This window comes from Rhizomicrobium palustre, assembly GCF_011761565.1.
Lineage (GTDB): Bacteria > Pseudomonadota > Alphaproteobacteria > Micropepsales > Micropepsaceae > Rhizomicrobium > Rhizomicrobium palustre.
Window position 1 is genome coordinate 2,112,267 of record NZ_JAASRM010000001.1, and the last position, 922,746, is coordinate 3,035,012.

Below are 922,746 nucleotides of genomic sequence, written 5' to 3' on the forward strand. Positions count from 1 at the left end.
CGCCCCGTTCGTCGGTCTGTTCGGCACCGTGTGGGGCATTCTGCAGGCCCTGATCTCGATCGGCGTCGCCGGTCAGGCTTCGATCGATAAGGTCGCCGGCCCGGTCGGTGAAGCTCTGATCATGACCGCCATCGGTCTGGCCGCCGCCGTTCCGGCCGTGTTGCTCTATAACTTCCTGGTCCGCCGCAACAAGATCATCACCGAGAAGTATCGTGGCTTCGCCGGTGACCTTCAGACCTACCTGATCTCGAAGGGCAGCAAGTAATTTAACGGCAATAACGGGGTCGGTTTAGGCCGGCCCCGGTTTGCGGAGAACCAACATGGCTGTGTTTGTACAAAGCCAGGATGGGCACGGCGACGAAGACGATCTGAACGCAACCATCAACGTTGTCCCTCTCGTGGACATCATGCTGGTGATGCTGATCATCTTCCTTGTCACCATCCCGGTTATCGTGAAGGTGGTTCCGGTGCAGTTGCCGAATGCGCGCAACATTGCGACCGAGACGAAGCCGGAGAACATCGTGGTTGCTGTGACGTCCGATGAAGACGTCTACTTCAACAACTCTCCGGTGACGTATGCGGATTTGCATAACCGCTTCGTGACCGCGCTTCTGAAAGCTGCGAAGGGTGGTACGCCCCTTCCTGAGGTGCATATCCGCGCCGATAAGGACGTCCGTTTCGAAGCTGTTGGCCGCGCCATTCTGGCCGCCCAGCAGGCCGGCGTTCCCAAGGTCGGGTTCATCACCGAGCCGCGTAATCAAGAGTAATTGTTCGTTGCTACGAACTTTAAGAAGGTAGTTCTGCCATGGCCGGAATGAGTGTAAAGCAGGGCGAAGGCGAACCGATGATGGAAATCAACATGACGCCGTTGATCGACGTCATGCTGGTGCTCCTCACGCTTCTCATCATCACCCTGCCGATTCAAACCCACGCCGTGAAGCTGGATATGCCGTCGACCGCGGTGACCAAGCCCCCGCTGTTCAAGCCGGAGGTGGTCAATCTCGGTGTCGACTTCGACGGTACCATCTTGTGGAACGGTTCGCCGGTGGATTGGGATACGCTGCTGTCGTATTTCAACGATGCGTCCCAAAAGGATCCGCAGCCTGAAATCCATCTCAATCCCAATAAGCTGGCGAAATACGATACCGTCGCCAAGGTGCTTGCGGCAGCGCAGCGCCTGAACGTGAAAAAGATCGGCTTCTCTGGTCTCGACCAGTACATGCAGTGATCTTTTGGTAATCGGCTTATCGGGCGCGCGGCAGCTATGTCGTGCGCCCGAAGGCTGAATGGGGCGCTCTCCAGAACGGCGTCTCTTTTTAAGAACGGCCTGGGGCCGGTTCCGGGATCTGCGGGATAGGGGTATGGCGGCGCGAGGACGCGCTCCTCCCATGTGTCGGGAGAAGTTCCCGGCTGTCCGCGAAACGAATTCTTGGCGCGCCGTGATGGCGAGCCCGCCGCGATAAGGCGGCATTTGGTTAGGGTAGGGGCCTTTAGACCGTGGCCATGGACGTAAAGCGGGGTGAAGGTGACCCCATGATGGAAATCAACATGACGCCGCTCATCGACGTCATGCTGGTGCTCCTGACCTTGCTTATCATTACCCTGCCGATTCAGACCCACGCGGTGAAGCTCGACATGCCGTCGACCACGCCAAGTCATAGCGATCTGAGGCCGATAGTGGTTAATCTCAGCGTCGATTTCGATGGCACCATCCTGTGGAACGGCTCGGCGGTGGATTGGGCGACCCTGCAGTCCTATTTTGCGGACGCGGCGCAAGCTGACCCGCAGCCGGAAATCCACCTTAATCCGAACAAACTGGCAAAATACGATACGGTGGCTAAGGTCTTGGCGTCTGCCCAGCGCCTGGGCGTAAAGAAAATCGGGTTCGCCGGTCTAGATCAGTATATGCAGTAGTTTCCAACGGGAGTTTCTGTAAAAAAGACCATGCTTTGGGCATGGTTGGAGACTAGGCAAACGCTGGTTTCAGCCGGTATATGCAGTAGTGTTGTGAGGGAGCGGACTGGGCTCCTTGGGGGTATCCCGGGGGCGCCTTGTGTAGCTAGGCGAAGATAGAGGTCGTTACATGATCGCGAAGAATCTCCGCGCCGCCGCGACGGCGCTTGTAGTTGGAATGGCTGCACTGGCGGCCTCAATGCCTGCTGATGCTGCCGTTCGCTCGGCCGTCGGCAAGCCGCTTCAGGAAGCTCAAACCCTGGCAGCGTCCGGCAATTATGCTGGCGCCATGTCCAAGGTGAAGGCGGCTGAAGCTGTGGGCGGTCTCTCGGCGGAAGAAGCCAAGATCGTCAAGCAGATGAAGGATTACATCACGGTGAAGTCGGGCGGCGCTGCCGGTCCGGTGGATAGTGCTGTTGGCGCCCAGGCGAAGTTCAACGCCGATTATCGCGCTGGCAAGTACCGCGAAGTGATCGCCGACGAAGAACTTCTGCGCAAGTACAGCGCCCTGACGGCTGAATATCAGGTCGTGATCGCCCAGGCTTATTACCAGCTCGGCGACTACAAGGGCTGCGTGAACTACGCCACCAGCCACACCGGTGCCGGCACCGACATGATCAAGCGCGGCATGCTCTGCGCGTTCAAGACCGGTGACGATCAGCTCTCGCGCGATCTCGCCGAGAAGCTCGTGGCTGCCAACCCGTCGCCGGAAAACTGGTCCCAGCTCATCGGCTCCGCCGAACGCGCCAAGGGCCTGACGGACTCCCAGACCCGCGACATCTATCGCATCAAGCTGTTGACCGGCAACATGAAGGGCGCGGATGACTACTTCACCCTCGCGCAGCTCCTGATCGCCGCCAAGGCGCCGTTTGAAGCCGGTGCCGTGGTCGAAAAGGGCCAGGCTGCCAAGTTGCTTGTCGATGCCCGCGCCCAGCGTCTGGCTGGTCTCGTGAAGCAGGCTCAGGCGACCAACGCCGCTGGCTTCGCCAAGGCGATGGCTGATGCACAGAAGGCCAAGGACGGTGAAGAACTTCTGCGTATCGGTGAAGACCTCACCGGCCAGGGCAAGTACGCCGACGCGGTCTCCGCCATCCAGGCCGGTATCGGCAAGGGCGTGAAGGACACAGACAACGCCCAGATCCGTCTGGCCGTGGCGCAGTTCGGCAATAAGCAGAAGGCTGCGGCCCTCTCTTCGCTGGAAAAGGCCAAGTCGAACCCGAACAGCAAGCTGGTCTCCCATATGTGGGCGATCTACATCCGCAACGCCAAATAAGGCTTTCGGATAGTCTGAATGCGAAACGGCGGGCCTCACGGTCCGCCGTTTTTGTTTTCACCCTGCTGTCATCCCGGACGCGCCTCGGCGATTTCGAAATCTGGCACGATGGCGCGATCCGGGACCCACTCAGAAATCCGGAATGCGTCGGGGTGGGTCCCGGCTCTGCGCGCAAACTGCTTCGCAGTGTTCGCTTGGTCGGGATGACAACGGAATATATGGCCGCACGCCCTCAATTATTTGCTCTCAGCGGCGCGCGGCTCGTGTCCGCGCTTCCCGCACAAGCCAGCTTCGCACATCGGTCTCGGGGGGCGCCGCAATGCCTCGGCCTGGGCCGGGCTGTTTCAGCTCCGATAGCGTGAAGTCCATCCGCGTGTCATAGGCGCGATCGATCTGATTGCGTAAAGGGCGTTCCGCCTCATACCAGGCCTGTTTCACCGATCCGTCTTGGCAAGTCTTCAGCTCATCGCCCTTGGCGCCCCAGCGCCGCTCGATGCAGTGATAAGGATCGAACGACATTTCGAACAGCCGCCGCCGCGCGTCCTCATAACCGAAGCTGATCTTGGAACCGTCGCTCTTCTGATAGGTAATCGTGCAGCGTGCCGCATGCGCGTCATAGACCGCCAGCATATCGGCCGCGATATTCTTGCCTTTATAAGAGAGCTTGGTATCGCCCTTCTTCGCCATCTCCACGAAGCGGCGCGTGGTTTCATAGGTTTCCTTGAAAGCGGTTTTCAGCCGGGCATCGCGCGAGGGGCTGGAATACATTTCCCAATCGCCTTCGGTGCCATAGATGTTGGCGGGAAGCTGATCAGGTTGCGCGCGCTTTTGAATCCCCGCCGCGATCGCCAGATCCACCGCCGCGCCGCGATATTTCAGGTCGTCGCAGTTGGAATCCACCATGTCGCCGATTTCGCGCAAGGGATCGAAGAGCAGCGTGCCGCCTGCGAGTTGGCCGCGGACATAATCGTAATAGCCGATGCGCTCGCCATTCAGCGTGAAGCCGCCACTTGCCCAATCACGATCCTCTGCGGGGCGTTTGCCATTGCCGAAGAACTGCTCCAGCGAATAATCCGAAATTGCCTTATTGGCGGCCATAACGATGCGCCCGCCCGTATAGCTGCCATCAGCTTGCCGGGTGGCGCCCTCCAAGATTTGCGGCCGCCAATTCTTGAAGCCCGCCCCCATGCCCGGCGAAGAGCGGACAAAGCGCACGTCATAAAACCCGCGCGTCACCGAGTAATCGGGATGGGCATCCATGTAGTGGATGCGCCCGTTACGCTCCACTTTCCACACGGTGATAAGATGGCCGTTGGGATCATAGACCACTGTGCCGGGACGGATGGATTTGGTGGAGATGACCGGCGAATAGAAATCCTGCTGTGGGCTTTCGAGCTCTGGATGGATGCGATAGCTGGCTGAGGAAATTACATCCCGCAGGTAATCCAGCACTGCATAGCCGTTATAGCCCGCCGGAAAGAGGCGGCTGGCGACGCGGTTTCCTGCTGCCGTATAGCGCATGTCACGCGTGCGTCCACGTGGCTCCACCTCGTTCGCGAAAGAGAAGGGCAGGCCCCGCTTCCAGGCGAAATAGAAGCGCAGGTAATAGGGCAGATCCGCGCAATCGGCGCGGAACACCAAGCCCGCCGGATCGCTGCCGCGATAAGGATTGCGTGGATCATGCAGACAGCGATTGACGTTTGTGCAGCCGCTCTCGCCAAGCTCGGCGATGAACTGGCTGTATTCCTTTTCGTCGTTCTCGCTCCAGCGCGTGGCACGGATGATGTAATTGCCGCTGGTGTAGCCCGCGCTGGCGGCGCGCAAGATATCGGCGGGGCTCGCTTCGGCTTGGGTGTTGCCGCGGTCTTCCGGCACCGCTTGGGCGCGCGCCACACGCCCATCGGGCAGCGTAATATGTACCGCCGCTCCGCTTTGCGCATCCGCGCTGTCTTGTGCTTGCGCCGCCGTCGCAACCGCGACCAGCGCGAGCACCCCTGCCCACGTCCCCATACCAGAACGGTAGTATGCTGGAAGAAGAGGTCAAGCGAAGCTTATACGTCACCTTGGCACGCGGCTTCGGTTGCCCCTAAGCTGTGGCTTATGGGTGACCTCGTGACACCGGCGGAAGCCGAAGCCTTATGGTTATCGCTGCGGGTTTCTTCCGTCGCGATCCTCTCGGCGCTTCCGATTGCCTTTCTGACCGCGCTGCTGCTGTCCCGTCGCCGTTTCTGGGGCGCGGGTCTCGTCGAGACTGTGGTGCATTTGCCCTTGGTCCTGCCGCCCGTCGCCGTAGGTTACCTTCTTCTTGTGCTTTTCGGCGGGCGCGGGCCGGTGGGCGAATGGCTGTTCACCAACTTCCATATCCGCTTTGTTTTCAGCTGGACTGGCGCAGCGCTGGCGAGCGCGCTGATTACCTTTCCGCTGCAGGTTCGCGCCATCCGTCTGGCTTTGGAGGCCGCTGATCCTGGTCTTGCCGCCGCCGCGCGCACGCTGGGGGCTGGTGCTTTCGATCGCTTGGCGAACATCACCCTGCCGCTCGCTTTACCCGGCATCGTCTCAGGCGCGATCACGGCTTTCGCGGCGAGCCTCGGTGAATTCGGGGCGATCATCACCTTTGTCTCCAACATTCCCGGTGAGACCCAAACCTTGCCGCTCGCCATTTATGCGGCGCTTCAATCCCCCGGTGGCGAAGCGGCGGCAGCGCGGCTGTGCGGCCTCTCGATCCTGCTCGCCATCATATTCGTCAGCCTCGGCGATCTTGCCGCCAAAAGGATCTGGCGATGAGTCTGGAGGTTTCTCTCAAACAGCGCCTGGGCGCTTTCTGTCTCGACATCGAATTTTCCACCAAGGGCCAGGTGACGGCGCTGTTCGGCCCCTCCGGTGCCGGTAAATCGAGTGTGGTGGCCGCCATCGCGGGCCTCTCCCGGCCTTCGGCGGGGCGTATCGCGGTCGGCGGGCGTGTGCTGTTCGAGGCTGGCAAAAGCTTCGTGCCGCCGGAAGCGCGCCGCATCGCGGTGGTGTTTCAGGATGCCCGCCTCTTTCCCCATATGAGCGTGGAGGACAATCTGCGCTTCGGCTGGCGCCGCGCTGCCCAGAAAGCCGATGAGGCCGCCATCGCAGATGTGATCGCGCTTCTGGGGCTGGAGCATCTTCTTTCCCGCCGCCCGCGTGGGCTTTCCGGGGGCGAGAAAAGCCGTGTGGCGTTGGGGCGGGCTCTGCTCGCTGCACCCGATATGCTGCTTCTGGACGAGCCTTTAGCGGCGCTGGATCAGGCCCGCCGCGAAGAGATCCTGCCCTATCTCGAAAAGCTGGCGCGCCAGATGCGTCTGCCCATGCTGCTCGTCACCCATCAGGTGGAGGAAGTCGCCCGCCTCGCCGATGAGATCGTGGTGCTCGATCAGGGCTGCGTGGTGGCGCAAGGGCCGGTGTTTGAGCTTCTCACCGACATCGGCGCGGTCGCTGGCGTGCAGCCGCTGGGCGCCGTCTTTGAGGCCGCTATCGCCGCCCACCAGGCGGATGGCCTTACTCGTCTCAGCTTCGCGGGCGGCATTCTTTATGTGCCGGGCCTTTCGCAACCCACCGGTACCCGTCTGCGCGTCCGTCTTCGCGCCGAGGACATCATGCTGGCCTTAAGCGAGCCTTCCGGCATCAGCGCCAATAACGTCCTTACCTGCACGCTGGGGGATATTCGCAGCGTTGGCGATCATGCCGATGTGCAGCTTCACGCCGGCCCCACCCAGCTTGTTGCACGCATCACCGAGGCTTCGCGCGCCCGCCTCAAACTCGAAAAAGGGATGCAGGTTTACGCGGTGGTGAAAGCCGTCACGGTCGCGCGGAGCTAGCCCGCGTCTTTGGCGCGGAAAACCAGCTTCTTCGACAAAGTGAAGTTGAAGGCCATGCCCACCAGTACGCCGAAGAATAGCGCCACGTAAGGCACTTTGAGCGGCCAGGGGGCAAATTCGATCAACAGCGCATAGACGGCGTAATTGGCGACTGCCCCCAAGGAGTTGGTGGCGACGAAACGGGCCCATTCGGCCAGCATGCCGCCATGGCCTGCGCTCTTATGCTCATGGAAGGTGAAGGTGCGATTGCCCCACCAGGTGAAGGTCACTGCCACGGCAAAGCCGAACAGCCAGGCGGGATGATCGCCCAGGCCCAAAAGCGATTTGGCGATGACAAGGGCGGCTTCATTGACGAAGAAACCTGCCCCGCCCACCGCGCCAAACCGCACCAGCTTGGAGGCGGCGAATTTGTCGATCACCTGCTTCACGCCTAGACCCCTTATGGCCGCTTCAGATCATGCGGGCCGGGCACGGCAAGATAGGCCAGCCGCTTCTGCTCCCAGCGTCCGCGCGTCACTGTATCGAGCACGAGGCCTGCCACCAGCGACAAAGAGGCGATCACCATAGTGGAGGAGACCAGCACCGCCGTCGGCAGGCGCGGCACCAGCCCGGTTTCGAGATACTGGATCACCACCGGAATGCCCAGGATCAGCGAGAGCAAGGTGAAGAGCAGAAAAATGATGCCATAGAAGACCAGCGGGCGTTCACGCCGCGTCAGCCCGGCAATGGTCATCAGGATGCGGAAGCCGTCGCGATAGGTCGAAAGCTTCGATACCGAGCCTTCGGGGCGTTCCTTGTACTTGGTGTCGATCTCGGCCATCGGCACCAGCATGCGCACCGAATGCACGGTCAGCTCGGTCTCGATGCCAAAGCCTTCCACGGCGGTGGGGAAGCTCTTCACAAAGCGGCGCGACATGATGCGATAGCCCGAGAGCATGTCCTTAAGATGCACCTTGAAGAGAAGGCTGGTGAGACCGGTAAGGAGCTTGTTGCCGAGGACATGGCCGCGGCGATAGGCGGCCGCGCCGGTCGCCTCGCGCTTGCCTGAGACGATATCGAGCCCGTCTTCGATCAGCGTGCCGATCAGGCTGGGGGCGGCAGAAGCGTCATAGGTATCGTCGCCATCCACCAGCACGTAAACATCGGCTTCGATGTCCGCGAACATGCGGCGCACCACATTGCCCTTACCCTGGCGGGTTTCCTTGCGCACGATGGCGCCTGCTTCCCGGGCACGTGCTGTGGTGTCGTCCTTGGAATTGTTGTCGTAGACGTAGATGAGCGCATCCGGCAGCGCGGCGCGGAAATCCTGCACCACCTGGGCGACAGTTGCCGCCTCGTTATAGCAGGGGATCAGAACCGCGATGCGCGGCTCGCTCACCAGTTTCGGCGCTGAAGCGGACACCATTGATAGGCCCCTGTCAGGTTTGTCGTGAAAATCCGGCACTTCTGCCAATCGATGGCGAGGCCGTAATCGACCACCGCCGCACTGGCGCGGCCCATATCATAGGCGTCGGCGATCAGGAAGAGGGGCCCTTTGTGGGCCGCGACGCGGCGGCGCATTTCTTTGGTCAGGTAAGAGCCATCTTCGGGCTGCATCATCCAGCCATCGATGCGCAGCACCGGCACTTCCGGCGGCAGGCTGGGGGCGATGAAGCCTAACGGAGCGTCGCCCGTCATCACCACCATGGTCGCGGCAGGGTTGTCGAGCTTGGGCAGATCGGCCTGGATATAGGGATCGCCCAGCGGTGCGCCTTCCAGATGCTCGCTCCGCGTGAAGAGGAACGCTGCGAAGAACAGTACACCGATGGTCACCAGGCGGACTTTTTTTGGCAAGGGCCACATCCCCACCGCCATGGCGATCAGGATCGGCGCCAGCATCTCGAATTGCAGGATATAGCGGTGGATGGCGAACATCTTCAGCCAGAAGACATAGGTCGCCGCCACGAAGACAAAGGCGATGCGCACCGCCTTGGGCTCGAACAGGCTGTCCTTGGCGCGCTTGCGCAAGGCCCAGATCACGAGCGTCAGGATCAGCACGATGTACACGATGCCGATGCGGATATCGCCGTACGGAATGTCGTCCGCGATGCGGTAATCGATCGAGAAGCGCAAGGGATAGGTCAGCGTGTCGCGCCAATTCCATTGCAAAAAGCGCATATCGCGATAGGGCGAGGCCAGCGCCATCGGCGATTTGAAGACATCGTTGAAATAGGGAAAGAGCGGGTTGCCGGTCAGAACCTGCATCTTCCACATCCAAAAGCCGGCGCAGGAGATAAAGCCCGCCACTCCGCCGATGCCGCCCGCCACTACCCGGGTCACGACATGCTTGAGCGAGCCGCCCACCACCAGCAGCGCCGCCGCGAAGCCCATCGCGAAGGGCGCCATGGGCAGCTTCAGCCCGGCGGTGCAGCCGGTCAAAAAACCCGCCAGCGCGCACCAGCCCGCCACGGCCCACAGCTTGCCGCCCGAAAGCTCTTCGCGCCGCGTGATCAGGATGGCGAGACCCGTCAGGGTGAAGAGGCTGAAGACGTTGTCGTAGTAGTGGGTGCCGTAAAGGGTCAGCGTCATGCCGCCGGTCATGCCGAAAAAGGCCATGGCCCCGGCTGCGAGCTGCTTGTCGGCGGTCGCCTCGACATTCGGGAAATTCAGCGCCGAGCGGGCAATGAAATACATCGGCACGATATTGGCGGCCTGGAAGAGGCCCAAGACGGCGATGGCGAACCAGGAGGTGGTGTGCACCGCCAGCCAATAGAAGGGCACGTCCGAGAGCGGGTTGTAATAGCTGCCCTGATGGGCGACCGCGATATCGATGCTGAGGCGGTCATTGAGGAGCTGGTAGGGGATATACCAGTGATAGTTGCGGAAGTCCCAGGACGTATCTTTGCCCAGCCAGACCACATAAGAGGTCCAGATCAGAAGCGAGATACCCAGGAAAATCGACTCCTGGAGGGACAGGCCGAAGGCCCGGCCAAGGAACGCCTCGGCCCCAAAGGGTTTGGTCCCGAAAGCCCGGGTAAAGGTTAAATTCTTGAAAGACCGCATCAATCAACCGCGCAAAGCCGCCAGGGAAAGCTTTTAGCGCAAATTTCGCTCCAGGAAGAGACTTTGACCGCGCAGGGGGGGCGGCCGCCTAGCCCTCAGGGAGAGGTCGGCGCGAAGCGCCGGGTGAGGGGCGCCCCCTCGAATCCGAAATGCGCCATCAGCAGACGGTCGAGATGTGACACAAGATGTGCAATATGCATCTAGGCCTGTCGTAGCCCAGCACCGAGTAGCCGCAATTATGGACCCCTCCGCCAAACACCACGCCGTGGTGATCCTTCTGGCCGTATTCGCAGGTGCGGCAGTGCTATTCACAGGACTCATCGTCAGCAATCGAATTGAAGTGGAACCCTATTTTCCTAACGGCTACATGGCGACCCGTGTTATTGGGGCGGTCATCGGTCTTGTCACTTGCGCCGTCGTAATCGGCATCCTTCAATTCTGGTGAAGGTCTGGGATTGAACGACCGCTATTGGCGCAATGCGGATTTTCGATCCTTCGCCGCCAGCGTCCCCGCCTTCAGATCAACCCCCCGGCTGGTCTACTTCGTCTTTGGCCGCATGCAGGCTTCGTTGCCATAGGCTTCTTTGTATGTACGGTCGAAGCAGCCGAGCAGCCCGCGAAGTATTTGCGCGTTTATCGCGTTGCCCTCGCCACGGGATGAACTGAGCTTGGTTGTTGCCGCCTCCAGGCGCCCACGTTCTTTCACCAGGAAGGCCCACGTCCCCTCGACATAGGTGTTCCAGTCGAATGGATCGTCCGGCTTCTGGGACAGGTCCTTAGCCGCAGCAATCAGCATCGCGGCTGTGCGTTCAGCCCCCGACACCGCCAGCGATTGGCCTTCATGAAACAGCACATTAATGCGCTCACCATCGCTGAGGCCGGGATGGTGCAACATGTAGTCTTCAGCGGCGGCCGCAGCTTCTCTATCGCAGCCCCGTGTATCCAGCGCGCGAAAGCTTGATGGCAGCGCACCCTTTTGGTCGAAATCATCATACGACAGCGCTGCATTTGCCGCTTTGTCTGCCGGGGTTAGCGCGCAGGGAGGCGATGCAAATGCGGCACCGTTGCAAAACAGTATGATCAGCGCTGTCGCAATTCGTGCGGTAAGCGTCTGTGAGACTTTTCCCATCAGAACCCCCTGTTACCCGAACGACGATAGTCTCAGGGTTTCACCAGCGAAACATCGCTTTCTGGCGCAATTCGGACTCGCGGCTGCTGTGGTTGAGGGGCGCAACCCCTTGCCGCCGAGGGCCACGCTTCCCATCTCTTGAAGGCTGTTTGACCGCTGTGAAGTCACATCCATGCGTCAGGCCCTCCTGACGATCCTCCGCGCACGCCCAGGGCGCCCCGCTGCTGGTTAATTGCAAGGCGATTATCACAGCGTATCAGCCGCTTACGCCGAAAATCCCGGATTTAAATTTGAGTTTTTGATTCATACCCAACCCTCCCCTTGAGGGAGGGTCGAAAAACGCCGCTGCGTTTTTCGGGGAGGGGTATGTCGTGGTCTAAAAGCTGTGGTGGAGAATCTCAAAAGCGTCGCGAACGACTTTGGCGCCGCCGCGACTAACCCCTCCCCGAAATTTCGCTCGCCCGAGCTCGCGCAAATTTCGACCCTCCCTCAAGGGGTGGGTGGGGGCAGGGGGCTCCCCCCTCCTTTATCGTCCAAACACGACAATCAATGATCAAGCGCTCGCGGTTTGGCGTGTGCCATCCGCTAGATTTAGCCTCGTCGTCTGAAGCCTAGGCCCGCTTATTCCGCCTCGATGGCGAGGTTGGAGAGGAACTGCTCGGTGCAGGAGCGCCAGCTTCGCGAAAGGGCAAATTCGCGGGCGCCTTCTCGCGAAAGCTCCAACGCCTTTTTGCACGCCACTTCCAGATCGTCGTCCAAGACGCCTGCGCCCGGAAACCCGCCAATCACGTCGTTGGGCCCTTGCACCGGATAGGCCGCCACCGGCGTGCCGCAAGCCGCCGCTTCCAGCATCACAAGCCCAAAGGTGTCGGTCTTGGAGGGGAAGACGAAGACATCGCTGCCCGCATAGCACTCCACCAGCTCCTGGCCGGATTTGGGGCCTAAGAACACCGCCTCGGGATAGGCCTTGGCGAGGGTGGCGCGCGCCGGGCCATCGCCGACCAGCACCTTGGTGCCGGGCAGGTCGAGCTTGAGGAAGGATTCGATGTTCTTCTCCACCGCGATCCGCCCGACATAGAGAAACACCGGCCCAGAATAGGGCAGATGGAAGCCGGGCATCGGCTTGAAGAGATCGGTATCGACCCCGCGCGACCAGATTTTCAGATTCTTGAAGCCGCGCTCTTCCAGCTCGTCGCGCAGCGCCGGGGTGGCCACCATCATCGCCGTGGCCGGGGCATGGAACCAGCGCAGGAAGCGATAAACGGCTTCCTCGCGGATGAAGGGGAAGCGCGCCGTCACATACTCCGGGAAACGGGTATGGAAAGAGGTGGTGAAGGGGATGTTGTAGCGCACGCAGATCTTGCGCGCGCCAATGCCGAGGGTGCCTTCGGTGGCGATATGGATCGCGTCCGGCGCGAAATCGCGGATTTCGTTTTCCAGCGTGCGCTGGGCGAAAATGGCGAGCCGGATTTCGGAATAGGTGGGCATGGGCACGGTGAAGCGCCCTTCCGGAGTGACATAGCGCACCTCATGGCCGAGATGACAGAGCTCGCGCCCCAAGACCTCGAGCGTGCGCACCACCCCGTTCACCTGGGGAGCCCAGGCGTCGGTGATGATCATCACCTTCAGCGTCTGAGGATCATCGGCGACGTAAGACGTGCCCGCCTGGCCAATGCCAACGGGCATAGTGCGCCTTACTCTGCGCCTACGCGGGTATAAGCGCAGCTTCACCTTTGGTGCCCGCGACGGTGCAGGCAGTATCGCTCGCAGGTGTTGAGCTTGCCCAGCGTAGAATCTCCAGATGTCCTCGCCCATCTTCGACAAGGGCAGTGCAGCTTTCAACCCAATCTCCGTCGTTCAGATACAAGATGGTGCCGATGCGGCGGATTTCCGCATGATGAATGTGACCGCACATCACGCCGTCCACCCCTAAGGGCACGGTGGCGCGGGCGACCACCTCCTCAAAACGGGAAACGTATTCGACGGCGTTTTTGACAGCGTGTTTGAGGTAGGCCGAGAGCGACCAGTAGGGCAGGCCCATGCGGCGGCGCAGCATATGCAAACGGTCGTTGAGGGCGAGGGCGAGGCTATAGGCCCAGTCGCCGACATGGGCGAGCCATTTGGCGCAAGCCATCACTGCATCGAAGCGGTCGCCATGCAGGACCCAGATTTTCCGCCCGTCGGCGGTTTCATGGATGGCGTCGTGACGGATCTCGATCCCGGCCAGTGTGCGCCCGCAATATGGGCGGAGGAATTCGTCGTGGTTTCCGGGGATGTAGATGACCTTGGTGCCGCTATCGGCTTTTTTCAGGATCTCCTGGACCACCTGGGTTTGGGCTTCCGACCAGAACCAGCGGCGCTTCAGCTGCCAGCCGTCGACGATATCGCCAACGAGATAGAGGGTCTCGCAGGCGTTGCAGGCCAGGAACTCCGCCAGCATCTCCGCCTTGCAGCCCCTTGTGCCCAGATGGACGTCGGAAATGAAAATCGTGCGGTGCTGGCGAATCGGGGTGATTGGGCGCGGCGTAGGCGGTCCGCTCCGCGGAAATCCAGGAAAACCGCCGCTCCGCGGCAGCCGCAGGAAGGACAAGACATCTAGATCCCGGACAGCCATCGCAGCATCCCTTGCGAATCGTTCGCTGGGTTATCTGGGTACCTGCTTTGCGCGAAATTTTTTCATCAGTGCCGCGACAGTGTTGTGACTCCCGCTCGGAAGTGCCCTTACGCAGACGCGAAATCGGAGTGTTTGCCCCCTGCCGATTCATTTCCCGTTGATAGCAACTTGCACCTTTCGCACTGCACAACGCTATGCAATCACCTGATCAGGACTTGGGCAAATGTGAAATTAATGTGGCATTACAATGGGTTTATGTCCTCAAAATAGACCAGTCTGGGCACAAGATTCCCCTTGCAGACAGGGCTGTCATTCTGCATATTGTTGCAGCGCGGTAGTTCCTACCGCGGCCCTTCCTGGGCGTTTCCTCCCTGAACTTGGCCGCTCCTTTGGGAGCGGCCTTTTTTCTTTCCAGGGATTCCCGAGCAAAATTGCGCATTTGCTGCGCGTGCCGGATTTTGATGCAGCTATTCCGCAGCGAGCGGATGGGCAGGCAAAAGGCGGCTCCAATCGAATTGCACCATCTGGCGTAACGCCGCGGTGAGTCGTCCTTTGATGCCGGCGAAGGAGACGGTCTTCTCAACCCGCTCCTCATCGAGATAGAGGCCGCGATTGATCTCGATCTGCAGCGCGTGGATCCCCACCTGCCGTTTGCCATAAAGATGGGTGGTATAGCCGCCCGCATAAGGCGCGTTGCGTGCTGTAGCAAAGCCTTGCTGACCGAAAGCTTCCTCGGTGTGGCGCATCAAAGACGGGCTCAGAGAGCTGCCGAAGCAATCTCCAAAGACAATGGAGGGCGCGGCTGGAAGCGAGGGCATAGAGTGGCAGTCGATCACCACGGCGCAGCCGAAGCGGTTCCAGGTTTCTTCCACCAGCCGCGCTAAACCGGCGTGATAGGGCCGGTAAAGACCTTTAAGGCGTTCGCCTGCTTCTTCGGCTGCAAGTCTGGCGCGGTAAATATCGGCGCCCTCGCGCACCACCCGCGGAATAACACCAAGCCCAGCGCTGACCCGCGGCCCTGGCGGGTCAACCTCGAAGGGTAGGGGCGCGTCGAACATATCGGCGTCGATCTCTCCGGGGCCGCGATTGGCATCGACGAAAGCGCGGGGGAAACGGGCGCTTAACAGCGGCGCGCCAAGAGAGGGCACGGCTTCGTAAAGCTCATCGACAAAGGCGTCCTCGGAGCGGCGCAACAGATTGGGGCTAAGCCGGGAGCGACCGACGAAACTCGGCGGATACAGCCTTCCCGAATGCGGCGAGGCAAAGATCAGCGGCAAGCGCTGTTCCTTGGGCCGGATCAGCCGCACGGGATCGGCATAAAGCGCCGCCAGAACGGGGTCGCTGGCCGGATCGTCGCCGGGATAAGGGTGGCCGTGGTGTTTCACCTGGCGAGTGGACCATCTCGTCGCGGTCCCGACAAGCGTCAAAGGATGGGCAATAGGGAAAATCCGGAGGTGTCACGCAGCACGCCGTTAACCGCCATTTACGAAATGAGATATATACGGTTTTATAGGCCCCGGGCGGAGCGGCGAATGGCGCAGATCCTTTTGGTCGAAGACGATGAGTCCTTGCGCAAGTTTTTGGCGCAGGCGTTGGTGCGTGCCGGTCACGAGGTGCAGGACTTCGGTGACGGGCTCGATGCCTATGGCCATTTGAAGGATCGTCACTTCGATCTTCTTCTCACCGATATCGTCATGCCCGGCATGGATGGGATCGAGCTTGCCAAGCGCGCGGCTGAGCAGGACTCGGCGATGAAGATCATGTTCATTACCGGTTTCGCGGCTGTGGCGCTGCATCCGGCCTCCAACGCGCCCAAACAGGCCAAGGTTCTGTCCAAGCCTTTCCACCTTCGCGAGATCGTTGCGGAAGTGGAACGGATGATGGCGGCTTAAATCCTCCGCAATAATCGAACTCTCCTCTCGCAAAACGAGCAAGGCTTTGACGCCGCTTTGCCGCGCGCCCGCCGCAATCGCGCCAGGAACGGCGCTCAGCCTTTTGGTGATCCGGCGAGAACAACTCGCCTAACGCGAGCTTCCCGCCAGGATGGGCCACGCGGCCCGGGAGCCCAAAGATTGGTTTCGGGTTCCTCGTCCGAGGGGGAGGCAATCATGCCCGCAAAAGCCAATAAAGGTAGCCTGCGCGTCTCCGGAATTGTTTTGGCCAGCTTGCTTCAGGCCGGGTTTGTCTGGGCTCTGATCTCGGGTCTGCAGATCAGGGCCTCCGACGTCATCCGGGATCCGGTGAATGCGTTTTTCCCGAAGGATTCGGCGAAGCCGCCGCAAACCCCTCCGCCCGCTGCCAGCGAGCAGCTTCCGGTGGAAGTTTTCGTGCCTAAGCCGGTGTTCGAGATCGCCGAACCGCCCGGCGAGACCGTCATAACGCCCCTTCCGAACCGGCCCATGCCGCCCCAAGGCGTGGAGCGCGGTCCGGTCGCCCTGATGGCAACCCATACCATTCCGCCTTATCCGGCTTTGGAAGCCCGGCTGGGCGCGGAAGGGACGGTCGTCTTGCGCATAACCATTGGCACAGATGGCGCAGTCAAAGCCGCCCAGGTGGTCCGTTCCAGCGGGTATGAGGGGCTTGACCGGGCTGCGGTGGCCTGGGTTTTGGCCCATTGGCGCTATCAGCCCGCCCTACGCAGTGGAACTCCTGTGGATAGTGCCGCCAATGTCGCGGTCCGGTTCAATTTAAAGAGCAACGGTTGACTTGCGTTATCCGCCGAACGGAGGCTATACACCGGTCCCCGTTCGGCGGGCGCGTAGCTCAGCGGGAGAGCACTACCTTGACATGGTAGGGGTCACAGGTTCGATCCCTGTCGCGCCCACCACTCCTTTTTGGAGTGGCCCCGAACAGACCTTCCCGATGAATCCTCAATGTGACTTGGCGGCTGTAAGCTCGGCCTGGGCGGCCTCGAACTCGGCCTTGAAATTCGCGTTGGCCAATAGCTCCTCCGACACCACCGTCCCTAGAACCTGACCCGCCACGATATCGCTGCGATAATGCACGCCGCAGACTAGGCGGTTCTCTGCATACTCTTTGGCGCGGGCCATGATTTTCGTGGCGTCGTCCGGCAGCAAATGCGCCAGCACCACCGCGAAGCTATAGCCCAGCGTTGCGTGCCCGCTCGGGTAAGAGGATTGCTGCGGGTCGTCACGCGTGCAGGTCTTGAGCGAGGGCTCAAGCACCCAGGGCCGGTTACGCAGGAAATAGGTTTTCGCAGTTTTGGCGGCGGCTTTCTCTTCGGTCCGCACCTGCTGAAATAGCGCGGCCGTCTTGGGCAGGGCTTTCATATCGAACCAGGGGCCCAGTATCTCAGCAAAGGCCGTGACGCTTTCCGTTTTGTCGTCCTTGTCGGCTTTTTCATAGGCAGTCGCGCTGGTGGTTTTCTGAAGACGCAGGAGTTCGGCCATTTCGCGCTTTTGTTCCGCCGAACCATCGGGGGGCGGCGCGGGCAGCATCCGCGCAGGCGCATCCGGGGTGAGGAGCAGTTGGTCAGAAGCAAAGGCGGGTATGGCTGCAAAAGCCATTGCAGCAAGGCAGGCGTAAATTCGCATGAGGCAACTCCAAAAAAAAGGGGCGGCCTAAGCCGCCCCGGTCACCATTAGATTTTCGCCTTAAGCGAAACTTGGAAGCTTCGCGACGATTGGAAGTAATATTGGTCCGTGCTGGTTGGACGGTGCATGTAATCGGAGACCGACATGGCCGCGCCGACGCCGGTGCTGTCCTTGCCATCGGTGCCGCTGGTCGAAACCAGGCTACGGTCGTCGAGGAGATTGTTGACCGAAACCGATACTTCGAAATGCTCCGCGAATTTATACGCGGTGGTGAAGTTGAGCGTTGAATAGGCCGGCAGGCGGTAGAAGGGCTGGCCATCAGCACCCAGCGTGCGTGTACCGTTCGCTGAAGCGTTATCCATGTACTGCTGGCCGACGGTCTTATCGATCAGCGAGAAGCGGATATCGCCGAGGTCGTAGATCAGCCCGGCGGCGGCGGTCCAATAGGGTGCGTTCTTAAGCTGCGCGAAGCCGGATTTCGCCGAGTTGAGTGAGCCGTTGCTGAAAATAGTCACGCCGTCGAAGCCTAGGTCCGAGAGGTTGTAGGTGGCCTCGCCTTCGATGCCCTTGTAGGTGGCATCGCCTGTGTCGGTGGCGCACTGCTGCGAGGGATCACTGACGCAATTCGAATAGGTATAGTTGTGCTTGGCGGCGATGTAATAGACATCCGCGTCGATGGAGAAGTTATCGGCATAATAGACCGTGCCGAACTGGTAGTTCACGGTGGTCATCGCTGCCGGGAATGTGTTGGGTTTTTGCTGCTCGAATACCGATATATCCGGGACATAGATGCCGGTCGCGAACTGGAAGTAGGTGCTCCAATTGGGTTCAATCTTGTAATTCGCTGTCGCGAAGTACAGCGGGCGGCTGGTCGTGAAACTTGTTACCGTGCCGTTGTAGAAAGCCGGGCCTTGGCATTTGTTGCCCGCGCAGCCCGTGGTCGCTGTGGTGGTCGTGCCCGAAATGACGGAGTTGGGATCCACCGTATGATTCCAATCGATATATTTGAAGCCCGGCGTAATGGTCAGGTTTTCGATCGGGTGGAGTTCGACTTCCACAAAAGGTTCGATCTGGTTCCAGCCGGTATGTTCAAGATAGCCGACGCCATAACGGCCCTGATAGAGGCTGGGATCGGTTGAGGCGCTCTTGTTGGAGGCATCGGCATAGAGCCATGCCTGATGAAAGGGTGAGCAGTTCGCTGCGGCGCATTTGGTCACGTCAAAGTAATAGCGCTGGCGTTCCGTTGCTTGACCTTCCCACCACACACCGGCGCGAATCTGGCCGGTGACCGGGCCGGCGGTAAAATCGGCCGAGGCGCGGAAGACGTTGCCCCAAACGCGATAGGCGTTGAGCTTGGTGTAGCCCGGAAGATCGTTGGCGAATTTCGTCACCTTGCTGGTGTTGGGATCAATGAGCGAGGTGCCAATCGTTTTCCAGGCCAGCGCATTGCCGGAAAATGTCTGCTGCGTGCTGGTTGTGGTCACCGTCTTGTTGACATAGGCATAGGTGTAAGCCTGATCGTCGATCGACAGCCAATCGGTCACCGCGCCGCGCAGGCGCACGTAATCCATATCTGTAATTTTGTCGGCGTAATTGTAACCGTAATAATCCGGTGCGGTGGGATCGTTCTTCTGCAGCGAATACTGCTTGCCATATGTAACGATCTGCGCCGCCGTGGCGCCGTTCTTGTCGCTGACATGCTGGTGCAGGTTATTGCGGTTCGCGAACAGTGTCAGCGTCCAGCCAGGTGCAAATTCGCTCTCGAGCTTGAGAAGTTCATTGTCCTTCATCATGCTCTGATTGGTGAGATAGCCTTCAGTCTGCACGCCTGAAAAATCGGCGAGAATGCGCGTCTTGCCGAGGCCGGAAATGTCGCCGCTTTGGAAGTTGAGGTCCAGGGTCGAGGTGTTCCAGCTCCCACGCGACGCGCTCGCCTTTACGCCCATATCGGGGTTGAGTACCTCCGAATACATGTTGATGGAGCCGCCCCATGTGGAGGCGCCCAGGTTTCCGGCATTGCCCGGGCCGCGTTCGACATTGATCGAGCCGATGGTCGTGCCAGGGAAATAAGAGGCCGAGTGATGGGTTGGGCCGTTGGTATCGCCGAAGGGAATGCCGTCATAAGTCATGCCGAAATTGCCGTCGGGCATGCCGCGCAGGGTGTTCTTCACATTGCCGTCGGAAAGGCCGGGGCCATTGACATCCAGGCCCGTCAGCGACGGCGCAATCGCCAGCACCGTGACGTAGTCGGCGGATGGGTTGGTGAGGTTTTCGATATAGGATTTGGTGATGATCGTTTGCGGCTCAGTGGTGTTGATGGAAGCCTTGGCAGGCGCCGCCTCGGCGTTGAACTTGGTGCCGGTCACAACAATCGTTTCTGTTCCCGTGCCGACACCGCCACCGATCGTGTCGGCGACATCCGCAGCCACGGCGACGGTCGCGAATACGGCGCCGCAGAGTGCAAAGGTGGAGGCACGCGCCATCAGTCGCGCAGCAATACGGCGTTCGAGCATACAATTCCCCTCGTTGTAGCGGTCCCGGCGGGCCGCGGTTTTGCGGCGCCCCGGTTCATGTCAAAAGGAGAACCAGCCGGAAAACGGCCCGCCGCAGGCCCTCTTTAGTGACGAGCAGCCACAGTTTCTTAACAGGACGTTGGCAGGTTTTAATGGCTTAGGCCTGTGGTACCCATCTTAATGCGCGATTGTGTAATTTGTGTCAGGCGCGCGCGGCTTCATTGCCGAGTGAGGTGCGGCGGTTGTAAGACTTGGGAAAACGCCGCCCAAATCGCGCGGCAGAACGGCAGCCGGGTATGGACATTCTGCTCATTGAAGATGATCCCGAAACCGCCCTCTATGTCACCGAAGGCCTGCAAAAACAGGGGCATGTGGTGCATTGGGCGCCCACCGGAAATGATGGATTGCATTCTGCCCGTCATCGTCCTTTTGGCCTTTTGATTGTGGATCGCATGCTACCTGGCATTGATGGCCTGAGCCTTGTGCGCACCTTGCGCGACGAGGGAAACGATGCGCCGATCCTGTTTTTGACCACGATGAGCGGTATCGATGACCGTGTCGAAGGCTTACAATCGGGCGGGGACGATTATCTCACCAAGCCTTTTGCGTTGGTCGAATTGCAAGCGCGTGTTGCCGCAATCGCACGCCGTACGGCTCCGGCCATGGCGATCACTCAGCTACAGGTGGGGCAGCTTCACCTCGATCTTATCGCCCGCACCGCCTATCGCGAGGGCAAGCGCGTGGATTTGCAGCCCCAGGAATTCAAACTGCTGGAATATCTGGCGCAGAATGCCGGCAAGGTTGTGACCCGCGCCATGCTGCTCGAAAATGTCTGGAATCTCGAATTTGATCCGGGCACGAACATTGTCGAGTCCCATATGAGCCGCCTGCGCAGCAAAATAGACAGGGGGTACCCGGCGGAGTTGATCCGCACCATCCGCGGTTCGGGTTACATCCTTAATGGCTTCTAGGCTCATCCGCTCGCAAAGCTTCCGGCAAGCAGCCGTGCATGCGGCGCTGTTCGCGCTCGCGATGATCATCCTGTTCGCGGTCGTGTTTTTTATCCTCGATCGTTCCTTCAAAGCGAATTTGATGCGTGAGGTGGACGATGACCTCGCCGCGATCCACGCCTCCTATGTAATGGATTTGCCGGCAAACTTCATCGATCGGGATCAGGAAGCGCGTGAGATCGTGGAGGGCCGCCTGCGCGAGCCCGATGCCGATGATGCGTTTCTCTTGGCACGCGGCGACAAGCGCCTCGCAGGCAACATCGCCATGATGCCGGCTCGTATTGGCCAGTTCATGATCCTCTTGCCGACCCGGGAGAAAGACGGTCCGCATACCATCTTAGGGCGTGGCAGGATGGTGGTGCCGGGTGTCTACGCCTATGTGGGACGCGATCTCTCCCAGGTGAAAGATGCGGAGCGAGGTATACTCTATGCTTTCGCAGTTGTGTTTCTGGCGGGGCTGCTGCTGGAGGCCGCGAGCGCTTTCGCTTTGAGTGCCAGTTTTCAGCGGCGCGTGGATTCCGTCGCCGAGACTTGCCGCGGGATCATGGCAGGGCGCCTTGGCGAACGCATTCCGGCCGACGGTCGCAATGACGAATTTGAGCAGCTTGGCCTGACCATCAATGCCATGCTCGATAGGATCCAGCAGCTCATGGAGAGCCTACGCCAGGTTTCGACCGACATCGCACATGATCTGCGCACGCCGCTCGCCCATCTGCGTCAAAAGCTCGAACGCACCCGTGATACCGCCACGACCCCCGCCGCCTATGCCGAGGCTGTGGAAGGGGCGATTGGCGACTGCGATAAGGCACTGGCGATTTTCACGGCCCTGCTGCGTATCGCCCAGGTTGAGGCAGGGGCCAAGCGGGCTGCTTTCGCGGAGGTGGATTTGCGTGCTCTGGTCACGCGGGCGCGCGACATATATGCCCCGGTGATGGAAGATACTGGGCATAGCTTTGAAACCGTACTGTCCGGCGAGCATCGTATTTCAGGGGACAGCCAGCTTCTCCTGCAGTTGATTACCAACCTTCTCGATAATGCCATTGCGCATACGCCATCAGGAACTGTGGTCACCTTATCGCTGCGCCCCGAACTCAACGGAACGGCTCTCGCCGTATCGGACACCGGTCCAGGAATTGCGGAATGCGAACGCGAAAAGGTGTTGCGCCGGTTTTATCGTGGCGAGCGCAGCCGCACCACGGCGGGCAGCGGGCTCGGCCTGTCGCTGGCTTCGGCTATCGCAGATCTACACGGCGCAGAGCTTACGCTTTCCGACAATGCCCCTGGCTTGTCAGTGACGGTGCGCTTTCCTTAATTTGAGGGACGTTCGCCGTAGCGCTGCGCCAACACAGCGCAGACCATGAGCTGCATCTGGTGAAACAGCATCAGCGGCAAGACCATCGGGCCCAAAAGTACCGGTGGAAACAGTACGCTTGCCATTGGAACGCCCGAGGCGAGGCTCTTTTTCGAACCGCAGAACACCACGGCAATCTCGTCTTCAATAGGAAGGCCGACACGTTTGGCGGTCCAGCGGGTGATGAAGAGGACCAATGCCAAAATCGCGCCGTTGAGCGCGAAGGTCCAAGCCAGGTCCCCGACGCTGTACTTATGCCAAAGCCCTTCAATCACCGCCGCGCTGAATGCTGTATAGACGACCAAAAGGATCGTGGTGCGGTCGACTTTGCCGAGAATGGATTTGTGCTTTGAGATGAACTTGTCGGTCCGGGGGCGCGAGAAATGGCCCAGTACGAACGGCAATAGCAGTTGCAGCACAATCGACAGAAGCGAATCCGCCGCAAAGCCGCCCCTGCTCCCGCTCATCAAGAAAAGCCCCACCAGTACGGGCGTAATAAAAATCCCGAGCACATTGGAGGCCGAAGCGCTGCACACCGCCGCTGGAACATTGCCTCGCGCGATCGAGGTAAAGGCAATCGACGATTGCACCGTCGATGGCAGAAGGCAAAGAAACAGAAGCCCGTCCGCAATGGCCGGATTCAGCCAGCCATGGCTCAGCGCCCGCAGGGCGAGGCCGATGGCGGGAAAAAGCACGAAGGTCGCGGCCAATGTGAGTATGTGGATGCGCCACGCCCCCAACCCGGCAATGATCGCTTCGCGGGAAAGTCGGGCACCATGCAGGAAGAACAGCAGAACAATCCCCGCATCTGTAATCCATTCCATGCCAGCCGCGAATTGACCGCGGCAGGGTAACAGGCTCGCCAGCCCGACCGTGGCGATCAGGGCGAGAAGGAAAGGGTCGAGCTTTAGAATATTGATGCGGAAGGGGCGGGGCATGCGCCACTGTTAAAGCCGCCCCGCCGGATTGGCAAATGAGGCGATTTTAACTCCGGCGCATCCCGGCAAAGACAAAGCCCAAACCGGCAACCAGTAAGATCACGCCACCAATGGTTGGGATGGAAATCGTATGGGATTCCTTCTTGTCGATCTGGACCGGGCCAGCCTTCACCACTGGCTCGGTATCCGTGTAGCGCACCTGCCCGGAAACCAGGGCGGCAACGCCCAGAATGGCCAATACCGCTCCAATCAGCACCATGCCGCGCATGGGTCATCCTTTCTTTTTGCTCGCCGTCATCAACGCGCCGGTCCTGTATCCGTTGCAAACCTGCCTCAAGGTGCCATCTCTGTGGGGTGAGGGGTTCGTTTTGTCCCGGGCACCTGCTAAACCCCCGCTTTCTTGTGCGGAGATTTTCATGCGGATCGGCGAACCCCTGACGCTTTCGGCCTTGCGGACTGTTTACGAGACGGCGCCCAAAATCGAGATTTCGCTGGAAGCCTTCGCCCGTATCGATAAAGGCGCCAAAGTCATTGCCGATGTTGTTGCGAGCGGGGCCACGGTCTATGGCGTCAATACCGGCTTTGGTCTTCTCGCCAACACCGAGATCGCGCGGGATGATCTTGCGGCCTTGCAGCGTAACCTGGTGCTCAGCCATGCCTGCGGCACCGGTCCGCTGCTGCCGGATGAGATCGTCCGTCTGATCCTGGTCTTGAAGCTTGCCTCGCTATCGCGTGGTGCTTCCGGCGTGCGGCGTGAAACCGTGGCGGCGCTCGCCAAGCTGATCGAAACCGAAACCTATCCCTGCATTCCGGCAAAGGGCTCGGTGGGTGCGTCGGGCGATCTTGCGCCGCTGGCGCATATGTCGGGCGTGCTGCTCGGCATCGGTTCCGCGCGGGTGAAAGGTGAGACCTTGCATGCCGCCGAAGCCTTGGAGCGCGCGGGGCTTGAGCCCTTGGAGCTTGGTCCCAAGGAAGGGCTTGCGCTTTTGAACGGCACCCAGGTCTCCACCGCAATTGCGCTGGCGGGGCTGTTCGAGATCGAGAAGGTCTTTGCCGCGGCGATCATCGCCGGTGCCATGTCGACCGATGCTTTCAAAGGCTCGGACACGCCTTTCGACGCCCGCATTCACGCCTTGCGCGGTCAGCCGGGACAGATCGCCGTTGCCGCCATGTTGCGTGGCCTGATGCAAGGCTCGGAAATCCGCGAATCCCATCGCGCGCCGGGTGATGACGGCAAGGTGCAGGACCCGTATTCCTTCCGCTGCCAGCCGCAGGTGATGGGCGCGGTGCTCGATGTTATCCGAAACTCCGCGCGTACGCTCGAAATCGAAGCCTCGGGCGTGACCGACAATCCCTTGGTGCTGGATGATGGCACGGTCGTCTCTGGCGGTAATTTCCATGCCGAGCCGGTTGCCATTGCCGCTGATCAGCTCGCTATCGCGCTCTGCGAAATCGGCAATATCTCCGAGCGCCGCACGGCTATTCTGGTCGATCCCAAGATGAGCGGCCTCCCGGCCTTCCTCGTCAAGGAATCAGGCCTCAATTCTGGTTTCATGATTGCGCAGGTGACAGCGGCCGCCTTGATCGCGGAAAACCGTATGCTTTCGCACCCGGCCAGTGTCGATACCGTGCCGACCAGCGCCAATCAGGAAGACCACGTTTCCATGGCAACCCATGGCGCGCGTCGTTTGCTTGATATGAGCCAGAATGCGGCGAGTGTGGTCGCCATCGAGTTGCTCGCGGCCTGCCAGGGCCTCGATTTCCGCCGCCCCTTGAAGAGCTCCGCGCCGCTGGAGCGGGCCGCGAAGGAAATCCGTGCGCTGGTGCGTCCCTACGACCGTGACCGCTACTTCGCCCCGGATATCGAGGCAATCACGACCCATGTCCGTTCCGGCGCTTTCCGCGCCCTGGTCGGTGAGATTTTCTAAGTTCCCGTAAAAACAGAATGGCCGGAGGAATTTCCCCCGGCCATTCCGCGCGCGGCTACGGATTACGCGCTAGAACTTTTGAGATAGCGTGATCTGGAAGAAGCGCGGCTTGGTCGGCAAGATATAAGGCTGATAGCCGCAAACCTGCGTCGTACAATAGGCGTAGCGATAAACTTGGCCTCGCTCGTCGAAGAGATTCTGGACCGAGAAATCGATCCCCCAATTGCCTTTGCCGACACCAGTTGAGAAATCCACCGTGGCATAGCCGGGCATTTTCCCAAGCACTTGACGGATAGGCACTTCCATCCCCGTCACGGGGCTCGGCGCCTGCACGCGCAGATCAGGATAGGCGCTGGTCTGATATACGACGGCGCCCTGCAGATGCGCATCCAGCCCCGCAAAAGCAAAGCTATAGCGGCCGACGATATTACCTTTGAAGCGGGGCGTTGAGGGCAGCACGGTGCTTTTGGGAGCATTCGGCGGATAGGGATAATTGGCGTTCGGGCAGGTGGTGTCGAGCGCGCCGGTTACTGGATCAAGATCGCCGCAATACACTTTCGTCAGCCGCGCGTAGTTGTAAGCACCTGCACCGGTAAGGGTAAAGTTTTCACTCACCAGCCAAGTGACGTCGGATTCAACGCCTTGAATGCGTGCTGAGCCGGCATTGGCGATCTGAGTCAGCGAATTCAGGCCCAAGAAGGCGAACTGGAAGTTGTTCCAGTTTTCCCAATAGGCTGCGCCATTCCAACGGAGTGTGTTGTTGAGCCAGCTTGTTTTCCAGCCCAGCTCAAAATTCTCGAGCGCATCGGAGTGGTAGTTTGGCAGGGTGGCGACACGGTTGATGCCGCCCGGGCGGAAGCCGGTGGAATAGGTCGCGTAGACCATGTCGGCATCGTCGATCTGCCATTGCAGGTTAAACTTATGCGTCTCGCCCCATTCATAGACGTGTTTGTTCACATTGGTGCACGGTCCACCAAAGCGCGAGGGCACCAGTGGCTTGGCGCAATTCGCAACGCCCGAATGACTGGACATGGTTTCGGCAAGGCCGAAGAAGCCTTCCAGCGAGTTCTTGGATTCGAATACGCGCACGCCCCCGGTCAAGGAGAGGCTTGGCGTGATGTCGAAAGTCACTTGTCCAAAGGCGGCAAGGTCGCGGTCGACGCGCTGCTGATTGGTAAGCCAGATCGTGCCTGGCCAACCTGGGACTGAGTAATCCGTGCCCAAGGCGTCGATCTTATAATCCTGCAGAATGTTGTGGGTCTGGCGCTCATGGAAAAGTCCGATCACAAAGCGCAAACGATCTTCGGCCGGTGAAGATAGACGCAATTCATTCGACCATTTCGTGAAGACATCCTTGAACAGGATATATTGCGAGGAATCGACTGCATTGCCCGCATTGTCGGTGACGTAATAGCCCGCCAGCGTGTCATACCAGAAGGTATAATCGGTATAGTCGGCTGAGCCGACGCCGCGCCGGTTCATATAGCCGCCGGAATACGTCAGATCGAGATTGCCGATCTTGCCGGTGACGGTCAGGGCGGCTTGATACCAATGGTCTTTGGCGTATTCAGGGAAGAAGTGATTGACCTTCAAATCGCCTATGCCCGGATCGTAGCCTGAAATGCCATTGGCTTTCTCCAACTGGCCTATCAGCGTCGCGTCCACTGTCCAGCTGTCATCCAGGTCGATGCCGAGTGCGAGGCGGGCGCCGAGCTTGTCGGTGGAATTATAGTCCTTCTGTGCCACGCTGGCGTTATCCACCGTGATGCCGGTGGTAGGATAAGTGCGTGAGGCGTGGACGTTATCGATATAGCCCGCATTGTGTTCGTCCCAGGCCACCAGGCGGATGGCGGCATGGTCCGTCAGCGGTTGATTGACGAAGCCACGGAAACCGTAGCCAATTCCGCCATGGGTGACGGCATTACCTTCGATCTCAAATCCCGCCTCGAATTTTTCCGTATTGGGTTTGTTGGTGATGAGGCGGATGGTGCCTGCTTCCGACGAGGCGCCATAAAGCGTGCCTTGCGGGCCTGCCAGCGCTTCCACCCGTTCAAGGTCATAGGCTGGGATGTCGAGCGTGCCGCCAATCGTTGTGATCGGCTGCTCATCGAGATAGACGCCTACAGTGGGTAGCGGGCCGGAATGGTTGCCGTCCGCGCCATCGGTCACGCCGCGCATTGAGATATTGGCTTGGCCCGGTCCACCGCTGGAACCTTGGCCACCAGCTGTGAATGATACCGATGGCAGGAAACGCGCGAAGTCGCGGAAATCGACGACATGCAGGTCTTCAAGCTTGCCCGTATCGAGCACCGAAATAGAGAGCGGAACCTTTTGCAAATCCTGCTCGCCCACTTTTTGGGCGCTGACGGTCACCGTCTCCAGCGTGATGGTGGAGCTTTCTTCAGCACTAGCCGGAAGTCCCCCAAGAATGCTGGTCGCGAGCAGGGCCGATGCAAAATTTCGCGGTTTTATAAACGATTCCCAATGCATGCTTCGCTAGGCCCCCTATGGCTCTGAGCGCCGCCATCATCCCTCTGGCAGCAAATTCAGATATGCCTTGCAAAGACGGGGCCGGTTTGGTGAGGGCTGCGGAAGATGCGTGTCTTGGTGAAATTAGGTGGCGGTCCCCACAGCTTTCCTTAGGGGCTCAAGCCATTTTTCAAAGTGACGCCACTGATCAAGTCCGTCCTGGAAAATCGGCATGCGGACTTGTTCTGAGGATGCGGTGCGTACAATGCGATCATTTTGATAAAACCGAAGGCAGGCTTCCTCGAAAGGTAGGCCGCAATATGCGAGCAGCCTGCGGACATTTCCTTCCAAATCCTCGACCACTTCCTCGTATTGGACACGAAGAATACGCCCGGGTAGCACTTTGTCGAAATGCGCCATCAGCTCAACATAATCAGCATAATAGCGGCCTATATCAGTAAGACTGTAGGAAAAGCCCTGACCGCGCGCGAAATGCTGTTTGAAGCAGGAAAAACCGCAAGCCATTGGATGACGCCGCGCGTCAATGATTTTCGCGTTGGGCAGGATTTGGGCAATGAAGCCGATCTGCAGGAAGTTGTTCGGCATCTTGTCGATAAAGAATGGCTTACCCAGCTTCCTATGGATGCGGGTACGCGCCAGAAACTCCTCGCCCAGTGCCTTGCGTTCCTCCAGGTTCAAGGCGGCAAGCACCTCAGGATAAAAAGGTTTTCCGGCTGCATCTTTCAGCCGTCCGACCATCGAAAAGATATCAGGCAGCTCCATCGTGCCTTCAACTTGGCTGTGGCTGGCTAGAATCTGTTCAATTAGGGTCGAGCCCGCGCGCGGCAGGCCCACAATGAAGATGGGGTCCGGTGCGTCCGAGCCCCCCGCTCCCTGGCCTGCGAAGAAATCCTGCGTCAAGGTCTGGATCAACAGATCCTTGTGCTGGCTGACCTGATCGGCGTCATAGTCCAGCATGCTGCGGCGCAAGGTGTTGCCGCGGTCATAATACTTGAAGGAGGTCTCGTACTCCGCGCTGTCCTCAAAGGCTTTGCCCAAGGCAAAATCAAGATGCAGCCGGTCCTCAATGGAAAGATCGCTGCGCTCCGCCTCTTTTTGCATCAGCGCGATGTCGCCATAGCTGAAGCGAAAGGTCTTGAGATTGGCAAGGCTCCACCATGCCTCACCGAGATGCGGTTCCAGTTCCACTGCCTCGCGATAGGCGGTTTCGGCCTCGCTCCGCTTGCCTGCGGTTTTCAGGGTGTGGCCGAAGCTCATCCAAATCTTGGGTTGGTTCGGCACGTCTTTCAGCACGCCGCGATAAATCGTAATGGCCTGATCGGTCTCGCCCAGACGAGCCAAAATCGCGGCATGCTGGTTGCGATAGCCGGCATGGGTGGGGTGGCGCTGTAAAAGTATTTCCAGCTCGCGCAGGGCTTCCACCGATTTGTTCTGGCGGTGTAATACGGTGACAAGGTTGGAACGGGCTGCCTCAAAGCTTGGCGCCAAGTTCAGGGCGCGTGCCAAAAGCTTCTCGGCCTCGTCAAAATGCTCCACCCGGGCGGCAAGCTCGGCGAGCATGCGAATGGCTGCAATATCCGTCGGGAAGGCCTTCAAATGGCCGCGCAGGATCTGTTCGGCTGCCGGCACGCGGTTCTCAAACAGCGCCTTGGCGGCTTCCATGATCCGCCGGTCCCGCACTGCCGCATTCACGTGATGCATATAGGCGCCGTCGGCCCCAACCTTGTCGCCCTGAAGCGTGTATTGATCGCCCAAAAGCCGCCAAGCCATGGGATGGTCCGGCATCAGCTTCACTACCCGCTGCAGCAGGCTGATTGCCTCTTTGGTATGACCCGCGCGGGCATGGGAGATCGCCCGGTCATACTCCACCAGCACTGGGTCGAGCCGTCCCAGCGCATGGTGGTCAAGTGTCTTGATGGCGTCTTCGAATCTTCCTTGGGCGCGTTGGGCCGCGGCCATCAGTAGAAGGGCGCGCGGCTCGCCCGGGACCGATTTCAAGATTTCCTGCGCTTGCACCTCAGCCATGGCCGGGTTTGTGGCCAGGAGGCGCTCCAGATGGGCAAGCGCGGTAGCGAGACTGCCCCTTTGGTCGGTCATGTTGGCCCTATTGTGTTTTCTTGTCCCCGTCGCTGGAGAACCAGCTTCCCACATCATACCAGTGATGGGTCGGTTTGGCGTTGGGATCGGCAGGATGGTCCTTGGCCTCGCTTTGCTCTTCCGGTTTGGTCTTGTCGCCCGTGTCGTTCTTCTGCTCGCCGTCCAGGCTGGCTTGGGCTGCGGCTTTGGCGGCTTCGCCAGATTGCAGGTTCCAGGTGATATTCACCTGCCGGTCGCTCTCGACGATCTGGCCGTCCTTCATGGCGGGGCGGTAATGCCAATTGCTGGCGCATTTCACGGCTGCCTCATCAAGCGAGGCGTATCCGCTCGACGTCAGCACCTGTACGCTGTCCACCGTGCCATCGGTCAGGATTTTGAAGGCGAGGTGGGTCACGCCTTCGGCGCCCGCGCGCAAGGCGTCTTTGGGATATTGATCCGCGCAGCTATGCTTTTTGCCCACCGTTTTCGCCTCGGAGGTCACGCCTGGCTTTTCCACAAGCTGTTTGACCGTCCGGGTAATCACGGGCGGCTGCTTGCCATGCCCCATCCAGCGTTCGCCCAAATCATAGGCGAAGAGCAGGGATGATCCCGTGGCAATGGCGCCAGCCACCACAACTGCCCAGATGTGATGGCGAAATTTCTCGCTGCAGAAGAGCCCGGAGGAGATAACGAAGATCAGAAACTCGAGAATAATCATGCCCTGTACCCTGGCGCCTTAGCCTGTCGCGGGACACCGGTCCGCGACACGCCCCTTTTGCCATTCTGCCCGCTGCCACTCCAGGGAGGAACCTTCTTGGCGGCATCACGTTGAGTAAAAAAGCCAGAACGGGCGAGAATATGACATGGCGATCCTGCCACTAAAGCCGCTCAAAATCGCTATGGTCGCGCCGCTCTGTGAGGCTACCCCTCCCAAGCTCTATGGCGGGACCGAACGGGTCGTCGCCAACCTGACCGACGCCCTGGTCGGCCTTGGTCATCAGGTAACCCTTTTCGCGTCGGGGGATTCTGTCACCAATGCCAAGCTGGCAACGGGGCGGGCGCAAGCGATCCGGCTGGATCCAGCGCCCCTCAAATCCGAACCGGCGGCGCATTTCTCCATGCTCTTCGATCTCGCCGCCGAGGTGCATAAGTATGACGTGCTGCATTTCCATACCGATCTGTGGCATTTGCCCTTTTTCCAGCATGTCGCATCGCGCAGCTTGACCACCCTTCACGGGCGGCTGGATATCAAGGATTTGAGCCCCTTCTATGCGCGGTTCTCGGCTTATCCCTTGGTGTCCATCTCCAACAACCAGCGTGCGCCGATGCCGGACGCCAACTGGTTCGCCACGGTCCATCATGGGCTGCCGGTCCACATCTATCCCTTCACGGCGCATCCGCTGGGCGGCTATCTCGCCTTCCTGGGGCGGATTTCGCCCGAGAAGCGCCCCGACCGGGCCATCGCGCTCGCCAAGGCTTCCGGCATCCCGCTTAAGATCGCAGCTAAGGTAGATGCTGCCGACCGCGCCTATTTCGAAACCGAGATCAAGCCGCTGCTGGATGATCCCTTGATCGAGTTCATTGGCGAGATCAGCGATGCCGAGAAGGGCGCGTTTCTTGGTAATGCCTTGGCGCTGCTCTTTCCCATCGATTGGCCGGAGCCCTTTGGCCTTGTGATGATCGAGGCGATGGCATGTGGGACGCCGGTGATCGCTTTCCGCTGTGGCTCGGTGCCAGAGGTCTTGTCCGATGGCGTGTCGGGGCGGATCGTGACGAGCGAGGCAGAGGCCCTCGAAGCTATTCGGGGGCTCTCCTGGCTCGACCGGCGGGCGGTCCGAGGCGAGTTCGAGCAGCGCTTCACCTCGCTTGTGATGGCTCGCAATTATCAGCGGCTATACTACGAGCTGATTGGGGTGCGAACCGATGGCCCCAATCTCGATGCCGCTGCTTCCGGTAGTCTTAAAAAGCTGGGGTAGGCCGTGTCTGCTTCCGAACATCACGCCGAACGCCTTCGCCCCGATCCCCCACCGCGCCTGCGCCTCTTCTCGCTTAAAGACGGCGATATGTTCGTGGTGACGGATTCAGTGGGCGACATCTCTGGTCTGGGGGATGGTCTTTTCCGCAATGACACCCGCATCCTCTCCTATCTGCAATTGCGGGTAGGAGGGATGAAGCCGGTGGTGCTCAATACCGCCCGCAGCCGGAATAATGTGGTGCTCCGGGCCCATATGGTCAACCGACCGCCGAGCGCCCCTTCGGGCCATGAGCCGGGCGCGGTCCATATCGAGCGTACCAAACTCCTTTGGAATAATACGCTCTACGAACGCTTCCGTTTCACCAATTACGGCGATATTCCCGCAAGCCTGCCGGTAATGCTGCGCTTCGCCGCCGACTTTGCCGACATCTTCGAGGTGCGCGGCACAAATCGCATCCGGCATGGCAATCTGCATCGCCGCCAAACCGACAATAACCAGGTTCTCCTCATCTATGATGGGCTCGACAATGTCGTGCGCACCACGGTGATTTCCTTCTCCGATCCGCCCGCCAAGCTCGCGGTAGACGAGGCTCACTTCCAGATCGAGCTACAGACTGGAGAAGATCACGAACTCTATATCGAATATGGGATCGACCGCAGCGCCAAACCAGGGCGTCAACGCTATCGCTTGGCTGCGGCCTCCGCCAATGCCGCGATGCGGGTGACGAGTCGCAGGGGCGGGCGGGTAATGACCTCAGGCCTGCGATTCAATGAATGGATCGAGCGTTCGCATGCGGATCTGGCGCTGCTCACCACCGAAATGGAGACGGGGCCATTTCCCTATGCCGGTATTCCCTGGTTCTCTACCGCCTTTGGCCGTGATTCCATTATCACCGCGCTGCAGACCTTGTGGCTCGATCCTGCTATGGCGCGTGGGGTGTTGCGCTTTCTCTCCAAGATGCAGGCCACCGAGACCTCCTCTTTTCGCGATAGCGAGCCGGGCAAGATCATGCACGAAACCCGCAAGGGCGAGATGACTGCGCTCGGCGAATTGCCCTTCGGCCAGTATTACGGCGGCATCGATACCACGCCCCTTTTCGTCATGCTCTGTGCCGCTTATGCCGAGCGCACCGGCGATCTCGAAACCATCGATTCCATATGGCCAAATATCGAAGCGGCGCTGGGCTGGATCGAGCAGGTGCAAAGTGCGGTCGGCAATGGGCTTCTTGCTTATCGCCGGGGCGAGAAGACCGGCCTCGCCAATCAAGGCTGGAAAGATAGCGAAGATTCCATCTTTCATGCCGATGGCACTATGGCAGAGGGACCTATCGCGCTGGTCGAGGTGCAGGGCTATGCCTTCGCGGCCTTCCGGGGCATGGCCCGGCTCGCGGGACGGCGCGGTGATGATCGCGCCGCAACCCTTTGGATGGCGCGGGCCGAAGCATTCCGCAAAATCGTCGAAGAGCGCTTCTGGGACGAAGAGCTTGGCACCTATGGCATCGCGTTGGATGGCGAGGGTAGGCTCTGCCGTGTACGTGCCTCCAATCCCGGCCATCTTTTATACTGCGGCCTGCCAAGCCTTGAACGCGCTCAAAGGCTGATTTCGCTGTTGCGTACGCCTGCCTTTGATTCCGGCTGGGGTATTCGCACGCTCGGCCTCGGCGAAGCCAATTTCAATCCCATGTCCTATCACAACGGTTCGGTCTGGCCGCATGACACCGCGCTCTGCGTTGCCGGTATGGCCCGTTATGGCGAGCGCGCCAGCGCCGCACGGATGCTGAATCAGCTTTTCGAAGCCGCGGGCCATTTCAATATGGAGCTGCCGGAACTCTTCTGCGGCTTCCCGCGCCGCCCTGGCGAGCCGCCCGTACATTATCCCGTCGCCTGTTTGCCGCAGGCTTGGGCGGCGGGCGCCGCTTTCATGGTGTTGCAAGCCTGTTTGGGGGTGAAGGTGGATGGCTGGGCGGAAACGGTCACTGTGACCCGTCCTATTCTGCCGCCGCATATCCAGAAACTGTCCGTCAGCAATATCACCGTTGGTACGCGCGCTATCACGCTGCGCTTCGAGCGGCTGGCGGGCCATGTCGTGGTCTCTTCCGATGCCGCTGAGCATCACGACGTGCCGGTGATGCTGGAATTGTGAGCCATTCAAGCCCGAGCGCGCGGTTATTAGCAACACGCTGCGCCGGAGCATCCTTAGGCCGTCGCCTCCTAGAAAAGCTGCATAAATCCTCTACCATCTTGGCATGATTAGGGGAGGTTCTATGCGTCGCTTTGTTACCCTTGGGATGCTTTTCTGCGCCTTTACCTGCACTGCCTTTGCGCTTCCGAGCGGCCCGGCGATCGACGGTGAAGTCCAAAGCGTCATGGCCTCTACCCACGCCAAGGGACTGGCGCTGGCAGTGATCGATGGCGGCAAGGTCTCCTATGTGCAAAGTTTTGGCGTGCGCAATGCCAAGGGCGATCCGCTCACGCCTGACACGGTGATGTATGGCGCCTCGCTGACCAAGACCGTCTTTGCCTATACCGTTCTGCAATTGGTGGATCAGGGAAAGCTGAAGCTCGACACGCCGCTCAAGGATGATCTCGATAAAGCGCTGCCGCTTTACGGACCCGATCCTGTCTTTCCCAACAAATATGGTCCCTATAAGGATCTCGCGGGCGATCCGCGCTGGGAAAAGATCACCCCGCGCATGTGTCTGACCCATTCCACCGGCTTCGGCAATTTCTGGTTCTTGGAGCCGGATGAGAAGCTGCGCATTCATTTCGAACCCGGTACGCGTTTTTCCTATTCGGGCGAGGGCCTGATCCTTCTGCAATTCGTCATCGAGCATGGCCGTGCTGGCCTCGATCTCGGCGATCTGACCAAGGCCAATTTCGATCGTCTTGGCATGACACGCACGAGCCTGAAATGGCGCTCTGATTTTGCAGGCAATCTCGCTGATGGCTGGAACGACAAAGGTGAAGTGCAGGCGCATGATGAACGCAGCAAGGTGCGTGTTGCCGGCTCGATGGACACCACCATCTCAGACCTTTCCAAATTCGTCGCGGCGCTGGTGAAGGGTGACGGCTTAAGCCCAGCCTCGCGCGCCGAAGTGACCAAGCCGCAGCTCCACATCACGACAGCGCATCAATTTCCCATCCTGGCGCCTGATTCACCTTTGGCTGCGCAAAGGAAAGACCTTTATGCCGGGCTCGGCGTGGTGGTGTTCGATGGTCCGCAAGGCCATGGCTTTTTCAAGGGCGGTCATGACGGGCAAACCGCAAACACCATGGTCTGTCTGGAAAAGACGCAGCGCTGCGTTTTGATCCTTTCCAACGACGTGCGCGCCGAAACCGCTTTCTCGCGTCTGGTCCGCTTCATCCTGGGCGAAACGGGCGTGCCCTATGATTGGGAATATGGCGATTACGCTGGAAAATCGTGAGCTTGGTTCCAAAACAAAAACGGCGGACCTTTCGGCCCGCCGTCTCGCATTTGATATTTCGCTTTGGCTTACGCCGTGGCGAGGCTTTTGATCTCGACCTGCGGAGCGAGCTGCTCGACCACATCCGGCGAAGCAAGGCCGGTGCCGGGAGAGAGCAGGGCCGCGCAACCGCCCGCGATGGCAAAGCGGAAGGCTTCAGTCAGGCTCTTTCTCTGCGCCAGGCTGAGAATGAGCATGGCCACAAAGCTGTCGCCCGCGCCCACCGTGCCACGCACCGTCACCGGCGGCGGCTTGGCATAGATCGAGATGTCACGGCTGACGAGCAGGGCGCCATCCGGGCCCATGGTCAGAGCCACGATCTCGGCCTTGCCGTTGACCACAAGCTGCTTGGCGGCGGCGTGCGAATCTTCAAGGCTCGGCTCTTCGCCCAGGAATTCAGTGAATTCCGAAAGCGACGGCTTCACCAGATAGCAGCCGACATCCAAGGCATGCTTCAGCGGCGGGCCAGAGGTGTCGAGCACCAGGCGGGCGCCGCCCGAAACGCGCAGGTTGCGCGCCAGCCGGGCATAGAAATCATGCGGGACGCCGCGCGGCAAAGACCCCGAAGCCACCGAGAAGCCGCTGGAGGATGCCGCGGTGGTCAGGCCTAGGCCTGCCGTCCATTCTTCCTCGCCCAGCGTCGGCCCAGGCAGCACGAAACGAAATTGCTGACCGGTGGAAAGCTCATTGGCTGTGAAATTGGCGCGGCAGTCGCGCGCGATCATGAACGACTGATGGCGCACTTCCTCTGCCGCCACCAAACGCTCCAGCATCAAGCCGGAGGGGCCGCCCATCGGAAAAATTGCCAGCGGTTCAGCTCCGAACCGCTTCAGCACACGCGCCACGTTAATACCGCCACCGCCGGGATCGCGCCGCGTCTTCAGGCAGCGCATTTTGTGTTCGGTCATCATCTGTTTGACCGACACGCCCAGATCGATGGCCGGGTTCATCGTGAGGGTTACGATATTCTCTGTTTTCATTCCCTTCCTCGTACGGCCCGAGCCTCGCCCCGCCAACTTCTATGATCTAACTGACAGCCCTGTCATTCGATAACATATCACTGCGAGGTGGTGTATGTGCTGTAGGCCCAATTTGCGGGATGAATGGTCACAGCCGCAAGGTGCCTAACCTGAAGTGGAATCCGGTGTTTAGTGGTTTTGGGCTTCACCCCAGCTTTAAAACGCGAATGCGACATATCAGGCAAGACGTAGAACAACCTACAGAATACGCTGGTAACACCGCTTTGTTGCCAAGCTCTTAGACCAGGCGAGCCAAGATGACCCAGATTGCGCGAATCGCTGCTTTTTCCGTCCTCTGGATCGGGCTTTTTCCGGCCTTGGCCGAGCCTGAAGCTGGGCTTGGCGCCGCCGCCCTGAAAGCCTCCTGGACGCAATATGGCCCTGGCGGGATTTTGGAAGCCCGCGCGGTGGTAGAGGGGGAAACCTGTCCGACCCTCACTCAGGACCTCGAGCTTGCGCCGATGCAACCGCGAGCGGCGAAAAGCAAAGATTTCGCGCTTGTTTGTACCGCGCAGATTTCCGCCCGAACACGTCAGGCGGCGCTGGTCTTCGCAGGCGATGCGCAAAAGGGGGGCAAGATCGTGGTGCCCTTGGCGCTTCCAGCCAGCGAACCGCAACGCATTCTCGTTTTGGGCGACACCGGCTGCCGAATCAAAGGCTCGACGGTGCAGGATTGTTCCGATCCGGCGGCTTGGCCTTTCCCGCAGCTTTCGGCGGCGGCGGCCCGGCTGCGCCCCGACCTCGTCATCCATGTCGGCGATTTCCTATATAGAGAGAGTCCATGCCCGGTCGATTTCAAAGGCTGCCAAGGCACGCCCTATGGCGATAACTGGCCGACCTGGGATGTCGATTTCTTCGCACCCGCAGCCCCGCTTATGACCGCCGCGCCTTGGGTGATCCTGCGCGGCAATCACGAGGATTGCGCCCGCGCCGGCGCGGGCTTCCTCAGATTGTTAGGCCCAACCGCTTACGATCCCGTCGTGCCCTGCACCGATCATCTTTCCCCCTATGCGGTGCCGCTGAAGGGGCTGAATCTGGTGGTCAGCGATAATGCCAACGCGCCCGAGACCAGCCTGAATGACAAGCTGGTGGCGACCTATAGCGCCGAGTTCGCCGCGTTGGCCAAAGAGCCGTCGCCGAGCTGGTGGCTGATGCATCGCCCGATCTGGGGCCTTATCACCGGACCTTTGGGCATTCCGGCAGGCGGCAATCTCAATCTCATGGCCTCGGTGGGGGAAGAGGGGGTACCGGCGCCGGTCGCCTTGATGCTGGCGGGGCATATCCACACGTTCGAAGCCATCAACTACCAAGGCAAGCATGTGCCGCCGCAAATCGTCGCCGGACATGGCGGCGATCTTCTTGATCCTACCCCCGCCAATCTGAAAGGCGCGGTGTTCCAAGGTTCTTATGGCGTGTCGGTGAAGGACGGCATTTCAATTGGCGGCTTCGGCTTTCTGCTCATGACCAAGATGGGCGATAGCTGGACGATTGATGTCTACGACGCGCAAGGTCGCCCTGAACGCCAATGCCGCTTCGCGAAGGGACGCGTCGATTGTCCTGTGCCGGTGAACCTCAAGCGGCGGCGGGTGCCCTGAACCCCGTGATGATCTGCCCCTAAGCGGAGGATGAATGGCCGGACAGAAAATCGATAGCGGATGCTTCTTCCGCCTTGGCGCGGTGTTCTGGCTCATCATCGCGGCATTGGTGGGCGTGGCCCATTTCATCTGGCCGATATTTTCTGAGACCCGCGGCTTTGCCACCCTCTTTGTAATCGCGGCGCTCGCTTTGGGCTTTGGCCTTGTCTATCTCGCCAAGCCGAAAGAGTGATAACGCTCCCATTTTAGCGGCGCTGAACGCTCCCTGCGCCTGTTCAACCTGCGCTTTATCCCCCATGAAACGAGATGCACGCGCATCGCGATAGAAGCGCGACAAGTCATCCGAAGTCTCAAGCTCTTCGGCTTGTGACTTGACCGACCGTAAGCGCTGTCATTAGTTTCGCTCTCTAAGGGCAAATAGGCCCAAGCCCAAAACGGGAGGGAAGTGTGAAAGGTACTTTGGCGGCTTTCGCGGCCGCGTTGATGCTTGGCGGATCGGCGCTCGCAGGTCAGTTTGGCGAAGACTTCGTGCCGGTGGATGCGGCGGCGCAAACCGCTCAAATGGGTGGTGGCGTGAATGTGCTCGGCTATGATCCGGGCTGGGGTGATCCCTCGCTGTTCCGCTTCAAATCCGAATACTTCAAGGTCATCCGCGAGGGCGGCTTCAAGCATGTGCGTATCGTGCTGCAGGCCTTCCAGTATCAGGATGCGAACGGCAATCTGACGCCGAAATACCTGAACCAGCTCGATACCTTCGTGAAAGCCGCTTTGGATGCGGGTTTGACGGTCATCCTCGATGAGCATGATTTCGAATTCTGCGCCAAGGATGCCACAACTTGCGGCGTCAAGCTGAACAAGTTCTGGCAGCAGATTGCGCCGCGCTACAAGGATGCCTCCAACCGCGTGATCTTCGAGGTGCTCAACGAGCCCCATGGCGTGCTTACGGCGGAGCTTTGGAATAAGCAGCTCGTCGAGACGCTGGCCGTCATCCGCGCCACCAACCCGACCCGCAATGTCATCATTGGACCCGCCAATTGGAATGGGCTTGATGCGCTGCCGTCTTTGCAGTTGCCGGAGAACGACCGCCACATCATCGCGACCTTCCACTATTACCTGCCGATGGAATTCACCCATCAGGGCGCGCCTTGGGCTGAGCCCAAAATTACAGCGCTGTCAAGCATCCATTGGGGTACGCCGGAGGAATATAAATTCCTCTCTGACAAGTTCGATACCGCCAAAGCCTGGGCGACCGCGCATAACCGTCCCCTCTTCCTGGGCGAGTTCGGGCCCTACGATCCGGCCCCGGCTGAGGATCGCGTGAAATGGACCAAAGCGGTGCGTGAAGCCGCTGAGGCACGCGGCATGGCCTGGGCCTGGTGGCAGTGGGACGGCAACTTCATTTTGTGGGATTATACGAAGAACAGCTTTGTGGAGCCGATCCACTCCGCACTGATCCCCAAACCTTAATCCCTAGGCCCTGATCCTCTAGCAAAAGAGAACCAGATGAATTTCCCCAAACTCTTCGCCTTAGGCGCTGTCCTTCTGATCGCCCAAGGTTGTCAGATCAACGCCAAGCTCGAGTCGAACAGCCCTGCGCCGCAAGTGGCGGCGAGTGTGCCTGCGGAAACGGCGGCCAAGGACGCCTTTCTCCAGGTTGGGGAAATGAAGCGCGGTGTGAACGTGCTGTCTGAAGATCCCGGCTGGACCGACGCTTCCAAGGCGCGGTTCAAGCCGGAGTATTTCAAGAAAATCCACGACGCCGGATTTTCCACCGTCCGTATCGTGCTGAACGCTTTCAGCCATATGGATGATTACTATGTGCTCGAGACGGGATACCTCGCCCGTCTCGATACCATGGTGAAGGCCGGGCTTGATGCCGGGCTCAACGTCATCCTCGATGAGCATGACTTCAATTACTGCAGCAAGGATACCTGGAGCTGCCGTCAGAAGCTGAACGCCTTCTGGGCCCAGGTCGCCCCTCGCTACAAGGATGCTTCCAACCGCCTGATCTTTGAGGTGCTGAACGAACCGCACGAGGCGTTCACGCCCGAGATGTGGAACGATCAGATCAAGCAGACCCTGCCGATCATCCGCGCCTCCAACCCGACGCGCAATGTCATCATCGGACCCGGCTTCTGGAACAGCGCGGCTTATCTCGACAAGCTCGATCTGCCGGTGCCCGATCGCCACATCATCGTGACCTATCACTATTACGCGCCGATGGAGTTCACCCATCAAGGCTCGCCTTGGGTGCCGCAATATAAGCTGACGGGCCAGAATTGGGGCTCGGCGGCCGACCTTGCCCAGCTCAACAAGGACTTCGATGTGGTGAAGGCCTGGAGCAACAAGTGGAATCGCCCGATCCTGCTTGGCGAATTCGGCGCCTATGAAACCGCGCCGATGGATGGCCGCTTGCGCTACACCGATGCGGTGGCGCGTGCTGCCGAAGCGCGCGGCTTTGCCTGGGCCTATTGGCAGTTCGACAAGGACTTCATCGTCTACGACATCGCCAAGGATCAATGGGTCGAACCCATCCTCAACGCCCTGATCCCGCCTGCAGCGGCGAAGTAAATAATCTTGCGTGACCTCCCCCTTGCGGGGAGGTCGACGCGCGCAGCGGAGCGAGCACGTCGGGTGGGGGCACGCCTCCATCCGCTTCCCCCCACCCGAAATGGGTGAGGGCGTTTAGGCCTGCGCCATCTTCATCGCAGCTTCGGGAAGCTCGGCCGTGGCGGTGATAAGGCCATCGGCACCCGCGCTGGTCAGCTCGTCGCGTGAGCCATATCCCCACAAGGCGCCCAGCGATCGCATGTCGTTGGCCTTGGCGCCGAGGATGTCATAGCGGCGATCGCCGACCATGACGCAATGCGCGGGCTTCAGATCGTGCCGCGCGATGATATGCGCGAGAAGCTCGGGCTTGTGATCCAGAGACCCGTCATCGACGGAGCCATACATTTCTTCAAAGAAATGGGTGAGGCCAAGATGCTCCAAAATCCGCTTGGCGAATTGCACCCGCTTGCCGGTCGCCAGGAATAGCCGCGCGCCCGATTGGCGAAGCGTGGTCAGCGCCGTTTCAATGCCGGGATAGGGCGGGCTTTGGAAGAGGCCGCGGACGCTATACTCGGCGCGATAGGCCTTCACGGCTTCCGCGATGCGATCATCGCCAAAGGGCTTCAAGAGCGTGCCCATGATCACTTCGATCGGCGGGCCGATGATGCCAGAAAAATCCTGCGTCAGATCAAGTTCGTGCCCAAGCGTGGCGAGCGCAACTTTGCAGCTCGATAAGATTCCCGGCTCGGAATCGATCAGCGTGCCGTCAAGGTCGAGGAGTACGGTGGGGGTATCGTCAGACATGGCGGCCTATAGCATGACCTGCCGCGCGTCTCACCCGGTAATGATGCCCCACCACGACGCCAATGTGCCGTTCTGCCAGAGCAGGCGCACACTCATGCCAAGGCTGGTTACAATCAAAAGTGGCTTGATCAGGCCGGTGCCGTGCTTCAACACCATGCGCGCGCCGATCTGCCCGCCTGCAACCATGCCGCACGCCATCACCAGTGCGAAAGGCCAGACGATATGGCCTTTGACGAGAAAGAAGATCAGCGCGCCAAAATTGCTCATCAGGTTGTAGAGCTTGGCTTGGATGGTGGCTTGATCGAGCGAAAACCCTGCCAGCGCCACAAGCCCAAGCGCGAAAAACGTGCCTGTGCCAGGGCCGAAAAATCCGTCATAGGCGGCGACCAGGGGTACCAGTGTGAGCGCGACGGTAGAAAACGAAAATCGCGGCGCGCGTTGCTCTTTGCCGAAATCCGCGCTGAGCAGCAGCCAGCCGCAAATCGCCATCAAGAGAAACGGCACCAAGGCTTTCAACAGGCTGGGATCGATCAGGCTGACATAGGCCGCGCCGCACATCGCACCAAACATGGAGAGTAGCGCTGGGCGCCATAACAGGCGCACATGCAGCTTGCCCGCGCGCCAGAAATGATAGGTGGCGCTGAGCGAGGAGAAGATCGCCTGCATCTTATTGGTGGCGAGCGCCGAGACCGGCGGAATGCCTGTCGCCATCAATCCCGGCACGGTCAAAAGCCCGCCGCCGCCCGCCATGGCATCGATAGTGCCTGCCACCAAGGCCAGCACGAACAAACCCGCAAGCTGCAGAGGATCAACCATCTCCCACCTATTTCAGAGGGGGCGATGAGGGGCAAGGAAAAAGCCCCTGCGGTATGAGGTCTGCCACCTCTTCGTCATGGCCGGGCTCCGACCCGGCCATCCAGTCGGTGGAAGAGACTGGCACAACGGAGAAAGCGGTGCGGCGCATTCATGGATGGCCGGGTCGGAGCCCGGCCGTGACGGATAGGTTGAGGTGCGGATTAGGGCGTCGCCGTCTTGCTCTTTGCTTCCATCGCGATTTGGGTGAGAATCTCGGCGGTGGCGAAACCATCGGCGGGCAGGGCGTGGGCCTTCTGCCAGGCGCGGACTGCGGCGCGGGATTTGGCGCCGATCAGCCCATCCACCTTGCCAATATCAAAGCCGAGCTTTGTCAGGCTGTCCTGCAAGGCGAGGCGCTCATCGCGCGACAAGGGGGCGAGATCGCGCGGCCAAGCCCCCGCCACGGGTGCGGTGGGAGATGCGCCAGCCGCTGCCGCTTTCAGTTGATCGCCCAAGAGACACACCGCCAAGGCGTAGGAGGCGGCGTTGTTATATTTCAGCACGCTTTTGAAGTTAGGGAAGACCAGGAAGGCGGGGCCGCGCGCGCCAGCCGGAAGAAAGAGCGACGCCGGATCGCCCGATTGGGGCAGTTCGGTTCCGGCGGCGGTCTTCACTCCGGCCTTGGTCCAGGCGGAGACGGGCTTGGTGATGTCGAGATCGGCTTCTTCATAGGCAAAGCCGGGGGGCAGGGTGACTTCATAGCCCCAAGGCTTTCCGGCCACCCATCCCGCCCGGGAGAGGACATTGGCGGTGGAGGCCAGGGCGTCAGCCACATTCAGCCAAAGATCGATTCTGCCGTCGCCATCCCCGTCCACGGCGCTGGAGAGAAATGTGGTGGGCACAAATTGGGTTTGGCCAAAGGCGCCCGCCCAGGAGCTGGTCATGGCGGCGGGATCGTAATGCTCCTGCTCGGCCATTTTGAGGGCGGCGAGGAGCTGGGGCCGGGCGTAATCGATGCGCGGGCCCGCATAGGCCAGAGTCGCGAGCGCCTCGACCATCTTGTAGCTGCCGGCGCCCCGCCCATAATCGCTCTCATTTCCCCAGATAGAGGTGAGAATCTCCGCTGGAACGCCATATCTTGTGGAAATCTTGCTGATCGCCTCTTCGTTAGCGCTCATCGCCGCACGGCCATCCGAAACCCGTCGCGGCGATACCGCGCTATCGAGATAGGCCCAGATCGGTTTGGAGAATTCCGGCTGGTTGAGGTTACGGTCCTCCACCTTCTGATTGCGACTGATTCCCGCCACCGCCTGGTCATAGGTAGCCGCCGAAATCCCCGCCGCCAGCGCCTGGGGGCGGAAATCCAGCAAAAAGGCCTGAAAAGCCTGATCCTCCGCCAGCGGGGAGGGGGTAGGCACCGGCACGCCCGCCGCACCCGAAATTGTCGCCCCTTGCGCCCCATAAGAGGCGGCTATCAGGGCCAAAGATAAGAGATAGGCTAGAAATAGGACAACGCCACGCACAATACTCGCGCCCCCTTGGCTTAAATTGGGTCATTTCCCGCGCCTTCCCTATAGACCACAGGCCCCTCGGTTTTGCGACGAAAACCCCACAGTTGACACCTCATGCCCTGCCGACTAGAACCGCGCCTCCTTGGGCGGGACCACTCGCGCAAATGTCTGGAATTTCAAAAGGCGTGCCATGAAGATCCGTAACTCCCTCCGCTCGCTCAAGGCCCGCGACAAGGACTGTCGCGTGATCCGCCGCCGCGGCCGCACCTATGTCATCAACAAGAAGAACCCCCGCTTCAAAGCGCGCCAGGGCTAATCGCGACAGTTAATTCGGGGCCATGTCCCGGGTTACAAGCTGTTGCGCGCTTTTCTGGCTGCGCTAGGCTTGTGTGATGCGTATCTTGGCTTTCTTTGCCGCATGTCTGTTTACGGCTGGCGCCCTCGCGGCGCCGCCGGGCAAGCCTGCGCCACAGTCCTTCTTGGATAAGCTCCTCGGCCAGCTTAAAACGGTCGAGAATGCCGAAGATGCCAAGCCGCTGGAGACTCAGATTCTCGCGGCTTTTTTGAATTCCGGCAGTCCTAGCATCGATCTTCTCATGGGGCGGGCTTCGGCCGCGCTCACGGCTGGCAACAAAGACGTTGCCCGCCACCTCTATGAGTCTGTCACCAGCATCGCGCCCCATTACGCCGAGGGTTGGCATAAGCGCGGCCTGATGCAGTCCGAGGCGGGCGATGACGGCGCCGCTATGGTGTCGCTGCAAAAGGCGGTGGAACTGAATCCGCGCCATTTCGCGGCCATGGCTGAGTTGGGCGAGATGCTGGAGGATTATGGCGACAAGGCCGGTGCCTTGAAGATGTATCGCCGGGCCATCGCTCTCGATCCTCAATACGAGGGTTTGCAGCGCCATATCGATGGGCTATCGCGCGAAGTCGAAGGGCAGGGGATTTAGCTCAGCATATACACACGTCCACAACCCAGGATTTCTATCGTTTGTTGCTTTCGCGACAAGCGGGGATTGCGGTAATAATGAGGCAAGCTGATTTACTGGGGGCTTGCCATGCGAGCAGCGGCTTATGTTTTTTCGGCATTAGCTTTAGGGCTGTTGCTGCTGTTCACGGTGGCGCCTTCAAGTTTTGAAGCCCTCGCCAAGCCGCAAGCCAAAGCGGCGGCACAGGCGGCGCCCAAGGCCGCTGCCAAGCCGAGCTATCATTCGCCCTTCGCCAAGGTGAACGAGACCTGCATCACCTGCCACAAGGCGCTGCATCCCGCCCTCGTTTCCGAATGGCATGACAGCGAGCACGCCAAGCAGGGCATCGGCTGTTTCGATTGCCATAAGGCCGATAAATCCGACCCGGACGCCTTCGAGCATAACGGTTCCACCATTGCGGTGATCGTCTCCCCGAAGGATTGCGGCCAGTGCCATCAGAAAGAAGTCGCGCAGCAGGCGGGCAGCCATCACGCCAAGGCCGCCGACATTCTGAACTCGGTCGACAATTTCTTAGGCGATGTGATCGGCGGCCCGCCCGCGGTGGCGGCGGGTTGTCAGCAATGCCATGGCTCGACCGTGAAGGTGCTGCCGGGCGGCAAGTTTGAGCCCGCAACCTGGCCGAACACGGGTATCGGCCGCATCAATCCGGATGGCAGTGCGGGCAGTTGCTCGGCTTGTCATACCCGTCACGCCTTCTCCAAAGCGCAAGCGCGCATGCCGGAAAGCTGCGGTAAGTGCCACTTGGGTCCCGACCATCCGCAGATCGAGGTCTATAACGAATCCAAGCATGGCATTCTGTGGTCGGCCAACAAGGATCGCCTGAACATCAACAGCAAAGCCTGGATTCCGGGCGTCGACTACATGGCGGCCCCGTCTTGCGCGACCTGCCATATGGGGGCCACGCGCGGCCAACCGGTGACCCATGATGTCGGCACCCGGCTTAGCTGGACCTTGCGCCCCGCGATCTCGACCAAGATCAATCTTGTCGAATTTGACGATGGCTCAAAGACCGATATCCCGGAAGGCAAGCCTTTGCCGAAGGTGGGCGATAGCGTTGCGGGTAAGGACGGTAAGGCGCGCAAAGTCACCCAGGTGATGCATTGGGACGACCGGCGCAATCAGATGAAAGACGTCTGCACCTCTTGCCATGCGGGCGGGCAGGTGGAGGGCTTCTATAAGCAGTTCGATGATCTCGTCGACCTCTATGACGACAAATTCGCCAAGCCCGCCGCCGATATCATGTCGGAACTCTATAAGGCGAAGAAGCTCTCGCAGGCGCCGATGGATGAGAAACTTGAATGGACCTATTTCGAGCTTTGGCATCATGAAGGCCGCCGTGCGCGCCATGGTGCGGCGATGTCGGGCCCGGATTACGCCTGGTGGCACGGCACCTATGAGGTGGCGCAGAGCTTCTACTTCAAATTCCTGCCCGAGGTGAAAGAGGTCGCAGGCGATGAACTCTATAAGCAGCTGATGGACAAATACGTCTACAGCCAACCCGGCCATCGCTGGTTGAAAGACGGCATGAGCAAAGAGCAGCTTCAGAAGATTCAGGAGTTCTATCGCCAGCGCTATGGCGATCAGAATACAGGCCGCCCAGTGCCGTAAACACGGACCATAAAAAAAGGGCGCCGTTGCTGGCGCCCTTTTGATTTAGGCAGAGCAATCGCTCAGAACTCTTCCCAATCGTTCTGCGGCGCGGCCTCGGCAACCGCCACCGCCGCGGCTGTGCGGCTGTGACCGGCGGGCTGGAGCGCCACCGCTTTGCGCGCGGGTGTGGGGCGCGTTGCGACGGGTGCGGGGCGTGCCACGACAGGGGCTGCAGCCCGCGTCTCGCCGACCGAGAAAAATTGGACCATCTGGGTTAGGGCTTTGGTCTCGCTAGCAAGGTTGCGCGAGGCAGCGGTGGATTCTTCCACCATGGCGGCGTTCTGCTGGGTGACCTGATCCATCTGGCTGATGGCGGCATTGACCTGTTCGATGCCGGTGGATTGCTGCTCAGCGGCTTGGGCCATTTCACCGACGAGACCATTGATCTCCAGCACCTGATCGACAATGCGCTTCAAGGCTTGACCGGTCTCGCCGACATATTTCACGCCCTCGCCGACATGGGCGCTGGAGGTTGCGATAAGACCTTTGATCTGCTTGGCCGCTTCGGAGGAGCGCTGGGCGAGCGCGCGCACCTCGCTTGCCACCACGGCAAAGCCCCTGCCCGCATCGCCAGCGCGCGCCGCTTCAACGCCCGCATTCAAGGCCAGAAGATTGGTCTGGAAGGCGATCTCGTCGATCACGCCAATGATGTCGGTGATCTGCTGCGAGGATTGGGCAATGGCATCCATCGCCGTCACCGCGGTCTTCACAACCTGTCCGCTGCTTTCGGCAGCCTGTTTGGCGACTGTCGCGCTGCGCGAGGCCTCGCGGGCATTGCTGGCCGTCTTTTTGACGGTGACGGTGATCTCTTCCAGCGCGGCAGCGGTCTCTTCAAGGGAGGCGGCCTGCTGTTCGGTGCGGCGCGACAGGTCATCGGCGGCGCTCGAAATCTCGTCGGCGTTGCCTGCGATTTGGTGGCTGGTGTCGAGCACGTTCTTCACCGTGTCCTGCATCCGCTCCATCGCGCTGTTGAAGTCACCCTTCAACTTGGCAAAGGCGCCCGAAAGATTTGCCGTGACGCGATGGGTGAGATCGCCGCGCGCCAAATGATCAAGCCCTGCGCCAATGGAGGAGACAATCACCTTCGTCTGCTCTTCCTTGGCGCGCTCAGCTTCAAGAAGCTGGTCTTTGAAGCTGGTCATTGCTTCGGCCAGCTTGCCGATTTCGTCTTTTTGATCAGCATGAGGCACATGCGCTTGAAGATGGCCGCGCGCCAATTCACTCATCGCCTCGGTCATGGTCGTGAGCGGTTTGGAAATACCCCGTACCAGGACAATCGCGGCCACGACGCAGAGGCTGGCTGCCACGATGAGCGCTATAAGAATAAGGATCCTGGCGATCGCATAGGTCTGGGCACCTTTGTTGCCCGCCGCGATACCGGCGGCGCGATTAAAGGCGACGTCCTTCTCAACACTTGCGATAAAGACGGTATACTTGGCGCGCATCTCACCCAGGAAGAAGGCGACACCGGCATCACGGCCTTGAGTCTTGATGATCTCGTCCAGCCGGTCCTGAAGCGGCTCATACTCCTGCCTGGTTGCTACGATCTTGTCGGCGAGTGCGCGCTCTTCGCCATCATCGATGCTGGCGGCGTATTTGGCCCAATAGGCATCGGCTTCGGCGCGGTAGCGGGCGATGGATTTTGTCATGGCCACCCGCTGGGCGTCTGTCGACGCCATGGCGAAATTGGCCTGGGCAACCCGCGCGCGGGTCATGTTGTATTCGAATTGGCTGAGATCGCCGAGACCGGGCAGCCAGTTATCCCTTACTTCGACGGAATTATTGTTCACCTCTGAGAGGCTTGCGACGGCGAAGAGGCCGAGCCCGATCGTCACCGCCAATAGCAGCGCGAAAACGCCCCATAGCTTTTTACTGACTGCTACATCTTTAAATCGCACGGTAATGTCCTCGCGTGCCGGAATGCCTGCCGCGCGATAGAGCGCGGCGGACAAGCGCGGCGTTTTCCTGTGCTAGGGAAAATGCGGGTAGGAACTTTACGAATCTTAAGCGCGGCGTGTGGAATTGAACGCCAGGCACAACCTGCACGAAATGACGTTCCCTGTACTGAACGGCATTTTGTTCGTGTTGCAAACGACCTGCCCGAGGTGCGTCGTAAGTGACTGGAAAATTTGGCTTTCCCCATGTGCCAAAAGGGAGGACTTATTTTTGACGTGAACTTCCCGTTGAGCCAAAATCTGGCCTGTGGCGGTATGACGCGCCGTTGTCGTGCGGGATTTTCCGCATAGCCAGGATGGCTGGCCCAGCGATGAAACAAAAAGGGCGCGGGATGTGCTCCCGCGCCCTGATCGATCTTCGCTTTCGCGAAATTTACTTCTGCGGGCCGACGAAGGCGACGCGCAGCATGTTGGTGGCGCCAGAGGTGCGTAAGGGCACGCCGGCGGTCACCACGATGCGTTCACCGGGCTTGGCAAAGCCTTCGAGATAGGCAAAGCGCGTGGCGCGCTCGACCATATCGTCCAGGTCCTGGGCGTCGTCGGTGTAGATCGTGTGCAGACCCCACACCAGCGCCAGGCGGCGCGAGGCTTCGATGCGCGGGGTGAGCGCGATGATCGGGGCATCCGAACGTTCGCGGGCCGCACGAAGAGCCGTCGAACCGGAGTTCGTCCAGCAGACGATGGCACGGGCCTGGATGGTCTTGGTCACCTCGTGGACGGCCGCCATGATGGCGTCCGGCGTGGTGGATTCCGGCTCATTGCGTTTGCCTTCCATCTGGAGGACGTATTCCGGATCGCCTTCCACGGTGGTGGCAATGCGGTCCATCATGGTCACGGCTTCGATGGGATACTGACCGGCGGCGCTTTCGGCCGAGAGCATCACCGCATCGGCGCCGTCATAGACGGCGTTGGCGACGTCGGTCACTTCGGCGCGGGTCGGCACCGGCGCGGTGATCATCGATTCCAGCATCTGGGTCGCGACCACGACTGGCTTGCCGGCCTTGCGGGCGAGCTTGGTGATGTACTTCTGCTTGCCCGGCACTTCATTCATCGGCAGTTCCACGCCGAGATCGCCGCGGGCCACCATCAGAGCGTCGGAGACGTCGAGGATTTCCGGCAGCCATTCGATGGCGCGGGGCTTTTCGATCTTGGCAAGGCAGCCTGCGCGGCCGTTGACGATCTTCTTCAGATCGGCGACGTCGTCGGGGCGCTGCACGAAGGAGAGCGCGATCCAATCCACGCCCACCGCAAGCGCGGCGTCGAGGTCGGAGCGGTCCTTCGGCGTCATCGCCGGGATCGGCAGAACCGTATCGGGCAGGTTGACGCCCTTCTTGTTCTTCAGGAAGCCGTCATTCATCACTTCGGCGATGGCGGTTTCTTTATCGACATCGACGATGTTGAGGCGGATCTTGCCGTCATCGACCAGGATGCTTTCGCCCGGCTGAATAGCTGCGAAGATTTCGGGATGCGGCACCGGAATGTCATCGCCGCTTTCGACGATGGACTTCAGGACGAGATGCAGCTTGTCGCCGCGATGCACTTCGCGCTGGCCGCCCGGCAGGGTGCCGAGACGGATCTTGGGACCCTGAAGGTCGGCGAGGATGCCGATTGGGCGGCCCACCGTCTCTTCGAGTTCGCGGATCATGCGATAGTATTCGGCAAGCTGCGAATGCGGCGTGTGGCTCATATTGATGCGGAACACGTCGGCGCCCGCTTCAAAGAGGGCCCTCAGCCGTTCGGGGGTCGAGCTGGCCGGGCCAAGCGTCGCGAGAATCTTTGTTTTACGTCTGCGCCTCATGAATCCTGTTCCGCGTTCCTAATCAGATAGTGACTGTTTCCAATTTGGGCTGTTGCCCGTATCGATCGCAAAGAAGCCTCTGCGGTCGTATCCGCGTGCCGCGCAGTTACCTCGCCCGGCGATGGTGAACTTCTCCTGGGCCGAGGTGCAAAAGTTGGTGCTCCCGTTCCAGGTGCCGGACTCGCCATCCGTGGCAAAGAGGTAATAGTAGCGAGCCGTAAGTCGTCCGGTCAGAAGCGTCTCGCATTTTCGCGACGGTATTACCCACCAGCCCTGACTCTCCCAGGCGACCCCATTGTACTGACCCAGTGCCACTTTGGCCGCGACGTCTGCTTTGTTGCAGACGGCGAAGTCGGCACGGGCGGACACCGTAAAGAGCAAAATCAGGGCAATTGCGAGGCGCATATTGTTGTCAGGATGTCGCGCAATATGGGGAGGGCGTCAATTGCGGGCTTCCCATAGTGAGGTTCGGTGGTTCTGCGGGGGCTACGGGCTTGCCGAAGTGCCGCAGTTCTAGAACATTACATGACGATGACAGAGCCAATCTTAGCGCCTTTTCAGTGCATTCCGCCTGTGAATTCGGCATCAGAGTTGATTTTCCTTTGCGATCACGCGGCAAACGCCCTTCCAGAGGCGTATGGCGGCTTAGGTCTGGCCCCAGATTTGTTGGCGACCCATATAGCCTATGACATCGGAGCCGCATGGGTTGTGCGCGCTTTGGCCGCTCGTTTTGGGGCGCCTGCCTTCCTCGCTCGTTGGTCGCGGCTGCTGGTAGATCTCAACCGTGGCGTGGATGATCCTACTTTGGTCATGAAGCTTTCCGACGGCAGCGTCATCCCGGGCAATCGCCATGCGGATGATGCGGAAATCGATCGGCGGATCGCCCAGTTCCACGCGCCCTATCACACTGCCATCGCCGCTATGGTGGCGCGCTTGCGGGATGCGGGGCGGGTGCCAATTCTGATTTCCCTGCATAGTTTTACACCGGTTTGGAAAACTACGCCCCGGCCTTGGGAAATCGGGGTTCTGTGGGACAGGGATGGCCGCCTCGCGCAGCCCTTAATGAACCGCTTGGCTGGGGCAGGATTCGTCGTGGGCGATAACGAGCCCTATTCGGGGGCGCTCGAGAACGACACCTTGAACCGTCATGGCACCAAGAATGGGCTGCCCCATGTCCTGATCGAGATTCGCCAGGACCTGATCGGGACAGAGCCCGCTGCCCAGGCAATGGCCGAAAGACTGGCCCCGATTCTAGAGGCCGCCTTGGCCGATATGGGACAAATGTCCAGAAAAACGACTCACAGCTAGGCGCGTTTCTCTCATTGCCTTTCGGGCAGGGTGGGGGGTAGGTTCCGCGCCCCCAGCAGTCAGATCATTCGAGAGGCTCTCATGGCCAAGTCCGGCTTTGCCAAAGAACGTCTTCGTTCCTTCGTCGATCGCGTCGAACGTCTCGAAGAAGAGAAGAAGGCCCTCTCGGATGACATCAAGGAAGTCTATGCCGAAGCCAAGGGCGAAGGCTTTGATGTGAAGATCCTGCGCCAGGTCGTGCGCCTGCGTAAAATGGACAAGGCCGACTTCCAGGAAGCCGAAGCCATGCTGGATCTCTACCTCTCCGCGCTGGGGATGCGGTAAGGCGCAAGTTCCCCGCCTTGGTGCGTGCTTCGAGGCTCGCCGCCTCAAGCGCATCGCGATGATTACGGAAAGTTCTGCACGGCTCGCACTTCAGCATAACGATGTTGGAGCATGAAAACTCGCGTCATGCTGAGGTGCCGCGCGCTTAACAAACTACAAAAATAGAATTGGCTTTCGTGGCGCGCGGCCTCGAAGCGCGCAATGCGTTAGCCGACTTTACGCGCTTCGCTCTGTGGCTTTTCTTCTTCCTGGGCTTCTTCCGGTTCCAGGCCGAATTCCTTCAGCTTGCGGTAAAGCGTCGAGCGGCCGATGCCGAGGCGGCGGGCGACTTCCGACATGTGGCCGTCATAGCGCGCGATGGCGGTGCGGATGATCTCCGATTCCATATCTTCCATGCGGCGCATATGGCCGTCGGGGCCGGTCATGCTCATGGCATAAGGCGATTGCGGCAAGGCCGGGGCAAAGGTCGCGGCCTGAATGGCTTGTGCGTCGGCAACGGCAGAGGCGCGGCGCGGGCGGCTTTCCACCCCCATGGCCGATGCGATTTGCGGGAAATCGCAGATGTCGAGCAACGAGCCGTCGCACAAGACCACGGCGCGGAATATCGTATTCTCAAGCTGGCGCACATTGCCCGGCCAGGAATAGCGTTCCAGAAGATCGGCCGCCTCAGGGGTGAGGCCCGCGACCGGCTTATGCTCTTCCACCGCGAAGCGGGTGATGAAATGGCGGGCCAGCGCAGGAATATCGTCTTTGCGCTCGCGCAGAGACGGCACGAAGATCGGAAAGACGTTGAGGCGATAGAACAGGTCTTCGCGGAACCGGCCTTCCTTGGTGAGTTCGGCGAGATCGCGGTTGGTCGCCGAGATGATGCGCACATCGACCTTGACGGGCCGTTTGGCACCGACCGGATCGACTTCGCCTTCCTGCAGCGCGCGCAGCAACTTCACCTGCATGTCCAGGCGCAATTCGCCGATCTCGTCGAGGAACAGTGTGCCGCCATCGGCTTCCTGGAACTTGCCGAGATGGCGTTCCGAGGCACCGGTAAAGGCGCCTTTCTCATGCCCGAAGAGAATCGATTCAATCAGGTTTTCCGGAATGGCGCCGCAGTTCACTGCCACAAAGGGGCGGCCCGAACGGTCCGACGAGCCTTGAATGGCGCGGGCGACGAGTTCCTTGCCGACGCCGCTTTCGCCCTCGATCAGGATCGGAATGGTGGATTGCGCGGCGCGCACGCCAAGTCTTGCCACCTGGCGCATCTCGTCGGATTTGGCGATGAGATCGTCAAAGGTGAGGCGGTTGTCGGTCTTCTTCTTCAGGCGGGTGATTTCGCCCGAGAGGGTGCCGATCTTGAGTTGGTTGCGGATCGAGACGGCGATGCGCTCGGGGCTCGCGGGCTTCACCAGAAAGTCGTTGGCGCCCGCGCGCATGGCTTCGACGGCGGAATCGATGCCGCCTTTGGCCGTCAGCACGATCACCGGCAGATCGGGGTGCGAAACGCGCAGCTTGGACAGGACTTCCAGCCCGTCGATATCCGGCATGATGAGATCGAGCAGGACCAGGGCGATTTGCTCGCCTTTGGGGCCATTGATGAGGTCGAGGGCCGGGCCGCCGCCCGGGGCGGTCACCACTGTCATGCCCGACCGGCTGATGGCCGCTTCCAATAGGCGGCGCTGCACGGGATCATCATCAACAATCAGAATGGTCTGGGCCATCTCGTCCTCGATACTGAGGAGGCCATCCTGGCGCGAAGAGGGTAAAGGTCTGTTTAAATTCTGTCCTTGGCTGGCACACAATTGCGTGCATAAAGAAAGTGCTAACTCAAACCTCCCGCCTGTTATCTGGGGCTGCAGGATGGTTTGGTGAACATACGATTAACGTTTTGGCGTCCGTGTTTTCTGAGCTTCAGACGGGGTGGGAAGAGGCTGGAGCTCGCTCCCCCGCAATTTCGCCGCAACTTCGCTGGAGCATGCGTGACGCGGCGCGAAAAGGGCTGATTTTCCGCCCGCCGCTTGAGATAGGCGCCTCAGTATGCAAGCTTTTGACCATGAGTGACGATATAGTCAGCAGGATCGATTTCCCCGAGCTTGAAACCCCCTTGGCGGGCCTCGCCGGGCGCCCGCCAGAGGCCCCGAAGTGGTTTCGCGAGGTGGTGGCCGTCGCCCCAAAGCACGAACATGTCATGGTGGACGGCGCGCGTATTCATTACTTGCGCTGGGGCGATCCGTCCAAGCCTGGCTTGCTTCTGATTCACGGTAACGCTGCCCACGCCTATTGGTGGAGCTTCATCGCCCCCTTCCTGTCGCGGGATTATCATGTGGCGGCGATCGATCTTTCGGGCATGGGCGACAGCGAATGGCGCCCCGGCGGCTATTCTATGGAAGGCTTCGCGGCCGAGGCATTGGCGGTGTGCGAGCATTCCGGCATGCTCTCCGTGGCCGAGCCGCCGGTCATCCTGGGCCATAGCTTTGGCGGCTTCGTCACCATCCTGGCGGGCGCGCTTTATGGCGAGCGCTTGGCGGGCACGGTGATTCTCGACGCCCCGGTGAATCCGCCGGACCGCCCGCGCCCCGGCACCCCCACCTTCCGGGCACATAATATCTATCCTGACATGACCACGGCGCTGGGCCGCTTCCGGCTTCTGCCACCCCAGACCTGCGATAACCTCTTCATCCTGGATTACGTCGCGCGCCATTCCTTACGTGAGGCGGGCGAGGGCTATACCTGGAAATTCGATCCGCAGATCTGGCGCAACTTCTCCATCGGCGACATGGCGGCGCTCTTACGCGACACCAAATGCCGAATCGCCATTTTCCGGGGTGAGAATTCGATCCTGATGCCGCCTGCCGTGGGCGAATTCATGTTCAATTTGCTCGGGCGTTCGGCCCCGGTGGTCGAAATCCCCCAAGCCCAGCATCATGTCATGCTGGATCAGCCCTTGGCCTTGGTGGCCGCGCTCAGGGCGCTCCTCGCCGATTGGGAGCATTCAGATCCGTCCAGGTCGCCGGATGAAGTCGATTTTGGCTAATCCCCCACGGGCCTCCTCAGCCTTTGTAGAGAGGGCGGGTCTGCTATACTCGCCCCCGAAAGGCGGATTTTAGGCCATGGCCGAAGACGAAGATGAAACCCGCGCCACCATGGAAATGGGCGAACAGCTTCGCACCTGGCGTCTCTTCCTCTCCCTCGCCAAATGGCACATCTTAGGGTTGGGTCTGCTGCTGCTTTTACTCCTGGCGTTTCGCACCCATAGCTGAACCGTCGAAGGTGTTTTTGTCATCGTTGCGCGTACGACAGCGCTGGCAAAGCCTGTAAGATCGCCCGACCGAATCATGCCTGGAAAATGCACCCTTTGAGGGTGTAATGCCGCATGTCCGTCGCGTTGCCGCAGGGTGACATTTTGGGCTATGCCGGTTCCTGGCTAAATTTGGGGGCGTTTTCGGCCGTTTCGTCTGTATCGCTGCGTATCGCGGCCCAATTACGCTCTCAAATCCGTGGCCCGTATGAGGGAGCCGTTGCCCTCGATCAACCAACGAGATGCGTGAACCATGCCTCAAACCATCGGAATACCGAAAGAGACGTTTGCCGGCGAAAAGCGGGTCGCAACCGCGCCGGAGATTGTCGAAAAACTCATAAAGCTCGGATTTTCCGTGACGGTCGAAAAGGGTGCCGGGGAGGGTGCCAGCTTTTTCGATGAAGCCTTCACGAATGCCGGAGCAAAAGTCGTAGCTAGTGCCGCTGAAATCTGGTCGGCGTCAGACATCATTTTCAAGGTCCGCGAGCCGGAGATGGGTGAAGTCGCCCAATTGAAACCGGGCGCAACCCTGATCAGCTTCATCTGGCCGGCGCAGAATCCGGAGTTGATGAAGGCTCTGGCGGAGCGCAAGGTTACCGTCCTCGCCATGGACTGCGTGCCGCGTCTGCTCTCGCGCGCGCAAAAGATGGACGCCCTGACCTCGATGGCGGGCATCGGCGGTTATCGCGCGGTGATCGAAGCGGCCAACGCCTTTGGGCGCTATTTCAACGGTCAGATCACGGCGGCAGGCAAGATTCCCCCGGCCAAGGTGTTCATCGCAGGTGCTGGCGTTGCCGGTCTTGCGGCCATCGGCACGGCGGCTGGTCTCGGCGCCATTGTGCGCGCCAATGATACCCGCGCCGAAGTGGCCGATCAGGTCAAGTCGCTCGGCGGCGAGTTCGTCAAAGTCGATTACGAGGAAGAAGGCTCAGGCGGCGGCGGTTACGCCAAGGTGATGAGCGAAGGCTTCCAGGCTGCGCAGCGCGAGATGTATGCCAAGCAGGCCAAAGAGGTCGACATCATCATCACGACGGCCCTTATTCCGGGCAAGCCCGCGCCGCGCCTCATCACTGCCGAGATGGTGGCCTCGATGAAGCCGGGTTCGGTGATCGTCGATATGGCGGCCGAGCGTGGCGGTAACTGCGAGCTGACCGAGCCCGATAAGGCCGTGGTCAAGCATGGCGTCACCATCATCGGCTATACCGATCTGGCGTCGCGCCTCGCCAAACAGTCTTCCACGCTTTATGCGACCAACCTCTTCCGCCTCACCGAAGAGCTCTGCAAAGCCAAGGACGGTCAGATCGTCGTCAATATGGAAGACGATGCCATCCGCGGCTTTACCGTGATCAAGGAAGGCGAAATCACCTGGCCCGCGCCGCCGCTGAAACTGCCCGCGCCCCCAGCGCCCAAGGCAGCCGCGCCGGTTGCCAAGGCTGAGGAAAAGAAGAGCTCCGGCGCCGGTACGGCTTTCACCATGCTGGCAGGTGCCTGTCTCTTCGCGTTGATCGGCTATGGCGCGCCCGCGGCCTTCATCGGCCACTTCACCGTGTTCATTCTGGCGGTCTTCGTCGGTTACATGGTGGTGTGGAATGTGACGCCGTCGCTCCACACCCCGCTGATGAGCGTGACCAACGCCATTTCCTCAATCATCACCATTGGTGCGCTTATTCAGATAGCTCCCCAGGTGGCACCGGGCACGGTGCGGCCTGACGATCTGATCCGCTGGATCGCCATCGTCGGCATTGCGCTCACCACCATCAACATGTTCGGCGGCTTCGCGGTGACGCGGCGCATGCTGATGATGTTCCAGAAATAATCCGGGGGACCGCACCATGAACGCTCTTATGGATTTCGCCGTTCCGGCAAATCTGACGACGGTCGCCTATATCGGGGCCATCATTCTTTTCATCCTGTCGCTCGGCGGGCTTTCCAACCCGGAAACCAGCCGCCGCGGCAATTGGTACGGCATCATCGGCATGGCGATCGCCGTCATCGCCACCATCTTCGGCACGCGTATTGTCGATATGGGCGCTGGCGTGCATGACACTTGGCGCCTTGTCATGCCGAACGGCTTTGCCTTCATCGTTGGGGCGATGGCGGTCGGCGGCTGCATCGGTCTTTTCGCGGCCAAGACCGTGAAGATGACCCAAATGCCAGAACTCGTCGCCATCATGCACAGCCTGGTGGGTCTTGCGGCCTGCACCATCGGCTTTGCGAGCTTCATCGATACCTCGATCAAGTTTGAAGGCTCCGAGCACATCATCCACCTGATCGAGATCTATGTCGGCATCCTCATCGGCGCCGTCACCTTCTCGGGCTCGGTCATCGCTTTCGGCAAGCTCTCGGGCAAGATCACCGGCAAGCCAGTGCTGCTCCCGGCGCGCCATTTCCTCAACCTCGCGATCCTCTTGATCGTCATCTACTTCGGCTATGAGTTCGTGGCCAAGGGCGCGGGCGAAGACCAGATGGCGGCGATCCAGGCCGCGTGGCTCCCGCTCGTGATCATGACCGTGCTGGCGCTGATCTTCGGCGTTCATATGGTGATGGCGATCGGCGGCGCGGATATGCCGGTGGTGGTCTCGATGCTGAACAGCTATTCCGGCTGGGCGGCGGCGGCGACCGGCTTCATGCTCTCCAACGACCTTCTCATCGTGGTGGGCGCGCTGGTCGGCTCCTCGGGCGCCATTCTCTCCTACATCATGTGCAAGGCGATGAACCGTCACTTCCTCGCCGTGATCGCAGGCGGTTTTGGTACCGGCGGCGGCACGGCGGCTAAGAAGCCGGACGGCGAGCCGCAGGGCGAGGTGACTCCAATCAGCGCGGTGGATACCGCGGCGCTGCTGAAAGAGTCGAAGTCCGTCATCATCGTGCCGGGTTACGGCATGGCGGTGGCCCAGGCCCAGCACACGGTCTTTGAAATCACCAAGACCTTGCGCGCCCAGGGCGTGAATGTGCGCTTTGCCATTCATCCGGTGGCGGGCCGTATGCCAGGGCATATGAATGTGCTCCTGGCCGAAGCCAAGGTGCCTTACGACATCGTCATGGAAATGGAAGAGATCAACGAAGACTTCCCCGAGACCGATGTTGCCATGGTGATCGGTGCCAACGACATCGTGAACCCGGCGGCACAGGACGACCCCACCTCTCCCATCGCCGGCATGCCGGTTCTGGAAGTGTGGAAGGCCAAGACCTCCATCGTGATGAAGCGCTCGATGGCGTCGGGCTATGCCGGCGTCGACAATCCGCTCTTCTATAAAGAGAACAACCGCATGCTCTTTGGCGATGCCAAGAAGATGCTGGACGAAGTGCTGACCAGCCTGAAGGCTTGATCCGCGCACGATATTCTGACTGCGAAACCCCGGCGGGAAACTGCCGGGGTTTTTCTTTGGGGCTGCGCGCTTGCGCGGTATAGTTACCCGATGAGAAAATTTGGTCCGTTTGTGGGTGTGGCGCCCGAGGATGTCGACGCGATCAATGCCATCGCGGCTTTTCTGGCGCTCGAGGATGATCCTGCCGAAGCGGCTGAGGTTGTTGTTCTGGCTGGCAACGCCATGCTGTGGACCTTGGAAGGCGCTGTAGAAAAGGCTTTGGCACTCGGTGCTCCGCTCCTTTTATCCGGTGGGGAGGGGCATTCGACGCGCCTGCTGCAAGCGGCCATTGCAGCGCATCCGCTCTATGGTCATCTGCAATCGTCAGGTCACAGCGAAGCAAGGCTGTTGCACGATCTCGCAGTCGAGTTTCTAGGCATGCCTGCGGATCAGATTCTGGTGGAGGCGCGGTCTACCAATTGCTCCGAGAACGCCAATTTCAGCAAAGCGCTTCTGGATGATCGCGGCATTCATCCATCGCAATTGTTGCTGATCCAGGATCCTCTCATGCAGCGGCGTACCGACGCCTGCTTTCGCCGCGCCTTTGAGGGCGGCGGCCGCACGTCCATCATCAATTGGCCCGTTTGGCGACCGCAGGTGATGGACGCGGGCCAGGATGTCATTTTTCGCAATCCGCCCAATTCGAATATGTGGTCGCCGCAGCGCTTCCTGGAGTTGTTGCTGGGAGAAATCCCACGCCTGCGAGACGATGACAGCGGCTATGGCCCGCGGGGCAAAGGGTTCATTCCCCACATCGATATTCCAAGTACGGTCGAAGAGGCCTTCGACCATCTGACGTGCTGCGGGCGTTTCGTGGCTGCCACAAACCGGCTTATCCGATAGGGTCGCACACGCAACTGTGACGAACGAACCCCGGCGGGCAACTGCCGGGGTTTTTCTTTGTGGTTTTTCTGTTCTCGCGAAAGGGGTATTCTCAGACAAAATAACCACAGCGGGAGGAACTCATGCAGGACGAGAATTCAAAAGGATTAAGCCGCCGCCACGCCATGCTGCTGTCAGCGATGGCAAGCGCGGGTATCGCCATGCCGGTTGCGGCCCAGGCAGGCGACAGCATCAAGACCGCAGCCCATTCCGCGCCGGGTGGCTGCTCCACACCGCGTAGCGCTATCGCCAAGACACAATACGGCAAGGTGCGCGGGTTTGTTGAAGGCGGTGTCTTCACCTTCAAAGGCATTCCTTATGGCGCGACCACGGCGGGCGAAAATCGCTGGCTGCCCGCGAAGGCGCCGAAGAAATGGGAAGGCGAATATCCTGCCCTGGTCTATGGCGATAATTGTCCGCAGAACCTGCACGATTTCACTTCGATCGAGCAGTCGTTCTTGCAGGATTGGGATGATGGGCCGATGAGCGAAGACATGCTCAAGCTCAACATCTGGACGCCTAGTCTGTCGGGCAGCCGCGCGGTGATGGTCTATTTCCATGGCGGCGGATTTTCCTTCGGCTCCTCTTATGAACTCCCCAGTCATGAAGGCGCACAGATGGCCCGTCACCATGATGTGGTGCAGGTCTCGGTCAATCACCGCCTCAATGCGCTGGGCTTCTTCGATGTCTCCGAGATTGGCGGCGCGGCCTATGAAGGCTCGGTCAATGTCGGCATGACCGATCTCGTCTTCGCGCTGAAATGGGTGCAGGAGAACATCGCCAATTTCGGCGGCGATCCCAATAAAGTGATGATCTACGGCCAGTCGGGTGGCGGCTCGAAGGTGACGACGCTGCTCGGCATGAATTCGGCGGCGGGGCTGTTTCATCGCGCTTCGGTACAATCGGGCGGCGGCGGTCTGATCCCGACGGGTGATATGTCCAAGGAATTTGCCCGTCAGGTGGTGAAGGAGCTTGGCATCGGGCCGAAAGACATAGGGGCGCTGCAAAAGATCGAATGGGCCAAGCTCTTCGCGGCGGGCAATGCCGTGGCGGCGAAGATGAACCCGCCTTGGAAAGGCTTTTTCGCGCCAGGGCCGATGCCGACCACGCCGCGGGTTGGCTGGTCTCCGACGCTGGATGGCAACATCATCACCCTGCGTTCCTTCCAGGATGCAGCGCCCACCGTCTCGAAGAATGTGCCGATGTTGATCGGCTCGGTCAGCGAAGAGGCGGGTGTCTATCACAACAATCCGACGGAGGCCGAATGGCGCGAGAGTCTTGCCAAAGGCTATGGGCCGGAGAAAGCCGATGCGCTGGTGGCGGCGATGAAGAAGGCCCATCCCGAAAAACAGATCCGCACGCTTTCTTATGGTGTGGCTGGGCTCGCGATCCGCAACAACATCACGCGTATGGCGAAGCTGAAATATGATCTCGGGGCTGCGCCGGTCTATCAATATTGGTTCAGCTGGCAATCGCCGATGCTGGATGGCGTTTTGGGGGCATGGCACACCGCCGAGCTCGCCTTCTGCTTCGACAATACCAAGCGCTGCGAACAGGCGACGGGCGATACGGCGGAAGCACGCGCCATCGCCAAGAAGATGGCGACCGCCTGGGCCAATTTCGCCCGCACGGGAAATCCCAGCCAGCCGGGCCTTGCCTGGACGCCGAGCGATCCCATCCGCAACCAGGCTATGGTCTTCGACAAGACCTGCGGCATGGTCGATGACCCGGAAGGGGCGGTGCGGAAAATTTTGTTGGGGTGATTTGAAGGCTGTCATCCCGAACCTTCGGGATGACAGCTTTATCGCTTGTGCAGCTTCTACTGCTGCTTGCCTTCGGCGACGGCATCCAGCCGCGTGATCACGTCCGGCGGCAGTTTCAACGCAGCCGCGGCGAGATTTTCGTCCAAATGCCCCAGCGAAGAGGTCCCTGGGATCAGCAAGAGGTTCGGCGCGTGCTGTAACAGCCAGGCCAGCGCCACCTGCATCGGTGTTGCTCCGATCTCGGCGGCGATCTTATTCAGCGCGTCTGATTGCAGCGGTGAGAATCCGCCCAGCGGGAAAAACGGCACATAGGCGATGTTCTCTGCGCCAAGCTTGCCGATCAGCGCTTCATCCGCGCGATGGACGAGGTTGTACTGGTTTTGCACACACACGACCGGGGCAATGCGGCGCGCTTCGTCCACCTGCGCAGCGGTGGCATTGCTGAGCCCAAGATGGCGGATCAGCCCTTGGTGCTGCAAATCGGCAAGCACACTGAAGGGTTCCGCGATGGAGCCTTCGCTCGGGGCGTGAATGTCGCCCATGATCCGGAAATTCACGACCTCCAGCACGTCGAGCCCGAGATTGCGAAGATTGTCATGCACGCCCGCAATCAGATCCTCGCGTCCCGCCGCGGGGAACCAGGCGCCATCTGCGCCGCGCTTTGCCCCCAGCTTTGTCACGATCACAAGGTCATTCGTATACGGATGAAGTGCCTCCTTGATGATCTGATTGGTCACATGCGGACCGTAAAAGTCGCTGGTGTCGATGTGGTTGACACCACGTTCCACGGCTTTGCGCAGCACGGCCACTGCTCCGGCGCGGTCCTTGGGCGGCCCAAACACACCCGGCCCGGCCAGTTGCATGGTGCCGTAGCCCATGCGGTTCACGGTTCTGTCTCCCAAACGGAACGTTCCGGCGCTCGAAATATCGCTCATATCGGGTTCTCCAAGGATGCCTCAGGCATATGGGGGCTTTGCCACTGAACGATAAGTCGGCATAATCCGGATGTGTTGTACGAAATTTCGAACAATGGATTGGAACGATCTGGCGGCCTTTGTCTCGGTGGTCCGGGCGGGCGGGTTTCGTGATGCGGCGCGGCTGGGTGGGGTTTCTGCCTCTGGCCTCAGCGAAGCGGTGCGCCGCCTGGAATCCCGCTTAGGCGTTCGCCTGATCAACCGTACCACCCGCAGCATATCGCCCACCGAGGCTGGGCAAAGGCTGCTCGAAAGGCTAGGCCCGGCGCTGCGCGAAATCGAAGGGGCGCTCGATGTCGTCAACGCCTTCCGCGACCGCCCGGCGGGAACGCTGAAACTCAACGTGCCGGCCAGCGCTTCGCGACTGGTGCTGCCCTCTATCGTGCCGGCTTTTCTGAATGCTTATCCCGACATCACTTTGGAGGTGATCGTCGAAGACGGCTTTGTCGATATTCTCGCCGAGGGCTGCGATGCGGGCATCCGTTATGACGAGCGTCTCGAGAAGGACATGATCGCCATTCCCATCGGTCCGCGACGCCAGCGTATGGCAACTGCGGCGGCGCCGTCTTATCTCGCCGGACACGCCTTGCCGGAGCATCCGCGCGATTTGCTTTCGCATATTTGTTTGCGGGGCCAGTTCGCCAGCGGCGTGATCCCGCCTTGGGAATTCGAGAAGAAGGGCGAGGTGGTGCTGGTCGAACCCAAAGGCCCCTTGATCGTGCGGCTGGGGGCAGCCGCCGATCTTGCCGTGGACGCTGCGATAGCTGGGCTTGGGGTCATTCATCTTTTTGAGGAATGGCTGCGCCCATATCTGGAAAGCGGGGCTTTGGTGCCGGTCTTGAAGCCTTGGTGGCAGGAGTTTTCGGGGCCTTATCTCTATTATCCCGGCCGCAAGCATTTGCCTGCCCCATTACGGGCCTTTGTCGATTTCATCAAGCGCGTTTGAGCGTCTTACCGCTCGCAATCGCGCCTCGGATTGGCGATGATCTTCCGCGCATCGTGAGGGCAAAATGGGAAAATCACGTCTGGAAGCCTTTAGTGATGGCGTGCTCGCCATCATCCTCACCATCATGGTGCTGGAATTGCCCGAACCGCATGGCGACACGTTGGAGGCGCTACAGGCGCTCACACCAAAGCTGCTGAATTATCTTCTCAGCTTTCTCTATATCGGCATCTATTGGAACAACCATCACCATCTCCTGCATACCGTACGCAAGGTGACGGGCGGAATTCTCTGGGCCAATCTGCATCTGCTTTTTTGGCTATCGCTGCTGCCCTTCACCACGGCCTGGATGGGCGAGCATCACAACTCCTCGATCCCAACCGCGCTTTATGGCGCGATGATGCTGGCCTCGGCCATCGCTTATACGATTTTGGAATGGCGCATCATCCGCAATGAGGGCAAGGGTTCGCTTCTGGCACGCGCGGTCGGGACCAATATCAAGGGGTATGGTTCCATTGCGCTGTACGTCGCCGGTATCGCGGTGGCCTTCGCCGCACCGTGGCTCGCGCAATGCTTCTATGCGCTGGTGGCTCTTGTTTGGTTCATCCCAGATCGCCGCATCGAACGCGTCTTTGCCAATGAGCCGGACGCGGAAAGCTGAAGTTTGATCATTACCTTCAAGGGCTTGCAGTGCTTGCCGCAGATGCGGCGTATATTTTGTCTCAAAAATTTTATATTTTTCCCCGCCTTGCGGCCTTTCACCTGGCCCCGCTAAGCTCTGACCATCGCAATCAGCAAAGCGATGGGCCCTCTTCCGCGCCACTACCTTGCGAGGAACTGGGTGACCATCCGCCATGATGGCCCGGAGATGCGATCGTCGTGTGTACCATCCGCAAGGCCCGCTTGCCTGAAGACAAGCCGGTGATCCTTGACTTCATCGTCGCGCTACAGCGCTTTGAATCCAATCTTGAACCCAACCACCTTATCGATCACGCCATGGCCGAGGAATACTTCGCGTATCTCCTCGAGAGCACTGAACGCGGTGCGATTTTCATGGCCGACGAAACTGCTCCTGATGGCAGCGTAAAGACCATCGGCTGGGCGGTCGTCCACGAACAAGTCAGCGAAGCTTTCATCCGCGCCGACGAACGTTGCTATGCCTATCTTGCTGAGCTCTACATCAGTGAAGAGGGGCGGGGTAGCGGCTCCGGGCAGAAACTCATCCGCGCCTGCGAAAACTGGGCGATGGAAAATGGCTACGCCACGATGCGCATCGATCTACTCACCCGCAATGAAGGGGCATTCCGCGCTTATCAGAAGGCGGGATACATTCCCTATTGCCAGGAGGTGAAGAAGCGCCTTCTGCCTATGCGGGATGAAACCGATGAGGAACTCTCCATGGTTCCCTTGAAGCCCGTACGGGCCAAACGCCTGCCGCTTTCGGCCGCGTGATGTTGCGCGCAGCATAAAGAACTGAGAGCAACCGGATGAAGCTGAAACTCGCGCGGGTGATTTTGTTCACGGCGCAGATGGAAAAGATGACCGAGTTCTATCGCGATGTGATGGGGCTCAAGCAGGTCACAGACGAAAAGGGCTGGCGCGAGTTCGATGCAGGTGGTCTCACCATCGCGCTGCACTCCGGGCCATCCTCGCCGGGTAAGAAAGGACCGAAGCTGGTTTTCCACGTCAAGGATGTCGAAGCGCTCCGCACCACCCTGGTCGGGCGCGGCGTCAAACTCGGAAAGGTGAAACTGGGTGACTTTCATCTTTGCGACGGGCGCGACCCAGACGGCAATCCCTTTCAGTTGTCCAACCGCTGAGGCCCTGCCTATACACATCAATGCCCCGCTGCCGGGATGCTGGCGGCGGGGTTTTTCGTGGTCTGCGCGCGCTTGTGCTAGGGTGATGAAACCGGAGAATGGCCTTGGACCACTATCATATCTTTTTCGATCTGAAGCCGGGGGCGAATGACCTCGATGTGGCGCGTGGGGTGGCCCGCTATATGGGCCATCTCAAAGAGCGCGGGCTGATCGAAGGCTGGCGACTCACGCGCCGCAAGCTAGGTCTGGGGCCTAAGGAAATGGGCGAATTTCACTGTGTGGTCGAAACGCGCGATCTCGCTCAGCTCGATGCCGCCTTCCAGCATGTCTCTTCGCGTGCCGAGCCGGTCGAATCCTTGCACTTCGCGGTCAATCGCTTTGCCGCCAATCTCACCTTTGCGCTTTATCGCGATTTCCCCGATGCGGGGCGCCAGGAAGGCGAAGAGAAATTCTGATCTGCTCGCGCATGGTAAACGGGATTGCTATGTGACAATTTGTAGGGCGTGCGTGCGATTTTCCGGGGAGTATCGTTTGCCGGGGTTGGGGATCATCGGTCATGGCGCTTATTCGGCCTTTCATGTGTGCCGCGGTGCTGGCGCTTATTGCGTTCGCAGCACAAGCCCAAGCGGAAAACCGGCTGGTTTCGAGCGTGTATTTTCCGGTGCAGATCAGCACCCCTGAATTGGCCGAGGGCCCTGTTGCACCCGATGGTGTGATCTATCATCAGGAGGTGCGTTCGCTGAAGGCGGTGCAGCTCACCGAGCCGCATGCAGTGCGTTTTTTGCGCCAGGGTGAGAGCAAAGAGGTGGAATTCACGCTGCCCGCGGGCACCCTCTTTGTGGTGGCACGCGACAAGACCGGCGAGATGTATTGCACCGCAGTCGCCAGCGATACCAACATTTTGGCTGCTGTGCTTTTGCAGTCCTTTGTGGCTGCCTTCCACGATGCGGGCGTTTGTCTGCGCGATAGCGATTTCGACGGGACCTTCGATTCTGAGGTCGTCTTCGACCAAGCGCCCAACCGCACACGCACACCCTATGAGATTCTCGGGGTGGAGAACGGCACTTGGAAGCCTATCCACCTGAAAGCTGAGCCTCTGGAGCAGGCAAAGATTCCCGCGGCCGAACTGCGCCTCACCTATGATTATCGCAGTGGCGGCCTCTTCAATAAGCCTTTCGGGCTTTTGCATTTTGCCCTGTGCTGGCCGAAAGCGCTGGTCACGGACGAAGGCGGATCTAGCGACGGAAAAACCTGCGCGAATTTCAACTTTGATCCCTACGGAGCCGGTTTGCGGGTCAGCCTCGGCGAGGGCGTGCATTCGAGCTTCACCTCCTATCCGTTCAGCCTGGATGTCGTTTCCGACAAGACCAAGCGTCTGGTGGTGACGATGAAGGATATGCTGCCCGAGGGCTATGGCGTCTTGCGCATGGCAGGGCGGGTCACGCGTTCGGACCGGTCGCAGCTGCAATATACGGTGGTGAGGATCACCCCAACCAAGAGGCCGCCGGGCGAGGCGCCCCCGATCTGACCTTTGCGCTTTGCCGCGATTTCCCCGATATGGGGGCGTGAAGAAGGCGAGGAGAATTCAGACATGGTGACCGTGCGCCCCGTGCGTCTGCCGGAGGACAAGCCCGCGCTGTTGGAATTCGTCTGGGGTCTGCAGCGCTATGAGGCCGAATTCGAATATGACCGCCGTCTCGATCCCGCCTATGGCGAGGACCAGTTCGCCGATCTGATGAAACTCGACGAAAAGGGCGTGATGTTCCTGGCCGAGGCGGGCGGCAAGCCGGTCGGTTGGGTGATCGTGATCGAATCAGAGGCCCCGCCCTATGTCATTCCCGAGGAGCGGCTCTCGGCGCAGATTTGCGAGCTTTATGTGGACGAGGGCGCGCGGGGGCTGGGCGCCGGACGGGCCTTGATTGAGGCTTGCGAGGCCTGGGCGCGGAGCAAGGGCCACAGCGTTATCCGGATCGGCCATCTCGCCCAGAATACCCGCGCCGCGGCGGTTTATGAGAAAGCGGGCTATATTCCCTATACGGTCAACCGCAGGAAGAAACTCTAGCCGCGGCCCCGGAAAGCTTAAACTTGAGAAATCTTTGGCCGGTTAACCGCTTAAGGCGGCCCTCTGTCCCTTCAAGAAGGCTGGTAGAGCGCCCCGTTTGGCGATATGAACCATAGCCTCAAGCCCCTGCCGCAGGGGTGGGTCTCAAACAAGGTGTTTTTCCGGTGTCCGACGCTACGCCCCCCGCCAAATCCGCCTCCCTCATCGATACGCTCAAATCCGATAAGCGGGTCTGGGTTGGTGGCGGTGTTGTGGCCGTGGCTGCGGTGGCTGCCGGGCTCTATTTCGGCGGGGTGTTTGGCCCCTCCAGCCATGACATCTGCTACGCCACGCTGAAGCAGGCCAAGGATTACGGCGTCATCTCGCCGAGCGCGGAGCTCTCCGGATCGGCCAAGTCGACCGATGTGAAGAACCGCAAATCCTGCGGCGCCACGGCGGGTGGCGACACCTACACCCTTCTGGCGGACGTCAAGAAAGAGGATAGCGAGCATAAGAAGTGCCGCGATCTCAAGAAACAGAATTCCTGCGTGGCGCTTTATAGCGTCGCCCGTGCCGATGGCATGACCACCTATCAGGTCCGTGAAATCCCTCCGGGTGAAACCGACGAAGCGCTTGCCGCCACCGAAGGTCAGCAGCAGCAGCAGCAGGCGGGTGCGCCTTCGGTGAGCGGTGCTCCGGCTACGGGTCAGGCCGCGCAGCAGCCTGGCGAAGGAACCATGGACACCGAAACCGCGGTCGATAATTCCGGCAGCATGCATGGTCCGCAGCAGGGCGCTCAGCAACAGCCAGCCCCGCAGCAGTAATATTCCCTTTTCACCCTCCCTTTAAGGGAGGGTGAAATCTAAGCTACCCCCGCCATCTTGCAGATGATGGCCCATTCCTTGTCGGTCACAGGCTGCACCGAGAGGCGGGAGTTTTTCACCAGCACCATCTCGGCCAGCTCCGGCATCTCTTTGATCTCGGCAAGGCCCACCGGCGTTTTCACGTCGGCGACGGCCTTCACATCGACCAGGCCGAACTTGCCTTTCTCGTCGGTGGGGTCGGGGCGGTAAAGTCCAATCACTTCCACGATGCCGACGATCCGCTTCTCATCCACCGAGTGGTAGAAGAAGCCGCGATCGCCCTTCTTCATCGCTTTCATATTGTTGGCGGCTTGGTAATTGCGCACGCCGCTCCAAGGCTCGCCCTTGGCGCCTTTCTTCTTCTGATCCTCCCAGGACCAGGTGGAAGGCTCGGTCTTGAACAGCCAATAGGCCATCACACCCCTCCGAAATCTGCACCGACCGCATTGAGCGCCGGCTTCCAGGGGCGGATGTCGCTCGATTCAAACAGCCCGGCTTTCACATAAGGATCTTCCATATGCCAAGCCTCGGCGGTTTCGAGATCGGGCGCCTCGATCACCATCATGCTGCCGGCCATCTCGCCTTTTGCGTTGAGAAACGGCCCGCCCAGCTTGATGCGCCCGGTATCGCGGGCGAAAGCGAAATGCGCCTCGCGGGTGGCAAGGCGCAGATCGAGGCTGTCTTTCTTGTCGATCGCGGTGACAACGAAAAGCATGAGCCCTCTATTTCTAGACCGTTTCAAACGTGTTGATGGTCAGCTTCCAGGGATGCAGTTCCTGGCGTTCGAAGAGACCGGCCTGATTATAGGGATCGTTCTTCACATAGGCGGCGGCTTCTTCGTAGTCAGCGGCTTCAATGATGGAGAAGCTGCCGATCATGGAGTCATCGGGGCCGGTGAAGGGGCCGCCGAATTTCACCTTGCCGTTCGACTTGGTGTACTCGACATGTTTGGGCCGCGTCGCTGCGCGAACTTCCGCGCCGCCCAGCTTCTTGTCGAAGGCGATAAACATAAACAAAGCCATTTTACGCTCCTGAGAAAATCCCGCCTGAAAGCGCGGGAGGAAAACTATTCGCTCTTCAGCGGCCGTGTCATCAGCCGCACAATGGCGCCATCGAGCGGCAAGGCGCCGGAAAGCACATTCGCGACGGTTTCGGCGATGGGCAGTTCGATCTTTTCGGCTGCGGCGCGGGTGACGAGGGCAGGCGCGGTCTCAACCCCTTCCGCCAGCGGTTTTCCGGGTTCGCGTAAGCTCGCGATGGACCGCCCGCGCCCGACCTCCTGGCCGAAATGGAAATTGCGCGAGGTCGGGCTGGTGGCGGTGAGGACTAAATCTCCAAGCCCAGACAGCCCCATCAAGGTTTCAGAGCGTGCACCCAGCGCGATGCCAAGGCGGGTCAGCTCGGCAAAGCTGCGGGCCAAGAGGGCGGCCCGGGCGCTTTCGCCAAGTCCCATGCCATCCACGATGCCGGTGGCGATGGCATAGACGTTCTTCGCCGCTCCACCCAGCGCCACGCCGACCAGATCATCGCTGGCATAGGGGCGGAAGGTGGCATGCGAAAGGCTCGCTTGGAGACGCTCGGCGATATCCATCCGCGCAGCGGTGGTGACGGCGGTGGGTAGTCCCACGGCGGAATCGCGTGCGAAAGAAGGGCCGGAAAGAATCGCGGGTTCAAAGCCGGGCGCGGCTTCGGCGATCACTTCGGTGACGATCTTGCCAGTGCCGCGCTCAATGCCCTTGGCGCAGACCACCAGTGGCGTTCCCTTCGCGGCAACGGCGGCGACCGCGGAAAGGGCGCTGCGCAAATGCTGCGCCGGGGGCACCATCAGAAGCGCGCCCGCGCCCGAAACCGCTTCGGCCAGATCGCCGGTTGCGGTGATGTTCTCGGGCAGGGCGATGCCGGGCAGGAATATTCCGTTCTCGCCGGTCTTGCGGATCGCCTCCACCACCTCGGGCTCGCGCGCCCAGAGTGAGACCTTGCGGCCTGCGCGCGCAGCGGTCAGTGCCAGCGAGGTTCCCCACGCGCCGGCCCCGATCACGCCTATCTTTTCGTAAGCTGCGGCTTTGGAAGGTGCGGACATGTCAAAACCTTAAGGGACGAGTCGGTCGGTGAGCTACTCTATCGCCCCAAGGTGCTGGGGCTCCACGGGAAACTGCCCTTCCTTCCGCCGCAATGGAGCGCTAAGAGGGGATATGCGCCGTATCGCCAAAATCCTGGTTTTAGCTACAGCTCTGGTTGCAGGCATGGGGGCCGGACAAGCCCCGCCGCCGCGCCATATCGAATTCTCCGCCGAAGACCGCGCCACCCTCGATAAGATCAGCGACTACCTGAACGGGACACGCAGCTTGCAGGGCGATTTCGTCCAGATCGCCCCCAATGGCGGTATGGATCAGGGCAAGTTCTATCTCGTAAAGCCCGGCAAGATTCGCTTCGAATACCGCCCGCCAAGCCCGCTTCTGGTCGTCTCCGATGGCCGGACTGTGGGGGTCTTCAACAGTAAGCTGAAGACGGTGGATCGCTACCCGCTTTCGTCGACACCGCTCGATCTGCTCTTGGGCGACAAGATCGATCTGCGCAAGAACGACGCCATCCTTGCGGTGCAGCATCGCGATGGAAATATCATAGTGGAAGCGCGCACCGCCACCAAGCGCACTAAGGCAAATATCGCCATCACCTTCTCGGAAAGCCCGCTGGCACTGCGCCAATGGACCATCATTGACGATCAGGGCCTGCCCACCACGGTGGCGGTGCGTAATCTGCAAGACGGCGGTTCGATTAGCGATCAGCTTTTTGTGCTGCGCGACGCCAAACCGGCTGTGGGCATCAAATCCAGGGATTAAGGAGTGAGCGCCATGGCGCGTCCCGTTGTCGGCCTGATCTGCGACCGCCGCAGGATCGATGACGAGGATGTCCATCTGGTGCTGGAGCAATATATCACTACGGTGCGCGATGGCGCGGGCGCCTTGCCGCTGCTCATTCCGGTGCTTGATACCCCGCTTGATGCAGATGACATATTCGCCAGCGTGGATGGGCTTTTGTTCACCGGCTCGCCCTCCAATGTCGAACCACTGCATTACGGTGGCCCGCCTGCGCGTGAGCCCAAAAACGAAGATAAGTATCGCGACCGCCTCACCCTGAATCTGATCCGTGCGGCCATCGAGGCCATGGTGCCAAGCTTTTGCATTTGCCGGGGCTTGCAGGAATTGAACGTCGCGCTCGGTGGCACACTGTATCAGCAGGTTCAGGAAGTCCCTGGCCGCATGGATCATCGTGAGGACCCGAAGATGCCGGAAGAGGTGCAATGGGGGCCGTCCCATGACGTCACCGTCACCAAGGGCGGGATGCTTGATGGGCTTCTCGAAACAAAAACCTTCGCCGTCAATTCGCTGCACGGCCAAGGCATTGATCGCTTGGCACCGCCGTTGCGGGAAGAAGCACATGCGCCGGATGGTCAGATCGAGGCTGTCAGCCTGAAGAACCCGCAGGGTTTTCTCCTCGCGGTGCAATGGCATCCAGAATGGCGCTGGGCAGAGGATGCTGTTTCGCGCAAGCTGTGGCAGCATTTTGCGGAGACTTTGCGCTGATGAACGTCCCCATTCTTTCGCTCGCGATTGGACAGCCGAAGCCGCTCGGGGTTTGGCGCGGGGAAGAGGTTCTGTCGGGTTTCGATAAACAGCCCGTCACCGAAGAACACGTTTTTGTTACTGCAACGGGCATTCGCGGCGATGGCCAAGCCGATCTCGAAAATCATGGCGGTGCCGATAAAGCGGTCTATGCCTACCCCGCTCTGAACTGGCCGTGGTGGGAAAACGAGAAACGACTCGCCTGCCGGCCCGGATTATTCGGCGAAAATCTCACCCTCGGCGAAGTTGATGAGACAAATGTATATCTCGGAGACCGGTTTTCCTGGGGCGATGTGATCCTGGAAGTGAGTCAGCCGCGCGCGCCCTGCTTCAAGCTCGCGATGTATACCGGCCGCCCCGAAATCCCTGCCGCGATGACTCTTTCAGGCCGCTGCGGCTGGTATTTCCGTGTCGTTCAGGAAGGTGAAGCACCGTCACGCGGCGCGCTTACGCGCCTCGTTTGCACCGAGAGTGTGACGGTGCGGGATGCGTTCTCCTACGTATTCACCCCGAAGCCCGACGTGGTAATGTTGGAGCGAATTAAGCATGCGCCAGGCATCTCTGACGCATGGCTGTATCAAGTGAGCAAGCGAATCGCCGCTGCAAACGGCTGATTTCCGCAGCGTGACGGAATTGCCACTGTCCATTTAAAATTTGTTATCTACGTGCGCCACAAAGAAAAAACTTGAAAACTGTGGCCCATTTGCATAAGTTATCTCTTGTGAAGAGATGGCGCCCGGCAACGCACTGCCCCCCCGCTCGCAAGCCGGGTCCCTCTTCACAGCAGTGTCGGTCATCCCCTCCCGGCACTCGCGCGTAACGGCGCAAACGACGCCCGGTTGGCCCCCCCGACCGGGCGTCTGTCGTTTTGGGGTTCCTACAATTGAAACGGGCTGCGCACGGGCTTTTCGAAGATGCCTTTATGGCTGTCTGATAATCCGTGGGCGGATAACCAGGCGGCGAGCGCTTCGGCGCGATAGTGCTCCTTAATCCAGGCCGATAGCGGCGCGCCTTTTGCGTCTTCCGCGGCAAAGGCAAGAAACGGCTTCAGCCAATGCTGATGTTTCTTCGGCTTGTGGCCGTAAAGGCGGGCATCGAATTGCGCCACGGCTTTATCCAATGCCTGCCAGCCTTCGTCGTGAATGAGAAACAGGGCTGCGCCGAGCGCGGTGCGGTCATGCCCGCCGGAACATTTGAGAAGGAAGGGCCGCGGCGCGGTTTCAAAACATTCGACCAGCCGGGCCAGCATGGTGGGCAAGGGCAGGTGGCGGGAGGACATCTGCGCATCCAAATGCGTAGCCCCGATGCGCGCGCAAACAGCGCGCTCATAGCGCCACCAGGAAAGATCGGCGTTTTCCCCGCGCAGGTTGATGATGGCCTTGAGACCGTGACGGGTCATCAGGCTTTCAAGCCCGCCGAAAAAGGCCTGCGACGAACGCGCTGCCTGGCCTTCCTTGATCCAATGAAAGTTGTACAACCAGTCGAGCAAGACGCGCCTATTGAGAGGATCGCCATGAAACTTAGCAGAAAAGCCCTGACGGTGAGCTGGGCCTGGCTGAGCGCCTTGGCGGTGGTGATGGGTATCGTTCTCTACCTATTGGATGGCGTGCTCAAGGCCAAGACCGGCTTCGGGACAGCCTCGATGCAGTTCGTCGGCTCGGGCTATGATCTGCGGCTGATGATGGACCATTGGATCCGTCCGCCCGATATGGCGCTGGTGGGCTTTCTCTTCGGGCTCGATTTCCTTTTCATGCCACTTTATGGCGCCGCGCTCTTCTGCGGGGCGCTGGTGGCGCTGGACCGTTTCGCCCCGGCAAAGGGCAATCTGCGCCGTCTGATGATTCGCCTCTCGCTCGCCCCCATCGCGGCGGCGTTGTGCGACGCAATCGAAAACAGCCTCAGCGTTTATATGCTGACCCACACCCCCACCAATGCGCTCGCCTCTTTCGCGATGGAAGCCACCGCGGGCAAATGGCTCGGCATCGCCATCGGCCTTGCGCTGACCGTCGCGGCGTTGATCGGCAAGTTTGTCGTCAAACCGACGGAATAAATAAATCGCCTCTCCCGCAAGGGACGGACAACGCTGTCATCAATTGTGACAGCGCTGGCCTTCCGGAAACGCAAGGCTCATTCCCCTTTTGAACGGCTCCAAATTGTTGCGCCGCGAAATTCGGCTGCTATTGTGGACAACACGTCGCGCGTCTTTCGCGCATCGCGCCATTCCCAAGGGCTCCTCATGAACATCCACGAGTATCAAGCCAAAGAAATCCTGCGCAATTTCGGGGCGCCCGTTCCCTTGGGGAAAGCCGCTTTCTCCGCTGAGGAAGCGGTCGCCAAAGCCAAGGAACTGCCCGGCCCGGTCTGGGTGGTGAAGGCTCAGATTCATGCGGGCGGTCGCGGCAAGGGCGGCGGCGTCAAAGTCGTCAAATCCATTGCTGATGTTGAGACCGAAGCGCGCCGCATGCTTGGCATGACGCTCGTCACCCATCAGACCGGCCCCCAGGGTCGCGAAGTGAAGCGCCTTTATATTGAAGACGGTTCGGCCATCGACCGCGAGCTTTATCTCTCCGCCCTGGTAGACCGCGCCACCTCGCGCATTTCCTTCATCGTCTCGACCGAAGGCGGCATGGACATCGAAGAGGTGGCCCATAACACGCCCGAGAAGATCGCGACCTTCACGGTCGATCCGGCGGCGGGCTATGCCTCGTATTTGGGTGTTGAGATCGCTGCGGCCCTGAAGCTGAAGGGCGGCGACCAGATCAAGCAATGCGTGGCGCTGGTGAAGAGCATCTATGACGCCTTCGTCGCCAAGGATATGAGCCTGCTCGAAATCAACCCGCTCGTGGTGACCAAGGATGGCAAGCTCGTCTGTCTCGATGCGAAAGTGAATTTCGACGACAACGCGCTCTATCGCCATGCCGATGTGCGCGAGCTGCGCGATCTCGGCGAGGAAGAAGCGACCGAAATCGAAGCCTCGCGTTACGATCTTTCCTACATCAAGCTCGATGGCTCCATCGGCTGCATGGTCAATGGCGCGGGCCTTGCCATGGCGACCATGGACATCATCAAGCTCTTTGGTGGTGAGCCGGCCAACTTCCTCGATGTCGGCGGCGGCGCCACCAAGGAAAAGGTCACCGCGGCCTTCAAGATCATTCTCTCCGATCCCAATGTGAAAGGCATTCTGGTCAATATTTTCGGCGGCATCATGAAATGCGACATCATCGCGGAAGGCATCGTCGCCGCCGCGCGTGAAGTGCAGCTCTCCGTGCCGCTGGTGGTGCGCTTGGAAGGCACCAATGTCGATCTTGGCAAGAAGATCCTGGCCGAATCCGGCCTGCCCATCGTGTCGGGCGACAACCTCGCCGATGGCGCCGAAAAGATCGTGAAGGCCGTGAAGGAAGCTCAATAATGTCCATTCTCGTCGATAAGAACACCAAGGTCATTTGCCAGGGCTTCACCGGCAATCAGGGCACTTTCCATTCCGAACAGGCCATTGCTTATGGCACCAAGATGGTCGGCGGCACCACACCCGGCAAAGGCGGCACCACCCATTTGGGGCTTCCCGTTTTCGATACGGTGAAGGAAGCGCGCGAAGCCACGGGCGCCGATGCCAGCGTGATCTACGTGCCGCCGCCGTTTGCGGCGGATGCGATCCTGGAAGCCATCGACGCGGAGATCCCGCTCATCGTCTGCATCACCGAAGGCATTCCGGTGCTCGACATGGTGAAGGTGAAGCGCGTGCTGACGGGCTCCAAATCCCGCCTCATTGGGCCGAACTGCCCGGGCGTGATCACACCGGATGAATGCAAGATCGGCATCATGCCGGGCCACATTCATCGCCGCGGTTCGGTCGGTATCGTTTCGCGCTCCGGCACGCTCACTTATGAAGCGGTGGCCCAGACCACGGCGGCGGGGCTTGGGCAGTCCACCTGCGTCGGCATCGGCGGCGATCCGGTGAAAGGCACCGAGCATATCGATGTGCTCGAAATGCTGCTCGCCGACCCCGAAACCGAAAGCATCATCATGATCGGTGAAATCGGTGGTTCCGCGGAAGAAGACGCGGCCGATTTCATCAAGCACAACAAGGTGAAAAAGCCGATGGTCGGCTTCATCGCCGGTGTCACCGCCCCTCCGGGCCGCCGCATGGGTCATGCCGGCGCGATCATTTCGGGCGGCAAGGGCGGTGCGGAGTCCAAGATCGAGGCGATGAAGTCCGCGGGCATCCGCGTGTCGCCCAATCCGGCCGCTCTCGGCACCACCATGCTGGAAGTGCTTAAGGGGCTCTGATTTGGCAATGCGCCCCATATCTTCTTTCGTCATGGCCGGGCTCGACCCGGCCATCCATCGTGAAGTCTGGATTGGCGCGCGCACGCTGTTGCTACGCGCCAAGGGCGGCCATGACGGAAAAAGTTAGTGAGCAGTCTTTGGACTTTCGGGCTTTTCAACCAGTTTGCGGATGAGCTTTTGCATCGGCTTTTCGAAATATGTGTAGGAAAGCCATGCAAGGCTCAACAGCACCGCATAAAAGGCGAGCATCACCCAGCCTTGCATAAAGAACGAAGGTTGCAGCCCCACAGTCACAGCGACGAGCGCACAAGCCGTCTGCAGCGGGAAATGCAGCATATAAACCCCATAGCTGATGTCGCCGAGATGGGTGGCTTTCCGATAGAAGGTCGGGAAGAGGCCCAGCACGACCTCGCTCAGCGCCAGCGCCACCACACTGATCGGGATCACGGTCAGGATGTAGGCGATATGGAAATAGCGGTCGGTGAATTCGTTGTCGTAGGCGTCATCGGGCAGGCGGTCGGTGACATAGATAATCAGATTGTGCAGCGGGCCCCATTCGATCTCCACCACCACCAGCGCCCACAAGGCGAGCGTGAACAGGCAGATCGCCGCCGAAATGGTTTTGGCCGCTTTCATCAGGCGGATTTTCTCGACCGCATAATAGGCCGCTCCGCCCAGGAAAAAGCCCATCAGGCCGCGGGCAATGAACCAGTTCCAACTGAACAGAAACACCCCGCAGAGTGCCACCAGAACCGCTACGCGCCAGCCATTGAAACCCGCGCGACACAGCAAGAAGAACAGCACATAAAGCCCCGCCTCGATGGAAACCGTCCAGGACGGGCCGTTGAAGGTTTGCTCGATGGTCGGCGGCAGCCATTGATGCAGCATCAAGGCGTGAGCAGCGAAGCGGTCCCAGCCTTCCGCCGGGAAGATGAAATCAACACCGGTCTTGGCGTGGAAGAGCGCCTGCAAGACCGTGATGGTCACCAGCATCAAGGCATGCAGCGGCCAGAGGCGCGAGAAGCGCAGCAGCGCGAAATGGCCGGGCTTGACCTTGCCCTCGCGGATGGCCTGGCCGTAAAGCCAGAAGAAGACAAAGCCGGAAAGCGCGAAGAACAGATCCACCGCCGCCCAGGCTTCCAGATAGAGCGGCTCCAGCACGCGATAAAGCGGCTGCCAATCGCGGCTCCACACCGTCTGCCAATGGCCGGAAAGCGCGAAAAAGTGCTGCCAATGCCAAATCACGATGGTCAGCGCTGCCAAGCCCCGGATCGCATCCAGGGAATAAAGCCGCTTCATTTGAAAATTCCTCGCAATCCAGGCGATTTACGGCCTGTTACCGTTGGCAACTATACACTGACGGGAAAGCATGGTCTTCGGCTTCGGATTGGGGTAAACCCACCAATTCGAATGGTTCTAAACTCTTCGGCGTACTCCCCCACATGACCAGCCAAAGCTCCCCAGAACGGATTTCCCGGGCGTCCAACGCCATCTTCGAGGAAACCGCCTTCCTATTCGGCGGCAATGCCGAATTTGTCGAATCCCTTTACGCCCAATATCTGGACGACCCAAACTCGGTCGATCCCTCCTGGGCGCGGTATTTCGCCGGGCTGGAGGGGCCAACCGGTCCGTCTTCTCCCTCTTGGGCACAGCGCGCGCAAGATTCCGGCGCGGTGGCGGCAAGCCCTGGCGGCAAGGCCTCGGCTGAGGATGTGCGCCTCGCTGCCCAGCAGTCGGTGCGGATGATCCAGTTGGTGCGCGCCTATCGCGTCCTCGGTCATTTCGCGGCGGATCTCGATCCGCTCAAGCTTTCCGAAAAGGCGCCGGTTCCGCAGCTCGATCCCAAATTCCACGGCTTCAAAGAGTCAGATCTCGATACGCCGGTTTTCATGGACGGCGTCTTGGGCCTGCAATCGGCAACGCCGCGTGAAGTCGCTTCGCGGCTCCAGCGCATCTATTGCGGCCGCATCGGCTATGAGTTCACCCATATCCATGATGCCGAACAGAAGGATTGGCTGCAGCGTCGCATCGAAGGCCCCGAGATGGAGGTGCATTTCACCCCCGCGGGCAAGCGCGCCATCTTGAACAAGCTGATCGAGGCGGAAGGCTTCGAGAAGTTCTGCGCCCTGCGCTTCCTCGGCACCAAGCGTTTCGGTCTGGACGGCGGCGAGGCGATGATGCCTGCGCTGGAACAGATCATTAAGCGCGGCGGCCAGCTCGGCGTGAAGGACATCGTCATCGGCATGGCCCATCGCGGCCGCCTCAATGTGCTCGCCAATCTTCTCGCCAAGCCCTATCGCCAGATCTTCCACGAATTCCGTGGCGGCTCGGCCAATCCTATCGGGCTCGAAGTTTCGGGCGACGTGAAGTACCACCTCGGCGCCTCCTCGGATCGCGATTTCGACGGCAATCTGGTCCATCTGTCGCTGACCCCGAACCCGTCGCATTTGGAAGCCGCGGACCCGGTGGTACTCGGCAAGGCGCGCGCCAAGCAGACCCGCAACAACGACACCCAGGTCCGTTCCAGCGTGCTGCCCATGCTGCTGCATGGCGATGCGGCCTTCGCGGGCCAGGGCATTGTCGCTGAATGCTTCGCCATGTCGGGCATCAAGGGCTATCGCACCGGTGGCACCATTCATTTCGTTATCAACAACCAGATCGGTTTCACCACCTCGCCGCAATTCTCGCGCTCGTCGAGCTATTGCACCGATATAGCCTTGATGGTGCAGGCCCCGATCTTCCACGTGAATGGCGATGATCCCGAAGCGGTAGTGCATGTCGCGCGCATCGCCACCGAGTTCCGCCAGCTCTTCCACAAGGACGTCGTGATCGACATGTACTGCTATCGCAGGTTCGGTCACAACGAGACGGACGAGCCGTCCTTCACCCAGCCGCTGATGTATCGCGCCATCAAGGATCATCCCTCGACGCTGGAACTCTACGCCCAGAAGCTGGTCTCGGAATCGACCATGGCCCAAGGTGAAGTCCAGCATATGGTGGATGACTTCAACAAACGCCTGGATGATGAGTTCGAAGCCTCCAAATCCCATGTGCCTGACCGAGCCGACTGGCTGTCGAGCTATTGGCTGGGTTTCGAGCAGGCGCCAAAATCCTATAAGCGCGGCGAGACCGGGGTCGATAAATACGCCCTGCTCGATGTCGGCAAAACGCTCTCCACGATCCCCGAAGGCTTTAACGCCCATAAGACCATCGTGCGCCAGATGCAGAACAAAGCGCGCATGTTCGAGACGGGCGAGGGCATTGATTGGGCGACCGCCGAAGCGCTCGCTTTCGGCACGCTGGTGCGCGAAGGCACGCCGGTGCGCCTCTCGGGCCAGGATTGCGGCCGTGGCACCTTCTCTCAGCGCCATTCGGTGCTGGTCGATCAGGATACGGAAAACCGTTATATCCCGCTCGCCAATATCTCCAAGGATCAGGCCGAGTTCGAGGTGATCGACTCGCTGCTTTCGGAAAATGCCGTGCTCGGTTTCGAATATGGCTATTCCACCGCCGAGCCGCGCGCGCTGGTGCTCTGGGAAGCCCAATTCGGCGACTTCGCCAATGGCGCCCAAGTGCTGATCGATCAGTTCATCGCTTCCGGTGAAATGAAATGGCTGCGCATGTCGGGCCTCGTGATGCTTCTGCCGCATGGCTATGAAGGCCAGGGGCCGGAACATTCCTCCGCTCGTCTGGAGCGCTATCTGCAACTCTCCGCGCAGGATAATTGGCAGGTCTGCAATCCGACCACGCCCGCCAACTATTTCCATGTGCTGCGCCGCCAGATCGTACGTCCTTTCAGGAAGCCCTTGATCCTGATGACGCCGAAATCCTTGCTGCGCCACAAGCGCTGCGTCTCGTTCCTCTCCGATCTCGAAACCGGCACCAGCTTCCACCGTGTCTTCCGCGATCAGGCCGAATGCGTGCCCGGCGCCACCACGGTGCAGCTCGCGCCCGACGATCAGATCAAGCGGGTGATCCTGTGCTCCGGCAAGGTCTATTTCGACCTCATGGAAGCGCGCGAGAAATATAACGAGCCGCATGTCCAGATGCTGCGGTTGGAACAGCTCTATCCTTTCCCGGAAGGTCCCTTGGGCCAGGAGCTGGAGCGCTTCCCGAACGCCGAAATCGTGTGGGTGCAGGAAGAACCGCGCAATCAGGGCGCCTGGTTCTTCGTGCGTCACCGAATCGAGTATCTTATGGAAAAGCTGGGGCGGCGCGTGCGTCCGCGGTACATCGGGCGGCCTGAATACGCCTCCACGGCGGCCGGTCTGATGAGTCAACATACAGCCGAACTGCAGTACATTATGGAAGAAGCCATGCGGTTCGATCTCAAAATCCGTATCGAGGACGAGCAATGAGCATCGAGATCAAAGTTCCGGCGATGGGTGAATCGGTCACCGAGGCAACCGTCGCACGTTGGTTCAAGAAAGAGGGCGATGCGGTCACGCGTGACGAGCCGCTGCTCGAACTGGAAACCGACAAGGTCACGGTGGAAGTGCCCGCCCCTGCCGATGGCGCCATCGAATCCATCGCGGTGAAGGCTGGCGACACGGTGCAGGTCGGCACGGTGCTCGGCGCTATTGCCGAAGGCGCCAAGGGCACGCATGCCCCCGTCACCTCGTCCAATCCCGATGCCGTCGTCGCCAAGCCGCAGGAAGGTCCCGCGCTGAAAGTGCCGGTGACCCCGCCACCCGCGCCCGCTCCGGCGCCCTTAGCTCCCACCCCGCAAGTCATGCCGGCCGCCCGCCGCGTCGCGGAAGACGCCGGCATCCCCGCTGAAAGCGTCAAGGGTTCGGGCCGCGATGGCCGCGTCACCAAGGGCGATGTTTTGGCCGAATTGGAAGCGCGCGCCCGCGAGCGCAGCTCCGCCCCCGTGACACAGGTCTCTTCTGGTCCGCGCCCCAAGGCCGATCGCGAAGAACGCGTGGCGATGACGCGCCTGCGCAAAACCATCGCCCTGCGCCTCAAGGAATCGCAGAATACTGCCGCTCAGCTCACGACCTTTAACGAGATCGATATGAGTCATGTGATGGCGCTGCGCACCGCCTACAAGGATCAGTTCGAGAAGAAGCATAAGGTGAAGCTCGGCTTCATGGGCTTCTTCGTGAAGGCCGTGGTCTCCGCGCTGAAGGAAATTCCCTCCATCAATGCCGAGATCGAAGGCGACGATATCGTCTACAAGAACTACTATGATATCGGCGTGGCGGTTTCGACCGATAAGGGCCTGGTGGTTCCGGCGCTGCGCGATGCCGATCAGCTTTCGCTCGCCGGTGTCGAAGCGGGCATCGCCGATTTCGGCAAGCGCGCCCGCGATGGCAAGCTCAAGATCGAAGAGCTGCAAGGCGGCACCTTCTCCATCACCAATGGCGGCACTTTCGGTAGCCTGATGTCGACGCCGATCCTGAACTCGCCGCAGTCCGGTATTCTCGGCATGCACAAGATCCAGCCGCGCCCGGTCGCCGATGGCAACAACATCGTCATCCGCCCGATGATGTACGTCGCCCTCAGCTACGATCACCGCATCGTCGACGGCAAGGAAGCCGTGACCTTCCTGGTCAAGGTCAAGGAAGCCATCGAAGACCCGCAGCGCCTGCTGCTCGAGGTATAATCCCTCTCGTCATGGCCGGGTTCGCTTGTCTTGGCGTAGCCGCAGGCGAAGCCAGAACCCGGCCATCTTGGGACGAGAAAGCACATGGCCGCCGAAAGGCGGCCATTTTGTTTTGGAGCTATGGCGCCCAATGCGCTAGCGCCACTTGCGTCAACGCGGCCACCAACAGCCCCCAGCCGAAGCTCAGGAAGGTGCCGATGATGATGTATTCGGTGAGCTTACGCTGCGCCGATTCCTTCACATCGCCAAAGCGCAGGATGGATTTGGCGGTGATGAGAAAGCCCACCCCTGCGGGCTGATTGATCAGCATCAGAAGCATTACCAGGGCACGTTCCAGACAGCCGATATAGGTGCCGCCATGGGAAAGGCCCTGAATCTCCTGGCCGATTTCAGTAACGAACGGCGCCGTGATCTTCTTGATGAGGATGGCGCCGGTATGAAGGCTTAAAATGGTTCCGGCGATCAGGCATAAAAGGGCTTGATAGTGCGAAAGCCAATCTTGGCGCGCCCAGAAGCCATTGGCGAAAGCATCAGGATAAAGAAAGCCAAGCCCCAAGATCACCGCCAGGTGCACGAATTGGTCGATCAGGAAACTCGCCAGCGTATCCTTTAAGACATGCACTTTCAGCGCATCCATGACGAGATGCGTACCCGCCAAAATCGCCAGAAGCGGCCAGGGCGCTGCACCCAGAACAAGAATGGCCGCCGCGATAACAATGGCGATGTGCAGAAGAAGATAGAGCGGGTTTTTCTTTCGCCGTAACAGCCATTCACCCTGCGCCGGAAAATCCGCAATCAGATGCGCCGCGACCAGCGCCAGAAGCGTGTCCGCCATCATGCGTATCCTTCCTGCCGAGGCGCTGCAATGTGCTGCCAATTCGTCCGGGCAAACAGTTCCAAGGCTTCTCGCAGTGCAGGCAGGTTGGCGCTTGAGAGAACATCCCCGACCGACTGAACGGTGATCCCGAGATTATCGGAGATTTTCTCATAAGTCGGCATGGGGAGCAGCAGCCAAAGCCGCATTACCTCGGCTTGGCGGCGGGACCATTTGCGCGAGAGGCGGCTACAAAGGTGCAAGATGGCCGGAAACCAAAGTGCGAAGGTCTCGTCGCCGTTGTCGGACAGGGCACCCGTAAGCCGGTCGGCCCCGCTCATCTCCTCAAGCGCCCGTCCCGACAGAGTGAACGCTTCCCCGGTTGAGATGGCGGAGGTTTGCTCGATGCTCTCGATACTTCCGATGCCTATCGACGTTCTGGTTTCGGCATTGGCTTCTACAAGCAGGCTTGCCTGGATAAGCAGGGCCAAGCGCAGCGCATTGGATGGGTCGCCCAGCAGAACCTGCCAGGAATCGCCCTGAAAGAATTCGGCGCCGCGCGTAATAGGGTCGTTACGCAGAACAAAGGCGCGAACAGTCTCGCGAACGGAGTCTTGGACGCTCTGCCGCACGCGCGCCATTGCAGCCGGCTTGAGTTTGGTCGAGCCAACTATATCGCCGGTAAGAACGGCGTGGACCTTGGGCGCGGCAGCTCTTTTGGGCACATAATTTCAGGCAAAAACGCCTGAAATTTATATTTCAGGCGGAAATGCCTGTCAAATGGCATGCCTCAGCAAAAAGGCCCGGTTTCCCGGGCCTTTTTCGTATCCACAGGGCAAAGGCCTCTATTTCTTCGCCGCGCACAAGCCGAGGTCGGGCTGTTTGGTGGCGGTCAGCAGCGACAGGCGATAGGGCAGTTTCAGGTAGTTCTTCTCGGGCGCATTGGGCTCCAGCGCCTGATAAAGGAATTGCAGCGGCTTGCAGAAATCGACTTCCGGCGTCTGGTCGGCGTTAGTGCGGATCAGCTCACCATGCGAGACGCCTTCCGAACTTGGCGCGCCGTCGAAGCGCACATTCAGCGCGCTGGCAAAGGCGTCGTCCAGCTTCGCCGCCAAGGGCTTCCATTCGCTATCAAGCTTATCCAGCGTCCAGGAGCGGAAATAGCGCCCTTTCGGCCCCATCGCTTCCACTGCGGCAAGGTATTTTTCCGTGCCTTTGATCTTATAGATCATCGCCGCTTCAAAAAGGTCCGCCTTGTTGGGCTCGGCGGCGGCGATCACCGTCTCCTTGTCATAGCCATTGGGAAAATCGGCGAGCGTCGTTTTGGAGCGGAAGATGTGGCCGTTATCATCGGCGCCGAAAAGATAGCAATTCTTCTCGTCGCAGATGTTCCAGAAATCCAGCCAATAGCCTTTACCAATGGCGTCCTTCACCGTGTCGGGCATTTTGGAGAAGAAGGTTTTTGGCGCGCTCCACGACATCGGGTCATCGATATTGCTGGTGGTGGAATACATCGCACCATTGCCTTGATAGACGAGATACCAAAGCTTCTGCGGCGCGAAATAGAAAACCTGCGGCGCGCAATGATAGCCCGGGCCAATCTTGCTGGTGTTGAGATAGGTGATCGGCGCGTCGTTCGCCTTCGCCCAATCGGTGAAGCTCAAATAGGCCATCTCCCAGCCGCCTTTCTCCGAGGGCGTGGTGGCGAAGACATGGAATTTGCCGTTCGCGAAAACCACCGTGGGGTCCTTCAGCGCCAGCGAGGCATGGGCTGCGTCCGGCTTGGGCAGGATCAGCGGCGCGGTGGATTTCCATTGGAACTGGCCATCCTCCGCGGCGAAGGCGGGCAGGGCGGTAAGGGCGAGAAAGGCGCAACAGGCCAGGCGCGAACGGAGCATGTTTGGTCTCGTGTTGAAGGGGCTACTGGCTAAGACACCGAACCCCGCCTAATCCCGCCATTTTAGACACAGCGGCGGCGGCAAAGGATGGCGTGAGACAATCGGTCCCTTCGCGCGCGCTGATCCCGGTTTACATTGGCTGTGCACGTTTTGCGCGAGGTGTGTCATGGCGCGAGGGGCCGCTTCCATTCTCCGGTCGGCCTTGGGCTCGTCGGTCTATGCCGGGCTCGTCTTTGTGGGCGCGGGCAATGTCTCTTGGACCCGTGGCTGGATATATGCCGGGCTTTTTGTCGGCACCGCGGTCCTCGGCAGCCTGATCGTGCGTGCGAAGAACCCCGCTTTGTTGGAAGCGCGCCGCAAAACCCTTCGCAAAGACACCAAAGCTTTCGACAAGCTCTTCTACGCGCTCTTTCTGCCGCTGGTGTCGGCGCTGCCGCTGGTCGCAGGTGCAGATGCCGGGCGCGGCCACAGCATGCTGTCCTTTGTGGCGGTATATCCGGGCGTCGTGCTGCTTCTTCTCGGCGCGGCGCTCACCACCGCGGCGCTTATGGTCAACGCCCATGCCGAAGCCTCGGTGCGCATTGGGGAGGAGCAACGGGTCATTACCACTGGGCCTTACCGCTATCTGCGGCACCCTATGTATACCGGAACCCTTCTGGGCTTCCCGGCGGCGGCGCTGATCACCGGCTCGGCTTGGGCGTTTGTTCCTGCAGGGCTGATGAGCCTGCTCTTTGTCTGGCGCACCGCGCGTGAGGACGCGGCCTTGCATCAGGAGCTTCAAGGCTACGCCGAATACGCCAGCGAAACGCCGTACCGGCTGGTCCCAGGGATTTGGTAGGTCTGGCGGCGCAATTACGCGACGCGCGCGTCCAGCATCTCAAGCTTGGCAAGCTCGACATGGGCACGAAGCTCGATTTCGTCCAGCACGCTTTGCAGGCGCGGATCGGCGAACTGCTCATGGCGGCGCGAGACGACATTGGCGAGCTTATTCAGCGTGGCGCGCGGAATACCGCCCGCCAGCAAGCCGTCGCGCACTTCATCCAGCATATCGAGGATCTGCTCGCCATGCTTCAGGCCGCGCGAACGGCCTTCCGTGGAATCTTCGACCTGTTGCAGCGCCAGGATGGAATCGAGCGCCGCGATAGGGCCAGGACCGGCCACCATGGAGGCATGCACTTCCTCCTGCGGCGCCGTGGAAGACAAGGAAAAGCTACCGCCCGCCTGCGAAGGCCCTTTGGAGGTCTTGCGGGTGGCGTTGGTGCGGTCGATCTTGCCGGAGCCGTTGATTTCCATGCGTCTCGCCCAGTTAGCCACAGGAGCATTGCAGCAAGTGGTTAAGACTTGGTTGCGATTCGCAACCATAGCCTAAAGCCCTTAGATGCAGTTGTCCTAGGCCCGGTGATAGGGGTGGCCGGCTAGGATGGTGAGGGCGCGATAGACCTGCTCGGAAAGCATCGCGCGCACCATCAGATGCGGCCAGGTTTGTGGCCCGAAAGCGAGGCTGCGCCCCGCCCGGATGCCGTTGAGGGTGCCAAGTCCATCCGGCCCGCCGATGATGAAGCAGAGATCCTTGGTGCCCGCATCGCGCAAGGCTCCCAGCATCTCGGCGAAATCCTCAGAGGTCATGCCCTTGCCCTTGGCATCGAGCAGGATGACATGGGCGCCCTGCGGCACGCGTCCGCAGAGCTTTTCCGCCTCTTCGGCCATGCGCTTTTGCACCTCGCGGTGCTTGGAGACCGAGACTTCTTCCACCGTCACGGCGGGAAAGCCCATATTTCGACCCATCATCGCCGCGCGATGGATGAAGTCCTCGGTCAGCGTGCCTTCCGCCGTTCCGCGTGAAAACCCAACAGCCAGAATGGTCAGTCGCATAGCCTTGTCGCCTTAGCTGGCGGCCCGGCCGCGCTTGGGCTCTTCCACGCTCCACATGCCTTCGAGGTCGTAATAGTCACGCACTTCCGGGCGGAAGATATGGACGATCACGTCACCGGCATCGACCAGCACCCAATCGCCTTGCTGTGCGCCCGAAAGCGGGCGGGTGCCGTAACCAGCTTCCTTCAGACGGCGCGCGAGATGCTCGGCAATCGCGGCGACATGGCGCGAAGAGCGGCCCGAGGCCACCACGATCGCGTCACAGAGCGAGGAACGGCCATCCAGCGGGATCACGGAAATCTCTTCGGCCTTATCGTCTTCCAGCGAGGTGACGATGCGGTTGATGAGAGGGTCATCATAGGTTGGCGCGGGCAGAGCGGCTTCCACGACCGGTTCGGGCTCTGTGGCTTCAACAACCGGCTCGGGTGCAACGGCTACTGGCTCATCCGCATCCACTACCGGCGCGGGCGCCTGTTCGATCTCAGGCGCGGCCACCTCGATCGCCGGGGCTGGAGTATTCTCGGCTGCCTTCTTTTTTGCGACGGGCTTTTTCGCGACGGGTTTCTTCGGAGCAGGCGCCTTAGCGACGGGTTTCTTCGCAGCGGGCGCCTTCACGGCGGACTTCTTTGGAGCTGCCGTCTTAGCGACCGGCTTCTTCGCAGCAGGTGCCTTCGCGATGGGCTTCTTTGGAGCTGTCGCCTTTGCGACGGGCTTCTTCGGAGCAGGCGTCCTGGCGGCTGACTTCTTCGGAGCTGTCGCCTTTGCGACGGACTTCTTGGCAGCAGGTGCCTTCGCGACGGGCTTCTTCGGAGCAGGCGTCTTGGCGACGGACTTCTTCGGAGCTGCCACCTTCGCGACAGGCTTCTTCACGCCAGCCTTTTTCGCCGTGGGCTTCTTGACGATCTTTTTCGGGGCCACTTTCTTGGCGGGCGCCTTTTCCGCGACCGCTTTCTTGGTGGTCTTCTTCACTGCCTTTTTTGCCTCGGGCTTCTTCGCTTTGGGCTTTTGGGCTGCCGATTTTTTCGCGGCGGGCTTTTTGGCAGTTGCCTTCTTGGTAACCAGGATCGTTCTCCGTGAGGATAGATGTGACTGCTAATCTACCACGCCAGCCTTAGCCTCGCTACTGCGGGCTCGGATGGCGGTGGCGCTGAGTTCATTTCGCCGCCCATCCAGGACGGTGAAGCGATAGCCCATGGCCTGGATGGCCTTGGCCTTGAGCGCGGCCAGAACATAGCCGGGGCGTTGCACCACGATAGCGGGCAGGTGGTCGAGAATATCCTGCCAATGCTGCCAGCGGTGGAACTGTTCCAGATTGTCGCTGCCCATCAGCCAGAAGAAATCTACATCCGGGAAGCGCGATTTTAGGACCCGCACCGTGTCATTGGTGTAGCGGCTTTCGATGGTCTGCTCGAGGTCGCTGATGATGAGGCGGCGGTCACCCTTGGCAATGGCGCGCGCGCTCGCAAGCCGGGCCTGAAGCGGCGCCATGCCCTTGGTGGGCTTCAAAGGGTTCTGCGGCGAGACCAGGAACCAGACGTAATCGAGTTTCATCCGCTTGATCGCGGTTTCCGCGACATAGCGATGCCCCGCATGCGCCGGATTGAACGACCCGCCCAGCAAACCAATGCGCAATCCCTTGGCGATGGGGCCAGGGGGACGAAGGAAAGTCATGGCAATTCCCCATCACCCCCCCCTTGCGGGGGCGAGTGGCGCCAGCGTGCGAGCGGAGAGCGAAGCGATCCGGGTGGGGGGAAGCGCTCGGTGAGAACTCCCCACCCGAAATTTGCGGAAGCAAATTTCGACCTCCCCACAAGGGGGAGGTAAAATTGAAGAGCTTTACCCACGAATCTGCCCCGTGCCGCGCAGCATGTATTTGAACGTCGTGAGCTGTTCGACGCCGACGGGGCCGCGGGCGTGCATTTTGCCGGTGCCGATACCGATCTCCGCTCCCATGCCGAACTCGCCGCCATCGGCAAATTGGGTGGAGGCATTCCAGATCACGATGGCGGAATCGATCCCGTTGAGGAAGCGCGCCGCGACGTTGGCGTCTTCCGTGATGATTGCATCGGTGTGATGCGAACCGTAATGCTCGATATGGGCAATGGCGGCTTCCACCCCATCCACGACTTTCACGGAGATAATCGCATCAAGATATTCTGTGCGCCAATCTTCTTCCGTAGCGGGCTTAGCGGCGGGATAGAGCGCGCGAATGGAATCATCGCCACGAATCTCGCAAGCCTTGGCGGTAAGATCGTTCAGCACGGCGAGTGTCAGTTCCGGCGCGACGCCGCGGTCAATCAGAAGGGTCTCGGTCGAGCCGCAGACGCCGGTACGCCGCATCTTCGCATTCACCACAATGGCGCGGGCTTTTTCCGCATCCGCGCTGGGGTGAATATAGGTGTGGCAAATGCCTTCCAGATGCGCCAGCACCGGCACACGCGCTTCATCTTGCACCCGTGCCACAAGGGATTTGCCGCCGCGCGGGATGATAAGATCCACGGCGCCTGAAAGCCCTTTGAGCAACAGCCCCACGGCAGCACGGTCGGTGGTCGGCACCAGCTGCACAATCTCTTTCGGCAACCCCGCCGCAGCGAGCCCGTCTTGGATCGCCGCCAAAATGCTGTGCGAGGATTTCACCGATTCAGACCCGCCGCGCAGGATCACCGCATTGCCGCTCTTCAGGCAGAGCGCGGCGGCATCCGCCGTCACATTCGGGCGGCTCTCATAAATGATCCCGATCACGCCGATAGGGGTGGCGACGCGCGCAATGTCGAGGCCATTGGGGCGGCTCCAGCGCGCCAACTCGCGCCCGACCGGATCGGGCAGGGCGGCGATCTCTTCGATGCCCTTCGCCATGGCTTCCACGCGCTTTTCATCCAGCATCAGCCGGTCGAGCATGGAGCCGGAAAGCCCGTTATCCTTCGCCCGCGCCATATCTTCGCCATTGGCGGCGAGGATCGCAGCTTTGCTCGCACGGATCGCGGCGGCGGCGGCCAGAAGCGCTTTTTTCTTGGTCTCGGTGGAAGCTTCGCGGATCGCGCGCGCGGCCGATTTCGCGGCCTCCCCCAACGCGTTCATCTCGGTGACCAGGGTGTCAGCCATGTTCCACCATCAGGATCAGGTCGTCACGATGGATCATCTCATCGCGGCCGCTATAGCCCAGAATGTCTTCAATCTCCGCGCTTTTCTTGCCCGCGATGCGTTCGGCATCGCCCGCACCATAGGCCGTCAGGCCCCGTGCGATTTCTTCGCCCTTCTGGTCTTTCACGATCACTGCGTCGCCGCGCTCAAAACGGCCATCAATTTGGCGGATGCCGATGGGAAGCAGGCTCGAGCCCTTCTTCAACGCCCGAACCGCACCATCATCCACGATCAAGACGCCTTGGGGGTGCAGCACGCCGCCGATCCAGCGCTTGCGCGCCGCCGCCGGGCTTTCGGAAGCAAAGAAACGCGTGCTGCGCGCGCCGTTACGAATAGCAGCAATGGGATGAGAGGGTTTGCCCTTGGCGATCACGACATCTGAGCCCGCCGCAATCGCGATTTTCGCTGCGATGATTTTGGAGGTCATGCCGCCGCGCCCGAAGCCGGAAATCGATCCGCCCGCCATCGCCTCGATCTCAGGCGTGATATGGGGCACTTCGGAGATATGCTCCGCGTTCGGATCAAGTCCCGGATTGGCGGTATAAAGCCCATCCACGTCCGACAGCAGCACCAGGCAATCGGCTTCCATCATGGAGGCGACGCGGGCGGCAAGCTGGTCGTTATCGCCGAACTGAATTTCGCTAGTCGCCACCGTGTCGTTCTCGTTGATCACGGGCACCGCGCCCAATTCGAGCAAGGTTTTCAGCGTCGCGCGGGCATTCAAATAGCGCCTGCGATCCTCGGTATCATCGAGGATGAGCAGCACCTGCGCCGCGATGATATCTTCGGTGCGCAACACATCCGCCCAGGCGCCCGCAAGGCGTACTTGTCCCGCCGCTGCTGCCGCCTGGCTTTCTTCGAGCCGCAACGGTCCGGGCTTCAGCTTCAAGGCCCGCCGCCCCAGCGCGATGGCGCCGGAGGAAACCAGCACCACGCCTTTGCCTTCGCGCTTCAAGGCGGCGATGTCTGCCGCCAGCGAGTTCAGCCATTCGCGCCGCAGAGTCCCCGTCTCGCCATCGACCAACAGCGAAGAACCAACCTTGATGACGATGAGGCGGGCGGAGGACAGGATATCGGTCATAGCACGAGCTCTTACCCTCCCCTTGAGGGAGGGTCGAAATTTGCGGAAGCAAATTTCGGAGAGGGGTATGTCGTGACGAGGAAGTCTGTCTGATTTCTCAGAATAAGGCTGCGCATGTTCAGGCGCTTTGCGTCGTTATCGGCGACACGACATACCCCTCCCCGATCCGCCGTCGCGCGCTGCGCTCGGGCGTATCGACCCTCCCTCAAGGGGAGGGTGAAGGAATGTGCCGCATCAGCACTCACGGCGCCCATTCCGTTTTGGGTTCGTTGATCGCTTTGTCCGCGGCGCGTTTGTTGCGCACGATTTCGGCGATGGCGCGCAGGATTTCGGTCACCCCTTCGCCGGTCACGCCCGAGATCACGAAAACGTCGTGGCCGCAGGCTTTTTTTAGCGCCGCCTTCTTCTTGGAAAGCGCCTCTGGCGGAATCGCGTCGACCTTGTTCAGCGCCACGATCTCGGGCTTGTCCATCAGGCCGTTACCGTAGGCATCAAGCTCGCCACGGATGGTTTTGTACGCCTTGGTGATTTCGCTTTCGGTGCCGTCGATCAAATGCAGGATCACGTTGCAGCGCTCGGCATGGCCTAAGAAGCGATCGCCGAGGCCGACGCCTTCATGCGCGCCTTCGATCAGCCCCGGTAAATCGGCGAGCACAAAATCGGTGCCATCGATACGCACCATGCCAAGCTGCGGATTGAGCGTCGTGAAAGGATAATCGGCGATCTTGGGCTTGGCTTCCGAAACGCGCGAGAGAAACGTCGATTTACCGGCATTGGGCAAGCCAATCAGCCCGGCATCAGCAACGAGCTTCAGGCGCAGGATGATCGTCTTTTCTTCGCCCGGCTGGCCGGGATTGGCGAATTTCGGGCATTGGTTGGTGGCGCTTTTGAAATGCGCATTGCCAAAGCCGCCATTGCCGCCGCGCAGCAATTGCACCCGCTGGCCGACTTCGGAAAGATCGGCGATCAGGGTCTCGTTGTCTTCTTCATAGATTTGCGTGCCGACTGGCACTTTTAGCACGGCATCATCGCCGCCCGCGCCGGTCATCACCTTGCCCATGCCGCCTTCGCCATTCTTGGCGCGGACATGCTGTTGATAGCGGTAGTCGATCAGCGTGTTGAGATTGTCGACCGCTTCGGCCCAGACATCGCCGCCGCGTCCGCCATCGCCGCCCCAAGGTCCACCGTATTCGATGAATTTCTCGCGGCGAAAGGCGATGCAGCCGTTCCCGCCTGCACCGGATTGAATATAGACCTTGGCCTGGTCGAGGAACTTCATCGGAACTCCAAACTCGTCATGGCTGGCCCCCCTTCTCACCAGGAGGGCCGCCGAGTGTTATGACGCAATCGCCGTGGGGACGAAACCGCTGATCTCATCGGGGTGAGGGGCCTGACGAGGGGCCGTAAACAGCGCCTTTTTTCGCTCGAAATGGGCCGCCGTCAACCGCGTGCGGTTGCAAAGCACGGCTTCAGCGCGGGCGCGGGAGAATTGTTTCTCCACATGGCTCGCCTGAAAGCCGAGTTTTCCGAGCACCCGGCCGGAGGCGAGGTTGTCGTGATACCAGCCCGCCCAGACCTCATCCGCCTTCAAAACATCAAAGGCGAAATGCAGGAGCCGGGCCGCAGCTTCGGTCGCAAAGCCCTGTTTCCAATAGGGTTTGGCGATCCAATAGCCGAGCTGAAAGCGCCCATCTTTGAGGTTAAGGCCGCAACAGCCGATGGTTTCGCCACCCTCTTTCTTGCGGATGGCGAAGACGTAGGCCTCTCCCCGGGCGCGAGCTTCGGTCACCATGGAAAGGAATGCCTTGGCGTCGCTCTCGTCATAGGGGTGGGGCGCGGTGGCCAAGTTCTTGGCGACGGTGAAGTCGCCAAGTCCCAGCGCAAACGCAGCCAGATCGCTCTCCTCAGGTGCGCTCAACAGGAGGCGCTGTGTGTCCAATCTGGTCATTTTACGCCCCCTGACAGCAGGTTAGAGCGGCATCCCATCGAAGTCCGCTCCGTTGCGGGACCCAGTGGGATTGTTGAGGAGACACTCGGCGCGGCTTTCGACCGAAATTCTCCCGGTACAGCTCCATCCTGTGGCTCAGGGCCTTCAGGCCCCTGGCCGGGGTGGTCGACGCCTCAGCGCGGAGAGGCGTAAAGCCGAGCTTGCCCAAGACGCGTCCCGAAGCAGGGGCATCATCGAACCAGCGCGCGGCAATGCGCTCGGCCTTCAAGGTCTTGAAGGCGAATCCGGCAAGCTTCTTGGCGGCTTCACTGGCAAAGCCCTGGCCCCAGAAGGGGCGGGCGATCCAGAAGGAAATCTCATATGCACCCTCATGGAGGGTCAACGAGCAGAAACCTAGAAGACGCCCGGATTCCTTTCGGACAATGGCAAAGCTATACGCCTCGCCCCTGGCTTGGTCCTCAATAGCCTTCTTTACGAGGTGCTCGGCATCGCGCGTCGTAATCGGGAAGGGGGAGGAGTCCATGTTCTTGGCGATCTCGTAATCGCCAAGCCAGCGCGCGATGGCCGGGGCATCCCCAAAAACAGGGGGCCTTAACAATAACCGCTCGGTCTCTAATCTAGGCATTTTGGTTCCCTTTCAGGCGTTGATGGCAAGGGAACAAAAAAGGGAGATGGCGGACCATCTCCCTTGCCTTGTGGGCCGCCATCTTAGTGGCAGCCTATGTCTTCAGCTGCCTATTCCGCTGCCTGCTTCGTAGCCGTAATCGCCGGAAGGACCGAAACGAAGGTGCGGCGCTTGAAGCCCTTATGGAAGGATACGTGACCATCGGTAAGCGCAAAGAGGGTGTGGTCTTTGCCCATGCCGACGTTCTTACCCGGGTGGAATTGGGTGCCGCGCTGACGGATGATCACATTGCCGGCGTCGATCGCCTGGCCGCCGAAAATCTTCACGCCGAGGCGCTGGCCGGCAGAGTCGCGACCGTTGCGGGAGGAACCGCCTGCTTTCTTATGTGCCATAGTCCGCTCCCTTAGGCCGAGATTGCCGTGATCTTGATCTGGGTGAAGCTTTGGCGATGGCCGCGCTTCCGATGCGTGTTCTTGCGGCGCTTCTTCTTGAAGGCCACGACCTTTTCACCCTTGCCCTGGGCAAGGATTTCGGCGGTCACGGACGCGCCTTCAACCAGCGGGGCGCCGGTCTTGGGGGACTCGCCGCCAAGCACCAGGACTTCACCGATTTTCAGTTCGGCGCCGACGTCGCCGGCGACCTTTTCGATGTTCAGGACGTCGTCCTGAGCCACCTTGTATTGTTTGCCGCCCGTGCGGATTACCGCGAACATGAGCCAAGTCCCTGAATAGAATGGTTTTACCGAGGAACGCGGGCTCCTCAGCGAGCGGCGCAATATACTGGTCAAAGTTTCGGGGTCAAGCGATTGGTTCGACTTTCAACAGATTCACCCCGGAATCTTCCGCCGCAGTCGCTTTTAGGCAGATTTTCCGCCTTCGCGTCCATTTGTAAACCGGCGCGGTGGAGGAGATTCAACTTATAAGGTAGGTGTGGCAGCGAAAACGGGGGCTTTCATGGGTAAGTGGATCGTCGCGGCGCTGGTTTTCCTGGTTTTCGTGGCCCCAGTCCCGATTCTCTTACTCGTGCCGCAGGCAGACCTTTCGGGTTTGGCCACGGGCCTTTTCGCGCCCAAGGAAGAGTCCGGGTTTGCGCGTGCCGCCTTTGAAAACCTGCGCCAGCGCAAATTTGCCCCTGTCGCGGCGGCTTTCGATCCTGCGGTAACGGCGGCGAAAGTGCCCGGCGCGCTGGAACGGGTGGCCCAGCTCTTCCCGCAAGAAGAGCCCAAGCGGCTCAATCTTGTCAGTTCGACCTGGGAGGCGCGTTCGAATGACGGGATCAAGACCTATGTCTTCCTCTATGAATATACCTTCCGCGAAAAGTCCTTGCTGGCGCAGATCAAGCTCTATCGCAAAGACGGAAAGCTGTCGGTCTACGGGCTCTATGTGCAGCCTGAGGCCGTTCCGCTGTCACAGCGCAATGCCCTGACCCTCGCGGGCAAAAGCCCAGCGCATTTCATTTTCACGGGCGTGGCGCTTGCGCTGTACCTCTTCTGGCTCATCAGCGTGTATGCCTGCCTCTTCACCCCTATCGCCAAGCGCAAATGGCTGTGGGTGATCTTTGTCCTTATCTCTTTTGGTTCGATCAGCATGAACTGGACGACGGGCGCGCTGAGCTGGACGGTGTTCAGCATGGGCGTTTCCGCGATGCGGTTTTTCACCAGCGGCTTTATGCCTTGGATGGTGCAGATTTCGCTGCCCCTGGGTGCGATCCTGTTTTGGCTGAAAAGAAGTGATCTGGTCGCGCGCCACGAGCCCGATATGCGCCACGACGCTGTTGCGCCCGCGCCATAGGGCGGAGAAATCACCGTTCCAGCCCTTCGCCGATGGCTTCTTCGTCAGGCTGCGCGTTTACCCCTGGACGTAGAGGGGCTGTGCCATGACATTTCGCAAATCCATCGTGCTCGCATACATTACACTGGCTTGGGTTCCCGCAGCGGCGGAGGAGCCCTCCGGCGCGCTCTCGATCATCTGGGAAAACGACATTTTCTATAACTCGGACCGCGATTACACCAACGGCGCCGAAATCACCTATGTCACGCCGCCCAGCGGCAATAACGCGACCATTGTCGCTCTGGCGCGGGCGCTGCCTTTCTTTGCCGATAAGGGCGATGTGCGTACCAGCTATTCCTTGGGGCAAGATATCTTCACCCCCGAACACACCACCCTCGCCGTGCCGCTTGCAACAGAGCGGCCTTATGCCGGCTACACCTATATCAGCCTCGGGCTGATGCAGGCCAATCAGGACCGGCTTGATCAATTGGAATTGCAGCTCGGTGTGGTGGGGCCGATGGCGCTCGCCAAGGAAACCCAATTCTGGGTCCATTCCATCATCGATGACGACAAGCCCAAGGGCTGGCATTATCAGCTCCATAACGAGCCTGCCGTGACACTCACATATGAGCGCAGCCTGAAGATCATTCCGCCCCAAAGCATCTTGGGTGTGGTGCTCGATATAGAACCGCATCTTGGCGGCGCGGTGGGCACGGTCTATGATTACGCCAATGCGGGCGCGATGGTGCGGCTCGGCTTCAATCTGCCCGATGATTTCGGTCCCTTGCGCATGCAGCCCTCTTTGCCAGGGTCATCCTACTTCGAACCGCAGGCGGGCTTCTCGGCTTACGCCTTCGCGGGCGTGGATGGGCGCATCATGGCGCGCAACATCTTCCTAGATGGCAATACCTGGCGCGACAGCCCTTCGGTCGACAAGGATCTCTTCGTCGGCGATCTCACCCTTGGCGCGGCGGTGACGTTCTCGTCGCTACGCATCGCCTTCACCCATGTCTTCCGCACCCGCGAATACAAAACCCAAAAGTCGTCGGATCAGTTCGGTGCGGTGAGTTTGAGCGTGCGGATTTAAAGGCGGGGGGCTTTAACCCCCCGTTGCCGATATGGACGCCGCACCAGTGTCTTCGGCCTTCAGGTGGATGCGATAGGTCCCAGCCTTCTTGGCATGGATATGCAGGGTGTCGCCATCCGAGGTGAGCGCCAGCTCCTTATCCGTGATGGTATCCGTGCCGCCGATGATGGCTCCGAGATTTATCTCGCCGTCGCTGGAGGCAAGATTGAACTCATTGTCGCCTTCCTTCAACGCGACATCGGCTTGCCACAGACCTTTGCCAACCGGCTTCAACTCGTCCTTGCTCGCCCAATCATTCATCGAGCCGCGCACAAAAAGCGGCTTGGAGGCAAGGGCCTGCATCAAGGGGCGGCTTTTGAAATTCGCCCAGCCATAATACTTAGAGGTTGCGCGCAAGATATCCGACGCCATGGTCAGCCCGCGTTCGCCATTGCTCATGATCACAATCCCGTCGCCGGATTTAGGATCAATCAGCATCCAGCAGAGAAAACCCCAATTGCCGCCCATATGACCAAAGAGCTTGTCCTTGGTTTCGCCGAAGAAGGCGAAGCCGAGGCCCCAATCGCCGGGTCCATTGACCAGCATCTCCTTGACCGTTTCGGGCTTGAGACGATGACCTTGTTCTCCCGCCGCCGCAGCGCGGACATCGATCAGGAAGCGCGCCATATCGCTCGGCGTTGTCCAAAGCCCTGCCGCGGCGAATTCGGGATAGGTGTTATATTTATCGACGAAGGGGCGGCCCAGATGGTGACCCGCCGCGATATTGACCTTCTCCGCCGCGCCTGGTGGCTGGGCATAGCTCGAATGCGTCATGCCGAGCGGCTTTAAAAGATCTTCTTCGGCCAGCACGGCATAGGGTTTATGCGTCGTATCTTCCAAAGCCGCTTGCACGATCATGTAGCCGCCGCCGGAGTAATTGAAGGCTTCGCCGGGCTTGGCCTCAAGGCGCACGGCGGGCGTGTTGGCGGGCGAGGTGCCATCCAGGATTTGCAGCAGCGTCGGAACAGGCGTACCCGGCTGATAGCCCGTGAACCCGGGTGTGCCGAGACCAGCGGTGTGGCGCAAGATTTGGCGCAGCGTGACAAAGCCTGGTGCGAAACGCGCATCTTCAGGCAGATGCCAGCGTGTCAGGGCGCGATTGATATTCTCATCCAGCTTGATGTGGCCTTGTTCGACCTGCCGCATCGCCAAAACAGCGGCGATGGTTTTGCTCATCGAGGCAGCTTGGAAGCGCGTCTCGGGCGTTACCGGCGCACAGCTTGAAATATCGCGATAGCCCCAGCCTTTGGACCAAGCGAGCTTGCCGCCGCGGATCACCGCCACGCTCACGCCCGCGAGCTTCATCTGCTGCAAGCGTTCGTCGATGCTTTGGGCTTTGGTTGCGCTACCGGTCAGTGCGGGCATGATATGGCTTGCGATAGCGCGGCTATCTGCATTGGCGCCGCCGCCTGCATTGTCGGAAAGCGGCGCACATTCGGTGCGCGGCGCAAGTGCCGGAAGCCCCGGCGGTAAAGAGTCATCGGCAAGGCTGGGGCCTGCGATGCTCAGCAAGGCGAACGCAAATATACTGATCCGTGTACGCAATATGACCTCCCCAAATGCTGCTTATCTGCCGGGTTGGCCCGGCAATGTGTTTTGCAGATGAGGCCGTCTGATTATGTCGCAACCAAGGCTATGGCTGACGCAGTTGGTATCTTATTGAAAAAATTCCATGTGCCCTCAACCACCGTGGTGCGGCATGCCTCGCCCCGAACGCGCTGGTTTGTGCCGTTCGTCTCACGCGGCCCGTTCAGCCCGGTTAAGTCGGCGGCACGTACCGTGTCGCAGGGCGGGCGCTAAGTCATTGTGACTTGAAACCCGGGCAGCGGCTTCCCACCTTTAAGGGTGCTCTTTGACCGCGTTGGAAAATGCATATCGCTTGCGCTGACGCGCGCGAGGCGCTCTGGCGGCGCCCTTCTTTCAGCCCGTTTCTGAATTCGGCTCAGCGGGTTAGCGGAAAAATCGGGGATTTGAATTCGTGTTTTTGAGAGAGGGGGTACTCCCCCCTCCCATTTCCCTCAGCACAATTATATTGCTAAAACTTACCTGTCTCCGACGCCGCCGCTCAGCGACAGGCCGTTCAGCTCGATTTCGCGGGCGCTTGCCGCGCGGGTTTGGGTTTTGCTTGGCACGCAGACTTTGGTGCGGAAGCTGAAGAAGAGATCGCCCGAGCCCCAGCGCCTGAGATTGCTGCGTTCGGTGCAATCCTTCACCGCCACTTTCGGGGTGCATTTCAGCATGCCGTCCTTGAAGTGGCTTAAGGCTTCATTGGCGCCGCATTCCAAAACCTGGCCGCTCGCATAGGTGCCGGCTAAGCCCTGGTCGGTCTGCAGGACATCGCCCAGCGTGACTTTCAGATGGGCGCCGGGAATGCAGCGCAAGACTTCGCCTTCCAGCCCGCTATCGACCCAGGTCTCGCCCACCATATGGGAGGCGGGAAATTCGCGTCCATCAAAGCCGACGCAGACCGCATGCACCGATTTGACCAGGGTGGCTTCCTGCATCTCGCACTGGCTGCTCGCCTGGGGCACTGCATTGATCACGCCGATCTCGCCGCCACCGCGATTGACGGTGACGTATTCGCTGTAGCCGCCGCCGCCATAGATCACGATGTTATTGCTGACCGAGGCGCTGGCGCTCGCCGCTGCGCTGGCATAGGCGGCTGCCCAAGCCGCGGCGTCCGCGCCGCCGCCCTTGTTGATGACGATGGATTTGTTGATCTCGATATTCTTATTGATGGTGATGTTCTTGGAGGCGTCGATGGTTTTGTTGATCGTTACCGGCTTATAGATATTGACGTCCTTGTTGATCGTGACCGGCTTATTGATCGTGATCGGCTTGTTGATGGTGATGCCGCCGCCGATGGGATTGCCGCCATGCGCAGGCGGCGGGGTATCGCAGGCCTCAGCCGCCGGAATAAGCGTCAAGGCAGAGGAAACCACCAGCGCGGTTGCCAACTTTAAAGCCTTCGGCGACATGCTATAGCTCCATTCCCTCCACGCGCCTTTGCGTGGAATATCGCCGCTACCGCTTCACGAATTATGCCAACGCAACTGCCAGCCTTGCCTTGCGAAAGCCGTCTTTGATGGGTCAAATCGGGACAGTATCTGCGCGCGCAGGGCGGGCAGGGGGAGCTTCATGATCCCGATATCGGACGATAATCCCACGCGGATCACGCCCCTGGTCACTTGGGCGCTGATTTTGGCCTGCGTCGGGGTCTATCTCTGGCAGCTGCAGCTGCAAGGCGATGCTTTCGGGGATTCGCTGGTTCAGTACGGCTTCATCCCGTCCCATTTGATGTCGCCCCAATTCGAGGCGAGCCCTTCGGCCATGGCGACCATCTTCACCGCCATGTTCCTGCATGGGGGCTTTCTGCATCTGGCCGGCAACATGCTCTACCTCTGGATCTTCGGGAATAATATCGAAGAGGCGATGGGGCATGTGCGCTTCCTGCTCTTCTACCTTTTGGCGGGATTGGCGGCGGCGCTGACCATGGCCTTTATGGATCCCTTGTCGATCCGTCCCATGGTGGGGGCGTCGGGGGCTATTTCGGGGGTTTTAGGCGCCTATATGCTGCTTTACCCGCGCGCCAAGGTAACGGTGCTCGTCCCGCTTCTGATCATCCTTTACCCCTTCCGGGTGAATGCGATGTGGGTGGTGGGTGTGTGGTTCGCCATGCAGCTTCTGGCGCTGACCGGGCCCGATACCTCAGGCATCGCCTGGTGGGCGCATTTGGGCGGGTTCGGGGCCGGTATCGCGCTCACCCCCTTCCTGAAATCCTCCGGCGTGCCGTTTTTTGGGCCCCGCACGCCCCGCGGCCCCTGGAGCCGGTAAGCATCTTACAAACTGGCACGGCTTTCGCTCTGTGCCCCTTCAAGCGGCGAGGTGGTGTTCCGAACTGGGAACAGCCCGTCTGCAAGAAGGCAGCGTCAGATGAAGCACAAGAACAGCCATTTGCTGGTGGGATATTGGTCCAGGCTCCGCGCCGGGCAGGACGTGCCCGATCAGGCCGATATCGATCCACGCGCGATCAAGCGCCTGCTGCCCTATGTTTTCATCCTGGAAGCTACCAATCCCCTGCGTCCGGTTTATCGTCTGGCGGGCACCGCGCTCTGCGAGCGTTTCGGTTTCGAGTTGAAAGGCACCGGCTTTCTCGGCCAGTGGGAGGCGCAATCCTCGCTCGCCCTGAGCTCGCTTCTGCAGCAGGCGCTCACCTTGAAGCAGCCGGTTTGCCTCTCCTCCATCGCCGCGACCGCTGATTGCGGCATGGTCGAACTCGAAACGGTGCTCCTGCCTGTAAAATTCAGTGACACCACGCCGACCCGCTTTGTCGGCATGGTCAATATCCTCTCCGATATCACGCAGCTTTTCGGCCGCCCCATCGCTTATCAGCGCCTCGCTGCTTCCGAGGTGATCCGCGAGGATGGCGCCGAAGCTCCCCGCCAGGGCCTGCCGCCGATGGTGCCACCGCAGGTCATGCCGCCTTCGCTGCGCAGCCATCCCAAGGCCCCGCATTTGCGTCTGGTGGTCAGCCAAGACCGCCCCGCCGTGATGAACTTCGATGCCGGTTCGGCGATAGGCCGGCTGTTTCAGGTGTTTGGCCCAGAACGGGCGGGCGCCTGATCCCATCGCCAAGACTTGGTATGCCCCATGGTATGGGGACGCATAAGAGCAACTAAGGCCGGGGTTGACCCCGGCCTCTTTCTTTTGAAGCTCTATTTTTCCCCGCCATCGGTGACACCTGGCGGCTTTTGCACCGTGGAATCAGGGCGTTTATCGACCGGATCATTGCGCAGGATGTTCTCGTCGAAGCGCAGCGTGCTGTCCTGCTGCTTCAGATAGGGAATTTCATAACGCTCGATGGTGTGGCGATAGGCTTCGAACTTTGCCAGATCGTCCGGGTTGCGCTTATCGCAGCGCTGCCAGGCGATGTGTGCGATTTCGGTACACCAGATATCGAAATCCACCGACTTCACGGGGTAGCGCATGGTCTGCGCCGAAGCGCTCGAAAGACCGAGCAAGAGGCCAATGGCCGCGGTGGCGAGGACGATCTTTCTCATGTGGTTAAGCTTACGCCCGCGCGCCTTCCAGCGGAAGGTGCTGCGGGTGACATCGCCCGAATTTCGAGGCTCTGAATTGTAAAATCCTATGACAGAGAGAAGCGCCTTGGTCAGTAACGACCAACCAAGGCTGTGGCCTCTTACGGCCGCTCGCTGTCGTCCATGGTCTCGTCGGTCGGACGTCTGCCAGCTTTCTTGCGCGCTTCAGCTTCCTTGGCGCGCTGGGCCACCACAGGGGCGACTTCGGCTTCCAGGCGGGGCAGGGTGACCTCGAAGGATTTGCGGCAGGCGTCCGCCGCCCCGCGCAAGCTCGCGACGGTGGCGTTCAGATGCCAGCAATCCCAATCGGCCTGGGCGCGGGCGGCATCGCGGGGGAAAACCTCGCGGCCCACCACCATGGCACGGACCAGCCGGTCGCGCATTTCATGGGTCTTGATGTCGAGCGAGGGCTCCGGATCGACGACTTCGTCGCGGGTCAGCTTCATCGCCTTGTCGGCATAGGCATTGGCCAGGTTGGCCGTCGAATCGTCGGTTTTGGCCAGGGAAAGGGAGGCTTCCTGGTCAAAGGTGCCGTATTGGGCCTGCCCGACCTGGCCAAAAGACCGGGCGAGGAAGGCGTAATTCTTGTAGAGCGCGTTCTGATAGGGATCGGTCGGCGGCGTGGCCGACTCAAGGTCGTCGAGCGGGCTGAAATTGACACAACCGGCCAAAGCCGCCGCCAGCACCAGCAGTGGCCTTGCATCAATTCTCTTCGCCATAAAACGTCTCTCCGGGGAAAACAGCGGCATCCTATACCGTGTTGCGGGGCGGGGGTTAAGCTGTTGTTTACGCCGCAGCATTCACCATATTGACGTGAAAGCAAGCTCCGGGCGCATTAGCGATCCGTTATGATATCACCTGCAAACTGGCAAGATGGCAGGTCAGGGTGAGGAGGGGCGCGTGTCCGCCCAGGCACCGGTAGCAAATTCCGAGACGGATTCCGTTGTGGCCCGCGCCAAAGCGGACCGGCGGCGCTTTAGGCGCGTGCGGGTGGATTTGCCGGGAAAACTCTTCATTCCGGCGACTGCCCAGGAATATTCCTGCACCGTGGTTGACCTTTCCCCGGGCGGGGCCAGCATCGCCTGCGACGTCGAGCTGATGGCCGACACCCAGATCGTGCTCTACGCCAATACCTTCGGCCGCTTCGAGGGGCTGGTGGTGCGCAAGGACGGGCCGCGTTTCGGGGTGCGGTTTCTCTCCACCGCCTTGAAGCGGGAGCGCACTGCCGAGCAGCTCACGCTCTATATGAACCGCTCGCTCCTGGCCGAGGCGGATTTGCGCCGTGACGACCGCACCCCGACCAAGGGGCTGACCCGGTTCGTCCGTCATGACGGCCAGATTGTATCCTGCGAAGTGCTCGACCTTTCCATGAGCGGGATTTCGGTGAAGACCGACGCCCGCCCCGCCGTGGGCGAGTTCATTCTGATCGGTCAGCTTGCCGGTCGGGTGGCGCGCCATCATGAGAACGGCATCGGCATCGAATTCGTCGGCACCGCCAACAACAGCGCAGAACGGCTGCGCGACAAGATCGCGATCGCCCGTTAAAGCGCGAGGCCCAACTCCGCTCGTTTCTTCTTGGAGAGCCCGGCCGCGATCAGGCCATGCGCGCGGGTGAGATAGGCCTTCAGCTCCTTAGCCCCCATGAGGTCCAGCTTGTCGAGCTGTATCCAGTGCGATTTGGCCAGATAGGGCGCAGGCGCGATGCCATCTTGCTGCGTCAGGATATGAAAGCTGTCATCGCTGACCTTGAAGGCGAGCGTTTGCGGGCGTTCTTCCATCGGCGAAAGCAGGGCAAACATTTTGCCGCCAACCTTGAACACATGCACGCCGCCCCATTGCACCACCGAACTCGTGGCCGGCAAGGAAAGGCAGAAGCGTTCGATCTCGGCATAACGCATGGCGTCACTCCGCCAGGGGCGGCAGGCCGAGCGCGGCGCGTGCCTTCTGGCGGTGCTCGGAACGGATATGGCGTGCGACCAGTGCAATCACGCCCGCCAGCACGGCGGCGTCGTCGGTATAGCCGAGCCCGGCGATGAAATCGGGAATGGCGTCGAAAGGGACTACGAAATAGGCGAGCGCCGCCAAGAGCATGCCGCGTACCCGCGAAGGCGTTTCGGGGTCGAAGGCACAGTAATAGGCTGCGGCCAGATCTTCAGCGAAGGGAATATGCCCGGCGACTTTGAGCAGCTTCTTCCAGAAGCCGGTTGTAACGGTTTTCTCGTTTGCGGAGAGCGCGTTTGCCATGGCCCATTCTCGGCAAGGCTGCGCGCCAGCGCAACTGACAAAAAAGAAGGGGCGCCCGGATTTGAGCGCCCCTTACAGAAGATGTTTCTGGCTTTAGCGCGCGGCCAGCTCGTGAATCTGGCTTCCGGCCAAAGTCAGCCGTGCCACAGTCGCTTCGCCCGCCGAATCCAGCGCGGCGAGGAAGGATGTTGCCCGTGCCAAGGCCTCGCTATGGGTTTCAGCCCAGCGTGCCACGGCTTCCACGCCTGCCGCACGTCCTTTGCCTTCGGTCATGCCTTTGAGGGCTGCCGCGGCGAGGGCCCGTTGTCCGGCGAAGAGATCGTCGACAATGCGGCGGATGGCGAGGCGATCCCAATGTTCCCCACCGGTCAGGCGGCTCGCCTTGCCGCGCAGCTTGTCGAGGCCGACCGTCTTGCCGATGGCGAAATAAGCCCCCGCCACCAGATCGAGATCGAGCCCTTGCGCATTCGCAAGCACGGCGATCTCCGGCAAGCCCGCGATGATCGAGAGCACGGCCGCATCCTCAGCCACATCATGCGGCGCGCCGCCTGCTTCAAGCTCGGCGATACGCGCTTGCGTGTCCTCGGCCTCATAGGGTGAAACCAAGGTCGAGAAGGTGCCCCGCAGGTTTTCCGCGGCCCCACGATAAAGCGTCACCGCTTCGGCCAGATCGGCGCTCGGCGCAAGATTGGTGATGAACCACAGGCCCAAGCGGCGCAGAAGTTCGGTGATGGCGACATACATGCTGGTCTGCAGCTTGGTGTCCATCTTGCGGTCGAGCGCGTCGATGCGCTGTTTCAACACCGTCAGACCAAAGGCACCATCGGCCACCGCAAAGGCGCGCACCACGCGGGCGTCAGGTGTGCCGGACATTTCCTTCATGCGGGCGACGAACAAGGGACCTGCGAGATTGACGACGCGATTGGCGATCACATCTGTGATGATTTCGCGTTTCAGGCGATGGCGGGAAAGCTCATCCTTAAAGCGTTCGGCCACTTCCGGGGGGAAGTACGCAGGCAAAGCGCGGGCGAAATAAGGATCGTCCGGCAGATCGGAGGCGATCAGCTCCGCTTTCAGGTCGAGCTTGGCATAGGCGAGCAGCACGGCGATTTCTGGCCGCGTCAGGCCTTTGCCAGCCTGGGCCCGCCGGCGCAGTTCGGCGTCATCGGGCAGGAACTCCACCGCGCGATCGAGCCGCCCGCGCTTTTCAAGGTCACGCATATAGCGGCCATAAGCATCGATATCACGCGCGCCGCGGGCTTCGGCCACTGTGAGCGCCAGGGTCTGATCGTAATTATCCTTCAGCACCAGACGGGCAACTTCATCGGTCATTTCGGCGAGAAGCACATCGCGCTGCTCGGCGGTGATTTCTCCACGCCGCAGCGGCCCGCCCAGAAGGATTTTCAGATTGACCTCATGGTCGGAGGTGTCGACACCGGCTGAATTGTCGATGGCATCGGTGTTGATGCGTCCGCCGCGATGCGCATATTCGATACGCCCAAGCTGGGTGAAGCCGAGATTAGCGCCTTCGCCCACGACCTTCACCCGCAACTCTTGCCCGTTGATGCGGATAGCATCATTGGCGCGGTCGCCCGCTTCGCTATGGGTCTGGGTGGCAGCCTTGACGTAGGTGCCGATACCGCCGAGCCAGAGAAGATCGACCTCCGCTTTCAGAAGCGCCTTGATCACTTCGTTTGGCGTCGCCGTATCCTTCGAAAGTCCGGTGATGACTTTCATCTCGGGGGAAAGCGGCACTTCTTTCAGTGTGCGGGCGAATACGCCACCGCCTTGGCTGATGAGCGTCGTATCATAATCGGCCCAAGAGGACCGCGGTAGATCGAACAGGCGTTTGCGCTCCGCCCAGGCTTTGGCCGCATCGGGATTGGGATCGATGAAGATATGGCGGTGATCGAAAGCCGCCACCAGCCGCATGCATTTTGACAAAAGCGCGCCATTGCCGAAGACGTCGCCCGACATGTCGCCGACGCCAACCGCGGTGAAGGGCTCGCTCTGAACATCGCGGCCAAGCTCGCGGAAATGGCGTTTCACCGCTTCCCAGGCGCCGCGCGCGGTGATGCCCATCTTCTTATGGTCATAGCCATGGCTACCACCGGAAGCAAAGGCGTCGCCCAGCCAGAAGCCGCGTTCTTCGGCAATGCCATTGGCGATATCGGAAAAGGTTGCCGTGCCTTTGTCGGCAGCCACCACCAGATAAGGATCGTCTTCGTCGCGGCGCACTACCAACTCAGGCGGGACCACGCTGCCATCGGGATTGAGATTGTCGGTCACATCCAACAGCGCATGGATGAAGGTCTTGTAGGCCGCGATGCCCGTCGACATGGTTTCTTCGCGATTGGGGTTGGGCGGCATTTGCTTGGGATAGAAGCCGCCCTTGGAGCCTACCGGCACGATGCAGGCGTTCTTCACCTGTTGGGCTTTTACTAGGCCTAGGACTTCGGTGCGGAAGTCTTCCTTGCGGTCGCTCCAGCGCAGGCCGCCGCGCGCCACCTTGCCGAAGCGCAGATGCACGCCTTCGACTTGCGGCGAATAGACAAAGATTTCCACCAGCGGGCGCGGCTGCGGCAGCTCATCGAGCTTGGATGAGGCGAGCTTGATGGAGAGGTAGGGTTTGGGCCGCCCGTCGGCTCCACGCTGATAGAAGTTCGTGCGCAGGACATTGGCGATGACATTGAAGAGGCGGCGCAGGATGCGATCGTCATCGAGGCTCTGCACATCATGCAGCGCGGCTTCGATCTTGTCGTGGAAGGCTTTCTCGATCTCGGCATCGGCATGTTCGGGCGAGAGGCGGGCATGGAAAAGCCCCACCAGCATCCGCGCGATATCGGGATTACGGCAGAGGGCGTGCTCCATGTAATCCTGGCTGAAGGGGATCGCCGCTTGGCGCAGGAATTTGGCCGCAGCGCGCAAGATGGTGATATCGCGCCAGGCAAGGCCTGCGGCGATGATCAGTCGGTTGAAACCATCGCTTTCGGCCTGGCCGGCCGCAACGGCATGGAAGGCGGCTTCCAGAAGCGGCTTGATCGCGGGCACATCGGCGACGGCCTGATCGGCGCGCTCCATCACGAAGTCGAGCATGAAGGCCTCGCCCGCTTCGAAATAATGCGGATAGGCATCTTCTGCGATGACATTGAGGCCGAAATTCTCGAAGACCGGCAAAGAGACGCTTAAGGGGAGTGCTGGTCCGAGACCGAAGAGCTTGATGCGCAGCCTTTGTTTGCTTTCGTCCTTCTTCTGGCTGACGCGCGCCTCGATGGCGGGCTTGCGGCCGGACTTCGCGAGGTTTTCAAGGGTTGCGATATCCTCGGCCCCTTCTTCGGGGCCGAAGGCATCGCGGTAGCGCAAGGAAATGCCGGAGATTGTCCCGGCGAAACGCTGATGGCCCTCGATGTCGCCATAGCGCGCGCGCAACTCCTCCAGATAACCGTCTTCCCAGGTGCGCACCGCAAGGCTCATCTTTTCCTCGATGGCGGCGATGTCGAGATTTTGCGGTACGCCATTATCGAGGCTGATGGCATAGACAATGCGGGCGAGCACCGATCCCGAAAGGCTCGGCTCGGAGGCCATCGGCTCGCCGCCCAGTGCGCGCGCCAGGATCGCCTGCAGCTTCTCATGCACCATACCGTCATAGCGCTCGCGGGGAACGAACACGATTGCCGCCGCAAACCGCTCGAAGCGGTCGAAGCGCAAGAACAGCTTCAGCTTGGGCCGCTCGTTGAGGCGCAGCATGCCGCGCGCGGTGGTGTAAAGCTCGTCCTGCGAAATCTGGAACAGCTCGTCGCGCGGGAAACTATCGATGATATGGGCGAGCGATTTGCCGTCATGGCTGCCGGGCGGAAATCCGGCCCTCGTCATCACGCTTTCGGTCTTGAAGCGCAGCAGCGGGATATCACGCGGGGTGAGGTTATAGGCGCCGGCCGTGAAGAGGCCGACGAAACGGCGCTCACCGATGAAGCGACCCTCGCTATCGAAGCGCTTGACCCCGATGTAATCCATCGCGACACGGCGGTGGACCAGACTCTTCATATTGGATTTGGTGATGATGAGCGGCGAGGGTTCGAGCAGGAACTGCTTCAGCGAGGCCGAGATGGTGAAGTCATCTGCGGTATAGCGCACCACGCGCGCGGAGCGGTCGGACAAGACGCCCAGGCCGGAGCCGTCAATCGGGGCCAGTGCGGCATGGCCGTTTTCGTCATAGCGATAATCGCGGCAGCCCAGGAAGGTGAAATGGTTGTCGGCCAGCCATTCCAGGAAGGCGATGGCTTCGCTCACCTCTTGGGCGGGGGCACGCGAGGGCGCCGATTTCAACTCGTCCAGCGCATCGGCAAGGCGATCCTGCATCGGATGCCAATCGCGCACCGCAAGGCGCACTTGCGTGAAAATCTGCTCTGCGCTGGCGATCAACGCGTCTCGGTATTCCACGCCGACGATAAGGTCGAGCACGATGATGATGATCGAGGTCGGCTTGCCCGCGATGGTCATGATCGGATGAAAGACCGCGCGGACCGAATGGCCTTGGCTCGCCACCCCCGCCATCAGGGAGTCGAAGAGGAACGGCGCGTCATCATTGATGGCGACCAGGACCGTCTCTTTGGTCTTATAGACGGGGTCTTTCTCGGCCGGATCGATCAGCGCGACGAGGCTTTCTTTTTCGCGCGGTTCCGTTTTGGCGAGGACCTGTTTGGCCAGCGCGACGAGTTCTTCGGGCTGAAAACGTTCTAGATCTTCACTCGCCGCATTCCGCGTCAGGGCCTCAAGGAAGCGCTTGAGAGCGTCATTGTCGCCGGCATGTTCGAGGCAGCGAGAGAGAAAGGCTTGGTTCGTTGGGGAAGCGGCACGCGCCATGGCAACCTGTTCGAAGCATTTGCTTCGCCCAGTCTAAGCCGTGAAGATAAATGAATACAGAAGCGCTTACGGGAGCGAGAGCATGGCAGGCTTGCTTTGCGTGCCTGTCAGACGTTCATACAAAGCGGCTGCCCCAGCGATGGTCGCACCCAATACGAGAGTTGAGAGGCTCAGCCAAATCCCGCCTGCATAAGGCTTCAAAAGACAGGCTGCTGCCGAAAGCAAGGTGGTCGGCGCAAGAAACAGCATCAGAGCCGCGCGGTCCCGCAACAAATACGCGATAGCAAGCGCCGGAACCGCCGTGAAGGTCAACGCCGCCACTGCAGGCGTTCCAACGGGCAAGGCCAAAAATGCGCCAGAGCCCCAGGCGAAGCCGGCGAAAAGAAGGATCGCGCTGAGATCTTTGGCAAAAGTTTTGAGGCTTTCGCGTTCGAAGGGCTGGCGCATGGCGTGGCGATAGGCGGCCAGGATGGCGATCGATACCGCGCACACAAATCCGCACCACAGAAGTTGCGGCGCCGCGCTGACCTCTACCGAGAGGCCGATGGTCAACACGCAGAGGATCGGCAGGGTCATGCCTGCATACATGCTGCGCCCGAGAATATTGGCGAGACGTGCCGTCTCTTCCGCCTCGGCATGCAGTGTTTTCAGCTTGGCGATGGCATGGCCGCGCAGTTCCGGCTTGGCGGTCTTCTTCTGCTGTTCCGCTGAGGTGGGGAACAGTTTTAAGATTGCGACCATCTGGCCCTCCACCGCGGGGAATGTCCTGGCGCTAGCCTCGATTGAGACGATTAAAATTCGCTTAATAGGGCCCTATTAACTGATTCGGCCCGTCAAGATGACAGTTTCTTTGCAGGGTTGTTCCCGCTTCAGCCGATCTATGGCGCCGCGGTGTCCCGGAAGCTGGCGTTGATGCGGAAAAAAGGTATACGGCGAGAGCCTTTAACCGCCGGTCCCTAAGAGGTGAGGCGGGGCGATACGTAGGAGTACTGACAATGACCGAAGCTGACCGTCTCATCGCCGAGCTTGGGCTTCAGCCGCATCCCGAAGGCGGCCACTACCGTCAAATCTTCAAAGATGAGCCGGGGCCGGACGGGCGCGCGCGCTCGACCGCGATCTATTACCTTTTGAAAGCTGGAGAGGTCTCGCGTCCGCACCGCATCGATGCTGTCGAGATCTGGCATTATTATCGCGGCGCCCCGCTCGAGCTGTCGATCAAGCCGGAAGGCGGCGAGCTGATCCATCACCGTCTCGGGGCCGATATCGAAGCTGGTGAGCGTCCGCAGATCGTTGTGCCGCCCCATGGCTGGCAGGCGGCCCGCTCGCTTGGCGATTATACCCTTGTGGGCTGCACGGTTGCGCCAGGCTTCCTCTTTGAAACCTTCGAAATGGCCCCGCCGGAGTTTGAACTGAAATAGTTTTTTTAGTTCGTCATGGCCGGGCTCCGACCCGGCCATCTCGCAACGAGAGTCTGGATGGCCGGGTCAAGCCCGGCCATGACGGTTTGAGATCACCGTCACCCCTGTTGCCACATTGGCTTGCAGATTGGCGGCACAATGTGTGTCGATGAAGGCTTGGTGGCTTGGCATGGCTTCGGCGGCGCGTGCCACCACAGTCTTTATATCTGCGAGATTGGCGAGGATCTTCTCAGGGTCGAGACTATCGACCAGGGGATCATATTTACGCGGGCGCATGCCTTGGCCGATCATCACGAACAGCCAGCTCTGCACGGGGAAGAGTTCGGTATCCTCGCGCAGGATGCGGCCATGGCTGAGGAAGAGATCGGCTTTCTCGGCAAGGCTGTCCGGGAAGGCTATGGAGCGACAATGCTCCCAGAACGGCCCTTCGCGCATCGTCTGGGTGTAGTGCAGCAGAAGAAAATCGCGCACCCGCGAAAACTCGAAATCCAAAATCTTATTATAGCGATCGATATCGGCCTGTTCAAAATCGCGGTCGGGAAAGAATTTGAGCAGCATCGCGATGCCGCGCTGGATGAGATGGATACTGGTGGATTCCAACGGCTCGAGGAAACCCGCCGACAGGCCTAGCGCGACGCAATTCTTCTCCCAGATTTTTTTGCGCTTGCCGGTGACAAAGCGTTGGGGCAGGGGCTCGGAAATCACTTTGCCATCGAGATTTTTGAACAGCTCGGCATGGGCATCGTCATCGCGCATAAAGCCGCTGCAATAGACGAGCCCATTGCCGATGCGATGCTGCAAGGGGATGCGCCACTGCCAACCTGCCTCGCGCGCTGTGGAAAGGGTGAACGGCGCAGGCGGTCCGGTGCGTTCGGTCGCCACCGCGAGCGCGCGATCACACGGCAGCCAGCAGCGCCAATCCTCATAGCCCGCCTTCAAGGTCTCTTCGATCAAAAGCCCGCGAAAGCCACTGCAATCCAGGAAGAGATCGCCTTCTATCTTCTCTCCGTTCTCTAACACCAACGCGTCAATGAAGCCGTCATCATGCTGTTTCACCTCGCGTACCATGCCTTCGTGGCGCACGACCCCGCGCGCTTCGGCAAAGACGCGCAGATAGCGTGCGAACTCCGTGGCATCGAAATGTAGGGCATAGGTGATCTTGTTGAGCGGTGTGTTGGGGGCATGCACGGGGCGCATGAATTTGCCTTCGCGCGCCGCCACGGCCTGCATGGAATATTCCTCCAGCCGGTCCGCTTTTCCCTCCAGCATCATCTTCAGCCAATAGGAAGAGAACGCGATGGAGCCCATGCCGAAACCGGTCGGCCCGAAGGGATGAAAATAGAAGGAGCCCTTCTTGGTCCAATCGCGAAAGCCGATGCCGAGTTTAAAGGTGGCTTTCAGGCGGGCGACGATTTCGTCCTCGTCGATCCCCAGGACGCGCAAAAAATCCATGATCGGCGGAATGGTGGCTTCGCCCACCCCCACCGTGCCGATGCGTTCGGATTCGATCAGGGTGATGGCGACGCCCAAAGGGCCCAGGAATTTGGAAAGGCTGGCGGCCGCCATCCATCCGGCGGTACCGCCGCCCAGGATCACCACCCTCTGGATAGGCTTGCCTGACACCGAAATGGCCCCTGAGATCACAGCCGCCATCTTAACGAAGATGCGCGGTTCCGCGAGCGGGTTGTATTTTTATAATTGCAGTAATTCTAAATCGTGTTCTATAAAGGTCGAGTGGACGCGCGCTCGAGGGCCGCGACGCGACAATCGGAAAAATTCGGGCGGGGAAACCCGCGAAACACGCATGCGGCTCCGTATGAAGGCGGCGCTGCGTGAGGAACCAATCGCGCTGGCCTCTACAGGCGAGGAAGGCGCGCCGGGGGGAAGAGTATGCATTCGTCGGTTCACGCCACAGAAAATCTTCTGTTTTTGACGCTGTTGCAGTTGATCGTGATGGTCCTGGCAGCGCGGCTCGGCAACAATTTAGCGCGGCGCTTCGGCCAGCCCGGCGCGGTCGGTGAGATCGTCGCTGGGCTAATGCTGGGTCCCTCCTTATTCGGGCATTTCATGCCGGAGGCCTCGCTCTTTTTATTCGGCGCCAAGGCGTCCACGCCCATCACCATCATCAGCCAGATCGGGCTGGTGCTGTTGATGTTTCAGATCGGTATGGATTTCGAATTCGGCCATCTCTCGCAGCGGCGCAATCGCCATGGCTCGCTCGGCATCACGGTGGCCTCGATCAGCGTGCCTTTCGCGCTTGGCTTTGCCTTGGGCCAATTGTCTGCGCCGGTTTTTGCGCCGCATGTGGATTCGATCGCCTACAGCCTTTTCTGCGGCGTCGGGCTCGCCATCACCGCGGTGCCAATCCTGGGGCGTATCCTGAAAGAATATGAGCTCACCCGCACCGAGATTGGCGTGGTGGCGATTTCTGCGGCGGCTCTGAACGATGTGGTGGGCTGGATTTTGTTGGCGGGGATTTCGGCCTATGCCGCCGCGAAGTTTTCCCTCGACGCCATGGCGCTGCAGATCGGCGGTATCCTGCTTCTGGCCGCTTTTGCCTGGTTCGGCCTGCGCCGCGCCATCCATTGGCTCTTGGCGAAATACCCCGTGCTTGGGGGCGAGGTGCCGCCCAATCTGATGACCCTTGTCATCGCCATCACCTTCTCCATGGCTATCTGCACCTATCAGCTCGGCATTTTTGCAATCTTTGGCGGCTTCTTGGCGGGGCTCTTGTTCCACCATGACCATGCTTTTGTGGAGGCTTGGCGCCGTCAGGTCGGCCGCTTCGTGCTGGTGTTCTTCCTGCCCGTCTTCTTCACCTATACGGGCCTGCGCACCAATATTCTGGGCCTTACCACCATGGCTGATTGGGGTTGGGCATTGGCCTTTCTCGGCGCGGCGGTCTTCGGCAAGATCCTGCCGGTCTTCGCGGCGGCTAAGCTGGCCAGATTCTCGACCGGCGAATCGGCTGTCCTGGGCGCTCTGATGAACACCCGCGCCCTCATGGAACTCATTGTCCTGAATATCGGCTACGATCTGGGGCTTCTGCCACAGAATGTCTTCACCATGCTCGTCATCATGGCGGTGGTGACCACCATCATGACCGGCCCGCTTCTGCGCCTGCTCCTGCCCCGCGCCGGCTATGCCGTGCCCCAGGGGGTGGAGGCATGAGGGATGCTTACGACTGCGGCCACGGCGCGCGTGCGCCGAGAGCCAAGGGGCGCGGAGGCGCCCCGCCCGGCGACGGAGGGCTAATCAATTCGATGGTATGCCGAACATCTTGCCCAGGGCGAAGCTGATCGCCTTGGAGGAGGCGCGCCCGAAATAGCCGGTCCGGGGGTTGAAGGTGACGATCAGCACCTTATCGGCGATGCGGATATAGGGCCGGTCAGCGATCGCGATCCGCACCGCCGTCACCCGCTGGCCAAAGACGTTGCGGGCCGCGGGGTTGGCGGTGAAGCGATCAATGCCGCGGGCGGCATTTTCGAGGGTGTCATAGGCCAGCGCCCGCACGGCGCCCTCATTCAGGGTCGCCTGGTCGGCTTGGATGGAGATTTTCAGCCCGCGGGAGCTGGTCAAATGGGCGGCTTCATCGTCCGCGGCGCCCTGAATCTGCGCTACCGAGACGGCGGCCAGAACCGGAGCTGTCGAATCGCCCACCTTAGCGGTAGGCATCCCCTCGGGGTGGTCGTCAGTATAGGCGGTCATGCCGCCCCAGCCGGTGACCTGAATGGCGGTCCCCCCCGAATCAAATTGGAGTACCCGCACGCCCATGGAGCCGTAATTGGCGTAGAGCACGAAGATTTCCGGCTGCCCGACATAGCGCATCAAAAATGCGTTTTGGTAGCGATCCAGGGTAAATCGGGTATCCCCAGCCTGATAGGTTCCGGGGCTGATGTCGCTGAAGCGCAGGCCCGAATCGAACACACCTGCTTGAGCCTGCACCGCGGGTGCGCAGACCAGGAACGCGCCGAATAGGAGAGCGAACGCCCGCATCAGGTTCTTTGTCTCATCGGGGCCGCGCCCGCCCAACTCTTCCCAAACGCACAAAACTGTAACAAGCCAATTCGGGCGATTTTATGCCCGGTAGAGCCCCAAAGCACAGCCATAATCTTGGCCGGGCAGGCCATGTCAGCGCTGTCTTGCGCGACCAAATTGCCGCCGCATCGCCCGTCCGGCTTTAGGAACATCCCCTTCCGGCTTCGCTTGCGCCACCTGGGTAAATGATGCGTATACAGATGAAACTCTCCCGCAACTCTGCGGTCATTGTCCTTTGACCGTCACGCGCGCACTTGGAATCGCTTTAAATTTGCCCTAAACCAGCCATCGTTCCTTTCAAACCCTATTTAAAGGCGCCTTTCGTGAAACCCAGCCTCGACTCCTTCAAGTCCCGCCGGACCTTGTCGGTGGGCGGAAAGACCTATGTCTATTTCAGCCTCACGCAAGCGGAAAAGAACGGTCTAAAGGGCATTTCCCGTTTGCCCTATGCGATGAAGGTTCTCCTGGAGAACCTGCTCCGCCATGAGGACGGCAAGACCGTCACTGCGGACGATATTAAAGCCGTCGCGGCTTGGCTGAAGAACCGCTCTTCCGACCGCGAAATCGCCTTCCGCCCGGCGCGCGTTCTGATGCAGGATTTGACCGGTGTGCCCGCGGTGGTGGATTTGGCCGCCATGCGCGACGCGATGAAGGCCCTCGGCGGCGATCCCGCCAAGATCAACCCGCTCGCTGAAGTCGATCTCGTCATCGACCACTCGGTGATGGTCGACAATTTCGGCCAGAAGGCCTCGTTCAAGCAGAACGTTGCGATCGAATACGAACGCAACCGCGAGCGTTATGCCTTCCTGCGCTGGGGCCAGGAAGCTTTCAACAATTTCCGCGTGGTGCCGCCGGGTACCGGCATTTGCCATCAGGTGAACCTGGAATACCTCGCCCAGACCGTCTGGACCCGCAAGGGTAAGGACAAGCGCGGCCAAGCCGTCACCTATGCCTTCCCGGATACCCTGGTTGGCACCGACAGCCACACCACCATGGTCAACGGCCTTGCTGTGCTCGGCTGGGGCGTCGGCGGCATCGAAGCTGAAGCGGCCATGCTGGGCCAGCCGATCTCGATGCTGATCCCGGAAGTCGTCGGCTTCAAGCTGACCGGCAAGCTGCAGGAAGGCATCACCGCCACCGATCTGGTGCTGACGGTCACCCAAATGCTGCGCAAACAGGGCGTGGTCGGCAAATTCGTCGAATTCTATGGTCCGGGCCTGGATGAAATGGCGCTGGAAGATCGCGCCACTATCGCGAATATGGCCCCAGAATATGGCGCCACCTGCGGCTTCTTCCCGATCGACGCAGAAACCGTCGGCTATCTGAAAAATACCGGCCGCAAGCCTGCGACCGTCGCCCTGGTCGAGAAATACGCCAAGGCGCAGGGGCTTTTCCGCACCGCCAAAAGCGAAGACCCGCTCTTCACGGTCACGCTCGAGCTCGACATGTCGACGGTGGAGCCGTCGCTCGCCGGTCCCGCCCGTCCGCAGGATCGCGTACCGCTGAAGGATGCCGCGCCGGAATTCGCGAGCGCGCTCTCCACCCGCTACAAGAAGAACCCGGAAGACGCCCGCGTCGAGGTCGAAGGCCAGGATTACACCCTCGGCCATGGCGATGTGGTGATCGCGGCGATCACCTCCTGCACCAACACCTCCAATCCCTATGTGATGATCGGTGCCGGTCTGGTGGCGAAAAAGGCCGTTGAATTGGGCCTTAAGGTGAAGCCGTGGGTGAAGACCTCGCTCGCACCGGGCAGCCAGGTGGTGACCGAATATCTCGCCAAGGCGGGTGTCGATAAATTCCTCGACAAGATCGGCTTCAACCTCGTCGGTTATGGCTGCACCACCTGTATCGGCAATTCGGGCCCGCTGCCCGAGCCGGTGTCGAAGGCGATCAGCGCCAACGATCTCGCGGTCGCCTCTGTGCTTTCGGGCAACCGCAACTTCGAAGGGCGCGTGCATCAGCAGGTGCGTGCCAACTATCTCGCTTCGCCGATGCTGGTCGTCGCTTACGCGCTCGCCGGGTCGATGAACATCAACCTCACCAGCGATCCCATCGGTCTGGGCAAGGGCAAGAAGCCAGTCTTTCTGAAAGACATCTGGCCCACGACCAAGGAAATCGCCGATGCGGTGCGCAAGGCCGTGAAGCCGGTGGCGTTCAAGTCGCGCTACAAGGACGTCTTCGCGGGAGACGCCAATTGGAAGAAGGTCAAGGTCACTAAGGGCCAGACCTATTCCTGGGACCCGGCCTCCACTTACGTGAAGCATCCGCCCTATTTCGAAGGCATGGGCATGGAGCCTGCGCCGATCAGCGACATCAAGGGCGCGCGCGTCCTTGCGGTGTTCGGCGATTCCATCACCACCGACCACATCTCGCCGGCTGGCTCGATCAAGCCGACGGCGCCGGGCGGCATCTATCTGCAAGAGCACGGCATCGCGGTGAAGGATTTCAACTCCTATGGCTCGCGCCGTGGCAATCACGAGGTGATGGAACGCGGCACCTTCGCCAATATCCGCATCAAGAATGAGATGCTGGGCGGCAAGGAAGGCGGCAATACGCTCTATCAGCCGTCAGGCGAAGAAATGTCGATCTTCGATGCCGCGCTGAAGTACAAGGAAGAGGGTATTCCGGCTGTCGTGTTCGGCGGCAAGGAATATGGCACCGGCTCGTCGCGCGACTGGGCGGCGAAGGGGCCGAAGCTGCAAGGCGTGAAGGCCGTAATCGTGGAAAGCTTCGAGCGTATCCACCGCTCCAACCTCGTCGGCATGGGCATCGCGCCCTTCGTCTTCGAGGCGGGCAAGACGCGCCATGATTACAAGCTCACCGGCGAAGAGGTGATCGACATCCCCGGCCTCGCCGAGGACCTCAGCCCCCGCAAGAAGATCACCGCCACCATCCATTACAAGGATGGCACCACCGCAAAGCTGCCGCTGATCCTGATGCTGCAGACCGCCGATGAAGTGGCCTATTTCAAGAACGGCGGCATCCTGCCGTATGTCCTGCGCCAGCTCATCTCGGCGTAAGCGATAAATACATCTACGTGTTCAGAGCCCCGCGGGAGAAGTCTCGCGGGGTTTTTCTATGCGATGCCATTTTTTCGCTTACTGACTTGATGAACATTTTGTTGGATGAAAACTCCGACATTTTGCCGCTTATGACCGTCCTAGGTAGTTTTCCGCTGCGGCTCTCCTTCACCCGTAAGTGACTGGTCCGCTCCGGCCTCAGGCTTTATGGTCGGGGCATGAAATCCCTGTTGGCCGCTCTGTCATTTGTTGCTCTGGCCGCCGCCGCCGCTGTCGCGGGGCCGGTGCGCCCGGTCGTGGTCGAGGTTTACACCGCCCAGGGCTGCAACACCTGCCAGGCGTCCAACGCGATGGCGGCCAAGCTGGCGCAGAAGCCTGGGGTTTTGGTCCTTTCCTTGCCCGTGACCTATTGGGACATGTTCGGCTGGAAGGACACGCTGGCGAATGAGGACAATACCCGCCGCCAGAAAGCCTATGCTGCGGCTTTGCGCCGGGGCGGCGTCTACACGCCCCAGATGATCATCGACGGCGTGCGCGATGTGCCGGCTACCCGCGCCGATGCGGTGGGCTATGCCCTTGAGATGGCGCTGATGGCGCGAGACGAGGGGGCGCCCGCTGAAGCAGGTCCTGCCATGGTCCGTCGCGAGGGGCCTCTGGTCGCCGTGGCGGCGACGCGGGTGCGCAACTCGGGCTCGAATACCTGGTCGGTGGGGGTCAATCTTTCCAAGATGCCTGAGGGCTTGCGTGTTGCCGTCGATCGCGCGCCGGAGCGGCGCAGGCTCGATGCCACGGTCTGGCTCTTCCGTGTGAAGACCAATGCCACGGTGCGGATCACGGGCGGCGAAAGCGCGGGCCAGACCGTCGCCTATAAGAACGTGGTGACGGGCATTCAGAATCTCGGCAATTGGCATGGCGATGCCCATGCCTTCGCGGTGCCGAGCCCGGCGGGCAAGGTCGCCCCTTATGATGCCGTGGCCGTCGTGGTGCAGCAGGGCGGCTTTGGCCGCGTGGTGGGCTCCTCATTGCAGCCGATTACTTACTGAGTTTTGGCCTACTGAGCTGCAGGCCTGATGCGCGCGGCTTAAGAGGCGCGCCTGCCTTCGTTTAGAAGCGGCCTTCGTCTAAAATCACGCATGGCCGGATTCTCTGTCGCCCTTTTCCTTGGTGTTGCCGCTGCGTGGGTTGTGGCCGCGGGCGCGCGCCGGTTGGCGCGGTCTTACTTGCGGCTAGCGGCGGTGCTCTATGCGGCCCTGGCGGCATCCGAGGGTTTCGCGTTTTGGCCAGAGGCGGTGATGGCAATGGTGTTGTCGGCGGGGGCGGCCTCGCTCGCCATGGCCTCCTATGGCGGCTTTCGCCGCGCGCCGCGCATCTTTTCCGCTGCCATGGGACTCGCGGGCTCGGGGCTTGCCGGGCTCACCGCCTTCCTGGTGGGCCTGCCGGTGCTCGCAGCCGTGCCGCAGGTGACGAGCGCCGCGCTTATCGCGGTCTTCGCTTGGTGGCCCCTATGGCAGGGCCGCCGCTCGGGCGTCTATCTGATGCTTTGCGGCCTCGCGCTGATCGGGGCGGCGGCCTGCTCCCTGGCGCCCGGGCCGCTGGCCAAAAACGGGCTTCTGCTTTTTGCGGCGGCCGCCGTCTTAGGCGCCGCGCTGGCCTCAAATCTTTTTGTCGAGGAAGAGGGGAAGCGGCGTACGGGGTTGCCGGTAGATCACCGCTGAGTCGGGGGCGGTGTGCGGGCAATAAACCTGGCCCATCACCTGCGCCACAAATTGCGGGGTCAGGCGCGGACCGTCCCAAAACGGATCAGAATCTTGTGTGCCGGATTGGGACGATTTGCGCCGCTCGATGGGGGTGCAGATCCATGCCGGCGGCTCTCTGCGATCGTCGTGTTTACTATCGAAATCCGCCCTTGGCCTGACTTTTTCGACGGCATGCACGGAGATTTCTTCGCGTCTTTCCGCGAAACTCCGAACAAGTGGATATGGTCCAATGGCCGTCATAACCACTTGTTTAGGCAAAGCGTGGGCCGCCCCTTTGGGGAGCGGGCCAAGCCGGATCGGTTACGGGTTTTTTAAGGCGAGACCCTCATGATCGCTGCTCAAAGCCGCACAAAGCGGCGTGAGTGGTGGATGTGTTGGAACAGTCGCTTCAGAAGAAGCCTGGGGAGCCTCTTCATTCCCTGCGGACGGTCCAGGATACCGAACGGCTGAAATTGGCCGTCACGGGCGCTGGCACCCTGCTGTTTGATTGGACGGTGTCCGACGACAGCATCGTGTGGGATGGAGCCGTGGATCAGCTCCCGCCGCAGCTTGCGGGGAACGGCAGTTATGGCCGCCAGTTTCTGGCTGCGGTCGATGCCGATTCACGCCGCCGCTTTACCGAGCTTTTGAACAGCCGTTCGAAGGAACAGACGAGCTTCGAAGTCGAAGCGGAACTGCCCTCGGCGATGGGCACGGTGTGGTTCGTGCTGCTGGGCTCGCGCATCGCAGGCGCCGATGGCGCGACCGAGCGCCTGGTGGGCGTCATGCGCGACATCACCGAGCGCAAGCACCAGTACAATCGCCTGAACTATCTGGCGACGCGCGACGAGCTGACCGGCCATCTCAACCGCAATTCCTTGCGCGCTGAACTTGCCGAAGCCATCGCCGCCGCCCAGACGCAGGAGCGCCATTGCGGCTTTCTCGTGGCTTCCATCGATCGTCTGGCGATGATCAACGATTCCTATGGCTTTGATGCTGCCGACGAGGTGATCGTGGCGGTGGGTGAGCGGCTTGCCCGCTCCTTGCGCGGCTCCGATGTGATCGGGCGCACCGCGGGCAATAAATTCGGCGTGGTCCTTAAGAACTGCACTGAAGCCGATATCGGCATTGTCGCCGACCGGCTGCGCGCGGTGGTGCGCAATGATGTGGTGGAGACCCGCGCGGGGCGTGTCGCCGTGACCTCTTCTGTCGGCGCGGTGTGGCTGCCCGGCAGTGCCTCCTCAAGCCAGGAAGCGATGCTGCGTGCCGAGGAAGCCCTCGAACGCGCCCGCGGCCGCGGCCGTGATGGCTTCTGCATCTATCACCGCTCCGAATTGCGCGAAGGGGCGCGCCTGCGCCTTATGCATGTGGCTGATGAGGTAGTGGCGGCGCTGAAGGATGATCGCTTGGTCTTCGCCTATCAGCCCATCATCGACGCCAACTCGCGCAAGATTGTCGAATATGAATGCCTCTTACGGATGCAGCGTTTGGACGGCACGATAGCGCCTGCGGGGCATTTCATTCCCGCCGCAGAGCAGCTTGGGCTGGCGCGGCTGGTGGACCGCCGGGCGCTCGAAATGTGCATCGCCACGCTTCAGGAGCACCCCGAGGTGCATCTCAGCGTCAACGTCTCCGGCACGACGGCGCAGGATTCGGCCTTCCTTCTTTCCTTCGTCGATTATGTGAAGCAGCATTCCGAAGTCGCCCATCGCCTGGTGGTGGAACTCACCGAAACCGCGGCGCTGCATCATTTCGAGGAGAATGCGCAATTCGTTTCGCGTCTGCGCGAGATGGGCTGCCGTGTTGCCATCGATGATTTCGGTGCCGGCTATACCTCGTTCCGTAACCTGCAAATGCTCAGGGTCGACAAGGTAAAGATCGACGGCTCTTATGTGGCGCAGCTCTCAAGCTCGCCGGAAAATCAGGTCTTCGTGCGCACGCTGGTGGACCTTGCCAAGAACTTCAACCTCAAAACCACCGCCGAATGGGTGGGGTCAGAGGAAGAAGCGCAGCTCCTGCAAAGCTTCGGCGTGGATTGCTTCCAAGGCTTCTTCTTCGGCGAGCCGCTGCTCAAGCCGAAGTGGTGAGAAGCCTATTTGCGCTGACTTAATTCCAGCAATTGGCGGCGCATTTCCTCAATCTCGCTTTTGAGCTCGGAAAGATCGCTTGGCGCCGGTTGCGCCGGGGCGGGCGGGGCCGGTTCGTCCACCACGCGCGGGGTGAACATGGTCACGGCACGCTCGAAAGCGGCCATATTCTGCTTGGCCAGGGCTTCCATCGCATCCTTGCCGCCGCCGAAGACATGGGCGATACGGCGGCGCATTTCGTCTTCATTGCGTACGAAGCCGTCCATGGAGAGATCCAGGAAGCCCGGCACAAAGGCCTGCATGGGATCGCCATAAAAGCGGATGAGCTGGCGCAGGAAATTGATCGGCAGGAGGTTTTGCCCCTTGGCTTCTTCCTCGAAGATGATCTGGGTCAGGACCGAGCGGGTGATATCCTCGCCGGTGCGCGCATCCTGCACTTCGAACGAAACGCCCTGTTTGACCATCTGGGCGAGATGGTCGAGTGTCACATAACTTGAGCTTTCGGTATTGTAGAGCCGCCGGTTCGCGTATTTCTTGATGACGACCGGGGCTTCCGTCCGCTTCAGATCTTCCGCCACGCGTGTTCCCACTTAACTCTGCCTCTTTCCGGGCATTTGGCTATGCCTAAGCCAAACCTTTCTTTGGCCCCCCTGTCCAGACCTTTTGCGCAAGTGCGAAATGAGCTGCCGCGCAAATAGCCAGATAAGTGCCTGAGATTGCCTGAGATTTTCCCGGGCCGCAAGCCGCTTCGCAACCGCGGCAATTTTGGTACAGGATTTTGAGGTTTTCCGCCCTGTACCGGCCGGTCACATTTGCGTGGCCGGACATTTTCGCGGGAGAGGGGGCGGCAAGAGGGGAATCATCCGTATACGGCCCCGCCCGGCAGAATTTTCCTGGGGCGGAAAGCATTCAGAAACCAATCGGGGTCATTTTGAGGTGTATGCAGATCAATGCCGCGACCATGATTGCCACCCAGACCACGACCCCGACCCCGCGTAGCGCCGAACCGGCAGCGGAATTCGCCCCGCTCCAGTTCAAGAAGACGGCTGTCCCGCCTGAGGTGAAGGCGCCGCCCGCACCGGTGCGTCCGGCGACGCTGGAGGCCGGGTCTTTCCCGATACAGCAGAGCCCGGGAAACGGTTATGTCCGCCCGGGCTCTAATATCGATATCAAAGTCTAAGCTTAGCCGCGGCGCTTGCGCGTCGCCTTGGCGCGGGGTTTGACCGGTCCGCCATTGGCGGCGAATTCCTCGCCTGCCGAGGCGATGGCCGACAGCGCCTTGATAAACTTTGCACGCTCGCTCGGCGGCAGGGGTTCAAGCAAGGCTTTCTCCGCGCGATCGGCAGCAGAGCGCGCCACCCGCAAGGCCTTGCGGCCGTTGGTGGTGATCGCCACCGCATTGGCGCGGGCATCTTTCTCGGTACGCTCGCGAGACACGAGGCCCCGCTCCAGCATGCGCCGGACCATTTCGGCCAGCGTCGAGCGGTCAATGCCGGTCATTTCCACGAGCGCGGTTTGGCTCACGCCTTCGTTATTTTCCAGTGCAGCCAGCACCGTGAATTGCTGCTTGGTCAGTTCGCACGATCCGGCTTCACGCGCATAGAGATCGCCGAAATACTGCTGACACCGTTTGATCAAATGAGAGGGTGCTTCCGCAAGTTCAAAGCCCCCATTGCCTTTGCGCTGGCCCTTCATCCGCCAATCCCCTCATCAATATGCTGCCGGCATACAATAAGCGTGTGCACGACCGAATGAATACGGTACTCGCCGGACAACTTCGTCGGCGCCAATCGCGTGTATACCCGACAATAACCAAGCCCCGCGTCTCGGACAATCTCTATAACGAGAGTGCCGATGTGGCAATGCGAAACCGCGTATCTTGTACGCTGTAAATTGGGGTGGTCCTATTCGGCGGGCGTATCCATCTGATGGCGGAGCAAAAATGGTGCTTGGCTGAAACAGAATAAGATAGTCAGCGCGATGGCACCGAAAGTATGAAAATTCACCCAGAAGCTTTCGGAAAAATTGCGCCATATCAATTCGTTGAGAACGGCCATGGCGAGAAAAAAGCCGCCGAATCTCAGGCTTAAAACCGCCCAGGCCTTATCGGCCATCGCAAAAGCCGTTCCGAGAATAGTTTTAACGAACGGGCGTTTGAACCAAACGCCGCCGATCAAAATGGCGCCGAAAAGCGCATAAATCATAGTCGGCTTCATCTTGATGAAGGTCTTGTCGTTCAGATAGAGCGTCAGCCCCCCGAAAATAACGACAACCACCGCGGTGAATATCGGCATCGGGTTGAGCTTGCGGTCGATCACAAAGCCTAGAATTGCAGCAGTCACCGCTGCCGCCATAATGACCGCTGTGGCTACATAAAGATCGAATAATCTGTATGCGATGAAAAACAGCAGCAATGGCCCAAAATCGGTCAGGCTGCGCCTCAATTGCGGGTTCATGCCGCCCCCGTCAATGCCTTGGCAAAACTCATCGCATCGAAGGGTTGCAAATCCTCCTCGCGTTCGCCTACGCCGATGAAATGCACGGAAAGGCCGAATCTCGCGGCGAGTGCAACGAGGATGCCGCCTTTCGCAGTTCCATCCAGCTTGGTCATCACAAGGCCAGTCAAGGGAACCGCTGCGGAAAAAGCCTCAACCTGCGAAAGGGCATTTTGACCGGTGGTGGCATCCAGCACCAGTAGGCTCGCATGCGGCGCGGAGGCATCCTGCTTTTTCAAGACACGTGCGATTTTTTCGAGCTCCGCCATCAGCCCGGCCTTGTTTTGCAGCCGTCCGGCAGTGTCGATCAACAGCACATCAGCGCCCACGTCGCGTGCCCGCGTATAGGCGTCAAAACAAAGTCCCGCGGCATCGCTGCCCGGGGCGCGCGCCACCACTTCGGCGCCTGCGCGCGTGCCCCAGACTTGGAGCTGCTCGATGGCGGCGGCGCGAAATGTGTCACCTGCCGCCAGCACCACCTTGTGACCTTCTCGTGTCAGCTTCGCTGCGATCTTACCGATGGTGGTGGTTTTGCCCGTGCCATTCACGCCCGCCACCAGAATGACAAATGGTTTGTGGGACGCATCAATATGCAGTGGTTGAGCTACCGGTGTCAGGATGGAGGCGATTTCCGTCGCCAAAACCTGGCGCAAATCATAGGTCGAGACGTCTTGGTCATAGCGGCCAGCGCCCACCGCTTTGGTGATCGCCTTGGCCTGGGCGGCGCCAAGATCGGCCCGGATAAGGGCTTCTTCCAGCTCGCCCAGCGAAACCGCGTCCAGCTTTTTCTTGACCAGCGCATCAAGGCCAAGGGCGGAGGCGCTTTTGGAAAGGCCGGATTTCAGCTTTTCGAAAAAGGTCGGGGGCGGAGGGGCTTCGCCGAATTGCCGTATCACAGCCTGTCTCCCAACAAATGCGCGCCGGTTAAATGTTCCGGGGTGAACCCCGTAATGCGTAGGCGGACGAAATTACCCTCTGTGCCTAGACTGTCTTCGGCCGCAAATGCAACCGGCACAAAGGACGGTGTGCGCCCAAGTCCCGGCTTGCCCGCTTCGGGATGCTTTTCCACCAGGATATCCACCTCGCGTCCCACCATGCCGGAATAAAGTTGCGACAGTTTCTCGGCGCCCTTGGCCCGAAGGCGCGCGGCGCGTTCCTTGGCAACCTCGCGGCCGAGCTGGGGCATACGCGCGGCAGGCGTGCCTTTACGGGCAGAGAAGGGGAAAACATGCAGCAGCGACAAGCCTGCCTCGTCCACCAGGCGCAGCGTGTTGTCGAACATTTGCTCGGTTTCGGTGGGAAAACCTGCGATCAGATCGGCGCCGAACACCGCGTCTGGGCGCAATTTGCGTACGCTCTCACAGAAGCGGATGGTGTCCTCGCGGCTGTGACGGCGCTTCATCCGCTTCAGGATCATGTCGTCGCCCGATTGCGCGGAGAGGTGAAAATGCGGCATCAGCCGCTCTTCCCCAGCGATGGCCAACATCAACTCGTCATCGGCTTCGATGGAGTCGATCGAGCTGAGGCGCAGGCGTTTTACCTCCGGCACCAGTTTGAGAATTTTCTTCACCAGCGCGCCAAGACTTGGCTTGCCCGGCAGATCGCCGCCATAGCTCGTCAGGTCGACGCCGGTCAGCACGATCTCGCTATAGCCATTGGTGGCAAGTTTTCTGGCTTCCTCGACGACCGCGCCCATGCCGACGCTGCGTGAATTTCCTCTGCCGTAAGGGATGATGCAGAAGGTGCAGCGGTGATCACAGCCGTTTTGCACTTGCAGGAAGGCGCGGGTGCGCCCCTCGAAGCACTCCACGAACTGAGCCGCGGTTTCCTTCAGCTCCATGATGTCGTTGACGCGCACGCGCTCATTGATGCCGAAGGCGTAGTTCTTGGCATCGAGCTTTTCGCCATTGCCCAGCACCATGTCGACTTCGGGCATCTTGGCGTAGGTGTCCGGCTCGGTCTGTGCGGCACAGCCGGTGACGATGATGCGCGCATCAGGGCGTTCGCGGCGCAGCTTGCGGATCTGCTGGCGGGATTGGCGTACGGCTTCTGCCGTCACCGCGCAGGTGTTGACCACGACAGTGTTTGTGAGGCCTTCCGTGCGGGCCTTGATCGCTTCCGACTCATAGGCGTTGAGGCGGCAGCCGAAGGTGACGATATCGATGCTCATTTGGTGTCGAACGCGAAAGTGCCGGAATAGGCAAGCGCCGTTGCCCCGGTCATGAAGACATGGCCGTCTTTCAAAGTGATCGAGAGCACGCCGCCATCGAGTTCGATCTCGACATGATCGCGTGTGAGCCCGCGGCGGAACGCTGCCACCGCAGTCGCGCAAGCGCCCGAGCCGCAAGCTTGTGTGATCCCCGCGCCGCGTTCCCACACCCGCATCCTGAGATAGCCTTTGTCGCGCACCGAGACGAACTCCACATTCGTCCGCCTAGGGAATAAGGGGTGGTTTTCGATTTTGGGGCCCAGCGTTGCAACGGGCGCCGCATCAGCGTCGTCCACGAAAAGCACGCAATGGGGGTTGCCCATCGAAACGGCAGAGGCGGTAAGGCTCTCGCCCTCGACGGTGAGGGTGAAGCGATTGGTATCTACCGCTTCCGCCATGGGAATGCGCTCCCAGGAAAGTTCGGGCGCGCCCATATCCACGGTGACCGCGCCGCCGCCCGCATCCTCGCAAACAAGAATGCCCGCGACGGTCTGCAAGGTGACCTTTTGCTTGCGCGTCTCATCGAGCAGCAGGCGCGCCACGCAACGTGTAGCGTTGCCACAGGCTTCCACTTCGCTGCCGTCGGGATTGCGAATGCGCATGAAGGCGTCGGCGTCAGACGAAGGCTCGATCACAATCAACTGATCGCAGCCGATACCGCGGCGGCGGTCGGCAATCTGGCGGGCCTGCGTCGCGTCAAAGGCAAGCCGTTGTTTTCGCGCGTCGAACACAGCGAAATCGTTACCCAGGCCATGCATTTTCAAAAACGGGATCATGGGCCGGTATATAGGCGTTCGGACGGCGCATCACCAGTACCGGCTTGACCTTATGGAACAGTCCTGGCCAACCTCTCCCAGCTGCTTTTAGGGGTGTTGGGCGATGCGCCGTGCCGTTTTGGCCATGTTTGGACTTTTTGCCGCCGCTTTTGCGGGGGCGCTGGCGGAGAATAGCCCTATGGACGACCCGTATATTTGGCTGGAAGACACGCATGGCGCAAAGCCGCTTGCCTGGGTCAAGGACCAGAATGCCAAATCCCTGCCGGGCCTGAAATCCGATGCCCGTTATCAGCCGCACTACGATTTCGTGCTCGCCGCCCTCGATGCCAAAGACCGCATCCCGTATGGCGGGTTGGACCACAACCATGTCTATAATTACTGGCAGGATGCGAGCCATCCCAAGGGTGTCTGGCGGCGCACGACCATCGCCGAGTATCAGAAGGCTGATCCAGCCTGGGAAACCCTGATTGATCTAGACAAGCTCGCTGCCGACGAGAAAGAAAATTGGGTCTGGAAGGGTACCTCCTGCGCGCCGAGCATGGCGCGTTGCTTGGTGCATCTGTCGCGCGGCGGTGGTGATGCCGTGGTGGTGCGCGAATTCGATGTCGCCAGCAAAAATTTCCTCAAAGACGGCTTCTTCTTGAAAGAGGCCAAGTCCGATGTCGTGATGGCGGATGACAACACCGTCCTGTTCGGTACCGATTTCGGCGCCGGTTCGATGACCTCTTCGGGCTATCCGCGTCTGGTCAAGGAATGGCATCGCGGCCAAAAGCTGGAAGACGCCAAGCTCCTGAAGGAAGGCGTCGACAGCGACGTTTCGGTCTCCGCGTTCACGCTCCACGCCGGCAGTTATGCGCTAAAGGGCATTCAGCGCAGTGTCAGCTTCTTCGAGGCCGAGTATTTCTTCCCCGGGCAGAAGGGGGATTGGTGGCAGGTGCCGCTGCCGCGCACGGCGATCATCCAAGGCCTGCACCAGCAGCAGCTTCTCTTCACTTTGCGCGCCGATTGGACGAGCCCCTCGGGCCAGAAGATCGGCAAGGGCATCTTGTTCGCCTTGCCGTATCAGGACCTCGCCAAATTCATGATCGAGGGCAAGGGCGCCTTCCCGCAAGCGGCCATTCTTTACGCGCCGGGGCCGCGCGCTTCGATCGAAAATGTCTCGACCGGGCGTGACGCCGTCTATGTCTCCGTCCTCAACAACGTGATCGGCGAAGTGCATGCGTTGCGCTTGTCGGGTGGAAAGTGGAGCGACAGGAAACTGCCTCTGCCCCCGGGCGGCACGGTCAGCATCGCCTCCACCAATGATTATGGCTCCGAGGTTCTCTTCGGCTTTGAAAGCTTCCTCGAGCCCTCCTCGCTCTATCTCGATCAGGGCAAGGACAGCCCCGCGCTGATCAAATCCCTGCCGGCGCGCTTTGATGCTTCCGGCATGGAAACGGTGCAGTACGAAGCGACCTCCAGCGATGGCGAGAAGATTCCGTATTTCGTGGTGCGCCCGAAGACCCTGAAAGGCCCGGCGCCGACCATCCTGAACGGCTATGGCGGGTTTGAAGTCTCCCGCACGCCCTTCTACTCGGCGGCTTATGGCAAGCTCTGGGTGGCGCGCGGCGGTGTCTATGTTCTCGCTAATATCCGCGGCGGTGGCGAATTCGGCCCGGCGTGGCATACGGCGGCGCTGAAAACCAATCGCCAAAAGGCGTTCGATGACTTTGCCGCCGTCGGCGCTGATCTCATCAAGCGCGGCATTACCACGCCCAAACAGCTTGGTATCGTCGGTGGCTCCAATGGCGGCCTCTTGGTCTCCACGGTGATGACCCAGCATCCTGAAATTCTCGGCGCCGTTGTTTGCCAAGTGCCGCTGATCGATATGATCCGCTACACCCAGATTGGCGCGGGCGCGTCTTGGATTGCCGAATATGGCGATCCGGCCGATCCCAAGATGGCGGACTACATCCGCACCTATAGCCCCTATCAGAATGTGAAGAAGGACAAGAAATATCCGCCTGTCTTCTTCGTTACTGCCACATCGGACGATCGAGTGACGCCCGTGCATGCCCGCAAGATGGCGGCGCGGATGGAAGAGCAGGGCCATGATGTCATCTTCTACGAAAACACCGATGGCGGGCATGCCGCGGCGGCCAATCACAAACAGGCCGCGGAGATGAGCGCGCTCACCTTCGTCTATTTCGCCCAGAAGCTTGGGCTGCCGTAAACGTCTTGGCCTCCGCGCATAAAAGAACGGCCGTCCGAAAGGGCGGCCGTTTCGTTTGCAGGGTTTGCTAAAAGCCTTAGACCTTGAAATCCACTTTCTGGCCAATTGCGCTGTCGTTCATTTTCAGAACCGTCACATCGCCTTTCTTGGCCTGCATATTGGTGGTCTCGATGGGGGCCACCACATCGTCACGGGCTTCCGGCGGGGCTTTATCCGCCGCGTTAAAGTGATAAATCGCGGCGCTGGCCTGGGTGCTGGCGGGGCTGAACCCCGATACGCTGCTCATGACGCAATACCTCTTTCTTCACACGATCACATTGAAGATGCCGCCACCCATATCCGTCACGTCGGGCGGTACTTCGCAATGGGCGCGCATGTAGAGTTCGGTCGCGACGCGCTGTATCGCCGCTTCGAGGTTCGGGTCGGTTATTTGCAGTTGGTTCGGGTTCGGGACCGCGATTTGAACGCTGGTCCGGAGGGCTCCGACCGATGCAATCACCGATGTTGCGCTTCCAACCGTACTCATGCGGAGGATTTTGCCTAGTGCGGCATTGCGATCTTGTGAAAGTCGCGCAGGCAAATTTAGTAGAATTCAAAACAAATGCGGCTGAGCCAGCGTTTCCGCGGCTTTTCTCGCGATTTCAGCTCGGAAAATTTTTCCGCTGATCAGATGAAGGTGTCGAGCAAAGAGCCCAGCATCTTATCCGCCGTCTTGAAAACGGCGGCGTTGGCCTTAAAGGACAGCGCACTCTGGTTGCTGTCTACGATGGCCGTCGCCAAATCCCCCGTGTTTTGATCCGCTGCGTTAGACGTATCTGTAGTCCCCGGTGATGCCGCCTTCACCACGTTTCCCGCCGCATTTTCAAAGCGTTGGGATGCGGAGCGCAATCCGCTTACTGCCGTATTGAGGGCGCCGATCATCATGGCCGATTCTTAGCACCCCGATTGCTGCGACCTTCTGAAATTTTTTTGGGGTAGTTGAGTAAAATTTGAATTTGTTTCGGGTTAGCCGCTTTTTTACGGGGATCAGAAAGCCGCCAAACCAAGCATCTGCATGAGCATGATGGCGGAGACGAGCATCACCGGTGAGAGGCCCAAAAGGGTCATCACGGCGACGTGGACGTTTTCATGGGCTTTGGTGGTGCGGGCGTTGGTCATGGTCGTTACTTCAGTCTTCCAGGCTCGCCCGATTGCGTGCCCGGTGAGACAGGTTCTACGCCTCTCGCATTGTGTAGAGAATTTCGAAGTTTTGCAGAGACTGTTGAGAAATACTCATCAATTCAGTAGCCGCGATCATTCAGCCGCGACTTTATGGGTTGGTATCTTGTCGATCTCACCTTCCAAAGCTTTCTCCGCCTGCCACAGGTCGAAAGCTTGCTGCATGCGCAGCCAAAGCCCTGGGCCATTGCCGCAGAAGCGTCCGAAGCGCAGTGCCATTTCCGCGGTGACCGCAGAGCGCCCGGAAATGATGGAATGCAGCGTTTGGCGAGAAACGCCCAACTGTCGCGCCGCTTCGCTGACCGAAAGATTCAGTTCCAGCATGACAATGTCGCGGAACAACTCGCCTGGATGCGTGGGCGCACGGTTGATCTTGATCTCAGGGGGCTTGTCCTCAGTGGTCTTGGACGAGGTCGACTTTGCGCGCCTCGCCGTCTTGCCACTCGAAGGTAATTCGCCATGGTCCATTGACATCTACTCGCCATCTTACCGGTTTGAAGCGGCTATCGGGATGAAGCCGCAGGCCCGGCAGTTTCAGGTCATCCAGGGTTTCTGCGTGGTGAAGGGCATCCAAAATCTGCAAACACCGCTTCTGCAAATCCTGACGAACTTTTGAACTCTGGCCGGTCTGAAAGAGCTCGCGAAGGCCCTTGTGTGCGAAAGAAGTGATCATTCACAATCCCCATCGGCCCACTAACGAAGTTCGTTAGTAGGTTCTCAGCGTGCACCCGATGCGAACGTGTGGGTATCTTTTCCGGCTCGGGTTTGGCTTGTGCACGTAACGCCAAACGCGTCCTGAACCTGCCTTATTGGGCTGGCTGTGTCAAGCATCGCTTTACAGTTTGACTCCTTTCCTTCTCCCTCGTAAAAGGCCCGTCTCCCGGAAAGCTTTGTCTTTCCGGTCCCAGGCCCGGCTTGGGATCGCCCTCAGGCAGCGCGTGGCGCCCCCTGGGGCGGTAGTGCTTTGGATAAAAGGTTGGCGATGTTCGACTCTTTGCAATCCCGCCTCGGCGGTGTCTTCGACAGGTTGCGCGGCCGTGGGGCTCTCACGGAAGCCGATGTCGATGAGGCGCTGAAGGAAGTTCGTACCGCTCTTATTGAAGCGGACGTCGAACTTGGCGTGGTGGAAGATTTCGTCAAGCGCGTGAAGCCCAAGGCGGAAGGCGAGGCGGTGATCCGCTCCGTCTCCCCCTCCCAGCAGGTCGTGAAGATCGTTCACGACAGCCTGATCGAGATGTTGGGCACGGAAAGCACCGGCCTGAACCTCGGCTCGCCGCCCGCCCCGATCCTGATGGTCGGTCTGCAGGGTTCGGGTAAGACCACCTCCACCGCCAAGCTTGGCCTGCTTCTGCAGACCAAAGAGAAGAAGCGCGTGCTGATGGCCTCGCTGGACGTGAACCGTCCCGCCGCCATGGAACAGCTCAAAGTCCTGGGCGAGCAGGCTGGCGTCGCCACCCTGCCGATCATCCCCGGCCAGACCCCGGTCACCATTGCCAAGCGCGCGCTCGCCTCCGCCAAGGTCGGTGGCTATGACGTGCTGCTCCTCGATACCGCGGGCCGCCAGCATATCGATGAAGAGTTGATGGCCGAAGCCGCCGCCGTGCGCGAAGCCACCAACCCGCATGAAACCATTCTCGTCGCCGACAGCCTGACCGGTCAGGACGCGGTGAACATCGCCAAGTCGTTCCACGCGCGCATGCCGCTGACTGGCATTATCCTGACGCGTGCCGACGGTGATGCGCGTGGCGGTGCGGCGCTTTCCATGCGCGCGGTCACCGGCGCCCCGATCAAATTCCTCGGCATGGGTGAAAAGCTCGAAGCGCTCGAGCCCTTCCATCCCGAACGCGTTGCCAGCCGCATTCTCGACATGGGCGACGTGGTTTCGCTCGTGGAAAAAGCCACCGAGACCCTCGACAAGGAAAAAGCCGAGGCGATGGCGAAAAAGCTGAAGAAGGGGGCGTTCGACATGAACGACCTTTTCGATCAGCTCAACCAGATGAAAAAGATGGGCGGTATGCAGGGCCTTCTCGGCATGCTCCCCGGCGTCGGCAAGATCAAAGACAAGCTCGACGAGGCCGGCCTCGACGACAAGGTGATTACCCGCCAGCAAGCCATCATCCAGTCGATGACCAAGAAAGAGCGGGCCGATCCCGATCTCATCGACGGCAAGCGCAGAAAGCGCATCGCCAAAGGCTGCGGGATGGAAGTCTCCGACGTGAATAAGCTGCTCAAGATGCATCGCACCATGGCGGACGCCATCAAGGCGATGAAGAAGGGCGGCCGTGCCAATCCTTTTGCCGCGCTCATGGGTATGGGGCGCGGCGGTCCGCCTCCCGGCATGTTCGGCGGCGGACGCCACTAATTCTCCGGTTTCAGTTTCTAAAGACGAAGGAAGTAAGAAATGTCTCTCAAGATTCGCCTTGCCCGCGGCGGCACCAAGAAGCGCCCGCACTATGCCATCGTGATCGCCGACTCGCGCAACCCGCGCGATGGCCGCTTCATCGAGAAGATCGGCTACTACAACCCGCTCCAGCCCAAGGACAGCCCGGAACGCGTGAAGCTGGAAGTCGAGAAGGCCGCTGAATGGCTGAAGAAGGGCGCCACCGCCACCGATCGCGTGCATCGCTTCCTGGCCAATGCCGGCCTGGTGAAGCCGCTGAAGAAGAACAACCCCGAGAAGGCGAAGCCGAAGAAGAAGGCGCAGGAACGCGCTGCCGCTGCTAAGGCTGCCGCTGAAGCCGCTTCCGCGGAAGGCTAAGGTACTTGATGCAGCGGAACATCCTCATGGCCGCCATCCTTGGCGCGCATGGGCTGAAAGGCGAGGTGAAGGTGAAAACCTTCACCGCCGAACCGCAAAAGCTCGGCGCTTATGGGCCGCTGCATGACAAGTCCGGGCGCCCCTTCACCGTGAAGGGGCTGAAGCCCGGCAAAGGCGATGAGGCCGTGGTGACGTTTGCCGAGATCGGCGACCGTGACGCGGCCGAAGCCGCCAAAGGCATAGAGTTGTTCGTGACGCGTGCCGCCCTGCCGGAAACGGCGGAAGAAGAATTCTATCACGCCGATCTTTTGGGCCTGGATGTCGATGACAATCAGGGCCGCCGCATCGGCAAGGTCCTTTCCATTCAGAATTACGGCGCAGGCGATCTGCTGGTCATAGCGGGCGATTCTGGCGACGAGATCTGGCTCGCCTTCACGCGCGAGAACGTGCCCGAGATCGACATCGCGAACCGGCGCATCATCGTGGCTGTTCCCGAAGAGGTCGAAGCGCGTCCCGCGCACGACATGGAATAGCCATGTCCTGGTCCGCCACCATTCTCACGCTTTTCCCGGCGATGTTTCCGGGGCCGCTCGGCCAATCCTTATGCGGCAAGGCGCTGGCAAACGGGCTGTGGTCGCTGGAAGTCAAAGACATCCGCGAGCACGGGCTCGGCAAGCATCGCACGGTGGACGATACGCCTTCGGGCGGCGGGCCTGGCATGGTGATGCGCCCAGACGTGGCCGCGGCTGCCATCGACGCGGTGGAGCGCCAGGAGCGCCCGCTCATTTATCTCTCGCCGCGCGGCAAGCCGCTCACCCAATCCCGCGTCAAAGCCTTGGCCGATGGCCCTGGCGTGATCCTCTTCTGTGGCCGCTTCGAAGGGCTTGATGAACGGGTGATCGAGGCGCGTCAGATGGAAGAAATCTCGCTCGGAGATTTCGTGCTGGCGGGTGGTGAGATCGCGGCACAGGCGCTGCTCGAAGCCTCCGTGCGGCTGATCCCAGGCGTGCTGGGGGCGCAGGATTCACCTTCGGAAGAGAGTTTCTCGGCGGGATTGCTGGAATATCCGCAATATACAAGGCCGCAGGAATTCGAGGGCCGCACCATTCCCGAAGTCCTAAATAACGGGAATCACAAGGAAATCGCCAAGTGGCGGCAGGCCCAATCGGAAAGCTTAACAAGAGCGCGGCGTCCCGACCTCTGGACCCTCTATGAAAAAGATAAGTCATAGGGTATAGGCGCGCCCTCAAACTGCGGCTAACGCCCGCCGCAGTCCCAAAAGAACAACTGTGCGGAGTTAAAAATGAACTTGTTGCAGACGCTCGAAGCCGAGCAGATGAAGGCGCTGCGCGCCACCCCCCTTCCCGATTTTCGCCCCGGCGACACGCTGAAGGTGTCCGTCAAGGTGGTCGACGTGACCTTTGACGAGAAGACCAAGCAGAACAAGACCCGCGAACGCCTGCAGAACTTCGAAGGCGTCTGCATCGCCCGTCAGGGTCAGGGCATCAACGAGGCCTTCACGGTCCGCAAGATTTCCTATGGCGAAGGCGTCGAGCGCGTTTTCCCGATCTATTCGCCGCTGGTCGACAGCGTGACGGTGGTCCGTAAGGGCCGCGTGCGCCGCGCGAAGCTGTATTACCTGCGTGGCCGTCGCGGTAAGTCCGCGCGTATTGCCGAGCGCCAGGACAACAGCCCGGTCGCCGAGTAATCGGTCTCGCATATCGCGACATGATCAAGGCGCCAGGGTTTTCCTGGCGCCTTTTTCTTTTGCCGAAAATGGAGGGGCCGCCTTCGGGGGGCGAGGCGGCCCCTTTTTACCGCGAGATGCCGGAGGGGTGGAAACCGGCCTCTCGCTGGTTTTGCCGTGGTCCGCTGTTTTTCTTCGGTACCGCAGCGTCTTCCCTACCTTCCCCAACCAAATCTTGTCTCATCATCAACCTTAACCGGCCATCGAATGAAGCCGCCGTTCCAAGCGCCAGACCGCGGCGACTACCGCTGCAGAGGCCCGTTCAAGCGGACTATCGGGTGCGAATTCGATCTCGAAATCGACTTCCTCGCCGGTGATTTTACGGTTGGCGATATCCATCAGCACGGCGTGATAGCTGTGATGGGCGGCTTTCAGGATGGCGACTTCCAGCCAGTCACGGTGACGGATTTCAAGCTCACGGATGAATTGGGTGATATCGCAATGTGGATGCGGCTTGAAATCGAAATAGCTCATGCAATGGACGGGCTGCCTTAGGCATTGCATTGCGAGAGCTTTACAGCTCGCATGTGCCCTCAGCGCGTCCGATGCATTCAACATGCTCATCTCCTGCGCAAAGACGATGCTTGTGTCTGCTGAATCTACAATTAACAGGTGTATAGGCTAGGTATTTGCACGCACACGAATTGTTCCGTGTCGGGACAAATTTACGGCTGGATGACCTCCATATAGGTAAAGCTCCGAGTGCCGCACAGCCCGTTCATCATGTGGGGACGCGCCTCGAAATGTGCGTGGCGAATGTCCAAAAAGCCGCCGGAACGATATTTTACGAGGCGATTGCCTTCTGGGGTTAGCGCTCTGGCCAGTTCCAGGCGGGCGGACGATGGTCGTGCAAATTCGTTTCGCCGAGTTCTTTATGAAGGCCAATGGTTTGGGTTTCGCACCACACTTCCGAAGCAATGGCGCCGACGAGCGCCGGCGCGTGGGAGACCACAATGATTTGGGTGCGTTCGGAAGCCTTGCCGATCAGCCGTGCCAGTGCGGGCAAGAGATCGGGATGAAGACTTGCTTCGGGCTCGTTCAATACCATCAATGCGGGCGGGCGCGGCGACAACAGCGCAGCGGCCAGTTGCAGGAATTGCAGCGTGCCGTCGGAGAGTTCTGCCGCCGAAAGGGGGCGAAGCAATCCGTGCTGGCGAAGCTGCACTTCGAAGTAGGCGCCACTGGTGGAGATTTCCAGCCGCGCTCCGGCGAAAGCATCCCCAATGGCTTCGTTGAGGCGCTCGGCCTCGCCGATTTCGAAAATGGTTTGAATCGCGGCGGCAAGATCGCTGCCGTCGCTGGCGAGGACCGGTGTAAAGGTACCCACCTGCGGGCGCCGCACGGGGGCCTCGCGATCTGTCCGCCATTGGTCGTAGAAACGCCAGTCACGCATTCTTTCGCGCAAATCTAAAAGCTCCGGCGCAGCTTCGGTATCGGCGCAATGGGTCATCATGCTGTCCCAGGGATCGAGATCGCGGGACATCTCTCGCCAGGCTCCGGTCTTATCGCGAATGCGCACCAGCGGGCCGCGGCGCTCGGCAAAAATGCTGGCGCGCGTGAGGACCGGCCCGGTCCAGAGTGCTTCTGATTTGATAGCGGGGTCATGCGCGAACAAGGACCGGCTCGGCTGGGGCAGGCCGAGATCTATCGCGTAGCCGTAATCATCGCCGCCAAAGCCGAGTTTCAGGCTTACGGGCTTTTTGCGCAGGGTGCCTTGCACCTCGTGTTCGCCGCTTTTCATGCTGCGCGAAAGGCTTTCGGGGCCTGCCCAAAGTGCAGATTGCAGCCCGCCATCTGCGGCCAAGGATTGCACGACGCGCCCCTGCGCCACTTGTGAAAGAAGGCCAAGGGCGCGGTACAGATTTGATTTTCCGCTGCCGTTCGGTCCGGTCACAATATTCAGCGGTGACAATTCAACTGCAAGATCGCGGAGCGATCTGTATCCGCTAATGGCCAAACGTCTCAGCATCGTTCTCTCCCGGAAATGCGAGTATGAATGATGGACGTCGGAATGCGAAGATGGCGGCATTTCTGTCCCATTGCTGGGCGTAAGAGGCGGTTGAAGGGTTGCTTGCCCGTGCGAAAACGCCTCAGACCCGGTCAGAAACGCCCCAAACGCCCCATTTTACGGGCTTTTCGGGCTGTACCCTCTCTTGTGTTTACAAAAAAAGCCGTAAAATAGGGCACGTTTTTGATTCGCAGAGGATAACACCCATGGCTAAAGCCGCCGCCACCGCCGCCAAGGCGAAGGTCGAAACGATCTCCACGCGTCAGCTCGCTGCTGCGCTCGCGCCCAAGCATGAACTGTCCAACAAGGCATCGCTGGCCTACATCGACGATGCCATTGCCACGATCACCAAGCACCTCAAGAAGGGCGCCCGCGTCCGCCTGAACGGCCTTGGCATTCTGCAGGTCCGTAAGCGCGCTGCCCGCATGGGCCGCAACCCGGCCACCGGCGAAGCCATCAAGATCAAGGCGTCGAAGAAGGTTGCCTTCCGCGCCGCGAAGGAGCTGAAGGAAGCCATCTAACGCTTCTTTTCATCTGTAATGGGAAGGCCGGCTGAGCGGACACGCTTGGTCGGCCTTTTCATATCTGGCACCAATTGCCACAGCGTGATTGGTTTTCTCTCGCGCACAAGGTAGCCTCTCCTAAAAGTTGTGGGGGTGGCTATGGGGGAACGGGCCTACTCTGCTCTTGCGCCGATAGAGCAGAGTCTTGTCGATGCGCTGACCGCGGGGGCGGTCTGGTCGCCGGAGTATTTTTCCTCTTGGTGTCAGGCCCACCAGGAAATTGTGTGCAATCCAAAGGTTGTCGACGGGCGCATCCAGCTGCCGGCGCGCTGCATACGCAAATTCATCAGCCAGGAAGATACACCTCTGCCGGGTGGCAATGTGGTCGTGGATGCCACCGGGGCTCGCTTTTGCGGCGTCAATGTTGAGGGAGACCTTAACCTCACAGCCCTCAAATTCCTCAAACCCATCCAATTCGATCAATGTGTATTTTCCGGTGAGGTACTACTGACTGATGCTAATCTCGGCCATGTCAGCTTCACCAACTGCAACCTGCAACGGCCCATCACCGCCGTCAGCGTCAAGATAAATAGCGAATTTGTCCTGACCAAATCCGTATGTCCTAGTCTTAGGTTTGAGTCAGCGAAGATTGCGGGCTCCGTGCAGCTCGATGGCAGCGTATTCGATGGCGCATTTAGCGGTGATGCCTGGCGCACGCTGGATTTTTCCGATGCTACCATCGGAAGCTACATTTCGCTCCGCAAGGTAGAGGTTACGGGCGAGGTACGAATAGTCGGCGCCAAGATTGAAGTCAGCATTTTTTGCCAAGGGGCGCGATTAAGGGCGCACCCATGCCATCACCGGCCAGGGAGAGCGCCAGAGGATGCCCGCGCCTTATACGGCGGCTTTGCCGCTATTGGCGGCGGGGTTTACCTGAGCCGCGGCTTTCATGCCGAAGGGCAGGTCAGCTTTGTTGGCGCCAAGATCGGCTCAGGCGTTCATGCCGAATATTCCTATTTCGAGGGCACGGTCAATTTCGCCGTCGCTTCCATCGGTGGCAGCCTGTTTTTTGAATGCGCGACGCTGAATGGCGTCCCGATGGTGGAAAGTCCGCAGGCCGGTCCCCGGGCGCTTTACTGCTGGAACACCACCGTAGGCGCCAATGTCTTCCTCGCTGGATTGAAGGTGACTGGGGAGGTGGATTTCAATCTTGCCAAAATCGGCGCCAGCTTTCGTGCCGAGCAATCGAGTTTTAGCAATGCCAAATACAAAGCTCTCAACTGCACGAATGTGACGGTGGGGGTAAGCGTTATCCTGGATCGCATCAATGCTATTGGGCCGGTGGATTTCTGTCTCGCGGAGATCGGCGGGCGATTTGTCGGCAGTGGCAGCCGGTTTGATCATGCAGGCTCGCAAGCTACCACACGCCGCCGCGCGCTCAATTGCGACAGCATCCGCGTTGGTGGCAGCGTCGTTCTGGACGGTGGGCCCCGATCAAAGGCCGTCGAGATGGCCGCCAAGAAACTCGAGAGCTGCCGGATCAGGGGTGATGAGTTGGGGGACGCAGTAGGAGTGCCTGCAGGCACTCCGATATTTGTTCAGGGGGTCGCCTATTTTTACGGTGCAACGATCGGAGGGGATTTTGATTGCCGCGGAGGGCGGTTCGTTAATCTCGATGGTGCGTCCTTAGTATGCAGTTCAGCGACAATCGGCGGCAATGTCTATCTGAGCCATGATTTTGTGGGCATCGGCGAAGTTTATCTACGCGGCGTTACCATCACAGGGAACCTGCACTGCCGTGGTGGCTCTTTTCATGATGGCATTACAAAGGAAGCCAGGAAACGTTCCGACAAGATTCGCGATGCCATTGATCTGGAAGGGGCGCGTATCGCCAAGGCGCTATATTTGACAGGCATTCACCGGTTCAGGGGAAGTCTCGATCTTCACGATGCTTATGCGGCGACTTATGCTGACGATAGTAGCGTCTGGAATGCCAATTGGCACGCAACCGCCGAAGCCGCAGAGAAAAAAGCCCGTGGCAAGGAGCGTCCGAACAGCGTTTCGCGCGCTGGGCACCGGCGGAGAGTTCCTCTCAGCAAGGCTGTGATACCTGACGACGATAGCTGGAAGCCGCTGGCGGAAGAACTCGAAATTGAGCTTTCCGTGTTGGAGCCGGATTATGAACGGCCCATAGCTCTGCCTAAGAACGGCAAGTTCAGCAACCGAAGAGGTTTTTCCTATATTCAGCTTGATCGATTCACCTATGGTGCCTTTGCCGATGATGATCGCTTTTCCGACCACGATGGCGAGCCGGAAGACGAGGAAGGCGCCAATACTGATTTGGATTTTGAAGCCCGCTATGCCCTGCTCCTGCGCCAAGAGAAAAAACAGCTAACTACCGATTTTCGTCCGCAGCCATTCACTCATTGCGCTAGGGTTCTAAGATCTATGGGGCGCGCAAGGGATGCGCGGAAGATTCTTAACCGGCGCGAACGGCACTGGCTTCAGCACAAAAGCATAAACTGGTTAGAATATTGGTTCCGACGTATCTTTTTCGGTTTCACCTGCGGTTATGGTTATAATAAGCGCCTCGCGCTGTGGTGGCTTGCCGGGATTTGGCTTTTCAGTTCTTGGCTCTACGCGATAGAGGGTGACATGGGGCTGATGCGCTCGTCATCAGATGTCATTCTGGTTAGCGACTATTACAATAAACACAACAATGTGCCTAACGGCGTGGAGCCCTATCAGCCAGCGATCTACGCGCTGGATGTGCTTTTGCCCATCATCGATCTTGGTCAGAAGCACGAATGGGTGCCAGCCGATGGTTACCGCGAAAGGGAGGCGGCAAAAGATAGTCCCCTCCCCAATACCAAGCAGACTGCGAGGCAAGGGGTATCCCCCACATCCCCGAAACTCCAGGGCGAGAACATTCCCGGCTTTGAACGGATACTCAATAGGATTGGGCCGCATCCGATAAGGCTAGATATCATCGTCTCCTGGTTTCCCAAGGCTTGGTATTGGACCGAAATGCTTCTAGGCTGGCTGTTCACCACCATCATCGTGGCGGGCCTTACTGGTTTGATCGGTCATCAGCGCCAGGAATAATCCAGGACTGCACCGACAGCGCTGTCCTTAAGGCGCGGGGTGTAAGCTCCGCTTGCCCTTCGGAAAGGCGCGCGTTAAGCCTTCGCCCAACTTTTGAGCCTCTCTAATGAGGCGCCCCCAGAAAGGACACTTCCATGGCACAACCGAAAATCGCGTTGATCGGCGGCGGACAGATCGGCGGCACACTGGCGCTTCTGGCCGGTCTGAAAGAGCTTGGCAATGTGGTGCTGTTCGACATCGTCGAAGGCCTGCCGCAGGGCAAGACGCTCGATCTCGCCCAGGGTGGCGCTGTGGAAGGCTATAACGCCCATCTTTCTGGTACGAATTCTTACGAAGGCATCGCCGGGGCCGATGTGGTGATCGTCACCGCGGGCGTGCCGCGCAAGCCCGGCATGAGCCGCGACGACCTTCTCTCCATCAATCTGAAGGTCATGGCAGCGGTGGGCGAGGGCATCAAGACCTATGCCCCGAACGCCTTCGTCATCTGCATTACTAACCCGCTCGACGCCATGGTCTGGGCGCTGCGCCAGTTCGCCAATCATCCGGCGGAAAAGATCGTCGGCATGGCCGGTGTGCTTGATAGCGCCCGCTTCCGCCACTTCCTCTCCGAAGAGTTCAAGGTCAGCAAGGAAGACGTCACCGCCTTCGTGCTGGGCGGCCATGGCGATACCATGGTGCCGATGCCGCGCTTCTCCACCGTCGCCGGCATTCCGCTGCCGGAACTCGTCAAGATGGGCTGGACCACCCAGGAAAAGCTCGACCAGATCATCCAGCGCACCCGTGACGGCGGCGCCGAGATCGTCGGTCTTTTGAAGACCGGCTCGGCGTTCTATGCCCCGGCCTCCTCGGCGATCCAGATGGCCGAATCCTATCTCAAGGATCAGAAGCGCGTTCTGCCGGTCGCCGCTTATGTTGATGGGCCTTACGGTATTAAGGATCTGTATGTTGGCGTCCCTGCCGTGATCGGCGAAAATGGCGTTGAACGCATCGTCGAATTGCAGCTCACCGCGGAAGAAAAAGCCGCGCTCGACAAATCGGCTGGTGCGGTGCAGGGCCTGATCGAGGCCTGCAAGAAGATGGATCCCCGGCTCGGCTAAGAGCTGGGATTTGGGAGACCTGCGTATGCGTGCGCTGGCAGCAGCTATGTTCTTCGCGATGCTGCCAGCCGCCATGGCGGCGACCATCACGGTGCATGTCGCCAATATCGATCCCAAGGGCGGCGAACTCCACGTCGCCCTTTATACCGAGCAGCAATGGCCCGATAACGACGCCAAGCCCTTGGTCGACAGCATCGTGCCGGCCGTGGCGCCGCAAACGACGGTGGTGATGAAGGATGTCCCGCCGGGCACTTACGGCATCAAGACCTTCCAAGACGTCAATAAGAACGGCGAATTCGACCAGAACGTGATCGGTCTGCCGCTTGAACGCTATGGTTTCTCCCGCGATGCCCGCCCCTTCCTCTCGGCGCCGGGCTTCAACAAAGCCAAGTTTTCCGTGCCGGATGGCCCGATCGAGCTGATCATCCACCTGCAATAAGCCGGGCTAAGCCGCTCACGAATAGCTGACACCCGCATTAGGGAATTGTCCGGCTACCCCCGACCGTCTATGACGGGGACCATGATCCCCACCCTCACGACTGACCGCCTGACGCTCAGGGCCTTCACCCAGGGCGATTTCGAGGCGTGGGCAGGCATCATGGGTGATCCCGAGACAATGACCTTCCTGGGCGGCCCTATGGCCCCTAGCGACGCCTGGCGGGCGCTGGCGGTCACCCTCGGCCATTGGGCCTTGCGCGGCTATGGCATGTGGGCCGTGGAGCGGCGCTCAGATGGCGCCCTGATGGGCCGGGTGGGGTTGTTGCAGCCGGAAGGCTGGACCGGGCTCGAGGTCGGCTGGACCCTGGGGCGGCCTTTTTGGGGGTATGGCTATGCTACCGAGGCGGGTGCCGCCGCCATGGCCTATGCCTTCTTGACCCAGCCAGACGATCACATCGTCTCGAACATCGATCCCGCCAATACGCCCAGCCAAGCTGTCGCCAAGCGCCTGGGCGAGAGCAAGGGCCCCGAGGCCGAGCTCGTGATCGGCGGCAAAGCCTACAAAGTCGATGTCTGGCGTATTTCGCGTGAGGAGTGGCAACGCCGCGTATGAGTGACCCGACCGTTTACCGCCATCGCGATTTCATCCTTTTTGCGAGCAGCCGCTTCCTCTCCACCGTCGCCATGATGGTCCAGTCTGTCGCCATTGGCTGGCAGATTTACGAGATCGAACGCACGCCTTTGGCGCTTGGCCTTGTTGGCCTCTGCCAGTTCCTGCCGATGTTCCTTTTCACCTTGCCGGCGGGCGAGATGACGGATCGTTTCGATCAGCGCCGCGTGTTGTCGCTGGCTTTGCTGCTGCAGGGGCTTTGCGCGGCGATTTTCCTCACTCTCTCCATCACCGGCATCAAGACGGCGGTGGCCTATTACGCCGTGCTGGTGCTGTTCGGGGTGGGGCGCGGCTTTGCTTCTCCGGCAGGCCAGTCCTTGACGCCTTTTCTGGTGCCGCCCGAAAGGCTGCCGCGCGCCATCGCGCTGAACTCCTCGGTCTTCACCACGGCAGTGATCGCAGGTCCCGCCATGGGCGGCTTTCTCTACGCCTTCGGTCCGGAAGTGACCTACAGCCTCTGTCTTGCCTTTTTTGTCGCTGCCTCCGCCATCACCGCGATCATTGGCGGGCGCCGCCGGGCCAAAGAGGTCAATACCGAGATGAGCCGGTTTGAGCGCGTGGTGGAAGGCATCCGCTTCGTGAAAAACCGCCCCGTCATTCTGGGCGCGATTTCGCTCGATCTCTTCGCGGTGCTTTTGGGCGGTGCGACGGCGCTGTTGCCGCTCTTCGCCCGCGATATCTTGCATACCGGTCCTTGGGGGCTCGGGCTTTTGCGCAGTGCGCCCGCGGTAGGGGCCGCGCTGGTGGCGCTGGCTTTAACGGGCCGCCCCATCGAGCGGAATATCGGGGTGAAAATGTTCGCCGCTGTCGCCGTGTTCGGCGTGGCGACCATCGTCTTTGGCCTGTCGTCGAACTTCTATCTTTCGATGGGCGCGTTGTTCGTGCTCGGCGCCTCCGACATGATTTCGGTGTTCGTGCGCCAGTCCCTCGTCAGCTTCGCAACCCCGGATGAAATGCGCGGTCGCGTCGGCGCCGTGAACATGCTGTTCATCGGGGCCTCCAACGAGCTGGGCGAATTCGAAAGCGGCATCACCGCCGCCTTGTTCGGCTCGATCCCCGCTGTGATCATCGGCGGGCTCGGCACCCTTGGCGTGGTGGCGATCTGGATGAAGCTCTTTCCGCCGCTGCGCGATGTCGACCGGCTGAAAGATATCGAATTCAAACAGGCCTAAAAGCGATAGCTGGCCGAGGCGAAGAGGCCGTTCGGCTGGGCTTGCAGGTCCGAGGTGAAGCCATAGCGCTTGGTGTAGCGGGTCGTGATCAGCTCGTTATAAAGCAGCGAAATGCCCGCGCTGGCGGCGACATCATACCAATGATGCTTTTGCGCATCGACGCGGCTCCAGCCTACAAAAGCCGTGGCGGCATAAGCGGGAATGCCGTACTCCCAGCCATAGCGTTCGCGCAGGAATTCGGCGGGGGCTGCCGCCAAGGCGGTGGTGTCCGACGGCATGGAGTTCCAATTTCCGCCGCCTTTGCTGCACGGTTCGGCAAAGGGGCGGCACTCACGGATGAGCTGTTTCAGACCGTAAGCGGTCCCAACCGTCAGCGCGGTGGTGACGAAAAGCTGTGCCGTGCCGACGCGATCATGCTTCAGAAGCGTGATGCCGCCAGCCACCAGAGGCATGGCAATGGCAATGCCGGTTCCGGCGGTTTCGGTCATCTTGGCCTGAAGAGGCAGCGCGGAACATGCGAATGCGACTGCGGCGCAGATTGCCGAACGACCAAGCATCAAGACTTCCCCGTGTGAGACAGAACATTACTATGGTTTAAAGGACGCATACGGACAAGTGACCAGATGCCAACCTCTTCGCCTAGAAGCGGTAGCCCACGGTCGCCATGGCGCCATCACCATCATCGGTGCCGAACATGCCGGTGAAGAAGCCGCGCTCTTCGGTGTGATCCCAGGGGCGGTGATAGCGGGTGGTGAAGATCTGATTGTAGCCAAAGGAGATGGCGGTGGTGGCAAGGCCATCCCACAGCTTGTTCTTCTTGGCCTTCTGCATCGCCCAGCTTGGATATTTGGAGACGATGAACATCGGTATGCCCCAATCCGCGCCGTAGCGGTTCCACATGAAGGACGAGGGGCCCGAGGCCAGCGCCGAAGTGGTGGAGGGGAAGGAATCCCAGGCGCCGCCCGCGCAGCCGCCGCCCGGAATCTTGGCGTAGGGGCGGCAGGAGCGGACGATCTGCTTCAAGGCATAGGCGGTGCCATAGGTCAGGCCGGTCACAACGGTGAGTTGGGCAAGGCCCTTATAATCGTGCTTCGACAGGGCGACTGTGATCGCGATGGCGGGCATGGCATAGGCGACCGCCTGACCGCTTTCCTTGTAAGGGAATGCCTCCGCCCGCATTGCAAACAATACCATGCACGCGGCTGCGAAAGCCTTTTTCATGAAATCCCCCAAGCCCATTCAGCGGCGACGATAGCCTATCGCGCCTCTAAATCACAAATGTGGCGGTGGGTTTTATGAAATAACCCCAACCCGGTTAGCGCGTCACCATCACGTCCACGCGGTCGAGCGGGCCGTTATCGTCTACGCCGCCATGGGCGAAGACGTCGATTTTCTCGGAGGGAATGCCATCATCGATGAGAAGCTGGCGTACCACCAGCGCGCGCTTCAACGACATGCGGCGGGTATCAGAGGTCTTCTCGCCGCGCTGACCGGCATAGGCCAGAAGCTGGATGCGGGCGGAGCCGTCGGCTGCCACATCGCCCAGCGAATTGGCGAGGGTCCGGATTGCGCTCACCGCAGAGGCAGAAGGATCGCTGGCATTGGGGGCGAAGGTCACCGTATCGCGGCGGCTGCCGGCCGGCACCTTGGCCTTGGAGGACTTCGCGGGCTCGATGCTCGCGGTCTGCACCGGCTTGCTTACGGCTGCCTGCTGCGGGGCTGCCTGCTGCGGGGCGGGTTGCGGCGCGGGCCTGGGCGCCTGCTGAGCGGCTTTCTGTGGCGCTGGCGCGGGCTTGTTAGCGGGCGCCATGGTGAGGGTCTGAAGATCGCCAAAGCCGCTGAGGCTGCTGGCGGCGCTCTGCGGCGCCGGCGCGGCGGGTTTTGGCGCCGGGGGTGTTGTGGTCTGTGGCGCGGGCTTGGCGCTCGCGATTTTCTTCGGCTTGGGCGCTTCTTTCGGCGCTTCCTCTGTCATTTCCCGAGCCACCGGCGCAGGTTCGACCGGCGCGGCTGCGGCCACCGCCTTATGCTTTTTCGGCTTAGGCGTCTCGACCGGCGCCGCCGCATAGCTCTCGCTGGCGGGAGGCGTTACCGCGGTATCGGTGGCTGGGACCTTGGCGCGCGCACGCGGCATGTGCAGCACGATTGGCTTTTCATTGTATTGCCAGGGCTGAAGCAGGGGCGGCAACGCGCGCGGCTGACCCGTGCCAGGATCGATCAGCACCTGCCCATCGGCATTCACGCCCATGGAATTGACCGTCACGCTTTGCGCGGCGGCGCCAGAGAGTGGCACCAGGGCGAGTGGGACCAGAGCGAGCGGGGCAAGAGCGAAGGCGAGAGTGAGGCGCATGGAATCCAATGGCCGTGAGGTCCTGTCAACCATAGTCGCCTCAGCGCTCCGCCTCAACTGCCGTTGTCTGCCGCTGTTGGGCACATTGCCGTGTGGCGGTGTCTTATTTGCCCGCGTCCCGAATCAGCTTGAGAAGCTGGGGATGCAGCGCTTCGTTGGTGCAGAGAATGTCGCCCTTCAGGACGTCGCTGCCGCCATTCAGGTCGGTGACAAGACCGCCCGCTTCGCGCACCAGGAGCACGCCCGCAGCGATATCCCAGGCATTCAGCCCGCGCTCCCAATAGCCATCGAAACGGCCAGCGGCCACGAAAGCGCAATCCAGCGCCGCCGAGCCGAAACGGCGGATGCCCGAGGTGCGTGAGACCACCGCTTCCACTTCCTTCAGCGAGCGCTTGCGTTCGCTGTCGGGGCCGCGGCCCATGAAGGGAATGCCGGTCGCGATCAAGCTCTGCGGCAGCTCCTTGCGGGCGGCGACACGCAGGCGCTTGTCGTTCAGATAAGCGCCATGGCCCTTTTCGGCGACATACATGTCGTCGGTGACAGGATTATAGACCACGCCCGATACCAGCGTGCCTTCACGTTCGAGCGCGATGGAGATGCAGAAATGCGGCACGCCATGCAGGAAGTTGGTGGTGCCGTCGATCGGGTCGATGATGAAACGATGGGTCTTATCCGTCCCTTCATGCGCACCGGTTTCTTCGGCGAAAACCGAATAGCCGGGGCGTGCCTTGACGAGTTCCTCGATCAGGATCTTCTCGGTGCGCTGGTCGGCGCTGGAGACGAAATCCGCCGGGCCCTTCATCGACACCTGCAGGTGCTCGAGCTCGTTGAAGTCACGGATCAAGGGGCGGCCTGCTTTACGCGCAGCCGCGACCATCACATTCAGGGCAGGGGAAAGATAAGGCATCAGATTTCGGCTCTCTTCACATAGCTGCCGTCTTCGGTGGCGACGACGACCTTGGTGCCCGCTTCGATAAAGGGCGGCACCTGGATCTTCAGGCCGTTCTCAAGCACGGCGCTCTTATAGGAAGGGGCAGCCGTGCCGCCGCGCAGCACGGGATCGGCCTCGGTCACGGTCAGAACGACCTGGAGCGGAATCTGCACGCCGATGGGCTTGCCTTCATAGGATTGCACCAGAACCTTCATGCCGTCGGTCAGGAACACGGCGCGCTCGCCGATGAAATCCTTCTCGATTTCGATCTGCTCATAGCTCTCCATATCCATGAAGGTGAGCATGTCGCCGGACTCGTAGAGGAACTGATAGTCCTTCTTCTCGAGATAGATTTCGTCAACGGCAGCGTCCGAGCGGAAGCGCTCGTTCAGCTTGGTGCCGGTCAGGATATTCTTGAGTTCCACCTGGTTATAGGCGCCGCCTTTGCCCGGCTTCACCGCCTGGGTCTTGACCGCTATCCAGAGGCCGCCGTCATGTTGGATAAGGGTGCCCGGACGAATTTCGTTACCCGCAATCTTGGCCATGTGGTCCTCTGAACGTCTGCCGCGCGGGGGTGATCCCGCGTGCGCCTGAATTTTCCTGGTGAGAAAGAGCGGGCGGGTGATAGCAGCCCGCGGGGCAAAGGGCAAATGGCGCAATCGTCGCTTTACCAATGGCGCCGCTTTACCAAAGGGTGAAGGGTCGTTATCCAAACTTGTCGCCGGAAAGTTGCAGCATGGGACCCTTAAATCTGGCTCGTTTGCGTGGTCTTGGCCTTGAGGCCCGCCTAAGCCTTGTCGCCGGGGTTCTTATCGCCGGTTTTTTTCTCATCTATTTGGTCCAATCCAAGCCGCCGCTCGATCAATACGGCTACGTCCTGGGCCGCGACTTCGTGAATAGCTGGATGGGGGCGCGGGCCGTTTTGGCGGGCAATGTTCCATCTCTGTTTCACCTGCAGGGCTATAATCAGGCGCTGATAAATCTCTTCGGGCCGATGCCGCCGCATAACTGGTCCTATCCGCCGGTGTTGCTCCTCTTTCTCTGGCCCTTGGGATTTTTCCCGTATCTCGCCGCTTTGGCGCTGTGGTCCGTCGCAGGCTATGGCGCGTATATTGGCGCCGCGCGTGCCTTCTGCGCTGATAAGCGCTTGCTCGGCTTTGCCGCGGTCGCGCCTGCGGCGGGCATCTGTCTCTTCTCCGGCCAGAACGGATTTTTCACCGCAGCGCTGCTGATCCTGTTCTTCCGCTTCTGGGATGAGCGGCCATGGCTTGCCGGGCTATGTCTCGGGCTGATGCTCTATAAGCCCCATCTGGTGGTGCTTTTCCCGCTCGCCCTGGTGCTCAGCGGGCGTTGGAAAGTGTTTCTCGCCGCGGGCATTACCGTGGTGGCGCTGATCCTTCTCACCGCGCTCGTTTTCGGCCACAGCATCTGGAGCGATTACGTGCGCCTCGTGATGCCGGTGCAGAAGGGTGTCTTGGAAACCGGCACTGGTTTTCTCACCATGATGCCGACCGGCTACATGAACGCACGCATGCTGGGGGCTGGCCCGCATCTGGCACAACAAATCCAAATGCCGTTCACGCTCATCGCTCTCGCTGCGGTGATCTGGACCTTTATCAAGAAACGCGATGCAGTCCTCTCCATCGCCGTACTCGTCACCGCCAGCTTTGTCGTGACGCCTTACGCTTTCGACTACGACATGGTGGTGTTCGGCTGGGTGATCGCGCTGCTCTGGCCCTATTTCGAAAGCAGGTGGGAAAAGGTGTTCCTGGTTGTGATCTGGACGCTACCGGTCTGGATCATTGCCATTGGCGCCATTCCGGTCTCGGCACCCTTGATGGCCGCGTTCTTGGCTGTGCTGGTTCAAAAAACAAAACGCGGCGGAGATCGTCTCTCCGCCGCGCTGATACTTTAACCCAATAAAACCTGGCTTATTTCGCCGCCACGGATTTGCCGAGCGAGCCGAGGTCCTTCATGGTCTCTTCCATGCGGGCGATGATGCCCTGCTCGCCCGCGCGCAGCCACTTGCGCGGATCGTAGAGCTTCTTGTACGGCGCATGGGTTTCCGGATCGACCTGATACTGGAAGGCCTTCGGGTTGGCGAAGACTTCCTTGCCGACCTGTTCGGCGAAGGCGAACTGCATGTCGGTGTCGATGTTCATCTTGAAGACGCCATAGGTGACGGCTTCGGAGATGAGGTGCTTTTCCGAACCCGAACCGCCGTGGAAGACGAGGTCGAGCGGGTTGGCGTTGAGGTCTTTCTTCTTCGCCACCAGGTCCTGCGAGTTCTTCAGGATGATCGGGCGCAGCTTGACGTTGCCCGGCGCATAGACGCCATGGACGTTGCCGAACGAGGCGGCAACCGTGAAGTGGCCGATCGGCGACAGCACTTCATAGGCGCGCAGCACGTCTTCGGGCTGGGTGTAGAGCTTGGGATTGCCGACATCGCCTTCTTCGAGTTCATGGCCGATGCCGTCTTCCTCGCCGCCGGTGACGCCGAGTTCGATTTCAAGGCTCATGCCGAGCGGGGCAAGGCGCTTCAGAACGCGGGCGCATTCTTTCAGGTTGTCTTCCAGCGGCTCAGACGACAGATCGATCATGTGCGAGGAGAAGAGCGGCTTGCCGGTCTTTTCGAAATGCTTCTCGCTGACATCGATCAGGCCGTCGACCCAGGGAATCAGCTTGCGGTTGGCGTGGTCGGTATGGAGCGCGACGCAGATGCCATATTCTTCGGCGAGCAGATGCACATGCTGGGCGATGGAGGTGGAGCCGAGCACGCGGGCCTTATGCGCATCGGGGGCACCTTCGCCCGAGAAGAAGCGGGCACCGCCATTCGACATCTGAATGATGACGTCGGATTTGTGCTTGGCAGCGGCTTCGAGCACGGCGTTGATGACGTTGGTCGAGACCACGTTCACGGCCGGAAGCGCATAACCGCCTTCTTTGGCGGCGGCGATCAACTGACGATATTCTTTGCCGGTCACGACGCCGGGCTTGAGCTTCACAGACATAGATCTCTCCCATTCTTCTCAGAACTAATTAGCGTTGCGACCTTCGCAAAACAACGCCGCTCGGCTGCGTCAAAAAAAGACAGCGCTGTCTTACATATATAGGCTTGGGAAGCGGCCTTGTCAGTGCCTCTTATTTGAACAATTTGTTGAACGCCTTTACCGCTGCCGCGGGGCCATCCGTATAATCCCATACCCCACTCGAGACGGCGAGGAAGTCAGCACCTGCTTGCACCAGCGGCAAGGCATTGGCGACGGTGATGCCACCGATGGCAACGCAGGGCACCACCATGACCTCTGCCCACCATGAAAGAACGTCAATCTCGCACCGCGTTTTTGGCTCTTTGGTGGTGGTGGGATAAAAGGCACCAAATGCGACATAATCGGCGCCCGCTTCCCCGGCTTCCATCGCAAGGTGACGGGAATCGTGACAGGTGACGCCGACAATGCGTTCGGGCCCGACAATTGCCCGCGCCTCTGCATAAGGCGTGTCCTCCTGGCCGATATGCACCCCGTCACAGCCGAATTTGGCGGCGAGGTCGGGCCGGTCATTCAGCAGAAAGGCGACGTCGCGTGATTGTGCAATCGGCATCAGCACGTCCACCGCGCGGGCGATGTCTTCTTCTGGCACGTCTTTCAGCCGCAATTGCAGCGAGGCCACGTCACCCGCATCAAGCGCAGATTTTAGAGTTTCGCCAAAGGGCTTCGGGTCCAGCTTGGGCGGGGTGATGAGATAAAGGCGGGTATCGGTCATGGGGCTCTTTTAACGCTCCCTTGCGGCGAGGTCCAATTTGATGGAGCAATTTAGGCAGGGGGCTGCCATGGCGACCGCACATTTGCTGCATGGATTTCTAGGCGCCGGCAAGACGACGTTTGCCAAAGCGCTGGAGCGACGCTGCAATGGGGTTCGCTTCACCCATGATGAATGGATGCGCGCGCTCTATGGCGAAGATCCTCCGGAAGCGGAATTCGCAGACGCCGCCGCCCGCGTACACCGTCTGATGGAACAGGTCTGGCGGCAATGCCTCGTTGCTGGGGTGGACATCATCCTCGATACCGGTCTTTGGAGCCGGGCCGAACGGGATCGCATCAGGGCGGTCGTGGCGGATGTGGGCGCAGAGGCAGTGCTGTATCAGCTTCATTGCGATGAAGCCCTGGCCCATGAGCGGCTCACCGCGCGGAACGCTGCGCCGCACACCGGCCTCTATATCGCGCCCGAGACCTACGCTCTTTTGCGCGCCCGCTTTGAGCCGCTCGCAGACGATGAACTGCGCATTGACATCGACACGAACGGTACGGTGTAGCCCCCAAACAAAAAGCCCTCGCACCGCGAAGTGCGAGGGCTTACTCATTTCGTCATGGCCGGACTTGATCCGGCCATCCAACTTACTTCACGGCCAGCGCGACAACGCCGGGCAGTTCCAGGCCTTCCAGCCATTCCAGGAAGGCGCCGCCAGCGGTCGAGACATAGGAGAACTCATCAGCCGCGCCCGCGGTGTTGAGCGCCGCGACGGTGTCGCCGCCGCCCGCAACCGAGAGGAGCTTGCCGGCCTGGGTGGCTTCAGCAACGGCCTTCGCCGCGCCGACCGTGCCCTTGTCGAAGGGCGGGATTTCGAAGGCGCCGAAGGGGCCGTTCCAGACGACCGTCTTGGTGGTGGCGAGCACCGCCTTGAACTCTTCGACCGACTTCGGGCCGACGTCGAGCATCATTTCGTCGTCATGGATATCGGAAACCGGGGCGATGCGGTTTTCCGCACCGGCCTTGAATTCCTTCGCCAGCGAGGCGTCGACCGGCAGCACGACCTTCTTACCGGCGGCCTTGGCGGCTTCCAGCACTTTCAGCGCGGTGGGGAACTGATCGTCTTCCTTCAGCGACTTGCCGACCTTCACGCCTTGCGCGGCGAGGAAGGTGTTGGCCATGGCACCGCCGATGACGAGGATATCAACGCGCTTCAGAAGGTTTTCCAGAACGCCGATCTTGGAAGAGATCTTGGCGCCGCCGACCACGGCCATCACCGGACGGACCGGGGTTTCGAGGGCCTTGGAGAGGGCGGTCAGCTCAGCCTGCATGGAGCGGCCGGCCGCGTTCGGCAGAAGATGGGCAACACCTTCGGTCGAGGAGTGGGCGCGGTGGGCGCTGGAGAAGGCGTCGTTGACATAGATGTCGGCGAGCTTGGCCAGACCCTTGGAGAGTTCCGGGTCGTTCTTTTCTTCGCCGGCATGGAAGCGGGTGTTTTCGAGGAGGAGTACATCGCCATTCTTCAGCTTGGCGACGGCTTCTTCGGCAACCGGGCCGACGCAATCGTCAGCAAAGGCGACCGGCTTGTTGATAATCTTGGCGAGCGCGGCAGCAACCGGCTTCAGGCTCATCGAGGGCACGACCTTGCCCTTCGGGCGGTCGAAATGCGAGCAGATGATGACCTTGGCGCCCTTGGCGACGAGATCGTTGATGGTGGGAGCCTGGCGCTCGATGCGGGTCGTCGAGGTGACGACGCCATCCTTCATCGGCACGTTGAAGTCGGCGCGGACGAGCACGCGCTTACCGGCGACGTCGAGATCGTCGATGGTGCGGAAAGTGGTGGCCATGGGGGTATCCTCTTTTATGGGCGAACGGGCATGCGCTTAAGGCATGCGGGAAACCTAAAAAAAGCGCGCGAAGTGTGATCCTCGCGCGCTCGAAAGAGCAGGGGCGCCCGAAAGCGCCCCTGAATGTATTAGAGGAACTTCGCGAGCTGGAGCGCGGTGTCGACCATGCGGTTCGAGAAGCCCCATTCGTTGTCGTACCAGGAATAGATCGCGGCGAGGTTGCCATCCAGCACCTTGGTCTGCGGCGCCATGAAGGACGACGAGGCCGGGATGTGGTTGAAGTCCTTGGAGACCAGCGGCTCATCGACATAGTCGAGGATGCCCTTCAGATAGCCTTCCGAAGCGGCCTTCATCGCGGCGTTGATTTCGTCCGCGGTGGTGGTCTTCTTCAGGACGACCTTGAGGTCAACCAGCGACACGTTCGGGGTCGGCACGCGGATGGAGATACCGTCGAGCTTGCCCTTCAGTTCCGGCAGCACCAGGCCGACAGCCTTGGCGGCGCCGGTGGTGGTCGGGATCATCGACAGCGAAGCAGCGCGGGCGCGATACAGGTCCTTGTGGAGCTGGTCGAGCGACGGCTGGTCGTTCGTGTACGAGTGGATCGTGGTCATGATGCCCTTTTCGACGCCGAAGTTGTCGTTCAGCACCTTGGCGAGGGGGGCAAGACCGTTGGTCGTGCACGAAGCGTTGGAGACGACCATGTGCTCGGCCGTCAGCTTGTCGTGGTTGACGCCATAGACGACCGTGAGGTCGGCGCCGTCGGACGGAGCGGAGACGAGCACGCGCTTGGCGCCGGCGGTCAGATGCATGGCAGCCTTGTCACGGGCGGAGAAGATGCCGGTGCATTCCATGGCGATATCGACCGCCAGTTCCTTCCACGGGAGCTGGGTGGGATCCTTGATCGCGGTCACTTTGATCTTGTGACCGGCGACGATCATCGTATCGCCGTCGACCGTGACGGACGCGTTCAGACGGCCGTGGACCGAATCGTACTTGAGCAGGTGAGCATTGGTAGCGACGGGGCCGAGATCGTTGATGGCAACGACTTCAACATCGCGGCGACCGGACTCAACGATAGAACGCAACACCAACCGACCGATGCGGCCGAAGCCGTTGATAGCAACACGAATGGCCATATGAACCTCCTAGGATCCCTTTTTTTGACAGCGCTGACTTAAGCTTGAAAGATTACCCTTTCAATGCACTTTTTGCCGCCTCTGCGGCTGCTTCGGCGGTGATGGCGAAGTGTTTGTAAACTTCTTTCGCCGGGCCCGAGGCGCCGAAGCCATGCATGCCCACGAAAGCGCCATTCGGGCCGATATAGCGGTCCCAGCCGAACTGAATTCCCGCCTCAATTGCCACTTTCACCGTGTTGGGGCCTAAAACGGCCTCACGGTATGTTGCACTTTGTTTCTCAAAAAGTGCCCAGCACGGCATCGAAACGACGCGGGCCGGAATGTTATCGGCGGCCAAAAGGTCGCGGGCCTTGAAGGCCAGTTCCAATTCCGAGCCGGTTGCAAGGAATGTGACCTTCGCGCCTTCGGCGTCGGCGGCGACATAGGCGCCCTTGGAGGCCAGGTTTTCTTCCGTATGGGTGGTACGGAAGGTGGCCATGTTCTGGCGCGACAGGACCAGCAGCGCCGGGGCGTGCTTGTCGGAGAGCGCATCGGCCCAGCATTCGGCGGTTTCGACCACATCGCCCGGGCGATAGACCTTCAGGCCCGGAATGGCGCGCAAGGATGCGACATGCTCAACCGGCTGGTGTGTCGGGCCGTCTTCGCCGACGCCGATGGAATCATGCGTCATGACGTAAATGACGCGGATGCCCATCAGCGAGGAGAGGCGGATGGAGTGGCGGCAGTAATCGGAGAACACCAGGAAGGTGCCGCCGTAGGGAACCACGCCGCCATGCAGGCAGAGGCCGTTCATGGCCGCGGCCATGGCGTGCTCACGGATGCCGTAATGGATGTAACGGCCCGAGAAATCCTCCGGCGTGATGTCCACCAAATCCTTGGTCTTGGTGTTGTTGGAGGGGGTCAAGTCGGCCGAACCGCCGATGGTCAGCGCCCAGGTGGTGTTGATGGCGTCGAGCGCCATTTCCGAGGCTTTGCGGGTGGCGACGGCGGGCTTTTCCTCGCTCGCCTTCTTCTTCACGGCGTTGAGCGCGTCGAGGGTGGCTTGCGGCACATCAGCGATCTGGGCGGCGTCGAATTCGGCGGCCTTGGGCGAGGCGGCCTTGCGGGCTTCCCAAGCCTTGCGGGCTTCGGCGCCGCGGCTGCCGACCTTGCGCCATTCGGCGACGATTTCTTCCGGCACCACGAAGGGTTCGGTGGAGGGCCAGCCCAGCGCCTTCTTGGTCGCGATCACTTCATCGGCGCCCAAAGGTTCGCCGTGTGCCTTGTGAGAACCGGCCTTCTTGGGCGAGCCGAAGCCAATGATGGTGCGGCAGGCGAGCATCACCGGCTTGTCGGAGTTCTGGGCCCAGTCCAGGGCGGCGGCGATATCGTCGGCATTGTGGCCATCGACGCGGCGGGTCGCCCAACCGGCGGCTTCGAAACGCTTCACCTGATCGGTGGCGTCGGAGAGTTCCACGGCGCCGTCGATGGTGATGTGGTTGTCGTCCCAGAGCAGCACGAGCTTGTTCAGTTTCATGCGGCCGGCCAGCGCGATGGCTTCATGGCTGATGCCTTCCATCAGGCAGCCGTCACCGGCGAAGACATAGGTCTTGTGGTTCACGAGGTCGTCGCCGAAGCGGGCGGCCAGGATCTTCTCGCCGATCGCCATGCCGACGGCATTGGCCAGGCCCTGGCCGAGCGGGCCGGTGGTGGTTTCAATGCCCGGCAGCATGCCGTATTCGGGGTGACCGGCGCAGTGGCTGGTGATCTGGCGGAAACCCTTGAGGTCATCCAGCGTGATCTTGGGATAGCCGTTCAGCCAGAGCAGGGAATAGATCAGCATCGAGCCATGGCCGCCGGAGAGCACGAAACGGTCGCGGTCGGGCCAAGTCGGGTTGGCGGCGTCGAACTTCAGGAATTTGGAGAACAAAACGGTTGCGACATCGGCCATGCCCATCGGCAGGCCCGGGTGGCCCGAATTGGCCGCCTGCACGCCGTCCATAGCCAGAACACGGATCGCATTGGCGAGGGTACGGGTATGATCTTGAAAGCTGGTGGGGCTGCTCATCCGAGGTTCCTTCTCTGGTCTAATTGCCGCTATAGCGCCAATGGTAGCGTTACCGTTCTGGTGAAACTTCTGTCGCCCATTAGTGGACCCGTCAAGTCCACCTCTCGGCGCATCGTTCTGCCCGGCGCACCCCGGATGGGGTATTTCACTGGCGCGGGCATGACAGACACTTGTCAGACATTTACCAGCTCCGGCCCGAAAACCGAAAGAGTAAGATGCGGGGCCGGGGGACAGGATTGCCGCGCCTCTTTTTTCCGCCCCGTCTTTAGCAAACTCGGCGCACTCTTCCCACAGGAACAATAGGCTAGGCGCGTTGACCCCCATTTGGGCGAAAGCCTAAGTTGGGCCCGTCTTCGCAGTACCAGCGATAGGATTGCCACAGGCAGGAGGACGGCACCATGAGCAGGCTCGAATTGGCCGCAGCGCGGCTCGCCAAGGCCTTGGATGACCTGGAAACGGTGGTTTCGCCGCTCGCCAAGGCGCGCGAATCGGCTGCAGTCGCGGAAACAAAAATTGCCGCACTCGATGCCGAACGCGAAGCGCTGGTGGCCCGTGTGGCCACCCTGGAAGACGAGGCGCGAGCCCTGTCCGGTCTTACCGAGGAAGTGGAAGATCGTCTCGACGGCGCCATCGCCGAGATTCGCACGGCGCTTAGCCGCTAATATCCCCGCCCCAAGCGAATTTGTCGCTGCCGTGTCCAGCCTGAAAGCCCAACAAGGAGATTTTCATGCCTCTCGTCAATGTGATGGTGAACGGCAAGGCCTACACGATCGCCTGCGATGACGGCGAGGAGCAGCATCTGAAGGAGCTCGGGGCCGAGGTCGATACCAAGGTGCGCGAGCTTTTGTCGGCGGTGGGCAATGTCGGCGAGCAGCGGCTGCTTTTAATGGCGGCGGTTCTGCTAGCCGATGAGGTCCATGCCGCCACCACCCATCTTGAAACGGCCCGTCAGGAACTGGCCGCCGAGCGCGCCCGCCGCGAGGATCTGGCGGTGAAAGTCGAAAATACCGAGAGCATCGCCGCCGATGCTTTGGAAACCGCCGTCAAACGCATCGAAACCATCGCCGCCAAGCTGAAGGTGGCTTAACGCGCGCGCTTCTTGGATGGTTTAGTCTTCACCGGCTGCGGCAATTGGATGGCGTATAAATGCGCCAGGGTGATGCTAGCGCCATTTTGGTCTCGCACAATCGCGAGCTCCCATAACTGCCCATGGCGCGCGGCGTCGAGATAGGCTTGCGAGTGCTCCGCTACTGCGGTCCGGGTGTTTGCGTCTTGCCGATATGCAAATTTGTAGAGCGTATCGAGAGGCGACTTTCCGAGGAGTTCCGAAGGGGCACCTACCAACTTCAGGAACGCCAAAACGCTGTTATCTTCATTGGTCTGGCTCCAAACGCTACAGGCCGCAGTCTTTATGCCCGGAAAAAATCCGTAGTTTTGGTCGGTCGCGGTCACCGATATTTTGTGCCCCAACACCGTCACGTCTCGAAAGGACAGGGAGGGAAGGCGCGCTTTAAAATCGCGTTCTGCCTCATTGGCTGGAACGTGCTCAGCGCCACCGGCATGTTCGACGGCTTTGGCCACGGCGTCGGGAATACTGCCAGTGTCCATGCAAAAGCTTTTGACTGCCTCGAATAACGGCAATGGTGCAGGCGGCGCGCTATCGTCACTGGCGAGGGCTGGTGCCGAACTCAAAACCGCGGCGGCTGCCAACCATAAGCGACGAAGTTTCATGGCGCACTCACGCGAGGTTTCACATCACGCGTTATTCGCCGGATTGGCGATGAACTGCCAATACTACATTGCCGCAGCCTTTGGCGGGCTCGGATGGCAGACGGTTACCAGCTCCGGAAAATGAGGGGGCTAGCCCCTCATCCTTAAAACTCCGCCCAATCGTCGGCAGGCGCGGCTTGGGGGGCTTCCTTTGGCACTGCATTTCCGGCGCGCCTTGCCAAAGGTGCTTTTGCAGCAGGGGCTTTAAGCGCAGGTGCTGCGCGTTTCGCGGCCACCGGCTTGGCGCTAGCGCCGGTACTGAAAAACTCTGTCAGCTCCAGCAATGTCTTGGTTTCTTCGGCCAGGTTGCGTGAGGCGGCGGTGGTTTCTTCCACCATGGCGGCGTTCTGCTGGGTGACCTGATCCATCTGGGTGACGGCGGCATTGATTTGCTGAATGCCGGTCGCGGTCTGCTCGCTGGCCTTGGCATCGTCATTGGCCTGGGCGGCCACTTTGGCCACGTGATCCAGGATGCGATTCAACGTCTTGCCGGTTTCTCCCACCAGCTTGACGCCATCGCCGACATGCTGGCTTGAGGTCGCGATCAGCGCCTTGATCTGCTTGGCCGCTTCCGAGGAACGCCCCGCCAGTGCGCGCACTTCGCTTGCCACCACGGCAAAGCCGCGGCCCGCATCACCCGCGCGTGCTGCTTCAACGCCTGCGTTCAGTGCGAGAAGGTTGGTCTGGAAGGCGATCTCATCGATTACGCCAATAATATCGGTGATCTTGTTCGAGGATTGCGCGATGGCATCCATGGCCTCGACGGCGCTCGCCACGACACGGCCGCCTTCTTCGGCGACGGTCTTGGCTTCCACCATGCTGCGCGAGGCTTCATGCGCGCCTGCGGCGGCCACCTTCACGGTGCTGGTGATTTCGTCCAGTGCGGCCGCGGTTTCTTCGATGCTGGCTGCTTGCTGCTCGGTGCGCCGCGACAGATCATCGGTCGCGCTGCCGATTTCGCTCGCCGCATTGGAAATCGTGTGGGCGCTTTCGGCAAAGCGCTGGATGGTCTTATGCAAGGTCTCGACGGCCTTGTTGAAATCGCGGCGCAGGGGCTCAAGATCAGCTGGAAAGACATGATCGATGCGGCGGTCGAGCTTGCCTTCGGCGAGATGGGCCAAAGCCGCAGCGACCTCAATCACCGCCTTGACGCGCTCGCTGATGTCGGTAGCGACCTTGACCACCTTTTCCACTTTACCGTCGGCGCCGCGTACCGGGTTGTAGCTCGCCTGAATCCAGACTTGCCTGCCGCCCTTGCCGATGCGCAGATATTGGCGGGCATCAAATTCGCCGCGCCTGAGCTGCTCCCAAAACGCCTTATATTCCGCGCTCTGGACATAAGCGGGTTCGACAAAAAGGCTGTGATGGCGACCGACGATTTCCTCTGGCCGATAGCCCAGCGCGGTGCAGAAATTGGCGTTGGCACGCAAAATCGTACCGTCTGGCGTGAACTCGATCAGGGCTAGCGCGTGTTCGATGGCGTTCAGAACAGCCTCAGACGAACGGGTAGACGTATCGCGGCGCCAAAACATCATATGTCCTCGAAGTAAGGGGGAGCGCGCAGGCGAACCCGACGCGCCCGCCACCATTTTCCGAGGCCGCTTAAGAGAGATTAAATTTCTAAGCTGTTTCCATTTCTGGGCGTAAATCAAACTACCTATATCGGTTGATAACTTTCGTCAGCGCGGTGCGAAGGGCCCCAAACAGGCCTTTGGAATATTGTATTTTGTGATTATTTTCAAAGGCTTAAGATAATTTTCTGGTATTTGTTTTGCAATTTTCGCGCGCCGCGTCCGCCTGTTCCCGCATAGCATATAAATTTGCTTTTCTATTTCGTCCCTTGTGCCTTGCCGCTTGGGGGCGGGGTCCCTACATTGAGTCTTGGACAGGTACTGCCTCGCGCGTCAGGATAGCGACACCCAGGGGCCTTAATGTTACTCACCGGGAGCTGTCCCTGACCGAGGCCGTGGCCTCGGACATATGGCGCCCACCTGCACTGCAGGCCCGTGAGGATCCAATTCCAACGGCGTTGTGCGGTCCTGTCCGCTAATTTCTTCAGATGACCGATAAAGCCACCCTCCGCAAAAACGCCGAACAAACCCGTGCCGCGCTGGCCCGTCCGGAACATGGCGCGCGGCTGGCCGCTTTCGCGTCTGAACTCCCCATCTCCAGTGGCGTCGTCTCAGGCTATTGCGCTTGCCGCAGCGAAGCCGATCCCAAGGCCTTGATGGCGGCGCTGGCGTCGCGCGGGTTGCATCTGGCGTTGCCCGTGATTGTGCAGAAAGCCGCGCCGTTGCGCTTCCACCGCTGGCAAGAGGGCGATGAACTGGTGCTGCATCGTTTTGGTGTCGCCGAGCCGCTACCCACCGCCGACATCGTTGAGCCGGACGTTTTGCTGGTGCCGCTTCTGGCCTTTGACGATGCGGGCTACCGGCTTGGCTATGGCGGCGGCTTCTATGATCGCACGCTCGCCGCATTACGCGCCAAGAAGCCCATAACCGCGATCGGCATTGCTTATGCAGGCCAGCGTATCGACCACCTGCCAAGGGACGCCTATGACCAGCGTCTCGATGCGGTGCTGACGGAAGAAGGGCTGACGCGCTTCTAGAGCGCTTTCAGGAAAAGTGGACTGCCGGTTTTCCGTCCGAAAGCGCGAAAGTTGAAGAGTCTAGAGCACGCCCAGCGCGCCGAGATCTGCCTTCAGCTTATCCACGCCGGTGAAGAGCAGCGCCTTCAGGCCAAAGCCTTCGGCGGCGGCGATGTTGTTTTGGTTGTCATCGGTGAAAACGCACGCCTGCGGCGCCAGCCCCAGCCGCTTCACGCTAAGGGCGTAAATCTCCGGGTTGGGCTTGGTCAGGCCGACTTCGGCGGAGATCACGATATCGTCGAACAGCCGCTCCAGATCGTGCTTGGCCATCACCTGGCGCAGGAACGGGTTCATGGCGTTGGAGAGCAGCGCGGTACGCCGCTTGGCTTTGACCTCTTCGATCAGCGCCACCATCTCTGGGTTGATATTCACATGGGCCCAGAACTCCGCGTGAAGCTGGGCGGCGCTGGCGCCGGTGCGGGCCGCGAGCATTTCCAGCACCTGCGGCAGATCGAGATGGCCGAGATCGGCTTCCTCGACGATATCGGCTTTATAGGCCACCGCCTCTTCCGCGCTCATATAGCGGGGCAGCACGAAAGGCGTGATTTCCGAGCAGATCACCCCAAAAAAATCGAAAATGACGGCTTTCATGGCTCTTCCCATACCGCTGCGGTGGGGTCTCTGTAGCAGGTTTTTGTGGCGTGTGAGATGCGGGTTTTCAACGGCCCGGTGGGCTCTTGGCCAAATTTGTTGACGCAGGGCGGTGATCGCGCGCGGCGTGCGCGCCTTCTGGCGCAGATTTTGTAGCTTCAACGACGGATAACGGTTTCCCCAGCGCATCGCTGTGATAAGAAGCGATATGCGACTTTTGTTCATCGGCGACATCATCGGGCGCCCCGGTAGGGACGTCGTCACATCTGAACTCCCCCGGCTGAGAGACCTGCTCAAGACGGATTTCGTCATCGCCAACGCGGAAAACGCGGCGGGCGGTTTCGGCCTCACACGTCTGGTTGCGGACGAGCTTTTCTCCGCCGGTGTGGATTGCATCACCACCGGCAATCACTGGGCCGACCAGCGCGAGATCCTCTCCTTCATCGATGATGAGGACCGCATCCTCCGTCCTAGGAATTACCCCACGGGCGTGCCCGGCAAGGGCGCAGGCCTTTATGAAACCCGCAGCGGCCAGCACGTGCTGGTGTTGAATCTGATGGGCCGCGTCTTCATGGATGCGCTCGATGATCCTTTCGCCGCCGCCGAGGCTGAGCTGGGCGCCTGTCCTTTGGGCGTGGCCGCCGATGCGGTGGTGCTCGACATCCATGCTGAGGCCTCCTCCGAGAAGATGGCGATGGCCCATTTCTGCGATGGCCGCGCCAGCCTCGTCGTCGGCACCCACACCCATATCCCCACCGCCGATGCGCAAATTCTGCCCGGCGGCACCGCCTATCAATCCGATGCGGGCGGCTGCTGCGATTATGATTCCGTGATCGGCATGGAAAAATACGAGCCGGTGCAGCGCTTCATCCGCAAAATGCATGGCGGACGGTTCTCCCCGGCCTCTGGTCCTGCCACGCTCTGCGGCGTCTTCGTCGAAACCAATGCCCGCGGTCTCGCGGTGCGCGTCGAGCCCGTGCGCGTCGGCGGACGGTTGAAGCAGAGCATTCCGGAAGTGTGAGCGGGTGTTATTTCGCTGTCGTTTGATGCGCGGCGATCACGTCCAGGATCACTTTGTCGTCGATCATGGGATAGCCCGTCAGCGCGGGTCTTTCGCGTTCCAGTTCGTCGCGTGAAGTGATCACCTGCTTATAGAAAGCGCCATCGGCGGCATCCATCGCATCGAGCCCTTTATCGGCGTCGCTCAACAATTGGCGAAACCTTTCCCGCGTTGTTGCGCGCGACGCCAACGCCGGATTGGAAAGATCAACCGCAAGGGATTTGGCGCCATCGAGTGCGGTCGCGGTCGCTTTCAGTTTTCGATATTTGGAGACTTCGGCGGTGGTGAGTTTTGTAAGCTCGCCGAGATAGGCCGTGAGTGCTGCTTTTTCCGCATGGGGCAGGGTGGCTGCAGCGACCTGTTTGCCCGTCTCGGCCAAATGTTTGATCTGAGCTTCGCCGCGCCCAAGGATGGCTTCGTAAGAGCCTTTGCGGGCTTTGGTTTCGAAACTCAAAAGCGCGGTTGCGGTGGTGGAGATTTCCGCCACGGGCTGTTGCAACTTTTGCCGGGCTTCGGCGACTTCGCGGCGCCATTCCAGATAGCCGCCAACCGCCGTCGCGACGCCGATGGCGATCAAGATCAGCCCCAGCCCGTAAAGGCCCAGCTTCAGTTTGGAAACCATCCCCACGCCCTGCCACTACCCCGTCAGGTTTATAAACCGACCGCCCGCGAAGTACCAGATTGGCGCGCAATCCTGGTTACGCGCGCGCCTTTCACGCCCATGTCACGTGACCGCGCCCAAACGCCTCGATAGAATCGCCGCGCAATTTTCGCTGTTTCGAGGTTTCTCATGGAATATCGCCAGCTTGGCCGTTCCGGTTTCAAGGTTCCTGTTTTGACCCTCGGTACCGGCACCTTCGCCGGACGGGGCGAGTTTTTCGGCGCCTGGGGCTCCACCGATGTCGCGGAAGCAACCCGCCTGATCGACATTTGTTTGGAGCACGGCCTCACCATGTTCGATAGCGCCGATGGCTATTCGGCGGGCGGTGCGGAAGAGGTGCTCGGCGCCGCCGTGAAGGGCCGCCGCGACAAGGTGTTGATCTCGACCAAAGCCACCTTTCCGATGGGCGATGGCCCCAACGATGTCGGTTCTTCGCGCTATCATTTGACCCGCGCGGTGGATGCCTCACTGAAACGCCTCGGCACCGATTACATCGATCTCTTCCAGCTGCACGCTTTCGACGCCGTGACGCCGATTGAAGAGGTGCTATCCACGCTTGATGATCTCGTGCGCGCCGGTAAGATTCTTTACACCGGCATTTCCAATTTCTCCGGCTGGCAGGTGATGAAATCCCTCGGCTTGGCTGAGAAATACGGCTTCCCGCGTTATGTCGCCAACCAGACCTATTACTCGCTGATTGGGCGCGATTACGAATGGGAGTTGATGCCGCTCGGCCTGGATCAGGGTATTGGCGCGGTGGTGTGGAGTCCCTTGGGCTGGGGCCGCCTCACCGGCAAGCTTCGCCGTGGCGTTCCCGTGCCTGCCGAGAGCCGCCTGCACAAGACCGCCGATATGGGTCCGCCGGTCGAGGATGAATATCTCTATCGTGTGGTCGATGCGCTGGATGAAGTCGCCAAGGAAACGGGCAAGACCATTCCGCAGATCGCACTCAATTGGGTGCTGCAACGCCCGACCGTGTCGACCGTGATCATCGGCGCGCGCAACGAGCAGCAGCTGCGCGATAATCTCGGCGCGGTGGGCTGGAATCTCACCAAGGAACAGATCGCTAAGCTCGATGCGGCGAGCGAAACCACGCCGGTCTATCCCTATTGGCACCAGCGCGGCACCTTCCAGTCCCGCAATCCCAAGCCTGTGTAAGAGACCGCGCGTCCCCGTCAGGGCGCGCGCTTTTCTTTCGCCAGCGCGGTCTCGAAATCGCGCTCGCTCGCCGCGACATAGGCGGGCAGCGCCTCTGGGGCGATGAAGGGGTTTGGCGCGCCCATTTTGCGGCGTTGGGATTTGTCTATCTCTCCCGCAATGTCTTGATGTTCCGTCAGCAGAATATCGGCGGAGAGCGATTTCAGCTTGGCGAAGCTCTTTCGGTAATCCTGGGTGATCGAAGGATAGGTCGGCGTGCCCGCGATGGGGTTGCCGCCGGTCGAAAGGCTTCCGGCGAACAGCACCAGATGCGGCTCGCCATTTTCAACGATCTTCATCGTCCAGCTTAAATTGCCCGGCGTGTGGCCGGGGGTGAGATGCGCGGTCAAGGTCACGCCGCCAAAGGAAAGCGCCTCGCCATCGCCGATCACACAGTCCACCTTGACCGGCGTGAAAGGGATCGGCGCGCTCGGCCCGAAGGTGATGCGTCCCGCTTCCAGAAAAGGCTTGTCCGCCGCGCTCGCCACGATCCGGGCGCCGGTGTCCTTTTGGAGCTGCGCCAAGCCGCCGACATGATCGAAATGGGCGTGTCCGGCTAAAAGCAGCTTCACATCGCCGAGCTTGAAACTAAGCTTTTGAATATTGGCTTCGATCAGCGGCACGGATTCCGGCAAGCCCTGGTCGATCAGGATCAGGCCTTGGCGGGTTTTGATTAGATGAACCGAAAGCCCCGCCGTGCCGACGTAATAGACCGGTCCGATGATATGAAACGGCTCCGCCGGTTTGTTCCAGGCGATGCGGTCTTTGGCGAAAGGTGCCTCGGCAGCCGCCGGTAAGATAAGGGCGGCCAGGGCAAAAGCGGCAGCGAGAAATTTCATGAAGGGTCCCCCTGCGGGCTGCGGGGCAAGCTATAGCACCGCAGGGGGATATGCTGTTAGGCCGCTGTAGTCGTAGACGGCTCGGCATCTTCGCCGTCCAGCACGGCGGCAACCGCATGCACCACCGAGGCGATACGTACCGCGGCCTGAATCTGCTCGGCCGTCATGCCGCCATTGCGCAGCACTTTCTCATGGCTGTCGATGCACATGCCGCAGCCATTGATGGCCGAGACGGCGAGCGACCAAAGCTCGAAATCGATCTTATCGACGCCGGGCTTGCCGATCACATTCATGCGCAGCTTGGCGGGGAGCGTGCGGTAATCCGGCGCCGAAGCCAGATGGGTGAAGCGGTAATAGATGTTGTTCATGCCCATGATCGCGGCGGCAGCGCGCGCGGCGGTGAGGGCTTCGGGGCTCAGCTTGGGCCCGAATTCCGAAAAGATCGCGTTGGTGGTGGGCTTGTTGCGCGAGGCGAGCGCGCAAGCAATGAAGGTTCCGGCGCGCTGCTGCTCGGTGAGCGAAGGCTCGGTGGCGAGCGTCGACAGGTTCAGCTTCAGATCCTTGGCGTATTCGGGCAGGGCGTCTTTCAGGGCTTCAATCGACATGGGGGCACTCGAGTAAGAGGGGCGTTCAAAAAGTAGAAACCCCACCGGCAAGAGAGAAATGCCGGCGGGGTCTCTTTTCAGAGCCCGGCCGCCAGGAGGGGGGATGGCAGCCGGAACCCGACGGGAAAGGGATGTGCGATCAGACGTGGATCGTCTCTTCGCCCTTGTTCCAGTTGCAGGGGCAGAGCTCGTCGGTCTGCAGCGCGTCGAGGATGCGCAGCACTTCCTGCGGATTGCGGCCCACGCTCATGTCGGTGACATAAGCAAAGCGGATCACGCCTTCCGGGTCGACGATGAAGGTGGCGCGCTTGGCAACGCCGGCTTCTTCATCGAGCACGCCGAGCGCGGTCGAAAGCCTGCGGTTGGTGTCGGCGAGCATCGCGAAGGGCAGATCCTTCAGGTCGGCGTGGTTGTTGCGCCAGGCCAGGTGGACGAATTCGCTGTCGACCGACACGCCATAGATCACGGTGTCGCGATCCTTGAAGTCGCCATTCAGCTTGCCGAAGCCGGCGATTTCCGTCGGGCAGACAAAGGTGAAGTCCTTCGGCCAGAAGAAGACGAGCTTCCACTTGCCCGCATCGGATTTCTCGGTGAAGTCGGCAAAGGCGGTCTTGGGGTCGGTGGAAACGACGGCCTTAACGGAAAATGCGGGGAACTTATCGCCAACGGTCAGCACGGATGAATCTCCTTTTGGTCGGGCCTAGAAGCTGCGGTTTTCGGCGCAGCGGGTGACTAACTGGGCTAAACTTAGAAATATTCTAAACTGATGTCAAAACCAAAGTGCCATCTGCGGCAATGTGGACCAATTCTAAAAATAACCAACTGAAATACTTGAGAAAAAATACAAACTAAGACGCAATCGCAATAAATGATGACGTGCAAACAGGCCCGCAAAATCGCCTGGAATCATCGATTTTGGGCCTTTACCTGCGAGTCACTCTCTCGCAACCGGAGCGATAAAAGCGCCAGCCGCTCAGGTATGCCGTCCGCCCAAGTTTCCCCACCCTGACCGCCTTCCGCGACAGTTTTCGAAAAGGGGGGAGAGTAGCTGTCTCGTCCTTTTCTGCTCCTGCTTCGCGTCTCACGGATGCGCAGATCCATTCCCCTCGCTCCTTGAGGGAGAGGGCGCAAAATCTTGCACTTAGCCGGTGGCACAGAGCTTTCGAGCTGAACACGATAGCCAAGGCTAAGTGCTAGATTTTGCGGGTGAGGGGTATGTCGCGCCCTGGACCCCTCACCTGAAAAATCAGGGGGTTAGCACCGCGCCATTCTTGTTATTCATCCAATCTTGCGGCGCGCCACTAACCCCGTGATTTTTCTTCCTCTCCCACAAGGGGCGAGGAAGATATGTGCGTCTTCTGTCCGAAGGCGTGGGGCAGAAAAGGGGAGTATTCAGCGCGGATGCGTTCGTTCTTTGCTATGATCCGCATCGACCAATTACGGGGCAGTTGGAAGCCGTGAGTGCGGCAAAATGGTGGATGCGAGGAGCGATAGCCGTGGAAAAAAGTGATGAGAACGAGATCAAGCGCGCGGCCGATAAACTTATGAATGACTACGGTGAAGAGGCGGGGCGCTACGCCGCAATGAGGTTGGCTGATGTGAGGCGTGGTGGGGATGCAGAAATCATAACCTATTGGCGTGACATAATTGCCGAGATCAATAAGCGCCCCAAAAAAAGCAAAGTAGGATCAGACTGAGGCAGTAATCGCGGTGTGTGCAGCGAAGATATCCACCAATCTCACAGCGGCATCATAGGATATAGCCTTGCCGAGTATTTCAATTCCGGATGACGGCGACGCCGAATCAATCTCATATATAAAGTAACCGCAATCATCTCCTAGCGCATACGCCTTGTTGTCTTCGAACGTCTGCTTGGAAAGAGGGGCAACGCAAATCTCTCGACCATCTTTCAGGCGGGCACAGAACACGAGTTCACGCATGGCAGACTCCGACTTTGTATGGCGCGTCAATCGTAGGCCGCGTGCAACCGTCCTTGAGCTGGGCGAGTACATGGCGGCCGACGACAAACCACGCGAAACGATCCTTCGCAAGCTCAAGTACGAGCGGATCGCACCTTCGTTAATATATGATAAACTATACAGGGCGGTAGTGGGATTTCTTACGAGCCCCACCCTCGACCGGAGGGTGCTGGACGCCTGCCGCCGTGATCTGGAGTTTGAACGTGATGCTTGCGCCGTCATCCAACGGCGCGAAAATCTCCAATACGAACTCAACGCACTTGATGCTTTCGAGCGTAGTTTGAACGCCTTAAACATTAGGTCATTCATTTTCGAGCGCCTGCCACAGACTGGGAGGCCAGTGCAGTCAGAGGGTGTGCACATCTCAGTTCGCCCCACGGTGCGCATACGGGTCAGCAGGCCGCGCGGAAAGGACCTAATTGGTGCGCTCTTGATCGACCATGCGAAGGGTATTCCGCCCAAGACCACAGAGGCGGAACTGAAGCTGACCAATGCTATGTCCCACAGCGCCGCCATTCTGAATAGACAGGTGTCCGAGATATTGGCGGAAGGCGGGCGGGACGACGAGAAGGTTTCTACAGAGCACTGCATCATCTTCCACACGTACCGCCAGCAGCAGGTTTGCTGCCCGGGGAATTCGAAGAAGATGATGAACAACATAGATGCTGTGTGTCGGAATATGGCGCGCGGGTGGGCTGGGGTTGAGCCGCCAGCGGGCTTTGATCCGTCCAAGGCTCGTTATCGCGGTTAATCACAGCCTCGTCTTCTTGCGTGCCATTCCCATCTCATCCCCGGCGGCGTTTTCACTTGATGGGTTTCGGCTTTTTATTGCTCAAAGGGCACGGTTAGTAGGGGTAATACTGGCGCTAGCCGGTGGCTAAAAAATCAAATTAGCCCCCATCCCCCTTGAACCCTGCGCCTCTAATTCCCATATGAGCTAAATCGGACGCGTTGCGTTCACTCCCCCTTTTTGATTTTCCCCACAAAAAGCCTGCGCAGTGCGGGCAAGTTCATCGCGTCTCGGCGCAGCGTTCGCGCAGCCAGCTCCTAAACCGTGCCATCGCGGGCGAATCCGGGCGTGATTGCAGCTTGGTCAGCCAATAGCGTCCGGTTTCGATTTCGACCGCGAAGGGGCGCACCAGCCGTTCCTCAGCAAGCGCGGCGGAAAACATCGCGAGTGGCAGAAGCGCCACGCCATGTCCTGCCATTGCGGCGGCGGCCATGGTGACGGAGCTATCGAACATCGGCCCGTGAATGGCGGGGCAGGGCACGCCTGCCGCCGCAAACCAGCAGGCCCATTCATCGCGGCGATAGGAGCGCAGCAGCGTTTCGCCGGAAAGATCGCTCGGGCTCGAAAGCCGCCGCGCGATTGCGGGCGCGCAAGCCACGCCTAGAGGCGCCGCGATCAAAGCTTCGGCATCGGTCTCATGCCAGGCGCCCGCGCCAAAGCGGATCGCCATATCGAGCCCTTCGCCTGCCAGATCGACGCGATTGTTATTGGTCAGAACACGCAAATCGATATCGGGATGTTCGCGCTGAAAATCGGGCAGGCGCTGCATCAGCCAGCCCGCGGCGAAAGTGCCGACCACGCCGATGGTCAGAACATCGCGGTATCGCCCACCGGAAAAACGATCCAGCGTCGAACCCAACCGGTCAAACGCGTCCTGCACCACGGGGATCAGCGCGAGGCCTTCATCGGTCAGGGCCAGGCCGCGCGGCAGGCGACGAAACAGCGGCGCGCCAAGCTGCTCTTCCAGGGCTTTGACCTGATGACTGATCGCGCCCTGGCTGACGCAGAGCTCCAGCCCCGCCTTGGTGAAGGAGAGGTGGCGGGCGGCGGCCTCGAAGGCGCGCAAGGCATTGAGTGGAAGTTGCGGGCGTTCCATGGCGCGAATGCATGAATTATTTTCATGATTAAGTCGAGATATGATGCTTTGTGCCGCCTCGAAAAACGCGATTTAACGGCCTTATCGGGCTCATTTGCTCTCAAATGCGGGAGAAAATATCATGGATAGGCGGGTGTTTTTATGGACCAGCTCTTTGGCGCTGGTCGGCGTGGCGGGGCTTAGCGCGGCCAAGGAATTGGTCTTTCCCAGACAGGAAGGGCTTCTGGCGGCGGTGACTCTGGCGGAGAAAACCAGTGGCGGGCGGCTCGGTGTGGCGGTGATAGATACCGGCTCGGGCGCGCGCTTTTCCTATCGCGGCAGCGAGCGCTTTCCCCTCTGCTCGACCTTCAAATTGCTGCTCGTGACCGCGGTGCTGTGCAAAGTCGATGCGGGGGCGGAATCGCTCGAACGCCGCGTCGCGGTAAAGAAGGGGGATATCCTCGGTAATTCGCCCTTCAGCGCGCAGCATGTCGGCACCAGTGCGAGCCTTGGCGAGCTCAGCGAAGCCACCATCACCCTCAGCGACAATACCGCCGCCAACCTTTTGCTGCCTGCCGTCGGCGGGCCCGAGGGGCTGACGAAATTCTTAGCAGAGATGGGCGATAGCGTGACGCGCATCGACCGCTATGAGCCCATCATGAGTTCCTCCATCGCGCATGATCTTCGCGATACCACCACGCCGGAAGCGATGGCCGCCACGGTGCAGAAATTCGTGCTGGGCACCGTGCTGAAACCCGCCTCGCTGGCGCTGCTGCAAGCCTGGCTCCGCGCCACGAAAACCGGCAGCAACCGTTTGCGCGCTGGTCTGCCCGCCGATTGGCAGGTGGGCGATAAGACCGGCACCGGCGATCACGGAACGTCCAACGACGTCGCGGTGATCTGGCCGCCGCATCGCGCGCCTTTGGTGGTGGCAAGCTATGTCAATGAAAGCAAGCTCAGCGACCGCGCCACGCAACACATCCATGCCGAAGTTGGCAAAGCGATCGCGGCAGCGGTGTAAACGGCCACTAAGCTGGGGGCTAACCCGCCCCCAGCATTACCGCGACATGATAGGTGATGAAAGCCGCGACATAGGCCAGCGCCAGCATGTAGCCAAAGGTGATCCACATCCATTTCCAGCTGCCGGTCTCACGCTTGATCACGGCGAGGGTGGAGGCGCATTGCGGCGCGAAGATGTACCAGGCAAGGAACGCCAAGGCGGTCGCAAGGCTCCATTGATGCGCGAGCAGCGTGCCGATCTGCGCTTCGGCATCGCCGCCGGAAATCGAATAGACGGTGCCGAGGGCTGCGACGGCCACTTCGCGCGCGGCCATGCCGGGGATGAGCGCAACCGAAATCTGCCAGTTGAAGCCAATGGGCGCTAGCAGCGGATGCAGCGCTTGGCCGATCATCGCCGCGAGGCTGTAATCGATAGCAGGGCCGGTCGCGCCAGCCGGGGCTTGCGGGAAGCTCGCCAGGAACCAGATCAGGATGGTCATGGCAAAGATGGTCGTGCCCGCGCGCTTCAAGAAGGCGGTGGCGCGATTGGCCAGCGCCAGCACAACGCTTTTTGCACTCGGCACTTTGTAATCGGGCAGCTCCAGCATGAAGGGCGGGCTCATCTCCTGATGCCAGAAGAATTGCTTGGCGATGAAAGAGACGCCCAGCGCCGAGAGAATACCGACCGCATAAAGCCCGAACATCACGAGGCCTTGCAGTGAGGCAAAGCCGAAGACAGTTTTCGCGGGAATGAAGGCGCCAACGATCAGCGTATAGACCGGAATGCGCGCCGAGCAGGTCATCAAAGGCGCCACAAGGATCGTGGTCAGGCGGTCCTTTTTGTTGTCGATCACGCGCGTCGACATGATGCCGGGAATTGCGCAAGCAAAGCTTGAGAGCAGCGGAATGAACGCCCGTCCGTGCAGCCCCGCGCCGCCCATGATGCGGTCCATCAGGAACGCCGCGCGCGCCATATAGCCAAGGTCTTCCAACAGCAGAATGAAGAAGAACAGGATCACGATCTGCGGCAGGAACACGATCACCCCGCCGACACCGCCGATCACGCCATCGGTGATGAAGCTCTGCAGAAGGCCCGCGGGCAAATAGGTCTTGGCGAGATCACCTAAGATGCCGAATCCTGCATCGATCCCATCCATCACGGGCTGGGCCCAAGTGAAGACGGCCTGAAACATCACGAAGAGGATGGCGAAGAGGCAGATCAGCCCCGCCACAGGATGCAGCAGCACCGAATCCAGATAAGTCGTCAGCGTATCGGGTTTGGCAGGCAGCTTCACCGCCGCGCGAATGATCTTGTCGGCTTCGTTCTGGCCTGCGCGCAGCTCGGCGGCGTTCGGCGGCGCCCAAGAGCAGACCCCGCCCATGCCCGCACGCGTCAGGGCGAAATCATCCATGGCTTTGACCAGGGCATCCGTGCCGCCCTTCCTTACCGCGATGCTGGTGACCACGGGAAAGCCGAGCGCTTCGGAAAGCTTGTTGGTGTCGATCTCGATGCCGCGCTTCTTGGCGATGTCCATCATATTGAGGACCAGCATCATCGGGCGGCCGACGCGGCGCAGCTCGAGCACCAGGCGCAAGGCGAGGCGCAGATTGGTGGAATCCGCGACGCAGACCAGGAAGTCGGGCGGGGTTTCGCTGGCGAGCTTGCCCAGGATCACATCGCGGGTGATCTCTTCGTCCGGGCTGCGCGCGCGCAAGGAATAGGTGCCGGGCAAATCGACGATGTTGAAGCAGAGCCCGGACTCCGTGTGGAGCACGCCGGATTTGCGTTCCACCGTCACGCCGGGATAGTTCGCCACTTTCTGGCGGCTGCCGGTCAAGGCGTTAAAGAGGGCTGTTTTTCCGCAATTGGGTGTGCCGACCAGGGCGCAGCGAAGAATGGCGGTATTCGTGACGGCGTTCATATCCCCGGCGTTCCTTGAAAAATATGCGGTCTCAAACGACCAGGATCGCCATGGCTTCGCGGCGGCGTAGGGCGACGGTAGCGCTATCGACGCGCACCGCAATTGGATCATGCCCGATCAGGCCCTCATGCAGGATTTCGACGGAGGCGCCCTCGACAAAGCCAAGCTCGATCAGCCGGCGCTCCAGCTCTTCGGGGCTAAGACCGCTCTCATCGTCGGTGGCTTCAATGGCTTCTATTTTTCCGTGGAAGCCCGGACGGGCCCGGCCCAAAGGCGTGCGCATTGTGGCGCGGTGGGCGGTAACTGGAGGGGCTTCACGGAACATGTTTGTTCGCCTGTTTACTTGCGACCCATTCTCAATAGCATTAATGCCTTATGCAGCTGCAATAGTCAAGTTCCAACCTGACGCAGAGGGAATGCGATCCTATTCCACAAGTTGTAAGTCAGGGTGGTGTTTGGTGTTAGTGCGTATTGGCCGCAAAACGGAATGGGGCAGGCAAGCCCAGCAAAAACGAACGCCGCCAGCATTGCTGCTGACGGCGCTCATCCCCTCTGCGTCTCACTTGCACGAGTTTGTGAGCCGCTGCAAGGCACACGCGATCTGTCTTCTGTGTCGTTCCTGCATCATCCGCGCTAGAAGCAAAGGCGAAGGAGTTGGCGATGCAAAAAGTCGAGAGCTTTCTGGAAGTGATGGATCTGAAGACGCGCGCTCGTCGCGTCGTCTTCCACACCAAGGATCACATCGAGGCACCGAACTGGTCTCCTGATGGCGCGACCCTTGTCTATAACAGCGGCGGCCTTCTCTATCGCGTGCCCGCGGAAGGCGGCACGCCGGAACGCATCAACACAGGCGCGCTCGCCAAGCTCAACAACGACCATGGCATTTCCCCGGATGGAAAATGGATCGTGGTGAGCGACAAATCCGAGCCCGATACTTTCTCGCGCCTTTTCATCCTGCCCTTCGAAGGCGGCGCGCCGCGGCAGGTAATCCCTCAGGCACCCTCCTGGTGGCATGGCTGGTCGCCGGATGGAAAACGCCTCGCTTATGTCGGCGCGCGCGGCAATCGCACGCTCAATCTTTATAGCTGCCCTGTGGAAGGCGGCAGCGAGTTGCGTCTTACCCTAGGCGATTGGATGGATGACGGGCCGGACTATTCACCCGATGGCCGTTTCATCTATTTCAACTCGACCCGTAGCGGAAACATGAAGCTCTGGCGCATGGGCGTCGATGGCGCCTCGCCCGAGCAGATCACCTTCGAAGAGGATCGCCGCGATTGGTTCGCCCATCCCTCGCCGGATGGAAAATGGATCGTCTATCTCTCTTTCGGCACCGATATTCTCGTCACCGATCATCCGCCGAATAAAAAGGTGCAATTGCGTTTGCTGAAACCCGAAGGCGGCGCGCCGGAAGTCATCGCCGAATTGTTTGGCGGCCAGGGAACTATCAATGTTCCCTCCTGGTCGCCCGATTCCACGCACTTTGCCTTCGTCAGCTATCAGCTGGTGTAAGGGCCAATAAGACCCTGTTTGCAAAACTGCTCGCTAAGTCGCGATTTGTACCAGCACGCAATATCGGCTAGCTCTTTAGCGCTTTTCGAGGAACTGAGATGAATCTTGCCGCGCCGGCTGTTGTTGCCGTTTTTGTGCTCGCCTATGTTCTGGTGTTCCTCGAAGAACGGCTGCACTTGCGCAAATCGAAACCTGTGATGGTGGCCGCGGGGCTGATCTGGATTCTGGTCGCCATCGGATTTGGCCTCGAAAATCGCGGCGACGAGGTGCATGAGAAGATCACCCATGTTCTTCTCGAATATGCCGAGCTGTTGCTGTTCCTTTTGTCGGCGATGAGTTTCGTCAATGCGTTGGTCGAGCGGCGTCTCTTCGATGCCTTGCGCGCGCGGCTGACCGCGGCGAACATCTCAGTGCGTGGGATTTTCTGGCTCACCGGTGTGGGTGCGTTCTTCCTCTCCCCGATTGCAGATAACCTCACCACCGCGCTTGTCATGGGCGCGGTCGCGATTTCCGCGTTGCAAGGCCATAAGAAGGCCATCGTCATTGCGCTGGTCTCGATTGTGGTTGCGGCCAATGCGGGCGGTGCCTTCTCGCCCTTTGGCGACATCACCACCCTGATGGTCTGGCAGAAGGGCAAGGTCGAGTTCTTCGAGTTCTTCGACCTCTTCATCCCTTCTCTCGTCAATTGGCTGGTGCCTGCGCTGGTGATGAGTTTCTTCCTGCCTAAGGACCGCATCGCGGCAACCGGCGAACATGTGGCTGTGCGCCGGGGTGGTTATGTCATTGCGGGGCTGTTTCTCTGCACCATCGCGGCCACCGTCACGCTGGATCATGTGCTGCATCTGCCGCCCTTCCTCGGCATGATGACTGGGCTCGGCGTGCTCAACCTCTATGGCTATTTCCTGCATGGCTGGGAAAGCCGTGCCTTCGCCACCATCCCGGCTGAGGAGGGCCGCGAGCCCTTCAACATCTTTTCCATTCTGGAAAAGGTGGAATGGGACACGCTTCTGTTCTTCTACGGCATCATGCTCTGCGTCGGTGGCTTGTCGGCGGTGGGCTATCTTGGCGGCCTCTCGGCCTTTCTCTATCAGGACCTCGGCCCCACCACGGCCAATGTGACGGTCGGCATCCTTTCGGCGATTGTCGATAACATCCCGCTGACCTATGCGGTGCTGTTGATGGACCCGGTGATGAGCCATGGCCAATGGCTGCTCGTCACCTTGACTGCGGGCACCGGCGGCTCGCTGCTCGCCATTGGCTCGGCGGCGGGTGTTGCTTTGATGGGCTCGGCGAGGGGCGTCTACACCTTCGCGGCGCATCTGAAGTGGATTTGGGCGGTGGCGCTGGGCTATGCGGCCAGCATCGCGGTTCATATTTGGCTGAACGCGGCTTTGTTTTGAACGGCACGCAACAAAGCTCTGCTCAGCCAGTTACTGCCAAGCATTCGCCGGAGGTACTCCGATGCTGTTCTTGGCCGTGGGCTTCATAGCCTGCCTTTTTGGCATCATCGCGCTCCTGCCCGATTGCGAGGGGTTTGGGGACGAGTAAGGCCCGGTTCAGATTTCTCTCACGCTAACGGGAGCTTTGCGCTCTAATGGGCGTTGGGTCGCCAGAAGGTCATCGAGCTTGCGCAGGATCCTAAAGCTCCGGAGCGGGGAGATGTGGTTCCTCTTCCGGGAGGGGGTCCAAGAATTCTTCGCGGACAATGCGCTGAGCCGCGGGGCTGCGATCAGCTTTTACGCCATGACCGCGATGGGGCCGGTCTTCTACATTTGCGCCACCGTGGCCGGAATCTTCCTCGGCAACAGGGAAGCCACCACCCATCTCATCTATGAAGTGCGCCGCGTCGTCGGCCATGACACCGCCGCGACCATGGAGGCGGCAATCCAGGCATCCAAGCTGCAAGGCGGTTTCTGGCCGACCTTGTTCGGCGTGATCGTGCTGGTGCTGACCGCGGGGGGCGTCTTTGTCGAGGTGCAGTCGGCCCTCAACGCGATCTGGAAAGCGCCCGAGCCGCCCTTCTCCTATTGGCGGATGATCAAGACCTGGGCGCAATCCATCGCCCTGGTGGCGGGCCTCGGTGTGCTGCTCTGCTGCTCGCTCATTATCAACGCCGCCGTGGGCGCCTTCGGCCATTATTTCCATAACCTTTTCGGCATCGGTGGCGGCATCGTCTGGCTGTTGAACTTCGCGGTCTCCACCAGTCTGATCTGCTTCCTCTTTGCCGCCATCTACCGGCTTCTGCCGAACCGCGCGCTGCAATGGGGTGATGTGATCACCGGCGCGGTGGTCACCACCGGCTTGATCCTGATTGGCGAATACCTGATCGCGTTCTACCTCGCCGAGACGGCCCTGGCACATCGCTATGGTTCGGCAGGCGGGGCGATGGCGATCCTGATCTGGCTCTACTACTCGGTGCAGGTCTTCTTATTGGGGGCTGAGATCACCAAGGTCTGGTCCCGCCGCCATGGCAGCCCCGCCGCTCGCGCCATCGCCGCAGCACGCTACCGGCTCGATAAGGCACTCTAAGTAGCGGCCCTTTGACCTTTCGCTGCGACCGCTAGGGCATGGCGTTGTCCCCCGTGACGGGCTAGGGTACAAAAAACGGTAAGCGCTGTCGTAAGAAGACAAGCAAGAGGGGGAGGCCAATGGCAGACCGCAAAATCGGGGTGCTGGAGAAGATCGGCTACGGGCTGGGGGATGGCGCCTCCAACCTGATCTGGATGATTTTCATCTATTATCAGGTCAATTTTTACACCGACGTCTATGGCCTCGCCGCCTCCGCTGCGGGGACCATGCTGCTCGTGACACGCAGCTGGGATATCTTCGTCGACGTCATCATCGGCATGATTGCAGACCGCACCAATACGCGCTGGGGTAAGTTTCGCCCCTTCCTGCTCTGGATGGCGCTTCCTTTTGGCATTGTTGCCACGCTGGCCTTTACCACCCCGCCTTTCGATGACCACGGCAAGCTGATCAGCGCCTATGTCACCCTCACATTGCTGATGCTGGCCTATTCGGCGATCAACGTGCCCTATGGTGCGCTGATGGGCGTGATCTCGCCTGACCCGCAAGAACGCACCGAGCTTTCCGCTTATCGCTTCAGCTTCGCGCAAGGCGCGGGCTTCCTTGTCGCCATGCTCGCCATGCCGCTGGTGGCGGCGCTGGGGCAGGGCAATGAGCAAAAGGGCTATATGCTGACGGTGGCGCTGTTCTCGGTGCTCGCCATCGCGATGTTCATCGGCACCTTCGCCACCACCCGCGAACGCGTCGTGCCGGTGAAAGAGCAGAAGACCTCGACCAAGCAGGATCTGCTCGACCTCATGAAGAACGGGCATTGGATGCTGCTGTGCACGTTGGGCATCCTGCAGGTGTTCTTTGTTGCTCTGCGCGGCTCGTCGATGATCTACTACTTCAAATATTATATGAATGACGTGGTTTTCGCGGGGCCGTTCGGCTGGAGCATCCATCTTGGCGGCGCGGGTGGCACCGGCCCCTTCATCGTGATGGGCACGCTCACCTCGCTCGCCGCGACCTTCCTCATTCAATATGTAACGCCCTATACCGGCCGCAAGAACGCTTTCATCGGTTGCATGGTGTTGGGTGCGATCTCGCTGGTGGCATCGTTCTGGGTAAAGCCGGATCAGCTCTTGCTGCTCTATGGCTTCCACTTCCTCTATTCGATCTTCACCGGCCCGACTGCGGCGCTGCTCTGGGCGATGTTCGCCGATAGCGCGGATTGGTCGGAATGGCGTACGGGGCGCAGAGCAACCGGGCTGATCTTCTCGGCCTCGGGCATGTCCAACAAGCTCGGCTGGGCTTTGGGCGGCGCGCTCGCGCTCGCGCTTCTCTCCATCTATGGCTACCAAGCCAATATGGCGCAAACCGCGCATGCCCAGGAAGGCATCCGTCTTCTGATGGCGATCGTGCCCGCGATTGGCGCGCTCGTCTGCGGCTTGGGTATGCTCTTCTACTCATTGGAAAAACAGATGCCGAAAATCGAGGCGGACCTGGCCGCCCGGCGCAGCAAAAAAGAGGCCTGACGTGCAGTTCGGACATTTCGACAACGCCGCCAAGGAATATGTCATCACGCGGCCCGATACGCCGCGCTCCTGGAGCAATTATCTCGGCTCCACGGAGTTCGGTTCGATCATCACCAACAATGCGGGCGGCTACACCTTCTACCGCTCGGCGGCGCAGGGCCGTTTCGTCCGCATAAGGTTCAACGCCGTGCCGCTGGACCAGCCGGGCCGTTATATCTATCTGCGCGATGCCGAAAGCGGGGATTACTGGTCCGCCTCCTGGCAGCCGGTGGGAAAGCCGCTCGACAGCTATAAGTCCGAATGCCGTCACGGCACAGCCTATACGGTGATCTCGTCGGAATATGCTGGGATCAAGGCCGAGACGACCTATTTCGTGCCGCTTGGCAAGACGCTGGAAGTCTGGCGCCTCAAGCTCACCAATACGGGCGCAAAGCCGCGCAAGCTCTCGGCCTTCACCTATGTCGAATATGCCGGCAATTGGAGCGCCTTCAACGATCTCACCAACCTGCAATATTCGCAGTTCATCGTGCGCATGGGTGTCGAGGACGGCATCATCGATCACGGCACGAACGTGCATATCCCGGAAGACCCGAAGAATTTCGAGAATGCCGATCAGGGCCGCCACACCTTCCTCGCCCTCGTCGGCGCGCCGGTGACGGGTTTTGATACCGACCGCACCGCCTTCATTGGCACCTATGGTTCCTATGCCAAGCCGAAAGCGGTAGAGGCGGGGCGCTGCTCCGGCTCGCTCGCTTATGGCGATAATGGCTGCGGCAGTTTGCAGACCGACATCGAACTCGCACCCGGAGAGACGCGTGAAATCACCGTGCTGATGGGTGTTGGACGCGCGGGCGTGGAAGGCAAAGCCGCCGCCGCCGCCTTTTCGCAAGAAGGTGTCGTCGACAGCGAGCTGGCGATGCTCAAAGCCTATTGGCATGGCCGCATCGAAGGGCTGACGGCGGAAACGCCCGATCCGGCGTTCAATTCCATGCTCGCCATATGGGGCCCGTTCAATTGCCAGATGACCTATGCCTGGTCGCGTGCCGCCAGCCTCATTTACGCCGGTGAGCGCGATGGCCTTGGCTATCGCGACACGGTGCAGGACCTTTTGGGCGTGATGCATGCCATTCCGCAGGAAGCGGTGAAGCGGCTGGAGCTGATGCTCTCGGGCCAGCTTGCCAATGGCGGCGCCATGCCGGTGGTGAAGCAATTCGCCCATCACCCGGGATCGGAAAAAGAGCCGCCGGAGCATGAATACCGCTCCGATGACGGGATGTGGCTGTTCAACACGGTCCCGGCCTATATCAAGGAAAGCGGCGACACGGGTTTCCTCAACAAGGTCATCCCTTACGCCGATCATGGCGAGGCGAGCGTGCTTGGCCATTTGCGCCGCGCCATCGATTTCAACCTCACCCATTCGGGAAAGCATGGTCTTCCTTGCGGCCTCTCGGCGGATTGGAACGATTGCATCCGCCTCGGCAAGAATGGCGAGACCGTGATGGTCGCCTTCCAGCTGCGCTTTGCGCTCGCCACCTATGCCGAGCTTTGCGCGATTGCGGGTGAGGCGGGCGAAAAGGCCTGGGCCGAACAGATGCTGGCCGAGTTCGATGCGCGCCTGGCTGAGACCACTTGGGACGGCGCCTGGTATTTGCGCGGCTTTGGCGAAGACGGCACCAAGTTCGGCTCGCATGAGCTGAAGGAAGGCGCGATCTTCCTCAACACGCAAACCTGGGCTGTGTTTTCCGGTCATGCCCAAGGCGAGCGTGCCGAGACCGCGATGGGTTCGGTGGAAAAGCATCTTTCCTCCGAATATGGCCTTGCCCTCTGCGCCCCGCCTTTTGTCGAAACCTCGATGAAGGTGATGCGCGCGGTGCTGTTCAATCCCGGCATGAAAGAGAATGGCGCGGTCTTCACCCATACCCAGGGCTGGGCGGTGATTGCCGAGACCATGCTTGGCCATGGTGACAGGGCCTATCGCTATTATCGTGCCACCATGCCCGCGGCCTGGAACGACAAAGCGGAGGTGCGCGAGATCGAGCCTTACGTCTATTGCCAGTTCACCCACACCCCGCCGAGCCCGCATGCGGGCGCTGCGCGCGTGCCATGGCTGTCGGGGTCTGCCTCTTGGGCCTATGTCGCGGGCACGCAATACGTTCTCGGCATCCGCGCCGATTGGAACGGGCTCACCATCGATCCCTGCATTCCGGCTTCTTGGCCCGGTTTCACCGCCACGCGCCGTTTCCGCGGCAAGACGGTGTCGATCACAGTCAAGAATCCGAAATGCGTCGAAAAGGGTGTCGCCAAGCTCACGCTGAATGGCGAGGTCTTAAGCGGCAATCTCGTTCCTGCCGATAAGCTGAAGGACTCCAACGCTGTTGTGGTGGAGATGGGCTAACTATCTCCTCGCCACCACCCGCAGCCGCGCGGCCTGTGCACCGCCGACCCGGAAGAAGCCGATCTGCTGGGCCAGTTCCTCGGTTTCGTGTGCCAAGCTGCGCGCCGCGGCGGTGGATTCTTCCACCATGGCGGCGTTCTGCTGCGTGACCTGATCCATCTGACCGACGGCGGTGTTGACCTCGCTGATTGAGCTTGATTGCTGCCCGGCGGCTTGCGAGACTTGGCTGACCAGCTCGTTGATGTGCAGGATCTGCTCGACAATGCGCCCGAGCGCCTGGCCGGTATCGCCCACGATCTTCACACCTTCGGCGACATGACCTTCCGAGGCGGTGATCAGCGCCTTGATTTTCTTCGCGGCATCGCTGGAGCGGCCCGCCAGCGCGCGTACTTCGGTCGCGACCACGGCGAAGCCCTTGCCGGCCTCGCCCGCCCGGGCCGCTTCCACGCCCGCATTCAAGGCGAGCAGATTGGTCTGGAAGGCGATCTCGTCGATCACGCCGATGATTTCGGCGATCTGTTTGGAGGATTGCTCGATCTTATCCATGGTGGCGACGGCGGTGCCGACAACGGTGCCGCCTTCTTCGGCGGCCGATTTAGCGGCGATGGCCCGCCCATTGGCTTCTTTGATCGCGGTTGCGGTTGTCTTGACTGAATTGGTGATCTCTTCCAGCGCGGCGGCGGTTTCTTCCAAGGTCGCTGCCTGCTGTTCGGTGCGACGGGAAAGATCATCGGTGGCTTTGGAGATATCGGCCGCGCCCGAGGAAATCTCGCGGGTGGAGGTGGTGACCTGCTGCATGGTGGTTTCAAGCCGCCCCATCGCGACGTTGAAATCATCCTTCAGCTTGGCGAAGGGGCCTGTCAGTTCGGCGCTGATGCGCGCCGTCAGATCGCCATTGGCGAGCGCGGAAAGCCCTTCGCCCACGCTGCCTACGATGACCTGAACCTGATCGGATTTGGCCTTCTCTGCGGCCGTCAACTGCTCGCGCAGGCGTAACGTCGCGCTGGCGAGCTGGCCGACCTCATCACGCCGGTCCTGGCCGGTGATGACCACGGCACGATTGCCCTCCGCGATCTTCTCGAGTACCTCGGCAATATTTGCGAGGGGTGTGGAGATACGCGTCCCCATGATGAAGGAAAGAAACAGGGCCACGGCAATGATCACGCAGAGGCTGATGGCAAAAATGACTTCGCCGCGATGCATGCCCGCGCGGATGTCACTCAGCGTATCGGCCTTTTTCTGGGTCATCGCTGTGATGATCTTGGCAAGTGCCTCGTCCATCACCTCGAAACGCTGACGCGTTCCGGTCATCATGCCTGCCGAAGTCGCGGCATCGCTGGTAGCCATATCGGCGGTATCTTTGCCGCGCTTGACATAGGCTTTCAGCAGTGTCTCGAAGCCGGAAATTTCGCTTTCGGCAAAGCCCTCTGCTTTCATAGAGGCCTTAACCTGGGCAAAGGAATTCAGGAAAACGTCGAATTTTTTTTGCACCTTGGTAGAGAGCGCTTCGAGTTTTTTCTCGTCACTCTCGCTGCCGGCTACCGATGCAAGGCGGTAAAGATCGCGAACGGTGTCATCAGATGCATTCTGAAAATTGCCGATAACGTCATCATCATGGATGACGCCGTTCTGCATGAAGGCCGTCTTTGTGGCGTTGCTGTCCAAAAGCAAATAGCCATAAACGCCAAGTGCGGCCGTCAGGCCCACGATCACCAGCGCGAGCAGCTTCAGCTTCGTGCGGATCGTGATGTCGCTTTCTTTCATGTGCGCCCGTTTCATACGTAAAAATAAAGAAAAAGATGGGCGGCGGGGGAACCGCCCATAAAGGGAGGACGGCCAGGAACTATTTGTAGATGCCGGCGCACACGACAGTGTCGTTCAGCTTCTCGCAATAGGTGGATTTCGGTTCCAGCTTCTTGGTCAGCGGATCAGAAAATTTGTAATCCTGCCAGAAACTCGCCTTGGTCTTCATCAGGTCCATGCGGGTTTTGATGTAGTAGACCCCATCGGCGTCCTGCGCATCGATCAGATCCTTGCCAACCAGCTTGGCGTTGCTGCCATGGGCCAGGCATTTGCCGGTGGAATCGTACACCACCACATAGAGGTCGCGATCATGAAAGGCTTCGGCTTTGGAGGTGAAGGCCTCATAGGCTTTTTGCGGGCCATCGGCTTTGATAGCGGCAGCGGCCTTTTTCACCATCGCGACGGCTTCGTCCTTGGTGGCGTGTTCGCCGCCTGCCCAGCCCGACATCGTGGCCAGGGCCAAGGCAATGGCCGATGCAGCGGCAAATCTCACGGCAGTATTCATGCGTTTGTCTCCCGGGTGCGGCGAGCTTCTTGCCCGCTCCACGGGAAGGCTATGCGTTAGGAGTGAATTGTTCCTGAGAAGATGTACCTGTAAACGGTGTGCTGCTGGTAGCGGTAGCAGTAGAAAAGTCTTTATACGGAAGGACATGCGGGGGACATCCGCATTCGCGAAAAGCCCTTACGTACTTGCGCCTATGTCCTTAACTGGGACAAACGCCCGTCTGGATATAAATTCGTATACGGATTATTTGGCTGGAAGATGTGCAGCCCTTACGCCTGTATCTATTCCTTGCAGCACCTTGGGCCCTCACGATGGCTTTTTGTTTGGAGCCGTGATCGCCCTTGGAACCTGCGCCGAAGCGGCGCCTGTCCTAAAAGTGCGAGTGACAGTGCCATCAAACCTAAAGTATACGCCGCACACGCCGCCCCTTTTGCGCGGGTTGCAAAACGTCGGGCCTGGCGCCGCGGCAATCGGGCCTCGCGAATTGGTGAACGAGGCCGCTGAAGTTCGCGTGAAATCTTCGACAGAGTGTCGCATTCGCCCGATAGGCGCCCCACAATTGCCCCGTTCCGTGGTCTAAAGCTCAACATCCAAAGCAGTGGTGCCGCGCAGCGGCGGGTTCGGACGGCGTCATGACCAAAACTTCCAAGCGCGACGACCGCATCGATTTCATTCGCGGGCTCGCGCTGCTCGTGATTTTTATCGATCATGTGCCGAAGAATATATTCGAGCCCTTCACGCTGCACAGCTTTGCCTTTTGCGATGCGGCGGAGGTTTTCTTTTTTCTCTCCGGCTATGTCGCTTCGCTGGTCTATGGCCGCGCCATGCTGCGCGATGGTTTTGTTACTGCCGCTAAGAAGGTGTGGCGCCGCGCCGGTGTGATCTATCTCAGCCAATTGGGTTTGATGGCGGCGGTGCTGGCACTGGTGGGATTGTTTATCGCGGCAACAGGCGATCAGACCTATCGCTGGGTGTTTCGCGCACAATGGGTGTTCGAGAATCCGATTGCCTATATCTGGCCGACGCTCACCATGCATTTTCAGCCCGGCTATCTCGACATCCTGCCGACTTATGTTGTGCTGCTCGCGGTGTTTCCGCTGGTCTTGAAGGGACTGGAGCGCAGTCTCTGGCTGGTCGTGGCGCCGTCGTTTCTGCTGTGGGTAGCCGTGCAGGTGTTTGGCCTTAAATTATGGACCACCAGCGGCGAGCCCTGGTTCTTCAATCCCTTTTCCTGGCAATTCATTTTTGTCTTGGGCGCGGTGATCGGCCATCCGGCGCAGAAGGGGCAATTCAGTTTTGCCGCCAGCCGCCGCGTCTTCTGGGCGGCGCTCGCCATTGTGGTTCCTGTCGCGCTGATCCAGATGAGTGAAACCTTGAGCGCCCATCTCTGGTTCATCACCAGCCTGCGTCCGCACACCCTTCTGCTGGATAAGACCGCGCTCGGCTTTTTGCGGCTGGTCAGCTTCTTTGCCCTCGCCATCGTTCTGATCCGCTTCCTGCCGCCGATTGGAGCCTTGAGCAACAAGCCCTGGGCGCAGGCCATCATTCGCTGTGGCAGCCTTTCCTTGCAGGTTTTCTCCTTCGGCGTTTTGCTGGCGAGTGTCACGGCGGTCAGCGCGGTGCTTTCTGGCGGCAATGCTTGGGTGCAATCGGTGTTGACCATCGCCGGGATCGCGGCCCAGCTCGCCTTTGCCGCTTGGCATATGGCGAAGAAGCGGGAAGCTGTAGAAGCCGAACGTCGTCCCAGCCTTCTTGCCGATATCTACCCCCAGCCCGCCCGCTCACTGCGGCAGTAATGAAATAAGGAATATTATCCTTGTGTCGCCTGCGCCCTGCAGCCGCTCTTGCGCTTGACGGGGGCGTCCGGCTATCTCACCGCCCCTATTCCAATCTCCTTAGAAGAAGTCCTTCCGATGGCCGGTCATTCCCACGCCAAGAACGTGATGTTCAAGAAGACCAAGGCGAACGCGGTGCGTTCCAAGCTCTTCTCCAAGCTCGCGCGCGAAATCACCGTCGCGTCCAAGATGGGCATGCCCGACCCGGACCACAATCCGCGCCTGCGCGCGGCCATCATCGCCGCCCGCGAACAGTCCATGCCCAAGGACAATATCGAGCGCGCCATTAAGAAGGGCCAGGGCAACGACGCCGAGAACTATGACGAAATCCGCTATGAGGGCTATGGCCCGGGCGGCGTCGCGCTGATCGTGGAATGCCTCACCGACAACCGTACCCGTACCGCGGCTGACGTTCGCGCCGCCTTCTCGAAATTCGGCGGGGCGTTGGGCGAGACCGGCTCTGTCGGCTTCATGTTCGACCGTTTGGGCGTGATCACCTATCCACTCAGCAAAGGCTCGGCTGACGAGATGCTGGAAATCGCGCTCGAAGCGGGCGCCGATGAAGTCGATACCGACGAGAACGAACACGAATTCACCTGCTCACCGGATGTCTTCGCCCAGGTGCGCGAGGCTCTCGAAGCCAAGCTCGGCGTGGCGGCCTCTTCGGGCATGTTCTTCCGCCCGCAGAATACCAACCTGGTGCCCGACAATGTCGGCGAGACGCTGATGAAGCTGATCGACGTGTTGGAAGATAATGACGACGTGCAGCGCGTCACCGGCAATTACGAGCTCTCCGACGCCTTGATGGCGAAGCTGGGCGAATAACGCCGCATCGGCTTGAACGGCGCGCGGCAGCCCCCACATCTAAGGGGCTGTTTGACCGCGCCGATTTGTCTGTTTTTCAGTCTCGCTCGCCGGGGCCCCATCGAGGCCAAACTTTCTGGCGAAAATTCTTCCATATCAGCCGCTTACGGCGAAAAACGGCGACTGGAACGTAAATTTTTGCATTTTCTAACGCGGGTCTATCCCCCTCAAAATAGACTTCGCCAGGGCAATCCCCGAAACTCTATTCGCGATTCGTTCGGGTTTGACATGCCTAAAGTCCGCATTATGGGGCTCGATCCCGGCCTGCACCGTATGGGGTGGGGGGTGATCGATTGCGAGGGCACCCGCCTTAGCCACGTCGCCCACGGCGTGATCATCACCCATGCTTCCGAAGGCATGGGTATTCGCTTGATGAAGCTGCATGAAGAGGTCGCCCGGATCATTGCAGGGCTGAACCCTGGCGCTATCGCGGTGGAACAAGCCTTTGTTTTTAAAGACCCTTTGGCGGCCCTGAAACTCGGCCATGCTCGCGCGGTGGCGATCCTTGCGGCAGCTCAAGCCGGGCTCGAGATTGCCGAATATGCCCCCAACCACATCAAGAAGTCGGTGGTCGGTGTCGGCCATGCCGGCAAGGAACAGGTGCAGGCGATGGTGAAGCGGCTCTTGCCCGCTTGCGGGGTGGAGCAGGCCGACGCCGCCGATGCGCTCGCCGCCGCCATAGCGCATGCGTCTCTCGCGGGCACCCGCGCAAAGATCCTGGCAGCCTTATCATGATCGGAAAACTCAAAGGCACCGTCGATACCATCGCCGAGGATCACATTATCCTCGACGTTCATGGCGTGGGCTATTTGGTGCAATGCCCGGCTTCGACCATGGCCAAGCTTAGTGTGGGCGAGGCGGCGGCACTGCTGATCGAGATGAAGGTAAGCGAGGACGCGATCCGGCTTTACGGCTTTGCCTCCAGCGAAGAGCGCGAGTGGTTTCGCCTCTTGCAGACGGTGCAGAGCGTCGGCGCCCGCGTCGCCCTCAACATCCTTTCGGCGCTTAATCCCAGAGCCATCGGCAAGGCCATTGCGCTGGCCGACAAGGCGATGATCGGCCAGGCGCAAGGGGTGGGGCCGAAGCTCGCCACCCGCATCATCACCGAACTGAAAGACAAGGCCCCGAACGTCATTCTGCGTCAGGACCCGGGCGAGGTGCTGGCCATCCCAGCAAATCGCGGCCCCGAGGCCGATGCCGTGCTGGCCCTGACCAAGCTGGGCTATTCCCAGAGCGTAGCAGCCGAATCCGTGGCCAAAGCGGCGGGCGGGCTGGGCGAGGGCGCCGCGCTCGATACATTGATACGTGAAGCGTTGAGGGCTATGGGTCGATAAATGGCACCGAAAAAGCCCATCCCCGCCTTCACCGAAAAGAACCCGCTCATCGCGCCTGAGCGCAATGAGGAAGACGCGCTTGAATCCTCGCTGCGGCCGAAGTCGCTCGCCGAATTCACCGGCCAGGCGCTGGCGCGCGAAAACCTCGCCGTCTTTATTCAAGCTGCCAAAGCGCGCGGCGAAGCGCTCGATCATGTGATGTTTTCCGGCCCGCCCGGCCTTGGCAAAACCACACTGGCGCAGATCGTGGCGCGCGAGCTGGGCGTGAACTTCCGCTCTACCTCTGGCCCGGTCTTGGCGAAGGCGGGCGACCTCGCTGCCATCCTCACCAATCTCGAACCGCGCGACGTGCTCTTTATCGACGAAATCCATCGTCTCAATCCGGCCGTGGAGGAAATCCTTTATCCGGCGATGGAAGATTTCGAACTCGATCTCGTCATCGGTGAAGGTCCTTCGGCGCGCTCCGTGAAGATCAGCCTCGCGCCTTTCACCCTGGTGGGCGCCACCACGCGCGCGGGCCTTATCACCACGCCCTTGCGCGACCGTTTTGGCATTCCCATCCGGCTCAATTTCTACACTGCCGATGAGCTGCTCTCGATTGTGGAGCGCGGCGCGCGTGTTTTGGGCTTCGAACTCACCACTGATGGGGCGCGCGAAATCGCTTCGCGGGCGCGCGGCACGCCGCGTATCTCCGGGCGGCTTTTGAAGCGCGTGCGCGATTTCGCAGCCGTGGCGGGCCATCCCGTGGTGGATGCCAAAATCGCCGATGCCGCGCTCAACCGTCTGGAAGTCGATGCCAAGGGGCTCGATGCTTTTGACCGGCGTTATCTGAAACTCATCGCCGACAATTTCGGCGGGGGGCCGGTGGGGATCGAGACCATCGCGGCGGCTTTGGGTGAGGCGCGCGACGCCATCGAGGAGACCATCGAGCCTTATCTCTTGCAGCAAGGGTTTGTGCAGCGCTCCCCGCGCGGCCGTATTCTGACCGCCAACGCCTATACCCATTTGGGGCTTCCGGCGCCCGCGCGCGATCCGGCGCAAATTGCTCTCTTCGCGGAGGAGGACGGCGATGCGTGAGCCTGATCCCGTGACCCCGAGGATGGAGGGCAACACTTTCGTCTTCCCGGTGCGTATCTATTACGAGGACACCGATCTTTCCGGCATCGTCTATCATGCGAATTACTTGCGATATATGGAGCGGGCCCGCACGGAGTTCTTCCGCTTCCTGGGCTTGAAGGCGGCGGCCATGGAAGATGCCGATCCGTCAGCTTGGGCGTTACGCAAGCTCGAGATCGACTATCTGCGCCCTGCCAAGTTCGACGATATCGTCGAGGTTCGGACCAACGTTGTCGCACTCTCGGCCGCCCGGCTCATCGCGCAGCAGTCGATTTATGCCCATGGGGTACAACTGACGCGTGGTCAGGTCGAGGCCTGCATTATTTCTTTGACAGGAAGGCCAAAACGCATTCCCCAGGAAGTGCGTGACAAAGTTCTGCCTTTTGTTTCTGAAACAGTCGCTTAACAATGTTTTCGGGGCTCTCCCGATAAGTTTCCGAGCAAATTTTCTCCGCACCCGGCATACTAAGCCTGGGGGACCCGCACGAGGTTGCGCAGCATGAAGACGATCAGGGGATTTGTAGCGGCGCTGTTTTTGGTTCTGGCAGCCCCGATGGCGGCAGGTCCTGCCCTGGCGCAACAGGCGCCGAGTGCCGCGCCAACGGGCGAACCGGCCGAGACCGCTCCGCTTGCCGCGCCTGTGACCAATGTAGATACCCAAAATACCGGTGGGGCAGCCATCAGCGCCCACGGCATTTCGGTGGTGGACATGTTCTGGCGCGCCGACCCCTTGGTGAAGGGCGTTTTCGGCCTCCTGCTGCTCTCCAGCATTTGGTCCTGGGTGATCATCATCAATAAGGGCTTGGCCCTTTCCACCCTGAACAATCGCGCCAACCGTTTCGAGAAGACCTTCTGGTCCGGCCAGTCGCTCGACGAGCTCTATGCCCAGTTCGCCCAGCGCAATAACCACCCCCTCGCGGCGGTGTTTGTTTCGGGCGTGCGCGAATGGCGCCGCGCTTTCGAACATGGCACGCCCAGCCTCGCGATCCTGTCCGGTACCAAGGATCGGGTCGAGAAGGCGATGAGCGTCACTATTTCCCGCGAGATCGACTCGGTCGAGAAGAGCATCGGCTTTCTTGCCACCGTCGCTTCTACAGCGCCGTTTGTGGGTCTGTTCGGCACCGTCTGGGGCATCATGAATTCCTTCACGGCGATTGCGGCCCGCCATGACACCACGCTTGCCGTGGTCGCGCCGGGCATCGCGGAAGCTTTGTTCGCCACGGCAATGGGCCTTCTTTGCGCCATTCCCGCAGCGATTTTCTATAACCGCTTCGTCGCTGAGATTGGGCGTTACGGCAATCGTCTCGACGCTTTCTCCGATGAGCTCTCCGGCATCCTGTCGCGCCAGCTTGACGAAAAGGCGCGCTGAGTATGGGCGCGGCGATTTCCTCTTCAAGCCGGGGTAAGCGCGGCAGAGGCCGCCGTCCTATGGCTGAGATCAACGTCACGCCCTTCGTGGACGTGATGCTGGTGCTTCTGATCGTGTTCATGGTGACGGCGCCATTGTTGACCGCGGGTGTGCCGGTGGATCTTCCGAAAACGCGTGCGCAGACGCTGGGCCAGGATCGCGAACCCTTGTCGATCACGGTGCGCAAGGACGGCCGTATTTTCCTGCAGAACACGGCGGTGGAGCCCGACACTTTGGTGGAGCGGCTCAAAGCCATCGCAGCGAACGGCTATGACCAGCGCATTTTCGTGCGCGGCGATTCCAGCGTCGATTACGGGCGGGTGATGGAGGTGATGGGGCTTTTGTCCTCCGCCGGCTTCACCAAGATCGGTCTTGTCACCGGGCCGCCCAAGCACAGCACGGATGAAAAACAGGGCCAATGAGAACCAGGCCGACAGCGGACAAGGCAGCCCCGCTGCCTTTGGGGGTGGTCGCCTCAATCGCACTGCATGCGATTTTGGTGGTGCTTCTGTTCGTGTCTTTTTCCAAGAAGCTCGATTTACCTACGGAAGACATTCCGCTGGTGCCGGTGGATCTCGTCTCAGTCAGCGACAAGACCAACATTGCCCCGATGGAGAAGAAGGAAGAGGCGCCCAAGCCCCCGGATGCGCGCGAAATCGTGCCCGAGGAAAAAGAGGTCGCGCCGCCGAAATTCGAAGTCGCGCCCGACGCTAAGCCTGTTCCCAAGGAGAAGCCGAAGGAAGCTGACAAGCCGAAAGAGGCTGATAAGCCCAAGCCCGTGGACAAACCCAAAGAGGCCGAGAAGTTCGATATCAACAATATCGAAAAGCTGCTCGCCAAAAAGAAGCCGAACACCAACATCAAGGCTGGCCCACGTGACATCAAGGGTGTCGGTGCCCAGACCGGGATGACGGCTGATCTCGCCAGCCTGATGCAAAGCCAAATCTATCGCTGCTGGAGCCCGCCCACCGGCACGCCGCATCCCGAACGGCTGATCGTGCAATACCGGCTCTTCCTCAATCGGGATGGAACCATTGCGCAGCCGCCACAGTTGGTAGGAGATTCCGCGAATGCGGCGGGGGATCCTTATATGGCGGCGGCGGCAGGGGCTGCTCGTCGCGCGATTTACACCTGTTCCCCTTACAAGCTGCCAGTAGACCGGTATGCTCAGTGGCGTGACGTGATTTTCACTTTCGATCCGCGCCAATTGAGCCAATAAGGTGATACGGAGATTGGGATGAAGAAGCTCGTACTTGCGGTTCTGGCGCTCTTCGCCATAGCGATACCGTCGCAGGCGGCGCTGCAGGTAGACGTCAACCAGGGCAACATCCAGCCCCTTCCGATCGCCATTCCCGATTTTGTGGCGCCCGCTCCTGCGGGTACCGACCCTGCCGCTGCCGCCGCGATTCAGAACATGGCCAAGGTGGTGCGCGCCGATCTGGAGCGTTCCGGTCTCTTTAAGCCGCTGGATCCCAAGAGCTATATCGACCAGATCAACAACATCAACGTGGCGCCGAACTTCCAGAACTGGCGCGTAATCACCGCCCAGGGCCTCGTCACCGGCCAGCTTTCGATGCAGCCCGACGGGCGCCTGCGGGTCGATTTCCGCCTGTGGGACGTCTATGGCGAAAGCCAGATGCTGGGGTTGCAGTATTTCACCCAGCCAACCAATTGGCGCCGCATCGCCCATATGATCTCGGACGCGATCTATCAGCGCATCACCGGCGAGAAGGGCTATTTCGATACGCGCATCGTGTTCATCTCGGAATCGGGCCCGGCGCTGAAGCGCGTCAAGCGTCTGACCATCATGGATGAGGATGGCGCCAATGCGAGCTACCTCACCAATGGCTTCCTGGTGTTGACGCCGCGTTTCAATCCGACCGCGCAGATGATCGCCTATATGTCCTACACCACGGGCAAGCCGCGCGTGTACCTCTTTGACCTGGAAACGGGCCGTCAGGAGAAGTTGGGCGACTTCCCCAACATGACCTTCTCGCCGCGTTTCTCGCCGGACGGCAATCTCGTTGCCATGACGTTGGAGATGGGGGGCAATTCGGACATCTACCTGATGGATTTGCGCACCCGTCAGACTAAAAGGCTGACCTTCGACCCCTCGATCGATACGGCGCCGTCCTTCTCTCCGGACGGAAAGCAGATCGTCTTCGAGTCTGACCGGGGCGGCTCACAACAAATTTACGTGATGAATATCGATGGCACGAACCCCCATCGCATCAGCTTTGGCGAGGGCCGGCACGGTACGCCCGTGTGGAGCCCGCGTGGAGATCTCATCGCGTTTACCAAGCAAGGCGGTGGCCAATTCAGCATAGGTGTCATGCGTCCCGACGGAACCGGCGAAAGAATCCTTACAAATGGCTGGGAAGATGAAGGGCCGACTTGGGCGCCAAATGGCCGCGTATTGATGTTTACCCGGACGTTGCAAGGCGGACGGGGGTCTCAAATCTGGTCGGTGGACGTGACGGGGCGCAATTTGCGCCGCGTTGCGACGCCGGGGGACGCGTCTGATCCGGCGTGGTCGCCCTTGATCCAGTAGGTCCGGAGTCCGTACAATCCCCAGCGACCGAGGGCGTATTGGGGTAGGTGCGAAATCTAGTGCGGAGCTTTCGCAGTCGGCTTCCGCGCATTCAAAAGGAGTTGGGATAACCATGAAGAAATTTGCTGTCGGCCCGAAGCTGGCCGCTGTTGCTGTTGCTGTTTTTGTCGTCGGTTGCGCCAAAGAGCCGCCGCCGCCCGCCCCGGCCCCCGCGCCGGTCGCCGCTCCGGCCCCCGCGCCGACGTCGAAGATCGTGCCGGGTAGCGCTGAAGATCTGCGCGTCAACGTCGGCGACACGGTCCATTTCGAATACAACCTTTATGCCGTTCAGGACGCCGATAAGGCCACTGTGCAGCGTCAGGCTGCTTGGCTCGCCAAGTATCCGAACATCAAGGTGACCGTCGAAGGTCATGCTGACGAACGCGGCACGCGTGAATACAACATCGCGCTCGGCGCCAAGCGCGCCAACGCCGTGAAGGAATACCTGGTCAGCCTCGGCGTCTCCGCCGCGCGCGTCGACACGGTCTCCTACGGCAAAGAGAAGCCGATCTGCACGGAATCGACGGAAGCCTGCTGGGCGCAGAACCGCCGCGGCGTGACGATCGTCGCCTCTGGCGCGAATTCCTAAGCCTTAGGTCAGGTTTATGAGGTGACGGGGCGCCGGTTTCGGCGCCCCTTTGCTTTTCGGGCGTTTTTCCATCTAGGAAAGCTGGCTCTTGTGTCATACCGGTAAGGCGACCGGCGAAGCTCTTTGGCCTAGACTGCGCGGAGGATGAAGATGAACAGGCGCCCAATGAAATGGCAGTTGATGGCCGCTGCGGCGGTGCTCGCAGGCAGTGCCGCTCCGGCTTTCGCCGCTCCCCCAGTACCGCAGACAGTGCAGATACGCGGCCTGTTCGGCGAGAGCGATGAGGAGAAGGCCGCCCGTCTCAAAGCGGAAGCGCGCGAGAATGATCAGGATGCTGGTATCGCCGAATTGCGCCAGCGCATGAGCGATCTCGAACAGGCCCTGCGCATCGCCAACGGCACCAATGAGCAGCTCTCGCATCAGCTCAATGTCATGTCGCAACGGCTCGACAAGCAGCAGAAGGATTACGACTACAAGCTCTGCGAGCTTTCCAGCCAGGTTTTGGGAACGGCCGGTCAGGCTCCGGGGCAGGGCGCTTTGCCGTGCGATTTCTCGGGAGGCTCGCAAGCCGCGCCTCAGGCCTCCGCTCAGCCCTCGCAAGCGATGGGCTCCGGCCCTAATGGCGGCACCCTTGGCACGCTTCCGGCAAATCCCGGTGTCCAAGCTGGCGCGCCCGCAGGCGATCCGGCCCGTGGCCAGTATGACGAGGCGATGAATCTCCTCGCGCGTGCCCGGTATGACGAAGCGCGGGCGGCTTTCCGCGGCTTTGCCGATGCCAATCCGAAAGACAGTCTGGCGCCGCAAGCCGTCTATTGGGTCGGCAATATTGCCTTTGTGCAAAAGGATTATGCCGCGGCCGCCTCGGCTTTCGCCGAGCAGATCAAGAAATATCCCTCAAGCCCGCAAGGGGCTGAGAGCATGTTGAAACTCGGCCAGTCGCTGATTGGCTTGGGCGAAAAGAAAGAAGGGTGCCTCACGCTTGGCGCGATCAAGAGCAAGTACAAGCAAGCTCCGGCCAACATCCTCACGCAAGCCGCCAACGCACGCGACAAATTCTGCGCCAAGTGAGGTCATAGCCGCGCTGAAGACCTGCTTCGCAGAGGCCATGCGACATGCGCCATGGCCTGCGGCAGTGGGCGTATCGGGCGGCAGCGATTCGGTTGCCTTGATGTACCTCTTGGCGGGCTGGGCTTCAGATCACGGCCTGCCTGCGCCCCTGGTTGTCTGTGTTGATCATGGCCTGCGTCCAGAGGCAAAAGCAGAAGCCAAGCGCGTTATGGCGTGGGCGCGCGCGGCAGGGCTGAAGGGGCAAGTCCTGGCGCATGAGGGCTCGGCGCCTTCGCGCGATATCGAAGCCGCCGCGCGGGCTATTCGCTATGGCCTGATCGGTGCCTTTGCCCGGAAAAAGAAGCTCGCGGCCGTTTATGTCGCCCATACCGAAGACGATCAGGCCGAAACTTTCCTGCTGCGGTTGGCGCGCGGCAGCGGCGTTGATGGTCTCTCGGGCATGCGCCCGCTGGCCCCGTTTCCTGATCCTGCTTATTCCGATCTGGTGGTCGCCCGGCCGTTACTGAACGTATCGCGCCAAACTTTGCGTGCGTACCTTCAAGGGCTCGAACAGGATTTCATCGATGACCCGATGAATGCGGACCCGCGCTTTACGCGTGTGCAGCTACGTCAGGCGATGCCGGAACTGTCCAAACTGGGTCTGACGCCGGCACGTTTGGCCCTGACCTGCGGGCATTTGGCGCGTGCGCGTGGGGCGCTTGAACTTGCCGCAGAGGCGGTAATGGCGCGGGCCAGCCATCCTTTGGGTTCAGCAATGCTTCTCGATTCTGAGGCTTTGGGTTGTGCCCCTCCGGAACTTGCGTTGCGAACCCTGGCTTCAGTGTTGATGGCGGTGTCAGGAAATCCCTACCGGCCCCGCTTTGAACGGCTTGCCGCGCTCTATTCTGCTATTTCCCGTGGGGATATCGCGGGCGGACGCACCCTTCATGGTTGCCGTATCGGCCCCGCACCCAAGCGATTCCAACACTTTGGCGCCGCGACCCTGGTGGTGGAGCCCGAAAAAGACCGTTCCAGCAGGAACCCAACCAAACCTTAACGGGCAGCTCAGCATAATCGGCGTTCAGAGATAGACGTACTCCGCGAAAATCCTTAACCTTTCCTGGCTGGCAAAGGCGGAAATTCGCCCTATCTATACGATAGAGTTTTTTGCCGCTGACTGGGCCCGGAGAAAGGATCGCCTTGAACAACCTGCGAAATCTAGCGCTTTGGATCCTCATCGCGCTGCTGCTGGTTCTCCTGTTCAATCTCTTTCAGGGATCGAGCCAGCGCGCCGCCACACCGCCTTTGACCTATTCGCAATTCGTGCAGAAGGTCGATGCGGGTGAAGTAAAAGAAATCACCAAATCGGGTGAGCAGGTGAAGGGCGAGCTGACCAACGGCACCCAATTCACCACCACCGTCCCGACCGACAATCCGGCACTTATCCCGCGCTTGGAAGCCCATAAGGTGTCGATCAACATCGCCAAGCCTGATGAAGGCATGTCGCCGTTGCTCAATGTCCTGGTGAGCTGGTTCCCGATGCTGCTTCTGATCGCGGTGTGGGTGTTCTTCCTGCGCCAGATGCAGTCCGGCGGCGGCAAGGCGATGGGCTTCGGCAAAAGCCGTGCGAAGCTTCTCACCGAGCGTCAGGGCCGCGTGACCTTTGAAGATGTCGCTGGCGTTGATGAAGCCAAGGACGATCTGAAGGAGATCGTGGACTTCCTCAAGGATCCGCAGAAGTTCCAGCGCCTGGGTGGCCGCATTCCGAAGGGCGTACTGCTCGTCGGCCCTCCGGGTACCGGTAAGACCTTGCTCGCCCGCGCCATCGCTGGCGAAGCCAATGTGCCGTTCTTCACGATTTCCGGTTCGGACTTTGTGGAAATGTTCGTCGGCGTCGGCGCAAGCCGCGTCCGCGATATGTTCGAACAGGCCAAGAAGAACGCGCCTTGCATCGTCTTCATTGACGAAATCGACGCCGTGGGCCGTCATCGCGGTGCTGGTCTCGGCGGCGGTAACGACGAACGCGAACAGACCCTCAACCAGTTGCTGGTCGAGATGGATGGCTTCGAATCCACCGAAGGCGTGATCCTGATCGCGGCGACCAACCGTCCCGACGTTTTGGACCCGGCCTTGCTGCGTCCTGGTCGTTTCGACCGTCATGTCGTGGTGCCTAATCCGGATCTCGGCGGCCGTGAGAAGATCCTGCGCGTGCATATGCGCAAGGTTCCGCTCGCTCCCGACGTCGATCCCAAGGTTATCGCGCGTGGCACGCCTGGGTTCTCGGGCGCTGATCTGGCCAACCTCGTCAACGAAGCTGCTTTGCTGGCGGCGCGCCGCGGCAAGCGCGTGGTGACGATGTATGAGCTGGAAGAGGCCAAGGATAAGGTGCTGATGGGCTCGGAGCGTCGCTCCATGGCCATGAGCGAAGAGGAAAAGCGTCTCACAGCTTATCACGAAGGCGGTCACGCCATCGTGGCCCTGAACGTGATTGGCTCCGACCCGATCCATAAGGCGACCATCATTCCGCGCGGGCGTGCCCTCGGTATGGTGATGCGTCTGCCGGAACGTGATCAGCTCTCGGTCACGCGCCAGAAGATGGAAGCAGATCTTTGTGTCGCCTTTGGCGGCCGTCTTGCCGAAGAACTTGTCTTCGGGCACGAGAAGGTCACGACCGGCGCGATCAGCGACATCGAACAGGCCACCCGCATGGCCCGCGCTATGGTCACACGCTATGGCATGTCGGATGATCTGGGCCCCATCGCTTATGCTGAGAACCAGGAAGAGGTCTTCTTGGGCCACAGTGTTTCGCGTACCCAGAACATTTCCGAAGCCACCGCGCAGAAGATCGATTCTGAGATCAAGCGGATCATCGATACTGCGTATAACAAGGCGCGCCAGATCCTCACCGATAAGATGACCGATCTGAACGTCTTGGCGCGCGGCCTGCTCGAGTACGAAACCCTCTCGGGTGATGAGATCGTGGCGCTGCTCAAAGGCATTCCGCCGGTGCGCACGCCTTATGAAGAGCCGGAGCCGCAGCGCGGTCCTGGCCCCTCCGTCCCGTCGGCTGGTGTGCCGCGCGGCGGCATAATCGCTCCGGAGCCGCAGCCGGGCCATTGAGTTCGGCTCACCCCGCACAGACAAGAAAGGCTCGGGTCATCCCGGGCCTTTTTTTGTGATGCCGTCGAAGGCGGCGATTTCACTTCATCGCTTCCACGCTTACCCTGATGCCATGCACAATGAATCCGGATCTTCGGCCCCACCAAGACCATCCCTCGCGGTGGGGCTGATCGTTTTTGTGCTCGTCTTCGTGGCGAGTGCTGTTGCGTTGTGTTTTGAAGCAGAGCTTCCGTACCTCTATGGCCGGGCTGCTGCGGTTGTCTTTGTCATAACCGCCGGTCCCCTTTTGGTGTTGGCGCATGAGGGCGGCCATTATGCCGTTGCCCGGCTTATCGGGTGGCGGGTCGCCCTCTTTACCTGGGGCGGCTACACCATCCGCTTGAGGCCTTGGCGCATTCGCCATGGTGCGCCGCCTTTCTCCGACGCCTGGGGCGCCGTTGTGGCTGTGCCAACCCAGGAAAGCCGCTGGGGTTACATCGCCGTCTTTGCCGGCGGTCCCGCCGCTAATCTGGCGATCGCACTCCTAAGCGCTGTGACAGCATCGGCGCTTGAAACGGAAGCGGCTGCATTTTTCTGGCTCTTGGCCGCGCTGTCACTTCTGGCGGGCGTGACCAATCTTTTTCCATGGCGCAAAGGTTCTGATGGGGCGCAGATCGTCTCGATTCTCGGCGAGCGTGATTTGACCGCGCGTACATTGATGGCGCGGCTGGCGGAGCAGATGATCGGTGAAGTTCGTCCACGCGATTGGCCGCCAAGTTTGATGCAATCGGCCATGCGGTTGACGCTCTGGACCCCATATTCCGTCCTGCTGCTGCTCCTTTACGTTTGGCACATGGACCGCGGCGAGGTGGATGCCGCGCGCAGGATTTGGCTGCGGACTGGCGACGACTCTGAGGTTATTTGCGAACGGGCCTTCTTTTCGGCTTTTGTTGACGGCGACGCGCAAGGCGCCGATGGCCTTCTTACGCGTGCAGGTGCAGATCCCTCCTGTCTTCGCTTTTGGCGGGCCAAAGCCGCAATCGCCGTTCAGCAAAATGACTTTCCGCTTGCGCGAGAGGCCATTCGGATGGCGCGGATTATCGCCGGGCGAGATCCTTATGCTACGGTCTGGGATCGTGAAGTACTTGATCAATTGGAGCTGCGCTGTACGGCATGAGCCCCCACATCTTAGGCATCGTGAACATCACGGCGGATTCATTTTCCGATGGCGGTAAATACCTCGCTGCCGAGGCCGCAATTGCGTATGCCAAGAAGCTCGTGGGCGATGGCGCGGCGATGCTCGATTTGGGTGCGGCGGCCTCCAACCCAAAGGCAGAGAGCATCTCGCCCGAGGTGGAAATCGCTCGCCTCGCGCCGGTGATCGCGGCACTCCATGCGGCGGGACTGCCGGTCTCTATCGATACCTTCTCGCCAAAGGTGCAGTGCTGGGCGTTGGATCAGGGCGTGGCGGCGCTGAACGATATCCATGGCTTTGCCCATCCCGAGATTTACCCGCGCCTGGCCGATAGCACGGCCAAGCTGATCGTCATGCATGCGGTGCAGGCTGAGGGACGGGCGACGATCGAGGACATTCCGCCAGAGGAGATTTTCGGCCGGGTTGCGGCGTTCTTCGACGCCCGGCTGAACGCCCTCCTGAAAGCGGGGGTGGCGCGTTCGCGGCTTATTCTCGATCCGGGCATGGGCATGTTCCTGTCCCGTCGTGCGGAGGCCTCCTACGAGATGCTGGCGCGGATTCCCGAGCTGAAACGGCAGTTTGGCCTGCCGGTGCTGATTGGTGTGTCGCGGAAATCCTTCCTGCGCCAGGGCCGGCCGGCAGGGGAGGCTGGGCCAGCCACCCTCACCGCTGAAATTTTTGCAAGTTCTCTGGGAGCGGACTATATCCGCACCCATGATGTCGCGGCGCTGGCCGATGGCTTGGCCGTCTGGTCCGCCGCAACAGCCCGTAACATAACGTCAATTTAAACGCGTCACGCTATTGCTACGGTTCGGCGCCGCTCGAGGGAAGTGCTGATGTCTCGCAAGTTTTTCGGTACCGATGGAATTCGTGGTCAGGCCAACACTCATCCCATGACCCCCGAGGTCGCGATGAAGGTGGGTATGGCGGCGGGGCGCATCTTTACCCGCGGTGACCATCGCAACCGCGTTGTGATCGGCAAGGATACCCGCCTCTCCGGTTATATGGTCGAGAACGCGCTGGTCGCAGGCTTCACCTCAGTCGGCATGGATGTGTTCCAGTTCGGCCCCCTGCCAACGCCTGCCGTTGCCATGCTGACGCGTTCCTTGCGCGCCGATCTGGGCGTGATGATCTCGGCCTCGCATAACGTCTACACCGATAACGGCATCAAGCTGTTCGGGCCCGATGGGCGAAAGCTCTCCGATGAGACTGAGCTTAAGATCGAAAGCCTGATGATGAACGGGCTCGAGAACGGTCTTGCGCCCTCGCCCAAGATTGGCCGCGCAAAACGTATCGATGACGCGCTCGCCCGCTATATCGAACTCGTCAAAGCGACCTTCCCGCGCAAACTGCGCCTCGATGGCTTAAGGGTTGTGATCGATTGTGCCAATGGCGCTGCCTATAAAGCAGCCCCCGCCGTGCTCTGGGAACTGGGCGCCGAGATCATTCCGGTCGGTGTTGAGCCCAATGGCGTCAATATCAACCTCGAATGCGGCTCCACCGCGCCTAGCGCCATGTGTGAGAAGGTGCGCGAGGTTCGGGCTGATCTTGGCATTGCGCTCGATGGCGATGCGGACCGTGTGGTGCTCGCCGATGAACGCGGCCAGATCATCGATGGTGATCAGGTCCTGGCATTGATTGCGCAAAGCTGGTCCAAGGCAGGTAAGCTGCGTGGTAGCGGCGTGGTCGGCACGGTGATGTCGAATGCCGGGCTGGAGCGCTGCCTCAAATCCATGAACCTCACTTTGGCGCGCGCTTCTGTCGGCGACCGCTATGTCATCGAAGAGATGGGCAAGGGCGGTTTCAATGTCGGTGGCGAGCAGTCAGGTCATATCGTGCTCGATGATTTCTGTACCACGGGCGATGGCCTCATCGCGGGCCTGCAAGTCTTGGCGGCCATGGTCAATGAGAAGAAGGCGGCTTCCGAAGCCTGCCATCTTTTTGAACCGCTGCCGCAGATCCTGAAGAATGTCCGCTTCAAGCAGGGCGCGCCGCTGGAGAGCGATCTCGTCAAGAAGGCCATCGAGGCTGGTAAGAAGAAGCTCGAAGGCACGGGCCGCGTGCTGGTGCGCAAATCGGGCACCGAGCCGCTCATCCGCATCATGGCGGAAGGCGACAACGAAACCCTTGTGCAAGCGGTGGTGAACGATATCGCTGCCGCTGTCGTGGACGCTTCGTGAAGACGCCGCGGCTTCTCATCATCGCAGGTTCGGACAGCTCTGGCGGAGCTGGCATCCAGGCTGACATCAAGACGGCTTCGGCATTTGGTGTTTATGCCATGACCGCCATCACCGCGATCACGGCACAAAACACCAAAGGTGTTACCGCCGTTCAGGCAATGCCCCCCGAACTCGTGCGCGAGCAGATCATTGCTTGCCTCAGCGATATCGGAGCCGATGCGATCAAGACCGGCATGCTCGCCAATGCTGCCATTGTAAAGGTGGTGGCGGAGACTTTGCGCGAATATGCGCCGCATATTCCCTTGGTAGTCGATCCCGTTATGGTCGCGACCAGCGGTGCGGCCCTTCTGGAAGCGGATGCGGAAAAGGCGGTGATAGATGAGCTCTTCCCGCTCGCCACCATCGTCACCCCCAACCTGCCAGAGACGGAGCGGCTGACGGGAATGACCCTTACCGACCGCAAGTCCATCCGGGCCGCGGCCGATGCTCTACGTCATATGGGTGCCAAGGCGGCGCTGATCAAGGGCGGTCACGGCACCGAGGCAACGATCACAGATACGCTGGTCTGGGAGCATGGCGAAGACAGCTTCGGCTTCCCCAGGCTCGATACGCGGCACACGCATGGCACGGGCTGCACGTTGGCGAGCGCTATCGGCTGCGGCATTGCCAAAGGCTATCCGCTCGGTGTGGCGGTAGCCAAGGCGCGCGAATATGTGCAGGCCGCCATTGCCAGTGCGCCGGGCTTCGGCGAAGGCCACGGCCCGCTCAATCACATGGTCAATTGGCAAGGCCGCCCGGTGGCGGGCTCCACGCTGAAGCCCTGAACTGGCTGATCAGTCGTTCCAGGTGCCGGCGACGAGCTCTTGATCGTCCTGCGTATCGCGCTCGATCTTGAGGAACTCGTAATAGCCGCACTTGCCCGACGGATATGTCCGGCAGATGGTCATGCGGGCTTCGTAGATGCCGCAGCAACGCTTCGCTTGGTCGAAGAAACGGCAGATCTTGCCGTAATGCTCGTCGGACTTGCGGCGGATCTTGTAGGGCCCGTCCTTCTTATCTTCCGGGCGGCCTTTGGTAACGTATTTGGCGCGGGCATACTCGATGCTGACACCGAAATGCTTGGCCAGCCGGGCGAGATCTTTCTCGGTCACCGGAATGATGTGATACGAGCAGCAATAGCCCGGACATTTCGAGCAATCGTAGAGTTTGCGCTTCTTAGCCATGAAACCCTGCATAACAGCGGGGCGCTTTTCGATCAATTCGCCCACCTGTCAGTTTTACTGAAGATGGGGCGTCAAAGCGCGCCATATCCCATAAAAAACGCGAAAATCCGAGCCTAAAGCCCCTTATCCCAGGAAGGGATCATGAACGAGGATGGTGTCCTCGCGCTCAGGGCTGGTGGAGAGGAGCGCCACCGGCGCGTCAATCAGCTCTTCGATTCGGCGCACATATTTGATGGCATTGGCCGGAAGCTCCGCCCAGCTGCGCGCGCCTTTGGTCGATTCCGACCACCCCGGGATGGTCTCATAGACCGGCTCGATAGCAGCCTGTTCCACCGCATCGGCGGGCAGGTAATCGAGTGGCTTGCCGTGCAGGGTATAGCCGACGCAGACCTTGATCTCGTCAAAGCCGTCCAGCACGTCGAGCTTGGTCAGCGCGATGCCATCGACGCCGCCGGTGACACAGGTCTGGCGCACCAGCACCGCATCGAACCAGCCGCAGCGGCGCTTGCGCCCCGTGACGGTACCGAATTCGGCGCCGCGGGTGCCAAGGCGCTCGCCAACATCATTCTTCTGCTCGGAGGGGAAGGGGCCTTCGCCCACACGAGTCGTATAGGCCTTCACAATGCCCAGCACATAGCCGATCTGACGCGGGCCGATGCCCGAACCAGCAGCCGCCTGGCCCGCCACCGTGTTGGAGGAGGTCACGAAAGGATAGGTGCCATGATCGACATCGAGCAGCACCGCCTGGGCGCCTTCGAAGAGGATGCGCTTGGAGGCCTTGCGGGCGTCATCCAGCACCTTCCACACCGGGCCGATGAAGCCGAGCACTTTCGGCGCGATCTCGGTCAGCTGGGCGAGCACGGTGTCGGCTGAAATCTCTTCTGCGCCAACGCCGCGACGCAGGGCATTGTGGTGCGACAAAAGCCGGGCCACCTTGGCGGGCAGGGTGGAGAAATCCTTCAGGTCGACAGCGCGGATGGCGCGGCGGCCAACCTTATCTTCATAAGCCGGGCCGATGCCGCGCTTGGTGGTGCCGATGGCGTCGGCGCCCGCTTCACGCGCCGCGTCGAGTTCGCGATGCAGCGGCAGGATGAGGGCCGCGTTCTCGGCCACAATCAGATTATCCGGCGTGATCTCGACGCCCTGACCTTTAAGCTTTTCGATTTCGGCGGTCAGCGCCCAAGGGTCCACCACCACGCCATTGCCAATCACGGCCTGTTTGCCCTTGCGGACCACGCCCGACGGCAGAAGGCTCAGCTTGTAGGTAACGCCATCGATGACCAGCGTGTGCCCGGCATTGTGGCCACCTTGGAAGCGCACCACCACATCGGCCCTGGCCGAGAGCCAGTCCACGATCTTGCCTTTGCCCTCGTCGCCCCACTGGGCGCCGATCACTGCCACATTCGCCATGACGTCTATCCTCGGCTTCGCGCGCCGGGACCCGCTGCGAGTCGACGGCGATGCTGGGGGTTATAGCCGCTGAGGGAGCCGCGCATAGGGGGATTTTTGCCCCGTTTTCGGGCTGGCTTAGCCTTTGCGCTTTTTTCGCCCGCTGGGCTGCCCGGAAGAGGCGTTCCCGGGCGGCGATCTCGGCCTTGGCGCGGGCCTGGGCTTTGCGGCAGCGGCGGAGGTAGTCGCGGATCATGGCCATCAGCGTGCCATTCACCGTGGCGGCATGGCGGTTACCCTTTGGCGCCCCGGGACGCCGGGGTGTGGCTTCGGCAATATAATTGTTCTCCCCAATAGAGGCATTTTGAGAGGGGGGAGGGGGTGGGTAGGTGTGCGCGGTCTTGGGTTTTGTTCCGGAAGCGCCCGGTTTAGCTCTGGGCGCGCGCGCCATCGCCGCTTGCAGCGGGGCGGGCAGGTCCGCGAAGGCCAAGGCGTCAGCGCTCATCCACACTATATAGGTGTGGATTTCGGTTTTGCGAGGGCTGGGCTGTGGGGCTCTCAACTCGTTATGGCCGGGCTGCGACCCGGCCATCCATATCCAGGCTAAGCGCTCTCATTTCCTGTACGAGGTTTGACAGCATCTGGATGCCGATCCGGTGCCCATGACTTCTTTCACCTCCCCCTTGCGGGGAGGTAAAGCCCATCGGCCCCTCGCGCCGCTGTGATCTTCTAAAACACAGACAATTTGCTAGGCTGGTCCTCAGCGTGAGGTGGATGATGCGTCTACAGAATATTCTGGCTGGTTTGGCCTTTGTCTGCGGCGCGAGTTTCGCGGCGGAGCCGGTGAAGGTCACGGTCGATTTCTCCAAACCGCAAGGCGCGTTTCAGCCGATCACCAATTGGTTCGGTTATGACGAATCCGGCTACACGCTGGCGCCGAACGGGCAGGCGCTGCTGAAAGAACTTTCCGAAGCCTATTCGGTGCCGGTTTATGTGCGGGCGCATCATCTCTTCACCTCGGGTGACGGCACGGCGGATTTGAAATGGAGCTCCACCAACATTTTCACCCGCGATGCGGATGGCAAGCCCGTCTATAATTTCGCGATCATCGACAAGATCTTCGATGCCTGGCGCGAAGCGGGTGTGACGCCCATGGTGGAGCTTGGCTTCATGCCAGAGGCGCTGTCGCGCAAGCCTTCGCCCTATCGCATCCATTTCGGCGAGGCCGACATGCTGTCGAGCGGGGCGCAAGAGCCCCCGACGAACTACCAGGAATGGGGTGAGCTGGTGCGCGTGTTCACGGCGCATCTTGTTGAACGCTATGGTGCGGCGGAAGTGGGGCGCTGGTATTTCGAAGTCTGGAATGAGCCAGATATCCCATACTGGCATGGCACACGCGAAGAATACTTCAAGCTCTACGATTACGCGGTAGCGGGTGTGCGCGCGGCCTTGCCCGGCGCCAAGGTGGGCGGTCCCGCAACCACCAGCCCGCGCGGGCAAAAGGGCGCCGCGTATTTGAAGGCGTTTCTTGCCCATTGCGCCGAAGAAAAAAGCGCGGCGGATGGCAAGAGTGTGCCGCTCGACTTCATTTCCTTCCATGCCAAAGGTCAGCCGAAGCTGATGGCGGATGGAAACTATGTCCGCATGGGGCTGGATAAGGAATTAGCCGATGTGCGCGAGGGTTTCCGCATTGTTGCCGCGTCGCCCTTCGCAAAGCTGCCGATCATTTTGAGTGAGGCCGATCCTGAAGGCTGCGCCGCCTGCTCGGCGAAAGAAAACCCCGCCAATGCCTATCGTAACGGTCCGCTCTATGCCGCCTATACCGCGGCGTCCCATAAGGCGATGCTGGATCTGGCTGCGGAATATCAGGTGAATCTGATTTCGCTCCTAAGCTGGTCGTTTGAATTCGAAGGGCGCGGCTATTTCGAGGGTTTCCGCACGCTGGCCACCAACGGCATCGACAAGCCGGTGCTGAATTTCTTCCGCATGGCCGGAAAGCTTCGTGGCCAGCGCGTGGCCGCCGAGAGCTCGGGCGCGATTTCTACGGACGATATTTTGAAAAATGGCGTGCGGGGCGCACCAACCGTGGATGTGCTCGCCACTCTGGATCAGGGGCACGCCGCGGTGCTGCTGTGGAATTATCACGACGATGACCGGCCGGGCGCGGCGGCAGAGGTTGCGCTCACGTTGAAAGGGCTGCCGAAGGGAGCCAAGCTTTTGCGAGAATACCGCATCGACGAGGGGCACTCTAATGCCTATGCGGCGTGGCAAAAGATGGGTTCGCCTGATGCACCTACCACGGCGCAAATTGCGGAATTGAAGGCGGCGGGCGGGCTGCACATGGTGGGGCGCCGGGTGACGGCTGAGGGCAGGTACGCCTTGCCAAGGTCCGGGTTGCTGCTCTTGGTATTCGGCGACTAATCGCCGCCCAGGGTGATGTTCAGAAAACGCTGTCAAAAATCCCGTTTTCCTCCGTCCTCAATCCGGCTAGAAGCAGAGCATATAAATTGGGGCACGGGATCACCATGAAGCGCATTTTCCTCGCGTCTTTGTTTGCCAGCACGATTTCGGGCGCGGCTTTGGCCGAAGCGCCGGCGGCTTCTTCCGTGGCGCTGCCGCTCGCCATCGGCGGGCGCGTGGTGGCGCAAGGGGCGGGCGATGAGGCGCGCTATGTTTATGCTTGGCCGGGTGTGTGGTTCGAGGCGCAGTTTGCTGGCCCCGCGGTGGATGTGAAGGTCGATGACAGCCTCGACAACCTCTATGTCTATGTCGATGGCGCCCATAAGCTGACACTGACGCGGCCCGGCAAGACCACCGTGTCGCTGAAAGACCTCGGTCCTGGTGCGCATATTGTGCGGCTGGAAAAAGCGAGCGAAACCCAAAACGGCAGCGGCGCCTTTGGTGGCTTCTATGTTCCTTCGAGCGCCAATGTGCTTCCCGCGCCGGTTTATCAGAAGAAAATCGAATTCATCGGCGACAGTTACACGGTCGGTTATGGCAATGCCTCGCGCGGGCAGATTTGTACGACCGCCGATGTGGATGACACTACCGATACCTCGCGCGCTTTTGCGCCTGCTGTGGCCAAGCATTTTGGCGCGGCCTATCGCATTCATGCTTTCTCGGGGCGTGGTATTGTACGCAATTATAACGGCATCGTGCCGGGCGAGACCTTGCCCTATCTTTATCAGTTCACCCTGTTCGATAAATCTGTGGGCGTGGCCGAAGATGGTTGGGTGCCGGATGTGATCGTGATCGGGCTCGGCACCAATGATTTTTCGACGGCGCTGCATGCGGGCGAGGCCTGGGCTACCCGCGAGGCGCTGGATCAGGATTTCGTCGCCAAATACATCGCTTTCGTGAAAGACCTGCACGCCAAATACCCCGCCGCGCATTTTGTGCTGATGGCCTCGGATCATTATGAAAGCGAGATCGCGCGCAGTGCCACCGCAGTCGCCGATGGGGTAAAGGCGCAAGGTGTCGATGTCGAAACCATCATCTTCACCGGCCTCGATTACATGGCCTGTCACGGCCATCCCTCGTTGAAGGATGATGCGCTTTTAGCCCAAATGCTGGTGGACCGCTTAAGCCTGTTGCCGAAATTCGCGCCGCAGCAGGCATCGCGATAAGTTTGTAAGATTGGCAAAATTCAATCTTGCCCCCTTAACCGGCGGGGGCGGGATTGCGCTATGTCTCCCTGGCATTTCGGGGAGACATGGCATTGCGCGCTACTTCTGAGGAATTGAGCAAAGTTCCGGCGGTCACCCTCGGCTTTTGGGCCATCAAGATCCTTGCCACCACGCTTGGGGAAATCGCGGGCGATACCGTCTCGATGAATTTCGAACTTGGCTATCTTGCCGCGACAGTGGTCTTCGTGGGCGGCTTGGCGGTTCTGGTGGCGGCTGAGATCGCCGCGAAAAAGTTCATTCCCGTTTTGTATTGGGCCACCATCCTTGCCTCCACCACCGCGGGCACAACGCTGGCCGATTTCTTCGATCGCTCACTGGGGATCGGCTATGCGGGCGGGGCGGCGGCGCTTGCCGCTTGCGTGTTGGCGAGCCTTGCGCTCTGGTATAGGAGCGAAGGCTCCATCGCGGTGCAGAAGGTGAACACGCCGCGGCGTGAAGCGTTTTATTGGTTGACGATTACGTTTTCGCAAACTTTGGGAACGGCATTGGGCGACTGGACGGCAGACGGGCTTGGGTTTCTCGGTGGCGCGGCTTTATTCGGCGGCGTGCTGACAGTTTTGGCCGCGCTGTATTTCACCACCGCGCTGTCGCGCGTGGTGTTGTTCTGGAGCGCCTTCGTGCTCACCCGGCCTTTGGGCGCGACGCTGGGGGATTTCTTCGACAAGGCGCCGTCCGAAGGCGGGCTTGGCGTCTCGCGCCCTCTCGCTACCGCGCTCATTTTCGGCGCCACGGTGCTGGCGATCGCGCTTATTCCCCAGCGTGCAGATAAAGAGGCGGCATGAAATTTTCCGCCCGTCATCCTGCGGCAATCACCTCGCGCATCGAGATCGCGCTTTTGCTGATTTGGATCGGGCTCGCCGGGGCGGTGTGGGTATTTCTGAAACTCGCCGATGAAGTGATCGAAGGCGATCTTGACCGTTTTGATCAATCCATTCTCTACGCCTTCCGTGTCGCGGGCGATCCCCATCAGGCGGCGGGGCCGCATTGGCTGCTCGAAAGCATGCGGGACATCACGGCGTTGGGCGGGCTGACGCTGCTCAGTTTCGTGACGGTGCTGGGGGTGATTGTGCTCTGGGCGCATCGCCAGCGTCGCCAGGCGGTGATTTTCGGGATTTGTGTGCCGCTGGCCCAGCTTTCGAGCGGCCTGTTCAAGGATATTTATGAGCGCGCCCGGCCTTCTTTCGCGATTTACGGCGATCTTCCCACCTCGATGAGTTTTCCCAGCGGCCATTCCACGGTTGCGACCGCCACCTATTTTTTGCTCGCGGTGATCGTGGCGAGTCTGGAGCCCAGACGCGCCATGAAAGCGCTGGCCTTCAGCGTGGCGGCGCTTTTGGCGCTGCTGATCGGGGTGAGCCGCGTCTATCTCGGCGTGCATTGGCCGAGCGATGTTCTGGCGGGTTGGAGCCTTGGCGCTGCCTGGGCTTTGTTCGCGGCAATTTTACTCAGGATGTCGGCACGGCTGAGATAGTCTTGCCGGGCGATATTTTTTTGATGCCGGGGAAACTATGAAATCTTTTGTGATGCTTACGATTGTCGCTGTTCTGACACTGCCGGCTTCCGCCGCGGTGGATGCTGGCCAGCTTTTTACGGACCGTTGTTCCAAATGCCATGGTACGGATGGCAAGGCCAATACCGATATAGGGCGCAAGGCCGAGATTGCCGATTTCACCTCCGCCGGTTTCAAATCGCGCCATAGCGATGCCGACAACAAGGACATCATCACCTATGGCTCGCCCGATAACGCCAAGATGAAGGCCTATAAGGATAAGCTCAGCCCGGAAGAGATCGACGCGCTGGTCGCCTATATCCGTAATTTGAAATAGGTCTTTCGCGATTTTGCCGCAGGCGTGTCTGGGGCTTTGCGTATAAACAGGCATTTCTGTCGCATGTTATAGCGGTTCTAATACTGGTATCAAAAATACCGGTTTTAGCGTCCAACTTCGGAGCACCGCCATGCGTCAGATTCCCCTTATCGATATGACTGTTCACCATGCCCCGCGCGATTTTTCCGATTCCCTGGCGCTCGGCATCACCAAAGTCTTACGTTTCGCCGCCGATCTATTCTTCGCTAAGCGCTATGGCCACCGCGCCATCGTTCTGGAAACCGTCGCGGCCGTGCCCGGCATGGTGGGTGCAACGCTGACGCATCTGAAATGTCTGCGCCGCATCCAGGATGACAAGGGCTGGATTCGCACCCTTATGGAAGAAGCCGAAAATGAGCGCATGCATCTGATGACCTTCATCGAGGTCGCCAAGCCCACGGTTTTCGAGCGCTTCATGATCGTCAGTGTGCAATGGGTGTTCTATCTCTTCTTCTTCGGGCTCTATCTTCTCAGCCCCAAGACGGCGCATCGCGTGGTCGGCTATTTTGAGGAAGAGGCGATCATCTCCTATACGCTGTATCTGAAAGAGATCGATGAGGGCCGCAGCCCGAACGTTCCCGCGCCTGCCATTGCGCGGCATTATTGGGGACTTGCGGAAAACGCGAGCCTGCGCGATGTGGTGCTGGTGGTGCGGGCCGATGAGGCGCATCACCGCGACGTCAATCACGGCTTTGCCGGTGAGATTGCCGGGGCTGCGGCGGCGACCAACATTACGCCCTATCCCTGGCATGCCGACAAGCTGGAGGCGAACGCGTAAAGGGAATATGAGTACGGAAGGGGCACCAATAGGGTGCCTCGCCGCTGTGTTTTAAGGACGCTGTTGTGAAACTCCTCGCCTCGACCGATTTCGCCGTGCGGCTTTTGATGCTGCTCGCCCATCGCGGCGGGGAGGGGCCGTTGAGCGTCGAAATGTTGTCGCGCGAGCTGGGCGGGCTTTCGCGCCATCATCTGCATAAGATTGTGCAGAACCTCGCTTCCATGGGACTGGTAGAGACCCTGCGCGGCGCGGGCGGGGGCGTGCTTCTCGCCAAGAAGCCCGAGGATATCCGCATCGGCAGCCTGCTCGCGGCGCTGGAAGAAGATTGCGCGCTGGTGGAATGTTTTCGCGAGGACGGCGCCTGCACCTTGATGCCGGTCTGCCGCCTGAAAGGATTCCTCGGCACGGCGCGGCGGAATTTCTATCGCGAGCTCGATCAACGCACGATTGCGGATTGTTTACCGCTTAAGAAATAGGGCGAAATCCAGCGCACTTGACATTTCGCGTCTCGCGCCCACTTCATTGCCTATGCGCCGGTTCTTTGCCTTCAAGACGATCCGCTGGGCAGCCATTCTGCTGCTCGCGCTGACTCTTGCGCCGGAACCAGCCTTCGCGCTGAAACTGTGCGGCTCCGACCTCGATAGCGCACAGTTCAATAGTGAAGCGGCGCTGATGCGCCATGCGCTGTTTGCCATTCACCAGCACAAAGACGTGGCGCAGGCCCAGCATACCCATGTGGATACGCTGGAACAGGTGCATGAATGCACCGCCACCATGCCCGCCAAAACGGTTCTGGACGTCGCCCAAGGCGCCGCGCCGGATCGCGTTGCGCTGGTGCCTGCCTCTCAAGCCCGCGAACAAGCCTGGCGCAAAATCGGGCCTTCGCCGCGCGGCTCGCCGCAGAAAAACGCTTATCTCATCCAGCGTTCCGCAGTTTTACTGCAGATCTAGACCCGCCTGACAATTCGCGTTCCGGCCGACCTTCGCGTGCCCGCGAAGCCGTAGCAATGCTTGTCAGGATTTTTCATGAAAACGCTTCTTCATGCGGTGCCCTATGGGCGCGCGCTCGCCACTGCCTTGGGTTTTGCTATCCTGGCAGGCGCCACGGTTATTTTCCTTCGTCCTAATACACCCGCGCCCGCGCCGGAGCCCCCGTCTGCGAGCGAAGGTGTGCTGCTTTCGCCCGAACAGAAACAGGCGGCGGGCATAAAGATTTCGGCGATCACGCCGCAAGTGGTGGCGCAAGTGATCCGCGCCCCGGGCGAGGTGAAAGCCGATGGCTACAGCAGCAAAATCGTTGGGCCGCGGATCACCGCGACTGTCGTGACCCGCCATGCGCGGCTCGGCGATGTGGTGCACCAAGGCCAGCCTCTGGTGACGCTTTATAGTCAGGCCATGGCCGAAGCGCAGAGCGGCTTCGTGCTCGCCGAGCGTGATCTTGCCCGCTACACGCGGCTGCATGAAAGCTCCGCCATCGCGCCCAAGGATTATGACCAGGCCGTCTCCAAACGGCAGGAACTTTATGGCCGGCTTTTGAGCTTCGGCCTGACCCAAGGCCAGATCGCCGCCTTGAGCAAAAGAGGGCTCAGCAATGCCTCTATCGGCCAATTCGATCTTCTGGCGCCGATCAGCGGAACCGTCAGCAAGGATGATTTTCGCGACGGCGAGGTGATCGTGCTGGAACAGGAAGGACGGCCCCTGTTCGAAATCACGGATCCCAAAACCGTCTGGGTGGAAGCGCGGCTTTCGCCCGCCTTGGCCAAGGCGATCGGCAGCGAAGCGCGCGTCACGGCGGGTGGCATCTCCAAACCCGCGAAAATCGTGCAAGGCGGCACCGCGGTGGATGAAGCCACGCGCACGGTGCTGGTGCGGCTGGAAGTGCAAAATGCCGACTTGGCGCTGCGCCCCGGCCAGTTTGTAGACGTGGAAATCTTCGGCGACGCCGCGCCCGCCTTATCTGTACCCAGCGATGCGGTGCTCAGGGACCCGGCCGGGGCGTGGGTTGTTTATATCGAAGGCAAGGGCGGCGCGCTTTCGCCCCATAAGGTGATACCGCGCTATAGCGCGGGCGCGCGTACGGTCATCGACGGCATCGCGCCGGGCACGCTTGTGGTGACTTCGGGCGCCTTCTTCGTGCAATCCGAAGCCCAAAAATCCTCCTTTGCTGAGGAGGACTGAAGCATGTTGAATGCGATTATCCGCGCGAGCATCGTCAACCGGTTGCTTGTGGTGCTGGGCCTATTGGGCCTTGTGATTGCCGGATTGATGCTTCTGCCGCGCTTGGCACTCGACGCTTTTCCCGACGTGACCAATGTGCAGGTGGTGGTCAACACCCAAGCCAAAGGGCTTGCGGCGGCGGAGGTGGAGCAGCTCATCACCTATCCGGTGGAAGCGGCGATGTATGGGCTGAAAGGCGTGGAGGCGGTGCGTTCCACCTCGATGACCGGCCTTTCGGTGGTGACGGTGGTGTTCAAGGAAAGCACCAATATCGATTTTGCGCGCCAGCAAGTGTTTCAGCAATTGCAGGCCGCCAAAGAGGATATTCCGAAAGAGGCAGGCACGCCGGAAATCGGTCCCAATACTTCGGGCCTAGGCGAGGTGCTCTATTATACACTCTATTCGGCCACGCCCGGCCAATATGACCAGATGGCGCTGCGCAGCGTCAATGATTGGATCGTCAAGCCGCTGCTGAAGCCCTCCGAAGGGGTAGTAGATGTGCTCTCCTTTGGCGGATCAGTGCGGCAGTACCAGGTCAATATCGATCCCTCCAAGCTCATTGCCTATCAGCTTTCTGTCAAAGATGTGGAAGAGGCGTTGACGCGCAACAACCGCAACGCGGGCGGCTGGTATCAGGATCGCGGTGCCGAGCAGCTTGTGATCCGCGGCGAAGGCTGGATGCGCTCCGGCGCGCAAGGATTGGAAGATGTCGGCGCCACGCCGGTGAAAGAAGCCGATGGCGTTGTGGTGCGCGTGCGCGATCTGGGCCAAATCGTTCTCGGCGGTGAAATCCGCCAGGGCGCGACCATGCTGTCTCTGCGCGACAAGGCGGGCAGGCCCAAGCAGATGGGCGAGGTTGTCACCGGTGTTGTGCTCAAACGCATCGGCGCCAATACCAACGCTACTATCAAGGCGGTGCAGGAACGCTTGCCTTTGGTGCAGAAGGCTTTGCCGCCGGGGGTGAGGCTGAAGGTCGTCTATGACCAATCGAGCCTGGTGCAAAAAGCGGTGGGCACCGTCTCCAAGGCGCTGATCGAATCCTTTGTCTTGATCGTGATCGTGTTGATCGCCTTCTTGATGAATTTGCGCGCGGCCTTTCTGGTGCTGCTGTCGGTGCCGGTGTCGATCCTTGCGGCGCTGATCGCCATGGCGCTGTTCGGCGTGTCGGCCAATCTGATGTCGCTGGGCGGCCTCGCCATTGCCATCGGCATGATGGTGGATGGTTCCGTGGTGATGATGGAAAATATTTTCGCCCGGCTCACCGGCAAGAACAATCTTGATTGGCGCGAGCGCATCGATCTGGCAGCACGCGAAGTGGCGCAGCCGGTGTTCTTTGCCGTGCTGATCATCATCATCGTCTTCGCGCCGCTTTTCAGTTTGGAAGGCGTCGAGGGCAAGATGTTCCAGCCTATGGCGCTGAGCATTGTCTTTGGGCTTTTGGCTTCGCTTTTGGTTGCGCTGGTGGTGATACCGGCTTTGGCGAGCTATCTTTTCCGCGGACCTGTGGTGCATCGCGAAAGCCCGGTGCTACGTCCCGTCGAACGTTTCTATCGCCGTGTGCTTTTGTGGATTCGCGGGCGGCAGAAGCTGGTGTTGGGCAGTGCTGTGGGCGGGCTGATTTTCTCGCTGGCGTTATTGCCTTTTCTGGGCACCGAATTTGTGCCGGAGCTGAAGGAAGGCACCATGTCGGTACGCGCCACGCTGGCGCCCTCGGCGAGCTTGAAGACATCCTTGGAGATGGCGCCCAAGATTGCCGCCACGCTGATGAAATTCCCCGAAGTGACTTACGCCTTGAGCCGTACGGGCCGCGCGGAGGTGGGCGGCGATCCCGAACAAGTCAACAACACAGAAATATTGGTCGGGCTGAAGCCTGAAAATACCTGGACCAGTACCAAAACTTTGGAGGGCTTGCGCGAAAAGATGCAGGAAGCGCTCTCGGTTTATCCGGGTGTGCAGTTTTCCTTCTCGCAGCCGATTGCAACCCGTGTGGATGAGCTTTTGTCCGGCGTGAAGGCGGATCTGGCCATCAAACTGATCGGGCCAGATCTGGCGGTGCTGGAAAAGAAGGGCCGGGAGATCGAAGCCCTTACGGCGAAGATTCGCGGCGCCAGCGATGTCGCCATGGAACAGATCGCAGGTGAGGCGCAGCTTTCGGTAAAGCCGAACCGCGATGTCTTGAGCCGGTATGGGCTTTCGGTCGCCGATGTCATGGAGGTGGTCGAGAATGCGATTGGCGGCACGGCGGCAGGTCAGATCATCAATGGCAATGAACGCTATGACATTTATGTGCGGCTTGCCGAGCCGTTTCGCGGCAGCCCGGAAGCGATCCGTGATCTGATCTTGCGGGCGCCGGGTGGTGCGTTGCTCAGGCTGGGCGACGCGGCGAAAGTCGAGATCGTTTCCGGCCCGCCGCAAATCCGCCGTGACGATGTTCAGCGCCGCGTGGTGATCCAAGCCAATGTGGAAGGCCGCGATATGGGCGGGCTTGTTGAAGAGCTGCAGGCCAAGATCGCCTCGGAGGTGAAACTGCCGCCCGGCTATACGGTGGTGTTTGGCGGCCAGTTCGAGAACCAGAAACGCGCTGAAGCCAAGCTGATGGTGGTGGTGCCGGTTTCGCTGGGGCTGATCTTCCTCTTGCTCTATTTCGCCTTCGGATCGGCTGGGCAGGCGGGGCTGATCATGCTGAATGTGCCGCTCGCCATGATCGGCGGCATCGTGGCGCTGTTTGTCAGCGGGACGTATCTGTCTGTGCCGGGCTCTATCGGCTTCATCGCGCTGTTCGGCGTGGCGGTGCTGAACGGCGTGGTGCTGGTCAGCGCCATCAACCGCAATATCGCGGACGGGATGGAGCTTCTTGAAGCCATCGAGGCTGGTGCGCTATCGCGGCTGCGGCCTGTCTTGATGACGGCGGCGATTGCCGGGCTGGGGCTGGTGCCCTTGCTCTTATCCAGCGGTGTGGGCGCCGAAGTGCAGCGCCCGCTTGCAACCGTCGTCATTGGCGGGCTCATCACTTCCACCTTGCTTACCCTTGTTGTTCTGCCTTGCGCCTATGCCTGGGCCTCGCGCCGCATCTTGGCGAAATGAAGGAGTGTGTCATGAAAACATATCTACTGATGGCCGGGATGCTCGCGATGACGAGCGCCGAAGCTGCAAGTTGCCCGCGCTTCAATACCCATGGGCCGATGCGCGATGTTAAAGGCACGGTTGCGAGCGTGGACCGCAATGAATGGGGCGTTTCCTATGTCTTGGTCACCGATCAGGAGACGGGCTGCCGCGTGTTTGCGAAAGTGCGCGAAAGCGATGGCTGCAAACTGGGGGCGGAGTTCCGAGGTACAGGGCATTTGCGCAATGAAAAGGCCCCGCGCTTCGACGCAACCTTTCACGATCATCTGACGGAAGGAAAACTCTGCCGCTAATCCGGTGCGCGCAGGCGATAGCCGACCCCTTGTTCGGTCAAGATCAGTTTTGGCTGTTCGGGGTCGGCTTCCAGCTTCTGGCGCAAGGTGCGGATATAGATGCGTAAGTATTGCACATCGGTTTCCGTGCCCCAGACCTCGTTCAAGATGAAGCGGTGGGTGAGGACTTTTCCCGCATGCGCCACCAGGAGGCGCAAAAGATCGTATTCGCGAGGGGTGAGTTTGATTTCTTCGCCGCGCGCAGTGACGATGCGACGGACAAGATCAACCGAGAGATCGCCTGTTTTGAAGATGGGTTTTTCGCCCTCCTGTGCTAGGCGATGGCGAATGGCGGTGCGGATGCGGGCGAGAAGCTCATCTATGCCGAAGGGTTTGGTGACATAATCATCGGCACCGAGATCAAGTGCTTTCACCTTGCCCGCCTCATCAGCGCGCACCGAGAGCACAATTACCGGCACAACGGAGCCCGCCTCGCGCAGGCGCGAAAGCACCTCAAAACCATCCATCCCAGGCATGCCGAGATCGAGCACGATGATGTCGAAGGCATTCCGGCCAGCAAGGGTAAGCGCCACATTGCCGTCATGGGCTTCCGTCACCGCATAGCCTTGGCTCGTGAGTGCGGTTTTCAGAAGCTTGCGGATCGCAGCCTCGTCATCAACAATCAGGATGCGCAAACTGTTCATGCGACCTCGAGGGGAAGGGTGATGGTGAAACGCGCGCCGGTTCCGCCCTCGCGGTTTTGCGCCGTGATCGTGCCGCCCATGGCCTCGACAAAGCCGCGGCTGATGGGGAGGCCAAGGCCTGTTCCCGCATTCTGGCGGTCACGCGCTTCTACGCGATAAAACTTGTCGAAGATGCGTTCCAGATCGCCTGGCGGGATGCCGTTGCCGTGATCCTCCACCGTCAGCACGATCTGCCCTCCGACGCGGCTGGCCGCGACCGCGATTTCCGTGCCCGCTGGGGCGTATTTCCCGGCATTGTCGAGAAGATTGAACAGCACTTGCTCAAACAGCACGGGATCGAGTTTCACCAGTGGCAAATTCGGTTCCAGCGCCACCACCAGCTTGTGATCCTGGAAGATGCGGCCCGCACGGCGCAAGGCACTGCCGACAACGTCCGAAAGATCGGTCGCTTCCAGCTTCGGCGCGATAGCCCCCGACTCCAGCCGCGTCATATCAAGGAGATTCGCGATGAAGCGGTTAAGCCGCTCGCCTTCCTCCATAATGGTGCCAACAAAGGTTTCGCGCGAGGAAGCATCCAGCGTGCTGTCGAGCGATTTCAGGCTTGAGGCCGCGCCGAGGATTACGGAAAGCGGCGTTCTGAGATCATGGCTGATGGAGGTAAGAAGCGCCGCTCGCAGGCTTTCGGCCTGTTCGGAGAGGCGGCTTTTTTCGATGTCTTCGGCAAGCTTCACCCGCTCGATGGCGAGCGCAGCCTGATCGGCGAGGGCATCGAAGAGGCGGCGTTGATCAGGCGTGAGGATGGGGCCGGGCTTGTCGCTATCAAGACCGATGACGCCTACGGTGCCGCGGCCGGTCTTGACCGGCAGATAAAGCCGTTTGGCGCCGGGCAGAGAATCCGCGCCGCGTCCGGCGGGGGTGGCGCGTTCCCACACCCAATTGGCGGCGGCGATTTCGGATTCATCCAGTACGTCTTCGGGGGGGAAACCCGCCATCACGCTGAGCTTGCCGTTCTCGGGCAAGAGGATCACGACGCGGGCTTTCAGCATCTGCGCCATTTGATGCGCGGTCGCCCATAACAGGTCATCGAGCACGAACACGCCCGCGAGCTTACGCGCGAATTGATAGAGGCTTTCGGTGACGGCGGCCCGCTCGCGCGCGACGATGGCCTGGGCGCGGACGCGGGCGGTGAGGTTGGAGGCGATCACCGCCACAATCCCGACCGTGATCAGCACCACCACGTTTTCAGGATCGGCGATGGTGAAGGTGTAAAGCGGCGGCAGGAAGAAGAAGTTGAAGGCGGCAATCGCCGTGACCGATGTTACCAGCGCGGGCCAGAGGCCATAGCGCACCGCGCTTGCCAGCACCGCGATCAAAAACACCACGCCGATATTGCTGACCCCCAGCACGCGTTTCAGCACCGTCCCAATCAGCACGGCCAGGGCGGCATAAAGAAGGCTCTGCAGATAGCCATTGCGTTCAATGGGCGGGAGAAACTTTTTCTTCGGCGCACCTTGCAAGGCGCGGCCCAATTGCTCTGGCACCACATGCACGCTCACCCCGCCGGCCTGGCGGATGATTTCGTAGGTGGTGGAACGGCGCAGCAGCGTCTCCCACCAGCTTCGCCGGGTGGTGGCGGTGACGATATGGACGAAGTTGTTGGCATGGGCATAGGCGACCAGCCCATCGGCGACATTGCTCGCCGGGATGGTGACGGTCTGCCCGCCCAAGCGTTCGGCCACGCGCAAGGCCTCGGCGATGCGGTCGCGCTCTTCTTCGGAAAAATGCTGCGCGGCGGGGGTTTCGATATAGGCCGCGGTCCAGGAGGCACCAATGCGATCTGCCAGCCGCCGCCCGTAACGTACGAGCGCCGCACCGCCCGGGCGTTCATTGACACGTACCAGCACGCGCTCGCTCGCCTCCCAGGGCCCCTGGATGGCGTGGCTCTTCATGTAAGAGACCATCTGGTCGTCGACGCGCTGGGCAGTGCGGCGGAGCGCGATTTCGCGCAAGGCGGTGAGGTTGCCGGGCACGAAGTAATTCTTCTGCGCCCGTTCAGCGACCTCCGGCAGATAGACCTTGCCGTCTTTCAAGCGCTGGAGAAGATCGTCGGGAGTGAGATCGATCAGCTCGACATCATTGGCGCGGTCCAGCACCAAATCCGGCACGGTCTCGTTGACGCGCACCTTGGTGATGCGCGCCACCACATCATTCAGGCTTTCGAGGTGCTGCACATTGAGCGTGGAATAGACGTCTATCCCCGCCGCCAGAATCTCCTCGACATCGAGATAACGTTTGGGATGGCGGCTGCCTTCCACATTGGTATGGGCAAGCTCATCCACCAGCACCAGTTTGGGCTTACGGATCAGGATGGCGTCGAGGTCCATCTCGGCGAGCACGCGGCCCTTATAGGCCATGCGCTTCTTGGGGATGATCTCCAGCCCCTTGGTCAGCCGGTCGGTATCGACGCGGCCATGGGTTTCCACCACGCCGATGGCGACATCCAGCCCCTCCAGCTTCTTCTGCCGCGCGGCGGTGAGCATCTCATAGGTCTTGCCCACGCCCGGGGCGAAGCCGAGGAAGATCTTCAAACGCCCGTGACCCTCCCGGCTTGCATCTGCCAGAAGGGCCTCGGGGGAGGGGCGGGCTGTATCGTTCATGCCGCCATTCTAGCGCGTCGGGTGCGAAAGCGCATCCAGTGCCAGATTAAGCTTCACCACATTCACCGTCGGCTCGCCGATCAGGCCGAGCAGGCGCGGCTTTGTATGTGCCTCGACTAGGGCTTTCAGCTTTTCCGGGGCAAGGCCGCGCGCCTTGGCAATGCGGGGGATTTGGAACAGGGCCGCGGCGGGGGTGATGTCCGGGTCCAGACCGCTCGCCGAGGTGGTGACGAGATCGACCGGAACGGGGGTGAAGGGGTTCTCCTTGGACAGCGTCTTGGCGTCGCCCGCCACGCGGTCCATCAGCTTCTTGGAGGTGGGGCCAAGATTGGAGCCGGAGGAATTGGCGCCGTCATAGCCATTGCCCGCAGCGGAGGGGCGGCCATGGAAATAGCCGGGCGCCGCGAAATTCTGGCCGATCAGTTCCGAGCCGATCACTTTGCCATTCTGGGTGATCAGGCTGCCACCGGCTTGGTGCGGGAAGAAGGCCTGACCCAGACCGGTGATGGCGAGGGGATAGGCAAGACCCGTCAACAAGGTGAATAGCACGAGCAGAACAAGGGCAGGGCGAAGATGCGTAGTCATGGTTTCCTCACGCCAAATGAAGGGCGGTGACGGTGATGTCGATCAGCTTGATGCCGATGAAGGGCACGATCAGCCCGCCGAGGCCGTAGATGAGAAGGTTGCGGGAAAGCAGCGCTGCAGCGCCGATGGGGCGATAGGTGATCCCTTTCAGCGCGAGCGGGATCAGCGCGATGATGATCAGCGCGTTGAAGATGATGGCCGAAAGGATCGCGCTCTCAGGCGAATGCAGCCCCATGATGTTGAGCGCGGTAAGCTGCGGATAGAACGCGATGAACATGGCCGGGATGATGGCGAAGTATTTCGCTACGTCATTGGCGATGGAGAAGGTGGTCAGGGCCCCGCGCGTCATCAGAAGCGCTTTGCCGATTTCCACGATCTCGATGAGCTTGGTGGGGTCGCTGTCGAGATCCACCATATTGCCTGCCTCACGCGCTGCCATGGTGCCGGTGTTCATGGCGACACCGACATCTGCCTGGGCCAGGGCCGGCGCGTCATTGGTGCCGTCGCCGCACATGGCGACCAGCTTGCCCTTTGCCTGCTCATCGCGGATCAGCTTCAGCTTGGTTTCCGGCGTCGCCTGGGCGAGGAAATCATCCACGCCGGATTCGGCGGCAATCGCCGCGGCGGTGAGCGGGTTGTCACCTGTGATCATCACCGTGCGGATGCCCATCTGGCGCAGCGCTGCAAAACGCTCGCGAATGCCGCCTTTGACGATATCCTTGAGGTGAATGACGCCGAGCAGTTTGCCATCGCGCGCCACGGCGAGCGGGGTGCCGCCTTGTTTAGCGATGCCGTCTGAAATGCTGCGCAGGGCTTCGGCATGGGCGGCATGGGTACCGGTCCAGCCCAGCACCGCATCGACTGCGCCTTTGCGGATGGAGCTGCCGTCGATATCGATGCCGCTGATGCGGGTTTGTGCGGTGAAGGGGATGAAAGTGGCATGTTCCACTTCACGCCCGCGAATGCCGTATTTCTCTTTCGCCAGCACCACGATGGAGCGCCCTTCCGGGGTCTCGTCCGAAAGCGAGGCAAGCTGCGCCGCATCGGCGAGATCACGTTCATCCACGCCCGGCACCGGGATGAAGGCCGAAGCCTGGCGATTGCCCAGCGTGATAGTTCCGGTCTTATCGAGCAGCAGCGTATCGACATCGCCAGCCGCTTCCACAGCGCGGCCCGACATGGCGAGCACATTGAAGCGCACCAGCCGGTCCATGCCTGCGATGCCGATGGCCGAGAGCAGCGCGCCAATGGTGGTGGGGATGAGGGTGACGAACAATGCCACCAGTACCAGCACCGGAATGGAACCGCCCGCATAAGAGGCAAAGGCCGGAATGGTGGCGACCGCGAAGACGAAGATCAGCGTCATGCCTGCAAGAAGGATGTTGAGCGCGATTTCGTTCGGTGTTTTCTGCCGCTCGGCGCCTTCCACCAGCGCGATCATACGATCGAGGAAGGTGGAGCCTTGGGTGGCGGTGATCTTGACGACGATATAATCGGAGAGCACCCGCGTGCCGCCGGTCACCGCCGAGCGGTCGCCGCCGCTTTCGCGGATCACCGGGGCGCTTTCGCCGGTAATGGCGCTTTCATCGACGGAAGCTACGCCCTCCACCACATCGCCATCCGACGGGATAAGCTCGCCCGCTTCCACCAGCACCAGATTGCCGCGCTCCAGCTCATGGGCAGGAATTTTCCGCCACAGCTTGGCTTTCTGATCGGCGAGGAGCTTCGCCATCATGTCGACCTTGGTCTGGCGCAGGCTTGCCGCACGGGCCTTGCCACGGCCTTCCGCCAAGGCTTCGGCGAAATTGGCGAAGACCACTGTGAACCAGAGCCAGATGTTGATCTGCAGCGCGAAGGCAAAGCCGGGTTTGCCCCCCAGCGTATCGCGGATGAAGAGGAAGGTGGTGAGCGCCGCCACGATTTCGACGACGAACATCACCGGGTTTTTCACCATCACCCTGGGATCGAGCTTTTGGAAAGCGCCGATCACCGCGGTGAGAAGGACTTTGTTGTTTGAGGTTTTCATGGGTGTTTCTCAGTAGAGATTGCCAGCCAGCATCGCGAAATGTTCGGCGATAGGGCCGAGCGCGAGGGCAGGCAGGAAGGTGAGGCCGCCGACGATCAAGACGACGCCGGTCAAAAGCCCGATGAAGAGTGGGCCTGTGGTGGGGAAGGTGCCTTCAGATGGCGGCACGATTTTCTTCTCGGCCAGCGATCCGGCGACGGCCAGCATCGGCACGATCCAGAAGAAGCGTCCGAGGAACATCGAGGCGCCAAGCAGCAGGTTATAGAAGGGCGTATTCGCCGTAAGCCCCGCAAAGGCGCTACCGTTATTGCCGCCCGTGGAGGAGAAGGCATAAAGGATTTCCGAGAAACCATGCGGCCCGGCATTGTTGAGACCAGCAAGGCCTTGCGGTGTGATCACAGCGATGGCGGCAGGCACCAGCACGGCGAGCGGCGAGACCAGGATGGCGAGGATCGCCATTTTTACCTCACGCGATTCCAGCTTCTTGCCGAGATATTCCGGGGTGCGCCCGACCATCAGACCCGCCACGAACATGGCGACGATGGCAAAGAGCAGCATGCCGTAAAGCCCCGAGCCGACACCACCGAAGATGATCTCGCCAAGCTGCATGTTGACCATGGGCACAAGGCCACCCAAGGGCGTGAAGCTGTCATGCATGGCATTGACCGAACCGTTGGACGCATCCGTCGTGGCCGTGGCCCAGATCGCGGAATTGGTGATGCCGAAGCGAACATCCTTGCCTTCCATATTGCCGCCCGCTTGCAGCGCGCTCGGCTTCTGGTCGATATGCAGCGCGGCGAGCTTGGCGCTCGGCTGCTGTTCCGCCCAAGCGCAGGCGAATTGCCCGCCGAGATAGAGAAGGCCCATCACCGCGAAAATTGCCCAGCCCTGGCGGGTGTTGCCGACCATTTTGCCGAAGCTGTAAGTCAGCGCCGCCGAGATCGCGAAAATCGACCACAGCTCAATCAGATTGGTCAGCGCAGTGGGATTTTCGAAGGGATGGGCGGAGTTGACGTTGAAGAAGCCGCCACCATTGGTGCCCAGCATCTTGATGGCTTCCTGGCTCGCCACCGGGCCTTGCGCGAGGACCTGCTTGGCGCCTTCGAGCGTGGTTGCGGCGGTGTAGGCAGAGAAGTTTTGCGGCACGCCCTGTGAGAGCAGCACCAGCGCCATGACGATCGCGAGCGGGAGCAGCACATAAAGCGTGGCGCGGGTGAGATCGACCCAGAAATTGCCGATGGTCTTGGCCGAGCGCCGCGCAAAGCCGCGGATCAGCGCCATCGCCAGCGCAATGCCGGTGGCGGCCGAAACGAAGTTATGCATCGTCAGCCCAACCATCTGGCTGAAATAGGACAGCGTGGTTTCGCCGCCATAAGATTGCCAATTGGTATTGGTGACAAAGCTGATGGCGGTGTTGAAGGCCAAATCCGGCGATACGTTCGGCAGGCCTTGCGGGTTCAGCGGCAGGAAAGCCTGAAGGCGCAGAATGGCGTAGAGCAGGAACATCCCCGCGATTGAGAAGGCGAGCATGGCGAGGCCATAGGCTGTCCAATGCTGTTCCTTGGTGGGATCGATCCCCGCGGCGCGATAGAAAAGCCGTTCAAGCGGTGAGAGGATGGGCGAGAGGACGTTGCGCTCGCCCTGGAAGACCGCGGCCATAAAGGCGCCGAGCGGTTTGACGGTGAGTGTGACCAGACCCGCGAAGATCGCGATCTGTACAAGCATATTGAAGGTCATGGGGGGATGTCCGGGTCAGAACTTTTCTGGGCGAAGAAGCGCCAGAACGAGATAAAGGGCGATCACAATGGTGACCGCCGCGCCGATTGCGTAATCAAAGCTCATGGCGCCCTCACAACCGGCTGGCGGCGAGGACGTAGCCAATCGCCAGCACAAAAAAGCCGGTGCCCAGGGCCAGCATGATGAAATCGAGCATGGGAAATCTCCCGCTAAAAGCAGCGGGGAAGATGAGCTTTCGCCCATATAGAATCGAGCCGGGACGGGGCTCGCGGAAATATAGAAAATATATAAAGCGAGGCTACTTTACCTCGATGCGCACCACATCATGCACATTGCGCCCACCTTCCTTGTCGCCGGGGCTGACGAGGCGCAACCCATCGCTGAAAGGCTCACCATTCACCTCATAAGCGAGAAGAACGGCTTTGCCCTCGTAAGCCGGGTTGAACTCGCCTTCGGCAAAGGCGGCGGCATAACCATCGCGGCCATAGACCATGACGGTGTGGCGGATGAAGCTGTTCTTTACCGCTTCGTCTTTGGTGACGGCTTTGGCTAAGAGCGTCATCACGAGTACCCCTTTATAGGGTCCCGCCTGCATATGGCTGCCCAAGGGGAGCTGCAAAGTGACCTCGCTGGGTGGCAAAGCGCGCAATTCCGTTTCGGAAAGATGCAGCGAGGTTTTCACCGCGCCATCCACGGTGATTTCCAGCGGCGCGGCGAGGGCGGGCCCGAAGGCGAGGGCGAAACATAGAGTGTAGAGCGGTTTCATCATCGCCTCACGATTTGACGCGCAAGTTGAAGAAATAATTGCGTCCTTCGGACGGATAGCCATAGGTCACGGTATAATTGACATCGAAGAGGTTTTTCACGCCAAGCGACAGGCCGAGATTATCGGTAAACTGATATTCCGCCTGGAAGTTGGTGAGAAAGAATGAGCCGGTCTTGTAATAGAGCGTGCCCGCTGTGTTGGTGCTCCAGCGATTTGAATCGGTCTGGATGGACGGCCGCAAGGTGAGATCTTTCACCGGCGTCCAGGCGAGATAGGCGAACAGATTCGAATTCGGCATGCCGGTGAGGTGATAACCGGTGGTCAGCGCCGGATTGGCGGGGCCTTGCGCATTCAGGGCGCGATCGACATAGCCATAGGAGAGCCCGGCGAAGAGCGTGTCGGTGATGTCACCGCTCGCCGACAGTTCGAAGCCAGTGTAATCGCCGGCACCTACATTCTGGGTTTGGGTGGTGGTGGTGGAAACACCCGCCACGCCGCCCGAAGTGCAGGTTTTCTTCGCGGCGGTGGAAGTTGTGTCGCAGAAGAGGATCGGCACATTGGCAATGGCCTTGGTCACACGGCTATAGAACACCGCGCCTTCGACATGAATGCCATAGAATGTGTCGGCGCCGCCGATCTCGTAATTGATGGCGCGTTCGGTTTCGAGCGCGGCATTGGAAATGGTGGTGCCGAATTTGGTCGAGAAACGATCGAACAGCGTGGGGAAGCGCGCCCGGTCGGAAATGGAGGCGTGCAGATTGCCGCCATCGGCAAGGGCATAGATCAGCTCGCCTTGCACATTCAGCGCGCTGCCATCATGGACGGGATAATGCGCAAAGCTGCCGGTCGCGCCCGCGGTGGTGGGATCGTTGTAATCTTCTGCCTTGAGGAGATGTCGATAATCATAAGAGAGCCCGGCGACCAGGGTCAGCTTTTCGGCGATGTTGAAACGGTTCTCGGCCGCGATAGACCAGGTATCTTCCACGCTGGTCTGCTTGGGCTCGGTGAAGGCGGGCTTATAGATGATCTGCCATTCGGTGTGGCTGTCGTGGCGGTAAAAGCCGGAGAGCTTGAAGGTATCGACACCGCCGAAGCTGTAGCCGGTTTCAAGATTGGCGCCATAGGCGTAATCCGAATAGAGGCTGCGGAAGGATTTCGGCAGGGTTTGCGCGGTGAAGCTCGCGTCGTCGTAAGAATAGAGCCCATTCAGGAATGAGCTATAGAACACCTTGCTTTTGACATAGGCGGCGTCGGAGAGCGCCGTGTTGGAGAGGAAATAGACGTTCTGGACATTCCAATAGGGCCAGGTCCAGTTCCTTTGCGAAGCGAGCGTGTCGGCGACGGAATAGGGCGCTTCCTTGCGTCCCCATTGACCGGTGTAGCTGATGGAATATTCATCGCTGGCATTGGGTGTGTAGCCTGCTTTGAGGTTCAGGCTGTAATTGCGGGAGGAGGAATTGTTGCGGTCGCCTTTGGCTTGCGTGGTGGTGCCCGAAAAATCATCCGACATGCGGAACTGATCGGTCTTGGTCAGCGTGCCCGAGGCCGAGACATAATAAAGGCTCTCGGCATGGCCCAAATAGACCGAGGCGTTGTAGCCATTATAACCCAGCTCATTACCAGCGGTGAGGCCGATGCGGGCGTCGGCTTCATATTCCTTGGTCGGCTTCCTGGTGACGAGGTTGATCGCCCCGCCCAGCGCGCCCGGGCCGGAGAGCACCGAGACATAGCCTTTCTCGACCTGTACCTGCGCCAGATTGGCGGTGGTGAAAAAGCCGATATCGAGGCGGTTATCCGCGGGCAGATAAACCCGGATGCCATCCACGAAAAGCGGCGTCTGGAAGCGATCGAAGCCGCGCACGAAGAAGAGCTGCTCGTTGCGCGTGCCGCCCGTGATGGAGGTGGAAACGCCCGGCACCATTTCCAGTGCCTTGTCGAGGGTCAGCGCATTGAAGGCGGTGAGTTGGTCGTTTTCGAGCTTGGTCTCGCCAATCGCCGGTGTGGAGGCGGCGCCGGTCACCGTCACCTGTTCGATGCGGCCGAGCGAAAACACGCCCTCTGATTGCCCCAAGGCTGGTGCGGCGATGGCCAGAAGCGCCAGCGCCGAAGATGACATTCCAAAACGACCCATACGCATAGTGCCCTCTTCTTCGCGGACCCGTTCCGCTGTGGTCGTCATGTAAAAACGACAACGGTATACAAACAAGACATACGCGGGGCGCAAGGGCAGGCTAGGGCTGCGCGCCTTGCCGCAGCCGTTCATTTTTCTGGGAGTGTTGCGGATTTTTGCGAAAGGCTTGGGCACAGGGCGCGCGCGAATGGCACGGTTTTAAGCGCGCGCGAACAGGGCCGCATCGGGAAGAGCAAAGACCTCGTCCGCGCCTTTATACCGGCGCCCGGCCAGACGGATTTCGGTGCGGCGGCCTTCCTTGGTTAGAAGCAAGGACCAATCGGCGATGGCTTCGACGCGGTCGGAAAAGTCCATGCTCTGGCGCAGCACCGAGCAGCCGGTGACACCCTCGATGCCTTGCGCGAAAAACGGCCCGCCTAGTACGCGGGCGTGATCGGCTTCGCCGCGCGCAATATCCAGCGTCTTCATCGCACAGAGGCCCGCGCGCAGCCCGAGGGCCAGCGCCACATTCATCGTATCCCAATGCAAGAGGCGCGAGGTTACATTCAGGCCATGGCGCGTAGGCCAATGCAGTGGCGTCTCGGCCATGGGGAAGGCGTCGTAGCGCGGCACGTATATCTTGATGTCGAGAACCGCCGTGCCATCGAAAGCATCGAGCCCCTTCACGATCAGCCGGTTTTTGTCGCGGCGGATCAGCTCTACCACGCAGGAGCCTATGCCCGAAGGCCGGGCGGGTGAGCGGCTGGTCCAGATGCCTTTGTGACAAGGTTCACCCGCGCGCGGCGGGGCGAGCGCCTGCATATCGGTCTGGGTGAGGCCTATCTCCTCGCGCCATTCGCTGCGGCGGTGCTGGTGGTAGAGCACATGCAGGTGGCTGAAATGTTCGAGCCCGATCAGCCCATCGGCCAATTCCGCACGGATCACGATGGCAGAAGTGGCGTCATAGCTCACCTGTTGGGTGAAATCCTGGAAGGCGGATTCCACCACGCCAATCGGGGTGATCGCGACCGGGGCATGTGCATCGAAGCCGGTCATGGGCTCAATGCTTCACGGCTTGCGCCAGAAGCGCGTTCAATTCGGCGTCCGTCAGATCGCGGTGATAGAAGAGCTTATAGAATTTCTTGGTTTCCGCGCGGATGTCTTCGTGGAAGAGATCGGGATAAAAGGTTTCCGCCAGCCATTTGATGCCGATGACGCGATTGACCGAAGGCGGGCGGTCGATCCAGTTGAAGGGAAATTGCGGCGCTTCATAGACGGCGCGATCCTTCACCGCCTTGACCTGTTTCCACATCGGATCGCTCCACACCGCGGTATAAAATGCGCCGGGGGAGTGCTCATGGTCATAGCCCGCGATGATGATCTCGGGGTTCCAGATGAAAATCTGCTCCATGGAGACCGGCACTTCACCAAAGCCGTGATCGGCTTGCACCTCGGCGACATTGCGTCCGCCCGCGAAGAGAATGGATTCGGAATGCGGGGAACCGCCGGGGTCGGTATTCAGCCCCTTGGCCCCTTCGGCGTAATAAACGCGACGGCGCTTATCTGCGGGAATTTTGGCGACGGTGGATTTCACTTTGGTCAGGGCCGCAGTGACATACTCGGCGAGTTCCTTCGCGCGGGCCTGACGCCCGGTGAGTTCGCCCAGCATGCGATAATTGTCGGCAATCTTCTCCAAAGACCAATCGCCGATGATCACCGGCAACCCGGTTTGCGCCTGCACGCGCTCCTCAACCGAGCTGTTGCCGCTTTGCCCGATGGAGACCATCACATCGGGATGTACCTTCATGATCTGTTCGAGATTGCCGGTGTTATTGCGCCCGAACCAGCCACCGAGCACGGGAAGGCTTTTCGCAGGCTCCACCAGCAGCGCCTTTTCGCCCGGCGTGGGCTCGTAGTTCCAGCCCACCAGCATGTCGGGCGCCAGGGTGTACATCATCACCTGACAGGTGGGGCTCATGCAGTAGACCTTTTTCACCGTGTCCGGGATGGTGAGCTTGCGGCCGGCCATATCGGTGAAGCTGCGCGCCTCGCAAGACGCCGCCAAAGTAGCAGCCAAGGTAAACGCGGCGAGAATTTTGCGCATGGCAATTATCCTTCTTGCAGCAAGGGCACGCAGACGGTCAGCCCGCCGTCCAGTGCGGCGAGTTTCAGGCTGGTGGAATAGGTTTCGCAGAGCAGCGCCTCGGTGAGCACCTCTTGCGGTTTTCCCAGCGCCATCAGCTTTCCTTGGCGCAGCAGCGCGACGCGGGAGGCGCAAAGAAAGGCCTGATCCGGTAAATGGGTAGTGATGAGCAGGCCCAGCCCGCGCTGCGTCAGCTCACGCACTTTCTTCAGCACCTTCACCTGATTGCCGAAATCGAGGTTGGAGGTCGGTTCATCCAGCACCAGGAACTGGCTCTCCTGCGCTACAGCGCGGGCGATGAGCACAAGCTGGCGCTCCCCGCCGGAGATTTCGGTATAGCGGGCGTGAGCGAGATAGGAGAGGCCGAGAGTCTCGATGGCGTGGTCGGCGATTTTTTCGTCAGCGCGCGAGGGCGTTCCGAAAAATCCCAGATGCGCGGTGCGGGCCGTCAGCACCACCTCACGCACGCTGAAGGGGAACGGCGGGGTATGGGCTTGCGGCACATAAGCGAGCGCGCGAGCGAGGCGGCGCTGCGGCCAATGGCTTACGTCTTCGCCATCAATAAAAATGCCACCGGATTTCTTCTGCAGCAGGCCCAGGATCGTCTTGAAAAGCGTGGTCTTGCCTGAGCCGTTCGGGCCGAGAAGATAAAGTGCCTCGCCAGAAGATACGCTGAGCGAAATGGGCTCGGTAATGCTTTTAGCCCCATAGCCGCAGACAAGGTTGCGCAGCTCCAGCTTCATGCCCAGCCTCGCTGGGAGCGCATCATGAGATAGAGAAAAAAGGGCGCGCCAATCAAAGCGGTGATGATGCCGAGCGGAATCTCATTGGCCATCAGAGAGCGGGCAAGATCATCGGTGAGAAGAAGATAAGAACCGCCTAGCAGCATGGATGCGGGTAGCAGCACGCGATAATCCGGCCCCACGATCATGCGGGCGAGATGCGGGATGACGAGGCCGACCCAGCCCACCATGCCCGCGATGGCGACGGAGGAGGCGGTCAGCAGCGTTGCGGCGAAGATGATGATCCAGCGCAGCCGCGTGGTTTCGGCGCCCAGTGCGCGCGCCTCCTCTTCGCCAAAGGCCAGCACATTCAAATGCCAGCGCAAGAGATAGAGTGGCACCAGCCCCAGTGCGATCGGCACCAACGCGAAAATCAGATCGGAAGGATTGATCGCCGACAAGCTGCCCATCAGCCACAGGGTGATGGCGGGGAGCTTGGAATAGGGATCGGCGGTGTATTTTGCGAGGGAGACCAGCGCGGTGAAGACGGAGCCTACCAGAATGCCCACCAAAACCAGCGTGAGGATGGGATCGCCCGCACGCTTCAGCCGCGAGGCCGCAAGGCAGGTGAGACCGACCGCGATGAGGCCGAAGGTGAAAGAGGAAAGCTGAATGGCGATGACACCCAGGCTCGCCAGAATAGCGGCAGCTGCACCAAAGCCCGCGCCTGCGGAGGCGCCGAGGATATCGGGCGAGACCATGGGGTTGCGGAATATACCTTGATAGGCCGCGCCCGCAGCCGAAAGTCCCGCGCCGATGAAAATGCCCGCCAGAATACGCGGCAAGCGAACTTGCAACAGTACTTGCCCGGCGAGGCCCGCGGCATCGGGATCAGTGATCAGCTCCCACCAGGTTTCGCCCGGCACCGTATAGCGCCCGAGGGAGAGAGAGCCCCAGGCGATGAGGATGAAACACGCCGCCAATACAAACAACGCGGTACGCTGTGCTTTCATCCTGCGCGCCGCGCAAGATGTGGTGCGGCTTCCAATGTCACCATACGGGCGCCGAAATCAAAGAGCTGATGCTGCCCGCCTTCTTGGAGTGTGCGCAGCACGGCATCTTCATCCTGCACCACCAGCCCGGCCAGCATGGAAACGCCATGCTCATAGAGAAGCGGGGTGAGCGGCGTGGAAGGGCCGGTGAGAACGATCTTGGCGCCCTGGGACAGCTGAAGCAGGCGGGGCAGGGTCTTGTTGATCAGCGTGACGGCGGTGATGACCACAATATCCTGACCGGGTAGGACATATTCGCATGCGGGATCAGGCAAATCTCCGGCCTGCGGCTTGCGTTCCAGAATGGTCAGGCTGCAGATCTCTTTCAGCGGTTCGAGATCGCGGAAATGCCCAACCACGGCGACGTTCTTGCCGCGAAACTCTTCCCGCAAATAATGAAAGCAGTTGGCACGGGGCAGCGTGCCGAGGGGCACGCCATGCGTGGCTTCCACAGCTTCTGGGTTGTTCAGCGCCGCGTTGATGGCAGCAAGGCCGAGGGCGGCTTCATAGAAATTCCAGGATTTGATCAGCGCCGCGACATCGCGCAGAGGTCTGCCGGTATAGCTTCCCGCCTCAGCGAAGAGTGGCGGGCCATCGCTGGGCGTCATGGCAACCCCAACGCCACCATGGCTGGAGCGCACGCCCATCCAATGCAGGCCACAGACACAAGCGGTGGCTTTGGCATTGCCCGGCAAGGCCTCGATCAAGGCATCATATATGTCCCAATTGCTGGCAGCCATGGCACCCCTCTTTAGAGGCGTCTTTTAACAGAGATATTGTCTCGTGTGAACGACAGTACGGGAGGGGCGCGGTTCAGCGGCAGCGCATTCTGGGCTTGGTGACCGTAAGTCGCATGCGGAAAAGGCGTTGTTGCATCTTTCCGCGCCAAGACGGTTATCGCGTGGGCACTGCTTCGGCTTTCCCGCGACAGCGGTCATGTTAGGCTGAGCCCTCTCGAAAGCGGGGCCAGGGCGATGCCGTTTCAGCTTAATCCCATCGGTGTGATCCATTCCCCGCATGAACACGCCGCGGGAACGCCGATCCAACCCAGTTGGGCGGAAGGTGCTGAAGGCTATGTGGAGATCGATCCCGCTTTAGCGCTGGGCCTGCGCGATCTGGAAGGCATGGAGCGCATCTGGCTGATCTATTGGTTCGACCGCGCGGGGCCTGCATCGCTGGAGGTCGTGCCTTTTATGGATGACAAATCGCACGGCATCTTTGCGACCCGCGCGCCGACGCGGCCTAACCCGATTGGCATGTCCTCTGTGCGGCTGCTCGGCATCGAGGGTGCGCGGCTGCGCGTCAGCGGGCTTGATATGCTCGATGGTACGCCGCTCCTCGATATCAAACCCTATCTTCCCAGTGCCGATGTTTTCGCAGTGCAGGGTCTGGGCTGGTATGCGCAAGCGCACGGCAGCGGCAAGGCGGATGGAAGGTTTGAGAAATAGAGTGCCTGATGCGCGCGGACACTGGTTCGCCGTACCAAACACATCAATGGGTTAGGAGCCGGGGTGTAAAACTGGAGGGACGGTGGAAGGCCGTGAACTCAAGATCGACGGCGTCTCGCGCGCGCAGGTGAAGGGACGCCGTGGAGTTCTTCTCGCTTGTGTTCTAGCCACACAAGCCTGTCAAACGCCTCCTGTCTCATGGCTGAATTCAGGCCACCGAGGGTGTACCGCCAGTCAGCGTAGCTGATAAGTGCGTTCAGCTCATTAAGCGATAAACTGTTCAGCCTTCGATCATATCGCCAAACAGAAGGAGATCATGATCATGGGCGACCTGGGAGAGTATGAGCTTCACTGCAGGTCTGGCGACGCATCGCTCGGCATTTTTCTTGAAGAGGAAGGGAATGGATCACGGACATAGCTTGCCGTGCACGCCCATGCGGTCCCCACCCGACACCCAGGGCCGGGGTACTACATCATCTTGGACACACCAACCAAGGACGTAACGTGCGTTACCCGGCTTTCTCCTATGCGAATTGGAATTGCGCTTCACCGGATAGGTCTTTTCCGGTGGTTCCGCCTTGATCTTCTTCTAGGCTTTCTTCGTGGCACTCATCTGCATCACCGCACCAAGACGCCTTATCCCGGAATTCTTCATCATCACCCATTGGCTTTGTCAAAAGCCGATGCGAGACACACGGCACATGAAAGCGAACCCGATGAAGCGATCGATCTGCTAAACTGACAACCAAGGCCGTTTGATCCTCCCGGAAGATCTTGTTCAAGTGGTTCAAGCCAAGGGGGCGTATGGCGATCCTCTCGGGCGGATCAGCAGGGGACCGGGTTGAACTCTACCGACCAGACCACCGCCAAGGCAGGTATGTACGCGTCTATATATTTGAGACGATACTTCATCACCTCCTTACACTCCCCTCCGTCCCCTGCGCCATTCTACATCGCAAGCGCTGTTGGAATTCAGGAAACACACACCTTGCTTGACAAAATGAATCACTACTGACTTAATAGAGATAATATACACCGGATGCGCTGGTGTATTCGGCTGACATGTCCGGCATCACATGTTCGCGGCTTTTGACGGAAAGCAGCTTGCTCCGCGTAAACAACCGCTAAAGCGCACGGCGTCCGCACCGCTAAACGGGCTCGTGTATTCCGATGTAGGAGTGGACGATGTGTAGACAGACCAAGCGATAGCTGGCGAGGCGAGAGCCTCGTGTTCACCCAATTCCATACCATATCGCAGACGGCGGGCGCTATGCGCAGCCGGTGAGGGGATTTTATGTCTATACAATACCGTCGCGCGGCTGCGCGCGGCCTGCTCAATGCTGCCTTGTTGGCCGGAACGGCTCTGGCATCGCCAGTTCTTGCTGATGATGGGGATAAGCCGCGTTCCGGTGAGGGGCAAGTTGTGCTCGCGAGCGCCGATCTTGGCTATCAAGGAAGTGTGGAAAGCGTCTTGGTGACTGCACGCCATGTGCAAGAGGATGTCCAACACGTTCCAGTCGCGGTGGATGTGCTCAATTCGGTGCAAATCGAGAAGACCGGGCAGTTCACCATCAATCAGCTGCAAATAAGTGTTCCGTCACTCTATGCGGCCACCAGCAATGCCCGTAACGCGGCGGTCAATATTCGCGGATTAGGCAGCAACACGACGATCGCCAATGACGGCCTCGAAAATGGCGTCGGCTTTTACATCGACGGCGTGTATTACGGGCGCGTGGGGCTTTCGCAATTCGATCTTCTCGATCTTGAGCAGGTGGAAGTGCTGCATGGGCCGCAAGGAACGCTCTTCGGTAAGAATACGACTGCCGGTGCGCTGAATATCACGACGCGCAAGCCCACCACCACGCCGGAAGCCCAATTCGTATTGCAGGGCGGCGATTTCGGCTTTTATCAAGGCGCCGGCTCCGTATCCGGCGGTCTGCTCGATGACAAGCTCGCGGGGCGTCTCTCCTTCGGCTACACCTCCCGCGGCGGCTATGTCAAAAACATCACGCTGCATACCAACGTGCGCGATTACGTGAATAGCTCTGTGCGCGGCCAGCTTCTGGGAAATTTCACGGAAAACCTGGAACTCCGCTTTATTGCCGATTTTCAGCGGCAGGTCGCCCACACGGCCTCAACCGATGATGGGGTCGTCACGACCTATGACAATGGCGCACCTGTAGCGGATAACATCATCACCAAGGCGGCACGGTTCGGATATACGCTGCCCACCAACTCGGTATGGTCGCGCATTACCGATGTGAATTCCCCGGTCCAGGCCAACATGGAGCAATGGGGTGTTTCGCTCCAAGCCGATTGGAAAATCGCCGGCGGAACACTGACGTCGATCACAGCCTATCGCGCTTGGAATTGGTATCCCCTCAACGATAGTGATGGCACTCCCCTTTCCGCCATCACGCTGTCGCATATCGTTGACCATCAGCAGCAATTTAGCCAGGAACTGCGCTACGCGGGGGAGGTCAGCAACGATATCGATTATCAGGCCGGACTTTATTACTTCTGGCAGATCGTCGACGGCTACACGCAATTCAAATATGGAAAAGACGCACCGCTTTTCTATTTCCCGGCGGTGAACCCGATTTATACCGCTGCCCTTTCAGGCTATCACACGGGCGCCGTTTCCAACCCGCAAACCAGAAGCTATGCCGCATTCGGACAAGCCAACTGGCATATCACGCCGGAGCTGACGCTTACTGGCGGTCTTCGCTATACTTATGAAGACAAGAACGGCATCTATGACAACCGGGTTCTGGAAGCTGCCGATATTTCTGGCTTCACGCCCGCACAGCAGGCGACGATCCTGGCTGTACGCGCCAATTTCTCCCGCGTATGGGGATATTCGTCGAGCTTGCATAACGGCAATTTGTCGTCGCTGGTCACGTTAGCCTATCAAATCGATCCTGATGTTCTGACCTATGCGACTTGGTCCCAGGGTGAGAAATCCGGCGGTCTCAACCTTGCAAATCTGCCGACCACACTCACCGACCCGCGTGTGAAGCCGGAGAAGGTCGATAATTACGAACTCGGCCTCAAGAGCAAGCTTTTCGACGGCAGTTTGGTCGCCAATCTCGCTGCCTATTGGACCGAGGTTGGAGATTATCAGACGCTGGTCTACAGCCTGCAGCCGCCCTATCAATCGGCGATCAACAACATTCCGCGGGTGCGTTCGCGCGGTTTCGAGACGAGCTTTCTGTGGGCCCCGCTCGACAAGGTCGGGATCGGTCTAGGCACGGCCTATACGGACGCGACCTATCTCTCCTACCAAACCGGACCGACACCGGCAGAGCGTGGTCCGCTGGCGACATTCCCCTTCACCGATCTCAGCGGAAAGCCGCTGGCCTCGGTATCCAAATGGGTGATCACCGCGACCATCGATGCGGCGCAGTCCTTGGGCTTGAATGGACCTTCCGGTATCGGTCCGCTGGAAGCCTATGTGCATGCCGATACACGCTATCAGTCATCGCTATACACAAACGCCAGCGATTCCAGGTATTCGCGCGTGCCCGCCTATGATCTCACCAATCTGCGGATTGGTTTGCGCACCGAGGATAGCGGCTGGGACCTCAGCCTGTTTTCCAACAACCTCCTGAACCAGCGCTATTACCTGAGCCGCAGCCTCGCCACGACAGGGCTTATCACCGGGCTGGCGGGCGATCCACGCAACTCCGGCATCACGCTGCGCATCAAATATTGAGGGGAAGCAATGCGAAAAATTCTTCTATCGACGGCTGCTGCACTCGCGGTGTCCGGCGCGGCCATGGGGCAGGGGGGCGGCATCGCCGTTCACCCCGAACGCGAGGCCTATTACGGCGATCTTCACCTGCACACTTCCTATTCCTTCGACGCCTATGTCCTTTTGGGTACGAAGGTCGATCCGGACGCGGCCTATCGTTTTGCCAAAGGCGAGCCGGTGGATGTGTTGGGCCAGCAGGTACGTCGGCGGGAACCGCTCGATTTTCTGGCGGTGACCGATCACTCCGAAAATATCGGCGTGGCGCGCGAAGCCGATATTCCCGGCAGCGCAATTGCGCAAAGTGCGTGGGGTAGGGGCCTGCAGGCGGATCGCAAGAGCCTTTCCACCGGGTTCACCTCCGATCGAAAGGGCTTCCTCGAACTTCTGACCAAGTATTTCCTGGGCGACAAAGATCAGCCCCAAGCTGTGAAGGATGTCGCCAAATCGGCCTGGGAGCGTGAGGTTTCCGCGGCCAACCACAACAATCAGCCGGGAAAGTTCACGGCCTTTGTCGCCTATGAATGGAGTTCGCTGCCCAACGGTGCCAATCTGCACCGCAATGTGATCTTCAAAGGAGACAAAGCCCCATCGCCCTTTTCCTCTCTGGATTCGCAGAACCCGGAGAAGCTGTGGGATTGGCTCGATCAAATCCGCAAGGATGGCTATGAGGCGCTGGCGATACCGCATAATGCCAATGCCTCGAATGGCCTTATGTATGACTGGAATACCTATGAAGGCCGGCCCATTGATCTTGCTTGGGCGCTGCGCCGGGCGGAAAACGAACCTTTAAGCGAAATCTCGCAGAACAAGGGGCAGTCGGAAACCATTCCCGCTCTGTCGCCGAATGACGAATTCGCCGATTTCGAGGTTTGGGATACGCTTTTGGTCTCCGCGCAAAAGAGCAAGCCCGGCGGCTCCTATGTGCGCGATGCCTTGAGCCGCGGTCTGGTGTTGCAGAAGGCTCTCGGCGTTAATCCCTATAAGTATGGCATTGTCGGCGCCTCCGATATCCATAGCGGGTTGTCTGTCAGCGCCCAACAGGATTATCCCGGCTATGCCTCCGGCAAACCCGGTGTTCCGACCAAAGAGGAAGCTACCGCTGTTCTCAACTCAGCGAACGGTGCGAGTATCGCCAACCGTTTGCGCGGAACCAGCGGTAACCTCACCGGCATTTGGGCCGAGAGCAATACCCGCGATTCTCTTTACGCAGGGCTTCGCCGCAAAGAGACCTTTGCGACCTCCGGCACCAGGCTGAAATTCCGCTTTTTCGGTGGCTGGAATCTGGATTCCAAACTGGTGTCCCACGGCGATTGGGTGAAGGAAGCCTATGCCAAGGGCGTGCCCATGGGCGGGGATCTCCCGGTAAAACCGGGTGCTGCCAAAGGGCCTAGCTTTGCGGTATGGGCCGCGAAAGATCCGAACAGCGCCAATCTTGATCGGGTGCAGATTATCAAAGTCTGGGAAGAGGGCGGGCAGCAAAAGGAGAAGATCTTTGATGTCGCCTGGTCCGGAAATCGAAGCATCGATCCCAAGACCCGTAAGCTCCGGGCGGTTGGTAATACCGTCGATTTGAAAACCGGTGCTTACGACAATTCCATCGGTGCGACGGAACTGAAAACCGTGTGGCGCGATCCGGAATTCGATCCCAAGCATCTGGCCGCCTATTACGTCCGGGTGTTGGAAATTCCAACGCCCCGCTGGTCGACCTTGCTCGCCATCGCCAATCAGCTGCCTTTGCCGAAGAGCGTTGCGCTCACAGAACAGCAGCGCGGCTGGTCGTCGCCGATTTGGTACACGCCGAAGAAATAAACCCAGGGTACTGGAGCGGCTCCACGCACCGCTCCGGTCTATTCCTCACACACGATCGGGAGATATTTGTGGACGCCGCTATCCATCAATTCAAACCCAAGCAGGCTCTGGAAGACGCCGCAAAGCCGCGGCACAAAATCACCGCAGCGCTTCGCAAAGCCGCGCGCGAGCCGTTTTTCCACTTTCTTTTCCTCGGCGCAACCATCTGGGCCGGTGTCGAATATGTCGAAGCGCAATCGGAGCGCTATGTCATTCACGTCGGGCAAGCGGAACGTCAGCGTCTCGCCATCGCCTATCAGCAGCAATACAATCAGGCGCCCAGCCCCGAGCAATTGCAGGCGCTGACGGATCGCTTCATCCGCCAGCAGATTTTCGTGCGCGAAGGCAAAGCGCTGGGCCTCGACAAGGGTGATGAAATTGTCGAGCGCCGCATCGCGCAAAAGTACGAATTTCTGCAGCAGGATCTTGGCGCGCCGGACGTTCCGGACGATGCCACGCTGAAACGCTGGTATGACGCCCATAAGGTGCAATACCTCACCGGGCCGCGGGTTGCTTTCACACAGGTTTATTTCTCGCCGGATCGTGATGGCGAAGCGGGTGCAAAGGCGCGCGCCGAAAAAACACTGGCGACGCTGGCGGGCGGTCACGAGACGCGCGCACCCGCCTTGGGCGATGCCTTCCCGGGACCGAGTGATCTTCCCGCTTTGTCGAAAGACGATGCCGTGCGCCTGTTCGGGGACTCCCAGCTTTCCAGCGCTCTGGTGGATGTTGCACCCGGCAAATGGGTTGGGCCGTTCCGTTCCGGATATGGTTGGCATCTTGTGTATGTGAGCCATCGCTTGGCGCCGTCCTTGCCCGGCTTTGCGGACATAAAGGGGCGCCTTGCCGATGATTACCGCGAAGAGCAGCGCCGCCTGGAAAATGCGCGCGCTTACGAAAAGCTGCGCGTCAAATACCGCGTTGCTTTTGAAGGAGGCCGCTGATGCGTTTTCTTCAAGCGATTTTTATCGCTTTTATCGCGCTGATGAGTGTTGCCGCCGCGCATGAGGTGCGCCCGGCATATCTTGAGGTCACTGAGCGGTCGGATGGTCTTGTCGATGTGTTGTGGAAACAGCCAGCGGCGGGCTCTCTCGCCATCCGTTTGGTGCCGCATATTTCGGGCGGGGTGTTGGAACGTCAGCCGACCAGCGTTTCTTCCGCACCCAATTTCGAAATCCGGGCGTGGCGCGGCTTGAAAGTGCCGGGCGGGGTGGATGGACGCAGCATCACCATCGAAGGACTCGATCGCACCATCACAGACGTCCTCGTGGTGGTGACGCTGAAGAGCGGCGATGGGGTGCAGGAGGTATTGCGCCCGCAAAACCCGTCGCTCACGCTGCATATTGCCAAAACAGGGCTGGCGGTTCCGGCCTATTTGACCCTCGGCATCGAGCATATTCTGACCGGTATCGATCATCTTTCCTTTGTGCTCGGCCTATTGCTCTTGGTGAGGGGGCGGGTGGCGCTATTGAAAACCATCACGGCTTTCACAATCGCCCATTCCATCACCCTGGCGGCGACGACGCTGCATCTCATCACAGTGCAGCCTGCACTGATCGAAGCGCTGGTGGCCTTCAGCATTCTCTTCGTGGCGGTGGAGCTGGTGCATCTTTATCGAGGGCGGGAAGGGCTCACGGTGCGGTATCCCTGGGTGATCGCCTTTACCTTCGGGCTTCTGCATGGCTCGGCCTTTGCTGGTGCGCTGAAAGAGATCGGCCTTCCGCCCAATGATATTCCACTCTCGCTTTTGCTCTTCAATGTTGGGGTGGAGTTCGGACAGCTTCTCTTTGTCGGCGCCGCAATGGGTGTCATCTGGCTGCTTTCGAAACTCCCGCGTGAACTGCCGGGCTGGACGCGCTGGGTTCCGCCCTATGCGATCGGCGGCTTTGCCGGCTTCTGGTTTCTCGAACGTCTGACCACGGCGATCATTACATCTTCTGGAGGGGTATTATGAGAAAGCTTGTTCTTTTGTCTGCCGTCTCTGCCGCGGCACTGCTGGCGCCGGAGGCACTCGCGCAAGGCAATATCGCGGTCCATTCCGAGCGCGAAGCCTATTATGGCGATCTGCATTTGCATACGACCTATTCCTTCGATGCCTATGTTCTGATGGGCACCAAGGTCGATCCCGATCAGGCCTATCGTTTCGCCAAAGGAGAGCCGGTGGAATATTTAGGTGAAAAAGTGCAGCGCCGCGAACCGCTCGACTTTCTGGCGGTGACGGACCATTCGGAAAATATCGGCGTCGCCAATGAAACCGAGAACCCGTCCAGTGCTGTGGCGCAGACCGAATGGGGCAAGAGCCTCAAGGCCGATCTCGACAAGGTGAAGTCGCCTTGGGAGCGCGCCAAGCTCGGCATCGCGCTGCTCACCAAATACTTCATCGGCGGCCAGCGCGCAGCGGGGCAGGCGGGGGCGGACGCGGCGAAATCGGCCTGGCAGCGCGAGAAAGATATTGCCAACCGAAATTACGAGCCCGGCAAGTTCACGACATTCCTCGCCTATGAATGGACGTCAATGCCGAACGGGCAGAACCTGCATCGCAATGTGATCTTCAAAGGCAATGATGCGCCCGCGCCCTTCACCGCGCAGGATTCGCAGAACCCGCAGGATTTGTGGAACTGGCTCGCCAAAATTCGCAAAGATGGCTACGAGGCGCTCGCCATTCCACACAACGCCAATGCTTCAAATGGCCTGATGTATGATTGGAACACGCTGGATGGGCGGCCCATCGATATCGCTTATGCGCAGCTGCGTACGGAAAACGAGCCACTCTCCGAAATTGCGCAAAACAAGGGCGCATCGGAAACCCATCCAGCGCTATCGCCAAATGACGAATTCGCCAATTACGAAATCTTCGACACGCTTCTTATCAGCCAGCAAAAATCGAGGCCCGAGGGTTCCTATGTGCGCGATGCCTTGAGCCGTGGCTTGGTTTTGCAGCGCAAGCTCGGCGTCAATCCCTATAAGGATGGCATTGTCGGTGCCTCGGATCTGCACAGCGGTCTGACGGTGTCCTCGCAAGAGGATTACGGCGGCAATATCGGCGGCATCAACCAAGGTCCCGGAAAGCCGAACAAGGAGCAAGCCTCCGGCATTCTGGGCTATACCGGCGATCAGGGCGCTCTAGCCGGATTTAAACTCTGGCGCACTACGGCAGGCAACCTCACCGGCGCCTGGGCCGAAAGCAACACGCGTGAATCCATTTATAACGCCTTCCGCCGCAAAGAGACCTTCGCTACCTCCGGCACCAAGCTCAAATTCCGCTTCTTTGGCGGCTGGGGCTTGGACGGCAAACTGGTGCAGAAGCCCGATTGGGTGAAGGCGGCCTATAAAGCCGGTGTGCCGATGGGCGGCGATCTTCCCGCCAAGCCGGGCACAGCCAAAACGCCGAGCTTTGCGGTTTGGGCGGTGAAGGACCCCAACAGCGCCAATCTTGATCGCGTGCAGGTGATCAAAGTGTGGGAAGAGAACGGCAAGCAGCAGGAAAAGATCTTCGATGTCGCCTGGGCCGGCAAACGCAAGATAGATCCCAAGACTCATAAGCTGCAGGCCATCGGCTCCACCGTCGATCTCTCCACCGGCAAGTACACCAACAGCATCGGCGCGGCTGAGCTGAAAGCGGTGTGGAAAGATCCAGAATTCAATCCCAAGCAATATGCAGCCTATTACGTGCGTGTCTTGGAAATTCCGACGCCGCGTTGGTCCACGCTCGTCGCCATCGCCAATGGTTTGCCGCTGCCCAAGGACATCCCGCTGACGGATCAGCAGCGCGGCTGGTCTTCGCCCATCTGGTACACGCCGAAACTCTAAGGAGGTCGAATATGACCATGACACGCAGACATGCACTGCAATGGGCGGGCGCGGGATTTGCGGCCAGCATTGTTCCTGCCCTGGCACAGGATAGTGCCTCTCCCGAAGCTTTGGCGGAGGAGGCATTCATCTGGGGCTTTCCCCTCGTCATCTCTGACACGTTGTTCCGTAGCGCGCAGCAGAAAGGCGAGAACATCAATCGCTTTGTGGTGCAGGGCGCGCTTTCGACGCCGGCGTTCAATGTGCCGGGGCCGAATGTGGATACGCTTTACGGTTCGGCCTGGCTGAACTTGATCGGCGGGCCCAAGATTATCGCCGTGCCCGACACGGAAGATCGTTACTATTCAATCCAACTCGTCGATGCCTATGGCAACAGCTTTGCCTATATCGGTCGGCGCGCAACCGGGACCAAGGCGGGCGCCTATGCCATTGCGCCGCCGGGCTGGGGTGGAGATTTGCCCGCAGGCGTCACGCGGATTGAAGCCACCACACCGCATGTGCTGGCGTTGACCCGCGTCCTGGTGACCAGCGAAGCGGATTTGCCCAAGGCGGTCGCCATTGAGGCGCAGTTTTCAATTGGATCGTTGAGCGATTATCCCAATCAGCTTGCACCCGCTTTGGTGACGGTGCGGCCCTGGAAGCTGCCGATCCCGGACGTGGCTTCGCGCGGCCACGAATATTTCCTCGATCTTAGGTCCGCCGTGGTTGCCAATCCGCCTTTGCCGGAGGAGCGCGAAGCGGTCGGGCATTTTGCGACTCTCGCGTCTTCTTTCAGCTCGCAGTCGGAGGCCGCGGCGGTGCTGAATGCCGCGATCCCGAAGGGCGTCGCCAAAATCAAAGGCGCCTGGGGGCAGCTTTCCGAAACCTCGGGCGGCTGGAGCGTGAATAAGAAGGTGACGCCGATCATTCACGATCCGCTTCTGCGCGCAGCCATCAATCAATATGGTCCCGGCACGCACATCGCCGAGGAAGCACTCTATTGGTCGCCTGTGCCGGATCTCGGCGCAGGACTTTCCGGGGACAATCGCTATCGTCTGCGCTTTGCTAAAGGCCAGTTACCGCCCGTCGATGCCTTCTGGTCGCTCACCCTTTACGGGCCGGATTTTCTGCTGGTGGAGAACGAGATCAAACGTTACGCGATCACCGACCGCAGCGAAGGGCTGGTGACCAAGGCCGACGACTCGCTCGAAATCGCCATCCAGAACGAGAAGCCCCTGGAAGAGGGTATCAACTGGCTGCCCGCGCCCAAAGGGCCGTTCCGGTTGATCCTGCGTACTTATCAGCCGCGCCCGGAATTGCTCGAAGGGCGCTATCGCTTGCCGCCGCTGAAAACGGTGTAACGAGGTTCAGGAGCGGTATAACGGCATGACGAAGGCGATAGCGGCGCCATTGTTGCGTCTTATACCGCTCCTGACGCTGTTTTGCGGGGCTAGGGCAGCTGACCTTTCTGCACGCGATACGGAGACTGTGACTATCTCGGCCAGCCGGTCGAGTGATCTCACAGGAATCGCTGCCTCCGCCAGCGAAGGTGTAGTGGGGGCGGAGGATCTACTCCGTCGCCCGATCCTTCGCCCCGGCGAAGTGGTGGAAGACATTCCCGGCGTGATCGTCACTCAGCATTCGGGCAGCGGCAAAGCCAATCAGTATTTCTTGCGTGGCTTCAATCTTGATCACGGTACGGATCTCGCCATCAGTTTGGACGGTGTGGGTGTCAACCTGCCGAGCCATGCGCATGGGCAGGGCTACGCCGATCTCAATTTTCTAATCCCCGAATTGGTGGAACGCGTCGCCTATAAGAAGGGTCCCTATTACGCCGATGTGGGGGATTTCGGCGCGGCGGGGGCTTTCGATATTCGATATTTTAACCGCTTGCCCGGCGGCCTTGCGCGCCTGGAAGGCGGCAGCGGCGGGTATGGCCGCTTGCTGCTCGCGGATAATGCCGATATTGCGGGCGGAACGCTTCTTTATGCCGGGGAAATCGCCCATGATGATGGGCCTTGGACGCGCGGCGATGATGCGCGCAAGTTCAACGGTGTGCTGCGCTTCACCGATGGCCGCTTCACGCTGTCGGCAGAGGCTTATCACAATCGCTGGAACTCTACCGACCAAGTGCCGGATCGCGCAATTGCATCCGGTCTTATCAGCCGCTGGGGCAATATCGATTCCAGCGATGGCGGTATGACAGGGCGTTATGCGCTGCGCTTTATCTGGCAGGAAAATCCGTCGCAAGAAGGCTTGCATATTCTGGCCTTTGCCGAAAGGCGCGAACTCACGCTGTTCTCCAACTTCACCTATTTCTTGAACGATCCCGTGCATGGCGATCAGATCGCGCAAAAAGACGCCCGCTATGTTTTGGGCGGGAAGATTTCCTATGGTGGTGTCGCCGAGCTTTTGGGAGCCGAGAATAGCTGGCGTGCCGGGCTTGATCTGCGTAGCGACATCATCCGGGCCGGACTATTTCATAGCGAAAGGCGCAAACGTCTTTACACGACGCATGATGACGACATCTCAGAGACGATGGTCTCGCCCTTTGCGGAAAGTGAATTTCGCTGGACCCCATGGCTCCGTACGACACTAGGAGTGCGGAGCGATTTTCTCTTTGCTAATTCCGCGAATCTCGCGGGAGGAGACAGCGGTCAGGTTCAATCTGCCTCGATAAGTCCCAAGGCGGGCCTTGCCATCGGGCCTTTTGCCAAGACGGAGCTCTATGCAAATCTGGGGTTTGGGCTGCACAGCAACGATATCCGGGGTGTGGTGGCGAAGGCTGATCCCGCTACGGCGTTGGTGCGCGGCAAGGGCGGCGAAGTAGGACTTCGCACCGGCTTTGTCGACGGACTGCAATCGACACTCTCGATTTGGTTTTTGGATTTGAAATCCGAACTTGTCTGGGCGGGCGATAGCGGCACCAACGAGCCCTCCGGCCCTACACGGCGTTACGGTGTCGAATTCGCCAATACCTATGCGCCGACGCCCTGGCTTTCCGTCGATTTCGATTACGCTTGGTCACGCGCCCGTTATACCAATCATGATCCGGTGGGCCGCTATGTCCCCGAAGCTATCGCGGGCACGATTGATGGTGGCGTGGCCCTCCATGATTTGCCGGGCGCTTGGCGCGATTGGTCCGGCAGTCTGCGCGTGCGCTATTTCGGGCCGCGTGTGCTGACGCAAGATGGCAGTCTGAAATCCAAAGGCACGAGCTTGCTCTACCTCAACCTCGGCTATGCCATCAGCGCGCGCTGGTCCGCCGCGATGGACATCTTCAACCTCCTGGATTCCCGTGTCAGCGACATTGATTATTTCTATACATCGCGCTTGCCGGGTGAGCCGCTTAAAGGCGTCGACGACATTCACACCCATCCCGCAGAGCCCCGGCAATTTCGGGTGAGCGTGACCGCGGCACTGTAGGTCGCGGCCTTGGGGGGTATCCCAATCATAGATGTAGCTGTTTAGCCTCCGACCGACTTATGGCGACAGGTTCCTTCGACCTACAATGCGAGCTCAATCAACCCGGCCAATCCCGAGTTTCTTGGCGATAGCGAAGCTCCCATGCCCTCTGCTTTGAGTGCGGCGATGGTCGCCGGGGCGATGGACTTGGGACGGCCCTTGTATCGTCCGGCGAGCTTGGCTTTGGTGCCCCCCTCGGTCTGACGCTCCTTGCGAAGGTCTGTCTCGAATTCGGCGAAGGCACCCAGGAGGTGCAGCATGAGGCGACCCTCAGCCCGGGTGGTGTCGATGGCCTGCTGAAGCACGCGGAAGCCGACTTCCTTTCCGGTCAATGTGTCGATGATCTTCCGCAGATCGACGATGGAGCGCGCTAAGCGATCCAAGCGACAGACCACGAAGACATCACCTTCTCGGATATAGTCGAGGGCGCGCTGAAGCTCCGCACGTCCGCTCGTGCCCGACCACTTCTCCTGGAAAATCTTCGTGCACCCAGCAGCCCGGAGCTGCTCCACCTGCACATCTAGTGACTGCCCGGTGCTGGACACTCTGGCGTAACCCACAACGGCCATGCGTTCCTGTCTCAGGTCTATGACCTTGACCAGATAGTGTCTCGAAATGCTCCCGTCGGGCCTAAAAAGACGGTCAAAGTGACTCAGCCCGGTGTCTCACCGGGGTAATGCGCCGTACGTTGGCGATGATAGGAGGTGTTGAAAAGGGAGCTGGCGCGATCCCGGAATCGCGTATGTGATCTGCCGACCAGTGCTGCTCCTGCGATGTGTTCTATGAGATCGATGGCGAGCGCCCCTAGAACGGAAACTGAAAAACTTGCTGTAAAATTGGTCCCCCCACTGACGAATGTGAGTTCACAAACATCTGAATTTTAAGAAGAATTTTTGGAGCGGGCGATGGGAATCGAACCCACGTATGCAGCTTGGGAAGCTGCCGTTCTACCATTGAACTACGCCCGCGCGGCGGAATTGATCCGCAGTGCCGAAGGGCGGGCTTCTTAGCACGGTGTTGGGGGCGAACGGAACAGCTAATCGCCGGATTTCTCCGCGAAATCTGAAAGCGGTGGGACGAAATCCGTGGAAAAGCCGAGGCGGGGGAGGCGGGCTCTCAGGCGATGCCGTAATTGCCCAGTTGGCGGCGCATTTCGTCGCTCTTGAGCGGGAATTCGGAGCCGTTACGGGCGGGCACGAGCGAAATGCCGGACAAGCGCATCACCTGTACCTGCAGGCGATAGGCCACCTGCATCGACAGCCCGGCCCTCCACACCAGCGATACCGCCGCCGCGCCCGATTGCGAGCTAAGGATGCGGCGCACATTATCCTCGCCCGTCTTGGCGAGCAGGGCCAGTGCCTTCACCACCGTGTCCTTGCGGCAATGCTCCACCGCGTTGAAGACAAAGGCTTCGGTCAAGGCGCCACCCGTGAGCGGCGTTTCGCTGTGGCTTTCCGCGCCGTCCTGCTTGGCTTCGGCTTTCTTTTTCTCGTCGAGGCGGCGCTTGAGTTCGCCGCGGACCGATTCATCAAGACCAGAACGCTGGGCCAGGGTGTCGATCAGCTTGGAGCCGACAAAGCCAGCAATGCGCTCAATCGCGTTGGGAGAGAGGTCCGCACGCACCACCAAGGGGCCGTGCCATTCGGCCACTTCGGCGGCGTTGGAGATGATCTTGTCGAGGGTCTTGGTGCGGATGGTGGCGTCGGTATTGGCCAGCAGCGCAGCGACCGCATCAGTATCAAGCGTGGTGGCGACAGCTTCGGAGACATCGCCGGAGAGATTTTTGCGGCGCGCCACGGCGGAGAGGATTTTGCTCGCGCGCGAGGCAACAACGAGCTGGATAAGGTCTTCATCCTCAAGCTGCGGGGAGTATTCGATCACCGGCATCTGCACGCTGGGATCGGTGTCGCTCGCCAGCGCCTTGACGATGGATTTGGGCACGCAATCGTGGCTTTTGATTTCCTCGGCCAGCACTGCGCGAACCGCGCTCACCTGATCCTGGGCAAGCTTCTCGAGCGTGGCGAGGGCCATGTCGCGCAGCTGCTTTTCTTCTTCCGCCAAGAGGCCTGGGAAGAGGCGGCCGATTTTCAAGGCGAGGTTCTTGCGGACTTCTTCGTCACTGTCGGTGGCGAGCAGAAAATTGGCTTCCGGCGTGGTGGCCGGATTGGCGGCGACGGCGCGGCGGGTGGCTTCGGCACCATTGCGGGCGAGATAGGCCAGAACTTCTGGCTCGAGCGAGGCCTGGCTGGCGAGCAGGGTTTCCCCCCGTTTCGCTTGGGCTTCGAGGACCGAAAGGGCCTCTTCGGGGCTCAAAACCCCCTCGGCTTTACGTTCTCCCGGTTGTGCCACGGCTTCGCCTCCCCCTTACAAAGCGAATTTTGCCCCTCGATTACTTAAGGCCAGCTAAAGGGAACCGGGTCTCTAAAGTATTTATCCCCGCCTGCGCGTCAGAAGGGCCGCTTGGAAATCGCCCAAAGCCGGAGTATGGAAACCGGTGTCAACCGTAGCGCTGCGGCCATGGGACCAAGGGCCAAAAAGCCTTCCAGCCTTGACCGGTGCGAGCGGAAAGTGTCGTTATCAATCAGAATAGGTCATTCGGTACCGGTAACACCGCTGGAGTGGTAGACCGTGCCGGCCGCTTCAAGGCTTGCCAGTTTTGTAGGTTTGGCACGCGCCTCAAGAGGCGGAGGAATTTGGGTGCGGCGTGTCCAAACCGCACGGCGATGAACAGGAGGATTGAAGGGAAATGGCAAAAGACCGGCTGCAAGTGCTCGCGGCGATGATGGATCAGGGCGTGATCCCTGTGTTCTATCACCCCGATACGGAAGTCTGCATCAATGTGATCCAGGCTTGCGCCAATGGCGGTGCCAAGTGCATCGAATTCACCAATCGCGGCGATTTCGCGAGCCACGTCTTCCTCGAAGTGAACCGTCACTTCGTGAAGGCCGACCCCAGCGTGATCATGGGCGTGGGCTCCATCGTGGACGCGCCGACGGCTGGCCTCTACATCGCCAATGGCACCAACTTCGTCGTCGGCCCGATGCTGAACGCCGATGTCGCCAAGGTCTGCAACCGCCGTGGCATTCCCTATAGCCCGGGCTGCGGTTCGGCGACCGAAGTCTCCTATGCCCAGGAACTCGGCTGCGAAATCGTCAAGGTGTTCCCCGGCTCCTGCGTCGGCGGCCCCGAATTCGTGAAGAACATCAAGGGCCCCATGCCCTGGACCAAGCTGATGCCGACCGGCGGCGTCGATCCGACCGAAGAATCGCTGACCAAGTGGTTCAAGGCCGGCATCGTGGCTTGCGGTATCGGCTCGAACCTGATCACCGCCGATCTCCTCAAGGCCAAGGACTATAAGGGCATTGAGAAGAAGGTCGCCGAGACCATCGCGCTCGTTCGCAAGATTCGTGGCCACTAAGCATAGGACCTGACCACAATGGCAGATGAAATCCTCAAAATCCGTCCTGCTTCCGAAACCAAGTGGGATTGCGTGTCGCTCGGCGAAGTCATGCTGCGCCTCGACCCCGGCTTCGGCCGTATCCGCACCACCCGCCAGTTCGCGGTGTCGGAAGGCGGCGGCGAGTATAACGTCGCCCGCGCTTTCAAGAAGTGCTGGAAGAAGCGCGCCTCGGTCGTCACGGCGTTGCCGGATAACGACATCGGCTGGCTCTGCGAAGACCTCATCATGCAGGGCGGCGTCGATACCTCGCACATCATCTGGCGCGAATTCGACGGCATCGGCCGCAACACCCGCGTTGGCCTGAACTTCACGGAAAAGGGCTATGGCCCGCGCGCCGCGCTCGGCTGCAACGACCGTGGCAACTCGGCCGCGTCGCAGATCAAGCCGGGCGAAGTGAACTGGGACAAGCTCTTCGGCGAAGAAGGCGTGCGCTGGTTCCACACCGGCGGCATCTTCGCGGCTCTTGCCCCGAACACCTCGGAAGTCGTGATCGAAGCGGTGCAGGCCGCCAAGAAGTACGGCACGATCGTGGCCTATGACCTCAACTACCGCGGCCAGCTCTGGAAGAGCCAGGGTGGCAAGGCCGGTGCGCAGAAGATCAACCGCGAGATCGCCAAATATGTCGACGTCATGATCGGCAACGAGGAAGATTTCACGGCTTGCCTCGGCTTCGAAGTGGAAGGCATGGACGAGCACATCTCCAAGATCGATCCGGCCAACTTCAAGAAGATGATCGCGACCGCCGTCAAAGAGTTCCCGAACTTCAAGGTGGCGGCGACCACGCTGCGCAACGCCAAGACCGCTTCGGTCAACGATTGGGGCGCGGTGATCTGGGCCGGCGGCAATTTCTACGAAGCCCCGATGCGCGAAAACCTGGAAATCTATGACCGCGTCGGCGGCGGCGATGGTTTCGCCTCCGGTCTTGCCTACGGCTTCATGGAAGGCAAAGGCCCGCAGGCTGCCGTCGAATACGGCGCCGCCCATGGTGCGCTCGCCATGTCGACCCCCGGCGATACCTCCATGGTCAACTACAAGGAAGTCGAAGCCGTGATGAAGGGCAAAGGCGCCCGCGTTATTCGGTAAGCTAAGTCTTTGATTACTTGCGAAGGCCTCTCATCTGATTGGATGAGGGGCCTTTTTTGACGAGGGACCACAATTATTTCGTGTCCTAGTGGGGAAGGAGTATATTGCGCCTGTTGCATGCACAACGGGGGCTGTATTGCAGGCACCACGCGTCTTTGTAAGCATGGGTACGCCATATACAGAGAAATATCATGCATTTCGCGAGGAGCTAGAGCGCGTATTACGTGATCGCTGTGGCGTTGACCCACGAATTTTGGGGCGTAACGAATATCCTTCCGGCAGCCCGGTGCAGAAGATTCATGAGGTGATGCGAACTTGCTCAGGGATCGTCATTGTTGCCTATGAGCACAAGCGTATCCACTCCGGCCTCGAGAAGCGCGGGGGTGCCGAAGAGCGCAGGATTACAAATGAGGTTTACACGACGCCATGGAACCACATTGAATCGGCAATAGCTTACGCTCTCAATCTCCCTATTTATATTATAGCTGAGCAAGGCTTGATGGAGGAGGGGCTGATCGAAAGCAAGATAGACTGGTACGTTCAGAAAATGAAATTTGATGCTGCCGAGCTTCGCCGACTAGAGGTCTGCGAGTCATTGCGCGTTTGGGTAAATGAACGGGTTATACCTCTGTCGGTACGACGTCGCCCTGTCCTCCAAAATTTCATCAAGGTAAAATTCTCCGAACTAACGGTGGAGGACTACATGGTTTTGTTTGGGTTCGTAGCGACGGCATTTGGGGCAGGCGCAGCATTCACGCATTTTTTTCACTGACGCGAGTTGGGCAATCGCTATCGCAGGTTTTGCTTAATTCTCAGCGTGCATGGAGCTTGGGGTATGCGCATCTACGGAGGGGCCTCGGAGCACGTACAAGCGACACTCTCGACCTTCTGAGGCATTGCGGCTAGAACCCTGCCGCCCAATCGGGGCAGGGACCCTTAATGACCGTTCTTCCCATCCTTTCCTGGCTGTTGATCCTCGCCGCGTTTGCGGGGGCGGGGTATGCGTTGGTGGCGGCTGGGTTCGCTGGGCGCTTCAAGGCGAGCGCTATCGCTCCGCTTACGGAGTATCCCTCCATCACCATCCTGAAGCCCTTGCATGGTGATGAGCCGGGGCTGGAGGAAAATCTCGCCAGCTTCTTTGTGCAGGATTATCCCGCGCCCTTCGAAATCGTCTTCGGTGTGCAGGACCCTAACGATGCGGCGCTCGCGGTGGTGGAGCGGCTGAAGGCGCGGTTTCCTAACATCAACACCATCACGGTGGTGGATGGCGCCCGCGCCGGGACCAATCCTAAGGTCGCCAATCTCCTCAATATGGAGAAGGCCATCCGCCATCAGGTGATCGTGCTCTCCGATGCCGATATCGCAGTGGAGGCTGATTATCTTCGCCGCATCGCGTCGGCGCTGGCGCCGGAAGATGTTGGCGGGGTCACCTGCCTTTATACCGGCTTTGCGGCAGCGGGGCGGGTTTCACAGCTTTCGGCGATGGGGGCAAGCTATCAGTTCCTGCCCAATGTGATCATGGGGCTGGGGCTCAAGATGGCGCAGCCCTGCTTCGGCTCCACCATTGCGTTCAAACGCAGCCTGTTTGAGTCCTGGGGCGGCTTTTTGCCCTTCAAGGATCAATTGGCCGATGACCACGCCATGGGAATGGCCGTGCGCAATGCGGGGTTAATCCTCGCCATTCCGCCTTTCGCCGTCCGGCACGCGGCAGTGGAAACGGGATGGGGCGAATGGTTCACGCATGAATTGCGCTGGATGCGGACGATTCGAACCGTGGACCCCGGCGGCCATGCCGGATCTTTCATCACCCACGCTTTTCCCTTATCCCTCCTGGGGTTAATCGTGGCTCTGGCGGCACAGTCAGGCCCGCTTGATGCAGCTTGGGGCGCGGTTGTCGCTACACTCTTGGCGCGCGTCATGCTCAAATGGCGCCTTGACGCAATATTCGGGAAGCCGGCAGGGCCATTTTGGCTTTTGCCGTTCAGAGACGTGTTTTCGTTCTGTGTCTTTCTAACCTCTCTTTTCGGCGGAGCGGTTGTCTGGCAGAACGAGCGCCTTGCGGTCCTAAAGGACGGGGCCCTGAAAGCCCGTTCTTAAGATGTCCAATCGGTCATGATGGCCTTTGGGCCAGTTCTGGCCAATTCGGTGAGGAAGTAATGAAGTCGTTGTTCTTGCAGGCACCCTCTTTTGACGGTTACGACGGCGGGGCTGGTGCGCGCTATCAGATGAAGCGCGAGGTCAAGTCGTTCTGGTATCCGACCTGGCTGGCCCAGGCCGCCGCCATGGTGGAAGGCGCAAAGCTGATCGACGCCCCGCCGCACAATCTCAAATTCGAAGACATCGTCGAGGATGTGAAGGCCCACGATTTCATCGTGATCCACACCTCCACCCCGTCCTTCAAGTCGGACTGCAAGACCGCAGGGCTCATCCGCGAGCTGAACCCGACCGCGATCATCGGCTTCATCGGCGCCAAAGTGGCGGTCGAGCCGGAAGAGAGCCTGAAGGCCTGCCCGGCGTTGAATTTCGTCGCGCGTAACGAATACGAATTCACCATCAAGGAACTGGCCGAAGGCGCCGATTGGTCGACCATCAAGGGTCTTTCCTATCGCACGGCGGATGGCGCCATCGTCCATAACCCCGAGCGCGAAGTGCTGATGGATTGGGACAAGCTTCCCTCGGTTCTGCCGCTCTATAAGAAGTGGCTCGATACCTCGAAGTATTTCGGCGGTTATCTCAAGCACCCGTATGTCTCTTACTACACGGGCCGCGGCTGCAAATCGCGCTGCACCTTCTGCCTCTGGCCGCAGACCATCGGCGGGCACAATTACCGCTTCCATTCCATCGAGCGCGTGGTGCGCGATGTGAAGTACATCAAAGAGAATTTCCCGGAAGCCAAGGAAATCTTCTTTGACGACGATACCCTGACCGACAATCACGAGCGCGTCGAAGCCCTCGCCGTTGAACTCGGCAAGCTCGGCGTCACTTGGTCCTGCAATGCGAAGGCGAATGTTCCGCGCAAGACGCTGGAAGTGATGAAGGACAATGGTCTGCGTCTCCTGCTCGTCGGCTATGAGAGCGGCAACCAGAAGATCCTGCACAACATCAAGAAGGGCCTGCTCGTCGATGTGGCGCGCCGCTTTGCGAAAGATTGCCACGAGCTCGGCATCATCGTGCACGGCACCTTCATCCTGGGCCTGCCGGGCGAAACCCGCGAGACCATCCTGGAGACGCTGCAATTCGCCAAGGATGTGAACCCGCGCACGCTGCAGGTTTCGCTGGCCGCGCCCTATCCGGGCACCTTCCTCTATAAGCAGGCCAAGGAAAACGGCTGGTTCGCCTCCGACGTCGATCTTCTGACCGATGACGGCACGCAGATCGCGCCGCTGAACTATCCCCATCTCGGCCACACCGAAATCTTCGAGGCGGTGGAGATGTTCTATAAGAAGTTCTACTTCCGCCCCTCCAAGATCGCCGAAATCGTCGGCGAGATGCTGACCTCGCGCGAAATGCTCGTGCGGCGTCTGCGCGAAGGCGTGGAGTTCTTCAGCTTCCTCAAGAACCGCGAAGATATGGTGGTTTCGTAAGCGAGCGATCATTGTCATCCCGGGCGATCATGCGGCGCGATGCGCCGTGTGAGAGACCCGGGACCCACTTATAAATCTGTTCGGACGCTGCCGTGGGTCCCGGATCGCGCCCATTTTCCGCTGGCAAGATCATCGCGGGCGCGTCCGGGATGACAGTATTGTTGAGTCCCCATGCAAGTCGCTGAATCCTCCCGCAAAGCGCTGATCGTTACCGCTGATGATTTCGGGGCGGCGCCAGAGGTGAATGAGGCGGTCATCCGCGCGAATCGCGAAGGCATTCTGACCGCTGCGAGCTTGATGGTGGCCGCACCCGGCGCAGCCGATGCGGTGGCGCGGGCGAAAGATAATCCGCGCCTCGGCGTGGGACTGCATCTGGTGCTGGTGGAGGGTAAGCCCGTTCTGCCGACTTCGCAGATTCCCGATCTTGTCGGGCCGGATGGAAATTTTCGCACCGATATGGTCAAGGCGAGTTTCGCCATGGCCTTTTTGCCTAAGATGCGCCGCCAGCTCGCCGCCGAGATCGAGGCCCAGTTCGATGCCTTTGCCTCTACCGGCCTGACGCTTGATCACGTCAACGCGCATAAGCATTTCCATCTCCACCCGATTATCGCCAAGCTCGTGGTAAAGATCGGCAAATCCTATGGCATGCGGGCGGCGCGCGCGCCCGTCGAGCCCATGGAGATTTTGCAGAAGATCCAGCCAGATTTGCGTGGCGGCGAGATCGAACGTTTCGTCGGCAAGCGCCTCAAGGAGCGCCTGTCCCGGGCGGGCATCTTCACGCCGGATTATGTCTTCGGTCTCGCCTGGACGGGGGCGATGAACACCCGCCGGGTTGGCGCCCTGATCGACCGTCTGCCCGATGGGGTGAGTGAAATCTATGTCCATCCGGCGATTTCGGCCTATCCGGGTTCGGCCCCTGGCTACCGCTATAGCGAGGAGTTCGCCGCCCTGATGGCACCCGAGGTGCTGGCGCGGATGAAAAACGTAGCTCTGGGTAGTTTCGAACACTTCCAGAAACAAGCGCAAAGCTAACCTTTCTTGCGCACAACCCACTGGGCGGGCAGGGGAACAGGGCTGTTGCGGCTCCCCGTCATATTGTCCATGGTGCACCCCGTCCGGCGGGTTCTGGCCGGGCAGAGAAGCCTTAACACCCTGAATGGAATGAAGATCGGAGCACTTATCGCGCTGATCGCCGGTCTGGCTCTGGCGGTTTTCGTTATCGTCCATATCGGCTTTGCGCAGATCTTTTCCGCCATCGGCCATGCCGGGTGGGGTGGCTTTGCGCTGATCCTTTTGGCGGCCATGCCGGTGATCGCGTTTCTGGCTTTGGCCTGGCGTTCGCTGCTTGGGCCGGTGGTGCCGTATTGGGTGTTTTTTGCCTCGCGCCAGCTGCGCGATTCCGCCACCGACCTTCTGCCCTTCACCCAGATCGGCGGGGTGGTGATTGGCGCGCGGGCAGGCATTCTGGCGGGTATTTCGCCGGTGAAGGCCTATTCGAGTTCGGTGGTCGATATCACCGCCGAGCTGATGGCGCAGGCCGCCTTCACCATTCTGGGCTTGTTGATCGGGCTGACGCGGCTGAAAGCCTCCGCAAGCCTTGCTGGCTATGTCGATGCGATGATCATCGGCACGGTGCTCTTGGTGCCGGGCATCATCGCTTTCGTAGTGCTGCAACGAAAAGGCGCGCGTATGGCTGCGGCGCTGGCCGGTCAGTTCCTGCCCAAGGCGGTCGCCCATACCGAGCAATTCACCGCCGAGATCGAAGCGCTCTATCGCCAGCCCAAGCGCCTTGCGCTGTCATCGACCTTTCACCTCATTGCCTGGATCGCGGCGGCGGTGTGGCTGTGGGTGATCTTCAAGGTCTGCGGCGCAAATATCGGGGTGATGGATTGCATCGCCATCGAAAGCATTCTGGCGGCCTTGCGCGCCGTGACCGTGTTCATTCCCGCCGCCATCGGGGTTCAGGAAGCAGGCTATGCCGCGCTCGCCCCGGTATTCGGTGCCGGGCCGGAATTTGGCCTCGCCGTGTCGCTCTTAAAGCGCGCGCGTGATGTTGTCCTGGGTATTCCCGTGCTATTGGCATGGCAGATGGTGGAAGGAAAACGCGCCTTTTCGGACAAGGAGGAAGCATGAGCGGCGATATCGTTTTCGTCACTGGCGCTTCGGGCTTTGTCGGCTCGGCGGTGGCGCGGCTCTTGGCAGAGAAGGGCTATGGCTTGCGCCTTGCGGTGCGCAGCTCCTCGCGCCGCGATAATTTGGAAGGGTTGAAGGCCGAAATCGTCACCGCCGATATGCGGGATGAAAAGGCGCTCACCGACGCTATGGCGGGCGCGCGGTATGTGTTTCATGTCGCCGCCGATTACCGGCTGTGGGCGAAAGACCCCGAAGAAATCGTGCGCAACAATCTTCTCGGCACCAATGCGGTGATGAAAGCCGCGCAGGCCGCGCGCGTGGAGCGCATTGTCTATACCTCATCGGTGGCGACGCTGAAGGCGCGTATAGATGGCGTGGCGGTAGATGAAACCGAACGCCATAGCGAAGAAAGCGCCATCGGCGCCTATAAGCGCTCCAAGCTGGTGGCGGAACGCGCCGTCGAGAAGATGGTGCGCGACGAAGGCTTGCCGGCGGTCATCGTAAATCCCTCAACGCCGATTGGCCCGCGCGATATCAAGCCTACGCCGACTGGGCGCATCATTGTGGAAGCGGCGACGGGCAAAATTCCCGCCTTTGTCGATACCGGCCTCAACCTCGTGCATGTCAATGACGTCGCCATGGGGCATTTGCTGGCGCTGGAAAAAGGGCGCATCGGCGAAAGCTATATCCTTGGCGGCGAGGATGTTTCCTTGCGCGAGATGCTGGCGGTGATCGCTGGGCTGGTGGGCCGCAAGGCGCCTACGGTCAATCTTCCGCGTACGCCGCTTTATCCGATTGCCTGGATCGCGGAGACAATCGCGCAGATCACGGGCAAAGAGCCGTTCGTCACCGCCGATGCGCTAAAAATGGCCAAATACCATATGTTTTTCTCGTCCGAAAAAGCCAAGCGCGAGCTCGGCTATAGCGCGCGGCCGTATCGTGAAGCCCTTCAAGATGCCTTGGCGTGGTTCAAAGGGGCGGGATATCTATGATCGCGGCGGTGCTCCTGACCTTCATATCGCTTCTGATCTGGCTGGTGCTGCTTTTCGGCCGCGGCTGGTTCTGGCTTTGCCGTGAGCGCGATAGCGCCGAGGTGGCGATGCCCAGCCATTGGCCGTCGGTGACCGCGGTCGTTCCCGCGCGCAATGAGGCGGATGGCATAGCGGAATGCGTCCGCAGCCTGCTCGCGCAGGATTATCCCGGCCCCTTCAAGGTCATCGTGGTGGATGATCAATCCGAAGACGGCACGTCGGAAGTGGTGAAGGCGCTGGGCGATGCGCGGCTGGAGGTTTTATCCGGCGCACCGCATCCCAAAGGCTGGACGGGAAAGCTTTTCGCGGTCAGCCAAGGTGTGGCGAAGGCGGGCAGCGAGGCGGAGTATCTCTGGCTCACCGATGCCGACATCGCCCATACGCCGGATAACCTCAGAAACCTCGTGGCGCGCGCCGAAGCGGGCAAGTATGTCCTCGTCTCGCTGATGGCCAAGCTCAACTGCACCAGCTTCGCCGAACGCTTTCTCATCCCGGCCTTCGTGTTCTTCTTCGACATGCTCTATCCCTTCGGCTGGGTGAACAATGTGAAGCGCAAGACCGCGGGGGCAGCTGGCGGCTGCATGCTGATCAAGCGCACGGCGCTGGAACAAGCTGGCGGCATCGAGAGCATCCGCGCCGAGATCATCGATGATTGCGCCATGGGTCGCAGGATGAAATCGGTGGGACCGATCTGGCTGGGCCTGACCAATCGCGCCCTCAGCCTGCGCCCTTATCCGAAAATCGAAGACATTCGCGGCATGGTCGCCCGTTCGGCCTATGCGCAGCTGCAATATTCGCCGCTGCTGTTGCTCGGCACCGTGATCGGCATGGCGCTGCTCTACATCCTGCCGCTGGCGGGGCTGTTCATTGGCGGGCTTGCGGCCTTGTTCGGGGCGCTCGCCTGGGCAGCGATGACCATCGCCTTTCAGCCGATGCTGCACTTCTATGGCCGCTCGCCTTTCTGGGGCTTGGCTTTGCCTGTCATCGGTGTGTTTTATGCAGGCTTCACCATCGATTCTGCCGTACAGCATTGGCGCGGGCGCGGCGGCATGTGGAAGGGGCGCGCGCAAGCGCAGGCGGGATCATGACTGAGGTTGCAGAACTCGCATCCGGCAAGGGGCATAAGGACGAGAATTTTCCCGTCGCCTCCGTCATCATTGCCAAAGAGCATCGCCCGGCGGTGATGGCCTTCTATAATTTTGTGCGCCTCGCCGACGACGTTTCCGATAACGAAATCGCGCCGCCGGAAGAAAAGCTGCGTCTGCTCGATGCGCTGCGCGCTTCGCTGGAAGGCGAGAATGATGCGGTGCGCCAAGGCGTGGTGCTGCGCGAATTACAAAAAGCGCGTGGGCTTTCGCCGGTGCATGCGCTGGATCTTCTGGAAGCCTTCCGCCGCGATTGCACCAAGCTGCGCTATACCGATTGGGACGATCTCATCGATTACTGCCGCTATTCGGCGATGCCGGTGGGACGCTATGTGCTGGATGTGCATGGCGAGAGCAAAGATGCCTGGCCGCTCAACGATGCGCTTTGCGCGGCGCTGCAAGTGATCAATCACCTGCAGGATTGCGGCAAGGATTATAAGAGCCTTAATCGCGTGTACCTGCCGCAAGACGTGCTGGAAAAGCATGGCGCGCGGGTTGAAGACCTTGCGGGGACGCAATGCACGCCCGCCTTGAAAGCGGTGATCGCCGAGCTTGCCGCCAAGAATGGCGAGCTTTTGAAAACCTCCGCTGCCTTTGCCGCGCATATCCGCTCCAAGCGCCTCGCGCTGGAAGTGGCGCTGATTCAGCGTTTCGCGGAAGACCTTAACACCTGGCTCCTCACCCGTGATCCTTTGTGCGAGCGGGTACATCACAAGAAATCAGAATTGCCCGCGCTGGCGCTTTCCGCTTTCGCGCGTTTTCTCGCAGGGCGTTTTAAGGGAGATCGCGCATGACAGACGCGCCCGAAATTGAAGCTGTCCGCCAGAAGGCTTCCAAAAGCTCCTTCTATTCGGCGATGAAAATGATGGCCAAGCCCCAGCGCGAGGGGATGTATGCCATCTATGCCTTCTGCCGTGTGGTGGATGACATCGCCGATGACGGCATCGGCACGCGCATCGAACGCACCACCGCGCTGCAGGAATGGCGCGATGATCTGGGCGCGCTCTATGTCGGCGGTCGTGGCGGGCGCGCGGCGTTTCTGAGAGGTGTAGTGGATGATTTCGGCCCGCGTCTTCAGGATTTCATCGCCGTAATCGATGGCATGCAGATGGATGTGGACGAGGATATCGTCGCACCAAGCCTGGAAGTGCTCGATCTCTATTGTGACCGGGTGGCGAGCGCCGTCGGGCGGCTCTCGATCAAGGTCTTCGGCATGGAAGAGGAGCCGGGTTTCGCGCTGGCGCATCATTTGGGCCGCGCCTTGCAGCTCACCAATATCCTGCGCGATCTTGATGAAGATGCTGAGATCGGGCGGCTTTATCTGCCGCGCGATTATCTTGGCATCGGTATTGCGCCGGTGACGCCGAAAGAAGCGCTTGAGCTTCCCTCTTTGAACGAAGCCTGCCGCAAGGTGGCGGCGCTGGCCGAAACCCATTACGAGGCGGCGCATCAGATCATGGCGAAGAAGCCGCAAGGCGATATTCGTGCGCCGCGGCTGATGGGCGCGGTCTATCATGAAATCCTCAAGCGCATGATGAAGATCGGCTGGAAAGCACCGCGCAAGCGCGTGAAGCTGCCCAAGCCTGTGCTGGCTTATCTTGCGCTGCGTTATGGGCTCGGCGGATGAAAAAGCTCATTGTCGTCGGTGGCGGATTGGCGGGGCTTGCGGCGGCGGTAACCGCGGCGAGCGAAGGTGCCGAGGTGACGGTCTATGAAGCCGCGCGCCAAGCGGGTGGGCGTTGCCGTTCTTATTACGATGACGCGTTCGGCGCGGTGATCGACAATGGCAATCACCTCGTCTTATCTGGCAACACCGCGGTCGCGTCCTATCTGAAAACCATCGGTGCGAAGAACGCGCTGGTGGGGCCAGAGCGGGCGGAGTTCGAATTTGGCGATCTCGCCACCGGTGCGCGCTGGACCTTGCGGCCCAATGAAGGCCCGCTGGCGTGGTGGATTTTCTCGGAAAGCCGCCGCGTGCCGGGCACCAAGCCGTTGGATTATGTGAAGCTCGCCGCGCTTTTGGCCGCTGGCCCGAATGCCACGATTGAAGACCTCATTCCGTGTGAGGGCCCACTCTGGGAACGGCTGATGCGGCCTTTCCTGGTGGCGGTGATGAATACTGAGCCGGAGAAATCCTCCGCGCGTCTCGCAGGCGCGGTGTTGAAAGAAACGCTGGCCAAGGGCGGGCGCACCTATCGCCCGCGTATCGCCCATCCCACGCTCGCGGCGGCGTTTGTCGAACCGGCGCTGAAATATCTCTCCGATAAGCGTGGCATGATCCATCTGGGCCAGCGCTTGCGCAAAATCGTGATCGAAGATGGCCGCGTCACCGCGCTGGAGTTCCCGGAGAACCGCGTCGCGGTGGAAGAGGATACTTCCGTCGTGCTCGCCGTGCCCGCCTGGGTCGCCAAAGATCTTCTGCCCGGCCTTACCGTGCCGGATGATTTCCGCTCCATCGTGAACGCGCATTTCAAAGTGCCCGCGCCGCAAGGCGCGCCCGCCATGCTGGGGTTGATCAATAGCGCGGCGGAATGGGTATTCACTTTCCCGGATCGCATTTCGGTGACGGTGAGCGCGGCGGAAAGCATCGTGGATCGTGATCGCGAGGATTTGGCGCGGCTGTTATGGGGCGATGTGGCGGAGGCGCTTGGCCTCTCCACCGAGCTTCCACAGTGGCAGATCGTGAAAGAAAAGCGCGCCACCTTCGCGGCCACGCCGGAGCAGAATGCGCTGCGGCCTGGCACGAAAACGGCCTATCGCAACCTCACCTTGGCAGGCGATTGGACCGCGACCGGTCTTCCCTCCACGATTGAAGGCGCTTTGCGCTCCGGTCAGAAAGCGGCTTTGGCGCTGCGCTCATAATCTCTATAATCCGGCCCATGAATATGAACGTGAAGATGAACGCCCCTGCTGAAACCGTTCCTGTCGATGCGCTGATCAAAGCGGCGACCGATGCCATTCTGCGCGAGCAGAGGCCCGATGGGCATTGGGTCTATGAGCTTGAAGCCGATGCCACCATTCCGGCGGAATATGTGCTTCTCACGCATTTCCTGGGCGAGGAACCGAACCTCGAGCTCGAAAAGAAAATTGGCGTCTATCTGCGCCGTATCCAGGGCGAGCATGGTGGCTGGCCGCTCTATCACAAGGGCGCGCTGGATATCTCCGCGACGGTGAAAGCCTATTTCGCGCTCAAGATGATCGGCGATGACCCCGAGGCGCCGCATATGAAGCGCGCGCGCGAGGAAATCCTGAAACGCGGCGGCGCGGGCAAGGCGAACGTCTTCACCCGCATTCAGCTTGCGCTTTATGGCGATGTGCCGTGGTCGATTATTCCCACCATTCCGCCCGAGCTGATTTTGTTGCCGCGCTGGTTCCCCATTCATCTCTCCAAGATGAGCTATTGGGCGCGCACCGTGATCGTGCCGCTTCTGGTCTTGGCGGCGAAACAGCCCATCGCGCGCAATCCGCGCGGCGTGCATGTCAAAGAACTGTTCCTGCCGGGCAAAGTCGCCTCCAAGCGCGCCGCGCATCAAAAGTGGATCTGGTCGGCCTTCTTTGGCGCGCTCGATTGGGTGCTGAAGCGCGTGGAGCCCTTCTGGCCGCAAAAGCTGCGCGCCCATGCGATCAAAACCTGCATGGAATGGACGACCGAGCGCCTTAATGGCGAAGACGGTCTCGGCGCGATTTATCCCGCCATGGCGAACAGCGTGATGATGTATGACACGCTCGGTGTCGGCCCCGAAGATCCCCGCCGCGCCATCGCGCGGGTCTCGGTGGAAAAGCTGCTCGTCATCAAGGAAGACGAAGCCTATTGCCAGCCTTGTGTCTCGCCGGTGTGGGATACGGGGCTGGTCTGCCATGCGCTGATGGAAACGCGTGACCCGAAAGTGCATGAAGCCGTCACCAAGGGCCTTGAGTGGCTGAAGCCGTTGCAGGTCTTGGATGTGAAGGGCGATTGGGCGGAGGAAAAGCCGGGTGTGCGCCCGGGCGGTTGGGCCTTCCAGTATCGCAACGATTATTACCCCGATCTTGATGACACCGCCGTGGTGGTGATGGCGCTGGACCGCGCCAAGGAAATCGAGGGCCAAAAATCCGATTACAGCGAAGCCATTTCGCGCGGGCGCGAATGGGTGGAAGGGCTGCAGTCCAAGAATGGCGGCTGGGGCGCGTTCGACGCGGACAATTCCTATTACTACCTCAATAACATTCCCTTCGCCGATCACGGCGCGCTGTTGGACCCGCCCACCGAAGACGTTTCGGGTCGCTGTATCGGCATGCTTGCGCAGTTGGGTGAGGCAAACGACACGCCGCGCATGAAGGCGGCCATCGAGTATCTCGAAAAAGTGCAAATGCCGGATGGCTCCTGGTTCGGGCGCTGGGGCGTGAATTACATCTATGGCACCTGGTCGGCGCTGGCGGGCCTCAACGCGGCGGGCATTGATCACAGCCATCCCATGATCCGCAAAGCTGTCGATTGGCTGGTGACGATCCAGAACGAGGATGGCGGCTGGGGCGAGGATTGCGACAGCTATAAGCTCGAATACAAGGGCTATGAGAAGGCGCCCTCCATCGCCTCACAGACGGCCTGGGCGCTGCTGGGCTTGATGGCGGCGGGCGAGGTCGATCATCCCGCTGTGGCGCGCGGTGTGCGCTGGCTCGAGGCCAATCAGGGCGCAGACGGGCTCTGGCCGCAGGAATACTACACCGGTGGCGGGTTCCCCCGCGTGTTTTATCTTCGCTATCACGGCTATCCGAAATTCTTCCCGTTGTGGGCGCTGGCGCGATATCGCAATCTGAAGACCGGCAATTCGCGGAAAGTGGGGCACGGGCTGTGAAGGTTGTTGCCGTTGTAGGTCTGTCGCGGGAAGCGCGGCTGGCGAAGCGTTTTGGCATGACGCCGGTGATCAGCGGCGCCAATCCTGAGCTTCTGACACAGCGGCTGAAAGAGCTGGGGCCGGATGTGTGCGGCATGGTCAGCTTTGGGCTGGCGGGCGGCCTGGCGCCTTTGCCGGAAGTCGGCGACGCCCTTATCGGCACCCATGTCGTCACCGAGAACGAGCATTACGCCTGCGATCCCGGCTGGTCGAAAATCCTGCGCACCAAGCTGCCGGACGCTCATTCGGTGGTGATGGCGGGGGTGGAAGAGCCTGCCCAGCATATCGGCGCGAAGAAGGATCTCTTCCGCCTCACCGGCGCGCATGCGGTGGATATGGAATCGCATATCGCGGCGCGTTACGCGGCCGCGCATGGCATTCCCTTTGTGGTGCTGAGAGCGATTTCGGATGATTCCCGCCGGACGCTTCCGCCAGCCGCCTTGGAGCCCTTAAGCCCCAACGGAAAACCGCGGATGTTTGCGATTTTCCGTTCGATATTGCGCGAGCCCGACCAGTTCGGCGAGCTCTTGCGCACAGGCCGCGAGGCTGGCGCGGCCTTTAAGAGCTTACTGCGCTGCCTGCGTGTCCTCGGCCCCAGCCTCGGCTGTCCCTACATCCACTGACTTCTTGCCAGCCTTGATATCGGCCAGAGCCATCTGGACATGGCGCGAGAAGACGAATTCGGCCGGGCGCTGTTTGGAAAGATCGATCTCCGGCGCGAAATCGCCGGTGGTCTTGCTGCCGCGAAGGGCGAGCGGCAGAAGCTTCCAGGGCTTGGCCACGGAATCGCGCACTGCAGTGCCTTCGAAGCCGCAATGGACCATGCAGTTGGCGCACTTCTCGTAATTGCCGACACCGTATTTCTCCCATTCGGTGCCTTCCATCAGCTCGGCAAAGGTCTTCACATAGCCTTCGCCCAGGAGGTAGCAGGGCTTCTGCCAGCCGAACACGGTGCGCGCCGGCATGGACCAGGGCGAGCATTCATAGGTCTGGTTGCCCGCCAGGAAGTCGAGGAAGAGTTCGGACTGGGTGAACTTCCACTTCTTGCCGCCATTGCCGCGAGAGAAGATGCCGCGGAAGAGGTTCTTGGTCTTCTCGCGGTTGAGGAAGTGCTCCTGGTTCGGGGCGCGCTCATAAGCATAGCCCGGCGACACGGTGATGCCGTCGCAGCCCAGCGCCATCATCTCGTCGAAGAACTTCGCGGTGCGCTCCGGATCGGCGTCGTTGAAGAGCGTGCAGTTGATCTGGGTACGGAAGCCCTTGGACTTCGCCAGCTTCAGCGCCGCAATCGCCTTGTCGTAGGTGCCTTCCAGGCACACCGACTTGTCGTGCATGCCCTTGTCGCCATCCAGATGGATCGACCAGGTGAAGTTCTCGTGCGGCTCATACTGGTCGATCTTTTTCGACAGCAGCAGAGCATTGGTGCAGAGAATGATGAACTTGTTGCGCTCGATGAAGCCCTTGACGATCTGGGGCATCTCGCGATGCAGAAGCGGCTCGCCACCGGCGATCGAAACGGCGGGGGCGCCGCATTCATCGATCGCTGCCATGCAATCCTCGTAAGAGAGGCGCAGGTTCAGGATGTCATCGGGGTAGTCGATCTTACCGCAGCCCTGGCAGGCGAGGTTGCAGCGGAACAACGGCTCGAGCATCAGCACCAGCGGATAGTGCTTCTTGCCGCTCAAATGCTGCTTCATCACATACGCGCCGATGCGGGCGGCTTGTTTGAACGGAATGCTCAACGTTTTACTCCTTCAACCGCGGACGAGGTCCGCGAAACGTAACTTGGCAACCGCGGTCCCGAAGACCGCACGTTTCAATTAGGCCCGAAGTTCCGCCGGCAGGCGGAATTCGATGTGTTCTTTCTTGCCGTCCATCTGTTCGACGGTGAGATTGGCATTGATGGCGCGCAGTGCGTCGATAACATGCTCCACCAGGGCTTCCGGCGCCGAGGCGCCCGCCGTGATGCCGATGGTGGCATAGCCCTTGACCCATTCCGGATCGAGTTCGCTGCCGTCATTGATGAGATAGGAGGGCTTACCCTCTTCCTTGCCGATCTCGCGCAGGCGGTTCGAGTTGGAAGAGTTCTTTGCGCCTACCACCAGGATAACGTCGGCGACGCGGCAAAGTTCGCGCACGGCCTGCTGACGGTTCTGGGTGGCGTAGCAGATGTCAGTGGTTTCCGGCCCGACGATATCGCTGAAGCGCGCCTTCAACGCCGCGATGATGTTGCGGGTGTCGTCGATGGAAAGCGTGGTCTGAGTCACATAAGCGACCGGGGTATCGGTGGGAATGGAAAGGGCTTCGACATCGGCCTCGGTCTGGACCAGATGCACCGGCGCGCCGACCTGGCCCATGGTGCCTTCGACTTCCGGGTGACCGGCATGGCCGATCAGAATCAGCATGCGGCCATTGCCGACATAACGCTTACCTTGGCTGTGCACTTTGGACACCAGCGGGCAGGTGGCATCCAGCACCGGCAGGCCGCGATCCTGGGCGTTCTTCACCACCGTCTGCGGCACGCCATGGGCGCTGAACACGGTGACGGCGCCATCGGGCACCTCGTGCAACTCTTCAACGAAGCGGGCACCCTTGCTCTTCAGGGTTTCCACCACGAATTTGTTATGGACGATCTCGTGGCGCACATAGACGGGCTGGCCGTATTTTTCCAAGGCGCGTTCGACGATATCGATCGCCCGGACAACGCCTGCACAAAAGCCGCGCGGCTGGGCAAGAACGACACGCATGGGCTCGCAACTCCTCGTGATAAGGGACCGGTCTAGCATGCTAAATCCCTAAATGAAAAAGGGAAATTCGCACCGCACCGCCTTCCGGGCAGTTTCCAGATATGGGCGACACAGCGCAATACTTTCTTGGCGGAGGTCGCGTCAATCGGGGACCCCCGTTGCGTTAGGCTCATATTGCGCTAGAGAGGGGCCCGGTTGGGGGACAAGTTGGGGGAAAGGATATCGTTATGAGTAGTTTGGGCCTCGCACCCGCCTTGGATCACGCCGCCAGGACCGTCGAACAAACCCTGGAGGTCGTGCTCCCAAAGCCACACGGGCTGCATAGCCGGATTCACGATGCCATGCGCTATGCCACCTTTGCGGGCGGAAAGCGGCTACGCCCCTTCCTGGTGCTGGAAAGCGCCCGCCTGTTCGACGTGCCGGTGGCCTATGCGGCCCGCGCGGCGGCGGCGATCGAGGTGCTGCACACCTATTCCTTGGTGCATGACGATCTTCCCTGCATGGATGACGACGATTTAAGGCGCGGCCGCCCCACCACCCATAAGGCCTTTGACGAGGCCACGGCGGTTCTGGCCGGGGACGGGCTCTTAACCATCGCCTTCGAAATCCTCGCCGATGCGGCGAGCCATCCCAATGCCGAGGTGCGCTGCAAGCTGATCGCACGTCTTGCCGAGGCGGCGGGCGCCAATGGCATGATTGGCGGCCAGATGGTGGACATGGTGGCGGCGGAACGCGATTTCGGGGCCGAGGAGATCATGCTCCTGCAGCGGCTGAAGACCGGCCAGCTCTTCGAATTCTCTTGCGAAGCTGGACCAATTCTGGCGGAAGCGGGCTTGGCGGAACAGGAACGTATGCGCCAGTATGCTCGCGATATGGGCCTCGTCTTCCAGATCACCGACGACCTTCTCGACGTCACCTCTACCGCGGAAAAGGCGGGCAAGGCGGTCGGCAAGGATCAGGATCACGGCAAGGCGACGCTTGTCTCCATCTACGGTATCGACGGTGCACGTCAGAAGGCGAAAGAGATTTCCGACCGCGCTGTGGCAGCCCTGGAACCTTTCGGCGACAAAGCTGTGGCCCTAAGGGAACTGTTGCCATTCTTGCTGACGCGTGAAAGCTGAAGTCTCATAATTCCGCCACCAAGCCGCCGGAAGATGTAGTTTAGGTTTTGGGGCGAAGAGACGCGTGAGAGGACGTAACGCATGACCAAGAGTTTGTTTCAGGCCGCCTCTTTGGCCGCGCTGCTGATGGTTCCGGCGGCCTATGCCGAAGTGCCCGCCGATCCGGCGGTGGCTCCTGTGCAGAGCTTCTATGACACGCTGATCGCCACGATGAAGCAGGGCAAGCAGCTCGGTGTGAAGGGCCGCTATGAAAAGCTCAAGCCCGTGATCGAGCAGTCTTTCGATCTTCCCGGCATGACGCGGCTGTCGGTTGGCCCGGCGTGGAATACGATGTCGGAAGCCGATCAAAAGGCGCTGACGGCAGCGCTTTCGCGCTACACCATCGCGAGCTACGCCAGCAATTTCAAAAGCTTTGATGGCGAGAAGTTCACCGTTGATCCGGCCTCCACGGTGCGTGGCGCCGACAAGGTGGTGACCTCCAAGCTCACCGCGGGCAAGGATGTGATCCCGTTCAATTATCGCATGCGCCAAGCCGGCTCGAGCTGGAAGATCATCGACATCTTCCTGAACGGCTATGTCAGCCAGATCGCCAAACAGCGTTCCGATTTCGCCGCCACCATGCAGTCGGGTGGCGCTGCCGCCCTGGAGAAAAAGCTCGACACGCTTTCCGACGGGCTGATGAAGGACTGAGAGGTCTTTCTCTCCGATGACAAAAAAATAATGGCCCGCAGCGATGCGGGCCATTTTTTTATCTCATCCCCTAGGGGGCGCTCTCCGCGGTGCGGCGAACGCTCCCGCGGCGTGCGGATTATTTTTTGTTCACCAGCCCCTTTTTCAGCGGGTCCTTCTCCGGCGGATTGCCGAGCAGCGCCGGCAGGAAGAAGAGGGTGGTGAAGAGCGTCCAAGCGAGCGAGATGATGAGCAGCTCGCCCATGCTTGCCGTGCCCGGATGGCTTGAGATCCACAAGGAGCCGAAGCCCGAAGCCGTGGTCAGCGCGCTGAAGATGACTGCGCGCGTCAGGCTCGATTGCAGAAGGTTCTTCGCACCGGCGCGCCAGGCCACCACGAAATAGATGTTGAAGGCCACGCCGATGCCGAAGAGCAGCGGCAGCGCGATGATATTGGCGAAGTTAAGTTCCAGCCCGATGATGCGGCAGGTCGCCAAGGTCAGGATCGCCGTCAGCAGAAGCGGGATGATGGTCATCAGCACATCGCGCCGGTTCTTGAGCACGAAGGCGAGGATGATGGTGATCGCGATAAAGGACCAGATGCCCGCCTGAATGAAGGCATGCACGATGGTCTGGCCGGATTCCTCAATGGTGATCGGGGCGCCGGTGGCGTTGGGCGTCACCGCCATCACGTCCTTGGAGAAGCGCTTCAGCGATTTGTTGTCGTTGGCGAACTTCTTGGGGAAGACCTGGATGCGCGCCGTGCCATCTTTTGCGATCCATTCGGCCTTCATGGCCGGCGGAATGGAAGCGATGGTCACCGGCCCCGCCTGCAGGGCGCTGCGCAGCTCAGAGAGCAGGGCGTTGAGGCCGGGGATCAGCGCCCTGGTGGCGCCGTCGCGAGCGCTCTTGGGCAGGGTCGCCAGCGTGTCGAGCGCCTTGGCGAGGCGTTCGGCATCCGAGGCCGCTTTATGCTCAAGATCGTTTTTCTTGTCCGCCTTGGACGCCATTTCATGCAGCGCAGTGGACGCCGCTTTCAGGCTGGCGATGTTTTCCGCATCGTTGGGTTCTGGCTTGACCTCAATCGGGTTGAGGGTCGAATCCATCAGGAAGGAAGTGTCCTGAATGAGCGCCAGCTTCTTTTCCTGATCCTGCGGAATGAAGGTCGTCAGCGTCAGCACCGTGCCGACAAGCGGGCGTTTGGAAAGCTTATCGGCGATTCTGTCCGCCTCTTTCAGGTTGGGCGCCAAGACGTCGATGGTGTTGGGCGAGGTATCCGGATCCTTCATCAGATCGTGCAAGGTCGACATGGATTCGACCTTGGGGCTCCTGAGGTCCAAGGGGTTCGGATTGAACTGCAGGAAGGGCAGGATGGCGATGCCGATCAGCGCGGCGATACCGGCCCAGCGCAGCACCTTCTTGCGCTCGTGATGCAGGAAGCGGTCGACCGGCGCGAAGATCGCAAAGCCGACGCGCTCGGCTTCCCCTGAAGGCTTCATCAGCTTGATGAGCGCGGGCAGGAAGGTGATGGCGAGCACGAATGCCACAATCATGCCAAGTCCTGCGATCTTGCCGAGCTCGGCCACGCCCACATAATCGGTGGGAATGAAGGAGAAGAAGCCCGCCGCCGTTGCCGCCGCCGCCAGCGCCAAAGGCGTGCCGACTCCGCGTCCGGCGCAGCTCAAAGCCTTGGTGAGATCGCCCACCGCATGGCGCTCGGCGCGATAGCGCACCGAAAACTGAATGGCGAAGTCGACGCCCAGGCCGACAAACAGCGCGATGAAGGCGATGGAGATGATGTTGAAGACATGCACCACCGCAAGGCCCAGCGCCATGGTGGTAACAAGACCCGTCACCAGCGTCGCCAGGATGCAAAGGATGATGCGCACCGAATGCACCGCGAACCACAGGCATGCGGTCACCATCAGGAGCATCGCAAGGCCCATCAGGCCTGCATTCTCCTGCAAGCTGGCGAATTCCTCATCGGCCATCGGCACCGGGCCGGTGAGGCGCACAGTGATGCCATTATCCGGCGTCAGTTCGAGGCTCTTGGCAGCTTCGCGGATTGCCTTGCTCGCCACCTCGCCCGGCATGATGGAGGTATAATCGAGGACCGGCTGAACCTCGATGAAGGTGCGGGTGCGCGCGAAGGAACATTCCTTGTTGTTGGAATCGTCCGAGGAAAACAGCGAGCGCCAGGAGAGATAGGATTTCTGCCCGGCATTGGTTTTTTCCAGCGTGTCGGCAATCGCCGCCATCGGGCCATCGATCTGCGAGAGCTTGGCTTGTCCATGCGCCACGCCCATCAGCGCCGTCGACATCGAATCCATCACGCCGCGCAGCGAAGGATCAGAGGAGAGCGCCCCCAGAAAGGGCTGAGCTTGAACGAGCTTGCCCATCGCATCCTGCACGCATTTCTCCGGCAGAAAGAGAAGGCCGTTCTTTTCGAAATAGGGTCCGCCATCGGGGCGATGGACAGCCGGAAAAAGTTTGGGATTGCTGGATAGCTTCGCCGCAAGCTGGTTGGCCGCGGTATTGGCGCGATCGGGTGAGGCCGCATCGATCACGACCAGGACGAGGTTGTTTCGCTGCGGGAACAAGGCATCGAACCGCGCCATGGTTTTGCGCCAGGGCAGATCGGGTGAGATCAATGTTGATGAATCGGTGTTCATCGCGAAATTGGTGGCGGTGTAGCCAATGCTTGCCGCGGCGGCCAAAAGCCCTAGCACGACTACGGCAATGGCATGGCGGCAGCAAAATGCGACGATACGTTCGATGATCGACATGGACGCGGAAACTCTTTCGGCCAGATTCGAGAATACTAAAGTGATGGACCTTGAACACGACCCATTGCTGGGATTCGGTGGAGATCGCATTCAGAGGGCAAAGACTCGTCTGCCTTCTACTGCGTTGGCGCGTCCGGCGCGAGGGGGGCTGCCGGCGGTACCGGATCCGTTCCAGGCGAGGGGATATCGTTGCGAATGGCAGCGTTCCGTCTCTGAATATAGAGGCTTCGCATGGCGGCATAGTAATCCACGCTATTGCGCTCCACCTCGCGCAGCTTGCCCACGGCGCGCGAACGCTGATCTACCAGCTTCAGCACATTCTGCCCCAGGGAGACGTAGAATTTGCCGTTGTACTTCACATAACCGAGGGGATTGAAATAGCCGTCCACCACCAGCTTGCCTACGACATCGCGGGGCAGTGATGAGCCGAGCAGCGGCAACACCAGATAAGGCCCGCCCGGCACGCCGTAAACACCCAGTGTCTGGCCGAAATCCTCGTCATGATAGTGGCAGCCCATGTCACTAGCGCGATCCATGAACCCGGCAATGCCGATGGTGGTGTTCACGGCCAATCGGCAGATCGCATAGCCGGCATTGTCGAATTCGCCCTGCAGCACGTCATTGGCGAAGGTGACGGGCATGGAAAGGTTCGACATGAAATTATGGATACCCAGGCGTACCGTGTCTGGAACCGCGGACTTGTAATAGGTGGCTGCTGGCAGGGCCGCCCTTGTGTCCAAGCTTTTGTTGAATGCGAAGACGTCGCGATTCAGAGGCTCAAGAGGGTCATATTCACCGGGCGGGGCAGAGGAAGCGCAACCGCCGAGCGCTGCGCAAAACAGAACCGCGATCAAAGCCGAAATTTTGTTATGTGCTTGGATAATCACCCAGGCCCCCTGTGAAAACAGGTTAGCGACAAATCCCGCACAATGTCTAGATTTCGGGTCAGTAACTTGCCCAATTGGCCGCATCTTCCGTTTCATGGCCTGACATCCATAAGACGTCCCATTTCGCTGCAATAAAACGCTTCCCGCGGCAAGCTGGGCTGTCACCGGGGCGCCTTTCGGGCGTTGCTCCGGCGAAGATGTTGTGGAGTGCAGCTAATGCGCAAAACCATATTCGCGTTGCTGGCTTTTCTGGCGCTGACCGGGCCTGCTTTCGCACAAAGCGGCGGGCAAATGGGGTCTTCCGCGACTGGCTGGAGCGCGCTTCCCGCCAATGCGAGCTGCCAGCAGATGAAGGAACAGCTCGATGCGGTGATGGGATCTGGCGAGAGCCGTAGCGGCAGCGCGGATACCGGTGCCGTGAACCCTAATAATAGCGGCATCACCGCCCGGACCCGGGAGGCGCGGCACCACATCGCGCTAGGCGACAAGGCCTGTGAAGCCGGCGACAAGGCGGGCGCGCGGGACCATTACCGGCAGGCCTATGAGAGCTTCATGTCCAATCAGTAACCATCAGGACGTGAAAGATTAACACCGCGGGGCCATTTCCCAGCTTCAGGCTCCGCTCCGGCCTTCGCGGTATGGCCCGAGAGGGCGCGGATTCACAGCAATGGCATGCTCCACAACCCTATGGAGGGAGGGGAATTTGATTAACCATATATTGATTAACGCAGCTTGGGTGTGCGCCAAAAGAATCGCCGCTTGTTGCCCCGAAGTCACGGAAAAACCAAGGAAACCTTTGAGGGTGTGGGGACCGATCTGCTAACTTTAAAGGGTAGAGGAGAGCGTTACCGTACTGGTGTCATGAGGGGTAATTGGATCCACCGCGGGCTTTTGGCCATCGCGGGCGTCGCCGTCAGCCTGACGGCCTTCGCCGCGACTGCGACGGAGTCTGGCTTCTCGCTCCAAGGTTCCCGCCTCGCTGATCCCTTCGAACTGCCCGTTCTTCTGAACGACTCGCAGAGCTCCGGCCCGCAGGTGTTGCTGCGTAATCCTTTGGACGAGCTTTCCGGCAGCTTTCGGATTTCTGACGCTCTTTCCTTGCAGACCGGTTTCAATGTCGATGTGAACCGGACGCTGGACCGTTACGCGACCTCCCCCCTGGACGGACTTTTCTACAATACCACGGCGTTTGGCTCGCCTTATGCGGGCCTCTCCAATGGCGGGGATTATTTTGGCCTCGCCGGAAAGCTCACCGAAGGGCTTTCCTTCAGCATGGGGCACGCCTCCTCTTCGCCGGGGCTCAACCGCTATCTCATTGACGCCCGTCTGGCCTTTTCGGCGATGGGCGGCTGGACGCCCTATGATGCCCGTAACACCGATACGCTGGTGGCGGGGATGCATTGGGATTTCGCCCGTTGGGGCGGCATTGGCCTGACCGCCTCCCGCACCGCCGAGCGCGGGCTGGGTCTGCCGAATTTTGGCGGCCGTGCCACCACCAATGCCTTGGGCGTCACGGCCCGCGTCGGGTTTGGCGGCGGCTGGGTGACGACGGCGTCGTTCAGCGAGGGTATTTCCCAGCTTGAACTGCGCCCGGGTGCCTTCACGCCGGATGCCTCGCTCAGGACCGAAGCCTATGGCGTGGCAGTGGCCAAGCACGGGCTCTTCTCCAAACATGACGCGCTTGGCGTTTCGCTGGCGCGCCCGGCCCCGAATTTCGCGGCCCTGTCCAATGCGGCTCAGTCCAAAGCGGGCGATTTGCAGTTCTTCGGCCGCGACAAGGTCCTGAACATGGCGCCCGAGACCGATATCGAACTTGGCTACAAGACCGAGTTTTTCGGCGATTCCGTCGCCCTGCAGGCCAATGCGGCCTATCAGATGAATTATGGCGGCATGACCGGGGCCAACTCCGTGTCGCTGCTCTCCAAGGCCAAGATCAAGTTCTAGGCCCGTCTCGCGGCGCCATTGCGGCGGCGGGGGCGCTTCTATAAAACCCGCCCACTCCCAATTTTCGCGAAAGGATGGCGCCCGATGGCCGGCCCCCAATTCGTCTACTACATGAAGGGCATGTCCAAGACCTATCCCGGCGGGAAACAGGTCCTGAAAGACATCTGGCTCTCATTCTACCCCGGCGCCAAGATCGGCATCGTCGGTGTCAACGGTTCCGGTAAATCGACCCTGATGAAGATCATGGCCGGCATGGACAAAGAGTTCACCGGTGAGGCCTGGGCGGCGGACGGCGTGCGAGTCGGCTACCTGCCGCAGGAGCCGCAGCTCGATCCCGAACTCGACGTGCGCGGCAATGTCATGCTCGGCGTCGCCAAGAAGAAGGCGCTGGTCGATCGCTTCAATGAGATCGCGGCGAATTATTCCGACGAAACCGCCGACGAAATGGCCAAGCTGCAGGACGAGATCGAAGCCCAAGGGCTTTGGGACCTCGACAGCCAGGTCGAGCAGTCGATGGATGCGCTGGGCTGCCCTGATGGCGATGCCAGCGTCGAGAAGCTCTCGGGTGGTGAACGCCGCCGTGTCGCGCTCTGCCGCCTCTTGCTCGATGCGCCAGACATTCTCCTCCTCGACGAACCGACCAACCATTTGGACGCCGAGACCACGGGCTGGCTGGAACGCACGTTGCGCGAATATGCGGGCTGCGTGATCCTGGTCACCCATGATCGCTACTTCCTCGACAACGTCACGGGGTGGATCCTCGAGCTTGATCGCGGCAAGGGCATCCCGCATGAGGGCAACTACACCAAGTACCTGATCGAGCAGGAAGAGCGCTTCACCAAGGAAAGCCAGGAAGAGCAGGCGCTGCAGAAGACCATCGCGCGCGAACGCGAATGGATTCAGCAGGGCGCCAAGGCGCGTCAGGCCAAGTCCAAGGCGCGTATCAACTCGTATGAAGAACTGGTGGCGCGCTCCAACGAGCAGCGTTCCGGACCTGCTCAGATCATCATTCCGGTGGCCGAGCGTCTTGGTAGCCTCGTGATCGAAGCCGATGGCCTTGCCAAGGCTTACGACGACCGTCTGCTGTTCGAGAACTTAAGCTTCTCGCTGCCGCCGGGCGGTATCGTCGGCGTCATCGGCCCGAACGGTGCCGGTAAGACGACACTCTTCCGTATGCTGACGGGTCAGGAAACCCCGGATGCGGGCACGCTGAAGGTCGGCTCCACGGTGCAGCTTGGTTATGTCGACCAGAGCCGCGACAGCCTCGATCCCAACAAGACCGTGTGGCAGGAAATCTCCGACGGGCTTGATGTCTTGGAACTCGGCAAGCGCACGATGAACAGCCGCGCCTATTGCGGTGCCTTCAATTTCAAGGGCGGCGATCAACAGAAGAAGGTCGGCCAGCTTTCGGGTGGTGAGCGCAATCGCGTCCATCTCGCCAAGATGCTGAAGTCCGGCGCCAACCTGCTCCTCCTTGACGAACCGACCAACGATTTGGACGTCGAGACCTTGCGTGCGCTCGAAATGGCGCTCGAAGAGTTCGCGGGCTGCGCCATGATCATCTCGCATGACCGCTGGTTTCTCGACCGCATCGCCACCCACATGCTCGCCTTTGAAGGCGACAGCCATGTGGAGTGGTTCGAAGGCAACTTCCAGGACTACGAGGCCGACAAGAAGCGCCGCCTCGGCATGGACGCCGACCAGCCGCACAAGATCAAATACAAGCGGTTTGGGCGCTGATTTTCGCCATATGCGTAAAATCCAAACGCCCCGGGAAACCGGGGCGTTTTTGCTATATTCAAGCACCGCGTGTATGTTTTCCGGTTGGTGCATGGGGGGAATATGCAAAGCTACAAAAAGAATGATCCCGCGGGGAGTTTCATACGTTGGCAGTCGATCACAATAGGTCAGCTGGCTTACGCCTCTAATTTGATGCTTACTCTTGCCGTGGCTACGCTCGGCTATGAGGCGTCAATACTATTGAGCGACAGATTTTCAGGATTACCCTGTACTGCGAAGTCTACATTTCTTGTCGGCATTGCAGCATTATTTCTCCTGGTGATTTCATCCCTCGGGTTGCTGGTGTCGATAGGTGTTGCACTATTTTTGGTGATCAATCGTCTCAGGGATTTTCGAGAGACAAAAACAGCTGCTCGAATGCGCGAGCAAAATAAGCCGGATGAAGCGATCGAGCCGCACAGAGTTATATACAGAAAGCTAGGTCGCAGGTCCTGGGTGCTGTTCTGGAACCAAATCGCGCTATTTGGGATCAGCATCGTATTCGCGGTGTTCGGCGTCTTCCTAACAGCTGCATATGGGGTTTTGCGTTAGTGGGCCGTCCCCACGATTACGGTGCGATTAATTCCACGTCCGGGAAATAGCGGCGGTAGCGTGCGGTATCGCGGGTGAGAAGTGGCAGGCCTGATACTTGCGCATGTGCGCCAATGAAGAAGTCGGGCAGGTTGCTGCCGCGCGTACCGCCCCGGCGACGGTAGTCGCCAAACACTTTGCCCGCCAGGAAGAGGGTGGATTTTGGCATTGGACAAAGCTGCAAGTTTAGATCGGCCAAAGCGAGGTCCAGCTCCATCTCGCTTTTGCTCTTTACCGCAATCTCGGCGTAGACGATTTCGTCGAAGTAAAGCGGCCCCAGATGAGAGCGGCGGACAAGCTGCTCCATGGACCAATCAAACCAATCAGGCGTGGTGCTGAGAATGTCGATGAGCACATTGCTATCGACGAGGGTCACGGTTTCCCGGCCTCCATCTCCGCGTCCTCACTATAACCGCGGGTCATTTCCATGATCTCATCGGTAGTGATCCCGCTGATGATCCCGCGGTTTGCAACTTCCAGCAGACGCTGTCTGTATTCATCCATGGATTTGCGCTTGGCCTCAGGCTTTTGGATCACGAGCGCGCCTGTAGCGCCGAGAGTTATCTCGACTTCATCACCGGGTTTGATCCCGGCTTTGTCACGCAATTCTTCGGGAAGGGTGATCTGCCCCTCGCTGGTGATGGTCGTAACCATGCTGCACCGCTGCTACTTGTCCGGGTAAATCCTAGCACAATCCCCCCCTCAAAACAAAAACGCCCCGGTTTCCCGGGGCGTTTCGGTATGGCTTTGCGGGCAGGCGTTACTTGGTCTGCGCGGCCTTCTGCTTCAGCATGGCGGTGAGGGCCTTCACGTCGCCGTTATGCTGGCCGAGGTAAGAGGTGAAGTCGTTGCGTTCCAGTTCGCGGATCCACACGCCTTCGACCGAGAAATCGACCACCACCATCTTGCCGCCATTGTTCTGTACACGGAACTGTACTTCGAACGGCTTGGCGCTGGGCTTCTTGGGATCGACCGTCACCGATTTGACCACGGTCTCATCGGCGGAGAGCGGGGTCGAGCCGGTCACCTTCAGGCTCTGGCCCGAATATTTTGCGAAGTAGGATTGATAGACCGCCAGCGCGTAATCCTTGAAGGCGGCTTCAAATGCCGTGAGGTCTTCCGGCGAAGCGGTGCGGCGATACTGGCCGAGCGTATAGCGCCCGATGGCCGAGATGTCCGTAAGGCTCAACAAGAAGCCCTGAAACTCCGTCTTGCGCTGATCTTTGGAGAGCTGGGTGTTGTTGAGAATGCCCATGCCCTTTTGCACATTATCGGTGATGTATTGCTCGGCCGGGGTGGCGGCGAGCGCCGGTGCTGCGGCCGTGCCCAGCACCAGAACGAAGGCGGCGATCAGGCCAGCCAAGAAGGTTTTGTAAATCTGCATCGTGCCCTGCTTTGTTCGAAGAACCAGCGTCGTTGCGAGAGGTAATGATCGCTGGGGCATATGGCAAGTTCGTGGCGCGAAAATCGCTTAAATCTCTTTCGATGTCTTTGAACAAAACCGCTGAAACCATTCAATAATTTTCCGGTTCAGTAACATCGGGCATACCATTGCGGATCTCGCTGGCGCGGTGTTGGCGATAAAGGCTTCGTACCGTTGCGTAATAATCAAGGGAATCCCGCTCGATACCCTCCAGCGCCTCGAGATTGCGCGCCCGCGCATCGAGGATCGTTCCATACATTCTGACCCCGGACCAAAGTATGTGCCGTTTGATACGGATATACATGGTGGGATCGAGGGCGGTATCCCCGAGCCTGCCCGCAACATCGCGCGGGTTAGAGGGGCCTAAGAAGGGCAACATGAGATAAGGACCTTCACCAGCGCCCCAAACGGCAAGGGTCTGTCCGAAATCTTCCTCATGCCCGGAAATGCCGATGCGGCCTGCGGCATCCACCAGCCCGCCGAGGCCAAGCGTGGCGTTGATCAGAAAACGCGACGCGGTTTCACCTGCCCGGCTGGGAGAGCCTTGCAGCATGTCATTTGCAAACACGATCGGCTGCTGCAGCGTGTCGAGGAAGTTGTGCACCCCGTTGCGCGCGCTTTCCGGCACCACGGCGACATAGCGCTCCGCCGTCGGTTTTAGCGCCAGCCGGTCCACCGCCAGATTGAAGGCGAAAACCTCGCGATTGGTGGCTTCATAGGGGTCTTCTTTAGTAGGCCCCGCCGCGCAGCCTGCCAGAAAGAGGGTGATGAGGCTTGCGGCCAAGCTCGGCAGGAAATGACCCGAATTCCGCGAAAATTTGCGCGCGTTCATTATTTCCCTGCGGCTTAGCTTCCCCAGGGTGTGCTCTCAGGTTTTTCCCTGCTTGCACAGGCGGTCAAACGAAGCATATAAAGATATGTTTATATGTTTTCGGACCCAGATATGGCCCAAGGCGAGGCAATGGACAGGCTTGTAGGCATGCTGCGCGCGGCGGGCGATCCCACGCGGCTGCGCCTTTTGCTGCTTTTGCGCCAGGCCGAGCTGACGGTCAGTGAGTTGATCGAGATTATCGGCCAGAGCCAGCCACGCGTCTCGCGCCATCTGAAGCTTCTTTGCGGGGCGGGGCTGATCGAGCGTTTCAAGGAAGGAAGCTGGGTTTTCTACCGCGCCACGGAAGAGGGGGAGGCGGCTGCGCTCTCTCAGGCCCTGGAAGCCTTGCTGCCGGGACCGCCGGAAGCCGATTTGAAACGCCTGGCGACCGTGCGCGAAAAGCGGGCCGCCGAGGCCGCCGCCTATTTCAAGGAAAATGCCGCCGAATGGGGCCATATCCGCTCCCTTTACGCCCCTGAGCGCGAGGTGGAAACGGCTATCCTGCGCCAGCTCCAAGGCGAGCCGATTCAGCAACTCCTCGATGCCGGAACTGGCACGGGGCGGATGCTGGAACTTCTGGCGCCATCGGTGCGCCGGGCGGTGGGGGTTGATGTCAGCCCGGAAATGCTCGCCATCGCGCGCGATAAGCTGATGCGGGGCGGTTTTGCCCATTGTCAGGTGCGTTTGGCCGACTCTTATCGCTTGCCCTTCGACAGCGGCAATGGCGAGACGGGTTTTGATGTCGTGCTTTTCCATCAAGTGCTGCATTATCTTGACGACCCCGCTGCGGCGGTGGTTGAGGCCGCGCGCGTGATGCGCCAAGGCGGGCGGCTTCTGATCGCCGATTTCGTCCAGCACGATTTGGAGTTTCTGCGCACGGATTATGCCCATCGCCGTCTTGGCTTCTCCGACAAGGAAGTCCTGGGGTGGTTCCAGGCGGCAGGGCTCAAACTATCCGCCAGCGAGGCCATCGCGCCCCCCGCTGAGGCAAAAGACAAACTGATCGTGAAACTCTGGCTTGGCCGTTCGGAGGCCAAGGCCCAACAAGGCAAAGCCGCATGAGCCTGAAAGATATCGCCCAGAGGGACCGCCCTATTCGCGTCTCCTTCGAATTCTTCCCGCCGAAGACGGCGGAGATGGAAGAACAGCTTTGGACCTCGATCAAAAGACTGGCGCCATTGTCGCCCAGCTTTGTTTCGGTGACCTATGGCGCGGGTGGCTCCACGCGTGATCGCACCCATGCCACGGTGAAGCGCTTGGTGCAGGAGACCGGCCTTAAAACCGCCGCGCATCTGACCTGCGTTGCCGCGCCCAAGAGCGAAGTGAACGAGGTGATCCGCGAATATTGGCATGCGGGTGTGCGTGATATCGTGGCCTTGCGTGGTGATATGCCGGTGGCGGGCACGCCTTATGCGCATCATCCCGAAGGCTATGCCTCCACGCCGGAGCTGATCACCGGTATTCGTTCGATTGCCGATTTCGAGGTCAGCGTCTCCTGCTATCCCGAGCGCCATCCGGAATCGCCCTCGCTGGAACATGATCTCGATCTTCTGAAGCAGAAGGTGGAAGCAGGCGCGACGCGCGCCATTGCGCAGTTCTGTTTTTCCAACGAGACGCTGGCGCGGTTCCGTGATCGCGCCGATCGCTGGGGCATCAATGTGCCGATCCTGCCGGGCTTGATGCCGACCACCAATTTCAAAGGCATTGCGCGCATGGCGGGGCGTTGCGGTGCATCGGTGCCGACCTGGCTCGCCGGGCTCTACGAAGGGCTCGACAATGATCCTGAAAGCCGTCGCATCGTGGCCTCCGCCGTGATGGCCGAACAGGTCAGCGATCTTTATGCCAAAGGCTTCGACCAGTTTCATTTCTACACGCTTAATCAAGCCGACCTGACCTACGCGACCTGCCGCATTCTGGGCCTTACGCCGAAGGAAAATCCATGAGCTTCGACCGCGCTTCCCGCATCGCCTGGCTGAAAGAGCAAGCCAAGGAACGCGTCCTCCTTTTGGACGGCTCCTGGGGCGTGATGATCCAGACCTATAAGCTGGGCGAGGCCGATTTTCGCGGCGATCGCTTTTCCGGCCATGGCCATGACCTGAAGGGCAATAACGATCTTCTCACCCTCACCAAGCCAGAGCTGATCCGCGAGATCGGCAACCAGTATATGGATGCGGGTGTCGATATCATCGAGACCAACACCTTCAACTCCACTGCCACGGCGCAGGCCGACTACGGGCTGGAGGATCTGGTCTATGAGCTCAATTTCGAGGGTGCCAAGCTGGCGCGCGCCGTTTGCGACGAACGCACCACCTCGGATCGCCCGCGCCTTGTGGCGGGCTGCCTTGGCCCGACGAACCGCACCGCTTCCATCTCGCCCGATGTGAATGACCCGGCTTATCGCAATGTGACATTTGATCAGCTTCGCGCCACCTATCGCGATGCAGCGCGCGGGCTCATCCAGGGCGGCGCCGATATTCTGATGATCGAAACCATCTTCGACACCTTGAACGCCAAAGCGGCGATCTATGGCCTGGAAGAAGTGTTCGAGGAACTCGGCGAAACCCTGCCGATCTGGATTTCCGGCACCATCACCGATCTTTCCGGGCGCACGCTCACGGGCCAGACCACGGAAGCCTTCTGGCATTCGGTGCGCCACGCCAATCCTTTTGCTATCGGGCTCAACTGCGCGCTCGGCGCCAAGGAAATGCGCCAATATGTGGCTGAGATTTCCGCGGTCGCCGATACCCTTGTCAGTGCGCATCCGAACGCCGGTCTTCCCAATGAATTCGGCGGCTATGACGACAGCCCCGCAGACATGGCGGTGAAGATCGAGGAATTCGCGCGGTCCGGTCTTGTGAACATTGTCGGCGGTTGCTGTGGCACCACGCCGGCCCACATCGCGGCGTTTGCTGAAGCTGTTAAAGGCATCAAGCCGCGCCAGATTCCGGAAAAGCCGAAATATCTACGCCTGTCGGGCCTCGAACCCTTTACGGTGACGCCGGATTCCAATTTCGTAAATATCGGCGAGCGCACCAACATCACCGGTTCGGCGAAGTTCAAAAAGCTGATCAAGAACGGCGATTTTGATGCCGCTCTGGAAGTCGCGCGCCAGCAGGTGGAAAGCGGCGCCCAGGTCATCGACATCAATATGGATGAAGGCCTGATCGATTCCGAAGCCACCATGGTGCGGTTCCTGAATTTGATCGCCGGTGAGCCGGACATCGCCAAAGTGCCGGTGATGATCGACAGTTCCAAATGGAGCGTGATCGAGGCGGGCCTGAAATGCGTGCAAGGCAAGGCGATCGTCAATTCGATCTCGCTGAAGGAAGGCGAAGAGGCGTTCATCGCCCATGCCAAGGAACTGCGCCTCTTCGGCGCCGCCGTGGTGGTGATGGCCTTTGATGAAACCGGCCAAGCCGATACCGAGGAGCGCAAGGTCTCCATCTGTAAGCGCGCCTATGACATCCTGGTGAACCGCATCGGCTTCCCGCCGGAAGACATCATCTTCGATCCGAATATTTTCGCGGTGGCGACCGGCATCGAAGAGCACAACAACTACGCCAACGACTTCATCAACGCGACGGCGCGCATCCGCAAAGAGTGCCCCTACGCGCATATCTCTGGCGGCGTCTCCAACATCTCCTTCTCCTTCCGTGGCAACGACAAGGTCCGCGAGGCGATGCATTCGGCCTTCCTCTTCCATGCCATCAAGGCGGGCATGGATATGGGCATCGTCAATGCGGGCCAGCTTACCGTTTATCAGAACATCCCGACGGAATTGCGTGAGGCGGTGGAAGATGTTCTGCTCAACCGCCGCGCCGATTCCACCGAGCGCCTGCTCGACATTGCCCAGAAGTATAAGGGTGATGGCTCTGTGGCCGAGGTGCAGGATGCGGCCTGGCGTTCGCTCCCCGTGGAAGAGCGCCTGACCCATGCCCTGGTGCATGGCATCGATGCCTATGTCACCGAAGACACTGAAGAATGCCGCCTGAAGCTGCCGCGCCCGCTCGATGTCATCGAAGGGCCGTTGATGTCGGGTATGAATGTGGTCGGCGATCTGTTCGGCTCGGGCAAGATGTTCCTGCCGCAGGTGGTCAAATCCGCCCGCGTGATGAAAAAAGCCGTGGCCCATCTTCTGCCCTTCATGGAAGCGGCCAATGCCGGTGTGAAGGAAAGCGCCGGGCGCATCATCATGGCGACGGTGAAAGGCGACGTGCACGACATCGGCAAGAACATTGTCGGCGTGGTGCTGCAATGTAACGGCTATGAGGTGATCGATCTCGGCGTCATGACCCCGGCGCAGAAGATCCTCGACGCCGCCAAGGAACATAACGCCCATATCATCGGACTTTCCGGCCTCATCACCCCCTCGCTCGACGAGATGGTGCATATCGCTTCTGAGATGGAGCGGCAGGGTTTCGATATTCCGCTGATGATCGGCGGGGCCACCACGAGCCGCGTCCATACGGCGGTGAAGATCGATCCGGCCTATCGCCGGGGCCAGACCATCTATGTGCCGGACGCCTCGCGTGCGGTGGGTGTGGCCTCGAGCCTGCTCGGTCAGAACGGCAAGGAATATAGGTCGGGCATCCGCGCCGAATATGAGGAGATCGCCAAGAACCACGCCGCGCAGCGTGCGCCGGGCAAGCGCCTCTCCATCATGGAAGCACGTTCCAATAAGCCCAAGCTCGATTTCGCGCCGGTGCGTCCGACCTTCTTCGGCAGCCGCAGCTATCAAGAATATGATCTGGCCGAACTCGCCCAGACCATCGACTGGACGCCCTTCTTCCAGGCCTGGGAATTGACCGGGAGGTTCCCGTCGATCCTGGAGGACGACAAATACGGCAAGACCGCCACCGCGCTCTATAACGACGCGCAGAAGATGCTCGCCAAGATCATCGACAAGAAATGGCTGACCGCGAAAGCTGCTTTCGGCTTCTTCCCGGCCAATGCCAAAGGCGATGACGACATCGAAATCTATGGCGACAAGGCGCGCAAATTCCCCATCGCAACCCTTCACACCATCCGCCAGCAAATGGCGCGCGAAGGCGGCAAGTCCAATCTTGCGCTCGCCGATTTCATCGCGCCCAAGGGGGTTGAGGATTACATCGGTGCCTTCATCGTGACGGCGGGCCATGGCGAAGACGAACGCGCCGCTGCCTTCAAGGCCGAGAAGGACGATTATTCTGCGATCCTTTTCAGTGCATTGGCCGACCGTTTGGCGGAAGCCTTTGCTGAAAAACTCCATGCCCGCGTGCGGCGTGAGTTCTGGGCCTATGCTGCGGATGAAACCCTCTCCAACGAGGAACTCATTGCCGAGAAATATCAGGGTATCCGCCCTGCGCCTGGCTATCCCGCCCAGCCCGATCACACCGAGAAGGCAACGCTCTTCAAGCTCCTTGATGGCGAGGAAAAGACCGGTGTGAAACTAACCGAGAGCTTTGCCATGTGGCCGGGCTCGTCGATCTCGGGCTTCTACTTCTCCCACCCGGAGTCGCGCTATTTCGGTGTCGGCAAGATCGAGAAGGATCAGGTCGAGGATTATGCGCGCCGCAAGGGCTGGAGCCTGGAAGAGGCCGAGCGCTGGCTCGCCCCGATCCTGAACTATAATCCGCGGGAGAACGCGGCGGCGTGAGGCAAAGCCTACCGCCGTCCAGAGAGTACCAGCCGGAGCGCTAAAAGGCCCATCACGCTTGCCGAGATATAACCCATGATCTTGGCGATGAGTGGATTGGCCTTTAACCGCCCGGCCAGCCTGCCGCCGCCAAAGGCGACAATGCAATTCACGCAGGTGGCCGAGAGGTTGAAGCACACGCCCAATATAAGGATTTGCAGCCAGGCGGGTCCGGCATCGCGGGTGACGAATTGGGGCAGGAAGGCGATGAAGAAAATCGCCACCTTGGGATTGAAGATGTTTGTCACCACGCCTTGGCGGAATGCGGTGCCGATGGCACCGTCCTCGCGGCTTTCGGAAAAACGTGGCGGATGGCGGAGCATGCCCACCGCGATCCAGATCAGATAGGCCGCTCCGGCATAGCGCACCACATCAAAGGCAAGCGGAAAGGCGACGAACAGCGCCGCCAAACCGAAGGCGGCGAGCGTCATGTGAAACAGCGTTCCGGTACCGATGCCCAGCGCTGCGGCGAGACCCGCGCGCGTGCCGCGATGTGCGGCTTGCGCCAGCACAAAAGTCATATCCGGCCCTGGCGTTATGTTCAGCGCCAAAGCACCTGCCATAAAGAGGAGGAAAACATCGAGCGTCGGCATGGCGCCAGCCTATAAAAGGGCGGTGCAGGCTGAAAGCGGCTTGAGGTAAACGCATTCCTGAAAATTCATGAGGCGGCCGACGCCGTTAAGCACCGTAGCCGCCTCACGCTGCCCCCTTGGAACAGGACCTTGGCCGTTTGGTGATACTCCGTTTCCCCCCGGTATCACCAAGCAGCGGGGGGATTTGTCCAAAAATGAACGGATTTGGCAACGGGGCTTATTGCCGTCCAGTAATTTGCCGGGCCTTTGTGGATTCAACGCAACAACAAAGGTGGTTAATCCTGGAAGTGTTTAGAGAGCTTCAATCCTTGCCGCTGGTAATTTGAGCCAATGCCTTCGCCGTAGGCAGTTGAAGGTACTTCCGTCAGCCTTTCGAAGACCAAGCGGCCAATGGTCTGGCCATGTTCCAGGATGAAGGGCACCTCACGCGAGCGCACTTCCAAAACCGCGCGCGCCGATGGGGGATGGCCATGGGCATAGCCGAAACCGGGGTCGAAGAAGCCCGCGTAATGTACGCGGAATTCGCCCATCAGCGGGTTGAAGGGCACCATTTCTGCAGCGTATTCGGGTGGAATCGCCACCGCCTCGCGTGACGCGAGAATATAGAATTCGTCGGGGTCCAAAACGATATTGCCGGATTTGGCGGGTTCGATGGCGTCCCAATATTCATGCGGATCGAGGATGCCCCGCTTGTCGACATCAATAATGTTGGTGTGGCGCTTGGCCCGCCAGCCGACGATTCGGCTGCCATCGCCTTTGAAATCGCCTTTCAGATCGACCGACAGCCCCAGCCCATTGTCGATATCGGCCTCGCCTTCGACCAAGGGAATCTCGGCATGCAAGCGGCGAAGCTGGGTATCGGTGAATTGCGGCGAGCCGCGGCGCACGCGAAGCTGATTGAGTCGCGAGCCCTTGCGCACCAGGATCGGGAAGGTGCGGGGGGAGACCTCGGCGTAAAGAGGGCCGTGATAGCCGGTCTCAACCCGGTCAAAGCCGGTGCAGCGGTCGGTGATCAGGCGGGTGAAGACGTCGAGCCGCCCAGTGGAGCTTTTGGGGTTGGCAAGACCCGAGACACGCGGCGAAAACTCGGCCGATTCCAAGAGCGGAATCACATAGACGCAGCCCGTTTCAAGAACCGCGCCCTGTTCCAGGCTGATCTCGTGCAGCGCGACTTCGCGCAATTTTTCTTCGACCGTCGCATGGGGGCCCGGCAGGAAGCTTGCCCGCACCCGATAGGCCATGGCGCCAAGGCGCAAATCCACGCTGGCGGGCTGAATCTGAGTTTCGGCCAGGGCCTCGGCGATGCGGACCTCACGGCCCTCGCCAATCAGGCGGGTCAGGATATGGCCAGGCAGGATGCCGGTGGCGTTCTTGCCGTAGTCTTCGGAAGCTTCGTCTTGGGTCATGGGGCCGAAACTAGCCGCCAGAAGGGCCCCCGTCACTGGGCGGGGGCGAGAAACTCACGGATTTCGCGGATGGCTTCGGCCAAACCGCAGCGTTTTACCGGGGTTTCGGGGGGGAAAGCGCTCAAAAGCCGCGACGGGGTGGCCGATTCCAGGATGACGAAACAGCCCTTGTCCTCCGCCCCCCGGATCAGCCGCCCGAAAGCCTGTTTCAGCTTCAGCCTTGTCAGAAGGTCATCATAGGAGCGGCCGAAGCGGGCCCGGCGCGCCTTGTGCAGGATCGTGGGCTTGGGCCAGGGCACTTTGTCGAAGACCACGAGGCGCAAGGAGCGCCCCGGCACGTCCACGCCATCGCGCAAGGCATCGGTGCCGAGAAGGCAGGAATTTTCCTCGCTGCGGAACAGGTCCACCAGCGCGCCGGTGTCGAGCTTGTCGATATGCTGGGCGTAAAGGGTGAGGCCCTTTTCGGCGAGGGGCGCAGCGATGCGCTGGGCAACACCCTTCAGCATACGCACGGCGGTGAAGAGCCCCAGCGCGCCGCCGCCCGAGGCGAGAAACAGCTCGCGATAGGCCGCAGCGAGCTGTTCGGTATCGCGCCGCTCCACATCCTTGATCACGAAGACGCGGCTGTTCTGGCCGTAATCGAAAGGCGAGCCGAAGCTTGCGCGCTTTGGTGGCTCGGGCAGATGCAGCGCGCCGGTGCGCACCTCCGCCGATTGCCAATCGTCTTCGCCAAGCCCCGCATCGCGCAAAGTGGCGGAGGTGATCAGCGCGCCATGCGCATTGCCCAGAACTTCGCTCGCGAGCGGAATGGTGGGATCGACCCAGCGCCGTTCGAGGCCCACATCCTGGCCCCGCCCATCATCGCGCGCGATCTCGAACCAATCGACGAATTCGTCATTCACTTCGCCGGTTTCAAGCGCTTCCAGCATGGATATCCAGGCGGGCAGGACGATATGGCCGCGCCATTCAAGCCCCCGCCGCGCTGCCTCCAAGCGCCCGCGCTGATAGGGATCAAGATCCTTGGCTTCGTCATTGAGCTTTTTGCGCAAGGCGCCCGCAAGTTTCAGCAAGGGTGTCGCAAGACGGCGGAGCCCGATGGCCAGCTCGCGCGCGGCATCGCTGACTTCATCCGTGAGCGGATAAATATCAGTTTCCTGGGTATAGAAGGCGTCCTTGTCCTCGCTGCGGGCGCGGACATGCTGGTAGATGTTGGCCAGGAAGACTTCGCCAGGGCCATGGGGGGCGCCCAGCCGCGCCGCCCAGCCCTCTGCGGCCAAGACGCTCGCGGCGGAAACCGCTTCGTTCAGGGCTTTTTCGGCGTCCTCATTGCCTTGCACAAGCTCGCTCAAACGATCTTCCAGCCCGCGCGAGCGTGAGCGCATGCGCCCCTCGGGGCCTCTGATCCAACGGCGCAAATCCGCCATCTCGGTGCCGGACACGGCAGCGGCGAAACCGCTATCGGCGGCATCGAAAAGATGATGGCCCTCGTCGAAAACATAGCGCACGCGGCGCTCGTTCTCAGCGTCGTTCTGCGCCGGAGCGGGCAGGGGGACATCGCCGGGGACATCATTTGTCTGATCCGGGCCTTGCCAATCCTGCGCGGCATTGGCGATGACGAGCGCGTGGTTGGCTACCACGATCTCCGCTTTCCGCGCGCGGCGCACAATCTTCTCGATGAAACAGACGCGATAATGCGGGCAGGCGCCGTAAATGCATTCGCCGCGCCGGTCGGTGATTTCGCGAAGACTCATTTGGCTTGCAAGAAACGCCGGAAAACCCGAGCCGGAAATATCGCCATCAGGCGTCGCCGAAACCCAGCGCGCCACAAGCGCGAGGGCGACCGTGCGCTGGCTGGGGGTGAAGGCAGCGCGTTTCATCGCCTCTTCGAAATTGAGCAGGCAGAGATAGTTTTCCCGTCCCTTGCGCACGACCGCTTTTTCATCGCGTTCGGAAGGATCAGGAAAGAGCCGCGAGATTTCCGATACGATCTGGCGCTGCAGATTGCGGGTATAGGTCGAGATCCAAAGCCCCGGCCCGTTCTTCTCTGCCCAGATGCTGGCGGGCGCGAGATAGCCGAGCGTTTTGCCGATGCCGGTGCCCGCTTCCACCAATGCGATTTTCGGCGCGCCGGAACGTTCGCGCGGGGCAAAGGCGTAGCTCGCCGCATCGACATAGGCGCGCTGTTCTTGGCGTTCCTCACCGGTGAGGCCGACAAGCTGAGAGAGCCTTGCGCGGGCTTCCTGCGGGGTGACGGGCTGGGAGGAGGGTTTTGCGGGTGCGGGCTCGTCTTCCCATTCGGACAGCGTGCGCCAGACTTCGAAGCCCGCGAGCGGGGCTTTTTGCAGATCGGAGGTCCCGATGATGTCGAGGACGATGGGCGCCCAGCGCCAGCCCGCTTTCATCAGGGTGAGCGTCATGGGGCGCAGCGCCGATTTCACGCTTTCGGGGAGAAAGGAGATTTCTCCCAATAATTGTTGTGCCGCCGCGTGCATGGTCTTGGCGATGCCGCCTGGGCCTTCCGGCACCTCGATCCGCAGGGCGCGCGCAACGCCCAGCGCGCTCGGCACGCAGGGTTGGCAGGGGCGCACGAAGACGAAGAGTTCGAGCAGGTCATAGACCTGGCGCATCGCGTCCAGCCCCAGCCGTCCGGCGACAAAGGCGGCATGGGCGACGAGAACCTCACCGCTCTGGAAAAGCTCGCCCGCCTCGCGCTTGGTCACCAGCCGCAGATCGCCGTCATAAACCGCAGCGCCCGTTGCCGTAGGCACAAGTGCGCGGACGCGGTTTAAGCCGCTGACAGCGATAGGATTATCGGGAGGGTCATCGATTCTGGGCACACCGGAGTATGGACCAGAAGCGGGCTAGGATTCCACCAGACCCGGATAGCGGCTTTGCAGCATCAGGGTGGTTTTTTCGAATTCGAACACCACCATCTGTGCGGCATTGCGCCGGGCATGGGCCGTGTTGCCTTCGTAAACCGAGGCCGCGAAAGCCTTGGCCGCCGCATCGATCTCGGAAAACGCGAAAGGCGCGCCCGCAGCGCCCAATTCCAGCGCTAGCCGCACCGCCTCTTGCCAATGGGCGCAGAGAACGGCTTCGGAGAGGTGTTCTGAAATGGTTTCGCCCGCGCGGATGTAGTGGCGCAACATCGCCCAGAGCGTGTCGCCAAAGGCTTCCTCCAGCCGCGCGAAGGCGCGGTTTTCGGCCTCAGAAATGGCCAAATCGGAGGGGATTTTCTTTGGTGCGGACGTTGACGTCATGGCCCCCCAAGCCTAGCTTCGCCGCCTTTCCAAACCGTTTAAGGCTTCTAAAAGACCATGAGTTCGCCCCTGTCCGATGACGCGCTGAAAGCCCATGCTTGGCCCTTTGAAGAGGCAAGGAAACTTCTGGCGCGCGCCACCAAAGGCGAAGAGGTCATTTTCGAGACCGGGTACGGCCCCTCGGGCCTGCCGCATATCGGCACGTTCGGCGAAGTGGCCCGCACCACCTGGGTGCGCCGCGCTTTCCAGCTTATGAGCGATAAGCCGACCAAGCTGGTGGCCTTCTCGGACGACATGGATGGCCTGCGCAAAGTGCCGGACAATGTGCCGAACCAGGAAATGCTGAAAGAGCATCTCGGCAAGTCCTTGACCGCGATCCCCGATCCCTTCGGCACACATTCGAGCTTCGGTGCGCATAACAACGCGCGACTGCAGGCGTTCCTGGATCGCTTCGGTTTCGAATACGAATTCCTCTCGGCGACCGATTGCTACAAGTCCGGCCGTTTCGATGAAGCGCTGCTGACGGTCCTGAAGAATTACGAAAAGGTGCGCGACATCGTGCTGCCGACGCTGGGTGCGGAACGCAAGGCCACCTATTCGCCCTTCCTGCCGGTCTCGCCCAAGACGGGCGTGGTGCTGCAGGTTCCGATCCTGGAATGGAATGTGGAGAAGGGCACCATCGTCTATGTCGATGATGAGGGCGATCGCTTCGAGACGCCCGTCACTGGCGGCCATGTGAAGCTGCAGTGGAAGGCCGATTGGGCGATGCGCTGGCTGGCGCTGGGCGTCGATTACGAAATGGCGGGCAAGGATTTGATCTCCTCGGTCGAGCTCTCCTCCAAGATCGTGCGCGCCCTGGGTGGCAAGCCGCCGGAGGGCTTTAACTACGAACTCTTCCTCGATGATTCCGGCCAGAAGATTTCCAAGTCGAAGGGCAATGGCCTTTCGGTGGAAGACTGGCTGACCTATGGCACGGAAGAGAGCCTTGCGCTTTTCATGTTCCAGAAGCCGCGCGTCGCCAAGAAGCTGTACTTCGACGTTATTCCGCGCTGCGTGGATGATTACGTCACCTTCCTGGAAAACTATCGCACCAAGGAAACCGAAGCGGCGCAGCATCTCGAAAATCCGGTATTCCACATCCATGGCGGAAACCCGCCGGCGGAATCCTATCCGGTGTCGTTTGCACTGCTGCTCAATCTCGTCAGTGCTTCGAATGCGCATAATCGCGAGGTTTTGTGGGGTTTTATCCGCGCTTATGCCAAGGATGCCTCGCCGGAAAAGAACCCGGGTCTCGACAAGCTCGTTGGCTATGCGGTGCGCTATTACGAAGACTTCGTGAAGCCGACCAAGAAGTATCGCGCCCCCACCGACATGGAACGCGCTGCCCTGAGCGAGCTTGCGACCACGTTGAAAGCTTTCGGCGGCGAGAACGATGCGGAGAAGGTGCAGTTCGAGATTTTCGAAATCGGCAAGCGCCACAAATTCGAGCCCTTACGCGATTGGTTCAAGGCGATCTACGAGGTCTGCCTCGGCCAGTCTCAGGGGCCGCGCTTCGGCTCCTTCGCGGCGCTCTATGGCTGCGAGGAAACCGCCAAGCTGATCGAAAAGGCCCTGGCGGGAGAGTTTGTTTCCTAATCGTCATGGCCGGGCTTGACCCGGCCATCCATTCTTTGCTTCGCAGTTTTTCCGGGTTGCGTGACCGTCTGGATGGCCGGGTCAAGCCCGGCCATGACGGAGTGGTTCACCACAGCGGCGGCAGCACGGCCCAGGTGCGTTTGGCGTGGGCCTCGAAGGCCTCGCCGAAATGCTCGCGCAGGGCTTTCTCTTCCACCAAAATGCGCACGCTGTAGGAGATGAAAATCCCCGCGAAGGCAGCCGCCAGCGAAATCCAATTGCCAAGCCCCAGCCCCACGCCGAAGACGGTGATCAGCCCGCCGGTGTAAGAGGGGTGGCGCAGCACGCGATACGGCCCGCTGGTCACCAGCTTATGGTCATCGAGGATACGCACCGAGGTGCGGAAGTGCCGCCCCAGGGTGAGCACCGCCCAGCTTCTGAGGAAGATGCCGGCCCAGATCAGCGTGATCGCAGTCCAGACCCGCGGCAGCATGGGCAGGGCCATCTTCGCTTGAGGCCAAAGATGCGGCGCCCAGAAGGCGAGGGTGATGCCCGCGGTAATCAGGACGCAAATCAGGATGAAGGTGCCCCGGTCCTTCTTCTGGCCGCTGCCTTTGCGGACATCGCGGCTGAAAATCCAGATTTCCATCAGGATCCAGGCCCAATAGCTGGTGAAATAGGCGTTGCGGATCACGTCGGGGTTGCTGAACGCATCGGCGAAAGACATGGGCCTCTCCTCAAATCTTGCCTCACCTTAGATTACTCTGTTAAATAGAGTCAACTGTCGTATGGAGTACGGCGTCTGGTTCTTGGGAGGCGGGTACAACTGTCAGATTTCCGGCCTAGAGCGGAGCCGGAATTTTCGAGTGAGTCGCCCCATGGAACGCCGCACATTTCTCACCGCCCTTTCTTCAGGCGCCGCCCTTGCCGCTGTCGCGGAAGCGCATCGCGCGGGCCAAACCGCCAAGGATAAGGCCGCTTCCGGGGAGGCCGGGCGTCGCCTGCGTTTCAGCCGCGAGGGGAAGTTCAAGATCCTCGCCGTCACCGATCTGCATTTCGGCCCTGAGCAGGATCCTTATGCGGTCTCGCTGATCTCCGAGATGATTGCGGCGGAGAAGCCCGATCTGGTGCTCTGCAATGGCGACAACATCATGGGCGGGGATTCCCGCACCATCGCTGAGGTCAAGGATGCGGTGGACCAAGTTGCGCGCGCGATGGAAAAGGCGGGCGTGCCGTGGGCGGTGGTGCTCGGCAATCACGACCGCGAGCATAACGCGCATACTGGTCTCGCCGATGATGCCTTCTTCGCGCTGTTCGAAGCCTATCCACATAACCTGAACGCGGGCTGGAACCGCGCCATCACCGGCACCGGCAATCATCACATGCTGGTCTGGGACGCCGAGGGCAACAAACCGCTCGCCAATATCTGGCAGCTTGATTCCGGCAAGGGCTCAAAGGATGAAACCCTCAGCTATGAATGGGTGCACCAGGATCAGATCGCCTGGTATCACACCACGCAAGCCGAGCTTGAAAAGCGTTACGGTTATCTTCCGGCGCTGATGTTCTTCCATATTCCGGTGCGTGAATTCATCGATCTGGCCGCGAGCAAAAAGATCGAAGGTGCGCGCGGCGAGGATGAAGCGCCGTCGGGCATTAATAGCGGGCTCTTCGCCGCCGTGTTGGAACGCAAGGATGTGATGGGCATGTTCTGCGGCCATGACCACGAGAACAATTACATCGGCGAATATCGCGGTGTGACGCTCGGCTTCATCGGCGTCACCGGTGTGCTCAACGCCTATCCCCATATCGCCGAAACCGATGCGCGCAATGCAAGGCTGCGCGGCGGGCGCGTGTTCGAGCTTTACGCCGACAAGCCCGGCCAGTTCAAAAGCTGGGTCCGCCTACGCGACGGCTCCATCAACTGGGAGCACTGGAACACGAAGCGGGCGTGAAGTCTTTCCCTCTCCCGCAATGGGGAGAGGGAAGTACTGTCCTACTGGCTCGCCCAGATGATGCGGTGCATGAAGGCGATTTCGCTCATCGCGAAAGAGCGGTCCTCATAGGCCGGGTTCAGCGATTTCAGCTCCACGCGCTGGGCGGTGAGGCGTGCGAGTTGTTTGGCCATCACTTCGCCTGCCAGGGTCTTCACCACCACGCGGTCGCCGCGGCGCGGCGGGGCGGCGGGGGAGACCACGATGCGGTCGCCATCGCGATAGACCGGCTCCATCGAGGCGCCGCTGATCTCCAGCGCATAGGCGCGCTCATCGCCAAGATCGGGGAAGGGGATCTCGTCCCAGCCCGCGCCGACCGGAAAGCCCGCATCGTCGAAAAATCCGTCGCTGCCCGCTTGCGCCATGCCCACCAGCGGCACCAGCCGCACCGGCGGCAAGCCGGGCGCGACTTCGGTCACCATCGCCACGAATTCCTCCAGCGAGGCGCCGGTGGCGGTGAGAATCTTGGAAATGCTCTCGGTGGAGGGCCAGCGCAGCTTGCCATTGGCGGTGCCGCGTTTGGATTTGTTGAAGGTGGTGGGATCGAGCCCGGCAAGCTTGGCAAGACCGGAGGCCGAAAGCCTGTTCTTGGCGGCCAGGGCGTCGATCGCGTTCCAAATTTGTTTATGCGTCAGCATGCTGTCGAATTCCTGAACCTTGCTGTGACCGCCATCCGGGACAAATTTCCTTGGATGGTTTGCAATTGGGCCAAATCGCACCTTGCACAAAGTGGCGGTTTGGGCGCTTTCCTGAAGAGAGTGATGCTGAGCAAGGGATTAAGAAGGTGATCCCTTTTGTCGGTTATTGTTCCTAATACAAAGCCGAAGATAGGAATTACCACTTTTTGGCGCTTTTCGTCCAGGGGAATCGCATGATGGATTTAGCCGTCGCAGCCATCCGGCTTCTGCCACCAGAACCCGCACATAAGCTAACGGTGGAACTGGCGGCAAGGTTCGGGCCCTTCCTGCCCGGTCCGGGGCGCGATGACCCGCGCCTGGCAGTCAACGCCTTGGGCCTAAGCTTCCCCAATCCTTTCGGAATTGCCGCCGGCTTCGACAAGAACGCGCGCGCCTTCCGCTTTATGCTGAAAATGGGCATGGGCTTTGCCGAATGCGGCACGGTCACGCCGCGCCCCCAGCCGGGCAATCCCAAGCCGCGCATGTACCGCTTGCCGCAAGACGGCGCCGTGATCAACCGCATGGGTTTTGACAATGACGGCATGGCCGTGGTGGCCGAGCGTCTCAAGCGCCGTGGAAAGGGTATTGTCGGCATCAATATCGGTGCCAATAAGGATAGCGCCGACCGCATCGCCGATTATCGCCTCGGCTTTCAGACCTTGAGCGCGCTCGCCGATTACGTGACGGTCAACATCTCTTCGCCCAATACGCCGGGCTTGCGCGGGCTTCAGAACCGCGAGGAGTTGCACCGTCTGCTTGGCGTGCTGGTCGAAGCGCGCGGGGCCGCGAAGATTCCGCTGCTCTTGAAAATCGCGCCCGATCTCGACGAGGCCGCGCTCGACGATATCGCCGCCGAGGTGCTGGCCGCAGGTCTCGACGGGATGATTGTCACCAACACGACCATTGCCCGGCCGGAGACGCTGAAAAGCCCGCATGCGGGCCAGACTGGCGGGCTCTCGGGCAAGCCGCTCTTTGTGCCCTCCACCTACATCCTGCGCGAGGTACGCAAGCGCGTGGGAAGCAAAATCGTGCTGATCGGTGTGGGCGGCGTCAGTTCGGGCGCAGAGGCTTATGCCAAGATCCGCGCCGGTGCGAGCTTGGTGCAACTTTATACCTCGCTCGTTTACCATGGCGCGGGCCTAATTCCGCGGCTTAAGCGCGAACTTCTGGCCTGTCTGGCGCGCGACGGTTTCGCCTCGGTTGCCGAGGCTGTGGGGGCTGATATCCCCGCCTGACCGCCTCATCAGACGGCGTATTGCCTCTTGGCTAAGCAGGCGCCCCAACGCGGAAAAGCTTCTGAAAACGGGCTTTTTCGCGCGCCCTGTTTCGTGCAGGATGACGCCAGAAATACGTCGCGGGGGTAGGGGCGATGAGTTGGGGTGAGGTATGGCGGCTGGCGGTGAAGACCTTTATCGCCGAGCCGGTTGAGATTCGCATCGCGATCGGATTGGCGCTGGCCTTCCTTGCACTGATGATTTTGGTGGGGCTGCGCTATGCCTTCCGTCCGGCGGGTCCCAAGCCTGAGCCGCGTTTGGCGGAGCCGGTGTTAAGGCCAGTCCTGATGGCTGCCGCACCGCAAGCAGCACCCATGGCCGTGTTGGAGGCCAAAGCCGCGCCGCAGAAGGCGCCGCTCTTCCGGACGCGAAAGCCTTTGCCGCGTGTGGCGCGCAAAACCATCAAGCAGACCGCGAAGCCTTTTTCGCCGCCGCGTCCGGTGATCCGCCGCGCCCGCAAAGATAGCGCCCCGCGGGTGTAAACCATTTTTCCAATATCCACCTGACACACGCGCAATCGCCGTCATCAGACTGCGAGCGATTTGCTATAATGGTTTAGTTAGTAAGCATGTTGGGGGCACAGGTCGATGGCTGACGATCTCGGTAAACTGTTCTTGCGTCTGGGGCTGGGCGGGCTGTTGCTGTTTCATGGCGTGCACAAGCTTCTGACCGGACTTGATCCGGTGAAGTCCCTTCTTTCCGCGCACGGATTGCCGGAAAATCTCGCTTACATCGCCTATTTCGGCGAAATCCTTGGGCCCTTGATGGTGCTGACCGGCGTCTTCACGCGGCTGGGCGCATTCTTCATCTTTGCCGAAATCGCCGCGCTGATCGGTCTTTCGGGGCTGTCGCAGCTTCTCGCGTTTTCACCCGAAGGCGCCTACGGGCTCGAGACCGAAATGCTCTTCATCATCACTGCACTGTCATTGTTGTTTACAGGTGGCGGGCGGTTGGGCTTCACACGCGGTGCTTTGAGCTAAGCTTTCGAACCTGCCGTTAGAGCGAAAATTTTCACACATTCGTCAATTCCTCCGCCCACGTCACAGTTGAGGCGGCAATGTTTATGCTTTTTAATCCCAGAAGATTCGCAATACATACAATCCGTTGACGCGAAAATCGCACAACCGGTTGGTGCAGCGGAAGGACTGGGCGAATGGACGGCATTGCATCCAAAGGCAAGCGCGAACAGACCAAGATTCAGAACCGGGCTTTGATCCTCAATGCGGCGCGCCAGGTCTTCGCTGATCTCGGCTATGGCGCCACCACGGTACGCGACATCATTCGTGCTACGCCGCTCGCTTCGGGCACCTTCTACAACTACTTCAAATCGAAGGAAGAAGTGTATCAGGCGATCCGTGACGAGGTGGCGCTCGCCATCCGTCCGCGTCTTTCCGATGAGCGGCGTAAGGCAACGAGTGTGGAAGAATTCATCCGCTGTACCTTCCGCACCTTCTTTGAATATGTCGCGGGCGACCGGATGAACTTCCACACCATCCGTCATGCAGAAAGCACGCGGCTGCGCACGCCGGAAGTTATCGCGGGCTTTGAGGAACTGCGCGAGGATATTGAGAGCGCCGTCGCCAAGAATGTGTTTCCGCCGCTCGACGCCGATTTCCTGATGGCGGCGATGGTCGGGGTCGCGTTCGAAGTGGCCGAGCAGATGCTGAAGCGTGAGCCTTTGGATCCAGAAGCCGCCGCCGATTTCGCCACCGGGCTTTTCATCGGCGGTGTCCGCGCTATTCCCGAAGCGCAACCAGCGACCAAGGACAGCGCGTCAGACGTGGATTCCCACGCGGCGTAAGGCTCAAAAAGAAATGGCCGGGCGTTGACCCGGCCATTCTCGCGAAATAGCGAAACTGGATTGGGGGATTATCCCACCAGCTTGTCCAGCGCCTTCAGGATCGCGTCCGTCATCGCGGTGGTGCCGACTTTGGTCATGCCGGGCTGCATGATGTCGCCGGTGCGATAGCCTTCCGCGAGCACGTTCTCCACCGCCTTGTCGAGCAGGCGGGCATCTTCGACGCGGCCAAAGGAATAGCGCAGGCACATGCCGAAGGAGAGGAGCGTGGCGATCGGGTTGGCGAGGTCCTTGCCCGCGATATCCGGCGCCGAACCATGGATCGGTTCATAGAAGCCCGGCTGGCGCCCATCCGCCGTCTTGGCGCCGAGCGAAGCCGAAGGCAGCATGCCGATAGAGCCGGTGAGCTGGGCTGCTTCATCCGACAGAATATCGCCGAAGAGATTGTCAGTCAGGATGACGTCCAGGGTTTTGGGCGCGCGCACGAGCTGCATGGCGCAGTTGTCGGCGAGAATGTCGGAGAGCTGAATATCGGGATATTCAGTCTCGTGGATCTTGTGCACGACCTCGCGCCACAACACGCCGGTCACCATCACGTTCGACTTTTCGGCAGAGGCGACGCGACCAGAGCGCAGGCGGGCAAGTTCGAACGCCACGCGCGCGATGCGCTCGATTTCGTGGGTGTAATAGATCTGGGTGTCGACGGCGCGCTTCTCGCCATTCTGCAGGGTGACGAGTTCCTTGGGCTGGCCGAAGTAAACGCCGCCCGTCAACTCGCGCACGATGAGGATGTCGAGGCCGGAGACGATTTCCGGCTTCAGGGTGGAAGCGTCCTTCAGCGCGTCAAAGCACAGCGCCGGCCTGAGATTGGCAAAAAGGCCGAGATCGCCACGCAAACGTAAGAGACCGCGTTCCGGCTTCTTGTCGAAGGGCAGCTTATCCCATTGCGGGCCGCCAACCGCGCCGAAGAGGATGGCATCAGCCGCCTTGGCCTTTTCCATCATGGCATCGGTCGCCGGGCTGCCATGGGTCTCATAGGAAATCCCGCCGACCAGATCTTCTTCTGTCGTGTAGGCGAAACCGCGCTTTGCCTTGTACCAGCCGAGCACGCGCTTGGTGGATTCGAGCACTTCCGGCCCGATGCCGTCACCAGGAAGAAGAAGAAGCTTATAGGTCATGGGGTGTTTCCCTTTTCCGTCATGGCCACCCTTGAGGCGCCATCCATGCTGGAGAGAATTTCCGCTGATGGATGGCCGGGTCAGGCCCGGCCATGACGATCAAAAACTGGGTGCGGAGTTACAGCCAGGGGGCGGAGAGCTTGCGGGTTTCCTCGAAGCTCGAAATGTCCTTCTCGTGGCGCAGCGTCAGGCCGATATCGTCCCAGCCATTGAGCAGGCACTGGCGGCGGAAAGGATCGACATCGAATTTGATCGTGCCGCCATCCGGCCCGTGGATTTCCTGTTTCTCCAGGTCCACTGAGACAATGGCGTTGGCGCCGCGGCTGGCGTCGTCGAGTAGCTTGTCGATTTCGCTCTGGGGCAGGGTGATCGGCAGGATGCCGTTCTTGAAGCAGTTGTTGAAGAAGATGTCGGCGAAGCTGGGCGCGATCACGCAGCGAATGCCGAAATCCAGCAGCGCCCAGGGCGCGTGTTCGCGCGACGAGCCGCAGCCGAAATTGGCGCCTGCGATCAAGATCTTGGCGTTCTGGTAGGCCGGCTTGTTGAGCACGAAATCCGGATTCGGGCTGCCATCGGGCAGGGTCCGCATCTCGTGGAACAGCGCGGCACCGAGGCCAGTGCGCTTGATGGTTTTCAAAAATTGCTTGGGGATGATCATGTCGGTGTCGACATTGATCATCGGCAGGGGCGCAGCAACGCCCGAAAGGTGGCTGAAAGCTTCCATGGCCGGCGGTTTGTAGCTTCTCGGCCCCGTCTTCACAAGACACGTCCTTGTATCGAAAGGACAAAACCTTGAAATGATCGTGCGCGTTGGGGACTTCGCCGCCGTCATCAGGGTTTCTATTTTTTAGAATATCTCTAATTTAGTGGCGTTAATGACGGGGCTCACTATGTTCAAATTCCTCTTTGGCCGCAAAAAGCAGCCAAAATTGGCGGAAAAGCCCGCGCTTTTCGCGGCCGCGAAGCCAGAAGATGTCCAGCCCGCCCCGCCTACGGCACCGGTTCTCTCAGGCGGCGGCGGGGGCATTCATATTCCCGCGCATAAGCTCTCCCGCCGCAACCTGCATCTGCATTACGCGATCAATTCCTTACGCGAGGAGCTGGAAGCGGTGGATTGGTACCGCCAGCGTGCCGACGACACCGAGGATGCCGAGCTGAAGGCGATCCTGCTGCACAATGCCGATGAGGAAATCGAGCACGCCGCCATGATCCTGGAATGGATCCGCCGCCGCGAGCCGCGCTTCGACAAGGAGCTGAAGGAATACCTCTTCACCGATGGCCCGATTGTCGAGGTGGAGAAAAAGGCCATGGGGCGGGAATAGCCGCCAGCCAAGACCGGGTCGCATCGGGCCCCCGCGTCATTCTGCCCATGTCGCCTCTGTCGCGGCAGGCGTAGCGTTTCCACTTCCGACGGCTCGAAAAAGAAAGCCGCGGGGGGAGAGAAACGAACATGGCACTCATGACATGGGACGAGGCCTTGGGTAATGGCGTGGCCTCCATCGACGACCAGCACCGCGAACTCGTCAGCCTGATGAACGCGCTTTACGATAGCGCCAGCACAGGCGAGCCGCGCGATACGGTGCGCTTATTCGATCAGCTCTTGGAACATACAGTCGCCCATTTCCGGCACGAAGAGAGCCTTTTCATCAATACCGGTTATCCAGAAGCCGAGCGTCATCGCCGCCATCACGAGCTCCTCACCGCCAAGGCGATCGAGTATCGCGATTGCGCCGCTAAGGGCGATATGATGGCGCTCAGGGCCGAAGTGCTGCCTCGCCTTGCCACCTCGCTCACCATGCACATTCAAAAAGATGACAAGGACACTTGCGCGTTCTTGTGCTCGATGGGCGTGGCGTAGGGCTTAATCCATCCAAGCTTGTCATCCCGGACGCGCCCGCAAAAATGCCTTCGTCTGGCAATTGGGCGCGATCCGGGATCCACTCTAACGCCTGCTCAGATTTCAAAGTGGATCCCGGGTCTCGTAGCCGCGCGCTACGCAACGCGCCAACTCGCCCGGGATGACAATGTGGGAATAGGGCGGCGAGCAAATTGCCCGCGCGCCCTTTCTAATCACCCCCTCATCTTCTTTGCCGCTGCCACCATGTTGAGCAAGGCGGGGCGGGTTTCGTCCCAGCTGCGGGTTTTGAGGCCGCAATCGGGATTGACCCAGATTTGCTCCGCGGGCAGACGTTCGCCCGCCTTTTTCAACAGCGCGACGATTTCCTCCACGCTGGGCGTGCGCGGGGAGTGGATGTCATAAACGCCCGGCCCGATCTCATTGGGGTAATGAAACTCGGCAAAAGCGTCGAGCAGTTCCATTTTCGAGCGCGCGGTCTCGATGGAGATGACATCGGCGTCCATGGCGGCGATAGCTTCGATGATGTCGTTGAACTCGGCATAGCACATATGGGTGTGGATCTGGGTCGCGTCCGCCACGCCCGAGGTCGCCAAACGGAATGCCGCCACCGCCCAGGCGAGATACAGCACCCAGTCCTTGCGGCGCAGCGGCAGACCTTCGCGCACGGCAGGCTCATCCACTTGGATCACCGAAATGCCCGCCGCTTCCAGATCGGCCAGCTCATCACGCAAGGCGAGCGCGATCTGCGCACACACCGCATCGCGCGGCAGGTCATCGCGCACAAAGGACCATTGCAGGATCGTCACCGGCCCCGTCAGCATGCCTTTCATCGGCTTCTTGGTGAGCGATTGGGCATAACGCGTCCACTTCACGGTCATGGGCTTCGGGCGGCTGACATCGCCGAAAATCACCGGCGGGCGGACATAGCGCGAGCCATAGCTTTGCACCCAGGCATGTTTGGTGAAGGCAAAGCCGGAAAGCTGCTCGCCGAAATACTGCACCATGTCATTGCGTTCGAACTCGCCATGCACCAGCACATCGATGCCCGCTTCCTCCTGCCAGCGCACGCAAGCTTCCGTCTCGCGGCGGAGGAACTCGTCGTAAGCCGCATCATCGAGCATGCCTTTAGCGTGGGAGGCGCGTGCCTCACGCACCACTTTGGTTTGCGGGAAAGAGCCGATGGTGGTGGTGGGGTACAGCGGCAGGCCGAGATAGGCTTTTTGCGCTTTGCGCCGTTCGGGATAGGCAGAGGCGCGCGCCGTCATTTGCGGCGTCACCTCTTCCAGCCGCGCTTTCACCGCCGCATTGTGAATCTTGGGCGAGGTCTTGCGCTTTGCGGCCGCTTGCGAAGAGGCCTCCAAAGCGTCTGCCACCGCGCCGCGGCCTTCATTCAACGCCCGGCCGAGAATGGAAAGCTCATCCAGCTTCTGCACCGAGAAAGCGAGCCAGCTTTTCAGATCGGGATCGAGCCCGGTTTCCAACTCGAGGTCGATGGGCGAATGGATGAGCGAGCAGGACGGCGCCAGCATCACCTTTTCAGGCTTGCGCTTCGCCAAAACCTTCTCCGCCGTTTCAAGCTTGGCGCAGAGATCGCTGCGCCAGATGTTGCGGCCATCGACAAGGCCGAGCGACAGGGTGAGGTCCTCCGGCGCCTTGGCGAGCACGCTATCGAGCTGATCCAGCGCGCGCACCAGATCAAGATGCAGCCCCGCCACCGGCAGGGCCAGCGCGGTTTCGAGATTATCGCCAAGCCCGCCGAAATAGGTGGTGAGCATCAGCTTCACTTGGGGCACTTCGGCGGCCAGAGTCTGATAGGCAAAGCGCAGCGCTTCTTTGGCGGCGTCGCTTAAATCCTGCACCAGGCAGGGCTCATCGATCTGTACCCAGTCTGCGCCTTCCGCCGCGAGTTGCTTCAAGACCGAGGCGTAAACGGGCAGCAGCGCAGGCAGAAGCCGCAGCGTGTCGAACTTCTCGCCCGCGGGTTTGCCGAGAAGCAGGAAGGTGACCGGGCCGACGAGAACGGGGCGCGTGGCGATGCCCAGCGCCCTGGCTTCACGGAATTCATCCAAAGGCTTCGTCGTGCACTGCTCGAAATCCTGATCCGCCAAAAATTGCGGCACCATGTAGTGGTAATTGGTGTCGAACCACTTCGTCATTTCCTGCGCATGCAGGTCGCAGCCGGAGCGCCCGCGTGTGCCACGCGCCATGGCGAAATAGGTGTCGAGCGCCACCGGGCCTTTCGGCATCAGATAGTGCTCTGGCACAGCGCCCACCATCACACTGGTGTCGAGAACATGATCATAGAGTGAGAAATCATTGCTCGGGATGACATCGATCCCGGCGGATTTTTGCCGCTCCCAAGCCCCAGCGCGCAGCGCTTTGGCGCGAGTTTGCAGGACTTCCGCGCTGATCTGGCCTGACCAGAATTCTTCCAGCGCTTTTTTCAGTTCGCGGCGTGTCCCGATACGCGGGAAGCCGAGATTGGAGACAAGAATGGACATGGATACGCCTCGTTGAAGCGCCGCAAACGCGCGTGTTGCGCGGCGGCAGGTAAATCCAGTCCCGGAGGAGATTGAAAAGAACGCGTGCGAAATTGACCGGCAATCCTGCCAGCTCGCATGCGCCTCACCGGAGCACCCCGCCCGTGGACGTTCTTTCGCCGGGGCAGGTCTCCTGGCTCACGGGTCAGCGCGGGGGCCGGTCTTCCCAACGCTAAACCTGCGTCAGTGACATCATCGGCACCCACTCGCCGCTTACAGTTGCGGGGGCAGCTTCGGCATTGCCTCTCGGCGCACCGAATTCCCTCTTAGCTTCCGCCGGTCGTCTGACGGAAGAACCTCGACACGGACATTAAGAGGAAGAGGGGCAAGCCTGTCAACAAGCATATAAAGAAATCTTTATATCTTCATATGCGGTGTGCGGCGGGCAAAAAAACGGCGCCACCGTTTCGGGTAGCGCCGGAAGTCATCGTGAAAAGAAAAATCAGTTCAGCGTCAGCACCGTGACCGAGGCGGGCGCGAGCGTGATCGAAAGTGTGCCGTCCGTGACCGTGGCGGAGACCGCTTTCGGTTTTACCGTTTCGGGTGCGGTGAAGCTGTTCACGCTGTCGAGCTTGGGTGCGGAAAGAACCTCACCCTTTGCCGTGCCCAACGCGCCGGGCAGTTTCACGCTGAAGCTTGCAGGCGATTTGGCATCGATATTGGTCAGCGCGATGACGATCTTGCCGTCCTTGGTCTTGGCGGCGACCGCATCGACCTTCGGCAAGGTGATATCGCCGAATTTATAGGTGCCCGCATCGAAGCTCACCGGCAGGAAGGTGGAATCCTGGAAGGGCACATACATCTTGAAGAGATGATAGGTGGGTGTCAGCACCATCTTATTGCCTTCGGTCAGGATCATCGCCTGCAGCACATTCACCATCTGGGCGATGTTGGTCATGCGGATGCGGTCGGCATGGCGGAAGAAGATGTTGAGATTGAGCGCGGCCAGAACGGCGTCACGCTGCGAGTTCTGCTGCTGCAGGAAGGCGGGATTGGAGCCCGGCGTCGGCGCCAGCCACGCGCCCCATTCATCCACCGTCAGCGAGATCTTCTTTTCGGGATCGAACTTGTCCATCGCCGCCGCCTGTTTGGCGACCAGCGGCTCCATATGCAGCGTGTCCTTCAGCATGAAGGCGTATTCGTCTTCGCCAAAGCCGGTCGAGGGATGCGAGGGCGGCCAAGCGCCCCAGGTATAGGAATGCAGCGACATGCCGTTGATGTCGAACGACCAGCCATGGCGCTTCTTCCAGGTCTCCATTACCGCATCGGTCCATACCGTGTCATCGCCGCCCGGGCCTACCGCCACTTTCTGGGTCGGCACGGCGGTGTTGTAGTTGTTGACGAAGCGGGCATAGAGCTTCATCTGCTGGACGTAATCTTCCGGCGTCATAAGGCCGCCGCAGTCCCAGCTCTCATTGCCGATGCCGATATAGTGGACCGCATAGGGTTCGGGATGGCCATTGGCGGCGCGTTCCTTGCCGAGCGTCGCGGTGGTGGGGGCGGTCATATATTCCACCCAATCGGCGGCCTCCTTCACCGTGCCTGAGCCGACATTCAGCGAGATATAAGCCTCGGCGCCGATCAGCTTGGCGAAGGTCATGAATTCGTCGGTGCCAAAGGTGTTGGGCTCGGGCGCATTGCCCCAGGCCGCGTTCACGCGTGCGACGCGCTTTTTGCCGACGCCATCGCGCCAGTGATATTGGTCGGCGTAGCAGCCGCCCGGCCAGCGCACCACCGGCACATGCAAGGCTTTCAAGGCGCCAACCACGTCGTTGCGGATGCCGCCCGTATTGGGAATTTTGGAGGTCTTGCCGACCCAGATGCCATCATAGATCTGCGTCCCTAGATGTTCGGCGAATTGACCGAAGATGTGCCGGTCGATTTTGGCCCCTGGCTTGGCCGTATCCACCGAGACTGTGATCGTGCCCTCGGCCAAGGCCGGAATACTCACTAAAGATAAGGCCATGACCCAAGGAGCCAAGCGGCGCATATGTCCCTCCAATGTATTTGTATGAGAAATACATAGCGCGCCTTAAGCGTCCCGGCAACGCTCCTTATGGGCGCAGGCAGTCACGCTTTTTTGTTCGGAAGTCCCAGAGGGCTCAGGCAGTCTCGTCGCTGACCGTATCGTGGAATTTGGTGAGATCGACCATGCGCCGCCCATCCGGCAGGCGGGAGAGGATGTCCACCAGCCGGTGATTCCACAGGATGCGGTCCGGCTGATAGGAGTGGCGGGCGAAAACCATATCGGCCAAGGTCTCGTCCGTGCCGCTGAGGAGCACGATCAGCTCGCCCTGGCAGGCTTTCAGGCTTTCGGTCGTCTGACCGTAGAGCGGGCTTGTCTCATCGACCCGGTGCATCACCGTCCAGGAGAGGGCGAAGAGGGGGGAGTGCGCTCGCACCAGCGGCAGCTCCCGGAAGCGCCGCATCATCAGGCCTTCCTGTGTGGTGTGCTGCCAGGCATAGGTAAGCGAGACATTGGCCCCCAAGATCTGATTGCCGCGCTGATTGGCGGCACGGAACATCAAGGTCGGAACACCATCGAAATTGGTGATCACCGCGGCTTGGGAGAAGAGGATGCGCGCCGAGGGCCGCGAGAAGCGCGAGAACAACACGCCGGTGATCAGGGCGAGGTTGATGATGCCCGAGAACGCCTCCACAACCACGACCACATTGGCGTAATGGGATTTGGGCACCATCACGCTGTAATTGATCGAGGCGATGGTCTGGACGCTGAAGATGAACGCGTCCCAGAAATTGCCCGGCCGCGCATAAGCGATGCCGCCCGGATCAAGCATGTAGATAAGTGCGAAGACCGAATTGAGCAGCACGAAGAACAATCCCAGCACCGGAATGAACAGCGCCCAGGGAATGGTCAGGATGGCGTGATAGAAATCGGTCCAGCGGGTGTGGTCCTGGCCCTTGATGATGGCAAAGCGCTTCATCCCGCCCGGCGTGATATACGAGCCTGGGGCAGGTGCGGCGCGCCAATTCTTCGGCGAGATGCGGTCAGATAAACGATTAGCCACGGGACTTAAACACGCTCCAGCGGGACTGCGGTTATGGGCAGTCCACGGCTCCATTGGTTTGTGGCTCTATGTATACACAGAGTGGCTGGGCTTTGAGAATGGAGGCGGAAAAACTCTTTCCGCGCTCATATACCACTGTCACCCCCTCGTGCGTCGCGCTTATGCGCGATCCTCTCGGCCGGGGATGACAACGGCTTCTGCGTGATGCCCTTCGCGCCTTGGCGCTTCCAGGCCGTTGTGGGCGATGTTAGAAGCCGTTGAAGCGGTAGGGAGATCATCGCGCATGACGGATGTACGTTTGGGCCAGCGCGAAGATGGCGACAAGATCGCGGCGATGCTGGGAAGGGCATTCATCAACGATCCGGCGATGTCCTTCATTTTCCCGGATCAAGAGCAGCGCAAAACCCGTATGCCGCTGCTCTTTCGCCAGCTCTTTGCCAGTGACCGCAAGGCGGGTGGGGTGATGATGACCCCTGGTGGTGAAGCGGCCACGCTATGGCGCGCGCCCGGCCGTATCGCCATCCCGTTCCTGGAAGAGCTTCTGAACGCCAAGTCGTATCTGAAAGCGTTGGGGCCGCATGTTTTTCGCGCGATGGGGCTTTCGCATGCCATCGAGGCGCAAATGCCAAAGGGCGAGTTTTGGTATCTGCACATCGCGGGCTGCGATCCGGCGGCGCAAGGCAAAGGTTATGGCCGCGCGGTGATCCAGGCAGGGCTTGATCAGCTCGTCAAAACCGACGCCTGCTATTTGGAAACCGGCACCGAGCGCAATCTTGGCTTTTACCGCGCGCTGGGCTTTGAGCTGATCGGCGATTGGCAGGTTCCAGGCGGCCCGCGCCTCTGGTCGATGCTGCGGCCTAAGGCTTAGACGCCAGATACGCCGCCCATATCGTTGAAAGCCCCTGGCCCAGCTTGGCAAGGTAGTCCCAGGTGTAAAGCCCGGTATTATGGCCGTCATCGAAGACGATGCGCACGGCGTAATTGCCCACCGGCTCAAGCGCGGTGATGGCAACATTTTCCTTGCCGCGCACGGTGATCTTCTCGGCGGGACTATGGCCCTGCACCTCGGCGCTGGGCGATTCCACCCGCAGATATTCCGCAGGCAGCTCATAGCTTTCGCCATTCTCGAAGCCGACGCGCAGCGTACGCTTGTCCTTCAACAGACGGATTTCACTTGGCCAGATGTCACTCACTTGAAGTCTCGCTCCGCATCTGAAAGCTGGCGCGCCTCGTCCGGGCGCATGATGGGAACCCCATCGCGAATAGGATAGGCAAGCCCCGCCGCCTTGCTGATCAGCTCCTGATGTTCGCGGTCATAGCTCAAGGGCATCTTGTTGACCGGGCAGACCAGGATTTCCAGCAATTTGCGGTCAGGCTCCATCGCCATGCCTCTTAGTTCAGGGATACCGGTCCTTGCGGGCCCGCGCCGGACATCTCCAAAAGCGCGATCAGCGTATCCACCCGCTCGAGCCAGCCCGGGGCTTCCAGCAGCGCCTGCTTTTCGGCAGGCTCAAAGGGGCAGAGCATGGCAAGCGCATTGACGAGCGTTTCCGGCGGCGCACCCATCACGCTTTTCCAATCGGCCTTCAGGTCGCGATTGGCGAGATAATCCTTCAGCGAGGTGATCAGGCGTTCGCGCGGAAAATCGGTTTCATCCGGTGGCGTCAGATCTTCGCTATAGGTCTCGAAATCCGGGCGAATACGGCGATAGGGCGTGTCGGTGGTGAATTCTTCAACCACCCGGAACCGGCACACCCCCGTCAGCGTGATCATATAGCGTCCGTCCTCGCTCTCGCGAAAACCGGTGATGCGCCCGGCGCAGCCGGTGGCCGAAAGGGCAGGGCGCAGCACTTTGTCTTCGCTTTGCGTGGGCTGGATCATGCCGATCAGCCGCGTGCCCGCCAGCGCTGCATCGACCAGCGCCAGATAGCGCGGCTCGAAGACATTGAGCGGCAACTGCCCGCGCGGGAGCAAAAGCACCCCCGTCAGCGGGAAGATGTCGAGCACATCCGGCAGATCGCCAAGGGTGTTGTAGATAAAGGCCATGGCTTTACGAGAACAGGATCGAGGAAAGCTTGCGGCGGGCGGAGATGGTCCGTTCGTCGGTCGGCCCCATCGCTTCGAACAAGGTCACAAGCTGCTTGCGGGCGGCTTCTTCATTCCATTTGCGGTCACGCTTGACGAGTTCGAGCAGCGCCTCGATGGCGCCTTCGCGGTCGCCATCGGCGTCAAGGGCGAGCGCCAGATCATAGCGCGCCTGATGGTCGTTGGGATTGGCGGCAAGCTTGGCTTCGAGTTCCGTATTCTTGCCCGAAGCCGCCGCCGCCTTTTCGCGCAAGGAAAGCTCGGCATTGACCGCGCGCACGGCCTCGTCATTGGCGTCGTCAGGGCGCACCAGCGCGAGGGTGGTTTTGGCGCGTTCCAGATCGCCGCTTTTGAGGTAGCAGCGCGCCAGACCCGCCACAGCCTTGGGGTTGCCAGGCTCATCCTGCAACACATGGGCATAGGCTTGGGCGGCTTGGCCGATATCGCCCTGCTCGAAGGCCTGCTCGGCAAAGGCGAGAACTTCCGCCGCATGATCGTGGCCGCCGTGACCGCCGCCTTCGCCGATCAGTCCGGCGACGAATTGGTTGAGCTGGCTATCGGGGATTGCGCCCATGAAGCCGTCCACCGGCTGGCCGTTCTTGAATGCGTAAACGGTCGGGATCGACTGAATGCGAAGCTGGCGAGCAATTTCCTGGTTCTCGTCGACATTGACCTTCACCAGCTTCACCGCGCCCTTCGCCTCGGTGACGGCTTTTTCAAGCGCCGGGGTAAGCTGCTTACAGGGACCGCACCAGGGGGCCCAGAAATCCACGATCACCGGTACTTCGCGGCTCGCTTCCAACACATCCGCCGCGAAAGTGGCGAGGCTGGAATCCTTAATGTGGGGATTTGCGCCTTCTTTAGGGGTGGAACCGCCGAGACCAAACAAAGCCATGGTGAAAAATCCTGTGATGCACTCCCCAACATGGGCGCTCGGCAACGGAAAGAAAAGGGGGCGCGCGCTGGGGGAATGCCCACTTTCCCAAGAGGCAGAAAGGCGCAGTGGCGGGGGCGGCAGGAGCTCTTGCACTTGTCGGACAAATTCAGCATAGAGCCATGCGTCCGAAAGGTTTCCGCATGAAAATCACGGCCAAAAATTTCGCGCTAGGCTTAGGGGTATTGGCTCTGGGCTTTCTCTCCGCGGCGAATGCTGCCGTGCTGGACGAACATCGCCTTGCCGCGGCGCATTTCGGGGCGGATGCGCCCTGGTATGAGGGCAATATTCCTTTTTTTGAATCTGCCGACCCAAAGCTCGATCAGGTTTACTATTATCGCTGGCAGATTTTCCGGGCGCATCAGCGCGATCTGGGCAACCTCGGCTATATCTCCACCGAATTTCTGGAAGATGTCGGCTGGCAGCTCGAGCCCTATGCCAGCCTTAACGACGCCACCGGCTTTCACATCTATGAAGGGCGCTGGCTGCGCGACCGGCGTTATGCCGCCGATTACATCGACTTCATGACCTCCGTCGGCAACGACCATCACTTCGCCGAATATATCGGCGATGCGGTCTATGCTCGCGCGCTGGTGGATGGTGACACGGGGTTTGCGGCCTCAAAGCTCGCGGCGTTGAAGAAAAGCTATACCGCCTGGGACGATCACTACGATCCGGCGAAGAAGCTCTATTGGATCATGCCGCTCTTGGACGCGACCGAGTATACCATCGCCTCCATCGATGCGAGCGGCGGCAAGGATGGCTTCTGGGGCGGCGATGCGTTCCGCCCTTCGATCAACTCTTTCATGTTCGCCAATGCTGTCGCGATTGCGCGGCTCTCCGCGTTGAGCGGTGATACGGCCGTGGCAACGGAATATGCCGCCAAGGCCGAAGACATTCGCGCCCACATGTTGGCGGATCTTTGGAACCCGTCCTTTTCGCATTTCATCGACCGCTACAAGGTTTCTAACCAGTTCGTGAAATACTGGGAGCCAATCCGCGGGCGCGAACTTGTCGGCTATGTGCCCTGGGCCTTTGGCGTGGTGCCGTCTGATGCGAAATATGATGCGGCTTGGGCCTATCTCTTATCGCCCGATGGGCTTGGCGGTCCGCATGGCTTGCGCACGGTGGGGCCGTCCTACGAATATTATATGAAGCAGTATCGCTATGACGCAGCGACGAGCTTGCGCGAATGCCAGTGGAATGGGCCGGTCTGGCCGTTCCAGACCACGGCGGTGCTGACGGCGATGCAGAACTTCCTGCAGGATGAGCGCCAGAAGGCGGTGACGCGCACCGATTATCTGCGCCTTTTGCGCCAATATGCGGATCTGCATTTCCAGAACGGCAAGCTCGATCTGGAAGAAGATTACGACCCGGCGACTGGAAAACCCATCGTCGGCCTGCCGCGCAGCCATCACTATTTCCATTCTGGCTTCGATGATCTTGTCATCACCGGCCTCGCAGGTATTCGTCCGCATGAGGATGATGTTCTGGAGGTCAATCCGCTGCTGCCCTCCGACCCCAAGGACCCGCAATATCTGAAATACTTCGCGCTGGAAGATGTGCCTTATCACGGCCATTTGGTGGGTGTGGTGTTCGATGCGGATGGCAAGAAATATGGGCTTGGTGCGGGGCTTTCGGTGTTCGTCGACGGCAAGATCGTGGCGCATGAGCCGGGCTTAAAGCGCGTCCTTCTGCCCTTGCCGCGCCTTGCGCCGCAGCCCGTGGCCCGCCCGATCAATCTTGCGCGGAACCTCAAACTCACCGGCTATCCCCACGCCAATGCCTCCATCAACGCCGATGCGCCGAGCCTTTATCGCGCCATTGATGGGCGGGTGTGGTTCTTCCCCGAAATGCCGCATGGCTGGACGACGGAAGGCGGCGCGGGCGCGCAATGGTACGCGGTCGATTTCGGCAAGCCGACCGCCACGCAGTCAGCGGAACTTGCCTTCTTTGCGGACAGCGCCAAATACGCAGCGCCGGAAAATATCCGCCTGCAAATTCTCTCTGGCGGCAAGTGGCGCGATATCGCCAATGCCAAGCCGGTCGCGAACGGCATCACCAAGCTTCAGTGGTCCTCCGCCCAGGCCGAACAAGTGCGTGTGTCCTTCACCGTGCCCAAAGGCAAGGTCGTGCGGCTGGTGCAGATGAAGGTGTTTTAGCCAATCGTCATGGCCGGGCTCCGACCCGGCCATCCATTTTATCGCCGCACAACATTTGTGTTCGCGCCAGATCCATGCATTGCCTGGATGGCCGGGTCGGAGCCCGGCCATGACGGAAATTGGATTGGGCGAGGGATCCAGTCTGAAGATTTTCCCCTACTTCTCCGGTATCCCCGCGATTACCGGCTGATACCCAAGCGCCTCGATGAAGCGGACAAGGTCATCGGGTGTCACCGAGGTCGTGCGATCATTGCGCAGCGGGTGATAGTTGACCGGATTGTTCTTCAGCATCTCGGCGTCCAGCACCGGGCGAACCTGACGGGTGGTGTCATTTATAAGCGCGAAGGGTGTCACCGATCCGGGGGTGATGCCAAGCGTAGCCACCAGAAGTTCCGCCGAGCCGAAGGAAAAGCGCGGCGCATCGAGCTGTTTGGCGAGCGCGTTCAAATCCACCCGCCGCTGCGCGTCCACCACCACCAGCCATAGTCCGCCTTTTTTATCTTTTAAAAAGAGGTTCTTGGTGTGCCCGCCGGGAATGGTCTCCTTGATGGAGGCTGATTCTTCCACCGTGAACACCGGCGGGTGCGCATAGGTCTTATAGGCAATGCCAAGGGCCTGAAAACGGTTGTACAGCGCGGTTTCACGCGCATCGGCAGAAGGAAGTGTTTCGCTCATTTGCTCATTTCATCAGCATAACTTGCATTTTTGCGGCAGCTTAAATGTGACAGTCCATAAAGCGCCACAAAAACGTAGTGCGCCTGCCACAGCGGCACGTAAAGCGCACATCGCCTAACCGTGTTTTCATTGACACAATTATGCAGCATCCACACATTCCCCGCCAATAACGCTGCGCGTTCCTAAGGCAGTGCAACTGGCTGTCCGAAATTTCGGCATTAGAGGGGTAATATGACGGGTAAAGCGACCCAGATCGGCAAATTCACTTCACTTCTTCTTCTCTCGGCGGCGTTCTGCGGCATTGCCCAGGCCCAGCAGATTGAAGAGGTGACGGTTACCGCGCAGCGGCACGCGGAAAACCTGCAGGATGTGCCGATGTCGGTGGCGACGCTCGACACCAACAAGATCGAATCCATGTTTGCCTCCGGCCAGGATGTGCGCGCGTTGGCGAACTCGATCCCCAACGTCTATGCCGAAAGCTCGAACGGCCGCGTGGCGCCGCGCTTCTATATTCGCGGCCTCGGCAACACCGATTTCGATCTCGCCGCCTCGCAGCCCGTGTCCATCATCATGGACAATGTGGTGATGGAAAACGTCATCCTGAAGAGCTCGCCGATTTACGATCTCGCGGCGGTGGAAGTGGATCGCGGCCCGCAGGGCACGCTGTTCGGCCGCAACACCACGGCCGGTATCATCAAGCTCACCACGGCCAAGCCGACGGATGACTATCAATCCCGCTTCACGGCCTCTTATGGCTCCTTCGGCACCACCAATATCGAAGCTGCAGCCGGTGGCGGCCTGACCGATACGATTTCGGCGCGCATTTCCGGCATCTGGCAGCATCGCGACAACTACATCGACAACGCCTTCCAGAAGACCAACGGCGTGATGGGCGGCTATGACGAAAAGGCCGCACGCTTGCAGGTGCAGTGGAAGCCGGATGACAAGTTCTCGGCCCTGTTCAACGTACATTTCCGCTCGCTGGATGGCACCGCGGCGATCTTCCGCGCCAACATCGTCGACAAGGGCTCCAACAAGCTCAATTCGAACTACGTCTATAACAAGGTGTATTTCGACGGCGGCGCCAACAACCCGCAGAAGTACAATGGCCTCGGTACCTCGGCCGAGCTGGCCTATGATTTCGGCCCGGTCACGCTGACCTCGATCACCGGTTACGAATACACCCACGGTTATAGCCGCGGCGATATCGACGGCGGCAATCCCACCGGTCCGGGCGTGATCTTCTTCCAGTCCGACACGCAGGACGGCCTGGATTATCTGCATCAGTATTCCCAGGAAATTCACCTAGCCTCGAACTCGACCGGTCCGCTCTTCTGGCAAGTCGGCGGCTTCTGGTTCGATACCGATTACCAGGACACGACCAATCCCTTCTATGTCGCCCCCACCGCAGTGCGCCAGACCAACATCTCCTACGCGCTGTTCGGCCAGACGAGCTACCAGTTCACCGACAAGCTGAAGGTGACGGGCGGCATCCGCTGGACCTCTGACACCAAAGGCATGACGGCGAATGGCCCCTTGATGAAGCCGATCACCGACCCGGTGCGTCTGCGCGGTTCCAACATCTCCTGGGACGTGAGCGCCGATTACAGCTTCACGGACGACCTGAAAGCCTATGCCCGCGTAGCGACCGGCTTCCGTGCGCCGTCCATCCAGGGCCGCAATCTCGCTTTCGGCAATGGCTATTCCCAGGCCCGTTCGGAAACCATTACCTCCTATGAAGCGGGTGTGAAGACCGAGCTCCTGGATAAAAGCCTGCGCCTCAACTTCGACGGCTTCACCTATTACGTCCGCAACATGCAGTTCTCGGCGATCGGCGGCGGCTCGAACTCCGTCAACCTGATGAATGCGCGTGCGGGCCTGGCCTATGGTCTGGAAGCCGACGCGGAATGGGCGATCACCAAGGACCTTCTCGTCACCTTGGGCGCCAGCCGCACCGTCACCTCGATCCGCGATCCCAACCTGAAGACGGGCGTCTGCGCCCAGTGCACGGTGACGAACGCGGTGGATAAGGCCGGCAATGCCTATCTCAATGGCAATCCCTTCCCGCAGGCCCCGGATTACCAAGTCCAGTTCACGGCCCGCTATGGCTATCCGCTTGAGAATGGCGGCGAGCTCTTCGCTTATACCGATTGGTGGTGGCAGGGTTACACCAACTTCTTCCTCTACAAGTCGAAGGAGTTCAATTCGAACGGCAATTATGAAGGCGGGCTCAAGTTCGGCTATGTCTTCCCCGACAAGCACTTCCAGATTGCCGCCTATGCGCGCAACATCACCAACCGCAAGAATTTGCAGGGCGGTATCGACTTCGACGACCTCACCGGCTTCGTCAACGATCCGCGCGTGATCGGCATCGAGCTCTCGGCGCATATCCCGTAAGCGGGCGCGTCAGACGCGACAGAAAAGGGCGGGCCGCAAGGCTCGCCCTTATTTTTTTGCGTCAGGAGAGTGCTGAGAAGAGGGCTCTAGATGTGAAAACGGGCGGACCTTTCGATCCGCCCGAAGTTATGCAGTGTGGGCTCGGCGCAGGCCTTGGCCTTCTCGGTCAGGCGCGCGCCGAAATGGCCTATTAGAGGCCAGCAGCCATACGCGTGTAGCTGCCGTTGGTGGCATAGAGGTTCTGCACCAGCGGAGCCTTCACGGACTTCACAGCGGAGTTGATCGCATTGGCGCGGCAGGCGGCGAACTGCTTGGAGGCCAGCGCCGGGGCGACCGAATAGGAGGAGTAGAAATAGGGCGAGTTGCCGCAAGCTTCGTTGGCGGCCTTCTCGATGCGGACCAGGAGGGTCTTCGCACCGGTTTCGGAGGCAAGGTCGAGATCGTGATAGGCGACCTGGACGTCCTTGCGGATGACTTCTTCGGCTTGGGCTGCGCCAGCGATCAAACCAGCGGCGACAAGAGCGGTGCCCACAATCTTCAGCATGTTGTTCTCCTTTGGTTGTTCAGCGGTCCCCATCCGAACCGCCGGAACAGACAACGCTGTCATGCGACGATTTGAAAGGGCCTGACCCCGATCTAACTCCGACTTTTGCCGCGCTGCAACCGACTTTTTGCAGTGCAGCAAAATACCTTTAGATCGCCACAAAAAAGTCGCCCAATCCATTGGCACTAGTGCACAAATTCTGACGTTTACAAAACTGTGCAATAGCGAAAGTATAAGACGTTCGGAGGAGGAAACGCGCAAATCTGTGCTGCAAACGGGTAAGTCCGTTACGGAGCTATTAAGATGCGTGCCGCTTTGGACCAGATTGTTCTGGTGCAAGAGAATGATTTCCAGTTGGGCGGGCTGAAGGTCTGCCCCTCCAAGCGTCTGGTGCTGGCGGGCGGGGCCCGTGAGCTGCTCCAGCCGCGGATCATGCAGGTTTTGGTCGCCTTGGCCCGGCGTCGGGGCGAGGTCGTCTCCCGCGATGAGCTGATGGCCACCTGCTGGGGCGGATTCGCCGTCAGCGATGATGCCATTCACCGCTGTATCGCCCGGATTCGGCGGCTCTCCGAAAGCCATGGCGGCTTCACGCTCGAGACCGTGCCGCGGATTGGCTATCAGCTCATTTGTGACGCACCTGCCAACCAGGATGAAATGCGGGCTGAGGTTGAATGCCCTGCGGACTCAGCCTGCGCGGAGCCTGCGCTGCCGGAAAGCCTATTTCCGCAAACTCCATTCAATAGCTGGAAGGAAAGCCGGGCGGTCTTTGCGATGGCTGGATTTGCTGCTGGCGCGCTTCTGACCGCGGTCGGGTTTATCGGCGCGCGCCTGCTCTAAAGAAGAGATTAGGCCGCGAAGCCCAGCACCGCGCCCAAGGTGAGGGCGATCAGGGCGGCGAGAAAAATAAAGGTGCGGCTCATCTTGGGTCCAAAGCGTTGTCTTGAAACTGCCATATGGTCGGCCACAATGGCGAAATCCGCGCCCCATTAGGGCTAAAGCGTGGTCTTTCTGAACGTTGCAGGTAAGGACTTTCCGTCGTTCTTGTGCCACGTGCAGGTGATGCGGCTTCGCGTTTAGCAAAACGGCCCGCCTTCGTGTGAAAGCGGGCCGCAGCAGCGTTCAGCTATGAACAGCGATCAGGGGACCAAACGGGCAATCCATTCCGGCAGCGCGAAGGCGGCGGCATGGACTGCGGGGTTGTAGTAATCGGTCTTCAGTTTGAGGCGCTTATAAGCACGCGCAGCCTTTTTGATGCCGGCCGGAGTGCCGAGACGCGCCGCGCCCTTACCAGCCCAGGACAGGGTCATGAAGCCGCCAATGTAAGTCGGCACGACCGTCAGATAGAGGCCGGAGCGCGAGAAATGCGTCTTCAGTTCTTTCAGCGCGTCGGTGATTTCCGAAGGCTGATAAAACGGCACGCCGGTCTGGAAAGTGGCGAACCCGCCGGGCTTCAGCGCGTTCTTGATGCGATCATAGAATGTCTCGCCGAACAGCGCCTTGCCCGGGCCGATCGGATCGGGACGATCGCCGATGATGAGATCAAAGCGAGCCTTGTTTTCCTTGCGCGCCAGGAATTCGAAGGCATCCGCCACTTCGATCTTGAGGCGCTTGTCGCGGAAGGCTTTGGCGTTGATTTCGCCAAAATGCTTCTTGCAGTGGGCGATCACGTCACCGTCGATATCGACCAGGATGACTTCCTTCACGCCCTTATGCTTCAGCGCTTCGTCGGCGATGGAAAGGTCGCCGCCGCCAACGATCATCACGCTTTTGACCTTGCCGTGTTCCAGCATCGGCAGATGTGTCAGCATTTCCGCGTAGGCGGACTCGTCGCGGCTGGTGATCTGCACCACGCCGTCCAGCGTCATGACGCGGCCGTTAGAAACCGTGTCGAAAATCTTGATGTGCTGATATTTGCTCTTTTCGTCGACCAGCGGAGCGCCGGCGAGCTCCATCGTCTGGGCATAGCCATTGTGCAGGCGTTCTTTGAAGCTCGTCATAACCCCTCCGTGGTGGGCCTGGTGGAATCCTATAGGTTCCGTGGTTTCGGCGCGGGGCTTTTAGGGCCGAGCCCCCTTCAACACAAGCCCTGTGGCACAAGCGTTTCTAGCTGAGCCTGCCGGGTGATTCTGCCTCTTCGCTCGCGCGAGCTCGTCCCGCGCTCGCTTGAGCCACGTACAAAGCGTGCACAAGGCACGTCTCCGCGGCGTTCGATGACGAAAGCATGGCGAAGGCGTGGCGAAGTGTGCGGAGTCCGGCTTTGCTTAAGCCGCTGGAAAGGAATGTGACGCCAAACGTGGCTCAAGCTGCATCGTTCAGCGCACGCCGCGGCAAAATTTTTGACAGAGGGGTGACAAAGTTCTTGCGTCGGGGGGCAAGGGTCCTATATTTCGCCCCGTTCCCTTCGGGGGACGAAGCGGCACGAGGGCCTTCCCTCGGGCCGCTTTCTTCTTGAGGCGCCCCCCTTCGCAAGGAGAGGGGCACAGGTGTCAATGCTCTGAGAGGGTAGGTGCCAGGATGGCTCGACTCGAACTCGTGGCAGCGATCAAAGAAGCAAAGGCGCCTCGCGCCGGCGCGACTGCGAGGACTGTCCCGGTTCCTATTCCCCCTGGGGATGAGGACCGCAAGGACCACTTCATCAATCGTAACGGACTGACCTATGCGGGAAGTCACCTGATAATCGATCTATGGGACGCCGAGGGTCTCGACGACCGTGATCGGATTGAAGCCGCTTTGATCGATGCGGTGAAGGCAGCGGGGGCGACCCTTCTGCACATTCACCTCCATTGCTTCGAAGGCGGTGGCGGCATTTCTGGTGTCGCCGTGCTCGCTGAGAGTCATATCAGCGTGCACACTTGGCCGGAAAAAGGCTATGCGGCTTTCGACGTCTTCATGTGTGGAGATGCCGAGCCCCGCAAAGCGCTTTCTGTGTTCAAGGAAGCTTTTAATCCAGGTCGCCTGGTGATCGGCGAACATAAGCGCGGCGTGCTCTAATCGGCCTCAAAGCGCGAATTCGTAAAAGGGCGGGAGCGCCAAAATGCTCCCGTCCTTTTTCTTTATCGGCGTTCCTTTTCGGCAGCCGGTTAACTGTGTTGTCGGATTGCCTCTGTCATAATGGCGGGCGAAACGGCGGGACCTTCAGATTTTGCGCTACGACGCTTGCATCATCGGCGCTGGGCCGGACGGGCTGGCTGCGGCCGCGCGGCTGGCTGGCGCCGGGCTGAAGGTGCTGCTGGTGGAGCGCGCCAATGAGACCGGTGGGCCGTGTGCGACGCGCGAATTCTCCCCTGGCTTCTTGGTTTCGCCTTTTGCCGATGTCCTGGCCGCCATCCCCGCGCCCCTGTTCCGCGATCTTGATCTCGCCCCCAGAGGCGCGCTTTTCACCGCAGCCGTGCCCGGGCCATATGCCGAATTACAGGCTGAGGTGATCCAGCGGGTGTACGAGGATGCGGCGCGGCCGGTTGCGGGTGGCCTCTCTTTCCAGCGCCGGATGCCCGAACCGCCTTTTCCCGGCGAGCCGCTTGCCACCATGGCGCTGGCCGATATCGCGCCCGAAGGGGTGAGTCTCGAGGCGGCCTCGCTGATGCCGTTCGATCCGGCCATTCCCGGCAGCGCGCTCGCAATCTTGGCGGGTGCGCCGGGCGGGCTAGCGCGTGGCGGTCTCGGCAGTCTTGGCAAGGCACTCACCCGCGCCGCCGAGGAGGCTGGGGCCGAGATCTCGCTGGGCCTGGAAGTGACCGATATTCGCCGCAGAGGCGGCCGGGTCTCAGCCGTCAGCCTCGCCGATGGGCGCGAGATTGGCACCCGCGCGGTGATTTCCACCCTCGATCTGAAACGCACTTTCCTCTCGCTTTTTGCCTGGAACGAGCTTCCCAAAAGCTTGGTCGAGCGCGTCGGCGCCTTCCGCTCGGCGCCCGGCGTGGCGCGCTTTCTGGTGGCGCTGTCGCACATTCCCCGCCGCGCAGAGGGGCTGCGTGCGCCCATTCTTTTGTCCGCCGATGGCGAGCGCGCCTATCACGCCTGGAAAAGCGGAATTGTTCCGACACGGCCGCCCGCGCTGGTGCGTGTTGTCTCGGCGATCGATCCTGCCATGGCGCCAAGCGGCAAGGCGGTGGCAACCGTCACGCTGGGCGGCATTCCGCACAGCCCCTTCGATGGGCCCTGGACGCATGAAAAGCGTTTAAAGCTGGAAGCCTTGGCGCGCGACATGCTCGAAGAAGCCTTGCCGGGCAGCGCTGAAACAATCATCGCCAGCGAGCTTTTGGTGCCGCCGGATTTCGAAAATCTACTTGGCCTCACCGAGGGCGATCTCATGGGCGGCGAGCTTGCCGCCGCACAGATGCTGGGCTTCCGTCCCTTCGCCGAATGCCGCGGCATGCGCACGCCGGTGCCGGGGCTTTATCTCGCAGGGCCTTCTTCCGCGCTTGGCCCCATCGCGACCTGTGCCTCCGGCTGGGCAGCCGCGGCGGCTGTCCTCGCCGATCTCGGAGGCGCGCATGGCTGATGTGCTTGTCATCGGCGCCAGTGTGCCGGGCTTGATCGCCGCCACCTATCTTGCCCGCGCCGGTTATGGCGTGACGGTGCTGGAATCCGATCTTCATCTCGGCGGAGATTGCGCCAATCGCGTGCCGGTGGGCGATCTCGCCGTGCCGCCAGGACCGCATCTGTTTCTCGCGCTGGATCCGAAGATACTGAAAGAGCTGCGGCTGGGCCTTGAATATCTCTATCGCGATCTGCCGCTCATCGCCTTGCGCGGTGAAGGCCCCGCGCTCACCTTGCCGCGCGACGTGCATGAGGCGCGGCGCAATCTGACGCCGCTTTCGGAGCGCGATGCGGAGCGCTTTTCGGTTTACCGCCGCGAACATCATGCCTTCGCGCGCGCCATGCGCGGGCTGTGGTGGGAAGAGGGCGCGATCAGCGAGGAAACAAGATCGCGCCTGCGCCAGATGCAGGTGACAGCCGCAACCACCTGGCTCGATGGCGCCTTCGAGACCGATGCCTTACGTGCCTCCTATTCTTTCGATGCGCTGTCGGGCGGGATTTCGCCTTCGGCGGCGGGCTCGGCGCTGCTCTTTTCCTGGCGCGCCGCGCAAGAGATGTGCGGTCTGCAAAGCGCGGTCGCGATGCTGGCGGGCGGCCCGCAAATGCTGGTCGATCATTGCGTCGATGTGGCCACTAAGGCGGGGGTGAGGTTTCGCACCCTGGCGCCGGTGGCGCGGCTTCTCACCGATGGCGAACGCGTGCATGGCGTGCAGCTCGAGAGTGGGGAAATGCTTGCCGCTGAAGCGGTTCTCTCTAGCCTCACACGGCGCAAGACGCTGCTCGATTTCCTGCCGCCTGGCTCTTGTGGATTCGCGCTGGCGCGCCAGCTCGCGCGGCCGCAAGCAGTAGGGCAGGCGAAAGTTCTCCTCGGCCTTAACGCTCTGCCGCCGATTTTCGAGCAGCCGGGCCGCTATGTCCTGGCGGAGCGGCTGGAAACGGCTTCGCTCGCTTATGCAGAGGCGCGGTCGGGGCAAATCCCCTCTGATCTCGCCCTCGAAATCGTCGCCATGCCGACCGGAACGAGCCCACCTTATATCCTGTCTGTGCTGGTGCGCCCGGTGCCGATGGAACCGCCGGGGGGCTGGAAAGATAACGCCACACGGCTGGTACAAGCGGTGCTGCGCATACTGGAGCATCATGTGCCGAAATTCGTGAGTGCGGTCGGTGGTCTTGCTTTTGTGCCGCCTAAGGCGCGCGATCCGTTCGATGTTCGCGCCATGACATCACCTTGGCGCGCACGCATCACGACACCGCTGAAAGGACTTTATCTTTGCGGTGAAGCAGCCGAGCCGGTGCCGTGTCTTTCGGGCCGTAGCGCGCGCATCGCCGCATCCATCGTGCAGGAAGATTTGCGCGGAGGCGCGCGATGAGCCTGCAAGCGACGCCTTTTCATGCCCGTGCCGTAGAAGCCAACCGTTTCAATGTTTGGGAAAACCGGCGCGGCTATACGCTGGCGCGTTATTATGAAAACGCCGCCGAGGAGGCGCTCGTGGCCCGCTTCGGCGCCGTGATGGGCGATCTTTCCTGGCATTGGCGGGCCGAGTTTTCCGGCGGGGATGTGGAAGCGTTTGTCGCTCGCGCCTTCACCCGCAATGGCGCGCGGCTGGCGGAAAATGAGGCCTGCGAAGTTCTCTGGCTCAATGATGGTGGCGCGGTGCGCGGGCGCGGAATCTTGCTGCGCCTCGCACGGGACCGTTTTCTCTTGAGCGCGGCCGAAGAAGATCGCGATTGGCTGTTTTTCGCGGCGGGGCTTTATGGCGTTTGTGCTCGTGATCATACCAGTGATGGCGTGCTCGCGCTGATTGGTCCGTATGCAGAAGAAATTCTCCTGGCGGCGGAGCTCAGCAACATTCCCGCGCCCATGATGTTGCGGCGCCAATCCTGGCGCGGGCTTGAGATCGCCATCTCGCGCCTCGGCATCGGTTTCGAGATCTGGTGCGAAGCCGATATCGCGCTGATCGTCTGGGACCGTCTTCAGGCCGCGGGCGCGCCTTTCGCGCTTCTTCCCGCCGGGCAGGAGGCGCTCGACACGCTCTCATTCGAATGCGGTCTTCTCCTTCCCGGCCGGGATTTCGCGCCTGCTCGTGATGGCTTTGTGGCGGAACCCTCGCTCACCGCTCTGGGCCTCTTTGGTCTGGTCGATGCGGGGGCGCACTATAATGGCAAGACCGGCGCCCCGGCCCGCGGGCTCTGTGGCCTGGTGCTGGATGGCCCGGCGGAACCCGGCCCCGTCACCTTTGCAGGGCGGAGCCTGGGCCAGCTTCTGGCCTGCCGCTATAGCCCCGCGCTCCAGGCGGTGATCGGCCTGGCTGTGCTGGAACCGGGGGAAATCCCCCAGGGGCTCAGCATAGGCCATTTGTCTTGCCGCGCTGTGGCGCTACCGTTCTTGCCGCTTTCCGAGCCGATTCTGGGTTTCTCCGGCGCCGCGACGGAAACCGCGGCTTCGACCGTTTAAGCTAAGAGGGGCAACTGGCTTGGCTGCCGGAATGGTCATAGATCCGGATACCGAACTGGTTGTCCGCGTGGGTAAGGGCGACCGGGCAGCGGCGCAGGCCTTAATGGCCAAGCATTTGCCCGCGATGCTGGCCTTGGCCCGCCGGATGCTCTCCGGCCAAGCCGAGGCGGAAGATTGCGTGCAGGAGGCGTTCCTGAAAGTGTGGACGCATGCCGCCCGCTGGCAGCCTGGAAAGGCCAAGTTCGAGACTTGGCTTTATCGGGTGACGCTGAACCAGTGCTACGACCGGTTGCGTAAGCGCCCGGCGGAACCCTTGGAAGCCGCTGCCGATGTTCCAGATGGCGCGGAGGCGCCGGATAAGGGCTTGGAAGTGGCCGATCTTTCCCGGGAAGTGGAGGCGGCCTTAAGCGAACTGCCCGAACGCCAAAGGGCGGCGATGGTGCTTTGTCATTTTCAGGAGCGGGGCAATATCGAAGCGGCGGAGCTGCTCGGGATCAGCGTTGAAGCATTAGAGTCCCTTTTGGCGCGGGGACGGCGAACGTTAAGGTTGAAGCTCTCTCATCTGCGCCCTGGAGTGTGATCTGGGGCAGAATGGAGAGGCGAAAGAGTGAACGAGATGGACGATAAGGAATTCGCAGACCAACTGCTGAAAAGCCTTGCCACCACGCCGGTTCCGGCAGGGCTGGAATCGCGCATCCTGGCCGATTTCGACCGCTTGGCGGCGGAAGGGCGTTTTTCGGGCGGCCCCGCCGCACGTCTGAAGCATTTCGCGCAGCGCTGGGCCGACCGGCTCTGGCCGGGGGCGCCGGTCTGGCAGCCTGCCTCGGTGTTGGCGCTCTCTTTGGCGGTAGGGCTGATGGCGGGCGCCTTTGTGCCCTCTTTGAGTTCCAGCCGCAGCACCACCACGTCCGAGTCGACCCTCCTCGCCGATACCTCGTCGGTGATGGATTACTATAAAGACCTTTGAGATGGACCTTTGCCGATGAGCGAGCCCGCCCCGCGTCTCAACACCGCCCTCATCGTATCGCTCTGCGTGAATCTCCTGCTCGCGGGCGTGATTGCCACGGCCATGTACCGCTTCGCCGCCCATCCGCCGGGTCCCGCCCCGCAACCGCCCCAAGCCGCCCCGTCAGAGCGTGTCCAGGTGCGCCAGCTCATGTCGCCGAAATTCCTCAGCCATATTTCGCCTGAGCAGGCGGCCAAAATTCGTCAAGTCGCCGAAGCCCACCACCCCAAGCTCGAGCGTTTGAAGGCGGACGCCCAGGCGGCGCGCCAAGACCTTTTGAAGATTTTCTCCGCCCCCGAGCTTGATCAGACAGCACTGAAAAACGGCTTCGCCAAGATGCAGGCCGCCGACATCGCCATCGGCACCGAATTCACCAAAGTCGCGCTCGAAATCGCGCCCATGCTTTCGCCCGAAGAGCGCAAAAAGGCCGCTGAGTGGCAGAGCCATCATGGCCCCTTCGGTCCCATGGGCTGGCGCCCCGGCCCCCCGCCCGGACGTGAGGGCGATAGCCATGATCGCGATGGGCATGACCGTGATGGCGCCCGCGAGGGGCATCCATAAGCGCGATTACGCCCGGCGCAGGCGCAGCTCGGCGGAGGTGCCGCCGCCCGGCGCCGTTTCGAGGCGCAGCGCGCCTCCCATCCGGCGTGCCAGCGAGACGGCGATGGCAAGGCCAAGCCCGGTGCCGGTGGAAACGCCCACCCGTTCAAAACGGCGAAAAGCGGTACCCACAGTTTCGCGCTCGGCTTGGCTGAATCCCGCCCCGGTATCGATGATCGCGATCGAGACCGCGCCTGCATCTTCGCGCAGCACGACGTGCACCTTGCCGCCCTCAGGCGTGTAGAGCAGCGCGTTGGAGAGAAGATTGGCCGTGATGCGCTGCACCGCTGCGCGATCGGCCGTCACCATGGCGGGGCCGCTCGGCAGCATGGTGAGCGAAATCCGGCGCGAGAAGGCGCGGCCCGCATTGTCGCTCACCACAGTGCCGACCAGCTCGGCGGCATCGAAGACTGCGAGCTGCAGGGGATAGCGCCCGGCTTCCAGATTGGCGAATTCCAGAATATCGCCCACCTTGTCATGCAGATGGCGCCCGGCCATGCCGATGTCATGGGCGTATTCGACGTATTTCTTATGCCCGACGGGGCCGTAATAGCCGCGCTCGATCACTTCGGAAAAGCCGATGATGGCGTTGAGCGGCGTGCGCAGCTCATGGCTCATATGAGCGATGAATTCGTTTTTGGAGCGGGCCGATTCCACCGCGGCGCGTTCGGCATTGGCAAGGCGCACCAAAAGCTTTGCCTCGGCGGGCCGTGTGGTGCGCAGGGAGCGGATGGCCTCCGCCGCCTTGGCGCGGCGCTCGAACTCGCGCACGAAAACAGCGGCGAGCCAGGCACCCACCAAGGCAGGGCCCGCGATCACGAAAATATAAAGCGGGACGGAGGCGTACCACGCATTCACCGCTTCAGGATCTTGCGCCAGCACCTCCACGCGCAAAGGCCAGCCTGGGACATTGGCCCCCACCGTTTCGCCGCTGATGGCATGGCCCGCGAGCACCGCACCACCCGCGCCAAAGATGCCCGCATTATCGAGCGGGCTGCCCGGCAGCAAAGGATAAAAGGATACGGCGATGATCGTTTCGCCTTCGCGGAAGGCGATGATGGTGCGATCCTTGCCCCCGGTCACCACCGGCGTGTCATGCACCTGGGCGACGAGGCTTTCCATCGGCAAGGCTTCGCCCAGCACGGCGCCGGGCGTGCCATTGATGTCCGAGATCGCCATGCCATGTACGCCGGGTGGCAGGCTGGTCAGGGTTCCTGCGGCAAATCTGCGGCCTTCTTCTTCGGCGCGCTCAAGGCTCGCGGCGACCACGGCGCTTAAATCGGCGGCTCTGCGGCTTTCGAAATAGGCCGCCTGCCGGGTCGCATTGGCGGTCTCAAAGCGAAGTTGTAACGCGCCCGCCGCGGCGAAGCTGCCGCCAATGGCGATGACACAGAAAAGGACGGTGATGCGGATGTTGCGCGACGGCCAGGCGGCAAGCCTGTCCAGCACTCCATAAAGGAGCGGCCGCGTCGCGATGTGTTGGCCCGCCATTGATCCGATCCCTGCGCGCCATTCCACTGATTCGCGCGGGACCGATTATGAGAATCGCTTGACTCGCTGTGAAGGGCACAAAAGGTGCCCGCGACTCGGTATTCCGGGTCGCGGGCCAAGGATGGGGCGAGAAAACTTAAAATGCGAAAGGATCAGCCCGCGACCGCGTGCCAGCCTGTGCCCGGATTGACCGACAACGCGCCACTTGAAAGCACCGTGGTGCCTGACATCATCATCGCCATATAGGCGCCGGTGGAGCTGTTGCGCAGCAAAACATCGGCGAAGCCGTCGCCGTCGTAATCGGCTGCACCGCAAGCTTTCCATGCCGAGCCGGGATTGGTGGTGATGGTGCCGCTGCCCGAAAGCACGTTGGGGCCATCCATCAAGAGGATTTGCATCTGGCCGGTGGTGTTGTCCTGCAAAAGAATGTCGGCCTTGCCGTCGTGATTGAAATCGCCTGCCGTTACCGCGCGCCAATTGGCGCCGGGGTTATTTGACAGAACTGTGTCATTGGCGACGGTGGTTCCATTCATCTGCCACATCTCAAGCGCACCGGTGGTGGTGTTCTGCCACAGGATATCGGCTTTGCCGTCGCCATTGAAATCATTCGCGGCGATGATGGTGGCGCCCGCCGCCTGCGTGCGGATAACGCCACTGGCGGAAGTCACGCTCGAGCCGTTCATCTGCCAGATCTGCACCTGGCCACCGTTCTGCAGGATGATGTCAGCCTTTCCATTACCGTCGACATCGCCAACCGCAGTCGCTTTCCAGCCTGTGCTTGGGGTTGTCAGCGTGGTCGAGGAGGCGATGGAGGTGCCATTCATCTTCCACTCGGTCAGGGCGTTGGTCACACCATTCTGCCAGAGAATGTCGGTTTTGCCGTCGCCGTCGAAATCGCCGGTAAGGGCCGTGGTGTAATTGGAGTTGGGGGCGCCCAGGGTGGTGGCGCTGACGCGGTTGGTGCCGTCCATGGTCCACACCTGCACGCGGTTCCTGTCGCTGACATTGAGCAGTATGTCGCCCTTGCCGTCGCCATTGAAGTCGCGCTGCGCCAAAGGGGCCGTCGGGGATGGTTGCGGCGCGACCGGCTCGCTGGAAGACGGTGCACTCGGCGCGGTGGTGGTGGCGGGGGTGACGACGGTGCTCGTATCGCTTACCGCGTGCCAGCTCGTGCCCGGATTGACCGACAGGGTGCCGCTCGACACGATCGACGTGCCATTCATGAAGAAGGCTTGATACTGGCCGTTGGAACTGTTGCGGAAGAGAATATCGGCAGTGCCGTCGCCATTGTAATCGCCCGCGCCAACCGCTTTCCAAGCTGTGCCCAAATTATTACCCAAGAGACCGCTGCCCGAGAGAATGGTGGCCCCATTCATCATCGCGATTTTGGTTTGGCCGCTGGTGTCGTCCTGCAGGAGGATGTCAGCCTTGCCGTCGCCGTTGAAATCGGCTGCCGTCACCACGCGCCAGCTTGCGCCGGAATTGTCGGAGAGCACGGTGTCGCTCGCAACCGAGGTGCCGTTCATGGTCCAGAGTTCAAGCGCGCCCGTGGAGGCGTTCTGCCAGAGGATATCGTCCTTGCCATCGCCATTGAAATCGTTGATAGCGGCGATGCGCGATGATACCGGCGCGGCGGCGCCAGTCACGGTGCTCGCTTGCTTAACGCTGGTGCCGTTCATAAACCAAGCCTGCACCTGTCCGTCTTTTTGCAGGATGATATCGGATTTGCCGTCGCCATCGAGATCGCCGGTTCCCGTTGCGGTCCATCCGGCATCGGGCGTGTTCAGCGTGGTGCTCGCGGTCTTGGAGGTGCCGCTCATGGTCCATTCGGTCAGCGCGTTGGTGACGCCGTTCTGCCAGAGAATGTCGCTCTTACCGTCGCCGTTGAAATCGCCGGTCAGGGCGCTGGTGTAGTTCGCATTTGGCGCGGAAATCGTGGTGGCGGCAACGCGGGTGGTGCCATTCATGGTCCAGACCTGGACGCTGTTATTGGCGCTGATCGCGAGCAGGATATCGGCCTTGCCGTTGCCGTCGAAATCGCGCTGGGCGAGCGGCTGAGACGTTGTGGGCGGATTGCTCGGCTGCGTCGGGTCGCTCGGCGGCGGTGTTGTTACCGGCGGGGAGGTGAGGGTCGAGGTGGCAACCGTCTTGTCCGAGAAGACCAGCGTTTCGATGCCCGAAAGCGTATCGCTGCCCGCGCCATTGCCGGAAATGGTGATCGTGCCATCTGCGTTTACGACCAGGTTATAGGCCGAGAAAGCCCCGGCATATTTCACCGTGTCGTTGCCCGCGCCGCCATAGAAAATGTCATTGCCGCTGCCGCCGGTGATGCTGTCATTGCCATTGCCGCCCCAAATCGTGTCCCCGTTGTTGTTGCAGATGACCGAGGTGGCGCCCGAGCCGCAGACCAGCGTATCGACCGCGGTGTCGTAAGCGATCGCGATGTTGTTGGTCATCCCCGCGCAAGAGGAGAAGGTTCCGGCGTTGAGGTTGATATTCGCCGTGGTGGTGAAGCCGGAAAGGTCGAGCGTGTTGTTCGTGCCCTTGTCCCAGATGGTGATCACCGGCTTCGTATTCACCGTGAAATCGAAATACTGCTTGATCGAGGGATCGATATTGCAGTGGAAGCCGAAGGTCTGGCCGCCGGAAAGCGGGGTGTTCACCGCCACGCCGTAAAGCTGTTGGATCGCCAGAATGTCGAGCGGCATCCAGGTGGTGGGGTAATGACCGCTCCAGACCGTGCCCTGCACCGGATTCTGCGAGGAATACTTCGCCGAAGCGCCGCCATCGATATAGGACATGATCGACCACTGGCGGGTGTCATAGGCGCTATACTGCTGGGTGGCGTTGTTGACCGCGCCGTTATAGGCCCCGGCATGGCCGAGGCCCAAGGCATGGCCCTGTTCGTGCAGCATGGTTTCCATGCCATAGCCGCCATAGCTCGAGAAGCCGCCGCTGATGGAGAAACAGGCGTTGCTTGTATCGATGGAGATGGGCGCGGTGTTGATGGTGCCGAGAGTTGAGCCCCCGGTCATGCAGGCGCCGTTGGCGGCGCTGTAATTGGTGTAGGTATAGGCGCCGCTGTCCTTGCCACGGGTGAAGCTGATCTTGGCCTGGCTTGCCGTTGTTGTCTGGACAAAGCTGATATTGGCGACCGCCGCCCAAAGTGCGAGGCCGGAAGCAAGATTGGCCTTCTCTGTCGCCGACCAATTGGAATTGGGATCGAAGTAATAGGCGACCGTGCCGCCCGCGCTGCCCGCTGTATTGCCGCCGAACTTCGCGGCCCGCGTCCATGTCGAATTGTAGGTTGCAGGATTGTCGCGGTTCCAACCCCAATACGAGTATTGCGTCAGCGTGCCGTTCGCCTTAACGCCCGTGATAAAAGAGACTTCATCCTGGAGTGACGGAGACGTGACCATCGCAACGCACCTTTCGTTTGGCTTGCACGACATTGCTGTATCGTTTGCTTCCAAACTATTGACGGGCGTTTCTGGATTCTTCGCCTCCGTATTTTTGCGTAAACACGCGAAGTGAGATCGCATTCGCGCAGAAAACGCGGAAAAATATGGATTACTTACGCAATCGTGCGCATCACGTTCTGTTGATATAGCGCAATATGGAGGCGGTCTGACGCAGGCTTATGCGGCGATTTGTACGCATACAGAATGATCATGCAGAAGCTTTTTTCTTCTTCCGAATTGGAATTCGAAGCCTTCAAAATTGGGTCCTGTTTTGGTCACAGATCGTTAGTGTTTGAAACGAATGCGCGGCAGGCAAAGGGTCTCGGCAGCATCTTTGTTTTGTCATGCAGGCGGCATTCGGTGCGTTGTTGCTTTTTCCGGCGCTGCGTGGGTTGTCTGTTCTCATCGCAGTCTGCGCGCGCGTCCCTGTTCGGGTACGTATTCGCTCCTTCTTCGAAGCAGATTCGAAGTTTTCGCATTTGCGGCCGCTTTTTGGTTACGAATTGTTAGTATTTGAAGCAATGCGCGGTGAGCAAAAGAAAACCCCCGGCAGGGTTTTGCCGAGGGCTTTGCCGAAGGCAATTTGAGACAAATTACGCCAGCGTTTTGCTCATCACTTCGAAGAGGTTCGAAGAAATGCCACTGATCGCGAGCGTCTTTTCGAGTTCGGCGCGGATGAGGGCTTGGCGGGCCGGATCGAAGCGGCGCCAGGTCTCGAACGCGCCAGCCATACGCGCAGCGACTTGAGCATTGATGCCATCGAGCTTGCGGACCACATCGCCAACCAGCGCATAGCCCGAGCCATCGGCGGCGTGGAAGCGCAGTTGATTGGCAGAGAATGCTCCAACCAGGGCACGCACGCGGTTGGGGTTCTTGATGTCGAAGGCGGCATGCTCCATCAGCGCACGCACGCGGACAACGGTGTCGGCGCGCGGCGAGCCCGCCTGCAGCCCCATCCATTTGTCGAGCACCAACGCGTCCTTGGCGAAGCGATCGTGGAAATGGGTGAAGGCTTCGTCCTTTTTCGCCGAGCTCATGCGGGTTAACGCGGCAAGGCCTGCGATCATGTCGGTCATGTTGGTGGCGCTGAGATAATGGCGATGCGCCAGCGTCGCCGCCGCCTCATCGTCCTCAGCCGTCAGATAGCGAAGGCACGCATTGCGCAGCGCGCGCTTACCTGCTGCCTTGGCCTCAGGCGAGAAGGGGCCGTCTTCGCCCAGCGCCGCATAAAGTTCGGCGAATTTGGCGCGATGCGCCGCCGCCACGGTTTTCACCAGGCCCATGCGCGCGGCATGAATGGCGTCGGGGTCGACAACCGGCATTGCCATGGCGATTTCGCTTTCCAGCGGCAACGACAGCATATTGGCCGCGAAGGCCATGTCTTCCATTGCCTTGTCCAGCACCGGTCCGAGCGCCGCCACATACAGTGGATCGGGCGATGCGCCTTGCATCATCGCCATCATGGCGGCGCGTGCGGCGGTCTGGCCGGCTTCCCAGCGATTGAAGCTGTCGGGGTCATGCGCCATCAGCGTGGTGCGGTCTGCGGGGCTGTGATCTACCGCGAACACGGCAGGGGCCGAGAAGCCACGCCCCAGCGAGAGGATCGGCTCTTCCTCCACACCCACAAATACGAAGTTCTGCGAAGCCTCCGTCAGTTCCAGCACGCGTTCTTCAGGCCCGGTGGCGTTTTCGCCTTCCAGGGTCAGCGGCAGGCTGGCGCCGGATTTGCCGATAAAGCCCAAACGCACGGGAATATGCATCGGCTTCTTCTCGGGCTGGCCCGGGGTGGGGCGCAAGGTTTGCGCCAGGCTGAGCGTGTAGGTCTTGGTGCTCTTATCGTAGAGGCCTTTGGCGCCGACCACCGGTGTGCCGGCCTGGGCGTACCAGAGACGGAACTGGGAAAGATCGCGTCCGCTCGCCTCTTCGAAACAGCGCACCCAATCTTCCACCGTCGCAGCCTGTCCGTCATGGCGCGCGAAATAAAGATCGGTGGCCTTCCTATAGGTCTCGTCGCCCACCAGGGTCTTCAGCATGCCGATCAGCTCGGCGCCTTTTTCATAGATGGTGGCGGTGTAGAAATTATCGATGGAGATATAGCTTTGCGGCTGCACCGGATGGGCAAGCGGCCCCGCATCTTCCTGGAACTGGCGCAGGCGCAGCGCCCGCACTTCCTCGATGCGCTTCACCGCATGGCTGCGCATATCGGCCGAGAAGCCTTGATCGCGGAATACAGTAAAGCCTTCCTTCAAGGAGAGCTGGAACCAGTCGCGGCAGGTGATGCGGTCGCCCGACCAGTTGTGGAAATACTCATGGGCGACGACGCCTTCGATGCGGCCGTAATCGTCATCGGTCGCGGTTTCGGGTGAGGCGAGCAGCACCTTGTCGTTGAAGATGTTGAGGCCCTTGTTTTCCATGGCGCCGAAATTGAATGCGGACACGGCGACGATCATGAAGATGTCGAGATCGTATTCGCGGCCATAAGCCTCTTCATCCCATTTCATCGCGCGTTTCAGCGAATCCATGGCGTAGAGGGCTTTGTTCTCGTTGCCGTGTTCGACAAAGATCTTCAGATCGACCTTGCGGCCCGACATGGTGACGAATTCGTCTTCGATTCTGCCGAGATCGCCCGCGACCAGCGCGAAGAGATAGCAGGGTTTGGGGAAGGGATCGCGCCACACCGCGAAATGCCGCCCGCCGGGCAGATCACCCTTGGTGATGAGATTGCCATTGGAGAGCAGCACCGGATAGAGCTTGCGGTCGGCCTCGATGCGGGTGGTGTAGACCGCGAGCACATCGGGGCGGTCGAGGAAATAGGTGATGCGCCGGAAGCCCTCCGCCTCGCATTGGGTGCAGAACATCCCCTTGGAGGTATAAAGACCGGAGAGCAGTGTATTCTGCTCTGGAGCGATCTCCGTCACGATGTCGAGAACGAATTTCTCGGGCAGGTTCGGGATCGTCAGATGCTCGGCATCGACGCTGTATTCGTCCTTGGCCAAAAGCTTGCCATCAAGCGCTACCGAGACCAGCTTCAGCGCTTCGCCATTGAGCACCAGCGGCGCATCTTCGGCGCCAGTGCGGGCCATGCGCAGGCGCGCGCCCACCCGTGTCGCCGCTGGGTCGAGCACGAAATCGAGGGCGATCTCGAACACCTTATAATCGGGGGCGTGGTAGTCTTTGAGATGGATGGCTTGCGGTTCGTCGGTGCGCATGCGTGTGTCCTTAACGCTGTGCCTGAAAGCGCGGGAGGTATAGCGGAACTTGGTGCCGCAATGCTGCACTTTTTTTGCGGGGGATGGGAACCCTGGGCGTTTTTTCGTTAACGCGTCCCGGGCCGCTCAACTCCGCGAAAAAAGGCTGCTCACGACCAGGACGTGATCGACCGTGGCCGCGTCCGGCCCGAGGGGAAGAAAAACCGCCTCATGATGGCTGAAGGTGATGCGGAAAATGTCGCGGCCGGTCTGGCCGCGGATCGCGAAGGGCTCGCCGGTGACGCGGCATTGCTCCAAAAGTGGGCGCAGCAGGGCAACGAAGCCCGGCTCTTCGGCGGCAAGTTCTGAAACCGTGCGGTTTTGCAGCGGAATATCGAAGGCGCGCACAATGGCATCGCCGACGATACGATGGACGAAATCGCCATTTTCGAATTTGAGTAAGCTGACATGACGCAGGATGCCCGCGATGTCGCGCGGACGGATGTCGCTGCGCGAAGGGTAGGGCCGGTCGCCGCGCAGGGAGCGCCAATAGGCATAGCCCAGCCGCAAAGGTGCGCTCTCAAGCGCATCAAGCCCAATATGATCCGTGGTGGTGATGTCGGGAATCTCGACAGCGCGCAGCGCCATACCTTCAATTGCCTTTTTCGATGACGGTCAAAAGATCTTGGGCATTATGTGCCAGCTCCGCCAAATCATGCGGCATTTCCTCGCCGGAGCGCCGCGCCCAATCGACCAGCGCCTTGGCGAGGCTTTCAAGGGCCGGGCCGCTCGCGATCAGCCGCGCCTGACGTTCGATGCGGCTGGGGTTGAGGTCGTATTCGGCGCCCGGAACGCGCCAGCCGCCCCAATCCTCTTGGCCCGTGACGACGACGGGATAGGTGCCTGGCACAGGATGGCGCGCGCAGTCTTCGGTTGGCTGCCATTTGTTGCGGGCCCGGATCACGCGCCAGCGCTCATTGGCTGTGCGCAGCTTTTCCGGAATGGGCTCTTCCTGCTGCAATTCCTCTGCGGTGAACTCGCGGCCCAAGCCGCAGTCGTAATGCACGCGGATGGGCTCTTCGAGGCCCTTGGTCCAATGCGGCACAACGCGTTCGATCAGCGCCCAGGTTCCTACGGGGCGCACATAGACGCGTTGATTCTTATGAAAAGCGGCCTTGGCCATGCATGTCTCCCAACATGCGAAAGCCTATGAGGTGCGGCTTAAACCGCAGTTAAAGCTAAAGCTGCAATTTGTGCGGTGATGCTTACGATGGTGGGCCGGTCTACGCGCGAATTCACGCGCGTCTCGGACAAAGATGCGCCACAAATGCGGCAATATGATCAACGCGCGTATCATCTGCGCCGAATGGCAACAGGATCATCTCGGCCACTGTAGCGTTGATGCGCACTTCGCGCAGCATCACCCGCTGACACCATGCGATTGGCTTCTTGGTTTCCACTACCTTGCGAAAGAGGATAAGGCTCTCGCGGATCAGCACCGGGGCATCCTCGGCGATCTCGGAAAAGCGCCGGTTCTGCAAGCGCACGTCATAGGCGCGCACTATGGCGTCACCTACAATGCGATGCTCGAAATCCGCGCCGTCCTCCAAAACCCGCACCAGCGACATGTGAGAGACGAGGCCGGCAAGGTCGCGCATTTTCATCGCGTCCCGGGATGGGAAGGCGCGTACGCCGCGCAGCTTCAGCCAATAGGCATAGGCGGCGCGGGTTTGCGCCTCTGCCAACTCGGCCGGGTCGAGCCAAGTAATCTCGCGGCCCTGGGACGAATGGGCAATGGACTGAGGCATCTGCTTAGAAAATAGGCTTCCAAGCGCGATCCTAGAGAGCAGGTCTTAACCGCGTGTGAAGGGACTTGGCTGCGCTGACGGTGGCATGATGCACGGTAAACCCAAGCACATATTCAACATTTTGGTCGCCCAACGGGAGCAGCAGCACCTCTGAATCCGTAAAGACCACATGGGTGGCGTCGCGCCCGGTATGCTGGCGCCAAGCACGCGGCTTGGAGTCCGCAACCACATCGCGAAAAAGCGGCATGGTGGAATAGATCAGTTCCGGGGCTTCCTTGGCGATCTCGCTGAATCTGCGGTGCTGGATGGGCACATGAAATGCCTGCACCACCACATCGCCGACAATGCGGTATTCGAAATCGGCGCCATCCCCGATTACCTTGACCAGGGTCATATAGCCCAGAAGGCCGCTGATATGGCGCGGATTGAGCTCGTCGCGGCGCGGATGGGGGCGCATCCCGCGCAAGGCATTCCAATAGCCATAGCCCGTGATCAAGGGACCGCCGCTCACCTGCGCCGGGTCGATCTCGGCGATCTCCGCAGTCACCAGCTTAGCGCCCATTTCAGCCTCCCCAAGGCAAGGGGCAAGCCTACGCGTTTCTACTTAAAGCCGCGTAAAACCAGAACGCGAAATTTTAGGACACCTGTCGAAGCGCTGGTGGGGTGGTCACCTGGCTCAGCCAATCCATGCCTTGGCGCAGGCGCACATTTTCGCCGATCACCAGAATGGCGGGCGCGCTGGAAGCGGCGGCTGCAGCGCCAAGCCCCGCAAGCGTCGTGACCGAGACATGCTGTTCGCCGAGCGAGGCATTGGAAACGATGGCGGCGGGTTCTTCGGGCTTGCGTCCTGCCGCGATCAGCTTCTCGGCAATCTCGCCTGCGAATTTGCGTGCCATATAAAGCACAATCGTCGGCGAACCGCGCGCGATCGATGGCCAATCGAGTTCGGGCAATTTGCCATCGGCGCCGTGACCGGTGAGGAAGGTCACCACCTGATTGGTATCGCGATGGGTGACGGGAATACCCGCATAGGCAAGTCCGCCGATACCTGCCGTGACGCCCGGCACGATACGGAAAGGCACATGCGCATCCGCAAGCGTAAGGGCTTCTTCTGCGCCGCGTCCGAAGACCAGCGGATCACCGCCTTTGAGTCGAAGCACGCGTGCGCCGCGGCGCGCATATTCCACCAGCGTCTGGGAAATATCGGCTTGCTTGCACGAGCGCATGCCGCCGCGTTTGCCTGCGAAAATCAATTCCGCTGCGGGGCGCGCGAAAGCCAGAAGATCGTCGTTGAGCAGCGCGTCGTAGAGAATGACATCTGCAGATGCGATAGCATGAAGACCAAGCGCGGTGATCAATCCGGCTTCGCCCGGGCCTGCGCCAGCCAGCCAAACCCAACCCTTTTCGAAGGCGGGAAGCTTGAGAGCGGCGCTCAGCCTTGAAAGAGCAGTACGGTCAAGGTCCTGGATGGAGTGTTTGCGCATTCAACACCAAAATATTGTATATATTATTGTATCACATGTATGTCGCGGTAAATAGCCCTTTTTAGCCGACAAAAAGCGCAGGGTTGACCTGACTTTTATGCTGAGCTTCGCTAGGAACAAGTCCGGTAACCATGGTCAAGAGTAGGACAGCCGGACTCATGTTGAAGCCTCGCACGGACCTCACGCCCAACACCTTCGAAAACGAACTCTATCCTCTGGTGACGCCCAACGGCTTTCGCGAATACGACGCGCGCTGGCTGTTCGGCAAAGAGCTGAACCTTCTGGGCGTGCAGGCGCTGGGCCTCGGCCTTGGCACCTTCTTCCAGAGCCGCAGTGTCACCCGCGTCGCCACGGGCCATGACTATCGCGCCTATTCCTTGTCCATCAAGCAAGCGCTTACCCTCGGCCTGATGAATGCGGGCATGGAAGTCGTCGATGTCGGCGTCTGCACCACGCCGGTCGCCTATTACGCGCAGTTCGCGCTCGATTGCCCCGGCGTGGCGATGGTCACGGCGAGCCATAACGAAAACGGCTGGACCGGCGTGAAGATGGGGGCGCAAAAGCCGCTCACCTTCGGTCCGGAAGAAATGACCGCGTTGAAGGACATCGTGCTGAATGGCAAGGGTGTGGAGAAGGCGGGCGGTAAATACACCTTCGTGGAAAATTTCCGCGAAGAGTATCTCAAGGCCGTCACTGAAGGTCACAAGCTCTCGCGCCCGATCAAGGTGGTGGTCGCTACCGGCAACGGCACGGCTGGCGCGTTTGGTCCCGAAGCCTTGCGCCGCATTGGCGCCGAGGTGATCGAGATGGATGCGAAGCTCGATTATACCTTCCCGAACTACAATCCGAACCCCGAAGACCTCGAGATGCTGCACAAGATGGCCGATGCGGTGAAAGCCCATGGCGCCGAGCTTTGCATCGGTCTCGACGGCGATGGCGACCGCTGCGGCGTCGTCGATGACCAGGGCGAGGAAATCTTCGCTGATAAGGTCGGCGTGCTCTTGGCCCGCGATATGTCCACCGCTCATAAGGGCGCGCAATTCGTGGTCGATGTGAAGTCGACGGCGATCTACAACATCGATCCGGTGCTGAAGGCCAATGGCGTCAAGGTCGATTACTATAAGACCGGCCATTCCTACATTAAGCGCCGCACCGCCGAGCTGAAGGCGTTGTCGGGCTTCGAGAAGTCGGGCCACTATTTCTTCAACCCGCCTTATGGCCGTGGCTATGACGACGGCATCGTCGCCGCCATCGCCGTGCTCGAAATGCTCGATCACGCCGGCGGCAAGAAGCTGTCGGAACTCGAAGCGACGCTGCCCAAGACCTGGTCTTCGCCGACCATGAGCCCCTATTGCCCCGATGGCGAGAAGTACAAGGTGGTGGAAGCCATCACCAAGGAATACGAAGAGATGAAGGAGAAGGGCGAGAAGATCCTCGGCCAGAGCATCGTCTCTATCGTGACCGTGAATGGCGTGCGCGTGACGCTGGAAGACGGCACCTGGTGTCTGGTGCGTGCCTCCTCCAACAAGCCCTCGCTGGTGGTGGTGGTGGAAAGCCCGGTCTCCGAAGAAGGCAAGATCGCCATCTTCCGCGACCTCGACGCCCGCCTCTCCAAGCACAAGGAAGTCGGTGAGTACGATCAGAAGATCTGATCGCATCGCAAAAGCGATTGCGGAAAGGGGCTGCTCACGCAGCCCCTTTTTGTTTTGGTGAAGGGTGTGTATTGACAATGTCAGTACATTGTTTTATGCCTGCGATGCAAAGGAGCCTCTCCCATGTCCCAGCCGGGCCGAAAGGATGATGTAATTCAGATTAGAGCCTCGGCGGAAACGAAGGCTCTATTGAATCGTGCTGCGCAATTGCGTGGTCAGAAACTTTCGGAATTCATGCTCGATAGCGCCCGCCGGGAAGCCGAAACGGCGATCCTGGATCAGCGTGTTTTCTTTTTGGACGATGAAGCGCACACGGCTTTTCTCGCCATGTTGGATGCGCCGCCAAAGCCAAACGCTGCGCTGAAAAAACTGCTTTCCCGCAAGCCTGCCTGGGAGCGCTAATTTCCCTTGGGCACCATTCTTCGCCCCGTGCCGCTAAATGCCCAGCATGATGTCTCGGATTTCGCCAACGGCAAGCATCCTGAGCTTGATCTTTGGCTGAAGGAGCGTGCTCTTCCCAGCGAAGGTCTATCTGCGCGTTGCTATGTAATCTGCACGAAGGACGCGCCGTGCAAAGTCATCGGCTATTATGCGTTATCCACGGCCATGGCGGAGAGATTGGCGCTTCCGAGCGCGAAGCTGCGGCGAGGAATGCCTGAGAGGGTGCCGCTGCTTCTTATCGGACGGTTGGCAATCGACGCGTCCATGCAAGGCCATGGCTATGGTGCGGATTTGCTCAGCGACGCAGTTCGTCGTTGTTGTACAGCGGCCGAGATTGTCGCTGCGCGTGCGATTATCACCCATGCGATTGATGAGGCTGCTGTCCAGTTCTATGCCCACCACGGATTTCGTCGATCACTGTTCGGCGAGCGGTTAATGGTTCTGCCCATTGAGGACGTGAAACTCGGTATTCTCGGATAGTCTTGCCGTTGAAATTAGCCCGCTAAGTCCCCATCTAATGTGGGCTCTTTGACTTCGCTGGATGACCACCTCAGCATCGCTTTGATGCGCACAAATTTTCTGGCGATTTTCTAATGCCGTCAGGCCGTTATCGCCCAAAACGCCGATTGGAACGTAAATTTTTGCATTTCCGTCCCCGCGTCTATCCAACAAGGAGGCAGGGCACAAAAAACGTGCAAACGCGAATACCAAAATCAAGCTGTTGGGGAATTTGATGTGACCCGCGCCATGCATGGTGCGTGTTTCGAGGCCGCGCATCTTTCGCCGTGCCAGCTCTCTAATTTTCTTCAGGCGCGAGCCGTTCGCCTGCATTTGAGATGAGAAGAATTATCCGGGCGGCGAGCCTCGAAGCACGCACAGCGCACCACCACAGCTCACCATCACCCCAGCGCATCCCACAGCATTTTGCCCGTCGTGATCACCACCACGATGGCGAAGGGGCCGATGAGGCGCTTGGCGTCCACCCCGTAGCGATAATGGGCCGCAACCGCGGAGGTGGCGAACATCACCGGCGCCACAATGCCGAAGCCGAGCAGATTGAAAAAGCCATAGGAGTATTTCGGCAAGCCTTCCGCGTTCCAGCCCATCACCACCGCAAGCACAGCGCCTATCGCGGTCACGGCAATGGCAATGAACCAAGCCAAAGCCTCGCTCGCCTTGCGCGATGGCAAGGTGTTAGAGGAAAGGGCGAGTGCGATGCCGGTCGTGCCGGTGATGAGCCCCGCCATAGTCTGAGCCGCTCCAGTCTTCGCAACGAAGCGATCAACCCTCTTGGAACGGCTCGCCCAAAACGTCACCACAACCACGGCCAACGCGAAAAGACCGAAGAAAATCTCACGCAGCATTGCGGGAAAAAGAAAAAGTCCCGCCATACCCAATACCAAACCCATCGCGACAAAGGGCAGCGCCTGTTTCACCTCTGACGGGTTCAGCGCCTTGGCGTGATGCGCGGCCATGTTGAGGCTGAGCGGCAGAAGGCAGGCAAGGCTGGTGCCTGCGGCAAGCGGGAAACGCACCGCCGTGGCTACCCCCAATTGCTCCGCCACCTGATACAGCGCGGGCACCAGGATCAGCCCCGCGCCACGGCCCAAGAGGCCCGAAAAGAGCCCCGCCGCCGCGCCCGCGATCAACAATCCGAGACCAAGGGTTCCGGCATCGCTGCCGCCGCTGAAAAAGTCCATCGCTGTCACCTTGTGTGCGGCGGCAGTTCAACTTGCCTCGCCGCGCGGCGCAAGCCATCTTGCAGGAAAATGGAGTGCATCATGAAACGCCGCACAGTCTTGGGCCAAATGGTATTGGGCGCGGTTGCAACCGCTGCGCTTTCCACTCAAAAGGCAAAGGCCGAAGCGATGAATGCCAGCGGTGCACTTTCCACCGATCCCACCGAAACGATCCCGCTCTGGCCGGGCACGCCGCCGGGCGGCGAGGGCGTTTCACTGCCGAACGAGATCGTGGAGCGTTCCACCGACATCAACGCTTTTCATGATCGCTTCGTGCACAAGGTCGGCACGCCCTTGCTGACGGTGTTCCGTCCCGAGCGGCCCGATGGCTCAGCCATTTTGATGGCGCCGGGCGGCGGCTATGTCCGCGAGGTGCTCGACAAGGAAGGCTTCGAGACGGCGCGCTATTTCAACAAAGCGGGCATCACCGTCTTTGTGCTGCGCTATCGCTTGCCGGCGGAAGGCTGGAAGAATGGCGCCGATGTGCCGTTGCAAGATGCCCAGCGCGCGCTGCGCCTGATCCGCGCCCATGCGGACCATTACGGCCTCGATGTGAAGCGCATCGGCGTGATGGGATTCTCCGCAGGCGGACATGTCGCCGCCTCGCTCGCCACCCGTTTTGCCGAGAAGGTTTATGCGCCCATCGATTCTGCCGATGCGCTGGACGCGCGCCCCGATTTCGCCGGTTTGATGTATCCGGTCATCACCATGTCGGCCGCCGCGCATATGGGCTCGCGCAAAGCCTTGATCGGCGACGCGCCAAGCGCTGAGACGATCGCGCATTATTCCTGTGAGATGCGGGTGGCCGCCGATACCGCGCCCAGCTTCATCGCCTTTGCGCAGGACGATACCGCGGTGCCGCCTATCGGCAATTCCGTGGCGATGTATCTCTCCCTCGCCAATGCCAAAGTGCCGGTCGAAATGCATGCCTTCCAGGAGGGCGGTCACGGCTTCGGCATTCGTCAGGCACAAGGAAAGACCTGCGCCGCTTGGCCGGAATTGTTCCTCACCTGGGCACGGCGTGGCGGCTGGGTGAAGGGCTAATCCCAATTGGGCTTGCACGGGGCGACTGGCGTGTTGCCCTGTCCGGGCTCAATTTTATACAGCGTCAGGAAGCGCAGCTTGGGCGGATGGATCGGCCCTTTGCGCTTCATATCGGCATAAGCGCAGAGAAACTTCGTCGCCGCGATGGCCGATTGCGGTGAGCTCGCGAAGAGATATTCGGAGTACAGCAGCTCCGCCTTTACGCCCTTCGCGACCGGCGGCAGCGCGGGATAATCCGTCATCAGATACACCGGCCCCTTCTTCAGCTGGGCTTCCAGATCGGCGCGATCAAAGAGAATGTCGATGCGATAAGGCTTAGGCCGCACCATCGGGTAATTGTCGAAGCGGTCCGCTTCATAGCTGAAGCCCTGAAAGCCGCTTGGGAAATGACGATAGAGATACTTCGCCATGCGCATATGCGGGCGCAGGCCGAAGGGATAAAGCGCCAGGAACACCATCGCCACGACGGCGGTCCAGAGCACGAACTTGGCGGCGAAGGATTGGCGATAAGCCCACACCCGCTCGAAAACGGGAAACGGGCGCCCTGGCGCGAAGGCCATCACAGGATAAGCGGTGAAGAAATAGACCAGCGGGAACAGGAAGCGCTCTTCCTTATGCCCCATCAGGCAATGCACCAGGAAGAATGGCACCGTCGCCCAAATGATGACATGGCGCGGGTTGCGGATCACCGCGATCACCATGGCGATCATCAGAGCTGCCGTGATGGGCGCGAAGATGGTGCCGATCTCGAGATAGAAATACGCAAACCACGGCGAGGTGCCGAAAACTCGCGAGGCGACGCCCTGGATCAGATTGACGTCAACATAGTTCCACGGCGGGAAACACCACACGCCATAGCCCCAACGGTCGATCAGGGCCGAGATGGCGACAACCGCAAGCCCGCCCGCGATGAAGGCCGCAAGTTTTGTCCAATGCAGCCGGGCCTGGAATGCTAACCAAGCGAACAATCCCAGCACCAGGAGGGCTGCCTGGAAGCGGCATTCAAACGCCGCCCCGCACAACAACCCAGCCCAGAAGAGCGGCGCGAGGCGATCCTTGCCGCGTACCGCCACCACTAGCGCCAAGGCGAAGAACGCCGCCGAGGCCGTCTCCGATGCGGTGCGGACGAACAGATACGGCAGAAAGCCCATGAAGGGCAGCAGCCGCGCATAGGCCATGCGCGCGCCGGGGCGGGAAAGATCGCTAATCAGGAAGCGGGCGAAGACCGCCAAGACGTAGAGCGAGAAGGCGCCCGTCACTGCCCGGAGCACGAACATCAACGCGAAGGGATCGAGCCCTAACAGCGTGAGCGGCTTGGCAATGAGGAAATAGAGAAACGGCTGGAAGAAGGGCCGCGCCTTGGCGGCATATTCCCAAGGCAGCTCCGCCGGGCTTGTAAGCCCGAGCTTCATCGCCATGTATTCCAGGATCTGGAAGTGCTCGTCCGGGAAGAAGAAGGTCTGGCTGAACCAAGCCGTCAGGGCGGTGACGAGGGCAAGGAGGATGAGCGAGCGCCGGAGCGTCCCCTCCAGCGAGGGATCGCGCCACATCGTCGCCAGCCAGATTTTCGCCTTCGTGGCCACGCGCGGGGTCATGGAGTTCTGCCTCATGACCCCTGGTTAGGCGGGCGCCCCGGCCCCGTCAACTGTCAGGCCAGAAGGGCGAGTTTTCCCGCCTTGAGGCCGAAACTTGCGGGCTTCTTGGCCCCCAGCGTGACCGGCAAAGCCTCGCCGCCATAGCGAAGGGTGAAGGACTGTTTGCCATTTGCGGTGAGGGTCAGCCGTTCCAGCGCGCCGTTTTTCCAGGATAAATCGGCGGTAACGCCGCCGCGTGCCCGCACACCTTTGAGCGAGCCATTCGGCCAAGCCTTCGGCAGCGCGGGCAGGGCGATGATCTGGCCGTTGAAGCTCTGCAGCAGCATTTCGGAAATGCCATTGGCGCCGCCGAAATTGCCGTCGATCTGGAAGGGCGGATGCGCGTCGAACATATTGGGATAGGTGCGTTCCGGCCCTGCGAGGAACTTCAGGATCTTGAAGGCATGCTCGCCATCGGCCAGTCGCGCCCACCAATTGAGCCGCCACGCCGTGCCCCAGCCGGTCGCCTCATCGCCACGAATCTCGAGCGACTTCTTCGCGGCATCGGTCAGCTTCGGCGTGTCGTAAACGTTGAACTGCGATGAGGGAAACAGCCCATAAAGATGGCTGACATGGCGATGATGGATATCAGGCGCGTCCATATCCCAATCTTCCAGCCATTCCTGCAACTGTCCCGCCTTGCCGATCAAATCCGGCGCCAGCTTGGCCCGCATCGCCTTTACCTCCGCCGCGAAGGCGGTATCGGATTTAAGCTGCGCTGCCGCCGCCGCGGTGCAATCAAAGAGATCGCGCAGGATTTGCGTATCCATCGCGGGGCCAGCGCAGATCGTGGTGCCGAAGGGGTGATCATGCTCGGGCGACATCGACGGGTTGGTAACCATCCAGCCATGTTTGGGATGGGCCACCAGCGTATCGAGGAAGAACTGCGAAGCGCCCTTCATCAAAGGATACAACTCCTTCAAGAAGGCGGCATTTCGGCTGTAATCATAGTGATCGTAAAGCTGGACGCACAGCCAAGCCCCACCCATAGGCCAGGTGCCATATTGCGCCCCATCGATCGGCGCCGTTGCGCGCCAGATATCGGTGTTGTGGTGGGCGACCCAGCCGCGCGCGTTGTACTGCTCCTTGGCGGTGACTTGGCCGGTAACAGCGATGTCCTTCACCAGCGCCAGCAGCGGCTCGACGCATTCGGGCAGATTGCCGGGCTCGGCGATCCAGTAATTCATCTCGGTATTGATGTTGATCGTGTACTTGCCTTGCCAGGGGGCGTTCAGGCTCTCATTCCACAGCCCTTGCAGGCCCGCCGCTTGTCCGCCCGGACGTGAGGAGGAGATCAACAGATAGCGCCCGAACTGGTAATAGAGCGCCGCCAGCGCGGGGTCGGATTCCAAGGCATCGGCGTGAACGCGCTTGTTGGTGGGAAGATCGGCCACCGCGCTGCGGCCAAGGTCCAGCTTCACGCGGCCAAACAGGCGCTGATAATCGGCGATGTGATCGGCCAGGAGCTTTTCATAAGGCTTGGCGGCGGCTTTCTCGATGGCGGCTTTGGCAAGTGCTTCCGGCTCGCCGGAAATATCGTCGTAACGCTTGAAGTTGGTATTGATCGCGATCAGCAGCGTCACGGCATCAGCGAATTGAACGCGCAGGCCCTTGTCGGTTTTGATCAGCCTGCCGCCCTCGTTCAGCATGCGCACGCGGGCATTGAAGCGGAGCTTACCAGGGATGCCTTGCTGGTCGGTGTTGACGCCGCGCAGAATGAGATCATTTCCATCCATCGCGACATTGGTCTTTTGCGGGCTTTCGAAGCCGATGGCGAAAGACATGCCCTTCGGGGCATCCGCCTTGAAACGCACCACGATCACCTGATCCACGGCGCTGGAGAAATATTCGCGCACGAAATTCTTGCGGTCGCGCACAAACTCGATCCGCGCCACCGCGCTTTCAAGGTCCAGGCTGCGCCGGTACTGCAGTGAGGGTCCCGCCCATTCGTCATTGATCAAAAGGCTGCCGACGGTCTGATAGGAAAGCTGCATCAGCGGCTCAGCCATCATCTCCTTATTGATGAAATCCTGCGCCTCGCGATAGCGGCCTTCGAAGACCAGCTTCTGGGCTTCCTTCAGATGTGCGGCGGCGCCTTTATGCGCGGGCTGATAGGGGCTTCCAGCCCAGAGCGTGGATTCATTGAGCTGAATACGGTCCTCGCTCGGTCCGCCATAGATCATCGCGCCCAGGCGGCCATTGCCGATGGGCATGGCTTCCACCCATTCGGCGGCGGGCTGCTCATACCACAGCGTCAGATCGCTTAGCTTTTCCCGCGTCGTTGGGGTAAGGGCGCTCGCGGCCTTGAGGCTGCCAAGAAAGGCAGCCGTCATCTGCATCGCCATACGGCGGGAAAAGGTCATGGATGTCTCCCCAGTGTTTTTGTTGACTGGGGATATAGCACACTTGTCCGAGAAATGCCCCGGCGACTAAAGCGCCGCTACGGGTGTTTTCAGATGCGCCAAAGCCGCGTCCAGAACCTCCACACCCGCCTCATAACGGGTGGCGTTCTCGGAGAGGTGACGGCGGAAGGCGCGCGCCCCCGGCTTGCCGTGAAAGACGCCGAGGATATGCCGGGTCATAGCGTTGAGCGGGACGCCTTGGCCGCGTTTTTCGGCCACATAATCGCGGAATTTCGCCATCGCTTCGTCTAGCGAAACCGGCGCGCCACCGAAAAGCCGGGCATCGACCTCAGCAAGGATGGACGGATCTTGATAGGCCGCACGCCCCAACATGACGCCGTCGAGATGCTGTAGGCAGGCCTCGGCCGTCTCGAGACTGGCGATCCCGCCATTGATCACAATTTTGAGATCAGGGTTCTCGCGCTTCACAGCATAGACCAGCTCGTAATCGAGCGGCGGGATTTCCCGGTTTTCGCGTGGCGATAGCCCGCCCAGAATGGCCTTGCGGGCATGCACCACGAAAATCCTGACGCCAGCTTGTTTGCAGGCCGCGATGATGGTGCGTAGCGCGATCTCGGGCTCCTGCTCGTCCACCCCGATACGGCACTTGATGGTGACCGGTACTTTCACCTTCGCTAGCATCGCAGCGGCACACTCCGCTACCAGCTCTGGCTCCAGCATCAAACAGGCACCGAACTTACCTGATTGCACCCGGTCCGACGGGCAGCCGACGTTGAGGTTGATCTCGTCGTAACCGTAATCCTCGCCGATTTTTGCGGCTTCGGCGAGCAGGGCCGGATCGGAGCCGCCCAATTGCAACGCTACCGGATGCTCTCGCGCATCGAAGCCCAAAAGCTTCTCGCGGTCGCCGCGGATCACCGCCTGTGCCGTGACCATCTCGGTGTAGAGCAGGGCGTTGGCCGACAGGAAGCGGTGGAACATACGGCAATGCCGGTCCGTCCACTCCATCATGGGGGCGACACAAAAACGATGCGAGAGGGGCGATAATTCGGGCATTTTCACAAGGATTTACAAGGGTTGTATCAATGGGGGACATATTATCCCGAGGATTACGGCTTGCAAAAGGCGGGGTGGGCTGATACCAGAACAATTAGTTAGGTACCTAATTATATTTGAGCTCGCCCCCATGGACAGCGTCAAACAATCAAAGCGAGAATTTGTTTTTCGCATGATGTCCCTCAGCAAGGCGTATCGGCGGTATGCCAATGAGGAGCTGGAGCGGAGCGGCCTGTCGCATTCCACGGCGATGGTAGTGATGCTTTTGAGTGAAACGCGGGCCGAGTGTTCGCAGAAATTCCTTGCCGATCATCTTGATGTGGCGCCGGCCTCAATGGTGCCGCTGCTCAAGCAGATTGAAGCGGCGGGATTGATTACCCGGCGCCAGGATGCCGAGGATAAGCGCGTCAACAATATCGAACTGACGCCGGCCGGCGTGACGCTCGCCAAAGAGGCGCGGCGGGTACTCGATGGTGTTCGCCAGCGTCTATTCGTGGGGATTGATCCGGCAGATGTCGAAGCCAGCTTGCGGGTGCTGGAAGGTTTGCAGAGCGCTCTCGCGGCGCAGAAGCCGCGTGTGAAGTAGTGCCCTCTATGCGTATCGGTTGGCGAGAACTGGTCTTTTCGGCCAATAGCTTTGGCGCTGCCATGCTGGCGCTCGCTGTTTCGTTCATTTGCGATCTTGACCGGCCCTATTGGGCGATGATGACCGCCTATGTCACGGCGCAGCCATTCAGCGGGGCGCTCCACTCCAAAGCGCTGTTTCGCATTGCCGGAACGGTGATTGGTGCGGCGGCGATGGTGTTTCTGGTTCCGCCCTTGTCCAGCGCGCCCGTGCTTTTATCGCTAGCAATCGCGCTGTGGGTCGGGGTGTGCCTGTATTTCTCTCTTTTGGATCGCACGCCGCGCTCTTACATTTTCATGCTGGCAGGCTTCACTACCGCCTTTATTGGGTTTCCGATTGTGGGCGCGCCCGCCACAGCCTTCGATGTAGGGGTTTCGCGCGTTGAAGAAAACTGCGTCGGCATTATCTGCTCGATGCTGTTTCACACGGTTTTCTTCCCGCGCAGCTTGCGCCTTTCCCTGGCGGACCGGTTTGGCCAGGCCGTGGACGATCTCACCTCCTGGTGCACCGACACCTTTGCCCGCAAGAAGGACGCAGTGCGGCGGCGCGGGCGTTTGCGCTTGGCGGCCGATATTACCGAGCTGCACATGATGGCCACCAATGTGCCGTTCGATACCCATGAGCCGCAGCAGTTTGGGCAGATCATCGCCACGGTCGAGGAAAAGCTGATCCGGCTCTTCCCGCTGATCACGGGCCTGTCAGAACGATTCAAGATGCTGGAGAAGAGCGGGCCGCTGCCGCAGCGTCTGACGATGTTGCTGGCGGACATCTCTCATTGGATGCACGCCTCCGCGCCAAGTGAAACGGTGGCGGTCCTGAAAAAGCGCTGTCATGGCCTTCAAAAGCTCGAAGGAAATCCGTCCTGGCGGGAAATGCTGCTGTTCAATATTGCCACACGGCTGTCTGAGCTTGTCGATATATATGCCTCCTGCCGCAAGCTGGTCACCACGATGGGAGATCGCGAAGCGCTGAAGGCGGTCAGGCCGGGCGCCGGCAAGCAGGCGCGCGTTCTGCACACCGATAAGTTGGACGCGTTCTATTCCGCGCTATCCTGCGCAGGCATCGTCTTTCTGGGATCGGTCCTTTGGATCGTCTCTGGCTGGCCGGATGGCGGCACTGCGGTGATGATGGGCACGGTGACCTATTGCCTTTTTGCCAGCCAAGCCAATCCTGTACCTGCGCAAAAGGCCTCGCTTTATAATACGGCGCTCGCCAGTGTCGTGGCGGGAATTTATCTCTTCGCGATATTTCCCAACATCCATAGCTTTGTCGGCCTTGTCCTTGTGCTCGCGCCGGTTTTGCTGACTGCAGGTGTGCTGCTCGCCCAGCCAGGCGGTCTGAAATATCTATCCTTCATAGTGCCGTTCTGCGGAAGCCTGACCCTTACGCGCCATTTCCAGCCGGATTTCCAGGCTTTCTTGAATTGGAACGTGGCGCAATTCGTCGGTATTGCGGGTGTGGTCGCCGCGACGCGCATCTTGCGCAATGTGAGCGCGCATCGGCGCATCCACACTGTTTTACAGGCCACGGCGACCGACATTGCCGACATCGCCCGCGGCGACAAGCGCATATCGAGCAGTGCCTGGATCAGTTTGATGGTCGATCGCATCGGACTTTTGGCACCTTACACCGATATCATCAAATCGAGTCCGCGTTACGCCTCCGTCAACACCATGATTGGGATGCGGACCGGGCTGAACGTCATCCGGCTGCGGCGAGCGCTCGCCCATTTGCCCGCTGAATATTCGCAGCGTGGCGAAACGCTGATGTCTGCGTTAGCGGAGCATTTCGCCGCACAAGCCCGTCAGGTTGAGGCCCTCCCGCCGCCATATGGGCTTTTGCGGGATGTTGAGGAAGGGCTCGCCGCGGTCTCCGCTATGCCCGCCAATCGTTTGCGCAAGGCTATCGCGAATGCCCTGACGGGACTTCGCTGCAATCTCTTCCCACTGGAGGCGAGCGCATGATCTCTGATTATGCCGTGTTTGGCGTTTTGATCCACCCCTACATGCTGGCCCTGATCTTCGCCATTCTGGTGTCACGGCCCGTTTGCCTGCTGATCAATCGCGCTGGGTTTTACCGCTTTGTCTGGCATCCCGGCCTGTTCGATATGGCGGTGTTCTTTCTGCTCTATGGCATTTTCGTTTGGATGTTTGTGCCCGGCCTGTTGTCCGGCGCGTTTGCGTAAGGTGTGTTCATGAACTGGCTTCGGATCGGTAAAGGCGCCGTCACCACCCTGTTTGTCATTGCCGCGATCGTTACCGTGATTGGTCTGTGGCGCTTCTACGAAGTTTACCCGCGCACGCCAGATGGCAAGGTGCGGGCTGACGTGGTGCTGATTACACCTGATGTCTCGGGGCTGGTCACAAAGGTGTTTGTTGCGGATAACCAGCATGTAAAAGCCGGGCAGGTGTTGTTCGAAATCGACCGCCAGCGTTTTGCGCTGGAGGTGGAGCGAGCCAAGGCCGCTTTGGCCGCAAAAAGGGCCGCGCTGCAGCAGGCCGCGCGCGTTTCGCATCGCAATGCCGGGCTGAGTGGCCTCGTCGCCAGAGAAGAGGTCGAGCAGGGCAATGCCAAAGTTGATGCGCTGACGGCAGAGGTGCATGAAGCCGAAGCTCAGCTCTCCACCGCCATGCTTAATCTCGATCGTGCGAGCGTGCGCGCCTCCGTCGACGGCAAGATCTCCAATTTCAGCCTGTTGCCAGGCGCCTATGCCTCCGCGGGCAAGCCGGTTTTCGCGCTCATCGCGCTTAACTCCATTCATGTGGACGGCTATTTCGAGGAAACTAAAATCAGCCGTATTCATGTGGGCGATCCGGTGCGCGTGCGGTTGATGGGCGAGAGCGGCGAGATCAAAGGCCATGTCGTAAGCATTGCCGGTGGTATCGAAGATCGGGACCGGGTTACGGGCGGAAATCTTCTCGCCGATGTGAATCCGACCTTCAGCTGGATCCGCTTGGCGCAGCGCATCCCGGTGCGGGTCGCGCTGGAGAACCCGCCGCGCGATATGGCGCTCGTACTTGGCCGCACGGCGGCCGTTGATGTTCTGCCGCGGGACCGGTGAGGATCATGCGCCGTTTAGCTCTTCTCTTTTCCGCTCTGGCGCTCGGTGCATGCACCGCTGGCCCTGATTATCTACGGCCCGAGAACTCCGCCCATGCGAAGGTGGGACGCGATTTCAAGGAGACACTGCCGCACGCGGTCTCGAAGGAGGACATGCCCGGCAAATGGTGGCACCTCTACGAGGATAAAACGCTGGACGGTTTGATCGAGGAAGCCTTGCGTAACAATACCGATTTGCGCATCGCGGCGGCCAATATCAAGCGCGCCGAAGCGTATAAGGCGGAAATCGCTGATCGCGCCAAGCCGCAAACCGAACTCGGCGGCGGTGTTTCTTATGGCCAGCTTTCCGCCGAAGAACATTTGATTTTCGGCCACGCCCTGCCATCGGATTTTGTCTATAGCCTGGGCGGCGGGCTCTCGTATGACCTCGATCTCGCGGGCCAAATCAAGCGCGCGATAGAGGCGGCGAAGGCCGAGAGCGAGGCCAGCCGTGCCGCTTATGATGCGGTGCGCATTGGGGTTGTTGCAGAAGTGAGCCGGAGCTACCTCGATGTTTGCGCGGCGGGGCGTGAGCTCGATTTGGCCGAGGAGATGATCTCCGTTCAGGATTCCTTGAAATCCGTGAATGCGCGCCTGACGGCATCGGGCCGGGCGGCGGAGAATACGCGCCAGACCTATAACGCGCAGCTTTGGCGGATAAGAGCGGCGCTGCCGGTTCTGCAAGCCCGGCGCAAACAGGCTGCCTATCGGCTGGCGGCTCTGATGGGCAGCGATATCCCGCCGGATGTGATGGGCTGCCACGCCGTACCTGAGCTCAAGGCCCCTGTTCCTGTCGGCGATGGCCGCGCTTTCCTGGAGCGTCGACCCGACGTGCGTGAAGCTGAGGCGGGGCTGAAAGCTGCGACCGCGCGCATTGGCGTGGCGATGGCCGACCTTTATCCGCACATCACTCTGGGCATCAGCGGTGGATCGACCGGTCTGTTGAAGAACATTGGCGATAGCGACACCTACAAATATTCCATTGGGCCGCTGATCTCTTGGGAGTTTCCGCAGCGCGGTACCGTTGAAGCCCGCATCCGTGCCGCCGAGGCACGGGATGAGGCTGCACTCGCGCTTTTCGACCGCACGGTTCTCAACGCTTTGCGCGATGCAGAAATTTCGCTCTCAGCTTACGGCCGCGATCTGGACCAGAACGGGGATTGGCAAAGGGCTGAAGCGGCGCAGGCCCGCCTTGCGGCCGATAGCATCGCGCTGCAACAGCGCGGGCGGCAGAGCCTCACTGAGACCCTGCTGGCGCGTCGCAATCACTTGCAGGCGGAGCAAGACGTCGCGGCCAGCAAGGCGCGGCTGGCGGCAGACCAAATCAGCCTTTTCGCAGTGCTCGGCGGCGGCTGGTAGTCCCAGCAATCTTGTTCCGGTAGCGAAAATGTGAGCGCGAAGGCGGCCCCCATCGCAGCTTCGAATTGCACGCGCGCGGGAAAGGCGGTATCAAAAACTCAGACAATAAAACCAAATATGGGGAGAAATATGCGCGTCCGTGCAGCCGTTGCCGTTTCGTCGGTCTTACTCTTTTCACTTTCAGCCAAGGGGGAGGAGGCGCCGTATAAGAACCCTGATCTCTCGCCGCAGGTCCGCGCGGCGGACCTTGTTTCGCGCATGACCTTGGATGAGAAGGTGCTCCAGATGCAGAGCACCTCGCCTGCCATCCCGCGCCTGGGAGTGCCGGGTTATAACTGGTGGGGTGAGGCGCTGCATGGCGTTGCCAATGGGCATGCCACCGTGTTTCCGCAAGCCATCGGCCTTGGCGCGACCTTTGATCCAGATCTCATTCATCGCGTCGCAGATGTCATCTCCACCGAGGCGCGCGCTAAATTTCATGAAGCGATCCGCAACGGAGTGCCACCGCGCCAGGGCATTCTGCCGACCGACATCGCGCTGACCTTCTGGTCGCCCAACATCAACATCTTCCGCGATCCGCGCTGGGGCCGTGGCCAGGAAACATACGGCGAAGATCCCTATCTGTCCGGCCGTCTTGGCGTTGCCTTTGTGAAGGGCATGCAGGGCGATGATCCGCGCTATCTGAAAACCGTGGCGACGCCCAAGCATTACGCCGTCCATAGCGGCCCTGAAACGCAGCGCCATACCTTTGATGCACGCGTCAGCGATTACGATCTCAACAACACCTATCTTCCGGCCTTCCGTGCAGCAGTGACCGAGGGTAAGGCGGAGTCAGTGATGTGTGTGTATAACTCCGTTGCCGGTGTGCCGGGCTGCGCCTCCGCCGATCTCTTGCAGAAGACGCTGCGCCAGGATTGGGGCTTTAACGGCTATGTGGTGTCGGATTGCGGCGCGGTCGACGATATCTTCCGTACCCACAAATACACCAAGACCATGGGCGAGGCGGCGGTCGCGGCCGTAAAAGCCGGCACCGATCTTTCCTGCGGCACGGAATACGAAACTCTTCCCGCAGAGGTGAAGGCGGGGCGCATCTCCGAAGCAGACATCAACCGCGCACTGGAGCGCGATTTCGTCGCGCGCTTCCGTCTTGGCATGTTCGATCCGGTGGAACGCGTGCCCTATGCGTCGATTCCGATTACCGAGAACGATTCTGCCGCGCATCGCAAATTGGCGTTGGAAGCTGAGAACAAGGCGATCGTGCTGTTGAAGAACGATAAGAACGTTCTTCCCTTAGCTGCGAATGTGAAGACCATCGCGGTGCTGGGGCCGTCGGCCGATGATCCCTCTGGCTTGCTGGGCAATTACAATGGCATCTCCACCAAGCAGGTGACACCGCTGGAAGGCATCACCAAGCAGTTCACCAAGGCGCAGGTGCGTTATTCCGTGGGCGCGGCCTATACCGATTCAACACCGGTGCCGGTGACGTCCGCGGCGCTCTCGCAGGCGGATGGCAAAGGTGCGGGCGTCAAGGTCGAATATTTCGACAATGCCGAGCTGAAAGGCACGCCCAAGCTCACGCGTATCGAATCCCGCATTCACTTCAGTGACCGTTCCGCGGATGCGGAATCGAAAGCGGTGATCGCCGGGAACAAATATTCTATCCGTTGGAGCGGCACCTTCACCCCACCGGTGTCGGGTGAGTATCTGCTCGCGGCCCGCACCCACATGTGGAACCGTGGCGGCAAGATTCACATGTTCATCGATGGAAAGGATGTCGGCTCTAATTCGGTGCAAGGCCCGGGCGCTATTCCGGGTGCACAGCCGATGGGCCGCATGGCCTCGCGCAACGCCGATGCCAAGCTGAGCTTTGAGGCTGGCCGTGCTCATTCCATCCGCGTGGAACTGAGCCAGGATGGACCAGAAGGCACCACGGATTTGAATTGGGTCCCGCCGAAAGCTGCCGCCTTGGCCGAAGCGGCGAAGGTTGTGAAAGCCTCCGACGTGGCGGTGGTCTTTGTTGGGCTCAACTCTGGTCTCGAAGGCGAGCAGAATCCGAACGTCAATATTCCTGGCTTCTTCGGTGGCGACCGCACCAGCATCGATCTGCCGGAACCGCAGGAAAAGTTGGTTCAGACCGCCATTGCAACTGGCAAGCCGGTAATTGTGGTGATGACCAGCGGCAGCGCGCTTGCCGTGAACTATGCGGCTGAGCATGCCGCAGCGGTGATCAGCGCCTGGTATGGCGGCGAGGAAACCGGCACGGCCGTCGCGCAGACACTCGCCGGTGTGAACAATCCGGCGGGGCGTTTGCCGGTCACCTTCTATAAGAGCACCGATCAGCTTCCGCCCTTCACCGATTACGCCATGAAAGGGCGCACCTATCGCTATTTCTCTGGCGAGCCGCTTTATGGCTTCGGCTATGGCCTCAGCTACGCCAAGTTCGAGTATTCGGGGCTGAAGACGGAGCGCAGCGCCAGTAGCGCCACTGTTACTGCCACGGTCAAGAACAGCTCAAATCGCGACGGAGATGAGGTGGTGCAGCTCTATGTGTCTGGCACGGGGCAGGAAATCCGCTCCTTGAAGGGCTTTGAGCGCGTTCACTTGAAGGCTGGCGAAAGCCGGGTGGTGAGCTTCCCGCTCAAGGATGTTCCGGCCTCGAAGATTACCGTCAGTGTCGGCGGCGGTCAGCCGGTGAAGGGCGTTGCCTTCGTGCAAGGCAGCCTGTAACAGCCGCGAAAGAGAGATGCTGCGGTCCTTTTTCCGGGACCGCAGCATTTTTTTATGGCTTAGCGCGCGGCTTGGGCTGTGCGGGTCAGGGTGAATTGCCCCGATACACCTTCATGCTCGGCCGAAGGCGCGATCCAGACGAAGTAATTGCCGGGCTCGATGGTTGGCTGGAGCTTTTGGTCCAGGAAGGCGAGGTCGGCGGCCGCAATCGTGAAGCTGACCTTTTTGGATTCGCCCGGTTTCAGATCCACGCGCTTATAGGCTTTCAGCTTGCGCACCGGCTGTGTGACGCTGGCCGGATTCTTGCGCGTATAGAGCTGCACCACTTCCGTTGCGGGGCGTGTGCCTGTGTTGGTGATCATGGCGGAGACTTCAATGCTGCCATTGGCCGTGATGCTCGGCGTGCTCTGTATGAAACCGGAATAGGCGATGTGGCCATAGGTGAGGCCATAGCCAAAGGGGAAGCGGGCAGCGTTCGGCGTGTCGATGAAGTTGGTCCTGAATGGATCGTATTTCTCCGAGGTGGTCGGCCGCCCGCTGGATTTGTGGTCGTAGTGATAGGGCTCCTGGCCGGGGCTGCGCGGAAAGCTGACCGGCAACCGCGCCGAGGGGCTCGCTGCGCCAAATAGCACATCCGCGATAGCCGGGCCGGTTTCGGTGCCCAGGAACCAGGTCACCACGATGGCTTGCGCCTGCAGCACGGCACCTTCCAATGCCAAGCTGCGGCCGGTCTTGAGCAGCACTACAATGGGCTTGCCGGTTTTCGCCACGGCCTCCGCCAGCGCTTGCTGCGCGGGCGGCATGACGATCTGGCTGCGTGAATGGGATTCACCGGTCATGTCCTGGCTCTCGCCGATGGCGAGCAGTACCACATCGGCGTTTTTCGCCGCGGCGACCGCAGCATCTATGCCGCCCGGAATGGGCACTTCGATGTCAGAGCCTTTCACCACCGAAAGCCGTGCAGGATCGGTGATGACGCGGCGCAGGCCGGTCGCCAAATCTACCGCTTCCGCATCGACGCCAAATACCGTCCAGGGGCCGACGAGATCATGCGGACCTTCCGCGAACGGACCGATCAGGGCGACGCGCTTTCCTTGCGGGGAAAGAGGGAGCAGGTCGCCATCGTTCTTCAAGAGCACGATGGAGCGCTGCGCCGCCTCGCGCGCCAAAGCGCGATGGGCCGGAATGAAGACGCGGGTTTTGGCGCGTGCGGGATCAAGGCGGCGATAAGGATTTTCGAACAGGCCCAGCTCGGCTTTGACATGCAGGATGCGGCGCACCGCTTCATCCACGCGCGACATCGGCACTTCGCCGCTGGCAACCAGGCTCGGGAGATGGGTGATATAGAGTGCGCTCGACATGCTCATATCGACCCCGGCCAGGATGGCGAGCCTCGCAGCATCGCGGCCATCGGCGGCAAAGCCGTGATGGATCAGCTCGACATCGCTGCCCCAGTCGGACACGACGAAGCCGTCGAATTTCCACTCCTTATGCAGCACATCGGTAAGAAGCCAGGGATTGGCGCTGGCCGGTATGCCTGCGATCTCGTTGAAGGCAGCCATGGTGGAGAGCGCACCCGCATCAAAGGCGGATTTGAAGGGGGGCAGATAAACTTCGCGCAAGCTGCGTTCGGAAACATCGACGCTTGAATAATCGAGCCCTGCTTCGGCGCCACCATAGGCTGCAAAATGTTTGGGGCAGGCCAGAACCGCGTCATTGTCCTTCAGGCTCTTGCCCTGGAAGCCGCGCACGCGCGCCGCCGCCATGTCGCTGCTGAGCAGCACGTCTTCGCCTGCGCCTTCGACGCCGCGGCCCCAACGGGCATCGCGCGCCACGTCCACCATCGGCGCATAGGTCCAGTCAAGACCGCTCGCGGCCGCTTCGATGGCAGCAACGCGTGAAGTTCGTTCAGCAAGACTGGGATCAAAGCTCGCCGCTTCTGCCAGGGGCACCGGGAAGATGGTGCGATAGCCATGGATGACATCCGCCCCAAACATCATCGGAATGCGCAGGCGCGACTGCTTGGTGGCGACATCCTGGAACATCCGCATCGCTTCCAGCGAGGGGGTGTTCAGAAGACCGGTCAGCCGTCCAGCTCTTGCGTCGGCGAATTGTTTCTGGAATGAGGCGTCGGGCTGGGCAGGATTGAATGTCGCCACACGGCCATCAACAGCGGCGGGCATTAAGGTGAGCTGGCCGGCTTTTTCTTCCAGCGTCATCTGCGCCAAGAGCGCGTCCAGAGTGGGCGATTTGCCAGTCGAGGCTGCGGCGAGCGCCCGGATGGGGCTTGAGCCCCAAGCGGCGGTGAGTGCCGCAGCGAGCATGGCGCTGCGTCGCGTGATGGACTTTTCCATGTGCTGTAATCCCCCTGAATCTTTGGGTTTTGGTAAATCAGGCTTACGGTCTTTGCTGTGCCGCTTATGTAGCTACAGCCACTCTAAGTTTTCCCTGCGCCAGCGCCAAGGATCGGCGAGACGTCAAAATAGCCCGCCCCCAGGGGCGTGACGAAAGGGGCGGCGTGTACCCCTTACTAAAGCTGCAGGAATTTTGCCGAATGGGCATGGTAGCGCTCGCAAACTGGGCCAACTTGCGATAGAGGTCAATGAAGCCCGGTACAGGGCGCGCCAGGGGGAACAGCTTTAGGGGAGCGGCATGCGATCGCCCACTATTGTCGATATTGCGCGGGAGGCGGGCGTTGCCTTCAGCACTGTGGCGCGCGTTTTCAACGGCAGCGGTCCCGTCAAACAAGAGACCCGCGAGCGCATAGAAGAAGTGGTCGCCCGGCTTGGATATAAGCCAAATGTCTGGGCACGCTCGCTGCGCAGCGCACGCTCGCATTTGATTGCCATGCTGTTGATGCCAACCTCCGAGGCTGGAGCCGAAGACCCTTCGCTGTCTGGCGAAGAGAATCTTGCGATTTCGTCCTATTACAACAGGCTGCAAGTCAGCGCGATGACGGAGTGCCAAGGGGCTGGCTACCGCCTGTTCGTTGAGGCCTTTCCAAGCGGTACGCGCTCCATTTCCAAGCGTCTCGCGGCAATGGCTGCAAAGACCCAGCTCGATGGGGTGCTTCTGGTGCCCCCTCTGTCCGACCAGCTTGGCGTCATGAAGACTCTGCGCAAGCTCGAGATTCCGTTTGTGCGCGTCTCTCCTTACACTCACCTTGGCATGTCCTCTTATGTCTGGATTGATGACCAGCGCGCCTCTTACGAATTGACTTGCCATCTTCTCAGCCTCGGGCATCGCGACATCGCTTATATAAAGGGCGCACCAGATCATCAGTCGAGTGAGGCACGCTTTCGCGGCTTTTGCGCCGCCATGGAAGAGGCCGGTATCCGCGTCCGCCCCGAATTCGTTGTTGAGTACACTTATTCTATGCGCTTCGGCTCGCAGGCTGCTGAACGTCTTCTTTCCGCCCGCAAGTGCCCGACGGCCATCATATGCTTTAACGACGATGTTGCTGCGGGCGCGATGACTGCGGCATATCGGCTTGGCCTGGCTCTTCCCAAAGATCTTTCCATTGCGGGATTCGACAACTCGCCCATCGCCTCTGCGTTATGGCCAGGACTGACCTCTGTCTATCAGCCGGTAGGCGATCTCGCGCGTACCGCAACGAAGCTCCTCATCCGCGAAATCGAAACTGGCGAATCCGCTCCATCTCAAAAGCTTGAACACAAGCTTGTGCTGCGCGGTTCAACGGCATCGTCTTCGAAATAGCAGCGATTTCCTGCATCGCATTCAGCGCGAAGATCATCACACTGCGGTGATCAATGCATTGCGCTGTCTCAATTCAAGCTTGTGCTTGGCTTGTTTTCTCCTTGTGATCACATCTGCGCGGCTGCAGCTCAATCTTTGATTGCTCACAAATTCGCGTTTTTAAACCGTGATAACGTTATCTTTCGATCACGCGTTCATTTCTCTCAGATTCCTGGCGGCGAAAAAGCCACTATGGTGGCGAATTCAGAGAACCTAAGGGAATTTACCACTGGAAAATAGCAACGTTGCCATTTATGAAAGCGCTGTCAAGTGGCGTCGTATCATTCGGCCTCGTTGCTGCACAACCACCCCGGCGTCACAGAAGGGGAGAGGAAACATGAAAAGTAAAAACTTATTGCTCTGTGGTGCGTCGGCTTTCGCGATCGTTGCTGTCGCCACTCCAGCTCTTGCGCAAGACACCATGGAAACGGTCGTTGTGACCGGCATGCGCGCGAGCCTGCAATCGGCCCAAAGCATCAAACAAAATGCCGATAAAATCGTCGATTCCATCACTGCTGTTGATATTGGCGCGCTGCCGGATCGCAGCGTGGCTGAAGCGCTTCAGCGCATTCCAGGCATTCAGATTACACGCACCGATGCAGTCGCCGACCCCGTCCGCTGGGCTGGTTTTGGTAACGGCGTCTTTATTCGCGGTCTTTCCTGGGTTTCCGCGCTGACCAATGGCGAAGAGACCTTCGGCGCCGTAAACGGGCGCACCATCAGCTTCGCCGACGTTTCGGCCAATCTGATGCGCAGCGTTGACGTTTATAAGAACCCGGACGCTTCGATGATCGAAGGCGGCATTGGCGGCGTGGTTGACCTCAACACCCGCAAGCCCTTCGACCAGGATGGCCGTATGATCGCCCTGTCCGGCGACTACACCTTCGGCTCCATCTCGGGCCGTTATGCGCCGTCGATCAACGCCCTCATCAGCGACCGCTGGCACACTGGCATCGGTGAAATTGGCCTTTTGCTTTCGGCCGACTATCAGGATCTTCGCGCCTCCAATAACACCGTCACGGCGGGCGTTTTTGACGGCACGGCGACGGTTGGCGGCAGCACCGTGCGTTACCCGCAGGACGAAGCGCTCGGTAATCGCCGTCTCGATTGGAAGCAGCCGCGCGTGGCGCTGGATGCCACGTTGCAGTGGCGCCCGACCGAAGCGCTGGATGTCACCTTCACCTATCTCTTTTCCAAAGCCGAACCGAGCAGCAACGAGCATCAGGTCGCCTGGACGATCCCGACGGATCAGACCAGCCTGAACGGTTTCAAATACGATGCCCAGGGCTCCTTCATCGGTGGCACGTTCAATAACGCCGCCACCAACGCCAGCGATGTCAACAATTTCGGCAGCCGCTTCAGTGCCCGCCATAACATCAGCGCCAATTATTCTCTGGCGGTGAAGTACAATCCGACCGACGCTCTTGAAGTGAATTTCGACGCCCAGTATGTCGATTCCCGCTCGACCGTGTACGACATGAGCGTCTTCGAAAAGGTGAAGAACAACCAGTGGTGCTATTTCGCGGCCAACAATTGGAGCGACAACTGCTCCGCTGCGCCGACCAGCGCCCGCTACTACCCGAATGCGCCGGTCATCAACTACACTTCCGATCTTTCCACTAACACACCGCGCCTGTCTTATACGGGCGATGTGGCGCAGCTGGCGTCTCCCTCGAGCTATATCTGGGGCGCCGCCATGGACCATCTGGAGAATAACTACGCGCATGCGTGGTCGACTAAGGCTGACGCCAAGTACAGCTTCTCCAGCCGTCCGCTGGATTGGATCAAGGATGTCCGCTTCGGCTTCCGCGCCAATCTGAAGCAAGCCGTCACGCGCCAGTCCGGTTGGAATTGGGGCCCCTTGAGCTATCAGTCCTGGCAGAATGGCTGGGTCTTCGGCAAGGATGGCACGACCCCGTCCATGGTCGCCGCGATTGGCGATGTCTCCACGGTCGCCAGCAACGCAGCTTCCGTTTATCACTTTAAGAGCGTCTTTGGTCAGGCCCTGCCCAACGTCGTGCTGCCGGATGTCAACTTCCTCAAGCAAGGCGACCAGGCTGTCTGGGACACGATCAAGAAAACCCAAGCAGGCAATGCCGCCATCGGCATCACCGGCATGTGGACGGCTCTCGCCGCGCAGGGCAACTGCACAGGTGTCGCCTACAAGTGCAATCAGATCTACAACAGCGCCACGCCTTCGGCTGACAGCAATTCGGGTGGTATCAATAACCAGACCGAAAACACCTATGCCGGCTATGCGCAGGTGGACTTCCTGAACGAACGCTTCCTCGGCTTCGACGTGCCGGTGGATGGCAATATCGGCGTGCGCATCGTCAATACCCAGGGCGAAAGCGGTGCCGGTTATATGATCCTGCCGGCGGTGGGTTCATGCGATCCCACCAAGACTTCCAACTGCGCCAACATCAACGAAGCCCGCGCTTTCGTCGGCAATAACGGCAATTCCCTGGTCGTGGCCACGCCGAGCGTGTCGCATAACTACACCGACGTGCTGCCGAGCTTTAACGTCCGCTTCGGCCTCAGCGATAAGCTGCAGTTGCGCGCCGCGTTCTCGCAAGGCATCGTCCGCCCGGACTTCGCCAACACGCAGAACAACACCTCGCTGCGCTATAACTTCCAGGATAGCGGCCTGTTCCAGACCGGCAATCAGGGTCTGATCGGCACGGGCGGCAATCCGAGCCTGAAGCCGCTCAAGGCAAATAACTACGATGTCAGCCTGGAATGGTTCTTCTCCAACACCGGCAGCATGTCCTTCGCGCTGTTCCACAAGGATCTGAGCAACTACTTCATGTCCTCGGTGGTGAAGGAGTCTTACACCCGCAACGGCATCAACGAGACTTTCTATCTCACCCGTTATGCCAACGGCGACAAGGGTAAGCTCGAGGGCTTTGAGTTCGCCTATCAGCAGTTCTACGACAGCCTGCCGGGCGCGTGGAGCGGTCTGGGCCTGCAGGCTAACTATACCAAGCTCTATAACAGCGGTGGCCACAACGCGATCCGCAACATCTCCAACGGCAATACGATCAGCAACGCGGCTGACACCACCTTGCCGATGGAAGGGATGTCGGACGACAGCGCCAACGTGGCTCTGCTCTATGCCAAGTACGGCATCGATGCACGCCTCGCCTACAACTGGCGTTCGCGCTATCTGATGAGCGCCTCGGCGGCCAACCTCAACACGCCGGTCTGGCAGCGCGCCTATGGTCAGCTTGACTCTTCGGTGATGTACGATCTGACCGACAACTACAAAGTTGGTGTCCAGGCCAGCAATCTGCTCGGCCAGACCACGATCCTGCAAGTTGGAGGTGCATCCTATCACCCCAATTACCAGTGGGTTGAGGGCGAACGTAAGTTCTCCGTCATCCTGCGCGCCAAGTGGTAAGGCGCGGATTTAAAGGGATGTGAATCGCGGATGAGGATTTGGACGTCCCCTTCCGTGTCGCTTAGCCTCTCCGGGGTTTTCCCCGGGGAGGCATTTTTTTGAACCTGAGGCAAATCAGAATAACAGGGAGAACGAGCAATGATTTTGAATAGACATTTGGCCAAGTGTTTCCTCTTGGCATCGGCCTTTGTGTTTTGCGCCATTGCTGCAGGCCCGGCGCGTGCCGACGATATTATGTCGAAGGCGGTGAACGATCCTTCGGTGGGCTGGAGTGTTTATGGTGCGCTGGCGAAGTCGGAGCTGATCAAAGATCCGGCTATCACCGGCGGCGTGGCAGAACGCATTACGTTGAGCGGTAAGGGTGAGCATCCTTGGGATGCAGGCGCTTCGAGCCCGCTGATCAAGCCGGTTGCGGCAGGCGATGTTCTGCTTCTGGCCTTCTGGGCGCGGGTGCAGACGCCTGCCACGGGCACGGATAGCGCAGACATCACTGGTAAGCTGCAGGAAAACACGGCACCCTATAATGCGCTGGGCGCGGATACGCCGGTGCATATCGGGGCGAAATGGAAGCTCTATTATGTCTATGGCACGGCCGCGAAAGCTTATGCGCCCAACACCGTGACAGCTTCGCTGCAACTTGCGTCTGCGCAGCAGACCGTCGATTTCGGACCGCTTTTTGTGCTCAATTTCGGGCCGGGTTACGACGTATCCAAGCTTCCTAAGAACTGAAGCTCGGCGCCCTAAAAAAGAAGAAACCGCCGTCCCGGGCTGGGGCGGCGGTTTTTTTGATAATACGTCTACGGACGATAAGGCCGGTTCAGCCCTTCTCGGCGGCGCAGCGCTCCAAGCCTTCCAGGATGTAACGATGCGCCGCGGCGGCATCGCCCCAGCCCAGAATCTTCGACCATTTGCCAGGCTCGAGATCTTTATAATGCTCGAAGAAGTGTTCGACCTGCTTGCGGGTGATCTCCGGCATGTCGGTATAGTTATGCACGTGCTCATAGCGCAGGGTTAGCTGCGGCGTGGGCACAGCGATGATCTTCTCATCGGTGCCGCCATCGTCTTCCATCATCAAGACGCCCACGGGGCGCACATTGACGAGGGCGCCCGGAACCAGGGCGCGGGTGTTGCACACCAGAACGTCCACCGGATCGCCGTCTCCCGACAGCGTATGGGGGATGAAGCCGTAATTGCCGGGATACCGCATCGAGGTATAGAGGAACCGGTCCACTACCAAGACGCCGGCTTCCTTGTCGATTTCGTATTTGATCGGCTCTCCGCCGATGGGGACTTCGATCAGAACATTGACGTCGTGGGGCGGGTTCTTGCCCGGAGCAATCTTGTCGATCCGCATGGTGTCTTTCGTCGCTAAAATGTCCGCCCGCGCCGCGTCCATGCAAAGCAATGCTTTGCCAAGGCCGGTGATGTCGAAGGGCTGGTCCGTACTAGAGCAAATTTCTGCCGAGCGGAATCTATGATTCTTCCAAAATCCGTCATTTCGCCATAAAGACGTCCGCTGCCGCCGCGGTAACCGGTTTCCTAAACTGTAAAGTGCTGATTCGGCGCTTTCGCAGGATGGGCTTCAAACGCGGTTTAGCGCGAATCCCGGGGCGGCATTTTCAACATGACCTAGCTCTGATTGCTGGAATAGAGCCGCGCCTGTTACGCCCTGTGCAACATAGATGTCATGGTGTCCTGCCTCGGCCTTCGCACTCCCCATGATCGATACGCGTGTGAAGACCGCATCGCTTAAGCGGCGACCTTTGGCATCGGGGGCGGTAATGATGCTGAGACCATCCGAAAAACTGTCCTCGATGGAGAGATCGCGCACGCGCAGCCCGGAGATGTCCTTGTGGTGCAGGCAGACCTGAAAAGCGCCGCGCCAGGTCCAGCCGTGATCATAGCCGCCGCAGCGCAATAGTCGGCAATTCCCCACAATCGTCTCGCCGGTGAAATTATTATCTTGCTTGGCATCGCTGGTGGGGAAGGTCGTGCTGATAAGAATGCCGCAACCCGAGGCGATATCGCGGAACAGACAATCTTCGATACGGTTATTGGCGCCGCCATAAATTGCGCCGCCTTGCGCTAGGAAAGGAAGTTCTCCAGTACAACGCCGGATCAAATTGCTTCCGGGAACGGGTCCCGCCGCTTCAAAGCCTTGATCGGACGGCGCAGGCCAAATGGCGAAGCAGTCATCACCGGTATTGCGTGCCGAGCAGTCTTCGATCACGCAGTCGCTTGTCCCGACGCAAAGGTTGATCCCATCGGCAAAAGTATTGCGCAACCGGCAGCCTTCGATCCGTATGCCGCGGCAAAGATAGAACCACATGCCGACTTTGGTATGCTCGATCCAGAGGCGCGAGACAACGCAGTCGCGTCCGCCCGCGCCGAAAATCCCGTCATTTTGTTCATTATCGTTGCGATATATAAGTTTGCCGATAAGGGCAAAATCGCAAAGTCTGCTCTTCTCACCGGTGAGTTTGAAGCGTAGACGGCGGCTGGGTTCAGGATAAAGCTCTTCATCGCCATTAAAACGCGTATGCCACATGCCTGCGCCTTGAAGGGTGACATGCGCAGGAATCTCGATGTCGCCCGTCAGGGTGTAATCTCCCGGTGGGATATAGGCGATTTTCCTCTCGCGTGCTGCATCGGCCAGGAGTTTGCGTAAGGCCCGGGTGTAATCGCCACCTTCCACGGGAATGTCGGTAAGCGCCAATGCTTCTTCGGGGCGAGGCAGGGGTGGCGGGGCCAACTCCAAATCCACGAAATCGACTACGCAAAAGGACGCTGCGCCACGTTTGATCAGGGTGACAACATCGCCTTTCGCCAAGGGGATATCGCGCAACACTACATCATCAAAGAAATGGCGCGGCTTTGCCTCTTTGGGATTGTTGCTGAAAGGATAGTCGCCATAAAGCCAGGTGAAGCGCGAGGTAAGGGCAAGCTCTGCCGTTTTCTTGCCATTCACTTGAACTTCGAGCCTGTCCTCCAATCCACCGCCGTCAGGCGCATCAGGCAGGCAATAGCGCAGCAGAAGCGTATTGGCTCTGTCGTTCACCGTGAAGCGGAGATAATCTCCCGGCTTATTCAGCTTTACGCAGGTCTGATGCGCGGCCTCGTTTTCGATTCTGTACGGCCCGTAGGCCGGCCCTAATACCGCGCCCGTTGTCTCCATCGCTTCGGCTTGATAGCTGGTCCAAAGCTGTGCCGCGCCGAGAGGGGGGAGCGATGCCGCCATCAGGCGAGGAGCCATCAAAAGTGCAGTGGAAGCCAATAACTGGCGCCGGTTCATGTCTGATGCTCCTGGGGCCGCTCGATCATGAGCTTTCGCCCTGGCGCGCAGCTTAGCGCGAGGCCCCAGAGTTCGAAAAGAGCCGCGTTCCGGTTTGCTTCGGCGGCTTTGATCTCGATGCTTTTGGGGGTGATTGTTACCGCGAAGTTGTCGCCCTTATAAGCCAGGGGAAAGGCGAGGCGTGTCCAGTTCTTATAAAGGCGCGGCGTAATGATCACGCGATCCGTCGCCGTTCGCACGCCTGCGAAGCCGAAGATGACCGTCATCCAGGCTCCCCCATTCGCCGCTGGGTGAGAGCCGCCCATGAACACGGTACCCACATAGACCTTGTATTTGGCTTCGAGGTCCAGTGTCGCTGTCATGCGGAAATACGCATAGGCCGCGTCCAAGGCGCCGAACTCAGTCGCCACCATGGCATAGGCCGAGGCTGAGAGGCTTGATCCGTGTTCGGTGCGCGGCTCGTAATACTCCCAATTGGCTTTTTTGACGGCGGCGGAATAGCGGTCCTTGAAGAGGTTTAGCATCATCACCACATCGGCCTGTTTGATGACCTGGGTAGGCACCGCCAAACCCTGCGCGGCACCAAGATATTCATCTGGGTGGATGCGCTGTGCTTTCAAGGTTTCGACAGGCACATCTTTCAGGCCGAAATAGCCTTCGAACTGCTCGATAATGCCCGTCTCGGGATCTGGCTCGGCCACAAAGAGTTGGCGCGCGGCTTCGGCGAAGAGTGGCAATTCCTGCGCGATGTCAATTTTCCGCACGAGGTCTGCCAGGAAGCCGCTATGGGTCTGGCCAAGATAGGCGGCAAGCTCACAAGCGATTTCGAAGGTGGCCTTGGCCACCATATTGGTGAAGGCGTTGTTATTGACCCGTTCGTGATATTCGTCGGGCCCGATAACGTCGAGTATCTCGTAGCGGTTCTTGTCCTTCTTGAAATAGGCATAGGAGTAATAGAAGCGCGCGCATTCCAAGATGACTTCGGCTCCGCCCTCGAGCAGCAGGCTGTCATCGCCTGTGATCTTGAAATAATCCCACATGGCAATGGCGACGTCGCCGGAGATGTGGACCTGCTTGTCACGAAAATGGGTGCGCAACTCGCGCTTGGTCAAAGGATCGCCGATGTTGAAATAGGTACAGGCGTCTTCGCCGGTATCCTGGCTTTCCCAGGCATAAAACGCGCCTTTGAACCCAGCCCCTTCCGTCTTGGCCTTGGCGCGAGCGCCCGGCAGGGTGTGCATGCGATAGCGCAGAAGCTCGGCGGCGATATCCGGCATGGTGTGCAGGAAGAACGGAAACATGAACATTTCCGTGTCCCAGAATACCGCGCCTTTATAGACTTGGCCAGAGAGCGCGCGCGCCGGAATGGAATTGCCGCTGCCTTTGACTGGTGCCGCGATCAAGAGCTGGAAAATAGAATAGCGTAAGGCCTGCTGCGCCTGCGGATCTCCTTCCAGCTCCACGTCGCAATGGGCCCATTTCTTCGCGAAAGCAGCGCGCTGCTCATGCAGAAGGGCGTCAAAGCCTATGCCGATGGCCTGTTGCACGTTGTCCAGTGCCGCGTTTATCGCTGGGTGGTGATCCTTATCAAAATCCGTCGCCACTGCGAAGAATTTTTCGAAGCTATAGGTCTCTCCAGCTTCCGCGTGTAGACGCACGCAGCGCAAATTTCGTTTTTCTTCTACGCGCTGGATTTCCTCGCCAAAGTGGATTTGCGCGGCTTCCGCTACCGCCACACATTTTCCCGCTTCATGGGTACGGCCATGAACGAGAAGCGCGGCGCTTTTGCTTTCGAATTGGAGATCGATCAGATGAGGGCCATTGAGGTCCCAGATATTGGCGTCGATGCCGGTTTCGATCACAAGTTCGGCGGCTTTCTCGCACTGTACGCTATAGCGGATCACGCCCAGATGCGGCCGCATTGCACTAAGAAAACGCGTGGCGCGGATGGTCACGAGATTCTCCTGCACCGAAAATCGCGTCTCGCGTTCAAACGTGGCGTCACGCAGATTTAGGGATTGGCGATGGCTTTCAACTGGGGTGGAAAGCGCTGATAGCGGCTCCCCGTTAAGCATCACGCGGGTGTAGCCGCCATTGGGGGCATTCACCGGCTCGCGCCAAGCATCGCCCACTTGATCGAAAATGCCCGCCAAGGTAATGCCGACGAGTTCATCGGGGCCGAATTCGTCTAACGTGCCGCGATAGCCCATATAACCATTGGCGATTTGATAGATATTGCCGGTGCGCATGATGGCTTCGCGCGCGGTGGAGAAATTGCGGCATTCAATTATCCAGGGGGTGATCATGCCGCTTCCCCGTCCTTCACAAAGGCCATCAGAATTCCGGCGAGCACCATGGCGATCCCACCCAATGCAATCGCGTAAATCGCTGCGCCATGGAAGAATTTCTGGACCAGAAGTCCGAGAATGGCGGCGGCGAGAATCTGCGGGATCACCAGGAAGAGATTGAACATCCCCATATAGACGCCCATCTTTTTATGCGAGACGGCGCTCGAGAGAATGGCGTAGGGGATGGTCAAAAGGCTCGCCCAGGCGATACCGATCGCCGTCATGGAGATCAAAAGATACGTAGGATCGGTGAAGAGATACATCGATAGAAGCCCCGCACCGCCGATGAGCAGGCAAACGACATGGGTAGTCACGCGGCCAATTTTCCGGGTGAGCGGGGGCAGAAGAAACGCCACCAGCGCCGCGACGCCATTATAGACCGCCATCAGCACGCCAACCCAATTTGCCCCATCATTATAGAGCGCGCTGGTCGGATCGCTGGAATGGAAATGGAAGCTCGTCACCGCAGGCGTGGAGTAGATGAACATGGCAAAGAGCGCGAACCAAGTCAGGATCGTGACCAAAGCGAGCTGCTTCATCGTGGCGGGCATGGTTTTTAAATCGGCAACGATTTCCACCATGCCGGTGGTCTTTCCCGCGTACGCCCTGAGCGCGGCGATGATCTGCAACGCACCATAAAATGCGAGACCAAAGGAGAGAATATATAGCCCCTGATACCACTCCTGCGCGCCTACCACCCAGCTAAAGGCGAGGCCCAAGAGAACCAGAACGATACCCTCGACCATGCACTGGCGTGTATTGAGGCTCGTTTCGCCGCTGCTTTCGTCGTTTTTGCTGCCGAAGCTCTCAAGCTCTTCCGGCGTATATTCGCGCACTTTGAAAACTGTCCAAAGAACGGTCGCCAGGAATGCAACGCCGCCGACATAAAATGACCATTTCACCGAAGGCGGAATTTCACCTGCGGGCGCGGTATTGGCTAGATGAAGCCAATTGGCGAACAGCCAAGGGCAAATGGAAGCCACCACAGAGCTGATGCCGATAAAGAAGGTCTGCATGGCAAAGCCGCTGGTGCGCTGCCCTTCTGGCAGCATATCGCCGATGAAGGCCCGGAAGGGCTGCATGGTGACATTGATGGAGGCATCCATGATCCAGAGCATGCCCGCAGCCACCCATAAAGCAGGCGAGTTCGGCATGAAGAGCAGGGCCAGCGACGACAGGATCGCGCCCAAGAGGAAATAGGGCTTGCGCCGCCCCAACCGGTTCCAGGTCTTATCACTCAAATGGCCGATGATGGGCTGAATCAGCAGACCGGAGATGGGGGCCGCGATCCACAGGATCGGGATGTTCTCGACCTTGGCACCCAGGGTTTCGAAAATCCGGCTGACATTGGCGTTCTGCAGCGCGAATCCGAATTGGATGCCTACATAACCAAAGCTCATATTCCAGAGTTGCCAAAAGGCGAGCGGCGGCTTTTTGTTCATGATGATATGCTGCCTGAATGGATGCTGTCCGGAGCGCCCGGGCGTGTTCTGACGAAATGTTCGAACCAGTGATCGATCTCGCCAAGGGTAATTTCGGAAAGGTCGCTCACAACCATATCCGCCCCCCGGCGTTTCAACTCTTCGCGATTGTCCTCGCGAGCAATGCCGATGGTCAGCCCAAAGCGCCCGCGTGCCCCTGCTGCAACGCCCGATACGGCATCTTCCACTACCACCGTGCGATGGCGCATGACGCCCAACCGCTCACAGGCAATGGCAAAGATATCGGGCGCGGGTTTGCCTTGAAGCCCCATCTCTGCGGCGGTGACACCATCCACCCGCGTCTCGAAAAGATCGAGCACGCCGGCTTTTTGGAGAATCTTAACGCCATTCTTGGATGAGGTCGCGACCCCTAGCTTCACCTGCCGCGCCCGCAGAGCCTCGATAAATGCCATCGTCGAGGCAAAAAGTGAGACCTCTCTGGTATCGAGACTCTGATTGAAAGCCTGATCCTTGCGATTGCCGAGCGCGCAAACCGATTGGCTGCCAGGAAGGTCCGAAGGTTCCCCGTCGGCAAGCGCAATTCCCCGAGACGCTAAAAACGCGCGCACCCCATCATAGCGCGGACGCCCGTCGACATATGCAAGATAGTCGCTTTGGGTGAAAGAGCTGAAGGGTGTTCCCGTCTCTCCACTAAGGGCCTCAAGAAAGTCATCGAACATCTCTTTCCACGCCGCCGCATGCAGAGACGCGGTATCTGTGATGACCCCGTCCATGTCAAAGATCACCGCGTCGAAGAACAGATCGGGGCGGGGGTTATCTGATGAAAAGGTAGCTGGCCGTCCGCGCATGGATCTACTCGACACGTCAATGTGATGCTTCCGGCGACGAAACCGGCGCGACCATTATCGGCAGGGCGAAAGCGCTGCCAATCGCAGCGCATACGTATACTTGAAGTGCAGTGCCTTTCCCTCTGTTGCGCAAACGCCGCATAGGGCACCCATGCGCAATCGCCGGTTCAACGTATACGTATACGGCGGCATTGGCATCAGAAGGTGGGTGAGAAGATTATGCTGCCCGATCGCTGCGTCCGCGGCGCATCAGGGGCAGAGACGCGAAAGCGGGAGACAGGATCCGGAATAAAGCACTCGGACCGCTCCAGATGCGCGACGTCAACACATCGCCGGTCAACCGGCGGGGAAGTGATTTTGGGAGGAATACCAGTATGAGAATTCAAGGCTCTGGCCGAAAGGCCATGATGAGGGGGAGCGCCTCGCTGCTGGCGCTGACGGCTTTTGCCGCGATGGCTTCGGGCCAGGAGCAGGCGCTAGAGACGGTGGTGGTCACCGGTACGCGCGCCGCCCTCGAATCCGCGGTCAGCATCAAGCGCAATGCCGATACCGTGGTCGATTCCATCACCGCCACCGATATTGGCGTGTTCCCGGACAAATCTGTTTCCGATGCCATCCAGCGCGTGCCCGGCATTACGGTCTCGCATCTTCAGTCAGATGACGACACCACCCACCCTTCAGGTGAAGCGACCGGCGTCTTGGTCCGCGGCCTTACCTTTGTGCGCACCAACTTCAATGGGCGCGATAGCTTCTCGGCCGATGGTCATCGTGGGTTGAACGTCAATGACGTGTCCCCGGAAATGATCGGCGGCATCGACGTCTATAAGAACCAGACCGCAGATATGATTGAAGGCGGTATTGCCGGCATCGTGAATATCCGCACCCGCATGCCTTTCGATGCGGAGGATCATATCCTCGCCGCTTCGGCCAAGATGAACTATAATGACCGCTCCGATGTCGTGACTTATGATTACTCGGGTGTCGCGGGCAAGAACTTCGATACTGAATACGGCCGCTTCGGTGTGCTGCTCGGCTATGCCAACAGCCATGTCGTGACACAAACAAATTCGGTGGTGTCACTGCGCAACGGTACCTTCTGTTCGGCAGGTGCGACCAATCCGGATGGCTCGGCCAAGGTGGGCACGGATGGTACCATCCCTTGCTCGGCGACGCCTTATGGCGGCTCGACTTGGCAATACATTCCGGATCAGGTGAACTTCAGCCGCGTCAATTATAACCGCAAGCGCGAAGGAAAGTCCTTTGCCTTGCAGTATGAAAACCCCGCCAAGAGCTTGCGTTGGAATTTCCAGTACAACGAATCCAATTACCGCAACGCTTGGCTGGAACACAGCTCCAACATCAACATGTTCGGCATGTGGGCGGCGCCTGGCTTTAACCCGATGGCGACCCAAGCGGTGATGCCGGCCTTTGGAACCTCGCCCTTCACCTTCAACAGTAACGGGACCTTGAAATCCGGCGTGATCGCATCTCCCCTCGGCTCCTGGATGGGGAATTGGGGTGGCAGCTATCAGCATGCTGTGGACGCGGCATCCGTCGTGCCGGGCTTGCCCTATGTGAACTATTGCGGTCCCGATGCCGGTCACACCTGCGCCAACACAGCTACCAATGGTGTGACCCTTGAAAACCAGTCGCGCGTCTTCGATCACTCCGAAGGCACCCGCGATTTCTCCACCAACTTGCAATGGGATGCGACTGAGAAGCTGCATTTCACGGTCGATGGCCAATATATCAGCGCCAAGACCGGCAACAACGATATGCTGGTGGCGAACGACGTTCTGGTGAATGCCAAATATGAGCGCGACGGTTCGGGTCCGCCCACCATCACGCTTTTGCCGGGCGACAACGTCAATTATGCGCCGGGCTTCCTCACCAATGCGCACAACTACTACAGCGCCTTTGTGCAGGACCATAAGGAGCGCAACAATGCTCAGGAAATCGCGCTGCGCGGCGATGTCGAATATGACATCAACAATGGCTGGCTGAGTTCGATCAAGGCTGGTGTGCGCTATGCCAACCGCAAGCAAGTCGTGCGCTACTCGGCCTATAATTGGAGCCCAGTCACAGCACCTTATATGTGCAATGGGCCGGCCTTCAGCATCGATAACACCTCGCCCTCGCCCTATCCGGCGTCTTGCGGCAATTCCAATACCTTCCAGGGTTATGGTGCGAATATCTGGGAGAAAGGCAATTTCGGCCCAGATTTCTACAACGGCACCGTCTTCAATCCGGGCGACACGGTCTGGCTGAAAAACTCCGTACTCACCAATCCCGATGCGGCTGGCTTGGCGCTAGGGCAGAAGACGACCCAGAATCCGGGTTCCTGGACGCCGATCTGCTATCGCGCCGGCGCGACGGATTGCTATCTGCCGTCGGAAGTATTGAACGTCACCGAAAAGACGACCGCCGGGTATCTGATGGTGTCCTTCGGTGGGGATAGTCTTGCGGTGTTCGGTGTTCCTGTGTCGGGCAATATCGGCGCGCGCTACATCCAGACCGAGCTGACCTCCACGGGTGGTATCTCTTTCCCGACCCATGATTGGTACGCCAACAACACCTTGCCTTCGACCCCGGCCTGTAACGCCCCAGTCACGGGCAACAATGTCACCAATATCTCCTGTTGGCTGTCGGCTGGCTTGGGGGCTTTCAGTAATGGCGGCTCTGGCCTCAACTCCTATGGCAAAACCACGTATAATCTCCTGCCGAGCGCCAATATCCGCTTCGACCTCACCGATAATTCGATTGTGCGCTTCGCCGTCTCCGAAGCGATGTCGCGCCCGGATTTCGGATATCTGCGCAACTATGTCGGCATCAGCGCGCCCAATATCGATGTCAGCAATACCTCGCCCTATGTGGTCTATAACTCGCCGACTGCGGCACACACCCCAGCGAACGTCACGGGCTACAACTTCCTCTTTATCGCCAATGCCGGTAATCCCGCACTGAAGCCGATGACCTCCTGGCAGTATGATGCCACCTTCGAGCATTATTTCAGCCCATCCAGCTCCTTCACGGCCGGGCTGTTCCTGAAGGAACTCAACAACAGCATCGCTTATGGCGAGGTGACGCGCGCTATCACCAATAATGGTTCGACCCAAAACATACTGGTCCGCGGTCCGGTGAATTCGCCGAATGGCGGCGAGCTCTGGGGCTTCGAACTGGCCTATCAATCCTTCTTCGATTTCCTGCCTGCGCCGTTTGATGGTCTGGGTACTCAGCTCAACTACATCCACACCCATCAGGCGGGGATCCATAATTCCAACCTGGCAGTTCAGCCGGGTTATATCGCAGGCTCGACCATCGCCTTCGGCGGCGGTTTGCAGGTCGACAATGCGGTGATCGACTCCCATCGCTTGGCGGGGATTTCTGACGACTCCTACAACATCATCGCACTCTATGAAAAAGGCCCGATCGGCGTGCGCCTAGCCTATAACTACCGTTCGTCCTTCCTGACCGATAACCTCGACTGCTGCACCGGCACGCCGATGTATCAGAAGGGCGCGGGCTTCCTGGATGGTTCGGTGCGGTATTCGGTGAACGACCACTGGGAAGTGTCGCTCGACGGCTCCAACCTGCTCGACACGCCCATCGTGTTCCAGCAGCAGGTCATTGGCGATACCTCTCTGTCGCCCAAAGCCAAGCCCGTCATTCTGGACACGGGCTGGAGCAAGAGCGGGCGTCTGCTGCAGTTCGCCGTTCGCGTGAAGTACTGAACCTGGCAGGTCCGTCCCTCCTGAAAGGAATGGCCTTCCCAAACTTGCAAAGGGCCCGCCGCCAGCGGGCCCTCTCTTTTTGTCCGATGCGTCGCTTAACAGTTGTACCGCAAGGGCGCTGTATTCCCCTGAGTTCTGTGGCATTCTGCGGACAAATCACAAGGCGGGGACACGCCAATGGGAGGCAAGCGCCGTTCCGAATCCGGATCGCGCCCGACATCGTTCGACATTGCGCGCAGGGCTGGGGTGTCGCAGCCCACGGTGTCGCGCGCGCTCAGGGGCGATCCCACCATCAGTCCGATTACCCGGCGGCGGGTCGCTTTCATCGCCAAGGAGCTTGGCTACAAGGTCGACAAGAACGCCTCCAACCTGCGCGGCCAGCATTCCCAAACCATCGCCATTCTGTTTTTCGAAGATCAACGTTTCAATGCCTCGCTGATCAACCCGTTTTTCCTCTCCATGCTGGGATCGATCACCGGGGCCTGCGCCAAGCGCGGCTATGACCTTCTGATCTCCTGCCAGCATCTCTCCACCAATTGGCGGATCGATTACGAGGATTGCCGCCGGGCGGATGGCATTATCCTGCTTGGCTATGATGACTTCGTGACCTACAGCGCAGAGCTGGAGCGGCTGGTGGAAGAGGGCACGCATTTCGTCCATTACGGCGCCACACTGAAAAATCATCCAGGCCTTTCCGTTGGCTGCAATGATTATCTTTCCGGGCGGCAAGCCACCGAGCATCTGATCAAGCTGGGGCGCAAGAAGATCGCGTTTCTCGGCAGCGTGAGCGATCACTATCCGGAGTTCTCGGGCCGGTATCGCGGTTATACCGATGCCTTGACGGCTGCGGGGCTTACTGTCGAGCCTGGCCTCCAAGCCGATGCGATTAGCGCGCTTCCGGAAGGTGAGCGGGCCACGCGCCAGATCCTGTCCTCCGGTGTTGCTTTCGACGGCATTTTTGCTGCCAGCGATCTCATCGCCATCGCAGCCCTTGGGGTGCTCCGGGAGGCGGGGCTCTCTGTGCCGAGGGATGTTTCGGTGATCGGCTTTGATGATATCCCGGCCGCCAGCATGGTCACCCCGGCACTCACCACCATGCGCCAGGATACACAGCGCGCGGGCGAGGTGCTGGTCGACACGCTGTTGAAGCTGATGGCGGGGGAAACGGCGGAAGCAACCGAACTTCCGTGTGAGCTGGTGGTGCGCCAGTCGTGCGGCGCAAGATAGAGTGTCCGGGGGAGGGCTTGCCAAACCGAAAAAGGCGCGTGAAAGTGGAAGCGTTTCCATTTTGAGGGCGGGCATGGGCTGGACGAGACGCGGACTCCTTCTGAGTGCGGGCGCGGCGATGACCGCAACGGCTTTGCGCGCCGAGGCAGGACATAACGCGGATGCACCCGCGCAGGTGTTGAAACGCCTGATCGGGCCGCGAGCCGATGACTTCGATCTTCGCCTTGTTCAAGAAACCGATACGAAGCCCCGGTTTTCGGTCGCGGCGAAGGAGGGCCGCGTTGCGGTGGAAGCTAATACCTCCGCAGGGCTGACGCGCGGGGCTTATGCTTATCTCACAGCCATTGGTGCGGCGCAGTTCAACTGGGAAGGCGACCGCGTGGCGCTGCCGGCGCGTTGGCCTGATTTTTCCATCTCGCGTTCCGAGACTTTTTATCGCCATCGCGCCTATCTCAATCCTTGCGCCTTTGGCTACACCGCACCGTTCTGGGAATGGCCGCGCTGGGAGCGTGAACTCGATTGGATGGCGCTACATGGTGTGGACATGCCGCTGGCCCTGGAAGGTCAGGAATTTATCTGGCGCCAGTTATGGTCTGATGCAGGCCTGAGTGAGGCGGAGCTGGCGGGCTATTTCTGCGGCCCGGCCTTTTTGCCATGGCAGCGTATGGGCAATATCGAAGGCTATGGCTCCCTGCCGCTCGGCTTTATCGAGAAAAAAAGGGTGCTGCAGCACCGATTGCTGGGGCGCATGCGTGAGCTCAATATGCGCCCAGTGCTGCCTGCCTTCGCGGGCTATGTGCCCAAGGCTTTCGCGCTCCGCCATCCCGAGGCGCGCATTCACAAAATGACCCCTTGGGGCGGCTTTCACGAGACCTATTGGCTCGATCCCACCGATCCCCTGTTCGAGAAGCTGGCGCACGGCTTTCTGGATCGCTACACCGCCGAATATGGTGGGGGCGAGGTCTATCTAGCCGACGCCTTCAACGAAATGCGCCCGCCCGTGGCCGACAAATCCGCTGGTGAACGCGCGGAAATTCTCTCGGGCTATGGCAAGGCCCTTTATGCCTCATTGGATTCGGCCCGGCCGGGCGCCGTGCTCTCCATGCAGGCTTGGCTTTTCGGCATTGATCCGGAATTTTGGGACGAGGCGAGCATCGCCGCCTTCTTGCGCGATATTCCCGCCGACAAGACGCTTATTCTCGACATTGCCAACGACACCTATCCCGGCGTTTGGGAAAAGGCGAAAGCATTTTCGGGAAAATCCTGGCTCTTTGGTTATATCCACGATTTCGGCGGCAACAACCCGCTCTTTGGTGATTTGCCGCTGGTGAACAAGGATTTGTCGAGCCTGCCCGCGCGCGCCGACACAGGCAAGCTGGAAGGGTTTGGTATTTTTCCCGAAGGGTTGAACACCAATTCCATCATCTATGAATTCATGTTCGATCGCGCCTGGAAGGCTGCCAATGCGCCAGAGGATATCGATGCCTGGCTCGTCCCTTATCTGCAGGCGCGCTATGGCAAAACCGATCCCGCATTGCTCTCAGCCTGGAAGGATTTGTGGCACGGTGTTTATCAGGTGCCCAATTGGCGGACCGGATGGTGGAAGGGCGCTTTTGGCCAATACCTCTTCACCAAACGCCCAGATATGGCGCTGAGTGATTTTGGACCTGAGCTAGGCGATCACACTGCGCTGCAGCGCGCGGCCGAGGCTCTGCTCAAACTCGCGCCGCGCTATCTGGACGCGCCGCTGTTCAAGATTGATCTTGTTTCGGTGATCACCCATCGCGCCAGTCTCTGCATCGATATGCAGCTTCTCACTTTGTTGAAGGCCTACGCCGCGTCTGATCCGCATACCGCCGCGCGGGCCTGGAACAAAGCTCGGCAAATGATATTGCACACGGATGCGCTTTTGGCGGCGCAGCCCTTCACGCTTTCGCGCTGGATCAACGAAGCGCGAAGCTATGGCCAAACCCCGCAAGAGGCCGCGATTTACGTTGAGAACGCCAAAACGCAGGTCACCATCTGGGGCGGGGATGCGGTGCTGAAGGATTATGCCTCCAAGGCCTGGGCGGGGCTTTACCGGCATTTTTATCTGCCACGCTGGGCCATGTTTGTGCGCGCCCAAGAAAAGGCGCTGCGCCACAAATCAGCTTTCGATCAGAAGCGCTTGAGCGAAAATCTGGTGCGCTGGGAAACGGCCTGGGCAAAAAGCCCGAAGGATTATCCGGTCCGTCCGCCATTGAAACTTCTGGACGAAGCCGCGCGCTTGCTCTCAGATTGCGCGAAGGGGTAAGCCATGGCGAAAGAGCGCAATATCGCGATTGATGTGTTTCGCGGCCTGACCATCTTTCTGATGATTGTGGTCAACACCATGGGGCCAGGCGCTGAGCCTTATCCGGTTCTGGCCCATGCGGATTGGTTCGGTTTCACCTTCGCTGATTTTGTGTTCCCGTCATTTCTCTTTGTGATGGGCTCGTCCCTGGCCTTTGTCGCGGCGCGCCCGATGCCAGATCACGAATACCTTTTCAAGGTCCTCCGCCGGGCTGGGCTGTTATTCGCGATTGGCTTTTTTATGTATTGGTTTCCTTTCGTGCATGTGACGCGCGCGTTGACCTATGCGCCCAACCTCCTCAGCGAGGTGCGCATTATGGGCGTGTTGCAGCGTATCGCGCTCTGCTACGCCGCCGCTGCGCTGGCGGTTCGCTATTTTTCCCCCAGGCAGCTCATTGCGCTCTCTGTAGCTTTGCTCGCCTGCTATTGGGCTTCGCTGGTGTTCATGGTGGCGCCAGGCGATGCGTTCGACAGGCTCAACAACATCGGCACGGTGATCGACCGGGCGGTGCTCGGCCAGAGCCATATGTGGCGTTGGGACGGCGGTTTTGAACCGGAAGGGCTGCTGGGAACGGTCCCGGCTACGGTCAATGTTCTTGCCGGTTATCTCGCTATTCGCTTTCTGAAGCGGGATGGGCGGCGACTGGGTGTTTTGGCGCTGTGCGGTGTGGCGCTCACCGTCGTCGCGCTTGGGCTTGATGAAAGCCTGCCGATTTCCAAAAAGCTTTGGACCCCAAGCTTTGTGTTACTGACTGTCGGTTTGGATTTTATCCTGCTGGCGGCCTTGGCGGCGGTGCTTGATCTTTGGAAGCTGCCTGTCCGCACCGGCTTCTTCGAAGTCTTCGGCAAAAACCCGCTGGCGATCTATCTTTTTTCGGAGCTTTTGATTCCGCTACAAGCCTTGTTCAAGCCGTTGTTCAAGATCGAACCCTATCAATGGCTCGGCGTTGCAGTGTTTCAGCGTTTGGCGCCGGGTGCGTTGGGCAGCTTGCTTTGCGCCATCGCTTTCACACTGTTGTGCTGGCTCTTCGGCTATATCCTCTATCGCCAGCGCCTCTACATTCGACTTTAGGTGGTTATCACGCAAACGCAGAGCGGCTATGCGAAAACGCGCGCATGCCTTTGCGTGGATCGCGAGTCGGACATATAAGCCAAGCTCGGCGGGGTTTTCTGGTCAGTTAAAGTGCCCGCTCAACTTTGGTATCGCTCCCATCGCATTTTTGCTCGCAACTCGCGCCTGACTTCTGTGCAGGTAGATCGTCTGTGTTGCGTTGAGAACACTGTGGCGTGATTGACAGCGCGCCCTAGTATTGCCATACTCATAAATGGAAACGTTTCCATAAAACAAACAACATAGCCAGGGGGCAACATGATCCATTCTCCGAAAGCTCGAGGGCTCCGCACTTCGGTTTCACTTCTCGCACTCGCTTCGGCTTGGTTCGCCGTTCAACCGGCCTTGGCGCAGGATCAGAGCGTCGAAACCGTGACTGTGTCCGGCTATCGCCAGAGCTTGCTGACATCGGAAGCGCTGAAGCGCGATTCCGTCAATCTTGTTGAAGCGATCTCTGCGATGGATATCGGCAAGCTGCCTGATTCATCGATTGCGGATTCGCTCGCGCGTCTGCCGGGTCTTGCCGCCCAGCGTGTCGACGGCCGCAGCCAGGTCATCGCTATCCGCGGTCTGTCGCCGGACTTTGCGGGCACGACCTTCAACGGGCGCGACCAAGTTTCCACAGGCGATAATCGCGGCGTCGAGTTCGACCAATATCCTGCGGAAATTCTTTCCGGCGTGGTGGTCTATAAAACCTCCGATCCAGTGATCGTCGGGGCAGGGCTTTCGGGCACGGTGGATCTGAAATCCGCCCGCCCGCTAGATTATAGTGGCCGTCAGTTGGCGTTCGGTGCGCGCGGTGAATATTCCTCGCTCGGCAATCTGACCCACGAAGTGAGCCCTTTCGGTCAGCGCTATAATCTGACCTATATCGATCAATTCCTGGACAAGAAGCTCGGTATCGCTTTCGGCTTTGCCCATCTGGATTCGCCCTTCCAGGAGAAGCACTATAAGGCCTGGTGGTGGGCCAATACGGATCTGTGGGGCACGCCTCAGGCGGGCAAGCCCGCTGATGCCGATGCGCTTGAAGGCGCTGAGCTCTGGGTCCGCTCGAAGGACCAGGTACGCGATAGCTTCGTGACCACCCTGGAGTTCCAACCCAACGAGGTCTGGCACTCGACGTTGGATGTCTATTACTCGAACTTCAATCAAAAGGAATATATGCATGGCGGCATGTGGACGGCCGATCCGTTCACGTCCTATTCCTTCGGCGGCGTCACGAGCCCAGCCATCGGCATGTCGAATGCGGCGACATCGCAATATCTCGGCAATAAGCTGGTGACCTCGGGCACTTGGCAGAATCTGCGCCCTGTCGTGCGTAACGACTACAACACCCGTGTCGACGTCTTGCATTCGATCGGCTGGCGCAACGAGTTCAATTTCGGCAAGTTCACGACGACAGCGGATGTGAGCTATTCAGACGCCAAGCGTGGTGAAACCCATACCGAGCTTTATGCGGGCCGCACCGCAGTCAGCAGCATGGATTTCGTCGTTCCCACAAGGCCAATGTTCCCCAGCCTGAAACCATCGGTGTCTTTCGCCGATCCGGCCTCTGTCGTGCTGTTTGACGCCCAGAAATGGGGCCATGATGGCCGTATCGACAAGCCGACGCAGAAGGATGTGATCGAGGCGGTTCGCCTCGATGGAAAATATCAATTCGATGGTTTCATCGACAGTGTGGAGTTGGGCGCGAATTACCAGACCCGCCAGAAGAGCCGCTCTTATCTGGTGTATTTTGCTACTCAGAAGTCGCCGCTCTCGCAGGTGTCGTCCGATCTTCTCTATTCTCCTACCGATCTAAGCTTCGGCGGATTTGGCCCAATCCTGACCTTCAATACGCCGGGCGTCTTGAACAAATACTACAACACGGCGCTCAACATGAGCGACGGCGACTGGCGTAAAGACTTCAAGGTCAAGGAGAAGGTGTTCACCTCTTTTGCGAAGATCAACTACAAGACCTCGCTTTACGGTGTCGATCTGAAAGGCAGTGTCGGCGGTCAGTTGATCCATACCGATCAGGAATCCTCGGCCTTCAACGTCTCGGGTGTAGTCCAGGGTGGACCGGCGCCGACGGTGGCCACCAAGGCAGGCAAGAGCTATTGGGATTTCCTGCCCTCGATCAATGTCAATGCTGATTTCGGCGATGGTTCAATCCTGCGCCTTGTTGTGGCCAAGACCATGGCGCGTCCGCGCATGGATCAGCTGCGTGCCGCGGCCAGCGCAAGCGTAGATCTGACGAAGCTGCAGTGGAACGGCGATGGCGGCAATCCTCGCCTCTCGCCCTGGCGCGCCGATGCCATTGACCTTTCCTTTGAGCACTACATCTCGGAGGGGAGCTACTTCGCGATCGCGGGCTTCTACAAGAACCTGACGAGCTACGTGTACAACCAGAATATCAGCAACTTTAACTTCACCGGGTACATCGATCCGAACGGGAACACCGACAAGGCAACCAGCGTGCTCGGCAACTATTCGACCCCGGCCAATGGCCGTGGCGGGTACGTCCGCGGTGTTGAAGTGTCCACCCAACTCGACGGTAATCTCTTGAGCTCCGCGCTGGATGGTTTCGGTCTCAGCTCGTCCTTCTCCTGGACGGATACCTCGATCAAGCCGGATGGGCCCGGCACTGCGCTGAATGCTACCTTGCCTGGTCTTTCCAAGGCGGTTGCGGACTTGACCGTCTATTATGAAAAGGACGGCTTCTCGATCCGCGTGGCCGAGAAATACCGCTCCGATTTCCGCGGCGAGATTTCCGGCCTCTTCGCGGACCGCGTCTATACCCGCATCCTGGCGGAAGCGCAGACCGACCTGCAGCTCGGCTATGACTTCCAGTCCGGTTCGCTGGATGGCATGTCGATCCAGTTCCAGGTCAACAACCTGTTCAACTCGCCCTATCGTACCGTTCAGGATCCCTCCACCGGTGCGCCGTCGCGCTTCCCGTTGGAGTACGACCTCTACGGCCGCCAGATTCTGCTTGGCGTGAATTACAAACTATAATGCCCTCCCAACCCGCGCTCTCCTCCCTTCGGGGGGCGCGGGATTTTCATCTCCTTAGGGGGCTCCATGCGTTTGCTTCGTCTGGCCGCTATCGCCGCGCTCACCTTCTTACCCTCCATCACCGCAGCCCTCGCGGAGGGCGGCGTATCGGTCTACCTGACGACCCCAGATGGAACGAAGCTGCTTTCGCAGGAGCCCTCCCTTTCTTTCTCACAAGTCGATAAGGCCGGTATCACCATCGATGCCAGCCGCCGTTATCAGGAGATCGTCGGCTTCGGCGCTGCCATCACGGATGCCTCGGCCTATCTGATCAACCGCATGGAACCTTCCGCGCGCGAAGCTCTGCTTAAGGAGTTGTTCGGACGGGACGGTGGCCTGGGCTTCAGCTTCACACGCCTCACGATTGGCGCCTCGGATTTCTCGCTGCAGCACTATTCCTATGATGATGTGCAAGCTGGCGCGCGCGATCCTGAGCTGACCCATTTCTCCATTGCTTCGGCCAAAGAAGATGTGCTGCCGGTAACGCGCGCGGCACTCGCGGTGAATCCTTCTCTCAAGATCATGGCCTCGCCCTGGAGCGCGCCGGGCTGGATGAAATCCACCGACAGCCTCATCAAAGGCGCGCTGTTGCCTGAGGCCTATCCGTCCTTCGCCGCGTATCTGAACCGCTATGCCGATGCGCTCGCCGCCGAAGGCGTGCCGCTTTACGCGCTCACCATCCAGAACGAGCCGCATTTTGAGCCGGGCGATTACCCGGGCATGCGCGTGACGCCAGAGTCGCGTGCGGCCTTTGTTGGTGGCTATCTAGGCCCGTTGTTGTCGAAAACCCATCCTGAAATCCGCATCCTCGATTGGGATCACAATTGGGACGAGCCGCAGTCTCCCCTCACTATGCTTTCTGATGCCAAGGCCGCGCGCTATGTCGCTGGTGTCGCCTGGCACTGCTATAATGGCGAGCCGTCGGCGCAGGGGAAGGTGCATGACGCCCATCCCGACAAGGAAACCTATTTCACCGAATGTTCGGGCGGCGGCTGGTCGCCAAAATGGTCCGATGCTTTGCCCTGGATGGCCGGCTCCTTGGTGGAGTCCGTCCGCTATTGGTCGAAGGGCGTGCTTTTTTGGAACCTTGCCCTGGATGAAAACAGTGGTCCGCATAAAGGTGGTTGCGGCGATTGCCGTGGCGTTGTTTCGATCAATTCCAAGACCGGCGTAATCTCGCGCAATCTTGAATATTATGTGCTCGGCCACGCCAGCCGTTTCGTGGCACAAGGCGCCACACGGATTGAAAGCGGCACCGCGCCGGAAGGTATATCTGCGGTCGCATTTCGCAATCCCGACGCGTCGTTGGTTTTGCTGACCGTCAACCGTAGTTCCGTCAACAAAACCTTGACGGTGACGGATGGCGTGAAAAGCTTCTCTTATGCGCTGGTGGCCGGCGGAGTGGCCACGTTCGTATGGCATTGAGTGTTCACAAGAAGAAGAAAGCCCAGATGATGTCTTTCACAAAAGCGCTTCGCGCCTGCTGCTGTGGCCTAGCTCTCACCGGCCCGCTTTTCTCCATGGGCGCTCTGGCCGCCTCTGAACCATGGCGTGATCCAAACCTTTCGCCGGATTTGCGGGCTGATGCGGTGCTGCAGCAGCTAAAGCCGGATGAGAAGTTCCAACTCGTGTTCGGCTATTTCGGCTCCGTGAAAGACGACGTCAAATTCATGCCACCGGCAGACGCACGCATGGGCTCCGCTGGCTATGTCCCGGGCATCGCGCGCCTCGGCATTCCGGCACAGTGGATCACGGATGCGGGGATGGGGGTTGCCACCCAGCGTGAATCTGCTGACGCCTATCGCGAACGCACCGCGCTGCCGTCTGGCCTTGCCGTGGCGGCGAGCTTCAATCCTGAAATTGCGGCGAAGGGCGGCGCCATGATCGGGCGCGAGGCGCGGGCCTCGGGCTTCAATGTTCTGCTTGCGGGCGGTGTCGACCTCATTCGCGAGCCGCGCAACGGGCGCAACTTCGAATATGCTGGTGAAGACCCTTTGCTGGCGGGCACCATCGTTGGGGCATCGGTGAAAGGTATCCAGTCCGAGCATGTCATCTCGACCGTCAAGCATTGGGCGCTCAATGCGCAGGAAACCGGCCGGGGTATCGTCTCCTCCGACATTGAGGATTCCGCCGCGCGTCAATCCGATTTTCTTGCCTTCCAGATCGCCATCGAGCAGGGTGCGCCGGGATCGGTGATGTGTTCCTATAACAAGGTGAACACGGTCTATGCCTGCGAAAACGATTATCTGCTCAATCAGGTCTTGAAGCGGGATTTCGCCTATCCGGGCTATGTCATGTCGGATTGGGGCGCCGTGCATTCGACGGAAGCGTCCGCGCTGGCCGGTCTTGACCAGGAATCGGCAGGCGTCTTCGACAACAAACTCTATTTCGACAAGATGCTGAAGGATGCCGTGGCCGCGGGCCGCGTGCCGCAAGCGCGTGTCGATGATATGGCGCGGCGTATCCTGCGCTCCATGTTCGCGGCGGGTGCGGTGGATCACCCTGTCGGTGGAGAGGCGATCGATTTCACCGCCAACCGTCAGATCGCGGCGGAAGCGGCGGAGGAGGGGATCGTCCTTCTCAAAAATTCGCGCAATGTCCTGCCGCTTGCCAAGACGGCCAAGCGTATTGTCATCATCGGTGGTCATGCGGATCGCGGCGTGATTTCGGGTGGCGGGTCCTCCACCGTTTTTCCGGCGGGAGGCAATGCTGTTCCGGGTCTTGGGCCGCAGGGCTGGCCGGGACCGATCGTCTATCTGCCGAGCGCGCCGATGGCAGCGATGATGGCGCGGGCCCCCATGGCCGATGTGAAGTATTTCGATGGCAAGGATCAAGCTGCTGCCGCCAAGGCCGCTGCCAAGGCTGACGTCGTGGTGGTGTTCGCCACGCAATGGGCTTCGGAGGACATGGACTTGTCCCTGACCCTGGCCGACAATCAGGATGATCTCATCCGCAACGTTGCCGCCGCCAATCCGAATACGGTAGTGGTGCTTGAAACCGGCGGCGCCGTGTTGATGCCGTGGATTGATAAAGTCTCAGCGGTTGTGGAGGCCTGGATGCCGGGCAGCGGCGGTGGTGAAGCCATCGCGCGCGTCTTGTTCGGCGAGGTGGATGCTTCGGGCCGCTTGCCGGTCAGCTTCCCGCAAAGCCTCGCGCAATTGCCGCGCCAGAAGATCGATGGCGTGGGTTTGCCCAAGGATACGCCCTTCTCGGTGAACTACAGCGAAGGCGCCGCGGTCGGCTACAAATGGTATGAGAAGAACGGGCAGAAGCCGCTCTTCGCCTTTGGCTATGGGCTTTCTTATACCAGCTTTGCCTATAGCGATCTCAAAGCCGCGACAGTGAATGGCAAGGTCACGGTCAGCTTTACGGTGAAGAACACCGGCGCGCGCGCGGGCAAGGATGTGCCGCAGGTCTATGTCTCGGCGGCGGAGTTCGAAGCCCCCAAGCGTCTCGCGGGCTTCACCAAAGTTGCCTTGCAGGCGGGGCAGGCCACGCAAGTCACGTTGACGCTCGATCCGCGTCTGATCTCGACCTATGACAGCGCGGCGAAGAGCTGGAAGAAGGTCGCCGGTCCGCTCACGGTATCGCTGGGTGCATCCTCAGCCGATATCAAGGCGAAGGTGACGGTCACCCCTTGATGCGAGAAACGGAGCCGCGCCACAAAATCTGCGGCTCCAAATCCCGCTTCACCTCGAGCTCTGTGCCGTAACAGAGATTGAGCAGGTGATTAAGGGCGTTCTTGGCGATCTCGCGCCAGGGGATCAGAACGGTGGTGAGTGGCGGCACGGTGAAGGCAGAAAGATCGATGCCATCATAGCCCATCACCGACAGATCGTCGGGAACGCGCACGCCCGATTGCTGCAAATAGGCGAGTGCCCCCATGGCGGATTCGTCGTTGGCGCAGAAGATCGCGGTGAACTTTTTGCGCCCTTCCAGAAGGGTCCGCACCCCCGCAGCGCCGCTCTCCGGCGAGAAGTCGCCGCTCACGCGCGGAATGCTGTCTGTGTCGATCCCTTCCTCGGCCAGCGCAGCATAGAAGCCTTTAAGGCGCGCCACGTTATCGGCAGAGCTGGCCGGGCCTTCGATCACGGCGAGTTTTCTGTGCCCTGCCTCGAACAGGGCGCGAGCCGCGGCGGCACCGGCGGTCTTGTGATCGGGATTAAAACAACGATCCGCATAGGCCGGTGCACTGCGATTCAGCAGCACGGTTTTGGGCTGCAGCGCCATCAGTTTTTCGACGTCTTTTGGTTTCAGCCGCGTCGCCATCAGGATGAGGCCGTCGCAGCCGCGATCCACCAGGAACTCGGCGCCATCGAGTGAATCTTGGCGCTCGCTGTCCAGCGTCTGGCCGAAATCAACCACCATATGGCGCCCAGTGGCGCGCAGATTGGTATAAATTGCATGCAGGATCGGGGTGTAGAACGAACCCTGGATCAGCGGCACAAAAACCCCGATGGTTTGGGATTGGCCGTTTTGCAAGACGCGGGCGGCATGGGAGGGGCGGAAGTTGAGTTCTTCCACCGCTTTGCGCACGCGCTCGGCGGCTTTGGCCGAAACTGGGCCGGATCCCGCGATGGCGCGTGATGCGGTGCCAACCCCGACACCAGCTCGCTTTGCCACATCCTTGATCGTCGCCATGAAGCCGAGGAATCCGTTTGAGAGGCCAACAACACGCAAGTTGAAAGCCGATTATGCATCAATCCCCGCGCGGGAAAATCCAATAATCGCCGCAGCAATATTTACCAGAACAGGATTACCACCACGCCTGTCACCACAATCAGCCCCGCGGCGAAAACTGTAACGCCATTCAGGCGTGGCTTGGTGGCCCTGAAGCTCTTCACCATGGCTTCGGCGCGCCCCGCCTCTTCGCTGGATCGGGGTGTAATAAGGCTCACCGCGCCCAAGATGGCGCAGGAGGCAAGAAAGACGAGAACCGCCGCCACCAGGAATGGCAGTTTCCAAACACCGGTCGCCGAAAGGACAAACAAGGTTAAGCCGATGAGGCTGCCGAGCCCCGTCGTCCAAATGGCGCCGTTGGCATTGGCCCGCCGCCATAGGAGCCCGCCCAGAAAAAGCGCCACCACCGGCGGCGTGGCATAGGCCAGAACCGCCTGGAAGTACTGCCAGAGCGAGGGAAAATGGAGGATCTGCGGCGCCCACATGGCTGAAAGGACCATCGCCACGATGGTAGCGAGGCGTCCGGTGGAGACGATTTTCCGGTCGCTGATATCCGGCCAGCGGCGCTTAACAAAGTCCATGGTGACGAGTGTGGCGGCGCTGTTATAGCTCGCTGAAAGCTGCGCCATCAGCGCGCCCAGAAAGGCCGCCAACAGTAAGCCCAAAAGCCCTGCGGGCATGACACCGAAGGCGAGCTGCAGATAGATGTCGTCGGCCTGTTTCAGATCGGGATACAGCACTCGCCCGGCAATGCCCGGCATCACGATCACAAACAGTGTGGTGAGTTTGAGAAGCCCCGCGAGCAGCGCTCCCTTCTGGCCATCGGCGACGGATCGTGCCGCCAGCATGCGCTGGACGATGGATTGGTTGGTACACCAGAAATAGAAAGCCAAAATGGGTGCGCCGAAAACGAGGCCCGTCCACGGCATATAAGGGTCGCTGGCGGGGCGGATCAGTGACAGCGCCTCTTGCGGAACGTTTGTCATCACCTGGTGCCAGCCGCCCGCTTTGTCAAATGCGAAGCCTGCCAAGAGCAGCGCTGTGCCCAATACTGTGAGGGCCTGCGCCGCCTGGGTGTAGAGCACGGCGCGCAGGCCGCCGCTGACCGAGTAGATCACGGAAATGATAGCGAGCGTGATGATGGTGCCGATGAAGGGCAGGGCGGGAAAAAGAAAGCGCAAGACCAGCGCGCCGCAATAAAGCGCGCCCGCCGCATCGAGAAAGATGCAGAGAAACAGCGACAGCGCCGAAAACCACATCCGCACGCGCCAGTCAAAGCGCCGCTCCAGGAATTCTGGCATGGTATAGACGCGCGCGGCGAGCACCACCGGCAGAAAAACAACCGCGAATAACGCCAGGATGACGCTCGCCATCCAATCGTAATTGTAGACGGAAATGCCGAACGCATAGGCCGAGCCGGTCACGCCGATCAGCACGCCTGGTGAAACATTGGTGCCCATCATGGCAAGGCCAATGGCGGGCCAGGAGGCGTTTTGGGCAGCGAGGAAAAACTCGTTGGGCGAAGCTTTGCGGCGGGACAGTAAGGCCCCAAAGGCCAAAAGCCCTGCCAGATATATGGCTATGACGCCGAAATCGAAACCCGTCAGCACAATACCCCCGCGCCCAGAAGAGGGCGCGAGATTAGCGCAACAGACGGGGGGCTCGCCAACTACTTCCCGAACGCTTTCACTTCGGCGATCACGTCATCGGCCAGACGGTCAACCTCTGCGGGATCGGCATCCCAGGCGAACATGAAGCGGGCCGCGCCACCGATGAAGGTGTAGAAATGCCAGCCGCGCTGATGCAGCCCTTCCAGGATCGGCGTTGGTGCGTTCAGGAAGACCGAATTGGCGTTCACCGGATAAACCCGGGCGATATAGGGAAGGCCTTCGAGGCGCGCGGCCAGCCGCTTGGCGCAAGCATTGGCGTGTTCGGCGTTTTTCAGCCAGGCGCCATTTTCAATCATGCCGACCCATGGTGCCGCCAGAAAACGCATCTTGGAGGCGAGCTGTCCTGCCTGCTTGCAACGGTAATCAAAGTCAGTCGCCAGGGAGCGGTCGAAGAAGATGATCGCTTCGCCGGTCGCCATGCCGTTCTTGGTGCCGCCAAAGCAGAGCACATCTACACCGGCTTTCCAGCTCGCTTCGGCCGGGCTCACGCCCAGGCTGGCGCAGGCATTGGCGAAACGCGCACCATCCATATGCAGTTTTAGGCCCAGCTCGCGGCAAACGGCCGAGATCGCCTGTACCTCTTCTATGCTGTAGGTGATGCCAAGCTCGTTGGGCTGGGTGATGGTGACGGCCCGCGGCTTGGGGAAATGGATATCGGAACGTCCCGTCGCGATGGCGCGGATGGATTGGGGCGTCAGCTTGCCGTTTTCTCCCGGCACGGCGAGGATTTTGGAGCCGTTGGAGAAGAATTCCGGCGCACCGCATTCATCGGTTTCGACATGGGCGGCGGTGGCACAGATCACGCTATTGTAGGAATAACATAGCGAGGCGAGCGCCAGGGAGTTGGCGGCCGTGCCGTTGAAGACGAAAAACACCTCGCAATCGCGATCAAAAAGGCGGCGCAGGCTGTCTGCTGCGCGGGAGGTCCATTCATCATCGCCATAGGAGCGGGCATGTCCGCTATTGGCCTCGGCCATGGCAGCCAAAGCTTCGGGGCAGATCCCCGCATAGTTGTCGCTTGCGAACTGCTGCTTTTTCATCGCGCCCAATCCTTGTACCCAAAGTACTCTTACAAACCGTACATGGCGGGTTGGTGATGCGCGTCCCCGTTTGTTGCCGGATCGGCCGCATTCTCTCTAAGCGAGAGCGCCACCTTGCTCGGGAGCAGGTTGGCGTTGGGCAGCGCCCAACTCGTCATGCTGGGCGCTAGTTACGGAAATTTCGGCGCTTTGCCAATGCGCAAAATCCGCGAAGCGGGCGGGAAACGGCTATGCAGAAGCTGCAAAGCTGCGGTTTTGCCTAAGAATGACGCAGAAAACCGTAAATCATGCCCCGGAGGAGGGTAACGAACTCGTCATCCCGCTGCCCGCGAAAATCCGGTATGATTTCCTGCGTATCGACCGTGGAGGGACCAGATGATTCGCTCAATGCTTCTTGGCCTTTCCGTGGCCGCGTTGCTGCAGCTCGGTGCCAGCTTCTGTGCCTCGGAGGCTCTCATTTTCCCGGATCATCCAGTGGATTGGGTGCAGTTGCAAAGCGATGCGATGGACCGCCTTGTCGAAGCGGGTTTCACGCTCATCCAGGGCTGATAAATCGTCCTTGGGCGGAGGATTAGCTGCCGCCCAGGCATGCGCTTGATGCCTTTCATCGCGCAGGGCGATACCGGTATCGCGGATACAATTGTTAGCGACGTGACGGCCCAAATTGACGCGGCCCCGCGACAAAACCTGCCAAACGCCGGGGCGCGGGTTGAGGCTGCCGGTGACAAGTTTAGAATTTGAGGCATGCGTGGATACCTGCCCCCTATCGTTGCCCGTGCTGCGGGATTGTTGCCGCTATTGCCGCTTGAGGTAATGGCGCGCCGCCTGATGGCCAATGCCATGGCCGCTCGTCCCTCTTTCGCCGCCAGGCTTGGCGCCTATACCGGGCGCACCTTCGCGGTCGATCCGGTGGATTGCCCCTTTGTGTTCGTCATCCGTCCGGACGAGGGCCGTACCCAGCTTTCGGTCGTGCGTGACACGGCCATTTTCGATGCGCGCATTGCGGCGCCGCTGGTGGTGCTGATCGGCATGGTGGATGGCAGCTATGATGGCGATGCCTTGTTCTTTTCGCGCGATCTGTCCATCGAGGGCGATACCGAGGCGGTGCTAGCGCTGCGCAATGCCATCGAGAATGCGGAACTTGATCCTTCCACGGTGCTTGGCCTGCCCAAGAGCCTGCAAGGTCCGGTGAACCGCGCCGCAAGGCAGATGTTCACACGCCTTCGTCGTGTTCTTGATGCGCCGGAAGATAACGGCCCCAACGGGGTGTATGTCGCATGAGCAAGAATCTCGAACTCGTCTGTCCCGCCGGTACGCCCGCAGGCCTTCGCACCGCCGTCGACGCTGGCGCGCATTCGGTCTATTGCGGTTTTCGCGATGAAACCAACGCGCGCAATTTTCCGGGCCTCAATTTCGATCGCGATGAAATGCGGGAGGCGGCGCAATATGCCCATGAGCGCGGCGCCAAGATTCTGATCGCGCTCAACACCTTCATGCGCGCAGGCTCCACTGATTTATGGAAGCGCGGCGTGGATGATGCGGTTGCCGCCGGTGCCGATGCTTTGATTCTCGCCGATATCGCGCTGGTCGATTACGCCCGCAAGGCCCATCCCAAGCAGCGTTTGCATCTCTCCGTGCAGGCCGCCGCCGCGACGCCTGAGGCAATCGCCTTTTATCGCGACCGCTTTGGCATTTCGCGCATAGTGCTGCCGCGCGTGCTGACTGTGGAAGAAATTGCGCGTCTTTCGGCCCAGGCGTCTCCTTGCGAAACCGAAGTCTTCGTCTTTGGCGGGCTTTGCGTGATGGCCGAGGGGCGCTGCATGCTCTCCTCTTACGCCACCGGAAAATCGCCCAATATGGCGGGCGTCTGCTCGCCCCCGAGCCACGTCACCTATCGCGAGGACCGCGATGCCCTGGTGGCGAGTGTGGGCGGTTTCACCATCGAGCGCTTTGAGCGTGGCGAGCCTGCGGGCTATCCCACCCTCTGCAAAGGCCGCTTCCTGGCTGAAGGGGCTGTTTCGCATTTGTTCGAAGATCCGGTGAGCCTGAACGCGGTCGAGCTTCTGCCGCGATTGGCCGAGATTGGCGTCACCGCCTTCAAGATCGAAGGCCGCCAGCGCGGACGCGCTTATATTTCCACCGTGGTGCGCACCTTTCGCAAGGCGATTGACGCCATGGCGGCAGGCAAGAAAGTCGATTTTGAAGAATTGCGCGGTCTCACCGAAGGCCAGCGCGATACGGTCGGCGCTTATAAGAAGGCTTGGCGCTAATGGATAACGTAATGCAACGCCCGCGCCTCTCGCTCACTCTCGGTCCGGTCCTGTTCAACTGGCCGGTCGCCAAATGGGTCGATTTTTATGCCCGCATCGCCGATGAAGCGGCGGTGGATCGCGTCTGCATCGGCGAGGTGGTCTGCTCCAAGCGCAAGCCCTTCGTGGATGACGTCACCCTTGAAGTAGTGGACCGGCTGGAGCGCGGTGGCAAAGAAGTCATTTATTCGACTTTGGCCTTGCCGACCTCCAAGCGCGAGATCCGCGAAATCAGCGATGTGATCCAGGCCGGCTATCGGATTGAGGCCAATGATATCGCCACCGTGCATATGCTGAATGGCCGCCCGCATATCATTGGGCCGTTCATCAATATCTACAATGAAGACGCGCTGGCGCTGCATTTGAAGCTCGGCGCCACCCGCATCTGTCTGCCGCCGGAATTGCCGCTGGACTCCATCCGCCTTCTAGCCAAGGGTAATAATGCGGTAGAGGTGTTCGCCTTTGGCCGTCCGCCGTTGGCCTTGTCTGCCCGGTGTTATTCGGCGCGTGCGCGCGGCATGGCCAAGGATGCCTGCCAGTTCATCTGCGAGAATGAGCGCGACGGTATGAACGTCGAGACGCTCGATGGCACGCCCTTCCTCGCGGTGAATGGCATTCAGACTATGGGTTATGTCGTGACTGCCGCCATGCGCCATGTCGAAACCTTGCGCGATGCGGGTGTCGTATCGCTGCGCCTGTCGCCGCAAAGCTGCGATATGGTGCGGGTCGCCAAAGTCTTCCGCGACCTTGCTGATGGCGTCACTACGCCCAAGGAAGCGGGTGAGGCGATCTCAGTGCTGCATCTGCCGGGGCCGCTTTCGGATGGGTTCCTGCGCGGCGTGCCCGGCCATATGCTGACGGAAGTCGACTAGGCTATTTACCTTGCGCGTTGCGCACCGCGAAATTCACCGCGAGCGATGTGCCATCGGAAAAGGTCAAATTCACCGGCACAGTCGTGCCCGGCTTCAGCGTGGGTTTCATGCACATCAAGTGATAGCCGCCGGGCGCCAGGTTCAGCGTAGCCCCCGGGGCGATCTCGACTTTGGGCACTTCCATCATATGCATCATGCCATCCATCTGATGGGTCATGTGCAGCATCAGCGTGGGGCAGGCGGACGATTGGGCACCGGTGAGTGCCACCGCCGTTTTGCCGCTGTTTCTAAGGACGACATAGCCCGCCGCGGGCAGGTCGCCGGGCAGGGCGCGAAACCAGCCATCGCCTGCGGAGATTGTGCCGGCCAAAGCCGGACCGGAAGCCATCGTCAGAGCCGTAAGCCCGAAAAGAAAGCGCCGCATAGCTGATGCCCTTTTGGATGCGGGGCGAGCTAAGCGGCGTGTGAGGCGATCGTCAAGCTAGAAGGGGCGCGCCTGCCCGTCCTTAGGGGGAAACGGGCAGGCGCTATCGGCTTAGATCTCGTCTGGCGGGGGTGCACTACGGACGAGAATCCGAGGCCAAAGCAGTTCGTCTCTCACGCGCTGGAGGTACGTAAAAACGGTCTCACCATGATCGGCTTGGGACTGCGCGCCGAGGCTGGGGGCGGCCAGGGCGGCTGGGAAGATCATGCTGAGTGTTTGACCGATCATACGTTATCCCCCGACTGTGATTGACGTTCAAAACGACTGGCTAAATTCAAAAGGTTTTCACTTCTGGTCCCCGCTTGTTCGGCGGCGGCCCTGAGGTCCCGAGCGACGTCGGCGAGGCGTTTGCGGATCGCTTGGGATTTGAGCTGGGCGTCGGTGATCAAGGCTTGTGCTGCCCGATCCTCTTCTGCTTGCCGCTCTCTGAAATCCTTGCCCATCGCCCACTATGCCGTCCGTGCCGTTCGTATCGTGACCATGCTTCCGAATTTGAATGGTTGTAAGTTGGGACTTTCCCTGATGTCGCAGTATTTATCGGTACACGCCTGAATTATCCGCATACGGAAAAACCCCGGCGCCTCGCGGGCCGGAGCGTGATTTCCAAATTTGTGTGTATTTGAAACTAAGCGCGGCGCGCTTGTTCGATCCACAAGACGAGCTGGTCTTCGGGCACCGGCTTATGCAGAAGCTTGACGCCGATGCGCGCCGCGCGCGGTTCAAGCGAAGGATCGCTACGCCCGGTCATCATCAACGCCGGAGTCTGATCGCCCTGGGCACGCAGATGCTCGAGAAGGTCGAGGCCAGTCATGCCGGGCATGTGCTGGTCGACCAAAAGGCAGTCGGGTTTGTTGCCGGCTTCGCGCAGGAAGAGTTCAGCAGAGGCGTGGTCGCGCACCTCGTAGCCGTAGGACTCCAGAAGGGCTCTGGTGGAGTCCCGAACGGCATCGTCGTCGTCGATAATGTCAACCATGGTCGTCAAGCCGAAGGGCCCCAAAAAGCCACATGAGAACGGTGGTTTATGTAGCCGGAACAGCGTGCCACCGAAATACGGAGTAGTGCCTAAGGCTTGATTTACCGTGGTCTCACGGGGTTATGGACAAAGCCTTACGCACTAAATCCGCCAGGTTGCCGGCATCCATTTTCTCCATAACCCTGGCGCGATGAATCTCTACCGTACGGGGAGAAATCGACAACTCATGCGCGATGACCTTATTGGCCTTTCCTGCCACGATCAAATCTAGAACCTGGCGTTCCCGGTCGGTTAGGAGGGCGAGGCGACTGGCGGCGTTGCGCGCTTCCTTAGCGTGATCCCCGGCGGTAGAGGCGCGATCCAGGGCGCGGCGGACGCTGCCCAAAAGCACCTCTTCCTCGAAGGGTTTTTCCAGGAAGTCGACGGCGCCAGCCTTCATTGCCCCAACGGCAATTGGGATGTCGCCATGGCCAGTCATCACTACCACCTGAAGGGGGGAGCGACGGGAGACGAGTTCTTTTTGCAGGGTGATGCCGTCCATCTCGGGCATTTGTACATCCACGATCAAGCAGCCCACCGCATTGGGGGCGTCACTGCTAAGGAAGGATGTTGCCGATTCGAAGGCGCGCGTCTGATAGCCTGAAGCCTGCAGCAGCATGGAGAGGGAATCGCGGATATCGGGATCGTCGTCGACGACGTAGACGGTCTCAGCCATGTCTTCATTCCGTTAGGCTTGCCGCGGGCGGCAAGGTGAATTGAAAGATTGTGCCTCCTGCAGGATTGGGCGACATCGACAGCCTGCCTCCGTGCGACTCGATGATCGTCCTGCTAATCGCTAGTCCTATTCCCATTCCGCTCGGCTTGGTAGTCACAAAAGGCAAAAACAGCCGTTGCGCGACTGCCTCGGGCACGCCGCTACCGGTGTCGTAAACCCGCACCAACACTGCACCATCGTCATGCCGCGCGGTGGAGAGGGTGAGGTCGCGCTGAGGCGATTGGGCCATGGCCTCGCTTGCATTGCGAAGCAAATTCACCAGCACCTGCTGGATTTGAATCTTGTCGATCAGCACCGGCGGCAAATCCGGGCGAAAGTTTACATGTATATCAATGCTTTGGGCCCCCATCAGGCCCAAAACCAAGGCCTCATCGGCGACCGCGTTGATATCTTCCAGGGTGCGGTTGGAATTGCGCTTTCCAACAAAATCGCGCAAATGCCGGATAATGCTGCCCGCGCGCAAAGCCTGCTCTCCGGCTTTGGTTACCGCCTCCATGGCTTTGTCGGCCGGGGCGCCGCTGGTGATCAGGCGTTTGGCAAGGTTGGTGTAGTTCATCACGGCGCTAAGGGGCTGGTTCAGCTCATGGGCCAGCGCGGCGGAGACCTGACCCATTTCGCTTAAGCGCGCGACGTGCTGCAATTCGCTCAAAAGCGTCTGCAAGCGGGCTTCTGAGGCCTTTTGCTCGCTGATATCGCGCACTGTCTTGGAGGCACCGATCACCTGTCCGAAGGCATTGCGGATGGGAGAGATCGTGATCGAGACCTCTAGCGGTGTGCCATCGCTCTTTAAGCGGACGGTTTCGTAATGCTCCACCGTTTCCCCATCCCGAATGCGCTCCAGGATATCGGCTTCCTCGGAAAGCCGGTCCTCCGGAAACAGGCGCGTGATCGAGCTGCCGATCATCTCCGCAGCGGTGTAGCCGAACATCGTTTGCGCCGCGCGATTCCAGCTTGTAATGCGCCCGTCCAGGGTCTTGCTCACAATGGCGTCGTTGGAGGAATCCACAATGGCGGCAAGGAATGCGCGCTCCTCGCTGTGGATGGCCCGCTCGCCCTGCAACGCGGAAAGGTCCTGGAAGACCACCACCAGGATGCGTTTGCCCTCATGCTGGCCTTGGCCGAGAGAGAGAAACACGGGAAAGGTTGTCCCGTTCTTGCGCTGGCCCTCGACCTCGCGGCTGACCACCGCTGGGGAAAGCTCGCCCGTGGCACGGAATTGGATAAAAGCCGCCTCATAGGCATCGCGATAGGCGGGCGCCAGAAGCATGGGCAGGCTTCGGCCTAGAATCTCCTCGCGATGGACCTGAAACATGGCTTCCGCAGCGCTGTTGAAAAGCTGGACCAGCCCTTGATCATTCAGCGCCGCCATACCGTTCACGGCCGCGGCCACAACCGTCTCAAACAGCGAGTCGTTCCAAGGGGTAAGGCGGGAAAGGGCGGTAGCCATCTATTCTGATACTTGATCGCAATATGTTTCTACCAAATCCGGCATCAGGCGCCAACATCCGGGGTCGAGAAAAATCCAAGTTCATAGCTGCACTATTGCTAAACGCAGCAGGATTTAACTTAGTGCAATCCTGAACGGAATACTTGGTAATTGAGTTGGGCCGAGGGGGTGCGCGCCAGCGCGCAGCGGCATCTTGTCTCCGCACGCTTAAATCGCTGCACTTCTTCTTAGAACAATGAGAATCTGGCCCCGCGAAATTGACGGGCGTCAATCATCCTCGCCAAGTGGCCGTGTAGAATGTTCCGTGACAAGCGGGCGGTACGCACGACCCCTTACGAGACGTGGGGAAGCGCGCTTGCCATATTCGTCTTCGCCAGTTCCGCGGGTTTTGCGGTGCTGCGCCGAATGCAAGGGAACGGGCAGGGGAAGCGTCCATGAGTCGTCCGCTTTTGTGGAAAGAGATCGTCGCCCTTTTGGCGGTGAAGGTCGTTCTTTTGACTTGCCTGTTTATGGCCTTCTTCAGCCCCTCCCACCGTCCCGCGCACGATACAGCCGCCGTCACCGACCGGCTCATCGGCACCGACAATCGTTAGGGTGAAATCATGGATATCGTCGACCTTTCGCGGCTGCAATTCGCCGCAACAGCCCTCTACCACTTCCTATTTGTGCCGCTCACGCTGGGTCTGTCGATCCTGCTCGGCATTATGGAAACCGTCTATGTGATGACGGGCAAGCAGATCTGGCGTGACATCGTGAAGTTTTGGGGCACGCTGTTCGGGATCAACTTCGTCATGGGCGTTGCCACCGGCATCACCATGGAATTCCAGTTCGGCACCAACTGGGCCTATTACTCGCATTATGTCGGCGACGTCTTCGGCGCACCGCTCGCGATCGAAGGCCTGATGGCGTTCTTCCTCGAAGCCACCATGGTTGGCATCTTCTTCTTCGGCTGGAACCGGATGAGCAAGGGCGCCCATCTCTGCGTGACTTGGGCGCTGGCCATCGGCACCAATCTCTCAGCGCTGTGGATCCTGATCGCCAATGGCTGGATGCAGTTCCCGGCTGGCTCCTACTTCAATGCCGATACGATGCGCATGGAGGTTTCGAACTTCGCCGATGTGCTGTTCAACCCGGTGGCGCAAGCCAAGTTCGTGCACACGGTAAGCGCCGGTTATGTGCTCGGCTCGGTTTTCGTGCTCGCCATTTCGGCGCTCTATCTTCTGCGCGGCAAACATAAGGAACTGGCGAAGCGCTCCTTCGCGGTTGCCGCCGGCTTCGGCCTCGCGGCCTCGCTTTCCGTCGTCGTCTTGGGTGACGAATCCGGTTACGTCGCCGGTGAGAACCAGAAGATGAAGGTCGCGGCCATCGAAGCGATGTGGGATACCGAGCCTGCGCCGGCTTCCTTCACTGTCTTCGGCATTCCGGACATGAAGACCCACACCACCAAGGCCGAAGTGAAAGTGCCGTGGGTGCTGGGCATGATTGCCACCCGCTCGCTTGATAAAGAGGTGATCGGCATCAATCAGCTCGTCGATCTTGCCAAGACCCGCATCAAATCCGGCATGATCGCCTATGATGCGCTCTCCAAGTTGAAGCTCGACCGCAAGAATGTTGCCCTGCGCACCACCTTCGATGCGCATGTCAAGGATCTCGGTTACGCGCTGCTGCTGAAGCATTATCGCCCCGACGTACAGAACGCGACGCCGGCTGAGATCGATGCGGCGGCGGTGTCCACCATTCCGAACGTGCCGGTGCTGTTCTGGTCGTTCCGCATCATGGTGGGTCTGGGCTTCTACTTCATTGCTCTGTTCGGCATCGCCTTCGTGCTGTCGATCAAGCGCAAGTTCGATACCTCGAAGACCTTCCTGCGCTTTGCGGTCTGGACCTTGCCCCTGCCGTACCTCGCTTGCGAGCTCGGCTGGGTGGTTGCCGAATATGGCCGTCAGCCCTGGATCATCGACGGCGTCCTGCCCACCGCGCTTGCGGTTTCGGGTACGGTGGCCGGCAATGTCCTCTTCAGCTTGGCTGGGTTCGTGATCTTCTATTCGAGCCTTCTGATCGCCGACATCTATCTCCTCAAGAAGTACATCAACCTCGGGCCCAACGAGACTTTGGGGCACGACGTCGAAGCAACCCTCGTGGCGGCGGAGTAAACACCTATGGATTATGAAATCTTACGTCTGATCTGGTGGGCGCTGCTTGGCATCCTGCTCATCGGCTTTGCCGTCATGGACGGCTTTGACTTCGGCACCGGCATCCTTCTGCCGTTCGTGGCCAAGACCGATATTGAACGCCGCGTGGTGATCAATTCGGTGGGCCCGACCTGGGAAGGCAATCAGGTGTGGTTGATCCTGGGCGGCGGCGCCATTTTCGCCGCTTGGCCTCCGCTTTATGCGGCGGCCTTCTCGGGTTTCTACCTCGCCATGTTCCTCTTGCTCTGCGCGCTGATCTTGCGGCCGGTTGGCTTCAAGTTCCGCTCCAAGTTCAAGGGACAGGGTATGCGTACCTTCTGGGACTGGGCGCTGTTCGTCGGTGGCCTTGTCCCGGCGCTGATCTTCGGCGTCGCGTTCGGCAACCTCTTCGTCGGCGTGCCGTATGGCTTCGACAGTGATCTTCGCTTCCATGAAGAGATCACGCTGTTCTCGCTGCTCAACCCCTTCGCGCTTCTGGCGGGGCTTATCTCGGTCGCGTTCCACGTTCTGCATGGCGCAACCTGGGTGTCGCTGAAGGCGGCGGGTGAACCGGGCGCTCGGGCGCGGGCTGTCATTCCTTGGGCGGCCCTGGTCTTCGCGGTCCTCTTCGCGGTCGCGGGCTATTGGGTGCTGCACCTCGACGGCTACAAGATCACCTCGGTGGTCGATCCGAACGGTCCTTCTAACCCGACACTGAAGACCGTGGCGCATGTTGCGGGCGGCTGGTGGTCCAATTACGGCACCTATCCCTTGATCTGGGTCGCGCCTGCGCTCGCCTATCTGGGCGCGCTTCTGGCCGTGCTTCTGCGCAAGGGGGCTCCCCTGGCTGCTTGGGTCGCCTCGGCGCTGGTTCCGGTTGGCACGATCGCCACGGCTGGTCTGTCGCTCTTCCCCTTCTTCCTGCCCTCGTCCAGTCATCCGGACCAGAGCTTGACGGTGTGGGATGCGTCTTCCTCCAAGATGACCCTCGGCATCATGCTCTTCTGCGTCGTCGTCTTCCTGCCCATGATCCTGGCCTATACCGGCTGGGTCTACAAAGTGATGCGTGGTCAGGTGAAGGCGGAGAACATCCTTTCGGACAGCCACGGCAACTATTGAGGTTCAAACATGTGGTATTTTGCTTGGGTCTTGGGTCTCGGTTTTGCCGCGCTTCTAGGCGTTCTGAACGCCATGTGGCTGGAGCACGAGATCGAATCCGGGAAGTGATCCCCCGGTTCTTGTGAAAAGAGGCCCTCCGGTGACCGCCGGGGGGCCTTTTGTTTTAGGGCGGCAACTTGACTTGGCACCCGCGAGAAATTCTCATCACTCTGCGCGACCCATATTCGGGCTGCCAAGGGGGAGGGGAGTTTGTCTACAGAACCGCCAGTCAGTGTCTCGCCGGACGATGTGCACGCGCATCCGCGCCACACCGGGCACTCCCGGATTGACCTTATCCTGGCCCTGACCGCAATTTTTCTTTCCGCAGTGTCGCTTTTCGTTGCCATCGAGCATGGCAGGACCCAGCGTGATCTGGTGGCCGCCTCGACCTGGCCCTATGTCGGTGTGAGCCTTTCCAATAGCGCCAATGAGAAGGGCGACATCGTAATCGGCATCTCCAATGATGGTGTGGGACCGGCCAAGCTTCAAAGTTTCGAGGTTTTCTACAAAGGAAAGCCGGTGTCGTCTGGCCTCGATCTTTTGCGGCGTTGCTGCGGGCTTTCGCGCGAACGCAAGGAAATGGCGGCCGTGCTGAACGATCATTATTTCTTCGGCATCGTGGAGCACAAAGTGATCCGGGCTGGCGAGGGCAGTGATGTCGTCACGCTGAGGCCCAATCCCGATAAGCCGGAGGTTTCGAAGCGCTTTGCTGGGGCGCTGGGAAATCTGAGTTTTCGCGGCTGCTATTGCTCTGTGCTGGACGAATGCTGGATCAGCGACATGAGTTCGACCAAAGTCACAAAGACTAAGGAATGTCCAGTGCCCGAGCATCCGTTCGATCCGAATGGGCGCTGATTTGCGAAACGGGGCCGGGATCGCCTAAGACTATGCCCTAAGGTTCAAATTAGAGACGTGAGCATGGATTCCGAACTGCAGCGCCTGCGCAATTCCATCGACAATATCGATGCCGCGTTGATCCATATGCTGGCCGAAAGGTTCAAATGCACCCAGGCGGTGGGGCGCTACAAGGCTGAGCATGGCCTGCCGCCCGCCGATCCAAGCCGTGAGGCGGCCCAGATCGCCCGCCTGCGCGCACTCGCCCAGGACGCTAAGCTCGATCCTGATTTCGCCGAGAAGTTCTTGGGCTTCATCGTGACCGAGGTGATCCGCCATCACGAAGCCATCCGGGCGGAAAAGAAATAGCGTCCGGGCACAGAAAAGGGCGGCACCACCGAGCGCCGCCCTTCCCGAGGATCAATACGCGAAAATATTAGCGCTTCATCCGGCGGCGAAGACCGAAGGCGCCGAGCAGGCCCATGCCCATCAAGGACAGAGTAAGCGGCTCAGGCACGCCCGGGTTGTTGTTGGGCGAGGTGTTGGAGAAGGCGAAGATCAGGTCGTTGTAGTCCCAATCCGAGCCGTTGTGTTTGTCGAGATCTTCGAAGCCGGCAAAAGTGACGTTGGGCAGAGCCGCGAGCTGGGCTTGCAGCGAGGGTGAGAGCGCGCCAACGCCGAAATCGGCATAATTGGTCGTGACTTTGGCGTGATAGTTGCCGTCACCGTCGGCTATGTTGCTGTCATAGGTCTTGCCGGTCGTGATGTTGTTCAGCAAGAAGTCGAGGATACCGCTTTGCGTGCCCAGGTTGGCCGTCTGACCAGCCGTCGCAGCGGTGCACCCCGCGGTGTTGTGGTTGCAGAAAATGATGCCCGGCGCCATCGACAGCTTCAGCGTGCTGGTGTCCATCGCGTTAGCATAAACGAAAACGGCCGTGACATTGCCGCCAAGGCCATTGATGACCGGCGGGGGTGTGGTGATCGGCGCGGCCTGCGCCGAAACGGCGAAAGCGGCGGCTGCCAGTAAGCTCAGCACATACTTCATGGTGTTGGTCCTCTCCTCAGGCCCGGACTGTCCGTGCCTTTGTAAGTACTACACAGCAATCCTTGTGCCAGCGTGAAAACTCAATATTTTCAATGGGTTTGTAATGGGGTGTGTAAAGCTTGCTATCACACTGCCGCTACGGCGTAAGGTCATACAGGTGTCCGCACTGTTGACATCGGGACGGGAGCAAAGCGGCGCCGAGATGACGCCGCTCTGTCCAACAAGGAAGACATTAGGACTTCTTGCGCCGCGCACGCAGCGCGGTGAGGCCGAGAAGGCCTGCCCCAAGGAGTGAAAGGCTGAGCGGTTCCGGCACGCCCGTATTGCTGTTGGGCGAGGTGTTGGAGAAGGCGAAGATCAGGTCGTTATAGTCCCAATCCGCGCGGTTGCTGCTCTTGTCGAGATCTTCGAAGCCGATAAAGGTGACGTTATCCAAGCCAGCCAGAATCGCGCCTACGCCGGAGGGCAATGCGCCTTGATTGAAGTCGGCATAGTTGGTCGAGAGCTTTACATGGTAATCGCCGTAGCTGTCGGCATGGATGGTGTCATAGGTCTTGCCCGTGGTGATATCCTTGAGCACGAAGTTCAAGGCACCACTAAGCTTGCCAAGATCCGCCACGTCGCCAGGCTTGGCTCCTGTGCAGCTTCCGTAAGAGTGATTACAGAAGATCGTGTCGCCGGGTGAGGTCGACAAGGTAAGCGTATCGGTGTGCCAAGCTTCATAGAACACGAACACGGCCGTCACATCTGTTCCCATGCCATAGATGCCCGGAGGTGGCGTGGTGATAGGACTGGCTTGTGCCGAGACGGCAAAAGCGGCAGCCGCCAATAAGCTGATCGCGTATTTCATCATGGTGATCCTCTCCTCAAACCCGGACTGCCCGGGCTTGCGAGAGGGTTAACAGCAACGGTTGTGCCAGCGCGCAAAAGCGCGAATTTCCGGGCTCAAAAATGTCTCGCTGTAAACCGCGCTGTCACTGCCGCTACGGCGCGCGTACAGGTGATTGTCAGTTTTGTATACAATAATGAAGTAAACACCGCCATTTTTATCGCAGTTGCGGCCTAAAACTGTGGGATAAATGCCGCGCTTTCAGATCTTTCTTCGTTTTGCCCTTAGTGCGGCGAGGCCCAGCAGTCCTGCACCTAAGAAGGAGAGGCTGAGCGGTTCGGGTATGCCTGGATTTCCTGTAGCACTGGTGTTGGAGAAAGCGAAAACCAGATCGTTATAATCAAAGTCACTGCCGTTGGTGGCGTCGCGATCTTCCCAAGCCACGAAGGTGACGTTGGAAAGTCCTGCCAAAGCCGAGGCGGCACCGCTCGGAAGGCTGCCAATTCCAAAGCTCGAATAATCTGTCGAGAAGACGGCGTGATAGTTGCCGTTACTATCGGCTGTGTCGCTCCAATAGGATTTGCCGGTGGAGGTGTTGCGCAGCCGGAAGGTGAGCGCGCCGGATTGCGAGCCAAGATCCTTGATATCGCCCGCATGATTGCCGGGGCAGCTTCCAATGTGATGATTGCAGAAAATACTCGACCAACCGTTTGGGCTGGTTTCGTCCAGCAAGCTGGTGTTCATCGCATTGGCGAAGACATACACCGCTTTGACATCGCCCATTGCGATCAGCGGCGGTGGTGGGGTGGTGATCGGTGTAGCGTTCGCAAGACCGGCGCTCAGCATAGTCGTAGCTGCCGCCGCGAGAAGCGCATTTCTCATATCATCCTCCCGATAGTCTTTTTATCTCCTCTGATTGAGCAAGAGCTGTGCCGATTGCCGTTTTCCGCGGCAAAGGGTGGTGACTAAAAAAAGACATGTAAACAGTTTTGCCGCTACGACGGTGTTCGAGCAAAAACCTGTCTATTCCAGTGACAGGGCGGCCGCTTGAGACGGGCGGGGTGGTTGGCGCGTCTCCCTTATCGCGGCGTCATCAGCGTCATCTAGGAAAAGCTCCAGAGGAAGGGGAGCAACCCGTAACGGGGGCTCATCCTCATGTAAGCCAGCTTGTGCGCGTGCGGGCGCCGCCGGGCGTTTAACGAACCGCATCACGGCATATATGATCAGCCCCACGAGCGGCAGATACATGAAGCTGCGGCTCCGATACGCGCGGAACGCGGGCGAGGCGCTGCGGGCTTCTTCCACCAGCGTTTTCACCACAAAGCACACACTCAAAAGGCTCGCGCCCATAAAGCCGGATGGTCTGCCGAACAGGATTGCCGTCGCAAAAGCTGAGACCATCAAGCAGAAATAGGCTGGATGGCGCAGCAGCGCGTAGGGGCCGGTGGTGACCAACTCTGCGCCACGCCGGAGTACAAAAATGCGATAAGCCAAGGCCCAGGCCGCGAGCAGCATCGCTCCCGCTGCCACCGCGACCAAGCGCCATGCGATGTCGTCGTCCAGCGTCTGTTCCCAAAGTCGGTATTGCACATCCAGCCCCGGCCAAGGCGTGATGGTGAAGAGCAGCAGCGTCGCGGCGATGACCGCAAGGCGATAGAGGAAATCTTCCGGCGCGTTGAGTTTGCGCGGGGCGTTCAGCGGCACTAGCGTCGCGACCAGCCAGGCAAAAAACCACATCACCCATAATGCGTATATAGCGAATAGCGGCAGCACAGACCTGCGTCTCCCTTCGGCAGGCTATTAATGCGCGAAGCTGTGACAGGAAAAGGCTTGCGGCAGAAAAGCCCCTGGTGAGACTTTTCTGCCGCAGCTATGCCGTATGACGATGTGGTGAAGCTTAGAACTTCAACGCTTTCGCGCTCTTCACCAACGGAAGTTTGCGGATCGCGTCAAGTACCGCTTGGGGCACCTCGCCATCCACCTGCACCAGGGCGATGGAATCATCGCCTGGGGCACTGCGGCCAAGGGTGAAGTTGGCGATGTTGACCTTGGTGTCACCGAGCAGCGTTCCCAGACGACCGATGAAGCCGGGCTTATCCTCATTGGTGACATAGATCATGTTCGGCGCGAACTCGGCGTCGAGCTTGATGTCCTTGACCTGAATCAGGCGCGGGTGACCGTCGGCGAAGACCGTGCCGGCGACCGCGCGGGTCATTTCCGGCGTCACCACCTTGATCTGGATATAGCCTTCATAGATGCCCTGCTGATCGCGGCGCGTCTCGCTCACCTTGATGCCGCGCTCCTTGGCCACCAGCGGCGCGTTGACCATGTTCACTTCCGGCATATGCGCCTTGAGCAAACCGGCCAGCGCTGCCTGGGTGAGCGCGCGCTGATTTAGTTTCGCCGCCGAACCTTCATAGAGGATTTCCACCGCCTGGATGCTGGTCTCGGTGAGCTGGCCCGCGAAGGCGCCAAGCTTTTCGGCAAGGCTGATCCACGGCTTCACGAGTTGGGCTTCCTGCGCGCTGATGGAGGGCATGTTGAGCGCATTTACGATGGCGCCGGTGAGGAGGTAATCCGAGATCTGTTCGGCCACCTGCAGCGCGACATTCTCTTGTGCTTCTTCGGTAGAGGCGCCCAGATGCGGCGTGCAGACGACCTTTTCATTGCCGAACAGCGGATTGGCTTTCGCGGGCTCTTCCGCGAACACGTCGAGCGCCGCGCCTGCCACCTGGCCAGAATCAAGCGCCGCCTTCAGGGCCGCCTCATCAATCAAGCCGCCACGGGCGCAATTGATGATGCGCACGCCCTTCTTGGTCTTGGCGAGCGCTTCGGCGGAGAGAATACCCTTGGTCTCGGGCGTCAGCGGGGTATGCAAGGTGATGAAATCGGCCCGGGCCAGAAGATCATCCAGCTCTACCTTCTCAATGCCTTTCTCCTCAGCGCTTTCGGCGGAGAGATAGGGGTCAAAGGCCACGACATGCATTTTGAGGCCCTTGGCGCGGTCGGCGACGATCGAGCCGATATTACCCGCGCCGATCAGGCCGAGCGTCTTGCCGTAGAGCTCCACACCCATGAAGCGGTTCTTTTCCCACTTGCCGGCATGGGTGGAGGCATTGGCGGCGGGAAGCTCGCGCGCCAGCGCCATCATCAACGCGATGGCATGTTCGGCGGTGGTGATGGAGTTGCCAAACGGCGTGTTCATCACGATCACACCGGCGGCGGTGGCGGCGGGGATGTCGACGTTATCGACACCGATACCGGCGCGGCCGACCACTTTCAGCTTCTTGGCAACGGCGATCACGTCCTTGGTGATCTTGGTGGCGGAACGGATCGCGATCCCGTCATATTGATCAACGATCTTCAGGAGCTCTTCCTTGGTAAGACCGGTTTTCACATCCACTTCAACCCCGCGCATCTTGAAGATATTCACGGCGGCGGTGGAAAGCTTGTCGGCAATCAGAACTTTCGGCATGAGGCTAGTCCTCTTCAATGCGTGACGAGCGCGCGGCGATAGAAGGGCGGAACGCTCAGGAGATGTTTCTGCAAAGGATCGCGCGCGGCATTGCTCGCGAGGTAAACGACTTCGATGGGCAGGCCAGGATCGACAGCTTCGGCGGCTTCAAAGATTTCCTGTGCCAGACGCGGTACATCGCCATCGGCCTCAAGCCCGATCATGGGGTGGGGCACGTCGTCGACGCCTTCGCGCACCACATGAACAAGATGTGCGGCGCGGATGAGGGTGCGGCTGGTGAACAGGACGCAAAGCGCTTTCAGAAGTGTGGCCGGATGGTTTTTCGGCTGCACGACGAGAATATTGGCGGGCGGAAATGTCTTCAAAAGCCAGGCGATTTCATCCGCCGATAAGGTCTTGCCGATATCCGAACCGGGATTGATGACGAACTGCGCGCCGCGTGTTGCTTCGAATAACGTGCGGGCGGCAATGGTGAAGCTGGGCATCTCGGCCGGCACGAAGCTCTTCAGCCGCGCGGGCGCGGTGAAGAGGGGATGGAATGTCCCCTGTGCGCTGGTGACGGTCTCGATGCTCATGGTCTCACCAAACTCGCCGAGAGCGATCAAATTGCTGGATATGAGCTGGCGATAGAATGCCGGACGCGCGGACGAATCCGACACGGCACGTATCATCAACGCTTCCAATTCGTTCTCGGGCGGGAACGCCATCTAAGCCCCCTTTTTCTGTTGCACGACGGAAGAAAGACTAACCAGCCTTTCATGTCCGCCGTGCGTCAAAGGATCGGGCGATTAGCCGGCCTTGACCTTTTCCCAGGCCCAATCGAGCCAGGGCAGGAGGGCTTTGATATCCGCCGTATCGACGGTAGCGCCGCACCAGATGCGAAGGCCCGGAGGGGCATCGCGATAGGCGCCAATGTCGAGGGCTACGCCTTCCTTTTCGAGGGTCGAGGCGATCTTCTTGGCCGCTTCCGCCTTGGCTTTATCGTCCAGGGCTTCGAACCAGGGATCGACCACCTTCAGGCAAACCGAGGTGTTCGAACGGATCGCTTCATCCTTGGCGAGGAAATCGACCCAACCGGTATTGGCCACCCAATCCGAAATGGCAGCCAAGCTGGCATCGGAGCGGGCGATCAGGGCTTTGAGGCCGCCGATATTCTCGGCCCATTTCAGGGCGTCGAGATAATCTTCCACGGCCAGCATAGAGGGCGTATTGATGGTCTCGCCTTGGAAGATGCCTTCCACGATCTTGCCGCCTTTGGTCATGCGGAAGATCTTCGGCAGCGGCCAGGGCGGGGTATAGGTTTCGAGCCGCTCCACCGCGCGGGGCGACAGGATCAGAATGCCGTGCGCGGCTTCACCGCCCAGAGCCTTCTGCCAGGAGAAGGTGCCGACATCGACCTTGGTCCAGTCGATATCCTGCGCAAAGGCTGCGCTGGTGGCATCGACGAAGGTCAGGCCTTCGCGGTTTGCCGGAATGAAATCGCCATTGGGCACGCGCACACCAGAGGTCGTGCCGTTCCAGGTGAAGACGACGTCATGGCTGAAATCGACTTGGGAGAGATCAGGAATCTCGCCATAGCCCGCTTTCAGGACGCGGGCATCTTTCAGCTTCAACTGCTTCACCACATCGGTGACCCAGCCTTCGCCAAAGCTTTCCCACGCCAGAAGATCGACAGGGCGGGCGCCCAGCATCGACCACAGCGCCATTTCGACAGCGCCGGTATCCGAGGCCGGAACAATGCCGACGCGATAATCAGCGGGCAGGCCGAGCACAGCTTTGGTGCGGTCGATCGCCTCTTTCAGGCGCGCCTTACCAAGCTTGCCACGATGCGAGCGGCCGAGCGTGTCGAGTTGCAGTGCTTGCGGTGTCCAGCCTGGCCGTTTGGCGCAAGGTCCAGACGAAAAAAAAGGCCGTGCAGGTCGCACAGCCGGCGGATTTTGTGTCATCCGACATTCCTTCCAGAATGTTAGCACCTCGTTGGGGAGGCGTGGCCCACTGACCTCTGTATAGAATTCCCCTCAGACCGTCAAAAGGAATCTAATGCGGCATTGAAAATACCCCGATGCGCAATATTCGTGCGCGCCCGGTGATCGCGGGCGCTTCGGGGGGATTCCATACGGAACGATGTTGGGATACCCAAAATACTCCGTAGTCTGATGATGTGTGATACCAGCGGTTTTTCCGTTCCGCGGAAAACGCAAGGCGGAACGGAGAGGGAGAAAAGCCGTTGTTCCGGAGCAAATCGCCGAAAGGTTTCCCTATGGCCGAGCCCAAGATCATTGATGTCGAACCTGAAAAGCCCGCCGATGCGCCCGTCCTTGCCATAGCCACCGACAAGGTCACTTTCATTATTCTGCGTGCCCGCTCTTATGATGCCAAAGAGGCGGGGCTGGATGTGGCGGACGGCTCCAATCCGACCGACGACGGCGATCTCGACGAACTTCAGGACAGTCCTGATGATCTCACCCGCCGCGAACTTTCCGATGCGATTAAGGCGCTGAACGAGGAGGAGCAGATCAACCTCGTGGCGCTGGCTTGGCTCGGGCGCGGCACCTTCGATCTCTCCGAATGGCAGACGGCCCTCGACACCGCTCGCGACGAGCACAACGCCCGCACCGCTCAATATCTTTTGGGGTTGCCGCTTTTGGGGGACTATCTGGAGGAGGGGCTCGCCCAGTTCGGCGAAAGCATCAGCGATGACGAGGCTGTGGACTAAAACCCAGCGCGCCGACTGAAGTCCTGTGATTTAAGAATTGCTCCCGGAATGGGACGCCAAAAGGTTAACCGTTCACCTTGTTTCTACAATCACCCCGCCCCAAACATGGTAAATTCTGGCGCCTCGTTAAGATATGAGGTTAGATTTGGGGAAAGATAAGATTCTAATAAAAATGGGGTGTGATCGTGCGGAAGATCATCGTCGCTATTTTTACCTCGGCTGTAATAGGGGCGCTGCTGGGGACACCGGCTGCCGTGGCCTCGCTGCCCGATCCATCGGCGCCGGTGAAGGTCGCTGCGGTCAGCCGCCCCGATGACGGCTCAGGCTATGTCTGGCAGGTCTTCTGTAAATCCGGGCTCAGCTACAGCTTTATTCCGGCCAGTCAGTTCCCCCTAAGTCCGCGTTTTGAGGAAGTGCAAAAGCCGCAGACCGGCGACATCGCCTGGTGGCCGGAATATGTGGCGATCTATGTCGCGCAGAATGCCTCGGTGATTTCCTCGGCCGGCTATACGCGCGTCGCCGCGCTGGGGGGAGAGCAGCCGCGCTATTTCCGTATGAAAGTCGCACCGGGCGAGGGGCCGGGAGCCAGCGCCCCCAGCTGCGATCGCAGTTTTCTTTAAAGGAAGATCTCGCCCTTCATATAAAGCGCGCAGCGTCCGGCAAGGATGGTGCGGGCACCTTCATCCGTGCACAGAAGATCTCCGCCGCGGGGTGAGACCTGCCGCGCCTTCAGTGTTTTCTTGCCAAGGCGCGTGGCCCAGAACTGCGTCAGGATGCAATGGGCTGAGCCCGTCACGGGATCCTCCGGCACGCCTTTATCGGGTGCAAAAAAGCGCGAGACGAAATCATAGCCCTCATCGCCTGGCGCGGTGACCACCATGCCCCAGAAATACTCCTCGCGCAGCACACGGGCGATCTCGCCGCAATCCTTGATGCCGCAGATGAGCTTGGGATCATCCCACAACCCCACAAGATAGCGCGCGCTATAAAGCTCCTTAGGCGGAGCAATGCCGAGCGCCGCGCCGACCTTGTCGGCATAGTCTTTGGGGCCATTGAATGGCTGCACCGGATCGGAAGGCAGGCTCATCACCAAAAGCCCGTCCTCGCCGCGGCTGACGATGAGTTCACCCGAGCGTGTGGCAAAGCGGATTTGGGAAAGCTCCGGTGCCAGCTCCTCGAACAGCACATAGGCGCTGGCAAGGGTGGCATGACCGCAAAGATCAACTTCGGCTTCGGGGGTGAACCAGCGCAGATCGTACTGGCCCTCGCCCGTCTGCACGAAGAACGCCGTTTCGGCCTGATTGTTTTCGCGGGCAATCTGCTGCATCAGCCCGGTCTCGGAAAATGCCGCCAGCGGAATGACCGCCGCGGGATTTCCTTCCAGGGGCTTATTCGCGAAAGCATCGACCTGCCAAAGCTTCATCCCGTTCTCCTGTGCGAGCGCGGGAAAGGTTAGCGGTGATGGCCTGGCGGCAGAATAGCGGGCGCTGCATGCCAGCAATGCGCGAGGTTAGCGCGCGACTTCCGCCCAGCAGTCGTCATTCTCATAAACGCGCACGCGTGCCGCAACGGGCAGGCGCGCGAGGAACCAGCCAGCGATGATTTCGGCGGTGGGATTTTCCAGGCCGGGAACCTCGTTCAGCAGCTTATGATCAACCTGCTTCAGCAGCGGGGCGATATAGCCATCGATCTCGCCAAAATCCTTGACGAAGCCGCGTTCGTCCACGGTGCCCGTAAGGACAATTTCAACACGGTAATTATGGCCATGCAGATTGCGGCAGCGATGGCCTTCGGGAACCTTCGGCAGGAAATGGGCGGATTCGAAGCGGTAGGTGCGGCCGATGGTAAGAATGTCGGACATGGAGAAGCGGGCTTTCGTGTCGTAAACAAGGGCCTTTTATAGGGACTGAACGAACAAATCCACTATCGCGCGCCCCGTCGCGTTGCTAGCGTTTAAGACGCAAGGCAAAATTGTGGAAGCGTTGGATGACTGTCGCTGTTCCGGTCCGCCACAGCAACGGATGGCTGTGGCTTGCCTTTCTGCTCGCTGCTGGGCTGATCGCGGGTAATTTCGTGGTTTATGACGGTGCGGATGACCGCTCCTACGTCCTGGGGGCGGAGGCATGGCTGAAGCATTTTCCCGCGCTCGGCAGCGATCATTGGGCAACCCGCCACACCGTAGTTCTACCGGTGGCCTTTTGCCTCTGGTTGTTTGGCCGCCAGGAATGGGTGCTGCCGCTTTCCAGCCTCGCGTTCTTCGCTGGTTTTCTCTGGCTGAATTTTCATTTCGCGGCGAAATATCTTGGCAAGCGCCCCGCCGCCGTGTTGGCCATGCTCATCGCTTCCACGCCGGTCTTTGTGGTACAGGCGAGCTACATCAATAACGACATTGTGGAAGTTTTCTTCGCCTCCGCTTCCTTCTGGCTGTTTGTCGCCGGTTCGGAGCAATCACGCAAAAGGCTGCTTTTTGCATCGGGCATCGCGGCGGGACTGGCCTTTCTCACCCGCGAAACCAGTGCGGTGCTGATCCTGTTCTATGGCGTGTGCTTCCTTCTTGATCCGCGCCCCAAACGCCGCGCCTACCTTTTTCTCGCGCTCGGATTTGCCGCGCCAATCCTGCTGGAAATGGTGTTCTTCTGGGTGATGAGCGGGAATTTTCTCTATCGCTGGCGGCTCGATGCCGGGCATGATCAGGTCAGCCGCCTGGAAGAGCTGCGCCTTAAATCCAAGGCAGGCCACGCGCTGGACAGGCAAGGCAATCTCTCTGTCAGCCTCTGGGCTGATCCCTTTCTGATGCTCTTCGCCAGCCAGAAATATGCGGCCCTGTTTTATCTCGCCATTCCCGCCGCGCTCTGGAGCTTTCGCACGAAACATTTTCCCGAATGGCAATCGGATACGCTGCGGCGTCTGGCGCGACTGTGCCTGTTGTGGATTGTGTTTCTGGCGCTCGCTTTTCCGATCCTCTATCTGGTGCCGCGCTATTATGTGGTGCCGGCCTGGGCGGGGCTGGTGTTGATCGCTTATTTCTTTCACCGCCTTTTGCCCTCGCGCTGGGCTGTTGCCGCCATTGCGCTCCTGGTCGCGGGTAATGCGCTGTCGCTATATCTTGAGAACACCAATCCGCGCTTTGCTGAAAAGGCATTGGTGACATGGCTTCAAGCGCATCCAGGCGCCCGCGTTCGCCTCGACCCGGATATGGCGCGGCGGGCTGATGTCCTCTTGCGCTTTGCAATTCTTCAAACGCGCGTGGCGGCCGGCCCGCCGGACGTGGGTGACATCTACGTCTACAGCAAGCGCAATCTCGAACTCTGCAAAAGTGCAGGGCAATGCAAAGGCACCGCCTATACCCCGCATGCCGATTGGCAAAAGCTCGGCAGCATCACCGCCAAGCCGCGCGCCATCGGAACGGTGTTGCGCGCGGTTAAGCTCGCCGCGTTCATCCCGCCGCAAATTATGGAGAAGATTGAAAGCCCATCGCCGGGGATCGTGATCTATCGCCTGCCTCAGCCGAACTTGCCGGCGCGATAATCGTCGATGGCTTGCTGAATTTCGGCGGAGGTGTTCATCACAAATGGCCCATAGGCCACCACCGGCTCATTCAAGGGCTCGGCATGGCCGAAAAGGATCAGACTGTCCTCGCCTGCGAAAATTTCCACCGCATCGCCCGAGGTCAACTCCACAAGGTTGAACTTATCGGCTTTGGTGCCGTCCACTGAAATTGATCCGCGCACGACGTAGAGAAACACATCGCGGTCTTTAAGACCGTCGAAATAGGCGCCCGCCCCGGTGGTGAGCCGCACCACGCTCATGAAGACGCCGGTCAGCGTTTCGAACGGACCTGTGCGGCCCATATATTCGCCCGATAAAAGCTGCACCGAGGCGCCTTCATCCTCGATTACCGGAAGGGCTTCAACTTGCAGACCGGTATAACGCGGCGTGGTCATTTTCAGACGCGCGGGCAGGTTCACCCAGAGCTGCAAAATCTCCATCGCCCCGCCGCTTTTCTTGAAGCTCTCGGGCGAGACTTCTTCATGGATGAGGCCTGAGCCCGTCGTCATCCACTGCACGCCGCCCGGGCCGATGATGCTTTCATGGCCACCCGTATCTTTATGCGCGAGTTCGCCTTCCAGGATGAAGGTGACGGTTTCAAAGCCGCGATGGGGATGCGGGCCGAAGGGCAGGCCATGCGAATTCGGTGGATAGACCTGGGGCCCGTGATGATTGAGGAACAGGAAGGCGCCGAGTCGATCAAGCTTCGGCCCCGGTACTGGACGGCGGGTGACAAGATCGCCGATATCGTCGCGCAAGGCAGGATGCAAACGGGCGATACGGCGAAGTTCGGTCACGGCAAAACTCCATTACAAATCCGCCGTATACTGCAATCAACCCGTCATATCGCGCTAGCACTATCGCGCTCTCTCGGGAGGGATTCATGCAGAAGTGGGTTTTTGCGGTGGCGATGTTGGGCTGTGTCAGCATCGGCGCGCATGCAACCCCGGTGCAGACCGGCGGAATCGCAATCCCTGGTGCCATGAGCGACGGCACGGGCACCTCCGCCAATGACGGCCGTCTCGGCTTTTTCTCCGATCTTTATTACGACGCCAAGCGTAATGAATGGTGGGCGCTGTCGGACCGCGGGCCTGGTGGCGGAACTATTCCATTTGAGACCCGCGTAGTGCGTTTCACCCTCGACATCAATAAAGCGACCGGCGCCATCGCCAATTTTCGCCCTGTGGAAGTGGTGAAGTTCAAAGATCACGGCGGGGCTTTCAACGGTATCGCGCCGAAACCGAAGAATGTGCAGGGCCTGTCGCTCGATCCTGAAGGTTTTGTTGTGGCGCCAAACGGCAGCTTCTATGTTTCGGATGAATACGGACCTTCGGTGCTGGAATTCACCCGCCAGGGCGAGCTTATGCGCCGCTTCGAAACACCCGCCAATATCATCCCGCGTAACGCTGCGGGGGAACCCAACTTCGCCGATGACAAAGGCAATGTCGCGGGGCGTCGGTCTAATCGCGGTTTTGAAGGCCTCGCCATCACACCGGATGGAAAGTTCCTCTTTGCCATTCTGCAAAGCGCCATGCTGGACGAAGGCGGCAAAGAAGGCTCCACCAACCGTCTTGTGAAATTCGACACAAAGACCGGCAAGGCGGTGGCGCAATATGCTTATGAGATGGATAGAGCGGGGCAGGGGCGCGGCGTCTCGGCGCTGGTGGCGCTGAACGATCATCAGTTCCTGGTCTTGGAGCGTAACAACCGCGGCGTGGGAGTCGGGGCTGAACTTAATCCGCCCGATAAGCGTGTCTATAAGATCGACGTCGGGGGCGCGACGGACATTTCGGGCAAGATGATCTCGCAGCATTTGGCATTTGAGCCCGCGACCAAATCACTTTGGCTTGATCTATCCAAGGCGCGTGTGCCGGGGCTTTACGGCAAAACACCGGAGAAGATCGAGGGGCTCGCTTTCGGCCCAAAACTAAAAGACGGATCCACGCTGTTGCTCGCGGGCACAGATAATGATTTCAGCGTTTCACAGAACGGTTCCGGCACGCAGTTCGATGTCTATTTCAAGCTCGATGAGGCGGACCCGGATGAAAGCGCCATTCAATGCCCGCTGGATCAGAAAACCGGCTGCACGCGGGTGAAGGACAATACGCCCGCCGAGCTTTCACCGGGCTACACGCTGCTGCCCGGCATTCTCTTCGCATTCAAGGTGGTGGCGGGGGAGTAAGAGTTACTCCACCCGGCTTTCGATCACCGCTAAACGCTTGTCGCGCAGGGCGTTCTTCATCGATTTCTGCAGGCGGTCGAAGGCGCGCACTTCGATCTGGCGCACGCGTTCGCGGGAAATGCCGAACTTATGGCTCAGCTCTTCCAGCGTGGCGGGCTCGTCCTGCAGGCGGCGGGCATAGATGATCTCGCGCTCGCGTTCCGGCAGCTCGCCAAGGGCGGCGGTGAGAAGCTCTTTTCTCTCATCCACCTCTTCCTTCTCGGCCATGCGGGTTTCCTGGTCGAGAGTCTCGTCCGGGAGCCAATCCTGCCATTCGCTTTCGGAATCCGAGCGCAAGGGCGCGTTGAGCGAGGAATCTGGCGCCGAGAGGCGGCGGTTCATCGACACGACTTCGGCTTCGGGCACGCCAAGCTGATCGGCCAGGGTTGCCAAATGCTCGGGCGTCAGATCGCCTTCCTCGATGGCGTTGATCTTGCTCTTGGCCTTCCTCAGATTGAAGAATAGCTTCTTCTGGTCCGAGGTGGTGCCGATCTTCACCAGGCTCCACGAGCGCAGGATGAATTCCTGGATCGAAGCTCGGATCCACCACATGGCATAGGTCGCAAGGCGGAAGCCGCGTTCGGGGTCGAAGCGCTTGACGGCCTGCATCAAGCCGACATTGCCTTCGGCGATAATTTCAGAGGTCGGGAGGCCGTAGCCGCGATAGCCCATGGCGATCTTAGCGACCAAGCGCAGATGGCTGGTCACCAGGCGGTGCGCGGCTTCAGGATCTTCATGCGAGCGCCAACGTTTGGCCAGCATGTACTCCTCTTCCGGCGCCAGAAGTGGAAACTTCCGGATTTCCGAAAGGTACCGCGATAGGCCGCTTTCGCCAGCGAGGGCGGGAAGCGCTCTACTGCTCATATTCCCCGTTCCTTAGCCGGTCCAACGATCTCCGGCTTTTTATAGACTATAGGTTTGTGAGGGCGGGATAAAGTGAACGCTGGCTCATCTGGCCCCCTCACGGCAACGTTCGGACCAGATGTAGGCGTCAACTTCGCTATTTCAAGTCCCCGCTAGGGGAGCGCTGCCCCAGAGGAAATCTGGTCAGCTACCCGCCTGCATTTGTCCCGTGAGGACAAGGGAATGATAGCGGGCCAGCATATCGGGCTCATCAATGGAGCCGTGATAATGCTGCTGGCGCCAGGCGCCGCCCCGCCAGTTGTAAAACCGCGAGGTGCGGATTTCGAATTCCAGGCTCGCCTGCTGGCTGCGCAAGATGCCGCGCTCAACCCCGAATGCCAGGAAGGCATTATTGGCGCGCTGCAGGGTGAAATCCTGAAACTGCACCATCACGCCCGCGGGGCCCGAGAAGATTTGCTCATAAAGGCCGCGGATGCCCTCCCAGCCACGCCGAAGGCCGCCCAGCGGGTGATACATCGAGGCGTCAGGGCCCGCATCCCAGTTGCGCTCCATCAGAACCATGTCATGGCTGTTGAAGGCGCGATAATATTCGTTCAGCGCCCCTTCGGGTTGGCGCAGGTCAATATCCGCATCGCCTGTTATCAGCATCGCCGTTCCTGTTGCCCGCCAAAAATGGGATTCACAAGCAGCGCAGCGCCGCGAGCAAGTGCTCCATGTCTTCTGGGTAAACGGATTCGAAACGCAGGGTCTTGTGCAAGCTCGGATGCTGGAAGCCCAACACAAAGGCGTGCAGCGCCTGGCGGGGAAAATCCATCACGGTTTTATAGGCTTCTTCCTGTTCCGGCGTTTTGGCGCGCGGCGCTTGGCGCGCTTTTCCGTAAGTCGGGTCCCCAATCAGGGGGTGGCCAAGATGGGTGAGGTGGACGCGGATCTGATGTGTGCGTCCGGTCTCCAAGCGACATTCGATCAGCGAGGCGAGGGGGCGCGTTTTTTCGCCAAAGCGTTCTTCGACACGATAGCGCGTGCGCGCTTCCTTGCCGCCGGTGCGCATCACGCCCATGCGTTTGCGGTCGTAAGGATTGCGCCCGATCTGGGTTTCGATGCGCCCTTCACCGAGCCTGGGCGAGCCCCAGACAATGGCGTGATAGGCGCGCTCGATGGTGTGGTTGGCGAACTGCTTGCCGAGCGAGGTCATGGCCCGCTCATTCTTGGCGGCGACCAGAAGCCCGCTGGTATCCTTGTCCAGGCGGTGAACAATACCGGGGCGCATCTCGCCGCCCACGCCTTGGAGCGAGGAGCCGCAATGGGCAATTAGCGCGTTCACCAGCGTCCCGTCGGGGTTCCCGGCTGCCGGATGGACCACAAGGCCAGCCTGCTTGTCGATCACGATGACATCGTCGTCTTCGTAAACCACGCTGAGCGGGATATCCTGGCCGATGGGTTCGGCAGGAATGGCCGCAGGCGGGTCGATTTTGTACAGCTCGCCCGGTTTGACCCTGTGATTGGCGTCTTTTATCGTAGTGTCACCGCGAGTCACGCGGCCTTCATCGATCAATTGGCGCAGACGGGAGCGGCTCATTTCCGGGCAGGCAGCGGCTAGAAAGCGATCCAGGCGCTCGCCCAAATTGCCGTCCGGAACGGTGAGTTCCCGATAACCTGCGGAGGAAAAAGTGTCTGAACCCATCGAATCTTCTGCTGCCGGAGATACAGCGGCCAATAACCGCCTCATGCTGAACGTCGTCATAGGGCTTGGCGTGGTGATTGTCATCGTCATCGGCGTGATGATCTATGGGATCACCGCCGGCTGGGGCAAACATGCGGCCCCCGCCGCCGCTGCGGCTAAAAAGCCGGTCTCCATGTCGCTCGCGCCGGGCTACCGCATTCTGTCCAGCGACACCCAGCCGGGCCGCCTGATCCTGCATGTGCGCTCCGACACGGTGGATGAGATCGACATTATCGACCTCAACGACGGGCGCATCATCAGCCAGATCCACGCCGACGCCCCGAAATAGCGCTTTGCTGATCCTGCCCGCCCCTCTCAAAACCCAGCTATTCGTGCTGGCGCGCACCGCCCATCCCCGTGAATGCTGCGGGCTTTTGGAAGGTGTGCGGGAGGGGGAGGCGGTACGGGTAACGGCGCTTTACCCGTCCCCAAACCTGTCGCCGACTCCCGAAACCGCCTTCGAGATCGACCCAGCGCTACATTTCGCTCTCCAGCGGAATCTGCGCGGCACGGGGCGGTCGGTTGTAGGCTGTTACCATTCCCACCCTACGGGAAAAGCTGAGCCTTCCCCCCGCGACCGTGCGAACGGCTGTGAAGCGGGCTGGATTTGGGTTATCCTTGCCACCGGTGTCATAATCGAAGGGGCACCGTCCCTGGGGGCATTCCTGGCCCCTGGTTTCGAGCTCCAGGCCATAGCAACCACATAAAAAGCGTTCCGGAGGAGTCCCATGAAGCTGCGCCATCTTCTTTTGGCCGCGAGCCTGTTGTCGCCCGTTCTTGGCGCGCCCGCCTATGCGGCGGTGATTGGCCAGAACGTCCCGGCCGAGGCGATCACGGCCGCGCGCATCGCCGCTCTTCCTGCCGATCAGCAAAAGGCGTGGCGGGATTATCTCGCCCGCTCCGAGGCGCAGAAGAAAGCCGATAAGGCCGCACTCGCCGCTGAACGCGAAGGCCTCACCCAGTTTCCCGAACAGTCGCACGGCCATGGTCACGACAATTCCATGCCGCTCGACAAAGACATCTCCTGGTATGCCAGCGCTGAAGCCAAGCATATCGGCGACAATATCGTCTCCTTTCAGACGCCCGCTGGTGGCTGGGGCAAGAATGCGGACCGCGCTGGTCCTCTGCGCCTGAAGGGTCAAGCCTATGTCACTAACAATCTCTCCGGCTATTTGACCGAGAATGATTTCGACGCGCCGGTGGAGCCGGATTGGAATTACGTCGGCACCTTCGACAACAACGCCACCGATACCGAAATGCATTTCCTGGCGAAGCTCGCCAAAGCGCTGCCGGGCAAAGAGGGCAATGCTTATCGCGCAAGCTTCATCAAGGGGCTGAAATACATTCTGGCAGCGCAGTTTCCCAACGGCGGCTGGCCACAAGTCTGGCCGCTTGAAGGCGGCTATCACGACGCCATCACCTATAATGACAATGCGGTTTCCGAGGCCGCTGCGGTGATGACCGATGTGTCTGAAAATAAGGATGGCGATTTCGATTTTGTCCCCGCCGCCTTGCGCGATGCCGCCGCCCAATCTGCTGCCAAAGCGCTGGAGGTGATCCTGGCGACGCAGGTCAGCGTCCAGGGCAAGCCCGCCATCTGGGGCCAGCAGCATGACGCGCTGACTTTAAAACCCTGCTCGGCGCGCAATTTCGAGCCGCCCGCGCTCGCCTCAGACGAAAGCGCCGCGCTGCTGGTCTATCTGATGAGCCTGCCGAACCCGAGCCTGAAGCTGCAGGCCGCGATCCATTCCGGCATGGCGTTCCTGGCCGAGCACACCATCACCAACATTTCGATTACCGGAAAATCTGATCCCGGCGGCAAGCACGCCGTGATCAAGGATGGCTCCAAGCCGATCTGGGCGCGCTATTACGATGCGGCGACCGGCACGCCCGTTTTCGGCGAGCGCGACAAGAGCCTGCATGACAGCATGAACGATCTCTCCGAGGAACGCCGAAACGGCTATTCCTGGTATGTGTCGAGCCCGGAAAAGGCGATCCAGGCCTATATGAGCTGGTCCAGCGCGCATCAGGCGAAGAATTAGGCCGAGGGGAGGGGCTTTCCCGGGGTTTTGGTTCAGTCGCGACCGATCTGCCGCTTGCGCCCGGACGCGGCCCCCCGTATAAGCCACCCCCTCCGCTTGCTCCCATCGTCTAGCGGTCAGGACGCGGCCCTCTCAAGGCTGAAACACGAGTTCGATTCTCGTTGGGAGCGCCAATAATATCAATGGCTTAGCCATTGAGTTCGGCGCAAAGCGATTTTCTAGCTACCCATAGCTACCCGTCGTGCTCGGATCGGGAGGAGTGCTCACTTAGCTCCGATGGTCTGTGAATCTTCAGTGGTGCAGTCACTGTACGGATAGTCGCCGTCACGAGTGCGCAGGTGCTTCCACGATCTTTTGAGTCGCCCGCCAAGCTGTGCCTTCGGCAATGTGTCCTGTCCGGACACATAGGCGACGGCTGTTCCGGGACGTGGTTGACACAAACTGGCATGAAAAGGGTTTGAAGGAGGCCGACCATGCGGTGGCGGGATGTGCCCAATCGTGGACCCCGCGTCTGGATTGGTTAGCCAGGCTGCAGGCTGGCGCGAACCGGTGAGAACTTTGCCATCGTTTCGGGATTTGCCCGCAGATGGGATTGTGAGGCATCGCTCTCATGCTCCGTGACGGGGCAGGCAAAGGCTCCTTTGGCATATTCACGCGCCGTGACGTACTCAAAGCATCGCCGACACGTCTATTACGACTATGCTGTGTCGCGAGAAGTCTGGTTTTCGTTGCACAGCTAAGGACCGCAATCCCGTCAGATTGCGGTTCCGTTACAAGAGGTGTTGCACCGGCGACGTTCGGCAAGGAATTGCAGTAATTGCCGGCGCTGGTAGCGGACTGCGCGTTGCCCGACTTTGATGAAATTCGGCCCGCCACCACGAGAACGCAGGGTGCTGAGGGGTGCCACTGCAAGCCCTGTAATCCGGCTCGCTTCAGCCGTATCCACCGCTTCATCCAGCCACATGGGATTACTCTTTAGAACATCAGCGAGACTCGGGAGGTCTGTATTCAGTTAGGTCACATTGGTGCCGTTAATTGCTTGCTTGGTGCCGGTGCGTGCAGATGCAATTAGGTGAATGGTCATCGGCTTTGCTCGTTTTGGGATTGGGCGTGATGGGAATGCACCGCTGACACCGGCCGATTGCTAGAGCCCTTTCGGGCGAAAGGGTGGGTGTGTTCGCACGGATGGTCATCAAGGAGGTGGTCAATTTTAGCCGTTCTGAGACCAGCATCCGCGGCAGGTACGCAACACTCGATAATCATCATGAATTGCCTCGACGTTTGCTTGCATTTGTGCGCACCGAGTAAGCTCGCATCTGGCTTTCCCAGCTAGGTGGCTCACTTGGAGAGGGCATCTCTCCAACTGGGGGCTAGAGGAGAAGTACGGCGGATATTTTGGGTGGCGATTGCGCAAGCGAGATAAAAACAGAATACGCGGTGCGTTCCGGCGCCCAGATAGCGATTCTCGCGGTATCCCTACGCACTGAGGAATGGGGGCGGGCTGGTTGAAAGTTCTCGCTCGCACAGGTCGCGTCTTTTAGTCCTCATCACGTTAAAAGGTTCGCGCATATCGTAAGGGCAACTGTTCGTTGCTGCCCCAATGAACGCGCTTTTCCCCCGCCTCGCCAGCGCGCTTTGTGTGTTGGTTTTGATGCACTTTTAGGTTTTTGGAATGAGGATAGAAAACGACGCAGGTACTGTTCTGCTTGGTAAAGTCAAAATTCTTGGGAGGTGTTGCAATCCGACGCAACCTCAAGCGACTGCGCCCCTCCATGTAAGCGCGCTCCCGCGTGAGGAGCGACTTTTATCGTCTGTGCCCAGATGCATGGAAATCGATGAAATGAGCAGCACCGCTATAGGTATTAGTGCCAACCATAGACGCGTTGTACATTCTGTCGTTAGGTGTGTGGCGCATCGGCCCACTTTCGCCTTAACAAGAAATACGCTTGCTAACCTTCTAGAGAGATTATTTACTTACCATACGTTGAACTGCAAAGAGCCACCTATCGATGCTGAGCCAGGCGTCACATCAACTAAAAAACGCCGCGTCGCCGTCAGTTTTGGCGCGAGGGTGTGTGAACGTCATTGAGTTCGATGGTCTCATGGAGCATGCCGCGGCGCGCTGGCCGCGGATCCGCGATGGTGTCTATGCTCGTCTTGAAACGCTGCTGGCTGCCAAGCTCGGTCCTAATGACCTGTTCGTTCGCTTGGGGGAGACCGCATATCTCGTAACCATGCCGACTAGCGGGGCTCAAGAAGTAAGCGCTGTATGCACGCGCGTGGCGTTCGATCTGCATACGAGCTTCTTAGGAGAATGCAGCTTGGCGCAGCTCCATGTCAGCCTCGTTTCGGAATGTGACCAGGACACCCTTGCGTTCAATCGTCTGGGCGTTGATCAGATTATCAGGATCGCAAAAGACGTTGGGATTCTCGACCAGCTGAGATTTCGGCCTTCAGAGGCTGAAATGGATACCGGCGCTGCGGGCGCAAGTCGCGCGAAGCAAAGTGTGGGAGGCGTAGCTTCTGCCCCGGTTGTTTCAGCGGCTGGCGCCGCTGCTGAGAGTTCGCCGGATATCGAATATCATTATATTCCGATCTGGGCGGTTCCGAGCTCGGCGATCACGACATATGCTTGCGAGCCGAAATCCATCTACCTGACATCCCGCACGCAACCGGTAGCCTTGTCCTATCTGTCGCCGCGGGATCGCATGCAGGTAGAGCTCTCATGCCTTCAAGTAGGTCTCGCGCAGCTCACGAAATCCATCTCGAATGGAGCTCGCTTTCTATTGGCTGCGCCAATTTCGTTTGAGATGCTCGGGGCACCGGTCGGGCGTGCAGCGGTATTATCCCTCTGCAAGGAGTTGCCGAATGATATTCGTCAGTATCTTTCGTTTTTGATCTATGAAGTGCCGCCGGGAGTTGCTCAGACGCGGCTTGCCAATATGGTCAATGCCCTCAGATCGGTATCGCGCGGCGTTTCGGCGACGATCGCTCCCACGCTGCGCGCCTATACGGCATACCAAGGCATTGGGCTTCGGGCGATAGGCTTTGATATGCGGGAATTTACGAATCTCTGCCCATTTCAGCAGAACGACGCCGAGCAGCTTGCCCAATTTGCTCGCCGTTCCAATTTGGGAACTCTTATTGCCAACGTGAAAGAAAAAAGCACCCTGAAATACGCTCAAGACGCAGGCATACAGCTTCTGAGCGGGGCCGCAATTGCACCTTATTGTGTAGAGCCTCGCGGAATGTGCCGTCTTACCTGGGCGGAAACTCTCTCCAAGCCAGATACGGAATTGTGGGTCTGACGGGATAGGGTACCTTCAATGCCTGCGATGCACGGGTCAGAAATGCGCCGTGGCTTAGGGCGCTCACATGTGCAGCCAAGAGCACCTACTCAGATAAAGCACCCGTTCGGGTGAGCGCTCGCTTAGGCCGCATTGCGGATAAAGTCCAAGACGTCAAACGCTATCACTGACCTTGAGATAAACGAGGGTCTGATTAAGTAGTATATAGGCGATTTCGCCATAGGTCATTGGGCCGACAAATGGGCCGGTCTTTTTCCCCTCCAAGTTCGCGCTCAGATAATTGAGCAGGCAGTTGCAGGAAAACGCGATAACGCAGGCGCCGGCGTTCTGAATATACTGTTCAAGCTCCATATATTGTTCGAACGTTTTTGTGTAATTCTCGATGGGATTGGCAAAGCGATATTCAACCCCTGCAAAGACGGGTGCGTAGAATTGTACTGTCGCAAGATCTGCATCGATAGACCGAATAGAGACATTGACTAGCGCGCCGTTGTGGCTCGCCATGAGCGGGCGCGTAGGGTCAATGTGCTGCGCTGTGAGGTATGAGGCAAAGTTCTCAAGCTTGCCGTCAATACGGCACTGGTCATCGCAAACGAACCCGTCCTGTTGAAATACGATGACATCGCCATCGCTCGGCGAGAACAGGTTGATTGTCTGAAGGTGGGCAAGCTTTCCCTTTGGTAGGGACACATGGAGTGCCACGGCTTCATTCAGCAGGGGAGACGCGCGGCCAGCAAAAACCATTGGTCGGCGGGTTTCCATTTCAGATATCTCAACACCCGAAACCCATCCGAGCAGGGGGCTGGCGAAGACATCTTCGTAAAACGGGACGCCTTTGGCAAAAGATGCATGAATTTCGCTTCCACCGGGAACAATAAGAACCGTAAAGCCAGAGCGCGGATAGTCGCGCGCGATATGGGGTATTTCGGTAATCTTATACCGGCTGAGTACTGCCTTTTCCGCGACGTCGGATAGGTCGGTTACAAATATATGTTCTTTGTCAGTCACTCCGCCGTCTTCTGTCATGAAGGAGGCTGTGGTGCCTCCTATCCAATTTCCCTCTGGCAGTTGGGTGAGCAAGATTTCATCACCTGCGAGGAGGAGTGTGCGGCCTTGCCGGATCAATTCAGCTGTATCTTCGGTTGAATATAGTCCGTTCTGTGCCATCGGTTTCCCGTTTCTTGGTCAGTTCTCGTTTAGCAGTAGATGACCATGCAGACAGGCTGAGACGCGGATTATAGCTGTGAAACGGCGATCAAATACTTAAAGACTCCGAAAATACGTGTTCGGGCTATCCGACAAATACGGATTTTACGGGAAAGCATCCCTTGCCACCCCCTCAATCAGGCAAACTACGTAGAGCTGTCTCGCGGGGCCTCCGGCAGGAGACGATTGCTTTGAAGTGTACTGTGCCAAAAAATTGCAATAACACCATCGTCGCTACGAGCGTGGTAACGATCCTTGGGAGCTAGTCCTACTATATTCGACGTCCGTATATGCTCAAGTTTTTGGTATAGCGAACGCATTCATCCTCTGCCGCGGGTCGCGCTCAAGTTCGGTTTAGGCGAGGGTGGGTATGCCCCGCCTTTGACGTTTCGGCGTTCGCAGCTCCGAGCGTGGCTGCGCCTCGTCCCATGTTTGTGCTGGATGCGGCGGATGGCAGATCGAAAAATCGTTCTGCGCCATTAGCTGGGCCGCTACTCTGGAAGGCGATCAGGAACAGTGAAGTGAAAGCAGGCCCCGCCCCCGGGCGCCACATCGACCCAGATGGTGCCGCCGTGTGATTCGACGATGGAGCGGCAAATCGACAGCCCGATGCCCATGCCTTCTGCCTTGGTTGTCACGAACGGGCTGAATAGCCGGTCGGCGATTTCCGGCGGCAATCCGGGACCACTGTCGCTAACGGCAATTTCTATCCAATATTCTTCCTTGCGTTTGGTCGAAATGATGATTTCACGGCGGCCACTGTCCACCATCGCTTCGGCCGCATTGCGGAAGAGATTGACGAGCACTTGTTCGATCTGGACCCGGTTTATCATCGCCTCTTCGACAGAACTGTCGAGCAGGAATTGGATCTTGGTTTCATCCTTGTTATCGAACAAGGCCAGCGCATAGGCTTCTTTCAGGACTTCATCCAGCGGTTCGAGCAAACGGTCGGTCGTCCCTCGTGCGGTGAAATCGCGCAAATTGCGAATGACATCCGCAGCCCTGCGGGCTTGGCGCAACGCCTTATCTACTAGATCACTCAGCGTTTCGAGCGCTACCGGCGCGGCGAGGCTGCGTTTAGCCACGTTGAGGTAATTCATCACGGCCGCAAGTGGCTGATTGAGCTCATGGGAAAGGGCGGTGCCCATCTGCCCCATGACGCTCTGCCGGGAGAATTTGGCCAGCTGGTTCTGCAGCTCGCGATAGCGTGCCTCGGCGACTTTTTGTTCGGTGATGTCGTACACGGTGCAGATGATGCGCCCGACATCGCCCCGCTGCATGGAGCTGAGTTCACCCTCGGCGCGCACGAAACGCTTCGCCCCATCGAGTGAATGAAGCCGGAACTCGACCGGTCGGGGATCGTCACCCTGCTTGAGCAGGGTAAGCCAGTCGCGGTAATGCGCAATGTCGTCGCCGTCGACGAAATGCGCAACACCATCGGGAGCCGGCGGCCGCCTGTCCGCAGACAGGCCACACATGCGGTACATCTGATCGGACCAGCGCTCGGTACCCGAGGCTAGATCGAGTTGCCAGCTTCCCATGCCTGCAATGCGCTGCGCTTGGTTCAGCCGCTCTTCGGCTTCGCGATAGGCGGTGGTGCGTTCTGCGACCCGCTTTTCGAGATCCTCATTGGCCGTTCGAAGTTTGTAGGCCACGTCGCGCCAGCCCAGATAGGCCATCTCGTAGGGCGCGGCGACCTGCGTCAGGAATTCATTGGCCCGTTCGACCTTCTTCGAGACCTCGTCGGAATGAAGGACGTCGGAAGACACCGCCTTGTAGTGGATCGCCAATAGATCGACGAGACTGTGTCCTTCCTCAAGGATGGACCGACCGAGTTCAAGGCCCGTTTCGAGTGAGGATTCATCCGCAGGCTTGCGGACATAGTCGCGCAAGGCACGGCGGTAACGCTGGCGCGACGCGATGTTCCTGGCAGGTGCTGCGCTCATGGTTGCCCCGGACCGCTGGCCGATGGATCCGTCGGCGGATTTTCGTTCCAGCGCAAAACGAGAACCAAGGCGTCGTCGGTTTCCTTGCTGTGGCGTTTGAGGAGACTATCCGCGATAGCTTGGCATGGCGCCTGGCAGTCGACATCGCGGTAAAAAACCTCCGCAATGCCGTCGGTGGCAAACAGGACGAGATCGCCGACCTGAAAATCGAGCGTCTCGCTCAACGTCTGCATCCGCGCCGGCACGCGATGACCGATGATGCCGCCGCGCGGCAAGACACTGTGAACGCTCGCCTGGCCCCGTGATGTCGGGCGAAGACGCAAGGCAGCAACATTGCCGATGGAGAGCCACGACATCTGGCCGGCGGTCGGCTGCAGGTGCGCGAGCGCCATGACGGCGCCACGGCTTTTCTTCAGCATCTGGTGACAGCGCTCGACCTGCACCGGCAGTATGTCGTCTACATGCTTGGAGATGGCATGTACGGCGAGTTTGCCCGCAAACGCCGCCGCCGGGCCGTGTCCCAAGCCGTCCACAACGCTGACGACGGTTCCGTGCCGGGATGGCAGCACGACGAACCGGTCTCCCGACTCCTTCTCACCGGCCAAGGTTCGGGCGGCGGCGCCGATCTCCAGGGGCTGCAACGCTTGCGCCGGCATCTCTAGCGCTCCCACTTGACCATGGTCACTATCGTTCCCTTGCCGGGCTCAGAGACAAGTTCGAATTCGTCCATCAACCGCTTGGATCCTGGCAGCCCCAAGCCTAGACCTTTCGAGGTCGAAAAACCGTCCTGCATTGCCCGCTCGACATCAGCGATACCCGGTCCACGGTCGCGGGCAATGATGACAAGGCCGCGGCGACGGTCGCGGGCGGCCAGCTGCAAGACGATTTCGCCTTCGCCCGCATAGGAAACGATATTTCGGGCGATTTCCGAAATGGCCGTTGCGATCAATGTCAATTCGCTGCTGGAAAAATGCAGCGACGAAACGAGATTGCGCGCCCTTTGGCGGGCCATCACGATATCGACATCCGCCTTGATCGGCACGACCAGTTCATGTTCCTCAGTCGCCATCGAGAGCGTTTCCACGATTACGCGACTTCAACAGCGCAAGGCCGTCTTCGAGATCAAGAGCCGTCGCGGCTCCTTCCAGGGTGAGGCCAAGCTGCACCATGGAGAACGCCACATCGGGCTGGATGCCGACGACGACACATTCCGCGCCCAGGAGCTTCACCATTTGGGTGATGCCACGCAATGTGCGTGCAGCAAACGAATCCAACACGTCAAGCATGGCAACATCGACAATGACGCCGGTGGCCCGGTGCCTCTGAACGCCCGAAACCAACTCATCACGGAGTGCAGCCAAGTCGGCATCGCTCATGGAGCCCTGCACCGATGCAATCAGCACGTGATGCTGTTTGAGGATAGAGGCACGCATGGTGAATGCCCTCGATCTAACTCGGGCCCCCTCTGTCACGCATCCGCATCAGCGAATAGCCGGCCAGCTTATCGGCCTCTTCGATGCCGCTTTGCAGGTCGCCTACCGTCATCATTCTTCCCAGATCGATACCGAGCGTGACCATGGTCTGCGCGATTTCCGGCGACACGCCCGCAATGATCGCGGTGGCGCCCATCAGGCGTGCTGCTTCGACCGTCTGGACGATATGATTGGCCACGCGAGAATCGACGGCCTGAACGCCGGTGACGTCGATAACGACCGCCTTGGCGCGGTTGTTGCGTATTGCCATCAGCAATTGCTCGGTGAGTTGGCGGGCTCTTTCGCCGGAGATCAGGCCGATGACCGGCACCAATAGCATTCCATCACGAAATGGAAGCACCGGCGTCGGAAGCTCCTGGATGGCCTCGCGCTGTTCGCGGATGGTTTGCTCGCTCGAGTCGATGTAGGTGTCGATGGCAAGCCCGATGTCGAGGAACGTCAGCTTCATTAGGGAAAGGAAGGCGGTCCATGACTTTTGCGGATCCGATGCATAAGCTTCGGCGAGACGGTTGGCGACGGCCCTGAGATAGAAATTATACATACCGAGATAGGCTTTGACCGGCAGCCCGACACGTTCATGCACAGCGCCGATCCTGAGCCTGTCCTTTGCATAAGCGAGATCGTAATTGCCTTGGGTCAAGCGCAGAAAATACTGCTGCTGCGCATTCTTGACATGCTCCAAGGTGGCGGGATCACTGAAGAACGTTGCGGTGTCCTCAAACGAGAGGAGGTGTTCGTAAAAATCATCAATGACGGACTGGGCATAACGGCGCGCCAACTCGTTGATCGATTTCAGGTTTTCCTCGTCACCATCATCGAATTGCAGGAACTGTTTGCGGCGGAACAGTTCCTGGTCCGTCATCTCGGTGCCCGACCTCGGCTCGGTGGCAGAAAGGACTTCGCCCGCAGCATTTTTGCCTGCCATTGATGCCTCCCTCGTTCGACGTTCAAGCAGAACCCGGCATTCCGACGATCGGTTAGTGCAATTGCCGCAAACTTTGCTGCATAATCAGTAATCGAACTGCACGTGAAGTATAAAGGATAAATGTAGTGATGGCATACTAGTTGTCACAGCCGGAAGGCCGTAATTCCATCACGCTATTGTGGCTGTTCGGGCGTCCTCGCAGGCAGTGATAGATTGGTGAGGGCGATATGATCTTCGGAGATAAGGTGGGCTAAAAAGTAGCGCACGTGCCACTCCCGTCATCGAATGGAGCTGTTTCAGGAAAGGAGTAGCACGAACGAATTCAATGACAACTCGCTCCCGATAACATTGACCGGCTTTGCGTTAGTCGCTCAGGGGCCAAAGTCCATGTTTGGCCGTTTTCTGCGGTTCACTATAGGGCTGTGTCGTGGTGAAGTGCGATTTCCTTTCGAGGCGATGGCTGCTGGTACTAGTACTCACTGGTCGCAGGCTGTAACCGCGATAAGGTTGGTCGTCGTCGGTTGATCATCTTGAGCGCCAGCGATTGAGAGACCTCCGGGGCATCCACCAGCACGGTGTCCGAACTCCCGCTCACAACGGGAGTTCCCATGGTCATAGGTGATCAAATTACCCACATAGCAAGTCATGCCGCGGCGCCTTTGATCGTCATCATCGACGATGATAACGCCGTGCGGGAATCTATGCGTCTGCTATTGGAAGCCAGTGGATATACGGTGCGTGATCATGCGTCTGCGGAAAGCTTCCTTGCTTATGGGGCTGGCGAGGCAAGCCTTCTGCTGGTCGATCATAATATGACGGGCATGACGGGGGCTGATTTATTGGAACTGCTTCACGCGAAGCATGATCCGGTGCCCGCGGTGATTATAACGGGCCGCGCGGATCGGGCAGTCGAGGAGCGGTGTCGCCGCATCGGGGTCAAACTGCTGCGCAAGCCCGTAGCTGAGGATATTTTATTGGCATCCATCGAAGAGGCGCATCGAGCCTGTCCGTCGAACCACGAGACCCCAGGCACGGCCAGCGACTGAGAGTTGTCGATCCATTCCCTGGGGCCACGTAGAAGGAACGGACGTGGCGCAAAGACGGGGCGAGGCCAATACGGGGCGAGGCCAATACACAACCGCTTCATCATGCTGCACACTAGTACCGCGACAGCCGCTCTGATTGCCCGAAATACCGGATGTTCAGCTTGGGTCGCAATAATCGAAGGCAAAACAGAAGAAAAGAAAGGCTCTGGGCGCGCTGCTATCTGCGAGAAGAGAGGTTTGTCCTCTAGCGCTTACCAATTCAGTGCTGAGCGGCATCCGCCGTATGCGCCCAAATTCGACGGGACTATGCTCATGTAATTGTTGTAGTGCGGCTACTTGTTTTGTTTGACAAAGCGTTACTAAAGCGCGAATCCTTCGCCTTCCCGGTAACGGGAAACTTCACTCGGCGCATCTTCGAACGCGTCATCGCGAACGTGCTTGATGTGTTGATCATGTGTTCACGTCTTCGCATCGGTCGCTCGATGCGCCCTGAGTGCACTGTCCGGTTTGTGAACTGATTTTCTGGTTTTTTATGAGGCGGTTCTCTGCGCATCCGGGTTCAGCGGATGTTGCAGCCTGCTGTCTGCTGCCTGCGAATATGAAACGACACCTGCAGTGGAGATATGCATGCGTGTTGTGCAAGGACATGTAGAGCGTCCGGAGGGCACCGGCGGTTCTTTTGTCGGTCATCGCGTTCTTCTCACCTATCGTCATGCTGTGGATATGGCCGGGGCGGAGCCCGGAGCGGAGGACGCGGCGGCACAGAGCGATATTGTGGACGTGGCTGGGGCGCCGCTTAACGCAGACGGGAGTTTTGCGCTTTCGCTCCCCGATGAATCAGATCTGCGTGAAGGCATCGAGTTCGCCGTGCTGGCGCCATCGGGCGCCGTGCTGGAACGCAGTTCGCTCGCGTTGCGGCAGCTCAATGAGCCGCTGACAATCACTTGCGCACCGGTACAGCCATTCGTCGTTCGTCCATCCGACGATCCTACACTCGGCCAGGCCTTACGGCTGACAGGGCGGGTCATTGGTCCAGACGGGACGCCTGCGCCGCGCGGTCTCGCGATCGTGTTGTGGGGACTGAGCGGTGAAGCCGGAGCCAATCCCGCGCCTCTGCAAACCTTCCAGACGCAGGTGGGCGGCTATTTTTCCGGACCATGGCCGTCCGGCGCGTTGGTCGCAGCCTATGCCGAGGTGAACGGGACCAATCGCGCGGCCATCACGCTGGAAGACGGACATCTGCCGCGGCGCACCATCCTGGTCGTGCCGCTGCCGGCGCTGCCCGCCGACGATTGCAACTGCGCCCCCGTTCCCCCGCGCGCGCCAGACCAGCAGGACCTTGTCGCCAACCCTTCCGCGTACTCGCAGGATTTAGGCCCCGGCTGCATGAACCTGACGATGCCCAACCGCGTGCTGGAGGAATTTCCCTATTTCACCATCGTGCGTACCACGGAACCGGATGTCCGGCCGATGAACACGGATCCGCCTGTCCGGCTGCCGGTGCATGTGCGGGACCGATTGTTGGCACTGACCGCCGAAACCGCCAGCTTCTCGACCGAAAGAGCCGCAACCACACGCAGCTCCGGCAACGCTCCCGCTCTGCTCGGCTCGCTCGATGCCAAACGGGCCAAGGAGATGCTGGCGCGGCCGGAAACCATCACGGCGGAAGGCCTGCGGAACGCGGCGATCAAATCCGAGGCTGTCGACCTTCGCCGGATGCTCGATCTGCTCGAACGGCGCCCAGCCCGCAGCGAACTCAACGGCCGCTACGCCATCGATTGGGACCTCAGCCCCACGGTCTTCGAAGCGGTCACGGTGGCGCTCGGGCATGTGCTGCATTTTCGGCAAACCTGGCGCGCCGACGGCTATTCGCTGGGCGATTTGCTGTATTCGCTGCCGCTGGCGCCCGGCCAGAAGCGCCTGGTGAGTATGCTCGACTGGACGCGCCGGTCCACCGGCTCGCGCACCGAATATCTCGAATCCGAAGAGCAGATGCAGGCGCTGACCGAGCGCGACCGCGATATATCCGAGATCGTCAACAGCAATCTGGACGAGCGGATCGATGGCGGCTCGTCGACGTCGACCTCCGCCGGCGGAGGCGGCATCGGGCTGGGTTTTATCGGCGCAGGCTTCGGCGTGTTCGGCGGCGTGGCGGGCGGCGCAAGCGGATCGGATTCCAGCTCGTGGCAGGATTCGGCACGCGCTCTGTCGGGCAATTCGCTGCAACAGATCCGGGATCGCACGACCCAAAATGCTTCGGCGGTGCGCAACGAACGCTCCACCGTCGTCCAGACCGTCACCCAGGGCGAGACCTCCCGCGCCGAGACGGAAGTGGTGGCGAACCACAATCATTGCCACGCCCTGACGATCGAATACTTCGAAGTGCTCCGGCATTTCCGGGTCAGCGAGGAGCTCGCTTATGTCAGCGAGTGCATCTTCGTTCCGCTTCCCATGCTGCCGTTCGACCAGCCCAAGGTCCGGCGCTGGCGGGCCTGCCTGGCCGAATTGCTGCGCCGCCCCGAACTGGCGAAGGGTTTCGACGCCATCGAGCGGATCGCCACCAATTGGGACGGTTGGGATTATCCCGAACATCGGTTTTCCGAAGAAGCGCCCGAGGAACTCGACGGCGAGCTGCGCATCACCTTCGTGATCCCCCGGCCGCATGACGGCGACGACGGGGCCTATCAGATTGACCGCTGGAGCTGGCTGTCGCCGCTTCTTTGGCAAGCGCCGTTCTCCGTGTTCAACGAGATGGCGGACCACGTGAACAATCTGTTCCGGGACATCAATCGCCAGATCACCGCCGAGTTCTATACCCAGATCCAGCGGGCACGCGACGAGTACTTCGCGCGCGAAGTGGCGCCGCGCGTTGCCGAACAGATCGTCCACCGCATGCGATTTTCCTATGTGACGCGCGCAGGCATCCAGGTGTCCCTGCCGCTGAGTGCCAGCCTCATTTCCAAATACGTTGATGGCGTGGCGCTTTATGTCAGCATACGCGCTTCGGGAGCATTGCCGGCCTTGCCGCGGGAAGAAATCGCGCGATTGCGGATTTATCTCGCGGCCAACATCTTTGGCATAGGGGGGGTGCCGCCGGAGGCCCGTATCCTCGTCACCTCCGGCCGCATGCGATACCGCACGGCGCACATTACCGATCTTCTGTTCGATCAGCCGCGCATCAACAACGATCTTGGCGAGGATGACGACGTTTTCGTTGCCACGCCGACAACCCACCGGGAACGCAGAGACCCGCGCGCCGAGGATCGCCGGATCGCCGATCAACTGGTTGCCCACCTGAACGAGCAGCTGGAGTATTTTCATCAAGGCATGTGGTCCGGCATGGACAAACAGCGCCTTTACATGCTGCTCGACGGCATCATCGCTCCCAATTCCGGCGGGCGCAGCGTTGCGAGCGTGGTCGAGAACCGGCTGCTCGCCATTGTCGGCAATTGCTTGGTGCTGCCCGTCACACCCGGCATCCATCTCGACCCCACGCTTGCTCCGGACCCGGAGACCGGCATCCGGCCGGACCTGATCCACGCCTACGCGACGGAGGGCCCTCCGCCGACCAGGATCAGCGTGCCGACGCGAGGCGTTTATGCCGAGGCGATCATGGGCGCGTGCAACGCCTGCGAAAAGAAGGACGATTCACGCTTCTGGCGCTGGGAGGAGTCGCCGCTCCCGGACGAACCGACCGCGATCGATCCGATTTCAACGGCCTCGCGCCAAGCGCCCGAGCCCGACGCGACACCGACCCCGCTGCCGCAGCCGATCGTCAACATCCAGAGCGCGCCGTCGTTGCCCGATGCGTTGGGCTTGGGACAGGCGATGCAGATATTGGGCCGTTCGGACATTTTCCGCGATCCCAGCGGACTTGCCGGTACGCAGCGCAACGCGCTCGCGGCCTTCCAGGGCGTCATGGACACCGCGAAATCCTTCGGAGGCATGGCGGCGAAGCTTGCGCAACAACAGGAGATGGGCCGGAACGTCGATCGGACCATGGACCAGATCAAACAGGCGCAATCGACCGGAATGCTGAACCCGCAGCAAGCCCAATCGCTGGCGCATTCGGCGCTGCAAGCGCTGATCGGCGATCCCGGAGAGGCAAACCAGAACCCGGTCCACGATCCGGATGTCGGCACAGCCATCGAGAAGGCGACGGAAGCACAATCGGGCTCGGTCACGGTCACTTCGCCGGATGAAACCGTGAAAGCCACCTTCGACGGCGCAGATACCGCGGCATCGGTCGGCGGCACCTTGGCGCCTGAAGTTCTGCAGTTGGAGCCTTGGGTCACCGTGCCTCTGATGACGGACAGGACAACCGGGTCGCCTCCCACCTACTTCAAGGGCCTGTCCATCAGCAAGGCCGCGCTTCTCAAGACTTTAAGCTTCCAGAACCGCGTGGTCGCGGGCGCCTTCCGTTTTTCCAGTTTGGCGCCGGCGCTGTTTGATCCCGATCCGAAGAAGGGCTTTCTGCGCGAGAACCCAGCCGTGCCGGGCGACTTCCAATTGCGGCTCAGGATGCGGGTGGTGTTTCCCACCGCGCCGGGCAAGCCGGGCAAAGTGGCGGTCAACGGACGTGCCCCGCTTGTCGTGCTGGTCCATGGCAACCACTGGGCATGGCGGGTCGACACCGAACATCCCACCGGACCGCCATTCTCGAATACTTTGCCGGACGGCACCGTGGTGATGTCGACGCCGTATGATGTCGACAGCTTGAAGACGAGCGAGAGCTATGCCGGCTACGCTTACCTCCAGGACTACTTGGCGCAGCAGGGCATCATCTCGGTCTCGGTTGACCAAAACTTCTGCAATTTCTACGGCAGCTGGATCGAAACGCGGGCGCAACTCGTCGTCGAGGCTCTCGATCAACTCGCGAAGGAGAACGCCAACACCAAGAGCCCGCTGTTCGGCAAGGTCGATTTCGGCAATGTCGGATTGATGGGGCATTCGCGCGGCGGCGACGGCGTGGTGGGCGCGCTCAAGAAAGTGGCGGCAATGCCGACACCAAAATCGTACACCATCAAAGCCGTGTGCTCGCTATCGCCAACGGATTTCACCGGCGGCGTGGCGCCGGCGGACCGGACCTTCATCGACCGCACCGACACGAACTTCTATTTCGTCATGTACGGTGCGCTGGATGGCGACGTATCGGGCATTGACGGCCCGGCCGGCATCGGCGGCACCGGGTTCCGGCACTATGACCGGGCGCGATGCCCCAAAGCGATGGCGTTCTTCAAGAAGTGCTGCCACAACTCGTTCAATTCGGTGTGGCATGGCGACGGCCTGGATACCGCCGACGGCCGGACCCTGGATCCGGACATCACCAAAGCACCCGACAAGCACCAAAAGCTGGTCATTGAGTACATCGGCGATCTGTTCCTCTGGCAATTGCAGGGAAAGAAGCTGGCCGGGCGTTTCGACGGGCGCACCGCCAACTCACTCGGCACCGAGGTGTCTCAGCAATGGATGTTCGGAACAACATTGAAGCTGTTCGAGGATTTCGAGAACGCCGCAGCCAACCTGCTGGGCGGCGCACACGCCTTTCTCTCTCCCGCGCCGCACACGGTCAGCATTCGCGACGAAAACCAGGTTACGCATGCCGGGTCCGGATTCGACATCCACATGCCGCATCAATCGCATATGCTGGAGATGGAGTGGGCCCCGGTACCGACGCGTGCGACCGGCATCAAAACGATGACCAGCGATGTACCCGCGGCGCACCAGGATTGGTCCGGTCTCGACACGCTGATCATCGGCCTTAGCGGCTGGTACAAGCCGGATAGCGATGCCACCATCGCGGCGGAATGGCTGCCGCGCGTACGGATTATTCTTACCGACACGGCGGGCGGCAGTGCCGTGGTCGATTTCAACGCCTATGGCAACAACGTTCCCAGCCGGCCCATTTCGACCATGAAATCCGTCCATACCAATACCGGCGCTGTCACCACCGTGAACGCCACGTTGATGGCGCTCGAAACCGTGCCCATCAAGCTGTCGCTCTTTAGCGGCGTCGATCTGCACAAAATCAAGCAACTCGCATTGGAGCTGGAGCCCGCAGGCATCGTTACCACCATCGTAGACAACATCCATGTCGTGAAAAGGTAGGGAGCCATGCTCGAACCCATCACCGTGAGCTCTGGATGGTTCCAACCAACCGGCGGCCTGGACTTGCCCGATGGCACCTGGCCGTACCGGTTGCACGTCATGGGCAGCGGCTTCGCGCACCGCGCCATTCCGCTGGTCGCGGTCGTGGGCGGGGTCGAGCTCGAACTGATCATGGTCAATTCCGAAGGCGACGGGTTCGCTGGTTTGCTCCGCGAAGCTCCCGCCGAAGGGGCTGTCCTCAGCGTCGGCTGGTTGGACGGGCCGCTGATCGAAACATCGGTGCAGTTCCATAGCGGAGGCGTGGCGTGACGAAGCTTCTTCGCGGGTCACTCGTGGCAGATGGCGGACCGGATTTCTCGGGGTACCGGGTATCCGCTGCATATGATCGCAAAGCCGAAGACGAACTGTTTTTGCCGGTGTTGCAGTCCGCCAATGCCGACGCTGCCGGAAATTGGCAGATCGCGCTGGAGTTCGACCCGATCGCTGAAGTGCGTCTCACCGTGCGCACGGCGGCTGGCGTGGCGGCGGGGTCCTTGGCGACGCAAGATCTGGATGCGGCGCAAGCCATCAAGCTGACTGACATTGCGCAACCCGTCGTCATCCCGCCGAACCAGGACCCAACGCTCGGGCGCAGTACGACCCTGACCGGACGGGCTTTGCAGCCAGACGGCTCGGGAATACCCCAAGGATTACCGGTGGTGTTGTGGGCAAAGCCGGATGGCGCACAAGCGATTCCGGTCTTGGTAACGGGCACGGGCGAGGGCGGGTATTTTTCGGGTGACTGGCCCGCGAGCCTCTATGCCGAAGCCTGGGGAACGGTGGCCGGCAGCAAACCCATTCCGATCGGACTGGTGTCGAACCGGTTCCCGCTCGTCGTGCTGCTGGTCGTGTCGGAGGTGGTCAAAGCGCCTGCGCCAGCCAAGGAAGATGATTGCGATTGCCACACGCCGGCGCCACCGCGCACCCCTGACGCCGCCGATTTTGTCGCCAATCCGGAGGCATTCTCGGAAGACCTTGGCAGCGAATGCGTCAACCTCACGATGCCGAACCGAACCTTGGAAGAGGTGGTGTTCCACGCTTTGGTGCGCACTACCGAACCCGAGATCAAAGGGACGACGCTGGCCAGTAAGCCGCCATTGCCAAAACCTTTGGCGAACCGCTTCGCGGCCCTGGCAACGGTCGCCGCACCTAAAGCCGCCAACACAAGGATGGATGCGGCTGCGGGAACGCAAGCGTTATCCCTCGATCGAGCGGTTGCCTCTGATCTGCTGAATGACGGCCATTTGGGCAGCGTGCTCGGAACGAAGGATCTCAAGCTGGTGAACCGGCTGAGCGAGGTGGCGCGTACGCGCGACATCATCGGCATTTTCAGACCATATCTCATGCCCGGACGGGTGGAACTCGATCGCAACCACGTCGTCGATTGGGACGACGATCTCACGGTCCATCAAGCGACCAGCATCGCCATCGGACACTTGCTGACGCTCAAGCAAGTTTGGCGGGCGGACGGTTATTCGCTTGGTGATTTGCTCTACTCGCTGCCTTTGGCGCCCGGACAGAAAAAACAGATCGCCATCGTCGACTGGGAACGCCGGGACGAAACCGTGCGCCAGTCGAGCCGCAGCGAATTCGAACAACTCGCGGCCGATCTCTCTCATGATCGCGACATCTCTGCCATCATCAACACCTCTCTGTCGGAGCATGCGCGCGGCAGCTCAAGCGCCAGCGTATCGGCGGTCGGCGGCGGCATCGGCGGCTTCATCGGGCCGGTGGTTTTCGGCGGCGGCGGCGGCCATTCGAGCGCTAGCTCGACAGCCCACTCCCACAATTGGCGCGACGTGGCGGGCAGCACGCTGAACCAGGCACGCGATCGCACACAGCAAGCCGCCTCGGTGATACGCGGACAGCGCGCCACTACCATACAAACCACGACGCAAGGTGAATCGCTGCGGGCGCAAACCGAAGTTGTGGCCAACCACAATCATTGTCACGCCATGAGCATGGAGTATTTCGAAGTGCTCCGGCATTTTAAGGTTTCGACGGAACTCGCCGATGTGCAGGAGTGCCTGTTCATTCCCTTCGAGATCACGGCGTTCACGGCCAACAAGGCGTTGCGCTGGCGCGACCCGTTGGCGAAGAATCTGAGCCGCAAGGATCTCCTTGGCGGCTTCGATGCTCTGGCGCGCATACATTCGAGCTGGGCTGACGCCGATTTGCCCGCGGCGCGGTACGCGGACGACATCATTACCTATCTCGATGGCGCGCTCACCATCAGCTTCAGCCTGCCGCGCCCGGCCGACGATGGCGACAACCATTATGTAGCCGGAAACTGGTCGCCTTGGACGGCGCTGTTTTCCTCGTCAACCACGGATATCTGGAACAATTATCTCGGCAATGTGCTTCCGGAGCAGCGCGATACGGTTTGGAACGAGCGGCTCGCGCCGCTTGCCGCCGAGAAGCTGGTCAACAGTCTCACCTTGCAGGTGCGACTGGATGACGGCACCTATGTGCCGATACCCCTCGATGCAACGCTGGTGTCGCGCTTCCGCCAGGACGAAATCCTTGAGGTCAGCCTGCAACCCGAATGGACGAGCCCCAGTATCCAGCGCAGCCGCATCCAGGCGGTGACTCTCTCGCTCGGGATCACGGCGCCCTACACCACGAAGGTGGTTGCCCGAACGGGATCGCTCTATTATCGCACCGACCATCTGGACCACTATTTATTCGTCGACTACCTGATCGATGACGAACTCTCCGCCGGTCCACCTACGGAAATCGGTGTCCATCTCGACCGGCTCGAGAAGCGCAATCCACGCAAAGAGGATGTGCTGCTGGGGGCGCGGTTGGTGGCGCACCTGAACGAACGTCTGGAATTTTATCACGAGGGGATATTTCGTAGCTTTCACGACAATCGCCTCTATCTGCTGCTGGACGGCGTGATCGCGCCCAATTCGGGGGGGCGAAGCGTCGCCAGCGTAGTCGAGAACCGCTTGATCGGGATTGTGGGCAACTGCCTTGTGATGCCGGTCGTGCCTGGGCTTCATCTCGACCCCGGCTACAAAACCGACCCCCGCCGGAAAACCACGCTGCTGGATCTTTATGCTGCCGATGCGCCGCCGCCGGTTCGCATCAGCGTGCCCACCAAAGGGGTCTTTGCCGAAGCCGTCAACGGAGCCTGCAATAGCTGCGAGAAAAAGGACGATACGCGGTTTTGGCGTTGGGAGGAGTCTCCCATTCCCGACGAGCCCATGCCGATCTCGGCCGTTGGGACGGGCGGCCGGGCAGGGACGCCGCCGAACCTCAGGCCCGACGATTTCCCCAATCCCATCATCGGCTATCAACAGGTCCCGACGAGCCAAGACCCGACCGGCCTCGCCGCAGCGCTCACGTTGATCGGCACACCCAATCTGTTCCGCGACCTGACGGGCCTGGATTTAAATCAGCAGGCATCCGCAGCGGCGTTCAGCAAAGCCCTCGATACGGCACAGTTCTTCGGCACGCAGGCCGCCAATCTCGCCCAGCAGCGTTACGCCAACCGGGAAATGGATCGCAACCTGGAGCGCATCAACAAAGCCGTCGATGACAAGCTGATAACACCGGAACAAGGCCAGGATCTTACCGAGAAAGTGATCGCGAGCGGCACTGGCAAGGGAGCCGCCAACAAACCGGCGCCCAGCGCTACGCCCGCCGTCAAGAAGGCCATCGAACGCGCCTCGTCGAGCGAATCCGGTTCCGTCAAAGTGTCCAGAGCTTCTGGTTCGGTCGAGATCACCACCGGCACGGGCGGCGCGATCGATTTTGATGTCACACCGCTTCCGCCAAGTGTAAAGCAGCCGACCCCGAACACCTGTTGGGCGGCAGGCGGCACAATGCTGATGGCCTGGAAGAAGGGCGCAGCCCTGACGGTTGAAACCGCGATGGATGCGGCGGGCGGGAGCTGGCGCTCCAATCTGGATGCGGACCACGCCTTGACCGTGAACGAGGTAAAGTCCTTCGCCAAAGCTATCGACATGTCGGGCGAAAGTCCGATGTGTTATCTGCCCTCAGGCTTGCTGCGATTGCTGAAGGCGCACGGACCACTTTGGGTGATTGGCGATGATGCCGTCGAGAACAACAAAATGGCTCACGTCCGTGTAGTGGTCGGCATGCATGGCGACGGGACTTCCGACGGAACCCAAGTGAAGTATGTCGATCCGGCCGACGGCTTGATCCACAACGAGTCATATTCCGAGTTTGCCAAGCACCTGGAAGCGTCAGACGCGTCCAGTCTGAATCTCGGCATATATCACTATTGATCTTCGGTGCACGTTCAGGGGAAATTCGCAGTATTCGGGGGGAGGCGGTAGTAAGAGGATAGAGTAATTTCAAATACTTGGTTCTGCTGAATGCTGTGAAATACGGGTTTTCCGTTTCAGATACTAGCGCTGCAAGGCGTGGAGGTTCGAGTCCTCTTCTGGCCCTTTTCCCAGCCCGACGCCGCGTGCAAGCTACTGGATCAACCAGATAGTGGCTGCACATCTGCAAAAAGCACCGATTGTACCGGCGCTCCCGCCCCGCGAAGATCGCATCCACCGCGGTCTTCATGTTGTCGTAGATGCCGCGCTGGCACGTGCCCTTGAAGAAGGCGAACGCCTGGTCATGGGCGTCGAACTCATGTGGGGAATGCGCGCACGAACAGCATTCGGCTGTAGCAGAGCCGAACATGGGCGACCTTCACCGTCGTCGTCACCTCGTTCAGCACCACAATTTCGTGGCTCCAGTCGAACTGGCAGGCTTCACCCGGCGCAAAGCTGAGCGGCACATAGGCCGCTGCCGGCGCGGAGCCCTGTTCTTTACTCCACCGCCGCGCGTAACAGCGCACGGTGTCGTAATCGCCCTCGTAACCGCAGTCGCGAAGTTCCTCGAAGAGACGGATCAGGGCCAGTCGTTCACGAGCGGCCTTGCCCTCATTCGCCAGCAACAACCGGTCCAACTCACTCTTCCATGGACCGATCTTGGGAAGCGGCTGCGTCTCACGCTCGTTGCGGAACTCTATCGCTTCCGACCGGATAACCTTCCGCACCACCTTGCGCGACAGCTTCAGTTCCCGGCAGATCGCCTTGATCGGCTTGCCTTGTACAAAATACGCATGGCTAATCTTCGCGACCGTCTCCACGACCAGCATCCCTACCTCGGCGCCCAGTTCCGTGGGAGCCAACGTGGAACCTCCGTCTCCGAGGGCCGATTGGATGCCGATCACCCCGAAAACGGGGTCCTTATTCCACGCCGAAACACAGGCCGGATTTCAATTTCTGCCAAAATCCAGCATGTGGTTATTGCATATCATGTTGTTATAATATTCTACAATTCCACAGCAACAGGGTAGCCGGGGCGCTCCGATGGTTGCCTTGCATCGGAGTTAATCATGCAGCTCTCGCCCGAGTTCCGCTTGGTGGCCGCTTGTTGCATCTGGCCCCCTTCGGAGCGTCGCAACGAGGCTATTCGTGAAGCCGCCGATAGCTCCATTGATTGGGACAGATTTGCTCGTGTGGTGAAGCGGCAGCGCGTAGCGGGCCTTGTGTGTGATGGATTAAGGCGCGCCTGTGTTACAGCAAATGCGGTAGTCCAGGTGCAAATTGAAAAGCAAGCGTCAGGAATTATTTTACAAAATTTGCGTTTTGTTTCGGAAGTAATCCGTCTTCAAGATGCGTTCGATAACGTCAATATTCCGACGCTATTTGTGAAGGGGGTAACGCTTGCACAGATCGTTTATGGTGGGTTGGACATCCGGCACAGCAAAGATATCGATTGCTTAGTACCGCTAGAGCACATTACGGCGGCATTGAAGGTGCTTTCCCGCCTCGACTATCGGCGAATTGCTCCACCAGAGGGATGCTCCGATAGGGAGTTCGAGTACTGCCTATCAACGGGAAAGGAGTTTGAATATGTCCACAGGAGCCGGGGACACCAGGTTGAACTGCATTGGAGCCTGCTCGATAACCCCTACTTGATCAACGGTGTATTTCCCACCAGTACAAAAAGGGTGCTTATCGCGAACCAGTATTCGATTTCCACGTTGGCCGACGACGAACTATTCATCTATCTTTGCACTCACGGTGCGAGCCATGCGTGGTCTCGCCTGAAGTGGCTTGCCGATATTGGCGCCATCCTTGATTGCAAAAATTATTCCGAAATATCGGATCTTTTTCATACGGCAGAGACGAGGGGGGCTGGCCGTTGTGCCGCCCAGGCGATGCTCCTTTGCAAGCGGCTCTTTGATACTTCCGTTCCGGATGATCTTATCGCGCGCTTCCGCGGGACGGCTTTGCTGAGACGGCTGGAGATGGTCGCTTTGACCTCTATGGTTGGGGCAGGTAGCGAAATTGAATTGGAGGATCGACCATTTGGATCAACGCGCGCATTTCTTGCGCAATTCCTTCTCGGGACAGGGTGCCGCTTTTGGATCGCACAACTACGCCTAATGCTTAGCAATGCTGATGATGTTGATCTGGTTCCCCTGCCTAAATACCTCCATTTCCTGTACCCAGTTATTAGGCTTCCTCTGTGGCTATTTCGACGGCTGAAGAACGCGGGAAAATCGCCCGATATGTCGCATCGCCCGCAACTGAACCGGTCGTGGCGACAATAGAGCGGCGTCAGCCTTTCGGCTCATGGTCCGAATTTTTATGTTGCATTGCATAATTTGTGTGAGCTAGAGCGCCGCTGGGCCATCCGCGTTCAAAACACCGTCGTCTTCTAGAATTAGGCCGTTCGCAAATCGAATGAGATGATCGCAAATTTGCAGGCTTTCGGATCGATGAGAGATCAACACGATTGTGATCAGAGGATTGAAGCGTAGCAGGCGTTTTAGGATCGTCCGTTCCGCAAAAAGATCAATGCCACTGCTTGCTTCGTCGAGAATAAGCAGATCTGGTTTGCGCAAGACCGCTCTAGCCAATGCTATCCGCTGACGCTCGCCGCCCGATACCAAGCTACCGCGTTCCCCCAGCACGGTATCAAGCCCTAGTGGCATACGCTTAACCAGGGCGTCGGCATCAGCCAAAGCGAGGGCCTGCCACATGTCGTCTTCCATGATATAGGGGTTTTCCCAGGCTAAATTGCGCCGAATACTGTCGTGAAAGAGAAATGTATCCTGCGGAACATAGCTTGTCCGATTGCGCCATGATGGCAGCATTTCTATTGATAGTGGTTGGCCACCAATTGTGATTTGTCCTCTTTGCGGCAGGTAGAGACCGGCCAGCAAATCTGCGAAGGTTGTCTTGCCAGAGCCTGACGGGCCCGCAACACCTACAAGACAAGCGCGGGGAATTTGCAGGGAAAGCTCACGCACACCGCCGCCGCGGGCTGCCTCGCCATTGCCCGTGTGCAGATAGGAAACCGCCACGAACTCGATCATCCCAGACGGTATTGGGCTCGAAGCTGTCAATTGTCCCGCCTTGTCGGGTGTCAGCTCGGAGAGCAATTTGGAAAGTTTTTCATATGCCGGCAGCAAATTGGCAATTTGATGAATGCCTTGTTGCAGTTGGAACGCTGGACCGCTCATCCGTCCGATGACCAACAACAGCGTCACCAGCACGGCGGGTTCGAGATGGAGAAGCCCGAACCCCACCAGCACACCGGTCGCGCCGACAGCAAAGGAAATCGTGGTTCCGGCCACACCGGTCAAGGCGAATTGCCTGGAAAAGGAGATCTGCTCCCGTGTCAACTTTGCTAACGAGCCCTTGAACGCGTCGGCAAATGACGGTTGCGCGTTCTGACTGATCGCAAGCTTCAACCCTCCCAGGAACTGCATAGTGTTGTCGAGCAGCTCCAGATTGGTGTTTGTTGTGTGGATTCCGAATTGGCGCGACCGGCGCAGCATGGAAGAACTGGCTAAGGCGCACCCGGCCAAAACAGCGAAAACTGTACCAGCCAGTAGCGGCGAGAGCCAGAATGCTAGGGCGCATTGCGAGATCAGCAACACCGCAGACGTAAGGCTCCGCAGAAGAAGATTGGTCGCGGAGCCGATCCGCTGAATGTCGCCGCTCATGAGGTGTGTGATGCGGGCATGGCGCAGCCGCGCGACATCTTCCCAGGGCGAACTGGCAAGTCGGTCAACGACCCTGGATCTTTGATATTCGACAAAGCCGACTTGCAGTTTGGCGAGGCGGACATCGCGTGCGAACAAAACAGCCGCGCGCAAGATCATCACGGCACCAAGCAAGCCAATCAGAACAGCTAGTTTTGCAATTTGCGACTGCGCCCCCAGCAAAGCAAAAAGAGGGCCGACATGGACCATCCATCCATCGAACTGGCCCGATGGGCCTGTCACCACGCCCAAAAGCGGCACCAGGAGGACCAGTCCCACCCCTTCAAGCACGGCTCCCCCCAAAACGAGGCTGAGCGCAACGTAGCCAGAGGCGCCTGCGAAGGCCTGAAAATCCGCAAGAAAAAGTCGAAAGGAGAAAAACAGGGATGGGGTGCCGCCTGTCTTCATTGGAACTTGGCCACTTCACCGAAACCCGCCGCGACCGGATAGCCAGTGACTGGAACCCCATCGCAATCCAACCAAGCATGCGCCTGCATGGGAGCATTAGGAGAAGCCTTGATGCCAAGATGCAACACAGGTCGCAATTTACGCCGGCGTAGCATCCAATTGGCGGCCATCGCCTGTGGTAGACAAACGAATTTAAATGGAAGCCTGCGGGAAGCGCATCGCACCGCCCAGCTAATTTTCATCGCCGTTGCTGCCGCATCTCCAGGCAATTTCGGGGTGGAAGGTTCTGGAACGGGATGATCGGGACTGACGCACTTCCCGCTGGTCGCAGCCAGCGCGCGGAATGGGAATACGCCTATGCCTAAGCGCATGATGACGAGCAGCAAGGACGCTTCGAGCAGGAGGATACGTTGCTGGCGGCTGAGGCGCGCGAAGCGCTGAAGCCAAGCCGCCCTGTTTCGTAACAACTTTGACTCCGTTAGTTTTTTCGCTGACGGCAACAAGCTGGACCCCGCTAAGCCGTCATGCCTGCAATTAATCGCCACACTGTCCTGACATTATCAATTGGCGCCGCGCTGAAATTGGCAGTTTTTGCAATCTCAGCGCCTCCAGTGTCATTAAGTATCCTAATTGTTCCTGCTACTTTCCGGGGGGCAAGGTCATGCTGTCTTTGATTCCGCCACTGTTGCTAATCCTGTAACATGTTGGTTTAGACTGGGCCGGAGTGGGACCATTGTGAGGTCCGGAAGGCCAGATGCAGACCGATACGCCCGATGCGGGCGGCCGCGAGGTCCGCCTATATGCCGTGGTGGCAGTCGCCATCACGCTCGCATTGTTTTTTCTGGTCCCGATTTTTCGCAAATCTCCCGCGCCGCATGGGCCGCAGGGGCCAGGTATTGTACCTGTACGAATCATGGCGGCGGGCGTGGAGGAGGTGAATGCCGCCGCTGTCGCGCCCAAATCGGCCGTTTTCGTTCGTGCGATTGCTCGCTCGAAGGCGTCCGGACCCAGTCGGCCGATGACACCACCGAAGGATTTATCCAACCAAGCCGGTGGCGTTCAGGCTTTTTCCGCGGAGGATCAGGCTCAATACGAAGCAGTGCTGTTCCGACACATCGCGAAATTCATTCGTTACCCGAGCGCCGCGCTGCATGTCTGCCCTGCTGGCACGGCCCATATCCGTTTCCTGTCGAACCGCGAAGGCCAGCTCCTGAGTATTGTGGTGGAGCAGAGTTCCGGTTGCACGATAATCGATAATGAGGCGGTGGAGACGGTTCGCCGCGCCCAGCCCTTGCCGCCCGTTCCGGTCATACTTCCCGAGCAGATGATGGTTCACATACCATTGTCCTTCGACAAAGGCTGAGGCGGCAATGCGCGAACAATGCCTCTATCGTGGTTCGAACTTCTATCGCGGCCTCATCGCTCGACTGCTCGGCGGATTCATTGGCATTTCCGCTCATTCCGCCTTCGCCCAATCCACGACCGCAGAACCGCACGATCAGCTTTATGAATTTCATATACCGTCCGGGCCGCTGGAAACTGCGATCGCGGCGTTCACGCGCCAGACGCACACCTCGGTACTTTTCGATGCCGGGCTTGTGCGCAATCGGGAGGCGCATGTGGTTGATGGGCTGTTCACTTACCCTTCCGCCTTGGAGGCTCTGCTGAACGGCACCGGTATTGGCGTGCGGTATGCCGATGATAAGAGTTTTGTGCTGGTCGAAACGATAAATGCCGCCGCCGATACGCAGAGCGGCCTCGTACGCAAGGCGTCGATCTCGCTTGGGACACTGCATATCGATGCGCCGGCGGATTTCTCTTTTTACAGCTCGATCCTGGTAGCCGATTTGCAGCGAGCGCTCAGTCGAAAGGCGAGTCTGCGCACTTTATCATTTTTTGTACGGGCGAATTTGTGGGTGGACCGCGCCGGCCGGGTTGAGCATGCGGAATTGTCGCGTTCGACCGGGGACAAGGGCCGGGACGAGAGCGTGGTGCAGGCGCTTGGCGAATTCGCTATCAGCAAGCCACCGCCTGTTGGGCTGCCGCAACCCGTCCAGGTGTCGATCAATATCCAGCGTCTTTAGCGGCATCGGCAAAAAGCGGGATTGCACTGGAGCTTGTCGGCGTCCGCAGGTTCGATTTATAGAGGCGCGGGACGACGAATTTGTTTGGCTGGATACGGATTTACCAAGCCCAATAGCCGCGGGCGAGACGGAGAGCGAGTGTCGGATACCAGTAATGCCGCGTTGAAAAACCTGCTTGTGACGCAGTATCAAGACTTCGTCCGATGGTTGACGCGTCGGCTTGGCTCTTCCGATTTGGCCCAAGATGCATTGCAGGAGACATTCCTGCGGCTGGAGCAGGGTAGTAGCATCGGTCCAGTGCATAATCCCAAAGCCTATCTTCTGCGGATCGCGCTTAATATGGCCTCAAACCGGCGGGCCGCCGATAACCGTCGTTTAGCCACCTCGGAAGTCGATAAGCTCTTGGATTTACCCGACGATGCACCAGATCCCGCAAGGGCGGTTGAGGCCAAGTCGGAGATCAGTGCCCTCAAGCGCGCCTTGGCGGAATTGCCGGCCCGCCGCCGTGAGATATTTCTGGCATCGTGGATCGAGAATCTTCCACACCCGGAAATCGCGCGCCGGTACCAGATTTCGATCCGCACCGTTCAGATCGAGCTGAAACTGGCGCTGGAATATTGCGATTCCCGCCTTAATCGACGAAACAAGCTTCGCGGTTAGCCATGTGGAATTGTCATTGTGATGTACGCCCCTGTTTTTTCTTTCTTACCGTCTCGCCCATAATAAGAGGAATGTGCCGGGCATGAGTTCTGTCGATGAAAGCTGTGTTCCGGACCATATCGTCCGCCAAAGCCTTGATTGGCTTGTGCGGTTGACGTCCGGCCGGGTCACGGCAGCGGAGGCCCAGGCGTTCATGACGTGGCGTGCGCAGAGCGCGGTCCATGCTACGGCGTTTCGCGAGGCTTTGGAACTACGTCAAAAATTGCAAACGGCCGCGGGGGAGTTCGTCCGGGATGACGCGCAGAACGTTGTTCATGTCGGTTTCGGCCGGCCCGCGGGGATGAGCCGTCGGGCGCTGCTCGGCGGCGCGATTGCCGCCTCCGCCGTAGGGCTCCTCGTGGCCGGGATGCAGACCGAATTGTTGCCGACTGCTGCAGAACTTACCGCGGACTACCGCACAGCGACCGGGCAGCAGCAAAACGTCGCATTCGCGCACGGTCTCTTATTTGAACTCAACACCCAGACAAGTATGTCGGTGCGCAACCCGCGCGCTGTCGAGGTTCTGTCGGGTGAAGCGGCTTTTGATGCGAAACTCCCGCGGCAAGACCAGTTCTCTGTCGCGGCGCTAGACGGAAAAATTCTTGCGTCAGACGCTTCCTTTAATGTCCGCAATACCGATGGTGCGGTATGCGTCACCTGTGTTCGCGGCCATCTGACGGTCTCTCGCGGGGCTCAATTCGCCGAACTTAGCGCCGGGCAGCAGGTGCAGTACACGGAACGTGATTGGAGTGAAACGCGCAAGGCCAATGTCGAGCTGGCCACGGCGTGGCGCAGCGGCGTCGTGATGTTCCACGATCTTGCCCTGTCCAAGGTGGTGCGCGAGGTTAACCGTTATCGGCCGGGAAAAATCCTGGTTGCGGGCAGTGGCGTGGGGCGTCGCAGGCTCAGCGGTCTTATTCAAATCAAGAGGCCCGAAGCCATTCTGGCCCAGTTACAAAGCCTTGGGGTTCGCGTGACACCCCTGCCTGGCGGCCTGGTTTTGGTCAGCTAATGTATTCTGACGTAAAAACTTCACGAATTTGACCTTCGCCAATCGCGTCTTCGGTTTGTCCTTTCATAGAGGGCAGTGAGGGGGCGGCGTATCGTTGGACATCGTTTCGCAAGCTGAAGCGGAGTCTGCAGCCACTGGGCGGTAGGCATTTGCGAAATACATAAAATCAATGGGTATGTTGACGTGCCGCAACTTGTTGCGTGCTCGCCAGTTGGGATGTGCGATGTTGGGGGGTGTTGTGAAAATTGTGAGTGGTACAGGGCTGGCTCGCACAACGTTGTCTTTTTGCGCGCTCGTCGCGGCAACTTCGATGTTCAGCGGTCTGGCATCGGCTCAGGAACCATCTGCACCGCCTTCCGCCGGACAGGACGAGCAGAAAAGCGAAGCGCCGCAGTCGCCTAAGGCGCCCGTCCACCTCGACATCAATGAGTATCGTATCGAAGGTACGCGTCTTTTGCCGCAAGAAACGGTGGAAGAGATTGTCTATCCGTTTCTTGGACCAGACCGCACAACAGATGATGTGGAATCTGCGCGGGCGGCCTTGCAAAAAGCCTACGAAGCAGCCGGGTACCAGACAGTCGCCGTGCAAATTCCGCCGCAGCGCGTGCGCGGCGGCGTGATTACTTTGAAGGTTGTGGAGGGCCCGGTTGGTCGTCTGAGCGTGAAGGGATCGCGCTATTTCGATATCGAAGAGATCAAAGCCGATGCGCCGTCTCTGGCGGAAGGCAAGGTGCCGAATTTTCGGGCCGTGCAACACGATATTGTGGCGTTGAACCAGCAACCGGATCGGCGCGTCACGCCTGCTCTGCGCGCTGGCGCCACGCCGGGCACGGTCGATGTCGATCTTAATGTCGATGACACGCTGCCGCTACATGCGAGTGTCGAGTACAACAACCGGTACAGTGTGAATACCACCCAGCAGCGCATTATGACATCGGTGCACTACGACAATCTCTGGCAGCTGGGTCATTCCTTGAATTTCAGCTATCAGGTGGCACCGCAGCGGGTATCGGATTCACAGGTCTATTCGCTGTCCTATCTAGCTCGCATTCCGCGTCTGGATTGGCTCAGCCTTCTGGCCTATGGCGTTAAGCAGGACAGTGACGTCTCCACGCTGGGAGCGATCAATGTCACCGGGCGCGGCCAGATTGCGGGCGGCCGTGCCATTGTTACTTTGCCGTTCTCAGAAGGCTTTTTTCATACCCTCAGTTTCGGAGCGGACTACAAACATTTCGACCAAGGTGTCACCTATAGCGGTCAGGTTTCGCAGTCCCCGATCACCTATGTTCCGATTACCGCCGACTACAATGCCACCTGGGTCGATACGGTTTCGACTACGCAACTCGATGCCAATTTGACATTCCATCTGAGAGGCGTCGGCAGCGGGGCCGCTGAGTTCGACAACAAGCGCCTCAATTCTACCGGCAACTTCGCCTATCTGAGAGGATCGCTCTCGCGCACCCAACACCTGCCGTGGGACTTTCAATTGTACGGCAAGGTGCAGGGGCAGCTTTCGAGCGCACCGCTGGTGAGCGCCGAAGAGCTGAGCGTCGGCGGTCTCGATACGGTTCGCGGCTATCTTGAATCGGAAGTTATCGGCGATAACGGCGGGCTCGGTTCTTTCGAATTGCGCAGTCCCTACATTCCGGGTTTGTTCGGCTTCTCCGCGGATAAATTTGTCATTGATGACTGGCGTTTTTATCTGTTCGGCGATGCGGGCCTCGCTACCGTCAATAGTCCGATGTCCGAGCAGCAGGCCACCTTCTATCTAGCGAGCATCGGTGGCGGTAGCCGGATCCGCTTGTTCCGCCATCTGAATGGATCGATCGACGCGGGTGTGCCGCTTCTCGACCAAGCGGCAACCAAGGCCCATGTGGCGCGCCTCGGATTCCGGGTGTGGATTGACTACTGACGGGCATGCTTGGCCGAAGAAACAAACATTCACGAGCGACGCTCGCATTTTGACTTGAGGATGCAATGCAAAACATCTTGCCGAGATATCTGAGATACGCGACGCTTTTGGGGTTGCTGGTCGCGATGGCTGTTCCCGCTGCTGCGGCGTCGTGGTGGAATTCGCAATGGACAGAGCGCGCCAGGATCACGGTCGATGCGGCTGCGTCCGGTATCAATGCCGGCAGTCAGATCGTGGCGGCGGACGGCTCGATACCTGTTCTGGTGCGGTTGCATTCTGGAAATTTCAAGTTCGACAAGGCCAAGCCTGACGGCAGCGATATTCGCTTCGTCCTGTCGGATGGCTCGCCGCTGAAATTCCATATCGAAAAATACGACAGCTTGCTGGGAGAAGCGTTCGCCTGGGTCGCTGTGCCGAATATAAAACCCTCAAGCGAGACAGAACTCTACGTCTACTACGGCAACGCCACGGCGACAGCGGCATTCGATGGCAAGGGAACTTACGATTCCAACACGGTGCTGGTCTATCATTTTTCCGAACACGGAACGGCCGCGCGTGACGTAACCCAGTGGTCGAATGTGGCCCAGAACGCTGGAGCTGCGGCGGATGGTTCGCTAATCGGCAGTGGTCTGCGTCTCGACGGCCATACGCCGCTGCGGCTTCCCGCATCGCAATCTCTGAGCTGGCGTGCGGGGCAGCCGGTCACTTGGTCTTTATGGGTTAAGCAGACCCAACCGGCAGCCAATGTGGTCCTGTTCTCGCGCAAGGAAAACGGTGGCGGGCTTGTGATCGGTGTCGACAACAGTGTGCCTTATGTCGAGCTGATCAATGCTGGTGTTCCACAACGCGCTGCGGCGAGCGCCAATATCGCCACGGGCTGGCATCATCTGGCCGTGGTTGCCACGGGAACCGCGATTACGCTCTTCGTAGACGGGGAGGCCCGCGCGTCGCTCGCTGGGGCCATTCCGGCTTTGACGGGGCCGGGCGTTCTCGGCGTCGATGCCGACGCTCAAGCTACCGGATTTACCGGTGAGATCGACGAGTTGGAAATCTCCAACGTGGCCCGCTCCGCATCATTCGTCAAACTTTTGGCGATTGGTCAGGGTCCGGACAACGGAAAGCTCATGCACTTTGGCGGCACCGAGGAAGATGCTGGCTGGTCGTCGGGCTATTTCGCGGTGATTTTGAAATCCGTCACCATCGACGGCTGGGTTGTGATCGGCATCTTGATGATTATGGCCGCGATCAGCTGGATCGTGATGGTCGAGAAGGGAACCTATATCGGCAAAGTCGACAAGGCCAACCGGCATTTTACCAAAGCGTTCGGCGAGGTGGCATCGGATCTGACCATCATGGATACCGAAGGTGAGGAAGCCGTCACAGGGCTGTCTGGCAAGGTCACGGCCGCAGACCGCTTCATGCAGAAAAATTCCTCTCTGTACCGCGTCTATCATATCGGCGTCCAAGAGCTAAGGCACCGCTTCACCGGCGACAAAGTGCGCATCCTTTCGGCCCAGTCAATTGCAGCTATCCGTGCGGCGCTTGATGGCGGTCTGGCACGAGAGGCCCAGCGTCTTAACCGCCAGATGGTGCTTCTGACAATCGCGATTGCGGGTGGGCCGTTCCTGGGGCTCCTTGGAACGGTGATCGGGGTCATGGTCACCTTTGCCTCGATTGCCGCCAGCGGTGAAGTCAATGTGAACGCGATTGCACCCGGTATCGCCGCGGCTCTCGCCGCGACCGTTGCCGGCCTGTTTGTCGCGATCCCGGCCCTGTTCGCATACAATTATCTGCTCAGCCGCATCCGCAACATCACGACCGACATGCAGGTCTTCGTCGACGAGTTCACGACGAAGATGGCCGAGTTCTATAGCGAATCGGCAGAGGTGTGACATGCAGCTCCAGCCCGATAACAAGCTCTACGACGATATCAACATCACGCCGATGCTCGACTTGGCTTATGTGTTGTTGATCATCTTCATCATTATGACGACGGCGACTGTGCAGGGCATGAAGGTGAACTTGCCTCGAGCCAGCGCCCAGCCGAGCTTGGCGGAGAACAAGACTAAAGCAATCACCATCACGCGCGATGGCCGGATATTCCTCGATACCATCCCTGTCACCTTGCCCGAACTGCAACAGCGCCTCGTGCAACAGAAGTCGCTGACGCCGGATTTCCCGGTGGTGATCAAGGGGGATGGTCAATCGCAGTATCAGACCATCATGGACGTTCTGGATCTGCTGGGCCGCCTTAACATCACGCAGGTCGGGCTCGCTACCAAAGCCTTGGTGAAGTGATGCGCCATGTTCTGGTCCTGCCTGATCGCAGGCGCGTTACCGAGGCCGCAAATCATGGCTGAGGGCGAACGCACAGGTCTGTTTCGCGGGCACGGACCAGCCGTGATTGCTGGCTTGGTGTTTCTGTTTGTTGTCGGGACGACCGTCTTCTTTTTGGCGACTACCGACAAGAATGCGCCCCGTCAGATTCATGAATTCACCATGGTGAGGCTGGTGCCGCCCCCCCCTCCGCCACCACCTCCTCCGGAGCAGGTTCAGCCTAAGATGATCGAACAGCCCAAGATGGTCACTCCGGAAGAAAAGTCGTTGGCCGAGCAGGTGCAGAAAAATCCTGCCGCCAAAGGGCCGTTGGGTCTGGATGCCAAAGGTGATGGTGCTGGCGACGCCTTCAATCTCGCCGGTAACCAGGGGGGCAACGGCTTGTTGTCTGGCGGAGGCAGCCGGTGGGGCTGGTACGCGGGGATCGTCCAACAACAGGTGGAAAACGCGCTTCGTGCCAATCGCAAGACACGCCGTGCCGTGTTCGATGTCGAAGTCGCTGTGTGGATCGATACCTCGGGACGCGTGACGCGCGTGAAGGTACGCAGGAGCACCGGCAGTCGCGAATTGGATGCCGCTATCGAAAACGAAGTCTTTGCTGGAATGGTGGTGCGCGAGGCGCCGCCGCCGGACATGCCGATGCCGATGGTCATGCGCAATTCCGCGCACCAGTCGGGTTGATGAGTGATGCGCTATTTGAAGAGGGAAGTGGGGATCATGATAAACCGGAACAAGCGGTCCAATAGGTCGATGGGATTTTTTAATTCATCGGCTTTGACGCTGAGTCTGGTGCTGCCGTTCTTTTGCGGCGCACAGGCCCTTGCTCAGGACGCCACCAGCGCGCTTTCGCCCGATACCGTCAAGCTGGTAACTTTCTTGGTCGAAAAGGGTGTTCTGTCGAAGGCGCAAGCAACCGAATTTGCGCAAAAGATGTCTCGAGAAAAGGCTGCTGCGGCTTCCCCTGTTGCAGCCTCTCCCGCGGCGGCGGCTAATACCTCGGCTGCCGCCGCGGTCCCAACTTCCGAAGCTGTGGTGCGGGTGCCTTACATTCCGGAAACCGTTCGCAAGCAGATCAAAGCAGAGCTTCGTCAGGAAGTCATGGCGCAGGCCAAGGACGAGCATTGGGCGGCTCCGGACGAGATGCCTGCCTGGACCAAGCACCTGCGGTTATCCGGAGATCTGCGACTTCGTTACGAGGGTGACCTATTCCCATCGGGCAACGACAGTTCGGGCAGCTTTCCCAATTTCAACGCCATCAACACTGGCAGTCCCTACGACACCTCCAGCACCAGCAATCATAACTATCCTTCGGAGTACAATGTCGATCAGGACCGCCATCGTTTCCGGTTGCGAGCGCGATTTGGAATCGATGCCGACCTCGGCGAAGCGTTTACGGCTGGCATCCGTATAGCCACCGGCGACAGCAATACCCCGGTCTCGACCAACCAAAGCATTGGTGCGTCAGGGGGGAATTTCAGCAAGTATTCGATCTGGCTTGACCGCGCTTGGCTGCGTTATGCGCCGATCGACAATCCCCGCGGCTCGTTCGCCGTAACGCTGGGGCGCTTCGAAAATCCCTTCTACTCGACCGAGCTTGTCTTTGATGATGACCTGAATTTCGATGGTGTTGCGATCCAGGCAAGTGCGGCGGTTACCAAAACGCTCAAGCCGTTTGTTACCGTGGGTGCCTTTCCCGTATTTTCGACAGACTTCAATTTTGCGTCCAACCAGCCGGCGAAATACAAGAGCGACGATAAATATCTGTTCGCTGCTCAAGGCGGATTTGATTGGACGCCATGGCGCAATGCTTCGCTGAAATTCGCAGCGGCTTACTACGACTTTGATAATGTCAGGGGCCGCCTGTCGAGCGCTTGTACGATCTTGAGTTCCGCTGATGTCTGCGACACGGACGCGACGCGTCCTTCCTTTGCGCAGAAGGGCAATACCTACCGTCCGTTGCGCTTGATTACATCGACATCGGCGAACAATTTCGGCACCACAAATCTCTATCAGTATTACGGATTGGCAACGGGATTCCGGGAGTTGGCGATTACCGGAAGTGCGGATCTGGCCAACTTCGAACCTGTCCACCTCTTGTTCGAAGGCGAAGCCGTCAAGAACCTCGCATTCGACAAATCGGCGGTGGACGCCGTGGCGGTCAACAACCGCGGCGCCGTGACAAAAACAAACGCGAATGGCCCCTTCGAAGGCGGCGATCTCGGCTATCTCGGCCGCTTCACGGTCGGCTATTCCAAGCTGGAAAACCGGGGCGATTGGAATCTATCGGTTGCCTACAAATACCTTGAATCCGATGCAGTCATTGATGGCTTGGCGGACTCCGATTTTGGCCTTGGCGGCACCAACCTCAAAGGCTTCATCGTCGGTGGCGGTTTGGCGCTGTCCTCTCATGTCTCGGCCGGGCTGCGCTGGATGAGCGCCGATGCGATCGGCGGACCGAAATACGGTGTCGATGTCGTTCAATTCGATATCAAAACGAGGTTTTGATCATGGCGGTGGCGATGAAACGGGCGGCGATAGCCGCCGTAATGTGCCTGCCCCTTATTGGTTCCATTGTGGTGCGGGCTGGGGCTGACGATGCGACGGAAGCGCGGTTGCGCGATGCGTTGCGTACCACCACGGAGCAATTGCACAGACTTGAAGCTGAAAATGCGGTGCTTCAAAGCAAGCGTAGCGCCGCGCCCGTGGCGCCGGTGGCGAGCGAAAAGGCGAGCGCTGGTTCTAGCCGGGTTATTGCCGATCTCAAGCGGCGCTTGACGGTGGTAGAGCAGGAAGCGGCCAAAGCGAAGACGGCTTATGCCGAAGCCCTGTCCGCGGCCCAGAAGAAAGACGCCGATAACGCCCAGGCGATGACGGGAGTGGCCGCCGATAAGGACAAGTTGGCGGCTTGCCAGATCAAGAATGAAGCGTTGCTGAAGATCGGCTTTGAACTTTTGGATCGATACGAAAACACCGGCTTTGGCGATGTTCTCGGACGGAGAGAACCGTTCACCGGCATCAAGCGGGTAGAGCTGCAGAACATCGCCCAAGACACGCGCGAAAAGCTTCGCGACAACGCCGTCAAGCCATAAGGAAAAACGATGATGAATAGCGAGACGGCGGAGAAATCGACGGGGGTGGCCGACATCCAGGCTGGCTTGTCGTCCGAGATGGTGACGGTCCTGCTGCAGAAAACAGGCTATCGGGTCGAGTTGGCCGGTGAACAGGATGGATCGCCTGTGCTTCGTTCGGCGACGGGAGGAGTGGTATTCCATATCACCTTCTCCAATCCCGTCTCAGGTTTGGCCAACACGTTCCAGACCGCGCGTTTTTTTGCGGCCTTGCAGATTGAGGGCGACTTGCCCCTGACCATCGTCAACTGCTGGAACGCCTCGATGCGATTTGGCCGGCTGCATGTCAGCGGCGGGTTGCTTGTTCTCGATATGGATGTGATCGCCGCCGGCGGGGTGACTCAGGCCCAGTTTATCGGTGCTGTTCAGATATGGGACCGCTTGGTGCAAGGGCTGGTCGCTTACCTGCGCGATGTGTTGCCGAAGGTTGCGAACGAGGCTGGGGCACCAGCCGCTGCGGAACAGCAGGCCGCCGCGGGTTGATTGGCGGGGGTTGGTCTATTGGGTTTGTGGGGGAAGGAATAAGCTGTGACGAACCGTGGTTCGAAGATTGGTTTCAAGCGGGCTCATTGGCGCCAAGCTTTATTGGCGGGCACAAGCCTGATTTCCCTCTGTGCGGCGAACCCGGCGCTGGCCAGCGACATCCTGCGCGGCAATCCGATGGCCGCCCCCACGGTCGCCGTCGATAATGCCACCGCGAGTTCTCAAGCGGCCGCGGCGGCGGCGACGCGCGCGCAGAATTCGCTCTTGCGCGCCACGCAGGCGGTCCAGAATCTTCGGGCGGCGCAAGATGCCGCGCGGGCGCTGGTGCTGAATGCGACGAGTTCGGTTCCCAACGGTCTTACAACAGGCGGTCTTGAAGTTGTCGCCAATCCCGTCAGTGCTGCGAACGACCCAACGGGCAAGAAGACGTGGCAGGGCGCCGATGCGCCGACGCAATCGACCGACACCTCGGGCAATGTCAGTGTCGCGATCAAGCAAACCGAGAGCAAAGCCATTCTGTCATGGAAGAGCTACAACGTTGGCAGCAAGACGACGCTCACCTATGATCAACAGGGCAACAAGGACTGGATAGCCCTCAACCGCGTCGTCGGCGATTCCGTTGCTCCCAGCCAGATTTTGGGCTCGGTCAAATCCGACGGTACGGTTCTGGTCATCAATCAGAACGGTATCATTTTTGGTGGCTCCGCACAGATTAACACCAATTCGCTGATTGCTTCCACTTTGGACGTGGGACGCTACAAGGACGGCAGCGGCAACGCGATGACCATCCCCGGGCGTAATCTCGAATTTCTCAATTACGGCCTACTGGGGTATAGCGATAGCACAGGCGCGACCGGCGCCGGGACGGATGGGACGTTCTCTGGGGTTAAGAGTGGACAATCCGTCGTCGCGACAGGCAAGATTGAAGTCGATCCTGGGGCGAGCATCGCGAGCGGCGACGGTGGGTACATCCTTCTAGCCGGTTCGGAAGTGCACAATTCCGGTGCTCTGACTGCGACCAACGGTCAGGTCATCCTGGCGGCAGGCGATACGTTGACACTGCTGCGTGCCACCGGCGCGTCGGATAGTTCGGTTCCTGGAATTCGCGGCTTCTTGCCATACGCTTTCTCTGACTCGACGGCAGGGGCGACACACGTCGCGGAAAACACCACTACCGGTTTGATCCAAAGTGCGCGCGGCTCAATCATTTTGGTCAGCGCTGGCAGTAGTACAAAATCGGCAACCATCAACAGTGGCGGCTTATTCTCTACCACAAGCGTGTCCCGCAATGGTGCTATTGAGATTTCCGGCGCCAATATCGAAATCGGCTCCGGCAGCCGTATAGCGATACTCGCAGACAGAAATGATGAGACCATTCCTCAAGATTCCAGCTCGATCTCGAATTTCAAGCCTTCTCTTGTCAATGTCGGCAATTTGTTCGATGTCAATAACGGCGGGTTCACCGGAAGTCTGATCGATATTGCCAGCGACACACTTATCTACGCACCGTCCGGCAATATCTCGATCGGCGCGGCCAGCGGCGCGAGCGGCAAGCAGAGCACGTCATCCTCATCACGGATATTTGTCGATAGTGGTGCCACTATCGACGCATCGGGCCTCAAGGATGTGCTGATACCGGCATCGCGCAACACAATCACGATCAGTCCCTTGAAGGGCAACGAGCTGGCCAACAGCCCGATGTACAAGGACAGCTTCCTGAATGGAGCGACGGTAACGGTCGATCCGAGGCTGTCGGGCGTGCGCGACGATGGCGTGGCCTGGATCGGCTCGCCGCTGATCAGCGCGCAAGCGTATTATCAGCAGGTCGGGGTCAAGGTTTCGGAACTTATGACGACCGGCGGTAATGTCGCGCTCGGTACGGGCTACTACACCGGAAGCGGCGCGACTACGACGGTTTCCGACGTGATCGTCAAGAAGGGCGCCACGATCGACATTTCCGGTGGGTGGGTCGCTTACCAGGGCGGCACGGTCAAGACGACACAGCTTCTGACCTCGGACGGCAGGATCGTGGATATCGGCTCGGCCAATTTCAGCGATATCTATACGGGCATCTATACCGGCAGCACCGAGGATCATTCCCATTGGGGCCTGTCCAACACATTTTCCGGAATTTTTCAGACCGGCGAGAAGATCGTTCAAACCTATACAGAAGGTCGCGATGCCGGCAGCCTGACGATCAAGTCGTCGGCGATAACCCTTGATGGAACGATTTATGCCGATGCGTTCGCCGGCATCCAGCAAAAGCTGGCCGCTGCGGCCGGAACCGCGTCGAGCAGCATTTATGGCGATACGCGAACCTTACAGGCCGCTAAGTCCCAGCTTCCTGCCGGCGGCGCACTGATCATTCAGAGTTTGGCCCTGAACAGTGCCGTCAGCGGGACCTATCTGGGCGGTGCGGATATCACTATCGTTGCGGATGCTGACTATCAGGCCCTTGCGGACAATATTTCTTATGGACAGAAGGCGGCTGTGTCTGCCGATGGCAAGGCAACGATCCCAGCCCGCGATACCGCATCTTACCTGACGAGGGACCAGCTCGCGACCGTAGAGCTTTCGGATAAACTCCTTTCGCAATCCGGCTTCTCCGATGTCTCGCTCTATACCAGCGGTTCGGTAAAGGTTGCAAAAACCGCAACCGTTACGCTCAACGCGGGCGGAGCGTTTAACGTGCTTTCTGGTCGCAATGCGAAAATCGACGGCGTGGTGAGGGTTCCGTCCGGCAGCATCGCGCTTGAGACGTTTGATAGCCGCTTAACCTCGGCGGGCGGTTCGGTGTTTTCCACGGTCGCTGCGACCGTTGGTTCCTTCGACATCACGGTAAATGGCACGTTGTCGACCCGCGGCTTGTGGGTAAATGACTACGGCGCCAGTGACGATACGCTGCTCGGCAAAGCCTGGCTCAATGGCGGTTCGATATCGCTTTATGCTGCGCCGCACGTTTCGGCTTTGAATACAGGTGGTCGTACCTCGACCGATCTTTCGGGGAGCATCTATATCAACACCGGTTCGCTGGTCGATGTGGCGAGCGGCGGCTATGTGAACCGATATGGATCGCTTGATCTGACCGCTAAAGGCGGCAACCTCAGCCTGTATGACGAGACGGCCTACTTCCAGCTGGCGCAAAGCGGCGGGTATGATATTGAAGGTATCGTCAGTGGATTTCGCGTTGACGGCTTATTTTATACCGGCTCCCAACAGTATGTGCCGATCAATCCCGCAGAGATCAACGCCCGTATCGTGATCGATACCGCGGCCATTAAGGCGCAGGGCTTCGGTGGCGGCGGGACTTTCACGCTCACCACACCGCAAATCGCCTTCGGCAGCGATTTGACGTCGAAAGCAACGCAGCTGCCGCTCGATTTCTTCTCTACCGCGGGCTTCGCCAATTACAACATCACGTCCTACAAAACGGCTTTGTCGGCCAATCCGTTCAACAACGGTGCGGGCGGGACTACTGCATTGCTGGATACGCAAACGCTGGCGGTTGGCGCCGGGCAGACCTTATCGCTGACCCAGTCGATGTTGCCGAGCGTGTTGACGGCCGTTCAGGCGACGGCATTGCGTAATCTAACAACCGGTGGTGATTTATTTTCGGTGCTGACGGCGTCGGTGCCGGACAATGCTTGGGACGCCAAGGCGGTTAATCTGACACTCGGCGGGTTGGTCGAACTGCATGTGGCTAAGGGCGGGCAGATAACAGGCGCCGATGGTGTCACCCTGACTGTCGGCAAGTTGCTGAACGAAGGAACCATCCGCCTTGCTGGCGGAACCATCGTGCAGCAACTGGTCATGCCGAATCTGTATGAAACAGAGTACAATACGACCAACGTCACTGTTACCTCGATTGGTATCCGCGATTTTTCCGACATCTTCACGGTCAAGGCGGACGGGACGATCGACGAAAATACGGCCAGCAAATACGACCCCACTTTGACCAATGCGCAATTGGCCGGTGCGGGTGATACGGTCAATCGTCACCCGATCTACCGGCTTGGATTGCTTGATGCGGATCAAGGCGTTGTCCTGGCATCGGGTTCGGTCACGGATCTTTCCGGGGTCAGTATTCGTAATCCCTATGCGGTTGATTCTAAGACCGGCACCCAGCTTGTAACCGGCCGGATTGTGGCGGGTGGCAGCCTTGTCACCGATCCTCGCGCGGCGCTTAACGGTCAGGCCCTGTTTCAGTCGAGCAGAGTTGGCACGACCTATTGGTTACTCGCCAATAACGCCGTGGGCTTCGGCGTGGATCAGAGCGGCAAGACGCTCACCATCGCGTCGGGCGCGGTGTTGAATTTGTCCGGTGTTTCGGATGTGTATGATCTTCCCGCCGCCGGATCGACGTTGGCGGTTACGACCTATGCGCCGACCAAGGTGTGGAGCAATGGCGGCGCGCTATCGGCCGGTGCTGGCGCAACATTGACCGGAGCCGTGATCAAAGCCCATGGCGGTTCGGACGAAGCCGAGAACGGCACCTTGGCGCTGCTCAATCCCGTTCTCGTGCAGCATGATCCTGCGACGGCTGTCGCCAATGCCGTTTCTGTCGACCTGATTAACAGCGCTGGTTTTGACACCTTCGTTGCTCAAGGCAGCATCAATTCTCTGGGCGATGTCAGCCTTGATCTCGGGCGGGCGTTCTTCCTCCAGAGCCGGCCACTTGTCGGCCTCTCGACAACGCCCGGCGATGCCGCGGTTGCAACGGTGCGGGCGGGGGGCAAGCTGGTGATCAACGCGCCTTATGTCGGCTTGTCCAGTTCGATGGATGTCATCGCCAATCCGGCGCGGGGAACGCCCGGACTGGGCAGCGTTGTGTTCAATGCCCGCAACATTGACGTCACAGGAGCGGTTTTGTTTGACCAGTCGGTTGCGTCGGCCACGCTCAACGCTTCGGGCGATGTCCGGTTGATCGGTGCCACGCCCTGGCAGGTCACGTATGGCGCTCCGATTTCCGCGGCGATTACCACGCTGAAGGGCGGCATCGCGGTCAACGGCGATCTCACGATCAATGCGGCACAGATCTATCCCACCACCGGCTCCACCATTGCGATTACATCGACCAAGGCGGGCGGCACGATCACCTTTGGCCGTACCACCACGGCCACGCCGGATGCGCCGTACTCGGCTGGAGCCAGTCTTGTGGTTGCGGCAAGCAATATCGTCCAAGGCGGTGTACTCCGCGTTCCACTGGGCAGTCTCACGCTGGGAACGTCGTCTGATTACTACGGCTTGAACGGCTCGACGAATTACGTCCTTGCGCCCGCCACGACGAGCCTCGAACTGACAGCGGGTAGTGTCACCTCGGTTTCGGCCAATGGGCTGACTATCCCTTACGGCACAACCACCGATCAAACCGAATGGTATTTTTCGCCGACCAGCGGGGATGTGCTGTCGTCGGCGCCCGCCAAAGTTCTTACCCTCAACGGGACGAGTGTTGTCGTAGACAGTGGTTCCAAGGTGGATATCTCCGGCGGCGGCGACGTCTATGCCTACGAGTTTGTTCCTGGAACGGGTGGGTCGCGCGATGTACTCGACCGCTACAATCCGGACATCTACACCGGCAACAGCGGTTATCAGTACGCGGATCGCCGCCAAGTTTACGCCATTGTCCCTGGTCTCTCAAACAACTCGGTCGCGGCGGTCGATCCGATCTATTCGTCTGATTACGCCTCTCTGTCTTCTTCCTCCGGCGTCGGAACGCGTGTCTATCTCAGCGGCGGCAACGGTCTGGCAGCTGGTTGGTATACGCTGCTTCCGGCCAAATATGCCATGCTTCCGGGCGGCATGCTGGTGGTCGAGCAGACCGGTGCCAAGAATGTGGTCCCGGGTACAAATGCCGCTCTCGCGGACGGAACCTTGCAGGTGGCGGGCTTTTACGGCGACGCCCTATCGGGCTCGCAATCCTCGACCAGGCGCCTTTTTACGGTGCAATCGCAGTCACTCATCAAGTCCGAATCCAATATCGCCATCACCACCGGCAACAGCTACTTTGGTCAGAAAGCATCAGACGGCAGCACGGTCGCATCTCAGCTTCCGATCGACGCCGGACGATTGGTGATCAATCCGGGTGCCACACTGGTCGTGAACAGCGTCTTGTCGACCGCGGCCGCGAGTGGCGGGCGTGGTGCGCAAGTTGATATCACCGCGACCAATATCGATGTCGCCGCCGCTCTGCCGCAGACCACGACCGGTGACAGCACGGTCCACGTCACCGCCACCAGCCTAACCAATCTGCACGCGGCGAGTCTTTTGATAGGCGGCACACGAGCCGACAATGCAGACGGCACGACAACGCTTAACGTTTCGGCCGAGACGGTTCGATTGCGCAACGGTTCGGATAAGCCGCTTTCGGCGGGCGAGGTCATTCTCGCGGGCACCAAGAGCGTGACGGTCGAGGATGGTGCGTCTATCTCCGCCACGTCCGATCTTCGCGACACGCGCAGCGGCGCCTATCTGATCGGCTCCACGACGACGTCCGGCACCGGCGCCCTAGTGCGTGTGGCCAATGGGCCCGAACGGTTGACCGTGCGCACCAACAGCACGGGCAACGCGACGCTCGCCGTTGGGGCGGCGACGCTGAGCGGCAGCTCCGTGATGCTGGATTCCAGTGGCGCCAATAGCCTTTCCAGCGCCGTGGCTTTTAAGGACACCAAGACTGTGGCGCTCGGGGCGCCGCGCATCGGGCTCGGCGTCGACCCGGCAAGCTATAGTGGCCTCGCGCTGACATCCGCGCTCACGGATATTCTGAACAAGAGCGGCGCCGCGGTGACCCTGCGTTCGCAGTCCAGCATCGATTTGGCCGGGGGCTCGTATAGCTTTGGGTCGATCCGGCTTGATGCTGGCGCGTTGTCGAGCACGGATGGTGGTTCGGTCTCCATCACTGCGGACAGTATCTCTCTCGGCAATGCCGGGGGCGGAAATACCGTTTGCGGCAGTTGCGCGGCGGGCAGCGGTTCTCTTGCGCTGAGTGCCAAGGGCATTGTGTTCACCGATGGCATCGTGGCGACAAAGGTAGCCGCCACCGCAGGTACAACCACCACTGAAACAAACTTCTTTGGCGGCGGCGTCACGCTCACGGCACAGAACGGTGTTTTCGCGCGCGGGACAAACGGGGGTATCGACACTGGTACGGCGGCATTGACGCTGCACACCCCTTATCTCGGCGACAATACGCCTGCGTCATCCTCCACCTCCACAGCGGTGGTGATTCCGTCGCTTACCCTCACCACAGCCGGCAACCTGCGCATCGATAACAGCGGAGGCGGCGCGGTTTCGTCCTTAACGGCGGTGCCAGGCATGGTCCTCGCCTTGAATGGTGCCTCGGTTGCGATCTCCGGGACGACAGTGAACGCCACTGCCGGCACGATAGCTGTGGTGTCGGCCAGCGATATCACGCTCTCCGCCGGCGCGATGGTGAAGGCGCCAGGCTATAGCAAGACCTATGGCGATAGCGTCGATTCTACCACCACAAATGCGCCGGGTGGCCTAGTGAGCCTGACCGCCAAACAGGGCAATATTGACCTGCAATCCGGCACCACCTTGTCGGTGGGCGGCGGTAGCGGCGCGGGTGGCAGCCTCAAACTGATCGCGAGCAAGGGTACGATCAATCTCGGCGGCACCATTGACGGTAAAGCGCCCGGCGGCGGCTCCAGCCTCGCTCTCGATACGGCAGGGGCCATCGATCTGTTGACGATATCGGGCTTGGCGTCGTCTTCCGGCTTCACCGCGGGGCTGGATGTCCACAGCCATAGCGGCGATCTTGTTCTCGCACAGGGCAAGGCGATCCGGACCGGCAGTCTGTCGCTGACCGCAGATGGCGGTGCTGTCGTCATCTCTGGCACTATCGATACATCCGGAACCGATGGCGGCGATGTCTCGCTTTATGGCACCAATGGCGTGAGCCTCAACGCGAGCGCGGTGATCGACGCGCATGCGAGCGGCTATGGTTCCGCCGACACGCGCCAAGCTGAAGCTGGTACGGTCACGCTAGGGACAATCGGAAGCGGCGCAATCGCCATCGCCCAAGGCGCAGCCATCAACGTCGCGGCGAGCCGGACGGGTGATCGCCTGGTGCCGTATTACACGAACGATGTGAAGTACTATAAATATGTCGAAGCTGATCTGGGCGGCAAGGTAATCCTGCGCGCGCCGGTGGTGGTGCAAAGCGGTCCCGATACGGTCAATGTCAGCCTTGCCGATGCCAGCAGCATTAAGGGCGCGCGTGAAATCGATCTGGTTGGGGTCAAGAGCTGGGATCTGCGCGGCTTGGCGGCCATCGCCAATTCCGGTGTCACGCTCGATACAGCCAGCAACACAGTAACGCTCGATCCGCGCGGCAATTACCTGTCGGGAACCACCACGGCGGATGGCATTGTCCGCTTTGTTCAAGACTTCGACGTGTCCGGCGCCTATGGCGCTCTTGGCGGGCTTGCGTCCTCCAGCGTGTTTCACGCCAAGCCCGGAGTCGATCTTGCTTTCGACGGCAATGTCAAACTGGACCGCAATTGGAATCTGGCCGCCGGAACGGTCAATGTCACGGCGGCGGTGGCTGCCGGTGTGATGGGTAAAGAGACCTTCTCGGGCTCCGGCGGGACGAGCGTTACCAAATACTATGTCGTTCCCGGCAAAGACGCGGCCTTGATGACGGACTTCGTCACCATGCTGTATCGCACGGGCGGCAGTGTGCGCGGCGAAGCGCCGGTATTGTCCTTGAAGGCTACGGGCGATCTCGCCATCAATGCCAGCATCAATGACGGCTTCTTCCAGTTCCGCAATCAGACCGATGCGGATTATCTGGCGCAGGCGGTGGCGGGCGGCGCGGAATATGCCGTGGTGTTCCCATCCGGCTTCAATTACAACGCCTTCCTCGGACAGACGCTCGATATATCAAGCTATAGCTCGTTCGTTACCAAAAGCGCTGCCACTTCATCGTCGACCGTCTATGTTCCTTATTCGAGCGACGGCAATTCCGCCTCGCCGGAGAAATCCGGTGACCCCTTTGGCACCGCGGCGCTGTTCCCGCGCCTCAGCGACAATACGGTGGTGCAGTCTTCCACCCTCGGTCTGGTGGCTGGGGCGGATTTGGTGCGGGCCAGCGGTGTCCTGCAAGCCAGCGTTGATCCTTTGGCGATCGATCCCTCATCCTCCGGAACTTTGAGTGTGGGCGGAGCCTATAGCTATAGTTATGGCGGCACGGTCCAGAACACCTATTATGGGGCTTATTTCAGCAGCCTTCTTGGCACTGGCAATTTCGGTCTTTCTGTTTATTCCCAAAACGCAACGACGGCGGCGGGTTGGCAAGACAAGGTTCTGGCCAAGAGTGGCGGCTACAGCTACCCAGGGCAGAACACGCTCGTCTACGGCACCAACAAGAAGTCTGCCGTGCTCATCCCCAACACACCGGCCACGAACAAGATCGATACGGTATCCGATCTGATCTATTTGAATCTTGGTCTGACGAGCGGCAACACGCTGGGCCAAGGAAAGTTGACCTCTACGCTCACCAACTTGACCTTGCGTGATATCGCCAAGATCTCGGATACGACAAATCCGCTCTACGACGCGTATTTGCACAATCTCTACATCAGCAATGCCACAGCTCCGACGGGCGGCGGCGATTTCTTCACGGTCGTGTCGAGAGATTCAACCGTCGATCCTTATACGGCGACATCCTCTCAGTCCGCTTTTATAAGACTTGTCGTCAGCGTTAAAACCGCCGCCTATATCCTGCAAAAATATGTCGACCCGATCACGCCCAAAGGCGGTGGGCAGGTGACGGCGACGGTCAATTCCCTGGTGCGCACCGGCACCGGCGATATCCATTTGGCGGCGGCGGGCAATGTCGATCTGACCGGCGGCAGCACGGCGGCGACTAATGTCTATAGCGCTGGTATTACCTACACGGCGCAACTCGGTGGCGCAGCCGTCTATACGGCCGGCTACGCCGCTGACACTGCGCTGCGCACGGTGCTCGATCCCGAAACGGGTCTGCCGGTGACGATCGATCCCAGTTCCTGGCTCAAAAACACCACCCAATTCAGCGCCACACCGCTAAGCGCTTACGGTTCGCAGCTGCGCGCCACGGGGTTCAATAGCGGTGTCACTGGGGTGCTAGTGTCGGATGATGCCTATGCCGAAGGCGGCGGGGATGTCACCATCACGGCAGGCAAGGATGTGCTGGGCCGCACGGATACCAGCGCTGGTCTTGCCATTGCTAATTCTGCCACGGCAACGCCTTGGGCCGGTGGCGCGGATGCGCCTTGGCGCGCCGGTGCGGTAGGCAGCGATACCTGGGCAAAGATCGACCATCAGCTTTATCGCAGCGGTGTTGGCGCCTTGGGCGGTGGCAATGTCACGGTCAAAGCCGGGCGGGATGTTTCGGATTTGACCGTCACCACAGCCACCTCCATGACCACGGCGACGACAAAATCCGGGATCGCAACCTCGAAGGCTTTGATGACCTTCGGCCGCGGTGATGTTTTGGTCACGGCAGGCCGCAATATTCTGGGCGGCAAGATCGATGTCGCTTCGGGCACGGGCACGGTCTATGCCAGCGGCGATATCACGGAAGCGGGTACGCTCGCTCTGCCTTCGCGTAACGGTGGCGTTGCGAACATTTCCAATCTCTTGGAACTGCGCCTGTCCGATGCCACCGTGACGGTCACGGCCAATGGCAGCGCCTCCCTTCTCGGGATCGGTGCGCTCGGCGTCACCCAGCAGAACCGAGGCGGCGGTGCGACACCGGAATTGATCAACAACCTCAATGCTGCGGCCTTTTATTCACCCAACGCGTCAATCGCCATTACGGCGAATGGGACCGTGTCGCTCGCCAACAGCGATGCCAATACGCTGGTCGGTGATACGGTCTATGTAACGCGTACGGTTTATCCGGGAAGTCTCGCCGTCACCTCCTTGACCGGCGATCTTCTGTTTGGATCAGCCAGCATCCTGATGATGCCATCCCAAACGGGGCAGTTGAGGCTCCTCGCGGCGCGCAATATCGCGCCAGTGATATTGGCGATGCTGGATGCCGATCCCGGTGTCCTGCCGGGGTTCTATACGGCTTATGGCAGCGCCCTAACTCTCTCAGGAACGGGCACCGCCACTGGCGGTATCGCTTTGGCATTCCCGGCGCTGCTTCCTTCCACCACCAGCCAGCAGCGGGCCTTGCAGCACAAGGCGGTTGCCACCCATCAGGACGATGCGGAGCCGGTGCGCATTTATGCCGGCAACGATATCGGCTCATCCGGCCAAGGCGTCACGCTCTCGCTGCCCAAGCAGGCGCGTGTCACGGCTGGCCGCGACATCGTCAATATGATGTTCTTCGGCCAGAACCTGTCGGCTTCCGACATCACCCGCATCGTGGCGGGGCGGGATATCACCGGGACCTCGGTCCTGCGCAATATCACCGGCAGCAATGCGACCGCGGCCGTTATGCTCGGCAACACCTTCGTGCTCGGCGGGCCGGGCACGCTGTCGCTCGAGGCGGGGCGCAATCTTGGCCCATTCCTCAATTCGGCAACCATCGGCACTGCCACCAAATCTGCTTATGCCGGCGGCATCCTCACGGTTGGTAACGAGTGGAACCCGTGGCTGCCGAAGGATGGCGCCAATATTGTTGCATTGTTTGGTGTGGCCAAGGGCATCAATTACGACGGCCTGCGTGACTATTATCTCGATCCGGCGAACCTCGCCAATCTGCCGGACTATTTGTTCGAGCAAGTGACGGTGAATGAGAATAACGGCTCGGCGACCGCACAAGGCACGGCGGCTGATCGCAGCAAGCCCGTCTATGCCCCGCTTCTGATCGCTTACATGCAGGCCAATCAGTCCGCAGCTTTAAAAGCGGCCTATGGCAAGACGGATGTCACCTATGCGCAGGCCTACACCGCCTTCGCAACCTTGCCGGAGCTGACGCAGAGGGCATTTCTCAATCAAGTGTACTTCAACGAGCTCAAGCAGACGTCGATACCGGCGAGCCCGTCCTATCTGCAATACGCGCGCGGCTACCGTGCGGTGAACCTTCTTTTCCCGGCGAGCTTGGGCTACACGGCCAACGATCTGACCGGCACCACCAACGGTGCGGCCTCGCTCGCGCATACCGGCAATCTCGATTTCAGATTGGCGGCGATAGAGACCACCCGCGGTGGCGACATATCGATCCTGGGGCCGGGCGGGCGTATTCTGGCAGGGTCGACAGTCAGCACCGCAGCGCAAGCCGCACGGCGTTATTATATCGCCAATAGTCTGTTCAGCGGCACACCCGTGACGATCGATAGTGCCGCGTCCATCAGTGCGATACCAACCGGCTATGAGGGCGTGCTGACGCTGCGTGGAGGCGGCATCTCCGCCTTCACCGATGGCGATTTCCTCGTCAACCAAAGCCGTGTCTTCACCGAACAGGGCGGCGACATCATTATGTGGTCCTCCAATGCCAATCTAAACGCCGGGCAGGGCGCCAAGACGAGTGCCAACTTCCCGCCGGTGGTGTTCCGCATCAGCCCCAACGGCTATTTCGAACTCGACCAGGCAGGTTCGACGACCGGTGCAGGCATTGCGGCCCTACAGGCGACACCGGACTCTCCGGCGTCCAACATCTATCTCATCGCGCCGGCAGGTACCGTTGATCTTGGTGACGCTGGCGTGCGGGTCTCGGGCGATTTCTATGTTGCCGCGGCGCATGTCTCCAATGCGGATAATCTCAAGGTGGGTGGTCAGACCTATGGCATTCCGACCGTCTTCGTCCCGGATGGTGGCGCCTTAACGGCGGCCTCCAATACCGCCGCGGCCGGTGCACAGGCGGCAATGCCGGAGAAGGGGAACTCGAGCGCGGTGGACTTGCCATCCATCATCACGGTCGAAGTTCTGGGCTATGGTGGTGAACCCGCAAGCGATGATGATAACAAACGGCGTAGAAAATAATGGCGCGCAACGTTCAGGCAATGGGAGCTAGCGGGATGCCTCGGGTAACCGTGGAGCACAAGCTCGCGCGCCATAGCGTGGAGAAGGCCATATTGCGTGACGTTGGCGAAGTACAACGTGTTCTTCTTTCTCTTGGGTTCCAGGATCTGCGTGTAAGCGATTGGGAAAAGCCGTTTCGGATAGAAATCTGCCGCACGGGTATGGAGAGCGCGGGGATATTCCAGATGCACACCTCTGCTGCAATCGCTATCACCTCCAACTTGACACGGCACTGCATCTGTCTTTGTCCTGCGGGTAAGTTCACCATCAAGCGCGCCGAGACCACGTTGGATGTTGGGGAGCGCGCCGCCGTCATTATCCCGCCCACCGAGAAATTGCTCTGGATGATTCCTGCGAAAACGCGGGTCGCCGGTGTCGTTCTGGCGGACGAACCGTTCAAGCAGGATAGTGGAAACTTGGCGAATATGACGGACGAGTTGCAGCCCAGCGAGGCACGTTGCTTCGATACGTCGAGCAACCCTGGGCTTATATTCGCCGATATATTGAAATTGCTGACAGTCGATCTTGAACGCAGCAGGTTCTTCGCCGAACACCAATCCGTACGAGAGATGTTTGAGCGGCTGATGACCAGCAGCGTGTTTGGTTTAGACGACAAAGACGTATCCGCGCGCAAGCCCGCCAAATCGATAGCACCCCGGCATGTTAAGCGCGCGGAGGACTTTATCCGGCAGCATTTGGGTGAGCCGCTCGACAATTTCCAGTTAGCAAAAGTGGCGGGTGTTAGCCAACGTTCGCTTTACAGGGGGTTCGTGCAGTTTCGCGGTGTGACGCCTGCTCGATTTATCATGGAGCTCCGCCTTAAAGAGGCGCGACGCCTTCTTGAGGGGGGCGGCAGTTTTTACGATATAAAGGATATTGCGTCCAGAACGGGGTTTCGCAGCTACGCGTCGTTCTGGCGAAGCTACGTGAGCAGGTTTGGCAATGCTCCGTCGAAAGGAAGGCCGGCTAAGCTCGGTAAAGCCAATTCCGCCAGCGGCGCCGACGACGTGCTGCAATCGCCGGGCATCGCTGTGCCCGACGAACGCCTGGGGTGATGCATGGCCGGCGATTACTGGTACATCGGCTATAATCTGGTGATCCACTCGGAGTTGGAGGTATGCGGAGCTTCCCGGGTGACTGAGAGAATGGCTGCTTGCGCCGCGCCCGATATTGAAATCGTCAAAGGCAATGCCGGTATCCTCCCGGACAGGGCGCGGCTCGGGCCTTTCGCATTTTCCGGGGACACACTGTTCTTCGAAGCTCCGAAAATTGCGAAATTTCTTTGCCAAGCGGGCAGGCGCATCATTGTTGAACCGCACGATGGCGCTACAGAGCGGGACGTTTGCGATATATTGGTGGCGACAGCTCTGCCGATATTGCTGTGGATGCAGCTGAACGCGATCATGCTACATGCCTGCGGTATCGTACTGGATGGCGGGGCGATAGGTGTGTGCGGTGTGTCGGGCGGCGGCAAATCGACAGTTTTGAAGGAGGCGGTAGAGCGGGGCGCGCATGTGGTGGGCGACGATACGCTTCGCGTGCAGCAAGTCCTGGAGGGCTTTCGGATATCAGGTCTTCCCGCGCAGTATTGCTGGGATGTTTGCTCTGGCGAGAACCGTGTTCGCCACGATGTTCCGGCGGATCGGGTGATGCGAACGGCCCCGCTCGCGGCGCTGTTTGTTCTGGAATTGCCGCGGGCGACGGGCGCCGCGCAATTTACCAAGCTTTCGGGTGGCGAGCGTCTTAACGCCATATTGGAGCATCACCATCGCCCTCTAGTGCCGCGCTTGCTCGGATGCAGCGCGGCGCTGCTGCCCCTGGCGGCGCGTTTGGCGGGCTTACCGCTCTTTTCGTGGCGCAGGAGCGAGCAATCGCCTGAATTATCGGATTACGAATACGATTTCCTCGCAAGTGTCAGCGCGACGGATACCCTCACAACCAAGCAGAGAGATGTCATATGAGTACCAGTGGAAAGTGGGTGCGTAAGAGCAATTCGGTCGGTGCCCAGATCGATGATGCCTATGTTATTGTCGATGCTGACACTGCGAAGTACTACGCCTTCAATACCTCGGCGAAGGACATCTGGGATGCTCTCGTCGAGGCCAGATCCTGCGCCGAAATCTGCGAACGTCTCACCGCGCGATATGACGTGAACGCAGATGATTGCCTGTCGTCGGTGGAGCGTGTGGTCGAGGATCTGAAAGGCAAAGGGCTGGTAGCGCCAGCATGAGGCAGGGTGACGGCGTAGCTGGTGAATGCGCGGCGGTGGCGTTCGGCCTGAAGTGGTCAAGTTCTCTGCCGCTTCGATATTTCTCCGACAGCGGACATGCGGGGCAGGCCGATGTTCGCATTGAGCTTTCGCATACCCCGCTGCCAACGCGCCGTGTCATGCGGGCGTTTCGCCGCAATGTCGTCTATGACGATGGCGCCAGATTATCTCCCAATGGTCAAACCGCCATTGATGTGGTGGGAACCGGCCTCATCACGGTGACTCCCGGTAACGACTGGGAGGGCGAGTACCCAATTCACCTTTTCAGTACGGCGGCGGCGGTCACTCTTGCGCTGCGCGGTCTGGTGCCCATGCACGGAACGGCCGTTGATATCGCTGGCACGGCCGTCTTGATCTGTGGTGAGTCAGGCTACGGAAAATCGACGCTCGGAGCCAATTTGATAGCACTCGGCGGCCGTCTAGTTTCGGACGATTTAAGTGTCCTGCGGATCAGCAAAAAAGACGGCGTATTTGTATTGGCCGGCCGTCCGGGCATGAAGCTGCATCCGGATACGGTGAGCGCATTAGGGGCCTTGCTGGATCGTTCTAAAACGGTGCCGTCCGTGAACGGAAAACTATTGGCCCATCCGCCCCGGGTCGATGCGCTCAGCGAGCTGCCATTGGGCGGGATCGTTATGCTGGGTGGCATTTCCCCCCCGTCCTATGCGGCTCGGCTCGCGGCACTATGCGGCCACATGTTCCGGCCAAGGTTGATGCAGTTTTTGCCGGAGCAGACGCAGCGCATGGACCTGCTAGCGCACGCCGCCAAGACGATACCGATTCTGCACTTCGCGGGACTGCAGAGCTATTCACCGCAGCTTGCCTTGGAGGGCGCGCGGCGGATCTTTGATTGGATGGGATGCGATCCTATTCCGTTTGAGCCGTTTGCTGCCACCACACAAAAAATTCAGCCGTCATCGCGGTGATTTGAATTTTGGATTGCTCCCGAATGGAGATGTTTTCTCCGGCAGCGAGCCGCGTGACGCGCTTGGCAAGCCAATCGAGATCAAGCCACTCGTCGGCACCCGCATTGCGAAAGACGGCAAGGCGCTCCAGAACGCTGGGGGCGTGGTTTCGCAGTCGCCGTACATAATCGGGGGAGAAGGGTACCGGATTGGTTCGTAGGCGGATCGAATCCGGCAACCGGTCTTTCAATAAGCTCCGCACCATCGCGCGCGAATACCCGCCGCGATGAGTGAAACCGGCGGGCATTCCGGCGGCTAGCCGCATTAACGGCTCGTGACGATATGGAAAAAGTCTGCGCAGACCGGTATGTGCCTGTGCTGTCCTGGTGCGGGCTGCCAAGTATACGGCTTGGTCGGCGAGGCCGAGACGTTGGTCGCGCCGGTACAATAGCGGCCATTCCATCGGGGGGCGCTCATCGAGCAATGCGGCAGGCATGTTTTGCAAGGCATCTTCGGAAAGGCGCGCGGCAAATGCGGTTTGCGGCCAAGCCTCACCCAGGCGAACCCGCTCCTGATAAAGGTTGCGCAGCCAGTATTTGTATTCGGGCCATGCAGCACGGAACTCGCGGAAAATCACTTTGCGGGTCAGGCCCGTTTCGCCCCAGACGCCGTCGATAATCGCGTCCGCTCCCTGATCCGCGCCGGCTTCAAATAGCCGATCATAGAGATAATGGCGTGACGACAAGGAGGGCGCCTGATAATGTGCGAAGCAACGTGCGGAGGGGCGGTAGGGATTGTCCTCGGGCGGAGGTGTGACAAACACAACCGGCAAGCCCAGATGATCGGCAACAATACGGCTATAGCTTCGCTCGTCGCGCAAATCGCTGCCTTCCGCCGCCGCTGAGGTGATGCAAACCAGCTTTTGGCCGCTGCGGCGTTCTTCCGAAGCCAGCCAGGCAAGGGTAGAGGAATCCAGCCCGCCGCTCAGCATAATTGCGACGGTCTCGTGACGCGCCAGTGTTTGGTGCATGATGCGCCGGGCGATTTTCTCCAAGGCGGCGACGGCCTCATCGAAACTGCCAGACCAATCAGAGTCTGGGGTCAGGCTTGGTGCCTGTGTGCACGTCTCTCCCGCCGGGGAAAACCGCCGCATGGTTCCAGCATCGAGGCGCTTGACGCGTTTCAAAATGGTTTGTTCCCGCAAAAGCCGCCTTCGCGGAGCAACTTGAGAAAATGTGAGCGCCAGCCCCTCGCGATCCCAATCGCGCCCCACAGAGGCAAGGCGCGACAAGGTCATGGGCTGTGGTGCCACCGCGACCCGTCTGCCGTCACTGGCAAAGCAGATCGGATCGCGTAATTGGGTGGAGACACCCAAGATCAGGTCGCGCCTGTCGCTGTTCCAACATAAAAGAGACCATTCGCCCGGCATTTGCGCGATGGCTTGCGGCCCCCAACGGCGGAGTGCCTGCAAGGCCAGCTCTGCTTGCGCCGCCGCGTGGCGCATATTCAGCGCCTGCGCCAATTCGTCCGGCTCGTCGAGATGGCCCAGCAGTGCCAGCACCGTACCGGCTTCCATGGCGATGCTCACCGCCCGGCCGCCAAGCTCGCAATCCTCGATGCGCAAACGCAAGCCGGGTGCTTGATGCGTCGCGGGTCCAGGGCCAAGACCGAGCTTTGCTAAGTCTTCTTCGTTGAGCGGCGCGCCATCCAGCGAGGCAAGCGCATAAAGACCGGTGATCATGAATGTCCCGCCGTGACGATGTTCCGTCTATATGCGTCTACAAGAGATGCGGAGGAAAGACGGGGTGGACAAAAGATGTGGCAGAAAATGAAAGACTCGGCCCATTGCCCGCACAGCCATTTCGGAAAAATGGCTTAAGCCGCGGCCAAGCAAAGTTACGGCTTGCGCTGTTTACCATGCTGTTCCTGTGTTGCATCGTGCGCGGGCAGTTGCGTGGCGAAAACAGAGGCATAAGAAGAAATGGCACGATGTGAGATGTTGCCATCGAGGGGGAGCGGTTTGTTTTTGCAGTGCAACAGAGAGTTTTCTAAACTGAGGCCCTAAATCTTTTGCCTAGGGGAAAACCATGTTCGAACGTGATGAAAACAAATCAAGCGATACCCGCTTGGCCTGGATCGAGCCGAAGATTGAAGAACTGCATGTCAACGAAACCGCCGCGGCATCAGGCGGCGGCGCTGATGGCGGAACGTCAGTTAACAGTCAGCGCTCCTAGTCTAAAACGCAAGACTTTACGGTATTTCGAATCCCACGGTCCAAGTCTTGGCTGTGGGATTTTTCTTGGCGCCAGGGCTGAATGCGCTCGTGGTCGTGATGATAAAAAACGCCCCGGCGTAAGCCGGGGCCAGTTTCACCGTTCATTTTTTCAGAGTCGATTTAGTTGTGAATATTGAGGTTGAGACCGGAGGTGTTGGTGATGAAGGTATCGTTGATGGCCTGGAGCCAATTAGACGGCAGAACGCCCAGTGCGGCGGGTTCCAGAATGGCGTTGGGGACCGAATTGTTCGCGCGATAATACCAGTGCAGGAAACCTTCCGGATCGCTGCCGGAGCCGTCATTGACCAGGGCGCTCACGCGATCAGCGCTATAAACCGTGCCCAAGACAATATTGGTGGTGCCGACGATGGGATAGCCCGCGGTCGGATCGGTCACGAAGGGCGCCCAGTTTTCGGGGTTGCTGCGTGCGCTGCCGCTCGGCGGTGTTGCTGTGGCATAGGCCGCGATGGCATCGGCCGCCGTGGGGTCGACATAAGTCGAAGTGTGGCTGTTCAGAAGAGCGGCCGCCGGGTTGCCGTTGGGGGTCGATCCCACGGCGACGCTCGCCGGCAGGGCGTAATCGGCGCCGATATAGCCGATCGTGCCGGCATTGGCATGGATGGCATCCGCCACGCCGCCGCTGGAACCGTTCAGTACGATGCCCTTGGTGGAATTGACGTAATAGCTCTTCAGCCCTTCCGGCAGGTTGGTATAGGTCTTGAAGCCGCCATCAGCGCCGCCATTGGTGCTCAAGAAGAACTTGTTGCCCGTGACGCCCGAGCAAACATTTGCCAGATGGCGGGTGAGGATGGAGGTCGTGCCCGAACCATCGGAACGCCCAACCAGTTGGATCGGCGTGGAGGAGGAGACCAGCGGTGTGCCGTTGTTCAGCGCCGTCAGCTCCGCATTCTGCCAATCGGTGATGATGTGGTTGAAGATCTTGCAATAGGCCGATTTGTCGAGATGCAGTTTGCTGTCCGACGTGGCGATGTTAAGGCCGCTGGCGTTATAAGAGACCGCCACCGGATCGATCGAGAAGGGAAGCTGGATCAGAGCGCCCCAGCGGGCGGCCGGCTTCATATAAGGGCTGACATTGGATGCGGTGTTGTCCGTGCGGAAGCTGATGGTATTGAACGCCGCATCGGTACCGCCGTTGTTGTAAACTTCGATATCGCTGTCGCCCGCCGTGCCGTTGGTCAGAGCGGCATCGGAAAAGCCGAAGAAAGGATTGCCGAGATCGACGAAGCCGGACGGCACCGTGCCAAGCTGGGCTTTATCGCGGCTAAAAAAGCCCTTGATGCCGCCGGTCGAGTTGGAAATCAGATAATGGAACGTGTCGATGGCGTTGGCGGGGGTGTCGGTGGCCGGCGAGCAGGCGACCGTCTTCTGAGACGTCTTGTCCCACAGCTGCACCGCGTCATGCAGCGAGCTGCTGGCCGTCGGATTCGGCGGGTTGCTGATGGCAGAGGTGCCGGGATAGCAAGTCGTGGGGGTGGAACCTTTATGGGCGCCCCAAAGCTGGGCGGCATACGGCCCGATGAGGGACGAGCCGCCGGTGTCGAGGCTTTGGCCCGACCGGGCGGAAGCCGGCACAGTGATGAGAGCAAGGGCAGAGATACCTGCCAAAAGGACGTGTTTGGAAACAGACATGTGCTTCTCCAAGCATGGTTATGGATTGCCCGATAGCAACCCGCGGACCAGACAAGCCTCCGCATTGCGCATTCCTGCTTTTCGCAAGAATTCGCTAGGTCTCGCGAAGTGTTCGCGAAACGCTTTATGCCGTGTTGCTTGTTAGATCCGCGAAGACGCTAAGGCCGTAACCACGCCCGCGGCAATTCAAGATTGTGCGTCACAGAGAGATCGTGTCCATTTTTGCAATCTTGGCAGAAAATCGAATTCATCGATCTGTCGCTATTGCCGAATGGAATGCCATTTCGCCGCGCCTTTGCTGGTCTCGCCAATTCGGAGCGCGCCGACCCCGTCCGCTGATGTGCGGAACGATATACGCTGCCGTGATGAGCGATCGCTCAGAGTGATTTTGTGTGTAGAGCTTACAAAAATCCCAGTGTATCAGTCGTGCGATGTACTCGTGACGTTTTTATTTACGTTGATGTGTATAGGTGCCGCTGTTATCTTAGAAAGAAGAGGAAGTGCGAGTTTCAGCAAGTAGATGCTGCTCTGTTTTGGCACTTGAATATTTCATTTTGTGCCAAAAAATTTTGAGATAGGTCTTGCAAAACTCGAATTCGGCGGACGTCGTCATGACAGTCGTGCGTACAGTGCCGTTTCCGACTTTGGGGGAGTTGCTGCTCGCCAAAGGACTCGTCACGGGGGACACTCTCGCCCGGGCGCAAGTGGTGCAGGCTGAAACCGCAGAACGATTGGATTCCGTACTAACGCGGCTGGGCATGATTTCGGAGCAGGTTCTCGCCGATGCTGTTGCGGATGCCTTGGGCCTGGTGGTGGCAACTGCGGAGGATTATCCAGCCGAACCGTTGCTGGAAGGTCAAATATCACCGCGTTTTTTGCGGGAGATGCGCGCTTTGCCTCTGCGGGAAAGAGAAGGAGTGGTTGAGGTCGCTTTTGTCGATCCGCTCGATTCCTATCCGGCGCGCGCACTGGCGTTCAAGTTGCGCCGTCCCATTCTCTCACTGGTGGCAAAGGCCGGAGATTTTGATCAGGCGTTCGAACGTCTTTATGAAACGCGCGCATTGGAGCAGGGGGTGCTCGGTGCGAGTGCGGACGACATCGACCTTGAGCATCTGAAGGATTTGGCGAGCGATGCCCCCGTCGTGCGTCTTGTGAATGGAATTATCGCGCGGGCCGTGGAGCTTGGGGCTTCCGATATTCATATCGAGCCGGGTGAGGATAGTTTGAAACTTCGCCTGCGTGTGGACGGGGCTCTGCGGGAGGAGCCGTCCCTGCCGACCCATGTCAAAGCAGCGGTGGTTTCGCGTATCAAAGTTATGTCTAGTCTCGATATCGCAGAGCGGCGGCTGCCGCAGGATGGCCGGCTGCATTTTGCCGTGCGCGGGCACGGTATCGATTTTCGCGTTGCCACAGCGCCTACGGCGCATGGCGAGAGCGTCGTGTTGCGCATCCTGGACCGTTCGAGCTTGTCGCTGGATTTTTCCTCTTTGGGGTTCGATACCGAGGCACTCGCCGCGTATATGAAAGTACTGAAGAAGCCGCACGGCATTCTCCTTGTTACCGGCCCCACGGGCAGCGGCAAGACGACGACACTTTATGCGTCGCTGGCGGCTCTCAACACGCCTGAGGTCAAGATTCTGACGGTGGAGGATCCTATTGAATACCGCCTTTCCGGTATCAACCAGATCCAGGTGAAACCACAGATCGGCCTCAGCTTCGCCGCCGCTTTGCGCTCTTTTCTCCGGCACGATCCGGACGTCATCATGGTCGGCGAAATCCGCGATATCGAGACCGCCCAAGTGGCCGTCCAATCGGCGCTGACTGGCCACACTATCCTGTCAACTCTTCACACCAACGATGCGGCCAGCGCCATAACACGACTGCTGGATATGGGGGTGGAGCCTTATCTTATCTCCTCGGTATTGAACGGCGTTCTCGGCCAACGATTGGTGCGCCGGCTCTGTCCGGCCTGCCGCAGGATCTATCTTCCCGACGCGGATATGCTGGGTGCGCTTGGGCTGACCTCGAAAGCAGGAACGGAATTTTTCGAAGCCGTGGGCTGCGGGGCATGTAAGGGCAGCGGATTTCGCGGCCGCCTGGCGTTGATGGAATTCCTGCCGATGTCCGAGACGGTATCCCGCTTGGTGCTGACGCGTACGGAAGCGCGAGAGATCGCGCGTTGCGCGGAACAGGAAGGCATGCGGACCATCTTCGCCGACGGGGTCGCCAAAGCGCTTCAGGGGCAGACCACGCTCGGGGAGGTCTTGCGCGTCACGCAGGAATTCGCATGACCCTGTTCCATTACCGCGCCGTGTCGGTCAAGACCGGGGAGATGCGCCTGGGCACGCTCGAGGGGCCCTCGCGCGTGGCCGTGCTGGATAGTTTGCGCCGCTCCGGTCTGATGCCGCTCGAAGCGCGCGAGGGAAAGGGCACGATCAAGCCGCCTGCGCCTTCGCGACTGAATGCGGCTGGCCGTAAAGCTTTGGTGAGCGCCATCGGCGAACTGGCGGTGCTTATCGGCGCGGGATTGCCGCTCGATCGAGCGCTTGCGGTGTTGGCCGATCATGCCGCGCATCCGGCACTCAAGGCGGCATTTGCGGAGGTGCGCGAGGAGGTGAAGGGGGGGGGGCCTCTCGCGCGCGCATTGGCCAATTCGCCGCTGCTGAATTCTCCGATGGCGGTTGCGCTCGCCGAAGCCGGCGAAGCCAGCGGCCGCTTGGCGGAAGCATTGACGCGCCTTGCTGAAACCATGGATCGGGCCGAAACCTTGCGAGAGACAGTGACGTCCGCCCTGATCTATCCCGCGCTGCTGATCTGCGTGGCTGTCGGTGTTATGCTCATTATGTTGCTCGTCGTCATCCCGCAATTCGAGACCATGCTGTCCGATATGGGAGGAAAGCTTCCGCTCGCCACCAGCATACTTTTATCCGTCAGCCGTTTTGTGCGCGACTATGGACTCGTGCTCTTGGCGGCCTTGGTTGGTTCGGTGGGTGCGGTGCGCTATTGGTTTCGGCAGATAGCGACACGCCGCAGGCTGGAGCGCTTGGTTTTGCAGATGCCGCTGATCGGTAGTCTCATCCGTGATGCAGAAACGGCGCGTTTTTCCAGAACCTTCGCCACGCTTGTGGACAATGGCATCCCGCTTGTGACGGCGCTCATGATCGCCAGTCAGGTGATCGCCAACAGCCTCATGGTCGGGGCAGTGCGCCGCGTCGCCGAGAGCGTCAAAGAAGGTGGCGGCCTGTCGCGCCATTTCGCGGCAGAGAATGTCTTCTGCGGGCTGGCCATCAGCTTCATGCGAACGGGCGAGGAAACGGCACAGCTTGGCCAGATGCTCGAGCGGCTGGCGGATGTGCTTGATCGCAATGTGCGAACCAAAACACAGCGGCTCCTTGCCGTCATGACGCCCGCCATCACCGTCGGTCTGGGCATTATGGTGGCCGGGCTGATCGGCTGCATTATGACGGCAATACTCGGGATGAACGACATGGTGACGCAATGATGAGACAACGTTTTCTTAAAAAGTCGAGCGATGGCGGCTTTACGCTGATTGAGCTGCTTGTTGTTCTCGTAATCCTCGCATTGCTTGCCGCCATTGTCGGGCCGCAATTGCTCAAATATGTCGGCAGTTCTCGGACGCAAACCGCGAAAGTGCAGATTCAAAACGTCGTCGCCGCATTGGATCTGTTCCGGCTTGATGTCGGGCGTTATCCGACGGCGCAGGAAGGACTGACCGCGCTGGTTACGCCGATGCCATCGGCCGCGAATTGGAACGGTCCCTATCTGCGCAGGGCGGAAGCTTTGCGCGATCCCTGGGGGCAGCCATACCTCTATGCAAATCCTGGCAAGCACGGCGAAGTGGATGTGTACACGCTTGGATCGGACAAGGCGGAAGGCGGAAGCGGTGAGGCCCAGGATGTCGGCAATTGGTGACACTTCGTCCGAAAAGGGATTTACGTTGCTCGAGGTGCTGGTCGTACTTTCCATCTCTGCCATGGCAAGTATGCTGGTATTTCCCCAACTAGATCGTGCGTTCCATGTTTTGGCGTTGCGCCGGGCTGCGTTTGGCTTTGCCGCCGATTTGCGCAAGGCGCGGGCTGACGCGATAATGTCGGGACAATCGCAAGCCGTTACGCTCGATGCCAAAGGTGATGGGTATAGCACTCCGGCAGGGTGGCACTCTGCGTCGCATGGGGTTAGGTTCGCGGGCTCCGACGATGTTCTGCTGTTCTACGCCGACGGTACGTCATCGGGAGGGCAGATTTCCGTCAACGCGTTTCGACGCTACCTGGATGTCCGTGTAGATCCCATCACAGGCGTTGTTGCTGTCGGCCATCTGCCATGAAATTGGGGGCCGCAAGCGAGCATGGGCTGGCTCTGGTGGAAGTGCTTGTGGCACTTCTTATCATCACGCTGTGCCTGACCGCACTATTTCAGGTCGTCGCCGATAGTGCCGTGCGCGCCCGCCGATCTGAAACCATTCGCGCGGCAGGGCTTGTAGCCCGGTCGCAGATCACGTCGGCGGGCATCGCCTATCCGCTGCAAAACAACCTCCAGGGGGTAGAGGGACCGTTTGTGTGGGCCATTTCCGCCAAGCCCATAAGCAGCAGCGGTCAAAGCGATGCTGGTGTCCTGTGGCGTGTGCAGGTGTCTGTCCGCCTGCGCAGCGGAGGGCCGGTTCTGGTTCAGTTGAGGAGTTTGCGTCTTGCCGCGGGGTGATTGCAGCGCGCGTGAGCTGGGGTTCACGCTGACCGAAATGCTCGTCGCTTTCGCGCTGCTGGCAATGTTCAGTGTTTTGTTGGTGCAGGGTCTCAGCACCGGCGATCACTATTGGCGGGGCGCCGTGGATCGCACAGCGATTGCCGAGGCACTGGACAGCGCACAAAACGGTCTGCGGTATCGGATGGAACGCATTTATTTTGAGACCCGCTATGATGCGTCGCCGGCCTATCCCGGCTTCGACGGCACCGATTCCAGCATGACGTTCTACGCGCCGCCGCCGGAAAGCCAATCCCCCGGCGCTCTTCGCCGATATACGCTTAGCGTCACCACCGCCGGCGACTTGGTTCTAGCAAGCCGCAGTTCCTTGTGGGGACTTGTCCCAGACCGTATGAGCGGGCCACCGCTTGTCGAAACGCTGCTGCGCGGGGTGCAGAGCGTCGAGCTTTCCTATTTCGATGCAGCTTCAGGTAAAGGCTGGCAGAATAGCTGGCACAAAAGGCCATCACCGCCTGCGCTGCTGCGTGTGCGCGTGAATTTTCCCCCCGGAGACGGCCGCTGGTGGCCAGATTTTGTTGTACACCCCATAGCGACGATCGACTCCGACTGCATACGGTCTATGGACAACGGTCGCTGCGTGGGTCGCCCATGATGAGCATCCGAGCGATCCTCACAATGGATATGGCGTCCCTTGGCCACGGGCTGTATCGCGCCTGGTCGTGGTGGCTTGGCGAGATACGCTCGGTGCTTCCATCTGTCAGCCATGTGGGCGCGGTGGGAAAGGCGCAGCTTGTCGCTGAGTATGTGGATGTGCGGCTGGTGTTTCGCGAATATAGGCCAGGGACAGCTCTTCCCGTTCCTCGGTTTGGTCCGCCGGAAAAGCTGCTGCCAAAATCCGCGTTCGCTTTGCCGTCAGCAGATGTTCTGGTGCATGAGCTGGAGCTTCCGGTGATGCCGGTTGCCGAAATGCGCAAGGCGACGGCGATCGATCTCGACAGGCTGACGCCCTTTGCCGCCGAGGATGTCATCTTCGATTTGGAGCCCATGGAGAAGGCCGAACCCGGAAGTCTCACCTGCCGGGTCGCGATGGCCGTGGTGGAACGCGAAACATTGAAACAAAGCCTCAAGCAACTAAGCGAATCCGTCGGGATGCCGCGTTCCGTGTGCCTCGTTGACCATCACCTAGGGGTGGCGCGGTTCGATTTCCTCAAGGCGCTCGGTGAAGCGGATGGGCATGGCAATGGCCGGGTGTTGCGCAGCTATTGTTGGCTGCTAGTTGTTGCCCTGATGGTAGCAAATTTTGCTCTTTTCATCGTGCGGGATATAGCCAGCATTCATGCTCTGTCTGATCGGATCGATGCGCAGCAAACTTCGATTGCCGTCGCGAACGCGTTGCACCGGCGTGTTGTTGTAGAGAACCAACAGCGGCGCTTGTTACTACAGCGGCGCACGGAGACTTCACCATTGGCGATGCTCGCCACGGTGACCAATGCTCTGCCCGACGGGGCCTATGTTCAACGGTTTGAGTGGGACGGCGTCCGTTTGCGTTTAGCAGGTGTGGTGCAACCGAACACCGATGCGGTGGCCCAGCTGCGCTCGTCTGCCGTCCTGCGTAAGGTTCTGTATTCCAACTCACCAAAGCAGGCGGAAGGTGGCCCGTTCGAGGTCTCCATACGTCCAAGCAAGGCGCAGCGATAATGAGATTATCTCCGCGCGAGAAAAAACTGGCAGCTTTCGCTCTGCTCTTCGCGTTGGTTGCTCTGATTTGGTATGGCGCTTTGTTGCCGATCATCGACGGCTTTGCGGACCGCGCCGAAGCGCGTGTGGACCTTCGCGAGCAATACAGTCGAAACGATCACATATTGGCTGGATTGGCGGGGTGGCGAATGGCAGCGAAGCAACAATCCGACACTGAAGCGCGATTTTCTATCGTGGCGCCTACGCGCCAAGTGGGAATCGAAATTATCAACCGCAGGATTGCCCAGACCGCACGGGCGGTCGGCGGTACTGTCGTGGCATCTCAGGAAGTACATAGCGGCATTCCACGCGACTGGATCAGTGTTCGAAGCGACATGCGGCTCACACTGGGTCAGTTGAACGCCGTCCTGACACGTTTGCAAAGTGAGGAGCCCTATGTTGTGGTCGACTATCTCTCGATTGGCACCGCGGGCAATCCGCAGTCGAGTGAGCCCGATAGCCTCGCAGTCCGACTCGAAGTCTCCGCCCATCTTCACATCGAGACCACGCCTGCGTCAGGCGCGAATCCCGATCATGCTTAGCGGCGTTCTTCTCGGCGTTTTGGCACTGCAAGTCGCTTTGCCGGTGGATCCGGATCTGCCGGAAGCGACGCAGCTGCCTCCGCGCCGGGAGGTGATGAGGATCACGCCCATGAAGACAAACTATCCGGAGATTCTACAGAGGCCAATTTTCTCGAGTGATCGTCATCCGATGATGGAGCCGATGTCCGGCCTCACGCTGGTGGGGGTGGGGATCGCAGGGAACAAGGCGACAGCTTTGCTGCAGGACGTGAATGGACCGGTCATACGGGGGCGGCCCGGCGATATCGCGGCTGGCTGGAGCATCACCTCGATCGCGCCAGATCGCGTGCTTTTTGAACGCAAGGGGGAGCGCCGGATTTTGAAGATTGATGTTCAAAGCCACGGCGCCATTCAGAGCACGGTTGCGGAAGCGGGGAAAAAATGAGCCGAACAGGAATACTATTGGCGACCGGTCTAGCCGTGTTGGCCTCGGAGGTATCTTGTTGCGTCGTCTGGGCGCAAACCACGGAGCAGAGTCCGCCCGTCGCCATATCCCAACCGCTGCCAAGTCAGGAGACACCTAGGCAGCAAGACAAGCCAGCCGCCAAAGCAGAGGACCGCTCCTCATCAAGCGCCCAAGCGGGAGAAGTTCAATCGTCAACTGGTTCTCGCGAGCAAGACAAATCCGCCGTTTCCAAGCAGGACGACAAGGTCGTGTCGGCAGCATCCCGGGACGACGAGACGGAAGGTCTGCCGACGCGCTCAAGCATGGTGCGTGGCTCCGGTATCTTGATGGATACTTCTGTCGCCAAGCGCGGTGTCGCCAAACACAGTCCGAGTGATGTCACGTTGAACTTCGTTTCCGCCAGCGTGCAAGACGTTGCCAAAGCGATCCTCGGCGATTTGCTAGGCCTCACCTATACTGTCGACCCCAGCGCGCAGGGCTCGGTCACGGTGGAAACAACCTCACCCGTGCGCCGCGATCAGGTGCTTGGGATTTTGGAAACGTCGCTCCAGGCGGCGAAACTCACGCTGGTGCAGAATGGCGCGCTCTACAGCATTGTTCCGCTCAGCGCTGCGCAGCATCGCGGTACGCTCGTCGATCCCGGCAATAGCGGGTATGGCAGCGAAGCGGTACCTTTACGTTTTGTAAATGCCGCCGAGCTCAAGAAAGTGATCGATCCGCTCGTGCCGGAAAATGGTCTCAGCCTCGGCGACCCGTCGCGTAATGTCATGATTGTTACGGGGTCTGCGAACCAGAGGCAGACCATGCGCAATCTCATTCGGCAATTCGACGTGAACTGGCTGAAGGGGATGTCCTTTGCTTTGCTGGTGCCACAATGGTCGGATAGCCAGTCCGTAGCGACCCAGCTCAAGGAAATTCTCGATGCGGACGGCATGCCCACGCACGGCATGGTCCGCATTATGCCGATCCGTCAGGGCAACGGGATCCTCGTAATATCGGGACAAGCCAGCTATCTCGATCAGGCGCGCAAGATGGTCGAGATGATCGACCGGGAAGCGGAAGGCAGCCAGCGCCGCCTGTTCGTCTACAACGTTCAGAATGGGCGTGCTGCCGATATCGCCTCGGTTCTCTCGGCTGCATTCGGCGGGGGATCGCAGGCTGCCGGCCAGACGAATTTGGCCACGGCCGGCACGGCCGGAAAAAATGGGTCCGTCCCCTCTGCCAAAAACGAATTTTCGTCCGGCTCCGGGAACGACGTTCTAGGCACAAACAAAAGAACGGCCGATGCAGCGGGACAAGCCATCAAACTTGGCGCATCGGGTGAAGAAATGACCGTCACCGCAGACGAAACCAATAATGCTTTGGTCATATACGCCACGCCGCCGCAATACGAGATTGTGAAAAACGCGCTGCACAGGCTCGACGTACCGCCGTTGCAGGTTATGGTACAAGCTGCAATTACCGAAGTATCTCTGACCGATGAAATCCATTTCGGCGTGCAGTGGTTTTTCCAGGCCCGGCAGAACACCTACAACATGACACAAGGAACGGCGGCCGCCTTGGTGCCGTCCTATCCGGGGTTCAATTATATTTTCTCGAACAACGATAATATCAAAGTGGTGCTGAATGCGCTTTCCAACATCACCAAGGTGAACGTTTTGTCGTCGCCCCAATTGTTCGTTTTGAACAATCACACCGCGACCCTGCAGGTTGGCGATCAGGTTCCCGTTGCGACGCAATCGGCGGTGAGCACGGATACGGCGGGCTCTCCGATCGTGAACTCCATTGAATATCGCGACACGGGTATTATCTTGCGGGTAACGCCGCGCGTGAACGATAGCGGGCTGGTATTGCTCGATATCTCCCAAGAGGTCAGCGAAGTCGGCACGACGAGTTCCTCGAAGATCAATTCGCCCACCATACAACAGAGGCGAATTGCAAGCTCCATTGCGGTTCGCGACGGGCAGACCATTGCCCTGGGCGGGCTTATCAAGGAGACGCGCAACGACGCCAATGACGGCATTCCGTTCCTCAACCGCATTCCCCTTTTAGGCAGATTGCTGGGGTCGACGGATAATGTGCGGGGCCGCACGGAACTCCTTATTTTGTTGACGCCCCGCGTCGTGCGCAATCCGGGCGACGCGGAAGCGATGACGGATGAGATCACGTCCAAGATGAAGAGTATCGAACCGCATTCTGCCGCAGCGAGGCCTTTGTGATCCGCGAAAGCAGCGGTGATCGTGGAACGGCATACATTGCGGCGCTGCTCGCGGCAGTCGTCTCCACGTACATTGCACTTGAAATACTACAGACCGAGCGTGGCGTGTCCGCGGTGCTGGCCGCGGAATCGGGTCAAGCGCGTCTCATTGCGGCGGCGGATGCCGGGCTTGCCATGACGATATATCAGCTCGGTCTCAAAGACAGCACCCAGCGGCTGCGGGCCGACGGGCGGGTGCACGCCCTGTATTTCGAAGGTGTCAATCTGTCGATTACAGTTCAGGATGAACGGGGCAAAGTTCCTCTTAACAGCGCCGGGCCAGATGTCGAGCGGCGGCTCTTTGCTGCGGCCGGTGTCGAAGGTGAGCGCCTGGAGATTCTTGTGGACTCGCTCAATGACTGGAAAGACAGTGACGACAGTGCGCGGCAGCATGGCGCGGAATCCAGTTTCTATCGGTCGATGGGGTTTCCCCCGCGCAACGGCGAGATTCGTACGATCGATGAACTGGCAAAAATAAGAGGCATGGATAACGCGTTGCTTGAACGAATTGCGCCTGCGATCACAGTCACCAAGGGAATATTTGGAACATTTGAGCCGGCATTGGCGGTTCCGATGGCGCTGGTGGCCATGAAAGATCGCAACGGTGGTCAATATGATGCGGACAGGCGGCGCGAGATGCTTTCGGGTAATCAGCCCGCGCTCGATTTTTGGGATAAAATACCGGTGACCGGGCGCGTGCTCGCCGTCACAGTGCTCGCAACAGGGTTGGATGGCGGCAGCAGCTTTCGGCGCGACGTGGTCGTGCAGTTCACGGGAAATCCAGAGCAGCCCTATTGGATTCGGTTCGCACGTTGATATGGGGGTTCTATTAGCCAAACCGCATGGGATGGGCGATCATGAGATGTTGAGGGGGCCGTAGAGCCACACAAGCCAGAACGCGGCGGTGAGAGGCACCCCGAAGGGAATGGGGGCGGAAAGCGTATTTCGGTCGAGCAGAAATCGCACAGCGGCCCAGATCAAGCCGCCAACACTCGCCAGCAGCACAACAGAGGGAAGGCCGGTCCAACCAAGCCAAGCACCGGCTGCGGCGAGGAGCTTGGCGTCCCCAAGCCCAATGCCCTCACGGCCGCTCAGTTTGCGATGGATATGGGCGATCATCGCAATCGTAAGATAGCCGATGCAGCCGCCGATAATGCGATCCGCCAAGCTGGGGGGGAGATCCAGCAGGGACATGGCGATACCGGCGGCAAGCAACGGCAGTGTAACCGCATTGGGTAGACGCAGCACGAGCAAGTCCGTGCTGGCGAGGATCACGAGCGCGAAGGCCAAAACCCAGCTCTCTAATATTAGGTATGGCGCAGCGCTTGAATACCCCCAAGCCATGGCAAGCACGCAGGCCGATGAAATATAGGCGCGCAGGCGCCATGATGTCGTTCCCGCAAGCCGTTCGACAATAGGGCCCACTGCAATTGCTGCGCCGAGGCCAAGCGCTGAAATGGCGTAATTATATGGAGAATATGGCATGGCGCGTTGCTTGCGTTAAACCAGGAAGATTGGACCATATAGACAAGTAAGCCATGCACAAAGAATGGCGGGGGATCGCCATGAAATGTGCTCGATGGCGGCGGGAAGGCGATTGCCCCAAATTGCTATTGGAACGACCAAGAGGGCCGACATGGCAATTGTGGCGATGACTTGCGTGCCATGGAGCCAAGTTGCCAGTCCGAGCGGCAGGATGCCTCGCGCCGCGGAGGTGGATATGTTGTCCTCGTGGAGGCAGGCGACAAGCCCCGCCACTGGTAGGGCGATCGCCATGCTAACCACGGTGGCCCATGCCATGTGCGTTGCCAGACCCAAGAGAGCCAAGGCTAAACCTAGAACCAGCGTGACTGGGCGCCCGGTGCAATCGAGGACAAGGATGGGAATGATGGCCCAGCCGAGAAGAACGCTCTTTACCGACGGCACTGTGATGGAAAGCCCCGCGGCCACAGGAAGCAGGGCCGCAAGCTCTATGGCCGGAAAAAAAACACCTAGTTTGGCGCCGCAATACCGGCAGCGTCCCCGTAGAAAAATCCAACTAAATATTGGAAACAGGTCGTACCAGGAAAGACTGTGACTGCAACTGTCACATTTGGAACGTGCCCATAAGATCGGCTGTCCGTCCGGAAGGCGTTGAATTACCACACCCAGAAAGCTACCGACGATAGGGGCAATTAAGAAAAGCGATAGCCAGAGCTGCGGATCGGCTGTCATGTTTTGGGCGTTCCTAACCAACATCACCATATCTGCCAAAATCTGACAGATTTATTTTGGTCTGCTCGCGAACCCGCGCCGAGAACGCTATTAGATGTGTTTCCATGAGGATATTGCGTCTAACGATTGCTCATAGAGATGCAGGCTATAAATTCGCAGTGCTTGGCAGGGATGCTACCGGAATGCGTCGCGGACGTCATTGTTAAGGAAGCCCCAATTCCCCCTTCGCTCGCCGATGTGTGTGATCGCGGCGTGTTGTGGGAGGCGAATGCTTCAGAGCTTCTCCTGCGGGTTCCAGAAATCGCGCGGCTGTTAATCAGCCGTCGCGAGATTTTGATTGAGCCTCTGGTGCCGGACGCGCTGGAGCATCTGCATCGGCTGCTCCGGCGTACACCTCTGGCCGCGCTTCTTTGGCTGCGGGGCGCTCATGGCTGCAATGGCGCGGCAGTTGAGATTGATTGCGGTGCGGTTTTGCTTCTCGGCGTATGTGGCAGCGGAAAATCAAGTCTTGCAGCGGCGCTTCTATCGCGCGGTGCACGCCTGCTTGCTGACGATGTCGCGCCGGTGATGCTGGACGAGGGCCATCGGCCGGTGGTCGCTCCGGTTTGGCCGGAACTCGCTCTATGGCCAGACGCTATAACGTCTCTCTTCGGCAATTCACCGCCGCAAGGGCTTGAGCAGGTCCCCTCCGATCGTTTTGAGTCTCCCTATTGGACGGTACGATTAGATCGGTTCTGTAACAGGATAGTTCCCCTCAAGGCGATTTATTGCCTGTCCACCAATCGGCTGGGCGAAGAAATACAGTGGGAGCCGGTCGGAGGGTTACAGCGGCTCCAATCGGGGGCCCTGTTGTCCTATCACGAGCGCATCTGCTTGACGCTTGGCGCTCGCGCCGATCAGTTGCAGATATATGGCGCCATCGCCAATGTTCCTTATCACAACGTGATTGTGCCCCATCGGCATTTGGCCGAGATCGAGCATGTGGCGGACGGGATCATGCAGGCTTTGGCGAATACCCAGGAATTGTCCCGCCATGGCTAAGATAACTTGGCTGGCATCCTATCCGAAGTCGGGCAACACCTGGGTGCGCATCCTGCTTGCGAACTATCGAAACGACAGCGGTGCTGCGGTGGACATCAATGCTTTGGGGGATGGCAAGGGCTTTGGTCGCGCGGCTTTCGACGAATATTGTGGATTTAAGACCTCCACTTTGGGAGCCGCTCTGGTGGACCGCCTGCGTCCGGAAATTTATCGCGCCATGGCCCGCGATGCGCGGGACGATTTGATCGTCAAGATGCACGACAATTGGCGTTGCTCTGACAGAGGGCTGGCCGTGTTTCCCGCCGATTGCACAAAAGGCGTGGTTTATATTTTACGAAGTGTGCTCGATGTGGCCCCATCCGCTGCTGTTCATTGGGGCGTGGATAATGCGACGGCCGTGGAACGGCTTTGCGATCCCAACTATGCGCTTGGAGGAAGCCGGCGGCGGCTTTCGCGCAGCGTGTGGCAGCCATTGTCGAGTTGGAGCCATCATGTGCGAAGCTGGTGTGATGAATCGGGTTTGTCTGTACTCGTTATTCGCTATGAAGATTTAAAGTCGGATACGTTGGAATCCCTTCGAAGGATCGTCGCTTTTTGTGGCCTTTCGTCCGACGAACAGCGCTTGACGCATGCCGTCTCGAATTCGCGCTTTGAAAGGCTCAAGGAAGTGGAATTGACAGGCGGCTTCCGGGAACATTCCGAATGTGCCCGGGGTAGTTTTTTTCGAAAAGGCCAGACGGGCAGTTGGCGGCAGGAGTTGCCATCGGAGCTTGTACGTCGTCTTGTGGACGTGCATGGTGATGTTATGACCCGTTTCGGGTACCTCGATGCGCGCGGCGAGCCGCTATAGCGCAGGGATTTTATATACGGCATGCCGGTCCTGCAGCATGGCCTTGTCGAGCGAGAGGTCGGCCACCTCGGACGGCTCGGCCCCGCGCCCGATCGGGATTCCACCGATCCAGGCTATGATCGCCTGCCGTGCCTCCTCATACGTGCCACCATTGGTGGCCTGCATGTTCTTCACCAGGTCGACGGCGCCTTCGGTCATGATCCATCCGGGACAGACGATGTTGACGCGAACGCCTTTTGGACCGAGCTCCTTGGAGATGGATTTGCTGTAGGTTCGCAGCGCCCCCTTGGCGGCCGCGTAGGCGGTGGTGGACTCGGGCAGGGGCAGCTTCGACTGGGTTGAGGTGACGTGCACCACGGCGCCGCCCCCGCGCTCGATCATCTGCGGGATCAGAAGGCGATCGAGGCGAACCGTCGCCAGAAGATTGAGGTTCAGTTCCGACAGCCAAATGTCGTCCGTCAGCGCGGCGAATCCGCCGGGCGGCATGGTCGACCCGCCGATCACATGGGCGAGGACGTCGACTCCGCCCAGCCGCGCCAGCGCCGCCTTCGCCAGTGCTTCGCCACCTTCAACGGTCGTCAGGTCTGCCTGGACATATTCGACGCTCTCAATGGGGTTCTTGACTGTACGGGCGGCCGTGATGACGCGGGCTCCGCCGGCAAGGAAGCGCTCGACCGCGGCCCGGCCAAGGCCCTTGGTGCCGCCGCTGACAAGCACGCGTTTGCCGGCGAATTCGTCTGGGTTCGCGATCATGCTCATACCGTCGTCTCCAGCGTCTTGATGGTGTCGCCTTCCATCTTGAAGCGATAGGTGAAGCGAAGCGGGCTGCCGGGGAATTCGCCATGCGCGGGTCCCTCCAGCACGATGTCGCCATCCTCTTCCCGCGAAGTATCCGGCTCGAAGATCGCTTTCACGGCAATGGCTTCTTCCTTCAGCATTTTGCGGATCGCGGTTTGACCCACGAAATCCTTGCCGTTGTCGCGAAACACGGCGTCAGGCGCGAAGTGCTTCATCATGCCTTCCAGATCGAGACGCTTGTTCGCCTCGATATAGTCGGCGATCGGGGCGGGTAAATTCAGTGACATGCTCATCTCCTTGACTGGGATGAGACGAATCTAGAGATGGACTTCTCGCCCGATAATCGAAACAAATCAGGATGTGGTGTCACGAAAAACGGGACAATGATGCGGCATTCGCTAATCGAACTCGAAGCCGTTCTGGCGATTGTGCGATGCGGCTCGTTTCGGGCGGCGGCGCTCGAACTTGGGATGTCGACCACCGCCATCAGCAATGCTGTGCAGAAGCTTGAGCGGGAGCTGGCCGTGCGGCTGTTCAATCGGACCACGCGCAGCGTTTCGCTCACTCACGCAGGGCGGATCTTCGTCGCCCAGATCAAGCCGGCGTTCGACGGCATTCAGAAGGCGATGGATACGGCGCGTTCCCAGCAGGAAGCCCCGTCCGGCACCTTGCGCATCAATGCCTTCGCGACAGCCGCCCGCGAGATCATGGCGCCGCTCGTCCTGACTTATCTGGAACGCTATCCGCAGGTGCATATCGACATCGTCACCGAAGGGCGGCTTGTCGATGTCGTGGCTGCGGGGTTCGATCTCGGCGTACGAGCTAAGGAGCTGGGTGCCGAGCGATGCGATCGCTATACCGCTGGGTCGCGAGAGACGGATCGCGGTTGCAGCGTCCCCGACCTTTTTCCAGAACAGACCTGTCCCCCAGGTGCCGCAGGAGCTGCTGACCTATCCCTGTCTTCGCGGGCGGCTTCCCAACGGCGCATTGCTTCTATGGCGGTTCGAGAAGGACGGCGAAGAGCTGAAGCTGGATGTCGATGGCCCGATCACCTTGGACGAAGCCTCTGTGGCCCGTATCGCAGCATTGAATGGTGTTGGTATCGGCTATTTTATGGAAGGCGATGTCCGCGAGGACATCTCGGCAGGTCGGCTCGTTCGCATTCTTGAGGACTGGACGCCCCCGCTCGCGCCGCTTTGCCTCTATTACGCAAATCGGCGCAACTCCTCGGCAGCCTTTCAGGCCTTCATCGCGCTCGCGCGCGACTTCGCCGCTGGACGGCTCGTACAGCCTTGAGGATGGCTCGTGATGCCAGACAGCAAAGCCAGTTACACAAAACTGTATCGCGAACTGTGCGGGCCAACGTCCCACCTCGGATTTTTTGATATGCGTGGACGAGCGGTGGTAAACAACCATGACCAATGCATGGATAAGCATTTGAAAAAGCACGAACATTGGCGGACATAGATGGACAATAAAATTGCGTCCTGGCACTCTCTCAAGGCTGAAACACGAGTTCGATTCTCGTTGGGAGCGCCAAGCCTGTTCAAGGGCTTAGGTTGATTGCCTGGCGGGCTGTTCAACATCTATCCAATATTCGGACTGGCGCGTTTGCACGCGTCGGGGCTGCGGCTGGATCGCCACTTGCGGCCATCGCGATTCGTTGAAGGCGTTCACGCGGCTGGTCCCCACCATCTGTGCGGCGGTTCAAAATGCCGGAACCGTGGGCGGGTGCTGCCCCCTGAAGCCATAGACGAATTCTTCGAATGCCTGGCGATGCGTGCGGCTCAGCGTGAGTTGGCGCCCGCTTGCGAGCGTCAGCCGCGCATCGCCGGCAAACAGCGGATGAACCTGGCGGACGTGCTCGAGATTGACAATGGCGGAGCGGTGGATGCGCAGAAAGCGATGGTCGAGCCGGCTCGAGATGGAGGTCAGTGTCTCGCGGACCAGATGTTCGGCTTTGTCGGCGCAAACCAGCACGTAGTCGCGCTCCGCTTTGATGCATTCGACGCTATCGCGTGGCAGAAACAATGTCCGCCCGTCCACTTTGATAACCAGCGGATTAGGTTCGGCTGCGACGGTCGAGAGTTTGGCAAGCTCCCCTAGCTCGTGGATCCGCGTCCTGGCCCGGTCTAGGGCTTCGTCGAAGCGCGGTTTGCGCACCGGCTTCAAGAGATAATCGAGAACCTTCGCATCGAACGCGGCCACGGCATATTGCGGCTGTGTGGCCATCAGGATGACCGTCGGCAGCGATTCTACGGCGGATAAAATGCCGAAGCCGTCGAGCTTCGGCATATCTATGGCTAGAAAAAGCAGAGCCGGGTTAAGTTCGTTAGTCGCCTCGACGGTTGCCAATCCATCACTGCATTCGCGCAAAACCGCGATGTCCGCATGATATCGCAGAAAATCCAGTATGTGATGACGCGCCGACTCTTCCCCGTCCGCGATAATCGCACCAAGCATATGCCGCTGTCCTGGTGATCCCCTTAGTTGAAAGTCTGGCGCTTATACACGTGCGGAGCAATGCGTCGAAATATGCTTATAAGGTGTGATAATACGGTGTGATGAGAAATTCTCTCAGTCGCGCGACGGCGCTTCGGATTTTTCTGATTTATATGATGCGCTCACTAACATGCTGCTCGGGATTTGCCTCCGTATACGAATTAGTACAGGGCGTGTTGCGATGAATGCGAAAGCTATGATCTTCCGCGATCTTCGTTTTAAGCCTGCCTAGTGCCGCGAAGGTTTGAGCTGCTTTTGAGTTTAGCGCGCAGCAACACCGTGCGAGCCGGACGGCCGCGATTCCTGCGAACCGTTTCTTTTGCGCGACGAACGGTTCGGCGCGATGGAATAGCGGCTCGTCGCAAACCGTTTCGGCAAGGATTGCCATTCCCCATCGCCAAAACGATCATTTGGTAAGCGCTGTCTAAAAGGGCGCTTGCAAAAAGTGAAGGGGAAATGAACATGAAGAGTAGGCAAATATGGCGTAGTTCCACGGCCATAACTGCGCTGTTTATGCTGGCGGCTCCGGGCTGGGCACAGGACTCCGGCTCTATGGAAACGGTCGTTGTGACCGGCATTCGCGGATCGCTGCAGCGCAACCTGGACATCAAACGCGATAGCCTCGGTCTGGTCGATGCGATCACGATGGAAGACATCGGCAAATTCCCGGATGCGAACCTCGCCAACGCTCTGATGCGCATTCCTGGCGTGACGATGTCGATGACGGCCAACTCGACCAATAACGGCCAGGCGACCACGACCGGCCAAGGCGTGTCGATTACCGTTCGCGGCTTCGGCCCGACCTATAATGAAACCCTGTTCGATGGACGCTTCATCCCGTCGGCGAACTCCGTAACCGGCGTGACCACTGGCGGCCGTTCGTTCGACTTCAGCGGTCTTTCCGCCGACATGGTCGCCCGTCTGGAAGTATTGAAATCGCCGGATGCCGCGATGTCGGCCGGCGCCATCGGTGCCAGCATCAACGTCATTTATCCGAAGCCGTTCGACAAGCCCGGCTTCACGGCTGTGGCGTCTGCTTCGGGCAGCATTAACACCGACGACGGTCGCTGGATGCCCAATGGCAACTTCCTGATCAGCGATACCTTCGCTGGCGACAAGATCGGCTTTCTCGTAGCCGGCTCGTATTCGAGCTTCCAGACTAGCCAGTGGCAGGTCCAGAACTGGGGCTGGAACGGCTCGTACCTCGCGCCGTGCCAGATGTCCGGCTATACGGGACCGGATTGTTCGACAATGTCGGACGATGCGACCAAGGCCAATTACGATAAACGTGCGGTGGCCGATACCAGCAAGCCGGTCTGGTGGACGCAGGACTATGCAGTCGACTGGAACCAGATCAACGAAGAGCGCATCAACCTGCGCGCCGTGGGCCAGTTCCGGCCGACGCAAGCCTTGGAAATCACGCTCGATGGCAACTTCGCGCGCGATGACCTGATGCAGGATTCGCTGACCTACGCGCTGTGGAACAGCGTCGGCGATATGCGCAACGTGTCGCTTTCCAAGAACGGCACCGCCATGGCGTTTACGCGCAGTGGACCGCAGGATTTCGACGACGTCAGAAGCCAGCAGATCCAGCAGACCTACAATTGGGGCATTAATTTCAAATATAACGTCAACGATCACGTCACGATCATCGCTGACTACAGCCAAGCGCTGTCCGCTCTCAACCCGAACGGCCGTGACCATCTGCAGGAAGTCTCTGCCGGCATCGGCTATGGTCCGTCGGGCCCCGGCGGCATTTACGGCTCCGCCTACACCGTTACTCAGGCTGGCGGACACAATCTGCCGTACTACTCTGGTGTCGGCCCGAGCGGCGATGCTTCCAAGTTCACGGGCATCAATACCGGCTTGACGCCTGACGGCAGCATCCTGGGTTCCCACGTGATGGTGGTGAACAACAGGAACAATACCTATCTGGTCAATCAGGCCAGACTGGAAGGCAACGTCGAGTACGGCGACCTCAAGATCAAGGCCGGTGCGCAGTATCAGCCGAACCACTTCATCACGCGCTCCTACACGGACTTGTTCGGCGGTTCCAATAACAACTGGCAGGTCGTCTCGGGCTACGGCCCGGATTCGCATAACAAGCTCGATTCCGGTTCGGATGCCGGTTACCACCTTCCGGCGTCGTTGTTCCATGGCGTCAAGACGATGAAGCCCGATAGCATCCCGGGTTGGACGGCGCCTTCGGGCGGCGTAATTCCGGGTCTGCCGATCACCAATGCCTATGACGTCTATTCGTACCTGAACAGCAAGACCGGTACGTCCATCACATGTCCCTACACCCTTGATGCCAAGGGCAATAAAGTTTGGGGCTTCCCGACCCCCAACGGCGTCAACTGCGGTGCCCTCACCGATCCGGCGGGCTTCCACGGTATGATTCCGGCTCTGATGCCCGACGAATCCAAGTCGCAGTATCAGAAGCTCTTTGAAGACAACTACGCTTTCTATGTGAGCTTCGCGTCGACAGCGAAGGTTGGCGACATGCCTTTGAAGATCAACGGCGGCCTGCGCTGGGAATACACCGACATGACGGCCTCTGGTTTCGGCACCGAGCTGAAGGACATGGTCATCACGCCTGGTGACCTTACCGCGTATAATTTCATCCTCACTACGCCGAAGGACGTCAGCGTTAAGAACACCTACTCTTATCTGCTGCCGAACCTCGATCTGACCTTGAACGTCACCGACGACTTCCATCTGCGGTTCGATGGGTCTCGCACGATGACTAGGGCGCCGATCGCCAACCTGACCGCCACTGTGTCCTATGGCGGCCGCAAGGGCTCGCTCACGGCCACAGGCGGCAACCCGAATCTGTTGCCGTTCCTCTCTGACAACTTGGACGTGGCTGCGGAATGGTACTACGCCGGCAACTCCTATCTGTCGGCCGACGTGTTCCTGAAGAACGTGTCGAACTTCGTCATCAACGGCACCTCGACGAAAGTGGTGACGGGTGTGATCGATCCGAACACGGGCAATAATCCTGTGTTCACGCTCAACAGCGTCATCAATGGGCCCTCGGCCAATGTCTACGGCCTCGAGCTCGCTTGGCAGCATACGTTCGGCGACAGTGGCTTCGGCTACTTGCTCAACGGCACGATCGTTCAAAGCGACCGGCCATATGATGCGCACAATCTGCTGGTCAGCAACTTCGCGGTTGCCGGCTTGGCTGACTCGGCGAACTTCACCGTCTTCTATGACAAGGACGGCATCGAGCTTCGCTTTGCCGCCAACTGGCGTGACACCTACCTTGACCGCTTCGGTCAGGGCCAGGGCAACGGCATGTTTGGCACGGAGCCGGTCTTCGTGAACGGCAACTGGGATCTGTCTCTCAGCGGCGGTTACGATATCACCGACAACCTGAAGGCTTACTTCACGGCCTCGAACCTGACCAACAACTCTTACTCGACCCGTGGCCGGTTCGCCGACCAAGTGTATGGCGTCATTTCCCTCGGCCGCAGCTACACGGCCGGTGTGCACTTCAAGCTGTAAGTCCCTCCCTGGCGGGCTGATGGCGACCCCATCGGCCCGCTTCTTTCCCTGTACATGGCCGAATGGCGTTCGGATTTGTCGGTGCTTTTCTCAAGGTTTGATTGGACGTCTCCTTCCGAAAGCACCGACTTTCTTGCGAGGCGCTCTGCCGCCTCGCATTTTTTTTTTGCTCCATTTTCACATTCGTCCAATCCATCCTGTGGCAAAGCCAGGTAATGCCCCTCTCAGAGGCTTAGCTTTTTGTCAGGGCGGGTGTTCCAAAACTCTCAACTAATCCTCTGGCCTCACACCTTGGATGTGCTGCGCAGCTCTGAGAAAGGGGCGCAGCCGGTGTGCCGCGACCCCGGGCGGGGGTGCATTTGCGCTGTTTGATGCTACCATCTAAAAAAGCAGACAAATTGCAGGGGGCACAAAATGGGAACCGCCGACAAAACCACGCAGCCTATTGGGCAGGTGGCTGATCTGACCCGCCGCGGGACCTTGCAGCTCTGCGGGGCGGCGGTGGCGGCGGTCTCGGCCGAGGCGAAGGGGCGTTCCCCTGCCGGGCATGGGTTCTCACGCGATGCGGCTGGAAGTCCTCTGCATATCACCGCCTTGAGCGACCGGGCCTTGCGCATTCAGGTCGGGCCGTTCTTCAAGCCCAGCACGATTTTGCTCTCCGACAAGACCATCCCCTTCGCGGCTAAAGAGGAAACCGCGGGCGAGGTGGTGCTGCGGATGAAAAGCATCTCCTGCCGCCTCAACACGGAAACCGGCCGCCTGAGCTTCTTCGATGGCAGGGGCACGCGCATCTTGGCGGAAGGCGTGCGCAGCCTCACGCCTTCCAAACTCCAGGATCAGAACACGCTGATCGCGGAGCAGGGGTTTGTCTCGCCTGCGGATGAACGTCTCTTCGGCACCGGCCAGTTTCAGGACGGATTTCTTAATCTGCGCGGCCTCAGCCGTCGCCTGACCCAGGTCAATACCCAAATCAGCCTGCCGTTCCTCCTCTCCAGCAAGGGCTATGGCCTTTTGTGGCACAACACCGGGCTGATGGAGCTGAACCCGCGCGGCACTATGTTGAAGCCCGCGCGCGTGCCCTTCGAAGGCGGCAGCACCACGGTCAGTGTCACCACCACCGTCGGCGCCGCGGAGATCAAGCGCAGCCTCGCCGCCTTCGAATGCGCCTTCGAAGTGCCTGAAAGCGGGCGTTATGGGTTCCTTCTCGACGTCGGCAATGCCATGGCCTCGAAATATCATGTCGAGATCGACGGCAAAGTGCTGGTGGATTTCGCCAATTTCTGGCTGCCGCCGACTACCAGCTTCTTCGCCGATTTGGCGCGCGGCGCCCATAAGCTGCGTGTGGTGGGCGATTCCAAGGATGCCCCTTGGCTCAGCTTTGGCAAGGTCGAGGATACGACCGTGCTGCGCTCGCCCGTATCTGAGGGCGTCGATTATATCGTCATCGCCGGGCCTTCCGCCGAAGACATCATTGCCGAATATCGCCGCCTCACCGGCGCGGCGCCGATGCTGCCGAAATGGGCTTATGGCTATATCCATTGCCGCGAGCGCTATAAATCCTCCGAGGAGATCCTCACCAACGCCAAGATGTTCCGCGCGCGGAATATCCCCATGGATGTGATGGTTCAGGATTGGCAGTATTGGGGTAAGTATGGCTGGAACGCCATGCAGTTCGATGAAGCCGATTATCCTGATCCCGCCGGCATGATCGGCGAGCTGCATCGCATAAAGGCGCGCTTCATGGTCTCGGTATGGTCGAAGGTCGATCCCTCGAGCGATGTCGGAAAGGCGCTCGCCAAGCGCAATTGCTATATTTCCGGCACCACCTGGATCGATTTCTTCAACCCCGATTGCGCCGCGGCCTATTGGGGGGCGATGAGCCACAAGCTCGTGCCGCTGGGCATCGATGCCTGGTGGCAAGACGCGACCGAGCCGGAAAATGACGATCTTGCCGGGCGCAAGACGGCGGCGGGGCCAGGCGAGATCGTGCGCCTGCAATATCCCATCCAGGTCAATCGCACGGTCTATGAGGGCCTGCGCCGCGATGCGCCCGATCGCCGGGTGATGATCTTGTCGCGCTGCGCCTTCCTTGGCCAGCAGCGCTATGCCTCGGCCACCTGGTCCGGCGACATCGGTTGCGATTGGGAAACGCTTCGGCGCCAAATTCCCGCGGGCCTCAACATGATGGCGGCGGGCTATCCCTATTGGACGGTCGATGCGGGCGGATTTTTCCGCCCCGGCAAATCGCAATACACCGATCCGGCCTATCACGAGCTGTTCTCGCGCTGGCTCCAGTTCGCCGCCTTTCTGCCGCTGATGCGCGTGCATGGCTATCAGACGACGACGGAGCCCTGGCATTACGGCGCCGAGGTCGAAGCGCGCACGCGCGCCACTATCGAGCTGCGCTACCGGCTGCTGCCTTACATTTACAGCGCGGCGGCGGCGGTGACGCGCAAGGGCTCCACGCTGCTGCGGCCCTTGGTGCTGGATTTCGCTCAGGATCCGAAGGCGCTCGATCAAACCACTAGCTTCATGTTCGGCAAGGCGATCCATGTCGCGCCGGTTCTGGCGGCGGGCGTGAAATCCTGGTCCGTCTATCTGCCGAAGAATGATGGCGGCTGGTACGATTTTTGGACCGGCGAACATCGTGATGGCGGGGCGGAGCATGACATCGCTGCGCCGATCGATCGTATCCCTCTGCATGTGCGCGCGGGCGGCATCGTTCCGCTTGGCCCGGTGGTGCAAAGCACGGCGGAAGCCGACGGCCGCGATCTTACCATTCGCGTTTATCCCGGCGCGGATGGCCGTTTCGAGCTCTATGAGGATGAGGGGACCAACTACAATTACGAAAAGGGCGCCTTCGCGACGATTTCCTTCACCTGGAAAAACCAAAGCCGCGAGCTGATCATTTCGGCGCGCAAGGGCCGTTTCCCGGGCATGCTGGAGCGGCGCAGCTTTCACGTGGCTGTGGCCGGCCAAGGGGAGGGCAAGCCCGTCGCCTATGACGGCAAGGAAATGCGGCTCCAATTCTAAGGCTCGCCAATTATGCCGCCCGCGGTTGCCCTGCTGTCATGGAGGTGTGCTAAGCTTTGGGCGACTATGGGGGGTATAGATGGGCAAAGAAATCACGGCATCCGGCGCAAGCGGTGCGCGCCGCGTCTTTTCCGCGAAAAATACGCCGCTCTTGCTGCTGGCCTTGCTTCTTCCGGCGATAGGTCTGGGGGCTTGCGGGCGGGCGGCGCCGGATTCGGGGCAAGAGGCGGTGTTGATCCGCAAGCCTTGGGTCTTCGGCCATGGCGGCATCGAGGCCGAGCCGGTCAAGACTGGGCTCACCTACACCGCTATCACCACCCAGGTGGTTTATATTTCGGTGATGCCCCAACTGATGCGCGAGCACTTCGCCGACATCATGACCTCGGATGGGGTTCCACTTAGCTTCGATGGCTATGTGCAGCTACGCGTCATCGATAGCGTCAAGCTGGTCGACAAATTCGGCGGCGCGCTCGACGATGTTGCCGATGCGCATGCCGAAGGCGGGCGGCTCCCGGCGTGGTATGCCTATAATTTGCAAGGCCCGATCCGCAACACTATCCGCATGGCGGTGAAGAAATACGGCCTCAACGAGATCGCCATCGCCTATACCGCCGATGAGAAGATCGAGCATGAGGTCAAGCTCGCCATCGCCGCCTATATTGCCAAGCGCGGCATGCCGGTGGAGCTGGTGGATTTCAACCTCGGCAAAACCAATCCGCCAGATGCCATTCGCGATCAGCGCGTGCGCACCGCCGCCGAACAGCAGCGCCAGATTACAGAAAAGCAGACCCAGCTCGCCGAAGAGGCCCGCAAAGGCGCGGAACTCGCACGCGCTGATGCCGATAATGCCTATCGCGAAAAGATGCAGCTCACGCCCGAACAATTCATCCGCCTGCAGCAGATCGACATGCAGCGGCAGGTCTGCAACGGCGGCAAATGCACCTTTATTATCGGCGGCAATGTTACGCCGGTGGTTCCGGTGAAATAAGTCATGGCTTCACAAACATTTCGCCCCCCTGTTTCGCACCAGATCGGCTGGTATGCGATGGGGCTTCTCCTCATCCTTTGGTTCGCCGCCAATATTTGGCTGCAGAACGGTGTCGGTATTTGGTCGGCACTGCCGTTCCTCGGTGGGCTTTACCTGCTTTTCGCCGCGTCACGCGAGCATGTGCGCCTGTCAGCCGAGCAGCTAGACTATTTCAACGGTTTTTCGACCAGCACCGTGCGCAAATGCGATGTGGAAGGCTATCGTAGGCTTAACCGCTTCTCTTGGAGACGTCGTTCCAGGGTGTCGCTAGTCATCGAGCTTAAACCGGTTGGCGCAGCCCCGGTGCATCTGCCCTTGTGGATTTTAGAGCATCCCGATGTGGCGCCCTGGTTTGCCGGTCTCAAGGATATCGATGCTGAGGCCGAGGCGGAGTGCCATGTGGTAGAGGCCGCTACTCCTGCGTTTGGCGCCGATCCAAATGCCCGCGTGGCACGGGCGCAATTTCTAAAAAGGCTGATTGGCGGCGTTACCGTGCTCGGGTTTGCCGCTTTGGCGGTGGCATTTTTGGCCAACGGAGCGAGTTGGGCTGCGGTACCTTTGATGGCTCTGCCGTTCATCGCAGTGCTGCTTGATATTGCCTATCCGGGGCAGCTGCGGTTTCTAGATGACCAGAGCGAGGTGGATGCGCGCCCCTCGATGTTTCAGCTTGTGATGTTTCCTGCGCTATTTCTTTCTTTCCTGGTGCTCGAACGCCTGCAGCTCGTCACTTATCATCCGCTGTTTCTGCCCGCGCTCGCTGCCGCCGTGATCGCGGTCTTTTACGTCCGCCTGCGTTCGCCGGGAATGGATTGGTCGGCCATGCTGTTTGGCTTTGGGGTCTGCGTGTTTTTCTATACCGGCAGTGCCCTTGCTTACGCAGATGAGATGTTCGACACGGCGCCAACCCGCATCGTCTCCACCGTGGTGGTCGATCATCACGTGAACCATGGCCGCAGCACCAGCTACACGGTGTCTGTGGCGCCATGGCGAGCTGGTGGAGGCGCCACTGATTTTTCCGTTACCAGCGCCGAATATCTCGCCTGGGGCCTCGGCGCGACAGTATGCGTTCGGGAGGGTAAGGGCGCGCTGGGCTGGGCTTGGGTCAAGCTAAAGAGCTGCCGGTCGGGCGGTGTGCATGATTCCTAACATAGCGGTTCTCTGTCATAAATTAATCCTGTGCCCTCCCGCCGCTATCTTGACCTTACGGGCAAAAACCTGGACCGTCCTGAATGTGACATGACGGTTGGGGTACTGTTTGTCTGCATCGGGCGGTGGGGACCCGCGTATTTTCAATATCCGGCAAGCGGCTTTGGGGGCGGCTGCCGCGGGCAGGCTGGACGAAGCTGCGCGGCTTTGGGATCAGCTTTTACGCCTGTTTCCTAATCATCCCGAAGCCCTGCATTTCATGGCCCAGCGCGCGCTGCAAAAGGGCGACGCCAAAACTGCGCGGGGTTTGCTGGAAACTGCGGTGCGAGCCGCGCCGCGCGATCCGGTACTGCATCTCGCCTTGGCCTATGCCTGCCGCGTCCTTGGCGATGATGGGGCGGAGATGGAGGCGCTCACCGGCGCGCTGATCGCCGATCCTTATTGCTATCCCGCGCTGCTCGCCAAAGCTGCCGCCTTTTCCCGCCATGGGCTGAAGCGCCAAGCCGCGCGGCTTTACAAGGATGCGCTTGCCATTGTGCCGCCCGACGAACGGCTCTCGCCGCAACTGCGCGAAGAGGTGGCTGTGGCGCGCGCCGCCGTACGCGCGAATATGGAGTCGCTGGATAGCTTTCTCGCTAACCGTCTGGGCGCGCTGAACGAACGCTTCAGCGCCGCGCAAACCGCCCGCGTGCTCGAGGCGAAAGAGGCCATGATCGGGCGGACGCGCATTTATGCCTCGGAAGCGAGCCTCTACCGCGTGCCGGGGCTGCCCGCAGTGCCCTTCTTTGATCGTAGCTTCTTTCCGTGGATGGAGGCGCTGGAGGCGCAGACCGACATTATCCGTGACGAGCTCGTGGCGCTTCTGGATACGCGCGGTGACGACTTCGCGCCCTACCTCAATTACCCCGCCGGCGCGCCGCTGGAGCAATGGAAAGAGCTCAACCGCTCCCCTCGCTGGACCACCCTTTACCTCTTCAAGGATGGAGCGCCCGTGGAGGAGCATTGCGCGTTGTGCCCGCTGACCGCTGCCGCGCTGGACCAGGTGCCGCTCGCCGTCATCCCAGGTGCCGAGCCCACCGCGATGTTTTCCGCGCTGGAGCCGCACACCACCATCCCGGCCCACACCGGCATCACCAATGCGCGCGCGGTGGTGCATCTGCCATTGATCCTGCCGGGCGACTGCCGCTTCCGTGTGGGGAATGAAACCCGCCCCTGGAAAATGGGCGAGGCCTGGGCATTCGACGACAGTATTGAGCATGAGGCCGTCAACGGCTCGGGCGAACGCCGCGTCATCCTCATTTTCAACGTGTGGAATCCCTATCTCTCTGAGGTCGAGCGCGACTACGCGGCAGCGTTGATTTCGGGATACTACGCCTATCTGGCGGAGGAGGGGGCCTAGCTTTTCCCTTCCCATCCTGGCCCCTCCTGCTATGAGAGGGGGTGTCTTTCAGAGTTTTGCTGAATGGAATCGCCGTTGATTTCCGCCGTGGGGCTGGTTGCCGCCTTCTGCACCACCCTGGCCTATGTCCCGCAGGTCTGGCGGATCTGGAAAACACGCTCCACGGCCGACATTTCCCTCGGCATGTTCGCGCTGATGAATTTCGGCGTCGCCTTGTGGCTGGTCTACGGGATCGCCATCGGAAGCTGGCCGGTCGCCATCGCCAATGGGGCGACTTTGGTGTTGGCGGGGGCCATCCTGGTTTTGAAACTCAAGCACGGCTGAGCCAATTTGACGTCTGTCGGCGCAGGGCAAGCGCTGCCACCTTGCATTGTTCCAATGTGAGGAAAATAGATGTCGACCAAAGGCAATCTGAAGACGGCGTTTGCGGGCGAGAGCCAAGCGAACCAGAAATATCTCGCTTACGCTGAAAAGGCGACGCGCGATGGCTATCCCGTGGTGGCCAAGCTCTTTCGCGCCGTGGCCGCGGCTGAAGCCATTCATGCCCGCAATCATCTGAAGGCGCTCGAAGGCATCAAGACGACGCTCGAAAACCTCACCGATGCGCAAGGCGGCGAGGATTACGAGATCACCGAGATGTACCCCCCGATGATCGCGGCGGCGGAAGCAGAAGGCGATAAGCGCGCTTCCCGCTCCATGCATTACGCCCTCGAAGTCGAGAAGGTGCATTACGAGCTTTATGGCACCGCCATTGCCGCGGTGACCGAAGGCAAGGACCTCGGCAATGTGACCGCGCATGTCTGCCCGATCTGCGGCCACACCGTGCTTGGCGACGCCCCCGATAACTGCCCCGTCTGCGGCTGCGCCGGCAAAAGCTATATCGAGATCGCGTAAGGGCGGTTGCCCCCGCCGGTTCAAAGCGGGGGCCGTCACTCACCGCCAGTTGGTTTTGGCGAGTTCGACCAGCTCGTTGCCTTTGCCGTTGATGATCGCGCGCATCATGTAGAGGCTGAAGCCTTTGGCTTGTTCCAGGGTGATCTGCGGCGGAATGGCGAGTTCCTGTTTCGCGGTCATGACATCGACCAGGACCGGCCCCGGATGGGCGAGGGCCTCGTCGAGCGCGGCGGGCAGAAGTTTCGCATCTTCCACGCGCAGCGCCTTGATGCCGATAGCCTCGGCCACTTTGGTGAAGTCTGGACTGTTGAGGTCGGTATCGTCGGAGATATAGCCGCCCGCCTTCATTTCCATCGCCACGAAGCCAAGGCTACGATTGTGGAAGATGACGATCTTCACCGGCAGATCGAGCTGGCGCAGCGATAGGATATCGCCCATCAGCATGGCAAAACCGCCATCGCCGCACATCGCGATGACTTGGCGGTCCGGTGCGACAGCTTGCGCGCCGATGGCTTGGCACATGGCATTGGCCATCGAGCCGTGATTGAACGAGCCGATCAGCCGCCGCTTGCCGTTCATTTTCAGATAGCGCGCCGCCCACACCGTCGGGGTGCCGACATCGCAGGTAAAGATGGCATCCTCGCTGGCTTTCTCGCTGATCAGCTTTGCCAGATATTGCGGATGAATCTGCCCGATCTCGCTTTTCTCCGTGGCGAGGTCGTCGAGGTCTTTGCGCGCCTTGGTATAGTGGTCCAGAGCGGTGGCAATGAAGCGGCTGTCGTCTTTGGCTTTCAGCTTGGGCAGAAGCGCTTCGATCGTCGCTTTCACATCGCCGATGATGCCGAGATCGACCTGGGTATGCGCACCCAAAGCTTCCGGCCGCACATCGATCTGCGCGATCTTGGCCTTGCCGGGATAAAAGGCGCGATAAGGAAAGGCCGAGCCCAATATAAGAAGTGTGTCGGCAGCTTCCATGGCGTGATAGCCGGAAGAAAATCCGATCAGCCCGGTCATGCCGACATCATGGGGGTTATCCCATTCGACATGTTCCTTGCCGCGCAGCGCATGCACGATAGGGGCCTTCAAGGTTTCAGCAAGGCGCAGCACCTCGTCATGCGCGCCTGCGCAGCCCGCACCGCAGAGAAGCGTGGTCTTGCTCGAGGCGTTCAGCATCGCCGCCAGCGCGTCGAGATCTTGTGTTGGAGGCAGGGTGATGCCCGGCTCGGGCGTATTCCAGCGCACTTCGATCTCGCCCGGCATGTCTTTCAGCGCGACGTCGCCGGGCAGCACGATCACCGCGACGCCTTTTTTCAGGATGGCGGTACGCATGGCGATTTCCAGGACGCGCGGCATCTGTTCCGGGTTGGAAATCAGCTCGCAATAGACGCTGCATTCGCGAAACAGCTCTTGCGGATGGGTTTCCTGGAAATACCCCGAGCCGATTTCCGCCGAAGGAATGTGAGCGGCTATCGCCAGCACCGGCACATGGCTGCGATTGCAATCGTAAAGCCCGTTGATGAGATGCAGATTGCCCGGCCCGCAGGAACCCGCGCAGACTGCGAGCTTGCCCGTCAAATGCGCCTCGGCGCCCGCAGCGAAGGCAGCCACTTCCTCATGCCGCGTGCCCATCCAGCGGATTTTCTGCTGGCGGTGCAGGCTGTCGGAAAGTCCGTTCAGAGAGTCGCCCGTAACGCCCCAAATGCGTTCGACACCCGCCGCAGAAAGATGACGGGCGATATAATAAGCAATGCTTTCGGCCATGATGGGTCACCTGGATCGCGCTGTGAACATCCTGAACGCATATCCTTCCCGCAGCGCCGAACTTATCTAGAACGATTTCGGCGTCTTTATCGCTGTTACGCCCGCGCGCAGGCTCGCTGCAACAAAAGAGGCTGCATGGCTGCCGTGCGGCTGAGGTATCGCTCGCGACGCGGAAGTTACGCGGGAACCGCCTGTTGCGCGGCGAGGTAAGAATGAAGCTGCGCCACCACTTGCGCGCCTTCGCCCACCGCGGCTGCAACGCGCTTGACGGAACCCGAGCGGACATCGCCAATCGCAAAGATGCCGGGAATATTGGTTTCCAGCGGGCGCGCCGCATCGCTGGCAAAATCATCGGTGGCAATGAAACCTTTTTCACAAAGCTTCAGCCCCGAAGCACCCAGCCAATCGGTATTGGGATCGGCGCCGATGAATAAAAAGAGATGGCGCATTTCGTGGCGGCTTTCTTCGCCGTCGCCATCGCGCCAGCGCACGGCCTGCAAAATCCCGTTCTCGCCTTCCAGCGCGGTGATTTCCGTCTTGGTCAAGACTTCGATATTGGGCTGGGCGGCGATGCGATCAATCAGATAACGCGACATGGTGGCTTCAAGTCCGCGCCGCGCCAAAAGCCAGACCTTCTTGGCATTGGCGGCAAGATAGACCGCCGCTTGTCCCGCCGAGTTCCCGGCCCCCACAAGCGCGACCTCTTGGGCCGAACACAGCTTGGCTTCCAAAGGCGAGGCCCAATAATGCACCGATGTGCCGTCAAAGCCGCTCAAATTATTGAGGCCAAGGCTTCGATAACGTGCGCCTGTGGCGATGATGATGGCGCGGGCGCGCAAGATCTCGTCATTGGCAAGATGCAAGGTGAAGCCGTCCTCTTCGCGCGATAGCCTCTGCACTTCGTCGGGGATAGCCATTTCGACGCCGAATTTTTGCGCCTGATTGAAGGCGCGCGCCATAAGCGCCATGCCCGAGATGCCGGTGGGAAAGCCGAGATAATTCTCGATCCGCGCCGAAGCGCCTGCCTGTCCGCCAAAGGATCGGCAATCCAGTACAATGGCTGATAGGCCTTCGGAACCGGCATACACCGCTGCGGCCAATCCGGCTGGCCCCGCGCCCACAATCGCGACATCGTAGAGCCGGTTGGGGTCGATCGCGCGCACCAAGCCGATGCAGCGCGCGAGCTGGTCTTCACTCGGATTATGCAAGATATCGCCACTGGGGCAGATCACCAGCGGCCACTCGTCTTCCGGCACGCCTTCCAGCATGGTGCGCGCGCTGGCATCGTTCTCGGGATCGAGGCGTTGGTGGGGATGGCCATTGCGCGAAAGAAATCCCTGTAGCCGCAACACGCCGCCATTTTCTGCCGGGCCCACGATCACCGGTCCGCCGACGCCATCTTCCAATAACCCTACGCGGCGCAAGATGAGCGCGCGCATGATGCGTTCGCCAAGTTCGGCCTCGCTGACCAGGACATGGCGCAGCCTCTCGGAGTTCAGCACCAGGACCTTGGTATCGCCTTCCGCTTGGGCATCCACCAGAAAGGGCCGCCCGGAAAGCTGTGAGATTTCGCCGGAAAAAGAGCCCGGATCGTGAATGGCGATAGGGCCTTCATGGCCTTGTCCGGTCACCACCACGCGGCCGGATTTGATTACAAAAGCCGCATCGCCTTTCTCGCCCGCGCGCGCCAGATACTCGCCATCGCGATAAAGCCGCTCCTCGCCGAAGCGCTCCAGGGTTGCGATTTCCGATGCGGTAAAAACCGGAAACATCTGGGCGTGGCGCGTATCGCGAACACTGACCAAGCTGGCCTCCTTCAAGCGAGTTCAGCTTCAGTATGGTGCGGTGCGCGCGAATGTACACAGACGGAATTGCTTGCCGTAACGATATGTGGTGCAAATAAATGCGGGTTTCATACAAGCACGTGAAATTGTGCTGCGCCTACCGCTTCTTGCCGAGCTGTTTGGCAAGAAAATCACCCATCGCGGTGACGCGTTGCGGTTTGGGGCCTCCGGGCGGGGTCAGCCAATAGACCGCGCCTTCCGGCAACGACCACTCAGGCAGCAAAATCTCGACCTCTTTTTTGGCGATGGCTTCGCGGGCGATGAATTCCGGCAAAATCCCCACGCCGATGCCGCCTAAGATCGAAGGCAGCATCGCCTCGCCATTATTGACGCGTAGCGGCCCGCTTGGGCGTACGCTTGCCACTTCGCCGTTCTTTTTCTTGAACTGCCACACGCCTTGGCGCAGCTGATAGGAATAGGTCAGTGCCTTATGCTCGCTCAAATGCATGGGATGTTTTGGCCGCCCATGCTCTTTCAGATAGGCGGGCGCCGCCAAGAGATAGAGCGGCATGCCGCAAAGCCGCTTTGCCATCAGCGAGGAATCCGGCAGGGCCGCAATGCGGATCGCCGCGTCAAACCCATCGCCCACGATATCGACGAGATCATCGGAGAGATGCAGATCGACCTGCACTTCGGGATATTCACGAAAGAAGAGGGGCAAGAGCGGCGCCACATGCATCACGCCAAAGCTCATCGGCACAGCGATGCGAAGCAGCCCTCGCGGCGTCTGGCTTTGCGACAGGGCTTCGCTTTCGGCGGCTTCGCCTTCGGCCAGCATGGCGCTGGCGCGGGCCAAAAGCCGCTGTCCCGCTTCGGTGAGGGCAAGCTTTCTTGAGGTGCGATTGAACAGGCTCGCCCCCAGCCGCTGTTCCAGCCGCGTCACCGCTTTGGAGACCGTGGGTTTGGACATTTTCAGCTCGCCGGCGGCGCGCACAAAGCTTTGGAATTCCGCGACTTTAGCGAAAACAGCGAGAGCTTCGAAATCGGGCAGGGTGGCCATGGCGAATCTTCGAGTGAATAGAAGGAAACAATGGGTTTCCATTGTTTCTATTTCTATTCGCCCCCCGGATCAATAACTCTTGGCGGCAGAAAGAGGGCGGCCCCAACAAAGTGCGAGCCGCCAGGAGTATCAGATGAGCGATACCAACACTATCGACACCAAAACCATTGAAGCCAAAACCATCGAAGTGCGGCCCTTCAATTCTCTCGGTGGCGCGGACCATGGCTGGCTGAAGGCCAAGCACCACTTCTCCTTCGCCGATTACCATGATCCCAAGCGGGAGCAGTGGGGCGCCTTGCGCGTCTGGAACGACGACGAGATCGCGCCGAACACCGGCTTTCCTCCGCATCCCCATGCGAACATGGAGATCATCACCTATGTGCGCGATGGCGCCATCACCCATCAGGATTCGATGGGCAATAAGGGCCGCACCGTAGCCGGTGACGTGCAGGTGATGAGCGCAGGCACGGGCGTGCGCCATGCCGAGTATAATCTCGAGCAGGAGCTGACGCGGATTTTCCAGATCTGGATCTTCCCGCGCGAACGCGGCGGTGCGCCGGCCTGGGGCTCCAAGCCTTTCCCTAAAGGTGACCGTTCGGGCCGTTTCGTCACCCTCGCTTCGGGCTTTGCTGAAGATACCGAGGCGCTTCCAATCCGTGCCGATGCCCGTGTTTTAGGTGCTACACTCAAAACTGGCGAAAGCGTTCAATACAGCCTCGGCAAAGGCCGTCATGCCTATCTGGTTCTGGCCAAAGGTGCGGTCGAGGTCGATGGCGTGAAGGTCAATGCCCGTGACGGTGCCGCGATTACCGGCGTGGAAAGCTTCACGGTAACGGCAAGCGATGAAGCCGAAATCGTGCTGGTCGATTCTCTCTAACCCTTATTCGCCCCTAACTCTTAAAGCTAAGGAGTAGTGTGATGCCCAAAGTCCTGGTCCTGTATTATTCGTCCTACGGTCATATCGAAAGCATGGCCAAAGCGGTCGCCGAAGGCGCGCGTGAGGTTGGTGCTGAGGTCGATATCAAGCGCGTGCCGGAATTGGTGCCGCCTGAAATCGCTGCCAAGGCCCATTTCAAGCTCGATCAAGAAGCGCCCGTCGCCAAGGTCGAGGAGCTGGCCGATTACGATGCGATCATTGTCGGCACCGGCACCCGCTTTGGCCGCATGTCGTCTCAGATGGCGAATTTCTTGGACCAGGCCGGCGGGCTGTGGGCGCGTGGCGCGCTCAATGGCAAGGTCGGTGGCGCTTTTACCTCCACCGCAACCCAGCATGGCGGTCAGGAAACCACGCTCTTTACGATCATTACAAACTTGCTTCATTTCGGCATGGTGATCGTGGGGCTGGATTACGGCCATGCGGGTCAGATGACCCTCGATGAGATCACGGGCGGCTCGCCTTATGGCGCCTCCACCATCGCGGGCGGGGATGGCTCGCGTCAGCCCTCCGCGAATGAACTAACCGGCGCGCGGTATCAGGGCCGTAAGATCGCCGAAGTCGCCAAGAAGCTGCACGGCTGAGGTGTGGTTGAGTTTGTCATGGCCGGGTTCCCGAGCCTTGCCTCCATCCCCCTCCGGGAGTGCGAGGTTGGAGCCCGGTCATGACGCTCTAACGAGGGCAGGCGGACGTCCTGCTTAAACACGCGCCACGGGATTTTTGAGGGTCTTCGCGGTGCAATCGGACTCTCTCGCGGCAAGTTTGTATTTGCTTCAAAAAAGGGCGCTCCAGAGCGGGGCGCCCTTTGCTTTTGTGGCGGTCCATTACACGGGCGATATTTTCCGACCTTTGATGCAGGTAAGCCACACTGCTTGTTGCGGTAACGGCAACGGCTTTAGGCGTTTTGTTGCGCGTATTTTAGGCAGATGTCAAAACTGCGGCAGCCTGCCGCAGTGCCACCACAAATCTATTACAAAACAATGACGTATACGATGTTCGCAAATGCCTGGGCGCGCAGCAGCTCAGCAAAGTGATCAAATTTTAGCACCGCAATCGCATCCCATTCAGGCTATAAAATAGTTATATGATAGCTATTTGATAGTTATATTATTGCAATGGTGAAATAGTGTTTTGCCCGACTCCTCCACGCACCCGGCATCATTACCGCAAGCCCAACCTTGCCACGTTTGGCGGCATGTCTACGCCGCGAGCAGGGGGGAGGCATTGCCGTTACTGATCAAGGGGGTATCCCGTGTTGCATAAAGACGTACGCTTTCGCTCCTCTCTATTCGTCGGGGCCAGCGCCTTTGCGCTCCTGGCAGTCGCGACTGCGGCTGGCGCCCAGCAGACGACCGAAACGGTGACCGTCACCGGTTCGCGTATTCCGCGCGCCAACCTCGAAGCGCCGACCGCCGTCACGACCATTTCGTCGGAAGTCCTGCAGATGTCCGGCACGGTCAACGTGTCCGACATGCTGCGCTCGGTCCCGAGCTTCGGTGTCTCCGGCATCACGGCGACCAACTCCAACTTCGCCACCGCGGGCGCTGGTATCAGCACCCTGGAACTGCGCAACCTCGGTGAAAAGCGCACCCTCGTGCTCGTCAACGGCCGCCGCTGGGTGGCTGGCGTTGCTGGTACGAGCGCGGTTGACTTCAATACCGTGCCGACCGACCTGATCGACCGCGTGGACGTGATCACCGGCGGTGCTTCGGCCATGTACGGGTCTGACGCCCTCGCTGGCGTTATCAACGTCATCCTGAAGACCGACTATGAAGGCATGGCCGCTGACTTCCAGACCGGCCGCACCGAGTATGACGACGAAGTGCAGTACAAGGCCCATGTGATGTTCGGCGGCAATTTCGCCAACAATAAGGGTAACCTCGTTCTGTCGGCCACCTGGTCGCGCAATGAAGGCGCCTGGGCGAAGAACCGCGCCAACCTCGCCACCGACCTTTTGGTCAGCGGCGGCAAGTCGAGCTATAGCGACTACGGCTATTTCGCGATCCCGTCGACCGGCAAGGCTTACACGGTCTCCAGCGGCACCGGCGCCACCGGCACTGTGTCTGCCTGGTCTTCGAGCAAATATGGCTTCGACCGTCAGCCCTACCGCGCCATCGAAACACCGGTTGATCGCCTCGTGCTGTCGACCAATGGCCACTACAATGTGAGCCAGAATTTCCAGCTCTATATGGAAACGACCTTCGCCAACACCAAGTCGGCGGCCAATATCGAGCCCTATCCGCATGCCAGCGCGGATCTTGATGGCACCGAGAACGATCTGATGGGCGTTTCCATCGACAATCCCTATATGCCTCAGGCTCTGCGTGACGCCGTTGTCGCCGCTGGCGACAATTATGTTACCTATCGCCGCCGTTTGGCCGAGTTCGGGCCCCGCCACTACGATGCCAATCGCGACCTTTATCGTCTCGTGATCGGCGCCAAGGGCACCGTATTCAACGACTTCAACTGGGATACCTATTTCGATTGGGGCCACACCCTCGATACCCAGAACGGTACCGGCCAAGTCAATATCCCGAATATGCGCGAAGCCCTTAACGCGCGCGTTGCTACGGCGGCGGATATCACCGCTGGTGCCACGGTTGGCGGCGCGCCAGCTAAGGTCGGCGATATCATCTGCTCAAACTACTATACCTGGACTTCCAAAGAAGGCTGCGCCCCGATCAATATCTTCGGTAAGGGTGCGGTTAGCCCGGCTGCCCTTAAGTACGTGACAGCTCCGGCCAGCCGTACCGCCAATATTGACCAGCAGGTCCTCGGCGCGTCGATCGAAGGCCCTGTGGCCACGCTCCCGGCTGGTGATCTGCATGTCGTCGGCGGCTTCGAATATCGCCGTGAATTCGCTTCTGACGTTCCGGATGCGCTGTCCCAGTCGGGCCAGAACGCCGGCAACAAAGAGCCGGAAACCCGCGGTAGCTACAATGTGATCGAGTTCTTCGGCGAAACGGAAATCCCGGTCCTGAAGAACGAGTTCCTGGCGAAAGAACTGACGGTTGGCGGCGCTGTCCGCTGGTCGCAGTATGGCGCCCAGGGTTCGACCACGGTCACCAACGCCTATACCGGCCGTGTCCAGTGGAAGCCGGTCGACGATCTGCTCTTCCGCGGCCAGTATGCGAAGGCCGTCCGCGTCGCGAACATCAACGAACTGTTCGCACCTGGCGGTGAGGATTTCTCGTCGGTTGACGATCGTTGCTATTCCGAACCGCTGAAGCCTGTGGGTAAGCAGAATCCTCAGGTCATCGCCAACTGCGCGAAAGACCCGGTCGTCAAGGCGCGTACCGCCGCGAATGGTTCTTTTGATCTCACTCTGGCGGAGCGTCAGGGTACAGGCGGCTTGTCCGGTGCGGGTAACAAGAACCTCACGCCTGAACGGTCTGACACCTGGACCGTCGGCGCGGTGTTCAATCACGACTTCGGTAGCGCTGGTGCACTCGAATTCTCGGTCGATTACTTCAACATCGACATCGAGAACGTGATCACCACGGTTGGCCGCCAGCAGGCGATCAATCAGTGCTATGAGGCTGCGAGCTACCCGAACACGTTCTGCACTCTGTTCACGCGTAAGGCGACCGGCCCGACCAATCTCCAGGGCGCGATCACTGCGGTCAACACCGGCTACTTCAATCAGGGTTATCTGAAGGAAGGCGGCTTCGACTTCGCGATCAACTACAATGTCGATCTGAACGAATTCGATTGGCTGAAGAGCGCCCTTGGCGGCGTGGATGTCGGTCAGATCAATTCCCGCTTGAACTGGACCTACACCAATAACTACTCCGATCAGTCCTTTGGTACGGTCACCAACGACAATGGCTTCATCGGCGCCCCCAAGCACAAGGCACAGCTCGGTTTCATTTATGAGAACGGCCCTGTGACCCTGCAGTGGGAAACCGACTTCCAGAGCCGCGTCTATGTTGCCCCGGGCGAGCTCACCTCGATCCGTCCGTACTACCTGCACAACCTCTCGGGTTCCTATCAGATTACCGAGCAAGTGCAGCTCTTCGGCGGTATCAACAACCTCCTCAACATCCGCGCTCCGTTCGTCCCGAACGCCTACGCGACCACCGGCACGACCACCTCTGCCGATGTGTATGATGCGATCGGCCGCCGCTTCTTCGTCGGCGCCCGTCTCAAGATGTAATCGGTTGTGGATTTCTGAAATCAGCGGCGGGCCAAAAGCCCGCCGCTTTTTTTGTGCGGCCGGTGAGAACGATACTGACAGCGAAGCGAAAAAACGCTGCTATCAGGCCGTTTCTTGCGTGTTGTCGATGATGGTTTTGAGCTTGGCGAGCACAGCTTGGCCGGCTTCGGTCAGATAGACGAGGCGGCGGCGGCCGTCTGTCGGATGGCGCACCGTTTCGAGAAGGGCGCCTTGATCGGGCTGGGCGAGGGCGTCGACGGTCCGCGAGACCATGGATTCGCCGAGCCCGCAGGCAAAGACGAGGTCCTTGATGGAGAGGCCCTCATTTTCACAGACGGATAGAAATACAATAACGCTCTCCAGCCGGAGAGCAGGGCAGGTCGTGGATAGCGCGTTAATCGCTTGTCGCAGCCGCGTGGCGGCACAAGGGTTGTTCTCTTCCACCGGTCAAGGTCTCATCCGACCTTGGTCTGGCGTACGCCTACGGGGCGCAGCCGCTGGGGGCCCGATACGACATTGCCGCTGTCGGGACGACGCTCGCGCCTTTCGCGAATGATCATCTCGGCATTGGGATATTCGCTCTTCAGGCTTTCGACGAAGCGCGCGAGCTTGTTCTGGTGCTCCGCAGCCTCCACGAAATCCTCCGCCGAGATGTCGATGGTGATCTGGGCCCGAAGTCTCATCAGTCTGCGCCTCCACCGCGCAACGATCTCATAACTGCATATGTAGTGAGCAATTTTGTAAATGCTGCTCTCACAGCTCGGAGTTTGATATACAAAATTGCCAGTACGTCTCTGTGTAAACCACATACCTCAGCGCTACGAGTTCAAATTTCCTTTACTGCAGACGGCCTGAGGTAGTTATTTTCTCGGAAAACGCGAATTCCTTGTGTAGAATTGTAGAAGACATCTAATTCGCTCGAGTTTCCTCGCAATTATCTACAGACAAAGTGTGGAGAAATTGCCGAAATTCTGGTCAGGCTTGATCAATGTTGTGTCAGCCACCAGCGGCGGGGATTGTCCGAAGGCTGTGCGACTCAAATCCGCCGCGCTTGTCGTAACGCCCGTTTGCGTTTATTCCTGCCCCACCCTTTGGACACATAACTCCATGCCTCTGCTGCGATTTATCCCGGAAGCCACCAATATCAACTTCATTGGCGCGCGCTATGTCGCCTTTGCCATTGATGGGCTGCTGCTGCTGGCTGCGGTCGTTTCGATCGCCTGGCATGGTTTTAACCTGGGTTTGGACTTCACTGGTGGTGTCCAGGTGCAGGCCAAAGCGCCCTATACGATCTCGACCGACCAGGCGGGGCAGATCCGCGATCAGATTTCGACCCTGCATTTTAATGATCAGCGGGTTCAGACGGTCAGCGGCGGTGTCTGCGCCACTCCGGCCTATTCCTGCGTCATGATCCGCGTTCAGCCCAAGGCTGGCCAGGATTACAACGCCGCCGCCCAGGCGATCAAAAACAAGCTCGGGCCGAGCTATCAGTTTCCCTCGACCGAGGTGATCAGCGCGGCGGTTTCCGCCGAACTCCTGCATGCCGGTATTCTGGCCTCGATTCTCGCGGTTATCTGTATCGCCCTCTGGGTGGCCTTCCGCTTTGAATGGCAATACGGCATCAGCGCCGCCTTCGCGACCGGCCATGACGTCTTCGTCACCGCAGGGCTTTTCTCGCTGCTGCACCTCGATTTCAACCTGACCTCGATCGCTGCGCTCCTGACCCTCGCAGGCTATTCGATCAACGACACGGTGGTGGTGTTCGACCGTCTGCGCGAGAACCGGCGCAAGTATAAGCGCATGCCGCTCGCCGATCTCATCAACCTCTCGACCAACCAGATGCTGACGCGAACGATCCTGACCTCGGTCTCCACCGCGCTCTCGATCATTCCGCTCTATTTCTTCGTGCCCGCGCTGGAAGAATTCACCGGCTCGATCCTGTTCGGCATTCTGGTCGGCACCTTCTCCTCGATCTACGTCGCTGCCGCGCTGCTGCTCTATCTGCCCAAGCCCGCTGGCGCCATCGAGGACAAGCCGGTGCCCGCGCAGGCCTGATCCTGTCGCTCTGCCAAAAGATAAGGGGCCCGGCGAACCGGGCCCCTTTTTTGTATGCGATGGGTGTAGCGCGCCTAGAAGGGGAACCAGTCCCGCTTCTCGGTGTATTCCTGGTATTGCGCGTTCACGCCTGCGCGCAGGCCGACGCCGGTGCGCATGGGAGCAAGCGTGACGCCACCCGAGCGCATATAGAGAACGCCGATCCCGGCGATGAAATAGTAAGAGCCTTCCACGCCTGGGAAGCGCTGATAGAGGCGCTCTTCGCGCTTCAGGTTATAGACCAGGGTGAAAACCTTGGAGGCATTGCCGCCGACATCGAAGCCGACAGACGGCCCGCGCCAATAGGTTTTCTTCGGCTCATGGTTCTTGCGGATCAGCCAGCCGGAGCCATAGCGCAGGCCCACCACGAAAGCGCCCGAACCTTCATCGCCCTTGATATAAGCATCGGGGCGGCCCTGGTCGCGGAAGACGCGCTGCACGGCCTTGGCGACGCTTTCCGTGGCGATGCCAAAAAAGTCCGCTGCAGAGCGGGTGATTTCGTTTTCGGTAAAGGTATCGTCATCGCCCGATTCATCGGCCAATGCGGGAACGGTGATAAGCCCGGTAGCACCAGAGGCCAACGCCCCCAAAATCAGCTCTCGCCTTTTCATCGGCTACTCCCTTTGAATAAAACTGCCGCCTCGCAAAACTTCTACTCGAAACGGGCGAATCGATTTGCGGTTATCCTCCCCCAAAATCTGGGGTTTCGCTATGCCGCCGCCAACCGGCCCGCTACGACTGAAACGGCCAATTTTGGCAACTCGGTGGTGGACCTGTGCGTTTGACGTTGAGGGAAGCCATTAAATCCCCGTCATGCGGAGCGCTATGCAGGAAAAGCCCATCAGAACCGAGTCCGGCACGCCTAAGGCCTTTAGTCCCCCTGTGAGCAAAAAGGGGCTCGGCAGGGCAGGCTGGGTCGCAATGGTTGCGCTCGCACTCATTCTCGCGGGAGCGGTTCTGTATGCCGTCGATACGTCAGAGCAACTCGGCCCGGTGCCGATGAGCCTTTCCGGCTGGCTATTTCTCAGCCTCGGCGTTCTGCTGACCTTGGCCGTTGGCATCGGCTTGATGGCGCTTATGTTTTATTCGAGCCGGCATAATTTCGACCGCTGAGGAGAGGCGACACCAAAGGACGCAGGGGGAGAAACTTTCCCGGAGCGTTCATTCTCCTTTCACGAGTAAGGCCTTAACTGCTCGTGATAACAAGTGTAAGAAATACATGCCATTGATGCAATTCAATGATAAATGGCTCGTGGGCGTCGCTGAGCTGGATAGCCAGCACGAAATCCTGCTCGCCACCATCAACAAACTCTACGGCATCGCCTTGCGGCGCGAGGCCATCGCGGCACTCGATGGGCTAGTTGACGATCTGGCTTCCTATGTCGATCTGCATTGCGCCTATGAGGAAAAGCTCTTCACGGAAGCCGACTACCCTGGGGCCGTTCGTCATAAAGGTGAACATGACAAGTTGCGCCGTCACATCGCGCAATTTGCAGCGCGCCCGGACAAGGATCTCTGCCTCGCGCTCGATCTTTTGCATGTGTTGAAACAATGGCTGACCGACCACATCATGCGAGAGGATAAGGCTGCCTGCGCCTATCTGAACACGCGTGGAAATTTCTAGCCCTCTGGTGCCTCTGCTTGCGGTTTGCCCATACGATGCACTAGCTTTGCGCCTGATGGGAAACAGGAGTGCGCGTGGAAACTGTCACCGAATATGTGTCGGGTGATCTTATCCAGGCTGCCGCGCGCGAAAGCCGCGATCTACAAGCGCCGAATCCGTTCATTTATTGGTGCGATCTCGTGGCGTCTGTCAGCATCGGCTACGGCGCGCTTGCCGTACTGATACTGTCGGAACCGCCATTGCTGAAGCTTGGCGCGGGCGTTGTTGCAGTGCTGGCGCTTTATCGCTGCATTAGTTTCATTCACGAACTAACGCATATCAAAGCTGGGGCCTTGCCCGGGTTTCGCATCGCCTGGAATCTTCTCATCGGCGTGCCGCTGCTTTTGCCGTCCTTTCTCTATGAAGGTGTGCATAGCCTGCATCACGCCAAGACACGCTATGGCACCGAAGAAGATCCTGAATACCTGCCGCTCGCCCATATGGGGCCGTTCAGTGTCCCGCTATTTCTCCTGGTCTCGCTTTTGGCGCCGCTCGCCTTGCTCTTGCGCTTTGCGATCCTCGCGCCGCTCAGCCTTGTCGTGCCTGGTCTTCGCAAGATCGTCGTGGCGCAGGCTTCCGCGATGACGATCTCGCCGACTTTCAAACGAAAGCCGCCAGAAGGGCGTGATTGGATTTTCTGGGAAGCCGCGGCCTCGCTTTGGGCCATCACGGCGATCACGCTTGCGGTCACTGGCGTCATCGCGCCCAGCCAATGGATAGTGCTGCTGGGCGTTGTGTCTGCCGTCGCCTTCCTCAATCAACTGCGCACGCTGGTCGCCCATCTTTGGGAGAATGACGGCGGGCAGATGACCATCACTGCGCAATATCTCGACAGCGTGAATGTGCCGGGCGGCTTTCTGCCGGAGCTCTGGGCGCCGGTGGGCTTGCGCTATCACGCGCTGCACCATCTCTTGCCCGGCATTCCCTATCACGCACTGCCAAAAGCGCATCGTAGGCTCATCGCGGCGCTGCCTGACGGTTCGGAGTATCACCGCGCCAATTACGCGGGGCTCTTGCGTCTCACTTGGCGCCTAATGCGGGCCGGGTGGCGGTAATCTGGCCGGCAGATGAAATCGCCTCTGCCGCGCTTGGCGCAGAGCCCGCGCCTTCCCATATGAGAAAGGCTGTTTGACCGCGCCGGGAAATGAGCCGCCTTCCTCCCATCCTTAAGGGGGGAAATCACTCGAACAATTATATTGCACGCATCGCCATCTGGTTTTCGCAAGGCGATTTTTGAGTGAACACAATAGCTTACCGGGAAAATCCCGGATTTGTTTTCAACTTTTTTGAATCCGGCTTCAGAGCCCTTTGGCGATGAAATGCGGGTTCGCGAAGCCTGGCTTGCCATAGAGGAAGGGCTTGCCTTCCACCGTCGTGACCGCGCCGCCTGCGGCCGCAAGCACGGCATGGCCCGCCGCCGTATCCCATTCCATGGTGCGGCCATGGCGGGGATAGATATCCGCTTCGCCCGCCGCGATCAGGCAGAATTTCAGCGAGGAACCTGCCACCACGAAATTCTTGATCTGATAGGCGCCAAGATATTCGGCGGTCTTGCCGTCGTTATGAGAGCGGGAGATGGCGGCCACCAGCCCATCCTTGCCGGGCTGACGCACGGTGATGGGATGGGCTTCGGCGAAGTCCGGCGCGCCGCCGGGCGGGCAGGTCATGGCGAAGGCGCCCGAAAGGCTCTCGCCGAAGAAGATGCGCTCCTTGGCCGGGGCATAAACCACGCCGCGCACGGGCTTGCCTTCCACGATTTCGGCGATATTGACCGTGAACTCGCCATTCTTGTTGACGAACTCCTTGGTGCCGTCGAGGGGATCGACCAGGAAGAACCGCTTGCCCACTTTCGGGGTCCGTCCTGCCGCCACTTCTTCTTCGGCCACCACCGGCACGTCGGGGGCGAGCTGGGCCAGCCGTTTCAGGATAAAGCGCTCGGCATCCACGTCCGCGGCCGTCACCGGCGACATGTCCTCTTTGCGGGTCGCCGTGATCTCGTCGGTGTAGTGCTCCAGGATGATGGCCCCGGCGTCATAGGCGATGCGGGCGAGCGCCCGGAGCATGGGTGAAGAGGCGTGGGCGTGATTATCGGTCATGGTGTCTCCTCGCCTAAGTGTAACCCGTCTGCGGGGGAGAGTTCGAGGGGGCTGACATCGGTATGGATCACCTGTTTGCCCCCATGCTCGAAATTCACAGTCACTTTGGTCCCCACCACCGACTGGACTTGACCGGTTCCCCATGCCGGTGCCGCAGGCAGCCGAACCCAGTCGCCGGGGGCCAGAAACACGGGGGGCAAATTCGAACCCATTAAGCTTTCCTTAAGCGGTAAAGGGGACGATAACCATTTCTAAACCCCGACAACCAGGGCTACCATGAACGATATCGAATTCTCCGCTTTTCTCGTCAGCCGGGTCTGCCACGACCTCGTTGGGCCCCTAGGCGCCGTCGTCAACGGCTTGGAAGTGCTGGAAGATGAACGCGATGCCGCCATGCGGGCCGATGCCCTGAAGATCGTGACTTCGAGCGCGGCCCAGGCTTTGGCGCGGTTGCAATTCATGCGTATAGCCTTCGGCGCGGCGGGCTCGGCGGGGGCCGAACTCGACCTCGGCGAAGTCGGGCGGCTGGTCACGGGCCTGCTCTCGGGCGGGCGTCTCAGCGTGGAATGGGAGCCCTCCCATGCCCATTGGCCGAAGGATTGGGCCAAGCTTCTGATGAATGCGGCGCTGATCGCGGCCGATTGCCTGCCGCGTGGTGGGCTGATCCGCATCTCCACCCCCGAAGGAGCCCCAGGCTTCACCATTACCGCGGAAGGCACCGGCGTGCGCATATCGGAAGATGTCGCAAAGGCTCTGCACGGCGAGGCCTTGGAGCCGGATGCGCGCGGGGTGCAGCCGATCCTGACCTATCGTCTTGCCCGGGGCGTCAATGCCGGCCTGACCATCACGCTGAAAGAAGGCTTCGTGGAAATCGTTGCCGGCTAAAGCAAGTTTAGACTTTAAGTTCGCCTCAAGCTAATGGCAGCCGCGAAGCGAATTTAAAGTCCGATGCTTTAGGGGCCGGAATAAAGCGGCCATTTACTTTCACGCGCTAGGTTCGGTTCAGTAAGGGATTGGCTTGTTCTATGAAAACCTGCCTCGTGGTCGATGATAGCCGTGTGATCCGTAAGGTCGCTTGCGCGATTCTGAAGGAACTGTCGTTTGAGACCGAGGAAGCCGAGAATGGTGCGCAGGCGCTTGTTGCCTGCCGCCGTCAGATGCCCGATGTGATCCTGGTCGATTGGCAGATGCCGTCGATGAGCGGCGTCGAATTTTTGCGCGCCTTGAATCACGAGATTTTCGGCCGCCGTCCGGCGGTGTTGTTCTGCACCACCGAGAATGATCCGGCCAATATCAGCGAAGCCGTCAACGCAGGCGCTGGCGACTATATCGTGAAGCCCTATGACCGGAAAATACTGGCGACCAAGCTCGCGGAAATGGGGCTTGTCTAATCACCATGAACGGGGCTGATCTCGCTTATCTCGCCAATGTCCTGCGCCGCCGTACCGGCATTGTGCTGGCTGAGAAAAAGACCAGCATGATCGAAACGCGGCTGGCGCCGGTGATCCGCCGCTTCGGCTTTCGCGATGCCGGCTCGCTTCTGAAGGAACTGCATTACGGTCACGAGGCGCTTGTGCAGGCGGTGATCGAGGCGATGACCACCAACGATTCGGCCTTCTTCCGCGACCGCCGCACCTTCGAGGAATTTCGCGATATCGTTCTGCCCAATTTGATGGAAGAGCGGGCCGAGACCAAGCAGCTCCGCATCTGGTGCGCGGCGTGCGCGGCCGGGCAGGAGCCATATTCCATCGCCATGCTTTTGGATGATGTCGGCCTCATCGAACAAGGTTGGCAGATCACGCTGATCGCGACCGACATCAATACCGAGATGGTGGCGCGCGCCCAGGAAGGCGTCTATTCGCAGATTGAAGTGCAGCGTGGCCTTCCCATCCGCCGCCTCGCCAGCCACTTCACCAAGGAAGACGAGCGCTGGCGCATCTCCGACAAGCTGCGGCGGATGGTGAACTTCCGCACCTTTAATCTGCTTGATTCATTCGGCTGGTTGCCGGATTGCGACGTCGTCTTCTGCCGCAATGTGCTGATGTATTTCGAACCCAAGACGCGGTTCTCGGTGCTCGATCGCATCAGCGAGATATTGGCGCCGGATGGTGCCTTGCTGGTCGGACCTGCCGAGTCGCTCGTGGGCTACGAACTCGGCTATGTTCCGGCCGAGCATGCGCCAGGCCTGTTCTATCGAACCCGGCCTGTGCCGTTCCGGCGCCGTATCGCGGGCTAGCGCGCGTCCCTTAAGAACGCGCGCCACCCTATATCATCAGATTTTCGCGCGAATACCTGCCGTGAAGGTGCGCCCGATGGTGCCGTAGCCACCGGTCAGTTCATCACGGTTATCCGTCACGTTCTCAACCCGCCCGAACAGTTCGAGACCCTTGGCCAGGCTGTAGTTGGCGAAGAAGCCGAGTTCAGCGCGATCCTTGAGCTTGGTGAAGTGGCCGGCATCGTCGAAGCGGCTGCCGACATAGGTCAGCGAGGTGCCGAGCGACAGATCGCTGAGTGCCTGCCAGGTGAGCGTGCCGCTCACGCTATCATGCGGGCGGCGCGCCAGTTGCAGGCGGGTGATCTGGTTGAGGTTGGTGAGGTTGGTGTAGCTGAGGCTGGCCTTCAGGCCCTCCACGATCTCGCCAGAGGCTTCCACTTCGATGCCCTTCGCCAGCGAACGCGCTACGTTGTAGTAATAGCCGCCTTCATTGGCGCGCAGCGAGCAGGCGGTGGAGGTAACGCCCCAGCAGGAGAAGAAATCGATCTGGTTGGTCGTGGCGCGCGAGAAATAGGTCGCCGAAACCACCCAGCCGCCGACGGCCTGATCGATGCCCGCTTCCCAGCCCGTCGCCAGTTCCGGCTTCAGCTGGGTCACCGGGTTGGAGTAGGGCGAATAGAGCTGATACAGCGCCGGGGCCTTGAAGCCGTCGCCGATATTGGCGCGCAGCGTGGTGCCTTCCGCCAGTTGATAGGCGACATTGGCCTTGTAAGAGGTGTGATCGCCGAACTGGCTATTATGGCTGTAGCGGGTGCCGACCGTAACCGTCAGGTTCGAGAGCGGAGAAACCTGAAGCTGGCCATAGACGCCATCGACGCGCACCGCACCGCCGATCGCTGCCGCATCATACTGGCCCTTCTGGGCGAAGCTGGTGCGTTCATGCTCATAGCCGAAGGTAACGACATCGGTCTGGTTCAGCTTATAGCCGCCCTGATATTCGATGCTGGTGGTGCCGCCTTTGCCGTAGAAATCCTGCACGGTGTCAAAGGTCTTGCGGTCGCTGTCGCTGCGGCTGATGGACAGACGATTGGTGAAACGACCGTTCAAGAAATCGCCATTCACGCCGCCATAGAGCGCCAGAAGTTCATTGGTGCCGTATTGATGCGTATCGGCAAGGGTGTAGTTCGGCGGCGGGAAGCCATCGAAGCTGTCACGCGCACGGGTGTAATAGACGCGCGCGTCAACGCTCACTTCCTCAGTCGCGTGCCAGCGCAGATTGCCGGTGGCGCCGAAGTGATGATAGCCGTCCGCTTCCGAATTGCCATTGCGGCTGTCGGCAGCCGAGACGCTGTTGGTAGTGTAGAAATTCGCTGCCGCGCCGAAATCAAGCGTGGAATAGCTGCCCCTGGCCGCGGCGTTCACATGCACGGTGTCGAGCGAACCGGCTTCCGCCGTCAGCGTCGCCTTGTTTTCTCCGCCACGCGCGGTGACGAGGCTGATGACGCCGCCGATGGCATCGCTGCCATACAGCGTCGATTGCGGGCCGCGCAGCACTTCCACGCGCTCAAGACCATTGGCGAGCACGTCACCCATCAAGGCCTGGCCGGTCGGGGCAGAGGGATCATTGATGCGCACGCCATCCACGAGCACCACGGACTGGCCGACTTCGGCGCCACGCAGCAGGACCGAGGTGGTCTGGCCGACACCGCCATTGCGGATCACGGTCACGCCCGGCGCGGTCGCCAGAGCGTCCGACAGAATGACGGTTTGACGGGCTTCAAGATCGGATGCGCTGATCACCGAAATGCTGGCGCCGGTGACGGCGGCAGGCTCGGGCGTGCGTGTGGCACTGACGACGATGGTTTCAGCGCCCGCAGCCGAGGCAAGGCTCATCACAGCAGCGGATGATAAAAGTAGTTTACGCATGACGTTCTCCTGGTTTGCGCCAAGAGCCGGCACGCGGGATATCCCGCATGAACTCCAAAGATGGATCATACTTCCCGCGACGACTCCAATACTGTCGTCGCGACGGTTTCCCCCGCAGTTTTCGGCGCACCCCGGCCGGAAACAGGACGACAGCATCAGGCAGGTCTCCTGGCTTTCCGGGTCTTCGTCCGCTTCCGCCTTCCCGGGATATCCCAGTGGCGTTTGGAAGCGTTCTCGCCGGGCACAGTTGCGGGGGCAGCCGCTTTCGCGTTCCCTAAACCTGACACCTGGGGCACTGCTAGACCGCTTTTGGCCCTGGGGTCAACCGCCGGACGTAGACGTCCGAAAATGGCCAGACGAGGCGTGTCTTTTGCGCCATGATGGCCGCCATGGATATGCCACCTTTCGACATCTGCTACCGGGCCTTGGCGAGCCGCGATGCGCGCTTCGACGGACGTTTGTTTGTGGCGATTACGTCTACCGGCATCTACTGCCGCCCGATCTGCCCGGCCCGCACCGCAAAGCCAGAGAATTGCCGCTTCTTTCCGAGTGCTGCTGCCGCTCAAGAAGCAGGCTTTCGTCCCTGCCTGCGCTGTCGCCCGGAAATCTCGCCCGATGCTGCTGCCTGGCGCGGGACCTCCAATACCGTATCGCGCGCGCTTGCGCTGATCGCCGAAGGTCATTTGGATAGTGAGGCGAATATCGCAGAACTCGCCGACAGGCTTGGTGTTGGCGAACGCCAATTGCGCCGTTTGTTCGAGAAACATCTCGGCGCCTCACCGGTGGTCGTGGCGCAGACACGCCGTATCCTTTTCGCCAAGCAGCTTATTCAAGACACTGCTCTATCAATGAGCGAAATCGCGGAAGCCTCAGGCTTCGGCTCTGTCCGGCGTTTCAATGATGCGTTCCGCAAACTCTATGGCAAAAGCCCAAGCGAGCTTAGGGCGCGCAAAGCCGCGATAGGTGCGATCACCGTCAAGCTCGGCTATCGCGCGCCTTATGATTGGGATCAGATGATCGCGTTTTTGGGCGGGCGTGCGGTAGATGGTGTCGAGATCGCCGAGCCCTCGCGCTACGCCCGCACCATCTCGCTTCATGGGCATATGGGTGCCATCGAGGTGCGGCCAGGGAAGGGGCATCTTGTTGCAGCTATCCGCTTCGCCGAGCCGCGCCACTTGCTCGCGATTGTTGGGCGGTTGCGGCGCCTCTTCGATCTTGATGCGGATGTTGCCGCTATCGGCGCGCATCTTTCGGCGGATGCCCATCTCGCGCCGCTGATCGCCAAACGGCCGGGTTTGCGCACGCCGGGCACTTGGGACGCGTTCGAACTTGCCGTGCGCGCCATTCTTGGTCAGCAGGTGAGCGTGGCTGCGGCGCGCAAACTGGCCTGCAAGCTGGTGGCGCTGACCTCTCCCATACTGACGCCCGACATCACAGGCGACGAGCGGCTGAAGGCGATCTTTCCAGACGCCGTGCGCCTCGCCGCGGCCGATCTTTCCAGCTTCGGCATGCCCAACGCCCGAAAGAAGGCATTATCCGCATTGGCCGATGCGGCGAACGCCGATCCGCGTCTTCTGGATGTGCACGGCGCCTTCGAAACCGTCATCGCGCGGCTCACGCAGTTGCCGGGCTTCGGTCCGTGGACGGCGCAGTACTGGGCCCTACGCGCGCTGCGCGACAGCGATGCCTTTCCCGCCGCGGACCTCGCGCTTCTCAGGGCGATGGAGGAAGGTGGTGCGCGGCCAGCGCCCTCCGCCCTATTAGCGCGGGCGGAGAATTGGCGGCCCTGGCGGGCCTATGCCGCCCAGCATCTTTGGGCTCAGGATGCAGACCGTGCTTTATCATGACGCCTTCGACACGCCTTTAGGCCCATCCCACCTCGTTTGCGATCAAGAGGGGCGCTTGCTTCTCTTTGGTTGGTATGAGGGCGCGCGCTGGCAAAAAGCCTTTTCCGGCGGCGACATCATGGACCAACCCAACCCCTTCGGCCTGCGCGATGCCTTCACGGCCTATTTCGCCGGAGAGGTGACGCGGCTCGACAGGCTCGCCATCGGGGTGCGCGGCACCGATTTTCAGATGGAGGTTTGGCAAGCCCTGCGCACCATTCCCGCGGGCCAGACCCTAAGCTATGGCGCGCTCGCCCAGCGAATCGGTAAAGCGAATGCGGTGCGCGCTGTGGGGCTCGCCAATGGCGCCAATCCCATCGCGCTCGCGGTCCCTTGTCATCGTGTTATCGGCAGCAGCGGGTCTCTGACCGGTTATGGCGGTGGACTCGAACGCAAGCGATGGCTGTTGAGACATGAAGCACAATTCACAGGCATTGGTCTATTTGCACAAAAACTGTAATCCCGCTTACACGATTAACCGCTAGCGGTTAATCCTTATGCGTCCCTCTGTCATTTAGCCGCGCAATTGGCCATCACCGTTACCGAACCGTCGCAGTTCATGGCCAAATTGCGTCTATGATATCGGAAAACGCGAATCGATATGCGGTGTACGGAATGGCTAAGGATGCCGCCGTTTGGATCACGCTCCGGCGTGTGTTTTGGGCCGTGGCAGCCTCGCTGCTTATCGGGGCGATCATCTATGCCTATTTCGGTTCGCATATTCTGATCGGGTGTGCGGTCGTAGTGGCCGCAGCGGCATTGTCGGCGGGGATCGGCGAACGTCAGCCGCCCAAGACAGTGGTGGAAGTGCCCGCCCAGAATGATCTGCATGTCCTGCCGCCCCTGTCGCGGGAGATGCTGGAGCGGCTCCCCGATCCCTTGATGCTGGTCAATGGCGGCGACCGGGTGTTCTTCGCCAACCGCGCCATGCGCGACGTGATTGGTGTCGGTATTGAGCGCAAGCATATCTCTGCCGTGTTGCGCAATCCGTCGATTCTCGAGGCGCTCGCCCGCACCAGCCAGACCGGCGAGCCCGGCTCGGTGGATTTTGTCGTCCGCGTTCCGATTGAGCGCAATTATCAAGCCTTTACTGCCCGCGTTTCAACGGAACCTTCGATCATCATGCTTCTGATGCACGATCTGACCTCGATTAAGCGCACGGAGCAGATGCGCGTGGATTTCATCGCCAACGCCAGCCACGAGTTGCGCACCCCGCTGGCCGCGGTGGCGGGCTTTATCGAGACGTTGAAGGGGCCTGCGCGCGACGATGAAGAGGCGCGCGAAAAGTTCCTCGACATCATGGCGGTCGAGGCTGAGCGCATGCGCCGCCTGATCGAAGACCTTCTCTCGCTTACCCGTATCGAGCTCAACGAGCACGTTCCGCCGCGCGGGGAGGTGGCCTTAGAGGAGGTCATCCGGCAAGCTTCGGCGGCGCTCTCGCCGCTCGCCAAGGCCGATGGAATCAGCATCGTTGTGGAGGCCGCGCCCGATCTTCCGCGTATCAGCGGCGAGCGCGACGAGCTTGTGCAGCTCTTCCAGAACCTTATCCACAACGCGATCAAATATGGCCGCGAGCGGGGCGAGGTGAAAATCGCGCTGAAGCAGCAGGCCGCGACCGGCCGACGGGGGCCCGAGGCTTTCGTGATCGCCAGCGTCAAGGATGATGGCGAAGGCATTCCGGCGGAGGCGATTCCGCGCCTGACGGAGCGCTTTTACCGGGTAGATGTGAAGCGCAGCCGGGAGCGCGGCGGTACGGGGCTTGGGCTTGCCATCGTCAAGCACATCGTCAACCGGCACAACGGCAAGATGCAAATTGAGAGTCGTGTGGGCGAAGGATCGACGTTTACCATCACCCTTCCGGCCCTAAAAAAGCAGACAGATGCGTCTGTCACGGAACTGTTATAAAAACATCGCATACCGATTGCGTTGTCGGTGTGAATGGTGTCGGCAACGAGGAAGTGGGCAGGCGTCATGGCGGAACATACCGTAAAGTCCTTCACCGAGCAGCTCGAGGCTCTTGCATCGTCTGTCGCCCAAATGGGCGGGCTGGCCGAGGCGCAGCTTGCGGACTCGATTGATTCCATCGCCAAGCGCGATACCGCGCGGGCTGAACAGGTTGTTGGTTCTGATCGCAAGATCGATGAGCTGCAGCAGGTTATCGAAGAACATGCGCTGAAGGTTCTGGCGCTGCGCCAGCCGATGGCGGTCGATCTGCGCGAAACCCTCGCCGCGATCAAGATTGCGGGCGAACTTGAACGCATCGGCGACCTCGCCAAGAACATCGCCAAGCGCGCTATCGTCCTCAATCGTGAACCGCCGATTCGTCTGGCGCAGAGCCTGGCGCGTATGGGCGGGCAGGCGCTCGCCCAGCTCAAGCTGGTGCTGGATGCCTATTCGGATCGCGACGCCGACACCGCCGAGCAGGTCTGGAAGCAGGACGGCGAAATCGATGAGATGTACAACAGCCTTTTCCGCGAGCTCCTCACCTACATGATGGAAGACCCGCGCACGATCGGCCTGTGCACGCATTTCCTCTTCATCGCCAAGAATATCGAACGTACGGGCGATCACTGCACCAACATCGCCGAAGTCGTTTATCACATGGTCACGGGTGGCCATCTCGCCATCGATCGTCCCAAAAGCGATCTGACCGCGACCACTGCTATCCGCATTGAAAAGAAGGATTAAGCCATGAAGCCGTCGGTGCTCGTTGCCGAGGACGAAAGCGCCCTTGTCACCCTGCTCCGATACAATCTGGAGCGCGAGGGATACCGGGTGTTGGAAGCGATGGATGGCGAGGAAGCCCTCCTGGTCGCTGCAGAAGAGAAGCCGGACCTCGTTCTCCTCGATTGGATGCTGCCGCAATTATCGGGGATCGAGGTCTGCCGCCGTCTGCGCAGCCGCCAGGAAACCCGCAATGTGCCGATCATCATGCTGACGGCGCGCGGCGAGGAAACCGACCGCATCCGTGGGCTTGATACCGGCGCGGACGATTATCTCACCAAGCCCTTCTCGATGATGGAGCTTCTGGCGCGGCTGCGCGCTGTGATGCGTCGCATCCGTCCCAGCCTGGCTGAAGACGTCGTCACTGTCGGTGATATCGAAATGGATCGCGCCGCGCATCGTGTGCGCCGTGCGGGCAAGGAAGTTCATCTCGGTCCGACTGAGTACAAGCTGCTCGATCATCTCATCCAGCATCCGGGCCGCGTCTTCTCGCGCGAGCAGCTTTTGGATGCGGTGTGGGGCTCGGATGTCTATGTCGAGGCGCGCACGGTGGACGTCCATGTCGGGCGTCTGCGCAAGGCCCTCAATATCGATGGCACGGCTGATCCGATCCGCACGGTGCGCTCGGCCGGCTACGCGCTGGAAGATACGCCCGCAGCAGCCGCCTAAAGGCGGGGCGGGCGCTTGTCGCGAAGCTAAGGTCGCGCTTAGCCGCAAACCTTATGCACATAGGTGCCGCGCAGGAGGTTCCGCAGCGGATCCACCGGCAGCGGCTCAGCCTTAACCACAGGCTTCTTCTCCGCGCCTTTGGGGGCCGCGCTGACGGGTACGGTCTTCTTGGTCTTTTTCGGAGCATTTTTCATGCGCGCGAGACTATCACATCTCGCGCGCTATGTTTGCGGAATTTCTCCGCTCGTCTTTTAGCTCGCGATCTTGTCGCGGCGCTGCTGCTGCGGCTGGTAGGCCTTGCGGGCATGCGCTTCGCAATAAGGCGAGCCGTTCTTCGGCTTGCGGCCGCAGAAGTGGAACTCGTTGTCGGAAGGATCGCCGATCGGCCAGCGGCACATACGGTCGTTGATCGTCAGCACGGTGGCGAAGTTGCCGTCGTCGAGCTGCAGCGGATCTTCTTCCACGATCGGCGCCGGGGGGATGTGCGGGCGGATATTGACCCGCGGCGTCACCGGCAGGCGCGGGCGTTCCACGCGCGAGGGGGAAGCACGGCCCGCCAGGCCGAGTCTGTGAACTTTGCCGATCACGGCGTTGCGGGTCACCCCGCCCAGGGCGCGGGCGATCTGGCTGGCGGACAGCCCCTCTGTCCAGAGGCTCTTCAGCTGTTCAACCCGGTCATCCGTCCAATTGGCCTGCGTCATGCGGCACTCCTTTCGGCCATCTGCCACCACCTATCGTAGCGGCTGATCTTGGCCGCACAAGGCATGGGGCTTAACCACTAGGTGTTCGTCCACAGAATCCGACTCGGCCTGCAAAAGCTCCTGTGGGCAAAAAATATTTGTGCGATTCCAACGACGTGCGTGCCCTTGGGGCGCCTTGCGACGTGACTTTGCTTGTGACGGGGAACCAAAGCAGTTAAAGCCCCTCGTCTTATCCACAAATCTCGTAACCTTGGAGGTCAACGTGTTCCCGTCATTGCTGCCAACCTACAATCGGACGGAAGTCGCTTTCGTCCGGGGCGAAGGGCCTTACCTTTTCGCCGAGGATGGGCAGCGATATCTCGATTTCACGGCGGGAATTGCGGTCAACGCCTTCGGTCATGCCAATCCCCGGCTGGTCGCCGCGCTCACTGAGCAGGCGGGCAAGCTTTGGCACACCTCGAACCTCTTCCGCGTGCCCGGGCAGGAGGCGCTGTCCAAGCGACTCACCGAGGTAACCTTCGCCGACACCTGCTTCTTCACCAATTCTGGTGTGGAAGCCTGCGAACTCGCCTGGAAGATGGCGCGCCGCTACCAGTTCGTCAGCGGCCATCCGGAGAAGTTCCGGATTATCTGCTTCGAAGGCGCTTTCCATGGCCGTACCATGGCTGCCATCGCGGCCGGCGGTAATCCCAAATACCTCGAAGGCTTCGGCCCCAAGGTGGAAGGTTTCGACACCATTCCGCCGGGCGATATCGAAGCTGTGAAGGCGGCCATCGGTCCCGAAACCGCCGCCATCCTCATCGAGCCCATCCAGGGCGAGGGCGGCGTGCGCGTTCTGACCAGCGAATATCTGAAGGGCCTGCGCAAGCTTTGCGACGATAACGGCTTGCTTCTGATTTTCGACGAAGTGCAGTGCGGCGTCGGCCGTACCGGCAAGCTCTTTGCCTATGAATGGCACGGCATCACGCCGGATATCATGCCGATTGCCAAAGCGATTGGCGGCGGCTTCCCCGTTGGCGCCTGCCTTGCCACCGCTGAAGCGGCCAAGGGCATGACGGCGGGCACCCACGGCACGACCTATGGCGGCAATCCGCTCGCCATGGCGGTTGCTAAGGAAGCGCTTGAAATGGTGCTGGAACCCGATTTCCTGCCCCATGTCGTCAAGATCGCCAATTACCTGCAGCAGCAGCTTGGCCAGCTTCTCGCCGACCATCCTACCGTGTTCGAAGAAGTGCGTGGGCAGGGTTTGCTCCTCGGCCTCAAGATGAAAGTGCCGAACACCGAGTTCGTCGCTGTGGCGCGCAAAGAGCAGCATCTCTTGCTGGTTGGGGCTGGCGACAACGTCATCCGCCTCCTGCCGCCGCTGATCATCGAGGAAGCCCACGTCCGCGAGGCCGTGGAAAAGCTCTCCGCCGCCGCCAAAACATTTGAATCCAACGCGAAATGAGCCGCGCCATGAAGACCGACTTCATTGATATCGCCGACCACGATGCTGCCAGCCTCCGGGCCATTCTGAACGACGCAAAGTCCCGCAAGGATGCGCGCAAGGGCTTGCCCAAGGGCGTTCCCGATGCCGATAAGCCGCTCGAGGGCCGCATTCTTGCGATGATCTTCGACAAGCAGTCTACCCGCACCCGCATCTCTTTCGATGTCGGCATGCGCCAGCTCGGCGGCACCACCATCATGCTGACCGGCAGCCAGATGCAGCTCGCTCGTGAAGAAACCATCGCCGATACGGCCCGCGTGCTCTCGCGCTATGTCGATGTGGTGATGATCCGTTTGCTCGACCATGAAATGGTGATGGATCTCGCGGCCAACTGCACCGCGCCGGTGATCAACGGCCTGACCAAACTTTCCCATCCCTGTCAGGTGATGGCCGATATTCTGACCTTTGAGGAGAAGTTCGGTTCCATCCAAGGCCGCACCGTGGCCTGGAGCGGCGACGCCAATAACGTCTGCACCTCCTGGATTCACGCCGCCGCCAAGCTCGACTTTACCTTGCGCGTCGCCGCCCCGCCGGAACTTCAGTCCCGTCCGGCTCTGCGCGACTGGGTGCACAAGGTTGGTGCCAAGGTCGAATTCGGCAGCGATGCCGAAGCCGCGGTGGAAGGGGCCGATTGCGTCGTTTCCGATGCCTGGGTGTCGATGGGCGATGAGGATTCCACCAAGCGCCACAACCTGCTCAAACCCTTCCAGGTCAATTCCAAGCTGATGGCCCGCGCCAATAAGGACGCGCTCTTCATGCACTGCCTGCCGGCCCATCGCGGCGAGGAAGTGACCGATGACGTGATCGATGGTCCGCAAAGCGCGGTCTGGGACGAGGCGGAAAACCGCCTGCATGTCCAGAAGTCGATCATGGCCTGGACGCTGGGCGCGATCTGATCGGTCCCATACGGTAACATTCCGGGCGGCAGGCTGATAGGCTTGCCGCCCGTGCCGTTTAGGGCCCCCGGCGCCCCCGCGTTGAATTTTGGCTTCGAACCCCTATATCCCTCGGATCATGGAAAACTATATCAACGCCCCGGCAGGCGATTTCGTGCTGCCTTTCGATGTAGTCGGCGCTGGCATTCGCGGCCGGCTGGTGCGGCTCGACGCGACGTCGGCGCGCGCGCTCAGCGTGCATGCTTTGCCGGAAGCCGCTGCGCGTGTGGCGGGCGAGGTGCTGGCCCTCTCGGTGCTGCTCGGCACTGCGTTGAAGCTCGACGGGCGGCTGACGGCACAGACCAAATCCGATGGCCCGCTCGATCTTGTCGCCGCCGATTACTATGGCGCGACCGAGGACAAGCCCAAAGGCGTGCGCGCCTATGCCCGTTATGATGCGAACGCCGAACTTGGCGAGAAGCCGCTTTTCGCGGCGCTGGCGGGCGAGGGTTCGCTCGCCATCACCATCGAGCCTTTGCGCGGCGGCCAGACTTATCAAGGCATCGTGCCGCTCTCGCCCAAGGGTATCGCAGTGTCGGCGGAAACCTATTTCGAGCAGTCCGAACAGCTTCCGACGCTGATCCGCCTCGCGGCGGCGCCGGTGTTTCATGCCGGTGCGAAGGAACCCACATGGCGCGTCGGCGGCTTGATGCTTCAGGCGACCCCGGGCGTTGCGCGCGGCGAGGATGATTGGGATCGTCTCGCGGCCTTGGCGGGATCGGTGGAAGATGTCGAACTCCTCGACACTGCGCTCTCCGCCGAGACCTTGCTGTGGCGTCTCTTCAATCAGGAAGAAGTGCGTGTGCAGCCCGCCGAGGAAATCGCCTTCCGTTGCGATTGCTCGGGCGAACGCATCGCCGCCGTGCTGCAATCCTATACCGAGGAAGAACGCTCCGGCCTCGCCGACCCCGATGGTGTCATCCGCGCCAAATGCGAATTCTGCGGCACGGTGCACGAGATCGGAAAAGCGACGGTTTCATAAGGCGCGCTTTTCCTGAGCCGTCATGGCCGGGCTCCGACCCGGCCATCCAGTCTCTAAACCAAGATACTATCTAATTTGCGCTGCTGTGTGGCGTCCAAATGGATGGCCGGTGCCCGGCCATGACGGGACACATTACCCTTCGTGCTTATTCACCGGGTTGCCGATGACGTGGAAGAACTCGCGCCGCGTCGCCGGGTTGGTGCGGAAATGTCCGTGCACGGCGCTCGTCACCATGGTCACGCCGGGCTTATGCACGCCGCGGGTCGTCATGCATTGATGGGTGGCTTCGATCACCACCGCGACGCCCTTGGGTTCCAAGACGCGTTGAATGCAATCGGCGATCTGGGCGTTCATGGTTTCCTGCACCTGGAAACGGCGCGCGAAAACATCCACCACACGGGCAAGCTTTGAGATGCCGACCACGCGATTGTTCGGCATATAGCCGATATGGGCGCGGCCGATGATCGGAGCCATGTGATGCTCGCAATGGCTCTCGAAGCGGATGTCCTTCAAGACGACCATGTCGTCATAGCCTTCCACCTCTTCAAAGGTGCGGCTGAGATAGTCCGCCGGATCTTCGTTATAACCCGAGAACCAATCCTCATAGGCGCGAGCGACGCGGGCAGGGGTATCGCGCAAACCCTCGCGGTCTGGATCATCGCCGGACCAGCGTAGAAGCGTGCGGATGGCAGCTTCGGCCTCTTCACGGCTCGGGCGGGGTTGGTTCAGTTTGCGTTTTTCCGACATGGCGCGCCTTCTGGGTGTGACCCGCATAACGAAGCGGTCTTCCCCTTGGATCAACTTCGATCTTAGTGCACTTGGCGCCGCTCGTGCGGACTTTCAAGCAGGAAGGGTGGAATTTCTGCTTCAAAAGCTTCTCCAGACGCCGATTGCATCTGATAGCGCCCGACCATGAAGCCTGAGGCGGTCGGCAGCGGGCAGCCGCTGGTATATTGGAAGGTTTGGCCGGGGCCGATCACGGGCTGGGCGCCGACCACGCCGGGGCCGCGCACTTCCTGAATATGCCCAACTGCATCGGTGATATGCCAATAGCGCGACAAAAGCTGCACGCTCTCGCTGCCGTTGTTTTCGATAATCACCGTATAGGACCAAAGAAATTGGCCCTCATCCGGATCGGATTGATCTTCCAGGTAAGACGGCTCTACCGCCACCCGGACGCCCCGTGTGACACGCTCGTACATGGCGCGATTATCACTCGCCGCCTGCTGCTCCCGCAAGTCGTAAGTCGCGGGAGAGGTTAACGACGCCGGCCGCAAAACCCTCGCTAGGGAAGGGCTTTTTGCAGCGCCTGTTCAAGGTCTTCGCAGAGATCTGCGGGATCTTCCAAGCCCACCGAGATGCGCAGCATTCCGTCGCTGATGCCGAGCTGCGCGCGAGCCTCCGGCGTCATCTTGCAATGCGTCGTGGTCGCCGGATGGGTCATCAGACTCTTGGCGTCGCCGAGATTGTTGGAGATATCGATCAAACGAATGGCTTTCAGAAGCGCGAATGCCTCTTCCTTGCCGCCATCCAGCGCGAAGGTCACAACGCCGCCGCCGCCCGACATCTGCGCTTTGGCGAGCTCCACCTGCGGGTGATCATCGCGGAAGGGATAAAGCACGCGGTTGACGCCCTTCTGCTTGGCCAGGAAATTGGCGACCGCCAGCGCATTTTCGCAATGGGCTTTCATGCGCAGATTCAAGGTTTCCAGGCTCTTCAAATGCAGCCAGGCATTGAAGGGGCTGATGGTCGGGCCGGTATTGCGCAAGTAAGTCTGCAAATGCTGGCTGAGGAATTCCTCATCGCAAAGAATGACACCGCCCATCGCGCGGCCTTGGCCGTCGATATATTTGGTCGAGGAATGCACCACGATATCGGCGCCGAAATCCATCGGGCGCTGCAAGGCGGGGCTGGCAAAAGCATTGTCCACCACCAGCCGTGCGCCCGCCTTGTGCGCGATCTCGGCAATGGCGCGCAGATCGGCGATGTCGAGGGTCGGATTGGCTGGCGTTTCCAGGAAGAAGAATTTGGTGGCTGGCGTCACCGCCTTGCGCCACTGGTCGAGATCGGTGCCGTCCACGATGGTTGAGGTAACGCCGAAGCGGGCGAGGATGTCTTCCACCACAAAACGGCAGGCTCCGAACATGGCGCGGGCCGCGACGACATGATCACCCACCCGCAAAGCCGAGAGGAACACCGCCGAAACCGCCGCCATGCCGCTCGCCGTCGCGCGGGCAACCGGGGCGCCTTCAAAGGCGGCCATGCGGGCCTCGAACATCGACACGGTGGGGTTGCCGTAGCGCGTATAGGTGAAGCCATCCTGCTCGCCCTTGAAGCGGGCTTCAGGCTCTTCCGGGCACTCATAGGCATAGCCAGAGGTCAGAAACAGCGTCTCCGCCGTCTCCTGAAAACCGGTGCGAAGCTGCCCGCCGCGCACGGCCAGGGTCTGAGGGCGCCAACCTTGGGAGTTCTTATGTGTCGTCATGTCCATGCCTAAAGCGCAAACGAGACGCCGTAACGGCGCCCGGGCGGGACCATGCGAGCCTTGCCCGAGTGGGTCAAGTTCCTTAAAACTACCGGTGAATTTATGTAGCGATTCCAGCCATGAAGACGATCCATTCGCATGCCGCTCTGGTCTATGTCATGGTGCTGGTCTCAGCCGCCGATGGCGCCATGCACGCCGACGAGCTGGTGATGATGGATGCGCTGATCCGCGATTTGCCTGCCTTCAAAGGCTTTGATCGCGATAAATTGCGCGCCACGGTGGAGGATTGCTCAGCCATTCTACAGGATAATGAAGGGCTTGAGGCCGTTTTGGGGCTGATCAACGAGGCGCTTTCCGATCCCTTGAAGGAAACCGCCTATTGGCTGGCGCTCGAAGTCGCGCTTTCGGACCGCAAGGTCGTGCTGGAAGAAATCCGGGTCATTGAGACCATCCGGCGCGCCCTTGGCATCGATAAACTGGTCGCCGCCGCGCTCGAGCGCGGGGCCCGTGCAAGGTATCAAACCGCGTGAAACGTCTCGTCCTCCTGCGGCACGCCAAGGCTGTTCCGCTAGAGGCGGAGCTGGAGGATCATGAGCGTGCCCTGGCCGAGAAGGGCCGGGACGATATCGCCCATGTCGCCGCGTATTTGAAAGCCGAGGGTGTGCTGCCGGATGTGGTCTTGTGCTCCTCGGCGGCGCGCACCCGCGAAACGCTCGAAATCGCGCTTGCGGCCTGGGGCTCCACGCCCTCAGTGCATGTTCTCGACGATCTTTACCTCGCCCGCTGGCTGACCATCGTTAACTTGATCCGTCAGGTGCGCGAGCCGGGTCAGACTCTGCTTGTGGTCGGGCATAATCCGGGGCTGGAGGAATGCGCCCGTCACCTGGCGCTGCCGCCGGGCGATTACCAGACCCGCAAGCTGCACCAGATTCTGCAAGGTGAATATCCCACTGCGACGGCCTGCGTTTTCCGATTCGAGATCGAGTCGTGGAGTGCGGTGGAACGGTCGGAAGGCGAGATCGAATACCTCATCCGCCCGCGGGATATTCCTGCGGCAAAGTGATCAAAAAACACGCAATTCCTGCGGCGTTCTGCGTCACATTCCGCGCATTATCCCGCTGGAATTAGGCTTTTCTTATCTATGCTCTTTGCGTGCCTATTTGTCCTTATTCGCGACGCAATCGGGAAATTCCTCTTTAAGTTTTTGCCGCTGTACTCCCGCACATGCTGGTCATGAAGGCCAGAGTAAGTGGGTAATACAGAAGGTAAGGGGATTTTCCGTGACTAAGTTCAAGAGCGTTGTGGCTGGCGTTGCCGCGTTGACGGCTTTCTCTATGGCAGCTCCTGCGGCTGGCCTCGCCGAGGCTTTCACCAAATGCGTCGACAAGTTCGCCAACCCGAAGACCGAAGCCACCGTCATGCTGGAATGCAATGCGGCTGACGGTAAAGTGTCCGACTGCAAGGTCGTGGAAAATTCCACCACCGTCGCCGGTTTCGACAAGGCGGCCATCTGCGTCGCGGACTCTCTGCCGATCGGTTCGAAGACGGGCACCATCCGCGTGCCGGTGAAGTTCAATCCGCGCGGCTAAGCTGCGCCGCTGGGTCGAGCGTTAAAACGAGCTTTGTGATGGGGCGGCGAAAGCCGCCTCATCTATTTTTGGCTGATGTCCGGATGTGCGCTGGCCCGCTCGGCGACAGCCAAAGTTTTCCAGCCGTAAGCGGTTTCCGGGCAAGCTTCGCCCATCAGTTTGGCGTTGCGTTCCGCCACCAGCTTGCCGCCCATGGCTTCATAGAAAAAGCGGGCGTGATTGCGAGCATGGGCCCATATCACGCAGGAACTCATGCCGTCCCGGCGCATCGTCCCGAACGCACCTTTCAGAAGCGCGCGCCCAACCCCTTGGCCAAAATAGGCGGGGTCGACATAGAGCGTGTAAACTTCCCCATCGAAGCCGAGCACCGTATCGCGCGAGGGTCCGAGGCTCGCCATGCCAATGATGCCATGATGGCTGTCGGCGACCAGCACCTTCTCGCGCGCCTGGGCGCGGATGGCGGCCAGCCAGCGTGCTGTTTGGCCCTTCGGCGTCATCGCGCGCAATAATCCATTCGGTAACACGCCAGGATAAGTGTCGTGCCAGGAGTCGATGTAGACCTGCGCGACATCGGCGGCATCATCCTGCCGCGCCTGCCGGATCTCGAGCGCCAAGTTGCTCATATCGAAAGCTTTGCGCGAAGTTGCGAAGCCCGCAAGAGATTAGCTCAGGTTTTTTGCGTATGTGTCTTTTGGAAAGCAGCTAGCGGAAATCTTATGTGGCCGTTTGGTTGGCACACATACGCTCGCCAGTACACGCAAAGGTCGCTCCTTGAGGGGTTTTGGCAGTCCGATTGCCGAGGCGCTAAGCGCCGCAAGTAGCTGATGCCTAAAGGGAAGGCGGATCAACCATCGTGCGGTTTTGCGTGCCGTCAGGGCTTTGACGCACTTTTCAAGTGCGCAAATCAGCGTACACTTGAATTATTCGCCGTCGAAGCCTGGTGGGTGCTTTGCGCGTTATGTGAACGGCGACAGTTGTTGGGAAGAAGGCGTTGAACAACGCTTGCATGCGCACACGCGCTCGCAGGCACTGACAGCGCACGACATGTGAAAGGATATTAATCGCGCGGTTAACCCTTGGAACAATTCTAGAATGAGGGAATAATCGCATCGGCTTACAAATACGCAGACACCGCTTCTGTCTCACGGCGGATGTGTCGTGAGGGTGCCGCGGAAGGAATGGAGAGTTGGTCTCGATGGGTACTCTCGATGTCTTCGACATCTTTTCTCGCGATTATCAACGCGAACGCGTTGAAGCCATGTCCTTGCGTGACTGGCTGCTTGCGGCACGCGACGACAAAATGCTGTACGCGACACCAGCAGAGCGCATGGTGGCCGCGCTTGGCGAACCAGAACTCGTAGATACAGCACAAGATCCGCGTCTCGGGCGGTTGTTCTTCAATCGCACGATCAAGCTCTACAAATCCTTTGAAGGCTTCTTCGGCATGGAAGACACGATCGAGAGGATCGTGGGCTACTTCAAACATGCTGCGCAAGGGCTCGAAGAAAAGCGCCAGATTCTCTATCTGCTCGGCCCCGTCGGTGGCGGTAAATCCTCGCTCGCCGAACGCCTCAAAGAGTTGATGGAGAAGTATCCAATCTATGTTTTGAAGGCGGGCGAGGAAATCAGCCCCGTCTTTGAATCTCCGCTCGGTCTTTTCCGCTCCGAAGAACTAAAGACGTTGCTCGAAGAAAAATACGGCATCGAAAAACATCGTCTCGGCGGGGTGATGAGCCCCTGGGCGATGAAGCGGCTGGACGAATTCGGCGGCGACATTTCGAAATTCGAAGTCGTGCGGATGTTTCCCTCCAAACTGCGCCAAATCGCGGTCGCGAAAACCGAGCCGGGCGACGAAAACAATCAGGACATCTCCTCGCTCACCGGCAAGGTCGATATCCGCAAGCTCGAGCATTTCAGCCAGAACGATCCGGATGCCTATTCCTTCTCGGGCGGTCTGTGCCGTGCCAATCAGGGCCTGCTTGAGTTCGTCGAAATGTTCAAGGCGCCGATCAAGGTCCTGCATCCGCTTTTGACGGCGACACAGGAAGGCAATTACGTCGGCACCGAAACGCTGGGCCCGATTCCGTTCTCGGGCATCATCCTGGCGCACTCCAACGAAGCCGAATGGACCGTCTTCAAGGCCAACCGCAACAACGAAGCCTTCCTCGACCGTATCTGCGTCATCACGGTTCCTTATTGCCTCAGGGTGCATGAGGAAACCCAGATCTATAAGAAGCTTCTGAAAGGCTCCGAGCTGAACGGTGCGCCGTGCGCGCCAGAAACCTTGGAGATGCTGGCGAAGTTCTGTGTCATGACCCGCCTCAAGGAGCATGACAATTCGAACCTCACCTCCAAGATGCGCGTCTATGATGGCGAGAAGCTGAAGGACACCGACCCCAAAGCCAAGACTTTGCAGGAATACAAGGATCAGGCCGGGGTGGATGAGGGCATGACGGGCATTTCCACCCGCTTTGCCTATAAGGCCCTGTCGGAGACCTTCAACTATGATGTCACGGAGGTCGCCGCCGATCCGGTGCATCTGATGCATGTGCTCGAGCAGTTCATCCGCCGCGAGCAATATGCCGACGACACCGAGAAGCGCTATCTGGAGTTCATCAAGGCAGAACTCTCGCCGCGCTACGCCGAGTTCATCGGCAAGGAAATTCAGAAAGCCTACCTGGAATCCTATGGTGAGTACGGCCAGAACCTATTCGACCGCTATATCTCCTATGCCGATGCCTGGATCGAAGATCAGGACTTCAAGGATGCCGATACCGGTCAGCTTCTGGATCGCGGCGCGCTCGACAACGAGCTCTCCAAGATCGAAAAGCCTGCGGGCATTGCCAATCCGAAGGACTTCCGCAACGAGGTGGTGAAATTCGCGCTGCGCTATCGCTCCCAGCACGAAGGCAAAAATCCGCAATGGACGGCCTACGAAAAAATCCGTTCCGTTATCGAAAAGCGGATGTTCACCCAGGTTGAAGACCTTCTGCCGGTGATCAGCTTCGAGTCCAAGAAGGACTCGGACACGCAGACCAAGCACAACGAATTCGTCAAGCGCATGCTGGCGCGCGGCTACACCGCCCGCCAAGTCCGCCGCCTGGTCGAATGGTACATGCGGGTGAACAAGGCTGGGTAAATTCCACATGATGTCATCCTGGCCAAGCGAACGTAGTGAGCGCGAGCCGGGACCCACTCAGACGTTGTGCAGACTTCCAAGTGGGTCCCGGGTCTACGCCAGCGTTCGCTGGCTTGCCCGGGATGACAGGGAATATTGAATGACCTATTTCATCGACCGGCGTCTTAATCCCAAAGGCAAGTCGCTTGGCAATCGCCAGCGCTTCTTGCGCCGTGCCAAGGCGCAAATCCGCGATGCGGTGCAGAAGTCGCTGAAAGACGCCGCCGTCGCCGATATCGGCAAAGAACGCAAGATCAAGATTTCCACCAAAGGCACCAGGGAGCCGCGTTTCCGTCTTGATCCGAAAGCTGCAGGCGAGCGCGATTTCGTGCTGCCGGGCAATAAGGAGTACATGCCCGGTGATGAAATCAAGAAGCCGCAAGGTGGCGCGGGCCAAGGCCGTGGCAAGGACGCCTCTGATAGCGGCGAGGGCGAAGACGATTTCGAATTCGTCATGAGCCAGGAAGAGGTGCTCGATATCTTCTTCGAAGACCTCGAACTGCCGAACCTGATCCGCACCTCACTCAAGGATACACAAAGCAAGGCCTGGAAGCGCGCCGGCATTACCACCGCAGGCTCTCCCTCGCAGATAAATCTCGTCCGTACGATGAGGAATGCCCAGGGCCGCCGTCTGGCCTTGCGCCGTCCCTCTCTGCGCGAAGTCGAGGAGATGGAAAAAGAGCTTGAGGCGCTGGAATGCCGCGAGCCGTCTGAAAGCCTGACCCTTGAAATCATCGCGTTGAAGGAAAAACTGGCCCGCGCCATTTCCAAGCGCAAATGGGTCGGCTTCATCGATCCGGTCGACGTGCGCTACAACTCCTATACCGAGCAGCCGATCCCGACCAGCCAGGCGGTGATGTTCTGCCTGATGGACGTGTCGGGCTCGATGGGTGAACGCGAAAAGGACCTCGCCAAGCGCTTTTACATGCTGCTGCATCTCTTCCTGCGCCGCCGTTATGACAAGGTGGATATCGTCTTCATCCGCCACACCCATGAAGCGCAAGAGGTGGATGAGCAGGAGTTCTTCTATTCGCGCCAATCGGGCGGCACGATCGTGTCTACCGCGCTCGACAAGATGCTGGAAATCCAGCGTGAGCGTTACACCACCTCCGATTGGAACATCTATGTCGCCCAGGCTTCGGATGGCTACACGCAAAGCGGCGATGCGCGGCGCTGTGTGGAAATGTTGAACGACGACGTGATGCCGCTATGTCAGTATTACGCCTATATCGAAATTCTCGATGAGCGGGAGATGGAAGTCTTCGCATCCGAGGATTCCGGTGCCGAACTCTGGCGCGCCTATCGCACCGTGGCCGAGGAATGGAAGAACTTCGCCACCAAGCGCATCTCCAAACCCGCCGACATTTTCCCGGTTTTCCGCGAGCTGTTCAAAAAGGCGGAGGTTTGAATGTCCAAGTTATTGTTTGAAGAAGCCGAATGGGATTTCGCCACGCTTGATCGCACCTTCAAGGCGATCGAAGATATCGCGCTCAATGATCTGAAGCTCGATGTCTATCCCAATCAGGTCGAAATCATCTCCTCCGAGCAGATGCTGGACGCCTATTCCTCCATGGGCATGCCGCTGATGTATAATCATTGGAGCTTCGGCAAGCTCTTCGCCCGTGAAGATGCGATGTATCGCGGCGGCTATTCCGGGCTTGCCTATGAGATCGTGATCAATTCCAGCCCCTGTATTTCCTATTTGCTGGAAGAAAACACCATGACGATGCAGGCGCTCGTCATCGCCCATGCCGCTTTCGGCCATAACCATTTCTTCAAGAACAACTACCTTTTCAAGCAATGGACCAATGCGGAAGGCATCCTGGATTATCTCGCCTTTGCCAAGCATTACATCTCGGCTTGCGAGGAACGTTATGGCCGTGATGAGGTGGAAAGCGTTCTCGACGCCGCCCACGCCTTGATGGAGCAGGGCGTCTTCCGTTATCGCCGCCCGCCTAAGCCTACTAAGGAGCGCATCCTCGAAAAGCGCCGCCTGCGCGCGGAATACGAAGCCGAAGCCTACAACGAACTTTGGCGCACATTGCCCGCGGGTATTGAGCCGCCGCATGCGCCGCCGACGCCGGTGGATGAAGATGCCTTCGATGGCGACATCAAGCTGCCGGAAGAAAACCTGCTCTATTTCATCGAGAAGAACGCGCCTGATCTGCGCGGCTGGCAGCGCGAGATCTTACGCATCGTGCGCAACATGGCACAGTATTTCTATCCCCAGCGCCAGACCAAGGTGATGAACGAGGGCTGTGCCACCTTCGTGCATTACACCATCATGAATATGATGTTCGACCGCGGTCTGATCAGCGAAAGCGCGCTTCTCGAATTCCTGCACAGCCACACTTCGGTGGTGTTCCAGCCCGAATTCGACGACCGGCGCTATAACGGCCTCAACCCTTATGCGCTTGGCTACGCCATGATGGACGACATCAAGCGCATCTGCCTGAACCCGACCGATGAGGATCGCGACTGGTTCCCGCATCTGGCGGGGTCAGGGGATTGGATGGGCGCGCTGAAAGACGCCTGGGCCAATTACCGCGATGAGAGTTTCATTGAGCAGTATCTCTCACCCAAGCTGATCCGCGATTTCCGGCTTTTCGCGCTGGCGGATAAGGCGGAGGACGGCGCTTATCATGTCGCGGCCATCCATAATGAGCAGGGCTATCGCAGGGTGCGCAGCTTACTTGCGCGGCAATACGATACCGGCATCGCCGATGCCAATATCCAAGTCATGGGCGCCGATCTCAAAGGAGATCGCACGCTATTCCTCGAGCACAAAATGCATCGCGGTGTGCCACTGCATCACGCCACCAAGGATCAGGTGGTCGCGCATATCGAGCGGCTCTGGGGGCACGAGGTCGTGCTCGAGGAAGTCGCTGAATAGGGTTTATGACGGCGTCTTGGCAGCCGGGGCGCTTTGCGCCGGAGCGGTCGCGACCTGATCTTCAACCTGGGCCGGGCCCGGGGGCACGAAGAGCGAGGTGTAGACGTAATAGCCGACGCCGAGGAACAGCACCAAAGTGAGGATGATGGCGCCGATCGACTTCACGGTTGAGGAGTAGCTTTCGTCCATTGCAAGTCTCCATCCTGGGCTGGGGCGGGGCTCATGAGAGGCCCCTCGTTAACCAGCCACAGTTGGAGCATATATCTGCCGCATTTGCGCCACAATGGGTTTTGTACGTTATACTGATTTAAGGGGTATGCGATTTGCGCATATCCTGGCTTCGAAAACCCCCGAAGGGGGGACGGCTTCTTTAGGAAGCCGGCCCTTCGGTCACGATGCCTTCGCCGTGGCGATCGACCTGCGACTGGCTCGTCGTGTCATAGGCAACCTGCGCGCGGGGGGCGTTCAGGGTGGATTCGAGGTAGGTGACCGCACCACCAAGAACCGCGACCGTAAGAAGAGCCGAACCGAAAAGCTGTTTAAGATTCATAGACATGACCCACTCCGTTTTTGTCTCCGTGGCGGTTCCCTTGAACCGCTCTCGTCCGGGACCTGCTAGAGATAGGGTCAGTCCGCCGCAGTACAATGATTCCAATGCTGCACCGCAACAGGGACCAGCTATGCGTGCGAAACATAGTTTCAGACCTTGAAAAAGGCCGAGGACCACCTAGTCATAACTTCGCAATAGCTAGGTGGCCATTACCTTGGCTTTTCTGGGCCCCGATTACCGTGGGGCCACCAGCTTGCCGAAGAACAGGCGCACCAGGAACAGCACCACCGCCGCGCCCAGCATCAGGGCGACATGCAGCATCCAGAACTGGCTATCGGGCATGGTGCCCAAAAGCCCGCCCAGGGGGCCGACGATCACGGTGTTGGCAAAGAAGAGGTGCAGATAATAGACCGCGATCATGGTGCCGCCGAGCCCTTTGGGCGCCGCGCGGGAGTAGAGTGCCAGGCCGACCGGCAGCACATTGGCAAAGCCAATATCGTTGATGACATGGAAGGCGACCGCCCAGCCGAGATGAACCGGGTGATGGGTCGTCGCCACCACGGCAGAGGCGCCCGCCAGGGCCAGCGGCGCGAAGGCGCTGAAGGTCACGCCGATGGCGATCTTGGTGATCTCATCCGGCTCGACGCGGTGCTTGCCATACCAGCGCCAGAAGGCGATGACGCCGATCATGCTGATGGAGCTGAAAAGGGCATCGAACGACATCATCCAGCCCGAAGGCACGGTGAAGCCGCCATAGGTCATCTGATAGTTGTTGCCGGACCAGACGAGATAGGCGTTGAAGATCTGCTGATTGCCGACGACCGAGAAAGCCAGCACCGGCACCAGCGCGACCAGCAGGATCACCGCGCCAAGATCGCGGCCCGAAAGCGGCTCTCGCACTTCTTTGACGGCGGATTTGACCCGCTCTTTCGGGAAGGTCTTGCGCCCGAAAAGATAGATCACCAGCCCTAAGAGCATGCCGATACCGGCGGCAATGAAGCCGAGATGCCAGTCCACCCGCTCGCCTAAGGTGGAGCAGATCAGCGGCGAGACGATCACCGCGAGCTGAATGCCCATGAAATAGATCTGAAAGCCATCAGCGCGGCGCTTGTCTTCCAGGCTGTAAAGATCGCCCACCTGCGCGGCGATATTGCCCTTGAAGCAGCCGACACCGGCCAAGAGGAAGGCGAGGCCGAACAGGAAGGTCTGATTGAAGGCGAGGCAGAAGGTGCCCGCCACCATCATCGCCGCGCCGATAGTCACAGTTGCGGTGCGCCCCAGCACGCGGTCTGCGAGCGGCCCGCCAATCAGCGGCGTGACATAGACAAGGCCCGCGTAAAGCTGCGAGGTGTAGGAGGCGTAGGCCATCTCGGATTTATGAAACAGCCACGGAATGGCGCCGATCAGATAATCCAGCGCGTGCTGGAAGGCGGCAAAGCCCCAGACTTGTTCGATATTGCCGGGCTGAAGCAGGTATTTGAAGAGATAGAGCGTCAGAAGCGCCTGCATGCCGTAATAGCAGAAGCGCTCCCAGAACTCTGAGGCCGCAAGCCAGCCCAATCCGATCGGATGACCAATAAACGCGCGATCGGAAGACGATTGTGGTGTCATGGCTGGCTTTTTCTAAATCCCCGCGCAATGTCGGAGAAACCGCCGCCCCTGACAAGTCTATAAAGTGAAACGCCCGGCCCAGGCTTTGCGCCCAGGCCGAGCGATTTACAGTTTATGCGAACATCCCGCCGGAGACTTCGATGCGCTGGCCGGTGATCCAGCCTGCATCGGAAAGGATGGCCGCCACCGCGCCGCCGATATCTTCGGGCAGGCCCGCGCGGCCCATCGCGGTCACGTTTGCGACAAAGCCGTTCAGCTCTTTGTTATCGCGCACGCGCCCGCCGCCGAAATCGGTCTCGATGGCGCCCGGTGCAATGGTGTTCACCGCGATACGCCGCGGGCCCAATTCCTTGGCAAGATAGCGCGTCAGTACTTCCACGCCGCCTTTCATCGCCGCATAGGCCGCGTAGCCGGGCAGGCTGAAACGGGCAAGCCCGCTTGAGAGATTCAAAATGCGCCCGCCATCTTCGATTTTCGGCAGCATCGTCTGGGTAAGGAAGAACACGCCTTTGAAATGGATGTTCATCATCTCATCGAACAAGGCTTCGCTGGTCTCGGCGATGCTGGCATGCATGCCGGTGCCCGCGTTGTTGATGAGAAAATCGAAGCGCTCGCGGCCGAACTCGCTTTTCAGCACTTCGCTGAGTTTCGTGGCGAAATCGGCAAAGCTTGTGACCTTACCGGTGTCGAGCTGCAGCATCACCGCTTTGCCGCCTTCGGCTTTCACCGCCTCCACCGTCGCTTCGGCTTCGGTCTTGTTGCTGTGATAGGTGCCGATGATCGATACGCCTTGGCGGGCGAGCGCGATGGCCATGGCCCGGCCAAGGCCGCGGCTGGCACCAGTGATAAGGGCGATTTTGGAAGTCTCGGACATGTAAGGCTCCTCGAATTGGCTTCGAGGGCGAAGATAGATATTCCAGAAATTCCAACAATCTGGCAAAATTCCGAAACACTATTTGGATTTTCAGAATAATGGACCGTCTGGAAGCGATGCAGATCTTCGCCCGTGTGGTGGAACGGACGAGCTTCTCCGTGGCTGCGCGCGATCTCAGCCTGCCGCCCTCCAAGGTGACCGAGGCCGTCAAGCAGCTTGAAACCCGCCTGGGCGTGCGCCTGATCGAGCGCACCACCCGCGCCATGCGCCCCACCCAAGATGGCGAAGCTTATTATCGCCGCTGCCGCGAAATCTTAAACGAGGTCGAAGATGCGGAAGGCGCCTTTCGCGGCGCCAAACCCAAAGGCGTGGTGCGGCTGGATGTGCAAGGCGCGCTGGCGCGGCGCTTTCTCTTCGATAGCCTGCCGGAATTCTTCGCCGCTTATCCCGGCATCGAACTCATCATTACCGAGACGGATCGCTTCGTCGATCCGTTGCGCGAAGGCATCGATTGCGTGCTGCGCGCAGGCCCGGTGCGCGATGGCGATTACGTTGCCCGCCCGCTGATGCAATTGCCTGAAGTGACCTGCTGCTCACCCGAGTACATCGCGCGCTATGGCATGCCCGAACGCTGGGATCGTTTAGAGGGCCATCGCATGGTGGGTTATCGCTCTTCGGCGACGGGCGCGGTCTTGCCGCTGGAATTCATGGTGGATGGCGAATTGAAAACCGTGATGCTGCCGTCCACGCTCACCGTCGATGGTGCTGAAAGCTACAGCCGCGCCGCCGCGCTGGGCCTCGGCCTTATCCAAGTGCCGCGCTATTCCAAGGAAGACGCGATTGCGCGCGGCGAGCTTGTTGCGGTCTTGGAAGACACCCCGCCATCACCCACACCGGCTTCGCTCCTCTACCCCTCCGGCCGTCTCCTCTCCCCGCGCGTGCGCGCGGTGATCGAATGGGTGACGGAAGAGTTTCGGTATGGGCAGTGAGGGGTGTCCGTCTGACTAATTTCCGCCGATTTCGGACACTGCGCATTTTACCCTCCCGGCTTTCCTGTCACACTGCCTGCATGACCCGCCGCATTGCCTTTATTGGTTATGATAAGATCACCAGCTTGGACCTGATCGGGCCGATGGAGGCTTTTGCCGTCGCCAATGAGTTTGGCGGGCGGCACGCCTATGAGCTCAGTGTTCTCAGCGCCAAGGGAGATGTCTTTCGCGGCGAGAATGGGGTGCGCTTTTGCGCCGATGCTGGTTTTGCTGCGGCCCCTGCCTTGGATACGCTGATTGTACCGGGCGGCTCAGGGCTGCGCGACACGGCTATCTCGGCTCCAGTGGTGGCATTCTTGAAGAAGCGGGCCGCGAATACGCGCCGGGTGGCGTCGATCTGCACCGGGCTTTTTGCCTTGGCCGAAGCGGGGCTGATGAAGAAGCGGCGCGCCACGACGCACTGGCGCTATGCGGCTCTGATTGCCCAGAGCTTTCCTGATATTCGCCTCGATGCTGATGCCATTTATGTGCGGGACGGAAAGTATTTTTCCTCGGCAGGTATTTCGGCGGGAATAGATTTGGCGCTGGCGCTGATCGCGGATGATCTAGGTGACAATGTTTCTCTCGCTGTGGCACGGGAGTTGGTGGTCTATTTCAGACGGCCGGGCGGACAGTCGCAATTTTCCGAGCCGCTGCAATTTCAAAGCCGCGGGCATGATCGCTTCTCCGACCTCACGGCCTGGATCGTGAGGAACCTTCATGCGGACCTTTCGGTTGAGGTGCTGGCCGCACGAGCTAGGCTTGGCGCACGTCATTTTTCACGGTTATTCGCTGCGCAATTCGGAATGCCGCCCGCCCGGTATATCGAACGCTTAAGGCTTGATGAGGCGCGCCAGCGCTTGTCGGCGACACGTCAAAGCATAGAGGCGGTATCGGTTGCGGTTGGATATGCCAGCCCTGATGCTTTCCGGCGTGCCTTCGAACGGCATTTTGGAGTTGGGCCGCTGTCCTATCGCAAAACCGTTGCCTTGAAACGGCGGGAATAGGGGCCGAAGGGCTCCTCAGTCATCCCTTGGGTTGAATGCATCGCTTGGCGCGTCCGAGCTTGCAGTTGCTTGTCTGAAAGAGAGGATAGGATGCGTAAGATAGTATTTCTTCTGCTCGCCGGGGCTGCGATAATCGCGCAATCTGGTGCACAATCCGCCAGCGCACTGCGTGCTCTGCCAGGCGCGGAAGCCGCGCTTGTTCAGAGCAACTGGTTTTGGGCGGGCGGCCAAATTCTGTCACTCGCGATTCCGGCTCTGGTTTTGTTTTCAGGTTTGGGCGCGCGGCTGCGGCACTGGGCAGCTTTCCTCGCACGGGGTAATTGGTATGGCACGATCACGCTGATGGCCGTGTTTTTTCTGGCCCTCAACGCAGTGCTGGTTCTGCCTTATGATGTTTGGCATCGCTATGCTGTGAGGTCGTCCTTTCCTGGGGCGGGTTGGTGGATCGGTGAGGGTATTGGGTTTCTGGTGCGCTGTGTCGCGGCCGCTTTGTTTTACTGGCTTCCCTATCTCTTGATTGCCCGCAGCCCTAAATACTGGTGGGCATATGCCGCTGCGGCTTCGATTCCGGCTACCTTTATCGCGCTTATTGTTTTGCCGGTTTGGGTCGATCCATTGACGACCTCCTATAAGCCGCTCGCCGATCAAAATCTCTATACCGAAATCGAGAGCATGTCGGCGCGTTGCAGGGTGGCGCACATTCCCGTTTTCGTGGGCGGCAACGATACCACCGTGGTTGGCCTCGGGCCGACGAGCCGCATCATTCTTGGAACGGATTTGCTGCGCGGCCCTAAGGATCAGCTGATTTTTACCGTCGGTCACGAGCTCAAACATTATCTTCTGGGCGACAACTACAAGAGTATTTTGGTGATCTTTGCCATTCTGCTGCTCGGCTTTTATCTCACCCATGTGCTTGGCAACGCTTTGATCGCCCGCTTTCACGCCCGCTTCGGTTTTTCCGAACTCTCCGACCCGGCATCTTTGCCGCTCGGGATTTTCATCCTCACGCTCTCATGGCTTTGCGCTTTGCCGCTGTTCAACGCCTATGGCCGCCATATTGAGTTCGAAGCCGATCGGTTCGGGCTGGAGCTGACCCACGAAAACCATGGTCTCGCCCAGTTGGAGCTGGATGCCATCTCTATGGGCGATGTGCCCGATTGGGGCCCTTTTTTCCGCATCTTCCGGGCGACCCATCCTACCGACGGCGAACGCATCCGCTTCGCCAATAGCTATAGGCCATGGGCGCGCGGCGAAAGGCCGGTTTACGCGGATGTGTGTAAGCAGCCGCCTGCGCAATAATGGAAGATCAGTTAAGAGGGGGCGAGGGAGCGTCCCCTCCTATAGCTCTCACTCTCAATCCTTTCCGCCGTCTGTCGCAAAGCTTAAATCCCCCTCCGACACTTGAAGATCGCGCTTCCGCTTCCCACCTCAAATAAAGCTGTTTGAAAGATGGAGTGGCTTGGCAACACAAGCGGAAGGCGGGCCTTCGCGGGGCGCGTGATCCGCAGACGCGCGACATATACAGGGCTTTGATGCGTGCTCGCGCACGTTCTTGTCCTGCTCGGGAGGCATTGATGTGAAGAGCAGAGACGACGCGGCTTGTGGGAAGGTGAAGGTGTCCGTTGAGCGCACACACGCTCGCTGCTCGCCATAGCCTTCAGGGGGCACCCATCAAAGCGGACTGGCTACGCGGAATGTTACGCGAAACCGAGCCCGCTTTGCGCGTATTACCGCGCGGGCTTCAACAATCTTCCCCTCAGCCAGGCATTGGCCGGCTTTTCGACGCCGTAATACAAGAGCGCGCCCCAGCCAATGCAGAGCAGCACCAGCAGCACCGGTTCTCCCCACCAGGCCAGCTCGGCAAAGCGATGGCCGAAGATCAGCGTGTCATCCGGCGGATACCAGCGCTGTTCGAAATAGCGGATAAGCTGCAGCCAAAAGGTCTGGCCCATATAGATCGCGTAAGACCATTCGCCGAGGCGCAAGGGCAGTTTGGTGGATAGGCCGCGCGCCAGAAATCCCTTGTCAAAGGCGAGCACGAAAATCAGCACATAGAGCGCGGTGGCGAACCAGAGATCGCGCACCGTATGCGACCAGCCATTGCGATAGGTCGCCCAGAAGAGATAGGCGAGGGCCACTGCCTGCAGCGCCGAGAAAACCCAAGCGGGAAGCTTGTCGGCGCCCACTTTCTTGGCATCGCGAAAGAGCACCGCCATGCCAACGCCGACCGCGAAGCCCGCCATGCCGCGGAACATGCCATCGCGATAGGTGATGTCGAGGCCGTGATGACTGTTGAGGGCGAGAAGGGTCAGCCAGGAAAGGCCGAAGCCGATCAGCGCCACGCCCATCCACCAGCGCCCGCGCGCCAGAACAAGATAGATCGGAAAAAGCAGGCAGAGCAGGAACTCGACCGAGACGAACCACGACGCGCCATTCCAAGTCAGCCAGGGAAACAGATTCCAGCCTTGCACCAGGAACAGGCTCGCCACAAAGCTCGGCCAGGTGTTAATCGGCGGCCAAGGCTGGTGATAGATCGAGAGATATCCGCCGAGATAGGAAAGCTGGTTCAGCGTCCACATCAAAAGCAGCATCGAAATCAGGGTGACGAGATGCACCGGGTAAAGCCGGGAAAGGCGTGCCTTCAGGAATGGCAGGATCGCTGTGCCACGCAGAAACTCGCCCACGCGCGCGCCATAGACATGCACCAGGATAAAGCCGGAGAGGGCGAAGAAGAACTCCACCCAGAGATAGCCGCGGCTGACGGCAAGGTCGAACCATTTGGCGCAGCCGAAAAAGGAATGGAGCCAATCGATCTGGCACTGAGGCGTATCGACGCCGCGATAGCCATGCCCCTCGCAGAAATGGAACAGCACCAGGATCAGCGGCGGGAAGGCGCGCGCGCCCGACAGGGCTTTGATCTCGGCGGGGCGGTGTTTTTCGCTCATCGGCGGGAAGGCTCCGGAAAAGGCGGCAACCCTGACGTCTGGCGGCCAATATCTCAAGCGGTCTCTGCGCGGAAATTGGGCAGGAGAGGTGCATTGACCGCGCGCTATTCCCCAGCAAATAGTTGCGGCGGTATTCGCAAGGGGTGGACGGCATTATGGATTTTGGGGGCCTGCATCTGCAATCCCTGCTGGGGATCGCGACCATTCTGGCGCTGGCCTGGCTCTTCTCGGAGAACCGCCGGGCTTTTCCGGTCCGCACCGTGTTGGCCGGGCTCGCCATGCAAGTCGCCCTGGCGCTGCTCTTGCTGAAAGTGCCGCTGGCGCGCGATACGCTCTTTGCCCTCAACGGGCTGGTGGCGGCGTTGACCGAGGCGACCAAGACCGGCACCTCTTTTGTCTTCGGTTATCTCGGCCAAGGCGATGCGCCCTTTACCATCACCCAGCCCAACGCCTTCATCAATTTCGCCTTCGGCGTTCTGCCCATCATCATCGTGATCTCGGCGCTGTCGGCCCTGCTCTGGCATTGGCGCATTCTGGCGCTCCTGGTGAAGGGTATCGCGGTGGTGCTGCGCCGGTTTCTCGGCATCGGCGGCGCGGTCGGCCTTGGCGGTGCGTCGACGGTCTTCCTCGGCAATGTCGAAGGGCTGCTGGTGATCCGGCCCTATCTTGCCAAGCTTAACCGCTCTGAGCTGTTCATTGTGTTTACGGTCGGCATGAGCGTGGTGGCGGGCACGGTATTTGTGCTCTATGCGACGATTCTGAAGCCGGTCCTGCCGGGCGCGCTCGGCCATATCCTGATCGCGTCGATCATGTCGCTGTTCGGCGCCATCGTGGTGGCCCGGATCATGGTGCCTGGGGAAGCCGCGACCGATACGGTCTCGGAAAGCGAGATGAAATACCGCTCCAGCATGGATGCGGTCTCGCATGGTACGGAAGTGGGACTTCGCATTTGGCTGCAGATCATCGCCATGCTGATAGTCGTCACCGCGCTGGTGGCGATGGCCAATATGATCCTCGCCAACGCTCCGCATGTTTTCGGCGCGCCCTTGACGCTGCAGCGTTTGCTCGGCTGGGTCTTTGCGCCGGTAGTCTGGCTTTATGGCGTGCCTTGGAGCGAGGCGGTGACAGCGGGCAGTCTGCTCGGCACTAAGACCATCCTCAACGAGCTGGTGGCTTATATCGATCTCACCAAACTGCCCGCGGGTGCGCTTGATCCGCGCTCCACCCTGATCGTGGTCTATGCCATGTGCGGCTTCGCCAACTTCTCGTCCGTCGGCATCGTCATCGCTGGCATGAGTGCGCTGGAACCCGGCCGCCGCGATGAAGTGGTGCCGCTGGTGATGCGTTCGTTGCTCGCAGGCACCATGGCCAGCGGCCTCACCGGGTGCATGATCGGCCTGCTCCCGGTGACGTGAAGCTGCAAAGGCTTAGTGCGTGTGGGTTTCGAAGGCGGGGAACAGGATGTTGTTCTCCAGGTGAATGTGGGTCATCAGATCGTCGGCGAATTTGATCAGACCCGCATTCAACGCCCGCCAGGTGGGGCAGGCGCCTTCCGGGGCGGGGATCGCGAAAGGCTCAATCGCTTTTAGCTGATCACCCGCCTCGATATGCTCGGCACGCATGACCGCGATGGGGTGATGGATGAAGGGGTTGCCGCCCGCCTGCATCATCGGGAACAGCACCTGTTCTTCCTTCTGCATATGCGCGTCGAGTTCGTCGGTCAGGCGCTGCAGCTTTTCGGCCAACCCGTTCGGCGCATCGGGGCGGGCGCCATGCACCGCTTCCACGCGCTTGGCGAGGCGGATCAGTTCCGGCAGCTCACGGCGATGGACATCGTGAAAGCGCGTCAGGATATGGGCGATCAGCGCGCCGGTTTCGCGCGGCGCCTCGTCATTTGAAGGGGCAATGGCGGCGAGTTCGGCGGCGATGCTGGCAGCATCCAGCCCCTTGGCAGAGGCCGCCTCGGCCAGCGAAACCGCTCCGCCACAGCAGAAATCGAGCTTATATTTGCGGAACACGGCGGTAGCGCCGGGAATTTCCGTGGCAAGATGGCTGAGCGTCTGGGTCTGATATGCGCCGGTCATGTCGGTGCTCTCTTTCCTGAATTCCCGAGCAGGGTGGAAGGATTAAGTGGTATATGCAATACCAGATTAAACCGTGCGGCAATCTGCGCTAAACCCTGAAGGGAACATGGACAAAGACCTCGACAGCCTGCTTGCTGAAATCCGTGCCTGCCGGATCTGCGAAAAGCACCTTCAATATGGCGCTCGCCCGGTCATTCACGCCAGCGCCAAGGCGCGTATCTGCATCATCGCGCAAGCGCCCGGTATACGGGTGCATGAGACGGGCATTTCCTTCAACGATCCTTCCGGTGATCGTTTGCGTGAATGGATGGGGATCGATCGCGACGTCTTCTATGACGAAAGCAAAATCGCCATCATCGGTATGGGCTTTTGTTTTCCCGGCTATGACGCCCATGGCGGAGATTTGCCGCCTCGCAAGGAATGCGCTGAGGCATGGCAGGCACGGCTATTCGCAACCCTGCCGAAATTCGACCTCACCCTGTTGATCGGCAGCTATGCTTTCAATTGGCATCTGAAAGGCCGCACCAAGAAAACCGTTTCGGAGACGGTGGCGGCGTGGCGGGAGTATACGCCCGGCATCATCCCGTTGCCGCATCCCTCCTGGCGCAACAACTCCTGGCTCAAGAAGAACCCGTGGTTTGCGGCGGAGCTTTTGCCCTATCTGCGCCGCCGGGTGAAAAAAGCCCTCAATGTTTCTTCGCCGGGCTGATGGCCATCTCGAAGGGCACTGCGGGCAGGCCGTCGGAATTGACCAGATTGCAGAGCGGGCTATCGGCCCAGCAGAAGCGTACGCTGGTGGCTTTGGGATATTTGGCAGCATCCAGCTTCACGCTATTGCCAGTGACGAAACCATCGACAAAACCGCATTGGCTTTTGGCATCGCAGAGGCTGAAGCCGACGGCGCGGTCCCATTCACGCGCCTCCAACCCCTTCGCGGCATGATCGAAGGTGATGGTCACGGTCTTGCCTTTGCGGCTGATGGAGGAAGGTTCGGGGCTTTGGGCGACGATGTCCTGGCCATAGATGAATTTGCGTGCCAGCAAGGAAAGGCGGCGTCCCACCTCTTGTTTTGCTGCAGGATGGATCACATCAGGCGAACCAAGATCGATGGTCACCGCAAGCCCGGTATTGGGTACGGTATCCACCACGCGGCGCTGCACTTCGCGCAATGCCGCCCAATTGGAGGCCTCCGGTTTAGCGGTGGCCGGGCCAAAGCTCGTCAATTGCACGATATAGAACGGCATTTCAGCGCCAAAACGCACGCGCCAATCGGCAATCATCGCACGCAAGAGCCGGTCATATTCCTTGGGCTGCCCGGCATCGGTTTCGCCTTGATACCAAAGCGTGCCGCGTATTTGCGTCGACCCCAAAGGCAGGATCATGCCGTTATAGAGGGTTGAGACTCCGAACTGATTATACCAGGGCATCCAAGGCTCGCCGCCGCTGGTCTTGGCAGATGCTTTCCAGTGCCAGGGACCGTTCAGCGCGATGCTCTTTCCGTCATTGGTCTTCAGGCTCATCTTTTCACCCGGCCAGGCCGGGCCTGCACCAGCTTGAATAGCTATGGCGATGTTATTCTGCCCTGCATGCAGCACACCCGGCTCGATCTTATAGTTGCGGTTCTTGTCATAAGCATGGGCCGCACCCACCAAGCTGCCATTCACAAAGGTGAGGTCTTCGGAATCGATTGGGCCGAGGCTCAGCGTGGCCGCAGCTTGCGCCTCAGCTTCGGTCAACGTGATGGTCTTGCGCAGCCAGGTGATGCCGTTGAAGGTTTTCAGCTCCGGCACATTCCATAAGCGCCAGGTGCCGGTGACATCGTGGCTCGCCCAGCCTGAATCATCAAACCCTGGGTCGCTATAGGCTTTCACATTGGGATCATGCGCGTCGAACCAGGCCCGCGCGATGTCGCGCCATTTTTCTTCCGCAGCCTTGGGATCCTTGGCATAGGTCTTGGCGATCTCAAGCCGCTCTTCATAGCCGCCGATCTCTTTCAGCTTGTCATTGCTGATCCAGGCTTGGATCGCTGCGCCGCCCCAGGCATCTTCGATCAACCCCACCGCCACGCCGGCCACGGGCTGAATGTTGGCGCCGAAATAATAACAGACGGCTGAGAAGTCCTTTGCTGTCTCGGGCGTGGTCACCGCCCAGCTTGCATCAGCGCCAAAGCTTTCGCGCGGCATGGGGCTCGAAAAGCGCTGCACGTGAAATAAGCGCAGCTTCGGATTCTGCGCGGCCCTCAGCTCGCTATCGTAATTGGTGGCAAGGCGCAGCGGCATTTCCATATTGGATTGGCCTGAGCAGAGATAGACATCACCGATCATGATGTCTTTCACGGTCTGGGTTTCACCCGCGGTGCTGGTCGCTGCAATCGTGTAGGGTCCGCCAGCTTTCATTGCCGCAAAGCGTACCTCCCAGCGACCGGCCTCATCTGCGGTGGCGCTGGCCTTCTCGCCAGCGAAAGTCACGGCCACGGTTGCGCCGGGTGCGGTCTTACCCCAGATCGGAACGGGCTTATCCCGCTGCAGCACGGCATGGTCCTGGAAGGTGGTGTAAAGCAGGGTCAGGGGCCGGGGCGGGAAAACGTCCTTGTCCTTCACTACCGCGACGACAGGCGAGGGCGACATCAACGGGGGAATGGAGATCGAGCTGCAAGCCGAAAGCATGAAGGCCGCGCCGAGCACTGCCAGGGCAGACTTGTCCATTCCGCGTTCCCCTCTAAACTTGATCTTCTTATTTGCGTCGCGATTTAATACCGGGGGCTCTCCGATGGCCAGATTGGCCACCTACCTTCTCTGCGTCATTGTGGCGTTTTCGCTGCAATCTTGTGCGCCCGTGACCGCGCCCATGGGATTGGAGCAGGCGTCCCCGATTTTACATGAAGATTTTTTCACGACCAGCGACGGTCTTTCCTTGCCCTATCGCCATTGGGACGCGGCCAAACCAAAGGCCATCATCGTGGCCCTGCATGGCATGAGCGATTATTCGCGCGCCTTCGAGATGCCGGGGCCTTATTGGGCGAGCGAAGGCATCACCACCTATGCGTATGATCAAAGGAGCTTTGGTAAATCGCCCAACCCCGGAGACTGGCCGGGCGCGCAAGCAATGCGCCAGGATTTTTGTGATTTCATCGAGGCGGTGCGCGCGCGCCATCCCGGGGTGCCGGTCTTCGGTCTCGGCGAAAGCATGGGCGGGGCGGTGGTGCTCACCTCTCTCACACAGAATCATCAGCCACATTTGGATGGCGTGATCCTGGTCGCGCCTGCGGTGTGGTCGCGCTCCGATATGCCGTTTTACTATCGCGTGGCGCTATGGCTCACAGCGCATACATTTCCCGCGATGACCGTTTCCGGCAAGGGGCTGAAAATCTGGCCATCTGATAACATCGAAATGCTGCGCCAGAATGCGCGCGATCCTCTGTTCCAGAAACAAACCCGCGCCGATGCGGTGTGGGGTCTTGTCAATTTGATGGACGAAGCGCGCAAGGCACCGCTTGCGCTAAAATCCACACCGCCGATGTTAGTGGTCTATGGCGAGAAGGATCAAATCATTCCACGCGCGCCCACCGAAGCGGTGGTGAAAGAACTGGGCGCCCGCGCCGAGGTGCATGTCTATCCCAAAGGCTATCACATGCTGCTGCGCGATCTTTCCGGTAAAATTGTTTGGAAAGACATCGAGGCCTTCGTGGAAAAGACCAGCGCGAAATAAATATGCGCAAAGCGGGCTTGGCGAACAAGTCCGCTTTGATGGGGGCCCCCTCAGGCTACGGCGAGCAACGAGCGTTGTGATCAGACAGCGCTCAACAGACACCTTTGCCTTACCACGGACCGCTTCGCCTCTGCTCATTTGCGATTCATGCGCCAGTGCGGGCACGATCCCAGCTACGGCTTGAGCAGGACGAGAACGTGCGCGAGCACGCATCAAAGCCCTGTATATGTCGCGCGTTTGCGGATCACGCGCCCCGCGAAGGCCCGCCTTCCGCTTGGCTCGCCAAGCATCTCCATCTTTCAAACAACTCAATTTGATTTGGGAAGCGATCACGCGACCTTCAAGGCTCTGGCGCGCGATTTAAGCCGCGCGACAGAAGACGGAAAGGATTGCGGGTGAGAATTGGAGGTGGGTGAGCTGCCCGTTAGCTGCTGGCCTACTTGGCGCTGAACTAGACTGAATCACTAGGTGCGGCTACTCGGTAATATTGATACTGTCTTATAAATTCTAGCGAACGGCATTGGGGGTGCTATGAGCGAACTACCCAAAAATGAGCGCATATATTTAGAGCATAGAAGAATGCTAACCGACAATGACCTCGGGGCTCAGATTGTTGAAGTCGCTTGTATTTTGAACTCTAAAACGTCGGCACTGCTCACGCACGTTTCAATTATGATAGCCGTGGCTATCGCTCTATTCAGCTATTTTTCTTCGAGTAAATCAGCATCTCTCGTGGTGGATATTGTTCTGATTTCGGAGATTGTTGCGTATTTGGTGATATCGCTATTCTGTCTGTTCTCAATAACGATGAGCGGAGGTGGAGAGGGTGAGCTAAGTCTCGATAAGCTCATTCAAAGGAGGTCGCGGATTCTTTCGTCTCGAAGGCGTAATTACAAAATCGCGCTTTATGGCACGATCATTGCGACATACGTTTTAGTTTCTACTCTTCTGTATGAGATAGCGAGCAGGTGTAATTGGATAGGAATTTTTAAGTTACCGTAGGCATGGCTTGTCGGCTGGCCTATTTTGCATATTTCACGGGGGCGCTGGACGTATCGCAAGGGTTCAGCGTCAAGTGAGAGACGCTCCAGTCATCCGCATTGGAACAGCCAAACTGGGTCGCCCGCAATTGCGGACGATGACAGGACTATTGAACACACATGCGGTGCCACATCCACAAGGATGGTGAAGCCCTTTAAGGCTTCACCGTACTCGCGTTGATATGCACCTTGGCGACGGCGGCTTGTTCGGCGGAGGAGCTGCCGATGCGTACGACGTAATCGCCATCGGCGACGCGCCAGAGATTGGCATCGCTATCGAACATGGCCAGAAGGCGCGGATCGGTTTTCAGGGTGATGTGCTTCACATCGCCTGCGCCAAGCTCCACTTTGGCAAAGCCGACCAGACGCACCGCGCCATAAGGCGGCTTCACATAGACCTGCGCTACAGCCTTGCCCGTGCGCGTGCCGGTGTTCTTCACATCGAAGCTGACGGTCAGGCCATTGCCGCCTTGGGCATTCAGGCCGCTATAGCCAAAGCTGGTATAAGAAAGCCCATGGCCGAAAGCAAAAAGCGGCGGCAGTTTTTGATCCTCAAACCAGCGATAGCCGACCTTGGAACCTTCGTTATAGATCACGTCATAGGCCGTCGGCGTGCCGTTGGTCCAGGTGATGCGATTATCCGGGCGCTGACCCGTAATGATGGGATGGGCAAGCTGGCTTTCAGTGATAGGAAACGTCACTGGCAAATGGCCCGACGGGTTGACCTCGCCGAAGAGCACGCGCGCGATAGCCGCGCCGCCGCGATTACCCGCATACCAGGCCTCCACGATGCCATCCACCTTATCGGCCCACGGCATGGTCACCGGCCCGCCGGTCTCCAGCACAACAATGGTATGGGGATTGGCTGCTGCCACCGCCGCGATCAGATCGTTCTGATTGCCGGGCAGGGAAAGGTCGATCACATCAGCGCCCTCATGCATATGCTGATGGGCAAACACGACGGCGACATCGGATTTCTTGGCGAGCGCGACGGCTTGCTCGATATCCTCGCCTGAGGCGTAGTCCACCGCACTGCCGCGCGCCGATAATTTTTTGATTTCATCCAGCGGGGCGTTGGCGTGGAACACCACGGTTTCCTGCGGCAAGGTCCAGACCTGTCCACCGAATTGTTTGGTGCCGCCGCCGATGCGCACTTCCATCGCCTTGGAATGGCCGATGCCGAGCACTTGCGAGGAGCCGCCGCCCGAAGGCACGCCAAGATCGGCATGGGCGCCAATCACCGCGATTTTCTGGCGCTTGGTTTCCGAAAGCGGCAGCAGGGATTTTTCGTTTTTGAGAAGAACGATGCCGTCTTCGGCATTGGCTTGCGCGATGCCAAGGTCAGCCTCGATATCGACGGGGCCTTTCACCGGCGGCTTATCGAAAAGACCTTTGGCAAACATCGCGCGCAAAATACGATGTACCATGTCATGCAGGCGGGAAGCCGGCACCTGACCTTTGGCAACGGCATCCTTCAGGGCTTTGCCGAAATAATCCGCGCGGTCCGAGCCATTGGAGGATTCCTGATCCAGGCCATTGATCGCGGCCTGCACGGTGGAATGCACCGCGCCCCAATCGGACATCACAAAGCCCTTATAAGCCCAATCGCCTTTCAGGACTTCGCTGAGAAGATAGTGGCTTTCGCAGGCATAGACATTGTTGATGCGGTTATAAGCGCACATCACCGAGCCGGGATCGCCTTTCTCGATGGCGAGCTCGAAAGCCAGAAGATCGCTCTCGCGCGCATCGGAATCGGAAATATTCGCGCTCATCACCGTGCGCGCGGTTTCCTGGGCATTGAGGGCATAGTGTTTGATGGTGGAGATCATGCCCTGACTTTGGATGCCGCGAATGCTTTCGCCCACGATCATGCCCGCAAGCCACGGGTCTTCACCGGCATATTCGAAGGTGCGCCCGCCGCGTGGCTCGCGCGCCAGATTGATGCCGCCCGCCAAGAGCACGTTATAGCCTTTGGCGCGCGCTTCCTTGGCGATCATGGCGCCGCCTTGGAAGGCCATATCCGGGTTCCAGGTCGCGGCCGTCAAAATAGAAGCGGGCAGGGCGGTGGAGGTATCGCCAGGGCGCATATTGCCACCATTGGCGACGCCCAAGCTCGCGTCTGTTTCCGCTAAGGCCGGCACACCGAGGCGCGGAATGCCCGGAACATAGCCCGCGCTCACCGGAAGGGCGGCTTTCAGCTCCGGGGTCAACGGTTTGCGATGGCCGGGCTGATAAGCGACACCCAAGACGCCATCGACCAGCACCAATTCCTCATCGCGGGTCATTTTGGCCTGAACCAGATCAGCGCGCGCATCCGGGGAAAGCGAGGTATTCATCCAGGGTGGGGTATTCTCGGCCCCGGCTCCAACCGCCAGAAATGCCAAGGCGGACACCGCACACAACTTGAAACGCATCACGAAAAATCCCTTCCCCAGATGAGGTGCGGATTATCCTGACGTAGATGTCGTTATGAAAGTCTCGATTTCGCGACAGATGGGCTTACGTAATTGTCGCGACAAATCCGACCGGTCTCCATCTCTTGCTGAACGGCAAAAGATGGTGGGCGATGCAGGGATTGAACCTGCGACCCCACCCGTGTGAAGGGTGTGCTCTCCCGCTGAGCTAATCGCCCGGGCCGATGGTGCGGTCGCGGCCAGGGGCCGGATCGCGTCGGGAGGGGTGCGTATAAAGCCTTGTTCCCCGCCGCGCAAGCGGCAAATCCGCCGAATTTTGAGGGGGATGGCCCCTTTTCGGCCTAAAGCCCCAATAGCGCCTTACCGGCGGCTGCAATCTCGGAAAACTGGTCTACCACCGTATCGGCGCCAAGCATCGTCGCGGGTTCCTGGGTGTAGCCATAGGAGACCAGCACCACCGGGGCGCCTGCCGCGCGGGCGGTTTCGACGTCGGTGCGGCTGTCGCCGACCATCACCGCAGGCCCGCCGCCCAACTCAGCCACGATTTCCGGGAAAAGCCGGGGGTCTGGCTTCATATAAGGGCGGTGACCCTGGCCCCAAATGGCGCCGAAATGGCCCGAAAGCCCAAGCTCATCGAGGAGAGCCAGGGTGGGGGCATGGGGCTTGTTGGTCAGCACGCCGAGCGCGAATCCTTCTGCTTTCAAGGCGCTAAGCGTTTCGGGCACGCCGAGATAAGGGCGGCTCGCGGCGGCGACATGGCTTCCGTAATCTTTCAGGAAGGCGCGATAGAGCATCTCGGTCTCGAAGCCGGAAATCTCCTCGCCGGTCATGGCGAAGGCCCTCTCAATAAGCTTCTTGGCGCCGTGCCCGACAATGCGGCGCAGCTCCTCTTCCCCTAAGGCCCGTCGCTGCTCGCGCCCCAAGAGCCAATTGATGCTTGTCAGAAGGTCGGGCGCGGTATCCACCAGCGTGCCGTCGAGATCGAAGATGAAAAGTGCTTTAGCCATGGCAACATCATGCAGTAAAACGTCACTTTACCGATAACGGGTCGGGAGCTATCCAACAAGTATGGCACGCGCTGGTATTATTTTAGCCGCAGGCATGGGCACCCGGATGAAATCCGCAAAGCCCAAGGTGATGCATGAAGTGGCCGGGCTTTCCATGCTCGGGCATGTGATCAAGGCCATGCGCGGCGCGGGCGTAGACCGCATCGTGGTGGTTACCCATAAGCTTGGCGATGCCGTTCGCACCTATGCCGCGAGTTTGGGCGCCGAAAGCGTGATCCAGGATCCGCAGCTTGGCACCGGCCACGCCGCCGCGTGTGCTGCATCCGCGCTCGCAGATTTTCCTGGCACGCTGATCATCGCCTATGGCGATATGCCCTTGGTGACGGCCGACACGTTCACGCGCTCTTTCGAAGCCCAGGCTCAATACGGCATGTCGATCGTCGCATTCACGCCCGCTGATCCCGGCGCCTATGGCCGCATGATCCGCGATAGTGAGGGCCTGCTCGAGCGCATCGTCGAATTCAAAGACGCCAATGCAGATGAAAAAGCCGTGCGGCTGTGCAATGCAGGCATCATGGCGGCGGATGCCAAACAGTTCTTCGGTTGGGCAGGTAAGCTCGACAACAACAACGCGCAAAAAGAATACTATCTCACCGATGTGCCCGCATTGGCGCGCAAGGATGGCGTGCGCTGCTTGATCGTCGAATCCGACGAAGCCGAGATGATGGGCGTCAACAGCCGCATTGAGCTCGCGCGCGCGGAAAACTTGATGCAGCAGCGTTTGCGGGCCAAGGCGCTCGGCGATGCGGTCGGGCTGATCGCGCCGGAGACGGTGCATTTCTGTCATGATACGGTGCTTGAGGCTGACTGCCTGATCGAACCTTATGTGGTGTTCGGGCCGGGCGTGACGGTGCGTTCGGGCGCCCATATCCGTGCCTTCAGCCATCTTGAAGGGGCTGTTGTTTCGGGCGGCGCGATTGTCGGGCCTTATGCGCGGCTGCGCCCCGGTACAATGGTGGAAGAAAACGTCCATATCGGCAATTTCGTCGAGCTGAAGAACACCAAGATCGAGAAGGGCGCCAAGGCGAACCATCTTACGTATCTGGGGGACGCGCGGGTCGGCGCGGGCGCCAATATCGGCTGCGGTACCATCACCTGCAATTACGACGGCTTTCTCAAGCATCACACCGATATCGGCGCGGGCGCCTTCATCGGCTCCGACACCTCTTTGGTGGCACCGGTCAGTGTCGGCGATGGTGCCATTACCGGCGCGGGATCGGTGATCACGCGGGATGTGCCCGCCAACAGCCTGGCGGTGACGCGGGCCGAGCAGAAAAACCTGCCGGAATGGGCGGAAAGTTTTCGCGCGCGTAAGAAAGCCGAAAAGGCTGCCAAGAAATAATCACTGCGGCGCAGGGCGCATCGAAGGAGACGAATATGTGCGGAATCGTTGGCATTGCCGGTACCCGTGACTGCGCCGGTCAGATCCTCGATGCGCTTCGGCGCCTGGAATATCGCGGCTATGACTCGGCGGGCATCGCGACCCTGGTGTCGGGCCAGATCGATCGCCGCCGCGCCATCGGCAAGCTTTCTGCACTCGATCTCGTCATCAAGGATCGTCCGCTCCCCGGTCATACCGGCATCGGCCATACCCGCTGGGCTACGCATGGCAAGCCGTCGGAAGCCAATGCCCATCCGCATGCGACCAGCAAGGTTGCCGTGGTGCATAACGGCATTATCGAAAACTATCGCGAGTTGAAGGCCGAGCTGATCGCCAAGGGCCACCACTTCGAATCCGAAACCGATACCGAAGTCTGCGCTCATCTCGTCACCGCCTATATGGATGATGGGCTTTCCGCGGAATCCGCTGCCAAGAAAGCGATCCGTCGTTTGCACGGCGCTTATGCGCTGGCCATGATCTTCAGGGGCGAAGAGGGGCTTCTCATCGGCGCCCGCATGGGCAGCCCGCTCGCCGTTGGTTATGGCGACAAGGAAGCCTATCTCGGCTCGGACGCTTTCGCGCTCGCGCCTTTCACCAATCGCGTCTCCTATCTGGATGACGGCGATGTGGTGGTGATCCGTGGCAACGCGGTGACGATTTATGACTCCGCTGATCGCCCCGCCAATCGCGAGGTGAAGATCACCGCGGCTTCTGCCGGTCTGGTCGATAAGGGCGGCCACAGCCATTACATGGCCAAGGAAATCCACGAGCAGCCCGAAGTCATCGCCCATACGCTCGCTTATTACATTGATCCGGCCAAGCCGGCGGTGCGCGAGCGCGATGTGAAGCTTGCGAAAGCGTTTGCCGAAGCGACCAGCCTCACGGTGTCGGCCTGCGGCACCGCGTTTTACGCGGGCATGATCGGCAAATATTGGTTCGAGAAGCTGGCACGCCTGCCGGTAGAAATCGATGTCGCGTCCGAATTGCGTTATCGCGATCCGGTCTACCCCAAAGGCGGCATGGCGCTCTTCATCTCGCAATCGGGTGAGACGGCGGACACGCTGGCGGCCTTGCGCGATGCCAAGGCGCATGGCCAGACCACCATCGCCGTTGTGAACGTTCCGGAAAGCTCCATCGCGCGCGAAGCCGATATCGTGCTGCCGACCTTCGCGGGCCCGGAAATCGGTGTCGCCTCGACCAAGGCCTTCACCTGCCAGCTTGCGGCTTTGGCGCCGCTGGCCATTGCGGCGGGCAAGGCGCGCGGCTTTGTTGATGAAGCGGCGGAGAAAAAACTCTGCGCAGCCTTGCTGGAAGCGCCCCGCCATATCGTCGAATTCCTGAAGCAGGAGCCAAAGCTTCGTCAGATCGCGCAAGGCGTCGCCAAGGCGCGGGACGTGCTCTATCTCGGCCGCGGGGCAAACTATCCCCTGGCGCTCGAAGGCGCCCTGAAGCTCAAGGAGATTTCCTACATCCACGCCGAGGGTTACGCGGCTGGCGAGATGAAGCACGGCCCCATCGCGCTGATCGATGAAAACGTGCCGGTAATCGTGATTGCGCCGCATGACGCGCTTTACGAAAAAACCGTCTCGAATATGCAGGAAGTAATGGCGCGTGGCGGCAAGGTGCTGCTCATCTCCGACAAAACGGGGCTGGACGCGGCAGGTGCGCAGGTCTGGAAAGCGGTGGAAGTGCCCGCTGCTGATCCCTTCATCACGCCGCTTCTTTATGCGGTGCCGGTGCAGCTTCTGGCTTATTACGCAGCCGTGGCCAAAGGCACGGATGTTGATCAGCCGCGCAATCTCGCCAAGTCGGTTACGGTGGAATAGTCCGCCTACGGCCTGAGCGTCTAAAAGAGCGCCTAAAATCTGTGTACGTAAAATAAGGCAGACTTATACGCGCGTACCTTGGCGCTTGCTTGCAGACGCACTTGCGATTCAACCTAGCATTGCTTCGCGCTTTGCATTAGAACTCGACCCTTCCGGCAAAGGTTAGGGGGTGCCGATGGTTGAGCCGCGCTTGGAGCATTTGGGGCCGCTCCGGCTTTTTGGAATTTCGCGCGCACATAATCGGGTGCAAGAGCCCGAGGGAATCTCCTACGGCATCGGCGCGCAATGGAGGGAGATGCGGCGGCACTGCGGGTTCACCTCCAACTGTGCCTGTATAGGCGTGTTCGGGCGTATGGCCGATGGCGAGACCAAGTTCAATTACTTCTGCGGTGCGCCGCAGATGGCGTTTAGCGGTGCATTGCCTGATGGGTTGAGCACGCTGGAACTGCCGCTCATGAACTGCGCGGTATTTCCGTATCTAGGCCATGTGCTGGGTCTCGGCGATTTCGTGCATTACATTTTGCGCGATGGATTGCGCGAGGCGGGTCTTCAAATGGTGCCAAGCGATATAAACACGCCGGAATTTTGCGAGCGTTATGGGGCAGGTTTTGATCCGGGTACACTCATCGGAAACATCGAGGTGATTGTCCCGGTCCTTTGACGAGGCGCAACGCCATGTTCGGTACAGCGGGAAATTCGATCAGGTTGATGTTCCGGCGCGAGCTGTTCGGTCCGGTGTCGCTCGCTGGATATTCGTGCATTCACACGCTCTCGCGCGATCCGCGTGAAATGTATTTTAAGATTGCCTGCCAATGGCGGGACTTTGCCGCGACTGCGGGTAACCTGAAGCGCTTGCCTCCGCGCCTTGGCTATGGCGTTTGCCTGTCGCTCGACATAAACCGGCGGCAAATGGAATATGTCTCTTGCCTTGTTGTGGCTGCCAAGGAAGACGTGCCGCAAGAGCTGTCGTGCCTCATTTTGCCGGAACTCGATTGCGCGGTTTTCGATCATCACGGCGACGCGGCGTTGTTGCCGTGCACGCTGCAATCCATCTTCGATACAGTGCTGCCGGAAGAGGGGCTTTACCCCGTGACCTTCGGCGCGCCTGCGTTTATTCAGCGCTTCAGCGAACGGTTTGATCCACTAACAGGAATGGGCGGGCTCGAGATATTGGTGCCGCTGGAAAACTGATCCTGCCTTAAGGTGAGATTTGTTTGCAGCGAAATCCCGGTTTAGTCTCTATAAGAGGTAAACATGGGGCTTGATATGTCAGGATTGGCGCTCTTCACGCTGTTTCATGTGCTCTTGAGCATCGCGGGAATTGTCGCGGGTTTTGTTGTTCTGTTTGGCCTTTGGCAAGGAAAGAGCATGGGGCGCTGGACCACGGCATTCCTGTTCTTCACGGCAGCCACCACCTTCACAGGCTTTCTCTTTCCCTTCAAAACCATCACGCCAGCGCTGATGGTCGGCACGATATCGACGCTGCTGCTGGTTTTGGCGGTGGTGGCGCGCTACACCTTCCACATGAAAGGATATTGGCGCAGCACCTATATCGTGTCTGCGCTGACTGCCTTCTATCTCAATTGCTTTGTCTTTGTGGTGCAGGCGTTTATGAAAGTGCCTGCGCTGCATCTGCTGGCGCCGAATGGAAACGAATTGCCCTTCGCGCTGGCGCAAGGCGCGGTGCTGTTGTTCTTCCTGGCAACGGGAGTTTGGGCGATAAGGCGGCTTCGCCCGGCGCTTTAGAAGCGGTTGCGTATCTGGGGCGTTCCGGTGAAAGAACGCCCCAGACGTATTTTTCTATTCGAGCAGGCTGCGCAGCATCCAAGCGGTCTTTTCATGGAGCTGGATGCGCTGGGTGAGAAGATCGGCGGTCGCCTCGTCATCGGCCTTGGAGGCGAGGGGATAGATTTTGCGCGCGGTGCGCACCACGGCTTCCTGGCCCTTGACGAGATCGGCGATCATGTCGGTCGCGTTCGGAACCTTCTCGCTTTCCTCGATGCTGGAGAGCTTGGCGAAGGCGGCATAGCTGCCCGGCGCATAGACGCCCAGGGCGCGGATGCGTTCGGCGATCAGATCCACCGCCAGGGCGAGCTCGGTATACTGCGCCTCGAACATCAGATGCAGCGTGTTGAACATCGGCCCGGTGACGTTCCAATGGTAGTTGTGGGTCTTCAAGTAGAGCGTGTAGCTGTCGGCCAGAAGGCGGGAGAGGCCCTCGGCGATGGCTTTGCGCTGCTTGTCGTCGATTCCGATATCGATCACGGGACCGCTGGAGTCTTTGCGTGCCATATTCCTGTCATCCCTTAAAAATGCCGCCGTCAGTCCGGCTGGAACCGGGCCATCCTTACCCTGTCGCGGCATTTTGGAAAGGGGCGCGCTGCGGTAAAAGGCGCGGCATCGAGGCTGGACGAAAGCGCCCTGATCGGCTTCATTCCAGGCCTGCGAGGAGACAGACCCATGAGCAATATCGACCATTTGAAACAACAGGCAGCTGCCCGCGCCCTGGAATTTGTCGGGAATGGCATGCGGCTAGGTCTCGGCTCCGGCTCCACCTCCGAGGCGTTCATTAATCTCCTTGGCGCAAGGGTGCGCGGTGGCTTGGATGTGGTGGGGGTGCCAACCTCCGAACGCACCGCCCAGCTCGCTCGCTCGCTCGGCATCGTGTTGGGAGATCTTAACGATCTGGCCCCGCTCGACCTCTGTATCGATGGCGCCGATGAATCCGATTACAATCTCGACCTGATCAAGGGCGGCGGCGGCGCGCTTCTGCGCGAGAAGATCGTGGCCGCCTCGGCCAAGCGGATGATTGTGATGATCCACGGCCCCAAGCTCGTCGAAAAAATGGGCGCCTTCCCGCTGCCGATCGAGGTGATCGAGTTCGGCCATGTCGAAACCGCCCGCCGCATCCAGGCGGTGGCGGCTGAGCTTGGGTATGGCACGCCGGCGGTGAAGCTGCGCCACAAGGGCGATGCGGTCTACAAGACCGACAGCAACAACGTGATTTATGATGTCGCCTTCGGTCCGGTGATCGCCGAAACTGAAAAACTCGCCACCGCGCTTTCCTGCGTGCCGGGGGTGGTCGATCACGGGCTTTATATCGGCATCGCCAAGACCCTGATCGTCGCCCGTCCCGAAGGCATCGAAGTGCGCGAGAGGGGATAAAGGCCCTTAACCCTCCCCTTGAGGGAGGGTCGAAAAACGCATCAGCGTTTTTCGGGGAGGGGTATGTCGTAGTGCCGTCAGTGAGGCACGACGTTCCCTCCGCGGCCAACCCCTCCCCGAAATTCCCGCGCACTTACGTGCGCAAAAATTTCGACCCTCCCTCAAGGGGAGGGTGAGAATGTGGAAGTCCTTGAACGCGCCTAACGCACCAGTGGGATAACCGGCAAAACGTGCAGGATGAAGCGCGTCACAAAACGTGGCATGCGCTCATCCTCGCCGGAAAGGCGCGGCTTACAAGGGCTGGTACCGCACTGAATAGTGGGTTTCCACCCCTCGCTGCCCAAAGCCCGCGTCTTCAGCGAAACCCCGTTCAACACCAGTGTCATATCCTTCAGGGTCTCGGGCGACATGGCGTAATAGCTGTGATCGAGCCGGTCCGCCGCCGCATTGGAGGCATCGATGATATCGACCTCGCGATCCTCGGCGCTGGGCGTAAACGAGATATCCTTGGATGAGCCCAACCTTGGCACGCCGCCATGCTCACGGCGGGAAATCTCCAAGACGGAATCATAAGACGAGACATAAACGGTGGTGCGTTTTGCGAGCGGCACGGCGCCCGCCATCAGCTTCAAGAAGTCATTGTTCTTGGCCTCGGCACCGATATCGGGCGCGGCCAGCACCAGCTCGCTGATAAAGCCGGGGCGCGGCGGCTGGCGGCTCTGGTTCATGGCCGAAAGCGTCATCAGCGACAGCCGCCCGCCCAGACTATGGCCGAGCAGCGTCACACGCAGGCCGGATTCGGAGAGCTCGCGCAAAAACTCCTCCAGCAGCGGCTGGGCGTAATCGCTGTGCTCGATATCGGAGACATAGCGGTCGATATTGATCTCCGCGCTCCAGGAAAAGGCGGCCACCGCGCAAGCGGTCTGGGCATCTTTGGCGATCTGGGCCGCGCGCAACACCGCGCCATCGAAGCCGGTGTGAAAGCCATGCACAAAGACGAAAACCGAGCGGCAATGGCGGGCGGCCGCTTGCGCTTCGATCAGGGCGATGGCGCCGCCGAGCTTGCCTTTGGCAGTGGCGCAAACCGTGGGATGGGCCTTGGCGACATAGCCATATTCAAGCTTGCCGTCGGCCCCCGTCGCGGGCGGAATCACGGTTTCGGCAGTGCCGCAGGAAGGCTGGCCGCCCCAGCGCGTGGCAAATCCTCCCGGAAAAGAGGCGTCCGCCTCCCGGTCTGTGACATAAACCACATCGCTATAGGTAGTTTTGGGCGGTTCCGGGCGCCAAACCGAGCGGATCGGCCCAGAATCGTCAATCGCGCAACCTGCAACTGTTGCAGCCAAGAGCAACAAGCCCCATATCCGGCGCATCGCCCCCTCCGGCGTTGATGGCGCATCAAAGCTCCTTTAAGCGAGGGCTGGCAAGCCGGGAAAGTGACATGGCCAAATTCGATTTCGATCTCTTTGTCATCGGTGGCGGTTCAGGCGGGGTGCGCGCGGCGCGCGTGACGGCCAGCCTCGGCTTCAAGGTGGGCGTGGCCGAAGGCTCGCGCATGGGCGGCACCTGTGTGATCCGCGGCTGCGTGCCGAAGAAACTCTATGTCTATGCCAGCCGGTTTGTGGAGGATTTCGAACTTGCCCCGAGCTTTGGCTGGGATGTCGGCCATCCGAAATTCGATTGGGCCACCCTTGTCAAAAACAAGGAACGCGAGATCACTCGCATCGAGGCGGTCTATAAGGGCGGTGTTGAGAATGCGGGCGCCACGGTCTATCCCGAATATGCTGCCTTCGAAGATGAACACACCATCCGGCTTTCCAGCGGTAAGCTGATCACGGCGGATAAGATTTTGATCGCCACCGGCGGTAAGCCACAGCGCGATCTCGCCGGCGCGCCGGGCGCGCAATTCTGCGATGTCTCCGACGACGCTTTTGATTGGCCCAAATTGCCCAAGAAGCTGATCGTGGCGGGCGGCGGTTATATCGCGCTCGAATTCGCCAACATCTTCCACGCCTTTGGTGTCGATACCACGGTGGTGGTGCGTAAAAACAAAGTGCTGCGCGGCTTCGATGAAGATATGCGCGACGCCTTGCAGGCCTCAATGGAGCGCCGCGGCATCAAGATTTTGACCGAGCGCATGTTCACCGCGGTCGAAAAAGAGGGCAACACGATCATCGCCAAGACCACGGCAGGCGAAAGGCTGGAAGCCGATAAGATGCTGCTCGCCTGGGGCCGCGTGCCGAACACGCAAGGCTTGGGGCTGGAGAAGGTCGGCATCGTCACGGGCAAGAATGGCCGTATCGATGTGGATGGCTATTCGCGCACCACAGTGGAAAACATCTATGCCTTGGGCGATGTCACCGAGCGGATCAATCTCACCCCGGTCGCGATCCACGAGGCGATGTGTTTTGTGAAGACCGTTTTCCAGGATACGCCGACCAAGCCTGATCATCATCTCGTCGCCACGGCGGTCTTCACCACGCCGGAAATCGGCACCGTCGGCATGTCGGAAGAAAGCGCGCTGCAGCACGGTCACGCCATCGACGTCTACAAGTCCACCTTCCGGCCGATGAAGATCGTGATGGCGGGCATGCAGGAACGTATGGTGATGAAGCTCATCGTCGAGCAGAAGACCGACAAGGTGCTCGGCTGCCATATTCTCGGCCACGACGCCGCGGAAATCATCCAGATCGTCGCCGTCGCCCTCAAGATGGGCGCCACCAAGGCTCAGTTTGATGCCACCATCGCGCTGCATCCCTCTGTCGCTGAGGAACTCGTGACCATGCGCACCAAGTCCTATTCGAAAGCGCCGTGAATCGCGTCAGAATAGCGGGATGAGCGAGGATCCCGTTCCGCTAAAGCACCGTGAGCTTGAAAAGATCGCCATGACCGCCCTGCGCATGGCCCGTGTTCTCACCGAATGCGGGGCGCGGGTGCGGGTGGCTCAACAGGGCGCCGCCCTGGTGGTGCGCGGGCTGGGTGTGGAGACCGTTGGCATTCGCACCGGCTATGCCTCGCAGGAAATCACTGTCAGGAGCGGCGAGAACACCATCACCCGCATGATGAGCATGGGGCCGCATGGGGTGAACCATCGCCTCGACCATGCCATGCGCGCACTGGCGGTGCGGGTCTCGAAGGGTGGTATGTCCGTCGAAGAGGTCGAGGCGGAGATGGACCGTCTGATCAAAGAAACCCCGCGCCATCCCATCTGGCTGGTGGCCTTCGCCGTGGGGCTTGCCTGTGCGGCCTTCGGGCGGCTGCTCGGGATCGATTGGCTGGCTTTTGGACCGGTCTTGCTCGGCGGCGGGCTCGGGCAGGGCGCTCGCATGCTGCTGATCCGGCGTGGCTTCAACCATTATGTCGTGGCGACGGTGATCGCTTTCATGGCGTCGTTCATAGGCGGTTTCGGAGCGCGGCTTTGCGGCAGTGCCACCGTTAACCTCGCCATGATGGCGGCGATCCTGCTTCTGGTCCCTGGCATCCCCGTCACCAATGCCCAAACCGATGTGATGGAGGGCTATCCCTCCATGGGCTCCGCGCGGGCGGTGACGGTTCTGATGGTGATGATCTTTGCCACCACCGGCGTCCTCCTCGCCGAAGGCCTGTTGGGGTTGGATTGATGGTCATCGATCTTTGGCATCTCGCCCATCAGATGTTCTTCGGCGCCATCGCGGCGGCGGGGTTCGGGGTGCTGTTCAATTTCGGCCTGCGCAATTTGGTCTGGTGCGCGGGGACGGGTGCTTTGGCGCTTGGGGTGCGCACCCTGGGCCAGGACGCCCATCTCAGCCTGGAAGCCTCCTCCTTTCTGGCGGCGGTGATGGCGAGTTCCACGGTAAGCCTGCTCCGGGGGGCCCTTGGGCCGCGGGGCAATGCGGTGGCGTTGGCAGGCTGTATCCCCATGGTGCCGGGCGCCTTTTTCAGCCAGGCCCTGCTCGGCATGCTGGCGGTCACGACGCCGCACCCGGAAAACGCGGCGGTGATTATCACTGCGACTGAGTATTTCTTGCGGGTATTCTTTACGTTAGCGGCAATTGGGGCAGGGTTAGCCATTCCGGCCCAGCTTTTCCGTAACCCGGATTTTTGAGCGCGCTAGGAAGAACTTGCCGGGTTAATGGCTCCGGTTAACGAGTTGGAAACACCCGGCAGGCAATGGTTACTGGTGCAGCATTGGTAAGCACCATGGTCCGGATTCTTCTCCTCATCATTTATGCCCTGGCGAGCGCCACGCTCGGTTGCCTGGCCGGGATGGTGCAGGGTCTGTCCACCGGCATCACCGCCGGTGCGATAGTCTTTTTGTTCATGACCCAGATTCATGGCGCGATCAGCCGCCGCCGTGAGGTGAAGGCGCATAAAAAAGATATCGTTGGGCTGAAACGTGCGAGCGCTGCTTTCGCCAAGGCCATCAGCGAAACCCAGGCACGGGTGGACGACGTCACCAAGACCATGGAAGCGCGCACCTCCGCCCAGAACAAGAAAATCGTTTCTGAACTTCAGGTGCTCGAAAGCCTGATGAAGGAATTCACCCATCGCATTTCGGAAAAAGCCAAGCATGAGGCAGGCGGACGACGCGCCGGCCCGCAGGCTGATCTTGCCCATGTCGGCGAGCCCGAAATGCTGGAAATGATCCGCGCCTCGCTCGAGGAAAACCGCGTTGATCTCTATCTGCAGCCGACCGTTTCATTGCCGCAGCGCAAAGTGCGTTTCTATGAAGCGCTGTCGCGTTTGCGTGCCGAGAACGGCTCGGTAATCATGCCCGCGCAATATATCAAGATCGCCGCGCCTGCCGGTCTGATGAGCGTGGTCGATAATCTTCTGCTCTTCCGCTGCGTGCAGATCGTGCGCCGGATGATGACCCGCAATCGTTCCATCGGCGTCTTCTGTAATATATCGGGCGACACACTGCGCGATGCGGAATTCTTCCCGCAATTCCTCGATTACATGCAGCATAACCGCGATCTCGGCGGCCAGATGGTGTTCGAATTCTCGCAAGAGGCCGTCTTGAAGGCGGGTCGCGAGGGCGAGGCCAATCTGAAGCGCCTTAACTCGCTCGGCTTCGCGCTTTCGATGGATAACATCAAGACGCTTGCGCTCGATTTCGGAAAGCTCCGCCAGATGGGCTTTTCCTACATCAAGGTGCGCGCTGATATGCTGACCAAGGGCATGGGCGCTGCTGGCGCCGCTGTCGCCGCAGAGGATTTCAAGAACCTTCTCGCCCGTCATGGCCTCGACCTCATCGCCGAGCGCGTTGAAGACGAAAAGACCGTGCTGCAGCTCCTCGATTACGCGGTGGATTTCGCGCAAGGCTATCTCTTCGGCGAACCGCGCGCGGTGCGCGGCGAAATGATCAGCGCCGCCGAAAAGCCCGCCGCCTCGGTCATCCCCTTGCGCAAGTCGGCTTAAAGCTATCGTTTCTTGGCGCGTTACCTTAATTTGTCATCCAGGCCAAACGTGCGCTGCGAAGCAGCGTGCGTGCAGAGCCGGGACCCACTTCAAAATCTGAGCAATGTCTGGGTGGGTCCCGGATCGCGCCGATGTGCCCGGTGACATGATCGTCGCGGGCGCGTCCGGGATGACAGGATGGGGCACGTAAACACAAAAGCGATAACCTGCCCCTCGAAGGAGGGTGTGTTTGTTGGGTGCCTTGGCCTGCCCAGGCAGACGGGCTATAGCCATCTGGAATTTCCGGTGGCCCTTCGCCGCCTTATCTGAAGTAGCGGATTGATGAACGGTTTTCCTGTCCTGACCCCAGGCCTTGGCTCCATTGCGGGCGAGTACGACGCGCTGATTTGTGATGTTTGGGGCGTGGTGCATGACGGCGTTGCAGCCTATCCGCGAGCCGTGGAGGCGCTCACGCGTTTTCGCAAAGAGCGCGGGCCGGTTGTGCTTCTCTCTAATGCACCCAGGCCGCCCGATGGGGTTGCTGCGATTCTCGACAAAATGGGTGTCTCGCGTGAGGCCTATGATGCCATCGTGACCAGCGGCGGCGCGGCGCGGCGTGAGCTCATCGCCCAGGCGCAAGGCAAGATCCTGAAGCTGCATCACATCGGGCCCGAGCGGGACAACCCGGTCTATGATGGCCTCGACGTGGCATTGGTCGGCCCGGATCAAGCGGAGATCGTTCTCTGCACCGGCCTTTTCGACGACGATAACGAAACCCCGGCCGATTACGCCGAGAGCCTCGCGGTGCTGCGTGAGCAGGGGCTCACCATGATCTGTGCCAATCCCGATATGTTCGCCCCGCGTGGGGGAAAACTGGTGCATTGCGCCGGGGGTATCGCCAAGGCCTATGAAAATATCGGCGGGGATGTCATTTATTACGGCAAGCCGAAGCCACCGATTTACGGCGATGTCTTGAAGTATTTTTCGCCGGAATCGCGGGTTTTGGTGGTCGGGGATGCCCTCGAGACGGATATAGCTGGTGCCAACACCATGAGCTTGGATGCCTTGTTTGTGGCGCATGGCCTCCATAAGGACGAGCTGGTGGACTTGACCGATGCGGCGCTCGCCAAATTGTTTGGCCATCACGGGCTGAAGGCCAGGGCAGCGCTCGACATTCTGAAGTGGTAAAACGCTCCCCAAGAGCGTCAGCAATTGAGAGAGGGCATGCGGGTATTCCGGCACCTCGCCGATGTGGCTCCAGAGTTTCAGGGTGCGGTTGTCGCCATCGGCAATTTCGATGGCGTCCATCTTGGTCATCGCGCGCTCATCCGGCATGCCCAGCAGCATGCACACGCCTTGAACGTGCCTTGCGCGGTGCTCTGTTTCGAGCCCTCTTCGCGTGAATTTTTCCGTCCCGGTTCCGAACCCGTGCGGCTGACACCGTTCCGCGGCAAGGCTCACCGCCTGGCGGCGCTGGGGGTGGATGCCATGTTCGCGCTGCCTTTCGATGCCGAGATGGCGCGTCAATCCGCTCAGGAATTCGTGCTGGGAACCTTGGTGGAGGGGCTGAAAGCTGCCTGTGTCGTGGTTGGCGCCGATTTCCGTTTCGGCCATGGCCGGGCCGGTGATTCGAGCGTCTTGGCTTATATGGGCGAGATGGAAGGCTTCTCCGTGGACGTTCTGCCGACCATCATGGCGGGCGGCGAAGACAAGATTTCCTCCACCCTGATCCGCAGTCTCATCAAGGCGGGCAAGCCCGAGGCCGCTGCGCGGCTTTTGGGGCGGCCCTTCGCGATCGAGGGGCGGGTGGAGCATGGCGACAAGCGGGGCCGCACCCTGGGATTTCCTACCGCCAATATGCAGCTCGATGGCTATATCCGCCCGGCGTTCGGGATTTATGCAGTTCGCGTAGGGGTTTACGAAGAGGATCAGGAGGTCGCTCGCTATAATGGGGTGGCTAATCTCGGCATAAGGCCGATGTACAAGACCGAAGAACCGCTGCTCGAGACCTTCCTTTTCGATTTCTCCGGTGACCTCTACGGCAAGCATCTCTCGGTAGAGTTGATTTCCTACCTCCGCGCCGAGGCGAAATTCGCCAGCGTCGACGATCTCGTCGCCCAAATGACCCGCGACAAAGAGCAGGCCAGGGCGATTCTGGGGTAGGGCGGGCAGGAAAGCGCCAATTCTTAAATCGTCATGGCCGGGCTCCGACCCGGCCATCCATGTTTAAGCTTGGAAGAGCCTTTAAGGCGCGCACCAGGTTTCGCCGCCGCCTGGATGGCCGGGTCGGAGCCCGGCCATGACGGATATAGTGGAAACCAAATCCATCCCCTTCGCCCCGCTGGACCGGCTTCCATCCCCCTGATAGAAGGGCGCTTTCCGAACGGAAGGCGGAAATCCACCGATGGCACAGCGGCTGATCATCCGAATTTTCAGCCCGGCTCCGTGAGTTAACGGGGTCCGGGGAACGCTGCCGTCATATCCACCGCCAAGGCTCTATAAAATGTCCAAAGATTCCGATCCCAGCGCGAAAGACTATCGCGCCACGCTGTTCCTGCCTCAGACCGATTTCCCGATGAAGGCCGGGCTTCCCCAGGCTGAGCCCAAATGGCTCGCCAAATGGGCCTCTGAAGACCTTTATGGCCGCATCCGCGCCGCCGCCAAGGGGCGCCCGCTTTTCATCCTGCATGATGGCCCGCCGTATGCGAATGGCGAGATCCATTCCGGCACCGGCCTCAACAAGATCCTGAAGGATTTCGTAATCCGCTCGCAGACCATGATGGGCAAGGACGCGCCTTACGTTCCGGGTTGGGACTGCCATGGCCTGCCGATCGAATGGAAGATCGAGGAAAAGTACCGCGCCGAAGGCAAGTCGAAAGACAGCGTGCCGATCGATCAGCTGCGCAAGGATTGCCGCGAATTCGCGCTGAAATGGATCGATGTACAGCGCGGCCAGTTCAAGCGCCTCGGCATCATGGGCGATTGGGATCATCCCTACACCACCATGGCTTACAAGGCCGAAGCGGTGATCGCGGGCGAGCTGCACAAGTTCCTCGCCAATGGTCTGCTCTATCGCGGCTTCCGCCCTGTGATGTGGTCGCCGGTGGAAAAGACCGCTCTGGCCGAAGCCGAGATCGAATACCACGAGAAGCAATCGCCCACGATCTATGTGAAATTCCCGGTGGTCGCTGGTCCCGAGACCGGCGCGTCGGTGGTGATCTGGACGACCACGCCTTGGACCATCCCGGCCAACCGCGCCATCTCCTATTCGCCGACCATGGACTATGCCGTCTATGAGGTGAGCGAAGCGGGCGAGGGCGCCTTGGCTGTGGTTGGCGAGAAGTTGCTTCTCTCCGATGCGCTGGCCGAACAGGTGGCGAGCCATTCCAAGATCAAGATCACGCGCGTTGCAGCGGTTGATCCTTCCAAGATCACTTGCGCCCATCCCTTCCGCGGCAAGGGCTATGAGTTCGATGTGCCGCTGCTCGCGGGCGATCACGTCACCGCCGATACCGGTACGGGTTTTGTCCATACTGCGCCGGGCCATGGTGAAGACGACTTTGAGATCGTGCTGGAAAAGCTCGGCAAGGATTATCCCAACCGCAATCCCGATGCCTTCGCGGTCGTTACCGCCGATGGCGCCTTCGCGCCGAATGTGCCGCTCTTCGCGGGCAAATACATTCTCTCGCGCGATGGCAAGAAGGATGGTGACGCCAATGGCGCGGTGATCAAGGAATTGATCGCCGACGGCAAGCTTCTGTCGAAAGGCACGCTGCGCCACTCCTATCCCCATTCCTGGCGTTCGAAAGCGCCGGTGATCTTCCGCGCTACGCCGCAATGGTTCGCCGCGATGGATCAGGAATTCGAAGGCTCGAATGGCAAGACGCTGCGCCAGCTCGCCATGCAGGGCATTGCGGATACGAAATTCTATCCCGCCGCGGGTGCCAACCGCATCGGCTCGATGGTCGAAGGCCGCCCCGATTGGGTGCTGTCGCGCCAGCGCGCTTGGGGCGTTCCGCTCGCCATCTTTGTCGAGAAGGCGACCGGCAAGCTGCTCAACGATCCGACCGTGAACGCGCGCATCATCGAAGCCTTCAAGGCTGAGGGTGCGGATGCCTGGTTCAATTCGCCCGCCTCGCGCTTCTTGGGCGAAGGCAAGAACCCGGACGACTACGAGCAAGTCAAAGACATCTTGGATGTCTGGTTCGATTCCGGCTCGACGCATGTCTTCACGGTGGAAGAGCCGATTGAGCCGTCGTGGTTCCAGAAGGACTTCGCCGATCTTTATCTCGAAGGCTCCGATCAGCATCGCGGCTGGTTCCAGTCTTCGCTGTTGGAAGGCTGCGGCACCAAAGGCCACCCGCCGTACAAGGCGGTGCTCACCCATGGCTTCGTCCTGGATGAGAAGGGCTACAAGATGTCGAAATCGCTCGGCAACACGGTGCTGCCGCAGACGATCGCCGATCAGAACGGCGCCGACATCCTGCGCCTCTGGGCGGCCTCGTCCGATTTCACGCAGGATTTGCGTATCGGCGGCGAGATCATCAAGGCCAACGTCGAATCCTATCGCCGTCTGCGCAACACCATCCGCTTCATGCTCGCCAATCTCGCGGGCTTTGCGGAAGAAGAGCGCATTGCCGTCAGCGAAATGCCGGAGCTGGAACGCTATATCCTGGCCAAGCTCGCCGAGCTCGACGCGCTGGTGAAGGAAGGCTACGCGGAATACGACTTCAACCGCGTCTTCAACGCCATCTTCAACTTCTGCACCAACGAACTCTCGGCGCTCTACTTCGACATCCGCAAGGACGCGCTCTATTGCGATAAGGCGACGTCTGTCCGCCGTCGCGCCTGCCGCACGGTGACCGATGAAGTCTTCCGCCGCATCGTGACCTGGCTGGCGCCCGTTCTGGTCTTCACCATGGAGGAAGCCTGGACGCTTCGTTACCCGAATGAAAGCGTCCATCTGCAAACCTTCACGGATGTGCCCGAAGGCTGGGCCGCGCCCGCGCTGATCGAGAAGTGGACCCGCATTCGCGCCCTTCGTCGCGTCGTGACCGGTGCCCTCGAAGTGGCCCGCCGCGATAAGGTGATCGGCGCCAGCCTCGAAGCTGCCCCGGTGCTTTATGTGTCGGACGAAGCGGACGTCGATCTCCTCAAGGGCTTGGATCTGGCGGAAATCGCCATCACCTCAGGCGCCCATGTTTCGCAGCAGGAGCCGCCCGCAGATGCCTTCCGCCTCGCCGAGGTTGCAGGCGTCGCAGTTGCATTCCATCATGCCCAAGGCGACAAATGCGCGCGCTGCTGGATGGTACTACCTGACGTAGGCAAAAATGCCGATCATCCGGATCTGTGCGGGCGTTGCAGTGGGGCGGTGGGCTAGATGAATAAGCGTGATGCCGGGCTTTTGGCCGCTGGGGCGACCTTTGTGCTCGACCAGGCTTCCAAGATGATCCTTTTATACGGGGTGGGCTTCATGAACGCCCCGCGCGGCTACACCATTGAGGTATTGCCGTTTTTTAATCTGGTCATGGTCTGGAATCCCGGCATCAGCCTTGGTTTGTTTCCGGCATCCAGTGTGGAAGGCACCATGTTTCTGGCGACCTTCCAGATGGTGGCGGTGGGTTTGCTCAGTTGGTGGCTTTGGTTCGCCAAGAAGCCGATCCTCGCGATCGGGCTTGGCATGGTGATCGGCGGGGCGCTTGGCAACCTGATCGACCGCCTGGTGTACTCACGTGTGGCGGACTTTTTTCACCTGCATGGCTTTGGCTATAATTTTTACGTTTTCAACGTTGCGGATGCAGCAATCACCTTCGGTGTTATCGGTTTGCTGTATGATGCTTTGACGAACCCCGAAACGCCCTCCGGCGCGGGACAGAAGGAGTAAGCGATGACCATCCGTATGCTGCGCAATGCGGCGCTTTTGGCCGCTGCCGCCGTGGCCCTTGCCGGGTGCGATACGATTCGCAACGCCGCCGGCATGGACAAGAGCGCGCCGGACGAATTCGCCGTCACCACCAAGGCGCCGCTGGTGATCCCGCCGGACTTCAATCTTCTGCCGCCCCGCCCGGGTGCGGTGCCGACCAATCAGGTCGAGCCGACGGAAGCCGCTGAAGATGCGCTGTTCGGTAACGATGCGGCGACCATCGCGGCGCAGTTGCCGAACACTTATAGCGACAGCGAGAAGATGCTCCTCGCCAATGCCAAGGTGCAGAACACCGATCCGCAGATTCGCCAGCATCTGGCCTCGGATTACAAGGGCATGATCGCCACCGATGACGGCTTCACCAAGGACATCCTGTTCTGGCAGAAGCCCAAGGAAGACACGACCAACGCCCCGCTCGACGCGGATAAGGAAGCCAAGCGTCTGGATAGCAAGCGCGCCGGTCAGCCCGGCGCCGCGCCTGCAGCAGGCGCGCCTGCTGCTTCCGGCCCGGCCAAGCCTGCGGAAGAGAAGAAAGAAGACAAGGGCTGGTTTGACGGCTGGTTCGACTGGTTCTGATCGACTGACTTTTTGACTTTCGCGCTTTCGGACGGAAAACCGGCTTCCACTTTTCCTGAAAGCGCTACGCTGGCGTATACTCAGCAGTGGGCGGGAGAGTCCCGCCCGAGGCTTTTTTGGCGATCCGCAAGATGAAACCCAGAACCGCGCTGAGCACTTTGACCACGGCAGTGGTTTCGGCCGTGGCGGGTTTTGCCGCGCTCTGTGCGGCCACCGCGGCGCAAGCGCCTGCGCCGAGCACCAAAACTTTTCAGTTCGTGCTGCAAAATGGATTGCAGGTGGTGGTGGTACCCGATCACCGCGCGCCGGTGATCACCCAGATGGTGGTCTATAAAGTCGGTGCGGTGGACGATCCGCCGGGCATTTCCGGTCTCGCCCATTTCTTTGAACACATGATGTTCCGCGGCACGCGGAATAATCCGGGCGGCGCCTTTTCGCAGAATATCGCGCGGGCAGGGGGCGACGACAACGCCTTCACCACGCACGATTACACCGTCTTTCACGAGCAGATTGCGAAAGACAAATTCCGTCTGGTGGCGCGCCTCGAAGCCGACCGCATGGCCGGGCTCGATCTCTCCGAAAACGCGGTGATGGCCGAGCGCGATGTGGTGACTGAAGAGCGACGCATGCGCATCGACAACGATCCCCAGGCGCTGGTCTTGGAGCAGGCGGAAGCCGCCCTCTATCTCACCCATCCTTATGCCCGTCCCGTGATCGGTTGGCCGGAGGAAATCCGCCGCATTGGCCGCCAGGAGGCGGAGAATTTCTATCGCCGCCATTATGCGCCGAACAATGCGGTGCTGATCGTGGCGGGCGATGTCACGCCCGATGAAGTGCGCCAGGTTGCTGAAGCCGAATATGGCCCAGTACAGCCGCGAGAGCTTGCCGCCCGCATCGATTACGCGCAGCCGCGCCGCATGGGCGAGAACCGTTTCGTCGTCACCCGTAAAGACGCGAAAGTGCCGCTGTTCCTGCGCCTTTACCGCGTGCAGAGCTACGCTGATGCCCCCGCGGGTGCGGCGGAATCCTTGGAGCTTCTGGCGCGGCTGATGGGCGGAGACGCGACGTCGGCGCTCTATCGCAAGCTGGTGGTGGAGCGGCGTATCGCGACCGATGCCTCTGTCTCCTATGACGGCTATGCGCGCGATAGCGGCCAGTTCTCGATTTCCGTTACCCCGCGCCCGGGCGTGCCGCTCGACACGATTGAACGCGCGGTGGACGAGGTGATCTCCAACATCCAGCGCCGTCCTCCCTCCAAGGAAGATTTCGCCCGCGCCAAAACCCAGCTTGTGGCGGGCGCGCAATTCCGCCGCGATAGCCAGTTCGAGATGGCTTCTGCCTATGCCCGCGCGCTCGCCGTGGGGCTGACCGGCTTCGATGTGCAGCAATGGCCCGCCCGCGTGCAGGCTCTGAAACCGGCTCAGGTGCAAGCCGCCGCCGCTGAAGCGTTGAACCGCAATGAAGCGGTTACCGCCTATCTTCTGCCCAAGCCATGAAACGGCTTCTGCCCTTCCTCTTCTGCTTCTTCGCCGTCTTGCTTCCGTCGGGGGCGGTCTCGGTGAAGCCTGTCGCCGCGCTTCCTAATGTGCCCGTGTGGCTCTCCGAGGATCACACGCAGCCGGTGATCGCGCTGACAATCTCATTTCCCGCAGGCGCTTCCTATGATCCGGCGGGCAAGGCCGGGATGGCCGCGCTGTCGGCCTATCTTCTGAATGAGGGCGCGGGCAATCTCTCTGCCGATGCCTATCAGGCGGCGCTCGCCGCGCGCGGCATCCAATTGCAGATGACGCCCTCGCGCGACAGCCTCACCATCAGTGTGATGACGCTCTCGGCCAATGCGAAAGAGGCGTTCCGGCTTTTGGGACTCGCCGTGACCAAGCCGCGCTTTGATGCCGATGCGGTGACGCGCGTGCGCTTGCAGATGATGCAGGAGTATGACCTTTCCCGCAGCGATCCCGTGGCGGTGGCCGAGCGTGGCTTCTACAGCCTTTATTTCGGTCCCTATACCTATGGCCGTTCGGTCGGCGGCGATCCTAAAAGCCTTGCTTCCATTTCCGCGTATGAGCTGCATGGCTTTGTCAAAACCCATTGGGTGCTGGGCGGCATGAAAATCGCCGTGGCCGGCGATATCACCGCCGCCGCGCTGACGCCGCTGCTGAAGTCCGCTTTCGGCACATTGCCGACCACCACGCCAGCACTGCCGCCTGCACCAGTTCGCGTTGGTTCGCAGGGCCTGCATATGCTGGCGATGGATGTGCCCCAGCCTGCGGTGTTCTTTGGTGCGCCGGGTCTTTTGCGCAGCGACCGCGATTACATGGCAGGTATGATCGCCAATTACATTCTGGGCGGAGCGGGTTCCGGCTCACGGCTAACGCGGGAAATTCGTGAGAAGCGTGGGCTCACCTACGATATTTCCACAGATCTTCTGCCCTATCGCCGCGCCGGTGTGATGATTGGCACAGTTGCGACGCGGCGCGACTCGGTGCGCGAAACGATCACGGTGTTGAAGGACGTGCTGCGTAACTTCGTCAATGACGGGCCAAGCGATGCGGAAATCGCCGATGCCAAGCAATATCTGAATGGGTCTTTCCCGCTCTCCTTCACCTCGAATGCCGACATTGCCGCACAGCTCAACACTTTCCAGCAGCTTGGTCTGCCGATTGATTATCTCGACCGCCGCGCGGGGATGATCAATGCGGTGAGTCGCGAGGATGTGCGCCGGGTGGCGCGCCGCCTGTTTGATCCTGCAAAAATGACCATCGTGGTTGCCGGGTCTTTGCCCACACGCAACACCGAACCCGCCGATTCGCCGTGAAGCCCTCCGACCCTCCCCTTGAGGGAGGGTCGAAAAATGCGGATGCATTTTTCGGGGAGGGGTATGTCGAGAAAGCTGTGCATGAGGCACTGATGGGTTTGGCATCACAAAAGCCAATGTCTGTGTACATTTTCCGGCTTCACGACATACCCCTCCCCGAAATTCGCGCCGCGTTGCGCCGCCAATTTCGACCCTCCCTCAAGGGGAGGGTGGAAGCCACTCCGTCTCTTGCTTAAACTCCCCCCATGAAAATCCGCCGTCTTACCGAAGGAACCATCAATCGCATCGCCGCGGGCGAGGTGGTGGAGCGTCCGGCCAGCGCCGTAAAGGAACTGGTGGAGAATGCGCTCGATGCAGGCGCAACCGCGATTTCCGTTTCGGTGTCGAATGGCGGCGCCGATCTCATCCTGGTGGAAGACAATGGCGAAGGGATGGGCGCGGAGGATTTGATGCTGGCGATCGAGCGCCACGCCACCTCCAAGCTGAAGGACGACGATCTCTCTCACATCTTCACTATGGGTTTTCGCGGTGAAGCGCTGCCCTCCATCGGCGCGGTGGCGCATCTTGCCATCACCTCGCGCAGCAAGGAGAGCGAGGCTCATACGGTGGAAGTGCATGGCGGCGCGATGGATGGCCCGCGTCCGGCAGGCTATCTCTCCAGCGGTCAATCGGGCACGCGGGTGGATGTGCGAGAGCTTTTCTATGCCACGCCCGCGCGGCTGAAATTCATGAAGTCTGCGCGCGCCGAAGACATGGCGACCAGTGACGTGATCAAGCGCCTCGCCATGGCGCGGCCGGATGTGGCTTTCACCCTGACGGTCGATGGCCGCACCGCGCTCGATCTGCCTGCCGAAAGCGAACTCTTCGAAGGGCGGTTGAAGCGTCTCGCGCGCATCATGGGCAAGGAATTTGCCGCCAACGCGCTGCCGATAGAGACGGGGCGCGAAGGCTTGAAGCTGATCGGCTTCGCGGGCCTGCCGACCTATAACCGCGGCAATGCGCAGATGCAGTTCTTGTTCGTGAACGGGCGGCCCGTGCGCGACAAGCTTCTCGTCGGCGCGGTGCGTGGAGCCTATGCCGATTTCCTCGCGCGTGACCGCCACCCCGCGCTGGCGCTGTTCCTGGAATGCGATCCGGCTTTCGTCGATGTGAATGTGCACCCGGCCAAAACCGAAGTGCGGTTCCGTGATGCGGGGCTGGTGCGCGGCATGATCGTGTCGGCGCTGAAACACGCCATCCAGCAGGCTGGGCATCAGGCCTCCACCACGGTTGCGTCCGACGCTTTATCCGCGCTCAAGCCTGAGCGGTTCGAGGCGCCTGCCTATTATCAGCCCTCTTTCAGCCCCGCGCCCTATCGCGCACCGTCCGCTTTTGATGTGTCGCGTGAATATCAGGCACCCTTCGCGCCTGCCGCCCGCGTGGAAGCTGAGACCATCGCCGAACCGCCGCCGCAAGTGGTGGCGACGCCTTTGGGCGCCGCGCGGGCGCAGCTGCATGAAACCTATATCGTGGCGCAGACCGCCGATGGCATTGTCATTGTCGATCAGCATGCCGCGCATGAACGCCTCACCTATGAGCGCATGAAAAAGCAGATGGAGGAGGGCGGCATCGCCCGTCAGCCTTTGCTTGTGCCCGAAGTGGTCGATCTTGATCCTTCCGAGGTGGATCGCGTCGCTGCGCGCGCCGATGAGCTCGCCGAATTGGGGCTGGTGGTGGAAGCCTTCGGGCCGGATGCGATCTTAGTGCGCGAAACCCCAGCCATGCTGGGCCAGATGGATGTGAAGGGCCTGATCCGCGATCTCGCCGATGATCTTGCTGAGACCGGTTCAGCGCATTCCTTGAAAGAGCGCATGGAAGAGGTCGCGGGCACGCTTGCCTGCCACACGAGCGTGCGCGCCGGCCGCCGCCTCACCGCGGAAGAAATGAATGCGCTGCTGCGCGAAATGGAAAAGACGCCCCATTCCGGCCAATGCAACCATGGCCGCCCGACTTACGTGGAACTGAAACTCGCCGATATCGAAAAGCTGTTTGGGCGGCGGTAGGTTCGCCTCAGCCCCAGGGAAGCGCTACATGCAATGTCGAGAATGTGGGGGCGCCATCTTTCGTAGCGGGCTGGAAATGCCATGTCTTTGCGCATTTACCGGCAAGGGCGTCTAGCGCGGAATTGCCGCTCGATTTTTCGAGATAGACCATGGAGACATGGCCATCTTCCTCGATCTCAAGGGCAAGCGCAGTTTTTGTTCCCGGTGTGATTGGGATGTCCGAAGGGCGCGAGCAGGTTTGCGGGCCCGCGGGTTTGGCTGGAACGGTATCCGGCATGGAAGTGGCATCGCCCAAGAACCACTGTGCCGAGGCGCTCCAGCGCATTGCGACGGGTTTCCCATTCTGCATGGCCGGGCGGTATCTCCACTTGCTCGCGCAGGAAATTGCTTCTTCATCGAGCGCTTTCGAGCCGGTGGAGTGAGACACTTTGATATCCGCGGTCTCGCCGTTTTCGGTCACGAGAAACGTCAGATCCGCGCGCCCTTCTTCGTGTGCGTCTTTGGCTTCTTGAGGATAATGAGAACAGAAATGCGGCGCGCCTAGACTGGTTGGCGAAGTAGGCAAGGGCGGTGGCACGTCGAGGGGGGTATCACCATCCTGCGCTACAGCTGCAGCGGCAAAGAGCGCCGCGCAAACCAATGCGGATCTGAAAATCACCCTGTTTCCCCCTGATGACGCTCAACGCGAACGGTTTACACTTTACTTGCGCAAAAACGCCACCCGTGTCTCGCCATAAACCCGTTCGTCTTCTTTAGTGAAGCCTTCATCAGCGATTGTTTCGTCTTCGGCGGCTTCCACCACCAGGACGGCGCGCTCCGACAGCCAGCCGCCCTCGCGCAAACTCTTCAGCGCCGGGGCGATCAGGTTTTTGTGATAGGGCGGGTCGATGATCACGAGATCGAATGGCCCGCCAGCGCCCGCCGCCATGGGGCCGAGATCGGTGGCATCGCGCCGCCAGATCTTGGTCGTGCCGGTGAGCGAGAGCGCTTCCACATTCTCGCGGACAAGGGCGCGGCTATCGGCGGAATCATCCACGAAGAGGCAGAAGGCGCCGCCCCGGCTCATGGCTTCGATACCCATCGCGCCGGTGCCTGAGAAAAGGTCGATCACGCGCGCGCCGTCCAGCGCGAAGCCGTTGCCGAAATCGTGATGCATCAGAATGTTGAAGACGGCCTGGCGCACCTTATCCGCGGTCGGGCGCACCCGCATGTCGCGCGGGGTTACCAAATTGCGTCCACCGTATAATCCAGCCGTAATGCGCATATTTTTTCTCCGGGGGCGGACCCTACTCAAACCCGCCTCCCGCCAAAAGCCGGTGATTCACAAAAGTTTGGCATACAATAGAGGTATTGGCGCTTTTGCTCCGTCCAGGGTAGGTTCCGCCCATGCGCCAGCTTCTTTTCTGCCTCGCCGCCCTTCTGGGCCTGACCATCTCTGCCGCGGCCGACACCCTGCCGCCGCCCTCTCAGCCGCCGAAAGTGCATGTCCGGCTGATCGCGGATCGCGATGGGGTCAAGCCCGGTTCAACTTTTACGGTTGCCGTCGAGCAGAATATCGAGACTGGCTGGCATACCTATTGGCTGAACCCGGGCGAGGCCGGCCAGCCGACGGAAGTGAAATGGAGCCTGCCCGCGGGCTGGAAGGCGGGTGCCATCCAATGGCCTTACCCGATCCGCATCCCGGTCGGCCCGCTGATGGATTATGGCTATGAGGGCAAGGTCTGGCTGTTGATGGACCTCACGGTCCCCGCTGATGCCGCCCCGGGCGCGACCACCTTGAAGGCGCTGGTGCAATATCTCGTCTGTCGCGAGGTCTGCATTCCCGAAGACGCCAATGTGGAATTGCCGGTCGTGGTCGACCCCAAGGGCGCGGGTCCCGCATCTTCCACCGCCGCCGATTTCGCCGCCGCGCGCGCGAAAATTCCTGCCGCCTCGCCTTGGCCGATGCGTTATGCGCTGGGCCAGGATTTGCGGTTGTTCCTGGCATCGCCTGCGCTCGCGGGCACGGCGCGTCCGCAGGATGTGCAGTTCTTCCCGGCGCAACCCGGCGAAGTGACCGATGCTGCTAAGCAGAGCTTTGGCGTTGCCAAGGATGGCTTGGTGGTGTCGCTTAAGCCGGGCGGCAAGATGGCGGGTCTGAAAAACCTTTCCGGCGTGCTGGTGCTGGTGAGCGCGGATCGCTCTGTGCAGGCGTTGGAAGTCAAAGCCGCCCCCGGGCCGGTGCCCGCGGCCGAGATGGGCGGCGATTTCAATTTCTGGCTGGCGCTGGCTTTTGCCGCGCTGGGCGGGCTCATCCTCAACATCATGCCTTGCGTCTTGCCGGTTCTGGCGATGAAGGCGCTGGCCTTGGCGAGCCATGCAGGCGCTGATCGCCGTCATGCCCGTGCGGAGTCTTTCTCTTATGCGGCGGGCGCAATCCTCAGCTTCGTCGCTTTTGGTCTTGCCGTGTTGGCGCTGCGCGCAGGCGGTGCCGCCATCGGTTGGGGCTTCCAATTGCAGGAACCCATCGTGGTGGCGGGCCTTGCGCTGTTGATGTTCGCGGTGGCCTTGAATCTCTCGGGCGTGTTCGAGTTTCAGCCGATCAGTGCGGGCGATGCGCTCGCACGCAAGGGCGGGCTGACCGGCGCCTTCTTCACCGGCGTGTTGGCGGTGGCTGTGGCCGCGCCGTGCACAGCGCCCTTCATGGCGACGGCGATCGGTTATGGCTTCACCCAAAGCGCGCCGGTGGTTGTGGGCATCTTCATCGCGCTGGGCTTTGGCTTTGCGCTGCCCTTCATCCTGATCGGCCTTTGGCCCGCTATTCATCGCATCTTCCCCAAGCCCGGCACTTGGATGGTGCGCTTCAAGCAGGTTCTGGCGCTGCCGATGTATGCAGCCGCTGGCTGGCTGGTGTGGGTTCTGGCGCAGCAGGTGGATCGCAGCGGCCTTATCGCCACGGCTGGCGCCGCCTTGGCGCTGGGGCTCGCACTCTGGCTCTGGGGCCGCATGCCGATGCTTGCTGGCGCCGTGAAGACGGGCGTCACCTTTGGTGCTGCGGTGCTACTCCTCGCCATGGTCTTCGCCTTGAGCTTTGTGGCTGGCGCCAAACCGCCCGCGCCGGTGACGGTGGCTGCGCATGCAGGCATGCCGTCGGAGCCCTACACGCCCGCCAAGCTCGAAGCGTTGCGCAAAGCGGGGAGGCCCGTGTTCATCGATGCTACCGCGTCCTGGTGCATCACCTGCATGGTGAACGAGGAAGCCGCGCTCTCGCGCCCCAAGGTGCATGAAGTCTTCAAACAGAAGAACATCGCGCTCCTGGTCGCCGATTGGACCAACAAGAATCCAGAGATCACCGCGCTTCTGGAAGCCCATGGCCGCTCGGGCGTGCCGCTCTATCTCTATTACGCTGCGGGCGCGAATGACGCGAAGATCCTGCCCCAAATCCTGACCGAGGATCAGGTGTTGAAAGCGCTGGAGTAGCGGCAAGTTTTCGCACCGCACAAAAAAGGAGCCGGGTCGGCTGTTCCGACACCGGCTCCGTGGGGCCTGGGTGCAAACCCTAGCAATGCGTATCTCTCCTCGCAGCCTTAATAGATCAATACGCACACGGACAATGCCACGCGTGCTTAATGCGATGCTGTGACAACGATAGAATAAGGCTTTACGCCTCGGCGTTCAGCGTCACCGAAATTTCGAATCCGCCACCTTCGCGATTGCGCGCCACAACTTTTCCGCCCAGCCCTTCAACGTTGCGTTTAACGATCCAGAGTCCCAAGCCTTGATGCTCTGTGGACGGAAGGTTTCCGCTTTCCTTATCGTCGCGATAGGTGATGTAGCGGTTGAAAATTCGCTTCAAGCGCTCCGGATCCACGCCGGGTCCACGATCGGCAACGCGTACTTCAACAACATCTCCACGTTTTTCGAGATAAACCTCGATAGTCCCGAAGCGCGGCGTAAAGCTTGCCGCGTTTTCCAGGATGTTTTCGATGACGGGTTCTAAAAGGTCTTCATTCGCGTAAGCGGTGACGCCCTTTTCGAGAAAGAGGTCGAGGCGCTTTGCCTGCGCTGCCAGCGTGATCTCATAGTCGCGCACCATTTGCGACAAGAAGGCGGTGAGGTCGATGGGGCGGCGCACGGGATAGACGACTTCCGCGGCGGCTTGTTCGAGATCGCGCACCGAGGATACCGCTGCGTCCAGCCGCGCCACCGAACGCTCGATCAACTGCAAGCTGCGCTGCGCGCTGGCGTCATTCATGGGCACGGCGCGTTTCAAAGGCTCGAGTGCTTGTGCAATCACAGCGAGCGGTGCCTTGAGGGCATGCGAATTTTCTTCCGCCGTCTGCTTGATGAAATCCTGGGATTCGGTAAGCGCTTGCACCAGCCCGTCGAAGTCTTCCGCAACGCCGGTGAGTTCGGGAATCGTGTTGAGTTTGCGGAAAGAGGCGTCTCCGCGCATGCGGATGCGGCGCGCGGCGCTGCGGAAGCGCCGCACATTCCGCCACAGATGCACCGAGAGAAGAATGACGAGCGCGGCGCTGAGCAGGTAGATGATGATGGCAGCGGGAAGCGCTGGCACCTCCCAGAAGGAAAGATGCAGTGGCGCGGGCGCGATGTCGGCGGCATTCTGCGCGGTGATGACGATCCAGCAATTACCGCCTTCGTGAACCGGCGTCATTGAAGTCAGGAGCTCGGAATTTCCCGCCGGGTTGACGAAGCGCACGGAAAGATCGGTGGCGCGGTCGCAAGTGGGGCCCATACGTTGGAAAATGCCGGCCTGGATAAGCTCGGCACGTTCGCGCTTCAGATAGCTTGCGGGAAGCGATGGCGCCGAGGCGATGTAGATGAAGTCGTCTGCGGCGGCGCCCTTCAAGCGTACCAGTATCTTCACCTTGGTGTTGACCAGAGGCGCTCCAGCTAAGGCATCGGCCAGCGCGTTGGGAGGCTCACTCTCGAACTGGGCGAAATGCGGGCGCAGCATCGCCGCGACCACCCGCCCGGTCTGATCCACCGCATTGTGCAAAAGCGCCGCCTGCTGACGTTCCGTGCGCTGATACTGCCACCACAGGATCAGCGGGACAGTGAGCAGAATGATGACCAGTACAAACAGCTTGAGCGCGAAGGAATGGATCAGATTGAAGAAAAAACGCCTGAACTTACTGTTCGCTTCCATTCCGCCACCTGTAGCCGAAGCCAGGGTAGTTGGTGATCTGTGAGAACTCCGCGTCAAGATCGCGGAATTTCTGCCGGATGCGCTTGATGAAGGCGCGCACATTGGTGCGGTAGCCGATCTCGCCATCGCCCGCCAGGAAGCCTTCGCCATGCACGAGGTCATAAATCTCGCGATAGCTGACATCGCGGTCGGAATGCTCGATCAGATAGGCGACAATGTTGAATTCCGTCAGCGTCAGTCCGACATTGGAGCCCTTCCACAGGGCGCGGCGGGAATCGAACCGCAGCACGATATCGCCATAGCGCGCCATATCCTGGCTGTCGGGCGCAGGTACGTTGCGCGCCTTGTTGCCGGACAGGATGAGCTCAATCCGCTTCAAGAGAATGGAGAAACTGCGCGATTTCTCGATGAAATCCACCGCGCCGCCCAAAAGCCCGGCCTCTTCGAAAATCTGATCATTGAGCACGGTCAGGAAAATGACTGGGATGTCGATCTTTTCCTGCCGGAGGCGCTGCAGCACCTCGATCCCCGTCATGCCCGGCATTTTCCAGTCGAGCAGCAGGATATCGGCTTCGGGCGTCTGGGTCAGATAATTAACGGCGGTGGTGCCGTCTGCAAAGGAGTCCGTGGAATAGCCCGCATCGACAAGATTGGTACTGACGGACTCGCGGAAAAGTTCGTCGTCGTCGACGACCAGGATATGACCCCGGGCGGATTGGCGGCTAACTTGGTCCATTACTCTTCACCGTAAGGATGTTGCGGATACAGCTATTGTCCTCGCCATTGCTGGCGGAGAACTTCAAGGCGTGGAAACTCTCGGTCTTGATATCGGGATAGAACACGACCTTGAACGAGCAGCCTTGGCCAGCATATGTCCAGACCAGGGAGGGTGTGCTCCTTGTGACATTTGTGGGACTTCCCAAAAGCCGCTCCACCGCATTGGGCTGTAATCCGATCAGCGACTTGGGATCGACGGAAGCAAGCCGCTCCGGCTCCTTGGTCTCCTCTTTGACGATTCTCTTGGGTCGTGCCGGGGCAGGGGTCGGCAGCGGGGCAGGCGGCTGCACTGCCACGGGTGTAGGTGCAGTCGTTTTTTTATCGCTGCCAGAAAGGGCCGCGCAGCCGGATAATATCGCAAGACTAAGGATAATCTGGCTGGCTGGTGTTAGTATGCGCATAAAACTAATACAATTTTGCTGATGTGTTGTGGGCAGGGTTGCGGCCACTGTGACACCGATGGGACAAGGTTGGTCCAGTTCTGAGAAATAGCATGCAGCAGCTCCGGGGCCTAGAAAAGAGCGTCAGATTGGCGTTCCGTAACAGTGAGTGAAGGTGGAGGGACTTTTTGTCGAAACCGCGGCGAGGCGGAAACGTTTCGTTGAGTATGAAGACGCTTCTCACCCTCGTTGTTTTCGCGCTCACCGTTCCTGCCGTAGCGCAAACAACTGCACCGCCAGCTTCGCCAATGAGCCAAGGACCTGCGCCGGGCACGCAGACTTCTCCAGGGCAAACGGATGCATCTTCGCTTGGCGGCGCGCTTGTACATGATCTGACCGGTCAGCCGATATTTGACTCAAAAGATATGCGGCTCGGTGCCGTGCGCGCGATGAGCAAGGATCATGATGGCGGTCAGGCTGTCCTGCTGGCAATCGAAAAAGTCGATGGGCTTTCGGGGCAAGTCGTCAGCCTGCCGATGTCAAGTCTTCGCCCGCGGAAGGGAGGCGGCTTCACGACCAGCCTCTCCACGGCAGAATTGAAAACACATACCGCGCCCTGAGCGTGACTCCGCCATGACTTTGGGCACCTCTTGGAGGCTGCCGCGTTCTCTTCTTGAAATGTGAAGGGAGTGACTCATGAAATTTCAGGCATTGGCATGTTCGGCTGGTCTGATCTCGCTGCTGGTGCTTGGCGGCTGCGGAACCTCTACGGGGGATCGTACCGTTTCGGGCGCTGCGCTTGGCGCAGGCGCGGGCGCGCTGATCGGCAGCACTGTGGGCGCGCCAGGTACAGGCGCGGCAATTGGTGCGGTGGGTGGGGCTGCTATTGGCGCGACCACCGACCCCTGCGACCTCGATCTCGGCACGCCGTATTGGCGCGATCACGGTGGACGGGAAGAATACGACCGGCGCTGCTATCGCCGCGAGCGCCATGATCGTGACTGATCACGATTCGGGGAAACCCCGTCACCCTAGACCATAGGAAGTTTGCTCCCGCCTCTCCCGGCGTCTAATCTGCCCCAAAAATAGATTCCGGGAGGAGGCTTTTATGACGGCATCAGCATGGCGCGCCGCCGTATCCGCGGTTGCGCTCATGGCGGCTTGCACAGGCAGTGCGGCCGCTTTTTCTTGGCCCTGGAGCGATAGCGATACCAAGAAAGACGCGCCGCCGCCGCCTCCCGCTTACAGCGATACATCACTGCCTTTCGAAAAGCGGGTGGATGATCTCGTCGGCCGCCTGACACTGGAAGAAAAGGCCTCGCAGCTCGGCAACTGGTCCCGCCCGATCCCGCGGCTTGGCGTACCTGGGTATAATTGGTGGAGCGAGGCGCTGCATGGCGTGGCGCGTAATGGCGTCGCCACGGTGTTTCCGCAAGCCATCGCGCTCGGCGCTACCTTCGATCCGGCCGCGGTGCATGCGATGGGCGTTGCCATCTCCACCGAAGCGCGCGTGAAGTACAACGAAATCGGCTACGACAAAGACCACGGCATTTATCAAGGTCTTTCCTTCTGGTCGCCCAATGTGAACATCTTCCGCGATCCGCGCTGGGGCCGCGGCCAGGAAACCTATGGCGAAGATCCTTGGCTGACGGGCCAGTTCGGCAAGGCCTTTGTTGAAGGCATGCAGGGCGATGATCCCAAATACTTGCGCACCATCGCGACGCCCAAGCATTTCGCGGTCCATTCGGGGCCGGAATCCACCCGCCATGGCGCCAATGTGCCTGCCTCCAAGCACGACATGATGGATACTTATCTGCCGCAATTTCGCACCGCGATTGTGGAGGGCAATGCCCAATCGGTGATGTGCGCCTATAACAGCATCAATGGCCAGCCGGCTTGTGCCCAGGAATTCCTGTTGCGCGATATCCTGCGCAATGCCTGGAAATTCAAAGGCGTGGTGGTGTCCGATTGCGACGCCATTCAGGATATCGCCGAAGGTCATAAATACACCAAGACGGTGGCCGAAGCCGCGGCGGCCTCGCTGAAGCTTGGTGTCGACAATGATTGCTCTACCTGGGGTCTGAACATCAAAGGCGATGCCGATTATCAGCGCTATATCGAAGCGATGAAGCAGGGGCTCGTCAGTCAGCAGGTCGTAGACGAAACCCTGAAGCGGCTGTTCCTCGCCCGCATGAAGCTTGGCATGTTCGATCCCAAGAACATGGTGAAATATGCGCAGGTCTCCGACAGTGAGCTGAATTCGCCCGCTCATAGCGCGCTCGCCTTGAAACTGGCGCGCGAATCCATGGTGCTCTTGAAGAACAATGGTGCGCTGCCCTTGAAGCAGACCGTCAAGCGCATCGCGGTGGTGGGGCCCCTGGCTGATCAGATCGTGCCGCTTTATGGCAATTACAACGGCACGCCGCTTCATGCGGTTTCAGCGCTTGAGGGCCTGAAAAAGGCGTTCCCCAATGCGGAGATCGTGTTTGAGCCGGGCACCAGCTTCCTGGTTTCGGGCAATGCCATTCCCGCTTCGGTTTTGAAAACGCCTGATGGCAAGCCCGGGCTTCTCGCCGAGTTCTTCGAGAACGATGATTTCAGCGGCACACCGGTGCTGCGCCGTATTGATGCCGGGATCGATTACGAACGCGGCCGTGTTGGAATCGAAGCGGCTGAATTGCCTAAGCTGCCGCATTTCGCGGTGCGCTGGACCGGCACGCTGACGCCCGACAAGACCGGCGAATACGCCATCGGTTTGGATGCGCGCATTGGCAAGCTCTGGCTCGATGGCAAAGAAATCGTCAATGTCGGTTCCGGCGATCAGGCATCGAAAACCGTAGCGATGCATCTCGAAGCCGGAAAATCTTACAGCGTGAAGGTCGAGCGGGGCGATGATCCGCGCATGTCGATCCATCTCGTCTGGTCGCAGCAGACCAAGGATGCTGAGGCGCGCGCGGTGGCCGCGGCCAAGAAGGCGGATGTGGTGGTTGCCGTCGTTGGCATCACGCCCCAGCTCGAAGGCGAGGAGATGAAGGTCGATGTGCCGGGCTTCGCCGGTGGTGATAAGACCACGCTCGATATGCCGGCGCCGGAAGAAAAGCTGTTGAAGGCCGTACGCAAGGCGACCAAGAAGCCGCTCGTCACCGTGCTCTATAACGGCTCGGCCTTATCGGTGAATTGGGCCGCCAAGCAATCGGATGCGATTCTGGAAGCCTGGTATGGCGGGCAGGCGGCAGGCACAGCCATCGCGGATATTTTGTCGGGCACGTATAACCCGTCAGGCCGGTTGCCGGTCACCTTCTATGCGGGGTTGAAGGATCTTCCAGCCTTTGAAGATTATTCCATGGCGAACCGCACCTATCGCTATTACGCCGGCAAGCCGCTTTATCCCTTCGGGCATGGGCTTTCCTATACCAGCTTCGGCTACGGCACGCCGAAACTCACTGCGGCCACGGTGAAAGCGGGCGAGAAGCTTGGCGTGGATGTCGAGGTGAAAAACACCGGCAAGATCGCGGGCGATGAAGTGGCTCAGCTTTACCTCACCTTCCCGGGGGCGCCGGGTATGCCGCGCGTGGCGATGCGTGGCCTCGCGCGTGTCAGCCTCGCCCCCGGCGAAACCAAATCGGTGCATTTCGATTTGAGCCCGCGTGATCTTTCCAGCGTGACGCCGGAGGGCGTGATCAAGGTGCAGCCCGGCGCCTATAAGCTCTCGGTCGGTGGCGGTCAGCCCGGCGCCACCAAAGCCATCGCCACCGTGCCCTTCGCAATTGAAGGCGAAACGGTGCTGGCGGATTAAACCCTTGTCGCGTGCTTCCGCCCTGACGCGGTGGAAGCACGCACACTTTCAATACAGCATCACCCCGCGCCGGACCTCTTCCCAGGTCTGTTCATCCGGCGTGGTGAGCGCATCGAGATCGGCGGGGGATGCGATGGGGTCATCCACCCAATCTTTTAAGACTGCGCTGCCGTTGATCACGTCGATGGCGAGCTTTCCGACCTCGTATTCATAGGGAAAATCCCGCCACAAGGGATAATCGGGATAAAGCATGCGAATGGCTTTGAAGGCGAGTGCCTGCAAGCGCCAGGGTTTGAAGGCTGCGTGATCGTAAGACGGGCCTTCGGCATGAATCTGAATGCCGTTGCAGAGCTTGCCCGCATGTTTGTGGAAAGTCGGCTCGAACCAGCATTCGCGCAAGGCGCAACCCGTCAGCCAGTGCGGCGCCAGCTCTTGCATTTTTGCGAGCACCGCACGCGCGTTGATATCGGGTGCGCCGAACAGCTCTAGCGGCCGTGTGGTGCCGCGCCCTTCCGAAAGCGTGGTGCCTTCCAGCATCACCGTTCCGGCATAGGCGCGCGCCATCGATAGGTTTGGGGCGTTGGGCGAGGGGTTCACCCAGATGCGTTCGCCCAAGGGCCAGCCAAAGCCGGGTGCGGCTTGTGGCGCATAGCCTTCCATCGCGATCACGCGGTAATCGACATCCAGCTTGAAGTGTTTCACGAACCAATGGCCGAGTTCGCCAAGCGTGAGGCCATGGCGCATGGGCATCGGCCCCGCACCCACAAAGCTCTCCCAGCCAGGGCGCAGGGTGAGGCCTTCCACGGGGCGGCCTGCGGGATTGGGCCGGTCCAGCACCCAAATGCTTTTCTTATGCTTGGCGGCTGCTTCCAGCACATAGAGCAGCGTGGTCACAAACGTGTAGATGCGACAGCCAAGGTCTTGCAGATCGAACAAGAGTACATCGAAGCTTTGCAGCATCTCGTCTGTCGGGCGGCGCACCGTACCGTAAAGGCTGAAGACGGGAATGTGATGCACCGGATCTTCAAAATCCGGGCTTTCCACCATGTTGTCCTGCTTGTCGCCGCGAAGCCCATGCTGCGGCCCGAAGGCGGCGCTGAGCTTGATATCCGAAAGCCCGGCCAGCGCATCCAGCGCATGGGTGAGGTTCGCCGTCACCGAGGCCGGATGGGCCATCAGCGCCACGCGTTTTTCGGCCAGCGGCGCGCGCAGTTGCGGATCGGCAAGAAGGCGGTCAAGGCCGAATTTCATGAGAGCTCCAGCGAAAACGTCTCGGCGTGATGAAAATCGGGTTTACCCGCTGGATGCTGCAAGGCCCAATAGGACATCGCACCGTCCTTGTCTTCCACCACTGCCGAAAGCCCCATTACAAAAGGCCCGGTGATGCCGGGAAGGCGAAGACCCGCTTCCAGCACGAATTCCTCCGCCGTCTGACGAATAGCGATTTCCGGCTTAGCGACTTCCCAGTTCTGCATCCCTGCGCGATAGCCTTCGAAGCTATAGGCGGCCCAGCATGTGGAAGGCGAGAAATTCAATTCGCCATAACCACTGCCGAGCTTGATGAAAGCTTCGAAGCAGCTATGGCGCCACAGCTCGCCGCGTCGCTCCGAGGGTTCCTGTGCGGGCAAAGCGATGCTGGCGATGTTTCCTTTCAAGCTATAGCGCAGGAAGAGAAGGTCGGGTTCCGGGCGGATCGCGCCCACTTCGATGCGGGCGGCAGCATTACGGCGGCTATCGGGGTGCAAACGCAGGGCGCGAAGCATGTCTTGGCCTGTTTCAGTCTTCAGTTTTGGCATCAAAGGCGGCGCGGGCGGCCTCGATCTCGGCGGTATGGGTAAGCGCCCAGGTGCCCAGTGCTTTGACCGGCACACAAAGCGAGCGGCCAAGATCGGTCAGGGCATATTCCACTTTCGGGGGCACCACGGGATAGACCGTGCGTTCCACCAGCCCGTCGCGTTCCAGTCCGCGCAAGCAAATAGTCAGCATTCGCTGAGAAATACCGCCAATATCGCGCTTTAAATCCGAGAAACGGCGCGTACCGTTCGAGAGCATCATAATAATCAGGACGCTCCACTTGTCGCCTACACGCGCCAATACTTGGCTAACTTTAGGACAATCTGCGCTATGCATGATCGCCTGGGGGGTGGTGACATCAAGAGTACTTAGGCTCATGAAAGTGCCTTCTTGCGGGCTCGGAGTAGACGGTTACATAAGGTGCCTCGGTTACAAATCTATACCAAGGGGCTTACGTTATGAACCTGCTACATGTCGATTCCAGCATTTTGGGCGGAAATTCCGTCAGCCGCCAGCTTTCCGCGGCCGTTGTCGCCCGTCTTCAGGCGGTCGTGACTGGTCTAACGGTCATTTCCGAAGATCTGGCGGCCAAGCCGCTGAACCATCTTTCGCCCGCGCATTTGGCGGCGGCCCAGGGCACCTCGCCGGAAACGGCGGAGCTGCAGGCCGATGTCGATCACGGCCAGAAGGCGCTCGCCGATTTCCTCGCTGCCGATATCGTGGTTGTGGCGGCTCCGCTTTACAACTTCGGTGTTCCTTCGCAGCTCAAAGCCTGGATCGACCGCATTGCGGTGGCCGGAAAGACCTTCCGCTACACCGAAAAAGGCCCCGAAGGTTTGGCCGGTGGCAAGAAGGTGATCATCGTCTCCTCGCGTGGCGGCTTCTATGAAGGCACGCCTTTGGCGGTGCTGGAACATCAGGAAAGCTATCTGAAGTCGGTTTTCGGCTTCATGGGCATTACCGATATCGCGGTGATCCGTGCCGAGGGCGTCAACTATGGCCCCGAGCATCGCCAGACCGCGATCGACAAGGCGCTTGCTGAAATCGGTGCGCTGTCGGCTCAGGCCGCCGCATAGAAACTTCTGGTTCCTCCCCCTTTGCCTGCGCGAGGGGGAGGATATTTTTTTCGCCCTTGCGGCGGAACATCGCAAAGAACTCTCCCCGCGTTTACTTCTATTTCGTGTCTTGGCCCGAGAATGCCCCAAAAGGGATGGACAGCGCGCGAATGGATGGGGCCTCTACACCGGCCGAAGCTTTGGCCGAAGAACTCGAAGGCGCGCGGCGCGTCATCGAAAGCCACTTTCTGGCAGCGGGAGATATTCTCTCCCAATCCATCGAGGGCATCGATGCGCTGGTCGGCGCCTTGGATAAACTAACCAAGGCCCTGGATGCGGATGCCGTCGCCAAGACGGCTGCGGATATGCGCTCGGCCGCCAAGGCGCTTCTTGGCCTTTCCGAAAATCATGGCCGTCGCCAGAATGCGGTGGAACGGCTCGGCGGCCATCGCGAATCCCTGGGCCGCCATGTCGCCGATATGCGCTCCAGCCTTGCCTATATGCGCGCCTTCACGGTGAATATTAAAATCGTCTCCAGCGGCATCGCCGAGGCGGGGCACACCTTCAAGGCTTTCGCCCAGGAAATCTCCGATTGCATCGAAAGCGGGCGCGGCGAGCTTCGCGAGGTCGAAGAAGAGATCGTCTCCCTCCAGGAAGGGCTTAGCGGGGCGCAAAATGAAGGGCGCCGCCTGGCCGGGCAGCTGGATACGCTGCTTCCTGCCCTGCCGAACGAACTGGATCAGAGTGCGGTGCGCATCGTCGAGCATTACCGCAAGGTGCATAAGGTGGCCGAAGACGTCGCCGCCATTGCCCGCAATATTCACATGCGCGTGGTGCGTGTGCTGCAAGCCTTGCAGATCGGCGATACCACCCGCCAGCGCATCGAGCATGTGCAGGACGCGCTCCGGGACATCATGCGTTCATCCGATAGCCGCCTTGCCGCCTTGGGCTATGCGCTGCTCGACCGTGAGCTTCAGGCCTCCAAGCTTGAATTCGATACCGAACTTGGCGCGATCGAAGACGCCATGGCCGAGATGGCCGATCACTCGCGCGATCTGTTGAAGCTGCAAGACCTCGCTTTCGGCACCGAAGGCAAGCAGAGCGCCGGCTTCCTTGATGAGCTTCTGGCACGCATGGAAGAGGCCCTTGTGGTCGTGCGCGATATCGAAGGCGCCGATTCCGCCGCCCTTGCCACCGGCCAGCGCACCGCACAGGCCGCCGAACATCTCGGCACCCGCATCAACGCCATCCAGTCGCTGAAGAACGACGTGCAATATATGGCGCTCAACACGACCATCAAATGCGCCCAGATCGGCGAAGCGGCGCGGCCTTTGAGCGTCATCGCTATCGAACTGCGCGATCATGGCCGCCATCTGGAAACCGCCGCCGCGGCGGGACTTTCCGAACTCGACGGTCTGACTGCGGCTGCGGGCGAGCTATCTTCGCCGGGCGAGGGCAAGAACGGCCTTTCAGCGGCCGAAGCACTTGCCTTTGCCGCAAGAGTGATCCGCGAGGGCTGCGAGCGCGCGCAGAGCGAAACCGAAGTCCTTGTGAGCAAGGGTGAAGAGGTTCTCTCCGTACTCGGAAAATCTGTGGAAACGCTGGCCTTCCAGGACGAGATTGGCGGCACGCTTGAAACTGTGGCGGGCGAACTTTCGAGCCTCGCCAGCCGCAATCCCAGCGATGCCCAAGGCCTTGAGGATGCGTTGAGCCGCCTGCTCGCGGGTTTCTATCACCGCTACACCATGCGCCAGGAGCGCGAGGTGCATCAGGCTTTTGTGGCTTGGCTGGGCGTCCCCATCGCAGATCCCGAACAGCTCGCGCCAGCCGCCTAACGCGCGGCGGCGCGCAGCATTTCGCGGGCGATATCGCCAAGCGCCACGATCTTATCCACGCAGCCGCGCGCGATCGCTTCCTTCGGCATGCCGAAGACGATGGAGGTCGCTTCGTCCTGTGCGATGGTGAAGGCGCCAGCCTCTTTCATTTCGGATAGACCGCGTGCGCCGTCATCACCCATGCCGGTCATGATCACGCCCACCGCATTGGCGCCTGCCACATTGGCGGCGGAGCGAAACAAGACGTCCACGGAAGGCCGGTGGCGGGACACCAGGGGGCCCTGTTTCACCGAGACGTAATAGCGTGCACCGCTGCGTTCCAGCATGGTGTGGAAATTGCCTGGCGCGATCAGCACCCGCCCGCGCAGCACACTGTCACCATCGGCGGCTTCTTTCACCTCCACTTGGCACAGCGTGTTCAGCCGGTCGGCGAAGGAGGCGGTGAAGCGTTCGGGCATATGCTGCACAATGACAATGCCGGGGCTATCCGCGGGCAGAGTGGTGAGCACGTCCGTCAAGGATTGTGTGCCGCCTGTGGAAGCGCCCATGCAGATGATGGTTTCCGTGGTGCGCGCCATCGCGTTGCGGCTCGGGCCATGATGCAAGGCGGCCGGCAGCATCGCATCTGCGGTGAGTTTCTTCTCGGGCGATAATGGTTCGATGTGGCGGCGCTGCAGGCGCTCGGGCGTATCGGCTTTGCCGCCCAGCCGGGCCCGCGCAGCCGCCTTCACCACGTCGCAAATCTGAATCTTGGCTTCGGTGAGCTGCTCGGCAATGCCGATCTTCGGCTTCTGGATGATATCGACCGCACCCGCTTCGAGCGCCTGCATCAAGGTCTGCGAGCCCGAATCCACCAGCGAGGAACACATCACCACCGGAATGGGGTGCTGTGCCATCAGCTTTTTCAGGAAGGTAATGCCGTCCATACGCGGCATTTCCACATCCAGGGTGATGACGTCAGGAACTTCCTTCATGATCCGCCGCGCGGCAGCGAAAGGATCGCCTGCGGTACCAATCACCTCGATTTCGGGGTCGTCGCCCAGGATCGTTGCCATGGTCTGGCGCACGGTTGCGCTATCATCAACGATCAAAACGCGGATCTTTTGTCGTGTCATGCCTACCGCCGCTGGAAAACTGTGTTGGCAACCGGCTGAAGCCCAAGCCCATTTCGGCTGATCGATTCCGAATGGCCCAGGATAAGATATCCGCCCTCGCGCAGATGTGCACCAAGCTTGACGGGAACTTTCACCTGGGTCGGCTTGTCGAAATAGATCAGGACATTGCGCAGGAAGATGACATCAAAGTCCTTCGGCACGGGATAGTGTTCATCCATCAGATTAAGCCGGGCAAAGCTGACATGGGCGCGCAGTTTGGGCGAGATGCGCACCTCGCGGATGGAAGGATCGGATGAGCGCATCACATACTGATGCAGCATATGTGGCGGCACCGGATCCATCATGTTTTCGGAAAAGCGGCCCATCAGCGCGCGATTGAGCGATTGCACGCAGATATCTGTCGCCAGCACCGAATAGCTGAGGCCATGATGCTTGCGGCAGAAATCATCCAGCAGCATGGCGATGGTGTAAGGCTCGGCGCCGATGGAACAGGCCGCGCTCCACACCCGGATATGCCGCTGCCCTTCGGAAAGGATTTCGGGCAGGATTTTCTGAGTGAGGTAATCGAAATGCGCCGGTTCACGGAAGAAATCTGTCTTATTGGTCGTCACCGCATCGATCAGCTCGGTGATTTCGGCCTCGCTTGCTTCCGCGAACAGCAGGTCGCAATAGGCATTCATGTTTTCCATGTTGAGCGCGCGAATACGCCGCCGCACGCGTCCCTCCAGCATGGAGCGCTTGGCTTCGGTAATCGTGATGCCGCAATAGGATTTGATGAAGCCCGTCAGCCGCTCGAAATTGCGCGGGGTTATCGGTTCACCATCGCCTTCGAAATGCGGCAGCATAAGCCTCTCCGGTCAAGCCGCCGTTTGCAACAGCGCGAGGTCGCTTGAGGTCAGAAGCTGCGCGACATCGAACAGCACGACAAAGCCTTCGGCGCGATGCACCACGCCCGCGATGTAGTCCGAGCGCCAGGCAATCCCGACATCCGGCGCGCCTTCAATAGCGGTGGCTGGAAAACTCACCACCTCCAGCACCCGATCCGCAAGAAGCGCGAGGGAGAGCGTGCGCTCTTTAAGCGGCACCTCCAGCACAAGAATGCGGCTCACCGGCGTCGGCTCCTGGCGCGGCAGGCCAAGCTTCAGCCGAAGATCGATCAACGGCATGCCGCGCCCGCGCACATCGATCAGCCCCAGCATGAAGGCGGGGCCTTCGGGGATGGCAAAGGGCGTCCTGTAATCCAGGATTTCCTGCACCATCGCCACGGGCACGGCAAAGACCTCCGCGCCCAGCCCCAAGGTGACGTATTGCCCGTCTGCTGACGACATCACGCATACTCCGAAAAGCGCGCATCATCGGCATCCGGGCCGCCGCGCGCCAGATCGAGCGCGAAGCCTTTTACCCGCGATTGCTGATCGGAAACCGAGCCGGGCTTTGCGCGTGTCGGCCGTTCGACTAGGCGCTTGACGCGCGGCAGGGCTTTTTTGGCCGGTGCGGCGCCGCTTTTGTCGAGGCGGAAATACGAGATCGAGGATTGCAGCTCTTCGGATTGGCTGGCCAGTTCGACCGAGGTCGCCGACATTTGTTCGGAGGCCGCCGCGTTCTGGCGGGTCACCTTGTCGAGCTGCTGGATCGCTTCGTTGATCTGGCTGGCGCCGACATCCTGCTCGCGGCAGGCTGCACTGATCTCCGAGACCAGCTCGGCGGTCTTGCGGATATCGGGAACAAGCCTCGTCAGCATTTCGCCTGCGGCTTGCGCTGCGCGCACCGTCTCGCCTGAGAGGGTGGAGATCTCCGAGGCCGCGGTCTGGCTTCTTTCAGCAAGCTTGCGCACTTCGGAAGCGACCACAGCAAAGCCCTTGCCATGTTCGCCCGCGCGTGCTGCTTCCACCGCCGCGTTCAGCGCCAAAAGATCCGTCTGGCGGGCAATTTCCTGCACAATGGTGATTTTTTCGGCGATGGTCTGCATCGCGCTGACAGCGCGCGACACCGCTTCGCCCGACACTTCGGCATCCTTGGCCGATTGGCGGGAAATTTTCTCGGTTTGTGCAGCGTTGTCGGCATTCTGTTTGATGTTGGAGGCCATCTCCTCCATCGAGGCGGAGGCCTCTTCGGCAGAGGAAGCCTGCTCGGTCGCGCCCTGGCTCACTTGCTCGGCGGCGGAGGAAAGCTCCTGGCTGCCCGAGGCGACATTTTCCGACGCATTGGAGGCATTGGAGACGACCTCGCGCAGCTTTTCCACCATACGCTGCAACGCTCGGCCCAGCGTGTCCTTGTCCGAAAGCGGCTTTGGTTCGATGGTCAGGTCGCCTTCTGCGATCTTATCGGCAAGGCCCGCGGTCGCGCGTAGATTCCGCGTCATAGTCTCCACGGCATTGGCGACATCCTTGATCTCGTCATTGCTCTTGACCGTGATGGACTGGCTGAGATCGCCAATGGCAACCGCGTCGACCAGGGTGGTGACCTTCTTCAAGCCGGAGCCGATCAAGATCATGATCCAGCCACCCGCGATGGCCGCCAGCATGAAGGCTGCAGCGGTCAGGCCGATAAGGAAGTTGCGGGTGGAGGCATAATTGTTTTCCGCCGCCTTTTGCGCCTCGGTCATCTGCGCCTTGGCTTGCTCGACGCGTTCATTGGCGCTGTTAAGAAGCTCGATACCTGGCTTGTACATGGTGACAAGCGAGAGCTCGGTGGCTTCTTTCTTTTTGCCCTGGCGGACATACTCGCGCAGCTGAATGTCCATGGGCTTCAACTCTTCCCAGGTCTTCTGCATATGCGCGTAGATGGGCTTGCCTTGCTCGCCGGCGATTTCATAGCCATGGGCCAGAATGCCATCGAGCTTGTCGCGAAGCTCACCGATCTGAGTATCGTACTGCGCTGCGATCTTGGGATCTTCGGTCAGGATCATGTTTTTCTGGCCGCGCAGGATTTCCAGGAAGACGAAACGCACATCTCGGCCGGCCTGGAGTCTTTCTACCGGCCCGTTGATGAGCGAGACAAAGCTCGTGTTCATCGTCGAGACGCCGTTGATGCCAAAGCCCGCCGCCGCTAGCATCAAAGCGATGATCGTGGCAAAGGCTAATCCGAGTTTCAGTTTTATCGAGAAGCGCATGTCGGTTCCCTTCAATAGTCTAGTGTTGCGGTCCGGCGAGTCCGGTGGACTGGCCGCATGTCGCGAAGATGCGATGGAGGTTGGGTACGACTATGAAATCGCCGTTACGCTTGGCGATGCAGCGGATGAAATCCTGGCGCCAGCGCGTGCCGATGCGCGGGGGCCCTTCGGCGGCGGCGCGGGTCAGCGTCGTCACCTCGAAAACCTTGTCGGCCTTGAGCCCGACGAAAACGGTCTCGCCCTCGCAATCAAGCTCGATCACGATAAAGCGGCTATCCAGGCTCATGCCTTTGGCGGCAAGGCCGAAGGCGAGGCGAAGATCGGCGACCGGAATGACGCTGCCGCGAAAGTTGATCACGCTGGCGGCCAGTGGCGTGGCACCGGGCACTGCGGTTTCGGGCAGAAGATCGAGAATCTCGCAAACGAGATTGGCTTCGAGCGCGAAGGTCTCCCCCGAAAGATCGAAGGTGAGTACCCGCACATGATCGTTATCCCAGGCGATATCGGAGTTATCTTGCATGTTCAGATCGCGGCGCGAAGCCGCTCCTCCTCTTGCTGTCCGGCGGCGACGAGATGGGGAATGTCGAGGATCAGCGCGACGCCGCCATCGCCCAGGATGGTCGCGCCCGAGAACGTCTCGATACCGGCGTGAAAGCGCGAGAGCGGCTTGATCACCGTTTGGTGGTCGCCAAGGATTTGATCGACCACCAGCCCGACGCGATCAGTGCCGGTCGAGACCACCACGATCTTCTGATATTGATCGGGGCCGGAGCGCGAAGCGAATAGCTCGCGCAGGCGGATGAAGGGGACAAGCTGATCGCGCAAGGTGAGGAATGAACGGCCCTTTGAGCGTAAATCCTGCTCGGTGGTGAGCTCGACGCATTCTTCCACGGAAGAGAGCGGGATCACGAAACGGCCCTGACCGACCCGCACCAAAAGCCCATCGATGATGGCGAGCGTCAGGGGAATGCGCAGGTCCACCTCGGAGCCTTGACCGGGCTTACTGGAAATATCGACCGTGCCGCGCAAGCCTTCGATGGTGCGTTTGACCACATCCATGCCGACGCCGCGTCCCGAAAGGTTGGTGACCTGTTCGGTTGTGGAAAATCCCGGCTGGAAAATGAGCTGCAAGGTCTCGCTGTCGCTGAGTGTGGCGCCAGCCGTGATCAGCCCGTTCTTTTCAGCTTTGGCACGCACGCGAGAAAGATCGATACCGCGCCCGTCATCGCTGACCGAGATGATTACCTCTGCGCCTGCCTGCCGTGCCGACAGCATCACGCGTCCCGTTTCGTTTTTGCCGGAAGCGCGTCGTACCTCTGGCGTTTCCAGCCCATGATCGGCGGCATTGCGGATAAGATGGATCAGGGGATCGGCGAGACGCTCGATTACTGTTTTGTCGAGTTCAGTGGTCTCGCCAGAGGTTTCGAAATCGATGGTCTTGCCGGTTTCGCGCGCCAGGTCATGCACTAGGCGGCGGAAGCGCCCGAAAAGCTGCGAGATCGGCACCATGCGCACGCTCATCATGGAGTCGCGCAGTTCCGAGGCGAGGCGCTCGATTTCCTCGGCCACCGAATGCAGATTGGCATCGGAAAGGGTGGCGGAAATCTGTTTCAGCCGCGATTGCGCGATGACAAGCTCTCCGACCCGGTTCATCAGCTCATCGAGCCGCTCGGCGGGCACGCGAATGGCGCCCGAAGGCCCGCTCTTGGTTTCCGTTGCTTTTTCCGCGGGCGTGGCCGTAGTTGCTTTTTCCGTCTTCTCGTTTTCGATTTTCTCGCTATGGGGCTCGATGGTGAGCGCGGCCTCGTCGCTGACGAAAAGGAAAACCTCCTCGATGGCTGATTTCGGCTGGCTGGTGAGAAGATTGATCTCCCAGCCGAGATAGCATTCGGTTGGGTTCACGCTGTCGAGGGGCGGAATCTCATCCGTCAAGGCCGTGACTTCACAGATGCCCAGCTCACGCAATTCATCCAGCAGGGGCAGGGGGCGTGTGCCATTCACCAGCGAATCGCGCGAAAGCCTGAAGCGGATGGTCCAGCGGGCTTCGGAGGAGGATTTGGCGCAGCCAACTCCACCGGCGCCCGTCATGGCCGCGTCTACGGCCGCCAGGAGTGCCGTGCCGGTGCCGTCTTCTTCGCCTTGAACCAGTGCGCGCAAGTGATCGAGCGTGCCGAGCACCGCCGAAACGAGTTCCGGCGTGGCGCGCACTTCGCCTTTGCGCACGCGATCGAAAGCGGATTCGCAGGTATGGGCAAAGGCAGCCAGCGCTTCAAAGCCGAACATCGCGCCCGAGCCTTTCAGCGTATGCATGGCGCGGAAGACTTGAGCTACAAGGTCGGCATCGCCGGGGCGATTTTCAAGATCGAGCAGGCTCTGTTCGATTTGGTCAAGGAGCTCTTGCGCCTCGACGCGGAAGACATCGGCGGGATCTGATTGGCTCATTTGGCAAGAACCTTAGTCGCGATGCGGCAAAGCTGTTCGGCATCGAAGGGCTTGGTGATCCAACCCGTCGCGCCCGCCGACTTGGCCTGTGATTTGATCCCGGCATCGGATTCGGTGGTAAGGAAGACGATCGGCACACCGGCATAGGTCGGAAGGGTGCGCATCGCCTTGATCATGGACAGACCATCCATCACCGGCATGTTGAGATCGGTAATGACGAGGTCGAAACGCGCGGTCTTCGCCTTGGAAAGCCCCTCAGAGCCGTCTTTGGCTTCGGTTACCACATGGCCAAGGCCGGAGAGCGAGATCTTCACGGTCTGGCGGATGGAGGCGGAGTCATCGACAATCAGGATCGCGCTCATCGGACGGCCTCGATGTCGTCGCGCGAAAATCCGCCGCGCGTAAGAAGAGCGCTGACCTGTTCTGGCAGGGGATCTGGCAGCGTGATTGCAGAACCTGATTGGCGCGCGGTTTTCGCGGCAGAGACAAGAAGCTGGATCAGCGTCAGGTCTATATCATCCGTATGCGCCATATCGATCGCGATATCCGTACGCTTCTGCAGTGCAGTTTGGAGCAGGTGATGGGTGTCGGTAGCGGTGCGAATGGTTAATTCCCCCCGCAATTCCAGCGTGCAAACTGGCGCGTCTGTGGCGGCCATCTAGGTACTTCTCCCTACGCGATACTGCGCTAAGAGGTTGTCGAGGCGGGGATTTATGGGGGGTGTGATTTAATTGGAGGTAAAGCTCCACCATAGATTGACGCTAAAGGTTGTAAGCATCACGCCACATCCGTGTTAGTGCTTATGGCAGAATGAGGCGCAAAATCGCCTTTTAGGCGTCTGGCTCCGATGAAGTACGTATACTGATGAAGCTGGCGGAGGTCTGCCCGTTCCGCCGCAATCTCCCGCGCGGCCTTGCCTTGGCTGCGCCCCCTGTGGCATGCGGTCACCGCAAGTTTACGGATACGCGGCGGAGCGGGATGGATTTCGAGGCGGCCTATCTGAACTACGCGGCGGCACGGCAGGAAAAGATGCTGCTGCGCGTCCTCAAAGAGAGCGAACCCCTGGGGCAAGGAAAACTTCGCCGCGATGGGCGGGTGCTGATCAATTTCGCGGGTAATGATTATCTCGGTCTCTCGCACCATCCGGCCTTGATCGCGGCTGCCAAGCGCTATGCCGAAGCATTCGGCACGGGCTCGGCCGCTTCGCGTCTTGTGACCGGCAATCTTTCCTGCTTTTCCGAGATCGAAGAGAAGCTCGCGGCGGGTAAGGGCAAAGAGGCGGCGCTCATTCTGGCGGCTGGCTATCAGACCAATCTTACCGTGCTTGCAGCACTTGCCGATAAGGATGTGCTTGGCAGGAAGGTGACGATCCTGGCCGACCGCCTGATCCATAACTCGCTATTGCAGGGCGCGCTCTTGTCGGGGGCGCGGCTGGCGCGCTTCCACCATAACGATCTCGCTCATCTTGAAACGCTCTTGGCGCGCGAAAGCGAAAATGCCGTCATCATCGTCAGCGAAAGCGTCTTCGGCATGGATGGCGATGTTGCCGATCTTGCCGCCTTGGGCGCGCTCGCCAAGCGCTTTGGCGCGATGCTCTATATCGATGAAGCCCATGCCACCGGGCTTTTCGGCAAAAACGGTTTTGGTCTCGCCGCCGATTGTCCTGACCTGGTGGATATCGTCATGGGCACCTTCGGCAAGGCGCTGGGCAGTTTCGGCTCGTACATTGCCTGCTCGAAAGCGGCGCGCGACTTCCTGGTGCAGCGCTGCGGCGGGCTTGTCTATTCCACCGCTTTGCCGCCGCAAGTTTTAGGGTCCATTGCTGCCGCCATCGATCTTGTGCCGACACTTGAGGCCGAGCGCGCGCATTTAGAAACACTGTCGCAGCGCTTGCGCGAAGGGCTGGTGGCGCTGGGTTTTGACTGCGGAGCTTCCGCCACTCAGATCGTGCCGGTGATTATCGGCGATGAAGCGCGGGCGATGGCGATGGTTGCGGCACTGGAAGAGCAAGGTTTTCTCGCCGCCGCGATCCGTCCGCCGACGGTGCCGCAAGGAACCGCCCGCCTGCGCCTTTCCCTCAGCGCCGCGCACCAAACCGAAGATATTGACGCGTTCCTTTCGGTCATGGCGGGCCTTCAATGAGGCTGGTGTTTGTCCATGGCTGGGGCTTCGATGCCAGCTTTTGGGATGACCTCGCGGGCGCCTTGCCGGAATTTGATGCCGCGCGCGTGGAACTTGGCTTTCTTGGGCGCGAATTCTCTCTTCCCACATTTTCGCCCGACGATGTTCTGATCGGCCATTCGCTCGGGTTTCTATGGGGCGCCACGCAGTATCAGGGCTGGAGCCGTATGATCGCGATCAATGCATTCGCGGAGTTTTCAGGAGAGATGGGCGTGGCATCAGCTTCCTTGCGCGCGATGCGTACGAGCTTGAAACGCGATCCGCAGAAAACGCTAGCCAATTTTTATGCTTCGCTGAACGGCCCGCAAGTGCCGCGAGAATTCCAAGCGGAGCGTCTCGCAGAAGGCTTGGCGTGGCTGCAGGATTGGCGGCTGGGCGAAAAGCCCGGCGTGCCCTCTTTGGTGCTGTCCGGTGCGAAGGATCCGCTTTTACCTGCGCGCGCCACTACCCATCTTGCCGAGATGCTTGACGCGCCCGCGCGCTTGCATGAAACCGGCGGGCATCTTCTGCCGCTGAGCGATCCCAAATGGTGCGCGGCGGCGATACGGGCATTTCTGGCATGAGTATTGTTTCCGCCTTCGATCACGCCGCGCAGGGCTATGACGCCGCCGCTGATATTCAGCGGATCGTGACGGAGGAACTTATCGCCCGTGCGGCTCATCTTCAGCCCCGCAGTATTTTGGATATTGGCTGCGGTACCGGGCTTCTCACCGCTTTGGCGCGCAAGCACTGGCCCGATGGTGCCATTACAGCGGTAGATGCCGCGCCCGCGATGCTCGCTACGGCCCGCGCAAAACTTCCTGGCGTGCGCTTTATCGAAGCCGATGCCGCGCGCCTTCCGTTCTCGGAAAAATTCGATCTCGTACTCTCCTCTATGGTGCTGCATTGGCTGCCGGCAGAAGCGCTCACCCATTGGCAAAGCCTTGTCGCGCCAGGCGGGGCATTGCGCATTGCTTTCCCGGTGGAGGGCAGTTTGGGCGAATGGCGCGCGCTGTGTCAGTCGCAAGGCCTTGAAGACCGTTTATGGAAATTTCCGCAAGCGGTGCCCAATGCGGAAATCCGCCGCCACACGCTCGTTTATCCGTCCGCACGTGAATTTCTTCTGGCGATGAAGCACACTGGCGCTGCCAGCGCCGATCCTGCAAGGCCCGCCCTTACGCCGCGCCAGATGCGGGCGCTTTTGCGCGCCGCGCCCAAGCCCTTCGCGGCGACATTCCTGATTGCCTATCTCTAAAGCAAAACGGGCCCGCATTGCTGCGAGCCCGTATGCGTTTTCAGAAAACAGAAACCCTTACCACCAGGTGGCGTAGAGCGCGATCAGGATGGCGACGATGGCGCCAGCCGCGATCTTGAACGAGGTGGTGGTGGAGTAATCGACGTTCTGCACATCCACCGTCACGTTTTCGGGCTTTGGCTTCTGCAGCAGCGAGAAGATCACGGCGAGGGCCGTGCACATCAGGAAGATGTAGCCCATGCGGTTCATGAAGGGCACGTCGGCCTGGAAGAACTTATAATAGACCGAGAGCGCCACCGAACCGACGCCCGCTGCAATCGCGCCCGCTTCCGTCGCCCGCTTCCAGAACAGGCCCAAGAGGAAGATCACGCAGATGCCCGGGGTGAAGAAGCCCGAGAACTCCTGAATGAACTGGAAGGCCTGATCAAAGCCGCCAAGCAAGGGCTTGGCCACCAAGACCGCAATGACAAGGGCGGTGATGGCGGTGATGCGGCCGGTGACCACCAGCTTCTTTTCGCTGGCGTCTTTGTTGAAGGTCTTGAACACGTCCATGGTGAAGATGGTCGCGATCGAGTTCACCTTGGAGCCCAAGGAGGCGATGATCGCCGCGATCAGGGCCGCAAAGACGATGCCGAGCAGGCCCGGGGGCAGCAGGGTCATCAGCGTCGGATAGGCTTGGTCGTTCTTGATGCCCGGGGCGATGATGAGGGCGGCAATACCCGGCACCACGACCAGAAGCGGAATGAGCAGCTTCAAGAAAGCCGCCAGCACGATACCCTTCTGGGCTTCGTGGATGGACTTGGCCGCCAGGCCGCGCTGGATGATGTACTGGTTGAAGCCCCAATAGGAGAGGTTCGCCACCCACATGCCGCCGAAGATCACCGAAAGGCCCGGCAGATCCTTAAAGTAGGGATTGTCCGGCTTCAGGATCATGTGGAAGTGGTCGTTCGGCACCTTGACCAGAAGCTGCTGGAAACCGGCCACCGCGCCCATCAGGCTGACATCGCCCGAAACATGGGTGAGCGAGATGAACACGATCACCATGCCGCCCAGAACCAGCATCGAAACCTGCACCACATCCGTCATGGCGATGGCTTTAAGCCCGCCGTACAACGCATAGGCGCCGGTAAATGCGGCGAGGATGAGGATGGATTGATCTTGCGTCAGCCCGGTCACGGTGGAGAAGGCGGTCGCGCCCAGCCACAGGATCGAGGTCAGGTTCACAAAGACGTAGAGGGCAAGCCAGAAGATCGCCATCACGAACTGGATGTTCTTGCCATACCGGCGCTTCAGGAACTCCGGCATGGTGTAGATTTCGTTCTTCAGGAACACCGGCAGGAAGAAGACGCCGACGATCAAAAGCGTCAGCGCCGCCATCCATTCATAGGACGCGATGGCGAGGCCGATGGCATAACCCGAGCCCGACATGCCGATGATCTGTTCGGCTGAGATGTTGGCGGCGATCAGCGATGTGCCGATAGCCCACCAGGGCAACGCACGGCTGGCCAGGAAGTAGTCCTTAGAGTCTTTCTGGTGGCCTTTCTTTTCGCGGCTGACCAATTGGGCCAGCACGAAAATGAAAAGGAAATAGAGACAGACGACGACGATATCCGTCGTCTGTAATCCGTGGTGGGTCATACGAATCTCCCCCTGGGCCTCATGGCCTCATTCTGTCGCTGCTCTGCGTCCGCCTCGGGTACGCACAATTATATGATAAAAGACTAGCGCCGCCTTTTGAGCGGCGCAAGCAATCTGCCACGAAACAGAGCCTCAGGTCAGCGTGTCACACAACCGGTTTTTGTGCGCGATCCCAGCGATGCGCACGCAGCGCATCAATAAGTGCGGGTGGTAACGCTCCCTTGTCCGAATAGGACAAATTCGCCTCCACATGTTCCTTCTTGCGCATGCCCGCGATCAGGGTGGAGACGGCGGGCTCGCTCAAAATGAACCGCAGCGCGAGTTCAGGAAGACTCATTCCTTCCGGCAGCAGCGCCTTCAATGCATCGATGCGGGGCAGAGTCTTGGCGAGGTTTTCGGCGTTGAAATAGCGGGCGCGCCAATCGGTATCGGGGAAGCGCGTATCCTGCGTCAGCTTGCCACCAAGGCTGCCTTCGTCCAGCGGCACGCGTGCGATCACACCGACATTATGCTTGCGGCAGGCGGGGAAAAGCTCGTCTTCGGGCGCCTGGTCGAAAATGTTGTAGATGACCTGCACACTATCGATGAGCCCAGTCTCGATCGCGGCAAGGCCATTCCAGGGCTGCCAGCGGTTGAGACTCAGGCCGAAGGCGCGGATGAGGCCGGTCTCTTTCAACTCGGCGACCGTTTCCTTCCATTCGGCTTCCTTGGCCCAGACATCTTCCCAGACATGGAACTGCAACAGGTCGATGGGGCGGCCGAAGGCGGTTTTGATCTTCTCGGCATATTCAATCACATGTGCGCGAGGGAAAATCTTGTGCAGCGGGTTTTCCGGCTTGCTCGGCCAGGAGAAATCGGCGGGCGGAATCTTGGAGGCGAGGATCAGGTTTTTACCGGGGAATTCGCCAGCAACTTCGCCGATCAAGTGATCGCTTTTGCCGTCGCCATAGACGAATGCACTATCAAAGAAATTGCAGCCGCCTTCGATAGACCAGCGCAGCGCTTGCTTGCTGTCGGCGTCATCCGAACCGCTCCACGCCCCCATCCCCCAAAGGCCGTGGCCGATGTCGCTGACCTTCAGGCCGGATTTTCCAAGCAACCGAAACTTCATGGCGAAAACTCTCGTTGAAACCTTTGTGAGTAGCACGCTCCGTGGCCGAAAGGCGCGGGGGCATCGCTTGACTTGTGCGAAATAATTATATGATAAATCTCGTATCCGGAAGGGTGTTGGTCAGTGCGGTTGTAAACTGTGCCGAAACGCACTCTGACGTGTTGACGCGGTCAGAAATACGCGCAGCTTAGCGCTGATAACAAACAGGCCAGCAGGTATGTCAGGTCAGGATTCTCAGAAAACGCCGGTTAAGCCCACCACATTCCGCATGCCGGATGGTCGCAGCTTCTATCTTTACGGTGACTTCGAAGGCGCGCCCGAATGGCCTTGGCTGGAAGGCTCGACGGATCGCTCTTTTTCGCATCGCCGCTGGCACGCGTTGCGCCGCGAATGGGTCGTTTATTCCGCCCATCGCCAGAGCCGCACTTATAAGCCGCCAGCGGATTTCTGCCCCTTCTGTCCGGGCGTCGCCAATGGCGAAGTTCCGCTGAAGGATTTTTCCATCGCGGTGTTCGATAACCGCTTTTCCTCGCTGCAGAAGGACGCGCCGCAGCCTGCACCGATTACCGGCCTCGAAGATTTGCCGGTGGCGAGTGCGGTCGGCAATTGCGAGGTGATCATCTATTCCTCTGATCACAAGGCCTCGATGGCCTCGCTGCCTCTCGCGCGGCGCGAGTTGTTGGTGCGCGCCTGGGGTGATCGCATCCGGTCGCTGCTCGATATTCCTGAGATGCAGGCGGTGCTGCCGTTTGAGAACCGCGGTGAAGAAGCGGGCGTGACCCTGCATCATCCCCATGGCCAGATTTATGCCTTCTCCTATCTGCCGCCGGTGATCAACGCGATGGCGCAATCCTTCAAGGAAGGCTTCGATCTTTGCGCCCTCACGGGGAAGAAAGACTATGTCGTCGCCGACGCGGAACATGCCGCGATGCTGGTGCCGCCCTTCACGCGCTTTCCCTATGAGCTTTGGGTGGTGCCCAAGCGCCGCTGCCCGTCGCCGGATAAGCTCAGCGATGCCGAAGTGCGCGATGTGGCCGAGCTTCTGGCGCGCGCCGCCAATACCTACGATGCTTTCTTCGGCCGCACCTGTCCCTATGTGATGCTGGTCTATGCAGCGCCGAAGGGTTTTGAAGACGTTTTCCCCTTCCATATCCAGTTCCAGCCGCTTTTGCGCTCGCCCACCAAGATGAAATTCGTGGCGGGTGTCGAAGTTGGCGCCGGTTCCTTCCTGGTCGATATCCTGCCCGAGACGGCAGCGCAGCATCTGCGAGAAGTTGAGGTTTAGTCATGACGAGTTTCACCGCCAGCGCACCTGCGCGCGCCAATCTGATCGGCGAGCATACCGACTACGCCCCCAATGGCGGGCATGTGCTGCCGACACCGCTGCCGTTTCACACCACCGTCACGATCGAGCCGAATGGCACGGACCGTTTCACCTTTGTCAGCGAGAAATTTCCGGGCAAGGTGGAAGAACGCGGGCTCGAAGAAGCTGCCCGTGGCGGCCACTGGACCGATTACATCTTGGGTGTGCTGCGCGTCTGCTCCACCAAGGTGAAGGTGCCGGGTCTGAAGATTTCCGTCACCTCGGATGTGCCGATTGGCTGCGGGATTTCTTCCTCGGCCGCGCTTTGCGTGGCTGTGGCCCGCGCCGTCAAGGCATTGACGGGTGCAAGCTGGGATGACGTCGAGATCGCGCTCATCGCTTATGAAGCCGAGCATGATTATGTCGGCGTGCCTTGCGGGAAGATGGACCAGTTTGCGTCGTCGGTGGGCCGCGAGGGGCAGGCGCTGCTGCTCGATACCCGCACGCTCGAGTTCCGTAACGTGGCGATGCCGGAAGGCGTCACTCTGATGCTGGTCGAATGCGGCCATCGTCACGACCTTGCCAAGGGGGACGGCCATAAGGAGCGCATCGACCGCTTCCACCAATGCGAGGAAGCTTGCGAGAAGCTTGGTGTGAAAGTTCTGGCGGAGCTTGATTACAAAGACCTGCCGCGGCTGGAGGCTTTACGCCCCATCGTGGCCCAGCGCGCCCGTCATGCCATCACCGAAAATCGCCGCGTGCTGGAAATGGTAGAAGCCATCGAAAAGGGCGATCACGCGCGTCAGGCTGAGCTTCTGGCCCAGAGCCATATCTCCCAGCGCGATGATTTCGAAGTTTCCATACCGGCGATTGATGCCCTGGTGGAATCCTCCTGGGAATTTGGTGTTCGCGCGGCACGCCTTTGTGGTGGTGGTTTCGGCGGTGCGATTATCGCTCTGGTGCCGAACGAGAAGGTGGATGCCTGGTGGGAATTTGTGTCAAAACAGAACCCGAATGCCGGCCTGATCACCACCTCGGCGCTTTCGAAGGGAAAAAATGAGCACGCAGCCTGACACGATCCTGATTTCCGGCGGCGCCGGATATATCGGAAGTCACGTTACGCACGCATTGAACGAGGCTGGTTTTACCACCGTGGTGGTAGACAGCCTCGTCAAGGGCAATCGTTTCGCGGCGGAGAAGGCCAGCCATTTCCGCCAGGGCGATATTGGCGATGCCGCCTTCATTGCGGCAGTCTGCGATGAGTTTAAACCCGCCGCCGCGCTGCATTTCGCAGCCTTCATCGAGGTGGGCGAGTCGGTCCAAAAGCCCGACATGTATTTCGAGAACAACCGTGACAAGGCGGTCGTGTTCTTCAAGACCATGGCATCCAAAGGCGTTGGCAAGGTCGTGTTTTCCTCCACCGCCGCGGTCTATGGCGAGCCGGAAATCGTGCCGATCACCGAGGATTCTCCGTGGAAGCCGATCAATCCCTACGGTCAGTCCAAGCTTGAAGCCGAGATGGCGCTGCGTGAGATCGCGGGCGTGCGCTCGGCGACCTTGCGCTATTTCAACGTGGCGGGCGGTGCGCCGGAAGCTGGGCTTGGCGAAACCCATGTGCCCGAGACCCATCTTCTGCCGCGTCTCTTGCTGCCGCTCTTGGATATGCCCGCCGAAATCCAGACCGGGCTTGGCCTCAAATCCGGGTTCAAGGTCTTCGGCACCGATTATCCCACCCGCGATGGCACGGCGGTGCGCGACTACATCCATGTGATGGACCTCGCCGATGCGCATGTCTTGGCGCTGAAATATCTTCTCGCTGGCGGCAAGACGGAGATCTTCAATCTCGGCAGCGGCGAAGGCTATTCGGTGAACGAAATCGTCGCCGCCGCGCGCAAGGTTCTCAGCCGTCCCGATTATCAGCCGGGTACGGCGCCGCGCCGCGCAGGTGATCCCGCCACGCTGGTGGCCGATTCCACCAAGGCTCGCTCCGTGCTTGGCTGGGCGCCGCATCGCGGCCTCGAAGAGATGCTGTCTTCTGCCGCCACCTGGCATCAGACGGAAACCTATATCAACACGATCAGGCAGAAGGTTAGCTAAGGGGGCTTTATGGGATTGACTCGGCGGGACGCCATCAAAGCGGGGGCGACCGCCGCGGTCGCGGCCCCTATGGTCAGCAAGAGTGGGGAGGCAGCCGAAACGAAGCCGCCCGCCGCTGCGTCCCGGCCGGATGCCAAAGTCCGCGAGACATTGCTGCTCGATTTCGACTGGCATTTCCATTTCGGTCATGCCGCCGATCCCGCGAAGGATTTCGGCTTTGGCGCCGATCTCGATACCTTTGCCAAGGCCGGAAGTGGTGTCACCTCCGCTGCGGATCCCGATCTCAAACTGGCGGATTGGAAAGCGCTGAACCTGCCGCATGACTGGGTGGTGGAACTGCCCTTCGTGCCGAGCGCCAATCCGCCGCCCGAACCTGCCGAGGATGTGCGCGCCTATCACGGCTTTAAGCCTGTGGGCCGCCAGTTTCCTGAAACCAGCATCGGTTGGTATCGCAAATCCTTCGAGCTGCCCAAATCCGATCTTGGCAAGCGCTTGGTGCTGCAATTCGACGGTGTTTTCCGCGCTGCGACCGTGATCCTCAACGGCTATGTCGTGGGCAGCAATGCCAGCGGCTATCGCTCCTTCACCCTCGACGTGACGGATTTCGCCAATTACGGCGGCAAGAACGTGCTGGTGCTGCGCGTCGATGCCAGCCTCGGCGAAGGCTGGTTCTATGAAGGGGCGGGCATCTACCGCCATGTCTGGCTGCATAAGCTGGCGCCTTTGCACATTGCCCCTTGGGGCGTTTGGGCCAAATCCAGCCTTTCGGGAAATAGCGCGGCGGTGACGCTTGCGACCGATCTCGTCAATGATGGTCCAGCGACTAAGGCGCGCATTGTTTCGACGATCACCGGTCCGGATGGGCGCGTCGTGACCACGCTTAAATCGCCGGAACTCACCCTGCATGCGGGCGAGAAGCGCACGGTCTCGCAATTTGTTTCCATGCCTCAGCCGAAGCTATGGTCGCCCGAAGACCCGGCTCTGTATCACCTGCGCACCGAGATTGAGATGAAGGGCAAGGTGATCGATGATCAGATCACCAGCTTTGGCGTCCGCTCCATCCGCTTCGATGCCGAGAAGGGCTTCTTTCTCAATGGCAAGCCGGTCAAGATCAAAGGCACCTGCAATCACCAGGATCATGCCGGCGTCGGCTCGGCCATCCCGGATTCCTTGCTCGATTGGCGCATTCAGAAGCTGAAGGAATTCGGCTCCAACGCCTATCGCTCCTCGCATAATCCGGCGACACCGGAGCTGCTTGATGCCTGTGATCGTCTCGGCATGCTGGTGATGGCCGAAACCCGGCGCATGTCGTCGGATGAGGAAAGCCTCGCCGATCTCGCTGCCATGATCCGGCGCGATCGCAATCACCCTTCGATCATCATGTGGTCTATCGGCAATGAAGAGCCGCAGCAGACCACCGAGCGCGGCGCCCGCATCGCCTTCACGATGAAAGAGGTTTGCAACGCGCTCGATCCGACGCGCCCCATCACGGCGGCGATGAATGGCGTTGCCTCCTGGGGCAAAGGCATTTGCGCGGCGCTGGATGTCATGGGCGCCAATTACCACATCGAAAATCTGCCCGAGTTTCATCAGCGCATGCCGCAAAAGCCGCTGATCGGCTCGGAGACGGCTTCGACGGTGTCGACCCGTGGCGTTTATGTCCGCGATCCCAAGAGCGGCTATTGCGTGGCCTACGACACGGAGTTTCCCTCCTGGGCCTCATCTGCCGAGACCTGGATGCGCGCGGCGATGACGCACAGCTATATCTCCGGCGGCTTTGTCTGGACCGGCTTTGATTATCGCGGCGAGCCCACACCCTTTAACCGCTGGCCGAATGTGTCGTCGCAATTTGGCATTCTCGACACCTGCGGCTTTGCCAAGGACAATACCTATTACTACAAGGCCTGGTGGGGCAGCGAAGCTGTGCTGCATCTCTTCCCGCATTGGAATTGGACGGTAGGGCAGAAGGTCAATGTCTGGTGCCACTCCAATCTCGATATGGTCGAGCTGTTCTTGAATGGCACCAGCCTCGGCCAGCGCAAGGTCGAGCCCTTAAAGCATGTCGAATGGGATGTGGTCTTTGCGCCCGGCAAGCTGGAAGCGCGCGGCTATAAGAATGGCCAGCTCGTCTTAACGGCGGTGCGTGAAACGGCGGGCGCCCCCGCCCAGATCCGGCTCTCTTGTGACCGGCAGGCGCTGAAGGGCGATCGCGCCGATGCCGCCATGGTGGCGGTGGAAATCCTCGATGCCCAGGGGCGTTTGGTGCCCGATGCCAATAATCTGGTGCGTTTCAAGGTAGAGGGCGCCGGAGCTGTGATCGGTGTCGGCAATGGTGATCCGCGTAGCCATGAAGCCGATAAGGCCGACAGCCGCGCGGCTTTCAACGGGCTCTGCGCGGCGGTGGTGCAGGCAGGGGTTGCTGCGGGCGCATTGCGGATCGAAGCGTCGTCGCCGGGTCTTCAATCCGCCTCTCTGTCGCTGAATGTTCAGCCGGTGCCGCCGCGCCCGTCGCTGTAATCAAAGCTGGCGCCGGAGGCTGAAACGGTCTTCGGCGCCGCTGGTTATTTATAGGCGGCCTTGGCGTAATCGAGGCGCTTCCAGCGCATTGCCTTTGAAATCGAAGGTTCGCACTATACATCTGTAATTAAGTCTTGGCCGCGATTTCTAGTCTTAGGATGTAGCCTTGCTGCCACGTTCGGGAAGATTGGTGCGCTAGGGGTAAGCGTTGCCATCGCGGCAAAGGCCTAAATCCTCCAGGTGCCACCATTTTCTACCGTTTCCAACCCACTCGAAAATGCTCTAGAACCAGCGCAAGTTCGCCATTTGAAGCGGATAACGGGGAAGAACGGTGCTGTCGCTCGGGTGCATGCAGCCACAAGACCGCGTCAGGGTCGCCAACACGCTGGGAGAATGCGTGTTGTGGGATGGCCGCGCCCTGTGGTGGACCGATATCGACAGCCGGGTGCTCTACCATTTGGAGTGGTCCAGCGGCCGCCTGCGCCAGATTCCCACGCCCGCGCGCCTCGCCAGTTTCGGCTTGATCGCCGGGCAGCGCGAGTTTGTCGCCGCCTTTGATGATGGCTTTGCGCTGTTCGATCCCGAAACCGGCCTGCGCGGTCCGCTTCTCGTGCCCGAAGGCCTCTCTCCTGGCCTGCGTATGAATGACGGGCGGGTGGATCGCCAGGGGCGGTTCTGGAGCGGCTCCATGGTGATGGATCCGAACGGAAAATCGGTGGCGATGCTCTATTCGATGGGCGAGGCGGGCTTGCGCCGCCACGCCGATGGCATTGCGATCTCCAATGGTCTGGCGTTCAGCCCTGAAGGCGACCGCATGTATTTCGCAGATTCCCGCCGTGGGATGATCTGGCAATATGCGGTCGATGCTGAGAGCGGCACGCTTGGCAAACGCAGCTTTTTCGCCGAGGCCCAACATGGCGGCGAGCCGGATGGGGCCTGCGTGGATGAGGATGGCTGCTTGTGGATCGCGGTCTGGGGCGCCTCCGCCGTCATCCGCTACACGCCCGAAGGCCGCGTTGATCGGGTTTTGGAAGTCCCGGTGCGCCAGCCCACCTGTGTGACATTTGGCGGGCCTGACCTCGATCTTCTCTTTGTGACTAGTGCGAGCCTTGGGCTTGGTCCCTGCGAAACTGGCGCGGGCGATGTTCTCGTGTACAATGTTGGGGTAAAGGGTCTCGCCGAAAGCCGTTGTAACGCAGAAGCTTGGCCGAACTTCGCATAGGCGGACTACCGCATCACTTCTAGGGGCTCGTTGCGTGGCGCGGACCGATGGCCAAAATCTCACTTACCGCATTGTGGAGGCGCTTGGCGTCGCCATTGTCTCGGGCGCTTACTCGGTCAAGAACCCTTTCCCGATAGAAGCCGATCTCTGCAAGCAATATGATGCGAGCCGCTCGGTCTTGCGCGAGGCAGTGAAGATGCTGACCGCCAAGGGACTGCTCTCGGCGCGCCCGCGCCAGGGCACCTGGGTGCAGCCGGAAGAACATTGGAACCTGCTCGATCCGGATGTGCTGCGCTGGCTTTTGGAGCGCAAGATTCCGTTTTCCGTGCTGCGCGAATTTGCACAGGTGCGCCTCGCGGTTGAACCTGCGGCTGCCGCCTTGGCGGCAGAGGTGGCGACCCAAGACGCCAAACGCGCCATTCGCGCCGCAATCGAACAGATGGCCTATGCCGACGAGGAGGAAGACGATCTTCTAGCCTCCGACATCGCCTTTCATATCGCCGTGCTTCGGGCCAGCGGCAATCGCTTCTTTGCCCAGTTGAGTGGCGTCACGGAAACCGCGCTCCGGTTTTCCATTCGCATGCAGAACCGTTACAAGGGGGTGCGCCGGGCCTCTGTGGCCGACCATAGGCGTATTGCAGATGCCATTCTCGCGGGCGATGCTGAGGCAGCCCGCGAAGCCACCCGCTATCTCATCCAGGAAGCACTGGATTTGATCAACAAAGCGGATACGGATACGGCTTTAGAACCGCGAAAGAGTCGCGGGCCGAGATAGCGCCATCCAAGGCACGGAGTCGTGTGTGCAGCCTGTTCGCGTCGGTATAGTTGGGTTGGGCAAGATCGCGCGGGACGAGCACGTTCCGGCGCTCAAAGCCAATGACGCGTTCGAGCTGGTTGCGGCCACCAGCACGCACCACAACCGTGAGGATATGCCGGTTTTCGCCCGCATCGAGGAGATGCTGGACGCGGTACCCGAGATTGGCGCCGTGAGCATCTGCACCCCGCCGCAGGCCCATTATGCACCGGCCAAGGCCGCGCTCTTAAGGGGCAAGCATGTGCTCCTGGAAAAGCCGCCGACGCCCACCCTCGCGGAGTTCGAGGAATTGACCGCGCTTGCGGCGCAAAACGGGGTCACCCTGTTTCAGACGTGGCACGCACGTGAGACGCCCGCCATCGCGGCCGCAACGGAATATCTCTCCACCCGCCAAATCAAAGGCGGCAAGGTGGTATGGAAAGAAGATGTCCGTCACTGGCATCCGGGCCAGGATTGGATTTGGAGCGAGGGCGGCTTTGGCGTGCTCGATGCCGGCATCAACGCAATCTCCATTCTCACAGAAATTTTGCCCGAGCCGATGACGGTCGAGGCGGCGCATTTTCTTGTGCCTTCCAATATGGCGAGCCCAATCGCCGTGGCGGTGGCTTTCGCGCTGCCCTCGGGCGCGGTCATCGATGTCGAGTTCGATTTCCGTCATCGCGGCATCCAGACCCGCACGGTGCATATCGAAACCGATGCAGGCCCCTTTGATCTTGCCCGCTTCTCCGCCGCGCAAGGCGAGGCCGCCTGGGGCGAGGTCTCCTCCCAGCGCCAGGAATATGCCGCGCTCTATCAGCGTTTCGCGACACTGATCAAAGAAGGCCGTTCCGATACCGACAAGCGCCCGCTGGAATTGGTGCTCGACATTTTCCGCGATGCCAGCCGCAGCACGGTCGAAGCCTTCCGCGAATAGGCGGGTTTGGCTTCACGCCTTTTCGTGAAAATGCGCCAATAACGCATCGCCCCGCATCCGCGAGGGTTGATTTGTTCGTGATGCGGTTTATATGGCCAACACTGCTTTCTTCTCGCACAGAAGAGCAGCACATGGAGCGGCGGGAATGGTCCCGTTTCTTCCAAAGGAAACTTCGTATGAATCCGCGACCTAAAAGCGGTGCCGCGTCGTCGCAAGGCTCTTCAGCCTTTGCTGATGCGGTGCTGTATAGCTCGGGATGTCTGGCGAGCGCCAAAGGCACGTCTGTGCCCTAGCGCGAACCGCCTCCCGGGCTTGGGCCGATAGCTCAAGTGAAAGGGAGGTTGGTATGTTCTCCGTACTGATCCGCAAAAAACTCTTTGTTTCACCCGTCCATGCCGCCTCGCGTCCGGCAGAGGGCGAGCCCCGTCTCCGCTCCGGCAAAAAGCTCGCCGGCATCTGGGAGCACGGTGATCACGGTCGTCCAACCCTGCGCTGGAAGGCGCTAGGCTGACGCGCCGGCCTGCAAAGCGTTCTCGCCAAGCTGGGCGCGGCGCTTTGTGGGTCTTCTTCGTGTTGTGCGCCTTAGACCCGCCGTCCCCCACGGAACATACATGCAGTCTGCACGTTGGCTTTCGGTGGCGTGGTTTGGAGGAATGCTCATGGCGCACATAGAGCGGTTTCCTTCCCGTAAGCCCCCGAGAATCAAGGGCTCCGGGAATTTCTTCGGATGGCCCTTGCTGCTGATGATCGCGATCTTGATTGGGTCGATGTCGATGTCGCTTTTCGTGCACTAAACGCTTTCAGGAAAAGTAGTTTCGGGTTTTCTGTCCGAAAGCGCATCTGACATTAAGAGTTCCCAATCCGCCAAAAGGCTGGTTGCCGGGACCGGCCAATTGAGCTTTTGGGTGCGCTCTGTCTCGCGCCCGTCATCGTCCTGCTGCATGGGTGCATCCGTCTTGGGGAGGCACCTGTGCCGATCATTTCTGTTTTCAAAGGCCGCATTGCGGCCCTTTCGCTGCTGCTTGCGTTCTCCGGTTCCGCCGCTGCGCAGGAGTATTCGATCCACGTTCAGTCGACGTTTGTCGAGCAATTCCATCCTGCTTTTCATTCACCTTATCGCGGCGCCAACAGCATGGACCCGGCGGCGCGCGGCAATGAAACCTTCGATGCCACGCTTTTCGCGGGGCTAAGGCTATGGCGGGGTGCCGAGCTTTATATTAACCCCGAAATCGATCAGGGCTTTGGCCTCTCCAATACGGTGGGCGTTGCGGGCTATGTCTCGGGCGAAGCCTATAAGGTCGGTAAATCTGTGCCGTATGGGCGGCTGCAGCGGCTTTTCCTGCGCCAGAGTTTTGATCTCGGCGGCGAGGTGCAAACCATCGAAGATGGCGCCAATCAGATTGCCACCACGCGCAGCGCCGACAATCTCGTTCTGACCTTTGGCAAGATCTCGGTCGGCGATATCTTCGATGCCAATGATTACGCCCATGATCAGCATACTGATTTTCTCAATTGGGCGGTGATCGATAGCGGCGCCTTCGATTACGCGGCCGATGCCTGGGGCTACACCTATGGCGGCACGGCGGAACTCACCTATGGACGCTGGACCTGGCGCGCCGGTCTTTTCAATTTGTCGCGTGTGCCCAATACCACGCAGTTGGAACGCGATTTTTCGCAGTTCGAGCTGGTAGGCGAGGCGGAGCATCGTCATACGCTCTGGGGACATGCGGGCAAGGTGAAGCTGCTCGGTTTTGTCAATCGCGGCCGCATGGGCTCTTATAACGATGCGCTTGCGAACGGGCTCAATATGGCACGGGTGCGCCGCTACGCCTCGCGTCCAGGCTTTGCCATCAATGCATCGCAGGAATTGAGCGATGATCTGGGCCTCTTCACGCGGCTCTCCTGGAATGACGGTTCGAAGGAGGCCTATGAGTTCACCGAGATCAACCGCGCCCTGGCCTTGGGCCTGTCGCTGAAAGGCAATTCCTGGCAGCGCCCCGAGGACACGGTGGGGTTGGCGATTGCCGTGCATGATATTTCCGATGCAGCGCGGCGCTACCTCGCGGCGGGCGGCATGGGCATACTGATTGGCGATGGCAGGCTTGATCATGCGGGCAGCGAGAACCTCGCCGAATTCTATTATGCTGCGCACCTTACTGGCTGGGCCACGCTAACGGCGGATTATCAATTGGTGGTCAATCCCGCCTACAATCGCGACCGTGGTCCCTTGAATGTCTTCTCCCTGCGCCTGCATGTGCAGGGCTAGCTGCAACAGCAAGCCGTTTGATCCGTTGGCCATGGGCAGGCCTTAAAAGGACATCCCATGGCCTATGAACGGGCGACCGCCTCCGCCACGATATCGATTCAGGAATAACGGGCGAGATGGTGGACTATCGATCCCGCCGCTGCACACCGATGAAGAGGCGGCGGGAACGTCGATCGCGCCGGGAATCCTGGCACAGGAACGAGAGGCCTCGCCGCGCATGACTGGTGCGAGCCGTGGGGAAGAACCCGCGGGCGCGCGCGGCGCCTTCGGCTGGCCGATACTGGTTGTGTTTGCTGGGCCGATCGCTTTGGTGGCGCTCGCGCATTTTCTGCGCTGAGCGCGCCTAGTCCATCAGGGCGACGAGGGCGGTGTAGGGATTGGCGGCATCCGACGGCGATACTGTCCGCCCGTTCATATCCTGCAACCGCTTCAGCGGGGCGATCAGCGCGGCCGACAAGCTCGGCTTGTGCTGAATGCCTGCGGGGACCGGGGCGGGATCTCTTGGCGCGGCGACGCTCGACATGCGGGAGTGCTCCTTGGAATGGCGGGGCGCCCGCCTTTCCCTCCCTAAGCAGCAGACTTCATGCCAACTCCCTCCCTCCGCCGAAGGGCGAATTTGGGCCCGAAAACGCCCCGTTTTTCGCGCTTTGCGGGCTGGTACCTGCAAGAATTGCCCGGCCAGAATCGGCCTAGCGGGAGGTTTTTGCCGCTGCCCGAAGCCGCTCCCCATATGCGGACAGGACTTGGTATCACTTGTTACATTTGGCTATCCCCCGACAAAATCTTCATGTTTTCCGGAAGTTTTCCGGTTTATGAAATTGCTGCGGGGGGCCGCCGCTTGTGAGCCGAATAGGGTTTCCGAGATGACACAGCAGATAGACGCTTCCGAAGCCGCGCCCAAACCGGAAGAGGGCCATCATATTCTGCTCGTCGAGGATGAGCGCAGCGTGCGCGATCCCTTGGGCCATTACCTCCAGCGCAACGGCTTTCGCGTTACCATGGCGAGCCACGCGCTCGAAGCGCGCCACATGCTCAGCCGCTATAAATTCGATCTCGTCATTCTCGACATCATGATGCCGGGCGAGGATGGGCTGTCGCTCTGCCGCTCCATCCGCGAGAAGCTCGACATCCCCACCATTCTGCTCTCGGCGAAATCCGAAGAGACTGACCGCATCGTGGGTCTCGAAATGGGCGCCGACGATTATGTCGTCAAACCTTTTGCCCCGCGCGAGCTTCTCGCCCGCACCAAAGCAGTGATCCGCCGGGCGCAATCCATGCCGCGTTCGCGCCGTCTGCCGGCGCAGAAGATCATGCAGTTCGGCAATTGGAAGCTGATGACTGGCGCGCGCCAGTTGACGGGCGAGGATGGGGTGGTGGTGCCGCTCTCCACCGGCGAGTTCAATCTTCTGCTCGCCTTCCTCGAACGTCCCCATATCGTGCTGTCGCGCGATCAGCTTCTGGATCTCACCCAAGGGCGCGAGGCGGCGGCCTTCGACCGCAGCATCGATAATCTGATCAGCCGGGTACGCAAGAAGATCGAGCCGGATTCCAAGAATCCGACCTATATCAAAACCGTGTGGGGTGGCGGCTACAGCTTCGTGGCCGAGGTCAGGATCGTGTGATCAAGCGGGCGCAAGCCGAGGTCTCCTCCTGGACCACATTCGGGCAGACCGCGCTTCTGATCATCGCGGCGCTGCTTTTGGCGCAGGTTTTCAGCTTCCTCCTGGTGCGCAATATCGTCTTTGAATGGCAGCGCGCCTATGTGGATGAGCCCGCCATGGCGCGTTTCGCCGAGGTGGCTGCCGAGGTCTCCGCCGCACCTTTTGAACGCCGTCAGGAGATCGTGAACGCGCTCAGCCATGCGGGCGAAAGCTTTGAGCTCGAACCGGCGCCATCTTTCGCGGCGTTTCCCGCCAAGCCGGAGCTAGATAACGCCCTTGCCGAGGCTATGGAGAAGCGCGGCCTGAAGCCCGGCGCGCTGATGGCCCATCGCGGTTTTGATCCAGGAATGATGGAGCGCGCGCAGCCGCCCGACCATACGCATGGTTTCTTTGGCGGCCATCCTCCGCGCGATGTTATTCGTTTGGCCGCCCAGCTTTCCGACGGGCAATGGCTGGTGGCGCGGTTTCGGGTGATGCGGGCCTTTCCGCTATTGCTGAACCCGCTGTTTCTTTCGCAAGCCGCGCTGTTTGTCGTGCTTCTTGTCGCCACGCTCTTTTCGGCGGCGCGGATTTCGCGTCCCCTTAGGCGGCTGGCCCGCGCTGCCGAGAGTCTGCGCCCGCAGGAAGCCTTCGAGCCTTTGGCGGTGGAGGGCCCGCGCGAGGTCAAGGTCGCGATCACCTCCTTCAACAGCATGGCGCTTCGGGTGCGAGAGCTTTTGACGGAGAAAGATCGTATGCTGACGGCCATTGGCCATGATCTGCGTACGCCGCTCGCATCCTTGCGCATCCGGGCGGAAAATATCGAGCAGGATAGCGAGCGCGAGAAGATCATCGAAACCGTCGATGAGATGACCTCCATGGTGGAGGAGATTTTAGCCTTTGCCCGGCTTGGCTATTCCACCGAGACGCGCCAGCATGTCGATCTTTCCGCGCTCGCCGATGCGGTGGTGGAAGAGTTCGCCGCCATCGGCAAAACGGTCGCGTTCATCGACTCGCCGCGCGCGCCCGTCATGATGCAGGCTGGGCTCATGCGCCGCCTTATCCGCAATCTCATCGACAATGCGGTGAAATATGCGGGCAAGGCCGAGGTTTCGGTGGGCGTTAGTGCGGGCGCGATCACGCTTGTGGTGGAGGATGATGGCCCCGGTATTCCGCCTGATCGCTTGAGCGATGTCTTGCAGCCCTTCTCGCGGCTGGAGGATTCGCGCAGCCGCCTCACCGGCGGGTCAGGGCTTGGCCTTTCCATCGCGGACGCCATCGCGCGCAGCCAAGGTGCCAGCCTGATCCTGGAAAATCGCGCCAGCGGCGGCTTGCGCGCTTGCGTAGTTTGGAAGAAGGGCGCCGGCGGCTAATCGGCGGTCAGCGCCTTCACAGCGTCCTGGAATTTTTCCGCATCGGCGATGACACGCGGTACCTTGTTTTGGCCGCCGAATTTGCCGCGCGCTTTCATCCAATCGGCAAAGCCGCCTTGGCGCACAAACACCACCTCGGGCGCGTCCATGCCAAAACCGCCCGCGCGATGCTCGCCGTAATCGACATTGCGCCTTGTCAGGTCGGCATCCAACGCGTTGGCAAAATTCTGCGCAGTATCTGGCTGCGGCGGGCTCACGGCCTCGATCAGCCAGAGATGATGTCCCGGCCCGCGCGGCGCGAAGACCGGCCCGACCATGAAATCGCTGATCAACAGGCCGCATGCGCGCGCAGCTTCCGCCACCGCCGCATCGATTTCCTCGCCAATCAGATGCTCGCCGAAAGCCGAGAGGCCATAAGTGGTGCGCCCGGTCACCAAAAGCCGGGGCGGATGGGTCTCGATCAGCCGCACGGTATCGCCCAGGATATAGGACCACAGCCCCGCATTGGTGGTCAGCACCAGGGCGTAATTCACGCCCGTCTCGGCGTTGCCCAGCCAATGGCGGGTCGGCTCGGGCGCGTCCAATTCCTCCACCGGCACGAATTCGAAGAAAATGCCGTTATCGGTAAGCATGCGCAGACCCTCGCCAGGGCCCTTGTCCTGCAGCGCGATGAAGCCTTCGCTCGCTGGATAGACCTCACGGGTTTCGGCCCGGCTGCCCTCCAAAAGCTCGGCGAAGCGGTCGCGATAAGGGGCGAAAGACACCCCGCCATGCACCAGCATTTCGAGATTTGGCCAATATTCCGCCAGCCTCTGAGAACGCTCTGGTGCCTGGCGTTTCATTTCATCTAGGAATAGCAGCGCCCAGCTCGGCGTGCCGGAAAAGGAGCGGATGTCTTCACCGAGAGCCGCTTTGGCCAGCACGCGGCTTTTCTCTTCCCAATCGGCGATTTTGGCGTCTGCCCCGTTCGGAAAATAAAAGCCTTTGGCCCAAAGCGGCACTTGGGCGGCGGCAATGCCGGAAAGATCGCCCTCCAGAACATCTGGCCCCACCGCGGTCAGCTCCGCGCTGCCGCCGAGAAAGAAATTCTTCCCCCCCAGGATGCGGCTGTCGGGCCGGTTGGCAATGTGATGCACCAGAAGATCGATCGCGGCCCGCCGGTTGGAGCGGACCATCGCCGATGTCACAGGAATATGCTTTGTCACCCCGCTCGATGTGCCTGAAGAATTGGCGAAGAAGGGGATGAGGCCGGGCCAGCTCACATTGTCGAGCACCGGATAGCGCGTACCCCAATATTCGGTCCAGAAGTGATCGTAGCGCCGCAGGGGCACGGCACGCTGATAGTCCTCGACTGTTCGCAGACGGACGAAATCATGCGCCGCGCCAAAGGCGGTGCGTTCGGCGCGCCGAAGAAGTATGTTGAGTTGCCGGCGCTGCGACAGCACCGGGTCTTCGTGGGCGAGTTCTGCGCGGCGGAGGCGGCCATATCGGCGCAAGGCGAAGCTGAGGTCGAGCATCTCAATCATCCTAACGCGCAAGCTCTGCAGACGTGAATCAAATACACCTGAGGTTTGAACTGAATTGCAGGTTCGCTGTTAAGGCCTGGTTGCGTGATAAGTGTATTGAGGCTCGCGATAAGGTTGTGATTGTTTATACCAGTCGCTGGAATCATTTTAAGTTGGGAAGGGGCGGGGATGATTTACGAGGTCGTGTTCAAGGATCACGGCGGCAAAATCTATTCAAAGAGCACGCTGGAGGCCGCGGATGACGAAGCCGCCATTGCGCTTGCGCGCCGCATTCACAGAAGCGGCGTTGGCCACGGCTATGACATAGTTAAGGACGGTACCGTCATTCACAGCGAAACCTTCGGTTCAAAGCCCACGAAGCCGAAGGAGTGATTATCCTAAATCGTCATGGCCGGGCTCGACCCGTCTATCCAGATGGCCGCTGCGCCGTGCTTCCGCCTTCGCTGAAGTTTCGGCGGGACAAGTCGAGGTTCGCCGCCTAATCCTGAGGTGCGAGCATCGCGAGCCTCGAAGGGGCGGCTCGCGCCTCAGCATGAAGAGATTTTTCCAATAAATGCCCGGCTTCTGTGTCGTGGACGATGTGGCGTGGCGATTGGTGCCGCGCCTCGAAGGGCGATCCAGTTAGCTCGAAATCTCAGAGCTACCCCCCTGTACATTCTCTATAAAACAGATAGACTAAACAGGAAATAAGCACGGGAAATCCCCATGCCTGCTTTTGGTCCCTCGCGGTTTTTGCCGGCCATTGATCAATCCCGCACCAGCCTCGATGTCAGTGCGGTGGCCGTCATTGCGCGGCTCTCGGCGCAGGCCTTGTCGCCCACCGATGACCCCGATGAAATCCGCCGCCGTTACAGCGCCTTGCGCGCGCCGCTCACGGGCGAGGCCGAAGAGGTGGGGCGCATCCAGCGCATTGCTTCGCCCGATGGTCCGCCGCTGATCGTGGTGCATCCCAAAAACGCCGCGCCCGGGCTGTTGCCGGGGCTGGTCTATTTTCATGGCGGGGGCTGGGTGCTGGGCGGGTTTGACACCTATGGCCCGTTCATCCGCGCGCTCGCCAATGCGACGGGACGCGTGATCGTGTTTGTCGATTACCGCTTGGCGCCCGAACACCCATTCCCTGCGGCGCTGGAAGATGCATTTGCCGCCATCGATTTCGTGTCCGAACACGCTGCCTGGCTTGGTATCGATGCGGGGCGCATCGCGATTGGCGGCGATAGCGCGGGCGGCAATCTCGCGGCGGTGGCTGCTATCGCGGCGCGGGACGGGCTGATCGACAGCGTGCCCGAGGCGCAGCTTTTGATCTATCCCTGCCTCGATTTCACCGCCAGCCAGCCCTCGCATGAGGAATTGGCGGAAGGTTATCTTCTCACCCGCGAGCTTTATGGCTGGTATCGCGCGCAATACCAGGGCAGCCACCCCGATCCGACGGACTGGCGTCTCTCGCCTTTGTTTGCTGGCGATTTCAGCGGCCTTGCGCCTGCGATCCTTATCTATGCCGGATTCGATCCTTTGCGTGATGAGGCGCTGCTTTACGCCTCCCGCCTGATCGATGCGGGCGTAACGGTAGAGCCGATTTTCTATCCCGGCATGATCCATGGCTTCATCACCATGGCCGGCGCCGTCCCCGCCGCGTTGGATGCCGTCACCCGCATCGCCGCCGCCCTCAAAAAAGCCGACCGCGTAACTCCGCGCTTTGCGGAAACGAGAGCGGGGCAAGTCGCGAGCGCCTAAACCCCTCGCACCCCTTCCGGCAGATGGGCTTTGATCGTCTTGGCCAGAAGCTGCATGTCGTCTTGTCTGGGAAAGCTTTTCCTCCAGACAAGGCCGATGCGGCGATAGGGCGGGCCTTTCAGCGGGCGAATGCAGAGCCCGTCTTTACTCAAGGCCAGAGCTGGCAGCAGCGTGGCGCCCAGCCCGGCGGCCACCATCTGGCGGATGGTCTCCAGACTCGTGGCGCGGAAATCGGCCGCATCGCTGCGGGCGCCAATTTGTCCGCATACGGCCAATGTCTGTTCACGCAGGCAATGCCCATCCGCCAGAAGCAGCAGTTTTTCGTCCGCAAGCTCGGCGGGATCGATGGTCTTGGTCTTGGCCAGACCATGGCTCTTGGCGCAGGCAAAATAGAAGGGCTCGTCGAACAGCGCCTCACACGCCAGATCGTCATCGGCCAAGGGCAGCGCCAGCAGCGCGCCATCCAACCGATGCGCCTTCAGCGCGGCCAAAAGATTGCCGGTCAAGTCCTCCTGCAGCACCAGCCGGGCTTTCGGAAAGCGCTCGGCGATCAGCGGCAGCAGGGTCGGCAGCAAATAGGGCCCCAAGGTGGGGATGACGCCGAGCTGCAACGGCCCGCTCATCACGCCCCCTTCGCGCCGGGCCAGTTCCAGCAGCGCGTCGGCGGCGGCCACCACCTCGCGGGCCTTGGCCAGGATCGGCGCGCCTTGGCTGGTCACCGTCAGGCTGCGGCTGGTCCGCTCAAACAGGATAACCCCCAGATATGCCTCAAGTTTTTTCAGCTGAGCCGAGAGGGTGGGCTGGGTGATGTGGCAGGAATCGGCCGCCCGGCCGAAATGGCCGCAATCGGCCAAAGCCACGAGATAGCGAAGGTCTTGCAGGTTCATGGGGAACGATAGTTACCGTCTATCGTGGCGATTGCAACTATCGACTGGACGGCCAGAAAAAAACGCCTACATTTGCACTTGCGAGCAATTCGCACGTTTAAGAGTCCGCCATGACCGTCATCGACCAGACCATTGGACTGACAGAGCGCACCATCCTCGGGATGCGCGACGTGCTGACGGCGCCCAAAGGCAGCCGCCGGGGCTGGCGCACGGCCATGCTCTTCGCGGGTCCCGCGGTCATCTCCTCCATCGCTTATATGGACCCGGGCAACGTCGCCACCAACATCCAGGCGGGGGCCAAATTTGGCTATGCGCTGCTCTGGGTGGTGCTCGCGGCCAATCTGGTGGCAATGCTGTTCCAGTCGCTCTCGGCCAAGCTCGGCATTGTCACCGGCAAGAACCTCGCCGAGCTGTCGCGCGAAGAATTCCCCAAGCCCGTCGTCCTTGGCATGTGGGGCATTTCCGAAATCGCCGCCATGGCGACAGACCTAGCCGAGTTCTTGGGCGGTGCGCTCGGCATCTCGCTGCTCTTTCATGTCCCCTTGATGGTGGGCATGGTGGCGACAGGCGTCATCACTTATGCGCTGCTCTCTATTCAGAATGGCGGTTTCCGCCCGATGGAAATCGCTATCGCGGTGCTGATCGCGGTGATCGGCGTCTCTTATCTCGTCGAGCTCGCCATGGCGCCGGTCGATTGGAGCGCGGCGGCGAAAGCTTCTGTCACGCCCACGCTGCCGAATGGCGAAGCCTTGACCATCGCGGTAGGCATCATCGGCGCCACCATCATGCCGCATGCCGTGTATCTGCATTCGGGGCTGACCCAATCGCGCGCGCCCGCCCGCACGGAACCCGAGCGCGCCATGCTGCTGCGCTTTTCCAACCGCGAGGTGATCGTGGCGTTGGCGATTGCCGGGTTGATCAACATGGCGGCGGTGGTCTTGGCCTCGGCGGCGTTTCACAGCGGCCATCCCGAAGTCGCCGAAATCCAGACCGCCTATCACATGCTGACCCCGCTGTTGGGCGCGGGTGCGGGCTTCATCTTCCTGATCTCGCTGATCGCCTCAGGTATTTCGTCTTCCACCGTTGGCACCTTGGCGGGGCAGATGATCATGCAGGGTTTCACCTCCTACCAGATTCCGATCTGGGCCCGCCGCCTCATCACCATGGCGCCCGCTTTCGTAGTGGTGGCGCTGGGCGTCAACCCGACTTCCGCGCTGGTGATCAGCCAAGTGGTGCTGTCCTTCGCGCTGCCGGTGCCGATGCTGGCCTTGATCTGGTTTACCCGCCGCAAGGACATCATGGGCGCCTTCGCCAATTCGCGTCTCACGGATGCTGCGGCGATTGGCGGTGCGGCGGTGGTGCTCAGCCTGAACGCGGTTCTGCTCTGGCAGATGATCTGATTTGCGTCGCTGCGGGGTGGTATTGGCGCGTGCGCTCGTGGTAATCGAGCGCCCGTAGCATTTGACGGGCGCGTCATGACTTATCCTAAGCCCCAGAGCAAAGCGATGCTGGACGAACTCGGCCAGTACGTCATCACTGAAGCTTATCCCTTTGTGGTCGATCTTGAGCATAGCCGCGGCATGCTCATGGCGACGGTGGAAGGCGATCGCATCACCGATTGGGGTGGCATCTTCGGCTCCAAGCTTCTGGGCTATAATCATCCGCGTCTCTTCGCGCCCGAATATGCGCGCGAGATTCTCATCGCCGCCAATACCAAGATCGCCAATCCCGATCTTTTGACGCCGCAATGCCTGGCCTATTACCGCTTGCTGCATCGCTTGGCGCCGAAATCCATGCGCGAGGGCGGGGTAGAGGTCTATTCCGTCAATTCGGGCGCTGAAGCGGTCGAGAATATGATGAAGTACTTCATCAATCTCTTCCATCATCGCCGCGTCGCCGCGGGCAAGCCGCCGATCACGCCGCGCTTTGTCTATTTCGATCAGGCTTTCCACGGCCGCACCGTCTATGCCTTGAACGTCACCAAGCTGAAGAACGATCCTTTGGCGACGCGCGATTTCCAAGGCATCATCGCGGGCAATCTGCAAGTCGAATTTCCCAGCGTCGATAACCGTCAGGTCGATAGCTTCAATGCCGACAAGGCCAAGACCGCGCTCGCCACGCTGGAAGAGCATTTCAAATCGCATGGCGAAGAAATCGCGGGCGTAATCTTAGAGCCTTTGCAAGGCGCAGGCGGCCATCGCTTGGCGCATCCGTCCTTCTATCTCGGGCTTTCCGAGCTCTGCCATCGCTACGATATTCCTTGGGGCCTCGACGAAGTGCAGACTTCGGGCGGGCAGACCGGCGCGGTCTTCGCCATCGATCTCTACGATGTGCCGTACCCGCCGCAAGCCGTCGCCACCGCCAAAAAATTCGGCAATGGCGTCGTCTATATGAAAACCTCGATGGTGGATGTCGGCGTGCTCGATTCCACCTGGGGCGGCGCGCTGGTGGACATGGTGCGCTTTGTCCATGAATGGCAGATCGTGGAGGATGAAGACCTCATCGCCCAGGTGCCCGCCAAAACCGAACAGCTCGTGAGCGGGCTGAAGGCGCTGGAAGCGAAGTACACGGATAAAATCGGCAATGTTCGCGGCCTGGGCCTCTATCAAGGCTTCACCGTCTGGGGCCGGGGCAACAAGGCCCGTCTGGTCGAAATGGCCTTGCAGGAGGAGAATTACCTCCTCCTCGGCGCGGGCGTCTATTCCATCCGCTTCCGCCCGCCGCTGGATGTCACCCACGAAGACATCGCCAAGCTGCTCGATACGCTCGATCGGCTGCTGGGGCGGCTTTAAGAAAAAGCTGTCATCCCGGACGCGCCCATAGCGATGTCATCATCTAGCACTTGGGCGCGATCCGGGACCCACTCCGAAATCTGCGCTGGCGTGAAAGTGGATCCCGGCTCTTCGCATAGGCGCGCCGCGCCATGCTTCGGCCGGGATGACAATCACGGAAACACCGGCTTCTGCGCTTTCACATATTCTTCCCACTCGCCGCGGGAATGGAAATCGAGGCCCTTGTCCCAGCAGCCGCCCGAATAATAGGTGAAGGGCTTTCCGGGCGTGACCTTCACCAGCACCAGGAAATTCTCCGCATCCTGAACAAAGCCGGCGACCTGCGCGGGATCGACCATCAGGGCGAGGCCCATCGTGCCTTTATCGGGATCGGTTTTCTCCCATACCACCAGCTTGCCGCTCGTGGCGTCCCAGCTGTAATCGCCCGCCTTGTCGGACGTGGCTTTCTTGTTGATGCCAATCCCCACCACCAATTCCGAAGGATCGTCAGACGAAATCGTCGAGACTTGTTTGGTGAAATTGGTGCCGAGCGGCAGCGAGAGCTCGCGATGCTCCCAGACCTTGCGCACCACATCCACCGGCCAGGGCGCATACTCCAGACTGAACGACGCCACTTCCGGCCCCGGATTCAAGATCTTGAAGCTTCTGTAGTTGCGCGAGGTCCAAAGCTTGTTCGCATACCAGATGCCGAGCCCGCCATCGCCGCGCGCCGCGCCGACATTGTAGAAATCGAGCCCGTCGCCATGGAAATCATGCTGATGGCCGGTGGCGAGCTGGCGTTCCATGAAGGGATAGCGCACGCGCTTACCCCAGATATCGATGCCGGAGCCCGACGGCGGCTCATATTTTTCCAGTGCGGGGCCATAAAGCCGGTGGGCGATGCGGTCGTTCTCCCACAGGATATCGTCATAGCGGTACGGCGCATAGCGCACGATGGCGGCGGGCTTGTCTTCGCCCTGTTTCGGCGGGGCGAGCTGGAATGCCATGCGGGGCAACGTACCGCCCGAAGCCTTCGCCGGATCATAAGAAAGCGGATCGGCGGTCTGCGGCTTGGAAAGATCGCCATTGGGCTCAGCGATCGGCAAGGCGCTGATGGGCTCGCCGAGCTTCATCACTTCAAGCCCTGCGAGGATAAAGGCGCCTTGCGCATAGGGGGCGGTGTCTTCGGGGGCGGGCGGCACCGGGCGATCGCCAATCTTCTGTACACTGCCTAATAAGCCGCTCGGCAACAGATGCGCATTCAGCGCTGCCCAGCCCTTCAACACATGCGGCAGATATTTCTTCCGCTCCAAAATCCCATGATTGATGCCGAAGGCCAGCGCATAGGTGTAAAAGCCCGTGCCAGAGGTTTCGCCTTCCGGCGCTGCTTTGGGATCAAGGAGGTTCGTGGTCCAAAGCCCGTCCGGGCGCTGCAGGGTTGCGATCTTTTCCGCCATCTCCTGGAACAGCTTCACATAGCGCGGGCGGCTGGCAAAATCCGCCGGCATGGATTCCAGCACCCGCGCGGTGCCCGCCATCACCCAGCCATCGCCGCGCGACCAGAAAATCTTTTTGCCGCTATCGCTTTTCTTCCCAATGAAGCGCTCATCGCGATACATCAGATGCTCGTCGCGGTCATAGAGCTTCTCGGTGGTCCGCCACCACTGCACATCCATGGCCCCCAGATAGCCGCTATCACCGGTTAAAGCCGACATCCGCGCCAGCACCGGCGGGGCCATGAACAAGGCATCGCACCACCACCAGACCAGCTTTTCCGGTTCCGGCTGGCGGGTCAGATGGGGCAGTTGGAAATCGAGGCGCTGGCGCAGCGGCAACAGCGTGCCCGGTTCGCGCCGCCGCGCATAAAGCTCTTCATAGAGATCGCCCATCGCCACGTTATCGGCATGCAGCATGCCGGTCATCGTTGTGGCGCCGGTGAGGGCATAATTGAAATGTCCCGCCACCTCCGAAAGAAAGTTCAGCGTCGTGGGGTCTTTTGTCACCCGCGCCAGCTTGGCCGCGCCGACATAATAGGCCGCCGATACCCAGCCCGCGGAAATCTCTTTCGGCGCATTGACGCCATTCATCGGCATGGCGCTTTCACGCATGGATTTGATCTCGGCGGCGCTGGCGCGATCCAGGGTTGCGAGCACGGTTTGGGGATCGGGCAGGGGCTCGGCCGAAGCTGCGGACATGACGCCCAGCGCCAAAGCCAGGATGAGCTTTTTCAATTATTCCTCCCCCATATTTCTTTTTCTCTTAGCCGCGTGTTTGGGCTGCTTCTCTGGCCGCGATTTGACCACCTGATCGGTTCGCCCGCCAACCCCGGCACCGTTAGCAAAATATTCCTGCTGCCGCCACGCGACCTGGCGCGCCTTTAAACTTTGCGTGAAGCGACCGCTAACACAGGCAAAATCTGTGCACCCGCTTTGCGCTTCTTGTCGCTCCCTGTTGTTGGCGCGGCAGGGCCTCTCTATTGTCCGAGAAGTGCGATTTGGCCGGTCCGAGCCGTCGCTAAACATAAAAAGGGGAATGCTCCATGCGGAGAGGGATAGTGCTGGCAGCGGTTTTGACTGCCGCTTTTGGCGCCAACGCGCTCGCAGAGAACGCGACGCTCACCGTGCACGCCGATAAGCCGGGCGCGGTCATTAACAAGTACATCTATGGCCAGTTTTCCGAGCATCTCGGCACCGGCATTTATGGCGGCATTTATGTCGGCAAGGATTCCAAAATCCCCAACACGCGCGGCATGCGTAATGACGTGATTGCGGCGCTGAAGGATCTGCATGTTCCCTTGGTGCGCTGGCCGGGCGGCTGCTTTGCCGATGAATATCACTGGCGTGATGGCATCGGGCCGAAGCGGGTCACCCGCATCAACACCAATTGGGGCGGGGTGCCTGATCCGAACACTTTCGGCACGCATGAATTCTTCGATTTCGTTGAGCTGATCGGCGCCGATGCCTATGTGAACGCGAATATGGGCACCGGCACGGCGGCGGAAGCAGCCCAATGGCTGGAATATATGACCGGCGATCAGGACACGACTCTGGTGCAGGAACGCAAGGCCAATGGCCGCGACAAGCCCTTCAAGGTGTCGATCTATGCGCTGGGGAACGAGACCTGGGGCTGCGGCGGCAACATGCGCGGCGAGTATTATGCCGACCAGTATAACCAGTGGGCTACCTTCATGAAGACGGCGCAGAAGCCTGGTCCGCTCATGCTGGCAAGCGGCGACCGCAGCGGCGAGGCGATCGACTTCACCAAGGCGCTGATGGCCAACCGCCGCGCGCCGATGGATGGCATCTCGCTGCATTACTACACCACCCTCGGCAAGTGGGAGGACAAGGACAGCGCGCTCGGCTTCAACGAGTCCGGCTGGATCACGACCCTGTCGCAGACCTTGAAGATGGACGGCTTCATCAAGAACCATGACGACGTCATGACCGAAGCCGAAAAGAAGACCGCGGCGGAAGGCGGGCACAAGAACAAGGTCGGTCTTTACATCGATGAATGGGGCACCTGGTATAAGCCCGAGCCCGGCTCCAATCCCGGCTTCCTGGTCCAGCAGAACACCATCCGCGATGCGCTGGTGGCGGCGGCCAACCTCAACATCTTCCACAAGCACGCTGATCGCGTGACGATGACCTCCATCGCCCAGACGATCAATGTGCTCCAGGCCATGATCCTGACCGACGGGCCGAAGATGGTCAAAACCCCGACCTATTGGGCGTTCTATATGTACAAGCCCTTCCAGGATGCGACCTCGCTCCCGGTCGATATCAAGTCGGGCACCTACAGCTATGGCGGCGTCACCATTCCGCAGGTTTCGGCCTCTGCTGCCAAAGCCAAGGATGGGTCTATTGTGATCGGCCTTGCCAATCTTGATCCGCACAAGCCTGCCTCGATTGCGGCGGCGCTGGATGGCGTCAAGGGCACGGTCGTGAGCGGCCAGATCCTCACTGGCGATGCCATGGATGCGCATAACAGCTTCGAAAAGCCCGATGTGGTGCATCCGGTGGCCTTCACCGGCGCCAGCCTTTCGGGCGGCAAACTCACCGCCACGCTGCCGGCCAAATCGGTCGTGGTGCTGACGATCAAATAAGCGCGTTAAACAAGCGGCTTAGTGGAAAGGGCGGCTCACCAGCCGCCCTTTTTGTTTGTCTTGCGCCTTTGTCAGGTGTGAGACGGACTAAATGGGCGCTCCGTCATAATTGAGCGGAGGGAGTGGGATATGTTTGGGCTCACTCCGTTCCCTTATGGTCTTCGGCGGCGTGCCACCCGTCCGTGAAGACCAAGGGAAATCTTTTTGAACATTCTCTCCCAGCGTTTTTTCTCCGCCATCGTCTTGGTGGCGGCTGTGGCTTTGTTTGCCGCCGCGCAGGCCGCCACCGGACCCGCCAATGCACATGCGGGGCGCTATGGAGAGGGATGGGCCTGCGACAGGGGCTATCGGGAAGCCAATGGCGCCTGTGTTGGGGTTAAGCTCCCGGCCAATGCGCATCTCAGCGATTTCTATGGCAGCGGCTGGGAATGTGATCGCGGCTTCAATCTGGCCGGAGCAGGATGTGTGAAGGTTGCTGTTCCGGCGAATGGCTATCTCACCAGCGGGGCGGGCGGTGAAAACCGATGGGCCTGCCGGCGCGGGTATCGTCCGGTTGGAAATGCCTGCATCGCGGTGAAAGTGCCCGAGCATGGCTACAGCCTGGAATCGGCTTATGGGCGCGGCTGGAAATGCGGGAGGGGCTTTCGCACCTCCGGTGAGGCCTGCCAGCGCGTCGAGGTGCCCGCCAATGGTTACCTCTCGGATGCGGGCGACAGTTGGAATTGCGAGCGGGGCTATCGGGCGTTCGGCGAGAGCTGTAACGCCGTCGAGCTCCCCCAGCACGCCTATCTCTCCGATTCCGGGGCCGATTGGGATTGCGAGCGGGGTTTCAGCAAAACAGCGTCTGGCTGTGCTGCGGTATCTGTTCCGGCCAACGCCCATTTCAATTACAAGGCCAATGGCTGGGAGTGCGATCCCGCCTACACCCGCCGCAGCGGGGCCTGCGTGCTCCTGCACTGAGCCGCGGCGCGCCCCCCGCATGTCCATCTCCTGTCCGCGCCATGAAATCGCCTCCGCGCCTCTTGGCGGCGGGGTCTCCCGTTCCCATGTCTGGTTGTGGTCTTGAAGGACCCTAAAATTTCTCGTTCTTTGAAAATCGAACCCGCCTCCGGAGCTGGCACGTGCCCAAGAGTTTGGAGGAAAGTTAACAGCAAGGCGAATATCTCGCTCTATCAGCCGCTTACGCTAAAAACACCGGGTTTGAATTGCGAAAATAGATTTCAGGGGGATAGACGGGGGTATCCGCCTCCCAAAACCTTCCATAACAATTACACTGCCGAATGCGCGTCGGTTTTGTAATTTTCTTCCGGCCTCGCATTTGCCGGAATTTGCAGGCATAGAGGGCGGACGCGCCGGAGCTCCGGCCAAACCGTTCCCCCTTGTCCACCTCGTATTAAAGTCCGCATGCGGGCCGTTTCCCGAAAGGTTTCGTTTTGTCTTTTCCGTTGCTTGCCGCCCCCTTCGCGCGTGCCCTTGAAGCCCGCGGCTATGTCAGCCTCACCCCGGTGCAGGAGGCTGTGCTGGCACCCGAGACCGAGGGCCGCGATCTGCTCGTTTCCGCGCAGACCGGTTCGGGCAAGACGGTGGCTTACGGCCTCGCCATGGCGCCCACGCTGCTCGGCGAAGAGGAAGATCGCCTGCCGCGCGCCGATGCGCCGCTCGCGCTGATCATCGCGCCGACGCGCGAACTCGCGCTTCAAGTCGAGACGGAACTCACTTGGCTTTATGCCGGGCTTGGCGCGCGCATCGTCTCTTGCGTCGGCGGCATGGACCCGGTGAAGGAGCGCCGCCAGCTGGAGCGTGGCGCCCATATCGTGGTCGGCACGCCGGGCCGTTTGCGCGATCATCTCGAACGTGGCGCGCTCGATCTCGAAAGCCTCGCCGCCGTGGTGCTGGACGAAGCCGATGAGATGCTCGATCTCGGTTTCCAGGAAGATCTGCAATTCATCCTGGATGCAACGCCGGGGGAGCGCCGCAGCTTCCTGTTTTCGGCAACGCTGCCGGGCCCCATCGTCCGCCTCGCGCGCACCTATCAGAATGACGCCCTGCGCATCGAGGTGACGAGCGACACCAGTGGCCATGCCGATATCGAATATCGCGCCATCCGCATCGCCCATGCCAAGATCGACCGTGCTGTGGTCAACATCCTGCGCGCCATCGATCCGCAATGTGCCCTGGTCTTCTGCGCCACCCGTCTCGCGGTGCAGAAAATGGGCGAGATGCTCGGCGCGCGCGGCTTTCATGCCGTGGTGCTGTCGGGCGAGATGGGCCAGAACGAGCGCAACCGCGCTTTGCAGGCCTTGAAGGATGGCCGCGCGCGGGTGTGCGTGGCAACCGACGTTGCCGCACGCGGACTTGATGTGCCGGGCCTTAGCCTCGTCATCCATGCCGAGCTGCCGAAAGATGCCGAGATCATGCAGCATCGCTCGGGCCGCACTGGCCGCGCCGGTAACAAGGGCGTCTCGATTCTGCTGGTGCCGCCGTCGCGCCGCCGTTTCGCTGAAGGACTGTTGCAGCGCGCCGATGTCCCTTATTCCTGGGCAGATGTTCCGTCTGCGGAAGAAATCGCCGCTACCGACCGCGAGCGTCTGTTGAATGCGCCGGTCTTGACCGAAGCGGGCGACACCGAAGATGCCGTCATCGCCGCGGCGCTGATGGAACGCTATGAGCCGCATCAGATCGCGGCGGCCCTCTCCAAGCTCTACCGCGCCGGTCTGCCTAAGCCGGAAGATGTCGAGGAATATGTCGACAATCCGAAATTCCTAAGCCGCGACGAGCGCAAGGATGATCGCAATACCCGCTTCCGTGAAGGCAAGCGCGAACGCCGCGAGCGTGATGAGCGCGGGCCCCGCCGCGAACGTGGCGAAAGCCGTGGTGAGTGGTCGCCGCGCGAACAAGCCCCGCGCATGCCGCGCGAACGCCGTGAATCCACGGGCGAAGTGCACGCCAAGCTCGCCGAGCGTCATGGCCTGCCGGAAGGCTCGGTTTGGTTCCGCGTCTCCGTCGGGCGCGAGCGCAATGCCGATCCCAAGTGGCTCCTGCCGGAAATCTGCCGCCAGGGCGAGGTGACCAAGAAAGACATCGGTCAGATCCGCATCTTCGATCGCGAGACCCGCTTCGAACTCGACTCCCGCATTGCCGCCGAATTCACCGCCAAGATCGCGGGCCGTGAAAAGGGTGGGGTGGTGATCATGCCCGCCTCTGGTGGTGAGCCTGATTTCACGCCGCCGTCGGAATCCGAGCAGGCCGAGCGTCCGCGTTTCGAGAAGCGCAAGCCGCGCGGCGAAGGCGATGCGCCTTACGCAAAGAAGCCCTACGGCGAGAAGAAGTCGTATGGCGAGAAGAAGTCCTACAGCGAAAAGAAATCCTACGGCGAGAAAAAGCCCTACGACAAAAAGGGCGACAAGAAGCCGTGGGAGAAGAAGCCCCGCGCCGAGAAGTCCGATAAGCCCTATGGCGACAAGCCCTTCGCGGGCAAGCCTGCGAGCGAAAAGTCCTGGGCCAAGAAGGCTGAGGCCGCCAAGCATCCCAAGCCGGAAAAAGCGGTGCGTTTCTCTGATCACGTGGCCGATGAAGAACGCCGCGCTCAGCGTAAAGAGCGCAAGAAGGAAAAGCGCAAGTTGAAGGCCTTGGCGAAAGGCTAAGGCCCGGTTGCGCCAAGCAAATTCGTATGTTTGGCGTTGCGACTAAGGTCGGGGGTGGCACCCCGCCTTGGCCGCTGGTAGCGTCACCGGATGCGCGACCAGACTCCTTCTCATTCCCTCCTTGACGCTCTTCCTTCCGACTGGCGGGAAGCAACCCTTTTAGGTCGTCTTCTCACCCATGATGGCCCCACGCCTGTTCTGGTTTCCGGTGGGCGCCTACGCGATATCTCGCGGGTTGCCCCCACCGTCTCGCAATTCCTGAACGGCAATTTTCGCGGCGAGCTGGGCATAGATCTTGGTCCGCTCGAAGCCTTCGACTTCGCACCCGCTTGGACGGAAGGCGAGGCTGAATGCAAACTGCTTTCGCCCATCGATCTGCAATGCATCAAGGCGGCAGGCGTCACCTTCGCGGTTTCCGCCATCGAGCGGGTGATCGAGGAACGCGCGCGTGGCGAAGCGAGCAAAGCCGAAAGCATCCGCGCCGCGTTGCGTGAGCGTGTTGGTGCCGATCTGCGCTCCGTGAAGCCGGGCTCGCCGGAAGCCATGAAGCTCAAAGAGGCGCTGATCGCCGATGGGCTGTGGTCGCAATATCTCGAAGTCGCCATCGGCCCAGATGCGGAAGTCTTCACCAAGGCGCCGATCCTGTCCTCGGTCGGCTGGGGCGATTACATCGGCGTACGCTCGGATTCGGTCTGGAATAATCCCGAACCGGAAATCGTGCTCGTCTGCAACGGCAAGGGTGAGCCCGTCGGTGCCGCGCTTGGTAATGACGTGAACCTGCGTTGTTTCGAGGGCCGCAGCGCGCTCCTCCTCGGCAAGGCCAAGGATAACAACGCCTCCTGCGCGCTGGGGCCGTTTATCCGCCTGTTTGATGAGAGCTTCACGCTGGATGACGTGCGCCAAGCGGTGGTGCGTCTTGAAATCCATGGCGAGGACCAGTTCCGCCTGGAAGGGCAAAGCTCCATGCGCGAGATCAGCCGCGATCCGCTCGATCTTGCCGGGCAGACGATTGGCAAGCACCATCAATATCCCGATGGCTTTGTCCTCTTTATGGGAACGATGTTTGCCCCCACCGAAGACCGCGATGGCAGCGGCAAGGGCTTCACCCACAAGGTTGGCGATGTGGTGCGCGTCTCCTCCGAAAAGCTCGGCGTGCTGGAGAACAAGGTCACGCATTGTGATCAGGCAAGCCCCTGGCAGTTCGGGGTGGGCGATCTTATCTCTAATCTTGCTGGCCGCGGCCTGCTCGCGGCCAAGGCGGAGGTGCGCAAATGAGCGATACTCTTACCCTCAAGCATTTCATTGGCGGCGAGTGGGTGGGGGGCGAGGCCGGGATTGAAAGCCTCAACCCCTCCGATACGCTCGATGTGGTGGCTGTGGCCCCCAATGATGATGGCGCCGCCACGCGAGACGCCATCGCCGCGGCGCAGGCCGCCTTTCCGTCTTGGTCGCAGGTAAGCCCGGAACTGCGCTCCGATGTGCTCGATAAGGCGGGTACCCTGATCCTCGAACGGCGCGAGGCATTGGGCCGTCTTTTGTCGCGCGAGGAAGGCAAGACCGTTCCTGAAGGTATAGGTGAGGTTACGCGGGCGGGACGCATCTTCAAATTCTTCGCAGGCGAAGCCTTGCGCCGCAGCGGCACCACGGTGGATTCCACCAGGCTTGGTGTTGAAGCGGCGACTTATCGCGAGCCGGTCGGAGTGTTTGGCCTCATCACGCCCTGGAATTTTCCTATCGCCATTCCCGCTTGGAAAGCTGCGCCTGCACTCGCTTATGGCAATACGGTGGTGCTGAAATCGGCTTCGCTGACACCCGCCATCGCCAGCGCCATGACGGCGATTTTGGCTGAAGCGGGCGTGCCCAAAGGCGTGTTCAATCATGTCTTCGGCGGTTCAAAATCCGGCGATGCGCTGGTGGGTGATCCGCGTGTGGCGGGCATTTCCTTCACCGGCTCGCAAAGCGTCGGCGCGGGCATTGCCAAGAAAGCCGCCGAACGCCAAGCGCGGCTGCAAATGGAAATGGGCGGCAAGAATCCGCTTGTTGTGCTGGATGATGCCGATTTCGATCGCGCGGTGATGTGCGCCCTCGATGGCGCTTTCTTCGCCAGTGGTCAGCGCTGCACAGCCTCTAGCCGCGTCCTCGTCACCGAAGGCATTTATGATCGCTTCATCGCGGCTTTGGCCGAGAAGGCGCGGGCCTTGCGTGTCGGCCACGCCTTGGATGCCAATACCCAGATCGGTCCGGTGGCCAGCCAAGGCCAGCTTGATACCTCGCTGCGCTATCTTGAGATCGCGGCGAAGGAAGGCGGGCGTTTGGTGGCGGGCGGCGATCCGCTGAAGCTTGAAACGCCCGGCTATTACCTCGCGCCCGCGCTGCTGGTCGATACCACGGCAGATATGCGCGTCAATTGTGAAGAGATTTTTGGGCCTGTGGGCAGCGTGATGCGGGTCAAGGATTACGAGGAAGCGCTCGCTATCGCCAATCAGGGCGAGTTCGGACTTTCCGCGGGCATCTGCACCACCTCGCTGAAACATGCCCATCATTTCGTGCGCCATGTGCGTGCGGGCATGACTATGACCAACCTGCCGACTGCGGGCGTTGATTACCATGTGCCGTTCGGCGGTACACGCAAATCGAGCTTTGGCCCGCGCGAGCAAGGCGCGGCGGCGATCGAATTCTACACCCTGATTAAGACCTCCTACACCTGGGTGTAATGGGCGCTATAGGCAAACTCTTTTCACGGCAGGTGTGACGCCGATTTAATACGACATGCAAACAAAACCTCACGAAGATGAGGATCAGGCGTTAAGCCGGGGGAAATCGTGACTGCAGGGATTTCGCACAGCATTCCATCCGCCCGTTGGTGGCGCATCATTCCAACAACTATACTCGTCTACATCTTCTCGTTCATGGACCGCACCAATATCAGCTTTGCGATGGCGGGCGGCATGAGTGAGGAGCTCGCCATGTCTGCCACCATGTCGGGCATGGCTGCTGGCGTGTTCTTTGTCGGTTATGTTCTGCCGCAAATGCATATGGGGCATTGGGCCGAGCGCGGGAATGCCAAGCAGTTCATCGGTATCTCTATTCTTCTTTGGGGCGGTTTTTCGGTTATCGCAGGCTTTGTGCATACGCCTGAAGAACTCTTCGTCGTACGCTTTCTCACCGGTGTGGCTGAAGGCGGCGTCTGGCCTGCGATTCTGGTCATCATCAGCCATTGGTTTCCCAATGAGGAGCGAGGTAGGGCCAACGCCTGTTTCCTGATGAACATTGCCGTGGCCTCGATCATCACCGGGCCGCTCTCTGGTTGGATCATTGCCCATTACGGCTGGCGTTGGGTGTTCATTGGCGAGGGCGCGCTGTCGCTCGGCCTGATCTTTGTCTGGTATCCTCTGATCGCCAACAGCCCTGAGACAGCCAAATGGCTCTCGCCTGCGGAGCGGGACTACATCGTTACCCGCATCGCGGCGGAAAAGGCCAAGCTGAAGAATTCTCCCGCCATCAATTATCGCGCGGTGATGAAGGACCCTAATCTCTGGCGTCTGGTGGCGATCTACTTCTTCTATCAGGTCGGCATTTACGGCTTCGCGATGTGGCTACCGACGCTTCTAAAGGAACTCACCAATATCGGGATTGCGGGCGTTGGTTGGCTTTCCACCGTTCCCTATATCGCGATGATCTTCGGGCTTTACACTTTTGCCCATCTTTCCGACGGCAGCGGTAACCGCCGCCGCTATGTCGCTGTACCTATATTGTGTTTCGCGCTCTGCTTCACGCTTTCCACGCTTCTGAAAGCCGATATATGGCTTTCCTTCGGGCTTCTCGTGGGCTGCGGTTTTTTCATGCAGTCGGCCTCCAGCGTGTTCTGGACCATTCCACCAATGCTGTTTCCGCCGGAAGTCGCCGGTGGCGTGCGCGGGATCATCAACGCGCTGGGCAATCTCGGCGGTTTTATCGGGCCGTTTCTGGTTGGCTGGCTCCGCACCCAGTTCAACAGCTACGATGCGGGCGTCTATTTCCTGGCAGCGATGCTGATGGTGGGTTTCCTGCTGGTTTTGAGCTTGCCGCCCAGCACCGCCAGCTATCCGCGCGAGACATGAAAAAAGGCCCTGTAGTGAAGCAGGGCCTGTCCTTTCAATGTGCCTCTATTTGGGGGCTGCGGCGGGTTTGGCATCTTCCGCCGCCGAAGCCGCAACACCTTCCGGCGAACGGCGCCAAGTGAAATAGGCATCCAAAATCTTCAGCCCCGCCATGTTATCGATAGGGCCGGGATAAGGTGTACCCTTCAGGATCATGGCCTGCTGATGGTCTTCGCTGAAAGCGGGCCATTCTGGAACGCCAGGGCTATTCGGTGTGCCGTATTTCGCGAAGTTGGTCCAATAGGTCACCATCGCGTCAGAGGTCACGCGGTCGGAGGCCGAGGGCGTCTCGCCCTTCAAATCCTCCAGATGACCGAAGACATAGGGCACATCGCGCCCATGCCAAGCGCCATAGCCCGCTTGCGGAGAATTGGCGGTATAGTCCGGATGCTGGTCGAAGTAATAGAGATAGGCCTTGGATTTGCCGAGGCTCGATTGCTTCTTCGCCCAGGTCCAGGTGTGCCAGCCAAACGCCGCGTCACGGGAAATATCGCGGGCGGATTTGGGATGGCCGCTTGCGCCGGCGGGATAGACTTCCAGGAGCTTATCGGCGAATTTGCCATAGCGCGCTTTCACGCTGGCGGTGTAATCGGCAGGCGTCGCGAAATGCGAAAAGCTGAGGCCTTCGTCGGAATTATAGCCGACCAGGATCGGCGTATCGTTGAAGCGCTTCTCGTCATAAAGTGTGACCTGATCGGTGGGGATGACATAGCCATCGATGATCGGCCAGGCGAGGCCGCGCGTTGCGCTAACAAGCTTCTCGGCCGGAATCTTACGCAAATCCGCCAATGAATTGGCGCCCGCATTTTTCTGGAAGGTGAGGCCATCCTTTTCCGCCATTGCAAGCAGGCGCATATTCTCGCCAGGTCCGCCGGCCGCGCGCGGCGGTCCGAACGAGCCGCCGCTTTCCGAGATAGCGCCTTCAAACAGACTTTTGGCGAGGGGTGAGGCGCTCAACATGCTGACGGCGATACCGCCTGCAGATTCGCCGAAGATCGTCACTTTATAGGGATCGCCGCCAAAGGCCGCGATGTTTGCTTTGATCCATTTCAGCGCCGCGATCATGTCGAGCAGGCCGTAATTGCCGGAGACATGATTGCGCGTTTCAGCGCTCAGTTCGGGGTGGGCGAGAAAGCCGAGCGTGCCGACGCGATAGGCGATGGAAACCAGCACCACGCCCTTTTTCGCCAGCACTTCGCCGCTATAGCCGGGAATGGAGGTCGCGCCGCCATTGAAGCCGCCGCCATATATCCAGACCAGAACCGGAACCTTGTCCTTCGCGGTTTTCGCCGGGCTCCAGACGTTGAGATAGAGACAATCCTCGCTCATCGGGCCTGCTTTGGGATCTGGCGGTCCAAAGCCGCCTTGCACGCATTGCGGCCCGAACTGATCCGCTTTGCGCACGCCGCTCCATTTGGTTGCAGGTGCGGGCGCACGCCAACGCAGGTCGCCAACGGGTGGCGCGGCGAAAGGAATGCCGCGATACACCGAAAGCCCATCTTCAATGGTGCCTTCCAACTGTCCTTGTTCCACGGTAACGGGTGCGGCGGCGCTCATGGCGCAGCTTGCAGCGATGGCAAGCGCCATCCATAGCATTCTCATTGTTGATCCCTCCCAAAGCGCCGTGATCGGCTTGTTTGAGAGCATGGTAGCTGGGTGGATAGCTCCCGAATAGTCTGATTATTTATATGTCTATTATGCTGGCCCTCCTTCGTGGCCCGCGCAGCAGAAATGCATGACTGACGCAGTCAAATATCTCGCCCGGCCGGTCACATTCGCTTGAAGACATACCTGCCGCAGGTAGTGCCTCACTTCTAATCAGCCATTTTGTCCGGCAAAATGCCGCACAAGTGCAGCCGCAAAATAGAGCTGCCATTCTTGAGGGGAGTCCAATGCGCAGCTTATTTTGCAGTCTATTGATATCCGCGGCTGTGTTGGCACAGCCGAGCGCGGCGGCCGGACAACATCGCGTGGTGCAGGCCGACCTTTCCCGGGTGACCGGGCCACATTCCAATGTGCCGCTTGAAGTCGTGGGGGCAGGGCGCGCTGCTGAAGGGCTTCGCGCGGATTGGCAGGAACAGCTCGCGACGGTGCAATCCGAGATCGGCTTTGGGTATCTGCGTATGCATGGCCTGCTCACCGACGAGATGGGCGTCTATAGCGAGGACAAAGGCGGTAAGCCGATCTTCAATTTCCAATATGTGGATTCGCTTTATGACGCGCTGTTGAAGCTGAAAATCCGCCCCTTTGTGGAGCTGACTTTTGTGCCGTCCAAGCTCGCGGCTGGAACCACGACAGTGTTCTGGTGGAAGGGCAACACCTCGCTGCCGAAGGACCCGGCAAAATGGGCCATGCTGATGCGGGCGCTGGTGGCGCATTTCAAAGAGCGCTATGGCGAGGACGAGATCAACAAATGGTATTTTGAGGTCTGGAACGAGCCGGATATTCGTGGTTTCTGGCCCCATCCGCTGGAAGATTATCTTTCACTCTATAAGACTACGGCTGAAGCGATCCGTGCCGAGTGCGCCAAGTGCCGGATTGGCGGGCCCGCGTCCGCGGTGCCCTATGCGGCGGAAGAGGCGTTCGAGAAATGGCTTCTGGCGAACCCGTCCATTCCCAATGACTTCATCGCGCTGCATGCCTATGGCGTGAATCAGGGTTATCTTGATGAAACGGGGCGCGCCGGCACGGTGATTGATCCTGATCCCAACAGGGTAAGCGGGCGCATGCGCCATTCGCGCGAATTGATCGATGCCACGACGTTAAAAGGGCGGCAGCTGCACTTCACGGAGTGGAGCTCGGCCTATACACCCACCGACTACATGCATGACCAATACCATCAGGCCAGCTTCATCCTGAATGTCGTCAAGCGCGCCACGCCTTACGTGGATTCACTCTCTTATTGGACATTTACCGACATCTTCGAAGAGCTGGGGCCGCGCTTCACGCCCTTCCATGGCGGCTTCGGTCTGATGAATCTGCAAGGCATCAAGAAGCCCGCCTATCACGCATTCAGTTTCCTGCGCCGGCTTTCGGGCGAGGATGTTGTGTCCAAAGACAACGCGTCCTGGATCACCAAAGCCAAGGATGGTTCTATCACAGCACTGTTCTGGGATTATTCGCCGGAGGTGCCACCCAAAGGCAGCAGTGACCAGATTTATTACAAGCAGGAATTGCCTGCCGCATCCAAAGGCAAGGTGACGCTCGATCTGCGCCATGTGCCGGGCGGGCAATATAAGCTTTCGATTTATCAGATCGGCTATCAGCAGAATGACGCCTTCACGGCCTATGCCAAAATGGGTCTGCCGAACCAGTTGACCAAGCCACAGGTCGAAGCCTTGAAACAGGTCAGCACTGGGGCGCCGCAATCGGAGGAGGTAGTTCAGGTAACAGGCGGGCGCTTTACCAGAACCCTGCCGCTCAACGCGAATGACTGCTATGAATTTGTGCTGAGCCCTGTGGGCCGCGCGCCATAGGAAGGCGTCCCGTCGCGCCCCGGCCTTGAGAAGCCGAGGCGCGTTCTGGGATTTGCTTATTGCACCGTCACTTTGACGACGTTGTCGTCGGCATTGCGGTCGATATAGTCTTTATAGGGCGCCACGCCAGCGAAGGCCGGAAGCTTTGCCACCACGAGGTGCAGGCTCTGCTTTCCGCTTTTCACGGGCAGGCGGGTGAAGGAGATGATCTTCGATTTGTCGAAGTCCTTCTTGCCGGGCTCAGCCAGGAAGGCGCCAACGGGGACCTCTTCCTGCATCTGTGCTTCGGTCTCCTTGCCCTTGCCGTTGGCGTAGAACTTATGCGCCTCGACCTCCAGCGTCAGGTCATACTTGCCGTCGGCGCGTTTCTTCGCCGAGGCCTCGGTCGCCTTCAGATCATAGACGGTGATTTTCTCGAACAGATCAGTGATCAGAGCATTGTATTTCGGCCCGGCTTCCTGACGCAGAATGGCGAGGAAATCACTCGTCTTTGGATAGGGCGCTGGCTTGAAGGCGTAGGCCGCCAGAAGCTTGCGCAGCGAGCGGTTGACCACGTCTTCGCCGACCGTCTCCTTCAGGCGGTACATCACCACAGCGCCCTTGCCGTAATGAATATAGGCCTGGTTTTCCGCGCGATAGAGCGGCAGTTCCTCCACTTCCTCGCCGCCGCGCGCCCGAAGATAACGATCGAGCCAGAACTTCAGGAAGGTGCGCATTTTTTCCGGCCCATACATCTTTTCCATGACTAGCATGGCCGAGTATTGCGCGAAGGTTTCCGACAGCATGGTCATGCCTTGCATGTCGGCGCCGATTACCTGATGCGCCCACCACTGATGCCCAAGCTCATGCGCGGTGACAAAGGTCACCATGTCGAACTTATCCGGGTTGTCCTTGATCGCATCGTAGTTCTGGATGAAGCCCAGGTTTTCCGAATAGGGAATGGTGTTCGCGAAAGACTGCGCAAAGCTTTCGTATTTCGGGAACTCGATGATCCGCGCCTGATGGAACTGATAAGGCGAGAAGTCGGTCGAGAACTCGGCGAGTGAGGCCTTCATCGCCCGCAGCATGCGGTCGATATTGAAGGGGTGCTGCTTGTCGTAATAGACCGCGAGGTCCACGTTCTTCCACTTCTCGTGCCGCACGGCATAGTCGGCCGATTGGATGGAGAAGAAGTTCGCAATCGGGGAGTCCGAGACGAAGTGCACAGTCTTGCGGCCATCCTTCACCGTCTCGGAAGTCTTGTAGCCCGGCGCGATGGGAGTCTGATCCGCCACGGTCGATACCGTGATGTCGGACGTCACCCAGTCGGAATCGTGGCGCAGGTAGTTGTTCGCGCGTGCACGATCGTCTTCGAGCTTCGCCGGACGCAGTTGCGAGGGCAAATGATAGCGCCGCCGCTTCACGGGGTCTGTGAGAAGTCCGCCGCTGCGATCCATGCCGATGCTGGGGGTGATCTCCATATTATTCACGAAAGTCCCGTTATCGACCACACGGCTCATATTGCCGTTGTTCTTGAAGCCTTTCTGTTCCAGCACCGTCGTGAAGTGCACTTTGCGCACTTCGTTTGGCTGCATGGGCGTCGTGAATTTCCATATCTGATAAGAGAACTTCGCGAAATTCTCGCTGAGCTTGGCGCCCTCCACCGTGAGCGACTTCATCTTGAGGGCGTCGTTCCAGCGGATATGCATCGCGCCGAGCGGCTTACCGGTGCGGTTTTGGATGGTGTAAATGCCGGTGGTTTCCACTTTCGGATCGTGTGGATAGACGCCAACCTTCAGCGACACTGAGGTGATGCGTGGCTGCGGCACATGCTCGTATTTGAGCAGGGCTTTCTCGTACTCCGCCGAGAACTTCTCGTTATCGATGGAGGTTTTGTAGTCGTTGAGGATATGGGTATTGTAGAAGATGTATCCACCCATTCCCGCCGAAGCGATCACGGCAACGGCCGCGATACCACCAGCGACACCGCGCAAGCGGTAGGGCAGGCGGGCGAGGCGCGGCATCAGCCGTGTTTCGGCGCCCCGGCGCCACAATGCGAAGCTGAGGACAGCCAACAGAAGCGCGACAGCTCCCCAATAGGAGAGGAACCACCACGCCCCGATCCAGAACTTACCCTGGCCGTTCATGTCCGAGAGCGGCACGTTGGAGGTGGAGGCATAGATATAGAGGTTATCCTCCAAGCCCATGGTGGCAAAGGTAATGGTTGCCACGAGGTAGAGGCCCATCACCGCCCAGCCGATATATTTGTGCGGCGACAAGGTTTGCACAAAAATCGCCAGCGCCGCGTATTCGATGGCTACCATTCCGTCTGGGAGCAGATACCAGGCGATATACTGGTTCAGGTGATAGTCGGTGTAGCCCTTGAAGGTCTGAATGGCGATCGCGGCGATAATGGAGATCGCGTAGGTCGAAAACAGCACCAGGGAAATGGCTGCGATTTTCGGCAGCACAAAGGTCCAGTCTGAAACCGGGCAGGCGCCGAAGATTTCATGCGTACGGCGTTCGCGTTCCCGCCATACCAGCTCACCGGCATAATAAATCGCGATGATCAGCGGGATAATCGTGAAGGCGCCTCGCAAGGCTTCGATCATCGTGATGGTAACGGGGAAGATGGTATAGCCGTTGTTCTCGTCGGCGAAGATCATAGCGCCGCCGCCATTGAACAGGCCCAAAAGGACCAGCACGAAGAAGGCCGGGCTTTTGAACACCTGCGCCATTTCAAAGCGCGTCCATTTGCGGAACTGGGCGAATGCCGTTTTTCCATCGAAACGCGGCTGAGGCTGCACGGTAGGCGCGGGTGCCGCGGCTTCGGCCTTGGCTTTCTTGGCTTTCCCTCCGCGTGTGGCTTTGGTTTCGACGTGGAACACGCCATAGGCCAAAGCTAGAACCGCAAGAGATATGGTGGCCCAGATCAAGCGATTGTAAAGAACCAAGCCGATAATGGGCGGCAACGTGCTGTTACGGTCGTTGACCGTCCAATACTTCGTTACTTCGCCAATTGCGCCGATCCCGAAGGGTTCCCACAAGGCAACGATATGGTCGAACTCCGGTTTGCGGAACAGCGACAGGAACGTGACGTAAAGAATGAGAAACGCGACTACGCCAAGGTAGCTTGCCAGCATCGAGCGTGTTGCGGTCGCCACGGCGAAAAAGGTCACCGAGGTGATCAACACACTAGGTAATGCGATCAAGAAATACGCGTAGAGATAGTGGTTCAGCACAAAGGGGCCGACCTTCATCGGGTCGAGCCACGGCATCAGGCTGCCGAACATAATGGCAAGAGGCACGCTTGCCATTGCAACCATCCCGGCCAGGAACGCGCCGGTGAAACGCCCAATGAGGTAATCGAATTTGGTGACGCGTGTCGTCCGCACAATGGGGCCGAAGCCGGTCTCGTCATCGCGGACCACGACATTGGCAACGAAGGCCGTAACAATGAACATCGCGAAGATGCTCATGATGGCCGTCTTTTGAATGATGGCGAAAGGCGAGTTGACGAAAACAGCGCCGGAAGAGCCAATCTGAATATTGGGAACGACAGTGGAGCCGTAAGTCAGAAGAAAGAAGATTGCGAAGGCCACCCAGAATACGGGTGATGTGAGCTGATAGCGCAGCTCGAACCCGACTATCTTGCGAAACATATCAGCCCCCGTGCTTGAGGGAGGTGAAATAGACTTCGTCGAGGCCGGGTTCGACCGCGACAAAGCCGTTGCCGGGATCGGAGTCCGCAAGGATGTGGATTACGGTCTCACCGCCGACCAGACGGGACAGGATGACGGTATAATCCTTGCGATATGCATCAACCTCGCTTTTGGCGACAGTCTTGCGCCAAACGCGTCCCTTGAGTTCTGCGATCAGCTCGGTGGGCACTCCGGTGGAAACGATGGAGCCGCGGGCAATGATCGCCATGCGCGGGCAAAGATCAGCAACATCTTCCACGATGTGGGTGGAAAGGATCACCACCACATGCTCACCGATTTCCGAGAGAAGGTTGAGGAAACGGTTGCGCTCTTCGGGGTCAAGGCCAGCGGTGGGTTCGTCCACGATCAGAAGCTCAGGCTTCCCGAGCAGTGCTTGGGCGACACCGAAACGCTGGCGCATGCCACCAGAGAACCCGGCCAGGGCCTTGTGGCGAACGTTCCAAAGATTGGTCTGGTTCAAAAGGCTTTCCACTGCGCCGCGGCGTTCCGAAGAATCCGAAATGCCCTTCAAGACCGCCATATGGTCCAGCATCTTGTAGGCGGAGATGCGCGGATAGACGCCAAAATCCTGGGGCAGATAGCCCAATATCCGACGGATCTTTTCAGGCTCCTTCACCACATCGATGCCGTTAAAGCGAATGGAGCCGCTGGTCGGGGTTTGCAGGGTGGCGATGGTCCGCATCAGGGTGGATTTACCCGCCCCATTCGGGCCCAGAAGGCCGAACATTCCTCGTGGAATCTCAAGGCTTAAGCCGTTTAAGGCACGCACGTCGCCCTTATAGACGTGAGTGAGATTCTCAATTTGAAGCATAACCCCTCCACAACCTGTAAACCTGAAAAAGATGGGCGCTGCAGATGTGAACTACAAGGGGACCCATCCCAACCTATTGGAAAAACTTGACCTGCCGTCCCGTTTCGCATGGAGACGTGACCACTTTCACTATTGAATAATCCTACTAGGCACGGGACCGTGATCGCGGGCCTCATTGCGGGCCAGGGGGGCATGGGCTAGGTCTCGCGAAAGAAAAATGACGGGGAGTGGCTATGAAGAGCGTGTTTCACGGGCTGTATCTGGGGGCTGTGGGGCTGGGATGTGTGGTCTTCAGCACGGGCGCAGCGCTGGCTCAGAGCGATGCTCCGGCCACCTTCCATAATCCGATCCTTTGGGAAGATTTGGCAGATGTCGATATCATTCGGGTCGGCGACACATACTATTACTCCGCCTCCAACATGCACTACTCCCCGGGTGCCCCGCTGCTCCGATCGAAGGACCTAGTGAATTGGGAGTATATCGGCCACTCTGTTCCCAGCCTCGATTTTGGGCCGCAATATAATATGGAAGGCGGCACGGCTTATGTCGGGGGGACCTGGGCCTCCTTCCTAGGCTATCGCCAGAGCAACAAGACTTTCTATTGGGGCGGCTGCGTAAATTTCAAGCACACCTACATTTACACCGCGCAAGTGGCGGAAGGGCCGTGGAAGAAGAGCGGCGAGATCGACAACTGCTATTACGATGCCGGGCTGCTCATTGATGACGATGACACGATGTACGTCGCCTATGGCAACACCACGCTGAAGGTAGCCCAGCTTTCGCCGGACGGCACGAAAGAGGTGCGTTCGGAGACTGTTTTCCAAACACCCAAGGATATCCGGGTGCTGGAAGGTTCGCGCTTCTATAAGGTCAATGGCAACTACTACATCTTCCCCACGCGTCCGGCGAATGGTCAGTATGTCTTACGGTCGACCAAAGGCCCGTTCGGGCCTTATGAAATTCGCAATGTGGTGCTGGACGAAAAAAGCCCGGTGGCAGGCGCGGGAGCCCCACATCAAGGCGGCATGGTGCAGACACCGGAAGGCAAGTGGTACTACATGGCTTTCACCGATGCCTATCCGGGCGGGCGCATTCCCGTCCTCGCACCGGTGACCTGGAAAGACGGTTGGCCGGAGGTGGATCTCAAGGCCGATAACCAATGGGGTGAAAGCTATCCCATGCCTTTCCCCGGCACCGTGCAGCGTGATCGCGGCGGATTTTCGGATCGCTTTGCCGCTAAGGAACTTGGGCCGGAATGGGAATGGAACCACAATCCCGACAACACGAAATGGTCCGCGGGTGACGGTTTGGTGCTGAAAACCGCCACCGTGACCGATGACATTTATCTGGCGCGCAACACGCTTACCCACCGCACGATTGGGCCGCACTCCACCGCTACGGTGCTGCTCGATTACAGCAAGATGAAAGACGGTGATCTTGCGGGTTTGGCCTTCTTCCGCAATTGGACGGGGCTGATCGGCGTCAGCAAAGAGGCGGGCGGATTCAAACTTGTGATGAAGAACGGCATGGCGCTGGATCAGCACAAGCAGTGGACCACCGCGAGCAAGGGGGAGGTGAAGCAAAGCACCACGCTTAAAGGCGGTAAGGTTTGGCTGCGCGCCGCCGCCGATGTACGCCCTGGGGCCGGCCGCAAAGTCCTGTTCTCCTACAGCACCGACGGCAAGAGCTTTAAAAGCTTTGGGGACCCCTTCGATCTGAGCGCGGATTGGCCTTTCTTCATGGCCTATCGCTTTTCCATCTTTAATTACGCAACCAAATCCTTAGGGGGCGAGGTGAAGGTGACCTCTTTCGAGATCACCAAACCTTAAGGGGCTGCTAGAACGACATTCCAATTCCAACGAGATTGGCCGCGAGAATGATCACGGCCATACCCGCGCAAAGAATGGCAATGGGGCGGCGGCCAACGCCTTGCCATTCTTTGAGCGCCAGCCCGACCAAGCCACCGAACAGGACATAGCCGCTCATATGCAGCATCCAGTTCACGAAGCCGAGGTGTTGGGGAATGCTGGCGGCGCCCCAGGCATAGAAGAAGAATTGGAAATACCACATGATGCCGCCCGTCGCGGCCATCGCGCCATTGGTGAGCAGTGACGAGGCGGGCAAGGACAGATCTGCACGCAGTGATAGCTCTTTCTTGAAGGCCAGGCGCAGGAAGCAATAGGCGAAATTCACCAAAGCCCCGCCGCCCATGATCAGCACATAGCTCGGCAAGGCGGCGTACAGCGGATTAATACCTTGCGCCTCAGCAAGCGCTTGGATGGGCTTGGACGCATCGATGGCGAAAGACATACCCGATGAAAACACGCCGCATAGCACGGCCAAGACCAGGCCTTTGGTGAGGTCGAACTCTGCAGCAGACCGGCCCAGCCGCTCTTCCTTCTGATGACCGGCGAGGGTGACGATGCCAATGCCAATCAAGGCGATGACCACACCGGAGAGGCTTAATTCGCCGCCCGTGGTACGCACCATGCCTGCGAGATCGCCATGCAGGGCCGGAGGAATAAGCGTTCCAATGATCAGGGTTACGCCAATCGCTACGCCGATGCCAAGCGACATGCCCATATAGCGCATCGTCAGCCCGTAGCTGATATTGCCGATGCCCCACATGGCCCCGAACAATACTGCTTGTAGGACTACCGATCGATCCAGGCTATGGTAGAAGCCCCGGAAATCCGGCAGCAGCAATAAGCTCACACCAATCGGGAACAACACCCAGGAGAAAAAGCCCGCGACGGCCCAGGTGGTTTCCCAGCTCCAGCGCTTTACTTTGCTGATGGGTGCATAAAACGCGGCGGCTGAGGCGGCGCCAACCATGTGCCAGCCAATTCCGGATGCGATGGACATGTGAGATAGTCCTTAAACTGAACCCGTTACGGCTGGATGAGGGCGTCGGGTGTGGCGGGATCGAATGCGGCGAGACCGGGTTTGAGATGCTCGGTAATCGGAAGCTTCTGCCGACGCATGCTCTCAACAACTGCGCGCGCCAGTTCATAAGCTCCATAGGCGCTTTGATGTGTGGCATCCGCGCCATTCCCCGCGAAGGCGGCCCGCGCTTTTTCCGGCCCGAGCGCTTCAAAAAGCGTACGGGACATCGCGGTGAGGTCGATCAGAGGCACATTCTCTGAGGCCGCGACGGCACGGATGGCATCCGGATAAGCGCCATGGGTCTCGATGATCTTGCCAGCCGTATCGAAACGCAGCCGCTGCATCGGTGTGACCAGCACAGGGTTCACGCCATGGCGTCTCAGCTCGGCAATATAGACCTTTAAATAAAGCGGGAAGGTCGTTCCCGCGGGCTCGTGCGTCTGCGGCCATTGGGATTTTTCGTCATTATGCGAGAATTGCAACAGCGCCCAATCGCCTGTCTTGGCTTGGCTCAATACCTTGTCGAGGCGCAGTTCCGACAGGAAGGATTTCAGCGTTTCGCCGCTTTCGGCGTGATTGGCGATGGCGATGCCATTGCCGAAAAAGAGCGGCAGCATCTGCCCCCAGCCTGCGTAAGGGGGCTGCGGCTGATCCGTGACGGTGGAATCGCCCATTAAGAAAAGCCGTGGCACCTCCACCGGTACAATATCGAGCGTCTTTATATTGGCGGCGTCGCTGGCGAAGCCGAGCGTCAGCTTTCCATCCCAGCTATAGGAGCCGCATTCACGAGGATTGAGCCGAACCGCTATTCCGCCCGGCGCATTTAGTGGCAAGGTGGGGAGGGCCGCATGCCGCACATCTATGATGAAACTCTGGGTCTTGGTCAGTTTTTGTTTGCTGGCCGAGGGAAGCAGAATGAAGCGCCCTGCCTCGGCGGTGATGGCACCTTTGGGGGCTTTCGCAAAGGTGAGCGTCACGCGGTAGCTGCCTTCAGGCAGAGCGACGGAAAATCGCGCGCTGTGATCGGGAACAATAATCGGGTCCGCTGTGGGGCTTGCGGGCCGGGCACAATGCGCGGCGCTATCAACCACCGCGCCTGCGGGCTCAAATCCATAACCTTTGTCCGGAGCATAGGCAAAATCATCGCCAACCCGGATTGCGCCCGGCGTCGTCGAACCGCTGTGAAAGATGAAATGCGCTTCCTCCGCCCATGCCGCTGGAAGAGCAAAACATGCCGCGCAAAGCACGACCGCCACTTTTGTCATTTCACTTCCCTCAACGCGGATATTTTTCCGGCTTTTATTGGCGCAACGAGCTGATTTCGAGGCGTGCTCTAGGGCGCTTATTTGGATACCAAAAAGCGCTTCGGCACGGGCAGGGTAACGAGGTCCAGTCTTTTACCGCCGCTCTCTCGCCCACTTTGGATCAAGATGCGCGTGCCATCCGGGCTGAAATTAGGATGGGTATGATCGGGCTTCATCATATGGCCGGTGGAGAGAAGTATGCGCTCGCCGGTTTTGCGGTCCATAAGATAGACTTCGCCATCGAAATCGTCGGCCACGGCCAAATGGCCATCAGTGGTGCCATTGCTGTGCCAAAAGCCCCGGCCAGTGGGAAGCTGGCCCACCATCTCGACAACATCCGTGCGCAGATCGATCACCGCGACGCCGGTGGGACGCTTACGCAATTCCGGCGTGTGGCCCATGATGTTGAACATCACATGATCGCGATCGACGAAGGTCTCATGCGTGACCCAGTCGGTGGGGCCTTCGACAAAGAGCGGTCGGCTGCCGGTCCCGTCAGCCTTTACGATCCACATGCGCTGCGGAGCGTCGCCGCCGGTCTCGTTGCAATACATCAGCTCGCCCGCGAGCCAGGGATTGGCTTCCACATGCCCGACGCGGAACGGTGTTTTCACCACGGTGCGAATGGCGCCGGTCTTGAGATCGATGGCCCAGATTTCGCCTTCCACGTGGCGTTTAGCGGCTTCTTGCGGTGATGGCGCGTCGTCCAAAAGAACGCCCGTATAGGCCGCGCTTTCATCCATATCGATGGCAAAGCCGCCTGCGTCCCGGAAACCTTCCGGGAAAGTGGTGATGGTCGTTTCTTTTGGGGCTGCGCCTGCTTCCGGGGAAGCGGGGAAATCAAGGCGGATCAGGCGTAGGCGCTTGTCCCCGCCTTCGCGAAAATAAAAGAGATGGTTTGCCAGCCGTGAGACATTGATGGAACTGAGCTTTACGCCCTTGCCATGGGTGAGTTGGGTGATGGCACCATCGCTCTCGCGCAAAGCGAAAATTGCGGGGCCTTCCGATGAACGGTTGGAGGAGCGGAAGATGATGTGGCTCCCGTCGGCGGTCCATTGCGGATGTGTCTGATAGATTTTGGCGTTGCCGGCCGGGCCAGTGGTCAAGAAGCGCATGGGTACATGTGTGACCTCGTCCATCACCACATGTACTTCCGAGCGTGGTGCCGCGCTTTGGCCTGCCAAAGCGACCGCGAGCGGAATAACCGTCGCCACGAGCACAGCGGCAATCTGTTTGGCGGACATGGCGTCTTCCCCGGTTATTTTTTGATCTTGTGAGTACAATGATTGCATATTTATCAATATTCAATCATGATGCGTCAAAAATAGTCATCACGCCTGAAGGTCGAGGTCAAGCGCTGCTACCGGTGGCAATCTTTTCGAGATTGCGTCATATGCGCCTGTCGATCCGGCCCATAACAGTGAGTGCCTTCGCATGAGACTTCTGCGCTACGGTCCCAAAGGATCCGAAAAACCCGGCCTGCTCGATAGCGAGGGCAAGCTGCGCGATCTGTCGTCGATCATCTGTGACATCACGCCTGAGATTTTGGGGGCCAGCCATCTCGCCGAGTTGGCGCTCGTTGTCGAAGACCGGCTAGAGACATTGCCCGTGGTGTCTGGCAATCCGCGCCTCGGTGTTCCGGTCAAGGGCATTGGCAAATATCTCGGCGTGGGCCTTAACTATCACGATCACTCGCGCGCCCATGACGGCAATCTGCCGCCCGAGCCGATCATCTTTTCTAAGGCGATCAGTTGCCTGAACGGTCCCAATGACGACGTCATGCTGCCGCGAGATACCCAGAAACCCGATTGGGAAGCCGAGATGGGTGTCTTCATCGGCAAGACTGCGCGCTATGTGCCCGTCGGAGAGGCGCTGGATTATGTCGCCGGATATACCGTGGTGAATGACATTTCTGATCGTGGTTTTCAGAACATCTCGACTCAATGGGATAAGGGCAAGGGCTGCGACACCTTCGGGCCGGTAGGACCTTGGCTGGTGACGCCAGATGAAATTCCTGATCCGCACAATCTCGATCTCTGGCTCGAGCTGAACGGGAAGGTTATGCAGAAGAGCAACACGCGGCACATGATCTTCAGCATCGCTGAGCTGATTTCCAATATCAGCAGCTACATGACGCTCGAGCCCGGCGATCTCATCGCCACGGGTACGCCGCTTGGCGTCGGTAACAGCTTCACGCCGCCGGTGTATTTGAAACCCGGCGACGTTCTGCGATTGGGAGTCGAAAAACTTGGCGAGCAGGAACAGCATGTGGTGCCGTTCCGCTGAAATGAAAAAGGAGGGGAAATTCCCCTCCTTTTTTTATGCGGTTTTGACGATGCCGCGCGAAAGCCAACGCAGCATGGCTTCGGGCCAATGCGAGGCGGGGAGGGCGGGATTAAGCCCTGTTCCCATGCCGTGGCCACCCTCGCGATAAAGATGCAGCTCGGCGGGCACGCCAGCTCTGCGCAAAGCCATCGCCATCAGGAGCGAATTATCCGCGGGAACGGTTTTGTCGTCATCGGCGTGCACCAGGAAGCACGGTGGCGTCTCTGAGGTGACCAGCTTTTCGCAGGAATAGGCATCGGCCTTGTCGAGCGCATCGCCGAGCAGCTGTTTGCGCGACGCCTTATGGACGAAAGGTTCGGTCATGGTGATGACGGGGCAGGAGAGCACCGCAAAATCGGGGCGGGACGAAAGCGCATCCGCATCATCAACTGCCGTATAGCTTTGCTGCTTGAAGGCGGTCGCTGCGGTGGCGGCCACATGGCCGCCCGCGGAAAAACCGATCACGCCAATGCGATTGGTATCGACGCCTAGCCGCGCTGCGTGTTTGCGGGCGAGGCGGATGGCGCGTTGACCGTCTTGTTTCGGTGCTTCCGGGCCCACTTTCCAGCCTTCACCGGGAAGGCGGTAGATCAGATCGAACACCGTGATGCCTTGAGCGGTGAAGTAGCCGGGCACTTTCGAACTGTTGGCGATATGGACGTAGCCGCCGCCTTGGCACATCACCAGCGCGGTGCCATTGGGCTGCGCGGGGCGATAGACATAAAGACAAGGCGCGGCGATCTTCGAATACACATTGGTATCGGCGGAGCGCTTTTCGATGAAGGTGGTGAGCGGTGCGGAAAGCCCGCCCGGCGGATTGCCCGGCCAGAGCGGGATGACATCGGGTTCACCGGCGGCTTGCGCAGGGCTGGCCAGGGCCGCCAGAGTCAAAGCTCCGCCATGCAGCAATGTGCGGCGGCTTAACGCAGCTTCGTGGGTACTCACGGTATCCTCCCGAGGCCGGTCACAGAGCTGTGTTGCCTCATTATGAGTTATTATGATGGAATATGCGCGAAGTTGTGATAATCGGCCCGAGGTAATCACGCTGCGCCCGTTGGAGCAAGGCGACAAAAAGGGGAACACCCATGAAATGGATTTTGGGGGCGGCCGCCATCGGCTGCCTTGCGGTTTGGAGCGCCGCGCTCGCGGAAGACCTGCCGAAAGAATGGATTGACCCCGACACCCACCACCGGGTGGTTCGCATTTCTGAGGAGCCGGGCAGCCAGAGCCTCTACTTCAATTTCAATGCCTACACGCCCCAGAACGACAAGATGGTGATCTCCACCCCGAAGGGGATCGCGTCGTTCGATTTCAAGACCCGCGCGCTGAAGCTGATCGTGCCGGGCAAGGTGCATCTGCTCTTCACCGGCCACAAGACCCGCCAAGTCTATTACGAAATCGGTGACCTTGAATCCGGCGCGAGCAAGACCATCTACGCCGCCGATATCGATACCGGCAAAAGCCATCAGGTCGCCAAGATCGAGAGCGGCAATATCCAAAGCATCAATGCCGACGAGACGTTGCTCGGCGGTGTGGTGGAACACAGCAGCGGTCAGGTGATCGGTCATGACGGCATGATCGTGCCCAAGGACGTCACCAAGGGACCGGCGCCGAATGGGCCGGACGGCAAGCCGCTCGCCTATGCGGATGCCAAAGAATCCCGCATGGATCAGCGCCTTGAAGCCAAGATCCCGATGGAAATTTTCACCATCAATATCAAGACGGGTGAGCGCAAGATCGTCACCGCCTCGACCGATTGGCTGAACCATTTGCAGTTCTCGCCGACCGATCCGGGGCTCTTGATGTATTGCCATGAAGGCCCCTGGCATAAGGTGGACCGTCTCTGGCTCATCCGCGTGGATCAGGCCGATGCTAAGCCGCTGAAGCTGCACACCCGCACCATGAATATGGAAATCGCCGGTCACGAATGGTTCAGCCATGACGGCAAGACCATTTGGTATGATCTGCAGACCCCACGCGGTGAGGATTTCTGGGTTGCCGGCTATCGCATCGCTGATGGCAGCCGCACCTGGTACCACCACCAGCGCAATGAATGGTCGGTGCATTATAACCAGTCGGACGACGGCACGCTTTTCTCCGGCGACGGCGGCGATCCCGAGATGGTGGCGCATGCCCCCGATGGCAAGTGGATGTACCTCTTCCGTCCGCACATCATCGCGGATGGCCTCGCGGGCGTGAAAGCCCCGAACTCAGAATCGCTGGTGCATCCGGGCTATTTCGAAGCCGAAAAACTCGTGAACCTGAAGGATCACAAGTACAAGCTGGAACCGAACGGCCGCTTCTCGCCGGATGGAAAATGGCTGATCTTCCGCTCCAACATGTTGGGCGGTGCCTCGCAGGTTTATGCGGTGGAAATCGCGAAGGCGAAATAAAGCTCGCCTTGCTCTAGCTAGTGATCGGCCGCGGTGCTTTCTGGTGCCGCGGCCGTTTTGTATCTGACGCCGACTGCCGCGACGTTTCCCGCATCGTCATAGAGAACAGGCGGGCGGCTTTCGCTCCGCGCGGTGGAAAGTTCGATCGTGTTCAGCGACACGCCACGGGCATGGCGCACGAAAAGGCCCCAAGATGGCGTCGGGCCGAACATGCTCGGCTCGGGATAGGATTCTGCGGCTTCCGGCAAAGGTGAAGCGGTGGCTGCGACTGGCGCATCGCGGAAGTGAAGGCTGATATTGCTGAGGGTAATGTCCGTCACCGGGCTTTCAGAAAGCCCAGCGATGATCGCCGCAAAGCGCGGATCGACATTGCTCGCATGGATATTGGCGATACTTATGCCGCGCGCGGTGGCCATTTTTGCGCCCGTTGGGGCTCGGCGGCGATCGCCAATACGCACGAACAGTGGCGCGGTGGTGATCTCGCGCATGGTGATATTATTCACCACGATATCTTCCATCTTGCCGCCGTCGACGATCTCCAGCGCCAGCCCGCGGCAGCGTTCGAAAACACAGTTGCTGATGGCGATATTTTCAAATCCGCCCGCGCTTTCCGTACCGAGTTTGATGCGGCCGGTGACGCCGTCCTTATCGGGCGCGATGTACTGAGTGCTGCGATAGCTGCCATCCAGCATGCTGCCGATGTCATAGCCGCTAACGAAGCAATTAGTGATGGTCACGTTGCGGGTGGGGCGGAACGCACCGAGCGCATAACTGCTCTTCAGCACAATGGCGTCATCGCTGGGCGTGTTCACAGTCAGATTCGAAAGGTGAACGTTGCTGACGCAATCAAGGTCGATGCCGTCACGGTTGGAGTCGATTTTGAGATTGTCGAGCGTGTGGCCGTCACCGCCGGTGATCAGAATGGCGATGTGCCCGCCACGATAGAGTGAGAAATCGCGCAAGGTCGCGCGGCGCACATTCTTGAACGCAATCGCTTTGTTGCCTTGGCCATTCATCGCCGCAAGCTGGGCTTCATAGCCTGCCACCAGTTCTTTCGGTGCAGGCCCCATACTTAATGGGCGGTCGCCAGCCGCGCCTTTCGACCAGGGGGCGCCGGGGCCTTCGCGTGTCAGCCCCTCGCCATCGATCAGGCCGGGACCAAGGATTGCGATGTCCTCGGCGCCGTCAGCCCAGATCAAGCTGTTATGCCAATGGTTATGGCCGAAATCCTGATAGCGGTCAGTCGGGTTGGGTTCGGGCAGATCGTAATGGCCCATATCCCCCGGTCGCCCTGCGATTATTGTCGCTCCCGCGCCCAGCATCAGCACCACGCGGCTCTTAAGCTCAATGGAATAGCTGAGATAGCGACCTGCCGGCAGCAGGACGGTACCGCCCCCCTGTTTCGCAGCCGCGTTGATTGCCTCTTGGATTGCGCGTGTGTCTGGACGTTTCCCATCACCCTTAGCGCCAAAGCTGCGGATATCGAAAACCGCGCCTGCTTGGGCGAAAGCGGGAAGAAGGGGGAGGTACGCTCCCATGGCGATCACACTGCGGCGGCTTGGCATGGTGATCTTGCCTTTCTCGATGGGAAATTTGAGGTTAGGGTGATCATATATAATCAAAAATAACCACCAACTGTCACTATCCGGCAGTTGTATGTAGGGGCAGAGATGAAAAAGGACCTTACCACAGTGTCGCGTCGTGCCGCTCTGCAGATCGGAGCGGGTCTAGCGATGGCAGCCCAAGCTTCTGGTCCGGCATCGGCACGTCCGCATAAGGCCGTCTCTCCTGTTTCTGTCAGCTGGTTGGATGGGGCGCCTAACGCTGATGCGGCTGCTGTTTGGGGCTGTCCTTGGCCACAAGGGGCCTTACCGAAATCGACCCGCTTCCATCTTTCGGGAGAGAAAGCTGGCGGTGTTCCATTGCAAAGCTGGCCCTTAGCCTATTGGCCCGATGGCTCCCTGAAATGGACCGGCCATGCCGCTTGCGTGCCCAAAGGCGCGGGCAAATTGGCTGTCGCGCCGGGGACACCGTTACGTCCTGATGATGCTTTGGTGGTTGATAAGGCGGATGGCAAAATACGCATTCGCTCGGGCAGTCTGCTGCTGGTGCTGCCAATGAAAGGGCCAGTGCTGATTGAAACGGTGGCGCTAGACGGCAAAGTTCTCGCGCGCCAGGGCCGCCTCAACGTGCTCCGCCGTGATCGGGCGGAAACCGGCGAAGGGGCTACACAAACTGACGGCTTCTCCGGTGAAATCGAGGCGGCGGTGATCGAGCAATCCGGTCCTGTTCGCGCTGTGGTACGTTTTGATGGGCATTACAGCAATGGCGCACGTCGCTGGCTGCCGTTCTCGGTGCGCCTCTCGCTCATTGCGGGCTCGAACAGTCTGAAGCTGGCGCACAGCTTCGTCTTTGATAGCGACGGCCAGAAGGATTTCATCTCCGGTATGGGTCTCAAATTCGATGTTCCCCTGGCGGATGAATTGCATAACCGCCATATCCGATTTGGCGGCGACAAGGGTGGCGTCTGGGCTGAAGCGGTGCGCAATTTACCCGGATGGGCCGAGAAGAAATTCGCTTACGCTGCGCAATTCCGTACCCAGCTTGACGGTCGCAAAGTGCCTGCGCTCGCTGAAATGGATGAGAAATCCCGAGGCCAGTTGCAAAGCGTTGCGGCCTGGGGTGATTTTAAGCTGACGCAGCTCAGCCCCGATCATTTCGCCATTTCTAAGCGTACGACCTCTAAGGCCTGCTGGCTCTCCGCCGATCATGGCAAGCGCGCGTCAGGCCTTGCTTATATTGGCGGCGTCTCCGGTGGCGTGGTGTTCGGCCAGGAAGATTTTTGGCAGTGCCACCCTTCCGCGCTTGAAATCACGGGTGCCCGCGGCGAGGCGGCTACGGCGGCGATCTGGTTCTGGTCGTCCGATGCGCCGGCCATGGATATGCGCCATTACGATACCGAAGGCCACGGCCTCGAAATCAATTACGAGGATGTGCAGCCGGGGCATTCCACGCCATTGGGCGTCGCGCGCACCACCACCGCAGTCTTGCGCTTCGTCTCTTCTACACCCTCGCGCCGCGAATTTTCCGCAATGAGCAAAAATCACGGCAAGCCGCCAGTCCTGCTCGCGGATCGTGAAGCAATCCACGCGGCAGGCGTGTTCGGTTGCTGGTCATTGGTGGATCGCTCAACACCAGAGAAAGCCGAGGTGGAAGACAAGCTCGCGGCACTCACCAGCTTTTATGAAAAAGAAATCGACCGCCGCCAGTGGTATGGTTTCTGGAACTATGGCGATGTCTGCCACAGCTATGATTCTGATCGCCATAGCTGGCGTTATGACGTCGGCGGTTATGCCTGGGCCAACAGCGAACTCGTGCCCGATTTGTGGTTCTGGTACGCGTTCCTGCGCAGCGGTAAGCCGGAATTGTTCCGCATGGCCGAGGCGATGACGCGCCATACCAGCGAAGTCGATACCTATCACATCGGTCCCTTCGCCATGCTGGGTTCGCGTCACAACGTCGTGCATTGGGGCTGCGGCGCCAAAGAGGCGCGGATCAGTCAGGCGCTGCTGCGGCGCATGTATTACTACCTCACCGCCGACGAACGCACGGGCGATATCATGGCCGCGATGGTCGACGCCGATAGCGCGCTGGTCGCGAACGATCCCTTGCGGGAAATCCTGCCGCCTTCGGCCTATCCAACGCACGCACGCAGCGGCCCGGATTGGTTCGCCTTTGCCAGCAATTGGTTCACCGCATGGGAGCGCACCGGCGAGACGCGCTGGCGCGATAAGATCCTCACCGGGATGAAGGATCTTGCGGCTATGCCGGATGGTCTCTTCTCGGGCACGCCGTTCGGGTACGATCCCGCCACGGGCCATCTGCATGATCTCGGCCTGGCCTTCAAATACTCCTATCACCTCGCCACGATCTTCGGCGGGGCGGAGTTCATGTTCGAGCTTCTGCCGCTTTTGCCGCACAAGGAATTCGCGGAGGCGTGGCTGCGCTATTGCCAGTATTACAACGCTCCGGAAGAAGAGCGGCGCCGTGTCATAAATCCCGCCGCCACCAACAAGCATTTCGGCTATCCGGCATGGCATGCGCGGCTCACCGCCTATGCGGCCAAGATGAAAGGCGATTCTGCGCTGGCGCAGCGCGCCTGGGACGAGGTGTTTTATGGGGCCGGGCAGATGCCGTCGTCCCACAGCCCCTTGCAGATCGATAAAGTCGCGCCGCCAGAGGTTCTAGACGATCTTGAAGAGATGCCGTGGCTGGGTGGCACCAACCACGCCTCGCAATGGTCGCTGAACCTCATGGCTTTGCTGGCTTTGGTGCCTGAAGCGGCGCCAAAGGACCTGCGTGGCGTCTGGAAGCCGCAAAAGCTCTAGTTCAGGCGATAAACACGGAAATTGCGCACCCGCATATGGTTCAGCGTGGTGCGCAGGCCGAACCATCCCTCGCGATAGGGCGCGGGATCGTCGTAATGGAATAGCTTCACATCATCCCGGAAGTAGCGGATATCGCTACCATGAACGGTGATGCGAATGGTCTGCCACGCATTGGGTTGGATCATGTCCTGCGGCTGGGAGCGGTCGTTTTCCGGCAGCAGCGGGCGTTCTTGAGGATCGCCGATATAGCGGCGGAAGCGCGTGGTCGTATTCCGGTTTCCGCCTAAGCCCACGTAATACATCCGAAGGGTGTTGTAGTCTTCGAACTTGCCGCTTCGCGCAGGCGAGAAGAAATCCTTCGGGCGCAGCGGGTCGGTCGCCATAAAGAAACAATTAAGATCGCTCACCCGGTCAAAGGGGCCACCTTCTGCGACAGCCTGTACCTGATACTCGATTTCGAGCGGACCGGAGAGTTTCGGCCTGAACCACAGCGTCGCACCCTTAGGCGCGACAATATCGATCATCCCTTTCGCAAATCGAAGCTCGCCAGCCTCTTCAAACTCACCGAGCCACTGATCGCCGTTTTGAAAATCGTCTTGGAAAAGGATCGCGCTGCGGTCGGAAGATTGCAGTTTGCCAATATTTCCAGGGGTTTGCGCAAAGGTCTGTGTACCAATGAAAATAAGAAGCGCTCCAAACAATGGGCGTTTTGAAATCATGGTCTGGATACTCCCGAGTAAAGACTTCGTTTCCAAGTGACGCATAGAAGTGGTGCATAAAGAGCGATACCAGTGCAAGTTCTGAACGCCGCTGGATGATTATGATCATTTTTGATTGACAGCGGAGGATCAGAATGGAAATTCTAGCGCAAGAGAAAGATGGCGAGCGCGTAATGCGGCGCCAAGGGAGGGAAGTATGGAACTGCAAAACCGCGCTCTGCGCGGCGCTCTCATGTTGGGTACGGGTCTTGGTCTTTGGGCCGTAATGAGCCCGGCGTTTGGCCAGGGTGCGGAAATGCTCGAAACCGTGACGGTGACGGGTTACCGCGCTTCGCTTGAAAACGCGCTGAGCACCAAGCGCACCTCGGCTGAAATGGTGGACGCCATTAACGCCGAAGACGTCGGCAAAATGCCCGACGCCAACCTTGCTGAGTCTTTGCAGCGTCTTCCTGGTATTTCTATCGCCCGTGATAACGGCGAAGGCCGCACCATCACCGTGCGCGGCTTGGGCGCGGACTTCACGCGCGTCACCATCAACGGCATGGAAGCCCTGGCCACGGCCGGCGGCACGCTGTCGGGTGACAATCCGAACCGCAGCCGTCAGTTCGACTTCAACACCTTCGCGTCTGAACTCTTCTCGAATTTGAAGGTCAAGAAGACTGCCGCCGCCTCCACGGATGAAGGTTCGCTCGGCGCCACCGTCGATCTCTCGACGGGCCATCCCTTCGATTACGGCGAGAAGTTCGTCGCCTCCGTCAACAACGCCACCTATGAGACGGGCCACCCCTTCAACCCGCGCATCGCGGGCCTGGCCTCAGAGACCTTCTTCGGCGGCAAGCTCGGTGCGCTGGTTTCGGTTGCGTACAACATGCGCAATCAGAAGATTAACTACTACACCAACGGCGCTGGCGGTTATACCTATTACGGTAATAACACGCTGATGAACGTTGCCGGCACCCCGTCGGGCACGATCACGCGCGATGGCTTTGCTTCGCCAACCGGCACCTCTTGCAGCGGCAATGATGGCGTCGTGCCGGGTGTCTCCGTCACCAACGGCGCTTACTGCGGGGCTTTGTCGGGCTCTGATCCGGCTACCTACGCGCTGATCAATAACCCGCGTGGTCACAATGCGGCCACCGATTCCTCGGGCGCCTGGAAGAATCCCGGCCCGAATTATGAACTCGGCGATCCCTCGCTGGTCGATCAGGAGCTCTATCAGTCCCGTATCGGTATTACGACGGCTGAGCAGTGGCAGGTCGATGAGGACACGCTTCTGTCCTTCGACGGCTTGTTCTCCAGCTTCTACCAGAAGTCCACGAGCAACCTCGTGACTTGGCTCGGCTGGGGCCGCAATAACACCAATGCGACCCTGAACACCGCCAACGCCAAGACCGATCTTTCCAGCGTGTTCGCCACCTGTAAGGAATCGACCGCGGCCGTTCATGCTCCCCAGACCTGCTCCTACGCGAAGAGCATGCTGCCGGCGAACTACTTCACCACGCCCGGCTCGGCTGGCTATCGCGCCTCCGACCCGAACGGCATGCTGTATCTCATCAGCACCGTCGGTCGTCCGACTACCAAGCTGCTTGCTGGCCAGGTCGACAATGGTGTTGTTGATTACCTGAAAGCCGACAATGTCGACGACCGCACCACGGCTGACCAGTCGCGCGCGACCACCCAGTTCATGCAGGGCACGCTAAAGCTCGAACATAACTTCTCGAGCAAGCTGCACATGGATGCCTTCTATGGCATGGCGGTTTCGCGCAACCACCAGGAAGGCTTGATGGCCTCGATGGAACGCTTCGACGTCGGCTCGGCGACGGGCGAGGGCAGCTATGTCTACGACATCCGCGGCAACGGCTTCACGCCGCAAGAAGTCTCCTATGGCTTCGATGTTGCCGATCCCACCAAGTGGGATTTCGTGAAGGGCTATTCGGCTCTGCGCCGCTATATGTACCTGACGAGCAACAAGTACACGAACATTGCCACCAACTGGTCCTACCAGGCGGCGGATGAGCTGACGCTCCGCTTCGGCTTCACCAGCAAGATCTTCAACTTCAACACCACGCGCTATGTCCGTGCGACGGATACGACGATCAACCCGTCGCTCCAGGAAATGGGCGTCACCTCCAGCGATGTGATGCGGGTGGTGAAGTTCACCGCTGCAGATCTCGGTATGGGTGGCAATACCCCGACCTCCTTCGCGGTGCCGGATCTCGATAAGTTCGAACAGTACACCAACTATCGCTGCAACTGCGTCAACGATTACGGTGATTGGAGAATCTCCAACCTCAACTCGCAGAACAGCGGCTCGAACGGCACGACCACCTTCAACGTTCAGGAGCACGACAAGTCCTACTATCTGCAGGGCGACTTCCAGAACATCATCGTGTTCGGCAACGAACTGCGGGGTAACATCGGCGTGCGTTATGCCACGACCGACGTGCAGTCCTACGGCTACACGGTTGCGGGCTTCAAAGCCTCGGCCACGAATTCGTATGACGATGTTCTGCCGTCCTTGAACTTGGTCTACGGCCTCAACGATGACATGGTCATCCGTGCTGGCCTGTCGAAGGTGATGTCGCGTCCGGTGCTCGCCAACATGGCGCCCACCATCAGCGGCGTTTCCCCGGGGGCGACTGCTGGTGCCTCCGGCACGATCAGCGCCGGCAACCCGTATCTGAAGCCGTTCCGTGCCAACACGATCGACGTCAGCTATGAGTGGTATTTCGACCGTGGCGCGGTTCTGTCGGTTGCTGCCTTCGCCAAGTATGTGAAGAACAACCCGCAGTCACAGACTGTTTCTGGCCCGCTGAACACGCTGATCTCCCCGGACATGGTGACCGCCATTGCGGCCAACTATGCCAAGGACACGCCGCAATACGCGAACATCATGGACCCGACGACGACCTGGGCGTTGACGTCGTACCAGAATGCTCCGGGCGGTGTGCTGCGCGGCGTCGAAGTCAACTATCAGCAGCAGTTCAACTTCCTGCCGCATCCGTTTGACGGCTTCGGCATCAACGCGAACTACACCTATGTCCAGTCGAAGGTGCATTATCTCTTCCGCGATGGCGTCTCGACGGTACTGAAAGACCATCTGATGCCGTGGTTCGGTGCTTCGCCGAACTCCTTCAACGCCACGATCTACTACACGGCCGACAAGTGGGAAGCGCGTCTGTCCAGCTCCTACCGCAGCCGTTACCTTGACGCGTATCCGATCAAGGCGGGTGCCTATCCGGTTGGTTACGGCACGTCGCTGGCGATCAACGAGGCGATCTACGGCAAGTCGTCCTTCTATCTGGACTCCTCGTTCTCCTACAACATCAGCGACAACCTCGCGGCCAAGATCGATGCGCTCAACCTCACCAACGAGCACACCGGCAAGTACTGGATGTACCAGAACCAGACTCAGCGCGCGACGTATGACGCGATGACTGGCCGCCAGATCTTTGTTGGCGTCACCTATAAGTACTGATCTCTCTCCCGAATTAGTACTCATCCTGTGCCGGGACCTTGGTCCCGGCACTTTTTTTATGAGCGGGAAAAAGATGGCCGACAGAGCGCCGTTGCTCGCTTTCTTGTGTCTTGATTGGTGCGAAACGGCGCGGAAAGACTAGGCTGCCATCGAAAGGCAGGCGGGCATGAGGAGATCAGTGATGCATCGCATCTCTTGGAAAACGCTTCTCTGCGCGAGCTGCGCCGCCGCCTTTGGGGCCAGCGCTTTTGCGGGTGAGAGCGGCCTCCTGTTCTCCATGAGCGCAAACCCGCGCGCAGACTTCGCCCAAGGCGATCCCATCCCAAATTTTGCTGATCAAGTCAGTGCCAAAAAAGATGCGTCAGGATCTTTTGTCGCCATCGAAGATACCGCAACACTGGCTTGGCATGCGGCCCATCATATTTACGCGCAGCGCGGAACGCTTAGCTTTGCTTGGCGGGCGCGCTATCCGCTCGGGCGTCAGCAATTTCCGATTTTCCGGGTGAGCTATGGCGATCATTCCTCCTGGGACATGGCTTGGCTGAGGATTGATTGGAATGGCCATGGCTTCGATGCCTTTGTGACCGATGCCAATCTCGCGCGGGTGCGTGTCTCCTATAGAATCGCCACGGTGCCGAGCCCGGATCAATGGATACGACTCGCATTTTCCTGGGATGAAACGCGTGGCATCCGTCTTTACGTCGACGGGCATGAAGTCGCGCGCAAAGATACGACGGCTGTTCTGGAAGCTGGGTTAGATCAATTTGGTCCGCATGGGCGCACCATCAGCCCGCATCAGGCCCATGCGCTTTATCAATTCGCACGCGGCGGTGATCTCAAGAATCTGAAAATCTACGATCACATGCTGACGCTCGAAGCGGCGGTAGCGCTTGCGGCAGATGCTATTCCTGCCAGTGAAACCTATCCCACGCGGTCTCTCGCGCAGTCCGATTGGGAGGGGGAATGGCGGCTGCGTTATGGCTGGAACAGGCCGAACGATCCGCCTTTTTATCTTACCGCACCTTCAACCCATATTCGTTTAGTGCCTTTCACCGCCGCTTGGGATTTGAAAGAACGCATGACCAACGGCAATGACGGAATTGCCGAAACGACCTGGCCTGGCGTCTACAATCGCTCCAAGTTACCTGGGCGGGATGATTATTTCGAGCTGCCCGATTGGAATGTTTATGTCGAGGGCGGCAAGAGCGTGACCTTCGACCTGCCTAAGGAGCCGTGGAACCATGTCGAGTTCCAAGGCGCGGCTTTCGGCAAGCTTACCTATCTCGGCACCAAAGGCGAAAAGCCGTTGGCCGAGAGGCCATCTGGGCAGGAGCGCACCTATTATCAATTCTCTGATCTTGAGGGCGGCTGCTTGCGCTTCGATAATGTGGTGCAAGAAACGCCCATCCAGGAACTACAGGCCTTTCATATTGCGCCCGGTCAGGAGCCGCTGAACGAGTTCGCCTTATCCTATCGCGTCAACGCCTCGGCGGATCCCGCGCTCTATCCTTCCACGGGTGCCGTACGTGACTATATCGATGGCCGTTATGTCGCCGATGAGCGTTCTATTGTGGTCGCTTTGCCAGATGACGCGCCGCTGGAAAAGCGCGATGCCAAACCGCAACCCTCCATGCCCATTGTGCATGTCGTTATTCCAAACGACTTTCGCTATCTGCGCAATCGCCGCCAGAAAGGCCACTTCGCCTATGGCTGGAACAATATCGAAGGCGGGCTCGACGGTATCGCAATTGATCTGCCCGCGCTGAAGGTCACTCCAGCGATGGGCGGGCTCATTCCGCTCAATATCCAGATTAAGGATCCGATCTGGCCTGGGCGCAATTTGATGGATGTGTCGGTTTCGGTGAAGCCGGGGGAGGCACGCACGCTTTGGCTCGATACGCGCGACCGCTTGTTGCCGAATGATAGCGCGCTCTATCTGTCTATTGCTTCTGCAAGCGCTGATTTCAATGCCGCGGCGCTTGATGGGGCCAAGATACGCCTTGTCTTCAAGCCGCGCCGCGAAGCTCTTACCGAGCATATCGCCGACCGCCTTGATCAGGTGAAGGATAACTACGCTTGGCTGGTAGAAGAGCACACGAGTGACGAGCGCTTTTCGCGCTTGCGGCGGCTGGAAGCGGAATTCGCCTCGCTCTTCCAAGCGGACCCTGAGAACAAGCTGGGGCGGCTTTATTGGGCGGAACTTAATCCGTCGCAGGGATGGCCTGCATTCACACGCCCGGTTGCCCCGAAAGGCATACCGGCTTGGGCCTATCTGCAAACCGAAGACTTAAAGCTGGTGCACCGCTTTGTCGAATGGTGGATCGATAAGCGCCAGGTCGCCTATGGCGATTTCGGCGGCGGCATTTCCGATGACGACGATCTCACCCAGCAATGGCCCGGCTTGGCGCTCATGGGCGTGATGCCGGAGAAGATCAATAAATCGCTGGGCGCATTGACGGATGCGGTTGACCGCAATGGCATGATCACCAATGGTCTCGGCACTATCGTCACCGACTATCTTCATTCTTATGAAGAGGGCATCAACGCGCGCGCGGAGGATATGTACCTCAATTGGGGTGCACCCAAGACGGTCGAGCGGCTGATGCAGACTGCGCGCGCCTATCCGCGTATCATCGAAACCAATACCCAAGGCCATACCCATATTGTTTCGCAGCTCTTTAGTAGCACCGATGTTGTGCGCGAGCGGCAGTGGGGCTGGGCTATTCCCTATTCGAATTTGATCCTGCACCCCGCGGTGTTGCTGGCCGAATACAATGGCAATCCCGCCATGAAAGCGTTGGTGCTCTCGGTCGCTGATGGCTTTCTGGCGCATGGCCGTAAGGATGCGAGTGGAAAGCTGGTATTCCCCGAGGAAGTCAACGCTGCCACAGACGAGGCGCGTGGCCGTCTTGGCCCGGGCTCGCGCGGCGTGGATGCGCTGGTGCAGCTCTTCTGGTCCGCCTATCACCTGACGGGGGATGAAAAATACCTCGCCCCGATTGATGCCGTGCTGGATCCGGCGCCTGGGCGAGGTCTCGCCTTGATGAATGCAAGCTTGCTCACGCAACTTGAGACACGCAGCAAAGGCTGGGGTGCAAAAATTCTCGCCGATCTCGACCGGCGCGAGGCTGAAGCCAAAACGGCGCATCGCCCGCCGGGATTCCTCTTAGGCGGCGAAAACGGCGCGGTGAATGACGCGCGCTACTTCGCTTGGCTCTTGCGCGGCGATAAGCGCTATCTCGAAGATCTTTTCGCGGACGAAGTCCAACTTGGCACGCAGCGCATGCCGCTGGTGACGGAAGGTCATTGGTGGACGGATCGTGTCGAGGTTCCGAACGCGCTTCTGCAGCGCACCCGTCTTGGCGGTGTTGCCACCAGCCGAGGCCTTTTTGCACAAGGCAATCTGATTTCCTGGCGGTTTGCCGGGGCAAGCGATGCGGAGTCCGTCGGGCTTCTGGTGCATGATCCGCGCCCGGATCGCTTCACGGTGGAGGTCTATAACCTGTCTAACAAGCCGATAGAGGCGGTGATGACGGGGGCCGCGCTGCGTGCTGGTATCTGGACCATGGCGGGCGAGGGCCAGAAGGAGAAGCGCTTTGCCTTCGGGCGCGGGCGCTCTCTCAAGCTGCACTTCAAACCGCATGAAACGGTGATCCTCCATTTTGCGCTCGTGGAAGCTGGCCCGGATGTTTCCACTCTCCCCGATCTTGGTATCGGGCCGGAAGATGTGGCGCAGGGCGCAGAAGGTATTGATCTTACCGTGCATAATCTCGGCTCGGTTGCGAGTAAGCCCGCTTTCGCGCGGCTGTTGGATGCCAAGGGCAAAGTGCTCGCCTCGGCCGCGGTGCCGGTGATCGCGCCGCCGCTCGACAACACGCCGCAGACGGTTCGGGTGCATTTGCCTGCATTGGCGCAGGCGGTCAAAACAGAGGTTGTGATGGACGGGGAGGAGATCACCCGCGCCAACAACATCGCAGTTTTGCCGCACCCCTAAACCCGCTGTGTCAGGCCATAAACCGTTTGGCCGTATGGACGCAGCGGGGCTTCCGTGATTGCATTACTCTGCAAAATCGATCATTTTCTGCAAAATGCGCTCGTAAGAACGCAAAACCTCTAAAACAAAAGGAGGGTCCAGGGTGGAGCAGCTTGCTTTCTTGATGCACCTGAAGAAGGGCAACGAGGCGGAATATCGCCGCCGTCATGATGAGATTTGGCCGGAGCTTAGCGCCGCGCTGCATGATGCCGGTATCCGCGACTATTCCATCTTCCTGGACGAAGAAACGGGCAACCTCTTTGCCGTGTTACGCCTCACGCCCGACAATACCCGCGAGGTTTTGCCGGGGCTGCCGGTGATGCGCCGCTGGTGGGATTACATGGCCGATTTGATGGACGTGGATTCGACCAACAAGCCGATCGAGCGCGCGCTCAAACCCGTCTTCCATATGGATTGAGCCATGAAGGCCCAGTTTCTCTCTGCCGCCGCCGTGCTGGCGTTGGTTGCTTTTGGCGCGCAAGCCGCGCCCGCCCAACCCAGCCACAAGATCACCTGGGATAACCGGTCCTTGATGATCGATGGTAAGCGTGTCGCTATCTGGTCTGGCGAGTTTCATCCCTTCCGTCTGCCGAGCCCTGATCTCTGGCGCGATGCGCTGCAGAAGATGAAGGCGACCGGCTACAACGCCGTGTCGGTCTATTTTCCGTGGGATTTTTATTCCTTCGCCCAAGGCAAATACGATTTCACGGGCGTGCGTGATATCGACCGCTTGTTCACCATCGCGGAAGAAGAGGGGATGTATGTCATCGCGCGCCCCGGACCTTATGCCAATGCAGAGCTGACGCGTGGTGGGTTTCCGGGCTGGCTGGTGAATCAGAAGGCCAAAGCGCGTACGGATGATCCGGCCTATCTTGCGGCCGCCGATGAATGGTTGAGCCAGATCGATCCGATCATCGCCCGCCATCAGGCGACCAAGGGCGGCAGCGTGATCGCCTATCAGATCGAGAACGAGCTTCTCGAAACCACACCCTCGCACAGCCGCTATATGCAGCACCTCGCCGATAAGGTGCGGGATGATGGGATCACCATTCCGCTGTTCTCCAATGACATCGGCCGTAACGGCTACTGGGTGCCCAAATCGAGCAAGGTTGAGAAGACCGTGCCGGGGCCGACCGATCTTTATGCCTGGGATAGCTATCCGGGTGGGCCGTGCATGGCCGATGGTACGCCGGGCGGGCTTCATGCTGCGCCGGATTTCGGCTGGTATAGCCAAGGTGGCGCCAAGGGGGGCAGCTCTGCCTCTCCGAATACGCCCGGCTTCACCTCCGAGTTCGGCGGCGGCTGGTTCGATTTCTGGGGCTCGGATGGGCTCTACACCTGTCTCGCCAACCGCATTGGCAGCGGTTATGAGCGCGTTTTCTATGGCACCAACATCGCCAACGGTCTGATCATCCATAACGTTTATATGGCAGTGGGCGGCACGAGCTGGGGCTGGCTGCCGGGGCCGATCGTCTTTACGTCTTACGATTACGGCGCGGGTATCGACGAAAGCCTGGGCCTGCGCGACAAGGCGCAGACCATGAAAATGATCGGCGGCTTTATCGCGGCCACAGGCGAAAGCCTTGCGGGCATGCAGAAGAGCGATCCGGTCGCGTCTTCCAACCCCACGATCAAGCTTTATCATAACGCCAATCCGGATGATGGCAGCCACCTCATCGTCGCGATGCACAATCCTTCCAGTGCGGTGACGAAAGATAAGTTCAGCTTCTCGCTGAAGACCCGTGATGGCGCCTATCGCATTCCTGCTGAGGGCGAGATCGCCGTCAACGGCCAAGATGCCAAGATGCTGCTCGCCGATTTCGGTTTTTTGGGGCAGCATCTCGTTTATGCGACCTCGCAGCTTCAGACCGCGTTGAAGACCGCAGATGGCGATGTGGCGCTGTTCTATGCCCCGGAGAGCGAGATGGGCGAGATGGTGCTGCGCTATGCTAGCGCGCCGAAAGTCACCGTCTTGGCTGGGCAGGCGCAAAGCCAGTTCGACGCCAAGACCGGCGACCTCCGCCTCAATTATACGCATTCCGGTATTATCCGCTTGCGGATCGAAGGCGGCGGACGCGCGCCGCTGACGTTGCTGATCGCTACAACGGAAATCGGCAAGACCTTCTGGCATGACGGCACTGTGCTGGTACGCGGCGGCGCGCTGCTGCGCAAAGCGAAAGCTGATGGTGGTGTCCTGTCGCTCGAAGGCGATAACACCGCGAGTGAAACGCTAGAGGTTTGGGCCTCCAAGCCCTTCTCGAAGCTTACTTGGAACGGCGACGCGCTCACGCTCACCAAGACCGCATCGGGCAGCGTGGAAACGTCTTCGTTGTCCGCCCCCGAGCCGGTCAAGCTTCCCGATATCTGGGCAGGCACGTGGCGCTTTCAGGCGGGTTCGCCTGAAGCCGCGCGCGATTTTGACGACAGCGCCTGGCGCAAGGCCGATTCCAAAGGTGGTACCTCGACCGTTAAGCCGCCGCTTGGCCAGCCGACACTGACGGCCGACGAGTACGGCTTCTATAACGGCGATGTTTGGTATCGTGGCCGTTATGAGGGTACGGATGCGGCGCGCCATGTCGATCTCACCTATGGCGCGGGCGGCGCAGGGATGATGCAGATTTGGCTGGATGGAAAATTCCTCGGCCAGCATGAGCTTCCCACTGGCGCTGACCGCCCGCAGACTTACGGCACCGTTCGTTTCGATTTGCCGGAATGGGCGCGCAAGCAAGGTAGTCACGTCATTTCAGTAATGGTGCGCAACAACAGCCATAACTGGGATCTGCAGGCCGATGATGCGCATAAGGAAGGCCGTGGCCTGATTTCGGTGGCGCTGGCTGCCGATACTGGTCCGCGCGCGGCGGTTCCGATCGCTTGGAAGATCAAGGGTCTTGCGGCGCCGGTGGCCGATACCATGCGCGGCCCGCTCAACAATGGCGGGCTTGATGGCGAGATCAAGGGCTTCCACCTGCCGGGCGACATCGACACGTCGTGGAAAGTTGCGAAGCCGGATTCCGTTCCGGCGGCCCCTGGCACCTATTGGTTGCGCAGCCATTTCGATCTTGACCTGCCGAACGGCGATGTCGCCCTTGGTCTTGTCTTTGGTGATGGCAAAACCCTGCGCTCGGCGCAGAAATACCGTGTGCTGATTTTTGTGAATGGCTGGAATATGGGCCAGTATATCGCCCATGTCGGCCCGCAGCGCACCTTTGTCCTGCCCCAGGGCGTCTTGAACGCCCATGGCGCCAACACCATCGCGCTTGCTGTTACCAGTGATGGCGATCCCAAGAACAAAATCGAGCCGGTGCATTTGACCGTGCTGCGCAATGCGCGCGGCGGTGTCGGTCCGATCAGCTTTTCCACCCCCAGCAAATGAGCAATACGATGAACGTGGTCCGAAAGATTAACGACGTCACGCAGGGCGAGGTCTATGCCACCATCGACCGCCTGATCGACAATCTCGTCAACATCAAGGACGAGAGCGGCAAGTTCCTGCTGCGCCTGGAAGACGGCCGCGTGATCGACACCAAGGGCTGGAACGATTGGGAATGGACCCATGGCGTCGGCCTTTATGGCCTGCTGAAATATTGGCAGCTCACTGGCAAGCAAGAGCCGCTGGACATCGCCATCAAGTGGTTCCGTGATCGCCTCGCGGCCGGCACGCCGACCAAGAACGTCAACACCGTTGCGGCTTTCTTGACCGGCGCCTATCTCGTCGAAGTGGCGGGCGAACGCCCCATCGTGCCGTATCTGGACGTCTGGGCCGAATGGATCATGCGCGACATGCCGCGCACCACGGAAAATGGCCTGCAGCACATCGTCTTCAACAGCGAAAACCCGCAGCAGCTGTGGGACGACACGCTGATGATGAGCGTTCTGCCGCTCGCCAAGATCGGCCTGCTCTTGAACCGCCCGGCTTATGTCGAAGAAGCCAAGCGCCAGTTCATGCTGCACATCAAATATCTCGCAGATCGCGAGACCGGGCTGTGGTTCCATGGCTGGACTTTCGAAGGCCGTCACCACTTCGCCAAGGCCCGCTGGGCGCGCGGCAATTCCTGGGTCACGATCGCGATCCCGGAATTCATCGAACTCCTCGATCTGCAGCCGGGTGATGCCACCCGCGAATTCCTGATCGAAACCTTGAAGGCTCAGGTCGATGCGCTGGTGAAGTATCAGCGTGAAGATGGCCTGTGGTGCACGCTGATCGACGATCCGACTTCTTACGGTGAAGCATCTGCGGCCGCTGGTTTTGCTTTCGGTATCCTGAAGGCAGTGCGCAAGGGCTATATCGATGCGTCCTATCTCGACTCGGGCCTGAAGGCCGTGAAGGGTGTTCTCGCCAATATCGGCGAGGATGGCGAGCTGCATAACGTGTCCTTCGGCACGCCGGTGTTCGACACCTTGCAGGGCTATAAGGATATCGCGCTCACCTCCATGCCGTACGGCCAGGCGATGGCGATGCTGGCGCTCTGCGAATTCTCCACGCTCTTCATTTAAGGATTAGAGTATCATGGCAGCCCGCACGGTTCGCCCGATCCATTACATCGCCTACGGTCTCGCCGATGTTCTCGGCGCTGGCTCGATGGCGGTGGTCGCGGGCTGGATTCTCTTTTTCTATGCCGCCTTCTGCGGTCTTTCGGCGACGGAAGCCTCAGCGATTTTCGCCATCTCGCGCATTCTAGACGCGATTTGGAGCCCGCTGCTCGGCCACTTCTCCGATAACCTCGGTAACACCTGGATTGGGCGGCGGTTCGGGCGCCGCCGTTTCTTCCTGCTCGTTTCCATTCCGCTGTTGCCCAGCTTTGCCCTGATGTGGGTGAGCGGGCACAGCTTTGCCTATTACCTCTTCACCTACATTTTCTTCGAACTCGTCTACGCCTCGATCCTGGTGCCCTATGGCACGCTCGCCCCCGAGATGACGGACGACTACAAGAAGCTCTCCATCTTCGCCGGTGTGCGCATGTTGTTCGCGCAAGTCTCCGCGATCCTGGCAGGCATTCTGCCCAAGATGATCATCTCGGTGGTGGGCGGCAAGGATTCGCCGGACACCTTCCTTTACATGGGCATCATCTTCTCGGTGCTGTTCATGCTGGTGGTGACCATCACCTATCTCTTCAGCTGGGAGCGCGAGCTTCCCCCGGTGAAGCCTGGTGCGGTCACTGAAAAGAAATCGCCGCTGGATGCGCTGACCGGCCTCTACAAAGGTGTCGGCTCCACGCTGAAGGTGCGCGCTTTCCGCCTGCATCTTGGCATGTATCTTGGCGGCTATATCTGCCAAGACGTGTTCAACGCCGCCTTCACCTATTTCGTTGTCTATGCCTTGTTCGGCAGTGTTGCGGTGGCCTCGACCATGATGGGCGCGATGGCTTTCACCCAGCTCATCGCCGTGGCGGCTTTCATCCCTTTGATCCTGTGGTTGCAGCCTGCGCCGTCTTACCGGCTTGCCTGTTTCCTTTATGCGGCAGGCATCATCGGGCTTTACACCCTCTATAAGATCAACCCCGCCAATGTGGTGATGCTGCTCTATATTCCGGTATTAATTGCCGGTCTTGGCCGCGGTGGTTTGAATTTCATTCCCTGGAACATCTACAACTACATCGCTGATGTGGACGAGGTGGTGACGGGGCAGCGCCGCGAGGGCATTTTCGCCGGGGTGATGATCTTCACCCGCAAAACCACCATGGCCATTGCCGTGATGGTGGTCGGCCTGATGCTGGATGCCAGCGGTTTCCATCAGGGTGCCAAGACCCAAACGCCCGAAGCCATCAACATGATCGTTGGTCTCATGACGGTCGGCCCGTTGCTGCTCTTGGCTTTCGGCGCCTTCGTGTCCTTCCGCTTCAAGCTCAACAAGCACACCCATGCGACCCTGATGGCGACCATCGCGCGCTTCAAGAGCGGCGAGACGAGCCCGGCCAGCGAGAAGGACAAGGCCATCGTTGAAGACCTTTCCGGCTTCTCCTACGACTCGCTTTGGGGCAACAACACGGTCCTGGGCACGAAGAAATAACTTAGCGCTTCTTGCAGAGTAAAAAAGAAGCCGGAGGGGTTCCTCCGGCTTCTTCTGTTTTTGCTTGTGTTTGTTTCTACTGGTTCGCCATTTCGCGCCAAGATGCGGCGTAATCCTCAATGGGAAGATCGTTTGCAGCTGTTTGCGCGAGCGTTTCGCTCGGTGCCAGTTCAGGGAACATCAAACGCAAGGCGCCATATTGCACGCTGGCTGAGGTCGGGGCGGCATAGATGGGCTGGCTGGGGCGCAGTTTTGCGAGGGTGCTCATGAAAACCACATCGCCTGCAAAACGGCCTTCAGCAACAATCGGTCCGGTGGAGCCGATCAAGCCCAGCATGGTGTCGGTGACCAGCGCCAGATACAGCGAAATCGCGGCGCGGCGCTTCAGCTGCTCTTCGGGGCGACGCATCCAGCGGCCTTCGCTTTGGCCGAATGGTCCAACACCGGTTTGGAAAGTCGGCAAGGCAAAAACGCCTTCCGCAATCACCTCGCGCGCGGCATCAAGCAGGGCCGCGCCATTGGCTCCGGCATCAAGCTGCTCCACCGGCGCTGCTTCCAGAATTTCCGTTTCACGTCCGCCCATGAAGCGCGCGGACGGAACGGGTGCTCCGAAGGCATCGACATTGACGAGGCAATCACGGGCTTCCGGCAATGCTGCGAGATCAAGCGCACGCTTTCCAAGCGTTGCATGCATGGCGATGAACCATGTGCCCGTAGAAAGCACGGTGTGTTCGCGGCCTTTCACTTCAGGAAAGCCGCGCATGGCGATGAGCGCTGCGTTGCTGTCATGCAAGCCGCAATAGACTTTGCAATCCGCAGGCAAGCCGCAACGCTGCTGCCATTCCGGCGTGACCGTGCCGAGCACATCGCCAGCCGCGTATAAAGGCGCGAGCCGCTTATCCCAGCCACGGCGCTGCGCCATGGGGGAGGGGATGTTCGTACCGGGTTGCCACAAATCCGTATGGCAGCCGAGGCTGGTGGTTTCGGTGGCAGCAACGCCGCACAGGCGCCAAGCCCAGAATTGCGGCCAGGTGACGATGGTGCTTTTGGCGAAAGCCTCACCCGCTAGCTGCTCCATCCAGAAGATCTGCGCGCCGAGATTGAGGCCGCAAGGAAGTGCGGGCGAGCCCGTCAGATGGAACGCATCGCGTTCTTTTGCATAAGCCTCTGCCAGCGGGGCGGGCAGGGCGGCTTCATAATCTAGCGGCGCGAGCCAAGTTCCATCTTCCTGAACGAGGCAGGCCGATGCGCCATGCGCCACGGGCATGATGCGGCATATGCGGCCTTTTCGCGCAAATTCGCTCAATGTCTCAGAAAGCCAGCTTTCCAGCCCTTCCACGTCCAAGCAGGGATAACCCTGCGTACTCGTCACGGATGCATTGGGACGGGCATTTTTTCCAAGTATTTCGCCATTTTGTGAGAGTAGGCTGAGTTTGGCGAAGGATTTTCCGATATCCAGCACCACCGTAAGTTCGCGCACAGTTGTTCTCTCTTTCCCTACCGGATGTGATCGAATTTGGATATTTGTGATTGAAGAAGTCAAGCAGAAGTCTTATTTTTGAAGCATAGCTTGGCGAGCGATGCCAAGCGGCGCCGGCCGGCTGGGCTGGCTGATTACGGGGCTTAAAGGCTTCGATCTGGGAATAAAAAGGAAACGGTACCATATGACTGCCAGCGGGCTCGAAACCTCGTGGTTCATTCAGGCCATGATCAAGGCCACCACGGATATGTGGGATAAGGGGTGGGACGAGCGCAACGGCGGTAACGTCACGCTGCGCCTGCTCGACAGCGATGTCGCGCCGTATAAGGACCAGCTTCCGATTAAGCGTAAGCAGGTGATGACGCAGTATGTCCCTGAGCTTGTGGGGCAATATTTTCTTGCCACGGGTTCGGGCCGCTTCTTCCGCAACGTGCAGATCGATCCCGAACATAATATCGGTATTTTCCGCGTTGGCGCTGATGGCCATACGCTCGAGATTCTCTGGGGCTTTGGCGAAACCGGCGTTCCGACGTCTGAAATCGCCGCGCATCTGCAGTCCCATGCCGTGCGCCAGAAGATGGTTGGCGAGAAGCAGCGCGTCATCATGCATTGCCATGCCACCAATCTGATTTCGCTTACCTATGTGCTGCGTTTTGAATCCGCCAATGTGACCCGCGCTCTGTGGGAAGGCTCGACGGAATGCCTGGTGGTGTTCCCGGATGGCGTTGGCGCGCTGGAATGGATGGTTCCGGGTACGGACGGTATCGGTGAGGCGACGGCTGAACTGATGTCCAAGCATCCTATGGTGATCTGGGCGCATCACGGCGTTTTCGCCTGCGGCCCGACGCTGGATGATGCATTCGGTCTCATCGACACGGCGGAGAAATCTGCTGAGATCACGGTGAAGGTGATTTCGATGGGCGGCGTGCGCCAATCGATCACAACCGATCAGCTCATTGCGCTGGCAGAGCGCTTCAAGGTTACGCCCTATGCACCAGCGCTGGAAATCGGCGGCTGGAGCCTCGCTGGTCCAAGCAAGGCATAAGTGATCATCGATGGAGCCTCGGCCCGCTACGCGGTCGAGGTTTCCACAAGAAGAAATTCGGCGCGAGGCGGGCTTACCCCCGCGCCCTCTCCGGGAAGGAACAGAAGTTATGACGATCAAGCGGCCGCTGAATGAAGAGATCATTGCGACCCACAATGCCAAACACAGCGCCGCCATTGATGCGGATTACGCTGCTCTGGCTGCAAAGCTCGCCCGCGTTGGCATCAATATCGACGCCGTCAAGGCGAAGGTTGCCTCTTTCGCGGTTGCCATCCCGAGCTGGGGCACGGCGACGGGCGGCACGCGCTTTGGCCGCTTCCCGATCCCGGGTGAGCCCACCAATGTGCAGGAACGTTTGACCGATTGCGCCGTGGTGCAGCAGCTCTGCCGCGTCACCCCCGGCGTCTCGACCCACTTCCCCTGGGACAACACCTCCGATCCGGCCGCGATGCGCGAAGAGGCCGAAAGCCTTGGTCTTTATTTCGATGCGGTGAATTCCAACACCTTCCAGGATCAGCCCGGCCAGGCAGAAACCTATAAGTTCGGCAGCCTTTCGGCCGCGGCCAAGGCGTCCCGCGAGCAGGCGATCGCCCACAACATCGATTGCATCGAAATCGGCAAGAAGCTCGGCTCCAAGGCGTTGACCGTGTGGGTCGGCGACGGCACCAACTTCCCAGGCCAGCAGAGCTTCCGCGACAGCTTTGATCGTTATCTCGACAGCTCCGCCGCGATCTATGCCGCGCTGCCCTCCGATTGGCTGATGCTGATCGAGCACAAGTTCTTTGAACCGGCCTTCTATTCGACCGTGATCGCCGATTGGGGCGTCAACCTGATGGCCGCCAATGCGCTGGGCGCTAAGGCCCGCTGCCTTGTCGACCTTGGCCACCATGCGCCGAACGTGAACGTCGAGCAGATCGTGTCGATGCTGGATCGCGTCGGCAAGCTCGGCGGCTTCCACTTCAACGATTCCAAGTATGGCGATGACGATCTCGACGCCGGTGCGATCAACCCGCATCGCCTGTTCCTGATCTTCAACGAGCTCGTCGAAGCTGAGCTGCGCGCGCCCAAGGAATTCGCCCCGGCTTACATGATCGATGAATCCCATAACCTCACCGATCCGGCGGAAAGCCTGCTCTCGGCGGCGGAAGCCATCGTCTGCGCCTATGCCCGTGCGCTTCTGGTGGATCGCGTCGCGCTCAAGGCCCATCGCGAATCCAACGACGTGCTGATGGCGTTCAAGACCCTGCGCGCGGCTTATAACATTGATGTGTCGCCGCTGGTGGCCAAGGCTCGCGTTGATGCGGGTGGCGCTGCCGATCCGGTTGCCGCGCTGCGCGAAAGCGGCTGGCGCAAAGCCAAGGCCGCCGAGCGCAAGAGCGAAGTCAATAAAGCTGCTGGCATCATCTAAGCCGCACTCTAATTGGTCAGGAGCGCCCGCCTAACAAGCGGGCGAAGAAAAACATGGTCTTTCGGCTTTGCTTTCCTAAGGTCAATATCAGCGGGGCAGGGGCTTTGGCCTCTGTGCCGGATGAACTCATCGGGGCTGGTTTCAAGCGCCCCTTGATCGTCACCGATAAGGTGCTGGTTGGGCTTGGCGTCGTGGAACCGCTTCTGGCGGGGCTTGCGGCGAAAGGGCTGAAGGCCAAGGTGTTCGACGGCGTGGTGCCGAACCCCACCGTCAAAGAGGTTGGCGAAGGCTTCGCGGCCTTCCGCGACCACGATGCCGATAGCCTGATCGCTGTTGGTGGCGGTAGCCCGATCGACACCGCCAAGGCGATCCGTATCCTCTCCGCCAATCCCGGCCCGATCACGCTCTATAACGGCGTGGGTAAGGTTGGGAAGGAAGGCGCGTTCCTGATCGCGGTGAACACCACGGCGGGTACGGCTGCGGAAGTGACCTCTAACGCGGTCATCACCGATACCGCTGCTGGCTATAAGATGGTCATCATCGACGCCAAGATCATTCCCAATATCTCGGTGAATGATCCTGAGATGATGACCGGCATTCCGGCCGCAACCACGGCCGCGACGGGCATGGATGCTTTGACCCATGCCATCGAAGCCTATGTTGCCAAGGGCGCCCATATCCTAACCGACCATGCGGCTTTGGAATCCATCCGGATCATTTCCGCTTGGCTGCCGAAGGCGGTGGAGAACGGTGCCGATCTCCAGGCCCGTGAGATGATGGCCTATGGCCAGTTTGTCGCTGGTCTTGCCTTCAATAGCGCTGGCCTTGGCTGCGTCCACGCCATGGCCCATCAGCCGGGTGCGCTGAAAAACCTTCCCCATGGGGTCTGCAACGCGATCCTCTTGCCGGTGGTCTCCGCCTTCAATCGTCCGCATGCGGTGGCGCGTTTCGCGCGTATTGCCGCGGCGATGGGCGTCGATACCAGCGCGATGAGCGAGGAAACTGCCTCCTTGGCCGCAATTGATGCCATTCGGGCCCTGTCGGCCAAGGTTGGGATTCCGAAAGGTTTCTCCGTCTTTGGCGTGACCGAGGCGGATTTGCCGCTTTGGGTGACCCAGGCCCAGCAAGATCCCTGCGCCCCGGGTAACCCCGTGGCCATCAGCGATGCTGAAATGTTGGAGCTTTACCGGGAGGCGCTCTAAGGGCTTTGGCAGGAAAAGACCTATTTTATATATGTCTTTTCCTGAATCGCTCATCGCCGATATACTGATTCCCGAAATGCGGTAGATTCAGGTGAAAACATGCACGCGACCGAGCGTGAGCGCGTGATTTTGAGCTTACTTGATGAACAGGGCTTCATCTCGTTCCAAAGCCTTGCCGGTCAGTTATCGGCTTCTCCGGCCACCTTGCGGCGCGATCTGGAGCGTCTCCAGGAAGCGGGCAAGCTGGTCCGGGTCCGTGGTGGAGCACAACTCGCTGCCGACGCGCCTCAGCCGAACAGGGCGCATCTTCAGGGTGTGCCATTTCACGAGAACATCAACCGCTACCGCGCCGAAAAAGAAGCCATTGGCCGCGCCGCCGCCGAGCTCTGTCGGCATGGCGATGCGGTGATCATCGATGGCGGCAGCACCACCTTGCAGATGTGCCCACATCTCGGTCATCTCGAGCTGCAGGTATTGACCAACTCGCTGCACATCGTCAGCGCGCTTTTGCAGCAGCCCAACACCAGTGTCCTCATTCCGGGCGGCACCGTATTCCGGGAACAGAACATCGTTCTCGATCCCTTCGAGGATGTGAAAGCCCAAAGCTTCCATGCCGCTCGTATGTTCTTGGGCTCAGCGGCGATCGGCCGTCATGGCTTGATGCAGAGCGACATCATTCTGGTGCAGGCCGAACGCAAATTGCTGCGCCTCGCCGATGAAGTGGTCGCGCTGATGGATTCGTCTAAATTCGAGGCCTCGGCTGGGCACCGGCTGTGCGAGCTCTCTGACATCCACACCCTCATCACCGATAGCGGCATCACCGATGAATCCGCCAAGATGATTGAGAATGCGGGCATCAAGCTGATTGTCGCCGAGCCGTAACTAGGCACGGCAGCTAGAAGATGCTCGGCAGCGCCAGGAAGACATTTATGAGCTCCGTCTGGCTATGGGCACCCGTTTTTTTCAGCATACTGCGCAGCTGCGTTTTTACTGTTGAAAGCGCTTTTGAGGAGACGCGGGCCGCATCGTGAAGGCTATGGCCTTCAAGCAGTAACGCACCCAGGTGTTCCTCAGCCGGGGTGAACCCGAACAATTCGCCTAGCCGCTCGGTTATGAGTTTTATCTGTCGGCGCATTTCTTTGATGGTGACGAGCACGAATGTTCCGCAGTAAGGCGTGGGCAGAAGTATGCGCCCGCTCGCCGTGATAGGCGCGAAGCTGAGCCCGAATGGATACTTTTCTGCGGGATGCGAGACCAGCATTACGCCGTGGCGGCCCTCTGCAGCACCTCTAACCAGACTTTCCAGATGTGCAGTTTCGAAGGCCCTATGGGCGCAGAGATGTCCGTTTTTCTCTGTGAGGCCATTGGGGCCAGCTAAAATCTCATCCGCTGCGGGATTGCGCCAGTGAATGCGCCGCTCGGTATCAACGATAACCAGACCCTTTGCCATGCTTTGGGCCACTTGCGCACTTGCGAGGCAGCCAAAAACGTCGTGGTTGGTCAAAAGTTCGAGGCTGTGCGCGGTTCGAAGGTGGCGGCGAAGAAGCGAGAGCATCCGAACATCATCTTCCGTGAAGGGCTGGTGTCCTGGACTTCGTCTGAATTGAAGCCGCACTGGTCCAAGCTCGTGTGCACCGATGTCGACCCAAAGTGTATGCCCGTCAATGCACGCAGGTTCGGGTGTAATTCCACATGAAGTGGTCGAGCGGTGTTGGCAATGTTCCGCGGGATTCGAAATTACCGTTACATTGTCTGCATTCAGAAGCTGCTTTACGGCAAGGAGCGCTTTGTTGGCGCTGGCGTCATTCAACTGCGCTTCATAGATGAGGGCGACCGCATTACTGAAGCTGATGAGCGGATCCCACCCGTCATTCTTGTACTCTTGAAAGACGGTCAGGTCGTTCATTCAGTCAAATGATAGCAAGGGTTCGCGCACTCATCCTCTACATCTGAATAGGTCTAGGAGAAGTAGGTACTAGTACCTTCATCCACTTGGATGACCTGGGACTGATTCGACTTAAGATGTTTTGAAATTCCCCATCGCATCTTTGCCTCAACAAACACCCTTCGATGTTGATCGAGCGGTGACGACGAAAACATTGAGCAGCGCGCAACAGGGAACTTTTGGATCATTGGCTGATATGTCGAGCCATTCCCAAAACCGGAGCATCGAATGAGATTGAACTTGAAAATGAAGCTGGGCGCCGCATTTGCGATCGTCTTGGCGATGTCTGCGGCGGGAATGCTGGTAGGCCTGCAGAAGGCAAGCAATCTCAACGAAGCGTTCAACGACGCGGTGGACAACAATGTGGCGCGTATTGTTCTGTCTACGGATATTCGTAAGGATACGCTCCGCGTAGCCTCTGATATCCGCGAGATGATCATCCGCACCGATCAGGTAGGGATGCAGGAAACGGCGCGGACGATTGAAACCGAGGCAAATCACGCCCGGGCAACTGCGGCCCGCTTGCACGAGATCGCAAGTGCCGATGGCAAGCCGATGGTAGAAGCCTTTTTGGGAAGCTTCGATACCTACATGCGCTACATAAACCAGGTAAGTCAGCTCGCGCTCGCCAACCGGAACGAAGAAGCGCACAAGATACTCGTTGAGCAGGCACGCCCGGCAAGGCTAGCCGCAGACGCGGATCTGCAAAAGGTCATCGATCTCAATAACCGACAGCTCGCGCAAGCCAAGAGCGATACCGACACGATGTATGCGATGGCCCGCACGGTGCTTCTGTCGCTGCTGGTCTGCTCGACGCTTGTCGCCTTCGCGGCTGCAGGTTGGATCATCTTTACCATTAGCAAAGCGGTAAACTCGGCTCTCAGATTGGCTACCGCCGTTGCGTCTGGTGATTTGAATGCGACCGCGGCTTCGGCCTCTAATGACGAAATCACTGACCTCATCAACGCGCTAAACAAAATGGTGGCCAAGCTGAAAGACGTTATCGCCACCGTCACCTCGGCGGCGGGCAATGTCGCGTCCGGTAGCCAAGAGCTCTCGGCTGGCGCAGAGCAATTGTCGCAAGGCGCCACGGAGCAAGCCTCGTCAACGGAAGAAGCGTCTTCCTCGGTCGAGGAAATGGCTGCGAATATCAAACAGAATGCCGACAATGCGAGCGAAACCGAAAAGATCGCCCGCCAATCTGCGGAAGATGCTCGCGCAAGCGGTGATGCGGTGAACAATGCTGTCAACGCCATGCAGACGATTGCCGAGAAAATTCTGGTCGTGCAGGAGATCGCGCGCCAGACCGATTTGCTCGCGCTCAACGCAGCTGTTGAGGCTGCCCGTGCTGGAGAGCATGGCAAAGGCTTCGCCGTTGTGGCGGCCGAAGTGCGCAAGCTTGCGGAGCGAAGCCAGAGCGCGGCGACCGAGATTTCGTCTTTGTCGAGTGATACCGCAAAAGCCGCACAGGCAGCGGGGCAGATGCTCGCCAAGCTTGTTCCGGATATCCGGCGCACTGCCGAGCTCGTCTCAGAAATCTCTGCAGCAAGCCGCGAACAGAATGTCGGTGCGGATCAGATCAACATGGCCATCCAGCAGCTCGATAAAGTCACCCAGCAAAACGCCAGCGCCTCCGAGGAGATGTCTTCCACATCTGAGGAATTAGCTGAGCAGGCGGAGCATCTTCAAGCCGCGATTGCCTATTTCCGCGTGGATGACTTTAAGGATTCCCGCGCTCCTGTACGGAGCTCGAGACATACAAAGAATGCCGGCCGGTTGGCGGAGCGCACGAAGAGCAAGAAATCGCCAGATGGTCTTCGTGAAGTAGTGCTTGCATCAGCGCCGCATATGTCACGCAACCTCCAAGGCGGTGGCTTTACGCTTGATCTTTCGGATGGACATGACGGCCTCGACGGCGAATTCAAACGCCAGACGGGCTGATTATGGCGACGGCACCAGAGCCTACCAATCCGCGCGCGCCCCGTAGAGCTTCGTTTCAAGCAGAGCGCCCTTATGGGAATAGTGATGCTTTGTCGGGGCGCGCCTTCGAAAAACTCGCCCGGCTGGTGACGGAGCATACCGGTATCCGTCTGCCTGCCTCCAAAAAGCAGATGGTGGAAGGTCGGCTTCGGAAGCGTGCGCATGCGCTAGGACTGGACGTCTCGGGGTATTGTGACAGCATTTTTGAAAGTGAGACCCCATCGGCCGAGTTTCAGCACGTCGTTGATGCCATCACGACCAACAAGACGGATTTCTGCCGCGAGCCGGATCATTTCGCCTATCTCACTGGCCATGCCATTCCATCGCTGGTGAGCGGCAGACAACGGCTTGTGAAAATATGGAGCGCGGCCTGCTCAACCGGCGCCGAAGCCTACACCATTGCTATGGCGCTGGCTGATTTGTCGGGTAGTTACGATTTTCGCTTTGCCATTCTGGGTACGGACATATGCACGGAGGTTTTGGCGATCGCCGCGCGGGCGATATATAGCCAAGAGATTATCAAGCCGGTTGGCGCCGATTGGCAGCGACGATATCTGATGAAGGGGCGTAAGCTGCCCGAGTTAAGGATCGTCCCCGAATTGCGACAGCGCGTGCACTTCGCTCAGTTGAATCTCATGAGCGCGCAGTATCCCGTCGATCACGATGTAGATATCATTTTTCTGCGTAATGTCCTCATCTACTTCGATAAGGAAACGCAGAGGGCGGTGTTGGGCAAACTCTTACAGCACCTGCGTCCCGAAGGATTTTTATTTCTTGGCCATTCCGAGTCGATGGTCGGCACGGAACTGGGACTTCGCGAAGTGGGCCCCGCCATTTTTCAGCGCAAATAGGATCGCGGCCTCTGCAAAGGTACGACCGCATCACGGTCGATCGGCGGATCGTTCCCGGCGGGGGCGGGGCAGCTAAGTTTTTGATTTCATGGAATGAACTGGTGCCGGAGGAGAGAATCGAACTCTCGACCTACCCCTTACCAAGGGGTTGCGCTACCACTACGCTACTCCGGCACTCGCGGGGCTTTGGGGCCCGGCCTTTCGGGCTTTCAGCCCGGAAGAGGCGCGTCTATATCCCATTGCGTGGCTTAAAGGAAAGGGTTCGTTTGTGCCTTCTTCATCGAAATCCCCAGAGAAACGCGAACGACTTGCCGCAGCCCTCAGGGAAAACCTGAAAAAGCGCAAAATCCAGGCCCGGGGCAGGGGCGAAAATTCTCCTTCGGGGGCGGATTCGGGGGCCCCCCAAGCCTCTGAAGGGGCAGCTGATTCGCCCGAATCGAAGGTGAGCTAGGGCGAGGGGCGGGGTTTCTCCCGTCTGGGTGGGGCGCAGGGGCTCTAACCTGCGAATCTCACCCCGATGCGCGATGCTTTGCCGGGGGGCCAAGATTGCGGCTGTTGGAAAAGCCGCCGCCGCGCTAAAAACGCCGCTTCGTTTCATTTTCAGTTCCGCGTTTGCCGAGGGGCTATGGACAAGATTGTAATTCAGGGCGGGGCCCGTCTTCACGGCGCCATTCCGATTAGCGGTGCCAAAAATGCCGCGCTTCCCCTCATGGTGGCGTGCCTGCTCACCGACGAGACGCTGGTCTTAAAGAATGTGCCCAATCTCGCCGATGTCCGCTTCATGGGCGAGCTTTTGAAGAGCTTCGGCGTGGATGTGGAATGGACCCCGGCCCGCAGTCTGGCGGAGGGCGGCACCTATCGCCTTCAGGCCCGCCATGTCCGCGGCTCAACCGCCGAATACGATATCGTGCGCAAGATGCGGGCGAGCTTCTTTGTCCTCGGCGCGCTGGTGGCCCGCGTGGGCCTTGCAAAGGTCTCTCTGCCTGGAGGCTGCGCCATTGGCGCCCGCCCGGTGGATCTGCATCTGAAGGGGCTGCAGGCCCTTGGCGCCAGCATCGACATCGCCCAGGGCTATGTCTTTGCCGATGCGCCTGCGGGCTTTGTGGGCGGCGAGGTCGTGTTTCCCATCGTTTCGGTCGGCGCCACGGAAAACGTCCTGATGGCGGCAACCCTCGCCAAGGGCACTACCGTCCTGGTCAATGCGGCGCGCGAGCCGGAAATCGTCGATCTCGGCAATTGCCTGATCGCCATGGGCGCGAAGATCACGGGCCTGGGCACCTCCCGCATCACGGTGGAGGGTGTCGAGCGCCTGCATGGCGCCACCCATTCGGTGCTGCCGGATCGTATCGAGACCGGCACCTATGCCATGGCGGTCGCCATTGCGGGCGGTGAGGTCGAGCTGACCAATACCTCGCCGGACCTGATTTCGAGCCTTTTGGACCTTTTACCCCTGGTCGGGGCGGAAGTTTCGTCCACGGGCAGCGGGATCAAGGTTGTAAGAAACGGATCGCGCCCTAAATCGGTATCGGTGGACACCGCGCCGTTCCCCGGCTTCCCGACCGACCTTCAGGCCCAGTTCATGGCTCTGATGGCGACCGCCGAGGGCACGTCGCGCATCCGCGAGACGATTTTCGAGAACCGTTTCATGCATGTGCCGGAACTGGTGCGTTTGGGCGCCGACATCAAGGTGGAAGGCGATACCGCCATTGTCACCGGGGTGGCGAGCCTGACCGGGGCACCTGTGATGGCGACAGATTTGCGTGCTTCCTCTAGTCTGGTACTTGCCGGGCTGGCGGCGAAGGGAACGACGATCGTCAATCGTGTCTATCATTTGGATCGCGGTTTCGAACGGCTGGAAGAAAAGCTCAGCGCGGTCGGGGCCCATATCGAACGGCAGAAAGAATGACGAACACGCTTCTCACCCTGGCCGCGGAAGATGCCGAGGATCTCGAAATCCTCTCTGCAAGGCTGCAGGATGCCGTCGGCAAGGTCGGCGACTTCAAATTCCTGCCCAAAGCGCGCCGCTTTGTGGCGGTGCTCAACCGTTTCCAGTGGGAGAACGGCAAGAAAGGCGATCAGCGCGTCCGCGCGGGTCTGCATTTTGACAATGTGCTGAACGTCCGCTCCAAGAACATCAAGATGGGCGCGCCGGGTGCGATCCTGTCTTTGCTCGCGATCCGCTTTACCCCCGGTGGGGCGGCCGATAGCGAAAATCCGGCGGGGCTCGTTGAGCTTGTCTTTTCCGGCGGCGGCGTAATCGCATTGGATGTGGAGTGCATTTCGGCGGGGCTCGCCGATGTCTCCGGTCCTTGGGCGGCGCGCGGGCGTCCCTCCCACGAAGAGGGGTGATCATGCGGCGCTGGCTGGACGCAACATCAGACGGGTTTGAAGCGGCTTTCACGGAGCTGCTGGGGATGAAGCGCGAGACCGATGAAGATGTCTCCGCCGCTGTGCGGGGCATCATCAAGGATGTCCGCAGCCGCGGCGATGCCGCTCTGGTGGAGCTTTCCAACAAGTTCGACCGCGCCGATGTCACGCTTGAAACGCTCCGCCTGACAGAAGGCGAGATCGCGGCGGCGCGGGAAGATTGCGCCCCCAAAACCTTGGTGGCCCTTGAAACTGCGGCGCGCCGGATCGAGGATTATCACCGCCGCCAATTGCCGCCGGACGCCTCTTACACGGACGAGACGGGTGCCAAACTCGGCTGGCGGTTTACCCCGCTGGATAGTGTCGGGCTTTATGTTCCGGGCGGCACTGCGAGCTATCCGTCCTCGGTGCTGATGAACGCGATCCCGGCCGTGGTGGCAGGCGTCAAACGCCTTGTCATGGTCACCCCGGCCAGCGGCGGGCGGATCAATCCTCTCTCCATCGAGGCGGCGCGCCTTGCAGGGGTGACGGAAATCTATCGCATTGGCGGGGCACAGGCTGTGGCCGCGCTCGCCTATGGCACCAAGACCATCCAAGCCGTCGATAAGATCGTCGGGCCTGGCAATGCCTATGTGGCGGCTGCCAAGCGCGAAGTCTTCGGCACGGTCGGCATCGATTCCGTGGCGGGGCCTTCGGAGATTCTCATCATCGCCGATGCCGCCAATAATCCCGATTGGATTGCTGCCGATCTGCTCTCCCAGGCCGAGCACGACATGTCGGCCCAGTCGATCCTCATCACCGACGATGCCGATTTCGCCCATGCGGTGGATGCGGCGGTAGAAAAGGCGCTGGCGGTTCTGCCGCGCAAGTCCATCGCGGAAGCCTCCTGGCGCGATTACGGCGCGATCATTGTGGTCGAGAGTCTCGCCGCCGCAGCGCCGCTCGCCAACCGCATTGCGGCCGAGCATTTGGAACTCGCCATCGCCGATCCTGAAGGCTATTTGCCCTTGATCCGCCATGCCGGCGCGATCTTCCTGGGGCGCCATACGCCGGAAGCCATGGGTGATTATATTGCCGGGCCGAACCATGTGCTGCCCACCGCGCGCACGGCACGGTTCTCTTCCGGGCTTTCCGTTCTGGATTTTGTGAAGCGCACGACGCTGCTTTCCTTGACGCCGGGCGCTATCGCCACGCTGGGGCCACAGGCGATCGCCCTGGCGGAAGCCGAAGGGCTTTCGGCGCATGCAAGATCGGTCGCAAAACGGCTAGGCGATGACTGAAAACGGCAATTTCCACCTTGTCGGTATCCGCCTCCATCAAAAGGATGGGGATGCCTACAGTGCGGAAATTGCTCGGGAGCGCGAAATAGCCCTTTGCGATCTCGTGGAATGCAACAGCTTCAAGCCGCTTCTGTCGCCCGGTGGGCCTTACGAGCTTGATCTCGGCATTGAGGAAAACCGGCTGATCTTCAATCTGAAGCTGGCCGGCGGCGAGCATCACGGCACCTTCATCATGTCGTTGACCCCGCTTCGGCGGGTGATCAAGGACTACTTCGCTATCTGCGACAGCTACGACAACGCCATTGCCAAGTTGCCGCCGGACAAGCTGGAAGCCATCGATATGGCGCGGCGGGGCATCCACGACGAGGGTGCCTTCATCCTCCAGGAGCGGCTCTCGAGCAAAATCTGCGTCGATGGCGATACGGCGAGGCGCCTTTTCACCCTCATTTGTGTGCTGCATTTGAAGGGCTAGGGCCCCGAAAACCGCTCAAGCTAGGCAAAATTGCGGCCAATGGCGGTTGTAAGCCGCTTTGCCGGTGGATGGGACCCTGCAAACCCTTGCTTTTGGCCGGTTTCGGTGCATTCTCCCGCCCGATTTTCCCCTTAAAAGCCCAAGAGGCCTGATGCCCAAAGAAGAATTGCTCGAATTTGAAGGCGTAGTCAGTGAACTTCTGCCCAACGCGACCTTTCGCGTGACGCTGCAGAACGGACACGAGATTATCGCTCATACCGCTGGCAAGATGCGCAAGAACCGCATTCGCGTGCTGACGGGCGATAAGGTCATGGTGGAAATGACACCTTATGATCTCACCAAAGGGCGTATCACCTATCGCTTCAAATAACCAAAGCGGGCGCCTCGGCCTCGTTTTGGCAAGCGAGAGCCCGCGCCGGAAGGCCTTGTTGGGCCAGGCCGGCATCGTCCCCGACCTCATTCGCGCCGCCAATCTTGATGAGACACCCCTAAAGGGTGAGCTGCCGCGCAGCTATGCCTTAAGGCTTGCCACCGAGAAGGCGGCTAGTGTCGCCGCCAAGCAGCGCGAGCTTTATCCCGCAGGTCCCGCTCTTGTTCTCGGTGCCGATACGGTTGTGGCAGCGGGACGGCGAATCCTTCCCAAACCCGATGACGCAGAGGGGGTACGCGCCTGCCTGTCACTTTTGTCGGGCCGGCAGCATCAGGTGATGACCGCGGTGGCGGTGGTTCTGCCCGATGGCGTGGTCCGTACCCGCGTGGCGGTGACACGAGTTGCGTTCAAAAGATTATTGCCCGCCGAAATCCAGGCCTATGTCGATTGTCGCGAAGGCCAGGGCAAGGCTGGCGGCTATGCCATCCAGGGGCGGGCTGAGGTATTCGTGCGCCAGATCAACGGTTCCTATTCCAATGTGGTAGGACTGCCGCTTTATGAAACCGTGCAGATGCTGCGCGGTGCTGGCTACGGAGGCTGAGATGGAGCTTTTTCGCGAAAGCCCCTTCCTCAACACATTCTTGCTTGTTTACGCGGCGTTGTTCCCGATCATCAATCCGGTCGGCAACGCACCTTTGCTGCTTGGGCTGACGCGTGGCATCAGCGAAGCAGAGCGGCGTATTGTGGTCCGCCGTATCTCCATCAATAGCTTCTTCCTGCTGTTGGGATCGATGGTGATCGGCTCGCATATTCTCGAATTTTTTGGGCTCAGCCTTTCCATTGTGCGTGTCGGTGGCGGCATCGTGGTCGCCGCTTTCGGCTGGGAACTTCTGAATTCCGGCAGTTCCGCCGATGACCGCGCCGCGGCCCATAGCCCCAAGCCGCGCGCGGCTCTCGATGCATTCTACCCTCTTACCATGCCGATGACCGTGGGGCCGGGCGCCATGTCCGTCGCTATCGCGCTGGGCTCGCAGCGCCCCGCCATTCTGGATGCAGCCCATCTCATCGCCCTCGCCACGGCCGCCTTCACCGGCATCCTCGCGGTCTCGTTGACGATTTATCTTTGCTATCGCTATGGCGAGAAGATCGTGGCTTCGCTGGGTTCGAACGGCGTCGCCGTGCTGACCCGGCTCTCGGCCTTCATCCTCTTCTGCATCGGCTTGCAGATCATCTGGATGGGCTGGCACGGGCTGATTGGGCATACGCCCTAGTAATCCCGCGCACCCCGCGTCTATTTGCGCAAATTGCCAGACTGCCCAGAAAATCTCGCGATGGTAGAGCCTTGGGGGAGCCTGCTCGACGCACCATGCGAGCGCCGCGACCGTAAGGAGACATCGCTGTGCCCCCCAACCCCTTGCGCTGATCGCCGAAGGCTCCTAACCACAATTCATGGCCCAAGAAATCCGCATCAATGTGAGCGCGGGCGAGGTCCGGGTGGCTGTTGTCGAAGACGGCCGGCTGGAAGCGCTTAGCTGTACCAGGCTCCTTGGCACGGAAGAGAGCGCCGGTCATGTCGGCGACATCGTGCTTGGCCGCGTCGTGCGGGTGGTTCCTGCGGTGCAGGCCGCCTTTGTCGAGATCGGGCGGGACCGCGCCGGTTTCCTGGGGGCGCGTGAAGCTCGTTGCCTAGCTCCGGCGGAGGGGGAGGTTGAGCTTTCCATCAGCCAGATCCTGCGCGAGGGCGACAAGGTTCTGGTACAGATTGTCAAAGACCCGATTGGTGATAAAGGCGCACGGCTTACGGCGAATGTCACTATTCCGGGGCGGCTTTGCGTTTTCACGCCCTTGCAGCCCGGCGTTGGGATTTCGCGCAGGATCGAGGATGAGGCCGAACGCCTTCGGCTTGCCGAGATTGGCGAGGCGCTCTTTGCCAGCGAGTTCAAAGGCGGCTGTATCCTGCGCACAGCCGCCGTAGGCGCCAGCGAAGAAGATTTGCGTGAAGACCTTTTGCGGCTGGAAGAAGAGTGGGGCGAGATTTCTGCAGCGCGCAAAAGCGCCGGCGTGCCCTCCACCTTGCGCCGCGATTTAGGCCCCATCGAGCGGGCGCTGCGCGACATCGTGCATGACACGACCTCATCGATCCTGATCGACAACGCGGTGGCGGCGGAAAAAGCACGCGCCTATTGCCGCGAGGCGATGCCGGGGGTGGAAGGCCGCATTGCTGTTTATAACGACAGCCTGCCGCTTTTTGCCGATCTCGAAAGCGACATCGATGGCTTGATCCTGCCGCGCGTGCCGCTCAAATGCGGCGGCTGGCTGACGGTGGAAGGGACCGAGGCGCTGACGGCGATCGACGTGAATTCCGGAAGCTTCACTCATTCTTCCGCCGTGGAAGACACAGGTCTCGCCGTCAATCTGGAAGCCGCGGCAGAGATTGGCCGCCAGCTTCGCTTGCGCGGGGTGGGCGGGTTGATCGTGATCGACTTCATCCATATGCGCGAGCCCTCGCATTATGAGCGCGTTCTGGCGGCGCTGGGCCAAAGCCTCGCTCGTGATGGCGTGCCAGTGAATATCGGCAAGGTGACCGATTTCGGCCTTGTGGAAGTGACCCGCAAGCGGGTGCGCGAATCCCTGGTCCAGCTTTGGAGTGAGGATTGTGGCACTTGCCATGGGCTTGGCATTACGCGCCGTCCCGAAGCAGTGGCGATGGATCTTATCCGCCGGGTAGAGGAAACCGCACGCGTTGCGCCGGGCAAACCCATCCTCGTAACCGCGGCACCCTCTGTGATTGCGTGGCTTCTGGTCCATGAAGCTATGGATGCGCTTTCGCGTGCAGGAATTGGTCGAATCAGTTTGGAGGAAGATGCCCGCTACCCGCGGGAAAGATTCGAGGTCGGAACCCGTGGCTGATTACAAACCGGCGACAAATAAATGTCCGATTTGCAAAAAGGACACAGAAGAGGCTTTTCGTCCTTTCTGTTCCAAACGCTGCGCGAATGCAGATTTATTGAAGTGGATCAAAGGCGAATACGCCATCCCCTCCGACGAGCCTCCGTCCGAAGAGGATTTTGATCCTTTTGTCGGTACGTTGCAGTCAGGCAAAGCCCACTAGGGTAAATCTGGGCAACTCGCCTATAATTTGGGCGGGGAAACGTACCATGAGGAATGCTATGCGCCGCACGGCCGCATTGTGCTTTTTTGCATCCATTTTGCTTTCGGGTTCCGCTTTGGCCAGCGGCTACGGGTTGCGCGATGTCAGCGCAGCCACGCTGGGGCTGTCCTATGCGGGCGACGCGGCCAACGGTTCGCGCGCTTCGACCTTGGCCTTCAATCCGGCGCTTGCCGCCGATGTGGGCGAGTTCGATGTCGCGATCAGCAATGTCGGGCTTCTGCCGAAGACCGACGGGACCTTCACGGCCACCACGGCGGCCGGAACGCCGGTCGCCGGCATCACCAATCCGAAGGATATCGTCAATACGGCGCTGATCCCGGCGATGGCGCTGCGCTATCGCCTCACGCCGACCATCGCCGTTGGTTTCACCGCCACCGCGCCTTGGGGCATGATCACCGATTACGGTAATACCGGCGTGACGCGCTATTACGCGACCATGAGCGACGTGAAGAGCGCGAACTTCTCACCCGTCGTCTCCTGGCAGGTTCTGCCGGAGCTTTCCATCGGCGGCGGCTTGCAGGTCCAGTACATCAAGGGCCGTCTCGCCAAGGCGATCGACTTCGGCACGCTCGGTTATGTCAACAAGATCCCGGGCTCTGTTCCGGGCGCTCGCGATGGCTTTGTCGAGCTGCGCGCCCAGGATTGGGCGACCGGCTGGACGATTGGCGCGGAATGGAAGCCGACGCCGAATTTCTCGGTCGGTGTTTCCTATAAATCAAAGATCGAGAACACGCTGAACGGCAATGAATGGTTCACGCTGGATTCTACCGGCATCGGCGCCACGCTGAAGGCCGTGACGGGGGCTTTTGTAAATGGCCCGGCGAGCGCGCCGTTCTCCAATCCCGATCTCGTCACTTTCGGCGCGCGCTGGAAGCTCGATCCGCAATGGACGATCTCGGTGGGCGGCGATTGGACCGGCTGGAGCGCCTTCAACACGCTGACCGCCCATTCCCACAATCCCAAGCAGCCCGACGATGTGACGGTGATGAACTGGCAGGATAGCTGGTTCGGCTCCGTCGGCGTCGAATATAAGCCCAGCCAGCTTTGGACGCTGCGTCTCGGCACCGCCTATGACCAGACCCCGACGACCTCGGGCTATCGCACACCGGGCATTCCCGATGGCGGGCGCTATTGGATCAGCGGCGGCATCGGCTACCAGCTCACCCAACATATCGACCTCGACCTCTCGGTCGCCCATCTCATCGCCGAGAAGGGCAATATCGCCCTTAAGGCCTCCGATCCCGGCAACGCCGCGCGCGGCAGCCTGACGGGCTCGGTGAACATGGAAGTCACCCTTATCGGCGCCGAATTCTCCTATCATCTGTAAAGGCGGCATCTGCTCGGAAGAGCAATTACCCGCGTGAAAATCCAAAGGCGGCTCCGACTGGGGCCGCCTTTTTGTTTGGCGTCATCATTATCGGTCGATCGGTGCTATTCCGTGTTCTGAAAGCCAGCGTTCAAGCACCACCGGGTCATACTGTTGCTGGATCCAGCTCACGAGGCTGGTGCCATTTGCCGCTTCCCGCGCGAATACCGGAAACGCCCGCAGCCACATCTGGTTTTGTCGCGGCATGTGCAAATAGGGAAAGCGGTCGAACTGTTTTGTGGCTTCTTCTTCCGCCATCCAGCCATACCGATGCAGTAGAAACAATGCCGACGCCAAACTCGTCCGATCCTGCCCGCCAGAGCATTTGATCAAAAAGGGCCGCGGTGCGGCATCAAATGTCTCCAATAAGCCCAGCAAGAGAACTCTGGTAGGCAGCCGTCGTGAGTTCATACTCAAATTGAAATGCTTGATTCTCAAGCGCCGGCAGCACCAGGCTTCCTTCTGCCACCAGCCCCATTCGGGATGCGCGCCACGCAGGTTAATGATGCTGCGGATGCCGTTCGATCGAAGATGGTGCTCCCAAAAGCCCATATATGGCTGTGCGGATCGCGCGGCTTCCCCGGGCACGATCCAATGGCAATTATAAAGAATATTCAGGACCGATCGCATTCTCGACCCATGGAGACTGTTGGCACTTGGTCTTAACGCGGGTGGCCCTTGTCTAAAAACGGCTATCGTGCACCCCAACCAAATCTCCACATAACGTCAGCCAAAGCACGGCAGAAAGGCACCGCATGGGAAAAATAGCGGGCTCCGGCGCGTCGTCCCACGGTAGGTGTTTGGCTTTGATCGACGGCCAGAGTTGTAAATTCGGCGCTGCCAGTAGCCGTCATCGCACGCGCCGGGATCGATATGGCGCCCCCACGCGGATGAAGCCTCAACTTCACCTCCACATTTCGCCAACGCAGGCATGAGACCTAATCGGACGTCGATGGCGGCTTAGCCATTCCATGTGCCGTTTGGCTACCGGCCTGGCTGTCAGGTCAAAAAAGGTGGTGGAGATGTCCGAATTATCTCGGTCGGGAGGTGGTTTGCCCGGTGTTGGGTTGGTTCGGAATCGCGCGCGCACCAAAGCCAATATTAAAGAACTTCTCTTTCCCACTACCCTCGACTTGGCGCATGGGCCGCTGTTGTCGCGATTTCTCAAGACCCCGGTCGTGGTGTTGTCGGCGCATTTCGACGACGCCTGCTTTTCGTTGGGTGGTCTACTTGAAACCATCCACCAGGGCACGTTGATCAACGTCTTCACCGCCGGTCGCTATTTGGCCAAACCACGAAAAGAATCGCCTCAAGAGGCCGATGTCTTCATCATACGGGATGCTGAAGATGAGCAATTTGCTCACGCCTGCGGTCTTTGCCGCATCGATCTGAAATGCAAAGAGCCCGCCTTGTACGGCCGTCATGTGGGCGATCTTAGCGGCGTTGCTGCAGACCTTGAGCAAATTATGGAGCCGGTGCTGCAAGCGATCGCAAAAATCGCGGCAGGGTTTCGCGAATGGGAAAAGGGGTACTTGTTTGTCCCCTTGGGGATTGGGCATCATTGTAATCATCGAGCTCTCAACGAGCTGATCCTCCAGAACCTCGACGCCATCTCGCAAAACTACGAGGTCTTGTTTTACGAGGATCAACCTTATGCGGCTTCTCCGTTCAACCGTCTCACGGCGCTGCTGCGGGTAGCACGCCGGCTCGATACGTCCATCACCGCCCGTTATGTGCTGCGGAACGACTGGGCGCAGAAAAAATCCCTCATCGAATTCTATCCTACGCAGCTTCGGACGCCGCCGCGGCGGTGGCGTTTCCGTCCGGCCGCTTTGTCTCCGCTTTCTCCGCATGAAGCCTTTTGGACATTTCCGCTGAACGGTGCACCGCATGTTGCCGAGTAACTGGACCTGTTTTGTTATTAATCTCGACCGCAGCACCTATCGCCTGCGGAGCATTTCGCGACAGCTTGCGAAATCCGGGATTGCGTTCCAGCGCTTCGAAGCTGTGGATGGCTCCGTTCTCGATCCCGACTGCCACCCGGCCTTCAACCGGCAGCGATACGAGCAGCGGCACGGAAAGGAACCTGTTGCCAACGAAATTGGCTGCTTCATGAGCCATATCGGTGTGATGGAAGCGTTCTTGAGAAGCGGCGCGGAACGCAGCCTGGTTCTCGAAGACGATGCTCTCATCGATGCGTCGCTCGCAGGTGTTCTTCACGAACTCGAAGACGCGGCGGATGCGTGGGATATGACTCTGCTCTATGGTAACCATTTTGGCGCGCCCCTTCGCCAGCGGCCATTGGGGATGAACCATCATCTCGTCGGCTTCTTCTTTCGTCAGACTGGCGCTGTTGCCTACGCGATAAATCGCAAGGCGGCGGAGGCATATCTTGCGCATCTGTTGCCCATGACGTTGCCCATAGATGTGGATTACGACCGTGCCTGGGACTTCTCCATCCGCTTTCGCGGTGTTCTTCCTTTTCCTGTTAGAACCGGAAAGCATGCATCCGAGATCGGAAAAACAGGCCGTAAATTTGTCTGGTATCGCCGGTTCGCCACCTATCTTAATCGCATGAACCATGGAGCGCGAAGGCTCCTGCATTATGCGTTCACCGATCCGATATGGCTGACAGCACTCAAGCGGCGTCTGGCGCCACCCACCCACCGCGCAGAGGGTAATGGATCGCCCCTGCAATCCGTAACCAGCCTTTCGCCGGTATTGTCACAACTGAAAAAGGCGCGGTCATAGACTGGCAATGCATAATTTTCTTAAGGGGTATATGATGTTTGAGCGGCTGAGAGCCTTCGTTTCGGAAAAGCCCGTTCGGGCGGCCACGATAGCGATCATCGCATCATGCTTGGCGTTCGCTGTTTTTGCGCGGCCGTCAAAAAAATCTCAGGATGCAGAACTTCTGACATCATCCGTTTTCCGCGGAACCATAGAAGAGACGGTGCTCGCCAACGCTGTTCTTGAACCTGTGCGGATGGTCAATGTCGGTGCGCAGGTTACCGGTCAGATCCGTGCCTTGCACGTCGGTCTTAATCAGCGTGTCAAGGCGGGTGATCTGATCGCCGAGATTGACTCTTTGCCACAACGCAACGCGCTGAGGATAGCCGAAGCGTCGCTCGCGAATATATCTGCTCAACAAAAGGCTCGGACCATCCAGTACGCTCAGGCGGAGAACGAGTTCCGGCGGCAGAAAAATCTACTTTCGGAGCAGGCTACATCCAGGTCTGCTTTCGATGCGGCCAAGGCATCCTACATGGCGCTGGAAGCAGAAGTGAAAGCTTTGACCGCGCAGATGACGCAGGCCAGAGTCGAAGTTGAAAATGCGCAAGTCAATCTCGGATATACAAGAATTGTCGCCCCCATTGATGGGGTCGTTATCGCTGTGGTCACCAAGCAGGGGCAGACCCTGAATTCGACCCAATCTGTTCCGACGATTGTTGTTCTGGCGCAGCTCGACGTCATGCGCTTGAAGATTCAAATCTCAGAGGCCGATGTCACGCGCGTACAGCCGGGCCAAAAGGTCTGGTTCAATGTCATTGGCGATCAGAATACAAAGCGTATGACGACTTTGCGGCTGATCGAAACGGCCCCCACGACGATGGCGTCGGACGGAGGTGCACAAACGACCGCTCAGAGTACGGCCGCAATTTATTATAATGGCCTTGGCGAGATTCCAAATCCCGATGGCAAGCTGCGCCCTCAGATGACCGCGCAAGCGAATATTGTGCTGAGGACGGCGACGAACGTTCTCATGGTACCGTGGCCGGCTCTGAAGGAGCGCGGGGCCGATGGGCGCTACCGCGTCGGGGCCGAAACTGCGGGTGGTAAAGTGCAAACGCGGTTCGTGCGGATTGGCGCCTCGGACAAAGTGAATGTGCAGATTCGCGATGGCCTGTCGCTTGGCGAGAAGGTGGTGATCGGCACAGCCGCTCCCGCTCCGATGGATAGCCCGCTATGAGTGCTTTGATTGAACTTTCGAATATTTCGCGCGTCTACTATACCGGAGACGAAGCCGTTGTCGCGCTCGATAGCGTGTCGCTGTCGATTAATGCTGGAGAACTGATTGCGATTGTAGGCGCCAGCGGTTCGGGAAAGTCGACCCTGATGAATATCCTGGGCTGTCTCGATCAGCCCAGCTCGGGCAGTTATCGCATCGATGGACAGGAAACCGCCGCGCTCCAGCCGGATGAATTGGCGCGCCTGCGTTGCCAGCATTTTGGTTTCATTTTTCAGCGTTATCATTTGATGGGAGACCTTTCAGCGGCAGCCAATGTCGAGATTCCCGCAATCTATGACGGGGCCGAACCGGCAAGCCGCAGTGAAAGGGCCAAGACGCTGCTTTCTAGGCTGGGTCTGGGTGATCGCCTGCGCCATTACCCCAGCCAGCTTTCGGGAGGCCAGCAGCAGCGGGTTTCCATCGCCAGGGCACTCATGAACGGTGGCGAAATCATCCTCGCCGACGAACCGACTGGCGCATTGGATAGCAAGAGCGGCGAAATGGTGATGGGAGTTCTTAAGGAACTTCATCGCGAGGGCCATACAATCATTCTGGTCACGCACGATATTCACGTTGCCGAGCATGCCGATCGCATCATCGAAATTCGGGACGGTAAAATCATCGCGGATCGGCGGACCAGAGAAAACCCAGAGCAGCCCCCCACCCATTCACGTCGTAGCCAAGGCGCTGCGTCCTCGCCGCGCGGGCGAAGGTTCCTTGATGCGATGAAAATGGCTTTTCACGCCATGGCGGGTCATCGCATGCGAACCTTTCTGACCATGCTGGGAATTATCATTGGCGTGGCCGCTGTCGTTCTCGTCACGGCGCTGGGCACTGGCACACAAAGAAAGGTGCTATCTCAACTCACGGAGCTGGGGGTCAGCACTATTGAGGTCTACCCCGGCAAGGATTGGGGCGATGAGCGCGCCAGTTCCATCCGCACGCTCATTCCAGAAGATGCGGATGCCCTCAAAGCTCAGCCTTACATCGACAGCGTCTCGCCGATCCTTTCGGCCTCAGGAAACGTCCAATATGCGAACATCTCGGTTTCCGCGGAGATACTCGGTGTCGGCGAAAGCTATTTCAAGACGGGCAATCTCAAGCTCAAGGCCGGGCGCCTGTTTGACCAGGGCGATATCCAGGCAAAGGCGCAGCTTGCGGTGATCGACGACAATACAAGAAAGCGGCTGTTTCCGCATGAGCTGTCGCCTGTTGGCAAGATCATCATGTTCAAGCAGATGCCTGTGGTGATCTGCGGGGTTTTGGCACCGCGCACGACAAGTTTCGGCGGCCGCAATCTTCAGATATTTGTTCCCTTCACAACCGTTCGCAGCCGCATCACCGGCCAGGAGACAAGCCTCTATGGGCTGACCATCCGGGTTGTCCGGCAGATTGACACCCGCTTGGCTGAAGGTGCTGTAAGCGAACTGCTGACACAGCGCCACGGCCGCAAGGATTTCTTCGTTTTCAACAGCGACCAATACCGCAAAACCTATGAGAAGACGGCACAAACGATGTCTCTGCTGATCTCTTCGGTTGCGGCTATCGCGTTGATCATCGGCGGTATTGGCGTGATGAATATTATGCTGGTGTCAGTGACGGAGCGTACCAAGGAGATCGGATTGCGTATGGCCGTGGGGGCCCGCAGGCGGGATATCATGCTGCAATTTCAAATCGAAGCTATCACCATCTGCCTGACCGGCGCCGTTCTCGGTATCGCGCTGGCGCTGGTGGTTTGCGCGCTTCCCGGTGAAGATAGCAGCGATTTTCCGATGGTGCTCACAGGAGGGGCGATCGGCATCGCCAGTGCGTCCGCGATCACAGTGGGGCTGCTTTTCGGGTATCTGCCAGCGCGTAACGCGGCCCGGCTCGATCCAGTTGTGGCGCTGTCACGAGAATAGATTTTCAGCGGCTTGGCTTACATGAGCTTTTCGAACCGGAATGCTTCGTCCACGCCGGGAAAATCATCCGAGCTTGGTCCATGCGGATCAGGGCGGCGGGCGTTGAAAAATTCGACGATCTTGAAGCCGCATTTGTTGACGTAGAAATGGATGTTCCGCTTCTCGAAACAGGGCGTGTGTGTTTCCCAGATGGCGGTCTTGGGAAACATCTGCTCGATGGCCAGCCATGCCTTATATCCAAGGCCGCCGCCATGTTCATTGACGGATATGAAGAAAAAATCGAGTGAATTGCGGTTGGTGGCGTCGTTGATCGAAACCACAGCGCCACCGACCTTTCGGCCGTCGCAAAGAATGCGCAGCACCACGGCACCGGCTGCGGTCATTGATTGATCGAGATCTTGGTCGGATGGGATTGGGCCCGCAGGCAGCGGCCCAAACTCCTCGATGACAGCCGCCGCAAATGCGTCCTGTAGTTCTCGTTTGAACGCCGGCAAATCTTCCGGTTCGGCTATCGCAAGGGTGACCAGTTTGTCTGTCATTCTGCGCTTCTAGCCCGTGGCCGTATCGGAAAACAGGGCGTTCCCGCCGCCATCGGGAGAATATGCGCAGACCCTTCAGCAAACCTCCACACATGGCAAAGGACAGGTGCGGCGCGAAGTCCATCGGATTGGGTAGAGGGAGAATGGTGCCCAGGGGCGAAATCCGTCTGGGGCACGCCCATGCGGAGAGCTACACTCCCGCTTCTAGGTAGAGTCGCATAGCGGCGAGTTTTGAGCTGTTTTACCGAACAACTAATTCGCTCTCACCCCTTCGCTCCAATGGGGGTTACTAGGGTCTGTTGGCCAATAGACTGGCAGGGATTCAACGGTTTGCTCCGGCCCCAAAAGCCCAAAGAATTTGAGCCGATAGTTTACTCTTCCGACCATTGCCAGTTGATTAAGCGGGATGCCCAGCTCGACACGGCAATCGTAAAAAGCCTTTGTCTTTTCCGATCCGATAGTCGTGTTGAGCGGATTACCTATCACCATCGTATCAATAGTATTGGCGAGGACATCACGATAAGCTGAGCCGACGCAATCAAAATGCGTAAGGACGGCAGAAACTAGTGGGCTCTTTTCCTCAATATAAAATGCGATATGCGTGGTTGCACTTACTTGACCAGGATCAAGATGGACCTCTGGTATTGCCTGTTGCCAGCTAAAATATAATGTCCATAGGAGCGCCACCGCGCCAGCCACAATCTTCCATAGCTTTCCTATAGGGGCTAGAAATTTAATTAGAATGGACGCTGTCGTTTCATTGCTTTGCTGAGCACTAGATTTATTCGTTCGCTGGGCGGACGATTTCTTTTTTTTGCGATTTCGCGATTTCGGCATGTCATGCCCCTTCAACGAATATGGGGTGGCCAAGCCGTGACACGGCCATAGACCAAAGACGCGGACGGCCAACAAGCAATCGGTCCACGATTAGAAATAAGGCTCTCACCAGGCCCGCAATTGAACTAATCGATCTCCAGTCTTCAAAGGTCATGCGCTTCGTCTCTCGACAGGCCTGTGCACTGCTTGGAATTCCTCATGCGACGACTGCGGGCGCCTCGTATGACTGACTGCACCAACTCAAAATCATCCCGCGCGAGATGTCGCATTGCCGTGCGAGCCAATTCGAAAATCTCAGAAGCTGGTTCCAGGTGCCCGTCCAACATCATCGGGATCATTGCTGGTTGCTAGATCCAGGATAAATGGATTCGATGAGGCTGGTGGTGTCACGTGTGGCGAAGTGGCTACTTTGGCCACAAAATTCAAAAAATATCGGGGTATTATGAAAAGAATGGTGCCCAGGGGCGGAATCGAACCACCGACACGCGGATTTTCAATCCGCTGCTCTACCGACTGAGCTACCTGGGCACGCTCGGTATCGAAAGGACGGGTCTTTTAGGCAAGGACCGGCCCGCTGTCCAGCCTGAAGCGCTATTTTTTCCAACCACTTCGCCGCGCCCTTGGCCAGGAGCGCTGGAGGGGGCGCGCAGGGGCTTTTGCGCTTTAAAGCGCCCTCATTGGGCTGGCGTGCGGTCCTGTTTGCCTTTGACCGCAGCTTTCTGGGAGCACGCTAAGATTGTCTCGCAGCCGACGTTTGGCGTTTTTCCTTTAGGACAAGTCTAGAACCTTTCTTATTTTACAGTGGTAACGGACTCTGCCGTAAATTCGTTGCAATTTAATTTGTCTAAAAATGCTGAATATACAAGGCATTACAGGGGGTGTCATGCGATTTACGCGCTGCCTGCTGGCTGCGGGCCCGGCCTTCATTGCTTGTGCTGTTTCATCAATTGCCGCCGAGGTGCCCTCTCAGGTTGCACCTGGTGCTGTCGAGCGGACGCTGCAGCAAAAGCTCCCAACCGCCCATGAAGACCGTATCCAGATCCCCGCGCCGTCCGGTTTTGATACGCCGCAAGGCGCGGAGAAGGTGCATTTCACCCTTAGCCGAATCGATCTCAGCGGGAATACGGCGGTGCCAAGCAGCCGCTTGGCTTCCGCCTATGCCGGGTTGATCGGCAAGGATGTCTCGCTGGCCGACGTCTTCGCCGTGGCGCGCAAGATCACCGACCAGTACCGCGAGGCGGGGTATGCGCTGAGTTTCGCCCTGGTCCCCGCGCAAGAGCTCGATCCGGCGACCGGCGCGGTCCGGATCGATGTGGTGGAAGGCTATATCGCCGAGATCCGCTTCGAAGGCGCACACAATAAGCTGCCCTCGGTCGTTACCGCCATGGGAGAGCGCATCAAGCAGTCCCATCCGTTGAAGACGGCGGATTTGGAAAAATACCTCCTGCTGATGAATGACGTGCCCGGCTTTGCGGTTTCTGGTGTGTTTGATCGCATCCCCGACGCGCCCAAGGGCGCCACGCGGCTGGTGGTGAAGACGAGCCAGCAGAGCTGGACGGCGAGCGCGTCGATCGACAATCGCGGCTCGAGTGCTTTCGGTCCCTGGCAGAGTTCGATCACCGCGGCCGCTTATGATCTGATCGGGCAGGGTGAAGACGTTTCGCTGCACGGCATTCGCGCCCTGAACGGCAAGCAGCTTTCGGCCGTGGTTGGTCAGATGTCCTTTCCGATCAGCGACAATGGCACGCGCCTGTCCTTCAACGGCATCTGGTCTGATGCTCATCCCGGTTCGCCGACGCTGTCGGCGATCAACTTCGGGTCGAGCGGTTGGACCTATGGTGCAAGCCTGAATTACCCGCTGCTGCGTTCGCGCCTTGAAAGCCTGTGGCTGCGCACCGGCGTTACGGGCAAGCTTCTGAAATCACAGTTTCTCGCCACGCCGCATTCGCGTGACCGCATTTATGAATGGAATTTGGGCGCCACCTGGAACAAGCGTGACGAAACCGGCGTGACGACGGGAGATATCACCTTCACCCAAGGATTGCCTTTGGGTGATGTCTCCGATGTGACCGACGCTCTGCGCAGCCGCAGCACTGGCAGCGCGATCTTTTCCTCAGTGGAAGCAACTATCACCCGCCTGCAATCCGTGCTCGACACCAAATACGGCGCCCTCGATCTTTATGGCGCGGCGCAAGGCCAAGTGGCCTCGCGTGGTCTGCTGTCGTCCGAGCAATGCGGCTATGGCGGCGCAGTGTTCGGCAAAGCCTATGACTCCAACGAAATGGTCGGCGATTTTTGCGCGCTGGGCGCTTTGGAAGCCCGCGTCACTCCGGCAAGCGTATTTTTGCCCTTCCCGAAAGTCCTCACCGGCGCGCAATTCTTCGCCTCTGTGGATTTCGGCTATACGTCGAACACCGGAAAGCTCGGCTTCGGCGATAAGACGAAAGACACCGCTTCGTCGGTTGGCGCGGGCCTGCGCTTCAGCCTGTTCCAGCGTGTGAACGGTAGCGTGGAATACGACCTGCCGATCAGCCGCAAGGTGGCCTTGGAAGGCAACAGCGACGGGCGCGTGTTCTTCCAGCTCTCCATTTCCGCAAATTGATCCGGCACGCGCCCCTTGTGTGGCGCGCCACACTGAATCTCACCGCAAGAGGGTAAAGCCCATGCAGCGCAGTTTTTTCACCAATAAGTTAAAGGTCACTGTCGCGCTTTCGGCATTGTTTGTCGGCTATCCCGCATGGGCCAACCCCACCGGGGGAACGGTCGTAGGCGGCCAGGCCGTTATCTCCACACCAAGCTCCAACCAGTTAAATGTCAATCAGTCGACCAAGGTCGTGATCATCGACTGGAAGAAGTTCGACATCGCCAAGGGCGAAACCACGACCTTCATTCAGCCCGATGCCTCTGCGCTTGCCGTCAACCGCATCGGTGGGGCCGATCCGGCCAAGATCCTTGGCAACCTCATGGCCAACGGCAAGGTTATCCTGATTGACGGCAACGGCTTCATGTTCGGGCCCAATGCCAAGGTCAATGTCGGTGCGCTTGTCGCCACCACCTCGGATGCTTCCAATGCCGACATCATGTCGGGCAAGGCCAAATTCGATAAGCCGGGCAGCGCCAACGGTCAGATCATCAACTACGGCCAGATCACCGCGAATAGCGGCATGGTCGGGCTGGTGGCACCTTCGGTCACCAATAACGGCGTGATCCGCGCCAAGCTGGGGCAGGTGGCGCTCGGCGCGTCCAATGTCTTCACATTGGACTTCACCGGCGATGGCCTGATCTCCTTCCCGGTCGATCCCAATGTGATTGCTGCCGCGATTGATGCGAACGGCCAGCCGGTGAAGGCGCTTGTGGCCAATAACGGCCACATCGAGGCCTCCAGCGTGGTGCTTTCGGCGCGGGCTGCTGCGGCGCTCGTCACCAATGTGATTTCGGTGAAGGGTGAGATCGTTGCCCAGACCATTTCGCATAAGGGCGGCAAGATCATCCTGGATTCGGGTGTCGGCGCCGTCGCGCTGGAAGGTGCCAAGCTTGATGCCTCGGGCGCGAATGGCGGCGGCAGCATCTCGGTCGCGAGCGTCAACGCATCGCGGGTCACTGCAGACGCGGCCACGGTTTTGGATGCCTCCGCGACCAGCCAAGGCGACGGCGGCAGCATTGTGCTGAATTCGCTGAACACCAAATTCTACGGCACCGCCAGCGCAAAGGGCGGCAGCATCTCGGGTAATGGCGGCAAGATCGATACCTCGGGCCATGTCCTCGATGTGGCTGGGGCGAAAATCTCCACCGTCGCGCCGCATGGCAAGACCGGCGAATGGCTGATCGATCCGTACAACATCATCATTTCGAACGATGCCAGCACCGGTTCGGGCTATACCGCCACTGCTAACGATACGGTCATCAACGCCGACCAGATTTTGGACGCGCTGAAGAACAACAGCGTCTCTATCACCACGGGGGCGTCGAATGCCCCAGGTTCGCAAGCGGGCGATATCACGATTTCGACGGGGCTGAGCTGGAATAGCAGCAACACGCTGACCCTCGCGGCTGCCAACAGCATCAATGTCAACGCGCCGATCAGCTTGGCCAGCGGCGGCCTCAGCCTGACGGGCAAACATCTGAACTTTGCCGATAATGTAACCGTCTCGGGCGCGGGCTCCGTCGTCCTAACGGGGAGTGACTACACTTTTCTGGGAGGGCATTCGCTTAGCTTCACGGGTGGCAAGAACTCGGGAGCAACGCTGGCCATCAACGGTACGTCTTTCACGCTGCTTTATGGCTTCGACGACATTCAGGCGATAAGCTCCCCTGGCAAGTTGAGCGGTGCATACGCTCTCGCCAATTCGCTGGACGCGTCTTCCCTCACCACTTGGACGTCGATTGGTGACAGCTATAACGATTTGCCATTCGCCGGCATTTTCGAGGGCTTGGGACACACCGTCTCCAACCTTAGCTATACAGCAACGAAAAACACGACCGGCTTCTTTGGCTACACCTCGGGTGCGACCATTCGGGATTTCGGCCTGATTGATGGTGCCATTACCAGCGGGAACATCAACGCGGTGGGGCCGCTCGTGGGCACCGCCGAAAGCAGCCAGTTGCAGAACGTTTTTGCGAGCACCAGTGTCACCGGGACCGGCCAGTATGTCGGTGGTCTCGTCGGCAGCATCAGCGGTGATTCCAACATCATCAACGCGGCCGCATTCGGCGATATCACCGGTGGGCAAGATGTTGGTGGGTTGGTTGGGACGATATATGGGGGCCAGATTCTGAATGCCTATGCCACGGGCAGCGTCAAAGGCGGGCAGAATGCTGGCGGGCTTATTGGACACGCGGTTTCCAACAGCAACGCCACTTATATCGAAAATACCTATGCAAGCGGTGCCGTCTCCGGTGACGGGGTGTCTGGCGGCCTCATCGGGCGCGTAGACAATTTCTGTTCCACCTGCATCGATCAGACGACAATTTCCAATTCATATTGGAATACGGATACAGCCAACGTGACCGAGAGCATCGGCTCCGGAACCTATACAGGTAATGTATTTGGTGTTCCCACGAGCGTTCTGCAATCCGGCCCTGCCGGTCTCAATGCTTTGCCGTGGAACATCAAATCCGGGGCCAATCCCTATCTCAGCTTCCTGGTGTTACCGCAGACCACCATCTCCGGCACGGTCTATTCCGACCACGGTAAGACCACTCTTTCTGGCGTGAAGGTCTATGAGGTCCTGCTGGGCGGTTCCACCATCGTGGCGAATGCCACCAGCGGCAATGATGGCGCCTATTCAGTTGCGGCGCCGCAATCGAACGGCACTGCATTGTTGTTCCTGGATGGCGGCAGCGTCTTCGCCAATACGGTGGCGGAATACACGGGTTCCAGCCTTTCCGGCGTGAACCTCTATGGCGGCTATCTCACCTTCTTCAATACTTCCTCTGTAACGGTCACCTCTGCCCTTGACTCGCTGAAGAGCTTCATGAAGCCGGATGGCTTCTCCACCGGCGACTTCCTGTTTTCGCCATGGGGCGATGTTATCGTACCGACGGCTGGCCTTGATATCACCGCGAGTAGAAATCTTTCCGCCGATAGGGCGTTCAGCTTCGTCGGCACGAATGGACTTTACCTCACCGCAGGCGACGCGCTGTCGATTGACGCGCCGCTGACGGTTGAGAATGGCGCGCTCAATTTAACCGCCTATACGATGTCGTCGATGGCGAACCTCACGGCGTCAGGTGCCGCGGCTGTTTCACTTAATGTGGCCGTTCCCGCGAGCACGGTGTTTGGCGGTGGAACATCGCTCAGCTTCACCGGCGGCAAGAGCTCCGGTGCAACGCTGACCATTAACAATTCGCGCTACACGCTGCTCTATGACTTCGACGACATTCAGGCGATAAACTCCCCCAGTAAGTTGGACGGCGCGTACGCCCTCGCCAACTCGCTGGATGCATCCTCACTCACAAGCTGGAAGCCCATCGGCAACGCCGCGAATTCCTTCAGTGGCGTTTTCGAGGGCTTGGGTCATACCGTTTCCAACCTCAGCTATACGGTTGCGGGCTCGATGTCCGGCTTCTTCGGGACCGTAAGAAACGGCATCATTCGTGATTTCGGTTTGGTCGGCGGAACGATTACGGTTGCGAATGGCAACTCCGATATCGGCCCGTTGGCAGGCGAAGTCGCAAATTCTTTGATATTGAATGTCTACTCCTCCACGGACGTCAAAGGAAACGGCTGGTATGTGGGGGGGCTGATCGGCTTCCTCGACGCGGGTTCACGTCTTTACGGCGGCGCTGCGCATGGCAATGTCACCGGCGAGCAAAACGTCGGCGGTTTTGCCGGCGGGATTTACGAGGCTGCGGTAGGCAATGCCTATGCCACTGGCGATGTCTCTGCCTCGTATAGGGCAGGCGGTTTTGCCGGCGAGGTGAGTAGATATCAAGGCAGCGTCGCCGTCTCTAACGTTTATGCGAGCGGTGCTGTCTCCGCGACAGACTATAAAGGCGGACTGTTCGCAAATGTCGCCGAAATGTGCGCGCCTGCCTGTACAAATGTCGGGATCTATTTCTCGAACGCCTATTGGACCACGGATACCACGGGCGTCACCAATGGCATGACAGGAAAAGGCACGTATAGCGGCACGCTAACCGGCGTCACCACGGCACAATTGCGGGCCGCCGGTCTCGACGGTATGCAACCACCCGGCTGGGTTTATAAGGACGGGTTTAATCCTTATCTGCGTTTTGAGACTGCGCCCGCCAAGACCATCTCCGGCACGGTCTATTCCGACCACGGTAAGACCACACTCGCAAACGCGAATGTTTACGAACTGACGCTGGGGGATTCCTCGGTGGTGGCCAACGCCACCAGCGGCACCAATGGTACGTATTCGCTGGTCGCGCCAGATTCAAACGGCTCGGTGCTGCTGTTCTTGGATGGTGGAAGCGTTTTTGCCAACACCGTGGCGGAATACAAGGGCGCCAGCCTGTCTGGCGTGAACCTCTATGGCGGCTATCTCACCTTCTACAATACCTCTTCGGTCACGGTGGCCGCCGCGCTCAACACGCTGGCCGGTGCCGTGACGCCGAATGGCGTATCCGCACGTGATTTCCTCTTCAGTTCTTCCGGAAATAACGTGGCGCCCATGGCGGGACTCGACATCACCGCCACTGGCGACTTTTCGCTGGACGCCACGCTGAACTTCGCAGGTAGCAATGGCCTTTACTTGAATGTGGCCGGGAATTTCTCCAGCCAAGAGTTGAGCGCCCTGAGTATCGTCGATGGCGCACTGAACATTTCCGCCAAAAATATCGCTATTGGTTCCAATGTGACGGTGACCGGCGGCGGTATGGTCCAACTCAACACGGCACAGTCGGGGGATTATCAATTCCTCAATGGGCATTCGTTGCAGTTTACCGGCGGCAAGGATGCAGGGGCGTCGCTTTCGATCAATGGTACTGCGTACACGCTTCTATATTCCTTCGACGATCTCCAGGCGATCAATGCCACCTCGAATTCGCGTGGTGGAACTTACGCTTTGGCGAAGTCCCTTGATGGGCATTCCTTCAACGGCTGGACCCCAATCGGCGGGAGTAATGGCGGATTCAACGGAGTCTTCACTGGCCTGGGCAATACGGTTTCTAACCTTAGCTATGGCGTGACGTCAGTAAATGCGGGCTTCTTCGGCTATGTCGGCAATGGCGTGATCCGCGATTTCGGTGTTCTAGGTGGAACGATTTCTGGCTCGGCAGATTTTGTTGGCGGTGTGGTCGGCTACGCATGGAAGGCGACGCTTAAGAACGTCTACTCCACAGCCTCAATAACAGCAGATGGATCGTATCATGGCGGGCTGATCGGCTTTGCCGACACCTCCACCATAACCAACGCTTCCGCACGTGGTTCAGTCTCTGGGGCATACGTAATCGGTGGCCTTATTGGCACCCTTAATGAATCCACACTCATCAATGCCTATGCAACCGGGCCTGTCACAGCAAGCAAGGACACTATCGGTGGATTGATTGGCAATGTTGGGGCGTATTTCGGTTCAACCACGATCTCGAACGTTTATGCCTCTGGCCCCGTTACCGCCCCTTCATCGGCGCAGAATGTCGGGGGACTTCTCGGGATTGGCTATGGCTTCGGGACAAAGATCCTGACCAATGCCTATTGGAATAGCGAAACGTCCGGCACGCAGTTGGGGCTCGGCTCAACCGCCTCGGTCTACACTGGCGCCGCAGCAGGCCTGACGACGGCTCAATTGCGCCAAGGTCCCCAGGGCTTTGATCCAAGCGTTTGGGTCTTTAGCAACACCGCCAATCCGCGCTTGATCATTGAAAACCCGATACCGACGATTTCCGGCACGGTTTATACCTCGCGTGGTGGCAACGCGCTCTCCGGCGCCGATGTTTACGAAATTCTGATTGGCAACTCGTCGGTCGCCGGGACGGCCAAGAGCGGCACGGATGGCTCCTATTCGCTTTTTGCGCCTTCGTCCAATGGAGCGGTCCTGCTGTTCCTTGACGGGGGCAATGTTTTTGCGAATGCGGTGGTGGACTATAAGGGCCAAAGCTTATCGGCCATTGATCTCTTCGGTGGGTATCTGAGTTTCTACAATACCTCGGCGGTCACGGTTTCGGCCGCGCTCAACACGCTGTCGAGCTTTGTGCGGCCAGACAACTTTGCCGCTGGCGATTTCCTTTTCAATATTTCCGGGTCCAGCGTAATGCCCACGGCGTCGCTGGATATCACCGCGGCGGGGCCGCTGACCATCGATCAAGCGCTGACCTTCACCGGCACAAATGCGGGGTATTTCACTGCCGGTAATGGCGACATCACCGTCGCCAACGCCATCAATCTCGATAGCGGTCGCCTTATCCTGAACGCGACCGGTGCAATCGCGGTTAACGCCAAGGTCTCGGCCTCCGGTGCAGCGACAGTTTCGATGGTTGCCGGCACAAAGGCCGGAACTCTGCCGTGGCAAACGCTTACAGAGATCAGCTATGGGGTCGGCGGCGGCCTTGATTTTGGCAATACGGACAACGGGGCCAAGCTGTTCGTCAATCGGCAGGCCTACAAGCTCGTCTACTCGTTGGATCAACTGCAAGCGATCAACAGTGATCTTTCGGGCAGCTATGCCTTGGCGACGTCGCTGGACGGTTCCGCGCGTAAGAGCTGGACGCCGATCGGCAATGCCGCGAATAATTTTGCGGGCATCTTCGATGGCCTCGGCAATACTCTTTCTAATCTCAATTGGGATATGACGGGGGCTGATGAAGCTGGCCTGTTTGGTGTTGCTTCTGGCGTGTTGCGGAATATCGGGCTTGTCGGCGGCACGATGACCGGCAAGGGCGTGAACAATTTTGGTCCTCTCGCCGGACATTTGTCGGGCGTCGCCTATAACAGCTATTCGACTGTCAATGTTGTCGGTGATGGCTGTGATCTTTGCGGCGGTCTGATTGGTTATGTCGAATTGGGCAGCTTGGCTCAGAACGTCTTCGCCACGGGCAATGTCATCCTTAAGAACGGCAGTGAGTCTTCGGCTGCGGGTGGCCTGGCCGGCTCGGTCGAAGGTGGGATCAGCAACGGCGAAGCTTTCGGCGCCGTTATTGGCGGCAGTCATGCTGGCAGCATTGCGGGCTATCTGCCTACCTCCGGCGTTCTCAACAATGTCGTTGGTCTTGGCTATGTGAAGGCGGATGGCGTTTCCGGCGGGCTGGCGGGCTCGGCCTACGGAACGATCACCAACGGCTATTTCGATAGCGACACAACGGGCATTTCCTACAATCGCGGGGTCGGCGAGGGGCAGACCACGACGGGCTTCATTGGCCTCGGCACATCATACCTGCAATCGAATATGCCCGACGGGCTCACTTCCCCTGATTGGGGCTTCAATCTGGGCGCGGCTTATCCCTATCTCGCCAGTTTCTTCCCGAACGGGGTACAGACGGTTAGCGGCAAGGTCTACGCCAATTCGGATCAAGACGCGGCGCCGGGCCTGCGGGTGGGCGCTCTCGCCAATGGCAATAAGCTGGGCGAATCCGGCACGGGCTCAAATGGCTATTACTATATCTTCATGCCTGCCGGAACGCTCCAGAACGACAGCAACGTTCTTGCCTACCTCACGGGTGGGACGGTGCAAGCGAACACCTACCTCGTGAAAGGCGACGGCGCTTTGACGGACGCCAATCTCTATGTGGGTGATCTGCGCCTGATCTCGGGTGCGGCCAATCTTTCCACGATGTTTGATGGCTTGGCGTCGGCGCTGGGGAATATGAGCGGAGCCGATTACCTGTTCGCGGTGTCGAACGGAAAGGTGGCTCTTGGGTCTTCGACCAATCTCAATGTCTTGGAAACCGGCTTCAGCCTGAACATCGATCAGGCCATCACCACCACGGGCAATGTCGTTCTGAGCGCGGACGACGCAAGCGTGACGCAAAGTGAGGCGATCAAGGCAAATGCCTTGGTGCTGCGTGGGGTTAATACCAGCTTCACCTTGACCAACAGCGCCAATAACGTTTCCATTTTGGCGGATCGGCCCGTTTATGGTTCGTTGAGCTTCGTCAATAGCGGTGATCTGACCATCGGCACGGTGGCTGATGATAGCGGCCTGAGCGGGTTCCGCCTGATTTCGGTGAAGGCGGGCGGAAACCTCACGGTGGATGCGTCGGTGCAGGCCGCAGATGTGGTGTCGCTGCTCTCGGGCGGTGATCTCACAATCACTGAGAGTGGCTCTGTGTACAGCCGGAACAGCATCGTGTTATCGGCCGGCAAGGCTTTTGTGAATAACGGCGGCGCGACTGCGGTGACGTCGGAAGATGGCCGCTGGCTGATTTATTCGGCCGATCCCTCCAAAAACAGCTTTGGCGGTCTCGATAGCGGTAATACCGCGATTTGGAATGCCACTTACGATACCATGGCACCGGAAGGCATCGAGGCGAGCGGCAACCGTTATCTCTTCGTCAAGCAGCCGACGCTGACCATCACCACAACCGACCTTTCCAAGACCTATGGATCTAGTATCGGTTCGGCCTTGAGCGATGCCTATAAGATCGCAGGTTATGATGGGGGCCTTACGGGTGTGTATCTCGCCGATACGGCAGCCTCGGTGTTCAGCGGCACCCCCATCATCAGCTCGTTGGGTGCGGGTGCTGGCGCGAAGGCTGGCAGCTACACTGTCAATGCCGCGCAAGGCAGCATCGTTCTTCTCAATGGCTATGCGCTGTCGGCGCAAAACAATGGCGTGCTAACCGTTGATCCCAAGGTGCTGACGGCCGCCTTGACCGGCGTGGTGACCAAAATCTACGACGGCACTACCGCAGCCTCGCTGATGAATGGCAATTACGTGCTTTCCGGCATCGTCGGCAGGGACGCGGTTTCGGTGGCCAACACGTCGGGCAGCTTTGCAGACAAGAATGCGGGCAGCGGCAAGACCATCACGGTTTCCGGGCTGACGCTTTCGGGCGCCGATGCGGGGAATTATGTGTTGAGCGTCACCTCCGTCAGCGGCGATATCGGTGCTATCACGCCAGCAACGCTCAACGCCGCGCTCACGGGATCGGTGACGAAAGTCTACGATGCCACCACGCTGGCCGCGCTGGCCAATGGCAATTACGTCCTCACCGGCGTAATCGGCAAAGACATTGTGGTTCTCAACAATCCGGCCTCGGGAAGCTTCGACAGCAAGAATGTGGGGCAGGGTAAGACCATCACGGTTAATGGTCTGGCGCTTTCTGGGGAAGATGCCGGTAATTATGTTCTCGGAGCGACCACGATCTCCGGGGCCATTGGCGGCATCACGCCCGCAACCCTCAACGCGGTGCTTACTGGCTCTGTCACCAAGGTATATGACGGCACCACGCTGGCGACCCTCGGCAAAGGCAATTACGTGTTGAGTGGTGTGATTGGCAGCGACGGTGTCGTGCTTAACGGCCCGGCGACCGGCAGCTTCGATACCAAGAACGTCGCGAACGGGAAGACCATCACGGTTACGGGCGTCTCAATCGCGGGTGTGGATGCCGCCAATTACGTCCTGGCTGCCACCACGCTTTCGGGGGCATTGGGGGCGATCACGCCCGCCTCGCTGGTTCTGATCGCTAATGATGCGACCCGCCAGCAGGGCACGCCCAATCCGGGCTTTAGCTACTCTGTTTCGGGTTTGATGAGCGGCGATAATGCCTCTGTGGTCGGTGGCGTAACGGCGTCGACCTCAGCCGTTCAGGGCTCGCCCATGGGCAATTACGCGATCACCCTCTCGGGCGGCGAGGCCTCGAATTATGTGATTGTATCGCGCAAGGATGGGACGCTGGTGATCACTGCGCCTCCGGCCAATGGTGATGTTCCGGGCTACTACAATTCTGTGCCGGCGACGAACACCAATGCGAATGGCAGCGGTACAAGCAGCACCAGCGGCACAGCTCCTGGCCCTGTCGGCGCCAGCCCCTCGAGCGCGCCGCAGCAAGTTGTTCCGGGGCAAACCGGTGCTGGCGGATCGATCTTCTGTTCGGTCTCCAACGGCAGTTCTACGACTGAAACCTGCAGCACGAATTCGGCGCGTAACGATGTGCGCGGGAAAACGAAGTATGCCGCAGAGATGAAACTGCAGCGCCGGACCGAAGCCGAAAAGCCCGTTTCCAAGAAGAACAATCGCAAGGCCTGAAACGGCTGGCACTCATAAAGCCGCGCCATCCCTCACAGGATGGCGCATTTTTTTATTGAAACCAGTGTATCTCTTTTCGATGTGGCGCTATTTGGCGACCAGCACGTCGGAGGCTTTGATAATGGCAACAGCGTCATCGCCCGCCGCGAGGCCAAGATCGTCCACGGCTTCATTGGTAACGGAAGCGGTAACAACCACGCCGCCGCCGATATCGATACGGACATGGGCTGTAGTCTGCCCCTTGGTCACATCGATCACCTTGCCTTTGAATTGATTTCTTGCACTGAGCTTCATGCTACGCATCCCTTCCAGAGCCTTCTTGCGGAGGATGCCTCAGCGTTGCGAGAACGCCAAGGCTCAAGACGTTGATGGGCCGACCGCCCTGCAAAGAGGCGGCATTACGCCTAACGCCTAAGCAATTTGCGAAAGCCTAGCCATTTCCGCGGCAATAATACCATGCCGGAACGAGGATTCGCCGTTGAAGCTGCAAATGAACCACTAGGATCAGGTGGACTTCATCATGCATTATAACGCGCCAGGAAGGGTTGGACACAAAAGCAGGGAGGACCGCGAAGATCGGCACAGGAGCGGTCATGAAGGCGGTCGTAACGGATCGAAGCCAGTTGGAATTGCTGGCCTCGCGCAACCGGGCGGAAATGGCGCTCGGCGGCATCTATGAGATTTCGAAGCTGCTGGCATCTCCGAACCGGCTGGAGCCGACGCTTTCGGGCGTCTTGGCATTGCTCGCGAGCTTCTTGGATTTGCGGCGCGGTCTCATCGCCTTGCTCACCCCGGAAGGCCAGCCGGAATTGGTCGTCGGCTCGGGGTGGAGTGCCGCCAATGCCCGCCAATATTTTGAACGTCTTCCGGAGCGCGCCATTGGGCAGATCGTGGTCACCAAAATGCCTATGGTCGTGCCGGACATTTCGCGCGACCCGTTGTTCTCCGCTTACGATACCGGGGGCGACAGCGAGGGGGCGGCGGTCTCTTTCATGGGCGTTCCGATCAAACAGGGCGACACGGTTATCGGCACGCTGACCATAGATCGGGTGCAGCACAGGGATCGTCCGGTCCCGTTCGACAGCGATGTGCGATTCCTCACCATGGTAGCCAATCTTCTCGGCCAGGCGCTGCGCTTGCATAAGATCGTGGCGCAGGATCGTGAACGCTTGCTCTCCGAACAGGCGCGACTTGCCAAAGTCCAAGAAGAGGTCAAGGGCGGGCATGTTCCTCCGGGCGCCAAGGGGATCATCGGCAATAGCACGGCGTTGCGCGGCGTGATGGATAAGGTCAAGCGCGTCGCGAAATCCAATTCGACCATCATGCTGCGCGGCGAAACCGGCACGGGCAAAGAGATGTTTGCCAACGCCATTCATGCGCTTTCACAGCGCAAATCTGGACCCTTTATCAAATTGAATTGTGCTGCATTGCCGGAAAGCGTGCTTGAATCTGAACTCTTCGGGCATGAGAAGGGCGCTTTCACCGGCGCTCTGGCATTGCGAAAGGGCCGGTTTGAGCTGGCTCATGGCGGCACGCTGTTTCTGGACGAGATCGGCGAAATTTCCGGTGCCTTCCAGGCGAAGCTCCTGCGTGTTTTGCAGGAAGGCGAGTTCGAGCGCGTTGGCGGCTCGCGGACGATTAAAGTGGATGTGCGGCTCGTCTGCGCCACCAATCGCGATCTTGAAGCAGAGGTCGCCAAAGGTGCGTTCCGCGCGGATCTCTATTTCCGCCTTGCGGTGGTGCCGATTTTCCTGCCGCCACTGCGCGAGCGGCGTGAGGATATTGCGCCTCTCGCCAAGGAATTTCTGACTCGCTTCAATCAGGAGCACGACACCCAGCTCGCGCTGAACCCCGCAGCGATCGCGATGCTGGAATCCTGTTATTTCCCTGGCAATGTGCGCGAACTTGAGAATTGCATCCGTCACACCGCGACGCTCGCACGCGAGAAGAATTTGGCCGATGGCGACTTTCCTTGCCAGAACGACGGCTGCCTCTCGGCCATGCTATGGAAGGGCGCGCGTGCCGATCAGCCCCGGCCGCCTTCTCCCGTCCAATCACATCCCGCGGCGTCCGTTGAGCCGGAAAAGCCTGAGCCAGAGCTGGACCGGGCGACCTTGATGGAGGCGATGGAAAAATCCGGCTGGGTGCAGGCGAAAGCCGCACGCATCCTCGGCGTTACCCCGCGGCAAATCGGCTATGCCCTGAAGAAACAGGGCATCCCTCTGAAGAAGTTCTGACCATGACCCCGGATGAAGCGTATCACTGGCTGATTGGTGAGGGCGATGCGTCCTTCGAGAAACATGTTCTGGCCTCCATACTCGCGCTCTCGCTCGCGGAGGGCTATGAGCTTGGACGTCCCTTGAACGAAATGGCGGGCTATGATGGCCTTCCGGAACTGCTGGCGGCGATGTTTCCGCATGCGGTATCCGCGCTGGCGGGCATGAGCGCTTTGCAACGTGAAACCGACGAAACCTGTCTGTTCGATCTTCTGCTGTCGGGAACGAGTGACGGCTCTGCGCTGCAAAAGCTCTTGGCCAGCCTTATCGCGCGGCGGGCGCAGCGTCCCAATCATCTCTGGCAGGATTTAGGGCTTCGCAGCCGCGCCGAGCTTTCCGAATTGATGGCCACCCATTTCGCCCCGCTGGCGCGCCGTAACCGCAGTGACATGAAGTGGAAGAAGTTCTTTTTCCGCACCCTGTGCTCGGACGAGGAATATGTGCTCTGCATGGCGCCAAGCTGCGGTGAATGCACCGATTTCGATAATTGTTTCGGGGAGGAAAACGGTGAGTCTTTCCTCGCCCAGCTTCGGCGCGATGGCGAACGCGCCCTCGAGGCACCGCGCTAACATTTTGTCGGCCATTGTCGGATTCACGACAAGGGTAATCCCAGGGATTCCGGCCTTATTTGCTGGCACTAACCTTGCTGGAGTGGTCTTGACGGTTTTCGCCGGAGACTGCCATGCGCTGGGCCTATTTCGATAACAATGCCACCACCCGGACCGCCCCTGAGGTGGTTGAGGCCATGCTGCCCTTCTTCACAGGGAGTTTCGGCAATCCGTCCTCAAGCCATGATTTCGGCAAAGCTGCCGCGGTGGCGATGTCGGGCGCGCGCCGCCAGGTGCAAACGCTCATTGGCGCCGAACACGAGCAGGAAATCGTCTTCACCTCAGGCGCGACCGAGGCCAACAATGCCGCCCTCTTGCAGGCGCTCCGGCGTGAGGATCGCAATGAGGTGATTGTCTCAACTGTGGAGCATCCCGCCATTCTCGGCGTGGTGGCCGATCAGGAAAAGCATCACGGCGTGATCGTGCACCGCATCGGGGTGGATGGGCGCGGGCGGCTCGATATGGTGGCTTTAACCCGGGTGCTCAGCCGAAGGACCGCACTGGTCTCCGTGATGTGGGCCAATAACGAAACCGGCACCATCTTCCCTGTGGCCGAGATTGCGGCCTTGGCGCATGAGGCGGGGGCCTTGATGCATTGTGATGCGGTGCAGGCGGTGGGAAAATTGCCGATCGACGTGAAGTCCACCAAGATCGATATGCTTTCGCTCTCTGCCCATAAATTTCACGGGCCGAAGGGTATAGGTGCGCTGTACTTGCGCAAATCGACCAAGTTCCGCGCCTTTCTACGGGGCGGGCGGCAGGAGCGGGCGCGTCGCGCGGGCACCGAAAATGTTCCCGCCATCGTCGGCCTCGGTAAAGCGGCGGAGCTGGCAGTTCAGCGCTTGCCCGAGGATGGGCTTCGCATTGCAGCGTTGCGCGACAGGCTAGAACACGCCGTGCTCATCTGCATAGAGGGCTCAGCCGTGCTGGGAGACCGGGAGCATCGTGTGCCCGGTACATCCGCAATCGCCTTTGCAGGTGCGGATTCCGAAGAAGTTCTTTTCCGCTTGAATAAAGCCGGTATCGCCGCCTCTTCGGGCTCGGCCTGCACCTCTGGCAATATTGAGCCGAGCCACGTTTTGAAGGCCATGCGCGTGCCCTATGCGAGCGCCATGGGCGCGGTGCGGTTCTCTCTATCTCGGGCAAATACCGCGGAGGATATCGAGCATCTGATGCAGGTGCTGCCCGGTATTGTTGCGGGTTCCCGCTCGCCCTCGGCTGCGTTGGCGAGCTGAGATGCAAGCGGATCGCGGCCATTCGACCAATCTCGTCGGGGTCCCCACGGGGCTGATCGCCTCCACCGCCTTTAATGCCAATCCGGTATCACTGCACATCGCCAGTGTCTGCGATTCCAATCGCTCGCTGTTCAGGATGCTGGCCGAAGCGGACACCCCGGCCATCGCCGCGGGGATGTTCGAATCCTATATGGCCACCATGTTCGATCTCGATGACCAAGACCGAGATGGACGTGGTCCGGCACGTTTCAAGGCCTCAAGCTATCTGCGTTTGTTGCGCGGCTGGGGTTATGAGGCCAACTCGCCGGAAGGGGCGGTGCTGAAAGGCTGGGTGGAAAGCCGCTTCGGTCTGTTTCCGACCTTCCATAAGGCGCCGATCCAGAAATTCTGGGACAAGACATGGATCACCTATGTCGAAGAAAAAATGTCGAGCCGCTTTCACTCCAATGCGATCCAAAGCCAGCTCGATCTGCTCTTCGAATTCTCCCAATGGGCGCTGGCGCGCTTTCATGCGCCGGGTAAGACGCATATCCGGCTCTATCGCGGCACGAACAATTTCGAGGAGCAGCAACTTCTCGCCCGCCCCGATAAGCGGCATGTGATCGTGCGGCTGAACAGCCTCTTATCCTTCACCAGCGACCGCGACACCGCTTCCAGCTTCGGCGACACGATTCTGGAAGTGGAGGTGCCGGTGGTGAAAATCCTCTTCTTCAACGAGCTCTTGCCCAAACATGCGCTGAAGGGCGAGGGCGAATATGTGGTGATCGGCGGCGATTACGAGGCTAAAGCCCTCTATTACTGATGCTGGACGATAAAACGCTGATGGATCGCGCACTGGGGGCCTATCTCGGCCTCGCGGTGGGCGACGCCTTGGGCGCGACGGTCGAATTCATGACACATCGCGAGATCGCCCATAAATATGGCGAGCACAACAAGATCATCGGCGGCGGCTGGCTGAAGCTGAAACCTGGCGAGGTGACCGACGACACCGCGATGAGCCTTGCCCTGGGCCGCGCCCTGATCCGCATCAACGGTTTTGATGTGATGGCGGTGTGCGAAGAGTTCCTCGCCTGGTTCCGCACCAAGCCGGTCGATATCGGCAATACCTGCCGGCGGGGTATCTCGCGCTATCTGCACGAGGGCACCGTCACCAAAGAATATGCCGATGGCGATGCCGGCAATGGCGCGGCGATGCGTATTCTGCCGGTAGCACTGGCAAGTCTGGGCTTGCCGGAAAAGCTCGCAGAATGGACCATCGCGCAATGCCACATCACCCATAACCATCCCTTATCGGATGATGCCACGCTCGCCCTGGCGCGGATGGTGCAAGCTTTGCTTTCCGGTGGTGGGGTGAAGGCGGTGCGTGCGCTCGCCAATGGCTTGATCGAGGCGCACCGCAATTTCCGCTTCACGCCGTTTCATTCCACCTCATCGCCTTATATCGTCGACACCATGCAGACCGTGCTGCATTTCTATTTTCGCAGCGATAATTTCAGATCGTATTTGATCGATGTCGTGAACCAGGGGGGGGACGCCGATACTACCGGGGCCATTGCAGGCATGCTCGCGGGCGCGACCTATGGTGTGTCGGGCATCCCGCAAGATTGGCTGAAAAAGCTCGACCCCAAAACCGTCGCCGAAATCCGCGCCCAGGTGCCGAAGCTGTTGGCGATCGCAAAAAAGACGGCCTAGCTTCGAAAGAGTTCTATTCTTCCGTCATGGCCGGCCTCCGTGCCGGCCATCCAGAATCCCGCTTGATGCGCTGGATGGCCGGGTCAAGCCCGGTCATGACGACGAAACAAAATCAACCCTTCTCAAATACCTTGGTCAGCGCGGCTTTGGCGTCGTTTTGAATCTGCTTCAGGTGATCCTGGCTGATGAAGCTTTCGGCATAGATCTTATAGACCTCTTCGGTGCCCGAGGGCCGCGCCGCGAACCAGCCGTTTTGCGTTACCACCTTCAACCCGCCAATCGGCTGATTGTTGCCCGGCGCGCGGGTCAGCTTGGCGTCGATTTTCTCTCCCGCCAGTTCCGTCGCCTCGAACTGTTCCGGGCTCATGCTGGAGAGCTTTTTCTTCTGCTCGCCCGTCGCGGGCGCATCGATGCGCTGGTAATGCGAATGGCCGAGCCCGTCGGTGACCTCGTCATAAAGCTTCTGTGGGTCCTTACCGGCCTTGGCGGTGATTTCCGCGGCGAGCAGCCCCAGGATCAGCCCGTCCTTATCGGTGGTCCAGACGCCGCCATCCTTGCGCAGGAAGGAGGCGCCCGCGCTTTCTTCGCCGCCGAAGCCCAGCGAGCCGTCACTCAATCCCGGCACGAAGAATTTGAAGCCCACCGGCACTTCCACCAGCTTGCGGCCAAGCTTCTTCGCGACGCGATCGATCATGCTGGAGGAGACTGCCGTCTTGCCGATGCCGCAATCGGCGCCCCAATGCGGCCGGTTGGCGAAAAGATAGGCCACAGCGGCGGCGAGATAGGTGTTGGGGTTCATCAGCCCGGAGGGGCAGACGATACCGTGGCGGTCTGTGTCTGTGTCATTGGCAAAGGCGATATCGAATTTATCGCGCAGCGCGATCAGGCTCGCCATGGCGAAAGGCGAGGAGCAATCCATGCGGATCTTGCCGTCCCAATCCGCCGTCATGAAGCGGAAGGTGGGGTCCACCGCCTCGTTCACAATGGTCGCGTTCAGCTTGTAGCGCTCGATCACCGGCTGCCAGTAATGCACCGCCGCGCCGCCCAAGGGATCGATGCCAAGCTTCACGCCCGAGGCGCGGATCGCCTCCATATCGACGACATTTGTCAGATCGGCGACATAGGGTGTCGTATAGTCAAAGAGGTGGATGCAAGCCGCCTTCTTGGCCAGGGTATAGGAGATGCGCTTCACACCCTCCAGTTTCGCAGCCAGGAATTCATTGGCCTTGTCCTGAATCCACTTGGTCGCGTCGGTATCGGCGGGGCCGCCATGGGGCGGGTTGTATTTGAAGCCGCCCTCGTCAGGCGGGTTGTGCGAGGGGGAGACGACAATGCCGTCCGCCAAGCCGCTCGTCCGTCCGCGGTTGTAGCTCAGGATGGCATGGCTCACCACCGGCGTCGGCGTATAGCCATGCTTGTCATCGATCATGGTCTCCACGCCATTGGCCGCCAGAACTTCCACCGCGCTGATAAAGGCGGGTTCCGACAGAGCATGGGTGTCGATGCCGAGGAACAAGGGGCCGTCCACGCCCGCCTGTTTGCGGTAGAGGCACACCGCCTGGGTGATGGCGAGGATATGGGCCTCATTGAAGGCGGTGTTGAAGGACGAGCCGCGATGGCCGGAGGTGCCGAAGGCGACCTTTTGCGTGGCGACCGCGGGATCAGGCGTCTGGGTGTAATAGGCACTGATGAGGCGGGGGATATTGGTCAGCAAGGAGGGGGGAACCGGCTTGCCAGCCAGGGGATTCGTCGTATCAGCCATGTCGTATCTCGTCTCTAGGTGCCGTAACGAAGGCGCCGTCCGGCGCGCTTTCGCCGGACTATAACGGCACTTCATGGGGCAGGCGAGACGGAGCTTTGACGTTCAGGCGATCAACTCTCCAGCCGCCGCGCCTCCACGCTGATCGGCAGGCGGGTGTCCGCCGCCATCTCGGGCAGCTGGAACACCCAGCCATTGGCAAGCTTGACCTTGCCGCCCCACATCCCGGGCGTTTCCAATTCCACGACCTTCTCTTCGAGGTCTTTCTTGGCGATATAGACCGAAAGGTCCTCGCCAACTTTGCGCAACATGATTTTCACGGCGGGGCGTTATCCTTCAAAAGCCTCAACCAGTTCGAGTTCCTTGGCGCGCATGCCGACCACGACACAGCGTTCCAGAAAATCGATCTCATAGATGAAATAGCGCTGCAGGAAGGTTCCCACCCCGCGCACATAGCCGATCTCGCCTTTCTCGATCAAAAGATCTCCGATGCGCTTGCCCAGGAAGGAGCCATCATTCCTGACAAGCGCCTTGGCGCGCACCTTGTCGCCCAACGCAAACTCCGGCGGAAAGGCGAGTTCGACGATATCGTCCGCCATGCCTAGAATGCCTGTACGCAGGTCTTGGGCACGGGGCAGGCGGCGGCGCATTGCGGGGTATCGAAGAAGCCCGCGCATTCGGTACATTTGGTCTCATCGATGATGAACACGGCACCGCTCTCCTTGATCGCCTTGTTGGGGCATTCGAATTCGCAGGCGCCGCAACCGGTGCATTTCTTTGCGATGATTTTATAGGCCATGATGTTCGTCCTTATGCTGAAGCGCTGGCGGCAGCGGCGCCTTTATGGCCCGCGTACCAGGTGATGGCGGAAGCCTCGATGTAGTCGAAGGCGTAGTCGTCGCTGGCGATGATGCCGGCCTCAGCGAGGCGCTGTTTGGGCTTGTCGCCGATCTTGGCGCAAAGCACCGCGGCGACGCCTTCCAGTGCGGCAAGGGTGGTGGTCATGGCATCGCCGTCATCCGTGCCGCCGACGCAATATTTGTCGGTGCGGCGATGGCTGATGAATTTCGCACCCGCCGAGGTGACTTCGAAAATCTGGAACTCGGTGGCATGGCCGAAATGCTGGTTGATGCGGCCGCCACCCTTGGTCGCGATGGCGACCAGCAGGGGTGTTTCGGCGATCTTTTCCGGGGCGCTTGCCATCTCTTTTGCCTTTTGCCGGTCGGCCCGCTCGCGTTCGACCACCGAAAGATACATTTCGCGTTTCTTGGGGTCGTAGGGCTTGGCCTCGGTGAGCTTTTCCAAGGTGAATTCGGCGCCACGATCCTCGCCCAGCATGCCGACGGCATCGGCACGGCATTGGCGGCAATGGCGCATCAGCTTGGCGTCCCCGCCTAAACTGTCTTGCACTTTGCGAAGCTCCGCCGGCGTTGGCCCGCGCTGCCCGGTAAGGCCGAAATGCGTCCCAAAGGCCGGATCGGAAATCAGGGGCATGACATTGTGCAGGAAGGCGCCGCGGGCGCGCACCGCCTTGTTCACCTCAATCAGATGTTCGTCATTGATACCGGGGATCAGCACCGAATTGACCTTGACCAGAATGCCTTTGGCGGTCAGCGCTTCGAGGCCTTCCATCTGGCGTTCATGCAGAATCCGCGCGGCGTCCAAGCCTTCCCAGCGCTTATGGCGGAAGAAAATCCAGGGATAGATCTCAGCGCCAATTTCCGGGTCCACCATATTGATAGTGATGGTGACGTGATCGATGCCCATGGCCGCAATGGTTTCGACATGATCGGGCAGGGCCAGACCATTGGTGGACAGGCAGAGCTTGATATGCGGCAGGGCCTCATGGATCAGCTCGAAGGTGCGGAAGGTTTTGGGAGCATTGGCGAGGGCATCGCCAGGTCCCGCCACGCCCACTACGGAAAGCTGCGGCACTTCGGCGGCCACCGCCATGACCTTACGCGCGGCTTCTTCCGCCGAAAGTTTCTCGCTCACCACACCGGGGCGGCTTTCGTTGGAGCAGTCATATTTGCGGTTACAGTAATGGCACTGGATGTTGCAGGCAGGCGCTACCGCCACATGCATACGCGCAAAATAATGATGCGCGTCTTCGCTATAACAGGGATGGTCTTGAACCTTGGCCCAAATCTCTTCGGGTAAATCCTCCGGCCCCGCCGAACTGCCGCAAGAGGTCGCCTTGCCATTACTCTTCGCCGAGCAGCCACTCACCCGCGGCTTTGACACATCAAAGCGGGTGATGCTGGACAGGGGTACGATATTGGTCGGGAGATGTTCAGACATGTCCGCCAAGCTGAGAACCACGCGCGACTATCTGCATTCACCGTGCCAGAACGCTAAACACGCAGAATTCCGGGCAATTCGCAAAACGCGCGGCGTATGCATTGGCTGACGTCAGACAATTGTCTGATGCGTGTCGTGTTCCAGCCGACAAACGGAGTGTCGGATGGCTTTGTCGGATTGTCGACATGCGGGTTGATCCCTTCTGCCGCACCCGTCTCGAAAAGAAATGGCGCATTTCCGCGAAATCATTCGCTTTGGCCGCGCGCAAAGCGGGTTGGCACGGCGATTGCTCCTATGCTCTCGGGTTCGAGACTTTGAGGAGCATCTCATGGCAGCGTTGCGACAGATTGCATTCTACGGCAAGGGCGGTATCGGCAAGTCGACCACCAGCCAAAACACCTTGGCGGCCTTGGCCGAGATGGGCCAGAAGATCCTGATCGTCGGCTGCGATCCGAAAGCGGACTCCACGCGCCTCATCTTGCATGCCAAGGCGCAGAACAGCGTGCTCTCGCTCGCTGCGGAAGCGGGCAGCGTGGAAGACCTCGAGCTCGAGGATGTGCTGAAGACCGGTTATCGCGACATCCGTTGCGTAGAATCGGGCGGCCCGGAACCGGGCGTCGGCTGCGCCGGCCGTGGCGTTATCACCGCCATCAACTTCCTCGAAGAGAACGGCGCCTATGAAGGCGTGGATTATGTCTCCTACGACGTCTTGGGCGACGTGGTGTGCGGCGGCTTCGCCATGCCGATCCGCGAAAACAAGGCGCAGGAAATTTACATCGTGATGTCGGGCGAGATGATGGCGCTCTATGCCGCCAACAACATCGCCAAGGGCATTCTGAAATATGCCTCCTCCGGCGGCGTGCGCCTTGGCGGGCTGATCTGTAACTCGCGCATGACCGACAAGGAGCTCGATCTTGCTGAAGCGCTCGCCAAGCGCCTCAACTCCAAGCTCATCCATTTCGTGCCGCGCGATAACATCGTGCAGCATGCCGAGCTGCGCCGCATGACGGTGCTGGAATACGATCCGGAATCCAAACAAGCCGAGGAATATCGCCAGCTCGCGCGCAAGATCCATGAAAATGGCGGCAAGGGTACGATCCCGACCCCGATCACCATGGAAGAGCTCGAAGAAATGCTGATGGAATTCGGCATTCTGAAGCCGGAAGACGAAACCATCGTCGGCCAGGCCAAGAAGGTCTCCGCGTAAATCTTAGCGCCCTGCAGGAGAAGTGGTATGGACGCAGAAACAAAAGCCGCGCGCAAGCAGCTGGTAGAAGAGGTCTTGGCGGAATATCCCGCCAAGACCGCCAAGAAGCGCGCCAAGCATATCAATGTCTATGAATCGCCCAATCCCGATTGCGGGGTGAAGTCGAACATCAAATCCATCCCGGGTGTGATGACCGTGCGCGGCTGTGCTTATGCCGGCGCCAAGGGCGTGGTCTGGGGCCCGATCAAGGACATGGTGCATATCAGCCATGGTCCGGTCGGCTGTGGCCAATACTCCTGGGCGCAGCGCCGCAACTACGTTTCCGGCGGCGTGATGGGCGTGAATTCCTGGGTGACGATGCAGATCACCTCCGATTTCCAGGAAAAAGACATCGTGTTCGGCGGCGACAAGAAGCTGGACAAGATGGTCGACGAAATCGAACAGATGTTCCCGCTTAATAAGGGCATCTCGGTGATGAGCGAATGCCCGGTGGGCCTCATCGGCGACGACATCGAAGCGGTTTCCAAGCGCAAGTCCAAGGAGATCAACAAGGTCATCGCGCCGGTGCGGTGCGAAGGCTTCCGCGGCGTGTCGCAGTCCTTAGGCCATCACATCGCCAATGACGTGATGCGCGATTACATCGTCGATAAGGCGGTGGCCAAGAATGCCGACCAGCACTTTGAATCGACGCCGTATGACGTGCTCATCGTCGGCGATTACAATATCGGTGGCGACGCCTGGGCGAGCCGTATCCTTCTGGAAGAAATGGGCCTGCGTGTCATCGGCCAATGGTCGGGTGACGGATCGGTGGCGGAAGTCGAGAATGGCCCGCGCGCCAAGCTCAATCTCATCCACTGCTACCGTTCGATGAACTACATCTGCCGGCACATGGAAGAGAAATACGGTATTCCATGGATCGAATATAACTTCTTCGGCCCCAGTCAGATCGCCAAATCCCTGCGCGCCATCGCGACGCTGTTTGACGAGAAGATCCAGGAAGGCGCCGAGCGCGTCATCGCCAAGTATCAGCCGATGGTCGATGCCATTCTGGCCAAATACAAGCCCCGGCTCGATGGCAAGAAGATCATGATCTATGTCGGCGGGCTTCGTCCGCGCCACGTTTCCGATGCCTATTCGGACCTTGGCATTGAAGTGACGGCGACGGGCTACGAATTCGCCCATAACGACGATTACCAGCGCACCACGCATTACATCAAAGACGGTACGCTGGTTTACGACGATGCGTCGGAATTCGAACTTGAACGCTTTGTGCAGGCCTTGCGTCCCGATCTCGTCGGGTCTGGCATCAAGGAGAAATACGGCACCCAGAAAATGGGTGTGCCGTTCCGCCAGCTCCATTCCTGGGACTATTCCGGTCCCTATCACGGCTATGACGGCTTTGCGATTTTCGCGCGCGATATGGACCTCGCGGTGAACAATCCCGTCTGGAAAATGCACAAGGCTCCGTGGAAGAAGGGCGCATAACATGCCGCAAGTCGCAGACAAGATCAAAGATCACGCCAGGCTGTTCAACGAGCCCGAATACCAGGAGCTCTTCGAACGCAAGAAGGCCTTCGAGTGCGGTGCTTCCGATGAAGTCGTCGCCAAACAGTCCGATTACATCAATTCCTGGGAATATCGCGAAAAAAACCTCGCGCGCCAGGCATTGACGGTCAATCCGGCCAAGGCCTGCCAGCCTTTGGGGGCGATGTTCGCTTCGGTCGGCTTCGAGAAGACGCTCGCCTTCAACCATGGCAGCCAGGGCTGCACGGCCTATTTCCGCTCGCATCTGGCGCGCCATTTCAAGGAGCCTTGCGCAGCGGTTTCCACCTCGATGACCGAAGATGCCGCGGTGTTCGGCGGCCTCAACAACCTCATCGATGGGCTGCAGAACGCCTACACCGTCTATAAGCCCAAGGTGATCGCGGTTTCGACCACCTGTATCGCCGAAGTCATCGGCGACGACCTGACGGCCTTCATCCAGAACGCGCGGACCAAAGAAGCCATTCCGCAGGATTTCCCCGTCGTTAAAGCCAATACGCCGTCCTTCGTGGGCAGCCATATCAATGGCTATGATGCGCTGATCAAGGGTGTCTTCACCTGCTTCTGGGAAGGCAAGGAACGTGGCGAGGTTACGCCGCGGGTCAACATCATCCCCGGCTTTGATGGCTATGCGGTGGGCAATAATCGCGAGCTGAAGCGCATCTTCGCCGAGTTTGGCATCGATGCGGCGATCATCTCCGACGTCTCCGATCAGTTCGATACGCCGACGGATGGCAAATATCGCATGTTCGATGGCGGCACCACCTACCAACAGGTAGAGGAGGCGATCAATGCCAGCGCCACTATCTCGATGCAGAAATACTGCACCGAAAAGACGCTGGATTTCGTTAAAGAGAAGGGCCAGCCGGTCCACGCCTTCCATTATCCCATCGGCATCAAAGGCACTGACGATCTTCTGATGACTCTGTCGGAGATCACCGGCAAGCCGATCCCGGAAAGCCTGGAAATGGAACGCGGCCGTCTGGTCGATGCCATGGCCGACAGCTCCAACTGGCTGCACGGCAAGACCTATTCGATCTTCGGCGATCCCGATTTCGTCTATGGCATGGCGCAGTTCATCATGGAGCTGGGCGGTGAACCCGTGCACCTTCTCGCCACCAATGGTGGCAAGGAATGGGAAGCCGAGATGAAGGCGCTGCTGGCCACCTCGCCTTATGGTGCCAAGGGGCAGGTCTGGCCGGGCAAGGATTTGTGGGCCATGCGCTCGCTTCTTGCCACCGAACCTTGCGATTTCCTCATCGGTTCATCTTACGGCAAATATCTGGAAAAAGACCTCGGCATTCCGCTGATCCGTCTCACCTTCCCGATCTTTGACCGGCATCATCATCATCGTTTCCCAACCTGGGGCTATCAGGGCGGGCTGCGCGTGCTGGTGACCATCCTCGATAAGATCCTGGATGAGCTGGATCGCGAAACCATGAAGACAGGCATTTCCTTCGACCTCGTGCGGTAACAATGCTGCAGCACAAGCACCAGGATCTGTTCAACGAACCGGCTTGTGCCAAGAACCAGGCCAAGGACGAGAAGACACGCAAGAAGGGCTGCGGGGGTAAGCCGCTCACGCCGGGTAACGCGGCGGGCGGCTGTGCCTTTGATGGCGCCAAGATCGTGCTTCAACCTATTACCGATGCGGCCCATCTCGTCCATGGGCCCATCGCTTGTGAGGGCAATAGCTGGGACAGCCGCCACGCGCTGTCCTCCGGCCCCATGCTCTATCGCACCGGGTTCACTACCGATGTCGGTGAGATGGATGTCATTTACGGCGGCGAGAAGCGGCTTTTCAAAGCCATCAAGGAAATCATCGCCCGCTACGATCCGCCGGCGGTGTTCGTTTATCAGACCTGCGTCACCGCCATGATCGGCGATGACATCGAGACGGTCTGCAAGGTTGCCGCGGAGCGTTTCGGCAAGCCGGTGATCCCGGTGAATGCGCCGGGCTTTGTCGGCAAGAAGAATTTCGGCACCAAGCTGGCGGGTGAGGCGCTGCTCAACCACGTCATCGGCACCGAGGAGCCGGAGATCACCACGCCCGCCGATATCAACCTCATCGGCGAATACAACGTCTCCGGAGATTTGTGGATGGTGACGCCGCTGCTCAAAAAGCTCGGCATCCGCCTTCTCACCTCCATTACCGGTGATGCGCGCTATCACGATGTCACTAAGGCCCATCGCGCGCGCGTCAATATGATGGTGTGCAGCCAGGCGCTGATCAATGTCGCCCGCAAGATGGAAGAGCGGTGGGGCATTCCCTATTTCGAGGGCTCTTTTTATGGCGTGAAGGATACCAGCCTCTCCTTGCGCACCATCGCAAAAATGCTGGTGGAGCGCGGTGCCGAGCCGGATCTAATCGCCCGCACTGAAGCTCTCATCGCTGAAGAAGAAGCCCGCGTCGCGCGCGAACTCGCCCCCATCCTGCCTGAGCTGAAAGGCAAGCGTGTGCTGCTCTACACCGGCGGGGTGAAATCCTGGTCGATGATTTCCGCGCTGCATTATGCCGGCATGGTGGTGATCGGCTCCTCCACCCGCAAAGCCACCAAGGAAGACAAGGCCCGCGCGGCGGAACTCATGGGCGAGGAGGGCGAAACCATGGATAATCTGCCCCAGCGCGACATGTACCGCATGTTGAAGAACCGCGAGGCCGACATCATGCTCTCGGGCGGGCGCACCCAATTCGTGGCGCTGAAAGCCAAGACGCCCTGGCTAGATTCCAACCAGGAACGCCACAACGCCTATTGCGGCTATGACGGCACCATCTCGCTGCTGAAGGAAATCCATAAGGAACTGACCAATCCGGTTTTCGATCTGGTGCGCACACCCGCGCCTTGGGAGGTTTGAATGGCAAATGTGCTTTCCACCGCCAAGCCACTCACCGTCAATCCCTTAAAGCTCAGCCAGCCCTTGGGTGGTGCTTCGGCTTTCATGGGGCTCGCAGGGTCTTTGCCCATGCTCCATGCCGCGCAAGGCTGCACCGCTTTCGCATTGGTGCTGCTGGTGCGCCATTATCGCGAAGCCATTCCCTTTCAGACCACCGCCATGAACGAGGTCACCACCATTCTCGGCGGCAAGGATAATCTGGAAGAGGCGATTATTAACATCGTCAACCGCGCCCATCCCAAGGTGATCGGCATTTGCTCTAACGGGCTCATCGAGGCGAGGGGCGAGGATATTCGTGGCGATCTGAAACTCATCCGCCAGCGCCATCCCGAGCTTGCAGACACTGCGCTCGTTTATGCCTCCACGCCGGATTACAAAGGCGGATTCCAAGAGGGCTGGGCTTCCGCCGTCACCGCGATGGTGGATCAGCTCGTCGAGCCGGAGATTGCGCGCAATCCGCGTCAGATCAATATTCTCGCGGGCTGTCACCTCACGCCCGCCGATCTTGAGGAAATCCGCGACACCGTAGAGGCGTTCGGCCTTCATCCCATTATTCTTCCCGATATCGCGGGATCACTGGATGGTCATATCGCAGATGAATGGGTGCTTACGACATTGGGCGGCACCTCGGTGGAAGATATCCGCCATATGGGCCGCTCGATCGCAACTTTGGCACTTGGCCTGCAATTGGAACCTGCCGCTCGGCTGATCGAGGCGCGTTGCGGGGTGCCCGCGGAAGTTTACCCCCATCTCACGGGCCTTTTGGCATGGGACAATTTCATCGCCGCCCTCGCCAGATTGTCCGGCAAGCCTGTGCCTCAATCCATCCGGCGCCGAAGAAGCCAACTCCTCGACGCGATGCTGGATGGCCATTTTTATTTCGGAAAAAAGAAGATCGCGATCGCGGCCGAACCGGATTTGATGCTGGGCCTGACGCAATTCTTCGCCGATATGGGGGCGGAGATCGAGACCGCCGTTACCACCTCGGATGGCGCGGCGCTCGCCCTTGTTCCGGCCAAAGAGGTTCGCATCGGTGATCTTGATGATCTCGAACAGGCGGCGGGGCATTGCGATCTTCTTATCGCGCATAGCCATGGTGCGCGCGTGGCGGAACGGCTGGGTGTGCCGTTCTTCCGCGCAGGCTTCCCGCTCTTTGATCGCTTAGGCGCGGCACACAAGCTCTCTGTCGGCTATCGCGGCACGCGCGATCTCATTTTCGAGATCGGAAATCTCTTTATCGAGCATCAGCACCATAACCACCAGCCCCATAACCACCAGACAAGGGAGCACGGCACAGATGCGGCGGTTGCATCTCATTGAAAAAGAAGAATGCGAAGCCCCGTTGAACGGTGCGCTTCGTATTGCCTTTTGCACGCAGGATTTGCGGCGGGTTGACAGCCATTTCGGCAGCGCGCCCTCCATTGTGATCTACGATGTTACGCCCGACGAGTTCCGCTTTCTCGAAGCGGTGCAATTCGACGAGGTCAGTGCGCAAGACGGCGTGCATGTCGAAGACGCCCTTGATCGTATCGGGGCCAAGATCGATGCGTTGGAAGGCTGCGCCATGCTGTTTTCGCTCGCCATCGGCGGGGTTGCGGCAGCGCGCGTGGTCAATGCCAAGGTCTATCCCTTGAAGCTGCCTGCGCCCGAAGCGATTTCGGATGTGATTGGCCGGGTGCAAGCCATGATGAAAGGCACGCCGCCGCCTTGGATGCGCAAGCTTCTTACCAAAGATCAATCGCTGGCCTTTGCTGAGGATTAACAAGTGAGCGACGCAGCAACCGAACTGACGCCGTTTTTGAAGGAACTGGTGCGCCAGGTGCGCGCGCAAGACACCTATGACTTCTTTCAGGGGCGGCCCGAGACAGACCTCTTGGCCCCCTTCATTCTGGATAAAGCCAAGGCCAAGGAAATTCCCATCATCGGCGATCCAGACCCGCGCGTGCTGGCGCGGCTGAACCAGTTCTACGCCGCCGTCTCGCTCACTATCGAGCAGAAATGCGGGATCATGGCCTCGCCGGTATTGCAGCTTTCGCATGAAGGCTTCGGGCGCATCGTCCTCATCTGCGGCCGTCTGGTGGTCGTTTCCAAGACACTGCGGGATGTGCACCGTTTCGGTTTTCCAAGCCTCGAGAAGCTCAATGCCGAGGGCGAGCGGCTGGTGGCGGAAGCCTTGGGCCTGATCGAAATATTCAAACCAGCCGCGGAACTCTGAGAAGTTCGCGGCACATCTGGAGGGATTTGACATGAGTGAGCATCGTACCCGTTCTGGCGAGCCCTGGAAGCCGGTCTATCTTTTGTCGATCAATGGCGAGGATTGTCTCGGTTGCGGAAGATGCTTCAAGGTCTGTGGCCGCAATGTGCTCGCGTTGGTGCCGCTGGATGAAGACGGCAATGTCACCGAAGAGGAAGAAGATATCGAACGCCACGTCATGACGGTGTCCAATGCTGGCGACTGCATCGGCTGTGGCGCCTGCGCGCGCGTTTGCGCCAAGAATTGTCAGAACCACGGCAACGAGCCGCTCGCGGAAGCGGCATAATTTCCTTTCCATTCTGCGCGCGATGGCCGGGGCTTCCCGGCCATTTTCTTTTGCGGCGTCGCAATTCCGACAATGCCAGCCGTTTTGTCGTGTTGTGTAGTGCCAGAAAACCCCGTTTTCCGCCCCCGCGACTTGGCACGAGCCCTGCTAGGCATGTCCTGTGTGATTGCGGCGGAGGCGGCCATTCTGGAACTGACGCAAAATGCGGTAACCGCGCTGAAGCGGGTGATTGCCGAGGCGGATAGCGAAATTTGCGGCATCCGCATCGCGGCCCTGGGCGGGGGATGCGCCGGCTATCAATACGAGATGGGGCTGGAAGCGACCGCCCGCGAAGGCGACGCGGTGATCCATTTCGGCGATGTCATGGTTTTCGTCGACGAAGAGTCCAAATCAGCGCTCAGCGGGGTTGAAGTCGATTTCTGCGAAACCCCCGCCGCGCAAGGTTTCGTCTTCCACCAGCCCAATGCTTGCGGTTCATGCGGCAAGCGCCAGAATTGCGGGAGCTGAACATGCTGGATATGGAAACCGTCGCCCCTGAAGCCCCCATGCCAGGCGCCCGCGAAAATACTCTCACCGCGGCAGTTGAAGCGGCGATTGCCGCGCTTCGGCCCACGCTGCAACGCGATGGCGGCGATATCGAACTCATCACCATCGATGGCGATATGGTGGTGGTGGATATGAAAGGCTCCTGTGTCGGCTGCGTGCTGGCCTCCGTCACGCTCGCCGGGGTGCGCAAAGCCATCATCGATGCGGTGGGCCGTCCGGTGCGCGTCATTCCGCTTTCCGCCACCACCATAAGGCGGCCGTCATGATCGTGATCAACGACACCACATTGCGTGATGGCGAACAGGCCGCTGGTGTCGCATTTCGGCGTGACGAAAAGCTGAAAATCGCGCGGGCGCTGGATGCGGCCGGTGTCCCTGAAATGGAGATCGGCATTCCCGCCATGGGCGAGGAGGAGCAGGATGATATCCGCGCCGTCGCCGAACTCGGCCTCAAGACCAAGCTGATCACCTGGTGTCGAATGCGTGCGGAAGATCTAGCTGCGGCACAGGCTTGTGGCGTGCAAGCGATCAACATGTCTCTGCCGGTGTCCGATCAGCAGCTCGCGCGCAAGCTTGGCCGCGACCGCAAATGGGCGCTTCAAGAAATTTCCCAGATGGTCGCCCGCGCCAAGGATATGGGCTTCGAGGTCAGCCTGGGCGGCGAGGATTCCTCGCGCGCCGATCTTGATTTCGTTATCGAAGCTGCCGGTACTGCGATGGCGGCAGGCGCGCGGCGGTTTCGTTTTGCCGATACGCTCGGCATTCTTGATCCTTTTTCGACCTTCGCCATTTTCCAAAAGCTCCGCGCTGCGCTCTCCCTCGAGCTTGAAATCCATGCCCATGATGATCTGGGGCTTGCGACTGCGAATTCGCTGGCGGCGGTGAAGGGCGGGGCAAGCCATGTCAACACCACCGTCAATGGCCTCGGCGAACGCGCCGGTAATGCGCCGCTGGAAGAGGTGGTGATGGCGCTGTCGCATCTCTATCACCACGACACGGGCATCTGCCCGCGGCTCTTACCGGAGATTTCCCATCTCGTCGCCAATGTCTCGGGCCGTCCAGTGCCCGCGGGAAAATCCATCGTAGGCGAGGGCGTCTTCACCCATGAATCCGGCATTCATGTGCATGGGCTTCTGCGCGACCGGGCGAATTATCAAAGCCTCGATCCATCCGAACTTGGCCGCGAGCACCGCTTGGTGCTGGGCAAGCATTCCGGGCTGGCAGGCGTGTTTCACGCCTATGAGCAGCTCGGCCTTCCCATCGATCGCGAGGAAGCTCGCCAGATCCTTCGTCAGGTCCGCGCTTTTGCCAATGAGGCCAAGCAGCCGCCAGCCGAGGAGGATCTGAAGCGCTTTTACCGCGAAACCCAGCGTGCAAGATGCGGGACCATGCTGCCATGACGAAAATAAGCAATTTTGATGCTGATTTACAGAATCTCTCCAGTGCGGAGGATTTTTTCGCCTATTTCGGCCTCGATTTCGACAAACAGGTTATGGCGGCGAGTCGCCTGCACATCCTGAAGCGCTTTCACGACCATTTATCGCAAGTTGAAGGCCTTCAAACGCTGCCTGAAGCGGAAAAGCGTGACGCTTATCGCCAGCAACTTGAGCGCGCTTATGCCAGCTTTCTCACCGGAAATGCCCTCACGGAACGGGTATTTCCCCGCCTCGCCGCGGCAAAAGGCGCTTTTGTCGCTTTGTCCTCGCTTCGCGCGCCGAATAAAGCAGTCCCCTAACAATTGGCCGGGAGAGCACCATGACCAAGCCCAGCGCATCCAAACCGAAAATGATCACCGTCGATGGCAATGAGGCCTGCGCCTCTGTCGCCTATCGCATGAACGAGCTGGCGGTCATTTACCCGATCACCCCGTCCTCGACCATGGGCGAGCTCGCCGATCAATGGATGAGCGAGAAGCGCACCAATCTCTGGGGCCGGGTGCTCGATGTGGTGGAGATGCAGTCCGAAGGCGGCGCGGCGGGGGCCGTGCATGGCGCGCTGCAAGCAGGTGCCTTGGCGACGACCTTCACGGCGTCGCAGGGCCTGCTCCTGATGATCCCCAATATGTACAAGATAGCGGGCGAGTTGACGCCTTTCGTGATGCATGTGACGGCGCGCACCATCGCAACCCATGCTTTGTCGATCTTCGGCGATCATTCCGACGTGATGGCCACCCGGCAGACCGGCTTTGCCATGCTGTGTTCTGCCTCGGTGCAAGAGGCGCAGGATTTCGCCGCCATCGCGCAATCCTCCTCGCTGAAGTCGCGCGTGCCGTTCACGCATTTCTTCGATGGCTTCCGCACCTCGCATGAAGTCGCGAAAATTCATCCGCTCTCGGACGAAGATCTGCGCGGCATGGTCGATGAGGACGAGATCACGGCGTTGCGCCGGCGCGCCCTTAGCCCGGATCATCCGGTGGTGCGTGGCACCGCGCAAAATCCGGACCTCTATTTCCAGGGCGTCGAAGCGCGCAATCCTTTCTACGATGCCTTGCCCGCGATTGTGCAGGGCGAGATGGATCGTTTCGCCAAGATCACCGGCCGCCAGTATCACCTCTATGAATATGTCGGCGATCCTGAGGCCAGTGAAGTCATTGTGGTGATGGGCTCAGGCGGTGAGACGGCGGAAATGACCGCCGCCTATCTCAACCGCATGGGCCGCAAGACGGGTGTGCTGAAAGTCCGCCTGTTCCGCCCCTATGATGTCGAGCTTTTTGTCAACGCGCTGCCCAAGAGCGTGAAAAAGATCGCCGTGCTGGATCGCACGCGTGAGCCCGGTTCGGTGGGTGAGCCGCTGTTCCAGGATGTCGTCTCCGCGCTCGCCGAAGCGCGCGGGCAGGGCATTGCCACGCTCGATCCGGTGGTGATTGGCGGGCGCTATGGCCTTGCCTCGAAGGAATTCACCCCGGCGATGGTCAAGGCGATCTATGACGAGCTGGCCAAGCAAACCCCGCGCCGCCGTTTCACGGTCGGCATCAGCGATGATGTTGGCGGCCTCTCTCTGCCAGTCGAACCCGGCTTCCAGATCGAAATCGCGGGCGAACAGCGCGCCGTGTTCTTCGGCCTTGGCTCGGATGGCACGGTCGGTGCCAATAAGAACTCGGTGAAGATCATCGCGGGCAATACCGATCTCTATGCCCAGGGCTATTTCGTCTACGATTCCAAGAAGTCCGGCGCCATCACGGTGTCGCACTTACGCTTTTCGCCCAAGCCAATCCAATCGGCCTTCCTGTTGGAAGATGCGGAATTTGTCGCCTGCCACCATTTCGTTTTCCTGGATCGCTATGATGTGCTGCGTTATGCGGCCCCGCGCGGCACGCTGCTTTTGAACGCGCCGTACCCGGCTTCGGAAATCTGGAGCCATCTGCCTGCGCCGGTGCAGAAATCCATCGTGGAAAAGGGCCTCAAGCTCTACACCATCGATGCTTCTAAGGTGGCGCAGAAGGCCGGCATGGGCGGGCGTATCAACACCATCATGCAGACCTGCTTCTTCGCCCTCGCGGGCGTGCTGCCCAAGGACGAAGCCATCGCGGCGATCCGCAAGGCCATCGAAAAGACCTATGGCCGCAAGAGCCAGAAGGTGGTGGAGAAGAACTTCGCTGCCGTCGACATGACGCTGGCCCATCTCGAGGAAGTGGCCGTCCCGCATGACATCAACGGCCCGTCGTTGGCTGCCGTAGTTCCCGACGATGCGCCGGATTTCGTGCGTACCGTCACGGCTGCGATGCTGGCGGGGCAGGGCGACAATCTGCCGGTCAGCGCCATGCCGGTGGACGGCACTTGGCCGGTCGGCACCGCGAAATTCGAAAAGCGCAATATTGCCGACGCCATTCCTGTCTGGGTCAAGGACAAGTGCATTCAGTGCAATAAATGCGTGATGGTCTGCCCGCACGCCGCACTGCGTGCAAAGGCTGTGAAGACACCGGACTTCAATGGCTCCACGCTGGAATCCTTGCCCTTCAAGGGGCGCGAAGTGCAGGGCGATTATCGCTACCTCCTGCAGGTCGCGCCGGAAGATTGCACCGGTTGCTCGCTGTGCGAAAAGGCCTGCCCGGTGGACGGCACGCTCACCATGCAGCCCAAGCTCGACCGGATCGAAGCGGAGCGCGAGAATTTCGCGGCTTTCTTGAAGCTGCCGGAGTTGGAACGCGCCGACACCAAGCTGACCCTCAAAGGCAGCCAGCTGTTGCAGCCCTTGTTTGAATTCTCGGGCGCCTGCACCGGCTGCGGTCAGACGCCTTATGTGCGCACGCTGACCCAGCTCTTCGGTGATCGCATGTTGGTGGCCAATGCCACGGGCTGCTCCTCGATCTATTCGGGCAATCTGCCGACCACGCCTTACACCACCGGTCCTGATGGCCGCGGTCCTGCATGGTCAAACTCCCTCTTCGAGGATAATGCCGAGTTCGGCCTTGGCATGCGTCTCGCGATTGACCGGCATGAGGCCGAGGCCCGCGCGCTGGTGGCGAGCCTTGCCAATCAGCTGCCGGAACAGCTCGTCATTGCGCTCTCGCAGCCGGGCCTCAAGGATGACACCCATATCCGCACCCGCCGCTCCCAGGTCGATGAGCTGAAGCGCATTCTCTCCACCCGCGAAGACATTGCCTCCAAGCGTCTCTTCGAACTTGCCGATTATCTCGTCGACAAGGTGGTGTGGATTATCGGCGGCGATGGCTGGGCTTACGACATCGGCTTTGGCGGTCTCGATCACATCCTGGCTTCGGGCCGCAATGTGAATGTGCTGGTGCTCGATACCGAGGTCTATTCCAACACCGGTGGGCAGTCGTCCAAATCGACCCCGCTGGGCGCCACCGCGAAATTCGCCACCAACGGCAAGGGCCGCGCGAAGAAGGATCTCGGCGCTATCGCTATCGGCTATCGCGACGTCTATGTCGCGACGGTTGCTTCAGGCGCCAAGGATAATCAGGCGGTGATCGCGCTGCAGGAAGCAGCGAGCTATGACGGTGTTTCGCTGGTCATCGCGTATGCGCATTGCATCCATCACGGCTATGATTTGTCCGCTGGTCTTGAGCGGCAGAAGGCGGCGGTGCAGGCGGGCTATTGGCCGCTCTATCGCTACGATCCGCGCAAACAGGCGGCGGGCGAGGCGGCCTTGAAGCTCGATTCCGGTGAAGCAAGCCTCGCGCTTTCCGAATTCATGGCGGGCGAAAACCGCTTCGCCATGACCGGCAAGGCGCATCCGGATGAATACGCTGCCATGGTCAAGGATGCGGAAGAAGCCTTGAAGGCGCGCTATGAGCGCCTGAAATCCCTCGCGCCCGCAGACAATTAAGCGGGCCTCAGGCTTTGCGGGATTTGCGCGGGCGCCTTGGCGGGGCGCTCGCGGAATCGCGCAGCACAATTTCGCATCCCAGCTTTTCAATCCGGCGCTGGCGCGGTGCCTCAATCTCTCCGATGAGAATTTCGGTCGCGACCCGGCCGAGATCGCTCACGGGCTGGCGCATGGTCGTCAGCTTCGGCCAGAAGGACGATGCGATGGGGCTGTCATCAATACCCACAATGGAAACATCGCCAGGAATGCTGAGCCCTTTGCGATAGGCGGCAGCCATCACGCCCACAGCCGTCTCATCATTCGTGCCCAGCACCGCGGTTGGCCGCGTGCGGCGGGCGAACAGCGCTTCTCCGGCCGCCATTCCTGACTGCACATCAAACTCGCCCTTGCATTCCCATTCCTTACGAATATCGAGGCCGTGACGCTGCATGGCCTTGCGGAATCCTTCGAGGCGCTTTGCGGCCGAAAGGTGCAAGGCCGGTCCGTTGACGATCGCGATGTCGCGATGGCCGAGCTCGATGAGATATTCGGTCATGTCATAGGCGATCTGGTAATCATCGACATAGACATAGGAACCGGTCTCCAGAAGCTTTGACGGCGAAATCCGCACGAAGGGCAGCTTGGCGGCGATAAGGGCCTTCACCAGCGCCTGATTGTCGGAGAGCGGAGGCATCAGCACTGCACCATCCAGATGCACCTTTGCGATCATCGTCTTGAGCATGGAACCCATGCCGCGATCGGAGTTTCGCGCCACCTCGGACATCAGGTGATATCCCTTCGCCCGGCAGGCCTCCGTAGCCGCAAGCTGAATGCGGTTGCTATAGGCAATGGTTGGATTGTCTGTAAATAATGCCAACAAATGTGAACGCGAGCTGCGCAACGAGCGTGCCCAGAGATTTGGCTGATAATCCAGCTTAGCTACTACAGAGGAAACTTTGTCGCGAATATCCTTGGCGACAGTCGGGTGTTTGTTGATCACCCGTGAAACTGTTTTGATCGAATATCCCGAGACGCGGGCGACATCTTTGATGGTTACTTCAGACATTGAATTGGAGCGTCCAACATGGCCTCGTTTGACTGCAGGCAGGATGCGTGTGTGCAAACATGAATTGAGTCCCGTCCAGTATAGGCTGGCAAAAGATTTTTCAACGCGGGATGAGGCCACACAAGGAGGTGGCCTAAGTCGACGGTATACTATTTTAGAAATGCGATGTTGAACTGACGAATCCCTAACAGGTCATATTAATCAGGCCTATATTGCTTGACGTCGCGGGAATAATTCGTGAAATCCGGGCTTCAGAAAGCCATGCATATCTCATATACGTTTGGAAATCGTATACACTCGCAACTGCAATCGTATGTCTTTGAAAAGCTCTACTTTGAAAAATGTATTTTCGTGAAATTTTCGTCCTTCCCAGCGTGAAGTTGAGGGTTTGCGGTGGTTTCTACCCTTCATAGCGCGTCTTGCTGTTCAACCCTCCGGGCCATTTTTATTTGTTGTTTTCGACTTCGGGCGCCACTTGGCCGTAATTCAGCGCGGCCACCAGGGCAACACCGCCCACCACATTTCCAAAGAGGGTGGGAAGAAAAAAGCGCCAAGAGAAATCGGCAAAATCTGCGCCGCCGTTGAGCATCAGATAAGCGCAATCGACCGTACCCGCGATGATGTGGGAAAAGCCGCCAAGCGAAACAACGTAAGTGATTACGGCGATGATGGTGGGTCTTGCACCCTCGGCCGCGGGCAGAAGCCAAACCATTAGCGCGATCAGCCAGCCGGCGAAAACGGCGCGCGCGAAGGTCAAGCTGAAATCATCGCGGATGGTTCGTCCTGCAATATCGAGTAGCGCGGTATGGGTATCGGGCGTGAACAGTCCAACTTTCGCCAGAAGCGCGGCGATGGCCAGTGCGCCTGCTACATTGGCGGCGAGCACGATCGCCCAAAGCCTGAGCACCTTCGCAAGGGTTGCGCCATCACGGTTATGTAGAAGCGGCAAGATGGGGGTCAGCGTGTTTTCGGTGAAAAGCTGCGGGCGTCCCAAGACCACAATCAAAAATCCCACCGTATAGCCGAGCGGCGAAAGCGCATCATGCAAGGGATGACCTTTGAGCGCCGCGCTAAGAAGCCCTTCGCTGAGGAAGGAAAAGCCGAGCGACATGCCAGCGGCAAAACCCGATAGCGCCAGGGCTGTCGCCGCGCGCTCCAATTCGCTCATGCCTTCGGCGCGAATGGTCTCGTGAATCAAAGCCGCGTTTGGCCGGGTCTGGAATTCAACCTGCCGCCGTTGCTTGGCGGAAAGATTGTCCAGCTTATCGGCGCCGCCAAAGGCGTTATTGTCGTGATCCTGGGGCAAGGTGAGATCCTTATGAGCCGTTCTGCCGAACGCGCCGAAGGGATCTTTGTTCAATCGCTTGCCGTGGCGTGCACTACCAGCGTCCCGCCATGGGACTGAGTTCTTTGGCCAGGTAGTCGATGAAGGCACGGGTTTTGGCGGCAGGCAGGCGCGCTGGATGGGTCACAGCGTGAATGGACCCGATATCGGGAAGAGGCAGCTCGAGCGTTATTTCGTGCAGGCTGCCGCGCGCCAAAGCTTCATCGGCCAGAAAGCGCGGGCCGAGCACCAGGCCCATTCCCGCTTTGGCCGCTTCGATCAGCGCAAGGCCGTTATTGGCGAGAAACGGTCCTTTCACCGGCACACGGATATCGGCGTTTTTTCCGAAGGCCCACGTTTCGGCGGCAACGCGCTGCGACAGCGTATAGCTGAGGCAGGCGTGGTCTTTGAGGTCGCCTGTGGTTTTGGGCGTGCCATGCAGCGCGAGGTAATGGGGCGCTGCGCAGATCACCAGGCTCACCGGCACCAGCTTTTTCGCAATCAGGCTGGAATCCTTCATATGGCCGATGCGGATGGCCATATCCCAGCGCTCTTGCAAGAGATCGACATAGCGATCATCGAGGCCAAGATCGATGTTGATGCGCGGATGGCGTTCGACAAATCCAGCGAAAAGCGGGGCCAGATGCGCAAGCCCGAACGCTGCCGGGGCGCTGACGCGCAAAACCCCTTCCGCCGTCACGCTGCGCGATGAAGCCTCGGCCTCCGCTTCGGAGAGCTCTTCCAAAATCCGCTCCGCCTTGGCGAGGAAATTGGTTCCGGCTTCGGTGAGCGACAGCCGCCTGGTGGTGCGATGGAGCAGGGTTGCGCCCAATCGCTGCTCCAGCATGTCGAGATGGCGCGAGGCCATAGTTGGGGAAAGGCCCAGCTCGCGGGCCGCTGCCGAAAGCCCGCCCCGGCGCACCGCCAACACAAAAACCTCAATTCCCGTCAGCCGGTCGCTCATGATTATCTACTATAAAGCAAAAGTGATGTTCAGGAATACGGGATTATCGCAAAAGCGGAGGATGTCTATCTTTTCCAGCGAAAGGAGACTTACCCATGTCCAACACTTCGACCTACGGCGCCACATTGCTGCGTGTCAGCCTCGGCGCCCTGTTCCTCGCCCATTTTTCTCTGAAAGCCTTCGTCTTCACCCCGGCTGGGACTGCGGCCTTTTTCGGCCATCTCGGTCTTCCTCCGGCGCTGGCCTATCTCGTCATGGCTGGGGAATTCTTTGGCGGTTTGGCGCTGATTTTCGGGATCTATACCCGTTTCGCGGCGCTCGCGCTGATCCCGCTGCTGGTCGGCACTATCGTCACCGTGCATGGCCATAACGGCTTTTTCTTCAACAACCCGCAGGGTGGTTGGGAATATCCGGCCTTCTGGTCTATCGCGTTGCTGGTGCAGGCCTTGATCGGCGATGGTGCCTTTGCCCTTCGCCCCTATCCCAATAAGTGAGGTACGCCATGCGTCAGCCCAGCTTCTTCATTCCCCATGGCGGCGGACCGTGCTTCTTCATGCCCGATCCGCAGGGCATCTGGACCGGCATGGGCCAGTTCCTGGCGCGTTTGCCAGAGCTCTTGCCGGAACAGCCAAAAGCACTGCTCGTCGTTTCAGGGCATTGGGAGGCGGATGGTTTTGCGCTCACCTCCGGCGCGGCACCGGAGCTGATCTACGACTATTACGGTTTCCCGCGTCACACCTACGAGCTTACCTTTCCTGCGCCGGGTACTCCGGATTTGGCAGCGCAAGCTTCGGGCCTTCTGAAGAGCGCCGGATTTAGCTCAAGCCTCGATCCGCGGCGCGGCTTCGATCACGGCGTTTTCGTGCCGCTGAAAGTGGCGTTTCCCAAAGCGGAGATTCCCATCGTGCAGATGTCGCTCGATGCCGGTCTCGATCCCGCATTGCATATCAAAGCGGGGGAGGCGCTGAAACCGCTCCGGGATGAGGGTGTGGTGATCATCGGCTCGGGTATGAGCTTTCACAACATGCGCGGCTACGGCAATCCTAACTTCACCGCGCCGTCCAAGGCTTTCGATGAATGGCTGACCGCGGCTGTGACTTCGCCTGCAAAGGAGCGGGCCGCGGCTTTGACGGAATGGGCCAAAGCCCCCGCCGCGCGCGCCAGCCATCCGCGCGAGGAGCATCTTATCCCGCTGATGGTTGCAGCGGGCACCTCCGATGCGCCAGGCGAAAAGATCTACGGCGAGCTCGTCCTCGGCACGGCGATTTCGGCTTTCAAATTCGGCTAACCGAAGAAGAAGACCGGCATAACCTCTTTGGGAATAATCGCGCCCGGGTGCTGCACCACAATCGAGGCGATCTTGTTACCGGATCGTACCGCGACTTCGGGGTTTTGTCCCTGCAGGCGGGCAGCAAGGTATCCGGCGGCGAAGGAATCGCCCGCGCCTGTGGTGTCTACTACCTTTGGTACGCGGAAGGTCGGCACTTCAATCGGGCTCTGGCCTTTGACCCGCACCAAAGAGGGATCGGCGCCGCGCTTGATCACCACTTCTTCCGAGGAGAAGGCGAGGGCATGGTCCAGCGCCTCCTGCTCCGGCACGCGGTAGAGATTGACATTGTCGTCCAGCGTGATGAAGGCCATGTCGGCGTTGGCGCAAGCGCGTTCGAACCAATCCACCGTATGGGGTGAACCGCGCCATAAACGCGGGCGGTAGTTGTTATCGAAGCAGACCTTGCCGCCGCGCGCGCGCAGTTTTTCGACGAAATAGAGCAGGCGCTCACGGCCCGCCGCCGGCTGCACCGCAAGGCTGATGCCGCTGTAGTAAAAGACGTCGATCTCTTCCAGCCGGTCTTCCAAAAGGCTGGAGGGGCCGACGAAGAAATCCTTCGCCGCGCTCATATCGCGCCAATAATAGAAGGTGCGTTCGCCGTGCTCATCTACCTGGATGGTGTAAAGCCCCGGCATCTTGCCTTCGTCGCGCTTCACCATGGTGGTGTCGATGCCTTCGCTCGCCCAGGCTTCCACCATGGCGTCGGAATAGGCGTCGGTCCCAAGCTGGGTTGCATAGGCGACATGGACCCCAGCTTCCGCAGTGAGGCGAGCAAGGTAGACGGCAGTATTCAGCGTATCGCCGCCAAAATTCTGCTGCATGGTGCCGAAGAGCTCGCCGCGGAGCTCAATCATACATTCGCCGAAGAGGGCGATGCGGGAGGTTTTATCCATGTATCCTGCGGGAATGCATTCTGCCCTTGTGGTACACCGCGAGCGGGAAACGATCTAGGGGTTTTGACACCGGTTACCATGGCTCTGTCGCCGCAGGCGCCGTAGATGCTTCGCAATGGCACACAGTCAACCGCCCGCCAGGCATATAACCGGCTGATGAAACGGCTGTCAGAATGCCTGGTCCGGCTTGATAGAGGAGCCCAATCAGGTCACAACCTATCGCAGGGCTGGGAGAAAAGACTTTTGTTTACATCTCCCGCAAACACGAGAAATTTCAGGCACTAAGAATGCGCGCGTCGGGCGTGCCCGTAGCGACGACAAAATATTAAACTCGGTTCAGCAGTGGAGGGCGCAGTGCGTCTCGGCAGGTTTGCGTGTTCGAAAAATGATCGTCGTTCTTGGCAGCATGGTTTGCGGGGGTCCGTTTCGACGACCGCCATCCTGATTGGTGCGGCCTTGGCGGCGGGACCGGCGCTGGCCGATGTGGATGCGGGCAGCAGCGTGGCGATTTCGACTCTTACGGGCAGCAGCACCACATTGTCCGGCGGCACGCTCCAGATTGACGGCTCGAAATCCTATTCGCGGGATTTTACCTTCAAAGCCTCCACGTCCAGCACCATTGATCTGTTAGCGTCGACCTCTACCTTCACGGGCAAGCTCACCGGCTCGGGCAACATAACCATTGGGGACAGCAAGGGCGGCGGCATCCTTAGCCTGAACAATTCGAACAATGATTATACCGGCACGACCACGGTCAATTCCGGCTCGACCCTCGCCTTGGTCGCCACCGATCCCAGCTCGACGACCAACACGAATTCCGGCTCCATCGCACACTCCCAGAAGCTGACCAATAACGGCATCTTCGACATTTCAGGGACGGTCAGCGGCGCCACGGTCATCTCGCTGGAAGGCTCGGGCAATATTGTGCTCGGCAGCAAGATTTTGACCCTCAACAATTTCGATTCCACCAACTCGATCACCTACACCACCAACACCACCTATTCCGGCGTGATGTCGGGTACGGGCAGCTTGGTTCTGAGCGGCGGTGAGATCACCCTGACCGGAGTCAATACGCTTTCTGGCACGGTTACGGTGTCGAGCGGCACCTTGCATCTTGGCAACACGGGCTCGGTTTCGCAGGCCTCCTCGGTTTATGTCTACGGCACGTTGGATGTGGCAAATGCCAACAGCGCGGTGATCAAATCGCTTGCGGGCAGCGGCACGGTAAGCCTTGGCGCCAATAATCTTGTGCTCACCGCAGCGGGCAACACCTTCTCGGGCGTGATCTCGGGGACAGGCGGCGTTGTGCTCAACAGCGGCACGGAGCTCTTCACTGGCGACAACACCTTCACCGGTGGTGTCAAGATCAATGGTGGCGAGCTCCAAGTCAGCTCGACGGCCATCAATTACAATGTCGCCAACTCCGGCGCTTTCTCTTTCGCTACGGCCAGCACCATGGCGCTGAATGGCGTGATCTCGGGAACGGGCGCGGTCAATTCTATCGGCCTTGGCGTAACCACGATCACCTCGGCCCAGACCTATACTGGCGCCACCACGATCACGACGGGCACGGTCAAGCTCTCGGGCACCGGCAGCATCGCCAACTCCTCGGGCGTGGCAGTCAACGGCGCGTTCGATATCGCCGATACCACCAGCGGAGCGGCCATCCGTGGTCTTTCTGGGTCCGGCGCCGTGCGCCTCGGCACGCAGACCCTTACCATTACCGGAGCGGGCGGTGATTTCTCGGGCGCGATCGCGGGCACGGGTAACGTCGTTCTCACGGGCAGCGCGCAAACCCTCTCGGGTGCGAACACCTATACCGGCACCACCACGATCTCAAACGGCACGCTGTTTCTCGCCTCCGGTGCGAGCTTGCGCTCGGCGGTGATCAACAACAGCGTGCTTGATGTTTCGACCGGCATTTCCAACATCGCCTCGGCCAGCATCACTTCGCTGAGCGGAAATGGTTCGGTCGTTCTGGGCACGAACTCGCTGATCCTGACCAATGCGGCCGACAGCTTCGCGGGCGTGATCTCGGGCAAGGGCGGGCTTTCGATCAGCTCGGGCACGCAGATCCTCACGGGTAAGAACACCTATACCGGCACCACCACGGTTTCCGGCGGCACGCTGGTTCTCAGCGCGAGCGGCAGCCTGGCATCGACCAGCTCCCTGGCGATTTCCGGTACCTTCGATGCCTCCGCCGCGACCACCAATCAGACCTATGCATCCCTCTCTGGCACCGGCACGGTGGTGATGGGGGGTAATACCCTCACGCTGGCGAATGCGTCGGGCAGTTTCTCGGGCGCGATCACGGGGACGGGCGGGCTCGCCATCACCGGCGGCAAGCAGATCATCGCTGGCAGCAACAGCTATACGGGCGGCACGTCCATCGCCTCCGGCGCGACTCTGCAATTGGGCGGCGGCGCATCGGCGGGCGCGATCACCGGCAATGTCGCCAATAGCGGTACACTGGCCTTCAATCGTAATGACATTTCCACCTTCGCCGGCGTGATCTCGGGTTCGGGTGTGGTAGCGCAGGTCGGGACGGGCACGACCATTCTCACCGGCGCCAATACTTATACCGGCGGCACCACCATCACGACCGGCACCTTGCAGATCGGCGATGGGACCGCGACGGGCAGCATCATTGGGGATGTCGCCAACAAGGGCACGCTCGCCTTCAATCCCGCAGGGACCACGAGCTTTGCTGGTGTTGTTTCGGGCACGGGCGGTGTGAATTTTCTGGGCGGCACGACCATCCTCACCGCTGCCAACACCTATACCGGTACAAGTGTGATCTCGAAGGGCGCCACCCTCGGCTTGGCGGGCAGTGGTTCGATTGCAGCCTCGAGCGCTGTGCAGGCCGATGGCGTGTTCGATGTCTCTGCCGTGAGCCTTCCCACGGTCGCCTCCCTTGCGGGCAGCGGCTCGGTGGTGCTTGGCGGACAGACCCTGGCGCTTTCCAAGGCGTCCACAGCGTTTGCTGGGAATATCGCGGGCACCGGCGGGGTAACCCTGAATGCGGGTACGCAGACCCTTTCGGGCACCAACAGCTATACCGGCGCGACCACCATCAATGGCGGCACATTGAATGTCACCGGCTCCATCGCGACCTCCTCGGGCGTGACGGTCAACAGTGGTGGCACCTTGGCGGGCACGGGCACTGTGTCGGGCCTCATCGTGAATAGCGGCGGCGCTGTGAGCTCGGGCGCCACATCAGCGACCGGCACCCTAACGGTGAACGGCAATGCGGTTTTCGCCTCGGGCAGCACCTATAATGTGGCGGTTTCTTCCGCGGGCGCCAGCAAGCTCAAGGCCTCAGGGTCCGCATCCTTCAACGGTGCTGTGACGGTGACCTCCACCGATGGCACCTATCTCTTGGGCCAGACGGTCTCGGTGCTGCAGGCCTCAAGCCTATCGGGGAATTTCAGCAAAACCTCCTCGACCTTCACGGGCAGCAACGGCGCGGTCTTCACAGAGACCATCACGCCTTCGGCGAACAGCATCGACCTCCGTGTCGATCTGCAAAAACTCTCGCCGGTGCTGCCTGCCAGCGCGAACCGGAACCAGAAATCGGTCGTTGTGGGTGTGGATACCGCGATTGCCGCCGGAAACGCGATGCCGACCAAGATCGAGGCCCTCGGCAACGACAGTTCCAGCCAGCTTCTCTCCGATGCTTCCCAACTCACGGGCGAGATCGGTGCAACGGTGACCACCGCGGCGCATTCGCTCTTTGCGCCCTTTGTGGAGTCGATCTTCGCGCAGATTCAACCTGGCACTGCGCAGCAAGGTGGGGCAGGGGTGAGGGGCTGGGTTTCCGGCATCGCCAGCTCCGGCATCATCAATGGCGACACGACTGTGGGTTCGCACAAGCTGCGCAACGACGTTTATGGTCTCGTCATGGGGGCTACTTGGCAGCCTTACAGCAACATGTCGCTCGGCGTGGCGCTGTCGGCGGAATCTTCGGACTTCCACCTCAGCAACGACATCGGCAAAGGCAGTGCCAAGTCGATCCAGGCGGCGGCCTATGGTTATGCCAAGCTGAGCCCGCACATCTACAATGCCTTCGCGGCTGGCGCTTCCTTCGCGCAGATCAAGACCGACCGGATCGTGACCATTTCCGGCACGGATGAGCTGAGCGCGAAGGTCAACGCCATCTCCCTCGGCGGCCGCTACGAGGCGGGCATCGAGCTACCTTGGTTCACGCCCTATGCCGCAGTGGAAGAGCAGTTCATCATGCTGCCGTCCTATGACGAAGGCGGCGTGTCGAAGGACTACGCGCTCTCCTATGGTTCGCGGAACACCAACCTCGCGAGTGTCGAGGCGGGGCTGCGCCACAGCATGGATGTTGAGGTTACGCCGCGCTGGATGCTCACGCCGGATTTCATCCTGCGGATCACCGACCGCTTGGCTTATGTGCATGACTTCTCAGATCCCAACTCCTCCCAGGCAAATTTCCTGGGGCTCAAGGGCGGCGGTTTCGAGGTGAAATCGGCTCAGGCGGGCAAGGATGCGGTGCGCGCCAGCGCCGGAGCGGACTTCATATTCGATGGCGGTTTCAGCCTCACCACCCATATCGACACCGCCTTCTCAAAGAAGTCCGGTTCCTATACCGGTTTTGCGGGTGTGAATTACCGCTGGTAACGCCAGCACGAAAAAACGCGGCCCCTCGAAAGAGGGACCGCGTTCTTTTTTCAGTTCAGGCTAGTGCGTATCGCGAATGGCGTCTTTGGCGCCGCCCACCGCATTCTGCACTTTGCCCTTTACCTTATCGGCTTTGCCTTCGGCTTGAAGCTTGGCGTCTCCGGTGAGTTTGCCGGCCGCTTCCTTCAAGGAGCCCTTAGCCTGGTTCGCCGAGCCTTTGATCCGATCTTGATCCATTTAAACAACCTCTCGATTGTTGGTCTTGCTGGGATATAACGGGCGTCGCAGGGGGCTGGTTGCGCCCGCCAAATGGGAATTGCTGGGAAATGATCCCCAGATTTCTGGCTGACGGCGACAACGAAATTTCAAACTGCGTCACTTCTGCGCCATTACTGGAATTGCGATCAAGTTCTAGGCAGCTTATGTGTGCTTGTTACGTCGGGACCTCTCCCGATGTTTGGCATGGACGAAGGAACGTCGAGAATGGCACTCCCGCCGCAACAGGGCCTGTACGACCCGCAATATGAACATGACGCCTGCGGGGTGGGTTTCATCGCCAATATCAAGGGCGTGAAAACGCACGAAATCGTCCGCCAGGGTTTGCAGATCCTGGTTAATCTCGACCACCGCGGCGCGGTGGGGGCTGATCCCCTGGTCGGTGATGGCGCTGGCATCATGTTGCAGATCCCGGATGCCCTTCTTCGCGACTGGGCGGCGAACACGGGCGTGACCCTTCCGGCCGTCGGCCATTACGCCGTTGCGATGTGCTTCCTGCCCCGCGATGACGAGGCGCGCGCCATCATCAAAGGCCAGTTCGAGAACTTCCTGAAGAAGGAAGGGCAGGTGTTGCTCGGTTGGCGCGACGTGCCGACCGATCCCTCCATGCTGGGCCAGACCGTTCTGGAATCCATGCCGATGATCAAACAGGCGGTGATCGGCTGGGGCCCCAATATCCGCGATGAAGCCGCCTTCATGCGCAAGCTCCTCGCGGTGCGCAAACAGACCCAGAACCCGCTGGAAGCGCTTGCCAAGAAGCACAAGAACCCGGCGATCACCCATTATTATATGCCGAGCTTCTCGACCCGCACGATTGTCTATAAGGGCCTTCTGCTGGCAGGCGATGTCGGCCGCTTCTATCTCGATCTGCAGAACCCGCTGACGACGTCTGCGCTCGCGATGGTGCATCAGCGCTTCTCGACCAACACTTTCCCGTCCTGGAAGCTGGCACACCCGTTCCGCTTCATTGCCCATAACGGCGAGATCAACACGCTGCGCGGCAACGTCAACTGGATGAATGCCCGCCGTCGCACCATGGAGAGCGATCTTCTCGGCGCCGATCTCGACAAGATGTGGCCCTTGATCCCGCATGGCCAGTCCGACACCGCCAGCCTTGATAACGCGCTCGAACTGCTCCTCGCCGCAGGCTATCCGCTCGCGCAGGCGGTGATGATGCTGATCCCGGAAGCCTGGGCCGGCAACAAGCTGATGGATAAGGAGCGCAAGGCGTTTTACGAATATCACGCCGCGCTTTTGGAGCCCTGGGATGGTCCCGCCGCGATTGCCTTCACCGATGGCCGCCAGATCGGCGCCACGCTGGATCGCAACGGCCTTCGCCCCGCGCGTTATGTCCAAACCGATGACGATTATCTGATCTTGGCGTCGGAATCCGGCGTGCTGCCAATCCCGGAAGAGAAGATCGTGCGCAAATGGCGCTTGCAGCCCGGCAAGATGCTGCTGATCGATCTCGAACAGGGCCGCATCATCAAGGATAGCGAGATCAAGCATAAGCTCGCCTCGCAGAAGCCATACGAGGAATGGCTGAAAGCCGCGCAATTCCATCTTGAAGAAATGCCGGATGTGCCCTCCGATGGGCATCAGCCCCATTACAGCGGCACCGATCTTCTGGATCGCCAGCAGGCCTTCGGCTATTCGCAGGAAGACATCAAATTCTTCCTCCAGCCGATGGCGATTTCGGGCGAGGACCCGGTCGGCTCCATGGGCTGCGATACTCCGCTCGCCGTGCTCTCCAAGAAGCCGAAGCTGCTGTACGATTACTTCAAGCAGAACTTCGCCCAGGTGACGAACCCGCCGATCGATCCTATCCGCGAGCAGCTTGTCATGAGCCTTGTCTCGATGATCGGTCCGCGCCCGAATTTGCTCGGCCATGCCGCGGGCTCGCATAAGCGCCTGGAAGTGCATCAGCCCGTGCTCTCCAACAAAGAGCTGCAGAAAATCCGCGCCATCGAGGAATATGCCGACGCGGCCTTCCGTACCCAGACGATTGACTGCACTTGGCCCGCTTCGGAAGGTGCCAAGGGGCTTGAGCTCGCGCTGATGCGCATCTGCCTCGAAGCCACCGATGCGGTGCTGGCGGACTACAACATTCTCATCCTCTCGGATCGTGAGGTCTCGAAGGACCGCATCGCCATTCCGGCCGCGCTGGCGACGGCTGCGGTGCACCACCATCTCATCCGCCAGGGCCTGCGCATGCAGACCGGTCTTGTGGTGGAAACGGGTGAGGCGCGCGAGGTGCATCACTTCTGCGTTCTGGCTGGCTACGGCGCCGAAGCCATCAACCCCTATATGGCCTTCGAGACGCTGGAACAGATCCGCGTCGACGCCGGGCTCCAGTTGTCGGCCGAAGAGGTACGCAAGCATTACATCAAGGCTATCGACAAAGGGATTTTGAAGGTGATGTCCAAGATGGGCATCTCCACCTATCAATCCTATTGCGGCGCGCAGATTTTCGACGCCGTAGGCCTGTCCTCGGCCTTTGTCGAAAAATACTTCACCGGCACCGCCAGCCGCGTGGAAGGCATCGGTCTTCTCGATCTCGCCGAGGAATGTGTCGAGCGCCATGAAGCTGCTTTCGGCGACGAGCCGATCTATCGCGACGCGCTTGATGTCGGCGGGCATTATGCCTATCGCCTGCGGGGCGAGGATCACGCCTGGACGCCGACCACCATCTCCAAGCTGCAGCATGCCGTGCGCGGCAAAAGCTGGGAGGATTACAAATCCTTCGCCGCCGAGATCAACGAACAATCCGAGCGCGTGCTCGCGCTGCGCGGCTTGATGAAGTTCAAACAAGCCGAAAAGCCGCTGCCGCTTTCCGCCATTGAACCAGCGGAAGAGATCGTCAAGCGCTTCGCCACCGGCGCGATGAGCTTTGGCTCCATCAGCCGCGAGGCGCACACTACCATGGCGATTGCCATGAACCGCATCGGCGCGCGCTCCAATACGGGCGAGGGCGGTGAAGAGGCCGAACGCTTCAAGCCGCTGCCGAACGGTGACACCGCGCGCTCGCGCATCAAGCAGGTCGCCTCGGGCCGCTTCGGTGTGACCACCGAATATCTCGTCAATGCCGACGACATCCAGATCAAGATGGCCCAAGGCGCGAAGCCGGGCGAGGGCGGTCAGCTTCCGGGCAAGAAGGTCGATAAGGCGATCGCGAAAGTGCGCCATTCGACTCCGGGCGTCGGCCTCATCTCGCCGCCGCCGCATCACGACATTTATTCTATCGAGGATTTGGCGCAGCTCATCCGCGACCTTAAATCCGTCAACCAGCAAGCCCGCATCTCGGTGAAGCTGGTCTCCGAAGTGGGCGTTGGCACGGTGGCTGCGGGCGTTGCCAAATGCCGGGCCGATCACGTCACCATCTCGGGCTATGATGGCGGCACAGGCGCGTCTCCGCTCACCTCCACCACCCATGCCGGTTCGCCTTGGGAAATCGGCCTTGCCGAAACTCAGCAGACGCTGGTGCTGAATGGGCTGCGTGGCCGCATCGCGGTGCAATGCGATGGCGGTTTGCGCACGGGGCGTGACGTGGCGATTGCCGCGCTCCTCGGAGCCGATGAATTCGGCTTTGCCACCGCGCCGCTGATCACGCTTGGCTGCGTGATGATGCGCAAATGCCATCTCAATACCTGTCCGGTGGGCGTGGCGACGCAAAACCCCGTCCTGCGCGCGCGCTTCCAGGGCCAGCCGGAATATCTCATCAACTATCTCTTCTTCGTCGCCGAGGAGCTGCGCCAGATCATGGCCGAACTCGGCTTCAAGACGGTGGAAGAGATGATTGGCCGGTCTGACCGCCTCGATATGTCCGATGCCGTGCGCCATTGGAAAACCCAGGGCGTCGATTTGTCAAAGATCCTGTATCAGCCGCGTCCGAAACCGGGCGTCGCGACCTATCATTGCGAAAGTCAGAACCACGCGCTGGAAACCGCTATCGATCACGATCTGATCGCGGCGGCGAAAGAGGCGATCGAGGCCAAGAAGCCGGTCCGCATCGAACGCAGCGTGCGCAACGTGGATCGCACCGTCGGCGCCATGCTCTCGGGCGAAATCGCCAAGCGCTATGGTCATGAAGGTCTCGCCGAAGACACCATTTCGATTGCCTTCACCGGCACGGCGGGGCTTTCCTTCGGTGCCTTCCTCGCGCGCGGTGTCAGCCTCGATCTCGTCGGCGATGCCAATGACTATGTCGGCAAGGGTCTTTCGGGTGGCCGCATCGTGGTGCGCCAGCCCATCGGCATAGACCGCGATCCCACCATGAACATCATCGTCGGCAACACGGTGCTTTACGGCGCCATCGCGGGCGAGGCCTATTTCGAAGGCGTGGCGGGCGAGCGTTTCGCGGTGCGTAACTCCGGCGCGGTGGCAGTGGTGGAAGGCACGGGCGACCATGGCTGCGAATATATGACGGGTGGCGTGGTCGCGGTACTCGGCAAGACGGGCCGCAACTTCGCGGCGGGCATGTCCGGCGGCCTCGCATATGTCTACGATCCAGATGGGAGCTTCGATAAGCTCTGCAACCTCGATATGGTCGATCTAGAGAAGATCGCACCTGTTGCCGCGTCGGCAGACGAGGGCGCACCCCGCCAGAAATCGCTCAGCGTGTCGGATAACGGCATGGGCGATCCCCTGCGCTATGACGCCGAACGCCTGCGCATCCTGGTGGAGCGTCACTTCCTCTACACCAAGAGCGCGCGCGCCAAAGCTCTGCTCGACGATTGGAGCGAGGCGCTGAAGCATTTTGTCAAAGTCATGCCGCGCGAATACCGCCGGGCATTGATCGAACTTTCGGCTGAAAGCCGTCAGGCGGCGGAGTAAATCATGGGCAAGGCAACCGGTTTTCTCGAGATCGAGCGCAAGGATAGGGCTTACGAAAAGCCCGCCGAGCGCGTCACGCATTACCACGAGTTCGTCAAACCGCTGACCGGCACGGAGACCTCAACCCAGGCCTCGCGCTGCATGGATTGCGGCATTCCCTTCTGCCATCAGGGCTGTCCGGTGAACAACATCATCCCGGATTGGAACGACCTCGTTTATCACAACGAGTGGCAGAAGGCGCTTGGCGTTCTTCAGTCTACAAACAATTTCCCCGAATTCACCGGTCGCATCTGCCCCGCACCGTGCGAGCAGAGCTGCACCCTGAATATTCAGGATACGCCGGTCACCATCCGCTCCATCGAATGTGAAATCGTGGAGAAGGGCTGGGAAGAAGGCTGGATCGAACCGGTCATCACCGAACGCACGGGTAAGCGCGTCGCCGTGGTGGGTTCCGGCCCAGCCGGTCTTGCCGCTGCCCAGCAATTGGCGCGCGCGGGCCACGCCGTGACCGTGTTCGAGAAGAACGACCGTATCGGCGGGCTCTTGCGCTATGGCATTCCCGATTTCAAGCTCGAAAAGCATCGTATCGATCGCCGCTTGAAGCAGATGCAGGCCGAAGGCGTCGAATTCCGCACCAATGCGGAAGTCGGCATCACCATTCCGCTTTCAGCGCTGCTCGAAAACTTCCATGCGGTGGTGCTAGCGGGCGGTGCCGAAGCCCCGCGCGATCTTACGGTGGAAGGGCGCGAGCTTTCCGGCGTCTATTTCGCGATGGAATTCCTCACCCAGCAGAACAAGCGCAATGCGGGCGATGATGAGCATCGCGCCGCGCCTTCGGGCACGATCAATGCGAAGGACAAGAAAGTCATTGTGATCGGTGGCGGCGATACCGGTTCGGATTGCGTTGGCACCTCCAACCGCCAGGGCGCCACCTCGGTTACCCAGATCGAGATCATGCCCAAGCCGCCGGTGAAGGAAAACAAATCCGTCACTTGGCCTGATTGGCCGATCAAGCTGCGCGTCTCCTCCTCTCAGGAAGAAGGCTGCACCACCGAATGGGCCACCATGCCGAAACGCCTGGTGGGCGAGGGCGGCAAGGTGAAGGGGCTCGAATGTGTGCGCGTGGAATGGAAATCCGACGCGTCTGGCCGCAAAATGCCGGTGCCGGTGGAAGGCAGTGAGTTCACGCTCGAAGCCGATCTTGTGCTGCTTGCGATGGGCTTCACCGGTCCGCGTCGTTCCGGCCTGCTCGAACAAGCCAGTGTCGAGCTTGATCCGCGCGGCAATGTGAAAGCCAATGTGGAGGATTACAAAACCTCGACCCCGCGCGTCTTTGCCTGTGGCGACATGCGCCGCGGCCAATCGCTGGTGGTCTGGGCCATTCGCGAAGGCCGCCAAGCCGCCCGCGCCGTGGACGAATTCCTCATGGGCGAAAGCAAACTGCCGCGTTGATAACGCCCTGAAAGCTGGGCCGACCAACCCCATATCCCACCCGCTCTTAGTTGGCTGTGGTGGGATAGGGGAGCCCTGCTGAAAAGCCGGTCAGTCCCCGGATTCAGAACAAAAATAGAAATTCAAACCGAAGTGGGCTATTCGTTTTTCACGTCGGACGCTCACGGCGATGAACGTTGTTTCTGCTTGAACTGCTTTAGTTGGCTTTCGGTTTTGTGAAATGCGTGCTGAATGGCGGTGGCAAGGTCGTCTTGCGGATGGCCGTCATCGGCGCGATGGGAGTCATGGCTCGCCACGACTTCCCCATCCGGCACCATGACGGTGATATGCACTTCGGGAATATCGCTGTTATCGTGCTGATGATGCAGCATCGTCAGTGAAACGCGGATGGAGAGGATATGGGGATACATCTCCTCCAGCTTCGCCGCCTTTGAGCGGATCAACGCCTCATGCTCCGGATCGGGAGGAAGCTGCTGCCACGTGATTTCCAGATCGTTATCCATCGTTCTACCTCGTTTCCTGCACACCAGATGGATTCTCACCGATGAGGACCAGAGCTGGCAGCGCAGTGAAAAGTGCCCGTCGATGTGGCGCCGCGACCACCCGCCCAGGCTCAAGCCCGTCTTGCCAGCGCAGCTTTTGCAATGCGAGCGGCAGCTCGAAACGGTCGCCCAAAGCTTCGTCCGGTAGCGGCAGTCCGCGTTCCATGGCCGCCTTGGCGCAAAGCCGTGGCACCGCCACAAACATTGTTTTGCCCTCCGCCTCACGGATAAAGGCGAAGATCTTCTCATCGCCGGTTTCGATGGCGGTGTAGTCTCCCGCGAACAGCGCGGGTTCCGCTGCCCGCAACGCCAGAAGTTTTGCGAGCAGCGCAAGTTTCACATGGCCGTCGCGCCATTCCTTGATCAGCCCCGCGAAATCCTCGCCGCTGGAGAGCATTTCATTGCGGATATGAAAATCCACCGGGCGGCGGTTATCGGGATCGACCAGACTCAAATCCCACAACTCCGTACCCTGATAGATATCCGGCACGCCTGGAGAGGTGCAGCGCAGCACCATCGACACCAGTCCGTTCAATGCGCCCGCAGGCGCGATTGCGCCGCTGAATTTTTCCAGCCGTTGCAGGAAGCCGTGGCCCGGATCAAGAATTCGGCGGACGAATTCGGCGTGTTCCGCCTCAAACGCGGCATCGGGGTGGGCCCAGCTTGTCTCGAGCTTTGCTTCTTTGAGCGATTTTTCGCGCCACGCCAGAATACGCCGTGTGAAAGAGGAGAGCGCTTCGTCGCTTAAGCCATAAGGGCGGCAGGCGACCAGCGTCTGATAGAGCTGATATTCATCGCTGCCACCGACGCGCGCTGGACGCAAGGGTGCGTTCAACGCGAACCATTCCCGCACCTCCGCTTCCCATAAATCCGGGATCTCACTCAACACCGCGAGACGTGCCCGCGTATCTTCGCCGCGCTTATGGTCGTGGGTTGCGGTTGCCAGCAGCGCATAAGGAAAATGCGCCTGCCGCTTGGCGTTCGCTTCATGGAATTCCTGTGGAGAGATGGAGAACCGCTCCGCGTTGAAGCCGACATCATTGCGCGATAACAACCGTCCATAACGGTAAAAGGCAGTATCTTCCACGGCTTTCGCAGCTACGGGTGCTGCAAGCTGATTGAACCGGCGCACTGCTTCGGCTGCTGTTGCCGGATCGCCTGAAGCTTCCTCTCCCCGCATGGCGTGAGAAATAATCGCGAGGGCGGCTTTGACGTTTTCGTCGGCGTCCTCCAATGCTTTAGCAAGCGCCGCATCGAAAAAGCGCCCTGGCTGCGGCTCGGGTTGATCCCCGCGCGCATAGGTGCGATAGGCATGAAAGTGCAAAAGAACAGCCTTCAGCGCCGCGGAAAAGATTTCTACCGGCACCGTGCCGTCATCATCCAGGCGCTGAAAGGCGAGGGCTGCACCCCGCAAGGCGCTGGCAAATGCATCTTCGAGCATTTCTTTGCGCGCGCGGCATTCTTCAATATCGAACGCGGCGCTGTGCCCGGAAACGCTTTCCCAAAGCTGGTTGAACGCGCTCTCGCTGGCCGGTTGATGGAGAAGCCCGGAAACGAGATTCATGAAATCATAGCCGGTGGTGCCATCCACCTGCCAATCCTCGGCCAGATCTTCGTGCTCGGCGAGAATCTTCTCGACGAGGATGATCGCAGGTTCGCGCGGCAAGGCATCGGGTCTCTGCGGCGTCATTACTTCCAGCCGCGCCCGCAAGCGGCGGCAGTAACTCGCCGGATCGTAAAGCCCATCCACATGGTCGATCCGCACGCCATCGATCATGCCTTCCGAGTAAAGCCGGAACACGGTGGCGTGAATCTGTTCGAATACCGCATCATCTTCCACCCTGAGCGCCGCAAGGCTGGTGATGTCGAAGAAGCGGCGCCAGTTGATGCGCTCGCCCGCGCTTTTCCAATAGGCAAGGCGGAAATTCTGCCGCTCCAAAAGTGCGCGCAAGGCTTCGCGCTCGGAAAAAGGCGATAGATCAGCATCAGCCGGTGTGGCGCCGCCGCCTTGAACCGCTTCGTAATCTTCCTTGCGCAGCGGGAAGCGATGTTCGGAATAGGCGATGGCGAACTTTCCCAGCCGCTCATCCCAGACGACAGTGAGTTCTCCATCGGTGAGGCAATCGGCCACTGGTTTTCCCAGCAAAGGCACCAATATCTTATCTCGCAGGTTTTCCTGCGCAGGCTCCCAATCAATGTCGAACAGATTGGCGAAAATGCTGTCGCGGCCTTTTTCAAGAACGTCGAGCCAATAGGGATTATCTGCTCCGCCCACCGCCATATGGTTGGGTACGATGTCGAGGAGGACGCCGATGCCTTCCTGCCGTAACGCACTTGCGAGGGCACGGAAGCCTTCTTCGCCGCCGAGTTCGGGATTGACCCGCCCGTGATCGACCACGTCATAGCCGTGCATCGATCCGGCCCGCGCCATCAGGATCGGCGAGGCATAAAGATGGCTGATGCCCAGCTTCGCGAAATACGGCACCAGCTTCATCGCATCCGAAAAGGTGAATGCCTTATGGAATTGCATGCGATAGGTGGCTCTGGGTTTCATGGCATCTCTATCCAAGCCACAGTGGAAAATGGGGGGATCGTGTTTTCAGCCTCGCCGTAGATGGGCTTTGTCTGCGGCAGCACAGCCTCGACTTCGTTCTCGGAAAGATTGGCGGCGATGGTGAGCTTGTATCCATCGCCGAGCTTCCAGCTTGAGATCACCGCCTTGTCGGAAAGCGGCACGGCATCCAAGCAACAGCTTCCCTTCAACCGGGGAATGATGTGTTCATGTCGCAGCGCTAGCAGCGCGCGATAGAAGTTCAGCCATTCAGGATCTGGCTCGCCCAACCGACATTGCTCGAATGTCTCGAGTGCATTGGGATCAGGCACTCTCTCTTTGCCGGAGGCGAAAGCGGGAAATTTGGCGAATTCCGCCGCGCGTCCTTCTCGCACCGCTTTGGCAAGCTCGGGGTCTTGATGGTCGGTGAAGAACAAGAACGGCTCGCGCGCGCCCATTTCCTCTCCCATGAACAGCATGGGGATTTGAGGGGCGAGAAGCTGCAAGGCAGCCGCCGCTTTCAAGGCGCGCGGATCGCACAACTTGATCAGCCGCTCGCCCAGCGCGCGATTGCCCGTCTGATCATGGTTTTGCAGGAAGGAGACAAAGGCGGTCGGCCGCAACTGCCCGCTTGGTGTGCCGCGTGCATGTCCGGTATGGGTGGTTTCGCCTTGATAAGCAAATCCCTGGTGCAGCAACCGCGCCAGCTTGGCCGAAGAGTCTTGCGCGAAATCAGCGTAATAGCCCGCATCTTCTCCGGTCAGCATCGCATGCAGGGTATTGTGAAAATCATCATTCCATTGCGCGCGAAACACCTTCAACAACGAGGCGTCGTTATCTTCATTCTCCAGCACAAGATGGCGGTCGGGAAAATCGCGCTTAATCTCTTGCGCCATGGCGCGCAGGAATTCGCCGTCGTGGATGGCATGCACCGCATCAAAGCGAAGTCCGTCAAAACGGAACTCGCCCAGCCAATAAAGGGCGTTATCGATGAAGAAGCGCCGCACCGGTTCCTGGCGAAAATCGATGGCATCGCCCCACGGCGTTTTGCGATCGCTGCGGAAGAAGGATTTCGCATAAAGCGGCAGATAATTTCCGTCCGGCCCAAAATGGTTATAAACTACATCGAGAAAGACCATCATGCCGTGCCCATGCGCGGCATCGATAAGGGCTTTTAACGCGTCCGGCGTGCCATAGCTCTCGTCGGGCGCATAGGGCAGAACACCGTCATAGCCCCAATTGCGCGCACCTGGAAAATCATTGATTGGCATCAGTTCGATCGCGGTGATGCCCATATTCGCAAGCCGCACCAGCTCGCGCCCTACGCCGCTATAGCCGCCCGTCAGGCCCGCGTGAAGCTCGTAGAGGATCGTCTCTTCCCACGGCCGCGGCTTCCACGCATCGTTTTTCCAAGCGTAGCTGTTTGGCTGCACCACGCTCCAGCCATGCACATCACCGCTCTGCCGGTGTGACGCTGGGTCGGGCACGGAGACGCCGCCGATGCGGAAGCGATAGCGCGTTCCGGCATTGGCCTGTGTCTCAGCCGCCCACCAGCCATTTTTGCCTCTGTCCATGCCAACCGGTTCAGCGTCGGCGAATTCAAGCTCAACGGTATCTGCATCAGGCGCCCAAAGGCGAAAGCGCGTTCCACCCTCTATCGCTTCCGGTCCCCAGCTTGTCATTGCGGCGGTTCCACTAAGGCACGGAAGAGAGCGGCGGCGCGGTCTTCCAATTGATAGCTGGTGCCTTCGAACGGACCTTCCTCGCGTTCGGGCGTGGCGCTATCGATCAGAAATTCCCATGGCCAATTGGAGGGCAGGGTGAACTCGATGGCTTTTTCCGATCCATTAAGGAGCAGATATAACACCTCTATCTTGTTATCGCCGTCCCACAGCGCCCGGCGCATGATCAAGGCACGCGCTTCGCCATTGGCCCAGTCCTCTTCGCTGAGGGTCTGTCCGCGTTCATCAAGCCAGTCGAGATTGCGAAATCCCGGGCTTATCTCTTCCCCGAAGAGAAATTTCGCGCTGCGTAGTCCCGCATAGCGTTTGCGCAATGCTATCACACGAGCGGTGAATGCTTCCTGTGCCGCGCCCTCACCGTCTTTCTCGCGAGTCCAATCCAGCCAGGAAAGCTCGTTATCCTGGCAATAGGCATTGTTATTGCCGTGCTGGCTATTGCCGAACTCATCACCTGCCAGCAGCATCGGCGTGCCTAGCGAGGCGAATATGCTGAGCAGCATGGAGCGCTTTACCCGCTCACGTAAGGTGTTGATAGCCGGGTCATCGCTCGGCCCTTCCACACCCCAATGGCAGGAGAGGTTATCCGAGGCACCATCACGATTATCCTCGCCATTGGCCTCGTTATGCTTGCCTTCATACATGACGAGGTCGCCGAGCGGCGCACCATCATGGCTTGCAAGGTAGTTGATAGAGGCCGTCGGGCGCCGTGATCCGAAAATGTCGGCCGATCCGGAAAGCCGCCGCGCCAATTCGGGGCGCTGGCCGCCATCGCCGCGCCAATAGCGGCGCAGGGTGTCGCGATAGCGATCATTCCATTCTGCGAAGGGCGGTGGATGATTGCCGAGCTGATAACCGCCAGGCCCGATGTCCCATGGCTCAGATATCAGCTTCACCTTGCTCAACACGGGGTCCTGCCGGATAGCATCGAAAAAGCCGCTATTGGGATCAAAGCCGGTATGTTCGCGACCCAGTGTGGCGCCAAGATCAAAGCGGAAACCGTCGATGTGATAGGACTGCACGAAGTGGCGCAGGGAATCGAGGCACATTTGAAGTGCCCGCGGGCTCGCCATATCCAGCACGTTGCCGGTGCCGGTGTCGTTGATCGTATGGCGGGGATTATCGTCCAAAAGGCGATAATAGCTGGCATTATCCAGCCCGCGCCAGGAAAGTGTCGGGCCCAACTCGCTGCCTTCGCAAGTGTGGTTGTAGACGACGTCCATCAGCACTTCGATGCCTGCTTTGTGCAAACGGCGGATGGTACTTCTGAGCTCATTGGTGCCGCCGCCGCTCATATAGCCGGGCTCCGGCGTAAAAAAGCCAAGCGTGTTATAGCCCCAGTAATTGCGCAGGCCTTTTTCCAAAAGGTGGCGGTCTTGCAGGAAGGCATGCACCGGCATCAGCTCAATGGCGGTGATGCCGAGCCGCTGCAGATGCGTGATGACGCTCGGGTGCCCTAACGCAGCATAGCTGCCCCGCAAAGCTTCGGGCACATCTTGTAAAAGCTTTGTTAGCCCTTTCACATGAGCTTCATAGATGACCGTATCCCCCCAAGCGGTATTGGGTGTGCGATCATCTCCCCACAAATAGTCTTCGGTGGTGACGACCGCCTTCACCATCGCCGGTGCACTGTCGCGCCGGTCAAAGGAAAGATCGCCTCGGGGGGAGTGAAGGCGATAGCCAAACAGGGAATCGTTCCATTTGACCGCGCCAGACAACGCCTTGGCATAAGGATCGAGCAGCAGCTTGTTTGGATTGAAGCGATGGCCTTCCTCAGGCTTATAGGGGCCGTGCGCGCGAAAGCCATAAATCAATCCTGGCCGCGCGTCAGGCAGATAGCCGTGCCACACTTGATCTGTCCGTTCAGGTAATTCGTAGCGTGCGACCTCGCGATGCGCCGCGTTATAGATGCAGAGCTCCATGGCGGTCGCATGCGCGGAAAAGACGGCGAAGTTTACGCCCAGTCCGTCCCACGTAGCGCCCAGCGGGTTTGGAGAACCCGGCTCAAGCCTTCCGGGCGTCAACGGCATTCAGCCTCCTTTACGGCAAGAAATTTCATCCGCGAAAGCGCGCGGCCCCTCAATTCGAGAGTAGAACGCGGCTAAGGTTCCACGGGTTTCCCAGAGAGGCCGCAAATCTCGCGCGCCATCCCAATAAATCCGCTTAAGGGTACGGCAAGCTGATCCGGCCGGTTGGCTATTTCGTAACAGATCTCATAAGCGGCCCGCTCCAGCATGAAGACGCGCAGAAGCTTTTCTTCGGTTTCGCTGAGGGGCTGTTCGCGACCGCGGATATAGCCTTCCATGAAGGCCGCGGCGCAGCGATCCTCGAAATTTCCGAGAAGTGTTTTTACGTCGCGCTGTACGGTGAGGGGACTTGCTTTAGCAGCCGTCCACACTACATAGCTGAAGGAACGAAGCATACCCGCAACATCGCGCATGGCGCTGTTTTTGGCGCGGCGCTCGCTGATAGGTTTCAGCGGCTCGCCTTCGAAGTCCACGATGATCGCATCGCCTGCTGCGACCAGAACTTGGCCCAAGTGCAAATCTCCATGGATGCGGGTGAGGTTCGAACCGATGCCGCTTTCAAGGCGTGAATCGATTCCAGCCATCAGCACGTCGTGGTTTTCGAGAATTTCTGTGAACTCATCCTTGAAGACGCCTACATCGCGTTGAGCCAGAGCTTCCAACGCGCCATCGACCTGAGATTTGGTTTTGGCCGCCCATGTCTCGATGGTTTGGCGTTCGGCGGCGACGGGCGCGAAGTCCTGGTTTTCCGTAGGCTGCGCAAGCTCGCGATGCATCTGGCCCAGCCGTTCGCCGGACACGGAGACAAAATGGGAGACGGTCTCAAATCCGTCATGGCCTTCTTCAATGGTGGCGGGATCTTCCAGCAGGCGTTTTGCCTGTTCGACGGACCATTGAAACCCGTCGCCCTGGTTACGGATGAAGCGCTGCACGACCATTATCGTGGCTCCACCGCCGCTGCTGCGCATCAACGCAACATCGCCCAGGAGTGCCGCGATGCCAGTGAAACCGCGCTGCGTCAGTTCCTTCACCATCTCCACTTCGGGATGGATGCCATCGACCAGCCGGCGGAAAATTTTGACCATCATCTCCTGGCCGATTACAGCCGCTGAGTTGGAGCTATCTCCGCCTAGCCAGCGTATTTCGGCAGTTTCATCGGGCAGGGTGAAATCGGGTTGCGGCGTGAAGAGCAGGCGCTCATTGCCTGAGGCAATCTCTCCGCGTTGCGCGAGCGCGGCCAAAACCGCGCGCAAGAATTTCGGCGAGGCGCTGGCATCGGTAAGAAGGCCAACCCGCGCGCGATGGCGGACGCGCGCCAACGCAAGGCGGGCATCTTGGGGTGCACTCGGTTCATCTTCCCAAGCAAGGGCGAGCGGTAAACTGTAGCGATTTTCGCCTTGATCGGGTAGCCAAGTGGCGACTTCTGCCAACACGACATCGCTACGCTCGGGGGCGATTTGGAATACTGTTTCCAAGCGTACGGCGGGTGCTTCTTGCGATTTTTGCTGAAACCAGCGGCTTTGGCTGAGATATCCAGGCAAGACGTCGCGTTCTAAGACATCGCGCGAGCGGCCCTCCAAGACATTGTGGATGCCGTCCCGCAAAACAAAAGTGTAGTGCTCTGAGGCGCTGTCCCCTGGAGAGGTGCTCCAGCCGGGCTGTGCCGCCTCGCTGGAGAGCGCGAACCAATAGAATCCGAAAGGGGGCAAGGTCAGCAAATAGGTAAGTTGGCCGATTTTCGGAAATGGGACATTGCCGCCAAGTTCTACCGGCGTACGTCCGGTAAATTCGGAGAGATCGAGTTCCACCGCCTGCGCCGAGCGCGACACATTGGCTACGCAGAGGATTGTTTCACTCTCGTACTCGCGCAAATAGGCGAACACCTTGCGGTTTGCGGGCCGTAGGAAGCGCAAAGAGCCGCGCCCGAAGGCCTTATGCTGCCCGCGAATGACAAGCCCGCGCCGAAGCCGGTTGAGCAGCGAATGGGGGTCGCGCCACTGGGTTTCGACATTCACGGATTGATAGCCGTAAAGCGGATTAGAGATCACCGAGACGATCAACGCTTCGGCATCCGCGCGCGAAAATCCGCCATTGCGGTCCGGGCTCCATTGCATCGCCGTGCGCACACCATCGCGATCGCCCAAATGGATATTATCGCCCATGCCGATTTCATCACCGTAATAGAGAACCGGCGTGCCCATGATGGTGAGCAGCAGCGCATTCATCAGTTCGATGCGACGGAAATCGCGTTCCATCAGCGGCGCGAGGCGGCGGCGGATGCCAAGGTTGAGTCGCGCCCTGCGGTCGGAGGCATAGGTGTTCCAGAGATAGTCGCGCTCGTTATCGGTAACCATTTCAAGCGTCAGCTCGTCATGATTGCGCAAGAAGGTGGTCCATTGGCTGTTGGGTGGCGCATCCGGCGTTTGACGCAGAATATCGGTGATGGGAAAGCGATCTTCCTGTGCCAGGGCCATATACATGCGCGGCATCAGGGGGAAATGGAACAGCATGTGACATTCATCGTCATTGCCGAAATACTGCTGCACGTCTTCCGGCCACTGATTAGCTTCGGCCAGAAGCACCCGCCCCGGGTAATTGGCGTCCACCTCCGCACGAAAGCGCTTCAGAATTTCGTGGGTCTCGGGCAGGTTCTCATTGATCGTTCCTTCACGTTCGACAAGATAAGGCACGGCATCCAGTCTCAGCCCATCCACACCCATATCCAGCCAGAAGCGCAACACCTTCAGGCATTCTTCCATCACCAAGGGATTGTCGAAATTGAGGTCCGGCTGGTGGAAATAGAAGCGATGCCAGTAATAGGCCTTTGCTTCCTCATCCCAGGTCCAGTTTGACTTTTCGGTGTCGAGAAAAATGATCCTGGTGCCGCCGTATTTCTTGTCGGAATCGGACCAGACGTAAAAATCGCGTTCTGGCGAGCCCGGCGGGGCTTTGCGCGCGCGCTGAAACCAGGCGTGCTGATCAGAGGTGTGATTGACCACGAGTTCGGTGATCACTCGGATGCCGCGCATATGGGCTTCGGCGATGAAGCGCTGCACATCATCAAGTGTACCATATTCCGGGTGCACGCCGGTGTAGTCTGAAATGTCATAGCCATCGTCACGGCGGGGCGAAGGATAGAAGGGCAAAAGCCATAGAACATTGACCCCCAGCTCAGCGATATAGTCGAGTTTGTCGATTAATCCTTGGAAATCGCCGACCCCATCATTGTTGGAATCGTAAAATGATTTCACATGAAGCTGATAGATCACCGCATCCTTGTACCAGAGCGGGTCGCCAGTCAGCGGGGTGGGAGATGTGGCGCGCAGAATATTGGGATCGAGGCGAATGTTCATATTGCGCTCCCCATGGGGGCTACGCGCCAAATGCGATAGGGCGCGGCCGGGCTTAAGACTGCGTGTTGCATTTTTCCTTGGAGAAGGAAGCGTGCGCCGGTCAGAAGATCTTCTGCTTCCAGGACGCCTGTATCCGGCAGCTCCCATTCCCACAGTGGAATCTCAAAATCGACTTCCTGCTCGTGATGGGGATCCAGATTGACCAGCACCAAGACCCGATGCGCATGGCCTAGCGGATAGCGTCCATAATAGAGCACCGAATCATTGTAGGCATTGTAGAAGTTCGTGCCCATATGGGATTGAAGTGCGGGTTCGGATCTGCGCAGTCGATTGAGCTGGGTAATCTCAGCCACGATATTTTCAGGCACATGCCAATTGCGCGCCCGGATTTCGTACTTATCCGAGTTCAGATATTCCTCGCGCCCAGGCAGTGCCTCGGCTTCGCAAAGCTCAAAGCCAGAGAAAACACCCCAAAGACCGGAAAGTGTGGCAGCCAGGGCGGCGCGTATCAGAAATCCGGCGCGCCCCGAATTTTGTAGATAGAGCGGGTTAATATCCGGCGTGTTGACAAAAAAGTTCGGGCGGTAAAACGCATTCACCGGCTCGGTGCTCAGTTCGGTGATATAAGCGGTCAGCTCTGTCTTGGTATTGCGCCAAGTGAAATAGGTATAGGACTGGGAAAATCCGATCTTGCCCAGATGATACATTGTGGCGGGGCGAGCGAAAGCTTCGGCCAGGAAAATCGTGGCGGGATATTCGGCACGTACAGACCCGATTAGCCATTCCCAAAAGGCAAAGGGTTTGGTGTGTGGATTATCAACCCGAAAAATCCGCACACCTTGCGCGATCCAGAACACCACCACATCACGTAAAGCCAGCCACAGTCCCGGCACGGCATCCTTGGCATAGAAGTCGACATTGACGATGTCTTCGTAAACCTTGGGCGGGTTTTCAGCATATTTGATGCTGCCGTCTGGCCGCCAATCGAACCAGCCGGGATGTTCTTTCAGCCACGGATGGTCGGGTGAGCATTGAATGGCAAAATCGAGCGCGATTTCCATCTGGTGTTCGCGTGCCGCCGCTAGCAATGCTTTGAAATCTTCAAAGCTGCCGAGCTCGGGATGGATCGCGTCATGGCCCCCATCTGATGAGCCGATGGCATAAACACTGCCGACATCGCCGGGAAGAGCGAGAAGGGTGTTGTTCTTGCCTTTGCGGTTCGACCTACCAATGGGATGGATGGGCGGCAGATAAAGCACGTCAAATCCCATCGCGGCGATGCGCGGAACTTCCGCTATAACATCGCGGAAGGTACCGTGACGTGCGGGATTGCCGCTCGTCGAGCGCGGGAAGATCTCATACCAGCTTGCGAAACCAGCGGCTTTGCGATCCGCATCCACCGGAAAGGGAGCGCTTTTCACTTTGAAGGCGCGCCGATCCGCAAGGTGCATGAGTTCCTTCGCGGAGGGCTCCAGCAGCAGAGCCACTTGCTCGCTTTGCGCTAACCCTTGAAGCCGCGCCACGAGTTTATCCAGCCCGTCGCGCAATCCCGGCGCTGCTTTCGCGCGTGCTTCTTCAATCAGGTGTAGACCATCTTGAATATCCAGCCGCACGTCCTTTCCGGCATCGAGCTTCTTGGAAAGATCGTGCAGAAATCCACCGAAGTGATCGATCCAGGCTTCAATGACAAAGCTATGCCGTCCGGCGCGCAACAGCGGTATCTCTGCCATCCAGCGATTATTGACCAGCGGCGTCATGGCAAAGCAGCGCGGCGCGTTGTCATCACCCGCCTTGAATTGGACTTCAGCGGCGAGGAGCGGGTGCCCGTCCGTAAAAATGGAGGCTTCAACGCGCAGGGTTTCACCAACCAGCCGCTTAGCGGCATAGCGTCCACCTTCTACCGAAGGTGATACAGCCTCGATGATGATGCGGGGCTCCACTGCGGCTTGTTGCGCGCTTCGCAGCACGGATGGCCTGCTACGCACGGCCTTGGCGCGTCTGGCCCGGAACAGTCTCGTTCGTCCGGGCGCGCGCGCTACATCATCGCTTTGCCTGGCTTGAATTGGCTCAAGATCGGACCATTCCTCAAGATCGGCCAGGATGGTGCGGTCAAACGCATCCGCCGCCGTGCCTTTGCGCGCGATCACCGCCACCAGCGCGTCGTCGCCAAAAGCATCTGCCAAGCGTAGCGCGATGGTATGAGATGCGGCGGGATGAATGCGCAAGGAGCCTGGCTTTTGCAAGATAGGCTCGGATGCGGTGAGCAGATTCATCATCTGCACGGTGTCGCCTAAAGGCTCGTTCGTGCCGTTTTCGAACCCCAGCGGCATTATCACGCCTGTGCCTGTAATGGCTGCGGTGAGCAGGCGCGAACGCCTGAGGTTGATGTCCGCGGGCGGAACATGACCCGGTACTTCGGCCATGGCGATCACAGGGGCTATGGATTTCAGATTTGCATATTCCTCCGCCAGCCAGACGCTTTTTTCATCCCACCAGGGAAGCGAGGAAGTACAGAAGTCATAATGGCCACGGGAAAAACTGCTGAGTGCGTTCCAGGCGATACCCGGCGTGTCGAGGATGAGGACGGCATCTGGAAAGCGTGTGCGCAGGTTTTCCGCCACCGCTTCCAGCAGCGGCTTGCACTCGATCGGTTTCAGGAAGCGAAACCCGTCTGCGCCATAGCTCTTTAGCCGGCTGAGCGCATCAACCCACCAGGTGATCAGCTCTGGGGTGACGGCGTGCGGATTAAGTATTGCCGCTTCGCCGCGATAATTCGTACCGGTATGGCCGCGCTCGGCGGGATAGAGTATGCGGAAATTTTCTGGATGAGCTTGTACCAAGGGGTGATCGGGCGACAGCTCCGTCATATCGATGTCAAGAATCAGGCGGAAGTCTTTGGGGCGATCCAAGCGGCCATCAAGCCCTTCACGAAAGCCATCAGTCATGATGGTGTCGAAGGCCAAGCTCGCCAGCAGCCCGGCGTCTTTCGGCAATTGTGAACCGGTGTGGCAGATGCGCGGTACAGGCACGATGTTCACCCAGCGTTGTGGGGGACTAACGTGGGTTCGCCAGCGCGGGTTCCAATCCTAACGAAGCCATAAGACAACCAGAACCGCTGTTGAGGAAAAGGTAATCGTTGTGGTTGCCCAGCCGAGGATATTTACGTTACGGCTACACCAGTGCCCCCCAATAGGGCATAGAAGAGCTTCGCCTCCTTGGGTTTGCCATAGACGCGGCCAAGCTTCGCGGAAAGATAGACGATGATGAACATCATCGGCAGCAGAATGGGCCCCACCCAGAGGAATAAAAAGCCCTAGCACGCGTCCGCACTGGCATAGGTGCCGACTGCGCAGGGATCATCTCAGCCCGTGCAGATCAATTGGCTGCAGCGCCAGCCGTTCCGGTTTTTGCCATTTGCTATCTCGCTCATGGCCAGCAAAACGTGCGGGAAAAAGGAACAGGCGCGATAAACTCGCGTTGTGCCAGTGTGTTGCCGGAGAAAACCTTATGCCGACGCGTTCAGGGCACACCACGGCCATTCTTGGTTCCAAGGTGGTGGGAACGCCGGTCTATGACTCCGGTGGCGAGAAGGTTGGCCATATTCAAGACCTCATGCTGGACAAGCTTTCTGACCGTCTGGTCTTCGCGGTGATAGGGATCGGATTTTCCCCTGGTATTGGGCAGCGCTGCTGTCCAGTGCCTTGGACGGTATTGGATTTCGATCCCGCCAAGCAGGGCTATGTTCTGGCGCTTTCAGCGCAGCAGTTCCGCCACGCGCCGTCTTTCGGACACGATGAACTGACCGAGGATGACGGGGCGAGGGCGCGCGAGCTGACCGACCACTTCTACAATGCGATCTAAAAAATAAAAGGAGGATGCCCGATGGCAAAGACCACGCGGCGGCAGCGAAAGACGACGGGCCGTGTCATGCACGAGTTCAAACATGGGGAACTCGGGCGAGGGCGCGCGGGTGGAAAAGTGAAAAGCCGCAAGCAGGCAATCGCCATAGCTCTAAGCGAGGCAGGTGCCTCAAACCGCCAATCGCCCACCCAGAAGCGAAAAGCGCGAAAGAAGACGACCAAAAAGCAAGCCCGTGGTGTGACCGGCCAGCAGAGGCAGGAGGCTGGCAAGACGGTGAAGCGCACGGCCTTAAGCAAAAAAACGACCCGGAAGAAGACAACGCGCAAATCAGCCCAGCGAAAGACTGCGACCCGGAAAACCCCAACCCGGAAAATCGCGTTGCGGAAGAAAGCCACAAAACGCACCGTGTCGCGAAAGAAGACCCCGCGTTAAGGGGGAACTTCGCCCCACCGCCCACTGTTATCGGCACACAGAAAATGAGAGGAGTATCGTGATGGATAATCAAACCAGCGGCGATTTCGAAGCTGTGAAGCAGGATGTGAAGGATCTGAAGACGGATTCCTCCGCGCTCGCGGGTCATTTACGCAACAAGGCCAGTGACGGCATCAACGGCACCCTCGGCCGTATTGAAGAAACTGTTTCTGACATTTGGGACCGCGTGTCGCGCACCAGCACGCAATCCTATGAAGCTGTTGAGCGCAATGTGGAAGAACGGCCCATGATGGCCGTTCTGGCCGCTTTCGCCATCGGCGCGTCTGTAGGCTGGTTGCTGGATCGCCGTCGCTAAAAACGGAACAGCACCTCCGTACCGCGTTATGCTCAGTAAGCAGCGGCAACGGGTCTGAATGCCTGAGCGAATGATCTGGGAGGCCCTGGCGGGCGTTGGCAACTGTGCCTTTGCGCTTGTCCAGGGCCTCACGCATTCCACGCTGGATGGGTGGGAAAGCTATCTTCAAGAGGGTGATCGCGGAATCCGGGGGCCACCGGCTGATGTCGCTTAGGATCTGCGCCGGCGCGGGGCTGTCGGCTGGATGCGCCTTCGTCAGCCACGTTCCGGTTTTCATCGCCTCATCCTCGATGGTTCAGAAAGAGAAACGGCCCGTAGGGACGGGCCGTTTCAATGCGATTAGGCGACGGTGATCACCAATAAGGTGTCACGCCGTAGTAGTTATAAAGCGCGTTTTCGCGATCCCGGTCATAGCGATCCCATTCTTCGCCATGGGTGAAGCGAGGAGCGCCACGAAGCTGGGCGTCTGAGATGTTCACTTCATAGCCGCCGAGATCGGTGCTGTAGGTAAGAAGCGACCACGGAATAGGGTAATGATCATCGCCAATGCCGAGGAAGCCGCCAAAGCTCATCACGGCATACGCAACCTTGCCGCTCAGCTTGTCGATCATCACGCGGTCGATGGTACCTACGCGGTCTCCGTTCGACCGGTAGACGGCGGTACCTTCGACCTTGTCGCTGCCGATCAACCCGGCCGTCTCGCGGGCGGACAGGTTTTCGCTTGTCTGCATTTGTGCCATCGTTCGCACCTCTTATTTATGGTTTGACGATGAAGGAAACGCTGCGTTGTCCGGGCGGGTTCCGGCGTGGCTCGGGTGGGGATTTCTATAAGCGGCATGGGAACTTTTGCGCCGCGAAAGCCGTTACGGCACTGCGAGAAACGAGGGAGATTCACATGCGTGCAGATATCCGCCCCACACCCGTTCGCGCCGGCTATATCCTTGCGGTCAGCGGCGCTCTTGCGACTGTCACGTTTACGCTGATCTATCTCACGACGCTTTCTTACGCGACCGGCCTTTGACCTTCGAAGGTGCAGTCTTGTGTGCCGGTTTAACCGCTTCGGCGGGTTTGGCCTTAAGACTGCGCCGCAAGGCTTCCATCAGGTCGATCACGTTGGAGGGCTGTTCGGGCCGCGGTGCCTCGATCGACTCGCCTTGCTGTTTGCGCTTCACCAGCTCGCGTAAGGCCTCTTCATAGCGATCTCGGAAGGTGGCGGTATCGAAGGGGGCTTTGCTTTGCGAAATGATTTTTTCTGCGATGTCGACCATGCGCGCATCGATTTTTTGATCTGAAATGCCACCGAAGACTGTGGCGGGGTCGATCACCTCGTCCCGCATACGCAAAGTATAAGCTAATATCCCTTTTCCTGATGGCTCCAAGGCCAGAAGACGCTCGCGGGTGTGCATGACCACCCGTCCCAGCGCGATGCGATTGGTACGGGCGAGAGCCTCGCGCACCACGCTATATGCCTGAATAGCGTTGTCATCGCCGGGCAAAAGAAAATAGGGCTCGTCCCAGAACAGCCGGTCGATGTCGCTCGCATCCACAAAGCTCTCAATATCAAGATTGCTCGTGGTCTCCTGCCGCACCGCTTCCAATTCATCGGGGGTGACGATCACATAGCGATCTTTTTCGAATTCATAGCCCTTGACGAGATCGGCACGATTGACCGGTCCGGTATCAGGATCGGTAGGCACCATTTTGATGCGGTTGTTCGTATCGGGGTTGATGAGGTGAAAGGAGATGTCGCGCCGGTGGTTTACCGCGCCATAAAGCGCGATGGGGCAGCTCACTAAGGATAAACGGAGGTTTCCCGACCATATCGGCCGCGCCGAAAGTGGGGGGCCAGAAGCAGGCTTGCCGGAAGATGGCTTAGCGGATGCTTTTTTGGGGAGGCGTTTCGCCATGGCCGGGGCTTTTAAGGGAGGAACGAGCGGGCTCCCGAACGGTCTTGGGAAGGGGGCTGGGCGGCCGTGTCGAATTCCCGCTCGCGCTGAAACAACGCATCGGTCCCCGTTGGGTTCCGATGCTTCGGGTCATACCGGCGGGGCGCGCCCGCGCAAGCCCCCCGTGATAAGGCTGATGGCGAACAGCACGACAAAAGCGATCAACAGGATTTTGGCGATTTCCGCGGCAAGGCCTGCCATGGCGAAAAAGCCAAGAAATGCTGCGATCAACGCCAGTATGAAAAAAGTCACTGCCCATTGGAGCATGGCTTCGTCCTCTTGGGTTGCCGCCAAAGAACTCGCGATCTTTGCTTCAAGTTCCCAGTGCTATGGGCGCAAATTGTAGGCGGAGAAAACAGAAAGCGCGCAAGCAATAGGGGCTGAAAATTGTCACAGAACCTGCCTCAGAGGCTGCAGGACAGCGCCCGCGTGCCGTGATTAGATTCCAAATACGATTATTGTCCTTTCCAAAGACGGAGATCCGCCGTCACAGGGAACGCCAGTGGATTTTACCTCGAACGACAAACTGCATCTGGAACACCAGCCGCAGCTCGGCAGCGTTGGTTTGAGTGCGCTGGCGGAGGCGCATTGGGTTTCCGCGGCGCGTGCAGGACGCGATCTGCTGGCAGCCGTGTTCGATGCGCTACCGATGGCGATCTACACCACGGATGCGAAGGGTAAGGTGCTCTTCTGCAATAACGCGGCAACGGCGGTATTTGGGTGCAGCCCTGAGGATGGTTCGGGCTGGTCACCGGCGGAACTTTTGCGCTGGCCAGACGGTACCGCGATGCGCGAAGGGCATAGCCCCATGAACACGGCCTTGCGGGAGCGGCGCGCAATCCGAGGCGCGGAAGGAATGATTATCCGGGCGGGTGAGCAGCCCCTGCGGGTCATGATTTACGCAACCCCACTCCTGGATGGCGAGCGGCTGATCGGTAGTGTGAACATGCTGGTCGAATTCGGCGAGAAGGATCGCGCCAATTATTTCGAGCAGCGCCTCGCTACTATCGTGGCTTCCTCGGAAGACGCGATCATCTCCAAGGATCTCAATGGCACGATTATCACCTGGAACAAGGCTGCGGAGCGTCTCTTTGGCTATAGCGCCAGCGAAGCCGTGGGGCGGCCGATTTTGATGCTGATACCGGACGATCGCCATCAGGAGGAGACCGCCATTCTCGAGAGCATTCGTAACGGTCGGCCGGTGGCGCGCTATGAAACCATGCGCCGGCGCAAGGATGGCAGCCTTGTGCCCATCGCCCTCACGGTGTCGCCGCTGCGGGATACGACGGGGCGGATTATCGGTGCCTCGAAAATCGCGCGCGATATTTCCGAGCAGATGCGCGCCCGCGAACAGCAAATGCTGGTGCTGAACGAGATGAGTCACCGCGTGAAGAATGTTTTGGCTGTTGCTGGCGGGCTCGTCGGACTCAGCGCGCGTTCCGCGACCGACCCCAAAGCCATGGCGCGGGCGGTTCAGGAGCGGCTAGGGGCCTATTCGCGCGCGCATGAACTCACCCGCTTCTCCCTCTCCGATGTGGGGCAGGCCAATGGCCAATCCACGACCTTGCATACGTTGTTGCGCGCAATCATCTCGCCTTATCTCGATACGGCGGAAGAGGGAACGAATATCGTTCTTGAGGGCGAGGATGCGGTGATCGATGCGGGCGCTACCGCCAGCCTGGCCCTGGTACTGCACGAGTTCACCACCAACGCGACCAAATACGGCGCCCTCTCTACGGCTTCGGGACGGATCACGATCCGATGCGGCACCTCTGAGGATGGCATCGATATCGTGTGGACGGAGCGCGGCGGCCCGCAGATCACGCAAATTCCGGAGCGGCAAGGCTTCGGCAGCGTTCTCGCGAGCAAAACGGTGGAAGGTCAGCTCGGCGGAAGCCTGCGCTATGATTGGCGGCAAGAGGGTGTGGTGATCACCTTGCGAATCCCGCGCTCCCCTCAAAGCTGACGCGTGCGGCCGATGGTGAAAACGTTATAATCTTCGTTTACCGTTTTCGCCTGAGATGGGGCGCCTTCCGACGGCACGAACAACGTCAGCTTGGTGCCGCCATGGGGCAGGGGCTCATCAGCATAGCGTCCGCGCAGCTGTTCGGAAAGGCTTCTCAGAATGCGCGCGGAAAGCGATCCCGGTGTGGGCAGGCTGCCGTTATCGCGTTCCTCGATGATGAGTTGGCAGCCGCCGGGGTCGCTGGCAAAGCTCAGCCGCACATCGCGCAGCCGTCCTTCCGCGCGCGGCAGAAACATATCGAAGCTGATGGCTTCCACCGCGAAAAGCACGATGGGGGTGGCGGTATCGGGCGAAAGCCAGCGATGCGAAATGGAGATTTGAAGCGAGAAAATCTGGCCGGCATCATGGGCCACGGTGCGCAGCTGATCGGCCAACTGCGCGAACAGAACCTGCATGTCCAGCATGGGGTCGCTTTCGCTCTTTTCGATCAGCCGCTGGATCAAGGTCAGCGCGTCCACGCGCACGATGATTTGGCGAAAGGCGCTGCGGGCCACGGGATTGGCGATATTCTGGGCGTAGATCGCGATCAGGCTGGAGACAATCTGCAGATTGTTTTTGACGCGGTGATGGATCTCGCGGGTCATGCTGAATTGGCGTTCCAGCGCCTTGGAAAGGTTGCGGTCGCGGTCCTGAATGGCGATGGCCATGCGCTTCATCTCGCGTCCGAGAAGCTTGAACTCATCCGGAGCGGCGCGCAGATCGTCGAGCGAGAGAGTGAAATGATTGCGACCATAAGCGACCGCCACCCGTTTCAGGTAAATCGTCCAGCGGATTACCAGCCACTCGGTGCCCAGCCAAATCGCGGCCACGGTCGCGCCGATGATCAGGATGGTCAAAAGCACATCCGCCAGAAGATAGCCGCGGAACGTGCCGAGTAGCCGTGGTTCGGGAATGCCGAAGGCGACATATTTATCTGAAATGCCGATAGGCTCGGCTACCCAGCGCCAGCGACTGCCCGCGCCGGTATTCAGGGTGAAGACTTTCCGCTTGGCTTCTTTCGCGTTCTGGATCACCGCCTCAGCGATGCCTGAAGGCACTGGATGGTTGGTGGCAAAGACATTGCCGTTCTTGTCGAGGATAAGCGACAGTGCGCCCTCGGGCAGCTTGGTGACTTGTGGGGCGGTTTCCAGCCAATCCAGATCGATCGCGGCACTCACAGCGCCCGCGAAACTGCCATCGCCATTGTAGACGGGCATCGCCATGGGCAATACGGACTTCTTCAGAATTTTGCTTTGGAATTGATTGCCCACGACCACGGTTTTGGAGCTGCGCAGCGCATTCCACCAGTTCAGTCGCGCGGCGATCGGCTGGGTGGGAGAAACTGCGCCCATGCAGATGATATTGCCGCTCGCATCGACCCTTGTCAGGTTGATGATCGGCATCGCGCCGACCAGTGAGTCCGATAGCTCGGCATAGCATTTTTCGCGGGTGTCGGTCTTATCGGGACGGCGCGCGATGGAACGCAAAAGCTGCTCGGCACGCGTGAAAACATTCTGCTCGCTATAGGCAGCATAAAGCGCCGTCTGCATCAGAATGCGGTCGGTCTCCCGCTGGTAGGCGCGGAAATTCAATACGGCCTGGATGATGCTCGCCAGGGCCAACGGCGCAAGCGCCAAGCCCACCACGAGCATCAGCCGCAGCCGGATGGAGTTCGTCGATGCCAATCGCTCCCCCTAGCGCAGCAGCTTCTCCGCGTTGGCCTCTCTTACCTTGCGGAATAGAGCGTCCGTCAGTTCATCAGTGCGATCGCGCCGGTCTGGAAGCTGGCCTGCCGTGCCTTCGACAAGATGCTGCAATTGCTTGCGGGCGCGCGATACGCGGCTTTTGATCGTGCCCACGGCACAGCCGCAAATCTGTGCCGCCTCATCATAGGAAAATTCCGACGCAGTCAGGATAAGCGCTTCTTTCTGCTCGGAAGGGAGCTGGCTGAAGGCGCGCATCAGATCGGTAAGATCGAGCCTTGCATGCTGCTCGGCTTCGGCCCCTTCGCCGGTGTGTGAATAGGCAGCGTTGTAATCCGAGGCGGTTTTGGCGCGGCGGTGGTTGGAATAGAACTCGTTGCGCAGGATGACGAACAGCCAAGCCTTAAGGTTGGTGCCGAGCTGGAATTTTTCCCGCGCCTGCCAGGCTTTGGCGAGGGTTTCCTGCGCCAGATCATCGGCTAAATCGCGCTGCCCACAGAGCGAGCGTGCGAATGCACGCAACACAGGAATCATCTCCACCAAGCCATCGCGGAATTCGGCGGTGTCATTGGGAACGGGAGGCCTGGGCTTGTGAAGAGGCTGGCTCATCGCGTGCTCTCATCCATCTTCTTAAGCAGTGCCATGAACTCATCCGGCACGGGTTCGGAAGCGACATCGTCGTAGAATCTCTTTAGCCCCCTGGTGATGGCCTTTTGATGCGCCTTGTACCGGCGCGAGTCTTCTTTGGGATCGATTTCGTTCACGTCGCCTTGTGGCCGCTCTAGCGAGCCGGCTTTCTGTTGCTGTTTGTTATCCATCACTGCCCTCTGACCACGGGGAGAAAGCAATAATTCCGTAACGGCATGCTTGTGGTCGCCGTGTGCGGAGCGTTGCCAGTCTCAATAACAACTGCGCCGCTTTTTTGTTCCTGGTTGGGAACAGAGTTTTTCGGCACGACGTTGTCACCGGTAGAGACGTTGCGTGCGAAGGCGCGCGCTATTCGGTATTGCGGGAAGGGACTGACGAATGAACATGACCGACACTTTGGGGCCTCATCTTCCGTTTCTGCGCCGTTACGCGCGGGCGTTGACCGGTTCTCAATCCACTGGCGATTCCTATGTGCGGGTGCTTCTTGAATCCTTGCTTGACGGAAACATGAGCCTTCCTGGCGATGTTCCGCCTCGGCTTGGGATCTATCGTTTGTTTCACGAACTCTGGAGCTCGAATATCCACCTTCCCGCGGGGGAAGGTGCAAGCATGCATTCGAGCGTAGAGCAGCGCCTGCAATTGGTTCAGCCCGAGAACCGCGAGGCTTTGCTTCTCAGTTCTGTCGAAGATTTCACGGTGGATGAGACAGCATACATCCTGGGTACCAGCGAAGAGGATGTTCAGGAGTCGATCGCGGCTGCCTTGCATTCGATTGATCAGGATCTGGAATCGCGCGTGCTTATTATCGAGGACGAGGCGATCATCGCGCTTGATCTCGAAAATCTGGTCAACGAGCTTGGCCATCGCGTGGTGGGCATAGCTGCTACGCGTGATGATGCGGTGCGCCTCGCGCGCCAGCGCCAGCCTCAGCTCATCCTCACCGATATCAAGCTCGCTGATGGCAGCTCGGGCATCGATGCAGCAATGGCGATTGTGCAGGATCTGGATGTGCCGGTGGTCTTCATCACGGCCTATCCCGAATTCCTCCTCACCGGTCAGCGACCGGAGCCGGTTTATCTCGTCACCAAGCCGTTTTCGCGGGATACCGTCCGCGCGACCATCGGTCAGGCCCTGTTTTTCCACCGGCCCAGGATGGCCGCTTAATCCAGTCGTGAAAATTTTGTCATGGCAAGCCCCGGTACCGTCAGAGATTGCGGGCCGGGGCTTTTCTTCCGCCCCGTTTTGGGCCTAATTGCCTCTATGTCCGGGCTTCGTTTTCGCATCGCGCCGGCTGCCGCGGCAGCTCTGATTTACCTTGCACCCGTCGCTTTTGAAGGCGCGCGCGCGGCCGATCCACAGGGCTATACCCTGTCAAATCCGGACACGGGCGATGATGAGCTGGATACGGCCTTAAAAGATTCCTCGCTTCTGATTCTCTTGCGCAGCAAGACCCCCGCGCCGCCCTTTGCTTTGATCGACCGGGCCCGGGGCGATTTCGGCCGTTTCCAGACCGTGCTGGAGAGCTTTGGCTATTACCAAGGCAAGGTATCCATCACTATCGCGGGGCGCGATGTGAACGACAAAACCTTGCCGGATTTCCTGGAAAGTGTCCCGCAAGGCCAGACCGTGGAAATCAAATCCGTGGTCGAGCGCGGCACGCAATACACGCTGCGCAATGTGAGCTTCCATGGCACGCTGCCGCCCGGGTTTGATGCCGCCAGTTTTGTCGGTGTCTCCAAAGGCGATCCGGCGGTGGCTGCCGACGTGCTTGGCGGGCAGGGGGCTTTGCTTTCGGCCTTGCAGGAGCGGGGCTATGCTTTCGCCAAAGTCGGTGTACCGGATGCTTATGCGGATGATGCGGAAAAGGTGCTTGACGTCAGCTATAATATCGAGCCCGGCCCGCGCGTGAATATCGGCGCGATTTCTTTTCAGGGTCTAAAGCATGTGCGCGAGGATTTCGCGCGCGAGAGCCTTACGGTGCATACCGGCGATCTTTACAATCCCAGCGCCATCGAGGCGTCGCGGTTAAAGCTTGTCGGCCTAGGCGTCTTCTCCGGCGTTTCCGTGCGCGCCGCCGATCATGAGGAGAATGATCACTCCGTCCCGCTGCTGTTCGATGTGCAGGAGAGCAAGCAGCATGCGGTGGCCTTATCGGGTGCTTATTCGACGGATTTGGGCGTCAGCCTTTCGGCCAGCTGGTCGCATCGTAATCTTCTGGGCCGCGGCGAGCAGCTCAATCTCTTGGCGTCCGGCATCGGGCTTGGCGGTTCGGCGACCTCCGGTCTTGGCTATAATCTTCAGGCCCAATTCATCCAGCCGCGTTTCTTAGGCGATGATCAAGCTTTCGAAGTCAATCTTGCCGCCGTCAAGCAAGATCTCGATGCTTATGATCAGACTGCCCAGACTTTCGGCATCTATGTCCGCAAGCATTTCTCTAAGCTCTGGAACGGCACCGCCGGGATGACGGTCACCCATGATCTCGTTTCTCAACAGGGCACCGAGCGGACCTATGAGCTGGTCGCACTGCCGGTTACCGCGCAATACGACTCCACCGGGCTGAAAGACCCGCTCTCCGATCCGGTGAAAGGCGGGCGCGGCGCGCTTTCGATCACGCCCACCATCGCGCGTGGCAAGCAAACCGTGCTCTTTACGGTCATTCAGGCCTCGGGGTCTTATTATTTCGATCTTTCAGGCAATGGCCATTCGGTGATCGCTACGCGCGCGCTGCTTGGCACTATTCAGGGTGGCTCCACCTTCGATCTGCCGCCGGACCAGCGCTTATATGCCGGCGGCAGCGGCTCCGTGCGCGGGTTCCGCTATCAATCCATCGGGCCGCATTTTGCCAATGGCGATCCCACTGGCGCCTCCTCGGTCGATGCCGTGAGTGTCGAATTACGTCAGCGCCTGTGGAGCAATTATGGTCTGGCGGCGTTCGTGGATGCGGGGCAGGCGAGCGAAAGCGACCTTCCCTTTAACGGCAGCGTGCAAGTGGGCGCTGGCATCGGCGCGCGCTACTATACCTCTATCGGCGCCATCCGGGCGGATGTGGCGATTCCCGTCACCAAAGTCCCCAATGGCGACGCGTTCGAGATTTACCTCAGCATCGGCCAGGCATTTTAATGCGTTTTGAATGGCAGACATGGCTTCGGTGGGCTGCGGTCGTAGTGGCGGGGCTTCTCGCCGCGCTGGCGGTATTTTTGCTCTTCTGCTTTTATACGCCGCCTGGTCATCGCGTGGTGGCATCGCTGGTACAATCTCTCTCGGGCGAGACGGTGGCGATTAAGGGCCTCTCGGGCAGCTTGCCGAACCATCTCAGCGCCACAGAAGTTGAATTGCGCGATGCGCAAGGCCCTTGGCTCAAGATCGAGGGCGTGAAGCTCGATTGGAAAGCGCTGGGCGCGCTCACCGGTCATATCAGGATTTCCCATCTCCACGCCGCCAGGGTTACCGTACTCCGCCGCCATGTCGCCGCGCCCAGCACCTCTACATCGACCACAGAGATCGAGATCGCGGATATCTCCTTGCCGCATGTGGAGCTGCGTCAGGGGCTATTGCGCAAAGCCGCGGTGCTTTCGGGGGCCGGTTCACTGCATTATGCCTCGCGCCACGATCTGTCCGCCGATCTTTCCATTCGCCGCTTGGATGCCGAGGGGCGGTATGATGTGCATGCCGTGATCGAGCGTGACATCGCCAAAGGTACCATTGCGATAAGTGAAGCTGGAGACGGCATCATCGGCGGGCTGATTGGTTTGCCGGATTTAGGCCCGGTGACGATGAATGCCCGTGCCGCCGCGCAGGGTTCTGCCAATACGCTTCGTCTCAGCTTCTCGGCGGACCTTCTCAATATTTTCGCGGGCGGCACCATCGATCTCGCCAAGGAAGAGGCTGCTCTCGATTTTTCGGCGGTAGCGCCTGACATGCATCCGAGCCCATCCCTTTCCTGGGGCGTGATTTCCGCCCGCGGCCATCTGCATGGCGGCTTCGCGGCGCCCGATATTGATGCCTCATTGCGTATCGCCCGGCTTTCGGTTTCAGGAACACGTATGGAAGAGGTGCGGGCGACCGTGACCGGCTCCGCGGGCAAAGCCAATCTTCATCTCATCGCCACTGGCCTCACATTACCGGGCGAGACGGCCCCGGTCTTCGCATCCGCGCCGGTTGATATCACGGCCCATGCCGAACTTGGCGAGGCCACGCGGCCCATCGAATTTGTGCTCAGCCATCCCTTGCTGCGCCTTTCAGGCGAGGCGATGACCAAAGCGCCGATCAGCGCGAAGCTTTCTTTGGTTGTGCCTTCGCTTGGCGGCCTTGCGCCCTTGACCGGCACCAAGCTTGATGGCGCGGCCGATTTCGCGCTGGATGTGAAGCAGGCCGCCGCCAACACCGAACTCGCGCTGAAAGGCACGATTGCCACACAAGGCGACAGCACGCCCGCCAAGCTTCTCGGCAAAGCCAAGCTCGAGGCGACGGCGAGCTTAGGCGCGACAGGCAATGTCATGATGCGCGCAAAGTTGCAGGGGGCGGCGGTGAAAGCCGAAATTGCGGGCTCGCAAAATACGGGTAAACAATCCTTCACCGGTGAAGCCGCGCTCTCTGACCTATCTCGGCTCGCATCCACCTTGGTGGGATCGCTTAATCTGCGCGGCAGCCTCACTGGCCAAAGTGGCGATGCCAAGCTTGTCCTCAACGGCTCTGCCCTGGCAGCGCCCAAAGGAATGGCGCGCCAATCCATCACGCTCGCTGCGGAAGCTTCCGGTCTTCCCAAATTGAAGGCGGCGAATCTGCGCGTTTCGGGCCGCTTTAGCGGCGCGCCGGTGTCGCTGAAAGCCGATGTCACCCCTATGGGGCAAACGGGTATGACCGTGCGGCTGACAGACGCCTCCTGGCGTAGCCTTCGCGCGCAAGGCACCATGGCCTTTACCGGCAAGACGCCGGCGGGCGGGGTTCGTCTTTCTGTGGCGCGACTGGCTGATCTTGCACCGCTAACCGGCATGCCGCTTTCGGGCAGTGTGGAGGCGCGCGCCGATCTTGGAAATGGCAATGCCGCTTTGCGCGCCGCGGGTACGAACATCGCGGTGGGTGAGAATAAGATTGGCCGGATTGAGATCGGCGGCACCATCGCTTCGCTGCAGCAGTCGCCGGTTTTTGGCCTCACCATTTCGGTGCCGCAGCTCGCCACGCCCCAGGTCGCAGGCGCCGCCACGCTGCGGCTCTCCGGTCCGCTCACTGCGCTGAGCGCAAATCTTGAAACCCAGCTTACTGCCGCCGACGGGCAGTATTTCACCGTCTCGGCTGATGCGCTCGCCGATACCGCCGCCAAGCACGTCACCATCTCGCGCTTCAATGGGGTGTGGAAGGATCAGCGCGTCACGCTGGCCCAGCCGGCCACGCTCGATTACGCCAACGGACTGAAATTCGCCGCCAGCTTTATAGAAGGTAAGGCGGTGAGCGTGAGCTTTGTGGGCTTCGTGCCTTCCAACCCGCGCCAATCGATGAATGTGCGCGCCACAGGTTCCGCCGATTTGGCAGTGATTGGCTCCAGTCTTTCCTCTATAGGCCAATCGGTACGCGGAAAATTAGCGATGGATGTGACCATCACCGGCACGGCGGATAAGCCCAATATCGTGGGGCAGGCGACACTCACGGGCGCGCAGTTCCAGGATTATACCCGCGGCCTCAGCCTCACCGGTATTGAAGCGGTGGCCGAGGCGCAAGGCCCCAGTATCCGCCTCACCAAATTCACTGCCAAGGCGGGGCCGGGAAACATTACGGGTTCGGGTACCATCGATCTTGCTGCGCCCGGGCGCCCGGTGGATATCGCCTTCAAGGCCTCCAACGCGCGGCCCATGAGCAGCGACCTTCTTACCGCGACGATCAATTCCGATCTCAAGCTGGAGGGCAATCTTTCCGACCGTCTCACCTTGTCGGGGCAGGTGAATGTCCAGCGCGGGAATATCAACATCCCCGAGAAATTCGCCTCTGAGGTTGCCACCCTCAATGTGCGACGGACCCGCCAGCCGCAAGCCGCGCCGCCCGCGCAAACGGCGGTGCCGATTATCCTCAATCTCACCATCTCCTCGCCGGGGCAGATTTTCGTGCGCGGGCGCGGCCTTGAAGCAGAATTCGAAGGCGATCTGAAAATTGGCGGCACCTCCACTGCGCCGCAAGTCTCTGGCGGGCTGGAGCTTCGCCGTGGCACCCTGGCGCTCGCGGGCGCCTCACTCACCTTCCAGTCCGGCTCCATCAGCTTCAATGGCCAAGCCCTTCGTAAGCGGCTAGACCCCAGCCTTAATCTCGTGGCCCAGAGCCAGTCCAATGGCATCACTGCGACCCTTAAGATCACCGGCACAGCCTCCCAGCCGAAGCTGGAGCTGAGCTCGTCGCCGCAATTGCCGCAGGATGAAATCCTCGCCCAGCTCCTGTTCCAGCAGAGCGCCAAATCGCTCTCGGCGATGCAGCTTGCCAGCGTGGCCCAGGCTGCGGCGACCCTTTCCGGCGGAGGCGGGGGATTTGATCCGGTCGGGACCATGCGCCAAAGCCTGGGGCTCGATCGGCTCGCCGTCGGCAGCAGTCAGGAGACCTCCGGCGGCACTGGCAGTACCACCATCGAGGCCGGTAAATACGTGCTGCGCAACGTTTATATCGGCGCCAAGCAGGACCTTTCCGGTGGCACCAAGGCGCTGGTGCAAGTGGATATCACCAAGCATTTGAAGGCCCAAGCCCAGGTCAACACGGGCCCGCGGGCGGCTACCACCACCTCCACGCCCATGCAGGATAATGGCGATAGCATTGGCTTGTCCTATCAGTTCGAGTATTGACGGGCGGGAGTTTTGCTCGCCGGTTAAGGATGAAGAAGCCTGCTGTTCTGTTCGTCTGCCTTGGCAATATCTGCCGCTCGCCTCTGGCAGAGGCTGCCTTTCGCGAAGAGGCGGCCCGTCTGGGGCTGGAGGTGGAGGTCGATTCAGCAGGCATTGGTGGCTGGCATGCCGGCGAGCCTCCGGATCGCCGGGCCATCGCCGTAGCACGCCGCCATGGGGTGGACATCTCGCACTACCGTGCCCGCAAGGTGCTGGAAGAGGATTTCCGCCGCTTCACGCATATTCTCGCGCTCGATCATGAGAACCTTGCCGCCTTGAAGGCGCTGCGTCCGCAAGATGGCGGCGCTGAACTTCGCCTTCTGCTCGATTATGTGCCGGGCCGTGAGGGCGAAGCGGTGGATGATCCCTGGTATGGTCCCGCTTCCGGCTTCGAGATCACTTGGTCGGACGTGAGTGAAGCCGCGAAAGGCCTTGCCCAGTCCTTGAAGAAGGCAGCGAAGCAGCCGTGAGCGATCTGGGCGACAAGGCAGCGAAGCTTCTGGGCGGTGAGCTTGCTCATGAAAGCTCCTTGGGCGGAGGATCCCTGTCGAGTCTTGTCCGCATCGTGCTTGCGGATGGACGCGAAGCCATCGTGAAGGCCGGCCCATCGCCGCTCACCGAAGCTCGCATGTTGGGGGCGATCAAAGCGGCAGGCGTTCCCGCGCCCGAGGTTTTGGCACTCAACGGCGAAATGCTGGTGCTCGAGGTTCTGGACAATGACGGCGGGCTTGGCGCGGTCTGGGCCGAGCTCGGCGGACATTTGAAGCATCTTCATGCGAGCCAAGGCACGCGTTACGGCTGGACCGAGGATTACGCCTTCGGTCCCATTCCGATCGTCAATCGCTGGAATGATGATTGGCCGGCCTTCTGGGCCGAGCATCGCCTTCTCTGTCACCTGCGGTATGTCGGAACCAGCATGGTGCGCCGGCTCGAGACGCTTTGCGATGACTTGTCGAACCGCTTGCCCACATCGCCTGCGCCGTCGCTGCTGCATGGCGATTTATGGGGTGGCAATGTGCTGGTATCTGGCGGAACGGTCAGTGGGCTGATTGATCCGGCCTGCTATTACGGCCATGGCGAAGTCGATATCGCCATGCTGATGATGTTCGATCAGCCGGGCGCGCTGTTCTTTTCGCGCTATGGCAAGCTGGAGCCGGATTTTGAGGAGCGTTTGGCGATTTATCGCTTGTGGCCAGCGCTGGTGCATTTGCGCCTGTTTGGCAGCGGCTACCGCGCTTTGGTGGAACGGCTTTTGACCGAACTCGGTGTATAAAGCGCGACCCGGCTGGGGGAAACCGGGTCGCGCCTCTTACCTAGAGCGCAAGCTGGAACCGCATGGCTAGCGTACTCAGCTTTTGCCCACCATTAACGGCAGCGAGGGAGGGGGCTGCTGCCGTCGTCACGGCCGCCGGGGCTTGCAGCCGTGAAACATCGATATACTGATAATCCAATGCGAGCTTGATGTTGGAGTTGGGGTACCAGTTGACGCCCAAGGTCAGGATCTTCTGATCGCCGCCGCGCACCGTATTGTAATAGGTGTAGGTCTTCGCGGTGGAGGTCCAGCCGGTTACGATGTTGGCCGGATCATCCTTGTGGCTGTTGAGGTTGAGTTCGCTGAAGCGCGCCGCGACTTCAAACGCGCCCCAGGTGCCATCCTTCAACGAGAAAGGCTTGGAGGGCTTGGGCGCGGTGAAGGAGCCGGTCGCCGCGTTATAGCTGCGGCTTTCGCCGGTCAGCATATAAGCCGCCTGCACGTACCAGCCGTTGAAGCTGTTGCTCGAGGGCGTGACCGTCTGCACGGAAGACGTCGAGGCCGCGCTGAAGACATTGTAGGCAATTCCGGCGCGCTTGACGTAATAGCCGTAATAGCCCGCCTGTCCGTAGAAGGCGCCCCAATTTCCAGCCGTTTCCAGGCCCCAGCTTGAAACATGGCTGGCGCTCAGGGCGCCGGTGCTTACGAGCTGCGTGCCGTTCGAATCGACCGAGAATTCCGGCACATCGGCAAAGGCATAGCTGCCCTTGGCGGTGGCGCCCGGCGTGGTGGAGAGAGAGGCCGCGCCGCCCGGAACCAGATTCGGAAGGTTGAAGACGGTGAGGGCGTTGGCGCCCACGATCCAATGCGCATGTTCGTTGGAGATCGGCAGATAGGAGATGCGGCCCGAAACCGCCGTCTGCTCATCATAGTTCGGAACCGCGGTGGCGCCCATCGCGCCATAGGCCTTGGCACCATCGCCGAGCTTGTTGCCCGTCAAAGACAGGGCGCCGAAGACGCGTTGGCCAGTGTAGAGTACGCTGATGCCTTCACGGCCTTCAGAGCCCGCGATATTGCGCTGCAGATTCGAGGGTGAATTGCGTTCAAAGAAGATGAGATCGCCAGAAGTCGTCGAGTCTTCGATGTTGATCGGGGCGGGATAGGCGCCCACGCGGAACGACCACGGCGCCAGCCCATCATATTGCATATAGGCATAAAGCACCTTGCCGGGCGTTTCGGTGGTGGCACCGCCGAAATCATAGAGGAAGTAGTAGTTCCAATCGCCGAACACCTTGCCTTGCAGACCCAAGAAGACGCGGCGCAGGTTGGTGCCGCTGCCGAGATCGGGGCCATAGGCGGTGGGCAGGCTCTGCGCAGAGCGTTCCTGCATGTAGTAGCCGGCATCGACCTGCAAAAGGGCACGCAGATTGGCGCTGAAATTTCCGTCTTGCGAGGCCACTGTCAGCCGCCCGCCAGCGATAGAGGTCTTCGGCGCCTGAGACTGCTGTTTCTTCACTTCGGCCTGGAAATCGGCCTGGCTCTTCTTCACAGCTACCGCTTCAGCTTTGGCGGCGTCCTGCTGCTTGGCGGAATCGTCCTTAAGCTGCTGCAGTTCTTTGGTGAGAGTCTTGATCTGCTCTTCCATCGATTGAATGCGCGCATCAGCCGGAGCGGCCAGAGCGGCGCTGCTGGTACTGGCCAGTAACGCGGCCGCAAAGATGGTGGAGACGGTCTTCATAGGGGCATTCCTTGCTGCTTTTGCGCGAAGGGGAATATTCCTGCGCGTCAACAAACTAGGAATGCAGGGGTTAATCAGTCTTTTAATTCAATGTGGAATAACCATTTCGACGCATAGGTATTTTCAACTTCCGGTGTACTCCGTACCAGGATGAACACGCCTACCTGGGCACCTCTAAACGAGAGGGAAATGCGGGGCGCGAAATTTCCCTGCGGAGTTGAGATATCTATTTGAGATTGCGGCAATTTTGCTCAGTATACACCACTACGATAAACCGAAATTCAATTCTCGACCCTCATCCTGATGTCTGCTGCGAAGGGGCGGACCTGTCGCCAGCGCATTTTGGATTTGGGGACAGATGCACACTTCCTTCGAACACCTGCCGGATTTCGATCTCGCGCGCCGTCTGCGCTATGCGGGAATCACCAGCGCCACGTCGCGATATCTAAAGCTGTTCTGGCCCGCCGCGCGTCTGGCGCTGCCGGGAATTCTCGACGCCTTCTATAAGCATGTCGATTCCGAGCCGCATCTTGCCCGGCTCACCAGCGGACAGCAGACTCGCCTCAAAGGCGCGCAGGCCAAGCATTGGGAGAGGCTCTTTTCCGGCAAGTTCGACGAAAGCTATGTCCAGGGCGTGTATCGCGTTGGTCTGGCCCATAAGAAGATCGATCTGTCGCCGCGCTGGTACATCGCCGGTTATCAGTTCGTGCTCAACCGATTGGTACGCACCGCCATCATCACCTGGTTTTGGAATCCTTATCTTCTGTGGCGAACTCTAGAGGCCATCAATAAGGCGGTGATGCTCGACATGGATCTGGCGATCTTCGCCTATCAGAATGCGATCGAGCAGGAGAAGCGCCATCAGGAAGAGGCCATTATCGCCAGTGTCGGCGTTGGTCTCAAAGCACTGGCACAAGGCGATCTCACCCATCGCGTCACCACAGAGCTCACCGGTCCTTTGGCGCAGCTCAAACTCGATTTCAATTATGCCGTTCCAGAGCTCGAAAAGACGCTTGCGGCGCTGATCGGCAGCATCGATACGATTTCCACCGGCGCGCATGAGATTGAGCAGGCATCGAACGATCTGGCGCATCGCACCGAAAGCCAAGCGGCCAATCTCGAGGAAACTGCCGCGGCTTTCGAACAGATCGCCGCAACCTTGAATACCACCGCCCAGAACGCCGGTCGTGCCAGCGAGGTTGTCGTCAAAACGCGCTCCGCCGCCCAGCAAAGCGGAAAGATCGTCGAGGCCACGATTTCGGCTATGGGTGAGATCGAGCAATCCTCCAAGCAGATTACCGACATCATCGGTGTAATCGACGAGATCGCGTTCCAGACCAATCTTCTTGCCCTGAATGCGGGCGTGGAAGCGGCCCGTGCGGGCGATGCGGGCAGGGGCTTTGCCGTGGTGGCCTCCGAAGTGCGCGCTTTGGCGCAGCGCTCAAGCCAAGCTGCCAAGGAAATCAAATCGCTTATCGGCGCATCGAGCAACCATGTCGGCTCGGGCGTGAAGTTTGTCGGCCAATCAGGCGAGGCTCTGAAAGAAATCGTCGGGGAGATCATCGAGATTTCCTCGCTGGTCGCCGAGATCGCCGAAGCCACCAAGCAGCAATCGATCGGTATTCAGGAAATCTCCACCGCCATTTCGCAGATGGACCAGGTGACGCAGCAAAATGCCGCGATGGTCGAAGAATCAACGGCCGCCGCGCATGCCTTGGCGGGCGAGGCCGATAATCTTTCGTCCCTGGTGGTCAAGTTCAATATCAGCCAGCATCAAGCCTCAAAGGCTGTTTCGCCGCAGTCTCAAGCCCATAAAGTGGTGTCCTTGCGCCCACGACAAGCCGGGCCTGCCGCTCTGGCGGCGCCGGTCGCCAGCGCGCGCGAAGACTGGTCCGAATTTTGAGCGTGGAGACGGCGATGCGCGCATCTGGTTTGCCGCAGATCGGGGCGGGTGAGGCAGGCTTTCATGCTGTCTTCTGCGCTTCAGCGGATGGCCGGAACGCATTATTTAACGATTTAGGTACAAATACGGAGCATTCCTGCGCATTGTTTTTTCAAGCAAGCGGCAATGCCGCACAGCTTGCAAAAAAAGCCGCGGAGAATCAGCGCTTTCGTAAAGGCCTTAAGGGTTTGGTAACGCTGCTGGCACGCGAAAATTCGCGGCGAAAAAGTGTCTCGGTCCACCGCATTTTCCGCAAAACCGTCGCTGTGCGGCTTCGCATTAACAGCTTGGTATCAGAAATAGAGCAGTGTGAAAAAAATCAACAAGTCCCCTCGCATATCGCGGGAAAGGTGGAAGCTTTGACGTTGCGCACTCCAGTCCGTTCAGCAGCATTTTCATGCGAGCCCGCACGGCTGGTTACCCGCAACGCGAAGGCCTCCGTCGAATTCGCGGCGTTTTTGCGGAAATCCGCCGACGCGCCGTCAATCTCGACGAATTTTTGACGATTACGAGGGAGAATAGGCGATGAACAAACAGGGGATTGTATGGACGAGCAAGTGACCTTGCCCCCCGTGGCGGATTTAACCGAGGCGGGCCCGCTGAAAGATCGCTTTTTGCAGGCGATCTCATCGGGCACGAGCCTTACGGTTGATGCTTCGGCGGTGCAACGCGTGTCTTCTCCTTGTCTGCAGGTCCTTGTCGCAGGCAAGCAGTCGTTTGCGAAAGCAGGCGGCGCCTCTTTGACGATTACTGATCCTTCGGAAGCATTTCGTGAGACCGCTTCGGTCCTCGGTTTGTTAGACGCACTAGAGCTGGGCAAATAACATGGGTAAGACGATCCTCACGGTCGATGACTCGCGCACTATGCGCGATATGCTGCGGCTGGCGCTGAGCACGGCGGGACACAATGTCATCCAGGCGGATGACGGTGTTCATGGCGTGGAAGTGCTGGAAAATGCCGGCTTGGTCGATGTCATCATCACTGACATCAACATGCCCCGCATGGATGGCTACGGCTTTATCGAGCATGTACGCCGTGGCTCCGCCAATAAGGTGACGCCAATCCTGGTGCTCACCACCGAAAGCGAGCCGGCGAAAAAGGCCCGCGCCCGCGATGCCGGTGCTACTGGATGGATCGTAAAGCCATTCGATCCAGAAAAACTTCTCGCCGCAATTCGTCGGGTCTCGCCGTAGGACGTTGATCATGGATCCGATGGAAGCCATCAAACAAACCTATTATCAGGAATGCGACGAGCTACTCCTGGCGATGGAGGAAGGCCTCATCGCCATGGAGAATGGCGAGGCGGATTCCGAGACGATCAATGCCGTCTTCCGCGCCGTGCATTCGATCAAGGGTGGTGGTGGCGCGTTTGGATTCGATATCCTTGTCGAATTCGCACACATCTTTGAAACCGTCCTCGACCTCATCCGTTCCAACCAGCTCACGCCGACCAACGAGGTCGTCAAAGTGCTGCTGCGCGCGGGTGACAAGCTTTCCGATCACGTTACCGTCGCGCGCGATGGCACCGGCGAAGTTCAGGACAGCGAAGTCAAGGAAGAGCTCGCGCGTCTCGCCGGTGAAGATGGCGAAGGCGGCGGTAGCGATCCGGCACCGGCTGATTTTGAAGGCCTCACCTTCACGCCGATGATGATCGATCTTGGCGATGAAGCTCCTGCGGCGCCTGTGATCGAGGATGCCGGGCCCGCTTGGCATGTGCGCTTTGCACCCCATGCAGGTCTTTATGCCAAGGCGAACGAGCCTTATCTCCTGATCCGCGAGCTTGCCGCGCTGGGCCCCGTGGAGGTCACGCCGGACCTGTCGAATCTGCCCGAACTCGTCGCGCTGGAGCCGGAACAGGCATATTTCGCCTGGGACATTGTGCTTCGTGATTGCGCCGACAAGGCGAGCGTCGAAGAAGTCTTCGAATTCGTTTCGGGCGATTGTGATCTTGAAATTTCTGAATGGGTTCCGCCAGCCGCGCCAGTTGCGGCTGAAGTCATCGCTGACGGAGCGCCCGAAGTGGTGGTCGAGGAAATCGCCACGACCTCGGAGCCGCAAGCGGTTGAGCCCACCGTCGCCAATGACCGCAAGCCTGCTGCCGCGAACTTGGCTGGGCCTGCAGCCGCGGCGGAAACCGTCAAGCAAACCATTCGTGTCGACCTCGACAAGGTGGATCGCCTCGTCAACCTGGTTGGCGAGCTTGTCATTACCCAGGCGATGTTGAGCCAGCGCATTTTGGAAACCACCGGTGCGCAGACCACCATCGGCGCAGGGCTGGGCGAGCTTGAGCATCTTCTGCGCGAGCTGCAGGAAGCCGTCATGGCGATCCGTACGCAGCCGGTGAAGTCTGTGTTCCAGCGCATGCCGCGTCTGGTGCGCGAGACTGCCGCGCAGACCGGCAAGGAAGCCCGCCTGGAAATCGAGGGTGAGGCGACCGAAGTTGATAAGACGGTGATCGAACGCCTCGGCGAACCGCTCACCCACATGATCCGCAATGCGATCGACCATGGCCTCGAAACGCCCGAAGAGCGTGTCGCTGCGGGTAAGCCCGCGGAAGGCACGGTCAAGCTCTCCGCGGAACATCGTGGCGGGCGTATTGTCATCGAAGTTGCCGACGATGGCCGCGGCATCAACCGCGCGAAGGTGCGTCAGAAGGCGATCGAACGCGGCTTGATCGCGCCGAATGCCAATCTGTCGGACGAAGAAGTCGACAACCTCATCTTCCTGCCGGGCTTCTCTACGGCGGCCCAGGTCTCCAACATCTCTGGCCGTGGTGTCGGTCTGGACGTGGTCCGGCGCAACATCATCGATCTGGGCGGGCGCATCAACATCTCGTCCGTCTATGGCAAGGGCTCGAAGTTCAGCCTGACCCTGCCGCTCACGCTCGCCGTTCTCGACGGCATGATCGTGGCGGTTGGCAACCAGACCTTCGTGCTGCCGCTCTCGCATATCATCGAAAGCCTCCTGCCCAAGCGCTCTGACGTGAAGCAGTTCGGTTCGAATGGCATGCTGCTCAACGTCCGCGGCGTGTATGTGCCGCTGGTGTCGGTGGGCCGTCTCTTGGGCGTGCAGGGTGCGTCTTACGACGTCACCAACAGCGTCGTCATCCTGGTCGAAAGCGAAGGCATCGGCCGCATGGCACTCGCGGTGGATGCGATCGTCGGTCAGCGCCAGGTCGTCATCAAGAGCTTCGAGGCCAACATCGGTCATATCCAGGGCATCGCCGCCGCTACCATCCTTGGCGACGGTCGCGTGGCCCTCATCCTCGACATCGATGGTCTTGTGGCGGGCTGCCGGGAAAGCGCCGCCCGTTCCATCGAATATCAACAGGCAGCAGGAGCGTAAGCTATGAGCACCACCGACAAGGACAATACCGGGCAGGACCGCCGGCAATACATCACCTTCCTTGCCACCGGCCAGGAATTCGCGGCTGACATTATGGCCATTCGCGAAATTCGCGGCTGGACCGATACCACGGCGCTGCCGCATGTGCCCGATTATGTTCGCGGCGTGATCAACCTGCGCGGCATGGTTTTGCCGGTGATCGATCTGAAGGCCCGTCTGGGCCTCGGTCTCACTGAAGCGACCGTCAAGCACGTGATCATCGTGGTCAATTCCGGCGAGCGCACCATCGGTCTTCTGGTGGATGCCGTGTCCGACATTCTCACCGTATCGCAAAATGAGATTCAGTCCGTTCCCGACGTGATGCGCGAGACGCAGAACGATTACGTGGAAGGGATCGCGGTCCTCGACGGGCGCATGGTCACCTTGCTTGGCATGACCAAGCTGACCTCGTCCTTCGGCGGGATCGAGAATCTCATTGAGCACGCGGCCTAACGGAGCGACTGCCTTGGCAACCGGTACCAACCCTCGCGATTTAGCTGTCCCGGACGGCGAGTTTCCCTTCACCTGGCAGGATTTCCGCCAGATTGCGGAGCTCGTTCATTCCGAGGCCGGCATCGTTTTGACCGAAGCCAAGGTGAACCTTGTCTATTCGCGCCTGGCCAAACGCCTGCGCACGATTGGACTGCGCAGCTTCCGCGATTATTGCTCGCTGATTCAGGGCACTGATGGCGTCGATGAGCGTCAGGCGATGATCGCCGCGATGACCACCAACGTCACCCGCTTCTTCCGGGAAAGCCACCATTTCGACTATCTGCGCAACGAGGTTCTGCCTGACCTCTTGGAAAACGCGCGCAGAGGCGGGAAGGTGCGCATCTGGTCGGCGGGCTGCTCCTCGGGCGAGGAAGCCTATTCGATCGCGCTGACCATGCTGGGGCTTGATCCCCAGGTGGCGCAACGCGATGTGCTGATCCTGGCCTCGGACATCGATCCCGAGATGCTCAAGCGCGGCAGCCGCGGGATTTATCCCGTCAGCCAGCTCGGGGATGTGCCTCAGGAACTACGGCGCAAATGGATGAAAATCGCGCCCGGTAGTGGCGGCTCCGAACTTGAAGTTGGCGACGAAATGCACGAAATGGTGCGTTTCCGTGAACTCAACCTTTTGCGCGAATGGCCGATGAAAGGCCCGTTCGACATCATATTCTGCAGAAACGTCATGATCTATTTCGATGATGAGACCCAGAATACCGTGTGGAAGCGCTTTGCCGGGTTATTGCGCCCGGGTGGCACGCTCTGCATCGGCCATTCAGAACGCATCGTCTTGGGCAATCACCCTTACGATCTCGTGGGCCAGACCATCTACCGCAAGCATGGAGCAAAGTGATGAAACGCACGCGCGTTCTGATCGTCGACGACTCCGTTACCATTCGCCGCCTGTTAGCGGCTGTGCTATCGCGCGACGAGACCATTGAGGTGGTCGGCAGTGCTCCGGATGCCGCCTCTGCCCGGCAGATGATCAAGGACCTCAATCCGGACGTCATCACGCTCGACGTCGAGATGCCCAACATGAATGGGCTCGAGTTCCTCGAGAAAATCATGCGCCTTCGCCCGATGCCGGTGGTGATGGTGTCCACGCTCACCCAGAAGGGCGCGGAAGTCACGGTTTCGGCCCTTGAGCTCGGTGCCGTCGATTACTTCGCCAAGCCGACCGATAATGTCGGGGCGCATCTGGAAGAGCGCGCGCGCGAATTGTGCGAGAAGGTTCGTATCGCGGCCTCGGCTCACGTTCGCCCCTATGTGCGCAAGGACCGTACGCCGGCTCCCGATAAGCCCGATTTCGATCCGGGCAACTCGGTGGTCGCCATTGGTTCGTCCACCGGCGGCGTCGAAGCGCTGATCGAAGTCCTGTCGCATTTCCCGAAGAATTGTCCGGCGACCGTCATCACGCAGCATATGCCGCCGCATTTCACCACCAGCTTCGCGGATCGTCTCGACCGGCTCTGCCAGCCGAAGGTTTCCGAAGCCAAAGACGGCGCCATTCTCGCACCGGGCCAGATTTATCTCGCCCCCGGTGGTGAGGCACATCTTGAAATTCATGGCAAGGGCACGCTGCGTTGCCGGCTGGTCCGCACGGGTCCGGTGAACGGGCATCGTCCGTCCGTGGATGTTCTTTTCAATTCCGTTGCCAAGGCTGCCTGTCCGCAGGCAATCGGCGTCATCCTGACCGGCATGGGCCGGGACGGGGCCGACGGCCTCTTGGCCATGCGCAAAGCGGGTGCCGCGACTATCGGCCAGGATGAGGCGTCCTCGGTGGTCTATGGCATGCCGCGCGTGGCTATGGAAATCGGAGCAGTAGAAAAACAATACGCGTTGCACCAGATCGGTCAGGAAGTGATGACCCTCTGCGAAGCTCGCCAGAAAGCAGGTCGCCATGCCGTCACCCAATAAAATCAAAGCCGTTGTGGTCGACGACCAGCTCACCATGCGTACGCTGGTGCGGTCGTGCCTGCAGCAGATTGGGCTCACCGACATCCGCGAGTTTCCCAAGGCGCCGGAAGCTCTGGCGGCCATGAAGGCGGCGCCTGCGCATATCATTTTCTCCGACTTCAACATGCCGGAGATGGATGGACTAGAATTCCTGCGTTCCGTGCGTGCAGATCCTGCGATCAAGGGGACAGGCTTCATTCTGCTCACCGGCCGCGCCGATGCCGATCTGGTCAAGCGCGCCGCGCAGTTCGGAGCCAATAACTATCTCGTCAAGCCGTTTACCGTTGCCATTCTGAAACAGAAACTCGAACAGATCTTCGGTGCTCTTTCGTGAACACAACAACCCGGAAGCAAAAACATGAGGAAAGGCCGCTGCGGAAATTCCGTAATCCGCGCGATGGCCTCCTGCATGTACAGCTTACGCTCGGCGACACTTACGTGACGTCCGATCCCGATGAGGTGCTGACGACGATTCTCGGCTCCTGCATCGCGGCGTGTATCCGCGATCCGGTGTCCGGCGTAGGCGGCATGAACCACTTCCTTTTGCCGGATGGAAATTCCGGTGATCGCGAGGCCCGCTGCTATGGCGTCAACGCGATGGAACTTTTGATCAACGACATCCTTAAGCATGGCGGCGACCGGCGCCGGCTCGAGGCCAAGATTTTCGGCGGCGCCAATGTGGTGTCGGCGCTGACCGATGTCGGATCACGCAATTACGCGTTTGCCCGGCAGTTCCTCCAGGATGAAGGTATCCCGATCGTCGGTGGCGATGTAGGTGGTGATTTGGCGCGGCGCATCCAGTTCATGCCTTTCTCGGGCAGGGCGCGTCAGGCCGTCGTCAAAGGAGCCGAGCCGCGGCTGGTGGAAGAGGAGCTTACGGCGCTTCACAAGAAGACGCAGACCGCGGTGCCTGTCGACGAGGTGGAGTTCTTCTGATGAGCCAGCGCGCCGACAGCTTTCCGACTACCATAAAGCTCTTGAAGGCGGTGGCTGGCGAACTTCGCGAGTTGGCGCACGATACCGCACGCTTTGGCGAGACGTTGACCGAATCGAGCAAGCTGGTGGGGTGCGATGCATCCCTCCGGCTCTTGCAGAAATTCGATCTTTTCCACCAGAGCCTGGAAGCACACGCCGTCCTCATCGATGCGCTCTCCGGCCATATCGATGATGGCACGATAGAGAAGACCGAGATCAACGAGCTTCTTCATCACGTGCCGTTCTTCAGTGTGCGTGAGCGTTTGCGCGCGATGGTAACGGGCGAAAAAAAGCAAGAAACCAAGGAAGAAGAAGAATCGGGGGATTTCCTCTTCTTCAACGATTGAACGCGCGGGGCGGGCGTGGTCGAGAAACTGAATTTTTCGCAGATCGAAGCCCTGGTCATCGATTCAGACCAGTATTCGACCTCTATTCTGGGCCAGATCCTCAGAGGGTTTGGCCTGTCGCGTCATCACATTGTCGATACCAGTGAAGAGGGGCGAACCCGCCTGAACGCGGCGCATTTCGATCTTCTCATCTGCGACGCCATCCTGCCGGATTCGCACGCCACCGAGCTCATCAAATGGATGCGCCGCCAGGCTTCGCTGAACATCAAATACATGCCCGTCGTCGTGCTGACCGGCTATACCCAATATACCAATGTCGTGAACCTGCGCGATGCGGGCGCCAATATCGTGGTGCGAAAGCCTGTTTCGCCCAACGTTCTGTTTGACCACATCGCTTGGTCGGCGCGTACCGAACGCCCCTTCATCGAGACGGACAACTATATCGGCCCGGACCGGCGCTTCAAGAACACCGGCCCGCCGGATGGCGCCGGACGCCGCAAAACGGACCTCACCCTGGAAATCGGTGAGGCAAAAGAACCGAACATGTCTCAGGAAGAAATCGACAGCCTGTTAAGACCGACGAAAGTGGAAATCGAATGAGTGGGTGCAAGATCATCCGGGTGAAGAACATCCTGGGCGAGTTGTTGTCCATGCCGGGCGGCATCAGCCGGGAAGAGGCGGTGCACGAGGCGCAGGCCTTGATCGAGGAGCTGCGTGAGGATTGCGAAAAAGCCGTTCCGGTGGAAATCACGCGGCTCGAGGATCTGGTCGCTGTGGCGGGCGGCAGCATAAGCGCGCTGCAACTCGAGAACCTCCTCGACCAAGTCGATCCCTTGCTCACCCTTTCGGGCACTTTCGGATCTGAGGTTTTTGACAGCGTGGTCAAGCGCTTTTGCGATCTTGCTGCCGGCATGCGCGATAAAGGCATTACCACGACCGCACCGCTGAAGGTGCACCTCTCTGCCATGCGGCTAGTCTATAAGAATGATGTGCCCGAGGCAGACTGCACGGCTATTCTCGCCGAGCTTTCGCTCATCCATAAGCATTACGGCATCGCCAGCCATGAAGGCGACCCGCCAGGTGTGCTGGGCGGGCCCCTCGGCGCGGCTTAACGCTGCTTAGGCCATGAACAAAAGGGCTGGGTGCTCGAGAAGCGCCTTCAGCCTTTTGACGAAGCGCGCTGCGTCCGCGCCATCCACCACCCGGTGGTCATAGCAGGACGAGAAATTCATCATTTTGCGGATCGCGATCTGGCCGTCCCGTATCACGGGGCGCTCGATAATGGCGTTCGGCCCCAGGATTGCGACTTCTGGATGATTGATAATTGGGGTGGAGGCAATGCCGCCCAGCGGTCCTAAACTGGTGACGGTAATCGTGGAGCCGGTCAGTTCTTCTCGCGATGCCTTGCCGCTCCGCGCCTTGGCGGCAATCTCGGAAACCGCGCGTGCGGCTTGCCATATGTCCAGCGTTTCGGCATGGCGCACCACCGGCACCATCAGCCCGGCTTCGGTTTCGGTGGCAATGCCGATGTGCACGGCGCCATAGCGTTTCACCACGCCCGCCTCGTCATCGAAATGCGCGTTGATCTGCGGGAATTCCGGCAGCACGCGTACCATCGCGGTCATCAGGAAGGGCAGAAGCGTGAGCTTGGGCTGGTTCGGCTTGCGTGTTTCGTTTAGGTGCTGGCGCAGGCTTTCCAGCTCCGTCATGTCGATTTCCTCGACATAGGCGAAATGGGGGATACGCCGCTTGGACTCCGACATCTTCTCGGCGATCTTGCGGCGCAGGCCGATCAGCTTCACCTCTTCGATGCTGTCGCGCCGCGCAGGCTTGGCGGTGCTTTGCGGTTTCGGCCGCGCGCCGCCACCGGCGAGGAAATCGTCAAGGTCGCCATGGGTGATGCGCCCGCCGGGGCCGGTGCCCGCGATCTGGGAAAGATCAATGTGAAGATCAGCGGCGCGCAGGCGCACCGCAGGTGCCGCCAGAACCTTGCCGTTCGTCTCGCGCGCAGGGCAGGCCGGAGCTTCTTCCTGCTCGTCTTCCTGCACGGCTTGGGGCGCCTCTTGTGTCTTCGGAGCGGGGGCTTCGATGTGTGCGGCACCTTCCAGCTCGAATTCCACCAGCGGCGCGCCTACCGTTGCCATCTCGCCGGGATTGCCTTTGATCGCCAGCACTTTTCCGGCTACCGGCGAGGTCATTTCCACCGTCGCCTTGTCGGTCATAACATCGACCAGAAGCTGGTCTTCGTGCACAAGATCGCCCACCGCCACATGCCAGGCGACAATCTCGGCTTCAGCGGTGCCTTCACCCACATCGGGAAGCTTGAATACGAAACGTTCCATCACACTCTTCCCTTGTCAGCTTTCCAGCGCGCGTTTCAGGCCCTGAATGACCCGTTCGGGCCCCGGGAAATACTCCCATTCGAAGGCGTGGGGATAGGGCGTATCCCAGCCCGCGACGCGCTGTACCGGTGCTTCCAAATGATAAAAACAATGCTGCTGCACCAATGCGCAAAGCTCGGCGCCAAAGCCACTGGTCATGGTCGCTTCATGCGCCACCACGCAGCGCCCGGTTTTCTCCACCGAACGCAGAATGGTTTTGATATCGAGCGGCATCAGGGTGCGAAGATCGATGATCTCGGCATCGATACCTGCTTCCTCGGCGGCGGCCATGGCGACATGCACCATGGTGCCATAGGTGAGTACGGTCACCGCTGCGCCTGGGCGCACAATGGCGGCTTCGCCCAGCGGCACCACATAACGTCCTTCGGGCACATCGCTCGCTTTGTGCTTGGCCCAAGGCATCACCGGCTTGTCATGATGGCCATCAAAGGGGCCGTTATAAAGCCGCTTCGGCTCCAGGAAGATCACGGGATCGGGGTCTTCCACGGCGCTGATCAGAAGGCCCTTGGCATCGCGCGGGTTGGAGGGGATCACCACTTTCAGCCCCGCTACATGGGTAAAAAGCGCTTCGGGGCTTTGGCTATGGGTTTGGCCGCCATAGATGCCGCCGCCATAGGGCGTGCGGATCACTAAGGGCACATGGAAATCGCCACCGGAGCGATAGCGAATGCGGGCCGCTTCCGAGACGATCTGGTCATAGGCCGGGTAGATGTAATCCGCGAACTGGATTTCGACTACGGGCTTTAAGCCATTCACGCTCATGCCGATGCCGAGCGCCACGATACCGGCTTCGCCGATGGGGGTATCAAAGCAGCGTGTCAACCCGTGCTTTTTCTGCAGACCGTCGGTCACCCGGAAGACGCCGCCGAAATAGCCCACATCTTCGCCGAAAACGACCACATTGGGGTCTTCCGAAAGCAATGTATCGAGCGCGGAGTTGAGCGCCTGAATCATATTCATCGCGGGCATGGCTTAAACTCCAGCCTCTTTTTTCTGCGCCTCAAGGTGCCAGGGGACTTCGGCGAACACATCTTCGAACATGGTGGAAGCCTGCGGGCGCGATCCGCCTGCCAGCGTGCCGATGCTTTCGGCCTCACGCTGGATTTCCCGCACCTCCGCCGCGATTTCTTCGGCGAGCGCCAGATGCTGTTCCTCGCTCCAGATGCCGATCGCGATCATGTGCTGTTTCAGTCGCGCGACGGGATCACCCAGTGGCCAGGCGCTCCATTCATCGGTGGGGCGATAGCGCGAAGGGTCATCGCTGGTGGAATGGGCCTCGGCGCGATAGGTGTAATGCTCGATCAGCGTGGCGCCCAGATTGGCGCGGGCGCGTTCCGCAGCCCATTGCATGGCGGCATAAACAGCGAGGTAGTCGTTGCCGTCCACCCGAAGGCCCGGCAGGCTATAGCCGATGGCGCGCGAGGCGAAGGTGGCTTCCTCACCGCCTGCAATGCCAGAGAAGCTCGATATGGCCCATTGGTTATTGACCACATTCAGCACCACAGGGGCGCGATAGACCGATGCGAAGTTGAGTGCGTGATGGAAATCGCCTTCCGCGGAGGTGCCTTCACCTATGAAGCTCACGGCGATTTTATCGTCATTCTTGTAGGCCGAGGCCAGCGCCCAGCCGACCGCTTGAGGAAACTGGGTGCCGAGATTGCCCGAGACGGTGAAGAAGCCGTATTCGCGCGAGGAGTACATCACCGGCAGCTGCCGTCCCTTGATGGGATCGCGGGCATTAGAGAAGCACTGGCACATCATGTCGAGCAGGGGATAGCCGCGCGCGATCAGAAAGCCCTGCTGGCGATAGGCCGGAAAACACATGTCGTCGCGTTCCAGGGCATGGGCGCTGGCCACGCTGACCGCTTCCTCGCCGGTGGATTTGACGTAGAACGAGATTTTGCCCTGCCGCTGCACGCGATACATGCGGTCGTCATAGGCGCGCGTCAGCATCATGTCGCGCAGGCCTTTTTTCAGGACATCCGCCCCCAAACGCGGATTCCATTGCCCCACTGCCTGGCCATTCTCATCCAGGACACGGATCAGGCCATAGGCATAGCCGATCATGTCGCGCGCCTTGGCATCGACGGGCGGCCGGTCCATGGCGCCCGCGGGGGGAACGATGATGTTGCTGAAGTCGGGCGTATCGCCCGGCCGATGCGGGGGTTGAGGAATACGAAGGCTGAGGCGGCCTCTGTTACGCAAGATGCGGCTCCCAATTGCTCCGGAAGAAACGTCCTTTAACACATCGCGCGCGAACTACGACGCCACTGTTGCGTTTTGTGCCGGGCTGTCGTGGCCCGGCCTGTCCGCGCAACATTCTTTTAGGACGCCCGGTGAAGGCATAACAACTGCCTTCCGTATATTTCTTTCCGTCGGGGCCGTTTTGGCAGGATTCGTTTACAGGCTGGGCGCGGCGGGTAGGCGCAGGCGGAAAAGAGTCCCGCCGCCCTGGCGGGGCTCCGCCGTGATGTCTCCGCCATGGGCCTCCATGATGGACTTGGAGATGGCGAGTCCGATCCCCATCCCATTCGCCTTGGTGGTGACAAAGGGATGAAAAAGCCTGTCGAGCACGGGTTCGGGGATGCCGTGGCCGGTATCGCTCACAATCACCTCCACCATGGTGCCGTTGAGCCAGCTCGACAGGGTGAGGACGCGCTTGGGCACATCGGCCATGGCGTCCATGGCATTATGCAGGAGGTTAACCAGCACCTGCTCGATCTGCACCCGGTCGGCGATCACGGCGGGAAGATTACTTGCGAGACAGAAATGCGTTTCAATCCCTTCGGCCTTGGCGCCGATCAGGCCTAAGTCCGCCGCCTCCTGAATGATCGCGTTAATGTCATCGCGCTTCTGATTGGTGTCGCGCTTCTCCACGAAATCGCGCATCCGCCGCACAATCTCTCCGGCGCGTGCAGCTTGCTCTCCGGCTTTGGCGATGGCGTGCTGGGCGGCGTTGATGGAGTTTTGATCGCCGCGATCGATCAGGCGCCGCGCGGTGGCGGCGTAATTATGCATGGCGGCGAGGGGCTGGTTGAGCTCATGGGCAATACCGGCGGACACCTGTGAAAGCTCGTTCACGCGTCCGACGTGCATCAATTGCTCTTTCAAGGCTTGTAGACGGGCGTCGTCCTCTTTTCGTTCGGTGATATCGCGCACCAAGGCCCACATGGCGGCGGGGGTGCCGTTATCGTCTCGTGTGAGCACCGCGCGTATTTCGACGTTGATGATCGCTCCGTCTTTGCGCCGGTATTCCTTTTCGTAAACGCTGGAATAGCCGCGGACCAGGATTTCCTGGTCTACGATGATCTGCTCAGCCGCATGCCAGCGTTCCGGTGTCAGCTCCTGATAGGTGAGGCCGTAAAGCTCCTCGCGGCTATACCCCACCATGTCGCAATAGATGTCGTTGCAGGCGATGAAGCGGCCTTCCATATCGGTTTCGACAAAGCCGTCGCGCAGATTTTCGTGCAGCAGGCGATAGCGCGTTTCAGAGGTTTTCAGCTCAGCCTCGGCACGCTTCTGCTCGGTGATGTCGTAATTGACCCCGAACATGGTGATCGGCCTGCCATTATAATCGCGCACCAGGCGGCCAAGCCCAGCCAGCCAACGCTCTTCGCCATCTGTACGGATGATGCGGAATTCGGCTTTCCAATCGCGCCCAGTTTTCAGAACCTCGCCGACGGTTTCGCTCACGATCGCCACATCATCCGGATGGACGTGGCGCATGAAGGTGTCCTGCGCATCCAGTCCCACGATGGGGGGCTCTCCCAGCATTTCGTAGATTTCGGGAGAACGCAGGGCCTTGTCTCCGGCGATATCCCATTCCCAATGGCCCATTTGGGCGCTTTGCATGGCAAGTGCTAAGCGCGTTTGCGAGGCGCGCAGCTCGTCTTCGGCGCGCTTCTGCTCGGTAATGTCGTAATTGACCCCGAACATGATGGAAGGCTTTCCATCAAGGGTACGTTCCAGCTTGCCGCGCACGACCAGCCAGCGGATGATACCGCCCGTGTGGATCACGCGGAATTCAGCCTTCCAATGGGTACCATCGGCCAGCACGGCGCGAAGGCTGTCTTCCAAGGCTTGATAGTCGTCCGGATGCACGATCTTGAAAAAGGCGTCGTAGCCGGCCTCGCTCTCTTTGGGCAGGCCGAAGAGTTCGAACAGTTTGGGGTTCCACACCGCCTTATTATTGACGACGTCCCATTCCCAAGCGCCCATTTCACCGCTTTCCATGGCGAGCGCGAGGCGTTCCTCGGAATCGCGCAAGGCCTCTTCGGCCTGCTTGGAGGCGGTGATGTCGCGATTGATCGATACCACAGCGACGGGATTGCCCTGCGCATCGGGCACGGTTTGGCGCCGGACCGATAGCCAGCGATATTCGCCGGACTTGGTTTGCCAGCGATATTCGATCTGACTGGCTGGCGGAAATGGTGCGCCGGGAGCCACGCCGGGTTGATCGAGATCGTCCGGGTGGATGCGTGCGATGACTTCATCAACGGGCATCTTGATGATTTCGTCCCGCGTAAAGCCGGTAAGTGCCGAGCAGGCCGGATTCAGATAAATGTATTTGCGGGTTGTCAGATCGAAGAGAGAGATCGCATCGCTGGCAGAGTCCACCACCATACGAAGCTGTTCATCACCCAGCGAAAGGTTCGATTCAGTCGCCTGGCAGAGAAAGCCTGCGATCTGACCTTTGTCGTCGCGTAAGGGCAACCAGGAAAAGGTGTGCCAGGTCAGCGGCTCACCTCCCGAAGGGCGGCTACGCTGCATCACCACATGCTGGGGCTCGCCCGCCAGCACGGCATCGACGACACCAGCGAAATCGTCCCAGCGGTCAGCCCAAATCTCCGCATAAGGACGACCGAGGGCGGCGGGGTGCCGGGTCCCAAGCTCTGCTATGGCGGCATCGTTATAAAGGGTGGTCAGCGCCTTGCCCCAGCAGACGAAAGCCGGCTGGCGCGATTGAAGCGCGATATCAACGGCGGTTTTGAGGGCCGGTGGCCAATTTTCCGGTGCTCCAAGCGGGGTAAGGCGCCAGCTATGGGTTCGGATGATAGCCGTCATGCTGCTGCGTCCGTCCGGCCAAGCCAGTCGCTGCATCTTGGATTGCCCCCGAGAACCCATAAAGTTGTACCCGGCCCCTTTGAATTCTTCTGAGTGTATCCCACAAGACAAAATACACCATGAGCTTCAAGGTTCTGTGGGGAACTTTTTTATGGTTCGGGCTCTCAGGCGCAAGGTGTCGTGGCGTGTGTTTTCTTTTACAACCAGAGATTAATAACTTTGCTCGTTAGATATGGTGTGCCCGGGAGGGGGGCTTGCATGTCTGACAGCATCAATTTCACGACGGTATCGGCCTTACTGCTGGATCCCGACCGCTTCAACGCCAGCCTGGTGGCGCAGATGCTGAGAGGGTTTGGGATCTCCCACCAAGTTCTGGCGGCCACGGGGGAGGAGATCATCACCCAGCTTTCTCGGCAGCAATTTCATCTGCTCATTACCGAGAGCAGGATTCCGGATATGAGCTTGTCGGCTCTGACGCAGTGGATTCGCCATCACGAGAAGCAAGCCATTCGTTTTCTGCCGATCGTAGTGTTGACCAGCTATACCCAGCCTTCGATTGTGGCTGGTGCGCGCGATGCGGGTGTAAACTGTGTGGTGGGTAAGCCCGTTTCACCGTCAACGCTGCTTGAGCACATCCTTTGGTCGGCCCGTATGGAGCGCCCTTTTATCGAGGCGGATCATTATTCGGGGCCATGCCGCCGCTTTCATACGGATTCACCCGTATCCGCGTTTAGCCGCCGGATCAGCGATCACCCGGGGTGAGGCATTGCGCGCCCGCCAGCCGGGGAGGGGTGTTCGCAATCAGCCCTTAATATGTAGACTTCATACTGCTTAGGAAGCATTTTACGGACCGGCTGTGCGTAGTGGCGGCAATTACATAAGCGTTCCAGCTCTGCTATGCAGTGTTGCGGTGCTGGAGACACAGCCTTGAGCACGCCGAATTTCAAATCCTACCGGGTGCCGAACCGGCTCGGAAAGCTGCTGCAAACTCCCGGTGGAATCTCGCGGGAACAAGCGGTCCAGGCCGCTGGCGAGCGAGTGGAAAGCCTGCGCGAGAAATTCCTTGCCGCAATCCCGAATGAGATTGGCGCGCTGGAAGAGATTTTGGCGCGCGGTGGCGGTAAGACGATCTCTGAAGCCGATCTGCAAGAGATGCTGACGCTGGCCGATCAGGTTTTAACACTGTCGGGCACTTACGGTCTCACGCGGCTCGATACGGTGGTAAAGCGCTTTTGTGACCTCGCTATGGGCATGATCGACAAGAAGCTCGATCCTGCCGCGCCCGTGGCTGTGCATCTGCGCGCGATGCGTCTGGTCAGCCCTGGGGCGGCGGAGTTATCCGATGCTGAAGCAGCCCATGTGCTCGATGGGCTGGTCAGCATCCATATTCATTACGGCATCGCCACCGTAGCTGGGGCTCCGCCCGCCCAAGCTAACAACCCGAACTCATAAGGCTTGACCGCCCAGCCGCAGCGTATGAGGCAATGGCTGGCTTTCGGTTTCGAGAAATTCTGCCACGAAAGGCGTCTTGGGCGCGCGGCGCACATCCTCGGGCCGGCCGAATTGTTCGATCTTGCCTTTGTTCATAACCGCGACCAGATCGGCCAGCGCGAAGGCTTCTTCCTGATCATGGGTGACGAAGACGGTGGTAATGCCCATCTTCTCATGCAGATGGCGCAGCCATACGCGCAGCTCCTTGCGCACCTTGGCGTCGAGCGCGCCGAAGGGCTCGTCGAGCAGCAGCATGCGCGGTTCGATGGCGAGCGCGCGGGCGAGGGCGACGCGCTGGCGCTGACCTCCCGAAAGTTGGTTGGGATAGCGCTTGCCTAGCCCATCGAGTTGCACCAGCGCCAGAAGCTCTTCCACCCGCCGCGCGATTTCCGATTTGGAGGGGCGCTCATGGCGGGGGCGAACCGTCAGGCCGAAGGCGATGTTCTTCTCGACCGTCATATGCTTGAAGAGCGCGTATTGCTGGAAGACGAAACCAGCCTTCCTTTGCCGCGCCGGGATGTCGAGCCAGTTGAGATCAGCGAAACGCACCGATCCGCTATCGGGAAAATCAAGCCCGCCCAGAATGCGCAAAAGCGTCGTCTTGCCCGAACCCGATGGGCCCAGCAGCGCCACGAAGGCGCCTTGCGGTGCTTCCAGGCTAACGCCGTTCAGGGCCGGAAAGCGGTCGAACTGTTTGAATATACCGTCGACAATCAGACTCATAACCAAACCTCACTAATGCCGGTGGGTCGCCGCGATTTCATCCGCGAAGCGCCATTCCAGCAGCGATTTGACGATTAGGGTGACAATGGCGAGCAGAGCGAGAACCGAGGCCACCGCGAAAGCGCCGACATATTGGTAGTCGTTGTAGAGTACTTCGACATGCAGCGGCATGGTGTTGGTCAGGCCGCGGATATGGCCCGAGACCACTGACACGGCACCGAACTCGCCCATGGCGCGCGCATTGCAAAGAAGGATGCCGTAGAGCAGACCCCATTTGATATTGGGCAAGGTCACGCGCAGGAATGTCTGAAACCCAGAAGCGCCGAGCGAAGTCGCCGCTTCTTCCTCATCGCGCCCCTGATCCTGCATCAAAGGAATGAGCTCGCGCGCCACAAAGGGGAAGGTCACGAATATCGTCGCTAGCACGATGCCGGGCAGGGCGAAGATGATTTTGATATTGGCATCGCGCAAGGATTCGCCGAACCAGCCCTGAAGTCCGAAGATCAAGACATAGATCAGGCCCGAGACCACCGGCGAGATCGAGAAGGGAAGATCGATCAGGGTGGTGAGGAACTGCTTGCCCTTGAATTCGAACTTGGCGATGGCCCAAGAGGCGGCAATGCCGAATACCGCATTCAGCGGCACCGCGATGGCCGCCGTGAGAAGCGTTAAGCGGATGGCCGAACGCGCGTCGCGATCATCGAGCGCCGCCGCTGCCACGTCCCAGCCTTTCGACAGGGCTTCACTGAAAACAACCGCCAGCGGCAGCACAAGGAAGATACCGATGACGGAGACCGCAATCAGGGTCAGGAGGACGCGCAAAAGCGGATGGTCCTGCGTGGGATAACGTTTTTTCATCGCCTGCTGCCAATCCAATTTTGCAAGATGTTCAAGGCGAAGATCACCAGGAAGGAGGCGCCAAGCATCACCACGCCGATCGCCGAAGCACCCGCGTAATCGTACTGTTCCAGTTTCATGATGATCAGCAGCGGCGCGATTTCAGAGCGCATCGGCAGATTGCCTGCGATGAAAATCACCGAACCGTATTCGCCGACCGCGCGGGCAAAAGCCAAAGTGGCACCCGTCAGAAGCGCGGGCATCAAGGATGGCAGCACCACCCGCCACAGGATTTGCAGCCGCGTGGCGCCCAGGGTTGCTGCCACTTCTTCGGGATCACGGCTGAGATCCGTCAAGACCGGTTGAATGGTGCGCACCACAAAGGGCAGGCCGATAAAGGCAAGCGCGATCAAGACGCCATAAGGCGTATAGGCGATGCGAATGCCCATCTGTGCCAAAGGCTCACCCAGCCAGCCTTGCGCCGAATAGAGCGTTGAAAGCGCAATGCCCGCCACCGCGGTGGGCAAAGCGAAGGGCAGATCGATCACCGCATCAAGCAGCCCTTTGCCGGGAAAGCGATAGCGTACCAGAACCCAGGCCACGATAGGCCCGACGATAGCGTTGAACAAAGCCGCAAGCGCGGCGCCGCCGAAGGAAAGCTTCAACGCCGCCAGCACGCGCGGGTCCGTGATGATGTTCCAGAATCCGGTGAAGCCTGCCGACCACGGGCGGAGTATCAGCGCCGCGATCGGGATCAGCACGATCACCGACAAGTAAAATAGAGTGAACCCGAGTGTCAGCCCGAAACCGGGCAGGGCACTCGGATTTCTCCAGCGGGAAAGACCTTTCGCGCTCATCAAATCTCGCTCAGCGGCCCGGCGTATAGATCTGGTCGAAGACGCCGCCATCCGCGAAATGCGTGGCTTGTGCCTTGGTCCAGCCTCCGAACACATCATCGATGGTATAAAGGGGGATCGACGGGAAAGTCTTGGCATAGGCTTTCAAAACTTCGGGATCGCGCGGGCGGTAGAAGTTCTTGGCTTCGATTTCCTGAGCCTGCTTGGTGTAGAGGAATTGCAAATATGCCTCGGCCACCGCGCGCGTCTTGTGGCGATCCACATTCTTGTCCACCACGGCGACGGGCGGCTCGGCAACGATCGAGACTTTCGGATAGACGATCTCGAATTTCTCGGCGCCATATTCCTTCAGCGCGAGATGGGCTTCGTTTTCCCAGGCCAGCAAGACATCGCCGATGCCGCGCTGTACGAAGGTGGTGGTGGCACCGCGCGCACCGGTGTCGAGAACAGGCACATGCTTATAAAGCTGGCGCACGAACTCCTTGGCTTTTTCCGCATTGCCGCCAGGTGCCTTCTGCGCATAGGCCCAAGCCGCGAGATAGGCCCAGCGTGCACCGCCTGAGGTTTTCGGATTCGGTGTGATCACCTGAATGCCCGGCTTGATCAGATCGCCCCAATCCTTGATCTTCCAGGGATTGCCTTTGCGCACCAGGAAGACATAGGTCGAGGTGTAGGGCGTGGAGTTTTCCGGCAGACGCTTTTGCCACGTCGGCGGCAAGAGCTTGCCTTTGCTGGAAATGGCGTCGATGTCATAGGCGAGGGCCAGCGTGACGACATCCGCATCAAGTCCGTCGATCACCGCACGCGCTTGCGCGCCAGAGCCGCCATGGCTCTGATTGATGGTGACGGTATCGCCCGTCTTGGCTTTCCATTGCGCGGCAAAGGCCTGATTGATGTCCTTATACAACTCGCGCGTCGGATCATAACTGACGTTCAGCAAGGTGACATTGCCGGCGAGTGCCGCTGTGCCTGCTGCCCAAGCAAATACGGCTGCGGTTGCAATGCGTCGCGATAATTTGATCATCACAAAGCTCCTGTCGAATAGGGTATCGAACTAAAAGGCGATCTGCACGCGCAGATTGACAGTGTTGTAGGCCTGCCCAATAGGTGCTCCTGCTGCAACAGCAGGATAAGGCGCTGCCGCTGCGATTGCCGAACCGTTGAGCTTATTTATCTCTACATGTTGGTAGTCGAACAACACCTTCACGACATTGTTAGGATACCAGTGCACACCAGCCGTGGCGATTTTCTGCTCACCGCCACGAATGCCGCCCGCCGCAGGGGCAAGTGCCGCATCATAGTTCAGATCGGCGGTGCTGTAACGTGCTGCGAGTTCCCACGCGCCAATGCCGTCACCAAGCCCAAAAGGATGATCGGGTTTGGGATTGCGGAAGGCGGCGCGGCTCGCGTCATAGACGCGGGTTTCACCCGTAAGAACCCATGCAGCCTGCAGATACCAGGCGGAGAAATCGGGGTTGGAGAAAGCCGAAGCGCGCCGGTCAACATGGTAATTGAACCAGCCGCCTTGGGCATAGAGGTTCTTCCACACCGCGCCAAGCTCGCCGCCGCCGATGATAAGATCGTCCGCATCAAGCGTTGCGTTGATAAGTTGCGTGCCGTCGACCCGAAGTTCGGGCCGGTCCGCTAATGTAATGTTGGTCGCGCCAACCGCTCCGGCCACGCTATGCGGCGGCTGAAACTCATAAACACCACTCAAGCTGCCCACGATCTTAGTGTCGAGGTCGCTATAAAGAAGATAGGCGAAGCGCGCGTTGATGGCCTGCTGCTCGTCGAACGATGCAGCCGTTGTCGCGGCCGATCCCGAATAACTGATGGCGGCGAGATAATCATCGCCCACTGCCGCGATCTGAATCGCGGAGCGGCCATCGCCGCCGGTATTGTTGCGCGACAGTTCCGAGGCGCTGGAGCGTTCCGCAAAAAGCGTATCCGCCGCTGAGGAAGAATCTTCCAGTCCGATATAGGGCGCGAAGGCGCCGACGCGGATTTGGAACGGCGCGAAACCATTATACTGGACATAGGCCGAAGAGACGCGGCCCTGCTGCTCGGCGCCATTGCTGCCGCCAAAATCATAAATGAAGCTATAGGTCCAGTTCTTGAAAACTGTGCCGTCGAGCCCGAATTGCGCGCGGCGGAAATTCGTACCCGACGACAATTCGCGGCCCAGGGCGGGTGTCAAAGTGACTGTCTTGCCCGGATCCTGGAAATAACCCGCCCAGTCGAATTGCACGGTGGCACGCAGGGACGCGCTGAACTGGCCATCAGCGGTCGTGAAGGTGGGCCGTCCATTGGCGATGGTCACCTTCACCAGGGCATTCTGCTGATTGGTGATGTCCGTATACTGATCGCCGGTGGAGCGCTTCAGGTCAATGATCTGATCCTGCAGACCCTGCACTTGTTCTTCCAACGCCTTCACGCGGTCATCGTTCGGTTGCGCTACCGGCTGCGGTGCAGAACTCGCATTGGATGATGCCTTGGCGGCAAAGGCGGGCGCGGCAAGGGCGAGGAGGGAGACGCCGGCCAACAAGGCGGCGGCCTTCGCAGGTGTCATGATGATCCCCTTTGATATCCGCCGGTGGCCGGCAGGTGTTACATCGATGACAGGAACAATATCGATATACTCTACATAGTCAATCGAGTTTACGGAAATTGTGGGATTACCGGAAAGCGCCTGTAAAACTACAGGGGCGTTTGCGTGCAGCTATGTTTTGCTTGGAATTTTATAGGTTTATGCCAAGTCCCCGCGCGCCCGCGGCCAAACTGAAGGCGTGTTCAGAAAATCACATTAGGGGAAGAATGCCATTTTCATCTCCCGACGGGGGGAGGTGAATCTGGTCCTCACTCCGCGCGTTTGCGCCGCTTGCTGGCGGTTTTGCGGTCGGCGAGGGCGTGCGCCAGCGTGTGGCCTTCCAGAATATCCGCGGTGGCGTCGCGCACATTGAGCAGTACCTTGCGGATGGCGCAGGTCACTTCATCCTCGCAATCGTCGCATTTCCTGTAAGCCGTGCGGCTGGAGCAGGGCGTCAGCGCCAAGGGGCCGTCGATCACGCGGATTACTTCGGCAAAGGAGATGTCTTCCGGCGCGCGTCCCAGCGTATAGCCGCCGAATTTCCCGCGCATGGAATGGACAATGCCGCGCCGCTTCATCTCCAAAAGGATCTGTTCCAGGAATTTGCGCGGCACGTTCGCTTTTTCGGCGACATCGGCGATCATCATCGGCTCATCGCTGTTGTGTTCGCCAAGAACGAAGAGCGCCCGAAGCGCATACCGGGCCTTTTGGGAAAGCATCGCGTTTATCCGGATCAATTCTACAGGATATATCGTGTTTTTCCTGTCAAAGATCAACCGGTTCTGCCTTTACCCGCCGTGCCAGATCAGCCAAGCTTGCGCCATGAGTTTGAAGGCGCGCGCCCTTTTATTGTTTGCCGCCTTTGGCGGAGCCGCGCTGGCACAGCCGATAGAAACGATTGTCGTTACGGCATCTCCGCCTGATCCTGTGGGGGCGAGGGCCTTTTCGGCTGTCACGCTCGATACAAGAGCCTTGGCGGCCGCCCCCCAACTCGATGTGGCGCTCAGCCAGGTGCCGGGGCTGTCGCTCTTCCGCCGCAACTCTTCGCTTTCCGCCAATCCCACCACTCAAGGCGTGTCACTCAGGGCGATTGCGCCTTCTGGGGCGGGCAGGGCGCTGGTGACTTTGGATGGCGTGCCGCAGAACGATCCTTTTGGCGGCTGGGTGATCTGGTCGGCGCTGCCACCAGAGGACATCGCCGAGGCTGAGGTGGTGCGCGGCGCGGGCGCTGGGCCGTATGGCGCGGGCGCGCTCACCGGCGTGATTGGCCTGAAAGAGAAGCGCGAAGGTTTCGAAATCGCCGCGTCCGGCGGCGCGCTGGGTCTGCGCCGTATTGCGGCCTCGGGCGGCATCGATATTGGCAAGCTGGCGCTCTTCGCCTCGGCGGTGAAATCAGCTTCCGACGGCTGGGTGCCGATCGCCCCCGCCGATCGCGGCGCCGCCGACAGCAAGCTCACGCTGGATTCTGGCAGTGTTTCGCTCCGCGCTGAATGGGAGCCACAATCGGGCACATTGATCTCTGCCCGTGCCTCTGTTTACCGCGAGGCGCGCCATTCCGGCCTCGCAGACACCGCCTCACGCACGGATGGCGTGATCGCCAGTTTCACCGCCGCCCATCCCATCTCAGGCGACGATCTTGGCTGGCGGGCGCAGTTCTGGCTGCACACCAGCGATTTTGCGCAAACCTCCGCCACCATCTCGCTGGATCGTGCCACCGCCACGCCTTCGAATGAACAATACGCCACGCCTGCCACCGGCTGGGGTGCGAACGCGGCCTTGCGCGGGCAAGCTTTTCTCGACTGGGAAATCGGCGCCGATTTTCGTGCGGCGCGCGGCAACGCCAAGGAACATGCCGCCTATAGCGCGGGCGCCTTCACCCTCAATCGTGTGTCCGGTGGCGATACGCTGACCGGCGGGCTTTATCTTGAGGGCGCGCGGCACAAGGACGAATGGCTGATTACGCTGGGCTTGCGCGCCGATGCATGGCAATCCTCCAATGGCCACGTCCTCCAGACCGATATTGCTTCCACTGCCGTCACCCGCACGGATTGGGAGGCGAAGACCGGCGTGCTGCCCACCGCGCGCCTCGGCATCCGGCGTGATTTCGGCGGCTTCTATTTGCGCGCCGCCGCCTATGAAGGGTTTCGCGCGCCGTCTCTGAACGAACTCTATCGTCCCTTCCGTCTTGGCAATAATCTCACGCAAGCCAATCCCGCCTTAAGCCCCGAAACGCTTTATGGCGCTGAAATCGGCGCAGGCGGTGCCTTTGATGCCTTCAGCTTCGATGTAACGCTGTTCTGGAACCGCCTGCATCGCGCCATCACCAATGTCACGGTGGGCCAGGGGCCCGTCATTGTGCCGGGCGCGGGCATGGTGCCGCCTGGCGGCCTCCTCATTCAACGGCGCAACGCGGGCGACATCAACGCGCCCGGCATAGAAGGCAATCTCACCTACACCGCCGATCCCGTGCGGCTTCGCTTTGGCTTTGCTTTTCTTGATCAGCGCGTGCATGGCGGAAGCGAGGCGCCACAGATCACCGGCAAACGCCCCGTACAAGCCCCGCGCCTCACCCTCACCAGTGGACTTGATCTCCCCCTCACGCGCGATCTCACGCTCGGCGCTACGCTGCGCTATGAAACCAAACGTTATGCCGATGACGCCAATACGCTCGTGCTCGGCAGTGCGCTCAATCTCGGCGCGCGGCTCGATTATGCGTTCAGTGAAAGCTTCGGTGTTTTCGTGAGCGCGGACAATCTCCTCAACGCCCGCATCGCCACCACGCAAAGCGCCGACGGCCTCAACAGCTACGATGCCCCGCGCACAATCTCGGTAGGGCTGACATTTCGGGGCTAGTTGCGCTTTTATCTGTGCCCAGCCTTGCGCAGGCGTGATCGCGCGGCCTTGGCAGGCGGCAGCTTTGCCCTTACGCTTTGGCAGCGATAAGGGGGATTTGCCATGCGCCGTGTGATCTATGCTTTGGCCTTGATGGCGCCGATGGCGGCCATGGCGGAAGATATCAAGCCCGCCGCGGTGGTTGCGGAGGGCGTGCCCGCCATTCCCGAGGCGCTGGTCCGCGCAACCCAGCCTTATCTGGAATTTCGCACCGCATCGCTGGTGGGCTGGAATGTGAGAACCCACGGCATCGCCATCTCCACCCGTTTCGGCAATGTCGCCCAAATTCACGATGTCGCCATGCCGCTCGGCATGCGCCGCCAGATCACCTTTGAAGCCGATGCCATCGCGGGCGCCTCTTATGCCCGCAAAACAGGCGATGTGATGGTGGTGCAGAAGGATGTCGGCGGCAGCGAGTTCTGGCAGCTCTATCGCCTGGACCAGGGGCGCCTCGTGCTGCTCACCGATGGCAAGAGCCGCAACACGGTCAATGCCTGGAGCCATGACGGCAAATGGCTGGCCTACACCTCCACCCGCCGCAACGGGGCCGATAGCGACATCTATGTGATTGATCCGCGTGATCCCAAAAGTGATCGCCGCGTCGCGGAATTGAAGGGCGGTGGCTGGACCCTGCGTGATTTCGCGCCGGACGGAAAATCCGCAATTCTTGCCAACCGTATATCCATCACCAAGGTGGACTTATTCCGCCTCGATCTTGCCAGCGGCGCGCAGAGCGCCATCGGCGATCACAACAAATCCATCGCCTATGATGAGGTGGCCTATGCGCCCGATGGCACGCTCTGGGTGACGAGCGATGAATACAGCGATGTTCAGCGCCTGGGGCGCCTCGATCCGTCAACCGGCCGCTTCACGCCTGTCGCCCAAGAGAAATGGGACGTCGAGGATTTTGTCATCTCCGATGATGGCCGCTTCATCGCATATCTCACCAACGAAGCTGGCATCAGCCGTCTTCGTCTTTACGATGTTGCAAGCAACACGGTCCGTCTAGTTCAGGCTTTGCCCACCGGCGTAATCTCCGGCCTGTCCGTTGCGCCTTGGGGCGAGATCGGGCTGACCCTGGCGTCTGCGAAGTCGCCCGCCGATGTCTGGTCGGTCGATCCGGTGACGCTGGCGGCCAAGCGCTGGACACAGAGCGAGACGGGTGGGCTCGATCCGAACGTCAATGCCGCGCCCGAACTGGTTTCGGTCAAGAGTTTCGATGGTGAGGTCGTGTCGGGCTTTCTCTATCGCCCTGATCCCAAGAAATTCCCTGGTAAGCGTCCTTTGCTTTTCAGCATTCATGGCGGGCCGGAATCGCAAAGCCGCCCGGGCTTTCTCGGCCGCAACAATTACCTGGTGAACGAGCTCGGCATCGCGCTCTTCCTGCCCAATGTGCGCGGCTCGAGCGGCTATGGAAAACGTTTCGTCAGCCTCGATAATGGTCCCGATCTGCGCGAGAACAGCGTCAAGGATATCGGCGCCTTCCTCGACAAGCTGGCTAAGGACCCCGGCATCGATGCGGCTCGTATCGCCGAGACCGGCGGTAGCTATGGCGGCTATATGTGCTATGCGAGTGCCATCCGCTATGGCGCGCGCCTCAAGGCAGCCAACTGCATTGTCGCCATTTCCAACTTCGTCACCTTCCTGGAAAACACGCAGAGCTATCGCCGCGATTTGCGCCGGGTGGAATATGGCGACGAGCGCGATCCCGCTCAGCGCGCCAAATTGATTGCCATCTCACCCTTCACCAAGGCCAAGTCTCTGCATATTCCGCTGATGGTGCAGACCGGCGGCAACGATCCACGTGTTCCGCCGTCGGAAGCAACCCAGATGGTGGAGGCTGTCCGCGCCAATGGTGGACCGGTATGGCATCTTCTCGCCAAGGATGAAGGCCATGGCTTCGCCAAGAAAGCCAATCAGGACTACGCCTTCTGGGCGAGCCTGGTCTTCTGGAAGCGCTATCTTTTAGGGGAGGCGCCGTAACGGGCGCTTACTTCCACACCTTCTGCTTCCACAGCCCAGCGCCGCCTTTGATGCCGGAGATGTTGGGCACGATACGTGCGGTCTTGGGCAGGTCGATGGTGAGGTGCTTGGCATTGCCGCCGGAAATATAAAGCCGGTCGTAATGGACGAGGGTGAACACGAAGGGCAGCACCTCTTCGACGCGCTTGTTCCAATCCTTGTTGCCAATCTTCTTGCGTTCCTTGTCGCCGATATATTCGTCGAAGGTCTTGGATTTATGCGCCAGCATATGGGCGACTTCCAGATGCGGCATCAGCTCGCCATCGCGGAAAAGGGCTGATCCGAAACCGGTGCCCAGCGTCACCACCATTTCAAGGCCGACGCCCTTCACCACCGCGAAGCCCTGCATGTCGGCATCGTTGATCAGCCGCACGGGAATGCCGCCCAGCGCCTTGGAAAGTTTGCCCGCAAGATCGAAGCCCGCAAAATCCTCGGTGCCGAGATTAGGTGCGGTGATCACCTTGCCGCCGCGCACCACGCCAGGGAACCCGACCGAAGAGCGGGCATAGCCTTTCAGCGGCGCGACCAGTTCCTTCAGGGTCTTTACCAGCAGCGCGGGCGGGCAGGGATGAGGCGTCAGCACCCGCACATGTTCGCCGATCAGATTGCCTTTGGGGTCGAGCAGGGCCGCTTTCAGCCCTGTCCCGCCAATGTCGAAAGACAGAATCCGACCTGCCGCCATGCCAGCCCCCCCGCAACTCTTCTGTGCCTGAGTCTATAACGCTCAGAGTAGCGAAGCGGCCTTCTGGTCCAACAGCCAGACGACATCGCCCACAGGTTTCAGCCGTCCGCCGGGCAAATCGTGATCGCCCGCGCGCACCCGCCGCACGGCTTCGGCTTTATCGCTGCCCGTCACGAGGAACGCCGTGATACGCGAGGACTCGACGCAAGGGTAGGTGAGGGTGAGGCGCACTTCGGGGCGCCCCGTCGGCACTGCCGCAACCCATTTGGTCTTTTCGTCCAGAACCGGGTTGTTCGGGAAGAGCGAGCAGATATGCCCGTCGCTGCCAAGCCCGATCAGCACCAGATCGAACAGCGGCCGCGCCGGATCGAGGGTCTCTGCGCCGTAATCATCCTTGAGTTCGGCTTCATAAAGCGCGGCAGCATCATCGGCATGGCCGCCCACCGGCATGGGCCGGATCTGCTCCGGCTTCACGCTGATATGGGAGAGGAGGGTCTCCTGCGCCATGCGGTAATTGCTGTCGGGATGGTCGTGCGGCACGAAGCGCTCGTCGATCCAATAAAACACCACCTTGGACCAATCGATCCGGCGCAGCGACAGCTCACCAAAGAGCAGCCGCGGCGTCGATCCGCCCGAAAGCGCGATGCGGAAGGTGCCCTCATGGGCGGCGATCAGCCCTGCGATCCAGTCGGCAGCGGCCAGCGCCGTGTCCTGCGGATCGGCGAAGATTTCAGTACGCGGCGCCATCATCACCCCTTACTTCGGCTCGACATGGCCGCCGAACTTGGCGCGCATGGCCGAGAGCAGGCGATTGGCAAAGCTGCCCGGGCGGCGCGAGGAGAAGCGCGCGTAGAGCGAAGCCGAAAGCACATGCGCGGGCACGGCTTCTTCGATGGCGGCTTCCACGGTCCAGCGGCCTTCGCCGGAATCCGAAACAATGCCGGTGAAATTGTCGAGGGCGGGCTTTTCGGCCAACGCCTGCGAGGTGAGATCGAGTAGCCAGGAGCTCACCACACTGCCGCGGCGCCATACTTCGGCGATATCGGGCAGGTCGAGGGTGAAGCGCTCGGCTTCCGGCAGGTCTTCATTGGCGCGGCCCTGCATGATTTCGAAGCCTTCCGCGAAGGCCTGCATCATGCCGTACTCGATGCCGTTATGGACCATCTTGACGAAATGGCCCGAGCCCGCGGGCCCGCAATGCATATAGCCTTGCTCCACGCGCGGATCGCGGCTTTCGCGGTTCGGGGTCTTGTCGATGCTGCCTACACCCGGAGCAAGCGTGGCGAAAATCGGATCGAGACGATCCACGGCGCCCTTATCGCCGCCGATCATCATGCAATAGCCGCGGTCGAGGCCCCACACCCCGCCAGAGGTGCCGACATCGATATAAGTGAGGGATTTTTCGCGTAAAGCGGCGGCGCGGCGAACGTCGTCCTTGTAATAGGTGTTGCCGCCGTCGATCACCGTGTCTCCGGCAGACAGAAGTCCGGAGAGCACGGCGATGCAGTCTTCGGTGATCTTGCCGGCTGGCAGCATCACCCAAACCGCGCGCGGGGCCTTCAATTTCGCCACCAGATCCTCGAGAGAACCGGCGGGCATGGCCCCTTCGCGCGACAGTGCCTGAACGGCGTCCTTACTGACGTCGTAGGCGACGATCTCGTGACCGCCTCGCATGAGCCTCCGGGCAATATTGGCACCCATCCGGCCCAGTCCGACGATCGCGATTTGCATGGCAACTCCTACTTCAATGCGGCTTCCACAGCGCGGGCGAGGGTCTTCAGACCTTCATCCACGGTGTCCAGATGGACACGAATAGCCCGGCGCCCGCGTTCCGTCAGAACGGCCAGATCGCCTGCGGCTTGCGCATCGATCACCGCCCCGAAGGTGTACCCGCGGCCCGGAACCGCGACATCGTGTACATGCTTGCAGGTAACTTGCAAGAAAACACCGCTGGCCGGTCCACCTTTATAGCCTTGACCGGTGGAGTGCAGGAAGCGCGGGCCAAAGCCCAGGCCAACCGCCGCGCCGGTCTTGTCACGCAGGGCCGCCCGCATGGCGTCGAAATCCGCCGTATGGGCCGCGTTACGCTCGATAAAGGCGACGAGGGCGATGTAATCGCCAGCGCCGACCCGCTTGAAGTGCGCCGCAAGGCAATCTTCCAGGGTTTCAGCCCCGGCGAGCGCCTTGGCATTGGCCGGATCGGCATAGACGGAGATACCGTTACGGGCAAAGACCGGCTTTTCCGAATCCTTGGCGCCGCCAGCTTCCATCAACGCACGCGCCTTGACCTTGGCAGCTTCCACGTCGGGTTGATCGAACGGGTTGATGCCGAGGAAGGAGCCTGCAACCGCGGTGGCGATTTCGAAGATGTAGAAGAGGCGCGCGAGCTGATAGGGCCCGTCAACCTCAACTTCGATCACCGGATGGCCAAGCGGCTTCAGCGCGCCGACGAGGTTGTCATGCGCTTCTTCTCCCTTCAGCTTCAGCACCACGAAAACGCGGTCTTCGCCGTAAGCCGAAGCGGAGCCGACCGGCTCGCCGTCGAACGGAATGATGCCCTTGCCGAGCTTGCCGGTGGATTCAGCAACGAGCTGTTCCAGCCAGGCGCCGAAGCTCGAAAGCCCCTTGGAGGCCAGAACCGTCAGCTTGTCACGACCGCGCAGGGCCAGCGTGCCAAGCGCGATACCGATCTGCGCGCCCGGATTGGTCGGGGGCGGGGAGAGCGGGCCGCAAGCAGCTTCGGCGGCGAGGGCTTCCTTGATGAAGGCGTCGATATTCACGCCCATCGCGGCGGCAGCGACCAGACCGAAGTTGGAGAGCACCGAATAGCGCCCGCCGATGGACTTTTCGCCCGGGAAGATGGCCGAGAAGCCTTCCGCCGTCGCGTCCTTCTCGAGCGAGGAGCCCGGGTCGGTGATGGCGACGAAATGCGAAGCGGCCTTGTTCTTGCCGACGGCCTGCGCCACGCGATCGAAGTAGTAGTCCTTGAACAGGTTCGGTTCGAGGGTCGAGCCGGACTTGGAGGCGACGATGAACAAGGTGGTGGCGATGGCGATGTTCTTGTCGAGGGTCTGCACTTCATCCGGATCGGTGGAGTCGAGGATGTGGAACTTGGTCCCCGGCACCAGCACTTCGCGCAGCACTTCGGCGCCGAGGCTCGAGCCGCCCATGCCGAGCAGCACGACATCGCTCCACGAACCGGCCTTCACCTTGGCCTGGAAGGCTTCGAGCGAGGCCTGATGGCCCTTCGCCTTGGTGGGGGCATCGAGCCAGCCGAGCCACTTATCTTCATCGGCGCGGGCCCAGATGGTGGTGTCCTTGGCCCAGACTTTGCGAATGTTGCCCGCCTTGGTCCAGGCCTTCTGCGCCGCCGTCACGGCTTCTTCATTGCCCGCGAGGCTCCAGGAGATGCGCAGCTTCTTGCCGGTGATCTCATCGCACTTGCCGGCGATGGCACCGAAGAGATTGTCGGCGGCAACCGCGAAGAGTTCCACGCCTTCTTCCACCAGCTTGGTGGTGATGGCGTCGAGGTCGATACCGAGGCCGGGCAGGGCCGCGAGCACCGCATGCGCGCCTTCGACATCAGCCTTGATGGTATCGGCGGCAGGCTTGCCGTGATCGCGGAAGGCTTCCACGGTCGCGGGCGGCATGGTGTTCACGGTGTTGTCGCCGATCAGCGTGTCGACATAGAGCGTATCGGGATAGGCCTTGCTCTTCACGCCGGTGGAGGCCCAGAGCAGGCGTTGCGGACGCGCGCCGCGCTTGGCGAGCGCTTCCCAGCGCGGGCCGGAGAAGATTTCTTCGTAAGCGACATAAGCGAGCTTGGCATTGGCGATGGCGGTCTTACCGGCCAGGGCTTCGATGCGGGCTTTCTCGTCGCCGGTGGCTTCCGCCGCCTTCTTGGCGAGGAGAGCGTCGATCTTGGCGTCGATGCGGGAAACGAAGAAGCTCGCCACGCTCGACACGGTCGACAGATCGTAATCCTTCGGCAGGCCTTCCAGGCCCGCGATATAGGCCAGCGCGACCTTCTTATACATCTCCTGCGAGAAGAGCAGGGTGACGTTGATGTTGATGCCTTCCGACAGGAGCGTCTGGATCGCCGGAATGCCCTCATGCGTCGCAGGCACCTTGATCATCGCGTTTTCGCGGCCGATCTCTTTCCAGAGATGGCGGGCTTCGACCAGGGTCGCTTCGGTGTCGAGTGCAAGATAGGGATTGCACTCCATCGAGACGAAGCCGTCGGCCTTCTTGGTGGCGTCATAGACCGGGCGGAGCACGTCGCAGGCCGCCTTGATGTCGGTGATGGCGAGGCTGTTGAAGATCAGGCCGATCTCGGCTTTGCCCGCATCCAGGAGCGATCGGATCTCATCATCATACTCATTGGTATGGCCCATCGATTTTTCGAAAATCGCCGGGTTGGAGGTCACCCCCTTGATGCCTTCTTCCTGCACCAGCCGGGCGAGATCGCCGCTGCGCACCAGCCCGCGGCCGAGGTTGTCGAGCCAAGGGGCCTGTCCGAATTTTTCAAGTTCTTTTAGGGGGTTCATAGGGTCGCTCCGCAACGGAAAACACTGGACGCAGAACGGAATATCCTGCGTGGCTGTAATCGGATAGTCGTCTAACGCTGTCTTATATGCGCATCAAGGCAGCGAAATGAAAGGTCTGACAAGAATGAAGCTGGTGACTTTTGCTACCGGTGGACAAGCGGCGATAGGCCGCGTGGAAGAGGGCGGAATCCTGCCCCTGCCGTTCGGTTTCGGCAGCATGATTGATCTGATAAATCACTGGCCGGAGCGAGAAGCGCAGGTCCGTAACGTCACCCAGACGACAGCGTTGGAAAAGTTGCCCCTGAAAGAGGCGATTTTGCTGCCGCCGATTCCCCGTCCCGGTAAAATCCTCGCCATCGGTCTCAACTATGCCGATCACATCCGCGAGATGGGCGGCGAAATCCCTGAGCGCCAGGTTTGGTTTTGCAAGCAGCCGACTGCGGCGAACGGTCCATTTCAGCCCATTATACTGCCCAAGGTTGCACGCGAGGTCGATTATGAAGCCGAGCTTGTGGCTGTAATCGGCAAGGGCGGGCGCCATATTTCCCGTGAAGAGGCTCCCAACCACGTTTTCGGATATTGCGTCGGCAATGATGTCAGCGTGCGCGACTGGCAGATGGCGACCAGCCAGTGGATGCTGGGCAAGTCCTTTGACACCCACGCCCCCTTCGGCCCCTGGATCACCACCGCGGACGAAATCGGCGATCCCCATGGTCTTGGCGTGCGCGCCTTCGTCAATGGCGAGCTGCGCCAGGATTCGGATACCTCTAACCTTGTCTTCGATCTTTGGGAACAGATCGCGCTGGTCAGCCAGGTGATGACGCTCGAACCCGGCGACCTCATCTTCACCGGCACGCCCGGCGGGGTCGGCATGGGCTTCAAGCCACCGCGATATCTGGGCGATGGCGATATTGTCCGTATAGAGATCGACCGCCTTGGCACCATCGAGGCGGTGTGCGAGCGGGAAGAGTAAGGGAAAACCCTTTTTTGGATTTATCCTTGTAAACGCTCCGGCGCGGCGCCAAGGCGGTGCAATTCCCACATCGCGAGCATGCGGCCGAACATAGAATAACGATATGTAAAATCTATTCGGGCAGGCTTACGGCTGGCCTGCCTGACGCGGCCACCGGAGCACTCCATGGCCATCAAAGATCTGCCCGTTTCCCGCAAAGTAATTGGTGCTTTTGCGATTGTTTTGCTTACCACCATTGGCTTGGGGCTGCTCGCGCTGAACGGGCTGTCGCGGCTGGATGGCGATGCCAATGACCTCAGCACCAGTAAAATGCCGGCCATCGAGGTGCTCGGCACCTTCTCGATGAAGATCACCCATTATCGTGCCTTTCAGGCCTCGATGTTGATGGTGGACGATGCCCAGCGCGTGACCGACACGAAAATCCGCATGCGGGTGGTGAAGGACGCGGAAGAGGCGTGGAAGAGCTACGACGCCCTGGTTCAGACCGCCGAGGAGCGCAAGCTTGCCGATGATGTCCGGCAGAAATGGGATGCCTATCTGCCGCTGGAAGAGCACGAATTGGCGTTGCTCAAGAATGAAGGCATGGAGGCCGCCGCCCATTACTACACGCATGAAATGCGCACGGCTTTTTCGGCGTTGAAAGCGGCCGTCGATAAGACCGTCGCCTTCAAGCATCAGGCAGGTTTGGCCGCAGGCAAACAGGCGCATGCCACTTATCAAGAGGGACGGATTTGGATTTTCGCAGCGCTGATCTTTGCTGCAGGGCTGGCGTCTTTGGCCGGATATTTCCTGGTCCGCGGAGTCTCGAAGCCACTCCAGCGTATGACAGACGCGATGGGCGAATTGGCCCGCGGAAATCTCAACGTCGAGGTGCCTTGCGCCGATCAGCTGGATGAAATTGGCCAGCTTGCCGGGGCGATGTCCTCGTTCAAAAATCAGATTCAAGCTGCCGAGGAAGCCAAGGCCGAGCAGACCGAAGTGATCGTCACCTCCATCGGGACGGGTTTGAACAGCCTTGCGCAGGGCGATCTTACCCATCGCATTTCCGCCGAATTAAGCGGCCCCTTTGCCAAGCTGAAGGCCGATTTCAATGCCGCGTTGGAGCGGTTGCAGGACACGGTCGGCCATGTCACGGCGTCCTCCAATGAGATCGCCAAAAGCGCCGAGGAAATCGCGCTTTCTGCCGATGATCTTTCGCGCCGCACCGAGCATCAGGCTGCGGGCTTGGAGGAAACCGCTGCGGCCCTCGAACAGATCACGGCCACGGTTGGGCAGACCGCGCTGAACGCCAAAACCGCGACCAAGAGCGCGGCCGATGCCATGATTGCGGCTGAGGATGGCGGGCGCGTTGTCGGAACGGCCATCAGCGCCATGGACGCCATCGCGCAGTCCTCCAAGCAGATCACCGATATCATCGGTGTGATCGATGAGATCGCCTTCCAAACCAATCTTCTGGCGTTGAATGCGGGTGTCGAAGCGGCGCGCGCGGGCGATGCGGGCAGGGGCTTTGCCGTGGTCGCCAGTGAGGTTCGTGCGCTGGCGCAACGATCGGGGCAGGCCGCCAAAGAGATTAAGACGCTGATCCAGACCTCTGGTTCGCATGTGGAAAGCGGCGTCAAGCTGGTGGGCGAATCCGGCTCGGCGCTGCAGCGCATTGTCGAACAGGTGCAGCAGATCAATTCGCTGGTCGGCGAAATCGCCAAAGCCGCGGCCCAGCAGTCCCAAGGTGTTGAGGAAGTGAATAAGGCGGTGTCGCAGATGGATCAGACGGTGCAGCAGAACGCCGCCATGGTCGATGAAAGCACCGCCGCCTCGCGCAATCTCGCAGCCGAGACGGAACGCCTGCGCAACTTCGTGGGCTTTTTCTCGACCGGCGGGGAGGGCCTCAGTTCGGCTCCGCTGCGTAGCCCCGCTAAACCCGCCGCGAAACCCGCTGCGAAGCCCCGCGTCGCTGCGCAAGTTCGCCCCGCCAAACGCACCGTCAACGCGCCCGCGGCACCTGCGGCCTCAACCGATGACGGCTGGTCGGAGTTTTAAGCGTTGTCCCCTCTCCCCCATTGTGGGAGAGGGCGCAAAATCTTGTACTTAGCCAAGCACGAATGGCCTCAGAACGGATCCGGGTGCGAGGCTAAGTGCTAGATTTTGCGGGTGAGGGGAACGCCGCGGCACGAAGGCTGCCGATCTTGCCTTATCAGTCCTCATCGACGAAGAAATCTTCGTCTATTCTCTTGAACTCAATCTTCCGATTGATGCGAACGCCGACATTATGCTCGATCATAAGGTCTGCGAGGGTAGTGCCGTCTATCAGTATCACGCGCTGCGTCAAATGCTTCGCATAGTCCCGCGCCTGAGTGCTGAATGAGGACGTAGTTACGAAGACGCCTTTGGTTGCGCCAAAGCCTACCAAGCTACCAACGAAGGCCTGAACGTCCGGACGGCCAACCGTAGAACCGGCGGCGTATCTTTTCGCTTGGATGTACACGCGGTCGAGCCCAAGCCGATCCTCATTGACCACGCCATCAACGCCGCCATCGCCTGTTCGGCCCAATTGCTGGGCTGCGTCCTTGTGCGATCCGCCATATCCCATCGCAACCAGAAGATCGACAATCGTCTGTTCGAAAAATGCCGGACTATTTCGTGATATCCGGTCAAGCAGCTCGGCGCGCAGAGCAAGCGTGAGCTTCTTATGGGCTGTATCGATTTCTTCCTCCGGCGTCTGCGCGCTATCGGTGTTGCTGGTAATTTCTTGCGCATTTGACGACGGTTCGGCCGCAGTTGCCGTGTCTGGACGGTAAAACTCTTTAAAAGAGGGGATTTCCAGTAAAAGCCTGAGATCGATTTTGTCTATGCCGCGCCGGAGGAGCTCTTTACCGGCCTCTGTGGCAATGAAACGTCCGCGGCGCGGAATGCTCATCAATCCGGCTTTGGAGAGGTAGAACTTGGCCCAATGCAGCCGGTTGTGAAAAACGCGCTGTTTGCCACTGGGCAGGAGTTCGTTGCGATCGTCTTCAGAAAGGCGGAACTGGTCCGCAATCTCGCTCTCCACGTCCGAAACGCTTTTTTCCGCTTCCGACGACAACCGGAGAATGGGTAACATCAGTGTCTGATAATCGGGGATAGGCATTTGCTGATCCTGAAGCGCGATCTGGGACTCTGGAGCGTGCAGACGTACCCTGCAATGGCATTCTGTCCATGCGCCATTCTGGCCCCCTTGAACCACGACCACTCCAACCCCATCTCAGGGAGTTGGTCTTGGGAGGTCGGGAAAAGTTCTTGTTCTGCCGTCGAATGTGGAAGGGCCCCCCACCCGAAACACACAGAACAATTATATTGCTACAGCCGAGCCCATTTAGGCTGAAGTCCAAGGCCGTCCAGGGTGGCTTCGAAGTAGAGTGTTTTCTTATTTAGAACAGTATCTTACGCGGAAAATCCCGGGTTTGTTTTCACGTTTTTGAATCTGGCTTGAAGAGCTCTATCGGCCGCCCGTGAATAATCTTTCGCTGATGCGGCTCAGACACGTCGCGAACGGCGTTTTCGTTACTATATTGCTGTTTATAGTCGGGGGATGAGGCTGCTTCGGCCGCCGGGAAAAAAGGACATATACATGGTCGCCTTCTTGCGCTGGGCCGGTTCGATTGTGGCTGGCACCTTAAATGGCCTCATCAAGTTCACCTTAGCCATATTGCTGATCCTGATTGTGATCAGCCTTTTCGCCATGGCCCGAGGCGACAAGATGCCGGGCTCCATGGTGCTCTCCATCGACCTGCGCAAGGACGTCGCGGATTCCCGACCCGGAAAATATTCATTTGGCGCTCGCGCCCCCACGGTGCTCGACATCGTCCTGGGCCTGGATGCCGCCGAGCGTGATCCGCGGGTGAAGGGCGTCTTCCTGCGCCTTGGCACTGGCGCGCTCTCGGTCGCAGAAGCCGAGGAGATCGGGGCGGCGCTGAAGCGCTTCCGCGCCTCCGGCAAGTTCGTCATCGCCCATGCCCAAGGTTTTGATGGCGCGGGCCTTGGCGATTATGTCACGGCGACTGCGGCGGACCAGATATGGATGCAGCCCAAATCGAGCTTCGCCGCGGCGGGTGTCGGCGGTGGCGAGTTCTTTGTGCGTGGCCTGCTCGACAAGATCAAAGCCGAGCCGCAGATCGCCAAGCGTTCTGAATATAAGAGCGCCGCGGACATGTTCATGGAAAGCTCCATGACCAAGGAGGACCGCGAGCAGCTCCAGGAGCTGATGAAATCCACCTACGACGCGGCTGTGAACACCGCCGCCGCCGATCGCAAGATTTCGCGTGCGGCGATGGTGGCGGCCCTCGATGCCAGCCCGCAATTCACCGAAGACGCCAAGGCCAAGAAGCTGATCGACCAGATCGGGTTCGACGATGACGCACTTGGCGCCGCGCTGAACAAGGCGGGCGGGGATGCGCAGGCTATTACCCTGTCGCAATTCCTCGGCGCCAAGGTCGCTTCGGCCTATGGCAGCGGACCCCATATCGCTCTGGTGCAGGCCTCGGGCGAGATCGTGGAAGGCTCCACGGGCGGCGGGCCCTTCGACAACAGCTCGGTGATCGCGGGCGATGACATGGCCCATGCCATCCGCGAGGCGACGGCCGACAAAGATGTGAAAGCCATTATCCTGCGCGTCGACTCCCCTGGCGGCTCCGTGGCGGCCTCGGACCAGATTTTGGATGCTGTGAAGAAGGCGCAGGCTGCGGGCAAACCCGTGGTGGTGTCGATGGGCGGCGTGGCGGCGTCGGGCGGCTATTACATCTCGCTTTCCGCCAACAAGATTGTGGCCCATCCGGCCACGATCACCGGCTCCATCGGTGTGCTCACGGGCAAGGTGTCGATCGGCAACACGCTTGGCCTTGTCGGGGTCAAGGGTGAACTCGTCGGTGTCGGCAAGAATGCGCTGATGAATTCGGACCTCGCGCCCTATACGCCCGAGCAGTGGGCGGCGCTGAATGCCGAAGCTGATGGCATCTATGCAGACTTCACCAAGAAGGTGGCCGAGGGCCGCAAGCTGCCGCTCGCCAAGGTGCAGGAAGTTGCCCGTGGCCGGGTCTGGACGGGCGCCGACGCCAAGGAGCGTGGCCTCGTCGATAAGCTTGGCGGCTTCTGGGATGCGGCGGATGTTGCCAAGCGCCTTGCGGGCGTCCCGGCGGGCGATCGCGTGCGCTTCAAGCTCTATCCACGTCAGAAGGGCTTCCTGGAGACGGTGAGTGATTGGCTAAATGGTGATGATGACGAAGTGCAGGCCATCGAGAATTTCAAGACTCTGATGACCTCGCCGGTGATCAGCCACACCGCGCATGCGGTGCGTCAGGCGCCGCGCGCTGGCATTGAGCTGCGCGCGGCCAACCTGCCGGAGTAAAGTGTTGAAGCTGGCCGGGTGATAACGCCCGGCCAGATGCTATTTTTGAAGTCCTGCCTTCAGGGCGCCGATGTGCTTTTCATAGGCCCGCCAGCGCCCTGAGGATTTCTGGTAAAGCGGCTCGCGCACCTGCCAGACGCTCGCGGTTTTGACGCTGGTCTCGGCCTCATGAAAGCTGAGGCAGCCCTCGTGCCAGTCAAGGCCAAGGAAAGCGAGTAAGGCTTCAAGATGGGGCCGGGGCTCGCGAACAAAACCGTCGTAATCGAAATCCAATACATCATCTGTATACAGACTTTTCCAATGCGCCATCAGCCGCTGGTATTGGCGGATATAATGGGAGATGTCGGAAAGATCGCGGCTATAATCCTCGCCTAAATGCTGGAAATAGACCGAGATCGCGGTGTCAAAGAGATTGCGCTTGGTGTGCACGATCTTGGCATCCGGGAACATCGCCTTGATCAGTCCGATGTAGAGGAAGTTGTCGGGCCGCTTGTCGGTGATCTGCAGCGCAGGGGGAAATAGCGCCGCGGTCTGGGCGCGATACTCTTCGGCATATTGCGCCAGCATCGCCGGGCTCTGCGTGGCCATGCTCTCTGGAAAGGGGGCGAGCTTGCCTTGAACGAGGGCCGGGATAAGGTTCAGCTCGCCGCCAGCGGTCAGGCGCGGATGCGCCGCCAGCACTTGCTCAGCCAGTGTAGAGCCGGAGCGATACATGCCGCAGATGAAGATGGGCGCAGGCGCGCCCGTTTTCTCCACGGGGTTTGTGAAGGCGGCGATGATCTTGCTGATGAGCTTCTCATGCGCGGCGCGGTTATAGCGCTGCTGTGGCGGCGTCATCTCGCGGGCGGCGCGATTGGCCTTGGCATAGGCTTGAAAGGCTTCGTCGTAATTCCCACATTGATCAAGCAGGCGCCCAAGGGCGAAGCCGAGGTCGGAGCGGTCCTCCACCGTCAGGGTAGGGCGCGCCAAAGTGGATTTCAGCCGCTGGATCAGCGGGTCTTGAGCGTCGGACGTTTTGCTCACACCTGCGAGCCGCGCCAGGGCCAGGGCATTATTGGGTTCGATGGCGAGCGCATCGCCATAAAGCCTTCGTGCTTCGTCGCGCTTGCCCTGGTCTTCTTTGAGATTGGCAAGGTTGAGGAGCGCTGGCGTGTAGCGCGGATTGATCAGAAGGGCCGCGGTATAGGCGCTTTCGGCCTCGTCATCGCGCCGCAGATCATCGGCGAAGATCACGCCGCGATTAAGATGGATTTCTTCCGGCTTTGATGCGCCGCGTTTCAGGGCTTCATCGTAGGCGGAGAGTGCCGCCAAGGACTCGCCAAGCGTGCGCTTCATGCGGGCAAGATTGTACCAGCCATCCGCGATCTCGGGCCAAGCGGCGAGGAGCACTTCATAAGCCGCAGTGGCTTCGCTAACGCGGCCAGCCTGTTCGAGGCGCAAGGCAGCGTCCAACATCGCATGTGGCGAAGCAATCACGCGAAACTCCTCGATGGATGCCTAGGCTGCTTAGCGCGCGAGGGCGCAAAAGAAAAGCGGCGGGCTTGTGGCCCGCCGCCGTATTCAGAAAACCATCCGGCCTTACATGTTGACCGTGAGGGACGCGAAGAGATAGCGGCCCATGGAGTCGTAAACCTGCGGGTAGGTATTGCCGTTGCCATCGGTGCCGACAACGCTCGACAGCGGCGGGTCGTTGTCGAAGAGGTTGTTGACGCCAACGCGCAGGGTCGTACCGGTAAACACTGGAGCTGCAGCCGACAGATCGAAGTAGCTGCGCGACGGCCAGCGATAGTCGATCGCCGTGGTCTTGGCGCCGAGCTGCTTGACGCCGCCGTAGAAGCGCCAGCTTGCCGAGACCGAAAGGTCATACCACGGAGCGTCCCAGGTGGTGCGCAGAACATGGCGCCAGGCCGGGTTCGGCGTACCGCAACGATCGCCATACATGCCAGCGCAGACGTTGTTGAAGCCCAGGCCAGTGTCCGTTGTCAGCTTGTTCATCCACGTGCCCGTCAGATTGACGGAGGCTGAACCCGCATCACCCACGCCGAGGCCGAGGTCGCCCAGAGCGAACTGATAGCTGGTGTTGAAGTCTATGCCGGAGGTGCGCTTGCCGCCGACGTTGACATTCAGGTCTTCGATATAACCCGTGCCGGTCCAAAGCAGACCGTTCGGATTACGGTGGATCTTGGCGCATTGATCGGCGACACTATATTGGTAGCAAGCCAGAAGGATATCCGCGCCCTTAAAGGCGTCGATATTGTTACGCAGCTTGACGTCGAAGAAGTCGACAGACACCACCAGGCCCGAGACCGCTTGCGGGGTCAGGACAAAGCCGATCGTGAAGGTGTCGGCCTTTTCGGCCTTAAGGGTCGGAACGCCGCCCTGGAACACATTGTACTGACCGGCAGGGCTGTTGAGCGAATCCTTGCCGTACCACGTCGCAGCGCCAGCGCCCGGCGTGCTTTGGCAAGCCGCGAGCGTCGCATAACCGCCTTTGCCGCAAGGATCGACGTCGAATGAGGAGTCGAGGTTCATGCCATTGGCTTTGAACTGCTCGATCACGTTCGGCGCGCGAACCGCGCGTTCATAGCTGCCGCGCAGGCGGAGGTCATCGTTCACCGTCCACTGAAGCTGAGCACCATAGGCGTTGGTGTCGATGCGGTCATAGGACGAGAAGCGATAGGAAAGGTCCGCGGAGAGGGACTTGATGAAGGGCGCATCTTCGACGACGGGGATGCTGGCTTCGAGATAGCCTTCCGCCACATGTGTCGCACCGTTCAGGCCGATGGTCGGACCGCCTTGGCCCGCACCGTCGCCCGTCGCGAAGGACGTGTCGGTGACGGATTCGAGGCTGTCTTGACGGTATTCGGCACCGAACGCCACCTGCACACCGCTCTTGGCCAAGGGGCTGACAAAGCCGTATTTGGTGAGATCCAAGCCAAAGTTGGCCGACAACGAGACCTGCGAGGTGCTGCCGGTCTGGACCAGCGGAATCTGCACGTAATTGAGGGCGTCTTGGGTGACACCGCCGATGGTGAAGATGTTGTACGGCACGCAAGCGGTGTCGGATTTGTCAAGCACCGATGCGCAAGTCGGGTTGCCGGTGGACGGATCCGTCACGACGTTGAGAGCCTTGGTCAGGCGCGACACGGAGAAGTCGTGCAGATAGACCTGCTTGGACTCAACATGGGCATAAGAGCCCGTAATGTCATAGGTGAAGCCATCGCTGATTTCGCCCTTAACACCCATCAATGCGCGGAACGAGGTATTGCGCAGGGTGCTCTGACGACCGCCGCCTTCGACGTTGCGGCGATAAATGTACATCGGAGTGGTGGCGCCGGACGCGATCATCGCAGGCGTACAACCAATCGCGCTGGACTGAGACGCCGAGAGCAGCGGGTTATCGCAGTTGATGGTCGTGGTGTTGCCGAAGTCGCCCGACGGAGCGATCTGGGCAATCGTCGAATAGTCCGTGTAGTTGATCTGAGCGTAGACATCTGCGAACGGAGCGGCTTGATAGTGGCCAAAGAAGCCGGCCGCATAACGCTCGTCAGGGCGCTGATAATAGTTCAGCGGGCCGTAGTTGTATTGGTCGGTGGAGGGATCGTAGTCGCGGAAGGTCCCGGGCTTGGCGCTGTTGAGCGTCAGGTCAAAGTTCGAGAAATCCGTGAAGCGGCCAGGATAGGAAGTGCCGGAGCCGCCGCAAGTCCAATCAGTGCCTTTCTGCTTGGCGACCGTACAAGCCGAGTAGTCATACTTGGATTGCAGGATCGGGTCGTTATGGCGATAGCTGAAGAAGCCCGTGATGTTGCCTTTGCCATTGGCGGAGGAGACACCCAGGACGGCAGAGATTTGGGTGCCCAAGCCTTCCCACACTTGGTCGGACGGCAGCTTGAATTGCGCGGGGTTCGTGGCGGCACGGCCGGTGATCACGTTGCGGATGTTGCCCGGGGCGCTGTTGGAGTTGTCGTGCTCATAGACGCCGGTTTGCGCTTCAACCTGGAAGCCCTCGAAGTCGTGCTTCATGACGAAGTTGACCACGCCCGAGATGGCGTCCGAACCGTAAATGGCCGAGGCGCCGCCCGTCAGCACGTCCACTTTTTCGATCAATTGGCTCGGGATCTGGTTCAAGTCGGCGCAGGAATCCAGCATCGAGCCATAGGGCAGGCGGCGGCCATCGAGCAGCACCAGGGTGCGATCGCAGCCAAGGCCGCGCAGATCCACCGTGGAGATGCCGGTCGCACCGTTGGACACCGTCGCGTTCTGCCCGGCGAAAACCTGCGGCAATTGATTGAGCAGGTCTTCAATCTTGGTCACGCCTTGGACCTGGATGTCCAACGCGGAGGCTTCGAGGACCGGGCTTGCGGACTGCATGTTGGGCGACACGATATGCGAGCCGGTCACCACCACTTGTTCCACCTGATCCGCCGCGTAGCCCGGCGAAAGGGTGAGTGCTGCCGCGGTAGCTGCGCCTAGGAACAGCGCAGAGCGGACGGTGAGATTTCGGTTTGACAATAGAACCCCCTTGTTGGTTCAGCGACTTCGTTTTTTGACGAGCATTTGGTCTGCTCATTTGCTGACCGCTGGCGTTTTTCTAGACGTCTGCTTTGCTCGCATGCCTGCAACGCTAAAAGGAGATATCTCTCTCGTCATTACTCGATGCGTTTTTGCAATGATTTAGCTACCTGCCTGTTGCGTGAATGCTGCACAAAATGGAAGCAAGAATACATTATTGCTATTTTTTGTGTGAAATAGGAAATAAGTTACGGCATGTAGACACACGGGATATTTAAATATCTGATATCCATAAATTAGCCTTCTCCATTAAAAACAATAAGTTGGGTGCCTAAGAAATACTCACTTCAACTGCTAACCCCTGGGTTGTGGTCGTGTGGGGTGGTTTTGGGAATCCAGAGATTTGCTATGTCGGCGCTGCGGGATGCGTTGAGTGCCGTCATGCGGCAGTTATAAGTGTGCAGGAGAGAGTCGAGGATTTTGCGATGGTTGATCAGAGTGTAGGCACGCTCAGTTTTGAGGCTGCACTGAAGGAGTTGGAAGCGATCGTCGCGCGCCTGGAGCAGGGACAAGTGGATCTGGAAGATTCGATCGCGCTCTATGAGCGGGGGCAGGCACTCAAGGCGCATTGCGAGGCAAAGTTGAAGGCCGCTGAGGGACGCCTCGAGAAAATCGTCCAGAACGGGTCGAAGATTTCCGTAGAGCCAGCCGAGATCGTCTAGGGGCAAATGCAGGTCGCTTTGTGCGATCTGCCGATATTCCGCCGTCGGAACATGCGGCTTGGTCAGCGAAGGGCGCTCGATTCCTCGTAAAACGTGATTTGGCGCCTTTAGTGAACCTGGTTTGCACGAAACGGAATATTCTTACACGGGATTAATGGCTCGTCGCGCGCTTACCATTGCAATAAGGTGCGGCTTGATTTCTTTGTCTATATGACTGACCTTCAAAGCCGGCGGCCGCCCTTGGGTGGGGGAATGCACTGTACCCAGGCTGCGCGGCGAGCGGAGCACAACTAATGTCGGGAATCAGCAAGACGCCACTTCTGGACGGCGTTTCAACGCCGGACGAATTGCGCGCGCTGTCGCCATCCGTTCTTCCTCAGCTTGCAGATGAACTGCGCAATGAGCTGATCGATGTCGTTTCGGTTACGGGTGGCCATCTGGGATCGAGCCTCGGTGTAGTCGAACTCACCGTGGCCTTGCACTATGTCTTCAACACACCCGACGACCGGTTAATTTGGGACGTCGGTCATCAGGCTTATCCGCATAAGATTTTGACGGGCCGGCGTTCGCGTATGCGTACCCTACGTCAAGGTGGTGGTCTCTCGGGCTTCACCAAGCGCGCGGAGAGCGAATACGATCCCTTCGGCGCGGCGCATTCCTCGACCTCGATTTCGGCGGGCTGCGGTTTTGCCGTCGGCAGCGCCCTGAAGGGCGAAAAGCGCAACGTCGTCGCTGTGATCGGTGACGGTTCGATGAGCGCGGGCATGGCGTATGAAGCCATGAATAACGCCGGTGCGAATAACACGCGCCTGATCGTTATCCTCAACGACAATGACATGTCGATCGCCCCGCCTGTGGGCGCGCTCAGCGCGCATCTCTCGCGGTTGGTGTCGTCGCGCTCTTATCGCGGCGTGCGCAAGCTCTTCAAGCATTTGGCACTCAAGCTGCCGCGTCCGCTCGCGATCGCCGCGAGACGGGTGGAAGAATATGCCCGCGGCATGGTCACGGGCGGCACGCTCTTTGAAGAGCTCGGCTTTTATTATGTCGGCCCGATTGACGGCCATAATCTCGAACATCTCATTCCGGTGCTCGAGAATGTGCGCGATATGCAGAATGGTCCGATCCTGGTCCATGTCGTCACCCAGAAGGGCAAGGGCTATGCCCCAGCCGAGCACAGTGCCGACAAGTATCATGGTGTCACTAAGTTCAACGTCCTGACCGGTGAGCAGAAGAAGTCCAAGTCGAACTTGCCGTCATATACCAAGGTATTCTCAGACGCCTTACTGGCGGAAGCAAAGGCCGATCCGCGCATTGTGGCGGTGACGGCGGCGATGCCTTCGGGCACCGGACTTGATCAATTCGCCAAGGAATTTCCCGGTCGCTGCTTTGATGTCGGCATTGCAGAGCAACATGCCGTGACTTTCGCGGCCGGTATGGCGGCGGAAGGCTTGAAGCCTTTCTGCGCGATCTATTCGACTTTCCTGCAGCGCGGCTATGACCAAGTTGTGCATGACGTCGCCTTGCAGAGCTTGCCGGTGCGCTTTGCCCTTGATCGGGCAGGGCTCGTCGGCGCCGACGGCCCGACCCATGCGGGCGCGTTCGACGTCACCTATATGGCCGCTTTGCCGGGCATGGTGGTGATGGCCGCGGCCGACGAAGTTGAGCTGATGCATATGGTGGCGACGCAAGTGCGCTACGATGAAGGCCCTTCGGCGCTGCGCTATCCGCGAGGCGAGGGTGTTGGCCTCGAACGTCCGCTGATTGGTACGCCGCTCGAAATCGGCAAGGGCCGCATCATCAAGGAAGGCACTTCTATCGCGATCTTGAGCCTTGGCACCCGCCTTGCGCCCGCGCTGGAAGCCGCTGAGATGCTGTCTTCCTACGGATTGTCGACCACCGTGGCCGATGCCCGCTTCGCCAAGCCTTTGGATACCGACCTCATCAAGCGCCTGGCGCAGGAACATGAGCTCCTGATCACGGTGGAAGAGAACTCCGTCGGCGGTTTCGGCTCGCATGTGATGCAGTTCCTGGCCTGGGAAGGTCTGCTCGATAAGGGGCTGAAAGTCCGCCCGATGGTCCTGCCGGATCACTTCCAGAACCACGATAGTCCCGAGCGGCTGTACATTGAGGCTGGACTGGATGCCGGCGGGATCGTGCAGACGGCGCTTTTGGCACTTGGACGGGAAGAAGCTGCTGCCGCTGCGTCGCGCATCGCATAAGGCTCCCGAATAAGCTTGACCGCTGAGGCGCGCCCCTCGAAATAGAAGGTGCAATTTCAGGCGGCTTGTCATGCCGACACGCGCGGATGTGTTTCTGGTCGAAAAAGGCTTTGCCGCGTCTCGCAGCGAGGCGCAGGCGGCCATTCGTGCCGGAACGGTAACGGCCAATGGCGCGCGGGTGATGAAGCCGTCGCAGCTCCTCGGTGACGAGGTTGAGATCGCCTATGTCAAAGCTCATCCTTACGTCTCGCGCGGTGCGCTGAAGCTTCTGGCGGCGCTGGACCATTTCGAGCTTTCGCCGGAGGGGCTCGTCTGTCTAGACATTGGTGCTTCGACGGGCGGCTTCACCGAAGTGCTGCTCGAGCGCGGCGCGCATCGCGTCTATGCCGTCGATGTTGGTCATGGTCAGCTACGCCAGAAGCTTGTCAATGACGAGCGCGTCGTCAGTTTGGAAGGCACGGATGCGCGCAATCTTACCGCCGCTCAAATCCCAGAGCCGCCGCAAGTGCTGGTCGCCGATGTGAGCTTCATCTCGCTGAAGCTGGCTCTGCCTGCTGCCTTGTCGCTGGCGCGCAATGCTTTCCTGGTCGCGCTGGTCAAGCCGCAATTCGAAGCGGGTCGTGCCGCAGTGGGCAAGGGCGGTATCGTCAAGGATGAAGCGGCACAGAACGCGGCGGTGCAGGAAGTGGTGAAGCTTCTGGAGAAGCGCCACTGGTCCATTCTCGGCGTGATTGACAGCCCGATTGAAGGCGGCGATGGCAATCGTGAGTTCCTGGTAGTGGCGAGGCAGGCGTGAGCATGTTGTGCCGTCATTTCGGCGCTTGCGGCGGCTGCCAATATCAGGACCTGCCGGATGACGCCTATCGCGCCTTGAAGCAAGAACTGGTGCTGGCGGCGCTGAAGCTGGAAGGCGTCGCGGCTGAGCTGAGGGATGTGGTGGAAGTGCCGCCTGCCACGCGCCGCCGCGCTGCGCTGAAAGTGAAGCTGAAAGACGGCGTTGTGGAAATCGGCTTTCATGCCGCCAAAACGCACGACATTGTGGACATGGCGGAATGCCAGGTGATGACGCCCGCGCTGCTGAAGCTGCTGCCGGGGCTTCGCCGGATGTTCAAAGAGGTGTTGGCGCCGCGCGGTGATGCCGATATGCGCCTGACCGAAACCGACGCCGGTGTCGATCTCGCGCTGCGCTGGAACAAGAAGCTGGATGAAGCGACGCGCACGGCGCTCGCCATCTGGGCCGACAAGCTTGGGCTGGTGCGGGTTTCGGTCGGTGGCCAAGTGCTCACCTCTTTCGCAGAAGCCAAGGTGCGGCTCGGCAAAGCATCGGTGCCGCTGCCACCGGAAGCCTTCTTGCAGCCCTCGCGCGAAGGCGAGGCCATCCTGCAAGGCTTCGTGCGTGAGGCTTTATCGGGCGCCAAGAAGATCGCTGATCTTTTCTCGGGCTGCGGAACTTTCAGTTTTGTTCTCGCTGAAAAAGCGCGCGTGCATGCGGTGGAGTTGGAAGCGCCGATGCTGGAGGCTTTGGCGGCGGGCGTAAAATCAGCGTCGGGCCTCAAACCCATCACCACTGAGAAGCGCAACCTCTTCAAGCGGCCGCTGACGCGGTTCGAATTGAACCTCTATGATGGGCTTTGCCTGGATCCGCCGCGCGCGGGCGCGCTGGAACAGGCCAAGGAGATCGCCGCCTCCAAACTGCCGCGCATCGCTTATGTCTCCTGCGATGCGACGACGTTCGCGCGCGACGCCAAAGTGCTGATCGATGGCGGCTATAAGCTCGGCCCCGTCTTGCCGGTGGATCAGTTCCTCTGGTCCTCGCATATCGAATTGGCCGCCCAGTTCACGCGATGACGCGCTGGCTAATATTCCTTGTACTGATCATCGTGGCGCCAGCCTCCGCTGCGTCGCCTTACGCCGATTGGGCGGCGGTGGTTGTGGCCGGCGATTCCTATTCCAGCGAGGGCGAGCGCACCGCCGTTTTTGATAATGGCCGCATCGCGATCGGCGAGGCGCTGCTCAAGATTGGCTTCCTTTCAGAGCATATCCGCCACTTCTCTGACCGGCCTAAGACCTTTCCCATCGGCGCGCCATCGCCTTCCACACCATCGCGCATCGCGCGCGGGCTTGCGCAAGTGGCGAAGGCGGCGAAGGGCGGCTGCCTTGTCTATTTCACCAGCCATGGTGATGAGCAGGCCATCGGCATTGGCGATTACGGACTTTCGCCGAAAGGCCTTGCCAAGATGCTGGCCCAATCCTGCGGCGCCCGGCCGGTGGTGGCGATTGTCTCGGCCTGTTACTCGGGCGTGTTCGTGCCGAAGCTGAAAGGGCCGGATCGCATCGTGATGACGGCAGCGGCGCCAGACCGCTCCTCCTTCGGCTGCGGGGCGGATGATAAGTACACTTTCTTCGATGAATGCGTTTTAGAGAGCTTCAGCAGCGCGCGGGATTTTCCGGGGCTCGGCCAGCAGGCCGTGGCTTGCGTGGCGGCGCGGGAGAAAAAGGAAAAAGTCGAGACGCCCTCGCATCCGCAATTGGCAGTGGGCGAGAGGGCGGCGGCGCTCATTCCGAAATGGAAGTAGCATCGTGGAAAATAAAAACACGAATTCAAATCGGCTGTTTTCGCCGTAACCCTCTGCGGCAGAACAATAATCGCCTTGCTTCCTTCCCGAGGTGGGCCGAGTACCGGAACCGCCTCTCCCCCCGAAAATAAAAAAGTGAAATTCAAATCGGCCTTTTTGCCCATAACGGATTGGAATCAAACGATAAATGCCTTACTACATGACTGCATCCGCATGCCTTGAGCGCCCGCAGGCATGTTTAGCGGTGCGTCAGCATCGCAGGTCTCTACGCGGTCAAACAGCCACGAAGATGTGGGAAGCGGGGAGAGGGGATTCAAGTGGGGACTTTTACCTCCCCCTTGCGGGGAGGTCGAAAACGCCAAAGCGTTTTCGGGTGGGGGGAAGCGGCGGGGCGCTGATCTGGCCCCCGGATTTCGTCTACCATGGCCGCTATAACGCGGTCATATGCTATTCTCACTAGTGGCGGATCGACTGGATCGTTGCTGTAGCACTCATCCCACGATGCCTCCCAAGCTCCACGGTATCCCTCATTATGATCGTTGCGGAATGTTCTTAGTCGGGCATCTTTCCCCATGCCAGTATACATCTCAAAGCATATCGCTTCGAACGCTTCTGCAGCTTCGGAAAACTCTTTCTCAAAGAGTGGCTTGTTCAAATGGACGAGGCCATCAATCTCTCTTTTGAGTTTGATGATGTCGGCGGGAGAATGCTCTTTCCATGTACCTACAAAGGTGTAGTAGCAGAGGAGCGTGTTGAAGAGTGGGGCAAGCTTATCGTAGACTTGGAGCTTTCGTTCGATAAGTTTCTGATTGCGCCACTGCTTGTGTTCAAAGCGTTTCAGAGCTCTTTGGACAAAAAGCCCTAATATGACTAGAGCGATCGGCGTGAATGATTGGGCAAGGAGTTTTGCCAGCTCCAGCCAAGTCCAGTTTCCTGCAGCCATTGAGCCCCCCCCACCCGAAATTTGCTCCCGCAAATTTCGACCTCCCCGCGAGGGGGAGGTTAAAGTAATTTTTGTGCGATTTGCAGAGGGATCTACTTCTTCCCCGCGTCGCTGGCTTCGTTCGCCGTGAGGATGGCGTTGCGCAGTTGGGCGGAGACGTCGCTCATGCCTTCGGGGGAGTGGGGCAGGAGGATGACCTTCGAGCCGGAGGAGACGCCGATCTCCTTCATGGTGTCGAAATACTGCGTCAGCAGCACCAGATTGAGCACCTCATGCTCGCTCACCGATCCCACCTCCGCCTTGAAGGCGGTGATGCTTTCGCGCAGGCCGTCGACAATGGCGCGGCGCTGCTTGGCAATGCCTTCACCTTGCAAACGCTTGGATTCGGCTTCGGCCTCGGCGGCTTTCACCACCAAAATTTTGTTGGCTTCACCCTTGGCATTGGCGGCGACCTGCAAGCGCTGCTGGGTGTTGATCTCGTTCATCGCTGCCTTGACGTTATCGGCGGGGTTCACGTCGGTGACGAGAGCGCTGGGGATTTCGAAGCCATAGACCTTCATCGCGGCATCAAGCTCGGTCTTCACCGCAGTGCCGATGTCGTCTTTCTTCTCGAAGACTTCATCGAGGTTCATGCGCGGAACCTTGGCGCGCACTACATCCAGCACATAAGAGCGGATCTGCTCTTCGTGATTGGAGAGCTGGTAGTAAGAGACGGATTCACTGCCCGAGGCGACGCGATACTGGATCGCCACCAAGACTTTGACGAAGACGTTGTCTGCCGTCTTGGTTTCGATCTCGACCAAAAGCTGCTGCACCCGCAAGGAAACGCGCTGGGCGACATATTCCATGAAGGGGATTTTGACGTTCAGGCCGGGGCGCGCGGTGCGGACATAGCGGCCGAATTGTTCCACGATGGCGCAGCTCTGCTGCTGCACCGTGAAGAAGGTCTGCAGCAAGGCGATGACGATGAGAAACAGGACGATCACAATGAGGATCGAGCCTGGAAAATCGGCGAAAAGCCCCATGGGGGTGCTCCTTGATACCGCGCCGCGCGGAAGGCGCTTCGCGCGTTAGAATCTAAGCACGAATTCTCGCACGAAAAGGTGGTGCGGCGGGAGAATTAGCGCCTAGAGGCGATAGGACATCAATGCCGCATTGGCGAGGACCCCTGCGGCGGCCACCGGGGCCAGGGCGAGATGGTACCAGCGGGATTTGACCGCAACGGCGATCACGGCGAAGACAAGATAGGTGAAGAGAAAGACGAAATTGGCGCCGCCGATCACATGGCCTACCAAAATGAAGTCTTTCAGGAAGGTTGCCAGCACCGTGGCGGCCAAAAGGCCAAAAAACCAATCTTTATTCGCGAAATAGGCCGCTTCCATGTGGGCGGGGCCTTCCTCTGGCACTTCTGGCATGGTCACCCCGGCGGCCAGATACATCAAGGTGATCTGCCCGATCACCGCGCCATACATGGCAAAGGTCCAATGGGCGAAATTGCGCATCGCAAACATGCCCCACCAGGTTTGCACCAGGATCAGGATCATCACCGCGCCCCAAATGAGCATGGGCCAGAAGATGATTACGCGCTGGCGGGCATGGATTAGTTTGCGAAAGCCTTGCAGGACGTCGGTGAGGGCTAAGCCCACGATCACCGAGAACAAGACTGAGAGAAAGTTGAAGGTATCCATCGGGGCCCCGCATGCGCTCTCCCACAAGGGGAGAGGGCGGTATTATCCTACTTGCCCGCGATGCCTCAAGGCATGGTCGGCGAGCACGATCGCCATCATGGCTTCGCCTACCGGCACGGCGCGGATGCCGACGCAAGGATCATGGCGGCCTTTAGTCATCACCTCAGTTTCCTGGCCGTGCACATCGATGGTCTTGCGCGGGGTGAGGATGGAGGAGGTGGGTTTGACGGCGAAGCGCAGCACGACGGGCTGGCCGGTGGAAATGCCGCCGATGATGCCGCCCGCGTGATTGGCGAGGAACACCGGCTTACCGTCCGGTCCCGCGCGCATCTCATCGGCGTTTTCTTCGCCCGACATGGCGGCCGTGGCAAAGCCATCACCGATTTCGACCGCCTTGACCGCATTGATGCTCATCATTGCGCTGGCGAGATCGGCATCGAGCTTGCCATAGACCGGCGCACCTAATCCGGCGGGAATGCCTTCGGCGACGATCTCGATGATGGCGCCGCAGGAGGAGCCCGCCTTGCGCACGCCTTCAAGATACTCCGTCCAGGGATCAATCGCGGCGGCGTCGGGGCAGAAGAAGGGATTGTTGGCCACTTCCGCCCAATCGAAACGGGCGCGGTCGATTTTCTGCGTGCCCATCTGGATCATGGCGCCACGGATGCTCACATCGCCATAAAGATGGTTCAGCACCTTCTTGGCGACAGCTCCGGCAGCGACGCGCGCGGCGGTTTCACGGGCACTGGCGCGGCCTGAGCCTTTGTAATCGCGCACGCCGTATTTGGCGAAGTAGGTGTAATCGGCATGGCCTGGGCGGAACTTGTCCCGGATATCGCCATAGTCCTTGGAGCGCTGATCGACATTCTCGATCATCAGGGCGATGGGCGTGCCGGTGGTGACTTGCTCCGGCATGCGCTCGTCCTGGAAAACGCCCGAGAGGATTTTCACCCGATCGGGCTCTTTTCGCTGGGTGACGAATTTCGAGGAGCCGGGCTTGCGCCGGTCGAGGTCACCCTGGATGTCGGCTTCGGTGAGCGGAATGTTGGGCGGGCAGCCATCCACAACACAGCCAAGCGCCGGGCCATGGCTTTCGCCAAAGGTCGTGACCCGAAAAAGATGGCCGAAGCTGTTATGGGACATAACCCGCCTCTTGTTACTCGCCCGATTTGGCGATCGACATATCCGGGGCTTCCGGGTTTTTCATGCCGATGGCGTGATAGCCCGCATCCACATGCAGGTTTTCACCCGTCACGGCCTTGCCGAGATCGGAGAGGAGGAAGAGGGCGCTGTTGCCGACTTCCTGGGTCGTCACGGTGCGGCGCAGCGGGGAATTGTACTCGTTCCACTTCAGGATATAGCGGAAATCGCCCACGCCCGAAGCCGCCAGGGTCTTGATCGGACCTGCGGAGATCGAGTTCACGCGGATCGCCTTCTTGCCAAGGTCTTCGGCGAGATAGCGCACGGAGGCTTCAAGAGCCGCCTTGGCAACGCCCATCACATTATAATGCGGCATCACCTTTTCGGCGCCGTAATAGGAGAGCGTGACCAGGCTGCCGCCATCAGTCATCAGCTTCTCGGCGCGCTGGGCGACCGCGGTGAAGGAATAGCAGGAGATGTTCATCGACAGGGCGAAATTGCCCGGCGTTGTATCGACATAGCGGCCCTTCAGCTCGTCCTTATCGGAGAAGGCGATGGCATGAACCACGAAATCGATCGAGCCCCACTTCTCTTCGATCGCCTTGAAGGTCGCGTCGAGCGAGGCCGCATCGGTCACATCGCAATCCAGAACCAGCGCCGGGTTCAACGGCTCCACAAGCGGGACGACGCGCTTCTTGAAAACATCACCCTGATAGGTGAACGCCAGTTCCGCGCCAGCCTCATGCAGCGCCTGGGCGATGCCCCAAGCGATGGAATGCTGGTTGGCGACGCCCATGATGAGGCCGCGCTTGCCTTTCATAAGGCCGTCGAATGCCATGTAACCCTCCGACTCAAATCGTGTTGGCGCCAATTGCCTCGAAAAGCTCCCCGAAAGCAAGATTTCACCTTACTGACCAGCCTCAGAGGTTGGTTCTGGCGCTAAGTCCGCGCAAGACGTGTGGAATTCGAATGCTTCGGGGGCATGGAAATGTCTATTAGAGCAATAAAATTTTAAGGGGGATTTCGTAACCATTTAGGCGCTGGCTAGTCTAAAGTGTGGCCGGGGGGAGAACGACATGAGCGGGAGCGCATCATCCCGTACGCGCATCTGGGATATTCTCGACAGAGGGATACTGCGGGAAATGGGCCTGCCGATGCTGGTGGTCTCATTGGTTTTGTTCGTCTCGGCCATGACGCTGCTTGGCGCCAATGTCTCCGAGCTGCGTCAATCCTATATGCGGGTGCAGCACTCCAATACCGCGCTTCTGGAACTCGAAGGGGTCGATAACGACATCCTGCGTATCGAAATGGTGGTGCGCGGCTATGTGCTCTCGGACAACCCGATCTATCTCATCTGGATGCAAAGCATCGAAGGCAAGCTGCATGACCGGGTTGCCGGCTTCGATGCCCTTTTCGGCGATTATCCCGAGCAGCGACAGCGTCTGGCCCAGCTTCGCCAGCTGCTGCTTGCGCATAACGCCTATTTTGAAGGGCTCGCCAAGCGCGCCAAAACCGAGCGCGGGGCCGTGGTCGGCGAAATCCTTGCCTATGGCAAAAAGGTCGGGCGCAAGGGGATCGAGGATACGCTGGTCGATATGCGCAGCGCAGAGATGAAAGCTTTGGCGCGCGAGCAAGCCTCCGCCGAATCCCGCGTGGTCAGCGCCTATCGCTATGCGCTGGGCATGTCGGCGCTGGCTTTGGTTCTGGCAGGCCTCGGCTTTGGTTTGCTGGTGCATGACCGCAAGCGCCGCCGGCACTGAATCGACTCTTTCACTATCTCCAGGAACGATGTTCGGCGTTCCAATGGGAGTTCGCCGCGCCTGAATGGGTGCGCTCGGCTGTCGGCTAGCCGTATTCCGCGCAAAATTTCACGTCCAATATCTCTATGCCCTCGCGCACAGCAGTGTGGCTGATTTTTCGACAGACGCCCTTTTTCCCTCAGTGCCGGGATGTTCCGTTCGTAGGGTCCAATAAGGCTCTAATCCGGGAAATCCTGCCGCCGGAATGATTGTTTGCGATCGTACAAATAAAATTTCCCGGTGCCGCGCAGGTGCCGCAAATTTGGCCATACGCCGATTGTGGGGAATGCAAATGGTCTACGGTATCTGGTAGATCGTATAATTTATATTTGACAGGAAAATATCGCGCTGTTTCTCTTATCGCGTTGCGGCTGGGCTGTGCCCCTTTCAGGGTCGGCCTCTGGTGAATGCAAGGGGTGGCTATGTCAAAAAAACAGTGTCGAAGTCATATTCGCTATGTGACGGCTACCGCCGTTACTGCACTTCTTACCGGGCTCATTACGGTTGATGCGGCGGCGGAAAGCAGCGCAGAAACAAACGTTGAAACCATCGTTGTTACAGGTACGCATATCCAGCGCCCGAATTATGAAAGCGTGAGTCCGATTTCGACGGTGGACTCAAAAGATATTCAGCTCGGCGGTATCGCGGAAAGCGAAACGATCCTGAGCCGGTTGCCCCAGGTAACCGCAGACGCCAACGAAAACGTCTCCAATGGTTCGGGCGGCACGTCCAATGTGAACCTGCGCGGACTCGGCTCTGGGCGTGGTCTGATCCTTATTGACGGTCAGCGCATGCTGCCGACCATGGCCGTCGACCTCAACTTCATCCCCTCGGCCTTGGTCGAAAGAGTGGATGTTCTGACCGGCGGTGCATCGGCGGTTTACGGCTCCGATGCGATTTCCGGCGTGGTGAATTTCCAGCTCAACAAGCGCCTGGACGGCATTCGCTTGGATGCCCAGACCAGCATCGCCGAGCACACCAACGATAATTCCAGCCTGCGTTCGCTTCAGACCTCGTCGGGCAAAACAACGGCGCCTGATACGACCTGGGACGGCTTTAAATATAACGCTACGCTCGCCGCCGGAACGGATTTCTTGGGCGGCAAGGGCAATATCACCGTCTATGCTGGTTATCGCAAAGTGGATCCCGTTTTGCAGAACACGCGCGATTATTCGGCCTGCGCGCTGAATGATGCTGGCAGTGCTTTTTCCTGTGGTGGCTCGGGAAACACCGCCTATGGCCGCTTTGCCCTGCTTAGCGGGCCTAATACCGGACTCGATCTCGCAAATTCAAAAGACGGATCGAAGTCGTGGGTGCTCGAGGATTCGTCTTTCCTCTATAACTACGCAGGCGACAACTATATTCAGCGCCAGGACAAGCGCATTACCGGCGGTGCGTTCCTCTCCTATCAATATAGCGACGCCCTCGAGTTCTATAGCTCCTTCATGTACATGAAGGATCACACCTTCTCGCAGGTTGCCGCGAGCGCGATTTGGCTGGGAACAGCCTTCACCATCAATTGCGACAACCCGCTGATGAGCGATCAGCAGAAAAATCTTCTCTGCGGTTCCACGACCTCGACGGCAGATGCATCGGCGCTTGTATCCTATCGCATGGTGAAAGGTGCGCCACGGCGCGATGACCTGCGCCATGAAGATATCCGGGCTCAGATCGGCTTCCGCGGCAAGCTGAACAGTGCGATCAGCTACGACGTCAGCGCCATGCAATCGCAGATGCTGTACGGCGAGACCTATCTCAATGACGTCGATCAGGCGCGTGGGGGCAAGGGCTTGCAGGTGGTGAGCGTGAATGGAACGCCGACCTGTAAGTCCGTAGTCGATGGCAGTGACCCCAAATGCGTTCCTGTCGATGTCTTCAGCGCGAATGGCCCTTCGGCGGCAGCCTATCAATACATTTTCCAGGCCAAGTCGACGGCGAGCAAGCAAACGCTGGTGCAGTATGCGGGGAACATCAATGCCGATCTTGGTGTCTATGGTGTAACCTCGCCCTGGGCACATGATGGCGTGGCGATGGCTTTTGGTGTCGAGCACCGTGCTGAAACTTACGTGTTCACAGCGGATGCGCTGTCGCAAGCCTCTGGATCGGCCCCAGGCGACGGCAAGATCATGAGTGATGAATTTTATTCGGAAGCCGATATCCCGCTGGTTCAGGATAAGCCTTGGGCGAAATCGCTCAGCCTCAATCTTGGCTATCGCTATACCCTTTATGACGCGCATTCTTCTAAAGCATCGTCGCCGCAGAAGACTTTCGGGACGTACAAGATCGAAGCCACATATGCGCCGAACGATGAGCTGCGCTTCCGTGGCGGCTATAATCGCGCCGTTCGCGCCCCGAGCATTTCGGAGCTGTTCAATGCGCAAGGGCAGGGCAACGTCGCGGCGACCGATCCTTGTGCGGGCAAATCGCCCACCGCTACGCTGGCGCAATGCGCCGTGTCTGGTGTCACCGCGGCCGAGTACGGACACATCACGGAATGTCCTTCCGATTTGTGCACGCAGCAATATGGCGGCAATCCTGATCTGAAGCCGGAAAAGGCCGAAACCCTCACGGCGGGAGTTGTTTTCACGCCGTCGGCTGTGCCGAGCCTGCAATTGTCGCTGGATTACTACAACATTCGCATCAAGGGCTATATCGGCGCCGTTGATCCGGCGGTCATTCTAAACCAGTGCATGACCACCAGCTCGTCCTTCTATTGCGGGCTGCTGCATCGCGATCACCGCTCCGGCGGTATTCTCTTCGGCACCGACGGCTACATCATTTCCACCAACGTCAATACGGGCTTCCTGAAGACCTCCGGGTTGGATATCGGCGGCAATTATCGCTATGACCTTGGAGAATGGGGCGGGCTCGATTTCAATATTCTCGGCACCTATCTCATCAACTCGGTGAATGAGCCTCTGCCGGGGCTCGGCACCTATGATTGCGCCGGCCTGTTCGGCTCGACATGCGGTCAGCCCTCTCCGGTATGGCGCCATAACCTGCGCACGACCTGGATGTTGCCGGATTCGACAGCGACGATCTCGATCAATTGGCGCCACCTTGGCGGCGTGAAATTGTCGTCGAACTCCACCAATCCCTATCTGGCGGGGACGACCAGCACGATCAACGACCACATCGCCGAGTATAACTACTTCGATTTGGCCGCGAGTGGTGATGTCGGCTACGGCATGACTCTGACGGGCGGCGTTAACAACGTGCTCGACAAATCGCCACCAGCCATTGCGTCCGGCCTCTTGGGCGGCTTCGGCAATGGCAACACCTATCCAGGCGTCTATGATCCGATGGGCCGGGTGTTGTTCCTGCAGCTCACCGCGAAGTACTAAGCAAAGAAAAGGGGCAAACCACTCTTAGCGGTTTGCCCCTCTTTCGCCGGTTATTTCTTACGCGGATCGTAATCGGCGCCCCATTTCTCAATGAAGCTCTTGAGCTCCTTATCCTCGCCCTCGGGCAGGGTGACGATCAGGCGGACATAGAGATCGCCCGTTCGTTCCTGGCCAGACGCCGGAATGCCCTTACCTTTGAGACGCAATACCTTCCCGGAATTGGAGCCCGGCGGGATGGAGAGTGCCACCGTGCCTGAAAGGGTGCGCACCGGCACTTTGCCGCCCAGCACCGCTTCTTTCAGGGTCACCGGCAGATCGACCTTCAGATCGTGGCCATCGCGGGTGAAATAGGGATGGGGGGCGACGGTGACTTGGATCAGGACATCGCCCGGAGGTCCACCCGCGCGGCCCGCACCGCCGCGTCCGCGCAAACGGATCTGCTGGCCGTCTTTCAGGCCGGGCGGGATTTTCACATCGATCTGCTCGCCATTGGGCAGAACCACGCGGCGGGTGCCACCCGCGGCGGCTTCCTCGAACCCGACAGTGGTCTGAACCTCGAAGTCCTGGCCCGGCTGGGGCTGGGCCTGCTGACGGCGCTGACCGCCGCGCCCGCCAAAACCGCTGAACAGGTCGGCAAAGATGTCTTCGGCATTAAAGCCACCGCCTGGGCCGCCGCCTTGGCCGCCCTTGGGGCCCTGATTGGTCCAGGTGAAATGGAAATCGCCGGGGCCTCTGCCGCCACCGCCGCCCGCGCCGAAGGGAAAGCCGCCTTCAAAGCCATGGGCCCGCGGATCAAACCCCTTGGGATTGCCTTGGGCGTCGATCTGGCCGGCGTCGTATTTGGCGCGCTTCTCCTTGTCGCCCACGATGTCGTAGGCGCCGCTGATTTCCTGAAACTTCTTCTGGGCGGCAGGATCACCGCCCTTGGTATCCGGGTGATGCTTCTTGGCAAGGCTCCGGAAGGCCTTTTTGATTTCTGCTTCGCTCGCGTTTTTAGATACGCCGAGCACGTCGTATGGATCTCGCATTTTGTCTCCGAATGCCCGTGTCGGTGGCTCCGACCGAACAACTCCTGACTATATATAGGGAGGTTTCAAGTCCTGTTAATAAGGCTAGGGCGTCTTGAGACGTTCCGCAGCTCCCGCAACCCCGGACGAAGCGGCCTTTTGGAAGAGTTTTTGGGCCCGCTCGGGGTCTTTGGCGATGCCGTCTCCAGCCTCCAGGAGCTTGCCGAGTTCAAAGGCGGCAAAGGGGTGGCCCGCCGCTGCGGCGCGTTCCAGCCACGGGATGGCACTGGCAACATCGCGTGGAGCCCCCTCGCCATTGAGGTACATCTCGGCAAGGTCGTATTGCGCCGTGACCAGGCCCATATCGGCGGCGGTGGTCATTTTTTCCCGCGCTGCCTTGAGGTCCTGTTTGATGCCCTGACCCTTGCGCAGCATCAGCGCCAGGTTGCGCAAGGCGGCCACATCCACGTCTTGGATGTCTTTCCAGGTAGAGAAGGCGGCGGCGTAATCGCCCGCGTCATAGGCCTTCAGCCCGGCATCGAACTTCGCCTGGATTTCGTCATGGGTAAGGGTGCCCGCGCAGGCGGTCAGAAGGCCCGCGGCAAGAAAAAGCGCGGCCAGGCGAGGCAAGGCCTGAGGGACGGAACGCATGGACAGCATAGCTGCCAAGCTAGCACTGCCCGCGTGTGATGCAAATCTGGCATCGGCAAAACGAAGGTGCTAAGCGGGACAGATGAGCGAAATTGGCGGACCCATTGACGACGGTGGCCTCAAGGCCGACCGCGACCCTTTCGAAATGTTTCAGGCCTGGATGGCCGAGGCGGAAAAGACCGAGCCTAACGAGGCCAATGCCATGTCGGTGGCTTCGGTAGACGGGCAAGGCCGCCCCAATCTCAGGATGGTGCTGCTCAAGAGCGTCGATGCGCGCGGCTTTGTCTTCTACACCAATCTGGAAAGCGCCAAGGGCAGGGAAATTTTGGCGCATCCTGCCGTGGCGCTGAACTTCCATTGGAAGACCGTGCGCCGCCAAGTGCGGGTGCGTGGACATGCGAGCTTGGTCAGTAACGAAGAGGCGGATGCCTATTTCGCCTCCCGCGCCAAGGACAGTCAGATCGGCGCCTGGGCCTCTGCGCAAAGCCGCCCCATGGAAGGGCGCTGGGTGTTCGAAAAAGAGATCGCCAAATACGCGCTGAAATACGGTCTCACCAAAGTGCCGCGTCCGCCGCATTGGACGGGATTCCGCGTTGCGCCGTTTGAGATCGAGTTCTGGCGCGACCGCCCGTTCCGCCTGCATGACCGTTTAGTCTATCGCCGCGAGACGCCCGAAGCGCAGTGGCATACGGAACGGCTGTTTCCATGAGCCTCGTCAAGGATAAGGCCCATTATGAGCGGCTGATGCGGCAGGTGGCACTCGCCGCCGTGCTCACCGCCATTTTCCTGGCCGTCTTGAAGACGGTGGCCTTCATCCTGACGGACTCCATGGCGATGCTGGGATCGCTCGCCGATTCCGCGCTCGATATCATTGCCTCTTTCGTCAATCTCTTAGCGGTGCGTCATGCGCTGACCCCCGCCGATGAGGATCATCGCTTCGGACATGCCAAGGCAGAGCCTTTGGCGGGGCTGGCACAAGGCGCCTTCATCGGCGGCTCGGCGGTGTTCCTCGCTATCGAATCCGTCCGCCGTCTGATCGATCCTCAGCCCATTGCCAATGGTGTGGTCGGGCTTTGGGTGATGGTGGTTTCCATTGTGGTGACAGTGATCCTGGTCGCCGCCCAGCGCCATGTTGTGAGAAAGACCGGCTCGCTCGCCATCAGCGCGGACCGCGCCCATTACGTCAGTGACATTCTGGTCAATGCGGGCGTGATCGTCGGACTGCTGCTCGCGTCGAATTTGGGCTGGCAGGCGGCTGACCCGTTGATGGGCCTCGCCATCGCCGCGCTGATCGCCAACACCGCCTGGCATGTCTTCATTCAAAGCTATGACCAGCTCATGGACAGGGAGCTGCCCGATACAGCGCGCGAGGAGATCAAGACCATTCTCTTATCGCATCCAGAAATCCATGCCCTGCATGATCTGCGCACGCGCGCGGCAGGCACCAAGAGCTTCATTCAAGTGCACATCGAACTCGATCCAGCCTTGAGCCTTTATCGCGCGCATCAGATCAGCGATGAGGCCGAAGCACTGCTGCGCAAGACCTATAAGGATGCGGATATCCTGATCCATCAGGATGTTGCCGGGCTGGAGCAGCCAGCCGCTCTCGCGCAAAACTAGCTGTTGCGAGCGTTTCGCACGCTGTAGAACTACCTACAAGGCAAAATACCTAGCACCACGAAATTGTGCAGTATCAATATGTTACGTGTGCGGAGCAATTTTGCCGCTCGGCAAGCCCCTATTTGTATACGCCATGTAAAGGTGACCGGCGCCAACTCGTAGCGAAGGCTGATAATTCGCGCGGGGGATTTCTCGTGCGCGGCGCCGTGAGCAAGGTTGGAGCAGATGCCCCGTATTCAAGACGTTTCGGTTGGAACCAAAGTTATTATCGCGATGTTCTGCATCGCCTTAGTGGCTTTCGGCAGCGGAATTTTCTCCGCCGTGAAATTGGCATCGGTCAATGCCAACGCCGCCGATATTCGCGACAACTGGCTGCCCTCGACGCGCAGCCTGGGTGAATTGCAATACTGGGCCACACGCAATCGGGCAGGGCAGGCTGTGCTCCTGCTTGCCGCAACCGACGCGCAACGAGAAAAGCAGGCAAAGCGCAACGCCGCCTTTGAGAAAAAAATCGGCGAGATCATCGACGATGAAATGAAGCACGCCAGGAATGACGTGGAGCGCGGATATATTCAGGCGATTTCATCTGCATGGGCAGAATACATGCCGATGAAAGACCGCGTGGACGAGATCCAGAAAACCCAAGGTCATGATGCGAGCGTGGCTTTCTTCATGACGACCTCGCGCGACAGCTTCGACAAGCTCAACAAGGCGATGGAAGCCGCGGTTGCCTATAACACGGACAGCGGCGTGGCGGCGGGTAATGCCAGCGAGGCAACCTATAAGTCCTCGCGCAATTGGATTTTCGTCTCCGTCGCGCTGGTGCTGCTGTTCTGTGCCGCGACGGGTTTTGCCATGGTGCGCTCGGTCTCCGCGCCGCTCGCGCGTATGACCCATTCGATGAGTGAACTCGCCGCGGGCAATATGCAGGTCGAAGTTCCCCATGCCGAGCAGAAAGACGAAATCGGCGAACTCGCTGGCGCCATGACGAGCTTCAAAAACCAGCTCAATGCCGCAGAAGAGTTCAAGGCCGAACAGACGCGTATCATCGTGTCCTCGGTCGGTACTGCGCTTTCGCATCTGGCCAAGGGCGATCTGACCCACCGCATTACCGCCGAACTGACGGGACCTTTCGCCAAGTTGAAGGAAGACTTCAACATCTCCGTCGGGCATTTGCAGGATACGGTGACAACGATCCTGGAAAACACCGGTGATATCGCCAGCGGCGCCACCGAGATTTCTCAGGCCGCCGACGATCTTTCCCGCCGCACCGAGCAGCAGGCCGCAAGCCTGGAAGAAACCGCCGCGGCGCTGGAATCGGTCACCGAGACGCTGAAGAAGACGGCCGCAAACACGCGTGAGGCCGATAAATCCTCCAGCCTTGCGACGCAGGTCGCCAAGGAAGGCGGTGAGGTGCTCGACGCCGCGACCACCGCGATGGATGCCATCGCGCAATCCTCCAAGGAGATCACCGATATCATCGGCGTGATCGACGAGATCGCCTTCCAGACCAATCTTCTCGCCTTGAACGCAGGCGTCGAAGCGGCGCGGGCAGGCGAGGCGGGCAAGGGCTTTGCCGTTGTCGCTTCCGAAGTGCGCGCGCTGGCGGGACGTTCGAGCGAAGCCGCCAAGAAGATCAAGACCCTCATCCATGCCTCGGGTGATCATGTGGCGGGCGGTGTTAAGCTCGTCGGTGAATCCGCCGCCGCCTTGAAGCGCATCATGGAGCAGGTGCACGGCATCAACGCCCTGGTCAGCGAGGTAGCGACTGCTGCCAGCCATCAAGCGACCTCCATCCAGGAGGTCAATGCAGCCGTCGGCCAGATGGATCAGGTCACACAACAGAATGCGGCCATGGTGGAAGAGTCCACCGCCGCCTCGCGCAGTCTTGCCGATAAGACGCGCGCCTTGCAGGAACTTGTTCTGTTCTTTGATGTCGGATCGGCGGCAGCGGTTCGTAGGGACACCCCCCGTCCCAAAGCGCAAAGCGTAGCGCCTCGCCCCCCCGCGGCGCCACGCCGGATCGCTGCCGCCGGCTCTTCCAAACCCGCAGCCCCTGCGGCCAGCGGCGATGATGGATGGGCCGAATTCTAATTAAGAAAACGCGGGACAATCGGAACGGCGCAGATGGCGAAAGCTCTCTGCGCCGCTTCCTTTTGAATATGCCTTTGTAAGAAAAAATGTTTCGAGCACGTACGACTACCGACCGTAGAATTGCCTATCTTTCCTAAGTGCTTATAATTCCAATGTGTTAGGCGTTCTGCCGGAAGCGAACGGGATATTCCCGTTTTGCGGTCAATCTCAAATAAACTTTGATAGTGCCTACTTTCCCTCGCTCAACCAGTGAGGGGCACACATGTCGAATTTCTGCGGTAATTTATCGGTCCGGCTGAAGCTGGCTCTTGTCATGGGCGTGGTTTTGATCGCCGCCATTGCACTCGGGATTTTCTCCTTGATGGAGCTGCGTTCGGTTAACGCCAATGCGGCTGAAATCCGCAACGATTGGCTGCCCTCCACGCGGATATTGGGCGACCTCAATTATGCCGTCACTCGCACGCGTTCCTCACAAAGTACCGCGCTGCTTCTGCCTGCGGGGGCCAAGCAGGAAAAACAGATTGCCCGCATCAAAGGCCTTGAAGAGAGCGTCGACAAAGCCCTGGCGGACTATCGCCCCTACATCAGCTCCGGCGAAGAAAAAACGATTACGCAGAGCATCGAAACGGCTTGGGCCAATTATCGCGTCATGTATGATAAGGCGCTTGAGCTGTCGCGCGGCGGCGATCGCGATGCCGCCGCAGCCTATTTCATGGGCCCGATGCGCGATAGCTTCGATGCCCTCAACAAGGCTATCACCCAGGATGTCGCGCTCAACGCCGCTGGAGGCGTGGCTGCTGCCGATCGCAGTGCCAAGACTTTCGACACGGCCGAGTTCTGGATTTTCGTAGCGATCGCGGCATGTGCGCTGATCTGCGTTTCTTCGACGCTGCTGTTGACGGCCTGCATCGCCAAGCCGCTATTCGGCATTACCGACGCGCTCGCCGAACTCGCCTCGGGCCATTTAGGCGTCGAGGTTCCTTATTCGGATCGCGAGGATGAAATCGGCAAGCTTGCGGGCGGTATGCTCGCCTTCAAGAACCAGCTCGCTGCCGCCGAGCAGGCCAAGGCAGAACAAGCCGATATTATTGTTTCCTCTATCGGTGCTGGTCTATCTCACCTCGCCAAGGGCGATCTGACCCACCGCATCACCGCGGAGCTGGCCGGGCCTTTCGGTCCGCTGAAGGACGATTTCAACGAGGCCGTGGGCAAGCTGCAATCGACCGTCACGACCATCCTCAGCAACACAGCAGATATCACCAGCGGTGCGACCGAGATTTCTCAGGCTGCGGATGATCTTTCGCGCCGGACGGAACAGCAAGCCGCGAGCCTGGAGGAAACCGCCGCCGCGCTCGAAGAAATTACCGAAACGCTGAAGCGGACCGCGGCCAATACCAAAGAGGCTGACAAGGAATCCGGTTCGGCGGCGCATGTCGCCAAAGAGGGTGGCGAGGTGCTTCAGTCCGCCAACTTGGCCATGGATGCGATTGCTCAATCCTCCAAGGAGATCACTGATATCATTGGCGTGATCGATGAGATCGCCTTCCAGACCAATCTTCTGGCGCTGAATGCGGGTGTCGAAGCGGCGCGCGCGGGTGAGGCGGGCAAAGGCTTTGCCGTGGTCGCCTCGGAAGTGCGTGCGCTGGCGGGCCGTTCCGGTGAAGCTGCCAAGAAGATCAAGACACTCATCCATTCCTCGGGCGATCAAGTCTCAAGTGGTGTCAAGCTGGTGGGTGAATCCGCCACGGCATTGCAACGCATTGTCGAGCAGGTGCAGCGCATCAATAAGCTGGTCAGCGATGTTGCCAATGCGGCCGGCCAGCAATCGAGCGCCATCCAGGAAGTCAATTCCGCGGTCGGCCAGATGGATCAGGTCACCCAGCAGAACGCGGCGATGGTGGAGCAGTCTACCGCAGCAGCCCGCAGCCTTGCCGATAAGACGCGCGCACTGCAGGAACTCGTCTCCTTCTTCGAAATCGGATCGGTGGTTCGCCGGGACCCGCCCCGGCCCTCAGCCAGCGCGGCGCAGCGCTCCCAACTCGCGCCTCGCCGGACCGCTGCCGCTGTTTCATCCCGCCCTGCTGTTGCTGCGGTAAATACGGATGCGGGATGGGCGGAGTTTTAGAGGATACAAGTGTTTTAAAACCAATACATACACCAATTGTAAAACTCACAGGCGTAGCGATTAATAGGCTCATGGTGTGAAGAGGTAACAGGATGCAGTTGAAGGATCTCACAGTCGGCCGGAAGCTGTTCGGGGCATTCGCGCTCGTGCTATTTGCGACGATTGCGCTCGGGCTTTTCGCCATGAACCGACTGTCGCAGCTCAATGACAATGCCAGCGAGCTGAGCGGCCATTGGGTTCCGGCGATGAAAAACCTCGCCGAGTTCCAATATAACTCCACGCGTTTTCGCTCTTACTCCAGCACCTATCTTCTGCCCGGAACGGATGAAGACCACGAAGGCACGCTGAAGCTTCTGAAGAAGTCGGAGGACGCTGCAGATAAGGCTCTGTCGGAATTCGCCGCCAAGGCGATGACGGCGGAGGACAAGGCGCTTGCGGCCAAGCTGCAGGATGTCTGGACCGCCTATAAGCCGATGCGCGAAAAGCAGGTCGAGCTTTACAAGAGCGGCGGGCTCGACAAGGCCGGTGCCTATTTCATGGGGCCGATGCGCAAGAGCTTCAAGGCGCTGACCGAGGCCACCGATGCCGCGATCAAATATAGCGTTGATGGCGCCAAGAATGCTGGGCAGGAGAGTTCAGATCTGTTCGTCACCTCGCGCGTGTTCGTGCTGGTTGCCATTGTGATCGCGCTGGCGCTGTGCCTTGGGGCTTGGTTCGTCCTCAGCCGTGCGGTTGCGGCACCGCTCCTCAGCATGACCGAGGCGATGGGCGAACTCGCGCGCGGCAATCTTGCCACCCATGTGCCGCATGCCGATCAGCAGGATGAAATCGGCAAGCTGGCCGAGGCCATGACCACCTTCAAGAATCAGCTGGCCGCAGCCGAACGTTCCAAGGCCGAGCAGACCGAAGCCATCATTTCGAGTATCGGTATCGGCCTTGACCACCTCGCCAAGGGCGATCTTACGCATCGCGTCACCGCGAGCCTGACCGGGCCTTTCGCCAAGCTAAAGGAAGACTTCAACGCTGCCATGGGCCGCATGCAGGAGACCATGTTCAGCATCCTGGAATCCGCCTTCCAGATCGCCACTTCGTCGGGTGAAATCTCCCGGGCCGCCGACGATCTTTCGCATCGCACCGAAGGCCAGGCTGCCAGCCTGGAAGAAACCGCCGCTGCGCTGGAAGAGATTACCGCCACGGTGAAGAAGACCGCGAGCAACGCCAAGGAAGCGCGTGCCAGCGTAACGACTGCCAAGACGGCGGCCGAAGAAGGCGGGCGCGTGGTGAAAACCGCCACCCAGGCAATGGATGCCATTTCGCAGTCTTCCAAGAAGATCACCGATATCATCGGCGTGATCGACGAGATTGCCTTCCAGACCAATCTTCTGGCCTTGAACGCGGGCGTCGAGGCGGCGCGTGCGGGCGAGGCGGGGCGCGGTTTCGCCGTGGTGGCCTCCGAAGTGCGTGCGTTGGCGCAGCGTTCCGGCGAGGCAGCCAAGGAAATCAAGACGCTCATCAATGCCTCCGGTGCGCAGGTCAGCGAAGGTGTCAAGCTTGTCGGCGAAAGCGGCAAAGCCCTGACCAACATTGTTGAGCAGGTGCAGAAGATCAACACGCTGGTCTCGGAAATGGCACTTGCCGCCGAACAGCAATCCACCGGCATCGAAGAGGTGAACGGAGCCGTCGGCCAGATGGATCGCGTTACCCAGCAGAACGCCGCCATGGTGGAAGAATCCACCGCCGCGTCGCGCCAGCTCGCCGACGAAACCAAGAGCCTGCAGGACCTCGTGGCCTTCTTCCGGGTGGCAGAGAACACCGCGGCCAAGCCACAAGCCAAACCCGCCGAACCCATGGCGCGCAAAACCCCGTCTGCGCAGCCGGCGCGCAAAGTGGCGGCTGCGGGCGGCGCAAGCGCTCCGGCGCCCGCGGCACATGGCGATGATTGGGAAGAGTTCTGAGCCTGCCTTAAATCCGTTTCTACACCAAACTAAAGGGCTGTTTCTCTGCAAAGGAGAAACAGCCTTTTTTCTACGTATTCATGCGAGCGGTTAAGGCGCTTATACGCCGCTTTACCAAGCTATCGCGCAATCTTTTTTAAATGCGACCGAACGCATTCTCCCGCTCAATAATATGCATTTGAAATGCACAATTCTATCTGGCGGAGAAAATGGTGGGTCTGAAGAATTTTTCGGTGCGTGCGAAGATACTTGGCGGTTTGGCGATCATCCTGCTGGCGACGATCACGCTTGGAGTTTTCTCCGTACTCCGGCTCTCCAGTCTGAATGATCAGGCCGCCGATATCCGCGACAACTGGATGCTCGGGATCGGTTATCTCGGCCAGTATGAATATGCCGAGACGCGGCTGCGCATCTATCACGTCAGTACCATCTTCGCCAAAACCGACGCGCAGCGCCAAATGATTTCGAGCAGCATTCCGAAGCTGGAAAAAATGGCGGCGGAAAACTGGTCGAAATATCGCCCCACGATTACCGACCCCGAAGAAAATGCCTTGGCGGATCGCATCGAGAAGACCCAAGATGCCTATTCCGCCACTGTGCGCGAACTTGAGCGCATTTTGAAAGAGCAGGGCCCTGATGCCGCCGCTCAATATTCGCTCGCCACGATGCGGCTGGTGTTCAATGATTTTGCCGCTGCGATCCAGGCCGATCTCAACTACAACATCGAGGGCGGCAGGAAGTCTGCCGAGGTGGGACAGGCGACCTATCACCAGTCGCGTATTTGGATTTTCGCAGCGCTTGGGCTGGCCGTGCTGCTGTGCGGTGGTATCGCTTATGTCCTGACCTCGGGCGTCGCTGTGCCGCTTGGCAATATGACGGGGGCCATGCAGGAGCTGGCATCCGGTAATCTCGACGCGCATGTTCCGCATGCCGATCAAACTGACGAAATCGGAAAGCTCGCGGGCGTGATGACCGCGTTCAAGAACGGGCTTGCCGCGGCCGAGAAAGCCAAGGCGGAACAGACCGAGGTGATCGTCTCCTCTATCGGTGCGGGGCTTGACCATCTCGCGCGCGGCGATCTCACCCATCGCGTGGAAGCCGATCTCTCCGGCGCCTTCGCCAAGCTGAAATCCGACTTCAACGGTGCTATGGACCGGCTGCAGGATACGCTCGGCAATGTCATCGGCTCCTCGGGGCAGATCGCGGTGGGCGCGGGCGAAATCTCCCAGGCCGCCGACGATCTTTCCCGTCGCACCGAGCAGCAGGCCGCAAGTCTTGAGGAAACCGCTGCGGCGCTGGAAGAGATCACCGCCACGGTGCGCCGCACGGCTGAGAATGCGCGCAGTGCCCGCAGCAGTGTGACCTCCGCCAAGACGGCCGCGGAAGCAGGCGGGTCGGTGGTGGAAAACGCCATAGGCGCGATGGATGCCATCGAACAATCCTCCAAGAAAATCACCGACATCATCGGCGTGATCGACGAGATCGCTTTCCAGACCAATCTTCTGGCGCTCAATGCGGGCGTGGAAGCGGCGCGCGCGGGCGAGGCGGGCAGGGGCTTTGCCGTGGTGGCAAGCGAAGTGCGCGAACTTGCCCAGCGCGCCTCCGGGGCGGCCAAAGAGATCAAGACGCTGATCGCGGCCTCTGGCGAGCATGTGCGCTCAGGCGTGAAGCTGGTGGGCGAATCCGGTTCAGCGCTGCGCCAGATCGTGGATCAGGTGCAATCGATCAATGCGCTGGTGAGCGACATGGCCCAGGCCGCGGAACAGCAATCGACTGGCATCGAGCAGGTCAATGCCGCCGTGGCGCAGATGGATCAGGTGACACAGCAGAACGCCGCCATGGTGGAAGAATCCACCGCCGCCGCGCGAAACCTCGCTTCGGAAGGTCAGACCCTGCAGACGCTGGTAGCCTTTTTTAACGTTGGCCGAGGTACGCTGACGCCTAAGGCTGCTCCTTTGCGGCGTGCTGCCCCTGCCAGGCCGCTGCAAGCCAAGATGGCTGTTGGTGCACGCGTTATAGCGCCTGCCCGCCAGGATGATTGGGCAGAGTTCTAAACTCATATGCCAAAAGAGATGAATAGGGCGAGTGCATGGAAACGCTGAAGAACTGGTCTGTCCGCTCAAAAGTCATTGCCGCCTTTGCCTGCGTTTTGGCCGCAACGCTTGCGCTCGGGCTGTTCTCCTTGCAGCGCTTGGCCAGCGTGCAGAATAATGTACTCGAGTTCCGCGATGACTGGACGCCGGGCATTCGCTCCACGGAAGAGATGAAGTTCATCTCCATGCGCTATCGCCAGCGTCAGGCGGTCTATCTGATGCTGGAGACCGACGCCGAGCGGACAGCAGAGAAGGCCAATCTCGCCAAGCTGAAAGGCCAGTTCGAAGCGGTATATTCGAAATTTGCCTCGACCTCGGACAGCCCTGTCGAACGGGAGATGACGCAAGCCCTGAAAGCCAAATGGGACGCCTATGTGGCGCTCGAACCGGAGATGTTCTCTGTTCTGCAAACCCAGGGTATGAAGCCGTCCTTGGTCTATTACGCCAAAGGTCCAGCCAAACGTACCTATGACAAGCTCCAGGCTACGCTGGAGGCGGACACCGATTTTCACATACGCGGTGCGGCCGAAGCGGGAGACAAAAGCCAGAAAGTCTATGCCTCCGCGGTTTATTTGATTTTTGTGGCGATTGGCATAGCGGTGCTGTTCGCTCTGGCTGCCGGTCTGATGCTGATCCGGTCGGTGTCCACGCCGCTCGGGGCCATGACCAATGCCATGGATGAACTGGCGCGCGGACGCCTCGACGTACATGTTCCGCATGCGGATCAGCGCGATGAGATCGGCAAGCTCGCCGGTTCCATTCACGCCTTCAAGGAACAGCTCGCGGCGGCCGAACGCGCCAAAGAGGAGCAGGCGCAAGTGATCGTCTCCTCCATCGGCAGCGGGCTTGATCATCTTGCCAAGGGCGATCTCACCCATCGCGTCAGCGCTGAACTTTCCGGCGTGTTCGCTAAGCTCAAAATCGACTTCAACGCCGCCATGGAGCGCTTGCAGAGCACCATGGGCGATGTGCTCAAGAGTGCAGGCCAAATCGCTTCCGGATCGGGCGAGATCTCGGTCGCGGCGGATGATCTTTCCCGCCGTACCGAGCAGCAAGCCGCAAGCCTTGAGGAAACCGCTGCCGCCTTGGAGGAAATCACCGCCACGGTGAAGCAGACCGCGACCAATGCCCGTCAAGCGCGCAGCGGTGTTGCCCGTGCTACTCAGGCGGCGGAGCAGGGCGGGCAGGTGGCCACTACCGCTATCGCGGCGATGGATTCCATTTCCCACTCTTCCAAGCAGATCACCGACATCATCGGGGTGATCGACGAGATCGCCTTCCAGACCAACCTTCTGGCCTTGAATGCAGGCGTGGAGGCGGCGCGTGCGGGCGAGGCCGGCAAGGGCTTCGCGGTGGTGGCTTCCGAAGTGCGGGCACTGGCGCAACGCTCCAGCGGCGCGGCCAAGGAGATCAAGACGCTGATCAATACCTCCAGCGAGCATGTCACGTCGGGCGTCAAGCTGGTGGCCGAAACCGGCGGAGCCCTGCGCCAGATTGTGGAGCATGTGCAGCAGATCAACACCTTGATCAGTGAGATGGCCCTGGCGAGCGAACAACAGGCCACCGGCATCGAGCAGGTCAATGCCGCTGTCGCGCAGATGGATCAGATGACCCAAAAGAACGCGGCGATGGTGGAAGAATCCACCGCCGCCTCGCGCGGCCTTGCGGGGGAAACCGAGGCTTTGCGCGAGTTGATCGGCTTCTTTGATGTCGGTTCTCCCCCCAATGCTTTGTCACAGCCGCGCCCCGTTCGGCCGCCCGCGAAAATCACCCTTTCGGTCCAGCCGCGGGCCCGCAGGCAGGTGCAAAATGGCGGAAGCTGGGAGGAGTTCTAGCAGAATTGCCGCAGGGGGACGGGAGGATGACAAGCTCGCGCGGCTTGGCTAATATGGGAGCGGTAACATAAGAAACTGAGGGACCGCCCCCATGAAGATGACTTTCCGCTGGTATGGTGACAGCGATCCGGTGAGCCTTGCCTATATCCGCCAGATTCCGGGCATGTATGGCATCGTCTCGGCGGTCTACGACGTTCCGGTGGGCGAAGTCTGGCCGGTGGAGAACATCCTGGCCCTCAAGAAGAAGATCGAGGATGCCGGGCTGAAGTTCGAGGTCATCGAAAGCGTGCCGGTGCATGAGGACATCAAGCTGGGCCGCCCCACGCGCGACCGCCTGATCGCCAATTATGCCGAGACCATCAAGAACCTCGGCAAGTGCGGCCTGAAAGTCATCTGCTACAACTTCATGCCGGTGTTCGACTGGACCCGCACCATCCTCGACATGAAGCTTCCCGACGGTTCCTCCGCGCTGGCTTTCGATGTGGAGGTCGTGAACAAGATCGACGTCTCGCAGGGTATCGACCTGCCGGGCTGGGACGCCTCCTATAAGCCGAACGAGCTGAAGGCGCTGCTCGACGAATATAAGAGCATCGACGAAGACAAGCTCTGGGCCAATCTCGAATACTTCCTGAAGGGGATCATCCCTGCGGCGGAAGAGGCGGGGATCAAGATGGCGATCCATCCCGACGATCCGCCGCGCCCGATCTTCGGCCTGCCGCGCATCGTCAAAGACGTGCATGATCTGCGCAAGCTCCTCGCCATGGTCGACACCCCTGCGAACGGGCTGACGCTGTGCTCGGGCTCGCTCGGCGCGGATCTCAAGAACAACATCGTCGAGCTGGTGAAGGAATTCTCCGGCAAGGGCCGAATCCACTTCGCGCATTTGCGCAATGTGAAGGTGGATGAGAAGGGCAATTTCCACGAGACGGCGCATAAATCCGATTGCGGCTCGCTCGATATGGGCGCCATCGTTAAGGCCTATTACGACACGGGCTATGAAGGTTATGTCCGCCCGGACCATGGCCGCATGATCTGGGGCGAAACCGGCAAGCCCGGCTATGGCCTCTATGACCGCGCGCTTGGTGCCGTTTATCTCAACGGCCTCTGGGAAGGCATCGCCAAAGGCGAAGGCAAGCCGGTATAAGGCTGACCTGTCCCGAACGCATATAAGGGGCGCTTTCGGGCGCCCCTTTTGTTTTGCGCAAATGGCGCAGTGCCTTGCTCCTCTCATCGCGCTATGCTGGCGAAAGGGGAGATGGACGATGACGAATTATCCTTTGCAGGGCGGGTGTTTTTGCGGCGCAGTGCGTTATGAGATCACGACACCGCCGATGTTCGTCAATTGCTGCCATTGCAGCGATTGCCAGAAGCAGGTTGGTTCGGCCTTCGCCATCAACGCGATTATCGAGGCCGATCGGGTGAACCTGTTATCCGGCGCGCTCGAATGCATCGAGATGAAAACCGATAGCGGCAGCCCGCATGACATCTATCGCTGCCCGGCGTGCAAATCCGCGCTGTGGAGCGATTACGGCCGCCGACGCGTGGCGCTGTTCTTGCGCGTCGCAACGCTCGATACTCCTTCGGCCCTGCCGCCGGATGTGCATATCTACACCCGCTCCAAGCTCGATTGGGTGGTGCTGCCTGAGGGCGTGCGCGCTTTCGCGGAATATTACGACATGGAAAAAGAATGGCCGCGCGAAAGCCTGGCGCGGGGTGCTGCGGTGATGGCGAAGAGGGCGTAGAAAATGTTTGAATTAGATAAAAAATCCAGACCCAGTATTGAATAGTGTCATTTATCTCAGTTGCTTGAGAGAGATCTCGGGTGAATCTCGGTACAAGAAATTCTTGAATCTCGGATATAGTTCCTAAACTGCTGTACCCAGCCTATTTCATGTGCTTCTTTGTTGAATAGGAAAATAGTCAATCCCGCTCTGATGTGACCCTGGATCGCTGATATCAATTCATCATAAGCGTCTGTCGAACGATTTGTGGGGTCTGCTTGGGATAACAACAGAATTGCGTATTCGACGTAATTTATATCGCGCTGATAGAGATAGCTTACTGTACGCTTGTGCTCGAAGTTGGGGCGCTCAAATACTGGTTTAGGTCTGATATCGATAATAGCTGTAACTGCATTTCTTGCCAGTAGGCGCAGAAATGTGTCTTCGGAAAATTCATCGATATCGATGAACGCAATCTTATCTCTGCCGTGGAGGCAAGCCCCGAACAAATCAGCAGTACGCACCTCCGATCCTGAAGTAGGCGTATTATGCACCGGAAATTTTAGAACCTTACTTTCGGCCAAGTTATTTCTCCGGAACTAGCGCAGCCGCGCCATCTTCAACTTTCAGTAACTCTCGCAATCTCACTGCCAGTGCCGGAACTCCTCCCACTGGCGAGTCAAAAGAACCATCTGGAAATTTTAACTCTACCCGCTTGGTGAAAAAGTCCTCATACATGCGGGGCCCAACTCCTGTGAATGGCACAATCACCATCTTCGTTGGTCGGGAGCGCGCTCCGGTCGCATCCACGGGGGGGAACTCAGTAGAAATCGAATCTCCATGCAGTTCTCTAGCCAAACTCTTCACATACGGCTCAATATAATAAACGTACTCTATACCTGCAGTGACAAGATGGCGAGCACAGTTGTGACAGGGATAGGTTGTGCAAAACAGTGCAGCGCCTTCAGGGGAAATGCGATTGCGTGCGGCTGATAGAAGTGCGCTCATTTCGGCGTGAATGGCGCGGGAATATTCAATCGCATCTTTTAGGCCTGGGGCGCCGTCGAGGGCAGCAGAATCACTCCTGAAAAAATCTGCGATTCGCTCTTTCGCCTGGCTTCTCGCCTTTTCGGCAATATCAAATTCCGCTTCGGGAGGAGGGTATGCTGCTCGAGCCAGTTTTTCACTCAGATTTGTTGCGAGCCACTCTCCGATTTCTTTTTGAAGAGAATCTTTCTTTCGCTTATTATGGCAACCGACGAATTCTGTTGAGCCATCAGTCCATTTCCATTGGAAGCAGCGGTGCTCTGACGCGGCATCTTCGTCACATACTCCGCCCCCGAATTTTGGCACTTCGTTTGTACCAGTTGAGACGATGGTCCCATCCTGCAACATAAGTGCAGCCCCAACCTGTCTCGACAGGCACGATGACTGCAAAGCAGCTGCGTGTGCGTGGTACATCGCGCGCTCTTCACGCGTTGGCCGAACTAATCCAGAACCAAGTAGGAGGTCGACAAGCCGACTTAGGTCATGAGTTAAGTTTTCGCCATCACGGGATACGGAATTATTATCTATGAAAAAGTCGGCACGATAAAATGCGTCGCGTACCTGCTGGCCATATTGCCGCCCTCGGTCTTTCTCGTCTCGATCCATGTAGGCGTGCACATCTTTACGAAGGGCGCCACTATATTTTGCTGTAGAGCGAGCATCCCCTATTAATCGTTTCTCCCGCTGGCTCTGTTCGCAATGCACGGCGACTAGTCGGAATGATAAGTCGTAGGCTCTTCTTAGTAATTCTACTTCCTCGGAGTGTTTGATGGAGTCCAAAATGAACGCCAGCTTTTGTTCTCCAGCTATCCTACTTCCACGTTGTTTTTTGATAGCGTGTACAGCTAAAGCAGCCACTGCGGCGTTACCATATTGCTTCCGTAAATTATCTCCGCGGTCCTGAAGCTCGGAAGCTCGAAGAAGTTGTGAAACACCCTTGCGCGCGCCTTCTTCAATTTTTTGAAGCTTGCTGGTGTCGAAACGCTCTGCGATTAAGGTGCTGAGCTTTATTGGGTGTACTTCATAACCTTTTAGTTCGAGCAGTACCCGAATGCGCCGTGCTGCTGTTGAGCAGCCCGCTCCAGCATACCCTACCACACCTATTACTAGCTCTTGCGAGATTGGCGAGATGTCTTTCGCTGTTTCTTCGGCATTATTGGGTTTGGGGAGGAGCTTAGGTTTTGCCACCGCAGGTTCTCCGAGTTCTGATGTCGGATGGAATGGGCTATGATATGCAACTTTCAAGGGATTTCTATATCTAGGGCCTGTGCCAACTGCGCGCATTTGCGAAAATTTGTGAGGGGTAATAGGTGCAGCTTGGGCATTCGGCGCTGCCTCTCAGATTAACCTTCGTTGGGGGGATTTATACCGGTGTTTCTCAGGTCCTGGGTTTTCTTTTGTCCATAACATTGTGCTGTTGTCGGTCCTGAGATTTTCAATCACCCGCCTAAAAATTTTCCCTTGGTATAGCGCACCAGATCGACGGCGCTCCCAATGGAGAGGACGGGGTTGTGATAGTATTTTACTTCTTGCGTCTGATGGTCTTGGTACGTTGTGAGGTGCTGCGGGGATACGTGCTTAAGCTTTTCACTTCGCGGCTCTGGCAGATGCGCGCGTGACGGCTTCCCAGCGCCAAGGCGAGGCGCGGGCTTGCACCTTTAGCCAGGTGAATGGGGTTCGCGTCCAGGCAAGAATCTCGTCGCTCCGATTATCGAGGACGAAATCACCCCGATCTGTCGTTATCGTCATGACGGTGTGCAGCGCCCCGCCGGGAAGCGCGACCACGGCGAGCCGCAAGATTGAGAAGGGCAGGCCCGCCGCGAAAAGCCGCTGCCGCTTGGTCACAGCGTAGTCATCGCAATCGCCATATCCGTCTTTCGGGATGGTCCAGTATTCGGGCCTGCCGTAATGCTCTTCATCGTCTTCCGGCCAGATGTCGCTATTGACGTCGTGATTGACGCGCAGGAGGAGCTGCCAGCTTGGCACGGTGAGAGGGAGCGGCGGCCCTGACGCGGGAGCGCATTGATCCTCAAAGCGCATGCAGAAGCTGACGGCACCGAAGGGCGGCTCTGTTTCGGGGCCGGCATCCGGAAGGGGCGGGGAAGGTTCAGGAAGTGGCTGGGGAGGCGCGCACCCAGCCAAAAGCAGGATAGCGGCGAGGATGCCTGCTGTGCCGGCTTTGGTCAATCTGCCCGCCCGCGGTGTTCCAGGCAGACAACGCGGTGATCAGAGAAATAATTCGTATAGGGATGAAATAAACGCGCGCGTCACTTTTCCCGCGCCTTATCCTTCGAAAGACAAGTCGTAGCTGGTAGCCCCAAGGACGTCTTCCACCGTCGCGCCGCGATCCTGGAAGGGGGCGAGAATGCTTTCCACCGCGAGGTCGTCGCGGCCAAAGGCGCGGGCAAGGCCTACGACACGTAAAGGCGCGCCGAATTCCAGTACGGCATCGATGAGGAGCTTCCAGCGCGCGAAAATCGCAGGTGCCTCGATAACTTCGAGATTATGTCCGGCGATGTCGCCGAAAATGCGCGCGTATTTTGCGCCGGTTGAGATGGCGCGATAGCGATGGGCACCGCTGGCCATTTCGGTGCGTTGCAACAGCGCGGTGCACTCGACAAAGTTGCGCTCGGGGGTCGGCGTGAAAGAGAAGTGCTGCGAGCCAGGCCCGATCGCCCGGCTTTTGCGCCAGGCGGCCAAGACGTCGCGCAGATCCTTGCTCTGCACATTCTCGCAGTGGCTGTCGAAGGTCACGGTCATGCCGATCTCTCTGGCCTTCTGGTGCAGCTTGGCGAGGAAGGCGTCGTCGCGCGTGGGTAGAGCTGCGGGAGCTTCCGGCGGTGGCTGGCTTTCATCGCGAAAGGCCGCGTTCATCCATCCCTTGGCACTGGCGATGGCATGCTTGGCGGCTTCCGGCTTATCGAGATTAGGCACCAAGAGCACCGGCTTCACGGCCCAAAGCGAACTCATCTTGGCGGCGTAAGGGCGCATCGCCTCGACATGCGGGCGCATGGCCAGATCGCTTTTCAAGATATGCTCGAGGACCCAATGGCGCAGCAAGGCGCTGAGCTCGTGATGCACATCTGCAAAGCGTTGCGTCAGTGCGGCATCGACCAGCGCCAGATCATTCTCCGCACCGGCATACATCGCAGCAGGGCACGCGCGTTCGAGTTCCTCAATGCTGCGCGCCACGTGATCGAGGTGATGGGCAAGATCGCGATGGCTGGCGTGATGCTCGCGCCGCAGCGGAAAATTCGAAGCGGCCTGCAGATGCTCTTCGCGGGCGAAATGCAGATTGATGTAGTGGTGCAGGCGGGCGACGATGCGTTGCAGCTCGACAAGATTATTCACGTTCGGCCGCGTTTCGCAGAAATCGCTGGTGATGGAAATCAGAAGCTGATGGTCGTGATCGATGATCCCGTTGTCGATTGCCATCGCTGGACGCCATAGCAAGCTCACCTGCATCTCCCGCCAAGAACACCTTCGCCTGAATAGGCTATGCTTACGCGGCGCAGTTGAAGGAAGACTTAAATGTGAGCGCCGCCAAGTTGCATAGCGCTTGTAAATACAGGAAAAACTCTAAGGAAATGTACGTACACGAATGATGTCAGCGGTTACTGCTATCGCGCGGAGGCATTGAGGAAATCCTCTTTCGTGTACCGCACCAGATCGCCGATGGTGTCGATGGAGAGATCAGCGGCAGGGTAGTCGGTGAGGATTTTCATGTCCGTTGCATAGTGGCCTTGGCGTGGGAAAATAGTGGTGACCTTTGGCCCCCAATATTTCTTGATGGCATCCAAGAGGCGCAGCTTGTCGTCGACGAAAACGTAATGGGCGGCGGGAAATAGCCGCTCGACATGGGCGAGCTCAACTTCCTTATGGACATAGATCAGCACGCGGCGGCCGAAGAGGGCCGAGAGGCCCGAGGCATAGACCTTGCGCGGCTGAAACACCGCGTCGCCATCGGAGATAATCGCTGTCACGCCCCATTGACCGACATGGCGCACCGCGGCCTCCGCGCCCGGAAACAGGCGCTGTGCGAAAGGATAATCGATCAGCCAATTGGCCATGCGCAAAATGCGCGGGTCATGCATGTATTTGACGCGATAGCGTTCCAGCGCGCCGAGGTAATCGGCATAGCCAAGCTCGCGCCGCAAATCCTCGAAGATCGTCCAATAACAGTCATGGGGATAGTCGCCGTGCTCGCGGCGCAGATAGGCGCTGAGGTCCGCGGTGATCTGGTCATTATCGATCAGGGTATTGTCGACATCAAAAAAGAAAACGAGTTCGCCGTTGCTGCTCATAGGCGGTCCAGAAAGATTCGCGAGCATGCTAGCAAGCGCGTGCCGCAAGGGCAGCAGTCACGCAACGGCAACTACGCGTAAAAAAAGAGCCACACCGGTTATGGCCGGTGCAGCCCATATGGGATCTCAACGCGCGGGCTTTATCCGGCGTCGGCGCGCCGCGAATATTCCAAGACCTACGAGTGCCCCGGCGAAGACGGCGAGGCTTGAGCTTTCCGGCACCGCCATGACCGATGACCTCGTCATGTTAAACGCGAGATCGCTGCGCAATTTGGTGTTAACGGGAGGGGCGCCCGAGATGATGCCTGACCCTTTCAGCGGTGTGGTTTTGTAGCCGGAGAGGACATTGCCCGCGACCTGCAACGCTTTGTTGCCGGTCGAATTCCACACAAAGCTTTGGGTCTTGGGGTGATCGTTCTGGAAGCTGTTATTGGCGATCAGCATGACGCCTGCGGGATTGGTGTTGCCTTCCTCGCCCAAGGCGATGGCTGTCATGGCGTTGCTGGATTTGGCGCCTTTCTCGAGCTTATTGCCGGTGATGGTTACTGCACCGCCATTGGGGACATCGATGAGATAAGAGGACGTGCCCGTCGGCCCATCCTTGATGGTATTGCCGATTACGCGGGTGGCGATGGCGCGCGACTTGATGGCGTGACCCGATTGGGTATCGGTGAAAGTGTTGTTCTCGACATCCAACAGTTTGATATGCCCCGCGTAGATGCCATGAGCGCAACCTTTGGAGGAAACGCAGGCACCGTTATGGATGAAACTCGAGTTCTTGACTGTGAGCGTCGAGCCGCCATTAGGGTCTGCCAGAATACCGTTCTGATTATTTTTGAAAACGCTGTTCAGCACAGTGAGGTTGGTGCCTTGCATGCGAATGCCTGCGCCATTGCCGTCGCCGCCCTTGGCGCCGCTGAAGGTGATGTTCTTGATGGTGGTGTTGGAGGAACTCACCACAATGAGACCCTTGGATTGGACGAGCCCGCCGCTGATGGTGACCCCGCCTGCGGTGCCATAAAGGGTGAGGCTGGATTTATAGACGCGCGCTCCGGTATAGCTGCCCGGGCTTATGGCGATAACATCGCCTTGGGTGGCCGCATCAATCGCCGCCTGGATGGTCTTGTATTTCTGGCCTGCGCCGACGCTGAGCGTAGCCGCCGATGCTCCGCCTGCAGCCGCGAGCAGGGCGGCGGAAAAAAACATTCCCGCAAAAAGGGCGATGCTTCCTGGGTGTTTCGGCATGAATCCTTCCTTGGCTTATCTGTTCTTTTCCGTGCAAGGTTCGCGCGTCTGCATTCCCGCGGAGGGCGATCCCGCAGGGCACAAAGACCAGCTTTGCGAAGGTGAGGCGAAGCGAAACCTGGCGCCGCTTTCTTAGGCAAGAAGCTCCGCCACAGACAGGGACAATAGAGAGACTGAGATTAGTCTTTACGCGGAAGAATCGGTTTCGCCGATCCGCAATGTTTCGAGTGCCTCGACGATCTCTTCGGGGCTGGCCTGCCAGAAGCGGCCGAAGGAGACAAAGCGGCGCCCATTCACCGGCTCTTTCAATTCGAGGCCCGGCGAGCGGAAGCGGCTGGTCGGCGAGAAGACGATCACCCCGGCAATCTCGCGCCAGAAAAAACGGCGCGCCGTATCGCTACCGGCCTGGGTGAAGGAAAGGCCGGTTTCATCAGCTTCCAGCTTGGCGGGGCGGGAGAGGGATTGGCCCGCTTTCACCGCCACCACCACGGCTGCCAGCGCCAGCGGGGCAAAGAGGCTGACGCCCAGCGTCGACCACAGCCCCGGCAGATAGGCGCAGAGGAGGCCGGACGCCCCCAAGAGCAGCGCGGCGAAGACGGCTGTGGCAATGACAAATCCAAGTTTGGTGGGGCTTTGGCGGAAACTGGTCATGGCCGTCACACAGCACGCGCGCGGGCTTGGTGCAAGCGGAGGCTCTTGCGCCATTTGAGTAGGGGTATATATAACGTATATGAATCGTATATGATGTGTTTGAGGCGCCGATGGGCATCGTGAATATAGAGGATGAGCTGCACGACCAGCTTCGCCGGGCGAGCAAGGTTCAATACCGCTCGATCAATGCCCAGGCCGCCTATTGGATCAAGATCGGCATGCTGTGTGAGACCAATCCGGATTTGAGCTTCGCTGAGATCATGGCGCGGGAGCTGCGCGCGGCGGGCGTTTCGCCGGAGGCGGTGGCGACGCCGAGCGCGGCTGAGCTATGACCAAATCTCCTCACGAAATCGCGCTCATGGCGCAGTCTGGCAAGCTCCTGGCGCAAGTCTTCGAGATGCTGGATCGCACACAGCTCTTGGGCAAATCCACGCTCGAGATCGACATGTTGGTGGAGCGCTTCATCGTCGATGAGCTGAAGGCGCGGCCCGCCAGCAAAGGCCAATATGGCTATGGCTTCGTCCTCAATTGCTCGATCAATCAGGTCGTTTGCCATGGTGTGCCCTCCGCCAGCGAGGTGCTGAAGGACGGCGATATCGTCAATCTCGACATCACCTTGGAAAAGAACGGCTACATCGCCGATTCCAGCAAGACCTATCTTGTCGGCAATGTGCATCCGGCGGCCAAGCGGCTGGTGCAGGTGACTTATGAAGCGCTGTGGAAGGGCATTGAGGCAGTGCGGCCGGGCGCGCGGCTAGGCGATGTCGGCTTTGCTATCGAGCGTCACGCCAAGAAGAACGGCTATTCGGTGGTGCGCGACTATTGCGGCCATGGCATCGGGCGCCAGATGCATGAAGAGCCGGAGGTTCGCCATTATGGCAAGCCCGGCACCGGCCTCACCCTGAAAGAGGGGATGGTCTTCACCATCGAGCCGATGATCAATCGCGGCCGACACGGGGTGGAAACCTTGGAGGATGGCTGGACGGTGGTGACGGCGGATGGATCGCTCTCCGCGCAATTCGAACACACCGTCGCCGTGACATCCTCTGGCGTATCCGTCCTGACGCGGCGCGCGGACGAGAAACGCCGGAAAGCCGCTTAGCGGCCTTTGGTCTTTTCGAACAAGGCGGCGATGGCTTCCTGGCCTTCGTCGGAGTGCATCCAGCCTTCCGCGGCCTGCATGGTCGGGAACTGACCGGCGACGCGGTGCGGCTTGACGCGATCAGGCACGGGCACCAGCACCTCGAAGGTCCCGGCGAAGCGCTGATCCTTGGTTTCCACGGCAAAGGCTTGAGGTTTCTGGTACTTTTTCATCGCACGCTCCGTGGGTTGGCTCAAAATCGCTGATTGCCGCCGTGCATAGCACCTGCGCGGCGGGCTGTAAGCATGAAGCTTTGGTCATCGCCGGGGGCGAGGCGAAATTCACTCCTGGGCGCGCTTTTTCCGCCCAATGCTGAGCTGTTCGCGCCAGAGCTTGGCAGGAATTTCTTCCGCTGCACCTTCGGGGAGTTGGCCGAGATGGAAGGGGCCATATTGCACCCGGATGAGGCGGGCGACCTTCAGGCCAAGATGCTCCATCACCCGCTTTACCTCGCGGTTCTTGCCCTCTTTCAAGGTGACGCTGGCCCAGGAATAGACCCCGCGCGAGCGCTCGATGTCGGCGATGATGGGGCCGTATTTCACCCCGTCGATGGTGACGCCCTGGGCGAGCTTGTCGAGATCGGCCTGGGTCACGGTGCCGAAGAGGCGGGCGCGGTATTTGCGCGTCCAGCCGGAAGCGGGCAGCTCCAGGCGGCGGGCAATTTCGCCATCATTGGTGAGGAGCAGCAGGCCTTCGGAGTTCACGTCCAGACGACCGACCGAGACCACGCGCGGCAGGCTCTTGGGCAGGTGATCGAACACCGTCGGGCGGCCTTCCGGGTCACGATGGGTGGTCACATGGCCAGCAGGCTTGTGATAGCGCCACAACCGCGTCGGTTCGGGCGGGGAGAGCGGCTTGCCGTTTACGGCCACGACCTGCTCATCGGTAACCTTGGTCGCGGGCGTGGTGACGGGCTGGCCGTCCAGGGTGACCTTGCCTTCGGCGATCAGCTTTTCGGCGTCGCGGCGCGAACAGATGCCGGCGCGGGCGATCACCTTGGCAATGCGGTCGCCGCCGCTGTCGTCGCCATCCTCGCTGGTGGCGGCTTTGCGCTTGGGGCGGATGAATTCCTCTTCAAAGGCGCCTTCCGCCTCACGGTCGGCCTTCAACGGGTCCCAGCCGGAGGCCTTTCCGCGCTTGGATTTGGGCGTGCTAGATTTGGGCGTGCGAGTCTGGGCCACGAAGAGAATCTGCATGAATGACCAGGAAGCCATAGCACTCGCCCTTCAAGAAGCCCAGGCGGCTGCGGCGCGAGGGGAAGTTCCTGTCGGCGCGGTGCTTTTGTCGGGAGAGGGCGAGCTTCTCGCGCGGAGCGGGAACAGAATCCTCGAAAAGCACGATCCCACCGCCCATGCCGAGATCGAGGTCATCCGCGCCGCCGCCGCCGCGCTGGGCAATGAGCGGCTGATGGGGACCCAGCTTTTTGTCTCGCTGGAGCCTTGTGCGATGTGCGCAGGCGCGATTGCCATGGCGCGGGTGGCGCGCGTGGTCTTCGCCGCCGAGGACCCTAAGGGCGGAGCGATTTTGCATGGGCCGCGCTTCTTCGAGCAGCCCACCTGCCATCACCACCCCGAAATCGCCCGCGCCGGAGATCCGGTGGCGGCGGGGATGATCTTGAAAGAGTTCTTTAGGGCGAGACGGGGGTAGTGCGTGCCACACCCTTCCGTCATGGCCGGGCTCCGACCCGGCCATCCAGGCGGTGAATATACCTGCACAATCCTGCGGCGGTGAGATGGATGGCCGGTTCAAGCCCGGCCATGACGAAGTAGGATTGGAAGGGGAAGCCTAAAACCAGCTCAGCGCCAGATTGGGAAAGCCGTAGATCAGCACGGTGCGGGCGCAGAGAAGGCCGATCCCGGCGCCGACGAACACATCGCTGAGGAAATGCGCCGTCAAAAGCGCACGCGTGATGGCGAGCCAGAAAGCCAGCGCGAACCAAACCACTGCGCCTTGCGGAAAAAGCGCGGTCGCCACCACGGCGACGCAGAAAATCGTCAAGGCATGGCCGGAGGGAAATGAGTTGTGCTTCAGCTTGAAGCCAAAGGGGATGAAGCCATAAAGCCCCATCTCCAGCTCATCGCGTGGACGCCTGCGGCCCAGAAAGAACTTGCAGGTATGGATGATGATGGTGCCGAGCCCAAGCGCCAGGATGAATGCCACCGAGGCTTCAAAAGCCGTATGGATGAGGGGGCTGGTATTACCGCCGTGCAGCATCACGCCCGTCACCGCCGCGACCACCACCGATAAAGCCAGCCAATGAGCGGCCTTGGCCAGATGCGTGGTCTTGTTGAGGAAGGTGTGAAAGCTGAGGCTCACATGATCATAGAAAACGTGCACCGCCCGCCGGTCGATGGCGATCGCAGCAAGTCCGATCAGAATGAAGAAAAGTCCGGCCCAGAATAAAAGCATGGCGCCTGATTGCCGCGCGCGGAGGCTCCTGTCAAATCAGTCTTACGCCGCTACGCGGGTTTGGCCGGTGGCGGGGCCTTCAAGGGGAAAGGAGACATGCACGGCGGTGCCGACGCCTTCCTCGCTCTCAATGCGCAAGCTGCCGCCATGCTTTTCGGTGAGGGCGCGCACCAAGGCAAGACCGAGGCCCGAGCCAGGCTTGGCGATCATGGGGTCGCCATTGCCCTGTTCGAAGGGATGGCCGAGGCGATTGATCTCGTCAGCGGCGATGCCGATGCCGGTATCGGCGACCGTGAGCACGGCATAGCCGTTTTGCGCGGTGACGCTGACCCCGACGCTGCCGCCCGCAGGCGTGAACTTCAGCGCGTTAGAGAGCAGGTTCAACATGATCTGCTTCACGGCGCGCTTATCGGCGTTGACGAACAAAGGATCGGCGGGCAGGCCCACGCTGAGCTCCAGCCCGTTTTCCTCGGCCCGGTCGCGCAGCATGCGCACACTGTCTTCGACAGTGCCCTTGAAATCGACGGTCTCGATATTGAGTTCGAGCTTGCCCGCTTCGATCTTGGCCATGTCCAGCATGTCCGAAATGAGATCGAGCAGAAGCTGGCCGGAATCATAGATGAGGGTGGCGTATTCCTCGTATTTATCGTTGCCGAGCGGGCCAAAGGTGCGCTGGCGCATCATATCGGTGAAGCCGATCACCGCGTTGAGCGGCGTGCGCAGCTCATGGCTCATATTGGCGAGAAAGCGGGATTTCGCCTTGCTAGCGCTTTCTGCGCGTTCCCGCGCCGCCTTGATTTCCATCTCGTGCTGCACGCGTTCGGTGACATCGCGCGAGACGCTCAAGGTATTGCGCAGACGCCCGGTGGCATGATCGTAAATGCCGCGCACGGTGTTCTCGAGCCAGAGATAATGCCCATCGGCGTGGCGCGCCCTGAGGGTGACGGTGACCGATTGCCCGGGCAGGGGCACTTGGATGAGCTCGGAGGATTTCTCGATATCGTCGGGATGGATGAAATCCGAGTAGCGGACGTTCAGAACATCTTCGACGCGGTACCCGAGTAGCTTTTGCAGCGCAGGCGAGACGAATGTGATGGTCCCCTCCGGATCGCGCACGATCAAGATGTCGTACGACTCCTCGGCAAGGAGTCGATATGCGTACAACGCATTTTCGCGCAACTCGGTCTCATTGGCCGTTGTCATCGGCTCATCCCCTGGGAGTCAGGTGTACTGCCCGTTCACAACTTTAGACGCATCATATTAATCAAGGATTTCCGTACACCCGTCTGGGATGCTTAATATGGGCTTAACCGGCTTGATAACGCTGTGGTTTTGCCCCCATCACTGTGTATAAATCAGGCAACTTTACCGAAAAGGGATGATGACAATGCGGATTTGGGCTCCGGCTTTTCTGTCGTTGGGCTTGTTGGTGGTGAGCGCGTGTGACGGAAAAACCGCACCCGCACCGGCGCCTCTCAGCCCCGAAGCCAATGCGGCCTTTCTCGCCAACAACGCCAAGAAGAAGGGCGTGGTGAGCGTGCCCGGCATCCAATATGAGGTGCTGAAGAAGGGCTCGGGGGCGCAGCCGGAACGGTCTGATTGTGTTTCCGTTTACTATAAAGGCACTCTGATCGACGGGAAGGTCTTCGATGAGACCAAGCCGGGCGAACCGGCGACGTTCCCCGCGGGCCGTCTGATCCCGGGTTGGACCTGGGCCTTGCAGATGATGCATGAGGGCGACAAGTGGCGCCTGACCGTGCCCTCGATCCTCGCTTATGGCCGCAAGGGCGCTGGCGATGGCGTGATCCCGCCGGACCAGACGCTGGTGTTCGAGATCGAACTCTTAAAGGTCATCCGTCAGGGCCAAGAAGGCTGCTGATATTCGGTGTCATCCCGGGCGATTATCCTGAGCATCGCGAAGGATGAGAGACCCGGGACCCACTTTTGTGGATTTTCAGGTGACTGGGTGGATCCCGGATCGCGCCCCAAGGTGCAGATGTAACGATCTGCGCGGGCGCGTCCGGGATGACAGGTTTTTGGGAAATGACAGAACTTACTGTCTCCCAATCGCCCGCCAGCCGATGTCGCGGCGGCAGAAGCCTTCCGGCCAATTGATCTTGTCGAGCGCTGCATAAGCGCGGGCTTGGGCTTCAGCAACGGTCTTGCCGGTGGCGGTGATGTTGAGCACCCGGCCACCGCTGGCGACGATCTTGCCGTCTTTCGCTGCCGTTCCGGCGTGGAAAACTTGCACGCCTTCAACGGCGCCAGCTTCCTCCAAACCTTCGATCACAGAGCCTTTGGCGTAATCGCCGGGATAGCCTTTGGTCGCCATCACCACCGTCAGCGCAGCTTCGTCGGACCAGCGTAAGTCGATCTGATCCAGCACCTTGTCATGGGCGGCGATGAGAGCGGTGAGAAGGTCGGATTTCAGCCGCAGCATCAGAACCTGGGTTTCGGGATCGCCGAAGCGGCAGTTAAATTCGATCAGCTTGGGCTCGCCATCCTTGATCATCAGTCCGGCGAAGAGCACGCCGACATAGGGCCGCCCGCGTTTCACCATCGCTTTCACGGTGGGCTTCAGGATGCGTTCGATGACTTTCTCGACCACGGTGTCGGTCAGGACCGGGGCAGGGCTATAGGCGCCCATGCCGCCCGTATTGGGGCCCTTGTCGCCATCGAACACGCGCTTGTGATCCTGCGCGCCCGCCAGCGGCAAGACATGCTCGCTATCGGTGAGGGCAAAGAAGCTCGCTTCCTCGCCTTCGAGGAATTCTTCCACCACGATTTCCTGGCCAGCCTCGCCAAAGGCGCCGTCGAACATCTCATCGATGGCTGCGTCTGAGGCTTGCTTATCCTCGGCGATGATCACGCCTTTGCCCGCCGCGAGCCCATCGGCCTTGATCACCACCGGAAAGCCGAGCGTCGCGGCATAATCCTTGGCGGCGGCGGGATCGGTGAAGCGGCGATAACGGGCGGTCGGGATGTCGAATTCTTCGCAGAGATCCTTCACGAAGCCCTTGGAGCCTTCCAGCACCGCGGCGGCCCCGCTGGGTCCTAAGCATTTGATCCCGGCTTCGGCGAAACGGTCGGCGATGCCTTCCACCAGCGGCACTTCCGGGCCGACGATCACAAATTCGATGTTCTTCTCCTTGGCGAAGGCGATCAGCGCGTCGGCCTTATTGGCGGCAATCGGCACGCATTCGGCCAGGGCCGCGATCCCTGGATTTCCGGGCGCGCAATAAAGCTTCGTCAGGAGCGGGCTCGCCGACAGCGACCAGGCCAGGGCGTGCTCGCGGCCGCCGGAACCGAGGAGAAGGACGTTCATGGCCGGGTTCGCTCAAGATTCGGGGTTTCGTTAAGTTTTGGGGACCGTCCACCAGGATGTGGTCCAATTCAAGCGGGACCCTTATATGATCTGTGAATCATGTCCCAGTCCAAATCGCCAACGGCGAACCTGCCGGAATTCAGCGTTACCGAGATTTCCTCCGCCCTGAAGCGGACGGTGGAAGACGCCTTCCCCTATGTGCGGGTGAGGGGTGAGGTTTCCGGCCTGAAAGCCCATTCCTCGGGCCATGTCTATTTCGACCTGAAAGACGAGAAATCCGTCATTAACGCCGTGATCTGGAAGGGTTCCGTCCGCCAGCTCAAGGTAAAGCCGCAATCCGGGCTGGAAGTGGTCTGCACCGGCAAGATTTCGACCTATGGCGGCTCCTCGCGCTACCAGCTGATCGTCGAGCAGGTGGAGCTGGCCGGGCTCGGCGCCCTGATGGCCATGCTGGAGGAGCGCAAGAAGATGCTCGCCGCCGAGGGGCTTTTCGCGGCCGAGCGCAAGAAGCGGCTGCCGTATCTGCCGGAGGTTGTGGGCGTCATCACTTCGCCGACGGGTGCGGTGATCCGGGACATCATGCACCGGCTGCAGGATCGATTTCCGCGGCGGGTGCTGCTCTGGCCGGTGGCGGTGCAGGGCGAAAAGGCGGCTGCCGAGGTGGCCGCCGCGGTGCGCGGCTTCAACGTTTTCCCGCGCGACGGGCTGCCCCGGCCGGATGTGCTGATCGTGGCGCGCGGTGGCGGCTCCATCGAAGATCTAATGGCCTTCAATGAAGAGGCCGTGGTGCGCGCGGTGGCCGAGAGCGGCATCCCGGTGATCTCCGCCGTGGGGCATGAGACCGACACTACCCTGATCGATTTTGCCTCCGATGTGCGCGCCCCGACGCCTACCGCCGCCGCCGAAATGGCCGTGCCGGTGCGGGCTGAGCTTTTGGCGCAGAACATCGATTTCGAGCGGCGGCTGTTGCGCTGTTTCTCGGTCGGCATGGAGCGGCGGAAAGATACGCTGCGCCATCTCTCGCGCGCCTTGCCGCGCGCCGACCAGCTTTTCGCCCAGCCGCGCCAGCGTTTCGATGTCGCCGCCGAGCGGCTTTCCAATGCCTTGCGCCGCAATCTTGAAGCCCATCGCCGCCATTTCATTCAGGCCGCCACGCTCTTACGCCCGCAAGGGCTGACCAACCGGCTGGCGCAAGGAAACGAACGGCTGGTGGTGCTCTCCCAACGCATGGGGCGGGCGCATAAGAACCGGCTGGGGGAGGCTGCGCGCAAGCTTGAAAGCCTGACCCGCATTCTCGATAGCGTCTCCTATCGCGCGGTCTTGGCGCGTGGCTTTGCGCTTGTCCGGGGCGAGGATGGCAGCCTGAAACGTCAATCGGCGCAGATTGCCAGCGGGGAGGCGTTAAGCCTGACCTTTAGCGATGGCAGCGTTTCGGTCGTGGCGGGCGAGGGTGGTAAACCTCCCGCAAAACCGCGTGTGTCGGCGAAAAAATCGCCCGGCAAACAAGGTGATTTGTTTTGAAACCTCTTCTCGCTTAAAACCAAGACGCAATAAGCGAGCCATCGATAGATGAACAAAATGGAACGCGATTTTCGGCCCGAGGGCGAGGCCCAACTCGAATACCAAGACGGCGAATACCGGGTGATCAAGGCCGGGACCTTCGTCACCTGTGCCGTGTCGGGCATGCGCATCCCGATTGAATCCTTGCGCTATTGGAGCGCCGAGTTGCAGGAGGCCTATGCCACCGCCGATCTCGCGCTGAAGCGCTTTCAGGAAACCGGAAAGACGCCATGATCGCGCGCCGCGCCGTTTTGGCTGGGATGGCGGCGTCGGCCACCATGGTTTCGGTCAAGGCGGCAGCAGCGGGGCGGCTTTCCATCAGCGGCTCCACCGAGCAAGGCGGGCTGATGGTCGGCAAGGCCGCGCCCGGTGCTGTGGTCGATCTTGATGGTGTGGCGCTGACGGTTTCGCCGTCGGGGATTTTCTGCTTCGGCATCCCCTATGACGCGGCCAAGCCCTTACGGGTGACGGCGCGTTTCGCCGATGGCTTTGAAGAGCTGCGCGAGATCACACCCATTGTGCGCCAATACGATATTCAAGCCATCAATGGCCTCGACGAGAAATACGTCGCCCCGCCGCAAGAGATTTTAGACCGTATCGCGCGCGAACATGCGCTTATCACCGAGGCGCGCAAGCGCGTTACTGAGGGTTTGGAGTTTGCCCTGCCGATCGAATGGCCCTGTGCCGGGCGCCTTTCAGGCATCTATGGCAGTCAGCGCATTCTGAATGGCAAGCCGATGGCGCCGCATTTAGGTGTCGATGTCGCCGCCCCCGAAGGCACGCCCATTCACGCTGCCGCCGATGCGATTGTTGCCATCACCGACGAATTTCATCTCGAAGGCGGTTTCACGCTTTTGGATCACGGCCTGGGCGTGAACACCTGCTATCTGCACCAGAGCAAGCGCCTGGTGACGGCAGGCCAGCGCGTCAAGCGCGGTGAGGTGATCGGCCTCATCGGCCATACCGGCCGCGCCACCGGTCCGCATACCCATTGGGGGCTTAATTGGTTCGAGGTAAAACTCGATCCCTCGCGGGCCACCGCCACGCCGACGCCACCACAAGGATAAGTGCGCTCTTTCACCTCCCCCTTGCGGGGAGGTCGAAATGCGAGAGCGCAGCGAAGCATTTCGGGTGGGGGGAAGCGGAGAAGGTAAGCCCCAACCGCTTCCCCCCACCCGGATCGCTTCGCTCTCCGACCTCCCCGCAAGGGGGAGGTGAAATGGATTCTTACCCCGCCCGTTTCGCGGCCATTTTTTGCATCTTTTCGATGTCGCGGGCGTTGGTCCAGCGGCGGTGAATCCATAGCCATTGCGAAGGCCGGGTGCGGATGATGCGCTCTATCTCCGCATTAATGGTTTTGGTGATGGAGAGAATATCGGCCTCTTCATCACCGCTGGAGGGGGCGGCAATGGCGGGATGAATTGTGATTGCGAAATGGGCGCCGTCTTTCCGCTCGCAGGAGACCGGCACCAGGGCTGATCCCAGCTTCAAGGCGAGGGCGGCAGGCGCGGGCGTGGTCATGGCATCGCGCCCGAAGAAGGGCGCAGGCACGCCTTCATAGGTTTTCTGATCCACCAGCAGGAACGCCGATTTGCCCTTGCGCAGCAGGGTGAAGATGCGCCGTGTTCCGGCCGCGCCTTTGGCGATCTGCTCGGAAGGGCCAAGCAGGCCGCGCTGGCGCGCGATATAAGCGGCGACATAGGGATTATTGGGTGGGCGGTTCACCAGCGCGCCATCATATTTCAGATACATCGCGGCGGCGGGCATCACTTCCCAATTGGCAAAGTGGCCGGAGATGAACATCACGCCTTTGCCTGCGGCGATGGCCGCCTCGGCATGTTCGGTGCCTTCGATGGTGATGCGCCCGCCAGGGCCGAAGGTCATTTCGCCGAGATGGGCATATTCGGCGACCAAGCGGCCAAGGTTATCGCAATGCTCGCGCACAATGGCGTCGATCTCGGAGGGCTTTTTCTCAGGATAGGCTGCGGCGAGATTTTGATAAGCTATTTTCGCGGCGGGCAGGCGGGTGAAGATATGCCGCCCGATGAAGCCGCCCAGCGCCGAAGCCCGGTCGACCCCCAAAATCTTGAACAGCCCCATAAACAGGAAAAACGGCACCGCTTCGGCGCGGTAGCGCAGCATCTTGGCAAAGGGAAGGGGCGCGTGGGTGCTCATCCCCTCCGCCGCTAAACGGGGATGACCGCCCTGTCAAGCAGCCGGTCGAGTTCAGGTAGAGGCTCGATGGTGGCTGAGACCGGTAAAGCCTCGATATCCACCCGATCCTGCTCGGAAAGGCGGACGAAATCTTTTTCGGTGGTGAAAAGGGTGGCGCCCGCGGCACGGGCCTTAGCTTTGAGCCTTTCCAAATCCTGGGTCGTGTAGGCGTAATGATCGGCGAAGTCTTCGCGCCCCACCAGCTCGGCACCGAGATTTGTCAGCGTTGTGTAGAATTTCTCCGGCCGCCCAATCCCGGCAAAGGCGAAAACGCGCTGGCCCACCAGCGATTGGCCCCGCAACGGGGCGATGGTGGCGCGCAAGACCGGGCCGGAAAAGCCAGGCAGGTCGGGAGAGCCTTCGCCCGCAATGACGACGGCATCGGCGCGGGCTAGACCTGTTAGGGCAGGCTCGCGCAAAGGCCCCGCGGGCAATACCTCGCGATTGCCAAAACCCTTGGCGCCATCGACGACTACGATCGACAGATCCTTGGCGAGGGCGAAATTCTGATGCCCGTCATCCATGATGACGACATCGGCGCCACGCGAGACGGCAAGCTCAGCTCCGGCGGCGCGATTGCGCGAGACCACCGTGGCGGCCTTGCGCGAGAGCAGAAGCGGTTCGTCGCCCACCTCATGGGCCTTATGGCTTTTGGAGACGACGAGGGGGCCTTTCAAGTTGCCGCCATAGCCGCGGCTGAGGAAGAAGGGATTGAGCCCGCGCGCGATCACAGCGTCCGCCACCGCGATGGCGATGGGCGTTTTGCCTGTGCCGCCCACGCTGATATTGCCGACGCAGATTACTGGCACGCGCAGCTTATGCGGCTTGGCGCGCTTGGCCTTGATGACACCTGCGAGCGCGTAGAACATGCCAAGCGGGCGCAGCGCGTCCACCGCGATTTGCGCGAAAATATCGTTCCGCTCCCAGAAATCAGGCGCGCGCATCGAGCATCTTCTTCACAGCAGCAATGGTTTTGGCGACAGCACCGCCCAAGGTCTCAGCGCCCGCAAGGGCCTTCTGGCCGAGGATTTCAGCGGCTTTGGGGTCTTCAAATAGCGGGCGCGCCGCCGCGATGATTTCCGGCGCGCTATGGACAAGGCCAACGCCTTGCGCCGCGAAAATCGCTTCATAGGCGGTGGTGAAGTTGAAGGTGTGCGGGCCCGCCAGCACGGCGCAGCCGAGTTTCGCCGGTTCAAGCGGATTTTGTCCGCCATGGCGGATCAGGCTGCCGCCGACAAAGGCAAATCGGGCGAGGCGATAGTAAAGCCCCATCTCGCCGATCGTGTCGCCGATATAGATCGCGGTGGAAGTATCGGGCAGTTCGCCTTGGCCCCGGCGCTTGGTGGCACGTGTGCCGCAGAGGCTGGCGATATCGCCGCCGCGTTCGGGATGGCGCGGCACGATGACGGTGAGAAGGTCGGGAAAGAGCCGCTTCAGCGCATCATGCGCGGGCAGGAGCGTGACCTCTTCGCCTTGATGGGTTTGCGCGGCGAGGAAGACCGGGCGGCTGCCAATGGCGTTTTGCAGATGCGCGAGCTTGTTGGGATCGACCGGCAGCATCGGGGAATCTGCTTTCAAGCTGCCTGCGACCTGCACATCCGGCGCACCCAATTTCTGGAAGCGGGCGGCGATGTCTTCATCTTGCGCGAGGCAGACATCAAAGGCAGAGAGCAAAGCGGCGGCGCTGGTGGGCACGCGTTTCCAGCTTTGGTACGAGCGCTCGGAAATGCGCGCATTGACCTGGGCGAGGCGCACACCGCGCGCGCGGGCATTCAGGATCAGATTGGGCCAGATATCGGAATCGACAAACAGGCCGGCATCCGGTTTCCAGTAGTCGAGAAACTTTGCGGTGGCGGCGGGGGTATCGACTGGCACAAATTGATGAATGGCTTTTTCCGGCAAGCGCTGCTGCATCACGGTAGCCGAGGTGACCGTGCCGCTGGTGAGCAGGACATGGCAATCGAATGCCGCAAGCAGTGCGTCGATCAAGGGCAGGGCAGCAACGCATTCGCCGACGCTGGCGCCATGCACCCAAATGATCTGCCCTTCAGGACGCGGCAGGGAGGCACAGCCCAAGCGTTCATTGCCACGGCTTAAGTGTTCCTTGCCGCGGGTCTGGCGGCGGCGCAGCAAGAGCGGCACGGCAGGCGAGAGCATGCGGGTGACAAAGCGGTACGCGGAAAGTCCAAGCGAGGCCATTACGCACCCTCCGCCGGAAGCGGTTCGTCATGCTGATAGAGCCGCGCATAAAGCCCGTTCAGCGCCAGAAGCTCGGCGTGATTGCCCGCTTCGGCAACGCGGCCTTGGTCCAGCACATAAAGCTTATCGGCATCGGCGACGGTGGAAAGGCGATGGGCAATCACGATGGTGGTACGGTTCTTCATCAAACGGGTGAGCGCTTCCTGCACCTGACGTTCGCTCTCGGTGTCGAGGGCGGAGGTCGCCTCGTCGAGCAGCAGGATGGGGGCGTTGCGCAACATGGCGCGGGCGATGGCGATGCGCTGGCGCTGTCCGCCGGAAAGCTTCAGGCCGCCTTCGCCCGCCTTGGTGTCATAGCCTTGCGGCAGGGCGGTGATGAACTCATGCGCGGCAGCATCTTTGGCGGCTTGTTCGATCTCGGCCCGCGTCGCGCCGGGGCGGCCCATGGCGATATTGGTGGCGATGCTTTCGTCGAACAGGATCGGCTCTTGCGTCACGAGCGCGATGGCGCCGCGCAGGCTTTGCAGCGTCACGCCGCGAATATCCTGCCCATCGATGGTGATGCGTCCCGCTTGGGCTTCGTAGAAGCGCAGGAGCAGATTGAAGAGTGTGGTTTTGCCGGAGCCGGATGGTCCCACCAGCGCCACTTTGCTGCCGGGCGCGATTTCGAGATCGATGCCACGCACGGCGGGCGTTTCGGCATAAGCGAATGAGACATTCTCGAAGCGCACCGCGCCGCCTTGTGTCACGGCGAGGTCTTTGGCGCCTTGTGCATCGACGATTTCGGGCTTGGCATCGATGACGGCAAACACGCGGTTGGCGGCGGTGAGGCCGCTCGAAGCAATGGTGAAGACCTGGCTCAAATTGCGGATCGGCTGCAGCGCCAGAAGCATCGCGCCCATGAAGGTGATGAACTGATCGGCGCTGACCTCGCCATGCGCGGTCTGATAGAGCGCGTAATAGATCACGCCCGCGCTGACGAGACCGGAAAAGATATCTGTCACCGGCACGGCAGAGGCTCTGCGGCGCGCGAGTTTGACGAGATGCTTTAAGCGTTCGGAAAGACGCGCATCGGCCGCCTTGGAGACATGGGCTTCAAGCCCATAGGCCTTGATCACGCGGCGGCCATCCAGCGCCTCGGCGATGGCGGTGGAAAGCGAGCCGGTCTGTTCCATATTGCGCTGGGTGGTGCGTTTGATGGAGCCACCAATCTTGCCCATGGCCCAGGCGACGCCCGGCACTGCCAGAATGCCGATCACCATCAACTGCCAATCGGCATAGATCATCACCGCGATGAGCGCGATGAGCTGCACGAGTTCCAGGGCCACCGCCGCCACGCCGCGCGAAATCGCATCGCGCATCAAGGTGGCGTCGTAGAGAAAATTGGAGACGAAGGTGCCCGAATGCACCGCGTTCAACGCGGCAAGATCGCGCCGCACCAGGGCGTGGAACATATCGCGTTGGCAGAATGTCACCACCCGCTCGCCGATACTGTCGAGGCGCGATTGCTGCACATAATAGGCGACAGCGCGGATCCACAAAATCGCCACCACGGACAAAGGCAGGCTCCAGATGGCGCGGCCTTCGCCGAACAGCATCTTGGCGGTGCCAGTTTGGGTGGCCGCGCTCTGATGGCCGAACAACACACCGGTCGCCGGGCCCAAAAGCCAAGCTAGCGCGGCGGTGCAGATGGCATAAAGCGCCATGAAGGCGATGGCGAGGATCAGCGTGCCACGCTGGTCGCGCAAATAATCCCGCGCAATCCGGCGCAGGATTTGGGACGTAGGGGCTGAAGGCTCGCTCATGGCGGCGGGGTGTAGCATGGCGCCGCCCTAGGGGGTAGGGCCCAAGGCAAATGGCTTGGGATCACTCAGGCTGCATAAGGCGGTGAATATGCACGACAAAATAGCGCATGGCAGCGTTATCAACGGTCGCCTGGGCTTTGGCTTTCCAGGCTGCATGGGCGGCCTGATAGTTGGGGAAAATCCCCACCACGTCGAGCTTTTCCAGATCCTTGAAGGTGATGTTATCGGGCGAGGTCAGCTCGCCGCCAAAGACCAGATGCAGGAGTTGGGTGGGTTCGACGTCGCTCATGGCTTGTCCTTATAGGCCTATTGGTTCTGATCAATCCGGTTTCGCAATATAGCGTGCAGATGAGGACCCGCGGCCAGAACATTGGGCTGGATCACGGCGGGCGCATTATAGACCGGGGATGCGCCTTCCAGGCTGGTCATGATCCCGCCCGCCTCGCGCAAAATGATGTCGGCCGCGGCCACGTCCCAATCATGCAGCGCCTGCATGGTGAGGGCGGCATCGAACTTTCCCGCCGCCACAAGCGCGATGCGATAGGCGATGGAATTCGGATTCTCGACATGCATCTCAGGCCAGGGCTGTTGCCAGCGCGGGTTGTTGAGCGTGGTTTTGCTCGCAAGCAGCCGGATGCCGTCCAAGCCTTCGCAAGGGCGCACCGAAATGCGTTCCCCGTTCAAAAAGGCGCCTTCGCCCTTGGCGGCGGAGAAGCATTCCTCGGTCATCGGGTTATAGACGACGCCGGTCACCGGCTGGCCGTCTTCCACAATGCCGACACAGACGGTGAAATGCGGACGGCGCTTGACGAAGGCGAGTGTGCCGTCGATGGGATCGACCACGAAAATGCGCTTTGCAGAAAACCGCGAATTGTCGTCCTCGTTTTCTTCCGACAGCCAAGCGTAATCTGGCCGCGCCTTGCGCAAATGCTCGGTCAGATAGGCGTTGACGGCAAGATCGGCCTCGGTGACCGGGCTGCCATCGGATTTGTGTTTGGTGTTGAAATCGCGCGCGGCAATCTCGCGGGCAATCGCACCCGCTTCCAAAACCACGCGCGTCACCAGCGCGACGTCACTCTCTGACTTAAGCTCCGGCAACGGTCATACCCTCGATACGGCAGGTGGGTGCATTCGTGCCATAACGGAACACGAGGTCATCGGCGGGGGTGAGGCGCTTATACATGTCGCGCAAATTGCCCGCGATGGTCACTTCCGAGACCGGATAGGCGATCTTGCCTTTCTCGATCCAGAAGCCAGCCGCGCCACGGCTATAATCACCGGTGACCGAATTGACGCCCATCCCCATCAGCTCGGTGACATAGAAGCCTTCTTCAATGTCGCTGATCAGCTCTTCCACCGACACGGTGCCCGGCAGCATGTAGAAGTTCGTCGCCGAAGGATGCGGCGGGCCGCCGGTGCCGCGCGCGGCATGGCCGGTGGTGGCAAGGCCCAACTGGCGGGCGCTGGCGCAATCGAGCAGCCAAGTCTTCAAGACGCCGTCCTCAATCACCGCCATCTTGCGGTTGGCGACGCCTTCGCCGTCGAACGGTTTGGAGCGCAGGCCACGCACGCGATGGGGATCATCCACGATGGTGATATTGGGCGAGAAGATTTCCTGGCCCATGCTCTCTTTCAAAAAGCTCACGCCGCGCGCAATAGCATTGCCCGAAATGGCGCCTGCGAGATGGCCGATAAGCCCCGCCGATTCGCGCGGATCGAACACCACCGGCACGGCCTGGCTTTTGGCTTTGCGGGGATTGAGGCGGGCGAGGGTACGCTCGGCGGCGCGCTTGCCGATAAGCTCAGGGCTATCCAGATCGGCTGAGCGGCGGGCGCTCGAATACTCGTAATCGCGCTCCATCTCGGTGCCGTCACCGGCCAGAACCGCAACCCCGATGGAATGGCTGGTGCCGGCATAGTGCCCGAAAAAGCCCTCAGAGGTGGCGAGCGCAATAGAGGTGCGCCCGAAGCTGGCGCCGCCGCCTTCCGAATTGGTGATCCCAGTAACCGCCATGGCGGCGCCTTCCACGACCCGGGCCCGCTCCACCAGAAGATCGGCGGAGGGTTCTTCGCTGTCTTCCAGATCCAAGGGCGGGAAATCGCGGGCCAACAACTCGCGCGGCGCGAGCATGGCGAATTTATCTTCTGGCGCGAGCTTTGCCATGCTGACGGCGCGACCGGGCAGGGTGTCCAGCGACTCCTTGGAGAAATCGGTGGAGGAGACAAAGGCCACTTTCTGGCCGACGAAGACGCGAAGCCCGACATCGCTGGATTCGGACCGTTCCACGTCCTCCAGATTGCCCAAGCGATAGGAAACGCTGCTCGAAACATTCTCGACAAACAGCGCGTCTGCGGCGTCGGCCCCGGCTTTTTTGGCGGCGGCGATCAGGCCCTGAATCAGGCCTTCAGCATCGATTTTCATAGGCCCGTTTTCGCCCGCCCGGGCCGGGAAGGCAAGCGGAACCGCTAATGAGCGTCGGCAGCGGTCAGGGCGAGTTTTTTGTTGGGGAAATCGAAATAGAGGTGGAGCTGGCTGAGGGCCTTGAGACCAAGTCTCACGTCCCCGAAGGAATAGCAGGTGATGAGCACCGTTCCGCCCCCCTGATGGCCGAAATGCTCATGGCCGTCGCAGCGGGCATCGTCCGGCTCCCCCTTCAGGCGCATCAGCGGGTTGTTGACCTTCACGCCGCCCTCCGCCGCAAGTTCCTTGAACCGGTAAAGATAGATCGGCTTTTCGCTGGCGGGGACGGTTTTGACACCGGGGGAGTCTTTGGACAGGCCAAATTTGTCATGCGCCACCCGGAAAGATATCTCCGAGCCCTGATCCACGGTGGAGAAGGTGACATTCACTGGCTGGCCGTCCAGGGTGAAGCTCGCCATCGGCTTTTTCAGCGTCTTGGTCTCGAAGGGGACTTCGGCATATTGCTTCGCCCAATAGCCGCCGATATCGGTGCAACCGCCTAAAAGATTGATCTTGGCCGCGGCGAAATCAAACTCGATGCCGAAATTGCCAAGGATATCCATACCGAGAGAGCCAACCAGTTCGGGATCGCGGAAATTGCCGGGCAGGACGATCATTTCCATCCGCCCGCCCTCGGCGTGGCCGAGCTTCAGGCTGCGCACAAAGGCATAGTCCTTCGCCATGCCGAACTCGGTCGTGATCGTCACCTGCCGATTGATGATGCGCTTGGTCAGCTTTTCGCTGTCGGCGAAACCCTGGGTGATGAAAGAGTTCATCGAGGAAACATCGATGAGCATGTTATGGGGCGCGCCGTCGATTTCCACCGTTGCGGCAACCGCGCCGCTTGGCTCATGCACCATGGGGAAAGAGGCTGTGAGGGTGGGCTTGCAGTCGCTTGCCGCGGAGGCGGTGCCAGTTGCCGCTGCCAGAGCCAAAACGGCCATCACGATCTTACGCATATAGTCCCCCGCTCATGCGAAATGCTTTGCACAAGCGCGGTGTTTTGCAAGTGAATGTTGCCCAACTCACCTGCGGCCAAATCGAAAAACGGGAAAAACAACAGGGGCGGGTGCGGCCCCTGTTGTCCTAAGTCGCAGCGTCAATCCTTGAACAGGCGCGGGGCGAGTTCGTGCAAGGAGCGGCGCCAGGAAAGGAATTCGTGCGCCGTATTGGGCGAGACATAGTAGATGCTGTTGATGCCGGCGGCCTTCAGCGCTTCGTCATTGGCTTTGGGGTCGCCGCCGAAGCGGGGCTTGCCATTGTCGAGCTCGCGGCTGCCGAAGCTGACGAAAACCAGCTTCACTTTCTTTGCGAAGTCCGGCGTGGCTTTGACGTCATCCATGGAGACGGTGCCGCCGCTCAAAAGCCCGATCGAGCCAAAGGTGTTGAGATTGGCGAGCGTGATCAGCTTGGTCTCGAAGCCGCCCATGGAAAGCCCGGCCATGGCGCGATGCGGCTGGTCGGCGAGGGTGCGGAAATGGCTGTCGACATAAGGGATAAGCTCATTCACCAGCACGGTCTGGAAGGGATGGATGTCGAAGCTGTTGAGCCCGCCCGGCTTGACGTCGTTGGTCATGCCATAGGTCATCACGATGATGAAGGGCTTGGTTTTGCCCTCTGCGATCAGGTTATCCATGATGAGATTGGCATGGCCCTGATTTGACCAGGCGGTTTCGTCTTCGCCCCAGCCATGCTGCAGATAGAGCACGGGATAGCGCGTCTTGCCGCTCTTGTCATAACCCGGCGGGGTATAGACGAAAGCGCGGCGCTCTGTGTTGGTGCTGGGCGAATGAAAAAGGATCTGCTGCACATTGCCGTGCGGCACGGGTTTCAGCGCATAGAAATCCTGATCGGTGGCCGGAATCTCGATGCCGCTTTCCCAGCGCACCGAGCCGTAATAATTCTGCGCGCCGGGATCATTGAACACGCCGCCGTCAATGGTGAGGTGGTAGTAATGGAAACCCTGGTCAAGCGGGCCCCCCGTCGTGCCCGTCCAGACGCCATCGGCGCCTTTGGCGAGCGTGGTGCCACCGCTGCCGCCCAAGCCTAAGCTGACCTTGATGGCCTGCGCATCCGGCGCCACGACGCGAAACCGCGCATAGCCCTGCGAATTGACCTGCGGATAAAGCTGGCCGGGCTGGTTCAGGCTGGAAGGTTTGAAATCTTCTAATACCGCCGCCGGAGGCGTTGCGGTGGTTTGCGCCGAAGCCGGACCCGCAGCCAAGGCGAAAAGCATGACATTCGCCGCGGCGAAAGCCTTTCTATTCATGACGATCAACTCCCATTGGATTTGTTTTATCGGCCGCGTGGAACGGCGCTTCTTGTGTGGCGCGAGTATGAGCCTGGCGTTTTGCGCTGCAAGACTCCTAAAGGTCCCTGTGGTGTTGGGAAGCGGTGGACATACAGGAATGTGATTGGCGTGTCGGCTGGTTTTGGCTATTTTTGCACATTATAATTGTCCGACAAATATAAAGTGCGGGGAATGATGCGTACACACGGGTTTGCTTGTCTTGTTGCCTTTTCGCTTGCGGTTGACGCGCAGGCGGAGAACCCAATCATTCAGACGCGCTTCACCGCCGACCCCGCGCCGCTGGTGCATGACGGCACGGTCTATCTCTACACCAGCCACGACGAGGATGACGCGCGCGGCTTCGTGATGCGCGATTGGCGGCTTTATACGTCGAAGGACATGGTGAACTGGACCGATCACGGCGCGGTCGCCTCGCTCGCCACTTTTCCCTGGGCGCGTCAGGACAATGATGCCTGGGCGCCGCAAGTCGTGGAGCGGGGCAAGAAATTCTATCTCTATGTGCCGATCAGCGTAGAGGGCTGGCCGAAGAATGTGATTGCGGTAGCCGTCGCCGATAAGCCCGAAGGCCCGTTCAAGGATGCGCTTGGCCATCCTTTGATTGCCAAAGCCAGCTACAATATCGACCCGACGGTTTTCGTGGATGATGACGGGCAGGCCTATCTTTATTGGGGCAACCCCGAACCTTATTACGTCAAACTCAATAAGGACATGATCTCCTATTCGGGAGAGGTCACCAAAGCCGGGCCGAAGCTGACCAATTATCAGGAAGGGCCGTGGTTCTATAAACGCAAAGGCAAATACTATCTCGCCTATGCCTCCACTTGCTGTTCGGAAGGCATCGGCTATGCCATGAGCGATAGCCCAACCGGACCGTGGAAGCAGATGAATCCGCTGATGGAGCCGAACAAGGCCTCTTCCGGCAATCATCCCGGCATCATCGATTTCAAAGGCAATTCCTATGTCTTCGGCTTTAATTACCAGCTGAATTTTGCCGAGACGCCGATCCATCGCGAGCGCCGTTCGGTGACGGTGGCAAAGTTCGACTACAACGCCGATGGCTCCATCCCGACACAGCCTTGGTGGAACCGCGAAGGCGTGAAGCAGCTCGGCACGCTCGACCCGTTCAAGCGGGTGGAAGCTGAAACCATCGCCTGGACCACAGCGATCCAAGGCGGCTGGGATCACACCATCGATTGGGCGCCTTGTCTTAAGACGGAGAAGGACGAGAAGGTCGGGGTCTACGTCACCGATGTTCGCGGCACCTGCAGCATCAAAGTGGCAGGTGTCGATTTTGCCAAGGGTGCTTCAAGCTTCACGGCGAGCGTCGCCAGTGGCTCGCAAGGCGGAACGCTGGAGCTGCATCTGGACCGCGCCGATGGCCCGCTGATCGGCTCGATGAAGATCGCCAATACCGGCGGCTGGCAGGCTTGGCGCGAAGAAACCATGCAAGTCACCGGCGCTTCGGGCGTGCATGATCTTTTCCTGATCTTCAAAGGCGGCCGCGACGAGCCGCTGTTCAACGTCGATTATTGGCGCTTTGCGAAGGCGGAGAAGAAATAGGCCGTATCGACCGGTTCAGTTTTTCGGGCACATGGCCTGGTGGGGCTGGCGCCAGTCTTGTTCGAGCAGCGCGGCGGCGACCTGCCAGGCGTGATCGCGCTGTTCCCCGAAATGCAGAACCTCAGGCGGGACCGGACAATCCGGCATCACGCCATGGCCGCGCCACGGGCTGGTCCAGGCCATGCGGAATTGCAGCAGCGGTATGGTGAGTTTCATCTTGCTGTTGGGAAGCTCGATGCTCCAGCGATAGCCGCTGGTGTTGCCTTCATCCGTGCCGCCGACTTCCTCGCCGACGAAGACGCCACGCCTGCTGTGATAGAGCAAGGACGACAACTCGGCTCCGCCCGAGAAGGTGTTGCCGCCCGCCAGCACAACAAGGCGGCCATGGAAAATCGGCGAGAATGTTTTCCAGCGGGACATCAGCCCATAGGGCGGGGTGTTGCGGCGTGTGATCCGGCCGCCTTGGATCGCTCGCTCCTGGCTTTCATCGTCCTCGAAGACGTCCGTCTCGAAGTGCTTGCCGCTTAAACTCGTCACCGCGATGTGACGGCCGCGCGCTTCCACCGCGGCGTATTTGTGCACCCGTTTTTCGACGAGATACGAGAACAGGATGCTCTCGTTGGGCTCCGACCCGCCTTCGTTTTCGCGCAGATCGAGGATCAGGTCGGTAACCCCGCGTTGCTCGAGCTGCACGAAGACGGCGTGGATCGCGTCAGGAAAATTCGCGCCTGCGGCCGGTAGCCGGGAATTGCTGAAGGTCGGGACATTGAGATAAGCGGTGTGATCGCCCAGCCATTCGAGCGTGGGCAGCGGCGCGGGATCGTCCCCTTCGGCGGGCCGCGCGCTGCGCGGGACCGCGGCGAGATCGCGGTCTATCCGCCCCTGCGGGCCATCGAGCACAACATGAAAATGTGATTGCGCCCCGCGCAAACGATACAGGGTCGAGGCAAAGCCTCGGCCGGATATGGTGCGCATTACGCCGGTTTGGATCACGCCGTCATGCGGCGTCACGGTCACCATATCGCGCAGCAAGTCGGCCGCGCTCTCGCCATCAACCGAGATCAGCCGCGCGCCCTTAGGAATGTCCGCCGCTTCGCCATAGCTCGCGAGCACGAAGGCGCCCGCATCGGTCCATAAGAGATCGAGCGGAAAGCGCGGCGCATCACGATAATGCTGCTGCATGGCGTCGCTGAGCTGCATGCTCAGATGGCCTTCGCCGATCTGGCCGACGAGGGGGCGCACGACCCGCCATAGCGATTCACTGTCGGTGACGCCGGAAATTTTGTTGCGGGCCGCTGCCTTCGCTGCTGCCCATTGCTGCCGCGTTTGGTGCCAGTAGATGTTCGGTATAGCCGCTTCGACCGCCGAAATCGCCAGTTCCAGATCTTCGAGCGCTGCTGTGGTGGTGATTTCCGTGCTGGCCGGAGGCGGTGCATCCGCGCGGGCGGGAAAGCAGGTCAGGACACATGCTGCGAGAAACCCACGCCACCCGTGATTGGTCATCGCGATCCGATGCAAAAAATGTTGCGAGCTAGAGGGTGGCAATTGTCTCCCGCAGTCAAGTCGCGCTGTGATTTCTACCCCTGTTAGCGCCGCGCACGGTCGTTTCCTCGTAGTGGGCGGATGCGCCGCTCTTCGATGTCGATTATTGGCGCTTTGCGAAAGTGGGAGGAATGTAAGAGCAGGCCGTCATCCAGCGTGTCCGCCACGGTGCGCAACGCCTGCTTCCGTAGGCCTCACTTCCAGATCGGTTTCCCGCTGCCCGGCAAGCCCAGCTTGCCCCAAATCTCGTCCACGCGTTTCACCACATCATCCGTCATGGAGAGTTTCTCGCCCCATTCGCGTTTGGTTTCAGGCGGCCATTTGTTGGTGGCGTCGAGCGCGATCTTGGAGCCGAGGCCGCTTTCGGGGGAGGCGAAGTCGAGATAATCGATCGGCGTGTTCTCGATCACGGTGATGTCGCGCGCCGGGTCCATGCGGGTAGAGATCGCCCACATCACGTCTTTCCAATCCCGCGCATTGATGTCGTCGTCCACGATGATCACCCATTTGGTGTACATGAACTGGCGAAGGTATGACCACACGCCCATCATCACGCGCTTGGCATGGCCGGGATAGGCCTTCTTCATGCTGACCACGGCGATGCGATAAGAGCAGCCCTCGGGCGGCAGCCAGAAATCGACGATCTCGGGAAACTGCTGCTGGATAAGCGGAATGAAAACTTCGTTCAGCGCTTCGCCGAGCACGGAAGGCTCATCGGGCGGGCGGCCGGTGAAGGTGGAAAGATAAATCGGCTGGCGGCGCATGGTGATCGCCGTAACCGTGAAGACAGGGAACTGCTCCACCGCATTGTAATAGCCGGTGTGGTCGCCATAAGGGCCTTCGTCGCGATAATCCGACAGTGAGACTTCGCCTTCGAGCACGATCTCGGCTTCGGCGGGCACTTTTAAGGGCTGGCTCACGCAATCGACCAGTTCCACCCGGTCGCCGCGCAACAGCCCAGCAAATTGATATTCGGAGAGGGTATCGGGCACCGGCGTGACGGCGGCGAGGATGGTGCCGGGATCGGCGCCCAGCACCACAGCGGCGGGAAGCGGCGCGGTCTTTTCCTTGGCCCAGCGGGCGTGATGCTGTGCACCGCCACGATGGCGCAGCCAGCGCATGATGGTCTGGTTCTTGGAGAGAACCTGCATGCGATAGATGCCGAGGTTGAAACTGTCTTCGCGCGAGTCCGACGGGCCTTTGGTGACGACCAGCGGCCAGGTGATCAGCGGGGCAGGCTCGCCCGGCCAGCAGGACTGAATGGGAAGCTTTGAAAGATCGATTTCATCGCCCGTCAGCACCACTTCCTGGCAAGGGGCGCGCGACACCGTTTTGGGGCGCATCGCCATCGCCGCCTTGGCGAGCGGCAGCATTTCCATGGCATCGCGGAAACTCTTGGGTGGTTCGGGCTGGCGCAAAGATGCGAGCAGTTCGCCCACTTCGCGCATCTCCGTGGCGGTGGTGCGCGGGTGCCCGCCAATGGTGACGGCCTGGGCGACGCGCTTCACCGTGCCGAACAAGTTCACCAGCACCGGAATAGGGCTGATGGAGCCGTCGGGCTTGACCGGCTTTTCGAACAGCACCGCCGGGCCTTTCTCAGCCAGAATACGGGTCTGGATTTCGGTCATCTCCAACACGGTGGAGACGGGTTCGGAAACGCGGACAAGATCGCCATCCTTTTCCAGTTTGGCGATGAAATCCCGCAGCGATTTATAGGACACCGGAGCTATTCCCCGTTGGAGACTTTCCACTTCCACGGCGCGGCATGGCGCACGCCATAGACGAAATATAAGACAACCCCGAGCGCGGTCCAAATCCCCAGCCGCACCCAGGTGCCGTCTGCCAGGGAATACATCATGATCCCGCAGACCACGATGCCCGCCGGGGCGGTGAACCACACCAGCGGCGTCTTGAATTTGCGCTCGGCCTTAGGGGTGGTGACGCGCAGGATCATGATTCCGATGCACACCGCTACAAAGGCAAGCAGGGTGCCGATGGAGACAAGGTCGGCCAGCACGTCGAAGGGGAAGAGGGCGGCCAGAAGCGCGGCGGCGATGCCGATGATGATGGTGCCGCGATGGGGCGTCTGGAAACGGCCATGCACCGCCGAGAAGGCGGGCGGCAGAAAGCCGTCGCGCGCCATGCAGAAGAAGATGCGGGTCTGGGCATAAAGCGAGACAAAGACCACCGTGCCAAGGCCTGCCAGCGCGCCGATATTGACCCATTGCACCAGCCAGGCGAGCTGCGGAATTTGCGCGATGGCATAGGACATCGGATCGGGCACATCGAGCTTGCGCCAATCGGCGACGCCGATCAGCACGATGGCGATCAAGACATAGAGCACGGAACAGACGGCGAGCGAGCCCAAAATGCCGATGGGCACGTCGCGCTTGGGGTTCTTGGCCTCTTGCGCGGCGACCGAAACGGCCTCGAAACCGATGAAAGCGAAGAAGGAGATGGAGGCGCCTTGCAGAATGCCGGTCCAGCCGAAATGGCCGTAAACGTCATCGATCTTGGGCGGAATGAAGGGGGTGAAATGCTCCGGCACCACATAGGGCAGGCCGAAGAGAATGATGGCGCAGACAATGGCGACCTTCACCGCCACCATGATGTTGTTGAAGCGCGCGGATTCCTTCACGCCGACGACCAAGAGCACTGTCATGGCGAGGATCAGCACCACCGCGGGCAAGTTGATGATCGCGCCCGTCAGATGCAGGTCATGCACGCCATGGCCTTCAATCGGGGCGCTCGCCAATGCGGCGGGAAAGTGGATGCCGAGATGTTCGAGGAAGGAGAGGAAATAGCCCGACCAGCCCGCCGCCACGCCCGAAGCCGAGACGCCATATTCGAGCACCATGTTCCAGCCGATGAACCAGGCCATGAAGCGGCCCATGGTGGCATAGGCATAGGTGTAAGAGCTGCCGGATTCCGGAATCATCGAAGCGAATTCGGCGTAGCAAAGCCCTGCGAAAAGGCAGCCCACCGCCGCGATGACGAAGGAGAGCATGACGGCCGGGCCCGCATGCTGAGCGGCCGCCGTGCCAGCGTACACGAAGATGCCCGCGCCGATGATCGAGCCGACGCCGATGGAAATCAGGTTGAAGGGACCGAGCGCCCGCTTCAGACGCAAATCATCAGTTGCGGGCTCGACCGGCGCCGCCTCTTCATTCTGGGCCATCGTGATACTCGTTAATCAGCCAATGCGCGGATGATACCGGCGGCGGGGCGGACCCTAACCGAGCCCCCTCACATTTTCACGCCATAAATCGGCGGATCGTCCTCGCCATCGCTGCCCGCGATGCCGCGCCCCACATGGCTGCGGCTGCGGCTGTAGCTGAAATAGACCACAAGGCCGATGGCGCCCCAGATCGGCAGAACCAGGATCGCCGTCAACGGCAGCGAGAGGTAGAGCACGACGCAGCCAATGATAGCGAGCGGGGCGACCACCCAGAGCAGCGGGGTCTTGAAGGGGCGCTTACGTTCGGGATTCTTGAGGCGCAGCACCATTACGGCAATCGCCACCATGAAGAAGGCGAAGAGCGTGCCGGAATTGGAATAATCGGCAAGGCGTCCCACCGGCAGGATCGCGGCGGCAATGGCGGCGGCACAACCCGTCATGATGGTGACGATGTGCGGGGTCTTGAAGCGCGGATGCACGGTGGAGAGCTTCTCCGGCAGAAGGCCGTCACGCGCCATGGTGAAGAAGATGCGGGTCTGGCCATACATCATCATCAAGACGACAGAGGGCAGGGCCAAGACGGCGGCGAGGCCGACCAGGCGCCCAATCGCGGGCCAGCCGATGCTCGCAAGCACATGCACCAAAGCTTCCTTGGAGCAGACCAGAGGTTCCTGCAGGCCTTGCTGAACGACCGCCACGCAGCGGCCGGCCATTTCCGCCGAACCGGGGGCCAGCACCGCACCCGCGGCGCTCGTCAAAGGTTGTGCACCGATGGCACCGATCGCGCCGCTCGCCACCAGCACATAGAAGATGGTGCAGATCACCAGGCTGCCGATTAGGCCGATGGGGATGTTGCGCTGAGGATTGCGGGTTTCTTCTGCCGCGGTCGAAACCGCGTCGAAGCCGACATAGGCAAAGAAAATCGAGGCAGCAGCACCGAACACGCCGACCGTGCCAGTGGGCGCGAAGGGCACGAAGTTCTCCGCATGCAGCACCGGCAAGGTCAGCGCGATGAAGGCGGTAAGGGCGGCGATCTTGATCACCACCAGAATGGCGTTGAAACGGGCGCTCTCGGTGGTGCCGATGACCAGCAGCATGGTGACAAACCCGGCCACCACAACGGCGGGAAGATTGATCCAGCCGCCGACTTGCAGCGCGGTCATAAGATCGGGCGTCGGAGCCGCGCCGAACATCAACTGCACCTTGGCCATCAAGGCGTCGGCATTGCTGATCTCTGCTGGGAAGTTCACCCCCAGCCCGTGTAGGAGCCCTACCGCATGGTTCGACCAGCCGACGGCGACGGCGCTGGCGCCCACCGCATATTCGAGGATCAGCGCCCAGCCGACCATCCAGGCCATGACTTCACCGACCACTGCGTAGGTATAGGTGTAGGCCGAGCCCGCCACCGGGACCATGGAAGCGAGTTCGGCGTAACAGAGTGCCGCCACACCGCAGACAAAACCTGCCACCAGGAAGGAGGCGAGCATGCCGGGGCCCGCTTTCTGGGCCGCTTCGGCGGTGAGAACGAAGATACCTGTGCCGATAACCGCGCCAATGCCGAGGAGAGTAAGTTGGAAGGCCCCCAAGGAGCGTTGCAATGACTTCTTCTCCGCCGTCGCCATAATGGCGTCCAGCGACTTAACGCGGTTGAAAAGCATGATGTTACCCCGACTTGACCCTAGCAGTTTGGCATAGGGCAGGGCGATCGCCTAGTCCATCATCACGCCTAGTTTCTCGGCATTCGCTCCTTTTGCACGCGCAGAATGCCGCGATCACGCATCCTTGTTGCGCGGGGGACCGTCCTTTGGCCTTTTGGACTTAACTCGTCATGGCCGGGCTCCGACCCGGCCATCCAGGCGGCGGACAAATCTGGCACCTAATCCATGTGTTGTGCGGCGGTGGTATGGATGGCCGGGTCGGAGCCCGGCCATGACGATGAGAACGAAGTGTCTCGTTTACCCGTCAACTTCTCACTTTTTGCTCCAGACCCCGATCTCGTTGCCATTGGGGTCTCGGAAGGTGAAGCGGCGCCCGCCGGGGAATTTCTCGTGGCCGGTGATCTCGCCGCCTGCGGCTTTCACCTTCTCTTCCATCTCGTCGAGCTTGTTGGCGTAGATCACCAGGAGTGGGCCTTCGGACTTCACAACCTTGCGCTCAGCGTTAAAGCCGCCCCGGCGCCCCAGCGCGTCGAATTCGGTGTAATCCGGCCCGTAATCGGTGAAGCGCCAATCAAACAGGTCGCGATAGAAGACCTTGGTGGCCGGGATGTCGGCGGCGGGCAATTCGATATAGTCCAGGGTTCCGTCGAGGGGCATAATTGTTCTCCTTTTGTTCAAATAGAGACTCCGCTCTGCACCAGAGTCAAGGAGATGATTCGGGCCCTCAGGGCGTCAGGCGGTAAACGCTGGTGACCCGCATATCGCGGTCTTCCAGGTCGCGGCTGGTCGGCACCTCATAGGTGGCGAGCTTGGTGATGCCGGATTTGGGGAAATAGTTGCGGCCGGGGTCGCCGATCAGCACCGTCGCGCCAGCTTTGGTTTCCGCGGTCAGCCAGGCGAGCAGCCTTTCGGCCAGCGGACGCTCGTAGCACATGTCGCCGACCAGGATGAGCGTCCAGCTTCCCGCATGTCCGATCACGTCCTCGCAGGTGGTGCCGAGGACAACGCCATTATCTTTCGCGTTCACAACCATCGCGGCGGCGGCAAATGGATCGATATCGGCGGCCAGCACCTTTGCGGCGCCCGCTTTGGCGGCGGCAATCGCGACCAGCCCCGAGCCCGCGCCGAAATCAAGTACCGATGCGCCCTTCACGCCGATCTCGTCCGCGTGATCGAGGACATAGCGCGCCAAGGCTTGTCCGCCCGCCCAAGCGAAAGCCCAATAGGGCGGGGCAACGCCTTCCTGCGCCAACTCCTCTTCGGTCTTGCGCCACAAGGGCAAAACCTCATTGGCCAGGTGCAGCCGGATCTCCGGCACCAAAGGCGGCGTCTCAAGCTCGGTGGTCGCGCGCACAAAGGCGAGGGGATCGGTCATGCATCTTTGTAGGAGTGTTGGACCGTCCCCGCAATGAGAGCCTATTCGGCGGCGGTGGCAAGCGCGCCGAAGCGGCGTTCGCGCTGATGGAAGGCAGCCACCGCGTTTTTCAGCTCCGCCTCGCCGAAATCGGGCCAGTGCATGGAGGTGAAGTAGAGTTCGGCATAGGCGCATTCCCAGAGCAGGAAATCGGAGAGCCGCTGCTCGCCGCTGGTGCGGATGAGAAGATCGACATCCGGCGCGCCCAGCGCTGCCGACACAGCTTCGCGCGTCAGCCCGTCGCCTTCCACCGCGCGTTTAGCGGCCTCCAGGATCATGTCGCGGGCGGAGTAATCCACCGCGACGCGCAAGTGTAAAAGATCGCCCCATTCCGTGGCGGCTTCGGCGCGCTCGATTTCCTGAATGAGGTCGGCGGGCAAACGATCGCGGCGGCCAATCACCGAAAGCTTGACGCCATCGCGCACCAGATCCTCGGTCTCCGCATCAAGGTAATGGCGGAAGAGGTCCATCAGCTCGCCCACTTCCTCCTCAGGGCGTTTCCAATTGTCGCTCGAAAACGCATAGACCGTCAGCGTGCTGATATTGGCGTCCGGGGCGGCGCGGACTACGCGGCGCAGGGCATCGATGCCCGCAACATGTCCCTTTTTGCGCGGCAGGCCGCGTTCACCGGCCCAGCGGCCATTGCCATCCATGATGACCGCGACATGAAGCTTTCCGTCTTGGGAATGTAGAGAGCTTGGCATTGCAAAGTTCCTTCCGTCAAGAAAACTTGGCCGCAGAGAAAGTCTGGCCATGAAGAAAGAGGGTGGGGTAGTTCCTTAGCTGGGCAAAACGCGCAGGCGCGCATTGCCAAAATCATCGCCCGCCGTTTCGGCGGCATCGCGTACAACCTGTTCCAAGACCGCGAGATATTCGAGAAACCTTTTGCGGCCAGAACGCGTGAGACGGCAAGTGGTTTGCGGGCGATTGTTCTCAAACGATTTGGTGATCTCCACCAAACCGGCCTCCTGCAGCACCTGCAGATGACGCGAAAGATTCCCATCCGTCAGCCCGCAGAGCTGTTTCAGATCGGCGAAGGCAAGACCCTTGGGGTGGGCGATCAGCGAAGAAAGCACGCCAAGCCGCGCCTTTTCATGCATCACGCGATCAAGCCCATCGAAGGCAAATGGCGCTTCAGTCTTCACCATCGCTGCCTCCTGTCGTTAGATAAAGAATGGCGCCCATCAAGAGCTGGCCGAAGAAAAAGGGCAGGCCCATCATCATCGGCGAGAGCGCGTGGCTTTGGCTGGAAAAAAGCAGCGTCGCAAAGCCGGTGACGAAATAAAATCCGCCCACCCACATCATGCTGCGCGGCCAGTTATGCAGCGAGGCGAAGATGCCTAAGCTTACAAAAATCTGCCAAAGGCCAGGCACCATCCAGACATTCTCGCGCGAGAACTCCAAGAGCAGCACGGGCAAGAAAAAGCTTGCCGCGGCGGCGGGCAAAAACTGCTCCACCGCTTGATGAATCATCGCATCGGCAAGGCCTGAATGCAGGCGGCGTGAGCGGCCGGTCATCTCGATGCCGATCAGCACGGCGCAAAACGCAGCCGTGGCGAGCCATTCGGTGATGAAGAGGGAAGGCGTTCCCGCAATGGGAAAAAGCGTTTGCAGGCTAGCGGTGACAAGGCCGATCACGCCTGTCAGCGTGATGGTGAAGGGGCCATAACCGCGAAAGGCGGTATGCGAGGCGATGCGGTTGCGGATTTCGAGAATATCCGCCAAGGCCTTATCGACATCGCGCATGCGCTTCCCCAGAGGCTTACGTCACTTTGTATTGCAAAGTATACGGCAGCGTGGGGAAAGCGCAAGGGGGAGTTTGGCCCTCTCCCCAACGTGGGAGAGGACGCAAAATCTTGCGTTTAGCGGCGATCAAAATTTGAGGTGTCTGCGCATTTCGCCGCTAAGCGCTAGATTTTGCTGGTGAGGGGGAACCTGCCTCTGATCCCCTCACCTGAAAAATCATCGGAGTTAGCGACGCGCCACCGGCGTTCGTTCCGGCATTTCCTTGGCGCGACGCTAACCCCGTGATTTTTCTTCCTCTCCCGCAAAGGGGAGAGGGCACTCTCAATAATACAAATCCCGCTTGCCCTGTTCGATCTCAACCAGCCGCGCTTCGGTGACCTTGCGCAGCTTTTCGTTGGGGATTTCTTTCAGGTGTTCGGCGATGACCTTCTCGCCGATTTCCTTGGTCGCAGGCGAAGCAAAATCGGTCAGATATTCCTTCAGCGTCAGGATCGCATTGGGCTGGCAGAGGTTCTGGATTTCGCCCGATTTCGCCACCGCCATGAAGCGGTCTCCGGTGCGGCCATTGCGATAACACGCGGTGCAGAAGCTCGGCAGATGTCCGGCTTCGGATATATCGTGGATCACGCTGTCGAGCGGGCGTTCGTCGTTGACCTGGAACTGCACCGGCTGTTTCACGCCCTTCTCGTTTTCTTCGCAATAGCCGCCGACGCCGGTGCAGGAACCGCCGGACAGCTGCGAGATGCCAAGCTCCAAGCATTCATTGCGCAGATCGGCATCTTCGCGGGTGGAGATGATCATGCCGGTATAAGGCACGGCGAGGCGGATGATGGCGATCAGCTTCTTGAACTCGTCATCCGAAACGATATGCGGGAAGCTTTCGAGATTGATGCCTCCGGCGGGGCGGATGCGCGGCACGGAAATCGTATGCGGGCCGCAATTGAATTCGGCTTCCAGATGTTCGGCATGCTGCATCAGTGCCAGCATTTCGAATTTGTGGTCATAGAGGCCGAAGAGCACGCCCGCGCCATTATCATCGATGCCCGCCTGATTGGAGCGGTCAAAGGCGGTGGTGTGCCAATCGTAATCCTTCTTGGGGCCGCGCGGGTGCATCTTGGCATAGGTGCCGCGATGATAGGTTTCCTGGAAGAGGATATAGGTGCCGATCTCGGCATCTTTCAGCTTCTTATAATCCTCGACCGTGGTGGCAGCGATGTTGATATTGATGCGCCGGATATTCGCGTTTTTCGTTTCCACCGAATAGACCGCATCGATGGCATCCAGCACATAATCGATGGGGCAGTTTTCCGGGTCTTCGCCTGCTTCCATGGCAAGGCGCTTATGGCCCATATTAAGCAGCACCAAGGTTTCTTTTTTGATCTCGTCCATGGTGAGGCGGCGGCGGGAGAATTTATGCCCCGCGCCATAACCGCAATAAACGCAGCTATTGACGCAGTAATCGCTGACATAAAGCGGCGCGAAGAGCACCAGGCGGCGGCCATAGATTTTCTGTTTGATATGCCGCGCGGTCTTATAGATTTCCTCGACCAGCTCAGGGTCGTGCGTATTCAGCAGCACCGCCACTTCGGGCAGCGTCAAGCCGTGCGCGTCGGCGGCCTTCTTGATGATGGCTTCGACCATATCGCGCGAGGCGGCCCGCTTGCCTTCTTCCAAGGCAGCGTAAATGGCGGATTCGTTGATGAAACTGGCAACCTGCGACACGATACTCTCCCAAACCATGGGCCTCTTGGTGAGGCGCTCTATGCTTGATGAGAAGTTAGGCCGGGCGCGCGCCGAAGTAATGCGCTTAATCAATAAGGCAGGGGCAAAATGGTCGCATGCGTAGGAGTGCGTATACTAGTATGTGCCACGCATCTATTCGGCGTAGATCATTTTGACGCTCATGCCGCCATCAATGGTAATATTCTGACCGGTCATGAAACCTGCCTTTTCCGCGAGAAACTGGCAGGCTTCCGCAATGTCCTGCGGTGTCCCGACGCGCCCTACGGGGTGCTGCGCGCGGTCGGCGCGCGAATGTTTCGGCTTCACGGCTTGTGACGATTTCTTCCAATCGCTCACTTCGATCCAGCCGGGGCTGATCGCGTTCACCCGGATGCGATAGGGCGCCAGGCTGATCGCGAGCCCATGCGTCAGCGCGACAATCCCGCCCTTGGAGGCGGTGTAGCCTTCGGTGTCTGGCTCCGACATGAAAGCGCGGGTAGAGGCGATGTTGATGATCGCCCCGCCTTCACCGCGCTTGGCCATCACGCGGGCGGCGGCTTGGCTGGCAAAAAAGGCACCGCCGAGATTGGTATTGATCACTTTTTGAAATTCGGCGGGCGTCAGCTTCAGTACGTCCTTGCGGATCACGATGCCCGCATTGTTGATCAGCACATCCGGCACGCCGAGTTCTTTCACCGTGCGCGCCATCCAGCCTGAAATGTCTTTCGGCTTTGCGACATCGCCGCGCTGAAAAAGACCCTGCGCTTTACGCGCGCCGATCCCGGCCAGCACCTCACGTCCGGCTTCATTGTCCGGGTCGATGAAAGAAACCCCGTAGCCAGCTTCGGCGAAGTGCCAAGCCAGCGCCCGGCCAATGCCTTGCCCCGCACCGGTGATGGCAACGATTTTCATGGTGTCCTCGAATCGTAAGCTTCGAGGTTAGCTAGGATGCCGGTTTTACGCCAAACACCTCCACGAGCGCTTCGCCGTTAGGCGAGCCAAGCCCGGTCACCGCATCCCAGCCGGGGCGCGCGTCAAACCCAACCTTGCCCTCTTTATTGTCGCCTACGGTGATGTCTCGAAACGCCGATGGGTTTTGATAGAGGAGGGTATGGGGCTGACCAATAGGTGTGCCACGCCCGGCGTTCAGCAACGCAAACAGCCCCGCCCAGAGCGGCGCGGCAGCGCTGGTCCCGCCAATGGTCATCACTTGACCCTCCACCAAAATGCGATAGCCGGAACGCGGGTCGGCATTGGCGGCGACATCGGGTACGCCGCGCGCTGTTCCGCCAAGGCTTTGGTATTCGGGCTGGGAGAAAATCCTGCTGAAGCCGCCGCCCGTGCCGCTGCCATCGCTGTTCCAGGCGATCTCTGTCGCGATCCTGCCGACGGGGGCGCTGATGGTGGTGCCGCCACACGCCAGCACCAAGGGGCTGGAGGCCGGGAAGTCCACATGCGCAGCGCCATCGCTTTCCCCATCACTGGCGAGGCTGTCGCCGGAAGCTACGCAAACCGTCACGCCCAGGGCCGCCGCATCGGCGAAAGCGCTGTTCATCGCGGCGATGGCTTGCACCGTCCAGGTGTTTTCCGGCGCGCCCCAAGAAATGGAGAGTACCGAAGGCTTGTTCTCAGCATCATGCACCGCCGCCGTGATGGCATCGACGAAACCTTGATCGGTATTGGGGGCGAAATAAACCGCGAGGCGCGCGCCGGGCGCAGCGGCACCAGCCACCTGGATATCGAGCGCAACCTCGCCATCAGCACCGCGATCTCCCTCTGGTTTGCTGCTGGCACCCGAAATGCTGATCTGGACCACCTCGGGCGGGGGGATATCCATGCTCTTGAACGCGGTCGCCGTGTCGCCCTCGCGATAGCCGCCGCCAAGCTCGATCAGGCCGATGCATTGGCCTTTGGCGAAGCCCTCCGGCTTGGGAAAGCCGTAGAGATCGACGATCTCGTTGGGAAAGAAGCTCACTACTGCGACGTTTTTCGGAAACACGATTTTTGCGGTCGCGGCAGGGCGGTTATCAAGCCCCAGCACCGCCTCAATATGTGGCGCAAGTTCCTCGGGTACCGAGAGCACTCCCTCGCGGCCACGGAAGGTGCAATCTTGATGCTCGAAATGGCTGAGCGTGGTGCCGAAGGCGGACTCGAAAGCCGAGACTGGCCCTTTCAATTGCACCAAACGCCGCGCCAAATCCGCATTGCTGATGGAAAGGCCGCTGGCTTTGGCAAAGCGTGTCACGCTTTCCAGCACCGGCTGAAGCCGCTCGGTTCGCCCTTTGGCGACATCTTCGCGCGAGCCGCCGCCCTTTGGTGCCTCGTCTTTCAGATAGAGGCTGACCTCGATCTCCACATTGGGGTCGGCAGGGCCGGACCTGAGGCCTGGCGGGGTGGTACGCTCGCTTCCGCGAAGAATGGAACTCGGCATGAAGGGCTCCTTGAAATACAGCCCTTCGGAAATACTAAGCAGCGCCTACAAGTTCCCGCCTAAATGAAGTGTTCGCCGTCAGCCGATCCAAGTGGAGAGAATCAGCGCGGCGGCAATCAGTGCGCCGGTATCGCGATTGGCGCGGAACAATTTCAGACATTTCGCGCTGTCATCGATATCGAGCTGGCGCACCTGCCACATCAGATGCCCGCCCGCGATCAGCATCAGGATCACATAGATCGAGCCGATATGTTCGGTGAAGCCCGCGGCGAGGACCAGGGTGAAGGCGGCGATGTAGAAGCCGAAAATCCAATCCTTGGAGCGTTCGGCAAAAAGCCGCGCAGTGGATTTGACGCCGATCAGCGCATCGTCATCCTTATCCTGATGGGCATAGATGGTGTCATAGCCCAGCGTCCAGCAGATCAGGCCTGCGTAAAGCATCAGCGCGGCGCTATCGATGGTGCCCGTCTCAGCAGCAAAGCCGACAATGGCGCCCCAATTGAAAGTGAGGCCCAGCCAGGCCTGCGGCCACCAGGTGATGCGCTTCATGAAAGGATAGGCGGCCACCAGCAACAAAGAGGAGGCACCCAGAATGATCGCGGTCCAATTGCGCAAGAGCAAAAGGATCACCAGTCCAATCAGGCAGAGGGCGATGGTGAAGACGATAGCCTGTTTCACGCTGACCGCGCCTGAAGGAATGGGCCGCCCGCGCGTCCTCGCCACGCTGGCATCGAAATCGCGGTCGACAATATCGTTGAAGGCGCAGCCCGCGCCGCGCATCACCACCGAGCCGATCCCCATCAGAGCAACAAGGGCGATGTCTTTCAGCGTGCCAAAGGGGCGGCTTTCGGCGGCGGCGCCCAAGGCAAGCCCGAATACGCAAGGCCAATAGAGCAGCCATGTACCAATCGGCCGGTCCAGCCGCATCAGCCGGAGGTAAGGCTGCCATTTGGGCGGGGCGCGATCCACCAGCCGTGCGGCAACGGCATCTGCTGGAATGGCGGCGGTATTTTCTGTCATATTGGCACTTCGCCTGATGTTGGGGGCGCAGGAGAGTCGTTATGCCACAAATCCGTTTCGGGGGTAGCTGTCTCGTGCTGGCAGTGCTTCTGCTCGCCGGGTGCGGTCCCGCCGCCGATCCTGAGGCCGAAACCGCCGCCGCCCCGGTGCGCGAAGCCGTGGCCAAGCTCGCCAAGAGCCCCAAATGGGCGGCCAATCGCTGCCTCTGCGCTGGGTTATTCCGCGGCGAGGAGGTGGAGGATTTTCCGAAAGGGATGCTGAAAGCCGAATTCGCCGCCCATAGCTTCCTGCGCAACTGGACCGAATGCGCCGCCAATTATCACAAGAAGCAGGGGCTGGCCCAATGCAAGGGCGGCATGACCGATTACGTCTGCTCCACCATGCCCCGCAGCGATCTTCCCCAAGGCACGACGCGGGTCCTCTGCCATGTCAACGGCAAGAACGAACTCTTGTTTGACGAATACGATGTGACACGGCAGGAAGACGGCTATTCCGTCAAACCCCTCAGCGTGAAGGCGCTTTACAAAACCTATGAGTGAGGATCTCTCCTATCCCGGCGGGAAGCTGCGCCTTTTTGTGGAAGCCCCTCTTGGCGAGGGCGCGCGCGTGGTGCTGGAGGAGGGGCAGGCGCATTACCTTCTGCATGTCATGCGCGCCAAAGTCGGCGACCGGCTGAATTTCTTCAATGGGCAAGACGGCGAATGGGTGGCCGAAATCACCGAGACCGCCAAGCGAACCTGCACGGCTGTTTGCGCCCGCCAGCTTGAGCCCCAGACCGAGGTGCCGGACCTCTGGCTCTGTTTCGCACCGGTGAAAAAGACCCCCGCCGATTATCTGACCCAAAAGGCGACCGAACTCGGCGTGCGGGTGCTGCAACCCATTTTCACCCGCCGCACCATTGTCTCCCGGGTCAACACCGAACGCATGCTGGCCAATGCCGTGGAAGCGGCGGAGCAATCGGGGAGGGTCTCGGTACCCGAAATCCGCGAAGCGATCGCCCTGGACAAGCTTTTGGCATCCTGGCCCGCGGAGCGGCGTATACTTTTCTGTGACGAGGCTGGAGACGCGCCCTCCATCGCAGATGCGTTAATGACCGAGAGGGGCGGGTCCTGGGCGGTATTTACAGGCCCGGAAGGGGGATTTGACCCCGCGGAACGGGCGCTTTTGCGAGCGCAAGCAAATGTTATGGCGGTGTCGCTGGGCGGGCGCATCTTACGCGCGGATACGGCGGCTTTGTCTGCGCTTTCGGTATGGCAGGCCCTCACGGGGGATTGGCGCTGAGCCTTGCCGTAAGGCCGCCCGGTGCCTACATAGGCCGTGACGTTCCTGAAATGAAATTCATCCGGGCCGGCCTGTCCGATCTTTGGCCCGTAGCGAGGGTTTACCATGTCCATTCCGCAGTCTGCCGGTGGTCCGATTGAATCGCGTGACGATCTGGTGCGCTACCTGGAGTCGGGCAACAAACCCAAAGAAGATTGGCGCATCGGCACCGAGCACGAGAAGTTCGTCTACTGCATCAAGACCTATAACCCGCTTGGCTATGAAGGCGCGCATGGCATCAAGGCGCTGCTGGAAGGCATGCAGCGTTTTGGCTGGCAGCCTGTGATGGAAGGCGAGCACATTATCGGCCTCACCCAGAACGGCGCCTCTATCAGCCTGGAGCCGGGCGGCCAGTTCGAGCTTTCCGGTGCGCCCTTGAAGACGGTGCATGAGACCTGTGCCGAGGTGGCCCAGCATCAACAGCAGGTGCGCCAAGTGGCGGCGGAGATCGGCGCGGGCGCGCTTGGTCTTGGCTATGCACCGACTTGGCCGATGCGCGAAGTCACCGCCATGCCCAAGGGCCGCTATGAGATCATGAAGCGCTATATGCCCAAGGTCGGCGGTTATGGCGAAGAGATGATGTTCCGCACTTGTACGGTGCAGGTAAACCTCGACTTCTCCTCCGAAGCGGACATGGTGAAAAAGCTGCGTGTCGGCCTCGCGCTGCAGCCGGTCGCCACCGCCTTGTTCGCCAATTCGCCGTTCCGCGAAGGCAAATTCAACGGCTTCCTCTCCTATCGCGCCCATGTCTGGAGCGATGTCGATAACGACCGCGCCGGTATGCTGCCTTTCGCCTTTGAAGACGGCATGGGGTTTGAGCGCTATGTCGATTACGCGCTCGATGTGCCGATGTACTTCCTTTATCGCGATGGCAAATACATCGACATGGCAGGCAAGAGCTTCCGCGATTTCCTGGATCGCAAAATTCCGGAAGTGAAGCATATCGAGCCGCAGATGTCGGATTGGGCCGATCATCTCACGACGATCTTCCCCGAAGTGCGGCTCAAGAAGTTCCTCGAAATGCGCGGCGCCGATGGCGGCACCTGGCGGCGTATCTGCGGGCTTCCCGCGCTATGGGTCGGCATCATGTATGACGATGTCGCCCTCGATGCGGCTTGGGACATGGTCAAAGATTGGACGGCGGAAGAACGCCAGGCGATGCGCGACACCGTTCCGCGGCTGGCCTTCAAGACCCCGTTCCGCAATACGCGGGTGTGGGAGCTGGCCTATCGCATGCTGGAAATCTCGGCCGCTGGTTTGAAGCGCCGCGCCGCGGAAGATGCTGTCGGCATGACGGAAGAGGGCTTCCTGGTGCCGCTTCGCGAGCTCGTCAGCCGCGGCTATACCCGCGCGGAAGAGCTCTTGCAGCTCTACCGCACCGATTGGGGCAAGGACCTGAACAAGATTTTCACGGAATATAATTTCCTCTGACTTCTCTCCGTCATGGCCGGGCCCGACCCGGCCATCCAGCGGTGCGGTCTCGCTAAACCGAGATGTCAGAAGTGTTGGGGTGCTGAAAAATGGATGGCCGGGTCAAGCCCGGCCATGACGTTTAAAAAGCCTCGAAGCACGCACTGCGCTGTTACTGATCCAGCAGGTCGATGCGCGCGGTGCAGATCGGAGAAGCGTTTTTCGGCGTCACCGGCTTGTTATCGCTGCGATAGAGCACCGAGATGGTCTTGGTCTCCAGCGTGGCGCAGACTTCCACAATGTCATTGCTGGAGACCGGCGCCTTGGGATCGGCCGCGCCGCAGATGGTCTTGCCGTCGTTGAAATTCTGCACCAGCTTCTGGGTCTGATAGGTGCGGTCGCCATTGCCGATGTGGATGAAGCCTGCGCCGCCCAAGGTCTGGGTGTACTGCGCGTCCTGGCCGAAGCAGATGCCGATCAATGTTTTCGCCTTGGACATATCCACCGCCGCGGGCTTGGCAGGCTTGGCCGCCAGTGCGGGCATGGCGCAGGCGAAGAGGGCAGCAGCAATCATCACGGAACGCATCAAGAAACCTCCAACAGAACCAATATCATCGCATTAGGGACATTTGCCCACAATGTCATCCCCGGCCGAGCGGATCGCGCAGTTGCGCGAGCAGCGAGGGGAAGGGGACCCAGGTGGTGAAACCATCCTGACCAAGTAAGATAAGCTAGAATTACGCCCATCTCCGAAATTGACTTGCCGAAGCGACCTGGGTCCCCTTCCCCTCGCACACCTTCGCGCTGCTCGGTGTACTCGGCCGGGGATGACAGATTGTGCTACGGCCTCACCATTCTAAGCCCTATTGGGCCGTTTCTGTGACCTGCGCATCGCAATAGGTGGCGACCCGTTCCGGCTTGATGCCCGCGGCGATCTGCACCCCGTAGATGATGCGGATTTTCTGCCCCTCCTTATCGGCGCAAATGCCGCCGATCTCCTTCGGGCCGGGCTTGGTGGTGGTGCCGCCGCAAACGATTTTGCCGTCGTAATAGACCTGCTTCAGCTTGTAAGAGGTGAAGGTCCCGTTGCCATTGCCGAAATGCAGAAACCCGTCCGCGCCGATGGTCTGGATGTACTGCACGCTCATCTGCCCGGTGCAGGAGGATATCCAGACCGGCGCGGCGGCGCTGGCGGGGGCCGCGGCAAGGAGGAGGGCGCTGATCAATACGCGCATGAGCAACTCCCTTGAAAGGTCGGCTGCAGTCTAAGCCTTCTTTGTGTTCGGATTGCGCCGGGGATCGTTCTGCCGTTCCACCATCCAGCCGGGATATTCCGAGGGCAGCGCCGACAATTCCTCCAGGCGTTTCAAGTCTTCCGGGGCCAGTTCCAGCTCGGTGGCGGCGAGGTTGTCGTCGAGCTGTTCCAAGGTCTTCACGCCGGTAATGACCGTGGTGACAAAGGGGCGCGAGAGGACAAAGGCGAGTGCCACGCGGGCCGGGCTGGCGCCGTATTTCGCACCGATCTCGCGCATGGCATCGACCAGGGCAAAGGCACGCTCCTTGTTCACCGGCGGGAAATCGAAGGTGCTCCGCCGCGCGCCTTCCGGCCCAGCGCCATCGCGCGAGAACTTGCCCGAGAGAATGCCACCGGCGAGCGGGCTCCACACCATCAGACCCATTTTCTGGTCGTTCAGCATGGGGGCGATATCGCGTTCCAGGTCGCGCCCCGCGATGGAGTAATAGGCTTGCAAGCTTTCGAACCGCGCCCAGCCATGCTTATCGGCGAGGCCTTGGGCTTTCATGATCCGCCAGGCCTGCCAGTTGGAGACGCCGGCATAGCGCACCAGCCCGCGGCGGACGAGATCGTTGAGTGTCGCCATCACCTCTTCGACCGGGGTGAGTAAATCCTGCGCATGGACCTGATAAAGATCGATGTGATCGGTTTGCAGCCGCTCCAGACTTTCCTGAACCGCATCCATGATGTGGCCGCGGCTGAGACCGGCAGCATTCGGTGAGGCGCTCATACGGCCATAGCATTTGGTGGCGATGACGACATCGGAACGCTTCACGCCCAAATCCTTCAGCGCCTGACCAAGCAGTTGTTCGGACATGCCTTCGGAATAGACATCGGCGGTGTCGAGGAAATTCACGCCAGCAGAAAGTGCGCGTTCCACCAGAGAGGTGGCGGTTTTCTGATCCACCTTGCCGACGGCCTCGAAGAAACCCTTGCCGCCGAAGGTCATGGTGCCAAGGCAGATTTCCGAAACAAAGAAGCCGGTATTGCCGAGCATGCGATAGCGCATCATCAAACTCCGTCTCTGGTCAGCTTTCGAAGGTGTGGCAATTTCGCTTGGCTACCGCCGCTGAGGCAACGCCACCATATCGTTGCAGCGGATACTGCGCAAATCGTTGAATCCGTGGTTCTTTCTCGCAACTTTTGTCAGCCGCTGTGCGTTGTGTTGTGTGACTGCCATCACTGCGTAGGCGCTAATGCTAACTATCGCGATAACAGGTGTGAGCGGAAAATTTATGCGTGTTCCCGTGTAAGGAGGGAGCCATGTTACTCCGTGCGTTCTTTGCTCTCGGGCTGGCGTTGATGCTCTTACCCCATGAGCCCAATCTCGGTTTGCACCCCGCCGCCTATAGCAATATCAGCCCAATCTTTGCGCGAGCTCAGACAGAACTCAAAATCCGTTTGGCCGCGGTGGCATCAGACATGCGAAACGGCATCAACGCCCCCAAAAACCTGAGCGCTGCTGACAATTAAATCGCTTCGGGCGGCAGCACGAAAACGCCATCCGCGCCTTTAGTGATGGTTTTCGTCCACGCTACCGCTGAGCGCGGCATGGGGGCGTAAAGATGGGGGAAAAGCGCACCGCCGGTGGAAGGCTCAAAGCGCAAAGCCTCGCCCAGCACGTCCGCGTTTACGGCAATCAGCTCAAGCCTCTCAGCCCCGGCATAATAGCGGGCGAGGGTGCCGGGAAGCTGCTCGGCGGTGGAGAAATGAATGAAGCCGTCTTCGCGGTCCTTGGCGGAGCCTTCGAAACTCTCGCCTGCTGCAGCCCAATCTTCCAGATGACAGATTTTATAGATCAATCCGGCCATTTCCGCCTCCGCTCTTTCGCCGATGGGAAGCATGCGGGGCAGGGATTTGGCAATGTTTACTTCAGCTCTTTTTTCAATTCTTCGCGTGTCTCGCCGTAGCTTTCGGGGTGATCATAGGACTGACGAACGGCTTCGTTGGTCACTTTGCGGTTTTTGCCGCCTTTGGTGCTGACCCGGAACAGGACAAAGGCCAAAACCAGCCCGACGGCGATGGCGATCACAGCAAAGATCAATTCCGGCGAGAGTGGCATAGGGCCTCCTGTCCCCCAGAATCCTTAAACCGAAACGGGCGATCCGCCGCCGCTGTTCCAGGCGCCGTTCTGTGTATAGTGCGCCGCCCGGAGGCGTTGATCCGGGATGTCGGCCAAGGTGGCCGGATTGGTTTGTTCGGATAACAGGCATGGGTTCCTTCCTGCGTAAGCTGCCTTTTCCCGTAGAGTTCGCCATCGTGCTCGGCGGCGCCTTTGGGTATGCGCTGGTGTCGAGCGTTCTGGCGGTGGTGCATCCGCCCTCTGGCCCGATGCATACGGAACTTGGCATGTGGCGGACCATCGGGGTGGAGGCGCTGCAGTTTTTGGTGATCGGCGGTTTCTTGCGCTATCGCGGCTGGCGCGGCGCCAAATTCGGGCTCGATTCGCATTGGAGCGATGGCGCCTGGGGGCTTGGCCTCGCGCTCGTCTCCTATTGCGTGTTCTATTACACCTTCCGCTTTGTCGCGCTGATCGCGCCGGGGCTGGCGGCCTCCGCCGCGCAGATGGGGCATATGCCCGGCCATCTCGCACCAGCCTTGGTCGCGGCGATGGTGCTCTTCAGCTCCTTCTTCGAGGAGTTCTTCATCACCGGTTATGTGGTGTCGGCCTTGAAGGAAAAGGCAGGGCTGAATGTGGCGATCAATGTCAGCGTGGCGGTGCGCCTTGCCTATCACCTTTATCAAGGCGTCTTGGGCGTAGTGCTGATCATCCCCGTGGGGCTGATGTTTGCCTATTGGTACGGCAAGACCGGCAAGCTCTGGCCCGTCATCGTCGCCCACGCGCTCCTGAACCTCGCCGCGTTCCTGCCTTACATCAAGTTTTGAGGGGCTAAATCCCGACGATCACGAGATCGATGGCAGCCAAAATGCGCTCGCGATAACCGCTGAGGCTGGCAACCGGGTTCTTCAGCATACGCACATGCACGGCACCCATATTGGTGGGGTCGATGACATAACTAGCGCCTTCGACAGAAACGACAGGCATCAGGCGTTCGAAGAACGGCAGGGACGTCGGAGGGATCAAGGGGGCCACGATCCGTGTATTCAGACGATCGAGTACGTCGGATTGCAGCACGACCAGATAGGGATGCGATTTGGCCGATGCCGGATCGGGATTGGTGAAAACATCAAATTGTTTCACGCCCATATCCGTCACCAATTGCGAAATTTCTCGCTCCAGATGCCATTCTGGTCGATGAAATCGTTATGTGCTTCCAATGCTGCGCGGTGTTCATCCTGAAATTTTCGGATGTTTTCCTCGCGCAGCTTGCGCCGCAGCTCTTCCTCTAGCGTCAGCGACAGATTGATATCCATCGCCTTCGCCGCAGCTAAAACTTCGGCGTCTATGGAAAGGTTTACCGCCTTCTTCGCGGCCACCTTTCCATCTTGCCGCCATGGGCGGGGTTCATCGGAAAAGCCTGAGCTCATGCGCGGAGTTTATGCGCATTTGCGATGCGCATCAACCCGTTCCGACTTTCTTACGCAGCCGTGCCGCCCACCGTCAGGCCGTCGAGGCGCAGGGTGGGCTGGCCGACGCCGACCGGAACGCTCTGGCCGCCTTTGCCGCAGGTCCCGACACCTGCATCGAGCTTCAGATCGTTGCCGATCATCGACACGCGCGTGAGACAGTCCGGCCCGTTGCCGATCAGGGTGGCGCCTTTGATCGGCGCACCCAGTTTGCCGTCTTCGATGAGATAGGCCTCGGTGCAGGAGAAGACGAATTTGCCGTTGGTGATGTCCACCTGGCCGCCGCCGAAATTGGTGGCGTAGATGCCTTTCTTGACGCTCGCCAGGATTTCCTCCGGCGCCTTGTCACCCGCCAGCATGTAGGTGTTGGTCATGCGCGGCTGTATGGGGGCGGCGAAGCTTTCGCGGCGGCCATTGCCGGTCGGCTTCATGCCCATCAGGCGGGCATTCATGCGGTCCTGCATATAGCCTTTCAGAATGCCGTCCTCGATCAGCACGGTGGAGGAAGAGGGCGTGCCTTCATCATCGATGGTGAGCGAACCGCGGCGTCCGCCAATGGTGCCGTCATCGACCACCGTCACGCCGGGAGCCGCCACGCGTTCGCCCAGAAGCCCGGCAAAGGCGCTGGTCTTCTTGCGATTGAAATCGCCTTCCAGGCCATGGCCGATGGCTTCATGGAGCAGAATGCCCGGCCAGCCGGGGCCGAGCACCACGGCCATCTCGCCCGCAGGCGCCGGAATGGCGGAGAGATTCACCAGCGCTTGGCGCAGCGCTTCATCGATCGCCGCCTGCCAGTATTCGGGTTTGAGATAGGTGTCATAGCCCGCGCGGCCGCCGCCGCCATAGCTGCCGGATTCCTGGCGGCCATTTTCTTCGACCACAACGGAAACAGAGATGCGGACGAGGGGGCGCACATCCGAATAGCTCTCGCCGCCCGCGCGGATGATTTCGATATTCTGCCATTCGGCGGCCAGCGAGCAGGAAACCTGACGCACGCGTCCATCTTTGCCGCGCGCATAGGCGTCCATTTCGCCGAGGAGCTTCACCTTGGCTTCGAATTCAGCTGTCTGCAGCGGGTCGAGATCGGGATAGAGCTTCACATTGGTGCGCGCAGGGGAGGCGGCCATCACGCCCGAATGGCCCTTGGAAACCGCCTTCACCGTAGAGGCAGCCCGCGCAATGGCTTCTTCGGACATTTCATTGGCATGGGCATAGCCGGTGGCTTCGCCTGCGACCGAACGCAGGCCAAAACCCTGGGTGGTGTCGAAATTGGCGGCCTTCAGGCGGCCATCATCGAAGGAAAAAGACTCGCTCTGGCAGAATTCAAGGAACAATTCCCCATCGTCAGCGCCTTTCAGAGCATCATCGACCGTTGCCTGCACCTTTTTGCGGTCCATGCCGGTACGGCTGAAAAAGAGGTCGTTGCCCATAATTCCTCAGACTTTCTTTGGGGTTGGTTCCGTAGCGAGGTGGTGTCAACTTAGGCTGCCCATGGCTATGATGCACCACGCTGGCGGCGTCCGGTCGCAGCAAAGGGGCTGACGACCGCGGTACAGCCTAGAATCTAGAATTGGAATTATTAAAGTAAAGTCCCCGCTGGCTCGGACTGCGTCCATATCTATAAGACGGTCTGGCTACAAGGACAGGGGAAATGAGGCGAGAGGCATGGCGCTGAAAAGAGTCCTGTGGGCGGGGGTGACGATAGCTGGCACGGCTGGCGCAGCTTTGGCCGAGCCGCAAAAGTCCGGCCAAGATTACGCCCATAACTGGCAAATGGGGCTGCAACCTGCGGCCAGCCCGGTGATGGAGCGGCTGCACAGCTTTCATTTCGAACTTTTGGTTCTCATTACCGCGATCTGCATTTTCGTGGCGGGGCTTTTGATTTTCGTGCTGGTGCGGTTCAACCAGCGCCGCAATCCCGTCCCAGAGCGCACCGAACACAACACTGCCTTGGAAATCGCCTGGACCGTCGTGCCGGTTCTGATTCTGGCCGTGATCGCCTGGCCGTCCTTCAAGCTTCTCTATTACGAAGCGGAGATCCCCAAGCCCGATGTCACCATCGAGGCGATCGGGCGGCAGTGGTACTGGACCTATGTCTATCCCAACGAGGGTAAGTTCCAATTCGACTCCAACATGCTCGCCGACAATGTCGCCAAAGAACGGGGCGAGCCGCGTCTGTTGGGCGTTGATAATCCCGTCTATGTGCCGGTGAACAAAGTGGTGGAGATTATCACCACGGGCGGTGACGTGATCCATTCCTGGGCAGTGCCTGCCTTCGGCGTGAAGATGGATGCCATTCCCGGCCGCCTCAATCACACCTGGTTCAAGGCGACCAAGATCGGCACCTATTACGGGCAATGCTCGGAACTTTGCGGCGCCAATCACGCTTTCATGCCGATTGAGGTGAAGGTGGTGAGCGAGGCGGAGTATCGCGCCTGGCTGACCGAAGCCCGCAACAAATTCGCGAGCGGGGGCAGCACAGAGCTGGCCCTCAACAAAAGTGAGTAGAGTTCATGGCTGAACTAGCGCCCGCACCGGAAGTTCATGTCCACGACATCCATCCCCATGGCTGGCGGCGTTTCGTCTATTCCACCAACCACAAGGACATCGGCACGATGTATCTGTGGTTTGCGGTCTTCGCCGGGATCGTCGGCGGCGTGCTCTCCATGCTGATGCGTGCCGAGCTGATGGAGCCGGGGCTTCAGTATTTCCATAACCCGCACATGTATAACGTGCTGGTCACCGGCCATGGCGTCATCATGATTTTCTTCATGATCATGCCCGCGATGATCGGCGGCTTCGGCAATTGGCTGGTGCCCTTGATGATCGGCGCGCCGGACATGGCATTCCCGCGCCTCAACAACATTTCTTTCTGGCTGTTGCCGTTCTCGTTCCTGCTGCTCATTGCCTCGATGTTTGTGGAGGGCGATTCCGGCGGCACCGGCTTTGGCGGCGGCTGGACCATGTATGCCCCGCTATCCTCTACCGGCACGCCGGGGCCGGCGATGGATTTCGTCATCTTTGCGCTGCACATCGCGGGCATTTCCTCGATATTGGGCGCGATCAATTTCATCACCACTATTCTCAACATGCGCGCGCCCGGTATGACGCTGCACAAGATGCCGCTCTTTGTCTGGAGCGTGCTGGTGACGGCCTTCCTGCTGCTCTTATCGCTGCCGGTGCTGGCCGGTGCGATCACCATGCTGCTGACCGACCGCCATTTTGGCACCAGCTTCTTCAACCCGGCAGGCGGGGGCGACCCCATCCTTTACCAGCATCTCTTCTGGTTCTTCGGCCACCCGGAAGTCTACATCCTGATCCTGCCGGGCTTCGGCATGGTCAGCCACATCGTCTCGACCTTCTCGAAAAAGCCGGTCTTCGGCTATCTCGGCATGGCCTATGCGATGGTCGCCATCGGCTTCATCGGCTTTCTGGTCTGGGCCCATCATATGTATACGGTGGGTCTGTCGGTCGACACCAAGGCCTATTTCGTTTTCGCCACCATGGTGATCGCGGTGCCGACCGGTGTGAAAGTGTTCTCCTGGATCGCCACCATGTGGGGCGGCTCCATCGAGTTCCGCGTGCCGATGCTTTTTGCCGTCGCCTTCATCATGCTCTTCACGATTGGCGGGGTGACGGGCGTTGTGCTCGCCAATGCGGGCGTCGATGTGGTGCTGCAGGATACCTATTACGTCGTGGCGCACTTTCATTACGTGCTCAGCCTCGGCGCGGTCTTTGCCATCTTCGCGGGATTTTATTTCTGGTTCCCGAAGTTCACCGGCTATCTCTACAACGAAACTCTGGCTAAGATTCACTTCTGGCTAACCTTCATTGGCGTGAACATCACCTTCATGCCGATGCATTTCCTAGGATTGGCCGGAATGCCGCGCCGCTATGCCGATTATCCAGACGGCTTCGCGGGCTGGAATTATATGTCCTCCATCGGCGCCTTTATCGCCGGTGCGGCTGTACTTGTGTTCCTGGCCGTGGTGGTGGAAGCCTTCATTCGGCGCCGCAAGGCGGGCGATAATCCCTGGGGACCGTCGGCGACCACCCTAGAATGGACAGTTTCTTCGCCACCCCCCTTCCACACCTTTAACGAACTGCCCAAGATAACCTGAGTATGATTTGCTTCGTTAACATGCACTCAGGGTGATCACAGTGAGCACACACAAGACCCGCATCGTTCAAGGCCGTGGCAAGGCTGGTACCCGCTCAGGCATTTCAGCCACAAAGACGCGCACCAAAAGAGCGCTTCGCCATTCTTCGCGCGTCGCCCTCGACGGGCTGACGACGGAGGCTGATGACCGCGCCGAAGCTAAGCTTGCGGATTCTACCTATATCGGGCTGCACCCCGCCAAGCTGGCCGAGACCCGCGTGCTGACGAAAAAGAAAAAGACGGTCAAGAAAAAGAAAAAGGCCACCCCCGCCGCTGTCGCCGCCAAGAAAAAGGCGGCCGAGGCCTTGCAAAAGGAACTCGACAAAGCCGCGCGCGCCAAGGCACAACGCCGCGCCAAACGCCGGGCCGCCGCCCGTGCGCTGAAGGAGGCACGGAAAGATTGACAGCCGCTGATATCACCCGCCCGGTTGCTCGGGTCGAAGATTTCTTCGCGCTTTTGAAGCCGCGGGTGATGTCGCTTGTCATCTTCACCGGGCTTGCGGGGCTGATCGTTGCCCCCGGCCCGGTGCATCCCATGACGGCCTTTTGCGCCATCCTCTGCATCGCTATCGGGGCAGGGGCCTCCGGCGCGCTCAATATGGCCTATGACCAGGACATCGACCGGCTGATGACGCGGACGCGCAATCGTCCCATCCCGCGCGGGGTGATCAGCCGGGGTGATGCTTTGGGATTCGGCTGGAGCCTCTCGGTCGGCTCAGTGGCGCTGATGCTGCTCTTCGTGAATGCGCTGGCCGCCGCGCTGCTCGCCTTCACGATCTTCTTTTATGTCATCGTCTATACACTCGGCCTCAAGCGCCGCACGCCGCAGAATATCGTCATCGGCGGATTGTCGGGGGCGATGCCGCCCGCGATCGGCTGGGCCGCGGTGACGGGCTCGCTGTCGCTCGAACCGCTGCTGCTCGTCGCCATCATCTTCATGTGGACCCCGCCGCATTTCTGGGCGCTGGCGCTCTTCCGCAGCGAGGATTATGTCCGCGCCCATATCCCGATGCTGCCGGTGGTGCAGGGCAAGCGCTCCACGCGCTGGCATATCCTCATTTACGCGGCTCTGCTGGTGCCGCTGGGCCTTGCCCCTGTCGCACTCGGCATGACGAGCTTTATCTATCTCGCCTGTGCCTCTGTGCTGGGTGCGCTCTTGCTGGTGCGGACGGTTGCGGTCTTCCGCGAGCGTAACGAAAAGGAGGAGCCCGCGGCCAAGAAGCTCTTCGCCGTGACAATCTTCTATCTCTTTTCGCTTTTCGCCAGTTTGATCGCGGAACATTTCATCGGTTTGGCGCCGCTCCATGCCTGGATCTAAAAAAGTTACGCCGGAGCAAGCTTCCGCCGAGCGCGAAAAGAAGCGCCGCAATCTAGCCATAGCGGTTGCGCTGGGGGCCCTGGTGCTGCTCTTCTATGTCATGACCATGATCCGCATTCACCCCTAAAGGGACCTGCGATGGCGCAAGGCCACGTCAAGCACGATTACCATCTGGTCGAACCGAGCCCCTGGCCGCTAGTGGGCTCGCTGGGCGCTTTTGTCATGCTCTTGGGCGCCGTGTTCTGGATGAACAAAGCCTATCAGGGCTTCGGCGTTCTGGCGGGCATTCCCTGGATCTTCGCCATCGGTGTGGCGATGGTGCTTTATACGATGGCAGGCTGGTGGCGCGATGTCGTCATCGAAAGCGTGGTGCGGCGCGAGCATACGCCCGTGGTCAAGCTCGGCATGCGCTATGGCATGGTGCTCTTCATCGCCTCCGAGGTGATGTTCTTCGTCGCCTGGTTCTGGGCCTATTTCAATTTCAGCCTGTTTCCCCATGATGCGGCGCTGAATGCCTGGCCGCCGCAAGGCATCGTCACGCTCGATCCCTGGCATTTTCCGCTGATCAACACGGTGATCCTGCTCACCAGCGGTACCACGGTGACTTGGGCGCATCACGCGATCCAGAATGGCGACCGCTCCGGTGCGATCCAAGGCTTGGTGCTGACGGTTCTCCTCGGCCTCAGCTTCACCGGCATTCAGGCCTATGAATATGCCCATGCGCCGTTCACTTTCGGCTTCAACGGCGCGGCCCTGCAGCCCTTCACCGATCCCGCCCATGCCAATCTTGCGGCGGGGCAGGGCAATCTTTCAGCAATTTATGGCTCGACCTTTTTCATGGCGACCGGCTTTCACGGCGCGCATGTGATCATCGGCACGATCTTCCTCGCCGTCTGCCTCTGGCGTGCGATCCTCGGCCATTTCACACCGACCCGTCACTTCGGTTTCGAGGCTGCCGCGTGGTATTGGCATTTCGTCGATGTGGTGTGGCTGTTCCTTTTCACCAGCATCTACGTCTTCGGCCAAGGCCTGACGACGGCGGGGTAACAAACAAACCTGTCATCCCCGCCAAGCGCTCCGAAGCACAAGGTGCGGAGGCGCGCGCAGAGCCGGGACCCACTCCAACGCCAACACAGATTTCAAAGTGGGTCCCGGATCGCGCCTGAATACCAAACGGAAAAATCGTCGAGGCGCGTCCGGGATGACAAGCGTGGTGGCGGTTCTACCCTCTCTTCCAGAACCAGGTTCGCGTATCGGGCAGGAAGGGGAGAATGATCACCACCAGCCAGATCGCGAGCCAGAGGAAATCGGCTGGGTTCGACCAATAGCCGTTGACATAGCGGGCCCAATTCCCGGTGAAGCGGTCATAGGAATTATGCAGCGTGACCACTGCGGGCCAGACATAGCGGGTGATCACCAAAGCCGCCAAAATGAAGCGGAGCCAGCCTTGTTTGGCGAAAACGATCAGCGTGGCGAGGTTGAACAGCACCAGCGCGATGATGATCCCGATCAAGGCGCTGGTGATCTCACCCTCGCGCAACAGATCGTCGACCCCGGCATTTTGCGGCGTAATCGGCGGGTGCGGCACCGGAAAATAGATGGTCTGCGCGGCGGTAAACATCAGCCAGGCGGCGATGGCGGCGCAGACGAGAAGAAAGGTTTTAAGGCTATTCGGCATGGCTGTCCCCTCTGGAGCAAGATTGCCGTGACCTCTATTCTCGCGCCAATTGCGACGGTCGCAAAGGTCTAGCCATGCAATTTCGTCCGCTGCCGCTTTTCAGCCTCGCCAGCCTTGTGATGCTCGCCGCATTGGTTGGGCTCGGTCATTGGCAAATGCAGCGGCTGGCCTGGAAGGAAGCTCTCATTGCGCAGGTGAACCGCAATCTCACCGCGCCACCCTTAACTTTGGCTGAGGCGCTGCGGCTGGGCAAAGCCGCCGAATACCGCCGTGTGACCGTCTCCGGCAGCTTCGATCACGGTAAAGAGGCGTATGTCTATGGCACGGCCGACGGCGCTCCGGTGCTGCATGTCATCACGCCGCTTCGCACCAAAACGGGCACGCTTCTGGTGGATCGCGGAATTGTGACCCTTCAGATGCGCGATCCGGCGCGCCGCCAAGCGGGGCAGGTGACGGGCGAGGTTCACGCGACAGGCCTTTGGCGTTATCCCGATCCGCCCGGGCTCTTCACGCCCAAGCCCGATCTTGCCAAGCGCCTGTGGTTCTCGCGCGATGTCACAGCCATGGCTGCAGGTACGAAACTGGTCGCGCCCGTGCTGGTAGAGGCCGACGCGTCTCCCAATCCCGGTGGCTGGCCTAAGGGCGGCCATAGCGTGGTGAATTTCCCCAACCGCCATCTGGAATATGCGCTCACTTGGTACGGGCTCGCGCTCGCGCTGGTTGGTGTTTACATCGCCCTGCATATTTCCAAGGGGCGTCTGCGCTTTCGCTAGTTGACCCCTACCGTCCTGGCCTCTACCTCTCTGGCCCAAGAAGAGGGGATATGACCTTGCGTATCTGCATCTATGCCGGTTCCAGTGTTGGCGCGCGCGCCGAATATCGTGATGCCGCTCATGCTTTGGGAGAAGCCTTGGCCGAAGCGGGCATCGGGCTTGTTTATGGCGGTGGCAATATCGGCCTGATGGGTGTCGCCGCGGATGCTGCCTTGGCAAAAGGTGGCGAGGCGATTGGTGTCATCACCGAACAGCTTGATGGCCATGGCCTCTCGCACACCGGCCTTTCGGCGCTGCACATCGTGCCGGACATGCATGCGCGCAAAGCCAAGATGGCTGAGCTGTCGGATGCCTTCATCGCGCTGCCGGGCGGTATCGGCACACTGGAAGAATTGTTCGAGGCCTGGACCTGGGCGCAGCTTGGCATTCATCCCAAGCCGGTGGGGCTGCTCAATGCGGCGGGCTTCTATGACCAGCTTGCCTCTTTCATGGATCATGTCGTCGCCGAGCGTTTCTTGAAAGCCACCCATCGCGATACGCTGGTGGTGGAAAAGGATGCCGTCACGCTGATCGAGCGCTTGCGCAACACCCCGGTCGCTTATGTCCCCAAATGGCTGGACAAGGTGGCGGTGGAAGCGGCGGTGGACGTTCCGAAGAAATAACCGGCCAAGCAGGGCGGGCGCATGGCGGCTTTTGTCGGGTATGTCTATGTGCTGGGCAGCGAGCATCGCGGCCTTCGCCGCACCTATGTCGGCTGGACCACCGATCTGGAACAGCGCCTTGCCCGGCACAACGCCGGCACCGGCGCCAAATCCACCCGCGGCCGCGTCTGGTTCCTGCTCTATGCCGAACGCTTCACCAGCCGCCACGACGCCATGAGCCGCGAATGGCGCCTGAAACGCGACAAGGCTTTCCGGAAGGCGTTGGTGGGCGGATGAGGCCGCCGCGCCTCAGCCCTTCTTCGCTTTGGGCAGGCGGGCGCGGCTGAGGCTGAGCGAGATACCTGCGTTGCGTCCGGCCAGTGTCGCCACATGATATTCCGCCGCCACTCCCAACACGAGCGAGGCTTCTGAAACGCTGAGGCCGTAATCCTGTCCCAGCCATTGCACCATGGCGGCTGTGGCCGCGCGGGCCGCATCGTCCAGTGATGGTGCTTGGCCGAGCACGCTCAGCTGATCCGCCGTTTCAATGCGCGGGCTCGCGAGGGGGCGGGCAGGCAAAATCTCGACGCTGAACTCCACATCCAGCGAAGTCTCCAAGGCCCATTGCGTGGTTTCACCATCGCCTTGCAAGGCGTGCCCATCGCCGAGAAACAGCATGGCGCCGGGCTGAAAGACGGGGAAGTACACCGTGGCGCCTTCCCCGATGGCGTTGAAATCCATATTGCCGCCCCATCTTCCGCTGTCGCCTGCCGATTGCGGCGGGAAGCCGAAATCGGGGGCCACACCGATGCCGCCCAGCATGGGGCGGACCGGCACCGCATAGTCCTTAAGCGCAGCGGGCGGATCTTCCAGACGTGCCAAGCCAGCCTTGCGATCAAGCTGCCAGCGCACGCGTTTGCCAAGCTCTTTTGCTTGGGAGGCGAGGCTCACCGGCATGGCCCGTCCGCTAAAACCATCCAGGCTGTCGGCATAATCGCGGTTCAGCGTCAGGCGACGGATATGCACCGCCAAGACGTCGCCTGCCTTCGCGCCCGCCACATAAAAGTGTCCGGTTTGCGGATTGCCATAAAGCGCGGCGACATGGCCTTGGGCGTCGATGCCGCCGGAATCGATGGTGTGCGTCGAAACGATATCGCCCGGCCGTATGACGAGGGCAGGCGGCAGATCCGCGGTAAAACTGTTCGAAAAGCTCTGCGGTGCATAGCTGAGGCGGCGCGGCGGGCCTTCGGGAATGCTGAGGCGCAGGGCGCTGAAGCTATGGCGAACGCGCGCGACATTGCTGGTGTCGGGATAATCAGCCGTGCCGGTCAGGCTGTCGCCTTTCACCACCCCGTCGAAGGTATGGGGAACTTTGTGGCTGTCGGTGGCGGTGAAGCGGAGGTGATCGCCCGCAATGCTGCCGCTCACCGGCCAGGTGTCGAGTGTGCCGGAAACGGTATTTCCGGCGATGTCCAGCGTCAGGGCGCTATGCTCACTATTGCCCCAGCGATCGACCGAGAGGAGCCAGGTCTGTGGCGCGGCCGAGGCCTGCGCGGCCAAAGTGATAAGGGCGACAACCATCAGCCGAATGCGCAAAAAGACCTCCACTCATCCGTTCGATCCTCGAAAACGATAGCGAAGAGGTCTCTGCCTTCAAAAGCACATTTGCGTTGGGGGAGCGGCTTAGGCGTGTGAAGTCTAGTTTCCCGCTGCGATGTGTTCGCCCAGGATGCGCTTAAAGCTTTCCACCGGGCAGCTTCTGTCGGGGCCGGTGGCGCATCCTGGCATCAGCAATCGCGTGTGGGTGTCGTGACGGCTGAGATCGCGCAATTGCTGCGGGGTCTGGGTGCGATTGAAGAAGCGCAGGAAATGCTGGCCCTTCTTATTGGCGATCATCTCGATCCAGAGCGCACCGCCGGGCGCGACATCGCCGGTGGCGTATCCAGGCGAGGCGAGTTTCAGCCCCAGCAAGCCTGCCAGCGCGGTGACATTGGTGTCGTGGCCGACCAGCAAATTGAAAACAGGCGCGTCGTTGCTGGTGATGAAGCTCTCCAGCGCTTGCGAAACAGGGCCCGCCTGATGCGCCGCCATATAGGGCGGTCGCGAAAAGATATCGAACAGCGCCGCATGCAGTGCGCCCACCGATTTCAGCGCAGCTGGTGTGATCGCGGGCCACTCGGTGCCTTTACCCGCCAGCCCTTCGGCATAGAGCAGCACCAGCACCTGCGCGGTGCCGGAGGTGGTGCGGATCGCGCCATTCACGTCGAGGCCTTTGCCATCGGAAGAGGGCCGCAACACGGAAGGCGGCTGCGGCGAGCAGCCTTCTGCGCGGCCACAGCCTAAGAGCTTGTCGAGTTCGCGGATTTGCGCGGTATGGCGCTTCGCCAGCGCATCCAGCCCGCCGGTGTAGGCATTGATGGAGGCAACCGCCTTCACAGGATCGAACGTGGAGTCCGGTGCCCGCATCGGCTCGAACAGAGGATCGGCGGCGCCCAATTCTTTATGCCCAACGCTTAGCCCACATCCCGGCGCGAAAGCGGCGGCATAGGCCTCGCCGGTGGCAATGGTGCGCGAAACGCTGTTGGTCCAGACGCGCACCGCGCCTGGGGCCGGGCAAGCACCACTGAGCAGCCCTTCGCCTTTCAACCAGGCGCGGTCGAGTTCGGCCTCAACCGCCACCGCCTTGGCGCCATGCGGGGTAAGTTCTTCGGCGGCGACCGGCCATTGCGGCAGAGGCCGCGCGGTGAGGGTTCCCGCTGGGGCCTCGCCATCGATAGGCGCGCGCACGCCATGGCGCATCAGCACGAAAACCCGTTCCACCTTTAACGCGCTGGCCGCTTCGGCCTGGACACCAAATGCGACCAGAAGGCTGAGGGCGAGGGCTTTGCGCATAAACACATTCCACTTTTAGGGGGCCCAAGAGCAGGGCAAGCCGGGTGTCCTACCTGCGATCTGTGTCAGTTCGGCCAAGCTCCCCTGGGGTTCTGCAATGGGGTTTTGTAGTGCCGCGCAAAACATGCTCTTAGTCCTTCGCGGAATGTCGCCGCTTTGAAATTATCTTGCTGAGCTAGCCATGCGTTACATCTCCACCCGTGGACAATCGCCTGCCATCTCCTTCGCCGACATGCTGCTCGCGGGGCTGGCGCCGGATGGCGGTCTCTATCTGCCGGAGACCTGGCCGAGCTTCACGCCTGCCGAAATCGCCGCCTTCAAGGGTAAGCCCTACACGGATGTAGCCGAGGCGGTGCTGGGTAAGCTGATCGGTGACAGCTTCACGCCCGAAGAGCTGCGCGCCGATATCGCGGCGGCTTATGCGAGCTTCGATTTCCCCGCCATCGCGCCTTTAAGCGAGATCGGTCGCGGCCGTTATCTGATGGAACTCTATCACGGCCCGACGCTCGCCTTTAAGGACGTGGCGTTGCAGATCCTGGGCCGCCTTTTTGCGCGTGCGTTGAAGGCCCGCGGGGGCAGGGCGACGGTGCTGGCTGCCACCTCTGGCGATACCGGGTCTGCGGCGATTGCCGCGCTGGGCGGGCTCGAGAATATCGAGGTCATCGTGCTGCACCCCAAAGGCCGGGTCAGTGAGGTGCAGCGCCGCCAGATGACGACCGCGCCTTTCGCCAATGTGCATAACATCGCCATCGAAGGTACTTTCGATGACGGCCAGGCCATCGTGAAGGCGCTCTTCGCCGAAACCGATTTCGCAGAGGCGGTGAATCTCACCGCGGTGAACTCGATCAACTTCGCCCGCATCGCGGCGCAGGCGGTCTATTACTTTACCGCTGCCGCGGAGTTGGGCGTGGCGCCGGTTTTCGTCGTGCCCACTGGCAATTTCGGCGATGTCTTCGCGGGCGAAGCGGCGATGCGCATGGGGCTGGCGGTCGAAAAGCTCGTGGTCGCCACCAATTCCAACGACATCATGGCGCGTGCGCTGAACGAAGGCGTCTATGCCTCGGGCAAGGCCTCGCCCACGCTCAGCCCTTCGATGGATATTCAGGTCGCCTCCAATTTCGAGCGCGCACTGTTCGAAGCCTCGGGCCGCGATAGCGCTTTTGTGCGGGATGCCATGGCGCGCTTTGTCAAAGACAGCCGTTTGGAGTTGCCGCCTGCCGTGCTCGCCGATCTGCGCACGCGCTACGAGGCCAAGCGCACCGACGATGCCGCGACGCTTGCCACCATCGCCCGTTTCGAGCGCGAAACCGGCCGCCTGATTGACCCCCATACCGCAGTCGCGCTGGCTGCTGCTTACGATGCCAACTTCGGCGAGAAAGTACCGGTTGTTGTCCTATCTACGGCCCATCCGGCCAAGTTCCCGGATGCCGTTAACCATGCCACGAACCGGATTCCAGAACTTCCCCCGAGGCTTACCGCGGCCCTTCAGGGTGAAGAGAAATGTCATGTCATGAGGGCCGAAAAAGCCTTGGTGAGGGGGTTCATCGAGGCTATTCTCCGGCCATCATGAATGTCAAAATCTCTCGACTTTCCAACGGGTTGATCGTAGCGACCGATCCTATGAGCCAGCTCGAATCCGCCGCTGTCGGCGTGTGGGTGAGCGCAGGCGCACGACATGAAACGAAGCCCATCATGGGCGTCTCGCACATGCTCGAGCATATGGCTTTCAAAGGCACGCGACGTCGAACGGCACGCAGCATCGCAGAAGAGATCGAAGCGGTCGGCGGCTTTCTCAATGCCTATACCAGCAGAGAGCAAACTGCGTTTCATGCGCGCGTACTGCGCTCTGATGTGCCGCTGGCTGTGGATATCTTGGCCGACATCCTCACCGAGCCGGGCTTCGCGAAGGAAGAACTCGAGCGCGAGCGTCAGGTGGTGCTGCAGGAAATCGGACAGGCCAAGGATACGCCCGACGACATCATCTTCGATTACCTGCAAGCCGTGGCCTATCCCGACCAGCCGATGGGCTGGCCGATTCTGGGCACTGAAGAGACAGTCTCCGGCTTCGCACAGCAGCATTTAAGGGCCTATATGGCTGCAAATTATCGCTCCGGCAGCATGGTCTTGATCGGCTCGGGGGCGGTGGACCACGATATGCTGGTGAGGCTCGCCGAAGAAAAGTTTGCGGCCCTTCCCAATGGCACAGCCACTCCGCCAGAGCCCTCGCACTATATGGGTGGAGAGCTGCATGAGGGCGGTGACCTTGAGCAGTGCCATATCGCTTACGCTTTTCCGGGCGTCTCGACCGTGCATCCCGATTATCTCTTGAGCCAGGTCTATGCGACCGCGCTGGGCGGGGGCATGTCCTCGCGCCTCTTCCAAGAGGTGCGGGAGAAGCGGGGGCTTTGCTATTCGATCTATGCCTTTGCCCAAGCCGCCAAAGATGATGGCATTCTCGGCGTCTATACTGGTACCGGTGAGAACGAGGCCGCCGAGATCGGCGCTATCGTGGCCGGCGAGATGGCAAGCCTTGCCGAAACCGCCAGCGATGCCGAGGTCGCCCGCGCCAAGGCCCAGCTCAAATCGAGCCTTCTGATGGGGCTGGAGCGGCCCGCCACCCGCTCCGAACTCATCGCCGGGCACATCTTCAACTATGACCGGGTCCTGACGGTTGAGGAAATGACCGAGAATTTGGAAGCGATCGATACCGCTCAGGTGCGCCGTTTCGCACAAAATGTGATGGAAACGGCGAATCCTGCCGTCGCGACGGTCGGTCCCGCTGGCAAGCTGGAGCGCTATGGAATATTTGCTGGAAGGTTCGGAGGCAAACCAGCGGTACGCGCAGCGGAATGAAACAAGGGCCAATGGCGTTTATGCGCGGGCTGACGTTTCCCGGCGGTCAGCAGCCGGTGATACGTGGGTCTGAAGTATATTTACGCTATCCACGCATTGCTGATTACAAGGCATGGGCGCAGCTTCGCGGCGAAAGCCGGGAGTTTCTGACGCCCTGGGAGCCCTCATGGGCGCGCGATGAGCTGACCAAAGGCGCTTTTCGCCGCCGCATCCGCCGGTATCAAAAAGAGAACCGCCTCGACACCGCCTATGCCTTCTTTGTCTTCCGAGCAGAGGATGGCCAGCTTTTGGGCGGCTGTACGCTCTCCAATGTGCGCCGCGGGGTGACCCAATCCTGCGCCATGGGCTATTGGATCGGCGAGCGCTTTGCGCGTCATGGTTACATGTACGACGCGGTTCGCGCGCTGATCCCGTTCGTCTTCACGACCCTTGGCCTGCACCGTATCGAGGCGGCCTGCCTGCCGATCAACGAAGCCTCTCAGAATCTCCTAACTAAGGCGGGTTTCCTGCGCGAAGGGCTCGCCCGCAAGTATCTGCAAATTAACGGCGAATGGCGCGATCATGTGCTATTCGCTTTGCTCGAGGACGAGGCGCCGCTAGGGTAGCGCCGCCCATGGGCTCCGCCCCCACAAGAACGAGAACAAGGAATAGCTTTTCCGTGAATATCCGGCTTGCTCTTGCCATCGCTGCTGCGGTGCTCGTCGCGTTACTGACTGAAGTTGGCCTGACCGGGGCTGGCATCGCTGCGCCTCAACCGGCCAATGCTCAGCCGGCCAATCCCAATCCGATTAATTTGGGCGCCGAAACGACCGATGCGCGGGTGATTGAGCTCAAACCTTATCTGAAACCGTTTTCGCCCAATGGGGCGAGTGCCAAGAAAGAGCCCAGCAACTGGTATGTGTTCGATGCGGTAAATCTTTCCAGCCGCACGGTGAAGCGCGTGCTTCTGGCTGGCGAGCCTCCGTCGTCGAGCCTCACTATTCTGCCGCGCGCTGTGCGCCCGCAAATCCTGCAAGTGGCGTCCACAAGTCCGGGGGTGCTGGTGGACCCCACCAACGCCTATGGCCGCAAAGGCTATGTCCTGACGCTGCCCGCCTCGGCCAAGGCCGAAGTCGCGGTGCGCCTCGCCGGAGTCGCCGAACAGCCCTCGCTCCTGGCCTGGACTGATCAAGCCGCATCCTCGCATAAGACCAATACCGCGATCTTCATCGCGGCTGTGGCGGGGCTGATTGGGGCGGCGGCGGTGTTCTGTTTCGGCCTCGCGGTGATGACCCATCATTGGGCACCGCGCTGGGCCGCTGCCTCGCTGACGGCGCTGCTGCTGGCGCGCTTCTCCTCCATCGGCCTGTTCGACGGCTCGATCGTGACCACCATCGGCGGACCTTATGGCCTTACGGCCCTGTTCAGCGCGCTGGCGCTAGCGGCGGGCTTGCGCTTCATCGATCTCACTGTGCCGGTGCGCGAAGTCTGGCCCCAATATGCCAAATATCTGGCTCATGCGATTTACGTGGTGATGGGGCTGGGCGCGCTTGCCTATGTCGGCATTCCTGGCGCCACTCTTCTTACCGATGTCGCGCTGCTTCTCATCCCCCCTGCGATCTTCGCCTACATGATTTTCCGTGAGAAGCGCGGCTCCAAGCCCGCCCGCATTGTGCAGCCCGCGGCCGGACTTTTCGCCATGGTCTCGATCACCAACGCCTTTTTGGCGCTGGGCGCGTTTGGCTCGACGGCCATCGTGCCTGATCTGGCGGGCGGCTTCGCGGCGGCAGGTGCCATTCTTCTCGCGCTGGCCGTCACGGCGGGCGAGGGCATCTCGGTCATTCCATGGCACCATTCATCGGCCCCGCGTCCTGCGCCGCAGCCTGCCAAAGCCGCGCCGGTGCAGAGCGCCGCGACGCGTGCCGCTTTGGAAGCGATCGGTGCTTCGCGCCAGGGCGTTTTCGAGATCGATATCCTTGCCAAGGAAACGGTGCTGTCGCCCGAAGCTGCCAGCCTCTTTGGCATGAAGCCGGGGCGCGTGCCGCACGCCACCTGGGCGGACCGCATTCATGAGGATGACCGTCCGGTCTATGAGCAGGCGATCACGGAGTTCTGCCGCCAATCGGGTCTGGCTTTCCGTATCGAATTCCGCGTCCTCTCCGAAGAGGGGCGTTATTATTGGTGCGAGCTGCGCGCCACCATGAAGGGGCCGGAAGGCGCCGCCGCGGAGCGCTGCCTTGGTCTCATCGCCGATGTCACCACCCGCAAAGAAGCCGAGGTCGAGATGATCGACCGTTCGGTGCGCGATCCCTTGACCGGGCTCGGCAACCGCGTCGCGCTGATGGAAGAGCTCGACGGTCTCGGCGCCATGCTGCGCAATGCGGTCTTCGCGGTGCTTGATATCGACCGCTTCAAATCCATTCATGCGAGCCTTGGCGATGAGGGCGGCGATGCCGTGCTGTTGCAGGTCGCCGAACGCCTGACCGCGCATTTCCATGGCTTTGCCGATATTTTCCGCGTCGGCGGGGATTCCTTCGCGGTGCTGTTCCCCCAGACTCCGGAAAAGCCCGAACAGATCGGCTCCGCGCTGGTGCAGCTCTGCG

General features: G+C 59.8%; 792 protein-coding genes, 6 tRNA genes, 1 other RNA gene, 5 pseudogenes and 3 riboswitches (2 of these 807 running past the window's edge). Of the genes and pseudogenes, 456 read left to right on the forward strand and 348 right to left on the reverse strand.

Going from position 1 to position 922,746, the window contains the following annotated elements:
- The 5 genes from FHS83_RS09430 to FHS83_RS09450 all read left to right on the forward strand — a co-directional run.
- Positions 1–265, forward strand: the 3' end of a protein-coding gene (locus tag FHS83_RS09430) for a MotA/TolQ/ExbB proton channel family protein (protein ID WP_167082722.1). 548 nt of this gene lie to the left of the window's left edge; only the last 265 of its 813 coding nucleotides appear in the window; its start codon lies off the left edge, out of view; its stop codon occupies positions 263–265.
- A 55-nt stretch (positions 266–320) separates the two neighbouring features.
- Positions 321–767 carry an ExbD/TolR family protein gene (locus FHS83_RS09435; RefSeq protein WP_167082723.1) on the forward strand — a complete coding sequence of 149 codons (447 nt, stop codon included), beginning with the start codon at positions 321–323 and terminating at the stop codon, positions 765–767.
- 38 nt (positions 768–805) lie between these two features.
- On the forward strand, positions 806–1,228 hold the full coding sequence (locus FHS83_RS09440) for an ExbD/TolR family protein (RefSeq protein ID WP_208414365.1): 423 nt from the start codon (positions 806–808) through the stop codon (positions 1,226–1,228).
- A 305-nt stretch (positions 1,229–1,533) separates the two neighbouring features.
- Complete coding sequence (locus FHS83_RS09445; protein WP_208414367.1) at positions 1,534–1,914, forward strand: ExbD/TolR family protein; 381 nt, start codon at positions 1,534–1,536, stop codon at positions 1,912–1,914.
- Positions 1,915–2,083: 169 nt separating this feature from the next.
- Complete coding sequence (locus FHS83_RS09450; RefSeq protein ID WP_167082725.1) at positions 2,084–3,226, forward strand: hypothetical protein; 1,143 nt, start codon at positions 2,084–2,086, stop codon at positions 3,224–3,226.
- Between the two features lie 246 nt (positions 3,227–3,472).
- On the opposite strand, the gene FHS83_RS09455 is transcribed toward FHS83_RS09450, so the two are convergent.
- Positions 3,473–5,236 (reverse strand): hypothetical protein, encoded by a 1,764-nt coding sequence (locus FHS83_RS09455; RefSeq protein WP_167082726.1) that lies wholly within the window; start codon positions 5,234–5,236, stop codon positions 3,473–3,475.
- A 90-nt stretch (positions 5,237–5,326) separates the two neighbouring features.
- On the opposite strand from FHS83_RS09455, the gene modB reads away from it, so the two are divergent.
- A complete protein-coding gene (gene modB, locus FHS83_RS09460; protein ID WP_167082727.1) occupies positions 5,327–6,010 on the forward strand; it encodes a molybdate ABC transporter permease subunit in 684 nt (227 codons plus the stop codon).
- Positions 6,007–7,068, forward strand: a complete 1,062-nt coding sequence (gene modC / locus FHS83_RS09465; protein ID WP_167082728.1) for a molybdenum ABC transporter ATP-binding protein — start codon at positions 6,007–6,009, stop codon at positions 7,066–7,068. Before modB ends, modC begins: the two co-directional genes overlap by 4 nt.
- Here modC and FHS83_RS09470 read toward each other — a convergent pair.
- The 7 genes from FHS83_RS09470 to FHS83_RS09500 all read right to left on the reverse strand — a co-directional run bounded on the left by FHS83_RS09470 (position 7,065) and on the right by FHS83_RS09500 (position 15,184).
- Positions 7,065–7,496, reverse strand: coding sequence for a GtrA family protein (locus FHS83_RS09470; RefSeq protein ID WP_167082729.1), 432 nt, complete (start codon positions 7,494–7,496; stop codon positions 7,065–7,067). The genes modC and FHS83_RS09470 overlap by 4 nt on opposite strands.
- 11 nt (positions 7,497–7,507) lie before the next feature.
- On the reverse strand, positions 7,508–8,473 hold the full coding sequence (locus tag FHS83_RS09475) for a glycosyltransferase family 2 protein (RefSeq protein WP_167082730.1): 966 nt from the start codon (positions 8,471–8,473) through the stop codon (positions 7,508–7,510).
- The gene (locus FHS83_RS09480; RefSeq protein WP_167082731.1) at positions 8,443–10,110 is read right to left on the reverse strand and encodes a hypothetical protein; all 1,668 of its coding nucleotides are present in this window, start codon (positions 10,108–10,110) and stop codon (positions 8,443–8,445) included. The genes FHS83_RS09475 and FHS83_RS09480 overlap by 31 nt, the downstream gene beginning before the upstream one ends.
- A 538-nt stretch (positions 10,111–10,648) precedes the next feature.
- Positions 10,649–11,239, reverse strand: a complete 591-nt coding sequence (locus FHS83_RS09485; protein ID WP_167082732.1) for a hypothetical protein — start codon at positions 11,237–11,239, stop codon at positions 10,649–10,651.
- A 621-nt stretch (positions 11,240–11,860) separates the two neighbouring features.
- The gene (locus FHS83_RS09490) at positions 11,861–12,868 is read right to left on the reverse strand and encodes a glycosyltransferase (RefSeq protein WP_167085382.1); all 1,008 of its coding nucleotides are present in this window, start codon (positions 12,866–12,868) and stop codon (positions 11,861–11,863) included.
- 76 nt (positions 12,869–12,944) lie between these two features.
- Positions 12,945–13,853 (reverse strand): UDP-2,3-diacylglucosamine diphosphatase, encoded by a 909-nt coding sequence (locus FHS83_RS09495; RefSeq protein WP_167082733.1) that lies wholly within the window; start codon positions 13,851–13,853, stop codon positions 12,945–12,947.
- A gap of 467 nt (positions 13,854–14,320) precedes the next feature.
- Positions 14,321–15,184: an N-formylglutamate amidohydrolase gene (locus FHS83_RS09500; protein WP_167085384.1), complete on the reverse strand. Its 864-nt coding sequence runs from the start codon at positions 15,182–15,184 to the stop codon at positions 14,321–14,323.
- A 201-nt stretch (positions 15,185–15,385) separates the two neighbouring features.
- On the opposite strand from FHS83_RS09500, the gene cpdR reads away from it, so the two are divergent.
- The 3 genes from cpdR to FHS83_RS09515 all read left to right on the forward strand — a co-directional run bounded on the left by cpdR (position 15,386) and on the right by FHS83_RS09515 (position 16,680).
- Entirely contained in the window at positions 15,386–15,745 is a 360-nt protein-coding gene (gene cpdR, locus FHS83_RS09505; protein WP_167082734.1) for a cell cycle two-component system response regulator CpdR, read from the forward strand.
- A 216-nt stretch (positions 15,746–15,961) separates the two neighbouring features.
- On the forward strand, positions 15,962–16,558 hold the full coding sequence (locus tag FHS83_RS09510; protein ID WP_167082735.1) for an energy transducer TonB: 597 nt from the start codon (positions 15,962–15,964) through the stop codon (positions 16,556–16,558).
- A 47-nt stretch (positions 16,559–16,605) separates the two neighbouring features.
- Positions 16,606–16,680: transfer RNA gene (locus FHS83_RS09515), tRNA-Val, on the forward strand.
- 43 nt (positions 16,681–16,723) lie between these two features.
- On the opposite strand, the gene FHS83_RS09520 is transcribed toward FHS83_RS09515, so the two are convergent.
- Both FHS83_RS09520 and FHS83_RS09525 read right to left on the reverse strand, forming a co-directional pair.
- The gene (locus FHS83_RS09520) at positions 16,724–17,407 is read right to left on the reverse strand and encodes an acid phosphatase (protein WP_167082736.1); all 684 of its coding nucleotides are present in this window, start codon (positions 17,405–17,407) and stop codon (positions 16,724–16,726) included.
- 47 nt (positions 17,408–17,454) lie between these two features.
- Positions 17,455–19,920, reverse strand: a complete 2,466-nt coding sequence (locus tag FHS83_RS09525) for a TonB-dependent receptor (RefSeq protein ID WP_167082737.1) — start codon at positions 19,918–19,920, stop codon at positions 17,455–17,457.
- 296 nt (positions 19,921–20,216) lie between these two features.
- Here FHS83_RS09525 and FHS83_RS09530 point away from each other — a divergent pair, with 296 nt between their 5' ends.
- Together FHS83_RS09530 and FHS83_RS09535 are read left to right on the forward strand one after the other, a co-directional pair.
- Positions 20,217–20,891 (forward strand): response regulator transcription factor, encoded by a 675-nt coding sequence (locus FHS83_RS09530; RefSeq protein WP_167082738.1) that lies wholly within the window; start codon positions 20,217–20,219, stop codon positions 20,889–20,891.
- The gene (locus tag FHS83_RS09535) at positions 20,881–22,242 is read left to right on the forward strand and encodes a sensor histidine kinase (protein WP_167082739.1); all 1,362 of its coding nucleotides are present in this window, start codon (positions 20,881–20,883) and stop codon (positions 22,240–22,242) included. The genes FHS83_RS09530 and FHS83_RS09535 overlap by 11 nt, the downstream gene beginning before the upstream one ends.
- Here FHS83_RS09535 and FHS83_RS09540 read toward each other — a convergent pair.
- A complete protein-coding gene (locus FHS83_RS09540; protein WP_167082740.1) occupies positions 22,239–23,219 on the reverse strand; it encodes a bile acid:sodium symporter family protein in 981 nt (326 codons plus the stop codon). The two genes, FHS83_RS09535 and FHS83_RS09540, sit on opposite strands and share 4 nt — an antisense overlap.
- Positions 23,220–23,265: 46 nt before the next feature.
- The gene (locus FHS83_RS09545) at positions 23,266–23,487 is read right to left on the reverse strand and encodes a DUF3185 domain-containing protein (protein ID WP_167082741.1); all 222 of its coding nucleotides are present in this window, start codon (positions 23,485–23,487) and stop codon (positions 23,266–23,268) included.
- A 148-nt stretch (positions 23,488–23,635) separates the two neighbouring features.
- Here FHS83_RS09545 and hutH point away from each other — a divergent pair, with 148 nt between their 5' ends.
- A complete protein-coding gene (hutH, locus tag FHS83_RS09550; protein WP_167082742.1) occupies positions 23,636–25,147 on the forward strand; it encodes a histidine ammonia-lyase in 1,512 nt (503 codons plus the stop codon).
- Positions 25,148–25,216: 69 nt separating this feature from the next.
- Here hutH and FHS83_RS09555 read toward each other — a convergent pair whose 3' ends face one another.
- The 3 genes from FHS83_RS09555 to FHS83_RS09565 form a co-directional block, all read right to left on the reverse strand.
- Positions 25,217–27,637, reverse strand: a complete 2,421-nt coding sequence (locus tag FHS83_RS09555; RefSeq protein ID WP_167082743.1) for a TonB-dependent receptor — start codon at positions 27,635–27,637, stop codon at positions 25,217–25,219.
- Between the two features lie 123 nt (positions 27,638–27,760).
- Positions 27,761–29,734, reverse strand: a complete 1,974-nt coding sequence (locus FHS83_RS09560) for a tetratricopeptide repeat-containing sulfotransferase family protein (protein WP_167082744.1) — start codon at positions 29,732–29,734, stop codon at positions 27,761–27,763.
- Positions 29,735–29,741: 7 nt separating this feature from the next.
- On the reverse strand, positions 29,742–30,431 hold the full coding sequence (locus FHS83_RS09565; RefSeq protein WP_167082745.1) for an energy transducer TonB: 690 nt from the start codon (positions 30,429–30,431) through the stop codon (positions 29,742–29,744).
- A 145-nt stretch (positions 30,432–30,576) separates the two neighbouring features.
- On the opposite strand from FHS83_RS09565, the gene FHS83_RS09570 reads away from it, so the two are divergent.
- The 3 genes from FHS83_RS09570 to FHS83_RS09580 all read left to right on the forward strand — a co-directional run bounded on the left by FHS83_RS09570 (position 30,577) and on the right by FHS83_RS09580 (position 35,113).
- On the forward strand, positions 30,577–31,689 hold the full coding sequence (locus tag FHS83_RS09570; RefSeq protein WP_167082746.1) for a glycosyltransferase family 4 protein: 1,113 nt from the start codon (positions 30,577–30,579) through the stop codon (positions 31,687–31,689).
- A gap of 3 nt (positions 31,690–31,692) precedes the next feature.
- Complete coding sequence (locus tag FHS83_RS09575; RefSeq protein ID WP_208414379.1) at positions 31,693–33,831, forward strand: glycogen debranching N-terminal domain-containing protein; 2,139 nt, start codon at positions 31,693–31,695, stop codon at positions 33,829–33,831.
- Between the two features lie 121 nt (positions 33,832–33,952).
- Positions 33,953–35,113, forward strand: coding sequence for a serine hydrolase domain-containing protein (locus FHS83_RS09580; protein WP_167082747.1), 1,161 nt, complete (start codon positions 33,953–33,955; stop codon positions 35,111–35,113).
- Positions 35,114–35,181: 68 nt separating this feature from the next.
- Here FHS83_RS09580 and FHS83_RS09585 read toward each other — a convergent pair whose 3' ends face one another.
- Positions 35,182–36,132 (reverse strand): 1-phosphofructokinase family hexose kinase, encoded by a 951-nt coding sequence (locus tag FHS83_RS09585; protein WP_167082748.1) that lies wholly within the window; start codon positions 36,130–36,132, stop codon positions 35,182–35,184.
- Positions 36,133–36,428: 296 nt separating this feature from the next.
- Here FHS83_RS09585 and FHS83_RS09590 point away from each other — a divergent pair, with 296 nt between their 5' ends.
- From FHS83_RS09590 to FHS83_RS09605, 4 genes are all read left to right on the forward strand, one after another.
- On the forward strand, positions 36,429–37,766 hold the full coding sequence (locus tag FHS83_RS09590) for a metallophosphoesterase (RefSeq protein WP_167082749.1): 1,338 nt from the start codon (positions 36,429–36,431) through the stop codon (positions 37,764–37,766).
- A 34-nt stretch (positions 37,767–37,800) separates the two neighbouring features.
- The gene (locus tag FHS83_RS09595) at positions 37,801–37,998 is read left to right on the forward strand and encodes a hypothetical protein (RefSeq protein ID WP_167082750.1); all 198 of its coding nucleotides are present in this window, start codon (positions 37,801–37,803) and stop codon (positions 37,996–37,998) included.
- A 215-nt stretch (positions 37,999–38,213) separates the two neighbouring features.
- The gene (locus tag FHS83_RS09600; protein ID WP_167082751.1) at positions 38,214–39,233 is read left to right on the forward strand and encodes a cellulase family glycosylhydrolase; all 1,020 of its coding nucleotides are present in this window, start codon (positions 38,214–38,216) and stop codon (positions 39,231–39,233) included.
- 36 nt (positions 39,234–39,269) lie between these two features.
- A complete protein-coding gene (locus tag FHS83_RS09605) occupies positions 39,270–40,337 on the forward strand; it encodes a glycoside hydrolase family 5 protein (RefSeq protein WP_208414381.1) in 1,068 nt (355 codons plus the stop codon).
- Positions 40,338–40,451: 114 nt separating this feature from the next.
- On the opposite strand, the gene FHS83_RS09610 is transcribed toward FHS83_RS09605, so the two are convergent.
- The 3 genes from FHS83_RS09610 to FHS83_RS09620 form a co-directional block, all read right to left on the reverse strand.
- The gene (locus FHS83_RS09610) at positions 40,452–41,120 is read right to left on the reverse strand and encodes an HAD hydrolase-like protein (RefSeq protein ID WP_167082752.1); all 669 of its coding nucleotides are present in this window, start codon (positions 41,118–41,120) and stop codon (positions 40,452–40,454) included.
- 30 nt (positions 41,121–41,150) lie between these two features.
- Entirely contained in the window at positions 41,151–41,936 is a 786-nt protein-coding gene (locus FHS83_RS09615; protein ID WP_167082753.1) for a TSUP family transporter, read from the reverse strand.
- A gap of 200 nt (positions 41,937–42,136) precedes the next feature.
- Positions 42,137–43,438: a lytic murein transglycosylase gene (locus FHS83_RS09620; RefSeq protein WP_208414383.1), complete on the reverse strand. Its 1,302-nt coding sequence runs from the start codon at positions 43,436–43,438 to the stop codon at positions 42,137–42,139.
- Between the two features lie 178 nt (positions 43,439–43,616).
- Here FHS83_RS09620 and ykgO point away from each other — a divergent pair, with 178 nt between their 5' ends.
- The 3 genes from ykgO to FHS83_RS09635 all read left to right on the forward strand — a co-directional run bounded on the left by ykgO (position 43,617) and on the right by FHS83_RS09635 (position 46,023).
- Positions 43,617–43,742: a type B 50S ribosomal protein L36 gene (ykgO, locus tag FHS83_RS09625; protein ID WP_167082754.1), complete on the forward strand. Its 126-nt coding sequence runs from the start codon at positions 43,617–43,619 to the stop codon at positions 43,740–43,742.
- 76 nt (positions 43,743–43,818) lie between these two features.
- Complete coding sequence (locus FHS83_RS09630; protein WP_167082755.1) at positions 43,819–44,376, forward strand: tetratricopeptide repeat protein; 558 nt, start codon at positions 43,819–43,821, stop codon at positions 44,374–44,376.
- A 108-nt stretch (positions 44,377–44,484) separates the two neighbouring features.
- Positions 44,485–46,023, forward strand: coding sequence for a multiheme c-type cytochrome (locus FHS83_RS09635; RefSeq protein WP_167082756.1), 1,539 nt, complete (start codon positions 44,485–44,487; stop codon positions 46,021–46,023).
- A gap of 62 nt (positions 46,024–46,085) precedes the next feature.
- On the opposite strand, the gene FHS83_RS09640 is transcribed toward FHS83_RS09635, so the two are convergent.
- From FHS83_RS09640 to FHS83_RS09650, 3 genes are all read right to left on the reverse strand, one after another.
- On the reverse strand, positions 46,086–48,017 hold the full coding sequence (locus FHS83_RS09640; protein WP_208414400.1) for a methyl-accepting chemotaxis protein: 1,932 nt from the start codon (positions 48,015–48,017) through the stop codon (positions 46,086–46,088).
- A 376-nt stretch (positions 48,018–48,393) separates the two neighbouring features.
- A complete protein-coding gene (gene pyk, locus FHS83_RS09645; protein WP_167082757.1) occupies positions 48,394–49,818 on the reverse strand; it encodes a pyruvate kinase in 1,425 nt (474 codons plus the stop codon).
- A gap of 18 nt (positions 49,819–49,836) precedes the next feature.
- Complete coding sequence (locus FHS83_RS09650) at positions 49,837–50,223, reverse strand: DUF1036 domain-containing protein (RefSeq protein WP_167082758.1); 387 nt, start codon at positions 50,221–50,223, stop codon at positions 49,837–49,839.
- A 126-nt stretch (positions 50,224–50,349) separates the two neighbouring features.
- Between FHS83_RS09650 and FHS83_RS09655 the strand changes: the two genes are divergently transcribed.
- Together FHS83_RS09655 and FHS83_RS09660 are read left to right on the forward strand one after the other, a co-directional pair.
- On the forward strand, positions 50,350–51,126 hold the full coding sequence (locus FHS83_RS09655; protein ID WP_243846342.1) for an N-formylglutamate amidohydrolase: 777 nt from the start codon (positions 50,350–50,352) through the stop codon (positions 51,124–51,126).
- A gap of 81 nt (positions 51,127–51,207) precedes the next feature.
- Positions 51,208–51,450 carry a DUF2312 domain-containing protein gene (locus tag FHS83_RS09660; RefSeq protein WP_167082759.1) on the forward strand — a complete coding sequence of 81 codons (243 nt, stop codon included), beginning with the start codon at positions 51,208–51,210 and terminating at the stop codon, positions 51,448–51,450.
- Between the two features lie 206 nt (positions 51,451–51,656).
- Here the strand turns inward: FHS83_RS09660 and FHS83_RS09665 are convergent, their stop codons facing one another.
- A complete protein-coding gene (locus FHS83_RS09665) occupies positions 51,657–53,162 on the reverse strand; it encodes a sigma-54-dependent transcriptional regulator (protein WP_167082760.1) in 1,506 nt (501 codons plus the stop codon).
- Between the two features lie 332 nt (positions 53,163–53,494).
- Here FHS83_RS09665 and FHS83_RS09670 point away from each other — a divergent pair, with 332 nt between their 5' ends.
- From FHS83_RS09670 to FHS83_RS09695, 6 genes are all read left to right on the forward strand, one after another.
- A complete protein-coding gene (locus tag FHS83_RS09670; protein WP_167082761.1) occupies positions 53,495–54,475 on the forward strand; it encodes an alpha/beta fold hydrolase in 981 nt (326 codons plus the stop codon).
- Between the two features lie 76 nt (positions 54,476–54,551).
- A complete protein-coding gene (locus FHS83_RS09675) occupies positions 54,552–54,701 on the forward strand; it encodes a hypothetical protein (RefSeq protein WP_167082762.1) in 150 nt (49 codons plus the stop codon).
- Positions 54,702–54,992: 291 nt separating this feature from the next.
- A complete protein-coding gene (locus FHS83_RS09680) occupies positions 54,993–56,555 on the forward strand; it encodes a Re/Si-specific NAD(P)(+) transhydrogenase subunit alpha (protein WP_167082763.1) in 1,563 nt (520 codons plus the stop codon).
- 16 nt (positions 56,556–56,571) lie between these two features.
- Positions 56,572–58,068 (forward strand): NAD(P)(+) transhydrogenase (Re/Si-specific) subunit beta, encoded by a 1,497-nt coding sequence (locus tag FHS83_RS09685; protein ID WP_208414412.1) that lies wholly within the window; start codon positions 56,572–56,574, stop codon positions 58,066–58,068.
- A gap of 90 nt (positions 58,069–58,158) precedes the next feature.
- On the forward strand, positions 58,159–58,950 hold the full coding sequence (locus FHS83_RS09690; RefSeq protein ID WP_167082764.1) for a YdcF family protein: 792 nt from the start codon (positions 58,159–58,161) through the stop codon (positions 58,948–58,950).
- Between the two features lie 122 nt (positions 58,951–59,072).
- A complete protein-coding gene (locus FHS83_RS09695) occupies positions 59,073–60,752 on the forward strand; it encodes a carboxylesterase/lipase family protein (protein ID WP_167082765.1) in 1,680 nt (559 codons plus the stop codon).
- A 56-nt stretch (positions 60,753–60,808) separates the two neighbouring features.
- Here the strand turns inward: FHS83_RS09695 and FHS83_RS09700 are convergent, their stop codons facing one another.
- A complete protein-coding gene (locus FHS83_RS09700; protein ID WP_167082766.1) occupies positions 60,809–61,687 on the reverse strand; it encodes an aldo/keto reductase family oxidoreductase in 879 nt (292 codons plus the stop codon).
- A 94-nt stretch (positions 61,688–61,781) separates the two neighbouring features.
- Between FHS83_RS09700 and FHS83_RS09705 the strand changes: the two genes are divergently transcribed.
- From FHS83_RS09705 to FHS83_RS09740, 8 genes are all read left to right on the forward strand, one after another.
- Entirely contained in the window at positions 61,782–62,672 is an 891-nt protein-coding gene (locus tag FHS83_RS09705) for a LysR family transcriptional regulator (protein ID WP_167082767.1), read from the forward strand.
- 64 nt (positions 62,673–62,736) lie between these two features.
- A complete protein-coding gene (locus FHS83_RS09710) occupies positions 62,737–63,330 on the forward strand; it encodes a TMEM175 family protein (RefSeq protein WP_167082768.1) in 594 nt (197 codons plus the stop codon).
- A 218-nt stretch (positions 63,331–63,548) separates the two neighbouring features.
- Positions 63,549–64,121, forward strand: coding sequence for a GNAT family N-acetyltransferase (locus FHS83_RS09715; RefSeq protein ID WP_167082769.1), 573 nt, complete (start codon positions 63,549–63,551; stop codon positions 64,119–64,121).
- 35 nt (positions 64,122–64,156) lie between these two features.
- Positions 64,157–64,489: a VOC family protein gene (locus FHS83_RS09720; RefSeq protein ID WP_167082770.1), complete on the forward strand. Its 333-nt coding sequence runs from the start codon at positions 64,157–64,159 to the stop codon at positions 64,487–64,489.
- A gap of 98 nt (positions 64,490–64,587) precedes the next feature.
- Positions 64,588–64,944: a DUF6614 family protein gene (locus tag FHS83_RS09725; RefSeq protein WP_344098533.1), complete on the forward strand. Its 357-nt coding sequence runs from the start codon at positions 64,588–64,590 to the stop codon at positions 64,942–64,944.
- Between the two features lie 101 nt (positions 64,945–65,045).
- On the forward strand, positions 65,046–66,017 hold the full coding sequence (locus FHS83_RS09730) for a hypothetical protein (protein ID WP_167082772.1): 972 nt from the start codon (positions 65,046–65,048) through the stop codon (positions 66,015–66,017).
- Between the two features lie 63 nt (positions 66,018–66,080).
- On the forward strand, positions 66,081–66,551 hold the full coding sequence (locus FHS83_RS09735; RefSeq protein ID WP_167082773.1) for a GNAT family N-acetyltransferase: 471 nt from the start codon (positions 66,081–66,083) through the stop codon (positions 66,549–66,551).
- Positions 66,552–66,715: 164 nt separating this feature from the next.
- A complete protein-coding gene (locus FHS83_RS09740) occupies positions 66,716–67,354 on the forward strand; it encodes a hypothetical protein (protein ID WP_167082774.1) in 639 nt (212 codons plus the stop codon).
- A 38-nt stretch (positions 67,355–67,392) separates the two neighbouring features.
- Here FHS83_RS09740 and FHS83_RS09745 read toward each other — a convergent pair whose 3' ends face one another.
- The 4 genes from FHS83_RS09745 to FHS83_RS09760 are packed head-to-tail and all read right to left on the reverse strand — an operon-like array spanning position 67,393 to position 69,473.
- The gene (locus FHS83_RS09745) at positions 67,393–67,809 is read right to left on the reverse strand and encodes an EVE domain-containing protein (RefSeq protein WP_167082775.1); all 417 of its coding nucleotides are present in this window, start codon (positions 67,807–67,809) and stop codon (positions 67,393–67,395) included.
- Positions 67,809–68,108, reverse strand: a complete 300-nt coding sequence (locus FHS83_RS09750; protein WP_167082776.1) for a YciI family protein — start codon at positions 68,106–68,108, stop codon at positions 67,809–67,811. The genes FHS83_RS09745 and FHS83_RS09750 overlap by 1 nt, the downstream gene beginning before the upstream one ends.
- Positions 68,109–68,121: 13 nt before the next feature.
- Complete coding sequence (locus tag FHS83_RS09755; RefSeq protein ID WP_167082777.1) at positions 68,122–68,415, reverse strand: YciI family protein; 294 nt, start codon at positions 68,413–68,415, stop codon at positions 68,122–68,124.
- 44 nt (positions 68,416–68,459) lie between these two features.
- Positions 68,460–69,473 (reverse strand): NAD(P)H-dependent glycerol-3-phosphate dehydrogenase, encoded by a 1,014-nt coding sequence (locus FHS83_RS09760; protein ID WP_167082778.1) that lies wholly within the window; start codon positions 69,471–69,473, stop codon positions 68,460–68,462.
- 112 nt (positions 69,474–69,585) lie between these two features.
- On the opposite strand from FHS83_RS09760, the gene FHS83_RS09765 reads away from it, so the two are divergent.
- Genes FHS83_RS09765 through FHS83_RS09775 form a run of 3 tightly spaced genes read left to right on the forward strand, consistent with a single transcriptional unit; the run spans position 69,586 to position 71,630 of the window.
- Entirely contained in the window at positions 69,586–70,233 is a 648-nt protein-coding gene (locus FHS83_RS09765; RefSeq protein WP_167082779.1) for a LolA family protein, read from the forward strand.
- Positions 70,234–70,236: 3 nt separating this feature from the next.
- Positions 70,237–70,977, forward strand: coding sequence for a gamma-glutamyl-gamma-aminobutyrate hydrolase family protein (locus FHS83_RS09770; protein WP_167082780.1), 741 nt, complete (start codon positions 70,237–70,239; stop codon positions 70,975–70,977).
- Positions 70,977–71,630: an MOSC domain-containing protein gene (locus FHS83_RS09775; RefSeq protein ID WP_167082781.1), complete on the forward strand. Its 654-nt coding sequence runs from the start codon at positions 70,977–70,979 to the stop codon at positions 71,628–71,630. Before FHS83_RS09770 ends, FHS83_RS09775 begins: the two co-directional genes overlap by 1 nt.
- A 263-nt stretch (positions 71,631–71,893) precedes the next feature.
- Here the strand turns inward: FHS83_RS09775 and FHS83_RS09780 are convergent, their stop codons facing one another.
- Positions 71,894–72,505, reverse strand: a complete 612-nt coding sequence (locus tag FHS83_RS09780; protein WP_167082782.1) for a dual specificity protein phosphatase family protein — start codon at positions 72,503–72,505, stop codon at positions 71,894–71,896.
- 24 nt (positions 72,506–72,529) lie between these two features.
- On the opposite strand from FHS83_RS09780, the gene FHS83_RS09785 reads away from it, so the two are divergent.
- From FHS83_RS09785 to sucD, 3 genes are all read left to right on the forward strand, one after another.
- Positions 72,530–73,066 (forward strand): hypothetical protein, encoded by a 537-nt coding sequence (locus FHS83_RS09785; protein WP_167082783.1) that lies wholly within the window; start codon positions 72,530–72,532, stop codon positions 73,064–73,066.
- 186 nt (positions 73,067–73,252) lie between these two features.
- Entirely contained in the window at positions 73,253–74,425 is a 1,173-nt protein-coding gene (gene sucC / locus FHS83_RS09790; protein ID WP_167082784.1) for an ADP-forming succinate--CoA ligase subunit beta, read from the forward strand.
- Positions 74,425–75,303, forward strand: a complete 879-nt coding sequence (sucD, locus tag FHS83_RS09795) for a succinate--CoA ligase subunit alpha (RefSeq protein ID WP_167082785.1) — start codon at positions 74,425–74,427, stop codon at positions 75,301–75,303. The genes sucC and sucD overlap by 1 nt, the downstream gene beginning before the upstream one ends.
- Before the next feature lie 123 nt (positions 75,304–75,426).
- Here the strand turns inward: sucD and FHS83_RS09800 are convergent, their stop codons facing one another.
- Positions 75,427–76,602 (reverse strand): acyltransferase family protein, encoded by a 1,176-nt coding sequence (locus tag FHS83_RS09800; RefSeq protein WP_167082786.1) that lies wholly within the window; start codon positions 76,600–76,602, stop codon positions 75,427–75,429.
- Positions 76,603–76,745: 143 nt separating this feature from the next.
- Here FHS83_RS09800 and FHS83_RS09805 point away from each other — a divergent pair, with 143 nt between their 5' ends.
- Both FHS83_RS09805 and odhB read left to right on the forward strand, forming a co-directional pair.
- Positions 76,746–79,661, forward strand: coding sequence for a 2-oxoglutarate dehydrogenase E1 component (locus tag FHS83_RS09805; protein WP_167082787.1), 2,916 nt, complete (start codon positions 76,746–76,748; stop codon positions 79,659–79,661).
- Positions 79,658–80,911, forward strand: a complete 1,254-nt coding sequence (gene odhB / locus FHS83_RS09810; protein ID WP_167082788.1) for a 2-oxoglutarate dehydrogenase complex dihydrolipoyllysine-residue succinyltransferase — start codon at positions 79,658–79,660, stop codon at positions 80,909–80,911. Before FHS83_RS09805 ends, odhB begins: the two co-directional genes overlap by 4 nt.
- 118 nt (positions 80,912–81,029) lie before the next feature.
- Here odhB and FHS83_RS09815 read toward each other — a convergent pair whose 3' ends face one another.
- From FHS83_RS09815 to FHS83_RS09825, 3 genes are all read right to left on the reverse strand, one after another.
- Positions 81,030–81,749: a DUF3307 domain-containing protein gene (locus tag FHS83_RS09815; protein WP_167082789.1), complete on the reverse strand. Its 720-nt coding sequence runs from the start codon at positions 81,747–81,749 to the stop codon at positions 81,030–81,032.
- The gene (locus FHS83_RS09820; protein ID WP_167082790.1) at positions 81,746–82,366 is read right to left on the reverse strand and encodes a hypothetical protein; all 621 of its coding nucleotides are present in this window, start codon (positions 82,364–82,366) and stop codon (positions 81,746–81,748) included. The genes FHS83_RS09815 and FHS83_RS09820 overlap by 4 nt, the downstream gene beginning before the upstream one ends.
- A 204-nt stretch (positions 82,367–82,570) precedes the next feature.
- Complete coding sequence (locus FHS83_RS09825; protein ID WP_167082791.1) at positions 82,571–83,623, reverse strand: glycoside hydrolase family 62 protein; 1,053 nt, start codon at positions 83,621–83,623, stop codon at positions 82,571–82,573.
- A 166-nt stretch (positions 83,624–83,789) separates the two neighbouring features.
- Here FHS83_RS09825 and FHS83_RS09830 point away from each other — a divergent pair, with 166 nt between their 5' ends.
- Positions 83,790–84,461 carry a methyltransferase family protein gene (locus FHS83_RS09830; RefSeq protein ID WP_167082792.1) on the forward strand — a complete coding sequence of 224 codons (672 nt, stop codon included), beginning with the start codon at positions 83,790–83,792 and terminating at the stop codon, positions 84,459–84,461.
- 14 nt (positions 84,462–84,475) lie between these two features.
- Here the strand turns inward: FHS83_RS09830 and FHS83_RS09835 are convergent, their stop codons facing one another.
- The 11 genes from FHS83_RS09835 to rplU all read right to left on the reverse strand — a co-directional run bounded on the left by FHS83_RS09835 (position 84,476) and on the right by rplU (position 93,002).
- On the reverse strand, positions 84,476–84,916 hold the full coding sequence (locus tag FHS83_RS09835; RefSeq protein ID WP_167082793.1) for a flagellar assembly protein FliX: 441 nt from the start codon (positions 84,914–84,916) through the stop codon (positions 84,476–84,478).
- Positions 84,917–85,012: 96 nt separating this feature from the next.
- Positions 85,013–85,495, reverse strand: a complete 483-nt coding sequence (rlmH, locus tag FHS83_RS09840; protein ID WP_167082794.1) for a 23S rRNA (pseudouridine(1915)-N(3))-methyltransferase RlmH — start codon at positions 85,493–85,495, stop codon at positions 85,013–85,015.
- Between the two features lie 12 nt (positions 85,496–85,507).
- Positions 85,508–86,464, reverse strand: coding sequence for a ribosome silencing factor (gene rsfS / locus FHS83_RS19775; protein WP_341801554.1), 957 nt, complete (start codon positions 86,462–86,464; stop codon positions 85,508–85,510).
- A gap of 123 nt (positions 86,465–86,587) precedes the next feature.
- On the reverse strand, positions 86,588–87,166 hold the full coding sequence (nadD, locus tag FHS83_RS09855) for a nicotinate (nicotinamide) nucleotide adenylyltransferase (RefSeq protein ID WP_208414416.1): 579 nt from the start codon (positions 87,164–87,166) through the stop codon (positions 86,588–86,590).
- A gap of 165 nt (positions 87,167–87,331) precedes the next feature.
- Positions 87,332–88,597: a glutamate-5-semialdehyde dehydrogenase gene (locus tag FHS83_RS09860; protein ID WP_208414418.1), complete on the reverse strand. Its 1,266-nt coding sequence runs from the start codon at positions 88,595–88,597 to the stop codon at positions 87,332–87,334.
- Entirely contained in the window at positions 88,590–89,717 is a 1,128-nt protein-coding gene (proB, locus tag FHS83_RS09865) for a glutamate 5-kinase (RefSeq protein WP_167082795.1), read from the reverse strand. The genes FHS83_RS09860 and proB overlap by 8 nt, the downstream gene beginning before the upstream one ends.
- A 241-nt stretch (positions 89,718–89,958) precedes the next feature.
- Positions 89,959–90,996 carry a GTPase ObgE gene (gene obgE / locus FHS83_RS09870; RefSeq protein WP_167082796.1) on the reverse strand — a complete coding sequence of 346 codons (1,038 nt, stop codon included), beginning with the start codon at positions 90,994–90,996 and terminating at the stop codon, positions 89,959–89,961.
- A gap of 57 nt (positions 90,997–91,053) precedes the next feature.
- Positions 91,054–91,665 (reverse strand): GNAT family N-acetyltransferase, encoded by a 612-nt coding sequence (locus tag FHS83_RS09875; protein WP_167082797.1) that lies wholly within the window; start codon positions 91,663–91,665, stop codon positions 91,054–91,056.
- Between the two features lies 1 nt (position 91,666).
- Positions 91,667–92,290, reverse strand: coding sequence for a GNAT family N-acetyltransferase (locus tag FHS83_RS09880; protein WP_167082798.1), 624 nt, complete (start codon positions 92,288–92,290; stop codon positions 91,667–91,669).
- 110 nt (positions 92,291–92,400) lie between these two features.
- The gene (gene rpmA / locus FHS83_RS09885) at positions 92,401–92,682 is read right to left on the reverse strand and encodes a 50S ribosomal protein L27 (protein WP_167082799.1); all 282 of its coding nucleotides are present in this window, start codon (positions 92,680–92,682) and stop codon (positions 92,401–92,403) included.
- Between the two features lie 11 nt (positions 92,683–92,693).
- Positions 92,694–93,002 (reverse strand): 50S ribosomal protein L21, encoded by a 309-nt coding sequence (gene rplU, locus FHS83_RS09890; protein ID WP_167082800.1) that lies wholly within the window; start codon positions 93,000–93,002, stop codon positions 92,694–92,696.
- Positions 93,003–93,243: 241 nt separating this feature from the next.
- On the opposite strand from rplU, the gene FHS83_RS09895 reads away from it, so the two are divergent.
- Complete coding sequence (locus FHS83_RS09895; RefSeq protein ID WP_167082801.1) at positions 93,244–94,080, forward strand: hypothetical protein; 837 nt, start codon at positions 93,244–93,246, stop codon at positions 94,078–94,080.
- A gap of 85 nt (positions 94,081–94,165) precedes the next feature.
- Positions 94,166–95,146 carry a lipid A deacylase LpxR family protein gene (locus FHS83_RS09900; RefSeq protein WP_167082802.1) on the forward strand — a complete coding sequence of 327 codons (981 nt, stop codon included), beginning with the start codon at positions 94,166–94,168 and terminating at the stop codon, positions 95,144–95,146.
- 12 nt (positions 95,147–95,158) lie between these two features.
- On the opposite strand, the gene FHS83_RS09905 is transcribed toward FHS83_RS09900, so the two are convergent.
- Together FHS83_RS09905 and FHS83_RS09910 are read right to left on the reverse strand one after the other, a co-directional pair.
- Entirely contained in the window at positions 95,159–96,730 is a 1,572-nt protein-coding gene (locus FHS83_RS09905; protein ID WP_167082803.1) for a serine hydrolase, read from the reverse strand.
- A gap of 497 nt (positions 96,731–97,227) precedes the next feature.
- Positions 97,228–98,163, reverse strand: a complete 936-nt coding sequence (locus tag FHS83_RS09910; RefSeq protein WP_167082804.1) for a hypothetical protein — start codon at positions 98,161–98,163, stop codon at positions 97,228–97,230.
- A 160-nt stretch (positions 98,164–98,323) separates the two neighbouring features.
- Between FHS83_RS09910 and FHS83_RS09915 the strand changes: the two genes are divergently transcribed.
- Entirely contained in the window at positions 98,324–99,019 is a 696-nt protein-coding gene (locus tag FHS83_RS09915) for a rhomboid family intramembrane serine protease (protein WP_167082805.1), read from the forward strand.
- 99 nt (positions 99,020–99,118) lie between these two features.
- Positions 99,119–99,808, forward strand: a complete 690-nt coding sequence (locus tag FHS83_RS09920) for a PAS domain-containing protein (protein ID WP_167082806.1) — start codon at positions 99,119–99,121, stop codon at positions 99,806–99,808.
- A 92-nt stretch (positions 99,809–99,900) separates the two neighbouring features.
- On the opposite strand, the gene FHS83_RS09925 is transcribed toward FHS83_RS09920, so the two are convergent.
- Together FHS83_RS09925 and FHS83_RS09930 are read right to left on the reverse strand one after the other, a co-directional pair.
- Positions 99,901–100,245, reverse strand: coding sequence for a hypothetical protein (locus FHS83_RS09925; RefSeq protein ID WP_167082807.1), 345 nt, complete (start codon positions 100,243–100,245; stop codon positions 99,901–99,903).
- Between the two features lie 140 nt (positions 100,246–100,385).
- Positions 100,386–101,003: a hypothetical protein gene (locus tag FHS83_RS09930; protein WP_167082808.1), complete on the reverse strand. Its 618-nt coding sequence runs from the start codon at positions 101,001–101,003 to the stop codon at positions 100,386–100,388.
- 181 nt (positions 101,004–101,184) lie between these two features.
- On the opposite strand from FHS83_RS09930, the gene FHS83_RS09935 reads away from it, so the two are divergent.
- Positions 101,185–101,829, forward strand: coding sequence for a PilZ domain-containing protein (locus tag FHS83_RS09935; protein ID WP_167082809.1), 645 nt, complete (start codon positions 101,185–101,187; stop codon positions 101,827–101,829).
- On the opposite strand, the gene FHS83_RS09940 is transcribed toward FHS83_RS09935, so the two are convergent.
- The 4 genes from FHS83_RS09940 to FHS83_RS09955 form a co-directional block, all read right to left on the reverse strand.
- On the reverse strand, positions 101,826–102,182 hold the full coding sequence (locus FHS83_RS09940) for an MmcQ/YjbR family DNA-binding protein (protein ID WP_167082810.1): 357 nt from the start codon (positions 102,180–102,182) through the stop codon (positions 101,826–101,828). The genes FHS83_RS09935 and FHS83_RS09940 overlap by 4 nt on opposite strands.
- 4 nt (positions 102,183–102,186) lie before the next feature.
- On the reverse strand, positions 102,187–102,528 hold the full coding sequence (locus FHS83_RS09945; protein ID WP_167082811.1) for a YkvA family protein: 342 nt from the start codon (positions 102,526–102,528) through the stop codon (positions 102,187–102,189).
- A gap of 93 nt (positions 102,529–102,621) precedes the next feature.
- Entirely contained in the window at positions 102,622–107,391 is a 4,770-nt protein-coding gene (locus tag FHS83_RS09950; protein WP_167082812.1) for an NAD-glutamate dehydrogenase, read from the reverse strand.
- Positions 107,392–107,457: 66 nt separating this feature from the next.
- Positions 107,458–108,132: a hypothetical protein gene (locus FHS83_RS09955; RefSeq protein ID WP_167082813.1), complete on the reverse strand. Its 675-nt coding sequence runs from the start codon at positions 108,130–108,132 to the stop codon at positions 107,458–107,460.
- A 254-nt stretch (positions 108,133–108,386) separates the two neighbouring features.
- Here FHS83_RS09955 and FHS83_RS09960 point away from each other — a divergent pair, with 254 nt between their 5' ends.
- The gene (locus tag FHS83_RS09960; RefSeq protein WP_167082814.1) at positions 108,387–108,809 is read left to right on the forward strand and encodes a cupin domain-containing protein; all 423 of its coding nucleotides are present in this window, start codon (positions 108,387–108,389) and stop codon (positions 108,807–108,809) included.
- 66 nt (positions 108,810–108,875) lie between these two features.
- On the opposite strand, the gene FHS83_RS09965 is transcribed toward FHS83_RS09960, so the two are convergent.
- The gene (locus FHS83_RS09965; RefSeq protein ID WP_208414420.1) at positions 108,876–110,432 is read right to left on the reverse strand and encodes a tryptophan 7-halogenase; all 1,557 of its coding nucleotides are present in this window, start codon (positions 110,430–110,432) and stop codon (positions 108,876–108,878) included.
- A gap of 267 nt (positions 110,433–110,699) precedes the next feature.
- Here FHS83_RS09965 and FHS83_RS09970 point away from each other — a divergent pair, with 267 nt between their 5' ends.
- Entirely contained in the window at positions 110,700–111,980 is a 1,281-nt protein-coding gene (locus FHS83_RS09970; RefSeq protein WP_167082816.1) for a cation:proton antiporter, read from the forward strand.
- Between the two features lie 84 nt (positions 111,981–112,064).
- Here the strand turns inward: FHS83_RS09970 and FHS83_RS09975 are convergent, their stop codons facing one another.
- Positions 112,065–112,805, reverse strand: coding sequence for a DUF4908 domain-containing protein (locus tag FHS83_RS09975; RefSeq protein WP_167082817.1), 741 nt, complete (start codon positions 112,803–112,805; stop codon positions 112,065–112,067).
- Positions 112,806–113,170: 365 nt separating this feature from the next.
- Here FHS83_RS09975 and acnA point away from each other — a divergent pair, with 365 nt between their 5' ends.
- The 4 genes from acnA to FHS83_RS09995 all read left to right on the forward strand — a co-directional run bounded on the left by acnA (position 113,171) and on the right by FHS83_RS09995 (position 119,693).
- Entirely contained in the window at positions 113,171–115,870 is a 2,700-nt protein-coding gene (acnA, locus tag FHS83_RS09980) for an aconitate hydratase AcnA (protein ID WP_167082818.1), read from the forward strand.
- 218 nt (positions 115,871–116,088) lie between these two features.
- Positions 116,089–116,913, forward strand: a complete 825-nt coding sequence (locus FHS83_RS09985; protein ID WP_167082819.1) for a DUF1223 domain-containing protein — start codon at positions 116,089–116,091, stop codon at positions 116,911–116,913.
- Between the two features lie 90 nt (positions 116,914–117,003).
- On the forward strand, positions 117,004–117,585 hold the full coding sequence (locus tag FHS83_RS09990) for a hypothetical protein (RefSeq protein ID WP_167082820.1): 582 nt from the start codon (positions 117,004–117,006) through the stop codon (positions 117,583–117,585).
- A gap of 404 nt (positions 117,586–117,989) precedes the next feature.
- Complete coding sequence (locus FHS83_RS09995; protein WP_167082821.1) at positions 117,990–119,693, forward strand: EAL domain-containing protein; 1,704 nt, start codon at positions 117,990–117,992, stop codon at positions 119,691–119,693.
- 5 nt (positions 119,694–119,698) lie between these two features.
- Here FHS83_RS09995 and phaR read toward each other — a convergent pair whose 3' ends face one another.
- Complete coding sequence (phaR, locus tag FHS83_RS10000) at positions 119,699–120,271, reverse strand: polyhydroxyalkanoate synthesis repressor PhaR (RefSeq protein WP_208414429.1); 573 nt, start codon at positions 120,269–120,271, stop codon at positions 119,699–119,701.
- Positions 120,272–120,633: 362 nt separating this feature from the next.
- Here phaR and FHS83_RS10005 point away from each other — a divergent pair, with 362 nt between their 5' ends.
- The gene (locus FHS83_RS10005) at positions 120,634–120,873 is read left to right on the forward strand and encodes a hypothetical protein (protein WP_167082822.1); all 240 of its coding nucleotides are present in this window, start codon (positions 120,634–120,636) and stop codon (positions 120,871–120,873) included.
- A gap of 2 nt (positions 120,874–120,875) precedes the next feature.
- Here FHS83_RS10005 and FHS83_RS10010 read toward each other — a convergent pair whose 3' ends face one another.
- The 5 genes from FHS83_RS10010 to dapF all read right to left on the reverse strand — a co-directional run bounded on the left by FHS83_RS10010 (position 120,876) and on the right by dapF (position 125,173).
- Positions 120,876–121,388 carry a MarR family winged helix-turn-helix transcriptional regulator gene (locus tag FHS83_RS10010; protein WP_167082823.1) on the reverse strand — a complete coding sequence of 171 codons (513 nt, stop codon included), beginning with the start codon at positions 121,386–121,388 and terminating at the stop codon, positions 120,876–120,878.
- Positions 121,389–121,597: 209 nt separating this feature from the next.
- Positions 121,598–122,149, reverse strand: coding sequence for a septation protein A (locus FHS83_RS10015; RefSeq protein ID WP_167082824.1), 552 nt, complete (start codon positions 122,147–122,149; stop codon positions 121,598–121,600).
- On the reverse strand, positions 122,146–123,084 hold the full coding sequence (gene ftsY, locus FHS83_RS10020; protein ID WP_167082825.1) for a signal recognition particle-docking protein FtsY: 939 nt from the start codon (positions 123,082–123,084) through the stop codon (positions 122,146–122,148). Before ftsY ends, FHS83_RS10015 begins: the two co-directional genes overlap by 4 nt.
- Positions 123,081–124,358, reverse strand: coding sequence for a tRNA (N(6)-L-threonylcarbamoyladenosine(37)-C(2))-methylthiotransferase MtaB (gene mtaB, locus FHS83_RS10025; RefSeq protein WP_167082826.1), 1,278 nt, complete (start codon positions 124,356–124,358; stop codon positions 123,081–123,083). Before mtaB ends, ftsY begins: the two co-directional genes overlap by 4 nt.
- Positions 124,355–125,173 (reverse strand): diaminopimelate epimerase, encoded by an 819-nt coding sequence (gene dapF / locus FHS83_RS10030; RefSeq protein WP_167082827.1) that lies wholly within the window; start codon positions 125,171–125,173, stop codon positions 124,355–124,357. Before dapF ends, mtaB begins: the two co-directional genes overlap by 4 nt.
- 103 nt (positions 125,174–125,276) lie before the next feature.
- Here dapF and FHS83_RS10035 point away from each other — a divergent pair, with 103 nt between their 5' ends.
- Positions 125,277–127,385 carry a prolyl oligopeptidase family serine peptidase gene (locus tag FHS83_RS10035; protein WP_167082828.1) on the forward strand — a complete coding sequence of 703 codons (2,109 nt, stop codon included), beginning with the start codon at positions 125,277–125,279 and terminating at the stop codon, positions 127,383–127,385.
- Positions 127,386–127,461: 76 nt separating this feature from the next.
- On the opposite strand, the gene FHS83_RS10040 is transcribed toward FHS83_RS10035, so the two are convergent.
- The 6 genes from FHS83_RS10040 to FHS83_RS19900 all read right to left on the reverse strand — a co-directional run bounded on the left by FHS83_RS10040 (position 127,462) and on the right by FHS83_RS19900 (position 129,276).
- A complete protein-coding gene (locus FHS83_RS10040; protein ID WP_167082829.1) occupies positions 127,462–127,671 on the reverse strand; it encodes a hypothetical protein in 210 nt (69 codons plus the stop codon).
- An 18-nt stretch (positions 127,672–127,689) separates the two neighbouring features.
- Positions 127,690–127,911 carry a hypothetical protein gene (locus FHS83_RS10045; protein ID WP_167082830.1) on the reverse strand — a complete coding sequence of 74 codons (222 nt, stop codon included), beginning with the start codon at positions 127,909–127,911 and terminating at the stop codon, positions 127,690–127,692.
- Between the two features lie 140 nt (positions 127,912–128,051).
- Positions 128,052–128,309 (reverse strand): hypothetical protein, encoded by a 258-nt coding sequence (locus tag FHS83_RS10050; protein ID WP_208414433.1) that lies wholly within the window; start codon positions 128,307–128,309, stop codon positions 128,052–128,054.
- A gap of 102 nt (positions 128,310–128,411) precedes the next feature.
- Positions 128,412–128,543 carry a hypothetical protein gene (locus FHS83_RS19645; RefSeq protein WP_279590097.1) on the reverse strand — a complete coding sequence of 44 codons (132 nt, stop codon included), beginning with the start codon at positions 128,541–128,543 and terminating at the stop codon, positions 128,412–128,414.
- 135 nt (positions 128,544–128,678) lie between these two features.
- A complete protein-coding gene (locus FHS83_RS10055; protein ID WP_208414439.1) occupies positions 128,679–129,077 on the reverse strand; it encodes a HigA family addiction module antitoxin in 399 nt (132 codons plus the stop codon).
- Complete coding sequence (locus FHS83_RS19900; RefSeq protein WP_167082831.1) at positions 128,998–129,276, reverse strand: type II toxin-antitoxin system RelE/ParE family toxin; 279 nt, start codon at positions 129,274–129,276, stop codon at positions 128,998–129,000. Before FHS83_RS19900 ends, FHS83_RS10055 begins: the two co-directional genes overlap by 80 nt.
- Positions 129,277–129,585: 309 nt before the next feature.
- Between FHS83_RS19900 and ffh the strand changes: the two genes are divergently transcribed.
- The 5 genes from ffh to rplS all read left to right on the forward strand — a co-directional run bounded on the left by ffh (position 129,586) and on the right by rplS (position 133,069).
- Positions 129,586–130,965 (forward strand): signal recognition particle protein, encoded by a 1,380-nt coding sequence (gene ffh / locus FHS83_RS10065; RefSeq protein ID WP_167082832.1) that lies wholly within the window; start codon positions 129,586–129,588, stop codon positions 130,963–130,965.
- 39 nt (positions 130,966–131,004) lie between these two features.
- Entirely contained in the window at positions 131,005–131,361 is a 357-nt protein-coding gene (gene rpsP / locus FHS83_RS19390; protein WP_167082833.1) for a 30S ribosomal protein S16, read from the forward strand.
- Positions 131,362–131,369: 8 nt separating this feature from the next.
- The gene (rimM, locus tag FHS83_RS10075) at positions 131,370–131,894 is read left to right on the forward strand and encodes a ribosome maturation factor RimM (protein ID WP_167082834.1); all 525 of its coding nucleotides are present in this window, start codon (positions 131,370–131,372) and stop codon (positions 131,892–131,894) included.
- A gap of 2 nt (positions 131,895–131,896) precedes the next feature.
- Positions 131,897–132,592, forward strand: coding sequence for a tRNA (guanosine(37)-N1)-methyltransferase TrmD (gene trmD, locus FHS83_RS10080; protein ID WP_167082835.1), 696 nt, complete (start codon positions 131,897–131,899; stop codon positions 132,590–132,592).
- A gap of 72 nt (positions 132,593–132,664) precedes the next feature.
- A complete protein-coding gene (rplS, locus tag FHS83_RS10085; protein ID WP_167082836.1) occupies positions 132,665–133,069 on the forward strand; it encodes a 50S ribosomal protein L19 in 405 nt (134 codons plus the stop codon).
- A gap of 231 nt (positions 133,070–133,300) precedes the next feature.
- Here the strand turns inward: rplS and FHS83_RS10090 are convergent, their stop codons facing one another.
- Positions 133,301–133,582 (reverse strand): hypothetical protein, encoded by a 282-nt coding sequence (locus FHS83_RS10090; RefSeq protein ID WP_167082837.1) that lies wholly within the window; start codon positions 133,580–133,582, stop codon positions 133,301–133,303.
- 334 nt (positions 133,583–133,916) lie between these two features.
- Positions 133,917–135,077, reverse strand: a complete 1,161-nt coding sequence (locus tag FHS83_RS10095; RefSeq protein ID WP_167082838.1) for an AAA family ATPase — start codon at positions 135,075–135,077, stop codon at positions 133,917–133,919.
- A 245-nt stretch (positions 135,078–135,322) separates the two neighbouring features.
- On the opposite strand from FHS83_RS10095, the gene FHS83_RS10100 reads away from it, so the two are divergent.
- The 6 genes from FHS83_RS10100 (at position 135,323) to FHS83_RS10125 (ending at position 142,101) form a co-directional block, all read left to right on the forward strand.
- On the forward strand, positions 135,323–135,637 hold the full coding sequence (locus tag FHS83_RS10100; RefSeq protein WP_167082839.1) for an HU family DNA-binding protein: 315 nt from the start codon (positions 135,323–135,325) through the stop codon (positions 135,635–135,637).
- 141 nt (positions 135,638–135,778) lie between these two features.
- A complete protein-coding gene (locus FHS83_RS10105; RefSeq protein WP_167082840.1) occupies positions 135,779–138,724 on the forward strand; it encodes a hypothetical protein in 2,946 nt (981 codons plus the stop codon).
- A gap of 134 nt (positions 138,725–138,858) precedes the next feature.
- Positions 138,859–139,821 (forward strand): malate dehydrogenase, encoded by a 963-nt coding sequence (gene mdh / locus FHS83_RS10110; RefSeq protein ID WP_167082841.1) that lies wholly within the window; start codon positions 138,859–138,861, stop codon positions 139,819–139,821.
- A 25-nt stretch (positions 139,822–139,846) separates the two neighbouring features.
- On the forward strand, positions 139,847–140,260 hold the full coding sequence (locus FHS83_RS10115) for a DUF2141 domain-containing protein (protein ID WP_167082842.1): 414 nt from the start codon (positions 139,847–139,849) through the stop codon (positions 140,258–140,260).
- An 81-nt stretch (positions 140,261–140,341) separates the two neighbouring features.
- Complete coding sequence (locus FHS83_RS10120) at positions 140,342–140,872, forward strand: GNAT family N-acetyltransferase (RefSeq protein WP_208414441.1); 531 nt, start codon at positions 140,342–140,344, stop codon at positions 140,870–140,872.
- Positions 140,869–142,101 carry an MFS transporter gene (locus tag FHS83_RS10125; protein WP_167082844.1) on the forward strand — a complete coding sequence of 411 codons (1,233 nt, stop codon included), beginning with the start codon at positions 140,869–140,871 and terminating at the stop codon, positions 142,099–142,101. The genes FHS83_RS10120 and FHS83_RS10125 overlap by 4 nt, the downstream gene beginning before the upstream one ends.
- Here FHS83_RS10125 and FHS83_RS10130 read toward each other — a convergent pair.
- The 5 genes from FHS83_RS10130 to efp all read right to left on the reverse strand — a co-directional run bounded on the left by FHS83_RS10130 (position 142,098) and on the right by efp (position 145,924).
- The gene (locus FHS83_RS10130; RefSeq protein ID WP_167082845.1) at positions 142,098–142,658 is read right to left on the reverse strand and encodes a phosphatase PAP2 family protein; all 561 of its coding nucleotides are present in this window, start codon (positions 142,656–142,658) and stop codon (positions 142,098–142,100) included. The genes FHS83_RS10125 and FHS83_RS10130 overlap by 4 nt on opposite strands.
- Positions 142,659–142,740: 82 nt before the next feature.
- Positions 142,741–143,322, reverse strand: coding sequence for a phosphatase PAP2 family protein (locus FHS83_RS10135; protein ID WP_167082846.1), 582 nt, complete (start codon positions 143,320–143,322; stop codon positions 142,741–142,743).
- A 94-nt stretch (positions 143,323–143,416) separates the two neighbouring features.
- Positions 143,417–144,481: an OmpA family protein gene (locus tag FHS83_RS10140; RefSeq protein WP_167082847.1), complete on the reverse strand. Its 1,065-nt coding sequence runs from the start codon at positions 144,479–144,481 to the stop codon at positions 143,417–143,419.
- A 70-nt stretch (positions 144,482–144,551) separates the two neighbouring features.
- The gene (locus FHS83_RS10145; RefSeq protein ID WP_167082848.1) at positions 144,552–145,355 is read right to left on the reverse strand and encodes an inositol monophosphatase family protein; all 804 of its coding nucleotides are present in this window, start codon (positions 145,353–145,355) and stop codon (positions 144,552–144,554) included.
- The gene (efp, locus tag FHS83_RS10150) at positions 145,355–145,924 is read right to left on the reverse strand and encodes an elongation factor P (RefSeq protein WP_167082849.1); all 570 of its coding nucleotides are present in this window, start codon (positions 145,922–145,924) and stop codon (positions 145,355–145,357) included. The genes FHS83_RS10145 and efp overlap by 1 nt, the downstream gene beginning before the upstream one ends.
- 191 nt (positions 145,925–146,115) lie before the next feature.
- Here efp and FHS83_RS10155 point away from each other — a divergent pair, with 191 nt between their 5' ends.
- On the forward strand, positions 146,116–147,294 hold the full coding sequence (locus FHS83_RS10155; RefSeq protein WP_167082850.1) for a glycosyltransferase family 87 protein: 1,179 nt from the start codon (positions 146,116–146,118) through the stop codon (positions 147,292–147,294).
- A 16-nt stretch (positions 147,295–147,310) separates the two neighbouring features.
- Here FHS83_RS10155 and fbaA read toward each other — a convergent pair whose 3' ends face one another.
- Entirely contained in the window at positions 147,311–148,390 is a 1,080-nt protein-coding gene (gene fbaA, locus FHS83_RS10160) for a class II fructose-bisphosphate aldolase (protein ID WP_167082851.1), read from the reverse strand.
- Positions 148,391–148,520: 130 nt separating this feature from the next.
- Complete coding sequence (gene thiE, locus FHS83_RS10165; RefSeq protein ID WP_167082852.1) at positions 148,521–149,141, reverse strand: thiamine phosphate synthase; 621 nt, start codon at positions 149,139–149,141, stop codon at positions 148,521–148,523.
- 67 nt (positions 149,142–149,208) lie between these two features.
- Between thiE and FHS83_RS10170 the strand changes: the two genes are divergently transcribed.
- Complete coding sequence (locus FHS83_RS10170; protein WP_167082853.1) at positions 149,209–149,691, forward strand: P-loop nucleotide/nucleoside kinase family protein; 483 nt, start codon at positions 149,209–149,211, stop codon at positions 149,689–149,691.
- Positions 149,692–149,773: 82 nt separating this feature from the next.
- Here the strand turns inward: FHS83_RS10170 and FHS83_RS10175 are convergent, their stop codons facing one another.
- From FHS83_RS10175 to tkt, 3 genes are all read right to left on the reverse strand, one after another.
- Complete coding sequence (locus tag FHS83_RS10175; protein WP_167082854.1) at positions 149,774–150,973, reverse strand: phosphoglycerate kinase; 1,200 nt, start codon at positions 150,971–150,973, stop codon at positions 149,774–149,776.
- A gap of 128 nt (positions 150,974–151,101) precedes the next feature.
- Positions 151,102–152,109 carry a type I glyceraldehyde-3-phosphate dehydrogenase gene (gene gap / locus FHS83_RS10180; RefSeq protein WP_167082855.1) on the reverse strand — a complete coding sequence of 336 codons (1,008 nt, stop codon included), beginning with the start codon at positions 152,107–152,109 and terminating at the stop codon, positions 151,102–151,104.
- Positions 152,110–152,161: 52 nt separating this feature from the next.
- Complete coding sequence (gene tkt / locus FHS83_RS10185; protein WP_167082856.1) at positions 152,162–154,156, reverse strand: transketolase; 1,995 nt, start codon at positions 154,154–154,156, stop codon at positions 152,162–152,164.
- 398 nt (positions 154,157–154,554) lie between these two features.
- Between tkt and FHS83_RS10190 the strand changes: the two genes are divergently transcribed.
- Both FHS83_RS10190 and FHS83_RS10195 read left to right on the forward strand, forming a co-directional pair.
- Complete coding sequence (locus FHS83_RS10190) at positions 154,555–154,818, forward strand: DUF4164 family protein (RefSeq protein WP_167082857.1); 264 nt, start codon at positions 154,555–154,557, stop codon at positions 154,816–154,818.
- Between the two features lie 65 nt (positions 154,819–154,883).
- Complete coding sequence (locus tag FHS83_RS10195) at positions 154,884–155,243, forward strand: cell division protein ZapA (protein WP_167082858.1); 360 nt, start codon at positions 154,884–154,886, stop codon at positions 155,241–155,243.
- Here FHS83_RS10195 and FHS83_RS10200 read toward each other — a convergent pair.
- Together FHS83_RS10200 and FHS83_RS10205 are read right to left on the reverse strand one after the other, a co-directional pair.
- On the reverse strand, positions 155,240–155,887 hold the full coding sequence (locus tag FHS83_RS10200) for a hypothetical protein (RefSeq protein ID WP_167082859.1): 648 nt from the start codon (positions 155,885–155,887) through the stop codon (positions 155,240–155,242). The two genes, FHS83_RS10195 and FHS83_RS10200, sit on opposite strands and share 4 nt — an antisense overlap.
- Before the next feature lie 143 nt (positions 155,888–156,030).
- Positions 156,031–157,461 carry a methyl-accepting chemotaxis protein gene (locus tag FHS83_RS10205; protein WP_167082860.1) on the reverse strand — a complete coding sequence of 477 codons (1,431 nt, stop codon included), beginning with the start codon at positions 157,459–157,461 and terminating at the stop codon, positions 156,031–156,033.
- Between the two features lie 351 nt (positions 157,462–157,812).
- Between FHS83_RS10205 and ssrS the strand changes: the two genes are divergently transcribed.
- Both ssrS and FHS83_RS10210 read left to right on the forward strand, forming a co-directional pair.
- Positions 157,813–157,970, forward strand: a non-coding RNA gene (ssrS, locus tag FHS83_RS19905) — 6S RNA.
- Between the two features lie 15 nt (positions 157,971–157,985).
- Entirely contained in the window at positions 157,986–158,534 is a 549-nt protein-coding gene (locus tag FHS83_RS10210; RefSeq protein WP_167082861.1) for a 5-formyltetrahydrofolate cyclo-ligase, read from the forward strand.
- Positions 158,535–158,594: 60 nt separating this feature from the next.
- Here the strand turns inward: FHS83_RS10210 and FHS83_RS10215 are convergent, their stop codons facing one another.
- Positions 158,595–159,164: an HAD family hydrolase gene (locus tag FHS83_RS10215; protein WP_167082862.1), complete on the reverse strand. Its 570-nt coding sequence runs from the start codon at positions 159,162–159,164 to the stop codon at positions 158,595–158,597.
- Between the two features lie 208 nt (positions 159,165–159,372).
- On the opposite strand from FHS83_RS10215, the gene FHS83_RS10220 reads away from it, so the two are divergent.
- Positions 159,373–160,185 (forward strand): TIGR00282 family metallophosphoesterase, encoded by an 813-nt coding sequence (locus FHS83_RS10220; protein ID WP_167082863.1) that lies wholly within the window; start codon positions 159,373–159,375, stop codon positions 160,183–160,185.
- A 7-nt stretch (positions 160,186–160,192) separates the two neighbouring features.
- Here the strand turns inward: FHS83_RS10220 and FHS83_RS10225 are convergent, their stop codons facing one another.
- Positions 160,193–160,846: a hypothetical protein gene (locus FHS83_RS10225; protein ID WP_167082864.1), complete on the reverse strand. Its 654-nt coding sequence runs from the start codon at positions 160,844–160,846 to the stop codon at positions 160,193–160,195.
- 168 nt (positions 160,847–161,014) lie between these two features.
- Between FHS83_RS10225 and FHS83_RS10230 the strand changes: the two genes are divergently transcribed.
- A complete protein-coding gene (locus tag FHS83_RS10230) occupies positions 161,015–162,043 on the forward strand; it encodes an aldo/keto reductase (RefSeq protein ID WP_167082865.1) in 1,029 nt (342 codons plus the stop codon).
- A gap of 17 nt (positions 162,044–162,060) precedes the next feature.
- Here FHS83_RS10230 and bla (FHS83_RS10235) read toward each other — a convergent pair whose 3' ends face one another.
- The 3 genes from bla (FHS83_RS10235) to FHS83_RS10245 form a co-directional block, all read right to left on the reverse strand.
- Complete coding sequence (bla, locus tag FHS83_RS10235) at positions 162,061–162,921, reverse strand: subclass B3 metallo-beta-lactamase (protein ID WP_167082866.1); 861 nt, start codon at positions 162,919–162,921, stop codon at positions 162,061–162,063.
- 56 nt (positions 162,922–162,977) lie between these two features.
- Positions 162,978–163,526 carry an alkylhydroperoxidase, AhpD family gene (gene ahpD / locus FHS83_RS10240; protein WP_167082867.1) on the reverse strand — a complete coding sequence of 183 codons (549 nt, stop codon included), beginning with the start codon at positions 163,524–163,526 and terminating at the stop codon, positions 162,978–162,980.
- A 139-nt stretch (positions 163,527–163,665) separates the two neighbouring features.
- The gene (locus FHS83_RS10245) at positions 163,666–164,202 is read right to left on the reverse strand and encodes a redoxin domain-containing protein (RefSeq protein WP_167082868.1); all 537 of its coding nucleotides are present in this window, start codon (positions 164,200–164,202) and stop codon (positions 163,666–163,668) included.
- Positions 164,203–164,875: 673 nt separating this feature from the next.
- Between FHS83_RS10245 and FHS83_RS10250 the strand changes: the two genes are divergently transcribed.
- On the forward strand, positions 164,876–165,223 hold the full coding sequence (locus FHS83_RS10250) for a hypothetical protein (RefSeq protein ID WP_167082869.1): 348 nt from the start codon (positions 164,876–164,878) through the stop codon (positions 165,221–165,223).
- Here FHS83_RS10250 and FHS83_RS10255 read toward each other — a convergent pair.
- Positions 165,215–165,466, reverse strand: a complete 252-nt coding sequence (locus FHS83_RS10255; RefSeq protein WP_167082870.1) for a hypothetical protein — start codon at positions 165,464–165,466, stop codon at positions 165,215–165,217. The two genes, FHS83_RS10250 and FHS83_RS10255, sit on opposite strands and share 9 nt — an antisense overlap.
- On the opposite strand from FHS83_RS10255, the gene FHS83_RS10260 reads away from it, so the two are divergent.
- Positions 165,465–166,256, forward strand: coding sequence for a hypothetical protein (locus FHS83_RS10260; RefSeq protein WP_167082871.1), 792 nt, complete (start codon positions 165,465–165,467; stop codon positions 166,254–166,256). The genes FHS83_RS10255 and FHS83_RS10260 overlap by 2 nt on opposite strands.
- Before the next feature lie 259 nt (positions 166,257–166,515).
- Here the strand turns inward: FHS83_RS10260 and FHS83_RS10265 are convergent, their stop codons facing one another.
- Positions 166,516–167,391, reverse strand: a complete 876-nt coding sequence (locus FHS83_RS10265) for a LysR family transcriptional regulator (RefSeq protein ID WP_167082872.1) — start codon at positions 167,389–167,391, stop codon at positions 166,516–166,518.
- A 121-nt stretch (positions 167,392–167,512) separates the two neighbouring features.
- Here FHS83_RS10265 and bla (FHS83_RS10270) point away from each other — a divergent pair, with 121 nt between their 5' ends.
- The gene (gene bla / locus FHS83_RS10270) at positions 167,513–168,391 is read left to right on the forward strand and encodes a class A beta-lactamase (protein ID WP_167082873.1); all 879 of its coding nucleotides are present in this window, start codon (positions 167,513–167,515) and stop codon (positions 168,389–168,391) included.
- Between the two features lie 19 nt (positions 168,392–168,410).
- Here the strand turns inward: bla (FHS83_RS10270) and feoB are convergent, their stop codons facing one another.
- Both feoB and FHS83_RS10280 read right to left on the reverse strand, forming a co-directional pair.
- Positions 168,411–170,291 carry a ferrous iron transporter B gene (gene feoB / locus FHS83_RS10275; RefSeq protein ID WP_167082874.1) on the reverse strand — a complete coding sequence of 627 codons (1,881 nt, stop codon included), beginning with the start codon at positions 170,289–170,291 and terminating at the stop codon, positions 168,411–168,413.
- A gap of 31 nt (positions 170,292–170,322) precedes the next feature.
- Positions 170,323–170,616: a FeoA family protein gene (locus FHS83_RS10280; protein WP_208414443.1), complete on the reverse strand. Its 294-nt coding sequence runs from the start codon at positions 170,614–170,616 to the stop codon at positions 170,323–170,325.
- A gap of 335 nt (positions 170,617–170,951) precedes the next feature.
- Between FHS83_RS10280 and FHS83_RS10285 the strand changes: the two genes are divergently transcribed.
- The 5 genes from FHS83_RS10285 (at position 170,952) to FHS83_RS10305 (ending at position 178,238) form a co-directional block, all read left to right on the forward strand.
- Positions 170,952–171,800, forward strand: a complete 849-nt coding sequence (locus FHS83_RS10285; protein ID WP_167082875.1) for a TolB family protein — start codon at positions 170,952–170,954, stop codon at positions 171,798–171,800.
- Positions 171,801–171,898: 98 nt separating this feature from the next.
- Positions 171,899–173,200, forward strand: coding sequence for a sodium:proton antiporter NhaD (gene nhaD, locus FHS83_RS10290; protein WP_167082876.1), 1,302 nt, complete (start codon positions 171,899–171,901; stop codon positions 173,198–173,200).
- 259 nt (positions 173,201–173,459) lie between these two features.
- Positions 173,460–174,329, forward strand: coding sequence for a YihY/virulence factor BrkB family protein (locus FHS83_RS10295; protein ID WP_167082877.1), 870 nt, complete (start codon positions 173,460–173,462; stop codon positions 174,327–174,329).
- Between the two features lie 119 nt (positions 174,330–174,448).
- On the forward strand, positions 174,449–175,843 hold the full coding sequence (locus FHS83_RS10300) for an MFS transporter (protein WP_167082878.1): 1,395 nt from the start codon (positions 174,449–174,451) through the stop codon (positions 175,841–175,843).
- A gap of 1 nt (position 175,844) precedes the next feature.
- Entirely contained in the window at positions 175,845–178,238 is a 2,394-nt protein-coding gene (locus tag FHS83_RS10305) for a GH36-type glycosyl hydrolase domain-containing protein (protein WP_167082879.1), read from the forward strand.
- On the opposite strand, the gene FHS83_RS10310 is transcribed toward FHS83_RS10305, so the two are convergent.
- A complete protein-coding gene (locus FHS83_RS10310) occupies positions 178,239–180,002 on the reverse strand; it encodes a methyl-accepting chemotaxis protein (RefSeq protein ID WP_167082880.1) in 1,764 nt (587 codons plus the stop codon). It lies immediately after the preceding gene.
- Positions 180,003–180,081: 79 nt separating this feature from the next.
- Entirely contained in the window at positions 180,082–180,546 is a 465-nt protein-coding gene (locus FHS83_RS10315) for a cache domain-containing protein (protein WP_167082881.1), read from the reverse strand.
- A 632-nt stretch (positions 180,547–181,178) separates the two neighbouring features.
- On the opposite strand from FHS83_RS10315, the gene FHS83_RS10320 reads away from it, so the two are divergent.
- The 18 genes from FHS83_RS10320 (at position 181,179) to thiD (ending at position 198,627) form a co-directional block, all read left to right on the forward strand.
- Positions 181,179–182,342 (forward strand): OpgC family protein, encoded by a 1,164-nt coding sequence (locus FHS83_RS10320; protein ID WP_167082882.1) that lies wholly within the window; start codon positions 181,179–181,181, stop codon positions 182,340–182,342.
- A 117-nt stretch (positions 182,343–182,459) separates the two neighbouring features.
- Positions 182,460–183,206, forward strand: coding sequence for a YebC/PmpR family DNA-binding transcriptional regulator (locus FHS83_RS10325; RefSeq protein ID WP_167082883.1), 747 nt, complete (start codon positions 182,460–182,462; stop codon positions 183,204–183,206).
- 267 nt (positions 183,207–183,473) lie between these two features.
- Positions 183,474–183,980 (forward strand): crossover junction endodeoxyribonuclease RuvC, encoded by a 507-nt coding sequence (ruvC, locus tag FHS83_RS10330; protein WP_167082884.1) that lies wholly within the window; start codon positions 183,474–183,476, stop codon positions 183,978–183,980.
- Positions 183,977–184,579, forward strand: coding sequence for a Holliday junction branch migration protein RuvA (gene ruvA / locus FHS83_RS10335; protein WP_167082885.1), 603 nt, complete (start codon positions 183,977–183,979; stop codon positions 184,577–184,579). Before ruvC ends, ruvA begins: the two co-directional genes overlap by 4 nt.
- A complete protein-coding gene (gene ruvB, locus FHS83_RS10340; protein WP_167082886.1) occupies positions 184,580–185,656 on the forward strand; it encodes a Holliday junction branch migration DNA helicase RuvB in 1,077 nt (358 codons plus the stop codon).
- Positions 185,649–186,101: a tol-pal system-associated acyl-CoA thioesterase gene (gene ybgC / locus FHS83_RS10345; protein WP_208414452.1), complete on the forward strand. Its 453-nt coding sequence runs from the start codon at positions 185,649–185,651 to the stop codon at positions 186,099–186,101. Before ruvB ends, ybgC begins: the two co-directional genes overlap by 8 nt.
- Before the next feature lie 93 nt (positions 186,102–186,194).
- Complete coding sequence (tolQ, locus tag FHS83_RS10350; protein WP_167082887.1) at positions 186,195–187,064, forward strand: protein TolQ; 870 nt, start codon at positions 186,195–186,197, stop codon at positions 187,062–187,064.
- 2 nt (positions 187,065–187,066) lie between these two features.
- Positions 187,067–187,525: a protein TolR gene (gene tolR / locus FHS83_RS10355; RefSeq protein WP_167082888.1), complete on the forward strand. Its 459-nt coding sequence runs from the start codon at positions 187,067–187,069 to the stop codon at positions 187,523–187,525.
- On the forward strand, positions 187,522–188,322 hold the full coding sequence (locus FHS83_RS10360) for a hypothetical protein (protein ID WP_167082889.1): 801 nt from the start codon (positions 187,522–187,524) through the stop codon (positions 188,320–188,322). Before tolR ends, FHS83_RS10360 begins: the two co-directional genes overlap by 4 nt.
- 18 nt (positions 188,323–188,340) lie before the next feature.
- Positions 188,341–189,654 (forward strand): Tol-Pal system beta propeller repeat protein TolB, encoded by a 1,314-nt coding sequence (tolB, locus tag FHS83_RS10365; RefSeq protein ID WP_167082890.1) that lies wholly within the window; start codon positions 188,341–188,343, stop codon positions 189,652–189,654.
- Positions 189,655–189,766: 112 nt separating this feature from the next.
- Positions 189,767–190,282 (forward strand): peptidoglycan-associated lipoprotein Pal, encoded by a 516-nt coding sequence (pal, locus tag FHS83_RS10370; protein ID WP_167082891.1) that lies wholly within the window; start codon positions 189,767–189,769, stop codon positions 190,280–190,282.
- A 150-nt stretch (positions 190,283–190,432) separates the two neighbouring features.
- Positions 190,433–191,350, forward strand: coding sequence for a tol-pal system protein YbgF (gene ybgF / locus FHS83_RS10375; protein ID WP_167082892.1), 918 nt, complete (start codon positions 190,433–190,435; stop codon positions 191,348–191,350).
- Positions 191,351–191,387: 37 nt separating this feature from the next.
- Complete coding sequence (gene tilS / locus FHS83_RS10380) at positions 191,388–192,386, forward strand: tRNA lysidine(34) synthetase TilS (RefSeq protein ID WP_167082893.1); 999 nt, start codon at positions 191,388–191,390, stop codon at positions 192,384–192,386.
- A 143-nt stretch (positions 192,387–192,529) separates the two neighbouring features.
- Positions 192,530–194,449, forward strand: a complete 1,920-nt coding sequence (gene ftsH / locus FHS83_RS10385; protein ID WP_167082894.1) for an ATP-dependent zinc metalloprotease FtsH — start codon at positions 192,530–192,532, stop codon at positions 194,447–194,449.
- 112 nt (positions 194,450–194,561) lie between these two features.
- Positions 194,562–195,605 (forward strand): M50 family metallopeptidase, encoded by a 1,044-nt coding sequence (locus FHS83_RS10390; protein ID WP_167082895.1) that lies wholly within the window; start codon positions 194,562–194,564, stop codon positions 195,603–195,605.
- Positions 195,602–196,411: a dihydropteroate synthase gene (gene folP / locus FHS83_RS10395; protein WP_167082896.1), complete on the forward strand. Its 810-nt coding sequence runs from the start codon at positions 195,602–195,604 to the stop codon at positions 196,409–196,411. The genes FHS83_RS10390 and folP overlap by 4 nt, the downstream gene beginning before the upstream one ends.
- A gap of 48 nt (positions 196,412–196,459) precedes the next feature.
- Complete coding sequence (glmM, locus tag FHS83_RS10400; RefSeq protein ID WP_167082897.1) at positions 196,460–197,803, forward strand: phosphoglucosamine mutase; 1,344 nt, start codon at positions 196,460–196,462, stop codon at positions 197,801–197,803.
- On the forward strand, positions 197,800–198,627 hold the full coding sequence (gene thiD / locus FHS83_RS10405) for a bifunctional hydroxymethylpyrimidine kinase/phosphomethylpyrimidine kinase (protein ID WP_167082898.1): 828 nt from the start codon (positions 197,800–197,802) through the stop codon (positions 198,625–198,627). Before glmM ends, thiD begins: the two co-directional genes overlap by 4 nt.
- Before the next feature lie 9 nt (positions 198,628–198,636).
- Here thiD and FHS83_RS10410 read toward each other — a convergent pair whose 3' ends face one another.
- Both FHS83_RS10410 and FHS83_RS10415 read right to left on the reverse strand, forming a co-directional pair.
- Positions 198,637–199,026, reverse strand: a complete 390-nt coding sequence (locus FHS83_RS10410; RefSeq protein ID WP_167082899.1) for a YkgJ family cysteine cluster protein — start codon at positions 199,024–199,026, stop codon at positions 198,637–198,639.
- Positions 199,027–199,149: 123 nt separating this feature from the next.
- The gene (locus tag FHS83_RS10415; protein ID WP_167082900.1) at positions 199,150–200,436 is read right to left on the reverse strand and encodes an adenylosuccinate synthase; all 1,287 of its coding nucleotides are present in this window, start codon (positions 200,434–200,436) and stop codon (positions 199,150–199,152) included.
- A gap of 753 nt (positions 200,437–201,189) precedes the next feature.
- On the opposite strand from FHS83_RS10415, the gene FHS83_RS10420 reads away from it, so the two are divergent.
- The 11 genes from FHS83_RS10420 (at position 201,190) to FHS83_RS10470 (ending at position 212,377) form a co-directional block, all read left to right on the forward strand.
- A complete protein-coding gene (locus tag FHS83_RS10420; RefSeq protein ID WP_208414454.1) occupies positions 201,190–202,836 on the forward strand; it encodes a GH39 family glycosyl hydrolase in 1,647 nt (548 codons plus the stop codon).
- 104 nt (positions 202,837–202,940) lie between these two features.
- Entirely contained in the window at positions 202,941–204,041 is a 1,101-nt protein-coding gene (locus FHS83_RS10425; RefSeq protein ID WP_167082901.1) for an SGNH/GDSL hydrolase family protein, read from the forward strand.
- A gap of 86 nt (positions 204,042–204,127) precedes the next feature.
- Complete coding sequence (locus FHS83_RS10430) at positions 204,128–204,883, forward strand: COG4705 family protein (protein WP_167082902.1); 756 nt, start codon at positions 204,128–204,130, stop codon at positions 204,881–204,883.
- Positions 204,880–205,572: a phosphatase PAP2 family protein gene (locus FHS83_RS10435; RefSeq protein WP_167082903.1), complete on the forward strand. Its 693-nt coding sequence runs from the start codon at positions 204,880–204,882 to the stop codon at positions 205,570–205,572. Before FHS83_RS10430 ends, FHS83_RS10435 begins: the two co-directional genes overlap by 4 nt.
- 37 nt (positions 205,573–205,609) lie before the next feature.
- Entirely contained in the window at positions 205,610–205,927 is a 318-nt protein-coding gene (locus FHS83_RS10440; RefSeq protein ID WP_167082904.1) for a c-type cytochrome, read from the forward strand.
- Positions 205,928–206,057: 130 nt separating this feature from the next.
- Positions 206,058–206,744, forward strand: coding sequence for an alternative oxidase (locus FHS83_RS10445; protein WP_167082905.1), 687 nt, complete (start codon positions 206,058–206,060; stop codon positions 206,742–206,744).
- 65 nt (positions 206,745–206,809) lie between these two features.
- On the forward strand, positions 206,810–207,220 hold the full coding sequence (locus FHS83_RS10450; protein WP_167082906.1) for an Rrf2 family transcriptional regulator: 411 nt from the start codon (positions 206,810–206,812) through the stop codon (positions 207,218–207,220).
- 52 nt (positions 207,221–207,272) lie between these two features.
- Positions 207,273–207,695 (forward strand): hypothetical protein, encoded by a 423-nt coding sequence (locus tag FHS83_RS10455; RefSeq protein ID WP_167082907.1) that lies wholly within the window; start codon positions 207,273–207,275, stop codon positions 207,693–207,695.
- Between the two features lie 75 nt (positions 207,696–207,770).
- Positions 207,771–208,922: an efflux RND transporter periplasmic adaptor subunit gene (locus FHS83_RS10460; RefSeq protein WP_167082908.1), complete on the forward strand. Its 1,152-nt coding sequence runs from the start codon at positions 207,771–207,773 to the stop codon at positions 208,920–208,922.
- Positions 208,923–208,925: 3 nt separating this feature from the next.
- A complete protein-coding gene (locus FHS83_RS10465; protein WP_167082909.1) occupies positions 208,926–212,045 on the forward strand; it encodes an efflux RND transporter permease subunit in 3,120 nt (1,039 codons plus the stop codon).
- 11 nt (positions 212,046–212,056) lie between these two features.
- A complete protein-coding gene (locus FHS83_RS10470) occupies positions 212,057–212,377 on the forward strand; it encodes a hypothetical protein (RefSeq protein ID WP_167082910.1) in 321 nt (106 codons plus the stop codon).
- Here the strand turns inward: FHS83_RS10470 and FHS83_RS10475 are convergent.
- The 13 genes from FHS83_RS10475 to FHS83_RS10535 all read right to left on the reverse strand — a co-directional run bounded on the left by FHS83_RS10475 (position 212,374) and on the right by FHS83_RS10535 (position 227,598).
- On the reverse strand, positions 212,374–213,060 hold the full coding sequence (locus FHS83_RS10475) for a response regulator (RefSeq protein WP_167082911.1): 687 nt from the start codon (positions 213,058–213,060) through the stop codon (positions 212,374–212,376). The genes FHS83_RS10470 and FHS83_RS10475 overlap by 4 nt on opposite strands.
- Positions 213,057–215,717 carry a sensor histidine kinase gene (locus FHS83_RS10480; RefSeq protein ID WP_167082912.1) on the reverse strand — a complete coding sequence of 887 codons (2,661 nt, stop codon included), beginning with the start codon at positions 215,715–215,717 and terminating at the stop codon, positions 213,057–213,059. The genes FHS83_RS10475 and FHS83_RS10480 overlap by 4 nt, the downstream gene beginning before the upstream one ends.
- A 9-nt stretch (positions 215,718–215,726) precedes the next feature.
- The gene (kdpC, locus tag FHS83_RS10485; protein ID WP_167082913.1) at positions 215,727–216,302 is read right to left on the reverse strand and encodes a potassium-transporting ATPase subunit KdpC; all 576 of its coding nucleotides are present in this window, start codon (positions 216,300–216,302) and stop codon (positions 215,727–215,729) included.
- A 7-nt stretch (positions 216,303–216,309) separates the two neighbouring features.
- Positions 216,310–218,328, reverse strand: a complete 2,019-nt coding sequence (kdpB, locus tag FHS83_RS10490; protein WP_167082914.1) for a potassium-transporting ATPase subunit KdpB — start codon at positions 218,326–218,328, stop codon at positions 216,310–216,312.
- Between the two features lie 9 nt (positions 218,329–218,337).
- Positions 218,338–220,065 carry a potassium-transporting ATPase subunit KdpA gene (gene kdpA / locus FHS83_RS10495; protein WP_167082915.1) on the reverse strand — a complete coding sequence of 576 codons (1,728 nt, stop codon included), beginning with the start codon at positions 220,063–220,065 and terminating at the stop codon, positions 218,338–218,340.
- Positions 220,066–220,080: 15 nt separating this feature from the next.
- Complete coding sequence (gene kdpF / locus FHS83_RS10500; protein WP_167082916.1) at positions 220,081–220,170, reverse strand: K(+)-transporting ATPase subunit F; 90 nt, start codon at positions 220,168–220,170, stop codon at positions 220,081–220,083.
- A 193-nt stretch (positions 220,171–220,363) separates the two neighbouring features.
- Entirely contained in the window at positions 220,364–220,834 is a 471-nt protein-coding gene (locus tag FHS83_RS10505; protein WP_167082917.1) for a molybdopterin-dependent oxidoreductase, read from the reverse strand.
- A 4-nt stretch (positions 220,835–220,838) separates the two neighbouring features.
- Positions 220,839–222,968, reverse strand: coding sequence for a TonB-dependent receptor (locus tag FHS83_RS10510; protein ID WP_167082918.1), 2,130 nt, complete (start codon positions 222,966–222,968; stop codon positions 220,839–220,841).
- Between the two features lie 192 nt (positions 222,969–223,160).
- Complete coding sequence (tsaA, locus tag FHS83_RS10515) at positions 223,161–223,997, reverse strand: tRNA (N6-threonylcarbamoyladenosine(37)-N6)-methyltransferase TrmO (protein WP_167082919.1); 837 nt, start codon at positions 223,995–223,997, stop codon at positions 223,161–223,163.
- Positions 223,998–224,001: 4 nt separating this feature from the next.
- On the reverse strand, positions 224,002–225,045 hold the full coding sequence (locus tag FHS83_RS10520; protein WP_167082920.1) for an ABC transporter substrate-binding protein: 1,044 nt from the start codon (positions 225,043–225,045) through the stop codon (positions 224,002–224,004).
- 5 nt (positions 225,046–225,050) lie between these two features.
- Positions 225,051–225,827 carry an ABC transporter ATP-binding protein gene (locus FHS83_RS10525; protein WP_167082921.1) on the reverse strand — a complete coding sequence of 259 codons (777 nt, stop codon included), beginning with the start codon at positions 225,825–225,827 and terminating at the stop codon, positions 225,051–225,053.
- Positions 225,824–226,819 (reverse strand): FecCD family ABC transporter permease, encoded by a 996-nt coding sequence (locus tag FHS83_RS10530; protein WP_167082922.1) that lies wholly within the window; start codon positions 226,817–226,819, stop codon positions 225,824–225,826. Before FHS83_RS10530 ends, FHS83_RS10525 begins: the two co-directional genes overlap by 4 nt.
- Positions 226,816–227,598 carry a DUF364 domain-containing protein gene (locus tag FHS83_RS10535; protein WP_167082923.1) on the reverse strand — a complete coding sequence of 261 codons (783 nt, stop codon included), beginning with the start codon at positions 227,596–227,598 and terminating at the stop codon, positions 226,816–226,818. The genes FHS83_RS10530 and FHS83_RS10535 overlap by 4 nt, the downstream gene beginning before the upstream one ends.
- Positions 227,599–227,832: 234 nt before the next feature.
- Here FHS83_RS10535 and tsaA (FHS83_RS10540) point away from each other — a divergent pair, with 234 nt between their 5' ends.
- The 8 genes from tsaA (FHS83_RS10540) to FHS83_RS10575 all read left to right on the forward strand — a co-directional run bounded on the left by tsaA (FHS83_RS10540) (position 227,833) and on the right by FHS83_RS10575 (position 241,123).
- Positions 227,833–228,306 (forward strand): tRNA (N6-threonylcarbamoyladenosine(37)-N6)-methyltransferase TrmO, encoded by a 474-nt coding sequence (tsaA, locus tag FHS83_RS10540; RefSeq protein ID WP_167082924.1) that lies wholly within the window; start codon positions 227,833–227,835, stop codon positions 228,304–228,306.
- Positions 228,307–229,600: 1,294 nt separating this feature from the next.
- Positions 229,601–232,021, forward strand: a complete 2,421-nt coding sequence (locus tag FHS83_RS10545) for a TonB-dependent receptor (protein ID WP_167082925.1) — start codon at positions 229,601–229,603, stop codon at positions 232,019–232,021.
- 9 nt (positions 232,022–232,030) lie between these two features.
- The gene (locus FHS83_RS10550) at positions 232,031–233,869 is read left to right on the forward strand and encodes a DUF3604 domain-containing protein (RefSeq protein ID WP_167082926.1); all 1,839 of its coding nucleotides are present in this window, start codon (positions 232,031–232,033) and stop codon (positions 233,867–233,869) included.
- Between the two features lie 68 nt (positions 233,870–233,937).
- Positions 233,938–234,852 carry a peptidyl-prolyl cis-trans isomerase gene (locus tag FHS83_RS10555; protein ID WP_167082927.1) on the forward strand — a complete coding sequence of 305 codons (915 nt, stop codon included), beginning with the start codon at positions 233,938–233,940 and terminating at the stop codon, positions 234,850–234,852.
- Positions 234,852–235,862 (forward strand): HupE/UreJ family protein, encoded by a 1,011-nt coding sequence (locus FHS83_RS10560; protein WP_167082928.1) that lies wholly within the window; start codon positions 234,852–234,854, stop codon positions 235,860–235,862. Before FHS83_RS10555 ends, FHS83_RS10560 begins: the two co-directional genes overlap by 1 nt.
- Complete coding sequence (locus tag FHS83_RS10565) at positions 235,859–237,718, forward strand: DUF3604 domain-containing protein (protein WP_167082929.1); 1,860 nt, start codon at positions 235,859–235,861, stop codon at positions 237,716–237,718. The genes FHS83_RS10560 and FHS83_RS10565 overlap by 4 nt, the downstream gene beginning before the upstream one ends.
- A gap of 17 nt (positions 237,719–237,735) precedes the next feature.
- Entirely contained in the window at positions 237,736–239,058 is a 1,323-nt protein-coding gene (locus FHS83_RS10570) for a DUF1254 domain-containing protein (RefSeq protein WP_167082930.1), read from the forward strand.
- Between the two features lie 25 nt (positions 239,059–239,083).
- The gene (locus FHS83_RS10575) at positions 239,084–241,123 is read left to right on the forward strand and encodes a TonB-dependent receptor (protein ID WP_167082931.1); all 2,040 of its coding nucleotides are present in this window, start codon (positions 239,084–239,086) and stop codon (positions 241,121–241,123) included.
- An 80-nt stretch (positions 241,124–241,203) separates the two neighbouring features.
- On the opposite strand, the gene FHS83_RS10580 is transcribed toward FHS83_RS10575, so the two are convergent.
- The 3 genes from FHS83_RS10580 to FHS83_RS19780 all read right to left on the reverse strand — a co-directional run bounded on the left by FHS83_RS10580 (position 241,204) and on the right by FHS83_RS19780 (position 243,511).
- On the reverse strand, positions 241,204–241,731 hold the full coding sequence (locus FHS83_RS10580) for a recombinase family protein (protein WP_208414456.1): 528 nt from the start codon (positions 241,729–241,731) through the stop codon (positions 241,204–241,206).
- Between the two features lie 325 nt (positions 241,732–242,056).
- Positions 242,057–242,130 (reverse strand) — tRNA-Gly (locus tag FHS83_RS10585).
- Positions 242,131–242,278: 148 nt separating this feature from the next.
- On the reverse strand, positions 242,279–243,511 hold the full coding sequence (locus tag FHS83_RS19780) for a DUF2336 domain-containing protein (RefSeq protein ID WP_167082932.1): 1,233 nt from the start codon (positions 243,509–243,511) through the stop codon (positions 242,279–242,281).
- Between the two features lie 397 nt (positions 243,512–243,908).
- Between FHS83_RS19780 and FHS83_RS10595 the strand changes: the two genes are divergently transcribed.
- From FHS83_RS10595 to FHS83_RS10660, 14 genes are all read left to right on the forward strand, one after another.
- Entirely contained in the window at positions 243,909–244,580 is a 672-nt protein-coding gene (locus FHS83_RS10595) for a bifunctional 4-hydroxy-2-oxoglutarate aldolase/2-dehydro-3-deoxy-phosphogluconate aldolase (protein ID WP_167082933.1), read from the forward strand.
- Between the two features lie 18 nt (positions 244,581–244,598).
- Positions 244,599–245,705 (forward strand): sugar kinase, encoded by a 1,107-nt coding sequence (locus FHS83_RS10600; protein ID WP_167082934.1) that lies wholly within the window; start codon positions 244,599–244,601, stop codon positions 245,703–245,705.
- Between the two features lie 136 nt (positions 245,706–245,841).
- Positions 245,842–246,477, forward strand: coding sequence for a hypothetical protein (locus FHS83_RS10605; protein WP_167082935.1), 636 nt, complete (start codon positions 245,842–245,844; stop codon positions 246,475–246,477).
- A 167-nt stretch (positions 246,478–246,644) separates the two neighbouring features.
- On the forward strand, positions 246,645–247,802 hold the full coding sequence (gene hpnI / locus FHS83_RS10610; protein ID WP_167082936.1) for a bacteriohopanetetrol glucosamine biosynthesis glycosyltransferase HpnI: 1,158 nt from the start codon (positions 246,645–246,647) through the stop codon (positions 247,800–247,802).
- Between the two features lie 59 nt (positions 247,803–247,861).
- Positions 247,862–249,289 carry a hopanoid biosynthesis associated radical SAM protein HpnJ gene (hpnJ, locus tag FHS83_RS10615; protein WP_167082937.1) on the forward strand — a complete coding sequence of 476 codons (1,428 nt, stop codon included), beginning with the start codon at positions 247,862–247,864 and terminating at the stop codon, positions 249,287–249,289.
- A 171-nt stretch (positions 249,290–249,460) separates the two neighbouring features.
- Positions 249,461–250,321 (forward strand): hopanoid biosynthesis-associated protein HpnK, encoded by an 861-nt coding sequence (hpnK, locus tag FHS83_RS10620; RefSeq protein WP_167082938.1) that lies wholly within the window; start codon positions 249,461–249,463, stop codon positions 250,319–250,321.
- A 129-nt stretch (positions 250,322–250,450) separates the two neighbouring features.
- Positions 250,451–251,422: a lysylphosphatidylglycerol synthase domain-containing protein gene (locus FHS83_RS10625; protein WP_167082939.1), complete on the forward strand. Its 972-nt coding sequence runs from the start codon at positions 250,451–250,453 to the stop codon at positions 251,420–251,422.
- Positions 251,419–252,414, forward strand: a complete 996-nt coding sequence (gene hpnA, locus FHS83_RS10630) for a hopanoid-associated sugar epimerase (RefSeq protein ID WP_167082940.1) — start codon at positions 251,419–251,421, stop codon at positions 252,412–252,414. The genes FHS83_RS10625 and hpnA overlap by 4 nt, the downstream gene beginning before the upstream one ends.
- Positions 252,411–253,541: a glycosyltransferase gene (locus tag FHS83_RS10635; protein ID WP_167082941.1), complete on the forward strand. Its 1,131-nt coding sequence runs from the start codon at positions 252,411–252,413 to the stop codon at positions 253,539–253,541. Before hpnA ends, FHS83_RS10635 begins: the two co-directional genes overlap by 4 nt.
- The gene (gene hpnC / locus FHS83_RS10640) at positions 253,538–254,392 is read left to right on the forward strand and encodes a squalene synthase HpnC (protein WP_167082942.1); all 855 of its coding nucleotides are present in this window, start codon (positions 253,538–253,540) and stop codon (positions 254,390–254,392) included. The genes FHS83_RS10635 and hpnC overlap by 4 nt, the downstream gene beginning before the upstream one ends.
- Complete coding sequence (hpnD, locus tag FHS83_RS10645; protein ID WP_167082943.1) at positions 254,389–255,225, forward strand: presqualene diphosphate synthase HpnD; 837 nt, start codon at positions 254,389–254,391, stop codon at positions 255,223–255,225. Before hpnC ends, hpnD begins: the two co-directional genes overlap by 4 nt.
- Positions 255,222–256,460, forward strand: a complete 1,239-nt coding sequence (hpnE, locus tag FHS83_RS10650) for a hydroxysqualene dehydroxylase HpnE (RefSeq protein ID WP_167082944.1) — start codon at positions 255,222–255,224, stop codon at positions 256,458–256,460. The genes hpnD and hpnE overlap by 4 nt, the downstream gene beginning before the upstream one ends.
- A 23-nt stretch (positions 256,461–256,483) precedes the next feature.
- Entirely contained in the window at positions 256,484–258,433 is a 1,950-nt protein-coding gene (shc, locus tag FHS83_RS10655; RefSeq protein ID WP_167085414.1) for a squalene--hopene cyclase, read from the forward strand.
- Complete coding sequence (locus FHS83_RS10660; RefSeq protein ID WP_167082945.1) at positions 258,430–259,095, forward strand: phosphorylase family protein; 666 nt, start codon at positions 258,430–258,432, stop codon at positions 259,093–259,095. Before shc ends, FHS83_RS10660 begins: the two co-directional genes overlap by 4 nt.
- Here FHS83_RS10660 and hpnH read toward each other — a convergent pair.
- Complete coding sequence (hpnH, locus tag FHS83_RS10665; protein WP_167082946.1) at positions 259,039–260,214, reverse strand: adenosyl-hopene transferase HpnH; 1,176 nt, start codon at positions 260,212–260,214, stop codon at positions 259,039–259,041. The two genes, FHS83_RS10660 and hpnH, sit on opposite strands and share 57 nt — an antisense overlap.
- Before the next feature lie 78 nt (positions 260,215–260,292).
- Positions 260,293–261,219 carry a 4-hydroxy-3-methylbut-2-enyl diphosphate reductase gene (gene ispH / locus FHS83_RS10670; protein WP_208414474.1) on the reverse strand — a complete coding sequence of 309 codons (927 nt, stop codon included), beginning with the start codon at positions 261,217–261,219 and terminating at the stop codon, positions 260,293–260,295.
- Positions 261,220–261,446: 227 nt separating this feature from the next.
- Between ispH and FHS83_RS10675 the strand changes: the two genes are divergently transcribed.
- Positions 261,447–262,340, forward strand: a complete 894-nt coding sequence (locus tag FHS83_RS10675) for a polyprenyl synthetase family protein (protein WP_167082948.1) — start codon at positions 261,447–261,449, stop codon at positions 262,338–262,340.
- 81 nt (positions 262,341–262,421) lie between these two features.
- Complete coding sequence (locus FHS83_RS10680) at positions 262,422–263,030, forward strand: ABC transporter substrate-binding protein (protein WP_167082949.1); 609 nt, start codon at positions 262,422–262,424, stop codon at positions 263,028–263,030.
- A 118-nt stretch (positions 263,031–263,148) separates the two neighbouring features.
- Here the strand turns inward: FHS83_RS10680 and hpnN are convergent, their stop codons facing one another.
- Both hpnN and FHS83_RS10690 read right to left on the reverse strand, forming a co-directional pair.
- The gene (gene hpnN, locus FHS83_RS10685; RefSeq protein ID WP_167082950.1) at positions 263,149–265,794 is read right to left on the reverse strand and encodes a hopanoid transporter HpnN; all 2,646 of its coding nucleotides are present in this window, start codon (positions 265,792–265,794) and stop codon (positions 263,149–263,151) included.
- A 116-nt stretch (positions 265,795–265,910) separates the two neighbouring features.
- A complete protein-coding gene (locus tag FHS83_RS10690) occupies positions 265,911–266,777 on the reverse strand; it encodes an MlaA family lipoprotein (protein ID WP_341801596.1) in 867 nt (288 codons plus the stop codon).
- 120 nt (positions 266,778–266,897) lie between these two features.
- On the opposite strand from FHS83_RS10690, the gene FHS83_RS10695 reads away from it, so the two are divergent.
- The 4 genes from FHS83_RS10695 to FHS83_RS10710 all read left to right on the forward strand — a co-directional run bounded on the left by FHS83_RS10695 (position 266,898) and on the right by FHS83_RS10710 (position 270,956).
- Positions 266,898–267,248, forward strand: coding sequence for a hypothetical protein (locus FHS83_RS10695; protein WP_167082952.1), 351 nt, complete (start codon positions 266,898–266,900; stop codon positions 267,246–267,248).
- Between the two features lie 294 nt (positions 267,249–267,542).
- Positions 267,543–268,625 carry a hypothetical protein gene (locus tag FHS83_RS10700; protein WP_167082953.1) on the forward strand — a complete coding sequence of 361 codons (1,083 nt, stop codon included), beginning with the start codon at positions 267,543–267,545 and terminating at the stop codon, positions 268,623–268,625.
- A gap of 84 nt (positions 268,626–268,709) precedes the next feature.
- A complete protein-coding gene (gene ettA, locus FHS83_RS10705; RefSeq protein WP_167082954.1) occupies positions 268,710–270,365 on the forward strand; it encodes an energy-dependent translational throttle protein EttA in 1,656 nt (551 codons plus the stop codon).
- 102 nt (positions 270,366–270,467) lie between these two features.
- The gene (locus FHS83_RS10710) at positions 270,468–270,956 is read left to right on the forward strand and encodes a hypothetical protein (RefSeq protein WP_167082955.1); all 489 of its coding nucleotides are present in this window, start codon (positions 270,468–270,470) and stop codon (positions 270,954–270,956) included.
- Between the two features lie 16 nt (positions 270,957–270,972).
- On the opposite strand, the gene FHS83_RS10715 is transcribed toward FHS83_RS10710, so the two are convergent.
- From FHS83_RS10715 to FHS83_RS10730, 4 genes are all read right to left on the reverse strand, one after another.
- On the reverse strand, positions 270,973–271,371 hold the full coding sequence (locus FHS83_RS10715) for a PIN domain-containing protein (protein ID WP_167082956.1): 399 nt from the start codon (positions 271,369–271,371) through the stop codon (positions 270,973–270,975).
- Positions 271,368–271,649: an AbrB/MazE/SpoVT family DNA-binding domain-containing protein gene (locus FHS83_RS10720; protein ID WP_167082957.1), complete on the reverse strand. Its 282-nt coding sequence runs from the start codon at positions 271,647–271,649 to the stop codon at positions 271,368–271,370. The genes FHS83_RS10715 and FHS83_RS10720 overlap by 4 nt, the downstream gene beginning before the upstream one ends.
- A 106-nt stretch (positions 271,650–271,755) precedes the next feature.
- Positions 271,756–272,379 carry an MlaC/ttg2D family ABC transporter substrate-binding protein gene (locus tag FHS83_RS10725; protein ID WP_167082958.1) on the reverse strand — a complete coding sequence of 208 codons (624 nt, stop codon included), beginning with the start codon at positions 272,377–272,379 and terminating at the stop codon, positions 271,756–271,758.
- Positions 272,380–272,509: 130 nt separating this feature from the next.
- A complete protein-coding gene (locus FHS83_RS10730) occupies positions 272,510–273,250 on the reverse strand; it encodes an MlaA family lipoprotein (protein WP_167082959.1) in 741 nt (246 codons plus the stop codon).
- Positions 273,251–273,379: 129 nt separating this feature from the next.
- On the opposite strand from FHS83_RS10730, the gene FHS83_RS10735 reads away from it, so the two are divergent.
- The 3 genes from FHS83_RS10735 to metH are packed head-to-tail and all read left to right on the forward strand — an operon-like array spanning position 273,380 to position 278,924.
- Complete coding sequence (locus tag FHS83_RS10735; protein ID WP_167082960.1) at positions 273,380–274,351, forward strand: ArsR/SmtB family transcription factor; 972 nt, start codon at positions 273,380–273,382, stop codon at positions 274,349–274,351.
- Complete coding sequence (gene metF, locus FHS83_RS10740) at positions 274,348–275,232, forward strand: methylenetetrahydrofolate reductase [NAD(P)H] (protein WP_167082961.1); 885 nt, start codon at positions 274,348–274,350, stop codon at positions 275,230–275,232. Before FHS83_RS10735 ends, metF begins: the two co-directional genes overlap by 4 nt.
- The gene (metH, locus tag FHS83_RS10745; protein WP_167082962.1) at positions 275,229–278,924 is read left to right on the forward strand and encodes a methionine synthase; all 3,696 of its coding nucleotides are present in this window, start codon (positions 275,229–275,231) and stop codon (positions 278,922–278,924) included. Before metF ends, metH begins: the two co-directional genes overlap by 4 nt.
- A gap of 8 nt (positions 278,925–278,932) precedes the next feature.
- Here the strand turns inward: metH and FHS83_RS10750 are convergent, their stop codons facing one another.
- From FHS83_RS10750 to FHS83_RS10765, 4 genes are all read right to left on the reverse strand, one after another.
- Positions 278,933–279,556 carry a LysE family translocator gene (locus FHS83_RS10750; RefSeq protein ID WP_167082963.1) on the reverse strand — a complete coding sequence of 208 codons (624 nt, stop codon included), beginning with the start codon at positions 279,554–279,556 and terminating at the stop codon, positions 278,933–278,935.
- 275 nt (positions 279,557–279,831) lie between these two features.
- A complete protein-coding gene (locus FHS83_RS10755) occupies positions 279,832–280,962 on the reverse strand; it encodes a 2'-deoxycytidine 5'-triphosphate deaminase (protein WP_167082964.1) in 1,131 nt (376 codons plus the stop codon).
- A 32-nt stretch (positions 280,963–280,994) separates the two neighbouring features.
- Positions 280,995–283,730 (reverse strand): helicase C-terminal domain-containing protein, encoded by a 2,736-nt coding sequence (locus tag FHS83_RS19785; RefSeq protein ID WP_208414476.1) that lies wholly within the window; start codon positions 283,728–283,730, stop codon positions 280,995–280,997.
- A 93-nt stretch (positions 283,731–283,823) separates the two neighbouring features.
- Positions 283,824–284,222, reverse strand: coding sequence for a hypothetical protein (locus FHS83_RS10765; protein WP_167082965.1), 399 nt, complete (start codon positions 284,220–284,222; stop codon positions 283,824–283,826).
- A 57-nt stretch (positions 284,223–284,279) separates the two neighbouring features.
- Between FHS83_RS10765 and FHS83_RS10770 the strand changes: the two genes are divergently transcribed.
- Positions 284,280–285,857 (forward strand): lysine--tRNA ligase, encoded by a 1,578-nt coding sequence (locus FHS83_RS10770; protein ID WP_167082966.1) that lies wholly within the window; start codon positions 284,280–284,282, stop codon positions 285,855–285,857.
- Between the two features lie 106 nt (positions 285,858–285,963).
- On the opposite strand, the gene FHS83_RS10775 is transcribed toward FHS83_RS10770, so the two are convergent.
- Positions 285,964–286,563: a methyltransferase family protein gene (locus FHS83_RS10775; RefSeq protein WP_167082967.1), complete on the reverse strand. Its 600-nt coding sequence runs from the start codon at positions 286,561–286,563 to the stop codon at positions 285,964–285,966.
- Positions 286,564–286,714: 151 nt separating this feature from the next.
- On the opposite strand from FHS83_RS10775, the gene FHS83_RS10780 reads away from it, so the two are divergent.
- Positions 286,715–287,788 carry a metallophosphoesterase family protein gene (locus FHS83_RS10780; RefSeq protein WP_167082968.1) on the forward strand — a complete coding sequence of 358 codons (1,074 nt, stop codon included), beginning with the start codon at positions 286,715–286,717 and terminating at the stop codon, positions 287,786–287,788.
- A 41-nt stretch (positions 287,789–287,829) separates the two neighbouring features.
- Here FHS83_RS10780 and FHS83_RS10785 read toward each other — a convergent pair whose 3' ends face one another.
- On the reverse strand, positions 287,830–288,465 hold the full coding sequence (locus tag FHS83_RS10785; protein WP_167082969.1) for a S24 family peptidase: 636 nt from the start codon (positions 288,463–288,465) through the stop codon (positions 287,830–287,832).
- 233 nt (positions 288,466–288,698) lie between these two features.
- On the opposite strand from FHS83_RS10785, the gene FHS83_RS10790 reads away from it, so the two are divergent.
- The 4 genes from FHS83_RS10790 to FHS83_RS10805 all read left to right on the forward strand — a co-directional run bounded on the left by FHS83_RS10790 (position 288,699) and on the right by FHS83_RS10805 (position 291,579).
- Positions 288,699–289,739: a quinone-dependent dihydroorotate dehydrogenase gene (locus FHS83_RS10790; protein ID WP_208414478.1), complete on the forward strand. Its 1,041-nt coding sequence runs from the start codon at positions 288,699–288,701 to the stop codon at positions 289,737–289,739.
- A 134-nt stretch (positions 289,740–289,873) separates the two neighbouring features.
- The gene (locus tag FHS83_RS10795; RefSeq protein WP_167082970.1) at positions 289,874–290,260 is read left to right on the forward strand and encodes a hypothetical protein; all 387 of its coding nucleotides are present in this window, start codon (positions 289,874–289,876) and stop codon (positions 290,258–290,260) included.
- A gap of 105 nt (positions 290,261–290,365) precedes the next feature.
- The gene (locus FHS83_RS10800; RefSeq protein ID WP_167082971.1) at positions 290,366–290,758 is read left to right on the forward strand and encodes a DoxX family protein; all 393 of its coding nucleotides are present in this window, start codon (positions 290,366–290,368) and stop codon (positions 290,756–290,758) included.
- Positions 290,759–290,931: 173 nt separating this feature from the next.
- Positions 290,932–291,579 carry a TetR/AcrR family transcriptional regulator gene (locus FHS83_RS10805; protein ID WP_167082972.1) on the forward strand — a complete coding sequence of 216 codons (648 nt, stop codon included), beginning with the start codon at positions 290,932–290,934 and terminating at the stop codon, positions 291,577–291,579.
- Between the two features lie 68 nt (positions 291,580–291,647).
- Here FHS83_RS10805 and leuB read toward each other — a convergent pair whose 3' ends face one another.
- Together leuB and leuD are read right to left on the reverse strand one after the other, a co-directional pair.
- Entirely contained in the window at positions 291,648–292,754 is a 1,107-nt protein-coding gene (gene leuB / locus FHS83_RS10810) for a 3-isopropylmalate dehydrogenase (protein WP_167082973.1), read from the reverse strand.
- A gap of 118 nt (positions 292,755–292,872) precedes the next feature.
- Positions 292,873–293,478, reverse strand: coding sequence for a 3-isopropylmalate dehydratase small subunit (gene leuD / locus FHS83_RS10815; protein WP_167082974.1), 606 nt, complete (start codon positions 293,476–293,478; stop codon positions 292,873–292,875).
- Positions 293,479–293,779: 301 nt separating this feature from the next.
- Between leuD and FHS83_RS10820 the strand changes: the two genes are divergently transcribed.
- Both FHS83_RS10820 and FHS83_RS10825 read left to right on the forward strand, forming a co-directional pair.
- Positions 293,780–294,076, forward strand: a complete 297-nt coding sequence (locus FHS83_RS10820) for a ferritin family protein (RefSeq protein ID WP_167085421.1) — start codon at positions 293,780–293,782, stop codon at positions 294,074–294,076.
- Positions 294,077–294,204: 128 nt separating this feature from the next.
- A complete protein-coding gene (locus FHS83_RS10825; protein WP_167082975.1) occupies positions 294,205–294,612 on the forward strand; it encodes a bacteriohemerythrin in 408 nt (135 codons plus the stop codon).
- A 212-nt stretch (positions 294,613–294,824) separates the two neighbouring features.
- Here the strand turns inward: FHS83_RS10825 and metE are convergent, their stop codons facing one another.
- The 3 genes from metE to FHS83_RS10840 form a co-directional block, all read right to left on the reverse strand.
- A complete protein-coding gene (metE, locus tag FHS83_RS10830; protein WP_167082976.1) occupies positions 294,825–297,113 on the reverse strand; it encodes a 5-methyltetrahydropteroyltriglutamate--homocysteine S-methyltransferase in 2,289 nt (762 codons plus the stop codon).
- A gap of 145 nt (positions 297,114–297,258) precedes the next feature.
- Positions 297,259–297,468: riboswitch (cobalamin riboswitch) on the reverse strand.
- Positions 297,469–297,594: 126 nt separating this feature from the next.
- Positions 297,595–299,142 (reverse strand): alpha-N-arabinofuranosidase, encoded by a 1,548-nt coding sequence (locus FHS83_RS10835; protein ID WP_167082977.1) that lies wholly within the window; start codon positions 299,140–299,142, stop codon positions 297,595–297,597.
- Positions 299,143–299,254: 112 nt separating this feature from the next.
- On the reverse strand, positions 299,255–300,181 hold the full coding sequence (locus FHS83_RS10840) for an ion channel (RefSeq protein WP_208414488.1): 927 nt from the start codon (positions 300,179–300,181) through the stop codon (positions 299,255–299,257).
- 283 nt (positions 300,182–300,464) lie between these two features.
- Here FHS83_RS10840 and FHS83_RS10845 point away from each other — a divergent pair, with 283 nt between their 5' ends.
- Positions 300,465–301,049 (forward strand): GNAT family N-acetyltransferase, encoded by a 585-nt coding sequence (locus FHS83_RS10845; protein ID WP_208414490.1) that lies wholly within the window; start codon positions 300,465–300,467, stop codon positions 301,047–301,049.
- Here FHS83_RS10845 and FHS83_RS10850 read toward each other — a convergent pair.
- From FHS83_RS10850 to trxA, 4 genes are read right to left on the reverse strand one after another with little or no spacing between them, the layout of a single operon-like run.
- Positions 301,039–301,374, reverse strand: a complete 336-nt coding sequence (locus FHS83_RS10850; RefSeq protein WP_167082978.1) for a gamma-butyrobetaine hydroxylase-like domain-containing protein — start codon at positions 301,372–301,374, stop codon at positions 301,039–301,041. The two genes, FHS83_RS10845 and FHS83_RS10850, sit on opposite strands and share 11 nt — an antisense overlap.
- Complete coding sequence (locus FHS83_RS10855) at positions 301,371–301,562, reverse strand: Trm112 family protein (protein ID WP_167085427.1); 192 nt, start codon at positions 301,560–301,562, stop codon at positions 301,371–301,373. The genes FHS83_RS10850 and FHS83_RS10855 overlap by 4 nt, the downstream gene beginning before the upstream one ends.
- Before the next feature lie 11 nt (positions 301,563–301,573).
- The gene (locus FHS83_RS10860; RefSeq protein WP_167082979.1) at positions 301,574–302,227 is read right to left on the reverse strand and encodes an LON peptidase substrate-binding domain-containing protein; all 654 of its coding nucleotides are present in this window, start codon (positions 302,225–302,227) and stop codon (positions 301,574–301,576) included.
- Positions 302,228–302,231: 4 nt separating this feature from the next.
- Positions 302,232–303,161 carry a thioredoxin gene (trxA, locus tag FHS83_RS10865; protein WP_167082980.1) on the reverse strand — a complete coding sequence of 310 codons (930 nt, stop codon included), beginning with the start codon at positions 303,159–303,161 and terminating at the stop codon, positions 302,232–302,234.
- Positions 303,162–303,322: 161 nt separating this feature from the next.
- Between trxA and FHS83_RS10870 the strand changes: the two genes are divergently transcribed.
- On the forward strand, positions 303,323–305,362 hold the full coding sequence (locus FHS83_RS10870) for an MGH1-like glycoside hydrolase domain-containing protein (protein ID WP_208414492.1): 2,040 nt from the start codon (positions 303,323–303,325) through the stop codon (positions 305,360–305,362).
- 156 nt (positions 305,363–305,518) lie between these two features.
- On the opposite strand, the gene FHS83_RS10875 is transcribed toward FHS83_RS10870, so the two are convergent.
- A complete protein-coding gene (locus FHS83_RS10875; protein WP_167082981.1) occupies positions 305,519–306,037 on the reverse strand; it encodes a prolyl-tRNA synthetase associated domain-containing protein in 519 nt (172 codons plus the stop codon).
- Between the two features lie 231 nt (positions 306,038–306,268).
- On the opposite strand from FHS83_RS10875, the gene FHS83_RS10880 reads away from it, so the two are divergent.
- Entirely contained in the window at positions 306,269–308,434 is a 2,166-nt protein-coding gene (locus FHS83_RS10880) for a TonB-dependent receptor (protein WP_167082982.1), read from the forward strand.
- A gap of 190 nt (positions 308,435–308,624) precedes the next feature.
- Here FHS83_RS10880 and FHS83_RS10885 read toward each other — a convergent pair whose 3' ends face one another.
- The gene (locus FHS83_RS10885; protein ID WP_167082983.1) at positions 308,625–308,978 is read right to left on the reverse strand and encodes a UrcA family protein; all 354 of its coding nucleotides are present in this window, start codon (positions 308,976–308,978) and stop codon (positions 308,625–308,627) included.
- 303 nt (positions 308,979–309,281) lie between these two features.
- Here FHS83_RS10885 and FHS83_RS10890 point away from each other — a divergent pair, with 303 nt between their 5' ends.
- Positions 309,282–309,815 (forward strand): winged helix-turn-helix domain-containing protein, encoded by a 534-nt coding sequence (locus FHS83_RS10890; RefSeq protein ID WP_167082984.1) that lies wholly within the window; start codon positions 309,282–309,284, stop codon positions 309,813–309,815.
- 299 nt (positions 309,816–310,114) lie between these two features.
- Here the strand turns inward: FHS83_RS10890 and speE are convergent, their stop codons facing one another.
- Positions 310,115–310,975: a polyamine aminopropyltransferase gene (speE, locus tag FHS83_RS10895; protein WP_167082985.1), complete on the reverse strand. Its 861-nt coding sequence runs from the start codon at positions 310,973–310,975 to the stop codon at positions 310,115–310,117.
- Positions 310,976–311,492: 517 nt separating this feature from the next.
- On the opposite strand from speE, the gene speD reads away from it, so the two are divergent.
- From speD to FHS83_RS10930, 7 genes are all read left to right on the forward strand, one after another.
- On the forward strand, positions 311,493–311,969 hold the full coding sequence (speD, locus tag FHS83_RS10900; RefSeq protein WP_167082986.1) for an adenosylmethionine decarboxylase: 477 nt from the start codon (positions 311,493–311,495) through the stop codon (positions 311,967–311,969).
- A 151-nt stretch (positions 311,970–312,120) separates the two neighbouring features.
- The gene (locus FHS83_RS10905; RefSeq protein ID WP_167082987.1) at positions 312,121–313,479 is read left to right on the forward strand and encodes a phytoene desaturase family protein; all 1,359 of its coding nucleotides are present in this window, start codon (positions 312,121–312,123) and stop codon (positions 313,477–313,479) included.
- A complete protein-coding gene (locus FHS83_RS10910) occupies positions 313,472–314,887 on the forward strand; it encodes a phytoene desaturase family protein (protein WP_167082988.1) in 1,416 nt (471 codons plus the stop codon). The genes FHS83_RS10905 and FHS83_RS10910 overlap by 8 nt, the downstream gene beginning before the upstream one ends.
- The gene (locus FHS83_RS10915) at positions 314,884–315,972 is read left to right on the forward strand and encodes an aminomethyl transferase family protein (protein WP_167082989.1); all 1,089 of its coding nucleotides are present in this window, start codon (positions 314,884–314,886) and stop codon (positions 315,970–315,972) included. Before FHS83_RS10910 ends, FHS83_RS10915 begins: the two co-directional genes overlap by 4 nt.
- A 31-nt stretch (positions 315,973–316,003) precedes the next feature.
- Complete coding sequence (locus FHS83_RS10920; protein WP_167082990.1) at positions 316,004–316,552, forward strand: RNA polymerase sigma factor; 549 nt, start codon at positions 316,004–316,006, stop codon at positions 316,550–316,552.
- Positions 316,553–316,579: 27 nt separating this feature from the next.
- Entirely contained in the window at positions 316,580–316,939 is a 360-nt protein-coding gene (locus FHS83_RS10925) for a hypothetical protein (protein WP_167082991.1), read from the forward strand.
- Between the two features lie 15 nt (positions 316,940–316,954).
- A complete protein-coding gene (locus FHS83_RS10930; protein ID WP_167082992.1) occupies positions 316,955–317,539 on the forward strand; it encodes a periplasmic heavy metal sensor in 585 nt (194 codons plus the stop codon).
- 6 nt (positions 317,540–317,545) lie between these two features.
- On the opposite strand, the gene FHS83_RS10935 is transcribed toward FHS83_RS10930, so the two are convergent.
- Both FHS83_RS10935 and FHS83_RS19655 read right to left on the reverse strand, forming a co-directional pair.
- Positions 317,546–319,069, reverse strand: coding sequence for a sensor histidine kinase (locus tag FHS83_RS10935; protein WP_167082993.1), 1,524 nt, complete (start codon positions 319,067–319,069; stop codon positions 317,546–317,548).
- Positions 319,070–319,221: 152 nt separating this feature from the next.
- Positions 319,222–322,488 carry an FG-GAP-like repeat-containing protein gene (locus FHS83_RS19655; RefSeq protein WP_279590098.1) on the reverse strand — a complete coding sequence of 1,089 codons (3,267 nt, stop codon included), beginning with the start codon at positions 322,486–322,488 and terminating at the stop codon, positions 319,222–319,224.
- 386 nt (positions 322,489–322,874) lie between these two features.
- Here FHS83_RS19655 and FHS83_RS10945 point away from each other — a divergent pair, with 386 nt between their 5' ends.
- Positions 322,875–323,117 (forward strand): hypothetical protein, encoded by a 243-nt coding sequence (locus tag FHS83_RS10945; protein ID WP_167082995.1) that lies wholly within the window; start codon positions 322,875–322,877, stop codon positions 323,115–323,117.
- 6 nt (positions 323,118–323,123) lie between these two features.
- Here the strand turns inward: FHS83_RS10945 and pepN are convergent, their stop codons facing one another.
- The 6 genes from pepN to cobA form a co-directional block, all read right to left on the reverse strand.
- Positions 323,124–325,739: an aminopeptidase N gene (pepN, locus tag FHS83_RS10950; RefSeq protein WP_167082996.1), complete on the reverse strand. Its 2,616-nt coding sequence runs from the start codon at positions 325,737–325,739 to the stop codon at positions 323,124–323,126.
- Positions 325,740–325,865: 126 nt separating this feature from the next.
- Positions 325,866–326,366, reverse strand: a complete 501-nt coding sequence (locus FHS83_RS10955) for a PAS domain-containing protein (protein WP_167082997.1) — start codon at positions 326,364–326,366, stop codon at positions 325,866–325,868.
- Positions 326,367–326,370: 4 nt separating this feature from the next.
- Positions 326,371–326,901, reverse strand: coding sequence for a hypothetical protein (locus FHS83_RS10960; protein WP_167082998.1), 531 nt, complete (start codon positions 326,899–326,901; stop codon positions 326,371–326,373).
- Positions 326,902–327,013: 112 nt separating this feature from the next.
- Positions 327,014–327,526, reverse strand: a complete 513-nt coding sequence (locus FHS83_RS10965; RefSeq protein ID WP_167082999.1) for a PAS domain-containing protein — start codon at positions 327,524–327,526, stop codon at positions 327,014–327,016.
- A 31-nt stretch (positions 327,527–327,557) separates the two neighbouring features.
- Positions 327,558–328,088, reverse strand: a complete 531-nt coding sequence (locus FHS83_RS10970; protein ID WP_167083000.1) for a PAS domain-containing protein — start codon at positions 328,086–328,088, stop codon at positions 327,558–327,560.
- 73 nt (positions 328,089–328,161) lie between these two features.
- Positions 328,162–329,010 carry a uroporphyrinogen-III C-methyltransferase gene (gene cobA / locus FHS83_RS10975; protein WP_167083001.1) on the reverse strand — a complete coding sequence of 283 codons (849 nt, stop codon included), beginning with the start codon at positions 329,008–329,010 and terminating at the stop codon, positions 328,162–328,164.
- 158 nt (positions 329,011–329,168) lie between these two features.
- Between cobA and FHS83_RS10980 the strand changes: the two genes are divergently transcribed.
- From FHS83_RS10980 to FHS83_RS10990, 3 genes are all read left to right on the forward strand, one after another.
- Positions 329,169–330,662, forward strand: coding sequence for a phosphomannomutase/phosphoglucomutase (locus FHS83_RS10980; protein WP_167083002.1), 1,494 nt, complete (start codon positions 329,169–329,171; stop codon positions 330,660–330,662).
- Between the two features lie 123 nt (positions 330,663–330,785).
- Complete coding sequence (locus FHS83_RS10985; RefSeq protein ID WP_167083003.1) at positions 330,786–331,064, forward strand: type II toxin-antitoxin system TacA family antitoxin; 279 nt, start codon at positions 330,786–330,788, stop codon at positions 331,062–331,064.
- Positions 331,065–331,070: 6 nt separating this feature from the next.
- Entirely contained in the window at positions 331,071–331,583 is a 513-nt protein-coding gene (locus FHS83_RS10990; protein ID WP_208414498.1) for a GNAT family N-acetyltransferase, read from the forward strand.
- 419 nt (positions 331,584–332,002) lie between these two features.
- Here the strand turns inward: FHS83_RS10990 and FHS83_RS10995 are convergent, their stop codons facing one another.
- Entirely contained in the window at positions 332,003–332,803 is an 801-nt protein-coding gene (locus tag FHS83_RS10995; protein ID WP_167083004.1) for a sulfite exporter TauE/SafE family protein, read from the reverse strand.
- A gap of 81 nt (positions 332,804–332,884) precedes the next feature.
- Between FHS83_RS10995 and FHS83_RS11000 the strand changes: the two genes are divergently transcribed.
- On the forward strand, positions 332,885–333,886 hold the full coding sequence (locus tag FHS83_RS11000) for an alpha/beta hydrolase (protein WP_167083005.1): 1,002 nt from the start codon (positions 332,885–332,887) through the stop codon (positions 333,884–333,886).
- Here FHS83_RS11000 and FHS83_RS11005 read toward each other — a convergent pair.
- The 3 genes from FHS83_RS11005 to dusA all read right to left on the reverse strand — a co-directional run bounded on the left by FHS83_RS11005 (position 333,883) and on the right by dusA (position 338,939).
- On the reverse strand, positions 333,883–335,481 hold the full coding sequence (locus tag FHS83_RS11005; protein WP_167083006.1) for a glycosyltransferase family protein: 1,599 nt from the start codon (positions 335,479–335,481) through the stop codon (positions 333,883–333,885). The two genes, FHS83_RS11000 and FHS83_RS11005, sit on opposite strands and share 4 nt — an antisense overlap.
- Positions 335,482–335,534: 53 nt before the next feature.
- Complete coding sequence (locus FHS83_RS11010; RefSeq protein WP_167083007.1) at positions 335,535–337,883, reverse strand: glycoside hydrolase family 95 protein; 2,349 nt, start codon at positions 337,881–337,883, stop codon at positions 335,535–335,537.
- 66 nt (positions 337,884–337,949) lie between these two features.
- Positions 337,950–338,939, reverse strand: coding sequence for a tRNA dihydrouridine(20/20a) synthase DusA (dusA, locus tag FHS83_RS11015; RefSeq protein ID WP_167083008.1), 990 nt, complete (start codon positions 338,937–338,939; stop codon positions 337,950–337,952).
- Between the two features lie 130 nt (positions 338,940–339,069).
- Here dusA and FHS83_RS11020 point away from each other — a divergent pair, with 130 nt between their 5' ends.
- The 6 genes from FHS83_RS11020 (at position 339,070) to FHS83_RS11045 (ending at position 346,749) form a co-directional block, all read left to right on the forward strand.
- Positions 339,070–339,525 (forward strand): MarR family winged helix-turn-helix transcriptional regulator, encoded by a 456-nt coding sequence (locus FHS83_RS11020; RefSeq protein WP_167083009.1) that lies wholly within the window; start codon positions 339,070–339,072, stop codon positions 339,523–339,525.
- 8 nt (positions 339,526–339,533) lie between these two features.
- On the forward strand, positions 339,534–341,528 hold the full coding sequence (locus tag FHS83_RS11025; RefSeq protein WP_167083010.1) for an FUSC family protein: 1,995 nt from the start codon (positions 339,534–339,536) through the stop codon (positions 341,526–341,528).
- The gene (locus FHS83_RS11030; RefSeq protein WP_167083011.1) at positions 341,525–341,749 is read left to right on the forward strand and encodes a DUF1656 domain-containing protein; all 225 of its coding nucleotides are present in this window, start codon (positions 341,525–341,527) and stop codon (positions 341,747–341,749) included. Before FHS83_RS11025 ends, FHS83_RS11030 begins: the two co-directional genes overlap by 4 nt.
- Positions 341,750–341,758: 9 nt before the next feature.
- Positions 341,759–342,625: an efflux RND transporter periplasmic adaptor subunit gene (locus FHS83_RS11035; protein WP_167083012.1), complete on the forward strand. Its 867-nt coding sequence runs from the start codon at positions 341,759–341,761 to the stop codon at positions 342,623–342,625.
- A 5-nt stretch (positions 342,626–342,630) separates the two neighbouring features.
- Positions 342,631–344,022 (forward strand): TolC family protein, encoded by a 1,392-nt coding sequence (locus FHS83_RS11040; RefSeq protein WP_167083013.1) that lies wholly within the window; start codon positions 342,631–342,633, stop codon positions 344,020–344,022.
- A 129-nt stretch (positions 344,023–344,151) separates the two neighbouring features.
- Positions 344,152–346,749 (forward strand): glycoside hydrolase family 3 C-terminal domain-containing protein, encoded by a 2,598-nt coding sequence (locus FHS83_RS11045; RefSeq protein WP_167083014.1) that lies wholly within the window; start codon positions 344,152–344,154, stop codon positions 346,747–346,749.
- A 59-nt stretch (positions 346,750–346,808) separates the two neighbouring features.
- Here the strand turns inward: FHS83_RS11045 and FHS83_RS11050 are convergent, their stop codons facing one another.
- Complete coding sequence (locus FHS83_RS11050) at positions 346,809–349,103, reverse strand: glycoside hydrolase family 3 N-terminal domain-containing protein (RefSeq protein WP_167083015.1); 2,295 nt, start codon at positions 349,101–349,103, stop codon at positions 346,809–346,811.
- Positions 349,104–349,401: 298 nt separating this feature from the next.
- Between FHS83_RS11050 and FHS83_RS11055 the strand changes: the two genes are divergently transcribed.
- The 3 genes from FHS83_RS11055 (at position 349,402) to FHS83_RS11065 (ending at position 354,634) form a co-directional block, all read left to right on the forward strand.
- Positions 349,402–350,466: a LacI family DNA-binding transcriptional regulator gene (locus FHS83_RS11055; RefSeq protein ID WP_167083016.1), complete on the forward strand. Its 1,065-nt coding sequence runs from the start codon at positions 349,402–349,404 to the stop codon at positions 350,464–350,466.
- A gap of 376 nt (positions 350,467–350,842) precedes the next feature.
- Positions 350,843–353,905, forward strand: a complete 3,063-nt coding sequence (locus tag FHS83_RS11060; protein WP_167083017.1) for a TonB-dependent receptor — start codon at positions 350,843–350,845, stop codon at positions 353,903–353,905.
- A 138-nt stretch (positions 353,906–354,043) separates the two neighbouring features.
- Positions 354,044–354,634, forward strand: a complete 591-nt coding sequence (locus FHS83_RS11065) for a hypothetical protein (RefSeq protein ID WP_167083018.1) — start codon at positions 354,044–354,046, stop codon at positions 354,632–354,634.
- Between the two features lie 88 nt (positions 354,635–354,722).
- Here the strand turns inward: FHS83_RS11065 and ppa are convergent, their stop codons facing one another.
- The 5 genes from ppa to FHS83_RS11090 all read right to left on the reverse strand — a co-directional run bounded on the left by ppa (position 354,723) and on the right by FHS83_RS11090 (position 361,835).
- Positions 354,723–355,259 carry an inorganic diphosphatase gene (gene ppa, locus FHS83_RS11070; protein WP_167083019.1) on the reverse strand — a complete coding sequence of 179 codons (537 nt, stop codon included), beginning with the start codon at positions 355,257–355,259 and terminating at the stop codon, positions 354,723–354,725.
- Between the two features lie 228 nt (positions 355,260–355,487).
- The gene (locus tag FHS83_RS11075) at positions 355,488–357,197 is read right to left on the reverse strand and encodes a right-handed parallel beta-helix repeat-containing protein (RefSeq protein ID WP_167083020.1); all 1,710 of its coding nucleotides are present in this window, start codon (positions 357,195–357,197) and stop codon (positions 355,488–355,490) included.
- Positions 357,194–359,503 carry a glycoside hydrolase family 65 protein gene (locus tag FHS83_RS11080; protein WP_208414500.1) on the reverse strand — a complete coding sequence of 770 codons (2,310 nt, stop codon included), beginning with the start codon at positions 359,501–359,503 and terminating at the stop codon, positions 357,194–357,196. The genes FHS83_RS11075 and FHS83_RS11080 overlap by 4 nt, the downstream gene beginning before the upstream one ends.
- Positions 359,500–360,987 (reverse strand): MFS transporter, encoded by a 1,488-nt coding sequence (locus tag FHS83_RS11085; protein WP_167083021.1) that lies wholly within the window; start codon positions 360,985–360,987, stop codon positions 359,500–359,502. Before FHS83_RS11085 ends, FHS83_RS11080 begins: the two co-directional genes overlap by 4 nt.
- The gene (locus tag FHS83_RS11090) at positions 360,984–361,835 is read right to left on the reverse strand and encodes an HAD family hydrolase (RefSeq protein WP_279590099.1); all 852 of its coding nucleotides are present in this window, start codon (positions 361,833–361,835) and stop codon (positions 360,984–360,986) included. Before FHS83_RS11090 ends, FHS83_RS11085 begins: the two co-directional genes overlap by 4 nt.
- Positions 361,836–362,239: 404 nt before the next feature.
- Here FHS83_RS11090 and FHS83_RS11095 point away from each other — a divergent pair, with 404 nt between their 5' ends.
- From FHS83_RS11095 to FHS83_RS11125, 7 genes are all read left to right on the forward strand, one after another.
- Entirely contained in the window at positions 362,240–365,566 is a 3,327-nt protein-coding gene (locus tag FHS83_RS11095) for a TonB-dependent receptor (RefSeq protein ID WP_208414502.1), read from the forward strand.
- Positions 365,567–365,743: 177 nt separating this feature from the next.
- A complete protein-coding gene (locus FHS83_RS11100) occupies positions 365,744–366,793 on the forward strand; it encodes a LacI family DNA-binding transcriptional regulator (protein ID WP_167083024.1) in 1,050 nt (349 codons plus the stop codon).
- Positions 366,794–366,911: 118 nt separating this feature from the next.
- Positions 366,912–369,086, forward strand: a complete 2,175-nt coding sequence (locus FHS83_RS11105) for an alpha-N-acetylglucosaminidase (protein ID WP_167083025.1) — start codon at positions 366,912–366,914, stop codon at positions 369,084–369,086.
- Positions 369,087–369,089: 3 nt separating this feature from the next.
- Positions 369,090–370,196: an acyltransferase family protein gene (locus FHS83_RS11110; RefSeq protein ID WP_167083026.1), complete on the forward strand. Its 1,107-nt coding sequence runs from the start codon at positions 369,090–369,092 to the stop codon at positions 370,194–370,196.
- A gap of 297 nt (positions 370,197–370,493) precedes the next feature.
- Positions 370,494–373,232 carry a TonB-dependent receptor gene (locus FHS83_RS11115; protein WP_167083027.1) on the forward strand — a complete coding sequence of 913 codons (2,739 nt, stop codon included), beginning with the start codon at positions 370,494–370,496 and terminating at the stop codon, positions 373,230–373,232.
- A gap of 66 nt (positions 373,233–373,298) precedes the next feature.
- Positions 373,299–374,696: a glycoside hydrolase family 30 protein gene (locus FHS83_RS11120; protein ID WP_167083028.1), complete on the forward strand. Its 1,398-nt coding sequence runs from the start codon at positions 373,299–373,301 to the stop codon at positions 374,694–374,696.
- Between the two features lie 26 nt (positions 374,697–374,722).
- Positions 374,723–376,912: a beta-glucosidase family protein gene (locus FHS83_RS11125; protein ID WP_167083029.1), complete on the forward strand. Its 2,190-nt coding sequence runs from the start codon at positions 374,723–374,725 to the stop codon at positions 376,910–376,912.
- Here the strand turns inward: FHS83_RS11125 and FHS83_RS11130 are convergent.
- The 3 genes from FHS83_RS11130 to FHS83_RS11140 form a co-directional block, all read right to left on the reverse strand.
- Complete coding sequence (locus tag FHS83_RS11130; protein ID WP_167083030.1) at positions 376,902–377,912, reverse strand: LacI family DNA-binding transcriptional regulator; 1,011 nt, start codon at positions 377,910–377,912, stop codon at positions 376,902–376,904. The two genes, FHS83_RS11125 and FHS83_RS11130, sit on opposite strands and share 11 nt — an antisense overlap.
- Before the next feature lie 101 nt (positions 377,913–378,013).
- Positions 378,014–379,561, reverse strand: coding sequence for a sodium:solute symporter family transporter (locus FHS83_RS11135; RefSeq protein WP_167083031.1), 1,548 nt, complete (start codon positions 379,559–379,561; stop codon positions 378,014–378,016).
- Positions 379,562–379,620: 59 nt separating this feature from the next.
- Positions 379,621–380,661, reverse strand: coding sequence for a threonine aldolase family protein (locus FHS83_RS11140; RefSeq protein ID WP_167083032.1), 1,041 nt, complete (start codon positions 380,659–380,661; stop codon positions 379,621–379,623).
- Between the two features lie 59 nt (positions 380,662–380,720).
- Positions 380,721–380,826, reverse strand: a riboswitch (SAM-I-IV-variant riboswitch).
- Positions 380,827–381,036: 210 nt separating this feature from the next.
- Between FHS83_RS11140 and FHS83_RS11145 the strand changes: the two genes are divergently transcribed.
- The 4 genes from FHS83_RS11145 (at position 381,037) to ubiV (ending at position 383,842) form a co-directional block, all read left to right on the forward strand.
- On the forward strand, positions 381,037–381,210 hold the full coding sequence (locus FHS83_RS11145; RefSeq protein WP_167083033.1) for a hypothetical protein: 174 nt from the start codon (positions 381,037–381,039) through the stop codon (positions 381,208–381,210).
- A gap of 195 nt (positions 381,211–381,405) precedes the next feature.
- Complete coding sequence (gene ubiT, locus FHS83_RS11150; RefSeq protein ID WP_167083034.1) at positions 381,406–381,942, forward strand: ubiquinone anaerobic biosynthesis accessory factor UbiT; 537 nt, start codon at positions 381,406–381,408, stop codon at positions 381,940–381,942.
- A complete protein-coding gene (gene ubiU, locus FHS83_RS11155) occupies positions 381,939–382,931 on the forward strand; it encodes a ubiquinone anaerobic biosynthesis protein UbiU (RefSeq protein ID WP_167083035.1) in 993 nt (330 codons plus the stop codon). The genes ubiT and ubiU overlap by 4 nt, the downstream gene beginning before the upstream one ends.
- Positions 382,932–382,942: 11 nt before the next feature.
- Complete coding sequence (gene ubiV / locus FHS83_RS11160) at positions 382,943–383,842, forward strand: ubiquinone anaerobic biosynthesis protein UbiV (protein WP_167083036.1); 900 nt, start codon at positions 382,943–382,945, stop codon at positions 383,840–383,842.
- 1 nt (position 383,843) lies between these two features.
- Here ubiV and FHS83_RS11165 read toward each other — a convergent pair whose 3' ends face one another.
- The 5 genes from FHS83_RS11165 to FHS83_RS11185 all read right to left on the reverse strand — a co-directional run bounded on the left by FHS83_RS11165 (position 383,844) and on the right by FHS83_RS11185 (position 387,521).
- Positions 383,844–384,266: a copper chaperone PCu(A)C gene (locus tag FHS83_RS11165; protein WP_167083037.1), complete on the reverse strand. Its 423-nt coding sequence runs from the start codon at positions 384,264–384,266 to the stop codon at positions 383,844–383,846.
- A 284-nt stretch (positions 384,267–384,550) separates the two neighbouring features.
- Positions 384,551–384,769: a hypothetical protein gene (locus FHS83_RS11170; RefSeq protein ID WP_167083038.1), complete on the reverse strand. Its 219-nt coding sequence runs from the start codon at positions 384,767–384,769 to the stop codon at positions 384,551–384,553.
- A 182-nt stretch (positions 384,770–384,951) separates the two neighbouring features.
- The gene (locus tag FHS83_RS11175) at positions 384,952–385,299 is read right to left on the reverse strand and encodes a response regulator transcription factor (RefSeq protein WP_243846360.1); all 348 of its coding nucleotides are present in this window, start codon (positions 385,297–385,299) and stop codon (positions 384,952–384,954) included.
- A gap of 112 nt (positions 385,300–385,411) precedes the next feature.
- Positions 385,412–386,014: a response regulator FixJ gene (fixJ, locus tag FHS83_RS11180; RefSeq protein ID WP_167083040.1), complete on the reverse strand. Its 603-nt coding sequence runs from the start codon at positions 386,012–386,014 to the stop codon at positions 385,412–385,414.
- Positions 386,015–386,018: 4 nt separating this feature from the next.
- The gene (locus FHS83_RS11185) at positions 386,019–387,521 is read right to left on the reverse strand and encodes a PAS domain-containing sensor histidine kinase (RefSeq protein ID WP_167083041.1); all 1,503 of its coding nucleotides are present in this window, start codon (positions 387,519–387,521) and stop codon (positions 386,019–386,021) included.
- A gap of 434 nt (positions 387,522–387,955) precedes the next feature.
- Between FHS83_RS11185 and cydP the strand changes: the two genes are divergently transcribed.
- From cydP to FHS83_RS11215, 6 genes and pseudogenes are all read left to right on the forward strand, one after another.
- Entirely contained in the window at positions 387,956–388,114 is a 159-nt protein-coding gene (gene cydP, locus FHS83_RS11190) for a cytochrome oxidase putative small subunit CydP (RefSeq protein WP_167083042.1), read from the forward strand.
- A 9-nt stretch (positions 388,115–388,123) separates the two neighbouring features.
- On the forward strand, positions 388,124–389,674 hold the full coding sequence (locus FHS83_RS11195; RefSeq protein WP_167083043.1) for a cytochrome ubiquinol oxidase subunit I: 1,551 nt from the start codon (positions 388,124–388,126) through the stop codon (positions 389,672–389,674).
- Between the two features lie 6 nt (positions 389,675–389,680).
- Entirely contained in the window at positions 389,681–390,811 is a 1,131-nt protein-coding gene (gene cydB / locus FHS83_RS11200; RefSeq protein WP_167083044.1) for a cytochrome d ubiquinol oxidase subunit II, read from the forward strand.
- Between the two features lie 9 nt (positions 390,812–390,820).
- Positions 390,821–390,901 (forward strand): annotated as a pseudogene (gene cydX, locus FHS83_RS11205) (cytochrome bd-I oxidase subunit CydX); the annotation flags it as partial.
- Positions 390,902–391,060: 159 nt separating this feature from the next.
- Positions 391,061–391,705, forward strand: coding sequence for a hypothetical protein (locus FHS83_RS11210; protein ID WP_167083046.1), 645 nt, complete (start codon positions 391,061–391,063; stop codon positions 391,703–391,705).
- Positions 391,706–391,768: 63 nt separating this feature from the next.
- Positions 391,769–392,053: a chorismate mutase gene (locus FHS83_RS11215; RefSeq protein WP_167083047.1), complete on the forward strand. Its 285-nt coding sequence runs from the start codon at positions 391,769–391,771 to the stop codon at positions 392,051–392,053.
- A gap of 67 nt (positions 392,054–392,120) precedes the next feature.
- On the opposite strand, the gene FHS83_RS11220 is transcribed toward FHS83_RS11215, so the two are convergent.
- The 7 genes from FHS83_RS11220 to FHS83_RS11250 form a co-directional block, all read right to left on the reverse strand.
- Positions 392,121–392,729, reverse strand: a complete 609-nt coding sequence (locus FHS83_RS11220; RefSeq protein ID WP_167083048.1) for a PEP-CTERM sorting domain-containing protein — start codon at positions 392,727–392,729, stop codon at positions 392,121–392,123.
- A 232-nt stretch (positions 392,730–392,961) separates the two neighbouring features.
- Complete coding sequence (locus FHS83_RS11225) at positions 392,962–393,582, reverse strand: PEP-CTERM sorting domain-containing protein (protein ID WP_167083049.1); 621 nt, start codon at positions 393,580–393,582, stop codon at positions 392,962–392,964.
- A gap of 237 nt (positions 393,583–393,819) precedes the next feature.
- Positions 393,820–394,440, reverse strand: coding sequence for a hypothetical protein (locus FHS83_RS11230; protein WP_167083050.1), 621 nt, complete (start codon positions 394,438–394,440; stop codon positions 393,820–393,822).
- Positions 394,441–394,581: 141 nt separating this feature from the next.
- On the reverse strand, positions 394,582–395,331 hold the full coding sequence (locus tag FHS83_RS11235; RefSeq protein WP_167083051.1) for an isoprenylcysteine carboxylmethyltransferase family protein: 750 nt from the start codon (positions 395,329–395,331) through the stop codon (positions 394,582–394,584).
- A 124-nt stretch (positions 395,332–395,455) separates the two neighbouring features.
- Positions 395,456–397,033, reverse strand: coding sequence for a phosphoglycerate dehydrogenase (serA, locus tag FHS83_RS11240; protein ID WP_167083052.1), 1,578 nt, complete (start codon positions 397,031–397,033; stop codon positions 395,456–395,458).
- 14 nt (positions 397,034–397,047) lie between these two features.
- On the reverse strand, positions 397,048–397,740 hold the full coding sequence (locus FHS83_RS11245) for an enhanced serine sensitivity protein SseB C-terminal domain-containing protein (RefSeq protein ID WP_167083053.1): 693 nt from the start codon (positions 397,738–397,740) through the stop codon (positions 397,048–397,050).
- An 81-nt stretch (positions 397,741–397,821) separates the two neighbouring features.
- The gene (locus tag FHS83_RS11250; RefSeq protein ID WP_167083054.1) at positions 397,822–398,979 is read right to left on the reverse strand and encodes a phosphoserine transaminase; all 1,158 of its coding nucleotides are present in this window, start codon (positions 398,977–398,979) and stop codon (positions 397,822–397,824) included.
- A gap of 314 nt (positions 398,980–399,293) precedes the next feature.
- Between FHS83_RS11250 and FHS83_RS11255 the strand changes: the two genes are divergently transcribed.
- Together FHS83_RS11255 and FHS83_RS11260 are read left to right on the forward strand one after the other, a co-directional pair.
- Positions 399,294–399,749 carry a DUF3775 domain-containing protein gene (locus tag FHS83_RS11255; RefSeq protein ID WP_167083055.1) on the forward strand — a complete coding sequence of 152 codons (456 nt, stop codon included), beginning with the start codon at positions 399,294–399,296 and terminating at the stop codon, positions 399,747–399,749.
- Positions 399,750–399,934: 185 nt separating this feature from the next.
- On the forward strand, positions 399,935–400,369 hold the full coding sequence (locus tag FHS83_RS11260) for a hypothetical protein (RefSeq protein ID WP_167083056.1): 435 nt from the start codon (positions 399,935–399,937) through the stop codon (positions 400,367–400,369).
- Here the strand turns inward: FHS83_RS11260 and FHS83_RS11265 are convergent.
- Both FHS83_RS11265 and queD read right to left on the reverse strand, forming a co-directional pair.
- The gene (locus tag FHS83_RS11265; RefSeq protein WP_167083057.1) at positions 400,366–401,172 is read right to left on the reverse strand and encodes a PhzF family phenazine biosynthesis protein; all 807 of its coding nucleotides are present in this window, start codon (positions 401,170–401,172) and stop codon (positions 400,366–400,368) included. The two genes, FHS83_RS11260 and FHS83_RS11265, sit on opposite strands and share 4 nt — an antisense overlap.
- Positions 401,173–401,259: 87 nt before the next feature.
- Positions 401,260–401,610 (reverse strand): 6-carboxytetrahydropterin synthase QueD, encoded by a 351-nt coding sequence (gene queD / locus FHS83_RS11270; protein ID WP_167083058.1) that lies wholly within the window; start codon positions 401,608–401,610, stop codon positions 401,260–401,262.
- 125 nt (positions 401,611–401,735) lie between these two features.
- Between queD and FHS83_RS11275 the strand changes: the two genes are divergently transcribed.
- Positions 401,736–403,277 (forward strand): glycosyltransferase family 39 protein, encoded by a 1,542-nt coding sequence (locus FHS83_RS11275; RefSeq protein WP_167083059.1) that lies wholly within the window; start codon positions 401,736–401,738, stop codon positions 403,275–403,277.
- Here FHS83_RS11275 and FHS83_RS11280 read toward each other — a convergent pair.
- Complete coding sequence (locus tag FHS83_RS11280) at positions 403,253–404,095, reverse strand: pirin family protein (protein WP_167083060.1); 843 nt, start codon at positions 404,093–404,095, stop codon at positions 403,253–403,255. The two genes, FHS83_RS11275 and FHS83_RS11280, sit on opposite strands and share 25 nt — an antisense overlap.
- An 86-nt stretch (positions 404,096–404,181) precedes the next feature.
- Here FHS83_RS11280 and FHS83_RS11285 point away from each other — a divergent pair, with 86 nt between their 5' ends.
- Positions 404,182–405,480, forward strand: coding sequence for an esterase-like activity of phytase family protein (locus FHS83_RS11285; RefSeq protein ID WP_167083061.1), 1,299 nt, complete (start codon positions 404,182–404,184; stop codon positions 405,478–405,480).
- 3 nt (positions 405,481–405,483) lie between these two features.
- Here the strand turns inward: FHS83_RS11285 and rpoH are convergent, their stop codons facing one another.
- The 3 genes from rpoH to FHS83_RS11300 form a co-directional block, all read right to left on the reverse strand.
- A complete protein-coding gene (gene rpoH / locus FHS83_RS11290; protein ID WP_167083062.1) occupies positions 405,484–406,383 on the reverse strand; it encodes an RNA polymerase sigma factor RpoH in 900 nt (299 codons plus the stop codon).
- A 183-nt stretch (positions 406,384–406,566) separates the two neighbouring features.
- The gene (locus FHS83_RS11295) at positions 406,567–407,031 is read right to left on the reverse strand and encodes a YybH family protein (RefSeq protein WP_167083063.1); all 465 of its coding nucleotides are present in this window, start codon (positions 407,029–407,031) and stop codon (positions 406,567–406,569) included.
- A gap of 31 nt (positions 407,032–407,062) precedes the next feature.
- Positions 407,063–408,067, reverse strand: coding sequence for an RluA family pseudouridine synthase (locus tag FHS83_RS11300; protein ID WP_167083064.1), 1,005 nt, complete (start codon positions 408,065–408,067; stop codon positions 407,063–407,065).
- Between FHS83_RS11300 and FHS83_RS11305 the strand changes: the two genes are divergently transcribed.
- From FHS83_RS11305 to FHS83_RS11325, 5 genes are all read left to right on the forward strand, one after another.
- Positions 408,054–408,395, forward strand: a complete 342-nt coding sequence (locus FHS83_RS11305; RefSeq protein ID WP_167083065.1) for a hypothetical protein — start codon at positions 408,054–408,056, stop codon at positions 408,393–408,395. The two genes, FHS83_RS11300 and FHS83_RS11305, sit on opposite strands and share 14 nt — an antisense overlap.
- The gene (locus FHS83_RS19910; RefSeq protein WP_425061520.1) at positions 408,325–408,813 is read left to right on the forward strand and encodes a M67 family metallopeptidase; all 489 of its coding nucleotides are present in this window, start codon (positions 408,325–408,327) and stop codon (positions 408,811–408,813) included. Before FHS83_RS11305 ends, FHS83_RS19910 begins: the two co-directional genes overlap by 71 nt.
- A 21-nt stretch (positions 408,814–408,834) precedes the next feature.
- Positions 408,835–410,148, forward strand: a complete 1,314-nt coding sequence (pelA, locus tag FHS83_RS11315) for a pectate lyase (RefSeq protein WP_167083067.1) — start codon at positions 408,835–408,837, stop codon at positions 410,146–410,148.
- Positions 410,149–410,246: 98 nt separating this feature from the next.
- A tRNA-Glu gene (locus FHS83_RS11320) sits at positions 410,247–410,321 on the forward strand.
- A gap of 1,902 nt (positions 410,322–412,223) precedes the next feature.
- Positions 412,224–413,456 (forward strand): hypothetical protein, encoded by a 1,233-nt coding sequence (locus FHS83_RS11325; protein ID WP_167083068.1) that lies wholly within the window; start codon positions 412,224–412,226, stop codon positions 413,454–413,456.
- Positions 413,457–413,609: 153 nt separating this feature from the next.
- On the opposite strand, the gene FHS83_RS11330 is transcribed toward FHS83_RS11325, so the two are convergent.
- The 6 genes from FHS83_RS11330 to FHS83_RS11355 form a co-directional block, all read right to left on the reverse strand.
- Positions 413,610–414,623, reverse strand: coding sequence for a DUF6976 family protein (locus FHS83_RS11330; RefSeq protein ID WP_167083069.1), 1,014 nt, complete (start codon positions 414,621–414,623; stop codon positions 413,610–413,612).
- A 530-nt stretch (positions 414,624–415,153) separates the two neighbouring features.
- A complete protein-coding gene (locus FHS83_RS11335) occupies positions 415,154–416,608 on the reverse strand; it encodes an ATP-binding protein (protein WP_167083070.1) in 1,455 nt (484 codons plus the stop codon).
- Positions 416,605–417,264 (reverse strand): SpoIIE family protein phosphatase, encoded by a 660-nt coding sequence (locus FHS83_RS11340; protein WP_167083071.1) that lies wholly within the window; start codon positions 417,262–417,264, stop codon positions 416,605–416,607. The genes FHS83_RS11335 and FHS83_RS11340 overlap by 4 nt, the downstream gene beginning before the upstream one ends.
- Positions 417,265–417,266: 2 nt before the next feature.
- Positions 417,267–417,677 carry an anti-sigma regulatory factor gene (locus FHS83_RS11345; protein WP_167083072.1) on the reverse strand — a complete coding sequence of 137 codons (411 nt, stop codon included), beginning with the start codon at positions 417,675–417,677 and terminating at the stop codon, positions 417,267–417,269.
- Positions 417,667–418,041, reverse strand: coding sequence for an STAS domain-containing protein (locus FHS83_RS11350; protein WP_167083073.1), 375 nt, complete (start codon positions 418,039–418,041; stop codon positions 417,667–417,669). The genes FHS83_RS11345 and FHS83_RS11350 overlap by 11 nt, the downstream gene beginning before the upstream one ends.
- A 16-nt stretch (positions 418,042–418,057) precedes the next feature.
- Entirely contained in the window at positions 418,058–419,026 is a 969-nt protein-coding gene (locus tag FHS83_RS11355) for a protoglobin domain-containing protein (protein ID WP_208414523.1), read from the reverse strand.
- A 608-nt stretch (positions 419,027–419,634) separates the two neighbouring features.
- Here FHS83_RS11355 and FHS83_RS11360 point away from each other — a divergent pair.
- The 4 genes from FHS83_RS11360 to FHS83_RS19790 all read left to right on the forward strand — a co-directional run bounded on the left by FHS83_RS11360 (position 419,635) and on the right by FHS83_RS19790 (position 430,475).
- Entirely contained in the window at positions 419,635–420,072 is a 438-nt protein-coding gene (locus FHS83_RS11360) for a response regulator transcription factor (protein WP_167083074.1), read from the forward strand.
- Positions 420,073–420,699: 627 nt separating this feature from the next.
- The gene (locus tag FHS83_RS11365) at positions 420,700–426,180 is read left to right on the forward strand and encodes a poly(ethylene terephthalate) hydrolase family protein (RefSeq protein ID WP_167083075.1); all 5,481 of its coding nucleotides are present in this window, start codon (positions 420,700–420,702) and stop codon (positions 426,178–426,180) included.
- Between the two features lie 6 nt (positions 426,181–426,186).
- On the forward strand, positions 426,187–426,489 hold the full coding sequence (locus tag FHS83_RS11370; protein ID WP_167083076.1) for a hypothetical protein: 303 nt from the start codon (positions 426,187–426,189) through the stop codon (positions 426,487–426,489).
- Positions 426,486–430,475, forward strand: a complete 3,990-nt coding sequence (locus tag FHS83_RS19790; RefSeq protein ID WP_167083077.1) for a papain-like cysteine protease family protein — start codon at positions 426,486–426,488, stop codon at positions 430,473–430,475. The genes FHS83_RS11370 and FHS83_RS19790 overlap by 4 nt, the downstream gene beginning before the upstream one ends.
- Positions 430,476–430,633: 158 nt before the next feature.
- On the opposite strand, the pseudogene istA reads toward FHS83_RS19790, so the two are convergent.
- Positions 430,634–431,344: pseudogene (istA, locus tag FHS83_RS11380) on the reverse strand (IS21 family transposase); the annotation flags it as partial.
- A gap of 240 nt (positions 431,345–431,584) precedes the next feature.
- Here istA and FHS83_RS11385 point away from each other — a divergent pair.
- Positions 431,585–432,808 carry a nucleotidyltransferase domain-containing protein gene (locus FHS83_RS11385; protein WP_167083078.1) on the forward strand — a complete coding sequence of 408 codons (1,224 nt, stop codon included), beginning with the start codon at positions 431,585–431,587 and terminating at the stop codon, positions 432,806–432,808.
- A gap of 63 nt (positions 432,809–432,871) precedes the next feature.
- Here the strand turns inward: FHS83_RS11385 and FHS83_RS11390 are convergent, their stop codons facing one another.
- Together FHS83_RS11390 and FHS83_RS11395 are read right to left on the reverse strand one after the other, a co-directional pair.
- Positions 432,872–434,656, reverse strand: coding sequence for an ABC transporter ATP-binding protein (locus FHS83_RS11390; RefSeq protein WP_167083079.1), 1,785 nt, complete (start codon positions 434,654–434,656; stop codon positions 432,872–432,874).
- Entirely contained in the window at positions 434,653–435,159 is a 507-nt protein-coding gene (locus tag FHS83_RS11395; protein WP_167083080.1) for a lasso peptide biosynthesis B2 protein, read from the reverse strand. The genes FHS83_RS11390 and FHS83_RS11395 overlap by 4 nt, the downstream gene beginning before the upstream one ends.
- Before the next feature lie 251 nt (positions 435,160–435,410).
- Between FHS83_RS11395 and FHS83_RS11400 the strand changes: the two genes are divergently transcribed.
- The 16 genes from FHS83_RS11400 to FHS83_RS11475 all read left to right on the forward strand — a co-directional run bounded on the left by FHS83_RS11400 (position 435,411) and on the right by FHS83_RS11475 (position 462,481).
- Positions 435,411–436,019 carry an energy transducer TonB family protein gene (locus FHS83_RS11400; protein ID WP_167083081.1) on the forward strand — a complete coding sequence of 203 codons (609 nt, stop codon included), beginning with the start codon at positions 435,411–435,413 and terminating at the stop codon, positions 436,017–436,019.
- 7 nt (positions 436,020–436,026) lie between these two features.
- A complete protein-coding gene (locus FHS83_RS11405; protein WP_167083082.1) occupies positions 436,027–436,740 on the forward strand; it encodes a TonB family protein in 714 nt (237 codons plus the stop codon).
- Between the two features lie 162 nt (positions 436,741–436,902).
- Entirely contained in the window at positions 436,903–437,400 is a 498-nt protein-coding gene (locus tag FHS83_RS11410; RefSeq protein WP_208414525.1) for an RNA polymerase sigma factor, read from the forward strand.
- A gap of 82 nt (positions 437,401–437,482) precedes the next feature.
- A complete protein-coding gene (locus FHS83_RS11415; protein WP_167083083.1) occupies positions 437,483–438,451 on the forward strand; it encodes a FecR family protein in 969 nt (322 codons plus the stop codon).
- A gap of 238 nt (positions 438,452–438,689) precedes the next feature.
- Positions 438,690–440,363 (forward strand): ShlB/FhaC/HecB family hemolysin secretion/activation protein, encoded by a 1,674-nt coding sequence (locus FHS83_RS11420; protein ID WP_167083084.1) that lies wholly within the window; start codon positions 438,690–438,692, stop codon positions 440,361–440,363.
- 65 nt (positions 440,364–440,428) lie between these two features.
- The gene (locus tag FHS83_RS11425) at positions 440,429–442,255 is read left to right on the forward strand and encodes a DUF2341 domain-containing protein (RefSeq protein WP_208414527.1); all 1,827 of its coding nucleotides are present in this window, start codon (positions 440,429–440,431) and stop codon (positions 442,253–442,255) included.
- Position 442,256: 1 nt separating this feature from the next.
- Positions 442,257–442,661 (forward strand): ExbD/TolR family protein, encoded by a 405-nt coding sequence (locus tag FHS83_RS11430; protein ID WP_167083085.1) that lies wholly within the window; start codon positions 442,257–442,259, stop codon positions 442,659–442,661.
- Between the two features lie 54 nt (positions 442,662–442,715).
- Positions 442,716–443,381, forward strand: coding sequence for an energy transducer TonB family protein (locus FHS83_RS11435; RefSeq protein ID WP_167083086.1), 666 nt, complete (start codon positions 442,716–442,718; stop codon positions 443,379–443,381).
- A 6-nt stretch (positions 443,382–443,387) separates the two neighbouring features.
- Positions 443,388–445,205, forward strand: coding sequence for a putative porin (locus tag FHS83_RS11440; RefSeq protein ID WP_243846365.1), 1,818 nt, complete (start codon positions 443,388–443,390; stop codon positions 445,203–445,205).
- A 14-nt stretch (positions 445,206–445,219) separates the two neighbouring features.
- A complete protein-coding gene (locus FHS83_RS11445) occupies positions 445,220–445,789 on the forward strand; it encodes a hypothetical protein (RefSeq protein ID WP_167083088.1) in 570 nt (189 codons plus the stop codon).
- Between the two features lie 9 nt (positions 445,790–445,798).
- Positions 445,799–446,311, forward strand: coding sequence for a YbjN domain-containing protein (locus FHS83_RS11450; protein WP_167083089.1), 513 nt, complete (start codon positions 445,799–445,801; stop codon positions 446,309–446,311).
- Between the two features lie 45 nt (positions 446,312–446,356).
- Positions 446,357–459,247 carry a filamentous haemagglutinin family protein gene (locus tag FHS83_RS11455; RefSeq protein ID WP_167083090.1) on the forward strand — a complete coding sequence of 4,297 codons (12,891 nt, stop codon included), beginning with the start codon at positions 446,357–446,359 and terminating at the stop codon, positions 459,245–459,247.
- Positions 459,248–459,282: 35 nt separating this feature from the next.
- Positions 459,283–460,341: a helix-turn-helix domain-containing protein gene (locus FHS83_RS11460; RefSeq protein WP_167083091.1), complete on the forward strand. Its 1,059-nt coding sequence runs from the start codon at positions 459,283–459,285 to the stop codon at positions 460,339–460,341.
- 3 nt (positions 460,342–460,344) lie between these two features.
- Positions 460,345–461,247 (forward strand): hypothetical protein, encoded by a 903-nt coding sequence (locus tag FHS83_RS11465; RefSeq protein WP_167083092.1) that lies wholly within the window; start codon positions 460,345–460,347, stop codon positions 461,245–461,247.
- On the forward strand, positions 461,244–461,516 hold the full coding sequence (locus FHS83_RS11470) for a PqqD family protein (protein ID WP_167083093.1): 273 nt from the start codon (positions 461,244–461,246) through the stop codon (positions 461,514–461,516). Before FHS83_RS11465 ends, FHS83_RS11470 begins: the two co-directional genes overlap by 4 nt.
- Before the next feature lie 35 nt (positions 461,517–461,551).
- Entirely contained in the window at positions 461,552–462,481 is a 930-nt protein-coding gene (locus FHS83_RS11475) for a hypothetical protein (RefSeq protein ID WP_167083094.1), read from the forward strand.
- On the opposite strand, the gene FHS83_RS11480 is transcribed toward FHS83_RS11475, so the two are convergent.
- Positions 462,423–464,201 carry an asparagine synthase-related protein gene (locus tag FHS83_RS11480; protein ID WP_167083095.1) on the reverse strand — a complete coding sequence of 593 codons (1,779 nt, stop codon included), beginning with the start codon at positions 464,199–464,201 and terminating at the stop codon, positions 462,423–462,425. The two genes, FHS83_RS11475 and FHS83_RS11480, sit on opposite strands and share 59 nt — an antisense overlap.
- Positions 464,202–464,547: 346 nt before the next feature.
- On the opposite strand from FHS83_RS11480, the gene FHS83_RS11485 reads away from it, so the two are divergent.
- On the forward strand, positions 464,548–464,694 hold the full coding sequence (locus FHS83_RS11485) for a hypothetical protein (RefSeq protein WP_167083096.1): 147 nt from the start codon (positions 464,548–464,550) through the stop codon (positions 464,692–464,694).
- Positions 464,695–464,855: 161 nt separating this feature from the next.
- Here FHS83_RS11485 and FHS83_RS11490 read toward each other — a convergent pair whose 3' ends face one another.
- Positions 464,856–466,385 (reverse strand): substrate-binding domain-containing protein, encoded by a 1,530-nt coding sequence (locus tag FHS83_RS11490; RefSeq protein WP_167083097.1) that lies wholly within the window; start codon positions 466,383–466,385, stop codon positions 464,856–464,858.
- A 611-nt stretch (positions 466,386–466,996) separates the two neighbouring features.
- On the opposite strand from FHS83_RS11490, the gene FHS83_RS11495 reads away from it, so the two are divergent.
- From FHS83_RS11495 to FHS83_RS11545, 11 genes and pseudogenes are all read left to right on the forward strand, one after another.
- Positions 466,997–468,676: a GspE/PulE family protein gene (locus FHS83_RS11495; protein ID WP_167083098.1), complete on the forward strand. Its 1,680-nt coding sequence runs from the start codon at positions 466,997–466,999 to the stop codon at positions 468,674–468,676.
- Between the two features lie 110 nt (positions 468,677–468,786).
- Positions 468,787–469,788, forward strand: a pseudogene (locus FHS83_RS11500) (type II secretion system F family protein); the annotation flags it as partial.
- 95 nt (positions 469,789–469,883) lie between these two features.
- Complete coding sequence (gene gspG / locus FHS83_RS11505; RefSeq protein WP_208414535.1) at positions 469,884–470,318, forward strand: type II secretion system major pseudopilin GspG; 435 nt, start codon at positions 469,884–469,886, stop codon at positions 470,316–470,318.
- On the forward strand, positions 470,302–470,730 hold the full coding sequence (locus FHS83_RS11510) for a prepilin-type N-terminal cleavage/methylation domain-containing protein (RefSeq protein WP_167083100.1): 429 nt from the start codon (positions 470,302–470,304) through the stop codon (positions 470,728–470,730). The genes gspG and FHS83_RS11510 overlap by 17 nt, the downstream gene beginning before the upstream one ends.
- Positions 470,727–471,104 (forward strand): type II secretion system protein, encoded by a 378-nt coding sequence (locus FHS83_RS11515; RefSeq protein ID WP_167083101.1) that lies wholly within the window; start codon positions 470,727–470,729, stop codon positions 471,102–471,104. Before FHS83_RS11510 ends, FHS83_RS11515 begins: the two co-directional genes overlap by 4 nt.
- The gene (locus FHS83_RS11520) at positions 471,091–471,756 is read left to right on the forward strand and encodes a prepilin-type N-terminal cleavage/methylation domain-containing protein (protein ID WP_167083102.1); all 666 of its coding nucleotides are present in this window, start codon (positions 471,091–471,093) and stop codon (positions 471,754–471,756) included. The genes FHS83_RS11515 and FHS83_RS11520 overlap by 14 nt, the downstream gene beginning before the upstream one ends.
- A complete protein-coding gene (locus FHS83_RS11525; RefSeq protein WP_167083103.1) occupies positions 471,753–472,802 on the forward strand; it encodes a PilN domain-containing protein in 1,050 nt (349 codons plus the stop codon). Before FHS83_RS11520 ends, FHS83_RS11525 begins: the two co-directional genes overlap by 4 nt.
- Positions 472,802–473,383, forward strand: a complete 582-nt coding sequence (gene gspM / locus FHS83_RS11530; protein WP_167083104.1) for a type II secretion system protein GspM — start codon at positions 472,802–472,804, stop codon at positions 473,381–473,383. Before FHS83_RS11525 ends, gspM begins: the two co-directional genes overlap by 1 nt.
- A gap of 19 nt (positions 473,384–473,402) precedes the next feature.
- Complete coding sequence (locus FHS83_RS11535) at positions 473,403–473,807, forward strand: hypothetical protein (protein WP_167083105.1); 405 nt, start codon at positions 473,403–473,405, stop codon at positions 473,805–473,807.
- Between the two features lie 269 nt (positions 473,808–474,076).
- Complete coding sequence (gene gspD, locus FHS83_RS11540) at positions 474,077–476,047, forward strand: type II secretion system secretin GspD (RefSeq protein ID WP_167083106.1); 1,971 nt, start codon at positions 474,077–474,079, stop codon at positions 476,045–476,047.
- Positions 476,044–476,901, forward strand: a complete 858-nt coding sequence (locus FHS83_RS11545; protein WP_167083107.1) for a type II secretion system protein GspK — start codon at positions 476,044–476,046, stop codon at positions 476,899–476,901. The genes gspD and FHS83_RS11545 overlap by 4 nt, the downstream gene beginning before the upstream one ends.
- Before the next feature lie 39 nt (positions 476,902–476,940).
- Here FHS83_RS11545 and FHS83_RS11550 read toward each other — a convergent pair whose 3' ends face one another.
- Positions 476,941–477,570: a prepilin peptidase gene (locus FHS83_RS11550; protein ID WP_167083108.1), complete on the reverse strand. Its 630-nt coding sequence runs from the start codon at positions 477,568–477,570 to the stop codon at positions 476,941–476,943.
- Between the two features lie 15 nt (positions 477,571–477,585).
- Entirely contained in the window at positions 477,586–478,299 is a 714-nt protein-coding gene (locus FHS83_RS11555) for a prepilin peptidase (protein ID WP_167083109.1), read from the reverse strand.
- A 126-nt stretch (positions 478,300–478,425) separates the two neighbouring features.
- Between FHS83_RS11555 and FHS83_RS11560 the strand changes: the two genes are divergently transcribed.
- Positions 478,426–479,340 carry a hypothetical protein gene (locus FHS83_RS11560; protein ID WP_167083110.1) on the forward strand — a complete coding sequence of 305 codons (915 nt, stop codon included), beginning with the start codon at positions 478,426–478,428 and terminating at the stop codon, positions 479,338–479,340.
- Positions 479,333–480,190, forward strand: coding sequence for a sulfotransferase domain-containing protein (locus tag FHS83_RS11565; protein WP_167083111.1), 858 nt, complete (start codon positions 479,333–479,335; stop codon positions 480,188–480,190). Before FHS83_RS11560 ends, FHS83_RS11565 begins: the two co-directional genes overlap by 8 nt.
- On the opposite strand, the gene FHS83_RS11570 is transcribed toward FHS83_RS11565, so the two are convergent.
- Positions 480,185–480,949, reverse strand: a complete 765-nt coding sequence (locus tag FHS83_RS11570) for an SDR family oxidoreductase (RefSeq protein ID WP_167083112.1) — start codon at positions 480,947–480,949, stop codon at positions 480,185–480,187. The genes FHS83_RS11565 and FHS83_RS11570 overlap by 6 nt on opposite strands.
- Positions 480,946–481,275, reverse strand: coding sequence for a nuclear transport factor 2 family protein (locus FHS83_RS11575; RefSeq protein ID WP_167083113.1), 330 nt, complete (start codon positions 481,273–481,275; stop codon positions 480,946–480,948). The genes FHS83_RS11570 and FHS83_RS11575 overlap by 4 nt, the downstream gene beginning before the upstream one ends.
- Before the next feature lie 96 nt (positions 481,276–481,371).
- Between FHS83_RS11575 and FHS83_RS19915 the strand changes: the two are divergent.
- A pseudogene (locus FHS83_RS19915) lies at positions 481,372–482,284 on the forward strand (LysR family transcriptional regulator).
- Positions 482,285–482,695: 411 nt separating this feature from the next.
- On the opposite strand, the gene FHS83_RS11585 reads toward FHS83_RS19915, so the two are convergent.
- Positions 482,696–483,451 (reverse strand): LytR/AlgR family response regulator transcription factor, encoded by a 756-nt coding sequence (locus FHS83_RS11585; protein ID WP_167083114.1) that lies wholly within the window; start codon positions 483,449–483,451, stop codon positions 482,696–482,698.
- 591 nt (positions 483,452–484,042) lie between these two features.
- On the opposite strand from FHS83_RS11585, the gene FHS83_RS11590 reads away from it, so the two are divergent.
- The 7 genes from FHS83_RS11590 to FHS83_RS11620 all read left to right on the forward strand — a co-directional run bounded on the left by FHS83_RS11590 (position 484,043) and on the right by FHS83_RS11620 (position 494,499).
- On the forward strand, positions 484,043–487,000 hold the full coding sequence (locus FHS83_RS11590; protein ID WP_167083115.1) for a TonB-dependent receptor: 2,958 nt from the start codon (positions 484,043–484,045) through the stop codon (positions 486,998–487,000).
- Between the two features lie 414 nt (positions 487,001–487,414).
- Complete coding sequence (locus FHS83_RS11595; protein ID WP_167083116.1) at positions 487,415–490,033, forward strand: glycoside hydrolase family 31 protein; 2,619 nt, start codon at positions 487,415–487,417, stop codon at positions 490,031–490,033.
- A gap of 79 nt (positions 490,034–490,112) precedes the next feature.
- Positions 490,113–491,021, forward strand: coding sequence for an SPFH domain-containing protein (locus tag FHS83_RS11600; protein WP_167083117.1), 909 nt, complete (start codon positions 490,113–490,115; stop codon positions 491,019–491,021).
- Positions 491,022–491,024: 3 nt separating this feature from the next.
- The gene (locus tag FHS83_RS11605) at positions 491,025–492,206 is read left to right on the forward strand and encodes a hypothetical protein (RefSeq protein ID WP_167083118.1); all 1,182 of its coding nucleotides are present in this window, start codon (positions 491,025–491,027) and stop codon (positions 492,204–492,206) included.
- 109 nt (positions 492,207–492,315) lie between these two features.
- Positions 492,316–493,605, forward strand: coding sequence for an aspartyl/asparaginyl beta-hydroxylase domain-containing protein (locus FHS83_RS11610; protein ID WP_167083119.1), 1,290 nt, complete (start codon positions 492,316–492,318; stop codon positions 493,603–493,605).
- Between the two features lie 63 nt (positions 493,606–493,668).
- Positions 493,669–493,929: a SemiSWEET transporter gene (locus FHS83_RS11615; RefSeq protein ID WP_167083120.1), complete on the forward strand. Its 261-nt coding sequence runs from the start codon at positions 493,669–493,671 to the stop codon at positions 493,927–493,929.
- 69 nt (positions 493,930–493,998) lie between these two features.
- Positions 493,999–494,499 carry a rubrerythrin family protein gene (locus FHS83_RS11620; RefSeq protein WP_167083121.1) on the forward strand — a complete coding sequence of 167 codons (501 nt, stop codon included), beginning with the start codon at positions 493,999–494,001 and terminating at the stop codon, positions 494,497–494,499.
- A gap of 39 nt (positions 494,500–494,538) precedes the next feature.
- Here FHS83_RS11620 and poxB read toward each other — a convergent pair whose 3' ends face one another.
- From poxB to FHS83_RS11635, 3 genes are all read right to left on the reverse strand, one after another.
- Positions 494,539–496,260: a ubiquinone-dependent pyruvate dehydrogenase gene (gene poxB / locus FHS83_RS11625; protein WP_167083122.1), complete on the reverse strand. Its 1,722-nt coding sequence runs from the start codon at positions 496,258–496,260 to the stop codon at positions 494,539–494,541.
- Between the two features lie 176 nt (positions 496,261–496,436).
- The gene (locus FHS83_RS11630) at positions 496,437–498,032 is read right to left on the reverse strand and encodes an FAD-dependent oxidoreductase (protein ID WP_167085444.1); all 1,596 of its coding nucleotides are present in this window, start codon (positions 498,030–498,032) and stop codon (positions 496,437–496,439) included.
- Between the two features lie 169 nt (positions 498,033–498,201).
- The gene (locus FHS83_RS11635) at positions 498,202–499,104 is read right to left on the reverse strand and encodes a LysR family transcriptional regulator (protein ID WP_167083123.1); all 903 of its coding nucleotides are present in this window, start codon (positions 499,102–499,104) and stop codon (positions 498,202–498,204) included.
- A gap of 133 nt (positions 499,105–499,237) precedes the next feature.
- On the opposite strand from FHS83_RS11635, the gene FHS83_RS11640 reads away from it, so the two are divergent.
- The 3 genes from FHS83_RS11640 to FHS83_RS11650 all read left to right on the forward strand — a co-directional run bounded on the left by FHS83_RS11640 (position 499,238) and on the right by FHS83_RS11650 (position 504,194).
- On the forward strand, positions 499,238–499,981 hold the full coding sequence (locus tag FHS83_RS11640) for a pirin family protein (RefSeq protein WP_167083124.1): 744 nt from the start codon (positions 499,238–499,240) through the stop codon (positions 499,979–499,981).
- 41 nt (positions 499,982–500,022) lie between these two features.
- Positions 500,023–500,622 (forward strand): NAD(P)H:quinone oxidoreductase, encoded by a 600-nt coding sequence (gene wrbA / locus FHS83_RS11645; protein ID WP_167083125.1) that lies wholly within the window; start codon positions 500,023–500,025, stop codon positions 500,620–500,622.
- A gap of 668 nt (positions 500,623–501,290) precedes the next feature.
- Positions 501,291–504,194, forward strand: coding sequence for a TonB-dependent receptor domain-containing protein (locus FHS83_RS11650; protein WP_167083126.1), 2,904 nt, complete (start codon positions 501,291–501,293; stop codon positions 504,192–504,194).
- Between the two features lie 102 nt (positions 504,195–504,296).
- Here the strand turns inward: FHS83_RS11650 and FHS83_RS11655 are convergent, their stop codons facing one another.
- Both FHS83_RS11655 and FHS83_RS11660 read right to left on the reverse strand, forming a co-directional pair.
- Positions 504,297–504,467, reverse strand: a complete 171-nt coding sequence (locus FHS83_RS11655) for a helix-turn-helix domain-containing protein (RefSeq protein ID WP_167083127.1) — start codon at positions 504,465–504,467, stop codon at positions 504,297–504,299.
- Between the two features lie 182 nt (positions 504,468–504,649).
- Positions 504,650–504,877 carry a hypothetical protein gene (locus FHS83_RS11660; RefSeq protein WP_167083128.1) on the reverse strand — a complete coding sequence of 76 codons (228 nt, stop codon included), beginning with the start codon at positions 504,875–504,877 and terminating at the stop codon, positions 504,650–504,652.
- Positions 504,878–505,301: 424 nt separating this feature from the next.
- Here FHS83_RS11660 and secF point away from each other — a divergent pair, with 424 nt between their 5' ends.
- Entirely contained in the window at positions 505,302–506,249 is a 948-nt protein-coding gene (secF, locus tag FHS83_RS11665) for a protein translocase subunit SecF (RefSeq protein ID WP_167083129.1), read from the forward strand.
- A gap of 74 nt (positions 506,250–506,323) precedes the next feature.
- On the opposite strand, the gene FHS83_RS11670 is transcribed toward secF, so the two are convergent.
- Positions 506,324–506,899, reverse strand: a complete 576-nt coding sequence (locus FHS83_RS11670) for a DUF1134 domain-containing protein (RefSeq protein WP_167083130.1) — start codon at positions 506,897–506,899, stop codon at positions 506,324–506,326.
- A gap of 214 nt (positions 506,900–507,113) precedes the next feature.
- On the opposite strand from FHS83_RS11670, the gene FHS83_RS11675 reads away from it, so the two are divergent.
- The 3 genes from FHS83_RS11675 to FHS83_RS11685 all read left to right on the forward strand — a co-directional run bounded on the left by FHS83_RS11675 (position 507,114) and on the right by FHS83_RS11685 (position 509,006).
- A complete protein-coding gene (locus tag FHS83_RS11675; RefSeq protein ID WP_208414553.1) occupies positions 507,114–507,401 on the forward strand; it encodes a hypothetical protein in 288 nt (95 codons plus the stop codon).
- Between the two features lie 106 nt (positions 507,402–507,507).
- Positions 507,508–507,912: a bacteriohemerythrin gene (locus tag FHS83_RS11680; RefSeq protein WP_167083131.1), complete on the forward strand. Its 405-nt coding sequence runs from the start codon at positions 507,508–507,510 to the stop codon at positions 507,910–507,912.
- 68 nt (positions 507,913–507,980) lie between these two features.
- Positions 507,981–509,006, forward strand: a complete 1,026-nt coding sequence (locus tag FHS83_RS11685) for a fatty acid desaturase (RefSeq protein WP_167083132.1) — start codon at positions 507,981–507,983, stop codon at positions 509,004–509,006.
- A 243-nt stretch (positions 509,007–509,249) separates the two neighbouring features.
- Here the strand turns inward: FHS83_RS11685 and cysQ are convergent, their stop codons facing one another.
- Together cysQ and FHS83_RS11695 are read right to left on the reverse strand one after the other, a co-directional pair.
- Entirely contained in the window at positions 509,250–510,047 is a 798-nt protein-coding gene (gene cysQ, locus FHS83_RS11690) for a 3'(2'),5'-bisphosphate nucleotidase CysQ (protein WP_167083133.1), read from the reverse strand.
- Positions 510,044–510,259 (reverse strand): DUF3553 domain-containing protein, encoded by a 216-nt coding sequence (locus FHS83_RS11695; protein ID WP_167083134.1) that lies wholly within the window; start codon positions 510,257–510,259, stop codon positions 510,044–510,046. Before FHS83_RS11695 ends, cysQ begins: the two co-directional genes overlap by 4 nt.
- Positions 510,260–510,323: 64 nt before the next feature.
- On the opposite strand from FHS83_RS11695, the gene FHS83_RS11700 reads away from it, so the two are divergent.
- The 3 genes from FHS83_RS11700 (at position 510,324) to FHS83_RS11710 (ending at position 512,283) form a co-directional block, all read left to right on the forward strand.
- The gene (locus FHS83_RS11700; RefSeq protein WP_167083135.1) at positions 510,324–510,932 is read left to right on the forward strand and encodes a histidine phosphotransferase family protein; all 609 of its coding nucleotides are present in this window, start codon (positions 510,324–510,326) and stop codon (positions 510,930–510,932) included.
- 140 nt (positions 510,933–511,072) lie between these two features.
- Positions 511,073–511,438, forward strand: a complete 366-nt coding sequence (locus FHS83_RS11705; RefSeq protein ID WP_167083136.1) for a response regulator — start codon at positions 511,073–511,075, stop codon at positions 511,436–511,438.
- A 5-nt stretch (positions 511,439–511,443) separates the two neighbouring features.
- Complete coding sequence (locus tag FHS83_RS11710; RefSeq protein WP_167083137.1) at positions 511,444–512,283, forward strand: CheR family methyltransferase; 840 nt, start codon at positions 511,444–511,446, stop codon at positions 512,281–512,283.
- 36 nt (positions 512,284–512,319) lie between these two features.
- Here the strand turns inward: FHS83_RS11710 and FHS83_RS11715 are convergent, their stop codons facing one another.
- Positions 512,320–514,188 carry a TonB-dependent receptor plug domain-containing protein gene (locus tag FHS83_RS11715; protein ID WP_167083138.1) on the reverse strand — a complete coding sequence of 623 codons (1,869 nt, stop codon included), beginning with the start codon at positions 514,186–514,188 and terminating at the stop codon, positions 512,320–512,322.
- Between the two features lie 141 nt (positions 514,189–514,329).
- Positions 514,330–514,487, reverse strand: a riboswitch (cobalamin riboswitch).
- A 90-nt stretch (positions 514,488–514,577) separates the two neighbouring features.
- On the opposite strand from FHS83_RS11715, the gene FHS83_RS11720 reads away from it, so the two are divergent.
- The 5 genes from FHS83_RS11720 (at position 514,578) to phoB (ending at position 519,467) form a co-directional block, all read left to right on the forward strand.
- The gene (locus tag FHS83_RS11720) at positions 514,578–516,035 is read left to right on the forward strand and encodes a DNA-3-methyladenine glycosylase 2 family protein (RefSeq protein ID WP_167083139.1); all 1,458 of its coding nucleotides are present in this window, start codon (positions 514,578–514,580) and stop codon (positions 516,033–516,035) included.
- Positions 516,013–516,534: a methylated-DNA--[protein]-cysteine S-methyltransferase gene (locus tag FHS83_RS19665; RefSeq protein WP_167083140.1), complete on the forward strand. Its 522-nt coding sequence runs from the start codon at positions 516,013–516,015 to the stop codon at positions 516,532–516,534. The genes FHS83_RS11720 and FHS83_RS19665 overlap by 23 nt, the downstream gene beginning before the upstream one ends.
- 155 nt (positions 516,535–516,689) lie before the next feature.
- Positions 516,690–517,979 carry an ATP-binding protein gene (locus tag FHS83_RS11730; protein ID WP_167083141.1) on the forward strand — a complete coding sequence of 430 codons (1,290 nt, stop codon included), beginning with the start codon at positions 516,690–516,692 and terminating at the stop codon, positions 517,977–517,979.
- A 66-nt stretch (positions 517,980–518,045) separates the two neighbouring features.
- Positions 518,046–518,762 (forward strand): phosphate signaling complex protein PhoU, encoded by a 717-nt coding sequence (gene phoU, locus FHS83_RS11735; RefSeq protein ID WP_167083142.1) that lies wholly within the window; start codon positions 518,046–518,048, stop codon positions 518,760–518,762.
- A 3-nt stretch (positions 518,763–518,765) separates the two neighbouring features.
- Positions 518,766–519,467 carry a phosphate regulon transcriptional regulator PhoB gene (gene phoB / locus FHS83_RS11740; RefSeq protein WP_167083143.1) on the forward strand — a complete coding sequence of 234 codons (702 nt, stop codon included), beginning with the start codon at positions 518,766–518,768 and terminating at the stop codon, positions 519,465–519,467.
- Between the two features lie 38 nt (positions 519,468–519,505).
- Here the strand turns inward: phoB and FHS83_RS11745 are convergent, their stop codons facing one another.
- Together FHS83_RS11745 and FHS83_RS11750 are read right to left on the reverse strand one after the other, a co-directional pair.
- Positions 519,506–519,661 (reverse strand): hypothetical protein, encoded by a 156-nt coding sequence (locus FHS83_RS11745; RefSeq protein ID WP_167083144.1) that lies wholly within the window; start codon positions 519,659–519,661, stop codon positions 519,506–519,508.
- 57 nt (positions 519,662–519,718) lie between these two features.
- Complete coding sequence (locus FHS83_RS11750) at positions 519,719–520,168, reverse strand: GcrA family cell cycle regulator (RefSeq protein WP_167083145.1); 450 nt, start codon at positions 520,166–520,168, stop codon at positions 519,719–519,721.
- Positions 520,169–520,430: 262 nt separating this feature from the next.
- Here FHS83_RS11750 and FHS83_RS11755 point away from each other — a divergent pair, with 262 nt between their 5' ends.
- From FHS83_RS11755 to hslO, 3 genes are all read left to right on the forward strand, one after another.
- Positions 520,431–521,615, forward strand: coding sequence for an acetylornithine transaminase (locus FHS83_RS11755; protein ID WP_167083146.1), 1,185 nt, complete (start codon positions 520,431–520,433; stop codon positions 521,613–521,615).
- 8 nt (positions 521,616–521,623) lie between these two features.
- Positions 521,624–522,550 carry an ornithine carbamoyltransferase gene (gene argF, locus FHS83_RS11760; protein WP_208414561.1) on the forward strand — a complete coding sequence of 309 codons (927 nt, stop codon included), beginning with the start codon at positions 521,624–521,626 and terminating at the stop codon, positions 522,548–522,550.
- Between the two features lie 118 nt (positions 522,551–522,668).
- Positions 522,669–523,571 (forward strand): Hsp33 family molecular chaperone HslO, encoded by a 903-nt coding sequence (gene hslO, locus FHS83_RS11765; RefSeq protein WP_167083148.1) that lies wholly within the window; start codon positions 522,669–522,671, stop codon positions 523,569–523,571.
- A 132-nt stretch (positions 523,572–523,703) separates the two neighbouring features.
- Here the strand turns inward: hslO and folE are convergent, their stop codons facing one another.
- The 3 genes from folE to metZ form a co-directional block, all read right to left on the reverse strand.
- Positions 523,704–524,318 carry a GTP cyclohydrolase I FolE gene (gene folE, locus FHS83_RS11770; RefSeq protein ID WP_167083149.1) on the reverse strand — a complete coding sequence of 205 codons (615 nt, stop codon included), beginning with the start codon at positions 524,316–524,318 and terminating at the stop codon, positions 523,704–523,706.
- 62 nt (positions 524,319–524,380) lie between these two features.
- Positions 524,381–524,773 (reverse strand): Co2+/Mg2+ efflux protein ApaG, encoded by a 393-nt coding sequence (gene apaG, locus FHS83_RS11775; protein ID WP_167083150.1) that lies wholly within the window; start codon positions 524,771–524,773, stop codon positions 524,381–524,383.
- 83 nt (positions 524,774–524,856) lie between these two features.
- Complete coding sequence (gene metZ, locus FHS83_RS11780; RefSeq protein WP_208414568.1) at positions 524,857–526,056, reverse strand: O-succinylhomoserine sulfhydrylase; 1,200 nt, start codon at positions 526,054–526,056, stop codon at positions 524,857–524,859.
- Positions 526,057–526,175: 119 nt separating this feature from the next.
- Here metZ and FHS83_RS11785 point away from each other — a divergent pair, with 119 nt between their 5' ends.
- From FHS83_RS11785 to FHS83_RS11795, 3 genes are all read left to right on the forward strand, one after another.
- Positions 526,176–526,586 (forward strand): tellurite resistance TerB family protein, encoded by a 411-nt coding sequence (locus tag FHS83_RS11785; RefSeq protein WP_167083152.1) that lies wholly within the window; start codon positions 526,176–526,178, stop codon positions 526,584–526,586.
- On the forward strand, positions 526,583–527,119 hold the full coding sequence (locus FHS83_RS11790; protein WP_167083153.1) for a histidine phosphatase family protein: 537 nt from the start codon (positions 526,583–526,585) through the stop codon (positions 527,117–527,119). The genes FHS83_RS11785 and FHS83_RS11790 overlap by 4 nt, the downstream gene beginning before the upstream one ends.
- A gap of 217 nt (positions 527,120–527,336) precedes the next feature.
- A complete protein-coding gene (locus FHS83_RS11795; protein WP_167083154.1) occupies positions 527,337–527,645 on the forward strand; it encodes an energy transducer TonB family protein in 309 nt (102 codons plus the stop codon).
- 62 nt (positions 527,646–527,707) lie between these two features.
- Here the strand turns inward: FHS83_RS11795 and FHS83_RS11800 are convergent, their stop codons facing one another.
- On the reverse strand, positions 527,708–528,268 hold the full coding sequence (locus FHS83_RS11800; RefSeq protein WP_167083155.1) for a GNAT family N-acetyltransferase: 561 nt from the start codon (positions 528,266–528,268) through the stop codon (positions 527,708–527,710).
- 572 nt (positions 528,269–528,840) lie between these two features.
- On the opposite strand from FHS83_RS11800, the gene FHS83_RS11805 reads away from it, so the two are divergent.
- The 3 genes from FHS83_RS11805 to FHS83_RS11815 all read left to right on the forward strand — a co-directional run bounded on the left by FHS83_RS11805 (position 528,841) and on the right by FHS83_RS11815 (position 533,716).
- A complete protein-coding gene (locus tag FHS83_RS11805; RefSeq protein WP_167083156.1) occupies positions 528,841–530,784 on the forward strand; it encodes a PrkA family serine protein kinase in 1,944 nt (647 codons plus the stop codon).
- A gap of 139 nt (positions 530,785–530,923) precedes the next feature.
- Positions 530,924–532,231: a YeaH/YhbH family protein gene (locus tag FHS83_RS11810; protein ID WP_167083157.1), complete on the forward strand. Its 1,308-nt coding sequence runs from the start codon at positions 530,924–530,926 to the stop codon at positions 532,229–532,231.
- Entirely contained in the window at positions 532,232–533,716 is a 1,485-nt protein-coding gene (locus tag FHS83_RS11815) for a SpoVR family protein (RefSeq protein ID WP_167083158.1), read from the forward strand. It abuts the gene before it with no gap.
- Positions 533,717–533,719: 3 nt separating this feature from the next.
- Here the strand turns inward: FHS83_RS11815 and FHS83_RS11820 are convergent, their stop codons facing one another.
- The 4 genes from FHS83_RS11820 to FHS83_RS11835 form a co-directional block, all read right to left on the reverse strand.
- The gene (locus FHS83_RS11820) at positions 533,720–533,905 is read right to left on the reverse strand and encodes a hypothetical protein (RefSeq protein WP_167083159.1); all 186 of its coding nucleotides are present in this window, start codon (positions 533,903–533,905) and stop codon (positions 533,720–533,722) included.
- A 181-nt stretch (positions 533,906–534,086) separates the two neighbouring features.
- Positions 534,087–534,272: a hypothetical protein gene (locus tag FHS83_RS11825; protein WP_167083160.1), complete on the reverse strand. Its 186-nt coding sequence runs from the start codon at positions 534,270–534,272 to the stop codon at positions 534,087–534,089.
- Positions 534,273–534,500: 228 nt separating this feature from the next.
- Positions 534,501–535,877, reverse strand: a complete 1,377-nt coding sequence (locus FHS83_RS11830) for a peptide MFS transporter (RefSeq protein WP_167083161.1) — start codon at positions 535,875–535,877, stop codon at positions 534,501–534,503.
- 112 nt (positions 535,878–535,989) lie between these two features.
- Positions 535,990–536,751, reverse strand: a complete 762-nt coding sequence (locus FHS83_RS11835) for an SDR family NAD(P)-dependent oxidoreductase (RefSeq protein WP_167083162.1) — start codon at positions 536,749–536,751, stop codon at positions 535,990–535,992.
- Between the two features lie 98 nt (positions 536,752–536,849).
- On the opposite strand from FHS83_RS11835, the gene FHS83_RS11840 reads away from it, so the two are divergent.
- From FHS83_RS11840 to FHS83_RS11850, 3 genes are all read left to right on the forward strand, one after another.
- Positions 536,850–537,740 (forward strand): LysR family transcriptional regulator, encoded by an 891-nt coding sequence (locus FHS83_RS11840; protein ID WP_167083163.1) that lies wholly within the window; start codon positions 536,850–536,852, stop codon positions 537,738–537,740.
- 80 nt (positions 537,741–537,820) lie between these two features.
- Entirely contained in the window at positions 537,821–538,786 is a 966-nt protein-coding gene (locus FHS83_RS11845; RefSeq protein ID WP_167083164.1) for a GlxA family transcriptional regulator, read from the forward strand.
- Between the two features lie 90 nt (positions 538,787–538,876).
- Positions 538,877–540,085: a M48 family metalloprotease gene (locus tag FHS83_RS11850; RefSeq protein WP_167083165.1), complete on the forward strand. Its 1,209-nt coding sequence runs from the start codon at positions 538,877–538,879 to the stop codon at positions 540,083–540,085.
- 428 nt (positions 540,086–540,513) lie between these two features.
- Here the strand turns inward: FHS83_RS11850 and FHS83_RS11855 are convergent, their stop codons facing one another.
- Positions 540,514–541,731 (reverse strand): acyltransferase family protein, encoded by a 1,218-nt coding sequence (locus FHS83_RS11855; RefSeq protein ID WP_167083166.1) that lies wholly within the window; start codon positions 541,729–541,731, stop codon positions 540,514–540,516.
- Positions 541,732–541,886: 155 nt separating this feature from the next.
- On the opposite strand from FHS83_RS11855, the gene FHS83_RS11860 reads away from it, so the two are divergent.
- Positions 541,887–543,146, forward strand: coding sequence for a NupC/NupG family nucleoside CNT transporter (locus tag FHS83_RS11860; RefSeq protein ID WP_167083167.1), 1,260 nt, complete (start codon positions 541,887–541,889; stop codon positions 543,144–543,146).
- A 12-nt stretch (positions 543,147–543,158) separates the two neighbouring features.
- On the opposite strand, the gene ytfE is transcribed toward FHS83_RS11860, so the two are convergent.
- Positions 543,159–543,815 (reverse strand): iron-sulfur cluster repair protein YtfE, encoded by a 657-nt coding sequence (gene ytfE / locus FHS83_RS11865; RefSeq protein ID WP_167083168.1) that lies wholly within the window; start codon positions 543,813–543,815, stop codon positions 543,159–543,161.
- A gap of 106 nt (positions 543,816–543,921) precedes the next feature.
- Here ytfE and FHS83_RS11870 point away from each other — a divergent pair, with 106 nt between their 5' ends.
- Positions 543,922–544,524: a uracil-DNA glycosylase family protein gene (locus FHS83_RS11870; protein WP_167083169.1), complete on the forward strand. Its 603-nt coding sequence runs from the start codon at positions 543,922–543,924 to the stop codon at positions 544,522–544,524.
- Here the strand turns inward: FHS83_RS11870 and FHS83_RS11875 are convergent.
- Complete coding sequence (locus FHS83_RS11875) at positions 544,502–546,520, reverse strand: sialate O-acetylesterase (protein ID WP_167083170.1); 2,019 nt, start codon at positions 546,518–546,520, stop codon at positions 544,502–544,504. The two genes, FHS83_RS11870 and FHS83_RS11875, sit on opposite strands and share 23 nt — an antisense overlap.
- A gap of 64 nt (positions 546,521–546,584) precedes the next feature.
- Between FHS83_RS11875 and FHS83_RS11880 the strand changes: the two genes are divergently transcribed.
- Complete coding sequence (locus tag FHS83_RS11880; RefSeq protein ID WP_167083171.1) at positions 546,585–547,523, forward strand: alpha/beta hydrolase; 939 nt, start codon at positions 546,585–546,587, stop codon at positions 547,521–547,523.
- A 1,195-nt stretch (positions 547,524–548,718) separates the two neighbouring features.
- Here the strand turns inward: FHS83_RS11880 and FHS83_RS11885 are convergent.
- The 3 genes from FHS83_RS11885 to FHS83_RS11895 all read right to left on the reverse strand — a co-directional run bounded on the left by FHS83_RS11885 (position 548,719) and on the right by FHS83_RS11895 (position 551,984).
- A complete protein-coding gene (locus FHS83_RS11885; protein ID WP_167083172.1) occupies positions 548,719–550,977 on the reverse strand; it encodes a beta-glucosidase in 2,259 nt (752 codons plus the stop codon).
- A gap of 143 nt (positions 550,978–551,120) precedes the next feature.
- Positions 551,121–551,195 (reverse strand) — tRNA-Val (locus FHS83_RS11890).
- Positions 551,196–551,318: 123 nt separating this feature from the next.
- Entirely contained in the window at positions 551,319–551,984 is a 666-nt protein-coding gene (locus FHS83_RS11895; RefSeq protein ID WP_167083173.1) for an HAD-IA family hydrolase, read from the reverse strand.
- Positions 551,985–552,045: 61 nt separating this feature from the next.
- Between FHS83_RS11895 and glmU the strand changes: the two genes are divergently transcribed.
- The 5 genes from glmU (at position 552,046) to FHS83_RS11920 (ending at position 556,997) form a co-directional block, all read left to right on the forward strand.
- Positions 552,046–553,386, forward strand: coding sequence for a bifunctional UDP-N-acetylglucosamine diphosphorylase/glucosamine-1-phosphate N-acetyltransferase GlmU (gene glmU / locus FHS83_RS11900; protein WP_167083174.1), 1,341 nt, complete (start codon positions 552,046–552,048; stop codon positions 553,384–553,386).
- A 35-nt stretch (positions 553,387–553,421) separates the two neighbouring features.
- Positions 553,422–555,251, forward strand: coding sequence for a glutamine--fructose-6-phosphate transaminase (isomerizing) (gene glmS / locus FHS83_RS11905; RefSeq protein ID WP_167083175.1), 1,830 nt, complete (start codon positions 553,422–553,424; stop codon positions 555,249–555,251).
- A gap of 175 nt (positions 555,252–555,426) precedes the next feature.
- The gene (locus FHS83_RS11910) at positions 555,427–555,912 is read left to right on the forward strand and encodes a GyrI-like domain-containing protein (protein ID WP_243846206.1); all 486 of its coding nucleotides are present in this window, start codon (positions 555,427–555,429) and stop codon (positions 555,910–555,912) included.
- A 14-nt stretch (positions 555,913–555,926) separates the two neighbouring features.
- Positions 555,927–556,442 (forward strand): GyrI-like domain-containing protein, encoded by a 516-nt coding sequence (locus tag FHS83_RS11915; protein ID WP_167083177.1) that lies wholly within the window; start codon positions 555,927–555,929, stop codon positions 556,440–556,442.
- Positions 556,443–556,505: 63 nt separating this feature from the next.
- Positions 556,506–556,997: a hypothetical protein gene (locus FHS83_RS11920; RefSeq protein ID WP_167083178.1), complete on the forward strand. Its 492-nt coding sequence runs from the start codon at positions 556,506–556,508 to the stop codon at positions 556,995–556,997.
- Positions 556,998–557,051: 54 nt separating this feature from the next.
- On the opposite strand, the gene FHS83_RS11925 is transcribed toward FHS83_RS11920, so the two are convergent.
- Entirely contained in the window at positions 557,052–557,543 is a 492-nt protein-coding gene (locus FHS83_RS11925) for a Dps family protein (RefSeq protein WP_167083179.1), read from the reverse strand.
- A 168-nt stretch (positions 557,544–557,711) separates the two neighbouring features.
- Between FHS83_RS11925 and rpiA the strand changes: the two genes are divergently transcribed.
- Positions 557,712–558,416, forward strand: coding sequence for a ribose-5-phosphate isomerase RpiA (gene rpiA, locus FHS83_RS11930; protein ID WP_167083180.1), 705 nt, complete (start codon positions 557,712–557,714; stop codon positions 558,414–558,416).
- Positions 558,417–558,616: 200 nt separating this feature from the next.
- Here rpiA and FHS83_RS11935 read toward each other — a convergent pair whose 3' ends face one another.
- Positions 558,617–559,786 (reverse strand): alpha/beta hydrolase, encoded by a 1,170-nt coding sequence (locus tag FHS83_RS11935; RefSeq protein ID WP_167083181.1) that lies wholly within the window; start codon positions 559,784–559,786, stop codon positions 558,617–558,619.
- A 68-nt stretch (positions 559,787–559,854) separates the two neighbouring features.
- On the opposite strand from FHS83_RS11935, the gene gor reads away from it, so the two are divergent.
- From gor to mutL, 12 genes are all read left to right on the forward strand, one after another.
- Positions 559,855–561,228 (forward strand): glutathione-disulfide reductase, encoded by a 1,374-nt coding sequence (gene gor / locus FHS83_RS11940; RefSeq protein ID WP_167083182.1) that lies wholly within the window; start codon positions 559,855–559,857, stop codon positions 561,226–561,228.
- Between the two features lie 19 nt (positions 561,229–561,247).
- Complete coding sequence (locus FHS83_RS11945; protein WP_167083183.1) at positions 561,248–562,033, forward strand: threonine/serine exporter family protein; 786 nt, start codon at positions 561,248–561,250, stop codon at positions 562,031–562,033.
- The gene (locus FHS83_RS11950; protein ID WP_167083184.1) at positions 562,033–562,497 is read left to right on the forward strand and encodes a threonine/serine exporter family protein; all 465 of its coding nucleotides are present in this window, start codon (positions 562,033–562,035) and stop codon (positions 562,495–562,497) included. Before FHS83_RS11945 ends, FHS83_RS11950 begins: the two co-directional genes overlap by 1 nt.
- 95 nt (positions 562,498–562,592) lie before the next feature.
- Positions 562,593–563,813 (forward strand): EAL domain-containing protein, encoded by a 1,221-nt coding sequence (locus tag FHS83_RS11955; protein WP_167083185.1) that lies wholly within the window; start codon positions 562,593–562,595, stop codon positions 563,811–563,813.
- A gap of 321 nt (positions 563,814–564,134) precedes the next feature.
- Positions 564,135–564,980, forward strand: coding sequence for a TIGR01459 family HAD-type hydrolase (locus FHS83_RS11960; RefSeq protein ID WP_167083186.1), 846 nt, complete (start codon positions 564,135–564,137; stop codon positions 564,978–564,980).
- A 36-nt stretch (positions 564,981–565,016) separates the two neighbouring features.
- On the forward strand, positions 565,017–565,955 hold the full coding sequence (locus FHS83_RS11965; protein WP_167083187.1) for a bifunctional riboflavin kinase/FAD synthetase: 939 nt from the start codon (positions 565,017–565,019) through the stop codon (positions 565,953–565,955).
- 340 nt (positions 565,956–566,295) lie between these two features.
- Complete coding sequence (gene ileS, locus FHS83_RS11970) at positions 566,296–569,172, forward strand: isoleucine--tRNA ligase (RefSeq protein WP_167083188.1); 2,877 nt, start codon at positions 566,296–566,298, stop codon at positions 569,170–569,172.
- Positions 569,173–569,676: a signal peptidase II gene (gene lspA / locus FHS83_RS11975; RefSeq protein ID WP_167083189.1), complete on the forward strand. Its 504-nt coding sequence runs from the start codon at positions 569,173–569,175 to the stop codon at positions 569,674–569,676. It abuts the gene before it with no gap.
- Positions 569,677–569,679: 3 nt separating this feature from the next.
- The gene (locus tag FHS83_RS11980; protein WP_167083190.1) at positions 569,680–570,291 is read left to right on the forward strand and encodes a DUF3035 domain-containing protein; all 612 of its coding nucleotides are present in this window, start codon (positions 569,680–569,682) and stop codon (positions 570,289–570,291) included.
- A 131-nt stretch (positions 570,292–570,422) separates the two neighbouring features.
- Positions 570,423–571,787, forward strand: a complete 1,365-nt coding sequence (locus tag FHS83_RS11985) for a M16 family metallopeptidase (RefSeq protein WP_167083191.1) — start codon at positions 570,423–570,425, stop codon at positions 571,785–571,787.
- Entirely contained in the window at positions 571,784–573,106 is a 1,323-nt protein-coding gene (locus FHS83_RS11990; RefSeq protein ID WP_167083192.1) for a M16 family metallopeptidase, read from the forward strand. The genes FHS83_RS11985 and FHS83_RS11990 overlap by 4 nt, the downstream gene beginning before the upstream one ends.
- A gap of 245 nt (positions 573,107–573,351) precedes the next feature.
- Positions 573,352–575,148, forward strand: a complete 1,797-nt coding sequence (mutL, locus tag FHS83_RS11995) for a DNA mismatch repair endonuclease MutL (RefSeq protein ID WP_167083193.1) — start codon at positions 573,352–573,354, stop codon at positions 575,146–575,148.
- A 7-nt stretch (positions 575,149–575,155) separates the two neighbouring features.
- Here the strand turns inward: mutL and FHS83_RS12000 are convergent, their stop codons facing one another.
- The gene (locus FHS83_RS12000) at positions 575,156–575,806 is read right to left on the reverse strand and encodes a TonB family protein (RefSeq protein ID WP_167083194.1); all 651 of its coding nucleotides are present in this window, start codon (positions 575,804–575,806) and stop codon (positions 575,156–575,158) included.
- A 42-nt stretch (positions 575,807–575,848) separates the two neighbouring features.
- Positions 575,849–576,412, reverse strand: coding sequence for a 16S rRNA (guanine(966)-N(2))-methyltransferase RsmD (rsmD, locus tag FHS83_RS12005; RefSeq protein ID WP_167083195.1), 564 nt, complete (start codon positions 576,410–576,412; stop codon positions 575,849–575,851).
- A gap of 122 nt (positions 576,413–576,534) precedes the next feature.
- On the opposite strand from rsmD, the gene FHS83_RS12010 reads away from it, so the two are divergent.
- Entirely contained in the window at positions 576,535–578,607 is a 2,073-nt protein-coding gene (locus FHS83_RS12010; RefSeq protein ID WP_167083196.1) for a protein-disulfide reductase DsbD family protein, read from the forward strand.
- A gap of 181 nt (positions 578,608–578,788) precedes the next feature.
- Here the strand turns inward: FHS83_RS12010 and FHS83_RS12015 are convergent, their stop codons facing one another.
- Genes FHS83_RS12015 through FHS83_RS12025 form a run of 3 tightly spaced genes read right to left on the reverse strand, consistent with a single transcriptional unit; the run spans position 578,789 to position 581,370 of the window.
- Positions 578,789–580,297, reverse strand: a complete 1,509-nt coding sequence (locus tag FHS83_RS12015; protein WP_167083197.1) for a sensor histidine kinase — start codon at positions 580,295–580,297, stop codon at positions 578,789–578,791.
- On the reverse strand, positions 580,281–581,033 hold the full coding sequence (locus FHS83_RS12020) for a response regulator transcription factor (RefSeq protein ID WP_167083198.1): 753 nt from the start codon (positions 581,031–581,033) through the stop codon (positions 580,281–580,283). The genes FHS83_RS12015 and FHS83_RS12020 overlap by 17 nt, the downstream gene beginning before the upstream one ends.
- A complete protein-coding gene (locus tag FHS83_RS12025) occupies positions 581,020–581,370 on the reverse strand; it encodes a hypothetical protein (RefSeq protein ID WP_167083199.1) in 351 nt (116 codons plus the stop codon). The genes FHS83_RS12020 and FHS83_RS12025 overlap by 14 nt, the downstream gene beginning before the upstream one ends.
- Before the next feature lie 311 nt (positions 581,371–581,681).
- Here FHS83_RS12025 and FHS83_RS12030 point away from each other — a divergent pair, with 311 nt between their 5' ends.
- From FHS83_RS12030 to FHS83_RS12040, 3 genes are all read left to right on the forward strand, one after another.
- Positions 581,682–582,074 (forward strand): PRC-barrel domain-containing protein, encoded by a 393-nt coding sequence (locus tag FHS83_RS12030; RefSeq protein ID WP_167083200.1) that lies wholly within the window; start codon positions 581,682–581,684, stop codon positions 582,072–582,074.
- Between the two features lie 76 nt (positions 582,075–582,150).
- On the forward strand, positions 582,151–582,459 hold the full coding sequence (locus FHS83_RS12035) for a YMGG-like glycine zipper-containing protein (RefSeq protein ID WP_167083201.1): 309 nt from the start codon (positions 582,151–582,153) through the stop codon (positions 582,457–582,459).
- A 103-nt stretch (positions 582,460–582,562) separates the two neighbouring features.
- Positions 582,563–585,250: a glycoside hydrolase family 3 C-terminal domain-containing protein gene (locus FHS83_RS12040; protein WP_208414570.1), complete on the forward strand. Its 2,688-nt coding sequence runs from the start codon at positions 582,563–582,565 to the stop codon at positions 585,248–585,250.
- 48 nt (positions 585,251–585,298) lie between these two features.
- On the opposite strand, the gene FHS83_RS12045 is transcribed toward FHS83_RS12040, so the two are convergent.
- From FHS83_RS12045 to FHS83_RS12055, 3 genes are read right to left on the reverse strand one after another with little or no spacing between them, the layout of a single operon-like run.
- The gene (locus FHS83_RS12045) at positions 585,299–586,501 is read right to left on the reverse strand and encodes an exo-beta-N-acetylmuramidase NamZ family protein (RefSeq protein ID WP_167083202.1); all 1,203 of its coding nucleotides are present in this window, start codon (positions 586,499–586,501) and stop codon (positions 585,299–585,301) included.
- On the reverse strand, positions 586,498–587,013 hold the full coding sequence (locus FHS83_RS12050) for a DOMON-like domain-containing protein (protein ID WP_167083203.1): 516 nt from the start codon (positions 587,011–587,013) through the stop codon (positions 586,498–586,500). Before FHS83_RS12050 ends, FHS83_RS12045 begins: the two co-directional genes overlap by 4 nt.
- Positions 587,014–587,026: 13 nt before the next feature.
- Entirely contained in the window at positions 587,027–587,422 is a 396-nt protein-coding gene (locus tag FHS83_RS12055) for a winged helix-turn-helix transcriptional regulator (RefSeq protein ID WP_208414572.1), read from the reverse strand.
- Between the two features lie 80 nt (positions 587,423–587,502).
- On the opposite strand from FHS83_RS12055, the gene FHS83_RS12060 reads away from it, so the two are divergent.
- Positions 587,503–588,120 carry an FMN-dependent NADH-azoreductase gene (locus tag FHS83_RS12060; RefSeq protein WP_167083204.1) on the forward strand — a complete coding sequence of 206 codons (618 nt, stop codon included), beginning with the start codon at positions 587,503–587,505 and terminating at the stop codon, positions 588,118–588,120.
- A 134-nt stretch (positions 588,121–588,254) separates the two neighbouring features.
- Positions 588,255–589,934 carry a hypothetical protein gene (locus FHS83_RS12065; protein WP_167083205.1) on the forward strand — a complete coding sequence of 560 codons (1,680 nt, stop codon included), beginning with the start codon at positions 588,255–588,257 and terminating at the stop codon, positions 589,932–589,934.
- Here FHS83_RS12065 and FHS83_RS12070 read toward each other — a convergent pair.
- Genes FHS83_RS12070 through FHS83_RS12105 form a run of 8 tightly spaced genes read right to left on the reverse strand, consistent with a single transcriptional unit; the run spans position 589,931 to position 597,261 of the window.
- Complete coding sequence (locus FHS83_RS12070; protein ID WP_167083206.1) at positions 589,931–591,049, reverse strand: protein-glutamate methylesterase/protein-glutamine glutaminase; 1,119 nt, start codon at positions 591,047–591,049, stop codon at positions 589,931–589,933. The genes FHS83_RS12065 and FHS83_RS12070 overlap by 4 nt on opposite strands.
- Before the next feature lie 2 nt (positions 591,050–591,051).
- The gene (locus tag FHS83_RS12075) at positions 591,052–591,894 is read right to left on the reverse strand and encodes a CheR family methyltransferase (protein ID WP_208414574.1); all 843 of its coding nucleotides are present in this window, start codon (positions 591,892–591,894) and stop codon (positions 591,052–591,054) included.
- Positions 591,895–591,906: 12 nt separating this feature from the next.
- Positions 591,907–592,377, reverse strand: a complete 471-nt coding sequence (locus FHS83_RS12080; protein WP_167083207.1) for a chemotaxis protein CheW — start codon at positions 592,375–592,377, stop codon at positions 591,907–591,909.
- Complete coding sequence (locus FHS83_RS12085; RefSeq protein ID WP_167083208.1) at positions 592,377–594,161, reverse strand: methyl-accepting chemotaxis protein; 1,785 nt, start codon at positions 594,159–594,161, stop codon at positions 592,377–592,379. The genes FHS83_RS12080 and FHS83_RS12085 overlap by 1 nt, the downstream gene beginning before the upstream one ends.
- A 19-nt stretch (positions 594,162–594,180) precedes the next feature.
- Positions 594,181–594,681: a chemotaxis protein CheW gene (locus FHS83_RS12090; RefSeq protein ID WP_167083209.1), complete on the reverse strand. Its 501-nt coding sequence runs from the start codon at positions 594,679–594,681 to the stop codon at positions 594,181–594,183.
- Positions 594,682–594,683: 2 nt separating this feature from the next.
- Positions 594,684–596,603 carry a chemotaxis protein CheA gene (locus FHS83_RS12095; protein ID WP_167083210.1) on the reverse strand — a complete coding sequence of 640 codons (1,920 nt, stop codon included), beginning with the start codon at positions 596,601–596,603 and terminating at the stop codon, positions 594,684–594,686.
- Entirely contained in the window at positions 596,600–596,965 is a 366-nt protein-coding gene (locus FHS83_RS12100) for a response regulator (RefSeq protein WP_167083211.1), read from the reverse strand. The genes FHS83_RS12095 and FHS83_RS12100 overlap by 4 nt, the downstream gene beginning before the upstream one ends.
- Complete coding sequence (locus FHS83_RS12105; RefSeq protein ID WP_167083212.1) at positions 596,962–597,261, reverse strand: STAS domain-containing protein; 300 nt, start codon at positions 597,259–597,261, stop codon at positions 596,962–596,964. The genes FHS83_RS12100 and FHS83_RS12105 overlap by 4 nt, the downstream gene beginning before the upstream one ends.
- A gap of 320 nt (positions 597,262–597,581) precedes the next feature.
- On the opposite strand from FHS83_RS12105, the gene FHS83_RS12110 reads away from it, so the two are divergent.
- Genes FHS83_RS12110 through FHS83_RS12120 form a run of 3 tightly spaced genes read left to right on the forward strand, consistent with a single transcriptional unit; the run spans position 597,582 to position 600,018 of the window.
- Complete coding sequence (locus FHS83_RS12110) at positions 597,582–598,745, forward strand: aminotransferase class I/II-fold pyridoxal phosphate-dependent enzyme (RefSeq protein WP_167083213.1); 1,164 nt, start codon at positions 597,582–597,584, stop codon at positions 598,743–598,745.
- Positions 598,742–599,347 (forward strand): alpha/beta fold hydrolase, encoded by a 606-nt coding sequence (locus tag FHS83_RS12115; protein WP_167083214.1) that lies wholly within the window; start codon positions 598,742–598,744, stop codon positions 599,345–599,347. Before FHS83_RS12110 ends, FHS83_RS12115 begins: the two co-directional genes overlap by 4 nt.
- Entirely contained in the window at positions 599,344–600,018 is a 675-nt protein-coding gene (locus FHS83_RS12120; RefSeq protein WP_167083215.1) for a methyltransferase domain-containing protein, read from the forward strand. The genes FHS83_RS12115 and FHS83_RS12120 overlap by 4 nt, the downstream gene beginning before the upstream one ends.
- 57 nt (positions 600,019–600,075) lie before the next feature.
- Here the strand turns inward: FHS83_RS12120 and FHS83_RS12125 are convergent, their stop codons facing one another.
- Positions 600,076–601,656 carry a sodium/sugar symporter gene (locus tag FHS83_RS12125; protein ID WP_167083216.1) on the reverse strand — a complete coding sequence of 527 codons (1,581 nt, stop codon included), beginning with the start codon at positions 601,654–601,656 and terminating at the stop codon, positions 600,076–600,078.
- Between the two features lie 145 nt (positions 601,657–601,801).
- A complete protein-coding gene (locus FHS83_RS12130; protein WP_167083217.1) occupies positions 601,802–602,767 on the reverse strand; it encodes an aldo/keto reductase in 966 nt (321 codons plus the stop codon).
- Positions 602,768–602,984: 217 nt separating this feature from the next.
- Between FHS83_RS12130 and galT the strand changes: the two genes are divergently transcribed.
- The 10 genes from galT (at position 602,985) to FHS83_RS12180 (ending at position 614,236) form a co-directional block, all read left to right on the forward strand.
- Positions 602,985–604,052: a galactose-1-phosphate uridylyltransferase gene (galT, locus tag FHS83_RS12135; protein ID WP_167083218.1), complete on the forward strand. Its 1,068-nt coding sequence runs from the start codon at positions 602,985–602,987 to the stop codon at positions 604,050–604,052.
- 2 nt (positions 604,053–604,054) lie between these two features.
- A complete protein-coding gene (gene galK / locus FHS83_RS12140; protein ID WP_167083219.1) occupies positions 604,055–605,143 on the forward strand; it encodes a galactokinase in 1,089 nt (362 codons plus the stop codon).
- A complete protein-coding gene (gene galE, locus FHS83_RS12145) occupies positions 605,127–606,167 on the forward strand; it encodes a UDP-glucose 4-epimerase GalE (protein WP_167083220.1) in 1,041 nt (346 codons plus the stop codon). Before galK ends, galE begins: the two co-directional genes overlap by 17 nt.
- Before the next feature lie 9 nt (positions 606,168–606,176).
- Positions 606,177–608,684, forward strand: a complete 2,508-nt coding sequence (gene galA / locus FHS83_RS12150; protein WP_167083221.1) for a beta-galactosidase GalA — start codon at positions 606,177–606,179, stop codon at positions 608,682–608,684.
- Positions 608,685–609,033: 349 nt separating this feature from the next.
- A complete protein-coding gene (locus tag FHS83_RS12155) occupies positions 609,034–609,906 on the forward strand; it encodes an SMP-30/gluconolactonase/LRE family protein (protein ID WP_167083222.1) in 873 nt (290 codons plus the stop codon).
- A 34-nt stretch (positions 609,907–609,940) separates the two neighbouring features.
- On the forward strand, positions 609,941–610,681 hold the full coding sequence (locus FHS83_RS19795; protein WP_167083223.1) for an FCD domain-containing protein: 741 nt from the start codon (positions 609,941–609,943) through the stop codon (positions 610,679–610,681).
- Positions 610,682–610,706: 25 nt separating this feature from the next.
- A complete protein-coding gene (locus FHS83_RS12165; protein ID WP_167083224.1) occupies positions 610,707–611,633 on the forward strand; it encodes a Gfo/Idh/MocA family oxidoreductase in 927 nt (308 codons plus the stop codon).
- Between the two features lie 346 nt (positions 611,634–611,979).
- Complete coding sequence (locus FHS83_RS12170; RefSeq protein ID WP_167083225.1) at positions 611,980–612,144, forward strand: hypothetical protein; 165 nt, start codon at positions 611,980–611,982, stop codon at positions 612,142–612,144.
- Between the two features lie 459 nt (positions 612,145–612,603).
- Positions 612,604–613,899, forward strand: coding sequence for a carbohydrate porin (locus FHS83_RS12175; RefSeq protein ID WP_167083226.1), 1,296 nt, complete (start codon positions 612,604–612,606; stop codon positions 613,897–613,899).
- 64 nt (positions 613,900–613,963) lie between these two features.
- Entirely contained in the window at positions 613,964–614,236 is a 273-nt protein-coding gene (locus FHS83_RS12180; protein ID WP_167083227.1) for a hypothetical protein, read from the forward strand.
- 6 nt (positions 614,237–614,242) lie between these two features.
- Here the strand turns inward: FHS83_RS12180 and FHS83_RS12185 are convergent, their stop codons facing one another.
- Positions 614,243–614,422 carry a hypothetical protein gene (locus FHS83_RS12185; protein WP_167083228.1) on the reverse strand — a complete coding sequence of 60 codons (180 nt, stop codon included), beginning with the start codon at positions 614,420–614,422 and terminating at the stop codon, positions 614,243–614,245.
- A gap of 340 nt (positions 614,423–614,762) precedes the next feature.
- On the opposite strand from FHS83_RS12185, the gene FHS83_RS12190 reads away from it, so the two are divergent.
- Positions 614,763–615,521 (forward strand): response regulator, encoded by a 759-nt coding sequence (locus FHS83_RS12190; RefSeq protein WP_167083229.1) that lies wholly within the window; start codon positions 614,763–614,765, stop codon positions 615,519–615,521.
- Positions 615,518–616,912: an ATP-binding protein gene (locus FHS83_RS19800; RefSeq protein WP_167083230.1), complete on the forward strand. Its 1,395-nt coding sequence runs from the start codon at positions 615,518–615,520 to the stop codon at positions 616,910–616,912. Before FHS83_RS12190 ends, FHS83_RS19800 begins: the two co-directional genes overlap by 4 nt.
- On the opposite strand, the gene FHS83_RS12200 is transcribed toward FHS83_RS19800, so the two are convergent.
- On the reverse strand, positions 616,909–618,429 hold the full coding sequence (locus tag FHS83_RS12200; protein WP_167083231.1) for a GH3 family acyl-acid amido synthetase: 1,521 nt from the start codon (positions 618,427–618,429) through the stop codon (positions 616,909–616,911). The genes FHS83_RS19800 and FHS83_RS12200 overlap by 4 nt on opposite strands.
- 177 nt (positions 618,430–618,606) lie before the next feature.
- On the opposite strand from FHS83_RS12200, the gene FHS83_RS12205 reads away from it, so the two are divergent.
- Together FHS83_RS12205 and FHS83_RS12210 are read left to right on the forward strand one after the other, a co-directional pair.
- A complete protein-coding gene (locus tag FHS83_RS12205) occupies positions 618,607–618,810 on the forward strand; it encodes a hypothetical protein (RefSeq protein WP_167083232.1) in 204 nt (67 codons plus the stop codon).
- Between the two features lie 333 nt (positions 618,811–619,143).
- Entirely contained in the window at positions 619,144–620,169 is a 1,026-nt protein-coding gene (locus tag FHS83_RS12210; RefSeq protein ID WP_167083233.1) for an alpha/beta hydrolase, read from the forward strand.
- Here FHS83_RS12210 and FHS83_RS12215 read toward each other — a convergent pair.
- Complete coding sequence (locus FHS83_RS12215; RefSeq protein WP_167083234.1) at positions 620,166–621,056, reverse strand: LysR substrate-binding domain-containing protein; 891 nt, start codon at positions 621,054–621,056, stop codon at positions 620,166–620,168. The genes FHS83_RS12210 and FHS83_RS12215 overlap by 4 nt on opposite strands.
- 110 nt (positions 621,057–621,166) lie before the next feature.
- Here FHS83_RS12215 and FHS83_RS12220 point away from each other — a divergent pair, with 110 nt between their 5' ends.
- Both FHS83_RS12220 and FHS83_RS12225 read left to right on the forward strand, forming a co-directional pair.
- On the forward strand, positions 621,167–622,456 hold the full coding sequence (locus tag FHS83_RS12220; protein ID WP_167083235.1) for an Nramp family divalent metal transporter: 1,290 nt from the start codon (positions 621,167–621,169) through the stop codon (positions 622,454–622,456).
- Between the two features lie 75 nt (positions 622,457–622,531).
- Entirely contained in the window at positions 622,532–623,848 is a 1,317-nt protein-coding gene (locus FHS83_RS12225) for an aminotransferase class III-fold pyridoxal phosphate-dependent enzyme (protein WP_167083236.1), read from the forward strand.
- Positions 623,849–624,000: 152 nt separating this feature from the next.
- On the opposite strand, the gene FHS83_RS12230 is transcribed toward FHS83_RS12225, so the two are convergent.
- Entirely contained in the window at positions 624,001–626,058 is a 2,058-nt protein-coding gene (locus FHS83_RS12230; protein ID WP_208414582.1) for a glycoside hydrolase family 88 protein, read from the reverse strand.
- Positions 626,059–626,366: 308 nt separating this feature from the next.
- Between FHS83_RS12230 and FHS83_RS12235 the strand changes: the two genes are divergently transcribed.
- The 6 genes from FHS83_RS12235 (at position 626,367) to FHS83_RS12260 (ending at position 635,673) form a co-directional block, all read left to right on the forward strand.
- Positions 626,367–627,929, forward strand: coding sequence for an alpha-N-arabinofuranosidase (locus tag FHS83_RS12235; RefSeq protein ID WP_167083237.1), 1,563 nt, complete (start codon positions 626,367–626,369; stop codon positions 627,927–627,929).
- Between the two features lie 204 nt (positions 627,930–628,133).
- Positions 628,134–628,889, forward strand: a complete 756-nt coding sequence (locus FHS83_RS12240; protein ID WP_167083238.1) for a hypothetical protein — start codon at positions 628,134–628,136, stop codon at positions 628,887–628,889.
- A 473-nt stretch (positions 628,890–629,362) separates the two neighbouring features.
- The gene (locus tag FHS83_RS12245; protein WP_167083239.1) at positions 629,363–631,573 is read left to right on the forward strand and encodes a DEAD/DEAH box helicase; all 2,211 of its coding nucleotides are present in this window, start codon (positions 629,363–629,365) and stop codon (positions 631,571–631,573) included.
- Between the two features lie 90 nt (positions 631,574–631,663).
- Positions 631,664–632,848, forward strand: a complete 1,185-nt coding sequence (locus FHS83_RS12250; RefSeq protein ID WP_167083240.1) for a fumarylacetoacetate hydrolase family protein — start codon at positions 631,664–631,666, stop codon at positions 632,846–632,848.
- Positions 632,845–634,287 carry an aldehyde dehydrogenase family protein gene (locus FHS83_RS12255; RefSeq protein WP_167083241.1) on the forward strand — a complete coding sequence of 481 codons (1,443 nt, stop codon included), beginning with the start codon at positions 632,845–632,847 and terminating at the stop codon, positions 634,285–634,287. Before FHS83_RS12250 ends, FHS83_RS12255 begins: the two co-directional genes overlap by 4 nt.
- Before the next feature lie 108 nt (positions 634,288–634,395).
- Complete coding sequence (locus FHS83_RS12260; RefSeq protein ID WP_167083242.1) at positions 634,396–635,673, forward strand: MFS transporter; 1,278 nt, start codon at positions 634,396–634,398, stop codon at positions 635,671–635,673.
- Between the two features lie 45 nt (positions 635,674–635,718).
- Here FHS83_RS12260 and FHS83_RS12265 read toward each other — a convergent pair whose 3' ends face one another.
- Complete coding sequence (locus FHS83_RS12265) at positions 635,719–637,314, reverse strand: carboxylesterase/lipase family protein (RefSeq protein WP_167083243.1); 1,596 nt, start codon at positions 637,312–637,314, stop codon at positions 635,719–635,721.
- A 290-nt stretch (positions 637,315–637,604) separates the two neighbouring features.
- Between FHS83_RS12265 and FHS83_RS12270 the strand changes: the two genes are divergently transcribed.
- Complete coding sequence (locus tag FHS83_RS12270; RefSeq protein WP_208414584.1) at positions 637,605–639,188, forward strand: GH39 family glycosyl hydrolase; 1,584 nt, start codon at positions 637,605–637,607, stop codon at positions 639,186–639,188.
- A gap of 56 nt (positions 639,189–639,244) precedes the next feature.
- On the opposite strand, the gene FHS83_RS12275 is transcribed toward FHS83_RS12270, so the two are convergent.
- Positions 639,245–642,829 (reverse strand): ABC transporter permease/M1 family aminopeptidase, encoded by a 3,585-nt coding sequence (locus tag FHS83_RS12275; protein WP_167083244.1) that lies wholly within the window; start codon positions 642,827–642,829, stop codon positions 639,245–639,247.
- Position 642,830: 1 nt separating this feature from the next.
- A complete protein-coding gene (locus FHS83_RS12280) occupies positions 642,831–643,700 on the reverse strand; it encodes an ABC transporter ATP-binding protein (protein WP_167083245.1) in 870 nt (289 codons plus the stop codon).
- A gap of 233 nt (positions 643,701–643,933) precedes the next feature.
- On the opposite strand from FHS83_RS12280, the gene FHS83_RS12285 reads away from it, so the two are divergent.
- Positions 643,934–645,529, forward strand: coding sequence for a glycoside hydrolase family 43 protein (locus FHS83_RS12285; RefSeq protein ID WP_167083246.1), 1,596 nt, complete (start codon positions 643,934–643,936; stop codon positions 645,527–645,529).
- 7 nt (positions 645,530–645,536) lie between these two features.
- On the opposite strand, the gene rhaT is transcribed toward FHS83_RS12285, so the two are convergent.
- The 3 genes from rhaT to FHS83_RS12300 all read right to left on the reverse strand — a co-directional run bounded on the left by rhaT (position 645,537) and on the right by FHS83_RS12300 (position 649,134).
- Positions 645,537–646,565: an L-rhamnose/proton symporter RhaT gene (rhaT, locus tag FHS83_RS12290; RefSeq protein WP_167083247.1), complete on the reverse strand. Its 1,029-nt coding sequence runs from the start codon at positions 646,563–646,565 to the stop codon at positions 645,537–645,539.
- 26 nt (positions 646,566–646,591) lie between these two features.
- Positions 646,592–647,851 (reverse strand): rhamnogalacturonan acetylesterase, encoded by a 1,260-nt coding sequence (locus tag FHS83_RS12295; protein ID WP_167083248.1) that lies wholly within the window; start codon positions 647,849–647,851, stop codon positions 646,592–646,594.
- 77 nt (positions 647,852–647,928) lie between these two features.
- Entirely contained in the window at positions 647,929–649,134 is a 1,206-nt protein-coding gene (locus tag FHS83_RS12300) for a PD40 domain-containing protein (protein WP_167083249.1), read from the reverse strand.
- Positions 649,135–649,324: 190 nt separating this feature from the next.
- On the opposite strand from FHS83_RS12300, the gene FHS83_RS12305 reads away from it, so the two are divergent.
- The gene (locus FHS83_RS12305) at positions 649,325–650,176 is read left to right on the forward strand and encodes a fumarylacetoacetate hydrolase family protein (protein ID WP_167083250.1); all 852 of its coding nucleotides are present in this window, start codon (positions 649,325–649,327) and stop codon (positions 650,174–650,176) included.
- 33 nt (positions 650,177–650,209) lie between these two features.
- On the opposite strand, the gene FHS83_RS12310 is transcribed toward FHS83_RS12305, so the two are convergent.
- Entirely contained in the window at positions 650,210–651,160 is a 951-nt protein-coding gene (locus tag FHS83_RS12310) for a prolyl oligopeptidase family serine peptidase (protein ID WP_167083251.1), read from the reverse strand.
- 140 nt (positions 651,161–651,300) lie between these two features.
- Between FHS83_RS12310 and FHS83_RS12315 the strand changes: the two genes are divergently transcribed.
- Positions 651,301–652,608, forward strand: coding sequence for an oligogalacturonate lyase family protein (locus FHS83_RS12315; RefSeq protein ID WP_167083252.1), 1,308 nt, complete (start codon positions 651,301–651,303; stop codon positions 652,606–652,608).
- Positions 652,609–652,625: 17 nt separating this feature from the next.
- Here the strand turns inward: FHS83_RS12315 and FHS83_RS12320 are convergent, their stop codons facing one another.
- Positions 652,626–654,173, reverse strand: coding sequence for a rhamnogalacturonidase (locus FHS83_RS12320; protein WP_167083253.1), 1,548 nt, complete (start codon positions 654,171–654,173; stop codon positions 652,626–652,628).
- A 105-nt stretch (positions 654,174–654,278) separates the two neighbouring features.
- Here FHS83_RS12320 and FHS83_RS12325 point away from each other — a divergent pair, with 105 nt between their 5' ends.
- Entirely contained in the window at positions 654,279–656,996 is a 2,718-nt protein-coding gene (locus FHS83_RS12325; RefSeq protein ID WP_167083254.1) for an exo-rhamnogalacturonan lyase family protein, read from the forward strand.
- On the opposite strand, the gene FHS83_RS12330 is transcribed toward FHS83_RS12325, so the two are convergent.
- The gene (locus FHS83_RS12330; protein WP_208414586.1) at positions 656,993–657,760 is read right to left on the reverse strand and encodes a DUF6250 domain-containing protein; all 768 of its coding nucleotides are present in this window, start codon (positions 657,758–657,760) and stop codon (positions 656,993–656,995) included. The genes FHS83_RS12325 and FHS83_RS12330 overlap by 4 nt on opposite strands.
- 151 nt (positions 657,761–657,911) lie before the next feature.
- On the opposite strand from FHS83_RS12330, the gene FHS83_RS12335 reads away from it, so the two are divergent.
- The 6 genes from FHS83_RS12335 (at position 657,912) to FHS83_RS12360 (ending at position 671,233) form a co-directional block, all read left to right on the forward strand.
- Positions 657,912–661,193, forward strand: a complete 3,282-nt coding sequence (locus FHS83_RS12335) for a TonB-dependent receptor (RefSeq protein WP_167083255.1) — start codon at positions 657,912–657,914, stop codon at positions 661,191–661,193.
- A 181-nt stretch (positions 661,194–661,374) separates the two neighbouring features.
- Positions 661,375–665,187 (forward strand): hypothetical protein, encoded by a 3,813-nt coding sequence (locus FHS83_RS12340; protein ID WP_208414588.1) that lies wholly within the window; start codon positions 661,375–661,377, stop codon positions 665,185–665,187.
- A 163-nt stretch (positions 665,188–665,350) separates the two neighbouring features.
- A complete protein-coding gene (locus FHS83_RS12345) occupies positions 665,351–665,644 on the forward strand; it encodes an L-rhamnose mutarotase (RefSeq protein ID WP_243846381.1) in 294 nt (97 codons plus the stop codon).
- 3 nt (positions 665,645–665,647) lie between these two features.
- On the forward strand, positions 665,648–668,599 hold the full coding sequence (locus FHS83_RS12350; protein WP_167083257.1) for a glycoside hydrolase family 35 protein: 2,952 nt from the start codon (positions 665,648–665,650) through the stop codon (positions 668,597–668,599).
- Between the two features lie 8 nt (positions 668,600–668,607).
- Complete coding sequence (bglB, locus tag FHS83_RS12355) at positions 668,608–669,720, forward strand: beta-galactosidase BglB (protein WP_167083258.1); 1,113 nt, start codon at positions 668,608–668,610, stop codon at positions 669,718–669,720.
- A gap of 13 nt (positions 669,721–669,733) precedes the next feature.
- Positions 669,734–671,233: an MFS transporter gene (locus tag FHS83_RS12360; protein WP_167083259.1), complete on the forward strand. Its 1,500-nt coding sequence runs from the start codon at positions 669,734–669,736 to the stop codon at positions 671,231–671,233.
- A gap of 76 nt (positions 671,234–671,309) precedes the next feature.
- Here the strand turns inward: FHS83_RS12360 and FHS83_RS12365 are convergent, their stop codons facing one another.
- Positions 671,310–672,713 (reverse strand): FGGY-family carbohydrate kinase, encoded by a 1,404-nt coding sequence (locus FHS83_RS12365; protein WP_167083260.1) that lies wholly within the window; start codon positions 672,711–672,713, stop codon positions 671,310–671,312.
- A 184-nt stretch (positions 672,714–672,897) separates the two neighbouring features.
- Here FHS83_RS12365 and rhaD point away from each other — a divergent pair, with 184 nt between their 5' ends.
- The 4 genes from rhaD (at position 672,898) to FHS83_RS12385 (ending at position 677,250) form a co-directional block, all read left to right on the forward strand.
- The gene (rhaD, locus tag FHS83_RS12370; protein ID WP_167083261.1) at positions 672,898–673,758 is read left to right on the forward strand and encodes a rhamnulose-1-phosphate aldolase; all 861 of its coding nucleotides are present in this window, start codon (positions 672,898–672,900) and stop codon (positions 673,756–673,758) included.
- A 109-nt stretch (positions 673,759–673,867) separates the two neighbouring features.
- Positions 673,868–675,166, forward strand: a complete 1,299-nt coding sequence (locus tag FHS83_RS12375; protein ID WP_167083262.1) for a sugar isomerase — start codon at positions 673,868–673,870, stop codon at positions 675,164–675,166.
- 53 nt (positions 675,167–675,219) lie between these two features.
- Complete coding sequence (locus tag FHS83_RS12380) at positions 675,220–676,368, forward strand: iron-containing alcohol dehydrogenase (protein WP_167083263.1); 1,149 nt, start codon at positions 675,220–675,222, stop codon at positions 676,366–676,368.
- A 99-nt stretch (positions 676,369–676,467) separates the two neighbouring features.
- A complete protein-coding gene (locus FHS83_RS12385) occupies positions 676,468–677,250 on the forward strand; it encodes a DeoR/GlpR family DNA-binding transcription regulator (RefSeq protein ID WP_167083264.1) in 783 nt (260 codons plus the stop codon).
- 13 nt (positions 677,251–677,263) lie between these two features.
- Here the strand turns inward: FHS83_RS12385 and FHS83_RS12390 are convergent, their stop codons facing one another.
- Positions 677,264–678,274 carry a helix-turn-helix transcriptional regulator gene (locus tag FHS83_RS12390; RefSeq protein WP_167083265.1) on the reverse strand — a complete coding sequence of 337 codons (1,011 nt, stop codon included), beginning with the start codon at positions 678,272–678,274 and terminating at the stop codon, positions 677,264–677,266.
- Between the two features lie 285 nt (positions 678,275–678,559).
- On the opposite strand from FHS83_RS12390, the gene FHS83_RS12395 reads away from it, so the two are divergent.
- Both FHS83_RS12395 and FHS83_RS12400 read left to right on the forward strand, forming a co-directional pair.
- Positions 678,560–680,254, forward strand: coding sequence for a methyl-accepting chemotaxis protein (locus tag FHS83_RS12395; protein ID WP_243846382.1), 1,695 nt, complete (start codon positions 678,560–678,562; stop codon positions 680,252–680,254).
- Between the two features lie 2 nt (positions 680,255–680,256).
- Entirely contained in the window at positions 680,257–681,144 is an 888-nt protein-coding gene (locus FHS83_RS12400; RefSeq protein WP_167083267.1) for a CheR family methyltransferase, read from the forward strand.
- 99 nt (positions 681,145–681,243) lie between these two features.
- On the opposite strand, the gene FHS83_RS12405 is transcribed toward FHS83_RS12400, so the two are convergent.
- A tRNA-Thr gene (locus FHS83_RS12405) sits at positions 681,244–681,318 on the reverse strand.
- A gap of 451 nt (positions 681,319–681,769) precedes the next feature.
- Here FHS83_RS12405 and murA point away from each other — a divergent pair.
- The 10 genes from murA to FHS83_RS12455 all read left to right on the forward strand — a co-directional run bounded on the left by murA (position 681,770) and on the right by FHS83_RS12455 (position 690,132).
- Entirely contained in the window at positions 681,770–683,050 is a 1,281-nt protein-coding gene (gene murA / locus FHS83_RS12410; RefSeq protein ID WP_167083268.1) for a UDP-N-acetylglucosamine 1-carboxyvinyltransferase, read from the forward strand.
- Complete coding sequence (locus FHS83_RS12415; protein ID WP_167083269.1) at positions 683,047–683,493, forward strand: DUF2948 family protein; 447 nt, start codon at positions 683,047–683,049, stop codon at positions 683,491–683,493. The genes murA and FHS83_RS12415 overlap by 4 nt, the downstream gene beginning before the upstream one ends.
- A 2-nt stretch (positions 683,494–683,495) precedes the next feature.
- Positions 683,496–684,791 carry a histidinol dehydrogenase gene (gene hisD / locus FHS83_RS12420; protein ID WP_167083270.1) on the forward strand — a complete coding sequence of 432 codons (1,296 nt, stop codon included), beginning with the start codon at positions 683,496–683,498 and terminating at the stop codon, positions 684,789–684,791.
- On the forward strand, positions 684,784–685,263 hold the full coding sequence (locus FHS83_RS12425; protein WP_167083271.1) for a UPF0262 family protein: 480 nt from the start codon (positions 684,784–684,786) through the stop codon (positions 685,261–685,263). Before hisD ends, FHS83_RS12425 begins: the two co-directional genes overlap by 8 nt.
- 151 nt (positions 685,264–685,414) lie before the next feature.
- Positions 685,415–685,633, forward strand: a complete 219-nt coding sequence (gene infA / locus FHS83_RS12430) for a translation initiation factor IF-1 (RefSeq protein WP_167083272.1) — start codon at positions 685,415–685,417, stop codon at positions 685,631–685,633.
- The gene (locus FHS83_RS12435; protein ID WP_167083273.1) at positions 685,593–686,234 is read left to right on the forward strand and encodes a Maf family protein; all 642 of its coding nucleotides are present in this window, start codon (positions 685,593–685,595) and stop codon (positions 686,232–686,234) included. The genes infA and FHS83_RS12435 overlap by 41 nt, the downstream gene beginning before the upstream one ends.
- 1 nt (position 686,235) lies before the next feature.
- Positions 686,236–686,904, forward strand: coding sequence for a MarC family protein (locus FHS83_RS12440; RefSeq protein ID WP_167083274.1), 669 nt, complete (start codon positions 686,236–686,238; stop codon positions 686,902–686,904).
- A gap of 178 nt (positions 686,905–687,082) precedes the next feature.
- Positions 687,083–688,543: an Rne/Rng family ribonuclease gene (locus FHS83_RS12445; protein ID WP_167083275.1), complete on the forward strand. Its 1,461-nt coding sequence runs from the start codon at positions 687,083–687,085 to the stop codon at positions 688,541–688,543.
- The gene (locus tag FHS83_RS19920) at positions 688,497–688,745 is read left to right on the forward strand and encodes a DNA gyrase inhibitor YacG (protein WP_167083276.1); all 249 of its coding nucleotides are present in this window, start codon (positions 688,497–688,499) and stop codon (positions 688,743–688,745) included. Before FHS83_RS12445 ends, FHS83_RS19920 begins: the two co-directional genes overlap by 47 nt.
- 58 nt (positions 688,746–688,803) lie before the next feature.
- Positions 688,804–690,132: an OmpP1/FadL family transporter gene (locus tag FHS83_RS12455; RefSeq protein ID WP_167083277.1), complete on the forward strand. Its 1,329-nt coding sequence runs from the start codon at positions 688,804–688,806 to the stop codon at positions 690,130–690,132.
- Positions 690,133–690,219: 87 nt separating this feature from the next.
- On the opposite strand, the gene FHS83_RS12460 is transcribed toward FHS83_RS12455, so the two are convergent.
- The gene (locus FHS83_RS12460) at positions 690,220–690,801 is read right to left on the reverse strand and encodes a phosphatase domain-containing protein (protein WP_167083278.1); all 582 of its coding nucleotides are present in this window, start codon (positions 690,799–690,801) and stop codon (positions 690,220–690,222) included.
- 392 nt (positions 690,802–691,193) lie between these two features.
- Between FHS83_RS12460 and FHS83_RS12465 the strand changes: the two genes are divergently transcribed.
- The 4 genes from FHS83_RS12465 to FHS83_RS12480 are packed head-to-tail and all read left to right on the forward strand — an operon-like array spanning position 691,194 to position 696,081.
- Positions 691,194–692,075, forward strand: a complete 882-nt coding sequence (locus FHS83_RS12465) for a PIG-L family deacetylase (protein WP_167083279.1) — start codon at positions 691,194–691,196, stop codon at positions 692,073–692,075.
- Complete coding sequence (locus tag FHS83_RS12470; protein ID WP_167083280.1) at positions 692,062–692,922, forward strand: glycosyltransferase family 25 protein; 861 nt, start codon at positions 692,062–692,064, stop codon at positions 692,920–692,922. Before FHS83_RS12465 ends, FHS83_RS12470 begins: the two co-directional genes overlap by 14 nt.
- Before the next feature lie 31 nt (positions 692,923–692,953).
- Positions 692,954–694,141, forward strand: a complete 1,188-nt coding sequence (locus FHS83_RS12475) for an efflux RND transporter periplasmic adaptor subunit (protein ID WP_208414603.1) — start codon at positions 692,954–692,956, stop codon at positions 694,139–694,141.
- The gene (locus FHS83_RS12480; RefSeq protein WP_167083281.1) at positions 694,138–696,081 is read left to right on the forward strand and encodes a MacB family efflux pump subunit; all 1,944 of its coding nucleotides are present in this window, start codon (positions 694,138–694,140) and stop codon (positions 696,079–696,081) included. Before FHS83_RS12475 ends, FHS83_RS12480 begins: the two co-directional genes overlap by 4 nt.
- 17 nt (positions 696,082–696,098) lie before the next feature.
- Here the strand turns inward: FHS83_RS12480 and FHS83_RS12485 are convergent, their stop codons facing one another.
- From FHS83_RS12485 to FHS83_RS12495, 3 genes are all read right to left on the reverse strand, one after another.
- On the reverse strand, positions 696,099–696,620 hold the full coding sequence (locus FHS83_RS12485) for a GNAT family N-acetyltransferase (RefSeq protein WP_167083282.1): 522 nt from the start codon (positions 696,618–696,620) through the stop codon (positions 696,099–696,101).
- A 252-nt stretch (positions 696,621–696,872) separates the two neighbouring features.
- On the reverse strand, positions 696,873–697,457 hold the full coding sequence (locus FHS83_RS12490; protein ID WP_167083283.1) for a hypothetical protein: 585 nt from the start codon (positions 697,455–697,457) through the stop codon (positions 696,873–696,875).
- Between the two features lie 452 nt (positions 697,458–697,909).
- A tRNA-Phe gene (locus tag FHS83_RS12495) sits at positions 697,910–697,985 on the reverse strand.
- Positions 697,986–698,340: 355 nt separating this feature from the next.
- Here FHS83_RS12495 and FHS83_RS12500 point away from each other — a divergent pair.
- Positions 698,341–700,059, forward strand: coding sequence for a ShlB/FhaC/HecB family hemolysin secretion/activation protein (locus tag FHS83_RS12500; RefSeq protein ID WP_167083284.1), 1,719 nt, complete (start codon positions 698,341–698,343; stop codon positions 700,057–700,059).
- A gap of 61 nt (positions 700,060–700,120) precedes the next feature.
- Entirely contained in the window at positions 700,121–710,104 is a 9,984-nt protein-coding gene (locus FHS83_RS12505) for a YDG domain-containing protein (protein ID WP_167083285.1), read from the forward strand.
- Positions 710,105–710,191: 87 nt separating this feature from the next.
- On the opposite strand, the gene FHS83_RS12510 is transcribed toward FHS83_RS12505, so the two are convergent.
- On the reverse strand, positions 710,192–710,398 hold the full coding sequence (locus FHS83_RS12510) for a TOBE domain-containing protein (protein WP_167083286.1): 207 nt from the start codon (positions 710,396–710,398) through the stop codon (positions 710,192–710,194).
- A gap of 299 nt (positions 710,399–710,697) precedes the next feature.
- On the opposite strand from FHS83_RS12510, the gene nifA reads away from it, so the two are divergent.
- The 5 genes from nifA (at position 710,698) to draG (ending at position 715,915) form a co-directional block, all read left to right on the forward strand.
- The gene (gene nifA / locus FHS83_RS12515; RefSeq protein ID WP_167083287.1) at positions 710,698–712,341 is read left to right on the forward strand and encodes a nif-specific transcriptional activator NifA; all 1,644 of its coding nucleotides are present in this window, start codon (positions 710,698–710,700) and stop codon (positions 712,339–712,341) included.
- A 2-nt stretch (positions 712,342–712,343) separates the two neighbouring features.
- A complete protein-coding gene (locus FHS83_RS12520) occupies positions 712,344–712,949 on the forward strand; it encodes a nitrogen fixation protein NifQ (protein WP_167083288.1) in 606 nt (201 codons plus the stop codon).
- A 113-nt stretch (positions 712,950–713,062) separates the two neighbouring features.
- Entirely contained in the window at positions 713,063–714,223 is a 1,161-nt protein-coding gene (locus FHS83_RS12525) for an aminotransferase class V-fold PLP-dependent enzyme (RefSeq protein ID WP_167083289.1), read from the forward strand.
- 1 nt (position 714,224) lies between these two features.
- Positions 714,225–715,025 carry an NAD(+)--dinitrogen-reductase ADP-D-ribosyltransferase gene (locus tag FHS83_RS12530; protein WP_167083290.1) on the forward strand — a complete coding sequence of 267 codons (801 nt, stop codon included), beginning with the start codon at positions 714,225–714,227 and terminating at the stop codon, positions 715,023–715,025.
- 2 nt (positions 715,026–715,027) lie between these two features.
- Entirely contained in the window at positions 715,028–715,915 is an 888-nt protein-coding gene (gene draG / locus FHS83_RS12535) for an ADP-ribosyl-[dinitrogen reductase] hydrolase (protein WP_167085465.1), read from the forward strand.
- A gap of 112 nt (positions 715,916–716,027) precedes the next feature.
- Here the strand turns inward: draG and pgm are convergent, their stop codons facing one another.
- The 5 genes from pgm to nifB all read right to left on the reverse strand — a co-directional run bounded on the left by pgm (position 716,028) and on the right by nifB (position 719,975).
- Positions 716,028–717,677, reverse strand: coding sequence for a phosphoglucomutase (alpha-D-glucose-1,6-bisphosphate-dependent) (gene pgm, locus FHS83_RS12540; RefSeq protein ID WP_167083291.1), 1,650 nt, complete (start codon positions 717,675–717,677; stop codon positions 716,028–716,030).
- 110 nt (positions 717,678–717,787) lie between these two features.
- Entirely contained in the window at positions 717,788–717,994 is a 207-nt protein-coding gene (gene nifT / locus FHS83_RS12545; protein WP_167083292.1) for a putative nitrogen fixation protein NifT, read from the reverse strand.
- 9 nt (positions 717,995–718,003) lie between these two features.
- Positions 718,004–718,273: a nitrogen fixation protein NifZ gene (locus FHS83_RS12550; protein WP_167083293.1), complete on the reverse strand. Its 270-nt coding sequence runs from the start codon at positions 718,271–718,273 to the stop codon at positions 718,004–718,006.
- A 2-nt stretch (positions 718,274–718,275) separates the two neighbouring features.
- The gene (locus FHS83_RS19675; RefSeq protein ID WP_167083294.1) at positions 718,276–718,473 is read right to left on the reverse strand and encodes a 4Fe-4S binding protein; all 198 of its coding nucleotides are present in this window, start codon (positions 718,471–718,473) and stop codon (positions 718,276–718,278) included.
- An 11-nt stretch (positions 718,474–718,484) separates the two neighbouring features.
- Positions 718,485–719,975: a nitrogenase cofactor biosynthesis protein NifB gene (gene nifB / locus FHS83_RS12560; protein WP_167083295.1), complete on the reverse strand. Its 1,491-nt coding sequence runs from the start codon at positions 719,973–719,975 to the stop codon at positions 718,485–718,487.
- Between the two features lie 328 nt (positions 719,976–720,303).
- Between nifB and nifH the strand changes: the two genes are divergently transcribed.
- The 13 genes from nifH to nifJ all read left to right on the forward strand — a co-directional run bounded on the left by nifH (position 720,304) and on the right by nifJ (position 733,993).
- Complete coding sequence (gene nifH, locus FHS83_RS12565) at positions 720,304–721,182, forward strand: nitrogenase iron protein (protein ID WP_167083296.1); 879 nt, start codon at positions 720,304–720,306, stop codon at positions 721,180–721,182.
- Positions 721,183–721,209: 27 nt separating this feature from the next.
- Positions 721,210–722,667, forward strand: coding sequence for a nitrogenase molybdenum-iron protein alpha chain (gene nifD, locus FHS83_RS12570; protein WP_167083297.1), 1,458 nt, complete (start codon positions 721,210–721,212; stop codon positions 722,665–722,667).
- Between the two features lies 1 nt (position 722,668).
- A complete protein-coding gene (gene nifK / locus FHS83_RS12575; RefSeq protein WP_167083298.1) occupies positions 722,669–724,198 on the forward strand; it encodes a nitrogenase molybdenum-iron protein subunit beta in 1,530 nt (509 codons plus the stop codon).
- A 2-nt stretch (positions 724,199–724,200) separates the two neighbouring features.
- Entirely contained in the window at positions 724,201–725,580 is a 1,380-nt protein-coding gene (gene nifE, locus FHS83_RS12580) for a nitrogenase iron-molybdenum cofactor biosynthesis protein NifE (RefSeq protein ID WP_167083299.1), read from the forward strand.
- Positions 725,581–726,939 carry a nitrogenase iron-molybdenum cofactor biosynthesis protein NifN gene (nifN, locus tag FHS83_RS12585; RefSeq protein WP_167083300.1) on the forward strand — a complete coding sequence of 453 codons (1,359 nt, stop codon included), beginning with the start codon at positions 725,581–725,583 and terminating at the stop codon, positions 726,937–726,939.
- Positions 726,917–727,381, forward strand: coding sequence for a nitrogen fixation protein NifX (gene nifX, locus FHS83_RS12590; protein WP_167083301.1), 465 nt, complete (start codon positions 726,917–726,919; stop codon positions 727,379–727,381). The genes nifN and nifX overlap by 23 nt, the downstream gene beginning before the upstream one ends.
- 3 nt (positions 727,382–727,384) lie before the next feature.
- Positions 727,385–727,834: a NifX-associated nitrogen fixation protein gene (locus FHS83_RS12595; protein WP_167083302.1), complete on the forward strand. Its 450-nt coding sequence runs from the start codon at positions 727,385–727,387 to the stop codon at positions 727,832–727,834.
- A 31-nt stretch (positions 727,835–727,865) separates the two neighbouring features.
- Positions 727,866–728,159, forward strand: a complete 294-nt coding sequence (gene fdxB / locus FHS83_RS12600; protein WP_167083303.1) for a ferredoxin III, nif-specific — start codon at positions 727,866–727,868, stop codon at positions 728,157–728,159.
- A 153-nt stretch (positions 728,160–728,312) separates the two neighbouring features.
- Positions 728,313–728,666, forward strand: coding sequence for a HesB/IscA family protein (locus FHS83_RS12605; RefSeq protein WP_208414611.1), 354 nt, complete (start codon positions 728,313–728,315; stop codon positions 728,664–728,666).
- 2 nt (positions 728,667–728,668) lie between these two features.
- Positions 728,669–728,971, forward strand: coding sequence for a NifU family protein (locus tag FHS83_RS12610; RefSeq protein WP_167083304.1), 303 nt, complete (start codon positions 728,669–728,671; stop codon positions 728,969–728,971).
- Positions 728,968–730,104, forward strand: coding sequence for a homocitrate synthase (nifV, locus tag FHS83_RS12615; RefSeq protein WP_167083305.1), 1,137 nt, complete (start codon positions 728,968–728,970; stop codon positions 730,102–730,104). The genes FHS83_RS12610 and nifV overlap by 4 nt, the downstream gene beginning before the upstream one ends.
- Entirely contained in the window at positions 730,101–730,439 is a 339-nt protein-coding gene (nifW, locus tag FHS83_RS12620; protein WP_167083306.1) for a nitrogenase-stabilizing/protective protein NifW, read from the forward strand. Before nifV ends, nifW begins: the two co-directional genes overlap by 4 nt.
- A gap of 20 nt (positions 730,440–730,459) precedes the next feature.
- Positions 730,460–733,993, forward strand: a complete 3,534-nt coding sequence (nifJ, locus tag FHS83_RS12625; RefSeq protein ID WP_208414613.1) for a pyruvate:ferredoxin (flavodoxin) oxidoreductase — start codon at positions 730,460–730,462, stop codon at positions 733,991–733,993.
- Positions 733,994–734,000: 7 nt separating this feature from the next.
- Here nifJ and FHS83_RS12630 read toward each other — a convergent pair whose 3' ends face one another.
- The 3 genes from FHS83_RS12630 to FHS83_RS12640 form a co-directional block, all read right to left on the reverse strand.
- Positions 734,001–735,038 carry a LacI family DNA-binding transcriptional regulator gene (locus FHS83_RS12630; protein ID WP_167083307.1) on the reverse strand — a complete coding sequence of 346 codons (1,038 nt, stop codon included), beginning with the start codon at positions 735,036–735,038 and terminating at the stop codon, positions 734,001–734,003.
- 445 nt (positions 735,039–735,483) lie between these two features.
- Positions 735,484–736,398 carry a formate/nitrite transporter family protein gene (locus FHS83_RS12635; protein WP_208414615.1) on the reverse strand — a complete coding sequence of 305 codons (915 nt, stop codon included), beginning with the start codon at positions 736,396–736,398 and terminating at the stop codon, positions 735,484–735,486.
- A 19-nt stretch (positions 736,399–736,417) separates the two neighbouring features.
- Positions 736,418–737,326 carry a LysR family transcriptional regulator gene (locus tag FHS83_RS12640; RefSeq protein ID WP_167083308.1) on the reverse strand — a complete coding sequence of 303 codons (909 nt, stop codon included), beginning with the start codon at positions 737,324–737,326 and terminating at the stop codon, positions 736,418–736,420.
- A 95-nt stretch (positions 737,327–737,421) separates the two neighbouring features.
- Between FHS83_RS12640 and FHS83_RS12645 the strand changes: the two genes are divergently transcribed.
- Positions 737,422–737,820, forward strand: a complete 399-nt coding sequence (locus tag FHS83_RS12645) for a DoxX family protein (protein ID WP_167083309.1) — start codon at positions 737,422–737,424, stop codon at positions 737,818–737,820.
- 8 nt (positions 737,821–737,828) lie between these two features.
- The gene (locus tag FHS83_RS12650) at positions 737,829–738,614 is read left to right on the forward strand and encodes a DODA-type extradiol aromatic ring-opening family dioxygenase (RefSeq protein WP_167083310.1); all 786 of its coding nucleotides are present in this window, start codon (positions 737,829–737,831) and stop codon (positions 738,612–738,614) included.
- On the opposite strand, the gene FHS83_RS12655 is transcribed toward FHS83_RS12650, so the two are convergent.
- Positions 738,611–739,549, reverse strand: coding sequence for a sugar kinase (locus FHS83_RS12655; protein WP_167083311.1), 939 nt, complete (start codon positions 739,547–739,549; stop codon positions 738,611–738,613). The two genes, FHS83_RS12650 and FHS83_RS12655, sit on opposite strands and share 4 nt — an antisense overlap.
- Before the next feature lie 411 nt (positions 739,550–739,960).
- Between FHS83_RS12655 and FHS83_RS12660 the strand changes: the two genes are divergently transcribed.
- A complete protein-coding gene (locus FHS83_RS12660; protein WP_167083312.1) occupies positions 739,961–744,193 on the forward strand; it encodes an autotransporter-associated beta strand repeat-containing protein in 4,233 nt (1,410 codons plus the stop codon).
- Between the two features lie 60 nt (positions 744,194–744,253).
- Here FHS83_RS12660 and FHS83_RS12665 read toward each other — a convergent pair whose 3' ends face one another.
- Positions 744,254–744,430 carry a CsbD family protein gene (locus FHS83_RS12665; protein ID WP_167083313.1) on the reverse strand — a complete coding sequence of 59 codons (177 nt, stop codon included), beginning with the start codon at positions 744,428–744,430 and terminating at the stop codon, positions 744,254–744,256.
- Positions 744,431–744,676: 246 nt separating this feature from the next.
- Here FHS83_RS12665 and gltB point away from each other — a divergent pair, with 246 nt between their 5' ends.
- Both gltB and FHS83_RS12675 read left to right on the forward strand, forming a co-directional pair.
- Positions 744,677–749,302, forward strand: coding sequence for a glutamate synthase large subunit (gene gltB / locus FHS83_RS12670; protein ID WP_167083314.1), 4,626 nt, complete (start codon positions 744,677–744,679; stop codon positions 749,300–749,302).
- A gap of 3 nt (positions 749,303–749,305) precedes the next feature.
- On the forward strand, positions 749,306–750,754 hold the full coding sequence (locus tag FHS83_RS12675; protein ID WP_167083315.1) for a glutamate synthase subunit beta: 1,449 nt from the start codon (positions 749,306–749,308) through the stop codon (positions 750,752–750,754).
- A gap of 161 nt (positions 750,755–750,915) precedes the next feature.
- Here the strand turns inward: FHS83_RS12675 and FHS83_RS12680 are convergent, their stop codons facing one another.
- The 6 genes from FHS83_RS12680 to FHS83_RS12705 form a co-directional block, all read right to left on the reverse strand.
- Positions 750,916–751,257: an HPF/RaiA family ribosome-associated protein gene (locus tag FHS83_RS12680; protein WP_167083316.1), complete on the reverse strand. Its 342-nt coding sequence runs from the start codon at positions 751,255–751,257 to the stop codon at positions 750,916–750,918.
- A 4-nt stretch (positions 751,258–751,261) separates the two neighbouring features.
- On the reverse strand, positions 751,262–753,850 hold the full coding sequence (treY, locus tag FHS83_RS12685; RefSeq protein ID WP_167083317.1) for a malto-oligosyltrehalose synthase: 2,589 nt from the start codon (positions 753,848–753,850) through the stop codon (positions 751,262–751,264).
- Positions 753,847–755,529 carry a malto-oligosyltrehalose trehalohydrolase gene (treZ, locus tag FHS83_RS12690; protein WP_167083318.1) on the reverse strand — a complete coding sequence of 561 codons (1,683 nt, stop codon included), beginning with the start codon at positions 755,527–755,529 and terminating at the stop codon, positions 753,847–753,849. The genes treY and treZ overlap by 4 nt, the downstream gene beginning before the upstream one ends.
- The gene (gene glgX / locus FHS83_RS12695) at positions 755,526–757,616 is read right to left on the reverse strand and encodes a glycogen debranching protein GlgX (RefSeq protein ID WP_167083319.1); all 2,091 of its coding nucleotides are present in this window, start codon (positions 757,614–757,616) and stop codon (positions 755,526–755,528) included. The genes treZ and glgX overlap by 4 nt, the downstream gene beginning before the upstream one ends.
- 71 nt (positions 757,617–757,687) lie before the next feature.
- Positions 757,688–760,966 (reverse strand): maltose alpha-D-glucosyltransferase, encoded by a 3,279-nt coding sequence (gene treS / locus FHS83_RS12700; protein WP_167083320.1) that lies wholly within the window; start codon positions 760,964–760,966, stop codon positions 757,688–757,690.
- Positions 760,963–763,995: a maltotransferase domain-containing protein gene (locus FHS83_RS12705; RefSeq protein WP_167083321.1), complete on the reverse strand. Its 3,033-nt coding sequence runs from the start codon at positions 763,993–763,995 to the stop codon at positions 760,963–760,965. The genes treS and FHS83_RS12705 overlap by 4 nt, the downstream gene beginning before the upstream one ends.
- Positions 763,996–764,473: 478 nt before the next feature.
- Here FHS83_RS12705 and FHS83_RS12715 point away from each other — a divergent pair, with 478 nt between their 5' ends.
- From FHS83_RS12715 to FHS83_RS12725, 3 genes are all read left to right on the forward strand, one after another.
- Positions 764,474–764,827 carry a PRC-barrel domain-containing protein gene (locus FHS83_RS12715; protein ID WP_167083322.1) on the forward strand — a complete coding sequence of 118 codons (354 nt, stop codon included), beginning with the start codon at positions 764,474–764,476 and terminating at the stop codon, positions 764,825–764,827.
- 21 nt (positions 764,828–764,848) lie between these two features.
- Positions 764,849–765,259, forward strand: a complete 411-nt coding sequence (locus FHS83_RS19260; RefSeq protein ID WP_208414625.1) for a DUF6496 domain-containing protein — start codon at positions 764,849–764,851, stop codon at positions 765,257–765,259.
- A gap of 61 nt (positions 765,260–765,320) precedes the next feature.
- Entirely contained in the window at positions 765,321–765,614 is a 294-nt protein-coding gene (locus FHS83_RS12725; protein ID WP_167083323.1) for an ElaB/YgaM/YqjD family protein, read from the forward strand.
- A 353-nt stretch (positions 765,615–765,967) separates the two neighbouring features.
- Here the strand turns inward: FHS83_RS12725 and FHS83_RS12730 are convergent, their stop codons facing one another.
- On the reverse strand, positions 765,968–766,345 hold the full coding sequence (locus FHS83_RS12730) for a PRC-barrel domain-containing protein (protein WP_167083324.1): 378 nt from the start codon (positions 766,343–766,345) through the stop codon (positions 765,968–765,970).
- Positions 766,346–766,509: 164 nt separating this feature from the next.
- Here FHS83_RS12730 and FHS83_RS19680 point away from each other — a divergent pair, with 164 nt between their 5' ends.
- A complete protein-coding gene (locus FHS83_RS19680; protein WP_279590101.1) occupies positions 766,510–766,635 on the forward strand; it encodes a hypothetical protein in 126 nt (41 codons plus the stop codon).
- On the opposite strand, the gene ku is transcribed toward FHS83_RS19680, so the two are convergent.
- The gene (gene ku, locus FHS83_RS12735; RefSeq protein WP_344100906.1) at positions 766,604–767,437 is read right to left on the reverse strand and encodes a non-homologous end joining protein Ku; all 834 of its coding nucleotides are present in this window, start codon (positions 767,435–767,437) and stop codon (positions 766,604–766,606) included. The two genes, FHS83_RS19680 and ku, sit on opposite strands and share 32 nt — an antisense overlap.
- Before the next feature lie 213 nt (positions 767,438–767,650).
- Entirely contained in the window at positions 767,651–767,827 is a 177-nt protein-coding gene (locus FHS83_RS12740; protein ID WP_167083326.1) for a DUF1328 domain-containing protein, read from the reverse strand.
- Between the two features lie 235 nt (positions 767,828–768,062).
- On the opposite strand from FHS83_RS12740, the gene FHS83_RS12745 reads away from it, so the two are divergent.
- The gene (locus tag FHS83_RS12745; RefSeq protein WP_167083327.1) at positions 768,063–769,526 is read left to right on the forward strand and encodes a PAS domain S-box protein; all 1,464 of its coding nucleotides are present in this window, start codon (positions 768,063–768,065) and stop codon (positions 769,524–769,526) included.
- Here the strand turns inward: FHS83_RS12745 and FHS83_RS12750 are convergent.
- Genes FHS83_RS12750 through FHS83_RS12760 form a run of 3 tightly spaced genes read right to left on the reverse strand, consistent with a single transcriptional unit; the run spans position 769,517 to position 772,086 of the window.
- Positions 769,517–771,250 (reverse strand): sensor histidine kinase, encoded by a 1,734-nt coding sequence (locus FHS83_RS12750; protein ID WP_167083328.1) that lies wholly within the window; start codon positions 771,248–771,250, stop codon positions 769,517–769,519. The genes FHS83_RS12745 and FHS83_RS12750 overlap by 10 nt on opposite strands.
- A 9-nt stretch (positions 771,251–771,259) precedes the next feature.
- Entirely contained in the window at positions 771,260–771,877 is a 618-nt protein-coding gene (locus tag FHS83_RS12755) for a sigma-70 family RNA polymerase sigma factor (protein ID WP_167083329.1), read from the reverse strand.
- The gene (locus FHS83_RS12760; RefSeq protein ID WP_167083330.1) at positions 771,874–772,086 is read right to left on the reverse strand and encodes a NepR family anti-sigma factor; all 213 of its coding nucleotides are present in this window, start codon (positions 772,084–772,086) and stop codon (positions 771,874–771,876) included. The genes FHS83_RS12755 and FHS83_RS12760 overlap by 4 nt, the downstream gene beginning before the upstream one ends.
- A gap of 208 nt (positions 772,087–772,294) precedes the next feature.
- On the opposite strand from FHS83_RS12760, the gene FHS83_RS12765 reads away from it, so the two are divergent.
- The 5 genes from FHS83_RS12765 to FHS83_RS12785 are packed head-to-tail and all read left to right on the forward strand — an operon-like array spanning position 772,295 to position 780,046.
- The gene (locus tag FHS83_RS12765; RefSeq protein WP_167083331.1) at positions 772,295–773,080 is read left to right on the forward strand and encodes a response regulator; all 786 of its coding nucleotides are present in this window, start codon (positions 772,295–772,297) and stop codon (positions 773,078–773,080) included.
- Between the two features lie 21 nt (positions 773,081–773,101).
- The gene (locus FHS83_RS12770; protein WP_167083332.1) at positions 773,102–775,036 is read left to right on the forward strand and encodes an autotransporter assembly complex protein TamA; all 1,935 of its coding nucleotides are present in this window, start codon (positions 773,102–773,104) and stop codon (positions 775,034–775,036) included.
- A complete protein-coding gene (locus tag FHS83_RS12775) occupies positions 775,036–778,734 on the forward strand; it encodes a translocation/assembly module TamB domain-containing protein (protein ID WP_167083333.1) in 3,699 nt (1,232 codons plus the stop codon). Before FHS83_RS12770 ends, FHS83_RS12775 begins: the two co-directional genes overlap by 1 nt.
- A gap of 29 nt (positions 778,735–778,763) precedes the next feature.
- Positions 778,764–779,243 carry a low molecular weight protein-tyrosine-phosphatase gene (locus tag FHS83_RS12780; RefSeq protein WP_167083334.1) on the forward strand — a complete coding sequence of 160 codons (480 nt, stop codon included), beginning with the start codon at positions 778,764–778,766 and terminating at the stop codon, positions 779,241–779,243.
- The gene (locus tag FHS83_RS12785) at positions 779,240–780,046 is read left to right on the forward strand and encodes a fructosamine kinase family protein (protein WP_167083335.1); all 807 of its coding nucleotides are present in this window, start codon (positions 779,240–779,242) and stop codon (positions 780,044–780,046) included. The genes FHS83_RS12780 and FHS83_RS12785 overlap by 4 nt, the downstream gene beginning before the upstream one ends.
- Before the next feature lie 40 nt (positions 780,047–780,086).
- Here FHS83_RS12785 and FHS83_RS12790 read toward each other — a convergent pair whose 3' ends face one another.
- On the reverse strand, positions 780,087–781,763 hold the full coding sequence (locus FHS83_RS12790; protein ID WP_167083336.1) for an OprO/OprP family phosphate-selective porin: 1,677 nt from the start codon (positions 781,761–781,763) through the stop codon (positions 780,087–780,089).
- Between the two features lie 358 nt (positions 781,764–782,121).
- Between FHS83_RS12790 and FHS83_RS12795 the strand changes: the two genes are divergently transcribed.
- From FHS83_RS12795 to FHS83_RS12855, 13 genes are read left to right on the forward strand one after another with little or no spacing between them, the layout of a single operon-like run.
- Entirely contained in the window at positions 782,122–783,666 is a 1,545-nt protein-coding gene (locus FHS83_RS12795; RefSeq protein WP_167083337.1) for a globin-coupled sensor protein, read from the forward strand.
- Between the two features lie 14 nt (positions 783,667–783,680).
- Positions 783,681–784,208, forward strand: coding sequence for a hypothetical protein (locus FHS83_RS12800; protein WP_167083338.1), 528 nt, complete (start codon positions 783,681–783,683; stop codon positions 784,206–784,208).
- Positions 784,209–784,250: 42 nt separating this feature from the next.
- A complete protein-coding gene (locus FHS83_RS12805; RefSeq protein ID WP_167083339.1) occupies positions 784,251–784,529 on the forward strand; it encodes an STAS domain-containing protein in 279 nt (92 codons plus the stop codon).
- 1 nt (position 784,530) lies between these two features.
- Positions 784,531–784,899, forward strand: coding sequence for a response regulator (locus FHS83_RS12810; protein ID WP_167083340.1), 369 nt, complete (start codon positions 784,531–784,533; stop codon positions 784,897–784,899).
- Between the two features lie 10 nt (positions 784,900–784,909).
- On the forward strand, positions 784,910–787,051 hold the full coding sequence (locus FHS83_RS12815) for a chemotaxis protein CheA (RefSeq protein WP_167083341.1): 2,142 nt from the start codon (positions 784,910–784,912) through the stop codon (positions 787,049–787,051).
- 3 nt (positions 787,052–787,054) lie between these two features.
- A complete protein-coding gene (locus FHS83_RS12820; protein WP_167083342.1) occupies positions 787,055–787,543 on the forward strand; it encodes a chemotaxis protein CheW in 489 nt (162 codons plus the stop codon).
- 13 nt (positions 787,544–787,556) lie between these two features.
- Positions 787,557–788,432 (forward strand): CheR family methyltransferase, encoded by an 876-nt coding sequence (locus FHS83_RS12825; protein WP_167083343.1) that lies wholly within the window; start codon positions 787,557–787,559, stop codon positions 788,430–788,432.
- Positions 788,432–789,496: a protein-glutamate methylesterase/protein-glutamine glutaminase gene (locus FHS83_RS12830; RefSeq protein WP_167083344.1), complete on the forward strand. Its 1,065-nt coding sequence runs from the start codon at positions 788,432–788,434 to the stop codon at positions 789,494–789,496. Before FHS83_RS12825 ends, FHS83_RS12830 begins: the two co-directional genes overlap by 1 nt.
- Positions 789,480–789,869: a response regulator gene (locus FHS83_RS12835; protein WP_167083345.1), complete on the forward strand. Its 390-nt coding sequence runs from the start codon at positions 789,480–789,482 to the stop codon at positions 789,867–789,869. The genes FHS83_RS12830 and FHS83_RS12835 overlap by 17 nt, the downstream gene beginning before the upstream one ends.
- 38 nt (positions 789,870–789,907) lie before the next feature.
- Positions 789,908–790,471, forward strand: coding sequence for a chemotaxis protein CheD (locus tag FHS83_RS19455; protein WP_167085473.1), 564 nt, complete (start codon positions 789,908–789,910; stop codon positions 790,469–790,471).
- Positions 790,471–790,857 (forward strand): hypothetical protein, encoded by a 387-nt coding sequence (locus FHS83_RS12845; protein WP_167083346.1) that lies wholly within the window; start codon positions 790,471–790,473, stop codon positions 790,855–790,857. Before FHS83_RS19455 ends, FHS83_RS12845 begins: the two co-directional genes overlap by 1 nt.
- Before the next feature lie 15 nt (positions 790,858–790,872).
- Complete coding sequence (locus FHS83_RS12850; RefSeq protein ID WP_167083347.1) at positions 790,873–791,457, forward strand: response regulator; 585 nt, start codon at positions 790,873–790,875, stop codon at positions 791,455–791,457.
- Positions 791,454–791,969 (forward strand): hypothetical protein, encoded by a 516-nt coding sequence (locus FHS83_RS12855; RefSeq protein ID WP_167083348.1) that lies wholly within the window; start codon positions 791,454–791,456, stop codon positions 791,967–791,969. Before FHS83_RS12850 ends, FHS83_RS12855 begins: the two co-directional genes overlap by 4 nt.
- A 6-nt stretch (positions 791,970–791,975) precedes the next feature.
- Here the strand turns inward: FHS83_RS12855 and FHS83_RS12860 are convergent, their stop codons facing one another.
- The 4 genes from FHS83_RS12860 to FHS83_RS12875 form a co-directional block, all read right to left on the reverse strand.
- Positions 791,976–793,199 (reverse strand): dihydrolipoamide acetyltransferase family protein, encoded by a 1,224-nt coding sequence (locus tag FHS83_RS12860; protein WP_167083349.1) that lies wholly within the window; start codon positions 793,197–793,199, stop codon positions 791,976–791,978.
- Positions 793,200–793,214: 15 nt separating this feature from the next.
- Complete coding sequence (locus FHS83_RS12865; RefSeq protein ID WP_167083350.1) at positions 793,215–794,228, reverse strand: alpha-ketoacid dehydrogenase subunit beta; 1,014 nt, start codon at positions 794,226–794,228, stop codon at positions 793,215–793,217.
- Between the two features lie 3 nt (positions 794,229–794,231).
- A complete protein-coding gene (locus FHS83_RS12870; protein ID WP_167083351.1) occupies positions 794,232–795,464 on the reverse strand; it encodes a thiamine pyrophosphate-dependent enzyme in 1,233 nt (410 codons plus the stop codon).
- A gap of 195 nt (positions 795,465–795,659) precedes the next feature.
- Complete coding sequence (locus FHS83_RS12875; RefSeq protein ID WP_167083352.1) at positions 795,660–798,359, reverse strand: PAS domain S-box protein; 2,700 nt, start codon at positions 798,357–798,359, stop codon at positions 795,660–795,662.
- Positions 798,360–798,581: 222 nt separating this feature from the next.
- Here FHS83_RS12875 and FHS83_RS12880 point away from each other — a divergent pair, with 222 nt between their 5' ends.
- Together FHS83_RS12880 and FHS83_RS12885 are read left to right on the forward strand one after the other, a co-directional pair.
- Positions 798,582–799,085, forward strand: coding sequence for a response regulator (locus tag FHS83_RS12880; protein WP_167083353.1), 504 nt, complete (start codon positions 798,582–798,584; stop codon positions 799,083–799,085).
- A 165-nt stretch (positions 799,086–799,250) separates the two neighbouring features.
- A complete protein-coding gene (locus FHS83_RS12885) occupies positions 799,251–799,775 on the forward strand; it encodes a hypothetical protein (protein ID WP_167083354.1) in 525 nt (174 codons plus the stop codon).
- 9 nt (positions 799,776–799,784) lie between these two features.
- Here the strand turns inward: FHS83_RS12885 and FHS83_RS12890 are convergent.
- The 6 genes and pseudogenes from FHS83_RS12890 to FHS83_RS12915 all read right to left on the reverse strand — a co-directional run.
- Positions 799,785–800,537 (reverse strand): annotated as a pseudogene (locus FHS83_RS12890) (sulfate/molybdate ABC transporter ATP-binding protein); the annotation flags it as partial.
- 12 nt (positions 800,538–800,549) lie between these two features.
- Positions 800,550–801,395 carry a sulfate ABC transporter permease subunit CysW gene (gene cysW, locus FHS83_RS12895; protein WP_167083356.1) on the reverse strand — a complete coding sequence of 282 codons (846 nt, stop codon included), beginning with the start codon at positions 801,393–801,395 and terminating at the stop codon, positions 800,550–800,552.
- Complete coding sequence (cysT, locus tag FHS83_RS12900) at positions 801,392–802,231, reverse strand: sulfate ABC transporter permease subunit CysT (protein WP_167083357.1); 840 nt, start codon at positions 802,229–802,231, stop codon at positions 801,392–801,394. The genes cysW and cysT overlap by 4 nt, the downstream gene beginning before the upstream one ends.
- Positions 802,232–802,241: 10 nt before the next feature.
- Complete coding sequence (locus tag FHS83_RS12905) at positions 802,242–803,255, reverse strand: sulfate ABC transporter substrate-binding protein (RefSeq protein WP_167083358.1); 1,014 nt, start codon at positions 803,253–803,255, stop codon at positions 802,242–802,244.
- A 30-nt stretch (positions 803,256–803,285) separates the two neighbouring features.
- A complete protein-coding gene (locus FHS83_RS12910; protein ID WP_167083359.1) occupies positions 803,286–804,800 on the reverse strand; it encodes an OprO/OprP family phosphate-selective porin in 1,515 nt (504 codons plus the stop codon).
- A 287-nt stretch (positions 804,801–805,087) separates the two neighbouring features.
- Positions 805,088–805,537: an RrF2 family transcriptional regulator gene (locus tag FHS83_RS12915; protein WP_167083360.1), complete on the reverse strand. Its 450-nt coding sequence runs from the start codon at positions 805,535–805,537 to the stop codon at positions 805,088–805,090.
- Positions 805,538–805,571: 34 nt separating this feature from the next.
- Between FHS83_RS12915 and FHS83_RS12920 the strand changes: the two genes are divergently transcribed.
- Together FHS83_RS12920 and FHS83_RS12925 are read left to right on the forward strand one after the other, a co-directional pair.
- Positions 805,572–807,671: a TonB-dependent receptor domain-containing protein gene (locus FHS83_RS12920; protein WP_167083361.1), complete on the forward strand. Its 2,100-nt coding sequence runs from the start codon at positions 805,572–805,574 to the stop codon at positions 807,669–807,671.
- Between the two features lie 102 nt (positions 807,672–807,773).
- Positions 807,774–809,693: a S9 family peptidase gene (locus FHS83_RS12925; RefSeq protein WP_167083362.1), complete on the forward strand. Its 1,920-nt coding sequence runs from the start codon at positions 807,774–807,776 to the stop codon at positions 809,691–809,693.
- Between the two features lie 7 nt (positions 809,694–809,700).
- Here the strand turns inward: FHS83_RS12925 and FHS83_RS12930 are convergent, their stop codons facing one another.
- From FHS83_RS12930 to FHS83_RS12945, 4 genes are read right to left on the reverse strand one after another with little or no spacing between them, the layout of a single operon-like run.
- Entirely contained in the window at positions 809,701–810,414 is a 714-nt protein-coding gene (locus FHS83_RS12930; protein ID WP_167083363.1) for an ROK family protein, read from the reverse strand.
- A 42-nt stretch (positions 810,415–810,456) separates the two neighbouring features.
- Positions 810,457–811,164: a 6-phosphogluconolactonase gene (pgl, locus tag FHS83_RS12935; RefSeq protein WP_167083364.1), complete on the reverse strand. Its 708-nt coding sequence runs from the start codon at positions 811,162–811,164 to the stop codon at positions 810,457–810,459.
- A 6-nt stretch (positions 811,165–811,170) separates the two neighbouring features.
- Positions 811,171–812,145 carry a phosphogluconate dehydrogenase (NAD(+)-dependent, decarboxylating) gene (gnd, locus tag FHS83_RS12940; RefSeq protein WP_167083365.1) on the reverse strand — a complete coding sequence of 325 codons (975 nt, stop codon included), beginning with the start codon at positions 812,143–812,145 and terminating at the stop codon, positions 811,171–811,173.
- A gap of 8 nt (positions 812,146–812,153) precedes the next feature.
- Entirely contained in the window at positions 812,154–814,961 is a 2,808-nt protein-coding gene (locus tag FHS83_RS12945) for a bifunctional transaldolase/phosoglucose isomerase (protein WP_167083366.1), read from the reverse strand.
- Positions 814,962–815,085: 124 nt separating this feature from the next.
- Between FHS83_RS12945 and FHS83_RS12950 the strand changes: the two genes are divergently transcribed.
- Positions 815,086–815,934, forward strand: a complete 849-nt coding sequence (locus FHS83_RS12950; RefSeq protein ID WP_167083367.1) for a fumarylacetoacetate hydrolase family protein — start codon at positions 815,086–815,088, stop codon at positions 815,932–815,934.
- Positions 815,935–816,099: 165 nt separating this feature from the next.
- Entirely contained in the window at positions 816,100–817,971 is a 1,872-nt protein-coding gene (locus FHS83_RS12955; protein WP_167083368.1) for a methyl-accepting chemotaxis protein, read from the forward strand.
- 154 nt (positions 817,972–818,125) lie between these two features.
- Here FHS83_RS12955 and FHS83_RS12960 read toward each other — a convergent pair whose 3' ends face one another.
- Complete coding sequence (locus FHS83_RS12960; RefSeq protein WP_167083369.1) at positions 818,126–819,058, reverse strand: restriction endonuclease; 933 nt, start codon at positions 819,056–819,058, stop codon at positions 818,126–818,128.
- 480 nt (positions 819,059–819,538) lie between these two features.
- Between FHS83_RS12960 and sppA the strand changes: the two genes are divergently transcribed.
- Positions 819,539–821,311 (forward strand): signal peptide peptidase SppA, encoded by a 1,773-nt coding sequence (gene sppA / locus FHS83_RS12965; protein ID WP_167083370.1) that lies wholly within the window; start codon positions 819,539–819,541, stop codon positions 821,309–821,311.
- Positions 821,312–821,350: 39 nt separating this feature from the next.
- Here the strand turns inward: sppA and FHS83_RS12970 are convergent, their stop codons facing one another.
- Together FHS83_RS12970 and FHS83_RS12975 are read right to left on the reverse strand one after the other, a co-directional pair.
- Complete coding sequence (locus FHS83_RS12970; protein WP_167083371.1) at positions 821,351–822,787, reverse strand: sulfotransferase; 1,437 nt, start codon at positions 822,785–822,787, stop codon at positions 821,351–821,353.
- Positions 822,788–822,889: 102 nt separating this feature from the next.
- On the reverse strand, positions 822,890–825,823 hold the full coding sequence (locus FHS83_RS12975; protein ID WP_167083372.1) for a TonB-dependent receptor domain-containing protein: 2,934 nt from the start codon (positions 825,821–825,823) through the stop codon (positions 822,890–822,892).
- A gap of 485 nt (positions 825,824–826,308) precedes the next feature.
- Between FHS83_RS12975 and FHS83_RS12980 the strand changes: the two genes are divergently transcribed.
- The 5 genes from FHS83_RS12980 (at position 826,309) to FHS83_RS13000 (ending at position 831,340) form a co-directional block, all read left to right on the forward strand.
- Positions 826,309–826,545: an exodeoxyribonuclease VII small subunit gene (locus FHS83_RS12980; RefSeq protein ID WP_167083373.1), complete on the forward strand. Its 237-nt coding sequence runs from the start codon at positions 826,309–826,311 to the stop codon at positions 826,543–826,545.
- 293 nt (positions 826,546–826,838) lie between these two features.
- On the forward strand, positions 826,839–828,764 hold the full coding sequence (gene dxs / locus FHS83_RS12985) for a 1-deoxy-D-xylulose-5-phosphate synthase (RefSeq protein WP_167083374.1): 1,926 nt from the start codon (positions 826,839–826,841) through the stop codon (positions 828,762–828,764).
- 70 nt (positions 828,765–828,834) lie between these two features.
- Entirely contained in the window at positions 828,835–829,560 is a 726-nt protein-coding gene (locus FHS83_RS12990; RefSeq protein WP_167083375.1) for a TlyA family RNA methyltransferase, read from the forward strand.
- 2 nt (positions 829,561–829,562) lie between these two features.
- Positions 829,563–830,612, forward strand: a complete 1,050-nt coding sequence (locus FHS83_RS12995) for a class I SAM-dependent RNA methyltransferase (RefSeq protein ID WP_243846392.1) — start codon at positions 829,563–829,565, stop codon at positions 830,610–830,612.
- Positions 830,609–831,340, forward strand: a complete 732-nt coding sequence (locus FHS83_RS13000; RefSeq protein ID WP_167083377.1) for a C13 family peptidase — start codon at positions 830,609–830,611, stop codon at positions 831,338–831,340. The genes FHS83_RS12995 and FHS83_RS13000 overlap by 4 nt, the downstream gene beginning before the upstream one ends.
- A 313-nt stretch (positions 831,341–831,653) precedes the next feature.
- Here the strand turns inward: FHS83_RS13000 and FHS83_RS13005 are convergent, their stop codons facing one another.
- The 5 genes from FHS83_RS13005 to fabI all read right to left on the reverse strand — a co-directional run bounded on the left by FHS83_RS13005 (position 831,654) and on the right by fabI (position 835,949).
- Positions 831,654–832,283 (reverse strand): hypothetical protein, encoded by a 630-nt coding sequence (locus tag FHS83_RS13005; RefSeq protein WP_167083378.1) that lies wholly within the window; start codon positions 832,281–832,283, stop codon positions 831,654–831,656.
- Positions 832,284–832,375: 92 nt separating this feature from the next.
- Positions 832,376–833,308, reverse strand: a complete 933-nt coding sequence (locus tag FHS83_RS13010; RefSeq protein WP_167083379.1) for an SPFH domain-containing protein — start codon at positions 833,306–833,308, stop codon at positions 832,376–832,378.
- Between the two features lie 102 nt (positions 833,309–833,410).
- Complete coding sequence (locus tag FHS83_RS13015; protein WP_167083380.1) at positions 833,411–833,971, reverse strand: hypothetical protein; 561 nt, start codon at positions 833,969–833,971, stop codon at positions 833,411–833,413.
- A gap of 42 nt (positions 833,972–834,013) precedes the next feature.
- Positions 834,014–835,114 (reverse strand): chorismate synthase, encoded by a 1,101-nt coding sequence (gene aroC, locus FHS83_RS13020; protein WP_167083381.1) that lies wholly within the window; start codon positions 835,112–835,114, stop codon positions 834,014–834,016.
- Between the two features lie 13 nt (positions 835,115–835,127).
- Positions 835,128–835,949 (reverse strand): enoyl-ACP reductase FabI, encoded by an 822-nt coding sequence (fabI, locus tag FHS83_RS13025; protein ID WP_167083382.1) that lies wholly within the window; start codon positions 835,947–835,949, stop codon positions 835,128–835,130.
- Between the two features lie 238 nt (positions 835,950–836,187).
- On the opposite strand from fabI, the gene FHS83_RS13030 reads away from it, so the two are divergent.
- Positions 836,188–836,871, forward strand: coding sequence for a CHASE3 domain-containing protein (locus FHS83_RS13030; protein WP_167083383.1), 684 nt, complete (start codon positions 836,188–836,190; stop codon positions 836,869–836,871).
- A gap of 461 nt (positions 836,872–837,332) precedes the next feature.
- Complete coding sequence (locus tag FHS83_RS13035) at positions 837,333–840,254, forward strand: TonB-dependent receptor plug domain-containing protein (protein WP_208414640.1); 2,922 nt, start codon at positions 837,333–837,335, stop codon at positions 840,252–840,254.
- Between the two features lie 50 nt (positions 840,255–840,304).
- On the opposite strand, the gene FHS83_RS13040 is transcribed toward FHS83_RS13035, so the two are convergent.
- Positions 840,305–841,282, reverse strand: coding sequence for a DnaJ C-terminal domain-containing protein (locus FHS83_RS13040; protein WP_167083385.1), 978 nt, complete (start codon positions 841,280–841,282; stop codon positions 840,305–840,307).
- A gap of 84 nt (positions 841,283–841,366) precedes the next feature.
- On the reverse strand, positions 841,367–841,912 hold the full coding sequence (locus FHS83_RS13045) for a tetratricopeptide repeat protein (protein ID WP_167083386.1): 546 nt from the start codon (positions 841,910–841,912) through the stop codon (positions 841,367–841,369).
- 82 nt (positions 841,913–841,994) lie between these two features.
- Here FHS83_RS13045 and pdxH point away from each other — a divergent pair, with 82 nt between their 5' ends.
- The 9 genes from pdxH (at position 841,995) to FHS83_RS13090 (ending at position 855,376) form a co-directional block, all read left to right on the forward strand.
- A complete protein-coding gene (gene pdxH, locus FHS83_RS13050; protein ID WP_167083387.1) occupies positions 841,995–842,621 on the forward strand; it encodes a pyridoxamine 5'-phosphate oxidase in 627 nt (208 codons plus the stop codon).
- On the forward strand, positions 842,618–843,532 hold the full coding sequence (locus tag FHS83_RS13055; RefSeq protein WP_167083388.1) for a cation diffusion facilitator family transporter: 915 nt from the start codon (positions 842,618–842,620) through the stop codon (positions 843,530–843,532). Before pdxH ends, FHS83_RS13055 begins: the two co-directional genes overlap by 4 nt.
- A gap of 225 nt (positions 843,533–843,757) precedes the next feature.
- Positions 843,758–845,626, forward strand: a complete 1,869-nt coding sequence (locus FHS83_RS13060) for a methyl-accepting chemotaxis protein (protein WP_167083389.1) — start codon at positions 843,758–843,760, stop codon at positions 845,624–845,626.
- A 262-nt stretch (positions 845,627–845,888) separates the two neighbouring features.
- A complete protein-coding gene (locus FHS83_RS13065; RefSeq protein ID WP_167083390.1) occupies positions 845,889–847,751 on the forward strand; it encodes a methyl-accepting chemotaxis protein in 1,863 nt (620 codons plus the stop codon).
- Between the two features lie 92 nt (positions 847,752–847,843).
- Positions 847,844–849,706, forward strand: a complete 1,863-nt coding sequence (locus tag FHS83_RS13070; protein WP_167083391.1) for a methyl-accepting chemotaxis protein — start codon at positions 847,844–847,846, stop codon at positions 849,704–849,706.
- A gap of 209 nt (positions 849,707–849,915) precedes the next feature.
- On the forward strand, positions 849,916–851,760 hold the full coding sequence (locus FHS83_RS13075) for a methyl-accepting chemotaxis protein (RefSeq protein WP_167083392.1): 1,845 nt from the start codon (positions 849,916–849,918) through the stop codon (positions 851,758–851,760).
- A 35-nt stretch (positions 851,761–851,795) separates the two neighbouring features.
- Positions 851,796–853,634 carry a HAMP domain-containing methyl-accepting chemotaxis protein gene (locus FHS83_RS13080; RefSeq protein WP_167083393.1) on the forward strand — a complete coding sequence of 613 codons (1,839 nt, stop codon included), beginning with the start codon at positions 851,796–851,798 and terminating at the stop codon, positions 853,632–853,634.
- Positions 853,635–853,725: 91 nt separating this feature from the next.
- The gene (gene uxuA / locus FHS83_RS13085; RefSeq protein WP_167083394.1) at positions 853,726–854,778 is read left to right on the forward strand and encodes a mannonate dehydratase; all 1,053 of its coding nucleotides are present in this window, start codon (positions 853,726–853,728) and stop codon (positions 854,776–854,778) included.
- 118 nt (positions 854,779–854,896) lie between these two features.
- Positions 854,897–855,376: a GFA family protein gene (locus tag FHS83_RS13090; RefSeq protein ID WP_167083395.1), complete on the forward strand. Its 480-nt coding sequence runs from the start codon at positions 854,897–854,899 to the stop codon at positions 855,374–855,376.
- 56 nt (positions 855,377–855,432) lie between these two features.
- Here the strand turns inward: FHS83_RS13090 and FHS83_RS13095 are convergent, their stop codons facing one another.
- The 7 genes from FHS83_RS13095 to FHS83_RS13125 form a co-directional block, all read right to left on the reverse strand.
- A complete protein-coding gene (locus tag FHS83_RS13095) occupies positions 855,433–855,939 on the reverse strand; it encodes a hypothetical protein (protein ID WP_167083396.1) in 507 nt (168 codons plus the stop codon).
- 1 nt (position 855,940) lies between these two features.
- Positions 855,941–857,647, reverse strand: coding sequence for an anti-phage dCTP deaminase (locus FHS83_RS19265; protein ID WP_208414642.1), 1,707 nt, complete (start codon positions 857,645–857,647; stop codon positions 855,941–855,943).
- A 342-nt stretch (positions 857,648–857,989) separates the two neighbouring features.
- Entirely contained in the window at positions 857,990–858,589 is a 600-nt protein-coding gene (locus FHS83_RS13105) for a transglutaminase-like cysteine peptidase (protein WP_167083397.1), read from the reverse strand.
- 96 nt (positions 858,590–858,685) lie between these two features.
- Complete coding sequence (locus FHS83_RS13110) at positions 858,686–859,861, reverse strand: bacteriohemerythrin (protein ID WP_167083398.1); 1,176 nt, start codon at positions 859,859–859,861, stop codon at positions 858,686–858,688.
- A 161-nt stretch (positions 859,862–860,022) separates the two neighbouring features.
- Entirely contained in the window at positions 860,023–860,706 is a 684-nt protein-coding gene (locus FHS83_RS13115; protein WP_167083399.1) for an HAD family hydrolase, read from the reverse strand.
- 126 nt (positions 860,707–860,832) lie between these two features.
- Positions 860,833–861,951, reverse strand: coding sequence for a right-handed parallel beta-helix repeat-containing protein (locus tag FHS83_RS13120; RefSeq protein WP_167083400.1), 1,119 nt, complete (start codon positions 861,949–861,951; stop codon positions 860,833–860,835).
- A 186-nt stretch (positions 861,952–862,137) separates the two neighbouring features.
- The gene (locus FHS83_RS13125; RefSeq protein WP_167083401.1) at positions 862,138–862,602 is read right to left on the reverse strand and encodes a hypothetical protein; all 465 of its coding nucleotides are present in this window, start codon (positions 862,600–862,602) and stop codon (positions 862,138–862,140) included.
- Positions 862,603–862,712: 110 nt separating this feature from the next.
- On the opposite strand from FHS83_RS13125, the gene FHS83_RS13130 reads away from it, so the two are divergent.
- Together FHS83_RS13130 and map are read left to right on the forward strand one after the other, a co-directional pair.
- Positions 862,713–862,934: a ParD-like family protein gene (locus FHS83_RS13130; RefSeq protein WP_167083402.1), complete on the forward strand. Its 222-nt coding sequence runs from the start codon at positions 862,713–862,715 to the stop codon at positions 862,932–862,934.
- On the forward strand, positions 862,931–863,704 hold the full coding sequence (gene map, locus FHS83_RS13135) for a type I methionyl aminopeptidase (RefSeq protein ID WP_167083403.1): 774 nt from the start codon (positions 862,931–862,933) through the stop codon (positions 863,702–863,704). Before FHS83_RS13130 ends, map begins: the two co-directional genes overlap by 4 nt.
- Here map and FHS83_RS13140 read toward each other — a convergent pair.
- Positions 863,701–863,916, reverse strand: a complete 216-nt coding sequence (locus FHS83_RS13140) for a DUF1330 domain-containing protein (protein WP_167083404.1) — start codon at positions 863,914–863,916, stop codon at positions 863,701–863,703. The genes map and FHS83_RS13140 overlap by 4 nt on opposite strands.
- 108 nt (positions 863,917–864,024) lie before the next feature.
- Positions 864,025–864,957 carry a pseudouridine synthase gene (locus FHS83_RS13145; RefSeq protein ID WP_243846207.1) on the reverse strand — a complete coding sequence of 311 codons (933 nt, stop codon included), beginning with the start codon at positions 864,955–864,957 and terminating at the stop codon, positions 864,025–864,027.
- Here FHS83_RS13145 and FHS83_RS13150 point away from each other — a divergent pair.
- Positions 864,938–865,390 (forward strand): nucleoside deaminase, encoded by a 453-nt coding sequence (locus FHS83_RS13150; RefSeq protein WP_167083405.1) that lies wholly within the window; start codon positions 864,938–864,940, stop codon positions 865,388–865,390. The two genes, FHS83_RS13145 and FHS83_RS13150, sit on opposite strands and share 20 nt — an antisense overlap.
- 138 nt (positions 865,391–865,528) lie before the next feature.
- Here the strand turns inward: FHS83_RS13150 and FHS83_RS13155 are convergent, their stop codons facing one another.
- Together FHS83_RS13155 and FHS83_RS13160 are read right to left on the reverse strand one after the other, a co-directional pair.
- Positions 865,529–866,152: a phosphatase PAP2 family protein gene (locus FHS83_RS13155; protein WP_167083406.1), complete on the reverse strand. Its 624-nt coding sequence runs from the start codon at positions 866,150–866,152 to the stop codon at positions 865,529–865,531.
- A gap of 42 nt (positions 866,153–866,194) precedes the next feature.
- Complete coding sequence (locus tag FHS83_RS13160) at positions 866,195–867,355, reverse strand: PAS domain-containing sensor histidine kinase (RefSeq protein WP_167083407.1); 1,161 nt, start codon at positions 867,353–867,355, stop codon at positions 866,195–866,197.
- 184 nt (positions 867,356–867,539) lie between these two features.
- On the opposite strand from FHS83_RS13160, the gene FHS83_RS13165 reads away from it, so the two are divergent.
- On the forward strand, positions 867,540–868,031 hold the full coding sequence (locus tag FHS83_RS13165; protein WP_208414643.1) for an FKBP-type peptidyl-prolyl cis-trans isomerase: 492 nt from the start codon (positions 867,540–867,542) through the stop codon (positions 868,029–868,031).
- A 174-nt stretch (positions 868,032–868,205) separates the two neighbouring features.
- Here the strand turns inward: FHS83_RS13165 and purD are convergent, their stop codons facing one another.
- On the reverse strand, positions 868,206–869,477 hold the full coding sequence (purD, locus tag FHS83_RS13170; protein ID WP_167083409.1) for a phosphoribosylamine--glycine ligase: 1,272 nt from the start codon (positions 869,475–869,477) through the stop codon (positions 868,206–868,208).
- Positions 869,478–869,576: 99 nt separating this feature from the next.
- Between purD and xseA the strand changes: the two genes are divergently transcribed.
- The 3 genes from xseA to FHS83_RS13185 are packed head-to-tail and all read left to right on the forward strand — an operon-like array spanning position 869,577 to position 872,104.
- Entirely contained in the window at positions 869,577–870,998 is a 1,422-nt protein-coding gene (xseA, locus tag FHS83_RS13175; RefSeq protein ID WP_167083410.1) for an exodeoxyribonuclease VII large subunit, read from the forward strand.
- A gap of 48 nt (positions 870,999–871,046) precedes the next feature.
- Positions 871,047–871,271, forward strand: a complete 225-nt coding sequence (locus tag FHS83_RS13180) for a DUF2093 domain-containing protein (protein ID WP_167083411.1) — start codon at positions 871,047–871,049, stop codon at positions 871,269–871,271.
- Positions 871,268–872,104, forward strand: coding sequence for a M23 family metallopeptidase (locus FHS83_RS13185; protein WP_167083412.1), 837 nt, complete (start codon positions 871,268–871,270; stop codon positions 872,102–872,104). The genes FHS83_RS13180 and FHS83_RS13185 overlap by 4 nt, the downstream gene beginning before the upstream one ends.
- Before the next feature lie 160 nt (positions 872,105–872,264).
- Here the strand turns inward: FHS83_RS13185 and FHS83_RS13190 are convergent, their stop codons facing one another.
- The 9 genes from FHS83_RS13190 to FHS83_RS13230 form a co-directional block, all read right to left on the reverse strand.
- On the reverse strand, positions 872,265–873,212 hold the full coding sequence (locus FHS83_RS13190) for a lysophospholipid acyltransferase family protein (RefSeq protein ID WP_167083413.1): 948 nt from the start codon (positions 873,210–873,212) through the stop codon (positions 872,265–872,267).
- Positions 873,213–873,223: 11 nt separating this feature from the next.
- Positions 873,224–874,195, reverse strand: coding sequence for a tetraacyldisaccharide 4'-kinase (gene lpxK, locus FHS83_RS13195; RefSeq protein ID WP_167083414.1), 972 nt, complete (start codon positions 874,193–874,195; stop codon positions 873,224–873,226).
- Entirely contained in the window at positions 874,182–875,450 is a 1,269-nt protein-coding gene (locus FHS83_RS13200; protein WP_167083415.1) for a 3-deoxy-D-manno-octulosonic acid transferase, read from the reverse strand. Before FHS83_RS13200 ends, lpxK begins: the two co-directional genes overlap by 14 nt.
- A complete protein-coding gene (locus FHS83_RS13205; RefSeq protein ID WP_167083416.1) occupies positions 875,450–877,273 on the reverse strand; it encodes an ABC transporter ATP-binding protein in 1,824 nt (607 codons plus the stop codon). The genes FHS83_RS13200 and FHS83_RS13205 overlap by 1 nt, the downstream gene beginning before the upstream one ends.
- Before the next feature lie 43 nt (positions 877,274–877,316).
- The gene (locus FHS83_RS13210; protein WP_167083417.1) at positions 877,317–877,544 is read right to left on the reverse strand and encodes a DUF4170 domain-containing protein; all 228 of its coding nucleotides are present in this window, start codon (positions 877,542–877,544) and stop codon (positions 877,317–877,319) included.
- A 17-nt stretch (positions 877,545–877,561) separates the two neighbouring features.
- Complete coding sequence (locus FHS83_RS13215; protein WP_167083418.1) at positions 877,562–878,353, reverse strand: 3'(2'),5'-bisphosphate nucleotidase CysQ; 792 nt, start codon at positions 878,351–878,353, stop codon at positions 877,562–877,564.
- Positions 878,340–879,677, reverse strand: coding sequence for a TldD/PmbA family protein (locus FHS83_RS13220; RefSeq protein WP_167083419.1), 1,338 nt, complete (start codon positions 879,675–879,677; stop codon positions 878,340–878,342). Before FHS83_RS13220 ends, FHS83_RS13215 begins: the two co-directional genes overlap by 14 nt.
- A 44-nt stretch (positions 879,678–879,721) precedes the next feature.
- Positions 879,722–880,675 (reverse strand): retropepsin-like aspartic protease, encoded by a 954-nt coding sequence (locus FHS83_RS13225; RefSeq protein WP_167083420.1) that lies wholly within the window; start codon positions 880,673–880,675, stop codon positions 879,722–879,724.
- Between the two features lie 140 nt (positions 880,676–880,815).
- The gene (locus FHS83_RS13230; protein WP_208414647.1) at positions 880,816–881,985 is read right to left on the reverse strand and encodes an alpha/beta hydrolase; all 1,170 of its coding nucleotides are present in this window, start codon (positions 881,983–881,985) and stop codon (positions 880,816–880,818) included.
- Between the two features lie 213 nt (positions 881,986–882,198).
- Between FHS83_RS13230 and FHS83_RS13235 the strand changes: the two genes are divergently transcribed.
- Positions 882,199–883,587 (forward strand): glycoside hydrolase family 43 protein, encoded by a 1,389-nt coding sequence (locus FHS83_RS13235; RefSeq protein ID WP_167083421.1) that lies wholly within the window; start codon positions 882,199–882,201, stop codon positions 883,585–883,587.
- 15 nt (positions 883,588–883,602) lie between these two features.
- On the opposite strand, the gene FHS83_RS13240 is transcribed toward FHS83_RS13235, so the two are convergent.
- The 13 genes from FHS83_RS13240 to ubiA form a co-directional block, all read right to left on the reverse strand.
- On the reverse strand, positions 883,603–885,090 hold the full coding sequence (locus FHS83_RS13240; RefSeq protein WP_167083422.1) for a S41 family peptidase: 1,488 nt from the start codon (positions 885,088–885,090) through the stop codon (positions 883,603–883,605).
- Positions 885,091–885,323: 233 nt separating this feature from the next.
- The gene (locus FHS83_RS13245; protein WP_167083423.1) at positions 885,324–886,850 is read right to left on the reverse strand and encodes a UbiD family decarboxylase; all 1,527 of its coding nucleotides are present in this window, start codon (positions 886,848–886,850) and stop codon (positions 885,324–885,326) included.
- A 5-nt stretch (positions 886,851–886,855) separates the two neighbouring features.
- Positions 886,856–888,307 carry an amino acid permease gene (locus FHS83_RS13250; RefSeq protein WP_167083424.1) on the reverse strand — a complete coding sequence of 484 codons (1,452 nt, stop codon included), beginning with the start codon at positions 888,305–888,307 and terminating at the stop codon, positions 886,856–886,858.
- Positions 888,308–888,375: 68 nt separating this feature from the next.
- Positions 888,376–889,965: an amino acid permease gene (locus FHS83_RS13255; protein WP_167083425.1), complete on the reverse strand. Its 1,590-nt coding sequence runs from the start codon at positions 889,963–889,965 to the stop codon at positions 888,376–888,378.
- A 312-nt stretch (positions 889,966–890,277) separates the two neighbouring features.
- The gene (locus tag FHS83_RS13260) at positions 890,278–890,622 is read right to left on the reverse strand and encodes a VOC family protein (RefSeq protein WP_167083426.1); all 345 of its coding nucleotides are present in this window, start codon (positions 890,620–890,622) and stop codon (positions 890,278–890,280) included.
- A 67-nt stretch (positions 890,623–890,689) separates the two neighbouring features.
- Positions 890,690–891,340 (reverse strand): class I SAM-dependent methyltransferase, encoded by a 651-nt coding sequence (locus FHS83_RS13265; protein WP_167083427.1) that lies wholly within the window; start codon positions 891,338–891,340, stop codon positions 890,690–890,692.
- A 41-nt stretch (positions 891,341–891,381) separates the two neighbouring features.
- Positions 891,382–892,083, reverse strand: coding sequence for a di-trans,poly-cis-decaprenylcistransferase (locus tag FHS83_RS13270; RefSeq protein ID WP_167083428.1), 702 nt, complete (start codon positions 892,081–892,083; stop codon positions 891,382–891,384).
- A 75-nt stretch (positions 892,084–892,158) separates the two neighbouring features.
- On the reverse strand, positions 892,159–892,527 hold the full coding sequence (locus tag FHS83_RS13275) for a winged helix-turn-helix domain-containing protein (RefSeq protein WP_167083429.1): 369 nt from the start codon (positions 892,525–892,527) through the stop codon (positions 892,159–892,161).
- Positions 892,514–893,125 (reverse strand): hypothetical protein, encoded by a 612-nt coding sequence (locus FHS83_RS13280; RefSeq protein WP_167083430.1) that lies wholly within the window; start codon positions 893,123–893,125, stop codon positions 892,514–892,516. The genes FHS83_RS13275 and FHS83_RS13280 overlap by 14 nt, the downstream gene beginning before the upstream one ends.
- Before the next feature lie 321 nt (positions 893,126–893,446).
- Positions 893,447–894,850 carry a [FeFe] hydrogenase H-cluster radical SAM maturase HydG gene (gene hydG / locus FHS83_RS13285; protein ID WP_344100916.1) on the reverse strand — a complete coding sequence of 468 codons (1,404 nt, stop codon included), beginning with the start codon at positions 894,848–894,850 and terminating at the stop codon, positions 893,447–893,449.
- Positions 894,851–895,000: 150 nt separating this feature from the next.
- Complete coding sequence (locus FHS83_RS13290) at positions 895,001–895,759, reverse strand: SDR family oxidoreductase (protein ID WP_167083432.1); 759 nt, start codon at positions 895,757–895,759, stop codon at positions 895,001–895,003.
- Positions 895,760–895,790: 31 nt separating this feature from the next.
- The gene (locus FHS83_RS13295) at positions 895,791–897,278 is read right to left on the reverse strand and encodes a S53 family peptidase (protein ID WP_167083433.1); all 1,488 of its coding nucleotides are present in this window, start codon (positions 897,276–897,278) and stop codon (positions 895,791–895,793) included.
- Positions 897,279–897,356: 78 nt separating this feature from the next.
- Positions 897,357–898,298 (reverse strand): 4-hydroxybenzoate octaprenyltransferase, encoded by a 942-nt coding sequence (ubiA, locus tag FHS83_RS13300; RefSeq protein ID WP_167083434.1) that lies wholly within the window; start codon positions 898,296–898,298, stop codon positions 897,357–897,359.
- A gap of 41 nt (positions 898,299–898,339) precedes the next feature.
- Between ubiA and FHS83_RS13305 the strand changes: the two genes are divergently transcribed.
- The 3 genes from FHS83_RS13305 to FHS83_RS13315 all read left to right on the forward strand — a co-directional run bounded on the left by FHS83_RS13305 (position 898,340) and on the right by FHS83_RS13315 (position 901,049).
- On the forward strand, positions 898,340–898,837 hold the full coding sequence (locus tag FHS83_RS13305) for a hypothetical protein (protein ID WP_167083435.1): 498 nt from the start codon (positions 898,340–898,342) through the stop codon (positions 898,835–898,837).
- Positions 898,830–899,579: a 16S rRNA (uracil(1498)-N(3))-methyltransferase gene (locus FHS83_RS13310; RefSeq protein ID WP_167083436.1), complete on the forward strand. Its 750-nt coding sequence runs from the start codon at positions 898,830–898,832 to the stop codon at positions 899,577–899,579. The genes FHS83_RS13305 and FHS83_RS13310 overlap by 8 nt, the downstream gene beginning before the upstream one ends.
- Positions 899,580–899,684: 105 nt before the next feature.
- Entirely contained in the window at positions 899,685–901,049 is a 1,365-nt protein-coding gene (locus tag FHS83_RS13315) for a glutamate--cysteine ligase (protein ID WP_167083437.1), read from the forward strand.
- Between the two features lie 151 nt (positions 901,050–901,200).
- On the opposite strand, the gene FHS83_RS13320 is transcribed toward FHS83_RS13315, so the two are convergent.
- The 5 genes from FHS83_RS13320 to FHS83_RS13340 all read right to left on the reverse strand — a co-directional run bounded on the left by FHS83_RS13320 (position 901,201) and on the right by FHS83_RS13340 (position 904,384).
- A complete protein-coding gene (locus tag FHS83_RS13320; RefSeq protein ID WP_167083438.1) occupies positions 901,201–901,614 on the reverse strand; it encodes a hypothetical protein in 414 nt (137 codons plus the stop codon).
- A 277-nt stretch (positions 901,615–901,891) separates the two neighbouring features.
- Positions 901,892–902,263 carry a hypothetical protein gene (locus FHS83_RS13325; protein WP_167083439.1) on the reverse strand — a complete coding sequence of 124 codons (372 nt, stop codon included), beginning with the start codon at positions 902,261–902,263 and terminating at the stop codon, positions 901,892–901,894.
- Between the two features lie 30 nt (positions 902,264–902,293).
- The gene (locus FHS83_RS13330) at positions 902,294–903,331 is read right to left on the reverse strand and encodes an aldo/keto reductase (RefSeq protein WP_167085482.1); all 1,038 of its coding nucleotides are present in this window, start codon (positions 903,329–903,331) and stop codon (positions 902,294–902,296) included.
- Positions 903,332–903,791: 460 nt separating this feature from the next.
- Entirely contained in the window at positions 903,792–904,133 is a 342-nt protein-coding gene (locus FHS83_RS13335) for a DUF952 domain-containing protein (protein WP_167083440.1), read from the reverse strand.
- Positions 904,134–904,189: 56 nt separating this feature from the next.
- On the reverse strand, positions 904,190–904,384 hold the full coding sequence (locus FHS83_RS13340) for a hypothetical protein (RefSeq protein WP_167083441.1): 195 nt from the start codon (positions 904,382–904,384) through the stop codon (positions 904,190–904,192).
- Positions 904,385–904,533: 149 nt separating this feature from the next.
- Between FHS83_RS13340 and FHS83_RS13345 the strand changes: the two genes are divergently transcribed.
- Complete coding sequence (locus FHS83_RS13345) at positions 904,534–905,208, forward strand: CPBP family intramembrane glutamic endopeptidase (protein WP_167083442.1); 675 nt, start codon at positions 904,534–904,536, stop codon at positions 905,206–905,208.
- 4 nt (positions 905,209–905,212) lie between these two features.
- Here FHS83_RS13345 and FHS83_RS13350 read toward each other — a convergent pair whose 3' ends face one another.
- The 3 genes from FHS83_RS13350 to tldD form a co-directional block, all read right to left on the reverse strand.
- Complete coding sequence (locus FHS83_RS13350; RefSeq protein ID WP_167083443.1) at positions 905,213–905,524, reverse strand: CcdB family protein; 312 nt, start codon at positions 905,522–905,524, stop codon at positions 905,213–905,215.
- 11 nt (positions 905,525–905,535) lie between these two features.
- The gene (locus FHS83_RS19685; RefSeq protein WP_208414669.1) at positions 905,536–905,760 is read right to left on the reverse strand and encodes a type II toxin-antitoxin system CcdA family antitoxin; all 225 of its coding nucleotides are present in this window, start codon (positions 905,758–905,760) and stop codon (positions 905,536–905,538) included.
- A gap of 101 nt (positions 905,761–905,861) precedes the next feature.
- A complete protein-coding gene (tldD, locus tag FHS83_RS13360) occupies positions 905,862–907,280 on the reverse strand; it encodes a metalloprotease TldD (RefSeq protein WP_167083445.1) in 1,419 nt (472 codons plus the stop codon).
- Between the two features lie 235 nt (positions 907,281–907,515).
- On the opposite strand from tldD, the gene coxB reads away from it, so the two are divergent.
- Genes coxB through FHS83_RS13390 form a run of 6 tightly spaced genes read left to right on the forward strand, consistent with a single transcriptional unit; the run spans position 907,516 to position 912,374 of the window.
- Positions 907,516–908,358 (forward strand): cytochrome c oxidase subunit II, encoded by an 843-nt coding sequence (coxB, locus tag FHS83_RS13365; RefSeq protein WP_167083446.1) that lies wholly within the window; start codon positions 907,516–907,518, stop codon positions 908,356–908,358.
- A 5-nt stretch (positions 908,359–908,363) separates the two neighbouring features.
- Positions 908,364–909,971: a cytochrome c oxidase subunit I gene (ctaD, locus tag FHS83_RS13370; protein ID WP_167083447.1), complete on the forward strand. Its 1,608-nt coding sequence runs from the start codon at positions 908,364–908,366 to the stop codon at positions 909,969–909,971.
- 40 nt (positions 909,972–910,011) lie between these two features.
- Positions 910,012–910,413 carry a hypothetical protein gene (locus tag FHS83_RS13375; protein WP_167083448.1) on the forward strand — a complete coding sequence of 134 codons (402 nt, stop codon included), beginning with the start codon at positions 910,012–910,014 and terminating at the stop codon, positions 910,411–910,413.
- Positions 910,410–911,327 carry a heme o synthase gene (gene cyoE / locus FHS83_RS13380; RefSeq protein ID WP_167083449.1) on the forward strand — a complete coding sequence of 306 codons (918 nt, stop codon included), beginning with the start codon at positions 910,410–910,412 and terminating at the stop codon, positions 911,325–911,327. The genes FHS83_RS13375 and cyoE overlap by 4 nt, the downstream gene beginning before the upstream one ends.
- On the forward strand, positions 911,314–911,454 hold the full coding sequence (locus tag FHS83_RS13385; RefSeq protein WP_167079625.1) for a hypothetical protein: 141 nt from the start codon (positions 911,314–911,316) through the stop codon (positions 911,452–911,454). The genes cyoE and FHS83_RS13385 overlap by 14 nt, the downstream gene beginning before the upstream one ends.
- 11 nt (positions 911,455–911,465) lie before the next feature.
- Positions 911,466–912,374 (forward strand): cytochrome c oxidase subunit 3, encoded by a 909-nt coding sequence (locus tag FHS83_RS13390; RefSeq protein ID WP_167085484.1) that lies wholly within the window; start codon positions 911,466–911,468, stop codon positions 912,372–912,374.
- 175 nt (positions 912,375–912,549) lie between these two features.
- Here the strand turns inward: FHS83_RS13390 and FHS83_RS13395 are convergent, their stop codons facing one another.
- Entirely contained in the window at positions 912,550–913,005 is a 456-nt protein-coding gene (locus tag FHS83_RS13395) for a solute carrier organic anion transporter (RefSeq protein WP_167083450.1), read from the reverse strand.
- 74 nt (positions 913,006–913,079) lie between these two features.
- Here FHS83_RS13395 and FHS83_RS13400 point away from each other — a divergent pair, with 74 nt between their 5' ends.
- Genes FHS83_RS13400 through FHS83_RS13410 form a run of 3 tightly spaced genes read left to right on the forward strand, consistent with a single transcriptional unit; the run spans position 913,080 to position 914,716 of the window.
- Entirely contained in the window at positions 913,080–913,778 is a 699-nt protein-coding gene (locus FHS83_RS13400; protein WP_167083451.1) for an SURF1 family protein, read from the forward strand.
- Between the two features lie 50 nt (positions 913,779–913,828).
- Positions 913,829–914,440 (forward strand): LOG family protein, encoded by a 612-nt coding sequence (locus FHS83_RS13405; protein WP_167083452.1) that lies wholly within the window; start codon positions 913,829–913,831, stop codon positions 914,438–914,440.
- A gap of 21 nt (positions 914,441–914,461) precedes the next feature.
- The gene (locus tag FHS83_RS13410; RefSeq protein ID WP_167083453.1) at positions 914,462–914,716 is read left to right on the forward strand and encodes a GIY-YIG nuclease family protein; all 255 of its coding nucleotides are present in this window, start codon (positions 914,462–914,464) and stop codon (positions 914,714–914,716) included.
- Between the two features lie 12 nt (positions 914,717–914,728).
- On the opposite strand, the gene FHS83_RS13415 is transcribed toward FHS83_RS13410, so the two are convergent.
- Positions 914,729–916,000: an acetamidase/formamidase family protein gene (locus FHS83_RS13415; RefSeq protein ID WP_167085487.1), complete on the reverse strand. Its 1,272-nt coding sequence runs from the start codon at positions 915,998–916,000 to the stop codon at positions 914,729–914,731.
- Positions 916,001–916,117: 117 nt separating this feature from the next.
- A complete protein-coding gene (locus FHS83_RS13420; RefSeq protein WP_167083454.1) occupies positions 916,118–917,311 on the reverse strand; it encodes a histidine-type phosphatase in 1,194 nt (397 codons plus the stop codon).
- A 181-nt stretch (positions 917,312–917,492) separates the two neighbouring features.
- Between FHS83_RS13420 and thrC the strand changes: the two genes are divergently transcribed.
- The 4 genes in view from thrC to FHS83_RS19805 are tightly spaced (at most 53 nt apart) and all read left to right on the forward strand, a layout consistent with a single transcriptional unit that may run on beyond the window.
- Positions 917,493–918,881: a threonine synthase gene (gene thrC, locus FHS83_RS13425; RefSeq protein ID WP_167083455.1), complete on the forward strand. Its 1,389-nt coding sequence runs from the start codon at positions 917,493–917,495 to the stop codon at positions 918,879–918,881.
- The gene (locus FHS83_RS13430) at positions 918,878–920,164 is read left to right on the forward strand and encodes a M16 family metallopeptidase (protein ID WP_167083456.1); all 1,287 of its coding nucleotides are present in this window, start codon (positions 918,878–918,880) and stop codon (positions 920,162–920,164) included. The genes thrC and FHS83_RS13430 overlap by 4 nt, the downstream gene beginning before the upstream one ends.
- Positions 920,165–920,175: 11 nt before the next feature.
- On the forward strand, positions 920,176–920,769 hold the full coding sequence (locus FHS83_RS13435; protein WP_167083457.1) for a GNAT family N-acetyltransferase: 594 nt from the start codon (positions 920,176–920,178) through the stop codon (positions 920,767–920,769).
- A gap of 53 nt (positions 920,770–920,822) precedes the next feature.
- Positions 920,823–922,746: the 5' portion of an EAL domain-containing protein gene (locus tag FHS83_RS19805; protein WP_167083458.1), read on the forward strand. It continues 980 nt past the right edge of the window; the window shows 1,924 of its 2,904 coding nt (coding positions 1–1,924); its start codon is at positions 920,823–920,825; its stop codon lies off the right edge, out of view.

Coding starts and splice junctions, on each gene's coding strand:
- FHS83_RS09680 (WP_167082763.1), top strand. CDS start 54,993: ATGCCTCAAACCATCGGAATACCGAAAGAGACGTTTGCCGGCGAAAAG.
- FHS83_RS12665 (WP_167083313.1), bottom strand. CDS start 744,430: ATGGATCAAGATCGGATCAAAGGCTCGGCGAACCAGGCTAAGGGCTCC.
- FHS83_RS12200 (WP_167083231.1), bottom strand. CDS start 618,429: ATGCTCGACCTCAGCTTCGCCTTGCGCCGATATGGCCGCCTCCGCCGC.
- FHS83_RS11330 (WP_167083069.1), bottom strand. CDS start 414,623: ATGGCACAGAACGGACTATATTCAACCGAAGATACAGCTGAATTGATC.
- FHS83_RS11990 (WP_167083192.1), top strand. CDS start 571,784: ATGAAACGGCTTCTGCCCTTCCTCTTCTGCTTCTTCGCCGTCTTGCTT.
- FHS83_RS10835 (WP_167082977.1), bottom strand. CDS start 299,142: ATGCGCCGCTTGGCTCCTTGGGTCATGGCCTTATCTTTAGTGAGTATT.
- FHS83_RS13385 (WP_167079625.1), top strand. CDS start 911,314: ATGCCTGGATCTAAAAAAGTTACGCCGGAGCAAGCTTCCGCCGAGCGC.
- FHS83_RS10985 (WP_167083003.1), top strand. CDS start 330,786: ATGTCCCAGCCGGGCCGAAAGGATGATGTAATTCAGATTAGAGCCTCG.
- FHS83_RS09970 (WP_167082816.1), top strand. CDS start 110,700: ATGCATTCGTCGGTTCACGCCACAGAAAATCTTCTGTTTTTGACGCTG.
- FHS83_RS11815 (WP_167083158.1), top strand. CDS start 532,232: ATGTCCAAGTTATTGTTTGAAGAAGCCGAATGGGATTTCGCCACGCTT.
- FHS83_RS09635 (WP_167082756.1), top strand. CDS start 44,485: ATGCGAGCAGCGGCTTATGTTTTTTCGGCATTAGCTTTAGGGCTGTTG.
- hpnN (WP_167082950.1), bottom strand. CDS start 265,794: ATGTCGATCATCGAACGTATCGTCGCATTTTGCTGCCGCCATGCCATT.
- nadD (WP_208414416.1), bottom strand. CDS start 87,166: ATGACTTTCCTTCGTCCCCCTGGCCCCATCGCCAAGGGATTGCGCATT.
- FHS83_RS09920 (WP_167082806.1), top strand. CDS start 99,119: ATGAAGCACAAGAACAGCCATTTGCTGGTGGGATATTGGTCCAGGCTC.
- FHS83_RS09925 (WP_167082807.1), bottom strand. CDS start 100,245: ATGAGAAAGATCGTCCTCGCCACCGCGGCCATTGGCCTCTTGCTCGGT.
- cydP (WP_167083042.1), top strand. CDS start 387,956: ATGAGTCGTCCGCTTTTGTGGAAAGAGATCGTCGCCCTTTTGGCGGTG.
- tolQ (WP_167082887.1), top strand. CDS start 186,195: ATGAAGACGATCAGGGGATTTGTAGCGGCGCTGTTTTTGGTTCTGGCA.
- infA (WP_167083272.1), top strand. CDS start 685,415: ATGCCCAAAGAAGAATTGCTCGAATTTGAAGGCGTAGTCAGTGAACTT.
- kdpF (WP_167082916.1), bottom strand. CDS start 220,170: ATGAGCTTTGATTACGCAATCGGCGCGGCGGTCACCATTGTGATCGCC.
- FHS83_RS12075 (WP_208414574.1), bottom strand. CDS start 591,894: ATGCTGCCGCATTTCGAAGGCGATGGTGAACCGATAACCCCGCGCAAT.
- FHS83_RS11170 (WP_167083038.1), bottom strand. CDS start 384,769: ATGGGCAAGGATTTCAGAGAGCGGCAAGCAGAAGAGGATCGGGCAGCA.
- FHS83_RS12360 (WP_167083259.1), top strand. CDS start 669,734: ATGGCAGCCCGCACGGTTCGCCCGATCCATTACATCGCCTACGGTCTC.
- FHS83_RS12170 (WP_167083225.1), top strand. CDS start 611,980: ATGTTCTCCGTACTGATCCGCAAAAAACTCTTTGTTTCACCCGTCCAT.
- FHS83_RS11635 (WP_167083123.1), bottom strand. CDS start 499,104: ATGGCCACCCTGCCCGATTTCGAAGCTCTCGCTGTTTTCGCTAAAGTC.
- FHS83_RS10575 (WP_167082931.1), top strand. CDS start 239,084: ATGACGAAGGCGATAGCGGCGCCATTGTTGCGTCTTATACCGCTCCTG.
- FHS83_RS10255 (WP_167082870.1), bottom strand. CDS start 165,466: ATGCGTGAACTCGTGTTCTGTGCCCGCCTGAAAGATGGTCGAGAGATT.
- FHS83_RS11695 (WP_167083134.1), bottom strand. CDS start 510,259: ATGGGTTCGAATTTGCCCCCCGTGTTTCTGGCCCCCGGCGACTGGGTT.
- ybgF (WP_167082892.1), top strand. CDS start 190,433: ATGAACAGGCGCCCAATGAAATGGCAGTTGATGGCCGCTGCGGCGGTG.
- cysT (WP_167083357.1), bottom strand. CDS start 802,231: ATGAGCGCGAAAGGTCTTTCCCGCTGGAGAAATCCGAGTGCCCTGCCC.
- FHS83_RS12725 (WP_167083323.1), top strand. CDS start 765,321: ATGGATAATCAAACCAGCGGCGATTTCGAAGCTGTGAAGCAGGATGTG.
- FHS83_RS11465 (WP_167083092.1), top strand. CDS start 460,345: ATGGCCGGCGATTACTGGTACATCGGCTATAATCTGGTGATCCACTCG.
- FHS83_RS13295 (WP_167083433.1), bottom strand. CDS start 897,278: ATGCCGAGTTCCATTCTTCGCGGAAGCGAGCGTACCACCCCGCCAGGC.
- secF (WP_167083129.1), top strand. CDS start 505,302: ATGCCTCTGCTGCGATTTATCCCGGAAGCCACCAATATCAACTTCATT.
- FHS83_RS09690 (WP_167082764.1), top strand. CDS start 58,159: ATGAGAAAATTTGGTCCGTTTGTGGGTGTGGCGCCCGAGGATGTCGAC.
- FHS83_RS13335 (WP_167083440.1), bottom strand. CDS start 904,133: ATGGCCGGATTGATCTATAAAATCTGTCATCTGGAAGATTGGGCTGCA.
- hutH (WP_167082742.1), top strand. CDS start 23,636: ATGCGGATCGGCGAACCCCTGACGCTTTCGGCCTTGCGGACTGTTTAC.
- FHS83_RS11425 (WP_208414527.1), top strand. CDS start 440,429: ATGCAAAACATCTTGCCGAGATATCTGAGATACGCGACGCTTTTGGGG.
- FHS83_RS11750 (WP_167083145.1), bottom strand. CDS start 520,168: ATGACGCAGGCCAATTGGACGGATGACCGGGTTGAACAGCTGAAGAGC.
- FHS83_RS11980 (WP_167083190.1), top strand. CDS start 569,680: ATGACCATCCGTATGCTGCGCAATGCGGCGCTTTTGGCCGCTGCCGCC.
- FHS83_RS11080 (WP_208414500.1), bottom strand. CDS start 359,503: ATGATCACCCCCTGGATAATTGAATGCCGCAATTTCTCCACCGCGCGC.
- FHS83_RS12210 (WP_167083233.1), top strand. CDS start 619,144: ATGCCTGCTTTTGGTCCCTCGCGGTTTTTGCCGGCCATTGATCAATCC.
- FHS83_RS11360 (WP_167083074.1), top strand. CDS start 419,635: ATGGTCATAGGTGATCAAATTACCCACATAGCAAGTCATGCCGCGGCG.
- rsmD (WP_167083195.1), bottom strand. CDS start 576,412: ATGCGCATTACGGCTGGATTATACGGTGGACGCAATTTGGTAACCCCG.
- ruvC (WP_167082884.1), top strand. CDS start 183,474: ATGCCTAAAGTCCGCATTATGGGGCTCGATCCCGGCCTGCACCGTATG.
- FHS83_RS11810 (WP_167083157.1), top strand. CDS start 530,924: ATGACCTATTTCATCGACCGGCGTCTTAATCCCAAAGGCAAGTCGCTT.
- FHS83_RS10050 (WP_208414433.1), bottom strand. CDS start 128,309: ATGATGATCGGCGCCCTCAATACGGCAGTAAGCGGATTGCGCTCCGCA.
- FHS83_RS12440 (WP_167083274.1), top strand. CDS start 686,236: ATGGAGCTTTTTCGCGAAAGCCCCTTCCTCAACACATTCTTGCTTGTT.
- kdpB (WP_167082914.1), bottom strand. CDS start 218,328: ATGAAAACCTCAAACAACAAAGTCCTTCTCACCGCGGTGATCGGCGCT.
- FHS83_RS11035 (WP_167083012.1), top strand. CDS start 341,759: ATGAACTGGCTTCGGATCGGTAAAGGCGCCGTCACCACCCTGTTTGTC.
- FHS83_RS10445 (WP_167082905.1), top strand. CDS start 206,058: ATGCGTCAGATTCCCCTTATCGATATGACTGTTCACCATGCCCCGCGC.
- FHS83_RS12485 (WP_167083282.1), bottom strand. CDS start 696,620: ATGACAGACAAACTGGTCACCCTTGCGATAGCCGAACCGGAAGATTTG.
- FHS83_RS09815 (WP_167082789.1), bottom strand. CDS start 81,749: ATGATGGCGGACACGCTTCTGGCGCTGGTCGCGGCGCATCTGATTGCG.
- FHS83_RS13250 (WP_167083424.1), bottom strand. CDS start 888,307: ATGGCCCAGAATGAAGAGGCGGCGCCGGTCGAGCCCGCAACTGATGAT.
- FHS83_RS12155 (WP_167083222.1), top strand. CDS start 609,034: ATGCAGCCACAAGACCGCGTCAGGGTCGCCAACACGCTGGGAGAATGC.
- FHS83_RS10550 (WP_167082926.1), top strand. CDS start 232,031: ATGCGAAAAATTCTTCTATCGACGGCTGCTGCACTCGCGGTGTCCGGC.
- leuB (WP_167082973.1), bottom strand. CDS start 292,754: ATGACCTATAAGCTTCTTCTTCTTCCTGGTGACGGCATCGGGCCGGAA.
- nifE (WP_167083299.1), top strand. CDS start 724,201: ATGCTGCAGCACAAGCACCAGGATCTGTTCAACGAACCGGCTTGTGCC.
- FHS83_RS12980 (WP_167083373.1), top strand. CDS start 826,309: ATGGTTGATCAGAGTGTAGGCACGCTCAGTTTTGAGGCTGCACTGAAG.
- FHS83_RS13320 (WP_167083438.1), bottom strand. CDS start 901,614: ATGCGTTCCGTGATGATTGCTGCTGCCCTCTTCGCCTGCGCCATGCCC.
- FHS83_RS10525 (WP_167082921.1), bottom strand. CDS start 225,827: ATGAAGCTGGAGCTGCGCAACCTTGTCTGCGGCTATGGGGCTAAAAGC.
- FHS83_RS09675 (WP_167082762.1), top strand. CDS start 54,552: ATGGCCGAAGACGAAGATGAAACCCGCGCCACCATGGAAATGGGCGAA.
- FHS83_RS09720 (WP_167082770.1), top strand. CDS start 64,157: ATGAAGCTGAAACTCGCGCGGGTGATTTTGTTCACGGCGCAGATGGAA.
- FHS83_RS11025 (WP_167083010.1), top strand. CDS start 339,534: ATGCGTATCGGTTGGCGAGAACTGGTCTTTTCGGCCAATAGCTTTGGC.
- FHS83_RS11250 (WP_167083054.1), bottom strand. CDS start 398,979: ATGACACAAAATCCGCCGGCTGTGCGACCTGCACGGCCTTTTTTTTCG.
- FHS83_RS10960 (WP_167082998.1), bottom strand. CDS start 326,901: ATGGCCAAGGCCGCTTTTCATAAGAATCAACGCGTCTATGTGCGCCCC.
- FHS83_RS19680 (WP_279590101.1), top strand. CDS start 766,510: ATGCGTGCAGATATCCGCCCCACACCCGTTCGCGCCGGCTATATCCTT.
- FHS83_RS10675 (WP_167082948.1), top strand. CDS start 261,447: ATGAGTAGTTTGGGCCTCGCACCCGCCTTGGATCACGCCGCCAGGACC.
- FHS83_RS12795 (WP_167083337.1), top strand. CDS start 782,122: ATGCACACTTCCTTCGAACACCTGCCGGATTTCGATCTCGCGCGCCGT.
- FHS83_RS09930 (WP_167082808.1), bottom strand. CDS start 101,003: ATGGCGAAGAGAATTGATGCAAGGCCACTGCTGGTGCTGGCGGCGGCT.
- FHS83_RS09590 (WP_167082749.1), top strand. CDS start 36,429: ATGACCCAGATTGCGCGAATCGCTGCTTTTTCCGTCCTCTGGATCGGG.
- FHS83_RS12055 (WP_208414572.1), bottom strand. CDS start 587,422: ATGAGCCTAAGTACTCTTGATGTCACCACCCCCCAGGCGATCATGCAT.
- kdpA (WP_167082915.1), bottom strand. CDS start 220,065: ATGACCTTCAATATGCTTGTACAGATCGCGATCTTCGCGGGTCTGGTC.
- FHS83_RS10545 (WP_167082925.1), top strand. CDS start 229,601: ATGTCTATACAATACCGTCGCGCGGCTGCGCGCGGCCTGCTCAATGCT.
- FHS83_RS10965 (WP_167082999.1), bottom strand. CDS start 327,526: ATGCCTCAGTCCATTGCCCATTCGTCCCAGGGCCGCGAGATTACTTGG.
- FHS83_RS12280 (WP_167083245.1), bottom strand. CDS start 643,700: ATGCTTCAAATTGAGAATCTCACTCACGTCTATAAGGGCGACGTGCGT.
- FHS83_RS11870 (WP_167083169.1), top strand. CDS start 543,922: ATGGACAAAGACCTCGACAGCCTGCTTGCTGAAATCCGTGCCTGCCGG.
- FHS83_RS10580 (WP_208414456.1), bottom strand. CDS start 241,731: ATGGCCGTTGTGGGTTACGCCAGAGTGTCCAGCACCGGGCAGTCACTA.
- FHS83_RS11590 (WP_167083115.1), top strand. CDS start 484,043: ATGGAAACGGTCGTTGTGACCGGCATTCGCGGATCGCTGCAGCGCAAC.
- FHS83_RS10360 (WP_167082889.1), top strand. CDS start 187,522: ATGAGAACCAGGCCGACAGCGGACAAGGCAGCCCCGCTGCCTTTGGGG.
- FHS83_RS12425 (WP_167083271.1), top strand. CDS start 684,784: ATGACTGAAAACGGCAATTTCCACCTTGTCGGTATCCGCCTCCATCAA.
- FHS83_RS11195 (WP_167083043.1), top strand. CDS start 388,124: ATGGATATCGTCGACCTTTCGCGGCTGCAATTCGCCGCAACAGCCCTC.
- FHS83_RS13005 (WP_167083378.1), bottom strand. CDS start 832,283: ATGGCTGCAGGAAACTGGACTTGGCTGGAGCTGGCAAAACTCCTTGCC.
- FHS83_RS12270 (WP_208414584.1), top strand. CDS start 637,605: ATGCGCAGCTTATTTTGCAGTCTATTGATATCCGCGGCTGTGTTGGCA.
- FHS83_RS11485 (WP_167083096.1), top strand. CDS start 464,548: ATGTTCGAACGTGATGAAAACAAATCAAGCGATACCCGCTTGGCCTGG.
- FHS83_RS10120 (WP_208414441.1), top strand. CDS start 140,342: ATGATCCCCACCCTCACGACTGACCGCCTGACGCTCAGGGCCTTCACC.
- FHS83_RS12820 (WP_167083342.1), top strand. CDS start 787,055: ATGAGCACCACCGACAAGGACAATACCGGGCAGGACCGCCGGCAATAC.
- FHS83_RS11925 (WP_167083179.1), bottom strand. CDS start 557,543: ATGGCACGCAAAGACTCCAGCGGTCCCGTGATCGATATCGGAATCGAC.
- FHS83_RS09655 (WP_243846342.1), top strand. CDS start 50,350: ATGACAGAGCCAATCTTAGCGCCTTTTCAGTGCATTCCGCCTGTGAAT.
- pepN (WP_167082996.1), bottom strand. CDS start 325,739: ATGCGCACCGACGAACCGCAAGCCATCCATCTCAAAGACTACCACGCC.
- FHS83_RS11555 (WP_167083109.1), bottom strand. CDS start 478,299: ATGACAGCCGATCCGCAGCTCTGGCTATCGCTTTTCTTAATTGCCCCT.
- FHS83_RS10955 (WP_167082997.1), bottom strand. CDS start 326,366: ATGGCGCTGCGCGCTGTCGAGATTCCCGACATCACCACCACGGATCAT.
- FHS83_RS09695 (WP_167082765.1), top strand. CDS start 59,073: ATGCAGGACGAGAATTCAAAAGGATTAAGCCGCCGCCACGCCATGCTG.
- FHS83_RS09775 (WP_167082781.1), top strand. CDS start 70,977: ATGAACGTCCCCATTCTTTCGCTCGCGATTGGACAGCCGAAGCCGCTC.
- FHS83_RS13330 (WP_167085482.1), bottom strand. CDS start 903,331: ATGCGCTATCGCATGCTCGGCAATACCGGCTTCTTTGTTTCGGAAATC.
- FHS83_RS12095 (WP_167083210.1), bottom strand. CDS start 596,603: ATGAGCCAATCAGATCCCGCCGATGTCTTCCGCGTCGAGGCGCAAGAG.
- FHS83_RS09570 (WP_167082746.1), top strand. CDS start 30,577: ATGGCGATCCTGCCACTAAAGCCGCTCAAAATCGCTATGGTCGCGCCG.
- FHS83_RS13405 (WP_167083452.1), top strand. CDS start 913,829: ATGACCTTGCGTATCTGCATCTATGCCGGTTCCAGTGTTGGCGCGCGC.
- shc (WP_167085414.1), top strand. CDS start 256,484: ATGAACGTGAAGATGAACGCCCCTGCTGAAACCGTTCCTGTCGATGCG.
- FHS83_RS09535 (WP_167082739.1), top strand. CDS start 20,881: ATGGCTTCTAGGCTCATCCGCTCGCAAAGCTTCCGGCAAGCAGCCGTG.
- FHS83_RS11220 (WP_167083048.1), bottom strand. CDS start 392,729: ATGAAGTATGTGCTGAGCTTACTGGCAGCCGCCGCTTTCGCCGTTTCG.
- sucD (WP_167082785.1), top strand. CDS start 74,425: ATGTCCATTCTCGTCGATAAGAACACCAAGGTCATTTGCCAGGGCTTC.
- FHS83_RS12815 (WP_167083341.1), top strand. CDS start 784,910: ATGGATCCGATGGAAGCCATCAAACAAACCTATTATCAGGAATGCGAC.
- FHS83_RS12035 (WP_167083201.1), top strand. CDS start 582,151: ATGAAATTTCAGGCATTGGCATGTTCGGCTGGTCTGATCTCGCTGCTG.
- FHS83_RS11935 (WP_167083181.1), bottom strand. CDS start 559,786: ATGCGCCGGATATGGGGCTTGTTGCTCTTGGCTGCAACAGTTGCAGGT.
- FHS83_RS10860 (WP_167082979.1), bottom strand. CDS start 302,227: ATGGCCTTTATCTACAACACCCTTGGCGATCTGCCGGATGTGCTCGAC.
- FHS83_RS09650 (WP_167082758.1), bottom strand. CDS start 50,223: ATGCGCCTCGCAATTGCCCTGATTTTGCTCTTTACGGTGTCCGCCCGT.
- FHS83_RS09665 (WP_167082760.1), bottom strand. CDS start 53,162: ATGGCCCAGACCATTCTGATTGTTGATGATGATCCCGTGCAGCGCCGC.
- metF (WP_167082961.1), top strand. CDS start 274,348: ATGAGCCTGAAAGATATCGCCCAGAGGGACCGCCCTATTCGCGTCTCC.
- FHS83_RS11630 (WP_167085444.1), bottom strand. CDS start 498,032: ATGTTTCCGGTTTTTACCGCATCGGAAATCGCAACCCTGGAGCGCTTC.
- FHS83_RS13240 (WP_167083422.1), bottom strand. CDS start 885,090: ATGACCAATCACGGGTGGCGTGGGTTTCTCGCAGCATGTGTCCTGACC.
- ubiT (WP_167083034.1), top strand. CDS start 381,406: ATGCGTGGATACCTGCCCCCTATCGTTGCCCGTGCTGCGGGATTGTTG.
- FHS83_RS10265 (WP_167082872.1), bottom strand. CDS start 167,391: ATGGAACGCCCGCAACTTCCACTCAATGCCTTGCGCGCCTTCGAGGCC.
- FHS83_RS09900 (WP_167082802.1), top strand. CDS start 94,166: ATGACATTTCGCAAATCCATCGTGCTCGCATACATTACACTGGCTTGG.
- FHS83_RS11845 (WP_167083164.1), top strand. CDS start 537,821: ATGACCCGCCGCATTGCCTTTATTGGTTATGATAAGATCACCAGCTTG.
- FHS83_RS13190 (WP_167083413.1), bottom strand. CDS start 873,212: ATGAGCACCCACGCGCCCCTTCCCTTTGCCAAGATGCTGCGCTACCGC.
- FHS83_RS19910 (WP_425061520.1), top strand. CDS start 408,325: ATGAGATCGACATTATCGACCTCAACGACGGGCGCATCATCAGCCAGA.
- FHS83_RS10750 (WP_167082963.1), bottom strand. CDS start 279,556: ATGCCGACGCTCGATGTTTTCCTCCTCTTTATGGCAGGTGCTTTGGCG.
- treS (WP_167083320.1), bottom strand. CDS start 760,966: ATGAACATTCGCCTCGATCCCAATATTCTGCGCGCCACATCTCCCACC.
- FHS83_RS12905 (WP_167083358.1), bottom strand. CDS start 803,255: ATGATCAAATTATCGCGACGCATTGCAACCGCAGCCGTATTTGCTTGG.
- FHS83_RS09830 (WP_167082792.1), top strand. CDS start 83,790: ATGGCGCGAGGGGCCGCTTCCATTCTCCGGTCGGCCTTGGGCTCGTCG.
- FHS83_RS11675 (WP_208414553.1), top strand. CDS start 507,114: ATGCAGGAAAAGCCCATCAGAACCGAGTCCGGCACGCCTAAGGCCTTT.
- FHS83_RS12765 (WP_167083331.1), top strand. CDS start 772,295: ATGAACATGACCGACACTTTGGGGCCTCATCTTCCGTTTCTGCGCCGT.
- FHS83_RS13220 (WP_167083419.1), bottom strand. CDS start 879,677: ATGAAAATCGATGCTGAAGGCCTGATTCAGGGCCTGATCGCCGCCGCC.
- FHS83_RS12115 (WP_167083214.1), top strand. CDS start 598,742: ATGAGGCTGGTGTTTGTCCATGGCTGGGGCTTCGATGCCAGCTTTTGG.
- FHS83_RS10420 (WP_208414454.1), top strand. CDS start 201,190: ATGATGCGTCTACAGAATATTCTGGCTGGTTTGGCCTTTGTCTGCGGC.
- FHS83_RS12610 (WP_167083304.1), top strand. CDS start 728,669: ATGCTGGATATGGAAACCGTCGCCCCTGAAGCCCCCATGCCAGGCGCC.
- FHS83_RS10735 (WP_167082960.1), top strand. CDS start 273,380: ATGGACAGGCTTGTAGGCATGCTGCGCGCGGCGGGCGATCCCACGCGG.
- FHS83_RS12105 (WP_167083212.1), bottom strand. CDS start 597,261: ATGGCCGCCACAGACGCGCCAGTTTGCACGCTGGAATTGCGGGGGGAA.
- FHS83_RS11350 (WP_167083073.1), bottom strand. CDS start 418,041: ATGCGTGCCTCTATCCTCAAACAGCATCACGTGCTGATTGCATCGGTG.
- proB (WP_167082795.1), bottom strand. CDS start 89,717: ATGACCGATATCCTGTCCTCCGCCCGCCTCATCGTCATCAAGGTTGGT.
- FHS83_RS12185 (WP_167083228.1), bottom strand. CDS start 614,422: ATGTCGAGCGTCGCCGCGCCAAGAGATCCCGCCCCGGTCCCCGCAGGC.
- FHS83_RS09805 (WP_167082787.1), top strand. CDS start 76,746: ATGACCAGCCAAAGCTCCCCAGAACGGATTTCCCGGGCGTCCAACGCC.
- FHS83_RS12645 (WP_167083309.1), top strand. CDS start 737,422: ATGTCCAACACTTCGACCTACGGCGCCACATTGCTGCGTGTCAGCCTC.
- FHS83_RS12505 (WP_167083285.1), top strand. CDS start 700,121: ATGCAGCGCAGTTTTTTCACCAATAAGTTAAAGGTCACTGTCGCGCTT.
- FHS83_RS10870 (WP_208414492.1), top strand. CDS start 303,323: ATGCGTCCGAAAGGTTTCCGCATGAAAATCACGGCCAAAAATTTCGCG.
- FHS83_RS11720 (WP_167083139.1), top strand. CDS start 514,578: ATGGATATGCCACCTTTCGACATCTGCTACCGGGCCTTGGCGAGCCGC.
- FHS83_RS12435 (WP_167083273.1), top strand. CDS start 685,593: ATGATCTCACCAAAGGGCGTATCACCTATCGCTTCAAATAACCAAAGC.
- FHS83_RS10190 (WP_167082857.1), top strand. CDS start 154,555: ATGAGCAGGCTCGAATTGGCCGCAGCGCGGCTCGCCAAGGCCTTGGAT.
- kdpC (WP_167082913.1), bottom strand. CDS start 216,302: ATGACTACGCATCTTCGCCCTGCCCTTGTTCTGCTCGTGCTATTCACC.
- FHS83_RS09510 (WP_167082735.1), top strand. CDS start 15,962: ATGCCCGCAAAAGCCAATAAAGGTAGCCTGCGCGTCTCCGGAATTGTT.
- FHS83_RS11920 (WP_167083178.1), top strand. CDS start 556,506: ATGGGGCTTGATATGTCAGGATTGGCGCTCTTCACGCTGTTTCATGTG.
- FHS83_RS12335 (WP_167083255.1), top strand. CDS start 657,912: ATGGAACTGCAAAACCGCGCTCTGCGCGGCGCTCTCATGTTGGGTACG.
- FHS83_RS12345 (WP_243846381.1), top strand. CDS start 665,351: ATGCACCTGAAGAAGGGCAACGAGGCGGAATATCGCCGCCGTCATGAT.
- FHS83_RS10295 (WP_167082877.1), top strand. CDS start 173,460: ATGTGGTTCCTCTTCCGGGAGGGGGTCCAAGAATTCTTCGCGGACAAT.
- FHS83_RS09990 (WP_167082820.1), top strand. CDS start 117,004: ATGGCCGGATTCTCTGTCGCCCTTTTCCTTGGTGTTGCCGCTGCGTGG.
- FHS83_RS12180 (WP_167083227.1), top strand. CDS start 613,964: ATGAACGGGCGACCGCCTCCGCCACGATATCGATTCAGGAATAACGGG.
- FHS83_RS09450 (WP_167082725.1), top strand. CDS start 2,084: ATGATCGCGAAGAATCTCCGCGCCGCCGCGACGGCGCTTGTAGTTGGA.
- ykgO (WP_167082754.1), top strand. CDS start 43,617: ATGAAGATCCGTAACTCCCTCCGCTCGCTCAAGGCCCGCGACAAGGAC.
- FHS83_RS11140 (WP_167083032.1), bottom strand. CDS start 380,661: ATGAAAAAGCAGCAGTTCGCAAGCGACAACTATGCGGGGATCTGCCCC.
- pelA (WP_167083067.1), top strand. CDS start 408,835: ATGAAGCTGCGCCATCTTCTTTTGGCCGCGAGCCTGTTGTCGCCCGTT.
- FHS83_RS10720 (WP_167082957.1), bottom strand. CDS start 271,649: ATGGTTACGACCATCACCAGCGAGGGGCAGATCACCCTTCCCGAAGAA.
- metZ (WP_208414568.1), bottom strand. CDS start 526,056: ATGACGACACATAAGAACTCCCAAGGTTGGCGCCCTCAGACCCTGGCC.
- FHS83_RS11470 (WP_167083093.1), top strand. CDS start 461,244: ATGAGTACCAGTGGAAAGTGGGTGCGTAAGAGCAATTCGGTCGGTGCC.
- FHS83_RS12530 (WP_167083290.1), top strand. CDS start 714,225: ATGCAAGCGGATCGCGGCCATTCGACCAATCTCGTCGGGGTCCCCACG.
- FHS83_RS10140 (WP_167082847.1), bottom strand. CDS start 144,481: ATGGTTGACAGGACCTCACGGCCATTGGATTCCATGCGCCTCACTCTC.
- FHS83_RS11010 (WP_167083007.1), bottom strand. CDS start 337,883: ATGACCTTTTCCCGCCGTATGGCGATGCAGATGACGGCTGCCTTTCTT.
- FHS83_RS10300 (WP_167082878.1), top strand. CDS start 174,449: ATGGCAGACCGCAAAATCGGGGTGCTGGAGAAGATCGGCTACGGGCTG.
- thiE (WP_167082852.1), bottom strand. CDS start 149,141: ATGACCGATACCCGCCTTTATCTCATCACCCCGCCCAAGCTGGACCCG.
- FHS83_RS13275 (WP_167083429.1), bottom strand. CDS start 892,527: ATGGTGAAGACTGAAGCGCCATTTGCCTTCGATGGGCTTGATCGCGTG.
- cydB (WP_167083044.1), top strand. CDS start 389,681: ATGGATTATGAAATCTTACGTCTGATCTGGTGGGCGCTGCTTGGCATC.
- FHS83_RS09750 (WP_167082776.1), bottom strand. CDS start 68,108: ATGCTTTTCGTTGTCACCGCGATCGACAAGAAAGACAGCCTCGATCTG.
- speD (WP_167082986.1), top strand. CDS start 311,493: ATGGCTCGACTCGAACTCGTGGCAGCGATCAAAGAAGCAAAGGCGCCT.
- FHS83_RS11715 (WP_167083138.1), bottom strand. CDS start 514,188: ATGCGTAAACTACTTTTATCATCCGCTGCTGTGATGAGCCTTGCCTCG.
- FHS83_RS09670 (WP_167082761.1), top strand. CDS start 53,495: ATGAGTGACGATATAGTCAGCAGGATCGATTTCCCCGAGCTTGAAACC.
- FHS83_RS11730 (WP_167083141.1), top strand. CDS start 516,690: ATGGCTAAGGATGCCGCCGTTTGGATCACGCTCCGGCGTGTGTTTTGG.
- FHS83_RS12110 (WP_167083213.1), top strand. CDS start 597,582: ATGGATTTCGAGGCGGCCTATCTGAACTACGCGGCGGCACGGCAGGAA.
- bla (WP_167082866.1), bottom strand. CDS start 162,921: ATGAAATTTCTCGCTGCCGCTTTTGCCCTGGCCGCCCTTATCTTACCG.
- FHS83_RS10510 (WP_167082918.1), bottom strand. CDS start 222,968: ATGCGTATGGGTCGTTTTGGAATGTCATCTTCGGCGCTGGCGCTTCTG.
- FHS83_RS12455 (WP_167083277.1), top strand. CDS start 688,804: ATGCGCCGCACGGCCGCATTGTGCTTTTTTGCATCCATTTTGCTTTCG.
- hpnI (WP_167082936.1), top strand. CDS start 246,645: ATGACCGTTCTTCCCATCCTTTCCTGGCTGTTGATCCTCGCCGCGTTT.
- FHS83_RS13010 (WP_167083379.1), bottom strand. CDS start 833,308: ATGGGGCTTTTCGCCGATTTTCCAGGCTCGATCCTCATTGTGATCGTC.
- FHS83_RS11615 (WP_167083120.1), top strand. CDS start 493,669: ATGGAATCGCCGTTGATTTCCGCCGTGGGGCTGGTTGCCGCCTTCTGC.
- FHS83_RS10800 (WP_167082971.1), top strand. CDS start 290,366: ATGGCTGACGATCTCGGTAAACTGTTCTTGCGTCTGGGGCTGGGCGGG.
- FHS83_RS11265 (WP_167083057.1), bottom strand. CDS start 401,172: ATGAAGCTTTGGCAGGTCGATGCTTTCGCGAATAAGCCCCTGGAAGGA.
- FHS83_RS09585 (WP_167082748.1), bottom strand. CDS start 36,132: ATGAAAACAGAGAATATCGTAACCCTCACGATGAACCCGGCCATCGAT.
- FHS83_RS10035 (WP_167082828.1), top strand. CDS start 125,277: ATGCGCCGTGCCGTTTTGGCCATGTTTGGACTTTTTGCCGCCGCTTTT.
- FHS83_RS13070 (WP_167083391.1), top strand. CDS start 847,844: ATGCAGTTGAAGGATCTCACAGTCGGCCGGAAGCTGTTCGGGGCATTC.
- FHS83_RS13200 (WP_167083415.1), bottom strand. CDS start 875,450: ATGGCCTCGCTTGGACTTTCCGCGTACCGCTTTGTCACCCGCATGCTC.
- FHS83_RS11385 (WP_167083078.1), top strand. CDS start 431,585: ATGCAGCTCTCGCCCGAGTTCCGCTTGGTGGCCGCTTGTTGCATCTGG.
- FHS83_RS10175 (WP_167082854.1), bottom strand. CDS start 150,973: ATGGCCACCACTTTCCGCACCATCGACGATCTCGACGTCGCCGGTAAG.
- FHS83_RS10805 (WP_167082972.1), top strand. CDS start 290,932: ATGGACGGCATTGCATCCAAAGGCAAGCGCGAACAGACCAAGATTCAG.
- FHS83_RS12490 (WP_167083283.1), bottom strand. CDS start 697,457: ATGCCGAAATCGCGAAATCGCAAAAAAAAGAAATCGTCCGCCCAGCGA.
- FHS83_RS11215 (WP_167083047.1), top strand. CDS start 391,769: ATGGATTCCGAACTGCAGCGCCTGCGCAATTCCATCGACAATATCGAT.
- FHS83_RS11490 (WP_167083097.1), bottom strand. CDS start 466,385: ATGTCTGTTTCCAAACACGTCCTTTTGGCAGGTATCTCTGCCCTTGCT.
- FHS83_RS10725 (WP_167082958.1), bottom strand. CDS start 272,379: ATGCAGATTTACAAAACCTTCTTGGCTGGCCTGATCGCCGCCTTCGTT.
- FHS83_RS13435 (WP_167083457.1), top strand. CDS start 920,176: ATGGCGTTTATGCGCGGGCTGACGTTTCCCGGCGGTCAGCAGCCGGTG.
- uxuA (WP_167083394.1), top strand. CDS start 853,726: ATGAAGATGACTTTCCGCTGGTATGGTGACAGCGATCCGGTGAGCCTT.
- hpnC (WP_167082942.1), top strand. CDS start 253,538: ATGACTGAGGTTGCAGAACTCGCATCCGGCAAGGGGCATAAGGACGAG.
- FHS83_RS11415 (WP_167083083.1), top strand. CDS start 437,483: ATGAGTTCTGTCGATGAAAGCTGTGTTCCGGACCATATCGTCCGCCAA.
- hslO (WP_167083148.1), top strand. CDS start 522,669: ATGGAAAACTATATCAACGCCCCGGCAGGCGATTTCGTGCTGCCTTTC.
- FHS83_RS10055 (WP_208414439.1), bottom strand. CDS start 129,077: ATGTCAATGGACCATGGCGAATTACCTTCGAGTGGCAAGACGGCGAGG.
- glgX (WP_167083319.1), bottom strand. CDS start 757,616: ATGCCGTTGACGCCCGGAAGGCTTGAGCCGGGTTCTCCAAACCCGCTG.
- FHS83_RS12010 (WP_167083196.1), top strand. CDS start 576,535: ATGCGCCAGCTTCTTTTCTGCCTCGCCGCCCTTCTGGGCCTGACCATC.
- FHS83_RS10115 (WP_167082842.1), top strand. CDS start 139,847: ATGCGTGCGCTGGCAGCAGCTATGTTCTTCGCGATGCTGCCAGCCGCC.
- FHS83_RS12400 (WP_167083267.1), top strand. CDS start 680,257: ATGGCGACGGCACCAGAGCCTACCAATCCGCGCGCGCCCCGTAGAGCT.
- bla (WP_167082873.1), top strand. CDS start 167,513: ATGGATAGGCGGGTGTTTTTATGGACCAGCTCTTTGGCGCTGGTCGGC.
- FHS83_RS11145 (WP_167083033.1), top strand. CDS start 381,037: ATGATTCGCTCAATGCTTCTTGGCCTTTCCGTGGCCGCGTTGCTGCAG.
- FHS83_RS11060 (WP_167083017.1), top strand. CDS start 350,843: ATGAAAAGTAAAAACTTATTGCTCTGTGGTGCGTCGGCTTTCGCGATC.
- nifH (WP_167083296.1), top strand. CDS start 720,304: ATGGCAGCGTTGCGACAGATTGCATTCTACGGCAAGGGCGGTATCGGC.
- cysW (WP_167083356.1), bottom strand. CDS start 801,395: ATGAAAAAACGTTATCCCACGCAGGACCATCCGCTTTTGCGCGTCCTC.
- FHS83_RS09785 (WP_167082783.1), top strand. CDS start 72,530: ATGAAACTTAGCAGAAAAGCCCTGACGGTGAGCTGGGCCTGGCTGAGC.
- FHS83_RS10145 (WP_167082848.1), bottom strand. CDS start 145,355: ATGCCTTATCTTTCCCCTGCCCTGAATGTGATGGTCGCGGCTGCGCGT.
- nifB (WP_167083295.1), bottom strand. CDS start 719,975: ATGTCTGAACATCTCCCGACCAATATCGTACCCCTGTCCAGCATCACC.
- FHS83_RS11915 (WP_167083177.1), top strand. CDS start 555,927: ATGTTCGGTACAGCGGGAAATTCGATCAGGTTGATGTTCCGGCGCGAG.
- FHS83_RS12250 (WP_167083240.1), top strand. CDS start 631,664: ATGCGCGACCAGACTCCTTCTCATTCCCTCCTTGACGCTCTTCCTTCC.
- tkt (WP_167082856.1), bottom strand. CDS start 154,156: ATGAGCAGCCCCACCAGCTTTCAAGATCATACCCGTACCCTCGCCAAT.
- FHS83_RS11945 (WP_167083183.1), top strand. CDS start 561,248: ATGAGCGAGGATCCCGTTCCGCTAAAGCACCGTGAGCTTGAAAAGATC.
- FHS83_RS11955 (WP_167083185.1), top strand. CDS start 562,593: ATGGTCCGGATTCTTCTCCTCATCATTTATGCCCTGGCGAGCGCCACG.
- FHS83_RS13000 (WP_167083377.1), top strand. CDS start 830,609: ATGACGCGCTGGCTAATATTCCTTGTACTGATCATCGTGGCGCCAGCC.
- FHS83_RS10135 (WP_167082846.1), bottom strand. CDS start 143,322: ATGAAAAAGGCTTTCGCAGCCGCGTGCATGGTATTGTTTGCAATGCGG.
- FHS83_RS10790 (WP_208414478.1), top strand. CDS start 288,699: ATGATGGATTTAGCCGTCGCAGCCATCCGGCTTCTGCCACCAGAACCC.
- FHS83_RS10415 (WP_167082900.1), bottom strand. CDS start 200,436: ATGGCGAATGTGGCAGTGATCGGCGCCCAGTGGGGCGACGAGGGCAAA.
- FHS83_RS09495 (WP_167082733.1), bottom strand. CDS start 13,853: ATGGCTGTCCGGGATCTAGATGTCTTGTCCTTCCTGCGGCTGCCGCGG.
- FHS83_RS12830 (WP_167083344.1), top strand. CDS start 788,432: ATGAAACGCACGCGCGTTCTGATCGTCGACGACTCCGTTACCATTCGC.
- FHS83_RS11345 (WP_167083072.1), bottom strand. CDS start 417,677: ATGGCGACTGAGGAACATGAACTGGTCGTGCCGATCAAGGCGGATGTC.
- treY (WP_167083317.1), bottom strand. CDS start 753,850: ATGAAACCCAGAGCCACCTATCGCATGCAATTCCATAAGGCATTCACC.
- FHS83_RS11005 (WP_167083006.1), bottom strand. CDS start 335,481: ATGACCCCGCGCGTGGCCACGAAGGCGAAAATCTGGCTGGCGACGATG.
- FHS83_RS11405 (WP_167083082.1), top strand. CDS start 436,027: ATGCGCGAACAATGCCTCTATCGTGGTTCGAACTTCTATCGCGGCCTC.
- FHS83_RS10890 (WP_167082984.1), top strand. CDS start 309,282: ATGCGTGCCGCTTTGGACCAGATTGTTCTGGTGCAAGAGAATGATTTC.
- FHS83_RS10690 (WP_341801596.1), bottom strand. CDS start 266,777: ATGAAACGGAAGATGCGGCCAATTGGGCAAGTTACTGACCCGAAATCT.
- FHS83_RS10005 (WP_167082822.1), top strand. CDS start 120,634: ATGCAGATCAATGCCGCGACCATGATTGCCACCCAGACCACGACCCCG.
- FHS83_RS10280 (WP_208414443.1), bottom strand. CDS start 170,616: ATGTTCCGTGAAGCCCCTCCAGTTACCGCCCACCGCGCCACAATGCGC.
- FHS83_RS09520 (WP_167082736.1), bottom strand. CDS start 17,407: ATGCGAATTTACGCCTGCCTTGCTGCAATGGCTTTTGCAGCCATACCC.
- fabI (WP_167083382.1), bottom strand. CDS start 835,949: ATGGCATTCGACGGCCTTATGAAAGGCAAGCGCGGCCTCATCATGGGC.
- FHS83_RS09760 (WP_167082778.1), bottom strand. CDS start 69,473: ATGTCCGCACCTTCCAAAGCCGCAGCTTACGAAAAGATAGGCGTGATC.
- FHS83_RS09800 (WP_167082786.1), bottom strand. CDS start 76,602: ATGAAGCGGCTTTATTCCCTGGATGCGATCCGGGGCTTGGCAGCGCTG.
- FHS83_RS10015 (WP_167082824.1), bottom strand. CDS start 122,149: ATGAACCCGCAATTGAGGCGCAGCCTGACCGATTTTGGGCCATTGCTG.
- gnd (WP_167083365.1), bottom strand. CDS start 812,145: ATGCAAATCGCGATCGTCGGACTGGGCCGGATGGGTGCCAATATTGCC.
- ppa (WP_167083019.1), bottom strand. CDS start 355,259: ATGCGGATCGACAAGATTGCTCCGGGCAAGAACCCGCCCCACGACGTC.
- dxs (WP_167083374.1), top strand. CDS start 826,839: ATGTCGGGAATCAGCAAGACGCCACTTCTGGACGGCGTTTCAACGCCG.
- FHS83_RS11040 (WP_167083013.1), top strand. CDS start 342,631: ATGCGCCGTTTAGCTCTTCTCTTTTCCGCTCTGGCGCTCGGTGCATGC.
- FHS83_RS12955 (WP_167083368.1), top strand. CDS start 816,100: ATGGCCATCAAAGATCTGCCCGTTTCCCGCAAAGTAATTGGTGCTTTT.
- FHS83_RS12655 (WP_167083311.1), bottom strand. CDS start 739,549: ATGGATAAAACCTCCCGCATCGCCCTCTTCGGCGAATGTATGATTGAG.
- purD (WP_167083409.1), bottom strand. CDS start 869,477: ATGAACGTCCTTCTCCTCGGTTCCGGCGGCCGCGAGCACGCCCTGGCC.
- FHS83_RS12925 (WP_167083362.1), top strand. CDS start 807,774: ATGCGCCGTGTGATCTATGCTTTGGCCTTGATGGCGCCGATGGCGGCC.
- FHS83_RS11065 (WP_167083018.1), top strand. CDS start 354,044: ATGATTTTGAATAGACATTTGGCCAAGTGTTTCCTCTTGGCATCGGCC.
- FHS83_RS11670 (WP_167083130.1), bottom strand. CDS start 506,899: ATGAAAAGGCGAGAGCTGATTTTGGGGGCGTTGGCCTCTGGTGCTACC.
- FHS83_RS11460 (WP_167083091.1), top strand. CDS start 459,283: ATGCCTCGGGTAACCGTGGAGCACAAGCTCGCGCGCCATAGCGTGGAG.
- FHS83_RS13265 (WP_167083427.1), bottom strand. CDS start 891,340: ATGACCGATCCCCTCGCCTTTGTGCGCGCGACCACCGAGCTTGAGACG.
- FHS83_RS10200 (WP_167082859.1), bottom strand. CDS start 155,887: ATGAAACTTCGTCGCTTATGGTTGGCAGCCGCCGCGGTTTTGAGTTCG.
- FHS83_RS10825 (WP_167082975.1), top strand. CDS start 294,205: ATGGCACTCATGACATGGGACGAGGCCTTGGGTAATGGCGTGGCCTCC.
- FHS83_RS11745 (WP_167083144.1), bottom strand. CDS start 519,661: ATGAAAAATGCTCCGAAAAAGACCAAGAAGACCGTACCCGTCAGCGCG.
- FHS83_RS12605 (WP_208414611.1), top strand. CDS start 728,313: ATGTCCTGTGTGATTGCGGCGGAGGCGGCCATTCTGGAACTGACGCAA.
- FHS83_RS10535 (WP_167082923.1), bottom strand. CDS start 227,598: ATGGCTGCCAGCAATTGGGACATATATGATGCCTTGATCGAGGCCTTG.
- FHS83_RS12775 (WP_167083333.1), top strand. CDS start 775,036: ATGCGTTTTGAATGGCAGACATGGCTTCGGTGGGCTGCGGTCGTAGTG.
- FHS83_RS12315 (WP_167083252.1), top strand. CDS start 651,301: ATGAAATGGATTTTGGGGGCGGCCGCCATCGGCTGCCTTGCGGTTTGG.
- FHS83_RS12915 (WP_167083360.1), bottom strand. CDS start 805,537: ATGCTTTCCCAAAAGGCCCGGTATGCGCTTCGGGCGCTCTTCGTTCTT.
- FHS83_RS13080 (WP_167083393.1), top strand. CDS start 851,796: ATGGAAACGCTGAAGAACTGGTCTGTCCGCTCAAAAGTCATTGCCGCC.
- rpmA (WP_167082799.1), bottom strand. CDS start 92,682: ATGGCACATAAGAAAGCAGGCGGTTCCTCCCGCAACGGTCGCGACTCT.
- FHS83_RS11620 (WP_167083121.1), top strand. CDS start 493,999: ATGTCGACCAAAGGCAATCTGAAGACGGCGTTTGCGGGCGAGAGCCAA.
- FHS83_RS10310 (WP_167082880.1), bottom strand. CDS start 180,002: ATGAAAGAAAGCGACATCACGATCCGCACGAAGCTGAAGCTGCTCGCG.
- FHS83_RS11515 (WP_167083101.1), top strand. CDS start 470,727: ATGAAATTGGGGGCCGCAAGCGAGCATGGGCTGGCTCTGGTGGAAGTG.
- FHS83_RS10125 (WP_167082844.1), top strand. CDS start 140,869: ATGAGTGACCCGACCGTTTACCGCCATCGCGATTTCATCCTTTTTGCG.
- FHS83_RS13140 (WP_167083404.1), bottom strand. CDS start 863,916: ATGAAAAAGTACCAGAAACCTCAAGCCTTTGCCGTGGAAACCAAGGAT.
- FHS83_RS11230 (WP_167083050.1), bottom strand. CDS start 394,440: ATGAGAAATGCGCTTCTCGCGGCGGCAGCTACGACTATGCTGAGCGCC.
- nifW (WP_167083306.1), top strand. CDS start 730,101: ATGACGAAAATAAGCAATTTTGATGCTGATTTACAGAATCTCTCCAGT.
- hisD (WP_167083270.1), top strand. CDS start 683,496: ATGCGGCGCTGGCTGGACGCAACATCAGACGGGTTTGAAGCGGCTTTC.
- nifX (WP_167083301.1), top strand. CDS start 726,917: ATGCGGCGGTTGCATCTCATTGAAAAAGAAGAATGCGAAGCCCCGTTG.
- FHS83_RS10435 (WP_167082903.1), top strand. CDS start 204,880: ATGAAATTTTCCGCCCGTCATCCTGCGGCAATCACCTCGCGCATCGAG.
- FHS83_RS13415 (WP_167085487.1), bottom strand. CDS start 916,000: ATGGTTGTCGCCCTTATCACTTTGGCCGCGCAGGCCTCGGCCGCGCCA.
- FHS83_RS11910 (WP_243846206.1), top strand. CDS start 555,427: ATGGTTGAGCCGCGCTTGGAGCATTTGGGGCCGCTCCGGCTTTTTGGA.
- FHS83_RS12060 (WP_167083204.1), top strand. CDS start 587,503: ATGAACCTGCTACATGTCGATTCCAGCATTTTGGGCGGAAATTCCGTC.
- FHS83_RS09880 (WP_167082798.1), bottom strand. CDS start 92,290: ATGCCTAGATTAGAGACCGAGCGGTTATTGTTAAGGCCCCCTGTTTTT.
- FHS83_RS10155 (WP_167082850.1), top strand. CDS start 146,116: ATGGGACCCTTAAATCTGGCTCGTTTGCGTGGTCTTGGCCTTGAGGCC.
- FHS83_RS12640 (WP_167083308.1), bottom strand. CDS start 737,326: ATGAGCGACCGGCTGACGGGAATTGAGGTTTTTGTGTTGGCGGTGCGC.
- xseA (WP_167083410.1), top strand. CDS start 869,577: ATGTCCCAGTCCAAATCGCCAACGGCGAACCTGCCGGAATTCAGCGTT.
- FHS83_RS11525 (WP_167083103.1), top strand. CDS start 471,753: ATGATGAGCATCCGAGCGATCCTCACAATGGATATGGCGTCCCTTGGC.
- FHS83_RS12340 (WP_208414588.1), top strand. CDS start 661,375: ATGCATCGCATCTCTTGGAAAACGCTTCTCTGCGCGAGCTGCGCCGCC.
- FHS83_RS11030 (WP_167083011.1), top strand. CDS start 341,525: ATGATCTCTGATTATGCCGTGTTTGGCGTTTTGATCCACCCCTACATG.
- rpiA (WP_167083180.1), top strand. CDS start 557,712: ATGAGCAATATCGACCATTTGAAACAACAGGCAGCTGCCCGCGCCCTG.
- FHS83_RS10430 (WP_167082902.1), top strand. CDS start 204,128: ATGGCATTGCGCGCTACTTCTGAGGAATTGAGCAAAGTTCCGGCGGTC.
- hpnJ (WP_167082937.1), top strand. CDS start 247,862: ATGAAGTCGTTGTTCTTGCAGGCACCCTCTTTTGACGGTTACGACGGC.
- FHS83_RS12045 (WP_167083202.1), bottom strand. CDS start 586,501: ATGAAATTCGGCCTTGACCGCCTTCTTGCCGATCCGCAACTGCGCGCG.
- FHS83_RS10560 (WP_167082928.1), top strand. CDS start 234,852: ATGCGTTTTCTTCAAGCGATTTTTATCGCTTTTATCGCGCTGATGAGT.
- FHS83_RS12510 (WP_167083286.1), bottom strand. CDS start 710,398: ATGAAGCTCAGTGCAAGAAATCAATTCAAAGGCAAGGTGATCGATGTG.
- FHS83_RS12755 (WP_167083329.1), bottom strand. CDS start 771,877: ATGAGCCAGCCTCTTCACAAGCCCAGGCCTCCCGTTCCCAATGACACC.
- FHS83_RS12770 (WP_167083332.1), top strand. CDS start 773,102: ATGGCAAGCCCCGGTACCGTCAGAGATTGCGGGCCGGGGCTTTTCTTC.
- FHS83_RS12860 (WP_167083349.1), bottom strand. CDS start 793,199: ATGGAACGTTTCGTATTCAAGCTTCCCGATGTGGGTGAAGGCACCGCT.
- FHS83_RS11285 (WP_167083061.1), top strand. CDS start 404,182: ATGCAGAAGTGGGTTTTTGCGGTGGCGATGTTGGGCTGTGTCAGCATC.
- FHS83_RS09580 (WP_167082747.1), top strand. CDS start 33,953: ATGCGTCGCTTTGTTACCCTTGGGATGCTTTTCTGCGCCTTTACCTGC.
- FHS83_RS12015 (WP_167083197.1), bottom strand. CDS start 580,297: ATGGAAGCGAACAGTAAGTTCAGGCGTTTTTTCTTCAATCTGATCCAT.
- FHS83_RS13255 (WP_167083425.1), bottom strand. CDS start 889,965: ATGCTTTTCAACCGCGTTAAGTCGCTGGACGCCATTATGGCGACGGCG.
- pgl (WP_167083364.1), bottom strand. CDS start 811,164: ATGATGGCGCCGCGTACTGAAATCTTCGCCGATCCGCAGGACACGGCG.
- FHS83_RS10460 (WP_167082908.1), top strand. CDS start 207,771: ATGAAAACGCTTCTTCATGCGGTGCCCTATGGGCGCGCGCTCGCCACT.
- FHS83_RS09560 (WP_167082744.1), bottom strand. CDS start 29,734: ATGACCGACCAAAGGGGCAGTCTCGCTACCGCGCTTGCCCATCTGGAG.
- FHS83_RS12990 (WP_167083375.1), top strand. CDS start 828,835: ATGCCGACACGCGCGGATGTGTTTCTGGTCGAAAAAGGCTTTGCCGCG.
- FHS83_RS11365 (WP_167083075.1), top strand. CDS start 420,700: ATGCGTGTTGTGCAAGGACATGTAGAGCGTCCGGAGGGCACCGGCGGT.
- FHS83_RS12835 (WP_167083345.1), top strand. CDS start 789,480: ATGCCGTCACCCAATAAAATCAAAGCCGTTGTGGTCGACGACCAGCTC.
- FHS83_RS09765 (WP_167082779.1), top strand. CDS start 69,586: ATGCGCCGTATCGCCAAAATCCTGGTTTTAGCTACAGCTCTGGTTGCA.
- FHS83_RS11085 (WP_167083021.1), bottom strand. CDS start 360,987: ATGAACAAAAAGCCGCCGCTCGCCTTTTGGCAACTCTGGAATATGAGC.
- FHS83_RS13305 (WP_167083435.1), top strand. CDS start 898,340: ATGCCACAAATCCGTTTCGGGGGTAGCTGTCTCGTGCTGGCAGTGCTT.
- FHS83_RS11435 (WP_167083086.1), top strand. CDS start 442,716: ATGGCTGAGGGCGAACGCACAGGTCTGTTTCGCGGGCACGGACCAGCC.
- FHS83_RS10520 (WP_167082920.1), bottom strand. CDS start 225,045: ATGCGCAAAATTCTCGCCGCGTTTACCTTGGCTGCTACTTTGGCGGCG.
- FHS83_RS11055 (WP_167083016.1), top strand. CDS start 349,402: ATGCGATCGCCCACTATTGTCGATATTGCGCGGGAGGCGGGCGTTGCC.
- FHS83_RS09605 (WP_208414381.1), top strand. CDS start 39,270: ATGAATTTCCCCAAACTCTTCGCCTTAGGCGCTGTCCTTCTGATCGCC.
- FHS83_RS12715 (WP_167083322.1), top strand. CDS start 764,474: ATGCCGACGCGTTCAGGGCACACCACGGCCATTCTTGGTTCCAAGGTG.
- FHS83_RS09630 (WP_167082755.1), top strand. CDS start 43,819: ATGCGTATCTTGGCTTTCTTTGCCGCATGTCTGTTTACGGCTGGCGCC.
- FHS83_RS10795 (WP_167082970.1), top strand. CDS start 289,874: ATGAGTTGGGGTGAGGTATGGCGGCTGGCGGTGAAGACCTTTATCGCC.
- hpnD (WP_167082943.1), top strand. CDS start 254,389: ATGACAGACGCGCCCGAAATTGAAGCTGTCCGCCAGAAGGCTTCCAAA.
- bglB (WP_167083258.1), top strand. CDS start 668,608: ATGAACGTGGTCCGAAAGATTAACGACGTCACGCAGGGCGAGGTCTAT.
- ubiV (WP_167083036.1), top strand. CDS start 382,943: ATGCAACGCCCGCGCCTCTCGCTCACTCTCGGTCCGGTCCTGTTCAAC.
- FHS83_RS12190 (WP_167083229.1), top strand. CDS start 614,763: ATGACACAGCAGATAGACGCTTCCGAAGCCGCGCCCAAACCGGAAGAG.
- FHS83_RS10885 (WP_167082983.1), bottom strand. CDS start 308,978: ATGCTGAAGATTGTGGGCACCGCTCTTGTCGCCGCTGGTTTGATCGCT.
- FHS83_RS10105 (WP_167082840.1), top strand. CDS start 135,779: ATGGGGGAACGGGCCTACTCTGCTCTTGCGCCGATAGAGCAGAGTCTT.
- FHS83_RS10935 (WP_167082993.1), bottom strand. CDS start 319,069: ATGGCGGGCCAACACATCGCGACGCGGCCGCTCCTTTATGGAGTGCTG.
- galA (WP_167083221.1), top strand. CDS start 606,177: ATGGGATTGACTCGGCGGGACGCCATCAAAGCGGGGGCGACCGCCGCG.
- FHS83_RS09615 (WP_167082753.1), bottom strand. CDS start 41,936: ATGGTTGATCCTCTGCAGCTTGCGGGTTTGTTCGTGCTGGCCTTGGTG.
- FHS83_RS11785 (WP_167083152.1), top strand. CDS start 526,176: ATGAAGACGATCCATTCGCATGCCGCTCTGGTCTATGTCATGGTGCTG.
- FHS83_RS12855 (WP_167083348.1), top strand. CDS start 791,454: ATGAGTGGGTGCAAGATCATCCGGGTGAAGAACATCCTGGGCGAGTTG.
- FHS83_RS13160 (WP_167083407.1), bottom strand. CDS start 867,355: ATGACAACGGCCAATGAGACCGAGTTGCGCGAAAATGCGTTGTACGCA.
- FHS83_RS09955 (WP_167082813.1), bottom strand. CDS start 108,132: ATGGTCGCAATCTTAAAACTGTTCCCCACCTCAGCGGAACAGCAGAAG.
- rlmH (WP_167082794.1), bottom strand. CDS start 85,495: ATGCGACTGACCATTCTGGCTGTTGGGTTTTCACGCGGAACGGCGGAA.
- ubiA (WP_167083434.1), bottom strand. CDS start 898,298: ATGACAGAAAATACCGCCGCCATTCCAGCAGATGCCGTTGCCGCACGG.
- FHS83_RS11440 (WP_243846365.1), top strand. CDS start 443,388: ATGCGCTATTTGAAGAGGGAAGTGGGGATCATGATAAACCGGAACAAG.
- FHS83_RS12790 (WP_167083336.1), bottom strand. CDS start 781,763: ATGAAGACCGTCTCCACCATCTTTGCGGCCGCGTTACTGGCCAGTACC.
- FHS83_RS11895 (WP_167083173.1), bottom strand. CDS start 551,984: ATGGCTAAAGCACTTTTCATCTTCGATCTCGACGGCACGCTGGTGGAT.
- FHS83_RS12525 (WP_167083289.1), top strand. CDS start 713,063: ATGCGCTGGGCCTATTTCGATAACAATGCCACCACCCGGACCGCCCCT.
- lspA (WP_167083189.1), top strand. CDS start 569,173: ATGAATAAGCGTGATGCCGGGCTTTTGGCCGCTGGGGCGACCTTTGTG.
- galE (WP_167083220.1), top strand. CDS start 605,127: ATGAGCACGCAGCCTGACACGATCCTGATTTCCGGCGGCGCCGGATAT.
- FHS83_RS12100 (WP_167083211.1), bottom strand. CDS start 596,965: ATGAGCGCGATCCTGATTGTCGATGACTCCGCCTCCATCCGCCAGACC.
- FHS83_RS13145 (WP_243846207.1), bottom strand. CDS start 864,957: ATGGCTTCCTGGTCATTCATGCAGATTCTCTTCGTGGCCCAGACTCGC.
- FHS83_RS10100 (WP_167082839.1), top strand. CDS start 135,323: ATGGCTAAAGCCGCCGCCACCGCCGCCAAGGCGAAGGTCGAAACGATC.
- FHS83_RS10880 (WP_167082982.1), top strand. CDS start 306,269: ATGACGGGTAAAGCGACCCAGATCGGCAAATTCACTTCACTTCTTCTT.
- FHS83_RS11705 (WP_167083136.1), top strand. CDS start 511,073: ATGAAAACCTGCCTCGTGGTCGATGATAGCCGTGTGATCCGTAAGGTC.
- FHS83_RS12675 (WP_167083315.1), top strand. CDS start 749,306: ATGGGCAAGGCAACCGGTTTTCTCGAGATCGAGCGCAAGGATAGGGCT.
- dapF (WP_167082827.1), bottom strand. CDS start 125,173: ATGATCCCGTTTTTGAAAATGCATGGCCTGGGTAACGATTTCGCTGTG.
- FHS83_RS11245 (WP_167083053.1), bottom strand. CDS start 397,740: ATGGCGTTCCCGCCCGAGAACGAATTGGAAGCGTTGATGATACGTGCC.
- tsaA (WP_167082919.1), bottom strand. CDS start 223,997: ATGACCGGCTTCGATGCACATGCCCCGGTCGCGATCACCCCGATTGGC.
- FHS83_RS12320 (WP_167083253.1), bottom strand. CDS start 654,173: ATGCCAAGCCGCCGCAGTGTGATCGCCATGGGAGCGTACCTCCCCCTT.
- FHS83_RS11480 (WP_167083095.1), bottom strand. CDS start 464,201: ATGATCACCGGTCTTTATGCGCTTGCCTCGCTGGATGGCGCGCCGCTC.
- FHS83_RS09530 (WP_167082738.1), top strand. CDS start 20,217: ATGGACATTCTGCTCATTGAAGATGATCCCGAAACCGCCCTCTATGTC.
- FHS83_RS09485 (WP_167082732.1), bottom strand. CDS start 11,239: ATGGGAAAAGTCTCACAGACGCTTACCGCACGAATTGCGACAGCGCTG.
- FHS83_RS12800 (WP_167083338.1), top strand. CDS start 783,681: ATGCGCGCATCTGGTTTGCCGCAGATCGGGGCGGGTGAGGCAGGCTTT.
- mdh (WP_167082841.1), top strand. CDS start 138,859: ATGGCACAACCGAAAATCGCGTTGATCGGCGGCGGACAGATCGGCGGC.
- FHS83_RS13120 (WP_167083400.1), bottom strand. CDS start 861,951: ATGCCGAAACACCCAGGAAGCATCGCCCTTTTTGCGGGAATGTTTTTT.
- FHS83_RS19665 (WP_167083140.1), top strand. CDS start 516,013: ATGCAGACCGTGCTTTATCATGACGCCTTCGACACGCCTTTAGGCCCA.
- FHS83_RS11680 (WP_167083131.1), top strand. CDS start 507,508: ATGCCATTGATGCAATTCAATGATAAATGGCTCGTGGGCGTCGCTGAG.
- ahpD (WP_167082867.1), bottom strand. CDS start 163,526: ATGTCGATTGAAGCCCTGAAAGACGCCCTGCCCGAATACGCCAAGGAT.
- ruvB (WP_167082886.1), top strand. CDS start 184,580: ATGGCACCGAAAAAGCCCATCCCCGCCTTCACCGAAAAGAACCCGCTC.
- FHS83_RS10680 (WP_167082949.1), top strand. CDS start 262,422: ATGACCAAGAGTTTGTTTCAGGCCGCCTCTTTGGCCGCGCTGCTGATG.
- FHS83_RS11575 (WP_167083113.1), bottom strand. CDS start 481,275: ATGTCACTGAATTTACCCGCCCCGATCGCCGACTATATCGAGGCGAAC.
- map (WP_167083403.1), top strand. CDS start 862,931: ATGACCAAATCTCCTCACGAAATCGCGCTCATGGCGCAGTCTGGCAAG.
- FHS83_RS09555 (WP_167082743.1), bottom strand. CDS start 27,637: ATGCATTGGGAATCGTTTATAAAACCGCGAAATTTTGCATCGGCCCTG.
- FHS83_RS13015 (WP_167083380.1), bottom strand. CDS start 833,971: ATGGATACCTTCAACTTTCTCTCAGTCTTGTTCTCGGTGATCGTGGGC.
- FHS83_RS11550 (WP_167083108.1), bottom strand. CDS start 477,570: ATGCCATATTCTCCATATAATTACGCCATTTCAGCGCTTGGCCTCGGC.
- FHS83_RS13090 (WP_167083395.1), top strand. CDS start 854,897: ATGACGAATTATCCTTTGCAGGGCGGGTGTTTTTGCGGCGCAGTGCGT.
- FHS83_RS11510 (WP_167083100.1), top strand. CDS start 470,302: ATGTCGGCAATTGGTGACACTTCGTCCGAAAAGGGATTTACGTTGCTC.
- murA (WP_167083268.1), top strand. CDS start 681,770: ATGGACAAGATTGTAATTCAGGGCGGGGCCCGTCTTCACGGCGCCATT.
- FHS83_RS13395 (WP_167083450.1), bottom strand. CDS start 913,005: ATGCCGAATAGCCTTAAAACCTTTCTTCTCGTCTGCGCCGCCATCGCC.
- FHS83_RS11340 (WP_167083071.1), bottom strand. CDS start 417,264: ATGCCGGCGCAAGCGTTGCAGCCCCTGGAGATCGGCGCCGCCGCCCGA.
- FHS83_RS12265 (WP_167083243.1), bottom strand. CDS start 637,314: ATGAGAATGCTATGGATGGCGCTTGCCATCGCTGCAAGCTGCGCCATG.
- FHS83_RS12330 (WP_208414586.1), bottom strand. CDS start 657,760: ATGCGTCACTTGGAAACGAAGTCTTTACTCGGGAGTATCCAGACCATG.
- FHS83_RS10410 (WP_167082899.1), bottom strand. CDS start 199,026: ATGGCTAAGAAGCGCAAACTCTACGATTGCTCGAAATGTCCGGGCTAT.
- FHS83_RS13165 (WP_208414643.1), top strand. CDS start 867,540: ATGCGGATTTGGGCTCCGGCTTTTCTGTCGTTGGGCTTGTTGGTGGTG.
- nifA (WP_167083287.1), top strand. CDS start 710,698: ATGAAGGCGGTCGTAACGGATCGAAGCCAGTTGGAATTGCTGGCCTCG.
- FHS83_RS12255 (WP_167083241.1), top strand. CDS start 632,845: ATGAGCGATACTCTTACCCTCAAGCATTTCATTGGCGGCGAGTGGGTG.
- FHS83_RS13315 (WP_167083437.1), top strand. CDS start 899,685: ATGTCCATTCCGCAGTCTGCCGGTGGTCCGATTGAATCGCGTGACGAT.
- FHS83_RS10635 (WP_167082941.1), top strand. CDS start 252,411: ATGATCGCGGCGGTGCTCCTGACCTTCATATCGCTTCTGATCTGGCTG.
- FHS83_RS10505 (WP_167082917.1), bottom strand. CDS start 220,834: ATGATGAAACCGCTCTACACTCTATGTTTCGCCCTCGCCTTCGGGCCC.
- FHS83_RS11985 (WP_167083191.1), top strand. CDS start 570,423: ATGAAACCCAGAACCGCGCTGAGCACTTTGACCACGGCAGTGGTTTCG.
- FHS83_RS09595 (WP_167082750.1), top strand. CDS start 37,801: ATGGCCGGACAGAAAATCGATAGCGGATGCTTCTTCCGCCTTGGCGCG.
- FHS83_RS19675 (WP_167083294.1), bottom strand. CDS start 718,473: ATGGCCTATAAAATCATCGCAAAGAAATGCACCGGTTGCGGCGCCTGC.
- gor (WP_167083182.1), top strand. CDS start 559,855: ATGGCCAAATTCGATTTCGATCTCTTTGTCATCGGTGGCGGTTCAGGC.
- FHS83_RS12305 (WP_167083250.1), top strand. CDS start 649,325: ATGAGACTTCTGCGCTACGGTCCCAAAGGATCCGAAAAACCCGGCCTG.
- FHS83_RS10980 (WP_167083002.1), top strand. CDS start 329,169: ATGTTGAAGCCTCGCACGGACCTCACGCCCAACACCTTCGAAAACGAA.
- FHS83_RS10700 (WP_167082953.1), top strand. CDS start 267,543: ATGAGGGGTAATTGGATCCACCGCGGGCTTTTGGCCATCGCGGGCGTC.
- FHS83_RS09975 (WP_167082817.1), bottom strand. CDS start 112,805: ATGCGGGCGTTCGCTCTCCTATTCGGCGCGTTCCTGGTCTGCGCACCC.
- FHS83_RS11855 (WP_167083166.1), bottom strand. CDS start 541,731: ATGAGCGAAAAACACCGCCCCGCCGAGATCAAAGCCCTGTCGGGCGCG.
- FHS83_RS19260 (WP_208414625.1), top strand. CDS start 764,849: ATGGCAAAGACCACGCGGCGGCAGCGAAAGACGACGGGCCGTGTCATG.
- FHS83_RS12050 (WP_167083203.1), bottom strand. CDS start 587,013: ATGCTTCGCGCCCTGCGTTTGCACCCCGATAGCCGCCGTAATGCTGCC.
- FHS83_RS11710 (WP_167083137.1), top strand. CDS start 511,444: ATGAACGGGGCTGATCTCGCTTATCTCGCCAATGTCCTGCGCCGCCGT.
- FHS83_RS10205 (WP_167082860.1), bottom strand. CDS start 157,461: ATGATGTTTTGGCGCCGCGATACGTCTACCCGTTCGTCTGAGGCTGTT.
- hpnK (WP_167082938.1), top strand. CDS start 249,461: ATGCAAGTCGCTGAATCCTCCCGCAAAGCGCTGATCGTTACCGCTGAT.
- hpnA (WP_167082940.1), top strand. CDS start 251,419: ATGAGCGGCGATATCGTTTTCGTCACTGGCGCTTCGGGCTTTGTCGGC.
- apaG (WP_167083150.1), bottom strand. CDS start 524,773: ATGTACGAGCGTGTCACACGGGGCGTCCGGGTGGCGGTAGAGCCGTCT.
- FHS83_RS12470 (WP_167083280.1), top strand. CDS start 692,062: ATGTTGCCGAGTAACTGGACCTGTTTTGTTATTAATCTCGACCGCAGC.
- FHS83_RS09710 (WP_167082768.1), top strand. CDS start 62,737: ATGGGAAAATCACGTCTGGAAGCCTTTAGTGATGGCGTGCTCGCCATC.
- FHS83_RS09945 (WP_167082811.1), bottom strand. CDS start 102,528: ATGGCAAACGCGCTCTCCGCAAACGAGAAAACCGTTACAACCGGCTTC.
- FHS83_RS13430 (WP_167083456.1), top strand. CDS start 918,878: ATGAATGTCAAAATCTCTCGACTTTCCAACGGGTTGATCGTAGCGACC.
- FHS83_RS09480 (WP_167082731.1), bottom strand. CDS start 10,110: ATGCGGTCTTTCAAGAATTTAACCTTTACCCGGGCTTTCGGGACCAAA.
- FHS83_RS11660 (WP_167083128.1), bottom strand. CDS start 504,877: ATGAGACTTCGGGCCCAGATCACCATCGACATCTCGGCGGAGGATTTC.
- FHS83_RS11885 (WP_167083172.1), bottom strand. CDS start 550,977: ATGCGTTTCAAGTTGTGTGCGGTGTCCGCCTTGGCATTTCTGGCGGTT.
- FHS83_RS12480 (WP_167083281.1), top strand. CDS start 694,138: ATGAGTGCTTTGATTGAACTTTCGAATATTTCGCGCGTCTACTATACC.
- FHS83_RS11390 (WP_167083079.1), bottom strand. CDS start 434,656: ATGAAGACAGGCGGCACCCCATCCCTGTTTTTCTCCTTTCGACTTTTT.
- FHS83_RS09745 (WP_167082775.1), bottom strand. CDS start 67,809: ATGGCCTATTGGCTGTTCAAGACCGAGCCTTCCACCTGGTCCTGGGAG.
- FHS83_RS09960 (WP_167082814.1), top strand. CDS start 108,387: ATGACCGAAGCTGACCGTCTCATCGCCGAGCTTGGGCTTCAGCCGCAT.
- FHS83_RS11820 (WP_167083159.1), bottom strand. CDS start 533,905: ATGGACGAAAGCTACTCCTCAACCGTGAAGTCGATCGGCGCCATCATC.
- pyk (WP_167082757.1), bottom strand. CDS start 49,818: ATGAGGCGCAGACGTAAAACAAAGATTCTCGCGACGCTTGGCCCGGCC.
- FHS83_RS11430 (WP_167083085.1), top strand. CDS start 442,257: ATGCAGCTCCAGCCCGATAACAAGCTCTACGACGATATCAACATCACG.
- FHS83_RS12960 (WP_167083369.1), bottom strand. CDS start 819,058: ATGCCTATCCCCGATTATCAGACACTGATGTTACCCATTCTCCGGTTG.
- nhaD (WP_167082876.1), top strand. CDS start 171,899: ATGAATCTTGCCGCGCCGGCTGTTGTTGCCGTTTTTGTGCTCGCCTAT.
- FHS83_RS10325 (WP_167082883.1), top strand. CDS start 182,460: ATGGCCGGTCATTCCCACGCCAAGAACGTGATGTTCAAGAAGACCAAG.
- FHS83_RS12130 (WP_167083217.1), bottom strand. CDS start 602,767: ATGAAGTTTCGGTTGCTTGGAAAATCCGGCCTGAAGGTCAGCGACATC.
- FHS83_RS10920 (WP_167082990.1), top strand. CDS start 316,004: ATGGTCATAGATCCGGATACCGAACTGGTTGTCCGCGTGGGTAAGGGC.
- FHS83_RS09875 (WP_167082797.1), bottom strand. CDS start 91,665: ATGACCAGATTGGACACACAGCGCCTCCTGTTGAGCGCACCTGAGGAG.
- FHS83_RS10755 (WP_167082964.1), bottom strand. CDS start 280,962: ATGACCCAAGACGAAGCTTCCGAAGACTACGGCAAGAACGCCACCGGC.
- FHS83_RS13130 (WP_167083402.1), top strand. CDS start 862,713: ATGGGCATCGTGAATATAGAGGATGAGCTGCACGACCAGCTTCGCCGG.
- FHS83_RS09565 (WP_167082745.1), bottom strand. CDS start 30,431: ATGATTATTCTCGAGTTTCTGATCTTCGTTATCTCCTCCGGGCTCTTC.
- FHS83_RS12040 (WP_208414570.1), top strand. CDS start 582,563: ATGACGGCATCAGCATGGCGCGCCGCCGTATCCGCGGTTGCGCTCATG.
- FHS83_RS11655 (WP_167083127.1), bottom strand. CDS start 504,467: ATGGTCTCGCGGACCGTCGACGCCCTCGCCCAGCCCGATCAAGGCGCC.
- FHS83_RS12030 (WP_167083200.1), top strand. CDS start 581,682: ATGAAGACGCTTCTCACCCTCGTTGTTTTCGCGCTCACCGTTCCTGCC.
- FHS83_RS10780 (WP_167082968.1), top strand. CDS start 286,715: ATGGAACGCCGCACATTTCTCACCGCCCTTTCTTCAGGCGCCGCCCTT.
- FHS83_RS11045 (WP_167083014.1), top strand. CDS start 344,152: ATGCGCGTCCGTGCAGCCGTTGCCGTTTCGTCGGTCTTACTCTTTTCA.
- FHS83_RS12220 (WP_167083235.1), top strand. CDS start 621,167: ATGACCGTCATCGACCAGACCATTGGACTGACAGAGCGCACCATCCTC.
- tolR (WP_167082888.1), top strand. CDS start 187,067: ATGGGCGCGGCGATTTCCTCTTCAAGCCGGGGTAAGCGCGGCAGAGGC.
- FHS83_RS11255 (WP_167083055.1), top strand. CDS start 399,294: ATGGCCGAGCCCAAGATCATTGATGTCGAACCTGAAAAGCCCGCCGAT.
- FHS83_RS13400 (WP_167083451.1), top strand. CDS start 913,080: ATGCAATTTCGTCCGCTGCCGCTTTTCAGCCTCGCCAGCCTTGTGATG.
- fixJ (WP_167083040.1), bottom strand. CDS start 386,014: ATGGCTGAGACCGTCTACGTCGTCGACGACGATCCCGATATCCGCGAT.
- FHS83_RS10285 (WP_167082875.1), top strand. CDS start 170,952: ATGCAAAAAGTCGAGAGCTTTCTGGAAGTGATGGATCTGAAGACGCGC.
- trxA (WP_167082980.1), bottom strand. CDS start 303,161: ATGGCTTTGTTTGGTCTCGGCGGTTCCACCCCTAAAGAAGGCGCAAAT.
- FHS83_RS09475 (WP_167082730.1), bottom strand. CDS start 8,473: ATGGTGTCCGCTTCAGCGCCGAAACTGGTGAGCGAGCCGCGCATCGCG.
- FHS83_RS11050 (WP_167083015.1), bottom strand. CDS start 349,103: ATGGAAAAGTCCATCACGCGACGCAGCGCCATGCTCGCTGCGGCACTC.
- coxB (WP_167083446.1), top strand. CDS start 907,516: ATGGCGCTGAAAAGAGTCCTGTGGGCGGGGGTGACGATAGCTGGCACG.
- FHS83_RS13225 (WP_167083420.1), bottom strand. CDS start 880,675: ATGCGTAAGATCGTGATGGCCGTTTTGGCTCTGGCAGCGGCAACTGGC.
- FHS83_RS11445 (WP_167083088.1), top strand. CDS start 445,220: ATGAAACGGGCGGCGATAGCCGCCGTAATGTGCCTGCCCCTTATTGGT.
- metE (WP_167082976.1), bottom strand. CDS start 297,113: ATGTCCATTCTTGTCTCCAATCTCGGCTTCCCGCGTATCGGGACACGC.
- tilS (WP_167082893.1), top strand. CDS start 191,388: ATGCGACATGCGCCATGGCCTGCGGCAGTGGGCGTATCGGGCGGCAGC.
- thrC (WP_167083455.1), top strand. CDS start 917,493: ATGCGTTACATCTCCACCCGTGGACAATCGCCTGCCATCTCCTTCGCC.
- FHS83_RS10625 (WP_167082939.1), top strand. CDS start 250,451: ATGAAGATCGGAGCACTTATCGCGCTGATCGCCGGTCTGGCTCTGGCG.
- FHS83_RS12550 (WP_167083293.1), bottom strand. CDS start 718,273: ATGGCGGACGATATCGTCGAACTCGCCTTTCCGCCGGAGTTTGCGTTG.
- FHS83_RS11130 (WP_167083030.1), bottom strand. CDS start 377,912: ATGGCGACGATCAAGGATGTGGCAAAGCGAGCTGGTGTCGGGGTTGGC.
- FHS83_RS12205 (WP_167083232.1), top strand. CDS start 618,607: ATGATTTACGAGGTCGTGTTCAAGGATCACGGCGGCAAAATCTATTCA.
- FHS83_RS13235 (WP_167083421.1), top strand. CDS start 882,199: ATGATGCGTACACACGGGTTTGCTTGTCTTGTTGCCTTTTCGCTTGCG.
- cobA (WP_167083001.1), bottom strand. CDS start 329,010: ATGCGCAAACACTCCATCCAGGACCTTGACCGTACTGCTCTTTCAAGG.
- sppA (WP_167083370.1), top strand. CDS start 819,539: ATGGTCGCCTTCTTGCGCTGGGCCGGTTCGATTGTGGCTGGCACCTTA.
- FHS83_RS11880 (WP_167083171.1), top strand. CDS start 546,585: ATGGCCAGATTGGCCACCTACCTTCTCTGCGTCATTGTGGCGTTTTCG.
- pdxH (WP_167083387.1), top strand. CDS start 841,995: ATGAGCGAAATTGGCGGACCCATTGACGACGGTGGCCTCAAGGCCGAC.
- FHS83_RS11125 (WP_167083029.1), top strand. CDS start 374,723: ATGATGTCTTTCACAAAAGCGCTTCGCGCCTGCTGCTGTGGCCTAGCT.
- FHS83_RS11700 (WP_167083135.1), top strand. CDS start 510,324: ATGAACGATATCGAATTCTCCGCTTTTCTCGTCAGCCGGGTCTGCCAC.
- FHS83_RS09610 (WP_167082752.1), bottom strand. CDS start 41,120: ATGTCTGACGATACCCCCACCGTACTCCTCGACCTTGACGGCACGCTG.
- FHS83_RS13030 (WP_167083383.1), top strand. CDS start 836,188: ATGAGCGGGAGCGCATCATCCCGTACGCGCATCTGGGATATTCTCGAC.
- FHS83_RS09455 (WP_167082726.1), bottom strand. CDS start 5,236: ATGGGGACGTGGGCAGGGGTGCTCGCGCTGGTCGCGGTTGCGACGGCG.
- FHS83_RS10875 (WP_167082981.1), bottom strand. CDS start 306,037: ATGAGCGAAACACTTCCTTCTGCCGATGCGCGTGAAACCGCGCTGTAC.
- FHS83_RS09445 (WP_208414367.1), top strand. CDS start 1,534: ATGATGGAAATCAACATGACGCCGCTCATCGACGTCATGCTGGTGCTC.
- FHS83_RS11115 (WP_167083027.1), top strand. CDS start 370,494: ATGATCCATTCTCCGAAAGCTCGAGGGCTCCGCACTTCGGTTTCACTT.
- rhaT (WP_167083247.1), bottom strand. CDS start 646,565: ATGTCCATCGCATCCGGAATTGGCTGGCACATGGTTGGCGCCGCCTCA.
- galK (WP_167083219.1), top strand. CDS start 604,055: ATGACGAGTTTCACCGCCAGCGCACCTGCGCGCGCCAATCTGATCGGC.
- FHS83_RS09435 (WP_167082723.1), top strand. CDS start 321: ATGGCTGTGTTTGTACAAAGCCAGGATGGGCACGGCGACGAAGACGAT.
- FHS83_RS19655 (WP_279590098.1), bottom strand. CDS start 322,488: ATGGTCACGTCTCCGTCACTCCAGGATGAAGTCTCTTTTATCACGGGC.
- FHS83_RS09440 (WP_208414365.1), top strand. CDS start 806: ATGGCCGGAATGAGTGTAAAGCAGGGCGAAGGCGAACCGATGATGGAA.
- FHS83_RS10455 (WP_167082907.1), top strand. CDS start 207,273: ATGCGCCGGTTCTTTGCCTTCAAGACGATCCGCTGGGCAGCCATTCTG.
- FHS83_RS11400 (WP_167083081.1), top strand. CDS start 435,411: ATGCAGACCGATACGCCCGATGCGGGCGGCCGCGAGGTCCGCCTATAT.
- FHS83_RS10210 (WP_167082861.1), top strand. CDS start 157,986: ATGACCGATAAAGCCACCCTCCGCAAAAACGCCGAACAAACCCGTGCC.
- FHS83_RS12445 (WP_167083275.1), top strand. CDS start 687,083: ATGGCCCAAGAAATCCGCATCAATGTGAGCGCGGGCGAGGTCCGGGTG.
- FHS83_RS12325 (WP_167083254.1), top strand. CDS start 654,279: ATGAAAAAGGACCTTACCACAGTGTCGCGTCGTGCCGCTCTGCAGATC.
- ctaD (WP_167083447.1), top strand. CDS start 908,364: ATGGCTGAACTAGCGCCCGCACCGGAAGTTCATGTCCACGACATCCAT.
- folP (WP_167082896.1), top strand. CDS start 195,602: ATGAGCCCCCACATCTTAGGCATCGTGAACATCACGGCGGATTCATTT.
- FHS83_RS13040 (WP_167083385.1), bottom strand. CDS start 841,282: ATGCGAGATCCATACGACGTGCTCGGCGTATCTAAAAACGCGAGCGAA.
- FHS83_RS11965 (WP_167083187.1), top strand. CDS start 565,017: ATGCGGGTATTCCGGCACCTCGCCGATGTGGCTCCAGAGTTTCAGGGT.
- FHS83_RS09940 (WP_167082810.1), bottom strand. CDS start 102,182: ATGCGTTATGCCGAGATCGAACGCTTCTGCCTTTCCTTGCCGGCCACG.
- FHS83_RS12520 (WP_167083288.1), top strand. CDS start 712,344: ATGACCCCGGATGAAGCGTATCACTGGCTGATTGGTGAGGGCGATGCG.
- FHS83_RS11300 (WP_167083064.1), bottom strand. CDS start 408,067: ATGGGTTCAGACACTTTTTCCTCCGCAGGTTATCGGGAACTCACCGTT.
- ruvA (WP_167082885.1), top strand. CDS start 183,977: ATGATCGGAAAACTCAAAGGCACCGTCGATACCATCGCCGAGGATCAC.
- rhaD (WP_167083261.1), top strand. CDS start 672,898: ATGACTGCCAGCGGGCTCGAAACCTCGTGGTTCATTCAGGCCATGATC.
- FHS83_RS11295 (WP_167083063.1), bottom strand. CDS start 407,031: ATGCTGATAACAGGCGATGCGGATATTGACCTGCGCCAACCCGAAGGG.
- feoB (WP_167082874.1), bottom strand. CDS start 170,291: ATGAACGCCGTCACGAATACCGCCATTCTTCGCTGCGCCCTGGTCGGC.
- FHS83_RS11020 (WP_167083009.1), top strand. CDS start 339,070: ATGGACAGCGTCAAACAATCAAAGCGAGAATTTGTTTTTCGCATGATG.
- FHS83_RS10915 (WP_167082989.1), top strand. CDS start 314,884: ATGAGCCTGCAAGCGACGCCTTTTCATGCCCGTGCCGTAGAAGCCAAC.
- FHS83_RS10130 (WP_167082845.1), bottom strand. CDS start 142,658: ATGCTTGGTCGTTCGGCAATCTGCGCCGCAGTCGCATTCGCATGTTCC.
- FHS83_RS13060 (WP_167083389.1), top strand. CDS start 843,758: ATGCCCCGTATTCAAGACGTTTCGGTTGGAACCAAAGTTATTATCGCG.
- FHS83_RS13410 (WP_167083453.1), top strand. CDS start 914,462: ATGGCGGCTTTTGTCGGGTATGTCTATGTGCTGGGCAGCGAGCATCGC.
- FHS83_RS10475 (WP_167082911.1), bottom strand. CDS start 213,060: ATGAACAGTTTGCGCATCCTGATTGTTGATGACGAGGCTGCGATCCGC.
- FHS83_RS11835 (WP_167083162.1), bottom strand. CDS start 536,751: ATGTCCGAGACTTCCAAAATCGCCCTTATCACTGGTGCCAGCCGCGGC.
- FHS83_RS12465 (WP_167083279.1), top strand. CDS start 691,194: ATGTCCGAATTATCTCGGTCGGGAGGTGGTTTGCCCGGTGTTGGGTTG.
- FHS83_RS10480 (WP_167082912.1), bottom strand. CDS start 215,717: ATGAACGATACAGCCCGCCCCTCCCCCGAGGCCCTTCTGGCAGATGCA.
- FHS83_RS12275 (WP_167083244.1), bottom strand. CDS start 642,829: ATGTTTCGCAAGATAGTCGGGTTCGAGCTGCGCTATCAGCTCACATCA.
- FHS83_RS11000 (WP_167083005.1), top strand. CDS start 332,885: ATGAAACGCCGCACAGTCTTGGGCCAAATGGTATTGGGCGCGGTTGCA.
- FHS83_RS12460 (WP_167083278.1), bottom strand. CDS start 690,801: ATGCGATCGGTCCTGAATATTCTTTATAATTGCCATTGGATCGTGCCC.
- FHS83_RS10910 (WP_167082988.1), top strand. CDS start 313,472: ATGGCTGATGTGCTTGTCATCGGCGCCAGTGTGCCGGGCTTGATCGCC.
- FHS83_RS13065 (WP_167083390.1), top strand. CDS start 845,889: ATGTCGAATTTCTGCGGTAATTTATCGGTCCGGCTGAAGCTGGCTCTT.
- FHS83_RS10010 (WP_167082823.1), bottom strand. CDS start 121,388: ATGAAGGGCCAGCGCAAAGGCAATGGGGGCTTTGAACTTGCGGAAGCA.
- FHS83_RS12390 (WP_167083265.1), bottom strand. CDS start 678,274: ATGAACGACCTGACCGTCTTTCAAGAGTACAAGAATGACGGGTGGGAT.
- queD (WP_167083058.1), bottom strand. CDS start 401,610: ATGTCCGACATTCTTACCATCGGCCGCACCTACCGCTTCGAATCCGCC.
- FHS83_RS13075 (WP_167083392.1), top strand. CDS start 849,916: ATGGTGGGTCTGAAGAATTTTTCGGTGCGTGCGAAGATACTTGGCGGT.
- FHS83_RS11335 (WP_167083070.1), bottom strand. CDS start 416,608: ATGAGCGCAGCACCTGCCAGGAACATCGCGTCGCGCCAGCGTTACCGC.
- FHS83_RS12760 (WP_167083330.1), bottom strand. CDS start 772,086: ATGGATAACAAACAGCAACAGAAAGCCGGCTCGCTAGAGCGGCCACAA.
- nifD (WP_167083297.1), top strand. CDS start 721,210: ATGGACGCAGAAACAAAAGCCGCGCGCAAGCAGCTGGTAGAAGAGGTC.
- FHS83_RS10215 (WP_167082862.1), bottom strand. CDS start 159,164: ATGAAAGCCGTCATTTTCGATTTTTTTGGGGTGATCTGCTCGGAAATC.
- FHS83_RS13155 (WP_167083406.1), bottom strand. CDS start 866,152: ATGCTTTTATTCTGGGCCGGACTTTTCTTCATTCTGATCGGACTTGCT.
- FHS83_RS11595 (WP_167083116.1), top strand. CDS start 487,415: ATGGGAACCGCCGACAAAACCACGCAGCCTATTGGGCAGGTGGCTGAT.
- glmU (WP_167083174.1), top strand. CDS start 552,046: ATGGCACGCGCTGGTATTATTTTAGCCGCAGGCATGGGCACCCGGATG.
- FHS83_RS12950 (WP_167083367.1), top strand. CDS start 815,086: ATGAAGCTGGTGACTTTTGCTACCGGTGGACAAGCGGCGATAGGCCGC.
- FHS83_RS09725 (WP_344098533.1), top strand. CDS start 64,588: ATGGCCTTGGACCACTATCATATCTTTTTCGATCTGAAGCCGGGGGCG.
- FHS83_RS10565 (WP_167082929.1), top strand. CDS start 235,859: ATGAGAAAGCTTGTTCTTTTGTCTGCCGTCTCTGCCGCGGCACTGCTG.
- FHS83_RS12995 (WP_243846392.1), top strand. CDS start 829,563: ATGTTGTGCCGTCATTTCGGCGCTTGCGGCGGCTGCCAATATCAGGAC.
- FHS83_RS12945 (WP_167083366.1), bottom strand. CDS start 814,961: ATGAACCCCCTAAAAGAACTTGAAAAATTCGGACAGGCCCCTTGGCTC.
- leuD (WP_167082974.1), bottom strand. CDS start 293,478: ATGGAAGCTTTCAGCCACCTTTCGGGCGTTGCTGCGCCCCTGCCGATG.
- FHS83_RS10390 (WP_167082895.1), top strand. CDS start 194,562: ATGCACAATGAATCCGGATCTTCGGCCCCACCAAGACCATCCCTCGCG.
- FHS83_RS19900 (WP_167082831.1), bottom strand. CDS start 129,276: ATGATCACTTCTTTCGCACACAAGGGCCTTCGCGAGCTCTTTCAGACC.
- FHS83_RS09950 (WP_167082812.1), bottom strand. CDS start 107,391: ATGGCGCGTGCCGCTTCCCCAACGAACCAAGCCTTTCTCTCTCGCTGC.
- FHS83_RS12235 (WP_167083237.1), top strand. CDS start 626,367: ATGCGGAGAGGGATAGTGCTGGCAGCGGTTTTGACTGCCGCTTTTGGC.
- FHS83_RS11850 (WP_167083165.1), top strand. CDS start 538,877: ATGCGTAAGATAGTATTTCTTCTGCTCGCCGGGGCTGCGATAATCGCG.
- ffh (WP_167082832.1), top strand. CDS start 129,586: ATGTTCGACTCTTTGCAATCCCGCCTCGGCGGTGTCTTCGACAGGTTG.
- FHS83_RS09985 (WP_167082819.1), top strand. CDS start 116,089: ATGAAATCCCTGTTGGCCGCTCTGTCATTTGTTGCTCTGGCCGCCGCC.
- FHS83_RS09835 (WP_167082793.1), bottom strand. CDS start 84,916: ATGGAAATCAACGGCTCCGGCAAGATCGACCGCACCAACGCCACCCGC.
- nifN (WP_167083300.1), top strand. CDS start 725,581: ATGGCAAATGTGCTTTCCACCGCCAAGCCACTCACCGTCAATCCCTTA.
- FHS83_RS12225 (WP_167083236.1), top strand. CDS start 622,532: ATGACTTATCCTAAGCCCCAGAGCAAAGCGATGCTGGACGAACTCGGC.
- FHS83_RS12065 (WP_167083205.1), top strand. CDS start 588,255: ATGGACAGCGCGCGAATGGATGGGGCCTCTACACCGGCCGAAGCTTTG.
- nifK (WP_167083298.1), top strand. CDS start 722,669: ATGCCGCAAGTCGCAGACAAGATCAAAGATCACGCCAGGCTGTTCAAC.
- FHS83_RS09915 (WP_167082805.1), top strand. CDS start 98,324: ATGATCCCGATATCGGACGATAATCCCACGCGGATCACGCCCCTGGTC.
- FHS83_RS13325 (WP_167083439.1), bottom strand. CDS start 902,263: ATGCGCGTATTGATCAGCGCCCTCCTCCTTGCCGCGGCCCCCGCCAGC.
- FHS83_RS09525 (WP_167082737.1), bottom strand. CDS start 19,920: ATGCTCGAACGCCGTATTGCTGCGCGACTGATGGCGCGTGCCTCCACC.
- FHS83_RS09685 (WP_208414412.1), top strand. CDS start 56,572: ATGAACGCTCTTATGGATTTCGCCGTTCCGGCAAATCTGACGACGGTC.
- FHS83_RS12090 (WP_167083209.1), bottom strand. CDS start 594,681: ATGCAAGATAACTCCGATATCGCCTGGGATAACGATCATGTGCGGGTA.
- FHS83_RS10095 (WP_167082838.1), bottom strand. CDS start 135,077: ATGCTGAGACGTTTGGCCATTAGCGGATACAGATCGCTCCGCGATCTT.
- nifV (WP_167083305.1), top strand. CDS start 728,968: ATGATCGTGATCAACGACACCACATTGCGTGATGGCGAACAGGCCGCT.
- aroC (WP_167083381.1), bottom strand. CDS start 835,114: ATGTCCCATAACAGCTTCGGCCATCTTTTTCGGGTCACGACCTTTGGC.
- ileS (WP_167083188.1), top strand. CDS start 566,296: ATGTCCAAAGATTCCGATCCCAGCGCGAAAGACTATCGCGCCACGCTG.
- FHS83_RS10770 (WP_167082966.1), top strand. CDS start 284,280: ATGAGTTCGCCCCTGTCCGATGACGCGCTGAAAGCCCATGCTTGGCCC.
- FHS83_RS09860 (WP_208414418.1), bottom strand. CDS start 88,597: ATGGCTGACACCCTGGTCACCGAGATGAACGCGTTGGGGGAGGCCGCG.
- FHS83_RS10775 (WP_167082967.1), bottom strand. CDS start 286,563: ATGTCTTTCGCCGATGCGTTCAGCAACCCCGACGTGATCCGCAACGCC.
- FHS83_RS12805 (WP_167083339.1), top strand. CDS start 784,251: ATGGACGAGCAAGTGACCTTGCCCCCCGTGGCGGATTTAACCGAGGCG.
- folE (WP_167083149.1), bottom strand. CDS start 524,318: ATGTCGGAAAAACGCAAACTGAACCAACCCCGCCCGAGCCGTGAAGAG.
- FHS83_RS10995 (WP_167083004.1), bottom strand. CDS start 332,803: ATGGACTTTTTCAGCGGCGGCAGCGATGCCGGAACCCTTGGTCTCGGA.
- FHS83_RS13310 (WP_167083436.1), top strand. CDS start 898,830: ATGAGTGAGGATCTCTCCTATCCCGGCGGGAAGCTGCGCCTTTTTGTG.
- FHS83_RS10845 (WP_208414490.1), top strand. CDS start 300,465: ATGACGGATGTACGTTTGGGCCAGCGCGAAGATGGCGACAAGATCGCG.
- FHS83_RS19645 (WP_279590097.1), bottom strand. CDS start 128,543: ATGACCAACGCCCGCACCACCAAAGCCCATGAAAACGTCCACGTCGCC.
- FHS83_RS13185 (WP_167083412.1), top strand. CDS start 871,268: ATGATCGCGCGCCGCGCCGTTTTGGCTGGGATGGCGGCGTCGGCCACC.
- FHS83_RS11090 (WP_279590099.1), bottom strand. CDS start 361,835: ATGCGCGGACGGCCAGCTACCTTTTCATCAGATAACCCCCGCCCCGAT.
- FHS83_RS12475 (WP_208414603.1), top strand. CDS start 692,954: ATGATGTTTGAGCGGCTGAGAGCCTTCGTTTCGGAAAAGCCCGTTCGG.
- FHS83_RS12930 (WP_167083363.1), bottom strand. CDS start 810,414: ATGGCGGCAGGTCGGATTCTGTCTTTCGACATTGGCGGGACAGGGCTG.
- FHS83_RS12395 (WP_243846382.1), top strand. CDS start 678,560: ATGAAGCTGGGCGCCGCATTTGCGATCGTCTTGGCGATGTCTGCGGCG.
- FHS83_RS12875 (WP_167083352.1), bottom strand. CDS start 798,359: ATGCAGCGACTGGCTTGGCCGGACGGACGCAGCAGCATGACGGCTATC.
- rplU (WP_167082800.1), bottom strand. CDS start 93,002: ATGTTCGCGGTAATCCGCACGGGCGGCAAACAATACAAGGTGGCTCAG.
- FHS83_RS13180 (WP_167083411.1), top strand. CDS start 871,047: ATGAACAAAATGGAACGCGATTTTCGGCCCGAGGGCGAGGCCCAACTC.
- cpdR (WP_167082734.1), top strand. CDS start 15,386: ATGGCGCAGATCCTTTTGGTCGAAGACGATGAGTCCTTGCGCAAGTTT.
- FHS83_RS12650 (WP_167083310.1), top strand. CDS start 737,829: ATGCGTCAGCCCAGCTTCTTCATTCCCCATGGCGGCGGACCGTGCTTC.
- FHS83_RS12500 (WP_167083284.1), top strand. CDS start 698,341: ATGCGATTTACGCGCTGCCTGCTGGCTGCGGGCCCGGCCTTCATTGCT.
- FHS83_RS12680 (WP_167083316.1), bottom strand. CDS start 751,257: ATGGATAACGATCTGGAAATCACGTGGCAGCAGCTTCCTCCCGATCCG.
- nifJ (WP_208414613.1), top strand. CDS start 730,460: ATGACCAAGCCCAGCGCATCCAAACCGAAAATGATCACCGTCGATGGC.
- FHS83_RS13035 (WP_208414640.1), top strand. CDS start 837,333: ATGTCAAAAAAACAGTGTCGAAGTCATATTCGCTATGTGACGGCTACC.
- FHS83_RS10090 (WP_167082837.1), bottom strand. CDS start 133,582: ATGAGCTATTTCGATTTCAAGCCGCATCCACATTGCGATATCACCCAA.
- FHS83_RS11105 (WP_167083025.1), top strand. CDS start 366,912: ATGACCGCAACGGCTTTGCGCGCCGAGGCAGGACATAACGCGGATGCA.
- FHS83_RS11605 (WP_167083118.1), top strand. CDS start 491,025: ATGGCTTCACAAACATTTCGCCCCCCTGTTTCGCACCAGATCGGCTGG.
- FHS83_RS10970 (WP_167083000.1), bottom strand. CDS start 328,088: ATGGGCGCTAAGCTGGTGACTGCGGAGATCGCCGAGATCGACCCGGCG.
- FHS83_RS10040 (WP_167082829.1), bottom strand. CDS start 127,671: ATGAGCAGCGTATCGGGGTTCAGCCCCGCCAGCACCCAGGCCAGCGCC.
- FHS83_RS12120 (WP_167083215.1), top strand. CDS start 599,344: ATGAGTATTGTTTCCGCCTTCGATCACGCCGCGCAGGGCTATGACGCC.
- FHS83_RS10710 (WP_167082955.1), top strand. CDS start 270,468: ATGCAAAGCTACAAAAAGAATGATCCCGCGGGGAGTTTCATACGTTGG.
- FHS83_RS12415 (WP_167083269.1), top strand. CDS start 683,047: ATGACGAACACGCTTCTCACCCTGGCCGCGGAAGATGCCGAGGATCTC.
- FHS83_RS12295 (WP_167083248.1), bottom strand. CDS start 647,851: ATGACAAAAGTGGCGGTCGTGCTTTGCGCGGCATGTTTTGCTCTTCCA.
- FHS83_RS10470 (WP_167082910.1), top strand. CDS start 212,057: ATGAAAACATATCTACTGATGGCCGGGATGCTCGCGATGACGAGCGCC.
- FHS83_RS11225 (WP_167083049.1), bottom strand. CDS start 393,582: ATGATGAAATACGCGATCAGCTTATTGGCGGCTGCCGCTTTTGCCGTC.
- FHS83_RS11100 (WP_167083024.1), top strand. CDS start 365,744: ATGGGAGGCAAGCGCCGTTCCGAATCCGGATCGCGCCCGACATCGTTC.
- FHS83_RS13420 (WP_167083454.1), bottom strand. CDS start 917,311: ATGCGCAAAGCCCTCGCCCTCAGCCTTCTGGTCGCATTTGGTGTCCAG.
- FHS83_RS12020 (WP_167083198.1), bottom strand. CDS start 581,033: ATGGACCAAGTTAGCCGCCAATCCGCCCGGGGTCATATCCTGGTCGTC.
- gltB (WP_167083314.1), top strand. CDS start 744,677: ATGGCACTCCCGCCGCAACAGGGCCTGTACGACCCGCAATATGAACAT.
- FHS83_RS11275 (WP_167083059.1), top strand. CDS start 401,736: ATGACTGTCGCTGTTCCGGTCCGCCACAGCAACGGATGGCTGTGGCTT.
- FHS83_RS12080 (WP_167083207.1), bottom strand. CDS start 592,377: ATGTCGTCAGCAGACGGGCAATACGTCACCTTGGGGCTGGGCGCGGAG.
- FHS83_RS13210 (WP_167083417.1), bottom strand. CDS start 877,544: ATGAGCGACGTCGAACCCACCCAACTCCTGCATCTGGTCTTTGGCGGC.
- FHS83_RS13340 (WP_167083441.1), bottom strand. CDS start 904,384: ATGCCACTCTCGCCGGAATTGATCTTTGCTGTGATCGCCATCGCCGTC.
- FHS83_RS11095 (WP_208414502.1), top strand. CDS start 362,240: ATGATGAGGGGGAGCGCCTCGCTGCTGGCGCTGACGGCTTTTGCCGCG.
- FHS83_RS12300 (WP_167083249.1), bottom strand. CDS start 649,134: ATGTCCGCCAAACAGATTGCCGCTGTGCTCGTGGCGACGGTTATTCCG.
- FHS83_RS13115 (WP_167083399.1), bottom strand. CDS start 860,706: ATGAGCAGCAACGGCGAACTCGTTTTCTTTTTTGATGTCGACAATACC.
- FHS83_RS10170 (WP_167082853.1), top strand. CDS start 149,209: ATGGCGACCGCACATTTGCTGCATGGATTTCTAGGCGCCGGCAAGACG.
- FHS83_RS11185 (WP_167083041.1), bottom strand. CDS start 387,521: ATGGCTACCGCCCTTTCCCGCCTTACCCCTTGGAACGACTCGCTGTTT.
- FHS83_RS11950 (WP_167083184.1), top strand. CDS start 562,033: ATGGTCATCGATCTTTGGCATCTCGCCCATCAGATGTTCTTCGGCGCC.
- FHS83_RS12845 (WP_167083346.1), top strand. CDS start 790,471: ATGAGCCAGCGCGCCGACAGCTTTCCGACTACCATAAAGCTCTTGAAG.
- ispH (WP_208414474.1), bottom strand. CDS start 261,219: ATGCGTGTCGTTCTTGCCCAGCCGCGCGGCTTTTGTGCAGGCGTTGTC.
- FHS83_RS12125 (WP_167083216.1), bottom strand. CDS start 601,656: ATGACCCACCACGGATTACAGACGACGGATATCGTCGTCGTCTGTCTC.
- FHS83_RS13280 (WP_167083430.1), bottom strand. CDS start 893,125: ATGCGCGATGTCGATAAGGCCTTGGCGGATATTCTCGAAATCCGCAAC.
- ettA (WP_167082954.1), top strand. CDS start 268,710: ATGGCCGGCCCCCAATTCGTCTACTACATGAAGGGCATGTCCAAGACC.
- FHS83_RS09705 (WP_167082767.1), top strand. CDS start 61,782: ATGGATTGGAACGATCTGGCGGCCTTTGTCTCGGTGGTCCGGGCGGGC.
- pal (WP_167082891.1), top strand. CDS start 189,767: ATGAAGAAATTTGCTGTCGGCCCGAAGCTGGCCGCTGTTGCTGTTGCT.
- mtaB (WP_167082826.1), bottom strand. CDS start 124,358: ATGAGCATCGATATCGTCACCTTCGGCTGCCGCCTCAACGCCTATGAG.
- FHS83_RS09660 (WP_167082759.1), top strand. CDS start 51,208: ATGGCCAAGTCCGGCTTTGCCAAAGAACGTCTTCGTTCCTTCGTCGAT.
- FHS83_RS10465 (WP_167082909.1), top strand. CDS start 208,926: ATGTTGAATGCGATTATCCGCGCGAGCATCGTCAACCGGTTGCTTGTG.
- FHS83_RS11640 (WP_167083124.1), top strand. CDS start 499,238: ATGAGCGATACCAACACTATCGACACCAAAACCATTGAAGCCAAAACC.
- trmD (WP_167082835.1), top strand. CDS start 131,897: ATGTCCTGGTCCGCCACCATTCTCACGCTTTTCCCGGCGATGTTTCCG.
- lpxK (WP_167083414.1), bottom strand. CDS start 874,195: ATGCGCGCGCCTGATTTCTGGGAGCGGAACGATATTTTCGCGCAAATC.
- FHS83_RS11800 (WP_167083155.1), bottom strand. CDS start 528,268: ATGAGCAACTTGGCGCTCGAGATCCGGCAGGCGCGGCAGGATGATGCC.
- FHS83_RS12085 (WP_167083208.1), bottom strand. CDS start 594,161: ATGCGCTTCTCGATAAAACTGAAACTCGGATTAGCCTTTGCCACGATC.
- FHS83_RS10260 (WP_167082871.1), top strand. CDS start 165,465: ATGGCAGACTCCGACTTTGTATGGCGCGTCAATCGTAGGCCGCGTGCA.
- FHS83_RS12385 (WP_167083264.1), top strand. CDS start 676,468: ATGCACGCGACCGAGCGTGAGCGCGTGATTTTGAGCTTACTTGATGAA.
- speE (WP_167082985.1), bottom strand. CDS start 310,975: ATGACGAGCTTCAAAGAACGCCTGCACAATGGCTATGCCCAGACGATG.
- FHS83_RS13045 (WP_167083386.1), bottom strand. CDS start 841,912: ATGCGTTCCGTCCCTCAGGCCTTGCCTCGCCTGGCCGCGCTTTTTCTT.
- poxB (WP_167083122.1), bottom strand. CDS start 496,260: ATGGCCGAAAGCATTGCTTATTATATCGCCCGTCATCTTTCTGCGGCG.
- FHS83_RS10220 (WP_167082863.1), top strand. CDS start 159,373: ATGCGACTTTTGTTCATCGGCGACATCATCGGGCGCCCCGGTAGGGAC.
- modC (WP_167082728.1), top strand. CDS start 6,007: ATGAGTCTGGAGGTTTCTCTCAAACAGCGCCTGGGCGCTTTCTGTCTC.
- FHS83_RS19920 (WP_167083276.1), top strand. CDS start 688,497: ATGCCCGCTACCCGCGGGAAAGATTCGAGGTCGGAACCCGTGGCTGAT.
- FHS83_RS13390 (WP_167085484.1), top strand. CDS start 911,466: ATGGCGCAAGGCCACGTCAAGCACGATTACCATCTGGTCGAACCGAGC.
- gspG (WP_208414535.1), top strand. CDS start 469,884: ATGATGAGACAACGTTTTCTTAAAAAGTCGAGCGATGGCGGCTTTACG.
- FHS83_RS10320 (WP_167082882.1), top strand. CDS start 181,179: ATGACCAAAACTTCCAAGCGCGACGACCGCATCGATTTCATTCGCGGG.
- FHS83_RS11960 (WP_167083186.1), top strand. CDS start 564,135: ATGAACGGTTTTCCTGTCCTGACCCCAGGCCTTGGCTCCATTGCGGGC.
- FHS83_RS12865 (WP_167083350.1), bottom strand. CDS start 794,228: ATGCCCGCGATGAATATGATTCAGGCGCTCAACTCCGCGCTCGATACA.
- glmS (WP_167083175.1), top strand. CDS start 553,422: ATGTGCGGAATCGTTGGCATTGCCGGTACCCGTGACTGCGCCGGTCAG.
- hpnE (WP_167082944.1), top strand. CDS start 255,222: ATGAAAAAGCTCATTGTCGTCGGTGGCGGATTGGCGGGGCTTGCGGCG.
- FHS83_RS09820 (WP_167082790.1), bottom strand. CDS start 82,366: ATGGCGCGCGTGCGGCAGAGCGTCCAAGACTCCGTTCGCGAGACTGTT.
- serA (WP_167083052.1), bottom strand. CDS start 397,033: ATGCCGAAAGTTCTGATTGCCGACAAGCTTTCCACCGCCGCCGTGAAT.
- FHS83_RS12910 (WP_167083359.1), bottom strand. CDS start 804,800: ATGACACCTGCGAAGGCCGCCGCCTTGTTGGCCGGCGTCTCCCTCCTC.
- FHS83_RS11355 (WP_208414523.1), bottom strand. CDS start 419,026: ATGGCAGGCAAAAATGCTGCGGGCGAAGTCCTTTCTGCCACCGAGCCG.
- FHS83_RS11600 (WP_167083117.1), top strand. CDS start 490,113: ATGGGCAAAGAAATCACGGCATCCGGCGCAAGCGGTGCGCGCCGCGTC.
- FHS83_RS12810 (WP_167083340.1), top strand. CDS start 784,531: ATGGGTAAGACGATCCTCACGGTCGATGACTCGCGCACTATGCGCGAT.
- FHS83_RS09755 (WP_167082777.1), bottom strand. CDS start 68,415: ATGGCTTTGTTTATGTTTATCGCCTTCGACAAGAAGCTGGGCGGCGCG.
- FHS83_RS13260 (WP_167083426.1), bottom strand. CDS start 890,622: ATGCCCCTCGACGGAACCCTGGACTATATCGAATTGCCCGCCGCCGAC.
- sucC (WP_167082784.1), top strand. CDS start 73,253: ATGAACATCCACGAGTATCAAGCCAAAGAAATCCTGCGCAATTTCGGG.
- gap (WP_167082855.1), bottom strand. CDS start 152,109: ATGGCCATTCGTGTTGCTATCAACGGCTTCGGCCGCATCGGTCGGTTG.
- FHS83_RS09825 (WP_167082791.1), bottom strand. CDS start 83,623: ATGCTCCGTTCGCGCCTGGCCTGTTGCGCCTTTCTCGCCCTTACCGCC.
- FHS83_RS09895 (WP_167082801.1), top strand. CDS start 93,244: ATGGGTAAGTGGATCGTCGCGGCGCTGGTTTTCCTGGTTTTCGTGGCC.
- ybgC (WP_208414452.1), top strand. CDS start 185,649: ATGCGTGAGCCTGATCCCGTGACCCCGAGGATGGAGGGCAACACTTTC.
- FHS83_RS10945 (WP_167082995.1), top strand. CDS start 322,875: ATGCAGGCGGCATTCGGTGCGTTGTTGCTTTTTCCGGCGCTGCGTGGG.
- FHS83_RS11110 (WP_167083026.1), top strand. CDS start 369,090: ATGGCGAAAGAGCGCAATATCGCGATTGATGTGTTTCGCGGCCTGACC.
- dusA (WP_167083008.1), bottom strand. CDS start 338,939: ATGCCCGAATTATCGCCCCTCTCGCATCGTTTTTGTGTCGCCCCCATG.
- FHS83_RS11165 (WP_167083037.1), bottom strand. CDS start 384,266: ATGCGGCGCTTTCTTTTCGGGCTTACGGCTCTGACGATGGCTTCCGGT.
- rplS (WP_167082836.1), top strand. CDS start 132,665: ATGAACTTGTTGCAGACGCTCGAAGCCGAGCAGATGAAGGCGCTGCGC.
- FHS83_RS10425 (WP_167082901.1), top strand. CDS start 202,941: ATGAAGCGCATTTTCCTCGCGTCTTTGTTTGCCAGCACGATTTCGGGC.
- FHS83_RS12350 (WP_167083257.1), top strand. CDS start 665,648: ATGAAGGCCCAGTTTCTCTCTGCCGCCGCCGTGCTGGCGTTGGTTGCT.
- FHS83_RS10855 (WP_167085427.1), bottom strand. CDS start 301,562: ATGGAGCCTGACCGCAAATTGCTGGAAATCCTGGTCTGCCCGGTCAAC.
- FHS83_RS11830 (WP_167083161.1), bottom strand. CDS start 535,877: ATGACACCACAATCGTCTTCCGATCGCGCGTTTATTGGTCATCCGATC.
- FHS83_RS10225 (WP_167082864.1), bottom strand. CDS start 160,846: ATGGTTTCCAAACTGAAGCTGGGCCTTTACGGGCTGGGGCTGATCTTG.
- FHS83_RS10195 (WP_167082858.1), top strand. CDS start 154,884: ATGCCTCTCGTCAATGTGATGGTGAACGGCAAGGCCTACACGATCGCC.
- FHS83_RS11075 (WP_167083020.1), bottom strand. CDS start 357,197: ATGAACCGGCGCCAGTTATTGGCTTCCACTGCACTTTTGATGGCTCCT.
- FHS83_RS12740 (WP_167083326.1), bottom strand. CDS start 767,827: ATGCTCCAATGGGCAGTGACTTTTTTCATACTGGCGTTGATCGCAGCA.
- FHS83_RS11805 (WP_167083156.1), top strand. CDS start 528,841: ATGGGTACTCTCGATGTCTTCGACATCTTTTCTCGCGATTATCAACGC.
- FHS83_RS13055 (WP_167083388.1), top strand. CDS start 842,618: ATGAGCCTCGTCAAGGATAAGGCCCATTATGAGCGGCTGATGCGGCAG.
- argF (WP_208414561.1), top strand. CDS start 521,624: ATGAAGACCGACTTCATTGATATCGCCGACCACGATGCTGCCAGCCTC.
- FHS83_RS10045 (WP_167082830.1), bottom strand. CDS start 127,911: ATGAGTACGGTTGGAAGCGCAACATCGGTGATTGCATCGGTCGGAGCC.
- odhB (WP_167082788.1), top strand. CDS start 79,658: ATGAGCATCGAGATCAAAGTTCCGGCGATGGGTGAATCGGTCACCGAG.
- FHS83_RS11450 (WP_167083089.1), top strand. CDS start 445,799: ATGATGAATAGCGAGACGGCGGAGAAATCGACGGGGGTGGCCGACATC.
- obgE (WP_167082796.1), bottom strand. CDS start 90,996: ATGAAGTTCCTCGACCAGGCCAAGGTCTATATTCAATCCGGTGCAGGC.
- pgm (WP_167083291.1), bottom strand. CDS start 717,677: ATGGCTGATACGACGAATCCCCTGGCTGGCAAGCCGGTTCCCCCCTCC.
- FHS83_RS09540 (WP_167082740.1), bottom strand. CDS start 23,219: ATGCCCCGCCCCTTCCGCATCAATATTCTAAAGCTCGACCCTTTCCTT.
- gspM (WP_167083104.1), top strand. CDS start 472,802: ATGAGATTATCTCCGCGCGAGAAAAAACTGGCAGCTTTCGCTCTGCTC.
- ytfE (WP_167083168.1), bottom strand. CDS start 543,815: ATGACCGGCGCATATCAGACCCAGACGCTCAGCCATCTTGCCACGGAA.
- FHS83_RS09545 (WP_167082741.1), bottom strand. CDS start 23,487: ATGCGCGGCATGGTGCTGATTGGAGCGGTATTGGCCATTCTGGGCGTT.
- FHS83_RS13345 (WP_167083442.1), top strand. CDS start 904,534: ATGGGTTCCTTCCTGCGTAAGCTGCCTTTTCCCGTAGAGTTCGCCATC.
- FHS83_RS13205 (WP_167083416.1), bottom strand. CDS start 877,273: ATGCTACACCCCGCCGCCATGAGCGAGCCTTCAGCCCCTACGTCCCAA.
- FHS83_RS10695 (WP_167082952.1), top strand. CDS start 266,898: ATGCGCAAAACCATATTCGCGTTGCTGGCTTTTCTGGCGCTGACCGGG.
- FHS83_RS09700 (WP_167082766.1), bottom strand. CDS start 61,687: ATGAGCGATATTTCGAGCGCCGGAACGTTCCGTTTGGGAGACAGAACC.
- FHS83_RS13270 (WP_167083428.1), bottom strand. CDS start 892,083: ATGCCAAGCTCTCTACATTCCCAAGACGGAAAGCTTCATGTCGCGGTC.
- FHS83_RS11495 (WP_167083098.1), top strand. CDS start 466,997: ATGACAGTCGTGCGTACAGTGCCGTTTCCGACTTTGGGGGAGTTGCTG.
- tolB (WP_167082890.1), top strand. CDS start 188,341: ATGAAGAAGCTCGTACTTGCGGTTCTGGCGCTCTTCGCCATAGCGATA.
- metH (WP_167082962.1), top strand. CDS start 275,229: ATGAGCTTCGACCGCGCTTCCCGCATCGCCTGGCTGAAAGAGCAAGCC.
- FHS83_RS10440 (WP_167082904.1), top strand. CDS start 205,610: ATGAAATCTTTTGTGATGCTTACGATTGTCGCTGTTCTGACACTGCCG.
- FHS83_RS10595 (WP_167082933.1), top strand. CDS start 243,909: ATGGCAAAAGACCGGCTGCAAGTGCTCGCGGCGATGATGGATCAGGGC.
- ubiU (WP_167083035.1), top strand. CDS start 381,939: ATGAGCAAGAATCTCGAACTCGTCTGTCCCGCCGGTACGCCCGCAGGC.
- FHS83_RS11570 (WP_167083112.1), bottom strand. CDS start 480,949: ATGAGCATGATCGCGAACCCAGACGAATTCGCCGGCAAACGCGTGCTT.
- tsaA (WP_167082924.1), top strand. CDS start 227,833: ATGCCGTTTCAGCTTAATCCCATCGGTGTGATCCATTCCCCGCATGAA.
- FHS83_RS09730 (WP_167082772.1), top strand. CDS start 65,046: ATGGCGCTTATTCGGCCTTTCATGTGTGCCGCGGTGCTGGCGCTTATT.
- FHS83_RS11825 (WP_167083160.1), bottom strand. CDS start 534,272: ATGTCTATGAATCTTAAACAGCTTTTCGGTTCGGCTCTTCTTACGGTC.
- FHS83_RS12070 (WP_167083206.1), bottom strand. CDS start 591,049: ATGACACGACAAAAGATCCGCGTTTTGATCGTTGATGATAGCGCAACC.
- FHS83_RS12375 (WP_167083262.1), top strand. CDS start 673,868: ATGACGATCAAGCGGCCGCTGAATGAAGAGATCATTGCGACCCACAAT.
- phoU (WP_167083142.1), top strand. CDS start 518,046: ATGGCGGAACATACCGTAAAGTCCTTCACCGAGCAGCTCGAGGCTCTT.
- FHS83_RS13150 (WP_167083405.1), top strand. CDS start 864,938: ATGAATGACCAGGAAGCCATAGCACTCGCCCTTCAAGAAGCCCAGGCG.
- wrbA (WP_167083125.1), top strand. CDS start 500,023: ATGCCCAAAGTCCTGGTCCTGTATTATTCGTCCTACGGTCATATCGAA.
- rpoH (WP_167083062.1), bottom strand. CDS start 406,383: ATGAGCAGTAGAGCGCTTCCCGCCCTCGCTGGCGAAAGCGGCCTATCG.
- efp (WP_167082849.1), bottom strand. CDS start 145,924: ATGGCCAAGATTGCGGGTAACGAAATTCGTCCGGGCACCCTTATCCAA.
- FHS83_RS09735 (WP_167082773.1), top strand. CDS start 66,081: ATGGTGACCGTGCGCCCCGTGCGTCTGCCGGAGGACAAGCCCGCGCTG.
- FHS83_RS10570 (WP_167082930.1), top strand. CDS start 237,736: ATGACACGCAGACATGCACTGCAATGGGCGGGCGCGGGATTTGCGGCC.
- FHS83_RS12630 (WP_167083307.1), bottom strand. CDS start 735,038: ATGTCTGAAGTAACCATCAAAGATGTCGCCCGCGTCTCGGGATATTCG.
- FHS83_RS10930 (WP_167082992.1), top strand. CDS start 316,955: ATGAGCGAGCCCGCCCCGCGTCTCAACACCGCCCTCATCGTATCGCTC.
- FHS83_RS11175 (WP_243846360.1), bottom strand. CDS start 385,299: ATGGTTGACATTATCGACGACGACGATGCCGTTCGGGACTCCACCAGA.
- FHS83_RS13230 (WP_208414647.1), bottom strand. CDS start 881,985: ATGAATAGAAAGGCTTTCGCCGCGGCGAATGTCATGCTTTTCGCCTTG.
- FHS83_RS12380 (WP_167083263.1), top strand. CDS start 675,220: ATGGTCTTTCGGCTTTGCTTTCCTAAGGTCAATATCAGCGGGGCAGGG.
- FHS83_RS10600 (WP_167082934.1), top strand. CDS start 244,599: ATGGCAGATGAAATCCTCAAAATCCGTCCTGCTTCCGAAACCAAGTGG.
- FHS83_RS11585 (WP_167083114.1), bottom strand. CDS start 483,451: ATGCTTGGTGCGATTATCGCGGACGGGGAAGAGTCGGCGCGTCATCAC.
- FHS83_RS12880 (WP_167083353.1), top strand. CDS start 798,582: ATGTCTGACAGCATCAATTTCACGACGGTATCGGCCTTACTGCTGGAT.
- fbaA (WP_167082851.1), bottom strand. CDS start 148,390: ATGTCTGTGAAGCTCAAGCCCGGCGTCGTGACCGGCAAAGAATATCGT.
- treZ (WP_167083318.1), bottom strand. CDS start 755,529: ATGACAAGCTGGGGACCGGAAGCGATAGAGGGTGGAACGCGCTTTCGC.
- FHS83_RS11120 (WP_167083028.1), top strand. CDS start 373,299: ATGCGTTTGCTTCGTCTGGCCGCTATCGCCGCGCTCACCTTCTTACCC.
- phoB (WP_167083143.1), top strand. CDS start 518,766: ATGAAGCCGTCGGTGCTCGTTGCCGAGGACGAAAGCGCCCTTGTCACC.
- modB (WP_167082727.1), top strand. CDS start 5,327: ATGGGTGACCTCGTGACACCGGCGGAAGCCGAAGCCTTATGGTTATCG.
- FHS83_RS13290 (WP_167083432.1), bottom strand. CDS start 895,759: ATGAAAATCGTTGCCATCACCGGTGCGGGGCAAGGCATTGGCCGGGCG.
- galT (WP_167083218.1), top strand. CDS start 602,985: ATGTCAGGTCAGGATTCTCAGAAAACGCCGGTTAAGCCCACCACATTC.
- cysQ (WP_167083133.1), bottom strand. CDS start 510,047: ATGACCGATAATCACGCCCACGCCTCTTCACCCATGCTCCGGGCGCTC.
- FHS83_RS12730 (WP_167083324.1), bottom strand. CDS start 766,345: ATGCAGACAAGCGAAAACCTGTCCGCCCGCGAGACGGCCGGGTTGATC.
- FHS83_RS10230 (WP_167082865.1), top strand. CDS start 161,015: ATGGAATATCGCCAGCTTGGCCGTTCCGGTTTCAAGGTTCCTGTTTTG.
- FHS83_RS09910 (WP_167082804.1), bottom strand. CDS start 98,163: ATGTCGCCGAAGGCTTTAAAGTTGGCAACCGCGCTGGTGGTTTCCTCT.
- FHS83_RS10315 (WP_167082881.1), bottom strand. CDS start 180,546: ATGAATACTGCCGTGAGATTTGCCGCTGCATCGGCCATTGCCTTGGCC.
- FHS83_RS10765 (WP_167082965.1), bottom strand. CDS start 284,222: ATGACGTCAACGTCCGCACCAAAGAAAATCCCCTCCGATTTGGCCATT.
- FHS83_RS11840 (WP_167083163.1), top strand. CDS start 536,850: ATGGACCGTCTGGAAGCGATGCAGATCTTCGCCCGTGTGGTGGAACGG.
- FHS83_RS12285 (WP_167083246.1), top strand. CDS start 643,934: ATGAAGAGCGTGTTTCACGGGCTGTATCTGGGGGCTGTGGGGCTGGGA.
- fdxB (WP_167083303.1), top strand. CDS start 727,866: ATGAGTGAGCATCGTACCCGTTCTGGCGAGCCCTGGAAGCCGGTCTAT.
- FHS83_RS10730 (WP_167082959.1), bottom strand. CDS start 273,250: ATGAACGCGCGCAAATTTTCGCGGAATTCGGGTCATTTCCTGCCGAGC.
- rimM (WP_167082834.1), top strand. CDS start 131,370: ATGCAGCGGAACATCCTCATGGCCGCCATCCTTGGCGCGCATGGGCTG.
- rpsP (WP_167082833.1), top strand. CDS start 131,005: ATGTCTCTCAAGATTCGCCTTGCCCGCGGCGGCACCAAGAAGCGCCCG.
- FHS83_RS11860 (WP_167083167.1), top strand. CDS start 541,887: ATGGATTTTGGGGGCCTGCATCTGCAATCCCTGCTGGGGATCGCGACC.
- glmM (WP_167082897.1), top strand. CDS start 196,460: ATGTCTCGCAAGTTTTTCGGTACCGATGGAATTCGTGGTCAGGCCAAC.
- FHS83_RS10530 (WP_167082922.1), bottom strand. CDS start 226,819: ATGAAAGCACAGCGTACCGCGTTGTTTGTATTGGCGGCGTGTTTCATC.
- FHS83_RS11875 (WP_167083170.1), bottom strand. CDS start 546,520: ATGGACAAGTCTGCCCTGGCAGTGCTCGGCGCGGCCTTCATGCTTTCG.
- FHS83_RS13125 (WP_167083401.1), bottom strand. CDS start 862,602: ATGACCAGTTTCCGCCAAAGCCCCACCAAACTTGGATTTGTCATTGCC.
- tldD (WP_167083445.1), bottom strand. CDS start 907,280: ATGGGCAACGACCTCTTTTTCAGCCGTACCGGCATGGACCGCAAAAAG.
- FHS83_RS12215 (WP_167083234.1), bottom strand. CDS start 621,056: ATGAACCTGCAAGACCTTCGCTATCTCGTGGCTTTGGCCGATTGCGGC.
- FHS83_RS11370 (WP_167083076.1), top strand. CDS start 426,187: ATGCTCGAACCCATCACCGTGAGCTCTGGATGGTTCCAACCAACCGGC.
- FHS83_RS10785 (WP_167082969.1), bottom strand. CDS start 288,465: ATGCTGACGCATAAACAAATTTGGAACGCGATCGACGCCCTGGCCGCC.
- FHS83_RS11565 (WP_167083111.1), top strand. CDS start 479,333: ATGGCTAAGATAACTTGGCTGGCATCCTATCCGAAGTCGGGCAACACC.
- mutL (WP_167083193.1), top strand. CDS start 573,352: ATGAAAATCCGCCGTCTTACCGAAGGAACCATCAATCGCATCGCCGCG.
- FHS83_RS12780 (WP_167083334.1), top strand. CDS start 778,764: ATGAAGAAGCCTGCTGTTCTGTTCGTCTGCCTTGGCAATATCTGCCGC.